Below are 922,746 nucleotides of genomic sequence, written 5' to 3'. Positions count from 1 at the left end.
GCGGGAGCGGGTAGCGCTCGACGACTTGTTCCATGCCGCGGATCGCCGCCGCTCGGTCGCCCTGGGCGGCCTGGGCGCGGGCGCGGCCTTCGAGAGCCGGGAGATAGCTGTCGTCGGCGCTCAGCGCCCGTGCGTAGTAGGTGAGTGCGGTGTCGTAGTCGCCCTGACTCCAGGCGAGTTGACCGAGCGCGGTGGCGACGTAGGAGACGTCGCCACGGGTGGTCGCCGAGTCGAGCGCCTGGCGCAGGACCCGGCGGGCCGTCCTGGTGTCGCCGCGCAGTTCGTGGACATAGGCGTACCGAGTGAAGACGGGGACGCCCGGTCGTCGCCCGTTGGCGAGGTCGGCGGCCTTCGACGCGTCGTCGTAGCGTCCGAGCTCGACGAGGGCGTCGATGCGGGAGGAGAGGGCGCGTTCGCTGTAGGGGTTCTGCTTCAGGGCCTCGTCCGCGTACTTCAGGGCGCCGGTGAAGTCGTGCCGTGCCGCCGCGAGGGCCGCGCGGCCGGCCAGCGCGGGATCGTTGTCGGGGCGCAGCCGCAGGGAACGGTCGAGCGCCTCCTGGGCCTGCGGGTAGCGGGAGGGGTCGCCCTTGGTGCGGGCCTGCTCCACGTAGGCGAGCCCCAGCGTCGCCCAGCCGCCGTAGTCCTTCGGCTGAGCCTTGAGATGGGTCTGGAGGGAACTGATGCTCGTGTCGAGGTCGCCGCCGGCGAGCAGTTGCGGCGAGACGGCGCCGGGCACGGAGGCGACGGTGCGGCCGTCGCTGTCCCGGGCCGCCCCGAGCACGATCGCTCCGGCCGTCATGGCCACGGCCAACGCTCCCGCGCAGAAGGCGAGCTGGGCCGCACGTCGGCGCCGTCCGGCAGCGGACAGCCGACGCACGGCGGCGACACGCTCGTCGCCCTGCGTGGAGCCCTGCCCGCGCGCGCCGCTCGCGGTGCCCTCGGCGGGCGCGCCTCCCGCGACGCCGTCGTCCTTGCCACCCGCGGGGTCCCCGCCGTGGCCGACGCCCGCGGGATCCCCACCGTGCCCGGCACCCGCGATGTCTTCAGCGCGCTCGTCGCCCGCGACGTCTTCGGTGTGCCGGACGCCCGCCGCACCTCCGGCGTGCCCGCCGCCCTCGCGGTGAGCGCCGTCCGCGCCGCCTTCGATGTGCCCGGCGCCCGCGAGGCCTTCCGTGCCCCCGGTGGACACGCCGACCGGTGTGCTCCCGTCGCCCCTGTCGGCCCGTACGGCCCCGGCGGACGTGACGGACGCGCCGTCCGTCACAGATGCGCCGTCCGTCTCCGGCACGGCGTCCGTCTCGGGCGCCGCGACCGACGGCTCGCCGCGTTCGCTCTCCGGCGCGCTCTCGTTCGTACGCGGGGACATGCCCTCTCCTCAAGGTCCGGTGCGAAACACCTGTGCGGGAACGGTCGTTGCCGAGCTGATGACGGCGCGGCCCGCGCCGTGGGGGACGGTTGCGTGCGGGCCGCGCCTGTCGGTGGACCGGGTCAGTAGGCCCGGTTGTGCATCCGCCGGCGCCACCACAGGAATCCGGTGGTGATCAGCAGGAACCCGGCGGCGCCGGCCGCGGCGGAGGCCGCGATCAGCGTGGTGTCGGTGCCACCGCCGGCCGCACCCGCGGGCTTCAGCGCGTCGCCCAGCTGGCTGCGCACGTCGGTCCCGCTGGACGTGCCCTTGGCGAGCGCGCCGCGCGAGCCCGAGGTCGGCTCGGCCACGTACGGGAAGTACTTCTCGAACTTCTTGTCGTTCTTGTCGACCGCGTCGCCCAAGTCGTTCTTGGAACCGACCAGTTCACCCTCGACGACCTGGAGCGAGGCGTCGATCACGTCGTCGGAGAGCCGGCGTCCGTTCGGGAAGCCCGCGTTGTCGCCGTCGAGCACGCCGAGCCGCTTGGGGTGCATGGTCGGCTTGATCGAGGTGTTGAGCCGCAGTTCCTCGGCCGGGCGGACGTTCGGCGGCTGGTTGAGGCCCTTCACGCCCTTCAGGAAGACGTCGACCAGGTCGTTGCGGGGCTCGGCGGGCGCCTTGATCTTGTAGATCCCCTCGATGAGCTTCGGCAGCTCGGGGTTGGTCACGTTCTTCAGGAACTGGCCGTCGTTCCAGGGGGCGGACGCGTTGAACTTGTCCTTGTCCTTCTGCGGGTTGACGACCTCGTTGACCAGCGGCATGCCGAGCCGGGAGACCTGGGTCCAGTCGCCGCGCGCGTCCTTGCGCTGGGTGGTGGACCAGATGCCGACGACCGGCTGGCCCGCCGACTCCCGGATCATGTCGTTCGGCACCTGGAGGGCTATGGAGTTGACGTTGTAGCCCTTCAGCGTGTCCCGCCCGACCTCGCTCAGGTTGCCGCCGTAGAGCAGGTCGAAGACGCGCAGGTCCAGGAAGAACGGGTCGTCCGCCTGGCCCGCGAAGGTCGTCGAACCGCCCGCGAGCTTGTGCACGGCCTGGTCGCGGAGCTTGCCGTAGTCCGGCATCGAGGCCTTGCCGACGTTCGACGGCGCCACCGGGACGTCGTCGGCCACCTTGGTCCGCGACACCAGCTTCTGGTTGTGCAGCCGCAGCAGGTCGATGTCGTACGTCTGCGTGATGTTCAGGTCGGGGTCGTCGAGGCTGGTGACCGGACCCGTGTTGTAGAGGAAGGTGTCGCCGTTCTTGCGGTGCGTCTTGAAGGTGTAGCGGTAGACCAACTCACCTTGCGCGTCGCCGTTGTTGTCGATGTGGAGGTCGTACTGGGCGTCGTCGGCGAACGTGTAGAAGTTCGGTCCGCCGGCGGGTTCCTCGAAGGGGATCCAGTTCGCCACGATGGTGGTCGTGTCGGGCTTGTCCGGGCTCACGAACGCGTACACGTCCGTGTTGTCGTACTGGGGCTGCCCCGAGATCAGCGGGGCTTCCCGGTGGCTGGAGGCGGATGCCGCCCCCGGTTCCAGCGCGGTCACACCGGCGGCTGCGAGCCCCCCGGCGGCCAGCGCACCACAGATGAGAGTCGCAAGACTCCTGCGTCCCGCGTCACTCCTGGAGATAGGTGTCATGCCGTCCGTCCTCACGTCCCAATTGCCTGACGCACGCCATTCGGAGCGGTCGCCGGGGTGGATTGGTCGAATCCCAAACGTCTTTACGGCGGCTCGCGCGGCTCGTTTCACCGGGCGCTCGTTTCTTCGGTGCCGGACCCGCGTTTTCGGTCCGCTGATCCGTAACCCATCCAGAGACGCGCTCGCTGCGAACACGTAGGGGAAAGGACGGGCCGTGTGCGGCCGGAGAGGGGGACGGGTGGAGGCGGACGAACTTCTGGTGCTCGTGGCCGGAGGTGACCAGAAGGCATTCGAGGAGCTCTACGGACTGGTGTCCGGTCCGGTGTTCGGACTGGTGCGCCGTGTGGTCCGGGACCCCGCGCAGACGGAGGAGGTGGCCCAGGAGGTGCTGCTCGAACTCTGGCGTTCCGCCGCGCGGTTCGACCCGGGGCGTGGCAGTGCGCTGTCCTGGATCCTCACCCTCGCGCACCGCAGGGCCGTCGACCGGGTGCGCAGCGCCCGCGCGGCCACCGAGCGCGAGCAGCGGGAGGGGCGGCGCGCGCATCACCCGGCCTTCGACCAGGTCGCCGAGGAGGTCGAGGCCGGTCTGGAGCGCGAGTGGGTGCGCCGTTGTCTCGACCGTCTGACCTCGCTGCAACGCCAGTCGGTGACCCTCGCCTACTACGACGGCTACACGTACCGTGAAGTCGCCGAACGGCTCTCGCTGCCGCTGGGCACCGTCAAGACCCGCATGCGGGACGGTCTGGCGCGGCTGCGCGAGTGCCTGGGAGGTGCGGCATGAGCTTCCTCGACCGGCTGACGCGCCGCGATCTGCACTCGCTGGCCGCCCCGTACGCCCTCGACGCCCTCGAACCCGAGGAGCGGCGCCGTTTCGAACGCCATCTGCGGGGCTGTGTGCGCTGCTCCGCCGAGGTGCGCGCGCTGACCGAGGACGCCGTACGGCTGGCCTGGTCGACGGCGGCACCGGCGCCCGCCGCGCTGCGCGAACGGGTGCTGGCCGCCGTGCGCACCATGCCGCAGGAACCCGCCCCGCAGCCGTCCCGGGCCCGCCCGGCGCCGTCGTCCTCGCGTGCCCGCGACGACCGGCAGCCCGCACGCGCGCGTGCCCCCCGTCTGCGGCCCCTGATGGCGCCGCTCGCCACCGCCACGGCCGCGGCGGCCCTCGTCGTCGCCTCCCTCTTCGCCGTGCAGGCCACACAGACCCGGGACGAACTCGACCGGGAGCGCGCGCAGGCACGTGAGATCGCCCACGTTCTGGCGGCGCCCGACGCGCGTGCGACCAGTGAACGCGACGCGCAGGGGCGAGGAATCGGAGTGGTCGCCTCCGCGTCCGAGCGGCGCGCCGTCGTGACAGTGAGCGGACTGGGCACTCCCCCGGGAGGGCGCGTGCATCAGCTGTGGCTCATGCGCCCCAACGGGAATCCGGTTTCCCTCGGCCTCTTCGACGGCGACACGCCCTTGGTCGCCGACGATCTCAGCACCCGTGCGACGTCACTCGCTGTGACGGTCGAGCCTCACGGAGGGTCAGCACAGCCCACTACGCAGCCGGTTGTCCAACTCGCCCTGGAATCGGTTGGATTCGGAGAGTAATCGTCAACACCCTTACGGGGAAGGCGAATCCTGCGCCCGCGATACACGAGTGCCATGAGGGGGCGATAGGGTTAGCCTGCCCGGGCCGGGTGGACTCGTACGGGTGGGGAGTGACATGGAACAGATAACAGTGCGCAGCAGGGCCCGTGTCCCTGCGATCACCTGCGGGAGCAGCGCGACCAGTTCGCGTCTCGACCGCCATCTCGCGGTGCTGGGCGGTCCTGCCGTCCCGCAGCGTGAGACGGCCGAGGCGACGTCGCTGATGCGTGAACTCACCGCGCGTGACACCGCGCACGACAGCAACGGCAGGGTCGCGCGTGTGCGGCGGGTCTCGCTCTTCGCACCGCTGAGGCGGCTGCGCCGTTCGCTGTTCGGCGGCCACTGACGGCCGTCGGCACCGGCGTTCCCCGACCCGTGCTCCGGCGGCCCCACCGCCCCGGCACAGTGCTGCCCTTCCGCGTCCGTCATCCCCACGGCAGGCAGCCGCGCCCGGTGGGTCACCACACCGGGGCGCGGGTCACCACCCCTCGTCGAGTCACCGGACTCAGCGGGCCACCCCCTCCCGCAGCAGCTCCGCGACGTCCGCGTCCGCCATCCCCAGCGCCCGCAGCACCGGCCCGGTGTGCTCCCCGAGCCGGGGTACGGACCCCATCCGCGCCTCCTCCCCACCCGGCAGCGTGATCGGCGGCAGCAGCGCGCGCAACGGCCCCACCGGTGACTCCACTTCGCGCCACCGGTCCCTGGCGGCCAGCTGGGGGTGCTCGGCCACCTCCCACAGGTCCCTGAGCCGCGCGCACGCGATACCCGCGCTCTCCAGCCGGGCCACCGCCTCGTCCGTGTCCAGCACCTCCAGGGCCTTCGCCACCAGCGCGTCCGTACGCTCGCGATGGTCGACGCGCGCCGCGTTCGTCGCGTAGGCCGGGTCGTCCGCCAGGTCCGGCTGCCCCAGCACCTGGTGGGCCAGGCGCCGCCACTCCCGGTCGTTCTGCACCGACAGCAGCACCCGTCCGCCGTCCGCCGTCGGATAGGCGTCGTACGGCGCGATGACGGCGTGTGCCAGACCCGTGCGCGCCGGGGGTGTTCCTCCGTGCATCGCGTGATGCAGCGGATGCCCCATCCACTCCGTCAGGGCGTCCAGCATCGACACCTCCACCGGGCCGCCGTGACCGGTCGTGCCGCGCCGCACCAGTGCCGCGAGCACCCCCGAGAAGGCGTACATGGCCGCCGCGATGTCCGCCGCGGGGATCCCTGCCTTGACCGGCTGCTCGGGCGTGCCCGTCACCGACACGAGCCCCGCCTCGCACTGCACGAGCATGTCGTACGCGCGCTTGCCGGCGTACGGCCCGGACGCCCCGTACCCCGAGATGTCCACGGCGACCAGCCGCGGGTGCCGCGCGCACAGGGTGGCCGCGTCCAGGCCCAGCCGCGCCGCCGCCCCCTGTGCGAGGTTCTGCACGAACACGTCCGCGTCCGCGACGAGCCGGTGCACGACGTCGAGCCCGCGCGGGTCCTTCAGATCGAGGGCGACGGACTCCTTGCCCCGGTTGCACCACACGAAGTGCGAGGCGAGCCCCGCCGCCGCGGTGTCGTAGCCGCGGGCGAAGTCCCCGCCGTCGACGCGTTCGACCTTGATGACCCGCGCGCCGAGATCGGCCAGCTGGCGGGTCGCGAAGGGGGCGGCGACGGCCTGCTCGACGGCGACGACGGTGATGCCCTCCAGGGGCAGCGGCTGGGACTTCGGGTGTGACTGCATGCCGTGGATCATGGCCTGCGCTTCACACCTTTGTCATGCATGGATGTTGACGAGGCAACTTTCTGGGGCCCGGGGTGACTGATCGCCCGCGCGATTCAGTGGCTGCCGCACCCGAGGGAGGTGCGCTCCCGGAATGCTGCGGACCGCCCACGCGTGAGCACCCGGGGCCCGACCGGCACCACGCGGCACGGGGACCAGATGCGGGCGTTCCGCACGCCGATCACCGTCCGCCCGTCGCGTACCGGCGGACGGCGGCCGGCAGGAACACGGCGACGACGACGGCGCACCAGGCCAGGGAACCCGCGACCGGATGCGTCACCGGCCAGGCGCCGTCGGCCGGGGCCGGGGCGTTGCCGAACAGGTCCCGCAGTGCGGTGGTCACCGCGCTGATGGGATTCCATTCGGCGAGCGTGCGCAGCCAGCCCGGCAGGTTGTCCGTGGGGATGTAGGCGTTCGACAGCAGGGGCAGGACGAAGGTGGCCCCGCCCAGCTGGCCCGCCGCCTCCTCGCTCCGCGAGAGGAGGCCCAGCAGGATGCCGATCCATGTGGTCGCGAACCGGAAGAGCAGCAACAGCCCGACCCCGCAGGCCGCTTCGAGGGCCGACCCCTCGATCCGCCAGCCCACGGCGAATCCCACCAGCATCAGCGGAACCGTGCCGGCGGCGGTGACGACCACGTCCGCGGCCGCCTGCCCGAGCGGCACGGCGGCCCGGCTCATCGGCAGCGTACGGAAGCGGTCCATGACGCCGCGGTGCGAGTCCTGCGCGGCCTGGAACATGCCCGTCATGATCCCGTTGGCGGCGGTGGCCACCATCAGTCCCGGTACCAGGAAGGCGCGGTACTCCTGGCCGGGCGTGGCGAGCGCGCTGCCGAAGACGTAGCCGAAGAAGAGCAGCATCGTGATCGGCATGGTCTGGGTGAGGATCAGCAGACCCGGGTTGTGCCGGATGCGCCGCAGCTGCCGGCCGAGCATCGCGCCGCCGTCGTACGCCAATGTGCTCATGCCGCGGGCTCCTTCACGTGGGCCGGGGTGCCGGTCCGTTCCCCGGTCAGCCGGAGGAAGACGTCGTCGAGGGTCGGCGGGCGCAGGCTCGCGTCGAGCAACGGGACGCCCGCGGCGTCGAGTTCGCGCACCAGGCGCGGCAGGGTCAGCGTCGGGTCGGTGGTGACCGCGCCCACCGCGCCCCGCTCGCGGTCGAACGACGGCTCACTGCCCGTGAGCCGGTCCAGCACCCCGGCCGCCCCGGTCAGCGCGTCCGCGTGGGCCACGACCACCTCGGCGTACGAGCCGATCAGCGCCTTGAGTCCGGCGGGCGTGCCGGAGTGGGCGACGCGACCCCGGTCGACGAGCACGATGTCGTCGGCCAGCCGGTCGGCCTCGTCCAGGTACTGCGTGGTCAGCAGCACGGTCGTGCCGTCGTCCTTCAGGTGGCGCACGGCCTCCCAGATCTGGTTCCGGCTCGCGGGGTCGAGCCCCGTGGTGGGCTCGTCCAGGAACAGCACCTCGGGGCGGCGGACCAGGCTCGCGGCCAGGTCGAGACGGCGCCGCATGCCGCCCGAGTAGGTGGAGGCCGGCCGGTCGGCGGCCTCGGTCAGCCCGAAGCGCGCGAGGAGTTCGGCGGCGCGCGCCCCGGAGTCCCGCATCCGGTGCAGCCGTGCGAACAGCCGCAGGTTCTCCCGCCCGGTCAGATCGCCGTCGACCGACGCGTACTGCCCGGTGACCCCGATGGCGCGGCGGACGGCGCCGGCCTCCCGGACGAGGTCGTGGCCCGCGACACGCGCGGAACCCGCGTCGGGCCGCAGCAGTGTGGTGAGCACGCGTACGGCCGTGGTCTTGCCCGCGCCGTTCGGCCCGAGCACTCCGCAGACCGTGCCCCGCGCCACGGCCAGGTCCAGCCCCCGCAGTGCCCGAACCTCTCCGAACCGTTTCTCCAGACCCTCACTAAGTACAGCGTACGTAGTAGTCATGGGGGCACCATAGCGCACTACGTACGCTGTACGTAACTAGGATGGTCGCGAGGTGATCGACCAATGGCAGGGCGCAACGCCGTACCCGAAGTGATCTGGGCCCGTCCGGAGCGTGCGGGCCGCGGCCCGCGGCCGGCCCGCAGCCGCGCGGACATCGCGGCGGCGGCCGTGCGGATCGCGGACGCGGAGGGACTCGACGCGGTCTCGATGCGGCACGTGGCGGCCGAACTGGGCTGCGGCACGATGTCGCTCTACAACTACGTGCCGCGCAAGGAGGACCTGTACGAGCTGATGGTCGACGCCATCAGCGGCGAGCACGAGATGTGGGAACCCTCCGGCGACTGGCGCGCCGACATGACGAGGGTCGCGCACCAGACCCGCGCCCTCATGCACCGCCATCCCTGGATGCCGCGCCTGATGTCACCGGTCTACGGCTTCAGCCCCAACGCCCTGCGCTACCTGGAGCACTGTCTGGCCTGCCTCGACCCGCTCGACATGCCCTACGGCACCAAGATGGAGCTGATCGCGATGCTCAACGGCGTCGTGACGACGTACGTGGGCAACGAACTGGCCACCGCCGAACGCGCCCGCACCCTGCCGTGGTCCGAGGAGCAGGAGAACGCGATGCGGATCTCCTACCTCATCGGGCAGGTGTCGACCGGCGCCTACCCGCGGATGGCCGCGGCCGTCACGCAGGACGCCGGCCCGATCGACCTGGAGGCGGTCTTCGAAAGGGCGTTGAGCCGGGTCCTCGACGCCTTCGACCCCGCGCGGACCGGTTGACCCCCGCGCGGACCGCGCGTCCGGTGTGCGCGCTCGGGGCGGAGACCGCGGGGTCCGCCCGCCCGGTGCGCTAGATCAGGGCGAACTGGCCTTCCGGTCCCTCTTCGTGGTGGTCGAGGACGGAAGCGGGCCTGCGGGCCGCGTCCGGCACCGGAAGGACGCCCGCCGTGCGCAGCCCGTCCGCGGTGACGGGCGCCCCGACGGCCAGGTCCCGCTGCTGCGGCCGGAGTTCGGTCAGCAGGGCGAGCACCGTGACGAGTTCCAGCAGCTCGGACGTCCAGGCCTGCGGCCAGCCGGCGGGCCGCACCGCTTCCAGGGTGCCAGGTTCCGCCGCCGTCGTCCTGGCCGCGAACCACTGCTCCAGCACGCGTACTCCGCCCGTCTCGAAGTCCCAGGCCTGCGGGGGCACCGGAGAGATCCGGCCCTCGTCCAGCAGCAGGGCCTCCTCGTCACGGTCGTAGCGCAGACCGACGGGGCGGGCGGGCAACGGGGCGCGCACATAGGGGCGACGGCCGCCGGGAAGCTTGGGGCGCTCCCCGTCGCGGCGCATCAGCCACAGCATCCGGCGGCCCAACTCGACGCCGTACGCCCACTCCTGGGGGTCCGCCGTGAGCGGGACCACCGGCCCGTCCGGGCCGGACCGCGCGACGGCCACCGTCCAGGCGAGGAAGTCCAGGGGTTCGGGGGAGTGGCCCAGCCGGGTGCCGAGATGGTCCAGCAGGCCGGGCGCCAGGTTCGGCTCCAGGCCGCCGGGCCTCCGGTACAGCGGGCGGACGCGCCCGGAGCGTGGCGTCGGCGTCCGGCCCGGGACGGCCTTCGCGGGCGGCGGGACGACCGGCGGTACCGACGAGACGAGCAGCACGGGCCCGGACGGCTCGGACCCGGCCGGCTGCTCGACCGCGAACACCTGCCGTGCGTCGGCCACCCGCCACAACTCGGGCCGTGCCGCATCGATCAGCCGGTGGTCCGGGATCAGCCACTGCTCGTCGAAGGGGCCGTGCACCACGCGCACCGGCTCCGGGCACGGACCCGACTCACGGGCCAGCCGGCCCGTCCCGGTCGCCTGCCCCGGCAGCTGGCCGACGGCCGACTGCGTCGTGCGCGAGCGCGTCGGCTCGAACAGCGCCTCGCGGTCCGGGCCTTCCGCCTTCAGCAGGGCGTCCCACCGCGCCTTCAGGGACGCCGCGTCGGGGGCCGTCGGCCACCCCCGGCCCAGCCTCGGCGGTGCGACGGACCACGGCATGAGGTCCGCGAGCAGCGGGGCGTCGTCGTGCGTCACGCCCGGCATCGTACGACGTGGCCGCCGGCCGCCGCCTTGGTGCGGCACGCGTCAGTGGGCGTCGAGGGTGACGGTGAAGGAGAACCGGTCACCGCGGTAGTGGATGCGGGCCACGTCCAGGGCGCGGCCGTCCTCGCCGTGCACGATGCCCGTGTAATGCAGGATGGGGCTCAGCAGCGGCACCTGGAGCAGGCGCGCCGTCTCCGGGTCCGCGAGCCGCGCCTCCACCGTGTCGGTGATCCGGCTGATGCGCACCCCCACCACGTCCCGGAGCACCTTGGTCATGGGCCAGCGCACCAGATCCTCCGGGTCGATCAGCGCGGCCAGTTCGGGACGCACGTAGTTGCGCGCGTGGTTCGTCGGCTCGCCCGTCTTCTCGTCGCTGCGCAGCCGGTGGTACGTGCCCACCTCGGCCAGATCCGGGAAGTGCTCGGCGAGTTCGGCGGACACCGGCACCGACCCGTGGTCGAGCAGCCGCGTCGTCATGCCCGACTGCTGCGCCACGATCGCGTCCACCGAGCCGAGCAGCCGCACGGGTGCGCCACGCTGCGCGCTCGGCTCGATGAACGTGCCCCGCCGGCGATGGCGGGTGATGAGCCCCTCGTCCTCCAGCTCCTTGAGCGCCTGCCGCATGGTGAGCACGCTCACCCCGTAGTGGCCCGCCAGCTGCTCCTCGGTGGGCAGGCGCAGCGGGTCCTGGGGCGAGCGGCCGAGTATCGACGCGCGCAGGGACTGCGACACCTGATACCAGAGCGGCAGCTTGCGGTTCAGGACGATCGAGTCCGGGGCGAAGGAGGTCACGAGGGTATCCGTACCGGTCGCGGGCGTCGAATGCAACGGGTGGTGAATCTCAGTCCGTCGGACGGAAGTGCCGCTGGAGGCCCTGCCACACGTCGTCGTAGGCCTGTTGCAGGTGCTCCGCCCGCGCCGCCTGTGCCGTCGCGGTCACCGGCCAGCGGGTCTCGAACATGAACGCCAGCCCGTCGTCGATCTTGTGCGGACGCAGCTCCGCGGCGCTCGCCCGGTCGAAGGTCTCCCGGTCGGGGCCGTGCGCCGACATCATGTTGTGCAGCGAACCACCACCCGGCACGAAGCCCTCCGCCTTCGCGTCGTACGCGCCCTCGATGAGCCCCATGTACTCGCTCATCACGTTCCGGTGGAAGTACGGCGGCCGGAAGGTGTCCTCGCCGACCAGCCAGCGCGGCGCGAAGACGACGAAGTCCACCCCGGCCAGGCCCGGGGTGTCCGAGGGAGAGGTCAGCACGGTGAAGATCGAGGGGTCCGGGTGGTCGTAGCTGATGGTGCCGATCACATTGAAACGGCGCAGGTCGTAGACGTACGGCAGGTGGTTGCCGTGCCAGGCGACCACGTCGAGCGGCGAGTGGTCGTACGTCGCGGTCCACAGATTGCCGCAGAACTTGTTCACCACCTCGACCGGGCCCTCGACGTCCTCGTAGGCGGCGACCGGCGCGAAGAAGTCGCGTGCGTTGGCCAGGCCGTTGGCGCCGATCGGGCCCAGGTCGGGCAGCTGGAAGGGAGCCCCGTAGTTCTCGCACACATAGCCGCGGGCCGCCGGGCTCGCCCCGCCGTCGGGCGCGGTGTCCAGCAGTTCCACGCGGAAGCGCACGCCACGGGGGATCAGCGCGACATGGCCCGGCTCCGCGTGCAGCAGCCCGAACTCGGTGTGCAGCAGGAGCCCGCCGCGCTCGGGCACGATCAGCAGCTCGCCGTCGGCGTCGCTGAACACCCGCTCCATCGAGGAGTTGGCGTGATACAGGTGCACCGCCATGCCGGTGCGCTGAGTCGCGTCGCCGTTGCCGCCGAGCGTCCACAGGCCCGCGAGGAAGTCGGTGCCCTCGGCGGGTTCCGGCAGCGGGTTCCAGCGCAGGCGGTTCGGGTCGGGCACGGTCTCCGTGAACGGGGCCGTGCGCAGGGCTCCGTTGTCCGTGCGGGTGAACGCCGGGTGCGCGGCCGACGGCCGGATCCGGTACAGCCAGGAGCGCCGGTTGTGCGCCCTGGGCTCGGTGAACGCCGTGCCGCTCAACTGCTCCGCGTACAGCCCGAGCGGCGCCCGCTGTGGCGAGTTGCGGCCGTGCGGCAGGGCCCCGGGCACCGCCTCCGAGCTGTGTTCGTTGCCGAAACCGGAGAGGTAGGTCAGCCCCTCGGCCCTTTTCCTGGCGTCCCCGCTCATGATCGCTCCCTCGTGCCTGATTCCTATGCATCACCGTAGGATTCGCGGATTCCGTGCGCAAGAGGTCGACTCAGGCCAACCTCCGTCGGCCGGCCCCGGTCCGGTCGGCGCGCCGACGTAGTCCTCAGGGGCAGCTGTACCGTGCAAGAACCCGACTCAAGGGGGATCCGGCCGTCGGGCCCGTGTTCTACGCTCCCAGGCATGTCGAGGACGCGCGGACTGCTCGCCGCGCTCGCGGTCTGCGCCCTGCTGGGCGGGCCGTCGGGCTGCGGCTCCGGCGACGCGCACGAGCGGGAGGACGGACCGTCGGTCTCGCCCGTGGGCAAGGTGCTGGACGAGATGGACGAAGAGGGACGGAACTACCGCGAGGTGGACAAGGAGGGGGCGCCGTATGTCGCGATCGAGGTCCAGCCCGACTCCGACGACAGCTGGGACGTGACCCTGAAGGTCCGCAACTTCCGCTTCTCGCCGGCCGGTACGCGCCCCGTCCCGGCGGCCGGGCGCGGCATCGCCCACCTCTATGTCGACGGCCGGACCATCGCCCGGCTCCGCAGCGCCGAGTACCACCTCGCCGGGCGGCTCGTCCCGCGCGGCACCCATCACGTCACCGCGCGCCTGTACGCCGACGACGGCACCGTGTGGGCCGTCCGCGGCAAGCCCGTGGAGGGCACCGCCGACATCACGGCGTCGGAGGCCGGGACGCCGGGCGCCGCGGGGGCCACGCCGACCGGAGGGTCACCGGACACGGCCACCGACGGATCGCTGTCCGCGCCCGTGCCCGGTTCCGCCTCGGCGACCGGATCCACGTCCGTGGCCGGATCCGCGCGCGGCGATGTGTCCACATCCGCTGCCGGATCCGCGCGCGCCGACGGGTCCGTGCCCCGCGACGGATCCCCGTACGCCGACGGGTCCACCAGGGCGGGCGAGGTCCCGCGCGGCGCGCGCCTCACGTCGGCCCCATGGGTCTCGCGTGCCGTCGTACCCGGCTCCGCCGAGAAGATGAGTGCCCACCGCATCGAGGGCCGTACTGATACGGGAGGTTCACCGGATCCCGGCGGAAAGGCATCATGAAGCCCGTGCCCCATGCGACCTCGCTGCGCAGAGCGCCCGTACAGCGGCGCAGCGCCGAACGACTGACCAGAATCCTCGACGCGTGTGCCGACCTCCTCGACGAGGTCGGCTACGACGGCCTGAGCACCCGGGCCGTGGCCCAGCGGGCCGGCGTCCCCATCGGCTCCGTGTACCGCTTCTTCGGCAACAAGCGCGCCATGGCCGACGCGCTCGCCCAGCGCAATCTGGAGCGCTACACCGAGCGCGTCACGGCGCGCCTGGCGGCGGCCGAGGGCGACGGCTGGCGCACGGCCATGGACGCCGTGCTCGACGAGTACCTGGCCATGAAGCGCACCGCACCCGGCTTCTCCCTCGTCGACTTCGGCAACCAGATCCCCGTCGGCTCCCGCTACTCCGAGCCCAACACCCGTGTCGCCGACCGCCTCACCGACCTGCTCTCCGGCTACCTCGGACGCACCCCGGACGACGATCTGCGCCGTACCTTCCTGATCGCGGTCGAGACGGCCGACACCCTGGTGCACCTCGCCTTCCGGGTCCTTCCGGACGGGGACGAACGGATCATCGAGGAGACGCGGGAGCTGCTGCGCGCGTACCTGGCCCGGGTCCTCGACTGAACCGTACGAGGGTGGGCGGGCGGCCGACCGTGCTCGGGCAGACACGCGCGGACGTCGGCCGTGCGGGGTCTGCGGGAAAGTGCGCAGACGTCGCCCGTGCGGGCATGCGGGCATGCGGGCATGCGGGCGTGCGGGCGTGCGGGCATGCGGGAAGGCGCGCGGTGGTCCGGCACCTTGCCGACGGTCCGGTGCCGGGCGGGCGGCGTACGAGGTATGTGCCGGGCGGGCGTGCGAAGTATGTGCCGGTGGGCGGACGACGTGCGTGCGGGCCGGCGGACGAGGTGCGTGCCGGCGGGCGCCGGGCCGGTGTCGCGCCGGTGGGCGTGCGACGTCCGCGCGGTGCGGCGTACGGCAGGCGTGCGGAGTCCGGGACCGGGCCGATCGGCCGGCGAATTTCCGACCGGGTCCCCGACAGCCCTCCCCTCCATGCATACCGGTCGGTATGCTCAGGCCCCAGTTCGTGTGCCACCGCCGCCACAGCCCTCCGGGAGGACCCGTGTCCCGCACCTCCGGCACCACTTCCGACGCCCGCACCGCCCTGCGGATCTGCCCCCTGTGCGAGGCCACCTGCGGGCTGACCCTCACCGTCGAGGGGAGCCGTGTCACCAGTGCCCGCGGTGACCGCGACGACGTGTTCAGCAAGGGGTTCATCTGCCCCAAGGGCGCCTCCTTCGGCGCGGTCGACGGTGACCCGGACCGGCTGCGCGTGCCCCTCGTCCGCAAGGACGGCGAGCTGCGCGAGGCCACCTGGGAGGAGGCCTTCGACGCCGTGGCCGCGGGACTGCGCCCCGTCGCCGAGCGGTACGGCCCGAACGCGGTCGGCATCGTCCTCGGCAACCCCAACGTGCACACCATGGCCGGCGCCCTCTACCCGCCGGTGCTGCTCGCCGCCCTGCGCACCCGCAGCCTGTTCACCGCCTCCACGGTCGACCAGATGCCCAAGCACGTCTCCAGCGGGCTCCTGTACGGCGACGCCAACGCGATCCCCGTGCCCGACCTGGACCACACCGACCACCTGCTCCTCATAGGGGCCAACCCGCTCGAGTCCAACGGGAGCCTGTGCACCGCCCCCGACTTCCCCGGCAAGCTCAAGGCGCTCAAGGCCCGGGGCGGCACCCTCACGGTGATCGACCCGCGCCGCACCCGTACCGCACGGCTCGCCGACCGGCACATCGCGATCCGGCCCGGCACCGACGCGCTGCTGCTCGCGGCGATGGCACAGGTCCTCTTCGAGGAGGACCTCGTCGACCTGGGGGACCTCGCGCCGCACGTCCAGGACGTCGCCGAACTGCGCGCAGAGCTGGCCGACTTCACCCCGGAGGCGATCGCCGGCGCCTGCGACGTGGACGCGGACACCGTCCGGGCCCTGGCCCGCGAACTCGCCGCCGCCCCGACCGCCGCCGTGTACGCGCGCATCGGCAGCTGCACCGTCCCGCACGGCACGCTCGCCAGCTGGCTCGTGGACGTCCTCAACATCCTCACCGGGAACCTCGACCGCCCCGGCGGCGCCCTGTTCCCGCAGGCCGCCACCGACAAGTCGCCCCGGCCCGCGGGACCCGGCCGCGGCTTCGCGCTCGGCCGCTGGCACTCGCGCGTGCGCCGGCATCCCGAGGCGAAGGGCGAGCTGCCGCTGTCCGCGCTCGCCGAGGAGATCGACACCGCCACCGCCGAGGGCGAGCCGGTCCGCGCGCTCGTCGTCGTGGCCGCCAACCCCGTGCTCTCCGCGCCCGACGGCGCGCGGCTCGACAAGGCCCTGGACTCGCTCGACTTCATGGTCAGCGTCGACCCGTACCTGAACGAGACCTCGCGCCACGCCCACGTCGTCCTGCCCCCGCCGCCGCCCGCCCAGAGCCCGCACCACGACTTCGCCTTCAACACCCTCGCCGTACGCAACCAGGTCCGCTACACCCGCCCCGCCGTCCCCCTGGAGCCGGGCCGGATGGCCGAGTCGGAGATCCTGGCCCGGCTGATCCTGGCCGCCACCGGCATGCACGGCGCGGATCCGTCCGCGGTCGACACGATGGTGATCGACCAGACCCTCGGCAAGGCGGTCCGCGAGGAGCACTCGCCCGTGCACGGCCGGGACCCGGGCCAGCTCGCCGCACAACTCACCGGGGACACCGGCCCCGAGAGGCGGCTCGACATGATGCTGCGCCTCGGCCCCTACGGTGACGGCTTCGGCGTACGACCGGACGGGCTGACCCTGGAGAAGCTGCTCGCGCACCCGCACGGCATCGACCTCGGCCCGCTGGGGCCACGCCTGCCGCAGCCGCTGAAGACCAGGAGCGGCAAGGTCGAACTGCTGCCGCGGCCCCTCGCGGACGATCTGCCGCGCCTGCGGGAGGCACTGGCGCAGCGCCCCGACGGGATCGTCCTGATCGGCCGCCGCCACCTGCGTTCCAACAACAGCTGGATGCACAACGTGCCCGCCCTCACCGGCGGAACCAACCGCTGCACCCTGCACATCCACCCCGAGGACGCGGAACGCCTCGGCGTGCGCGACGGAGCGGACGTACGGGTGAAGGGCGCCGGGGGAGAGGTGGTGGCCCCGGCCGAGGTCACCGACGGTGTCCGGCCGGGCGTGGTGAGCCTGCCGCACGGCTGGGGCCACGACCGCCCCGGCACCCGCATGCGCCATGCCTCCGCCGCCCCCGGAGTCAACGTCAACCAGCTCCTCGACGGCAGCCTGCTCGACCCGCTGTCGGGCAACGCGGTCCTCAACGGAGTACCGGTCGAACTCACCGCAACGTCGTGACCTGGAGTTTTGCGCTTATTGCTCGCGTGTCAACGTCTTGTTAACGCCGTTTGACGGGACCTAACGTCGTCGCACCGCCTGCCCGGTGGGATGTTCAAGGGCGAACGTTAGGTATCCACTCATGCTGACCATCCTCGGCTTCACCATGATCGCGACCTTCCTGGTCCTGATCATGCTGAAGAAGATGTCGCCGATCGCGGCGCTCGTGCTGATCCCGGCACTTTTCTGTGTCTTCGTCGGCAAGGGCGCCGACCTCGGTGACTACGTCATCGACGGCGTCACCGATCTCGCCCCGACGGCGGCGATGCTGATGTTCGCGATCGTCTACTTCGGTGTGATGATCGACGTCGGCCTCTTCGACCCGATCGTCCGGGGGATCCTCAGGTTCTGCAAGGCCGATCCACTGCGCATCGTCGTCGGCACCGCGGTCCTCGCCGCGATCGTGTCGCTGGACGGCGACGGCTCGACCACCTTCATGATCACGGTCTCGGCGATGTACCCGCTGTACAAGCGGCTGAAGATGAGTCTCGTCGTGATGACCGGCGTCGCCGCCATGGCCAACGGCGTGATGAACACGCTGCCCTGGGGCGGCCCGACCGCCCGCGCCGCCACCGCGCTCAAGGTCGACGCGTCCGACATCTTCGTGCCGATGATCCCCGCGCTCGCCGTCGGCCTGCTCGGCGTTCTGGCGCTCGCCTACGTCCTCGGCCGCCGCGAGCGCAAGCGGCTCGGCGTGCTCACCCTCGGCGAGGTGCTGGAGCCGCAGGAGACCGAGACGGTGCTCGTCGCCGCGGGCGGCGGCGACGCCGGCAGGTCCGTGCGCACCGGTGGGGCCGGTTCCGGAACCGACGCGGACACCGACCCGTCCGGCGAGGACGACGCGTTCAAGGGACTCGACCCCGAACGCGCCACCCTGCGCCCCAGGCTCTACTGGTTCAACGCGCTCCTCACGGTCACCCTCCTCACCGCCATGATCATGGAGTGGCTGCCGATCCCGGTGCTCTTCCTGCTGGGCGCCGCGCTCGCACTCACCGTCAACTTCCCCCACATGCCCGACCAGAAGGCCCGCCTCGGCGCCCACGCCGAGAACGTCCTCAACGTCTCCGGCATGGTCTTCGCCGCCGCCGTGTTCACCGGCGTCCTCCAGGGCACCGGCATGGTCGACCACATGGCCGGCTGGCTCGTCGACAACATCCCCGACGGCATGGGCCCGCACATGGCCTTCGTCACCGGCGTCCTGAGCATCCCGCTCACGTACTTCATGTCCAACGACGGCTTCTACTTCGGCATCCTCCCGGTCCTCGCCGAGGCCGGACACGCGCACGGCGTCTCCTCCCTGGAGATCGCCCGCGCCTCGATCGTCGGCCAGCCGCTGCACATGTCGAGCCCGCTGGTGCCCGCCGTGTACGTCCTGGTCGGCATGGCCAAGGTCGAGTTCGGCGACCACACGCGGTTCGTGGTGAAGTGGGCGGCGCTCATCTCGCTGGTGGTGCTCGGCGCCGGAATCCTCTTCGGCATCATCTGATGCCCGACGCCTCACCTCGCGAGCGGCCCGGCAGGGGCTGGCTGCTGCGCCTCGTCATCGCCTTCGGCTTCGCGCAGGGGGCGGTGTCGATGGCCCGGCCCGCCGTCTCCTACCGGGCCCTCGCGCTGGGCGCGGACGAGCGCGCGATCGGCGTGATCGCCGGTGTGTACGCGCTGCTGCCCCTCTTCGCCGCGGTGCCGCTCGGCCGCCGTACCGACCACGGCCGGTGTGCGCCACTGCTGCCGCTGGGCGTCGTCCTCATATCCGGCGGCTGCGCGCTGAGCGGCGTCGCCGGCACCCTGTGGTCGATGGCGGTGTGGAGCGGGGTGATGGGACTCGGCCACCTCTGCTTCGTGATCGGCGCGCAGTCGCTCGTCGCCCGCCAGTCCGCCGCGCACGAACAGGACCGCAACTTCGGGCACTTCACCATCGGGGCCTCGCTCGGCCAGCTCGTCGGACCCGTCGCGGCGGGCGCCCTGATCGGCGGCCCCGACATGGCGGGCACCAGTGCGCTCGCGCTGCTCGTCGCGGGCGTGCTCGCGGCGGTCGCGCTCACCTCGTTGTGGCGCATCGAGCACCGTACCGCGGTCAAGTCACCCGGCAGGGAGGGCGACCGGGTCCCCGTGGGGCGCATCCTGCGCACCAGGGGCGTGCCCGCGGGCATCTTCGTCAGCCTCGCCGTGCTGTCCGCCACCGACATCCTCACGGCGTACCTCCCGGTGGTCGGTGAGCACCGGGGGATCGCGCCGTCCGTGGTGGGGCTGCTGCTGAGCCTGCGCGCGGCGGCCACCATCGCCTGCCGTCTGGTGCTGACCCCCCTGCTGCGGGTGCTGGGGCGCGCGCTGCTCCTCACGGTGACCTGTCTGCTGGCGGCCGTCCTGTGCGCCGGCATCGCGCTGCCGCTGCCGGTGTGGGCGCTGGGCGTGGTGCTCGTCGTCCTGGGCTTCTGCCTCGGGGTCGGTCAGCCGCTGTCCATGACGACGGTGGTGCAGGCCGCCCCCGACGGCGCCCGCTCCACGGCGCTCGCGCTGCGGCTGACGGGCAACCGGCTGGGGCAGGTGGCGGCGCCCGCCGCGGCGGGGCTGGTGGCCGGGGTCACGGGCGTGGCCGCACCGTTCGTGATGCTCGGCGCGCTGTTGCTGCTGTCCTCGGGGATCGCGCTGCGTTCGCCGGCGAAGCCCGGGCGGGTGCGCGCCGGGGGAGCGCGGACGGGGGTGCCGTTGCGCCGCAAGAGCGATATCTGACGGGGTGCCGGGCGGTGTTGCCGCTCTTCTCCGGGCGGATGTGAAAGAGAGTCAGATGAACGCCTGATTTGTATGAAAATCATCTGACTTGGAGGACGTGCATGCCCACCTCGCCTCTGTCGTTCCGGCCGGTGCCGTCGCGCACCGCCGCCGCACGCGCGGGCGCCACCGTCGCCCTGGCGGCGCTCACGGCCGCCGGCGCCGCTGTACTGGGGACCCCGGCCGCATTCGCCGCTCCCGGCGACAACGGCGACGTCAAAGTCCACAGCACGACCACTTCCGTCGACGACCAGCGGGACGAACCGAAGGTGTGCGGGTTCTACCTGGACGCCTTCAACTTCGACGCGAACCAGTCCATCAGCTGGTCGATCGCGGCCCAGCCCCCCGTGGTCGACGGTGCCGTCCGCTCGGGCACGCTCGCCCTCCCCGCGTCCGGCCACGGCCGGACCGAAGACCTGGTGCTGCCCGACGGCCAGTACAAGCTGACCTGGGCGATCGTGGGCGGCAACGGCGCGGGCAAGCACAAGGTCTTCAAGGTCGACTGTGGCGGAGCGACCCCCAGCCCGACGGTGACCGCTCCGGGCGGCGGGACGGGCGGTCCCGGCGCGGGACCGGGCGGGCTCGACGGCGGACCGAACGGCGGACCTCCCGCGGGCGGCGGCGGACTCGCGCGCACCCAGGACTTCTCGCCGGTCGCCGGCGCGGCGGCCGTGGGTCTGGTCGTGACCGGAGGAGTCGTGTACCTCAGGCTGCGCCGGCGTACCGATGGTGCGGCGTAGGCGCTCCCGGAGGCCCTGGTACCGGACGCGCGCCTACCGTCTGACGCGGACCGCCGTGCTCGCCACCGCACTGGTGGCGGCCGGCGTCCGGTGGGCGGGGAGCGACGAGCCGACGGGGTCCGAGGCGGTGGCCGTGGCCGAGTCCCCCGGCCCGGCCGCCGCCGCGGGGCCCGGGAGGGACGCGGGACGTACGGAACGGGCGAACGCGCAGCGGCCCGGCGTCGGGCCGCGCGGCGCACGGGCCGGCCGGACCGCTCCCGCCCGGCCGGTCCGGCCGCCGAGACCGCTCCCGCGCTCGCGTGCGACGGCGATCGAGATCCCGTACTTCCGGCTGGCGGCCCCGGCCGTCGCCGTCCGGCTCGATCGCGAGCGGCGCCTGACCGTGCCGCCCGTGGACGACCCGAAGGTGGTCGGCTGGTACGAGGGCGGAGCCACGCCGGGCGAGCGGGGCACGGCCGTCGTCGTCGGGCACCGCGACACCAGGACGGGACCCGCGGTCTTCGCGGCGCTCGGGCGGCTGCCGGCCGGCCGGCTGATCGAGGCCCGTCGCGCCGACGGACGGGTCGCCGTCTACACGGTGGACGCCGTGAGGACGTACGAGAAGGCACGCTTCCCCAACAAGGAGGTGTACGGCGAAAGGAACCGCCCCGAGCTGCGTCTGATCACATGCGGCGGTGCCTACGACCGCAGGAAGGGCTACGCCGGCAACATCGTCGTCTTCGCCCACCTCACTCGGACGCGGGGGCCGGCCCGCACCACGTGAGGGCGGGCGCCGCACCCGGCCGGTCGCGCAGGGCGGGGCACCGCGGTCCGGTGCCCCGCCCGCGCCGTGGCCTACGGTCCCGCGCCCGACGGCCGGGAGCCCTGCCGTCCGGCGCCCGGGTGCCCGGCGTGCCGGTGCCAGGACCGGGCCGGGCACCCGGGCGCCGGTACCTGATCGTCCGTTTACGCCCGTGCCGAACCGGATGGTCCGATCCCGCCGGATGTCTTCCCCCGGGCGTGCGCGGTCCGTTAACTTCCGTGACTCATACGTCCCGTACGACCCGCACGGGACGTTCGACACCACGCTCTGGCGTCCAGTGAGCCCCCGGGGGCACCTCTCATGACACGCGCCATCTCCCTGCACAGCGTCAGCAAGTCGTACACACGCGGCGTCCGCGTGGTGGAGCGGTTGTCGCTCGACATCCGCCCGGGCGAGTTCCTGGTCCTGCTCGGGCCCTCCGGCTGCGGCAAGTCGACGGTGCTGAGAATGATCGCCGGACTCGAAGAGGTCACCGAGGGCGAGGTGCGTCTCGACGGCGAGTACGCCAACGACCTGCCGCCGTCCGGGCGTGACATGGCCATGGTCTTCCAGAACTTCGCCCTGTACCCGAGCATGACCAGCCGCGACAACATCGGCTTCCCGCTGCGGATCGAGTCGCCCGGCGACGACCCGCGCCCGCGGGTGGACGCCACCGCCCGGATGCTCGGCATCCAGGACCTCCTCGACCGCTTCCCGAACCAGCTCTCCGGCGGCGAACGCCAACGGGTGGCCATGGGACGGGCGATCGCACGGCATCCGTCCGCCTTCCTGATGGACGAGCCGCTGTCCAACCTGGACGCCAAGCTCCGCAACCACCTGCGGGCCGAGATCGCCCGGCTCACCAGGGATCTGGGCACGACGACGGTCTACGTGACCCACGACCAGGCGGAGGCGATGTCGCTCGGTGACCGGGTGGCCGTGCTGCGCGGCGGGGTGCTGCAGCAGCTCGGCACGCCCCGGACGGTCTACTCGCTGCCCGCGAACGTCTTCGTCGCCGCCTTCATCGGCACCCCGCGGATCAACCTGCTGCGCGGCCTGGTCCGGGCGCCGCTCGACGGAGCGATGTCGATCAGCCTCGGCAAGCAGTACCTCCGGCTGCCCGAACCCCTGTCCCTGGACCACCAGTTGCTGCGGGTCCAGCAGGGCCGCGAGGTCATCGTCGGACTGCGCTCCGAGGCCGTACGGCTCGCGAAGCCGTCCGCCGCCCGGCCGGGCGAGGTGGCGATCAGCGGGCTCGTCGAGCACGTGGAGTACCAGGGGCACGAGGTCCTCGTCCACTTCAACACGGGGTCGCGCCCCGCCGTCGTACCGGAGCTGGAGTCGCCGCGTCCCGCCCGGCCGGTCCGGCGACGGCGGCGCGAGGGCACGGTCCTCGACCGGCTGCGGGACCGCGCCGGCGCCCTGCGGGCCGGCCCGGTGGTGGTCCTGGAACATCCGGGGGACGCGGAACCCGACGTCTCCGACCTGGCCCCGCCCGAGGGGCGGCTGCCCGGGGACCTCGTCGTCCGCACCACGCCCGACATCGAGCTGCGGCACGGCATGCAGGTCCCCCTCCTCGTGGACCTCGCCCATCTGTTCGTCTTCGACCAGCACGGTGAACGCATCTGTCCGGCTCCGGCGCGGCTGCCGGACCTGGAGGAGTGAGTTCCGCTAGGCAGACCCGCATGACCCCGTACAGCCTGCGCGCCCGTCCGGTCGCCGCCACCGCCACCGTCCTGCTCCTCGCCGCCGCTCCCGCCGCCCGAGCCGTGTTCGGCGACGAGGAACCGCGGGCGGCGGTGCGCGGAGCCGCGTACGTGGAGACCCGGCTCCTCTTCGGCACGGCGCGGCCCGGCGGCGGATCCGCCGTCACCGACCGGCAGTTCATGGACTTCGTCGACCACGAGGTGACGCCGGAGTTCCCCGACGGACTCACCGTGCGGGAGGGGCGCGGCCAGTGGCGGGACGCGCACGGCGTGATCGAGCGGGAGCGGTCGTACGAGCTCGTGCTGCTCTACCCGGTCGCGCGGGCCGCCGCGAGCGACCGGAGGATCGAGGAGATCCGGAGCGCCTACGAGCGGACGTTCGCCCAGGAGTCGGTGGGCCGGGTCGACGACCGGGAGCAGGTCGACTTCTGACGGACGGCCCCCGAGGATGCCCTGGGGCCGGCCCCCCTGGCGTCCCAAAACTATCATCGCTAGTTTAGGGTCCGGACGAGCGGCCCCGCCCGGGAGGAACACGATGAAGGCTCATGACGGCATGTACATCGACGGCACCTGGCGCCCCGCCGCCGGAAGGGACACGATCGAGGTCGTGAACCCGGTCGACGAGCAGGTGATCGGCCGGGTCCCGGCGGGCACGGCCGAGGACATCGACGCCGCCGTACGCGCGGCCCGCGCCGCCTTCCCGGGCTGGGCCGCGACCCCGCCCGCCGAACGGGCCGCGCGGCTCGCCGCGCTCCGCGACGCACTCGTCGCGCGCAAGGACGAGATCGCCGAGACCGTGACGGCCGAGCTGGGCTCGCCGCTCGCGTTCTCGCAGACCGTGCACGCGGGCGTGCCGATCCTGGTCGCCGGCTCCTACGCCGAACTGGCCGCGACGCACGACTTCGAGGAGAAGGTCGGCAACTCGACCGTCTACCAGGAGCCCGTCGGCGTCGTCGGCGCGATCACCCCGTGGAACTACCCGCTGCACCAGATCGTCGCCAAGGTCGCCCCGGCACTCGCGGCGGGCTGCACCGTCGTCCTGAAGCCCGCCGAGGACACCCCGCTCACCGCACAGCTCTTCGCCGAGGCCGTGGCCGACGCGGGCGTCCCCGCCGGTGTGTTCAACCTCGTCACCGGCCTCGGCCCGGTCGCGGGCCAGGCCCTCGCCGAGCACCCGGACGTCGACCTGGTCTCCTTCACCGGCTCCACCGCGGTCGGCCGGCGGATCGGCGCCACGGCCGGGGCCGCCGTCAAGCGGGTCGCCCTCGAACTGGGCGGCAAGTCCGCCAACGTCATCCTGCCCAGCGCCGACCTGGCCAAGGCGGTGGCCGTCGGGGTCGCCAACGTGATGTCCAACTCGGGCCAGACGTGCAGCGCCTGGACCCGGATGCTCGTGCACACCGGACAGTACGAGGAGGCGGTCGAACTGGCCGCGGCCGCCGCCGCGAAGTACGGCGACCGCATCGGCCCCGTCGTCAACGCCAAGCAGCGCGACCGCGTCCGCGGCTACATCGACAAGGGCCTGGCCGAAGGCGCCCGGCTCGTCGCGGGAGGCACCGAAACCCCGCACGCACAGGGGTACTTCGTCAGCCCCACCGTCTTCGCCGACGTGACCGAGCAGATGTCGATCGCCCAGGAGGAGATCTTCGGACCGGTGCTGTCGATCATCCGCTACGAGGACGAGGAGGACGCCCTGCGGATCGCCAACGGCACCGTGTACGGGCTCGCGGGCGCGGTCTGGGCGGGTGAGGAGGCCGAGGCGGTCGCCTTCGCGCGCAGGCTCGACACGGGGCAGGTCGACATCAACGGAGGACGTTTCAACCCCCTCGCCCCGTTCGGCGGTTACAAGCAGTCGGGCGTCGGGCGTGAGCTCGGATCGCACGGCCTGTCCGAGTACCTCCAGACCAAGTCCCTGCAGTTCTAGGCCCCAGGAGCACACACATGGTTCGCGCCGCCGTCCTTCCCTCCGTGGGCGCTCCCCTGGAGATCGCCGAGATCGACCTCCCCGAACCGGGCCCCGGCCAGGTCAGGGTCAGGCTCGCCGCCGCAGGGGTCTGCCACTCCGACCTGTCCCTGTCCGACGGCACCATGCGGGTGCCCGTCCCCGCCGTCCTCGGACACGAGGGCGCCGGCACCGTCGTCTCCGTCGGCGAGGGCGTCACCCATGTCGCGCCCGGCGACGGCGTCGTGCTCAACTGGGCGCCGTCCTGCGGCGCCTGCCACGCCTGCTCGCTCGGCGAGGTGTGGCTGTGCGCCAACGCCCTGGCCGGCACGGCGGACGTGTACGCGCGCCGTGCCTCGGACGGCAGCGACCTCCATCCCGGCCTGAACGTGGCCGCGTTCGCCGAGGAGACCGTCGTCGCCGCGAGCTGCGTCCTGCCCGCACCGGCCGGAGTCCCCCTGGCCGACGCGGCCCTGCTCGGCTGCGCCGTCCTCACCGGTTACGGCGCCGTCCACCACTCCGCGCGGGTACGTCCCGGCGAGACGGTCGCGGTGTTCGGTGTCGGCGGGGTCGGGCTCGCGGCCCTCCAGGCCGCCCGGATCGCGGGTGCCTCGAAGATCGTCGCCGTCGACGTCTCGCCCGAGAAGGAGTCCCTCGCGCGGGACGCGGGAGCGACCGACTACGTCGTCGCCTCCGACACCACCGCGCGCGAGATCCGCGGCCTCACCGGCAAGCAGGGTGTCGATGTCGCCGTCGAGTGCGTGGGGCGCGCCGTGACCATCCGCACCGCCTGGGACTCCACGCGGCGCGGCGGCCGCACCACCGTCGTCGGCATCGGCGGCAAGGACCAGCAGGTCACCTTCAACGCGCTGGAGATCTTCCACTGGGGCAGGACCCTCGCGGGCTGCGTCTACGGCAACTGCGACCCGGCGCGGGACCTGCCGGTCCTCGCGGAGCACGTCCGCGCCGGGCGCCTGGACCTCGGGAGCCTGGTCACGGACCGGATCGCCCTCGACGGCATCCCGGCGGCGTTCGACAACATGATCGCGGGCAAGGGCGGCCGGGCCCTGGTGGTGTTCTAGTGGCGCCCGCCCGATTCCGGGCCGGTGCCGGTCCGGGATCAGGCGGACCGGAGCCGGTCCGGGATCAGGCCTGTTCCGGCTCGGGGCTGCGCTCCTGGGCGGCCGCCGCCGTCCCGGCGTCCGGGGGCACCAGTTCCGGGGCCGCCGCCGTCCCGGCACGGGGCCGGGAGCGGGACACCGCGACACCCGCCAGACACAGCGCCCCGCCCGCCAGGGTGAGCGGCCCCGGCACCTCGCCGAGGAACAGCCAGGACATCAGCACGACAAGGGCGGGCACCGCGTACGTCGTCGCGCCCATACGGCTGGCGGTGGTGCGGGCCAGCGCGTACGCCCAGGTCGTGAACGCCAGCGCGGTCGGGAAGAGGCCCAGATAGACCATGTTGAGCGTGGCGGAGGCCGGCGCCTTCGCCGCCTCCGTGACGAGTTGCCCGGCGAAGGGCAGACAGGTGACGGCACCGACCAGGCAGCCGAACGTCGTGACCTGGAGCGCGCCGGCCCGGCCGAGCGCCGGCTTCTGCGCCACCACACCGCCCGCGTAGCCCACCGCGGCGAGCAGACACAGGACGACCCCGAGGACCGACGAGCCGCCCTCGCCGGACATCGACAGGCCGACGGCGACGGCACCCGCGAACGACACGGCCATGCCCGCCAGCAGCCGGGGCGGCATCGGGTCCCCGAGCAGCCGGGATCCGAGCAGGGCGATGAGGATCGGGCCGATGTTCACCACGAGTGCCGCCGTGCCCGCGTCCACCTGCTGCTCGCCCCAGTTCAGGACGACCATGTAGAAGCCGAACCACAGCAGCCCGGATATCGCGATCCCGGGCCAGGCCGCCCGGGGCGGCCACCCCTCCCTGCGGATCAGGCAGACGGCCCCGAGCGCGAGGGCCCCGGCGAGCAGCCGCCCCAGTGCCAGCGCGCCCGGCGAGTACGCCTCGCCCGCGCTGCGGATCGACACGAAGGCGGAGGCCCACAGTCCGACGGTGACGGACGCGGCGCCCGTGGCGAGCAACCGCGTGCGTCCGGTGGGCGGGGCGGGCCGGGAGGTGTTCATCATGCTCCTGAGGCTAGGCGGGGGGCGGGCGGAGGTCTCGCGGATTTCGGACGCCTGCCTGGAGCGCCGACGCCGACGCCGGCGCCGCTCGCCGTGCGCGGGGAAGGGGGCGGGCAGAAGGCGGGCAGGGGCAGATCAGCGCAACGCGGCCGCCTCGACGCCCAGGAGCTCCGCGAGCGCCCGTTCGCCCTCGGGGGTCACCTTGACGGCCCGCTCCGTGCCGACACGCACACACCACTTCGCGTCCAGGGCGTGCCGGCACAGGGCCGCGCCGGCGCCGCCCGCGAGGTGCGGCCGGCGTTCGGTCCAGTCCAGACAGGCCCGGGTGAGCGGGCGACGGGCCGTGAGGTCGAGGCCGATGCCCACGGACTCGAACCACCGCAGTCCGGCGTCGGTGAGGGCGAACCCGGTGTCCTGGCGGAGCAGGCCGCGGGCGGTGAGGGCATCGGTGAGCGCGATGCCGAGGCGCCCGGCGAGATGGTCGTAGCAGGTGCGGCCGCGGGCCATCGCCGACACCGCGCTCGACTCCCGGAGCGTGCGCGGGCGTTCGGTCCCGGCCGGCCCGACATGGGCGGCGAGATCCTCGACGATCTGCGCGACGCGAGGGCCCGCCAGCCGTACGTAGCGGTGCCTGCCCTGCCGCTCCTCGGTGAGCAGCCCGCCCGTGACGAGCCTGCCGAGGTGCTCGCTGGCCGTGGAGGGGGCGACCTGGGCGTGGCGCGCCAGCTCGCCCGCGGTCCAGGCCCGCCCGTCGAGCAGGGCGAGCAGGAACCCGGCCCGCGTCTCGTCCGCGATCAGCGCCGCGAACCCCGCGAGCCCCGCTGCCCTGCTGTGCGTCGGCCTCGTCATGCCCTCCAGCATGCGCCACGGACGTTACGGCCCCCACCGAAACGTCCACGCCGCCGGGCGCGCCCGCCGGAGGCCGAGGTGCGGTCATGTCCGTGGGGCCCGGGCGTGGGAGCGGGGGTGTGGCGCCGGGACGGCCGCGCGGGGCCTGGTGTGGCTGCCGGAAGGCGAGGCTTCGGGAGGCCTCCGCCCTGGGCGCGGCCGCTCGGGGCCGGGGTGCGGTCATGTCCGTGGGGCCCGGGCGTGGGAGCGGGGGTGTGGCGCCGGGACGGCCGCGCGGGGCCTGGTGTGGCTGCCGGAGGGGGAGGCCTCGGGAGGCCTCCGCCCCGGGCGCGGCCGTCCGAGGCCGAGGTGCGGGTATGTCCATGGAGCCCGGACTTGGAGACGGGGGGCGAGGTGCCGGGGCGGGCGCCCCGGACCGGTGTGGCCGTCGGCCGCCGAGGTGCCGGGACGTGCGCGGAGTCCCGGCGTGGCGGCGGGAGCCCGGGCGTCGAGCGGCCGCGCAGGCCCTGCGGGGCCGGCGGAGGCCGGGACGGCGGGGTGTCTCCGCCGTCCCGGGCGCGGCCACGGGCCTGGCCGCCGGTCTGCCCGGACCGGTCCGCTCAGCTCCCCACCGTGAGGTGCGCGTACTGGGCCGACAGGCCGTCCAGCAGGGCGGTGAGGCCCGTCTCGAAGGCCCGTTCGTCGATCTTCTCCTGCTGTTCGGCGAGCAGGTGCGCCTGCCCCAGGTGGGGATAGTCCGCGGGGTCGTACGCGTCCGCGTCGTCGACGAAGCCCCCGGCGAACGACCCCAGCGCGGAGCCCATGATGAAGTACCGCATCAGCGCCCCGATCGAGGTGGCCTGGGAGGGCGGCCACCCCGCCTCGACCATCGCGCCGAACACCGCGTCGGCGAGACGCAGGCCCGCGGGCCGCCGCCCGGGGCCACGCGCGAGCACCGGAACGATGTTCGGGTGGTCGCGCAGGGCGGCCCGGTAGGAGACGGCCCAGTCGTGCAGCGCGGTGCGCCACTCGCGGCCGTCCTCGAACATCGTCAGGTCGACCTGTGCGCTCACCGAGTCCGCGACCGCCTCCAGGATCTGGTCCTTGGTGCGGAAGTGGTTGTACAGGGACGGCCCGCTGACCCCGAGTTCGGCGGCGAGCCGGCGCGTCGAGACGGCCGCGAGGCCCTCGGCGTCCACCAGCTCCCGCGCCGTGTCCACGATGCGGTCGGTGCTCAGCAGGGGCTTGCGCGGTCGGGCCATGGCGCACATAGTAGGGCTGCATTCGGAAACTAGCAGTGCTAATTTAAATGTACTGCTTTCAATGTCCGCAATCTGTGGGGTGACTCGGTATGAACCTGGAGCTCAGCGAGGAGCAGACCGCCGTCCGGCAGCTCGCCAAGGACTTCGTGGACCGCGAGATCGCCCCGCACGTCGTCGAGTGGGACCGCGCCGAGGAGGTCGACCGGTCCATCGTGAAGAAGCTGGCCGAGGTCGGCTTCCTCGGGCTGACCATCGACGAGGAGTACGGCGGAAGCGGCGGCGACCACCTGGCGTACTGTCTGGTCACGGAGGAGCTGGGACGCGGCGACTCGTCCGTCCGCGGCATCGTCTCCGTCTCGCTGGGCCTGGTCGCCAAGTCGATCGCCCATTGGGGCACCGAGGAGCAGAAGCGGCGCTGGCTGCCGGGGCTCACGGCCGGCGACTCCGTCGGCTGCTTCGGGCTCACCGAGCCCGGCACGGGATCGGACGCGGGCAGCCTGGCGACCAGGGCCGTGCGCGACGGCGACGACTACGTCGTCAACGGCACCAAGATGTTCATCACGAACGGCACTTGGGCCGACGTCGTCCTGCTGTTCGCCCGCTCCACCGACGCGCCCGGCCACAAGGGCGTCTCGGCCTTCCTGATACCGACCGACACCCCCGGCCTGAGCCGCCGCACCATCCACGGCAAGCTCGGGCTGCGCGGGCAGGCCACCGCGGAACTGGTCCTGGAGGACGTACGGGTACCGGCGAGCGCGATGATGGCGCCCGAGGGCAAGGGCTTCGCCGTCGCGATGTCCGCGCTCGCCAAGGGCCGGATGTCGGTGGCGGCGGGATGCGTCGGCATCGCCCAGGCCGCGCTGGACGCCGCGGTGCGGTACGCGTCCGAACGGGAGCAGTTCGGGAAGCCCATCGCCCAGCACCAGCTGGTGCAGGAGCTGATCAGCGACATCGCCGTCGACGTGGACGCCGCACGGCTGCTGACCTGGCGGGTCGCCGATCTCGTCGACCGCGGCCTGCCGTTCGCCACCGAGTCGTCGAAGGCCAAGCTGTTCGCCTCCGAGGCCGCCGTGCGCGCCGCGAACAACGCCCTCCAGGTCTTCGGCGGCTACGGCTACATCGACGAGTACCCGGCGGGCAAGCTGCTGCGCGACGCGCGCGTGATGACCCTCTACGAAGGCACCAGTCAGATCCAGAAGCTGGTCATCGGCCGTGCGCTGACCGGGGTTTCGGCCTTCTGAGTACGTCCCGCGCGTTCCTGAGTATCTCGGCGGATGCGACGGCCCGGCCCCGGCGGCGACGCTTTCCCCATGAGTGAGACACCGGTCAAGCAGCAGAACACGGCCGCCTTCTACGGACAGGCCGTCGCCTCCTTCTCGGTCGCCATGGCCGCGACCGCCCTGGGCATCTTCAAGCTCCAGGCCGACGCCTGGGTGCGGGGCTTCCTCGCCATCGCCGTCCTGTATCTGGTGACGTCCGCCTTCACCCTGGCCAAGGTGATCCGCGACCGTCAGGACGGCACGCGCGCCGGCGGGCGGGTGTACGACCCCTTCGAGAAGCTCTGATCCGCCCCGGCACGGATGATTTCGCGCCGGGCGGGGGCCTCCGTCCCGAGCGGGGGATCTAAGCGGGCGCTCAGGTTCGGGGGTATGGTGTTCACCCTGTCGGTGGAGAAGGGGCGAACAGCGATGAGTACGGCGGAGGAGACGGCCGGCGGCGAGATGCAGCCGTGGGCCGAGGTCACCCCGGACGCGGCCCGGCGGCTGCTCGTCGCCGCCGTGGAGGCCTTCGCCGAGCGCGGGTACCACGCGACGACGACCCGGGACATCGCGGGTCGCGCGGGCATGAGCCCGGCCGCGCTGTACATCCACTTCAAGACCAAGGAAGAGCTGCTCCACCGGATCAGCAGGATCGGCCACGCGAAGGCCCTCGACATCCTGCGGACCGCTGCCCGGGGCGAGGGCGACCCCACCGAGCGCCTCGCGGACGCGGTCAGCTCCTTCGTGCGCTGGCACGCCGGAGGGCGCACCACCGCGCGGGTCGTGCAGTACGAACTGGACTCGCTCGGACCCGACGCCCGCGCCGAGATCATCGGCCTGCGCCGACAGGTCGACGCCGAGGTGCGCGGGATCATCCAGGACGGCGTGGCCGCGGGCGACTTCGACGTGCCGGACGTCCCCGGCACCACCCTCGCCGTGCTCTCCCTCTGCATCGACGTGGCCCGCTGGTTCAACGTGAACGGACCCCGGACGCCGGACGAGGTCGGCGCGCTCTACGCCGACCTCGTGCTGCGGATGGTGGGAGCCGGGAAGTAGCCCGGGCGCACCGGGCGGCGGCGGTCAGAAGTAGTAGCGGGACACCGACTCGGCCACGCACACCGGCTTGTCGCCGCCCTCGCGCTCGACGGTCACCGCGGCCGTGATCTGCACACCGCCGCCCGCCTCCGTGACCTCCGTGATGACCGCGGTGGCGCGCAGCCGCGAGCCCACCGGCACCGGGGCGGGGAAGCGCACCTTGTTGCTGCCGTAGTTGACGCCCATCTTCATGCCCTCGACGCGCATGACCTGCGGCACCAGCGCGGGCAGCAGCGACAGTGTGAGGTAGCCGTGCGCGATGGTCGTGCCGAACGGGCCCGCGGCCGCCTTCTCCGGGTCCACGTGGATCCACTGGTGGTCGCCCGTGGCGTCCGCGAACAGGTCGATCCGCTTCTGGTCGACCTCCAGCCAGTCGCTGTGTCCCAGCTGTTCGCCCACCGCCGCCTTCAGGTCGTCGGCGGACGTGAAGATCCTCGGCTCTGCCATGTCCCTGGCCTCCCGCGTCGCAATGTCTAAGCAACTGCTTAGCATGGTCGGGTGGAGGGCTCCTGTCAACGCACCGCGGGGATGCCGGGGTGGGTTAGGTTCGAGGGGTGCCCCAGATTCCAGAGAAGATCCACGAGCTCACGGTCGGCCAGCTGTCGGCCCGCAGCGGCGCGGCCGTCTCCGCCCTGCACTTCTACGAGTCCAAGGGCCTGATCAGCAGCCGCCGCACCAGCGGGAACCAACGCCGCTACCACCGTGACGCACTGCGGCGCGTCGCCTTCGTGCGGGCGGCGCAGCGGGTCGGCATCCCGCTCGCCACGATCCGTGAGGCCCTCGCCGAACTCCCCGAGGAGCGCACCCCGACGCGGGAGGACTGGGCCCGGCTCTCGGAGGCCTGGCGCTCCGAACTCGACGAACGCATCAAGCAGTTGGGCCGGCTGAGGGACCACCTCACCGACTGCATCGGCTGCGGCTGCCTGTCCCTGGAGAACTGTGTGCTCTCCAACCCGGACGACGTCTTCGGCGAGCGCCAGACCGGCTCCCGGCTCATGGTGGAACGCTCCGGCCGCACCGCGCGGCCGGAGCCGGCGAACGACTGCCGCTGAGCCCGGTCACCGGCCTCGCGGCGGCCGGTGTGCGACGGCCGCCGGTCCTGGTCGGCGGTCTGACGGGAGCCGGTGTGCGACGGCTGTCGGTCCCGGTCACCGGCCTCGCGGCAGTCGGTGCGTGACGGCTGTCGGTCCCGGTCAACGGCCTCGCGGCAGTCGGTGTGCGACGGCCGCCGGTCCTGGTCACCGGCCTGACGGGAGCCGGTGTGCGACGGCTGTCGGTCCCGGTCACCGGCCTCGCGGGACCGGACCGGGCCGCGACGGCCGCCGGGCATCGCCGCAGGGCCCCGCGTCCGGGCGGGCCGCGGCGGCGCGCCTGCGCCACGTCCGGTCCCGGGGCGCCGGGGCGCCGGGGCGCCGGGGCGCCGAGGGCCCGAGACCGGTGGGCGCGGTGGGTCACTCGTACTCCGTACCGCCCTTGCGGGTGAGGTAGGCCGGGCTGACCGCCTTCGCGATGGCGCGGCCGCCCGTCACCGGGCTGTAGCGCTCGGTGGACGTGCGGACGACCACTCCCTCGCGCAGATGCAGGTCGCGCCCGGACACCGTCTCCCGGCCGGTCGCGGTCTCCAGGACCTTCGCGATGTCGTACGGCCCCTCGTACAGCCGTGGCACCAGCGGCAGTTCGCCCTCCAGCAGGGCCGCCGCGTCCAGCCAGCGGACCTCGCCGTCGATCTCCGCGGACACGTCGAACACGGCGTAGCCGAGGGACTCGCGGCGTCCGTCGGCGCCGTACGACAGGTCCTGCACGCCCGCCCCGTACACCTCCCCGAAGACGCCGACGCGGCGCGCGCCCAGGTGGCCGGCGAGCCGGGCCGCGGCCTCCGCGACCCCGTGCCCGCGCACGGCCCGCCAGTACAGATTGCGCGGATCCTCCTTCAGGGCGAGGGACTTGGCCCCGAATCCCTTCGAGGAGACGTACGCGCGGTCCTCGTCGGCGACATACGTCAGCAGGCAGGCCGATCCGTGCAGCTTCTCGGTCAGGACGACGGGCTCGCCGGGCGTGAAGATGTCCGGATAGCGCTGGAGGTTCTCGATGTCGACCCAGGGCAGCAGGTCGGGCGCGGACTCCACGTCACCGTTCATCGTGGGCGGGACGGGCGGCACCCACTTGACGATGCCGAGCACCTCGGCGAAGTCGGTCCCCTCCTCGGCGGCCCGCGCCAGGTCGACGTCCGCCAGCGCCCGCGGACGGCACACGATGCCCTGCGACAGCTCACCGCGCAGCCGTACCGCCTTGACCCGGTCCGAGTCGCTCCCCGCCAGGCGGCCGGTCAGCCCGAGTTCCTCGATCAGTCCGGCCGGGAGCACGGACTGCTCCGGGATGTAGACGGCTCGCTCGCCGGTGCGGTAGGCGCCCTTGGCGACCACGGCCCGGTAGAGACCGACCTGGGCCAGTTCGAGGGCGTCGGCGTTCGGATGCTCGTGGATGGTCAGCACTTCGGCGGTGACGCGCAGCGTCGACATCGGGACTCCTCGGTTCCTCAGCTGTGTTTCATCGCCTCCCACTGTCCGGACGGGAAAGTGCTGGATCGAGCGGATTTGGTGCTGCTAGCGTGTGGCGCTTCCGTCGCTCGCGGTGCGGTACTCGGCCAGTGCCCGCGTCACCAACTGGGCGTTGGACGCAGCCCGTTGCCCGTCCGGCAGGGTCAGGGTGTCCTCCAGGCCGATACGCGTGGCCAGCCCCTGCCGGCCCGCGAGCCGCAGCACCGGCCAGGTGCCGCCGTCGAGTCCGTGCAGCAGCACGGGCCGGCCGTGGTGCCGCTCCGTGCGGGTGGGACCACCGGCACGTGAAGGGTCTGTGCCGAGGTCGGCGAGCAGCGTCAGGGCCGACTCCCGCGCCGAGCGCGGCGAGTCGTCCATGACCTCGGCCAGGACGCGCAGGACGCGCGGCCCGAGGGGCGACGCGGCGAAGCGCTCCGCGCCGTCCGTGCCCGACCAGATGCCCGCCTCCACGTCGATGCCCCGGTCGAGGAGCGCCGCCGCCACGTCCTCGGCGCCCGGCTCGTGCCAGTTGACCGAGGCGTGGTCGGGCAGGACGGTCCAGGACCGGACCCGCTCCACGCGCGCCGCCGGATCGGGCTCGGCCCACGCGCCCGTGGTCACGCCGACCGGGACGTCCACCCGCGCCCGTATGGCCTCCAGAGTGGCCGCCAGGGCTTTCGGCGACAAAGTGTCGTGGCCGCAGGGGGACTTGGGATGGACATGGATGTCCGACGCCCCGGCTGCGACGGCCTCGGCGGCGGACCGGGCCATCGCCTCCGGCGACATCGGCACGACGGCACCGTCGGCCGATCCGCGCGCTCCGTTCAGACAGACCTGCACCATGCCTCGATGGTGCCACCCACCACCGACAACCGGACCCCGACGCCCGGGCGCCCGACCGCACCCCGTGGGCGACCGCGGCGCCGTCCAGCCGGGGCAGCCCCGGACGCTCGCGCATCGGCCTCACGTCGTCGACGAGCGGCCGGGAGCCCGACAGGACCGAGGCACCGGAGGGCGGCCCTGCGGAGCGATTCGGCCGAGGGCAGCAGGGCGGAGCGGCCGGTCGGGGTGGCCCCACGGGGTCAACAGTCCGCGGCGGCCCACCGCATGGACTGGCTTCAGGGCGGCCCCGGGTGGCCGACGAGTCGCGGGCAGTCCGGCGGGTCGTCACGGCGCGGGCAGTCCTGCGGGACGGTCCGGCCGGGGACGGCGCCGCGGGGATCGACGAGTCGCGGGCGGCCCTGGGAGTGCCCTCGGCCGAGTCGGCACCACAGGGTCGACAGTCCGCTGCGGCCCACCGCGTGGACAGGCTTCAGGACGGCGGCACGTCGTCGACGAGCCGCGCGCGGTGCGCGGGGGATCGGCGAGCCGCGGGCGGCCCCGGCCGGCGGTTCGGCCCAGGTGGCCCCTCGGCGTCGACGGGCCGCGGCGGCCCACCGCGTCGACGGCCCCCGACGGTCCAGGGCGACCGGCGGGTCGGCTGGCCGAGCGCGTTCGCGCGGGGGTGCGGCTCCGTCGACGCACCCCCGTCCTGCTCAGGCCGACATCAGCAGCCGTCCACGCCTCGACTCCGCCAGGGCCTCGGGTGTCAGAACGGGCCGCGGCACCACGATTCCGCAGCGCGTGCAGACGGGTCCCGACGACGGCTCGTGGGCCAGGTCGTACCTCCAGGTGAGGCGCTCTCCGGCGCACACCGGGCAGACCGTGCCCGGCTCGCGCTCCAGCGCGGCGATCAGCCGGCGCAGCACCTCGGCCAGTGGTTCACGGGGATGTACACGGGGGTCGTCGCACCACGCGACGCCGAAGCCGCCCCAGGTCAGCCGGTGCCAGTCGTCGACACTGCCCGGCCTGCGCAGTCCGTCGTGCTTCTCCTTCTTGCGGCGCTGCGCGAACTCGACCTCGTAGGCGAGCCAGACGGAGCGGGCCTCCTCCAACTCCTCCAGCGCGGCCACGAGCCGCGCCGGATCGGGGGACCGGTCCTCCGGGCCGAACCCGGCCCGGGAGCACAGATGGTCCCAGGTCGCCCGGTGCCCATAAGGGGCGAACCTCTCAAGGCACTTGCGCAGCGAGTACCGCCGCAGTGCCAGATCGCACCTCGGATCCCGCACCTGTCTCGCCAGACTCCGGAAACCCGCCATCGCCCTGCACCTCCGTCACACCTGCACCTGAACTTCGGTCACTTCGGCGTCGTCGTACGGACGTCGCCGAATAGACGTATCGACAAGCGATTCGGCTCCATCCTTTTTTCCGATGACCGCCACCAGCCGACCGCCGAGTCCCTCCCGGCCTGCCTCCCACCGCTGTCAGCCGCCTGTCGGCGGCCGGGTCGGGGTGTGATGAATCCAAAAAACTGACGCATGTTCATCTTCCAACTCGGGGATACCGGCGGTAACGTCCGGCCCACCCCCGTCGGGAGGAGCTGCCATGCCACGGCGCACCCCACGTACCGTCCTCGACAGACTGAGAACTCCCCGTCGATTCCCCAAGTTCCTCAAGAGCGCATCCGTATGCGTGCTCATTGCCGGTCTTTTGTCACCGCTTTCCCAGGCGGCGGCGACCGCCGCACCCTCGGCCGCCGCCACGAACGACTACTGCGGCGGTCAGTGCTCCGACATCCTCCCGCCCGGTGAGAACGGCAACGCGACCCTCGTCGAGATCCTGCTCAACCAGGCCTTCGGCACCCAGCCGGGCCACGCGGAGGACCAGCTCGCCCCCTACGGCAACCTGGCCAAGGGCTACTCCGGGCTCACCGACGCCAAGATCAACGACTTCTTCAACGACGCGTCCTTCGGCGTCCCTTCGGGCCAGGTCGCCTCCACCGTCAAGCCGCGCAGCGACGTGACGATCGTGCGGGACAAGAAGACGGGCGTCCCGCACATCACCGGCACCACCCGCTACGGCACCGAGTTCGGCGCGGGGTACGCCGCCGCCCAGGACCGGCTGTGGCTGATGGACGTCTTCCGGCACGTCGGACGCGGCCAGCTGACCTCCTTCGCCGGCGGTGCCCCGTCCAACCAGGGTCTGGAGCAGGAGTTCTGGCGCAACGCCCCCTACACCGAGGCGGACCTCCAGGCCCAGATCGACAACGCCACCGCCCAGGCCGGCGAGCGCGGCAAGCAGGCCCTCGCCGACGCCAACGCCTACGTCGCCGGCATCAACGCCTACATCGACGCCTCCGACAGCGGTCGCTACTTCCCCGGCGAGTACGTCCTGACCGGGCACAAGGACTCCATCACCAACGCCGGCACCATCGACCACTTCAAGCTCACCGACCTGGTCGCACTGGCCTCCGTCATCGGCGCGCTCTTCGGCTCCGGAGGCGGCGGCGAGGTCAACAACGCCCTGTCGTTGCTCGCCGCCCAGTCCAAGTACGGCGTGGCGGAGGGCACCAAGGTCTGGGAGTCCTTCCGGCAGCGCAACGACCCGGAGGCCGTGCTCACCGTCCACGACGGCGAGAGCTTCCCGTACGCCGTCAAACCGGACGACGCCCAGGGCGAGGCCCTGCCCGACGCCGGTTCGGTGACCCGGGAGCCGCTCGTCTACGACCGCACCGGCAGCGCGGGGACCGCCGCCGCCACCGGCGCCTCCACGAAGGCCGCCAAGAGCTCCGTCAGCTCGGCGAAGCGCGGCATGTCCAACGCCCTGGTGGTGAGCGGCAAGCACACGGCGAGCGGCCACCCGATCGCCGTCTTCGGCCCGCAGACCGGCTACTTCGCGCCGCAGCTGCTCATGCTCCAGGAGATACAGGGGCCGGGCCTGAGCGCCCGCGGCGCCTCCTTCGCCGGCCTGAGCATGTACGTCGAACTCGGCCGTGGCCAGGACTACTCCTGGAGCGCCACGACGTCGGGCCAGGACATCATCGACACCTACGCCGTCGAGCTGTGCCAGGACGACTACCACTACCTGTACCACGGCACCTGCACGGCGATGGACAAGGTCGAGCGGACCAACTCCTGGAAGCCGACCGTCGCCGACGGCACCGCGGCGGGCTCGTACCGGATGCAGGTCTACCGGACCAAGTACGGCCCCGTGGAGTACCGCGCGACCGTCGGCGGGAAGAAGGTCGCGTACACCACGCTGCGCTCGTCCTTCATGCACGAGGCCGACTCGATCATCGGCTTCCAGATGCTCAACGACCCCGACTACGTGAAGAGCCCGCAGACCTTCCAGAGCGCGGTGCAGCACATCAACTACACCTTCAACTGGTTCTACGCCGACTCCTCGCACACCGCGTACTACAACAGCGGGGACAACCCGGTGCGCGCCACCGGGGTCGACGCCGACTTCCCGGTGTGGGCGCAGCCCGCGTACGAGTGGCGGAACTGGGACGCCGCGACGAACACCGCCCAGTACACCCCGGCCTCCGCGCACCCCAACTCCGTGGACCAGGACTACTACATCTCCTGGAACAACAAGCAGGCCAAGGACTACGCCGCGGCCCCCTGGGGCGAGGGCTCGGTGCATCGCGGCAACCTCCTGGAGGACCGGGTCAAGAAGCTCGTCTCCGCGGGCGGGGTGACCAGGTCCGCGCTGGTGAAGGCCATGGCCGACGCGGCCCTCGCCGACCTGCGGGCCGAGGACGTGCTGCCGAAACTGCTGAAGGTGATCAACAGCTCGACGGTCACCGACCCCGCCGCCGCGGCGGCCGTGAGCAAGCTCTCGGCCTGGGTCACGGCCGGCGCGAAGCGCACGGAGACCTCGGCCGGATCCCACACGTACGCCGACGCCGACGCGATCCGCATCCTGGACGCCTGGTGGCCGCTGCTGGTGAAGGCGGAGTTCGAGCCGGTCCTCGGCAGCGACCTGTACGCCGCGTTCACCGGCAGCATCCCCGTCGACGAGGCGCCGTCGGCCGGGCACGGACCGACCGGCTCGCACGCCGGAAGCTCCTTCCAGTACGGCTGGTGGAGCTATGTCGACAAGGACATCCGGGCCGTGCTCGGCGAGTCGGTACAAGGCGGCCTGACGCAGAAGTACTGCGGTTCCGGCAGCCTCGGAGCCTGCCGTGACGCGCTGATCAGCACCCTGAAGGAAGCCGCGGGCAAGACCGCCGCCCAGGTCTACCCCGGCGACGACCAGTGCTCGGCGGGCGACCAGTGGTGCGCCGACTCGATCGTCCAGCGCACCCTCGGCGGCATCAAGCACGGCAAGATCAGCTGGCAGAACCGGCCGACCTACCAGCAGGTGGTCGAGTACACCTCGCACCGGTAGCCGACCGGCCCGAGAACGCCGGCGGCCCCGGGGGGCGCCGGCGTCCTCACGGTGGCCGGCGTCCTCGCGGGCGGCGGGTCAGCGGACGCGGCCCGCCGTCAGCACCAGTTGCGCCAGTTCCCGGTGGCAGATGTCGCTGTGGGCCCCGGAGGGCGCACCGCCGCGCCGGACCACGGCCGCGGCGTCCACGTTCACGCAGCCGGAGGCGGGCAGTCGCGTGCGCAGGGCCTCGGCCAGCGCGTACTTCTTCGTCCCCGGCACCGCCTGCACCCCGTCGTGCCCCATCGCACCCCACTTGGCGCCCAGCAGCCGGTCGAGGCCGAACTCCGCCGTGGCCGTCCGGGAGTCGCCCGCCATCCGCGAGGCCAGCGGATAGATCGTCCCGAGCGCCGAGTCGAAGTGGGAGTAGCAGCACACCAGGGGGCCGTCGATGCGGTGGTGCTGGCCGTCCAGCACCCCGCTCGCCCGCGGGTCGTGCGGCAGCCGTGCGGCGAACGCGTAGTGCGAGAAGGCCCCTTGGAGCAGGGTCACCGACTTCACGGAACGCACGCCCTGCGGCAGCCCCCGCAGGGCGAAGGAGACCAGCCGCCCGCCGAAGCTGTGCCCGACGAGATGGACCCGCACGTCCGGGGCCGTCTGCGCGAGTTGGCCCACGGCCCGCCCGAGCCCCCGCTCGCCGACCGTCCCCGCGCGCCGCTTCATCGCGTAGTACGTGGCCTGGCGCAGCAGTTCGTGCGCACCGTCCCACAGCCGGGGCAGCGCGAAGCCCTCAGCGTCCCCCGGCCCGGCGAGCGCCCGCGCGAACTCGTCGCACACCGCCGCCGTGTCCCCGAAGAGCATCAGCGGATCGCCCTCCGGGACCCCCTCCGCCAGTGTGTCCGCGGCGAAGGACGTCTGCGGCCCCTGCGGCCGGACCTCGACGAGCAGCCGCACGAGACGGCCGAACTCCTCCAGCGAGGCGCCCTCGTCCGGCTGCTGGTCCAGCAGCCGCGCGATCTGCTCGACCACCGTCGCCCGCCCGGGGAAGACCTCCAGGAGCGCGTGCCGGGTGTTCTTGTCCAGCACCGGCTGCGCGATCGCCGTGTCCTGCGCGGCCACCGGCCGGGGGAAGTCGGGAATCGGCTCGTCCGAGAACCGCATCGACGGCCACACCACACCCACGTACCCCAGGCGCGCGTTCGGGGCGAGTCCCGGGACGGGCTCGAAGAAGCGGCTGTAGAGGCGGGTCGCACCCGAGCGGTCGTTGTTCCAGCCGTGCGCGAACACGATCAGATCGCGGACCTTGCGCCGGGGCACCTCCGCGAGGAGCCGGTCGAGCTCCCGGCCGTCGGCGTCCCCGTCCGCGTCGAAGGTGAGTTCCCAGTAGGGAGAGACACTCACTTCCGGATCGGCCATGACAGACCCCCTCGTCCCCCGTGGGCGGTGCGACATGGGCGCATCGTCCTACCGGGGCACGAGGTTGGCCATACGTCACGGCTCACTCACTTGTAGACGAGATACTCCTTGCGCATCTGCCGGAAGGCCTTCAGCTCGTCCTGCCAGGCCGCCACGACCTCGTCGGCCGACGCCCCGGCGTCGATCCTCGTGCGCACCAGGGTCGAGCCCGTGAGTTTGTCGATCCAGTTGTCGGAGCGCCAGGCGAAGCCGCTCCAGACCTGCTTGGCCGTCACGAGCAGCGCGATGCCGGTGCGTACGGGGTCGAAGGCGGCCCGGTCGTGCACATGGATCTGCACGCCCCCGATGGTCTTGCCCTGGAACTTGGAGAACGTGGGGGCGAAGTACGCCTCCCTGAAGTGCACGCCGGGCAGCCCGAGGCGTTCCGCCGCCGCGGCCCACCGCCCGTCGACGCCCTCGGCGCCGAGCAGCTCGAACGGGCGGGTGGTGCCCCGCCCCTCCGACAGGTTGGTGCCCTCGAAGAGACAGGACCCCGAGTACACCAGGGCCGTGTCGGGCGTCGGCATGTTCGGGCTCGGCGGTACCCAGGGCAGCCCGGAGGCGTCGTAGAAGTCCGAGCGCTTCCAGCCGGACATCAGGACCGTGTCCAGCTTCACCGGCTTCGCCAGGAACTCCTTGTTGAACAGCCGCGCCAGTTCCGCCACGGTCATCCCGTGCGCCTGGGAGACGGGCTGCCGTCCGACGAAGGTCGCGAACTCCTTGTGCAGGACGGGCCCGAACGCGTCCCGCCCCGTCACCGGGTTCGGCCGGTCCAGCACCACGAAGCGCTTGCCGGCGAGCTGCGCGGCCTCCATGCAGTCGTACAGCGTCCAGATGTACGTGTAGAAGCGGGCGCCCACGTCCTGGATGTCGAAGACCACGGTGTCCACACCGGAGGCGGTGAAGACGTCGGCGAGCGGCTGCCCGCTCTTCTGGTACGTGTCGTAGACCGGGAGCCCGGTCGCCGGGTCGTCGTACCGGCCCTCGGAACCACCGGCCTGCGCGGTGCCGCGGAAGCCGTGCTCGGGACCGAAGACGGCGATCACGTTCACCCGGGCGTCGGTGTGCATGACGTCGACGATGTGCCGGACGTCGCGGGTGACGCCCGTCGGGTTGGTGACCACGCCGACCCGCTCGCCGTCCAGCAGGGCGTAGCCGTCCCCTTCGAGGCGCTCGAAGCCGGTGCGCAGCTTGGCGCGGCCGCCCGGGGCCGCCGCGGCCGGTACCGGAGCCAGGGCCGCCGCGGCGGTGCCGGCAGCGAGGACGGCCCGTCTGGACAGGGGGGTCCCCCCACGTCGTGCGGAGCCGGAAGCGTCGGGGCGCATGGTGTGACCTCCGTGATCGCGGAAGCTGGCATGGGCACGCTACGCGCTCCGCGGGGTGATCCGGAATACCCGCGAACGCGGCGCGAACCGCGCTCCGTGAGCCGCCCCGAGCCGACGCCGCCAGGTCCGGGACGGTCCCGCCGGGTACGCGCCGATACCGCCGAGTCCGCGCCGGTACCGCCGGGTCCGTGAGGTGTCGCCCGGGACGTGCCTCGGACCGCGCCTGGTGCCGCCCGGGTGAGGCCGTGGGGTGTCGCACCCGGACCACTTCACCCTGACCGCGATCGGTGGGCGGCGCCTGTCAGGCGTGCCGGATGGCGCAACAGGGTCGCCCGCCCGACCGTCCTCCCCGTTCCCGTGGCCCACGCGAGCGTGCTTCCGCGTGTCCGGGAGAGCCGCGCCGCAGGGGTGACGCCGTCGGGGACGTACGGCCGGACCGCCTCGCCGCGCCGCGGGGGAGCCGCACAGGTCACACCGCTCGGGCCCGCCACGACGCCGGACACCCCTTCCCTCGCAACATACCGACTGGTTAGTCTGGCGCTGCAGCAGAGCCGATTCGCGTCGCGTCGAAGGAGACCGATGGTGGAAGCCGTGCAGGATGCCCGAGTGGTCGTCACCGGAGCGGGAGGCGGTATCGGAGCCGCCCTGGCCCGGCGCTTCGCCGCCGAGGGGGCCAGGGTCGTCGTGAACGACCTGGACGCCGCCAAGGCCAAGGCCGTGGCCGACGAGGTCGGCGCCGTCGCGGTCCCGGGCGACGCGTCCAGGATCGTCGCCGAGGCGCGTGACGCCCTCGGCGGCACGATCGACGTCTACTGCGCCAACGCCGGTCTCGCCTCCGCCGGTACCGAGGCCGCCGGCGAGAAGGTCTGGGAGCTCGCCTGGGACGTCAATGTGATGGCCCACGTACGCGCCGCCCAGGAACTGCTCCCGGCCTGGCTGGAGCGCGGCAGCGGCCGGTTCGTCTCCACCGTCTCCGCCGCCGGACTGCTCACCATGATCGGCGCAGCGCCCTACAGCGTCACCAAGCACGGCGCGTACGCCTTCGCCGAATGGCTCTCCCTGACGTACCGCCACCGCGGCCTCAAGGTCCACGCGATCTGCCCGCAGGGCGTGCGCACCGACATGCTCGACGCCACCGGAAGCGCCGGTGACCTGGTGCTCCAGCCCACCGCCATCGAGCCCGAGGACGTCGCCGACGCGCTCTTCAAGGGCATCGAGGAGGACCGCTTCCTGATCCTGCCGCACCCCGAGGTCGCCGGGTTCTACGCGGCACGGGCCGCGGACCCCGACCGCTGGATGACGAACATGAACCACATCCAGCAGAAGTGGGAGGCGGGCCGGTGACCACTTCCGGCTACGCCGCCCAGCCGTGGCTCGCGCTGCTCGACGAGGCCCAGCGTGCCCCCGTGAGCCCGCCCGACACCCTGGTGCACGCGGTCCGCGCGGCCGTGGCGCACACCCCCGACCGCACCGCGCTCGCCTACTTCGACGGCCGGCTCAGCTACCGCGAGATCGACGCACTGAGCGACTCCGTCGCCGGGCACCTCGCCGCCGGCGGCCTGGAGCGCGGTGACCGGGTCGCGATCCTGCTCCAGAACTCCCCGCAGTTCGTCGTCGCCCTGCTCGGCGCCTGGAAGGCCGGCGCGACCGTCGTCCCCGTCAACCCGATGTACAAGTCGGCCGAGGTCCGGCACGTGCTCGACGACGCCGCGGTCGTCGCCCTCGTCTGCTCCGACCGGGCCTGGGGCTCGTACCTGCGGGAGACGGCCGCCGGCTCCTCCGTACGCCTCGTCCTGACGTCGTGCGAGCTGGACCTCCAGACGCGCAACGACACCCGCGTACTGAACTTCGAGCGGCTGCCCGCCGCCGCGGGCACCGCCGACCTCGTGACCGTCGCCCGGCAGGGCCACCCGGCACCCGACGGCCGTGCCCTCGGACCCGACGACATCGCCCTGATCAGCTACACCTCCGGCACGAGCGGCACCCCCAAGGGAGCCACCAACACGCACGGCAACATCATGTACAACGCCGAGCGGCAGCGGACCGGCCTCGGCCTGCCCGAGTCGCCCGTGTACTTCGCGATGGCGCCCCTGTTCCACATCACCGGCATGGTCTGCCAGCTCGCCGCCTGCCTCAACAGCCGCGGCACGCTCGTCCTCGCCTACCGCTTCGAGGCGGGGGTCGTCCTCGACGCGTTCGCCGAGCACGCGCCCCACTACACCGTCGGCCCGTCGACCGCCTTCATGGCCCTGGCCGCGCACCCGGCGGTCACTCCCGGGCACTTCGCCTCCTTCACGGTCATCTCCTCCGGCGGCGCCCCGCTGCCGCCCGCCCTCGTCGAGAAGTTCCGCGCCGGCTTCGGGCCGTACATCCGCAACGGCTACGGCCTCACCGAGTGCACCGCGCCCTGCGCCTCCGTGCCCCCGAGCCGCGAAGCGCCGGTGGACCCCGTCTCGGGGACGCTCGCGGTGGGTGTGCCCGGCCCCGACACCGTCGTCCGCATTGTCGACGACCTCGGGCAGGAGGTGCCGTTCGGCGAGCAGGGCGAGATCGTCGTACGGGGACCGCAGGTCGTCCCCGGCTACTGGCAACGCCCCGAGGCCACCGCGGAGACCTTCCCGGACGGCGAGCTGCGCACCGGTGACATCGGTTTCATGGACGCCGACGGCTGGCTGTACGTGGTCGACCGCAAGAAGGACATGATCAACGCGTCCGGTTTCAAGGTGTGGCCCCGAGAGGTCGAGGACGTCCTCTACACCCATCCGGCGGTCCGCGAGGCGGCCGTGGTCGGGGTGCCGGACGGCTACCGGGGCGAGACCGTCAAGGCGTACATCAGCCTGCGTCCGGGTGCCGAGGAGGACCCCGACGCGCTCGCCGCGTACTGCAAGGAGAGACTGGCCGCCTACAAATACCCGCGGGAGGTGGAGATCCTCCCCGACCTGCCGAAGACGGCAAGTGGGAAGATCCTCCGTCGGGAACTGCGTTCCCGCTCCCATGAGTCCCAGTAGACGACAACGCGAAGACAACCCTCGGAAGGCAGGTGGCGGCAGTGCCCAGGACGACGGACGGTGACGGCACGCCCGTCCCGCAGCGGCTCTTGGCCGCCGCCACCCGGCTCTTCGCGGAGCAGGGGTACGACCGGACCTCCGTGCAGGAGATCGTCGAGGCGGCCGGCGTCACCAAGGGGGCGCTGTACCACTACTTCGGATCCAAGGACGACCTCCTGCACGAGGTCTACGCGCGCGTGCTGCGCATCCAGCAGGAACGGCTGGACGCCTTCGCCGACGCGGACGCGCCCGTCGAGGAGCGGTTGCGCGGGGCCGCGGCCGACGTCGTCGTCACGACGATCGACAACCTCGACGACGCGTCGATCTTCTTCCGCTCCATGCACCACCTCAGCCCCGAGAAGCACAAGCAGGTGCGTGCGGAACGGCGGCGCTACCACGAGCGTTTCCGTGCGCTGATCGAGGAGGGCCAGAAGAAGGGCGTCTTCTCCACGGCCACGCCCGCGGACCTGGTCGTCGACTACCACTTCGGTTCCGTGCACCACCTGTCCACGTGGTACCGCCCCGACGGCCCGCTCACGCCGCAGCAGGTGGCCGACCACCTCGCGGATCTCCTGCTCCGGGCGCTGAGGCCGTAACCGCCGGGGACCGATGTTCCGTCGGCCCGGGCCGGAGAGTCGTAGCCCGTCCGGCGCTCGAGGACGAGGCCGTCCAGCCCGATGCGGGGGTCCGGGGGTGGCTGCCCCCCGGGTCAAGGGACGGGCAGGGGCGGCGGGGGCGAGAACCCCGCCGGGTCGCCCCCGCCGCGCCCGCGGAGCCCCGCGTCACAGGTACTGCTTGATCTCCCGCCGCGCCAGCGACCGCTGGTGCACCTCGTCCGGGCCGTCGGCCAGCTTCAGCGTGCGCGCGCTCGCCCACAGCTCCGCCAGCGGGAAGTCCTGGCTGACGCCCCCGGCCCCGTGCAACTGCACGGCCTTGTCGAGGATGTCGACCACGGTACGAGGCGTGGCGATCTTGATGGCCTGGATCTCGGTGTGCGCGCCCTTGTTGCCGACCGTGTCCATCATCCACGCGGTCTTCAGCACCAGCAGCCGCAGCTGCTCGACGGCGACCCGGGCGTCGGCGATCCAGTTCTGCACGACGCCCTGCTGGGCGAGCGGCTTGCCGAACGCCGTACGGGACACGGCCCGCCGGCACATCAGCTCGATCGCCCGCTCGGCCATGCCGATCAGCCGCATGCAGTGGTGGATGCGCCCCGGCCCGAGCCGCGCCTGGGCGATGGCGAAGCCGCCGCCCTCCTCGCCGACCAGGTTGGCGACGGGCACCCGCACCTGGTCGAAGACGACCTCGGCGTGCCCCCCGTGCGAATGGTCCTCGTAGCCGTACACCTGCATGGCGCGCCGGACCTCGACGCCCGGGGTGTCGCGCGGCACCAGCACCATCGACTGCTGACGGCGGATGTCGGACCCCTCGGGGTCCGTCTTGCCCATCACGATGAAGATCTTGCAGTCCGGGTTCATCGCCCCGGAGATGTACCACTTGCGGCCGGTGATGACGTACTCGTCGCCGTCCCGCCGGATGTGCGTGGTGATGTTCGTGGCGTCGGAGGAGGCGACCTCGGGCTCGGTCATCGCGAACGCCGAGCGGATCTCACCGGCGAGCAGCGGCTCCAGCCACTGCTTCCTCTGCTGCTCGTCGCCGAACTGCGCGAGCACCTCCATGTTCCCGGTGTCGGGAGCGGCGCAGTTCAGCGCGGTGGGCGCCAGGTGCGGGCTGCGGCCGGTGATCTCGGCGAGCGGCGCGTACTGGAGGTTGGTCAGCCCGGCGCCGTACTCCGAGTCGGGCAGGAAGAGGTTCCACAGGCCCTGCCTGCGGGCCTCGGCCTTCAGCTCCCCGACGACGGCCGAGGTGTCCCAGGGCGACGCCAGCCGGGCGCGCTGTTCCTCGGCGACGGCCTCCGCCGGATAGACGTACTCGTCCATGAAGGCGAGCAGCTTGGCGCGCAGTTCCTCGGTGCGTGCGTCGAATGCGAAGTCCATGGCGGATCAGCCTTCCTGAAGGGTGGTCAGGCCGTGCTCGATGAAGAAGGGCACCAGCTCGCCGATGCGGTCGAAGCCGGCGCCGACCGTCTGGCCGAGCGTGTAGCGGTAGTGGATGCCCTCCAGGATCACGGCGAGCTTGAACCAGGCGAAGGCCGTGTACCAGGAGACGGCGGACACGTCGCGCCCCGAGCGCGCGGCGTACCGCTCGACGAGCTCGGCCGGGTCGGGGTGCCCGGCGGCCGAGGCGGTCGTGCTGATGGGGGAGTTCGGCAGGTCCAGCGGCGCGCTGTACATCACCAGCAGGCCGAGGTCGGTGAGCGGATCGCCGAGCGTGGACATCTCCCAGTCGAGGATGGCCTTGATGCGGTCGTCGGTGCCGATCAGCACGTTGTCGAGCCGGTAGTCGCCGTGCACCACGGCGGGCGCCGGGGAGTGCGGCAGCTCGCGCCCCAGCGCGGCGTGCAGCTCGTCGATCCCCGAGAGTTCACGGTTCCTGGACGCGTCCAGCTGCTTGCCCCAGCGGCGCAGCTGCCGGTCGAGGAAGCCCTCGGGGCGGCCGAAGTCGCCGAGGCCCACTTCCGCCGGGTCGACCGCGTGCAGCTCGACCAGTGTGTCCACCAGCCCGAGGACGGCGTCGCGGGTGCGCTGCGCGCCGAGCGGGGCGAGCTGCTGCGCGGTGCGGTACGGCGTCCCCTCCACGAACTCCATGACGTAGAACGGCGCACCGAGCACCGACTCGTCCTCGCACAGCAGCAGCGGGGCGGGTACCGGCACGGCCGTCGGGTGCAGGGCGCTGATCACCCGGTGCTCGCGCTTCATGTCGTGCGCGGTGGCCAGCACATGGCCCAGCGGAGGCCGTCGGACGACCCACTTCGCGGTGCCGTCGGTGACCGCGTAGGTGAGGTTCGACCGTCCGCCTTCGATCAGCCGGCCGGTCAGGGGGCCGTGCACCAGTCCCGGGCGCTCACGGTCGAGCAGGCCGCGCAGCTGGTCGAGATCGAGACCTGGCGGGTGGTCTGGGCTCATCATTGCTCCTACGCACATGGAAACCGGATGTCGACCATGATGCCGACCGGTCGGTATGTCGTCCAGTGGGTGCGCGAAACGTGATCGGCGTCTCCCCGGGGTCGCGCGGACGTGCGGGCCGCGCGGCCGAGGGGAGACGCCGTGAGGGGAGCGGCGCCGGGTCGGCGCCAGGGGGAGCGACTGCTCAGTGGTCGTCCCAGTGCCCGTCGTGCCGGGCGTGCCGGTGGCCGTCGTGCAGGTAGTCGAGGTGGTCGCCGTGCGCCACCGCCGTGTGCCCGCAGCCCTCGCCGTGCTGGTGTCCGTGCTCCTCGTGCGTGACGTGGCCGCTCGGCTCGCACTCGTCCCAGTGCCCGGAGTGCTCGCGGTGCAGGTGTCCGTCGTGCGCGTAGTCGACGTGGTCCCCGTGCCGCACCTGGGGGTGACCGCAGTCCGGGCCGTGGGTGTGCTCGTGGGTCGGGTGCTCCTGGTGAAGGGTGGTCATGCTGCTCACCTTCGGAAGTGGCGTGGAATGACGGCTCAGGCTAGCGCCGAGAAACGGGGCAATTGTGGTTTTTCGGGCATGCGTGCCGTCCGTGTACCCCGGAGGGTCGAGACCGCCGTACGCCCGCGGAGCCGACGCGCCCGGTGGGCCGGGCCGCCGGACGTGCCGTCCCGCCGGTGACTCGCCCCGTCGTCGTGGTCGGCGAGTGGGCCGACCGATGGGCCGATCGGCAGGCCGACCGGGGGCGGGCCCGGAGTACCCGGAGGGAGCGGTCCGCAGCACCGGCGGGGCCGTCCCTCAGAACACGAGCGCCACCGCGCACACGGCCAGCGCCACGGTGCACAGGGCCGCCGCGGTCGCGTGCCGGGGCGCGAGTGCCGCCGGGCCGCCCGGGCCGGCCGTCGACAGGGTCCGGATGCGGTGATGGGCCAGCGCCAGGAAGCCCAGCCACAGCGCGCAGCACAGCGCACAGGCCAGCAGTCCGGCCACCGAGCGGCCTGCGTGCAGTGCCGTCTTCATGGCGAGCAGGGCGGCGACCGTGCTCGACAGGGTCGTACGGCGCCAGGCGAGGCGGGTGCGTTCCGGCTGGAGGCCCGGGTCCCGCTCGTCCTGGGCCTGCGACGTCACCCCGCCCACCCGGCGAGCACCACGAACACCATCGCGAGCGCGACGACGGCGACGGCGATGCTCAGCAGCGCGGGGAAGCGCGACACCGGCAGGTCCTCGCCGCGGCGCATGGCGCGCTCGCAGCGCACCCAGTGATTGACGGCGCGCAGCGAGCAGAGCACGCCCGCGCCCAGCAGGGCGAGCGCGAGGCCGACGCGCCAGGCCCAGCGCAGGTCCGGCAGGAACTGGTCCACCGCGAAGCCGCCGCCGATCAGCGCCAGCGCCGTGCGCAGCCAGGCGAGGAAGGTCCGCTCGTTCGCCAGCGAGAACCGGTAGTCCGGCGTCCCGCCCTCCTGGCGGATCTCCTGGGGCGCGAACCACAACCGGACATTCCGCACGAGTTCGATCACGCCCAGGACCCTACCGGTCCGGTGCGGGGCCCATCGCGGGCCCTCTGCGCGAGGCCCGGCCTCCGTCCGAGGCGGGCTGCTGTCCGGCCCCTCCGCCCGAGTCTCCGGCCCATCCGTCCGAGGCGGTCCAGTGGCCCGGCCCGCGGTCCGCCGCCCGGGTCCTCGTTCCGCCCGGCCCCGGTTCCTCAGTCCGCCGCGCGGTGCTCCTTGAGGCGCTCGTAGGCGGCCAGGCCGTCCGGGACCCATGTCCAGTCCGTCAGACGGCTCTCCAGCTCCTCCTCGGAGAGGAAGTCGTGCCAGGCGACCTCTTCCACCTGCGGGTTCACCGGCAGTTCGCAGCGGACCTCGTACACGGCCGACCACCAGCTCTGCCCGGCACCGTCGTCGTACAGGAACTTGAACAGCGGCACGGGCCGGGGGAGTCCCTGGACGCCGAGCTCCTCCTCCGCCTCGCGCAGCGCGGCGTCGTCGTAGGACTCGCCCGTGCCGACGACCCCGCCGACGAACATGTCGTAGAAGGAGGGGAAGACCAGCTTCGTGGGTGTGCGGCGATGGACGAAGACACGGCCCTCGGCGTCCCGCGCCAGGACGAACACGGCCCGGTGGCGCAGCCCGCGCGCGTACGCCTCCCCTCGCCGGGACTGCCCGATGACCTGGTCGTTCTCGTCCACGATGTCGAGGATCTCGTCGGCGGCGCTCATGCCCCCATCCAAGCAGTCCCGGGCGACGCGCGGGCGGTGCGCCCGCCGCCCGCCGCGGAGGTCCCGCGGTCCCCGTCGTCCGGGCCTGCCCCCGCTTCTACGCGGTCGGCGTCGTCCGGAGCGTGCTCCTCAACGCGGCTGGAGGTCCCGCGACCGCTCCGTCTCCGACGTGCCGGCGGGCATCGCCGGGTGCAGTCCCAGCAGCACGATGCCCACCACGACGGCGGCGAGGCCCGCGGCCTCCCATGCGAGGGCCCCGGCGTCCATGCGCAGCCGGTCCCCGAGGAAGCCCACCCCGCAGACGATGCCCGCGATCGGCTGGGCCGCGGTGAGCGCGGGCAGCGACATCCGCAGCGGCGCGGTCTCGAAGGCGCTCTGCACCAGGATCAGACCGGTCACGCCGAGCACCAGCACCACGTAGGGCTGCCAGCCGGTGAGCAGTTCGCCCCAGCCGCCCTCGCCGAACCGCTGTCCGCTGACCCGGGTCAGCGCGTCCTGGACGCCGTACAGCAGTCCGGCGGCGACGGCGAGCAGCACCGGTGCCGCGCTGAGCCGGGACCGCTTGGCGTACGTGGTGAGGAGCAGCGCGAGGCCGATCATGATCCCGATGATCAGCCAATGGCGCAGCGGATCGGTGACGGCGTCGCCGCCCTCCGGCTGTCCGGCCACGATGAACGCGGTGACGCCGCCCGCGAGCAGCGCGAGCCCGGCCCATCCCTGCCGTCCCAGCGGCTGTTTCGTCTGGTGACGGGAGAGGGCGAGCGCGAAGAGGAGGTTCGTCGCGAGGAGCGGCTCCACGAGGGAGAGCTCGCCCTTGCCCAGGGCGATCGCACCGAGGACCAGACCGCAGACCATGAGCCCTATGCCGCCCAGCCAGCGCGGAACGCGGATCAGGTCGAGCAGCAGCCGGGGGGAGAGGAAGTCGCTGAGCGGCGCGTGCGAGGCCGCGTTCTGCTGGAGCACGAAGCCGAAGCCGAGACAGCAGGCCGCGCTCACGGCAAGGATCAGAACGAGAACCGACACGCTGAGTACCTCTTGACGTCAGGCGGGCCACGGTTGCGTTCCCGCCGACTGTAGTGCCATGGGTCGGGGCCTGCCCCCGGGAGTACCCGGAATCAGGCAGTTGACTCGGTCACTCTTCTTGCCGAAGGATCGACCGACCAGTAACAAGCTGTGGTCGACGGCGACGTCAACCTCCACCAATGTCTCATCAACCAACGACGAAGCCGATCGGTTCGTGACAAACGTCATGAATACCCCCATGACGACACCGATCCGACCAGTCGGAATGCCGAGAGGACGGGCCCATGGCCTACGACGCAGATGTGATCGTGATCGGAGCGGGCCTCGCCGGGCTCGCGGCGACCGCGGAACTCGTCGACGCAGGCCGCAGGGTGATCCTCCTCGACCAGGAGCCCGAGCAGTCGATCGGCGGGCAGGCGCACTGGTCGTTCGGCGGACTCTTCTTCGTCGACTCGCCCGAGCAGCGCCGCATGCGGATCAAGGACAGCCACGCGCTCGCCCTCCAGGACTGGATGGGCACGGCCGCCTTCGACCGGCCCGAGGACCACTGGCCCCGGCAATGGGCCGAGGCCTACGTCGACTTCGCGGCCGGCGAGAAGCGGTCCTGGCTGCACCGGCAGGGCGTGCGGTTCTTCCCCGTGGTGGGCTGGGCCGAGCGCGGCGGCTACGACGCCAACGGGCACGGCAATTCGGTACCCCGCTTCCACATCACCTGGGGGACGGGGCCCGGCCTCGTGGCGCCCTTCGAGCGGCGGGTGCGGGCGGGTGCCGCCCGCGGTCTGGTGCAGCTGAAGTTCCGCCACCGCGTCACGGGCCTGTCCCGCAGCGGGGGCTCCGTGGACACCGTCACCGGCGAGATCCTGGAACCGTCCGGCATCGAACGCGGCCAGGCCAGCAGCCGCAAGGTCACCGGCGCCTTCGAGTTCAAGGCCCAGGCGGTGATCGTCACGTCGGGCGGCATCGGCGGCAACCACGACCTCGTACGGGCCAACTGGCCGGAGCGGCTGGGCAGCCCGCCCGAGCGGATGATCGCCGGCGTGCCCGCGCACGTGGACGGCAGGATGCTGGGGATCGCCGAGGAAGCCGGTGCCCGCCTCATCAACCGCGACCGGATGTGGCACTACACCGAGGGCATCCAGAACTGGAACCCGATCTGGGAGAACCACGGCATCCGCATCCTCCCGGGCCCGTCCTCCCTCTGGCTCGACGCGCGCGGCAACCGCCTGCCGGTGCCGCTCTTCCCCGGCTTCGACACGCTGGGCACGCTCGAACACATCATGCGGACCGGGTACGACCACACGTGGTTCGTGCTCGACCAGCGGATCATCGGCAAGGAGTTCGCGCTCTCCGGCTCGGAGCAGAACCCGGACCTGACCGGCAAGTCGGTCAAGGACGTGATCGGCCGGGCGCGCGCCGACGTGCCGGGGCCGGTCAAGGCCTTCATGGACCACGGGGCGGACTTCGTCGTGGAGAAGGACCTCGGGGCGCTGGTGCGCGGGATGAACGCGCTCACCAAGGAACCGCTCATCGACGAGGCCGCGCTGCGCCACGAGATCGTCGCCCGCGACCGCGAGATCGCCAACCCGTTCACCAAGGACCTCCAGGTCACGGCGATCCACGGTGCCCGCAGGTTCCTCGGCGACCGGCTGATCCGCACGGCCGCGCCGCACCGCATCCTCGACCCCAAGGCGGGCCCGCTGATCGCCGTCCGGCTCAACATCCTCACCCGCAAGACGCTCGGAGGGCTGGAGACGGACCTCTCCTCGCGTGTGCTCACGGAGGGCGGCGACCCGCTGGAGGGCGTGTACGCCGCGGGCGAGGCCGCGGGGTTCGGCGGCGGCGGGGTCCACGGCTACCGGTCGCTCGAAGGCACGTTCCTCGGCGGCTGCCTGTTCTCCGGACGTACCGCGGGCCGGGCGGCGGCCAAGGCGGTCGGCTGACCGGAAAGCGGGGTGCCGGCAGCGGGCCGCGGGGGCAACCCCGCGGCCCGTAAGGGGAGTTGACACGTGTAGCGGACCGGCCGCCCTTGACGTGAAGCCTTGGCTGCCGGTTGGCTGTGCGTGATCGGCTCCCGACGAACCGCGCCTGTGAGGACGACCCCGCGGTGTCACCACCCCCGCCTCCCCTCGGCCGCGGTCGCAAGCGCGCGGCCCATGCCTTCGACCCCGCGCTCGACGACGCCGAACTCGCCACGGCACGCACCGCGTTGAACCAGGGCCGCTGGACCGCCGTGCGCGCACTGCTCGCCGCGACCGGCGACGACTGGGACCGCCGAGGCCACCGCGTCACCGTGCTGGCGCAGGCGCCCGCCGCGCTCGCCTGGGTCCGCGACTGGCAGCTCGCGGAGCCCGAGTCCGCCGACGCCGCCGTGCTCTTCGGCTGTGCCACCGTCCAGCGCGCGCTGGACGGCAAGGCGCGGCCGGAGCGCGCCCGCGAGGCCTGTCACGCCGCCGCCGCGCTCGCGCCCGCCGACCCCACGCCGTGGCTCGGCCTGCTCGTCCTGGAGCGGACCCTCGGCACCGAAGACGAGGTGGTGCGGCTCTTCGACGAGGTCCGCCACCGCTACGCCGACCACCATCACGCCCACCATCTGATGGTGGCCCGGCTCGCCGAGCGCCGTGCCGCCGCGGGCCAGGACCCGCTGCACGAGGTCTACGACTTCGCCAACTGGGCCGCCGAACAGGCCCCCGCCGACTCGCCCCTCGCCGTCCTGCCGGTCGTCGCGCACGCCGAGCGCTACCGCGTGCTCGCCGGCGCCGGCAGCGAACCCGCGGACCCGGTCGCCTCCGGGCACTGGATCGGACGCCGGGCCCGCCAGGTGATGAAGGCCGCCTTCGACTGGTGGCTGGAGTGGGAGCACGAGGACCACCCGCGCCGCCTGGTCGACCTCAACTTCCTCGCCCACGCCAAGTTCTGCGAGGGGCGCGGCGCCGAGGCCGCCGCCCTGTTCCACCGCATCGGCGAACACGCCACCGAGGCGCCGTGGTCGTACCCCGACCGCGATCCCCACCGAGCCTTCCGTGCCGCACGCGACAGCGCGCTCGGCACGGTCTGAACAGCACCTCCGCGAGCACCCGCGACCCCCGGAAAACCGCACCCCGAAAGGACGACCCGCGATGACGACGGGCAGTTCGAGCACATCGAGTACGTCGAGCACGGGCAGACCGGACGCCGACGGCGCCGGCATCAGCACGTTCAAGGGACAGGACCGCGCGCTGCGCGCCGACCGGCTGGGCACGGGGGGACTGCTGCTGTCCGTCCTGGCCGCCACCGCGCCGCTCATGGTGGTCGCGGGTGTCATGCCCACCACATTCGCGGTGATGGGCATCGTCGGGCAGCCGCTGCTCTTCGTCATCCTCGGCGTGGTCCTCGTGCTCTTCAGCGTCGGATACGCCGAGATGAGCCGGCACGTCCACAACGCGGGCGCCTTCTACGCGTACATCTCGCGCGGCCTCGGCGGCACCGCGGGCGCGGCGGCGGCCCTCGTCGCCCTCGTCGCCTACAACGCCCTCCAGGTCGGCATCTACGGCATCTTCGGCTTCGAGGTCTCCGGGCTCTTCTCCACCTACCTCGACCTCGAGATCGCCTGGTGGATCCCCGCGCTGGTGGCCGTCCTGCTCGTCGGCGCGCTCGGTTGGCTGAAGATCGACGTCAACGCGCGCGTGCTGGGCGTCCTGCTCGTCATCGAGGTGGCCCTCGTCGTCATCTTCGACGTCGCCGCGGTCGCCGACCCGGCGAAGGAAGGACTGTCGCTGCACGCCTTCAACCCGGACACGCTCACCGGCGCGGGCGTCGGCACCGCGCTGTGCTTCTGCATCGCGGCCTTCCTCGGCTTCGAACAGGCCCCCGTGTACGCGGAGGAGACCAGCCGTCCGCACATCCTGGTGCCGCGCGTGATGTTCCTCGCCGTCGGCGGCGTCGCCGTGTTCTTCGCGGTCAGCTGCTGGGCGCTCACCGTGGCCACCGGCCCCTCGGGCATCGTCGGAGCCTCCCAGAAGCAGAGCGCGGGCCTGCTCTTCTTCCTCACCGAGTCGCGGCTCGGCGGCACCTTCACCGACGTGCTGCACATCCTGTTCGTGACCGGCATGTTCGCCGCCATGCTCAGCTTCCACAACGTCGTCGCCCGGTACGCCTTCGCCATGGGCCGCGAGGGCCTGCTGCCCGCGGCCTTCGGACGCACCACCGGATCGAGCGGCGCCCCCGGTTCCGGTTCGCTGCTGCAGACCGCGGTGTCCCTGGTGTTCGTGATCGCCTTCGCCGTCGCCGACGACAAGCCCACCGGTGACCCGACCGCACCCGTGCTGCACCTGTTCACCTGGGGCGGCAACATCGGCGCGCTCGGCGTCATCGTGCTGATGGCGATCGCCTCGCTCTCCGTCATCGTCTTCTTCGCCCGGCGCGGCGCGGCGGGCGCCCAGGCCTGGCGCCTGGTCACCTCGGCGCTCGCGGGCATCGCCCTGCTCGTCATCGCGGTCTACACGGTCAAGGACTTCGACGTCCTCGTCGGCGCGGGCCCGGACTCGTCGCTGAGCTGGCTGCTTCCGTCGATCATCGGGGCCGCCCTGGTGATCGGTGTCGTCCAGGGGCTCGTCCTGCGCGCCCGCAAGCCCGAGGCGCACGCCCGCATCGGTCTCGGCAACGAGGCATTCCAGCTGGACAAGGCGGCCGAATCCGCGTCCTGACACCGCCACGCCGGACCGGCTCCTCCCGGACGGCTCGTGGGAAAAGATGACGGAACTCTGACGGGCACCCGCCACCGCTGGCTTTTTGGGGGTCGCGGGTGCTCGAATCAGTGTGTGAAGCCAGAACCGTCCGAGGAGCCGGGCCCGGACCGCGACGCGAGGCCGGACCCCGAGCGGCCCGGGGAAGCGGACCCCCAACGGCCCGAGGAGCGCGGCGCGCCGATCGGCCGCCGGGTCCTGCTGGGCACGCTCGGACTCGGCGCGCTGGGCGTGCTCGCCGCGTCCCCACTGCAGCGCGCCCTCGAATCCTTCCTCGCCGGAGCCTCCGAGAAGGACCCCACGGGCCTCACCGGCCTGCTGCCCAACGGCGGAGGCTTCCGCTACTACTCGGTGGCGTCGTCCGTCCCGCACAAGACCGCCGCCGACTACCGCCTCACCGTCGACGGCCTGGTCGACCGCCCGAGGAGCTACACCCTCGCGGACCTGCGCGCCCTGCCCCAGACCCGGCTCGTGCACGACGTCCAGTGCGTCACCGGCTGGCGGGTGCCGGGCACCCCCTTCGAGGGCGTACGCCTGTCCCACCTCCTCGACGCCGCCGGGGTGCGCTCCGCCGCGGGCGCGATCCGCTTCAAGTGCTTCGACGGGACGTACACGGAGAGCCTCACGCTGAAGCAGGCCCGCCGCTCCGACGTGCTGGTGGCGCTGCGGATGCAGGACAAGCCCCTCGGTCACGACCACGGCGGCCCGGTCCGGCTCTACGTCGCCCCGATGTACTTCTACAAGTCCGCCAAGTGGCTCTCCGGCATCACCGTCACCGAGGACGTCCGTCCCGGGTACTGGGAGGAACGGGGCTACGACGTCGACGCCTGGGTCGGCCGTTCGAACGGACGCGACGATGAACCCACGAGTTGAGGACACCCCCGCCCGGCCGGCGCACCTCGGGTCCCCCGCACGCGTACGGCGCTTCAGCCGTGCGGAGCGCTGGGTGCACCGGACGACGGCCGCGCTCATGGGCACGTGCGTGGTCACCGCGGCGTTCCTGTACATCCCCGAGTTCGCCGCGCTCGTCGGGCGCCGCGAGCTGGTGGTGCGGGTCCACGAGTGGGCCGGACTGCTGCTTCCCGTACCGGTCCTGGCGGGACTCGCCTCCCGCGCCTTCCGCGCCGACCTGGGCTTCCTGAACCGCTTCGGGCCGCACGACCGGGTCTGGCTGCGGGCGGCCCTGCGACGCGACAAACGCCGTCAGTCGCGTCCCGCGGGCAAGTTCAACGCGGGGCAGAAGGTCTACGCCGCCTGGATCGCCGGGGCCACGCTGGTGATGCTGGGCACCGGCCTGCTGATGTGGTTCACCCATCTCACCCCGCTGATCTGGCGCACCTCGGCCACCTTCGTGCACGACTGGCTCGCCCTGACCATCGGCATCGTCCTCGCCGGACACATCGGGATGGCGCTGGGCGACCCGGAGGCCCGCCGCGGGCTGCGCACCGGATCGGTGAGCCGCCTGTGGGCGGACCGGGAACACCCGCTGTGGCGCCCCTGAGCGGCCGGACCCCGGTGCTCAGGGAGTGAAGTCCAGCAGCACCTTGCAGGACCGGCCGCGGTCGGCGGCGAGAGCGAACGCCGACTCCGCGTCCCGCACCGGCACCACGGCGCTGACCAGTTCGTCGAAGGCGGGCTCCGCCGCGAGCAGCGCCAGGGCCTCGTCGAACTCCGCGCCGAAGCGGAACGCGCCCCGCAGCTCGATCTCCCGGCTCACCAGCAGATTCCCCGCGAACGGGCTCCGGCCGGGCGGCAGCATGCCGAGCTGCACGACGACCGCGCCGCGCCGCACCAGGCGCAGACAGGTGTCCAGGCCCGCGGCGACCCCCGACGCCTCGACGGCGACGTCGACCTCGGCGGGCCACGCGGGGTCGTCGGGATCGTCGGCCCGTACGACCGCGTCCGCTCCGGCCGCGACGGCGTACGACAGCGCCCGGGGCAGCAGGTCCGTGACGGTGATGCGCGCCGCGCCCGCGGCCCGGGCGGCGGCCACCACGAGACAGCCGATGGGTCCGGCCCCCGTCACCAGCACGTGCCGGCCCGCCACGTTTCCGGCCCGCCGCACCGCGTGCAGCGCGACGGAGAGCGGCTCGGCGAGGGCGGCCCGCCGCAGGTCCAGCCCATCGGGCAGGGCCCGCAACTGTCCGGCCGGCACCACGAACCGCGCGGCGAAACCACCCTGGACGTGCGGCGTGCGTGCCGCGCTGCCCAGGTACCGGGTGTCGCGGCACACGTTCGGGCGGCCGTCGAGGCACTCGGGGCAGGCGCCGCAGGGGGTCGCCGGGTGCACCGCGACGGGCGTGCCCGGCACGGGTCCGCCGGCCCCGGCACCGTACGAGACGACGGTGCCGACCACCTCGTGGCCCAGCACCATCGGCTCCCGGAGCCGGAAGTCCCCGACCCCGCCGTGCCGCCAGTAGTGCAGGTCGGAACCGCACACCCCGCCGTACCGGACGGCGACCAGCGCCTGTCCGGGTCCGGGGGAGGGCACCGGGAGCTCGTCGACCCGCAGGTCGCCCTGTCCGTGGATCACACAGCCGAGCATCGTCACGTCCCTCTCAGAGCACGCTCGTCATACCGCCGTCGACGTACAGCACCTGCCCGCCGACGAAGTCCGCCGCGGGGGAGGCGAGGAAGAGCAGCCCGCCGACCAGGTCGTCGGTACGGCCCCACCGCCCGGCCGGGGTGCGCCGCCGCACCCAGGAGCTGAACTCCTCGTCGTCCACGAGGGGCCGGGTGAGCTCGGTCTCGATGTAGCCGGGACCGAGCCCGTTGACCTGTACCCCGTGCGGGCCCCAGTCGGCGCACATGCCCTTGGTGAGCATCTTCAGCGCGCCCTTGGTGGCCGCGTACGGCGCGATGCCCGGGCGGACGACCTCGCTCTGCAGCGAACAGATGTTGATGATCTTTCCGTGGCCGCGCGCGGTCATCCCGCGGGCGGCCTCGCGGCCCACGAGGAAGGCACTCGTCAGATTGGTGTCCAGGACGCGGTGCCAGTCCGTGTCCGTGAACTCCAGGAGCGGGGCGCGCAGTTGCATGCCCGCGTTGTTGACGAGTATGTCCAGCGGGCCCACCCGCTCCTCGACGTCCGCGATGCCCGCGGCCGCCGAGGGCCCGTCGGTGACGTCGAACACCGCGGTGCGGACGTCGCCGGGCAGTTCCGCGGCGGCCTTGTCGAGCCGTCGCGCGTCCCGCCCGTTGAGGACCACGGTGCAGCCCGCCTCCAGCAGTCCGCGGGCGAGCGCGAGCCCGATGCCGCGGCTGGAGCCGGTGACCAGCGCCGTGCGGCCGCTGATGTCGAAGAGGGGGTGGGCCATTGCCGTACTCCTTGGGTTCCGGCACTCCTGTGGTGCCTACCGGATCACGAGGGACAGGGCTAGATCACCAGGGACAGCAGCAGGACGAGTCCGCCGGCCACCACCGAGATGATCGTCTCCATCACCGACCAGGTCTTCACGGTCTGTCCGACGCTCAGGCCGAAGTACTCCTTGACCAGCCAGAACCCGGCGTCGTTGACGTGGCTGAAGAAGAGCGAGCCCGCACCGATCGCCAGCACCAGGAGGGAGGCGTGGGTGGTCGACATGTCGGCCGCGAGCGGGGCGACGAGTCCGGCCGCCGAGATGGTGGCGACGGTCGCGGAGCCGGTCGCCAGCCGGATCGCGACCGCGATCAGCCAGGCCAGCAGCAGCGCGGGGATCGACCAGTCCTTGGAGATGTCCAGGATCATCTGGCCCACGCCGGAGTCGATCAGCGTCTGCTTGAAGCCGCCGCCCGCACCCACGATGAGCAGGATGCCGGCGATCGGGGCGAGGGACTTCTCGACGGTCGTCGACAGTCGCTCCTTGGTGAACCCGGCGGCCCGGCCCAGCGTGAACATGCCGACGATGACGGCCGCGAGGAGGGCGATCAGCGGCGAGCCTATGACGTCGAACACGCGCTGGACCATGTGCGTGGGGTCGTCCACGACGATGTCGACCAGGGCCTTGGCCAGCATCAGCACGACCGGCAGCAGCATCGTGGCGAGGGTGGCGCCGAAGCCGGGGCGCTTGTCCAGGTCCTCGGAGGCGCGCTGCGGGATCATGCGGTCGGGGGCCGGAACGTCCACCCAGCGGGCCGCGTAGCGGGAGAACACCGGACCGGCGATGATCACCGTGGGGATGGCGACCAGGACGCCGAGCGCGAGGGTGACGCCGAGGTTCGCCTTGACGGCGTCGATCGCGACGAGCGGGCCGGGGTGCGGAGGGATCAGGCCGTGCATCACGGACAGACCGGCGAGCGCCGGGATACCGATGCGCATCAGGGAGTAGTTGCCGCGCTTGGCGACCATCAGCACGACCGGGATCAGCAGGACGATGCCGACCTCGAAGAACAGCGGCAGACCGATGACGGAGGCGATGAGCACCATCGCCCACGGCATGGCGCGGCCGCCCGCCTTGGCGAGGATCGTGTCGACGATCTGGTCGGCGCCCCCGGAGTCGGCGAGCAGCTTGCCGAGGATCGCGCCGAGCGCGATCAGGACACCCACACCGGCGACGGTCGAGCCGAGCCCGCCGGTGAAACTGACGATGACTTTGTCGAGCGGGGCCCCGGCGACGGCACCGAGGGCGAGCGAGCCGATGGTCAGGGCCAGGAACGCGTGCAGCTTGAACCGGGTGATGAGCAGCACGATGACGGCGATGCCCGTCAGTACGGCAATGCCCAGCTGAGCGTGGCCCGCCGAGGTGATCGGCTCGACGGCGTCCGCTGCCAGCATCTCGACGCTGAGTCTGGTCACGGTTGATCCCTTGCTTGAGTGAGGTACGCGGGAGGGGGGACAGAGTGGGGAGGGAGACAGGGGATGGGGGACGGGGGAACGGGGTTCGCGGGCGACGGCGCGTGACAGGCCGAACCGGCCGCGCCGGTGGCCACGTCATGTCCGTTGCTGTGCCGTGCCGGTGGCGACGCCGTGCGGGGCGGGATCGCCGCACCGGCGGAGTCGCCTCCGCGCTCGACTACGCGGGCAGGTCGAGATCCCGCAGCGCGGCCACGGCCCGCTCGGTGATCTCTTCGGGGCCGCCGGACACGTCCACGCCGACGCCTGCCTCGTCCGCCTCCAGCGGCTGGAGGGTGGCGAACTGCGAGTCCAGGAGCGCCGTCGGCATGAAGTGGCCCTGGCGGTGCGACATCCGGTCCTCGATGAGCTTGCGGTCACCGGTGAGGTGGACGAAGACGACTCCGGGGGCGGCCGCCCGCAGCCGGTCCCGGTAACTGCGCTTGAGCGCCGAGCTGCTGACCACCCCGCCGAGCCCGGCCCGGTCGTGCGCCCAGCGGCCGATGGCGTCCAGCCAGGGCCACCGGTCCTCGTCGGTCAGCGGCGTTCCCGCCGACATCTTGGCGATGTTGGCCTCGGGGTGGAAGTCGTCGCCCTCGGCGTACGGAACGCCGAGCCGGGCGGCGATCAGGGGACCGATCGTGGTCTTCCCGGTGCCTGCCACGCCCATGACCACGACCACGTGGGGGGTACGCGTCTGCTGCATCGTGCTCTCGCTGTCTTCGTCGACATCTGATGTCGACGACACTGAAACCTATTAGGTACGACGAATTCAAGAGTGTGTGACGTATAAGTCTGACTTTTTGTTCACGGCCCCTGCCTCGTACGCTGACCCCATGACCACACGGGGCCGGGGGCTGCACGGACATGTACTGGAGACCCTCGGGCCGGCCATCACGGCGGGCGAGTATCCGCCGGGGAGTGTGCTGCGCACCGACGAACTGGCGCAGCGCTTCGAGGTGTCACGTTCCGTGATGCGCGAGGCGGTCCGGGTGCTGGAATCCATGCACCTCGTCGAGTCCCGCCGCCGCGTCGGCGTCACCGTCCGCCCCAAGGCCGAGTGGAACGTCTACGACCCCGAGGTCATCCGCTGGCGGCTGGCCGGTGCCGACCGCCCGCACCAGCTGCGTTCCCTCACCGTGCTGCGCTCCGCCGTCGAACCCGTAGCCGCGGGCCTGGCCGCCCGGCACGCGACGGCCGAGCAGTGCGCCGAGCTCACCGAGTGCGCCCTGGGCATGGTCGCCACCTCACGCGGCCATCAACTGGAGGCGTATCTCGTCCACGACATCGCCTTCCACCGGGTGATCCTCTGCGCGTCGGGCAACGAGATGTTCGCACGCCTCGGCGACGTCGTCGCGGAGGTCCTGGCGGGGCGCACACACCACGAGGTCATGTTCGAGGACCCGGACCCGGCCGCCGTCACCCTGCACGTCCAGGTCGCCGAGGCCGTCCGGGAGGGCGACGCGGCCCGCGCCGAGGAGCTCACCCGCGAGATCACCGTCGGCGCGCTCCAGGAGCTGGACATCCTGGCACCGTGACCCGGTGCGGCGGCACGGGCGTTGTCATCGTGACCCCGCGGAGACAGCAGGGGCGCCATGCCGGCGCCGCCGTGACCTCCGTCGTGGCGGCACGGGCGCCGCGCCGCCGCCACGGCCACTCCTGCCCCGCCGCCTACTCCTGGAAGTCCCCGTCCACGTACACCCACGCGCCGTCGACCCGCTCGAACCGGCTCCGCTCGTGCAGCGAACCGCCCCGGTAGGAGGCCCGGAAGGTGACGGTGCCGGTGCCGTGGAACGCCGAACCCTGCTCCGTGGCGAGGACCTCCAGACCGGTCCAGCGCATCCCGGGGTCGAACTCCACCCGCGACGGCCGCGTCCGCGGATGCCAGGTCCGCAGCAGATACCCCTCGTCCTCCTTCACGAAGGCGCAGTACCGCGACCGCATCAGCGCCTCGGCGGTCGGTGCCGCGGCCTCACCGCGATGGAACCGCCCGCAGCACTTCGCATACGGCTCGGGAAGCCCGCAAGGGCAGGAACGACTCGTCATGGCTGCCATTCTGCCTACGCCGAGTCGGCCTTCCCCGGCGGGTAGGCGGGCCGCGCCGGAATCGCCGCCCCGGGCACCGGCAGCGGCGGAAGCGCCCTCTCGTGCAGCCACGCCGCGAACAACTCGTCGAGCGGCTCGGCCGTGTAGCGCGAGACGTGCGAGGTGAACGTCGTCGTCGTGACCGCCCCACCCCGGTGCACTGCGGCCCAGCGGCGCAGCATCCGGAAGAACGCGTCGTCCCCCAGGGCCTGCCGGACCGCGTGCAGCGCCAGACCGCCGCGCTCGTAGAGCCGGTCGTCGAACATCAGCTTGCGGCCCGGGTTCGCGAGGACCAGGTCCTGGGGCTGCGCGGCCAGCTTCCGGTGCGCGGCGGCGGCCAGTTGGTGCGCCGTACGGCCGCCCGAGCGCTCCGACCACAGCCACTCCGCGTACTTCGCGAAACCCTCGTTCAGCCAGATGTGCCGCCAGTCCGCGATGGACACGCTGTTGCCGAACCACTGGTGCGCCAGCTCGTGCGCCACCAGCCGCTCCGAACCCCGCGCCCCGTCCACGTGGTTGGCGCCGAACATCGACAGACCCTGCGCCTCGACGGGGACGTCCAGTTCCTCCTCCGTCACGACGACCGCGTACTCGCCGAACGGATACGGCCCGAAGAGCTCCTCGAACAGCTCCATCATCGCGGGCTGCCGTGCGAAGTCCCGGGAGAACTCGGCGAGCAGGTGCGCGGGCAGATGGCCGGACTGCGGCACGCCGCCCAGGCCCGGGTCGCCCAGCAGCACCGTCTGGTACTTGCCGACCGACAGCCCGACCAGATAGCTGGACGTCGGGGCCGACTGCTCGTACACCCAGGTCGTCGTCGACGCCCTCGTCGTCCGGGTGAGCAGCCGTCCGCCCGCCACCACCGAGTACGCGGACGGCGTCGTCACCGAGATCTGGTACGAGGCCTTGTCGGCCGGCCGGTCGTTGCACGGGTACCACGACGGCGCGCCGACCGGCTGGCTCGCCACCAGCGCCCCGTCCTCCAGCTCCTCCCAGCCGAGACCGCCCCAGGGACTGCTGACCGGCTTGGGGTTGCCCGACCAGTGGACCTCCACGGTGAACGCGGCCCCCGCCCGGACCGGCTTCGGCGGCCGGATCCGCAGCCGGCCGCCCCGGTGCGTGTAGTGCGGCGCCTTGCCGTCCACCCGGACCCGGCCGATCCGGAAGTCGGCCAGGTTCAGCTGGAATTCGGCGAGCGGGGCGCGGCCGGCTATGGCGTTGATGCGCGCGGTGCCGGAGAGCCGGTTCGGCCCGGGGCGGTAGTCCAGCGTGAGCTCGTACCGGTGCGCCCGGTAGCGGGGATCACCGTTGGCCGGGAAGTACGGGTCCGAATCCGGTGTCTGCTGAACGCTCACTGCTGCGTCTGCTCCCTGCCCTGTGCTCGTACGACGTGCCGCTGTACCGCCCTTCGTCTCCGATCCGGTCGTGTCCGCTAGGAACGCCATGCCTCGATCGGGTTGCCCAGCCAGCGGGTTTCGTCGGGAACGGACTCCGCCGCCATCACCAGCGACGCCGGACCCAGGGTGGAGCGAGCCCCGATGGTGCTGCCGGGAAGGACGATTCCGCCCGGGCCCAGGGTGGCGCCCTCACGGAGGACAACAGTATCCGTCCGCAAGATCCGGTCGTGGAAGAGGTGCGTCTGCAGGACACAGCCCCGATTGACCGTGCACGCGTCCCCGAGCGACACCAGATCCGTCTCCGGCAGCCAGTAGCTCTCCACCCAGGCGCCCCGGCCGATCCGGGCACCGAGCCCGCGCAGCCACGCCGTCATCAGCGGCGTACCCGGCACCGACCCGGCCAGCCACGGCACCGCCACCACCTCGACGAACGTGTCCGCCAGCTCGTTGCGCCACACGAAGCCGCTCCACAGCGGATGCTCACCGCTCCGGTGCCGCCCCACGAGCAGCCACTTCGCCACGATCGACACGAGGCAGGCGACGCCGCCCGCGCCCAGCAGCACCAGCCCGCCGAACAACGGCGCCCAGGCACCCAGCGCGCACCACGCCGCGACCGTCAGCACGACCAGCGCCGCCGAGCAGAGCACCGGCACGATCCGGCACAGCTCCACCAGACCGCGCGCCCACAGCAGCCGCGCGGGCGGCTCGTAGGTACGGCTCTGGTCACCGTCCTGCGTCGCGCGCGGCAGCTTCACCGGCGGCAGCCCCAGATACGAACTGCCCTTCTTCGCCTTCTTCGGCGTCGCGGACAGCACCCCGACCAGGCCGCCGTCGGGCACACTGCGGCCCGACGCCGTCATCCCGGAGTTCCCGAGGAACGCCCGGCGCCCGATCTCGGCCCGCCCGATCCGCATCCAGCCACCGCCCAGCTCGTACGGAGCGGTCAGCGTGTCGTCCGCGAGGAAGGCGCCCTCACCGACCGTGGTCAGACTCGGCAGCGCCAGCACCGTGGACACCTCGGCGCCCCGCCCGACCCGCATGCCGAGCAGCCGCAGCCACACCGGCGTGATCAGCCCCGCGTACAGCGGGAACAGCGTCTCCCGGGAGCGGTCCATCAGCTGGGTGACCGTCCACGCCTGCCAGCCGACCCGGCTGTGCGTCGGGTGCGTGCCCTCCCGCAGCCCGAGGCTGAGCAGCCGTACGAGGACCAGCAGCAGCAGCGCGTACGCGAAACCGAAGGCGAGGGCCGACGGGACCAGGGCGAGCGCCGCCCCGCGCAGCGCGCCGCCCAGCCCGGCGTCCGCACTCACGAACACCCGGGCCACCAGCAGCGCGGCCACCCCCGCCGACACCGGCAGTCCGCTCAGCGCGAGTCCCGTCGCCCCGTACATCGCACGCCACGCCGTGCCGCGCTGCGGACGCTCCTTGGGCCAGGCCCGCTTCGCCTTGCCGAGCTTGACCGCGGGCGCCCCGGCCCAGCGCTGCCCGGTCGGGATCTGGCCGGCCACCGCCGAACCCGGCGCCACCTCGGCACGCTTGCCGACCCGAGCGCCCGGGAACAGCATGCTCCGCGTCCCGACCACCGCCCCGGCGCCCACCTTCACCGCACCGATCTCCAGCCGGTCACCGTCCAGCCAGTGCCCCGACAGATCCACCTCGGACTCCACCGCCGCCCCCCGGCCCAGCTTGAGCATGCCGGTGACCGGAGGCAGCGAGTGCAGATCCACGTCCCTGCCGACCTTGGCGCCCAGGGCGCGGGCGTACCGCTCCAGCCACGAGCCGGTGAGCGAGGTCGCGCCGCTGAACTCGGCGAGCCGCTCGGCCGTCCACAGCCGCAGATGGACGCTGCCGCCCCGCGGGTAGCGGCCCGGCCGGACCCCGCGCAGCAGCAGCCGCGCCCCGCCCGCCGCGATCGCGAGCCGGCCCGGCGGACTGAAGAGGACGACCGCACCCGCCGCGACGAGCCACCACGAGGCGCCCGGCGCCCACGGATACGGCCCGAACCAGTGCAGTACGTTCCCGACCGCGGCCAGCGCCACGGCCCAGCGCAGCCCGAGGACGGTGAACAACGGAACCAGCAGCAGGAGCTGCGTCACCTTCGCCCGCAGCGGGACCGGGGCCACGAAGCGCGCGGCGCCGTCCTCCTGCGCGGACTTCTCCAGCCGCCGGGCGAGCTTGCGCAGCACGGGCTGCGCGTAGATGTCGAGCACCGCGGCGGTCGGGTAGCGGGTGCGCAGCCTCGTTGTCAGCTGCGCGGCGGCCAGGCTGCCGCCGCCGATGGCGAAGAAGTCGTCGGAGCCGCTGCCCACGGGTATCCCGAGCACCTCGCTCCACTGCTCGGCGAGCCAGGCCTCGGTGCCGTAGAGCTCCTCCCGCGCACCGCCGGTCTCCAGGCCTTCCAGCGGCCAGGGGAGCGCCGCCCGGTCGACCTTGCCCGACGTCCGGGTCGGCAGGTCCGCGATCGGGGCGAGCAGCGGGACCAGCGCGGCGGGCAGCTCGGCCCGCAGCTTCTCCACGGCGGTCGCGTGGTCCCAGCCGTCCTGGGTGACGACATAGCCGACCAGCAGCTGATTGCCGCCGCGCGCGGTGCGCACGGCCGCGGCCGCGCCGGCCACACCGGGCAGCGCCTGCAGCGCCGCGTCCACCTCGCCGAGCTCGATCCGGCGCCCGCCGAGCTTGATCTGCTCGTCGGCCCGGCCGAGGAAGATCAGCCCCTCGGGCTCGGCCCTGACCAGGTCGCCGCTGCGGTACGCCCGCTCCCAGCCGAGCGCGTCCAGTGGCGCGTACTTCTCGGCGTCCTTCTCCGCGTCCAGGTACCGGGCCAGCCCGACCCCGCCGATGACGAGCTGCCCGCTGCACCCCATCGGCACGAGCTCCCCGTCGTCGTCGACGACGGCCAGCTCCCAGCCGTTGAGCGGAAGCCCGATCCGCACCGGCTCCTCCCCGCTCATGAGCGAGGCGCAGGCCACCACGGTGGCCTCCGTCGGCCCGTACGTGTTCCAGACCTCCCGGCCCTCCGTGACGAGCCGCTGCGCGAGCTCGGGCGGGCATGCCTCGCCGCCGAAGATCAGGAGGCGGACCTCGTTGAGGGTCTCCGGCTCCCACAGGGCGGCCAGCGTGGGCACGGTCGAGACGACCGTGATGTCCTGCTCGACCAGCCAGGGTCCGAGGTCGGCGCCGCTGCGGACCTGCGCGCGCGGCACCGGCACCAGACAGGCGCCGTACCGCCAGGCCAGCCACATCTCCTCGCAGGAGGCGTCGAAGGCGACGGACAGGCCCGCCATCACCCGGTCTCCCGGGCCGATCGGGTCCTCGGTGAGGAACAGCGCGGCCTCGGCGTCCACGAAGGCGGCGGCACTGCGGTGCGAGACGGCGACGCCCTTGGGCTTGCCGGTGGAGCCGGAGGTGAAGATGATCCAGGCGTCGTGCTCGACGCCGGGACGGGCGGCGCGGGCGCCCGAGGCACCGGTGACGGTCAGCTCGTGCCCGGCCCCCACGACCGCGCACACCTGCGCCTCGCCGAAGACCAGCTCGGCCCGCTCGTCCGGGTCCTCGGCGTCCACCGGCACGTACGCGGCACCGGCGGCGAGCACGGCGAGGACGGCTATGTACAGGTCATTCGTGCCGGAGGGGACCCGCACACCGACCCGGTCGCCGAGCCCGACCCCGGCCGCGGCGAGCCGCCCGCGCAGGGCCTCGACCTCGACGGCCAGGGCGCGGTAGGTCAGCGAGCGCCGGCCGTCGTCGAGCGCGGGCTCGTCGGGGTGGGCCCGCACGGAGGCGTCGAGGATGTCGACGAGCGTGCGCGGCGAGGCGGCGGAGGAGGCGGAGAAGCGAGCCTGGTCACCGAACTCCGCACGCACCTCGTCGTCCGACAACGCGAGCACGGGGTCTTGCTGGAGGGCTGCCATCGGGTCCTCACGTGTTGTTTCCCGGAGAGTCCGGGGCGCTGGTGGGCCCGCAGGTATGCCTGGGGATATTCCGGTCCAGCTCCAAACAAGCGTGGAATTTTAGTACGACGCTAGCCGCGGACCTGGGCGTCAGCCATGCGAGGCGGCCTTCCGGGGGTCCGGAGGGCCTGCTTCCGAGGCTCTGACATGGAGATACGTCACCGTGACGAGATCTGCCCCACATCTGTGCGTAACACGCCGGACACGGCGAGCGAGGGGCGGGTCGACGGCGTCGGCGCAACGAGCGAGGGCCGCGACCTGATGGTCGCGGCCCTCGCTCTTCCTGTGTGTCCGAGGGGGGACTTGAACCCCCACGCCCGATAAAGGGCACTAGCACCTCAAGCTAGCGCGTCTGCCATTCCGCCACCCGGACAAGGTGTCTGTCGTGCGGGGTTTCCCTCGCGGCGACAGAGGAAACATTACCAGGCTTTCGAGGGCCCCCGATCACCCCCCGTCGTCGCGTGAACGGCGTGTGACGGGCCGGGTCCTGCCTTGGGGCCCGGAAGCGGTCGGGGAGAGGATGAGGGAGACCACCAGCAGTGACAGTGGGAGGAAGCAGCGTGAGCGAGTCGAACACGGCCAGGAGCGTCACCGGCCAGGACGAGGTCGTCGACCTCTGTCGCGAGCTGATCCAGATCGACACCAGCAACTACGGCGACCACTCGGGTCCGGGCGAGCGCAAGGCCGCCGAGTACGTGGCCGAGAAGCTCGCCGAGGTGGGGCTCGAACCGCAGATCTTCGAGTCGCACAAGGGCCGCGCCTCCACGGTGGCCCGTATCGAGGGCGAGGACCCCTCGCGGCCCGCGCTGCTCATCCACGGCCACACCGACGTCGTACCGGCCAATGCCACGGACTGGACCCACCACCCCTTCTCGGGCGAGATCGCCGACGGGATGGTGTGGGGCCGCGGCGCGGTCGACATGAAGGACATGGACGCGATGACGCTGGCCGTCGTGCGCGACCGGCTGCGCACCGGGCGCAAGCCGCCCCGCGACATCGTCCTCGCCTTCCTCGCGGACGAGGAGGCGGGCGGCACCTGGGGTGCGCGGCACCTGGTGGACAACCACCCGGACCTCTTCGAGGGCGTCACGGAGGCGATCGGCGAGGTCGGCGGATTCTCCTTCACGGTCAACGAGAAGCTGCGGCTCTACCTCGTCGAGACCGCCCAGAAGGGCATGCACTGGATGAAGCTGACCGTGGACGGCACCGCCGGTCACGGTTCGATGATCCACAGGGACAACGCGATCACCGAGCTGTCCGAGGCCGTCGGGCGGCTCGGCCGCCACCGGTTCCCGGTCCGCGTCACCAAGACGCTGCGGCACTTCCTGGACGAACTCGGCGACGCCCTCGGCACCGAGCTCGACCCCGAGAACATGGACGAGACGCTCGCCAAGCTCGGCGGCATCGCCAAGCTCATCGGCGCCTCCCTCCAGAACACCGCCAATCCGACCCAGCTGGGCGCCGGATACAAGGTCAACGTGATTCCCGGACAGGCCGCCGCGCATGTCGACGGCCGTTATCTGCCGGGGTACGAAGAGGAATTCCTCGCCGACCTGGACCATATTCTCGGCCCGCGGGTGAAGCGCGAGGACGTGCACGCGGACAAGGCGCTGGAGACCAGTTTCGACGGCGCGCTCGTCGACGCCATGCAGACCGCGCTGTCCGCGGAGGACCCGATCGCGCGCGCCGTGCCCTACATGCTGTCGGCCGGCACCGACGCCAAGTCCTTCGCCGACCTCGGCATCCGCTGCTTCGGCTTCGCCCCGCTGAAGCTGCCGCCGGAGCTGGACTTCGCGGGCATGTTCCACGGCGTCGACGAGCGGGTCCCGGTGGATGCCCTGCAGTTCGGGGTGCGCGTGCTCGACCGCTTCATCGATGCGTCCTGAATTGCTCAGGTAAAACGAAACTCCTGTAATCGACCGCGCGTGCGGGCCCCACTGAGAAGAGTGAATCCGACGATAAGCTCGTAGCTCCATTACTCCCTCCTCGTTACACGTGATGCGAACCGAAGCTGGGATCGCATGTGCCAACAATGGAGGAATAATGATCAAGAAGGTCGTCGCTGCTGCGGCTGCCACTGGTGGTCTGGTTCTCGCGGGTGCGGGCCTGGCCGTCGCCGACTCGGGTGCCCAGGGTGCTGCCGTGCACTCCCCGGGCGTCGTGTCCGGCAACGTGATTCAGGTGCCCGTTCACATCCCGGTGAACGTCTGCGGCAACACGGTCTCCGTGATCGGGCTGCTGAACCCCGCCTTCGGCAACAGCTGCGTCAACAAGTGACGTCGTGCCTCACCCCATGAGGGTCACTTCGTGAGGGTCTGAGCCCGTCGGCCCCGGAGTCCGCACCATGCGCTCCGGGGCCGACCGGCTTTCCGCGCACGCGTCGGGTGGGTGTGTGCGCGTTCCGGACGGTCCAAGCCAACGGCTAAGGCAGGGATTACAGCTATGCGACAGGTCACCCGCAAGGGCCTGATGACCGTGGCGGCGGCGAGCGGCGTACTCGCCGTCACCGGCGGCTACGCACACGCCGACTCGGGTGCGAACGGCTCCACCGCGAACTCGCCCGGCGTGCTCTCGGGCAACACGGTGCAGGTGCCGGTGCACGCGCCGGTGAACGTCTGCGGCAACACCGTGAACGTCGTCGGGGTGCTCAACCCGGCGGTGGGCAACACATGTGCCGACCGCGGCGGCGACGGCGCGCACGGAGGCGGGTACGGCGACACGAACCCGCACTCCGGCGGCTCCCGGGCCGACGGTCACGCCGCCGGCTCGCCGGGCGTCGGCTCCGGCAACCACGTGCAGGTACCGGTCGACGCTCCCGTGAACGTCTGCGGGAACAGCGTGAACGTCGTCGGAGTGGGCAACGCCGCGGCGGGCGACGAGTGCACCGGCGGTGCCGGCGGCGGACACTCCACGACCCCGCCCGGCGGCGGACACGAGACGCCGCCGGGTACCCCCGGGCAGCCGGGGCACCCCGGAAACCCGGGTACGCCGGGGCACCCGGGCCAGCCCGGAAATCCCGGCACACCGGGGAACCCGGGCACGCCGGGGAACCCGGGCACGCCCGGAAACCCGGGGACGCCGGGTCAGCCGGGGAACCCGGGTACCCCGCCCGGCTCCGGAGGACATCACCCCGGCGGTTCCTCGCACGTGAATCAGCCGGGTGGACAGTCCGTCACCCAGCCCCGTGGCGCCGGGGTGCTCGCCCACACCGGCAGTGAGCTGCCGCTCGGCGTGGTCGTACCCGCGGGCGCCGGCGCGCTGCTGGCCGGCGCGGTGCTCTACCGCCGGGCACGATCGGCGGCGTAGCCCGGAGGCCGCCGGATCCGGCCGGTGCAGGTGTGACCACGACGCCACACACTTCCCCGGTGGTGTCGAGAACGGAGCGGGCCCCGCCACTGGCGGGGCCCGCTCCGTTTCAGCCGCCCGTCGTCACCATGTGGCGCGCACCTGGCGGATGATCCGCCGGCGCAGCCGCACCTTGCGGCTGCCGTCGCGCAGCAGGCTCAGGCGGTCCAACTCCCAGTGTCCGTACTCGGCATGGTCCGTCAGCAGACGTGTCGTCTCCTTGCGGGAGACCCCGCGAGGTACGTACACGTCGACAAATTCGTATTCCGGCATCGCATCTATTGTGCGGGCTGGGGCCCGGTACGGATAGCGTCTGCACTATGTCTGATGCTGCGCAGCCCACCGCTGCCGAGGTACGCGCCGCCGCCGAGGCGGTCAAGACCGCGCTCGACCGCCACCTGGCCGCGGTCGAGCGCAGGACGGGTGAGGACGACCCGGCCGTCTACGAGGCGTTCAACGAGCTGGCCGCCGCGGCCGAGGAGTACGACGAGCTGCTCTACGACCGCTACGACGAGGTCACCCCCTTCGAGATCCCCGGTACCGACGACACGCTGCCGCCGTACACGGGCCCCGAGGAGCCGAACGCGCTGAGCGTGCTGATCCGCCGGGACTACTCGGTGGTGGAGCCGCAGCGGCTGCTGGCGCAGGCCCAGCGGGTGGAGGCCGTGGAGGAGGACGGAGCCACCGCGGACGCCGGCTTCGACGCGGCGTCCGGCACCGTCCACGGGGCTCTCGGGATCCTCTTCGGCGAGTTCGAACCGGACGAGATCGCGTCCCGTCACAAGGAGTTCGGCCTGGAGGAGGGCGACTCCACACTCTGGGTGACCGCCGCGGACGAACCCTCGGAGCCCGGCGAGTGGCTGGAGGCCCCCTTCGAGTCGACCGACCCGCAGCGGGTCGTCTGCCGATTCGACGTCAGCGCCGTCTTCGACGAGGAGGCGGACGACGACCTGGAGGACGGCCTCGGCCCCCACGGGGACCTGGAGCCGCTGGACGCGGATCGCTGAGCCGGGCACGGCACGGGAAACATGACAGTGGCGGCCACCGGAACCGGTGGCCGCCACTGTCATGTGCGGGGAGCGGGCGGGCGGGGCCGGAGCCCCGCTGTGGCGCCCGCCCGCGGTGCCTCCCGGGCGGCCGTCAGCCCGCCGTCGGGACCTGCGCCTTGAGCAGGGCCGGCAGCCGCGTGGTGCGCGGCTTCTGGGGGACCTCGGCCACCGCGCGCGGCAGGGCCTGCTCCACCCCGTGGACCACGGACAGATGACGCCCGGCCCGGCCGAACGCGGTGTACACCCAGGGCCTGGTCAGGGACTGCGCCGCGTCACCGGGCAGCACCACGACCGCGGCGGGCCAGGTCATGCCCACCGCCTGGTGCGCCGTGAGCGCCCAGCCGTGCCGTACGGACTGCTCCACCCGCTCCTTCGGTACGACGACGGGCACACCGGCGCACTCCAGATGCAGTCCCTCGGCGTCGGCCTTCACCACGTGCCCGGGCACCGAACGGCCCGATGCGGGGGAGTAGGCGATCCGGTCGCCGGGGTCGAAGCCGCCGAAACGGCCGGGGCCCGGGTTCAGCCGCTCCTTGAGCGCGGCGTTCAGCGCGCGCGTGCCGACGGCGCCGCCGTGTCCCGGCGTGATCACCTGCGTCTGCTCGGCCGGGATGCCGATGGCCCGCGGCACCGAGTCCGCGACCAGCTGCACGGTCCGGTGCACCGCTTCGCCCGCGTCGCGCACCGGGACGATCACGACCTCCTTGCCCGGCGCCTCCACCTGGAGGAGCTCACCGACCCCGATGCCGGAGACCAGCTCTCCGATGGGCCCGGGGTCCGGTGTGCGCGAGGCGACCGCCGGACAGACGTGAGCGGCGAGGAGGTCCGCGAAGATTCGGCCGGGTCCCGCCGACCACAGCACGCCCGGGTCGCCGCTCAGCACGAGCCGCGCCCCGTCCGGCAGTGACTCGGCGAGCACGGCCGCCGTCTCGACGTCCAGCTGCGGCGCGTCCATGACGACGAGGAGATCGAGGTCCAGGGCACCGTCGGCGTCCCGGCCCGGGCCCTCGGCGCCGGACAGGAGTCCCGCGACGGTGGTGACCTGAAGGTCCGGTGCCGCCTCGGGGCCGTCCTCGGCCGCCCGGGACGCGAGGCGCCGGCGGCCGTCTGCGGCGTGCGTGGCGGCCCAGCCGCGGAGGCCGAGACTCCGCACCGCGTGCAGCAGCCCCGCGACCTCGGCCCCCGAGGCGTCGCCGCCGGTGTGGAGCACCAGGCCGTGGCCCGCGACCGCGCGGATCAGTTCAGCCGCGGGGCGTGGCGCCGACGTCGCGGCGTGCTCCCAGTCGGCGGCGGGGCCGTCGTCCTTGGGCAGGGAGTTCATCACCCGGGCGAGGCCGTCGGCGAGGCTCTCCTCGGCCAGCGCGTACCGCTCCAGGCCGATGAGGACGCGGACCGGGCGCTCCTCGGGCTCCTCGGTGTCCTCCCGGGCGGGGGCCGCCGTGTCGAGGGCGTCCTGGAACACCAGGGCCTCGCCCTCCGCGAGGGTGCTCTGCACGGCCGCGTCCGGGTCCGGCACCGAGCGCTGGGTGAGCGCCGCGGTCAGGGCCGGGGCGTCGAGGGCGGTGTGCCCGGCGAGGGCCGCCTGCTCCAGGAGCCACACGGTCAGCGCCCGGCCGCGCCGCTCGTCCTCCGGGCCGCACTCGGCGCCGAGCAGCGCGCGGGCGAACCCGTCGGCCTGCTCGGGCCGCACCCCGGCGACCCGGAGCAGCTGCCACGGGTCCTCGCGCAGCTGCCGGTCCGCGTCTTCGCCCAGGGCGGCGGCGACCTGCGGCGCGAACGTGTCGGGCGCGCCGGCGGCGGCAAGTACGGCCCGCACGGCCGCGACGGCCTCCGGTGCGGCGGCCGCGGGCCCGGTGGCCGACGCGGTCACCGGCTGGGGCCGCCGCTCCGGCTCCGGGACGACGACCCTGCGCGGCGCGGGCTCCGGATCGTGGAACGCGGCGGCCACGGGCTTCTCGCCGCTCTCCACCGCCCGGACCGCGGCGAGCAGGTCCGCGGCCTTGCCGCTGAGTTTGCCCCCGGCCTCGACCGGTCCCTGCTTCTCGGCCCTCCGCCGCTCGATCCGCTCCCGCTCCACGCGCTGGGCCGCCAGCTCGGCCTCGGCCTCTGACAGTTGCGGCGCGTCCGCGGAGCCCTCGGCGCCGGTCCCGCCGTCCGCGGAGCTCTCGTCGTCCCCGTCCGCGGAGGTCTCGGTGTCGTCGTCCCCGCGTCCGGCGGCGTCGCCGTCCGCCGACCCGTCCTCGGAGGGAGCGTCCGTCTCCTGCCCGGTGGCCCCGGCGTCGGCGTCGTCGCCACCGGCCTGCGGGGTGTCGGCGGCCGTGTCCGCGCCCGGCGTCCCCGGCCCGGTGTCCTCCGTGGTCTCGGGCTCCGTGCTCACAGCGTGCTCCAGTCGTGATCGGGATAGTGGTGCACCGGCGCCGACACGTCGTCGAGCGCCCGGCAGATCTCGTCAGGAAGACTAAGGGTCTCCACTGACAACGCGGCCGTGAGCTGCTGCGCGTTGCGTGCGCCGACGATGGGCGCGGCCACGCCGGGCCGGTCGCGGACCCAGGCGAGGGCGACCTGGAGCGGTGTCACCGCGAGGCCGTCCGCCGCGGTGGTCACCGCGTCGACGATGCTGCTCGCGGTGTCGTCCAGGTAGGGCGCGACGAACGGGGCGAGGTGCTCGGAGCCGCCCCGTGAGTCCGACGGCGTCCCGCCCCGGTACTTGCCGGTGAGCACACCCCGGCCGAGCGGCGAGGAGGGCAGCAGGCCGACGCCCAGGTCGAGGGCGGCGGGCAGGACCTCGCGCTCGACGCCCCGCTGGAGGAGGGAGTACTCCATCTGGGTGCTGGCCAGCCGGGTGCGCGCACCCGGCGCCGCGAGCTGCCAGGTCGCCGCCTTGGCGAGCTGCCAGCCGCAGAAGTTGGACACGCCCGCGTAGCGCGCGCGGCCGCTGCTGACGGCCATGTCGAGGGCCTGGAGGGTCTCTTCGAGGGGAGTGTCGGGGTCGTACGCGTGGACGTGCCACAGGTCCACGTAGTCCGTGCCCAGGCGCGCGAGGGAGGCGTCGAGGGCGGACAGCAGATGGCCGCGCGACCCGTCGAAGCGGCGGTACGGGTCGGGCACGCTCCCCGCCTTCGTCGAGATGACCAGGTCCCGGCGCGGCACGAGCCCTTCTATGAGGCGCCCGAGGAGATACTCCGCCTCCCCGTCGCCGTACACGTCCGCGGTGTCGACGAGGGTCCCGCCCGCTTCCCAGAACGCCTTCAAGAGGTCCGCGGCGTCATGCTCGTCGGTGTCCCGGCCCCACGTCAGGGTGCCGAGTCCGATCCGGGACACACGCAGGCCGGTACGGCCGAGATGCCTCTGCTCCATGGACGCCGAGATTACTGTCCGGAACTCATGGCGTGGGGGCCCTGTGGACAACCGGGACCGGTGGGACCGCAACCCGTGCCTGCCGCGCCGCCCGGCAGCGCGCTAGGGTCTCCGGCACAAGGGACGTTACTGATCGGTAAGGGGAATCGGCCATGCAGCTCGGGATCAACCTCGGCTACTGGGGCGCCGGAATGGACGCGGACAATCTCGCCGTGGCCCAGGAGGCCGACCGGCTCGGATACTCCGTCTGCTGGGCGGCCGAGGCCTACGGCTCCGACGCGGCCACCGTGCTCAGCTGGGTCGCCGCGCAGACCGAGCGGATCGACGTCGGTTCGGCCATCTTCCAGATCCCGGCGCGCCAGCCCGCGATGACCGCGATGACCGCCGCGACCCTCGACTCGCTCTCCGGCGGCCGGTTCCGCCTGGGCCTCGGCGTCTCCGGACCGCAGGTCTCCGAGGGCTGGTACGGCGTCAAGTTCGACAAGCCGCTGGCGCGCACGCGCGAGTACGTGGAGATCGTGCGCCGGGCGATGACGCGGGAGCGGCTCTCCTACGAAGGCGAGCACTGGACCCTGCCGCTGCCCGGCGGCCCGGGCAAGCCGCTCAAGCTGACCGTGCACCCGGAGCGCGAGCACATCCCGCTGTACATCGCCGCGATCGGCCCGAAGAACCTTGAGCAGACCGGCGAGATCGCCGACGGCGCGCTGCTGATCTTCCCCTCCGCCGAGCACCTGGAGGACACCGCGATCAGGCATCTGCGCGCGGGCCGGGAGAAGGCCGGGAAGACCATGGACGGCTTCGACGTCTGCCCGACGCTGCCGCTCGCCCTCGGCGACGACAAGAACGTGACGGCGCTCGCGGACATGTTCCGGCCCTACACGGCGCTGTACGTCGGCGGCATGGGCAGCCGCAAGCAGAACTTCTACAACCAGCTCGCCCAGCGCATGGGCTACGAGAAGGAAGCCGCCGAGATCCAGGACAAGTACCTGTCCGGCGACAAGGAGGGCGCCGCCGCCGCCATCCCGCACGCGCTGATCGACCAGACCACCCTGCTCGGCTCCGTCGACCGCATCGCCGACCGTATGAAGGCGTACGCCGCGGCCGGCGTCACCACGCTCACGCTGGCCCCCGCCGGCTTCACGCTGGAGGACCGGCTCGCCTCGCTGCGCGCCGGTTCCGAGGCGCTGGAGCGGGCCGGGCTCGCGTAGCGGGACGGCGCGGGGCGCCGGAAAGTTCTGCGGCCGTGGTGGGGGCTCGGGGGTCTACCCCGCCACGGCCGTCACAGGGAACAACGCGCCGCCACCCCCTTGGTTACGCGCCTGTGCCACCCCGGCCGTCCGTCGTTTGGCGGATTTGTCCGACACATCGGTTGCCGCACTCCTGGCATCCCATTTGACTCGTTTTCTGCGGAGCCCTGCAGAGAGGTGTCAGAGATGCTTTCGGCCAAGAGTCTCTTCGAGGAGATCCTCGACAACGACGAGTCGTTCCGGCTCTTCTGCTCCATCGCCGCCAGCGGGGAATCGCAGGGGGGATGGGAGAACGGGCGGATCGCCGCGCTGGTCCCGAGCGAGCAGCGCGAACTCGCGCCCAAGATCGCCCGGCACGGCGCCGACGAGGACAAGCACGGCAGGATCTTCGACGCGCTGATGAAGAAGCGCGGTCTGCAGCCCGTGGCGGTGCCGCCCGACACCGACTACACCATGCTCCTGGAGCGGCACGGCATCGGCCTCGCCCACGAGAAGCTCAAGGGCGACCAGCCCCTCACCGTGCACGACATCGTCACCTACCTCGCCCACAGCCGGGTCACCGAGCAGCGCGCCTCCGAACAGATGGAGCTGCTGCGCAAGCACTTCGCCGACCATCCCGACATCGGCCGCGCGGTGAGGATGATCTCCAACGACGAGGACAACCACCTCGCCTACTGCCATGAGGAGCTGCTGCGCTTCGCGTACGCCGGACACGGCCGGGCCATCCAGCGCGTGCTGCGCGAGTGCGCCCTCGCCGAGATCCACATCTACCGCGACGTCAGCCTCGCCGTGATGGCCCACATGGGGCGCATCCTCGGCTGGTCGAGGGCCAGGGCCGCGGTGCTCGCCGCCGGCATCCACGCCGTCTACGCGTACGAGCGGCTGGCCGGCTGGCGCCGGATGGTCTCCCTGAAGATGCCCGAGCGGCGCGACGCCCTGGGCGGCCCCGCCGCGGCGGCCCCGGAACTCGCCTGAGTCCGGGCCGCACGGCCGTACCGCGTCCTACATCCAGCCCCGCCGTTTGAAGGTCCGGTACAGCAGGACCTCCAGAACGACCATCCCCAGGATCACCGCCGGGTACGACAGGAGCCAGTGCAGCTCGGGCATGTGGTCGAAGTTCATCCCGTAGATGCCCGCGATCAGGGTGGGGACCGCGGCCATGGCCGCCCACGCCGAGATCTTCCGCATGTCGTCGTTCTGCCGCACGCCCATCTGCGCGAGATGCGCCGCGAGGATGTCGGAGACCAGCCGGTCCAGGCCCTCCACGGTCTCGTTCACCCGCGTCAGATGGTCGTTGACGTCGCGGAAGAAGGGCTGCGCCGCCTCGTTCACGAACGGCACCCCCGTGCTGTACGAGCCCCCTCCGGACAGCCGGGCCAGCGGCATCGCGAGCGGGACCGTGGCCCGGCGGAACTCCAGGATCTGCCGCTTGAACCGGTAGATCCTGGACGCGGTGTTCCGCGAGTCGCCGCCGGACGGCGAGAACACCTCCGCCTCCAGCTCCTCCAGGTCGGTCCCCAGCTCGGTCGCCACCTCCAGATAGTGATCGACCGTGACGTCCGCGAGCGAGTAGAGCACCGTCGTGGGCCCCTTGCGCAGCACCTCGGGTTCCGACTCCAGCCGCCGTCGCAGGGCGGCCAGCGGTGAGCTCCTGCCGTGCCTGACCGTCACCACGAAGGCGTCACCGATGAAGACCATGACCTCGCCGGTGGACACCTCGTCACTGTCCGGCTCGTAGAAGACCGGCTTGAGGACGATGAACAGGGAGTCGTCGTACACCTCCAGCTTGGGCCGCTGGTGAGCCTTCAGCGCGTCCTCGACCGCCAGCGGATGCAGCCCGAACTCGCTCGTGACGAGGTCGAACTCCTTCTCCGTCGGCTCGTGCAGCCCGATCCACACGAAGGCGTCGCCCTCGGCCCGCGCCTCCGCCAGGGCGTCGGACAGGTCCTCGGGGTCCTCCGTCCGCCGCCCGTGACGGTAGATGGCGCAGTCGACGATCACGGAGCGTATTCTCCCGCCGCCGGGGACGCGCCGCACTCCGGCCGCCGTCCCGCCCGGCCCGGACCGGTCGCCCGGGTGCCCGTCTACCCTGGGCCGCATGCCCACGCTGATCCTCGTCCGGCACGGACGTTCCACCGCCAACACCGCGGGACTGCTCGCCGGGTGGACGCCCGGCGTCGCCCTCGACGAACGCGGCGCCCAGCAGGCCGCGGCGCTGCCCGGCCGGCTCGCCGGGCTGCCGATCTCCGAGGTCGTCTCCAGCCCCCTCCAGCGCTGCCAGGAGACGATCCAGCCGCTGCTCGACGCCCGCCCCGGGCTGCGCGCGCACACCGAGGAGCGCATCGGGGAGGCCCACTACGGAGACTGGTCCGGCCGCAAGCTCGCCGAGCTGAAGGACGAGCCGCTGATGGAGGTCGTCCAGGCGCACCCCTCGGCGGCGGCGTTCCCCGGCGGCGAGTCGATGCGGGCCATGCAGACGAGGGCCGCCGAGGCGGTCCGCGAGTGGAACGCGCGCGTGGAGCGCGACCACGGCGGTGACGCCGTCTACCTGATGTGCTCGCACGGCGACATCATCAAGTCCCTCGTCGCCGACGCACTCGGACTTCACCTCGATCTCTTCCAGCGGATCTCTGTCGAACCGTGTTCGATCACCGCGATCCGCTACACACGGCTGAGGCCCTTCCTCGTGCGCCTCGGGGACACCGGCGACTTCGCCTCCCTGGCGCCGCGCGAGGAGCCCCCGGGCGGCGACGCTCCGGTGGGGGGCGGTGCGGGCGCACCGTGATCGTCGGCCGCAGTAGGGTGAAGCGGTCGAAGCAGCACAGTAGTTGTCAGCAGGTTTCTCAGCAGCCGATGCGGGCCGGTGCAGTCAGCCGGTCCGCATGCCGATCCAATGGAGACAGGACGTGTCCCGTCAGGTGTTCCTCTACGACCCCCCGGACCGTTTCGTGGCCGGTACGGTCGGGTTGCCCGGGCGCCGTACCTTCTTCCTGCAGGCTTCCTCAGGCCACCGGGTGACCAGCGTGGCTCTGGAGAAGACCCAGGTCGCAGCGCTCGCCGAGCGCATGGACGAGCTCCTCGACGAGGTCGTACGCCGTACCGGGGGCAGCGCGCCCGTGCCGGCCATGGCCCCGACCGAGGTGTCCGACACCGCACCCCTCGACTCGCCCGTCGAGGAGGAGTTCCGCGTCGGCACCATGGCGCTGGCCTGGGACGGCGACGAACAGCGCATGATCGTCGAGGCTCAGGCGCTGGTCGAGCTGGACGCGGACTCCGAGGAGGACCTCGCGGAGGCCGAGGAACGGCTCCTCCAGGACGAGGAGAACGGTCCGCCGATGCTCCGGGTCCGGCTCACCGGAGCACAGGCCCGCGCCTTCGCCAAGCGCGCTCTCGACGTCGTCAACGCGGGCCGGCCCCCCTGCCCGCTCTGCAGCCTCCCGCTCGACCCGGAAGGACACGTATGTCCGCGCCAGAACGGATACCGCCGCGGAGCGTGACCACGGCCGAGCTGCTCGCCAAGGGTGAGCTGAAGGTGCGCGGACAGATCCGTGAAGCCTCGAACGCGGTCCTGTACTGCTCCGTGTCGTACGAGGGACGCGACGCGTTCTGCGTCTACAAACCCGTCGCCGGGGAACGCCCGCTGTGGGACTTCCCCGACGGCACGCTCGCGCAGCGCGAGGTCGCGGCGTACGAGGTCTCCGAGGCGACCGGCTGGGGGCTCGTGCCGCCCACCGTGCTGCGCGACGGACCGTACGGCGAGGGCATGTGCCAGCTGTGGATCGAGGCGGCCCCCGAGGCCGAGCTGCTCGCCCTGGTGGACGGCGAAGAACCCGACGAGGGCTGGAAGGCCATCGGCCTCGCCGAGGTGGGCGAGGGGCGCACGGCGCTGCTCGTGCACGCCGACGACGACCGGCTGCGGCGGCTCGCCGTCCTCGACGCCGTGATCAACAACGCGGACCGCAAGGGCGGACATCTGCTGCCCGACGGGGAGGGCCGCCTCTACGGCATCGACCACGGGGTCACCTTCAACGCCGAGAACAAGCTGCGCACCCTGCTGTGGGGGTGGGCCGGGGAACCCCTGACTGCGGAGGCGGTCGACGTGCTCGTCGCGCTGCGCGACGGGCTGCTGCCCGGGGCGCCGCTGGCCACCCGGCTGGCGGAACTCATCACCGTGAACGAGACCGACGCCACACGCGCGCGCGTGCAGGAGCTGCTCGACTCCGGGAAACACCCGGAACCGGGCGGGGAATGGCCCGCGATCCCCTGGCCGCCGGTGTAGCAGCACACCTTCGGGCCGCGGCGCAAGAGCGCCTTCCGAGCCATCAGACGCCGGCCGGTTCGTATACGGAACTTCCGTCCGGTTAGGCTCATGACATGCATGCCTGGCCCGCTTCTGAGGTCCCCGCCCTGCCTGGTGAGGGCCGCGACCTCCGGATCCACGACACCGCGACCGGTGGGCTCGTCACCCTCGACCCCGGTCCCGTCGCCCGTATCTACGTATGCGGCATCACGCCGTACGACGCGACCCACATGGGTCACGCGGCGACCTACAACGCGTTCGACCTCGTTCAGCGCGTGTGGCTCGACACCAAGCGGCAGGTTCACTACGTCCAGAACGTGACCGACGTCGACGACCCGCTCCTGGAGCGGGCGCAGCGCGACGGCGTCGACTGGGTCGGGCTCGCCGAGCAGGAGACCGCACTTTTCCGCGAGGACATGACCGCCCTGCGGATGCTGCCGCCGCGGCACTACATAGGCGCCGTCGAGGCGATACCCGGCATCGTGCCGCTCGTGGAGCGGCTGCGGGACGCCGGCGCAGCCTACGAACTCGAGGGCGACGTGTACTTCTCCGTCGAGTCGGACCCGCACTTCGGTCAGGTGTCGCGCCTCGACGCCGCGGCCATGCGGCTGCTCTCCGCCGAGCGGGGCGGTGACCCGGACCGTCCGGGCAAGAAGAACCCGCTCGACCCGATGCTCTGGATGGCCGCCCGCGAGGGTGAGCCGAGCTGGGACGGCGGCTCGCTGGGCCGCGGCCGGCCCGGCTGGCACATCGAGTGCGTCGCCATCGCCCTCGACCACCTGGGCATGGGCTTCGACGTCCAGGGCGGCGGCTCCGACCTCGCCTTCCCGCACCACGAGATGGGCGCCTCGCACGCCCAGGTGCTGACCGGCGAGTTCCCGATGGCCAAAGCCTACGTGCACGCCGGCATGGTCGCGCTGGACGGCGAGAAGATGTCCAAGTCCAAGGGCAACCTCGTCTTCGTGTCCGCGCTCCGGCGCGACGGGGTCGACCCGGCCGCCATCCGCCTGGCGCTGCTCGCGCACCATTACCGCGCCGACTGGGAGTGGACGGACGCCGTCCTGGAGACCGCCGTCGCGCGGCTGGAGAACTGGCGCTCCGCGGTCTCCCGCCCCGACGGGCCGTCCGCCGACGCGCTCGTCGAGGAGATCCGCGACGCCCTCGCCAACGACCTGGACGCGCCGGCCGCGCTCGCCGCGGTCGACCGCTGGGCCGCGCGCCAGCACGAGACGGGCGGCACGGACGAGGGCGCCCCCGGCGTCGTGTCCCGTGCCGTGGACGCCCTCCTGGGAGTGGCGCTGTAGCGGTTCCCGCACCCCGAACGCGGTCGGGCGCCGGGCGGATCGATCCGCCCGGCGCCCTGTGCGTGGAGCCGTCCCCCGTTGCCGGCCGTGCTACTGCCTGTTGACGATGACGGCCTGGAGGGTGCCGGTGCCGGAGTCGTAGATCCCGATGACCTGCTGCCCGAAGGCGAAGGCCTCCTGGACCTCGTCATGCGTCACCTGGTTCGGATTCACCAGCTGGCGCCAGCCGTTGTCGATGTACAGGTAGAGGATCGACGGCTGCCCCGGCAGCGGGGTGACGACGTCCCAGAACTTCGTGGCGATGCCGCTCACCAGCGCCGCCCGCTCGACGGCGCTCGGCAGCACGAGCGGCTGCCCCGGCTGCTGCGCCTGCTGCCCGCCGAGCTGCTGGAGCAGCTGCTGGAACGGCTGCTGCTGGCCGAGCTGTTGGAGCTGCTGCTGAAGGTGCGGCGGAATGTGCTGCTGCGGGATCTGCTGCTGGATCTGCTGGCCGATGCCCTGCTGGGCGTACGGCTGCTGGATCTGCTGGCCGATGCCCTGCGGCCCGTACGGCTGCTGCATCTGCGGCCCGTACGGCTGCTGCATCTGCGGGCCGAAGGGCTGCTGCTGGCCCATGCTCTGCTGCGGTCCGAACTGCTGCGGGGGAGCTGTGCTCGGGCCCTGCTGCCCGTGCTGCTGTCCCAGCTGGCTCATCTGCGGGGTGGTGCTCATACGGGTGCCACCTTCCCTCATTGGTCGAGCGTGTGTGAGCAGTGGTCGGATGCCGTCAGCCCGTGACCACCAGGCCGACGATCTCGTCGTCCGAGAACCAGACACGTACGTCGGGCCGTCCCCCCGCGAAGGCGGAGTGCACCGCCTGGCGGATCTCGGGGGACGGGTCGTTCAGGTTGCGCCATGCGCCCGCCACGTACAGCCGGAGCCTGGGCGGGACTTCGCGCGGATACGGCAGCAACTCGTCCCAGTACCGTTCGGCCTGGCCCGAGCCGACCGCCTCCGGCAGCAGATGGGTGACCGCCGCCTTGATGTCCGGCCGGCTGCCGATCCGCTGGGAGGCGGGCCGGCCCGGCGCGTCCTGCTGCGGGGAACCTGTGGCCCGCAGCACCGCGCGGGCACGTTCCGGGGACATCGGCTCCTGGCCCGCCGCCTTGAGCATGCCCTGCAGCGCGGCCAGGGCGCCGACCACCACCGGGGAGGCGGAGGAGGTCCCGGAGAACGTGTCCGTGTACCAGGCGATCTCCTCGGCGCCGCCCTGCAGATCGCCGGGCCGGTCCCAGAAGCCGCCGGTGGTCGTCACCTCACGTCCCCAGCCCTGCGCGTCCACGCGCGCCCCGTAGTTGGAGAACGCGAGCCGTGAACGGTCCGGGCCGTGGTCGCGGCCGTGCGTGCCGGGCGGCGGCGCGCCCGCGCCGACCAGGACCGCGCCGGAGGACTGGTTGGAGGGGTTGAACGGATTGCGCCACCACTCGGGGAACTCGGCGGGGCGGCGCTCGTACAGCGCGTCGTCGAGCGACTCGCCGCCGTTGCCCGCGGCCGCCACCACGAGGACGCCCTTGGCGGTCGCGTACCGGATGGCCGCGAAGTCGTCCGGCCACCACTCGATCGCGATGTAGCCACGCTGGTCGTCGCGTTGCTCGAAGTCGAACCGCGGCCCGGGGGCGTGCAGTTCGACCAGCAGCACGTCGCCGGGGCCCAGCCGGTCGGCGGCCGCGTGGATCGCCGCCGCGGTGCCGCCGGGCTGGAAGGACGCGGCGGCCGTCACCGCGTCGGGCACGATGCCGGTGACGCCGTGCTCGCCACGGTCGCCGCCGATCACCCCGATGACGGCGGTGCCGTGGTTGCGCCAGGCCACGTCCTGCAACGGGGTGCCGACGACGACTCCGGCGAGCTTCGCCGCCAGGTCCTCGTGCCCGAGCTGCCAGGCACCTTCCACGTCGATCACCGTCACGCCCTGGCCCGTACCGCCCGGCCGCTGCCAGGCCCAGTACGCGTCGATGCCCTCGGGCGCCGGACGCAGATAGCCCTGACGGCTGGTGAAGTCGGGGGTGACGGGCGCCCCTTCCTTCAGCCGGCGGCTCTCGTCCGTGCTGTCGTCGGTCCACCCGGCCGGGCCCGCCGAGGCGGGAACGGCACCGGGCTTCACATACGCCGTGTCGATCTCCGGCAGCGCCGCGATCCGCGAGCGCAGTTCCTGGGCCCGGCTCGTGCCGCCGCGCACCCGGTAGAACAGCGCGAGGTCGGGCCCGCTCTCGGCCCCCGGTGCCACGGACTGCTGGTACAGCCGGTCCTCGCTGCCGAACAAGGGTTCCAGGGCGAGCTGTTCGTCGCTGAGGAACATGTTGAGGGCCGAGACGTCCGCGCCCACCGCCGAGCGGACGCCCTCGGCCCGGGCGCGGAGCCGGGCCTCGGGACGTGCGACGACGATCAGCTCCTGCTCGGCTCCTCGGTAGGTGAATCCCGCTCCGTCGGGCCCCGGCCCGGAGGTCCCCGGGCCCTGCGCCGGCTGTACCTGGTCGGTCATCGCGTACCGCTCCCTTCGATTTCTGCGGGTGCCGGTCCCTGCGTGTGCTGTGCAGTGCGCTGTCCTGTGCGGTGCCGTGCCGCGGGCCGCTGTCCTGCCCTGTGCCGTCCGCTGTCGCGGGGCGACGCGTTGCCGTGTTCCGTCCCCGGTCCGCGTCTTCGGGGCACAACCTGGCACGCCCACGGCGACTCGTCCACCCCGTCTTCGCCAACTTGGTTTGAAAACAAGTTGAATTGGGAAACCTGTGCAATCTGCCTGGAAACAGCTGTCCCGTCGCAATCCGGCCAAAGGCTGCCGAGGTGTACGGCAACTGCCGCGGTGGCAGGGGTGTTCGTGCCGTGAGCCGACTCCGGGGACGACCGAGGGGCGGTGCGCCTGGTGCGCACCGCCCCTTCTGGCCGGTCGTTCGGGAGCGTCAGCCCCCGGGGACGGTCAGTCCTCCGAGGAGTCCTCGGACGAGTCGCCGTCCAGGTCCCTGCCCGCGTCCGGACCGGTGTCCGCGGCCGAGTCCGAACCGGATGCCGAGCCGGCGTCCCCGGCGGATCCGGATCCCGGGCCGGAGTCCCCGGCGGACCCCGATTCCGCACCGGTGTCCGTGGCGGAATCCGTACCGGCGCCCGTCTCCGTGTCCGGACGCAGCGGCTTCGGCGGCCGGGTGCGGCCGGCGGGGCCGTCCCGCAGGAACGACGCGGACTCGCCGCCCTCCGTGGCGTGACCGCCCGCCTGCGCCGTCGGACCGCCGCCGTCCCGTCGGCGCAGATAGCGCTCGAACTCGCGGGCGATGGCCTCGCCCGAGGCCTCCGGCAGCTCGGCGGTGTCCCGGGCCTCCTCCAGCGTCTGCACGTACTCGGCGACCTCGCTGTCCTCTGCGGCCAGCTGGTCCACGCCCAGCTGCCAGGCCCGCGCGTCCTCGGGCAGTTCGCCCAGCGGGATGCGCAGGTCGATGAGGTCCTCCAGGCGGTTGAGGAGGGCCAGCGTCGCCTTCGGGTTGGGCGGCTGCGACACGTAGTGCGGCACGGCCGCCCACAGCGACACCGCGGGGACGCCCGCGTGCGTGCACGCCTCCTGGAGGATGCCGACGATGCCCGTAGGACCCTCGTACTTGGTCTCCTCCAGGTCCATCGTGCGGGCCAGGTCGGGGTCCGACGTGACCCCGCTGACCGGCACCGGACGCGTGTGCGGGGTGTCACCGAGCAGGGCGCCCAGGATGACCACCAGCTCCACGCCCAGCTCGTGCGCGAAGCCGAGGAGTTCGTTGCAGAACGAGCGCCAACGCATCGACGGCTCGATCCCGCGGACCAGCACCAGGTCGCGTGGCTTCTCGCCGCCGACCCGGACCACCGACAGGCGTGTGGTCGGCCAGGTGATCTTGCGGACACCGGCGTCCAGCCACACCGTGGGACGGTTCACCTGGAAGTCGTAGTAGTCCTCGGCGTCCAGCGCCGCGAAGACCTCGCCCTTCCACTCCTTGTCCAGGTGCGCGACAGCCGTGGAGGCGGCGTCGCCGGCGTCGTTCCAGCCCTCGAACGCGGCCACCATGACTGGGTCGATCAGCTCGGGAACCCCCTCCAGCTCGATCACCCAGCGCCTCCTTCCGACGTGCCCTCGCGTACGCCCCAACCTTACGGCGTGCCGAGGGGCCCACCGCAGCCCCCTTGCACGGGGGAGTGAACGGATCACTGCCCCGCCCGGGGGCCGGAAACACCCTTGATCGCCGCCGCGCGCCGCCCCTCAGTCATCCGAGCTGTCCCGGGAGGGCCGGCGGACAGGTGCTAGAGCGTCGAGCGCAGCCACTGCTCCACGCTCGCGATGTGCACCGTCGCCCACGACCTGGCGGCCTCCGCGTCCCGGTCGCGCAGGGCGGACAGGATCGCGCGGTGCTCGTGCAGGGTGCGGCTGACCGCGTCCTCCTGGGTCAGGCCGCGCCAGATCCGGGCCCGGGTGGTCGGCCCCGAGAGGCCGTCGAGGAGGGAGCACAGCACCGAGTTGCCGGAGGTCTGCACGATGCCCCGGTGGAACTCCAGGTCGCAGGCGACGAGCTCCTCCACCGAGGGCGCCGTGCCGAGGGCGTCCAGCTGGGCGGTCAGCGCGTCCAGTTGCTGCTCGCCGATGCGGGTGGCCGCCATGGCCGTGGCGGCCGGCTCCAGGATGCGGCGCACGGCGAGGAATTCGAGGACCGTGTCGTCGCGGTGGAAGTCGACGACGAAGCTCAGTGCCTCCAGCAGGAGCTGGGGGTCCAGGCTGGTCACGTAGGTGCCGTCGCCCTGCCGCACGTCCAGGATGCGGATCAGCGAGAGCGCGCGCACCGCCTCCCGCAGGGAGTTGCGGGACAGCCCCAGCTCGGCGGCGAGCTCGCTCTCCTTCGGCAGCCGGTCACCGGGACGCAGCGCGCCGGAGACGATCATTCCCTTGATCTTCTCGATCGCCTCGTCGGTGACTGCCATGCCGGGCCTCCCTGGTCCTCAGAATGCCGTTCAGACATCCGATGTCTCAGCCTCATTATGGGGTTTCAGCAGGCTGAACGGGACGAAAACCGAGGCACCGGGGCGCACTCGCACGACGGGACGGTGCCACCGCGGGCCGCCTACTCCCACAGGGTGCTCGGCGCCTCCCTGCGCACCACCGGCGCGATCTCCCGCGCGAACCGGTCCAGCGTCTCGACCTGTTCCGCCGTCGACTGCCCGAAGGCGTCCACGGTGATCGACTGGAGGTCGTGCCGGTGCACCGCGTGGCAGCCGAGGATCTTGTCGATGATCTGCTGGGGCGAGCCGATGAGCTGGGGCCCGTCCGCGATGGCGTCCTCGATGGTGCGGAACGGCGTGTTGTAGCCGGCCCGGCCCTCCAGGTGCGGACGGAAGGACTGGCGCACCCTGGCCTCGTAGAGGTCCTTGTAGCGCGCGACGGCCTGCTCGTGCGTGTCCGCGATGAGCAGCCCGCCCGAACCGGCCGCGACATGCGCGCGTGCCGGATCGTGCCCGTGGGCCTCGAAGCGTTCCCGGTAGTGGTCGATCAGCCGGGCGTACGCGGCGCGCGGCTGGATCGCGTTGGCGGTGAACAGGGGATCGCCGTGCCGCGCCGCCAGTTCGGGGGAGTTGAGGGAGGTCGCCGAACCGTGCCAGACGCGCGGCGGCCCGGCGTAGGGCCGCGGCACGGTGGTCACGTTCTTCAGCGGGGCCCTGAACTCGCCCTCCCAGTCGACGTTCTCCTCGCTCCAAAGCAGGCGCAGCAGCTCGTACTTCTCCTTCTGGAGGTCCCACTGGCGCTCCTCCGCGAGGCCGAACAGGTCGAAGTGCCCGGCCTCCGCGCCCTTGCCGACCACCAGCTCGATCCGGCCCCGGGAGAGCTGGTCGAGCGTCGCGTAGTCCTCCGCGACGCGCACGGGGTCGAGGATCGCGACGACGGTGACGCCCGTGAGCAGCCTGATGCGGTGCGTCCTGGCGGCGAGCGCGCCCAGGACCACGGTCGGGGCGGACGACAGAAAGGCTCCCGCGTGCCGTTCACCCACCGCGAAGGCGTCGTATCCCAGGCGTTCCGCGGCCGTCCCCACGTCGACGACCTGCGCCAACCGGTCGGCGGGGGAGGGGAGATCACCGCTCAGGGGGTGCGGGGAGTGCCCGATGATCGTGAGTACTTGGAACTTCATGGCGTCCCTTCGGCGAGGCCGCCCCGGCCCGGAGGGGAACCGGAGGCGTCCTCCCACTCTCGCCGCGGGACATTGCGGGCGTATGTATGCGGTGTGGCAGCGCCGCCGGGGCCCCGCGGGCCGGTGCCTGCCGTGCCGGACACGCCGAAGGGGCGGCTCTCCCCCGTGGGAGCCGCCCCTTCGGGCCGGGCGGACGCCTACTTCTCGTCGAGCAGGTCCTGCACCCTGCCCCGGACCTCGTCCGTGGCGAGACCGCGGATCGTCAGCGTCGTCCGCCGGCGCAGCACGTCGTCCGCCGTCTGGGCCCACTCGTTGTCACGGGCGTAGACGACCTGCGCGAGGATCTCCGGCGCGTCCGGGTGGACGCGCTCGCCGAGCTCGGGGCTCTCGTTCGCCAGGCGGGCGATGTCGAAGGCCAGCGAACCGTAGTGCGTGGCCAGGTGCTTGGCGGTGTCGGCCGCCATGCGCGGGCCGGGCGCGGGTCCGTCCACGAGCAGCCGGTGGGCCACGGCGCGCGGGTTGGCGACACCCGGCAGCGGAAGCTTCTTCGGCAGTTCGGAGATCGGCTCGAAGTCCTCGCCGAGCGGGTGGCCCGGCAGCGACTCCAGCTTCTTCATGACCGTACGGCCGATGTGCCGGAAGGTCGTCCACTTGCCGCCCGCGACGGACAGCATCCCGCCCCGGCCCTCCGTGACGACCGTCTCGCGCTTGGCCTTCGAGGTGTCACCGGGGCCGCCCGGGAGCACCCGCAGACCGGCGAACGAGTAGGTGATCAGATCGCGGGACAGCTGCTGGTCGCGGATGGAGAAGGCGGCCTCGTCCAGGATCTGGGACGTGTCCTTCTCGGTGACGGCGACCTCGGCCGGGTCGCCCTCGTACTCCTCGTCGGTGGTGCCGAGGAGCAGCATGTCCTCCCAGGGGAGGGCGAAGGTGATGCGGTACTTGTCGATGGGCGTGGCGAGCGCGGCCTTCCAGGGGGAGGTGCGCTTGAGGACCAGGTGCGCGCCCTTCGACAGCCGGATGGACGGAGCCGCGTTCGGGTCCTCCATCTTGCGCAGGTGGTCGACCCAGGGGCCGGTGGCGTTCAGCACGAGACGGGCGTTCACGCCGAACTCGTCGCCGGACAGCCGGTCCTTGAGGTCGGCGCCGGTGACCCGGCCCTTGGTGAAGCGCAGGCCGGTGACCTCGGCGTGGTTGAGGACGACGGCACCCGACTCGACGGCCGCGCGGACCGTCATCAGGGCCATCCGGGAGTCGTTCATCTGGTCGTCGCCGTAGACGGCGACGGCCTTGAGGTTGTCGGTGCGCAGCTCGGGCACGTCCTGCGCGGCCTTCGAGGGGCTCAGCAGGTGGCCCACGCCGTCACCGAATCCGGAGAGCGCGGAGTAGGCGAAGACGCCCGCTCCGAGCTTCGCGGCGCCGTGCGGCCCGCCCTTGTACACGGGGAGGTAGAACGTGAGCGGATTCGCCAGGTGGGGGGCCACCTGGCGGGAGACCGCACGGCGCTCGAAGTGGTTCTCCGCCACCAGCTTCACCGCGCCGGTCTGCAGGTAGCGCAGGCCGCCGTGGAGAAGCTTGGAGGAGGCGGAGGAGGTGGCGGCGGCGAAGTCGCCGGCGTCCACCAGAGCCACCCGCAGCCCGGACTGCGCGGCGTGCCAGGCGGTGGAGATGCCCAGGATGCCGCCGCCGATGACGAGGAGGTCGTACGTCGCCTTGGAGAGCTGCTCCCGGGTCTCGGCGCGGCTCGGGTTCGAGCCGGAGGCCGGGTGCGTACCGAGGGCAGGCACGGACTGCAGGGTGGCTTGACTGGTCATGCGGGTTCTTACTCCTCGTCCTCGATCCAGCCCATGGTCCGCTCGACGGCCTTGAGCCAGCTCTTGTACTCACGGTCGCGGGTCTCCGCGGCCATGTTCGGGGTCCACTCCGCGGCCCGGCGCCAGTTGGCGCGCAGGTCCTCGGTGTTGGACCAGAAGCCGACGGCGAGACCGGCGGCGTAGGCAGCGCCGAGGCAGGTGGTCTCGGCGACCATCGGGCGCACCACGGGGGCGTCCAGGACGTCGGCCAGGGTCTGCATCAGCAGGTTGTTGGAGGTCATGCCGCCGTCGACCTTGAGGGCCGCGAGCTCGACGCCGGAGTCCTTCGTCATGGCGTCGGTGATCTCACGGGTCTGCCAGGCGGTGGCCTCCAGGACGGCGCGCGCGATGTGCGCCTTGGTGACGTACCGGGTCAGGCCGGCGATCACACCGCGGGCGTCGGAACGCCAGTACGGGGCGAACAGACCGGAGAAGGCCGGCACGAAGTAGGCGCCGCCGTTGTCCTCGACCGACGACGCGAGGGTCTCGATCTCGGCGGCGGACTTGATGAGGCCCATCTGGTCGCGCATCCACTGCACCAGCGAACCGGTGACGGCGATGGAGCCCTCCAGGGCGTAGACCGGCGCCTCGTCGCCGATCTGGTAGCCCACGGTGGTCAGCAGTCCGCTGTACGAGTTGATGATCTTGTCACCGGTGTTCATCAGCATGAAGGTGCCGGTGCCGTACGTGGACTTGGCCTCGCCCTCGGAGAAGCAGGTCTGGCCGAACAGGGCCGCCTGCTGGTCGCCGAGCGCGGAGGCGACGGGGATGCCGCCGAGCAGGTCGCCGAGCTTCCCGCCGGTGATCTCGCCGTACACCTCGGCGGAGGAACGGATCTCCGGCAGCATCGCCAGCGGAACGCCGATGGACTCGGCGATCTTCTCGTCCCACTGCATGGTGTGCAGGTTCATCAGCATGGTGCGGGAGGCGTTGGTCACGTCGGTGACGTGCTTGCCGCCGTTGACACCGCCGGTCAGGTTCCAGATGACCCAGGTGTCCATGGTGCCGAAGAGGATGTCCCCGGCCTCGGCGCGCTCCCGCAGGCCCTCGACGTTGTCGAGCAGCCAGCGGGCCTTGGGGCCGGCGAAGTACGACGCGAGCGGCAGGCCGGTCTCGCGGCGGAAGCGGTCCTGGCCGACGTTGCGGCCCAGTTCCTTGCAGAGCGCGTCGGTGCGGGTGTCCTGCCAGACGAGGGCGTTGTGGACGGGCTCACCGGTGTTCTTGTCCCAGAGCAGCGTGGTCTCACGCTGGTTGGTGATGCCGATGGCCTTGATGTCGTCGCGGGTGATGCCGGCCTTCTCGATGGCCCCGGCGACGACCTCCTGGACGTTGGTCCAGATCTCGGCGGCGTTGTGCTCGACCCAGCCCGGCTTCGGGAAGATCTGCTCGTGCTCCTTCTGGTCGACGGAGACGATGCGTCCGTCGCGGTCGAAGACGATGCAGCGGGACGAGGTCGTCCCCTGGTCGATGGCGGCGATGAAGGGGCCGGCGGTGTGTGCGTCGGTCACGGTGTGCTCCTGGAAGTTCCGTATGAGAGGGGCTTTTCTACGGCGCGGTGCTTCAAGCGGTGCTGTGGTGCTGTACGGCTTGCTGGCTTGCGAGCGGGTGCTCCGAGCCTTGCTCAAGCTGTGCGCTTACAGGCTGTCCTCTTAAGCGAAGGCGACGTTGTATATGCCTGCCGCGATCGCGCCGCCGATGAGCGGACCGGCGATCGGGATCCAGGCGTAGCTCCAGTCGGAACCGCCCTTGTTGGGCAGGGGGAGCAGGGCGTGCACGATGCGCGGACCGAGGTCACGGGCCGGGTTGATCGCGTACCCCGTGGGGCCGCCCAGGGAGAGGCCGATGCTCACCACCACGAGCGCGGTGATCAGGGCGCCGAGGGTGCCCAGGCCGTTGCCGTTGTCGTTCAGGCCCTGGGTGAGGACCGCGAGGACGAGTACGACGGTGCCGATGATCTCCGTGGCGAGGTTCTGCACCACGTTGCGGATCTCGGGGCCGGTGGAGAAGACACCGAGCACGGGGCCCGCGCCGGTCTCCTGGGCCTCGACGGCCTTGGTCTTGGTGGCCTGCGCACCCGGGCCGCCGACGATCTCGCGGTCGGTGAGGTGTGCGTGGAACTGGCCGTAGTAGGCCGCCCAGACCAGTGCGGCACCGATCATCGCGCCGAGCATCTGTCCGGCGAAGTAGGTGGCGACGTTGCTGAAGTCGTTGTCCTTGATCGCGAGCGCGAGCGTCACGGCCGGGTTCAGGTGCGCGCCGGAGAGGGGCGCCGAGATGTAGACCGCGGTGAGGACCGCGAAGCCCCACCCGAAGGTGATGGCGAGCCATCCGGCGTTGCGCGCCTTGGAGGCCTTCAGTGTGACGGCGGCGCAGACGCCGCCGCCCAGCAGGATGAGTACGGCGGTACCGATGGTCTCGCCGATGAAGATGTCGGAGCTGGACACCCGCGACTCCTTTGTCCTTCGTCCAGGGGAAGCCGAACCCCGGGTCCCTCCGGTGGTTCGTGCTCTCGGGGAATGAGAGCGATGCCGGCCCTTGGCGTTGCCACACTCTAGCGCGTATTGCCGGTAGGTGTTCGACAATGCCGACCGATGGACGGGAGTCTTGCTCTCGTGTAAGCGCCTCGTCAAGAGCTCTGGTATCGAAAACTCGATCGTTATTGATCGATGCGGGCTATTGATCTTGAGGGGGCTCCGGACCGCGTCCGACCGGCCACTTTGCGCTCCGCTCGGTTGCCGGTGTTTCTGCGCCCGGCCCCTGCGGGCCGCTGCCGCGGGGTGCGGGGGTGGTCCCTGGGCGGGGGCGGGTCGTGGCGGGTTGCTCGCCCCCTTGGCGGGCGGGCCGGCGCTGCGGTGGACAGCGCCCCGTCAGGGGCGCGGGGAACTGTGCGCTCAGCCCTCGCGGGGCCGCGGTCGCGTCTGCCGGGGGTGGCCCGTCGGCGGGTGCGGGTTGTGGTGGGTTGCTCGCGCAGTTCCTCGCGCCCCTGAGGGGCTCCGGTGAGGGGCGCGGGGGGACTGTGCGCTCAGCCCTCGCGGGGCCGCGGTCGTGTCTGCCGGGGGTGGCCTGTCGGCGGGTGCGGGTTGTGGTGGGTTGCTCGCGCAGTTCCTCGCGCCCCTGACGGGGTCGCAGGCGCGTGTGCAGACGGCCCCCCGGGGCGGGTGTGCGGCACCAAAAGACGGTCCCCGGAACACACAGGTTCCGGGGACCGCGTGGGCGTCAGAAGCGGCCGGCGCCCAGGTCCCGGGACACCGCACGCGCACAGTCCCGTACCGCCGCGATCAGGTCCGGCCGCAGCTCACCGTCCTTGCAGACCCGCTCCACCGCACCGGTGACGCCCACCGCTCCCACCGGCATCCGCCGCCTGTTGTGGATGGGTGCGGCGATCGAGGCGACCCCCGTCCAGGTCTCCTCGACGTCCTCGGCGTACCCGCGCGCCCGGGTCATGTCGAGCACGCCCTCGAACTGGTCGAGCTCGCTGACCGTACGCGGCGTGAACGTCTTGCGCTCGGCCTCCAGGACCTCGCTGTGGGCCACCGGGTCGTACGCCGACAGGACCTTGCCGAGGGCCGTGGAGTGCAGCGGCTGCATGGCCCCGACCTCCAGGACCTGACGGCTGTCGTCGGGCCGGAACACGTGGTGCACGATCAGCACGCCCTGCTGGTGCAGCACGCCCAGATAGACGCTCTCCCCGCTGGAGCGGGCCAGGTCGTCGGTCCACACCAGCGCGCGCGCCCGCAGCTCGTGCACGTCCAGGTACGTGGTGCCCAGCCGCAGCAGCTCCGCGCCCAGCTGATAGCGCCCGGAGGCCGTGTCCTGCTCGACGAACCCCTCCTGCTGGAGGGTCCGCAGTATGCCGTGGGCCGTACCCTTGGCCAGGCCCAGCGACGAGGCGATGTCCGACAGGCCCAGCTGCCGCTCGCCGCCCGCGAGCAGCCGCAGCATCGCCGCCGCCCGTTCGAGCGACTGGATGTTCCGTGCCATCGCCGTGCTGCCTCCGTCCCCTTCGACCGTCGGCGCGCAACTCACTGCCGCCGTTCGGCAATGTCGAACACTACCGGTCGTTGCCGATCTCCCGCTAATGGGTGCTCGTCACATGTTCGGTCCGTGCCCGCACCCCCGCCCCGCGCGCCACACCCGTCCGCCCCGTGGACGCCCCTGACCCTCCAGCGGCGCTCCGGGCTACCCTGACGGCGTGCGCCTTCCATGGGAAGCGCAAAGCCGACAGCCGTCGCACTCCAGGGAGCACCTTCATGGCCTCGTTGCCGAACCCGTCCCTTTCGTCCGATCTCTCCGGGAGCCGGAGGCGAACCGACGCCCTCCGAGAGGCGCTGGCCACCCGAGTCGTGGTGGCAGACGGCGCGATGGGCACGATGCTCCAGGCGCAGGACCCCACGCTGGAGGACTTCGAGAACCTCGAAGGCTGCAACGAGATCCTGAACCTCACGCGCCCCGACATCGTCCGCTCCGTCCACGAGGCCTACTTCGAGGTGGGCGTCGACTGCGTCGAGACGAACACCTTCGGCGCGAACCACTCGGCGATGGCCGAGTACGACATCGCCGACCGCGTCCACGAACTGTCCGAGGCCGGCGCCCGGATCGCGCGTGAGGTCGCCGACGAGTTCGGCGCCCGCGACGGCCGACAGCGCTGGGTGCTCGGCTCCATCGGCCCCGGCACCAAGCTGCCCACGCTCGGGCACGTCTCCTACACCACGCTGCGCGACGGCTTCCAGGCGAACGCCGAGGGCCTGATCGCCGGCGGCGCCGACGCCCTGATCGTGGAGACCACCCAGGACCTCCTGCAGACCAAGGCCTCGCTGCTGGGGGCACGCCGGGCGATGGACGCGACCGGAGCGAACCTGCCGCTGCTGTGCTCGATGGCCTTCGAGACGACCGGCACGATGCTGCTGGGCTCCGAGATCGGCGCGGCGCTCACCGCGCTGGAGCCGCTCGGCATCGACATGATCGGTCTGAACTGCTCGACCGGCCCCGCGGAGATGAGCGAGCACCTGCGCTACCTCACCCGCCACTCCCGCATCCCCCTGCTGTGCATGCCGAACGCCGGCCTGCCCGTCCTCACCAAGGACGGCGCGCACTTCCCGCTCGGCCCCGAGGGACTGGCCGACGCCCAGGAGACCTTCGTACGCGACTACGGCCTCTCCCTCGTCGGCGGCTGCTGCGGTACCACCCCCGAGCACCTGCGCCGGCTGGTCGAGCGGGTCCGCGAGGCCCGGCCCGGCGAGCGCAACCCGCAGCCGGAGCCCGGCGCGGCCTCCCTCTACCAGACCGTGCCCTTCCGCCAGGACACCGCGTACATGGCGATCGGCGAGCGCACCAACGCCAACGGCTCCAAGAAGTTCCGCGAGGCCATGCTGGAAGGCCGCTGGGACGACTGCGTGGAGATGGCCCGCGACCAGATCCGCGAGGGCGCGCACATGCTCGACCTGTGCGTCGACTACGTGGGCCGCGACGGCGTCTCGGACATGGAGGAGCTGGCCGGACGCTTCGCCACCGCGTCCACGCTGCCGATCGTCCTCGACTCCACCGAGGTGGACGTGATCCGCGCCGGCCTGGAGAAGCTGGGCGGCCGCGCGGTCATCAACTCGGTCAACTACGAGGACGGCGACGGCCCCGAGTCCCGCTTTGCCAAGGTCACCCGGCTGGCGCAGGAGCACGGAGCCGCGCTGATCGCGCTGACCATCGACGAGGAGGGGCAGGCCCGCACCGTCGAGACCAAGGTGGCGATCGCCGAGCGGCTCATCGAGGACCTGACGGCCAACTGGGGCATCCACGAGTCCGACATCCTCATCGACTGCCTCACCTTCACGATCTGCACCGGCCAGGAGGAGTCGCGGGGCGACGGCATCGCGACGATCGAGGCGATCCGTGAGCTCAAGCGCCGCCGCCCGGACGTGCAGACCACGCTGGGCCTGTCCAACATCTCCTTCGGACTCAACCCGGCCGCCCGCATCCTGCTGAACTCGGTCTTCCTCGACGAGTGCGTCAAGGCGGGCCTCGACTCGGCGATCGTCCACGCGTCCAAGATCCTGCCGATCGCCCGGTTCGACGAGGAGCAGGTCAAGACGGCCCTCGACCTCATCTACGACCGGCGTGCCGAGGGCTACGACCCGCTGCAGAAGCTGATGGCCCTGTTCGAGGGCGCCACCACCAAGTCGCTGAAGGCCGGCAAGGCCGAGGAACTGGCCGCGCTGCCGCTGGACGAGCGGCTCAAGCGGCGCATCATCGACGGCGAGAAGAACGGCCTGGAAACCGACCTCGACGAGGCCCTGACGGACCGCCCCGCCCTCGACATCGTCAACGAGACACTGCTCGACGGCATGAAGGTCGTCGGTGAGCTGTTCGGCTCCGGCCAGATGCAGCTGCCCTTCGTGCTCCAGTCCGCCGAGGTCATGAAGTCGGCCGTCGCCTACCTCGAACCGCACATGGAGAAGTCCGACGCCGAGGGCAAGGGCACCATCGTGCTCGCCACCGTGCGCGGCGACGTCCACGACATCGGCAAGAACCTCGTCGACATCATCCTGTCCAACAACGGCTACAACGTCGTCAACCTCGGCATCAAGCAGCCGGTCTCCGCGATCCTGGAAGCGGCCGAGGAGCACCGCGCCGACGTCATCGGCATGTCCGGGCTCCTGGTCAAGTCCACGGTGATCATGAAGGAGAACCTGGAGGAGCTGAACCAGCGGGGCCTGTCCGCCGACTACCCGGTGATCCTCGGCGGCGCCGCCCTGACCAGGGCGTACGTCGAGCAGGACCTGCACGAGATCTACCAGGGCGAGGTGCGCTACGCCCGGGACGCCTTCGAGGGCCTGCGCCTGATGGACGCGCTGATCGGCGTCAAGCGCGGGGTGCCCGGCGCGGTGCTGCCCGAGCTGAAGCAGCGCCGGGTGCGGGCCGCGGCGAACACGGTCGTCGAGGAGCGGCCCGAGGAGGGCCACGTCCGCTCCGACGTCGCCGTCGACAACCCGGTGCCGACGCCGCCGTTTTGGGGGACCCGCGTCATCAAGGGGATCCAGCTCAAGGAGTACGCCTCCTGGCTGGACGAGGGCGCCCTGTTCAAGGGGCAGTGGGGCCTCAAGCAGGCCCGCACGGGCGACGGGCCGACGTACGAGGAACTGGTCGAGACCGAGGGCAGGCCGCGGCTGCGCGGACTGCTGGACCGGCTCCAGACCGAGAACCTGCTGGAAGCGGCGGTGGTCCACGGCTACTTCCCGTGCGTGTCCAAGGACGACGACCTGATCATCCTGGACGAGCGGGGCAACGAGCGGACCCGGTTCACCTTCCCCCGTCAGCGCCGTGGCCGCCGGCTGTGTCTGGCCGACTTCTTCCGCCCGGAGGAGTCCGGTGAGACGGACGTCGTGGGCCTCCAGGTCGTCACCGTGGGCTCGCGCATCGGCGAGGAGACCGCCAAGCTCTTCGAGTCCAACTCCTACCGCGACTACCTCGAACTGCACGGCCTGTCCGTGCAGCTGGCCGAGGCGCTCGCCGAGTACTGGCACGCGCGCGTGCGGTCCGAGCTGGGCTTCGCCGGCGAGGACCCGGCCGCCATCGAGGACATGTTCGACCTCAAGTACCGCGGGGCCCGCTTCTCGCTCGGCTACGGGGCCTGCCCCGACCTGGAGGACCGGGGCAAGATCGCCCGTCTGCTGGAGCCGGAGCGCATCGGCGTCCACCTGTCCGAGGAGTTCCAGCTGCACCCGGAGCAGTCCACGGACGCCATCGTCATCCACCACCCGGAGGCGAAGTACTTCAACGCCCGCTGAGTGTGCCGCGCGGCACACCGCCGCGCGTCGCAACGCGCACTGATCGGATAAGTCGTACACTGGTCGGTCCACTGCAGGCCGGCTGTCCCTTTGCCGAAAAGGGGCGGTCGGCCTGATCGTCCCTCTAAGGAGGTGCGCCCGGATGACCAGTACGGTCCCCGCGCTCGGTACTCGTACGGCCGAAGGCTCCGCCCTGCAGGCCGTGCTCCTCGACATGGACGGCACCCTGGTGGACACCGAGGGCTTCTGGTGGGACGTGGAGGTCGAGGTCTTCAAGGCCCTCGGTCACACGCTCGACGAGTCCTGGCGCCATGTGGTGGTCGGCGGTCCGATGACCCGCAGCGCCGGTTTCCTCATCGAGGCCACCGGAGCCGACATCCCCCTCGCCGAGCTCACCGTCCTGCTGAACGACGGGTTCGAGGACCGTATCGGCCACTCACTGCCGCTGATGCCGGGCGCGGCCAGGCTGCTCGCCGAGCTGGCGGCCCACGAGATCCCCACCGCCCTGGTCTCCGCCTCGCACCGCCGGATCATCGACCGCATCCTGGGCTCCCTGGGCCCCCAGTACTTCGCCCTGAGCGTCGCGGGCGACGAGGTGGAGCGGACCAAGCCGTTCCCGGACCCGTATCTGCTCGCGGCCGCGGGGCTCGGGGCGGACCCGGCCCGATGCGCCGTCGTCGAGGACACGGCGACGGGTGTCGCGGCCGCCGAGGCCGCGGGCTGCCGGGTGGTGGCGGTCCCCTCGGTCGCGCCGATCGCGCCGGCCGCCGGACGCACCGTGGTCGACTCGCTCGAACAGGTGGACCTGCCCTTTCTCCACGGTCTGATGACGTACATGCACTGACCCGTGCACCGACCGTGCGGAACGAGCGCTTCGGCAGGGGAAGCGGAATCACCCTGCGTGCGAAAGGGGAACACCCTGCGTACCGGCCCGAGGGTCGGAGTGGGCGAAATGGAATCACTCAGTGTGTGAATCCGCGCCACCTGGCGTGTCTACCCGAATCGGCGAGCACGTGGGGCCGAATCCACGGAATTGCCGGAGGAGTCCCACAGGGGGCTCACAGGAAGCCCGCAAGGACCCCCGGAGTGACCCGGGGGAGGCTTCCCGGGTGATGCATTTCCCGACCGGATGGCTGAATTCCGGTACTCGCCAACCCAGTTGATGCTGTGACGTTCGTCACTTTCCAGGGGGTCGACAACCGGTCCCCCATATGCCGCCATCCGCCAATTCTGGGTGGTCGGCGCGCCCTTGTGTCCCGATTGGTGGAATGCTGCACTAAACCTTCCACTGTCGGGTTATCGGTGCGTCCGCGCCCGGTTTCGCAGCGTGATGGGGGCTCAACTCCGGTACCTGCGGGCGGTCGTGCTGGTGCGGACTAATCTCATCGCGAGAACATCGCCGTATCCCCGTGACCCGCCGCACACCCTCGCCCGCGGGCCCGTGGAATCTACAGCTCTGGAGAACTTCGAGCATGAACCGCAAGACTTTGGTGCTGCCGGCCGTGGTCGGTCTGCTCGCCCCTGTGCTCGCCGCGTGTGGTGGGTCCGACAGCGGCAGCAACAGCGGCGATGCCATCGTTGTCGGTACCACGGACGTGTTCACCGAATCGAAGGATGCGCCGGCTCCGGTCGACCCGGCCTACGCCTACGACGTCGGTACCTGGAACATCCTCCGCCAGACCGTGCAGACGCTGATGATCCAGCCGCGCGGCGACGGCGAGCCCGAGCCCGAGGCCGCCGAGAAGTGCGGCTTCACGGACACCGGCAACGAGCGTTACACCTGCACGCTCCGCGAGGGCCTGAAGTTCGCGAACGGCGACAGCATCACCGCCAAGGACGTCAAGTTCTCGATCGACCGCGCCCGGTCCATCAAGGCCGACAGCGGCGTGTTCGCGCTGCTGTCCACGATCGACACCGTCGAGACGCGCGGCGACCGTGAGGTGATCTTCCACCTCAAGACCGCGGACGCCACCTTCCCGTTCAAGCTGTCGACGCCGGTCGCCGGCATCGTGAGCGCCAAGGACTACGAGAAGAACAAGCTCCGCGACGGCTTCGCCGTGGACGGTTCCGGCCCGTACACCCTGGAGTCCGAGGTCGAGGGCGACAAGCTCGTCAAGGCCGTCTTCACCAAGAACCCCAATTACAAGGGGCAGTTGAAGGTGAAGAACTCCAAGGTCGAGATGCGCTCCTTCGACAGCGCCGACGCCATGGGCACGGCGCTCGAAAAGGGCGACATCGACCTGATGACCCGCTCGATGACGCCCGACCAGATCAACAAGCTCGGCACCGCCACCGACAGCGACATCGACCTCAACGAGATGCCGGGTCTGGAGATCCGCTACCTGGCCTTCAACACCGACGCCCCGACGGTGAAGACCCGGGCCGTCCGCCAGGCCATGGCCCAGATCATCAACCGCGGCGAGCTCGTCGCCAAGGTGTACGGCTCCCAGGCCGAGCCGCTCTACTCGCTCGTCCCGGCGACCATCACCGGTCACTCCAACTCGTTCTTCAACAAGTACGGGGACCCGAGCGTCAACAAGGCCAAGTCGATGCTGACCAAGGCCGGCATCACCACCCCGGTCAAGCTCACCCTGCACTACACGACCGACCACTACGGTGCGGCCACCAAGCCCGAGTTCCAGGTGCTGAAGAAGCAGCTGAACGACAGCGGTCTGTTCGACGTCAGCATCGCCGGCACGACCTGGGACAAGTTCCGTCCGGCCGAGAAGGCGGGCGACTACGACGTCTACGGCATGGGTTGGTTCCCCGACTTCCCGGACGCCGACAACTACCTGGCGCCGTTCCTCGACAAGGACAACTTCCTCGGCTCGCCGTACACGAACAGCCAGGTCAACAACAACCTGATCCCGGAGTCCCGGCGCGAGGCGGACCGCCTCACCGCGTCGAAGAGTCTCACCGAGATCCAGGACATCGTGGCCAACGATGTGCCCGTGCTGCCGCTGTGGCAGGGTAAGCAGTACATCGCCACCCGGGACGACATCACCGGTTCGGAGTGGGCGCTCAACTCCTCCTCGACGCTCCAGCTGTGGGAGCTCGGCCGAGGTGTGAGCGGCTGACAGACCTCCCCGCCCCGGGGCCTTCACGGCCCCGGGGTGCCGGGACCCGACGACAAGGCTCATGCACGTGAACATGCGCAAGAAGTGGCCGGTTCTGTCCATAGCGGCGGGGCTGGCCGTCGGCGTTCTCACCGGATGCGGCTCGGACACGGGCGGCTCCTCGGGCGACGGCTCCGCCATCGTCATGGGAATGTCGGACGACGTCCTGGCGACCGACCCCGCTTCCGGCTACGACCCCGGCTCCTGGCTGTTGTTCAACAACGTGTTCCAGTCGTTGCTGAGCTTCCCCAAGGGCGGCACCGAACCGGAGCCCGAGGCGGCCAAGGACTGCGCGTTCACCGACACCGCGACCACGGTCTACAAGTGCACGCTGCGCGACGGGCTGAAGTTCAGCAACGGCGACGCGCTCACCTCGAAGGACGTGAAGTACTCCTTCGACCGCCTGCTGAAGATCGACGACGCGGCCGGACCGGCGATCATGTTCCCCATGCTCGGCTCGGTGCAGACTCCGGACGAGAAGACCGTCGTCTTCCACCTCAAGTACGCCGACGCCACCTTCCCGAGCAAGATCGCCTCCGGCGCGGGCTCGATCGTCGACCACCGGCAGTACTCCTCGGACGGACTGCGCAAGGACAACCGGGCCGTGGGCTCGGGCCCGTACAAGCTGGACTCGTTCAGCAAGGACAAGGCCGTCTTCTCCGTCAACGACGGCTACCGTGGCAACGCCGAGGTCAACAACTCCGGTGTCACGCTCAAGTTCTTCCACGGCGACCAGGCCGCCCTGAAGAACGCGCTGCTGAGCGACCAGATCGACCTCGCCTACCGAGGCCTCTCCGCCAATGACATCGCGGACATCGAGGACGACACCACGACCGGCCTGGGCATCAACGTCGTCGAGGGCAGCAGCGCCGAAGTCCAGCACCTCGTCTTCAACATGGACGACCCGGTGACCGGCAAACTGGGCGTGCGCAAGGCCATCGCCTACCTCCTCGACCGCGAGGCCCTGGTCAGCCAGGTCTACGAGGACACGGCGACGCCCCTCTACTCGATCATCCCGGCGGGCATCACCGGCCACAACACGTCCTTCTTCGACACCTACGGCGCCCGCCCGTCGAAGTCCAAGGCCGAGGCCGCGCTGCGTGCCGAGGGCATCACCGGCAAGGTGCGCCTCACCCTCTGGTCGACTCCTTCGCGTTACGGACCGGCCACCGACCAGGAGTTCGACGCGATCGCCAAGCAGCTCGACGCCAGCGGGCTGTTCGACGCGACCGTGAAGTCCGTCCCCTACGACCAGTACGAGAAGGACATCGCCAAGGGCAAGTACGGCGTGTACGTGAAGGGCTGGGTGCCGGACTACCCGGACCCGGACAACTTCACCGCCCCCTTCTTCGGCAAGGGCAACGTGCTGAGCAACAACTTCACCAACAGCACGATCACCGGGCACCTCATCCCGAAGACGGCGGCCGAGAGCGACCGCGCCTCCACCGACGCCGACTACGGCAAGCTCCAGGACGTGGTGGCCGACGAGCTGCCCATGATCCCGATCTGGCAGGCCAAGCAGTACGCCGTCGTCCGCGACAACGTCTACGGCCTGGAGTACTGCCTCGACGCCTCGACCGTCTTCCGCTTCTGGGAGATCAGCAAGGGCTGACCGCTCCGCGCGGCCGCCGTGCGCGGTCCGCGCGGACGACGAAGGGCGCCCCTGTCCGGTTCTCTCCGGACAGGGGCGCCCTTCGTGCCGTCCAGGTGCGGCCACCTGCGCGCCGCTCCAGATGTGCGGGCCCTACTGCGCGCCCGGGCGCACCAGCCCGCTCTCGTACGCATACACCGCGGCCTGCACCCGGTCGCGCAGCCCCAGCTTGGTCAGGACATGGCCCACATGCGTCTTGACCGTGGTCTCGCTGACGAACAGGTCGGCGGCGATCTCCGCGTTCGACAGGCCGCGGGCCACCAGCTTCAGCACCTCGACCTCGCGCTCGGTCAGCGTGTGCAGGGTGTCCGGCACCGGCTCGTCGCCCGACGGCAGATGGCCCGCGTACTTGTCGAGCAGGCGGCGCGTGATGCTCGGCGCGAGCATCGCCTCACCGGCCGCGACCACCCGGATCGCCTGCACCAGCTCATTGGCCGGCGCGTCCTTGAGGAGGAAGCCGCTGGCGCCCGCGCGCAACGCCTCCACCACGTACTCGTCGAGGTCGAACGTCGTCAGCACGAGGACCTTCGCCGGACCGTCCCGGCCGGGACCGGTGATCTGCCGGGTCGCCTCGACACCGTCCATCCGCGGCATACGGATGTCCATCAGAACCACATCGGGCTGCAGTGCGCGGACCTGGTCGAGGGCCTGGAGGCCGTCTCCGGCCTCGCCGACGACCGCGAGGTCCTGCTCCGCCTCCAGGATCATCCGGAAGCCGGTGCGCAGCAGCGGCTGGTCGTCGACCAGTAGGACGCGGATGGCCACGTAAGTCTCCTTCGCTAGTCCGGCCCCATTCTGCCCTGCTCGGTGACACCGGACTGCGGCGCCCTGACGGGGAGCGGATACGGCGGGGGAGTACCGCCGAATTCCGGACACACCGCCTGGTGGTCGCACCAGCCGCAGAGCTTGGTCGGCCGCGGCCGCCAGTCGCCCGTCTCGGTGGCCTGCCGGATCGCGTCCCACAGGGCCAGCAGCTTGCGCTCGACACGCTCCAGGTCCGCGATCACCGGGTCGTAGGTCAGCACGTCACCGCTGCCGAGGTAGACGAGCTGGAGCCGGCGCGGGACCACCTGCTTCAGCCGCCACACCACCAGGGCGTAGAACTTCATCTGGAACAGGGCACCCTCCGCGTACTCGGGGCGCGGGGCCTTGCCCGTCTTGTAGTCGACGATCCGGACGTCACCGGTGGGCGCCACGTCGACGCGGTCGATGATGCCGCGCAGCTTCAGCCCGGAGTCCAGCCGCGCCTCGACGAACAGCTCCCGCTCGGCGGGCTCCAGCCGGGTCGGGTCCTCCAGCGTGAACCAGCGCTCCACCAACTGCTCGGCCTCACCGAGCCAGCGGGCCAGCCGCTCGCCCTCCGGGTCGTCGGCGAACAGCTCCGCGACCTCCGGCTTGGTCTCCCGCAGCCGGTCCCACTGACCCGGGATCAGCGACTTGGCGCGCGGCGCGGTCCGGTCGACCGCCGGGGCGTCGAAGAGCCGCTCCAGCACGGCGTGCACCAGAGTGCCGCGCGTCGCCGCCTCGCTCGGCTTCTCGGGCAGCCGGTCGATCACCCGGAACCGGTACAGCAGCGGACACTGCATGAAGTCACTGGCGCGCGAGGGCGAAAGCGACGCGGGCGGCGCGGCGGCCGGGCCCGCGGGGCTGTCGGCGCCCGTCCCCGTGCCCTCGGTGCTGGTTTCCATGACGAAGACCTTACGGCCCGCCACTGACAGTGCCGCACCCCTGCGCGGCCGTGACGCGGACGGCCGTGACGGCAGAGGGCCCGGGTGCGGGCGAAGGCACGGAAAACGGAGGGGGTGCCGGGGCGGAACGCATCGCGACGGCCGCATACCATCGAGCAGAGACCCTCCCGTTCCGCAGGACCGGGGCGGGGGACGCTTCGAACGAGGGGACATCGTGGACGAGAGCGGCGGGAGCGGGCAGCCGCGTACCGACGAAGCGACCGAGCGCCACGAGAGGCCCCAGGCCTCCCCGGGGCCGGCCGCGGACGCCCCGCGCCCCGGACCGGCAGGGTCCGACCCGCACGGCGGGTCGGAGCCCGCGGCACCGGGCGACGACGAGCCCCGGCCCTCCTCCGGCGCCAACGGCGCGGACACGGCGGCGGCGGACGGCGGCCCGGGAGCCCGCGCGTCCGCCTCGGACAAGCCGGCCGGGAGCGCCGGGGACGGCGGCGCCGCGCGCGACACGGACGAAGAAGGCGCCGAGAGTGCCCCGCGCGGTGCCGGGGACGGCACCCAGGAGCCCGGGAAGCGGTCCCGCACCGACGACTCCGAGCAGGCCGGCGGCACCCCTGACTCGTCCGGGCGCGGCACCGTCACCGAAGCTCCCGACGGACCCCGCGCCCCGTCGGGCCCGGTACGCGAGGCGCGGTCCGGCGGCGACGATCCCGACGACGCCCCCACGACCATCCTGACGAAGCCGGCCGGCACCGCTGAACCGCGGGAGCACCCGACGTCCGCGTCCGCCGCCCCGGCGGGGGAGTCCCGGACCCGGGCACGCTCGGAGGGCGGCGGCGGACAGCCCCCGCGGCGCGGCCGGGAGCCCGGCGGCGGACTGCTCATGGGGCGGCCCTTCGGCGTCCCGGTGTACGTCGCGCCGAGCTGGTTCCTCGTGGCCGCGCTGATCACCTGGGTGTTCGGCGGCCAGCTCGACCGCGTGCTGCCGGACCTCGGCGCCGCCCGCTACCTGGTCTCCCTCTTCTTCGCGGTCGCGTTCTACGCGTCCGTACTGGTCCACGAGCTGGCCCACACCGTCGCCGCCCTCCGCTTCAAGCTGCCGGTACGCCGGATCCAGCTCCAGTTCTTCGGCGGGGTGTCGGAGATCGAGAAGGAGGCCGAGACCCCGGGCCGGGAGTTCGTGCTGGCCTTCGTCGGCCCGCTGCTCTCGCTCGTCCTGTCCGGCGTCTTCTACCTGGCCATGCAGACCGTGGAACCGGGCACCGTACCGGGCGTCCTGCTCGCCGGGCTGATGATCTCCAACCTCATCGTGGCGGCCTTCAACCTGCTGCCCGGCCTGCCCCTCGACGGCGGCCGCATGCTCCGCGCCGTGGTGTGGAAGCTCACCGGCAAGCCGATGAGCGGCACCGTCGCCGCCGCCTGGTTCGGCCGGGCCCTCGCCGTCTCCGTACTGATCGGGCTTCCCCTGCTCACCCAGTCCGGAATGATCGGCGACGCCCCGGACGACCTCGGCGGCATGGACACCGTCACGGACGCCCTGCTCGCCGCGATCCTCGCCGCGATCATCTGGACCGGCGCGGGCAACAGCCTGCGGATGGCCCGCCTGCGCGAGCACCTGCCCGAGCTGCGGGCCCGCTCGCTCACCCGGCGCGCGGTCCCGGTGGAGACCGACACCCCGCTCTCTGAGGCGCTGCGCCGCGCCAACGAGGTCGGCGCCCGCGCCCTGGTCGTGGTCGACGCCGACGGCGAACCGCTCTCCCTCGTCCGTGAGGCCGCCATCGTCGGCGTACCGGAGCACCGCCGGCCCTGGGTCGCGGTCAGCGGCCTCGCCCAGGACCTGACCGACGGGATGCGGGTGTCCGCCGAGCTCGCCGGCGAGGAACTCCTGGACGTGCTGCGCGCGACGCCGGCCACCGAGTACCTGGTGGTCGAGGAGTCCGGCGAGATCTACGGAGTGCTGTCGGCCGCGGACGTGGAGCGCGCCTTCGTGAAGGCCATGGCGCGGCAGCCGTCCTAGGCCCTTGCCCGACAGTTCCCGCCGGCCCGGCGACGCCGGGAACGGTCGGACAGCCCCCGGGGCCTGTCTCCCGCGGGCTGGTCGGTGGCCCCCGCCGGGACCGGTAGGCTGTTCACATGTCCGAACCGACCGGTGCCGCCCGCAGGCGCGGGCCCTTCAAGGTCGGGGACCAGGTTCAGCTGACCGACCCCAAGGGCCGCCACTACACGTTCACGCTCGAAGCGGGGAAGAACTTCCACACCCACAAGGGTTCCTTCCCGCACGACGAGCTGATCGGCGCTCCCGAGGGCAGCGTTGTCCGCACCACGGGGAACGTCGCCTATCTTGCGCTGCGCCCCCTGCTCCCCGACTACGTCCTGTCCATGCCCCGCGGCGCCGCCGTGGTCTACCCCAAGGACGCGGGGCAGATCCTGGCCTTCGCCGACATCTTCCCCGGCGCACGCGTCGTGGAGGCGGGGGTCGGCTCCGGCTCGCTCAGCAGCTTCCTGCTGCGTGCCATCGGCGACCAGGGCATGCTGCACTCCTACGAGCGCCGCGAGGACTTCGCAGAGATCGCCCAGCAGAACGTGGAGCGCTACTTCGGCGGCCCGCACCCCGCCTGGCAGCTCACCGTCGGCGACCTCCAGGACAACCTGTCCGACACGGACGTCGACCGCGTCATCCTCGACATGCTCGCCCCCTGGGAGTGCCTGGAGGCCGTCTCCAAGGCGCTCGTCCCCGGCGGCATCCTCTGCTGCTACGTCGCGACCACCACCCAGCTCGCGCGGACCGTCGAGTCCATCCGCGAGATCGGCTGCTTCAACGAGCCGACGGCCTGGGAGTCGATGATCCGCAACTGGCACATCGAGGGCCTGGCCGTCCGCCCGGACCACAGGATGATCGGCCACACCGGCTTCCTGCTCACCGCCCGTCGCCTCGCGGACGGCGTCGAGCCGCCCATGCGCCGACGCCGCCCGGCCAAGGGCGCCTACGGCGAGGACTACGCCGGCCCCAACGCCGACGGTGGAGCCGCCCGCTGACGCGAGCGGTACACACCCGCCCAACGCACCACGAACGTGGCCGAGTTCCCGAAAGCGACCGGGAACTCGGCCACGGCCCTTTTCTGTTGACACGCAGCCAGAAGTACGGACCCCGCCGTTCCACCACGGTGTGACGTGTGGCACCATGCGGGACACCCCCACCGGCACAGCCCTCACGGGAGACACTCCTAGTGCAGCAATCCGCCGTCCCGGAACTGGCACACACGCACACCAGCCCCATCCAGTGGGTCGCCACGGCCACCGCCATCGCCGGTGTGGTCGCGCTCTCCTCCGTCCTGCAGCCCGACTCCGCGACAGCGGCCCAGCCGCGCCCGGGCGCCAGGACCGCGGCGGCCCCGGCGGCGGCCCCCGACCCGGCCGGCGTCGCCTTCCCGATCGAGTGCGGCCCGGCCGAGGCCGTCGTCCAGAAGAAGGCGTCCGGCGACCTCGACGGCGACGGCCGCCCGGAGACCGTGGCCGTCGTCCGGTGCGACGCCGGCTCGGGCACCCCGCCCAACGGGGTCTACGTCCTCACCCAGGGCACGGGCGACAAGAAGCCCCGCGTCGTGGCCACCCTGGTCGATCCCAAGGACCGGCTGAGCGTCACGGACTTCGCGGTGCGCGACCGGGCGGTCACCGCCACTCTGCTCGGCTACTCCTCTGCCGATGTACCGAGTTGCTGTCCGGACGTGAAGGACCTCGCCAAGTGGCAGTGGAAGGGCGGCGCTTTCGTCCGCTCCACCCCGTCCGAAGCACGGAGTGTGTGAGCACACTCCGTGTAGTCCCGACGTCGTCCCGGTGATCCCGGCGTGGCCCGACCGGTTCCGAACAAAAAAGAACACCCCCCGCGGAGCGGGGGGTGTGAGAAACCGGACAGCCGGTGACCCGGGGTGTCCGGGCCATCACTCCGCGTCGGGACCGTAGACCTCGACCCTGTCCGAAACCCGACGTACATGGATGCACTCGCCGGGACACTCCTTCGCGGAGTCCTGCACGTCGCGCAGAAGCGGCAGCGGCACGGGCGTTGTGGCGCCGGGGGCCTGGAGCAGCTCGTCCTCGGGACTCTTCACGTACGCCAGACCGTCGATGTCCAGCTCAAAGACCTCCGGCGCGTACTGGGCGCAGATCCCGTCGCCGGTACAGAGGTCCTGATCGATCCAGACCTCGAGCGCCTCGCCGTTTACCCCGGCCTCCTGCTGCACGGTCATTTCTCCTGCCGTTTCCTGCGTCGAGCGACCCGAAGTGGCTGCAAGTCGGGCCAGCTCTGACGGGTGTTGAACGCTTCGACCCTACCTCCGTCCGCTTCCCAATCATGTTGGGTGGGTATTCCCCTGGCGTGAGGGAGAGCGCAAGGGTGAAGATCGGACACACCCCGACAGTCTTTGTGATCTAGGGGTTTCAATCGACACCCACCCAGGTAGGGTCTGGAAGCGTCCAGCTCCCCTTGGAGGAGGTGAGGACCGTGGCAGCCCACGACGACGACATGAACCGCGGCATCCGCCCGGGACGGGGGTCCGATGACCCCGCCGGACAGATTGCCTACCTTGAGCAGGAGATCGCCGTCCTGCGACGCAAGCTCGCCGACTCTCCGCGTCACACGAGGATTCTCGAAGAGCGGATCGTCGAGCTGCAGACCAACCTGGCCGGCGTGTCCGCACAGAACGAGCGACTCGCGAACACGCTCCGTGAGGCCCGCGATCAGATCGTGGCCCTCAAGGAGGAGGTCGACCGGCTGGCACAGCCGCCGGCGGGCTTCGGTGTCTTCCTCACGGCGAACGAGGACGGCACGGCGGACATCTTCACCGGGGGCCGCAAGCTCCGGGTGAACGTCAGCCCCAGCGTGGAGCTCGAGGAGCTCAGGCGCGGCCAGGAAGTGATGCTCAACGAAGCCCTCAACGTGGTCGAGGCCATGGAGTACGAGAGCGTCGGCGACATCGTCACCCTCAAGGAGATCCTGGAGGACGGCGAGCGCGCCCTCGTGGTGGGGCACACCGACGAGGAGCGGGTGGTGCGGCTCGCCGAGCCGCTGCTGGACGTCACCATCCGTCCCGGCGACGCCCTGCTGCTCGAACCCCGTTCCGGCTATGTCTACGAGGTCGTCCCGAAGAGCGAGGTCGAGGAACTCGTCCTCGAAGAGGTCCCCGACATCGGCTACGAGCAGATCGGCGGCCTGGGCAACCAGATCGAGATGATCCGCGACGCGGTCGAGCTCCCGTACCTCTACCCCGACCTCTTCAAGGAGCACGAGCTGCGGCCGCCGAAGGGTGTGCTGCTGTACGGGCCTCCCGGATGCGGCAAGACGCTCATCGCCAAGGCCGTCGCCAACTCGCTGGCCAAGAAGGTCGCCGAGGTGACCGGTCAGGCCACGGGCAAGAGCTTCTTCCTGAACATCAAGGGCCCCGAGCTCCTGAACAAGTACGTCGGTGAGACCGAGCGGCAGATCCGCCTCGTCTTCCAGCGTGCTCGGGAGAAGGCCAGCGAGGGCACGCCCGTCATCGTCTTCTTCGACGAGATGGAGTCCCTGTTCCGCACCCGCGGCTCGGGTGTCAGCTCGGACGTGGAGAACACCATCGTCCCGCAGCTGCTCGCCGAGATCGACGGTGTGGAGGGCCTGCAGAACGTGGTGGTGATCGGTGCCTCGAACCGCGAGGACATGATCGACCCCGCCATCCTGCGGCCCGGCCGGCTCGACGTGAAGATCAAGATCGAGCGTCCGGACGCCGAGGCGGCGAAGGACATCTTCGGGAAGTACCTCACCCAGCGCCTCCCGCTGCACTCCGAGGACGTCGGGGAGCACGGCGGCGACAAGGCTGCCACCGTCCACGGAATGATCCAGACCGCCGTGGAACAGATGTACGCCGAAACCGAGGAGAACCGCTTCCTGGAGGTCACCTACGCCAACGGTGACAAGGAAGTCCTGTACTTCAAGGACTTCAATTCCGGCGCCATGATCGAGAACATCGTCGGCCGTGCCAAGAAGATGGCGATCAAGGACTTCCTCGAACACAACCAGAAGGGTCTGAGGGTCTCCCACCTCCTCCAGGCCTGCGTGGACGAGTTCAAGGAGAACGAGGACCTGCCGAACACGACGAACCCGGACGACTGGGCCCGGATCTCCGGAAAGAAGGGCGAACGGATCGTGTACATCCGTACCCTCATCACCGGAAAGCAGGGCGCAGACACCGGACGCTCCATCGACACGGTGGCCAACACCGGTCAGTACCTGTAAAAGACAGGGCGGCTGCGGGTGCCCTTCACGGGTACCCGCAGCCGACTGTTTTGCGGGTCACGGCTGGAGCACAGCAATGACGCAAATGATCTCCCCACCAGCGCAGAGGCGTTCTAGGCTCTTTCGTACCGCCGAGTCGCGCAGTGCGGGGACGGGCACCGCACACGCACCGGAGCGCCAGCGGTACTTGAGCAGCGCCCCCGACCGAGGGCGCCGCCGGGCAAGGAGGGCCGCATGACCGTACGGCGAGTAATGGGCATCGAGACGGAGTACGGGATCTCCGTCCCCGGCCACCCCAACGCCAATGCCATGCTCACCTCGTCCCAGATCGTCAACGCGTACGCGGCGGCGATGCACCGGGCGCGCCGCGCCCGCTGGGACTTCGAGGAGGAGAATCCGCTGCGGGACGCGCGAGGCTTCGACCTCGCCAGGGAGGCCGCCGACGCCAGCCAGCTCACCGACGAGGACATCGGCCTGGCCAATGTCATCCTCACCAACGGCGCGCGGCTGTACGTGGACCACGCGCACCCCGAGTACAGCGCTCCCGAGGTCACCAACCCGCGCGACGCCGTCCTCTGGGACAAGGCCGGCGAGCGCATCATGGCCGAGGCCGCCGAGCGGGCCGCCCAGCTCCCGGGCGCCCAGCCGATCCACCTCTACAAGAACAACACCGACAACAAGGGCGCCTCCTACGGCACGCACGAGAACTACCTGATGAAGCGGGAGACCCCCTTCTCGGACATCGTGCGCCACCTGACGCCCTTCTTCGTCTCGCGCCAGGTCGTCACCGGAGCGGGCCGCGTCGGCATCGGCCAGGACGGGCACGAGCACGGCTTCCAGCTCAGCCAGCGCGCCGACTACTTCGAGGTCGAGGTGGGTCTGGAGACGACCCTGAAGCGCCCGATCATCAACACCCGCGACGAGCCGCACGCGGACGCGGAGAAGTACCGCCGGCTCCACGTGATCATCGGCGACGCGAACCTCTCCGAGATCTCGACCTACCTCAAGCTGGGCACGACGGCCCTGGTCCTGTCCATGATCGAGGACGGCTTCATCGCCGTGGACCTCGCCGTCGACCAGCCCGTCCGCACCCTCCACCAGGTCTCCCACGACCCGACGCTCAAGCGGCTCGTCACGCTCCGCAGCGGCCGGACACTCACCGCCGTCCAGTTGCAGATGGAGTACTTCGAGCTGTCCCGCAAGTACGTGGAGGAACGGTTCGGGGCGGACGCCGACGAGCAGACCAAGGACGTCCTGCTGCGCTGGGAGGACACCCTGAACCGCCTGGAGAACGATCCGATGAGCCTCGCCGGAGAGCTCGACTGGGTCGCCAAGCGGGAGCTCATGGAGGGCTACCGGCGCCGTGACGGCCTGGACTGGGACGCCGCGAAGCTCCACCTCCTCGACCTCCAGTACGCGGACGTGCGCGCCGAGAAGGGCCTGTACAACCGCCTGGCGGCCCGTGGGCGCATGAAGCGACTGCTGGACGAGGCCGAGGTCGACCGGGCCCGTACGAAGCCGCCGGAGGACACCCGCGCGTACTTCCGCGGGCGCTGCCTGGAGCAGTACGCGGACGACGTGGCGGCCGCGTCCTGGGACTCGGTGATCTTCGATCTGCCGGGCCGGGACTCGCTCCAGCGCGTCCCAACCCTGGAGCCGCTTCGCGGAACGCGTAATCACGTCAAGGAGCTCCTGGACCGCTGTCGCACGGCCGAGGACCTGGTCAGGGTGCTCTCCGGCGGCTGACCGGCCGCCCGTGCGGGGAGGGGCCGGACAGGGTGGAAAACCCGGCGCACGGGAATCATCGAGGTGGCCCCCGTACGTTGTAGCAACTGCGGGGCCGATGTCGGACCCTGCTTGTAGGGTCTGATCAAGAACGTCGAACCGAGCGGGGTGAGGGTTATGGCGACCAAGGACACCGGCGGCGGACAGCAGAAGGCGACGCGCTCCACCGAGGAGGTCGAGGAGCAGGCGCAGGACGCGCAGGCCTCCGACGACCTCAAGGAGCGCCAGGAGAAGCTGTCGGACGACGTCGACTCCGTACTGGACGAGATCGACGACGTCCTCGAGGAGAACGCCGAGGACTTCGTGCGTTCCTTCGTCCAAAAGGGCGGGGAGTAGCGCCAGTTGTCCGTCCCGGGGCCGGTCTGATCCATTAGGTCGGTGCCGGGACGGATGACCGGCGTACGCGCGGGTATGGTCCGTGCACAGATTTGATGATCGGCTCGGCCGTCCACGTCGGGCCGCAGCCTCCGTGGAAGGAATCGCGTGGAAGCCAACCCTCGCAGCACCGGGCGTCTGCCGGCTGCCTTCCTGACGCCCGGCTCGTCCTCGTTCATGGACTTCCTGGCCGAGCACCAGCCGGACATGCTCCCTGGCATGCGGCAGCTGCCGCCCACCCAGGGCGTGATCGAGGCCCCGCACGGCACGACCATCGTCGCCGCCACGTTCCCCGGCGGTGTGGTCCTCGCCGGTGACCGGCGCGCCACCATGGGCAATGTCATCGCACAGCGCGACATCGAGAAGGTCTTCCCGGCCGACGAGTACTCGGCGGTGGGCATCGCCGGCACGGCCGGTCTGGCCGTCGAGATGGTGAAGCTGTTCCAGCTGGAGCTGGAGCACTTCGAGAAGGTGGAAGGCGCCCAGCTCTCCCTGGAGGGCAAGGCGAACCGCCTCTCCACGATGATTCGTTCCAACCTCGGCATGGCCATGCAGGGCCTCGCCGTGGTGCCGCTCTTCGCCGGGTTCGACGTGGACCGCGGCAAGGGGCGCATCTTCTCCTACGACGTCACCGGCGGCCGCTCCGAGGAGCAGGGGTACGCCGCCACCGGCTCCGGCTCGATCTTCGCGCGCGGTGCCATGAAGAAGCTCTACAGCAAGGACCTGACCGAGGAGCAGGCCACGACCCTGGTCGTCCAGGCCCTGTACGACGCGGCAGACGACGACTCGGCGACCGGTGGTCCCGATGTCGCCCGCCGGATCTACCCCATCGTCACCGTGATCACCGAGGACGGCTTCCGCCGGCTCACCGACGAGGAGTCCTCCGAGATCGCCCGCTCGATCCTGGAGCGGCGTCTGGAGCAGCCCGACGGCCCGCGGGCCGCACTGCTCTGAGCCCGGCCTCTTCATCAAGGTGATCCAGTGACTTCGACAGAAAGGGATGGATAACCGGTGTCGACGCCGTTCTACGTCTCACCCCAGCAGGCCATGGCCGACCGGGCGGAATACGCCCGCAAGGGCATCGCCCGCGGCCGCAGTCTGGTCGTACTGCAGTACGCCGACGGCATCGTGTTCGTCGGTGAGAACCCGTCCCGCGCGCTGCACAAGTTCAGCGAGATCTACGACCGGATCGGCTTCGCCGCCGCCGGCAAGTACAACGAGTACGAGAACCTCCGGATCGGCGGCGTCCGCTACGCCGACCTGCGCGGTTACACCTACGACCGTGACGACGTGACCGCCCGCGGTCTCGCCAACGTGTACGCCCAGACCCTGGGCACGATCTTCTCCAGCGCGGCCGAGAAGCCCTACGAGGTGGAGCTCGTCGTCGCCGAGGTGGGCGAGACGCCCGAGGGCGACCAGATCTACCGGCTGCCCCACGACGGGTCCATCGTCGACGAGCACGGCTCGGTCGCCGTCGGCGGCAATGCCGAGCAGATCAGCAGCTATCTGGACCAGCGCCACCAGGACGGCATGTCGCTGGCGGAAGCCCTGAAGCTGGCGGTGCAGTCGCTCTCCCGCGAACCGAACGGCGGTGAGCGGGAGATCCCCGCGGAGCGCCTGGAGGTCGCGGTGCTGGACCGCACGCGCCCGCAGCAGCGCAAGTTCAAGCGGATCGTCGGACGTCAGCTCGCCCGCCTGCTGGAGGCGGGCGGCGCCACCACCGCCACGGAGGCCGAGGAGTCGGCCGAAGACGAGGAGTGACCTCGGCTTCTTCCGCAGTGCTCCGCGCCCCGGCCGCCCGTTCGGCCGGGGCGCTCCGCTGTGCCCGGAGGGGCTCGGGGTGCCTGTGTGGGGCCGGTCAGCCGGCGGGAGCGCCTGGCGGGGCCGTGGAGCCCCGTACGACGAGGGAGACCGGGATGTCGCCCCGAGGGGGAGTCCGGCCCTCCAGGACCGCCAGGAGGGCCTCCATGCCCCGTTCCCCGAACAGCTCGGCGTCCAGCCGCACGGTCGTCAGCTCGGGATCGATGGCCCGGGCCAGGGCCAGATCGTCCAGGCCCGTGATGGAGAGGTCGTCGGGGACACGCAGCCCCAGGCGCCGCGCCGCCTTGTAGGCGCCGGCCGCCAGGTTGTCGTCGTCGCAGACCAGCGCGGTGGGCCGCGGATCGGAGGCCAGCGCGGCCGCGGCGGCGGTCAGGGCGCCCTCGATGGAGATCGGGGCGCGCGTCGTGCGCAGCTCGGTGCCGGGGACCGCGGCGAGGCGCGCGGCCAGCTCCCGTGCGCGTACCTCGAAGGTCCACGAGGCGATGTCGGCCGCGAGGTGCAGGAACCGGCGGTGTCCCAGGGCGAGCAGGTGATCGGCGACCTGCCGTACCCCGTCCGCGATGTCGAGATTGACCGTGGCCGCGCCGAGGCTGCCCGCCGGATCGCTGTCCAGCATCACGAGCGGGAGCTGGTCGCCGCGGATCGCGGTGAGGGCGTCGGCGGCCATGGACGAGGCGATCACGCCGTCCAGCGCGGCCGCCGCCGAGCCGAAGGGGTCGCGGGCGGGGCCGATGCCCTCGGGGGAGGGGTACAGGACCACACCGAAGCCGTGCGCGGCCGCCACCCGGGCCGCACCGGTGTAGACGCCCGCGAAGAACTCCGTGGTGAGCGCCGGGACGACCAGGAGGACGGTGCGGGTGCGGCCCAGGCGCAGATTGCGGGCCGCCAGGTTCGGGCGGTAGCCGAGCTCCTGGGCCGCCTCCCGGACGCGTTCCGCGGTCGCCTCGGAGACCCGCCCGCGCCACTTCTCGCCGAGCACCAGGGAGACCGCGGCCTGGGACACCCCGGCGGCCTGGGCGACGTCCCGGCTCGTGGGGCGCGTGCTACCTCGTGCCACCGTCGACCTGCTCCCTCGTCTGGACTCCCGGTCAGCGCACATGGTACGTATGGAAGACGACGTTATACGTAAAACCTCATACGTCACGCACGACGGAAGGGCAGGGCATGGCCGCCGGATACCTGGAGATCCTCAGGGCGAGGCATGCCGCACGGCTCCTCGTCGGCACCCTGGTCGGGCGACTGCCGAACGCCACCGCCGCCATCGCCGTGGTGCTCTTCGTCCGCGCCGAGGGCGGCACCTACAGCCTGGCCGGCGCGCTGGCCGCCGTGTACGGGGTGGCCAACGCCGTGGGGCAGCCCCTGCTCGGACGTCTGGTGGACCTGCACGGCCAGCCCCGCGTCCAGCTGCCCGCCGCGCTCGTCTCGGCCCTCGGGATGGGCGTCTTCGCCTTCGTGGGCACGGAGCCGCTGCCGCTCGCCCACGTCTCCATGGCCGTCGCGGGACTGTTCACACCGCCCCTGGAAGGCGGTCTGCGGGCACTGTGGCCCTCCGTGCTGCGCAGGGAGGAGCAGGTGCACACCGCGTACGCCATGGACGCGGTGGCGCAGGAGGTCATGTTCACCGTCGGACCGCTGCTCGTGACGCTGTGCGTGGCGCTCTGGTCCGCCCAGGCCGCGCTGCTCGTCCTGAACGTCATCGGGGTGCTCGGCGCGCTCTCCGTGGTCGTCTCGCCGCCCTCGCGCGCGTGGCGCTCGGCCCCGCGCGAGGCGCACTGGCTCGGCGCGCTGCGCTCCGCCGGCCTGCTGGCCCTGCTCGCCGCCTTCCTGTGCATCGGGGTGGCCCTCGGCTCCATCACCGTGGCCGCCGTGTCGTACGCCGACGACCACGGCGGGGACGCGGTGTACGGCTGGCTGATGGCGGGCATCGGCCTCGGCGCGCTCGTCGGCGGCACCGTGTACGGCATGCGGCAGTGGGGCGGCGCGCCGGAGCGGCGACTGCGCGGGCTCGTGGCCCTTCTGGCGGTGTGTTACCTGCCGCTCACGCTGGTGCCCGGTCCCGTGGCCATGACCGCGCTCACCACCCTCGCCGGTGTGTTCCTGGCACCCTGCATCGCCTGCGCCTTCGTCCTGGTCGACCGGCACGCGCCGAAGGGGACGGTCACCGAGGCGTTCTCCTGGCTCGTGACCACGTTCACCGTGGGCGCGTCGGTCGGAACGGGCCTGGCGGGCCCCGTGGTCGAGCGGGGCGGGGCCGTGTGGGGCTTCGCCGTGCCGAGCGCCGCCGGGGCCGCCGCACTGGTGGTTCTGCTGGCCACGGGGCGGGTCCTCGCAGCTGCCGGACGGGGTGCGGTCGTTGCGGTCTCATCGGAAAATGATCCAAACCGTGCCGTCGAACCCCGTTTCAGCTCGGAGGATCGGGCGTAATGTTCAGTCATGGACCGCCGCATTTTCGGGCTGGAGAACGAGTACGGCGTCACGTGTACGTTCAGGGGACAGCGCCGCCTGTCTCCCGACGAGGTGGCGCGGTACCTCTTCCGCCGTGTCGTGTCATGGGGCCGCAGCAGCAATGTCTTTCTGCGGAACGGTGCCCGCCTCTATCTCGACGTGGGATCACATCCGGAATACGCGACACCCGAATGTGACAACGTGACGGAACTCGTCACCCACGACAAGGCCGGCGAGCGCATTCTCGAAGGACTCCTGGTCGACGCCGAACGACGCCTGCACGAGGAAGGAATCGCGGGCGACGTCTATCTGTTCAAGAACAACACCGACTCGGCGGGCAACTCCTACGGCTGCCACGAGAACTACCTGGTGGCCCGGCACGGGGAGTTCTCCCGGCTCGCGGACATCCTCATCCCGTTCCTGGTCACGAGGCAGCTGCTGTGCGGTGCGGGCAAGGTGCTCCAGACCCCGCGCGGCGCGGTGTACTGCGTCAGCCAGCGGGCCGAGCACATCTGGGAGGGCGTCAGCTCCGCGACGACCCGCTCGCGTCCCATCATCAACACCCGGGACGAGCCGCACGCCGACGCCGAGCGCTACCGCCGCCTGCACGTCATCGTCGGCGACTCGAACATGTCCGAGACGACGATGCTCCTCAAGGTGGGGGCCACGGACCTCGTGCTGCGCATGATCGAGGCGGGCACCGTGATGCGCGACCTCACCCTGGAGAACCCGATCCGGGCGATCCGCGAGGTCAGCCACGACATCACCGGCCGCCGCAAGGTGCGCCTGGCCAGCGGGCGGGAGGCGTCCGCCCTCGAAGTGCAGCGCGAGTACTACGAGAAGGCCGTGGACTTCTGCGAGCGCCGCGGCATCCGCACCGGGACGGTCGAGCAGGTCCTGGAGCTGTGGGGCCGCACGCTGGACGCGATCGAGGCCGAGGACCTCGACCGGATCGGCACCGAGATCGACTGGGTGATGAAGTACAAGCTCATCGAGCGGTACCGCGCCAAGCACAACATGACGATGTCTCACCCGAGGGTCGCGCAGATAGACCTCGCCTACCACGACATCCACCGTCGCCGAGGCCTGTACTACCTGCTGGAGAAGAAGGGCCAAGCCGCCCGGATCTGCAACGACTTGAAGATCTTCGAGGGCAAGTCCGTGCCGCCGCAGACCACTCGGGCGCGACTGCGCGGCGACTTCATCCGGCGCGCCCAGGAACAGCGCCGCGATTTCACGGTCGACTGGGTCCACCTGAAGCTGAACGACCAGGCGCAGCGAACCGTGTTGTGCAAGGACCCGTTCCGCTCCGTCGACGACCGGGTGGAGAAGCTGATCGCGGGAATGTGAGCCGCATGTTCCGAAAGTGATTCCGGAACGCAACGCGGGGCGCCGTACGTTTTCCGTACGGCGCCCTTCTCACGTCGTAGAGTTGCGCGCACGCCATCAACCAAGATCGACCGATACGAGGCCCCCACCGTGCGCCGACGCTCACTCCTTCTTGCCGTACCCGCTGGATTGGTCACACTCGCCGGATGCGGTGACGACGGCAAGTCAGACACGGCGAAGTCCAGTGCCAGCCCCTCTCCTTCGGGCTCCGCCTCCGCAGCGCCGCCGCCGAAGATCGTCGACGGTCCGCTGCCCGGCATCACCGCCGGCACGAAGTTCGACGAGAAGCCGACCGTCGCCAAGGGCACCGGAGAGCCGTCCGAGAACCTCGCCGTCCGCACGGTCATCGCGGGGAACGGCCAGACCGTCGCCGAGAACGACTACATCCAGGCCAATTACCTCGGCCAGATCTGGGACACGGCGAAGGTCTTCGACAACTCCTACGACCGCAAGACGCCGCTGGTCATCCAGTTGGCGCAGGGCGGCATCATCGACGGCTGGCGGTACGGCCTGGTCGGCAAGAAGGCGGGCAGCCGCGTCGAGATGGCCGTCCCGCCGACCTGGGGGTACGGCAAGCAGGGCAACAGCCAGGCGGGCATCAAGGGCACCGACACGCTGGTGTTCGTGGTCGACATCCAGCAGACCTTCAACGCGAAGAGCTCCGCCAAGGGCAAGGACGTCCCCCAGACGGACGCGAACCTCCCGAAGGTCGGCACCAACACCGACGGCAAGGCGCCCTCCATCGAGGTGCCCAAGGCCGACGCGCCCACCAAGCTCGTGGCGAACTACGTCATCGAGGGCGACGGCGAGCAGGTCCAGGCCGACAGCAGCGTGCTCGTGCAGTACAAGGGCGTGCTCTGGGACGGCGGCAAGGAGTTCGACTCGACCTACGGCAGGGGTCAGCTGACCTCGTTCTCCCTCCAGCAGGTCGTCAAGGGCTGGGCCCAGGGCCTGACGGGCAAGAAGGTCGGCAGCCGCGTCCTCATCGTGGTCCCGCCGAGCCTGGGCTACGGCGACAACCCGCCGAGCGGCAGCGGCATCAAGAAGGACTCCACCCTGGTCTTCTCCGTCGACATCCTGGCGAAGATGTAACCCTCCCGGGGATGTGAGACTGTCGGTGTTGCCGTAAGGCAACCAAGCGAACAAGCAGGAGCCAAAGACGTGAGCATCGAGAAGCCCGAGATCGACTTCCCGGGCGGCGAGCCCCCGGCGGACCTCGAGATCAAGGACATCTGGGAGGGTGACGGAGAGGTGGCCCAGGCGGGCCAGAACGTCACCGTTCACTACGTGGGTGTCGCCTTCAGCACCGGCGAGGAGTTCGACGCCAGCTGGAACCGCGGAACGCCGTTCCGCTTCCCGCTCGGCGGCGGCCGCGTCATCAAGGGCTGGGACCAGGGCGTGCAGGGCATGAAGGTCGGCGGCCGTCGTCAGCTGACCATTCCGGCCCACCTCGCCTACGGCAACCAGAGCCCGACGCCGGCGATCAAGCCCGGCGAGACGCTGATCTTCGTCGTGGACCTGGTCGCGGTCTGATCGTCCTACGACCGGACCCGATCACCTGGGGCCCATGCCTGTACGGGCATGGGCCCTCGGCTTTTGCCACGACACCCCGGGGCGGTACGGTCGACGATCGGAAGCACCATAGGGAAGGGCGTCGATGGCCATTGCCAAGGCCGAGCGGCTGATGAACCTGGCGCTGTGTCTGCTCGGGACACGTCGGCCGCTGAGCAAGCGCGAGCTGCGCGAGTCCATCGAGGCCTACCTCGAAGCGAGCTCGGACGACTCCTTCAACAGGATGTTCGAGCGCGACAAGGACGATCTGCGCGAACTCGGCCTGGTCATCGAGACGGTGGAGAACCTCGACGGCGAGGTCGGGTACCTCGCCCGCCGGGACAGCAACCGGCTGCCGCCCATCACGCTCGACGCCGAGGAGGCCGCCGCCCTCGGCCTGGCCGCCAAGGTCTGGCAGCAGGCCCGGCTGGCCGGTGCGGCCAGCGGGGCCCTGCAGAAGCTGCGCGCGGCCGGACTGCCCGAGGACGTGGACCCGTACGAGGCCCATGGCGCCCTGGAGCCGCACATCCCCGTCCACGAGGCGGCCTTCGAGCCGCTGATGCTCGCCTGCCGCGACCGGCGCCCGGTCGTCTTCGACTACCGCAAGGCCACCGCGGCGCACCCGGAGTCCCGGCAGGTCGAGCCGTGGGCCCTCGAGTGCTGGCGCGGCCACTGGTACCTGGCCGGCTGGGACCGCGACCGCGGAGCCGAGCGCGTCTTCCGGCTCTCCCGGATCACCGGCCGGGTCCGCACCCGCGCCGGACGCTTCACGGCCGAGGTGCCCGACGTCGTCACCGTGCGTGAGACCGTCGCGGGCTGGGCGGGGGAGATCGCCGACCGCTCCGCGCTGATCCGGCTGCGGAGCGGCGCGGGCTACCCGCTGCGGGCCAAGGCCGTCTCCGTACGGGAACTGGGCGACGGCTGGGATGAGTTGGAGATTCCGTACGGCCACGGCCTGGACGCCTGGCTCGTCGAGTTCGGGCCCGACGTGGTGGTCCTGGAGCCCGCGGAGCTGCGGGCCGACGTCGTGGACCGGCTGCGCGCCGTGGCCAAGGGCTGAGGGGGAACGTAAGAAAGTGGCAGGAAAACCGGCCAGGCCCGCGAACGCGATCGACCAGACCCGGCGGATGCTCTCCCTGGTGACCTATCTGCGCGAGCGCCCCGGCGCGCGCGTCGGCGACGTCGCGCGTGCCTTCGGGATCACCGAGGACGAGCTGATCTCCGACCTCGACGTGCTGCCCCTGTGCGGGACCAGCTTCCGCGGCGGCGACCTGCTGGACATCGACACCGACGGCGACCGGATCTGGTGGCACAACCCGGACGACGTGGCGGAGCCGCTGCGCATCGCCGCCGACGAGGCGACCGCGCTGCTCGTGGCGGCCCGCGCGGTGGCCACGCTGCCCGGCCTGCGCGAGGGCGACCGGCAGGCGCTGCTGCGCGCCACCGCCAAGGTGGAGGCCGCCTCGGGCGAGGCGGCGGGCGCGAGCTCCCGTCTGTCGGTGACCTTCGAGTCCGAGGGCGGGGTCTTCGCGGACGTCGACCGGGCGATCTCCGAGCGGCGCCGGCTGTGGATCCGCTACTACTCGCCGTCACGCGACGAGCTCTCCGAGCGCGAGATCGACCCGATCCGGCTGGTCAGCGTGGGTCACACCTACGTGGAGGCCTGGTGCCGCCGCTCCGAGGCGCGCCGCACCTTCCGGCTCGACCGGGTCGCCGAGATCCGCATCCTGGACGAGCCGTCGGCGCCGCCCGAGATCGAGCTCAGGGATCTCTCCGAGGGGCTCGTGCAGCCCGCCGCGGAGGACCCCGAGGTGGTCGTCGAGGTCGGCCCGGGCGGGCGCTGGGTCGCCGAGTACTACCCGCACGACCGTGCGGATGAGCTTCCGGACGGCGGGCTGCGTATCACCCTGCGGACCCCCGATCCGGCGTCGCTGCGGCGGCTGGCACTGCGTCTGGGCCGCGACGGCCGGATCGTGTCGCCGCAGGGCCTCGCGGACAGCGCCCGTCAGGCGGCCCGCGACGCGCTCGCGGCCTACGACGGGCTCGACGCGCCGCGAGGGGTTCAGGACGGGCCGTACGACAGGCAGGAGCAGGAGCTTTGAGCACGTCGTCGAAGTCTGGCGGGCAGGAGAAGGCGACCGTGGCGCAGCGGACCGGCGGACCCGGACGCGCGGGCCTGGCCGGCGCGCCCGAGATGTCGGCCGTGACGGCCTTCGCGGGGATGCGCAGGGTGGTCGAGGTGATGTTCAAGGCCGCCTGTCCCGACTGCCGGGCGGGCTTCGAGCTCGGGGCCGGCGCCCTGCGCCTGGCCATCGGCGCCAGCAGCCGCACCACCTTCTACTCCTTCACCTGCCCCGAGTGCGGCTCGGCCGTCCGCAAGCCGGCGGGGGAGCGCATCGTCGAGCTGCTCACCGGCGGTGGGGTGCGCACCCTGCGTCTGCACTCCACCGTCTAGAACCTCTAGGGTCGACGACATGTTCTGGCCGATGTTTGCGATCGCTGCGGGGTTCCTGGGAATCGCCGTGCTCGGTGTCCTCGCCGTCCGTGTTTTCGTGGAGGCGGAGCGTCTGGGCCGCCAGGTCTCCGAGTCAGCGCGCCGGATCGGCGGGGCCGCCGAGGAACTGGAGACCGCCGCCGCACGCGCCGCGGGCTCGGTCGACGCACTGTAAGACGTGGGTGTGATGCGTTTCGAGTGGCTTTCGCCCTGTCACCTTTCGGGCAACGACAGGTACGCTGCTGGTCGCGGCCCGAAGAACGAGGCGCGGGTCGCGAACTGGGAGTACGCACAGGGATTGCCGCGCGTTCACCCCTGAGCGTTACGATCGCTGTCAGCACGACGATCGGACACATGTCCGGCCGATCGGACAGCACCCCGACCATGCAGCCTCGGTGAGAAGGTAAAGACTTATGTTCGGAAGGCTCGGAGCTCCCGAGATCATTCTCATCCTCGTCGTCATCATCCTGCTGTTCGGCGCGAAGAAGCTTCCGGACATGGCGCGCTCCCTCGGCAAGTCCGCCCGGATCCTCAAGAGCGAGGCCAAGGCGATGAAGGACGAGGGCAGCAACCCTGCTCCGGCGGGCCCGCCGAACACCGACGAGCAGCCCCCGGCTCAGCGCACGATCCAGGCCGCGCCCGGCGACGTGACCAGCTCCCGTCCGGTCAGCGAGCCCACGGACACGACCAAGCGCTGACGCAGGGCCGGTGACGTCCGGTCCGCTGCACGAGATGGGAACGTGGGTTGCTCAAGTCTGCCCGCAACACGGAGAAGGATCCCGAGGGGCGAATGCCCCTCGCGGAGCACCTTCGTGAGCTGAGAAACCGGCTCGCGAAGGCGATGCTGGCCATCGTCCTGGTCACGATCGTCGCTGCCTTCTACTACAACGACATCATCAACTTCTTCACCAAGCCGGTCCTGGACTCGGTCGGGTGTCCGAAGAGCTTCGCCGAGCTGGCCAAGATGCCCAAGGGCGACGACGGCCAGTGCGCGCAGATCACCATCAACGGTCTGCTGGCCCCGTTCACCCTGGCGCTGAAGGTCTCGCTGATGGCGGGTGTCGTGCTCGCCTCGCCGGTCTGGCTCTACCAGCTCTGGGCGTTCGTCGCGCCGGGCCTGCACAAGAGCGAGAAGAAGTACGCGTACGCCTTCGTCGGGACCGGCGTCCCGCTGTTCTTCGGCGGCGCCTTCTTCGCCTACAAGGTGCTGCCCACCACGGCGAAGGTGCTGATCGACTTCACGCCGAACGGCGTCAGCAACCTGCTGCCGCTCGACGACCTGCTCGACCTCGTGACGCGCATGGTGGTCGTCTTCGGCCTCTCCTTCGAGCTGCCCCTGCTGCTGGTCATGCTCAACCTCACGGGCGTCCTCACCGGCAAGCGGATGCTCGGCTGGTGGCGCGGCATGATCATGGGCATCACCGTCTTCGCGGCGCTCGCCACCCCCAGCACCGACCCGCTGACGATGCTGGCGCTCGCCGGGCCGATCTGGATCCTGTACTTCGGCGCGGTCGTCTTCTCGCTCCTCAACGACCGGCGCAAGAAGCGGCGCGAGGCCGAGGGACCGGGCGACGACGAGGCCTCCGACCTCGACCTGACGCCCGAGGACATCGGCGCGGTCGAATCCGTGTCGGCCAGCCGGGCCCTGCCCGAGCAGGCGGGCTCGGACCGGGTGAACGGTTATGACGACGTGACCTGACGAAGCCCGCCGAGCTCGTAGGGTCACCCTGTGGCCAGCGAGATCACCCTCTTCGTCAATCCCACCGCGGGACGCGGCCGGGGCGCCCGAGCGGCGCAGCCGGCCGCTTCGGCTCTCCGGGCGGCGGGATTCACCGTCCGGACGATCCTCGGCGAGAACCCGAGCGACGCCCTCGCGCAGGCGCGTGCCGCCGTCGAGAGCGGCACCGACGCCCTCGTGGCGGTCGGCGGCGACGGCATGGTGAGCCTCGCCCTCCAGGCGGTCGCCGGAACCCGCACCCCGCTGGGTCTGATCGCCGTCGGCACCGGCAACGACTTCGCGCGCGCCCTGGACCTGCCCGTCCAGGACCCCGCCGCGGCGGGCCGGCGGATCGCCGAGTCCCTGAAGGCGTCCCGCCTGCGCGACATCGACCTGGGCCGGGTGAACGGCACCTGGTTCGGCACGGTCCTCGCCTCCGGCTTCGACTCCCGCGTCAACGACCGCGGCAACCGCATGCGCCTGCCCGCCGGCCGCTTCAAGTACGACCTCGCGATCCTCGCCGAGCTCGCCGCCTTCAAGCCCTTCCCGTTCCGGATCACGCTCGACGACGGCGAGGCCCGGGAGATCGAGGCGACGCTCGTGGCGGTCGGCAACGGAACGTCGTACGGCGGCGGCATGAGGATCTGCGCGGACGCGGACCTGGAGGACGGGCTGTTCGACGTCACCGTCGTCGGCGACTGCAGCCGGACGACGCTGCTCAAGGTGTTCCCGAAGGTCTACAAGGGCACGCACCTCGATCATCCGGTGGTGAGCGTGCACCGGGCCGCGAAGGTCGAACTGCTCGCCGAGGGCATCACCGGGTACGCGGACGGGGAGCCGCTCGGGCCGCTGCCGCTGACCGCGGAGTGCATACCCGCGGCGGTGCGGGTGGTGCTCGCCTGAGCTGCGGGGACCTCGTGTCTCACAGCATCTGATCCGGATATTGATCGTCGTGTTGTCAGTGCCGCCCGGTAGTCTCGAAAGCACGATGACAGAGGACCTCTCACCGGCCGAGCGGTACGCGGCAGCACGCAGGCGCGCTGCCGAGCAGGCCACCGCGCTCGCCTCCTTCCGCGAGATGTACGACTTCGGCCTCGACCCCTTCCAGATCGAGGCCTGCCAGGCGCTCGAAGCGGGCAAGGGTGTGCTCGTGGCCGCGCCCACCGGCTCGGGCAAGACGATCGTCGGCGAGTTCGCCGTCCATCTCGCCCTCCAGCAGGGCAAGAAGTGCTTCTACACGACGCCGATCAAGGCGCTCTCAAACCAGAAGTACGCCGACCTGTGCCGCCGTTACGGCACGGACAAGGTCGGCCTGCTCACCGGTGACAACAGCGTCAATTCCGGGGCGCCGGTGGTCGTCATGACCACCGAGGTGCTGCGCAACATGCTGTACGCGGGCTCGCAGACCCTCCTCGGACTCGGCTATGTCGTCATGGACGAGGTGCACTACCTCTCCGACCGCTTCCGCGGCGCCGTCTGGGAGGAAGTGATCATCCACCTCCCGGAGTCCGTGACGCTGGTGTCGCTCTCCGCGACCGTGTCGAACGCGGAGGAGTTCGGTGACTGGCTGGACACCGTCCGTGGCGACACCCAGGTGATCGTCTCCGAGCACCGCCCCGTGCCCCTCTTCCAGCACGTGCTGGCCGGGCGCCGGATGCACGACCTCTTCGAGGAGGGCGAGGGCCAGAAGAAGGCCGTCAACCCCGACCTCACGCGGATGGCGCGCATGGAGGCCAGCCGGCCGTCGTACCAGGACCGCAAGCGGGGCCGGGCGATGCGCGAGGCCGACCGTGAGCGGGAGCGCAGACAGCGCTCCCGCATCTGGACGCCGGGCCGCCCCGAGGTCATCGAGCGGCTCGACTCCGAAGGCCTGCTGCCCGCCATCACCTTCATCTTCAGCCGCGCGGCCTGCGAGGCCGCCGTCCAGCAGTGCCTGTACGCGGGCCTGCGGCTGAACGACGACGAGGCACGCGCCAAGGTCCGCGCCATCGTGGAGGAGCGCACCTCCTCCATCCCGAGGGAAGACCTGCACGTCCTCGGCTACTACGAATGGCTGGAGGGTCTGGAGCGCGGCATCGCTGCCCACCACGCGGGCATGCTGCCCACGTTCAAGGAGGTCGTCGAGGAACTCTTCGTACAGGGCCTGGTCAAGGCCGTCTTCGCGACGGAGACCCTCGCACTCGGCATCAACATGCCCGCCCGCTCGGTGGTGTTGGAGAAGCTCGTCAAGTGGAACGGCGAGCAGCACGCCGACATCACTCCCGGCGAGTACACCCAGCTCACCGGCCGCGCCGGGCGCCGCGGCATCGATGTCGAGGGCCACGCGGTCGTGCTGTGGCAGCGCGGCTTCAGCCCCGAGCACCTGGCGGGCCTCGCCGGCACCCGCACCTATCCGCTGCGCTCCAGCTTCAAGCCGTCGTACAACATGGCGGTGAACCTGGTCGAGCAGTTCGGGCGGCACCGCTCGCGGGAGCTCCTGGAGACGTCCTTCGCGCAGTTCCAGGCCGACAAGTCGGTCGTCGGGATCTCCCGGCAGGTCCAGCGCAACGAGGAGGGACTCGAGGGCTACAAGGAGTCCATGACCTGTCACCTCGGGGACTTCGACTCGTACATGCGGCTGCGCCGCGAGCTCAAGGACCGTGAGACGGACCTCGCCCGGCAGGGCGCGGTGCAGCGTCGCGCCGAGGCGGCGGTCGCGCTGGAGAAGCTCAAGCCCGGCGACGTGATCCACGTGCCCACCGGGAAGTACGCGGGCCTGGCACTGGTCCTGGATCCCGGCCTGCCCGCGGGCCGGTCGAACGGCCACCGCGGCTTCGAGCAGCACGACGGCCCGCGCCCCCTGGTCCTCACGTCCGAACGCCAGGTCAAGCGGCTGGCCGCCATGGACTTCCCGGTGCCGGTCGAGGCGCTGGAGCGGATGCGCATCCCGAAGTCCTTCAACCCGCGCTCGCCGCAGTCCCGTCGTGACCTCGCGTCGGCGCTGCGCACGAAGGCGGGGCACATCGTCCCCGACCGGCACCGCAAGAAGCGCTCGCAGGCGGCCGACGACCGTGAGATCTCCCGGCTGCGCACGGAGCTCCGCGCCCACCCCTGCCACGGGTGCAACGACCGTGAGGACCACGCGCGTTGGGCCGAGCGCTACCACCGGCTGCTGCGCGACACCTCGCAGCTGGAGCGCCGCATCGAGGGCCGGACGAACACCATCGCCCGCACCTTCGACCGGATCGTGGCCCTGCTGACCGAGCTGGACTATCTGCGCGGCGACGACGTCACCGAACACGGCAAGCGGCTCGCCCGGCTCTACGGCGAACTGGACCTGCTCGCCAGCGAATGCCTGCGCGCCGGGGTCTGGGAGGGACTGGGCCCCGCCGAACTCGCCGCCTGCGTCTCGGCGTTGGTGTACGAGTCCCGGGTCGCCGACGACGCGATGGCGCCCAAGGTGCCGTCCGGCAAGGCGAAGGCCGCACTCGGCGAGATGGTGCGCATCTGGGGCCGGCTCGACGCCCTGGAGGAGGAGTTCCGGATCACCCAGACGGAGGGCGTGGGCCAGCGCGAGCCGGACCTGGGCTTCGCCTGGGCCGCGCACGAGTGGGCCTCCGGCAAGGGGCTCGACGAGGTGCTGCGCGAGGCGGAGATGCCCGCGGGCGACTTCGTGCGCTGGTGCAAGCAGGTCATCGACGTCCTGGGCCAGATCGCCGCCGCGGCGCCCTCCGGGGCGGAGGGGTCGACGGTCGCGAAGAACGCGCGCAAGGCGGTCGACGCCCTGCTGCGCGGCGTCGTGGCCTACTCCTCGGTGGGCTGAGACCGGGCCGGGCGTCCGGAGGGGGGCGTCCGGCGGGACCTGGTGACGGGCGGCCGCCGGGACACCTCGACGGCCGCCTGGACAGCGCGACGGACGCCGGGACACCGCGACGGCCGCCCGCCGTGACGTCCCCGCAGGGCGCGCCGCCTTCCGGACCGGGCGGCGGCGCACTTTCCTGGGCCTCGGCTCAAGGCAGGTCTTCCCCGGACGGAGGCGGCGCGACGCGTCGGGCTCCCGACCCGGGTGACCGGCCCCGGGCCGGCCGTGGGCACGCCCGGGGGATCAGTCCTCGGCGCGCAGGTGGGCGCGCCAGCCGCCCAGCGCCGTGATGTCCTGGGCGCCTTCGATCGCGGCCGGTTCGCAGAGAAAGCCCGGGACGTCGCTGCCGTCGGCCAGCTCCACCCGGCCCAGCGCCATCGGCCGGGGCAGCGCGTCGAGCAGCCGGCCGAGCCCCTCCGCGGGAAGCCGCCACACCTCGGTCTCGACGGCACCGCCCTCCTCGGGGCCGACATGGACCAGCCCCGGCTTGGGCGGCGTCGTGGACAGCGCGTACAGCCGGTAGACGGGTGCGGTGGTCGTCGTCCGCTCCAGTTCGGCGCCCAGGGACAGCAGCTGCGGGTTCAGCGGCTGTCCGGACAGGTGCGCGCCGACCACGGCGATCCTCAGCGGCGGCTGGAGCAGCCGCGCGATGTGCGCGAGGCGCTCGTCGGTGAACGCGCGGCCGATCAGCATCACGCCGAACGGCGCACCGGAGGGAGTGGGACCGGCCGGTACCGCGACGGCCGCCAGATCGAAGAGGTTCGTCGAGTTGGTGAAGCGGCCGAGCCGGGCGTTGGCGCCGAGCGGGTCGGCGGCGACCTCGGCGAGGGTGGGGTGGCCGGGCGCGGTCGGCAGCAGCAGGGCGTCCGCGTCGCCGAGCTCGGCGAGCGCCCGGGCGCGCAGCCCGTCCAGCCGCTCCTGGTCCGCGTACACCTGGTGGGCCGGGATGTCCCGGGAGCGGGTGATGATCCCGGCGACGGTCGGATCGAGCCCGCCGCCGCCCTCGCTCAGCAACTTGTCGACAAAGCTCCCGACGGCGGCGTAGCGTTCGGCGACGAACGCACCGCCGTACAGCATCTCGGCGGCCTCCGTGAACACGGTGAGATCGAGCGTGGACACCTCCGCGCCCGCCGCGACGAGCCGCTCGACGGCCGCCTCGTACGCCTGTGCCCACCCCTCGTCGAGGTCGCCGAGCTGCGCCGTCGGCGGCACGGCGACCCGCCACGGGCCGGGGAGCCGCTGGGGGAGTGCCGGCAGGTCGCGGCCCGGCGGGGACGCCATCTGGGCGAGCACCCGCTCGGCCTCCGGCAGGGTCCGGGCGAACACGGTCACGCAGTCCAGCGAGGCGCAGGCCGGGACGACCCCGGCCGTGGGGACCAGACCCCGGGTCGGCTTGAGTCCGACGATGCCGTTGAAGGCGGCGGGGACGCGGCCCGAGCCCGCGGTGTCCGTGCCGAGGGCGAAGTCGACGATGCCCAGGGCCACCGCGACGGCCGAACCCGAACTGGAGCCGCCGCTGACGCGGTCCGGGTCCAGCGCGCCCCGGACGGCACCGTAGGGGGAGCGGGTGCCGACCAGGCCGGTGGCGAACTGGTCCAGGTTCGTGGTGCCGAGCACGATCGCGCCGACGGCGCGCAGCCGGGCGACGACCGGGGCGTCCACCTCCGGGGTGTACGCGTAGGCCGGGCACCCCGCGGTGGTCGGCATGCCCCCGACGTCGATGTTCCCCTTGACCGCGAACAGGCGGCCCGCGAGCGGCAGCCGCTCGCCCGCGGCCACGCGTTCGTCGATCCCCCGGGCCTCCTCCTCGGCCTCCGCGCGGGGCCGGAGGTCGATCCAGATCTCCGGGCGGTCCGTCGCCTCGATGCGGGCGTATGCCATGCGGACCCTGGTCACGGCGGACATCGGTGCTCCTTGCGCTGGAGGTACGGCGGGACGGGCGGTGGTGCTACGACTCGTGCGGAGCCAGGATCAGCAGCGCGGTGCCCGCCTCCACCTGGTCGCCCGGCCTGGCGAGTACCTCGTGGACCAGGCCGTCCATCGGCGCGGGTATCCGCGACTCCATCTTCATGGCTTCCAGGGCCAGCAGCGGTTGACCGGCGGTCACCGTGTCGCCCGGGCGGACGTTCAGCTGCCAGACGGACGCCGCGAACTCGGCCTCGACCAGACGGCCGCCCTCCGGCACGGCGACCTGGGCCGCGGGGGCCGCCGGGGCGGACGCCGCCTCGGCGCGGGCGAACTCGCCCGCCGCCTCCCACGCGTCCCGCTCCGCCGCGAACGCCGCCCCCTGCCGGGCCCGGAACCCCGCGATGGACTCGGCGTGCTCGGCCAGGAAGGCCTGGTGGCCGGCGAGCGAGAACTCGCCCTCCTCGACCCGGGGGACGAACCGGCCCGAGACGATGTCCGCCCGGAGGTCGAGCAGCTCGTCCGCCTCGACCGGATACCACTTGATGCGGTCGAAGAAGCGCAGCAGCCAGGGTGAGCCCGGCTCGAACGCGCCGCGCTGCTGCCAGGCCGACCACACCTGGGTGGTGCGCCCGACGAACTGATATCCGCCGGGCCCCTCCATGCCGTAGACGCAGAGGTAGGCCCCGCCGATGCCGACCGAGTTCTCGGCGGTCCAGGTACGTGCCGGGTTGTACTTGGTGGTGACCAGCCGGTGGCGCGGGTCGAGCGGCGTCGCGACCGGCGCGCCCAGGTACACGTCCCCGAGGCCCAGGACGAGGTACTCCGCGTCGAAGACCGTGCGGTAGACGTCGGCGACCGAGTCCAGGCCGTTCACCCGGCGGATGAACTCGATGTTCCACGGGCACCAGGGCGCGTCGTCGCGGACCCCCGCCATGTAGCGGGCGATCGCCTCACGGGTCGCCGGGTCGTCCCAGGACAGCGGGAGGTGGACCGTCCGGGACGGAACGGTCAACTGGTCCCCGGTCGGCAGCGTCCGTGCGATCTCCCGCACGGAGGCGAGGAGTTCGCGCTGCGGCAGCCTGCCCGGGTCCGCCTGGATCTGCAGCGAGCGGATGCCCGGCGTCAGATCCGTGACGCCGTCGATCCCGGCCGCGGCGACCGCCTCCATCAGCGCGTGCGCCCGCATCCGCAGGGCCAGGTCCAGCTGTGCGGGACCGAACTCGACCAGCAGGTTGTCGTCGCCGCTGCGCCGGAAGGTCACGTCGCCGTCCCGCGCGAGCACGCCGCCGTCCACGATCGCCGGGCGCACCGAGCCGTCCTCGGCGAGCGGGGTGAAGCGCACCGTGTCTCCCGGGCGGAGCTGCCCGAGCTTCCAGCGTTCGCCGCTGACGACGGTCGCCGGGCAGACGAAGCCGCCCAGCGAGGGGCCGTCGGGGCCGAGCAGCACCGGCATGTCGCCCGTGTAGTCGACGGCGCCCACCGAGTACGGCGTGTCGTGGATGTTCGACGGGTGCAGGCCCGCCTCCCCGCCGTCCTTGCGTGCCCAGCGGGGCTTCGGTCCGACCAGCCGCACCCCCGTCCGCGCCGAGTTGAAGTGGACCTTCCAGTCGGCGGCGTAGAAGTCGCGGATGTCGTCCTCGGTGAAGAAGTCGGGTGCGGCGTGCGGGCCTTCGAGCGCGCCGACCTGCCATCGCGAGCCGAGGACCGGCCGGTCGGCGGCCGGAACCGGTGTTCCACAGACCACCGAGCCGCCGTGCAGCACGTCGCCGGTGCGCAGCGCCCGTCCGCCGTGCCCGCCGAACCGGCCGAGCGTGAACGTGGCCGCGCTGCCGAGGAACAGGGGCACGTCCAGACCGCCACCCGCGAACAGCACATACGTCCGCAGCCCGTGCTCGTCGGGCGCACCGACGTCCAGCACGGCCCCGGCCGGCACCGTCACCGGCTCCCACTGGGCGACCGCTGTGCCGTCCACGGTGACCGCGGCGGAGGCGCCCGTGACGCACACCGTGGTGGCGTGGGTGAACCTCAGCGACGGTCCCCGCAGCGTGCATTCGAGGCCCGGCGCGCCCTCGTGGTTGCCGAGCGCCCGGTTGCCCAGCCGGAACGACAGATCGTCCATGGGGCCGGACGGCGGTACGCCCACCTGCCAGTGACCGGTGCGGCCCGGCCAGTCCTGCACGGTGGTGAGTGTTCCGCCGGACACCACCTCGATGCGCGGCGTCGGGTCGGTGACGCCGGCCAGCGTCGCCGTCGAGTGCGCCGCCGCCCGGAAGGACGGCTCCGCGAGCGCTGCCCGCACCAGGCCCAGATTCGTCTCGATGCCGTCGATCCGGGTGCGGGCCAGGGCCTCGTCGAGCCGTCGCAGCGCCTGCGCCCGGTCCGGACCGCGGGCGATCACCTTCGCGAGCATCGGGTCGTACGACGTGGTCACCTCGGTGCCCGTCTCGACCCAGCCGTCCACCCGGACACCGCCGGGGAACTCGACCCGGGTCAGCAGGCCCGCGCTCGGCCGGTGACCGCGGGACGGGTCCTCGGCGTACACGCGTGCCTCGACGGCGTGACCGCGGGGCGGCCCCGGGTCGCGCACGACGTCCGACTCGCCGCGTGCCAGCCGCAGCATCCAGGCCACGAGGTCGATGCCGAGGACCTCCTCGGTCACCGGGTGCTCCACCTGGAGGCGGGTGTTCACCTCCAGGAAGTACGCCTCCTCGCGGGCCGCGTCGTACACGAACTCGACCGTGCCGGCCGAGCGGTAGCCGACGCTCGCGCACAGGTCACGGGCGCCGGCGGCGAGCCGGTCGCGCACCTGCGGCGGGAGTCCCGGGGCGGGCGCCTCCTCCAGGACCTTCTGATTGCGCCGCTGGAGCGAGCAGTCCCGGTCCCCGAGGGTGACGACGTGGCCCGCGCCGTCGCCGAACACCTGCACCTCGACATGGCGGGCGTCCTCGACGAGGCGTTCCAGGAAGACACCGGCGGAGGAGAAGGACGCCGAGACGACGCGCTGCACCCGCTCCCAGGCCTCGGTCAGCTCGCCGGCGGAGCGACATGCCGACATGCCGATTCCGCCGCCACCGCCGGTGGCCTTGAGCATCACGGGATAGCCGATCCGGGAGGCCGCGTCGAGCGCCTCCCCGACGGAGTCCAGCAGGCCGGTGCCGGGTGCCAGCGGCACCCCCGCGGCCCGGGCCGCCGCGCGGGCCGTGTGCTTCGCCCCGAACAGTTCCAGCTGCTGCGGCGTCGGGCCCACGAAGACGATCCCGGCGTCCTCGCAGCGGCGGGCGAAGGCGGCGTCCTCGGAGAGGAAGCCGTACCCGGGGTGGACGGCGCCGGCGCCGGTGTCCTTCGCCGCCTTCAGGACGAGGTCGGCGTCGAGGTACGACTCCTTGGCGGGCGCGGGGCCCAGGCGTACCGCCTCGTCGGCGAGCCGGACGTGGGGCGCGCCGCGGTCGGGGTCGGAGTACACCGCGACGGTGCGCAGGCCGAGTTCGCGCGCCGTGCGGATGATGCGTACCGCGATCTCCCCGCGGTTGGCCACGAGCAGCGTGTCGAAGGTCATCGCGCCGCTCCGACGGTCATCTCCACGGCGGTCGGCTCGAAGCCGTTGCAGGGGTTGTTGATCTGCGGGCAGTTGGAGACCAGGACGATCACGTCGCGCTCGGCGCGCAGGGTCACCCTGAGCCCGGGGGCCGAGATGCCGTCGACGATGCCGAGCGTGCCGTCCTTCTCGACCGGCACGTTCATGTACCAGTTGATGTTCGACACGAGGTCCCGCTTGCCGAGGCCGTAACGGGCGCCCTCCGCGAGGAAGTTGTCCACGCACGCGTGCTGGGACCAGGTGTGGTGCCCGTACCTGAGGGTGTTCGACTCCTTGGAGCAGGCGCCGCCGACCGTGTCGTGCCGGCCCACTTCGTCGTCGACGACGGTCATCAGCGGGGTGTGCTCGTTCGACATCAGAACGCTTCCGGTGGTCAGGAAGATGGTGCCCTGCGCGTGGATCGTGTCGGGCGCGCTGTAGCGCACGGCGGTGTCCTCGGCGTCGTACAGCAGGAAGTCGACGGCCTGGTTGCCGTGCAGATCGGTGATGGTGAGCGTCTCGCCGGCGCGGACGACGGCCGACCAGGCGGCTCGGGCGGGAACGACGGTCGTGCTCATGCGAGCCCCCTCGCGGCGAGGAATTCGGCGGTGTTCAGGAAGGCGCGGCGGCCCTCGGGCGTGGCCTCCCACAGCGGGTCGCCCGGCTCGGTCGGCGCCGCCCGCCAGGCGAGCACCTCCAGCGGGCCGCTCACGTACCGCGGGCGTGGGTCGGCCGGGTGCGGCACGTTCGCGATCAGCACGGTCACGTCCTGCTCGGCGCGCAGCGTCACGCTCCCGCCGGGTCCGGACGAGCCGGTGAAGTGCAGCGAGCCGTCGTCGCCCACCTCCACTCCCTGGAAGAAGGACAGTGAGGGCGGCAGATCTCGCGGGGCGAGTCCGTTCTTCGCGGCGGCCAGCTTGAACAGCTCACGGCCGGCCGGGGAAGCGGACTGCGGTGTCCCGTCCCCGTACCGCTCGGTGTTGCGCAGCAGGGTGGAGGTGCCGCACAGGGCGTCGTGGTGCCCCGAGGTGTCGGTGACCACCGAGGCCAGCACCCGGCCCTGGTCGGACAGCAGCAGCTGCCCCTCGCCGAGGTAGGCGTTCCACTGGACCTTGACGGTGTCCGCCACGTTCAGCCGTTCCCAGGGACGGCCGGCGACATGGAGCAGGAGGTGCGCGCAGGCGTCGCCGGTCAGGTCGGTCAGCCGTATCTCGGTGCCGCGCGCCAGCACCTTGTGCGTGTAGTTGCCGCCCGCCACCGTCTCGGCCCACACCAGGTGGCCCGCCTCGCAGGGCGGGGCGGGCCAGGCGCTCGCCGGGACGACGGGCATGGCCTCGGTGCGCGTGCCCTCCTGGGCCCGCGCATGGGCGCGGGCTCCGTACGTGGTCGCTGTCGCCATCGCGGGACCTCCGGCTCCGGGTGTCATTTCTGTCGCGCGACAGAAATTAGGGGCGGGCCGGGTCGCCGGCATTGCCCGGCTGTTGCCACCCGGTTACCGATCCCTCACCGGGAGCGGCCGGAGATCGCCGGGCGGCGCCCTGTGCGAGGATCGAACGCATGGGATCGGCGGGCGCACCGGGAGGACGGCGGGTCGGCAGGCCGCGCGCCGCGCAGCGGCCGGACAGCGGGCTGTCGCCGCGCGACGAACTGCTCGCCGCCGCGGCCGAGTTGTTCACCACGCGCGGATACGCGGCCACGACCACCCGGGCCGTCGCCGAGCGCGCCGGCATGCGCCAGGCGTCCATGTACCACTACGTGTCGGGCAAGGAGGAGCTGCTCGCCGAGCTCCTGGAGTCCACGGTCACGCCCTCACTGACCCTCGCCCGTGAACTCCTCGCCGACGACGCCGCGCCGCCCGAGGGCCGGCTGTGGGAGCTCTGCCGCACCGACGTGGCGCTCCTGTGCAGCGGCCCGTACAACCTGGGCGGTCTCTATCTGCTGCCCGAGGTGCGGGCCGAGCGGTTCGCCGGCTTCCATGCCGTGCGGGCCGAACTCAAGGACGCCTACCGGCAGTTGCTCGCCGCGACGGCGGCCGGGGGAGCCCTTGCGAAGAGCGAGCTCGATCTGCGGACGGATCTGCTGTTCGGTCTGATCGAGGGAGTCATCCTGGTGCGCCGCTCCGATCCGGACCGGCCGGTGTCGGCCTTCGCGGAGGCGACCGCGGACGCGGCTCTGCGCATCGCCGGGGTGCCGGCCGGAGCCTGAGCGGGCCCGCCGCCGCCCCCTTCCGTACCTTCCGGATCTCCTCCGGAGTTCCGCCCACGGCGGCGATTTCACCTGGTCGAGCTGTGGATTTCGCATGCCCGTACCCCGTTACACACCGTGTGCGAACGAAGCCGCAGCGTGCAAATGGGGCTGAGAGTACTCCTGTCGCGAGGGCGAATTCAGGTGCTTGCTGAATATGACACAGCGATGATCCGGTCGGACTAAGCTCGCCCGCAGCGCACCGAGTTGAGATGTATTCGGGCGCTTGTTCCCAAAAGTTCCGAAGATTCAGTTTGATCCGTGCGTTTTCCCCCACAAACCTCCCCACCCCCAGTCGACCTGTCTCAGAGGGCATACATGGTGAGTGTTCAATCGCCTCCCGGTGGCCGTGAACTTCCCTACGCGCGCGTCCTGTTGCTGCCGGCCATACTGATGGCCGCGGTGACCGGCGCCGCCGTCGCCTTGGTGACGGAGTCGGCGCGACCAGCCGTCGGTGTGTGCGGCGGCATCGCCACACTGCTGGTCATCGCGATCGGCGCCGAGGCCGTACGCCGCGGCCGCGTCGCCCGTGACCTGCGCGCCGAGTTCGCGCAGCGCTCCGCCTTGCTGGAACAGCGCATCGCCGCCCACGACCAGGAGATCGTGCGCCTCTCCGAGGACGTCCTGCCGACTGCGCTCGACCGGTTGCACGGCGGTGACTCACCCGCGGAAGTGGTCCGCACCCTGGACCGTGCCAACCCGGAGTACGCGGACATCCCCGCGTCGCAGCGCCAGCTCCTGAAGAAGATGCTCAAGGCCATCGACGTCGAGGAGTCGATGCGCGACGCCGCGCAGCGCTCCTTCGTCAACATCGCCCGGCGCGTCCAGGCCATCGTCCACCAGCAGAACAACGAACTGCGCGAGATGGAGGAGGACCACGGGCGCAACCCCGAGGTCTTCGACGACCTGCTGCGCATCGACCACGGCACCGCGCTGATCGGCCGTCTCGCCGACTCCATCGCCGTGCTCGGCGGCGGCCGTCCCAGCCGCCAGTGGCCCAACGCCGTACCGCTGTTCAGCGTGCTGCGCGGCGCGATGTCCCGGATCCTCGAATACCGCCGCATCGAGCTGCACAACATCGTCGACATCGCCGTCAAGGGCGAACACGTCGAACCGATCATCCACGCGCTCGCCGAGCTCCTCGACAACGCCACGCGCTACTCGCCCCCGCACACCAAGGTGCACGTCACCGCCATCGAGGTGCAGACCGGCATCGCCGTCGAGATCGAGGACGGCGGCGTCAGCCTCAGCGACGAGGCCCGCGGCAAGATCGAGGAACTGCTCCGGCTGGCCGCGGCCGGCGTCGACCCGAACGTGATGGGCCAGGCCCCCCGGCTCGGCATGGCGGTCGTCGGACGACTCGCCCAGATGTACAACATGCAGGTCTCGCTGCGGCAGTCCGCCTACGGCGGTGTCCGAGCCGTCCTCGTCGCCCCGCGCGACATGCTCACCAACGACTTCGCCCCCGGTCTCGCGCACGGCATCGGGGTGAACTCCACCGCGGGCATCGACACCGGCGGTGTGGAGGGACCGGCGCGCAAGCCGAAGAAGCGCAAGCCGACCACCGGACCGCGCATCCCCTCCTCGAACGGCGGGTCCCACGACGACGACGTGCCCGTGGTCACCGAATGGACCCCCAACGGGCTGCCGCAGCGCCGCAGTCGCGTCAAGGTCCCGCTCAGTCAGCGGATCGCCGAGGCCCGGGCCGAGGCCGAGGCCGCCGAGGCCGCCGCGGCGGCCGCTCCCGCCTGGGCGCAGGAGCCCGAACCGCAGGAGAAGGAGCCCGAACCCGGCCTGTGGGTCGAAGCGTTCATGAACGGCCTCAAGGGTGACCCGGACCCGACCGCATTCACGATGAAGAACCAGGCGGCCCCTGCCGAGGCCGACGACGAGGGGGACCTCAAGTGATCCAGCAGCGAGCCAACTTCGACTGGATGCTCAAGGAGCTCGCCGACGGCGTACCGGGCATCCGGCAGATCGTGGTGCTCTCGGCCGACGGCCTGCGCATCGCCCGCTACGGCGGCGAGCCGGACGCCGCGGACCGGGTCGCCGCGGCCTGTGCGGGCCTGCAGAGCCTGGCCGGAGCCGTCGCGGGCGAGATCCCCAACAGCGACGGCCGGATGCGCATGGTCATCATCGAGATCAACGGGGGCTACTTCTACCTGATGTCCGCCGGACCCAACGCCTACCTCGCGGTCCTCGCCAACCAGACCGCGGAGCCCGGACTGATGAGCAACCGCATGCGTGACCTCGTCGTCCGGATCGGCGCCCATCTCACCAGCCCGCCGCGGCGCAACGGGCAGACCGTATGACTCCTCCGCAGCGCCGGCGGCGCCATCCCGAGGAAGAAGCCCCGGATCCTCCGACACCGGAGTCCCCCCAGGTCCAGGAAGGCGCGGAGGGCGCGGACGAGGAGGGCGAGGGAAAGTCGAAGAACCCGGAGCGCCTGTACGTGCTCACGGGCGGCGGTGAGGCCGGTGACCGGGCCGAACTCGACCTGGTCACCCTGGTCGTGGCGCGCGCCGACGCGTCGCCCCCCGTCGCCCAGCCGGAGCAGTCCGCGCTGCTTCGCCTCTGTCAGGCCCCTTTGTCCGTGGCCGAGCTCTCGGCCTATCTCAACCTGCCGTTCAGCGTGGTGACCGTCCTGCTCACCGAGATGCTGGCGGCCGAACTGGTACACGCGCGCGCCCCGATCGTCCGCTCGGCGCTGCCCGACCGTTCCCTCCTCGAAGCGGTGATGCATGGACTTCAAAAGCTCTGACACCATCACGGGCCCTCGCGCCGAGGACCACCTGCCGCACACGGCACAGGCCGCGGTGAAGATCGTGATCGTGGGCGGCTTCGGGGTCGGCAAGACGACCATGGTGGGTTCCGTCAGCGAGATCAAACCGCTGACCACCGAGGAGACCATGACGCAGGCCGGCATCGGTGTCGACGACAACTACGGCTCCGAGAGCAAGACGGCCACCACCGTCGCCATGGACTTCGGACGCATCTCCATCACGGACCAGCTGGTGCTCTATCTGTTCGGCACGCCCGGACAGGAGCGCTTCTGGTTCCTGTGGAACGGGCTCTTCGAGGGAGCCCTGGGCGCCGTGGTGCTCATCGACACCCGCCGTCTGGAGGTCAGCTTCGACGTGATCGGCCGCCTGGAGGAGCGCGGTGTGCCGTTCGTCGTGGCGATAAACGACTTCCCCGACGCCCCCGGCTACCCGATCGAGGACCTGCGGACGGCGCTCGACCTGCCCGAGGAGATCCCGATCGTGAAGTGCGACGCGCGCCGCAGGGCCTCCAGCCGGGACACCCTGATGACGCTGATGCGCTTCCTGCACTCCCTGGCTCTCACCTCGGCGCGTGTCTGACGCGACCTCGACGACGGTGCCGTACATCCCTTTTGCCACTCCCCAAGACCCGGATCCCCCTCAGTTTCGGAGCGATCACCGTGACGTCTGAATCCCACACCCCGACCGGTACGGACGACCCCACGCTCGGACCGCCGCCCGGCTGCCCCGCCCACGGCCTCGGACCCGGCGGACTGCACCGCCTGTACGGACCCGAAGCGGAGGACCTGGGAGCCCTCTACGAGAAACTCCGCGCGGAACACGGCGCCGTGGCCCCCGTGCTGCTCCACAACGACGTACCGATCTGGGTGGTGCTCGGCCACGGCGAGAACCTGCACATGGTGAGCACGCCGCAGCACTACGCGCGCGACAGCAGGCTGTGGACCGCCGTCCAGGACGGCACCGCGGGCGCCGACCATCCGCTCGCGCCGCACATCGCCTGGCAGCCCATCTGCTCGCACGCCGAGGGCGACGAGCACCTGCGGCTGCGCGGAGCCGTCATGGGCGCCATGTCGACCATCGACTTCCGCAGTCTGCGGCGCTACATCAACCGGGCCACGCAGCGCCTGGTCAACGAGTTCTGCGAGCTCGGGAAGGCCGACCTGGTCGGGCAGTTCGCCGAGCACCTGCCGATGTCCGTGCTGTGCGAGATCCTCGGCATGCCCGAGGACTACAACGACCGCATGGTGCACGCCGCCCGCGACCTCCTCAAGGGCACCGAGACCGCGATCGCCAGCAACGAGTACGTCATGGGTGTGCTGACCCAGCACACCCTGCGGCGCCGCGCCAACCCCGAGGAGGACTTCACCAGCCACCTCATCAACCACCCGGCCGGGCTCACCGACGACGAGGTCGCCCAGCACCTGCGCCTCGTCCTGCTCGCCGCCTACGAGGCGACCGCCAACCTCATCGCCAACGTGCTGCGCATGGTCCTCACCGACCCGCGCTTCCGCGCCCAGCTCAACGGCGGGCAGATGACGGTGCCGGAGGCGGTCGAGCAGTCCCTGTGGGACGAGCCGCCGTTCAGCGCGGTCCTCGGCTACTTCGCCAAGCAGGAGACGGAGCTGGGCGGCCGGCGCATCCGCAAGGGCGACGGACTGCTCTTCGGCATCGCCCCGGGCAATGTCGACCCGCGGGTCCGACCCGACCTCGCCGCCAGCATGCAGGGCAACCGCTCGCACCTCGCCTTCGGCGGCGGTCCGCACGAGTGTCCGGGACAGGACATCGGCCGTGCCATCGCCGATGTCGGGGTCGACGCACTGCTGCTGCGGCTGCCGGACACCGAACTGGACTGCAAGGAGGACGAGTTGCGCTGGCGGGCGTCGATGTCGTCGCGTCACCTCGTGGAGCTGCCGGTGACGTTCGCGCCGCGGCCGCCGCAGGACGTCATGCAGCGGCCCTCGGTCAACGCGCTGCCCCGCCAGCGGTCGAACTGGCAGGTCACGACCGAGGCGTCGGAGCCGAGTCCCGCGCCGCAGCCGGTGGCGCCGCAGGCCCCGCCGACGCCCGAACCCGCCGTCCGCCTCGGCGCCTGGCAGCGCTTCCTGCGGTGGTGGCGCGGCTACTGACAGGACGTCACCGCACCGTGGTGGCGTGTCGCCGCCCGCGCCGGGCATGGCCGGCGCGGGCGGTCGGGCCCGGCGCGGGCGGTCGGGCCCGGCGCGGGCGGTCGGGCCCGGCGCGGGCGGCGGTGGCGGTCACGCCCGGCGCGGGCGGCGGTGGCCGGCTCCGCAGGCGGGGGACCGGCCTCGGATCAGGGCCCGGCGGGGTGCGACGCGACCCCGTCCGCCCCGGCCCACGCCTCGTACGACGTCCAGGCCTCCAGCGCCCGCGCACTGGCGAACCGGTGCTCGTGCCCTGTGACCGGATCGGTGAACTCCAGGACCCGCGCCAGCAGTTGGAGCGGGCGGCGGAAGTCGCCGGCCGGCACCGGGCCGGTCACCACCGGGTAGAGCGGATCGCCGAGGATCGGCACGCCCAGCGCGTTCATGTGCACACGGAGCTGATGGGTCTGCCCCGTGCTGGGCGTCAGCCGGTAGCGCCCCAGCGGGCCGCGCCGATCCAGCAGTTCGACCGCGCTGACGGCGTTCGGCTCGCCGGGCACCTCACGGGCGGCCAGCACCCCGCGTTCCTTCACGATCCGGCTGCGGACCGTCCGCGGCAGCGCGAGACCGGGGGAGTACGGCGCCACGGCCTCGTACTCCTTGCGGACCAGCTTGTCGCGGAACAGCGTCTGGTACGCGCCGCGTTCCCCGGGCCGCACGGTGAACAGCACGAGCCCGGCCGTGAGCCGGTCCAGTCGGTGCGCGGCACCGAGCGCGGGCAGTTCCAGCTCGCGTCGCAGCCGGGCGAGCGCGGTCTCGGCCACATGACTGCCGCGCGGGGTGGTGGCCAGGAAGTGCGGCTTGTCCGCCACCACGATGTGCTCGTCGCGATACACCACGTCGAGCGCGAAGGGCACCGGTTCCTCGTCGGGCAGCTCGCGGTGGAACCACACGAACATCCCCGGCACGTACGCGGCGTCGGCCGTCACGGGCCGTCCGTCCTCGCCGACGATCAGCCCCGCGTCGATCATCGCGTCGATCACGCCGGTCCCCGCCGCGAGCCGCTCGACCAGATGGTCCCGGACGGTGGCCCAGCCCCCGTCCCACGGCAGCCTGACCCGCACGGGGTCGACCCCGTCGCGCTGCGGGAGGGGGGAGGGCGGAATCCGGGGCTTGCGTCTCACCTGGTCAAGCGTACGAGGCCGGTACGACCTCGGGAGCCTCGGTGACCGTCGCCCGCACCCGGTACGCGCGGTACGCCGCACCCGCGAGCACCGTCATTCCGAGGAACAGCAGGGTGAACCACCGGAAGTACCAGTGTCCGCCCGCCGGGTCGTACACGGCGGCCCGCGGCCAGGCGAGGTTGACGGTCATGAAGAGGCCGTAGAGCAGGGCGAGGACGTTCACGGGGACGCCCCAGCGGCCGAGGGAGAAGAGCGGGGCGCCGGTCTCGTCGCTGCCGCCCGCCTGGAACCCGCCGCGCAGCCGGCGCACCAGCAGCGGCCCGGTCACCATCGCGTACGCCAGGTACAGCATCACGATGCAGGTCGTGCCGATCGCCAGGAACGCGTCGGGAGAGGCGAAGTTCAGCAGCAGCAGCGCGGCCGCGAGGACACCGACGACGAGGGCGGGCGCGCCGGGCATGCCGGTGCGCGGGGCGACCCTCGCGAGCCGGCCGGAGAAGGGCAGCTGTCCGTCGCGCGCCATGGAGAAGAGCATGCGGCAGGCGGCTGTCTGGATGGCCAGGGTGGCCACCGCGACGGCCACCGCCACGTCGGCGAGCAGCGCGCGCCCGACCCCGTCGCCGAGGCTGCTGGTCAGGACGTAGCTCAGGCCGTCCACGCCGAGGCGGCCGTCGGTGAGGCTGGGCGCGGCCAGCAGCCCGCCGAGGACGATCAGGCCGCCGAGCAGGCCGGCCGCGCCGAGTGCGGTGAGGATCGTACGGGGCGCGGTACGGCGGGGGTTGTGGGTCTCCTCGCTCATCTCGCCCGCGCTGTCGAAGCCGATCATCACGTACGCGGCCATGAACGAGCCCACCATCAGGGCGCCGAAGAGGCCGTTGCCGCCCTCGCCGGCGTGGAACGTGATGCCGGGGGAGCGCTCGGAGTGGGTGAACAGCAGCACGATGATCAGGACCGCGCCGATGATCTCGGCGGTCACCCCGATCCGGTTGACGGCCGACATCACGCGGTTGTCGACGATGTTGACCAGGGTGGTGAGGGTCAGCAGGATCACGCCGAGGACGGCCGCGTTGGCGGCGCCGTCGGCGCTGGTGGGTGCCGGGTCGTCGCCCACCAGCTGGAAGCCCGACCAGATCGCGGGCAGCACCATCTGGAGCGCGAGGGCCGCCGCTGCCACCACCACGATCTGCCCGATCACCATGATCCAGCCGGCGAACCAGCCGAAGGACCGGTTCGACAGCCGGGACGACCACTGGTAGATCGCGCCCGAGAGGGGGTAGCGCGCGGCCAGTTCCGCGAAGCAGGCGGCGACCGCCAACTGGCCCACCAGCACGGCCGGCCACGTCCAGAAGAAGACCGGGCCGCCGAACGCGTACCCGAAGGCGAAGAACTGGAAGACGGTCGTGAGGACCGAGATGAAGGAGAAGCCGGCGGCGAACGAGGCGTACCGGCCGAGGCTGCGGTGCAGCTCCTGGCGGTAGCCGAACTCGGCGAGGCCCGTGGCCCCGTCGGGCCGCGGCGGGTCGGGGCGGACGTCGGCGGGGGCGGTGCTCGTCATGGCGGCAACCTGCTTTCGCACAGCGGCGCGAGGATTCCTGTCGAGCGACAGAAATTAGGGAGGGGCTGTTTCGCCGGCGTCACGCGTCCGTGTCCGGGGCGCACCTAACTCCTCACGCTCTTGCGGGGAGCCGCAGAACGCGATACATCGTGTGTATTGACGGGTCGCGACGGTCGCGATATGTTCGGCCACGGATATTCGGTGACGAGTTGCCACTGCTCGGTGGCGATCGCTGCCGGCGAAGGGGGTGGATGCCGTGGCGGCCAAGCGTCGGAAGCTCGGCAACCCGCTGGCCCTCGCGGTCATGGTGCTGCTCACCGAGCGGCCGATGCATCCGTACGAGATCGCCCAGACCCTGCGCCGACGCGGCAAGGACGCCAGCCTGAAGATCAACTACGGCTCGCTCTACACCGTCGTCCAGAACCTGGAGAAGCACGGGTTCGTCGAGGTCGCCGAGGTGCAGCGGGAGGGCAACCGCCCCGAGCGCACGCTGTACGGCATCACGGACGCCGGACGCGAAGAGGCCACGGAGTGGCTGTCGGACCTGCTCGCCGTCCCGGCGCGGGAGTATCCGATCTTCGAGGCCGCGCTCTCCCTGATGTGCGTGCTGCACCCCGACGAGGTGGCGCGGCTGCTCGCGGAGCGGCTCACCATGCTGGAGGTGCAGGCCGCGAGCCTGCGCGGCGGCCTGGCGAAGCTGTCCGAGACACTTCCCCGGCTCTTCCTCGTCGAGTCCGAGTACCAGCTGCACATGATCGAGGCGCAGGCCGTCTGGGTCCGGGGCTTCCTCACGGAGATCAAGGACGGCACGTTCCCCGGCGTCAAGGAATGGCGGACCTTCCTCGAAACAGGTGAGGCTCCGCCGGAGTTCCAGGATCCGGAGGGCGGCGGCCTCGAAGGAAAGTAACCGAGAAGACAGACCCCGGCAGAGCTGTTGCAGCAGCCCCGCCAGGGTCTCGAACCCCGAACCGGCTCCGCCGTGCGGCAGACCGGGCCATCGAGGTGCGGCACACCCAGGATAGCCCGGCGCTCTTCACGCGGATCGGCTCGGCCCTGCCCGAGAACACCGCTCACCCAGGAGAGCCGTCGACATGAGTACCACCCGCGCGCCCGCCATCGAGGCGCGCCGACTGACCAAGACCTACCCCGGCGACGTCACCGCGCTCAGCGGCATGGACGTCACCGTCGCCACCGGCACCGTGCTCGGACTCCTCGGCCCGAACGGCGCCGGCAAGTCCACCACGGTCAAGATCCTCACCACCCTGGCCCGCCCCGACTCGGGCTCCGCCACCGTCGCGGGCCACGACGTGCGGCGCCACCCGGACCGGGTGCGCCGTGCGATCGGCGTGGTCGCCCAGAACTCCGGTGCCGACCCGGTGGCCACCGGCCGGGAGAACCTCCGGCTCCAGGGCAGGCTGTACGGCCTCAAGGGAGCGGCGCTGAGCCGCCGCGTGGACGAACTGCTCGACCGCTTCACCCTCGCCGACGCGGCGAACCGCCAGGTCAAGACCTACTCGGGAGGCATGCGCCGGCGTCTGGACGTGGCCTTGGGGCTCGTCCACCGCCCCGAGGTGCTCTTCCTGGACGAGCCGACCACCGGCCTCGACCCGCAGGCGCGCACCGCGATGTGGGACGAGATCGCCCGGCTCGCCGGTGACGAGGGACTGACCGTCCTGCTCACCACGCACCACCTCGAAGAGGCCGACCGGCTCGCCGAGCGCATCGCGATCGTCGACCGCGGCCGGGTCGTCGTCGAGGGCACCCCCGACGGCCTGAAGGGCGAACTGCGCGGTGACGCCGTCCATGTGGAGCTGCGGGAGGTCGTCGGTGAAGCCGGTCGCACGCTGTTGAGCGGCGCCCTCACCGCGCTGCCGGGTGTGCACGAGGCGCTCTTCGACGGCCGTCGTGTCAGCGTCCGCGCCGACGACGGGGCCGGCGCGGTGCCGGCCCTGCTGGGCGCGCTGGAGCGTGCCGGGGTCGGCGTCGCCTCCGCCACCGTCGCCCGGCCCTCGCTCGACGACGTCTACCTGCGCTACGCGGGCCGCCGCTACTCCGAGGCGGACGCCGAGTCCGCCCGGGACCTCGCCGTCGCCGGAGGTGTGCGATGAGCACCGCCGTCTCCCAGACCTGGTACATGACCCAGCGTCAGCTCATGGTGTTCGTACGGCAGCCCGCGTACCTGCTGATCACCCTGATCCAGCCGGTGGTCTGGCTGTTCCTGTTCGGCAGCCTCTTCAAGAAGGTCGTCGAGCTCGGCGGCTTCGGCACCACCTCGTACCTCGACTACCTCGTGCCCGGGGTCGTCGTGATGAGCGCGCTCAGCTCCAACATGTGGGCGGGCATGACCACCCTCGACGAGATCCAGCGCGGCACCCTCGACCGCTTCCTCACGACACCCGTGAGCCGGGCGGCCCTGATGAACGGCAATGTCGTCAACAACGGCGTGGTGACCGCCCTGCAGTCGGTCGTCATCGTGCTGCTCGGACTGCTCGGCGGCGCCGACTTTCCGGGCGGCCTCGGTGGCGTCGCGGTCCTGGTCGTCGCCTCGGTGCTGCTCGGCACGGTCTTCGGGGCACTGTCCAACGCGCTCGGCATGCTGGTCCGGGAGCGGGAGTCGATCATCGGCATCAACACCTTCCTGCTGCTGCCGCTGACGTTCCTGTCCAGCGCCTTCATGGCCCCGTCCCAGATGCCCGGCTGGATGCGGCACATCGCCGACTTCAACCCGCTCGACTGGGCGATGGTCGCGGGCCGCTCGGCGATGTCCGAACACCCCGACTGGGGCGACGTGGCCGGCAGGGGAGGCGGTCTGCTCGCGCTGGCGGTGGTGTCGGTGTGGCTGTCGATCCGCACGTTCCGCTCGTACCAGCGGTCGGTGTAGGACGGGCTGTGGGCTGTGGGCTGTGGGCTGTGGGCTGTGGGCTGTGGGCTGTGGGCTGTGGGCTCGGGCCGGCGGCCGGTGCGGCAGAGCGCACCGGTCGAGCCGGGCGGAGGCCGACACGGTCCCATCGGTGCCTGCCGGGGCGATCACGTGTGCGTGGCCGCCCCGCGCGGGTTACGCGGACGCCTCCTGCTCCGCCTCCACCTGCGCGTTCCACTCCCGCTTCGACGCCTGCCAGCCGTCCTCGTTGTGGCCGAGGCGCCAGTAGCCGGAGATCGACAGGTCCTCACGCGGGATCTCGCGCTCGACACGCAGCATCCGGCGCAGCTCCTTCACGAAGCCCGCCTCGCCGTGCACGAACGCCTGCATCCGGCCCGCCGGGAACTCCAGCGCGCGAACCGCCTCCACCAGCGCCTCGCCGATCGGCCGGTTTCCGCGGTGCAGCCAGACGACCTCCACGTCGGAGTCGATCTTCTGCTCCTCCTCCGGCCCTGCGACCTCGACGAAGGCATGGGCCACGGCGCCGTCGGGCAGCGCCTCCAGGGCGGTCGCGATCGCGGGCAGCGCGCTCTCGTCACCGGCCAGAAGATGCCAGTCGGCGCCCGCGTCGGGGGCGTAGGCGCCACCGGGACCCATGAACCGGACGACCTCGCCCGGCCGGGCCCGCAGCGCCCAGGGCCCCGCCAGCCCCTCGTCGCCGTGCACCACGAAGTCCAGGGCCAGCTCGCGGTGTTCGGGGTCCCACGCCCGCACCGTGTACGTCCGGGTCACGGGCCACTGCTCGCGCGGGAACTCCGCCCGGACGCGCTCCATGTCGAACGGTTCCGGATACGTGACGCCCTCGGGGCCGAACAGCAGCTTCACATAGTGATCGGTGCAGGAACCCGCGGTGAAGTCGGCCAGACCGTCGCCGCCCAGCACGACACGCTGCATGTGCGGGGTCAGCCGCTCCGTCCGCACCACCTGCGCGGAGTGGGGCTTCCGGGGCTTGCGTGCGGGGCGTTCTGCCATGACGGCCTCCTGGATCACATGCTTAGGTTTACCTAAGTTAGCACCCTCTTCTCTGCGTCACCTATGCGTACGGCGGTATCACTTATGCCGGAAGAGTTCAGCTATGCGTGCAGGGTGGAGAGCAGTCGCTGGAGCGAGCCGCCCAGACCCCAGCGCGTGGCCAGTGCGTCCAGGGCCGCCGGATCCCGCGGCGCGTGCGGCAGCGTCGTGTCCACGTCCGGCAGGGGCACGTCGCCCGCGACCTTGACGACCTTCGGCGCCACCGCGACGTACGGACGCGACTCGTCGAGGCGCTTGCGCTGCGACGGAGTCAACCGGGACGTCGGGTCGTCGACGGCGGCCATGATCCCGGCGAGGTCGCCGAACTCGGCGAGCAGCTTGGCGGCCGTCTTCTCGCCGATGCCCGGCACGCCCGGCAGACCGTCGCTCGGGTCGCCGCGCAGCAGCGCCAGATCCGCATACCCGGCGCCGTCCACGCCGTACTTCTCACGCAGCCACGACTCGTCCGTGAGCTGGAGCGTGCCGACGCCCTTCAGGGGATACAGGACGCGAACGCCCCTCTTGTCGTCCACGAGTTGGTACAGGTCGCGGTCGCCGGTGACGATGTCGACCGGGCCGGTGGCGCGGCCGGTGAACGTGCCGATCACGTCGTCCGCCTCGTACCCCGCGACGCCCACGCGGGCGATGCCGAGCGCGTCCAGGACGGCCTCGATGACCGGGACCTGCGGTGACAGCGTGTCCGGGACCTCCTCCTCGTCCGGACCCCCCTCGCGCTCCTCGGCCACCCGGTGGGCCTTGTAGGACGGGATGAGGTCGACCCGCCACTGCGGGCGCCAGTCCGCGTCCATGCACGCCACCAGGGCGTCGGGGCGGTGGTCCTTGACGAGGCGGTCGATGAATTCCAGCAGCCCGCGCACGGCGTTGACCGGTGTGCCGTCGGGGGCCTTCACGGATTCCGGGACACCGAAATAGGCGCGGAAATACAGCGAGGCGGTGTCGAGAAGCATGAGTCGTCGCGTCTGCTCTGTCACGCTCCGCATCATGCCGTACGCCACCGACAGTGCCGTGGCACCGACGGTGACGTGGGCCACTCTCGTGTTTGCTCCGCGTAAGCGGGGGCAGGCGCCGCCTCTGAGCGAAGTCGGTTGCGCTTTCAACCGCACAGGCCGTGCGGCCGTGCGGACCGTTCCAACCGTGCGAACGAGAGGTACACGTGTCATCCAGGCTAGAAGCCGAACATCTGCACAAGGTGTTCGGCAGACGACCGAAAGAGGCCGTGGAACGGCTCCGCGAGGGGACCGACCGCGAGGAGCTGCGGGCCGACGGCACCACCGCCGCGGTCATCGACGCATCCTTCACGGTGGAGCCCGGCCAGATCTTCGTCGTCATGGGCCTGTCCGGATCCGGCAAGTCCACGCTCCTGCGCATGCTGAACGGACTCCTGGAGCCCACCGCGGGACACGTACGCTTCGACGGCCAGGACCTCACCGAACTCAGCGCCCGTGAGCTGCGCGAGGTCCGTTCGAAGAAGATCAGCATGGTCTTCCAGCACTTCGCTCTCTTCCCGCACCGCAGTGTCCTGGAGAACGCCGCCTACGGCCTGGAGGTCCAGGGCGTACCGACCGCCGAACGCCGGAAGCGGGCCACCGAGGCACTCGAACTCGCGGGACTCGCGGGCTGGGAGAAGTCCTGGCCCGACGAACTGTCCGGCGGCATGCAGCAGCGCGTGGGCCTCGCCCGCGCGCTCGCCACCGACGCCGACCTGCTGCTGATGGACGAGTCCTTCAGCGCGCTCGACCCGCTGATCCGCCGCGACATGCAGGACCAGCTGATCGAGCTCCAGCGCAAGCTCAAGAAGACCATCGTGTTCATCACGCACGACCTCAACGAGGCGATGCGGCTGGGCGACCGGATCGCCGTCATGCGCGACGGCCGTATCGTCCAGATCGGCACCGCCGAGGACATCCTGGTCCGCCCGGCCAACGACTACGTCGCCTCCTTCATCCAGGACGTCGACCGCTCGCGCGTCCTGACCGCGGGAGCCGTCATGGACACCGACGTACGCGGTGACGAGGCGGACTGCTCCTGCGAGACCGCCACGCCCGACACCTCCTTCGTGGACCTGTGCGCCATCAGCGCCCGGCTGTCGCACCCGGTCGCCGTCGTCGACAAGAAGCGCGACCTCGTCGGCGTCGTGCCCCGGCAGCGCCTGGTCGGCTTCCTCGGCGACGAGCAGGGGGCGCCCGGGCCCTGCGTCACCCCGCGTGACGGAGACGGCAAGCTGAACAAGGCGGTGCAGGCCGATGCCTAGGATTCCCTTCGGCGACTGGGTCAACGACGCGGTCGACTGGCTGCTGCACCACATGGCGTGGCTCTTCGACTTCTTCAAGGTCGTCTTCGAAGGCGCCTACGACGGCATCAACGCCGTCCTCCAGGCCCCTCAGCCGCTCCTCCTCGCCGGCATCTTCGCGGTCGTCGCCTTCTGGCTGCGCGGCGCCTCCGCCGGTGTGCTCGCCTTCGCGGGATTCGCCTTCATCGACTCCCTCGGCCTGTGGGAGGACGCGATGGTGACCCTGTCGCTCGTCCTCGTGTCGACGCTCATCGCACTCGTGATCTCCGTGCCCGTGGGCATCTGGGCGGCGCGCTCCGACCGGGTCAGCGGCCTGGTCCGGCCGGTGCTCGACTTCATGCAGACGCTGCCCGCGATGATCTACCTCATCCCGGCGATCCTGTTCTTCGGCACCGGCGGCCCCGCCGGCATCGTGGCCACGCTGATCTTCGCGCTGGCCCCCGGCGTCCGCATGACCGAGCTGGGCATCCGCCAGGTCGACAAGGAACTCGTCGAGGCCGCCGACGCGTTCGGCACCACACCGCGCAGCACGCTGCTGCGCATCCAGCTGCCCCTCGCGCTGCCCACCGTCATGGCGGGCGTCAACCAGGTCATCATGCTGGGCCTGTCCATGGCCGCCATCGCGGGCATGGTCGGCACCGGCGGTCTCGGCGGCGACGTGAACGAGGCCATCGGCCAGCTGAACGTCGGCCTCGGCTCCGAGGCCGGTGTCGCCATCGTGATCCTGGCGATCTACCTCGACCGCATGACCAGCTCGCTCGGCAGCCAGGTCTCGCCGCTGGGCCGCCGTGCCGCCGCCAAGCTGCGTGCCGCGCAGGGCCTGAAGATCTGGTCCTACCGTCCCCGGCCCGCGGTGGCCGTGGTCGGCGTCGTCGTGCTCGCGCTCGTCGCGGGCGGCATGGGCGTCTTCGGCGGCGGGGCGAGCGAGTCCACCGCGGCCGACGGCAAGGACATCGGACAGGGCAAGAAGGTCACCATCGGCTACATCCCGTGGGACGAGGGCGTCGCCTCCACCTTCCTGTGGAAGGAGGTCCTCGAACAGCGCGGATTCCAGGTCGACGCCAAGCAGTTCGACGCGGGTCCGCTCTACACCTCCCTCGCCCAGGGCGACATCGACTTCGAGACGGACTCCTGGCTGCCCACCACGCACGAGCAGTACTGGAAGAAGTACGGCAAGCAGCTCGACGACCTGGGCTCCTGGTACGGCCCGACCTCCCTGGAGCTCACCGTGCCCGCCTACATGAAGGACGTCGACTCCCTGGCGGACCTCAAGGGCAAGGCCGGCCGGTTCGGCGGCAAGATCACCGGCATCGAGTCCAGCGCCGGGATGATGAGCCTGCTCAAGAGCAAGGTGCTCAAGGAGTACGGCCTCGACAAGGAGTACAAGGTCGTCGACAGCTCGACGCCGGCGATGCTGGCCGAGCTGAAGCGCGCGTACGCCAAGCAGGAGCCCATCGTGGTCACCCTCTGGTCGCCGCACTGGGCCTACAGCGACTACAAGCTGAAGAAGCTCAAGGACCCGAAGGGCGCCTGGGGCAAGGGCGACGGGGTGCACACCCTCTCCCGCAAGGGCTTCGCCCAGGACAACCCGGTCGTCGGCCAGTGGCTCAAGAACTTCAGGATGAGCGAGCAGCAGCTCACGAGTCTGGAAGCGGAGATCAACAAGGCGGGCAAGGGCAAGCAGCAGGACGCCGTGCGTGCCTGGCTGAAGAAGAACCCGGGTGTCGTCGACAAACTGGCTCCGGTCAAGAGCGCGGCCGCCCCGGCCGAGGCGAAGCGCCCGCTGGACGTCGCCTGGTTCCCCTGGGACGAGGACGTCGCCGTCACCTACCTGTGGAAGAACGTGCTGGCCCGCCGTGGCTACACGCTGAACCTCAAGCAGATGGACGTCGGTCCCGTCTACACGGGCCTGGCCTCCGGCGACATCGACCTCAACTTCGACGCGTGGCTGCCGTACGCCCAGGCCAACTACTGGGACCAGCACAAGGACGACCTCAAGGACCTCGGCACCTGGTACCGGCCGACCTCGCTGGAGATCGCGGTGCCGTCGTACGTGAAGGACGTCAAGTCCCTCGCCGACCTCAAGGGGAAGTCCGGCACCTTCGGCGGGAAGATCATCGGCATCGAGCCGGGCACCGGCGAGATGAACCTCCTCAAGAAGAAGGTGCTCCCGGGGTACGGCCTCGACAAGGAGTACAAGGTCGTCGACGGCTCCACGCCCGCGATGCTGGCCGAGCTGAAGCGCGCGTACGCCAAGAAGGAGCCCGTCGCCGTCGTCCTGTGGTCGCCGCACTGGGCCTACAGCGAGTACAAGCTCACCAAGCTCGCGGACGACAAGAAGCTGTTCGGAGAGGGCAACACGATCCGGACGATCTCCAGCGAGAAGTTCCCGGACCAGTACCCGCAGCTCACCGAGTGGATCAAGAACTTCCGGATGACCGAGGACGAACTCGGCAGCCTGGAGAGCGAGATCAAGCAGCGCGGACAGGGGCACGAGGAGGACGCCGTCGCCGCGTGGCTCAAGGAGCACCCGGACATGGTGGGGCGGATGACGCCGCAGTAGTTCCACCGGTCGTCCACCGCATGTGATCCACCCAGGGGTGGTCTTCGTCGCACGGGTCCCGTGCCGAAGGCCACCCCGCCCTCGTTTCCGGCCCCGCGCCGCCGGCGGACGCACGCGGGGGCGCGAACGAACGGGCCGACTCCGACTCCGCCTCCGCCTCCGGTCCGGCACCGCCGGTGACTCCGGCTTCGGTCCGGCTCGGACGCGGGCCCGTACTCGCGCCCGACGGCGGCGACGGCGACGCACTGGCGTACGAGAAAGATCCGGACAACCGCATCGCCCGCGCGGCCGCCGCGGACCCAGCCGCACCGGCCCCCTCGACGGACCGTCAACTCAGGTGTCCGCGGGGAGACTTCACGAGTCGCCGCACGGGCGTCCGCCCCGGCTCCCGGCCGGTCCTCGGCCCCGGAGGGGCGCCGGCGCTCCGGACGTCGCCCGACGGCCCGAACCAGGCCGTACGGACGTGGAGTTGGCCGATGCGCGCCCGCGCGGCGAGCGGTGCGGAACCCCTCGCACCCGTGCCTACGATCCCGCGGCCGGTCGGGCCTGCCGGAGAACTCCCCGCCCCCGCGGCCCCGGTCCGGTCCCGCCGGACCCGCGGCAGACCCGCCGCGCGCCCCGCCGCGGCATCCGGCCCTGCCGGCCAGCCATTTCGCCCCGTGCGACGGGTGCGTGCCGGACGGGTCCGGGCAACTCGTCCGATGGCGCGAACTGTAACCCTGGCCCTGCATCGATGTGACAGCGATGTGACGGGTGCATGAAACGGTTTGCCGAACATGCGTAGGGTGCAAACAACTCATCAGAAGTAGTGGCCCGTCGAACCGGCGGACCGCGGCATCCGTATCGGACCGACGACGCGAGGGAGGGAGCCGGAGCGATGGGCGACCACAAAGATCAGCCCCTTCGGGTGGGCGCGGCCGTCCGGCGGCGACGCCGGGCACTGCGGCTCACTCTCGCCGTCGTGGCCGAGCGCAGCGGCCTGTCGGTCCCCTTCCTCAGCCAGGTCGAGAACGAACGGGCCCGGCCCAGCAGGAGTTCCCTGGAGCGGGTCGCCGACGCGCTAGGCACCACCGCCGTGGAGTTGCTCGCCGCGGCCGATCCGGCATGCAGCGTCGACGTCGTGCGCGCCGACGTGGGCGCGGAGTTCACCCCCGAGGCGCAGGTGCGCCCCCTGGTGCGCGGTCACCACCAGATGCACGCCACGGAGTTCACCGGCGACCACGACGAGGGACGCGAACTCCAGCACCGCAACGACAAGTTGATGTTCGTCGCCGACGGCGCCGTGGAGGTCGAGGCGGAAGGGCGCGCCCATCGCCTCGGACGCGGCGACACGCTCTACCTGACGGGCGGGGTCCGTCACCGCTGGCGGGCGACCGTGCCGGACACCCGGGTCGTCGTCGTCGAGGTCGCCGACCACATCGACGCGGTCGAGGACCGGCGCAGCTCCGGCAAGCGCTGACCCCGCCGGGCGGCCGCCGCACGTGCCGCGGCCCGCTGCGATACTGACGCCATGTCCGGCACCTCCGGTGACACCGTCCGCACCTCCGCCGCCACACCCGCGTCCGCGTCCGCCGCCACACCCGCGTCCGCGTCCGCCGCCACACCCGCGTCCGCGTCCGCCGCCACGCCTGCCGACGAACCGACCGCCGCTCCGCGGCCGGGACGCACCCCGCCGCGTGTCGTGTCGCTCGTGCCCTCGCTCACCGAGGCCGTGGCCTTCTCCGTGCCCGGTGCACTGGTCGGTGCGACCGACTGGTGCAGCCGTCCCGCGGACCTCGACGTCGTGCGCGTCGGCGGCACGAAGAACCCGGACGTCGGCCGGATCGTGCGACTCGCCCCCGATCTGGTGGTCGCCAACGAGGAGGAGAACCGGGAACCCGATCTGACCGCGCTGCGCGAGGCCGGCATCGAGGTGCTGGTCACCGAGGTGCGCGACGTGCCGGGAGCCTTCCGCGAACTGGCCCGCGTGCTCGACGCCTGCCGCCCCGGAACACGCCCGCGCTGGCTCGACGAGGCCGAGGCGGCCTGGACGGAACTGCCGGAACCGGCCCGCCCCGCGACCGCGATCGTGCCGATCTGGCGGCGGCCCTGGATGGTCCTCGGCCGGGACACCTTCGCCGGTGACGTCCTGGCACGCCTGGGCGTGGACAACGCGTACGCCGGCCATGCGGACCGCTACCCCCGTGTGCCGCTCCCCGACCTCAGGGCAGCGGCGGCGGATCTCGTCGTCCTGCCCGACGAGCCGTACCGCTTCACCGCGGACGACGGACCCGAGGCCTTCGAGGGCCTGCCCTGCGCGCTCGTCGACGGCCGCATGCTGACCTGGTACGGCCCCTCGCTCGCCGAGGCACCGGCCGTGCTCAGCGCGGCGCTGCGAGCAGCTTGGGACGGAGCTTCCCGCGGCCTTGCGGAGGAGGGCTGATGGTTGCCGGAGAGGTGAGTGTCGGTTCAGCGTTGGTTTGCTGGAACCGTGGGGGTCGTGTCTGTCGTCGTGGAAGCATGGTTCGTTCGCTGATGGAGAGTGAGGGGGCGTCAGATGGGTCGGGCAGGGCGTTGGCTGATGGTGGTTGCCGGCTCGTTGGTGGTGTTCGGGCTGTGCGTGCTGCTGGGCGATCTGTTGTTGCCGTGGGATCAGTCGACGCGGATCGGGACGGGTGCGGGTGCCGGCGCCGTCATCGCGGGCGTGTTGGGCGCTTGGGCATCGTCCCTGATCGGCTCCTCGACCCCGTCGGCTGCCACGACGCCCGGCACGTCGACCGCGTCGGGTGAACGTTCGGTGGCCACTCAGGACAATTCCGGGGTGATCATCACGGGGGACAACGGCACTGTTCAGCGATGACCGAGCCACCCGCATCACACGTCTCGGGAGACCGGTCCGCCGCCGCAGCGAACAACTCGGGCATCATCGCCAACGGCGACCGGGCCCAGATCGAGCTGCGGAACCTTGTGCTGCCTCCCGGTGCGCTGCAGCCGGCGGTCGCTGACGAGGCGATAGCGCAACTGAACAACCTGCCCGCACTGGACAGCCGTGCCTTTGAGGGTCGTGACAGCACGCTCGCCGCTTTGCAAGGCCTGCCGTCGACGGGGACGGGGATCGTCACGCAGACCGTGCGGGGAATGGGTGGAGTCGGTAAGAGCACCCTGGTCCTGCACCATGCCCATGCGCACCTGGCAGCAGGACATGGGCCGGTGTGGTGGATCGACGCGTCGTCGACCGCCACCATTTCGGCCGGGCTGGCTTCCCTGGCCGCGGCTGTCAATCCGGTGCACGCTGCGCTGCCGCTGGACGAGGGCGCCGACTGGGCCATCACCTGGCTGCAGGGCCGTACGGGGTGGCTGCTGGTTTTCGACAATGCGGAAGAGCCCGCCGACCTGCAGCCTTACCTTGGCCGACTCAGCACCGGCCAAACCTTGGTCACGACCCGACGTGACCTGCCCTGGCGCGACCTCGGCACGCCCTTGCGCCTGGACACCCTGACAGCTGAAGCTTCGGTGAAAGTGCTTCAGGAGATCACCGGACGCCGGGCCGACAGCGACACTGCGGGCCTGGCCGAGCTGGCCGAGGAACTCGGTCACCTGCCCCTGGCCTTGCAGCAGGCCGGCGCGTACCTGGCACAGACTCGCAGCAGCGCTGCCGGCTACATCGCCCGACTGCGCGCCGACCCGACGGATGTGCTCGCCACCACGGCCCCCGGAGATCCCCAGCAGCGGACCATTGCCCGACTGTGGAGCGTCACCCTCGACGCCCTGCACACGACCGATCCGCACGCAGTGGAGCTGCTGCGGGTCCTGGCCTACTGCGCACCCGATTCCCTGCCAAGACGCGTACTGCGCGGCTCTTTGCCCGCGGATCGGGATGTGGATCAGGCACTGGGTGTACTGGCCGCCTACAGCATGATCACCCTCGACCATGAGACCGTCACCGTCCACCGCCTCGTGCAGACAGTGCTGCGCAGCACCACTCCCACGCCCACTCCGAGGCCGCGCCCCAGGAAATTCTGGACAGCGCTGCACCGATCCCGGCCGGCCGGCCCACCTCACCCCAGCGAAGCCGCCGTGAACTGGCTACATGCCGCCATGCCATTGGGTAGTCCCGAGGACGTGCAGAGCTGGCCGGATTGGCAACAGCTGCTGCCACACGTGCAGGCCGTAGACAAGTACCACCAAGCCGTGTCGGAGCTCTCTGCCCTCGCCGCGCTGCTCAATCGGACCGCGTTCTATCTGAGGGCCCGCGGACAGGCCTCACAAGCGTTGCCGTTGGCGGAGCGGGCGTTGGCCGTCAGCGAGGCAGTGTTCGGTCCCGAGCATCCCGACACCGCCATCCGTCTGAGTAATCTCGCGTCGACGTTCAGTGCTCTGGGACGGCATGCGGAGGCGTTGCCGTTGGCGGAGCGGGTGCTAGCTGTCAGCGAGTCCGTGTTCGGTCCCGAGCACCCCGACACCGCCATCCGTCTGAGCAACCTCGCCACAACGTTTCGCGATCTGGGGCGGCCTGCGGAGGCGTTGCCTTTGGCGGAGCGGGCGTTGGCCGTCACCGAGAGCGCGCTCGGTCCCGGGCACCCCACCACCGCCATCCGCGTGGGCAGCCTCGCGTCGACGTTCAGTGATCTGGGGCGGCATGGTGAGGCGTTGCCGTTGGCGGAGCGGGCGTTGGCCGTCAGCGAGTCCGTGCTCGGTCCCGGGCACCCCACCACCGCGATCCGTCTGGGCAATCTCGCGTCGACGTTCAGTGATCTGGGGCGGCATGGTGAGGCGTTGCCGTTGGCGGAGCGGGCGTTGGCTGTCAGCGAGTCCGTGCTCGGTCCCGGGCACCCCACCACCGCCATCCGCCTGAGCAACCTCGCATCAACGCTCGGCGCTCTGGGGCGGCATGCGGAGGCGCTGCCAGTGAAGGAGCGGGCGTTGGCTGTCACCGAGGCCGCGCTGGGTCCCGACCACCCCGACACCGCGATCCGTCTGGGCAATCTCGCGTCGACGTTCAGTGATCTGGGGCGGCATGGTGAGGCGTTGCCGTTGGCGGAGCGGGCGTTGGCCGTCACCGAGGCCGCGCTGGGTCCAGACCACCCCACCACTGCGATCCGTCTGGGCAACCTCGCGTCAACGCTCGGCGCTCTGGGCCGGCATGCGGAGGCGCTGCCGGTGAAGGAGCGGGCACTGGCCGTCACCGAGGCCGCGCTCGGCCCTGACCACCCCGACACCGCGATCCGTCTGGGCAATCTCGCGTCGACGTTTCGCGATCTGGGGCGGCATGGTGAGGCGTTGGCGTTGGCGGAGCGGGCGTTGGCTGTCAGCGAGTCAGTGCTCGGTCCCGACCACCCCGACACCGCGATCCGTCTGGGTAACCTCGCGTCAACGCTCGGCGCTCTGGGGCGGCATGGTGAGGCGTTGCCGTTGGCGGAGCGGGCGTTGGCCGTCAGCGAGTCCGTGCTGGGTCCCGGGCACCCCGACACCGCGATCCGTCTGGGCAGCCTCGCGTCGACGTTCAGTGATCTGGGGCGGCATGGTGAGGCGTTGCCGTTGGCGGAGCGGGCGTTGGCCGTCAGCGAGTCCGTGCTGGGTCCCGAGCACCCCGACACCGCGATCCGTCTGGGCAATCTCGCGTCGACGTTCAGTGATCTGGGGCGGCATGGTGAGGCGTTGCCGTTGGCGGAGCGGGCGTTGGCCGTCAGCGAGTCCGTGCTCGGTCCCGACCACCCCACCACCGCCATCCGTCTGAGCAACCTCGCGTCAACGCTCGGCGCTCTGGGACGGCATGCGGAGGCGCTGCCAGTGAAGGAGCGGGCGTTGGCCGTCACCGAGTCCGCGCTGGGTCCCGAGCACCCCACCACCGCGATCCGTCTGGGCAATCTCGCGTCGACGTTCAGTGATCTGGGGCGGCATGGTGAGGCGTTGCCGTTGGCGGAGCGGGCGTTGGCCGTCAGCGAGGCTGCGCTCGGTCCCGGGCACCCCACCACCGCGATCCGTCTGGGCAATCTCGCGTCGACGTTCAGTGATCTGGGGCGGCATGGTGAGGCGTTGCCGTTGGCGGAGCGGGCGTTGGCTGTCAGCGAGTCCGTGCTCGGTCCCGACCACCCCACCACCGCCATCCGTCTGAGCAATCTCGCGTCGACGTTTCGCGATCTGGGGCGTCATGCGGAGGCGTTGCCGTTGGCGGAGCGGGCGTTGGCCGTCACCGAGAGCGCGCTCGGTCCCGAGCACCCCACCACCGCGATCCGTCTGGGTAGTCTCGCGTCGACGTTCAGTGATCTGGGGCGTCATGCGGAGGCGTTGCCGTTGGCGGAGCGGGCGTTGGCCGTCAGCGAGTCCGTGCTCGGTCCCGACCACCCCACCACCGCCATCCGTCTGAGCAATCTCGCGTCGACGTTTCGCGATCTGGGGCGTCATGCGGAGGCGTTGCCGTTGGCGGAGCGGGCGTTGGCCGTCACCGAGAGCGCGCTCGGTCCCGAGCACCCCACCACCGCGATCCGTCTGGGTAGTCTCGCGTCGACGTTCCGTGGTCTGGGGCGTCATGCGGAGGCGTTGCCGTTGGCGGAGCGGGCGTTGGCCGTCACCGAGGCCGCGCTCGGCCCGGACCACCCCACCACCGCCATCCGCCAGAGGAACCTCAATTCGATCCGCGCATCGCTGGAAGACCCACCGAACGATGAGCCCTGGCCACGCCGATCCGTGCGATGAACACCGGGAAAGGCAGACACAGAAAGCTACCTTCGCGAAGGCGCTGTGAGCAGCTCGCCGCTGAGCAGCCCGCGGACCGTGCACCAGGCCGCCACCGCCCACGCGGCCACGAGCAGCACGTACAGGGCGACCGCGAGGCCGTCGAAGGCGAGCAGGCCGGTGTGCCGGGCCAGCCCCTCGGCGCCGGTCACGCACGTCCCGACCGGGAAGGTGAACGCCCACCAGGTCATCGCGAAGCCCATGCCCCGGCGGCGGGCCCGCAGCACCATCGCGCCGGCGAGCCCGAGCCACAGCAGTGCGAAGCCGGTCACGGGAACCCCGTAGAGGACGGCGAGGAGGCCGAATCCCTGGTCGTAGGGGGCGTGCATCACCCCCGGGGCGACGTCGGCGAACTTGCCCGTCGCGGTGGTCGACTGGCCCAGCGGCCCCAGCACCAGGAACAGGGTCGGGGTGAGCGCGAGGGGCAGCGGACCCGCCGTGACGAGCCGCGCGAAGATCAGCGGAAGCACCAGGAACGTGGCCAGCAGGCTCAGCCCGAACATCGCGAGGCAGCCGAGCAGCAGGGTCTGGCGGGCCTGCCCGGCCGGCAGATGCGGTACGAGCAGCGGGCCGAGGGCGGCGGAGACCATCGGGGCGACGAGCGGCAGCAGCCACACCGGTGTGGCCTGTCCGGGCTCGATGCGGTGCCGCACGACCATCAGGTACGGGACGGCCACCGCGGCCAGCAGTCCCACCGCCGTGCCGACGGTGAACAGGACGACGTCCAGCGCGAGCGCGGCCCGCGGTCCGATCCAGTCCTCGCCGACGACCAGCGCCCCGCCGCCGACGGCCAGCAGGGCCATGGCGAGACAGCCGTAGAAGGGCGCCATGGCCGGGTCGAGAAGATGGGCGCGGGCCTGGTCGCGGTGACGGGTCCAGTGCACGGCGCGAGCGGCGAGCAGTGTCACGAGCATCGCGAGCGACAGCGCCCACACCCCGGCGCACACGGCTCTGAGGCCCGGCACGTGTCCGGGAAGTCCGGCGCCGGCTGTGGCCACGATGGCCGTGCCCATCACCGAGGCGTACCAGTTGGGGCCCAGGTGCCGCACGGTGGCGGCGCGGTGGGTTCCGACCGTGCGAGGGGATCCCGATGTGCGGACGGCGAGGGGCTGGGCAGCGGTGACCATGGCTCCACCGTCCCGCGCCGAAGGCCTCCCCACCAGGGAGCACTGTTCTATGAGGGCATAAGCTGGATTTATGGGCAGGACGGAATCGGCGACCGGGACCAGCGAGCACGAAGCGGCCGCGGGCAGAGCCGGAGAGACGGCCGGCAGCGGCATCGCGCACCGGGTGCCGGAGCTCGGCGCGCTGGAACTGCTGCTCGCCGTGGCGCGGCTCGGCAGCCTCGGGCGCGCGGCGCGTGAACTGGGCATCACCCAGCCCGCGGCCAGCAGCCGCATCCGCTCCATGGAACGCCAGCTCGGGGTGGCCCTCGTCGACCGTTCACCCCGCGGCTCGCGGCTCACCGACGAGGGCGCGCTCGTCACCGACTGGGCCCGGCGGGTGGTGGAGGCGGCCGAGGCGTTCGACGCCGGGGCGCAGGCCCTGCGCGACCGGCGGGACTCCCGGCTCCGGGTGGCCGCGAGCATGACCATCGCTGAATACCTGCTCCCCGGCTGGCTGATCGCGCTGCGCGCGCAGCGCCCCGACACGGCGGTGTCGCTCCTCGCCGGCAATTCCGCCGCCGTCGCGGAGCGGCTCCTCGCGGGCGAGGCCGACCTCGGCTTCGTCGAAGGGCTGTCCGTTCCGGTGGGCCTCGACTCGGTGGTCGTCGCGCGGGACCGGCTGATCGTGGTCACGGCGCCCGGGCACCCGTGGGCGCGGCGGCGGGCGCCGCTGTCCGCGGGCGAGCTCGCGGCGACGCCGCTCATCCTGCGGGAGGAAGGGTCGGGTACGCGGCAGGTGCTGGACGCGGCGCTCGGAGGGCTCGCCCGGCCGTTGATCGAGCTGTCCTCCACCACCGCGGTCAAGGCGTCCGCGGTCAGCGGGGCCGGGCCCGCCGTCCTCAGCGAGCTCGCGCTCGGGGAGGAGCTGTCGGCCCGTCGGCTGGTCACCGTGGAACTCGCCGGCGTCCGGCTCGACCGTGCCCTGCGCGCGGTCTGGCCCACCGGTCACCGCCCCACCGGTCCCGCCCGGGATCTCCTGGCCCTGACCCGCTCGTTCCACTGACGGCCGCCCCGCCGTCCCGTCCTCGGCGCTCGCCCCGGATGCCCCTCGTCGAGGGGCGGAGCGGCTGACTTTCCGGTGTGTCGTCAGGCCGCCGCCCGGACCAGCGCCCTCATCACCCGCACGTCCTCGCCCATCTCCGGATGCCACTGCACCCCGAGGACCCACCCGGGCCCGGGGAGTTCGACGGCCTCCACCGTCCCGTCCGCGGCGTGCGCCGAGGCGAGCAGCCCCGCACCGAGCCGTTCCACCGCCTGGTGGTGATAGGTGGGCACGGCCGAAGCCTCCGGCACGACACCGGCGTACAACGTCCCCGGCACGGGCGTCACCTCGTGCTGCCCGAAGACCCCGACGGCCTGGGTGTGCCCGTCGATGTGCTGGACGAGCGTGCCCCCGAGGGCGACGTTCAGCAGCTGCATACCGCGGCAGATCCCGAGCAGCGGGGTGCCGGACGCCAACGCGGCCCGGATCAGCGCCAGTTCCCACGCGTCGCGCGCGGGCGCCGGCGGCCCCGTGCGCGACGACCGCTCGGCGCCGTAGCACCCGGGGTCGACGTCCGGCCCCCCGGCGACGACCACCCCGTCGAGGCGGGCCACGGCCGCCGCGGCCCGGTCCGGATCGTCCGGCGGCAGCATCACGGCGAGCCCGCCGGCCCGCTGCACGAGCCGCGGATACCCGGCGGGCAGCAGCGCGGCCTCCAGTTCCCACACACCCCAGCGGGCACCGTCCAGATACGTGCTGACGCCGATCAGCGGCCTGTCCACGCGGCTCTCCCTCGCATCGATCCCTGATCAATGGAACGCATGCATACCTTTGCGGGACGCGTGACGACAAGGCGGCCGGGTGTGCGTCGTGTCCGGCTCACGCGAGGAACCCCCGCAGCAGCGCCGCCGTCCCCGCGCAGTGCTCCCGCATCATCTCCCGCGCCCCGTCGGCGTCCCCGTCGAGCACGGCCTCGACCAGCGCCGTGTGCTGCTGCTGGGAGTGCTCCAGGTTGCGCACCAGCAGGGGGATGCAGTCGAGGAGGTCGTTGACACAGGCGCGCACGGACGCGTACTGGGCCGCCAGCGAGGGCGAACCGCACAGCTGCGCGAGCGTGAGGTGGAGCCCGGTGTCCAGCCGGCGGTACTCGGTCAGCGGAGCGTCGTTCGTGCGGGCGAGCGCCTCGCGCAGCCGCTTCGCCCGCTCGCCGTCGAGCCCGTGCGCGGCGCACAGTCCGGCCGCGCCCACCTCCAGGACCTCGCGGAAGCGCAGGACGTCCTCGATGTCGACCGCGGCGACCCGGCGCCGCAGCTCCTGCTCGCCGGGGGCCTGCGCGCGCGGCAGCACGAACGTGCCGCCGTACCGGCCGCGCCGCGACTCGACGAGGCCCTGGTCCTGGAGGACTTTGAGCACCTCGCGCAGGGTGACCCGGCTGATCCCGAGCCGTTCCGCCAGGTCCCGTTCGGCGGGCAGCCGTTCGCCGCCGGGCACCAGGCCCAGCCGGACGACCTGGAGGATCTGCTCCAGCGCCTCCTCGAAGCCGTTGCCCGCCCGCACCGGCCGCAGCACGGTCGTCAGCCCGTCGCCCGGACCCCTCGCGGCGCGGCCCGGACCGCGCCCCGGGCCGCTGTCTGGACTCGCCTGCGCCATCCGGTCGTGCCCCCTTCCCAAGCAAAGGTTCTCGGCAATACCTTATGGCTCTCGGCTGACCCAAGGAGGCTTTTCCGGTGGCAGACCGCACACCCCCGCTCGGCGTAGAGGAACTGCACACCCTCGTCGCGGGCGGCGAGATCGACACGGTCGTCCTGGCCTTCCCCGACATGCAGGGGCGACTCCAGGGCAAGCGGTTCGCCGCGCGCTTCTTCCTCGACGAGGTCCTGCACCACGGCACGGAGGGCTGCAACTACCTCCTCGCCGTCGACACCGAGATGAACACGGTCGACGGATACGACATGTCCTCCTGGGACCGGGGCTACGGCGACTTCGCGATGCGCCCCGACCTCGGCACCCTGCGCCGCGTCCCGTGGAACGCGGGCACCGCCCTGCTCATCGCCGACCTCGCCTGGAACGACGGCTCACCGGTCGTCGCCGCGCCCCGCCAGATCCTGCGCCGCCAGCTCGACCGCCTCGCGGAGCTCGGCTACACCGCCCAGGTCGGCACGGAGCTCGAGTTCATCGTCTTCAAGGACACCTACGAGCAGGCCTGGGACGCCCACTACCGCGGCCTGACCCCGGCCAACCAGTACAACATCGACTACTCGGTCCTGGGCACCGGGCGCATCGAGCCCCTGCTCCGCCGCATCCGCAACGAGATGCAGGGCGCCGGCCTCACCGTCGAGTCCGCGAAGGGCGAGTGCAACCCCGGCCAGCACGAGATCGCCTTCAAGTACGACGAGGCCCTCGTCACCTGCGACCAGCACGCGATCTACAAGACCGGCGCCAAGGAGATCGCCTCCCAGGAGGGCGTCTCGCTCACGTTCATGGCCAAGTACAACGAACGCGAGGGCAATTCCTGCCACATCCACCTCTCGCTCGCGGACGCCGACGGCAGGAACGTCATGGCGGGCTCCGACCGGGACCCCGACGGGATGTCGCCGGTCATGCGGCACTTCCTCGCCGGGCAGCTCGCCGCCCTGCGCGACTTCTCGCTCCTCTACGCCCCCAACATCAACTCCTACAAGCGGTTCCAGCCGGGCTCCTTCGCGCCGACCGCCGTCGCCTGGGGCCACGACAACCGCACCTGCGCGCTCCGTGTCGTCGGCCACGGCCGGTCGACGCGCTTCGAGAACCGCCTGCCGGGCGGTGACGTCAACCCGCACCTGGCGGTCGCCGGTCTGGTCGCGGCGGGTCTGTACGGCATCGAGCAGCAGCTGGAGCTCCCCGAGGCATGCGGCGGCAACGCGTACGCCGCCGAGTACGAGCACGTGCCCACCACCCTGCGCGAGGCCGCCGAGCTCTGGGAGAACAGCCCCATCGCCAAGGCCGCGTTCGGCGACGAGGTGGTCGCGCACTACCGCAACATGGCGCGCGTCGAGCTGGACGCCTTCGACGCCGCGGTGACCGACTGGGAGCTGCGCCGCTCCTTCGAACGCATGTGAGGCCCCACTTGTCGAACGAGCACGAACTCCGTGTCCTCAACCCGGCCACCGAGGAGGTCGTCGCCACCGTCCCGGCCGCCACCGCGGACGACGTGGACGCCGCCGTCACGCGGGCCGCGCGCGCCCAGACGGCATGGACGGCACTCGCGCCCGCCGACCGCGCCCGGCTGCTGCGCCGCTTCGCGTCCGTCGTCGACGGGCACATCGAGGAACTGGCCCGGCTGGAGGTCCGCGAGGCGGGCCACACCCTCGGCAACGCCCGCTGGGAGGCGGGCAACGTGCGCGATCTGCTCGACTACGCGGCCGGGGGAGTGGAGCGACTGACCGGCCGTCAGATCCCGGTCCTCGGCGGTCTCGACGTCACCCTCCTCGAACCGCTCGGCGTCGTCGGCGTCATCGCGCCCTGGAACTTCCCCATGCCGATCGCAGCCTGGGGCACCGCACCGGCCCTCGCCGCCGGCAACGCGGTGGTCCTCAAGCCCGCCGAGACGACGCCGCTGACCGCCCTCAGGCTGGCCGAACTCGCCCTGGAGGCAGGGCTTCCCGAGCACCTCTTCCAGGTACTGCCGGGCGCCGGCCCCGTCGCGGGGAACGCCCTCGTCGAGCACCCGGGCGTCGCCAAGATCGTCTTCACCGGGTCGACGGCCGTGGGCAAGCAGGTGCTGGCGAAGGGCTCCGCCCTCCTCAAGCGCGTCACCCTGGAACTCGGCGGCAAGAGCCCCAACATCGTGTTCGCCGACGCGGACGTCGAGGCCGCCGCTGCCGCCGCACCCATGTCCTTCCTCGACAACTCCGGCCAGGACTGCTGCGCCCGCACCCGCATCCTCGTCCAGCGCTCGGTGCACGACCGCTTCCTGGACCTGCTCGCCCCCGCGATCGAGTCCGTCAGGGTCGGCGACCCCGCCGACGAGCAGACACAGATGGGCCCGCTGATCTCCCGGGCACAGCTGGAACGCGTGCGCTCCTACGTCGACGCCGGCGCGCCCGGCATCCGCGGCAAGGCCCCGGAGGGACCCGGTTTCTGGTTCCCGCCCACCGTGCTCACCGCGGTCGCGCCCGACGCCCGCGTCGCCGTCGAGGAAGTCTTCGGCCCGGTCGCCGTGGTCCTCCCCTTCGAGGACGAGGCGGACGCCGTCCGGCTCGCCAACGACACCCCGTACGGCCTCGCCGGGTCCGTCTGGAGCCGGGACATCGGCCGGGCGCTGCGGGTCTCGGGCGCCGTGCGCGCCGGGAACCTCTCCGTCAACTCCCACTCCAGCGTCCGCTACTGGACCCCCTTCGGCGGCTTCAAACAATCGGGGATCGGCCGCGAGCTGGGCCCGGACGCGCTCACCGCCTTCACCGAAACCAAGAACGTCTTCATCAGTACGGAGGGCCCCGCACAGTGACCGAAGCCACCGAGGGAAACATCTGCCGCCGTCTGGTCGGCCGTACCGCCGTCATCACCGGCGCCGGCAGCGGGATCGGCCTCGCCACCGCGCGCCGGCTGGCCTCCGAGGGCGCGCGCGTCGTCTGCGGCGACGTCGACGAACAGCGCGGCAAGGCCGCCGCCGACGAGGTCGGCGGCACCTTCGTCAAGGTCGACGTCACCGACCCGGAACAGGTCGAGGCGCTGTTCAGGACGGCGTACGACACGTACGGCTCCGTCGACGTCGCCTTCAACAACGCCGGCATCTCGCCGCCCGACGACGACTCCATCCTGGAGACCGGACTGGAGGCCTGGAAGCGCGTCCAGGAGGTCAACCTCACCTCCGTGTACCTGTGCTGCAAGGCCGCCATCCCCTACATGCGGCGCCAGGGCAGGGGCTCCATCATCAACACGGCGTCCTTCGTGGCCCGGATGGGTGCGGCGACCTCGCAGATCTCGTACACCGCCTCCAAGGGCGGTGTGCTGGCCATGTCCCGCGAACTGGGCGTGCAGTTCGCGAGGGAGGGCATCCGGGTCAACGCCCTGTGCCCCGGACCGGTCAACACCCCGCTGCTCCAGGAGCTGTTCGCCAAGGACCCGGAACGGGCCGCGCGGCGGCTGGTGCACATCCCCGTCGGACGGTTCGCGGAGGCCGACGAGATCGCCGCGGCGGTCGCGTTCCTCGCCAGCGACGACTCCTCGTTCGTCAACGCGACCGACTTCCTGGTCGACGGCGGGATCTCGGGCGCGTACGTGACACCCCTCTAGCGGACAAAGGTGTACGGTCCACGTCATATGCGACACCTCCTCGTGTGGACCCTGGCAGCGGCCGCCGCCCTGGCGGCCGCGCCCACCGCCCCCGTCGCCGGCCCGGCCGCGTCCGGCCGCGCCGACTGCCCACGACTGTCCGGCACTTGGTACGGAGACAACCGCGCCCGTCTGCAACAGGTGATCGACGCCCACGGCACCTGCGCCGGCCGCCCCCTGGACACCCGCCCGGTCGCCGCCTTCGACTGGGACAACACGATCACCAAGAACGACGTCACGGACGCCACCCTCGTCTGGGCCCTCACCCACGACAGACTCCTGCGCCCGGCCCGCTGGAAGGACACCAGCGCCTGGCTCACCACAGCCGCCGACGAGGCCCTCACCGCCGCCTGCGGCTCGGGCGCGGGCACCCCCCTGAGAACCTCCGAGAACCCCCGCTGCGCCGACGAGATCCTCCAGATCCGCGAGAACGCCACCACCGTCAGCGGGGCCCCGGCCTTCGTCGGCACCTGGAACCACCGGCGCACGGTGCCCCAGTACGCATGGGTGCCCCAGCTCTTCGCCGGCCGCACCCCCGCGGAGCTCTCCTCCTACGCCCGCCGGGCACGCGAGCGCGCCCTCGCGGCCCCCGTGGGCGCGGTGCAGCGGGTCGGCACCCGCACCGTTCCCGCGTACGTCCGCTACTACGCCCAGCAGCGCGACCTGATCCGCACCCTGCAACGGGCCGGATTCGACGTGTACATCGTCTCGGCGGGCTCCGAACCCGTCACCGAGGTCTGGTCCCGCGGAGTCGGGGTCGACGCCCGTCACACCCTCGCGATCCGCTCCGTCCTCGACCGCCACGGCCGGATCACCACCCGCAACGAGGGCTGCGGTGGCGTCCCCGCGAGCAGGGGTGAGGCCATCCCGTACATCGACGGCAAACGCTGCTGGATCAACCAGGAGATCTACGGAGTGCGCGGTGCCGCCGCCTGGCGGCGGCAGGACGCCCGCCACCGCCCCGTCGTCGCGGGCGGCGACGCCGACACCGACGTCGCCTTCGTCGGCGACGCCACCGGCGCCCACCTGGTCCTCAACCGCAACAAGAGCGAACTGATGTGCAGGGCGTACGACGACGCGGACGGCCGCTGGTTGGTCAACCCGATGTTCATCGAGCCGCTGCCCCGCAAGCCGGACGACTACCCGTGCGCGACGACCGCCTACAACGCGCCGGACGGCGGCCGGGGCCCCGTACGCAGACCGGACGGCTCCGTCGTGCCCGACCGGACGGACACCGTGTACTGATCTTCAGGGCCACGTCCCAAGGGCTGTCCCGTGATCCCCGGTGGATCGGCGCGCGGCGTCGGATGCGGTGCATCGCGAGGCGGTGGGGGTCCCCCTCCGAAGGCAGGGGGCGGTCGTCCTCGTACTGGGCGTATTCGGGCGGCCCTCCGACGCGGCGAGGTGCCGTAGCTGTCGTCGTGCGCCCGCCGGGGATCACGGGACAGCCCTTAGAGTGCCGGGATGAGCATGACACCTCCGCCCGGCTGGTACCGCGACCCGTCGTACCCGCTCGTCGAGCGCTGGTGGGACGGAACCGCGTGGACCGACCACCGGCGCCAGCCCGAGGTCCCCACGCAGCCCCCGGCACCCCCGGCGCCGTCCGGGAACGGGGGCTCGGGCCGGGCCAAGGCCGTCGCCCTGACCGCGGCCGGAGCGGTCCTCGTCGCGTCGATCGCCACCGGCGCCGTGCTCCTCGGCAAGGACGACGGGAAGGGGGAGGCGGCCACGAAGACCACGCCGACCGCCCCGGCACCCGCCACCGGGACCGGCTCACCGTCGCCCTCGGGCTCCGCCTCCGCGAGCCCGTCCGAGGACCCGTCCAAGGTCGTGGACGAACTCAACGGCATCACCCTGCCGTTGCTCGACGGCTGGGTCCGGCCCAAGTACGTCGCCGAGGACGACATGGTGATGACGACGCCGGGCACCTACGACTGCCCGGGGGACCCCGGCCTCTGCCGCCACGGCCGGGTCCTGTCGCGCACCGTCACGGCCAACGACGAGAAGTCCCCGAAGATCCTCGCCGAGCAGGACATCGAGGACGCGGCGGACGCCTCGTACGACCGCGACCTGGTCGACAGCAGGCCCTACCGCGGCATCACCTCCCACCAGGTGGTGAAGTCGGGCCAGGTCGCCGTCGCGGGGCGGGCCGGCTACTTCGTGCGCTGGCGCGTCAGGACCGGTGTGGGGCCGGGTGGGTACGTCGAGTCGCTGGCCTTTCCGTCCAGCGTCGGCTCGGAGTCCCTCGTCATCGTCCGCTTCGCCTTCGACGCGGGCCCCGACGGACCGCCCCTGGCCGACATGGACAGGATCACCAAGGGCATCCGCCCGGTCGGTGACTCGGGCACCGGCGGGGGAGTGGGCAGCAGCATCGGACCGTCGACGTGACACCCCGCGGCGAGCCGGCCTAGGGGGGTTTCGTTTGGATCAGCCCGGGTCCGCGACGCCCGGCACGGCGCCTCGCCGCGTTGTCGGACCACCCGAGTACGCCCAGTACGCGAGTGATCCTCCGCCTTGCGACGCACCGCACCGGACGCCGCGGCCCGATCCGACCTGACCCAAACGAAACCCCCTAGAGGAAGGTGTACCCTTCGCCCCGGTACGTCGGGACCGTGGCCGTCACCGCGTCGCCCTCCACGAGGTGCAGGGTGTCGAACCGCTCGCACAGCTCGCCGGCCTTGGCGTGCCGGAACCACACCTTGTCGCCGATCAGCAGGTCGTCCGCGGGCGCCCCGATCAGCGGCGTTTGCACCTCGCCGGGGCCCTCCTGCGGGTCGTACCTCAGTCCCTCCGGCAGGTGGGGCACCGGCAGCCGGTCGGCGCCCGGGGCCCCCGAGGCCGGGTAGCCGCCGCCGAGGACCGTCACGATCCCCACGCCCGGCCTGCGGACGACGGGCTGCGCGAACAGCGCGGCCGGACGCCCGCTGAACGACGTGTAGTTGTCGAACAGCCGCGGCAGGTACAGCCCGGACCCCGCCGCGATCTCGGTGACCGAGTCCTCCGCGGCCGTGTGCTGGACGCTGCCCGTACCGCCGCCGTTGACGAATTCGAGGTCCGGTGCCACCGCCCGCACGGCCCGGACGACCTCGGCGCGCCGCCGGGCCAGCTCCTTGCGGGCGGTGGCCTGCATCAGCCGGATGGCGCGCGACCGCAGCGGCCGCCCGTCGACGGCGTCGCCCACGCCCGCGATGTGCCCCTCGTACGCCATGATCCCGACCAGCCGGAATCCGGGCCGCCGGGCGACGGCGCGGGCCAGATCGGCGACCTGGGCCGGGGAGTGCAGCGGCGAGCGCAGGGCCCCCACCCGGACCCGCCCGCCGAGCAGCTTGAGGGACGTGTCCAACTCCAGGCAGACACGCACGACTTCGGCACCGCCCTGCCGGGCCTCGTCGATCAGGGCCAGCTGTGCCGGGTCGTCGATCATGACGGTCACCGCGGCGGCGAGCTTCGGGTCGCTGGTCAGCTCGGCGAAGGCCCCGCGGTCCGCCGACGGGTAGGCCAGGAGCACGTCGTCGAAGCCGGAGCGCGCGAGCCACAGCGACTCGGCGAGGGTGAACGACATGATGCCCGCGAAGCCGTCGCGGCCCAGGACGCGTTCCAGGAGGGCGCGGCAGCGGACGGACTTGCTGGCGACACGGATCGGCTTGCCCCCGGCCCTGCGGACGAGATCCTCCGCGTTCGCGTCGAAGGCCTCCAGGTCCACGATCGCGACGGGCGCGTCGAGGTGAGCGGTGGCCCGGTCGTACCGGGCCCGGTCTGCGGCGCGGGCAGTCATGTCCGAAGCCTGCCAGACTCGATTACCGCAGGGTAGGGGGACGTTCCGGGCAGATGCCCCGGGGCCCCGGACTGGTTCCCTCCGGACGCGCGTCAACCCGTAGAGTGACGCGCACGCAGGGAGGAACGACCTTGCCCCGGCGGGCCCTGCCCGGGGTGACGGTCCATCGGTGCGGGTATGCGTGCCCGTGGCGGGCCTCCGCAGACACGAAACGGTCCCGCCGAGCTCCGCGGCGGACCGATTGCCCGGGTACGAGGAAACGGGGGGTGCATGAGCACGGAAGCGCGTCGCGCCTCCATCCCTCCGCGCCCGACGACCCCGCCGCAGTCGTCCCCGGCCGCCTCGCAGTCGTCCCGGGACGCCCTCCCGGAGCCGGCCGCGCAGACCCCGTCGGCCACCGCGGAGGGGACGGCCCCGCCGTGGCCCCCGGCCCGCGAAGAGTCCCGGGAGGCGGGCCCCGCGACCGATGCCCGTGCGGAGACGTCCGGCCGCCCGGCCGCGTCCGAGGCGGAGCGCCAGGTGCCGCCGCGTCGGACCGATTTCCGTGCGGAGACGTCCGGCCGCCCGGCCGCGTCCGGCCCGGAGCGCCAGGTGCCGCCGCGTCCCGCCGGCGCCCCCGCGGGGCACACCCCGGCACCCCACCGGCAGGACCGGTTCGTGGCGGACGCCGCTCCGCCGCGCGCGGCGGACCGGTTGCCGGACGGCGCTCCGACGTTCCCGTCCCTGCGCGCGGGCGCGCAGCAGGACACGGCGGCCCCGCCGCGGCCCACGCCGCCCCGCCCCGCCGACGGACCCACGTTCCCGCCCCGCCCGGTGGAACCCCCTTCCACGGGCACCGGCGCGGCGCCGCGGGCCGCAAGCACTTCGCGTGTGCCCTCGCCACCGAGCTCGTACGACTTCTTCGCGCCGGCCACCGACGTGGCGGCGCAAGCGACCGGCACCCCCGGTGACCGGTCGGCGAACCGGCCCGGGACGTCGGCCCACGGGCCCGGGAACGGGCCCGCCCGTCCCTCCGGCGCACCCGGGCGGGACGCGGAGAACCCCACCGGCGCGGCGTCCGGCCTGCCCGCCGCGCGCCGGCCCGGCACCGTCACCCCGCCGCCGCCCCCGGCCTCCGCCCGCTTCCCGGACGCTCCGCCGGCCACCCCCGGGTCCGCCCGGCCCGGGGTGCCGCCGCGCACCGGCCCGCACGAGGAGCACAGCACGGAGACGACCAGGCGACTGCGGCCCGTCCCGGCCCAGGAGCCGGCCGCACCCCCGCACACCCCGCCCCGCGCCCCCGTACCCCCGTCGCCCACCCCGCGCGCGGAGCGCCCCTTCGTCTCGTTCGCCGAGCCGGACACCCACGACGGGACCGGTGAGCGTCCGCGCACCTCCCGCGGCGGCAGGACCCGCCCCCGCATCGTGGCCGCCGCGGCCTGCGTCGTCCTTGGAGCCGGGCTCATCGGCGGCGCGGTGACGGGCAGTTGGCTCACCGGCGGCACCGACGGCGAGGGCTCGGGCGACGCCTTCGCGTCGGCGGGCGACCTGTGGCACAGCGTGCCCGTGGACCGGCTCTTCCCGCCCACCGTGCGGGGGGACGGAGCCGGCCCCGGAGGCGCCGACCGCGTCTGGACCCGGATCGCCGTCGCGCCGGACACCGGCTGCAAGGACGCCTTCGACCCGCTCCTGCGCAAGGCCCTCGCCCCGGTCGGCTGTCTGCGGCTGCTGCGCGCCACGTACACGGACGCCACCCGCAGCCATGTCACGACCGTCGGCCTGCTGTTCACCAAGGCGGACGCGGCGGCGATGACCTCCCTCAAGGCCCGCTTCGAGAAGGAGGGCCTGGAGCGCCGCACCGACCTGATGCCCCGCCCGTACGCCGCCGAGGGAACCGTCGCCGACCACTTCGGCGACGCGCAGCGCGCCTCCTGGACGGTGTCGGTGCTGACCGACGCCCCCGTCGTGGTCTACGCCGTCTCCGGGTTCGCGGACGGCCGTGCCGTCACCACGCCGCAGGCGGCCGAGGACGCCATCGAGCCCGGCGCGACCACGACCCCGGCGCAGGCGGGCCTGGGCCACGAGGCACAGGGACTCGCCGACCGCGTCGAACGGGGCTTCCGCAAGACCGTCACCTCGGCCACGGAGAAGCCGTCATGATCCGCAAGGCCGGACCGGTCCGCACCGCGGGGCGGGGCCGCCCGACCGGGGCGACCCGCCGGGCCGGGCTGCTCGGTGCCCTGCTGGCCGGCTCCCTGGCCCTGGTGCCGTCCACCACCGCCTACGCCGACGGCATACGCGCCAAGCAGTGGGCCCTGGACGCGATGCACACCCAGGAGGCCTGGCGGACCACCAAGGGCAAGGGCATCACCGTCGCCGTCCTCGACACGGGCGTCGACGCCCGGCACCCGGACCTCGACGGGAACGTCCTCACCGGCAAGGACATGGTCGGCTTCGGCGCGAGCCGCGGCGACCGGGCGTGGGCCAGGCACGGCACGGCCATGGCGGGCATCATCGCCGGGCACGGTCACGGCCCGGGCGACGACGACGGAGTCATGGGCATCGCCCCGGAGGCGAAGGTCCTCCCGGTCCGCGTCATCCTGGAGGACGGCGACTCCGCCCGGACGAAGGCCCGCAACACCCGGGGCAACGCCCTCGCCGAAGGCATCCGCTGGGCCACCGACCACGGCGCCGACGTCATCAACCTCTCCCTCGGCGACGACTCCAAGTCCGCCCACCCCGAACCGGCGGAGGACGAGGCCGTCCAGTACGCCCTGCGCAAGGGCGCCGTCGTCGTCGCCTCGGCCGGCAACGGGGGCGAGAAGGGCGACCACATCTCCTACCCGGCCGCCTACCCGGGTGTGATCGCGGCGACCGCCGTGGACCGGTACGGCACCCGCGCCTCCTTCTCCACCCGCCGCTGGTACGCCACGGTGAGCGCGCCCGGCGTCGACGTCGTCATCGCCGACCCGGACGACCGCTACTACGAGGGCTGGGGCACGAGCGCGGCGTCCGCCTTCGTCTCCGGCGCGGTCGCCCTCATCAAGGCGGCCCACCCCGGTCTGTCCCCGGCGCAGATCAAGCAGCTCCTGGAGGACACCGCCCGGAACGCCCCCGCCGGTGGCCACGACGACTCCCGAGGGTTCGGTTTCGTCGACCCCGCCGCCGCCATCAAGGCGGCCGGCCGGCTCAAGCCCGAAGGGCTCCACTCGCAGGCGTACCGCGGGAAGTACTTCGGTTCGGGTCCCGACGCCGCCAAGGGCGACGACGACTCCTCGGGCTGGGCGGGCCCGCTCGCGGGCGGCATCGGCGCGGCCCTGCTGGCGGCGGCGGTCGTGCTGTGGCGCGGCCGCCGTGCCCCGGACGGCTACGGCGACGCCTAGCCGCCCACGCCTGACGGCGGGACCTGGGCGGGTACGTCGGCGCCCGGCCGCCCGCGCCTGACCGCGGGACCGGGGCCGGGACGGCGGCGGCGAACTGCACACGTCTGGCGGCGGGACCCGGGCGGGTACGTCGGCATCCGGCCGCCCGCGCCTGACCGCGAGACCGGGGCCGGGACGGCGGCGGCGAACTGCACACGTGTGACGGCGGGACCTGGGCCGGTACGGTGACACCCAGCCGCCCGCGCGTCACGGCGAGACCCGGGCCGGTACGTCGGCGCCCAGCGCCCGCGCCTGACCGCGGGACCTGAACGGAACCGCGCCTGCCGCAGCTCACCGGCAGGACCGGTCGGGCAGCATGGGCCCCGGGCAAGCCGTGCAGGCGGTACGGGTGTTGCGGGCGCACGCTCCCCGGCAGCGCCCCGAGCGACCGGGGCCTCAGCCCGCGTCCGTGTCCCGGAACGCCGACACCGCCGCCCGCGCCGCCGCCTCGACCAGCGAAATCCCCTTCGCCTGCGTGGAGTTGCCGTTCGACAGGGTCGCCACCAGGTAGGAGCGTCCGTCGGCGGTGACCCGCCCGATGCTGTTGATGTCCCACAGCCCGGTCGTGCTGCGCGCCAGCCACCCGTTCTTCAGGGCCCAGGCGGAGCCGTCCGCGACCGCCGACACCCCCCAGTGCTGGCCGGCCGCGACACCGCCCATGAGGCCCTGCACATAGGCGCGCGAACTCTTCGAGAGCTCGGTGTCGCCGACGCCGAACACCTGCCGGAGCAGGGTGAGTTGATCGGTCGCCGTGGTCTGCGTCAGCCCCCACAGCGCGCCGTCGCCGCCCTGCGTGCCGGACAGGCCGAAGCGGGCGTTCGCGGAGTCCAGGCCGTCCGCCTGCCCGATCTCGTCCCACAGCGCGGACGCCGCCGTGTTGTCGCTGTGCTCGATCATCGCGGTGGCGTAGGCCTTCTCCTGCGCCGTGAGATGCCGGTCCGCGTCCTGGACCTGGAGCAGCAGCGCCGCCAGGATGTCCACCTTCACGATGCTCGCGGTGTCGAAGGAGCCGTCGCCGTACACGGAGCTCTCGCCGGAGGTGAGGTCGAGGACGGCGACCGACACCTTCGCCCCGTTCTCCGCCGTCACCGACTTCATCGCCGCGGCGAGCAACGCCTCGCGATCGACCGAGGGCTCCGCCACGGGTTCCACCGACGCCTCCTCGCTGACGGCGGGCGACGCCGAGGACGCCGCCGGGGACCCGGACGACGATACGGGCCCGGAGCCGTCGTGCGCCTGGGCCTTCATGTAGAAGGTGCCGGCCGCGGTGCCGCCCACCAGGACGGCGGAGGCCACCAGGGCGGACAGCAGCGGCGTGCGTCGGGCGGTGCGGGCGCGGCGCCCTCGGGCTCTGTGACGGTCCATCCCGCGATGCTGGGCGCCGGGGCTGTGCCCGTGGTTAGACGCATGTGAGATGTGTGTCAGGGAAGGCTGAGAAACGCATGAGCCCTGTCACCACCGGGTTACCGGGCCCGCACAAGCGCAGCAGCATCACCCCGATAGGGTCGGGACCGTGGCGAACAAGAACATTCCCGACTCCGGCTTCTCCGACGACGACGGCAGCGCCGACCCGAGGCTCAGCGCGGCGCTCGCGGCCTGGGCCGAGGACCGCACCGCCGTCGGGCCCGTCCTGGAGGCGCTCAAGGGCGCCCGGCTGCTCGTGCCCGTGGTGGCCGTCCTCGGCGAGGTCGAGGAGGACGAGAACGGACTGCGCCACGAGAAGACCAGCGACATGGCGGTGCCGACCCTGAAGGCCGGCCACCGCACGGCGCTGCCCGCCTTCACGTCCACCGAGTCGCTGGCCCGCTGGGACCCCGCCGCCCGCCCCGTCGCCGTACCCCTGCACCAGGCGCTACAGGCCGCCGCGCACGAGAAGGCCGACACGATCGTCCTGGACATGGCGGGCCCCGTGCCCTACGAGCTGACGGGCCCGGCGCTGCTCGCGCTCGCCGAGGGACGCACCTCGACCGACCCGCTCGCCGACCCGGCCGTCGTGGCCGCGGTGCGGGCCGCGGTCGCCGCCGAACCGCTGGTCCTGCGCGCCCACCTCGGGCCCGGCCACGCCGACGGCACCCTCGCCCTCGTGCTCGACCCGTCCGCCGCCCCGGCCGAGGCGGCCCGCTCGGTCGCCGAGCGGCTCGCGGCCGACGAGACACTGAGGGCCCGCCTGGTGCGCGGCCTCGACCTGGCGCTGCTGCCGGCCGAGGCGACGCCGCCGGGCGAGCCCCTGTACGTACGTCGGTGAGTGAAGGTCAGCCGTAGACCGGGCCCGTGTACTTCTCGCCCGGACCCTGGCCCGGCTCGTCCGGGACGATCGACGCCTCGCGGAACGCCAGCTGGAGCGACTTCAGACCGTCGCGCAGCGGCGCCGCGTGGAAGGAGCTGATCTCGGTCGTGCTCGCGTCGAGCAGCCCGGCGAGCGCGGTGACCAGCTTGCGCGCCTCGTCCAGGTCCTTGTGCTCGTCCCCCTCCTCGGTCAGACCGAGCTTCACGGCGGCGGCGCTCATCAGGTTCACGGCGACCGTCACGATCACCTCGACCGCCGGGACCTCGGCGATGTCGCGGGCCATGGTGTCGTAGTCGGGAGTCTGGGGAGGGGTGTCACTCATACCTGACACGATAGGCCCAGGTGCGCGGCCGTCCGCGCGGGGGAGTCCGGGGCGCCCGGTTAGCGCGGACCCCGGGGAACTGCTAACCTTGTGTAACGACCGGTCGGACACCTATGTGCTCGACCCACAAGTGGAGGCTCCGATCTCCCACCTGACCGTCCTCCGGGGCGGCGGGTCACCCGGTCAGGCGGCCACCACCGTTCCGTACGGACGGTGGAGTCGCCCGATAGTGCGCCCCGCGGTTCACCGCGGCGGTGCTCCGGTAGTCATGGAGCCCCGCCTGTGTCCCGTCCCGGGGCATTTTTCATGCCCCGCGGTGGTTGGTCCACGTGTCATCAGAGACATACGCGGCTGTCCGCCAGACCGCCGTGTGGTGCTACCGAGGAGGATCCATCAGCGCCGAGCCCCGCATCAACGACCGGATTCGCGTTCCCGAAGTGCGACTTGTCGGTCCCAGCGGCGAGCAGGTCGGGATTGTTCCGCTTGCCAAGGCCCTTGAGCTTGCTCAGGAGTACGACCTCGACCTGGTCGAGGTGGCGGCGAACGCTCGCCCGCCCGTCTGCAAGCTCATGGACTACGGGAAGTTCAAGTACGAGTCGGCCATGAAGGCCCGTGAGGCGCGCAAGAACCAGGCGCACACGGTCATCAAGGAGATGAAGCTCCGGCCGAAGATCGACCCGCACGACTATGACACGAAGAAGGGTCACGTCGTCCGGTTCCTCAAGCAGGGCGACAAGGTCAAGATCACGATCATGTTCCGTGGTCGCGAGCAGTCCCGGCCCGAGCTGGGCTACCGACTGCTCCAGCGTCTCGCGGAGGACGTCCAGGACCTCGGTTTCGTCGAGTCGAACCCGAAGCAGGACGGCCGGAACATGATCATGGTTCTCGGTCCGCACAAGAAGAAGACCGAGGCGATGGCCGAGGCCCGTGAGGCCCAGGCGGCCCGCAAGGCGGAAGCGAAGGCCAACCCCGGTCGCTCGCAGAACGCCGCCGAGGCCGAGACCGCCGAGGCTCCGGCCGAGGCTTCCGCCGAGGCCTGATCCCAGGACCTACGCCCCGGGCACGTCGAGGACACCGGTCCTGGGCGCCCGGGACAGCAGTCCGGGGATGTCAATCGATACATATGACGTTCCATCGTGCCCGGTTTCACGACCGGGCACCGGAACGCCACTGACGAGGAGATAACGGCGCTATGCCGAAGAACAAGTCGCACAGCGGTGCCAGCAAGCGCTTCAAGGTCACCGGCTCCGGCAAGGTGCTCCGTGAGCGCGCCGGCAAGCGCCACCTGCTCGAGCACAAGTCGTCGCGCCTGACGCGCCGCCTCACCGGCAACGCCGAGATGGCCCCGGGCGACGCCAAGAAGATCAAGAAGCTTCTCGGCAAGTGACGCACCGGCGCCTCGGCGCCGCGCGTCTGGACCGGGACCCAATCGATTTCGGGCCGTGTGACGACCACCACGGCCCCGCTACAAGGAGTTAAACAAAGTGGCACGCGTCAAGCGGGCAGTCAACGCCCACAAGAAGCGCCGGGCGATCCTGGAGCAGGCCTCCGGTTACCGCGGTCAGCGTTCGCGCCTGTACCGCAAGGCCAAGGAGCAGGTCACCCACTCGCTGGTCTACAACTACAACGACCGCAAGAAGCGCAAGGGCGACTTCCGGCAGCTGTGGATCCAGCGCATCAACGCCGCTGCCCGCGCCAACGGCATCACGTACAACCGCTTCATCCAGGGTCTGAAGGCCGCGAACGTCGAGGTCGACCGCAAGATCCTCGCGGAGCTGGCCGTCAACGACGCCAACGCGTTCGCCGCGCTCGTCGAGGTCGCGCAGAAGGCGCTGCCGTCGGACGTCAACGCGCCGAAGGCCGCGTGACGCTGCACCGGCTCTAGGCCGGTGCGACCGGAGGACCCGCAGGCCCGAGGCCTGCGGGTCCTGCTGCGTCCGGACGGGCGGCGGCCCGTGCGCGCGGGCGGCCGGACACGTCGTGCACACGGCGGCCCGCATCCCTGCCCGTACCCGTCGACCGCGGGCCCGCGCCCGACAAGTACCCGTGAACTTCCGAAGGTGAGCCCATGCCCTCCGCCGCCCCCGAGCTGATCTCCCCGCGTTCGCCCCGCGTCCTCGCCGCGCGGCGGCTGGCCAAGCGGAACTTCCGGGGCAAGGAGCAGCTGTTCCTCGCCGAGGGCCCGCAGGCCGTACGGGAGGCGGCGGCCCACCGGGCGCACGGTCGGGCCACCCTCGTGGAACTCTTCGCCACCGTCGAGGCGGCGGAGCGGTACGCCGACATCATCGGTGAGGCCCGGGACGCCGGCGCCCGTGTGCACCTCGCGGACGAGACGGTGATCGCCGACATCTCGACCACCGTGACCCCGCAGGGACTCGTCGGCGTCTGCCGGTTCCTCGACACCCCCTTCGAGGACATCCTCGAAGCCCGGCCGAGGCTCGTCGCCGTCCTCGCCCACGTCCGGGACCCCGGGAACGCCGGCACCGTGCTGCGCTGCGCCGACGCCGCCGGCGCCGAGGCCGTCGTCCTGACCGACGCGTCCGTGGACCTGTACAACCCCAAGGCCGTGCGCGCCTCGGTCGGCTCGCTGTTCCATCTCCCCGTCGCGGTCGGCGTGCCCGTGGAGCGGGCCGTGCAGGGCCTCAAGGACGCCGGGGTGCGGATCGTCGCCGCGGACGGCGCGGGCGACGACGACCTCGACGACGAGCTGGACAAGGGCACCATGGGCGGCCCCACCGCCTGGGTGTTCGGGAACGAGGCCTGGGGGCTTCCGGAGGAGACCCGGGCGCTGGCCGATGCCGTCGTGCGCGTGCCCATCCACGGAAAGGCCGAGAGTCTGAACCTCGCCACGGCCGCCGCCGTATGTCTCTACGCGTCCGCCCGTGCACAGCGCGCCTCCGGAGGGTGCCGCTCCGTCACCGACAGCTAGTAGGGTGACGGGCTCGGGGGCCCTGCGCCAGACGAGAGGTGGGGTACGGGGATGAGTGTCGGCACGAGCGGTGCGCAGAAGGCGCCGCGAGCACGGGAGGTGCGCGGCACACCCACGTCCCGGCACGGCGACCCCACCGGACGTGCCCCGGCCGACCTCGGCGTCGACCCCGACGACCTGCCCGACGGGCTCGTCGTGGCCGACGAGCACGGCGTGGTGATCTGCTTCAACGCCGCCGCGGCCCGGATCACCGCGGTCCCCGCCGCCGACGCCCTCGGACGCAGGCTCGACACGGTGCTCCCGCTGGAGGACCTGGAGGGCCGCCGATGGTGGCAGCTGACCGACCCGTACGGCGGTCTCGCCATCCGCAACGCCCAGCCCGAGCGCAATCTGCTGCTCCCCGGGGCGCGCGAGGTCCTCGTCTCCGCGCGCTACGTGCGGACGCGCCCCACCGGCCCCGTGCACCGCGTCGTCGTCTCCCTCCGTGACACCGAGGCCCGCCGCCGCACCGAGCGCAGCCACGCCGAACTGATCGCGACGGTCGCCCACGAGCTGCGTTCGCCGCTGACCTCCGTCAAGGGCTTCACCGCGACGCTGCTGGCGAAGTGGGAGAGGTTCACTGACGACCAGAAGAAGCTCATGCTGGAGACCGTCGACGCCGACGCGAACCGGGTCACCCGGCTCATCGCCGAACTGCTCGACATCTCGCGCATCGACTCGGGCCGTCTCGAGGTGCGCCGCCAGCCCGTCGACATCGGCGCGGCCGTCGGGCGGCACATCCAGGCGTACGTCGCCTCGGGCCAGTCGGCCGACCGCTTCCTGCTGCGCATCGAGCAGCCGCTGCCCGCCCTGTGGGCCGACCCGGACAAGATCGACCAGGTGCTCAGCAACCTGCTCGAAAATGCCGTGCGTCACGGCGAGGGAACCGTCACCATTGATCTGGCACCCTCGGTGTCCCCGCACGAGCGGGAGGACGGCGAGAACACCGCCACGTCGGTCACGGTGAGCGACGAGGGCACCGGCATCCCGGAGGAGTCCATGAACCGCGTCTTCACCCGCTTCTGGCGGGGCAGCAAGCGCGGCGGCACCGGCCTCGGGCTCTACATCGTCAAGGGCATCGTCGAAGCCCACGGCGGCACCATCACGGTCGGCCGCGCCCCCGGCGGCGGCGCCGAGTTCCGATTTACGTTGCCCGTGGGCACCCCGGCGCATCTCCTCTGACGCCGAAGAGGCCCCACGGGCGCACGCATCAGGGAGCCACCCCTTGGACTGCGCGTCCAAGGCTGTCTCCCACCCCGTTAGACTCGGCCTTTGGCACCTTTGCGTCCCCGTTTCAGGGACGACGCGTCCCCCGAGTCGGGACGGGGACCCTCAGCCAGCCAACCGGAAGCACGGGAAGAGATGTCGGCACCGAATAAGTCGTACGACCCTGTAGAGGTCGAGGCCTTGAAACCGGAAGAGATCGAGCGCATGCGGGACGAGGCGCTCGCCGCCTTCGCGGCCGCCGGTGACCTCGACGCGCTCCAGGAGGCCAAGGTCGCCCACACCGGCGGCACCTCGCCGCTGGCCCTCGCCAACCGCGAGATCGGCGCCCTGCCCCCGCACGCCAAGGCCGACGCCGGCAAGCGCGTGGGCCAGGCCCGCGGCGCCGTGAACAAGGCCCTCGCCGCACGCCAGGCCGAGCTGGAGGCCGAGCGCGACGCCCGCGTCCTGGTCGAGGAGGCGGTGGACGTCACGCTGCCCTACGACCGTGTGCCGGCCGGCGCCCGCCACCCGCTGACCACCATGATGGAGCGGGTCGCCGACGTCTTCGTGTCCATGGGATACGAGATCGCCGAGGGCCCCGAGGTCGAGGCGGAGTGGTTCAACTTCGACGCCCTGAACTTCGGCCCGGACCACCCGGCCCGGCAGATGCAGGACACCTTCTTCGTCGAGGGCCCCACGGGTGACCACGGCGAGTCCGGTGTCGTCCTGCGGACGCACACCTCGCCCGTGCAGGCCCGCGCCATGCTCGACCGCGAGCCGCCCGTCTACATCGTCTGCCCCGGCCGCGTGTACCGCACGGACGAGCTCGACGCCACGCACACCCCGGTCTTCCACCAGATCGAGCTGCTGGCCATCGACGAGGGCCTGACCATGGCCGACCTCAAGGGCACCCTGGACCACATGGTCCAGTCGCTCTTCGGCTCGGACATGAAGACCCGGCTGCGCCCGAACTACTTCCCCTTCACCGAGCCGTCCGCCGAGATGGACATGCTCTGCTACGTCTGCAAGGGCGAGTCCGTCGGCAACCCCGACCGCCCCTGCCGGACCTGCTCCTCCGAGGGCTGGATCGAGCTCGGCGGCTGCGGCATGGTCAACCCGCGGGTGCTCGTCGCCTGTGGCGTCGACCCGGTGAAGTACAGCGGATTCGCCTTCGGGTTCGGCATCGAGCGGATGCTGATGTTCCGCCACAACGTCGAAGACATGCGAGACATGGTCGAGGGTGACGTCCGGTTCACCCGGCCGTTCGGGATGGAGATCTGATGCGGGTCCCGCTTTCTTGGCTGCGGGAGTACGTCGACCTGCCGGCGACGGAGACCGGGCGCGACGTCCAGGCCAAGCTCATTTCGGCAGGCCTGGAGGTCGAGACCGTCGAGCAGCTCGGCGCCGACCTCAAGGGCCCCCTCGTCGTCGGCCAGGTGCTGACCATCGAGGAACTGGAGGGCTTCAAGAAGCCCATCCGCTTCTGCACCGTCGACGTCGGCACGGCCAACGGCACCGGTGAGCCCCAGGAGATCGTCTGCGGCGCCCGCAACTTCGCGGTCGGCGACAAGGTCGTCGTGGTGCTGCCGGGCGCCGTCCTGCCCGGCAACTTCGCCATCGCCGCGCGCAAGACGTACGGCAAGACCTCGCACGGCATGATCTGCTCCGGCGACGAGCTCGGCATGGGCGACGACGGCAGCGGCGGCATCATCGTGCTGCCGCCCGAGGTCGAGGTCGGCACCGACGCGATCGAGCTGCTCCAGCTCGTCGACGAGGTCCTCGACATCGCGGTCACCCCCGACCGCGGCTACTGCCTCTCGCTGCGCGGCATCGCCCGCGAGGCCGCCATCGCGTACGGCCTGCCGCTGCGCGACCCGGCGCTCCTCGACGTACCGGCCCCGAACGCGTTCGGCTACCCGGTGCAGGTCGGCGACCCGGCCGGCTGCGACCGCTTCACGGCGCGCACGGTGACCGGTCTCGACCCCGAGGCCCGTTCCCCGATCTGGCTCCGGCGCCGCCTGCAGAAGGCGGGCATGCGCCCGATCTCGCTCGCCGTCGACATCACCAACTACGTGATGCTGGAGCTCGGCCAGCCCCTGCACGCCTACGACCGCTCCCGCGTCCAGGGCGCGATCGGTGTGCGCCGCGCCGAGCAGGGCGAGAAGCTCACCACCCTCGACGGCGTCAAGCGCACCCTCGACGCCGAGGACCTGGTGATCACCGACGACCGCGGCCCCATCGGCCTCGCGGGCGTGATGGGCGGCGCCAACACGGAGATCGACGACACCGAGGGCACCACCACCGAGGTCGTCGTCGAGGCCGCGCACTTCGACGCGATCTCGATCGCGCGGACGGCCCGCCGTCACAAGCTGGCGTCCGAGGCGTCCAAGCGTTTCGAGCGCGGTGTCGACCCGCAGGCCGCGTCCGCCGCGGCCCAGCGGACCGTCGACCTGCTCGTGCTGCTGGCCGGCGGTACCGCCGACGCCGGCGTCACCGAGGTCATCGCGCCGTCCGCGCCGCACACCATCACCATCCCGGCGAACCACCCGGACAAGGTCGCGGGCGTCGACTACGGCCGCGAGACCGTCGTCCGCCGTCTCCAGCAGGTCGGCTGCGACGTCTACGGGCAGGACGAGCTGATCGTCACCGTGCCGTCCTGGCGGCCCGACCTGACCGACCCGAACGACCTGGCCGAAGAGGTCATCCGGCTGGAGGGCTACGAGAACCTGCCCTCCACGCTGCCCAAGCCCCCGGCGGGCCTCGGCCTCACCGGCCGGCAGCGCCTGCAACGCCGTATCGGCCGCGCCCTGGCGGGTGCCGGATACGTCGAGGCGCTGAACTACCCGTTCATCGGCGAGCACGTCTTCGACCAGTTCGGCCTCGCCGCCGACGACCCGAAGCGCAAGGTCGTCAAGCTGGTCAACCCGCTCTCCGACGAGGAGCCCGCGCTCCGTACGACGCTGCTGCCGGGCCTGCTCGGCGCACTGCGCCGCAACGACGGCCGCGGCAGCCACGACCTGGCGCTCTTCGAGACCGGTCTGGTCTTCCACCCGCAGCGGGAGCTGCGCGTCGCCGGACGGCTGCCGGTCGACCGCCGTCCCACGGACGAGGAGATCGCGTCGCTCACCGCCGCGCTGCCCGTCCAGCCCCGGCACGCCGCCGTCGTCCTCGCGGGCGCCCGCGAGCAGGCCGGCTGGTGGGGCAAGGGCCGCCCGGCCGACTGGGCGGACGCCGTCGAGGCCGCGCGCATCCTGGCCCGCGAGGCGGGGACCGAACTCCTCGTCCGCTCCGGCCAGTACGGGCCGTGGCACCCGGGCCGCTGCGCCGAGCTCGCCGTGCTCGTCGACGGCACCGAGAAGGTCATCGGATACGCCGGTGAGCTGCACCCCGGCGTTCTGAAGACCCTGGGCCTGGCCCCGCGCACCTGTGCGATGGAGCTGGACCTGGACGCGCTGGAGGAGGCGAGCGCGGGCCTGCCCAAGGGCCCGAAGATCTCCACCTTCCCGGTCGCCACGCAGGACGTCGCGCTGGTGGTCTCCCGCGAGATCCCGCACGCCGACGTCGAGGCGGCGCTGCGCGAGGGCGCGGGTGAGCTCCTGGAGTCCATCCGGCTCTTCGACGTCTACGAGAGCGAGCAGCTCGGCGAGGACAAGAAGTCCCTCGCCTACGCGCTGCGGTTCCGTGCGACCGACCGCACCCTGACCGTCGACGAGGCCTCCGCGGCCCGTGACGCGGCCGTCGCCCTGGCGGCCGAGCGCACCGGGGCGGTGCTGCGCGGGGCGTGAGCCCGGCACAGTCGAGGGCGTGATGAGGGGTACATCCGGTGGTCCGGATGTACCCCTCACTCTTTGGGGTGACAACTCCGGGCGATCTGGCCCGATCGGGGCATGCGGTCGACAGAATCGGACCGGTCTCTCGGAGGCCTTCTGCGCTGTCAGGGCCTATTGGGGGGCCAATCGGCATGATCCGTATCAAGGCTGGGGCTCCCCGCAGGGCGAAGCCCCGGACGCATTCGCGGGTGCTGGCCCGGGCGGGCCTGGGGCCGCGAGGCAGGGGCGACGGACTGCGAGCCGGGCTCACCCGGGCCGTGCGGCGAAGAGGGCCCCGGATCGGCCGGGGGCGTGTCGCGTACCCGGGCCCCGAGAGGACGGTCCGCCGCGCCGAGCGGCGCCCGCTGCGCCGGGCGCTGAGTCTGGGGCTGCCCACGGTCTGGGGCGCGATGGCGATCACGTACAAGATGGCCTGCCCGCTCGCTCAGGAGGACGGGCTGGGCGCGCGGATCGTCACCAGCGCGGTCTTCTTCGCGGTGGGCACGGGCCTGATACTGCACGTCAGAGGCGCGCTGCTGCGAGAGCTGCGGCAGATCCGCAAGGTCGCGGGCGCCGCCCAGAACGTGCTGTTGCGCCCCCTGCCCCCACGCATCGACGGGCTGAACGTCGCGGCGGCACAACTGTCCGCCGACCGCGGCGCGAACGTGGGCGGCGACCTGTACGAGGTGATCGCCACCGAGCACGGCGTACGGATCGTCATGGGTGACGTCCGGGGCCACGGTATCGGTGCCATCGGAACCGTCGCCGCCGTCCTCGGCAGCTTCCGCGAGGCCGTGCACGACGAGCCCGAACTCGGCTGCGTCCTCAAGCGGCTGGAACGCGCGCTGGCCCGGTACCTGCGTGAGCGGGCCCGGGCCGAGCACCCGTCGGCCGGGACCGATCCGGACAGTCCGGTCGCCGAGGAGTTCGTCACCGTGCTGCTGCTGGAGATCCGCCGCGACGGCGAGGTGTACGCCCTCAACTGCGGCCATCCCTGGCCGTTTCTGCTGCGCGGCCCCACGGAACGGGCGGCGGCGCGCGGTCGCGTCGAGCGGTTGTCCACGGGTGAACCACTGCCGCCGCTCGGCCCGTTCCCGCTGCCTGCCGAGCTGCCCGCCGAGCACTGCGGCCGACTGCTGCCCGGGGAAGGGCTCTTCCTGTACACCGACGGGGTCGAGGACGCGCGCGACGGGCACGGCCGCTTCTTCCCGTTGCAGGCCGTGCTCGCCGACGTGGTCCGTGTCCAGCCCGCCTCACCCCGATCCGTCCTCAGTGGTGTGCTCGCCCGGGTCCTGCGCCATGCCGGCGGATCGCCCGCCGACGACGTCGCGTTGCTCGTGCTGCGCAACGACCGCCGACGCGTCCCTGTGCAACAGGGCGCCTCCGTCGCCCAGCAGGTGACCTGACGCCGCGGCGTGCGCCGTCCGCCCCGCCACGGAGTGTCGGGCAGGCAGCTGGGCGGACGGCGCGGAAGCGGGCCGCCGCACTGTACGAGGGGGAGCCGGCGGCCCGGCCGGCCTCTTGCGAGGCATTTCAGTCAACCGGCCAGAAACCCTCTGCGACAGCGCGCGCACTGCCCGGATACGGGCATTCCCTTCACACCCCGTGTGAAAGCGGACGCACTACTCTGACGGCACCGAGCCACCCGGGGGGCCTCCATGCAGCCCAACACACTGCTCGACGCGATACTCGACGAGGCCGGCATCTCGCACGCGGGACTCGCCGCCCATGTCAATCAGGCGGGCAGAGCACGTGGACTCGCGCTGCGGTACGAACACACGGCCGTGGCGCGCTGGTTGAAGGGGCAGCGCCCCCGCGGGCAGGTACCCGACCTGATCTGCGAGGTGCTCGCGGGCCGGCTGCACCGGCCCGTCACGCTCGACGACATCGGACTGGGCGTGCCCGGTGAACCGGCCACCCCGCACGGCACCTCGCTGTCCGGCTTCGTGGAGCGGGCCACCGCCCTGTGGCGCTCCGACGAGCAGCAGCGCCCGCACATACTCGGCGCGCCCGCCGTCACCGGTACACCCGCCGTGATGCCGGTGTGGGAGTGGGAGAACCCGCCCGAGGACGTGGACGTCTCGCGCGGCGGACGGCACCGCGTCAGCATGGCGGACATCGACATGCTGCGGGCGGCCCGCGCCCACTACGAGCAGATGTACCGCAAGGCGGGCGGCATAGCGACCCGCACCCGCATCGTCGGGTTCCTCAACTCCGAGACGGCGCCGCTGCTGCGCGGCAGCTACACCGATGCCACCGGCCGCCAGCTGCACCGCGCCACGGGCGGCCTGGTCGCCATCGCGGGCATCTGCGCCTACGACTCCGACGCGCACGGCCTCGCCCAGCGCTACTTCCACCAGGCGCTGCGCCTGGCGAAGGCCAGCGGCGACAGGGGACTCGGCGCCTACGTCATAGCCCTGCTGGTCAACCAGTCGCTGTTCATGCGCGAGTACCGGCAGGCCGTGGCCTTCGCGGAGGCCGCGCTGCGCGCCGCCGGGCGGCACATCACGCCGGCGCTCGCCTCCGACCTCTACGCGATGCAGGCCAAGGCGTACGCACACCTCGGCGACGGCAGCAGCGCGCTGTCCTGCATACGGCGTGCCGAGCAGGCCGCCGAGCGCATCCGGCGCGGGTACGAGCCCGACGAGACCGGCTATGTCCAACCGGGCCTGGTCAATGTGCAGGTGGCGGAGGCCCTGCTCAGCCTCGGCGACCTGGTGGCGGCGGGGGAGCACGCCGCGGCCGCCGTCGACAACCCGGCGCACGACCGGGGCAGAGTGCACCGGCTGGCGATGCTCAGCCAGATCGAGCTGCGTCAGGGCAACGCCGACAAGGCGGTGGCCACCGCCGTTCAAATGGCCGAACAGGCGCGGGGGATGGAGTCCCAGCGGCTGCGCGACAGACTGCGCGCGGTGCGCGAGCACCTGGTGCGCAGCGGCTGTGCGGGCACGGCCGAGGCCGCCGAGCTCATCGACGGGGCATTGCGCGTACCGCTGTAGGGAAGGCGCCACAAAAAGGTTCGACCGCCGCTGCACCGTGCCCCGACCGCTGTGAGCCTGCTGTCAGGACGCTCCTGCTGCGATATTGCCATCTACTCGGCGGAAGGTGGCAGAACCGTGCAGTGGACGAAACAGAACGAACAAACTGTGTACGCAAACCGCTGGTTCAGCGTCAATCTCGCAGATGTGGAGCTGCCGGACGGTCGGCACCTCGATCACTTTTTGATACGGCTGCGGCCCGTGGCCGTGGCCACTGTGGTGAATGAGGCCAACGAAGTGCTGCTCCTGTGGCGGCACCGCTTCATCACCGACAGCTGGGGATGGGAGCTCGCGGCGGGTGTCGTCGAGGACGGCGAGGACATCGCCGTCGCGGCGGCCCGCGAACTGGAGGAGGAGACCGGCTGGCGGCCGGGACCCCTGAGGCATCTGATGAGCGTCGAGCCCTCCAACGGGCTCACCGACGCCCGGCACCACATCTTCTGGGCCGACGAGGGTGCGTACATCGGACACCCCGTGGACGACTTCGAGTCCGACCGTCGGGAATGGGTTCCCCTGAAGCTCGTCCCCGACATGGTCGCCCGCGGCGAGGTCCCGGCCGCCAACATGGCTGCCGCACTGCTCCTTCTGCACCATCTCAGGCTCGGGCAGGACGCCTTGCCCTGATCCGTCCCCCCACGGCGTCCGGGGACCTAGTGGCCCAGAGCCTGCCAGACCGCCACGGCCAGCGCGCCCACGGCCGCGAGGACGGCGAGGGTGGGCAGTGGCCAGCGGGTGTGTTCGAGGGCGACGACCCGTGCGCTCAGGTCGTCGAGATCCTTGGCGGTCTGGTCGTCGCGCTGAGTGAGCAGTGCGAGTCCCCCTTCTATGCGAGTGAGCCCCACCTCGAGGGACCGGCGTAACTCTGCGAGTTCCCCTGGGACCACGGGATGCTCGGGGTCGGCGGTCACGAGTCCGCTCCTTTCCGTAGTCGTGCCATCCCTTACATGCGCACGGAAAGTCAACTCGCCTGGTGGACGCGTGGGGAGCGTGTGCGAGGGGCATATGCGGGCCCGGCGCGCACACGGTGTGTGAATGGCGCGGGCCCGGCACCGAAAAGGGTGCCGGGCCCGCGCGAGCCGATGCTCGTGATCAGCTCACGATCCGTAGTCGGCCAGGGGTGTCGGCCGTGGACCGTGCGGTCCGGGTGTCAGCCGTAGGTGTAGAAGCCCGATCCCGACTTCCGGCCCAGGCGGCCCGCGTCCACCATGCGCTGGAGCAGCGGGGGAGCGGCGTACAGCGGCTCCTTGTACTCCTCGTACATCGAGTGGGCGACCGAGGCGACCGTGTCGAGGCCGATCAGGTCGGACAGCTTGAGCGGGCCCATCGGGTGGGCGCAGCCGAGCTCCATGCCGTTGTCGATGTCCTCGCGGCTCGCGATGCCCGACTCGAACATCCGGATCGCCGACAGGAGGTACGGGATGAGCAGCGCGTTGACCACGAAGCCCGAACGGTCCTGGGCGCGGATGGCGTGCTTGCCGACCGCCTTCTCGGCGAACAGCTGGGCCCGGCTGAGGGTGCCCTCGGAGGTGGTCAGCGCCGGGATCAGCTCGACGAGCTTCTGGACCGGCGCCGGGTTGAAGAAGTGGATGCCGATGACCTGGTCGGGCCGCGAGGTGGCGACCGCGAGCTTCACCAGCGGAATCGAGGAGGTGTTGGAGGCCAGGATCGCGTCGGGCCGTGTCACCACCTGGTCGAGGACCTGGAAGATCTCGGTCTTGACCTGCTCGTTCTCGACGACGGCCTCGATCACCAGGTCGCGGTCGGCGAACTCGCCGAGGTCCGTGGTGAAGCTGAGCCGGTCCTGGGTGGCCTTGAGCTCCTCCTCGGAGATCTTCCCGCGCTCGGCGGCCTTGGAGAGGGAGTTGAAGAGCCGGGTACGGCCGATCTCCAGGGCCTCGCCGGTGGTCTCGGCGACCTTGACGTCCAGACCGGCGCGGGCGCACACCTCGGCAATGCCCGCACCCATCTGCCCGCAGCCCACCACTCCGACGCGTTCGATGTCGGTCACATCGTCCCCTTCGCTGATCTGCACGGCCGGCAGGATCTCCGTGTTTCGGTGCCTGCTCCGAACGTGCACGTTACCGCCAAGTATCGATGATCGATCGTCGGGGTCCGGCATCCTGGGGCGAAATGGCGGTCCGTGACGGCGCGGACCGGGTGCGTGAAGGGATGCGGAGATGGGGCTGCTGTCACGCCGGACGTTCGCGGCGACCGCGGTGGCGGCACTGTCGGGACTGGCGGCCCAGGGGGACGACGCGGCGGGCGCGGACGCCGCCCCGGCGCCGGCGCCGGCCCCGGCGCGGCGTCACCGGACGGCGGGCGAGTTCCGCGGCATGTGGCTGGCCACGGTCGCCCACCGCGACTGGCCCTCGCGCGGCGGACTGAGCCGCGACCAGCAGCGCGCCGAGCTCCTCGACCGTCTCGACACGGCCGTACGGCTGCGGCTGAACACGGTGATGTTCCAGGTGCGCCCCGCGGCCGACGCGCTGTGGCCCTCGCCGTACGAGCCGTGGTCCGAGGTCCTCACCGGTGTCCAGGGCCAGGACCCCGGCTGGGACCCGCTGGACACCGCGGTCCGCGAGGCGCACGCGCGCGGTCTGGAGCTGCACGCCTGGTTCAACCCGTACCGCGTCGCGAATCACACCGACCCGGCCCGGCTGGCCCCCGCGCACCCCGCCCGCAGGCACCCCGACTGGATCGTGCCGTACGGCGGGCGGCTCTACTACAACCCCGGACTGCCCCAGGTCCGCGCCTTCGTGCAGGACGCGATGCTCGACGCGGTGCGCAGATACCCGGTCGACGCCGTCCACTGGGACGACTACTTCTATCCGTATCCGGTCGACGGCGAGGTCTTCGACGACGACGCGGCGTTCGCGGAACACGGCGCAGGCTTCCCGGACCGGGCCTCCTGGCGGCGTGACAACATCGACCGGCTGGTGCGGGAGATGGCGGAGGCCCTCGCGCGCACCCGGCCCGCCGCGTGCTTCGGGATCAGCCCCTTCGGGGTGTGGCGCAACGCCGCGACCGACCCGCTCGGATCGGCGACGGCGGCCCACATCCAGACGTACGACGACCTGCACGCCGACACCAGGAAGTGGGTCAGGGAGCAGTGGATCGACTACATCTGTCCGCAGCTCTACTGGAACATCGGCTTCGCCGACGCGGACTACGCCGATCTGCTGCCCTGGTGGGCGGACGTCACCCGGGGCACGTGCGTGCGGCTCTACGTCGGGGAGGCGCTGTACAAGGCCGGCGCACCGGGGCAGCCGGAAGCCTGGCGGGACCCGGCCGAACTCTCCCGGCACCTCACCCTCGCCGGTGACTGCGCCGAGGTGCGCGGGCACGCCTTCTTCTCGGCGACGGAGGCCGGCTCCGACCGCATCGGCGCGATGGCGCGGGTCGTCGCCGACCACTACCAGCGGTCGGCGACACCTCCGCGCCGAGCGCGCCGGGCGTGAGAGCCGATGGTCACTGCTGCCTCAGGTCCTTTGCTGCCTCATGTCCTTGTGGCGGATCTCGGAGTCGGGGCCCGGTGAGCACACGGCCTCGTGCCCGTCCTCGAATCGCACGCGGTAAGGGGGAGCGCCCTGCGCCCCCATCACCTCGGTGATCTCCGCGACCTTGTCGTGCTGACCGACAACCCTGCCGTGCTGCACAAGCTGGTCGCCCTTGTTTGCACGCATCTGAACGGTCTCCTCGTCGTGTACGGGAGTGTGCGGTCCGTGGCCGCAAGTCTACGGCTGGTGGCGCCGGTTGGACCGGCCCGTGCGTGCCGGTCAGCTCCGCGCCCGCTGGGTGAGCGCGATGCAGACCAGAACGGCGGCGGCCGTCAGGGGTGCGGCCGGTGTGAGCTGCTCGCCGAGGAGCAGTACCGACCACACCAGTGTGAGCAGCGGCTGCGCCAGCTGCAACTGGCTGGCCTTCGGAATCCCGATGGACGCCATGCCCCGGTACCAGACGACCAGACCGAGGAACTGCGAACCGGCCGCCACCCACAGCAGACCCGTCACGCTGTGCGCGGTGAGCCGGACCGGCTCGTGGGACAGCGCGATCAGCATGCCCGGCACGGTAAGCGGCAGGCACAGGACCAGCGCCCAGCCGACGACGTGCCAGCCGGGCATGACCCGGGCGAGCCGGCCGCCCTCCGTGTAGCCCACCGCGCAGATCAGCAGTGCGCCGAAGAGATAGGCGTCCGCGCCGGTCAGGGCGCCGCCGCTCTGCTGCACGGTGAACGCGATGACCGCCGCCGCTCCCGCGAGGGCGGCGCACCAGAACATCCGCGAGGGCCGCGCGCCGGTGCGCAGCGTGGAGAACAGCGCCGTCGTCAGCGGCAGCAGCCCCACCACCACGGCGGCGTGCGCGGTGGTCGAGGTCTCCAGGGCGAGCGTCGTCAGCAGGGGGAAGCCGAGCACGACGCCGGCGCCCACGACGGCGAGCCCCGCCCAGTGCCGGCGGCCCGGCAACGGCACCCGCAGCGCCACCAGGCAGCCGCCGGCGATCACCGCCGCCAGCACACTGCGGACGGCCACGAGGGACCAGGGGCCGAAGCCTTCCAGACCCCAGGCGGTGGCCGGAAAGGTGAGAGAGAAGGCGGTGACTCCGAGGGCGGCCTGGAGGGTGCCGGCGCGGCGGGCCGCGGGGGTGACTCCACTGCCGGCGGGGGGTGCGCTGCGGTCCGTGCGCGTGCGGCCGGCGTCGGTCCCGCCCGGCAGCTGCTCCCGGCCCGCGGCGGCGGAGGTGCTTCCGGCGGCGGTGGCGGTGACGGCCGAGGTGCTCCCGGCGGTGGCGGTGGCGGCGGAGGCGCTCCCGGCGGTGGCGGTAGCGGTGGTGCGTGCCGTGGTGACGGGACCGGCGGAGCGGCCATTCCGAGCGGTCGCGGCGCCGCTGTCCGCGGCCTGGGACCCGTCTCCGGCGGCGCCCGTCCCGGCGGTGGTGACCGCTATCGGGGTTTCGGCAGTAGCGCTATCCTGTGCTCTCATGCAAGAGCGTAGCAGTGTGGCCGAGCTGGCGAATCAGCTGCGGCGAGAACTCGACCGCTACTCGCCGGGTGGAAAGCTGCCGTCGAGTCGTGCGCTCGTCGAGCGGTTCCGCGTCAGCCCGGTGACCGTGTCACGGGCACTGGCACAGCTCGCGGCCGAAGGGCTCGTCGTCACCCGCCCCGGCGCGGGGGCGTTCCGCGCCCGGCCGCGCTCCGTCGCCGAGCCCACCGGGGACACCTCCTGGCAGGAGGTGGCACTCAGCGCGGACGCCGCCGCCGAACTCGTACCGCGCACGGTGGACGCGTCCGGAGTCCTGGTCTCCCTGGACGCCCCGGCGCCAGGCGTCGTCGAGTTCAACGGCGGCTATCTGCACCCCTCGCTCCAGCCCGAGCGGGCGATGGGCGCGGCCCTGTCCCGGGCGGGGCGCCGCCCCGGCGCCTGGTCGCGGCCGCCCATGGAGGGACTCGCGGACCTGCGCGAATGGTTCGCGCGGGGCATCGGGGGCACGATCACCGCGGCCGAGGTGCTCGTCACCGCGGGCGGTCAGTCGGCGCTGACCACCGCCCTGCGCGCGCTCGCACCGCCCGGTGCACCCGTGCTCGTCGAGTCGCCCACGTATCCGGGCATGCTGGCGATCGCCCGAGCGGCCGGGCTGCGGCCGGTACCGGTGCCGGTCGACGCCGACGGTGTGAAGCCCGCCCTGCTCGCCGACGCCTTCGCCGCGACCGGCGCGCGGGTGTTCGTCTGCCAGCCGCTGTTCCAGAACCCGACCGGCGCCGTCCTCGCCCACGAGCGCCGGGGCGAGGTGGTGCGCATCGCGCGCGACGCCGGTGCCTTCGTCGTCGAGGACGACTTCGTGCGGCGCCTCGTGCACGAGGACAGCGGTCCGCTGCCCCGCCCGTTGGCCGCCGAGGACCCCGACGGTGTCGTCGTGCACGTCGGCTCCCTGACCAAGGCGACCTCGCCGAGCTTCCGGGTCGCCGCGCTCGTGGCGCGCGGTCCGGTCCTGGAGCGGTTGCGCGCCATCCAGATCGTCGACAGCTTCTTCGTGCCGCGCCCCTTCCAGGAGGCGGCGCTCGAACTCGTCGGCTCGCCCGCCTGGCCGCGTCATCTGCGTTCCCTGTCGGCCGAGCTGAAGGCACGCCGCGACACGATGACCGCCGCGCTGCGGCTGCGACTGCCCGAACTCGCCCTGCCCCACGTCCCGTCCGGCGGCTACCACCTCTGGCTGCGGCTGCCCGACGGCATGGACGAGGCCACGCTGGTCGCCGCGGCCCTGCGCAGCGGCGTGGCCGTCACGCCCGGCCGTCCCTACTTCAGCGCCGAACCCCCGGCCGCGCACCTCCGGTTGAGCTTCGCGGCGGTCGCGAACGCGGAGGAGATCGCCGAGGGTGTGCGCAGGCTCCGGGCCGCCTGCGACGAGGTGCTCGGCTGACGGCCGACGCGGAGCCGCGACCACCTCGGCCCGCTCGGGCTGCGCCGCGTCCTGCCCGCCACGCACGACGCGCACGGCGTCTACGAGAAGCTGGGTTTCACGCTGCTCGACCGGCCGGACCAGTGGATGGCGCTGATGGTTCCGTAAGCCCGCGTATACCTTGCGTAACGGCCCTTGACCTGCGGAGTCCCGCGTTCCACGATCTGCCCATGCATCTTCGGGTCACGTTCGTCGCCGCCGCGCGCAGTTCCTCGCTGCTCGCGGAGCGCTTCGAGGACGACAGGCCGTTGGACCAGGCGGGCTGGGACGAGGTGCAGCGTTCGGCCGCCGGGCTGGTGCCGCTGGCGGCGTCCGAGCTGCGCTACTGCTCGCCGACCCCCCGCAGCAGGGCCACCGGCGACGCCCTCGGCTACGCGCCCCTGGTGCAGCTCGCGCTGCGCGACTGCGACATGGGCCGGTGGCGCGGATTCACGCTCGGTGAGGCGATGGCCCGCGAGCCCGACGCCGTGGACGCCTGGCTCGCCGACCCGCGCTCGGCGCCGCACGGCGGCGAGTCCCTGCTGGGCTTCATCCAGCGCGTCGGCGGATGGCTCGACACCCGGCCCGTCGACGACGGGAGCCGGATCGTCGCGGTGGCGGAGCCGTCGGTGGTGCGCGCCGCCCTCGTCTACGCGCTCAAGGCCCAGCCGTCGACGTACTGGAACATCGACGTGCGCCCCCTGTCGACCGTCACCCTCACCGGCAACAACCGCCGCTGGAACATGCGCCTGGAGGCGGCGTAGCAACGCGCGCAGCGCTCGCAGCATCCGCGGGCAGGGGTCCCTGGCGCTCACGTGCGTCCGCCGACCCCGTCCGTCCGCCGCGCCCCGGCACCTCGCCCCCGAGCGGTCAGTCCGCGCGCGCGTAGTCCGTGGTCAGGACCAGGTCCTTGGCCGGTCCCCCGACCCGCCACACCGTGCGCCAGCGGTCCTCCGCGTAGACCGAGAACTCGCCCCGGTAGAGGTCGGCCGAGCAGGGATGGTTGGCGATGTGCCGGCCGGTCGTCAGATCCAGGTCGTGGAAGGGACGGCCGTCGGAGAACTGTACGAGGGCGGCAGCCGGGACCGCCCCCGGCAGGAACCGCAGCGTCCGCTCGGCGGGCCGGGCGACGCCCTGCCAGGTGAACGTGCCCGACTCGTGGTGCAGCAGCCCCGCGTGCTCCGCACCCTCCGGCGGTCCGAAAACCGTCGTACCGGTGAAGTGCCCCTCCGCGCCGCCCGCGAGGTCGCGCACGGTGCGGCTCACCCGCCAGCTCCCGGCCAGGTACGAGAGCACATCCGGCACTGGCCAGAACTCGCCCATGGTGTCCCGCTCTCCGTCCCGTGCGATGCCGCGCGACCCATTGACGCGCTCCTGCCCCCTCCCTATCTTGCCGTTCGAAGTACTGATCGATGTCCGATATTTCGAACAACTCCACACCACAGAGCCGCGGAGTATTCATGTCATCCACCCGCACCCGCTGGAGACTCGGACTCACCGCCACCGCCCTCCTGGTGGCCTCCACCGTCGTCCCGGGACCGGCGCGAGCCGCCGCGGACGACGTCACCGACTACGCGATCACCGTCCACCCAGAGCGATCCGGCGCGACGATCGACGACACCATGTACGGCGTCTTCTTCGAGGACATCAACCGCGCCGCGGACGGCGGCCTCTACCCCGAGCTCGTGCAGAACCGGTCGTTCGAGTACAGCACCGCCGACAACTCCTCCTACACGCCACTCACCTCGTGGACCGTCTCCGGCACCGCCCGCGCCGTCAGCGACGACGGACGCCTCGACGCCCGCAACCGCACCTACCTCGCCCTGGACGGCGGCTCGTCCGTCACCAACGCGGGCTACAACACCGGCATCAGGGTCGAGAGCGGCAAGGCGTACGACTTCTCCGTCTGGGCCCGCGCCGACGTGAGAACGCCCCTCACCGTGACGTTGCGGGACGCCGAGGGCACGCTCGCCGAGGCCCGCCGGCTCACGGTGCGCGGCGGCTGGGCCCAGTACCGGGCGCGGTTCACCCCCGACCGCACCACGAGCACCGGCCGCCTCACCGTCGCCGCCGAGGGCTCCGTCGCGCTGGACATGATCTCGCTGCTGCCGCGCGACACCTATAAGGGGCACGGTCTGCGCAAGGACCTCGCCGAGAAGGTCGCCGCCCTGCACCCGGGCTTCGTGCGTTTCCCGGGCGGCTGCCTCGTCAACACCGGCAGCATGCAGGGGTACGACGAGGCGTCCGGCTATCAGCGCAAGCGCGCGTACCAGTGGAAGGACACCATCGGCCCGGTCGAGCAGCGCGCCACCAACGCCAACTTCTGGGGCTACAACCAGAGTTACGGGCTCGGCTACTACGAGTACTTCCAGTTCGCCGAGGACATCGGCGCGATGCCGCTGCCCGTGGTGCCCGCACTCGTCACCGGCTGCGGCCAGAACAAGGCCGTCGACGACGACGCCCTGCTCCAGCGGCACATCCAGGACACCCTGGATCTCATCGAGTTCGCCAACGGGCCGGTGACGAGCGAGTGGGGCGCTCGACGCGCCCGCATGGGCCACCCCGAGCCCTTCCACCTCACCCACCTGGAAGTGGGCAACGAGGAGAACCTGCCCCGCGAGTTCTTCACCCGCTTCGAGCGGTTCCGCACCGCCGTCGAGGCCGCGTACCCCGACGTCACGGTGATCTCGAACGCGGGCCCCGACGACTCCGGAAGCACCTTCGACACGGCCTGGCAGCTCAACAGGGACGCGAACGTCGACATGGTCGACGAGCACTACTACAACAGCCCGCAGTGGTTCCTGCAGAACAACGACCGCTACGACTCCTACGACAGGAACGGCCCCAAGGTCTTCCTCGGCGAGTACGCCTCCGGCGGCAACACCTTCAAGAACGCCCTCTCCGAAGCCGCGTACATGACCGGCCTGGAGCGCAACGCGGACGTCGTGAAGCTCGCCTCGTACGCCCCGCTGCTCGCCAACGAGGACTACGTGCAGTGGCGTCCGGACATGATCTGGTTCAACAACCACGCCTCCTGGGGTTCGGCCGACTACGAGGTGCAGAAGCTCTTCATGAACAACGTCGGCGACCGCGTCGTACCGTCGACCGCCACCGGCACACCCGCGCTGAACGGCCCCCTCTCGGGCGCCGTCGGCCTGTCGACCTGGGCGACCACGGCGGCGTACGACGACGTGTCGGTCACCGGAGCAGACGGCGGCACGCTGTTCGGCGACGACTTCAGCGGCGACGCCTCGCAGTGGACCCACACGGGTGGCGGCAGCTGGAGCGTGCAGGACGGGCAGTACGTGCAGACCGACGTGGCCGCAGAGAACACCATGGTCACGGCCGGCGACCCGGCCTGGCACGACTACGACCTGCACGTGAAGGCCACCAAGAAGTCCGGTAAGGAGGGCTTCCTCGTCGCCTTCGGCGTCAAGGACACCGGGAACTACTACTGGTGGAACCTGGGCGGCTGGAACAACACCACCTCCGCGGTCGAACAGGCCGTGGACGGCGGCAAGTCGTCGCTGATCTCCAAGCCCGGCTCGATCGAGACGGGCCGCGCCTACGACGTCGACGTCAAGATCCGCGGACGCCAGGTCACCCTCTACCTGGACGGCCAGGAGTGGGGGAGCTTCACGGACGACAAGCCCGCCGAGCCGTTCCGCCAGGTCGTCACGCGCGACGCGAAGAGCGGCGACCTCGTCGTCAAGGTGGTCAACGCCCAGGCGGCGGCGGCCCGTACGGCGATCGACCTCGGCGGCGCGAAGGTCGCCTCCAAGGCCCGGGTGACCACTCTCGCGGCCGCGCCCGAGGCGGTGAACACCGAGACGGCCACACCGGTCGCTCCGGTGACGTCCACCCTCGAAGGGGTCGCCGACAGGTTCACGTACACCTTCCCGGCGAACTCCGTCACCTTCCTGCGGATCAGGCAGAGGTAGCGGTGGCCGGCGTGGGCCGCTGCCCGACGGGCAGCAGCCCACGCTCGGCGAACACCTTCTTCGCGACCAGCGTCGCGTTCATCGCCTTCGGTATCCCGCAGTACACCACCGAGTGCAGCATCGCCTCGACGATCTGCTCGGGCGAAAGCCCCACGTTCAGCGACGCGTTGACGTGCACTTCGAGCTGGGGCTCACAGCCGCCGAGGGCGGTGAGCATGCCGAGCGTCACCAACTGGCGGTCGCGCGCGACGAGTCCGGGCCGGTCGTAGATGTCGCCGAAGGCCCACGCGGCGATCTGGTGGCCGAGTTCGGGGCTGATGTCGGAGAGCGAGTCGACGACCCGCTGCCCGACCTCGCCGTCGACCCGCTTCAGGACGTCCATGCCGTGCTCGAAACGCTCTTCGCGGGTGGTGGCGTCGCTCATGTCTCGTCGTCCGTTCCCGGCTGGGCGAGCAGCCGTTCGTAGTGGTCGATCTTGTCGTCGAGGGCGGCCGCGTTGCGGCGCAGCGCGCTCATGCGGTCCGCGAGGTCGGCGCGGTGCGCGCGGAGCATCGCCAGCCGCTCCGGGACGGTGGCCCCGCCCCGCGAGCGCAGCTCGGCGAACCGCTGCATGTCCGCGATCGACATGCCCGTCCCGCGCAGCCGGATCAGGAACTCCAGCCAGGCCAGGTCGGCCGCCGCATAACGCCGCTGGTTCCCGGTGGTCCGGCCGACCCGTTCGATGAGGCCGGCCTTCTCGTAGTACCGCAGCGTGTCGTGCGAGAGGCCCGTGCGCTCCACGACCTCGGAGATCGTGAGCGTCGGTTCCTGGCGGCCCGGGCGGGGCTGTCCGCTGGTCATGACAAGACCGTAGAACCTGGAGCGCGCTCCAGGTCAAGCGCCGTCGGCGATCACTTCCGACGGGCCGCTCGCAAGGCTCCGGGAGGGGCGGGCGAGTGCTCGGCACCGGCCTCCTCCGTGCACGGGCGCCGGACACGGCGCACCGCTGCGCCGCGCTGTCGGCGGCCCACTCCGCCCCCGTAGGCCGCAGCCCGAGGCTTCCGCCGGACGAACGGTGAGCGCGGCCGCCCGGGTCAGGAGCGGCGGCGCGGCTTGCCCCGCCGTGCCCCGCCCTTCGCGCCGCCGGACCCGCCCTTCGCGCTGCCGCCGCGCCGGCCCTGCCCGCCCGACGCGCCGCCCGCGGGCTTCTGCCGCGTGCCGCCACCGGTGCCGGACCGTTTGGGCGACGTCCTGGCGGCGGGCTCGGCCTTCTGCGAGGCCGCGGCCGGAGTGCGGCCGCGCGAGCTGTTCACGGTGCGGCCGCGGACGATCCCGATGAAGTCCTCCACCATGTCGGTGGTCTCGTCCGCCGGCCAGGACAGGGCGACGCGCGACTCCGGCGCGTCCGTGACCGGCCGGTAGGTGAGGTCCTTGCGGTGGTGGAGCCGGGCGAGCGACTGCGGCACGACGAGGACGCCGATGCCCGCCGCCACCAGCTCGACGGCGTCCGCCGTGGTGGCCGGCCGTTCGAGGGCGGGCTTGCCCGGCAGGCGCTCCCATTCGAGGGTGTCGTCCAGGGGGTGCAGCACGATGTCGTCGGCGAGATCCTCCGTGCTGACCTCGTCGACGGCCGCCACGACGTGGTCCTTGGGGACCACGACCACCGTGGTCTCGGTGTAGAGGGGGATCGCGCTGAGATCGGTCCGGTCGACCGGCAGGCGGACGAAGCCCGCGTCGGCGCCCCCGCCGCGCAGCAGCCCGAACGCCTCGGCGGCGGTCACCGCGACCAGGGTCAGGGGGATGTCGGGAAGCCGCTCGTTCCAGATCCGCACCCACTTGGCGGGTGTGACCCCCGGAACGTAGGCGAGCCGGAACGAGGGGGGTGCTTCGGAGCCAGTCACCTCGTCAGGTTACCGGTCGTGAGGGCCGCGGCGGCGGGCAGCGGTCCTGGTCGGCGGCGCCTCTCGTGCTCGTTACCCTTGACGCATGACGTCGCACCAGACCACCCAGACGATGAAGCCCGCCACCGCGGCCAAGAAGCTGGGCGTGTACCTCGAGGCCACCCCCGCCGAGTTCCGGGAGGGTGTCGTCTCGCGTGCCGAGCTGAGTGCGCTGCAGACCGACCCGCCGCAGTGGCTGCGGGACCTGCGCCGTGACGGCCCGCACCCGCGGCCCGTGGTCGCGTCCAAGCTGGGCGTCTCCATCTCCGGTCTCGCCCGGGGCGGGGTCACCGAGGCGCTCACCACCGAGCAGATCGAGGCACTGAAGGCGGAGGACCCGGAGTGGCTGCGGCGTGAGCGCGCCACGCAGGCGGACGTCCGCAAGGAGACCGCCCGGATCAAGGAGAAGAAGGCGGAGCAGGCGGCCCGCGCCGAGGGATCCGGCGACGCGCGTTCCTGATCCGCCGCCGTCGGCGGGGCGGCGGTGCCCGCGCGCGCCGTCCCGTCGTCCGAGCACGTCCCGCTCCGTGCCCCCGGTGTGTCGGCGGGCTTCCGGGCGCGGCGATTGTCATGAGCATGAGTAGCGCTCGCGTGTATTCATGCAGTGGATTGCATAAACGTGCAGCGAAACGTATAGTCATGCCATCCAAGAGGAGGGTTCCATGACGGTACGAGCGGCAGTGGCGGGAGCGAGCGGGTACGCGGGCGGAGAGCTGCTGCGCCTGCTCCTCGTGCATCCCGGCATCGAGATCGGCGCCCTGACCGGCAACTCCAACGCGGGCCGGCGCCTGGGCGCGCTCCAGCCGCATCTGCTGCCGCTCGCGGACCGCGTGCTGCAGGAGACCACGACCGAGGTGCTCGGCGGTCACGACGTCGTGTTCCTCGCCCTCCCGCACGGACAGTCCGCCGCCGTGGCCGAGCAGCTCGGCCCGGACGTCCTCGTGGTCGACATGGGTGCCGACTTCCGGCTGAAGGACCCGGCGGACTGGGAACGGTTCTACGGCTCCGAGCACGCCGGGACCTGGCCCTACGGCCTCCCCGAACTGCCGGGTGCCCGCGCTGCGTTGGAGGGGTCCAAGCGCATCGCGGTGCCCGGTTGCTACCCCACGGCCGCCACGCTCGCGCTCTTCCCGGCGTACGCGGCCGGGCTCGCCGAACCCGAGGCCGTGATCGTCGCCGCGTCCGGCACGTCCGGTGCCGGCAAGGCGCCCAAGGCGCACCTCCTGGGCAGCGAGGTCATGGGCTCCATGTCGCCGTACGGCGTGGGCGGCGTCCACCGGCACACCCCCGAGATGATCCAGAACCTCGGCGGGGCGGCCGGCGAGCCGGTCACCGTCTCCTTCACGCCCACCCTGGCGCCGATGCCCCGCGGCATCCTCGCCACGTGCAGCGCCAAGGCGCGGGACGGCGTCACCGCCGAGTCCGTGCGGACCGCGTACGAGAAGGCGCTCGCCGACGAGCCGTTCGTGCACCTGCTGCCCGAGGGACAGTGGCCCGCCACGGCGTCCGTCTACGGTTCCAACGCCGTTCAGGTCCAGGTCGCGTACGACGCCGCCGCGCACCGCATCATCGCGATCAGCGCCATCGACAACCTGACCAAGGGCACCGCGGGCGGTGCCGTCCAGAGCATGAACATCGCCCTCGGCCTCGACGAGACCACAGGGCTTTCCACGATCGGAGTCGCACCGTGAGCGTCACGGCAGCCAAGGGATTCCAGGCGGCGGGCATCGCCGCCGGGATCAAGGAGAACGGCAACCCGGACCTGGCCCTCGTGGTCAACGACGGTCCGCGCCGCGCCGCCGCGGGCGTCTTCACCTCGAACCGCGTGAAGGCCGCGCCGGTGCTCTGGTCGCAGCAGGTCCTCACGAGCGGTGAGCTGACCGCCGTCGTCCTCAACTCCGGGGGCGCCAACGCGTGCACCGGACCGAAGGGCTTCCAGGACACGCACGCCACCGCCGAGAAGGTCGCCGAGTCCCTCACCGCCGCGGGCACCGGCGAGGTGGGCGCGGGCACGGTCGCCGTGTGCTCGACCGGCCTGATCGGCGTCCTGCTGCCCATGGACAAGCTGATCCCGGGCGTCGACCTGGCCGTCGGCCAGCTCAGCGCGCACGGCGGCGAGAAGGCCGCCATCGCCATCAAGACCACCGACACCGTCCACAAGACGTCCGTGGTGACGAAGAACGGCTGGACCGTGGGCGGCATGGCCAAGGGCGCAGGCATGCTCGCCCCCGGGCTCGCCACCATGCTCGTCGTCCTCACCACGGACGCCGACGTCGACAGCCGGACCCTGGACCAGGCGCTGCGCGACGCGACCCGGGTCACCTTCGACCGGGTCGACTCCGACGGCTGCATGTCCACCAATGACACGGTGCTGCTGCTCGCCTCCGGCGCCTCCGGCGTCACCCCCGACCACGCGGAGTTCGCCGAGGCCGTCCGCACCGTCTGCGACGACCTCGGCCAGCAGCTCATCCGCGACGCGGAAGGCGCCAGCAAGGACATCAAGGTCGAGGTGGTCAACGCGGCGAGCGAGGCCGACGCCGTCGAGGTGGGCCGCTCGATCGCCCGCAACAACCTCCTCAAGTGCGCGATCCACGGCGAGGACCCCAACTGGGGCCGCGTGCTGTCCGCGATCGGCACCACCGGCGCCGCATTCGAACCCGAGCAGCTGAACGTCGCCATCAACGGCGTCTGGGTCTGCAAGAACGGCGGCGTGGGCGAGGACCGCGAACTCGTCGACATGCGCTACCGCGAGGTCCACATCGTCGCCGACCTCGCCGCGGGCGCCGAGACCGCCACGATCTGGACCAACGACCTCACCGCCGACTACGTCCACGAGAACAGCGCGTACTCCTCATGACGAACGTGACCCGCAAGCACACCGCCCTGCCCAAGGCACAGACCCTCATCGAGGCGCTGCCCTGGCTGACCCGGCACCACGGCAAGACCGTCGTCATCAAGTTCGGCGGCAACGCCATGGTCGACGACGAGCTGAAGGCCGCCTTCGCCCAGGACGTCGTCTTCCTGCGGCACGCGGGCCTCAAGCCCGTCGTGGTGCACGGCGGCGGCCCGCAGATCAGCGCCGCCCTCGACCGGCACGGCATCGTCAGCGAGTTCAAGGCCGGCCTGCGCGTCACCACCGAGGACGCCATGGACGTCGTACGGATGGTGCTCGCCGGACAGGTGCAGCGCGAGCTCGTCGGGCTCCTCAACCAGCACGGACCGCTCGCGGTCGGACTGACCGGCGAGGACGCCCACACCATCACCGCCACCAAGCACCGGCCCGAGATCGACGGCGAACGCGTCGACATCGGACGGGTCGGCGAGATCACCGGCATCGACACCGGTGCCATCGAGGCGCTGCTCGCCGACGGCCGGATCCCGGTCGTCTCATCGATCGCCCGCTCCCAGGACGACGGACATGTCTACAACGTCAATGCTGATACGGCGGCTGCGGCTCTCGCTGCGGCACTTGGCGCCGAAACCCTCATGGTCCTCACGGACGTCGAGGGTCTCTACGAGGACTGGCCCGACAGCGACGAGGTGATCAGCCGCCTCACCGCCTCCGAGCTGGAGAAGCTGCTGCCCGAGCTGGCCAGCGGCATGGTGCCGAAGATGCAGGGCTGTCTGCACGCCGTCCGCAACGGCGTCACCACGGCCCGCGTCATCGACGGCCGGGTCCAGCACTCGATCCTGCTGGAGATCTTCACCGACGAGGGCATCGGCACGATGGTCGTGCCGGACGCAGAGGGGGACGCCGTATGACCGGCAACGCGACGAACGCCGAACTCACCGAGCGGTGGCAGGGCGCGCTGATGGACAACTACGGCACTCCGCGGCTGCCCCTGGTGCGCGGCGAGGGCGCGAAGCTCTGGGACGCCGACGGCAAGCAGTACGTCGACTTCGTCGGCGGCATCGCGGTCAACGCGCTCGGCCACGCCCACCCCGCGGTCGTCGAGGCCGTCGGCAGGCAGATCGCCTCCCTCGGTCACGTCTCCAACCTGTTCATCGCCGAACCGCCCGTCGCCCTCGCCGAACGGCTCCTCCAGCTCTTCGGCCGAGACGGCAAGGTCTACTTCTGCAACTCGGGCGCCGAGGCCAACGAGGGCGCCTTCAAGATCGGCCGGCTCACCGGCCGCACGCACATGGTCGCCACCACGGGCGGCTTCCACGGCCGGACCATGGGCGCCCTCGCGCTCACCGGGCAGCCGGCCAAGCAGGAGCCGTTCCTGCCGCTGCCCGGCGACGTCACGCACGTCCCGTACGGCGACGCGCAGGCACTCGCCGAAGCGGTCACCGAGGACACCGCGCTGGTGATCATCGAGCCCGTCCAGGGCGAGAACGGTGTCGTCGTGCCGCCCGCCGGCTACCTCAAGGCCGCCCGCGCGATCACCGCCGCCACCGGAGCCCTCCTCGTCCTGGACGAGGTGCAGACCGGCATCGGACGGACCGGACACTGGTTCGAGTACCAGGCCCACGAGGGCGTCCTGCCCGACGTCGTCACGCTCGCCAAGGGCCTCGGCGGCGGGCTGCCCCTGGGCGCCACCGTCGCCTTCGGCCGGGCCGCCGCCCTGCTCAAGCCCGGCCACCACGGCACCACCTTCGGCGGCAACCCGGTGGTGTGCGCCGCCGGGCTCGCCGTGCTCGACACGATCGCGGGCGAGGGTCTGCTCGACAACGTGAAGCGGCAGGGCGAGAAGCTGCGCGGCTCGATCGAGTCCCTCGGCCACCCGTTGGTCGACCATGTCCGGGGTGCGGGGCTGCTCCTGGGTATCGTGCTCACCGAGCCGCTCGCGCCGCAGGTGCAGCAGGCGGCTCAGGACGCCGGTTTCCTGGTGAACGCGCCCGCCCCCGATGTCGTACGGCTGATGCCACCGCTGAACCTCGGCGACGACGAGGTGGAGGCGTTTCTCCGGGCCCTTCCCGGCGTCCTCGACGCAGCCAACGGGGACGGATCCTGAGAAATGGGACGACGACGATGAGTCAGGCGCACGACCACGAGCCCGTCGGGCCTGCCGTGCCGCAGACCCGCACCGCACGCCACCGCCGGATCGTGGACATCCTCAACCGGCAACCGGTGCGCTCGCAGAGCCAGTTGGCGAAACTCCTCGCCGACGACGGACTGAGCGTCACCCAGGCGACGCTCTCCCGGGACCTGGACGAGCTGAACGCGGTGAAGATCCGCAACAACGACGGCGACCTCATCTACGCGGTGCCGAGCGAGGGCGGTTTCCGCACCCCGCGCGCGCCGCTGGGCGAGTCGGCGAAGGAGGAGCGGATGCGGCGCCTCTCCGCGGAGCTGCTGATCTCCGCGGAGGCGTCCGCGAACCTCGTGGTCCTGCGCACCCCGCCGGGGGCCGCGCAGTTCCTGGCCTCGGCGATCGACCAGGCCGAACTGCACGACATCCTCGGCACCATCGCCGGTGACGACACGCTGCTCCTGATCAGCCGCAACCCCACGGGCGGCCAGGCACTGGCCGACCACCTGCTGCGGCTGGCCCAGAACGGCAACGGGCACTGATCCGTGAGAAGCGGAGGGGCGCCCCCTGTCCAGGGGGCGCCCCTCCGCTTCCCGCGTTCGTGATCCCGGCCGCGGGCCCTTCGCGCCCACGCGGCGCCGGGTCGCGCGGCCCGCGGGCTCCTCTGCTCACCCCAGGCGGTGGGCGAGACCGCCCGTGCACCTGACCTCGTCGCCCGCCGTGATGAGCAGCGCCTCGACGTCGGGGAGCGATTCCAGCCAGTCCAGAGCCTGCCGCGAGCCCATCGCGAAGGCCGCCGTGGCCCAGGCGTCCACCCAGGTGAGCCGGGGACCCACCACGGTCACCGCGACGAGGTCGGTGACGGCGGACCTGCCGGTGCGCGGGTCGACGATGTGGGCGCCGCGCTCGGCGGTCCCGGACGTGGCCACGGCCAGCTCGGCGACGCCGGCCGCCGAGACCACCGCGGCGAGCGACCCGGGCCGCAACGGGTCCGACACCCCGACCCGCCACGGGCGGTGCGGCCCGGGAACGCCGAACAGCTGCACGTCACCGCCGCCGTTGACACTCACCCCGCTCGCCCCGGCCGCGACGAGACGCTCCGCCGCACGCTCGGTGGCCCAGCCCTTGACGATCCCCGTCGGATCCAACTGCCCTTCGTACGTCGTGCTGAACCAGCCGTCGCTCCGCCGCTCCGCCTCCGCGCCGAGGCCGAGCACCTCGGCGACCTCCGGGTCGCACTCCTCGACGCTCAGCTCACCGCGCACGAGCCGGGTGATCTGGCTGTCGTCGCGGTAGGTGCTGAACACCTCGTCCACCCGGTGGAGTCCGGCGACCGCCTCCTCCAGTGCCGTCCGCACGGCCTGCGGCTCGCCTCCCCGTACGTCGAAGGAGAAGACCGTGCCCATGACCTCCTCGGCGTGACGCAGCGCGGGCGGCGCCCCGGCCGGCTCAGCCACCGGCCTTGTCCAGGGCGGACTGGAGGGACTCCTTGTAGCCGCCGCTGGTGTAGGTGGCTCCGGAGACCGCGTCGATGTCCGCGCTGCCGGCGGCGACGGCCTCCTGGTCGAGCTTCGGTACGGCATCGTTCGTCACCTCGCTGCTGCGTCCGCCGCTCGGGGCCTGCACGGCCTCCGACTTGGTGATCTTCCCGCCGCTCACGGTGATACGGACCTGGACGGGCCCGTACTGCGTCTTCGCCACCTCTCCGGTGACCGTCTTCGCCTGCGCCGCCGCACCGCCGCCCGCGGGGGAGGACGGCGTGGCCGCCGCACCGCCGCCCGCGGCCCGGGCCTTGTCCAGGGCGGACTGGAGGGACTGCTTGTAGCCGCCGCTGGTGTAGGTGGCTCCGGAGACCGCGTCGATGTCCGCGCTCTGTGCCGTCACCGCCGCCCGGTTGAGCCTGGGCACGGCCAGCTCGGTCTTCTGGTCGCTGGTCCCGCCGCTCGGCGCCTGCACGGCCTCGGCCTTGGTGATCTTCCCGCCGCTCATGGTGATGCGGACCTGGACGGGCCCGTACTGCGTCTTCACCACGTCTCCGGTGACGCTGCCGGACTGTGCGTCCGAGGCACCTCCCTGGGGCGATTCCTGGGCCGCGGCGCTCTGCTGCGGTGCCGCTCCGCCCGCCGCCGACGCGGACGCCGGGTCGGACGCGGGCTTCAGCGACAGCAGCAGGACGATCCCGGACACGGTGGCGGCGGTGGCGAGCACGACGCGCCGAATGGGGTGGCTCTTCTTCATCGCTCCTGACTCCCGTCGCTCACATCTCGAACGACTCGTGATGGATGCGGCGGGCGGGAACTCCCGCCCCGCGCAGTGCTTCGTAGACCTGCTGTGCGAAGCCGGGCGGCCCGCACAGGAACACGTCGTGGCGCTCGATGTCCGGCAGCTTCCGGCGCAGGCTGTCCGGCGAGATGTCCGGACGCTCGCCCTCGGGACTGTTCACCGCGTACATCAGGCGGGCCCCGCGCTCCTTGGCGATGGCGGCCAGCTCGTCCCACAGGGCCAGGTCCTGCGTGCTGTTGGCCCGGTACAGGAGCGTCAGGTCGCCGGACGCGCCGGGCAGCGTCTCGAACAGCGCCCGCATCGGCGTGATGCCGACGCCGCCCGCCACCAGGAGCACCTTGCCGCGGCTGCGCCTGGACGCCGTCAGCGCCCCGTACGGGCCCTCGGCCCACACCCGGGTGCCGGGCTGCAGGTCGCGCAGCGCCTCGCTGTGGTCGCCGATCGCCTTCACGGTGATGCGCAGCATGGTGGGCCGGGGCGCCGCGGACAGCGAGTACGGGTGGGAGCTCAGCCGCATCCCGGGCGCCAGGAAGCGCCAGCGGAAGAACTGTCCCGCCTCCGCGCCCATCCGGTGCAGCTTGCGCCCGCTGATCAGCACCGACACGATCCCGGGCGTCTCCTCGATCACCGCCTCGACCCGCAGCCGGTGCTTCAGGTTGAGGCGGATCGGGGCGAGGATCCGGTACCAGACCACGAGCGCGGTCACCGATCCGTACAGCCCGTACCAGACGGTCTTCGCGGTCGGCTCGACGGCGAAGTCGTTCCCGGTGGAGAGCTGGTGCCAGAACGTCAGGAACACGGCCGCGTACGTCAGCAGGTGGACGTGGTACCAGGTGTCGTACGGGATCAGGCGGCGGACACCGCCGATCGAGATGAACGCGATGAGCACCAGCAGGCCCGTGCCGATCGCCGCCTTGCCCATGTCGGGCAGCTGGTTGACGGAGTCGACCGTCTGCTGCACGATCCCGCCGAGCCCCTTGCCGGACTGCAGGGCGTAGCCCCACATCGTCAGGAAGAGATGGGCGAGGACCAGGCAGATCGTGTACCGGCCGCTCATGGCGTGCCAGCGGGCGACCCGGTCCGAGCCCACCCGCCGCTCCAGGGCGGGCACCCGCGCCATCTGGAGCACCACCAGTGCCATCAGATAGCCGGCGAGCAGCCCGGTGATCCGGCCCGCGTTCAGGATCCTGCTGTTGTCGTCCGCGATGGACGGGGTGTTGTTCCACCACAGCCAGACGACTCCTGCCGCGCCCGCCCAGACGGCGACGAGCAAGGGGACGGCGGGCGAGCGGCGTGGGCGGATTCGGCGCATGGTCTGGCGCCGCGCGGCGCGACCACCGGCGATCGTGGACACGGTTCCTCCGTGTGCGTCCGTGGGGACGGGGCGAGGGGAGTGGCTCCCTGGCCCAGAGATACGGCCCACGACCGCTGTGTGTTCAGCGGACGGCCGAGGACGTGCCGACCGGAGTCCGGTGCCGGTGCCGGTGCCGGTGCCGTTGCGGGGCGGGGCTAGTACTTGGTGATCGCCGTGGGGCCGTCCGCCGTTCCGATCGCGATGTGCGGGTCGCGCGCCGGATCGGCCCACGCGAGCACGCGCCGCATCGCCTCCCGGGACACGGACACGCAACCGGCCGTCGCGCCGCGTCCGTTGACGTGCAGGAAGATTCCGGCGCCGCGCCCGCGCACGGGCCGCGCGTAGTTGAAGCCGATCACGAAGGCGTGCTCGTACTGCCTCGTGTACGCGATCAGGTGCTCGGACTCGGCGGCGCGGCAGTCGGCGGGGCGGGGTTCGGTCCAGCGGTTGTACGAGCGGGAGTCGTTGTCCTGGCACCACCAGGAGTCCTGGTGCACCCGGCGGTACGAGGCCCGTGTCCCGCCGGGCGCGGGCCCGATGCCGAAGGCGTACGGGAGGTCGTACAGCCCCGTGGGGGTGGTGTTCGTGCCCTGGTGGCGTGATCCGCCCTCGGCCAGCCCCTTCGCGCCGAAGCGGGCCGCCGCCGAACCGGACTTCACCCAGTGCCCGTCGCGCAGGTCCCACCAGGTGAGCGTGCCCGACGTGGCGTCGGCGCGGGACGCCTCGGCGGTGATCAGCTGGGTGCCGCCGCCCGTGTCCGCCATCCGCTCGGGCAGGAGCGGCGGACCGCCCGGAGCCATCGCGAGGAGGGACACGGACGCGAGGGCGACGGCTCCGAGGCGCATGATTCAGAACGTACTGGGCGGCAGCGGCAACGGCAGTCCGGGAAGGCCGTCCAGGCTGCTCGCGATGTGCTCCTTCTTGGTGAAGTACGCGCTCAGCGAGGCGTCGTCCTCGCGGGCGAAGCGCTTGCCGTGCAGATCGCGGTCCGACTCGTACGCCATGAAGGGCACCGCGTAGCCGCAGGTGTCCCGGACGAGCTCGGCGCTCACCACGACGATCGCGCGCAGGCCGTGCGAGGCCGGGTCGATGTCCGGGAAGTGCCCGAGCAGTTCGCCGAAGCGCGGGTCGTCGCGGAAGACGGGTTCGCCGTGGCCGTGCACCCGGACGATGTTCGGCGGTCCCTGGAAGGCGCACCACATGAGGGTGATACGGCCGTTCTCGCGCAGGTGCGCGATGGTCTCCGCGTTGCTGCCCGCGAAGTCCAGATAGGCCACGGTGAGCTCGTCGAGGACGGCGAACGATCCGCTGAGTCCCTTGGGGGAGAGGTTGATGGTGCCGTCCCCGGACAGGGGCGCGGTCGCGGTGAAGAAGAGGGGCTGCGCCTCGATGAAGGTGCGCAGGCGGCCGTCTATGCGCTCATAGGTCTTTCCCATGTCTAACGATTATCGGGGAAAGTCTTTCGCCTGTCTAAGGGAATTGCGCGTTCCGATGGCCCGTGGCCGCCCCGGCCGGCGCTCCGCGGGGCGGCCACGGCGCCTGTCACGTCACTTCGTGAGCGTGCAGGGGGCGAGGGAGTCGAGGCCCTGCGGTTTGGTGGCGGTGCGTCCGATGGCTGTGGCGATGCGGTTGATGGTGGCGACGCGTTTGTCCTCGGGGGTGGGGGACCGTCCGGCGGTCGTCCGGTCGGTCTGTTCGGTCCTCGGTCGGTCCTGGTCGTTCCGGGTGTACGGGCGCGGCGCCTGCGTCCGGGGAGAGGTACGGGTAAGCGCGTTCCACCGTTCAGACGCCGGTCGACATCTCGATCCGGCGTGTCCGCGGGGCACCGGCCCGGCCGTCGAGCCGGCGCCCGTGCCGCGGGTCCGGCGCGTCCGGGCCGTCACCCGTGCGGCGCATCCCGCCGTGTCCCCGCCGTGCGGTCGCCGACCCGCGCGCACCCGGCTGACCTGGCCTTCCGGCATCCATGGCGGGCTGCCTCCGTCGTCCGGTCCGGCGCGTCCGGCCCACTCGGATTGACGAACCATGCAGACTCCTGCATACTCATGCATGTCAGCGAATGCACTGTGAGGAGAAACCCGTGACCGAGCGCGTCGTACTCGCCTACTCGGGCGGCCTGGACACCTCCGTCGCCATCGGCTGGATCGCCGAGGAGACGGGCGCCGAGGTCATCGCCGTTGCCGTGGACGTCGGCCAGGGCGGCGAGGACCTGGACGTCATCCGCAAGCGCGCGCTCGCCTGCGGTGCCGTCGAGGCCGAGGTCGCCGACGCCAAGGACGAGTTCGCCGACGAGTACTGCCTCCCGGCGATCAAGGCCAACGCCCTCTACATGGACCGCTACCCGCTGGTCTCCGCCCTGTCGCGGCCGACCATCGTCAAGCACCTGGTCGCCGCCGCCCAGAAGCACGGCGCCAGCACGGTCGCGCACGGCTGCACCGGCAAGGGCAACGACCAGGTCCGCTTCGAGGCCGGCATCGTCGCCCTCGCCCCCGACCTCAAGTGCATCGCCCCGGTCCGTGACTACGCGATGACCCGGGACAAGGCGATCGCCTTCTGCGAGGAGAAGCAGCTCCCGATCGCCACCACCAAGAAGTCCCCGTACTCCATCGACCAGAACGTCTTCGGGCGTGCCGTCGAGACGGGCTTCCTGGAGGACATCTGGAACGCGCCGATCGAGGACATCTACGAGTACACCTCGAACCCGGCCGAGGTCCGTGAGGCCGACGAGGTGATCATCACCTTCAAGCACGGCGTCCCGGTCGCCATCGACGGCAAGGCCGTCAGCGTCCTGCAGGCCATCCAGCAGCTCAACGAGCGCGCCGGCGCCCAGGGCATCGGCCGGATCGACATGGTCGAGGACCGGCTCGTGGGCATCAAGTCCCGCGAGGTGTACGAGGCTCCGGGTGCGATCGCCCTGATCACCGCCCACCAGGAGCTGGAGAACGTCACCGTCGAGCGCGAACTGGCCCGCTACAAGCGGCAGGTCGAGCAGCGCTGGGGCGAACTGGTCTACGACGGCCAGTGGTTCTCCCCGCTCAAGCGCGCCCTGGACGGCTTCATCGACGAGGCCAACCAGCACGTCAACGGCGACGTCCGGATGACCCTGCACGGCGGTCGCGCCGTCGTCACCGGCCGGCGTTCCGAGTCGTCGCTCTACGACTTCAACCTCGCGACGTATGACACGGGCGACACCTTCGACCAGGCCGCGGCCAAGGGCTTCATCGACATCTACAGCCTGTCGTCGAAGATCGCCGCGAAGCGGGACCTCGGCTAGGGCCCGGCACCGCCTGCGAGACACCTCACACGCACTAGCCTGACAACCGCCTCCTCACTCCTGGGTGGGGAGGCGGCGGCACATCCAGACCTTCCTAGGAGCAACGCAAGTGAGCAGCAACAGCGGTGACGTTCGGCTCTGGGGCGGCCGTTTCGCCGACGGTCCCGCCGAGGCCCTGGCCAAGCTGTCCGCGTCGGTCCACTTCGACTGGCGTCTCGCGCCGTACGACATCGCCGGTTCGCGGGCCCACGCGCGCGTGCTGAACCAGGCGGGCCTGCTCACCGAGGACGAGCTCACGCGCATGATCGCGGGGCTCGACCGGCTGGAGGCCGACGTCGCCGACGGTTCCTTCGTCGGCACCATCGCCGACGAGGACGTGCACACCGCCCTGGAGCGCGGCCTGCTGGAGCGCCTCGGCCCCGACCTCGGCGGCAAGCTGCGCGCCGGCCGCTCCCGCAACGACCAGGTCGCGACCCTCTTCCGCATGTATCTGCGCGACCACGCCCGGATCATCGGCGGACTCGTCGCCGAGCTCCAGGACGCGCTGATCGGCCTGGCGGAGGCCCACCCGGACGTGGCCATGCCCGGCCGCACCCACCTCCAGCACGCCCAGCCGGTCCTCTTCGCACACCACGTCCTCGCCCACGTCCAGTCCCTCTCCCGGGACGCGGAGCGGCTGCGCCAGTGGGACGAGCGGACGGCCGTGTCGCCGTACGGCTCGGGCGCCCTGGCCGGCTCCTCCCTCGGCCTGGACCCGGAGGCGGTGGCGAAGGACCTCGGCTTCGAGCACGGCAGCGCCGCCAACTCCATCGACGGCACGGCCTCCCGCGACTTCGTGGCGGAGTTCGCGTTCATCACCGCGATGATCGGCGTGAACCTCTCCCGGATCGCCGAGGAGGTCATCATCTGGAACACGAAGGAGTTCTCCTTCGTCACCCTCCACGACGCGTTCTCGACCGGCTCGTCGATCATGCCGCAGAAGAAGAACCCGGACATCGCCGAGCTGGCGCGCGGCAAGTCGGGCCGTCTGATCGGCAATCTGACCGGCCTGATGGCGACCCTCAAGGCCCTCCCGCTCGCGTACAACCGCGACCTCCAGGAGGACAAGGAGCCGGTCTTCGACTCCTGCGACCAACTGGAGGTCCTGCTCCCCGCCTTCACCGGCATGATGGCCACGCTCACCGTCCACCGCGAGCGCATGGAGGAGCTGGCCCCGGCCGGCTTCTCGCTCGCCACCGACATCGCCGAGTGGCTGGTCAAGCAGGGCGTGCCCTTCCGGGTCGCGCACGAGGTCGCCGGCGAGTGCGTCAAGGTCGCCGAGGCCGAGGGCAAGGAGCTGGACGGCCTGACCGACGAGCAGTTCGCGAAGATCTCCGCCCACCTCACCCCCGAGGTGCGCTCCGTCCTGAACGTGCCGGGCGCCCTCGCCTCCCGCAACGGGCGCGGCGGTACGGCACCCGAGGCGGTCGCCGTCCAGCTCGCCGAGGTCAAGGCGGACGTGGCGGCCCAGCACGTGTGGGCCACGGCGAAGGACGCGCGGCAGGGCTGAGACGGTCGGCACGCGCGCGTGGGGTTCACGGGGCCCCACGCGCGCGTGCCGTTCGCCTTGCCCCGTACGGGTGTTCGCGGACACCGCGAGCGCATGCCGTTCGCCGGGTCCCGTACGGGTTGTTCGTGGGCCGCACGAGACGCTCCGCTCGGTGCCCCCCCGTGCGCGTGCGCAGGTCGCGGACCGCGCGCCTGCCCACCGCGGACCGCATGCGTCGCCCGCCCAGCGCGGACCGCACGCGCGCGGGCCCACCATGGAGCGGGCGCCCACCGCGCGCCGTCGAGGGGCGGCCGCACCGCATTCGCGGGCCCGACCCACGCGTGAAGCACCGTCATCGCGGTTACGTTGGTCATGAGCCGTACCGGAGCCGACCGAAACGGAGCCAGCGATGCCCTTCGCCCGTCTCGCCACTGCGACGACTCCCACCTGCCACATCGGTCTGGGGCTCGCCGCCGTGGGCCGCCCCGGCTACATCAACCTCGGCCGCGAGGCCGACCTGCCCTCCGTGCGCAGCGTCGACGTCCTGCGCGCCCGCACCCACGAGCTCCTCGACGCCGCCTACGCGCAGGGCGTGCGCTATGTCGACGTCGCCCGCTCCTACGGCCGTTCGGAGGAGTTCCTCGCCGAGTGGCTGAACGAGCGCCCGGACGTCGACGACGTCGTGGTCGGCAGCAAATGGGGCTACACCTACACGGCGGGCTGGACCATCGAGGCCGAGCACCACGAGGTGAAGGACCACAGCGCGGCGACGTACGAGCGCCAGCGCGCGGAGACCGCCGAGCTGCTCGGCGACCGGCTCGACCTCTACCAGATCCACTCGGTGACCCCGGACAGCCCGGCCCTCACCGACAAGGAACTGCACGCCAGGCTGGCCGAGGCCGCCGCGGAGGGCCTCACCGTCGGCTTCTCCACCAGCGGGCCCGCCCAGGCGGACGCCATCCGGGCCGCGCTCGCCGTGACGGTCGACGGCGAGCCCCTCTTCCGTACCGTCCAGTCGACGTACAACATCCTGGAGAACTCAGCCGCCCCCGCGCTCGCCGAGGCCCACGACGCGGGGCTGACGGTGATCGTCAAGGAGGGTCTGGGGAACGGCCGGCTGGCCGACCCGAACGCGCCGGACGAGCTGAAGGCCGTCGCCGCCGAGGCCTCCATGGGCACGGACGCCGTCGCCCTCGCCTGGGTCCTGCGGCAGCCCTGGGCCGGCGTCGTCCTCTCCGGCGCGGTCACCGCGAACCAGCTCGCGTCGAACCTGCACGCCGCGGTCGTCGACCTCGACGACGACCAGCTCGCCCGCCTCGACGGCCTCGTCGAGGCCCCGCAGGCCTACTGGGAGCGGCGCGGCCGGCTGCCCTGGCACTGAGCGGCAGGCGTCCCACCCGCACACCTCGGTGAGACGCTCGCCTATTGAATGAGACATTCACGTCTCATATGCATTACCCTTGTCTCATGGCCGTCGACCGTGAACACGTGCTGCGCAGCGCAGCCGCCCTGCTCACCCGCAAATCCACCGCCACCATGGACGAGGTCGCCAAGGCGGCCGGGATCAGCCGGGCCACCCTGCACCGCCAGTTCGCGGGCCGGGACGTGCTCGTGCGCGCGCTGGAGTCACTCGGCATCGCCGAGTGCGAGGCGGCCCTGGACGCCGCGCGCCTCGACGAGGGCACCGCTCAGGAGGCCGTGAGCCGCCTGGTGAAGGAGCTGGAGACGGCGGCAGGCCTGCTCGCCTTCCTCTACACCGAGAACCAGCTCTTCGAGGGCGACGGACAGAACGAGGGCTGGGCCCGGCTCGACGCCCGGATCGCCGCACTGTTCCGGCGCGGCCAGGACAGCGGCGAGTTCCGCATCGACCTCACCCCTGCCTGGCTCACCGAGGCGCTCTACGGACTCATGGCCTCGGCGGCCTGGGCCGTGGCCGAGGGCCGGGTCGCCGCCAAGGACTTCCACCACATGATCGCCGAGCTGCTGCTCGGCGGCGCACTACGGAGAGAGGAACCATGACCAGCACCCTGCAGCCGGCGTTCACGGCGGAGGCGGAGAAGCGTCCGGGCCGCTGGCTCGCGCTCTGCGTCCTCGTCCTGGCCGTGCTGCTGGTGGCCGTCGACGCGACCGTCCTCGGCCTGGCCACCCCGTACATCAGCGAGGACCTGAGGCCCTCGGGCACCCAGCTCCTGTGGATCGGCGACGTCTACTCCTTCGTCATCGCCGGACTGCTCGTCTCCATGGGCAGCCTCGGCGACCGCATCGGCCGCAAGAGGCTGCTGCTCGTCGGTGCCACGGTGTTCGGCCTGATATCCGTGCTCAACGCCTACGCCACGACACCGGAGATGATGATCCTGGCGCGGGCGCTGCTCGGTGTCGCGGGCGCGACCCTGATGCCCGCCACGCTGGCCCTGATCCGCAATCTCTTCCACGACCCGCGCGAGCGCAGCCTCGCCGTCGGCATCTGGGGCGCGACGGCCTCCGCCGGTACGGCGGTCGGCCCCGTCGTCGGCGGGTTCCTGCTCGAACACTTCTGGTGGGGCTCCGTCTTCCTCATCAACCTGCCGGTGATGGTCGTCCTCGTCCTCGTCGGCAGCAAGCTGCTGCCCGAGTCGAGGAACCCGGACCACGGGCCCTGGGACCTGTCCAGCGTCGTCCTCTCGCTCGTCGGCGTGATCGGCGTCGTCTACGCCGTCAAGGAGGCCGCCGCGCACGGACTCTCCACGGAGTCGGCCGCCGCGGGCCTGCTGGGCGCCGCCGCCCTCTACTGGTTCGTGCGCCGCCAGCTCACGCTGCCCGCGCCGCTGCTGGACGTCAGGCTGTTCCGCAACCGCGGATTCTCGGGAGCCGTGCTCGCCGACCTGCTGACCGTCCTCGGCATGTCCGGGCTCGTCTTCTTCCTCTCCCAGTACCTGCAACTGGTGCAGGGCAGGGGTCCGTTCGAGGCCGGTCTCGCCGAGGTCCCGGCCGCCGTGGGCGCGGTCGGCGCCGGTCTGGTCGCGGGCACGGTCGCCCGGCGCTTCTCGGTGCGCGCGGTGGTCTCCGGCGGTCTCGCCGCGGTGGGCCTGGCGCTGGGCTCGCTGACCCTGCTGAGCCAGTCGACCGGCTATCCGCTGCTGGGCGCCGCCCTGCTGGTGGTCGGCCTCGGCGCGGGCTTCTCCTTCACCGTCACCGCCGACGTCATCCTCTCCAGCGTCCCGAAGGAGGAGGCGGGTGCCGCCTCCGCGGTCTCCGAGACGGCGTACGAGCTCGGCGCCGCACTGGGCATCGCCCTGCTCGGCTCCATCGTGACGAGCGTCTACGCCGGCTTCGCGGGCCCCGCGGGCACACCGGCCGCGGCCCATGAATCGCTCGGCGGCGCCGTCGAGTCGGCCGCGGAGCTCCCGGCCGACACCGCGGCGGCACTGATGGACTCGGCCCGTACCGCGTTCGTCGACGGCCTCGCGATCGCGGCGGGCGCCGGAGCGCTGGTGCTGCTCGCCACGGCGGTGGCCGCGTGGTTCCTGCTGCGCGGGCAGAAGCTGGAGGCGTGACGGCACGGAACGGGTGAGCCCCGGCCGGCGACTGCCGGCCGGGGCTCACCCGTGAGAAGCGCGGTGCCTCGTGCGAGGCGTCAGGCGGCCTTCGCCTTCGTGGCGTACATGTCCACGTACTCCTGGCCGGACAGCCGCATGACCTCGGCCATCACGGAGTCGGTCACCGCCCGCAGGACGTAGCGGTCGCGGTCCATGCCCTCGTACCGAGAGAACTCCATGGCCTCGCCGAAGCGGACCGTGACCCGTCCGGGGCGCGGGATGCCGGCGCCGCCCGGCTGGATCTTGTCGGTGCCGATGATGGCGAAGGGGACGACGGGAGCGCCGGTCATCAGGGTCAGACGGGCGATGCCCGTGCGTCCCCGGTAGAGCCGGCCGTCGGGGGAGCGGGTGCCCTCCGGGTAGATGCTGAAGACCTTGCCCTCCTCCAGCACCCGGCGGCCGGTCATCAGCGCCGCGACACCGCCGCGGCCGCCGTCCCGGTCGACCGGGATCATGCCGACGCCGGTGAAGAACCAGGCCATCACCTTGCCCTTGACGCCCTTGCCGGTGACGTACTCGTCCTTGCCGATGAAGAAGACCTGACGGTCGCAGAACAGCGGCATGATCATCGAGTCGATGAAGGTGAGGTGATTGCCGGCCAGGATCACCGGGCCGTCGCCCGGGATGTTCTCCACGCCTTCCACCCGTGGGCGGAACATCAGGCGCATGATCGGTCCGAGCACTGCCTTGATGAGCGCGAAGCGGGACAACGGGCCCTCCGGTGTCAAGGGATCGGTATGAAGTCTGTGCAGGTGAGGACGATACTCGCGGCCCCCCGGTGATTGCACATCGGGTTCACCGAGTGGATACGCACTGTTGACGCCTGTTTACCTGCGGTGCCGCCTCAGCGGGCGGCTGTCACGCGGTCGACACGATGTGACGGACATCGCGCGTCGCGGCGGCGAACGAGTGAACGTGTCGCGGTCGGCCGTCCTCCACCGCTGCCTTCCCGCCTACCCACCGCTGCCGCCGCGAAGCCGACGGACCGTCATCTTCCGCATCCCGTACGACATCCAGGGTCACCCACGTGTTCGACCGCAGGCCTCCCTCCGGTCACACCGCGGCACCTACGATCGTCCCGATTTCGACAGGCGGGGGCCCTACAGCGGGAGGAGCGCTCATGGTGGCGCAGGAGTCGGACGGACAGGGACGGGGTACGGCGCGTCGGGCGCTGCTCGGTGCGGCGGTGCTCGGTGCGGGCGGAGCCGTCCTCGGCGCGACGGGCACGGCGAGAGCGGACGGGCGGCAGGGGTCGGGCGGCTACCGCAGCCTGCCCAAACCGACCGTCATCGGACATCGCGGGGCGAGTGGTTACCGGCCGGAGCACACCTTCGGCTCGTACCAGCTGGCCCTCGACATGGGTGCGGACGTCGTCGAGGCGGGCGACCTGGTGCCCACCAAGGACGGCCACCTCGTGTGCCGGCACGAACCGGAGATCGGCGGGACCACGGACGTTGCGGCGCACCCCGAGTTCGCCGACCGCAAGACCACGAAGACGCTCGACGGCGTCGCCACCACCGGCTGGTTCACCGAGGACTTCACCCTCGCCGAACTGAAGACGCTGCGGGCCGTCGAGCGCATCCCCGCCAACCGTCCGCACAACACGCTCTACGACGGCCGCTGGGAGATACCGACCTTCGAGGAGGTGCTCCGCTGGCAGGACGAGCAGACCCGCAAGCGCGGCAAGCAGGTCTGGATCTACCCCGAGACCAAGCACCCCACCTACTTCCGCAAGCTCGGTCTCGGGCTGGAGGAGCGGGTCGCCAAGCTGCTGCGCAAGTACGGCAAGGACGGGAAGAACGCGCCGGTCATCCTCCAGTCCTTCGAGCCGAGCAGCATGCAGCGGCTGAACAAGCTGGTCGACAACCCGCTCGTCGTGCTGCTGTCCGGCGCGAGCAGCCGTCCCTGGGACTTCGTCGAGGCGGGCGACCCGCGCACGGTCGCCGACCTGGTCAAGCCCGAGGGCCTGAAGTGGATCGCCTCGTATGCGCAGGGCATCGGCCCCACCCTCGACCTGGTCATCCCCAAGGACGCGAGCGGCAACCTCACCACGCCGACCACGCTCGTCGCCGACGCGCACAAGGCGGGCCTGATCCTGCACCCCTACACCATGCGCAATGAGAACCCCTTCCTCCCCGCGAACTTCCGCAAGGGCACCGACCCGACCGCCTACGGCGACGCGTTCGGGGCCTTCAAGACGTACTTCGCGACGGGCATCGACGGCGTCTTCTCCGACAACGCGGACACCGCGCTGCTGGCCCGCGCCGACTTCGTCAACGGATGACCCGGCCACCCCGGATGGGGTGACAGACGGCCGCCCCGGCAACCTGGCGCCGGGGCGGCCGCGTCGTGCCGCACATGACCCACGAGATGGTTTCCACCCTGCGCCCGCTCCTCGCCGCCGAGGCCTCGGCCGAGGCGTACGCCTCCGGTGCCGAGCAGGGAGACCTCGAACAGGCCGTCTGGCTCCGCCTGCTGGAGCGCCTCGACGCGGCCGGTCCGCCCGAGGACCCGCAGGGCTGGCTGCGCCGCGCCGTGCGCTCCGAGGCCCGTCGCAGCCGTCGCACCGCCCGTGTCGAGCAGCCCTACGCCGCCGAGCCCGCGGACCTCGGCGGGCCCGGGCCCGAGCAGCAGGCGATGACGTCCGAACGACGGCGCGCGCTGCACGACGCCGTGGGCCGGCTGCCGGGCCGCTGCCCGAGCCTCATGGCGGCGCTGCTCTCGCCGAAAGACCTCACATACCGGGAGATCGCGGGGGAGTTGGGTATCTCACAGGGCAGTCTGGGCCCGGAACGTTCCAGATGCCTGGGATGTCTGCGGCGATTGCTGACGGTGGAGGTTGCGGCTCGCTGACGGCGGGGATAGGAGTGAGGGACTACCGGCGGAACAGGTGAGCGGGAGGCATGCACACATGGGCATGAGCGTGACCATCTCGGCGGCGACCGACGAGGACGCCGAACAGATCCTCAAGCTGCAGTACCTCTGCTACCAGAGCGAGGCCGAGCTCTATGGCGACTACGGAATCGAGCCGCTCACCCAGCCGCTCGACTCCCTCCGGGCGGAACTCACCACCGGCACCGTCCTCGTGGCGCGGCTCGGGGCGGAGGTGGTGGCCTCGGTCCGCGGCGCGGTGGACGACGACGGCACGGCCCGCATCAACAAGCTCATCGTCCACCCGCGCATGCAGCGGCACGGGCTCGGCGGACGGCTGCTCGCCGCGATCGAGGCACAGCTCGGCGCGGACGGCACGGCCAAGTCCTTCCAGCTCTTCACCGGGCACCGCAGCGACCGCAATCTGCGCCTGTACCGCAAGCACGGTTACGCGCCCGTCTCCACGGAGCGCGTCGACGAGCGGCTCACGCTGGTGACACTGGCGAAGGGCGCCGACGCGAGCGCGTACGCGACCAGCGCCTGACCGGCTCCGGGCCCCGGTCGCCGACCGGGGCCACCGCGGCCCCGCCCGCGAACGGCCGGGGGTCACCGCGACTCGGGGCGGCGAGGGGCCGGCTCTCCGGTGCGCCCGACTCCCGTGGCCGGGCGGCCCGTCGGACCCGGTGGCCCGCCGGGGGCAGCAGGCAGGCCTGTTCAGCGGTCAGGCCTGTTCAGCGTCGGACCGGTGCGGCTTCAGACCAGTTCGGCGTCAGGCCGGCCGGGTCGTCGTGCGGGCCTTGCGCAGCCAGTACATCGCCGACAGCGGCAGCAGCACCGGAATGAACAGATAGCCCATCCCGTAGTCCGACCACACCGTGGCGTCGGGGAAGGCGGAGGGCTCCACCAGCGTCCAGGTCCCCACGATCAGCACGCCCGCGAGCTCGGCGGCACAGCACACCAGCGCCGCCCTGCGGGCCTTTTCGCCGCCGCGCACCAGTGAGTACGTGATGAAGCCGTAGACGACACCCGCCACCGCGGACAGCGAGTAGGCCAGCGGTGCCTTGTCGAACTCGGTGGAGATCTGCACGGCGGACCGGGAGACGGCGCCGACGACCATCACGCCGTACAGCCACAGCAGCAGTATCCCGGGGCCGCTGATGAGCCGTGTCCGCTTCTTCGGCGTCCCGTCCGGCACGCCCGTCCCGCCGGGCACGATCCCGTTCTCGTCCGTGGCCGTCATCTCAGCCTCCCCAGATGTCGTAGAGCCGCACCTCGAGGACGGCGAGGACCACACCGCCGGCCGCCACCGTGACCGAACCCCAGCGGGTGCGCTCCGCGAGCGACATGAAGCCCGCGGCGGGAATGCACGCGAAGGCGCCGAGCAGGTACGCCACGAAGATCGTCGTGCCCTGCTCCGGCTTCTCGCCGCGAGCGAGCTGGACGATGCCGATCACCAGCTGGACCACGGCGAGCAGCGACACCACGGCCATGCCGATGAAGTGCCAGTCCTTGGTGGGCTGATCACGGTAGGCGGCCCAGCCGCACCAGGCGGCGAGCGCGAGCGCGGCGACGGCGGTGGCGACCGTCAGGGCATCAAGCATGCCGTGACCCTATTACGGGCCAAAAGGCCCGATGCGCTCGCCCCCGGGGTGCCCCGTAGGGTCGACGGCATGAAGATCCACGCAGATGCCCTCCTGTTCGACAACGACGGAACGCTCGTCTCATCCCTCGAGTCGGTGAACCGCTGCTGGACGCGTTGGGCGACGGAGTACGGCATCACGGCCGACGACTTCGCCCGGATCGAGCTGCACGGCCGCCCCGCCGTCGAGATAGCCGCCGATCTGCTGCCCGCCGACGTCGTGCCCGAGGCCCTCGCGCGCATCGAACAGCTGGAGGTCGAGGACGTGCCCGGCGGGGTCGTGGCGCTGCCCGGCACCCTCGCGCTGCTCGACGCGCTGCCCGCCGAGCGCTGGGCCGTGGTCACCTCCGCCACCCGCCGGCTGGCCGAGGCCCGGCTCGAAGAGGTCGGCATCCGCCCCAAGACGATGATCGCCGCCGACGACATCACCCGCGGCAAGCCCGACCCCGAGCCCTACCTCCTCGCGGCCCGTGAGCTGGGCGTCGACCCGGCGCGCTGCGTCGTCTTCGAGGACGCCCCGGCCGGTCTCCAGGCGGGCCGCGCGGCCGGAATGACCACAGTGGCATTGACCACAACGCACCGCGCCCACGAGCTGGACGCCGACCTGGTGGTCGAGGACCTCTCCGCCCTGTCCGTACTGGTCACCGGCCACGGCGTGGAGATCTCCGCCTGACGGAACGGTGTGTCCACCGCTGTCCGCTATTCGGACAGCGGTGGCAGGACCCGCCTGTGGGTCTGCTTTACTTGCACCCATGACCACGACGAGCAGCCGCATCCTTGCGACCGAGGCGACCATGACGCCCGGTGCTCGTTGTATGTGTCGAATGTGCGCCTTCTAGAGGGCCCCCGCACCACCGCCTGATCTCGCGCCCCGAAGCGAGACCGCCGCGCCCCGTCCGTACCGCGTACGTGACTCCGGCTGCCCCGCGCACACGTTTCTCCTTCCGGTTCCTTCGCCATCGCGAGAACCGTGCCGCGTTCCCGACCGCATGCACCCGTGCCCGGCGCACACCCACGCCCTGCACTCGACAGTGACGGAAACCCAGTGATCACGACAACGGGCCTCACCAAGGTCTACCGTTCGCGCGGCCGAGAGGTCATCGCCCTCGACGGCGTCGATCTGCACGTCCGCGAAGGCGAGGTGTACGGCGTCATCGGCCAGTCCGGCGCCGGCAAGTCCTCGCTCATCCGCTGCGTCAACCTCCTGGAGCGCCCCACCTCCGGCACGGTCACCGTCGCCGGACAGGACCTCACCGCACTCGCCGGCCGCGGCCCCCGCGCCGGCAAGGAACTGCGTCAGGCGCGCAGCGGCATCGGCATGGTCTTCCAGCACTTCAACCTGCTGTCCTCGCGCACCGTCCAGGACAACATCGAGCTGCCGCTCGAGATCCTCGGCGTCTCCGGCCGGGAACGCAGCCGCAAGGCCCTCGAACTCCTCGACCTGGTCGGCCTCTCCGACAAGGCCAAGGCCTACCCGGCGCAGCTCTCCGGCGGCCAGAAGCAGCGCGTCGGCATCGCCCGCGCCCTCGCCGGCGACCCCAAGGTGCTCCTGTCCGACGAGGCGACCAGCGCCCTCGACCCGGAGACCACCCGCTCCATCCTCCAGCTGCTGCGCGACCTGAACCGGCAGCTGGGCCTGACCGTCCTGCTCATCACCCACGAGATGGACGTGGTCAAGAGCATCTGCGACTCGGCCGCGCTCATGGAGAAGGGCAGGATCGTCGAGTCCGGGACCGTCAGCGAACTGCTCGCCACGCCCGGCTCCGAGCTCGCCTCCGCGCTCTTCCCGGTCAGCGGCGACGCCTCCGGCGACGACCGCACCGTCATCGACGTCACCTTCCACGGCGAGGCGGCCACCCAGCCCGTCGTCTCGCAGCTCGCCCGCACGTACAACATCGACATCTCGATCCTCGGCGCCGCGATGGACACCGTCGGCGGCAAGCAGGTCGGCCGCATGCGCATCGAACTGCCCGGCCGCTACGAGGACAACGTCGTACCGATCGGCTTCCTCCGCGAGCAGGGTCTGCAGATCGACGTCCTGGGCCAGGAGCCCGTACTGGTCGAGGAAGGTGCCAAGTGACCTGGTCCGAGATGCAGCCGCTGCTGTCCCAGGCGTGTTGGGACACGCTCTACATGGTCGGCTGGTCCACGCTGATCGCCGTCCTCGCCGGCCTTCCGCTGGGTGTCCTGCTGGTCCTCACGGACCGCGGCGGCCTGGTGCAGAACACCGTGGTGAACAAGGTCATCGGGCAGGTCGTGAACATCGTCCGCTCGATGCCCTTCATCATCCTGATGGTCGCTCTGATGTCCTTCACCCGCTGGATCGTGGGTACGACCATCGGCCGCGAGGCCGCCATCGTGCCGCTCGCCGTCGGCGCCATCCCGTTCTTCGCGCGGCTCGTCGAGACGTCCGTGCGTGAGGTCGACGGCGGTCTGGTCGAAGCCGTGCAGTCGATGGGCGGCAACACCTGGACCGTCGTCCGCAAGGTGCTCGTGCCCGAGTCCCTGCCGTCGCTGATCTCGGCCACCACGACCACGGTCGTCGCCATCATCGGCTACTCCGCGATGGCCGGCACCGTCGGCGCGGGCGGCCTCGGCGACCTCGCGATCCGGTACGGCTACCAGCGCTTCGAGTCCGAACTGATGTGGCTCATCGTGGCCGTCCTCGCCGTCGTCATCGCCGTCATCCAGTTCGCGGGCGACTCCGGTGCCCGCGTCCTGCACCGCCGCGCGGGCAAGGGCGGCGAGCCGCTCCGCTTCCGTGTCCTCGCCGGATTCCTGCCCGGCGGCCCGGTCGGCTCCACACCCACCAAGACCCGCTGACACCCGGCTTCCCGCCCCACCCGGCGGCCCGGCCGGCACATGCCGGCCAGGAGCCGCCCAACCCCCGACTCCCCGTCCCACCCGGCGGGTTGCACCACCCATGGAGAAAGGCACTTTTCGTGCGTAACACCACCAAGATCACCGCAGCTGTCCTCGCCACCGGCGCCCTCACCCTGGGCCTGACCGCGTGCGGCTCCGACAAGGCCGACACCAAGGCCAAGGCGTCCGACCCCCTCGTCGTCGCGGCCACCCCCGTGCCGCACGCCGAGATCCTCGAGTACGTCAAGGACCACCTGGCGAAGAAGGCCGGCCTCAAGCTGGAGGTCAAGGAGTTCACCGACTACGTCACGCCGAACACGGCGACCGAGGACGGGTCCGTGGACGCCAACTACTTCCAGACCCAGCCGTACCTGGAAGACTTCAACAAGAAGAACGGCACGCACCTCGCCTCGGTCGCGACGGTCCACCTGGAGCCCCTCGGCCTCTACTCCGAGAAGGTCAAGAAGGCCGGTGACCTGAAGAAGGGCGGCACCGTCGCCCTCCCGAACGACGCCGACAACGAGGCGCGAGCCCTCCGCTTCCTCGCGGCCAGCGGCCTCATCACGCTCAAGAGCGGCTCGGAGGGCACCGCGACCCCGCAGGACATCGCGAAGAACCCGAAGGACCTTCAGTTCAAGGAGATCGAGGCGGCCCAGACCCCGCGCTCCCTGAAGGACGTCGACGCCGCGGTGATCAACGGCAACTACGCCATCGGTGCCGGTCTCTCGCCCGCCAAGGACGCCCTCGCCCTGGAGTCCACGAAGGACAACGCGTACAACAACGTCCTCGCCGTGAAGCAGGGCAACGAGAAGGACCCGCGCGTCGAGAAGCTCGCCAAGCTCCTCACCTCGCCCGAGGTCAAGAAGTTCATCGAGGACAAGTACGCCGGTTCCGTCCTGCCGTCGTTCTAGTCGTCCCGCAGGCCGCCGCGCCACGGGGACGGCCCCCGAGCCGTCCCCGTCGTCCGGCCCCTCCGTCACCGCACGGGGTCCACTCCCTGCCCGGGGTGGACCCCGTGGTGCGGTTCAGTGCTTTCATGCTGCATGCTGGGCAGTTCAGCAGGACCGACGGTTTTTGAAGGCCCGAAGTTCCCGACGGTTACGGAGCGGCGCATGACGAGCACCTTCCCCAGCATCTCCATCAGCACGGAGCGGTTGGTGCTGCGTCCCCTCGACGAGGACGACGTCCCCGCGCTGGCCGAGATGATGAACGACGAGCAGGTCGCGGCCTGGACCGACGTGCCGCAGCCCTTCAGCGAGGACGGGGCCCGCAACTGGGTCACCGAGTACGCGCCCACCGAACGCGCCGCGGGCCGTGGCCTCGACCTCGCCGTCACCGAGTTCCTCACCCAGCGCCTCGTCGGCATCGTCCAGCTCGGCCAGACGAACTGGCACATCCGCTCCACCGAGCTGTCGTACATCATCGCCCCCTGGGCCCGCGGCGAGGGCTACGCCTCCGAGGCGTCGCTCGCCACCGCCCAATGGCTGTTCGGCGACCAGAAGTTCGAGCGCATCGAGATCCGCACCGCGGCCGACAACACCGCGTCCCAGCAGGTCGCCCAGAAGATCGGCTGCATCAGCGAGGGCGTCCTGCGCAACGCCTGCATAGTGCACGTGCGGACGGACGACGGCTGGGCCGACGTCCGTACCGACTTCATCGTGTGGAGCCTGCTGCCGGAGGACCTCGAAGGCGTGGCCGATCAGCTCGCCGACGCCGGCGGGTTCACGTCGTTCTCCGACTGGAACTGACACCGGCCCCGGACCGCGGGACCGCTCCCACCGGCCCGGACCCTCGCGGCGCCCCGCCCAGGCGCACCAGGTACCCTCACGGAGCCCGCCCTCGGGCTGCCCGACTACCTGCGAAGACCCTCTGGAGACTGACGACGATGGCCGACCGGGTCACGGTGATCGGCTGGGACGGCTCGCCGCTGACCGCCGCGGCGCGCTCCGCCCTCGGCGCCGCGACGCTGGTGGCCGGCGCGGCCCACCACCTGGCGCTGCCCGAAGTCCCCGGGGCCGCCGAGCGCATCCGCCTCGGCAGCGTCGCCCTGGCCGCCCGCCGGATCACGAACCACCGGGGCACCGCCGTGGTCCTCGCCGACGGCGACCCGGGCTTCTTCGGCGTCGTACGGACCCTGCGGGCCCCCGAGTTCGGCCTGGAGGTCGAAGTCGTGCCCGCCGTCTCCTCGGTGGCCGCCGCGTTCGCCCGGGCCGGCATGCCCTGGGACGACGCTCAAGTGGTCGTCGCACACCCCCGCACCCTGCGACGCGCGGTGAATGTGTGCCGAGCCCACACCAAGGTCGCCGTACTCACCTCACCGGGCGCCGGGCCCGCCGAACTCGGCCTGCTCCTCGAAGGAGTGCACCGCACCTTCGTCATCTGCGAGGAACTCGGCACCGCCCGCGAACAGGTCACGATCCTGACCTCGGACAAGGCCGCCGACCACACCTGGCGCGACCCCAACGTCGTCATCGTCATCGGCGGCTTCGTGGCCGCGGCGGAGGACGGTGGCTGGATCGCCGGACGCGACCCCGCCCACGGACCCCGCGGCTGGGGGCTGCCCGCCGCGGCGTACGGCGGCGCGCTCGGCGAAGGCGAAACGGATCTGCTCCGTGCCGCCCAACTCGCCCGTCTGGGACCGCGCGTCGGCGACCTCGTCTGGGACATCGGTTCCGGCAGCGGAGCCTTCGCCACCGAGGCCGCGCGCACCGGCGCCGCCGTCATCGCGGTCGACCGCAGTCCGGGCGCCTGCGCGCGCACCGAGGGCTGTGCCCGCCGCTTCGGCGTCCAGATGCAGATCGTGCACGGGACCGCCCCGCACGTCCTGGAGAACCTTCCCGAACCCGACGTAGTACGTGTCGGTGGCGGGGGAGCGGCGGTCGTCTCGGCCGTCGCCGACCGGCGTCCCCAGCGCATCGTGACGCACGCCGCGACCCGCGACGACGCCGAACTCGTCGGCCGGAACCTGACCGAACACGGTTACGAGGTCGAGTGCGCGCTCATCCAGTCCGTCGAACTCGACACGAGGGCCTGGACGGAGAAGGAACGGAGCGTCGCGTTCCTGCTCAGCGGCCGTCTGCCGGATCGCGCCCCGTGATCCTGTTGTCGTACTGCGCGCGGTAGGCTGGCCGATCGTTGTACCGCTCCCGGGTGATCAGCCTTTCGTAGGTCAATGTCCGGAAAACGCGCCCGTTTTGAGGCGTGTGTGGTACGGCAGAGCCGGAGGGCGCGCAACGTGGCGCAGTCCACAGCGGGCACTCGCGGATCACGCTGTCGCGAGGGCGGAACGACCGGGACAATGCCAGTTAATGGCTTTGTCGTCTTTGTTGGCCGGTCGTTCGTGCCGCTGGGCACGCACGCTCGTTCTTCACTGTGGGGCGGTCGGTGCGCCGTTCCGGGCGAGCTGGACTTGGAAGCACTAACCGATGGGCGAGGGGTACGCATGACCGACACCGGCCAGGTCCCGGGCGACGGGCTGCCGGAGAGCGCAGGCATGGTGGAGCAGCCGGGCGTCTCCGCGCCGGGCGCGTACACCTACCTCGACCCCTCCGAGACCCCCGCCGAGGACGACGACCTGCTCCTGATGCCGGGAGCGCAGGGCGCGTGGGGCAACGAAGTGGCGCCCCCGGCGCCGATGCCCTTCGTCCACGAACCCGGCCCGCACGAGACCTCCGGCCGGGACAGCGGCGCGGTCGACCTCGGGGCCGTCCGCGCGCCCGAGCCGGGGCCCGCCCCGCAGCCGGTGACCCCGCGCCGCCCGCTGCACCTCGGACCGCCCACCCCCGACGTCTCCACGAGCCCGGTGCGCTCGCTGGCCGACCGCGGGCCCGCGGGTGCGCCGGCTCCCGCCGCGCCCGTGCCGCCCGTACGGCACGCCGGTCCGCCGACGGTCGGGCCCGAGTACCTCGACGTCCCGCAGTTGGGCGAGACCCCGCCGCAGGGCGCGGTGCCGTGGGGCGCTCCGCCCGTGGCCCCGGAGGCGGGTGCCGCAGAAACGGTCGTCCCTGAGGCGGCGCCGCTGCCGGAACAGATGCCGGTCCCGGAGCCCGTGCCGGGCATCGAGACGCCCCAGGCCCCGCAGGCCGCCGAAGGCACCCCGGCGCCCGGGTTCGAGCAGGCCCCCGAGGTCCAGATCCCGGCTCAGGGCCAGGTCCCGGAGCCCGCCGAGGCTCCCGTGCCGGACGCCGTCGAGGTTCCCGTACAGGTGCAGGCCCCGGACGCCGTCCAGGCCGTGGACGTTGCGCCGGTCGTCCAGGACGCGCCGGACGCGCAGGCACCCGTCGCCGACGCGCCGCAGGACCCGCACATCGCGCCGCCGGCCGCGGAGACGCACCACGCCGAGGACGCCTCGGCCCCGCAGGACCCGCGGGTCCAGGACCCGCGCGTCGCGCACGCTCCCGAGCCGACGGCCTTCCCCGCCGCGGACGCTCCGCTCCTCCCGCCGGTGCCGCAGGAGACGGGGCACACCGCCGGCGTCCACATCCCCGTGCCCGGCCTGCCACCGTCCGAGAGCGAGCACTTCACGCCCGTTCAGGGCACCCCTGTCCAGGACTTCGCACCCGCCGACGCGGTGCACCAGGTGCCGCCGCAGGACCAGGCACCGGTGGCCGAGCCGGTGGCCCAGGCCGATCAGCTCGGGGCTCCTGCCGTCCACGCCCCGGAGCAGGGCGTCCAGTACGCGGACGTCGCCGCCCACGCCGACGCCGCGCAGACGTTCCCGGCGGCTGTCGCGCACGCCCCCGAGGCCGTGCAGCACGCGCTCTCCGCCGACACCTCGCACGGGCAGCCGGTCCCCGGCCTCGACGCCGTCGCGGCCCAGCAGTTCGAGGACCCCGCAGTGTTCGCGCAGGGCGGGCCCGCCGAGTCGCTGCACGGCGTCCCGGTGGGTGTAGCCGCGCACGGGCAGATCGCCCAGGCGTCGGCCGGCCGGCCGCACGGGGAGCCGTACCTCTCCGGCGACGGCGCCGGTGGCGCCGGTCTCCCGGTCGGTACCCCGCCGGAGGCCCAGGAGGACCACACGCTCGGCCAGTTCGTGCCCGTGGAGGGCACCGTGCCGACGACCCCGCACCTGGCCCCGACCCCGCCGCACGCCATGACCGTGCCGCCGCTCCCCGAGGAGGAGCGGCCCGTGGCCGAGGAACCGGCCGACGAGATGATCGTGGTCGCGCCCGCGCCGGTGGAGGAAACCGCCGGAGACCTCGCCGAGGCCCCCGCCGCCGAGCCGGAGCCGGTCGCTCCGGTCGTCGTGCCGGCGCCCCGCGAGGGCGAGCCCGAGAGCGGGGCCGACGCCCCGGCCGAGGCACCCACCGCCGAACCCGAGCCGCTCACCGCGGACCCGGAGCCCGTAGTCGCACAGCAAGCGGATGACCTGGACACCCAGGTCGCCGACCAGGAAGAGAGCACGGCCGTAGTGGAAGACGCACGAGAGTCCACCGGCCCGGCGGCCCCCGGCTACGACGACGCCGAGCGCGAGGCGGTGCTCCGCGTGATGCGCGAACGCCGCGACATCCGCAACGGCTTCCGCAACGACCCCATCCCGCACGACGTGCTGCTGCGCGTCCTGGAGGCCGCGCACACCGCACCCTCCGTCGGCCACTCCCAGCCGTGGGACTTCGTCGTCATCCGTTCCGCCGACACCCGGCGCGCGATGCACGAACTGGCGGCACGTCAGCGCGAGGCGTACGCGAAGTCGCTGCCCAAGGGACGCGCCAAGCAGTTCAAGGAACTGAAGATCGAGGCCATCCTCGACACCCCGGTGAACATCGTCGTCACCGCCGACCCGACCCGCGGCGGCCGCCACACCCTGGGCCGCCACACCCAGCCGCAGATGGCCCCGTACTCCTCCGCGCTCGCGGTCGAGAACCTCTGGCTCGCCGCCCGCGCCGAGGGCCTCGGCGTCGGCTGGGTCAGCTTCTTCGACGAGCGCGAGATGGTCCGCGCCCTCGGTCTGCCCGAGCACCTCGAAGTCGTCGCCTACCTGTGCGTCGGCTACGTCGACGAATTCCCGGACGAGCCCGAGCTGATGCAGGCCGGCTGGTCCAAGCGCCGCCCGCTGTCCTGGGTCGTGCACGAGGAGACCTACGGCCGTCGCGCGCTGCCCGGTGAGGAGCCGCACGACCTGCTCGCCGAGACCGTCTCCAACATCCGCCCCCTGGACGCCAAGGCGCTCGGCGAGGCGTGGGAGCGCCAGAAGCGGATGACCAAGCCCGCGGGCGCCCTCGGCATGCTGGAGATCATCTCCGCGCAGCTGTCGGGCCTGTCCCGGATGTGCCCGCCGCCCATCCCGGAGCCGGCCGCCGTCGCCATCTTCGCGGGCGACCACGGCGTGCACGCCCAGGGCGTCACCCCCTGGCCGCAGGAGGTCACGGGGCAGATGGTGGCCAACTTCCTGGGCGGCGGAGCCGTCTGCAACGCGTTCGCCAACCAGGTGGGCGCCGAGGTCTGCGTCATCGACGTGGGCGTCGCCTCCGACCTGCCGGCCACGCCGGGCCTGCTGCCTCGCAAGGTCCGCGCGGGCACCGCCGACATGACGACGGGCCCCGCGATGACCCGCGAGGAGGTCGTCGCCGCCATCGAGGTGGGTATCGAGACGGCCCGCGACCTAGTGGCGGCCGGCAACAAGGCGCTGCTCACCGGCGAGATGGGCATCGCCAACACCACCGCGTCCGCCGCCCTCATCTCGGTGTTCACGGACACCGACCCCTCCGAGGTGACCGGCCGCGGCACCGGCATCAACGACGAGACCCTGGCCCGCAAGACCGAGGTCGTGCGCCGCGCCATCGAGCTCCACCAGCCGGACCCGGCCGACCCCATCGGTGTGCTCGCGGCCCTCGGCGGCCTCGAACACGCCGCGATGGTCGGGCTGCTCCTCGGCGGCGCGTCCCTGCGTACGCCGGTGATCCTGGACGGCGTCAGCGCCGGCGCCGCCGCCCTGGTGGCCCGCGCCATCGCCCCCGAGGTCCTCGCCGCCTGCATCGCGGGTCACCGCAGCGCCGAGCCGGGCCACGTGGCCGCCCTGAACAAGCTGGGCCTGCGCCCGCTGGTCGACCTGGACCTGCGCCTCGGCGAGGGCACCGGCGCGCTGCTCGCCCTGCCGGTCGTGCAGAGCGCGGCGCGCGCGATGCACGAAGTGGCGACGTTCGACTCCGCGGGAGTAACTGAGAAGTAGGCGATCGGCGGTGCTGTCCGGGCGCTTCGCGCGAAGCGCCCGGACAGCACCACGCGCCCGTCCGGACCTGCGGAGCCCCGGGCGCGGTCCCGCGGTCCGGAAAGGGGCGGTCCGGCGGGTGAAAAATCCCACCCGCCCCCGCCGCTCACCGCCCCGCACCATAAAATCCGCACGTCAGGGGCCACTCCAACGCCGCAGCGGCCTCACCCCGCATCGCCCTGCACGAGGAGCCGCACCTCCCATGGCCGAACACCCCGCCTACCCCGTAGGCCTCCGCCTCGCCGGCCGCCGCGTAGTCGTCCTCGGCGGCGGTCAGGTGGCCCAACGCCGTCTCCCGGCCCTCATCGCGGCGGGCGCGGACATCCACCTCGTGTCCCCGCAGGCGACCCCGTCCGTCGAGGCGATGGCCGACGCGGGCGAGATCACGTGGACGCGGCGTGCGTACGAGGAGGGCGACCTCGCCGACGCCTGGTACGCGCTGATCGCCACGAGCGACCACGGGGCGAACACGGCCGCGTCGGCCGAGGCCGAGCGGCACCGCGTGTGGTGCGTCCGCTCGGACGACGCGGACGCGGCGACCGCCTGGACCCCGGCGACCGGCCACAGCGAAGGCGTCACGGTCGCCGTCCTCACGACGGACGCCCGGGGCCGCGACCCCCGCCACACCGCCGCGATCCGGGACGCCGTGGTCGAGGGCCTGCGTGACGGCACCCTGGTCGCGCCGCACCACCGGACCCGCACACCGGGCGTGGCCCTGGTCGGCGGCGGTCCCGGCGACCCGGACCTGATCACCGTCCGCGGCCGTCGGCTGCTCGCCGAGGCCGATGTGGTCATCGCGGACCGGCTCGGCCCGCGCGACCTGCTCGCCGAACTTCCGCCGCACGTCGAGGTGATCGACGCGGCGAAGATCCCCTACGGCCGCTACATGGCCCAGGAGGCCATCAACAACGCGCTGATCGAGCACGCCAAGCAGGGCAAGTCCGTGGTCCGGCTCAAGGGCGGCGACCCGTTCGTCTTCGGCCGCGGCATGGAGGAGGCGCAGGCGCTGGCCGAGGAGGGCATCGCCTGCACGGTCGTCCCCGGCATCTCCAGCTCGATCTCGGTGCCGGGCGCGGCCGGCATCCCCGTCACGCACCGCGGTGTCGCCCACGAGTTCACCGTGGTCAGCGGACACGTGGCCCCCGACGACGAGCGCTCCCTGGTCGACTGGCCGTCCCTGGCCAAGCTGACCGGCACCCTCGTGATCCTCATGGGCGTCGACAAGATCGGCCGGATCGCCGAGGCCCTCGTCGCGCACGGCAAGCCGGCCGACACTCCCGTCGCCCTGGTGCAGGAGGGCACGACCGCCGCGCAGCGCCGCGTCGACGCGACCCTGGCCACCGTCGCCGAGACCGTCCGCGAGCAGGACGTGAAGCCCCCGGCGGTGATCGTCGTCGGAGAGGTCGTGAACGTGGGCGTGCAGAGCTCCCCGAAGACATCCGAGTAACCACGGGTAACCCAACCCGTTCCCAGCCGTTGGCACCGAACCCAGGACAAGGCAGTATCACCCTGTGGCCGATCTCATCACCGTCGAGAACCCCGACGACCCGCGTCTGAGCGACTACACGGGCCTCACGGACGTGGAGCTGCGCCGCAAGCGCGAGCCCGCCGAAGGCCTGTTCATCGCCGAGGGCGAGAAGGTCATCAGACGGGCCAAGGACGCCGGGTACGAGATGCGCTCGATGCTCCTGTCCGCGAAGTGGGTCGACGTCATGCGCGACGTCATCGACGAGCTCCCGGCCCCCGTGTACGCGGTCAGCCCGGAGCTCGCCGAGCAGGTCACCGGCTACCACGTGCACCGCGGCGCGCTCGCCTCCATGCAGCGCAAGCCGCTGCCGACGGCCGAGGAACTGCTGCGGTCGGCGCGCCGCGTCGTCGTCATGGAGTCGGTCAACGACCACACCAACATCGGCGCGATCTTCCGCTCCGCGGCCGCCCTCGGCATGGACGCGGTCCTGCTCTCGCCGGACTGCGCGGACCCGCTGTACCGGCGGTCCGTGAAGGTCTCGATGGGCGCCGTCTTCTCCGTCCCGTACGCCCGCCTCGACTCCTGGCCCAAGGGCCTGGAGACGGTGCGCGACGCGGGCTTCACACTGCTCGCCCTCACCCCGGACGAGAAGGCCAGGTCCCTCGACGAGGCCGCCCCCCACCGCATGGACCGGGTCGCCCTGATGCTCGGCGCGGAGGGCGACGGCCTGTCCACGAAGGCCCTGATGGCCGCCGACGAGTGGGTCCGCATCCCGATGGCCCACGGCGTCGACTCCCTCAACGTGGGCGCCGCGGCGGCCGTCGCCTTCTACGCGGTGGCCACGGGCCGCCCCCAGGCCTGACACCCTCGGACCCACCGGACGTCCGCACCCGACGGTGGCGCGGCCCGCCGTCACTCCACGACGGCGCGCCGCACCGGTCAGGCGTCCTCGTGATACCGCTCGGCCGTGGCCCTCGCGGCGGACGGCGCCGGGGGCGAGGCCTGCTCCTGCCGTACGTCCTTGCGTCCGCCGTCGCCGTCCAGGCCCCGGGCGGGCCCCTGGCAGCCCTGCGCCGCCGCGATGCCCAGCGCCACGAGCAGGGTCACGACGACGAACACGAACAGCCGCTGGCGCAGCAGCCGCGGGTTGGCGGGCCGCCTGCCGGTGCCGGTGGTCCGGGGCGCCGGGCGCCCGGCACCGCTGCGCGGGGCGGGCCTGGCCCCCGAGCGGCCGGTGTTCCGCACGGGCGTCGGCCGCGAGCCCGACCGGGAGCCGCCGTTCGTGCCGCCCGTGCGCGGCGGGGGAGTGCCCTGCGTACGGCGCTGGGTGCGCTGCTCGGCGTACTGCTCCGCCAGGCGGCCGGTCGGCCGGTCGGGGTCCGTGCGGGGCGCGGGCGGCCGTGCGTCCGTCATGCCCTGGGCCTCGCGGGCCGCGATCTCCTTGAGCCGCAGAGACAGTTGGAGCGTGCTGGGCCGCTCCTCGGGGTCCTTCGCCAGACAGGCCCTGACCAGCGGGGCCAGGGCGTCCGGGACACCCTGGAGATGGGGCTCCTCGTGCACCACCCGGTAGAGCATCACTTCGGAACTGCCGTGCCCGAAGGGTGAGTCGGAGGTCGCGGCGTAGGCCAGGGTGGCGCCCAGCGCGAAGACGTCGGTGGCCGGGGTGACCGCGGCGCCGCGCACCTGTTCGGGGGCGAGGAAGCCGGGGGACCCGACCGCCGTGCCGACGTGCGTGAGCGTGCTGGCGCCCGTCGCCCAGGCGATGCCGAAGTCGATGATCCGCGGCCCCTTCGGGGACAGCAGGATGTTGGACGGCTTGAGGTCGCGGTGCACGACACCGGCCTCGTGCACGGCGACGAGACCCTCGGACAGCGCGGCGCCCACGGCGGCGACGTCCGCGGCCGCCATCGGGCCTTCCTCGGCGACCTTGTCGTGCAGCGAGGGGCCGGGCACGTACTGGGTCGCGAACCAGGGACGGTCCGCCTCCAGGTCGGCGGCGACGAGCCGTGCCGTACAGCCGCCCCTGATGCGCCGGGCCGCCGAGACCTCGCGGGCGAAACGCGACCGGAACTCCTGATCCTCCGCCAGATCCGGCCGGATCACCTTCAGTGCGACCCGCTGGCCACGCCGGTCGGAGCCCAGGTAGACAACGCCCATCCCGCCCGCGCCGAGCCGCCTGTGAAGCCTGAACGATCCGACGACACGCGGGTCCTCGCGCCTCAGGCGCATCATCGCCATGTCCATCCCCGCTGCCCTGTCCGTTTGACGAGCCACAGCTTACGTTTCCGCGGCCGGGTGCGCGCAGAGGCCGCGCCCTCTCGGCCCGATCGATTGTCAGTGCCGGGTGGGAAACTTGAAGGGTGGTCAGGGAGCTTGCGGGCAGCACCGCTTTGGGCTGCCCGTGATCCCAACCATCCGTCGCAGAAGGGGGATTGGGCCCGTGAAGGGTGACCGTGTGGAGATAGTCGTGGACGCCGGTGACACGACGCGTACGTACGAGGTGGTGGCGAGCAGGGCGGGCCGCCGGGTGGAGACGGCGGTACGCCGAGGTGTGGTGGAAGTGAGCGAAGTCACCCGAAGCGGATCGGTGGTGCGTACCGCCCGCTTCATGGCGACCCGGGTGCTGGCCCTGGTGGAGCAGCCGGTCCCCAGGGAGGACAGCTCGGAACAGTCGGGGCAGACCGGACGTCCCCTCGGGGAAGACCCTGAGTCCTAGGTCCTCATCTCCACCCTGGGGAGTACACCGCAGGTCATCGCTCATCCTCCGGGAGGCCCGGCAATCGGTACGAAGGCATGACGACCCCCGGGGGCCGCGCCCCTAGATTTGAGGTCAAGCGGCGGGTGCAGCACTCGTCCCCCGAGGTCAGACGCCCGCCGCTGCCAACCACAACAGAAATTCGGTCAGGAGAGGGACCATGGCCCACACGGCACCGCGGACAGCGATCCGCACGCAGGGACGCAAGGCGTACGCCGCGGCGTTCGGCGACAGCCGCCAGGGCCGCCGCCACCCGCTGGTGGCGACAGCGATGGTCCTTCCTCTGGCGGCCCTGCTCGTGGTCGTCTTCGGCGGCTGGGACGCAGTGGTCACACAGGCGTCGTCCGTGGGCGTGATGCTGGGGCGCTGAGCGGCGCCCCAGGCCCGGAAGAGCGGTCCGGGCGGGGACATCCGGCCATGAAACCCCGTGGGGACGGGGGTGCGGCGGACGGCACAAATGCCCGCGCAGCTGGGGAGCTGCGCGGGCATTTTCTTTTCCCGCGCCCGGGCGGCGGGTTCTTTGACTGCGCCCGGCGGCGGGCGACGAGCCCCTTCCGCATGGGACGCCGCGGCCTGATCCGAACGCCCGCCCCCGGCCCTGGCGCAGTCGGCCGCCCCGCTCACCGACGGACTCTCCTCCGCGGAGGGGACCGACCTGCGCGTACCGCGGGGTGCTCGCGCCGGCCCACCGGACGGGGCGAGGGACCGGTGCGGTGCGACCGCCCGCACGGCGGCTGCGTACGCTCGGCGGCGGAGTCGCACCAGCCAGGGGGATCCGTGACCACAGACGCTCTGCCCACCGGGCTCGCCGCACACGCGCGCCGTGCGGCGCATCCCGGTGCCGAGGACTGCTCCTGCGTGGTCACGGACACGGTTCTCGCCGATCGTGTCGACGGCACCGTCGTCCGCCACGGCGACACCGTGGCCAAGGCCCACGCCCCGGGTACCGACCCCGAAGAGCTCGCCCTCCGCGTCTCCGTGGCCGCCGCGCTCCCGGACGTCCTCCTCCCCCCGCTGTCGCCGACCCCGGCCCGCGTCCACGACCGCACGGCGACCCTCTGGCCGTACGGCACCCCGGTGGACCCCGGGACACCCGAAGCCGCCCCCTGGGAGGCGGTGGGTGCCCTCCTGGCGCGCCTGCACCGGGCCGCGGCCCCCGCGGGGCTGCCACCGATGCGGGGCCCCGCGAAAGCGGCCCGCGCGGTCGCGCGGCTCGGCGCGGCCGGCCCGCACCCGGCCGCCGCACCGGTCCTGCGCGCCTGGGCCGCCCTGCCCGGCTGGGCCCGCGCCGAGGCGCCCATGCCCGACACGACGACCCTGTGCCACGGAGACCTGCACCTGGGCCAGCTCGTACGCCGGCCCGAGCCCGCCGGACCCTGGCTGCTCATCGACGTCGACGACCTGGGCGTGGGCGTCCCGGCCTGGGACCTGGCCCGACCGGCCGCCTGGTACGCCTGCGGCCTGCTGCCGCCCGACGAGTGGCTCCGCTTCCTGGCCGCGTACCGGCGGCACGGAGGCCCGGCCGTTCCCGCGGACGGCGATCCCTGGCCCGCCCTGGACGTCGCGGCCCGCGCGCTCACCGTGCAGACGGCGGCCCTGGCGATCGCCAAATCGGTGGCCGCCGGGCAGCCGTTGGACGAGGTGCAGCAGGCGGTGATCGACGCCTGTGACCGAATGAGCACCGTCCCGCCCGAGTTGGCACGCGGTTTCGCGTCGTAAGGTGCAACCGACCGAGGCCGGGTGATGTCTGTCCTGGCGAAAGCAGTACCGAGCGGCGAGGAGTTGAGCCGAGCATGCAGTGTCCGAAGTGCCACGCGCCGATGCACACGTACAACCGCAACGGCGTCCAGATCGAGCAGTGCAGCGGCTGCCGCGGGATATTTCTCGACTACGGCGAGCTGGAGGCGCTGACCCGCGTGGAGGCGCAGTGGTCGCAGCCCGCGCCGCCCCCGGCCGCGCCGCAGGCCTACCCGTCCGCGCCCGCGCCCGCCTGGGGCGCCCCGCAGCACGGCGGCCACGGCGGTCACTACGGCGGCCACCACCGCCACAAGAGCTTCGGGCACATGCTCTTCTCGTCCTGAACCCCTGCCGTCTCCTGAGCCCCGCGCGTCCCGGACGAGAGAACCTCTCCCGTCCGGGAGCGGGCGGGGCCGCGGGAGACCTGCCGGTGGAGGGGCCCCTCTCCCTGAGCCGAGGGGCCCCTCCCCGTGCGTGCACGACGAAGCCCCCGACCGTCGAGACGGCCGGGGGCTTCGGCTGGTGCGCGATACTGGGATTGAACCAGTGACCTCTTCCGTGTCAGGGAAGCGCTCTCCCGCTGAGCTAATCGCGCAGGTCACGCGGCCGGAGCCACGCTTGCTGCTGGTACTGCGTGCGCGATACTGGGATTGAACCAGTGACCTCTTCCGTGTCAGGGAAGCGCTCTCCCGCTGAGCTAATCGCGCGGGGGATCCTTGCGGACCAGTGGACGATACTGGGATTGAACCAGTGACCTCTTCCGTGTCAGGGAAGCGCTCTCCCGCTGAGCTAATCGTCCTTGGAGGTGGAGACGGGATTTGAACCCGTGTAGACGGCTTTGCAGGCCGTTGCCTCGCCTCTCGGCCACTCCACCAGGAGTGCGGGGTTTCGGGAAGATCCCCCACTTCCTGCGAGCGGACGACCAGGTTCGAACTGGCGACCTCAACCTTGGCAAGGTTGCGCTCTACCAACTGAGCTACGTCCGCTTGTCGTTTCCGTTCCGCTTGCGCGTCCCGGCGACGTGTTGAACTCTAGCGGATTCCCGGGCCAGCACAAAAACGCGTTTGTGCAGCGTGCTGCGGTCCGACCGCCCGAGGACATGGTCAGGGCACCCGCAGGTCACCCGCCCTAGACTCGTCAGCGTGCTCGACCTCCCTCCTCTCGCTCGCTTCGGCGGCCTCGTCGCGACCGGTCTCATCGACGTCACCGGCGACCCCGCCGCCCTGGACTCCACCGGTTTCTGGGCCGTCTCGGCCGACTTCGAAGGCCGTCTGACCTGCGCCCGCTTCCGGGACGTACGGGAGGAGCCCGTACCCGCCCCGGTGCCGGGCCGCTGGCGGGGACCCGCCGCCGGTGACTGGGCGTCGTCCCTCGACCGCGCCGCGTACACCGCGGGCGTGCGCCGCATCCGCGAGCACATAGCGGCCGGCGAGGTCTATCAGGCGAACCTCTGCCGGGTGCTCACCGCGCCCGTCGCACCCGACGCCGACGTCGACGCGCTCACCGCACTGCTGGCGCGCGGCAACCCGGCCCCGTACGCCGGAACGATTCGGCTGCCCGCGCACGGCGTGGAGATCGCCACCGCGTCCCCCGAGCTCTTCCTGCGCCGCCGGGGCCGGAGCGTCGAGTCGGGCCCGATCAAGGGGACCGGCCGCACCGAGGCGGACCTCCTGGAGAAGGACTACGCCGAGAACGTGATGATCGTGGACCTCGTCCGCAACGACATCGGCCGGGTCTGCGCCACCGGCACCGTGAGCGTCCCCGACCTCTGCGTCGTGGAGAAGCACCCGGGGCTGGTCCATCTCGTCTCCACCGTGCACGGCGAGTTGCGCGACGACGCGGGCTGGCCCGAGCTCCTCGACGCCGCGTTCCCGCCCGGCTCGGTCACCGGCGCCCCCAAGTCGAGCGCCCTGCGGATCATCGACTCCCTGGAGACCGCGCCCCGGGGCCCCTACTGCGGCGGTATCGGCTGGGTCGACGCCGACCGCGGCACCGGCGAGCTCGCCGTGGGCATCCGCACCTTCTGGATCGACCGGGAGGAAGGCGTCCTGCGGTTCGGCACCGGCGCGGGCATCACCTGGGGCTCCGACCCCGACGGGGAGTGGCGGGAGACCGAACTGAAGGCCGCCCGCCTGCTCGCGGTAGCGTCGGGTGAGTACGAGGCAAGTGGAGGGACCCTTTCGTGAAGATCTGGCTCGACGGCCGGCTGCAGGACACCGAGTCCGCGCGCGTCTCCGTCTTCGACCACGGACTGACCGTGGGCGACGGCATCTTCGAGACCGTGAAGGCGGTCCACGGGCGGCCGTTCGCGCTCACGCGCCACCTCGACCGGCTCGCCCGTTCGGCACACGGCCTCGGCCTGCCCGAGCCCGACCGCGACGAGGTGCGCCGCGCCTGCGAAGCCGTGCTCGACGCGAACCCGATGCCGCTCGGCCGGCTGCGCATCACCTACACCGGCGGGCACGGCCCCCTCGGCTCGGACCGGGGCGAGCACGGCCCGACCCTCGTCGTCGCCGTGGGGGAGTCCGCCCGGCGCCCCGACACCACCGCCGTCGTCACGGTCCCCTGGACCCGCAACGAGCGCGGCGCGCTCACCGGCCTGAAGACGACCTCGTACGCCGAGAACGTCGTCGCGCTGGCCCGCGCCCGCGAACAGAGCGCCACCGAGGCGCTGTTCGGCAACACGGTGGGGCAGCTGTGCGAGGGCACCGGCTCGAATGTCTTCGTCGTCCTCGACGGCGAGATCCACACCCCGCCGATCGCCTCCGGCTGTCTCGCCGGCATCACCCGCGCGCTCACCGTCGAATGGACCGGCGCCAAGGAGACCGATCTGCCGCTGGACGTCCTGGAGCGCGCCGACGAGGTCTTCCTGACCTCCACCCTGCGCGACGTGCAGGGCGTGCACCGGGTCGACGGCCGTGAACTCCCGGGCGCCCCGGGGCCGGTGACCGCGAAGGCCATGCGGATCTTCGACGAGCGGGCCGGGCACGACCTCGACCCCGCCTGAGAAAAATCGGCTGCTGCCGGTCGCGGCAACGGGTAGAACACCCGTGATGACGACCACCCTGCGGCCGACCGAGCCGCTTCAGCGCTCTGCCGACGGGACGCGTTCACGTCACTACAACGTGTGCGTGAACAGTCGTCCCGTCGGGGCGATCCACCTCGCGACCGACCCCCTCGTGCCGTCCGTCGCAGTGATCCGGGACCTCCGCATCGAGGAACCGGACCGCGGCCGCGGCCGGGGGACCGTCGCCGCGCTGGCCGCCGAGGAGGTGCTGCGCGGCTGGGGCTGCGAGCAGATCGAGGTGGCCGTTCCCGCCGACGCCGCGGCCGCGCTCCGGCTCGCCGGAGCACTCGGGTACGTCACGCGCAACCGCACCATGGAGAAGGCGCTCGGCGACACCCCGCCCGAACTGCCCGCGGGGAGCGCCGGCCGCCCCATGACGGCCGCCGAGTACGAGGTCCGCGACCGGGAGCGCCGGGAGGCCTACGCGCAGGACTGGATCCGGCGGGGCATGCCGGCGGGCGAGGCGTACGCCAAGGCGCACCGGGACCACGACCTGCTGCTGCCGCAGGGGACCGCCACCGACGGCATGCGGCTCAGCGTCCTGGAACACGACGGCGTGCCGGTCGGAAACCTCTGGCTGGGCCGGCGTGCCGGGAAGGCCTTCGTCTACGACGTCGAGGTGGACGAGGCCCGTCGCGGCCGGGGCCACGGCCGTACGCTCATGCTCCTCGCCGAGGCCCAGGCGGTGGCCGCGGGAGACCGCCGGATCGCCCTCAACGTGTTCGCCGGGAACGCCCCGGCCGAGCGGCTCTACGCGTCACTCGGCTACGGGACGACGACGCACCACCTCTACAAGAGCCTGCTGTAGGTACTACAGGGGCCTTCGCCGGGCCTTCGGTGTCAGGCCTGCCGCTCGGCCAGCAGACGGTCGGCGATCTCCTCGACGCGCTCGCGCAGACCCTCCTGGCTCTTGCCGCCGTCGAGACGCTCGCCGCCGATGACGTACGTGGGGGTGCCCGTGACCCCGATCGCCTTGCCCTCGGCCTGGTCGGCGTCGACGATCAGGATGTGCCGGCCGTCGATCAGCGCCGTGTCGAACTCCTCGGCGTCCAGGCCGAGTTCCCGGGCGACCTCGATCAGGAAGGGCTCTCCCTTGCGGTCCAGTTCCTCGACCCGGTCGAGCACTGCCTCGACGTACGCCCAGGAGCGGCCCTGCTCCGCGGCCTCCTCGACGGCCTGGGCCGCGGCGAAGGCGTGCTTGTGCTTCTCCAGGGGGAAGTGCCGCAGCCGCAGCTCCAGGCGGTCGCCGTAGCGGTCGCGCAGCGCGCGCAGGTCGGCGAGGGCGCCGCGGCAGTCGGGGCACTGGAGTTCGCACCAGACGTCCAGGACGACGGGGCGCGCGGAGGAGGAGTCGTTCATGACGGCCAGTCTCCCAGCCCCGCCGGGGCCGCCCCAACCGGGACCCCGCGCACCCGTGCGGCTCCCCGAGCGGGACCTGGGGAGGACAGCGACCCGGAGATGTCCCTGAGGTGTACCCGGACCATGGCATATCGGGCGCCGGGCGGTGCACGATGGAAGGGACGAACCGCCCTGCCCGACCCGCATGCCCGCCTGGAGGCCCGGATGATTGCCGAGACCGTCTGTTCCGCCGTCGCCGCGGCCGGCCTGGGCATCGCCGCGGTCACGGCCTATCGCAAGCGCTTCCTGTCCGCCGCCCGTATCGCCGCCTACTCGCTGGTGCCGCTCGGGCTCGTGATGACGGGCGTCGTCGGCTGGCTGGCCGACACCGCGTTCAGCCCGACCGCGTGGGCCGGCTTCGCCGTGCTCGGCGTCTCCTGGCTGCTCTTCATGACCACGCGGGCCGTGGAGCGGCGCGGCGGCGGGACCCGGAAGGAGCGCAAGGCGGCGAAGGCCGCCCAGCGCGACGCGGTGGCCCCCGCGGCGTCCGCGCCGTCGCTGGCGCCGAGCACCGGCCCGGCCGGCCGTCCCGCGGCGAAGCCCGCCGCCGGCTCCTCGTCGGACGACTTCAGCGACATCGAGGCCATTCTCAAGAAGCACGGCATATGACCGGCTGAAACGACACAAGGCGGCACGCGTCCGGCGCCGAACCGGTCACGTTCGGATCCGCTCGTAACATGATCCAGCGAACTCCCGTACATTCCGGGCGTGTTGATCGCGCGAGGGGTGCCGCCTGGGTCATCATCGCCGCGAGATGCTGGACACAACACAGAGCGACACCGCCGCTCCTCCCGAGGAGCGGCGCGGTTGTCTCTTCGCGCTCTCCCAGCCGCCGCTGATGATCTTCCTTGCGGTGATCGGCTGTTTGCTGCTCATGGCTTCGCTGCACGACCTGCTGCTGCTCTGAGCCGTACACGGAGCCCCTGGCGCCACCCGCCGAGGGCTCCGTCAGTCCACCCCCGCCGCGGCCCGGCCGTCAGGGCGCGCCCATGTCCGAAACGGGCCGTCGCGTCTTGGTGCGCGAACCCGTGGCGCGTGAGCGTCCGGTCAGCTCGCCGCTTCCTTGCGACGCGCCCGGTAGGCAGCCACATGCAGACGGTTCCCGCAGGTGCGGCTGTCGCAGTAGCGGCGCGAACGGTTGCGGGAGAGATCCACGAAGGCGCGCCGGCAGTCCGGGGCCTCGCAGCGGCGCAGCCGCTCCTGCTCACCGGCGACCACGAAGAAGGCCAGCGCCATGCCGCAGTCCGCCGCGAGGTGGTCGGCTACCGAGGCGCCCGGGGCGAAGTAGTGCACATGCCAGTCGTAGCCGTCGTGATCGGTCAGCCGGGGCGTGGTGCCGGCCGCGGCGACCAGTTCGTTGATCAGCGCGGCGGCGGTCCGCGGATCGTCGGCGGCGAAGATCCCCGCGAACCGGCCGCGGATCTTCTGCACGGCCGCCAGGTCGTGCTCCGACAGCACCCCGACGTCACTGATTTCGTGCTTTCGTACGAAATCGATGAGGGACGCGACATCCGCGAGCGCGTCCGTCGTCTCCTCGTCCGGCGCGGAGTTCACCAGATCCACCACGGCGTCGAGCGCGCACCGGGTGTCGTGGGTGATCAGCACGTTTCGCTCCCTGGCCTGGGGGGTCGGGCTGGCGCCCGCCCGATGCAGGCCGATGGTAGTGCGTTCCGGCGCGGGAGAGTCGGCACGGGGCGTCGGGGGGCGGGGGAATCGGCCGGAAGCGGGGGAGCCGTGCGGCCGGAACCTGGATCACGCTGTGTCACGGATCGGTGCGGCGCGGTGAGGGGCGGTGAGGGCGGTGCGTGCAGGGCCGTGGACGCGCACCGGCGCCGCCTCCGTGGTGGTCCCACGGCGACGGCGCCGGTGTGTGCCCTATGCGGTTGTCTAGGCCCGAGCCGTCTCCCCGAGTGGACGGCGCCGGGCGGCTCTGTGGGGCCTCCTCAGCTCTCCGCCAGGATGTGGGAGAGCTCGGTGTCGAGATCGAAGTGCCGGTGCTCCGTGCCCGGGGGCACGGCGGCGTCCGTCCGCTTCAGGAACGACTCCAGGGCCCGCGCCGGGGCTTCGAGCAGGGCCTCGCCCTCCGGGGAGCTCAGGGCGATGCATACGACGCCCTGACCATGGCTCCGGGACGGCCAGACTCGGACGTCTCCGGTACCGGTGGGCCGGTGCAGGCCCTCGGCGAGGAGGTCGCGGGCGAACACCCACTCGACGGTTTCCTCGGCTCCGGTGTGGAAGGTTGCGTGCACGGCATAGGGATCGGCCGTGTCATACCGCAGTCCTGCGGGTACAGGCAGTGAGGACTCGCTCGACACAACGAGGCGCAGGTGCAGCTCGCAGCTGACCGTGGTGTTCATAAGCGCCAGGGCCTTTCGCTCAGTGTGCGCTCGGGGATTCGCACGTCGGCGAAATCGACATGCCACCTACGGTGCCGTTGTAAACCCCTCTGAGTGTTTTGCGTGTCTTTACGTAACTCATCCGGCCGAGAGTGCGTTCGTCGGATAGGGCCATTCCGGTGACCGGTTTCCCTCCGGTAGGGTTTGGCCGTATGAATACGGGGAGTGACGGGCCGGGCGGGATCGCCATGGCCGACGACGGGGAGAACTCCGAGCGACCGCTCGGTTCGCGGGCGCCGGAATTCATCAAGGCGCGCCGTGCACTGCACCTGAGCTGGCAGGTCGGCGTTTTCGTGGTGGGGCTCGCGGTGGTCGTCGCGGGCGTGATCATGCTGCCGCTGCCGGGTCCGGGCTGGCTGGTGATCTTCGGCGGCATGGCGATCTGGGCGACCGAGTTCGTCTGGGCGCAGCTGGTGCTCCGCTGGACGAAGCGCAAGGTCACGGAGGCGACACAGCGCGCGCTCGACCCGAAGGTGCGTCGCCGCAACATCATCCTGACGACCGTCGGGCTCGTGATCGTGGCCGTGCTCGTCGGCGTCTACGTGTGGAAGTTCGGCATCGAGATGCCCTGGAACATCAAGGAGTGACGAGGCTCGTCCGGACGTCGTTCCGGCGCTCCGCCGTTGGTCGGGGCACCCCCTGACATGGGGTAATGTTCTCCCTGCGCCCGGGCGATTAGCTCAGTGGGAGAGCGCTTCGTTCACACCGAAGAGGTCACTGGTTCGAACCCAGTATCGCCCACCAGTACGACAGGCGGCCGGGTCCACGCACGACGTGGACCCGGCCGCCTTCGTCATTCCCGTGCGTCCGCGTCGGGCCGGGCGCGACCTTCGCCACCTGGGTGTTCGCGTGGACGGGCGGGCGGGCGGCGGGCGGTGCGCGGGCGATCGGCGAGGGCGGGGCGGGGGTCGTGCCGCGGTGCCGGCGTGCGAGCCCGGCCGCTTCATGAGCGTGTCCGCCCCGCACCTCCGTGGAGACCTTCGCGTCACCTGACCGGCATACGGGGAGTGACATGTCGGCCGCCGCCGGACGGCGTCGGCGCCCGAGGGATCGACGGGACGGGGCGTGGGCGCTCGAATCCAGCCACCGGGGCGGGTGGGGCCGCCCGACCCGTGGCCCTGACGGCGCCGGACGCGGCTCCGACGGCGCCGCGTGTCTGTCCGAGCCGCGTCCGGCGCCGGGCCGCCGACGGTCCGGTCCGGGCGCTCCTGACACCGCTGGGCGCCCGTCGGGGCCGCCCCCGACGACCGGGAGCGACCCGGACCGGGACAGCCCTTTGGCGCGCCGGTGAGGCGCCCGCCGACGCCCCACCGGTGCCTCGACCGGAGGGCGAGCCCGACCGGAGCGCGAGCCCGGCAGGCGGCTGCGGGAGGCGTGGCCGGGAGTGCCGGCTGCGTCGGCGCGTGGCCAGTCGATGGCGTGCTGCCGAAGCCGGTGGCTGCGACGGCGGTGGGTGTCGTCCTCGCCTCCGGCGTTGGTGAGCCCCTCCGTGACGTACCCCCGGGCTCGGCCTCGTGACGTACCCCCGGGCTCGGCGCCGTTCACAACCCGCCGCGCGGGTCCCGTCGCGTTCGACGGGTCGGCCGCGGGCGTGCGACCTGCGAGGTCAGGTGCCCCTTCGTGCTCCGTCCCGGCATGCCCGTCAGCGAGCCGGAGTGCCGCGGCACATCAATTCCTGTCCGAATCATTGACGCGCCCCGAAGCCCTCCGTACCTTGTGCCAGCAAGCGCTTACTTGAAACGATTCAGGCAGGCGGAGACGACGCTGCGGGGAGGCCCGACTGTGGGAAACAACGGGAGTGTTGAGAGGCGGACCGTCCTCAAGGCGGCCGGAGCTTCGCTGGCCACGCTGGGGCTGGCCGCGACGACGGGCTGCGGCGGGGACAGCGGCAGCGCCGGGGACGGGACGGTCACCATCCGCTACGCCTGGTGGGGCGCCGACGAGCGGGCGAAGAGGATCAACGAGTCCATCAAGCTCTTCGAGAAGAAGTACCCGAAGATCAAGGTCAAGACGGACTTCCAGGATTACGTGGCGTTCTGGGAGAAGTTCCAGACCCAGGCCGCGGGCGGGAATCCGCCGGACGTTTTCCAGAACGCCGTCGGATTTCTTCGGAAGTACGACAAGAGGGGCGTACTGCTCGACCTCAGGTCGCAGATCGACGCGGGAAATCTGAGTCTGGACAACTTCCGTGCCGGAGTCGAGAAGGTCGGGCAGGTCGACGGAAAGCAGCTCGGTATTCCCGTCGGATCCAACACCATGTCACTTGTCATCGACGAGAAGGTCTTTGAGAAGGCGGGAATCAAGCCGAAGCAGGGCTGGACCTGGGACGAGTACTTCGCCGCGCTCAAGAAGATCCACGACACCCAGAAAGTGCCGGGCGACACCGGCTACTTCAGCATCATGTACCTCTACGACCTCTACCTCCGGCAGAACGGCAAGGCGTTCTTCACCAAGGACGGACTCGGTTTCGACGAGGCCGATCTGACGGAGTGGTGGACGGACGGCTACAACCGCGTCAAAGCCGGCATCGTCACCGACCCCAAGCGGGTGGAGCAGGACAAGCCGAAGTCGTCGCTCTCGGCGGGCCACGCCGCCTCCGAGTTCACCTGGGACAACTTCACGGTCCGTTACACGGCGGAGGGCGACAGCAGCTACGGCCTCGCCCCGATCCCCACGACCGACGGCAAGCAGACCGGCCAGTACCTCGCCTCCCTGATGCTGAGCGCGTCCGCGCGCACCGAGCACCCCAAGGAAGTCGCACAGTTCATCGACTTCATGGTCCACGACCCCGAGGTCGGCAAAATCATGGGCTACGACCGCGGCATCCTCGCCACCACCGATCAGTTCGAGGCGTACAAGCCGACCGACGCGCCCAACAAGGCGATCGCGCAGTACGAGACCGATGTGGCCGGCGCCGGAGTCCTCGGCGCCATCACCCCGCACCCGGCCGGGGCCGACACCGTCGAGGCCGCGTTCCTGCGCATCGGCGGCGACATGTCCCAGGGGACGACCAAGGTCTCCGACGCGGTGAAGCAGTTCTTCTCCGAGGCGAAGACCGCCCTCGCCGCCTGATGGGAACCGCCGTGACGCTCGTCAAGGACTCTCCGCCCGACGCCCCGGAGAAGCGCCCCGCAGCCCCCGCCGCCGGAAAACGGCGGGGCCGCCGGGAGAACCTCGCCGGCTATCTCTTCATGTCCCCGTGGATCGCCGGTTTCCTGCTGCTGACGGCCGGCCCGATGGCCGCGTCCCTCTACTTCGCGTTCACCGACTACAACCTCTTCAATTCGCCGCGGTGGATCGGCTTCGACAACTTCACCAAGATGTTCGACGACCCGCGGTGGCAGAAGTCGGTGGAGGTGACGGCCAAGTACGTCGTCATCGGCACCCCGCTCAAACTGCTCCTCGCGCTCGGGGTCGCCCTGCTGCTCGCGCAGAGCCGCCGCGGCCAGGCCTTCTACCGCGCCGCGTTCTACGCCCCGTCGCTGATCGGCGCGAGCGTCTCCGTCGGCTTCGTCTGGCGCGCCCTGTTCTCCGACGACGCCGTCGTGGACCGTACGCAGTCCTTCCTCGGCTTCCACACGGGCGGTTGGGTCGGTGACCCGAACTGGGTGCTCTACAGCCTGGTCGCCCTGACCGTCTGGCAGTTCGGCGCGCCCATGGTGATCTTCCTCGCCGGGCTCAAGCAGGTGCCGAAGGAACTGTACGAGGCGGCCGAGGTCGACGGCGCGGGACCGCTGCGCCGCTTCTGGAACATCACCCTGCCGATGATCTCGCCGGTGCTGTTCTTCAACGTGCTCCTGGAGACCATCCACTCCTTCCAGATCTTCGGTTCGGCGTACGTGGTCTCCAACGCCACCTGCGGACCGGCCGACGCCACGCTCGTCTACACCTGCTACCTGTACCAGAAGGGCTTCAAGGAGTCCCAGATGGGCTTCGCGTCCGCCATGGCCTGGATGCTGCTGCTGGCGGTGGCGCTGGTGACGGCCGTCCTCTTCTGGTCGCAGAAACGGTGGGTGCACTACGAGGAGGACGCCCGATGAGCACCACCACGACCACCGCGCGCAGGCCCCTGCGGCTCGGACGCAGGCACGGCGGCTCGCTCGCCTGGCACCTCGGTGCCCTGCTGGTCCTCGCCGTGGTCCTCTATCCCGTCGTCTGGGTCGTCGGGGCCTCGTTCAAGCCCGGCCGGGAGATCATCGGCAGCCTCGACCTGTTCCCGGCCCGGCCCATCCTCACCAATTTCGAGGGACTGGCCGACGGCATCGCCGACATCTCCATCGCGACCTTCTTCCAGAACTCCCTCTTCTACGCGCTCGGTTCCGTCGTCGGCATCCTGATCTCCTGCTCGCTGACGGCCTACGCCTTCGCCAAGATCCGGTTCGCCGGCCGGAACCTGCTGTTCTCGCTGATGATCGGCACGCTCCTGCTGCCGTACCACGTGCTGCTCATCCCGCAGTACGTGATGTTCCAGAAGATGGAACTGGTCAACACCTACGTGCCGCTGCTGATCGGCAAGTACCTGGCCACCGAGGCGTTCTTCGTCTTCCTCATGGTGCAGTTCATGCGGAACCTGCCCCGTGAGCTGGACGAGGCGGCGCGGCTCGACGGCTGCGGACACCTGCGGATCTACTGGTCGATCGTGCTGCCGCTGTGCCGCCCGGCCCTCATCACCAGCGCGATCTTCACGTTCATCAACGCCTGGAACGACTTCATGGGTCCGCTGATCTACCTCAACGAGCCGAGCAAGTACACGGTCTCGCTGGGCATGATGATGTTCCGCGACCAGGAGGGCGTCGCCAACTACGGCGGGATGATCGCGATGTCGCTGGTGGCGCTGCTGCCGGTGCTCCTGTTCTTCCTCGCCTTCCAGCGGTATCTGATCGACGGCATGGCGACGTCCGGACTGAAGGGCTGACATGGCCACCACCCAGCCACGGGCGCGGGCCGGGGCCCGCGCGGGGCGTACGCCCAAGGAGTCCGTCCTGGCCGAACGCTTCGCCGTCTTCGCGGAGTGCCTGCTCACCGGGGTGTGGATCGCGGTGGCCGCGCTGCCCCTGGTGACCTGCCCCGCCGCCTTCGCGGCCGGGGCCCGGCACCTGCGGCGGCGGACGACCCACCGAGCCGGCGGATGGAAGGAGTTCGTCGCCGACTTCCGGGCGGCCGTCCGGGGCGGCTGGATCGCCGGTCTCGCCGGATGGGCCGGGGCAGCGGCGGTCTGGGTGGACGTCCAGGCCGTGCGCGCCGGGCTGCCCGGCGGACCGGTCGTCGGGGCCGTCGGCCTCTTCGCCCTGATCGCGGGTGCCGTCGCCGGACTGCGCGCGGCGGCGTCCTGGGAACCGGGGGCGTCCTGGCGCGAGCTGCTCGCGGCCGCGGGCCGCCGCACCGTGCTCGATCCCGCCGGTTCCTTCCTGCTCGTCGGCGGGCTGGCCGTGGTGGTCTCCTCCGCCTGGTTCGTCGCGCCGCTGGCGGTGCCCGTGCTCGGGTTCGTCGCGGCGGCGGCCGTCGCGGTGGAGGAGCGACACCGGCACGGCCGCTGACCGGCGGCCCGGAGAACGACCTCACGCACGGCCGGTTCTGCAACGGCACCGGGAACAGCACGCACGACCGGTGCCCCGCCACGGCACCAGGAACGTCACGCACGACCGGTGCCCCGCCACGGCACCAGGAACGTCACGCACGACCGGTGCCCCGCCACGGCGCCGGGAACAGCACGCGGGCCCCGCGCCCCGTGCCGCACCCCGCGACGGCACCGGGAACCCCACGCAAGGCCGGCGCCCCGGGCGCCGCGCCTCTCTCTGTCATGCCCCTGACCTCCCCGCTCGGAAAGGAAAGGCCATGTCTCCCATCCCTCGCAGATCCCTCCTCAAGGCGGCCGCCGTCGCCGGCGCCGCCGCGCAGTTCAGCTGGGCGCTCGGCACCCAGGGCGCCCAGGCCGCGCCCGCGGCCGCGGCCACCGGCACGGACCCCGTCACCCTGGAGTGGCTGGAGGACGGCGGCCTCGGCGCCGCCCCCGGCTCCACCGTCGGCGTGCCCTGGCCGAAGGGGGTCCACCGGGAGGACCAGACCTTCGCGCTCACGGACGCCGACGGCAGGGCCGTCCCCGTGCAGACCTGGCCGCTCGCCCATTGGCCGGACGGCTCCCTCAAGTGGACCGCGCACGCAGTGAGTTCCGACGCCGGGACCTACACGCTCACCGCCGGCGCACCGGCCGCCCCCGACAAGAAGGTGACCGTCGACAGCAACGGCGCCACCGTCGACGTGTCGACCGGCGTCATCGCCGCGAAGATCGGCAAGAGCGGCTCGGTCCTGGTCAAGTCCGTGACCCGGGGTTCCACGGAGATCGCGAGGAACGGCCGCCTCGTCCTCGTCCGCCAGCCGGAGATCGAGGACGAGGACCAGGGCGCGGAGAAGTACGAGCGCTTCGAGAGCGCGATCTCCCGGACCGAGGTCGAGCAGGACGGCCCGGTGCGCGCCGTGGTCCGTATCGACGGCAAGCACCGCAAGGGCGACCGGAGCTGGCTGCCCTTCTCGATCCGGCTGTACTTCTACGCGGGCGCCGACTCCTTCCGCATGGTGCACACCATCACCTTCGACGGGAAGCAGGAACCGGGGAAGCCGAGCGGCGACTTCATCCGCGGCCTGGGCGTGCGCTTCGGCGTTCCGATGCGCGACGCGTCCTACGACCGGCACATCAGGATCGGCGGCGACGACAGCGGTCTGCTGCGCGAGGCGGTCAAGGGCGTCACCGGCCTGCGGCGCGACCCGGGAGCCGCCGTGCAGGCCGCCCAGTTCGCGGGACAGAAGCTGCCCGACCCGTCCACCTGGGACCAGCGGGTGACGACCCGGCTCCAGTACATCCCCGAATGGGGCGACTACACCCTCGCCCAGCTGTCCGCCGACGGTTTCACGCTGCGCAAGCGCACGAAGAAGGGGCACGGCTGGATCGGCGCGGGCGGCGGCCGGCGTGCCTCCGGCTTCGGCTACGTCGGCGGGCCCACCGGCGGACTCTCCTTCGGCCTCAGGGACTTCTGGGAGAAGTTCCCCGCGCAGCTCGACATCCGTGACGCGCACACCGACGAGGCCGAGGTCACCCTGTGGCTCTGGTCGCCCGAGGCCCAGCCCATGGATCTGCGCTTCTACCACGACGGCATGGGCCAGGACACGTACGCCGAACAGCTCGAAGGCCTCAACATCACCTACGAGGACTACGAGCCGGGCTTCGGCACCCCGTACGGCATCGCCCGCACCTCCGAACTCCTCTTCTGGGCCAACGGGTCGACACCCGCCCCGGAGAAGCTCGCCGAACAGGTCGCGGCCGTCCGGGTGCTGCCGCAACTGGCCGCACCTCCCAAGCAGCTCATCGGTGCGAAGGTCTTCGGCCCCGGCCTCTACTCCGAGCCCGACCGCTCCACGCCCGCCAAGGCGAAGATCGAGGACCACCTCGACTTCCTCTTCACCTACTACAAGGACCAGGTGGAGATGCGCCGGTGGTACGGCTTCTGGGACTACGGGGACGTCATGCACTCCTACGACCCGGTCCGGCACCAGTGGCGCTACGACGTCGGCGGCTACGCCTGGGACAACTCCGAGCTGTCGCCGGACCTCTGGCTCTGGTTCGCCTACCTCCGCAGCGGCCGCGCGGACATCTTCCGCTTCGCCGAGGCGATGACCCGGCACACCGGCGAGGTCGACGTCTACCACCTCGGCCAGTGGGCGGGCCTCGGCACCCGGCACGGCGTCCAGCACTATGCCGACAGCGCCAAGCAGCAGCGCATCGCCAACACCACCTACCGGCGCTACTACTACTTCCTCACCGCGGACGAACGCGTCGGCGACCTCATGCACGCCAATGTCGACTCCGACGAGACGTTCCTGGTCCTCGACCCGATCCGCAAGATCCGCACCGAGCCCTACACACCCGACCGGCACGCGCTGTCCATCGGCTTCGGCACGGACTGGAGCGGACTCGTGTCCGCCTGGCTGACGGAATGGGAGCGCAAGGGCCCGAAGTGGGAGAAGGCCAAGGCACGCGTGCTGTCGACGATGGAGACCATCGCCGCCCAGCCGAACGGCTTCGTCCAGGGCACCGGACTGTACGACCTCGACACGGGCAGGTTCGCCGTAGCCGCGGCGCCCGCGGTCGGCGTCTCGCACCTCTCCGCGGTCTTCGGCCTCAACGAACTGTGCGCCGAGCTCATCGACCTCGTCGACATGCCCGCCTTCAAGGAGGCCTACCTCGACTACTGCCGCTACTTCAACGCCACCAAGGCCGAACAGCGGGAGCGCTACGGCTCCGACTTCGGCTCCCTGCTGCTCTTCCAGGGCCACTCCCGCCTGGACGCGTACGCCGCCGTGCAGACCGGTGACGCGAAGCTCGCCACGCGCGCATGGACGAAGTTCTACAGCTCCGACGGCTACACCGAGTCCTCGCCCTGGAGGACCACGAAGCTGAGCGGTCCGGTCACCCTGGTGCCGGGCAGCGAGGCCGACTGGGTGTACACGAACGACACCGCGCTCTACGGGCTCGCCGCCATCGAGAACCTGGCGCTGCTCGGCGACAGGATGCCGTAGGCCCCCGGCCGTCAGCGCATCTTCCCCAGCACCTCCCGCACTCGCCGCGCGTCGCGGATCCGCTGCTCGTACGTGGCACCCAGCGCGAGCAGCAGCAGACCGGCGAGTGCGGGAGGCGCCCAACGGGGGAGCGCGCCGACCACCTGCACCAGATACGGGGCGAGTTCGTGCAGCGCGTCCAGCGCCAGGACCGCGCCGCCCACCACGAGCGGCGCCTGGAGACGGTGCCGGGCACCCACCAGGGTGACCAGCAGGGCCGCGGTGCCCAGAAGCAGCGGGCGGAGCCAGTGCGTGTCGCCCCATGCCGCGAAGAGACTCGGCACCAGCGTCGCGGTCAGACCCGGCCCGTACGCCGTCCACGACGAGACCGCCCCGTCCCGGCGACGCCGGACCACACCGACGACCAGCGCCGGAACACTCACGACGACCGTGTACGCCTCCGGAGAGCCGACGTCCCAGGACGCCAGGCGGACCCAGGCGGCGAGCACGAACAGCGCCGCGGCCGCGTACCCCACCGGGCGCCGGTCCTCCCGTACGGCCGTGCCCGCGGCGATCACCCCGCACAGGGCCAGGACCAGGGCCAGCACCGGCGGATCGGTCACCGCGAGCCCGATGGCGAGCAGCCCGGCGGCGGCCCCCGCCACCTCGCACGACACGGTCGTCGCCGCGTCGTCCGTACGCGCCGCCGACACGGCGGCGGCCACCGGCACCACGAGCACCAGCAGCGCGATCCGATGCGCGGGAAGGTCCAGGGAAGCGCCCGCGGCGCAGGCCAGGGCGGTCGCGTACCCGAGCGAGACCGGTGCGGCGACCGGACCGAGGCCCGGCCGCAGGGCGGCGGCCGCGAACAACAGGACCAGCCCCCCGAGGACCGTGAGGGTCGCGCCCTCGGCGGCGAGGGAGAGGAACGCGAGGCTCGCGGACGTGAGGACGGCGAGCACGAGCGGCGTCACCACGGGCCGCGCACGGGTGGCCAGGGCCAGGGCCGCCACCGCCGTCAGGCCGTGCACCGACAGCCCTGCCGCGTAGGGGAGTTCGAGCGAGGCCGGGACGACGAGGACCGCGGCCCAGACCAGCGCCGTCGCGGCGGCCAGGGCCTGCGGACGCCAGTCCGCCCCGCGGACCGCCATCACCAGGACGAGGGCCACCAGCGCCGGCACGAGGGGCGCCGTGATCGCGTGCGCGGGCCACGGGACGTCCGCCGTGACCGCTTCCCGGGCGGTCGCCGGGGCACCGGACCAGATCCGGGCGGCCCAGTCGACCGGGCCCAGCAGGGCGAGGCCGACCGGAGGCAGTGCCCACACCACCGCGACGGCCTGCACCGCACCCGAGGCCCACGCGAGGCCCCGCTTCATCGGCTCGGCGAGGGGCGTGCGCACCGCGCCCAACAGGGCGACGGCACACACGAGATGGGCCACCACGGTCCAGTCCGCCGGCAGCGAGACACGCAGTACGCCGCCGACCGCGGCGACCGTGAGCAGACCTCCCGTCAGCGCGCCGCCGGCCGCGACGCCCGGCTTCGGGGTGCGCCACGCCGCCACGAGTGCGATCGACGCGGCGAGGAGGAGGAGCGCCGCCGCACGGGCGGCGGCGCTCGGGCCGGAGGCCGTCCAGGACAGCCAGCCGGCGGCAAAGGCGCCCCACCCGCCCAGTCCGTACGCGCCGACGGCGGCGACGGCACGGACCGGCTTCACGGGGACGAGGAGCGCGACAGCCGTGTCGAACGCGGCGGTCGCCAGCAGTGCGGCGGTGACGGCGTGCGCGCCCCCGTCGGCCGCCGCCACCCACAGCAGCAGCGGCAACTGGGCGGTGGCCAGCGCCGCCGGCAGGGGCAGCCGCAGCGGGAGACGGACCCGGGTGCCGACCGGTCCCTCGCCGGCGCCCCCGGGCTTCTCGCCCGGGGTGGTGACCGCCGAGGGTCCCGCCGGCAGATGAAGCGTGCCCACGGCCAGGCCGTACGCGGCCCACACCGCGGCCAGCGCCGCCGAGGTGACGGCGGCGTACCCGAGTCCGTCGGCGTCCGGGACGGCGACCTCGTACAGCGCGTAGGCGTCCAGCACCGTCAGCGCGAGACCGAGGCCCGCCACCGACTCGGCCGTCGAGCGCAGCCCGCGCCGGAGCAGGGGCAGCGGTGCGCCGAGCGCGGTCAGCGTCAGCGCGGCGAGCACCAGCGCCCGGCCCGCGATCCCCATATGTCCCCAGCTGACGACCGTGAACGCGACGGCGGCCACGGTCAGCAGGATGCCGCCGAGCAGCAGGAGCACGTTCTGTACGCCGGGGGCCGTGGCCTCCGGCCGGTGCGCGGGGGCGGCGAACGGTCCGGGAGCCGCGGCCGACGGCGGGCCGGACGGCGCCGGAGCCGTCCGGAGGGCGCTGATCAGCCAGGCACGACGCGTCAGCAACAGAGCCCGGCGCGCGTCGAGTTGCCGCAGCTCGGCGTCCAGGAGCCGCAGCTCCTCCGCCGGGGGCGGGATCGAGGTCATGCCTGGGAGTGTGGTCCCGGTCACCCTTCGCGGCATGAGTGCGCGTACTCACGACGTACTCATATCCACGATCGGGCACACTCCCCACATGGACTGGAGCCACTACCGCTTCCGCAGCGAGTGGGAGCTGCCCGCACCCCCCGCCGCCGTCTACGTGGTGCTGGAGCACGCCGAGAACTACCCGCACTGGTGGCCCCAGGTGCGCGAGGTCACCCGCATCGACGACCGCAGCGGCGTCATCCGGGTCCGCTCGCTCCTCCCGTACGGCATGACCTTCACCGCGCGCGAGGTGCGCCGTGATCCGGCGGGCGGCGTCCTGGAGATCGCGCTGTCCGGCGACATGGAGGGCTGGGCACGCTGGACGCTCACCGCGCACGGCACCGGCACGCGCGCCCGGTACGACCAGGAGGTCGACGTGCGCAAGCCGCTGCTGCGCCGGCTCGCGGTGCCCGGACGGCCGCTGTTCCGGGCCAACCACGCCCTGATGATGCGCGCCGGACGCCGGGGACTGACGGCTTGTCTCCAAGCGGTTTGAACCACACCCGCCGGGACCTGTATTGTTCAGTCCGTTCCCGGGCGATTAGCTCAGTGGGAGAGCGCTTCGTTCACACCGAAGAGGTCACTGGTTCGAACCCAGTATCGCCCACCGGGAGAAGGCCGGTCCGTCACAGACGGACCGGCCTTTCCGTATTCCCGGACCATCTGTGCTGCTTGTCTTCCGTACTCCCCGTCGACCGCGCCTCGCCGTCCGGGCCGTCCTCACGCCGCCGCGGGCAGCTCCGGACGCAGCGGCCACGCCGGGTCCACCGCCTCCTCCGAGCCGCTGCGCGCGAACCACGCCTGGAGCCCGCGGGCCTGTGCCGCGTGCCACACCGCCTGGAGCGTGTGCAGTTCGGCCGGCGAGAGCCGTTCCAGACGCGCCGCGAAACGGCGCCCCACCGCGCGTACGACATCCAGCGAGGCCTGCGCGTCGGCCGCCGCGTCGTGCGCGCCCTCCAGCGCCACGCCGTAGTGCGCGCACAGATCGGCGAGGGTGCGGCGGCCCTTGCGGTAGCGGTCCAGATGTTTGTCCAGCACCCGGGGGTCGAGCACCGTCAGCGGCGTCGACGCGAACCACCGGTCCAGCGACGAGGCCCGGTGGCGACGCAACTCCCGGTCCAGGAGCGTCAGATCGAACGGAGCGTTCATCACCACGAGCGGCCGCCCGGCCGCCGCGTGTTCGCCCAGCTCCCGGGCTATCTCCTCCATCACCGGCGACGGCCAGCGGCCGTTGTGCTGCAGATACTCGTCGGTGAGACCGTGCACCTCCGTCGCCCCCGCGGGCACCGGCACCCCCGGATTCACCAGCCACCGGGACACCCGCGGACGGGAACCCGGGGCGTCCTGGACCACGACGGCGGCCGACACGATCCGGTCGGTCTCGACGTCCACGCCCGTGGTCTCCGTGTCGAACGCGGCCAAAGGGCCCTCGTACCAGCACGTCATACGTACACAACTCCTCGTTCACCCACGGCAGCTGACGCACCGTCTTCTGCCCGTTTGGTGATACCCGGGCTGTTTGCGGCGTACGCCGGAAGGAGACAACAGAGGTACGGGTCTTTGCAGTTCAGCGGCCCGTCACGGGGAATCTCTTGGTCTGGAAGGCTGTTGGACTCATGGCACTCGCCCAGCCCGAACGGGGCGGGCTGCTGCCCCAGCGGACGGCACCCCATCGCGGCTCACTCGCCACCACCGCCTGCATGGAGACGTTGCAGGTCGGCTATCTGCACGCGGTCGCCGCGGCGGCGGGCTGCTCGCTGTCCCAGCCCTTCCCGGACAACGGCATCGACTGGCACGTCAGCCACAGCGCCCCCGGGCACACGGTCGACGACGAAGTCACCATCAAGGTGCAGCTCAAGTGCACGTACCAGATCCCGCCGAACCCGCCCGGGCCCGCCTTCTCCTTCACCCTCGACAACGAGCACCTGGCGAAGCTCGCCCGCACCCCGGTCTCGGTGCACAAGATCCTGGTCGTGATGCTCGTGCCGCGCTCCCAGGACGACTGGCTGCGCGCCAGCCACGACCGCCTCGACCTGCGCCACTGCTGCTACTGGATCAACCTCGCCGGGCACGCCGTCACCGGCCGCCGCAGGACCACCGTCCGCATACCGACGGCCCGCATCTTCGACGACCGGGCGCTCTGCGAGATCATGACCCGGGTCGGGACGGGAGGCAGACCATGACCCACCGCCCCCTCGACGAGTCGCTGCGACCGGTCAGGCCGCATCCCGTCGACGCCCTCTGGAACGACCCGCCGACCCCCGACCAGGTCGACCCTGCGGTCCTCAGCGCGCTGCTGCACCGGCACGGCTGGCAGCGGCGCGGCGGAGCCGCGGGACGGTACGGCCGGTGGACCCCACCCGGGCCCGGTGGCGGCGGCACCAGCCTGCTGGTGCCGGAGAGCCGGGCCTTCCCCGACAGCGACGACCTGCTCGGCGAAGCCCTGGTCGCGCTCTCCCGCAGCGGCTCCCCGTCCGCCCGCGACGTGCTGGTCGCGCTCGCCGTCCCCAGTGACGAGATCCGCTGGTGGCGCGACGTGCCGACCGGTCCCGTGGGCGCGGCCCCGTGGACCGTCGAGGAACAGCTGCGCGCCGCGGCCCGGCAGATGCTCCTGGCCGGCGCGCTGGCCACCCGCGCGCGTGCGGGCTACTACGGCGCCCGCCACCGCAGGTCCGCCGCGGCCTCGCTGGAGAACGTCCTGGTCGGTGCCGAACCGGGCGGACGCCGGCTCACCGCCTTCGTGCCCGTCACCACGGGCCGGCCGCTCGCCGTACGACTGCACCAGGCGCTGTACGCCGCCCGCGAGGCCATCGACTACCAGCGGGCCACCGGAGGCATGGACGCCTTCGACGCCGCCGTCGAGGCAGGCGTCAGCCACGAGCTCATGGAGGCCCTGGTCGCCCTCGTCCGGGGCACCGAGGGCGCCAGGATCGCCGTCGAGTGGGCACCCTCCGCGGGCGTCCCCGAGGGCGGTGCGGCCCCCGCCGAACCCGTCGAGTTCTCGCCCGGCGACCTGTCCGTGCTGCGCGCGGCCGGCGCGCGCTACCTGCGCGAGGAGCCGTCCGTCCCGGTGCGCCTCACCGGTGCGGTGGTGCGGATGCGCCGCTCCGGACCGCGCGGGCAGGGCACCGTGCGGCTGCGCGTCCTCGCCGGCGCCGAGGTACCGCACGTCCGTATGACACTGGACGAGGAGGCCTACCGGATAGCGGGCCACGCCCATCTGGTCGGGCTGCCGGTGCGGGTGCACGGACGGTTGGAGAGCCGCGGCGGCTTCCGCAGGCTCACCGATGCCTCCGGGGTCGTGCCCGTGCAGGTCGACGAGGCCGAACGGGACCGGCTGATGAAGTCGCTCCAGGAGAACCTCGACTTCTTCGAGGAGGCGTGCAGCGCGGACTGACGGGGCGCGGGGGAGCGAGGACCCCGGCCGGTGTCACGGCGGGGCACGGCCGGCGCGGCACTTTCCCGGCGGCACCGACCGGAACCGTTTCGCGGAGGGCACCCCCGGCTCGGTACGATCGCCTGTACTGCGTGCGCGACCGACGACGCGCACGTCCCCTTCAGGCAGGAGAGTCCGGTGTCAGACGTCCGTGTGATCATCCAACGCGATTCCGAGCGGGAAGAGCGCGTGGTGACGACGGGCACTACGGCCGCCGACCTCTTCGCAGGTGAGCGCACCATCGTCGCGGCCCGCGTGGGCGGCGAGCTGAAGGACCTCGCGTACCAGGTGCGGGACGGCGAGGAGGTCGAGCCCGTCGAGATCTCCTCCGAGGACGGCCTGAACATCCTGCGCCACTCCACCGCGCACGTCATGGCCCAGGCCGTGCAGGAGCTCTTCCCCGAGGCCAAGCTCGGCATCGGCCCGCCGGTCAAGGACGGCTTCTACTACGACTTCGACGTGGAGCGCCCCTTCACGCCCGAGGACCTCAAGGCCGTCGAGAAGAAGATGCAGGAGATCCAGAAGCGCGGCCAGCGCTTCTCGCGCCGCGTCGTCACCGACGAGGCCGCCCGCGAGGAGCTCGCCGACGAGCCGTACAAGCTGGAGCTCATCGGCATCAAGGGCTCCGCGTCCTCGGACGACGGCGCCGACGTCGAGGTGGGCGCGGGCGAGCTCACCATCTACGACAACCTGGACGCCAAGACCGGTGACCTGTGCTGGAAGGACCTCTGCCGCGGTCCCCACCTGCCCACCACCCGCAACATCCCGGCGTTCAAGCTGATGCGCAACGCCGCCGCGTACTGGCGCGGCAGCGAGAAGAACCCCATGCTCCAGCGCATCTACGGCACCGCCTGGCCCTCGAAGGACGAGCTGAAGGCGCACCTCGACTTCCTCGCCGAGGCCGAGAAGCGCGACCACCGCAAGCTGGGCAACGAGCTGGACCTCTTCTCCGTCCCGGACCAGATCGGCTCCGGCCTCGCCGTCTTCCACCCCAAGGGCGGCATCATCCGCCGGGTCATGGAGGACTACTCGCGGCGCCGCCACGAGGAGGAGGGCTACGAGTTCGTCTACACCCCGCACGCGACGAAGGGGAAGCTCTTCGAGACCTCGGGCCACCTGGACTGGTACGCCGACGGCATGTACCCGCCCATGCAGCTCGACGAGGGCGTGGACTACTACCTCAAGCCCATGAACTGCCCGATGCACAACCTGATCTTCGACGCGCGCGGGCGTTCCTACCGTGAGCTGCCGCTGCGCCTGTTCGAGTTCGGCACCGTGTACCGGTACGAGAAGTCCGGCGTCGTGCACGGCCTGACCCGCGCCCGCGGCTTCACCCAGGACGACGCGCACATCTACTGCACCAAGGAGCAGATGGCGGAGGAGCTCGACAAGACGCTCACCTTCGTCCTGAACCTGCTGCGCGACTACGGTCTGACCGACTTCTACCTGGAGCTGTCCACCAAGGACCCGGAGAAGTTCGTCGGCTCCGACGAGGTCTGGGAGGAGGCCACCGAGACGCTGCGGCAGGTCGCCGAGAAGCAGGGCCTCCCGCTGGTCCCGGACCCGGGCGGCGCCGCGTTCTACGGCCCGAAGATCTCCGTACAGGCCAAGGACGCCATCGGCCGCACCTGGCAGATGTCGACGGTGCAGCTCGACTTCAACCTGCCGGAGCGCTTCGACCTGGAGTACACCGGCCCCGACGGCTCCAAGCAGCGCCCGGTCATGATCCACCGCGCCCTGTTCGGCTCCATCGAGCGCTTCTTCGCCGTGCTCCTGGAGCACTACGCGGGCGCCTTCCCGGCCTGGCTCGCCCCCGTCCAGGCGGTCGGCATCCCGATCGGCGACGCCCACGTGGACTACCTGCACACCTTCGCCGCCGAGGCGAAGAAGCGGGGCCTGCGCGTCGAGGTGGACTCCTCCTCGGACCGCATGCAGAAGAAGATCCGCAACGCCCAGAAGCAGAAGGTGCCCTTCATGGTCATCGCGGGCGACGAGGACATGGCCAACGGCGCGGTGTCCTTCCGCTACCGCGACGGCTCGCAGGAGAACGGCATCCCGGTCGACGAGGCGATCGCCAAGATCGCGAAGATCGTCGAGGAGCGGGCCCAGGTCTGACCCGGGACGCTGCGGACGCGCACGCCGCCGGGACGCTCAGCGTCCCGGCGGCTTCTCGTCGCCCTCCCGGGTGAAGGTCTGCAGCAGCCAGGACGAGAACGACCCCGTCACCGCGCCCAGCAGGGCCAGCCCGCCGGCCATCATCCCGACCGCGATCGTCCTGCCGAGCGGGGTCACGGGGGTGATGTCGCCGTAGCCGACCGTGCTCAGGGTCGAGCAGGCCCACCACACGGCGTCGCCGAAGGTCCGCATGGTCGAGCCGGGCGCCCCCCGCTCCTGCTGGTAGACCGCGAGGGAGCCGGAGAACCCGAGCAGCAGGGTGGACAGACCCGCGTAGGAGATCACGCGCGCGTGCAGCGTCAGCCGGGGCTCGCCGCGCTTCTTCTGGAGGACCTCGTACAGGGGCACCATCCGCAGGGGGCGCAGCAGGGGCAGGACGACCGAGACCGTGGTCACCACGTGGGTGAGGACGAACCGCCACCAGTGCTGTCCGCTGAGCCGCCAGCGCACCACGTAGTCCGCGGCGAACAGCAACCAGAGAACCAGCAGCACCAGACCGCACAGGTCCCGCCAGCCGGGCGGGAGGCCGGTCGCCAGAACGCGCGTCGCGTACGTGGCCATGAACAGAAGCGACGCCGTGAAGAGGGCGACCTCGGTGCGTTCCGCCCAGCGGGCCTCGGGGCTGTCATCGTCCACCGGCCCAGCTTGGCCGCCGAGCGCCCTCGTGCCGCCCCGCCGACACGCCGCGAACGGGCGAAGCCATATGCTGCACATCATGACGAGTGAGCCGGAGCAGCAGATCGGAGTGGGAACGCAGGACGCGTTCCAGCGCCTGTGGACACCCCACCGGATGGCCTACATCCAGGGCGAGAACAAGCCCACCGGCCCGGGGGCCGACGACGGCTGTCCGTTCTGCTCGATTCCGGCCAAGTCCGACGAGGACGGGCTGATCGTGAAGCGCGGCGAGCAGGTCTACGCCGTGCTCAATCTCTACCCGTACAACGGCGGCCACCTCATGGTGGTGCCCTACCGTCACGTCGCGGACTACACGGACCTGACCGGCCCGGAGACCGTCGAGCTCGGTGAGCTGACCAAGCAGGCCATGACCGCCCTGCGCACCGCCTCGGGCGCCCACGGCTTCAACATCGGCATGAACCAGGGCACCGTCGCGGGCGCCGGTATCGCCGCCCACCTCCACCAGCACATCGTGCCCCGGTGGGGCGGCGACACGAACTTCATGCCGGTGGTGGGGCACACCAAGGTGCTGCCGCAGCTGCTCGCCGACACCCGCAAGATGCTGGCGGACGCCTGGCCGACCGCCTGACGTCGCACGGGCCGCCCGGCTCCGGCAAGGGCCGGCCCGTCGCCACGCCCCGCCGTGCCCCCGCTCGGCACCGGTGCGCCGCCGGGCCCGCCGGGCTCCGGAGCAGGGGCCGTCCGGGGGAGAGCGGCGCACCGCCCTCCCGCCGGTCCGCGGCTACGCGTCGTACACGTCCGCCTTCCGCGGCATCGGGTCCTGGACCGCCGTGCTGAGGAACGCCGAGCGGTTGCCGAACTTCTCCGTGTCGACGCCGTTCTCGTCGAGGACCTTGATCGCCGCCGCGTGCACCACGCGCAGCACGGGCGTCGCGGCACGCAGGGCGTCGTCCGCCATGAACCGGTGCCGCCACGGCTGGTCGGCCCAGGCGTGCCGCAGGCCGAACGGCTCGGGCAGCGCCACGGTGCCGCCGAGCCAGTTCAGGAAGGGCGGGTACCAGGTGAAGGGGGCCCGCGCCGCGAGCCGCACGACCTCGTCCGTGGTGACCAGCGGCAGGCTCACCTTGCGGGTCTCCCAGAACTTCACCGCCTTGGCGACCTCCTTCGTGGGCGCCTCCGGCTTGGTGGTGAACAGCGGGTTCACCGGACCCAACGCATGCCCGGTGACCTCGATGCGCAGGGTCTCGTGCAGCACGGTCACCGTGATCAGCATCGTGATGATCAACTGGCCGTCCCAGAGCGTCCACTGGACCCCGAGGTAGTGCCGGTCACCGCTGCCGAACTGCTGCTTGTTGCAGATGTCCTGTATCGCGTGGGTCTTGATCGTGTACGCGTCCACGTCCGTGCCGGCCGGCCGGGACACCGCCTTCGCGTTCTCGCCGATCGGCGTGACGATCCAGTGCTTGATCGAAGGGGCGGGAAAACCACCGGTGTTGAGCGGACCGCGCTCCAGCATGCGCAGCTGGTCGTGGATGGAGCGGATGACGTCCCAGCTGCGGAACGGGTGGATCTCCTTGTCCGCCTCGCGCGGCACCAGCTCCTCGGCGAGCTGCCAGCTGCCCCACCGGGTGCCCATGCCGAGTATCCCCTTGGGGCCCGCGTAGAAGACCGAGTTGGACTGCTGCTCGGCGCTGAGCCGGGCGAGGGACTGGCGCAGCCGCTCCGCCGCGGTCTCACCGGGGCTGCCGGGCACCGCCTCGGGGATCTTCGCGCCGATGCCGCCGCCGGACAGCAGCCCGTCCCAGCGGTCGCGCAGGTCCTTGGCCGTGCGCTCGCAGATCTGCCGGGCCCACAGCCAGCCGACGACCGGCAGGACCACCGAAGCGCGCGCGTACCAGGCCCAGAAGCCGGAGAAGGGCATACGGAGCAGGAAGAGCACCGCGAGGGCGCCGACGGCGACGAGGAGGGTGGTGCCGAGGGCGGAGGCACGCTTGTCCTCGCGCTTGGCTATCTGGGTGCGGATCTGGAAGACGAGCAGCCAGACGACGAGTCCGGGCAGGAAGAGCAGCCCGCACAGCACCATCACGGCCGCCAGCCAGTTGTCCCGCTCGCGGCGGATGTTGTTCGCCGCCAGGCAGTGCTCCACCACGACCTGCGGCTCGGTGCCGAAGGACTGGATGAGGGGCTTGCGGCCGGCGCCCAGCATCCGGTCCACCACGGCCCGGGCGAAGGCCTCGCCCAGATTCGGCGCGAACAGCTTGACCTTGCCCGTCTTGACGGTGGACTTGTGCCATTCGTTGTCGGCCTTGAGGATCTCCTCGATGCCATTGTCCCGGTAGGCCGCGGAGGCCAGGGCGAAGGTCGCCGCCGTCTGGCCCGCGGAGCCCGTGAGCGGCACTTGCGCCCCGGGAGTGAAATCGAAACCGTCGAATGCCACTTCCGCCCCCATCGCCGCCGTCCGCTGCTGCGGCTTTTCCCGACTTCCGCCCCTCGCACACCTGTTGATCAGGTCATTGCCTTGATCAGGTTCTCAGAGTAACGGCCCCGACCGACATTCGTCGGCGGACGGCCGAAGCCGTCCGCCGACGTGTGACCCGGCGAACCCTCAGGTGTCGCGGGCCTGTTCGCGGATCCTCTCGGCGACCTGAGGCGGCATCGGCTCGTGCCGCGCGTAGCTGCGGTTGAAGCGCGCGGTGCCGTGCGACAGGGAGCGCAGATCGACGGCGTACCGCCCGATCTCGATCTCCGGGACCTCGGCCCGTACGAGGGTGCGCCCACCGCCCGCCTGCTCGGTGCCCACGACCCGGCCGCGGCGGCCCGACAGATCGCTCATGACGGGCCCCACGTAGTCGTCGCCGACCAGGACGGTCACCTCGGCCACCGGTTCCAGCAGGTGGATCTTGGCGTCGGCCGCGGCCTCGCGCAGGGCCAGCGCGCCCGCGGTCTGGAACGCGGCGTCGGAGGAGTCCACGGAGTGCGCCTTGCCGTCGAGCAGCGTGACCCGCACGTCGATGAGCGGATAGCCGGCGGCCACACCCTTGGCGGCCTGGGCCCGCACGCCCTTCTCGACGGACGGGATGAACTGCCGCGGCACGGCGCCGCCGACGACCTTGTCCACGAACTCGATGCCCGAGCCGTTCGGCAGCGGCTCGACCTCGATCTCGCAGATCGCGTACTGGCCGTGCCCGCCGGACTGCTTCACATGGCGCCCGCGCCCGCCGGACCTGCCCGCGAACGTCTCCCGCAGCGACACCTTGTGCGGGACGACGTCGACCTGGACGCCGTACCGGCTGCGCAGCCGCTCCAGGGCGACGTCCGCGTGGGCCTCGCCCAGGCACCACAGGACGACCTGATGCGTGTTCTGGTTCTGCTCCAGGCGCATCGTGGGGTCCTCGGCGACCAGCCTGGCGAGCCCCTGCGACAGCTTGTCCTCGTCGGCCTTGCTGTGCGCCTGGATGGCGAGCGGCAGCAGCGGGTCGGGCATCTGCCACGGCTCCATGAGCAGCGGATCGTCCTTGGCGGAGAGGGTGTCCCCGGTCTCCGCGCGGTTCAGTTTCGCCACGCACGCGAGATCACCCGCGATGCAGTGCGACAGGACGCGCTGCTGCTTTCCGAACGGCGTGGACAGGGCGCCGATGCGTTCGTCGACGTCGTGGTCCTCGTGACCGCGGTCGGACAGCCCGTGCCCGGAGACGTGCACCGTCTCGTCGGGTCGCAGCGTGCCCGAGAAGACACGGACCAGGGAGACCCGGCCCACGTACGGATCGGACGCGGTCTTCACGACCTCGGCGACCAGCGGCCCGGTCGGGTCGCAGGCCGACACCTCGCGTGCCGCGCCGTCCGGTGTCGTCACGACGGGCGCCGCGCGTTCCAGCGGGGTCGGGAAGCCGCCCGTGACGAGTTCGAGCAGTTCGACCGTGCCGAGTCCCTGGCGGGCGCCTTCGGCGGCCGGAGCCGCGGCCAGCACCGGGAAGAAGGTCCCGCGGGCCACGGCCCGCTCCAGGTCCTCCACCAGGGTCTTGAGGTCGATCTCCTCTCCGCCGAGATAGCGGTCCATGAGGGTCTCGTCCTCGCTCTCGGCGATGATCCCCTCGATCAGCCGGTTGCGGGCCTCCTCGATCAGCGGCAGCTGCTCGGGACCCGGCTCCGCCTCCTTGCGCTCCCCGGACGCGTAGTCGAACAGCCGCTGGGACAGCAGCCCGATCAGTCCCGTCACGGGCGCGTGCCCGTCCGGTGCCTCCGCGCCGCGCAGCGGCAGGTACAGCGGCAGGACGGCGTCGGGGTCGTCCGCGCCGAAGGCCTCCGCGCAGATCCGTGTCATCTCCTCGAAGTCCGCCCGCGCCGATTCGAGGTGGGTGACCACGATGGCCCGTGGCATCCCCACGGCCGCGCACTCCTCCCACACCATGCGGGTCGAGCCGTCCACGCCGTCCGAGGCCGAGACGACGAAAAGGGCCGCGTCCGCGGCTCGCAGACCGGCCCGCAGCTCCCCGACGAAGTCGGCGTATCCGGGGGTGTCCAGAATGTTGATCTTGTACCCGCCCCATTCGACGGGGACCAGCGAGAGCTGCACCGAGCGTTGCTGCCGGTGCTCGATCTCGTCGTAGTCCGAGACGGTGCCGCCGTCCTCGACGCGGCCCGCCCGGTTCACTGCTCCCGCGGTCAGCGCGAGAGCTTCCACCAGAGTCGTCTTGCCCGATCCGCAGTGGCCGACCAGCACCACATTCCGTACGGACGCGGGGTGGTCGGCCGCCGTAGCCCTGCCGGCGGCTCCGGGGTGTGCATTCGCCTTGTCGCCCATGGCCTTGCCTCCCGTGCACGGTGAGGTCTCTGTGGGCGCGGGCGTTACGGATCCGCGTGCGGTGGCGGCTCCGATGACGCCCGCGGTCCTTCGAGCTTTGCACTCGTGTCACGGTGCGTCCATACAGCGGACGTGATCCCGCCGTGCCGTCGACGGCATCCCGTCATGACACGGGGCGTGCGGGTGCCCGACCGTCGCACACGCGCACGCGTGGCTACGATGGGCCAGCCGGCGGCCAGCAGGGGCCGCGCGGCGACACCGACCCTCGGGAAGGCCATGCTGAACAAGTACGCGCGTGCATTCTTCACGCGTGTCCTCACACCGTTCGCCGCGTTTCTCATCCGCCGGGGGGTAAGCCCCGACACGGTGACCCTCCTGGGCACGGCAGGAGTCATGGCGGGCGCGCTGGTCTTCTACCCCCGCGGAGAGTTCTTCTGGGGCACGGTCGTCATCACGCTCTTCGTGTTCTCCGACCTCGTCGACGGCAATATGGCGCGCCAGCTCGGCCGCTCCAGCCGCTGGGGCGCCTTCCTGGACTCGACGCTCGACCGGGTGGCCGACGGCGCGATCTTCGGCGGCTTCGCCCTCTGGTACGCGGGCAACGGCGACGACAACATCCTGTGCGCCGTCTCGATCTTCTGTCTGGCCAGCGGCCAGGTGGTCTCGTACACCAAGGCGCGCGGCGAGTCGATCGGCCTGCCGGTGGCGGTCAACGGCCTGGTCGAGCGGGCCGAGCGGCTCGTGATCTCGCTGGTCGCGGCCGGTTTCGCGGGCCTGCACAAGTTCGGCGTGCCCGGTATCCAGGTGCTCCTGCCCGTCGCGCTGTGGATCGTCGCCGTCGGCAGCCTCGTCACGCTGATCCAGCGCGTCGTCACGGTGCGCCGGGAGTCCGCCGAGGCGGACGCCGAGGCCGCGGCCCACAACAGCGAGGCCACCTCGTGACCAGGTTCCAGGACAGGCTGGTCGACGGCGCCTACGCACTCGGCTGGAGCACGGTCAAGAAGCTCCCCGAGCCGGTCGCCGAGCGGCTCGGCCGCACGATCGCCGACATCGCCTGGAAGCGCCGCGGCAAGGGCATACAGCGTCTGGAGAGCAACTACGCGCGCGTGGTGCCCGACGCGACGCCCGAGCGGCTGGCCGAGCTGTCCAAGGCCGGCATGCGCTCCTACCTGCGCTACTGGATGGAGTCCTTCCGGCTGCCCGCCTGGAGCGAGGAGCGGGTGAAGACGGGTTTCGACCCGAAGGACGTGCACCACCTCACCGACGCGCTCGCCTCCGACAAGGGCGTGATCCTCGCCCTCCCGCACATGGGCAACTGGGACCTCGCCGGCGCGTGGGTCACCACGAAGCTCCGTACGCCCTTCACGACGGTCGCCGAGCGCCTCAAGCCGGAATCGCTGTACGACCGCTTCGTCGCCTACCGCGAGGGCCTCGGCATGGAGGTCCTGCCGCACAGCGGCGGCAGCGCCTTCGGCACGCTGGCCCGGCGGCTCCGCGACGGCGGGCTGATCTGCCTGGTCGCCGAGCGCGACCTGTCCTCGTCCGGCGTCGAGGTGCAGTTCTTCGGCGAGGCCACCCGGATGCCCGCGGGACCGGCGCTGCTCGCCCAGCAGACCGGCGCCCTGCTCCTGCCCGTGACACTCTGGTACGACGACTCGCCGGTGATGAAGGGCCGTGTGCATCCCCCCGTCGAGGTTCCCGAGACAGGCACCCGCGCCGAAAAGACGTCTGTCATGACACAGGCGCTGGCCGATGCCTTCGCCTCGGGGATCGCCGACCACCCGGAGGACTGGCACATGCTGCAACGGCTGTGGCTGAAGGACCTGGATCCCGCCAAGGACCCCGCGGCGATCCGGAGCGACGGCGCCGGCCGGGATCCCGGGGAGGTGACCCCGTGAGGATCGGCATCGTCTGCCCCTACTCCTGGGACGTCCCGGGCGGCGTCCAGTTCCACATCCGCGACCTCGCCGAGCACCTCATCGGTCTCGGGCACGAGGTCTCCGTCCTCGCCCCGGCGGACGACGAGACGCCCCTGCCGCCCTACGTCGTCTCGGCCGGCCGGGCGGTCCCGGTGCCCTACAACGGCTCGGTGGCCCGTCTGAACTTCGGCTTCCTCTCGGCGGCCCGGGTACGGCGCTGGCTGCACGACGGCACCTTCGACGTGATCCACATCCATGAGCCGGCCTCCCCGTCACTGGGTCTGCTGGCGTGCTGGGCCGCGCAGGGCCCCATCGTCGCGACCTTCCACACCTCGAACCCGCGCTCCAGGGCGATGGTCGCCGCGTACTCCATCCTCCAGGCGGCACTGGAGAAGATCAGCGCGCGGATCGCGGTGAGCGAGTACGCGCGACGCACCCTCGTCGAGCACCTGGGCGGCGACGCCGTCGTCATCCCGAACGGCGTCGACGTCGACTTCTTCGCACGGGCCAAGCCCAAGCCCGAGTGGCAGGGCGACACCCTCGGCTTCATCGGCCGCATCGACGAGCCCCGCAAGGGCCTGCCCGTCCTCATGAAGGCCCTCCCGAAGATCCTCGCCGAGCGTCCGCAGACCCGGTTGCTGGTCGCCGGACGCGGCGACGAGGAGGAGGCCGTGGAGTCCCTGCCCGCCGAGATGCGCTCGCGCGTCGAGTTCCTCGGCATGGTCAGCGACGAGGACAAGGCCCGCTTCCTGCGCAGTGTCGACGTGTACGTCGCGCCCAACACCGGTGGCGAGAGCTTCGGGATCATCCTGGTCGAGGCGATGTCGGCGGGGGCACCGGTACTCGCGTCGGACCTCGACGCGTTCGCCCAGGTCCTCGACCAGGGCGCCGCGGGCGAACTGTTCGCCAACGAGGACGCGGACGCGCTGGCCGCCGCCGCGGTCCGGCTCCTGGGCGACCCCGCCCGCCGCGCCGAACTGCGCGAGCGGGGGAGCAGCCACGTACGGCGCTTCGACTGGTCGACGGTCGGCGCGGACATCCTGTCCGTGTACGAGACCGTGACGGACGGGGCGGCGGCGGTGGCCGCCGACGAACGCACGGGGCTCCGGGCGCGCTTCGGACTCGCCCGGGACTGACCCGCGCCGGCCGGGTCCGGTGAGCGTCCGGGACGGGAGCGACGAGGGCGCCTGCCGCAGGGAGCCCGGTGAGCGTGCCGGACGGGAGCGGTGAGCCTGCCGCGCCTGTCCCGTGATCCGGGACCGTGGGGAGCCGTCACCGCGCAGCGGTAGCCTTGCCGCCCGTGACCGCAACCCTGATCTGGATCGTCGTCGGCCTCGTCGCGATCGGCCTGTACCTGAGCTGGACCGCCGGCCGGCTCGACCGGCTGCACGCCCGCATCGACGCCGCCCGCGCGGCCCTCGACGCGCAGCTGCTGCGCCGCGCCTCCGTGGCACAGGAACTGGCCACGTCCGGGGTGCTCGATCCGGCCGCCTCCATCGTGCTGTACGAGGCGGCCCACGCGGCCCGGCAGGCCGAGGAGGACCAGCGCGAGGTGGCCGAGAGCGAGCTGAGCCAGGCCCTGCGCGCCGTGTTCGGGGAGGCGCAGCAGGTCGACGCGGTACGCGAGGCGCCCGGCGGCGAGGAGGCCGCCCACGAGCTCGCGCAGGCGGTGCGCCGGGTGCCGATGGCCCGGCGGTTCCACAACGACGCCGTACGCGCCGCGAGGGCCCTGCGCCGTCATCGCAAGGTGCGCTGGTTCCGCCTCGCGGGCCACGCGCCGTTCCCGATGGCCTTCGAGATGGACGACGAGCCCCCGGCGGCACTGGCGGAGCGCCAGGCGGCCTGACCCTGACGCATCGCGACGGTCCGGCCACCCCGTGGCATGGGCGAAAAAAATCCACCGCCTCTCCATTGGCCCTTGCAGTGGCCTGGTCGCCTCACGTTTCCTCGGTGCAGCACAAACCCTCTTTCACCGAGTGAGGTCAACCCGTGTCCAGCACGCTCTCCAACCCCGCCCAGACCCCCGAGACCGGCACCGCCCGCGTGAAGCGCGGCATGGCCGAGCAGCTCAAGGGCGGCGTGATCATGGACGTCGTCACGCCGGAGCAGGCGAAGATCGCCGAGGACGCGGGCGCCGTCGCCGTCATGGCCCTGGAGCGGGTCCCCGCCGACATCCGCAAGGACGGCGGAGTGGCCCGCATGTCCGACCCGGACATGATCGAGGGCATCATCGACGCCGTCTCGATCCCGGTCATGGCCAAGTCGCGCATCGGCCACTTCGTCGAGGCCCAGGTGCTCCAGTCCCTCGGCGTCGACTACATCGACGAGTCCGAGGTCCTCACCCCGGCCGACGAGGTCAACCACTCCGACAAGTGGGCGTTCACCACCCCCTTCGTCTGCGGCGCCACCAACCTCGGTGAGGCCCTGCGCCGTATCGCCGAGGGTGCCGCCATGATCCGTTCCAAGGGCGAGGCCGGCACCGGCAACGTCGTCGAGGCCGTCCGCCACCTGCGCCAGATCAAGAACGAGATCGCCAAGCTGCGCGGCTTCGACAACAACGAGCTGTACGCCGCCGCCAAGGAGCTGCGCGCCCCGTACGAGCTCGTCAAGGAGGTCGCCGAGCTCGGCAAGCTCCCCGTGGTCCTGTTCTCCGCCGGCGGTGTCGCCACCCCGGCCGACGCCGCTCTGATGCGTCAGCTCGGAGCCGAGGGCGTCTTCGTCGGCTCCGGCATCTTCAAGTCGGGCGACCCGGCCAAGCGTGCCGCCGCCATCGTGAAGGCCACCACCTTCTACGACGACCCGAAGATCATCGCGGACGCGTCCCGCAACCTGGGCGAGGCCATGGTCGGCATCAACTGCGACACCCTCCCCGAGACCGAGCGCTACGCCAACCGCGGCTGGTAATCACCTCATGAACACTCCTGTTATAGGCGTCCTGGCTCTCCAGGGCGACGTACGGGAGCACCTCATCGCCCTGGCCGCGGCCGACGCCGTGGCCAGGCCGGTGCGGCGCCCCGAAGAGATCGCGGAGGTGGACGGCCTCGTCATCCCCGGCGGCGAGTCCACCACGATCTCCAAACTGGCCGTCCTCTTCGGAGTGATGGAGCCCCTCCGCGCGCGCGTGCGAGACGGCCTGCCCGTCTACGGCACCTGCGCCGGCATGATCATGCTCGCCGACAAGATCCTCGACCCGCGGTCCGGTCAGGAGACCTTCGGCGGCATCGACATGATCGTGCGCCGCAACGCCTTCGGGCGCCAGAACGAGTCCTTCGAGGCGGCGGTCGACGTCCGCGGTGTCGAGGGCGATCCTGTAGAGGGCGTCTTCATCCGCGCCCCCTGGGTCGAGTCCGTGGGCGCCGAGGCCGAGGTGCTCGCCGAGCACGGCGGCCACATCGTCGCCGTACGCCAGGGCAACGCGCTCGCCACGTCGTTCCACCCGGAACTGACCGGCGACCACCGCGTGCACGGGCTGTTCGTCGACATGGTGCGCGCGAACCGGACACCGGAGTCCTTGTAGGATCTGGGGGTCCCCCCAGAGCCTCAAGGTCTGGGGGAGTTCGTACGGGATGGGTTACGCGAAGGAGACAGGCAGATGTCCGGCCACTCTAAATGGGCCACGACGAAGCACAAGAAGGCCGTGATCGACGCCAAGCGCGGCAAGCTCTTCGCGAAGCTGATCAAGAACATCGAGGTCGCGGCGCGCATGGGCGGCGTGGATCTCGACGGAAATCCGACGCTGTACGACGCCGTGCAGAAGGCGAAGAAGTCGTCGGTCCCGAACAAGAACATCGACTCCGCGATCAAGCGCGGCGGCGGTCTCGAAGCCGGTGGCGCCGACTACGAGACGATCATGTACGAGGGCTACGGCCCGAACGGCGTCGCCGTGCTCATCGAGTGCCTCACGGACAACCGCAACCGTGCCGCCTCGGACGTCCGCGTCGCGATGACCCGCAACGGCGGCTCGATGGCCGACCCGGGCTCCGTCTCGTACCTGTTCAACCGCAAGGGCGTCGTGATCGTCCCCAAGGGCGAGCTGACCGAGGACGACGTCCTGGGTGCCGTGCTCGACGCGGGCGCCGAGGAGGTCAACGACCTCGGTGAGTCCTTCGAGGTCATCTCCGAGGCCACCGACCTGGTCGCGGTGCGCACCGCGCTCCAGGAGGCCGGCATCGACTACGACTCCGCCGACGCCAACTTCGTCCCGACCATGCAGATCGAGCTGGACGAGGAGGGCGCCCGGAAGATCTTCAAGCTGATCGACGCCCTGGAGGACAGCGACGACGTGCAGAACGTCTTCGCCAACTTCGACGTGAGCGACGACGTCATGGAGAAGGTCGACGCCTGATCGCACGGGCTGGGCCACGGGCCGACGGGAACACACCCCGTCGGCCCGTCGCTTTGTCAGCGGCACCCGATAACCTGCACGAACTGGGGGCAGAGCCCGGCGATTGCCGGGTCGGACCGAAGGAGGGGGCTGCGTGCGGGTACTGGGTGTCGACCCCGGATTGACCCGGTGCGGTGTGGGAGTGGTCGAAGGAGTCGCGGGACGGCCCCTGACCCTGCGCGGCGTCGGCGTCGTGCGCACCCCGGCCGACGCCGAACTGGGGCTGCGCCTCGTCGCGATCGAGCAGGGCATCGAGCAGTGGCTCGACGAGCACGAGCCCGAATTCGTCGCCGTGGAGCGCGTGTTCAGCCAGCACAACGTACGCACGGTGATGGGCACCGCCCAGGCCAGCGCGGTCGCCATGCTGTGCGCGTCCCGCCGGGGGATCCCCGTCGCCCTGCACACCCCGAGCGAGGTCAAGGCCGCCGTCACCGGCAACGGTCGGGCGGACAAGGCCCAGGTCGGTGCCATGGTCACGCGCCTGCTCCGGCTCGACGCACCCCCCAGGCCCGCCGACGCGGCCGACGCCCTCGCCCTCGCCATCTGCCACATCTGGCGCGCCCCCGCCCAGAACAGGCTCCAGCAGGCGGTCACCGAGAACAGGCTCCAGCAGGCCGCCGCACGCAACCGGCTCCAGCAGGCCGCCGCCGAGCACCAGCAGCCCCACGCACAGCCCCACGCATCGAAAGGCCGTACCGCATGATCGCCTTCGTCAGCGGCCCGGTGGCCGCCCTCGCCCCCGACTCCGCGGTGGTCGAAGTCGGCGGTATCGGCATCGCCGTCCAGTGCACGCCCAACACCCTCTCGACGCTGCGGACCGGCCGGCAGGCCAAGCTTGCCACCTCCCTCGTCGTCCGCGAGGACTCGCTCACGCTCTACGGCTTCGCGGACGACGACGAGCGGCAGACCTTCGAGCTGCTGCAGACCGCCAGCGGCGTTGGCCCCCGGCTGGCCCAGGCGATGCTCGCCGTGCACAGCCCCGACGCCCTGCGCCGCGCGGTGTCCACCGGGGACGAGAAGGCGCTCACCGCCGTCCCCGGCATCGGGAAGAAGGGCGCCCAGAAGCTCCTCCTGGAGCTGAAGGACCGGCTCGGTGAGCCGCTCGGCACGGGCGGCCCCGCCATCGGGACGGCGGTGACCGCCGGGTGGCGCGACCAGCTGCACGCCGCGCTCATCGGTCTCGGGTACGCGACCCGGGAGGCCGACGAGGCCGTCAGCGCCGTCGCCCCGCAGGCCGAGGCCGCCGAAGGCGCCCCGCAGGTGGGACAGCTCCTCAAGGCCGCCCTGCAGACCCTGAACCGCGCCCGCTGAACCGCCGGCACCCCCACCACACCCCGAGGCACTTCACATGAACTGGGACGACACGACCGACGCGACCGCCGCGGAGCGGCTCGTCGGTGCGTCCGCCGACCGCGAGGACCAGGCGGTCGAGGCCGCGCTGCGCCCGAAGGACCTGGACGAGTTCATCGGCCAGGAGAAGGTCCGCGAGCAGCTCGACCTGGTCCTGCGGGCCGCACGCGCGCGTGGCGCCACCGCCGACCACGTGCTCCTGTCGGGAGCCCCGGGACTCGGCAAGACCACCCTGTCGATGATCATCGCGGCCGAGATGGGCGCCCCGATCCGCATCACCAGCGGCCCCGCCATCCAGCACGCCGGTGACCTCGCCGCGATCCTCTCCTCCCTCCAGGAGGGCGAGGTGCTCTTCCTCGACGAGATCCACCGCATGTCCAGGCCCGCCGAAGAGATGCTCTACATGGCGATGGAGGACTTCCGGGTCGACGTCATCGTCGGCAAGGGCCCCGGCGCCACGGCCATCCCGCTGGAACTGCCGCCGTTCACCCTGGTCGGCGCCACCACGCGCGCGGGCCTGCTGCCGCCCCCGCTGCGCGACCGCTTCGGCTTCACCGCCCACATGGAGTTCTACGAGCCCACCGAGCTGGAGCGGGTCATCCACCGTTCCGCGAGCCTCCTCGACCTCGAGATCGGCCCGGACGGCGCCGCGGAGATCGCCGGACGTTCCCGGGGCACGCCCCGCATCGCCAACCGCCTGCTGCGCCGCGTGCGCGACTACGCCCAGGTCAAGGCGGACGGTGTGATCACCAGGGAGATCGCCGCGGCGGCCCTCCAGGTGTACGAGGTGGACGCCCGCGGCCTGGACCGCCTGGACCGCGGTGTCCTCGAGGCACTGCTCAAGCTCTTCGGCGGCGGCCCGGTGGGCCTGTCGACGCTCGCCGTCGCGGTGGGGGAGGAGCGTGAGACCGTGGAAGAGGTGGCCGAACCCTTCCTCGTCCGGGAAGGACTGCTCGCCCGTACGCCCCGTGGCCGGGTGGCCACACCGGCGGCATGGGCGCATCTCGGCCTCACCCCGCCCCGCCAGGCCACCGGTGGAAACGGACAACAGGACTTGTTCGGGGCGTGACGGCGCGGGGATGTGTCGGGGCAGGAACCCCGGTGCCATGCTGAGCGTTGTTCACTGAGTGCGGACTCGCTTAGACTCCGCCGATGCCGCCCTTGTCGACGGCATACATACCCCCAACCATTGAGGCCGCCCCCCATTGCGGTCGTAGAAGGAAGTTCCGACCCGTGAGTCTCGTGACCCTCCTCCCGTTCATCGTGCTCATCGGGGCCATGTTCCTGATGACCCGGTCGGCCAAGAAGAAGCAGCAGCAGGCTGCGCAGATGCGCAACGACATGCAGCCCGGCTCCGGCGTCCGCACGATTGGTGGCTTGTACGCAACCGTCAAGGAGGTCAACGAGGACACGGTCCTCCTTGACGCCGCCCCGGGGGTCGACCTGCTCTTCGCGAAGAACGCGATCGGCGCCGTCCTCACGGACGACGAGTACAACCGCATCGTCCACGGCATCGAGCACGACCTGAAGGCCGACGGAACCGTCGTCCCGGACGATGCCTCCTCCCTCACCGAGACCGACGAGCCCGCCGCCGACGCCTCTTCCGACGCCTCCGACGACAAGCCGCTCGACCTCGGCAAGAAGGACGCGGCGGACGAGCCGGCCGACAAGCCCGCCGAGGCGAAGGCCGACGACGCCGGCGCGGCGGAGCCGAAGAAGACCGACGGCGAGGCCGAAGCGAAGTAGTCACGCCCCGGAGGCGCGGCGCGACCCGCTCGCGCCCCGCGCATCCGGGACGTGCTGTTCTCGCACGGAGTCCCGACACCATGTCATGGCCGCCCGCGCGCTGACCCGGCGCACGGTGGCCCGAGAGGGAGTACGAGAAGGTGGCAGCACCGAAGAAGGGCCGGAGCGCGAGCGCCCAGAGCAGGCCGGGGCGCTCGCTGGCCCTCATCCTGATCGCCATCGCGGCGCTCACCGGGGGGATGTTCCTCTCCGGGCACCCCACCCCGCGTCTCGGCATCGACCTCGCCGGCGGCACCAGCATCACGCTCGAGGCGAAGAACGAGCCCGGTCAGCCCAACGCGATCAACAAGACCAACATGGACACAGCGGTCGACATCATGAACCGCCGTGTCAACGGTCTCGGCGTGTCCGAGGCGGAGGTCCAGACGCAGGGCGACAGGAACATCATCGTCAACATTCCCAAGGGCACGAATTCCAAGCAGGCCCGGGAGCAGGTCGGCACCACCGCAAAGCTCTACTTCCGTCCGGTCCTGACCACCGAGGTCTCCGGACCCGGCGCGTCGGCCAGTCCGTCGCCGAGCACCAGCTCGTCGAACAAGGCCACCGACAAGGCGACGGACAAGGCGACGTCGTCGAGCTCCGCGACGCCGTCGGCCAGCGCCACCTCCCAGGGCCGCGCGGTCAGCGACGCCCTGAAGGCCGACACCACGCCGTCCGCGAGCGGCTCCGCGAGCACGTCGCCCTCCTCCAGCGCCTCGCCGTCCGCGAGCAGCAGCGTGGACCCGGCCACGGCCAAGCTCCAGGCCCAGTACGCCGCCCTCGACTGCACCGACAAGGCGGTCCGCGCCACGGCCGGTGACGGCGTCAAGCCGTCCGACCCCACCGTGGCCTGCGGCCAGAACTCGTCGGGCCAGTGGCAGAAGTACATCCTCGGCCCGGCCGAGGTGTCTGGCACGGACATCAAGAAGGCCGCCGCGGTCTACGACACGCAGAGCGCCGCGGGCTGGAAGGTCACCATGGACTTCACGTCCGGTGGCTCCAAGAAGTTCGCCAGCATCACCGGCAAGCTCGCCCAGAACCAGTCCCCGCAGAACCAGTTCGCCATCGTCCTCGACGGTGAGGTCGTCTCCGACCCGTACGTCAACCAGGCGCTGACCGGCGGCAACGCGGAGATCTCCGGAAGCTTCAGCCAGACCGAGGCCCAGGACCTGGCCAACATGCTGAAGTACGGCGCCCTGCCGCTCACCTTCAAGGAGGCGAGCGTCACCACCGTGACCGCCGCGCTCGGCGGTGAGCAGCTGCACGCCGGTCTGATCGCCGGTGCGATCGGTCTCGGCCTGGTCGTCATCTACCTGGTGGTCTACTACCGGGGCCTGTCGCTCATCGCGATCGCGTCCCTGCTGGTGTCGGCGGTCCTCACCTACGTGATCATGTCGCTGCTCGGCCCGACCATCGGCTTCGCGCTGAACCTGCCGGCCGTCTGCGGTGCGATCGTCGCGATCGGTATCACGGCGGACTCGTTCATCGTGTTCTTCGAACGCATCCGTGACGAGATCCGCGAGGGCCGCTCCCTGCGGCCCGCCGTCGAGCGCGCCTGGCCGCGCGCGCGGCGCACCATCCTGGTCTCCGACTTCGTGTCGTTCCTCGCCGCCGCGGTGCTCTTCATCGTCACGGTCGGCAAGGTCCAGGGCTTCGCGTTCACCCTCGGCCTGACCACCCTGCTCGACGTGGTCGTCGTCTTCTTCTTCACCAAGCCGCTGATGACGATCCTCGCCCGCAGGAAGTTCTTCGCGAGCGGCCACAGCTGGTCCGGTCTCGACCCGAAGCGACTGGGCGCCCAGCCGCCGCTGCGCCGCACCCGTCGCGCGTCCGCCCCCGTCGACACGAAGGAGGCGTGAGATGTCGAAACTCGGCACCCTCGGCGCCCGGCTCCACCGAGGCGAGATCGGCTACGACTTCGTCGGCAAGCGCAAGATCTGGTACGGCATCTCGATCCTGATCACCATCACGGCCATCCTCGGCCTGACGGTGCGCGGCCTGAACATGGGCATCGAGTTCCAGGGCGGAGCGGTCTTCACCACCGAGAAGACCAGCGTCTCGGTCACGCAGGCGGAGACGTTCGCGGAGGAGGCGTCCGGCCACGACGCGATCGTCCAGAAGCTCGGCAACGGCGGCCTGCGCATCCAGATCGCCGGTATCGACACCGACAAGTCCGACCAGATCAAGGACACGCTGGCCAAGGACCTGAACGTCAACTCCGAGAAGATCAACGCCGACCTGGTCGGCCCCAGCTGGGGTGACCAGATCGCCAACAAGGCCTGGCAGGGCCTGGCGATCTTCATGGTCCTCGTGGTGATCTACCTGGCCATCGCCTTCGAGTGGCGCATGGCCGTCGCCGCGCTGGTCGCCCTGATCCACGACATCACCATCACGGTCGGCATCTACGCCCTGGTGGGCTTCGAGGTCACCCCGGGCACCGTGATCGGTCTGCTGACGATCCTCGGTTACTCGCTCTACGACACGGTCGTCGTCTTCGACAGCCTCAAGGAGCAGACGAAGGACATCACCAAGCAGACCCGCTTCACCTACAGCGAGGTCGCGGACCGCTCGATCAACGGCACCCTGGTCCGGTCGATCAACACCACGGTGGTCGCGCTGCTCCCGGTCGCGGGCCTGCTGTTCATCGGTGGCGGTGTCCTCGGTGCCGGCATGCTGAACGACATCTCGCTGTCGCTGTTCGTCGGTCTCGCCGCCGGTGCGTACTCGTCGATCTTCATCGCCACGCCGCTCGTCGCCGACCTCAAGGAGCGCGAGCCGCAGATGAAGGCCCTGCGCAAGCGGGTCCTCGCCAAGCGGGCCCAGGCCGCCGCCAAGGGCGAGTCCCTGGAGCCCCAGGCCGCCGGGGTGCCGGCGGACGACGAGCCGGACGATGTCGCGGCGGCGGTCGTCGGCCCGCGCAACCAGCCCGCGTCCCGCAACCGCGGCCGCGGCCGTCCTTCGGGGAAGCGCCGATGACGGACATCGAAGAACTGCTGCTCAGCCGCATCCGTGATGTGGCCGACTACCCGGAGCCGGGTGTGATGTTCAAGGACATCACCCCTCTCCTGGCGGACCCGGCAGCTTTCGGGGCGCTCACCGACGCGCTCGCCGACATCGCCGTGCGCAACGGCGCCACGAAGATCGTCGGCCTGGAGGCCCGGGGCTTCATCCTCGGCGCCCCGGTCGCGATCCGGGCCGGGCTCGGCTTCATCCCGGTCCGCAAGGCGGGCAAGCTGCCCGGTGCGACGCTGTCGCAGGCGTACGACCTGGAGTACGGCTCCGCCGAGATCGAGGTGCACGCCGAGGACCTGAGCGCGGGCGACCGCGTGCTCGTCGTCGACGACGTCCTGGCCACCGGCGGCACCGCCGAGGCCTCCCTCCGGCTGATCCGCCGGGCGGGCGCCGAGACCGCGGGCGTCGCCGTGCTGATGGAGCTCGGCTTCCTGGGCGGCCGGGGCCGTCTGGAGCCGGCGCTCCAGGGAGCTCCGCTGGAGGCGCTCCTCAAGGTCTGAGCGGACCCAGGACGGCGAGTCCGGCCACCCCGTGGGAAAACCCCCGGGAAAGGCCCTGGAAAGCCCTGAGACACCCGTAGGACACCGCGGAGGCGGGCCCGGAGGAATCCGGCGCCCGCCTCTTGCGTTGCTTCTGTATGAGGCCGTCCCATCGGCCGACAGCGAGTCCGACGCTCAGGATCGCTACCATGGGGTCTCCGGAGCCTGACCGGGGGACCCGGAACGCGCACGAGGAGCCCTCTTGCCAGACGAGGCCCAGCCACTCGCCCCCAGCGCCGAACGCCTGGGAGTCACGCCGTCCGCGAAGCCCGAGCGTGCCTCGGCGCCCGCGGACAGGCCCGCCAAGAACACCACCGGCGGGCCGGTCGAGCATGCCCAGGCGGCGCCCGACCGCAAGGCGGCCGAGCAGCCACGTCCCAAGCCCGCGCCTCCCGAGCGCCCCTCCGGCACGTCGGCGGTCCGCCCCGCGCCGGGCCAGCCCGCGCGCAGCGGCGGTTCCTCCAACCGTGTGCGCGCCCGCCTCGCCCGTCTCGGCGTCCAGCGCTCCAACCCGTACAACCCGGTTCTGGAGCCGCTGCTGCGGATAGTGCGCAGCAACGACCCGAAGATCGAGACGGCGACCCTCCGGCAGATCGAGAAGGCCTACCAGGTCGCCGAGCGCTGGCACCGCGGCCAGAAGCGCAAGAGCGGCGACCCGTACATCACGCACCCGCTCGCCGTGACCACCATCCTCGCCGAGCTCGGCATGGACCCGGCGACGCTGATGGCGGGCCTGCTGCACGACACCGTCGAGGACACCGAGTACGGCCTGGACACCCTGCGCCGCGACTTCGGCGACCAGGTCGCCCTCCTCGTCGACGGCGTCACCAAGCTCGACAAGGTCAAGTTCGGCGAGGCCGCACAGGCCGAGACCGTGCGCAAGATGGTCGTCGCCATGGCCAAGGACCCCCGCGTCCTGGTCATCAAGCTCGCCGACCGTCTGCACAACATGCGCACCATGCGCTACCTCAAGCGCGAGAAGCAGGAGAAGAAGGCGCGCGAGACCCTGGAGATCTACGCGCCGCTCGCCCACCGCCTGGGCATGAACACCATCAAGTGGGAACTGGAGGACCTCGCCTTCGCGATCCTCTACCCCAAGATGTACGACGAGATCGTGCGCCTGGTCGCCGAGCGCGCCCCCAAGCGTGACGAGTACCTCGCCATAGTGACCGACGAGGTCCAGTCCGACCTGCGGGCCGCCCGGATCAAGGCGACGGTCACCGGCCGCCCGAAGCACTACTACTCCGTCTACCAGAAGATGATCGTCCGCGGCCGTGACTTCGCGGAGATCTACGACCTGGTGGGCATCCGCGTCCTGGTCGACACCGTCCGGGACTGCTACGCCGCTCTCGGCACCGTGCACGCGCGATGGAATCCGGTCCCCGGCCGGTTCAAGGACTACATCGCGATGCCCAAGTTCAACATGTACCAGTCGCTGCACACCACGGTGATCGGCCCCAACGGCAAGCCGGTCGAACTGCAGATCCGCACCTTCGACATGCACCGCCGCGCCGAGTACGGCATCGCCGCGCACTGGAAGTACAAGCAGGAGACCGTCGCCGGCACCTCCAAGATCCGCACCGACGTGCCCCGGGCCGCGAAGGGCAGCGCAGGCCAGGACACGGTCAACGACATGGCGTGGCTGCGCCAGTTGCTCGACTGGCAGAAGGAGACCGAGGACCCGAGCGAGTTCCTGGAGTCCCTGCGCTTCGACCTGTCCCGCAACGAGGTCTTCGTCTTCACCCCCAAGGGCGACGTCATAGCGCTGCCGGCGGGTGCCACACCGGTCGACTTCGCGTACGCGGTCCACACGGAGGTCGGCCACCGGACGATAGGCGCACGCGTCAACGGACGCCTCGTACCGCTCGAATCCACCCTGGACAACGGCGACTTGGTGGAGGTCTTCACCTCCAAGGCCACCGGCGCGGGACCCTCCCGCGACTGGCTCGGCTTCGTGAAGTCGCCGCGCGCCCGCAACAAGATCCGCGCCTGGTTCTCCAAGGAGCGCCGCGACGAGGCGATCGAGCACGGCAAGGACGCCATCGCGCGCGCGATGCGCAAGCAGAACCTGCCGATCCAGCGCATCCTCACCGGCGACTCCCTGGTCACCCTCGCGCACGAGATGCGCTACCCGGACATCTCGTCGCTGTACGCGGCGATCGGCGAGGGCCACGTCACCGCGCAGAGCGTCGTGCAGAAGCTGGTGCAGGCACTCGGCGGCGAGGAAGCGGCCACCGAGGAGATCGACGAGGCCGTTCCGCCGGCCCGCGGACGTGGCCGCAAGCGCCGCTCCAACGCCGACCCCGGTGTGGTCGTCAAGGGCGTCGAGGACGTGTGGGTCAAGCTCGCCCGCTGTTGTACGCCGGTGCCCGGCGACCCGATCATCGGGTTCGTCACGCGCGGCAGCGGCGTCTCGGTGCACCGCAGCGACTGCGTCAACGTCGACTCGCTGTCCCGCGAGCCGGAGCGCATCCTCGACGTCGAGTGGGCGCCCACGCAGTCCTCGGTCTTCCTGGTGGCCATACAGGTCGAGGCACTGGACCGCTCGCGGCTCCTGTCGGACGTCACCCGTGTCCTGTCGGACCAGCACGTGAACATCCTGTCCGCGGCCGTGCAGACCTCCCGCGACCGGGTCGCCACCTCGCGCTTCACCTTCGAGATGGGCGACCCCAAGCACCTGGGGCACGTCCTGAAGGCGGTCAGGGGCGTCGAGGGCGTGTACGACGTCTACCGCGTGACCTCGGCCCGCAGGCCGTAACGGCGGGCCGCGCCCGGACGGCACATGAGAGGGGCTCCCGTACGCACCGTACGGGAGCCCCTCTCGTGTCGCCGAAGTGTCAGCCGCCGAACTCCTGCAGACCCTTCAGGGCCTGGTCGAGCAGCGCCTGACGGCCGTCGAGCTCCTTCTGGAGCTTGTCGGCCTTCGCGGTGTTGCCCGCGGAGCGGGCCGCGTCGATCTGGCCCTGGAGCTTGTCCACGGCGGCCTGGAGCTGCCCGGTCAGACCCTCGGCACGCGCGCGTGCCTCCGGGTTGGTCCGGCGCCACTCGGCCTCCTCGGACTCCTGGAGAGCCCGCTCCACCGCGTGCATCCGGCCCTCGACCTTCGGGCGGGCGTCGCGCGGCACGTGACCGATGGCCTCCCAGCGCTCGTTGATCGAGCGGAAGGCGGCGCGGGCGGCCTTCAGGTCGGTCACCGGGACGAGCTTCTCGGCCTCCTCGGCCAGCTCCTCCTTGAGCTTCAGGTTCTCCGACTGCTCCGCGTCGCGCTCGGCGAAGACCGAGCTGCGGGCCGCGAAGAACACGTCCTGGGCGCCGCGGAAGCGGTTCCACAGGTCGTCCTCGTGCTCGCGCTGCGCCCGGCCCGCGGCCTTCCAGTCCGCCATCAGCTCGCGGTAGCGGGCCGCCGTCGGACCCCAGTCCGTCGAACCGGACAGCGCCTCGGCCTCCGCGACCAGCTTCTCCTTGGTCTTGCGGGCCTCCTCGCGCTGCGCGTCCAGCGACGCGAAGTGCGCCTTGCGACGCTTGGAGAACGCCGAGCGCGCGTGCGAGAAGCGGTGCCACAGCTCGTCGTCCGACTTGCGGTCGAGCCGCGGCAGACCCTTCCAGGTGTCCACCAGCGCGCGCAGCCGCTCGCCGGCCGCCCGCCACTGGTCGCTCTGCGCGAGCTCCTCGGCCTCGACGACCAGCGCCTCCTTGGCGTGCCGCGCCTCGTCGGACTGCTTGGCCCGCTGGGCCTTGCGCTCCTCGCGGCGCGACTCGACCGTCTCGACGAGCTTGTCCAGCCGTCCGCGCAGCGCGTCCAGATCACCGACCGCGTGGTGGGCGTCCACCTGCTCGCGGATGTGATCGATGGCGGTCTGGGCGTCCTTCGCCGACAGGTCGGTGGTCTTCACTCGCTTCTCGAGGAGGCCGATCTCGACAACCAGGCCCTCGTACTTGCGCTCGAAGTAGGCCAACGCCTCCTCGGGGGAGCCGGCCTGCCAGGAACCGACGACCTGCTCGCCGTCGGCCGTACGCACGTACACGGTCCCCGTCTCGTCGACGCGGCCCCACGGGTCGCTGCTCACAGCGCCTCCTCCACATGATGCCTGTGAGGGGCGTCGTAGCCCCCTGGCATCGTCCACAGTTTCGTCACCGCCAACATAGGCGACCAGCGGGTTGCCTGTCCGCATCCCGCGCGACCGAAGTTCCCCTGTTGACGGTCAGGATTTGGTGATGGTCGCCTTGTCGATCACCACGGTCGCGTTCGGTGCGGTGTTGCCGGTCTGAGGATCGGCGGGCTGCGCACCGGCGGCGGCGATCTTCTTGAGGACCTTCATCCCCGCCTCGGACACCGTGCCGAACGGTGTGTAGTCGGGCGGCAGCTGACTGTCCTGGTAGACCAGGAAGAACTGGCTGCCACCGGTGTTGCGGCCCTTCTGCGTCTGGGGGTTGTACTGGTTCGCCATCGCGACGGTGCCCGCCGGATACACGTTGCCCTTCAGGCTTTTGTCCTTCAGGTTCTCGTCCGGGATGGTGTACCCGGGGCCGCCGGCGCCGGTGGCCTGCGGGTCGCCGCACTGGAGCACGTAGATGCCGTCGGTGGTGAGCCGGTGGCACTTGGTGTGGTCGAAGTAGCCCTTGCCGGCGAGGAAGTCGAACGAGTTGACCGTGTGCGGGGCCGCCGAGGCCTTCAGCGCGATGTCTATGTCACCGCAGGTCGTCGCCATCTTCATCGTGTAGTCCGCGGACTTGTCGATGGTGAGCGCCGGCTCCTTCTTCCAGCTCAGCTGCTTCACCTTGCCCTCCGCGGGCTTCTGGCACGGGTCGGGCGCCTTGCTCGTCGCCGAGGGGGTCGGCGTCACCTCCGCGCCCGCGTTGGCCTTCTTGTCGTCGTTCTTGAAGACCCCGGTCGCGTACGACACGACACTGCCCACCACGACCACGCCGAGCACCGAGGCGACGATCGCGTTGCGCGTGTGCGTCTTGCGCCGTGCGGCCGTGCGCCGCTGCTGCTGTCGCAAGAACTTCTCCCGGGCGAGCTGACGCCGCCGCTGTTCCTGGCTGACCACCGGGTTTTCTCCTCATGCGTCTCGTACGTCAAGTGGGACGCGTGCGTCTTGTGAGCCGACCGCCTGCGTGTGCCCCGTACCGTATATGGGTTCGCTGAGGAATCGGCAGCGCCGGTAGGCTCTGACCACAGCCGCCCACCCCGTACGACACCAGCGCGTACGCCACCACGAAGGACGATCGTGCTCATTGCCGGGTTCCCCGCCGGGGCCTGGGGGACCAACTGTTACCTGGTCGCCCCCGCCGCGGGTGAGGAGTGCGTGATCATCGACCCGGGCCATCAGGCCGCCCAGGGAGTCGAGGACGCACTCAAGAAGCATCGGCTCAAGCCCGTCGCGGTCATCCTGACCCATGGCCACATCGACCACGTCGCCTCGGTCGTCCCGGTCTGCGGAGCGCACGACGTACCGGCCTGGATCCACCCCGAGGACCGGTACATGATGAGCGACCCGGAGAAGGCGCTCGGCCGTTCCATCGGCATGCCGCTGATGGGCGAGCTGACCGTGGGGGAGCCGGACGACGTCAAGGAGCTCTCCGACGGCGCGCGGCTGGAGCTGGCGGGCCTCGACCTCTCCGTCGCGCACGCGCCCGGCCATACCAAGGGGTCGGTGACGTTCCGGATGCCGGAGGCCGCGGACATCCCGTCCGTGTTCTTCTCCGGGGATCTGCTCTTCGCCGGCTCCATCGGACGCACCGACCTGCCCGGCGGCGACATGGCCGACATGCTCGACTCGCTGGCCCGTGTGTGCCTGCCGCTCGACGACTCGACCGTGGTGCTGTCCGGCCACGGCCCCCAGACGACCATCGGCCAGGAGCGCGCCACCAACCCGTATCTGCGGCAGGTGGCCGCCGGCCAAGGGAGCGTGGACGCTCCCCGACGAGGAATGTGACGAGAGACTTTCCGTGAGCACCTTCAAGGCCCCCAAGGGCACGTACGACCTGATCCCGCCGGAGTCCGCGACGTATCTGGCCGTCCGCGAGGCCATCGCCGCACCGCTGCGCAACTCCGGCTACGGCTACATCGAGACGCCCGGCTTCGAGAGCGTCGAACTGTTCGCGCGCGGCGTCGGTGAGTCCACCGACATCGTGACCAAGGAGATGTACGCCTTCGAGACCAAGGGCGGCGACCGGCTGGCCCTGCGTCCGGAGGGCACCGCCTCCGTACTGCGCGCGGCGCTGGAGGCGAACCTGCACAAGGCGGGCAACCTCCCCGTCAAGCTCTGGTACTCGGGCTCCTACTACCGCTACGAGCGCCCGCAGAAGGGCCGTTACAGGCACTTCTCGCAGGTCGGTGCCGAGGCGATCGGTGCCGAGGACCCGGCTCTGGACGCCGAGCTGATCATCCTGGCGGACCAGGCCTACCGGTCGCTCGGGCTGCGCAACTTCCGCATCCTGCTCAACTCGCTCGGCGACAAGGAGTGCCGCCCCGTGTACCGGGCGGCCCTGCAGGACTTCCTGCGCGGCCTCGACCTGGACGAGGACACCCTGCGCCGTGCGGAGATCAACCCGCTGCGCGTCCTCGACGACAAGCGGGACGACGTGCAGAAGCAGCTGGTCGGCGCGCCGCTGCTGCGGGACTACCTGTGCGACGCGTGCAAGGCGTACCACGAGGAGGTGCGCGAGCTGATCACGGCCGCGGGCGTCTCCTTCGAGGACGACCCGAAGCTGGTGCGCGGGCTCGACTACTACACCCGGACGACCTTCGAGTTCGTCCACGACGGCCTGGGCTCCCAGTCCGCGGTCGGCGGTGGCGGGCGTTACGACGGTCTCTCCGAGATGATCGGCGGTCCCGCGCTGCCGTCGGTGGGCTGGGCGCTGGGCGTCGACCGCACGGTCCTCGCCCTGGAGGCCGAGGGCGTCTCGCTCGAACTCCCCGCGTCGACCAGTGTGTTCGCGGTGCCGCTCGGCGAGGAGGCCCGCCGGGTGCTCTTCGCCAAGGTGACGGAGCTGCGCAGGCGCGGCGTCGCCGCCGACTTCTCGTACGGCGGCAAGGGGCTGAAGGGCGCGATGAAGAACGCCAACCGGTCCGGGGCCCGCTACACGGTCGTGGCCGGTGAGCGCGATCTCGCCGAGGGCGTCGTGCAGCTCAAGGACATGGAGTCCGGCGAGCAGGTCGCGGTGGGGCTCGACGACCTCGTCGCCGAGCTGACGTCCCGGCTGGGCTGAACCGCCTCCCGGGGCCCCGCTCCGGGAACGCCGGAGGGGCCGCGCACCGGCCCCTCCGGCGTTCGGGAGCCGGCGGGAGCGCCGGCGGGGCTCATCCGTCGCGCCGGTTCTTCCACCGGAAGGTCAGCAGGCACAGCAGCAGTCCGCCGGCGCACCACGCCCCGAGCACCAGGGCGATCCGCCCGAACTCCCAGTCACCCGCCTGTTCCAGGACCTTCGCCGACTCGGGCAGGAACACCCCGCGCAGTCCCTGGCACATCCACTTGAGCGGGAACGCGGCGCCGATGTTCAGCATCCAGTCCGGGATGGTGTCGATGGAGATGTACACCCCGGAGATGAACTGGAGCACCAGGAAGGGCAGGACGACGACCGAGGTGGCGCTCTTCCCGGACTTGGGCACCGAGCTGATCGCGATGCCGAGCAGGGCGCACGCGGTGAGTCCCAGCACGAAGATCCAGCCGAACTCGGCCCACTTGCCGGGGTCGGAGGGCAGCTCCACGTCGTACAGCGTGGTGCCCACGGTGAGCAGTACGGCGGTCTCCAGCGCGCCGGTGACCAGGACGAGCCAGATCTTGCCGAGGAAGTACGCGGCCGGCGGCATGGGTGTGCCGCGCAGCCGGCGGAGCACCTTCTCGTCCCGCTCGATCGCGATGGAGATGCCGAGGGACTGGAAACTCGTCGACATGATGCCGGCGGCCATCATCGCGGGGACGTAGAGCTGGGAGGCCGTGATGCCCGCGCCCCGCACGTCGTCGCTGAAGATCGACGCGAAGAGGAAGAGGAACACGACCGGGAAGGCGAAGGTGAACACGACCTGGTCGCGCTGGCGGAAGAACTGCCTGATCTCCAGGGCGCCCCGGTGCAGGCCGAGTCCCCAGGCCCCGGGCAGCCGGTCCGAGCGGGTCCCGCCACGTGCGCGTACGGCGGTCGTGGTCATCGCGCGTTCTCCTGTCCGGTCAGCCGCAGATAGACGTCCTCCAAGGTGGGGCGGGTCACCCGCAGCCCCGGGATCTCCCCGTCGAAGCGGTGCATGAGCTCGGCGACGGTCCGGGTCGGGGTGGCGGTGCGTTCGGTGCGCGGGGTGCCGTCGTGCTCGGTCCACGCGACCGTCGTCTCCGTGCCGAAGCGCTCGCGCAGCGCGGCCGGCTCGCCCTCGGCGACCACCCGGCCCCGTGCGACGACGGCGAGCCGGTCCGCGAGCGCCTCCGCCTCCTCCAGGTAGTGCGTCGTGAGCAGGATCGTCGTGCCTTCGTCGGCCAGCAGGCGGATCAGATCCCAGAACTGCCGCCGAGCGGCCGGGTCGAAGCCGGTGGTGGGCTCGTCCAGGAGCAGCAGGTCGGGGCCGCCGATCACGCCGAGGGCGACGTCGAGCCGCCTGCGCTGGCCGCCCGAGAGCGCCTTGATCCGGCTGTCGGCCTTCGCCTGGAGGCCGACCAGCGCGATGACCTCCTCCGGATCACGGGGATTCGGATAATACCGGGCGAAATGCCGCACGGATTCGCGCACCGTCAACTCGGCGGGCGCCGATTCGTCCTGCCAGACGATCCCGACCCGCGAGCGCCACGCGCGCGTGCCCGTCGCGGGGTCCGAACCGAGCACCGACACCTCGCCCGCGTCCCGCCCGCGGTTGCCCTGGAGGATCTCCACCGTGGTGCTCTTGCCGGCGCCGTTCGGCCCGAGCAGGCCGAACACCTCGCCCTGCCGTATGCCGAGATCGATGCCGTCGACGGCGGTCACGTCCCCGTACTGCTTGCGCAGCCCCCGTACGTCCACCGCGAGTTGCTTCGCGTGTGCTGTCATGCCGACGAGCCTCCCCCCGAACCGAACGTTCCGGGACCTCCGTGCGTACCTCCTTATGTCCAGCGAACGGTGGACACGGGGGAGGGTGCGGCACAATGACCGTGCCCGCAGGCCCCCTTCGAACTACGGAAACGGCGTGATGAGCAAGACGACAGTGAAGGACGTCTCGACCGGCCGGGAAGACGGCGTCGCCCCGCGTACGACCGGCGGCAGCCGCGCGTTCGCGCTGATGCTGGTGATCACCGGAGCCGCCGGGCTGCTCGCCGCCTGGGTCATCACGATCGACAAGTTCAAACTGCTGGAGAACCCGAACTTCGTGCCCGGGTGCAGCCTGAACCCGGTCGTCTCCTGCGGCAACATCATGAAGAGCGACCAGGCCTCCGCCTTCGGCTTCCCCAACCCGATGCTCGGACTGGTGACGTACGGCATCGTCATCTGCGTCGGCATGAGCCTGCTCGCCCGCGCCACCTTCCCGCGCTGGTACTGGCTCACCTTCAACGCCGGCACGCTCTTCGGCGTCGGATTCTGCACCTGGCTGCAGTTCCAGTCGCTCTACCGCATCAACTCGCTCTGCCTCTGGTGCAGCCTGGCCTGGGTCGCCACGATCATCATGTTCTGGTACGTGACCTCGTCCAACGTGCGCAACGACTTCCTGCCCGCCCCGCGCTGGCTGAAGAGCTTCCTCGGCGAGTTCACCTGGGTCCTGCCGACCCTGCACATCGGCATCATCGGCATGCTGATCCTGACCCGCTGGTGGGACTTCTGGACCAGCTGACCCCGCCCCGGTCCCCGAGACCCGGGCCGGACGGCATTGTCAGTGGCGTGACATAGGGTTTTCCCCGTGGAGCCCGACCTGTTCACCGCCGCAGCCGAAGAACGCCAGGAGAAGGACCCGTCCAGCAGCCCCCTGGCCGTCCGGATGCGCCCGCGCACCCTCGACGAAGTCGTCGGCCAGCAGCACCTCCTGAAGCCGGGCTCCCCCCTGCGCAGACTCGTCGGCGAGGGGAACGGCGGGCCGGCCGGTCCCTCCTCGGTGATCCTCTGGGGCCCGCCCGGCACCGGCAAGACCACCCTCGCGTACGTCGTGTCCAAGGCCACGAACAAGCGCTTCGTGGAGCTGTCGGCGATCACCGCGGGCGTGAAGGAGGTACGCGCCGTCATCGACGGGGCACGCCGCGCCACCGGCGGATTCGGCAAGGAGACCGTCCTCTTCCTCGACGAGATCCACCGCTTCAGCAAGGCGCAGCAGGACTCCCTGCTCCCGGCCGTGGAGAACCGCTGGGTCACGCTGATCGCCGCCACCACCGAGAACCCGTACTTCTCGGTGATCTCCCCCCTGCTCTCCCGCTCCCTGCTCCTCACCCTCGAACCCCTCACCGACGACGACCTGCGCGGCCTGCTGCGCCGCGCCCTCGCCGACGAGCGCGGCCTCAAGGAGGCCGTCACCCTCCCCGAGGACACCGAGGACCACCTGCTGCGGATCGCCGGCGGCGACGCCCGCCGCGCCCTGACCGCCCTGGAGGCCGCCGCGGGCGCGGCGCTCGACAAGGGCGAGACGGAGATCGGCCTCCAGACCCTGGAGGAGACCGTCGACCGCGCCGCCGTGAAGTACGACCGCGACGGCGACCAGCACTACGACGTGGCGAGCGCCCTGATCAAGTCCATCCGCGGCTCCGACGTCGACGCCGCGCTGCACTACCTGGCCCGGATGATCGAGGCCGGTGAGGACCCCCGCTTCATCGCCCGGCGCCTGATGATCTCCGCCAGCGAGGACATCGGCCTCGCCGACCCGAACGCGCTGCCCATAGCCGTCGCCGCCGCCCAGGCGGTCGCCATGATCGGCTTCCCCGAGGCCGCGCTCACCCTCAGCCACGCCACCATCGCCCTCGCCCTGGCCCCCAAGTCCAACTCCGCGACCACGGCGATCGGCGCCGCGATGGAGGACGTGCGCAAGGGGCACGCGGGCCCGGTGCCGCCGCACCTGCGCGACGGCCACTACAAGGGCGCGGCCAAGCTGGGCCACGCCCAGGGGTACGTGTATCCGCACGACCTGCCCGAAGGCATCGCGGCCCAGCAGTACGCGCCGGAGGAGCTCAAGGACCGCGAGTACTACACCCCGACCCGGCACGGCGCCGAGGCGAGGTACGCGGACGCGGTGGAGTGGACCCGCAAGCATCTCGGGCGGGGCAGACCCTGACACCGGCCCGGCGCACCCTCCGGTCGAGAGGGGCCCGCAACCCCCTGTAGGATGACCCCCAGCGCTGCGTCCCGTGTCCGGCTCCGGTCGGCACCACCAGAACGGGACATGCAGCCGGAGCCCCCGCCTCCACGGGGGGATTCCAGGAGCGTCGCGCACCGTCGAAGGTGTCGCGGGCAGCCCACCACCACCCGGTCACCGGGACGGTCGGTGGGCCACTCGCGTGCTGCACGTATGTGCCCAGACCAGGGAGCGGCTGCCCGGCAGGTCCGCAAGGACCCGCGGGGTTTCCCAGGCTGCGGATGCGACCTCCCCTAACCCTGGTGAAGCCGTATTCAGATCAGAAACATGAGGTGTTTGGTTCATGGCGAACCAGTCCCGCCCCAAGGTCAAGAAGTCGCGTGCCCTCGGCATCGCGCTGACCCCGAAGGCCGTCAAGTACTTCGAGGCCCGTCCCTACCCGCCGGGTGAGCACGGCCGCGGCCGCAAGCAGAACTCGGACTACAAGGTCCGTCTGCTCGAGAAGCAGCGTCTGCGCGCGCAGTACGACGTGTCCGAGCGCCAGCTCGTCCGCGCCTACGAGCGTGCCGCCAAGACGCAGGGCAAGACCGGTGAGGCTCTGGTCATCGAGCTCGAGCGCCGTCTCGACGCGCTGGTCCTGCGTTCGGGCATCGCCCGCACGATCTACCAGGCCCGCCAGATGGTCGTCCACGGCCACATCGAGGTCAACGGCCAGAAGGTCGACAAGCCCTCGTTCCGTGTCCGTCCCGACGACGTCGTGATGGTCCGCGAGCGCAGCCGCGAGAAGCCGCTGTTCCAGGTCGCGCGTGAGGGTGGCTTCGCCCCCGACGGCGAGACCCCGCGCTACCTCCAGGTGAACCTCCGCGCCCTGGCCTTCCGCCTGGACCGTGAGCCGAACCGCAAGGAGATCCCGGTGATCTGCGACGAGCAGCTCGTCGTCGAGTACTACGCCCGCTGATCCACCCGCGGACGTAGCACCACCTGCGCGTCAGCCCGTCGTCTCCCCGCCCTTCGAGGTGGGCGAGACGGCGGGCTCGCGCATGTCCGGGGGCAGCCGGGGCGGCGACGGGACCGCACCGAGCGGCGGCGGCCCCGTCCGGCCCAGCGCCCGGACCACCGCCGCCTCCCGCCCGAGCAGCGCACCCTCCCGGACGCACTCCGCGTACCGCGCGTCCCCCAGGTGCTCCCGGGCCAGCGCCTCGCACCGCTCGTGCGGCGCGTTGTAGTACGTCGAGCCGAAGAGCGGCAGCCCCACCGACGGCCACATCCGCGACGCCGCCCCCTGGAGCACCGCCGCCTCGGCCGGATCGCCCTCCACCGCCGTGACCAGGGCGAGCACCTCCACCGCGAGGACCGTGCCGAGCAGATCGTGGAAGGTGTGCGCGATGGCCAGGCACTCCCGCAGCAGGTGCCGGGTCCGCGCCGCGTCGCCCTCGGCCAGCGCCTGGTACGCGAGGACGTACAGCGCATAGGCCAGGGCCCAGCGCTCCCCGTGGTCCTCGCAGACCCGCCGGACGTCCTCGCACAGCCTCACCGCGCCCGGCAGATCGCCCTGGAAGGCCAGCGTCATCGCGAGTTCGACCTGGCCCATCAGCACATTGCTGTTCAGCTCGCCGATCTCGTGATAGCGGTCCAGCGCCGAGCGCAGCAGGGTCTCCGCGCGCGCCATGTCGTCGGTGACCAGTGCCAGACAGCCGGTGCGGTGCTCGGCGTAGGCCACCGCCGTGGCGTTCCCGGTGCGCTCCGCCTCCTCCCGGCACTCCTGGAGCGCGGAGAGCGCGGGCACCGTGTCGCCCTGGAGGACCGCGACGTAGCCGAGCACCCACAGCGCCTTCAGCCGCGACTGGTCGCGGTCGCCGTCCAGGTCCACGCTGCGTTCCAGCCAGTGCCTGCCCTCCGAGAGCCGCCCGCAGCCGACCCAGTAGAACCACAGGGTGCCCGCCAGGTACTGGCCCAGATGCGCGTCGCCCGGCTCGGTCAGACAGTGCTCCAGGGCGCGGCGCAGATTCGGCAGCTCCGACTCGACGCGCGCGGCGACCTCGCCCTGCCGGGGCGAGAACCAGTCCAGCTCGCACCAGGTGGCCAGGCCCATGTACCAGTCGCGGTGGCGCCGGCGCAGCCGGTCGGCGTCGCCCGTCGCCTCCAGCCAGTCCGCGCCGTACGCCCGGACCGTCTCCAGCATGCGGTAGCGCACACCCGCCACCGTCTCCTCGCGCGACACCACGGACTGCGCGAGCAGTTCGCCCAGCACGTCGAGCACGGAGTCGGCGGCCAGTCCCTCACCGCTGCACACGTACTCCGCGGCCTCCAGGTCGAACTGCCCGGCGAACACCGACAGCCGTGACCACAGCAGCCGCTCCTCGGGCGTGCACAGCTCGTGGCTCCAGCCGATCGCCGTGCGCAGCGTCTGGTGCCGCGCCGGGGCGTCGCGCGCGCCCCCGGTCAGCAGCCGGAAGCGGTCCTCCAGGCGGGAGAGCAGCTGCGCGGGGGAGAGGGTGTTCAGACGTGCCGCCGCCAGCTCGACGGCGAGCGGGATCCCGTCGAGGCGCCGGCACAGCTCCGCCACCTCCGACCGGTTGCCGTCGTGCACCGCGAAGCCGGGCAGCCGGGCCGCGGCCCGGTCCGCGAACAGCTCGGCGGCGTCCGGCCCGGGCAGCGGCGCCAGCGGGAACAGCCGCTCGCCCGCGACACCCAGCGGCCTGCGCCCCACGGCGAGCACCCGCAGTCCCGGCGTCCCGCGCAGCAGAGCGCCCACCAGCGAGGCACTCGCGTCCACCAGATGCTCGAACCCGTCCAGGACCAGGAGGAGTTGGCGTTCGGCGAGGTGGTCGAGGAGTGCCTCGCGCGGCGATCGCGACGTCTGGTCCGTCAGGCCGAGGGCCTCGACGACCGCGTACTCGACAAGGCCCGGGTCGCGGATCGCGGAGAGGTCCACGCGCCACACCCCGTCGCGCCGCTCGGTCCGGGCCGCGGCACGCGCCGCCAGTCTCGACTTGCCGACGCCGCCCATGCCGGTGACGGTCACCAGCCGCGCCGTGCCCAGGGCCCCGGCCAGTCCGGCCAGTTCGGCCGAGCGCCCCACGAACGCGTCGAGTTCCAGGGGCAGATTGCCGGGCACCGGACCACCGGCGCCGCGAGGGCGGTGAGAGCGCTGCATGAGACACGGAGAGTACTGATCCGTAAGCGTTCCGTACAATCACTTCCCGCAACTCCGCACGGGGCGGGCGGTAATGCGGTACGGAGCGGCGGCCCCGGCGCGATAGGCTCGGGGGACGACTTTTCGATGTTCAGGCATGCAGTCAGGGAGCGGGTGCACAGTGTCCGGTGGAGAGGTGGCCGGGATCCTCGTGGCCGTCTTCTGGGCGATCCTGGTCTCCTTCCTCGCCGTCGCTCTGGCGAGGCTGGCCCAGACGCTCAGGGCGACGACGAAGCTCGTCGCGGACGTGACCGAACAGGCAGTCCCGCTCCTGGCCGACGCGTCCGCCGCGGTGCGGTCCGCGCAGACGCAGATCGACCGGGTCGACGCCATCGCGTCGGACGTCCAGGAGGTCACGTCGAACGCGTCGGCGCTGTCGACCACCGTCGCCTCCACCTTCGGCGGCCCCCTGGTGAAGGTCGCGGCGTTCGGCTACGGCGTGCGGCGTGCCATCGGAGGCCGTCGTGAGAATGTGCCCGAGAAGGCCCCCCGACGTACCGTGATCGTGGGCCGCACCGTCCCGTCCGCGCGACGGAGCAAGCGGAAGAAGGACTGACGCAGCGATGTTCCGCCGTACGTTCTGGTTCACCGCCGGCGCAGCCGCGGGTGTATGGGCCACCACCAAGGTCAACCGCAAACTCAGGCAGCTGACCCCGGAGAGCCTCGCGGCGCAGGCCGCGAACAAGGCGATCGACGCGGGCCACCGGCTCAAGGAGTTCGCGCTCGACGTCCGCGACGGCATGGTCCAGCGAGAGGCCGAACTCGGCGAGGCACTCGGTCTGAACCACCGCACCGACGCCGAGCTCCCCGCGCAGCGGGGCATCGCCGCCATCGGCAACGACAAGCAGATCAAGTACATCGAGAACACGACGTACTCGTACAACCGGAATGAGGACCACTGATGGAGTCGGCTGAAATCCGCCGCCGCTGGTTGAGCTTCTACGAGGAGCGCGGTCACACCGTCGTCCCTTCGGCGTCGCTCATCGCGGACGACCCGACTCTGCTCCTCGTCCCCGCCGGCATGGTGCCCTTCAAGCCGTACTTCCTCGGTGAGGTCAAGGCGCCGTGGCCGCGCGCCACCAGCGTGCAGAAGTGCGTGCGTACGCCCGACATCGAAGAGGTCGGCAAGACCACCCGCCACGGCACGTTCTTCCAGATGTGCGGCAACTTCTCCTTCGGCGACTACTTCAAGGAAGGCGCCATCACCTACGCCTGGGAGCTGCTCACCACGCCCCAGGACAAGGGTGGTTACGGACTCGACCCCGAGCGTCTGTGGATCACGGTCTACCTCGACGACGACGAGGCCGAGACCATCTGGCGCGACAAGATCGGCGTCCCGGCCGAGCGCATCCAGCGCCTGGGCAAGAAGGACAACTACTGGTCCATGGGCGTGCCGGGCCCCTGCGGCCCGTGCTCCGAGATCAACTACGACCGCGGCCCCGAGTTCGGCGTCGAGGGCGGCCCGGCCGTCAACGACGAGCGGTACGTGGAGATCTGGAACCTGGTCTTCATGCAGTACGAGCGTGGCGAGGGCACCTCGAAGGAGGACTTCGAGATCCTCGGCGAGCTGCCCAGCAAGAACATCGACACCGGTCTCGGCATGGAACGCCTCGCCATGATTCTGCAGGGCGTGCAGAACATGTACGAGATCGACACCTCCATGGCCGTGATCAAGAAGGCCACCGAGCTGACCGGTGTCGAGTACGGCGCCGCCCACGACTCCGACGTCTCCCTGCGCGTGGTCACCGACCACATGCGGACGTCCGTGATGCTCATCGGCGACGGTGTGACCCCGGGCAACGAGGGCCGCGGCTACGTGCTGCGCCGCATCATGCGCCGCGCCATCCGCAACATGCGCCTGCTCGGCGCCACCGGTCCGGTCGTCAAGGACCTGATCGACACCGTGATCGCGATGATGGGCCAGCAGTACCCCGAGCTCATCACCGACCGCGAGCGCATCGAGAAGGTCGCCCTCGCGGAGGAGGCCGCCTTCCTCAAGACACTGAGGGCCGGCACCAACATCCTCGACACCGCCGTCACCGAGACCAAGCAGTCCGGTGGCACCGTCCTCGCCGGTGACAAGGCGTTCCTGCTCCACGACACCTGGGGCTTCCCGATCGACCTCACCCTGGAGATGGCCGCCGAGCAGGGCCTCTCCGTGGACGAGGACGGCTTCCGCCGCCTGATGAAGGAGCAGCGGGAGCGCGCCAAGGCCGACGCCCAGGCCAAGAAGACCGGCCACGCCGACCTCGGCGCCTACCGGCAGATCGCCGACGCCGCCGGCGAGACCGACTTCATCGGCTACGACCGCACCGAGGGCGAGTCGACGATCGTCGGCATCCTCGTCGACGGCGCGTCCTCGCCGGCCGCCACGGAGGGCGACGAGGTCGAGATCGTCCTCGACCGCACCCCGTTCTACGCCGAGGGCGGCGGTCAGATCGGCGACACGGGCCGCATCAAGGTCGACTCCGGCGCCGTCATCGAGATCCGCGACTGCCAGAAGCCCGTCCCGGGCGTGTACGTCCACAAGGGCGTCGTCCAGGTGGGCGAGGTCACCGTCGGCGCCAAGGCCCAGGCCTCCATCGACGTCCGCCGCCGCAAGGCCATCGCCCGCGCCCACTCGGCCACGCACCTCACGCACCAGGCCCTGCGCGACGCCCTCGGCCCGACGGCCGCCCAGGCCGGTTCGGAGAACCAGCCCGGTCGCTTCCGCTTCGACTTCGGCTCCCCGTCCGCCGTACCGACGGCCGTGATGACCGACGTCGAGCAGCAGATCAACGAGGTGCTCGCCCGCGACCTGGACGTCCAGGCCGAGATCATGAGCATCGACGAGGCCAAGAAGCAGGGTGCCATCGCCGAGTTCGGCGAGAAGTACGGCGAGCGCGTCCGCGTCGTCACCATCGGTGACTTCTCCAAGGAACTGTGCGGTGGCACGCACGTCCACAACACCGCCCAGCTCGGCCTGGTCAAGCTGCTCGGCGAGTCGTCGATCGGCTCCGGCGTGCGCCGCATCGAGGCCCTGGTCGGCGTCGACGCCTACAACTTCCTCGCCCGCGAGCACACGGTCGTCGCCCAGCTCCAGGAGTTGATCAAGGGTCGTTCCGAGGAGCTCCCGGAGAAGGTCTCCGCCATGCTCGGCAAGCTGAAGGACGCCGAGAAGGAGATCGAGAAGTTCCGCGCGGAGAAGGTCCTCCAGGCCGCCGGCGGTCTCGTCGACTCCGCCAAGGACGTCCACGGCGTCGCCCTCGTCACCGGCCAGGTGCCGGACGGCACGACCGCCGACGACCTGCGCAAGCTGGTCCTCGACGTGCGCGGCCGCATCCAGGGCGGACGGGCCGCGGTGGTCGCCCTCTTCACCACGGTCAACGGCAAGCCGCTGACGGTCATCGCCACCAACGAGGCCGCCCGTGAGCGCGGCCTCAAGGCCGGTGACCTCGTCCGCACGGCCGCCAAGACCCTCGGCGGCGGCGGTGGCGGCAAGCCGGACGTCGCCCAGGGCGGCGGCCAGAACCCGGGCGCGATCGGTGAGGCCATCGACTCGGTCGAGCGCCTCGTCGCCGAGACCGCCAAGTAGAGAACGGTCAGGACCATGCGCAGAGGACGTCGACTCGCGATCGACGTCGGGGACGCCCGGATCGGGGTCGCCTCGTGCGACCCCGACGGGATCCTCGCCACTCCGGTGGAGACGGTCCCGGGGCGTGACATCCCCGCGGCCCACCGCCGGCTGAAGCAGCTCGTCGAGGAGTACGAGCCGATCGAGGTCGTCGTGGGGCTGCCTCGCTCCCTCAAGGGGGGCGAGGGCCCGGCCGCGGTGAAGGTCCGCGCCTTCGCCCAGGAACTCGCCCGGGGGATCGCGCCCGTCCCGGTGCGGCTCGTGGACGAGCGGATGACCACGGTGACGGCGAGTCAGGGACTGCGGGCCTCGGGCGTGAAATCCAAGAAGGGCCGGTCGGTCATCGACCAGGCGGCGGCCGTCATCATCCTGCAGCAGGCCTTGGAATCCGAACGGGTGTCAGGTAAATCTCCCGGCGAGGGCGTCGAAGTGGTCATCTGATCGCGATACGGTAACGTTCCGCGCGATGCGGTGGTGTTCGAACAGCCGCCGCACAGCAAAGAGGCGGACGGGAGCCGGGCTCACCGCACCAGCAGCCGCCGTCTCGCGGCTCGTAGGGGATCGATGACTGAGTATGGCCGGGGCGCAGGCTCCGAACCGTGGCATCCGGAGGACCCGTTGTACGGGGACGGCGGATGGGGAGGACAGGCCGCCGACGGCCAGTCCCCCTACGGCGGCCAGCCACAGCACTACCCGCAGGAGCCGCAGCAGCAGGCGCAGTACGGCGGCTGGGGCACGGGTCAGCAGGACGCGTACGGCCAGGGGCAGCAGCAGTACCCGCACCAGGGCCAGCAGCAGTACCCGCATCAGGGCCGGCAGCAGTTCTCCGGCCAGGGCCAGCAGCAGTACCCGGACCAGCAGTACGCGGGCCAGGGTCAGCAGTACGTCGACCACGGGCAGCAGCAGTACGCAGGTCAGGGGCAGCAGCAGTACAACGACGGCAACTGGAACACCGGGTCGCACACCCAGGTCCCGTACGCCGCCGATCCGGCCGACCCGTACGGCGGCCAGTACAGCGGTGGGCAGCCCGACTACTACAACACTCCGGACGCCTATCCGCCGCCGGAGCCGCCGGCCCGCCGACGCGCCGAACCCGAGCCGAAGACGGACTGGGACCCCGGTCCCGACCAGGGCGAACACGCCTTCTTCGCCGGTGGCGGAGACGATGACGACGACGACTTCGACGACGACCCGCAGGGCCGCCGGGGCCGCGGGGACCGCCGCGGCAAGGGCGGGAGCAAAGGGAAGAAACGTCGCAGCGGCTGCGCCTGCCTCGTGGTCGTGCTGGTCTTCGGAGGAGGACTCGGCGGAGTCGGATATTACGGATATCAGTTCTACCAGAATCGTTTTGGCCCGGCGCCGGACTATGCCGGCGAAGGCACCGGCGAGACCGTGAACGTCCAGGTGCCCAAGGGTGCCGGCGGTGCGGAGATCGGGCGCCTCATGCGGGACGCCGGCGTCGTCAAGAGCGTCGACGCGTTCGTGTCGGCGTTCACCCAGAACTCCGAGTCTGGCTCCATCCAGGCCGGCGCGTACACCATGAAGAAGGAGATGTCCGCCGCGAGCGCCGTGAAATGGATGCTCGACCCCAAGAGTCAGAACAACCTGACCGTCAGCGAGGGGCAGCGGAACTCCGCGGTCTACGAGGCCATCGACAAGAAGCTCGCCCTGAAGGCCGGTACCACCGGCAAGGTGGCCGCGAAGGAGTACAAGAACCTCGGGCTGCCGGACTGGGCGAAGGCCGGCAAGGACGTCAAGGATCCGCTGGAAGGGTTCCTGTACCCGGCCACGTATCCGGCCGCCAAGGGCATGAAGCCCGAGGACGTCCTGAAGAAGATGGTCGCCCAGGCCAACCAGAGGTACACGGAACTCGACCTCAAGGGGAAGGCCAAGAGCTTCGGCCTGGAGGACCCGTACCAGCTCGTCACGGTCGCGAGCCTCGTCCAGGCCGAGGGCAAGACGCACGACGACTTCCGCAAGATGGCCGAGGTCGTCTACAACCGCCTCAAGCCGACCAACACCGAGACCAACCAGCTGCTGCAGTTCGACTCGACCTTCAACTACCTGAAGAAGCAGAGCAACATCGACATCAGCGAGTCGGAGATCAACAGCAACCAGGACCCGTACAACACGTACACGCGCAAGGGGCTGCCGCCCGGTCCGATCGGAAACCCGGGCGACGAGGCGCTGCGGGCCGCGCTCAACCCGACGGACGACGGCTGGATCTACTTCGTGGCGACCGACGGCCAGAGCAACACCGAGTTCGCCAAGACGTACGCCGACTTCCAGAAGCTCAAGGAAAAATTCAATGACAGCTCGGGCAAGAACTGACGCCCGTCGGGCCGCCGTCCTCGGTTCCCCCATCGCGCACTCGCTGTCCCCGGTGCTCCACCGGGCCGCGTACACGGAACTGGGGCTCGGCGACTGGTCGTACGACCGCTTCGAGGTCGACGAGGAGGCGCTGCCCGGGTTCTTCGCGGAGCTCGGCCCGGAATGGGCCGGGCTGTCGCTGACCATGCCGCTCAAGCGGGCCGTCATGCCGCTGCTCGACGAGATCAGCGACACGGCGGCCTCCGTCGAGGCCGTCAACACGGTGGTGTTCACCGAGGAAGGGCGCAGCGTCGGCGACAACACGGATATTCCGGGCATGGTCGCCGCCCTGCGCGAGCGAGGCATCGAGGAGGTGGACTCCGCCGCCATCCTCGGCGCGGGTGCCACCGCCTCGTCCGCGCTGGCCGCGCTGGCCCGGATCTGCACCGGTGAGGTCGTCGCCTATGTCCGCAGCGAGGGGCGCGCCGCGGAGATGCGGCAGTGGGGCGAACGGCTCGACGTCGAGGTGCGGACCGCGGACTGGGCGGACGCCGAGCAGGCGCTGCGCGCGCCGCTGGTGATCGCCACGACTCCGGCCGGGACCACGGACGCGCTGGCCGCCGCGGTCCCGGAACGGCCGGCGACCCTCTTCGACGTGCTCTACGACCCGTGGCCCACGGACCTCGCGGCGCGCTGGTCCGCCTACGGCGGGGCCGTGGTCAGCGGACTCGACCTGCTGCTGCACCAGGCGGTCCTCCAGGTCGAGCAGATGACCGGGCGGTCGCCCGCTCCGCTCGACGCGATGCGCAAGGCGGGCGAGCACGCGCTCGCCGCCCGCTGAGGGCTGTCCCGCCCTCAGGTCCCCACCGGCCATTCCCGCCCGCCTTTCGCGACGCCGGGAATGGCCGGATCCGGCCCCGGTCGCCGGGGCTTTCCCGAACGCGCGCACGGGCTGGCGGCATTGCGCCAGTGCCCCTGATCGCAGAACCGTCACCTCGACGGCCTCCTACTGTTCCCAGCGGATGTTGCATGGACCATCCGTTTCCCGCGTGACCCGCGGGCCGACAGGGAGCAGGACGGCTGACAGGTGAAACTCCGAACGGCAAGAAAGAGATGGGTCGTTGTACTGACGTCGGCCCTGACCGTGGGCCTGCTGCCCTCGGCGTACGCCCTCGCCGCACCCCAGGCGCCGGGCGACGGCGGGGCCTCGGCGGGCAAGGCCCCGAACACGGCCGCCCGGACGGCCGGGGCGGCGGCTGATCCGTCGGGTCCGTCCAAGGTCGCCGATCCGGACCGTACGCTGCCGAAGGGCTGGCGGACGTCGGACGACCGCGCCGTCACCGTGGCGGGCGACGCGCGAGGACTGCACGTCCTGGTCGCCGACAGCGCCGACGCCTACCAGTGGCAGGAGGCGGCCACGCTGCGGGAGGACGGTTTCGACGCGGACGCGTGGATCGGCAACGTGTGCGTCACGGGCTCCGGCAAGCGGGCTGTGGTGGCCTACGCGCCGCGGACCTTCACCAACACTCCCGCGCTGTTCGACCGCGGCGCCTTCGCCGCAGTGGTCGACCTCGGCACCCACAAGGTGACCAAGCTGCCGCAGCAGGTCTCACTCGCCTACTTCAACCCGGGCTGCGGCGCGGGGGAGACGGCGGTGCTGACCCAGTCCGCCGACGAAGAGGTCGGCAAGACGCGGCTGCTGCGGCTGAACACCGTCACCGGCAAGGTGAGCGGCACGGTCACCGTGCGCGGCGAGGCGACGTCCGCCGTCCCGGTCGGGGACGCGACGGTCGCGGCCCTCGGCAACCGGCTCACCCGCATCACGGGCAGCGGTTCCACCCAGCTGATCGGCCGGACCTCGGGTCCCGCGTTCCGTCTGCACCCCGACGCGGACGGCGGCGTCGGCTTCCTCGACCGGCACGGCAACGATGTCGCGGTCCGCCGGGCCGCGGGCGGCAAGGTCACGGAGCTGGCGCACGGAGCCCTCGGCAAGGTGGGGCTGTCCGCCGGCACCGGCGGTCGGCTGTTCCTCACCGGGAAGCCGCAAGGCGTCGCCCAACTGCCCAGCGGCATAAGGCGGCTGGAGGCCGAAGCCGGTACGGAGGTGTCCTCGCACGGCCGTCTGGTCATCGAGCGGGCCGTCTCCACGGGGCTGCGCTCCCATGTGACCAGCCCGCTCGCGGCCACCGGTGACGACAGCCCGCTGCCGTTCACCGTCGAGGCACGGGTGCCCGCCACCGACAAGAAGGTCGACTTCACCGTCCCGCCGGACACCAGCACCGGGGCCGGGCAGCACTCGCCCGCGCTGCGGACCGCCGCCGCGGGCGGCACCACCAAGCAGGCCCTCGCCGCCACCGCCGCGGCCTCGTCCACCACCACGTCCGACCCCGAGCGGACCTGCGCCGTCCCCCGCAACGACGAGTCGCAGCAGGCCCTCCAGCCCACCCCGAACCAGGTCGAGTGGGCCGCGGACATGGCGATCCGCGGAAACCTGACCAGCGGCTACATCACCCAGGGCGGCTGGCGTTCGGCCGACGGCCTCGGTTCCTCGGTCTCGCCCTCGACGATGTTCCCGGTGCCCGCGCTGAAGGGAGCCGCCTCGGGTTCGCGGATCCCGGCACAGGTGCTGCTGGGCATCCTGGCGCAGGAGTCCAACCTGTGGCAGGCGTCGTACCACGCGCTGCCGGGCCAGACGGGCAACGCGCTGATCGGCAACTTCTACGGCACGAACATCTACCCGGGCACCACCGGCTACGACCCGACCAAGATCTGGTCGATCGACTGGGCCAAGGCCGACTGCGGCTACGGCATCGGCCAGCAGACCGACGGCATGAGCGTCGCCACCCGTCAGCAGCCCGGCAAGCCGGGCGCCCTCCCCGCGGACCAGCAGCGGGCCATCGCTCTCGACTACGCCGCGAACATCGCCGTCGCCGCGCAGACGCTCGCGAAGAAGTGGAACGAGCTGCACACCGACGGCCAGACGATCAAGATCAACGACGACGACCCCAAGTACATCGAGAACTGGTTCGCCGCCGCCTGGAACTACAACCTCGGCTACAACACGCCCGACTCCAGCGGCAAATGGGGCCTCGGCTGGCTGAACAACCCGGCCAACCCCAAGTACCCGGCCGACCGGTTCGCCTTCCTCGACAACAACCACTACGCGGACGCCGCGCAGCCGCAGAAGTGGCCCTACCCGGAGAAGGTGATGGGCTGGGCCGCCTTCCCGATCGACACCGGCCGCTCCTACAGCGACGCCGGCGTGCAGGACAGCGGCAACACCCACGGCTTCCAGGCGGCGTGGTGGGGCAACGCGGGAGCCCGCACGCGGGTCAAGCCGTCCCTGGACACCTTCTGCAACGGCAGCAACGGCTGTGACTCGGGCAACCCGCCGCAGTGCACCACGGAGGACTGCTACAAGCAGTACTGGTACCACGCCAACGCCAGCTGGAAGACGACCTGTTCCCTCGAGTGCGGCAACGAGACCCTCACCTACAAGACGCTGCGTGCCGAGCTCGGCCGGGGCAACAGCGGCCAGCCCAACTGCTCCACGAGCGGACTTCCCTCGGGCGCCCGGATCGTCGACGACGTCGACGCAGGGGTGCCGACCATGCGCACCGACTGCTCCAAGACCTGGAGCAACGCCGGAACCATGTCCTGGGACTTCGCCGACACCCCGGGAACCGTCACCACGTACGAGGGCAAGGAGGACTTCCACCAGGTCGGCGGCGGGTTCGGCGCCCACTTCTGGTTCGCGCACACACGCAACAGCGCCAACCGCATCTCGCAGATGAAGGTCACCGGCACCTGGACGCTGACCCAGCGGCTCGACCAGTGGGCACGGGTCATGGTGCACCTCCCGTCCACCGGCTCCGAGTCGCAGCAGGCCAGGTACGACATCACCCTCGGCGACGGCACGACGCGGCACCGCACGATCAACCAGGTCACGTCGAAGAACGAGTGGTACCCGCTCGGCACGTACCACTTCGTGAACGGCTCCAAGCCGCAGAGCGTCGCCCTGAGCAACGCCGCGGGCGACGGCACGGCCGACGACGACGTGGCCTGGGACGCGGTCGCCTTCGTGCCGCTGTCCGCGAAGCCGAAGGACTTCGTCGTCGCGATGGGCGACTCGTTCTCGTCCGGTGAGGGCGCGGGGTCGTACGCTCCCGAGTCGGACATGGACTACGGCAAGCGGACGTGGAACGCCTGCCACCGCAGCGCCAACGCCTGGAGCCGCAAGGCCGTCCTGCCGGGCCGCTCGTCCTCCGTCGGGGCGCTCGCCGACGCGAACGACCCGACCCTGGACTACCAGTTCGTCGCCTGCTCGGGCGCGTACACGGACAACGCGCTCGGCAAGTACTCGGCGGGCCGCGACGACCAGACGGCCCCCTGGGGCTGGGGGAACGACGGGGAGTTCGGGGAGATCCCGCAGCTGGGCTCCGGTGTGCTCAGCGCGGACACGACCCTGGTCACGATCTCCATCGGCGGCAACGACGCGCGGTTCTCGCCCCTCGCGGCGGCCTGCGCGGCCACGGACTGCTCCGACAGCGGATACACGTACAAGAGCGACCCCAAGCCGCTCACGGAGTACGAGCCGGAGTTCATCGCCAACAGTGTCGGGCCCTGGGTCTCGGAGACCCTGACCGAGATCCGCGCGCAGGCACCCAACGCCAAGATCGTGCTCATGGGGTACCCCCGGCTGTTCAGCCCCACGGCGTGCGCGGTCGAGTACAACGACCGTGAGGTCGCGATCTTCAACTCCTGGGCGGACAAACTCGCCACGGTGATGAAGCAGTCGGCGACGAGTTTCGGCGACCCGAAGATCGTCTACACGAACCCGCAGTACAAGTTCGAGGGCCACGCCTTCTGTGACGGGCCGCACTACATCAATCCCATTCAGATGAGTCCGAACGGTCCGGGAGATTTCCAGGAGGCCGCGATGCCCAGTCGTGGATCCATTCATCCCAATGATCTCGGCACCACCGCTTATGCGCAGGTGCTGGAGGACGCCCTGAACGGCACCCTGCACTGACGACAGGCGGCCGGGGCGCCGCCCGCACCATGGGCGCGCACCCCGGCCGCGCAGGTCAGAAGACGAACCAGCCTCCCCCGAAGACGCTTCCGAGCAGGTACGAGACCCCGGCTCCGACCAGCAGGAAGAGAAGCAGCACCGCCAGCGTCGCGAGGAGGAACTGGCCGCCGACCGATCTCAGGAAACGTCTCGCCTTCACGCCCCACAGACTAGGCCCGGAGGGTTTCGAGGTTCGGTGGACCGCCGCCCTCGACGAGCGACCCGGATTCTCCTGGCGGGCCGGACCCGGGAATCCTTTCGCGTGCATGTGACCGTCATTTCCGTCAAGGGAATGCGGGAGGAATCGGTCAAGGGAATGCGGGAGGAAAGGGATGGGTTTCCCGGAAATATGGCCGGAATTCGCCGGTCGCGCACAGGTGACGTCCGGTCGCGCGCACGTGACGATGTGCGTCCGCCTGATGGACCTGCGACCGGATCCGAGCCCCGGACGTGGGAGGATCGGAGGTGGCGGGCCAGGGCCGCGCACCCGGTCACGCCGTCGCCGTACGCGAGGACGCGCGTACGCAGCAGCAGTACCAGGGCGCGAGCATGAGGAGCACCGTTGAGCAGGTTGCGCTGGCTGACCGCGGGGGAGTCCCACGGTCCCGCACTTGTCGCGACGCTGGAGGGCCTTCCCGCCGGCGTGCCGATCACCACGGAGATGGTGGCCGACCACCTCGCCCGGCGGCGCCTGGGCTATGGACGCGGTGCCCGCATGAAGTTCGAGCGCGACGAGGTCACCTTCCTGGGCGGCGTGCGCCACGGCCTCACGCTCGGCTCGCCGGTGGCCGTCATGGTCGGCAACACCGAGTGGCCCAAGTGGGAACAGGTCATGGCCGCCGACCCGGTCGACCCCGAGGTCCTCGCCGAACTGGCCCGCAACGCCCCGCTGACCCGGCCGCGCCCCGGTCACGCCGACCTCGCCGGCATGCAGAAGTACGGCTTCGACGAGGCCCGGCCGATCCTGGAGCGCGCCTCCGCCCGCGAGACCGCGGCCCGCGTGGCTCTCGGCGCGGTGGCCCGCTCGTACCTGAAGGAGACGGCCGGGATCGAGATCGTCTCGCACGTCGTCGAGCTGGCCCAGGCGAAGGCCCCCTACGGCGTCTACCCGAAGCCCTCGGACGTCGAGCGCCTCGACGCCGACCCGGTGCGCTGCCTCGACGCCGACACCTCGAAGGCGATGGTCGCGGAGATCGACCAGGCCCACAAGGACGGCGACACCCTCGGCGGTGTCGTCGAGGTCCTGGCGTACGGCGTGCCCGTCGGCCTCGGCTCCCACGTCCACTGGGACCGGCGCCTCGACGCACGGCTCGCCGCCGCGCTCATGGGCATCCAGGCCATCAAGGGCGTCGAGGTCGGCGACGGCTTCGAGCTCGCCCGTGTGCCCGGCTCGAAGGCCCACGACGAGATCGTCCACACCGAGGACGGCATCCGGCGCAGCACCGGCCGCTCCGGCGGCACCGAGGGCGGCCTCACCACCGGCGAGCTGCTGCGCGTCCGCGCCGCGATGAAGCCGATCGCCACCGTGCCCCGCGCGCTCGCCACCATCGACGTCGCCACCGGCGAGGCCGCCAAGGCCCACCACCAGCGCTCCGACGTCTGCGCGGTCCCGGCGGCGGGCATCGTCGCCGAGGCGATGGTCGCGCTCGTCCTCGCCGACGCCGTCGCCGAGAAGTTCGGCGGCGACAGCGTCCCGGAGACCCGCCGGAACGTGCAGTCGTACCTTGAGAACCTGGCCATCCGGTGACCGCCCCGCGCGTTGTCCTCGTCGGGCCCATGGGCGTCGGCAAGTCCACCGTGGGCGCACTCGTCGCCGAGCGGCTCGGCTGCGTCTACCGTGACACGGACGACGACATCGTGGCCGCGCAGGGCCGCACCATCGCCGACATCTTCGTCGACGAGGGCGAGCCGGCCTTCCGCGCGATCGAGAAGCAGGCCGTGCACAGGGCCCTCGCCGAGCACGAGGGAGTCCTCGCGCTCGGCGGCGGCGCGATCCTCGACGAGGACACCCGCACGCTGCTCGCCGCGCACCTGGTCGTCTATCTCTCGATGGACGTCGAGGAGGCGGTCAAGCGCACCGGCCTCAACACCGCCCGGCCGCTGCTCGCCGTCAACCCGCGCCGCCAGTGGCGCGAGTTGATGGACGCACGCCGCCACCTGTACACCGAGGTCGCCGGAGCCGTCGTGGCCACCGACGGCCGCACCCCCGAAGAGGTCGCCCAAGCGGTCCTCGACGCACTGGAGTTGAAGGAAGCATGAGCGAGGCAGTGACCCGTATCCAGGTCGGCGGCACGGCGGGCACCGACCCCTACGAGGTCCTGGTCGGCCGTCAGCTCCTCGGTGAACTGGGCGCACTGATCGGCGAGCGTGCCAAGCGCGTCGCGGTCATCCACCCCGAGGCGCTCGCCGAGACCGGTGAGGCGCTCCGCGCGGATCTGGCCGAGCAGGGCTTCGAGGCGGTCGCCATCCAGGTGCCCAACGCGGAGGAGGCCAAGACCGCGGAGGTCGCCGCGTACTGCTGGAAGGCGCTGGGCCAGTCCGGGTTCACCCGCACCGACGTCATCGTCGGCGTCGGCGGTGGCGCCACCACCGACCTGGCGGGCTTCGTCGCGGCGACCTGGCTGCGCGGCGTGCGCTGGATCGCCGTTCCGACCACCGTGCTCGGCATGGTGGACGCGGCGGTGGGCGGCAAGACCGGCATCAACACGGCCGAGGGCAAGAACCTCGTGGGCTCCTTCCACCCGCCCGCCGGTGTGATCTGCGACCTGGCCGCGCTCGACTCGCTGCCCGTCAACGACTACGTCTCCGGGCTCGCGGAGATCATCAAGGCCGGCTTCATCGCCGACCCCGTGATCCTCGAACTCATCGAGGCCGACCCGCAGGCGGCGCGCACCCCCGCGGGCCCGCACACCGCCGAGCTCATCGAGCGCTCCATCAAGGTCAAGGCCGAGGTCGTCTCCGGAGACCTCAAGGAGTCGGGGCTGCGCGAGATCCTCAACTACGGGCACACGCTCGCGCACGCCATCGAGAAGAACGAGCGCTACAAGTGGCGGCACGGCGCGGCCGTCGCCGTCGGCATGCACTTCGCCGCCGAACTCGGCCGCCTGGCGGGCCGCCTGGACGACGCGACCGCCGACCGCCACCGCACCGTCCTGGAGTCCGTCGGCCTCCCGCTGAGCTACCGCTACGACCAGTGGCCCAAGCTCCTGGAGAACATGAAGGTCGACAAGAAGTCCCGCGGCGACCTGCTGCGCTTCATCGTCCTCGACGGGCTGGCCAAGCCCACCGTCATGGAGGGACCGGACCCCGCCGTGCTGCTCGCCGCGTACGGCGAAGTGGGCGAGTAAGTCCCACCGAGGCACCGTCCGTCCGATTCGCCTTGCGGCACGGGCACTTCGGGCCGACCCCGGCCGTTCACCAAACGACGGCCGGGGACGGTACCGTTCGGTAGCGAAGCGGGGTTCGCGCCCCGCTGCCGGCGCGCATTGCCTGCGGCGAGTGAGCCGAAGGGTCGCGCCGGTGCGAAGAGGACGAGCGTGCGAGGGCCCGTGGGGTCGCGCACGGCCGGACTCCCGGCACCGGCTCCTGCGCCCGGACGTGGACCGAGCCCGAGAAGAACGAGACGGAGTGGCACCGGATGCAGGACGCAGTGGGGGCTCCGCTGCCGCCGCCCCACCAGCCGGGGCACGGACCGGCCGCCGGCTGGTCGTCGGCCGGACACCACCCGGGACACCCGGGTCCCGCACCCGCCCCGGGTTTCGCCGGAGCGCCCGTACCTCCCGGGGTGCCACCTGCCCCGGCTCCGCAGCACGTGCCCCCGCACCACGCTCACGCGCAGCCTCCCCACCAGGGCGCGCCGCAGCATGGGCACCACGCACCGGTTCCGCCGACGCCTGACACCACCGGACATGTGCAGTTGCCGTCCGGTGCCCCGGTGCCGGTGCCCGCGCCGTCGCCCGCCGCGGAAGCGCCCGACCCCGCGGCCACCACGCTCGCGGTCCTGCTCATCGGCCCCGCGGGTGCCGGCAAGACCAGCGTCGCCAAGTACTGGGCGGACCACCGCCGGGTCCCCACCGCGCACATCAGCCTCGACGACGTACGCGAATGGGTGCGCTCGGGCTTCGCCGACCCGCAGTCCGGGTGGAACGACAACTCGGAGGCGCAGTACCGTCTCGCCCGCCGCACCTGCGGCTTCGCCGCGCGGAACTTCCTGGCCAACGGCATCTCCTGCATCCTGGACGACGCCGTCTTCCCGGACCGCCCCGTCGTCGGCCTCGGCGGCTGGAAGCGGCACGTGGGGCCCGGCCTGATGCCGGTCGTCCTGCTGCCCGGCCTGGAGATAGTCCTGGAGCGCAATGCCGAGCGCTCCGGAAACCGCCGTCTGTCCGACGAGGAGGTCGCCCGCATCCACGGCCGCATGGCCGGGTGGTACGGCTCCGGGCTGCCCATCATCGACAACTCCCAGCTCGACGTGCCGACCACGGCCCGCGTCCTGGACGACGTGCTCGCCCGCTCGATCGCCAGCCCGCCGCAGTGGTGACGCGTACTTCCCCGCGGCACGGGTGAGCCGCGCGGGTCTGCCGCGGTATGGGCCCCGGCCCGCCGTCGCGATGACGGGCGGCGACCCGCGTCCGCGGAAGTGACGGACAGCCGCCGCGGCGGCTCCTGCGCACGCCGGCCGGCCCGCCCACCAGGCCGATGTCGCCGAGGTGCCCTGTCCTTGCGCACTCCCGTCGGACGGCCCCTGCGCACTCCCGCGGGTTCACCGGAACGGCTCCTCTGGACCCGTCCGGCCTCTCTGGACCGGCGACATCCGGCCACCGCTCGTACGCTCGGTTCATGCCAGAGGTGTACGCGGCCCGCAGAGAGCGGCTCCGGGAGCGCTGTGCGGCCGGCGGGAGCGAGACGGCGCTCGTCACCCGCCCGGCCAATGTGAGGTACCTCGCCGGCGCGGCCCCGGCCGGTGCCGTGCTCCTGCTGGGAGTGGTCGAGGACCTCCTGCTGTGCGGCAGTCCGCCGAGCGGCGAGGCCGGGGAAGGACGCCCTGACGAGACCCTGCTCGTACGGGTGCTGCCGCGCGCCGGCGGTGATGCCGCCGTCGCCGCCGCCGACGTCGCCGCGTCCCAGGGCGCCGAGTCCGTCGCCATCGAGGAGCACCATCTGACCGTGGCGCGGCACCGCGCCATCCTCTCCGTGGCGCCGCAGCTGCGTCTCGGAGACCTGGGCGGAGCGGTGGAGCAGCTGCGGGTGATCAAGGACGAGGAGGAGATCTCCTCGCTGCGGATCGGCGCCGAGATCGTCGACCAGGCTCTGGGGGAGCTCCTGGAGTCCATCCTCGTCGGCCGCACCGAGCGGCACCTCGCGCTGGAACTGGAGCGCCGCCTCGTCGACCATGGTGCAGACGGTCCGGCCTTCCCGACCGCCGTCGGCACCGGCCCGAACTCCGGGCGGCGCGGCCACCGGCCCACCGACCGGCGTGTCGAGGAGGGCGACTTCCTCTCCGTCTGCCTCGGCGCGACCTACCGCGGCTACCGCTGCGAGATCGGCCGCACCTTCGTCATCGGCACCTCGCCCGCGGACTGGCAGATCGAGCTCTACGACCTGGTCTTCGCCGCCCAGCGAGCCGGGCGGGAGGCGCTGACACCCGGCGCCGCCTACCGTGACGTGGACCGGGCCGCCCGTCAGGTACTCGACTCCGCGGGGTACGCGGAGGCACTTCCTCCGCTGACCGGGCACGGTGTCGGGCTCGAAATCGACGAGGACCCGCAGCTGGCCCCCGCGGCCATGGGTAAACTGGACGCTTGTGTGCCGGTCACCGTCGAACCGGGGGTCCACCTCCCGGGCCGGGGCGGTGTCCGGATCGATGACACGCTCGTCGTCCGCTCCGAGGCGGACGGCGGACCCGAGCTACTCACCATCACGACCAAGGAGCTGCTCGCGCTCTAGCTTCGAGCTGTGCGCGTGTCCCGGGGTCGTCCACGTCAGTCCAGGAGATTCCGCAACCGTGGCTTCCACGAACGACCTCAAGAACGGCATGGTGCTCAAGCTCGAAGGCGGCCAGCTCTGGTCCGTCGTCGAGTTCCAGCACGTCAAGCCCGGCAAGGGCCCGGCCTTCGTGCGCACCAAGCTCAAGAACGTGCTCTCCGGCAAGGTCGTCGACAAGACGTTCAACGCCGGTGTCAAGGTCGAGACGGCCACTGTCGACAAGCGCGACATGCAGTTCTCGTACATGGACGGCGAGTACTTCGTCTTCATGGACATGGAGACCTACGACCAGCTGCACATCGACCGGAAGGCCGTCGGCGACGCCGCGAACTTCCTGATCGAGGGCTTCACCGCCACCGTCGCGCAGCACGAGGGCGAGGTGCTCTTCGTCGAGCTGCCGGCCGCCGTCGAGCTCGTCATCCAGGAGACCGAGCCGGGCGTCCAGGGCGACCGCTCCACCGGTGGCACCAAGCCCGCCACCCTGGAGACCGGCCACCAGATCAACGTGCCGCTCTTCATCACCACCGGCGAGAAGATCAAGGTCGACACCCGCACGAGCGACTACCTCGGCCGGGTGAACAGCTAACCGTGGCTGCCCGCAACACGGCACGCAAGCGCGCCTTCCAGATCCTCTTCGAGGGCGACCAGCGCGGCGTGGACGTCCTGACGGTCCTCGCGGACTGGATCCGGCACTCCCGGACCGACACCCGGCAGCCTCCGGTGAGCGAGTACACGATGGAGCTGGTCGAGGGCTACGCCGCGAAGGCGTCGCGGATCGACGAGCTCATCGCGCAGTACGCCGTCGGCTGGACGCTGGACAGGATGCCGGTCGTCGACCGCAACATCCTCCGCCTCGGCGCCTACGAGCTGATCTGGGTCGACGAGACCCCGGACGCCGTGGTGCTCGACGAGGCGGTGCAGCTGGCCAAGGAGTTCTCCACGGACGACTCGCCCTCGTTCGTGAACGGCCTGCTGGGCCGGCTGAAGGACCTGAAGCCGTCGCTCCGCCGCGACGAGGCCTAGCGGACTTCGTCTGGATCAGCCCGGCCTGATCCAGACGAAACCCCCTGGCCGCTCGACGCGCACCCGGGCGTGCGCCCGCAAGGGCCGTGCCCGCGGGTGTGCGCCACCGGTGCGTGGCGCACGCGTAGGCGCGGTACCACGCACGTCTCGCGCGCAGAGGCACGAAACGCCGGAGGGCCCGCAGCAGATCATGCTGCGGGCCCTCCGGCGTTCTGGTACCCGGGAGGCTCCTGAGGCGCTCAGAAAGCCGCCGGGGTGGCCGGAACACCATGGTTCCGGCCACCCCGGCGGCACGTTTCTGCTGAGTGGTGCGAAGGGCTCAGGCCTCTTCGTGGGTGACGGCGCGACGCGCGTCCGCGTCCAGGACACCCCAGCTGATCAGCTGCTCGGTGAGGACCGAGGGCGACTGGTCGTAGATGACCGCGAGGGTGCGCAGGTCGTCCTGGCGGATCGACAGCACCTTGCCGTTGTAGTCACCGCGCTGCGACTGGATCGTGGCCGCGTACCGCTGGAGAGGGCCTGCCTTCTCCGCCGGGACGTGGGCAAGACGCTCCAGGTCGAGGACGAGCTTCGGCGGCGGCTCGGCGGCTCCGCCCGGGGTGGTGCCCGGCAGCAGCTCCTGCACCGGCACTCCGTAGAAGTCCGCCAGCTCCGCGAGGCGCTGCACGGTGACCGCGCGGTCTCCGCGCTCGTACGATCCGACCACGACCGCCTTCCAGCGACCCTGGGACTTCTCCTCGACGCCGTGGAGGGAAAGGCCCTGCTGGGTGCGGATGGCGCGGAGCTTGGCCCCGAGCTGTTTGGCGTATTCGCTGGACATATAGCTCCCCGGACGCTGTATCAACGTGCGGCTCCGCCGCGCGGCTGGTGACTCTGGTGACTCACTGTGAGGTTACGCAGCGTTACTCTTCCCCGTCAAGCCGAACGGTTCGCACCGACCCTTCCGTGGGAGTCACGCGCGGTGGCTCAAAGGGATGTGATCAGGGGCGTTGCCGGGCTGGTATGGTCGATGGCGCAATTCCGACGTCCTTTAATGATCCGTCCCGTGAGGCGGAGAAGGAGGTCCGTTTCGTATGGACACAGAGCAGGACAAGCCGCAGCACGAGTCCGATGCACGGCCCGTTCTCGAGGGCCCCGACATCGCGCGGGTGCTGACCCGTATCGCCCACGAGATCGTCGAGCGCGCCAAGGGCGCCGACGACGTGGTGCTCCTCGGCATTCCGACCCGAGGCGTCTTCCTGGCCCGCAGGCTCGCGGACAAGCTCGAAGAGATCACCGGCCGAAAGATCCCGGTCGGCTCCCTCGACATCACCATGTACCGCGACGACCTGCGCATGCACCCGCCGCGCGCGCTGGCCCGCACCGAGATCCCCGGTGACGGCATCGACGGCCGCCTGGTCGTCCTCGTCGACGACGTGCTCTTCTCCGGCCGCACCATCCGCGCCGCGCTCGACGCGCTGAACGACATCGGCCGTCCGCGTGCCGTGCAGCTCGCCGTGCTCGTCGACCGCGGCCACCGCGAACTGCCCATCCGTGCCGACTACGTCGGCAAGAACCTCCCCACGTCGTTGCGGGAGACGGTCAAGGTCCAGCTCGCCGAGGAGGACGGTCGCGACACCGTGCTGCTCGGCGCGAAGCGGACCTCCCCGGGCGAGCGGCAGTAGCACTCCGCCGTACGGCACCGCCGTACGCCGAACGAGTGCCCTGCGCGCCCCCGCATGCCCGAATCCTCCTGAACTGCCTTACGGAGCCTGACAGATGCAGCGTCATCTCATCTCGGCCGCCGACCTCACCCGCGACGACGCCGTCCTGATCCTCGACACCGCCGAGGAGATGGCCAGGGTCGCCGACCGGCCGATCAAGAAGCTGCCGACCCTGCGCGGCCGCACCGTCGTGAACCTCTTCTTCGAGGACTCGACCCGGACCCGGATCTCCTTCGAGGCCGCCGAGAAGCGCCTCTCGGCGGACGTCATCAACTTCACCGCCAAGGGGTCGAGCGTCTCCAAGGGCGAGTCCCTCAAGGACACCGCCCAGACCCTCGAAGCCATGGGTGTCGACGCCGTCGTCATCCGGCACGGCGCCTCCGGAGCCCCCTACCGGCTGGCCACCTCCGGCTGGATCGACGCCGCCGTCATCAACGCCGGCGACGGCACGCACCAGCACCCCACCCAGGCCCTGCTCGACGCCTTCACCATGCGGCGCCGCCTCGTCGGCCGTGACGCCGGCATCGGCCAGGACCTGTCCGGCAAGCGCATCACGATCGTCGGCGACGTCCTGCACAGCCGCGTCGCCCGATCCAACGTCGACCTGCTGCACACCCTCGGCGCCGAGGTCACCCTCGTCGCCCCGCCGACCCTGGTGCCCGTCGGCGTCGAGTCCTGGCCGTGCGAGATCTCGTACGACCTCGACAGCACCCTCTCCAAGTCCGACGCCGTGATGATGCTGCGCGTCCAGCGCGAGCGGATGAACGCGGCGTTCTTCCCGACCGAGCGCGAGTACTCGCGGCGCTACGGCCTCGACGGCGACCGCATGGCGCGGATGCCCGAGCACGCCATCGTGATGCACCCCGGCCCGATGGTCCGCGGCATGGAGATCACCGCCGAGGTCGCCGACTCCGACCGCTGCACCGTCGTCGAGCAGGTCGCCAACGGCGTCTCCATCCGGATGGCCGTCCTGTACCTGCTGCTCGGCGGCAACGAGCCCGCCGTCACCCACACCCGTACCGAGGAGAAGTAAGACCATGAGCAAGATCCTGATCCGTGGTGCGAAGGTGCTCGGGGGCGAGCCGCAGGACGTCCTCATCGACGGCGAGGTCATCGAGGCGGTCGGCACCGGGCTGTCCGCCGACGGCGCCGAGGTCGTCGAGGCCGACGGCAAGGTGCTCCTTCCGGGACTCGTCGACCTGCACACCCATCTGCGCGAGCCGGGCCGCGAGGACTCCGAGACCGTGCTCACCGGCACCCGCGCCGCGGCATCCGGCGGCTACACCGCCGTCTTCGCCATGGCCAACACCTTCCCCGTCGCCGACACCGCCGGCGTCGTCGAGCAGGTCTACCGGCTCGGGCAGGAGCACGGCTACTGCGACGTGCAGCCCATCGGTGCCGTCACCGTCGGCCTGGAGGGCAAGAAGCTCGCCGAACTGGGCGCCATGCACGAGTCCGCGGCCGGCGTGACCGTCTTCTCCGACGACGGCAAGTGCGTGGACGACGCGGTGATCATGCGCCGCGCGCTGGAGTACGTGAAGGCCTTCGGCGGCGTCGTCGCCCAGCACGCCCAGGAGCCCCGCCTCACCGAGGGCGCCCAGATGAACGAGGGCGTCGTCTCGGCCGAGCTGGGCCTCGGCGGGTGGCCGGCGGTGGCCGAGGAGTCGATCATCGCCCGGGACGTCCTGCTCGCCGAGCACGTCGGCTCCCGCGTCCACATCTGCCACCTCTCGACCGCCGGCTCCGTCGAGATCGTCCGCTGGGCCAAGTCCCGCGGCATCGACGTCACCGCCGAGGTCACCCCGCACCACCTCCTGCTCACCGACGAGATGGTGCGCACCTACAACCCGGTCTACAAGGTCAACCCGCCGCTGCGTACCGAGCGCGACGTCATGGCCCTGCGCGAGGCGCTCGCCGACGGCACGATCGACATCGTCGCCACCGACCACGCGCCGCACCCGCACGAGGACAAGGACTGCGAGTGGGCCGCGGCGGCCATGGGCATGGTCGGTCTGGAGACCGCCCTGTCCGTCGTCCAGCAGACGATGGTGGAGACCGGACTGCTCGACTGGGCCGGTGTCGCCGACCGCATGTCCGTCAAGCCCGCGCGAATCGGCCGGGCCGCCGGTCACGGACGTCCCGTCTCGGCTGGTGAGCCCGCGAACCTCACGCTGGTGGACACGGCATACCGTGGGGCCGTGGACCCCGCGGGCTTCGCCTCGCGCAGCCGCAACACCCCCTACGAGGGCCGCGAGCTGCCGGGCCGGGTCACGCACACCTGGCTGCGGGGCAAGGCCACCCTCGTCGACGGGAAGCTCGCGTGACACCTCTCATCTCGATGGCCGCCGAACAGAAGTCGGCGGAAGTGACCGACTGGGCCGCCCGGATCGGCTGGCTCGTGGGCCTCGCCCTGTTCGTCGCACTCGTCTACTGGCTGATGCGCGAGGGCTGGAAGTGGCGCGGCACCCTCCAGGGAGACCTGCCCGAGCTGCCCACCCGCCCGTCGGCCGGCACCCCCGACGCAGCCGGTGAGCCGCAGACGCCTGGAGTGCCGGAACACCCCGGCCCGGCGAGACTGGGCATGAGCGGCCGCTACCACGGCTCCACCACCGCCGGGCAGTGGCTCGACCGGATCGTGGCGCACGGCCTGGGCACCCGCAGCCGGGTCGAGCTCACCCTGACGGACGAGGGACTGGACGTCGTGCGCCCCGGCGCCACCGACTTCTTCGTCCCGGCCGCCGCGCTGCGCGAGGCCCGGCTCGACAAGGGCATCGCGGGCAAGGTCCTCACCGAGGGCGGGCTGCTGGTCGTCACCTGGGCGCACGGCGAGAGGCTGATCGACTCCGGCTTCCGCTCGGACCGCTCGGCCGAGCACGGCGACTGGGCCGACGCAATCAACTCCATGATCAACAAGACGGAAACGGAAGGCGCACGATGACGACCTCCACAAGGGGAGCCTCGAAGGTTCCCGCGGTACTCGTCCTGGAGGACGGCCGGATCTTCCGCGGCCGTGCCTACGGGGCCGTGGGGGAGACCTTCGGCGAAGCGGTGTTCTCCACCGGCATGACCGGCTACCAGGAGACCCTCACCGACCCGTCGTACCACCGCCAGGTCGTGGTGATGACCGCCCCGCACGTCGGCAACACCGGCGTCAACGACGAGGACCCCGAGTCGCAGCGCATCTGGGTCTCCGGCTACGTCGTACGCGACCCCGCCCGCGTGCCCTCCAACTGGCGGGCCAAGCGCTCGCTGGACGAGGAGCTGCGCCACCAGGGCGTCGTCGGCATCAGCGGGATCGACACCCGCGCCCTCACCCGCCACCTGCGCGAGCGCGGCGCCATGCGCGTCGGCATCTTCTCCGGCAACGCCCTGCCCGACGAGGGCACCATGCTCGCCGAGGTGCGCCAGGCGCCCGAGATGAAGGGCGCGAACCTCTCCGCCGAGGTCGCCACCAAGGAGACGTACGTCGTCCCCGCGATCGGCGAGAAGAAGTTCACGGTCGCCGCGGTCGACCTGGGCATCAAGGGCATGACCCCGCAGCGGATGGCCGAGCGCGGCATCGAGGTGCACGTCCTGCCCGCGACGGCCACGGCCGAGGACGTCTTCGCCGTGAACCCCGACGGCGTGTTCTTCTCCAACGGCCCCGGCGACCCGGCCACCGCCGACGGCCCCGTCGCGGTCATGCAGGCGGTGCTGGAGCGCAGGACCCCGCTCTTCGGCATCTGCTTCGGCAACCAGATCCTCGGCCGTGCGCTCGGCTTCGGCACCTACAAGCTGAAGTACGGCCACCGCGGCATCAACCAGCCGGTGCAGGACCGTACGACCGGCAAGGTCGAGGTCACCGCGCACAACCACGGCTTCGCCGTCGACGCCCCGCTCGACAAGGTGTCCGACACCCCCTACGGCCGCGCCGAGGTCTCCCACGTCTGCCTCAACGACAACGTGGTGGAGGGCCTCCAGCTGCTCGACCAGCCGGCCTTCAGCGTCCAGTACCACCCCGAAGCGGCAGCCGGCCCGCACGACGCCGCCTACCTGTTCGACCGCTTCGTATCCCTGATGGAGGGCCAGCGTGCCTAAGCGCACCGATATCCAGTCCGTCCTGGTCATCGGCTCCGGCCCGATCGTCATCGGCCAGGCCGCCGAGTTCGACTACTCCGGCACCCAGGCGTGCCGGGTCCTGAAGTCCGAGGGCCTGCGGGTCATCCTCGTGAACTCCAACCCGGCGACGATCATGACCGACCCGGAGATCGCCGACGCCACCTACGTCGAGCCGATCACCCCGGAGTTCGTCGAGAAGATCATCGCCAAGGAGCGCCCCGACGCGCTGCTGCCCACCCTCGGCGGCCAGACGGCGCTCAACACCGCGATCTCCATGCACGAGCAGGGTGTGCTCGCGAAGTACGGCGTCGAGCTCATCGGCGCCAACGTCGAGGCGATCAACAAGGGCGAGGACCGCGACCTCTTCAAGGGCGTCGTCGAGGCCGTGCGCGAGAAGATCGGCCACGGCGAGTCCGCCCGGTCCGTCATCTGCCACTCCATGGACGACGTCATCAAGGGCGTCGAGACGCTCGGCGGTTACCCCGTCGTCGTCCGCCCCTCCTTCACCATGGGCGGCGCCGGCTCCGGCTTCGCCCACGACGAGGAGGAACTGCGCCGCATCGCCGGCCAGGGCCTCACGCTCTCCCCGACCACCGAGGTGCTCCTGGAGGAGTCCATCCTCGGCTGGAAGGAGTACGAGCTGGAGCTGATGCGCGACAAGAACGACAACGTCGTGGTCGTCTGCTCCATCGAGAACTTCGACCCGATGGGCGTCCACACCGGCGACTCCATCACCGTCGCCCCGGCCATGACGCTGACCGACCGCGAGTACCAGCGGCTGCGCGACATCGGCATCGCGATCATCCGTGAGGTCGGCGTCGACACCGGCGGCTGCAACATCCAGTTCGCGGTCAACCCCGACGACGGCCGCATCATCGTCATCGAGATGAACCCGCGCGTGTCGCGCTCCTCGGCGCTCGCCTCCAAGGCGACCGGCTTCCCGATCGCCAAGATCGCGGCCAAGCTCGCCGTCGGCTACACGCTCGACGAGATCCCGAACGACATCACCGAGAAGACCCCGGCGTCCTTCGAGCCGACCCTCGACTACGTCGTCGTGAAGGCCCCGCGTTTCGCCTTCGAGAAGTTCCCCTCCGCCGACTCCACGCTGACCACGACCATGAAGTCGGTCGGCGAGGCCATGGCGATCGGCCGCAACTTCACCGAGGCGCTCCAGAAGGCACTGCGCTCCCTGGAGAAGAAGGGCAGCCAGTTCACCTTCGTCGGCGAGCCCGGCGACAAGGCCGAGCTGCTGCGCGAGGCCGTCCGGCCCACCGACGGGCGCATCAACTCCGTCATGCAGGCCGTCCGCGCGGGCGCCACGCCCGAGGAGGTCTTCGAGGCGACGAAGATCGACCCGTGGTTCGTCGACCAGCTCTTCCTGATCAAGGAGCTCGCGGACGAGCTGGCCGCAGCCGAGAAGCTGGACCCGGAGCTGCTCGCCGAGGCCAAGCGGCACGGCTTCTCCGACGCCCAGATCGCCGAGATCCGCGGGCTGCGCGAGGACGTCGTCCGTGAGGTGCGGCACGCGCTCGGCGTGCGCCCGGTGTACAAGACGGTGGACACCTGCGCCGCCGAGTTCGCCGCGAAGACGCCGTACTTCTACTCCTCGTACGACGAGGAGACCGAGGTCGCGCCGCGCGAGAAGCCCGCCGTGATCATCCTGGGCTCCGGCCCGAACCGCATCGGCCAGGGCATCGAGTTCGACTACTCCTGCGTCCACGCCTCGTTCGCGCTCAGCGACGCGGGCTACGAGACCGTGATGGTCAACTGCAACCCGGAGACCGTGTCGACCGACTACGACACCTCCGACCGGCTGTACTTCGAGCCGCTGACCCTCGAGGACGTCCTGGAGATCGTCCACGCGGAGTCGCTGGCCGGCCCGATCGCCGGTGTGGTCGTGCAGCTCGGCGGCCAGACCCCGCTGGGCCTGTCGCAGGCGCTCAAGGACAACGGCGTGCCGGTCGTCGGCACGTCCCCCGAGGCGATCCACGCCGCCGAGGACCGCGGCGCCTTCGGCCGCGTCCTCGCCGAGGCGGGCCTGCCGGCTCCCAAGCACGGCACGGCCACCACCTTCGCCGAGGCCAAGGCCATCGCCGACGAGATCGGCTACCCGGTCCTGGTGCGCCCCTCGTACGTCCTCGGCGGGCGCGGCATGGAGATCGTCTACGACGAGACCCGGCTGTCGTCCTACATCGCCGAGTCCACCGAGATCAGCCCCTCGCGGCCGGTCCTGGTCGACCGCTTCCTCGACGACGCCATCGAGATCGACGTCGACGCGCTCTACGACGGCGAGGAGCTCTACCTCGGCGGCGTCATGGAGCACATCGAGGAGGCCGGCATCCACTCCGGCGACTCGGCGTGCGCGCTGCCTCCGATCACGCTCGGCGGGTTCGACATCAAGCGCCTGCGGGCCTCCACGGAGGCCATCGCGAAGGGCGTCGGCGTCCGCGGTCTGATCAACATCCAGTTCGCGATGGCCGGCGACATCCTCTACGTCCTCGAGGCCAACCCGCGCGCCTCGCGCACCGTCCCCTTCACCTCGAAGGCGACCGCGGTGCCGCTGGCGAAGGCCGCCGCCCGCATCTCGCTGGGCGCGACCGTCGCCGAGCTGCGGGCCGAGGGCCTGCTGCCGGCCAACGGCGACGGCGGCACGCTGCCGCTCGACGCGCCGATCTCCGTCAAGGAGGCCGTCATGCCGTGGTCGCGCTTCCGCGACATCCACGGCCGTGGCGTCGACACGGTGCTCGGGCCGGAGATGCGCTCCACCGGTGAGGTCATGGGCATCGACTCGGTGTTCGGCACGGCCTACGCCAAGTCGCAGGCGGGCGCGTACGGTCCGCTGCCGACCAAGGGCCGCGCCTTCATCTCGGTCGCCAACCGCGACAAGCGCTCGATGATCTTCCCGGCGCGTGAACTCGTCGCCCACGGCTTCGAGCTGCTCGCGACGTCCGGCACCGCCGAGGTCCTCAAGCGCAACGGCATCAACGCCACGGTCGTGCGCAAGCAGAGCGAGGGCGAGGGTCCGAACGGCGAGAAGACCATCGTCCAGCTGATCCACGACGGCCAGGTCGACCTCATCGTCAACACGCCGTACGGCACCGGCGGCCGCCTCGACGGCTACGACATCCGTACGGCCGCGGTGGCGCGCTCCGTCCCCTGCCTCACCACGGTCCAGGCGCTCGCCGCCGCCGTCCAGGGGATCGACGCGCTCAACCACGGCGACGTCGGCGTGCGCTCGCTCCAGGAACACGCCGAGCATCTGACCGCGGCCCGCGACTAGCAGCCCCGAGGGGGACACCGGAAACGGTGTCCCCCTCTTCATGAGGGTCCTCATGAGGTCCCGGTCCACGGGTCTCACGAGGACACGTCTGACGAGGACACAGAGATGTACAAGCTTTTCTTCCGTCTGGTTTTCAAACGGATGGACCCCGAGCAGGCCCACCACCTCGCCTTCCGCTGGATCCGTCTGGCCGCCCGCGTCCCCGTACTGCGCACGTTCGTCGCGGCCGCGCTGGCGCCCCGCCACGAGGAACTGCGCACGGAGGCGTTCGGCCTGCGCATGCACGGCCCCTTCGGGCTGGCGGCCGGCTTCGACAAGAACGCCGTCGCCATCGACGGCATGTCGATGCTGGGCTTCGACCACATCGAGATCGGCACCGTGACGGGCGAGCCGCAGCCCGGCAACCCGAAGAAGCGACTGTTCCGCCTCGTCGAGGACCGGGCACTGATCAACCGCATGGGGTTCAACAACGAGGGCTCCGCGGCCGTCTCCGAGCGCCTGGCCGCCCGCACGCCCGTCTTCAGGACGGTCGTCGGCGTCAACATCGGCAAGACCAAGGTCGTCCCCGAGGAGGAGGCCGTCGGCGACTACGTGAAGTCGACCGAGCGACTCGCCCGGCACGCCGACTACCTCGTCGTCAACGTCAGCTCCCCGAACACACCCGGTCTGCGCAATCTCCAGGCGACCGAGGCACTGCGCCCGCTGCTGAGCGCCGTGCGGGAGGCCGCCGACCGCTCGGTCACCGGTCGCCGCGTGCCGCTCCTCGTCAAGATCGCTCCCGACCTCGCCGACGAGGACGTCGACGCGGTCGCCGACCTCGCCGTGGAACTCGGTCTGGACGGCATCATCGCGACCAACACCACCATCGCGCGCGAGGGCCTCGGTCTGAAGTCCGACGCCTCTCTGGTCAAGGAGACCGGCGGCCTCTCCGGCGCGCCCCTGAAGGCGCGCTCCCTGGAGGTCCTGCGCCGCCTCTACGCGCGCGTGGGCGACCGGATCACCCTGGTGGGCGTCGGCGGCATCGAGAACGCCGAGGACGCCTGGCAGCGCATCCTGGCCGGCGCCACGCTGGTCCAGGGCTACAGCGCCTTCATCTACGAGGGCCCCTTCTGGGGCCGCGCCATCCACAAGGGGCTCGCCGCGCGCCTCCGTACGAGCCCGTACGCCACCCTCGCCGACGCGGTCGGCGCCGACGTGAGGAAGTCCGCATGAGCCTGGAACCCTTCGGCGCACGCCTGCGCCGCGCGATGGACGAGCGCGGGCCGCTGTGCGTGGGCATCGACCCGCACGCGTCCCTGCTCACCGACTGGGGCCTCGGCGACGACATCGCGGGCCTGGAGCGCTTCAGCCGCACCGTCGTGGAGGCGCTGGCCGACCGGGTGGCGGTCCTCAAGCCGCAGAGCGCGTTCTTCGAGCGCTTCGGCTCACGCGGGATCGCGGTGCTGGAGAAGTCGGTCGAGGAGGCCCGGGCGGCCGGCGCCCTGGTCGTCATGGACGCCAAGCGCGGCGACATCGGCTCGACCATGGCCGCGTACGCGGAGACCTTCCTGCGCAAGGACGCGCCGCTCTTCTCGGACGCGCTGACCGTCTCGCCGTATCTCGGCTACGGCTCGCTGAAGCCCGCGGTGGAACTGGCCCGTGAGAACGGCGCCGGCCTCTTCGTGCTCGCGCTGACGTCCAACCCGGAGGGAGGCGAGGTCCAGCACGCCGTCCGTGCCGACGGCCGGAACGTCGGGGCGACCGTGCTCGGGCACCTGGCCGCCGAGAACGCGGGGGAGTCGCCGCTCGGCTCCTTCGGCGCCGTGGTCGGTGCCACGCTCGGTGATCTGTCCTCCTACGACCTCGACATCAACGGCCCCCTCCTCGCGCCCGGGATCGGGGCCCAGGGAGCGACGGCCGGCGATCTGGCGGGCGTCTTCGGAGCGGCCGTGCGCAACGTCGTCCCGAACGTGAGCCGGGGTGTTCTGCGTCACGGTCCCGACGTCGTCGCCCTGCGGGAGGCCGCGGAGCGTTTCGCGGAGGAGATCAGGGCCGCCGTCGAGGCCGCCTGAGAGCCTTCGGCCGCCGCTCGCCGGACCGCCGAATCGGTCCGGCGAGCACTCCGAGCCTCGATCGGAAGTCCTCCGATGAGTGTCCGCGGAGCGCCTTGAGTCTGAATACATTCTCAAATCCGGGGCAGTATGTCGGAAATGTCTGGCTCCAGGGAGGCTGACCAGGACTTTTCCGCTGTTCTCGCTGACTCTGGCGCACTTGCCCGCTAGTCTCCGTCGAGTGGGGGCACCTCCCACACTTCAAGGCAGTGGGGGAGAACGGGCAAGCGTGTTGCTCGTAGCTCCCCAGGTGAGGGGCGACTAGGTTCCTCACCGGTCCGTATCCGACAGTTCGACATCCGAGGTGACGTAGGCGTGGCTCTTCCGCCCCTTACCCCTGAACAGCGCGCAGCCGCGCTCGAAAAGGCCGCCGCGGCTCGCCGGGAGCGGGCCGAGGTCAAGAATCGACTCAAGCACTCCGGCGCCTCCCTTCACGAGGTCATCAAGCAGGGCCAGGAGAACGACGTCATCGGCAAGATGAAGGTCTCCGCCCTCCTTGAGTCCCTGCCGGGCGTGGGCAAGGTCCGCGCCAAGCAGATCATGGAGCGACTCGGGATCTCCGAGAGCCGCCGCGTGCGTGGCCTCGGCTCGAACCAGATCGCCTCCCTGGAGCGCGAGTTCGGCGGCTCCGGCGCCTGAGTCCTGGGCACTCCGGGATTGCTGGAATAATCGCTGCATGAGTGAACGTCCGCGGCTGACCGTGCTCTCCGGCCCCTCCGGGGTCGGCAAGAGCACGGTCGTCGCCCATATGCGCAAGGAACACCCCGAGGTCTGGCTCTCCGTGTCGGCGACGACACGCAAGCCGCGCCCCGGTGAGAAGCACGGAGTCCACTACTTCTTCGTCTCCGACGAGGAGATGGACAAGCTCATCGCCAACGGTGAGTTGCTGGAGTGGGCCGAATTCGCCGGCAATCGCTACGGGACGCCGCGCACGGCCGTCCTGGAGCACCTGGAGGCCGGCGTGCCGGTCCTCCTGGAGATCGACCTCCAGGGCGCACGTCAGGTTCGCGAGTCCATGCCGGAGGCTCTGCTCGTGTTCCTGGCTCCGCCCTCCTGGGAGGAGCTGGTGCGCAGGCTCACCGGGCGGGGCACGGAACCGCCCGAGGTGATCGAGCGCCGCCTGGAGGCGGCCAAGATCGAGCTGGCGGCCGAGCCGGAGTTCGATGTCACCCTGGTCAACACCTCCGTCGAGGACGTGGCGCGCGAGCTGCTAGCCTTGATGGACGTTGTGTGATCTTCACTGATCAATCCCACCTTTCGGAAGGCAGAGCGTGTCCTCTTCCATCACCGCGCCCGAGGGCATCATCAACCCTCCGATCGACGAGCTCCTTGAGGCCACCGACTCGAAGTACAGCCTCGTGATCTACGCGGCCAAGCGTGCCCGCCAGATCAACGCGTACTACTCGCAGCTCGGCGAGGGCCTCCTCGAGTACGTCGGTCCGCTCGTCGACACCCACGTCCACGAGAAGCCGCTCTCGATCTCCCTGCGCGAGATCAACGCGGGTCTGCTGACCTCCGAGGCCATCGAGGGCCCGGCGTAGTCGGCAATCTCACACCGTAAGCAAGACCTGCAGATCGCAGAAGTCTTTTCCACAGGCCCGGCAGCGCGACTGTCGGGCCTGTGGTGTGTCATGGGGTTGTACGTAGTCGAGTGTGGGGAGGCCCGGTGGACAAGCCGAAGGTCGTTCTGGGGGTCAGCGGCGGCATCGCCGCCTACAAGGCGTGTGAGCTGCTGCGACGGCTGACGGAGTCCGGTCACGACGTACGCGTCGTGCCCACCGCGTCCGCGCTGCACTTCGTCGGCGCCGCCACCTGGTCCGCCCTCTCCGGCCACCTCGTGTCCACCGAGGTCTGGTCGGACGTCCACGAGGTCCCGCACGTCCGCATCGGACAGCAGGCCGACCTCGTCGTGGTGGCCCCCGCGACGGCCGACACGCTCGCCAAGGCGGCCCACGGCCTGGCCGACGACCTCCTGACCAACACCCTGCTCACCGCCCGTTGCCCGGTCGTCTTCGCGCCCGCCATGCACACGGAGATGTGGGAACACCCCGCCACCCAGGAGAACGTGGCGACGCTCCGCCGCCGCGGCGCCGTCGTCGTCGAACCCGCGGTCGGGCGGCTGACCGGCGTCGACACCGGCAAGGGGCGGCTGCCCGAGCCCGCGGAGATCTTCGAGGTCTGCCGCCGGGTGCTGGCCCGGGGCGTGACCGAGCCCGACCTCGCCGGCCGGCACGTCGTCGTCAGCGCGGGCGGCACCCGCGAACCCCTCGACCCGGTCCGCTTCCTCGGCAACCGTTCCTCCGGCAAGCAGGGGTACGCCCTCGCCCGCACCGCCGCCGCGCGCGGAGCCCGGGTCACACTGATCGCCGCGAACACCGGCATGCCGGACCCCGCGGGCGTGGACGTCGTCCAGGTCGGCACCGCCGTACAGCTGCGCGAGGCCGTGCTGAAGGCGGCCCCGGACGCCGACGTCGTCGTGATGGCGGCGGCGGTCGCCGACTTCCGCCCGGCGGCGTACGCGGCGGGGAAGATCAAGAAGAAGGACGGCCAGGAGCCCGAGCCCGTCGCCCTGGTCCGCAACCCCGACATCCTGGCGGAGATCTCCGCCACGCGGGCACGCCCCGGCCAGGTCGTGGTCGGCTTCGCCGCCGAGACGGACGACGTCCTCGCGAACGGCCGGAAGAAGCTGGAGCGCAAGGGCTGCGACTTCCTCGTGGTGAACGAGGTGGGCGAGCGCAAGACCTTCGGCTCCGAGGAGAACGAGGCCGTCGTGCTCGGAGCCGACGGCAGTGAGACCCCGGTGGCCCACGGGCCCAAGGAAGCCCTGGCCGATACCGTGTGGGACCTCGTGACGCGCCGATTGGAGTAGCTTTCTCACCCGTCCCGGCAGATGCCTCCCGGCGCGCAAAAACAGGTGCGACGGCCCTGGCGGAGGCGGATCGCCATGGCGCAGAATGCCCGTGCCGCAGGTCACAGCGCTTCCGACAAGCGAGACAGGGGGACCTGCCGGTGGGCACGACAGATAAACTGTTCTCGGACGACGCCGGGCGCAGCCCCCGTCCCGTCCACCAATGATCAGCCAGCAGCCGCTGCAACCACAGGGAGCGTTGTGTCCCGTCGCCTGTTCACCTCGGAGTCCGTGACCGAAGGTCACCCCGACAAGATCGCTGACCAGATCAGCGACACCATTCTCGATGCGCTCCTGCGCGAGGACCCCACGTCCCGCGTCGCCGTGGAGACGTTGATCACGACCGGCCTGGTGCACGTGGCCGGCGAGGTCACGACCAAGGCGTACGCGCCGATCGCGCAGCTGGTGCGCGACAAGATCCTCGAGATCGGCTACGACTCGTCCAAGAAGGGCTTCGACGGAGCCTCCTGCGGCGTCTCGGTGTCGATCGGCTCGCAGTCCCCGGACATCGCGCAGGGTGTCGACACGGCGTACGAGTCCCGGGTCGAGGGCGACGAGGACGAGCTGGACAAGCAGGGCGCCGGCGACCAGGGCCTGATGTTCGGTTACGCGACCGACGAGACGCCGAACCTGATGCCGCTGCCGATCCACCTGGCGCACCGGCTCTCGCGGCGCCTGTCCGAGGTCCGCAAGAACGGCACCATCCCCTACCTCCGCCCCGACGGCAAGACCCAGGTCACCATCGAGTACGACGGCGACAAGGCGGTCCGTCTGGACACGGTCGTCGTCTCCTCGCAGCACGCGAGCGACATCGACCTGGACTCGCTCCTGGCCCCGGACATCCGCGAGTTCGTGGTCGAGCCGGAGCTGAAGGCGCTGCTGGACGACGGCATCAAGCTGGAGACCGAGGGCTACCGCCTGCTGGTCAACCCGACCGGCCGCTTCGAGATCGGCGGCCCGATGGGTGACGCCGGCCTCACCGGCCGCAAGATCATCATCGACACCTACGGCGGCATGGCCCGCCACGGCGGCGGCGCCTTCTCCGGCAAGGACCCGTCCAAGGTCGACCGCTCCGCCGCCTACGCCATGCGCTGGGTCGCGAAGAACGTCGTCGCCGCGGGCCTCGCCTCCCGCTGCGAGGTCCAGGTCGCCTACGCCATCGGCAAGGCCGAGCCCGTCGGCCTCTTCGTCGAGACCTTCGGCACCGCCAAGGTCGAGGCCGAGAAGATCGAGACCGCCATCAGCGAGGTCTTCGACCTCCGCCCGGCGGCCATCATCCGCGACCTCGACCTGCTGCGCCCGATCTACTCGCAGACGGCCGCGTACGGCCACTTCGGCCGCGAGCTCCCCGACTTCACCTGGGAGCGCACGGACCGCGTGGACGCGCTGCGCCGGGCCGCGGGTCTGTAAGGCCCGACCGGTACCGTCACGAGGCCCGGCTGCCCTTCGGGGGAGCCGGGCCTCGGCGTTCGTGACGGAGAACGGCGTCCGGCCGGCCCGGGCCGCGGGACTCGGACGCCCGGCCCGTGCCGCTGAGGTGTGGGATGCCCGGCCCGTGCCGGTGGGGGCCCGGGACGCCCGTCCCGTGTCAGTGGGGTCTGGTAGGAATGCTGCTGTGAGCAGCGAGAACGGTCAGGGGGAAGGCGGCGCGGAGAGTGCGCCGCCCGAGCAGCTCGCGCTGATCCGGGAGGCCGTGCGCAAGGCCAAGGCACCGAAGGCCAAGCCGCGTACCTGGCGGGGGGCCGCGCTGGCCAAGGAGCTGCCGGTGGCGCGGGTGCTGGTCGACAAGGGCGTGCTGCATCTCGACCGGTACTTCGACTACGCGGTGCCCGAGGAGCTCGACGAGGCCGCGCAGCCGGGCGTGCGGGTCCGGGTCAGGTTCGGCGCCGGCGGCCGCAATGTGCGCGACGGGCGCCGTGAGGGCGGCGGACTCATCGACGGGTTCGTCGTCGAGCGGATCGCCGAATCCGACTACAGCGGGCCGCTGGCCGCGCTCGCGCAGGTCGTGTCGCCCGAACCCGTCCTGGACCCCGAACTGCTGGGGCTCGCCCGGGCCGTCGCCGACCGCTACGCCGGCTCCCTCGCCGATGTGCTGCAACTCGCCGTCCCGCCCCGGCACGCGCGGGCCGAGGCCCGGGAGTCCGCCCCCGCACCGCCTCCGCCCCCGGCGCCCGCACCGGGCACCTGGCAGAGGTACGGCCGCGGGCCGGACTTCCTCGCCTCGCTCGCCTCCGGCGGAGCGCCACGGGCCGTGTGGACCGCGCTGCCCGGGCCCGAGTGGGCCGAGGAGATCGCCCGGGCCGTGCAGGCGACGCTGGCCTCCGGGCGCGGGGCACTGGTCGTCGTACCGGCGGGCCGGCCCGCCGCCCGCGTGGACGCCGCCCTGGCGGCGCTGCTGGGGGAGGGGCAGCACGCCGTGCTGACGGCCGACGCCGGGCAGGAGCGGCGCTACCGCGAATGGCTCGCCGTACGGCGCGGGGCCGTGCGGGCCGTCGTCGGCACCCGGGCCGCCATGTTCGCGCCCGTGAGGGACCTGGGGCTCGTCGTCGTCTGGGACGACGGCGACGCCGGACACAGCGACGACAATGCCCCCTTCCCGCATGTCCGGGAGGTGCTGGAGCTGCGGGCCTCGCGCGACCGGTGCGGGTTCCTGCTGGGCGGCTGGAGCTGCACGGTGGAGGCCGCGCAGCTCGTCGAGAGCGGGTGGGCGCTGCCGCTGGTCGCGGACCGCGACCAGGTCCGTGCGGCGGCACCCCTCGTACGGACCGTCGGCGACGGGGACCTCGCCCGGGACGAGGCGGCCCGCGCGGCCCGGCTGCCCACGCTCGCCTGGCAGACCGTCAGGGAGGGCCTGCGGCACGGCCCCGTGCTGGTGCAGGTGCCGCGCCGCGGCTACGTGCCCCGGATGGCCTGCGCACAGTGCCGGGCCCCCGCGCGCTGCCGCCACTGCGCGGGACCGCTCCAGGCGCAGGACGCGGGGGAGCTGCGGTGCGACTGGTGCGGGCGCGGCGAGCCTGCCTGGCACTGTCCCGAATGCGGAGGCTTCCGGCTGCGGGCACAGATCGTGGGGGCGCGGCGCACCGCCGAGGAGCTGGGGCGGGCCTTCCCGGCCGTCCCGGTCCGTACGTCCGGGCGGGAGCAGGTGCTGGACACGGTCTCCGAGGCGCCCGCCCTGGTCGTGAGCACTCCGGGCGCCGAACCGGTGGCCGAGGGCGGGTACGCGGCCGCGCTGCTCCTGGACGGCTGGGCCATGCTCGGGCGGCCCGATCTGCGGGCCGGCGAGGACGCGTTGCGGCGCTGGCTGGCAGCGGCGGCGCTCGTCCGTCCGCAGGGTGCCGGCGGGACCGTGGTGGTCGTCGCCGAGCCGACGCTGCGTCCGGTGCAGGCACTGGTCCGCTGGGACCCCGTCGGGCACGCCGTGCGGGAGCTCGCCGAACGGGCCGAGCTGGGCTTCCCGCCGGTGTCGCGGATGGCCGCGGTGTCCGGTGCGCCCCAGGCGCTCGCGGAGTTCCTCACGGCCGCCCAACTGCCCCATGATGCGGAGGTGTTGGGGCCCGTCCCGGTGCCCGGTACGGAGGCGGGGCGGCCTCGGCGGGCCGGTGGGCCACCGCCCGGGGAACACTGGGAACGGGCCCTCGTGCGGGTGCCGCCGGGGAGCGGAGCCGCGCTGGCGGCCGCGTTGAAGACCGCGCAGGCGGCGCGGTTGGCGCGCGGCGGGAGCGAGCCGATACGGATCCGCATCGATCCGCTCGACATCGGGTGAGTGCCGCTCGGCGCGATGCGTCGGCGGTCGCCGGGGCCGTGCGGCTCGGTGCGGGGCGGGTGTTCGTGTCGGCCGTGCGGTTCGGTGTGGGGTGAGTGTTCGTGTCGGCCGTGCGGTTCGGTGTGGGGTGAGTGTTCGTGTCGGCCGTGCGGTTCGGTGTGGGGTGAGTGTTCGTGTCGGCCGTGCGGTTCGGTGTGGGGTGAGTGTTCGTGTCGGCCGTGCGGTTCGGTGTGGGGCGGGTGTTCGTGTCGGCCGTGCGGTTCGGTGTGGGGCGGGTGTTCGTGTCGGCCGTGCGGTTCGGTGTGGGGCGGGTGTTCGTGTCGGCCGTGCGGTTCGGTGTGGCGCCGGTGCTCGCGCCGGGCGTTCCGCTGGGCAGGGCGTGGGTCTCGCGACGGGCGTTCCGCCCGGCATGAGGCGGGCGTCGGTCCGTGCGCTCCGCCGGGGCCCTCGACCGGTGCTCGCCCGACGGGCCCGCACGCCGGGTGCGCGTCCGGCCCGGGCCGACTGAGGGTGCGCACCCGGCGGGCCTGCGGCCCGGATCCGTACCCGGGCAGGGCGACTTCAGACGTCTGGCTGCCGGGCCCGCCCGCCCGGTACGTCTCCGGCGCGGGCCCGCTTCAGGTGGGCGCCCGGCAGGACGTGGCGCCGGCATGCGGCTGCCTCCCGGGTCGCCTGTGGACACCGGGAGGCAGGGACGGGCGGATCAGCCGTTGCGCGGGCCCGGGAACGCCGTGGGCCTGACCTCTTCACGGAGGGTGGGGCTCCCCGTCGGCTGGGTCGGCATGGAGCGGGCGGCGGGGACCGTAGGCACCGTGGGGATGCCGGTGTTGACGGCCACCGCCCGGGTGCCCGCCGTCTCCGTGGCGCGCTCCGCCTCCGCGGCGGCCTGGGCGGCGGCGCGGCGGGCGCCGTAACGGCGGTGCACGGCCTGCTTGGTGACCCCGAGGGCCGAACCCACCGCGTCCCACGAGAAACCGAGTGAGCGGTCGAAGTCCACGGCGGCCGTGACCAGGGTCTCGACGCTGTCCCGCAGCTCCTGCGCGAGGCGGACGGTCGGGGCGGGGGCGCGCCCGTAGACGACGAAGCCCGTGGAGGGTCCGGAGCGGCGCGGGCGGTAGACGTTGCCCAACTGGGCGGTGAGCGTGCGCAGCGCGTCCACCTGCCGGCGGACCCGCTCGATGTCGCGCACCAGCAAGTGAAGGCTGGCCCGAGCCTGGGCGTCGTGGGTTGCGTGGTCGGCCATGAACAAGCCTCTCGAACCGGCGTTGAAAAGGATCGGGCCGCGAATGCGGCCCTTGTGGTCAACTCTTTCTTGACCAACGCGTTTCCGGGTGAGTGGTCACGCTGCGGGCGCGTAAGGGCATATGCACGGGGCGCGTCTTGACGCGTACGCCCCCAGGAGGCGGATGGAGCGGCGCGCCGTCCGGCCCGTACCCCGGGGGCGTGCGCGCCCCGCGCGGATACTCCCGAGCCATGGGCCCCCGTGCCGCATAGACTGGTGCGTTGCCCCGCACGACCCGGTTCGCCGGCTGTCGTGCGAGCCGATACGAACTCCCGCCCGAGAGGCCAGCCGCCACCCATGAAGCTCGTCTTCGCAGGTACCCCCGAGGTCGCCGTTCCCGCCCTGGACGCCCTGATCGCCTCCGGGCGCCACGAGGTGGCCGCCGTCGTCACGCGGCCCGACGCCCCGGCCGGACGGGGCCGTCGGCTCGTCGCGAGTCCGGTCGCCCAGCGCGCGGAGGAGGCCGGGATCGAGGTGCTGAAGCCGGTCAAGCCGCGTGACGAGGACTTCCTGGCCCGGCTGCGGGAGATCGCGCCGGACTGCTGCCCCGTCGTCGCCTACGGCGCGCTGCTGCCCCGGGTCGCGCTGGACGTCCCCACGCACGGGTGGGTCAACCTGCACTTCTCACTGCTCCCTGCCTGGCGCGGCGCGGCCCCCGTGCAGCACGCGATCATGGCGGGGGACGAGATCACCGGCGCCTCCACCTTCCTGATCGAGGAGGGCCTCGACTCGGGCCCGGTCTACGGCACCGTCACCGAGGAGATCCGGCACACCGACACCAGCGGGGACCTGCTCACGCGGCTCGCCTTCGCCGGGGCGGGGCTGCTCTCCGCGACGATGGACGGCATCGAGGACGGCACCCTCAAGGCCGTGCCGCAGCCCGCCGACGGCGTCACCACGGCGCCGAAGATCACCGTCGAGCTCGCCCACGTCGACTGGTCAGCCCCGGCGCTCCGCGTCGACCGGCTGGTGCGGGGCTGCACGCCCGCGCCCGGCGCGTGGACCGTCTTCCGCGGCGAGCGACTCAAGCTCATCCAGGTCGCCCCGCTCCCGGACCACACCGATCTCGCCCCGGGCGAGCTGGCCGTCGGCAAGAACAACGTGTACGCGGGGACCGGTTCGTACGCCGTGGAGCTCCTCTGGGTCCAGGCCCAGGGCAAGAAGCCGATGCGCGCCGCGGACTGGGCGCGCGGCGTGCGCATCCCCTCCGGCGAGCGCCTCGGCGTCTGACGACGACGTCCCCGCGGGCCGGGTGCGCGCACACGGGCGCACCCGGCCCGCGGGGTCGGGCGTGCCCGTCCGGACGTAGGCTGGACGGGTCGAACCATCCAGGATCCGGAGCACCTTTTTCGTGAGTGAGCAGTCCCGTCGGCCGCGCAAGCCCGGCAAGCCCTACCGCCGTCCCCAGAAGGACCCGGTCCGCATGCTCGCCTTCGAAGCGCTGCGCGCCGTGGACGAGCGTGACGCGTACGCGAACCTCGTCCTGCCGCCGCTGCTGCGCAAGGCCCGTGAGAAGGGCGACTTCGACGGGCGGGACGCGGCGCTGGCCACCGAGCTGGTCTACGGCACGCTGCGCCGGCAGGGCACGTACGACGCCGTCATCGCGGCCTGCGTCGACCGGCCGCTGCGTGAGGTCGACCCGCCCGTGCTCGACGTGCTCAGCCTGGGCGTGCACCAGCTGCTCGGGACGCGGATCCCCACGCACGCCGCCGTCTCCTCCGCCGTCGAACTCGCCCGGGTCGTGCTCGGCGACGGGCGCGCCAAGTTCGTGAACGCCGTGCTGCGCAAGGTCGCGCAGCAGGATCTCGACGGCTGGCTGGAGCAGGTCGCACCGCCCTACGACGAGGATCCCGAGGACCATCTCGCCGTCGTGCATTCGCACCCGCGCTGGGTCGTCTCCGCGCTGTGGGACTCGCTGGGCGGCGGCCGTGCCGGAATCGAGGACCTGCTCGAAGCGGACAACGAACGGCCCGAGGTGACGCTCGTCGCCCGCCCCGGCCGTCTCGGCGCGGACGAACTGCTCGACGCGCTCGGCGAGGAGTCCGCGCTCCCGGGCCGCTGGTCGCCGTACGCGGTGCGGCTCACCGAGGGCGGCGAGCCGGGCGCCATCGACGCCGTGCGGGAGGGGCGCGCGGGTGTCCAGGACGAGGGCAGCCAGCTGGTCGCGCTCGCCCTCGCCAACGCGCCGCTGGACGGGCCCGACCGGACCTGGCTGGACGGCTGCGCCGGTCCCGGCGGCAAGGCCGCCCTGCTGGCCGGGCTCGCCGCCGAACGCGGCGCGGTGCTGCTGGCCTCCGAGAAGCAGCCGCACCGCGCTGGTCTGGTGGCGAAGGCCCTCGCGGGAAACCCCGGGCCCTACCAGGTCATCGCCGCCGACGGCACGCGGCCGCCGTGGCGGCCCGGCACCTTCGACCGTGTGCTCATGGACGTGCCCTGCACGGGTCTGGGCGCGCTGCGCCGCCGTCCCGAGGCCCGCTGGCGGCGTCGCCCCGACGACCTCGACGGTTTCGCCCCGCTCCAGCGCGGGCTGCTGCGGACGGCGCTCGACTCGGTGCGGGTCGGCGGTGTCGTCGGGTACGCGACGTGCTCGCCGCACCTCGCCGAGACCCGCGCGGTCGTCGACGACGTGCTCAAGCACTACGACGCCGGCTCCGCCGAACTGCTCGACGCCCGCCCGTTCCTGCCGGGCGTTCCCGCCCTGGGCGACGGCCCCGACGTTCAGCTGTGGCCGCATCTGCACGGCACGGACGCGATGTACCTCGCCCTGATCCGCCGGACCGGGTGAACGCCGCCGGGCGCTGACGCCGGTTCACCGCGGGACGGTGACGCCGGTTCACCCGCCCCGACCGTGGTGCTGCGCCTGGCGCCGCGACCGACCCGGCACGGTGGACGAGCAGCGGCCGGCCGCGCGCGATCGGCGGCCGCGCCGTTGCGCCCGCAGACTCGACGCGGGCTCCTCGTCAGCCGGCACCGGGCGTCGCGGGACCGAGGCTCCGGTCCACCGCCGGACGATGGTTCCCGTCCAGCGCGGGACGGTGACGCCGGTTCACCGCCGGACGGTGGCGTCGGATCCCTTCCCGGCGGGGACCCGGCCGGCGCCGCCACAGCGCCCGGACGGGCCGGAGGCCACCACCCGGGGCGCCGCCACGCGGCCTACTCCTGCCGTGCCGCCGGTTCCGGGGCCGCGGGGGAGTCCGGCTCCGTACGCGCGGAGGGCTCCTCGTGGGCGAGGCGGTGCGGCCACCACACCTTCTCTCCCGCGTCCAGGAACAGGGACGTCACGAGGACCGAGCGCACGACGAAGGTGTCCAGCAGCACGCCCAGCGCCACCGCGAAGCCGATCTCCGCGAAGGCGACCATCGGCAGGGTGCCGAGGGCGGCGAAGGTGCCGGCCAGGACGAGGCCGGCGGAGGTGATGACGGCGCCGGTCGCGGCCAGGCCCGTCACCACACCCGTGCGGGTGCCCTCGCGGGCGGCCTCCTCACGGATCCGGGTGGTCAGGAAGATGTTGTAGTCGATGCCCAGGGCCACCAGGAACACGAACACGAAGAGCGGGAAGTCGGTCTGCTCGCCCGCGTAGTCGAAGACGTGCCGGAAGAACAGCGCGCTCGCGCCGAGCGCCGCCGCGAAGGACAGCACGACGGTGCCGATCAGCAGCAGCGGGGCCACCAGGGCGCGCAGCAGGACACCCAGGATCAGCAGCACGACCACCAGGACCGCCGGGATGACCAGGATGTTGTCGTGGGTGGTCGCCTCCTCCATGTCGAGGAGGGACGCGGTGCCGCCGCCGACCTCGGCGTGGGCGCCGGGCACCGCGTGCACCGCGTCGCGCACCCGCTCGACGGTCCGTTTCGCGGCGTCGCCGTCCGCCGGGTCGGTCATCGTCGCCTCGAACAGCACCTTGCCGTCGTACGAGGGTTTCGTGCCCTCGGGCACGGCGATGCTGTCCGCCACCACGCCCTTCGTGCCGGCCACCGCGGCGCGCACCTGGTCCGCCCGTGCCTGGTCGGAGATGACGACCAGAGGGTCGCCGCTGCCGGCCGGGAAGTACCGCGCGGACACCTCCTGGCCGGTGATCGAGTCCGGTTTGCCGGTGAACGCGTCCGCGTTGCCGATCCCACCGGCGCGGAGCTGGAGCAGACCGAGCGAGAGGACGGCGAGGGCGAGCGCGGTGGCGACCCACACCACGCGCGGACTGCGCGCGATGCGCCCGCCCATGCGGGCCCACACGCCGCTCGCGGTCGGGTCGGCCGAGCCGAGGTGCGGGATCACCGGCCAGAAGATCCAGCGGCCGAAGACGAGCAGCAGGGCCGGGAAGAGGGTCAGCATGGCGAGCAGGGCGATCGCCACGCCGATCGCGGCCACCGGACCGAGGCCGCGCGTCGAGTTCATCTCGGCGGCCAGGAGCACGAGCATGCTGAGGACGACCGTGGCGCCGGAGGCGAGCACGGCGGGGCCCGCGCGGTGCAGGGCGAGCGCCATCGCCTCGTGGCGGTCCTCGTGGCGGCGCAGCTCCTCGCGATAGCGGGCGACCAGCAGCAGTGCGTAGTCGGTGCCCGCACCGAAGACGAGGACGGTGAGGATGCCCGCGCTCTGGCCGTTGACGGTCAGTCCCGCGTGTTTCGCGAGGAGGTAGATCAGCGCCTGGGCCGTGAAGAGCGCCGCGACCACGCCGATCAGCGGTACGAAGATCAGGGTCGGGCTGCGGTAGGTGAGCAGCAGCATCACGATCACGACGGCCATCGCGGAGAACAGCAGCGTCGAGTCGATGCCCTCGAACGCCTTGGAGAAGTCGGCGGAGGTGCCTCCCGGGCCCGTGATGTGCACGCTGAGCCCGGCGCCGCTCCGGCCGACCCGGTCGCGCAGCGAGTCGACCGCGGGCGTGATCTCCTCCCAGCCCTTCTCGTCCATCGTGATCGGGACGAAGATCTGGGCGGCCTCGGGGGCGGTCGGCGTGTCGTAGACGGGACCGCGGGTCTCGGCGCCGCGTACGCCGTGGGCCGTGAGCGCCTTGATCTCCCGGACGTCCTCGGTGATCCGCTGCCGGTCCCGGTCGGTGAGCCCGCCGTCGCGGGCGTAGACGACGACCGCGGGGATCTGCTCGGGCCTGAACCGGTTGGAAGCGTCCAGGACTTGGGTGGACTCGGCGGAGCCGGGCAGCCAGGAGGCCGCGTCGTTGTCCTGTGCGTCGGTGAGCTTCGAGGCGAGCGGCGCCGCGACCACGAGCACCACGAGCCACAGTCCGACGATCAGCCACTTGCTGCGGCGACCGCACACGAAGCCGATGAGTCCCTGGCGCGCATGGCGCCCCTGTCCGTCCGTCATGGCCACCCCCGTAGCCCTTCCTGGATCCGGTCGGCGGCCAGCATGGCATGACGAAGGGCCCCGCAACATCCGCCTGAGGGTCCAGGTACGGACCGGGGAGAGCAACCGGCCCGGGGCATGGCAGGCTTGGGGCATGGCCGTGCAGATCAACCCCAGCATCCTGTCCGCCGACTTCGCCCGTCTTGCCGAGGAGGCAAAAGCGGTGGAAGGGGCGGACTGGCTCCATGTCGACGTCATGGACAACCATTTCGTCCCGAATCTCACGCTCGGTGTGCCGGTCGTAGAGTCCCTGGCCCGTGCGACGGACACGCCCCTGGACTGTCATCTGATGATCGAGGACGCAGATCGGTGGGCACCGCAGTACGTCGAAGCGGGGGCGGGATCCGTCACCTTCCACGTCGAGGCCGCCGCGGCCCCGGTGCGGCTGGCCCGGGAGATCCGCGCCAAGGGTGCCCGCGCCTCGATGGCGCTGAAGCCCGCGACCCCCATCGAGCCGTACGAGGATCTGCTGCCCGAGCTGGACATGCTGCTGATCATGACGGTCGAGCCGGGCTTCGGCGGCCAGGCCTTCCTCGACATCATGCTCCCGAAGATCCGTCGCACCCGTGAGCTGATCAGCAAGCACGGCCTCGAACTGTGGCTCCAGGTGGACGGCGGCGTGTCGGCGTCCACGATCGAGCGGTGCGCGGAGGCGGGGGCCGACGTGTTCGTCGCGGGCTCGGCGGTGTACGGGGCGGCGGACCCGGCGCAGGCGGTACGTGCATTGCGCACCCAGGCCCGGGACGCCACTGCCCAGGCGGCATGGGCGTGCGACCACTGAGCCAAGGGAACGTGAACGGCGCCCATCCGGGCTGATCAAGTACGCCGGATCTGCAAGGATGAACGGCGAATCCAGAATGTGAACAGCAGTGAGGAGATCGCCGTGTCGGGTATGTCGGCGGGCCGGTCAGCCATGCGGATGGGACCCGCTGAGCTGGTGCAGGCGGCGGCCATGGCCCGCCGCTTCTACCTCGAGGGCAAATCCAAGATCCAGATCGCGGAGGAGTTCGGCGTCAGCCGCTTCAAGGTGGCCCGGGTCCTGGAGACCGCTCTCGAACGGGATCTCGTGAGGATCGAGATCCGTGTGCCCGCAGAGCTGGACGCGGAGCGCTCCGACGCGCTGCGTGCCCGCTACGGGCTGCGGCATGCCGTCGTCGTCGAGTCCCCGGCCGAGGCCGAGGAGTCGCCCGACCCGGAGAACCTCGGCGAGGTGGCCGCCGACCTGCTCGGCGAGCTGGTCAACGAGGGCGATGTGCTGGGTCTGGCCTGGGGCCGCTCCACCATCCACATGGCGGCAGCGCTCGACCGGCTGCCGCCGTGCACCGTGGTGCAGCTGACGGGCGTGTACGACGCCGGGACCGCCGAGCGCGGTTCGGTGGAGGCCGTGCGCCGCGCGGCCCAGGTCTCGGGCGGGGACGCGCACCCCATCTACGCGCCGATGCTGCTGCCCGACGCGGCCACCGCGGCCGCGCTGCGCCACCAGACGGGGATCGCCCGCGCCTTCGAGTACTTCGACAAGGTCACGGTCGCGTGCGTCTCCATCGGTTCCTGGGAGCCCGGCATCTCCACGGTGCACGACATGCTCAGTGACGAGGAGCGCGCGCACTACGCGTCCCTCGGTGTCGCCGCCGAGATGTCCGCGCACCTCTTCGACGCGGAGGGGCGCCGGGTCGGGCGCGATCTGGGCGAGCGCTGCATCACGGTCGAGGCCGACCGGCTGCGGCGCATCCCCGAGGTCGTGGCCATCGCGGGCGGGCAGCGCAAGGCCGCCGCGATCGACGCGGTGCTGCGTTCCGGGCTGGTCACCAGCCTGGTGACGGACACCTCCGCGGCGGACTATCTGATGACGGCCGGGCCGACGCCGCGTCCCGCGCTCAACCGGGCGGACCCGGACGGGTCCTGACAACGCGCCCGTCCGGGGTGGCCGTGGCAGCATCGGCGGCATGCTGCTGCGGTCCGTTCCCCGTGCGCTCTCCGGCCTCCTGCTGTGCCTCGCGGTTCTTCTGACGGGCTGCGCGTCGACGGACACGAACCCCTCGACGGGCACGACGCCGACGGCCACGCCGACCGGCACGCACGACTCCAGCGGCACGCGGGCGTCCTCCGACACGTCGGCACCGACGGGCGCGGGCACGCCGACGGCGACCCCCTCGTGGGCCGGCGGCATGCCCACCGTCGCCGAGTCCCGGCTCCCGGCCGAGGCACGCCGGACCCTCGTACTCATCGACCGGGGCGGCCCTTTCCCGTACGCCAAGGACGGATCCGTCTTCGGCAACTTCGAACGGCTGCTTCCGCCGCACGAGCGCGGGTACTACCACGAGTACACGGTCCGGACCCCGGGCGAGCGGGACCGGGGCGCCCGACGGCTGGTCACCGGGCTGCACGGCGAGGTGTACTACACCGATGACCACTACGAGTCGTTCAGGGCGGTGCTGAGATGACCCGAAGCCCCCTCGCGGAGGTCTGCCACGCGGCCGGCTGGCAGGTCAGCGTGCTCGACCTGACGGGGATCACCGACAAGGCGGGCTTCATGGCGCGCTGCGTGCGCGCCCTCGACCTGCCGGACTGGTTCGGGCGGAACTGGGACGCGCTCGCGGACGTCCTCGGCGACCCGGACTGGGGGCCCGCGAGTCCGGGCAGACTGCTCGTGGTGACCGGCTGGCGGCAGTACGCGAAGGCGCGGCCCGACGAGTGGGAGGTCGCGCAGCAGGTGCTGGAGTCGGCCGCCGGGCACTACGAACGGTTCGACGCGGCACTCTCCGTCGTCCTCTCTCTCGGAGGATCCGACGAACTCCTCCCTGACCAGCCTGGATGATCTGTGCGGGCACCGCATACAGGACGGCATGGGACAATGAAGTACGTGCTCTTCCCCCTGGCTGACCTGTCCGGGGGCCACCTCTGATCGACTGGGATGTGCAGCACGTGCGTTTCCTCAACGACATCCAGCCCCCTTACGACCTGACGTACGACGACGTCTTCATGGTGCCGAGCCGCTCCGCGGTCGGTTCGCGTCAGGGCGTGGATCTCACCTCCCCGGACGGCACGGGTACCACGATCCCGCTCGTCGTCGCCAACATGACGGCGATCGCGGGCCGCCGGATGGCCGAGACCGTCGCCCGCCGCGGCGGCCTCGTCGTCATCCCGCAGGACATCCCGATCGAGGTCGTCACCGAGGTCATCAGCTGGGTCAAGGGACGCCACCTGGTGCTCGACACCCCCATCGTCCTGGCGCCCCACCAGACCGTCGCCGACGCGCTGGCGCTGCTGCCCAAGCGCGCGCACAACGCGGGTGTCGTGGTGGACGAGGACGGTCGCCCGGTCGGCGTGGTCACCGACGCCGACCTCACCGGCGTGGACCGCTTCACGCAGCTGACCGAGGTCATGTCCCGGGACCTGCTGCTGCTCGACGCGGAGATCGAGCCGCGCGAGGCCTTCAACAGGCTGGACGCCGCCAACCGCCGCTACGCCCCCGCGGTGGACGGCGACGGCAGGCTCGCCGGCATCCTCACCCGCAAGGGCGCCCTGCGCGCCACGCTGTACACGCCGGCCACCGACGCGGGCGGCAGGCTGCGCATCGCCGCCGCCGTCGGCATCAACGGCGACGTCGCGGGCAAGGCCAAGCAGCTCCTCGACGCGGGCGTCGACACGCTCGTCATCGACACCGCGCACGGCCACCAGGAGTCGATGATCAGCGCGATCCGGACGGTGCGCGGGCTCGACCCGCAGGTGCCGATCGTCGCGGGCAACATCGTCGCCGCCGAGGGCGTGAAGGACCTCGTCGAGGCGGGCGCGGACATCATCAAGGTCGGTGTCGGGCCGGGCGCCATGTGCACCACCCGCATGATGACCGGCGTCGGCCGGCCGCAGTTCTCCGCCGTCCTGGAGTGTGCCGCGGAGGCGAAGAAGTACGGCAAGCACGTGTGGGCCGACGGCGGTGTCCGGCACCCGCGCGACGTCGCCATGGCGCTGGCCGCCGGCGCGTCGAACGTGATGATCGGCTCCTGGTTCGCCGGGACGTTCGAGTCCCCGGGCGACCTCCAGCAGGACGCCGACGGCCGTCTCTACAAGGAGTCCTTCGGCATGGCGTCCGCGCGTGCCGTCCGGAACCGCACCAGCGACGAGTCGGCGTACGACCGGGCCCGCAAGGCGCTGTTCGAGGAGGGCATCTCGACCTCGCGCATGTTCCTCGACCCGGCCCGTCCGGGTGTCGAGGACCTGATCGACTCGGTCATCGCGGGTGTCCGCTCCTCCTGCACCTACGCCGGTGCCAACTCGCTGGACGAGTTCGCCGAGAAGGCCGTCGTCGGTATCCAGAGCGCGGCCGGCTACGCCGAGGGCAAGCCGCTGCACGCCAGCTGGAGCTGACGCCCGCACCCGCCGTACGGCCCCTTTCCCCGCTGCGGGGGGAGAGGGGCCGTACGCATGTCGTGCCCCGGACGGGCCGGTGGGTGACGGGGGGACCGGGCGGCGGTCGGTCGGGGGAAGGTCGGTCGAGGGAGGGGCGGACCGGCGGGCGTCAGGTTCTCTTGACGTCAAGCTCGCTTGACGTGACGCTGGAGACATGACGACGCCACAGAGCATCGAACCGCAGCACACCCTGCTGACGGCCGTGGCCCGCCTCGACGACCTGCGGGTGCGGGATTCGCTGGCCGGGGCGGGGAGCGACGCCGAGTCACTCGACCGGGCCGAGCTCCTCGAACTCCTCGCACTGAGCGAGGTGGTCGCCCGCAAGGCGGCGCACGGCCGTCAGCTCACCGTCCGCGCCGCCCGTGAGAGCGGTGCCTCCTGGTCGCAGATCGGCGCGGCCCTGGGCACCAGCAAGCAGGCCGCCTGGGAGGCGCATACGCGCTGGATCGACACGCAGGCGGCGGCCTACGGGCAGCCCGGGCTGATGGGCTTCGACGAGGACGACACGGCGCGGGCGCGGGAGCTGGCCGGGGATCCGGACGAGAGCTGAGACCGTCGACGGGTCCGGCCGGGAGCGCACCGGCACCGGTGTGCGGCCGTGATCGGCGGGGGCGTACACACGGTGCCCGGTCGGCTGTGCGCCGCGGAGACCGGCCGGCCGGGCGCACGGGTGGCCTGACGGCTGCCCGCGCGTGGTGGCCTGGTGAGTGTGCTGCGGCCGGTGTGGGCTCGCGGTGGCCGGCCGCGCACGCGGCGGCGGCGTGGCTGTCGGCGTACGGCTCGCGGCGGACGGGGGCGGGGTCGGCCGCAGGGTGGTGACGGGTCGTGAGATCGCTTTCGGTCGGGGGCAGTTCGGGGGTCGTGGAGCGGTGTCCGCGGGAGGGCCCGGCGCGGTCCGTGCCCGACCCCGCGAGGCCGTCGCGAACCCCCGCGCGACGTGCGAAAAGGCGCCTCACGCAACCATCGAAAGGGGTCGCGCAACGAACACGCGCCGGCATGCGATGAACGCAACGATCTTGCGGAGATGCGCAAGGTTGCTGCATTACGCCCGTGAAGGCCGGACTCGTAGGGTCATGCGCTGTACATAGGCGTGGCGGGGACCCCGCTCGGTGGGTTCCTGCTCGCAGGGGTGCCGCCGGTCCCCGCTGTTCCGACCGGCAGCGATCAAGGAGCCAGCGCGTGCTCGACCAAGGCGCACCCCCGCAGTCCCGCACCACATCCTCCCCACCGTCCCCCGGCGTCGGCGCGCGCCTCATGCGCCGCAAGCCGGTGGAACGCCTGGTCGCCGAGGGCGGCCAGGGCGAGGGAGGAACGCTGCGGCGCTCCCTCGGGCTGTGGCAGCTCACCATGATCAGTATCGGCGCCACGCTCGGCACCGGCATCTTCGTCGTCCTCGGCGAGGCCGTCCCCAAGGCCGGGCCCGCGGTCACCCTGTCCTTCGTGATCGCCGGACTCACCGCGCTCTTCTCCGCCCTCTCCTACGCCGAGCTGGCGGGCACGATCCCGGTCGCCGGGTCCTCGTACTCCTACGCGTACGCAACCATGGGCGAACTGATCGCCTGGATCTGCGGCTGGTGTCTCGTCCTGGAGTACGGCGTCTCCGTCGCGGCCGTCGCGGTCGGCTGGGGCGAGTACCTGAACGAGCTCCTCGACGGCACCATCGGCGTCACCATCCCGGACGCGCTCTCCGCGCCGCCCGGCGACGGCGGCGTCTTCAACCTGCCGGCCCTCATCGTGGTGCTGCTCGCGATGGCCTTTCTGCTGGGCGGGGCGAAGGAGTCGGCGCGCGCCAACACGATCATGGTGATCGTGAAGATCGCCGCGCTGGTGCTGTTCTGCGCCATCGGCGTCCAGGGCTTCCGCTCCGGCAACTACGAGCACTTCATGCCGCTCGGCATGGCGGGCGTCAGCGCCGCGGGTGCGACCCTCTTCTTCTCCTACATCGGCTTCGACGCCGCCTCCACGGCCGGCGAGGAGGCGAAGGACGCGCAGCGCGACCTGCCCCGCGCGATCATGCTGTCGCTGGTCATCGTGACGGCCCTGTACGTCCTCGTCGCGGCCGTCGCCGTCGGTGCCAAGCCCTGGCGGCGGTTCGGCGACTCGGAGGCCGCGCTCGCCGAGATCATGAAGGACGTCACCGGTCAGACCTTCTGGGGCACCCTGCTGGCCGCCTGCGCCGTCATCGCCATCGCGAGCGTCGTCCTGACCGTCCTGTACGGCCAGACCCGCATCCTGTTCGCCATGTCCCGCGACGGCCTGGTGCCCAAGGTCTTCTCCAGGGTTCACCCGAAGACCGGCGCGCCCCGCGCGAACACGGTGATCGTCTCGCTCTTCTGCGGCGTCCTCGCCGCCTGCATCCCGCTCGGCCAGCTGGCCGACGCCACCAGCATCGGCACGCTCTTCGCCTTCGCGCTGGTCAATGTCGCCGTGGTGGTGCTGCGCCGGACCCGCCCGGACATGCGGCGCACCTTCCGGGTGCCGCTGTCGCCCGTGCTGCCCGCGATCGGCTTCGCGCTGTGCGTGTGGATGATGGGCAGCCTCTCGGCCGTCACCTGGGTGGTCTTCGGAGTCTGGATGGCCGTCGGGCTCGTGTTCTACTTCAGTTACGGCTACCGCCGCTCCCGTATCGCCACCGTAGAAAAGTGAACCACCCGCAGTGCTGAACGATCTCGACGAACGCATCGTGCACGCCCTCGCCGAGGACGCCCGCCGCTCCTACGCCGACATCGGGCAACTCGTCGGCCTCTCCGCGCCCGCCGTGAAGCGGCGCGTGGACCGGCTGCGCGCGACCGGCGCCATCACCGGTTTCACCGTACGGGTGGACCCGGCGGCACTCGGCTGGGAGACCGAGGGGTTCGTCGAGATCTACTGCCGTCGCAACACCTCTCCGGAGACCATCCAGCGGGGGCTGGAGCGCTATCAGGAGGTCGTGGCCGCCTCCACCGTCACCGGGGAGGCGGACGCGGTCGTGCAGGTCTTCGCCTCCGACATGCGGCACTTCGAGCGGGTCCTCGAGCGGATCGCCGGGGAGCCGTTCGTGGAGCGGACGAAGTCGGTTCTGGTGCTGTCGCCCCTGCTGCGGAGGTTCTCCTCGGGGTCGCCCACGTAGTCGGCGTCCCTTCAAGTGGCCCTGTGCGCCCATGGGGTGGGGGTCGGGCGGTGCTCGGGTGCGAGGTCCGTCCGCGCTGGGCGCGCCGTTCCTCGCGCCCCCGTGCGGAGTTGTTCCGGGCCGGGCTCGCCGGTTCCCGCGTCTCTCGCGGGGCTATTCCGCCGTCTTCCTCGCCAGGGCGTTGTTTCCCGTCGAGTTGTGCACGCTGAAGCTCACGGCGTCCGAGCGGTAGCGGTCGTCCGACCACTCCACCGGGCGCCCTTCGCGTGTCGTGGTGACCCGGCGGACCCGCAGCAGCGGGCTGGTGCGGCGCACGCCGAGCAGTTCGGCGTCCTGGGCGCCCGCCGCGACCGCGTCGATGACGTGCTCGCCGTAGGCGAAGACCACGCCGGTGTCCTCGAAGAGCCGCTGGGTGACGGACGGGCAGTCCGGTTCGATGACCTCGACGGCGGGGGAGACCCAGTCCGCGTACACCGTCCGCTCCAGCAGCACCGGCTCGCCGTCCAGGCCGCGGACCCGCAGCACATGCAACACCCTCGTCCCCTCGCGGAGTTGAAGGCGTACGGCGTCCTCCGTCGTCGCCGGGTGGTACTCCTGCGCCACCACATGCCCCGTCGCCTCGCGCCCCATCGCGCGCGCCCACTCGGCGAAGCTGCGCAGCTCGGCGAAGCTCTGGCTGCGCCGGCTGGCCAGGACCACGCGCCGGGCGCCCTGCCGTGAGCCGATGAGCCCCTCGGCGGTCAGCGCCGCCACCGCCTGGCGGACCGTGCCGCGCGACACGCCGTACCGGGCCGCGAGGTCCGTCTCCGCGGGCAGCAGACTGCCCACCGTGTACTGCTCGCGGTCGATCGCCCGCCGCAGTGCGTCGGCGATCTCCTCGTGTCGCGCCGCCATGCTTCCCCTCGGATCCGGCTGCTGTGCACAGCGTGATCAGCCTAATCGAGATCGGGACGTGTTCGGGCATGCCCGGGATTGTGCAGGGAATCGGGGGTCACGGTTTCGCCAAAGTTTACGGACAGGACACCACTGGCGGGCCTACTGAGGCCAACTTGTTCAGACAAGTTCTCCGCTCCATCACACCCTCGTGCGTACTCCTGGAGAGACCGTGACCGTGTTCCTGCCGAGGACCGCCCTCCTCACCGGCGGCCTCGCCGTCGCCGCCGCACTCGCCCTGAGCGCCTGCGGCGCCGCCCCCGACGACAAGGCGACCACCGCCGACGGCAAGAGCGCGGCCACCGCGACCTCCGCCGCGGACCTCGGCGGCCTCGACGCCCTCGTCCGGGCCGCCAAGAAGGAGGGCACGCTGCACGCGATAGCGCTGCCCCGCGACTGGGCGAACTACGGCGCCCTCATCGACGGCTTCAAGAAGAAGTACGGCATCCGGGTCGAGGTCGAGAACCCGGACGGCTCCAGCCAGGACGAGATCAACGCCGTCACGTCCCGCAAGGGCCAGGACCGCGCCCCCGACGTCCTCGACCTCGGCAGCTCCTTCGCGCTGAGCGCCGCCCAGCAGGGGCTGCTCGCTCCCTACAAGGTGGCCGGGTTCGGTGGCATCCCCGAGGGCCAGAAGGACGCGGAGGGCCGCTGGTACAACGACTACGGCGGCTACATCTCCATCGGCTGCGACGCCAAGAAGGTCAAGGAGTGCCCGACGACCTTCAAGGACCTCCTCAAGCCGCAGTACAAGGGCAAGGTCGCGCTCAACGGCAACCCCACCAAGTCCGGTTCGGCCTTCGGTGGCGTCTACGCGGCCTCGCTCGCGAACGGCGGCTCCTTCGACGACATCCAGCCCGGCCTGGACTTCTTCGCCGAGCTGAAGAAGAACGGCAACTACACGCCCGTCGAGTCGACCCCGGCCACCGTCGAGAAGGGCGAGACGCCGATCAGCATCGATTGGGACTACCTCAACGCCGGTTACGCCGACGAGTTCAAGTCCAAGGGCGTCGACTGGAAGGTCGCCGTACCGGCGGACGGCCAGTTCTCCCAGTACTACTCGCAGGCCGTCAACAAGGGCGCCCCGCACCCCGCGGCCGCGCGCCTGTGGCAGGAGTACCTGTACAGCGCCGAGGGCCAGAACCTCTGGCTCGAGGGGTACGCCCGCCCGGCCCTGATGACCGCCATGGACAAGGCCGGCACGCTCGACAAGACCGCCGCCGGCAAGCTCCCCGCCGTCTCCGGCACCCCGAGCTTCCCCAGCGAGGCCCAGCAGAGCAAGGCCAAGACGGTCCTCGCCCAGGGCTGGGGCAAGGCCGTCTCCGGATGACCGCCGTCCTCACCGAGACCGACACGGCGCCCGCCGCTGCAGTCAAGCAGCAGCGGCGGCGCCGCGCCTCCGGCCCGCTCGCCGTCGTCCCGCTGCTCGTCTTCGTCGCGGTCGCGTTCGGCATCCCGGCCCTGGCCATGCTGAACGGCGCGTTCACCGTCAAGGATCAGGCCACCGGCACCACGTCGTACACCGCGGCCAACCTGACCGCCTCGCTCCAGGGTGCCTATCTGACCGCGCTGGTCGGCAGCGTCAAGCTGTCGGCCGTCTCCGCGGCCCTCGCGACCGTCCTCGGACTGCCGCTCGCCCAGGCGGTGGTGACCTCCCGCTCGCGTGCCCTGCGCGAGGCCGTGCTCACCGCGTCCGGCGTCCTCGCCAACTTCGGCGGTGTCCCGCTGGCCTTCGCCTTCGTCGCCACCCTCGGCAACTCCGGTGTGCTCACCCGGCATCTGGGCCTGACCGGCAAGGGCTGGAACCTGTACAGCTTCTGGGGCCTGGTGGTCGTCTACCTGTACTTCCTCGTCCCGCTGATGGTGCTCACCATCACGCCCGCCCTCGACGGACTGCGCTCCCAGTGGCGCGAGGCCGCGCAGAACAACGGCGCGACCGCCTTCCAGTACTGGCGGCACGTGGCCCTGCCCGTCCTCGCGCCCTCGCTCCTCGGCGGCCTGGTGCTGCTGTTCGGCAGTGCCTTCGCCGCGTACGCGACCGCCGCGGCCATGGTGGGCAGCGCGGTCCCGCTGGTCACCCTCCAGATCGCCGACGCCATCTCCGGCAACGTCCTGGTCGGCCAGGAGAACGTGGCGCTCGCCCTCAGCCTCGACATGGTCCTCGTCGCCGGACTGGTCATGGCCGTGTACCTGCCCCTGCAACGACGGAGCGCGCGATGGCTCGCCTGAACCTGTGGCGCTGGGCCGTCCTGGCCCTCGCCGGGCTGTACTTCCTGGTGCCCCTGGCGGCGTCCGTGATCTTCACGGTGGACGTGCCCGGCCGGGGTGTCACCCTCGACGCGTACGGCGAGATCGTCTCCACCGACGGCTTCGGCTCCAGCCTGCTGCTCTCGCTGGAACTGGCCGCCGCCACCATCGCCGTCGTCCTGCTGCTGATGGTGCCCGCCATGGTCGCGCTGCGGCTCGGCGCGCCCCGGCTGCGGCCGGTCGTGGAGGTGGTCTGCTCGCTGCCGCTGGTCGTCCCGCCGATCGCGTTCGTGGCCGGGATCTCCACCGTGCTCAAGTGGGGTCCCGAACACCTCTCCCGCACCCCGCTGTTCCAGACGTTCGTGGCCCTCCAGAACCCCGGCTTCCCGTTCGTGCTCGTCCTCGCGTACGTCGTGATGGCGCTGCCGTTCGTGCACCGTGCCCTGGACGCGGGGCTGCGTGCCGTCGACGTACGCACCCTCGTCGAGGCCGCCCGCAGCTGCGGCGCCGGCTGGCCGCAGGCGTTGGTCCGGGTCGTCCTGCCCAATCTGCGCGGGGCCCTGCTGAACGCCTCCTTCCTCACCCTGGCCCTCGTCCTGGGCGAGTTCACGGTGGCCCAGCTGCTCGGCTTCCAGCCGTTCGCCGTGTGGATCTACAGCGTCGGCGGTTCGCAGGCCCAGCTGTCCGTCGCCGTCTCCGTGCTCAGCCTCCTTGTCACCTGGGCACTGCTCCTCACGCTCGCCGTCCTCGGCGGGCGCTCCCGTACCGCAACCGCTTCGGCAGACCGGGGATGAACCCATGACCGTCGCCACGCTCGAAAAGGCCGCCACCGTAGAATTCCGGGGTCTACGACGGGAGTTCGGTCCGACCGTCGCCCTCGACGGCCTCGACCTGACGGTGCGGCCGGGTGAACTCCTCGCCCTCCTCGGCCCGTCCGGCTGCGGCAAGACCACGGCCCTGCGCATGCTGGCCGGGTTCGAACACCCCGACTCCGGCGAGGTGCTGGTCGACGGCGAGGACGTCACGGGAGTCCCGGCGCACCGCCGGGACGCCGGGATGGTCTTCCAGTCCTACAGCCTCTTCCCGCACCTGAGCGCCCTCGACAACGTGGCCTTCGGGCTGCGCATGCGCAAGGTGCGCACGGCGGAACGGCGCTCCCGGGCGGCCGAGTTGCTCGACCTCGTGGGCCTGGCCGACAAGGGCGAACGCTTCCCCCACCAGCTCTCCGGCGGACAGCAGCAGAGGGTCGCCCTCGCCCGGGCACTCGCGCTGCGGCCCCGCGTCCTGCTGCTGGACGAGCCGCTCTCCGCGCTGGACGCCAAGGTGCGGCTCACCCTCCGCGACGAGATCCGCCGCCTCCAGCAGGAACTCGGCATCACCACCGTGTTCGTGACGCACGATCAGGAGGAGGCGCTCTCCATGGCGGACCGGGTCGCCGTCATGCGCGCCGGGCGGCTCGAACAGTGCGCCGCACCCGCCGAGCTGTACGGGCGCCCGGCCACCGCCTTCGTCGCCGAGTTCGTGGGCACGATGAGCCGGATCCCCGGGCAGCTGGACGGTGGGACCGTCGAGGTCCTCGGCCTGCGGCTGCCGGTGGACGGCGATGCCCCGGCCGCACGGGAGGTCGACGTGCTCGTACGGCCCGAGGCGGTCCGGGTCCGCGCCGACGACGGCGGTGCCGCCCAGGTCGTGGCCACCGCGTTCCTCGGCGCGGCCACCCGCGTCACCGTGCGGCTCGCCGACGGGACCGAGGTCAAGGCCGACCTGCCCACGCACGAGGCCGCGGCACTCGGCCCGGGCGGCGCGGTCACGGTGAGCCTGCCCGACAGGCCCGTCCTGGTCGCCGAGCGCTCCGCCTGAACGGCGCGCGAGCGCTCCGCCTGAACCCCGCGTCGAGTGCTCCGCCCGAACGGCGCGGGGCACGCGCCGGCGAGAGCACCGGCGCCCCCCACACAGACACCCGCACGCGTCCCACCTACCGGCACCCCCCACCGACGAAAGAGAGCCCCGTGACCCACCGCACCATCCAGCGGCCCACCCTCCAGGCCGTCCTGTTCGACATGGACGGCACGCTCGTGGACACCGAGCGGCTGTGGTGGGAGGCGGTGGAGCAGGTGGCCGACGGGCTCGGGCACGGACTGACCGGCGCCGACCAGCCCGAGGTGCTCGGACGGCCCGTCGAGCACACCGCCGCATGGCTCGGCGGGATCACCGGAGCCCCGGTGCGGGAGATCGCCGAGGAACTGCACGGGGAGTTCGCGCACCGCGTCCGCACCGGCATCGTGCCCCGTCCGGGGGCGACACGGCTGCTGGACGCCCTGGCCCGTGACGGCGTCCCGACCGCGCTGGTCACCGCGTCGCCCCGGGCCGTGGCGGACACGGTCCTCAGGGCTCTCGGGGCCGAACGCTTCGCCGTCTCGGTCACCGCCGACGACACCGAACACACCAAGCCGGCCCCCGATCCCTACCTCGCCGCCTGCCGCGCCCTCGGCGTCGAGCCCGCCGCCTGCGTCGCCGTGGAGGACACCCCGACCGGGGTCACCTCCGCCGAGGCGGCGGGCTGCGCCGTGCTCGCCGTGCCCTCCCTCGCGCCGATCGCCCCCGCCGCCGGACGCACCGTCCTCGCCAGTCTGGAGGAGGTGACCCCGGACGGGCTGCGGGCGATGGTCGCGCCGCGCGAGCTGCGCGTGATGAGCTGGAACCTCTGGTGCGGCGGCACCAAGGTCGACGACCACCGGGCGAAGCAGCTCAAGGTCATCACCGAGACGGGCGCTGACGTCGTCGGGCTCCAGGAGACGTACGGGGACTCCGCCCGGGAACTCGCCGACGCACTCGGCTGGCACCACCACCGCGCCGGCGACAACCTCGGCGTCATCAGCCGGTACCCCGTCACGGCCCGTCTGGGCGACCCGGACGTCGGCTTCTACGGCGGGACGGGAGTGCGGATCCGGCTGGACGACGGACAGCAGCTGGACGTGTGGACCGCCCACCTCGACTACACGCCCTACGGTCCGTACGAAGCCTGCTTCGACGGGCTCGCGGCGGACGAGCTGATCGCCCACGAGGGCGTACGTCTGGAGCAGATGCGGGAGGTCCTCCGACGGATCGACGACGCGGCCGACGGCGCGCTCCCGGTGGTGCTGACCGGCGACTTCAACGCGCCTTCGCATCTGGACCGGCAGGACGTCGAGTGGCCGGTGACGAGGGCCGCCGAGGAGGCCGGCCTGCGCGACTCGTACCGCGAGGCCCACCCCGACCCGGCGCGGGAACCGGGCCACACCTGGTCGCCGGTCCACGTGCTGCACGAGGACGGCAGCGGGCGGCCCGAACCCCAGGACCGCATCGACTTCGTCCTGCACCGCGGTCTGCGCGTGCTCGACTCGCGCACGGTCGTCAGCGGCACCCCGCGATGCTGGCCGGACGTCGCGGGCAACGACTGGCCGTCGGACCACGCGGCGGTCGTCACGACCTTCGCGCTGCCCCCGGCCGCCGGTCCTGGCGCGGTCCAGCCGGCCGGCCCGACGGCAGGTGGGTGAGCCGGGAGTCGGCGTGGACAGCCATTGCGCTTCGAGTACGCCATCCCCTAGGTTGATCCGCGCACTCGCTACCAGCGAGTAACACCGATGGGTAACGAACCGTCGCCCGGCCACCCGACCGTCCTGCCGTCCTGGGGAGTCCATGCGCTGGCCCTTCGGCCGTCCCTCCACGGTCCGTACCCGCATCGTGGCGCTCGCGCTCGCCCCGGTCGTCGCCCTCATGGCGCTGTGGAGCTTCGCCATGGTCTCCGTGACCGGCGAACTCCGCGCGCTGGTACGGGTCCAGGGGGTGTACGAGTCCTTCGGCACCCCCGTCGACACGGCGATCGGGCAGATCCAGATCGAACGCCGGTTCGCCGCCGCGTACCTGGGCGCGGAGCCCCGCACGGCCGCGGCCCTGGACCTGATGGAGCAGCAGCGCCGGACCGACCGTGCCGTGACGGCCATGCGCGAGGCGATCCGGGGCGGCGACCGGGGCACGCTCTCCGACCGGCAGCGCCAAGTCCTCGACGCCATGCTCGACTCCGTGGACGGCCTCGACGGGCTGCGGCAGCGCGTGCTGTCCCGCGACATCTCCTGGGACCGCGCCGTCACCGAGTACAGCGCCCTCGTGGAACCGGGCTTCGACGTCCAGTCGGCGCTCACCGCGCTCCAGGCCGGACAGCTCGCGCGCGAGGCCCAGGTCGTGATCGAGCTGGTGCGGGTACGGGAGTTCGTGTCGCGGGAGGACGCCCTCGTCGCCGGCGCGCGGGCCGCCGGATCGCTCACCGACCGGCAGTACGACACGCTCACCGCGACCATCGAGGACCGCCGCGTCTTCGAGCGGACCTATGTGCCCGACCTCCCCGCCGACTCGCGCGCACTCTTCGAGGGGTTCCAGCGGGCGGACGTGCACCGGGAGCTGACCCGGGGCGAGGACTTCCTGCTGCGGGCCGGCGCGCAGCGTGCCGGGGAGGCCGTCGCGGCCGGTTCCTGGCGCACCACGACCGACCGTGCCGTCAAGCGCTACATGCAGTTGTGCACCCGGGCGGCGGTCAACTCCGCCGAGCGCGGGCGGGCGTTCGCCTACCGGGAGCTGGCCAAGGCCGCGATCGTCGGCGCGCTCGGCCTCGCCGCGGTGGGGCTGTCCCTGTGGTTCGCCGTGCGCGGCGCCCGCCGCATCTCGCGCCGCCTGGAAGCGCTGCGGGACGCCGCCGACCGCCTGACCACGCGCCAACTCCCCGACGTCATGCGGCGATTGAGCGCGGGCGAGGAGGTGGACGCCGCCGCCGAGGCACCGCCCCTGGCCGACGGTGAGGCGGGAGCCGACGAGATCGGCCAGGTGGGCCGGTCCTTCAACACGGCGCGCCTCGCCGCCGTGGAGGCCGCCGTCCGGCAGGCCACCCTGCGCCGCGGACTGTTCGCCGTGCTCCTCAACATCGCGCGCCGCAACCAGGCGCTCGTCCACCGGCAGCTCAAACTCGTCGACACGCTGGAGCGGCGCACCGACGACCCGGACGTGCTCGACGACCTGTTCCGGATCGACCACCTCACCACGCGCATGCGCCGCCACGCGGAGAGCCTGATCATCCTCTCCGGCGCCGCACCGGGCCGCCGATGGCGGGCGCCCGTGCCCGTGGCCGACGTGGTGTCCTCCGCGGTGAGCGAGATCGAGGAGTACGCGCGCGTGGTGGTCCCGCCGATGCCGGACACGGGCATCGCCGCGGACGCCGTCGCCGACGTGGTCCACCTCGTCGCCGAACTCGTCGAGAACGCCACGGTGTTCTCGCCGCCGCACACCCAGGTCACCCTGCGCACGAGCCGGGCCGGCGGCGGCTTCGTCCTGGAGATCGACGACCGGGGCCTCGGCCTCGACCCCGAGCAGATGGAGGAGGCCCACCGCACCCTCACCACGCCGGACGACTTCGACCCGACCCGGCACGACCGGCTCGGGCTGTACGTGGTGGGGCGGCTCGCCGCACGGCACGGCATCGAGGTCACGCTGTGCCGCTCGCCCTACGGCGGCACCACGGCGGTCGTCCTGCTGCCCCGGACGGTCCTCGCCTCCGTGGAGCCCGAAGGACCGGCGCCGGACCGACCCGAGCTCGCACGACGGGAGCCCGCACGGCCGGCGACGGCACCCGATCACCGGGTGACCGAGCGCCCTGCGGCCGGTTCCGGCCGGTCGGCCGGGACGACGGAACCGGACCGCCGGCCACTGCCCTCCCGGACCCGGACGGCGGTCCTGCCCCAGCAACGGACAGGGGGACCGGGCGAGGCGACGGACACGGCGCCGACGGCCGGGCAGGACACGGTCCGCGAGCGGGAGCTGTGGCAGGACGGCGCCCGGGAGCCGGAGGCCGGCCGGGACGGAGCCCGCGAGGAAGCCCCACGGGACGGTGCCCGGGAGCGGGAGCCCGGCTGGGATGGAGCCCGCGAAGAACCCCCGCGGGACGGAGCCCGGGAGCGGGAGCCCGGCCGGGACGGAGTACCCGAGCAGGAGCGGTGGCGTGGCACGGGTCGGGGGCCCGAGGGGCTGCGGGACGCCGGTCGGGAGCCCGTGCGGTTGCGGGACGCCGGACGTGAGCCGGACCGGTGGCAGGAGACCGGGCACGGAACGGAAGCCGGTGCGGCCGCGGGCGCTCCCGCCCTGCCGACCCGCGTACGCCAGGCCTCCCTCGCCGCCGGGCTGCGCACCGACGAGCCGGCCGCCGAGGAGGCTCCGGAACGCGAGGTCACGCCCGAGGAGATGCGCGCGGTCTTCGGCGCCTTCCAGCGTGGCCTCGACCGGGGCCGCAGGGGCCTGCCCACGGACCCCGGATCCGCGCCGCGAACCGACACCGAGGAAGGGACGGACGCCGACGATGCGCAGTGACCAGACCACCGAAGGCCCCGCCGAGGTCTCCGGACCTCCGGGCACGGCCGCCGAGCCGCCCGGAGCGGACCTCGGCTGGCTGCTCGACGACCTCGTGGCCAGGACCGACCACGTCCGTCAGGCCGTGCTGCTGACCGCCGACGGTCTCCCGCTGAGCCGCTCGGACGGCATGCGGCGCGCGGACATCGAGCACCTCGCCGCCGTCTGCGCCGGCTTCCACAGCCTCGCCCGCTCGGCCGGGGAGCGCTTCGCCGCGGGGGAGGTGCGCCAGACCATGGTGATGCTCGACGACGCGTACCTCTTCATCACCCCGGCCGGGGACGGCAGCCGGCTGGCCGTACTGAGCGACGTGCAGACCGATGTGGGACAGCTCGCCCACGAGATGGCGCTGCTCGTCCGCCGCGTCGGCCGGCACATGGCCGCCGCCGTACGGTCGGCCGCCGAACCGGCGGGTCCCTGAGCCCGCCGTGTCCGACGACCACTGGTACGAGGACGAGACCGGGTCGATGGTGCGGCCGTACACGATGACGCGGGGGCGGACCCGGCCCTCGGACCGGCACGCGATCGATCTGATGTCGCGGGTCACCGCCCTGGACACGGACGCGGGGCTCCCGGGTGTGGACCATGCCCGGGCCGCCCTGCTGGAGCTCGTGCGCCGCGGCCCCCGGCCCGTGGTCGAGCTCGCCGCGGACGCCGACCTGCCGCTGACCGTCGTGCGCGTCCTGCTCGACGACCTGGCCGAGGCCGGTCTGGTACGTGTCGACGGCCCGCCGCGGCACGCCCCGGGCGGACCGGTGGCCGACCCGGAACTGCTGCGCGAGATCGTCGAGCGCCTGCGCGAACTCTGAGGACCCGAGGTGTGCCGTGCCGTGGCGGGTGGGCCCGGTCTCCGGTGCCGACGTGTGCCGTGCCGTGGCGGGCGGGTCTCATCTGCGGTGCCGACGTGGTCCGAGCGCCGGCGCGAGGGGCATCGGGGTATCGGGGCGACGGCGAGCCCAGGCGTCGGTGCCGGTCCCAGCCCGGCCTCCCGGGACGGTGTGTGCCCGGTTGCCGGGGCCGGTGCGGACCGCGCCGCCGGAGCCGGCCGGCGGCAGCCGGCGGGCCGGACATGAGCGTCAGGCCCGGAGTGCGGGCGGCCAGGGCGCGGCTTCGGTGTCGCCGGCGGGCAATACGCCTGTGACCTGCGCCTCAAGGGCAACAGAGCCCCTTCCGAGGGCGCGCAACGAATCACCGCCGAAGGCCATGGGCACGCAACGATTCGTCCAGTGGCGCGCAACGGGTCCTTCTTGTCCGGCCGAGCCCGCCGACCGTACCGTCTATCTGGCCCCCAAACCCCTCCGTACCGGTGAGGAACACGCATGCGCACAGCCCTGCTCCAGAGCTCCGGCCGCCCCGGCTCGGTCGTCGAGAACCTCAAGGTGCTCGACGAGGCCGCGGGCCGTGCCGCCGAAGCGGGCGCCGGGCTGCTGGCCACGCCGGAGATGTTCCTCACCGGGTACGCGATCGGCGACGACATCGCCCGCCTCGCCGAGCCCGCGGACGGCGACTCCGCCGACGCGATCGCCGAGATCGCCACCCGGCACGGCGTGGCCGTCGCCTACGGCTACCCGGAGCGCGACGGCGAGCGGGTCTTCAACTCCGCGCAGCTGATCTCCGCCGACGGCACCCGCCTCGCGAACTACCGCAAGACGCATCTCTTCGGCTGCTTCGAGCGCGACCACTTCACGCCCGGCGAGCAGCCCGTCGTACAGGCCGAGCTCGGCGGACTGCGCGTCGGTCTGATGATCTGCTACGACGTCGAGTTCCCGGAGAACGTGCGCGCGCACGCGCTGGCCGGCACCGACCTGCTGGTCGTCCCGACCGCGCAGATGCATCCGTTCCAGTTCGTCGCCGAGTCCGTCGTCCCGGTGCGGGCCTTCGAGAACCAGATGTACGTCGCGTACGTCAACCGCACCGGTCCCGAGGGCGAGTTCGAGTTCGTCGGGCTCTCCACGCTGGCCGGGCCCGACGGGATCGCCCGCACCCGGGCCGGCCGTGGAGAGGAACTGGTCCTTGCCGACGCCGACCCCGTCCTGCTCGCGGACTCGCGCGAGACGAACCCGTACCTGAAGGACCGCCGCCCCGGCCTCTACGGGTCCTTGATCTGACGCCCCGCCGTCCCGGCGCCCTGCACCCGCCCCACCGGCCCGCCCCGCACGCTTTTCCCGCAAGGAGTCCGTACCCCATGACGTCCACGGTGCCCAACGCCGTCCAGCACGCCGACGTGCAGCAGCCGCCGATCACCATGTTCGGCCCGGACTTCCCCTACGCGTACGACGACTTCCTCGCGCACCCCGCGGGGCTCGGCCAGATACCCGCGACCGAGCACGGCACCGAGGTCGCGATCATCGGCGGTGGTCTCTCCGGCATCGTGGCCGCCTACGAGCTGATGAAGATGGGTCTCAAGCCCGTCGTGTACGAGGCCGACCAGATCGGCGGTCGGCTGCGCACCGTGGGCTTCGACGGCTGCGACCCGTCGCTGAGCGCGGAGATGGGCGCGATGCGCTTCCCGCCCTCCTCCACCGCGCTCCAGCACTACATCGACCTGGTGGGCCTCGAGACCCGGCCGTTCCCCAATCCGCTGGCCGAGTCGACGCCTTCCACGGTCGTCGACCTCAAGGGCGAGTCCCACTACGCCGAGACGATCGACGACCTGCCGCAGGTCTACCGCGACGTCGCCGAGGCCTGGAACAAGTGCCTCGAAGAGGGCGCCGACTTCTCCGACATGAACCAGGCCATGCGCGAGCGCGACGTGCCGCGCATCCGCGAGATCTGGGCGAAGCTCGTCGAGAAGCTCGACAACCAGACCTTCTACGGCTTCCTCTGCGACTCCGAGTCCTTCAAGTCCTTCCGGCACCGGGAGATCTTCGGCCAGGTCGGCTTCGGCACCGGCGGCTGGGACACCGACTTCCCGAACTCCATCCTGGAGATCCTGCGCGTCGTCTACACCGAGGCCGACGACCACCACCGCGGCATCGTCGGCGGCTCGCAGCAGCTGCCGCTGCGCCTGTGGGAGCGCGAGCCGGAGAAGATCGTCCACTGGGCGTACGGCACCTCGCTGGCGAGCCTGCACGAGAACGGCGAGCCGCGCCCGGCCGTGACCCGGCTGCACCGCACCGCGGGCAACGGCATCACCGTGACCGACGCGGACGGCGACATCCGCACCTTCAAGGCCGCCGTGTTCACCGCGCAGTCCTGGATGCTGCTCTCCAAGATCGCCTGCGACGACTCGCTCTTCCCGATCGACCACTGGACGGCCATCGAGCGCACCCACTACATGGAGTCCTCGAAGCTGTTCGTGCCCGTCGACCGGCCGTTCTGGCTGGACAAGGACGAGCAGACCGGCCGGGACGTCATGTCGATGACGCTCACCGACCGAATGACGCGCGGCACCTACCTCCTGGATGACGGCCCGGACAAGCCGGCCACCATCTGCCTCTCCTACACCTGGTGCGACGACAGCCTGAAGTGGCTGCCGCTGTCCGCGAACGAGCGGATGGAGGTCATGCTCAAGTCGCTCGGCGAGATCTACCCGAAGGTCGACATCAGGAAGCACATCATCGGCAACCCGGTGACCGTCTCCTGGGAGAACGAGCCCTACTTCATGGGCGCGTTCAAGGCCAACCTGCCCGGCCACTACCGCTACCAGCGGCGTCTGTTCACGCACTTCATGCAGGACGGGCTGCCCGAGGACAAGCGGGGCATCTTCCTGGCCGGAGACGACATCTCCTGGACGGCCGGCTGGGCCGAGGGCGCCGTGCAGACCGCGCTGAACGCGGTGTGGGGCGTCATGCACCAGCTGGGCGGCGAGACCGACGCGACCAACCCGGGTCCCGGCGACGTCTACGACGAGATCGCGCCGGTGGAACTGCCCGAGGACTGAGAAACGTCCGGCGCGGGCGAGCGGCCTGATCCCGCCCGCCCGTGCCGGAGTCAAGCCCCGCCCCCCATGCCGGAGTCACACTCCGTCCGCCCGTGCCGGCGCCGGACTCCGCCCTCCCGCGGCGACGTCAGATTCCGGCCGCCCGGGCCGCGGTGTACACCTCGGCGGCCACGTCCTTGAGCTCCTCGGCGTCCCGTACCGAGCTCTGGAGGTCGAGGAAGACCTCGTCGAAGCCGAGCTCCGCGTGCGCCGCCAGATCCTCCACGATCTGGTCGACGCTGCCCTGGAAGGGGTGGCGGTGCTCGCCCTCGTACGCCTTCGCCGAGTACCGGGCATTGGTGCGCAGCACCGTCTCGATCGGCCTGGTCCGACCGCGCTCGGCCGCCAGGTCCTGCAACTGACGCCACTGTTCGGTCAGTTGTCCGACGCCGAGGCCCACGGGCATCCAGCCGTCCGCCACGTCGACGAGGCGGCGCCGGGCCTTGGGCGAGCCCGCGGCCAGCAGGACCGGGATGGGACGGGCCGGCTTGGGCCCGACCGCGGCCGACGCGATCTTGGTGACCTTGCCGTCGTAGACCACCGGGTCCGGGCCCCACACGGCGCGGCACACGGCGATGAGCTCGTCGAGGGCCTGGCCGCGCTCGGCGAAGGGCCGTACGGACGCCGCCGCGTACTCGTCGTGCGACCAGCCCGTGCCGAGGCCCGCGACGACACGTCCACCGCTCGCCGCGTCGAGCGTGGCGAAAGACTTGGCGAGCTGGAACGGCACGTGCAGCGGGGCGATCAGCACACTGGTGCCGAGCCGGGCGCGCTCGGTGGCGGCGGCCGCCAGGGTCAGTGTGACGAGCGGTTCGGCGACCCCGCGGTACGACTCGGGCCAGGGCAGCCCCTCGATGCCGTACAGCCCCTGGGTCGGGGGATCGGGGAACAGGGCCCGCTCGAAGACCCACAGGCTGTCGTACCCGATCCGCTCGGCCGTGCGAGCGACGTCGGGCACGTCCCGCCCGAGGTCGTACTGCTTCATCTGGGGGAGACCGAGGCCGAGCCGAGTCGCCATACCTTTGCTCCTTCGCATCCGGGTGTGCCCGTCGATCAACGTACAGCGATCTCCGGGGAGTTCCGGCGATCCGGGCGCGGCGTGGCCGGATCAGTCGGGCAGCGGCGTGAGCAGCATCCGGCCGGCGAACCCGACCGCCGTGTCCAGGCGCTCGGCGAACTCATCCGCCAGGTCGGCCAGTTCGCGCAGCGCCCAGAGGGCCCGTGCCGCTGCCCAGGTGGCGTCGCGCGCCCGCTCCAGGCTCCACGAGCCGAGCAGATGGGTGAGCGGATCGGCGATCTGGAGGAGGTCGGGGCCCGGCATCAGATCTTCGCGGACGCGTTCCTCCAACGAGACGAGGAGGTCGCCCACGCGGTCGAACTCGTCCTCCAGATCGGCCGGTTCGCAGCCGAGCGTACGACAGGTGTCCACCACGGCGAGCGCCAGATCGTGCCCGATGTGCGCGTTGATGCCCGCGAGCGCGAACTGCAGCGGACGTACGCCCGGATGGCGGCGGAACTGGAGCAGGGGCCGCCAGCAGGCGGGCGCGCGCCCCTCCTCGGCCACCGTCAGATAGCGCTCCGCGAACCGTACGTCCAGCGCTGTCGTGGCCCGCCGGTCCGGGAAGTCACCGGCCTCCAGGCGCCGGCCGACCTCCTCGGTGACGGCGAGGTAGACGCGGTTGAAGACGGCGACACCGTCCCGCCCGGGCAGCCTCGCGTCGAGGGCGCGCATGCGGGAGACGACGGTGTCCACCGTGCCGACGGGATCGCTGAACTGTGCCGACTGCGCCATGGGGGCAGCGTCCCAGTCCTAGGCTGGCCGCAGTGCCGCCGGGCCGGACGCTTCCCCAGAACGGGGGAACCGTCCGTGGCGGGAGTGGGGGGAGCAGTACGTGTCAGGCTTGCGTGCCCAGCGGCTGGCCGCGCGGAGGGCCGAGCGCGGGCGCACCGCCCGGCGCGGTGCGATGGTGGCGGCGGCCTCGGTCGTGGTCGCGGTGGGCAGTGCGACGGGAGTCCTGTCCGCGCTCGACGGTCATCAGCCCTCCGACGAGGCGGGGCCGGCGGTGACGAGCTCACCTCGCCTGCTGCCCCTGCCCGCCGTGCCGACGCCGACGACCGCCTCGGCCTCGCCCTCCCCTTCGGCGTCCGCGTCCCCGAAGCCGCGCCCCGATCCCTCTCCGACGAGGAAGCGGACGAAGACCGTCGCGGCCACGCCCCTGCTCTACCGGCATCCCGACTCGCAGGTCCTCGACTGGGTCCGGGCCCACCCCGGCGACTCCCGGCGGGCGGTCATCGAGTCCCGGATCGCCGACCGCCCGGCGGCGGTGTGGTTCGCGGACTTCACCCCGTCGACCATCACCGCGCGGGTCAGGGCCGTGACGTCGGCCGCCGCCGCGCAGGGCCGGGTCCCGGTCGTCGTGCCGTACGCCGTCCCGCAGCGCGACTGCGGCGGCGCCTCGGACGGCGGGGCGCCGGACCTGGCGGCCTACGACGGCTGGATCGACAGGTTCGCGGCGGGGCTGGGCTCCGGCGAGGTCGTCGTGATCCTGGAGCCCGACGCGATCGCTCAGTCCGACTGCCTCTCGGAGGGCGAGCAGGCCGACCGGTTCGCCTCGCTGGCCCGCGCGGGGCGTGTCCTCAAGGCCGCGAATCCCAAGGCCCGGGTCTACTACGACGCGGGACACTCCGACTGGAACCCGGCCGCCGAGCAGGCCTCGTTGCTCGATCAGGCCGGGGCCGCCTCGCCCCGCTCCTCCGACGGCATCTTCACGAACGTGTCCAACTTCCACCGAACGGCCGACGAGATCGGGTACGCCAGGCAGGTGCTCTCCGCCCTCGGCGGTCCCGCGAGCCTGGGCGCGGTCGTCGACACCAGCAGGAACGGCAACGGCGCGCCGCCCGACGGCGAGTGGTGCGATCCGGCGGGCCGGAAGATCGGACAGGCGCCGACCCTGAACACGCACGAGTCCAGGATCGACGCCTATCTGTGGGTGAAGCTGCCGGGCGAGTCCGACGGCTGCAAGGGCTCGCCCGGCAGCTTCTCGGCGGAGTACGCCTATGAGCTGGCGCGCTGATCCCTGCCCGACGCGCTCGACTCCGGCTCGCCGTCCGCGTCGTACGAGGAGGTGCCCTCGTCCAGCAGCGGTTCCTGCGTCTTGAGGTGCGCCGGTGCCATCGCGCGCAGCGCGTGATAGCCGGTGATGACGACGAGGGTGCCCAGCGCGATGCCGTTCAGCGAGAAGTTGTCCGTGAACTTCAGCGTGACGCCGCCGACGCCGATGATGATGCCCGCGGCGGCCGGCACCAGGTTCAGCGGGTTGCGCAGGTCGACCCGGGCGTTGAGCCAGATCTGCGCGCCGAGCAGGCCGATCATGCCGTACAGGATGACGGTGATGCCGCCGAGGACACCGCCCGGGATCGCCGCGACGACCGCGCCGAACTTGGGGCAGAGGCCGAAGAGGAGGGCGAAGCCGGCGGCGGCCCAGTACGCGGCCGTGGAGTAGACACGGGTCGCGGCCATCACGCCGATGTTCTCGGAGTAGGTGGTGTTGGGCGGGCCGCCGACCGCGGTGGAGAGCATCGAGGCGACGCCGTCCGCGGAGATCGCGGTGCCCAGCTTGTCGTCCAGGGTCTCCCCGGTCATCTCGCCGACCGCCTTCACATGGCCCGCGTTCTCGGCGACCAGCGCGATCACCACCGGCAGCGCGACGAGGATCGCGGACCACTGGAAGGACGGGCCGTGGAAGGACGGCAGTCCGACCCAGTCGGCCTTGCCGACGGCGGAGAGGTCCAGCCGCCAGTGGTCCGTGAGCTTTCCGCTCGCGTCCACCGAGTGGATCTTGCCGAAGATCCGGTCGAAGGCCCAGGAGATTCCGTATCCGAAGAGCAGCCCCAGGAAGATCGCGATCCGTGACCAGAAGCCGCGCAGGCACACCACGGCCAGGCCGGTGAACAGCATGACCAGCAGCGCCGTCCACTGGTCCTGCGGCCAGTACGTGGAGGCGGTGACCGGAGCGAGGTTGAAGCCGATCAGCATGACGACCGCGCCGGTCACGATCGGCGGCATCGCCGCGTGGATGATCCGTGCCCCGAACCGCCGCACGGCGAGGCCCACCAGGAACAGCGCGACACCGACGACGAACACGGCGCCGGTCACCGTCGCACTGGTGCCGCCCTGGGCGCGGATCACGGCAGCGACGCCGACGAAGGACAGGGAGCAGCCCAGGTAGCTGGGCACATGGCCGCGTGTCGCGAGCAGGAAGATGGCCGTCGCGACGCCGGACATCATGATCGCGAGGTTGGGGTCGAGGCCCATGAGGACGGGCGCGACGAACGACGCCCCGAACATGGCCACCACATGCTGTGCCCCCAGCCCGATCGTGCGGGGCCAGGAGAGGCGTTCATCGGGGCGGACGACTGCTCCGGGTTCGGGCCTGCGCCCGTCGCCGTGCAGTTTCCAGCGCACGCCGAGGTCCATGGTGTGGCTTCGCTTTCTCTGTACGTGAATCTGTCCGGACCATTGTCAGGGGTAACCAGCCGCCCTACGCTCGCACGGTCTTACTCATGAACCTCGTTCACATGTCTGATCGGAGTGGTCAATGAGTGCAAGATCCCGACTGGGCGTGGTCGTGGCCGCCGTGATCGCCCTGGCGGCCACCGTCGTCCCCTCGGCCACGGCCCACGCGGGGCCCAGGGTTCCCCGGACGGCGGTCCTCGACGGCGCCGCACTCCAGCGGACGAAGATCCGTCTGGACCATGGAGATCCACAACTCGCCCGCACCCTGAAGGACTTGACGGCCCGCGCCGACAACTGGCTGGGCCAGGGCCCCTGGACGGTCGTCGACAAGCCGAAGCCCGCCCCCGGCGGTGACGTCCACGACTACCTCAGCCAGGCGCCCTACTGGTGGCCGTCCCAGCCCAGGACCGCCGAGAACCCCTGGGGATGCCCCTACGTCCAGCGCGACGGCCAGCGCAATCCCGAGGTCGACACCGGCACCGACCGGCAGGACGTCGAGAAGGTCTTCGACTCGACGTACGACCTGGCTCTCGCCTGGTACTACACCGGCGACAAGCGGTACTCCGAGAAGGCCGGGCAGGTTCTGCGCACCTGGTTCCTCGCCCCGGACAGCCGGATGAACCCGAACCTGGACCACGGGCAGTTCATCCCCTGCAAGTACGACGGCCGGGCCATCGGCATCATCGACTTCTCGCAGTCCTACACCAGCGTCCTGGACGCCATCGCCATCCTGGACACGGGCGCTCCCGGCTGGTCCGAGGGGGACCGCGGCGCGATGCGCGCCTGGAACACCGCGTTCCGTGACTGGCTGGCCGACAGCGCCTTCGGCAAGGAGGAGGGCGCCGCCCAGAACAACCACGGCACCTTCTACGACATGCAGCTCGCCGCCCTGGCCTACGCGACCGGCGACCGTGATCTCGCCCGGCGGACCGTCCTCGACGCCCGTGCCCGGCGCATCGACCCGCAGATCGCCGGCGACGGCAGTCAGCCCCAGGAGCTGGCGCGCACCCGCAGCTGGCACTACTCGACCTTCGACCTGGTCGCCTACACCCGGCTCGCCGCCATCGGCCGGCACGTCGGGGTGAACCTGTGGTCGTACCGGGGGCCGGACGGCCAGAGTCTGTTCAAGGCGGTCGACTACCTGCTGCCCGCCGCCACCGGTGCCGAGCCCTGGGAGCACCCCGAGCTCGAGTTCCACCGCTTCGCGGCGAGCGACGTCGTGCACGCGGCCGCCGACGCGGGGGACCGGGCCGCCCGGGCCGCGCTGCCCAGGCTGGAGGCGCCTCCCGGCGGTGACCTGTGGGCGCTGCGGCCCGCCGCCGAGCAGCTCGACTCCATCGCGGGCTGAGCCCGCCCGGCCGGGGCTTCTGAGCGTTTGCTTAGGATGAGAGGGTGCCGTTTTCGGCCATGTCCCGTTCGTCCCGTACGTCTCAGGAGCCCCGCCCGTGACCGCCGAAGCCCCCGTCGCCCCCGCCCTGCCGTACGGGCGGCTGTTGCCCGTCACCGTCCACTTCGACGACCTGGACGCCCTCGGACTGCTCCACAACGCCCGCTACCCGGTCATGGTGGAGCGCGCCTGGACCGCGCTGTGGAGCGAACTCGGCTTCGGCTTCGAGGGCGACTGGGAGGCGGCGGGCGACTTCTGCAACGCCGTGCGGGAGCTGCGCGTCAGCTACGAGGCCCCGGTCAGCAAGCCCGGCGCCTACGCCGTGCACATCTGGCTGGAACGGCTCGGCAACACCGGGCTCACCTACGGCTTCCGCTTCTGCTCGGCCGACGGCGCGGTGACGTACGCGCACGGCACCCGTGTCCTGGTCCGGCTCGACGCCGGGACGCTGCGTCCGACCTCGTGGAGCGACCGGTTCAGGGCCTTGGGTCAGGAACTGCTGCGCCCGCAGGGGTGACCGTCGGGCGGTCCCGGTCGCCCGCGCGCAGCACGCCCGCCAGCACGGCCAGGCCGCAGGCCAGTACCGTCACCAGCCCGAACGACACCACCAGGCTCGTCGCCTGGGCCAGTGTGCCGATCGCGCTCGGCGCGACCAGGCCCGAGGTGTACGTGATGGTGGCGACGCCCGCGATGGCCTGGCTCGGATTCGGGCCGCTGCGCCCGGCCGCCGCGAAGCAGAGCGGCACCACGACCGCGATGCCGAGGCCGAGCAGCCCGAAGCCGCCCATCGCCACGGCCGGATGGCCGGCCACGACGACCAGCAGTCCGCCGAGCACGGCCAGGACCCCGCCCGCCCGTACCGTGCGGACGGCGCCGAAGCGGTTCACCACCGTGTCGCCCAGGAGCCGGGCCACCGCCATCGTGAGCATGAAGCCGGTCGTGGACGCGGCCGCGAGACCGGCCGAGGTGCCCAGCTGGTCCCTCAGGTAGACCGCCGACCAGTCGAGGCTCGCGCCCTCCGCGAACACCGCGCAGAACCCGACCGCCCCGATGAGCAGCGCCGACCTGGGCGGCAGCGTGAAGCGCGGCGGCGGCTCCTCGTCCTCGGTCGGCTTGAGGTCCAGCACCCACTGGCACGCGGCCAGGCCGAGGGCGGTCAGTACCGCGGCGGCCAGCGCGTGGTGCAGGCGCGCGTCCGAACCGAGGTGCGCGGCCAGAGTGCCGCCCGCCGAGCCGATCAGCGCGCCCGCGCTCCACCACCCGTGCAGGCCCGACATGATCGACTTGTGGAGCCGGTTCTCGACCTCCACGCCGAGCGCGTTCATCGCGACGTCCGCCATGCCCGCCGTGGCGCCGTATATGAAGAGCGCGAGGCACAGGGTGTACAGGTTCGGTGCGAGGGAGGGCAGGATCAGCGCCAGCGTCCACAGTGAGATCAGACCGCGCAGCGCGTTGCGGGCGCCGAAGGTGTGGCTGATCCGGCCCGCCAGCGGCATCGCGACCGACGCGCCGATCGCCGGGAAGGCGAGCGCGAGGCCGAGCTGCCCCGCGCCGAGCGAGGCGTGGTCCTGGATCCAGGGGACACGGGTCGCGAAGGAGCCGGTGACCGCCCCGTGCACCGCGAACACGGCGGCCACGGCGTACCGGGCGCGCTTCAAGTCGCTCATGTCGTAGACCACTTCACCCATCGTGCCGCTGCCCCTCCCGGACGTCCTCCCCATACTGCTGCCGTAAACTATCAGGAACCCTGCCTGATAAATAGTCGACGATTCGGACGCCGGTACCGGAGGACAGGACCGGGCGCCGGACGCCGGGGCCCGCACCCCGGCCGTCCGGGCCGTGTGCCCTGCCGACCCGGGAGGATTCCGTGATCTGGGAGGATCCCGGCATGCCCGCATCCCCGAGCACCGCCCGAGCCATCAACGACCGGCTCGCCCTGCGGCTCCTCCAGCAGGAAGGCCCCTTGACGGCAGGGCAGTTGAAACAGCTCACCGGACTGTCCCGGCCCACCGTCGCCGACCTCGTGGAACGGCTCACCGCCGCCGGGCTCGTCTCCGTGGTCGGGGAGTCCGGGGAGCAACGGCGCGGACCGAACGCCCGGGTGTACGGGATCGTCGCCGACCGCGCCCAGCTGGCCGCCCTCGACGTCCGCACCGAGAGCGTCTCCGTCGTCGTCAGTGATCTGCTCGGCGCCGAGCTCGCGCGGGCGTCCCTGCCGATCGCCGACGACACGGGCACCGGACCCGCCGTCGAACAGGCGGTCACCCTGGTCGAACGCACCGCCAAGGAGGCCGGGGCCGAGCGTCTGCACACGGTGGGGATCGGCGCGCCCGGCCTGATCGACCCCGCCAGCGGTGAGTTGCGTGACTCCTCGGGTCTGCCCGCGTGGCACCGCCGCCTGGTCGCCGCCCTCCAGGAACGCCTGCCCGCCCGTGTCCTCGTCGAGAACGAGACCAACCTCGCCGCCCTCGCGGAACAGCGCGACGGCGCCGCGCGCGACCGCGACACCTTTGTGCTGCTGTGGCTGGGCCACGGCACGGGCGCGGCCGTCGTCCTGGACGGCGCCCTGCGCCGTGGCGCCTCCGGCGGCACCGGGGAGATCGGCTTCCTGCCCGTGCCCGGCACCCGCACGCTCCCCTCGGCGACGGACTGCGAGGGCGGCTTCCACTCGCTGGCGGGCGCGGCGGCCGTCGCGGCACTCGCCGCGGAGCACGGCCTCGCGGCGGAGTCCGCCGCGCACGAACCGCACGCCGCGGCGCTGGTGCGCGCGGCCGTGGCGGCTCCGGGCGACCTCGGCGCCGCCCGCTTCCTCGACACTCTCGCCGACCGGCTCGCCATCGGCGCCGCGTCCGTGATCGCCGTGCTCGACCCCGGGTGCGTGGTGCTCGGCGGCGAGGTCGGGCAGGCGGGCGGCGACGCCCTCGCGACGCGGGTGGAGGAGCGGCTGCGGCGGATGTCGCCGCTGCCCACCGAGGTGCGCGCGAGCACGCTCGGCGGGGGTGCGGTGCTGCGCGGAGCGCTGCTCACCGCACGCGACGGCGCGCAGGACGAGCTCTTCGCGGCGCCGGGGAGCGCCGGAGGGCGCGACCTCCTTTAGCCCGCGCCCCGCACCCCGCGCCCCGCGCCCCGCGCCCCGCGCCCCGCGCCCCGCGCCCCGGACCCGGACCCGGACCCGGACCCGGACCCGGGCGCGGGCGCGGGTCGCGGGCGCTCGAAGGGCGGCTGCCCGCGCCTGGGAGGGCAAGGTGCCCGCACGCTCCCGCACGCCGGTCGGGCATGGCTCCCGCTCGCTCCCCGGCGCCGGGGGCACACAGTCCCGTATGCCGGGAGGGCGCTCCTCGTCCACGTTCGCAGACGCCGGTCGGGCAGGCCTCCCGCACGCTCTCCGCCGCCGGGTGGCACGCTGCCCACACGGTCCCGTACGCCGGGAGGGCGTTTCTGCAGCACGCTCGCAGACGCCGGTCGGGCGGGCCTCCCGCTCGCTCCCCGGCGCCGGGGGCACGCTGGCCACACAGGCCCGAACGCCGGGAGGCGTTGCCCCCCGCGCCGTGCCCGTACGCGGAAAAGGTGCGCGTCCCCGCATGCTCCCGTACGCCGAGGGCGCCTCGCCCGCCTCAGGCCTCGGTCCGTCCGACGTGCGCCTTGAGGTGCTCCTCGAACGTCCCCTTGCCCACCGCGTGGTCCGGAGCGAGGTGCCCGCCGTTCCTGAAGGCCCGGTAGGTCTTGCCGGCCAGGCGCACATCGACGAGCGGGCGTCGCCTGCCCGTGGCGCGCAGGTAGGCGTCGGCCAGGGAGCGGAAGCCGCGGACCTCGGGCCCGCCCATGTCGTCGACGCGGCCCGCGGGTGCCCCGAGCGACAGTGCGGCGAGCCGGTCGGCGACCTCGGCGACCTCCACCGGCTGGTCCGAGACACCGGCGGGGAGCAGCAGCACGGGCATCTTGGCCAGGGACCCGAGGACCTGGGCCACGAGGTCGTGGAACTGGGTGGCGCGCAGGATCGTCCAGCCGAGCCCCGACTCCTCGACCTGCTTCTCCACGGCCAGCTTGGCCCGGTAGTAACCGAGCGGCACCACGTCCACCCCGACGATGGAGATGTAGACCAGATGGGACACCGCGGCCTTCCGCGCGGCCGCGATCAGGTGCGCCGCCGCCCGCTCGTCGCCCCCGCGGGGAGAGCTCGCGCAGTGCACGACGGTGTCCACGCCGGCCAGCGCCGTGTCCAGCCCGGCACCGCCCTCGCGCAGGTCGACGGCGTACGGCTCGGTGCGCCGGCTCAGCACCCGCACGTCGTGGCCGTCCGCCCGCAGTCGCGCGGTGACGAGCCGCCCGAGGGTTCCGGTACCGCCGGTCACCAGGATCGTGGTCATGCTGCTCAGCCCTTTCGACGTCGGCCGCTCCGGTGCGGAGCGCACTTCACCGACTGAGACCGGGCAGCACCCGTGCGATGTGACAACGGCGCGCTACGCCCGGGCCAGCTGGCGTCCCACGAAGGCCAGCTTGTCCGGGTTGAGAACGCCCCGCATCTGTGTGAACACGCCGTCGTGCGCCTCGAAGGAGACGACGACGAAGACCTGGCCGTCGTGCAGTCCGACCAGTGCCGCACTCCCGTTGACCTCGGCCGTCGTGAACTCGGCTCCCGCTTCGATCCTGTTCGTGACGCCCGCGAAAAAGCGCAGGACCTTGTCCCTGCCCTGGATCGGCCGCAGTGCCGCTCTGACCTTGCCGCCGCCGTCGGACCACCAGGTGACGTCCGCCGCCAGCAGCCGCTCAAGGCCGGCCAGGTCCCCTTCGCGCGCCGCCGTGAGGAACGAGGCCACGAGCCCTTCCTGCTGCTCCGGAGGGGCCTCGAAGCGGGCCTCGGGAACGGCGAGCCGCTGCACCGCCCGCCGGTACAGCTGGCGGCAGTTGGCCTCGCCCAGCGCGAGCACGCCGGCGATCTCCCGGTGGTCGTAGGCGAAGGCCTCGCGCAGCACGTACACGGCGCGTTCCGTCGGGGTGAGCCGCTCCAGGAGGACGAGCAGGGCCAGGGACACGGCGTCGCGCCGTTCGGCCGACTCGAGGGGGCCGAGCGTCCCGTCCGAGGTGACGACGGGCTCGGGCAGCCATGTCCCCGTGTACCGCTCGCGCCGCGCGCGGGCCGAGGCGAGCAGGTTGAGACAGAGGTTGGTGACGACCTTCGCCAGCCAGGCGCGCGGCTGTTCGACGGCCGCCCGGTCGGTCCTGCTGAAACGCAGATAGGCGTCCTGCACGACGTCCTCCGCGTCCGCGGCGGAGCCGAGCATGCGGTAGGCGAGCCCGAACAACCGCGGGCGGTGCGTCTCGAACTCGTCGGCGAGGCTTGTCGTCACGCTCCCAGCCTGGCAGAGGCGGTTCACGCCATTTCCCCGGGCCCGTACATGTCTTCGGGCCGGTGCGCCCGTGCCGGCGGACGCGAGGCGGCCGGGGTGGGGGACCCGGCGGCGGGGCAAGGGCCTTCGTCACCGCCGCCGGGTCGATCTGGGGGCACAGTGCAGTGATCGCAGACCCTAAGTGGACTAGACCAGCAGGGTCAATAGGTATGGACCAATAACAAGATGCCTTCGTGGCGCGGGAGTTGGGTCGACAGGCCTGTCGCAGAAGTCCATTCGCCTGGCCTGTGAGGCACCCCACAGGGGTTCACCCGCATGGACGTCGATCAGGCGTGGCACACTGGCCGTGTACCAGAAGCAGCGCACTCCGGGGTCGGTGAAATTCCGAACCGGCGGTTACAGTCCGCGACCCGGTCGCTTCCAGCGGCCGGTTGACCAGGTGAAATTCCTGGACCGACGGTTAAAGTCCGGATGGGAGGCAGTGCGCGGCGGGCGGGCATTCGTGCGCGCCGCCGTCTGTTGCGGCACGTCCTGTCGGACGTGCCCCTGTCGGCGACGCTCCCGGTGTTCTCGTCCGCTCATTCTGTCGTCATCGACAGGCCCCGGAGTCCGTGCCCCATGAGGCAGGAGGACCCGGGAAGTGTTCACCGGAATCGTCGAAGAGCTGGGTGAGGTCACCGCCGTCGAGATCCTCGACGACGCCTCCCGTTTTCGTCTGCGCGGCCCCGTCGTCACGCAGGGCGCGCAGCACGGCGACTCCATCGCCGTCAACGGCGTCTGTCTCACGGTGGTCGAGCACGAGGGCGACGAGTTCACCGCCGACGTCATGGCGGAGACCCTGAACCGCTCCAGCCTCGGCGCCCTGGCCGTCGGCTCCCGCGTCAACCTGGAACGCCCCATGGCCGTGGGCGAGCGCCTCGGCGGACACATCGTGCAGGGGCACGTCGACGGCACCGGCTCGATCATCGAGCGCAAGCCGTCCGACAACTGGGAGATCGTCAAGATCTCGCTCCCCGCGGACCTCTCCCGCTACGTGGTCGAGAAGGGCTCGATCACCGTGGACGGCATCAGCCTCACGGTCGTCGACGCGGGCCCCGACCACTTCACGGTCAGCCTCATCCCCACCACCCTCGACCTGACCACGCTCGGCCACAAGCAGCCCGGCGACCCGGTCAACCTCGAGGTCGACGTGATCGCCAAGTACGTCGAGCGGCTGCTCGGCGGACGCGGCGACCAGCCGGCCGGCCTGCCCGGCACCGAGGGAGCCACCCGGTGAACTGGCTCAACTCCGAGGCCTTCGTCCTGTTCGACCAGCACATCAAGTGGTCGGACATGGCGGGCAACGTGATCGGTCTGATCGCCCTCGCCCTCGGCTGGCGGCGCTCCATATGGAGCTGGCCCGCCCAGTTCGTCTCGGGCGTCATCCTCTTCGCGGCCTTCGCGACCGCCCACTACTCCGGCAGCGCGGGCAAGCAGGTCGTCGTCATGGTCGTCGCCGTGTACGGCTGGTGGCAGTGGAACCGCGGCAAGGGCCAGGACGGCTCCGTCGCGGTCCGCTTCGCCACCTGGCGCGAGCGCGCGGCGATGGCCGGTGCCGCCGCCGTCGGCACGGTCGCCGTCGCCGGCCTGTTCTTCGCCTACCCGTCCCTGTCCTGGGACCCCTGGCCGGACGCGTACATCTTCGTCGGCACGATCGTGGCGATGTACGCCCAGGCGCGCGGCATGGTCGAGTTCTGGTTCGCCTGGCTGCTCGTCGACGTCGTGGGCGTACCGCTGAACTTCGCCAACGGCTTCGCCTTCTCCGGATTCGTCTACGTCCTGTACGGCGCGCTCGTCCTGTGGGGCATGCGCGACTGGTGGCTGCGCTCCCGAAAGGCCGGGCAGCCCGTCATGGAAGGAGCCCCGGCATGACCACCGCGCCGGTTCGGTACAGCACCGGGCACGACCAGGATGCCTCCGACTTCGCTCTCGACCCGATCGAGCAGGCCATCGCCGACATCGCGGCCGGCCGTCCCGTCGTGGTCGTCGACGACGAGGACCGGGAGAACGAGGGCGACCTCGTCATCGCCGCCGAGAAGGCGACCCCCGAGATCGTCGCCTTCATGATGAGCGAGTGCCGCGGCCTGATCTGCGCGCCCATGGAGGGCGACGAACTCGACCGGCTCCGGCTCCCGCAGATGGTCGACGACAACACCGAGTCGATGAAGACCGCGTTCACGGTGTCCGTGGACGCCTCCGCCGCCCACGGTGTGACCACCGGCATCTCGGCGTCCGACCGGGCCACCACGCTTCAGCTCCTCGCCGACGGGACCGCCGGGGCCGACGACTTCGTCCGCCCCGGGCACATCTTCCCGCTGCGCGCCAGGCCCGGCGGTGTCCTGGTCCGCAACGGCCACACCGAGGCCGCCGTCGACCTGGCCCGTCTCGCCGGACTGCGCCCCGCCGGCGCGATCGTCGAGATCGCCGGCGAGGACGGCCGGATGCTCCGGCTGCCCGAGCTGATCCCGTTCGCCCGCAAGCACGGCCTGACGATCATCTCCATCGAGGACCTGATCGCCTACCGGCGTTCCCTCAAGCTCTCGGCTCCGCCCGAGCAGGGAGGACTCGCGGCCGAGCCCACCGTGCGCCGCGAGGCCGAGGTGCACCTGCCCACCGCCTTCGGCGAGTTCACGGCCTACGGCTACCGCTCCACCGTCGACGGCGTCGAGCACGTCGCCCTCGTCCACGGCACCGTCGGCGACGGCGAGGACGTCCTCGTCCGCGTCCACTCCGAGTGCCTCACCGGCGACGTCTTCCACTCGCAGCGCTGCGACTGCGGCCCCCAGCTCCAGACGTCCATGCAGCGCATCCAGGCCGAGGGCCGCGGCATCGTGGTCTACCTGCGCGGTCATGAGGGGCGCGGCATCGGGCTGCTCTCCAAACTGCGCGCGTACGAACTCCAGGAACGCGGCCGGGACACCCTCGACGCCAACCTGGAGCTGGGCCTGCCCGCCGACGCCCGGGACTACGGCGCGAGCGCCCAGATCCTGGAGGATCTCGGCGTGCGGAGCCTGCGCCTGATGACCAACAACCCCGACAAGACCGACGCGCTCGTCCGGCACGGCCTCCAGGTCACCGGACGCGAGCCGATGCCCGTCCAGGCGGGCGAGCACAACCTCCGCTACCTGCGCACCAAGCGGGACCGGATGGGACACGATCTGCCCTGGCTCGACACGACCACCGTGTCGGCCTGCAGCAACCAGTAAGACGGCAACACCACCGAACAAGCAGCAGCAACGGCAACACAGCACAGCGGCACTGAGGAGAGACGTGAGCGGCAAGGGTGCACCCGAACTGTCCGTACGCAACTGCGGCGACCTGCGCGTCGCGGTCATCGCGGCACAGTGGCACGAGAAGGTGATGGACGGCCTCGTCGACGGCGCGCTGCGCGCCCTGCACGAGCTGGGGATCGACGAGCCGACCCTGCTGCGGGTCCCCGGCAGCTTCGAGCTCCCGGTCGTCGCCAAGGTCCTCGCCGGCCGCGGCTACGACGCGATCGTCGCGCTCGGAGTCGTCATCCGCGGCGGAACCCCCCACTTCGACTACGTGTGCCAGGGGGTCACCCAGGGCCTCACCCAGGTCTCCATCGACACCGGCGTCCCCGTCGGCTTCGGCGTGCTGACCTGTGACACCGAGGAACAGGCCCTGGACCGCGCGGGCATCGAGGGCTCGAACGAGGACAAGGGCCACGAGGCGGTGACGGCCGCCGTCGCGACGGCGGCCACGCTCCGCTCAGTATCCGAACCCTGGCGCTGAGGTACGGCCACGAGCGCGTAGGGTGGGCAGCACCATGTCCAAGAAGACGTTCGAGGAGCTCTTCACCGAGCTCCAGCACAAGGCCGCCAACGGCGACCCCGCCACTTCGCGTACCGCCGAGCTGGTCGGCAAGGGTGTCCATGCCATCGGCAAGAAGGTCGTCGAAGAGGCCGCAGAGGTCTGGATGGCCGCCGAGTACGAGGGCAAGGACGCCGCCGCCGAGGAGATCTCGCAGCTGCTCTACCACGTCCAGGTGATGATGGTCGCGCGCGGGATCTCCCTCGACGACGTGTACGCCCACCTCTGAGCCGCACCAGCAATCCGCACACCACACGAACGAACGAAGGAAGCCGACCTCATGCTGCGCATCGCCGTCCCCAACAAGGGTTCCCTGTCAGGCCCTGCGGCGGAGATGCTGCATGAGGCCGGCTACCAGCAGCGCCGGGAGTCCAAGGAGCTGCGGATCGTCGACCCGACCAACGAGGTCGAGTTCTTCTACCTCCGCCCCCGCGACATCGCGATCTACGTCTCCTCCGGCCGCCTCGACATCGGCATCACCGGCCGGGACCTGCTCATCGACTCGGGCGCCAACGCGGAGGAGATCCTCCCGCTCGGGTTCGCCCGCTCCACCTTCCGCTTCGCCACCAAGCCCGGTACCGCGAACGGCGTGGCCGACCTGTCCGGCATGACGGTCGCCACCTCCTACGAGGGCATCGTCGCCAAGCACCTCGCCGACAAGGGCGTCGACGCCTCCGTCGTCCACCTCGACGGCGCCGTCGAGACCGCCATCGAGCTCGGCGTCGCCGAGGTCATCGCGGACGTCGTCGAGACCGGCACCTCGCTGCGCAACGCGGGCCTGGAGGTCTTCGGCGACCCGATCATGAAGTCCGAGGCCGTCGTCATCCGCCGTGTCGGCGCCGACACCTCGGAGGAGGCCGAGCCCAAGGTCCAGCAGTTCCTGCGCCGCCTCCAGGGCGTCCTGGTCGCGCGGACGTACGTGATGATGGACTACGACTGCCGCGCCGAACACCTGGAGAAGGCCGTCGCGCTCACCCCGGGGCTGGAGTCGCCGACCATCTCGCCGCTGCACAACGAGGGCTGGGTGGCCGTCCGCGCCATGGTCCCCGCCAAGGAGGCCCAGCGGATCATGGACGACCTGTACGCCCTCGGCGCGCGGGCCATCCTGACCACGGCCATCCACGCCTGCCGGCTCTGACGGGACGCAGAACATGTCGGACAACTCCGCGCCTCCCGCGCTCCCCGTAACCTTTCGGCCGTCCCGCACCCGGGCCGTGCTGCTCATCGGCGGAGCCGCCATCTTCGTGGTCATCACGACGGTCGCACTCCTCCTCGAACAGCTCAGCCCGGGGGAGCGGACCAGCTTCGTCTTCACCGCGGCACTGCTCTTCGGCGTACTCCTGCTGCTCGCCCGGCCCAAGGTCGTCGCCGACGAGACGGGCGTCACCGTGGTCAACATCGCCGGCAGAAGGCACCTGGAGTGGGCCGAGATCCTCCAGGTCAACCTGCGCCCCGGCGACCCCTGGGTGTTCCTCGACCTGAGCGACGGCACCAGCCTGCCCGCGCTCGGCATCCAGCCGGGCATCGCCAAACAGCGCGCGATCGAGGACGCCCGCGCCCTGCGCGCCCTCGCGGAGGCCCGGGCCATCGGCGAGCCGCACGGACGACGTGACGAACATCAGGGCTGACTCTCGCCCTTCCACCCTGCCCCGAGGGCCCATGTCTTGATTAACCTGTTGGCGGAGGCGTTTTCGTTGCGCCTCCGCCTTCGATCTGCCACCCGGCGTTTCCAAGGCCCCCTGCTACCCGAGGAGTGACTCCCTCCAGCGATGGACGGATCGTCCTGTAGTACCTGCGCCGCCCCCTCCCGACATACCGAGGCGGCGGCATGACCATCCCCCTGCTGCTCCTGGGAGCGGCGTTCCTGCTGATCCTCGCCAACGGCTTCTTCGTCGCGGCGGAGTTCGGCCTCGTCACGGTCGAGCGCCCCGACGCCGAGAAGGCCGCGGCCGAAGGCGACCGACGGGCCGGTACCGTGGTCGACTCCCTCAAGGAGCTGTCCTTCCAGCTCTCCGGCACCCAGCTCGGCATCACCATCACCTCGCTCGTGGTCGGCATGCTCGCCGAACCGGCGCTCGCCGAGCTGCTGCACGGCCCCTTCAGCGCGATCGGCCTCCCCGAAGGTGCCGTGCCCGGTGTCGCCGTGGTCGTCGGCATGCTGCTCGCCTCGGCCGTGCAGATGGTGGTCGGTGAGCTGGTGCCCAAGAACTGGGCGGTCTCCAGGCCCCTCCAGGTCGCCCGCTTCGTCGCGGGCCCCCAGCACGTCTTCTCCCGCCTCTTCCGGCCGGTGATCGCCGCGCTCAACACCGTCGCCAACCGGCTGGTGCGTGCCCTGGGCGTGGAACCCGCCGAGGAGCTGGCCTCCGCCCGCACCCCCGGCGAACTCGTCTCCCTGGCCCGGCACTCGGCACAGGCCGGCGCCCTGGAGCAGGACACCGCGGACCTGTTCGTGCGGACCATCTCGCTGGCCGACCTGACGGCCCAGCACGTCATGACACCCCGCGTGAAGGTCAGCGCGCTCCAGTCGTCGGCGACCGCCGAGGACGTCGTCAACCTCACCCGCGCCACCGGCCTGTCCCGATTCCCCGTCTACCGGGAGCGGATCGACGAGATCGTCGGCATGGTGCACCTCAAGGACGCCCTGGCGATCCCCTCGCACGACCGGCTGCGCACCCCGGTGGGCCGGATCGCCCAGGCACCGCTGCTCGTCCCGGAGACGCTGCCCGTGCAGCCGCTGCTGGAACAACTGCGCAGCGAACAGCCCATCGCCGTCGTCGTCGACGAGTACGGCGGTACGGCGGGCGTCGTCACCCTGGAGGACATCGTCGAGGAGCTCGTCGGCGAGGTCCACGACGAGCACGACGACGTCCTCAACGAACTCCCCGAGCTCGCCCCCGCCCCGCCCGAGGACGGGCGGCCCGCGTGGGACGCCGACGGCAGCTGCCGCGTCGACGTCCTCCAGCGCATAGGCCTCGACGTGCCCGAGGGACCGTACGAGACCGTGGCCGGCCTGGTCGCCGATCTGCTCGGCCGGATCCCGGCCCCCGGCGACCGGGCCGAACTGCCGGGCTGGCGTCTGTCGGTACGCCAGGTCGGGCACTACCGCGCCGAACGCGTCCGCCTGGTGCGGACCGCGCCCGTCCCGGAGGCCGTCCGATGAGCGTGCTCCAACTCCTCTTCGCCGCCCTGCTGGTGCTCGCCAACGGCTTCTTCGTCGGTGCCGAGTTCGCCCTGGTCTCGGTGCGGCGCAGCCAGATCGAACCGCTCGGGACCGCACGGGCCCGACAGGTCCTGTACGGCCTCGAACGCCTCCCGCAGATGATGGCCGCCGCGCAGTTCGGCATCACCGTCTGCTCGCTGACGCTCGGCGCCGTCGCCGAGCCGACCGTCGCCCACCTGCTGGAGCCGGTCTTCGAGGCGGCCCGTCTGCCGGACGGGCTGATCCACCCGCTCGGCTACGTGATCGCGCTCGCCCTCGTCGTCTTCTTCCACCTCGTCATCGGTGAGATGGTGCCGAAGAACCTGGCGATGGCCGCGCCCGAGAAGACCGCGCTGTGGCTCAGCCCCGGTCTGGTGGCCTTCGCGCGGCTGTGCCGTCCGGTGACCGTCGCCCTGGGAGCCTGCGCGCGGGTCATCCTCAAGCTGTTCCGCGTCGAGCCCAAGGACGAGGTCGAGGCGGTCTTCACCAGCGAACAGCTCAACCGTCTCGTCGAGGACTCGGGCCAGGCCGGTCTCCTCGACCCGGAGGAGCAGGAGCGCCTGGAGGACGCCCTGGAGCTGGGCTCACGCCCGGTCACCGACGTCCTGCTGGACCGCGATCTGCTGATCACGGTGGATCCCTCGGTCACTCCCGGCCAGGTCGTCGCGCTCACCGCGCGCACCGGGTACTCGCGTTTCCCGGTGGTCGCCGAGAACGGCGCCTTCATGGGCTGCTACCTGCATGTGAAGGACGTCCTCGACCTGGAGGACTCCGAACGGGCGGTGCCGCAGCACATGTGGCGACCGATGACGACTCTGCGGGCCGAACTTCCCCTGGACGACGCCCTCACGGTGATGCGCCGCGCGGCCACGCACCTCGCTCAGGTCGCGGACGCGTCCGGCAAGGTCCTGGGGCTGGTGGCGCTGGAGGACGTCCTGGAGCTGCTGGTGGGCGAGGTCCGCGACCCGGCGCACCGGGAAGCCCTGCCGCTGCGTGTCTCGGAGCCGCGCCCGAGCGAGGCTCCCGAGGAGGCGCTGGCCGGCTGAGCCGTCTCCGGCCGCCCGCTCGGCCGCGGGCCGGCAGGGGTTCGTCGCGCGGTTCCCCGCGCCCCTGAAGGGGCCCGGGGAACCGCGCGTTCATGGTCGGGCCCGGAGGCGGCGCCCCGAAGCGGGGTGCGGGGGGCGGTCACAGCGCCGACGGGTCCTGGGGGCCGCGGCCGGAGAGCACCTCTCCGTACGCCTGCATCAGGTCCGGCAGCCGCAGGGTGGACAGGTCGTCGCGCGACGGGGTCCCCGGGTAGCCCGACAGCCGCAGGTCCCGGTACGCGCAGCTCTTCTCGTACAGCGTGCGCAGGAAGCGGCCGTTGCCGAGCTCGTCGATCCAGCCCTGGTCGACGACGTGACCGCTGATGGAGCGGAGCTCGTCGAGGGCCTCGTCGTCCCAGACGTCGCCGTTCTCGGCGGCCAGCACCTCGCCGATGGAGGTGAGTTCGAGCGGGCGGTAGGAGGGGAAGTCCACGCGGGTCGTGAACCGGGAGGAGAGACCGGGGTTGGCGGCCAGCAGCCGGTCCATGCCCTCCGGATAGCCGGCGAGGATGACGACCAGGTGGTCGCGGTTGTCCTCGGCCCGCTTCAGCAGGACCTGAAGGGCCTCGTCGCCGTACGCGTCGCCCTTGCCGTAGCCGGAGTTGGACAGCGAGTACGCCTCGTCCACGAAGAGGACGCCGCCGATCGCGGAGTCGATCAGCTCGTTGGCCTTCACGGCCGTCTGCCCCAGATACTCGCCGACCAGGTCCGCGCGCTGGGCCTCCACCAGATGGTCTCCGCCGAGGAGCCCGAGCGCGTAGAAGACCCGGCCGAGGATGCGGGCCACGGTGGTCTTGCCGGTGCCGGACGGGCCGGAGAAGACGAAGTGCCGCTTCGGCGGTTGCACCGGCAGGCCCTGACCGGCCCGCAGCCGCGCCATGTTCAGCTGCGCGGACAGCGCCTTGACCTGGCGTTTCACGGGCTCCAGGCCCACCATGCGCTCCAGCTCGGCGAGCGCCTCCTCGAGTAACGCGGGGTCGGTCGGGCCCGTGGGCAGCGGCTGCACCGGCAGGACTGCCTTCTCCCGCACCGAGTCGGTCTCGGGCGGCAGACCGCCCGGGGGCGCGAGTCCGGGCTCCGAGATCTTCAGGTCTCGCCCCTCGACGCCGAACAGCGGGTCCACGCCGTCCGGGCCCTCCATGACGTCCTGTCCCATGCCGGCCAGGCTGATCGCCGCGAGGTCGGCGGCGGCGTCGTCGTACCCGTCGCCCTCGGCGATGGCGGCCAGCCGGGCCGAGGTGTCCATGAAGGAGGGGTCGACCCTGTGCACCGCCCGGTACAGCGGCAGCGCCGCCGCGGACCGTCCGGTGCCCTCGTGGGCCCGGGCCAGCCAGTACCGCAGCTCCTTGCGCTGCGGCTGCTCGCTGCGGCAGCGCATCAGCGCGGAGGACAGCAGCGGCTCCGCCTGCCCGTACATCTCCAGACGCACCCGTGCCATGCCGCCGAAGAGCCCGGCCTCTATGCCGAGCATCGGATCGTCGATGAGCGGGTCGGTGTGCCGGACCAGCTGCTCCCAGTCCTTGACCAGATAGGCGCGACAGGCGTGCAGGAACCGCACCTGATGATCGGCGTCCACGGGCGGCAGACCGGCCAACGCCCGGTCCAGTTCCGGGACATGGCGTCCGTCGAGCCAGTGCGAGGAGTGCGCCAGCAGCAGGTCGCGCGGGCTCTCCAGCACCGGCTGGACCCACCAGCCGAGCCAGTACCAGGAGTTGAGCGTGCGCCGGTGGCGGGCGCGCTGCTCGCCGAAGCGGTCGCGGTGGCGGAACATCCGCAGCAGCGCGGTCGTCGTGTCCACGCGCAGCGCGTGCAGGCCGAGCCAGCCGTCCGCCATGCCCGGGTCGATCCGGACCGCGGTACGGAATTCCTCCTCCGCCTGCGGATAGGCGCCCATCGTGTAGGCGTCCACGCCTCGCAGCCAGGCGAGGTCGGCCGGGGCCTCGGGGCCCTGCGTGCCGAAGTCCATCGCGTCCCCCCACAAACCGTGCCCCCGATGATCGGGGAGTGCCTCGTGGACCGGCACCCCCTCGCCTCCGGGCCGGTACCCGTCGGCGACTTGGTCGAACTGCTGTGCCGCGGACGGGAGTTGCACCGGTGCGCAGAGCAGCCGTCCGAAGGTCGCACCGAGGGCATCGTACCTGCGGCACAGGGGCGGGCCGAAGGGTGCCGCACACCCCGTTCCACGAGGTGGGAGCAGATGGGGCGCACTGTGCTCGGTCACCGAGGGTGAACGAATCGCGGCGCGTGGCGTCCGAAAAAGGGGGAGCGGGCAGAACGAAGCCCCCGATCACGGGGGAACAACCGGGGGCTTCGCGAATGCGGGCGGCTCCGAAAGGCCGCACATTCAGAACGTAAGTCCTGTACGGCCCCTCGGTCAAGCCGAGTTGGAGCACTCACGGAAGTTCGTTCGCAAGGGTCTTCACAAGTTCAGCACATTGCGGATGGTCCGTCACCGTGAGTGATGGAGGCGTCCGGTCCGAGGGTCCCAACAGGTCCCTTCAGCACCTCGTATCCCTCGGAACACTGCCGCACCAGAAGGTCGGCAAAGGGGCGCGAAGGGTCGTCGGCGAAGTGCCGGCGCTCGGCGCGGACCCATCCGTCCCAGAACTCGCTCTGCGCCTCGCCGTCCCTCCGCTGCCCTCGCGTCCAGGCCTCCTCGTGCGACAACTCCATCCACAGCAGTCGGGCGAGGAACGGCCGCAGCGCGCGGCGGCCGGCGCCGACCCCTTCCAGCAGGATCACCGGCGCGGCCGGCAGCTCGCGGGACGGTCCGAAGCTCCGGGCCGTCCAGTCGTAGGGGGCGTACCGGGCGGGCTCCCCGCGGCGCAGTGGCTCGACCACCTGGCGCAGCAGCCGTCCGGTCCAGGCGAAGAGCTCCTCGTGCGTGGCGACGTCGTCCAGGTGCAGCACGGGGGCGCCGTCCAGTGCCGCCGCCAACTGCCCGGCGAATGTGGTCTTTCCGGAGCCCGCGTGCCCGTCGATGCCGACGAGGCGGACGGGGCCGCAGGACGGCGGCAGCCGGAGCAGCTGTGCGGCGAGGTCGTGAATGGCGTTTCCCGGGGGAGGTGTGCGGTCGGCAAGGGTAGGGACGGCTGTGCGGGGGAGGTTTCGGGCATATTCCTGGGGAACATTCTATCGAGTGCTGTTCGCGGCGGATGCGCGGCCGCACAATAGTGCCGCGTTGAACTACCTTTTGAACAATCCCCAGGGCTCGCTTTCGCTTCCTCCATAAGATGTCGACACAGCGGAACCAGGTATTTCGGAAACCCCGTTCCGGCTCCCCTTGATGCTGAGTAGGGTGCCTGTTGCGCAACTGCGAAGTGTCGTACGGGGACGGACAGGGGAAGATGGCCGCGGGCTTATTCGAGGGGCAGTATGTGTGGCATCCGGCGGCCGACGACCGCAGACTCGCGAGCGTCTGTGTGGATGTCCGCGCCGGCCGCTATCTGAGTGCCCGTGAGGCCCTGGAGGAGACACGCACCGACTTCGGACTGCGCGCCCACCGTTCCCTGGTGGTGGCCTCCGAGGCCGCCGATTCCGACCTCGCCGAACGCTGGCTGGCCGAGGAGCCGTCCCCCGAGGCCGCGCTCCTGTGGGCGCGCGTGGCCGTGCTGCGGGCACTGCGCGCGGCCGACGCGAAGGACGGCCGGGCCGAGGCCCTGGAGCGGATCGCGCTGACCGCCTGCGAGCGGGCCGCCGTCATGATCCCCGCCGATCCCACGCCCTGGGCCGCCAAGCTGTCCATGGCCCGGCTGCACGATCTGCGCGAACCCGCCCCGCAGGGGCTGCTCACCGCGCCGCCCGGTCCCTGGCGGCTGTTCTCGCACATCCTCCGCCTCGACCCGTGGCACCGCGAGGGCCACCATCGATTCCTGGCCTTCTTCTTCACCCGCCACGGCGGTTCGGTCAACGCCGCCTGGGACGTGGCCGCCTTCCTGAGCCAGCGTGCCCCCGCCTCCTCGCCGCTGCGGCTCCTTCCGCTGGTGGCCCTGGTGGAGAGCTACAACCCCTCGCAGCTCCTGGTCGACCGGACCTGGGAGCAGCCCCAGTGGCGGTCCACCGCGCTCGCGATCTACCAGAACTGGCTCCCCGAGGTGCCGGGCTACCGGTTCACCCCGGTGCTCGACCTCTCCTACCTGGCACACGCGCTGTTCATGTCCCAGCGCGAGTTCGAGGCGCGCGCGGTCTTCACCGCCATGGGGCCGTACGCCTGCCGCATGCCCTGGAGCGTGTTCGGCGAGCCCGAGGAGCAACTCTCCCGTGCCCGCCGGACGTGCGGCATGCCGGTGCCGGGAGCCACCTGACCGACCGGCTGCCCGGGCCGGCCCCCACAGTCTTCCGGCCAACCCCCCAGAGAAAGGTCAGTTGTGTCAGAACGGATATCGGCTCCACGTACCGGAGGGCGCACGGGTGAGGAATCCGCGGCGCTCGACGACGACGCGACACTTCATGCGATGGGATATCCGCGGAAACTGACGCGCCGATTCCAGGCGTTCGACAATTTCGCGATCTCCTTCACCATCATCAACATCATCTCGGGAATCTTCTCGTCCTTCGGATTCGGCATGAATGCCGGCGGTCCGCGTATTCTCGTGTTCGGCTGGATCGGCGTGTCCGTGATGGTGCTTTTCATCGGCGCCGCCATGGCGGAAGTGGCATCCGCCTATCCGACCAGCGGGGCGCTCTATTTCTCCGCCGGAAAGCTCGCCAAGCGTCACAAGGGCGCGTGGTCGTGGTACACGGGATGGCTGAATTTCGTGGGTCAGGTGGGCGGCACCGCGGCCACCGGGTACGCGGCCGCCACGTTCATCCAGGCCTTCATCGCGCTCCAGTGGGACTCGTACGAGCCGACCGCGCACCAGACCGTCCTGATCACGATGGTGATCATCGTGCTCCAGGGTCTGGCCAATACCTACACGGTGCAACTGGTCGCCGTGCTCAACCGGATCTCGGTGTGGTGGCTGCTGATCGGGCTCGTTGTGATCGTGAGCACACTCGTCGTGATGCCCGATCATCACCAGTCGGCTTCGTTCGTCACGCATTTCGAGAACAACACCGGTTTCACCAACGGCCTTTACGGGGGGATGCTCGGCCTGCTGGTCACCAGTTGGACCTTCACGGGCTTCGACGGCAGCTTCCACATGTCCGAGGAAACGGTCCGGGCCACGGTCAACGCGCCCAAGGGGATCACGCGCGCGATCGGCTATTCGGCGGTCACCGGACTCATCCTCATGCTCGCCCTTGTGTACAGCATTCATGATTATGACCAGGTGGCGGGCTCCTCGGCGCCGCCGGTGCAGATTCTCATCGACGGACTTGGCATGGGCACGGCAAAGGCCATCCTGCTCATCGTCATCGGCGCCATGCTCTTCTGCGGCCTGGCCAACCTGACCAGCAACACCCGGCAGATCTTCGCCTTCTCCCGGGACGGCGCGATGCCCGGCTCGCGGTGGTGGCACTCGGTCTCGCCGCGCACCCGTACGCCCGTCAAGGCCGTCTGGCTGGCGGTCGGCTGCTCGCTGGCGCTCGTCCTGCCCGGCTGGTGGTCGCACACCGCCTTCACCGCGATCGTCAGCGTCAACGTCGTCGGACTCTTCCTCGCCTACGCCGTGCCCATCTTCCTCCGGCTGCGGCTCGGCGACGAGTTCCGGCCCGGCCCCTGGAACCTGGGCCGCTGGAGCAGGCTCATCGGCTGGGTGGCGGTGATCTGGATCCTCGCCAGCAGTGTGCTGTTCATGCTGCCGCAGGTCTCGCCCATCACCAGCGACACGTTCAACTACGCGCCCATCGCCCTGGCCGTGGTGCTCGTGGTCGCCACGGTCTGGTGGTTCGCCACGGCCCGCCGCCGCTTCCAGGGACCGGTCAGCTACGGCCGGCCCGACGAGGTCGCGGCGATGGACCTCATCTGACGGCCGCGCCCTCGGTGTCCGACCGCCTCCGCACGGTCCGTCCGACACCCTCTTCCCGGCCCGGCACCCGCCGGGCCGGGAAGAGGCTCCGCAGGTCATGCCAGTGGTCCCGACCAATATTGGTGAGCGCGACGCGAGCCGAAGTGCTGGCAGAACTCGGTGTCCGGCGTCCATAGTTGGCCCACCACCGTGCATTGGGCCCGCCCGTTCCGGACACCTGGGGGTCATCCACCCATGAGCAGAGCCGAACAGCCGTCCCGCAGAACCGTCCTGGCAGCCGCCGTCGCCGCGGCGGCCGTGGGCGCCGCGAGCCCGCCGGCCGCCGCCGCACCGGCGCGCCACGGGAAAGCACCGGGCGGCCTCGTGGACAACCGCGCCTGGACCTCGTACTCCGACTGGCGCGGCGGCACCGCGAAGGGCACGCGCAGCGTGTCCGGCGCCCGCCCCGGGGTGGTGTTCGCGGCCCCGGTCGGCACCACGGACTACACCGATCCGCACACCGGCAGGACCTCCACCTGGGAGTACGCCACCTGGACCTCGCCGGTCCACAGACTCGCGGTCCCCGCCACCGAGGCCATCGCCTCCTGGAACGCGGACACACCGGCGGGCACCTGGCTCCAGGTCGAACTGACGGGCACGTACTCCGACGACACGAACACCCCCTGGTACGTGATGGGCCGCTGGGCCGCCGGCGACCAGGACATCAAGCGGACGTCCCTGGACGACCAGAGCGACGGCAAGAGCAGCATCTGGACGGACACCTTCTCCATCGACGACGCCGCCTCAGGCCTGCGCCTCGTCTCCTACCGGCTGCGCCTGACCCTGTACCGGGCCCCGGGCAGCCGCATCACGCCGGTCGTGTGGCGGCTCGGCGCGATGGGTTCCGACGTCCCGGACCGCTTCACCGTCCCGGCCTCGACCCCGGGCCTCGCCCAGGAACTCGCGGTCCCGCGCCTGTCCCAGGAGATCCACGCGGGGCAGTACCCCGAGTACGACAACGGCGGCGAGGCATGGTGCAGTCCGACCTCCTCGCAGATGATCATCGAGTACTGGGGCCGCCGGCCCACCGCCGAGCAACTGTCCTGGGTCGACCCCGCGTACGCCGACCCCCAGGTGTGCCACGCGGCCCGCTTCACGTACGACCACCAGTACGCCGGCTGCGGCAACTGGCCCTTCAACGCCGCCTACGCGGCGACGTACCCCGACCTCCAGGGGGTGGTGACCCGACTCGGCTCGCTCACCGACCTGGAGACGCTGATCGCCGCCGGCATCCCGGCCATAACGTCCCAGTCGTTCCTGAAGACCGAACTGACGGGCGCGGGCTACGGCACCTCGGGCCACCTGATGACCGTCATAGGGTTCACGGCGGACGGCGACGTGATCGCCAACGACCCCGCGTCGCCCAGCGACCAGGCCGTGCGCCGCGTCTACAAGCGGCGCGAGTGGGAGAACATCTGGCTGCGGACCAAGCGGTACAACGCCTCCGGCAACGTCGTCTCCGGCACGGGCGGCGTCTGCTACCTGTACTTCCCGGCACAGCCCTCGGCGCGGCAGCGCAAGGCGCTCGCGGCGGTGGGCATCCGCTGACCCCGCACGGGCGGCCCCTCCACCCCGCCGTGGAGGGGCCGCCCCGGGTGGTCAGCCCTGGACCGGGGCGACCACCCAGTCGGGGTGGTTCGGCATCGGCGGGGTCTTCGTCCCGTACAGCCACGGGTGCAGGAAGCCGTCGAGGTCCTCGCCCGCGACCTTCGAGGCCAGGTCGACGTAGTCCTGCGTGCTCGCGGTCTTCCCCTTGTACGTCGTCACCCAGGCGCGCTCGATCTTCCCGAAGGTCTGCTCGCCGACCTTCTCGCGCAGCGCGTACAGGACGAGCGCCGAGCCGTCGTAGCGCATTCGCTTGAAGAGGTTCGGCTCGGTCGGCTCGGCCGGGGCGCCGTAGTCGTGGCGCCACTGGTCGTGGCTCGTGTACGCGGTCTTCATGGCGGTCTCGAAGCTGTCGCCGCCGTGCTCCTGGGAGTACTGCCGCTCGTAGAACCGCGCGTGGCCCTCGCTCAGCCACAGGTCGGACCAGGTCTTGATGCCGACGCTGTCACCGGTCCACTGGTGGGCCAGCTCGTGCACGAGATTGCGCTCGGCGTCGACCCGTGTGCCCAGCAGATCGGCCTTCGGGACCAGGGAGAGCGACTGCGTCTCCAGCGCCACACCCAGGTCGGTGTCGCCGACGAGGACGCCGTAGCGGTTGAACGGGTAGGGGCCGAGGCGCTCCTCCAGCCAGGCGATGTGGTCGGCGGTGAGCTTGCGGTACTCCTCGGTCGGTGCCACCAGGTCGTCCGGGACCACATCACGTATCGGCAGCCCGTGCGGGCCGGTGCCGTCGACGAAGGTGAAACGGCCGATCGCCAGTTGCGCGAGCTGCGTGGCCAGCGGCTGCTCGGAGTCGTAGGTCCACTTCACGCGCCCGTCGGCCTGCTCGGTGCGTCCGGTGAGCCTGCCGTTGGCGACCGCGGACAGCCCGGGCGGAGTCGTGATGTGGAAGGTGATGGGCGCGCGCCGGCTCGGATGGTCGTTCGACGGGAAGATCATCTTGGCGCCGTCGGGCTGCGGATAGAGCACCGTGCCGTCCGGTGTGGAGATCCAGCCGTAGTCCTCGATGGCGTCGTCGCGGTGCCGGATCTGGGTCGGGTCGGCCGTGTAGGTGACCTTGACCGTGAAGACCTTGCCCCGGGGCAGGGCCGCCTTCGGGGTGATCACGAGCTCGTCCCCGTCGCGCACGGCGGTGGCCGTCTTCCCGTCCACGGTGACCGAGTGCAGGGTGTTGCCGGCGAAGTCCAGGTCGAAGCGGGACAGGGCCTGCGTCGCGGTCGCCCTGATCGTGGCGGAGGCCTCGAAGGGCGTCCTCGGGGCCTGCCAGTCGAAGTCGAGGGTGTAGCGGCCGACCTCGTAGCCGCCGTTGCCGTCGAGCGGGAAGACCGGGTCGCCGAGCCCGGCCGCACCGGGCGACGGGGCCGCGGACGCGGCAGGCGCGGCCTGGGAGACGGGACCCGTCAGGGCGGCCGCCACGGTGATCGCCGCCGCGAGGGCCGGGCGAGCTCTGCGACGGGGCGTCCGGAGCGTGCTCATCGAAGACCTTTCGGTTGGCTGACCGCTTTCGTGTGAGGAGACGCACAGTCCTCGCGCATCGTTGTGGAATCACGGGCCATTCGAACCACGTCGAAGTGTGGGGGTGACCGAGGTCTCTACCGCCGCGACCCCTGCCGGTGGCAAGGTGGACGAGCCGGTGGGGAGCCGGCCGAAGCGGGGGGACGCCACCGCACCACTACGTCAGCGAGATGCCATGACCGCGACCTCCGCCACCAGCTCCCGTGCCCGCGCCCGCACCGGCGGGCCGCAGGAAGACGGCCCCAAGATCCTCGAGCACGTCCTGGGCTGGACCCTCGTGGTGGTCGTGGCGATGCTGATCACCCAGCTCGGACTGCTCTGATCCGCGCCGACGGCGCCGCACCCTGCGGGGGCGGCGCCCGCCTCGGATCGCTCCCGCGCCTGTGACCTCCGCTCCCGGCCCGCGCGCCGGGCGGGCGCCGGGGCGATCGACGGGAGTCGAACGAGCAGGGGGCCCAGGTCTGCCATACTTCCGATGTCCTGTCGGCAGGTGGAGACTTGGGCCGGAATTGAATAATAGTCAACAACGCGACGTCGACCGTCCCCAGGCGCGCGGCACCGACCGCTCACTGGCGCGCCGCGCCGAACTCATCGCCATCGGACGGAAGCTCTTCGCCGACACGTCGTACGACGCGCTGTCGATGGACGACATCGCGCGGCAGGCGCATGTCGCCAAGGGGCTGATCTACTACTACTTCAAGTCCAAGCGCGGCTACTACCTCGCCATCGTCCAGGACTCCGTGGCGGATCTGATCTCCCGGGCGGCGGGCGGCCTCGAACTGCCCCCCGAGGAGCGGGTGCACCGCACGATCGACGGCTATCTGCGCTACGCCGAGCACAACCAGGCCGCGTACCGCACGATCATCACCGGGGGCGTCGGCTTCGACACCGAGGTGCAGTCCATCCGGGAGGGTGTGCGCGAGGTCATCGTCGAGACCATCGCCGAAGGGGCGTGGGGTGCGCGCCGCTGCGGCGGCGAGGCCGGGAGCGCGGGCGGGCGGCGCGGCATCGCCCCGCTGCCGCGCATGGCCCTGCTCGGGTGGCTGTACAGCGTCGAGGGGGCCACCCTCGACTGGATCGGCGACCCGGCGCTGCCGCGCGAGACCATGCGCGAACTGCTGGTGAAGATGCTGGGCGGCGCGATGCGTGCCGTCGAGGAGCTCGACCCGTCCTATCCGGCCCCCGACGCCGCCCGCCGGGACGACGGCTGAGCGTCCCCACGCCGGGATCACCGAGCATCCGCGCGCACGCGACAGGGGCGGGGACCGCCGTAGGTCCCCGCCCCTGCCGCCGTACAGCCGCGGCTAGTTGATCGACTTGATCAGTTCGCCGTTCGAGGTGTCACCGCTCAGTTCCCAGAAGAAGGTGCCGCCCAGGCCCTGCGCGTTCTTGTAGCTCATCTTGCCGGCGATGGTCGACGGGGTGTCGTAACTCCACCAGTTGTTGCCGCACTTGGCGTACGCGGTGCCGCCGACCGTGCCGGTCGCCGGGCACTTGGTCTTGAGCACCTTGTAGTCGTCGATGCCCTGCTCGTACGTGCCCGCCGCCGGACCCGTCGCCGTGCCGCCCGGCGCCGCCTGCGTCACACCGGTCCAGCCGCGTCCGTAGAAGCCGATGCCGAGCAGCAGCTTCGAGGCCGGAATGCCGAGGCCCTTGAGCTTCGCGATGGTCGCGGACGTGTGGAAGCCCGCCTTCGGGATGCCGGTGTACGAGTTCAGCGGCGAGTGCGGAGCCGTCGGGCCCGCCGCGTCCCAGGCCCCGAAGAAGTCGTACGTCATCGGGTTGTACCAGTCGACGTACTGCGCCGCGCCCGCGTAATCGGCCGCGTCGATCTTGCCGCCGGCGGTGGCGTCGGCGGTGATCGCCGCGGTGACCAGGTTGCCGCTGCCGAACTTCGTCCGCAGCGCCGACATCAGGTTCTTGAACGCCGCCTTGCCGCTGGTGTCGCAGGTGTTGCCGCAGGCGTTCGGGTACTCCCAGTCGATGTCGATGCCGTCGAAGACGTCCGCCCACTTGGAGTTCTCGACCAGGTCGTAGCAGGACTGGGCGAACGCGGCAGGGTTCCGCGCGGCCTCGCCGAACCCGCTCGACCAGGTCCAGCCGCCGAAGGACCACAGGACCTTGAGGCCCGGGTGCTTCTTCTTGAGCTTGCGCAGCTGGTTGAAGTTGCCGCGCAGGGGCTGGTCCCAGGTGTCGGCGACGCCGTCCACGGACTGGTCGGCCGTATAGGCCTTGTCCGTCGCCGCGTACGCGTCTCCCATGGCGCACTTGCCGCCGGTGACGTTGCCGAAGGCGTAGTTGATGTGGGTCAGCTTGGTGGCCGAGCCGGAGGTCTCGATGTTCTTGACGTGGTAGTTCCGGTCGTAGACACCCCATTCGGTGAAGTAGCCGACGACTTTGGATCCGGCCGCGGCCGCCTGCGCGGTGCCGGCCTGTGCGGTGCCGGCGGTGCGGGACTCGGGTGTGGCGGTCGCGGTGCCGGCACCGGCGAGCAGTCCCGCGCCCAGGACGGCGCAACAGGCGGCGGACAGGAGCGCCCGGAAGGAGGCGCGGGAGCGGTGCGGTCTGAGCATCGTGTCTCCTCGTGGGGGAGGGGAGCGTGTGGGGGCGATGGTGCTGGGACCTGCCGGCGGCCGCGGGGCCCGCCGGTTGCGGGCCGCTCGGCCTGTCGGGTGCCAGGCCACGGGGGCCTGCCGATGCCGCTTGGCATGAACGCGTTAACGCGTTGGGGGAACCCTAGGAGGACTAGACCAGTGCGTCAATGGTTCGGACCAATTTCCCTTTCTTTTAGTAAGCGGTCGTTAACTGGTGACTCGGTGCCTCCGATCGGGCATACTCACAGCGCCACAGCCGCTGATCAGCGCGTTCCGCAACCCGGAGCGGGAGCATCGGCTGGGCCAGGTGAGACCCGGCGGAGCAGCCCCACCCAGGTGTGCGTCCGCCGATGTGCCCGACAGGGAGGAGAGCGTCGCCATGCCCGACCGCGCCCCGCAGCCGGTGGACCGTCAACTGCCCACGGACGAGGCCCGGGATCTGATCTCGCTCGTCCGCGACATCGCGCAGCGTGAGATCGCCCCGAAGGCGGCCGAGGAGGAGGACGCCGGACGCTTCCCGCGCGACGTCTTCGGGCTGCTGTCCGAATCGGGTCTGCTCGGTCTGCCCTACGCCTCCGAGTACGGCGGCGGCGACCAGCCGTACGAGGTCTACCTCCAGGTGCTCGAAGAGCTCGCCGCGGCCCGCCTCACCGTCGGCCTCGGCGTCAGCGTGCACACGCTCGCCTGCCACGCCCTCGCGAACTACGGCACCAAGGAGCAGCAGGTCGAGCACCTGCCCGCGATGCTCGGCGGCGGACTCCTCGGCGCCTACTGCCTCTCCGAGCCGTCCTCCGGGTCGGACGCCGCCTCGCTGCGCACCAAGGCCGTGCGCGAGGAGGGGGACCCGTCCCGTCCGGGCGGAGCCGGGAGCGGGGGAGAGTGGGTGATCACCGGCACCAAGGCGTGGATCACGCACGGCGGTGTCGCCGACTTCTACACCGTGCTCGCCCGCAGCGGTGGCGAGGGGCCCCGCGGCATCACGGCCTTCCTGGTGCCGGGGGACGCCGAGGGGCTGAGCGCCGCGCCGCCGGAGAAGAAGATGGGCATGAAGGGCTCGCCCACCGCCCAGGTCCACCTCGACGGGGTGCGGATCTCCGACGACCGCCGGCTCGGCGAAGAGGGTCAGGGGTTCGCCATCGCCCTGTCCGCGCTCGACTCCGGACGTCTCGGCATCGCCGCCTGCGCGATCGGCCTGGCCCAGGCGGCGCTCGACGAGGCCCTGGCCTACGCGACCGGCCGTCAGCAGTTCGGGCGTCCCATCTCGGACTTCCAGGGACTGCGCTTCATGCTCGCGGACATGGCGACGCAGATCGAGGCGGGCCGGGCGCTGTACCTGGCCGCGGCGCGGCTGCGCGACGCGGGACGGCCGTTCTCCAAGCAGGCGGCCATGGCCAAGCTGCTGTGCACGGACACGGCGATGAAGGTGACAACGGACGCCGTGCAGGTGCTCGGCGGTTACGGCTACACCGCCGACTTCCCCGCCGAGCGCTACATGCGCGAGGCCAAGGTGCTCCAGATCGTCGAGGGCACCAATCAGATCCAGCGCATGGTCATCGCGCGTCACCTCGCGGGTCCCGACTCGCGCTGAGCTGCGCGTACCCGTACATCGCCGACGGGGCGGCCAGCCTGACCCACTCCGGGTCGTGCCGCCCCGGCAGCGTGCGCCCGCGATCGGCCCAGGTGCGCATCATGGCGCGGTAGATGGGCGGATCCGGGTTCGGCGGGGGCCCCTGCCGAACCGGTTCTGTCGGAGCGGGGACGAAGATCCGGCGCCGACGACCGGTCGCGGAGTAGGTGGGGGTCATACCGGGGCAACGCGCGGGCCGCCGGGCAGGTCACCCGCGCACGGAATCGACCGTGAGTTCAGTCGAAGCCCGTACGGGGGCCTGTCGGGCGCGGCGCCTGGACGCCGGCGAACGGGCCCCCTGGCCGGCGTGGCTCAGCGCGCGGCCGGCGTGCTCACGGGCGCCCGCGGGAGCGCGCACATCTGGCGTGGCCCGCCCGTGACCGGTGCATGCGCATCGGGCCTGCGGGCGCGCGCATCCGGTGGGGCGGCCCGCGATGGCGCTCTCCCCGCCCTTCGCGCGGGCGTCGCCCCGCGGGCTCGCCGGCCCGGGCGGGTGTCGTGCTCGGTCAGGAGTGTCGTCGCGGGGCGTATCGCCCGGCGTGCGGGATCTGGCCGTGCGGCGATATCTGACGTACCGTCAATTCGCCGTCGTGCCCGGGCCGCACCCTGTCGCGCGATGTCGACCGCCGTGCGTCCAGGGAGGCCTGCCGTGCCCGACGACCGTCCCGTTGCCCTCGACGAGTACCCGGTGCACCAGGTGCCCCTGTCCATGAGGCACGTCGCCACCGGCGACCGGAACGCGTACGACCGCTGCATCTTCCACGTCCTCGACCACCAGGGCGGAACGCTGCTGATCCTCGGCCTCGGCGTCTATCCGAACCTCGGTGTGATCGACGCCTACGCCACCCTGCGCCTCGGAGACCGCCTGCACGCGGTACGGGCGTCGGACGCGCTCGGCGACGACCGCATGAACCTCGCCGTCGGCCCGCTGCGGATCACCGTCGAGGAGCCGCTGCGCCGCCTGCGCCTCCAGTCGGACGACGACTCCCTGTCCTACGACATCACCTGGACCGCCGGCTTCCCGGCCCTGTGGGAGCCGCACCACATCCAGCGCCGTGGTGGCCGTCTGACGCTGGAGGGGCGCCGCTTCGTGCAGGCGGGCGGCGTCCAGGGGGTCATCCGGGTCGATGGAGAGGAGATACCCGTCTCGGCGGGCGAGTGGACCGGCACCCGCGACCGCAGCTGGGGAGTGCGCCCCACCCCGGGGGAGGAGGGCGGGCGACTCGCGGCGGAGAACCCCACCGAGGGGTTCCACTGGATCTGGTGCCCCGTCCGCTTCGACGACCGCTTCCTCATGGTCGTCGTGCAGGAGGACGCCGACGGGCATCGCACGCTCAGCGACGCGACCCTCGTGCGCGAAGGCCACCGCGATCTCCAACTCGGCTGGCCCCAGGCCGACATCACCTACCGGTCCGGTACGCGCGAGCCCACCTCGGCCGTCGTCCACCTCACGGACCCCGTCGACCGCAAGCCCCTGGAACTGGGCGTGCAGGTGCTGACCTCGTCGCCCCTCGCCGTCGGCGCGGGCTATCCACCCGCCGACGACTGGCAGCACGGCACCTGGCGCGGTCGCGACTGGACCGACCGCCGCGTCTACGGCCTCGCCGACCCCGCCGCGCATCCGCTCGCCGCGTACGGGGTCGTCGACCACGCGGCCCGCTTCACCCTCGACGGGCAGGTCGGTCACGGGATCTTCGAGCACGGCTCGTTCGGCCGCCACGACCCGAGCGGCTTCACCGGCTTCGACTCCGTAGCCCCCTGATGGGAGTGGTCAGATGGCCACCGCACCACGCCCCCGCACGACCACCCGCGAACCCGAGGAACTGGCGCGCCGGCTGACCGCCTGGCTGCACACGAGGCTGCCCGGCGCCGAGGCCGTCGACGTGACCGTCCCCGCGTCCAACGGAATGTCCAGCGAGACCCTCCTGTTCGACATCGGGCATCCCGAACCACCCCTGCGGAGCTGTGCGTTGAGACTCGCGGCGGACCCGTCGGCGTACACCGTGTTCCCCGTGTACGACATGCCGCGGCAGTACCGCACCATGCGCCTGGTCGGCGAGCGCACCGACCTGCCGGTGCCGCGGGTGCTCTGGCTGGAGGAGGACCCGGCGCCGCTCGGAGCGCCCTTCTTCGTCATGGAACGGGTCGACGGGCGCGTGCCACCGGACGTGATGCCCTACACGTACGAGGGGAACTGGCTGCACGCGGCGAGCGACGACGAGCGCGCGCACCTGGAGGCGGCGTCGATCGGACTCCTGGCCCGACTGCACGACCAGGTGCCCCTGAAGGAGGCCGACTTCCTGGCGCTGCCCGGCGACGGAAGTCCGCTGCGCCGGCACGTCGCATCCCAACACGCCTACTACGCATGGGTGACTGACGGCCTGTCACGCTCGCCGCTCATCGAGAGCGCCTTCGACCGTCTTGAGGAGCTCTGGCCGGGCGAGGAGGGCGAGGCCGTGCTCAACTGGGGAGACGCGCGCATCGGGAACGTCGTCTACGACGGTTTCAAACCGGCCGCCGTCCTCGACTGGGAGATGGCGGCACCGGCCCCGCGCGAGGTCGACCTCGGCTGGACCGTCTATCTGCACCGCTTCTTCCAGGACCTCACCGTGGGCTTCGGCCAGGCGGGCCTGCCCGGCTTCCTGCGCCGCGACCGCGTCGAGCGGCGCTACGCCGAACTCACCGGCCACGTACCGCGGGACATGGACTTCTACACCCTGTACGCCGCGCTGCGGCACGCGATCGTCATGCTGCGTGTCGCCTACCGCCAGGCGCACTTCGGCGAGGTCGCCGTACCCGCGGACCCGGACACACTGATCCTGCACCACGGCAGCCTGCGTGCCATGGTGCAGGGCAGCTACTGGGACGGGCCGGGCGTCGGCCGCTGAGTCCGCGGCGTCAGGCGGCCTGGCGCGGCATCACGGGGATGCGCATCGGGCGCGAGCCCGGACCACCCACGTGGGAGAACGGCTGCGTCCGCCAGTCGAGCCCCTGAGGGAGCGTCAACAGCAGGGCCATGTCCTGCTGTTGGGGTTCCGCGGACTCGTCCGCGGGTCGTGCTTCGGTCGCCGCGCGGCCGGTGCCCGAGCAGACCGTGAGCCCGAACGGGTTCCACGGCGAGGCGCACAGCGCGTGCTCCGGCAGGAACTCCTCGTCCGCCAGGAGCGCGATGGGCTGCGCGCAGTCCGGGCAGATCACCCGGTACATCTCGAAGGTGTCGTACGCGTCGAACTCCTCGCCGTCCAGGGCGTCCGGTTCGACACCCTCCGGCTCGGGCTCGACAACCGGCTGCTGCCGCTTGGGTGCCGTACGGCCAGGGCACTTAAGACTCTGCATGGGATTCTCCCCCTCGGGTGGGCCGACAAGGCGCTGCGGCCTCGACCACAGCAAGCACTTCCCGTCCGGTCTCTGCGGTAATCACGAGAACATCACGGACCCGGTTGCATCCGTGTGGTGTTCGTCACATGCCGTGTGCAGGTGCCCGGCGCGGTCGATTTGTCCCCCGCGCGCTGCACGGCTCACGCACAGACACATCACAAACCGGGTATGACCTGCGCTGCTGAGGTATCCGGGGGATCAAGCGCCCTGTAGGTTCTTGCGTCATGGAGGAGCTGGACCGACAGATTGTGCAGCTGCTCGTCGCAGACGGGCGGATGAGTTACACCGACTTGGGCAAGGCCACGGGCCTGTCCACGTCCGCCGTGCATCAGCGGGTGCGCCGGCTGGAGCAGCGCGGCGTCATCCGCGGCTACGCGGCGGTCGTGGACCCGGAGGCCGTCGGGCTGCCCATGACCGCCTTCATCTCGGTGAAACCGTTCGACCCCAGCGCCCCGGACGACATCGCCGAGCGGCTCGCCGGCGTCCCGGAGATCGAGGCCTGCCACAGCGTCGCCGGCGACGAGAACTACATCCTCAAGGTGCGCGTCTCCACCCCGCACGAGCTGGAGGAGCTCCTCGCCCGGCTGCGCACCCTGGCGGGTGTGTCGACCCGCACGACGGTCGTGCTGTCCACCCCCTACGAGGCGCGACCGCCCAGGATCTGACGCCGTTCGCCCCCTTTTGCGGGCCCCGCGCGCGGAGAGCGTGCCGGCAGGCGCGAGACTGTTCCCATGAGTGAGAGCACCGCCTCGTCGGACACCGTGCTGCTGCGCGGTGGAGAGGTCCACAGTCCCGCCGACCCGTTCGCCACCGCGATGGTCGTGGAGCGCGGACAAGTCGCCTGGGTCGGCTCCGAGGGAGCGGCCGACGCCTTCGTGGACGGGGTCGACGAGGTCGTGGACCTCGAAGGCGCCCTGGTCACCCCGGCGTTCACGGACGCGCACGTGCACACCACCGCCACCGGGCTCGCGCTCAGCGGCCTCGACCTGTCCGGCGCCCGCTCCCTGGACACGGCCCTCGCCCTGGTGCGCGACTTCGCCGCCGCACACCCCGGCGACCGGGTGCTGCTCGGGCACGGCTGGGACGCGGCCCGCTGGCCCGGCGGGCAGCCGCCGACGCGCGCCGCACTCGACGAGGCCACCGGCGGCCGGCCCCTCTACCTCTCCCGCATCGACGTGCACTCGGCCGTGGTCACCACCGCGCTCCTCGACCTGGTCCCGGGCGTCACGGGCCAGGCCGGTTACTCGCCCGACGGCCCGCTGACCCGCGACGCCCACCACGCCGTGCGCGCCGCGGCCCTCGGTGCCGTCACCGGCGAGCAGCGCACCCGGGCCCAGCGCGCCGCCCTCGCGCACGCCGCCTCGCTCGGTATCGGCTCCGTGCACGAATGCGGTGGCCCCGACATCTCCTCCGAGGACGACTTCGCCGCACTGCTGCGGCTCGCGGCCGAGGAGCCCGGCCCCCGGGTCGTCGGCTACTGGGCCGAGGCGGGCGAGGAGGGCATCGAGAGGGCCCGCGCGCTCGGCGCGCTGGGCGCGGCGGGCGACCTCTTCGCCGACGGCTCCCTCGGCTCGCACACCGCCTGCCTGCACCAGCCCTACGCCGACGCCGGGCACACCGGCACCGCCTACCTCGACGCCGCCGCCGCCGCGGCGCACGTGGTGGCCTGCACCGAGGCCGGCCTCCAGGCGGGCTTCCACGCGATCGGTGACGCCGCCGTGACCGCTGTGGTCGAGGGCGTGCGCGCCGCCGCCGAGAAGGTGGGCCTGGCCCGGGTCCGGGCCGCACGGCACCGCGTCGAGCACGCCGAGATGCTCACCCCCGAGACGATCGCGGGCTTCGCCGAGCTCGGTCTGACCGCCTCCGTGCAGCCCGCCTTCGACGCCCTGTGGGGCGGCGAGGACGGCATGTACGCGCAGCGTCTCGGCGCCGGACGCGCCCGCGCGCTGAACCCCTTCGCCGCCCTCCTGCGCAGCGGCGTACCGCTCGCGTTCGGCTCCGACAGCCCCGTCACCCCGCTCGACCCGTGGGGCACCGTACGGGCCGCCGCCTTCCACCGCACACCTGAGCACCGGGTGTCCGTACGCGCCGGTTTCACGGCGCATACGCGGGGCGGCTGGCGGGCCGTCGGGCGTGACGACGCGGGCATCCTGGTGCCCGGCGCGCCCGCCGACTACGCCGTATGGCGCACCGGCGACCTCGTCGTGCAGGCCCCGGACGACCGTGTCGCCCGCTGGTCCACCGACCCCCGGTCCGGCACGCCCGGACTGCCGGATCTGACCCCGGGAGGCGACCTGCCCGTCTGCCTGCGCACCGTCGTCGGCGGTCGGACGGTATTCGTACGGCCTAACGAGTGATGTCCGGGGGTGGCGTGGCCCCCGTCGTCGTCCGCGGCTTCGTCGCGCGACCTGCGCATCCTCCGCACTGACCAGGGGTTTGTGTGGAAAACCGCAGCTCAAACGACTGTTGACACCGGGCCGCAGGGGGCCGGTAGGTTCGGCCGGGTCCACCACCGGACGTCCGACCGGGGAACTTCCGCGCGGCCGTCGAGGCGCCGCTGGGTCAGGGGTGATGTGCCGCACCGGCGCACCACCACTGGGAGCCAGGCCCAGCGCCCGCGCCACGAGGCGAGGGAACGTTCCGACAAGTCGGCAGGTGTGACCCGGGTGGGGCCCGGACGTTCAGTAGACAACGGCTTTCGGTCGACTCGCAGCCAGCGGGTCCCTGGTCGGCCCGAAGGGCGCCGGGCCCCGATCCCGCAGCACACACGCCTCCAGCCTCCGGAAACGCAGTCTTACCCCGTTCTTGCCGAATCGACATCCCGGTACTGACGAGCCGACGCAGCAGTGCAGGTTGGGCGCACTATGGTGGACCTCTGCGTACGGACATGAAGGGGCAGCAGTGAACGACGGCGACGGGACCCTCGCGGCACAAGCCCAGGGGAGGCAGTTCGGCCCGCTCGGCACGGCCTTGGTGATCATCCCGACCTACAACGAGGCGGAGAACATCAAGCGGATCGTCGGTCGCGTACGCGCCGCCGTGCCCGAGGCCCACGTCCTGGTGGCCGACGACAACAGCCCGGACGGCACCGGCAAGCTCGCCGACGAGCTGGCCGCCGAGGACGACAACGTCCAGGTGATGCACCGCAAGGGCAAGGAAGGGCTCGGCGCCGCGTATCTCGCGGGCTTCCGCTGGGGCCTCGACCACGGCTACGGCGTGCTCATCGAGATGGACGCCGACGGCTCGCACCAGCCCGAGGAGCTGCCGAGGCTGCTGACCGCGCTCAAGGGCGCGGACCTCGTGCTCGGCTCCCGCTGGGTGCCGGGCGGCCGGGTGGTGAACTGGCCCAAGTCCCGCGAGTTCATCTCCCGCGGCGGCAGCCTCTACTCGCGCGTGCTGCTCGACGTGCCGATCCGTGACGTCACCGGCGGCTACCGCGCCTTCCGGCGCGAGACCCTCGAAGGCCTCGGGCTCGGCGAGGTCGCCTCCCAGGGGTACTGCTTCCAGGTGGACCTCGCGCGTCGCGCGGTGAAGGCGGGCTACCACGTCGTGGAGGTCCCCATCACCTTCGTGGAGCGGGAACTGGGCGACTCCAAGATGAGCCGCGACATCCTGGTGGAGGCGCTGTGGCGCGTCACCACGTGGGGTGTGGGGGAGCGGGTCGGACGGATCACCGGGCGAAAGTCCTCCTGACGCACCCCGGCCGCCGTCGCGGGGCATCCCCGGCGCCCGGCCGCCCTCCGTCGCGCCCCTCGCCCAGGCGGGGGGGCGTTCTCCTGTGGAGGGCGGGTGCGGCCGATCATTCGCTTATCCCGTGCTGAGCCGGGCCCAGGCACACTGGGAGCATGACGACTGGCGCTCCGACATCCTCCTACCCCGCCCGGCCGCGGCGATCGCGGCTGCGCACCTTCCTGCCGCTCGGCATCGCGGCGTGGCTGGTGCTGGAGATCTGGCTGCTGACCATGGTCGCGGGGACCGCGAGCGGCTTCGCCGTGTTCCTGCTGCTGGCCGCCGGGTTCGTGCTCGGCGGGGTGGTCATCAAGCGCGCCGGGCGCCGTGCCTTCCGCAACCTCAGCGAGACGCTGCAACAGCAGCAGAGCGGTGTCGCGTCCGCCGGCCAGGGCAGCCGGGGCAACGGCCTGATGATGCTCGGCGGTCTGCTGCTGATGATCCCGGGGCTCATCTCCGACGCCGTGGGTCTTCTCCTGCTGATCCCGGCCGTCCAGAAGGCCGTCGGCCGGTACGCGGAGCGCACCCTCGACCGCAAGATGCGGGAGGCCGTCCCCGGCACCTTCGGCGACGCGTTCCAGCAGGCCCGCATCCATCGCCCCGACGGCAAGGTGGTTCCGGGCGAGGTCATCAGGGACGAGGACCGGCCGAGCCCGCAGCCCGGTGAGTACCCGCCGCTGACCCGCTGACCTCCGGGCGCCGCACGCCCGCCGCGAGGACCCCGCCCGGCCGAGGGCGGGGTCCTCGCGTATGCGGAGCGGGGCGCCCGCGGGGCGCGACGGGGTGTGCGCGGGCGGGGATGGGCGGGGCCGTGCCGGGCGACTGCGGGGGGCTGGGGCGCGCTGCCATGGCCCGGCGTGACCCAGGTCAGCTGAGACGTGCTCGGGGCCAGCCGGGCGTGGCCCGGGGCAGCACGCCGAGACGTGCCTCAGCCCAGCCGAGACGTGGCCCAGGCCGGCCGAGACGTGGCCGAGACGTGCCTCAGCCCAGCCGAGACGTGGCCCAGGCCGGCCGAGACGTGCTCCGGGCCAGCCGGGCGTGGCCCGGGGCAGCACGTGAGACGTGGCCCAAGGCAGCACGAGACCGCGGGTCCGTACGAGTGACGTACGTGCCCGCGGTCTCGGCGTGCGTTGTGTATGCCGTCCGGCCCCGAGGGGTCAGGCGGACTTGCGGCTGTCCCGCGGATGCACCGCGATGTTCATCGCGCCGGAGCGCAGGACGGCCAGGCGCTCTTCGAGGACCTCTTCGAGTTCCTCTCGGGTACGCCGCTCCATCAGCATGTCCCAGTGGGTACGCGCAGGCTTGGCCTTCTTTTCCTCAGGGCCGTCGCCGTCCACGAGGAGTGCCTGGGCCCCGCAGACCTTGCACTCCCACTCCGGCGGGATCTCCGCCTCGACCGAGAAGGGCATCTCGAACCGGTGCCCCTTCTCGCATGCGTACTCCACGGCCTGGCGCGGGGCCAGGTCGATGCCGCGGTCCGTCTCGTAGCTGGTCACCACGAGGCGCGTGCCGCGAAGAGCTCGCTCACTCATGAATCGTGCCTCCCGGGCTTGTCGCCCACAGGACAGGTGTCGCTGTCGTCGTCATCCGGTCAACGTCCGGTCGGCGGTAAAGATTCCCGTTCCGGGTCATGCGTCGCCGTCGTAGCCGCCCCTTGTTGTACCCACAGCCGCCCGGTTTGTCACATCTGGGAACAGATGTCACCCAACGCTTCAGCATCTTTGACGCGCAGTAACGGTACGCCTGGCAGGCCAAACGCGTACACTACCGCTCTTTGGCGCCGGGTGCTAAATCCTGTCCGGTACGGGATTCCCCGCGTCGCGGATCGCCTGACCCACCGAGACCCGGGCGAGCAGCACGAATCCGATGACGAAGAAGGCCACCAGCGAGATGATCGCGTCCCGATAACTTCCGGTGAGCTGGTACGTCAGACCGAACAGCAGCGGCCCGAGCCAGCTCATCCCGCGGTCGCTCATCTCGTACGCCGAGAAGTACTCCGCCTCCTTGCCGCGCGGCACCAGATGCGAGAACAGGGAGCGCGACAACGCCTGACTGCCGCCCAGGACCAGGCCGATGCCGGCGGCGAGCACGAAGAACCAGACGGGCCTGCCCGCGGGGAGGAAGAACCCGGCCGCCAGGGTCACCGTCCAGGCGACGAGCGAGCCGAGGATCGTACGTTTCGCGCCGTAGACGCGGGCCAGCCGCCCCATGCCCAGCGCGCCGCCGACGGCGAGCACCTGGACCAGCAGGACGGCCACGATCAGGGTGGACTGGCTCAGTCCGAGCTCCTCGGAGCCGTACACCGAGGCCTGCGAGATGACGGTCTGGATGCCGTCGTTGTAGACGAGGTACGCGAGCAGGAACGCGAGGGTGAGCGGTTTGCCGCGCATGTCCCGCACCGTGGCCGCCAGCTGCCGCCAGCCGTGCACCGACGGCCCCCCGGCGGAGGTCGTACGGCGGTCGCGCAGCCGTTTGAGGGGGACGAGGGTGAAGGCGCCCCACCAGATGCCCGCCGACGCCAGACAGATGCGGACGGCCGTCGACTCGGAGACGCCGAAGGAGTCGTGGCCGGTGAACAGGACCAGGTTCGCGACCAGCACCAGGGATCCGGCCGCGTATCCGAAGGCCCAGCCACGCGACGAGACGGCGTCGCGTTCCTCGGGCGGGGCGATCTGCGGCAGGTAGGAGTTGTAGAGGACCATCGACACGGCCACCGAGGCGTTGGCGACGACCAGCAGCGCCCCGCCCAGCAGATAGCGGTCGCCGTCCAGGAAGAACATGCCGGTGGTGGCCGCGGCGCCCAGATAGGCGGCGGCCGCGAGCAGCGGCTTCTTGCGGCCCGTCCGGTCCGCCGCCGCGCCCGCCACCGGCATCACGAGGATCGACAGGACTACGGACGCCGAGACCGCGTAGGCGAAGAAGGAGCCGGCGCGGACCGGGACGCCCAGGGGGTGGACGAAGCCGTCCGCGTCCGCCGCGTGCTCCGCCACCGACGTGAGGTAGGGGCCGAGGAAGACGGTCAGCACGCTCGTCGAGTAGACGGAGCACGCCCAGTCGTAGAAGTACCAGCCGCGCTGCTCGCGCCGGCGCTCGGCGGCCTCGTCGGCCGGCTCCGTGCGCACGGTGTCAGTGCTCACCCGTGCCCCTCGCTTCCCCGTGGACGGACCGCGCGAGGAGGCTCAGAACCAGGTGCCCCGGTCTTCCAGGACCTTGCGCAGCGTGTCGATGTGATCGGTCATGATGCCATCGACTCCCAGGTCCAGGAGCCGGTGCATCCGTTCCGGTTCGTTCACGGTCCACACGTGCACCTGGAGCCCGCGCGCGTGCGCGGCCCGTACGAAGCGGCGGTCGACCACCGGCACACCGGACTGCGACTCGGGCACCTGGGCGGCGACCGCGGAGCGGCGCAGCGGCGCGGGCACGCCCCAGGAGCGCAGCCGCAGGCCGAGGACGCCGCGGGTGCCGTACGACGTCGCGAGGCGCGGCCCGGCCAGGCGCTGGGCGCGCGCGACCCGCGCCTCGGAGAAGGAGCCGAGGCACACGCGGTCCCAGGCCCCGGTCCGCTCGACCAGGTCGAGGAAGGGTCGGAGGGCGGGTTCGGCCTTCACGTCCACGTTCCAGCGCACGTCGGGGAAGGCGTCGAGCAGTTCCTCGAACAGCGGCACCGGTTCCTCGCCCGCCACGCGCGCGTGGCGCACGTCGTCCCACGGGAGGTCCGCGATCCGGCCCGCCCCGTCCGTCACCCGGTCCAGGGTGTCGTCGTGGAAGGCGACGAGCCTGCCGTCCGCCGTCGCGTGCACATCGGTCTCGATGTAGCGGTAGCCGGTCTCCACCGCGCGGCGGAACTGGGCGAGGGTGTTCTCCAGGCCGTCCGCCGCCCCGCCCCGGTGCGCGAACGCGATCGGGCCGGGATGGTCGAGGTACGGATGGCGTATACGCGTGCTCACCCGGGCAGTATCGCGCGCTCCGGTTGCCCGGCGGCAACGACGGCGCTTCCGGCCGGTGCCGTCGGGACGGCGAACACACGCAGGAAGAGCTGGGCGAGGGGGCCGATCGCGACCGCGTACAGCACCGTGCCGACGCCGACCGTGCCGCCGAGCGCGAAGCCGGTGGCGACGACGGCCAGTTCGAGCACCGTGCGCACCACGCGGATCGAGCGGCCGGTGCGCCGGTGCAGACCCGTCATCAGACCGTCGCGGGGACCCGGGCCGAAGCGCGCCGAGATGTAGAGGCCGGTCGCCACGCCGTTCAGCACGACGCCCGCCACCAGCAGCGGGATCCGCACCGCCAGTGTGCGCGCGTCCGGCAGCAGCGCCAGCGCGCCGTCCATGGCGATGCCGACCACGAAGACGTTGGAGACGGTGCCGAGGCCCGGGCGCTGGCGCAGCGGGATCCACAGCAGCAGTACCGCCGCCCCCACGATGATCGACACCACGCCGATCGTCAGACCGGTCAGCTCGGCGAGCCCCTGGTGCAGCACGTTCCAGGGCTCCAGGCCGAGCCCCGACTCCACGAGGAGCGCCGAACTCGCGCCGTACAGGGCCAGGCCCACGTACAGCTGGACGAGGCGGCGCGGGAGCCGCCGGGGCTGGGGGCCCGAGGGGCTTTCGACGGGGTGCGAACGCGCGAAGCGGATGGACAAGTGGTGCCCCCTGTGGTCGGACTGGCCTGGCTCGTGACACTCTGTGGCTTGAGAAGAAAAGCCATCCATGGCCAATTCGGGGAAGGTGGACTGGAAATCATGGCGCAGTGGACCTCGGCGGTGGGCGCCGCACAGCTCGCCCGGCTCCTCAACTCGCAGCAGGAGCGGCCCGCGGGCCCCGGGACCCGCCGCCCGCCCGCCTACCGCGCCCTCGCCGACGGCATCCGGCTGCTGGTGCTGGAGGGCCGGGTGCCGGTCGCCGCGCGGCTGCCCGCGGAGCGGGAACTGGCCCTGTCCCTCTCCGTCAGCCGTACGACCGTCGCCGCGGCCTACGAGGCGCTGCGTGCCGAGGGATTCCTGGAGTCCCGGCGCGGCGCGGGCAGCTGGACCGCCGTGCCGGCCGGCAACCCGCTGCCCGCGCGCGGCCTGGAACCGTTGCCCCCCGAGGCCCTCGGGTCCGTGATCGACCTCGGCTGCGCGGCGCTGCCCGCGCCCGAGCCGTGGCTCACCCGCGCCGTGCAGGGCGCCCTGGAGGAGCTGCCGCCCTACGCGCACACGCACGGCGACTATCCCGCCGGGCTGCCCGCGCTGCGCTCGATGATCGCGGAGCGGTACACCGCGCGCGGGATCCCGACCATGCCCGAGCAGATCATGGTGACCACCGGGGCGATGGGCGCGATCGACGCCATCTGCCACCTGTTCGCGGGACGCGGCGAGCGCATCGCCGTCGAGTCCCCCTCCTACGCCAACATCCTCCAGCTGATGCGCGAGGCCGGAGCCCGGCTGGTGCCCGTCGCCATGGCCGAGGGGCTCGCGGGCTGGGACATGGACCGCTGGCGTCAGGTCCTGCGCGACGCGGCCCCCCGCCTCGCCTACGTGGTCGCCGACTTCCACAACCCGACCGGCGCCCTCGCGGACGAGAGCCGGCGGCGGGGGCTCGTGGAGGCCGCACGCTCGGCTGGCACCGTGCTCGTCGTCGACGAGACGATGAGCGAGCTGCATCTGGAGGACGGGCTCGACATGCCGCGCCCGGTGTGCGGCTTCGACCCCGCGGGATCGACCGTCATCACCGTCGGCTCCGCGAGCAAGGCCTTCTGGGCCGGGATGCGGATCGGCTGGGTGCGCGCCGCTCCCGACGTCATCCGCAGCCTGGTCGCCGCCCGCGCCTACGCCGACCTGGGCACACCCGTGCTGGAGCAGCTCGCCGTGAACTGGCTGCTGAGCACCGGAGGCTGGGAGCAGGCCGTGGACATCCGGCGCGGGCAGGCCCGGGAGAACCGCGACGCCCTCGTGGCCGCGGTGCGGCGTGAGCTGCCCGGATGGGAGTTCTCGGTGCCCCGCGGCGGCCTCACGCTGTGGGTGCGGACCGGCGGGCTGTCAGGCTCCCGCCTGGCCGAGATGGGCGAACGCGTCGGCGTACGCGTCCCCTCCGGCCCCCGCTTCGGTGTGGACGGCGCCTTCGAGGGCTATGTGCGCCTGCCGTTCACCGTGGGCGGCGCGGTGGCCGAGGAGGCCGCGGTGCGCCTGGCGGCGGCGGCCCGCCTGGTCGAGAGCGGCGCGAGCACGGGGAACGAGGCGCCGCGCACGTTCGTGGCGTAGCGCCCCTCGAAGCCCTCGAAGCCCTCGAAGCCTCCGAAGCCTCCGAAGCCGTACGGCCGAGGCCCCCAGCCACGCGCACCGGGCTTCGACGGCATCAGGCCTGAGCCGAGGGACTTCGGCTCAGGCCTGATGAGAAGGTGCGGAACGGGACGGGGTCTCAGCCCTCGGCCACCACCGGGAGGGACGCCGTGGACTGGGCGTCCGCCGTGAGGGACTTCGCGGGCTGTGCCTCCACGGGGAGCGCCTCGACGGGCCGAGCGTCCGGGGCACCCGGAGTCGTCCGTCCGGGAAGCAGGTCGAGCACGGCCTGCCGTTGCGCCTCGCTGGTCGTGTCGTCGTACGGGTCCGGAGTCGCCGGAACCTGGAGCCGGAGGACGGGCCCGTTCCCGAGCCGGGCGTAGCCGCGCCCGGGCGGGACGTCCCGGGTCGGCGTGGTGTGCGGCGGGGCCCCGAGCACCGCTTCCAGCTGCTCGGAGGACGCCGCGCCGAGCACCACGCGCGCGCGGGTGTGCTGCCGCACGGCGTCGCTGAGGCAGTCGAGGCTGTCGAGGTGCTCCGCCACCACCACCATGACGCCGGCCGCCCTGCCGTGGCGCAGGGGGACCTGGAGGAGCCCCTGCGGGTCGTTGCGCCCGTCGGCGGCGGCGAGGTGACCCAGAGCGCTGGGCCGGTCCAGCAGGATCCACAGCGGGTTCTTGACGTCGTCCGGAGCGGGGTGCCCCGCCTGCCGGGCGCGGTTCGCGGCGATCAGCCGCCGCTCCGTCTCGTGCGCCGCCCACTCCAGGCTCGCGAGGGCCCCGGACGGCGCGCACTCGACGGCCAGCACACCGTCCCTGCCGGTCAGGCAGGCGTACTCGCCGGTGCCCGCGCCCTCGACGACGACCACGTCGCCGTGCTGGAGGGCCTGGAGGGCGATGGAGCGCAGCAGGGTGGTCGTGCCGCTGCCGGGCTGGCCCGCGATCAGCAGGTGCGGCTCGGTCGAGCGGACACCCGTGCGCCAGACGACCGGCGGGACGTCCCGCTGTTCCTCGCCGTGGGTGAGGGGCAGCGTGCGCTGGACGTCGGCGGGGTCGGTGAAGCCGAGGACCGTCTCGCCGGGCGCGGTGACGAAGCGCTGGGCGGCGATGTCGGTGGGGAGGGGAGGAAGCACGTCGACCGTGAGTTCGTTGCCCTCCTCGTCCCACACGAAGTGGTACTCGCGGCCGCGCCCCGACTTCGCGTGCAGCAACTGCTCGATCCGGGCCCGGGCCTCCGCCTCGCCGTCCGTGAAGTACGCCGGATAGCGGACGAGGAGACGGGACACCCGCCCGTCGTCGTCGAACTCGAACGAGGGGAAGGCCTTCTCCCAGTCGCCGCCGTGGGCGTACAGGGGTGCGGGGTCCTCGGCCGTCGAGAAGTACGGGACCAGGGCCTCGTACAGCGACTGCAGGCGCTGGATCTGGGACTCGTCGGGGCCCGTGGGCTCGGGCGCCACGCGTTCGCGTCCGGTCCACGCCGCCGCCGCCATCAGGCTGATGGCGGCGAGCAGCGGTCCGTACGGCAGCAGAGCCACGACCAGCACCGCGGAGGCCGCCAGGAACAGCAGCGGCCCGCGCCGGTCCTTGGGGGTGTCGGCCCACTTGCGCCGTCCGGCCCCGGCCAGCCGGCGCAGTCCACGGGTGATCGTGATCAGCGGGTGGAGGACATCGGTGGCGCTGTCGGCCGCCGTCCTGGCCAGCTCCCGGCTTCGGGCGATCTGCGCGCTGCCGTTGCTGAGAATGCGGGGGAGGGGGCGCCGGGCCACTGCTGTCTCCTGGTGGTGCGTGCGAGGGGGAGGGGCGTCAGAACTTGATCCCGCCGAGGAGGCTCGCCAGGCTCTCGCCACCGGCCTTGATGCTCGGTGCGATGGCCGTGCTCGCCAGGTAGAAGCCGAACAGGGTCGACACCAGGCAGTGCGACGCCTTGAGGCCGTCCTTGCGGAAGAAGAGAAAGACGATGACGCCGAGCAGGACCACACCTGAGATGGACAGGATCATTTGAGCTCTCCTGGTTCGTGGGGACAGTCACCATGAGTACTTCCAGGATCACAGGATGTATCCATACGATAAAAGGTGCAACTGGGTGATTTCCTGGCGATTTCATCCAAGTGGCAGAGCCGTCCTGAGGCGCCCGAGCGGGCCTGATGCGTCCGCCGTCGGCCCGTGGAGCCGCTGTGATCTTTGCCGTCGGCGGGGCCGGTCATGTGCCGCCGGAGCCAGTACGCTGGCGATTCACCCGTACGGGCGCATCCCCGGCCCCGTGCAGGTCCGGGCGTGACAGCTCCGCTCGCTGTCGTAAGCTCCCGCAGTCCCCGTTGTAGTCGTTGTGAGAGGCGGTCCGGCCGATGAGTGAAGCCCCCGACCCCGAGGTCGTGGAGCTGGCGACCAAGATCTTCGATCTGGCCCGCCGCGGCGAGACCGGGACGCTCGTGGCGTACGTCGACGCGGGTGTTCCGGCCAACCTCACCAACGACCGCGGTGACTCGCTCGTGATGCTCGCCGCCTACCACGGCCACGCCGAGGCCGTCCGCGCCCTGCTGGAGCGCGGCGCCGAGGCCGACCGCGTGAACGACCGAGGCCAGACACCGCTCGCCGGTGCGGTCTTCAAGGGCGAGGAGGCCGTGATCCGGGTGCTCCTGGACGCCGGTGCCGATCCCGCCGCCGGGACGCCCTCGGCCGTCGACACCGCGCGCATGTTCGGCAAGACCGAACTGCTCGAATTGTTCGGCGCGCAGTGACGCATACGTCCTGACCAGGCGAAACGCAGAAAACGGGGGAGGCGGTACGGGGCCGCCGGAAATACGGTCGCGGCAGGAAGAACTGCCGAGTCATCATGACGTCGTGATTCACGGACGCGATGGCTGGGCAGGTGTTGCCGCACCGCGCGGGCCGTGATGCGGCCCGCATGGGCCACCGACGAGAGGCAGAGGAAGATGGTCTACAGCAAGCAAGAAACGGCGGGCGCTCCGACGTGTTGTCACGCGGCCAGGTAATCCAGGTTCCCGGTTGCGTCGACGCTTGATGTGAGGCTGTTTCCCATGTTCGATCCGGTCATAGCGCCCAGCGCCACGCTGCTCGGCCTGCTCCAGAGGGGCCGCGGCGACGGCACGCTGCACGCGCTCACCGCACCGCGAGCCGAAGCGCTCGCGGCTCTCCACCACTGTGTGCTGCGGGACCCCCGCCACGACTGGCAGGTGGAGAACCGCTCCCTTTACTACGCCCGTCTCTACCTCGACCTGAGCGGCGAGCTCGACGAGATCGAGCGCCATCTCTTCGACGTCGAGGACACCCTCGACGAGTGCGAGTCACGCACCGGGCTGGCCCTGGCCGTTCTCGGCCACCTCGCTTCGTACGGCAGGCGCGACGCGCTCGAACTGCTGCGCAGGTACGCCGCCGTGGGCACCAGCTGGGCCTGGGCCCTGGACGAGCTGGCCCTGCGTGACGACGACGCGGGACTGCGCGCCCTGGCCGAGCCCGTGCTCGCCCGGTTCCCGGCCGATCCGGAGGGCGAGGCCGCCCTCGCCACCGCCGTGCGCGACGCCTTCGAGCCCCGGCCCTGGCGGCTGTGGGCCGACGATCCCCGCGCATCCGTCGGCGCGCGCGTGCGTGCCGCCCAGGAAGCCGGCTCCTTCGACCGCTGGCAGCGCCAGATGCGACCCAGCGGGCCCCGGCCCGGCTGGAGCGTGCAGGCGGTCTTCGAGTGGGCGCAGCAGGGCATCGACCGCGGCGCGGCACTGCACGTCCCCGCCGCCCGCTGCCTCATGGCCGTCGCGGGTCCCGAGGACCGGGCGGAGATCGTCGCGGCCGCACGCGACGGCGGGGAGGGCGCGCGCTGTACGGCCCTGCGCTATCTCGCCGACGGCAACGACCCCGAAGCCCTCGACCTGATCGAGGCGGCCGTCGCCACCGGTTCGACGGCCGTCGTGGACGCCGCCGTCGACGCCTTCGAGCGGATGCGCAGCGTCGCCGCCGTCGACCGGGCGCGCGGCTGGGTGCACCGGCCCGACGTCCTGGGGGCCGCCGCCGGGCGGATGCTCGCCTGCCGGGGCGGAGCCCAGGACAGCGAACTGGTCCTCGACGCACTGCGCGAGGCGGTGCGCGGCGAAGGGCCCGACGCGCCCACCCTGTGGACCCTCGTCGACGGTGCCGGACGGCTCGGCATCGCCTGTGCCGCCCCCGTGCTGCGGCACATCTACCGGGAGACGGCGTCGTCCCATCTGCGCGGGCGCGCCGCACGCGCCCTGGCCGCCACCGACCCCTCGTTCCCCGCCGGCTTCGCCGTCGAATGCCTGTGGGACTGCGAGGAGACCACCCGCGAGGTCGCCGCACGGCACGCCGAGACCGGTGACGCGCGCGTGGTGGACCAATTGCGCCGACTGGCCGCGGATCCGGCCGAGGAGGCCGATGTCCAGACAGCGGTCCGCAGCCGGATCGGACCCGACATGCCCGCCGTATGAACGTTCGGTGACCCGTGAGTCAGGGGGGCGTGGACGCGGGCTGACCTGGACAGGGGCGCAGCGCAACGCTCATGGGACGTTCCCCGAGCGGAAAGATCCACTTTGACGCGTCCACGTCCGGCACGGCGACAACACCGGTATGCGTGTCGTCATCGTGACCGAATCCTTTCCCCCCGATGTGAACGGCGTGGCCCACTGCGCGCTCCAGACCGCCCGGCACCTCGTCGATCGCGGTCACGCTCCCCTCGTCGTCGCTCCGACGTCCCCCAAATCCCCGGCGTCCCCCAAGTCCCCGGCGTCCGCCAAGTCCGCCGCGACCCCCAAGTCCGCCGTGTCCGCCAAGTCCGTCCCGGCCTCGACCGATTCCCCGTTCTCCGCTCCGCCCGGGTGGGAGGACGCTCACGGACGGGGCGGTGAACCCGTCGTCGGGACGGGGGCCGACGCCTCGGCGCCGTGCCCCGTCGTCCGAGTCCCCTCCCTCCCGCTCCCGGGCTATCCCCAGGTCCGCGTCGCCCTCCCCAGCCGACGCGTCGCCGCCGCGATCACCGAACACCGCGCCGACATCGTCCACCTGGCCAGCCCCTTCGTCCTCGGCGTGCGCGGCATGGCCGCCGCCGCCCGGCTCGGCATCCCCGCCGTCGCCGTCTACCAGACCGACCTCGCCGGCTACGCCCGCACCTACATGGGCGCCGGCGAAGCCACCGCCTGGCGGCGCATACGCTCCGTGCACGCCGCCGCCGACCGGACCCTCGCCCCGTCCAGCGCCGCCCTGGCCGACCTGGAGGCGCACGGTGTGCCCCGGGTGCGACTGTGGCCGCGCGGCGTCGACACGGTCCGCTTCCGCCCCGGACACCGGGACGAGAGGCTGCGCCGCGAACTGGCGCCCGACGGGGAACTGATCGTGGGCTACGTCGGCAGGCTCGCCCCCGAGAAGCACATCGAACTGCTGGCCGGCGCCTGCGGCCTCGACGGCGTGCGCGTGGTCGTGGTCGGCGACGGCCCGAGTGAGACGACCCTGAGGGGCGCCCTCCCCGGCGCCGTCTTCCTCGGCCGTCGCACCGGTGACGAACTCGCCCGCATCTTCGCCTCCCTGGACGTCTTCGTGCACACCGGCCCCTTCGAGACCTTCTGCCAGACCGTGCAGGAGGCCATGGCGAGCGGCGTGCCCGTCGTCGCACCCGCCGCGGGCGGACCGCTCGACCTGGTCGCCCACGGCCGTACGGGACTGCTGGTGCCGCCGCGTGACGCCGGCGCCGTACGGGACGCGGTGGCCGCCCTGGCCGCCGACCCCGGCCTGCGCGGGGCCTACGGCAGCGCGGCACGGGACATGGTCGAGGGCCGCACCTGGGCCGCCGTGGGCGACCAGCTCATCGGGCACTACACGGACGTGCTCTTCGCGCGGAAGCCGGTGGCGGCATGAAGCTGCGCATCGTACGGCTCGCCAACTTCGTCGCCCCGGCCTCCGGAGGCCTGCGCACCGCGCTGCGCGAACTGGGCGCCGGCTACCGGGCGGCCGGGCACGAACCGGTCCTCGTCGTCCCCGGTGAGCGCGCGAGCGACGAGGAGACCGAACAGGGCCGGGTGATCACGCTGCCCGGACCGCTGCTGCCCGGGACGGGCGGCTATCGGGTGCTCACCGACAAGCGCCGGGTGGCCGGGCTCCTGGAGTCCCTCGCGCCCGACCGCCTGGAGGTCTCCGACCGGACCACCCTGCGCTGGACCGGGGTGTGGGCACGGCGGGCCAGGGTGCCCGCCGTGATGGTCTCCCACGAGACCGCCGACGGGGTGCTGCGGACCTGGGGGCTGCCGGAGGGCGTGGCCCGGCGGACCGCCGACGCCCTCAACGTCCGCACCGCGCACACCTACGCGCGCGTGGTGTGCACCACCGAGTTCGCCGAGCGCGAGTTCGTCCGGATCGGCGCCCGCAACGTCGTACGCGCACCCCTGGGCGTCGATCTGGTGGGGCGGCATCCCGCGCTGCGCGACGACGCGCTGCGGGCCCGCCACGCGCGCGGGGGCGAGGTGTTGCTCGTGATGTGTTCGCGGCTGTCGGTCGAGAAGCGGCCGGGCACGGCGCTCGACGCGCTGGAGGCGCTGCTGCGGCGCGGACAGCGGGCCGTTCTCGTCGTCGCCGGGGACGGGCCGCTCAGGGCCCGGCTCGAACAGCGCGCACGGGAGCGGAACCTGCCCGTCACGTTCCTCGGGCACGTCGCCGACCGTGCCGCTCTGGGCGCTCTGCAGGCGGGCGCCGACGTGTGCCTGGCGCCCGGGCCCGCCGAGACGTTCGGGCTCGCCGCACTGGAGGCCATGGCCTGCGGGACCCCCGTGGTGGCCAGCGCGCTGTCCGCCCTCCCGGAGATCGTCGGCGCGGCCGGCGCCACCGCGGCGGACAGCGGGGAGTCCTTCGCGGACGCGGTACGGCTGCTGCTCGGCCGGCCGGAACGCGAGCGCAGGGAAGCGGCACGCGCGCGTGCGGAGTGCTTCGGCTGGGACGACGCCGTGGCGGGCTTCCTCGCCGCACACGACGCCGAGGTCCAGGTGCGGCCGCGTCTCCAGGAGGGCGTGGGATGAGACCGCTTCGGTTCGTGGCCCTCGGCGACTCGCTCACGGAGGGTGTGGGCGACCCGGTGGGCGAGCGCCGGCGGGGATGGGCCGCGCTGCTCGCCGACGGCCTCGCCCGGTCCGTCGACTTCACCAACCTCGCCGTGAGCGGGGCGCAGACCCGCGACGTGCTGGAGCGGCAGACACCGGCGGCGCTGGCCCTGCGGCCCGACGTGGTGTCGGTCGTGATCGGCGTCAACGACACCCTGCGGTGCACCTTCGACATCCATGCCGTGGCCGCCCGGCTCGACAAGGTGTACGCGGCCTTCCGGGGCCAGGACGCCGTCCTGCTCACGGCGTGCCTGCCGGATCCCGGCGCCATGCTCGGGCTGCCGGGCGCCCTGGCCCGCCCCCTGGCCCGGCGGCAGCGGGCCGTCAACACCGTGGTGCACGCGCTGTCGGAACGGTACGGGGCGGTGCACCTGCACGCCGCGGAGGGCGCGTGGCTGCGGGACCGCGCGATGTGGAGCGCGGACCGGCTGCACCCCGGAGAGCGGGGGCACCGGCAACTCGCCCTCCGCTTCCACGCGTTGCTCACGCACGAGGGCATCGCCGAGGGGACGGCGCCCGGCGCCGAGCCCGAGTTCCCGCCGCCCACCCGGTCGGCCGGCCTGTGGTGGCTGGCCACCGCGGGCACGGGGTGGGTGGCCCGGCGGTGCACGGACCTGCTGCCGCAGCTCCTCACCCTCGCCGCCGCCGAAGTACGGCACCGGGCGCGCGGCACCAGCGCCCGGCTCGACCTGAGCGCCTCGCACGCCGTGGCGTCCGCGCTCGCCGCCCTCACGGCGGCCGAACAGCCGGACGTGGCGTGAGGAGCGGGGCGCGACCTTCTCGGGGCGGCGCACGGCTGCTGGGCGTGGGTGTGCGACTGCGCGGCGTCGGCGTGTGGCTGCTGGGCGTCGGTGTGCGTCGGCACGGCATCGGCGTACGGACGCGCGGTGCCGGCCTGCGACCGCGCGACATCGGCACAGGAGTGCTCGGTGCCGGGGTGCGATCGCTCCCCGGCGGCGTGCCCGCGCTCGTCGGCCGTGTGCTCAGCGGCGGCGTACGAGCATGAAGCGCACCGGCGTGCCCGGCACCGCCTGAGCGGCTGCCGGGAGGTCGGCGGACCGGACGACCGCGATCACCGGGTACCCGCCGGTGGTCGGATGGTCGGCGAGGAACACCACCGGTCTGCCGTCCGGCGGTACCTGGACGGCGCCCAGGACCAGGCCCTCGCTGGGGAGTTCGCCGGAGACGGCCCTCTCCAGCGGGGGCCCCTCCGTCCGCAGGCCGATGCGGTTGCTCGCGGAGGACACCCGGTACGGGCGTGTGGTGAGGGTGCGCAGCGCCGACGCCGTGAACCAGTCGTCGCGCGGACCGGGCGTCACACGCAGCACCAGTTCCGAGGGCGGCGCGACGTGCGGGACGACGTCCACGCGCGCGTGGAGCACGCCGGGCGGGCCCACGGGCAGCACCGTGCCGTCCGTGAGGGGCGCCGGGCCGAGGCCCGAGAGGAGGTCGGTGGAACGGCTCCCGAGGACCGGATCCACGGACACGCCTCCCGCGACGGCCATATAACTGCGCAGCCCCGCGCGCGCCGAGCCGATGTCCAGGAGCGCCCCGGGGGGCACGTGCACAGGGGCGCCCCAGGCGGCGGGAGCGCCGTCCACGGTCACCGGGCACGGCGCTCCCGTCACCGCCACGACGACCGCCGAACGCGGCCGCAGGGCGCAGCCGTCGAGCGTCGTCTCCAGGACGGCCGCCTCCGCCGGATTGCCGACGAGCCGGTTGGCCAGTGCCGCCGCGGGCGGGTCGAGCGCGCCGGAGCGCGGTACGCCGAGGTGTGCGTGGCCGGGGCGGCCCTCGTCCTGGACGGTGGTGAGGGCTCCGGAGCGGACGACGGACAGGGCACGGTCCGTCATGAGCGCCCCGCCGGGACGAAGCGGACGCGGGCACCCGGTGTCAACAGCGCGGCGGGCACGCGCGCGTGGTCCCACAGTACCGCGTCGGTCGTGCCGATCAGCTGCCAGCCGCCCGGCGACGCACGTGGGTACACGCCCGTGTACGGGCCGGCGAGCGCCACGGAACCCGCCGGGACCGCCGTACGCGGGGTCGCCCGGCGGGGCACGTCGTACCGGGACGGCAGCCCCGTGAGATAGCCGAAGCCGGGGGCGAACCCGCAGAAGGCGACCCGGAACTCGGCCGCCGCGTGGATCGCGGGCACCTCCCGCTCGTCGACACCCCACAGCGCCGCGACGTCCGCCAGGTCGGGGCCGTCGTAGCGCACGGGGATCTCGACGGCGCCGTCCGCGCGCGCGGGCAGCGGCGGGATGTGCCACGAGGGCAGCCGCCCGGCCAGTCCCACGGGGTCGTCCACACCGTCCAGGAGGACGGTACGGGCCGCCGGCACGATCTCCCGCACGGACAGGGACCCCTCGGCGCGACGGCGCAGCAGCTCCGCGTGCAGCGCCTGGGCGGCGTCGCCGGAGGGGACCTCGACGAGCAGGGCGCTCTCCCCGACGGGCAGCGCCCGCACGCCGTCCCCCCGAAGCCGGGCCGCCGTCCCGGTCCCGGCGGACGGGGCGGAGCCTTCGCCGAGGGTCGTGGCCGTCATGCGAACGCCTCCACGCGGACGCCGGAGGACTCCAGGCGTTCGCGCACGCGGCGGGCCAGGTCGACCGCGCCCGGGGTGTCCCCGTGCAGGCACAGGGAGCGTGCCCGGACGGGGATGCGGGTCCCGGACAGGGCGCTCACCTCACCGAGGCGGGCCAGCCCCACCGAGCGCTCGACCACGGCCTCGGCGTCCGTGATGACCGCGCCGTCCTGGCCCCGCGGCACCAGCGTGCCCTCCTCGGTGTACGCGCGGTCCGCGAACGCCTCGGTGGCGGTGGGCAGTCCGGCCTGTTCGGCGAGTTTCAGGAAGCGGGACGACGGCAGGCCGAGGACGGGCAGGGCGGCGTCCGCGAGCCGGACGCCCTCGACGACCGCCGCCGCCTGCTCCTCGTCGCGCACCACCCGGTTGTAGAGCGCGCCGTGCGGCTTCACGTACGCGACACGTGCCCCGGCCGCGCGCGCGAAGACCTCCAAGGCACCGATCTGGTACGCCACTTCGGCGGCCAGCTCGTCCGGCGGCACGTCCATCGCGCGCCGCCCGAACCCCGCCAGGTCCCGGTAGGAGACCTGGGCACCGATCCGCACGCCGCGCTCGGCCGCCAGCGCGCACACCCGCCGCATGGTGGCGGCGTCCCCGGCGTGGAAGCCGCAGGCGACGTTGGCGCTGGTGACGACGGACAGCAGTTGTTCGTCGTCGGTCAGCCGCCAGCGGCCGAAGCCCTCGCCGAGGTCGGCGTTGAGATCGATCGGGGTCATGGGGAGCGGTCCCTCCTGTTCGGTCGTCGTGGGCCGCGTCACGCCACGCGGTACTGCTCGTCACGGGTGTCCGTGAGGAACATCTGCCCGGGTGCGTGGGTGATCGCGAAAGGGGGTCGGGAGGCCATCACGGCCGCCTGGGGCGTGACACCGCAGGCCCAGAACACCGGGATGTCGTCCGGCGCGAAGTCCACGGGATCGCCGAAGTCGGGGCGCGCGAGGTCCTCGACGCCCAGCCCCGACGGCTCACCGCAGTGCACCGGCCCGCCGTGCACGGCGGGCAGCAGACTGCTCTCCCTGATCGCCGCGGCCAGGTGCTCGGGAGGGACCGGGCGCATCGACACCACCATCGGGCCGTGCAGCCGCCCCGCGGGCCGGCACTGACGCGCCGTCACGTACATCGAGACGTTGCGGCCCTGTTCGATGTGGCGCATCGGTACCCCCGCCTCGCTCAGCGCCCACTCGAAGGTGAAGCTGCACCCGATGAGAAAGGACACCAGGTCGTCACGCCAGCGGTCCAGCACGTCCGTCGGCTCGTCGACCAACTCGCCGTGCTCCCACACCCGGTAGCGCGGAAGGTCGGTGCGCAGGTCGGCACCCTCGGCGAGCGGAGTGGTCCAGGCGCCGGCGTCGGTGACGTCCAGCACCGGGCAGGGCTTGGGGTTGCGCTGGCAGAACAGCAGCATCTCGTACGCCCAGTCGGCGGGGACCGAGATGAGGTTCGCCTGCGTGTGGCCGGCGGCGACCCCCGCGGTGGGGCCGGACAGGCCCGAACGGTAGCGGGCCCGCGCCTGTGCGGGCGTCCACGCGTGCGCGTGGCCGTCGCGGTCGGGCGCGTCCGGCGCGCGCAGTTGCCGGCCGGGGAGGCTCGAAGGGCGCATCTGGAGGGTGTCCTTCACAGGAGTTCCTTCCCGCGCGTCTCGGGGAGCCCGAGGAGGGCCACCGCGGCGAGGGCGTAGCCGATCGCGCCGAAGACCAGCGCGCCGCCCACACCCCAACTGTCCGCCAGGAAACCGACGGTGGTGGGGAAGACCGCGCCCACGGCACGCCCGGTGTTGTACGTGAAGCCCTGCCCCGTGCCGCGCACCGCCGCCGGGTACAGCTCGCTCAGGAACGAGCCGAAGCCGCTGAAGATGGCCGACATGCAGAAGCCCAGCGGGAAACCGAGCACCAGGAGCAGGTCGTTGGCGCCGCTGGGGATGTTCGCGTACGCGAGGATGCAGGCCGCCGACAGGATCGCGAAGAGCAGGATGTTGCGCTTGCGGCCGAGCTTGTCGGTGAGGTAACCGCCGGTGAGGTAGCCGATGAAGGCCCCGGAGATCAGGAACGTGAGATAGCTGCCGGTGCCGACGACGGACAGACCGCGTTCCGTCTTCAGGTAGGTGGGCACCCAGGTGGCCAGCGTGTAGTAGCCGCCCTGGACTCCGGTGGAGAGCAGGACCGCGAAGAACGTGGTGCGCAGCAGGCCGGGACCGTCGGCGCCCGCGGGCTTGAAGATGGCGGCGAACGAGCCCTTCCGGACGCTCTTCTCGCGCTGGGCGGCCGCCTCGGGCGCGTCCTGCACCTTGCGGCGGACCCAGACGACGAGCAGTGCGGGCAGCGCGCCGGTCCAGAACATCACGCGCCAGGCGAGGTCGTCGTCGACGTACTGGAAGACCAGCGTGTAGACGACGACCGCGAGCCCCCAGCCGACGGCCCAGGAGCTCTGGACCGCGCCGAGCGTGCGGCCGCGGTGGCGCGGGCTCGCGTACTCCGCGACCAGGATCGCGCCGACCGCCCACTCGCCGCCGAAGCCGAGGCCCTGAAGGGCCCGGAACACCAGCAGCGTCTCGTAGTTGGGCGCGAAGCCGCAGGCCACGGTGAACACCGCGTAGGTGGCCACGGTGAGCAGCAGCGCCTTCACGCGCCCGATACGGTCCGCGACGACGCCGGCTACCGCGCCGCCGATCGCCGAGACGACCAGCGTGACCGTGGTGAACAGGCCGGTCTGGCCGCTGTCCAGGCCGAAGTACGCGGCGAGCGCGACCATGCTGAGCGGCAGCGTGAAGTAGTCGTACGAGTCGAGGGCGTAGCCCCCGAAGGCGCCGGTGAAGGCGCGGCGGCCCCGCGGGCCGAGCGCCCGCAGCCAGCCGAACGCGCCGTCCTGATCGGCGGGTTCGGGTGCGCCCGGCCGGGCGTCGGGGGTCAGGGCCTGGGACGGAGGGGTTGTGCTCATGGGCACCTCACAGTGAGGGGACGGAGGGTGCTTTGGGCTGAGCGGTGCGGCGCGCGGCGGCGGACGCCGGAGCGGTGCGTGTGCGGGTCGGCGGCCTGCCGTGCGCGGTCGTGCGAGCGGTGCGGGTGCGAGTCCTGCGGTCCGGCGTGTGCGGGTCCTGCGGCCTGTCGTGTGCGGTCGTGCGAGCAGGTGCGTGCGTCTGCGGTTCGTGGCTGCGCCGCACGTGCGTCCGCAGCCGATCGAGCAAGCCGATCGAGCAAGTCGAACGTTCAACACCTATGCGGTTTTATGGGCGATTTGCTCGAAGTCGTTCTGGTGGTGCGGTGAAGCCGAGCGGATGACGCCTGACCGTCAAGGTAGAGGATCGTTGAACGATCCCTCAATACCCATGTTGTTTCGTTCTTGTATCTGCGATTGAATTCCGGGCATGGCAGAGCTGACGGGACTGGCCGACGATCGCGCCCTGCTGGGCCGCACCAGCACCGCCGAGCGGGTCTCGGACATCCTCAGGAGCCGTATCGCCGACGGGTTCTTCCCGCCCGGCACGCGCTTGTCCGAGGACAGCATCGGCGGGGCGCTCGGCGTCTCCCGCAACACCCTGCGGGAGGCCTTCCGGCTGCTCACGCACGAACGGCTGCTGGTCCACGAGCTCAACCGCGGCGTCTTCGTGCGGGTGCTGACCGTCGACGACGTCGAGGACATCTACCGCACCCGCTCCCTCGTCGAGTGCGCCGTGGTCCGGGGCCTCGGCGAGCCGCCGTACGCCGTGGACGGCCTCGCCCACGCCGTCGCCGACGGACAGCGGGCGGCGCGCGAAGGCGACTGGAAGGGCGTCTCCACCGCCAACATCCACTTCCACCGGGAACTGGTGGCGCTCGCCGGGAGCGACCGCACCGACGAGCTGATGCGCAGCGTCTTCGCCGAACTCCGCCTCGCCTTCCATGTCGTGGACGACCCCCGGCGGCTCCACGAGCCCTACCTCGTCCGCAACCGTGACATCCTCGGCACCCTCCAGGACGGCGACCGGGACGGCGCCGAGCGACTGCTCGCGGTCTACCTCGACGACTCGCTCAGAGGCCTCGTCGAGGTGTACGGGCGGCGGGTGGCCGACGCGGCGCAGGGCACCGCCTGACCTGGTCCGGGGGGCCACCCCCGGGCCCGTCGTGACCGCCGGTCGCATCTGCGTCGTTTCGACCGTTGTCAGACCGAGGACCTAGTCTGTGCACCGTGACTTCGCCTGCATCGACGGACAGCGTTCCGCCCCAGCTCAGCGCGGGGCCGCGCCCGGCACCGGGCCCGGCCGCCGACGAGGGTCTGGCGCGGCGCCTGCGCGCGCTCGCCTGCACCGCGCCGCTGCACGACCTCGACGCACGCAAGGCGAACCTCGCCGGTGAGTACACGGTCTACGGAATGGCGGAGATCGCCCTCGCCGCCATCGACCTCGTCACACTCAACATGGACTTCGACACAGGCGCCGACCACGACCAGATAGTGGCCAGGCTCATCCCGCGCATCGCCGCGCAGGCCCCGCGGCGGCCCGTCGCCGAGCACGAGCGCGTGGCCCGCTGGGTCCTGGAGAACCTGATCAACGTCGGCAGCGTCGACCGCGGCTTCCGCGCGGTGTACGGCACCTTCGCGCCCGACGGCTCCTACGTCCGCCGCGACTACGACTTCAAGCTGATCGAGGAGGTGCCCGGATACGGCGGCAGCGTCTACCTCCGTACGACCGACGAAGCGGTCAACGTCCTCGTCGGCGCCCTCGACACCGACGTCACCAGCGCGCAGATCGCCGCCGAGGTCAAGCTGGAGGTGCTGATCAGCAGGGGCCGGCTCGCGGACGCCCAGCTCGCCGCCGAGCAGGCCCGCTACCGCACCGTGCAGTACTCCGAGACGCTCCGCCGGGCGCTGGACGCGACCCGCCGCAATGTGCGGGCCGTCGACTGGCTCCAGGCCGTCCCGGACATGATCGCCGAGGCGCTGGACCACGTGGCCGACCGGTACCGCCACGAGAACGCGATCCTCACCAACATCCGCAAGGCCCGGGACGAGTCCGAGGATCCGGAGCACAAGCGGCGGGCCGCCGAGCTCGTCGACATCGTCAAGGACTGCATCCGCAGGCACACCCAGCTCCAGTCCCGGCTGCTGGAGGCGGGCCCCCTGTTCCGCGCGGAGCAGGACCGGCAGGCCTTCGCGACCCCCATGACGACGTCCGGCATCGACCTGTACGGACATCTCGTCGCCCCCGTGCTGCCCCTGCCGGTGGAGCGGGCACTGCGCGTCACCGACGCCTTCTTCGCCCGCGGGACGGGGCTGCGCACCCCCGTCGCCGTACGCGTCGGGGATCTCGTCGACCTGCTCCTGACACCGCCCCTGGAGCGGGAGCACCTCGGCGCCGAGATGCCCGAGCCCGATCTGATCGCCACGCCGGACGACAGCCGGTTCAGCGAGGAGCAGCTCGCCTCGGCGACGGAGCTGCTCGACCTGCCCGCGGACGCGCCGCGCCGGCTGTCCGGACTCCTCGCCGAAGCCCGCCGCCGCGACCCCGAACTGCCCTACCTGGTCGCGCTGCTGGCCGTCCACGCGGCCAGCCCGCCGGTCGGCACCGCCTACCGGCAGGGCGAGGAGAAGCTGCTCTTCGCGGTGGACGACGGCACGGAGCTGGACGACCCGGAGTTCGGCGGCGCCGACCTCATCGTCGGCACGGCCCTGCTGGACGCGGCGGGGATGGCGGCGGACCGCACGGAAGCCGCATGAGATGCCGGACCGCATCCGGACGCGGGACCGGACCGACGCCCGCCTGACCCCGGCCGGACGCGGCGCCCGGCCCCGCGACGGAGCCTGGGCGACGCCGGCCGGGAGCCGCGTGAGCGGCCAGGACACCCGGCCCGGCGCAAGCCGCACGAGACACCGGGCGACAGCCCCCTGACATTGACGTACGTGATGAAGCAGACCCCGACCAAGGAGCCCCAGCCGTGACCGAGCACGTCGAGTGGAGTGAAGCGGAGGCCACCGCCGCCCCGGCGCACGCCCCCGTCACCCCGGCCGACGCCGCCGACGCGGCGCGGCTCGTCGCCTTCGGGCTCCAGCCCAAGCTCCAGCCCGCCCGCGACCAGGAGTACACCGAGCTGCTGCGCCGCTACCGCGAGGACCCGCCGTTCGCACGCCTCGCCGACGCCGTGGCCGCCGGACTCGGGCTGGTCGTGCTGGAGGTGTCCCCGCGCGCGGGGATGGCGGTGACCGCCGCCGAGGACTCCGTGTTCGCCGTCCGGATGGGCGACTACGCCCGCCGCGCCTCGGCCGACTCCGGCGACCGCTTCCTGCACGGGCTCGCCCACCTCGCGATCGCCGCCCTCGCCTTCCCCCGCCCGGAGGACCTCGCGGACGACGGATACATCGGACGCGTCTCGGTCAACGGCGTCGACGCGTTCGTCCGACAGGCCTGCCGGCGCCTGGAGGAGCGGGCGGGCGACCAGGGCGAGAACACCGACCCGGCGACGGACGCCCCGGGCCTGGAGGCGGCCTGGCGGATCTGGGCGCGCCGCAGCTCCACCGGCGCCACCAAGGACGCGAGACGACTGGCCGGCTCGACCACCGGCATCGTCGGCAAGGCGGCCGCCTTCCTCACCGACTCGGGATTCCTCCAGCGCACCGGCGACGACGCAGGAGGCACCTACCGCACCACGGCCCGCTATCAGCTCCAGGTCCGCGACATGGCGGGCAGCGCGGCCATGGCCGAACTCCTGGAACTGGGCGTCGTCCCGGTGACCGACGGCACCGCGACCCTGATGCCCGCCGAGGACACCGACGACCTCGAGCTGGCCGCCGACGCCGGACTGCCCTTCCACTCCTGACCGACTCACCCCCCTCACGACTACGAGAGTCCGCCGCCATGTACGAGCTGTCCCGGGTCCGCCTCTACTCCATCGGGCCTGCCGGTGCGCGCTACGCCGACACCGTGCTGGACCTGCGGGGTGTCGGCGAGCCCGTGCCCGACCCCGCGCCCATCCAGGCGGAGTTCTTCGAGGAGGAGCCGGTCGGGCCGCCGCGCCGGCCCGCTCCCGCGGGCGTGCTCTTCCTGGAGAACGGCGGCGGCAAGTCGGTGCTGCTCAAGCTGATCTTCTCCGTGATGCTCCCCGGCCACCGCAACACCCTCGGCGGCGCCAGCTCCGGCGTCCTGCGCAAGTTCCTGCTCGCCGACGACTGCGGGCACGTCGCGCTGGAGTGGCAGCACACGCTGACCGGCGAGTGCGTCGTGGTCGGCAAGGCCAGCGAATGGCGGGGCCGGCAGGTCTCCAACGACCCGCGGAAGTTCGCCGAGGCCTGGTACTCCTTCCGGCCCGGCCCCGGACTGAGCCTGGACAATCTGCCCGTCGCCGAGTCCACCGCCGTGCGCCCGCCCGTGGAGGGCGCCTCCGGGGCACAGGGACGACGCCGCACCATGAAGGGCTTCCGGGACGCGATCACCGAGGCCGGGAAGGCGTACCCGCACCTCGAAGTGCACTGGGAGGAGATCCACGACCGGTGGAACGAACACCTCGGCGACCTGGGCCTGGACCCCGAACTCTTCCGCTACCAGCGGGAGATGAATGCCGACGAGGGTGAGGCCGCCGGCCTCTTCGCGGTCAAGAAGGACTCCGACTTCACCGACCTGCTGCTCCGCGCGGTCACCGACACCCGGGACACCGACGGACTCGCCGACCTGGTCGGAGGCTTCGGCAACAAGCTGGGGCGCCGCGCCGAACTCATCGCCGAGCGCGACTTCACGGCCGGCTCCGTCGAGCTGCTCGGGCGGATCGTCGAGGTCAGCGAGGCGCGCGCACGCGCGCGTGACATCCACGCGGGCGCGGAGCGGCGCACCCGGACACTGGCACGCCGGCTGTCCGCCCGTGCCGTGCAGGAGCGCGTGCGGGCCGGTGAGCTCGCCCAGCGCGTGACCGCCGCCGCGTACGCCGTCACCCACGCCGAGGGCGCCCGCGAGCGCAGCGCCCTGATCGCCGCCGAACTCGCCTACCGGCACGCCTCGTTGGCGCTGGCCGGGGCCGAGAAGTCCGCGACGGCACAGAAGCGCGAGCTCGCCGACGCGCGCACCCTGCACTCCGCGTGGCAGGCCGCCGAGGCCGTGCTGCGGCACCGCGCGGCCGCCGACCGCTCCACGCGCGTGGCCGCCGCGATCCGGGAGGCCGAACGCGACGCCGCTCCCGCGCTCGCCGCGCGCGCCAAGGCCGCCGTCGACCTGGTCCGCGCCCTGCACCGCGCCGCCGAGAGCGCCGAGACCCTCGCCAACGAGGAGGAGGAGCGCTCGGCCGGTCTCCAGGAGGCCGGCGAGACGGCCTACGCGGACTCGACCGCCGCGGCGACCGCGGCACAGCGCGCCCGCAGCGAGGTCGGGCATCTTCGCCAGCGCCTCGCCGAGGTCGCGCAGGAGACCGCCGAGGCGGTGCGCGCCGGCTGGCTCGACGACAGCGCTCCCGACGCCGACCCGGCCCGCGCCGCGCTCGCCGCCAGCGACGCCGAGAAGACGGCCGTCGCCTCCTGGGACACCGCCCGCGAGGCCGCGCGCCGCGCCTCCGAGCACGCCCGCGAGGCGGCCTCCGCCGAGTCCCGCGCGGAACTGACGGCCGCCCGCGCGGCGGACGCCGCCACGGCGGCCGAGCGGTCCCACGAGGCGGAGCGCCGTACGGCGGAGACGCTGGCCGAGGAGGAGCGGCTGGCCGAGCTGCTCGGTCTGCCGGGCGCCGCCCGCACGGTCCGCGGCACCGTGCCCGTACCCCGCACCGGCGACGGCCGGGCCGAGGACGCCCGCCGCGGCGCCGCCCACGGCAAGGAAGACGGTGCCGGGGAGGGGCGGAGCGGCGCGGACGACACCTGGGACACGGCCGAGAGCCCCCTGGCCCCGCACGAGTTGGACCACTACGCCGACGAGCTCCGCGAGCTCCTCGACGACGGGGTCGCCGCCGCCGAGCGCCAGCTGTTCGAGCTGCGGACCGCCGCCGCGGACGACGCGCGCATCCTCGGCGCCCTCGGTGACGGCGGCCTGCTGCCGCCGGGCCCCGACGTGCTGGCCACCGTGGAGTACCTCGGCGAACACGGCATCCCCGCCCTGCCCGGCTGGCGCTATCTCGCCCAGGCCGTCGACCCCGCCGACCACGCGCGCGTGCTCGCCGCCCGCCCGGAGCTGGTCGACGGCGTGATCATCACCGACCCGGACACGCACGCACGGGCCCGCGAGGTGCTCGGCGACGCCGCGCTGCTGCCCCGTTCGGCCGTGGCCGTCGGCACCGCCGCCGCGCTGCTCGCCCCCACTCCCGCCCCCGACACGGGAGACGGCGGAGTCTTCCTCGTACCGCCGAACCCGGCCATGCACGACGAGCACGCCGCCGACGAGGAGCGGCAGACGCTGCGCAGCCGCGCCACCCGGCGGGACGAGGAGATCCGCGTCCTGGCCGGACGGCTCGCCAAGGACCGCGAGCTGGCGGCACGCCTCGCGTCGTGGCGCACCGGATGCCCGGCCGGGCGGCTCACCGAGCTCGCGACCGCCGCGGGGGAAGCACGCGCGTTCGCCGACGAGGCCGAGGCGGAGCTGGCCGAGGCCCGCACCGTCCGGGCGGAGGCCGACGAGGCCGCGGCCGAAGCGGCCCACGTGCGCGACGAACGCCAGGAGGCCGCGCAGCGTGCCCGGCGTGCCGCCGACGCGCTCGCCGGGCTGGCGTTCCGGCTGCGTGAGCGCGCCGGCTGGCAGGTCAAGGTCCGTGAACTCGCCGACGAGGCCGCGGAGTCGGAAGCTCGCGCCCAGGTCTGCCTGGAGCGCGCCCGCGCCGCCGACGAGGACCGCCGTGCCGCCCAGCGCGCCGCCGACGACGCCCGGCGCACGGCCCGCGCGCTGCGCGCCGAGCGCGCGGAGATCGCCGGCGCTCCCGACGACGTACCGGAGGACGGGACGGCAGCGTCGCAGTCCCCGCTGCCCGCGCTGCGCGAGGCCTACCGCGCCGCGTCCCAGGTGTACGAGAAGGTCGGCGTCGGCGCCGACCTCCGCGCCGAGCAGGCCCGCGCCGAGAGCGACGAGAGCGCCGCGCTCGCGGAACTGGACCGGCTCAGCAACAAGGTACGCACGCGCGCGGCCCAGCTCCTCGAATCGCCCGACGGCTCCGACGGGCCCTCCCGGCAGGCCGCCGCCGCCCGTGCCGAGGAGCTCGTGCAGCTCCTGGAGACCCGCATGTCGACCGCGAGCGAGCAGCTCGGACGACTGCGCGGCGAGGCCGAGCGGCACGCGCCCGAGGACGGCGAGGCCCACACCCGGCTGCCCGAGGAGATGCTGCCCCGCGACGCCGAGCACGCGCAGAGCCTGCTGCGCACCGCCACCGGCGAACTGACCTCCCGTGTCGAGGCGTTGGACCAGGCCCGCGAGGCCCATGCCGAACTGCTCACCGCCCACCGCGCCGCCGAGGACGCGGCCGGCGGCTTCGACGAGACGTCCGCCCTGCTCAGGGACCTCCTGCGCGAGCACACCGACGAGGAGCAGGAGGAGCCCGAGCCCTACCCCGGCACACTCGAGGAGGCACGCCACTCCGCCGCCGAGACCCGCCGCTCACTGCGTGGCTGCGCCGCCGACCTGTCCGCCGCCGAGTCCGCCGTCCGCGAGGCCGGTGACGTCCTCGTACGGCATGCCAACTCCACGCGGTACGAGCAGGTGCGCACCCCCGCGCGGCAGCAGATCCGCGAGCTTCCCGCCGCCGCGCTGCCGGAGCACGCGCAGAAGTGGGCGGACGCGTTCGCGCCCCGGCTGCGGGTGCTGACCGACGAGCTGGCTCAGCTGGAGCGCAACCGCGACTCGATCGTGGACCGGCTGCGCGGGCTCGTGGAGTCGTCGCTCGCCACCCTGCGGTCCGCGCAGCGGCTGTCCCGCCTCCCCGAAGGGCTCGGCGAGTGGTCCGGGCAGGAGTTCCTGCGGATCCGCTTCGAGGAACCCGACCAGGCCACGCTCACCGAGCGGCTCGGCGAGGTCGTCGACGAGGCGACCCGCGCGGCGGTCAGGAAGAACTCGGACATGCGCCGCGACGGCATGTCGCTGCTGCTGCGCGGAGTCGGTGCGGCGCTCCAGCCGAAGGGCATCGCCGTCGAGATCCTCAAGCCGGACGCGGTGCTGCGCGCCGAGCGCGTCCCGGTCGGGCAGATGGGAGACGTCTTCTCCGGCGGACAGCTGCTCACCGCGGCCATCGCCCTGTACTGCACGATGGCCGCGCTGCGGAGCAACGACCGCGGCCGCGACAAGCACCGCCACGCCGGCACGCTCTTCCTCGACAACCCCATCGGCCGCGCCAACGCGACGTACCTGCTGGAGCTCCAGCGGGCCGTCTCGGACGCGCTCGGCGTCCAGCTCCTGTACACCACCGGCCTGTTCGACACGACGGCGCTCGCCGAGTTCCCACTGGTGATCCGGCTGCGCAACGACGCCGATCTGCGTGCCGGTCTGAAGTACATCAGCGTGGAGGAGCACCTGCGGCCGGGCCTGCCGCAGCAGGCACAGGCGGGGGAGGCCGTGCACAGCGAGATCACGGCGACACGGATGTACAAGCGCCCCGCGCCGAGCACTCCGCAGCCCTGAGCCGTGGCGGGGAGCCGCGCGCCGGCCCGGCGCGCGGCTCCCCGACGCCTCCGACGGGACGCCCCGCGGACGCCCCCTCGCGGAGGTGCCGTCAGGCGTCCTCCTTCAGCAGGTCGGCGCACTTCTCGCCGATCATCATCGTCGTGATGCACGGATTGACGGAGATGAGGTCCGGCATCACCGAGCCGTCCGCCACCCGCAGACCCGCGACACCCTTGACCCGCAGTCGCGCGTCGAGCGGCGCCGAGGCGTCGTCGTCCGCACCCATCTTCACCGTGCACGACGGGTGATAGACGGTGTTGTGGGTCTTGTGGATGTAGTCGAGCAGTTCGTCGTCCGTGCGCACATCGGGACCGGGAGCCAGCTCCGCGCCCGTCCAGCCGCTCAGCGCGGGCTGTCCGGCGATCCGGCGGGCCAGCCTCAGGCCGTACGTCATCACCCGCACGTCGTGCTCGTGAGTGAAGTAGCGCGGATCGACCATCGGCTTGTCCCGGTAGTCGCGGGTGCGCAGCCGCACGGTGCCGCGCGACTTGGCGCGCGTGACGTTCGGTGTCAGACAGAAGGCGTTCTCCGACGTGGGGAAGCCGTGCCGGGCCGTGTTCATGTCGAACGGCACCGAGCCGTAGTGGAACATCAAGTCCGGGCGGTCCAGGCCCGGTTCGGTGTCGTAGAAGATGCCCGCCTCCCACCACTGGCTGGACGTGGTGGTCATCGGCTGACGGGCCTCCCACATGATGACGCCCTCGGGGTGGTCCTGGAGGTTATCGCCGACGCCGGCCGCGTCCACCACGACCTCCACGCCCACCTCGCGCAGATGCCCGGCCGGCCCGATGCCGGACAGCATCAGCAGCTTGGGGGTGTCGATGGACCCGCAGGACACGATCACCTCGCGCCGGGCGCGCACCGTCCACGTGTGGACCAGGTCCGGGTCGAGATACTCCGCGCCCACGCAGCGGCGGCCGTCGAGCACGAGCCTCTTGGCCCGCACCCCGGTGCGCACCTCCAGGTTCGGGCGCTTGCCCATGACCGGATGGAGGTAGGCGACCGACGAGGACTGCCTGATGTTGTTCTCGTCGGAGTTGATCTGGAACCAGTTGGCGCCGCGGATCACGGTCGTACCGGTGTTGAACGCGGTGATCGGGATGCCCGCCTGCGCGCAGGCCTCCAACAGCGCCGCACCACAGGGGTCTTCGCCCTTCAGCGTGCGCAGCTTCACCGGGCCGCCTCGGCCGTGGTGGTCGCCCGGCGCGTCGTTCGACTCCAGCCGCCGGTAGAGCGGGAAGAGGTCGGCCGCGCTCCAGCCCGAACACCCGGCGGCCGCCCAGTCGTCGAGATCCTCCGCGGGGGCCCAGAAGGCGATGCACGAGTTGTGGGAGGAACAGCCGCCGAGCACCTTCGCGCGGGCGTGCCGCATGAAGCTGTTGCCGCTCGCCTGCGGCTCGACGGGATAGTCCCAGTCGTAGCCGGACTCCAGCAGGCCCATCCAGCGCTCCAGTTTGAGGACGCTGTCGTCGCCGACGTCGCTGGGACCGGCCTCCAGGACGCACACGGTGACGGACGGATCCTCGGAGAGCCGGGCGGCGACCACGTTCCCGGCGGTGCCGCCGCCGACCACCACATAGTCGAACTCGTCGATGCTCATGAGCGGGTGACCTCCTTCAGTCGGCCGTGGGGGCGGCGAGGGGAGACGTGGCGGCCGGTGACTCCAACCGGTGCTCGGCGAGCACACCGGTCCGGTGCCGCTGGACGAACCAGTAGTAGGCGAAGCCGCCGCCCGCGATGACGGCGACGAACAGCACCGCGCCCCAGCGCAGATACCAGTGGAAGGGCGCGGCGGCGTTGTACACGGAGGCGCGGGGCCAGATCAGGTTGAGCGTCATGGCCGCGCCCCACACCACGGCGACGATGTTGACGAGCAGACCCCAGCGGCCCAGGCTGAACCGGCCCTCGCCCGCCGGCTGCCAGGTGCCGCGCAGCCTGGCCACCAGCATCGGCGCGGTGACACCCAGATAGGCGAGGTAGATCATGATGATGCCGATGCTGGTGACGACGGTGAAGATCTGCGGCTGGCGGATGTTGACGACGAGGATCGCCACCGCCAGGACACCGATGATCACCGCGGGCAGCACCGGGGTCTTGAACCGCGGACTGACCCGCGCCATCAGGGCGGACGCGGGCAGATTGTTGTCCCGGGCCATCGCGAAGGCCAGCCGGATGGCCGCGGTGTGTACGGCGAGCGCGCAGACGGTGACCGCGATCAGCACGCACCAGAGCATCGCCTTGCCCGCCGTCGGACCGAGCACGTCGAGCACGATGTACTGGAGGCCGTCCGTGGACAGCTTGTCGCCCTTGAGGCTGGAGACGCTCATCAGCGCCAGCAGCAGCACGAGTCCGCCGAGGATGAACGAGGCGACGATGGCGCGGATGATGGCGCGCGGGGCGTTGCGGGACGGGTCCAGGGACTCCTCGCCGAGCGAGGCGGCCGTGTCGAAGCCGTACATCACGTACGCGGACGCCAGCGAGGCCACGAGGAACGCGCCCAGGTAGCCCGTGGAATGACCGGCCCCCGTGCCGGCGGTGTCCGTGACGACCTGCGGTCCTCGCGTGATGTGGACGGCGAACAGCACGATGAGGACGACGGTGGCGATCAGTTCGATGAAGACGCCGGCGCTGTTGATGGTGGCCATCAGCTTCACACCGAAGGCGTTCACCAGGGTCGTGAACAGGATGAGCACGGTCGCCAGGACGACCGCGTTGGTGGCGACGTCGTACGTGCCGGTGCCGTCCCCGACGAACTGGAAGACGTCGGAGATCTGGGGCAGCGTGAGCTGGTAGGCGAGCGCCACGGCCGAGATCGACACGATGGAGGCGATCAGCATCATCCAGCCGGCGAGCCAGCCGAGGTGCGGATTGCCTATCTTCTTCGACCAGTTGTAGACCGAGCCCGCGACCGGATAGCGGGCCGCGAGTTCCGCGAAGCAGAGCGCGACCATGAACTGGCCGCCGAAGACCATCGGCCAGGACCACCAGTAGGCGGCGCCGCCGCTGCCGTAGCCGAAGTAGAAGAGCTGGAAGGTGCCGGTGAGGATGGAGATGTAGCTGATGCCGGCGGCGAACGTGTGGAAGTTGCCCAGGGTGCGTTTGAGTTCGGGCTTGTAGCCGAACTCGGCGAGTTCGGCGTCGTCGTGACCCTGTGGGTCTGTCGGTTGCTCGGTTGTCGTCATGAGCGGACTCCAGGTGGGCCTGGGGGAGGGATGAGGGAGCGGCTCCTGCGGGTGCCGGGACCGGTGCGGGGACTGCGCGCGGTGCGGTGTGCGGGATGGTGCGCGGTGCGGTGTGCGGGATGGTGCGCCGTGTGCGGTGCGGGACGGTGCACCGCGTGCTGTGCGGTGTGGTGCGCTTGGTCGTACGCGGTGTCGTGCGTGCGTGGTGCGCATTGTGGCGTCAGGGCGACGTCAGGCGAACCACCCCTGCGGGGACGGGTCGGTGTTCCGCCAGATGTGCTTGGCCTCGCGGTACTCGGCGAGGCCGGACGGCCCGAGCTCGCGCCCGGAGCCGGACTGCTTGAATCCGCCCCACTCGGCCTGCGGGACGTACGGGTGATAGTCGTTGATCCACACCGTGCCGAGGCGCAGCCGGGCGGCGACCCGCTGGGCCTTGGCCTCGTCGGTGGTGAAGACCGCGCCCGCGAGACCGTAGACCGTGTCGTTCGCGAGCCGCACCGCCTCGGCCTCGCTGCGGAAGCGCTCCACGGTGAGCACGGGCCCGAACGACTCGTCCTGGACCACCGACATGCCGCCGGTGCACTCGTCCAGCACCGTCGGCAGGTAGTAGAACCCTTCGTCGAGCCCTTCGGGACGGGCGCCGCCGCAGCGCAGCACCGCGCCCTCCGCGAGGCCCCGGGCGACGTACGCCTCGACCTTGGAGCGGTGCGCCTCCGAGATCAGCGGACCGGTCTGCGCGTGCTCGTCGAACGGCCCGCCGAGCCGGATCCGCCCGGCGCGCCGCACCACTTCGTCGACGAACCGGTCGTGCAGCACGTCCTCGACCAGGAGCCGCGCGCCCGCCGAGCAGACCTGCCCGGAATGCAGGAAGACGGCCGTCAGCGCCATGTCGACCGCCGTCTCGAAGTCGGCGTCCGCGAAGACGATGTTGGGGTTCTTGCCGCCGAGTTCCAGGGCGACCTTCTTGACCGTCCCGGCCGCCGCGGCCATCAGCCCACGGCCGGTCCCGAGGCCGCCGGTGAACGAGACGAGGTCCACGTCCGGATGGTCGGCGAGGGGCGCGCCCGCCTCCGGACCCGCGCCCAGCACCAGGTTGGCGACGCCCGGCGGGAGCCCCGCCTCGTCCAGGAGGCGCATCAGACGGATCGCCGTGTGCGGGGTGAGCTCGCTGGGCTTGAGGACGAAGGTGTTGCCCGCCGCGAGGGCCGGCGCGACCTTCCACGCGGTCTGCAGGAGCGGGTAGTTCCACGGTGTGATCAGCGCGCAGACCCCGACGGGCTCGTACACGACACGGCTGTCGACGGTCGCCGAGCCCGTGTCGACGACCCGGCCGGCCTCGGCGGCGGCCAGCCGACCGAAGTAGCGGAAACAGTTCGCGACGTCGTCGATGTCGTACTCGCTCTCGACGAGCCGCTTGCCGGTGTCGAGGGACTCGGCGCGGGCGAGCGCGTCCTTGTCGCGCACGAGGAGGCCGGCGACGCGCAGCAGCAGATCGCCGCGGTCCGCGGGCGCGGTCGCGGGCCACGGTCCGTCGTCGAAGGCGCGGCGCGCGGCGGCGATCGCGTCGGCCGTGTCCTTGCCGCCCGCCTCGTCGACGACGCCGACCGGGGAGCCGTCGGCGGGACAGCGGATCTCCCGGGTGCGCCCGTCCAGCGCGCCCCGCCAGGAACCGTCGATGAACAGATCAGGCATGCGGGCCTCCCAGCTGCGTCGTCAGCCACTCGTGGAAGATGCCGATGTGGTGCTCGGTGGGGACCAGCACACCGCCCCTGCGGTACGCCCGCGACGCCATCGCCGGCTGCGTCCGCTCGCAGGCCGCGAAGTCCTGCTCGTTCACGCGGTGGAAGAGCTCCACCGACTTGGACACGTCCGCGCCGGACGCGACGACCTCCGGCGCGTACAGCCAGTCGCACTCGACGACCGTGCGGTCCTCGGCGAGCGGGAACATGCGGTGCAGGATGACGTGGTCCGGGACGAGGTTGATGAAGACCGTCGGCTTCACGGTGATCGCGTAGTAACGGCGGTCCTGGTCGTCGGAGACCTCGGGGAGCCGGGCGAAGCCCTCGCTGCCGTCGACCGTGAACCCCTTGATCCCCTCGCCGAACTCGGCGCCGTGGCCCACGTAGTACTGGGCCGCGAACCCGTCGGCGAACTCCGGCAGCACGTCGGTGAGTTCGGGGTGGATCGTCGCGCAGTGATAGCACTCCATGAAGTTCTCGACGATCAGCTTCCAGTTGGCCTTCACGTCGTACGTGATGCGGCGGCCGAGCGCCAGGTTCTCGGTGCCGTAGTGCCCGATGGCCGCCGCGTCGCCGAGCCGTTCCACCGCCGCGCCCGTCACTGTCTCCTCGAAGGAGGGCGGTTCGTCGGCCAGGCACACCCAGGCGTATCCCAGCCACTCGCGCAGGGCGACCGTGACCAGGCCGTACTCGGCGCGGTCGACGTCCGGCATCTTCGTCAGGTTCGGCGCGGCGACGAGCCTGCCGTCGAGGTCGTACGTCCAGGCGTGGTACGGGCATTGGAGACTCCGGCGGACCTCCCCGGACTCCTCTGTGCACAACCGGGCCCCGCGATGGCGGCAGATGTTGAGGAAGGCGCGCAGCTCGCCCGTGCGGGAACGGGTGACGAGGACGCTCTCGCGGCCGACCTGCACGGTGCGGAAAGCGCCGGGCCCGGCCAGGTCGGCGGAGCGGACGGCGCAGAACCACATCGACTCGAAGAGCCGCTCCTGCTCCTGCCGGAAGATCTCCGGATCGGTGTAGGAGCGCCCCGGGAGGGTGGCGATCAGGCTGGGCGGGAGGGGGGACGGGGAGACGGGGATCGTCGTCACGTGCGGACTCCTCAGGCGGGCGCGGCGGCGAGGCGGCTGGGGTCGAACAGGCCGATGGGGTGCTCGGTGGTGCCCTTCAGCGCGAGGTCGGCGAGGATCTCGCCGACGACCGGCACGAACTTGAAGCCGTGTCCGGAAAATCCGCCGGCGACGGTGACGGACTCCGGGTGCGCGGGATGCCGGGCGATGACGAAATGCTCGTCGGGAGTGTTGGAATACAGGCAGGTGGCGGCCTTGAGGAAGCTGCCGGGCAGGTCCGGGATGCAGCGGGACATGTGGTCGGCCATGGCCCGCACCTCCTCGTCGTGCACGGTCCGGTCGATGGTCTCCGGGGTGCACTCGACGCCCTTGCGGAAGAAGGCGACCTTGGCGCCCAGCTCCGGGCCGTCGATGGCGGGGAAGCCGTAGACCTGGACGCCGGCCGCGTCCTCCCAGATGTAGATCGGATGGGCGTCGGGGACGAACGGCCCGGTCCCGCCGCGCGGCTGGAACCAGTACATGACCTGCCGCTCGATCCGGAACGGCACACCGAGGTCGGTGAGCAGCTGTGGTGCCCACGCGCCGGGGCAGATCACCAACTGGCCCGCGGTGTAGGTGTTCTCGGCCGTGTGGACGCGCACGCCGTCCCGGTACGGCTCCCAGCGCGTCATCGGCTCTTCGAAGTGCAGGTCGGCGCCCTGCCGGGTGGCGAGCTGGAGGTGGGCGGCGACGGTGTTCTCGGGGCGCAGCAGGCCGGCGCGCGCCTCGTAGAGCGCGACCTCGTCGTCGTGCGGGGCGAGCGTCGGGAAACGGCGGCGGATCTCGGCGGCGTCCAGCATCTCGTGCGGCAGGTCCCACCGTTGGGCCGAGAGCAGCGAGCCGGAGACCGTCCGGGAGTCCGGGGGACCGACCATGACACCGCCGCAGAGGGTGGCGATGTCGCGTCCCGTCTCCCGCTCCAGCTCCTCGTACAGTTCGTACGCGCGCAGCAGCAGCGGCACGTACGCCGGGTCCTCGAAGTAGGACTGCCGGGTGATGCGTGAACCGCCGTGGCTGGAACCGCGGTTGTGCACGGGGCCGAACTTCTCCAGACCGAGCACACGCGCGCCGCGTGCGGACAGGTGGTGGGCGGCGGCGCTGCCCATGCCGCCGAGACCGATCACGATCACGTCGTAGGTGGGGGACACGAAGGCCTCCTGAGGGCGTGTCAGCGGCGGATGCGGGTCATCTTCGGGTCGAAGAGGGGCTCTTCGGCGATGGTCGCGGGAATCTTCTCGCCGAAGTAGTCGATGTGCACGCCGGTGCCCGTCGCCAGGGCGGGCAGCCAGGCGTACGCGACGCAGCGGCCGAGCGTGTAGCCGTACGAGGCGCTGGTGACGTAGCCGGCGGGGGTGCCGCCGACGTGGACGGGTTCCTTGCCGAGGACGACGGAGGCGGGATCGTCGAGGAGCAGCGGGGTGAGCCTGCGCGCGGGTTCCGTCCCGGCGAGGCCCTGGAGCTCCTCCTGGCCGACGAAGCCGTCCTTGTCCATGCGGACCGCGAACCCCACGCCCGCCTCGTACGGGTTGTGCTCGTCCGTCATGTCGACGCCCCAGGCGCGGTAACCCTTCTCCAGCCGCAGGGAGTTGAACGCCGAGCGTCCCGCGGCGATCACGCCGTGCGGCCGCCCCGCCTCCCACAGCGTGTCCCAGAGCCGCAGCCCCAGGTCGGCGGTGGTGTACAGCTCCCAGCCCAGCTCGCCGACGTAGCTCAACCGCAGGGCGGTGACCGGGACATGGCCCAGGTGGGTCTGCTTGGCCCGGAAGTAGCCGAAGCCCTCGTGCGAGAAGTCGTCGTGGGTCAGCGGCTGGACGAGGTCGCGGGCGAGCGGCCCCCACACGCCGATGCAGCAGGTGCCGGAGGTGATGTCGCGGAGGTGCACGTCGCCGGGTGCGTGGCGGATCAGCCAGTCCAGGTCGGCGGGAGAGTTGGCGCCCACCTGGAACCGGTCGGGGGCGAGACGCGCGACGGTCAGGTCGGAGCGCACACCGCCGGTCTCGTCGAGCAGGAGCGTGTAGGTGACCGCTCCGGGCTTCTTGCGCAGGTTGTTGGTCGTCATGCGCTGGAGGAAGCCGAGGGCGCCGGGGCCGGTGACCTCCAGCCTGCGCAGCGGCGTCATGTCGTACAGGGCGACCTTCTCACGGGTCGCCTTCGCCTCGGCCGCCGCAATCGGGGACCAGTGGCGGGCCGACCAGGCGTCGCGCTCCGGCAGGCGCAGGCCGTCCGCGAGCGGGGCGTTCGCCTCGTACCAGTGCGGGCGCTCCCAGCCGCCGCCCTCCAGGAAATACGCGCCGAGCTCCTGCTGCCGGGCGTGGAAGGGGCTGACGCGCAAGGGACGCGGCTGCTCCATCGGCTGGAGGGGGTGCAGGACGTCGTACACCTCGACGAACTGCTGTGAACCGCGTTCACGCACATACGACGGTGAACGCTGCGCGTCCTCGAAACGCGTGAGGTCGCACTCGTGCAGGTCGAGGGACGCGCGCCCGTCCACCATCCATTCGGCGACCGCCTTCGCCACACCCGCGGAGTGGGTGACCCAGACGGCCTCGGCCAGCCAGAAACCGCGCAGTTCACGGGACTCGCCCAGGACGGGCATGCCGTCCGGCGTGAACGAGAACACGCCGTTGAAGCCCTCCTCGACCTCCGACCCACGCAGGGCGGGCAGCAGCCGGCGGCAGTCGTCCCAGCTCGGTGCCCAGTCCTCGGCGGTGAACGGGTACGACGACGGCATCGGCATGTCGTTCGCGCGCGCCTCGTCGTAGGCGAGGACGGCGAACGGGTCGACCGGCAGCGGCCGGTGGGCGTAGCTGCCGATGCCGATCCGGTCGTGGTGCTCACGGAAGTACAGGTCGCGGTCCTGGAAGCGGAGGATGGGCCGGGACGCCTCGGCGACCGCGCCGGCCAGTTCGGGCAACGGCCGCGTCTTCGCGTACTGGTGCGCGAGCGGTTGCAGGGGCACGTCGACTCCGGCCATGCGCCCGATGACCGGGCCCCAGAATCCGGCGGCGGAGACGACGTGATCGGCGGGGAAGGAACCGCGGTCGGTGACGACGGCGGTGACACGGCCGTCCTCCCGCTCGATTCCGGTGACCGTGTGGCGGTCGAGGAATCGGGCGCCCCGGCTCTCGGCGCGCTCCATCTGGGCGCGGGCCGCGGGCAGGGCGCGGGCCAGCCCGTCGTCCGGGGTGTGGAAGCCGCCGAGCACCGCCGACTCGTCGAGCAGCGGCCAGAGTTCCTTGCAGCGGGCGGCGCCGACGACCTCGCCGCGCACTCCCCAGGACGCGGCGTATCCCGCCCTGCGGTGCAGGTCGGCCAGGCGCCCGGGGGTGGTCGCGAGCTCCAGACCGCCGACCTGGTCGAAGCAGGAGACGCCGTCCACCCGCAGGGATCCGAACTTCTCCACGGTGTACCGCGCGAACTCCGTGAGCGTCTTGGACGGGCTGGTCCGGAACACCAGGCCCGGTGCGTGGGACGTGGAGCCGCCGGGCGCGGGCAGCGGCCCCTGTTCGAGAACGGTGACGTCGGTCCACCCGCGTGCGGTCAGTTCGTCGGCGAGCGAGCAGCCGACGATGCCGGCGCCGATGACGACGACCCGGGGACCGCGCGGGCGGGTTGCGGGCGTGGTGGACATGCCCCTCCTTGCCGGGGTGCGGGAGCGGACGTGCTCAAGGGGTGGGGATGTGGGGCCGTTCGGCCTCGACGGTGGTGTCCTCGCCGTGCCCGGTGCGGACGACCGTGCCGCCGGCGAGGGTGAGCGGGCGGTTGCGGAGGGAGGCCTCGATGGTGGACCGGTCGAAGTAGGAACGGCCGGTGGCACCGGGCCCGCCCCGGAACAGGGTGTCCCCGAAGGTCTCGCCGTCGAGGCTGAAGGTGCCGGAGGTGACGACGCGACGGACGGTGACTTCGTGACTCACAGGACCACCACGGACCGCAGCACCTCACCGCGGTGCATCTTCCCGAACGCCTCCTCGACCTGGTCGAGGGAGATGGTCTCGCTGACGAAGGCGTTGAGGTCGAGCAGGCCGTACAGGTACTGGTCGATGAGGAAGGGGAAGTCGCGGCTCGGCAGGCAGTCGCCGTACCAGGACGACTTGAGGGCGCCGCCGCGGGAGAACAAGTCGATCAGCGGGAGGTCGATCCTCATCTCGGGGTCCGGGACACCGACCTGGACGAGCACACCGGCGTGGTCGCGCATGTAGAAGGCCTGCTTGTACGTCTCCGGTCGGCCCACCGCGTCGATGGCGATGTCGACCCCGAAGCCGTCGGTGAGCGCGCGCACGGCCTCGACGGCGTCGGTGCCGCGGGAGTTGACGGTGTGTGTGGCGCCGAACTTCTCCGCCTGGTCGAGCTTCTTGTCGTCGATGTCGATCGCGATGACCTTCATGGCGCCGTTGAGGCAGGCGCCCGCGATGGCCGCGTTGCCGACCCCGCCGCAGCCGATGACGGCGACCGTGTCCCCGCGCCCCACGTTCCCGGTGTTCACCGCGGCGCCGTATCCGGCCATCACACCGCAGCCGATCAGACCCGCGGCCTCCGGCCGGGCGGCCGGGTCGATCTTCACCGCCTGTCCGGCGGCGACCAGGGTCTTCTCCGCGAAGGCGCCGATGCCGAGGGCGTTGCTGAGCGGGGTGCCGTCGAGCAGCGTCATCGACTGGGTGGCATTGCGGGAGTCGAAGCAGTACCAGGGGCGTCCACGGCGGCACGAGCGACAGGTGCCGCAGGGGGCGCGCCAGGCGAGGACCACGTAGTCGCCGGGGACCAGGTCGGTGACGCCCTCGCCGACCGCCTCGATCGTACCGGCCGCCTCATGGCCCAGCAGGAACGGGAAGTCGTCGTTGATCGCGCCGTCCCGGTAGTGCAGATCCGTGTGGCAGACCCCGCAGGCCTGCACCGCGACGAGCACCTCGCCCGGTCCCGGATCGGGAACGACGATCGTCTGCACCTCGACGGGTGCGCCCTTCTTGACAGCGACTACGGCACGGACCTCGTGGGGCACGACAAGCTCCTCTGCTGTTGCGCAATGCACGATGGGTTGCGCGATGAGGAACATACTGAGAACGCCGTCACGGGGCCGTCAAGGGGTGGGAGTTAACCCTTGGCAAAAGGAACGGGGCGCCCGAAACCTGGCGGATACACGGGACGCGGGGCCGGGGAGTCCCGGCCCCGCGTCAGGCGTGGTGGGGCGGCTCAGGGGTGCCGGACGGCACGGGAGTTGCCGCGGGGGAGGGGTGGGGACGGGGGCCGTTGGGCTTGGCCGAGGGGGGATCGGCCCAGGGGGTTGGCAGGGGCTCGGGTGCGAGCCGGGGTTGGGGTCGAGGCTCGTGGGGGGTGTCGGTGTCGGGGTCGGTGGTGGCGCCGGGGCGGTCCCGTCGTCGCGCCGGAAGCCGGGCCGGCCGGCCCGGCGCCGGGTTCAGAAGCCGTAGCCCATGCGGCGCGACAGCTCCGCTCCGGCGGCCACCGTCCGCTTGGTCAGCTCCGGCAGCCGGTCGGCGTTCAGCCGGTACACCGGACCCGACACGCTGATCGCGGCGATCACCTTGCCGTCGTGCGACCGCACGGGCGCCGCCACCGCGGCGAGTCCCAGCTCGAGCTCCTCGATGGTGATGCCGTAGCCCTGTTCCACCACGGCCTCCAGTTCGGCGCGCAGCGACGAGGGGCCCGTGACCGTGCGCTCGGTGAAGCGGGGCAGCGGGCGCGCCAGCAGACCCTCGCGCAGGGTGGGCGGCATGTGCGCGGCCAGTACCTTGCCGCTGGAGGTGGCGTGCAAGGGGGTGCGCCTGCCCAGCCAGTTCTGCGCCGTGACCGAGGCGGTGCCGCGGGCCTGCATGATGTTGACGGCCGCGTCGTCGTCCAGCACCGCTATGTTGACCGTCTCGCCCAGCTCGTCGGCGAGTTCGCGGCAGACCGGGACGCCCTCCTGGGAGATGTCGAGACGGACGGCCGCCGCCCCGGCGAGGCGCAGCACGGCAGCCCCCAGGTAGTACTTCCCCCGGTCCTTGGCCTGAGCCACCAGGCCGCGGTTCTCCAGCACCCCCAGCAGCCGGAACGCGGTGGACTTGTGCACGTCCAGCTCTTCGGCGATCTCGGTGACGCCTGCCTCGCCGAGCCGGGCGAGGATCTCCAGGACACTCACGGCGCGGTCCACCGACTGAACGGCGCTGCCCGCGCCCCTGCCGCCGGGCTTGTCGGACGTCTCCTCGGCGTGCTCAGCCTGCTTCTGAGTGCGGGTCATAGCTCAACTCTCACCACCTGACGGCCCTGTTTGGGCCGCATCTGCGGGAAGCCCTTGACGTGACGGGACCCCCGCGCGGATTCTGTTGCGCATAGCGCTCCCTCGTGCGCCATACGAAACATCATGTTACCGAAGCGTCCGGAACCCGGAAGGTTCCCGACGACCTGGACCTGAGAGGTCCTGGACGAATCCGTCCGGACCGAGAGGGGGGCCCATGATTCCCGTCTGTCGCCTTGAAGACCTCCCCGAGGGCGAATCCGTACGAGTCGACACCACACCGCCCGTCGCCGTGTTCCACGCGGAGGGCGAGCTGTACGCCATCGACGACACCTGCACGCATCAGGACGCGTCGCTCTCCGAGGGGTGGCTCGAGGGCTGCCTCGTCGAGTGCCCGCTGCACGCGGCCTCATTCGATCTCCGCACCGGCCTGCCGACCTGCCTTCCCGCGCGACGCCCGGTCCGTACCCACCGCGTCACCGTCGACGACGGAATGATCCACGTCCACCTAGCCGCCGAGGAGGGCACCGCCGCATGAGCGCCGTGACCGTACGCGACGCGGCGCGGGTCCCATGAGGACCGTGACCGTCGTCGGCGCCTCCCTCGCCGGCCTGTACGCGGCCCGCGAGCTGCGGGCCCAGGGCTTCGACGGACGACTCGTGCTCATCGGCGACGAACGGCACCGCCCGTACGACCGTCCGCCCCTGTCCAAGGACTTCCTCGCCGGCCGCGCCGACGAAGCCCAACTCGCCCTCACCGACGCCGAGGAGACCACGGAACTCGACGCCGAGTGGCACCTCGGCGTGCGGGCCCGCGGTCTCGACGCCCGGGGCCGCACCGTCCTTCTCGACGACGGCCGCACCATCTCCACGGACGGCGTGGTCGTCGCCACCGGTGCCTGCGCCCGCCGCCTGGCGGGCGACGATCTCGCCGGGGTGCACACGCTGCGTACCCTCGACGACGCCCGCGCCCTGCGCGCGGAACTCACCCGGGGTCCGCGCCGGATCGTCGTCATCGGCGGCGGCTTCATCGGCGCCGAGACGGCCTCCTCGTGCGCCGCTCTCGGCCACGACGTCACGGTCGTCGAGGCAGCGGCACTGCCCCTCGTCCCCCAACTCGGCCCCCGTATGGCGGCCGTGTGTGCCGCACTGCACCGCCGCGGCGGCGTCGCCCTGGTCACCGGCACTGGTGTCGCCGGCCTCCGCGGGGGCGGAGGAGGTGGTACGTCGCTGCCCGCTGTCACCGGTGTCCGGCTGTCCGACGGCCGGGTGCTGGACGCCGACGTCGTGATCGTGGGCATCGGGGCCACACCGAACACCGGCTGGCTCGCCGGCTCGACCCTCGCCCTGCACGACGGAGTGCTGTGCGACGACGGCTGTGCGACCGCGCTGCCGCAGGTGGTCGCCGTCGGTGACGTCGCCCGTGTCGGCGGCACCCGCGCCGAACACTGGACCTCGGCCACCGAGCAACCCAGGGTCGCCGTACGCAACCTGCTGGCCGGACGCACCGTCGCCACCGGACGCTCGCTGCCCTACTTCTGGTCCGACCAGTACGGGGCGCGGATCCAGTTCGCAGGACGCCGGCACGAGTCGGACACCGTCCGGATCGTCGAGGGCGGGATCGAGGAGGGAGGGCCCGCCGAGGGCGGATTCCTCGCCCTCTACGAACGGGACGGCCGGACGACGGCCGTGCTCTCCGTGGACCGCCCCCGTCCGTTCACGCGGATCCGCCGCGAACTCGCCCGAAGTGACATGCCGGTCGCACCGACGGCCCGACTCTGAAGCGGTGCCGTCGAGGCGCTGGTGGCGGGATGCTCCGTCCCTGGTGTCCTTGTCGCGGACCGCTCCGTCGCGGGTGTGCTTGTCGCGGACCGCTCCGTCCGCGGCCGATGGGCCCGCGATGGACGGCTCCGACCCGGGTGTACCTGTGGCGGACCGTCCCGTCCCCCGTGCACCTGAGACGGGGACCGCCAGGTCAGGGACCCATCCCCGGCCCGCGGTCGCCCATGCGTCGCGTCAGGAGTGCGACAGCTGCCCGGCGCTCCCGCGCCGGCGTATGCGCTCCTGCGACCGCTCCGTCGCCCGCGCCTGCCGCCTGGCCTTGCGTCGCTCCCGGCGCAGGGCCCGCGCGGTGCTGCTCGGCACCGACACCACTCCGTTGCGCTGGTTCCACACCTGGCGGGTCACCCAGACGTCGAGCGCCGCCCACGTGGCCACGACGGTGCTGGCGATGCCGCTGAGGACCATGGGGAACGCCAGCCAGGACCCCGCGAGGGTGCACAAGAAGGCCACGACCGCCTGTATCAGGGTCACGGCGATGATCAGGACGGCCCGCACCGCCGCCGTGCGCACCGGGTCGGGCAACCGCCGCCTGCGCGCGGGCTCCTCGATCCACAACGGCCGGTAGTGCGAGGGCGCTTCGCGCTCGCGCACCTCGTACTCGTCCGTCGGAATGTCGTGATCCGGTGCCTGGACGGCCAGTTGCCCCGCCTCGGGCGTCGTCATGTCCTCCCCGAGCGCCCCGCTCCGCTCCGCCGTGCCCATCAACTCGTCACTCCCCACCGCCCAGCAGGCTCCTCGCACAGGTGTCACGCGACACCCGCTCCCCAGTTGGCTGCCCGGCTTGCGCTCTTTTACGCCGCCTGAGCGCGGCATGCGGCCCCTGTGGCCGATTCCGCCCCCATTTCCCGTACAGACAGACGAACGACGTGTCCCGAAGATTCCCAAGGAGCGAAGATTTCCGGCCAACTGACCAACTTCACCGCTCCGATGGGATCCGGCCCCAAGTGCCGGATTGGGGGAGGCAATCTCCCCCAATGAACGGACAACTGCCCATGTCTCGTTCCCGACCCGCGCGGGCTGCACCCGGACGGGTCTTCGAGTTACCTGTGCGTCGGTAGTAGGCTCACGCCGTTTGTTGACGCACATGTGTACCCCCGGGAGGGGGTCGAGCTGGGGGAGGCCATGCGCTTTCGCGGGAAGTCCATCCGCCGGAAGATCGTGGCGCTGCTCCTCGTGCCGCTGGTTTCCCTGACAGCGATCTGGGGCTTTGCGACCGTACTCACCGGCCGCGCCGCCAAGCAGCTGTTCAACGTGGCCGATGTCGTGGAGAAGATCGGCTTCCCCACGGAGGACGCCGTCCGCGTCCTCCAGCAGGAACGCAGACAGACACTCGTCTACTTGGCCGATCCTCGCGCCTCGGACGCGCTCGCCGCCCTCAAGCGCAGCAGGACCGCCACCGACCGGGTCGTGGCGAAGGTCCGCAAGAACTCCATGGACGGGGACCTGCGCGACGAGATGGGCGGAGGCACCAGCGAGCGCCTCACCTCGCTCCTCGACGCCGTCGGCGGTATCGACTCGCTGCGCCGCAGTGTCGAGGAGGGCACCGTCAACCGGTCCCAGGCCCTCGACCTCTACAACCGTCTCGTCGACCCCTGTTACGTCCTGCTGGCCAACCTGCACGTGCTCGACAACGTGGAGATGGACAAGCAGGGCCGTGCCCTCGTCAACGTGGACCGCGCCCGTGAGCTGCTCTCCCGCGAGGACGCCCTGCTCGGTTCCGCCCTGGTCGTGGGCCGGCTGACCCGCGACGAGGCCCGCGACATCTCCGACCTCGTGGCCCAGCGCACTTTGCTGTACGACACCAGCCTGCCGCTGCTGCCGTCCTCGGAGCGTGAACGCTTCCAGCGCTACTGGAAGAACGCCGACACGGCGCCCCTGCGGGTGGCCGAACAGTCGGTCGTCACCGCCACCGACGGCTCGCCGCGCGGCGTCACGGCGAAGAGCTGGGACGGGGCGGCCCGACACGTCCTCGACGATCTCGGCGACATGGACGACCAGGCGGGCGACCGCTACCAGGACCGGGTCGGGCCGGTGGCGATGGGCGTGATCGTCAAGGCGGTCGTCGCGGGTGTCGTCGGGCTCATCGCGGTGCTGGTGTCGCTCGTCATGTCCGTGCGCATCGGCCGGAGCCTCATCCGCGACCTGCGCCGACTGCGACTGGAGGCGCACGAGGCCTCCGGCGTCCGCCTGCCCAGCGTCATGCGCCGGCTCTCCGCCGGCGAAGAGGTCGACGTCGAGACCGAAGTGCCGCGCCTGGAATACGACAAGAACGAGATAGGCGAAGTCGGTCAGGCCCTCAACACCCTCCAGCGCGCCGCCGTCGAGGCCGCCGTCAAGCAGTCCGAACTGCGCGACGGCGTCTCCGAGGTGTTCGTCAACCTCGCGCGCCGCAGCCAGGTGCTGCTCCACAAGCAGCTCACGCTCCTCGACACCATGGAGCGCCGGACCGAGGACACCGACGAACTGGCCGACCTGTTCCGCCTCGACCACCTGACCACGCGCATGCGCCGTCACGCGGAGGGCCTGGTCATCCTCTCCGGCGCCGCGCCCTCCCGGCAGTGGCGCAAACCCGTCCAGCTCATGGACATCGTCCGTGCCGCCGTCGCCGAGGTCGAGGACTACGAGCGCATCGAGGTGCGCCGCCTGCCGCGCGTCGCCGTCACCGGTCCCGCGGTCGCCGACGTCACCCACCTCGTGGCCGAACTCCTCGAGAACGCCACGGTGTTCTCGCCCCCGCACACGGCAGTCCACGTCGTCGGCGAACGCGTCGCCAACGGCTTCACCCTGGAGATCCACGACCGTGGTCTCGGCATGGCTGCCGAGGCGCTCCTCGACGCCAACCTGCGGCTCGCCGAGACGCCCGAGTTCGAGCTCTCCGACACCGACCGGCTCGGTCTCTTCGTGGTGAGCCGACTGGCCCAGCGTCAGAACGTGCGCGTCTCCCTTCAGCCGTCCCCGTACGGCGGAACCACCGCCGTCGTGTTCATTCCCGACATGCTCCTCACCGACGACGTCCCGGACACCAACGGCATCGGCTTCAGGCTCGACCGCGCGCTCCCGTCGAAGGAGGCGGAGGTGGAGGAGAGCCGCAAGGCGGCGCTCTCCGAGGCGCCCGTGCGTCTCCCCGGCCTGCCCGCCTCGATCCTGGACGGCCCGGTCGAGCTGGACGCACCCGTCGACCTGGACACCCTCACCGGCTTCCCAGGCGCCCTCGACGACGAGGACAGCGAGCGGGGCGGTCTGTTCCGGCCACGTCGCTCCATCGCGGGCGTACCGGTCGGCGAGGAGGAGCAGGAGCGCGACGGTGAGGACGAGCCCGCGCTCGTGAGCGAGGACCTTCCGGGCGCCCCCGCCGTCCCGCTGCCGCGGCGCGGAGCTCCCAAGCTCGTCAGCTCCCACGGCCGTCCGGTGACCCGGACCAGGTCCCGGCGCGAGGAGACGGACGAGCCCGACGACAGCTTCGCGCCGGTGCCGTACACGGAGCCCGTGTCGAGCCGGGAGTCTGCCGGGAACCGGGAACCGTCGCAACGGCGTACCAGGGAACTGGACGGCGCGAAGCCGCTGCCCGCGCGGCGCGGGGCGCGCTCCGAGGCCTCGACGCGGCGTGGCGGCGAGCGGTCGGAGGGCCCCGGCCTTCGCGAGGCTCCCGGGCTGCGTGACGCGTCCGGCCTCCGGGAGTCCGCGAACCTGCCGGGGACACCGGGCCTTCCCGGCACCCGCGGCTCCGGAGAGGCCCCGGCCCTCCCGAGACGCACCCGGCGCGGCGCCACGCCGGCGGGCACCGGCGGGGCCACGGCAGGCTCCGGGACCGCCGCGCGACCCGAGGCCGCCACCGGCGAGGCGGAAGCGGGCGCGGCGCGCCTGCCCCGCCGCGTCCGCCAGGCCAATCTGGCCCCGCAGTTGAAAGCAGGACCCGACCGGCGCGCCGAGCGCGACCGGACCGGCACCGGCACGGGTCCGGACGTCGCCGAGCGCGACGCCGACGAGGTACGCAACCGGATGGCCTCGCTCCAGCGGGGCTGGCAGCGCGGCCGCGAGGAGAACGCCGTGGGCGACGACGCCCAGGACGGCACAGCAAGAGGAACGACAAAGGGGGACGGTCGATGACCGCACCGAAGGCCGCAGGGCCCTCCGAGACCAGCACGGCATCCGGCGAGCTGAACTGGCTGCTCGACGAACTGGTGGACCGCGTCGCCAGCATCCGCAAGGCGATCGTGCTCTCCGGCGACGGTCTGCCCACCGGCGCCTCCAAGGACCTCACCCGGGAGGACAGCGAGCACCTGGCCGCGGTCGCCTCCGGCTTCCACAGCCTCGCCAAGGGCGTAGGCCGCCACTTCGAGGCGGGCAGCGTCCGCCAGACCGTCGTGGAGCTCGACGAGGCCTTCCTGTTCGTCACGGCGGCCGGTGACGGCAGCTGCCTCGCCGTGCTCGCCGACGCCGACTCGGACGTCGGTCAGGTCGCGTACGAGATGACGCTCCTCGTGAAGCGGGTGGGCGTACATCTGGCCGCCACTCCGCGCTCCGATCTGCCCTCGGGCGGGTAGTGGGATGACATGAGCGGAGACGGTCAGGGAACACGCCACTGGTTCGACGACGAAGCCGGACCGGTGGTCCGTCCGTACGCCATGACGCGTGGCCGCACCACCAGTCCGGCCCAGCATCGCCTCGATCTGATCGCGGTGGTCGTCACGGAACCCCACGCCGACGACCCCGAAGCGGACCACACGCTGTCCCCGGAGCACGTGGACATCGTCGAACTCTGCCGCGACGCGCCGCAGTCGGTAGCCGAGCTCGCCGCCGAACTCGACCTGCCGATCGGAGTGGTACGGGTCCTCATCGGGGACCTCGTGGACGAGGAAATGGTCCACGTGACACGTCCCGTACCGCCCGCAGAGCTGCCGGACGAGAGTATTCTGCGCGACGTGATCAACGGCCTCCGGGCGCTCTGAGCAGGGCGGAAGCGGGGAACAGACGTGACAGGCTGGCAATTCTGGGTCGACCGGGGCGGCACCTTCACCGACATCGTCGCGCGACGCCCGGACGGCCGCCTGCTCACGCACAAACTGCTCTCCGAGAATGCGGCGAGATACGCGGACGCGGCCGTCGCCGGCGTCCGTGAGCTCCTCGACGGCGACCGCGACGAGGGCGACCGTGATCGCGACGGCCGGGGCGCCACGGGCCCGCACATCGACGCCGTCCGCATGGGCACCACCGTCGCCACCAACGCCCTCCTGGAACGCACGGGCGAACGCACCCTCCTGGTGATCACACGCGGTTTTCGCGACGCCCTGCGGATCGCCTACCAGAACCGCCCCCGCATCTTCGCCCGCGCCATCGAGCTGCCCGAGCTGCTCTACGAGAGGGTCGTCGAGGTCGACGAGCGGATCGCCGCGGACGGCACGGTCCTGCGCGCCCCCGACCTGGACGCGCTCACCGGCCCCCTCCAGGAGGCCTACGACCGCGGCATCCGTGCCGTGGCCGTCGTCTGCATGCACAGCCACCTCCACCCGGCCCACGAGCAGGCGGTCGGTGAGCTGGCGGCCCGCACCGGTTTCCCGCAGATCTCGCTCTCCAGCGAGGTCAGCCCCCTGATGAAGGTCGTCCCGCGCGGGGACACCGCGGTCGTCGACGCCTACCTCTCGCCGGTCCTGCGGCGCTATGTCCAGCATGTCGCCGACGAGCTCCAGGGCGTCCGGCTGATGTTCATGCAGTCCAACGGAGGGCTCGCCGAAGCCGGACAGTTCCGGGGCAAGGACGCCATCCTGTCCGGGCCCGCGGGCGGCATCGTCGGCATGGCCCGGATGTCGCAGCTCGCCGGCTTCGACCGGGTGATCGGCTTCGACATGGGCGGCACCTCCACGGACGTCTCGCACTTCGCGGGGGAGTACGAGCGCGTCTTCACCACCCAGATCGCCGGGGTCCGGCTGCGCGCGCCCATGCTCGACATCCACACCGTCGCCGCCGGCGGCGGCTCGGTCCTCCACTTCGACGGCTCCCGCTACCGGGTGGGCCCCGACTCGGCGGGCGCCGCCCCGGGCCCCGCCTGCTACCGGGCCGGCGGCCCGCTCACCGTCACGGACGCCAACGTCGCGCTCGGGCGGATCCAGCCCGCGCACTTCCCCACGGTGTTCGGACCGGACGGCGACCAGCCCCTCGACGACGCGCTGGTCCGCGAGCGGTTCGCCGCGCTCTCCCGCGAGATCCGCGACAGGACCGGCGACGATCGCACCCCCGAGCAGGTCGCCGAGGGCTACCTCCAGATCGCCGTGGCCAACATCGCCAACGCGGTCAAGCGGATCTCGGTCCAGAAGGGCCACGACGTCACCCGCTACGCGCTGACCACCTTCGGCGGCGCGGGCGGCCAGCACGCGTGCATGGTCGCCGACTCGCTGGGCATCCGCACCGTCCTCGTCCCGCCCATGGCCGGCGTCCTGTCCGCCCTCGGCATCGGACTCGCCGACACCACGGCCATGCGCGAACAGTCCGTGGAGGCACCTGTGGAAGCCTCCGCGATGCCCGGCATCCTGAAGACCGCCGACGACCTGGAGAGCGCCGCCCGCTCCGAACTGCTCGCCGAGGACGTGCCCGAGGACCGCATCCGGGTCACCCGCCGCGCCCAACTCCGCTACGACGGCACCGACACGGCCCTCACCGTCGAGCTCACCGAGCCCGACACCATGATCGAAGCCTTCGAGGAACGTCATCGCGCCACCTACTCCTTCACCCTCGACCGCCCGGTCGTCGTCGAAGCCCTTTCCGTGGAAGCCACCGGTCTCACCGAACCCCCCGATCTCTCCGCGCTCGCCCCCTTCGCCGAGCGCTCCACACCGCACAGCCCCGCCACCGCCCCCGAGTCGGTCAGCCTGCACACGGGCGGGGCGTGGCACGACGTGCCGCTGCACCGCCGCGAGGAACTGCCGCCCGGCCAGGCCGTGACCGGACCCGCGATCATCACCGAGGCCAGTGCGACGACCGTCGTCGACGACGGCTGGCGGGCCGCGGCGACGGACGAGGGGCATCTGGTCATGGAACGGGTGGCGGTCACGCAGAGTTCCGATCTCGGCACGGAAGCGGACCCCGTCCTCCTCGAGGTCTTCAACAACCTCTTCATGTCCATCGCCGAACAGATGGGCGCCCGCCTGGAGTCCACCGCCCAGTCCGTCAACATCAAGGAGCGCCTGGACTTCTCCTGCGCCCTCTTCGACCCCGACGGCAGCCTCGTCGCCAACGCCCCGCACATCCCCGTCCACCTGGGGTCCATGGGCACCAGCGTGAAGGAGGTCATCCGGCGGCGCGGCGACAGCATGCGGCCGGGCGACACGTACGCGGTCAACGACCCGTACCACGGCGGCACCCACCTCCCCGACGTCACCGTGATCACCCCGGTCTTCGACACGGAGGGTGAGCGGATCCTCTTCTACGTCGCCTCCCGCGGCCATCACGCCGAGATCGGCGGCATCGCGCCCGGCTCCATGCCCGCCGACAGCCGCACCATCGAGGAGGAGGGCATCCTCTTCGACAACTGGCTGCTCGCCGAGGACGGCCGCTTCCGCGAGGCCGAGACCCTGGACCTGCTCACCGGCGCGCGCTACCCCTCGCGCAACCCGAAGACCAACCTCGCCGACCTGCGCGCCCAGATCGCCGCCAACCAGAAAGGCGTCGACGAAGTCGGCCGCATGATCACGAACTTCGGGCTCGACGTCGTGCAGGCCTACATGAAGCACGTCCAGGACAACGCCGAGGAGGCGGTGCGCCGCGTCATCGACGCCCTGGAGGACGGCGAGTTCAGCTACGAGACCGACTCGGGTGCCGTCATCCGCGTCCGTGTGTCCGTGCAGCGGGAACAACGCACCGCCACGGTGGACTTCACCGGCACCTCGGCACAGCTCACCACGAACTTCAACGCGCCCTTCTCCGTGGTCAACGCCGCCGTCCTGTACGTCTTCCGCACCCTGGTCGCCGACGACATCCCGCTCAACGACGGCTGCCTGCGGCCCCTGGACATCGTCGTGCCGCGCGGCTCGATGCTCGCCCCCGAGCCCCCGGCCGCCGTCGTCGCGGGCAACGTGGAGACGTCCCAGGCGATCACCGGTGCTCTCTACGCCGCTCTGGGGGTGCAGGCGGAGGGCTCCGGAACCATGAACAACGTGACGTTCGGCAACGAGCGCCACCAGTACTACGAGACCGTGGCCTCAGGGTCGGGCGCGGGCGACGGTTTCCCCGGCGCCCCCGTCGTGCAGACCCACATGACCAACTCGCGGCTGACGGACCCCGAGGTCCTGGAGTGGCGGCTTCCGGTCCGGCTCGACGAGTTCGCGGTCCGGCGCGGCAGCGGTGGCGCGGGGCGCTGGCGGGGCGGGGACGGCGGTGTGCGCCGCCTCCGCTTCCTGGAGCCCATGACGGTCTCGACGCTCTCCCAGCACCGCAGGGTCGCCCCCTACGGCATGGCGGGCGGCGAACCGGGAGGCCTCGGTGCCAACCGGGTCGAACGTGCCGACGGCACGGTCACCGAACTTGGCGGAAGTGATTCGGCGGACGTCGGCCCCGGCGACGTACTCGTCATCGAAACCCCCGGCGGCGGAGGCTACGGTCCTCCACCGCGCGAACATGATGAAGCAGGAGAAGAGATCGATGATCTTCGGGCGTTCTGAGCGCGGCAAGCCCCCGGTCGAGCCCGTCACGCTCAAGATCCTGGTGGCGGGCGGCTTCGGCGTGGGCAAGACGACTCTCGTCGGCGCGGTCAGTGAGATCAAGCCGCTGCGCACCGAGGAACTCCTCACGGAGGCGGGCCGGCCGGTCGACGACACCAGTGGCGTGGAAGGCAAGCACACCACCACCGTCGCGATGGACTTCGGTCGCATCACGCTCCGCGAGGACCTGGTGCTGTACCTCTTCGGGACACCCGGCCAGGACCGCTTCTGGTTCCTGTGGGACGAGCTCGCCACCGGCGCGCTCGGCGCCGTCGTCCTCGCCGACACCCGCCGGCTGGAGGACTGCTTCGCCGCCGTCGACTACTTCGAGCGGCGTTCCATACCCTTCGTCGTCGGCGTCAACTGCTTCGACGACGCCGCGCGGTATCCCACCGACGACGTCCGCCAGGCACTCGACCTCGACCCCGGAGTACCGGTCGTCCTGTGCGACGCGCGCGACCGCGAATCCGTCAAGGAAGTCCTCATCTCGGTCGTCCAGCACGCGATGGCCCACGCCGCCGGCCGCCGCGAGACCGTCGCGCCCTGACAGCGCCCGGACCGGCCCCGGCCGTCGCCGCCACGATCCGCGCACGGGTACGGCCCGTACCCTCGCCGACCGGGGTACGGGCCGCAGTCGAGCACGCGCGCGTGGAGCGTCCCGAGAGGCACGCGCGCGTGAACCCCGTTCAGCTGACGTCGTCCTCGTGCCAGCCGAAGCTCTTCTCCACCGCCTTGCGCCAGTTGTGGTACTCGCGGTCACGCACCGAGGCCTCCATGGACGGAGTCCACTCGACGTCCTTCTGCCAGTGCGACTTCAGCTCGTCCAGGTCGTTCCACACCCCCGTGGCGAGCCCGGCCGCGTACGCCGCGCCCAGGCACGTCGTCTCGGAGACCTTCGGACGGATCACCGGCACACCTAGCACATCCGCCTGATGCTGCATCAGCAGCTGGTTCTTGGTCATGCCGCCGTCGACCTTGAGGGTGGTGATCTGCACCCCGGAGTCCTGGTACATGGCGTCCACGACCTCGCGGGTCTGCCAGCTGGTCGCCTCCAGCACCGCACGGGCGAGGTGCGCCTTGGTGACGTACCGCGTGAGCCCGGTGACGACACCGCGTGCGTCGGAGCGCCAGTAGGGGGCGAACAGGCCGGAGAAGGCGGGCACGATGTATGCGCCGCCGTTGTCCTCGACACTCGCCGCCAGCGTCTCGATCTCGTCGGCGCTGCGGATGATGCCGAGCTGGTCGCGGAACCACTGCACCAGTGCGCCCGTGATCGCGATGGACCCTTCGAGGCAGTAGACCGGCGCCTCCGTGCCGATCTTGTACCCCATCGTCGTCAGCAGCCCGTTCTTCGACGGGACCGGCCGGTTGCCGGTGTTGAGCAGCAGGAAGCTGCCCGTTCCGTACGTGTTCTTCGCCGTGCCGACGTCGTAGCAGGCCTGCCCGAAGATCGCGGCCTGCTGGTCGCCCAGTGCGGAGGCGACCGGCACGCCGGAGAGCTGGCCCACGGCGCTGCCGTACACCTCGGACGAGGACCTGATCTCCGGGAGCACCGCCTCGGGGACGTTCATCGCGGACAGGATGGACGAGTCCCACTGGAGCGTGTCCAGGTTCATGAGCATGGTGCGCCCGGCGTTGGTCACGTCGGTGACGTGCTGTCCGCCGTCCGTGCCGCCGGTCAGATTCCAGATCAGCCAGGAGTCGATCGTGCCGAAGGCGATCTCACCGCGCTCGGCCCGCGCCCGCAGTCCCGGCACGTTGTCCAGCAGCCAGGCCGCCTTGGGGCCCGAGAAGTAGCTGGCCAGCGGGAGTCCGGTCTGCTCGCGGAAGCGGTCCTGCCCGTCCGTGCCGCCCAGTTCGTTGCACAGCGCGGACGTACGGGTGTCCTGCCAGACGATCGCGTTGTGGACGGGCTTGCCCGTGGCCCGGTCCCAGAGGACCGTCGTCTCGCGCTGGTTGGTGATCCCGAGCGCGCTCAGCTGGTCGGCCCGCAGGCCGGCCTTGGCGATCGCGCCGGCGACCACGGCCTGCACCTTGGACCAGATCTCCGTGGCGTCGTGCTCCACCCAGCCCGGCTTGGGGAAGATCTGGCGGTGTTCGCGCTGGTCGACGGCGACGATCGCGCCGGCCTGATTGAAGATGATGCAGCGGCTCGAGGTCGTGCCTTGGTCGATTGCGGCGACGTACTTCTCGGCATGGTCCGTCATGACGTCCCCTTCGTCAGAAGGCTGCGTTGTAGATCGCGGCCCCGATGGCGGCGCCCGCGATCGGGCCGACCACCGGGATCCAGGAGTAACTCCACTCCGAGGTGCCCTTGTTGGGGATCGGCAGCAGCGCGTGGGTGAGGCGCGGTCCCAGGTCGCGGGCCGGGTTGATGGCGTACCCGGTGGGGCCGCCCAGCGAGAGGCCGATGCCCACGACGAGGAGGGAGATGAGCAGGACGGGCAGGCCCGCGTCGCCGATGCCCGCGACGTGCTTGCTCCCGCCGACCAGCCCGAGGATGGGCAGCATCAGCGCGATGGTGGCGATGATCTCTGTGATCAGGTTCTGCACGGGGTTGTTGATCTCGGGCCGTGTCGAGAAGATCCCCAGCGTCTCGATGGCCTTGTCCTCTTCGGCGTTGAGGTTGAACTGGCCGAGGTAGAGCAGCCAGCAGAGGGCGGCCCCGATCATGGCTCCGGCGAACTGGCCCAGGATGTAGAAGGGCACGTCCTCCCACTTCGTGGAGCCCTCGATCGCGAAGCCGATCGTGACCGCCGGATTGATCTGGCCTCCGGAAAGCGGTGCCGAGGTGTACGCGCCGGCCAGGACACCGAAGCCCCATCCGAACGCGATGACCACCCAGCCGGCGCCTTGTGCCTTGGACTTGTTGAGGGTGACGGCGGCGCATACTCCCGCGCCGAAAAGGATCAGGATCGCGGTGCCGATCAACTCGCCGACAAAGATGTCTCCGTTGCTCATGGCGGCTCCTAGGCCCTCGCCCGGGGGATTGGCCCCGGGCCACCGTGCAGGGTGCGTTTCCCATGGCCACTTCAGCCGAAGGCAGGGATGTCCCGCGCCCCGCCCGGCGTCCGTGACGAGCGTGCCGTCGCAGCGGAATCGCCCGTGGGGGGACGGCCTGGGTGCAGGTCGAAACCCGAGCGGTGCGGTGCCTGAAGACGCCCGAATGCGGCGATGCCGACTGACACCCGGAAGTGTTCACCGGTGCCCAGGGGGCGTCAAGGTAGCGGACTGCAACGGTTCGAAGGCCGCAAAGGGGGCGTGACGTGGAGGGCACCGGACGCGCCCGGTCCGTCGACGGCGGCCCGTCCGTAGGGGCGGCCCGTACGGCTCGACGTCGCGACGGTGGCGGTCCGTGCGGTGCGGCCGTGCGGCTCGGCATCGCGACGGTGGCCTGTCCGTGTGCCTGGGCGGTCCGGCTCGGCACCGCCGTGGCGGCCCGTCCGTAGGGGGCGGCCGTGCGGCTCGGCACCGCGAAGACGGGCGGCTCAGCCCGCCACGGCCGCTCAGCCCGCCATGGCCTGCCCGGACGGCCGCACCGCTGCCGTTCCCGGGCCGCGCCGCACCTCGTGGCCGGGCAGCCCCGCTCGCCCGAGCACCCAACTGGCCCCGTTCAGCGCCTTCGCGGCCTTCTTGAGCGGCGCCAGACAGGCGGCGGCCTGCCGATGGTCGGTGACACTGCCGGGCGCGCACAGCACCGTGGCCAGCGACAGGGTGATCGCCCGGCCGCCCGCGGACCACGGCGCGTCGAGGAGCGACGTGGCCAGGGGGTCCAGGGTGTCCGGATCGGCGAGGACCAGGAAGTCGTCCCCGCCGATGTGCCCCACGCGGGTGGCCCCGGACGCCGCGTGCTGCAGGGCGCGCCCCACCGAGCGGATCAGTTCGTCCCCCGCGGCGAACCCCGCCCCGTCGTTGACCTGTTTGAAGTGGTCGACGTCCAGCCAGCTGAGCGCGAACAGCCGGCCGTCCGCGATCCGCCGGTCCACCTCACCGGTGATCGCGTCCGAACCGGGCAGCCGGGTCAGCGGGTTGAGCGCCGCGGCCTCCTCGACCCGGCTCTCCGCCAGGGCGCGCACGAGGTCGGCGAGGCGCACCACGCCCACGCACCGCCCGTACCGGTCGACGACGGCGACGTCGTCGGAGGTACGGTCGCGGTCCCCGTCCGCCACCACGTCCAGGACCTCCCAGGCCGTGGCGTCGACGCCGACGGTGCGCGGCGGGTCGCCGAGCTTGGCGGCCGGGCGGTCCGCGTACAGCGCGTGACCGTAGCGGGCGGACATCGAGAGCAGGAACCGTGAGCGGTGCACGGACCGTACGGGGACCCCGGAGGCGTTCACGAGCAGCACCCCGGACACCTCGGGCGAGCCGGTGAGCAGCGCCCGTACCTGTCCCGCCGAGGCCATCGCGGGCAGCAGCGCGGCGGGTCGCACGAACTGCCGTACGGAGGGCCCCGACCGCGGCGAGGCGGAGTGCGCGGGGGAGAGGGCCGGAACGTATACGTCTGCCGCGGGCAGCCGGGCGGGCGGCGCGAACAGGTCGCCCTGTGCCAGCTGCGCGCCCGCCGACACCGCTGCCGCGCACTGCGACTCCGTCTCCACCCCCTCCACGGACAGCAGCGCGCCCAACTGCTCGCACAGCGTCCGCATCGCCCGTACCGCCGCGGGCCGCGTCAGCAGGGAAACGTCGAGCTTCATCAGCTCGGGAGCGAGGTCCGTGAGCAGCCGCAGCGGTACGTCGCCGTCACCGACCCCGTCCGCGCAGATCCGGAAGCCCTCGGCCCGCACCGCGGTCACCGCCTCCAGCAGGGCGTGCTGCGGCACGTGCGTGTACGGCGGGCCGATGTCGACGGTCACCTCCCAGGGGAGCCGTCCGGCCTCGCGCACCGCCTCGCGCAGCGCCGCCAGACCGCCGAGGTCGGCGAGGGTTCCGGCGAACACATTGACGTGCAGCGGCAGCAGGGTCTCCTTGCGCGCGGCGGCCCGGATGGCCAACGCGGCGAGCCGGCCGTCCAGTTCGGGGTCGCGGCGGGCCTGTGCCAGGATGTCGCCGGCCTCGGGGCGGGCGAGTATCTCCAGCGCCGAGACCCCTCCGGTCGTCAGATTGACGACCGGTTGGAAGGCGAAGCGGACCGAATCCGTCCAGGAGGGCACGGCAGCATGATGTCGCCGCCCGTCCGCGCCCGGGGCCGATTCATGAGCTGTTCACGCAGCATTCCGAGGTCGTCACACAGGGTGCGGACGGCCGGGGCGGCTCCGGCCGGACGGCCGCTGCCGCCGACCGGACCGGCGTGCGCGCCCCCAGCGGTGCGCGCCCGGCGGGGCCGGGTCCGCGGAACCGCCGCCCAGCACCTGTCGGTTCAGCGCACCGCGACGACCGAGGAGCCGTGTCCGAACAGCCCCTGGTTCGCGGTGATCCCCACGCGGGCCCCGGCCACCTGACGGTCGCCCGCGCTGCCGCGCAGCTGCCAGGTCAGCTCGCACACCTGGGCGATCGCCTGCGCCGGAACGGCCTCCCCGAAGGAGGCGAGACCACCGCTGACGTTCACCGGTATGCGTCCGCCGAGCGAGGTGGCACCCTCGCGCAGCAGCTTCGCCGCCTCGCCCTCGCGGCACAGCCCGAGGTCCTCGTACCACTGCAACTCCAGGGCTGTGGACAGGTCGTACACCTCGGCGAGCGAGAGGTCCCCGGGCCCGATGCCGGCCTCCTCGTACGCCGCGCGCGCGATCGACGCACGGAAGGTGCCGTCGGCCGGCTCCACGGCGGCCGCGGAGTCCGTGGCGATGTCCGGAAGGTCGAGCACCGTGTTGGGATAGCTCGGGGTGACCGTGGACACCGCGCGGATCCGCACGGGACCGGCCGCTCCGTGCCGGCGCGCGAAGTCCATGCTGGACAGCACCACGGCCGCGCCGCCGTCCGAGGTCGCGCAGATGTCGAGGAGCCGCAGCGGATCGGCGACGACCGCGGACCCCGCGACCTCCTCCGCGGTGACCTTCTTGCGGTACCGCGCGTGCGGGTTGAGCGCACCCAATGCGGCGTTCTTCACCTTGACCTGCGCGAAGTCCTCCAGCGTGTCTCCGTGCAGTGCCATGCGCCGTCGTGCGTACAGCCCGAAGTACGTCGGATTCGTCGCCCCCAGCACCCGGAACCGCAGCCAGTCCGGATCGTCCGGCCGATCCCCGCCGGCCGGCCGGAAGAACCCCTTGGGGGCCGCGTCGGCGCCGACCACGAGGACGACGTCCGCGAGGCCCGCGAGGATCTGCGCCCGCGCCGTGTTCAGGGCCTGCGCCCCCGACGCGCACGCCGCGTACACGCTCGCGACCCGTGCTCCCTGCCAGCCCAGTGCCTTGGCGAACGTCGCTCCCGCCACATACCCCGGATGGCCGCCGCGGACCGTGTCGGCACCCACGATCGACCCGACGTCGCGCCAGTCGATCCCGGCGTCGGCCAGCGCGGTCCGCGCGGCCGTCACTCCGTACTCGACGAATCCGCGGCCCCACTTGCCCCACGGGTGCATGCCCACGCCGAGCACCGCCACCTCGCCGGTCATGCCGCCACCTCCCTGAACCGTGCGCCGCTCATGCGGCCACCCCCGTCGGCCGCCAGTGCCAGGTCGTCCAGGTCGTCTCCGCGTCCTCATTGAGCACACCCGGGACGACCACCACCTCCATGCCCACCGTCAGATCGGTGACGGTGATCCCGGGAGCCGCCTGGCCGAGCACGACGATGCGCTCGGATTCCAGCTCCACAGCGATCAACGTGTAGGGCTCCCACGAGAGTTCCGGGTCCGTCACATAGGGTGACGGCGGGCGGTACCGGCTGTCCGTGTACGACCAGACGCGACCGCGCGGGGACAGCGGCACCTCGACGAGCTCGGCGCCCGTGCAGCCGGGATTGCGGCAGAACGTGTCCTCGCGGGGGAAGAAGACCGAGGTGCACGCCGAGCAGCGTGTGCCGAGGAGGCGGAAGTCGTCCCCCTCTCCTGCGAACCACCCGGTCACCACTGGCGTGCGTGTACGCGACAAGATCCCTCCCCGGCCCAGTATCTGACGGAACGTCAGAAGTGTGCCACGGGCAACGAGAATTGGGCAGGCCGTCACGGTGAACCACGCGGGCCTCCACGGCGTCGCTGTAAGCGTGGGGACGGCCGGGGCCCACGGGGGTGGTCCCGGCCGTCCCCGCCGTCGGTGCCCCGTCGGGGACCGGTCGCAGGCCGGGCGGCCACAGGTGAAGACGTTCCTCCGATGATCGGCTACAGTCCGCGGCGTGTCCGCAACCCCGCATCCACCCGCCGACTTCGCGCCGGACTCCCACTGTTCGAGCTGTGGCGCCCCTTACGAAGAGGGCGTCTCCGGCTGGCCCCGCACCTGTGCCGCCTGCGGGACCGTGGCGTACCGCAATCCGCTCCCCGTCGCGGTGGCCCTTCAGCCCGTCTACGACGACAGGGGTACGGCCCTTGTCGTCATCACCCGGACCATCGCCCCCGCGCGCGGAGGCATCGCCCTGCCCGGGGGCTTCATCGACCACCGGGAGGACTGGCGGCACGCGGTTGCGCGCGAGCTCAAGGAGGAGACGGGCATCGACGTGGCGAGCCGGGACGTCCGCCTCGCCGACGCGATGAGCTCTCCGGCCGGTCATCTGCTGCTCTTCGGGCTCCTTCCGGAGCGTCCGGCGGCCGAGCTGCCCCCATCGGCCGCGACCGACGAGACGGAGGGCTGGCACCTTCTGCGCAGGCCGGTCGAACTCGCCTTCCCGCTGCACACCTTGGCTGCTCGCGCGTGGTTCGAGGGCCGGTACATCTGAGACGGCCCACAGCACGCACGGGCGTGTCGCCGGCGCGCGGGTTGGTCGCCTGACGCGCGCGGGGACATCGTGCCTCACGCGCGTGGTCACGTCGCCCCCCCCACGCGCGCTTGCCTCACGTCACGCGGTGCGCCGGCCGTCACCGGCCGGCGCCGCCCTCAGTCCCCGTCACACACCGAGCCCCCGTACCCGGACCGGGCAGGACGGCTCGGTCCGGCCGTCCTCGCCGTCCCGCAGCACCACCACCCGCCGGCCCTCCCACCGCGTCACGTAGCGCTCGATCTCCGGCTCGTCCCACCCGTCGCCCGCGTCCGCCACGACGAGCCCGCCGCCGGTGCGCCCGCGCGCGGGAGCCCACGCCTCCAGCTCCAGGCCGCCGTCGGCACCGCGCACGGGGATGACGGAGCCCGCCCGCGCCAGCACCGGGACACGGGACAACGGGGCGTCGAGCAGCACCTGGGCCGGCCCCTCGTACGCCTCCTCGGTGACCGTGTCGTACCACCGCCCGCGGGGCAACTGCACCGCACGCCGGTCCGTCCCGTGATCCAGCACGGGTGCCACCAGGAGGCAGTCGCCCAGCAGGAAGGCGTCCTCGCAGTCGCGCAGCGCCCGGTCCATGGGCGCGCCCCACCACAGGGGCCTCACATACGGCGCACCCGTACGCCGTGCCAGGTGCGCCAGCGTCATGAAGTACGGCGCGAGGCGCCGCCGCTCGACGAGTGCCACGCGCGCGTGCTCCAGGACTTCGGAACCGAACTCCCAGGGCTCCCTGCGGCCCGCGCGCAGGCTCGCATGGGTGCGGAAGAGCGGCAGGTAGGCGCCGAGCTGGAACCACCGCAGGTACAGCTCGGGCGACGGGCTCCCGTCGAAGCCGCCCACGTCGGGTCCCGAGTAGGGCACCCCGCACAGCCCGAGCCCCAGCACCAGGGAGAGCGACGCCCGCAGTCCCGGCCAGCCGGTGGCCACGTCCCCCGACCAGGTCCCGCCGTAGCGCTGCATCCCGGCCCAGCCGGACCGGGAGAACAGGAACGGCCGTTCCTGGGGCACGAGGTCCCGCAGTCCCTCGTAGGCGGCCCGGGCCATGCCGAGCGCGTACACGTTGTGCGCCTCGCGATGATCTCCGCCGCGCCCCTCCAGGGAGTGCCGCGCCGAACGGGGCAGCGTCGACTCCCCGAAGGCCGTGAACGACGTCGGCTCGTTCATGTCGTGCCAGAACCCGGCGAACCCCAGCGCGAGCCGCTCCTCGTAGAGTCTGCCCCACCACTCACGCACGCGCGCGTGCGTGAAGTCTGGATGGACCGACTCCCCGGGCCACACGACACCGCGCACCAGCTGCGCCGACGCGTCCCGGACGAAGGCGTCCACGTCCAGCCCGCTGTCGTACACCGCGTTGCCCGGCTCGGCCTTGACCGCGGGATCGATGATCGACACCAGGTGGACGCCGTCGCGGCGCAGTTCCTCGGCGAGCAGCGGGAGCTTCGGGAAGTGCTGCGTGTCGACCGTGAACACCTGGTGCGCGTCGTAGTGGTCGATGTCCAGGTGGACCGCGTCGAGCGGAAGACCACGCTCCTGGTAGCCCGCGACGATCCGCCGTACCTCTTGCTCGCTGCCGAAACCCCACCGCGCGTGATGGTGCCCCAGAGCCCACGCCGGGGGCAGCGCGGGCGCCCCGGTGAGCGAGGCCCAGGCGTGCAGCACGCGCGCGGGGGTGCCCACCATGACCCAGCAGCGCAGCGGGCCGCCGTCCATGCGCACCTCGCACGTCCCGGCCCGGTCGTGCCCGGAGCCGGCGCCCTCCTCGCCCTCGCGCAGGGTCACCGTGCCGTCCCACGTCGTGTCGTGGAACACGAGGTGAGTGGCCGCGTCGGACACCACCATCTGCACCGGCATGGTGATGTACAGGGGGTCGTCCTCGGGTCCGAAGGGCCGGCCCGGATCCGTGTTCCACAGCCGGTACGTGCCGTCGCGGAGCCGGGGCCCCGTCGCGCGCCCGCCGAGACCGAAGAAGCGGGCGTCGGCCGCCACTTCGGAGCGCTGCATCCAGCGGGCCGCGCCACCGTCGACGGGCTCCCACCAGCGGGGCGGCAGATCGCGCCGCAGGACCACGCCTCCGGGCGTCCGCACCTCGACCGCGCCGTGCAGCGAGACCGCGACGGTCACCCGCTCGGCGACGACCCGCCAGCCGCCGTCCTTGTCCGGTTCCAGGACCGCGCGCGGGTCGGGCTCGGGGGAGCCGCCCGCGAGCGCGTAGGACGGCTCCGGACCGGCCCCGTCCCAGCCCCAGAAGACCGCGCCGCCGGCCGTGACCGTGATCCGCAGTTCGGACCTGGCGAAACGGACGACACCGCCACCGGGCTCCGGCTCCACACCCTGTACCGGGCCCGGCACCCGCGCCCGCTCGGCGCGCCGCTGCGGCAGCCCGGCGGCGTCGGCACGCCTCCTGCGCCATGCGGCCCGGACCGTGCGCCACCCTTGGGCGGTACCCCCCGAACCGACCGCTTTCACCGAACGCACCAGGTCACGACCGTCCATGCTGCTCACCCTGCCATTGACAGCGCCGTACGGGTGAGTCGTTCAACTGCCGTTCACCCATGGCGACGCCACATCTTCACGTTGCTGACTATGTGTGGCGCACCCTGGTGCTGAAGTCGATCACATGGCATCGTCCGTGTCAGCCGCGTGACGCGCACACCCCCGCTCGTGCGCGACAGACGCACACGACGCGCACAGACCGGGAGCCGCCCCATGTCCACCGCGAACGCCACGCCGCTCTGGCAGCCCACAGAGGAAGGCATCGCGCGAGCCCAGATCACGAGGTTCCAGGCCTGGGCGGCCGAGCAGCACGGAGCGCCGGCCGACGGCGGTTACGCGGCGTTGCACCGCTGGTCGGTGGACGAGCTCGACACCTTCTGGAAATCCGTCACCGAATGGTTCGACGTACGGTTCTCCACCCCCTACGCGCGCGTGCTGGGCGACCGTTCGATGCCCGGCGCCGAGTGGTTCCCGGGAGCGACTCTCAACTACGCCGAGCATGCCCTGCGCGCGGCGGAGACCCGTCCGGACGAACCGGCCCTCCTGCATGTCGACGAGACGCACGAGCCGACCCCCGTGAGCTGGTCGGAGCTGCGCCGGCAGGTCGGTTCCCTGGCAGCGGAGCTGCGCGCCCTCGGCGTACGCCCCGGAGACCGCGTCAGCGGCTACCTCCCGAACATCCCGCAGGCTGTCGTCGCCCTGCTCGCCACGGCCGCCGTGGGCGGCGTCTGGACGTCCTGCGCCCCCGACTTCGGGGCCCGCAGCGTCCTCGACCGTTTCCAGCAGGTCGAACCCGTGGTGCTGTTCACGGTCGACGGCTACCGGTACGGCGGCAAGGAGCACGACCGCCGCGACACCGTCGCCGAACTGCGCCGCGAGCTGCCCACCCTGCGTGCCGTCGTGCACATCCCGCTGCTCGGCACCCAGGCACCCGAGGGCGCCCTGGAGTGGTCCGTGCTGACCTCCGCCGACGTGCACCCCGTCTTCGAGCAGGTGCCCTTCGACCACCCCCTGTGGGTGCTCTACTCCTCCGGGACGACCGGCCTGCCCAAGGCCATCGTCCAGTCGCAGGGAGGCATCCTGGTCGAGCACCTCAAGCAGCTCGGTCTGCACTGCGACCTGGGCCCCGAGGACCGCTTCTTCTGGTACACGTCCACGGGCTGGATGATGTGGAACTTCCTCGTCTCCGGCCTGCTCACCGGCACCACCGTCGTCCTGTACGACGGCAGCCCGGGATACCCGGACACCGGTGCCCAGTGGCGCATCGCCGAACGCACGGGAGCGACCCTCTTCGGCACCTCGGCGGCCTATGTCATGGCCTGCCGCAAGGCGGGCGTCCACCCCGCCCGGGACTTCGACCTCACGCGCGTGCAGTGCGTCGCCACCACCGGGTCACCCCTGCCGCCCGACGGGTTCCGCTGGCTCCACGACGAGTTCACCGAGGCCGGGGCGGACCTGTGGATCGCGTCCGTCAGCGGCGGCACCGACGTGTGCTCCTGCTTCGCGGGAGCCGTCCCCACCCTGCCGGTGCACATCGGCGAGCTCCAGGCCCCGGGCCTCGGCACCGACCTCCAGTCCTGGGACCCCAGCGGCAAGCCCCTCGTCGACGAGGTCGGTGAGCTGGTCGTCACCAATCCGATGCCGTCCATGCCCATCCGCTTCTGGAACGACCCGGACGGCAGCCGCTACCACGACAGCTACTTCGACACGTACCCCGGAGTGTGGCGGCACGGAGACTGGATCACCGTCACCTCGCGCGGTTCCGTCGTCATCCACGGCCGCTCCGACTCCACGCTCAACCGGCAGGGCGTGCGCATGGGGTCGGCCGACATCTACGAGGCCGTCGAGCGCCTCCCCGAGATCAAGGAGTCGCTCGTCATCGGCGTCGAGCAGCCCGACGGCGGCTACTGGATGCCCCTCTTCGTCCACCTCGCCCCCGGTGCCGTGCTCGACGAAGCCCTTCTGGGCCGCATCAAGCAGACGATCCGCGAGCAGTTGTCCCCGCGCCACGTCCCGGACGAGGTCATCGAGGTCCCCGGAGTGCCGCACACCCTCACGGGCAAGCGCATCGAGGTCCCCGTCAAGCGCCTCCTCCAGGGTGCCACTCTGGAGAAGGCGGTCAACGTCGGCTCCGTGGACAACGTCGAACTGCTCCGCTTCTACGAGGACCTGGCCCGCAAGCGCGTCTGATCAGCCCCCGTAGGTGGCCTCGGACTCGCCCAGCACGGTGGCGAAGTCCGAGGCCAGCCGTGCCGCGTCGGCGGGCTCGAGCTCCGCGACCGAGATCCGGACACCGGGGGCGGAGGTGATCCGGAAGCGGGCACCCGCCGCGACCCACCATCCGTGCGACCGCAGACCGTTCACGACGGCCGACTCGTCCCGCACCGGCACCCAGAGGTTCATTCCGCTCACGCCGTGGGCCTGCACACCCCGCTCGGCGAGCTCACGCGCCAGGACCCTCCGCCTGAGCCCGTACGCGTCCTGGGCGCGCGTGACCAACGCGCGCGTGCCGTCGTCCGTCATCAGCCCGTACACCGTCTCCTGCAACAGGTGACTGACCCAGCCAGAGGTCAGGAGCATCCGGCCGTCGTGCCGCGCGAGCGTCGTCGGATCGCAGGCCGCCGCAGCCCACCGCAGATCGGTCCCCAGGAACTTGCTGACGGTCCGCACATGAACCCACCGCGTCAGGCCGCCCGACGTCAGTGAGCGCAACGGCGCGTCCGCGACGGCGGAGGCGTGGTCGTTCTCCACGACCAGCAGGTCGGGCTGCTCCCGTACGACGTCGATCAGGGCGCCCCGGCGCTCCGCCGAGAAGCACCCGCCGTAGGGGTTCTGCGCCCGCGGGCTGTACACCACCGCACGGACGCCGGCCCGCAGGGCGGTGCGCAACGCCTCGGGACGCATGCCCTGGTCGTCCACCGCGACCGGCACCGTGCGCAGCCCCAACGCGGTGACCAGGTCCAGCAGATGGTGATAGCCCGGGTCCTCCATGGCCACGCCGTCGCCCGGCCGCAGCTCCACGGACAGCAGCCGCCCGATGAGGTCGAGCGCGCCGTGCGCGAACGTCACCTGGTCCGTGGGCACTCCGTCGGGCTCCAGCCACTCCCGCACCGCGTCCTCCAGGCGCGCCAGCCGTGGAGTGGACCGGTGCGAACGAGCACCGGGGGAGAGCCGCGACGGCGGCACGAGACGGGGGAGCAGTCCGGGGTCCGGATGCCCGCCGGCCAAGTCACGAAGACCGTCCGGCACCTTGGGCGGCCTCCGCGAGGCGACCGCGGGAGCGGCGGCGACCACGGTGCCGCCCCGTCCGCGGGTGGTCACGATGCCGCGGCGCCGCAGCTCCTTGTAGGCCGTCGCCACCGTGCCCGGACTCACACCGAGGTCGTCGGCGAGGCGACGCACCGGAGGCAGCGCGCTCCCCGGCTCCAACGCGCCCTCGGCCACGCCTCGTTCGACGGACGACGCAATTCCCTTGGCCGTCGCGCCACTGATCCCATATTGTGTTGCCACGTTGCTAAGTATGTATCAATACATAATCTCGGGCAAGGGGGAGCAGTGAGTGCGACGCCCCGCACCGCAGCATGGTGGACACGCGTCCCAGGAGGCCGAGACGGCCGCAGAATGCTCTGGATCGCCCTGGTCGACCGGACCGGAAGCGGTCTGTGGGCCTCCGTCTCCGTCCTGTACTTCACCTACGTCAGCGACCTGTCCGTGGCCCAGGTCGGCACCCTCGTCGCCGTCTCCGGAGCGGTCGGCATCGCCGGCGCACCCCTCGGCGGGCGCATCGCCGACCGACTGCCCCTCACCCGCGTACTGACCGCCCTCCAGATCCTGCGGGCCCTCGCCTCCGTCGCCCTGCTCACCACCGACAACTACTTCCTGCTGATGGCCTTCTCGGCCGTCGGCAGCCTCGGCGACCGCGCCGCCAACGTCCTCACCAAGCTGTACGCCACCCGCGTCGCCGGACCGGACCGCGTCCGCTACCAGGCCGTCAACCGCACCGTCGCCAACGCCGGATGGGCCCTCGGCGGCCTCGCCGCCGCCGGAGCCCTCGCCGTCGGCACCACCGGCGCCTACCGATGGCTCCTCCTCGGCGACGCCCTCTCGTTCGCAGCCGTCGCCCTCGTCACCACACGCTGCGGCGAACCTCCTTCCGCCACCCGCACCGTCACCACGTCGAAGAACCCGGCCCCCACCCAGCGACCTCGAAGCCCCTGGCGGGACCGCGCCTACCTCACCTACGTCGCCAGCGACACCGTGCTCTTCCTCGACGACGCGGTATTCAAGGTCGGACTGCCGCTGTGGATCGCCCACTCCGACCACGCACCCCACGGCCTCGCACCCCTGCTCATGGTCCTCAACAACGTGATGGTGGTGGCCTTCCAGGTCCCCCTGGCCCGTTTCGGCGCCACGACGGCCGCGGCACGCGCCCTGCTGATCCCCCTGTCCGCCGTGTTCGCCCTCGGCGGCACGGCCATGGCCCTCTCCACCACCGGCGGAGCCGTCACCACGACCTTGGTCCTCACCGGCGCCGCGATCGCCTTCACCGTGGCCGAGATGATCCACGCGACCGTCTCCTGGGAACTCTCCGTCGCCCTCGCCCCCGCCACCGCCCAGGGCGCCTACCTCGGCGTGCACGGACTGGCGCAGTCCGCGCAGCGCAGCGTCGGACCACTCGCCGTCACCGCGGCCATCGCCGCCGGCCCCCTCGGCTGGACGGCTTTCGGCGCGACCATCGCCGTGACCTGCCTCTTCCAGCACCGCATCGTGCGCGAACGCCTTCCCCGACCGGCATTGTCAGTGCCTCCGGTTACTGTGAGTGAGCATTGATCGACTGTGCACAGGGGGAAACATGACCAACACCCAGGCCCAGCGCATGCGACGCGTCCTGCGCCGCGAAATCGCGGGCACCATCGGCCTGCTGACCGACGACGAGGACTTCACCGCGATGCGGCGGTACCGCACCTTCGCCTTCGACGACCACGCGACCTATCTCCAGCAGATCGAGTCCCTGCTCAGGACCCTCTCCGCACAGGGCAGCCACACCACAGTGGCCCTCTTCGACCCCGAGGAGTACGCCGAGTACTGCGCGACCAGCGGCCTCGAACCCGACACCCCGGCCAGCCGCACCCGCTTCACCGCGGAACTCGCCGCCACCGGAGCCACCGTCCCCTACGAAGGCCAGCCCCTCGACGAACTCGTCCCGACCCTCGTCGACGAGGCCGTCCGCAAGGCCACCTGGGAGTACGCGACCACACTGCTCGCCCGCATCGGAGCCTGCGCCTCCTGCGGCGTCGACATCGGCCGCGCCGCCTTCGCCCGAGCCGCACGGCTCCTCACCCGCATCCTCGAAACAGCGAGCCCCGGCCACCTCCACCTCGTCTGCAGCGTCTCGGCCGACCCTGAAACCCTCGTGGCCGCGCTCCGGGCCGACGAGGCCCCCGACACCGCGAACCGCGTCGACGAGTCGGAAGCCCTCGAATTCACCACCGTGCTCGCCCTCGGCATCGCCACCCGCAGCTCCGGCGGACTCGTCATGCGCACCACCGCCGCGGGCACCACCGACCGGGTCTACGGATGGCGCCTGCGCGGTGAACGGCTGGAGCCCCTCACCGCCGCAGAGGTCTTCGACGCCTACTGCACCGACGCCGACACGGGAGACCTCGTCTCCCCGGAGTCCGGCGTCGACTACTGCGTACCCCCCGACCTCGGGGACGCAGGAGAAGCCACCGGCCACACGCACTGAACGCCGAGGGGCGCCCCACCCGCAGGTGGAGCGCCCCGAGGACGACGATCGTCGACGACGCGGACCGGCTACTCGCCGGACAGCACCGCCTGCGCCGCAGCCCGCGCCTCTTCCGCCGTGTCCGCGGCACGAGCGGCAGCGGCGGCACGCTCGCACTGGGCCAGCGTGTACTTGGCCAGCGTCGCCCGTACATAAGGAAGCGATGCCGCACCCATCGACAGGGAGGTGACCCCGAGACCGGTCAGCACACACGCGAGCAACGGATCGGAGGCGGCCTCGCCACAGACACCACAGCTCTTGCCCTCGGCCTTCGCCGACTCGGCCGACAGCGCGACCAGGTCGAGCAGCGCCGGCTGCCACGGGTCCTGCAGACGGGACACCGCACCCACCTGCCGGTCGGCGGCGAAGGTGTACTGCGCGAGGTCATTGGTCCCCAGCGACAGGAACTCGACCTCCTGCAGAATCGACCGCGCCCGCAGAGCGGCCGACGGAATCTCCACCATCGCACCGAACTTCGCCTGCAGCCCGGCCGCACGGCACGCGTCCGCGAACGCCTTGGCGTCGATGCGGTCCGCCACCATCGGAGCCATCACTTCGAGGTAGACCGGCAGCCCCTCGGCAGCCTTCGCGAGAGCACTGAGCTGCGTGCGCAGCACCTCCGGGTGGTCGAGCAGCGTCCGCAGACCCCGCACACCCAGTGCCGGGTTCGGCTCGTCGGCCGGGGTGAGGAAGTCGAGCGGCTTGTCCGCACCGGCGTCCAGCACCCGCACCACGACACGGCCCTCGGGAAACGCCTCCAGCACCTGGCGGTACGCCTCGATCTGCTTCTCCTCGGACGGCGCCTTCTTGCTGTCGTCGAGGAAGAGGAACTCGGTACGGAACAGACCCACGCCCTCGGCACCGGCCTCGACCGCGGCCGGCACGTCCGCCGGACCACCGACGTTCGCCAGCAGCGGCACCTTGTGACCGTCGGACGTGGCACCGGGACCCGTCGCCGCGGAGAGCGCCGCCCTGCGCTCCGCCGCCGCGGCCTCCATCTGCGCCTTCTTCTCGGCACTCGGCTCCACGAAGATCTCACCGGTGCTGCCGTCCACGGCGATCACGGTGCCCTCCGCGAGCTCACCCGCACCCGGCAGCGCGACCACGGCGGGGACGCCGAGCGCACGGGCCAGGATCGCGCTGTGGCTGGTGGGCCCACCCTCCTCGGTGACGAAACCGAGCACCAGAGTGGGGTCGAGCAGCGCGGTGTCCGCGGGCGCGAGGTCACGCGCAATAAGAACGTACGGCTCGTCGCTGTCCGGCACACCGGGCATCGGCACGCCGAGGAGCCGGGCGACGATACGATTCCGCACGTCGTCGAGGTCGGCGACGCGCCCGGCGAGGTACTCACCGGCACCGGCGAGCAGCGCCCGGTACGCGGCGAACGCGTCGTACACCGCGCGCTCGGCCGTGCTGCCAACCGCGATCCGCCGCTCCACGTCCGCCATCAGCTCGGGGTCCAGGGCCATCATGGCCTGCGCCTCGAGCACCGCCTGGGCTTCGCCCCCCGCCAGATTGCCGCGCGCAATCAGATCGGCTGCCACCGCCTCCACGGCCTTGCGGGCACGCCCCTGTTCGCGCTCCGCGTCCTCCGCCGGGATCTGCTTGGCAGGCGGTTCGAGAACCGCCGTCCCCATGTGCCGAACCTCGCCGATCGCCACACCGTGGCTCACGCCGACGCCTCGCAGCGTTGTCTCCATCTCACCCGTCTCCGATAGTGCGGCGGGCTCCGCCGCCGCGGTGGTTGTACAAGCCGCCGTGCTGGACGGCGCCGAAGTCACTGCCAGCTGAAGAGCGCGTCGCCGGGCTTCACGTCGCCGTCCTCGCGGACGTCGGAGAGGGAGTCCGCCGTGGCCTCGAGGGCCACGACCGGGCACACCGAGGACTTGCCGGCCTCTTCCACGGCGGCCGGGTTCCAGCGCACGACGCCCTGGCCGCGCGTCACGGTGTCCCCTTTGTTCACGAGGAGCTCGAAGCCCTCGCCGTTGAGCTGGACGGTGTCGATGCCCAGGTGAGTGAGGACGCCGTGGCCCTCACTGTCGACGACGACAAAAGCATGGGGGTGGAGCGAGACAATGACTCCGTCGACGGGCGCGACAGCCTCGGCGGGCTCACGGACGGGTTCGATCGCCATGCCGGGGCCGACCATGGCTCCGGAGAACACGGGGTCCGGTACCGCGGAGAGCCCGATGGCGCGTCCTGCGATAGGGGACGTCACGGTGGTCATGGGAAGCCTCCCAGGGGTGGAGATTCATATGGGCCGTCACTGCCTGTCCCGGACGGCGCACTGTTGAGCAGGGTATGTCATATGAAGTGGCGGTTCCGCGCGAGTGATCCCGCTTGGAGACCGAAGGACACAGCGGAAACGATTTGCGCCCGCTCCAGGCCCGCATGTAGAGTCGTAGACCTGCCCGGGGCCGAGCGACGCCACCAAGCGTCCTTGCCTGGCAGCACCCAACTTGTCAGATCCTATCTCGGGGTCCCTTCCGCATGTCTGCGGGACGGTGGTCAGGGAGACGGAAAAACACTGATAGAGTTTGAAACGCAAGACCGAAGGGAAGCGCCCGGAGGAAAGCCTGAGAGAGTCTCTCGGGTGAGTACAAAGGAAGCGTCCGTTCCTTGAGAACTCAACAGCGTGCCAAAAATCAACGCCAGATATGTTGATACCCCGTCTCCAGTCATTCGGCTGGGGCGAGGTTCCTTTGAAAAAGTCCTGCCGGGCACTGCCTGGCAGGCGCACAGCGAGGACGCTGTGAACCGAGGGGATCATTCCTCTCCTTGGTTCCGCTCTCGTGGTGTTCGACCGGATTACCGGTAAACATTCACGGAGAGTTTGATCCTGGCTCAGGACGAACGCTGGCGGCGTGCTTAACACATGCAAGTCGAACGATGAAGCCCTTCGGGGTGGATTAGTGGCGAACGGGTGAGTAACACGTGGGCAATCTGCCCTTCACTCTGGGACAAGCCCTGGAAACGGGGTCTAATACCGGATACGACCTGCCGAGGCATCTCGGCGGGTGGAAAGCTCCGGCGGTGAAGGATGAGCCCGCGGCCTATCAGCTTGTTGGTGAGGTAGTGGCTCACCAAGGCGACGACGGGTAGCCGGCCTGAGAGGGCGACCGGCCACACTGGGACTGAGACACGGCCCAGACTCCTACGGGAGGCAGCAGTGGGGAATATTGCACAATGGGCGAAAGCCTGATGCAGCGACGCCGCGTGAGGGATGACGGCCTTCGGGTTGTAAACCTCTTTCAGCAGGGAAGAAGCGAAAGTGACGGTACCTGCAGAAGAAGCGCCGGCTAACTACGTGCCAGCAGCCGCGGTAATACGTAGGGCGCAAGCGTTGTCCGGAATTATTGGGCGTAAAGAGCTCGTAGGCGGCTTGTCGCGTCGGTTGTGAAAGCCCGGGGCTTAACCCCGGGTCTGCAGTCGATACGGGCAGGCTAGAGTGTGGTAGGGGAGATCGGAATTCCTGGTGTAGCGGTGAAATGCGCAGATATCAGGAGGAACACCGGTGGCGAAGGCGGATCTCTGGGCCATTACTGACGCTGAGGAGCGAAAGCGTGGGGAGCGAACAGGATTAGATACCCTGGTAGTCCACGCCGTAAACGGTGGGCACTAGGTGTTGGCGACATTCCACGTCGTCGGTGCCGCAGCTAACGCATTAAGTGCCCCGCCTGGGGAGTACGGCCGCAAGGCTAAAACTCAAAGGAATTGACGGGGGCCCGCACAAGCAGCGGAGCATGTGGCTTAATTCGACGCAACGCGAAGAACCTTACCAAGGCTTGACATACGCCGGAAAACCCTGGAGACAGGGTCCCCCTTGTGGTCGGTGTACAGGTGGTGCATGGCTGTCGTCAGCTCGTGTCGTGAGATGTTGGGTTAAGTCCCGCAACGAGCGCAACCCTTGTTCTGTGTTGCCAGCATGCCCTTCGGGGTGATGGGGACTCACAGGAGACTGCCGGGGTCAACTCGGAGGAAGGTGGGGACGACGTCAAGTCATCATGCCCCTTATGTCTTGGGCTGCACACGTGCTACAATGGCAGGTACAAAGAGCTGCGAAGCCGCGAGGCGGAGCGAATCTCAAAAAGCCTGTCTCAGTTCGGATTGGGGTCTGCAACTCGACCCCATAAAGTCGGAGTTGCTAGTAATCGCAGATCAGCATTGCTGCGGTGAATACGTTCCCGGGCCTTGTACACACCGCCCGTCACGTCACGAAAGTCGGTAACACCCGAAGCCGGTGGCCCAACCCCTTGTGGGAGGGAGCTGTCGAAGGTGGGACTGGCGATTGGGACGAAGTCGTAACAAGGTAGCCGTACCGGAAGGTGCGGCTGGATCACCTCCTTTCTAAGGAGCACTTCTTACCGAGTCCTTCGGGACGAGGTCAGAGGCCAGTACATCGGCGAATGTCCGATGCTGGTTGCTCATGGGTGGAACGTTGATTATTCGGCCGGTTTCTCGGGTCGGAGGCTTGCAAGTACTGCTCTTAGGAGCGTGGAAAGCATGATCTCCGGACGGTTCCGGCCGGGCACGTTGTTGGGTGTCTGAGGGTACGGCCGTATGGCTACCTTCAGTGCCGGCCCCAGTGCACTCACTGGTTTCCAGTGGGGTGATGGGTGGTTGGTCGTTGTTTGAGAACTGCACAGTGGACGCGAGCATCTGTGGCCAAGTTTTTAAGGGCGCACGGTGGATGCCTTGGCACCAGGAACCGATGAAGGACGTGGGAGGCCACGATAGTCCCCGGGGAGTCGTCAACCAGGCTTTGATCCGGGGGTTTCCGAATGGGGAAACCCGGCAGTCGTCATGGGCTGTCACCCGCTGCTGAACACATAGGCAGTGTGGAGGGAACGCGGGGAAGTGAAACATCTCAGTACCCGCAGGAAGAGAAAACAACCGTGATTCCGGGAGTAGTGGCGAGCGAAACCGGATGAGGCCAAACCTCAAGCGTGTGAGACCCGGCAGGGGTTGCGCTTGGGGGGTTGTGGGATCTCTCTTCTGTCGTCTGCCGGCGACAGGACGAGTCAGAAACCGTTGATGTAGGCGAAGGACATGCGAAAGGTCCGGCGTAGAGGGTAAGACCCCCGTAGTCGAAACGTCAGCGGCTCGTTTGAGAGACACCCAAGTAGCACGGGGCCCGAGAAATCCCGTGTGAATCTGGCGGGACCACCCGCTAAGCCTAAATATTCCCTGGTGACCGATAGCGGATAGTACCGTGAGGGAATGGTGAAAAGTACCGCGGGAGCGGAGTGAAATAGTACCTGAAACCGTGTGCCTACAAGCCGTGGGAGCGTCGGGCAAGCACTTGTGCTTGCCTCGTGACTGCGTGCCTTTTGAAGAATGAGCCTGCGAGTTTGCGGTGTGTTGCGAGGTTAACCCGTGTGGGGAAGCCGTAGCGAAAGCGAGTCCGAACAGGGCGATTTAGTAGCGCGCTCAAGACCCGAAGCGGAGTGATCTAGCCATGGGCAGGTTGAAGCGGCTGTAAGAGGTCGTGGAGGACCGAACCCACCAGGGTTGAAAACCTGGGGGATGACCTGTGGTTAGGGGTGAAAGGCCAATCAAACTCCGTGATAGCTGGTTCTCCCCGAAATGCATTTAGGTGCAGCGTCGTGTGTTTCTTGCCGGAGGTAGAGCACTGGATAGGCGATGGGCCCTACCGGGTTACTGACCTTAGCCAAACTCCGAATGCCGGTAAGTGAGAGCGCGGCAGTGAGACTGTGGGGGATAAGCTCCATGGTCGAGAGGGAAACAGCCCAGAGCATCGACTAAGGCCCCTAAGCGTACGCTAAGTGGGAAAGGATGTGGAGTCGCACAGACAACCAGGAGGTTGGCTTAGAAGCAGCCACCCTTGAAAGAGTGCGTAATAGCTCACTGGTCTAGTGATTCCGCGCCGACAATGTAGCGGGGCTCAAGCGTACCGCCGAAGTCGTGTCATTGCAGCAAGAGGGCCAACGCCCGCTGTGATGGGTAGGGGAGCGTCGTGTGCCGGGTGAAGCCGCGCCGGAAGGCAGTGGTGGACGGTTCACGAGTGAGAATGCAGGCATGAGTAGCGATACACACGTGAGAAACGTGTGCGCCGATTGACTAAGGGTTCCTGGGTCAAGCTGATCTGCCCAGGGTAAGTCGGGACCTAAGGCGAGGCCGACAGGCGTAGTCGATGGATAACCGGTTGATATTCCGGTACCCGCTGTGAAGCGTCAAACATCGAACCAGGCGATGCTAAGTCCGTGAAGCCGCCCCGGAGCCTTCGGGCAAAGGGGAGTGGTGGAGCCGACGGACCAGATCTGTAGTAGGTGAGTGATGGGGTGACGCAGGAAGGTAGTCCATCCCGGGCGGTGGTTGTCCCGGGGTAAGGGTGTAGGCCGTGCGATAGGTAAATCCGTCGCACTTGTGGCTGAGACCTGATGCCGAGCCGATTGTGGTGAAGTGGATGATCCTATGCTGTCGAGAAAAGCCTCTAGCGAGTTTCATGGCGGCCCGTACCCTAAACCGACTCAGGTGGTCAGGTAGAGAATACCGAGGCGTTCGGGTGAACTATGGTTAAGGAACTCGGCAAAATGCCCCCGTAACTTCGGGAGAAGGGGGGCCATGTCTGGTGATGAGTCTTGCACTCTGAGCTGGGTGTGGCCGCAGAGACCAGCGAGAAGCGACTGTTTACTAAAAACACAGGTCCGTGCGAAGCCGTAAGGCGATGTATACGGACTGACGCCTGCCCGGTGCTGGAACGTTAAGGGGACCGGTTAGTCAAGATTCGTCTTGGCGAAGCTGAGAACTTAAGCGCCAGTAAACGGCGGTGGTAACTATAACCATCCTAAGGTAGCGAAATTCCTTGTCGGGTAAGTTCCGACCTGCACGAATGGCGTAACGACTTCTCGACTGTCTCAACCATAGGCCCGGTGAAATTGCACTACGAGTAAAGATGCTCGTTTCGCGCAGCAGGACGGAAAGACCCCGGGACCTTTACTACAGTTTGATATTGGTGTTCGGTTCGGCTTGTGTAGGATAGGTGGGAGACTTTGAAGCGGCAGCGCCAGCTGTTGTGGAGTCGTCGTTGAAATACCACTCTGGTCGTGCTGGATGTCTAACCTGGGTCCGTGATCCGGATCAGGGACAGTGTCTGATGGGTAGTTTAACTGGGGCGGTTGCCTCCCAAAGGGTAACGGAGGCGCCCAAAGGTTCCCTCAGCCTGGTTGGCAATCAGGTGTTGAGTGTAAGTGCACAAGGGAGCTTGACTGTGAGACCGACGGGTCGAGCAGGGACGAAAGTCGGGACTAGTGATCCGGCGGTGGCTTGTGGAAGCGCCGTCGCTCAACGGATAAAAGGTACCCCGGGGATAACAGGCTGATCTTCCCCAAGAGTCCATATCGACGGGATGGTTTGGCACCTCGATGTCGGCTCGTCGCATCCTGGGGCTGGAGTCGGTCCCAAGGGTTGGGCTGTTCGCCCATTAAAGCGGTACGCGAGCTGGGTTTAGAACGTCGTGAGACAGTTCGGTCCCTATCCGCTGTGCGCGTAGGAGTCTTGAGAAGGGCTGTCCCTAGTACGAGAGGACCGGGACGGACGAACCTCTGGTGTGCCAGTTGTCCTGCCAAGGGCATGGCTGGTTGGCTACGTTCGGGAGGGATAACCGCTGAAAGCATCTAAGCGGGAAGCCTGCTTCGAGATGAGGACTCCCACCCACTTGATGGGGTAAGGCTCCCAGTAGACGACTGGGTTGATAGGCCAGATCTGGAAGCGCCGTAAGGCGTGGAGGTGACTGGTACTAATAGGCCGAGGGCTTGTCCTCAGTTGCTCGCGTCCACTGTGTTGGTTCTGAAACCACGAACAACCCCGTAGTCGGGCCACGACTATGGTGCGGTTGACAGTTTCATAGTGTTTCGGTGGTCATAGCGTGAGGGAAACGCCCGGTTACATTCCGAACCCGGAAGCTAAGCCTTACAGCGCCGATGGTACTGCAGGGGGGACCCTGTGGGAGAGTAGGACGCCGCCGAACTAATATTGGAGCTCCGGCTCTTGGGCACACAGCCCGAGAGCCGGAGCTTTTTTGCGTTCAGGAGTGCTTCCGTCGGCGGCGCTCCACCCCCTCCGCGCCGCGGCTCGAAGGCTGCGGGTAAGGTCAGGGGGCATCATCGGCTCATTTTTCCCACAGGAGGCCCCCGGGTGGAGGTCCAGGAGACCCGCGTCCAGACGGACCGGGTCCTCACCATCCCGAACATCCTCAGCATGGCGCGCCTGGTCGGCGTACCCGTCTTCCTGTGGCTGATCCTCAGGCCGGAGTTCGGCGGCCCCAAGAGCGACGGCTGGGCGCTGCTCGTGCTCATGCTGAGCGGTATCAGCGACTATCTCGACGGCAAGCTCGCACGCCGCTGGAACCAGATCAGCAGTCTCGGCCGGCTGCTCGACCCCGCCGCCGACAGGCTCTACATTCTGTCCACTCTCGTCGGCCTCACCTGGCGCGAGATTCTCCCCCTCTGGTTGACGGCCGCACTTCTCGCGCGCGAGCTGGTTCTCCTGGTGATGGTGGGCATCCTCCGCCGGCACGGCTATCCGCCGCCGCAGGTGAACTTCCTCGGCAAGGCGGCCACGTTCAACCTGATGTACGCCTTCCCGTTGCTGTTGCTGAGCGATGGAAGCGGATGGATCGCGTCACTCGCCGCCGTTTTCGGATGGGCGTTCGCAGGGTGGGGTACAACCCTGTACTGGTGGGCAGGAGTCCTCTACGTGGTACAGGTCCGCCGGCTTGTCAGGGCGGACGCCATGGCCGATTGAGCTCGGCCCGACTCGGTGGCGAAGACGCCCCGATGGCCCGCGCTCGAAATCTGCGGGACAATCTGGACGGGTGAAGTCGGCTAGACCGTCGTCTCTTCAAGGAGGACGCTTCCGACATGAAGGCCGTCGTGATGGCCGGAGGCGAAGGCACACGCCTTCGCCCCATGACCTCGAGCATGCCCAAGCCGCTCCTGCCCGTGGCGAATCGCCCGATCATGGAGCATGTGCTCAGGCTGCTGAAAAGGCATGGGCTCAGCGAGACCGTCGTAACCGTTCAGTTCCTGGCGTCACTCGTCAAGAACTACTTCGGCGACGGCGAAGAGCTCGGCATGGAGCTCACTTATGCCAATGAGGAGAAGCCACTCGGTACTGCCGGGAGCGTCAAGAACGCCGAAGAGGCGCTGAAGGACGACGCTTTCCTCGTGATCTCCGGTGACGCGTTGACCGACTTCGATCTCACCGAGCTCATCAATTTCCACAAGGAAAAGGGCGCGCTCGTCACCGTCTGCCTGACACGCGTACCGAATCCGCTGGAATTCGGCATCACCATCGTGGACGAAGAGGGCAAGGTCGAGCGCTTCCTGGAGAAGCCGACCTGGGGCCAGGTCTTCTCCGACACCGTGAACACGGGCATCTACGTCATGGAGCCCGAAGTCTTCGACTACGTCGAGGCCGATGTGCCGGTCGACTGGTCCGGTGACGTCTTCCCGCAGCTCATGAAGGAAGGCAAGCCCATCTACGGCTACATCGCCGAGGGCTACTGGGAGGACGTCGGCACCCACGAGAGCTACGTGAAGGCGCAGGCCGACGTCCTGGAAGGCAAGGTCGAGGTCGAACTCGACGGCTTCGAGATCTCGCCCGGCGTGTGGGTCGCCGAGGGTGCAGAGGTGCACCCCGACGCCGTACTGCGGGGACCGCTCTACATCGGCGACTACGCCAAGGTCGAGGCGAACGCCGAAATCCGCGAACACACCGTGGTCGGCTCCAACGTCGTCGTCAAGAGCGGTGCCTTTCTCCACCGGGCCGTCGTGCACGACAACGTGTACATCGGTCCGCACAGCAACCTGCGTGGCTGCGTCGTCGGCAAGAACACCGACATCATGCGCGCCGCGCGGATCGAGGACGGCGCCGTCATCGGCGACGAGTGCCTCGTAGGCGAAGAATCGATCATCCAGGGCAACGTCCGCGTCTACCCGTTCAAGACCATCGAGGCCGGCGCCTTCGTCAACACCTCGGTGATCTGGGAGTCCCGGGGACAGGCGCATCTCTTCGGTGCCCGAGGGGTCACCGGGATCCTGAACGTGGAGATCACTCCGGAACTCGCCGTGCGTCTCGCCGGCGCCTACGCGACGACCCTGAAGAAGGGCTCCACGGTCACGACGGCCCGTGACCACTCCCGAGGCGCGCGGGCGTTGAAACGAGCGGTGATCTCGGCACTCCAGGCCAGCGCCATCGACGTACGCGACCTCGAGAACGTGCCGCTGCCGGTGGCCCGGCAGCAGACCGCCAGGGGCAGTGCCGGCGGCATCATGATCCGCACCACGCCAGGGGTCCCGGACTCCGTCGACATCATGTTCTTCGACGGACAGGGCGCCGACCTGTCGCAGGGCGGACAGCGCAAGCTGGACCGGGTCTTCGCACGACAGGAGTACCGGCGCGCGTTCCCCGGTGAGATCGGGGACCTGCACTTCCCGGCCAGCGTCTTCGACTCGTACACCGGATCACTGCTGAGGAACGTCGACACCACCGGGATCGCGGAATCCGGGTTGAAGGTCGTCGTGGACGCCTCGAACGGCAGCGCCGGACTGGTGCTGCCCAGCCTCCTCGGCAAGCTCGGGGTCGACTCGCTGACCATCAACCCCGGTCTCGACGAGTCCAGGCCGACGGAGACGGCGGACACCCGGCGGGCCGGGCTGGTGCGCCTCGGCGAGATCGTCGCGTCGGCCCGCGCCGCGTTCGGGGTGCGTTTCGACCCGGTGGGCGAGCGGCTCTCCCTCGTCGACGAGAAGGGGCGGATCGTCGAGGACGACCGCGCCCTGCTGGTCATGCTCGACCTGGTGGCGGCGGAACGGCGCAGCGGACGCGTGGCGCTCCCGGTGACGACCACGCGGATCGCCGAGCAGGTGGCCGCGTACCACGGCACGCAGGTGGAGTGGACGACCACGTCGCCCGACGACCTGACACGGGTCGGCGGCGAAGAGTCGACGATCTTCGGCGGCGACGGGCGCGGCGGCTTCATCATCCCCGAGTTCAGCAGCGTGTTCGACGGCGCGGCCGCCTTCGTACGGCTCATCGGGCTCGTGGCACGGACCCAGCTCACCCTCAGCCAGATCGACGCGCGGATTCCGCGGGCGCACGTCCTCAAGCGTGACCTGGCGACTCCCTGGGCCGTCAAGGGCCTCGTGATGCGCCGTGTCGTGGAGGAGGCCGGAGACCGGTTCGTGGACACCACTGACGGCGTACGGGTCGTGGAGACCGACGGGCGCTGGGTGATGGTGCTCCCGGACCCCGCCGAGGCCGTCACACATCTGTGGGCCGAAGGCCCGGACGACGCCTCCGCGGAGGCCCTGCTCGACGAGTGGGCGGCGGTCGTGGACAGCGCCGGCCGTTAGCACGCGTGCGTGCCGGACAAGTGCCCCCAAGGGGGCCTGTCCGGCACGTCGGTGGGGCCATTCGGAGGTAGCACCCGCGACGTGCGACGATGTGCGGCATGCCGCAGCAGCCCCCCGTTCGGAGCAGCGCTCCACGCCCCTCGCGCCCGGACGCCTCCATGTCGCTGCTCACCAACGTCATGGACCACAGCCTCGACGACGGATACGCCGAGGCTGCCGCCCGCAAGCAGGCCGAGGACGCCGGCGGCATGCCGAAGACGGTCCGGGCGAAGCTGGGGCTCGCCGCCGGCCTCGTCCTCGCGGCTCTCGTGGTCACCGTGGGCGCGGCGAACGCACGCATAGCCGCCCCGGTCGTCGCCAAGGAACGCCAGGAGCTCATCGACCGGGTCGAACGCGAGACCAGGACCGCGGACGAGCTGGAGAGCACCGTCGACTCCCTGCGAGCCGACGTGAACGCCCGGCAGCGTGAGGCGCTCAAGAAGAGCGGTGGTGACCAGGCCGACCTGGTGAGCATCCTGTCGGGCGCGACCGATGTGCACGGCCCCGGCGTGAAGCTCGTCGTGAACGACGCCAAGGAAGCCAGTACGGGGGGCGGCGGGAACCCGCGCGAGACCTCCGGGTTCTCCGACACCGGACGCGTCCGCGACCGTGACATGCAGCGCGTCGTCAACGGCCTGTGGGAGTCGGGCGCGGAGGCCATCTCCATCAACGGACAGCGTCTGACAGCCCTGTCGGCGATCCGTGCCGCGGGAGACGCGATACTGGTCGACAACAAGCCGCTGGTGCCGCCGTACACGGTGCTCGCGGTGGGGGACGGCAAGCGCCTCAGCACCAGGTTCCAGAACAGCGCCGACGGGTTGTACCTGCATGCGCTGCAGGAGAACTACGGCATTCGGACCGGCATTTCCGTCGAGGACGACATCCGGTTGTCCGCCGCACCGAGTGTGATCGTACGTACAGCACAGCCGAGCACAGAGAAGGGCACATCGTGATCGCCGTACTGGGCCTCGTCGTGGGAGTCGTGGCTGGACTGTTGGTCCGGCCCGAGGTTCCGGCGGTCGTCGAGCCTTACCTCCCGATCGCCGTCGTGGCGGCGCTCGACGCCGTGTTCGGCGGTCTGCGGGCGATGCTCGACGGGATCTTCGACGACAAGGTCTTCGTGGTGTCGTTCCTGTCGAACGTGGTCGTGGCCGCGCTGATCGTCTTCCTGGGCGACAAGTTGGGCGTCGGCGCGCAGCTCTCCACGGGTGTCGTGGTCGTCCTCGGCATCCGCATCTTCTCCAACGCCGCGGCGATCCGTCGGCACGTGTTCCGGGCGTGAGGCCGATGAGCAACGAGGACGAGAACCCCCAGGCTTCCGAGAACGCGAGGCCCTCCGAGAGCGAGCGGCCCGTCGAGGGCCGGACCCCGCCCGAGGAGCGCAGGCCCGCCGCGGACACCAGCTCTGCGGCCGACCCAAGGTCCCCCGAGGGGCGGAGGCCCGCCCAGAACCCGGCTTCCTCCGAGAACCAGGCTTCCTCCGGGAACCAGGCTTCCTCCGGGAACCAGGCTGCCTCCGAGAACCAGGCTTCCTCCGGGAACCAGGGGCGTGCGGAGGACCGGAGGCCGGCAGAGAGGCCCACGTCGCCGCAGGCTCCCCAGCAGCCCCGGATGCCCCAGTCGCCTCGGCCTGCCCAGCCGACTCATCCTGTTCGGCCCTCTCAGCACTTCCGGCTGCCCGAGGACGCGGAGCCGCCGCAGCCCGCGGGACCGACGCAGAGCGCCCAGCCGCCGCAGCCCGCGCGGCCGATGCCGGGCGCCCAGCCGCAGCAGCCGGGTGGGCCGGCTCAGGGCCCGAGGCAGTCGCAGCCGGTCCGCCCCCCTCAGGGTGCTCAGCCCGGGCGTCCGGTGCAGCCGGGACAGGCTGGTCGGCCCCCGCACCCGGCTCGGTCGGCCCAGGGCATGCAGCAGCCTGGTCCCGCGCAACAGCCCCGCCCTGCGCAGCGGCCGGGTCCCGTACAGCAGCCCCACCCCGGCCGGCAGTCGCGTCCGACGCAGCCGTCGCAGTCGCCGTCGGGGCGGCCGCCGCAGGCCGCCCGTCCCTTCGAAGGCCCTCAGGCGTCCAGGAACTCCGAGCCCCCGCGCAACGTTCAGCCGCCCGGTGCTCCGGAGAACCGGCTGCGCAAGGAACTTCCCCAAGAAGTACCCGCCGCGGCCCGTTCCGGAAATTCCGGTTCACATCCGGACGAAGAGGGCACAGAGCCTTCGATGACCGGACGTCAGCGCCTGGTCGACGGACTGTGGCCGCCGCGTGTCTCGCGTGCCCAACTCATCGTCGCCCTGCTGCTGTTCGGCCTTGGATTCGGTCTCGCCGTCCAGGTCGCCTCCAACAGCGACAGCGGCAGCGCCCTGCGCGGAGCACGTCAGGAAGATCTCGTACGCATCCTCGATGAACTCGACAACCGAACTCAGCGTCTTGAGGACGAGAAGCAGGGTCTCGAAGATCAGCGCACCGAGCTGGAGAACAGCTCGAACCAGGCCGAGGAGGCCCGCAAGCAGACGGTCGAGAAGGAGAAGCAACTCGGCATTCTGGCGGGCACCGTGGCGGCGCAGGGGCCCGGCATCACCGTGACGATCGACGACGCGAAAGGGACGGTCAAGGCGGACATGCTGCTCGACGCGGTCCAGGAGCTGCGCGCGGCCGGCGCGGAGGCGATCCAGGTGAACGGCGTACGCGTCGTCGCCGACACCTTCCTGAGCGATGCCGACGGCGGAGTGAAGGTCGACGGGAACAAGATCGCCCAGCCCTATCGTTTCAAGGTCATCGGCAAGCCGCAGGATCTGGAGCCGGCGCTGAACATCCCCGGAGGTGTGGTGCAGACACTGGAGAAGGAGCAGGCCACCGTGACGGTGGACCGTGCGACCAAGATCGTGGTGGACGCCTTGCGACCGGCGAAGCGGCCTGACTACGCTCGGTCGTCCTCCCAGTGAGCCGGGGTTGCATGAGGGTCGTCCGGCGAGGGCATGAGGTTGCGGGGGGTCGGCGCACCGATTGGGTGGTGCGTGGTGGAAACTGTCTGGTGGATACGGACGTTGTGAGGATGTCCGGGTCGACCGGTGTGTTCAATCAGGGTTCGTCCTGCCCCACGGGCGGGTCTGTTTCGGTCAAGGGGAATCGCCCGTGAAGTTGTTTGCGAAGTTGTTCGGCAAGAGCGCGCGAGAGGGCAGTGGTGACAACGCCACCGCCCGGCACCGTGCACCGCGCCAGGGAGACGCGGAGGCCCATGGCGGCGACCGCCCGCTGTTCCGTGACCAGGTCGCTGGTCCGGGCGGTGACATTTCCGGTGGTCAGGGCGCGCCGTCTGTTGACCCTGCCCAGTCCGGCCGCATAGGTTTCGGGGATCCGTCGACCTCAAGTGCGGGTGGAGGGTTTGCCTCCGACCCGTATGCGTCCCATGCCCCCGGTGGGCAGCCGCGGCAGGAGGATCCGTCCATGGCCCTGGTGTGTACGAGGTGCGGTAACCGCAACGCGGAGAACAGCCGGTTCTGTTCCAACTGCGGTGCGCCGCTGCGGGGCGGCGCCGAGCGTCCGTCCGAGACGACGTCCACGATCTCCATCTCCGGCATCGAGGCCTACGACGCCGAGGTGACGGGGCAGACGCCGTCGCCGATGCTCTCCCCGGAGGCGCAGGCGGCCGTCGACGCGCTGCCGCTCGGCTCGGCGCTCCTGGTGGTGCGCCGCGGCCCGAACTCGGGCAGCCGCTTCCTGCTGGACGGTGAGCTGACCACGGCGGGGCGTCATCCGCAGAGCGACATCTTCCTGGACGACGTGACGGTGTCGCGTCGCCACGTGGAGTTCCGTCGCGCGGCGGACGGCTCGTTCACGGTGGCCGACGTCGGCAGCCTGAACGGCACGTACGTCAACCGCGAGCGGATCGACCAGGTCGCTCTGGCGAACGGCGACGAGGTGCAGATCGGCAAGTACCGGCTGGTCTTCTACGCGAGCCAGCGGGCCATCTGACCCTCCCCCAGACTCGGTCAGGGGGGACCCCAGGGAAGGTCCATGCTTCAAACACCGAGCGGCGGTGCCGGCAGCGGTACCGCCGCCACGGACAGTGGGCTGATGAGCATCGGCGTGGTCCTGAACGCACTGCGCGACGAGTTCCCCGAAGTCACCATCTCCAAGATCAGGTTCCTGGAGTCGGAGGGGCTCGTCGAGCCGCGGCGGACTCCCTCGGGGTACCGCAAGTTCAGCGCCCACGACGTCGAGCGCCTCGGTCACGTCCTGAGGATGCAGCGGGACCACTATCTGCCCCTCAAGGTGATCCGCGAGCACCTGGAGGCCCTGGAGCGCGGTGAGCCCGTACGTCTGCCGTCCGTGGGCCGTCAGCGCGACGCGGGGGACGGCGAACCCCTGGGCGACTTCCTGGGCGAGCCCGAGGCGCCCACGGCGGCCCGTGTGGGCCGTGCCGAGCTGCTGGCCGCAGCGGAGATCGACGAGCGGGACCTGGCGGAGTGGGAGTCGTACGGGCTGATCGCGCCGCTGGCGGACGGCGTGTACGACGCCGAGGCGGTGACCGTCGCGACGCTGGTGGTCGAGCTGGGGCGGTTCGGGATCGAGCCGCGTCACCTGCGTGCGATGAAGGCCGCCGCGGAGCGTGACGCAGGGCTCGTGGACCAGGTGGTGGCCCCGCTGCGGCGCCATCGCAACCCGCAGACGCGGGCGCACGCCGAGGCCCGTACGAAGGAGCTCGCGGGGCTCACGGTGAAGCTGCACGCGGCGCTCGTGCAGACCGCGCTGGGCGTACGACTGCCCTGAACCGGGGCGCCGGCCGGGGCTCCGGATCGTCCACCCGTTCTGTGCCCGACTACCCAAACGTCCCGGGCACGGCCTAGGGTTGCTGTGTGAACGAGCTCGATGTCGTAGGTGTCCGGGTCGAAATGCCCTCCAACCAACCGATCGTGCTTCTGCGTGAAGTGGGAGGCGACCGGTACCTCCCCATCTGGATCGGACCGGGGGAGGCGACCGCGATCGCCTTCGCCCAGCAGGGCATGGCCCCCGCGCGACCGCTGACCCACGACCTGTTCAAGGACGTGCTGGAGGCCGTGGGCCAGGAGCTCACCGAGGTACGCATCACGGACCTGCGTGAGGGCGTCTTCTACGCGGAGCTGGTCTTCGCCAGCGGGGTCGAGGTCAGCGCACGGCCGTCCGACGCCATAGCGCTGGCACTGCGCACCGGGACGCCGATCTACGGCAGCGACGGCGTGCTCGACGACGCCGGCATCGCGATCCCGGACGAGCAGGAGGACGAGGTCGAGAAGTTCCGCGAGTTCCTCGACCAGATCTCGCCCGAGGACTTCGGCACCAACAGCCAGTGAGGCCCCGCGACCGCTCGTCGGTGGTGTCCGCGAAGGCGCGCCGGTCCCGGCGGCAATTGCCCGTGGCCAGTGTGGTGCGCCGCGGCCCGGGCCGCGAGCATTCGGCTAGCCTTTCCCCGCGGTGGGGCACGAGAAACCACTCTTAGGGTGATTATCACTCGGCGTGCCGAGTGTGGCGATCGTTGACGCACCCGTGGTGACTGCCTACCGTCGAGAAGGCAGGTCAAGGACGGAGGTCGGCGTGAGAAACAGCGGCGACGGTACGGCTGGGGGTGCCCCCGGACACGGTCCGGGGGAGAGCGGCCCGTACCCTCCCACCAGCGCTCGGCTCCGCTCGAGCAGGGGGTATCCCGACCACGGCAGCACGGGCGAGCACGCTCCGATGCGGCCGACGGCGGTCCCGGACGAGGGAGGGGCCGTTACCGAGGAGATCGGCTACCGCGGTCCCACGGCATGTGCCGCCGCGGGCATCACCTACCGGCAACTGGACTACTGGGCGAGGACCGGGCTCGTCGAGCCGAGCGTGCGGCCCGCCTACGGATCCGGGACGCAGCGGCTCTACAGCTTCCGTGACGTCGTCGTCCTGAAGATCGTCAAGCGGTTCCTCGACACAGGTGTGTCGCTGCAGAACATCCGCACCACGGTCCAGCACCTCAGGGAGCGCGGCTTCCGGGACCTGGAGCGGATGACGCTGATGAGCGACGGCGCGACGGTCTACGAGTGCACCTCGCCCGACGACGTCCACGCGCTGCTCCAGGGCGGCCAGGGAGTCTTCGGGATCGCCGTGGGAGTGGTGTGGCGGGACGTCGAAGGCGCCCTGTCGCAGCTGCACGGAGAGCGTGTGGACACCGGCGAGACGCTCGTCGGGCACAATCCCGCGGACGAGCTGGCACGGCGGCGCAACCGGGCTGTGTGACCCGCTGGGCGTCCCCGTGAGAGGCGTGCCGCTTCGCGGGCCGTCCCGTGGGCGGCGGGCCGCGCAGGGGCATTGTCAGTGGCGTGGTGCAGCATCGGACATGTGAGAACCGCGCCCACGATCCTGCATCTCGACATGGATGCCTTCTTCGCCTCGGCGGAACAGGCGTCCAAGCCGAGCCTGCGCGGGAAAGCGGTCGTCGTGGGCGGGCTCGGACCGCGCGGAGTCGTCGCCACCGCGTCGTACGAGGCCCGGGTCTTCGGTGTCCACTCGGCGATGCCCATGGCCCAGGCCCGCCGCCTCGCACCGAACGCCGCGTATCTCGTGCCCCGCTTCGGCCTCTACAAGGAGGTCAGCGAGCAGGTGATGGCGCTGCTGCGGGCCCTGTCGCCCCTGGTGGAGCCGCTGAGCCTGGACGAGGCCTTCGTGGACCTGGAAGCGGGAGACGCGGCCTGGGACGAGGGCTCCGCACGGCGCGCCGGGGTGAAGCTGCGCGCGGACATCCGTGCCGTCACCGGACTCACGGGCTCGGTGGGCCTCGCCGCGTCCAAGATGCTCGCGAAGATCGCCTCCGAGCAGGCCAAGCCCGACGGACTGGTCCTGATAGAGCCCGGCACCGAGCGCGCGCTGCTGGGGCCGATGTCGGTGCGGACGCTGCCCGGCGTGGGCCCCGCGACCGGAGACCATCTGCGGCGGGCCGGGATCACCACGGTCGAGGAGATCGCCGAGGCCGGCGAGGACGAGCTCGTACGGCTGCTGGGGAAGGCGCACGGACACGCGCTGTACGCGATGGCGCTGGCGCACGACGAGCGGCCCGTGGTCGCCGAGCGGGAGACGAAGTCCGTCTCGGTCGAAGACACCTATGACGTGGACATCCACGACCGGATGCGGGTCGGTCTGGAGGTGCAGCGGCTCGCCGACCGCTGCGTGCAGCGGCTGCGCGGGGCGGGGCTGTCGGGGCGGACCATCGTTTTGAAGGTGCGGAGGTACGACTTCTCGACGCTCACCCGGTCCGAGACGCTGCGGGGGCCCACGGACGATCCGGCGGTCGTGCGGGAGGCCGCCGCGCGGCTCCTGGAGGCCGTGGACACGACCGGTGGGGTGCGGCTGCTGGGGGTCGGGGTCTCGGGGCTCGCCGACTACACGCAGGAGGACCTGTTCGCGCAGGCGCAGGCCCATGCCGCGGCGGAGGAGCCCCCCGGCCAGGCGCACCCCGCAGACGAGGGGTCGCGCGAGTCCGGGGCGTCACCGGACGCGCCCGCCGAGCGCCGGTGGCCCGCCGGGCACGACGTGCGGCATGCCGAGCACGGGCACGGCTGGGTCCAGGGCAGCGGCCTGGGGCGGGTCACGGTGCGGTTCGAGACGCCCTACTCCGCGCCGGGGCGGGTCAAGACGTTCCGGACCGACGACCCCGGGCTGGAGCCGGCCGATCCGCTGCCCCTGGTCGCTCCGGTGGTTTCCCCGGACGCGTTGGAGCATCCGGGTCAGGGCTCGTCCGAGCCCGCGACCTTGCCGAAGTCACGGTCCGGCGGAGGCGGGGAGGGGGCCGCCACGTCGAGTCCGTAGTGGTGGTAGAGCTGGAGCTCCTGCTCGGGCGAGAGGTGCCGGCCCACGCCGAAGTCGGGAGCGTCCTTGATCAGGGCCCGGTCGAAGGGGATGCGCAGGGCCCCTTCCACGAGTTCACTGGGCTCCAGAGGCACGAAAGCGTCCCTGCTGAAGAGGCCTGTGCGTATGGCCGCCCACTCCGGAACACCGGTCGCGTCGTCGAGGTACACCTCGTCGATCGTGCCGATCTTGGTGCCATTGCGGTCGAACGCCTTGCGGCCGATCAGGTTGCGCGGATCGATGTCGGTCTGCACGTGCCCTCCACTTGGTCGCAACTCATCCGTAAGCACTACAAAAGAGCACATTCAGGCAGGCGGCCACTCGAAGGATCGTGTCTTGTCCTCGCTGGTAGGCTGACAGCGGCTGCTGACCCCGTGCGGGAGAGTCCTCCAGACTTCATCGGAGGCGCCGAAGGAGCAAATCCTCCCCGGAATCTCTCAGGCTCACGTACCGCACGGACGAGGTCACTCTGGAAAGCAGGGCGGTCGCCGACGGCTTCCGCTCTCACCGACGGTGAAAACCGGCACGTCGGACGGGCCGGTGAAACTCTCAGGTTGAGATGACAGAGGGGGAGGCCGTCGGGGTACCCGTGCCGGGGTGCCCCTCGAAGGTCGCGTCAGACCAGGAGGCCTCCGCAATGACCGTCCACCGCATTCCGCTCTCCGAGCTCGAACAGGGAATCCCCTTCGAGCAGCGCCACATCGGGCCCGACCTCGAGGCCAGGGCCAAGATGCTCGCCCACGTCGGATACGGCTCGCTCGACGATCTGACGGCCGCCGCGGTGCCGGACGTGATCAAGAATGCCGAGGCTCTGAAGCTTCCCGGCGCGCGTACCGAGGCGGAGGTCCTCGCCGAGCTGCGTTCCCTCGCGGACCGCAACGAGGTGCTCGGTTCGATGATCGGCCTCGGTTACTACGGCACGTTCACGCCGCCGGTGATCCTGCGCAATGTCATGGAGAACCCGGCCTGGTACACCGCGTACACGCCGTACCAGCCGGAGATCTCGCAGGGCCGCCTGGAGGCGCTCCTCAACTTCCAGACCGTGGTCGCCGAGCTGACCGGGCTGCCGACCTCGGGCGCCTCGCTGCTCGACGAGGGCACCGCCGCCGCCGAGGCGATGGCGCTGTCCCGGCGCATGGGCAAGAACAAGAAGGGCCTCTTCCTGGTCGACGCGGACGCCCTGCCGCAGACCATCGCCGTCATAGAGACCCGCGCGGAGCCGACCGGCGTCGAGGTCGTCGTCGCCGACCTCAGCGAGGGCATCCCGGCCGAGATCGCCGAGCGCGACATCAACGGCGTGCTGCTCCAGTACCCCGGCGCCTCCGGTGCCGTACGCGACATCAAGGCGGTCGTCGACCAGGCCCACGAGCTCGGCGCGGTGGTCACCGTGGCCGCCGACCTCCTCGCCCTGACCCTGCTCACCTCGCCGGGCGACCTCGGCGCCGACATCGCCGTCGGTACGACGCAGCGTTTCGGTGTGCCGATGGGCTTCGGCGGTCCGCACGCCGGCTACATGGCGGTCCAGGAGAAGTTCGCCCGCAGCCTGCCCGGTCGCCTGGTCGGTGTGTCCGTCGACGCCGACGGACACAAGGCGTACCGCCTCGCCCTGCAGACGCGCGAGCAGCACATCCGCCGGGAGAAGGCCACCAGCAACATCTGCACCGCTCAGGTGCTGCTCGCCGTGATGGCCGGCATGTACGCCGTCTACCACGGCCCCGACGGTCTGCGGACCATCGCGCGACGCACCCACCGCTACGCCACCGTGCTCGCCGCGGGTCTGACGGCGGGCGGAGCCGAGGTCGTGCACGGTGCGTACTTCGACACGCTGACCGTGCGGGTCCCGGGCCGGGCTGCGGAGATCGTCGCCGCCGCCCGCGAGCACGGCGTCAACGTCCACCAGGCGGACGCCGACCACGTGTCGATCTCCTGCGACGAGACCACCACGCGCCGTGAGCTCGGCGCCGTGTGGACCGCGTTCGGTGTCGAGGGCGACGTCGAGGCGCTGGACGCCACCGCCGAGGACACCCTGCCGGTCGCGCTGCTGCGCACCGACGACTACCTCACCCACCCGGTGTTCCATCAGCACCGCTCCGAGACCGCGATGCTGCGCTACCTGCGCAAGCTGTCCGACCGCGACTACGCGCTCGACCGCGGCATGATCCCGCTGGGCTCCTGCACGATGAAGCTCAACGCGACCACGGAGATGGAGCCGGTCACCTGGCCCGAGTTCGGCCAGCTGCACCCCTTCGTCCCGGCCGAGCAGGCACAGGGCTACCTCACGCTGATCACGGAGCTCGAGGAGCGGCTCGCCGAGGTCACCGGGTACGACAAGGTCTCGCTCCAGCCCAACGCCGGTTCGCAGGGCGAGCTGGCCGGTCTGCTGGCCGTCCGCGGCTACCACCGCGCCAACGGCGACGAGCAGCGCACCGTCTGTCTCATCCCGTCCTCCGCGCACGGCACCAACGCCGCGAGTGCCGTGATGGCCGGCATGAAGGTCGTGGTCGTCAAGACCGCGGACGACGGCGAGGTCGACATCGAGGACCTGCGTGCCAAGATCGAGCAGTACCGCGACGAACTCGCCGTACTGATGATCACGTACCCCTCGACGCACGGAGTGTTCGAGGAGCATGTCGCCGACATCTGCGCGCAGGTCCACGAGGCCGGCGGTCAGGTCTACGTCGACGGCGCCAACCTCAACGCGCTGGTGGGTCTGGCCAAGCCGGGGCACTTCGGCGGTGACGTCTCGCACCTCAACCTGCACAAGACGTTCTGCATCCCGCACGGCGGCGGCGGCCCGGGAGTCGGCCCGGTCGGCGTGCGCGCGCACCTGGCGCCGTACCTGCCCAACCACCCCCTGCAGCCCGCGGCCGGTCCGGAGACCGGTGTGGGCCCGATCTCGGCAGCTCCGTGGGGCTCCGCGGGCATCCTGCCGATCTCCTGGGCCTACGTCCGGCTCATGGGCGGCGAGGGCCTCAAGCGCGCCACGCAGGTGGCCGTGCTGTCCGCGAACTACATCGCCAAGCGTCTGGAGCCGCACTTCCCGGTGCTCTACACCGGTCCGGGCGGGCTCGTCGCGCACGAGTGCATCATCGACCTGCGCCCGCTGACCAAGGCGACCGGCGTGAGCGTCGACGACATCGCCAAGCGCCTGATCGACTACGGCTTCCACGCGCCGACGATGTCGTTCCCGGTGGCCGGGACGCTGATGATCGAGCCGACCGAGTCCGAGGACCTGGGCGAGCTCGACCGCTTCTGCGACGCGATGATCGCGATTCGCGCGGAGATCGACAAGGTCGGCTCGGGCGAGTGGGCGGTCGACGACAACCCGCTGCGAGGTGCCCCGCACACCGCCGCCGCGCTCGGTGGCGAGTGGAACCACGCGTACTCGCGCGAGGAGGCCGTCTTCCCGGCCGGTGTCTCGGCCGCGGACAAGTACTGGCCGCCGGTGCGCCGCATCGACCAGGCGTACGGCGACCGGAACCTCGTCTGCTCCTGCCCGCCGCTGGACGCCTACGAGGACTGATCGACACCGCGGACGCGGGCGGCTACGAGGAGTAGTCGCCCACGGACATGCGTCGGGGCCGGTTCGGAGAGTACGTCTCCGGGCCGGCCCCTCGTGTGTCCGGGCCGCGCGCCTGCGACCCGTGGTGCCTCAGGCGGCCGTCATCACCTGTGCGCTGCCCAGCGGGCGGTGCGGGGCGATGATCTGGCCGTCGGGCAGGAGCTCACCGGTGTCCTCGAAGAGCAGAACGCCGTTGCACAGCAGGCTCCATCCCTGCTCCGGGTGGTGCGCCACGAGACGGGCGGACTCCCGGTCGGCTGATTCGGCTGACGGACACGGTGGCTGGTGCTGGCACATGGATGGGATCTTTCGCTGGGTCGAGATGTGAGTGATGGCTGTGGTGTCTGTCCCGCGGCTCGATGAGTTCATGGCCGCCCCCCGTTGGTGTGTGGTCTGGAAACCAGTGTTGCTCTACGGACGTCAATCCGCAGGGATTTCGCGGCACCGCTTCTTACAGGTTGATGACGCATCACCCGTGCGGACGGTTCATCCCAACTGCACTGTCACTTCGGGTGGTTCGAGGTGGTCGAATAGGGCTAGTCCGGTCGGGGCGCCGGGCATGTCCTGCCTCGTACGAGCGGTGTCGAGCACCGACGAGCGCGCCGGCGCGGCGGTCCCGGACGGGCGGTACGCAGCGGCGTGCCCCGCGGCCGGCGGAGCGGCGGCGGGGCACGGGAGCCGGTGCCTGTCGTGCGCGGTTCACGAGGGTGTCCGCCCGTGCGGGCGGGGTGTTCGCGGTGCTACGCGGGTGTGATGAGCAGTGGTGCGGGAGCGAGCCGGTGGGTGAGCACCGGCAGCAGCTCGGCGACGCTGTGCGGACGGTGCGCGGCGATGCCGGGCGGCGCGGGAGCCAGCGGGACGAGGAGGTCGGTGGCGGCGGGGAGCCCGGTGGCGGCGTCCGCGGAGCAGTCGCCGTGCAGCCAGAGCGTGAGCATGTACAGCTCGGGCACGGACAACAGGCGTGCCTGGTACGGCTGCTGCATGGACTCGGCCTGACGCACGGCGCGTTCGGTCGCGGTGATGTACGGGCCCTCGAAGAAGCGGGAGAACGCCCAGCCGTCGGGTGTCAGCATGGTGTCGGCCGCGGCCACCGCGCGATCGCCGCTGCGGATCAGGAAGCGCCAGCCGGCGAGCCGGGTGGCCGGCGTGCCCTCGGGAGTGGTCCGGTCCAGGACGTGGACGGGCAGCGGGAGTTCGGGTGTGACGGGTCCCTGAGCCAGACGCAGGGACGGGGTGCGGGCCTCGCGGACTGCGGTGGGGGAACCGAGTGCCGTGAGGACGGTGCGAAGGGCGGGCGCGGGAGCCGGGGGGACATGCAGCGGCATGGTGGGTCGCCTCTCATTCGACAGGCATGGCAGCACGAGGGCGGGGGCGGACGGCGCTGTCAGCTCTCGGGGTCAGAGGGGCGTGGGGTCTGGATCTGCCGACAGGTACCACGACCGCGAGCGCCAATTCTCTGCCTCGTTTGCGGAGTTTATACGACACGTGTTCAGACGGTGTTTCGTCTAGTCGTCCCGAATATGAAGAACAAGGCGCTATTCGGTCGATGAAAAGAGGAGGTTCATCCCGATTCGGCGCGAGGGTGGCGCGATGACCTCGGAACGCTTCGCCGAAGCGGTCGGCCGATTCTCGTCGGCGTTTTTCACGAGATCATGTCGGATGTAACTTGCATATTGCCGCATGCCTCGTGAATGTGCCCGGGGCCAGAACTTCAGCGTAGCGGTCCGCGGGCTCGTCCGGGGGCGTTATGAATGGCGATGCCGGGGCATCATCCCACGTGACCCGGGACGCCAGGGGCCGGAGCATCGGCCGCCCATCCGAGGAGGGACACTTCGATGGGGGAGAAGGTCGTGGCAGGGCCGTTCGACCTGTCCGATCGCCAGCGCCACCGCGACAAGCTCCGCCAGTGTCTGGCGGTGCTGGAGCGACTGCTGGAGGAGAAGAGGTTCGATCGCCCCAAGAACCTGATGGGCCTGGAGATCGAGTTGAATCTCGCAGGGCCGGACGGCATGCCCAGAATGATGAATGCGCAAGTACTCGATCGCATTGCGAGCCGCGATTTCCAAACAGAACTCGCCATGTTCAACCTGGAAGTCAACATAGCCCCACACCGGCTCGGTGACCGGGTATTCGACCGGCTCGCCGAGGAGCTGCGCACCTCACTCGCGTACGCGCACCGAAAAGCGGGCGAGGTCGATGCCGGAATCGTGATGATCGGAATTCTGCCGACGCTCGGCCAGCGCCACCTGGTCCTCGCGAATCTGTCGGACGTCGACCGTTACACGCTGCTCAACGATCAGATCGTGGCCGCCCGGGGAGAGGACTTCGCCCTGGACATCGACGGCATCGAGCGCCTGGTGTGCAGGTCGCGTTCCATCGCGCCCGAAGCCGCCTGCACCTCGGTACAACTGCATCTCCAGGTCACGCCGGGCCGGTTCGCGGACGTGTGGAACGCCGCGCAGGCGGTGGCCGCCGCGCAGGTCGCCGTGGGGGCCAACTCGCCCTTCCTGTTCGGCCACGAGCTGTGGCGTGAGTCGAGGCCTCCGCTCTTCCAGCAGTCCACGGACACCCGGCCGCCCGAGTTGCAGGCCCAGGGGGTCAGACCGCGCACCTGGTTCGGCGAGCGGTGGATCTCCTCGGCGTACGAGCTGTTCGAGGAGAACCTGCGTTTCTTCCCGCCGCTGCTGCCGATCTGCGACGAGGAGGACCCGCTGGCAGTCCTGGACGGCGGAGGCACCCCCAAGCTCGCCGAACTCGTGCTGCACAACGGCACGGTGTACCGGTGGAACAGGCCCGTGTACGGCATCGCCGACGGCGTCCCCCACCTGCGCGTCGAGAACAGGGTCCTGCCCGCCGGCCCCACCGTCGTCGACGTGATCGCCAACGCTGCCTTCTACTACGGGCTCGTCCGCGCGCTCGCCGAGGAGGCGCGGCCCGTGTGGACGCGGCTGTCCTTCGAGTCGGCGGCCGCGAACTTCGACGCCGCCTGCCGGCACGGCATCGACGCGCGTCTGGAGTGGCCGCGGCGGGGCCGGTACGGCGGGACGACCCAGGTGGACGTGGTCAACCTGGTCCGTGACGAGCTGCTGCCCCTGGCCGCCGCGGGGCTGGATGCCTGGGGTGTCGAACCCGCGGACCGCGACCTCTACCTGGGCGTGATCGAGGACCGGTGCCGGCTGCGCGCCAACGGAGCGACGTGGCAGGCGGCCACCTTCCACCGGGCCCTGGAGAAGGGGCTCGGCCGGGAGGCCGCGCTGGCCGCGACCACACGGCGCTACGGCGAGCTGATGCATCTCGGCGAGCCGGTGCACACCTGGCCGGTCGGGCTGCCCGAACCGGTGCCGCTCGGCTGATCGGTCCGCCGGCTCAGGGGGCGGGTCAGCTTCGGCTGCCCGCCGCCACGATCGCCTTCAGGATCACCGAGTGGATCTGCGAAGGGTCGTCGACCTGATGGCCCGAGCCGCCGGTCGCCTTGGCGATCTGCTCCATCTCCTGCCTGTCGGCGTCGGGGCCCACCGCGATCGCGATCAGCGGTACCGGCCGCTGCGGGTCGGTGAGCCGTTGCAGCTGGTCGACGAGGCTGGAGCGCGAGATGCTCCCGGGGTCCTGGTTGACGCCGTCCGTCAGGAGGACCAGGGCGTTGAACTTCCCCTTCGCGTAGGAGGAGACGGCCGCCTTGTACGCGGCGAGCGTGGTGTCGTAGAGCCCGGTCGCCCCGCCGGGGACGGGTTCGAGGGCGCTGAAGGCCGCCGAGAGCCGGTCCCGTTGGGTGTCGGTGCCCTTGCGGTCGCCGAGCCGCTCCGTCGGCACGAGCACGCGGTAGTCGCGGTCGCCGTCGAGACGGGTGGAGAACTTCCACAGTCCGATCTCGTCCTCCGGGGTGAAGGTGGCGAGGGCCTGCAACAAGGAGGCCTTGGTGACGTCCATCCGGGACTGATCGGTCCCCGGGACGGGCTCGGACATGGAGGCGGACGCGTCGACCACGGTCGTGATCCGGGCGCTCTGCACCGTGATGGTCCACATGCCGAGAGCCTCTTGGAGCGCCTTCGCCGACGCGGGTTCCACCGAGGCCTGGGCGTACGGCTGTTCGGGGCTGCCGCCCGCCCCGCTGACCAGGGCGTCGGGCGGGGTCTGCGAGTCCGTGCGGAACCCGTGCTTCGCGAGGATGCGCTGCGGCTCCGGCTCGCCCAGCAGGGTCATGAACCGCAGGGCGGCGCGGCTCTCGTCGGTGCTCAGCTCCGGCTCGTCGACGAGGGCGAACGGATAGTCCAGCCGGGGTGCCCCGTCCTTGGGGTAGAAGAGGTCGAGCGTCTCGCCGCCGTCCGCCGCGGCGTTGTGCGCGAACGCTGCCTGTTCGGACAGGATCAGCGCCTGATTGCGCTTCGGGTTGCCCCGCTCGGTCCCCGAGGAGTCACGCGGGAGCGTGTCCAGGACCTGGCCGTCGCTGTCCGAGGTGCGCTGCGAGAGGGCCTTCGCCATGGCGGCCGCCTGGGTGTCCCCGTCGTCCTGACCCGCCGCGGCACTGCTGAGCTGTGTCAGCGCCAGCAGACCCGTCGCGCTGCGCGCCGGATCGGCCGCGCCCAGCTTCAGCCGGTCGTCCTGCATCGCGGCCCCGGTCAACTCGGTCCAGGTGTACGTCTTCCGGGGCCATCCCAGCGACTTCGCCGCGGACGGGACCATGGCGACACCGACCGGTGAGGAGGCGATGTTGCCCGCGTTGGTCACCTGGGTCGCGGAGCTGTCCGCGGCGACACGCTGCACCCACACGTCCGAGTCCGGCACCCATGCCTGGACGTCGGACTTCCGGCCCGCCCGCAGCGCATCCGTGACCTTGTACGACTCGCGTGCGCTCACGCCGACGTCGAGGCAGCGGCCGTCGGACGTGATGTTGTTCTCGCGGGCGTACTCGGCGGCGGCCCGGAGGGCGGGCGCCACGTCCGGCGAGGCGGCCACCTCCAGGTGCACGGCGTCGTCCTGGCACGACCCGCCCAACGAGAGCAGGCCGCCACGGACCGCGGCCGCCGTGCCCGCGGCGACCGTGAGGACCAGCACCGTCGCGATGGCCACGTTGCGGCGGCGCGCGCGTGGGCGGGGGTCGGCGGCACCCGCCCCGTACTCGTCGGGCAAGCTGTGACGTCCCATGACGGTGGTGCCCTCCCTGTTGAGCCCGCAGCCGCGAAACAGCCGTAAGGCAGGGGAAAGGGGAGGTACGCCCCGTACGGTGTCCGTCCCCTGGACGGCCTGTCGCGCACGATCTTCGTAACTTCTTTCGAGACCCTAGCGGGGTCAAGATGGGGATGCGGCGGGATTACTCAACTGGAGGCGGGAGTGCAGGTGGAGGCGGGGTCGGTGGCCGAATCTTTTCCGAAGGAGGGGCTGACACGGCGGATTCTGCGGGACGAGACGCTGCTCGTTCTGGGGCTTTCGCTCGGTGCGAGTGGGGTGTCCGCGCTGATCAGCTTTGTCGGATCAGTCACCAAACCGGGGGGTCTGAAGGACCAGGCGGCCACCCTCAACGCCTCGGCCGCGCCGGGCCGGCCGTGGCTCGATCTGGCCTGGCAGCTCTTCGGCATCGCGTCGGCCCTGGTGCCGGTGGCGCTCGTCGCGCACTTCCTGCTGCGGGAGGGCACGGGGCTGCGCGTCATCGGCTTCGACCGCACGCGCCCGTGGCCGGACCTCGGCCGCGGGGCGGCCGTCGCGGCGGTGATCGGCAGTGCGGGCATCGCCTTCTACCTGGCGGCCCGGGGACTCGGCTTCAACCTCACGGTGGTGCCGGAGGCGCTGCCCGACGTGTGGTGGAAGTACCCGGTGCTGATCCTTTCGGCCGTGCAGAACGCGGTGCTGGAAGAGGTCATCGTCGTCGGCTATCTGCTGCGCAGGCTGGGGCAGTTGGGCTGGACGCCGGGGACCGCGCTGGTGGCGAGCGCGGTGCTGCGCGGCTCGTACCACCTCTACCAGGGCATCGGCGGGTTCATCGGCAACATGGTGATGGGCGTCGTCTTCGTCTACCTGTACCGCCGCTGGGGACGGGTCGGCCCGCTCGTGGTGGCCCACTCGCTGCTCGACATCGGCGCCTTCGTCGGATACGCGCTGCTGGCCGGGAAGGTGGGGTGGCTGCCGACGGCGTGAGCGCGGCCGGGCGGTGCGGGGCGCGGGCCTGACGTCCTCGCTGCCGGCGACGTGCTCCGGGCGGAAGCACCGGTGGCCTGCGGTGCGGGGCGTACGGCAGGTCCGTACGCCCCTTCTCGCCGTGCCGTGAGCCGTGCTGTGAGCCGCGCCGTCAGGCCAACAGTTCGCCCTCGATGACCGTGACCGCGCGGCCGGTCAGGAGCGTGCGGTCCCCGCGCAGCCCGGTGCGGACGAGGCCGGAGCGGCGGGAGGCCTGGAGCCCGGTGAGGTCGGTCCGGCCCAGGCGCTCGGACCAGTACGGGGCGAGGGCCGTGTGGGCGCTGCCGGTGACCGGGTCCTCGTCGATGCCGACGTTCGGGAAGAAGCAGCGCGAGACGAAGTCGTAGCCGCGGGAGGCGTCCTCGGCGCGGGCGGTCGCGATGATGCCGCGCCGGGAGTGGCGGGAGAGCCCCTTGTGGTCGGGGGTGAGGCCCAGGACCGTCTTCTCGTCGGCGAGTTCGACCACCAGGTCGCCGACCTGCGGGCCGGTGTCGCAGGCCGCGAGCGGTTCGGCGCCCAGTGCCTCGGCGACGCCGTCGGGGACGTCGACCGGCGTGAGCGGCGCGGTCGGGAAGTCCAGGGTGATCGAACCGTCCTCCCGCGGTGTCGCGACGAGGACGCCGCTGAGCGTCGCGAACCGCACCGGGCCCCGGTGCGTGCCCGTGCTGTGCAGGACGTGCGCGGTCGCCAGCGTCGCGTGCCCGCACATGGCGACCTCGGTGGCGGGCGTGAACCAGCGCAGCGCCCAGTCGGCCTCGCCGCCCTCGGGCAGGCGGTGGGCGAACGCCGTCTCGGCGTGGTTGACCTCGAGAGCGACGTTCTGGAGCCAGGCGTCGTCGGGGTAGGAGTCGAGGAGGACGACCCCGGCCGGGTTGCCGGCGAAGGGTCGGTCGGTGAACGCGTCGACGATTCGAATCCGCATGGCCCGACGCTAGCCGCAGGTCGGAGCGGCGGAACAAGGCCAATCACGAGGATCTGGACTCGGAGGATTGCCAGTCGAACTATTCCGATATATCGTTGAGACATCGCGATCGATCAACGATGGAATGGAGTGATGGCGATGCGTTCCCGTGGAGAAGACTTCGGATACGAACACGGACATGGGCACCACGGCGGCCCCGGCCATCGGGGTCGGGGCGGCTTCGAGGGGCGGCGCAGGGCCTTCGGGCCCTTCGGTCCGGGTGGTCCCGGCGGTCCTGGTGGCCCGGGCGGCCCCGGCTTCGGCTTCGGAGGACCGGGCTTCGGCCCGGGTCCCTGGGGCGGGCGTGGCGGTCGGGGCGGACCGCGCGGCAGGGCGCGGCGCGGCGACGTGCGCGCGTCGATCCTGGCCCTGCTCAAGGACCGGCCCATGCATGGTTACGAGATGATCCAGGAGATCGCCGAGCGCAGTGGCGGGGCGTGGAAGCCCAGCCCCGGTTCGGTCTACCCGACCCTCCAGATGCTGGAGGACGAGGGGCTGATCATCAGTGCGGCCGAGGGCGGCAAGAAGCTGTTCTCGCTCACCGAGTCCGGCCGCGCCGCGGCGGACGAGGGACCCGACGCGCCCTGGGAAGAGGCCGGGCGCGGGGTCGACTGGGAGACGCTGCACGAGATCCGGCAGGCCGGCTTCGGTCTCATGGAGGCCTTCGGCCAGGTCTGGAAGACCGGCAGCAAGGACCAGCGCGACAAGGCGCTGGTGGTCATCAACGAAGCCCGCAAGAAGCTGTACCTGATCCTCGCCGACGAGGACTGACGGCACGCTGTGACAACGGACGGCGCCCCGCGGAAGCGATTTCGCGGGGCGCCGTCCATGTGTGGCCGGGCCCGGGGGAGTGATTCCGCGGGGCGCCGTCCGTGCGTGCCCGAGCCCCGGCGAGCGATTCCGCAGGGGCTGTCCTTGAGCGCCGTGTCCGAGCGGGCCGGGCCGCCCGTGGCTCAGGCGACCAGGCCGCCGAGCTTGCGCAGCGACTCGTTCAGCGCGGCCGTCGCCGAGTCCTTGAGCTTGCCCGCCATGAGCGAGACCGCGGCGCCGGTGAACTCCCCGTCGATCCGCACGGTCGTCGCCCCGCCGTCGGGGGTGAGCGTGTAGCGCGTCGCGACGTTCACGGCCATCGGGCCCTTGCCGCGGATCCCCAGGAGGTGCCCCGGCTCCAGTGCGTCGATGGTCCAGGTGACCTCGGCGGGGAAGCCCATGAGCTTCATGTTCTCCTCGAAGGTGCCACCCACTTCGAGGGTCTCGGGTCCGCCCTTGGGGAAGCTGGTGTGGGTCGCGTTCCACTCGCCGTACGCGGGCCAGTCCGTGAGCTGGGCCCAGATCTTCTCGGCGGGCGCCTCGATGCGTGCTTCCGCGCTGACTTCGGCCATGCGACCACCCCTTCGTGTCGGGCGCTGCGCCCGGCGCAGCTACGGTGTCGCGGAACGTAGCCGGAGGCCCTGGAACATTCAATACTGATGAACTGTCAGAAATTGTGGAGAGTGGCCCGCTCGCCCCGCGCGGGGTCGGCCTCGCCCGCCGCGCTTCGAGGGGAGCGCCGAGGCGGCGGGGCCGTGGGCGGGGTGCAACGCAAGGCGGCGCGGCCGTGGGCGGGGTGCAACGCAAGGCGGCGCGGCCGTGGGTGGGGCGCAGCGCAAGGCGGCGCGGCCGTGGGTGGGGCGCAGCGCAAGGCGGCGCGCTCCCCAGGGGGAAATCGGCCCGAAGTCATCCGCAAGGAGGAGAACATCCCCATGGATGCCCAACCTGTGTCGGACGCGAAGATGCTGCCCGCCGAGGATGTCCCGGCTTCGGGAGACTGATGGGGTAGGGGTTGTGCCGTCCCGTATTCCCCAGCAGTCCGCCGCCGAGAGCGGCCCGAACCGAACAGAACTCGATGCCGGGCTCAGTGCCGAGCTGGCCTCGGTGGTCTCGGGTGCGCGCAGGCGGGCACTGCGGGACGGGGACCGGCAGATCGACACCGCGCATCTGCTGCACTCGCTGCTGGAGTCCGATCCGGAGGTGCGCGCCGCCTTCGACGGCGCCGCTCAGGTGGCCCGGCTCCTCGGCTACCTGGTGCAGCGCAGCATCGGCTACGGGCTGCGCTGGCAGAGCTCCGTCGAGGACTCCGGTGCCGTACCGGTCGTCACCGAGGCGGGCTGGTCCCCGGTGGCGGCCGGGGCGATGGAGCTGGCGTACGAGCGTGCCGTGCTGCGCGGCGACGAACAGGCCCGCGGTCTCGACCTGCTCGCGACGCTCGTCGCCGACCCCCGGTCGCGGGCCGTCGAGGTCCTCGGACGCGCGGGGGTCGACACCCCCGCGCTGCTGGAGCGCGTCGCGGCCGGCTGCGGCGGACAGGTGAGCCGGGCCGACGGCGGGCGCTGAACCGGAGCGGTCGGCCGTGCGGTCGGCCTCGCGTCCGCGGCAGCCGCTTGTTCTGTGCCCTGAGTTCTCATTCGGCTCGCGCGCGGCGACCGCTGCGTCGGACTGGTGCCTGCAGCCTCCGAGTGGCCGTGCCCCCTTGGGGACTGCCCCATGCCTGCACCTGCACCTGCACCCGCCCCGCCCCCGCGGCGACCGTCGCGCCGGTACCCGCACCCTTCGACCCAGGCCGCGCGCCCACAGGGGCCGCCGGGCCCGTGCCCGCGGCCTCCGGCGGACCCCACCGGAGTCCAGCCGTTGAGACAGGTGTCAACGGGGGTGACGCTCATGTCATCGCCTGTCATCATGTGGCGGTGCATACGTCTCAGGGCAGTCAGGGCAACCGTGTGAAGAGCGTCGGCCTAGGCCTCGCGCTCGTGTCGGCGGTCGCCTTCGGCGGATCGGGTGTCGCGGCCAAGCCGCTGATCGAAGCGGGTCTCGACCCGCTCCATGTGGTGTGGCTGAGGGTCGCGGGCGCCGCACTGGTGATGCTGCCGGTGGCGGTGCGCCACCGGTCGCTCCTGCGGAGCCGCCCGGCGCTGCTCGCCGGCTTCGGCCTGCTCGGTGTGGCCGGTGTGCAGGCCTGCTACTTCGCGGCGATCTCCCGCATCCCGGTCGGCGTCGCACTGCTCGTCGAATACCTGGCGCCCGCACTCGTGCTCGGCTGGGTCCGCTTCGTGCAGCGTCGCCCCGTGACCCGGGCCGCGGCCCTCGGAGTGGTGCTCGCCGTCGGCGGACTCGCCTGCGTGGTCGAGGTCTGGTCGGGGCTGAGCTTCGACGCCTTCGGACTGCTGCTCGCACTGGGTGCCGCCTGCTGCCAGGTCGGCTACTTCGTCCTGTCCGACCAGGGCAGCGACGCCGGCGACGAGGCACCGGACCCGCTCGGCGTGATCGCCTACGGGCTCCTCGTCGGCACCCTCGTACTGACGGCCGTCGCGCGTCCCTGGACCATGGACTGGTCCGTGCTCGGCGGCAGCGCCGACATGAACGGGACCTCCGTGCTCGCCGCGCTGCTCCTCGGCTGGATCGTGCTGATCGCGACCGTCGTCGCGTACGTCACCGGAGTGCTCTCCGTGCGCAGGCTCTCCCCGCAGGTCGCGGGCGTCGTCGCCTGCCTCGAAGCGGTGATCGCGACCGTCCTGGCCTGGGTCCTGCTGGGGGAGCACCTCTCGGCGCCGCAGATCGTGGGCGGTGCGGTGGTGCTGCTGGGTGCGTTCATCGCGCAGTCGTCGGCGCCCGCGAAGCCCTCGGACGGGCCGGTCGCCAGTGGCGGGAGCGACGCCGAGAGGGAGTTGTCCACTCCGGGAATGGTCGCCTAAAGTGCAGGTCATGCCTTTGACGCTCGTTCTCCCGCCCCCGGCCGCCTGAGGCGGGCCCTTCCGGATCCACGCCCGGCCACGTGCCGGGCGGGACGGTGCTGCCCGCGGAAGAAGTCCGAGGACCTTTCGTACGCCGGTGCTCCGAGCCTCGCGTCCCGAGCCCTCCACTGAGTCTCGTGTCCCGAGTTTCGTGCTGAGCCCTGTGCCCCGTGTCCTGTGCGCCGTGTCGCGCGTCCCCGAGCTCTGTGCTCCGTGACGCGCGCCCGCGCCCGGTGTCCCGTGCGCCGGCTGCGACGTGGTCCCTTCCCGAACTTCTGCGATTCTGCGGAGAGAACACGTGTCGCACACTGCTTCCGGCCTGCCCATCGGGCGAGGCCTCCTCTATCTGATCGTCGCCGGTGCCGCCTGGGGCACCGCGGGCGCGGCCGCTTCACTGGTCTACCGGGCCAGTGACATGGGGCCGATCGCCCTCTCCTTCTGGCGCTGCGCGGGCGGGCTCGTACTGCTGCTCGCCGCACGCGTGCGGTCCCGCCGACGGGTCCGGCCCGCCGTGCGGGAACCGCTGCGCAGCAAGGCCCTGCGCATCGGGAGCACAGGCCTGGGGCTCGCCGTCTTCCAGACCGCCTACTTCGCCGCCGTCGAGGCGACGGGCCTCGCCGTGGCGACCGTCGTCACCCTGGGGGCCGGGCCGGTGCTCATCGCGCTCGGCGCGCGCCTGACCATGGGCGAGCGGCTCGGACGCGGCGGGATCGCCGCTGTCGCCGGGGCGCTCACCGGGCTCGGCGTGCTGGTGCTGGGCGGCGGGGGCGCGACGGTGCGTCCCTGGGGTGTCGCGCTGGCGGTGCTGTCCGCGGCCGGGTACTCCGTGATGACGCTGCTCACCCGGTGGTGGGGGCGTGACGGCCGCGCCGACGGAGCCGGTACGACGGTGTGGACGTTCGCCGTCACCGCGGTCTGCCTGCTGCCGCTCGGCGTGGCCGAGGGACTGGTCCCGCACGCCGCCCAGCCGGTGCACGTACTGGCGCTGCTGGCGTACATCGCGGCCATCCCCACGGCGCTGGCCTACGCCCTGTTCTTCGCGGGCGCGGCCGTGGTCCGTTCGGCGACCGTGTCCGTGATCATGCTGCTGGAGCCGGTGAGCGCGGCGGTGCTCGCGGTCGGACTGCTCGGTGAGCGGCTCACGGCGGCGACGCTGGTGGGCACCTTGCTGATGCTGGGGTCGGTCACCGGCCTCGCGGTCGCGGAGACGCGCGCCGTGGCGACCGACCGGCGCAGGGCCGACGACGGACCGGTCGCCGCCGGGTCCGACGACCGACGTGTCGCCGTCGGGTCCGACGAGGCCACGGTCGATGCCGTGGCGTGCCCGGACTCCGTCACGGCCGGGTCCGGCGACGGGGCGGTCACGGCCGGGTCCGGCGCTGATGCCACCCCGGCCGGGTCCGGCACCGGTGCCGTCGACAGCGGGCCGACGGCCTGACCACGCCCGGCGCCCGAGGCGCTCCTCGGACCTCGTCCGATCGAGGACCGGGGATCCTCCGCGGTGACGGGTGCGGGCCCGCCGGGCTCGCACCCGTCACCCCCACCCCGTGAGCGCTGAGCCCCGGCGGTCTCACAAGGCGGCGAGGTAGTCCGGAAGGTCGATGCCGGGAGCCAGGTCGTCGGCCGGTACCGGGGCGTCGAACCCCTTGGCCAGCGGCAGCACTCCGGTCCAGTGGGGGAGCGAGAGGTCCTCGGGCTCGTCGTTCGGGCCGCCGGCGCGCAGCTTCGCGGACACCTCGTCGAGGTCGAGCCGGATCACGGCGGTGGCCGCCAGTTCCTTGGCGTTGGCGGGGCGCGAGTCGAGCGAGCGACCGGGGACGACGTGGTCCACCAGGGCGTCCAGAGCCGCACGCTTCTCGTCCGGGTCGGTCACCTGGTGGGCGATGCCGTGCACCACCACCGAGCGGTAGTTGATCGAGTGATGGAAGGCCGAGCGGGCCAGGACGAGCCCGTCGACATGGGTGACCGTCAGGCAGACGGGCAGGCCCGGGTCGGCCTGGCCCGTCATGCGCAGCGGGCGTGATCCCGTCGAGCCGTGCACGTAGAGGCGGTCGCCGACACGGCCGTAGAGCGTGGGAAGGACGACGGGGGCGCCGTCGCGCACGAAACCGAGATGGCAGACGTACCCCTCGTCGAGTATCGCGTGCACGAGCTCGCGGTCGTACGCCGCGCGTTCCTTGGAGCGGGTGGGGACGGTGCGTTCGGTCGGGGTGTAGGCGGTGGCCCGCGGCGTCCCTGGCTGGGTGCTCGTCTCCGACATTGCGTACTCCATTGCACTAGTGCATAATCTGGTTTGTGCTAGGAGAGTATCGGATCACAGGACGACGTGCAGCCGAGATTGCCGCAGGTGTCGAGAGCGCGGTCGGATCGGGCGACCTCGAGCCCGGTCAACTGCTGCCTCCGATGCGGGAGTTGGCGGAACAGCTCGGAGTGAACCCGAACACGGTCGCGGCCGCCTATCGCACGCTGCGCGAACGGGGGGTCATCGAGACCGCGGGCCGCCGCGGCAGCAGGGTCCGGCCCAAGCCCGCCACCACGGGCCGTGAGGACATCCGGGTCGAGGTGCCGGACGGCGTACGGGACGTGGCGGACGGCAATCCCGACCCCGCACTGCTGCCCGGTCTCGCCGAGGCCTTCGCCGTGGCGGCCGGGCGGACGGACCGTGAGCCCGTGAGGTACGGGGAGGCCGCCGTCGAACCGGAGCTGGACCGGATCGCCCGCGCCGACCTCGACGAGGACGGCGTCCCCGGCGGGCCCGTCGTCGTGACCTCCGGATCGCTCGACGCCGTCGAGCGTGTGCTGACGGCTCATCTCAAGCCCGGGGACACCGTGGCCGTCGAGGACCCCGGCTGGGGCAGCCTGCTCGACCTCGCCCCGGCGCTCGGACTGCGCACGGCCGGCGTCGGCGTCGACGACGAGGGGCCGCTCCCCGACGACGTGCGCCGCGCCCTGGAGGCCGGAGCGCGGGCCCTGATCGTCACGGACCGGGCGCAGAACCCGACCGGGGCCGTGGTGAGCGCCGCGCGGGCGCGTGCCCTGCGCGCCGTTCTGGAGGAGCATCCGCAGACCCTGCTCATCGAGGACGACCACGGGCACCGCATCGTGGACCAGCCGCTCCATCCCCTCGCGGGCGTGACGCACAGCTGGGCCTTCGTCCGTTCCGTCGCCAAGGCGTACGGCCCGGACCTGCGCCTCGCTGTCCTCACCGGCGACCCCGTCACCGTCGACCGGGTGCACGGGCGCCAGCGGCTCGGGCCGGGCTGGGTGAGCCGTCTGCTCCAGAAGGCCGTCGTCCATCTGTGGACCTCCGGCGCCGTGGACGCGGCGGCAGTGGCGGCGGAGTACGGGCGGCGACGGGACGCGCTGATCGACGCCCTCGGGGAACGAGGCGTGCAGGCGTACGGGCGCAGCGGGATGAACGTGTGGATCCCCGTGCCGGACGAGACCGGGGCGGTCGCGCGGCTGCTGCACGCCGGCTGGGCGGTCGCACCCGGCGCCCGCTTCCGGATGAGCGCGCCGCCCGGCATCCGGATCACCGTGTCGACGCTGACTCCGCACGACATGGAACCGCTCGCCGATGCCGTCGCGTCCGCGGTCGGCCCCGCACCGGCCCGCCGCTACGTGTGAGGCGATCTCGGCCGGGACCGCCGACGCCGCCCCCGCCGGTGTCGGCGGGGGCGGAGGCCGATCAGGGGCGCGGCTTGGCCTGGGTGAGCGCCGCGCCCGCGATCACGACCACGGCGCCGACCGGAGTCGACCAGGACAGCGATTCGCCGAGGATCGCGACGCCCGCCGCGGTGGCTATCACCGGGATGAAGTAGGTGACCATCTGCGCGGTCGTCGGGCCGACCTCGGCGACGATGCCGTACTGGATGAGCATGGCCAGGCCCGTGCCGAGGGCTCCCAGCGCGACGACGGCGAGCAGCGGGACGACCGCGAAGTGGCTCGGGAGGGTGGTGAACAGCGGCGTCACAATGGCCAGTTGGGCGGTGGCCAGGAGGAGCTGGGCGCCTGTCATCGACAGGTGGGAGTGGCCGGTACCGGCCAGCGCGCGGCGGACGTAGATCCAGCCGACCGGATAGCTCAGGGAGGCCAGCAGGGCCATCGCCGTGCCCGTGGCGTCCAGGCCGTGGAAGCCCTGCCAGACGCCGAGGACCGTCAGGACGCCGATGAAGCCGATGCCGAGCCCGGCCACCCTGCTGCGAGTCGGCCGGTCCTCCGAGAGGGCGACCAGCGACAGGGCCATGCCCCACAGCGGCGAGGTCGCGTTGCAGATGCCCGCGAGCGTGGACGGGACGGTCAGCTCCGCATAGGCGAAGAGCGAGAACGGCAGCGCGTTCAGCAGGAGGGCCGCGACCGTCAGGTGCCCCCAGGTCCGCACCCCGCGCGGCAGCCGCTCGCGCTTCACCGCCATCGCCGCGGCGAGCACCGCCGTGCCGAACAGCAGCCGCCCGAAGGTGACCTGGAACGGCGCGTACCCGTCCGTGCCCACCTTGATCAACAGGAAGCTGAAGCCCCAGATCAGGGCGAGAACGCCGAAGCGCACCCGCCAGTCGAGGGCGGCGCGGCGACGGGGCCCAGCCTCTGCGGGGGACAGGGCGCGGGCGCTGGTGACGGTGCTCATACACACCACCATGGGGTACGACGATCTCTTAGCACAAGCGAGATTTTCGGAGCGGTATCTCGTAGCATTGCTTACATGTTGAACCTGGAGCGCCTTCGCACCCTCGACGCCCTCGCCCGGCACGGCTCGGTGAGCGGAGCGGCCGAGGGGCTGCACGTCACGACGTCGGCCGTGTCCCAGCAGATGTCGAAGCTGGAGCGCGAGGTGGGGCAGCAACTGCTCGCGAAGAACGGCCGCGGGATCCGCCTCACCGACGCCGGCAGGCTGCTCGCCGACCACGCCGCGCGCATCCTGTCCCAGGTGGAGCTGGCGCAGTCGGACCTGGAGGCGCAGCGCGGTCAGGTCGTGGGCGAGCTGCGGCTCTCGGCGTTCCCCACCGCCGCACGCGGGCTGTTCCCCGCCGCGCTCGCCACACTCCGCACGGACCACCCGGGGCTCCGGGTGCGCTCCTGCGAGCTGGAGCCGGAGGCCGGGGTGGCCGGAGTGATCCGCGGCGACCTCGATCTGGCCGTCGTGCTCGACTGGTACAACAAGCCGATGCCCCTGCCGGACGGCCTCGTCAAGGCGTCGATCCTGGACGACCCGGCCGACGTGGCGATGCCGGTCGGTCACCGGCTCGCGGACCGCGAGGAGGTGGACCTCGCCGACTTCGCCGAGGACGAGTGGATCACGTGGAACGAAGGCGAGTTCTGCCACGAGTGGCTGATGTTCACGCTCCGCTCCAAGGGCGTCGAGCCGCACATCGGCCATCGTGCGGCCGAGACGCACACCCAGCTGGCCATGGTCGCCACGGGGCTCGGCGTCTGCGTGGCGCCGCTCCTCGGGCGGCACCCGATGCCCGAGGGCGTGGTCACGGTGCCCGTGCGGCAGCGCGTGCGCCGGCACGTGTACGTCGTGTGGCGGGCCGACGCCGACCGCCGGCCGTCGATCAGGGCGGCGGTCCGTGCCCTGCGCGGAGCGGGGGAGGCCGTCAAGTGAACCTCGCGGGCGGGGCCGTGGCCGCTCGGCCCGGTGGCCCGCCCGCCGTGCCGCGGCATCACGTCCGAGCGTCGGCGCGAGGACCCTGGGGCGACGGGCCGGGGCGCCCCGCGCGGGCGGGCGACCCGGGACACTGAGACATGCGACCGGTTGCCGCTCCCTGGACATGCGACATGCGACCGGTCGCCGCTCCCTGGTGGGCACCCCAAGAGCCCGGCGGCGAGCGGCCCGTTCGGCGTCGGCGGGCAGGCCGGCCGGTGGACGCCCCCTAGAGCAACGGGAGTTTGCGGAAGTCCCACGAGGCGACGGCCTCCGGAGTCAGCCGCATCCACGCGTGCCTGCCGTCGTGCGGCATCTCCTCCAGACCGAAGTTCTTGCGGGCGAACAGCGTCTCCGGGACGTCGAGTTCGGCGCACAGGTCTCCGACGCGGGGTATCTCGCCCACGAACTCCACCGTGCCGGACAGTTCGACCCCGCGCAGCTCCCCGTACTGCTCACCGGAGTCGATCACCACGGCCACCCGGGGGTCGCGGCGCAGCTCCGCCCACCGCTTGCTGCGCACCACCGAGTACAGCCACAGCGATGTGCCGTCCCAGGCGAACCACAGGGCGCTGACATGCGGCGCGCCGTCCTCCGACACGGTGGCGACCCGGCAGGTCCGTTCGGTGGTGAGGAACTCGTCCAGTTCGCCGGGGGTCATCATGATCTTCCGGCCCCTGCGCTGAGTGACGGCCATGCGGTCTCCTTCTTCTTCCGCGTCGGCCCGCTTCGGCGCCGACAGAGATCCTCTGACATCACGTCAGAAAAGCATGGGCCGTCTTCCGTCCCCACGCAATGGTCGTTACGCTCGCCCGCCCCGACCTCGACGACCAGGGGGAGCCATGCCGTCGCACGAACAGCTCAGTGAACTCCTCGACCCCGCCACCACGGTGCTGCTCACCGTCGAGTGCCAACAGGGTGTCGTGGGCCAGGACAGCGCCCTGCCCGAACTCGCCGAGGCAGCACGGTCGTCGGGAGCGCTCGTCAACGTGGCACGGCTGGTGGCCGCGGCCCACGAGTCCGGAGTGCAGGTCGTCCACGCCGTGGCCGAACGGCGCCCGGACGGCCGGGGCGCCAACCACAACGCCCGCCTCTTCCGCGCCGCGGCCCGGCTGCCCGTCCAGCAGCTCACCGGCACGACGGCCGTCCGCATCGCGCCGCCCGTCGTGGTCGCCGAGGAGGACCTCGTCGTACGCCGGCTGCACGGACTGTCCCCCCTCGCGGGCACCGACGTGGACCCGCTGCTGCGCAATCTGGGCTGCCGCACCCTCGTGGTGACCGGTGTCTCGGCCAATGTGGCCATCCCCAACGCCGTGTTCGACGCCGTGAACCTCGGCTACACCGCTGTCGTGCCGGCGGACGCCATCGCGGGGGTGCCCTCCGACTACACCCCCGCGATGATCCGCAACACGCTCGCCCTCGTCGCCACCATCGCGACGACCGACGACGTGCTGGCCTGCTTCAAGCGTCCACGCCGCTGAGGCCGCCGCCGAAGCCCAGGGGGCTCAGGCGAGCTTGATGGAGTCGCCCTCGACGGTGATCGTCGCGGCGGCCAGGGCGGTCGTCGCGGGCCCCTTCTTCACGCTGCCGTCGGCGGCGGAGAACTGGCTGCCGTGACAGGGGCAGTTGATGACGCCGTTCGCTATGCCCTTCACGGCACAGCCCTGGTGCGTGCACTTGGACGAGAACGCCTTGAACGTGCCCGCCGTCGGCTGGGTCACGACGACGCCCTGGTCCGCGAAGACCTTGCCGCCGCCCTCCGGGATGTCGCTGGTCTTGGCGAGCACCGTGCCACCGGCGTTTCCGGCCGCCGCGTTGTCGCCGCCTCCCGAGCCGCCCCCGTTCACCTCGCTGGAGCCGGACGACTTCTTGTCGTCCCCGCACGCGGTCAGCGCGACGGCGAGCCCCGCCGCGCCGACCGCCGCCACGACGGTGCGCCGGGCCGGTGCCGGGACGGGGTGAAGCGATTCGCTGGTCATGCCGACTTTCCCTTCAACGGACGTGATGGTGATCCGTAGACAAGTACGGTTCGGGCGTGTGCCCTGTTCAGGGGGTTGGCGACTTCTTGACCGGATCGACAGCGCGCCGACAGGATCGACAGCGGGCCGACAGGTGGCGGCCCGGCCGGTGCGGACCGCCGGACCCCCGGCCGCCGGGCGCGGCGGACACCCACGGGTCGCGTCCTCGCCCTCCGTCCACCCCAGTAACCTGGGGCGATGCTCAAGGAAGTCATCGCGACCCGCTACATCACGCCCCTGCGTGAGGGCGGCTCGTTGCCGGGGCTCGTCGAAGCCGACGACCTGGGGACGTACGTCATGAAGTTCACCGGCGCCGGGCAGGGGCGCAAGACGCTCGTCGCCGAGGTCGTCTGCGGTGAACTCGCCCGCCGGCTCGGATTCAGGGTGCCGGGCCTGGTGACGATCGGCCTCGACCCCGTCATGGGACTCGGCGAACCGGACCAGGAGGTCCAGGAGCTGCTGAAGTCCAGTGGCGGGCTGAACCTCGGGATGGACTTCCTCTCCCGCGCGATCGGCTTCGACTCGCTCGCCTTCGACGTGAGCGCCGAGGAGGCCGGGCGGGTCGTCTGGTTCGACGCGCTGGTCAACAACGTGGACCGCTCCTGGCGCAACCCCAACATGCTGATGTGGCAGGGAGACCTGTGGCTCATCGACCACGGCGCCACCATGATCTGGCACCACCACTGGCCCGGCGCGCAGACGTCCGCGGCCAAGCCGTACGACGTCTCCGAGCACGCGCTCGCGCCCTTCGGGCCGGACGTCGCCTCGGCCGCCGCGGAGCTGGCACCGCTGGTCACGGAGGAACTGCTCGCCGAGGTGACCGCCGAGATCCCGGACGCGTGGCTGGCCGACGAGCCGGGCTTCGAGTCGGCCGACGCGCTGCGGCACGCCTACGCGCAGCCGCTTCTGGCACGGGCCGCCGTCATCCACGAGCGGATCAAGGGCATCGAGGCCGTCACGGCCGGCAAGGGGGACGCGTGAGCGAGCGGGACGTCTTCGAATACGCGCTGCTGCGCGTGGTGCCGCGGGTCGAACGCGGCGAGTGCTTCAACGCCGGAGTGCTGGTGTACTGCCGTGCCAAGTCCTTCGTCGCCGTTCGGACGCATCTGGACGAGTCCAAGCTGCGGGCGCTCGACCCGGAGGCGGACGTGGCGGGCGTGCGCGCTGCCCTGCGAGCCGTCGAGGGTGTCTGTGCGGGAGGGAAAGCGGCAGGTCAGGCGGCACGGGACGATGCCGGGCGGCGCTTTCGCTGGCTCATCGCGCCGCGTTCGACGGTCGTGCAGCCGGGCCCCGTGCACACCGGCCTGACCGCCGATCCGGAGGCCGAGACGCAGCGGTTGCTCGAGCTGCTGGTCAGGTAATGGATCACATGCGCGCGGTGTGCCGTTGACACCGAGTGCCAGGGCTTCTAGCGTCACGTCTGCTGAAGGTACTAAGCGGTCGCTCACCCGAGGGGCGTACCGTGAGCCGCAGGCCATTCCGCACCGCCGAGGCGCCGAGAAGGTGCCAAGGTTGCCGGGACGGGCTTTCCGACAGGCTTTCCAAGGGCGAGGAGAACCAGCAATGTCCACCACTGAGCAGCGGGTCGCCGTAGTCACCGGTGCCGCGCGCGGCATCGGTGCCGCCACCGCCGTACGACTGGCCGCCGAGGGCCGTGCCGTCGCGGTGATCGACCTCGACGAGGCCGCGTGCAAGGACACCGTGGAGAAGATCACCGCCGCCGGTGGCAAGGCCATCGCGGTGGGCTGCGACGTCTCCGACGAGGCTCAGGTCGAGGCCGCCGTCGCGCGGATCGCCGAGGAGCTCGGCGCGCCGACCATCCTCGTCAACAACGCGGGCGTGCTCCGCGACAACCTGCTGTTCAAGATGAGCGCCACCGACTGGGACACGGTCATGAACGTGCACCTGCGCGGCGCCTTCCTGATGGCCAAGGCCTGCCAGAAGCACATGGTCGACGCGAAGTTCGGCCGGATCGTGAACCTCTCCTCGTCGTCGGCCCTGGGCAACCGCGGCCAGGTCAACTACTCCGCCGCCAAGGCCGGTCTCCAGGGCTTCACCAAGACCCTCGCCATCGAGCTCGGCAAGTTCGGCGTCACCGCGAACGCCGTCGCGCCCGGCTTCATCGTCACCGACATGACCGCCGCCACCGCCGCCCGCGTCGGCATGGGCTTCGAGGACTTCCAGGCCGCCGCCGCCACCCAGATCCCCGTGCAGCGCGTCGGCAACCCCGACGACATCGCCAACGCCATCGCCTTCTTCACGGGCGAGGCCGCCGGATTCGTCTCCGGCCAGGTGCTGTACGTGGCCGGCGGACCGCTCAACTGAGGCCGGGGGACAAGGACATGACTGCTCTTCCCGAACTCTCGGGCAAGGTCGCGCTGATCACGGGCGCGAGCCGCGGCATCGGCTACGGCGTCGCGGAGGCCCTGGTCGCCCGCGGTGACCGGGTCTGCATCACCGGCCGCAACGAGGAGGCCCTGAAGGAGGCCGTCGAGGCGCTCGGTTCCGACCGCGTCATCGGTGTCGCCGGAAAGGCCCACGACGAGGCGCACCAGGCCCTCGCCGTCGAGCGCACGATGGAGGCGTTCGGCCGCGTCGACTACCTGGTCAACAACGCCGGTACGAACCCGGTCTTCGGGCCGATGGCCGAGCTCGACCTCAATGTGGCGCGCAAGGTCTTCGAGACCAACGTGATCTCGGCGCTGGGCTTCGCGCAGCAGACCTGGAAGGCCTGGCAGAGCGAGAACGGCGGGGCGATCGTGAACATCGCCTCGGTCGCCGGCCTCGCCCCCTCGCCGTTCATCGGCGCCTACGGCGTCAGCAAGGCCGCCATGATCAACCTGACGGTGCAGCTCGCGCACGAGTTCGCGCCCAAGGTGCGGGTCAACGCCATCGCGCCCGCCGTGGTCAAGACCAAGTTCGCCGCCGCCCTGTACGAGGGCCGTGAGGCCGAGGCCGCCGCGGCCTACCCGCTCGGCCGGCTCGGGGTGCCCTCCGACATCGGAGGCGCCGCCGCGTTCCTCACCTCGCAGCAGTCGGACTGGGTCACCGGGCAGACGCTGGTCGTCGACGGCGGCATCTTCCTCAACGCCGGCGTCGAGTGACGCCGAGCGCCGGGGCCGGGTGACGCCCGGCGCGGCGGACGCCCCGCTCCGCGGAACCCGACGTCGGTTCCGCGGAGCGCCGCACCGCTCCTTCGAGAGGCACGTTCCGGGCCCGCCGGTGGCCCCGGAGCGTGAGCTCCCCGCCGGACCGCAGCGCTCCGCATCTTGTGGGGAGTTGACAAAAACACCGACGCTGTCGAGAGGCACCGCGTTCGATATCCGGACCGCCCGCGGCATCACAGAATCCTGACAACGTAGTCACATTCATGCTGATCAAGTGCCCTGCCGTGAACATGTTCCACCGGCGGGGCGCTGCGGTATGGTCTGCCGACCCTTGGTACGGCAGATCGAGGAGTGTGCGCGTGTTCAACCGGAACCTACGTCTGCGGCGGCAGCTGGCGGCGATCACGTCCATAACCCTGGTGGCCGGGTGTGGCGTTCTCTCCTCGGGATCGTCCGACGACAAGGGTCCGATCGTGGTGGGCACCACCAGCGCTCCGAGCACACTGGACCCGGCCGCCTCCTGGGACGGCTCCTGGGAGCTGTTCCGCAACATCTACCAGACGCTGCTCAGTTACCCGACCGGCGCGGTGACGCCCCAGCCCGACGCGGCGAAGAGCTGCGGGTTCACGGACGCCTCCAAGCGGACGTACCGCTGCGAGCTCCGTCCGAACATGAAATTCTCCGACGGTGACCCGCTCGACGCGCACGCCGTCAAGCACTCCATCGAACGGATCAGGACCATCGACGTGCCCGGCGGTCCCGCGGGCCTGCTCGGGAACCTGGGCCGCATCCAGGCCCTGAGCGACCGCGAGGTCGTCTTCCACCTCAAGAAGTCCGACGCCACCTTCCCGTTCGTGCTGGCCACGCCCGCCATGTCGATCGTCGATCCCGACGAATACCCCGCCGACGCCCTGCGCAAGGACGGCAAGGTGTTCGGGTCCGGGCCGTACACGCTCCGGTCCTACGAGGAGGGTGAGAAGGCCGAACTCGTCAGGAACGACCACTACGACGGCTTCGCCGACCGCAAGAACGACTCGGTCACCATCCGCTACTTCCAGGACTCGTCCCAGATGGTCGAGGCGCTGCGGGACAAGAAGATCGACGTGACCTACCGAGGACTCGCCTCCTCGGACATCGTCCAGCTCCAGAGCCGTGACTCCCAGCACGGCATCCAGCTCATCGAGGGCGCGGGCACCGAGATCAGCTATCTGGTCTTCAACCCGAAGGACCCGTGGGCTAAGAAGCTCGCCGTCCGCAAGGCCATCGCCCAGGTCGTCGACCGGCCCGCCATCGCGCACAAGGTCTACAAGGACACCGTCGACCCCCTGTACTCCATGGTCCCGGCCGGCCTGATCGGGCACTCCACGGGCTTCTTCGACAGCTACGGGAACCCCAGCAGGACCAAGGCGCAGAAGATCCTCAAGGACGCGGGCATCACCCAGCGGGTGCCGCTGACCCTCTGGTACACGACCGACCGCTACGGCTCCGAGACAGCGCCGGAGTTCCGGGAGCTGAAGGCCCAGCTCGACGGCTCCGGGCTGTTCAGCATCACGCTCAAGAGCCGCCCCTGGAAGACGTACGAGGCGGGCTACCGCAAGGGCGAGTACCCGGTCTTCGGGCGCGGCTGGTTCCCCGACTTCCCGGACGCCGAGAACTTCATCGCGCCCTTCGTCGGCACGCAGAACGCGCTCGGTACGCCCTATCCGTCGCCGCGGATCACCAATCAGCTGCTGCCCGATTCCCGCCGGCAGAGCGACCGCGCCGCCGTGGTGAAGGAGTTCGAGGAGGCGCAGCAGATCCTCGTCGACGACGCCCGGCTGCTGCCGCTGTGGCAGGGCAAGCAGTACGTGGCCGCGAGCGAGGACATCTCGGGCGGTGAGCGGGCCCTGGACCCGTCGACGATCATGACGATGTGGGAACTGCACCGCAAGACCAGCTGGTAGGGAGGGCCGGTCTCCGTTCGTGGCGCGAGGGCCCGTGGGGCGGGGCCCGGAGCCGGTTGTCAGTGGGCGGCGGTAGGTTCTGTGGTCTGGAAGTGACCGCACATCGGAGGAAGTTGACGTGACCGATATCGCCATGCTGCCCGAGTCCTGGCGCGGCGTCCTGGGCGAGGAGCTGCAGCAGCCCTACTTCAAGGAACTCACGGAGTTCGTCGAGGAGGAGCGCGCCAAGGGTCCTGTCTACCCTCCGCGTGAGGAGGTCTTCGCCGCGCTGGACGCGACTCCGTACGAGCGGGTCAAGGTCCTCGTGCTCGGCCAGGACCCCTACCACGGCGAGGGCCAGGGGCACGGCCTGTGCTTCTCGGTCCGCCCAGGTGTGAAGACCCCGCCCTCCCTCCGGAACATCTACAAGGAGATGAAAGAGGAACTGGGCACCCCGATCCCCGACAACGGCTATCTGATGCCGTGGGCCCAGCAGGGAGTGCTGCTGCTGAACGCGGTGCTGACCGTGCGCTCCGGCGAGGCCAACTCGCACAAGGGCAAGGGCTGGGAGAAGTTCACCGACGCGGTGATCCGTGCCGTGGCCGACCGCCCCGACCCGGCCGTCTTCGTACTGTGGGGCAACTACGCGCAGAAGAAGCTCCCGCTGATCGACGAGGAGCGGCACGTGGTGGTGAAGGGGGCGCACCCCTCGCCGCTGTCCGCGAAGAAGTTCTTCGGCTCGCGTCCGTTCACGCAGATCAACGAGGCGGTGGCCCGTCAGGGCCACGAGCCGATCGACTGGCGGATTCCCGACCTGGGCTGACGGGGGACCCGCGGCCGGCCCCGTGACCGGGGCCGGCCGCCGCGGTCCGCCCGTGGTCTCCGTCCCGGGGCCGACTCTCCGCCCGTCACCGGCCTGGCCCAGCGGCGTACGGGGGCGCCTGAGCCCGAATGCCAGTGGCTCCGGTTAGCGTCGTGGGGACAGTGACGAGCCTGGAGGACGCGGTGGCGGAGCAACAGGAGCAGGCGGCACCGGACGCCATGATGACCCGGATCGGACAGGTCGTCATGCTGCACCACGGCGGGGACCGCGAGGAGGCTCGGGGCCGCTTCCTGGACCTGTGGGCGGAGATCGGCGAGGACGGCGATCCGCTCCACCGCTGCACGCTGGCGCACTACATGGCCGACACCCAGGACGACCCCTCGGACGAACTCGCCTGGGACCTGCGCGCGTTGTCGGCGGCCGAGGAGCTGAGCGACGGGCGCCTCGCGGAGCACCACCACTCGCTCGCGGTCCGCGCCTTCTACCCGTCCCTCCACCTGAACCTCGCCGCCGACTATGTGAAGCTCGGCCACGGCGAGGTGGCCCGCAGCCACCTGCGCAGAGCTCGCGGCGCGGTCGGCGCGCTCGGTGACGACAGTTACGGCGACGGGATCCGCGCGGCGATCGCCCGCCTGGAGACGAGACTTGCCCAGGAGGGGATCCCGGACGGGGACAGCCTGCCCGACCATCTCGGCGGTCCGGGAGGCGAGACGCTGGGACCGCCGAGAAAACGCCCCTAGTGAGGCTGCGACTCCGCACCGGGTGTGTCCTGGGGCGCGTACGGCCTCCGGTCCGGCCGGCCTGTCCACGGGGACCGATGACGCCGTGCCCGCCTCGGGACGGGCACGGCACCGGCCGGAATCCCTCAGGGGCCGTACGCCTTCTTGCAGATGATCGCCTCCGGGCTGTCCGCCTTCCAGCCGCCGTACTTCCTGCCCAGGGCGCACACGTCCGAGCCTCGAGGCAGGCCGGTCGGGACGGACGGCTCGACGGGGTGCGTGTCGGGCCGGTGCGGCGCGGGCTGCGGGGCCGGCCGGTCGCGGTGCGGCGGAGCCGCCGGTGCCGTTGCGGCGGGCGGCGGAGTGGTCCGGTGCGGTGTCGGGGCACGCTTCGAAGGCTTCCGGGACGGCCCGATGAGCTCCAGTGCCTCCTTCGCGGGCGCCTGCACGATCTGCGGTTCGCCCTTTCCGTCCGGACGCGGCGCGGCGGGCCGGGGCGGCGCGGGCGGCGGGCCGGGGGAGGGCGGCCGCTGGACGGTCACACAGCCCGAGAGGGCGGTGACAGCCGCGGCGACCAGAAGCGTTGCGGTGGTCGTCGTTCGATGCACTCGCGCAACTCTGCTGTGTCCCGGCCGCTTTGGGGAGCGGACAAGCGCAGGTTGCCCCACATGGGTGATCCTTCCGTTCCTCCGATGGGCGCGGACGCCGGAAAACCGACCGCCTGCGCACGGCTCGCCGGGCGGCCCGGGATCAGGATGCCAGCATTCCCCGCAACAGCTCGCGGAAGCTCGTGCGCAGCTCCTCGATCCCGGGCACCGCGTCGTGGAACGAGCCGGCCACGCACGAGAACATCATCCCGTCGCACCAGGCGACCAGGGACAGCACGTGCCGGTCCGGGGCGCTCGACCCGGCGGCCGTGACCAGCGCGGTCAGCGGGTCCCGGAAGCGCCGCCCCGCCGCGTCGAAGAACTCCCGCAGCTCGGGGCGCCGGGTCGCCTCCAGTGCCAGCTCGTAGCGGGCGACGAGCAGTTGACGATGGCGGGTCAGATAGCGGTGCAGGGCGAGAGCGAGTCCGTCGGCCAGGGCATCGGGGCCGCCGAGCGGGTCCGGCATCTCGTCGGGCGTGAGCACCTGCGCCTCACGCTCGGCGAGCCGCCGTACGGCGGCCTCCAGCAGGGCGAGCCGGGTGCGTGCCTGGTTCGAGGTCGAGCCCTGGGGGAGCCCGGCGGCCTCGTCGACCGCGCGATGGGTCAGACCGCGCATCCCGCGCTCGGCGAGCAGGCCCAGCGCGGTGTCGGCGATCAGTTCGGCGCGACCGGCGCCGGTGTTGCGTACGGGCATGGGACCAACCTATCGGGATCACTACATCTGTAGTACGGTCGAGGTGCCGGGCAACTACAGGTGTAGTGGCCTGGTGTGCGCGGTCGTCGCAGTCGGGTGATGACCCCTGAGGGCCAGGAGGAGCCATGCCCGAGGTGTCCGAGGTTCCGGCGCGGCCGGTGGCCGCGGGAACGGAAGCGGCAGGAACCGTGGCGCAGCCCACCGACTCCCGGGCCGCCGCGAAGAGCGCCACGGCGGAACCGCCCGGCCGGCCCCGCGCCGTCATCGTCGGAGGAGGCATCGGCGGCCTGACCGCGGCCGTGGCCCTGCGCCTGCGCGGCTGGCAGGTCACCGTCCTGGAGCGCTCCCGCTCGCTGACGCCGGTCGGCGCGGGCATCTCCCTGGCACCCAACGCGCTCCGCGCCCTCGATGTGATCGGCATGGGGGACGAGATCAGGGGACTCGCCGCCTGGCAGGGGGACGGCGGGATGCGCACCCCGCAAGGGCGCTGGGTGTCCCGCACCAGCGCCTCCGCCCTCGCCGAGCGCTTCGGCGGCCCGCTCGTGGTCGTGCACCGCGCCGAGCTCGTCGCACGGCTCGTCGCCCGGCTCCCCGAGGACACCGTCCGGACGGCGGCCGAGGCGAGGCTCGCCGACCCGGGCGACACCGCCCGCCCCGCCCTGGTCGCCACCGCGGACGGCGGCCTGGAGGCCGAACTGGTCGTCGGCGCCGACGGCATCCACTCCGGTGTGCGGCAGGTGCTCTTCCCCGCGCATCCCGGGCCCGTCTACTCCGGCTTCACCACCTGGCGGATCGTGAGCCCGGCACCGCGGCAGGGCTTCGACGCCCACGAAACCTGGGGCAGGGGCCGCATCTGGGGCACCCAACCGCTCAAGGACGGCAGGATCTACGCGTACGGCGCCGCTCTCGCCCCCGCCGGGCAGCGCGCCGCCGACGACGAGAGGCAGGAACTCCTGCGGCGGTTCGGCGACTGGCACCACCCCATCCCCGCCCTGATCGCCGCCGCCGATCCCGGGCACGTGCTGCGTCACGACGTCCACCACATCGCCGAACCGCTGCCGGCCTTCCACCACGGCCGGACGGTCCTCCTCGGCGACGCGGCGCACGCGATGCCGCCGACCCTCGGGCAGGGCGGCAACCAGGCCGTCGAGGACGCGATCGTCCTCGCCCATCACGCCGGCCCGGACGCCGTCGACCTCGCCGCCTACTCCGCGGTCCGGGCGCCGCGCACCGCCGCCGTCGCCCGCAAGGCCGTCCAGGTGGCACGGATCGACATGATGACCAACCGCGCCGGCATCGCCGTACGCAACGCGGCTCTCGCCGCGCTGTCCAAGGCCGGGCCCGGGCTCCTGCTGCGGGGCTTCGACGGCATCGCCGACTGGCGACCGCCGCAGCGGCCGTATGCTTCCGTCGAGGCCGCGCCGGCCACCCGTCCGGCCGCGCCCGAGCCGGTCACCGGAGCCGGCACCTGAACGCGAGGAGAGCTCAGTGAAGGTCGGCTGCATCGGACTCGGCGACATCGCGCAGAAGGCCTATCTGCCGGTGCTCGGAGCGCAGCCGGGGATCGAACTGCACCTGCACACACGCACGCCCGAGACGCTCCACCGGGTGGCCGACGGCCTGCGCCTGCCGCCGGAGCAGCGCCACACCGACCTGGCGGACCTGCTGGCGCAGGGCCTCGACGCGGCGTTCGTGCACGCGGCCACCGTCGCTCACCCGGAGATCGTCACGCGACTGCTGGAGGCCGGCGTACCGACGTACGTCGACAAGCCCCTCGCGTACCGGCTCGCCGACTCGGAGCGGCTGGTCCGGCTGGCGGAGGAGCGGAACGTCAGCCTCGCCGTCGGCTTCAACCGGCGCTACGCACCCGGGTACGCGCAGTGCGCCGACCACCCGCGGGAGCTGATCCTGATGCAGAAGAACCGCATAGGACTGCCCGAGGAGCCGCGCACGATGGTCCTCGACGACTTCATCCACGTCGTGGACACCCTGCGGTTCCTGGCGCCGGGGCCGGTCGACGACGTCACCGTGCGGGCCCGGGTCGAGGACGGACTGCTGCACCACGTCGTGCTGCAGCTCGCCGGCGACGGATTCACCGCCCTGGGTGTGATGAACCGCCTCAGCGGCTCGAACGAGGAGATCCTCGAGGTCTCGGGCCAGGACACCAAGCGTCAGGTGGTCAACCTCGCCGAGGTGATCGACCACAAGGGCCAGCCCACCGTGCGGCGGCGCGGCGACTGGGTCCCCGTGGCCCGGCAGCGCGGCATCGAGCAGGTGGTCCTCGCCTTCCTCGACGCCGTGCGCGCGGGCAAGGTGCTCAGCGCCCGTGACGCGCTGGCCACCCACGAACTGTGCGAGCGGGTGGTACGTGAGGTCGAGGAACGGACCGCCGCAGCCTGACCGCGCGGACGCCCTCCGTCGCGCACAGCGCCGCCAGCACCAGCAGGGCCGCGTACACCGGCCAGTCGCCGAACCGGACGTACGGGGTGACCCCGCGGGCCAGCGGGACCTCGTACACCGTCGCCGCGTGCGAGCCCGTGCCGAGCCAGGAGCCGATGCGCTCGCCGCTCGGCCCGTAGACCGCGGAGACGCCGGTCAGGGTCGCGTGCACCATCGGGCGTCCCGTCTCCGCGGCCCGCAGCGCGGCGAGCGAGGCATGCTGCTCGGGCGCCCAGCTGTGCTGGAACGTCGACGTCGACGACTGGGCGAGGAGCACCCCGGCGCCGTCCTGGGCGAGGTGCCGGCTCATGTCGGGGAAGGCTGACTCGAAGCAGACCATCGGGCCGACGCGCAGCCCGTGCCCCACGTTCATCACCACCTGCTCGCTGCCGCGCCGGCGGTCCTCGCCCGCGGCCTTGCCCACCGAGGTCGCCCAGCCGAGCAGGGAACGCGCGGGCACGTACTCGCCGAAGGGGACGAGCCGCATCTTGTCGTAGCGGTCACCGGTCAGACCCTGCGGGCCGACCAGGACCGAGCTCTTGTAGATGCCCGGACGGTCCGAGCGGCGGGCGTCGACGTTGACCAGGATGTCGGCGCCCGTCAGCCGGGACAGCGCGGCGATCCGGTCCGCCAGGTCGGGGCGGTCCGCCAGGTCGAAGCCCACACTGCTCTCGCCCCACACGACGAGGTCGACGTCCTTCCCGGCGAGCGTGCGGGTGAGGGCCTCCTCGCGCGTGAACCGCTCGCTTCCGCTCCCGATGCCGTCCACGACGCCCGGCTGCACGACGGCGATCCTGACCCGGCCGTCGACGTCCGGGCGCGGTGACCACACCCACGCCGCCGACGTCACGGCCGCGGTCGCGACCAGACCGGCCACGGCGGGCACGCGGGACCGGCGCACCGCGATCAGGACGGCGACGGCGACGTTGACCGCCACCACCAGGAAGCTGAGCAGCCACACACCGCCGACCGAGGCGAGCCGCAGCGCGGGCGCCACTTCCCACTGGCTCGACCCGAGCAGACCCCACGGGCCGCCCAATCCCTGCCAGGAGCGCGCGAGTTCGACCATCAGCCAGCCCGAGGGCAGCACGATCAGCGCGGCGGCGACATGGCCCGCGGAGGGCGCCCCCGCCAGGAACCGCCGCACGAGCCAGCCCCAGGGGGCCCACAGCAGCCCGAGCAGTGCCGCTATCAGCACCGTGAACACGTGCAGGCTGGGCAGCAGCCAGTGATGCACGGCCAGCATGAAGCCGAGCCCGCCGAGCCAGCCGTCGTACGCGGCCCGTCTCCCGGTCGGTGCCGAGCGGACCAGCAGGATCCAGGGCACCAGCGCGACGTATGCGAACCACCACCAGGACGGGGCGGGGAAGGCGAACACGGGCAGTGCGCCCGCCAGTGCGGCGAGGACCCCGCGCCGCCATGGAGAGCCGAGCCACGGCCCGAGCCGACCGGGCAGACCGTCCGGCCTCTGCATACAGCGCCTCCCTCCCCAGGTGGTACTTCCAGTGTGCGCGCCCTCGGCGATCTCCGACAGAGCGCCTCGGACGGCGCGCGTTCCTGCGGTGACCTCAGGGGTTCGGGAAGCCGCGGCGGACGTCAGGGACTCCGGAGGCGCCGGTGCCATCAGGAGTTCGGCGGGCCGCCCGTGCCGTCAGGAGTTCGGCGGGCCGCCCGTGGGCGCCGGGGCCCGTGAGCTCACGGGTTCACGTGGACGTCGGCGCCGGGGTGCGGCGCCACTTCTCCTGGACGACCACCTCCCGCAGCCGCCAGCCGTCGTCCGTACGCACCAGACCGAAGGCGTACCGGCCGCCGCACACGAAGTCGGGCGCGGTGGAACCCCCGTCCGGTCCCGACGAGGCGTCGTCCGGTGTCGCGAACCGCATGGGATTGATGTAGTCCGCCTGCACCCGTGCCGTGTCGCCGGTGTCCTGATCGAGGATCCCGAACCGGACCCGGCGGTTCACGATCAGGTGCTGCCGCATGGGGAACAGCTGCATGCTCCGGGCGAGCCACTCCGCGATGTGCGCGGCGTCTCCCTCGATGCCGCCGGCCGAGCGGTAGTCCGCGCGTCCGTCCGCCGTGAACAGCCCTCGGTACGCCTCCCAGTCGCCGTCGTCCACGGCCACGGCGTACTCGGTGACGAGTCCGTCCACGGCGAGCCTGTCCATCACGGTGGCGAGCTCCACACGCTGCGTCATCGGCTCAGTGTTGGCCACGGGGCGTGCCACGCCAAGGGGCGTGCGGCGACATTCGGTGGCCGCTTCGAGGTCGCCCGGCGGGCCTCTGCCACGGCCGGGGCGGCCGCAGGCCCGCCGGAGAGAGGCGCTCGCCCCCGCGCCGGGACGCTCCCTTCCCGGCAGGGGCGTCCGCCGGTCTGGGATCGTGGGTGATCCGCATGCGGTCGAAGGCGACCGATTCCCGACGCGAGGAGGCTCTTATGGCACGTCCGGTCACGATCGTCACGGGTGGCAGTCGGGGGATCGGAGCCGCCACGTGCAGGCGCCTCGCGGCGGACGGGCACGACGTGGTGGTGGGGTACGTCAGTGACGGCGAGGCCGCCGAGTGGACCGCGACCGCCGTGCGCGCGGCCGGAGCGCGTTGTGCGACCGTCCGCGTGGACACGTCCGACGAGGACGACGTGGACCGGCTCTTCGAGACGGCTGCGGAGCGGCTCGGCCCGGTCACCGGCCTGGTGAACAACGCCGGAGTGACCGGTCCGCTGGGCAGACTCGCGGACGCCGACCCCGCCGATCTGCGCAGGGTGGTGGAGGTCAACCTGCTGGGCACGCTGCTCTGTTCGCGCCGCGCCGCCCGCTCGATGGCCGCCTGGGGGAGCGGTGTGATCGTCAACGTGTCCTCGGCGGCCGCCACGTTGGGCAGCCCCGGAGAGTTCGTGCACTACGCGGCCACCAAGGCGGCCGTCGACGCGCTGACGACGGGGCTGGCCAAGGAGCTGGGCCCCGACGGCATCCGCGTCAACGCGGTCGCGCCCGGGATGATCGACACGGAGATGCACGCGACGATGGGAGACCCGGGCCGCGCCGAGCGGGCCGCCTCGTCGATCCCGCTGCGCCGCGTGGGCGCGGCCGACGAAATCGCCGCCGCCATCGCGTGGTTGATGTCCCCCGAGGCGTCGTACACGACGGGGGCGGTGCTCCGGGTGTCCGGAGGAAGGTGACGGGGGCGGGTGAAGGGCGCGGGGCGGCCGACCCGGGGATGCGGTCCGGCCGACGTCGACCGGTCGGTCAGAGGGTGCTGGGCCACCGGGGTCCCGGACACGGGCCGCTGGGCCGAGGCTGCCTGCCCGGATTCCACGAGCGGCGTCGGGACGGGCGGTCTTCGGAGGATGCCTCGGGCGGGCGGCCCTCGGAGGGGCTCATGGAGCGTGGGCTCCGGGAGAGTGCCCCGGTCGCGTCCAGGGCTCCGCGGGCGGTGTGCGGCCGGGCCGTACGCGGGCCGGTCAGGCGGCTTCGACGACCTCGCCCCGGATCGCCGCCGCCCACCTCACGACGAGCAGCTCGTACTCCGCGCGCTCCTGGGCGGACAGGGAACCGCCGGCGCGGGTCCACAGGGCGCGGATCTGCTCGTTTAACGCGGCCGCAGACCGCACGGAACCAGAGGGTGTGGAATCGGGGGACATGCGCACAAGCGTAGGGCCAAGGACTGACACTGCGCTACCGGACCGCTACTCATCCCGTATGCGCTTCGTCACGGCCGACGGCCGGGCGCCGTGCCGCGGGGCGGTGAACCGTACGTCACCCCCACAGGACGGCGTGTCCCGGCTGCGCGGCGGGCCGCCGGATCAGCCCGCGGACTCGGCCGCGTGCGGGCTCAGCGCGCCTGTCGTCACCAGCGCGATGATGACGATGCCGAGCGCGATCCGGTACCAGACGAACGGCATGAAGCTCTTGTGGGAGATGAACTTCATGAACCAGGCGATGACGGCGTAGCCGACGGTGAAGGCGATGATCGTCGCGAAGATCGTCGGGCCCCAGGACACATGACCGCCCTCGGTGGCGTCCTTCAGCTCGAAGGTGCCGGAGGCGAGCACGGCCGGCATCGCGAGGAGGAAGGAGTAACGGGCCGCCGCCTCACGGGTGTAGCCCATGAACAGGCCGCCGCTGATCGTCGCGCCTGACCGGGAGACGCCGGGGACCAGGGCCATCGCCTGGCAGACGCCGTACAGCAGACCGTCCTTGGCGTTCAGGTCCTGAAGTGTCTTGCGCTGCTTGGCCGCCCGGTGCCTGCCGCCCGTCTCGTCGCGTGCGGCGAGCCGGTCGGCGATGCCTATGACCACACCCATCACGATCAACATCGTCGCGGTGACGCGGAGATCGCGGAACGGTCCCTCGATCTGGTCCTTGAGCGTCACGCCGAGCACGCCGATCGGGATCGAGCCGACGATCACCAGCCAGCCCATCTGGGCGTCGTGGTCCCGGCGCATCGCCTTGTTCGTGAGCGAGCGGAACCAGGCCGAGAGGATGCGGCCGACGTCCTTGCGGAAGTAGATCAGCACCGCGGCTTCCGTGCCGAGCTGGGTGATCGCGGTGAACGCCGCGCCCGGGTCCTTCCAGCCGGCGAAGGCCGCCGTCAGCCGCAGATGCGCGCTGGAGGAGACGGGAAGGAACTCGGTCAGCCCCTGGACGAGTCCGAGGATGAGGGATTCAAACCAAGACATGAAGTTACGTGGTCCAAGTGCTGATCGTGGAAGGGGCGATGGGCGCGCCGTGACGCTTGTGTGGTGATCACGGGCGATGAGGGCAGCGTAGCGCCCGCGGGTGACAGGTCGGCCACAGGGGCTTCGCAGCGGCGGGCGCGAGGGGTCGGCGGCGGGCACCGGCCGCGGCTGTGCGGTGCTTGTCCCGGGCTCGGTCGGGGTGTTGACCGGCCGCTGCGGCGCCGCATACGTTGCGGCACGAGGGAAAGCGCTTGCTCCGGCCTGGCTCCACCCGGTGCCGACAAGCGTTGGCCAACGTCCGGCGTCGCGTCCGATGGAGTGCTGATCAGGTCCATGCCCACACCCCGCATCGCAACCGAGACCCTCCCGGGCCGCCCGGCGGTCACCCCCTTCGCGGGCCGCCGCATCAGAGCGGCCGTCGTCGGCGCGGGCGCCATCGCGCGCGGGAGCCACCACCCCGCGCTCGCCCGGCTCGCCGAGGAGGGCGAGACGGAGGTCGTCGCCGCGGTCGACATCGCCGAGGAGGCCGTGCGGGACTTCTGCGCCGCGGCGGGGATCCCGCACGCCTACACCGATCTGGACCGGATGCTGGAGGAACAGCGACCCGACCTGGTCGCCGTCTGCACCCCGCCGACCCTGCACCGTGAGCAGACCGTCGCGGCGCTGCGCGCGGGCGCCTGGGTGTGGTGCGAGAAGCCGCCCGTCCCGACGCTCGCCGACTTCGACGCCGTCGAGGCGGCGGAGGGCGACGCCCACGGTCCGTACGCCTCGATCGTCTTCCAGCACCGGTTCGGATCCGGCGCCCGGCACGTCAGACGGCTGATCTCCGAGGGTGCCCTCGGACGGCCCCTCGTCGCGCACTGCCAGACCACCTGGTACCGCAACGCCGACTACTACGCCGTGCCCTGGCGGGGACGCTGGGCCACCGAGGGCGGCGGGCCCGCTATGGGGCACGGCATCCACCAGATGGATCTGCTGCTCGATCTGCTGGGCCCGTGGAGCGAGGTGCGCGCCATGGCGGGGCGCCTGGTGCACGACGTCGAGACCGAGGACGTCTCGACCGCCCTCGTGCGCTTCGAGAGCGGCGCGCTGGCCACCGTCGTGAACAGCGTGCTGAGTCCGGACGAGGTGAGCCGCATCCGTGTCGACTGCGAACGCGCCACCGTGGAGCTCACCCACCTGTACGGACACCGGAACGACAACTGGCGCATCACGCCGGCGCCGGACGTGCCGGACGCGGAGGCCGCGGGCTGGCGGGACTTCGGTGAGGACGTGCCCAGCTCGCACCTCGCGCAGTTGCGGGACCTGGTCGCGAGCATGCGCGCCGGTGAACGGCCGCGCAGCAGCGGTGCCGACGGGCGGACCAGCCTGGAACTGATCAGCGCGCTGTACAAGTCCGCGTTCACGGACACGACCGTCCGGGCCGGGGAGATCGGCCCGGGCGACCCGTACTACACGGCCCTGCACGGCGGCGCCCCGGGCTGGGCCCCGGCCGCGCCCGGCGCGCACACGGCGGCGGGCCCGCGCGAGGCGCCGGATCCGTCCGGACCAGGCGGGGCGACAGGGGAGACCACGCCCGGCGCGGGGCAGGAGGTGTCGGCATGACCGGAGCACCGGCCGACGGCCCGCGCGTCGTCCACGCGCACGACGACCGCATCACGATCAGTGACGCCACCACGGGTGTCGAGCTGCTGAGCTACGTCTACCGGCCCGAGGCCGCCTGGGAGGCCCCGAAGCCGTATCTGCATCCGCTCCGGACGCTGGCCGGCGACGTCGTCACGGACTACCGGCCCAACGACCACCGCTGGCACAAGGGCCTGCAGATGACGGCCTCGCACCTCTCCGGCCAGAACCTGTGGGGCGGCAACACGTACGTCCACGGGCAGGGCTATCGCGAACTCCCGGAGCGCGTCGGGTCGATGGCGCACGTCGCGTTCGACGAGGTGGCTTCGGGCGGGGGCCGCGCGGTGATCGCGGAGCGGCTCACGTGGCATCCGTACGACGGTGAACTGTGGGCCGACGAGGAGCGGCGCATCGAGGTGCACGACATCGACCCGGAGACGGGCTCCTGGGCACTGACCTGGTCCACCGCGGTCACCAACCGCCGCACCGAGCCCCTGCGCTTCGGCAGTCCGACCACCGCGGGGCGGGAGATGGCGGGCTACACCGGCCTGTTCTGGCGCGGGCCGCGCGCCTTCCGCGGCGGGCGGGTCATCGGACCCGAGGCCGAAGGGCCCGCGCTGATGGGACGGCAGGCACCCTGGATCGCGTACTCGGGAGAGCACGACGGTACCGACGGGCACGCCACGCTCGTCTTCGCGCACGCCCCGGAGAACGATCACGCCGGGGCCCGCGGCGGGCATCCGGCCCACTGGTTCGTCCGCAACGAGCCCTTCGCCGCCGTCGCCCCCTCGCTCGCCTTCTTCGACGAACTGGAGCTCGCGCCCGGGGACACCCTGACCCGGCGCTACCGGGTGGTGGTGGCGGACGGTGCCTGGGGGCCCGCAGAGGTGGCCAAGTACCTGGAAGGGCACCCCTGGTGAGCGCCGCGACCGCCGATTTCGCCGGGCTGCCCGGAGCCGTGGCCGTCTCGCACCTCCGCGTGTACGACTGGCCCGCCGCCGACGGCGTGCGCGGGGGAACGCCCCATGTGCACCTGACGTGTTCGGAGGCGTACGTGGTCACCGGAGGGCGCGGGGCGGTGCAGACGCTCACCACCTCGGGGTACGAGGTCACGCCGCTCGCGCCCGGCACCGTCGCGTGGTTCACTCCCGGCACGATCCACCGGCTGGTCAACGAGGGCGACCTGCGCATCACGGTCCTCATGCAGAACGGCGGACTGCCGGAGGCGGGCGACGCGGTCCTCACGCTGCCCCCGGAGCACCTGACCGATCCCGAGACGTACGCGGCGGCCACGGTGATCCCGGTGGACGCGTCGGAGGAGGAGCAGGCCCGGTTCGCCCGCGCCCGGCGGGACCTGGCCCTCGACGGCTACCGGGCGCTGCGCGACGCGGACGGGCCCGAGCCGCTCGCCGCGTTCCACCGGGCCGCGGCGCGGCTGGTGCGGCCCCGCCTCGCGGAGTGGCGCGAGCGGTGGCGGCGGGGTGCCGGGGCGGCGGCCGCGGTCACGGGGGACCAGCTCGACCGGCTGGGGCGCGGCGACGCGTCGCACCTGGCCGACGCCGCCGTCCGGGCCGAACAGCCGTCCGCGCACGGCCGGTTCGGCATGTGCGGGCGGCTCGACGTCTACAAGGGGAACGACTGAGGGGTCCCGGTCGTGGGCTGCCCGGACGCGCCGTGACGGCCGGGGAGGCGCCGACCGTCCCAGTCCCACGGCCCCTGTCGGCTCCGCGGTGCGGTGCGGTGCGGTGGTGGAGCCTGAGGGCTGTCCCGTGATCCCTGGTGGATCAGCGCGCGGCGTCGGATGTGGTGCATCGCAAGGCGGTGGGGGTCCCCCGCCGAAGGCAGGGGGCGGTCGTCCTCGTACTGGGCGTATGCCGGCGATCCGACAACCCGGCGAGGTGCCGTAGCTGTCGTCGTGCGCCCGCCGGGGATCACGGGACAGCCCTTAGGCCACCGCGGGGCCCGTCACCGTCCAGCCGGGCGCCTGCGGGTGGGCCGTGAGGTCATGCTGGTGGACATCTTCGCGGCACTCGGCGCACACGACCTGCGGGACCAGTTCATTGCCGCAGTTGTGCTCGATCACCATGGGGCGGTCACCGTCCGCGTGCAGATGGCGGTCGCCCCAGGCCATCAGCGTCATCAGGACCGGCACCAGCTCCAGGCCGGACGAGGTGGGCCGGTACTCGTAGCGCTTCGGGCGGTCGCTGTACTCGACCTTCTCCAGTACGCCGGCGTCGACGAGGCGCTTGAGGCGCGCCGTCAGCACGTCGCGCGGGGCGCCGATGTTGCGGACCAGCTGGTCGAACCGCCGGGCACCCAGTGACACCTCGCGCAGCACGAGCAGGGAGTACTTCTCGCCGACCAGGGCCAGGGTGTCGGCGATCGAGCAGGGGCGTGCGTCCTTCATGCCGCCAGTCTACCGGGTGGGTTGGAATATCCAACCTACTAAGCTACTCTTGAGTCACTTAGCGGGTTTGGAAAGCAAACTCAGTGAGTCTGGAGATCGAACATGCGTGACGCCGTCATCGTCGAAGCCGTACGCACTCCCGTAGGCAAGGGCAAGCCCAACGGCTCCCTCGCCCACGTCCACCCGGTGGAGCTCCTCGCCCACACACTGCGGACCCTCGTCGAACGTTCGGGGGTCGACCCGGCGCTCATCGACGACGTCATCGGAGGCACCGTCGACCAGGTCGGCGAGCAGGCCATGAACACCACCCGGTACGCCGTGCTCTCCGCCGGATTCCCCGAGACCGTGCCCGCGACCACCGTGGACCGCCAGTGCGGCTCGTCGCAGCAGGCCGTGCACTTCGCCGCGCAGGGCGTCATGTCGGGCGCGTACGACATCGCCGTCGCCTGCGGTGTGGAGTCGATGAGCCGCGTCCCGATGTGGTCCAACGTGCCGGCGGGCAAGGACCCCTTCGGGCCCGGAGTCGCCGCACGCTTCCCGGAGGGCCTGGTCCCCCAGGGCATCAGCGCCGAACTCATCGCCGCCAAGTGGGGCATCTCGCGCGAGCAGATGGACGCCTTCGCGGTGAGCTCGCACCAGAAGGCGGGCGCGGCCTGGGACGGCGGCCTGTTCGACGCGGAGGTCGCCCCCCTGGAGGGCGTGACGCGCGACGAGTCCGTCCGGCCCGGCAGCACCACCGAGATACTCGCCGGGCTCAAGCCCGCGTACCACGACCCCGCTTTCGCCGAGCGCTTCCCGCAGATCGACTGGGGCGTCACCGCGGGCAACGCGAGCCCCATCAACGACGGCGCGTCGGCCGTGCTCATCATGTCGAGCGAGACCGCGGCCCGCCTCGGCCTGCGCCCGCTCGCCCGGCTGCACAGCTTCGCCGTCACCGGTTCCGACCCGCTGCTGATGCTCACCGGCGTCATCCCGGCCACCGAGAAGGTGCTGCGCTCGGCCGGACTGTCCCTCGGCGACATCGACCTCTTCGAGGTGAACGAGGCCTTCGCGGCCGTCGTCCTCGCCTGGCAGCAGGAGACGGGCGCCGACCTGACCAAGGTCAACGTGCACGGCGGCGCCATCGCGCTCGGCCACCCGCTCGGCGCGAGCGGTACCCGTCTGACGACCACGCTCGTCCACGCGATGAGGACCCGCGGTGCCCGCTACGGACTCCAGACGATGTGTGAGGCGGGCGGCCTCGCGAACGCGATGGTGATCGAAGCGCTGTAGTGCGCCCCGGGCCTCCGCAGGCCACCTGAGCTGCTCCTGCCCGGCCGGTGCGAGGCGAACGGCCGCGGTCGGGCGCCACGGCGGGGCGCGGGAAGGCCGGGCGTCCGCCGGGTCGTGGGGTGCGGCGTCGGTCGGCGCTGCGAACCTCCGTGGTCGGTGCCCGCGGGTGGTGCGAGCCAGAGAGGCCGGATTCTGCGGACGGTGCGAACCGCCGCGGTGGGTTTCCACGGACCATGCGAACTGCTGCGGTCGGTTTCGGCGGACGGCGCGAACTGCCGCGGTCGGTTTTCGCGGCGATGCGGACCACCGAGGCCGGTTTCCGCGGACGGTGCGAACCGCCGTGCCGGGTACCGCGCGCACGCGGCGCGAGCCGTTACGGCCCGCCGCCGTACGCGGCAGGGGCCGCAAAGGCTCCGGCCGCCGCACGGGCGGACGCGACCCGCATGAGGCGGCCGCGTGCGCCCGAGTACGGCCGTGCGGTCAGGCGCCGCGCAGATGGTGCGGTCAGGCGCCGCGCAGATGGTGCCGCTTGCGCCACGCCACCACCGCGCCCACGAGACCCGGCACCGCGATGCAGCCCATGGCGATCAGGAACGCGGGCGACGTCGGCGTCGAGGCCCTCGCCCCGGCGACGGCATAGGCGGCCGTGTTCGGGATCGAACCGAGCGCGGTGGCGAGGAGGAAGGGCATCCAGCCCATGCGGGAGACGGCCGCGCAGTAGTTGGCGGCCCAGAACGGCACCCCGGGGAACAGCCGGGCCACCATCATCGAGCGGAACCCGTGTCTGCTGAGCTGACCGTCCGCGGCCTTCAGCCAACGGCCGCGCAGCAGCGGACGCAACGCGTCCTGCCCGAGCACCCGGCCCAGCCCGAAGGCGACCCCGGCACCCAGGACCGTGCCCGCGAGCGCCGTGCCCAGGCCCAGTTGGGAGCCGAAGAGGGCGCCCGCCGCGAGATTGAGCAGCGGACGGGGCACGAAGGCGACCGTGCACAGCCCGTACGCCACGGCGAACGCGGCGGCGGCCGCCGCGCCCCCGAGGTGCGGTGGCCAGCCGTCGGCCAGCAGGCGCTGTGGTTCGAACAGCAGAACGGTCGAGGCGGCCGCCGCGAGCAGCGCCACGAGGAGCGAGAACCGCGACCAGGGCGACAGCAGCACTCTGCCGCACCAGCCGGCCGGCCGGGTGCGCCCGGCGACCAGTGCCGCGGGCGCGGCGGCGGTGGATTCGGTGGTGAGGGCGAGCTCCGTGGCGGCGGCCCGGGGAGTGGCCGTGGCGGTGCCCCCAGAGCGGGTGGTGGCATCGAGCATTCGGTGACACTAACCGACGTATGTGTGTGATCGCCGTATGGTTCGTCTCATGGGCGTCACAGCTTCCGGAACGTCAGGTGCACGGTTCGCGACGCCGAGCAGCGCTTTCGCGGACGCCGTACTGCCGCGTCTCACCGCCACCTACTCCGCGGCGGCCGACCCCGACCGGGCCGCGTCGATGCGCGCGTACATGAAGGACGTCGCCCCCTTCCTCGGTCTGACGACGCCCGGCCGCCGCGCCCTGTCGCGGACCGTCCTGGCGGGCACCGCGCGCCCCGACGAAGCGGACTGCACCGCGCTCGCCCTGCGCTGCTGGGAGCTGCCGGAGCGCGAATACCACTACTTCGCCGTCGACTTCCTGCGCCGCCACGTGAAACGGCTGTCGTCGGGATTCCTGCCGGTGGCCCGCCACCTGGTCGGCACCGTCCCGTGGTGGGACACCGTCGACGCGCTCGCCGCGCACGTGGTGGGCGGACTGGTGGCCGCCGACCCGGAGTTGAAGGCCGACATGGACGCCTGGATCGAGGACGACGACCTGTGGGTCGCGCGCACGGCCCTGCTCCACCAGCTGCGCTACAAGGAGGACACCGACACCGCGCGGCTCTTCGCGTACTGCGCCCGCCGGGCCGGGCACCCCGATTTCTTCATCCGCAAGGCGATCGGCTGGAGTCTGCGCGAGTACGCGAAGACGGACCCCGGGGCGGTACGGGACTTCGTCGCCCGCGAGCGCGGCGCTCTCGCTCCGCTGTCCGTGCGTGAGGCGCTCAAGAACGTCGGCCCCTGACACCCCAGGGGCACCTGCCGCACCACCCGCCGCCCCCGCACCGAAAACCATTCGACGCGGACGGACGCGTCGGAGATGATCTCCCCATGTTCCGGTACGCCTTCCTCCTCGCAGCATCCGCAGTCACGGATGCGCCGAAGGCTGCCGTCCCGATCGTCGTGGCAGCCGCAGACGGCGCCCGAAGCTGACCCTTCCCGGATCGTCCGGCGGACCCCGCAGGGGGAGGGTCGGCGAGTCCTTGGGGTCCCCGTCCCGGCCGTTCGCGCCGGGGCCATCACTCGGTTCCGCCGACACTGAAGAGGCTTCGAGGTACAGCCATGCCCAAGACGGCTTACGTGCGCACCAAACCGCACCTGAACATCGGCACCATGGGGCACGTCGACCACGGCAAGACCACCCTGACCGCCGCCATCACCAAGGTGCTCGCCGAGCGCGGATCCGGCACCTTCGTACCGTTCGACCGGATCGACCGGGCGCCGGAGGAGGCCGCGCGCGGCATCACCATCAACATCGCGCACGTCGAGTACGAGACCGACACCCGGCACTACGCCCATGTGGACATGCCGGGCCACGCCGACTACGTCAAGAACATGGTCACGGGCGCGGCCCAGCTCGACGGGGCGATCCTCGTCGTCTCCGCGCTGGACGGGATCATGCCGCAGACCGCCGAGCACGTGCTGCTCGCCCGTCAGGTGGGCGTCGACCACATCGTCGTCGCCCTCAACAAGGCCGACGCGGGCGACGAGGAGCTCACCGACCTGGTGGAGCTGGAGGTCCGCGAACTGCTCTCCGCGCACGGCTACGGGGGCGACTCCGTACCCGTGGTACGGGTCTCCGGCCTCAAGGCACTGGAAGGGGACCCGCGATGGACGGCGGCGATCGACGCCCTGCTCGACGCGGTGGACACCTATGTGCCGATGCCCGAGCGGTACCTCGACGCGCCGTTCCTGCTGCCGGTCGAGAACGTGCTCACCATCACCGGACGCGGCACGGTCGTCACCGGTGCCGTGGAGCGCGGCACGATCCGTGTCGGAGACCGCGTCGACGTGCTCGGCGCGGCAGTGGACACGGTGGTCACCGGCCTGGAGACCTTCGGCAAGCCCATGGAGGAGGCCCAGGCCGGTGACAACGTCGCGCTGCTGCTGCGCGGGGTGCCCCGCGACGCGGTCCGGCGTGGGCACATCGTCGCCGCGCCCGGCAGCGTCGTGCCCAGTCGCCGCTTCACGGCGCAGGTGTACGTGCTGTCGGCACGCGAGGGCGGGCGCACGACCCCCGTCTCCACCGGATACCGGCCGCAGTTCTACATCCGCACCGCGGACGTGGTCGGCGACGTCGACCTCGGCGCGACGGCGGTGGCCCGGCCCGGCGACACCGTCACCATGACGGTGGAGCTCGGCCGCGACGTGCCGCTGGAGCCCGGTCTCGGCTTCGCGATCCGCGAGGGCGGCCGGACGGTCGGCGCGGGCACGGTGACATCGGTCGGCTGACCGCCGCCGGGACGGCGGGTGCCCGCCCCTGAGAGGGGGCGGACACCCGCTCGTCGCGCTGCCGGTGCCGTGCGCGAGACTGATCGCGGACGGTGTCGTGGCAGTGTCGTCGAGGGGAGAAGCACCGTGGCGGACAAGGCACTTGTGCTCGGCGGCGGGGGCAGCGGGGGAATCGGCTGGCTCGCCGGAATGCTCCACGGCCTCGCGGAGGAAGGCGTCGACCTGAGCGACGCCGACGTGGTGATCGGTACGTCGGCGGGCGCGTCCGTCGGTGCCCAGCTGGCCTCCGGAGCACTGACCCCGCTGGAGCTGTACCGGCGCCAACTCGGCCCCCAGAGCGGTGAGGTCGCGGCACGCCTGCCCGCGAGCGCCTACCTGCGGTACGCCTGGGCGACGTTCACCTCCCGCACCCCCGAGGAGTACGGCCGGAAGATCGGCAGGATGGCGCTCGCGGCGAGCACCGCCGACGAGGCGACCCGGCGCACCGCGATCGAGAGCCGGCTCGTCTCGCACGACTGGCCCGAGCGGGCGCTGCGGATGCCCGCCGTCGACACGGCGACCGGCGAGCTGCGGGTCTTCGACAAGGACAGCGGCGTGCCGCTCGCGGACGCCATGGCCGCGAGCTGCGCGGTGCCCGGGGCGTGGCCGCCGGTCACCGCCGACGGCCGGCGCTGGATGGACGGCGGCACCCACTCACCGGCCAACGCCCACCTCGCCGCCGGGTACGGCCGCGTCGTCGTGCTCGCCCCGATCGCGACGGGCGGCGGCCCCCTGGTCTCCGCCGCCGACCAGGGCCGCGGGCTGACCGAGGACGGCGCACAGGTCGCGGTCGTCTCCCCGAGTGCCACCGCGCGGCGGTCCTTCGGACGCAACCCGCTGGACCCCACGGCCAGAGCAGCGGCGGCCGAGGCCGGACGCGCGCAGGCCCCGGCGCACGCGGCGCGGATCGCCGAGGTCTGGCGGGCCTGAGCCGAGCGGCTCCCGGACGTCCCGGCACACGACCGCCGGGCCGAATGCCGCGCCCTGCCAAGGGCGCGTGCCCTGCGCACCCGGCCGCCACGGCACAATGGACGCGTGGACGAGCCGATACCCGTGACGCGCGCCGTGGATCACGGCACCGCGAAGCTGATGCCCGACATCGACCGGAAACGGGCATGGCTGCTGACGGTGGACGGCGCGCCGCAGTCGTACGTCGATCTCGACGAGCCGACGCACCTGGAGTTCGAGTACACGCGCCGACTCGGGCATGTGCTGGACACGGTGGCGGCGCCGGGCCGGGCGCTGGACGTCCTGCACCTCGGTGGCGGGGCGCTCACCCTGCCCCGCTACGTCGCCGCGACACGGCCCGGTTCCCGGCAGGACGTGGTGGACGCCGACCGCGCCCTGCTCTCCCTGGTCGGCGAGTACCTGCCGGTGCCCGAGGACGCCGATGTCGACCTGCACGGCGCCGACGCCCGGGCCTGGCTCGAAGCGGCGGCGCCCGACTCCGCGGACATCCTGATCGCGGACGTCTTCGGCGGCTCACGCGTACCGGCGCATCTGACCACCCTGGCGTACGCGCGCGCCGCCGAGCGGGTGCTGCGCGCCGACGGTGTCTATCTGGCCAACCTCGCCGATGCCGCGCCGTTCGCCTTCCTGCGCTCCCAGTTCGCCACGTTCTCCGCGGTGTTCGAGGAGCTGGCCCTCATCGCCGAACCCGGCGTGCTGCGCGGCCGCCGCTTCGGCAACGCCGTGCTCGTGGCCTCCCACCGCCCCCTCGACACGGCCGCCCTCGCCCGGCGGACGGCCGCCGACGCCTTCCCCGCGCGGGTGGAACACGGCCCCGCGCTGCGGGAGTTCACCGGCGCCGCGGAACCCGTCCGTGACGAGGACGCGGTCCCCTCACCCGAGCCGCCCGCCGGAGCCTTCGGCATCGGCTGACCCGGCCCCAGCGGCCGTCGCCGCGGGGGAACCGCCGGCCGCGGCCGCGGCCTTGGTCAGGCCGTCCGCCACGGCCGTCTCACCGGGTGCCGTGCAGGACCCGCGCCCGGGTGCGCCGTGCGCCAGTTCCTTCGTCCGCCGCGTCAGGTTCCGCACGTCGGACACGCACAGCACCGCCGCCGTGACCAGCACGACCAGCGCGGAGCAGCCCCACAGGGCGGTCGTGCGCCCGACGGCCTGTTCGACGGGGCCCGCCAGCGCCGTGGCCAGCGGGACCATGGCGATCGACCCGAACCAGTCGTACGCGGAGACGCGCGAGAGCTTGTCCTCGGGGATCTCCTGGTGCAGCGCGGTCATCCAGGACACACCGAACACCTCGATGGCCAGACCGCTGGCGAACATCACCGCGCACAGCGGGCCCACCGGCACGGGGATCGCGAGCGCGGCGGCGGGAAGGGCCAGCGGGAAGACGCAGAGCGTGCCCGCGAGCAGCAGCCGACGGGGTTTCCAGCGGGTCATGAGCAGCGCACCGCCGACGGTTCCGGCACCGAACGCGCCGAGGGCCAGGCCCCATGGACCCGGGCCGCCGAGGCTGTCCTGGGCGACCAGCGGACCGTACACGGCGTCCGCGGCGCCGACGACCGCGACGACCACGGAGAACTGCGCGACGATCGTCCACAGCCAGGGCCGGCCGACGAACTCGCGCCAGCCGTCGCGGAGATCGGCGAGCAGCCCGCCGCCGGGCTCGCGCGGCGGAATATGACTGACGTCGAGGAACGAGCGCAGCGCTCCGGCGAGCGCGAACGCCAGCGCGTCCACGGCGAGCACCCAGCCCGGCCCGAGGACGGCCACCAGCGCGCCGCCGAGGGCCGCGCCGCCCAGCCCCGCGCCCTGCATCGCCATCCGGAACATCGCGAAGGCACGGCTCGCCTGCTCCCCGGCGACCGAGGACATCAGCATGCCCTCCGCCGCGGGGTTGAAGAACGCCTGCCCGGTGCCGCCGAGCGCGGACAGCAGCATCATCTGCCACAGTTGGGCGTCACCGCTGATCACCAGGGCGGCGAACACGGCCTGGGACGCGCAGTTGAGGGCGTTGGCCGCGACCATCACCCGATGCCGCGGCAGCCGGTCCGCGACCGCACCGCCGATCAGCAGGAAGAGCACCAGCGGCAGGGTCCGGGCCGCCGCCACCAGACCCACGTCGCCGCCGTCGCCGCCCGATTCGAGAACCGCGAAGGCGGCGGCGATCAGCGCGCCCTGGCTGCCCAGGTTGGTGACGACCGCGGCGGCGGTCAGGAGGGTGTAGTTCCGGCCCGCCCAGGAGGGACGGCGCAGGTGGCGCGGGGAGTCGGCGGCAGTGTTCACCGGCTGACTATCGCCGCAGGAGCCACTGCTTGCCAAACCGATTAGACCGCTGTCGGACAGCGCCGGGTCGCCGCCCGGCCGCCGCGCGGGTGCGCGGCGGCCGGGAAGGACGCGGGAATGCGCGCTCGGGCGGGGGCGGCCGCCCCGTGCTCGGACGGCTGTCGCAGCCGCTCTGCCGGGACGGTCGCCACGTCGAGGGCGGTCGCCGCGGTCCGGCGGGCCCGAACCGCCCCTCGGGGCTCAGGAGCCCGTGGGGTCACCGTGCAGTCGTACCGTGCTGAGGATCTTCTGCACGGTCGCGTCGGACACCTCTTCGCTGACACCCTTGGCGCCGTAGAAGGTCCAGGACACGAAGTCGCCCGCCGAGTTCTTGAAGGCGAAGGTGGTCGCCTTGCCGTTCGAGTCGCACTTGCCCTTCTTGGGCACACCGGACGAGTACGTGGTCGCGACGCTGCCCTTGACACCCGACGCGGTCGTGTAGTCCTTCGGCTTGCCGATGGTGAGCAGCTTCTTCGAGGCGTCCTTCTGGTCGGTGTAGCCGCCGAAGACCCACCACGCCGAGTCGTTGCGCGCGACGTCACCGGTGTTCTTGGCGCCGCTCTGGCCCTTGGTGCCCGCCGCGGCCAGTGACGTGTCGCTCTCGTACCCGTCCTTGTCGTCGTCGGACGTGCACCACTTCTCCTTGAGGAACGCGGGTGCGGACATGCCGATCAGCGCGGAGCCGTCACCCTTCTTGTCGTCCTCGAAGCCGATGAAGGTGCCGGGAGTCTTGACCTCCCAGTCCGCCGGGACGTCGAAGGCGGTGCCCCACTTGGGGTTCACGACGACCTTCCAGCCCGCGATGGTCGGCTTCTCCTCGTCGCCGCCGCGCGGGTTGTCGTCGCCGCTCGGGCTCGCCGACGTGGAGGCGGACTTCTTCGGCGACTTGGACGGCTTGCCGCCCGCCTTGTCGTCGTCGTTGCCGCCGCCCAGGACCAGGAAGCCGGTGACTCCGGCCGCGATCACCACGGCCGAGGCCGCGACGATCGCGGTGATCTTCGTCTTGTTGCCGCCGCCACCGCCGCTGCCCCCCGCCGGCTGAGGCGCGCCGGGAGTCTCCGACGGGGAACCCCACTGCGGCTGCCCGTACTGGTTGGGCTGTTGGTATCCGGGCTGCTGGTATCCGGGCTGCTGGTACGGATTCGGCTGCTGGTACCCCGGCTGCTGGTACGGATTCTGGTCCTGCGGGTTCTGCTCGCCCCCGGGCGGCTGCTGTCCTGGCCACATGGGCAGTAACCCTAGTGCCGCCCGTGACACGTTTGGGTCACCGCGTTTCGTCAGACGTGTACCGGATCAGTGACTCGGGCAACGAGTCACGACGCCGGGGGAACGTCGTAGAACCGTACGGTGGCGACGATTTTCCGCACCGTCGTGTCCGAGACCTCCTCGGACACCCCCTTCGCCCCGAAGAACTCCCACGAAACGATGTCGTTCGAGGGGTCCTTGAAGGAGAAGACGGTCGCCTTCCCGTCGCCGGCGCACTTTTTCGATTTCTCCACACCCGACGACGACGCCGTGGCCAGACTGCCCGTGATGCCGGACTTCGTCGTGTACGGCTCCACGGCGCCGGACGTCACCAGTTTCCTGTCGGGCTGGGTGTAGGCGCCGTAGACCCACGCCGCCGCGTCGTCGCGGGCCGCCTCCTCGGGGGTCTTCGCCCCGTTGTTCCGCTTGGTCCCGGCGCCCGCGAGCATCGTGTAGTCCTCGGTGCCGTCCTTGTCGTCGTCGGAGCCGCACCACTTCTCCTTCAGGAGCGCGGGGGCCGCGACGGCGGCGAGGGGCTCGTCCCGGGGGTCGTCGTCCTCGGAGACGTACGTGACCCAGTCCGTCGACTTCAGCCCCCACTGCGGGGGGACGTCGAAGGCGATGCCGCGCTTGGGATTCACCACGGTCTTCCAGCCGGCCACGGTCGGCTTCTCGGCGTCCTCGGTGCCCCGTGGATCGCTCGCCGGGCTCGACGGAGCGGACGGCGACCCGGTCGGCTCGGGTCCTGCCCCGTCGTCCTTGCCCGGTCCGAGCAGGACGAAGCCGGTCACCCCGGCGGCGATGACGACCGCCGCGGCCGAGACCATGGCGACGACCTTCGTCCGCCTGCCGTCGCCGCGGCCCGCGGGCGGTGCCGCGGCGTCCGCGGTGACCGTCGGGGCGTTCCAGGGGGCCGGTTCCTGGTGATAGGGATGGGGCTGCTGGTACCCCGGCTGTCGGTACGGGTTCGGCTGCCCCGCTCCGGCGCCCGGCAGGGGGCCCGCTCCTCCCGCTCCGGCGTTCGGCTGCGGGTTCGACTGTCCGCCCCCGGTGGGCTGTTGGGGATTCTGTCCGCCCGTGGGCGGCTGCTCTCCTGGCCACATGGGGCGTAACGATACGGCGATGATCGGCGCGCGCTGGCCAAGGGTTGCTACTCGCGGGTAACATGCCGGTATGAGCGCAGACCAGATGACGATCGGCGAGATGCTCGCCGCCACCGTGCCGATGGCCCGGACCCTGAACCTCGAGTTCGTGGAGACCGGTCCGGACAAGGCCGTGGTGGCGCTGCCGGACCAGAGCGACTACCACAACCACGTGGGCGGGCCGCACGCCGGAGCGATGTTCACGCTGGGGGAGTCGGCGAGCGGGGCGATCGTCCTTGCCGCGTTCGGGGACCAGCTCGCGCGCGCCGTGCCGCTCGCGGTGAGCGCCGAGATCGCCTACAAGAAGCTCGCGATGGGGCCCGTCACGGCCACCGCGACCCTCGGCCGGCCCGCCGCCGACGTCGTCGCCGAACTCGACGCCGGCCGGCGGCCCGAGTTCCCGGTCGCCATCGCCATCCAGCGCGGTGACGGCGCCGTCACCGGTGAGATGACTGTCGTCTGGACGCTGCGTCCGAACGGCTGAGCCGCCTGTCGGCAAGGGCCCCGGCCGGACGTACGCCCCGGCCGGGGCCCTTGCCGTGCCGCCGAAGGCCCCTGGGCCTTCTGCCGACCCCCTAGTGCCAGTTGCTGATCATGACGTCGTGCGGCGCGGGATCGCCCTTGCCGGTCTCGACCAGCTTCTTGAGGCTCATCAGGAAGATCGCCCACTTGGTGCTGCAGTGGTACATGAACTCCACCGGCTCCTTCCAGCCCTCGTGCCGGAACAGCACGATCGTGAAGTCGTCCTCCTGCTTGAGCTCGAACGCGATCTGCGTGCCGATCCACTCCTCGGGGCCGTCGACGACCTCCCAGAGCACGCGCTCGGCGGCCTGGGCCTCCAGGACCTTCATGTCGAACCCGCCGGGCGCGAAGCGGAACCGGATGACGCCCCCGACCTCGCTGTCGCCTTCCGTGTCCTCGGTCCACCACTTAGACAGCCCGTCGATCGTGGTCAGGGCCGCGTAGACGTCGTCGGGCGACGCCGTGACGCCGATCCTGTGCAGGATGTCCACCATCTCGATACCTCTTTCGTACGGAGGCGCCCGTGTGCGGGCGCGGTCGGTCAGCTGTCCTTGCTGCGCTGGATCGCTTCGGCGATCCGCTTGATGCGCTGGAGCCGGGCGTCCCATGCGGCTCCGACCGACGACAACTGCGCCACGGCTCGGGCGAGTTGTGCCTCGTCGACCTGATAGAGGCGCTCGCGCCCGGACGGCGTGACGTGGACCAGACCGACCCGGTCGAGCACGCCGAGGTGTTTGGCCACCGCCTGCCGCGTGACCGGCAGCTGCTCGCTCAACGTGGTGGCGGTGCCACCGCCGCCGCTCAGCAGCAGGTCGAGCATCCGGCGTCGTATGGGGTCCCCGACCGCCGACCAGAGGTCGTCGTCGACGGTGACGCTCATGACGCCGACACCAGCCGGGAGACGTACGAGACGAGGCGCGGCAGGAAGTGGTCCCAGCCGGACACGTGGTCGAGGTACTGCTCCTCGAGGACGGCGGCCTCCCAGCCCTTCTCGCGGAACCCGGCCTCGGTGAGGTGCAGCAGCGTGCCCGCACCGGACGGGACCAGGTCGAAGGTGACCAGGAGGGAGTTGGAGGCCGACGCGGTCACGCCCTCGTCGTACACCCAGCGGAAGGAGAACCGCCGCGGCGGGTCGGCCTCCACCACCGTGAGCGGCACGACCGTCGCCTCGGGGGTGGTCGCGTCGCCGAACGTGATGACTCCGGTGCCGCCGGGCACCGGTTCGAACTCCGCCTCGTCCGGCCACCACTCCCGCAGGTGCTCGGGCCTGCTGACCACCTCGTAGACCACCTCGGGCGTGGCCTCGACGTAGATCTCCCGCTCGATGCTGCCGTACTCCATCCCACCGACCTCCATGCGCAACCTTTAGTTGCGTATCACTCTAGAGCGCTCCTCGGTGATGTGCAACCTTTGGTTGCTCAATAGGGGTCCGGTGTGAGCTCCTCGGCACCCTCGGGGACTCCGTCGGGCGAGACCGACCAGGTAGGCTTCCCGGCGTGTACTCAGGGGGAAGTGCACCCCGGGTGATCATGTGCGGCGCATGTGCCCGGACCAGGCACAGTGAAACGGGAGGTACCGGCGTTGCACGTCCAGGACTGGCTCGAGACGGTGCCCGCGGTCAGCATCTATGCGCTCGTGGGCCTGGTCATCGGCTTGGAGAGTCTGGGCATCCCGTTGCCCGGCGAGATCATCCTGGTCTCGGCGGCGCTGCTCTCCTCCCAGCACGAGGGCATCAATCCGGTCGTCCTGGGCGCCTGCGCCAGCCTGGGCGCCATCGTCGGCGACTCCATCGGATACGCCATCGGCCGCAAGGGCGGGCGTCCGCTCCTGGCCTGGCTCGGCGCCAAGTTCCCCCGGCACTTCAGTGAGGGGCACGTCGCCACGGCCGAGCGGTCCTTCCAGAAGTGGGGCATGTGGGCCGTCTTCTTCGGCCGGTTCATCGCCCTGCTGAGGATCTTCGCCGGTCCGCTGGCGGGCGTGCTGCGGATGCCGTACTGGAAGTTCCTGATCGCCAACGTGCTCGGCGGCATCGTCTGGGCCGGCGGCACCACCGCGGTCATCTACTACGTCGGTGTCGTCGCGGAGTCCTGGCTGAAGCGCTTCTCGTGGCTGGGTCTGGTCGCGGCGGTGCTCGTCGGCCTCGCCTCGATGCTGATCGTCAAGCGCAAGGCGAAGCGGGCGTCGGCCGAACGGGCCGAGGCCGGCGCGGAGCCGGTCGCGGCGCCCGCCGGCGACTGAGCCGGACGGCGGGCGTCCGAGCACCGGACGCTTCCGGGCGCGGCCGGGCAGGTCGTGCGCCCGGCCCTCCCGTGCCACGCTGCTCGGCTCCGGCCGCACCGTCGTCGACAGCGACAGCGACAGCGACTGGGAGACCGGGCGGAGCCTGAGGGGCGGGGCTAGTTCTCCTCGTGCGCGGCCCGGTGGGCCTTCGCCAGCTCGACGTACAGCGTGCCGTTCAGCGAGATGCCCTCGCGCTCCTCGGCGGTCAACTGCCGCTTCACCTTGGCGGGCACGCCCGCGACCAGAGACCCCGGGGGCACCTGCATGCCCTGCGGGACCAGCGCCTGCGCGGCCACCAGCGAACCGGCACCGATCACCGCGCCGTTCAGCACCGTGGCACCCATGCCGATCAGGCAGTCGTCCTCGACGGTGGCGCCGTGCACCACCGCGTTGTGCCCGACGGAGACCCGCTCACCGATCGTGATGGGGAAGCCCGGGTCCACGTGCAGGCTGCAGTTGTCCTGCACGTTGCTGTCGGCGCCGATGACGATGGGACCGCAGTCGGCGCGCAGCACCGCGCCGTACCAGGCGCTCGCCCCCGCGTGCAGGGTGACGTCCCCGATGATCACTGACGTGGGTGCCGCGAAGGCCTCCTGGTCCACCTTCGGGTCCTTGCCGCCGATCCCCATGATCAACGCCTGCTGCGTCATCGCCGCCCCACCGTCTTCTCGTCGCATCGGTACACCGGCACCGTATGTCATCGCCTGCTGCTCCGGTGGGGTGAAGATCACAGCCGCACGAGCTCATCGGCACAGCTCGCGCTGAGTACGGTGAGCGGGTGCCCAAGAGCAAGAACACGTTCTCATCATGGCGGCGGCGCCTCGCTCAGCGCGCCGTCCACGCGGGCTGGGCTTGGGTGCAGCGCACGGGATCCGTCTCGGCCGAGCACCCCGGACGCTTCCGCTTCGGGTCGATGGGAACAGGTACCAGACTCGCGTTCCCGCTCGGCACGGTCTTCGGGGAACCCTGGATCCACCTCGGCTCGCACTGCATCGTCGCCGAACAGGTCACGCTGACCGCCGGGTTGATGCCCGACCTGGACCTCGGCCCCGACCCCATCCTGCGCATCGGCGACGGTGTCGTCCTGGGCCGCGGCAGCCACGTCATCGCCGACACGACCGTGACGATCGGCAGCGACTGCTACTTCGGGCCGTACGTGTACGTCACCTCCACCAACCACTCGTACGACGATCCGCACGAGCCGATCGGCAAGCAGTGGCCGCGGATGGAACCGGTGGAGATCGGGCCCGGTTGCTGGATCGGGACCGGCGCGGTGATCCTGCCGGGCGCCCGCATCGGGCGGAACGTCGTGGTGGCGGCCGGTGCGGTGGTGCGCGGTCAGGTGCCGGACCACGCGGTGGTGGCGGGCGCTCCGGCACGCGTCGTGCGGCGCTGGGACCCGGTGGCCGGCTGGCAGCCGCCCTTGCGGACCCCGGCGCCCGTGCCGATTCCCGACGGTGTGACGCCGGAGCAGCTGCTGGCCCTCTCCGGGCTCGACGAAGAGGCCGCGGCCCGGCTCGCGGTACTCGACCTCGATGCCGAGGGCGCCACCGGAGACGTGCGCGCGGAGTCCTGAAGCGGTGCCGGCCGCGGCCTCGTCCTCCTGCTCTTCCTGTCGGACCCGGAGTCAGCCCGTCGCCAGGAGCACGGTGCCGACGAGGGCGAGGCCGGCGCCCGCGGCCTGCACTCCGCGGAGCCGTTCGCTGAGGAAACCGCGCGCCGCCAGTGCCGTGACCACCGGGTACAGCGAGGCGAGGACGGCGACCACGGTGACCGGGCCGTGCTGGGCGGCGACGGAGTAGGTGCCGTTGGCCGCGACGTCGGCGAGTCCGACGAAGGCGAGCGCGGGCAGGGACTGCCAGGGGAAGCCGCCCTCGGGGAGCGCCCGGGCGCCGCGCCCGACGGTCAGGAGCAGCGCCGCGCCGCCCGCGGCCACGTTGGTCACGCGCTGCACGAAGAGGGCGAGGAAGAGTCCGGTGACCGACGACGACGCCTCCGCGATCAGGGCGAAGACGGTGCCGAAGCCGAGCGCCGCGAGCAGCGAGAGCAGGATCGCCTGCCGTTGCACGGGAGCGCCCCGCAGCTGGGGACCGCCCGCGAGGATCACGCCCGTGACGGCGATCGCGATCCCCGCGAACTGGATCGGCCCGGGACGCTCCCCGAGGACGAGTCCCACGGTGATCGGGACGGCGACGGCGAGGGAACCGAGCGGGGAGACGACACCCATCGGGCCCAGGGCGAGGGCCTTGTAGAAGGAGAGCAGCGCGACCGGGCCGACCAGGCCCGCGGCGAACGCGAACCACAGCTGCGGTCCCGCCGCGCTCCAGCCGCCGGTGGCCACGACGATCGCGCCCAGGACCACGGCGGCGATCGACTGGGAGACGACGACCACCGTGAGGGCCGGCATACGACGGGTGAGCAGCCCGCCGCCGAAGTCGGCCAGGCCCCACATGAGGCTGGTCGCCAGGGCGAAGAGTGCTGGCAGTGCCGTCATCGGGCCCCTCGCAGTACAGTTCGGTGAACGATCGGGTGCACCACACAATAGTTCACCTGATTGAACTCTGTCATCCAGAATATTGGACGGAAAGTGTCGGACCTCGACCTGCTGACCCAGTCCCTGGGGCGCAACGTGAAGCGCTGGCGCACCGAGCGCGGCTTCACCCTGGAAGCGCTCGCCGCGCGCGCGGGTGTCAGCCGCGGCATGCTCATCCAGATCGAGCAGGCCAGGACCAACCCCAGCCTGGGCACCGTCGTCAAGATCGGCGACGCCCTCGGCGTCAGCATCACGACCCTGCTCGACTACGAGCAGGGGCCGAAGGTCCGTATCGTGCCCGCCGAGCAGGCCGTGCGGCTGTGGCACACCGAAGCGGGCAGCTACAACCGGCTCCTCGCGGGCACCGAGGCCCCCGGTCCGCTGGAGATGTGGGACTGGCGACTGATGCCGGGCGAGGGCAGCCCCTCGGACCCGCATCCCACGGGCACGGTCGAACTCGTCCACGTCACCGAGGGCGAACTGACCCTCACCGTCGACGGGGTCGAGCATCTCGTCCCCGCCGGTGCCAGCGCGTCCTTCGAGGCCAACACCCCGCACCGGTACGGCAATGACGGTGACGTGCCGGTCGAGATGGTCATGGCGGTGTCCGTCCCCCTCGTGCACTGAGGAGCCGCGCGGGCCCTGTCGTCTCTCGTGCATCGAGGAGTCCCGTGGGTCCTGTTCCTCGTGCGTCGAGGCGTCGGGCAGGCCCTGTCTTCTCTCGTGCATCGAGGCGTCCCGTGCGTCCTGTTCCTCGTGCATCCGGCCGTTCTGCGGGCCGTGCCGCTCGCGTGCCGAGACGTCCGGCCGACCGTGCCGGCACGGCTGTTAGCGTGCCGTCATGCGCGCACCCATCGGACGCTTCGACACCGCCACGCCCGCCCCCGACTGCCTCGACGAACTGACCCGGCCGGTCGCCGACGCCGTACGCGCGTGGCGGGGCGGCACCCCCGCGGACCAGATCGTCTACGTCGACACCGAGCCCGACTGGGCCGACACCGCCACGTTCGTCGAGCACTACGGAGCGGAGCTGCTCGACCAGTCCGCCAACTGCGTGGTCGTCGCGGGCAAGCGGGGCGGCGAGACCACGCTCGCCGCGTGCGTCGTCCTGTCCGCCACCCGCGTCGACGTGAACGGAGCCGTGCGGCGTCAACTCGGCTCCCGCAAGGCCTCCTTCGCGCCGATGGACACGGCGACCGGGGAGACCGGCATGGAGTACGGCGGCATCACACCGCTGGGGCTCCCCGCCGACTGGCCGCTGCTCGTGGACTCGGCCGTCGTCGAACTGCCCTATGTCCTGGTCGGCAGCGGGCGGCGGCGGGGCAAGCTGCTGGTGCCGGGCAAGATGTTCGCCGAGCTGCCGAACGCGGTGGTGCTGGAGGGGCTCGGGGTCGCCTGACCCTTCGTCCGGCGAGGCGGCCGGGCCCGTGCCCGCGGGCTCGCCCGGCCGTCCACTGTGCGGCGGTCAGGCCGCCGCGTGGTGCGCCAGCGCCAGGTGCGGGTCCGCCTCTCCGGGGGCCGTCGCCGGGTCGGCGTGCACCAGCGCGGCGGTGAGCCTCGGCACCGCGTGCAGCAGGGCGTGTTCGGCCTCGACCGCGATGCGGTGGGCCTCGCGGACGCTCGCCTCGCCGTCGACGACCACCGCGACCTCGGCGCGCAGCCGGTGCCCGATCCAGCGCAGCCGCAGCTCGCCCACCCCGCGCACGCCCGGCACCTCGCGCAGCGCCCGCTCGGCGCGGTCCACCAACTCCGGGTCCACGGCGTCCATCAGCCGCCGGAACACCTCCCGGGCGGCATCGCGCAGCACCAGCAGGATCGCCGCGGTGATCGCCAACCCGACCAGTGGGTCGGCCAGTTGCAGGCCGAGGGCCGAGCCCCCCGCACCCACCAGCACGGCGAGCGAGGTGAAGCCGTCCGTCCGCGCGTGCAGCCCGTCCGCGACGAGGGCGGCGGAGCCGATCTCGCGGCCCACGCGGATACGGTGGCGGGCGACCCACTCGTTGCCGAGGAAGCCGATCACGGCCGCCGCCGCGACGACCGGGACGTGCCGTACGGGCTGCGGGTCGAGCAGCCGGTCGATCGCCGTCCAGGCGGCGAAGGCCGCGGACGCCGTGATCGTCAGCACGATCACGATGCCCGCGAGGTCCTCCGCCCGCCCGTAGCCGTACGTGAAGCGCCGCGTCGCGGCACGGCGGCCCAGGACGAAGGCGATCCCCAGCGGCACGGCCGTCAGGGCGTCCGCCGCGTTGTGCGCCGTGTCGCCGAGCAGTGCCACCGACCCCGACATCACGACGACGACCGCCTGCGCCAGGGCCGTCGCGCCGAGGACCACGAGCGACACCCAGAGCGCGCGCATGCCCCGCGCCGACGACTCCAGTGCGGAGTCGACCTTGTCGGCGGTCGCGTGCGAGTGCGGCGTGATCAGGTGCCGCAGACGGCTCCCGAGGGTGTGCGCGTGGCGGTGCCCGTGCTCGTGGCCCTGCCCGTGTCCGGTGCCGTGGGAGGGGCCGGGCGCGGGGGAGCGGGCGTGGCTGTGCGCGCGGTCGTGGGGGTGGCCGTGGCCGTGCTCGTGTTCACGGCCGGTGCGCTGCCGGGCGCCGCCACCGGGGTCGCCCGAGGGGGCCTGGCGGCGGACGCCGGCGTGGTCGTGGCCGCGGATGTGGCCGTGGCCGTGCTCGTGGTCCTCGTCCGAGTGGCGGTGCTCGCTCACGGGAGTCACCTTCCGGTGTGCGGGAGTGGACGTGTCGGCGTCCATGAGGCCATTATGTGCGTATGAGCGCACGCATGCACCTATCACCTGCGCATGATGCGCACCCGCGTACCCCCGGCGAGGAACAGTTCGCCCTCGCCGCCGAGCTGCTGGCCCTCCTCGGCGACCGCACGCGCCTCGCGTTGCTGCACGCACTGACCGGCGGCGAGGCCGACGTCACGACGCTCACGGAGGCGTGCGGGGCCGCACGTCCGGCCGTGAGCCAGCATCTGGCCCGCCTCCGGCTCGCCGGACTCGTGAACACCCGGAAGGAGGGGCGCCGGGTGATCTACTCGCTCGGCGACGGTCATCTGCGCCGGGTGGTCGACGAGGCCCTGAACCTGGCCGACCACCGCATCAGCGACCGTCCGCCGCACGACTGACGGCCTCTCGCCGTACGGCCGCGGGGCCGGGCCCGTCCCGCAGCCCTGCCCGCCCGAGCCCGCCCCGGCTCGGCCCGGCGCCGGGGTTCAGTGCCCGGTGTCGTCCTCGCCCGCCTCCAGCAGGTTCGCCGCCGCGCCCACGATGCTCGGGTCCGGGCTGCCGACGACCTCCTCGTCCTTGTCGGCGTAGTCGAAGCGCGCCAGGACGCTGCGCATCGCCTCCACGCGGGCCCGCTTCTTGTCGTTGCTCTTGACCACGGTCCACGGGGCCTGCGCGGTGTCCGTCTCGCGGAACATGGCGACCTTGGCGGCCGTGTAGTCGTCCCAGCGGTCGAGGGAGGCCAGGTCCATGGGGCTGAGCTTCCACTGCCGTACCGGGTCGACCTGGCGGATCGTGAAGCGCGTGCGCTGCTCGCTCTGCGAGACGGAGAAGCAACCGCAGGCGTACGGCGGGGGAACCGAAGGCAAAGGGCGTGCGCGGCCGTTCGCGGGAACGCACGGCGTGCGCGGTCGTCCGCGGGAATGAACGGCCGTGCGCGGGAAACGGATTGCCGCGGACGGCGCTCGCTCACGAGGATGGCGGCATGCCGGCCTTCACCGCTCCCGACGGAACCCGTCTCGCCTACCGCGTCCTGGGCGAGGGCGAACCGCTGCTCTGCCTGCCCGGCGGCCCGATGCGGGCCTCCTCCTACCTGGGCGACCTCGGAGGACTGTCCCGGCATCGCCGGCTGATCCTGCTCGACCTGCGCGGAACCGGCGACTCCGCCACTCCCGCCGATCCGGCGACGTACCGCTGCGACCGGCAGGCCGACGACGTCGAGGCGCTCCGCGCGCATCTCGGGCTGGACCGGGTGGATCTGCTCGCGCACTCCGCGGGCGGCGACCTGGCCCTCCAGTACGCCGCCGGACGTCCCGGACGTGTCCGCACCCTGACGCTGGTCGCCGGGCGGGCGCGCGCCCTCGGCGTCGACTTCACCGTGGAACACCGCCTGGAGGCGGCCGCGCTGCGCAAGGCCGAACCGTGGTTCGAGGCCGGGTATCCCGCCTACGAGCGGATCTGGGCCGGCACCGCGAGCGACGCCGACTGGGACGCCGCCATGCCCTTCTTCTACGGGAGCTGGGACGCGATCGCCCGGGCGCATGCCGCGACCGAGGTGGCGGAGACCAACGACGAGGCCGCGGAACTGTACGCGGCTCCAGGCGCCTTCCGTCCCGCCGATACCCGGGCCGCCGTCGCCGCCTGGGAGGCGCGGGTACTGCTCGTGGCGGGAGAACTCGACGGCGGTCCCCTCCCGCGCGTCGCCGCGGCCGTCGCGGACCTCTTCCCGTGGGCCGAGTTGAGTGTGCGGCCGGGCGCGGGCCACTATCCGTGGCTCGACGACCCGCGCGGTTTCAGCGCCACCGTCGCGGCGTTCCTCGCCCGGGACCGGTGACGCGCCCGGCGTCCGTCGGGGCGCCCGCCGGCGCCCGTCAGGCCAGTCGCAGGTCGATCCACTCGGCACTCTCGCCGGGCAGCACATAGCGCTCCACCTCGACGAAACCGTGCTTGAGGGCGAAGCGGAGGCCGTCGTCGTTGGCCGCGAGCACGACCGTCTCGATCACCTCGGCGCCCAGCCCGCGTGCCTCCTGGAGGCCGCGTGAGTAGAGCTCCTCGCCGAAGCCACGACCGCGGTGCTCGGCGAGCACACGGGCGATGACCGTGGCCGTGGCGCTGTCGTCGGCGGGCGGACGCACGGTCGTGCACCCCACCAGGACGTCACCGAGGTAGGCGACTTCGAGGCGGTACCGCCGGGCACGCTCCCGCGCGTCCTCCAGGGACATGGCGGCGGCCGGCACGATCACGTTGTGGACGTGCCGCCAGTCCTCCAGACGGGCGTCGTCGTCCGGTTGCACGATACGAAGAGTGGACACCGCAGCAGGAAACCGGTGCCGCGGCCACGCCGTCAACCACAATTTCCGGCGCAGTCCCGGCGCCCGTCACCGCTTTCGCCCGAGCCCGGGCGCGGGCAGGGGTCAGCCGAGGCGCGGGATCTCGATGGCCGGGCAGCGGTCCATGACCATGTCGAGGCCGGCGGCGCGGGCCCGGTCGTACGCGGACTCGTCGACGACGCCGAGCTGGAACCAGACGGCCTTGGCGCCGATGGCCGCCGCCTCGTCGGCGACGGGACCCGCGAGGTCGCTGTTGACGAAGACGTCGACGACATCGACCTCGAACGGGATGTCGTCGAGGGAGGCGTAGCCCTTCTCCCCGTGGACGGTCTCGGCCTTCGGGTGCACGGGGACGATGCGCTTGCCGTAGCGCTGGAGGACATCGGCGACGCCGTGCGCGGCGCGCCGCTCGTTCGACGAGAGGCCGACGATCGCCCAGGTGTCGCCCAGCTCGGTCAGGATCTTGCGGATCGTTGCCGGGTCGCCGTACATGCTCGGCCTCCTAGGTGTTCCTGTCGTCGGAGCTCGTCACGGTGAACGCCCGTATCGGGGCGCTCAGCGGGGAAACAGCGGACGTCACCCGGTGATTCCCAGCAGCAGTTCCGTGTTGCGGTCACCGGCTCCGCCCGCCCAGCCCTCCTGCACGCCGCCCGCCATGCCCGCGGCGAGGCCGGGCGCGTTGTACGCCAGTTCACGGTAGAGGGAGGCGAGGCCCACCGCCGACAGGTCGTCGAAGCCGGGGGCGGTGCGGTGCGGGGCGGCGGACTCGATGAGCGTGGTGAACAAGGAGATCGTTCCGTCGCCGTTGTCGGCCAGTTCGAAGAGGCGCGCGTGGTGCGGATAGTCCACGTGGGAGGCGGTGTTGACCTCCCAGAAGGAACGCGCCGGCGTCGCGTGCCCGTGCGGGGTGATCCGGTTGACGTGGCTGTGGCCGTTGATCCAGGCCACCACGTTCGGGAACCGGCTCAGCAGGGCGACCACCTCCGCACCGTCGTGGCGCGGCTCGTCGGTGGGGGCGGCGTCCGGACGGCGGGTCATGCCGGCGCTGTGGTGGTGGCTGAACACCAGGATGTGCGCGTCGTCGGACCCGGGCCGACGGACGAGCCGTCCGTCGGCGTCGTACGACCGGGAACTGTGCGCCGCCAGGGTGCGTTCGAGCCAGCGCAGTTGCTCGCTGCCGAGGGAGCCCTCGTAGTGGCCGCCGCGGTACGTCGTGTCGATGCTCACGCCGACGACGTTCTCGGCGATCCGGAAGGTGTAGTACATCCGCTCGCCGTCGAGATGGTCCTCGGTGTACCCGTGGCCGCGGGGACCGGCACCGGTGTGCGCGGGGTCGAGATGCGCCGCCAGGTAGTCGCGCGGGGTGAACGGCCGGCGCCGCTCGTCGGGCGTCACGGTGCGCGCCGAGGCCGCGTGCCTGCGCAGGACCGACGTGAGCACCTCGCTCCGTGGGTCGTCACCGGTGCGCAGCGCCCGCGCGTAGGCGGCGGCGTCCGCGTCCGGGACGGACAGCAGCTTGCGGGAGCCGACGGCGATGTCGTGGAGCGTCGGCGAGAGGCAACCGCCGGGCAGGTCGTCGTGGTTGCCGACCGTGGAGTACCAGGGGACGTGCAGACCGGGACTGGACACCGTCCGGGTGGCGGCCTCGAGGAACCCGGGGACGAGAGGGAGCCCCCGCCGCTTGTCGAGGTCGCGCAGAGCGGCGTCGTCCGGGTGCCAGTAGAGCGGCAGCCCGGAGTTCTGGACGCCTTCGTAGGCCGCGGGATCACCGCTGTTCGGGGTGATCCGGCCGCCGCTCATCAGCGTGAGGAACCACTCCAGCTCGATCACCGAGTTGTTGTCGACGTTGTCGCCCGTCGTCATGACGAACGCGGGCGGCAGCCCCGTGTGCGGCCCTGCCCCGAGGGCGTTCACCTGCTCCACCATCGCCACCGCGCCCGCCACCGTGAGCGCCTCCTGCGGCCGCCACGCGGAGGCCCCGCGCGACCGCAGGAACTCCGTGCGCAGCGGGTTCTGCACATCCGTGAGGTGCAGGTCGGTGAACTGGACGAAGCAGGCCAGTGCCGTACGCCTGTCCTGGCGCCCGGTGCCGGCGGCGGCGAGCTCCGCCCGCACGGTGAGGGGCCAGCCCGGGCCCGGTACGAGCCGCCGGTACGAGCCGGACCCCGCAGCTGCGCCGAGCCGTGCCGTCGTCTCCAGCGTCGTCGTGCCGTAGGGCGCGGGACGACGGACCGCCCGGGTCTGCCGTCCGGCCGGGTCCCGCGGAGCCGGAGCCCGCGTGTCCGGGTGCCCGGGGGCGTCCGTCGTCGCGGGGCGGCGTCGGCCGGGCAGGAACGCCCCGGTCGTCCCGGCGGCTCCGGCGGCGACGGCGGCGCCGGAGGCGAGCAGCAGGCGGCGGCGGTTCAGCGTGGCGGCGGGTTCGGTGCCCGTCATGGGGTCGGCCCTTCGGTCTCCGGCGGTTCTCACGGTCGGCGGCGCCGGTGTCGGCGGTGTCGGCCGTGTCGGGTGCGTGCGGCGCTGCCGCGCGGCCTCCTTGAGCGGAACCACTCATTCAGGTCTCCGGGGCACATGCGTGGCGTCCCCATGAACGCCGTGTGATGCGCCGCCGAAGTCGACGGCAGCCGGAGCGCGAGGCGGTGAGTCCGCCGCGCGGGCCGCCCGGCCGGGTGCCCGGTGCCCGAACGGGGCGATCGTCGGGCCGGGCGATCGCCGAACCGCGCGAGGCCCGACGCCTGACGCGCGCGGCGGCCGACCCCGGTGCGTGGACTCCGGCACGGCCCGCACACGGGTCCGGCGCGCCGGACGGGAATCTTGAAGCGCGAACACCTGTCCGGAATGGGCTCCGTCTCCCTGCGTCCGGCTGCCGGCGCGCCTACGCTCACCTCGTGCTCCGTATCATCGACGCCCGCTCGGGCGAGCCCACCGACGCCGTCCCGGCCCGCCGCAGCCTGGTCCGCGTCCACGCGCGCCCGCCCGGGTTCGACACCACCGGTCTGCGGGTGCTCCTCGTCGCCGACGTCCTCGTCCGCGCTCTGGAGCTCGGCGGGACCCCCGTCTGGGCGACGTCCGGCTCCGTGGCGGACCCGGACGCGCTGCGGGCGAGTGCGGCGGCGCTCGGTATTCGGCCGTTCGAGGACCACCGCGACGCCACGGGCGGCCCCGGCGCCACCCACACCCTCCAGGTCCTCACGCCCGGGAGCGCGGCGACGGACGCCGCGGCGTCCCCCGGCGGGACCGCGGACGATGCGGCCGCCGGTGACGTACGCGTGGGAGTCGCCCCCGTGGAATCCGGCAGCGGGCCCGAGGCCGGACACGGCCTCGGTGCGGGGGCCGGCCCCGGCGCCGACACCGGTGCCCCCGACCCGACCGTCCTGCGCCTCGCCCTGCTCCAGCACCGCAGGGACGACCCGCTGCGCCTGGACGCGGCCGCCCTGGCCGAGGCCGGGGACACGCTGGCGCGCTGGCGCGCCGCGGTCGCCGCCTGGGCGACCCGGCCCTCCCGGCCGGTGCCCGAGGACGTACGGCAGCGACTGCGCGCCGCCTGGGAGGACGACCTGGACGTTCCGGGCGTCCTCGGCGTCCTGCGATGGGTGGAGAAGTCCGACGTACCGGAGGGGGCCCGCTTCGAGACGTACGCCTACGCGGACCGGCTCCTCGGGCTCGAACTCACCAGGGACATCGGAGCGGCCTCGTGACACCGCGTGCGGCCGCCGGGCCGTTGCGGCGGCTCGTGGTCCTGCGGCATGCCAAGTCCGCGTGGCCCGCGGGCGTGCCCGACCACGAGCGGCCGCTCGCGCCGCGCGGCCGTCGTGACGCCCCGGCCGCCGGGCGGGCGCTCGCCGGCGCCGACTGGCTGCCCGACCTCGCGCTGTGCTCCACCGCCGTCCGCGCGCGCCAGACCTGGGAACTGGCCGCCGAGCAGTGGGGCACCCCGCCTCCCGTACGGTTCGACCGGCGCCTGTACGGGGCGGACGCGCCCGAGCTGCTGGCGGCCGTCCGGGAAGTGCCGGAGCGCGTCAGGACGTTGCTGCTGATCGGGCACAACCCGGGACTTGAGGACCTGGTCCTCGACCTGGCCGGGGACAGCCTGGACGACACCCTGGACCAGGTGCGCACGAAGTTCCCGACCTCGGCCGTCGCCGTCCTCGCCTGGCACGGCGGGAGCTGGCAGGAGCTCGCGCCCTCCGTGGCGCTCCTCACCGACGTGACGGTGCCGAGGGGGAAGAAGACGTGACGGCGCCGGGGAGGAAGCCGCGGTCCTGAGCCGTCGGGCGGGGGGCCGGCACGAGCCCCTCGGACGTGACACTGCCGACACCCGGCGCAGCGGCCGCCAAGGGAGGCCGGGCCCGGAGCCGGCAGAGGGCGTGCGGTGCGGGAGGCGGCGTACGGCACGCACGCGTGCAGCGCATACGCTGGCCCGATGCAGGACGAGTACCGCACAGTCGCCCGCGCGGGCGTGCACGAGACCGAGATCAATCGCTCCCGCTTCCTGTGCGCCCTCGCCCCGGCCGCCACCGAGCAGGAGGCACAGGACTTCGTCGCCGCGGTCCGCAAGGAGCACGCCGACGCCACCCACAACTGCTACGCGTACGTGATCGGTGCCGACGCCGCCGTGCAGAAGGCGAGCGACGACGGCGAACCGGGAGGCACCGCCGGCGTCCCCATGCTCCAGATGCTGCTGCGCCGCGACATGCGGTACGTCGTGGCCGTCGTCACCCGCTACTACGGCGGGGTCAAGCTGGGCGCGGGCGGACTCATCAGGGCCTACGGCGGCTCGGTGGGGGAGGCCCTGGACGCGCTCGGGACCATCACCCGCCGCAGGTTCCGGCTCGCCACCGTGACCGTGGACCACCAGCGCGCCGGCAAGATGCAGAACGACCTGCGCTCGGCCGGACGCGACGTCCGCGACGTGCGGTACGGCGAGGTGGTCACCATCGAGATCGGGCTGCCGGACGCCGACGTGGAGGCCTTCCGCGCCTGGCTCGCGGACGCGACGTCCGGGGCGGCCGAACTGGAACTCGGGGGAGAGGCGTACGGGGACGCCTGACGGGCCGAGCGGACACCCACCGCCGATGCGGCGGACGGGGGATACGGGAGTAGCCGCCCGTGATGTCCGACCCGCCCGTTAGTCTCGGGGATCATGAGGCTCCTGCACACTTCCGACTGGCATCTCGGCCGGGCGTTCCACCGGGTGAACATGCTCGGCGCCCAGGCCGAGTTCATCGCCCATCTCGTCACGACCGCGCGCGAGCGCGGCGTCGACGCGGTGGTCGTGTCGGGGGACGTGTACGACCGGGCGGTGCCGCCGCTCGCCGCCGTCGAGCTCTTCGACGACGCGCTGCACCGGCTGGCCGACCTCGGTGTGCCCACGGTGATGATCTCCGGGAACCACGACTCGGCCCGCCGGCTCGGAGTCGGCGCCGGACTCATCGGCCGGGCCGGCATCCACCTGCGGACCGAGCCCTCGGTGTGCGGCACCCCCGTCGTCCTCGCCGACCGGCACGGCGACGTGGCCTTCTACGGCCTGCCGTACCTCGAACCGGCCCTCGTGAAGGACGAGTTCGGGGTGGACAAGCCGGCACACGAGACGGTGCTGGCCGCCGCGATGGAGCGGGTCCGCGCCGACCTCGCCGCCCGCCCGCCCGGCACCCGCTCCGTGGTCATCGCCCACGCCTTCGTCACGGGCGGCGAGCCCAGCGACAGCGAGCGGGACATCACCGTCGGCGGCGTCGCCTCCGTGCCCGCCGGCGTCTTCGACGGCGTCGACTACACCGCGCTCGGGCACCTGCACGGCAGCCAGGCCATCACCGAGCGCGTGCGCTACTCGGGCTCCCCGCTTCCGTACTCCTTCTCGGAGGCCGACCACCGCAAGACCATGTGGCTGGTCGACCTGGGCGCCGACGGCTCCCTCGAAGCGGAGCGCATCGACTGCCCCGTGCCCCGCGCCCTCGCCCGCGTCCGGGGCCGCCTGGACGACCTCCTCGCCGATCCGGAGCTCGCGCGCCACGAGGAGGCGTGGGTCGAGGCGACCCTCACCGACCCGGTCCGCCCGGCCGACCCCATGGCCCGGCTGTCCGAGCGCTTCCCGCACACCCTCAGCCTCGCCTTCGACCCGGAGCGCGCCCCGGAGGAAGCCGACACCTCCTACGCCCGGCGGCTGGCGGGCCGCAGCGAGGAGCAGGTCGCGGAGGACTTCGTGGCCCATGTACGCGGTGCGGGACCCGACGCGCACGAGCAGGCCGTGCTGCGGGACGCCTTCGACGCCGTCCGCGCCGACGAGGCCGTGCGGGAGGTCGCCCGGTGAGACTGCACCGCCTCGACATCACCGCGTTCGGACCCTTCGGCGCACCCCAGACGGTCGACTTCGACGAGCTGTCCGCCGCCGGACTCTTCCTGCTCCACGGACCGACCGGCGCGGGCAAGACCTCCGTCCTGGACTCCGTGTGCTACGCGCTGTACGGCGCGGTGCCGGGCGCCCGCCAGACGGGTCAGGGCCTCGGTCTGCGCAGCGACCACGCGGCACCCGGCACCCGCACCGAGATCCGCCTCGACCTCACCGTCGCCGGACGCCGGCTGGAGATCACCCGGCAGCCGCCCTGGGAGCGGCCCAAGAAGCGCGGCACGGGCACGACCACCGAGAAGGCCCAGAGCTGGCTGCGCGAGTACGACGCGTCGGCGGGCTCCTGGAAGGACCTCAGCCGCTCCCACCAGGAGATCGGTGAGGAGATCACCCAACTGCTCGGCATGAGCCGCGAGCAGTTCTGCCAGGTCGTGCTGCTGCCCCAGGGCGACTTCGCGCGCTTCCTGCGGGCCGACGCCGAGGCCCGCGGAAAGTTGCTCGGCCGCCTCTTCGACACCCACCGCTTCGCCGAGGTCGAGAAGCGCCTCGCCGAGCGGCGCCGCACCACCGAGGCCGAAGTGCGGGCGGGGGACGCCGAGTTGCTGGCCGACGCGCACCGCATGCAGCAGGAGGCCGGGAGCGGCGTCGAGGTCGCCCTGCCCGAGCTGAAGCCCGGCGAACCGGGCCTCGCGGAGTCCGTGCTGACCTGGGCCGCCGTCGCCCGCAGCACCGCCCGCGAGCGCCTCACGATCGCTCACTGCGCACGTACCGCCGCCGAGTCCGCGCACGCCGCCGCGGACCGCGCACTCGACGACGTACGTGAAGTGGACCGGCTCCAGCGCCGGTTCACCGCGGCTCGGGAGCGGGCCACGCGCCTGGAGGAGCGCGCCGACGCCCACCAGGAGGCCCAGGCGCGCATGCAGCGCGCCCGCAAGGCCGAGACGGTGGCTCCGGCGCTCGACCTGCGCGACCTCGCCGGGACCGAGCACCAGCGCGCTGCGGCCGAGGAGGCACGCGCGCGTGCCGGTCTGCCGCAGTCGTTCGCCGACGCCGGGGCGCCCGGACTCGCCACCGCCGCCCGCAAGGCGGCCGAGGAGCTCGGCGGCCTGGAATCCGCCCGCCGGGCCGAACGGCGCCTGGCCGAACTGACCACGGAGCGCGCCTCCTTGGACCGCCAGGAGCGTGCCGACGAGGACGTCCTCCAGGAGGCCGAGGCATGGCTCGCCGCGTGGGAGGACACCCGCGCCGGCATCGAGTCGGACATCGGGACCGCACAGGAGGCGGCGACACGCGCCGAGCAGCTCGCCGTCCAGCGCGAACCGGCCCTCAAGCGGCTCGACGCGGCCCGGCAGAGGGACCAGTTCGCACGCGACACGGACGCCGCGCACGAGCGGGCCCTCGCCGCGCGCGAGCGGGCCACCGAAGCGCGCGCCCACTGGCTCGACCTGAAGGAACAGCGGCTCAAGGGCATCGCCGCGGAACTCGCCGCGGGCCTTGTCGACGGTGAGCCCTGCGCCGTCTGCGGCGGCACCGAACACCCGGCCCCGGCACAGAAGGTCGACGGACACGTCGACCGCGAGACCGAGGAACGGGCCCTCGCCGGATTCCAGAGCGCCGACGAGGAGCGCGCCGAAGCGGAGCGACGGCTCGGCGTCGTGCGCGAGGCGCTGGCCGCCGCGACCGCCGAGGCGGGCGACACCCCCACCGCGCGCCTCGCCCAGGAGACCGAGGAGCTGGAGCACCGGCACGCCGAGGCCCGCTCCGCCGCCTCCGGCCTGCACGCGGCGCGTGAGGCGCGGGAGCAGGCGGAGCGCGAGTACCGGCGGCGGACGGACGCCCAGCAGGAAGCCGCCCGCCGCGTCGCCTCGCGCGCTTCCCTCCGCGAGGCGCTGGACCGCGAGAAGGCCGGTCTCGAAGGGGAGTTGACGCAGGCACGGGGCGACGCGGGCAGCGTGTCCGCGCGCACCGCGCAGCTGGAGCGGCAGGTCGCGCTGCTGACGGAGGCCGCTGACGCCGTCCGCGCAGCCGAGGACACCGCCCAGCGCCTCAAGGAGGCCGACGCCCGGCTCGCCGACGCGGCGTTCCGTGCCGGGTTCGACACCCCACGGGCGGCCGCCGCCGCGCTGCTCGACGACGCCGCCCACCGGGAACTGCAACGCAGGCTCGACGCCTGGCAGTCGGAAGAGGCGGCCGTGCGCGCGGTGCTCGCCGAGGCCGACACGGCGCACGCCGCCCAGCGTCCGCCCGCCGACCTGCCCGCCGCGGAGCGGGCCGCCGAGTCCGCCGCCCGCCGCCTGCGGGACGCGGCCTCCGCACAGGACGCCGCCGCCCGGCGCTGCGCCGGGCTCGACGCGCTGTCCGGGCGCGCCGACAGAGGCGTACGCCGGCTGGCCCCGCTGCGCGAGGAGTACGACCGCGTCGCCCGCATGGCCGGCCTCGCGGCGGGCACGTCGGCGGACAACGAACGCAAGATGCGCCTGGAGTCGTACGTCCTCGCCGCCCGCCTGGAACAGGTGGCCGCCGCGGCGACGGCGCGCCTGCACCGCATGTCCTCCGGGCGCTACACGCTCGTGCACTCCGCCGACCGTGCCGGCCGTGGCCGCAGCGGACTCGGCCTGCACGTCGTCGACGCCTGGACCGGACGCGAGCGGGACACGGCGACGCTGTCCGGCGGCGAGACGTTCTTCGCCTCGCTGGCGCTGGCCCTCGGCCTCGCGGACGTGGTCACCGACGAGGCGGGGGGCGTGCGGCTCGACACCCTCTTCATCGACGAGGGCTTCGGCAGTCTCGACGACCAGACCCTCGACGAGGTCCTCGACGTCCTCGACTCGTTGCGGGAGCGCGATCGCAGCGTCGGCATCGTCAGCCACGTCGCCGATCTGCGGCGGCGGGTGCACGCCCAGCTGGAAGTGGTGAAGGGGAGAACGGGCTCGGTCGTACGACAGAGGGGCGCCGTCGACTGACACGGCGCACCGCAGCCATGTCGTGCGGCGGCCCGCCTGCACCGGCGGACGGCCGGGCGCCGGACGGGCCGGCCCTCGCATGCCGCGCCCCGGACTCCGGGTGTCAGGCGCGCCGGCCGTCGGACGTCACGCGACCCGGCCGCCCGGGGTGGCGGACTCAGTGGCCGAGGGGCCGCCGGGGAAGCGGGGAGGAGTAGACGACGCTGGTCGTCACCGAGCCCAGGGCGCCGATCCTGCCCGACACCTCCTCCAGGTGGCTCATCGAGCGTGCGGCGACCTTGATGACGAAGCAGTCGTCGCCGGTGACGTGATGTGCCTCCAGGATCTCGGGCGTCGCCGCGACGAGGTCGTGGAACGGCTTGTAGTTGCCGTGCGGATACCTGAGCCGGACGAAGGCGAGGATGGGCAGGCCGAGGCTCTCCGGATCGACGACGGCCGCGTAGCCCCGGATGACGCCCGCTTCCTCCAGGCGGCGCACCCGCTCGGTGACCGCGCTCGCGGACATGGAGACGGCGCGGGCGAGCTCGGCGAAAGTCGCCCGCCCCTCCCGCTGGAGGACATCGAGGATGCGCCAGTCGGTGGCGTCCGGGGAATACGCGGTCATGTGCGATGGATAGCAGGCGATTCCCCGGCGGATCAAGAGGGAGGCCGTGGATCGCCACTTCAGGAAGACGATCACCGACCGTAGATTTCTGGTCAGAACGTTCCGCCCGGCCGGGTGCGCAGGAAGCACCGGGGCCGCCGGACGCGCGGAGGGTTCGCGCACCGGCGCCGGCCGGCGGGACCCGGGAGGGAAGGCCAGACCATGACCGCGACCGCCACCACCGCCGCGACCGCTGCCGCCACCGGCACCCCCAGCACCGCCGGCACCGTGACGACGACGCCGTCCGACGCGGACACCGCGACCGCGGACACCGCGACCGCGGGGGCCACGACGGCCGGGACCGCGACCGCCGGGACCGCGACCGCCGCGACCACGACCGGGTCGGCGGGCGCGAACCCCGTCCTGCGGGTCGCGCCCGCGTCCCCGGCCGCGGCCGCCGCCTACTTCGGCGCGAGCCTCGCCTTCCACGCCGACGTGTCCGACGTCGCCGCCGCCCTGGCCGACGGCGGCGACCCCGGCTTCGTCGTCCTCGACTCCCGTTCCACCGAGTCGTGGGACCAGGGCCACATCCCCGGCGCCGTCCATCTGCCCACCGCGCTCATCCCCGAACAGGCCGGGCAGATCCTCGACAAGTCGGTTCCGGTCGTGACCTACTGCTGGGGCCCCGGCTGCAACGGCGCCACCCGCGCGGCTCTCGCCCTCGCCCAACTCGGCTTCCAGGTCAAGGAGATGCTCGGCGGCTTCGAGTACTGGGCCCGCGAGGGCTTCGAGTTCGAGACCTGGGAGGGCCGGGAGCGACGCGCCGCGGACCCGCTGACCGCACCCGTCGGCACGGACGACTGCGGCTGCTGACCCGCTCGTATCGGACAGGGTGGGGGACACCGAACACCCCCGCGGTCCCGGGCGTGTAGCTTCTGCGCATGGCCAGATACGCGGACCCAGGTGCGGTCGATTGGGTGGAGTCGGGCGGCGGACCCCTCATAGCGATCCCGGAGGTCGTGCTGCCGTTCTGGTCGGGGGCGGACGGCGACGACATGTCCTCCGACTACGACCGGGCATGTGACGTGGAAGGGTTCATCGGCCTCGTGCCGGTCGGGGACACCAGGGCCCTCGTCCTCGGCGACCAGCCCGCCTCCACGGCATACCTCCCCGAGTACGGCACCTTCGTACGGTGGTGCGCCGCCGAGTCCGAGCAGGAGCTCCTCTCCGGCGTACCCGCCGCGCTGGCCGGCGCCGCCTGGGAGCCGGAGGTGCAGTGGAAGGTGCCGGGGCCGGTGGTCCTCTTCGACGCGGCCTGGCCCGGCACCGCCTCGGAGCGCACCGACCATGTGCGGGTCGCGCTCGAACCCGGCCGGTACGCGGTGCGCGCCGCGTACGCTGAGCCGGGCCCCGAGACCTGGCTCGGCCTCGTGCAGCTGCGCCGGCTGACGAACTGAGCGGCCGGGCGGGTACCGGTCCCGGCCGCTCAGCACGCGCGGCTCAGAGCCGGGACAGCTCGTCCACCAGGTCGTCCAGGCCCAGCGAACCCTGCGACAGGGCCGCCATGTGCCAGGCCTTCGCGTCGAACGCGTCGCCGTGACGCTTCCTCGCGTTCTCCCGGCCCAGCAGCCACGCACGCTCGCCGAGCTTGTAGCCGATGGCCTGGCCGGGGATGGTGAGGTAGCGGGTCAGCTCGCTCTCCACGAAGTCGGCCGGGCGGCTGCTGTGCGCGTCGAAGAAATCCTGCGCCAGGTCCGGGGTCCACCGCTCGCCGGGGTGGAAGGGCGAGTCGGCCGGGATCTCCAGCTCCAGGTGCATGCCGATGTCGACGATGACCCGGGCGGCGCGCATCATCTGCGCGTCGAGGTACCCGAGCCGCTGCTCGGCGTCGGTGAGGAAGCCCAGCTCGTCCATCAGCCGTTCCGCGTAGAGCGCCCAGCCCTCGCAGTTGGCGCTGACCTGTCCGACGGTGGCCTGGTAGCGGGAGAGGTCGTCGACCACGTACACCCACTGGGCGAGCTGGAGGTGATGGCCGGGCACCCCCTCGTGGTACCAGGTCGAGACCAGGTCGTAGACGGGGAAGCGGGTCTGCCCCATGGTCGGCAGCCACGTCCGTCCGGGGCGCGAGAAGTCCTGCGACGGCGCGGTGTAGTACGGTGCCGCGGCGCCACCGGGCGGTGCGATGCGGGACTCCACCTTCCGTACCGGCTCGGCGAGTTCGAAGTGCGTGCCGTCCAGGGCCTCGATCGCCTCGTCCATGAGGCCCTGGAGCCAGGTCCGCACCTCGTCGACGCCTTCGATGTGCCTGCCGTGCTCGTCGAGATGGGCGAGCGCCACCCAGGGGGTCGCGGCGCCGGGCAGGATCTTCTCGGCCTCGGACTTCATCTCCCCGAGCAGCCGGTGGTACTCGGCCCAGCCGTAGGCGTACGCCTCGTCCAGGTCGAGGTCCGTGCCGTTGAAGTAGCGAGCCAGCCGGGCGTACCGCTCACGGCCCACCGTGTCGGGCGCGCCCTCGATCGTGGGGGCGTACACGTCGCGCATCCAGTCCCGCAGCGCGACGATCGCCTCGGTGGCGCCGCGAGCGGCCGTGTCGAGCTCCTCCCGCAGCGCGTCCGGGCCCGCCGACGCGAAGTCCTCGAACCAGCCGAGGCCCTGCCCGTCGGTGTCCGACCACTCGGTGAGCTGCCCGATGAAGGTCTCCGTCGGGCGCGGGCCCGCGTACAGCTTGCGGTCCAGGCCGAGCGCGAGGGACTCGCGGTAGCCCGCCAGGGCGGCCGGCACGGCACGCAGCCGCTCGGCGATGACCGCCCAGTCCTCCTCCGTGTCGGCCGGCGTCAGGGTGAAGACCTCGCGCATGCCGTGCGGCGCCGTGTGCAGATTGCCGACCGCGCGCAGGCCCTCGCCGGCGTCGTGGACGGCGAGTTGGGCGGTGAGCCGCTCGCGCAGCAGCCGGGCGCACCGGCGCTCCATGTCACTGTCCGCCCCGGGCAGCCGCTCGGCGTCGTCGAGCCGTGCGAGCGTCGCCCGTGCGAGCTCCGCGACCGCCTCCTGGCCGGCGGGCGAGGTGTCGGGGAGCTTGCCGTGACTCTCCTTCACACCGAGGTACGTTCCGAGGACCGGGTCGAGGGCGATGAGTTCGTCGACATAGGTGTCGGCGACCTCGCGGGGCAGCGGGCTCTTCGTCTGTGACATGCGGACATCCTCATATGAGGACGGGCATCGCGTCAGCCCGGTATCCGGCTCTTGTGCCGGATCAGCCGGCCCCCGCCGCCGGCCTGGCAGGCTGCTCGGGCACCGGCGCCCTGCCGGACCTCACGGACGGTTCCGCGGACGGCTGGCCCGGATGCGCGTCCCGGCGGGGAGGCAGCAGCGGACCGCAGTCCCACTGCTGGAAGATCAACCGGGTCTCGACCCGCGCCACTTCGCGCTGCGAGGTGAACTCGTCGAGCACCAGGCGCTGCAGATCCGCCATGTCCGCCACCGCGACATGGACGAGATAGTCGTCGGGACCGGTGAGATGGAAGACGGTGCGGGACTCCGGAAGCGCTCTGATCCGGTCCACGAAGGGCCCCACCAGCTCCCGTCGATGCGGTCTGACCTGCACGGACAGCAACGCTTCGAGGCCCCTGCCCAGCTTCGCCGGGTCCAGCCGCAGCTGATGGCCGAGAATCACCCCCGCACGGCGCAGCCGGGTCACCCGGTCCAGGCACGTCGAGGGCGCGACACCGACCTGGGCGGCGAGGTCGCGGTACGTCGTCCGGGCGTCGTTCTGCAACAGCCGCAGCAGATGAAGATCCACCGGATCGAGTACGACGGAATCGGCCATGGCGCGAACGTAACACGGGATCTGGCGCTCACGGCCCGTTCGGTGTTCAGGCTTCGCCGCATGGACTCCGTTGTGTACGACGCATATGACGCATATGGCGCTCGCGATGCCCAGGACAACCTGAACGGAACCCGTCAGGTGTCCGCCGCACCCCTGGTCCGGGCACTCGCCACCGAGGCCGTGCACGCCGGGCGGGACGATCTCGCCGCCCAGGGACTTCACGCCGCGCCGATCGATCTGTCGACGACCTACCCCTCGTACGACAGCCGGGGCGAGGCCGCCCGCATCGACGCGTTCGCCGCGGACGGCGCCGAACCGGACGGCCCGCCCGTCTACGCACGGCTCGGCAATCCGACCGTCGCCCGTTTCGAGACCGCGCTCGCCCGGCTCGAAGGCACCGAGAGCGCGGTCGCCTTCGCCAGTGGCATGGCCGCGCTGAGCGCCGTCCTGCTGGTCAGGAACGCCATGGGTCTGCGGCACGTCGTCGCCGTACGCCCGCTGTACGGATGCAGCGACCACCTGCTCACGGCGGGCCTGCTGGGCAGCGAGGTCACCTGGGTCGACCCGGCGGGCATCGCCGACGCCCTGCGTCCGGACACCGGTCTGGTGATGGTCGAGTCGCCGGCCAACCCGACGCTCGCCGAAGTGGACCTCAGGGCCGTCGCGCACGCCTGTGGCACCGTGCCGTTGCTCGCGGACAACACGTTCGCCACCCCCGTGCTGCAGCGCCCCGCCGAACACGGCGCGCGCCTGATCCTGCACAGCGCGACCAAGTACCTCGGCGGACACGGCGACGTGATGGCCGGCGTGGTGGCCTGCGACGAGGAGTTCGCCCGACGGCTGCGCCAGGTGAGGTTCGCGACCGGTGGTGTCCTGCACCCGCTGGCCGGATATCTGCTGCTGCGCGGCCTGTCCACGCTTCCCGTACGGGTGCGGGCCGCGTCCTCGAACGCCGCCGAACTCGCCCGGCGCCTCGCCGCCGATCCGCGCGTCGCCCGCGTCCACTACCCGCGCATCGGAGGCGCCATGATCGCGTTCGAGGTCCACGGGGACCCGCACGACGTGATCGCCGGGGTCCGTCTGGTCACCCCGGCCGTGAGCCTCGGCAGCGTGGACAGCCTGATCCAGCACCCGGCCTCGATCAGCCACCGCATCGTGCCCGAGCAGGACCGCCACGACGCCGGCGTCAGCGACCGGCTGCTGCGCATGTCGGTCGGTCTGGAGGACGTCGACGACCTCTGGGCCGACCTCGACTCGGCGTTGGGGAACGCGGTGCCCGTGGCCCAGGGGAGCGGCGCGCCAGGGGTGGGAGCGGGGGAGGGGCCGGGCCGGTCCGAGTGACGTCGGACGCCCGGCTCGACCTCGCCGTCCGGACCCACGGGGGGCCGGACGGCGAGGTGTCCGCAAGGGGCGCGGTCAGTCGCGCGCGACGCGCTCCCCGCGCTGCTCCCCGCCCTGCGGCAGCCGCGCCGGGCCGGCCGGCTCCAGGCGGGCCGTGATGACCAGGGTGCCCTCCTCGATCTGGTAGTCGAGGGGGAGACCGAGGCCGCGCATGGCGGCGACCATGCCGGTGTTGGAGGCCTGCGTCACGACGTACACGCTCTCGCAGCCGGCCTCGACGGCCATGGCCACCAGCCGGCCGAGCAGCTCGCTGCCGATGCCGCGCCGCTGCCAGTCGTCCTCGACGAGGAGAGCGATCTCCGTCTCGTCACCGTCCCAGAGGAGGTGTCCGAGCCCGACGATGCGGCCCGACGCCGTCTGCACGGCCAGGGTGCGACCGAAACGCGGGCTGAGCAGGTGGCTGAGGTAGCGGTCCGCGTCGCCCACCGGGCCGTGGTAGCGCATGTTCAGCGTCCGCGGGGAGCAGCGCTCGTGCATCGCCTTGGCCGCCTCGACGTCGGACCCGTCGGCCCGTCGCACGGTGATGGCGTTGCCCTCGGGCAGCGTCAGCACGTCCTGGCTGCGCGGAATCCGCGGACCGAGCCGCGCGTCCAGCTCCACCAGCGCCCGCGCCCGCGCGAACTCGGTCGGCGTGAACGGCAGGTACGGCCGCTCCACCGTGATCACACCGCCCTCCGGGGCCCGCAGCCGCATGACGGTGTCCTCCAGCGCACCCTCGACGGGCGCCCCCTCCTCCACCCGTCCGGAGACCGGCGACTTGCCGGGCAGCGACCGGATGGTGCAGCGGCCGAGCAACTGCCGCAGAGCGAGGGGGAGTTCGGCGGCGTCGAGTGCTGTGCGAGTGGCCAGGCCGAGGACCCGGGTCGGAGCGTCCACCAGGTCGTGGGCGTCGGCGCGCTCGATCCACGTCCCGGCGCCGCCCGCCCGGGACACGGCCCGGGTGATCTCGGCGGCGTCCAGGTCCGCGGGGGCGCGCAGCAGGAACTCGTCCACCGTGCCCTTCGCCAGCGGATGCGTCTGCAGGCTCAGGATGTCGACGCGCTGCCCGGCCAGTGCCGTGCACAGCGCCGCCAGCGAACCCGGCGCGTCCTGCACCGTCGTACGCATCCGCCACAGCACGGTCTCCCCGGCGGTGGCCTGCGGGGCCGCGGTGGGCTCCTCGGATCGCCCGGCCCGTCGCCCGTGGGCGCCGCGCCGGGCGCCGGTATCGTCCGCCGGCGGGGCGTGGCCGTGGCGTCGTGCCCACCAGATGTGGAAGCCGGCCGTGGCGACCAGGATCATCGCCGAGATCACGAGCAGGGCGGGGCCGTCGGGCCCGTGCCCGATCAGGTTGGCGACGGCGTCGGCGACCGCCACCGCCGTGAACAGGGCCGCGAGTTCGACGACGTCCCGCCGCCAGTGGTGTATGGGGCGACCGTGCTTCGCACGGGTCACATGAGACATGTCAGGAGTCATACAGTCACTGTGAAGGAACGGTGTTGCGTGATCACGAACGCTTTGTGACTGATCGGTTAAGTGTCGTTCTGCCCCTTTTGCAGTTCTTTTTAAGGGTCCTTTGCCCGGACCGGACCGCTCGTGTTCCGCACTGGTCACGCGTCCCGTCGGAGGCGGTGCGTCCCTCGCGGGTCATGCCACCGACGGGCCGGTCCTACGTCAGGCGGCTGCCTCCCGCGTCAGCGCGATCCGTAGGCGGCGGGCCTGGGTGACCAGCCGCGACGAGCCGCGCCGCCCGGCGGCCCGGGCGAGATGTGCCAGATCGCCGCGTGCCCCCGACCGCTCGGCGCAGTCCGCGGCGACCGCCAGCAGGTCCCCGAGCCCGCGGGTGGCGCTGCCGCCCGTACCGTCCGTCGCGAGGTCGGCCAGCAGGATCGGCAGCACGTCACGGAGCACCGACCACACCGTGGCGTACGCGCCGGTCGCCGCCGCGGTACGTATGGACTCGGCGAGCCGCAGCGGCTTCACACAACCGCGGCGCACCAACTGGCCGAGATCGACGCCGAGCCGCTCCGCGTCGAGCTGGCCGCGCGCCGCCAGCACCAGCAGGGCGTCCACGGCGCACAGCCGGTCCTCCGGGTCGCGTGCCGCCAGCCCGTACGCCACGCACAGGTGCAGGGCCTCGCCCGCCTCGCCGTCGGCCTCGGCGAGCAGGGGCAGGATCGCGGCCTCCTTCCGGCTGTCGTCCACGGCGGACGCGGCGAGGTCGCCGAGCACGCGGGCCGCCACCATCTCCCGGCGGCCGGGCAGCACCGCCGACCAGTGCTGCCGCTCCGCCCGGTCCCAGTGCGGGCAGTACGTGCGGTTCTTGAAGACGGACTGCGGACGTCCCAGCCGCCGGAACTCCGGTGGGAACTGCCCCTGTATCTCGTCGAGTTCGCCCATCTCCAGCAGGATGCGGGCGCCTGCGGTCCGACGACGGCTCAGCGGGAGACGCGGGCCCTGCGCGGTGAGCCACTGGGCCAGCCGGTACCCCTCGGGTGTGCCGAGCGCCCGTGCCCGTGCCGCCGCGGCCACCGGCGCCCCGTCGCCGTCCCGCCGGACACGCAGCAGCGCCTGGGCGAAGTCCGCCGCTCCCGGCCGGGCGTCGAGCCGCCGGTACTCGGCCAGGCGTGCCACCAGTTCGTCCGGCTCCAGCAGCCCCGTCGACCAGCTGGGAGTGGCCAGCAGGAACGGCAGCGGATCGGTACGGATCCGATGGGCCACCTCCCACAGACGCGCGTCGAAGGCGCGGGACAGGGCGCGGTGCGGGCAGTCGCCCCTGTCCGACCTCTGCTGCACCGCCGCGTGGAGCGTGGCCGTCCGCACCCGCCCGAGCAGCGCCGCGAGGACGACCTCCAAGCCGTAGGGCGACTCCCGGAAGTACCGGTCCACATGCGTGTCGGAGACGTCGGCGTCCAGCCACCAGCGCCGCGCGACAGCGGGGCGCAGGGCCTCCAGCACCGCCTCCCGGTCGTCGTGGGCATGCCGGACCAGACCGTCCAGCGCGCGCTCGAACGTGGCGACGTCGCCGCCCGACGCCAGCAGGGCACCGACCTCCTCGGCCACCTCCACCGCCGATCCCGGAGCCGGCGCGAGCCGTGAGCGCTCCGGCACGGGCGGCAGCACCTCCGCGTGGACCACCGGCGTGGAATCCACCACACCGGCGCCCAGCAGCCGCTCCGCCCGGGCGCGCGGCCCGGGACTCAACTCCGCCGCCAGCTCGGCGATCCGCTCACGGGCATCGTCCGCACCGTCGAGCCGGGCGAAGTGCCGCTCCACGAGCTTGAGCGCCCGCTCCTGCACCTCCGTGTCCTGGTGCCCGAACGCCTGCGCCACCGCCGGCAGGAGGTCGGGCGCACTCGACGGATCGCGCTTGAGCACCTTGCCCAACAGGATGAGCTGGGCCCGCACGAGCTTCTTCTCCGGCCTGAACAGCACCCCCGCGGTCATTTCGGCGAGCTGCCGGAGCGCCGGCTCGCCGTCCAGGACGAGGGAAGCCAGTACGGACTGGGCGTGCCAAGCCACCGGCGACGCCGCGTCGCAGGCCAGTGCCGTCCAGTCCGCCGACCGCTCCCGCTCCTCGTCGCGTGTCAGGTCGAGGCAGGTCAGCAGGCGCAGGAACAGCCGCTGGTCGGCGGCCGCGCCACCGCGCAGCAGCCTGGCGACGCAGGCGTCCACCATCACCTTGCGGTCGAGGGCGCCTTCCCTGGTGAGCCGCGCGAGTGCGCTGTACCAGCTGTCCGGACCGTCACCGAACAGCCGGCCGACCCGGCCGGTCACCTCCAGGGAGTCGAAGAGGGCGGCGACCATGACCGGCAGGTGCGGCTCCCGGCGGAGGCGCTCGACCACGGTGTCCCCGTGGTGCCACGCGCTCCCGATGTGCTCGAACCAGCCCGTCACATGGGCGTCGGTCGTCGGCATCTCGCAGCCCGACAGCCGTACCAGGCCCGCCGTCAACGCGTACGGCACCCGGGAGGTGACCGGCCGCTGCGCGAGCCGGTGAGCCACGTCGCCGAGCCATTCGGGCTCACGGTCCCCCAGGACGTGCAGGAGCACGCCGGGGGAGGCCTGGGACCAGCGCATGTCGGCCGCCGCGATCCAGCTGGCCGCCGCCGCGGCGCCCGTGTGACATGCCGCGCCGGCCGCGTGCAGGGCGGGATAGGCCTTGCGGGACGGGGCGCTCCACGGAGCACCCCGCAACTCCTTGCGCAGTTCCTTCAACGCGGGCAGGCACGCCCGCCGTTCGGCATCCGTCATACCGTCCAGGAGGCCGGTGACCTCGATCGTCTGCCCCGCCCGTACCGCTGTGACCAGTGCCTCGCGACTCATCGCACACCCCCGTCGACCCGCGTCTCCCGCTGCCCCGTCGCGCTTCCCCGCCGCACCATGCGCACCGCCAGCGCGTGTTTGCACGGTCCGCGTCCTCCCCGGTACCTGGCCCACCACAAGCAGGAGCAGCTCAGCGTCCCCGCGTCGTCGCGCACCCGGTGGACATGGCCGTCCTCGGCAGTCACCGTGCCGAGCGTGCCGTCCAGGGCGACCGCACCCGCGGCGACCAGGGCCCGGGCCGACCGCAGCCTCGGATTGTGGCGCTCCACCCGCTCGGCGTCGTAAGGCAGTTCGCGGTGGAAGTACGCCGCCTCCGCGGTGTCGTACCCCACGCGGCCCGAGGTGCCGAGGCGGACCAGCGCGGCGCGTACCCGCTCGGCCGGCAGGCCGGATGCGGCGGCCAGGTCTCCGACGTCGACGCGCGGCTCCCAGGCCAGCAGCACGGCGATCAACTCCGCGTCCTCGGCGGCCGCGTCGGTCGCGAGGGCGTCCAGCACCCCGCCTTCCCCGGAGAACCCGCGAGCGGAGTCGGGTGACAGCGTCAGCGTCAGCCGCATCCCCGGCAGGACGGCCTCCCAGGCCGCGGCGGTGGCGTCGCCGGTCACCGGAGGGCCGTACACCCGCAGCGCCGTCGCGTGGCGCAGCACCCGCTGGAGGGCGATCAGGCGCTCCGGGCCGGGCAGGCACACCGCCCCGGGCACCGGGCGGGTCGTGGGCCGCAGGCCGCGCCCCGCCGGCACCACCCACTGGGCTCCACGCGAAGCGCCGCGCGGCAGCGAGCGCAGGAAACGCACCGCCTCGGCCGCCGGCAGCTCGGCCCGCAGGTCGAAACCGGCCGCTGTCACCTGGGCCTCGGCGAACCCCCGCAACCAGCGGTCCGGCAGCGGCACCTTCTTCTCGACGACGGGGCCGTCCAGCGTGGTCACCGTCATGTCGTCGGGGCCGACCCGCAGGTGCAGCGGATCGTCCGTGCCGATACGGGAAAGCGCCTCACGCAGCGGGTTGTTGACGTCGACATTGGTCGTGCCGTGGCCCACCTCGCCGCCGTCGAGACCCGGCGTCAGGACGTCCAGGCGCGCATACACGCCGCCGCAGCCGGAGAAGGACTCGAAGCGGAGCCGGTCGCCGTTGCCCGTGACCACCGGGTCCAAAGACGCGCTCAGCTGCCGCTGGTGGTAGCGGGCGGCGGCGACGTCGGCCACCGCCAGCAGCCCGGCCGCGGCGACCTGAGGGGAGGTCAGGAAGCCCGCGAAGAAGCGCGGGTGGGCCTGGATTCCCGCGGGCGTCGCGCCCCGCGAGGTCTCAAGTCCCAGCCGCTGTCCGCCCGGTGCGGACTCCAGCGCGGAGGGTCGGGTGTAGGCCACGGCCTGGAAAGATCGCGTCATGGAAAAACCGTAGAGGTGACCACTGACAATCGGCTCTGACCTGCGGGTACTTGCGAACGGTCCGCTCCGGTCCGCGCTGAGCCGAGCCGCCCCGCGTCGGCCGAGGGAAGCCGTGCCACGCCGCGCCGGGTCGAGGCACGCCGAGCCACCCCGAGCCGGGCCGAGGTGAGCCGCGCCGAGCGAGGCCGCGCTGGGACGAGGTGAGCCGCGCTGAGCGGGGCCGCGCTGGGACGAGGTGAGCCGCGCTGAGCGGGGCCGCGCCGGGCCGAGGTGAGCCGAGCCAGGTCGACCTGAGCCGCGCCGAGGCGGTCCGGTGAGCAGGGCAGGCGGGCGGGCCGCGCACCGGGGGATGACTCCGGTGCGCGGCCCGCCCGTTCGAGGGTACGGGAGCCGCGAGACCCTACTGGCCCACGCGCCCCGGCTGGAGCACCTGCGTGAACAGCACGGTCCCGTCCTGCTCACGCAGCCGCACCGTGAGCTCGCCGCTGTCTCCGTCGATGTCGACCTCGCCGAAGAACTGGTAGCCGCCCGCGGGCGAGACGTTCGACGCGGTCGGTGCCTTCACGAACACCCGCTCCGGTCCGAACGTGCCGTCCAGCGCGCTCGCCGGGAAGGCCCCGGCGTTGAGAGGCCCGGACACGAACTCCCAGAACGGCTCGAAGTCGGTGAAGGCGGCCCGCGAGGGCTGGTAGTGCTGCGCCGAGGTGTGGTGCACATCGGCGGTCAGCCAGACGGTACCGGTGATCCGCCGGTGCTTGACGAACCGCAGCAGCTCCGCGATCTGCAACTCGCGCCCGAGAGGTGCGCCGGGGTCGCCCTGTGCCACGGCCTCGATGTTCGGCTTCCCCTCGGTCGTGTCCGGGACGACCAGGCCGAGCGGCATGTCGGAGGCGATCACCTTCCACACCGCGCGCGACCGCGACAGCTCGCGCTTGAGCCACTCCAGCTGCTCGGCGCCCAGGATGCCCTGAGGGTCGGTGGTCTGGGTGTCGGGCGAGTTGGCGTTGCGGTAGGTCCTCATGTCGAGCACGAAGACGTCCAGGAGCGGGCCGTGGCGCATGACCCGGTACACGCGGCCGTCCTTGTCGCCCGGCCGCAGCGTGGAGAGCGGGAAGTACTCGCTGAACGCGCGACGGGCACGAGCGGCCAGCACGTCCACGCTCTTCTCCGTGTAGCGCGTGTCCGAGGCCACGATCACCTCGCCGGGGTACCAGTTGTTGCGCACCTCGTGGTCGTCCCACTGGATGATCGACGGCACCTGGGCGTTGAAGCGCTTCAGGTTCTCATCGAGCAGGTTGTAGCGGAAGTTGCCGCGGAACTCGGCCAGCGACTCGGCGACCTTGGACTTCTCCTCGGTCGTGATGTTCCGCCAGGTGCTGCCGTCGGGGAGCGTCGCGGTCGCCGCGATCGGTCCGTCGGCGTAGATGTTGTCGCCGCTGCACAGGAAGAAGTCCGGATCGAGCCGGGCCATCGCGTCGTAGATGCGGTAGCCGCCGACGTCGGGGTTGATGCCCCAGCCCTGTCCCGCCAGGTCGCCCGACCACAGGAAGCGCACGCCACGCCGCCGTCCGGCGGGCGTCGTGCGGAAGGTGCCGGTCACCGGTTCGCCGGTGCGCCGCGGGTCGTCGGGGTCCGCGAGCAGGACGCGGTAGTGGATCTGCTCGCCGGCGGGCAGCCCGCGCAGCCTGGTGGTCCCCGTGAAGTCCGTGTCCGCGCCGAGCAGCGGCCCCTGCCATCTGCGGGAACGGCGGAACGACTCGGTCGCCGACGTCTCGACGATCATGCGCGCGGGGCGGTCGGAGCGCACCCACACGAGACCGGAGTCGGCGGTCACGTCGCCCGCCTGGACGCCCCACCCCGCCTTCGGCCGTCCGGACAGGGCGAACGCCGGTGCCGAGCCGAGCGCGGTGGGCAGGGCGAGCGCCGCGGACGCGGCGAGGGAGCCGCGCAGCACGCTGCGACGACCGGGGAAGTGGCTTGGCGGACGGTGCGACATGAATGCGCCTCCTGGGACGGATCCGGCCGGTGTGCAGTGCCACAACTACTGGTGCGCCGCAGCGCACACGGAAACCACAAGTGAACAACTGGCCCCGGGGACAGGGGAACCGCTGTTCCGGGCATGACGACACCCGTGTGCGTCGCGGAACGCGACAGGGCCTCCGGGGCCGGTCGCGGGCGGCGGGTGCGTGCCATCGAGCCCGCCCGGGTGGGTGTGCCCGTGGGCGGTGGGCCCGCGTGCGCTCGTGCGCGCCGGGGTGGGAGCGCGCCGACGGGTTCAGTCGCGTACCGCGTCCGCCATCAGCGCCACCCCGTCGCGGATCCGCGCGGGCGACAGATGGGCGTACCCCAGCACCAGTCGCAAGCCGTCCTCGACCGCCGTCCCGTAGTGCGCCAGCGGACGCACCGCCACCCCCGCCGCACGGGTGCGTTCCAGGAAGCGGTCCAGTGGCCCGTACCGCTCGGGCAGGGCCGCGATGGCGTGGAGACCGGCCGCGATGCCGGACACCTCCGTACCGGGAAAGTGCGCGGCCAGCGCGGCCACGAGGGCGTCGCGCCGCTCCCGGTAGGCGCGCTGGCAGCGGCGGAGCTGCCGGTCGTAGTCCCCGCGCTCCAGGAAACGGGCGAGGAGCGCCTGGTCGACGACCGGGTTCCCCAGGTCGATGGTGCGCTTGCGTTCGACGACCTCCTCGGAGAGCGAGGCCGGTACGAGCAGCCAGCCGAGCCGCAGGCCCGGGGCGAGGGACTTGCTGACCGATCCGGTGTAGGCGACGTGTCCCGGGTCGAGCCCCTGGAGGGCGCCCACGGGGGCACGGTCGTAGCGGAAGTCCCCGTCGTAGTCGTCCTCGATCACGAGTCCGTCCACCGAGCGTGCCCAGTCCAGGAGTTGGACGCGGCGCCGCGCCGAGCAGGCGATGCCCGTGGGGAACTGATGAGCCGGCGTCGTCACCACCGCGTGGACCCCCGAGGCCTCCAGCGGACCCATGGCCAGTCCTTCGTCGTCGAGCGGCAACGGTACGGTGCCCATGCCGGCGGAGGCGTACAGCGCACCGTGCTCGGGACTGCCGGGGTCCTCCACGCCGACGGTGCGCAGACCGCGCGCGTGCAGCACGAATCCGAGCAGGGCCATGGCCTGTGCCACTCCTGAGACCACGACGATCCGTTCCGGGTCGGCGACCACACCGCGGCGCCGGGCGAGCAGCTCGGCGAGCGCGGTGCGCAACCGGGGCAGCCCGCGCGGATCGGGGTAACCCAGGGCGCGGTGCGGCAGTTCGGCCAGCACGCCGCGGTGCGCGGCCGCCCACGCGGCGCGCGGGAACAGCGACAGGTCGGGCGTACCGGGCACGAAGTCGGCCCGCGCTCCGGAGCTCCGCGGAGCCAGGTCGCGCGCGCGGGGACCGGCCGCCCGTACCGCGTCGCCCACCCAGGTCCCGGCACCCCGGTCGCTGCGCAGGTAGCCCTCGGCCGTCAACTGCTCGTACGCCTCGGTGACCAGGCCTCGTGACACGCCGAGGTCCGCGGCGAGCTCGCGGCTGGACGGCAGCCGGGTCCCCGGAGCGAGCCGGCCCGTGCGGACCGCCTCGCGGAGCGCCGCCTGAAGGGTGCGGCCACGCGCGCGTGCGGGGGCCGAAGCGGCCGGAAGGAGCAGTTCCCAGGCGGCCGCCCACGGAGCACCGTCCGACGGCCCGGGCACCGCCGGTCGGCTGTGATTGGTCCCCGATGACGTCATGGAAGTGGACCTTAAACCGGACCACGCGCCTTCATAGCGTCGCCCTCATGAACCCCACCACCGCCCGAGGCGCCCTGCTCGCCGCCTTCGCCTGTGTCCTCGTCGGAGGCTCCTTCACCGCCAACAGCGTCCTGGGCCACTACCCGTACGCGGGCGGTCAGTTCCTGCGCTACGGACTGGCCTGCCTGCTGCTGTTGCCCCTGGTCGGCCGGGGCTCCATGACACGTCTGCGCTCCCTCGACGCGCGTCGGTGGGGCCGTCTCGCACTGCTCGCGGCCGTCGGCATGGTCGGCTTCAACCTCGCGGTGATCGCCGCCGAACGGACGGCGGAACCCGCTGTCCCGGGCGTCTTCGTGGGCTGTGCCCCGGTCGTCGTGGCCGTCCTCGTGCCCCTCCAGGACGGACGCCGGCCCCAACGCCGCGTCCTGCACGGGGCGTTGCTCGTGGCGCTGGGTGCCTTCACCGTCCAGGGGTGGGGCCGTACGGACGCCGCGGGCATCGCCTGCTCCGTGGGCGCGCTGTGCGGCGAGGTGGGCTTCGCGGTCCTGGCCGTACCCGTCCTGCGGCCGCTGGGGCCACGGCTGTTGTCGGCCACCGTCTGCGGGGTCGCCGCCGTCGAGTCGGCCGTGACGGGACTGCTCACCGACGGCGGCGCGTGGCTGCGGGTGCCGGACGCCACCGAGACCGCCGCGCTGCTGTGGCAGGCGGCGGTCGTCACGGTCGTCGGGTTCGTGTGCTGGTACATGGGCGTGCAGCGCATCGGTGCGGAGCGCGCGACCTTGTTCTCCGGCCTCATCCCCGTGGCGGCGGCGTGCAGCGCGCCACTCGTCGGCACGGGCGCCTACGGAGCCGCGCAGGCCGTCGGAAGCGGCCTGGTGGGCGCCGGAGTCGCCCTCGGCTCCGGTGCCCTGGCTCTCGTCGGGCGTCGCTCAGCGGCTGCCGTCGAGGATGACGCGGGCGACGAGCGCGGGATCGTCGTTCATCGGGACGTGTCCGCACCCGGGCAGCCGCACCAGCCGCGCGCGCGGAATGATGTGCTTGGCGCGGATCCCCTGGCGGCGCACCAGCAGCCGGTCACGGCTTCCCCAGGCCACGGTGACGGGAAGGCCCGCGATGTCGTCCGTGAACTGGACGGTGGTGCCCGCCCTGAGGGTCTCGGCGAATCCCTCGGCGTGGGCCAGCGCGAGGGTCTCGGCGACGACGGCCTCGGGTGAGCGGCGGCCCGGCCGGGCGTAGATGGTGCTCGTCAGCGCCGCCCGCCCGGCGGCCGTCCGTGACAGTCGCTCGACCACCGGGAGCGGCAGCCGCCTGGCCCCCACCCGCATGGCGCTCAGCACCCCGAACGCGTAGCGCCGCTCGACCGGCGACCAGAAGCCGGCGGGCGACAGCGCCGTGACGGACCGTACGAGCTTCTCGCGGCCCAGCTCCAGGGCCAGCAGCCCGCCGAGCGAGTTGCCCGCCACGTGCGGCCGTTCGATGCCGAGCGCCTCGCAGAGCGCGCCCAGAGCGGGCACCACCGTCGACAGGTCGTAGGTGAGCCCGTCGGGCAGCGCCGGGGACTCTCCGAAGCCGGGCAGGTCGACCGCTATGACGTCACGTTCGGCGGCCAGGATGTGGAGCACCGGGTCCCAGGCCTGCCGGTGGTGACCGATCCCGTGCAGCAGCAGGAGCGGCTCACCGGTGCCCACGCGCGCGTAGGAGACGGTGACGGTCCTGGGGCCGCGCGAGGTGGGGAGGCTGAACGAGACCGTGGCGGACATGGGGCTGCTCCTCGTCTGGGACGCATGGGACACGCTGACGGACAGTCTTGTAGACAGCTTGTCAGCAACTGCTACCGACGGGTAGCCCCCGCGCCGAGAACCCTGGGACGCGGACTCGCGGACTCGCGGACTCGCGGACTCGCGGACACGCGGACACCCGGACACCCGGACACCCGGACACCCGGACAAGGGGATTCGCGGACACGGGTCCTGAGGGTGGCCCGAGTTCCTGAGGGCGGCGCGGGGCCGCGTGCATGTTTCCACGCGGCCCCACGCGCACCGTCCTCAACGCGCCCTGCGTACCTCCACGTTGAACTCGGGGTGCCCGATGTGCTGGAACAGTGTCAGCCACAGCGGCAGCATCATCTCCGCGGCCCGCGCCGTGCGGATGCCGCCGAGGTCGATGACGCGGTGCGGAGGCCAGCCGAACTCCCCGAGCAGCGCCGTCACCTGCTCCTTCGCGCTCTCATCCTCCCCGGACACGAAGATCTGGTGCTCCCCGGGCACCATCGCCGGGTCCACCATCAGATAGCAGTTGACGGTGTTCAGGCTCTTCACCACGCGTGTGTTCGGGAAGGCCCGCTGGATCTGCTCACCCACGCTGTCCGACTCGACCGGGGCCAGACGCACCTGCCCCTCCTCGAAGGCGATGGGGTTGGACACGTCGAGGACGATCTTCCCGTCCAGATGCTCCTCGTCGACGGAACGCAGCACGGTGAGGGCCACGCGCCCGCCCACCGCGTTCACGACGACCTCGCCGAAGGCCGCCGCCTCCGCGAACGTACCGTGGCCCGCACCGGGGCCCATGCTGTCGGCCCACTCCACGGCAGCCGGATTGTCCTTCACCCGCGAACCCAACGACACCTCGTGACCCAGTTCGATCAGCTTGCCGCCGAGGGTGCGCCCCACTTCGCCCGTGCCCAGAACCGCGTACCGCATCGTCACTCCTCCAGGGTCGGGGCCGCCGGCCACCGGTGGCCCGCGGGTCATTCTGCTCCGGAGGCGGCCGATTCCGCCTGGACATCGGGGGACGCGTCGGGTGGGATGGAGCAGTGGCACCCGACACGGCGACCGACGTCTTCGAAGAGCACCGCCCCCTGCTGACGGGGGTGGCCTACCGCATGCTCGGAAGGGTCGCCGACGCGGAGGACGTGGTGCAGGAGGCCTGGTTGCGCTGGTCCGGCGCCGACCGCTCGGACGTGCGCGAGCCGCGCGGCTATCTGGTCCGCGTCACCACCCGGCTCGCCATCGACCGGCTGCGCCAAGTGCAGTCGCGCAAAGAGGCGTACGTGGGGCCGTGGCTTCCCGAGCCGTACGTCACGCACTTCGCCGACACCGTCCCCGACAGCGCGGAGCGGGCGGTCCTCGCCGACTCCGTCTCGCTCGCCGTCCTCGTCGTCCTGGAGTCCCTCTCGCCCCTGGAGCGGGCCGTCTTCGTCCTCAGGGAGGCGTTCGGCTACCCGTACGCGGACATCGCCGCCGTCCTCGACCGCGAGGAGCCCGCGGTGCGCCAACTCGCCGGGCGGGCGCGCAGGCACGTCGACGAACGCCGGCCGAGGTACGAGGTCGACCCCGCCGAACGCCGCGACCTCACCGAGCGGTTTCTCGCCGCCGCCGCGGACGGTGACCTGGAAGGGCTCATGGCCATGCTCGCCCCCGACGTCCGCCTCGTCGGCGACAGCGGAGGGCTGTCGCAGGCTCCGCTGCGCATCATCGAGTCCGCCGACAAGGTGGGGCGGTTCCTGCAGGGCGCCGCGAAGAAGGGCGTACCGCACGTCTCGTTCCGCTTCCTGGAGATCAACGGCGGTCCCGCGCTCGTCATCATGTCCGGTACGAAGCCCGACAGCGTCTTCCAGCTGGACGTCGTGGACGGCCGGATCCAGTGCATCTACATCATGCGCAACCCGGAGAAGCTGCTGACGCTCGACGTCGAATGAGCCGTACCCGCGGCTGAGCCGCCGTGGGCCGGGCGTGCCGGCCCGTGCCGGCGTGCACTGTCCGGATCGCCCCCGTACGTGCTCGAAAGCCCCCGTCCTCTGGACGGGGGCTTTCGGCGTCGTGTCCGGAAGATCACCCCGTGAGAACGCCCCGTGAACGCTCTGCGGCAACGCGCCTGTGCACTGCGTAAGGGATCGAGGATTGGTCTTGACCAAGGGTGGGGGCGGGCCTATCGTCGCAGAGATAGTGCAAGAACCTTTAATAAACAAGGGCGCTAAAACGCCGCCGGGCCACGGCGATTGCGGAGGACAGGGTGGGGACCACGCAGCTGGAATCGGTGCCGGAGCCTAAGTACTGGCATCTCAAGACCGTGCTCAGTGAGGCACTGGACTCCGAGTTCTCGGTCGGTGAGATCCTGCCCAACGAGCGTGACCTGGCAGCCCGGTTCGGCGTCGCCCGGGCCACCCTGCGACAGGCCCTCGAACAGCTCGAACTGGAAGGCAGGCTCCAGCGCCGCCGCGGCGTCGGTACCACCGTCGCGCCGCCGCGCGTGGGCGTCGCCGTGGGATCCGAACAGCACACCTGGCCGGGCGCGGCCGGCGACGCGTGGCAGGCCACGGACTGCACGGTGGCGGCACCGCCCGCCTCGGTGGCAGCCATCCTGGAGACGGCACACGGCGAACAGGTCCACACGGTGCGCCGTTCCCGGGTGACCCACGGCCAGCAGGTCGCCGCCGAACTGCTCTACGTGCCGGCGTCCTCGGTCCCCGACCTGTCGGCCATAGACGCGCCCTCGGGTGCGGCACGCGCGCGTGCCGTGCTGCGCGAGCTCCAGCGGCTGGACCTGGAGAACCAGGACCGGGCGGTGGAGCTCGGCTCGGCGCGCGCGGACGACGCCAAGGAGCTCGACCGGCTCCCCGGAGCTCCCGTGCTCGTCGTCACGACCCGGTTCTTCGCCGAGGGGCGTACCGCCGCGGTCTCCGTCGCCACGTACCGGGCCGACACCTGCCGGCTGACGTTCGGCGACTCCGGCGGCGTCGAGATACACCACGACCCGGAGCGCCGCGCCTCCTGAGCCGCACGTCGCGCCCCGGTCACGCCCGGGGCGCGGCGTGCTGCGCGGGTCAGCGGCGCGCCGTCACGGTCCCCTCGACCGCGAACAGCTGCTCCTCCACGTGATCGAGGGCCAGCCGCAGGGCGCCCGTCGCCACGGCGGCCTCGCCCAGCATCGACAGCGTCACCTTCGGCGGGCGCAGGCAATAGCGTGCCAACTCGCGCCGCAGCGGCTCCAGTACACCGTCCAGCCCGGCCGCCCAGCCGCCGATGACGACCAGTTCGGGATCGAGGGCGAGGACGAGCGCCGCCACGTCGTGCACCAGGCGCTGGATGAAACGGTCGACGGCCGCACGGGCCCGCTGATCGCCGTTCCTGGCGAGGGCGAAGACCTCGGCCACGGCCTGCTCGTCCAGCGGGTGCAAGGGCTCGTCCGTCGTGGACAGCAGGGTCTCCGGGGTGACGTCGCGCCCCAGCAGATGCAGCGCGCCGATCTCGCCGGCCGCGCCCCCGTACCCGCGGTGCAGCCGGCCGCCGATCAGCGACCCGGCGCCCGGACTCAGTCCCGCGAGGACGAACACCACGTCGTCGGACTCGGTGGCCGCGCCCTTCCAGTGCTCGGCGACCGCTGCCGTGTTGGCGTCGTTCTCGACCAGCACCGGGCACTTGAAGGAACGGCTCAGTCGCTCGCCCAGCCGCAGGCCCGTCCACTCGGGCAGCGCCGTGCCCAGTCGCACGGTGCCGTCCGCCTCGACGATCCCCGGGCTGCCCACGCCGACCGCGCGCAGGGAGTTGCGGGAGACGCCCGCCCGGCGCAGCAGCTCCGCGACGGCCACCCGCAGCCGTTCGAGCCGCTCGTCCGCGGAAGCGGTCTCGTCGACGTCCTTCGCCATGGCCCCCATGACCCGGCCGTCCAGGTCGGCGAGGAGCGCGGCGACCCGGTGCGGGCCGATCTCCAGGCCCAGCAGATGGCCGGCCTCGGCCCGGAAGCGGAACCTGCGCGCCGGACGCCCCTGGCGCCGTGCGGCGCCTTCCTCGGCCGCCTTCTCGACGACGAGCCCGTTCTCGATGAGGCCCTCGACGACGCCCTCGACCGTCGGCCGGGACAGTCCGGTCACCCGGGTGATCTCGGTGAGGGTCGCGCAGTCCGTGGCGCGCAGTGCGTGCAGCACCACCGCGGAATTGATCCTTCGCAGCAGAGAGGGGTCCCCGCCGGTCAACCGCCCCAACGTCCGTCCTCCCAGCTCGCGCGCGTGTTGGGCGGATCGTACTCGGCGGGGCGCACCCCGGCGAGTGCCGGGACCCCCTCACCGCGGACGCGTCGTGCTCAGCCCGGCGCCACGAACCCCGATTCGTACGCCGCGATGACCGCCTGGGTGCGGTCCCGGGCCCCCAGTTTCGCCAGGACGGCACTGACGTGGGACTTCACCGTCTCGGTGCCGACGGTCAGCCGTGCGGCGATCTCCGCGTTCGACAGACCCCTGGCCATCAGGCGCAGGACCTCCGCCTCCCGCTCGGTCAGCGCGGCCCGCTCCATGGCGGCCCGGGCGGCGGGATTGCCCGCGGTGTCGCCGTACTCGGCGGCCAACTGCCGTACGGAGGCGGGGAACAGCAGCGACTCGCCCTCGGCGACCAGTCGCACCGCGTGCACGATCTCGGCCGGCCGCGCCCGCTTGAGGAGGAACCCGTCCGCTCCCGCCCGCAGTGCCTCGTAGACGTACTCGTCGTTCTCGAACGTCGTCACCACGAGGATCTTCGGCGGATCGCTCACCGTGCGCAGCACCGCGCGCGTCGCCTCGATGCCGTCCAGGAGCGGCATACGGACGTCCATGGCGACCACGTCGGGACGCAGCTGCCGCACCAGGGGGATCACCGCGGCACCGTCCGCCGCCTCCCCGACGACCTCGATGTCGGACTGCGCCTCCAGGACGGCGCGCAGACCCGCGCGTACGAGGGGTTCGTCGTCGACGAGTAGAACGGTGACCGGCATCCGGCCAGCCTAGATCAACTCAGCGGCAGCTCTACATGCACCTGCCATTCTCCCTGGTCCGGACCCGTCCGCGCGCGACCGCCGAGCAGCGCGGCCCGTTCCCGTATACCGCGCAGCCCGCTGCCCCGGCCGGGCCCCGGTATGTCCGAGGTCAGCAGATTGCGGACCTCCAGCTCCAGCGACTTGTCCCGGACTTCGACACGCACCTGGACGGGGACGCTGCCCGCGTGCCGCAACACGTTGGTGAGCGACTCCTGGAGGATGCGGTACCCCTCCCGGGACACCGGACCGGGCACCGTGTCCAACGGGCCCGTCACGTCGGCGTCGACCTTGGCCCCGGAGGAGCGCGCCGACTCCAGCAGCCGGTCGGCGTCGGCCAGGGTGGGGCGGCTGCTCACCGGCCGCTCCGCCTCGCGCAACACGCCCAGTACGCGCTCCAGATCCTCCAGGGCGGCACGACCGGTGTCCTCGATGGCCGCCAGCGCTCGCTCGGTGAAGGCGGGGTCGCCGGCCGCGCGGGCCGCTCCGGCCTGGACCACCGCGACGGTCAGGGCGTGTCCGATCGAGTCGTGGAGCTCGCGGGCGATGCGATTGCGTTCCAGCAGCTGCTCGGTGCGCTCCTCCAGCGCCGCGAGCCGCTCGGTGGGCGAGGGGCCGAGGAGCCGGCGGGCGATCGCCGTGATCAGCTCACCGAGCCCGACGACCACGCCGTACAGCGCGAGCAGCGGCAGCGGGACGAGCAGCGCGTACGCCCAGTGCGGATCGGAGTGGAGCGTCGCGACCGGGGTGTCGATCGACACGGACCGGAACGAGGCCTGGGTGAGGACGACCGCCGTCGCCGGCAGCCAGACCGTGGCGGGCGCCAGGACCCACCCGAGGACCATACGCGCTTCCAGCCAGAGCACCGTCCGCAGCCGGTCGCGCCAGGTGATCGCGGGCGAGACGGAGAAGGTCGCCCCAGAGGTCTCCCGCTCCCCGGGCGCCAGCATGTAGCGCGCCTGTACTCCCTCACCCCGGCGCACCGCGGGGATCAGCCCCAGCGGGACGAGCAGGGCGGCCGGCACCCACGGCTTCGACATGTCGATGAACAGCCACACGGAGACGAACAGCATCGGCACCCACAGGTGCAGCAGTCGTGTGTACGTCGTCCCCCGGACCAGCGGGCGCAGAAAGCGGGCCATTGCGTCATCGTGCCAGGAGCCACTGACAACGGACCTCCCCCGGGCGGGGGAGACGATCTCCACCAGTGGGGGAGGCCCCACCCGGTCGGCACCGGCCACGCTGTCGCCATGACCAGCATCGACGTCCAGGACCTGACCAAGGAGTACGGCACCAAGCGCGCCGTCGACCACCTCACCTTCAGCGTTCTCCCGGGCCGTGTCACGGGATTCCTCGGTCCCAACGGCGCCGGAAAGTCCACCACCATGCGGCTCGTGCTCGGCCTCGACCGGCCCACGTCCGGCACCGCCACCGTCGGAGGCTGCGCCTACGCCACGCTTGACGAGCCCCTGCGCCACGTGGGCGCCCTGCTCGACGCGCAGGCGGCGCACGGCTCGCGGACCGCCCGCGACCACCTGAGGGCGCTCGCCGCGAGCAACCGCATCCCCGAACGGCGGGTGGACGAGGTGCTGGAGCAGTCGGGACTCGGCTCCGTCGCCCGGCGGCGGGTCAAGACGTACTCCCTGGGGATGCGCCAGCGCCTCGGCATCGCGGCCGCTCTCCTGGGCGACCCGCCGGTGGTGCTGCTCGACGAGCCGTCGAACGGGCTCGACCCCGAAGGGATCATCTGGATCCGGGAGTTGCTGCGCGAGCTGGCCCGCGAGGGCCGCACCGTCCTCGTCTCCAGCCATCTCATGAACGAGACCGCGTCCTTCGCCGACCACCTCGTGGTCCTCGGCCGCGGCCGGCTCCTGGCGGACATGCCCATGCGGGAGTTCATCCACGCGCGCGTGCAGCCCCGGGTGCGGGTGCGCACCATGGACGGAGCCGCGCTCGGCGACCTGTTCGCCCGGCACGGCATCGAGGCCGTCGAGGGCGAGGACGGCCGCTGGACGGCCTTCGACGCACGCGTGGAGGACATCGGGCGCCTCACCTCGGCAGCGCACCTCCCCGTCCTCGAACTCGCCTCGGAGGAGGCCACGTTGGAGCAGGCCTACCTGGACCTGACGGGCGCCGAGACCGAGTTCGCCGCCACCCCGACCACGTCGCAGACCCAGGAGGCCTGACCATGACGTTCGCACCCGCACTCCGCTCGGAGTTGATCAAGATCCGTACGCTGCGGTCGCTCCTGTGGGGGCTGGCCGCCGTCCTCCTCGCGACCACCGCCTTCTCCGCACTCGCCGGACTGGACGACTCCGGGGAGGAGTTCGACCCGCTGTTCTCCACGTTCTTCGGCGTCAGCTTCGGACAGATCGCGGCGATCACCTTCGGCGCGCAGGCGGTCTCGGCGGAATTCCAAGGAGGTGCCCTGCGCCTCTCGCTCGCCGCGGTTCCCGACCGCGTGCGATGGTTCGCGGCCAAGGCCGTGGCCGTCGGCGGCCCGGCCCTCGCGATCGGCCTGGTCTCCGGGGGCGTGAGCATGGTCGTGGGCACGGCGGTGCTCGGCTCCAGGGCGAGCACGCTCACGTGGGGCGAGGAACTGCGCGGCGCCGTCGGCTGTGGCATCTATCTGGCGCTGATGGCCCTCTTCGCGGCGGGAATCGCGGCCGTCCTGCGCAGTGGAGTCGCCACATTGAGCATCCTGATCCCGTTCCTCCTGATCGTCTCCTTCGTCGTCGGCGGAGCGTCGGGCACCGTGGCGGACTTCCTGCCGGACAAGGCGGGTCAGGTGGTGCTGCACGAGACGTGGGACGGCGCCCTCGGCCCCTGGACGGGCCTCGGCGTCACGGCACTCTGGGCGGCGGGGGCCCTGGCGGCCGGAGCGTGGAGCATGCGGCGCCGGGACGCCTGACGGGACGCCAATTGTCAGTGGCAGCCGCTTTACTGGATGTCATGACCAGCGCGCAGCACCTCGCCACGATCGAGCGGCTGTGCTCCGCGGACTTCCCGGCGGAGCACGGCCGGTCGGACGTCGGCACCGCAGGACCCGGCTACCACATAGCCGAACTGGCGACGAGCGAGGACTTCTGGGAGGACGACGGCACGGCGTGGGAGGAGACGGAGGAGCAGTACGAAGCCGACCGCGACGGTCTGTCGGAGCTGCTCACCCTCCGCTGGGGAGCACCTCAGCGGGTCAGCCTGAGAAGCGTGTTCGGGCGGACGGCGAGCGGTGAGGACATACCCGAGCCGTGGGGCGACCTGAGTGCGCACGTACCGGACGTGCACCTGTGGAAGGCCGATCACCACGACCGCTGGGTGGCCCTCGGGGTCTCCCAGTGGGACAAGGAGCTGCCGTTCCAGCTCCTCGCCGTGATCACGGAGATCGACCCGCCCTGACCCGTTCGGCCCGTGACTCCTTGGACTTAACTTCTCGGGCCTCTTACTCCTCGGGTCCCTCACCCCTCGGGTCCCTCACCCCTCGGCGGCGGCCTCCCGCAGCCGGGCGTACTCCTCGGCCATCGTCGCCGCCGTCCAATGAGCGTTGAGCCCACTGGGGTTGGGCAGCACCCAGACGCGGCTGGCTCCGAACGTCCGTTCCTGCGGCCCCACCTGGGCCCCGCGCTCACCGAACGCGGCCCGGTAGGCGGTCACGCCCACCACGGCCAGCCAGCGCGGCCGCAGCCGCTCCACCTTGGCGGCCAGCAGCAGCCCGCCCTCGCGGTACTCGTCGGCACCGAGCTCGTCGGCACGGGCCGTGGCCCGCGCCACCACATTGGTGATGCCGAGCCCGTAGGACAGCAGCTCCTGCTGCTCCGCCGGCTTCATCAGCCGGGGAGTGAAGCCGGACAGGTGCAGCACGGGCCAGAAGCGGTTGCCGGGGCGGGCGAAGTGGTGACCCGTCGCGGCCGTCATCAGACCCGGATTGATACCGCAGAACAGCACGTCGAGGCCGTCCGCGACGACATCCGGCACCAGCCGGTCGCGGGCGGCCTCGAGGTCCGCGGGTGTGAGCCGTGTCAGAGGATCGCTCCCGGCGTGTAGCCGGCGGCCTCCGGGTGCTGCTTCACGATCTCCTCGACGCGGCCCACGACGGCGGCGACCTGGTCGGCCGCGGCACCGGTGAAGGACAGCTTGTCCGCCATCAGCTCGTCGAGCTGGGCGCGGTCGAGCGGGATGCGCGCGTCCGCGGCGAGCTTGTCGAGCAGTTCGTTGCGCTCGGCGCCCTGCTCACGCATGGCGAGGGCGGAGGCGACGGCGTTCTCCTTGATGGCCTCGTGGGCGACCTCGCGGCCGACGCCCGCGCGCACCGCGCCCATCAGGACCTTCGTCGTCGCGAGGAACGGCAGGTAGCGGTCCAGTTCGCGGGCGACGACGGCCGGGAACGCGCCGAACTCGTCGAGCACGGTGAGGAAGGTCTCCAGCAGACCGTCCAGCGCGAAGAACGCGTCGGGCAGCGCGACCCGGCGCACCACGGAACAGGACACGTCGCCCTCGTTCCACTGGTCGCCCGCCAGCTCGCCGGTCATCGACGCGTAGCCGCGCAGGATGACCATCAGGCCGTTGACGCGCTCGCAGGAGCGGGTGTTCATCTTGTGCGGCATCGCCGAGGAACCGACCTGGCCCGGCTTGAAGCCCTCCGTGACCAGCTCGTGCCCGGCCATCAGGCGGATCGTCTTGGCCAGCGAGGACGGGGCCGCCGCCAGCTGCACGAGGGCCGTCACGACCTCGTAGTCGAGGGAGCGCGGGTAGACCTGGCCGACGGAGGTGAAGGCCTGCGCGAAGCCGAGGTGCCCTGCGATGCGCTGCTCCAGGTCCGCGAGCTTCGCCGCGTCCCCGCCCAGCAGGTCGAGCATGTCCTGCGCCGTGCCGACCGGGCCCTTGATGCCCCGCAGCGGGTAGCGGCCGATCAGCTCCTCGACCCGGGCGTACGCGACGAGCAGCTCGTCCGTGGCGGTCGCGAAGCGCTTGCCGAGGGTGGTCGCCTGAGCGGCCACATTGTGCGAGCGGCCGGCCATGACCAGCTCGGCGTACTCGCCGGCGAGCTTGCCGAGACGCGCCAGCACGGCCACCGTGCGGTCGCGCATCAGCTCCAGCGAGAGCCGGATCTGCAGCTGCTCGACGTTCTCGGTGAGGTCGCGGGAGGTCATGCCCTTGTGCACGTGCTCGTGCCCGGCGAGGTCGTTGAACTCCTCGATCCGCGCCTTCACGTCGTGGCGGGTGATCTTCTCGCGCTCGGCGATCGACGCGAGGTCGACCTGGTCGAGGACGCGCTCGTAGTCGGCGATGGCGGCGTCCGGAACCTCGATCCCGAGGTCCTTCTGGGCCCGCAGCACGGCCAGCCAGAGCTGACGCTCCAGCTTGACCTTCTGCTCGGGGGACCAGAGCGTGGCGAGCTCGGCGGAGGCGTAGCGTCCGGCGAGGACGTTGGGGATACGGGGCTTTGCAGGCGCGGCAGTCACGTGTACGGATTCTACTGGCGATTCCTGCAGGCCAGCGCCGCGGGGTTGTTCGTGGGAAGCTACGAGTCCGGCGCCGACCCGTCCGCGATCTCGGCCAGGATGTCACCGTGGCAGAGCTCGGGAGCGCACCAGCAGGCCAGCGTCTTCCCACGCAGGGTGGGCACCAGCTCCAACAACTCGGGCCGCTCCAGCAGATACGCCCGGTACTTCACCATGACCTCGGCGCGGGTGCCGTCGCGCCGCTTGGTGGCGGTGTCGGGCGCGAACGGGTTGTACAGCGGGTGCTGCGGAAGGTCCCAATGGCCCATGGTCCAGCGGCGGCCCACGTAGACGAGATCGTCGGGGGCGGTTTCCAGCCGGGGACCGAACTCGCGGATGTGGCCCTTCAGGTTGATCACGGTCGTGGGCACGGGGCTCCCTTCAGCGGTACGTCTCCTGTGTACCCCACGGCGTCGCCCGGACGTCGGCGGCTATGCCGCCGGCCCCTCGTACGGCAGCAGTTCCGGCCGCTTCGCCGGGCGTCCGTCGCCGGAGGACCGGCCGGTCAGCCGCCGCCCGATCCACGGCAGCAGGTGCTGCTTGGCGAACCGCGCGTCGGCGGTGCGCCGGGCGAGCCAGCGCGGCGGAGGCGTGGCCGCCATCGGCGTCCGCCAGGCGGTGTCCTCCGGCTCGTGGCCGAGGGTCTGCCACACGGCTTCCGCGACCCTGCGATGCCCCTCGGGCGTCAGGTGGAGCCGGTCCACGTCCCACAGACGGGGGTCGGCGAGCGAGGGCGCTCCGTAGAGGTCCACCACGAGCGCGCCGTGCCGTGCCGCGAGGTCGTCGACACAGGCGAAGAGTTCCTCCATGCGCGGCCGGAAGCGTTCGAGCACCGGACCGTTGCGGCCCGGGCTGCGCATCAGCACCAGCTGTTCGCAGGCGGGGGCCAGCCGTTCCACGGCCTCCTCCAGGAGACCGCGGACGCGCCCCATGTCGACCTTGGGCCGCAGCGTGTCGTTGAGTCCGCCGACCAGGGTGATGACGTCGGGCCGCATCGCGGCTGCCACGTCCACCTGCTCGTCGACGATCTGCTTGATGAGCTTGCCGCGCACCGCGAGGTTGGCGTACCGGAAACCGGGGGTTCGGGCCGCCATCCGGCTCGCGAGGAGATCGGCCCATCCGCGGTACGAACCGTCGGGCAGCAGGTCCGACATTCCCTCGGTGAAGGAGTCGCCGACCGCGACGAGGCTGGTGTAGGTGGCATTTGTTTGCATGGCGCCAAAGATGGTAACCCGATCACATACTTGTCGGTCGGTCGGGCCGTCGGCCCCGCCCCACCTCGACCGAAAACGCGTGCCGCGCCCGGACACCGGGGGCCGCCCTTCGAGGCGAACGCCCCGGGGGCGTGTGCCGCGTCCGGACATGGGGAGCCGCCCTTCGAGGCGAACGCCCGGGGGGACGCGCGCCGCGCCCGGACCTCAGAGCCGCCCCCGGCCGCCCCCGGGAGCGTCCGAGCGCCGGGGCACGCCGACGCCCCCGGGAAGTCCCGGCGCGCCGGAGCGCACGGCCGGCCCACCCGCGCACGGCCCGGCCCACCCGCGCACCGCCCACGTCACCACCGGAGTCCGCGACGGCCCGCCCGTGGGCGTCCGCTACGCCGGCTGACCGAACAGCTCCCGCAGTACGTCCTCCATCGTGACCAGCCCCGCGAGCCGCCCGTCGCTGCCCATGACGGCCGCGAGATGCGTGCGGCTGCGCCGCATGGCCGTGAGGACGTCGTCGAGCGGGGTGGTCTCGCGGACCCGCGCGATGGACCGCATGTCCTGGACACGGAACGGCAGGTCGCGCGGCGTCGCGTCGAGCGCGTCCTTGACGTGCAGGTAGCCCACGATGCGACGGCCGTCGTCGACGACGGGGAAGCGGGAGAAGCCCGACTCGGCGGACAGCCGCTCCAGCTGCTCCGGGGTGACACCCACGCGCGCGTAGACGACACGTTCCAGTGGCAGCACCACGTCGCACACCGGTCGGCGGCCGAGCTCCAGGGCGTCGTGCAGCCGTTCCTTGGCGCGGTCGTCGATGAGCCCCGCGGCGCCGGAGTCCTGCACCAGCCGGGCCAGCTCGTCGTCGGAGAAGGTCGCGGAGACCTCGTCCTTCGCCTCGACCCGCAACAGCTTGAGCAGCCCGTTCGCGAAGGCGTTGACCGTGAAGATCACCGGGCGCAGCGCCCGGGAGAGCGCGACCAGCGGAGGGCCGAGCAGCAGCGCGGTGCGCACCGGCTCCGCGAGCGCGATGTTCTTCGGCACCATCTCGCCGAGCAGCATGTGCAGATAGGTCGCCAGGGTCAGCGCGATGACGAACGAGACGGCGTGACCGGCGCTCGACGACACGCCCATCGCGTGGAACACGGGCTCCAGCAGGTGGGCGATGGCGGGCTCGGCGACGATGCCGAGGACCAGTGTGCACAGGGTGATGCCGAGCTGCGCGGCGGCGAGCAGCGCCGACACGTGTTCCAGTCCCCACAGCACGCTGCGGGCCCGCCGGTCGCCCTGCTCGGCGTGCGGCTCGATCTGGCTGCGGCGCACCGAGATCAGCGCGAACTCGGCGCCCACGAAGAAGGCGTTCACGACGAGCGTCGCGAGGCCGATCAGCAGTTGTACGGCGGTCATCGCGCCCCCTCCTCCTGGTCGCTCGGCGCGTGCATCAGTACCCGCGCGGCACGCCGCCCGGAGGCGTCCACCACGTCGAGCCGCCAGGCGGCGACCTCGACGGTGTCGCCGACGGCGGGAATGCGGCCGAGCTCGGCGGCGACGAAGCCGGCGAGCGTCTCGTACGGGCCCTCGGGCACCCGCAGCCCGACCCGTGCGAGCTGGTCGATGCGGGCGGAGCCGTCGGCCGAGTACAGCTCGCGGCCGTCCTCGTCCTGGCCGACCGGGGCGAGGTCCGGTGTCTCGTGCGGGTCGTGCTCGTCCCGCACCTCGCCGACGACCTCCTCGACGATGTCCTCCAGGGTGGCGACCCCGGCCGTCCCGCCGTACTCGTCGATGACCACGGCCATGGTGCGCTTGCCGGCCAGCCGGTCGAGCAGCCGGTCGACCGTCAGCGATTCGGGGACGAGGAGGGGCTCGCGCACGATCTGGGAGACGGACGTCTGCGCGCGACGCTCCGCCGGCACGGTCAGTACGTCCTTGATGTGCGCGACGCCGACGACCGAGTCGAGGCTGCCGCGGTACACGGGGAAGCGGGACAGGCCCGTGGCCCGGGTCACGTTCGCCACGTCCTCGGCGGTCGCCTGGACGTCCAGCGCGATGACCTGGACGCGCGGGGTCATCACGTTCTCCGCGGTCAGGTCGGCCAGGTTCAGCGTGCGCACGAACAGCTCGGCGGTGTCCGCCTCCAGGGCGCCCTGCTTGGCGGAGTGCCGGGCGAGTGCCACCAGCTCCTGCGGGCCGCGCGCGGAGGCCAGCTCCTCGGCGGGTTCGAGGCCGAAGCGGCGTACGACACGGTTGGCCGTGTTGTTCAGGTGCGTGATGAACGGGCGGAACGCGGCGCTGAACCAGCGCTGCGGTGTCGCCACCCGTTTGGCCACGGCGAGGGGCGAGGAGATCGCCCAGTTCTTGGGCACGAGTTCGCCCACGACCATCAGGAAGATCGTCGACAGTGCCGTACCGATGACCAGGGCCACCGACCGCGACGCGGAGGGGGAGATGCCGACGGCCTCCAGCGGACCCGCGATCAGTTCGGCGATCGAGGATTCCGAGAGCATGCCGACCACCAGGTTGGTGACGGTGATGCCGAGCTGGGCGCCGGAGAGCTGGAAGGTGAGGTTCCGTACGGCCTTGAGGGCGCCGGACGCACCGCGTTCACCGCGCTCCACGGCGCGCTCCAGCTCGCTGCGCTCCACGGTGGTCAGCGAGAACTCCGCCGCGACGAAGGCGCCACAGGCGAGGGACAGCAGCACCGCCACCAGGAGGAGGAGCACTTCGGTCATCGGGTCACCTCCGTCCCATGGTCGGCCAGGGACGGGAGGACCGCGCGACGTCGGCGGCCGCCGTGCGGGTCACGGCATCGGCTACTGGGAGGCTCGCCCATGGGCGGACGCTCACACCTTTCATATGTCATCGGACGATCGAGTGATCTTCCAATGGTAAAGGACGGGCAAAGCGTTCCGGTCGGGGGTGTCCCCGGGCGGCGGCGCCCCGACCGCGCCGCTCAGCCGGAGAGCGGCTTCACCCAGCGCCGCCAGTGTTCTTCGGACCTGTACCCGGCCGCGCGCCAGGCATGGTGCGCGGTCTCGTTCCGCTGAAGCACCATGGCATCCCCGCGCCGTCCCCCGAGCCGTACGAAACGTTCCTCCGCGGCCGCGAGGAGCGCGGAGCCGATGCCCAGCCGGCGCCGCTCCGGGTGCACCGCCAGCCGGTACAGATGGCACCGCCACCCGTCGAAGCCCGCGATCACCGTGCCGACGAGTTCGCCGTCGCGCTCGGCGAGGATCAGCGCCTCCGGATCGCGGGCCACCAGCCGTTCGACGCCGTCCCGGTCGTCGCTGATGCTCGTCCCCTCCGCGGCCACCTTCCAGAAGCCCAGCACGGCGTCGACGTCGGCGGGCTCGGCGGCCCGTATCCGCAGCTCAGTCATGCGGCGATCCCATCACCCGGTCCGGACGGTGGCACGGAATTCCATCATCCGGACACCGTCGTCGACACCGCCGTCGCCGAGGACGCACGGGGTGTGCGGGTGGGCACTCATGCGCCGCGCAACGCCTCGACGACAGGAGCGAACGCCTCCATGTGGGGCTCCAGGACCGTCAGGTACGAGATGCCGTACCGCTCACGCTGCGTCCGCAATCGTTCGGTGATCTCCTCCAGCGTGCCCACCAGGACGATGGGCAGCTCCAGGACCTGCTGCTCCGTCAGGTGGGGGATACGGGGCAGCCACGGGCGGATCGCCTCGGAGCGGTCCTCGGCGACGGTGACGATCTGGATCAGCAGGTTGAGTTCGGCGGGCTCCTTCCGCCCGGCCGCCGCCTCCCGGTACACGGCGACGCGCTGGTCGAGCTCCGCGGCGGTGACCGGTTCCAGCCTGCCGCCCGGCAGGGTGCGCGCCCCGGTGAATGCCGCGATGTCGGCGTGCTCGGCGGTGAGCCGCAGCATCCGGTCGCCGTTGGCCCCGATCAGCAGCGGGACCCGGGGCGACTGGACGGGGCGCGGCTCGTGGTCCTCCGAGCTCAGGAGCCGGTCCAACTCCTCGATGGTGTGCTGGAGATGGTCGACGCGCTCACGTGGTGTGCCCCAGGGCAGTCCGGCCGTCTCGTGCTCCGCCTCCACATAGCCGGTGCCCAGGCCCAGTTCGAGACGCCCGCCCGTCAGCGCGTCCGTGGTGGCCACCTCGCGGGCCAGCAGCGCGGGGTTCCAGAAGCCCGCGTTGAGCACGAACGTGCCGAGGCGCGGCCGCTCGGTCACCTGAGCGGCGGCCACCAGGGACGGGAACGGCGCGGGCAGGCCCAGGTGATCGGCCACCGTGATCACGTCGTATCCCAGGGCCTCCGCCCGGCGGCACTTCGCGTGCCACTCGTCCACAGGAGCGGGTGCGAGCAGGCTGACGCCGAAACGGAAGGGACGCAACAGACGGGACATGAACTCTCCTCGGTCACGGTCGACTTGCGCCCGGGCGGCGGACAGGAAGTGGGTACGTCACTCGTGCGCGATCGCGGCCAGCACGTTCATCCGGGACGCGCGCAGGGCCGGCAGCAGGGCGGCGACGATGCCCACCACCGCCGAACCGACGACGACGGCGATGATCGTCGCCCACGGGACGGCGAGCGCCTTCATGCCCTGCAGAGCGAGGACCTGCTGGATGCAGACGCCCCAGACGACACCCAGCGCCAGACCGAGAACCGCTCCGAACACGGCGATCACCACCGACTCGAGCCGGATCATCCGGCGCAGCTGACGGCGGGCGAGCCCGATGGCGCGCAGCAGACCGATCTCACGGGTGCGCTCCACGACCGACAGGGCCAGGGTGTTGACCACCCCGAGCACCGCGATGACGATCGCGAGCCCGAGCAGCGCGTACACGAGGTAGAGCAGTACCGCGATCTGATCGTGGATCAGCTTCTTGTAGTCGGCCTGGTCGCGGACCTGCACCTGCGGATACGGGTCGAGAGACTTCTCCAGCTTCGTGCGCAGCTGGTCGGGCGTGGTGCCCGACGCCGCGTTCACGTACAGCGCGGAGTCCTGCCCGCCCGGCACGTACTTCTCGATGGTGCCGAATCCGAAGAACAGGCCGCCCTGCATGCCGAAGCCGTCGCCGGAGTCCTGGTCGGTGAGGGCCCCCACCGTCAGGCGGGTGTTGCGGCCGGCGGGGAACTCGACAGGGACGGTGCTGCCCACCCGGACGTCGTGCTCCTGCGCGAACTTCCTGTCCATGGCGATGCGGCCGTCGCCGAGCGCCGCCGCCGTGTCGCCCTGCGCGTACGTGACGTGGGCGACCTCGTCGAGTTGCGGATCGTAGGCCGCCGCGGTCGTCTCGACGCGCTTCCCGTCCGGCAGCCGCACCGCGACCGGCGTGAACCGCTGACGGACCACCAGCCCGGCGCCGTCCGTGCCGCGGACCTTGTCCGTGAGCTCCTGCGAGAAGGGCTGGAAGTTGCTGTTCTGTATCACGAAGTCCGCGCCGAGCGTCTTGTCGATCTGCTGGTCGAACGACTTGGTCATCGACGCGCTCGCCACGGACATCCCGCCGACCAGGGCGAGGCCCACCATCAGGGCCGCCGCGGTGGCGCCCGTGCGACGCGGATTGCGCAGCGCGTTGCGCTGGCTCATCCGGCCGACCGAGCCGAACAGGGCCGGGAAGGCTCCGCCGAGAACCCGGATCACCGGCCGCACCAGGAGCGGGCCGGCGATCACCGTCGCGATGAGCGTCAGGACGACGCCCAGGCCCAGCAGAGAGGCGGCCGTCGAGGTCTTCGACGCGGCGGCACATCCCGCGAGCGCGGCCACACCGGCCGCGCCGACCACCGATCCCACCACGGCGCGCATCCGCAGGGGCCGGCCCACGCCGGCGATCTCGGCGTCCGCGAGGGCCGCCATCGGGGAGACACCGGCCGCGCGCCGCGCGGGCAGATAGGCCGCCACGAAGGTGACGCCGACGCCGACCACGTACGCCGAGACGGGCGTGGCCCAGCCGATCACCATCTCGGTCGACTTGAGGTTCATGCCGAACGCGGACATCAGCTTGATCAGCCCGAGCGCGAGACCGATTCCGGCGGCGAGCCCCAGTGTCGAGCCGACCAGACCCAGCAGCAGTGCCTCGGTGAGCACGGACCGGCGCACCTGACGCCGGTCCGCGCCCAGCGCGCGCAACAGCCCCAGCTCGCGGGTGCGCTGGGCGATCAGCATCGAGAAGGTGTTGACGATCAGGAAGATGCCCACCAGGACCGCGATGCCGGCGAAGCCGAGCATCACGTACTTGATGACGTCCAGGAAGCCGCCGAGTTGCTCGGCGGAGGACTTGGCCTGCTCCTCGGCCGTCTTCAGTTCGTAGGTCCGGGTGCCCAGTTCGGCGGCGACGCGCTGCTTGAGGACCGCGTCGCTCACCCCCGGTGCCGCGTCCAGGGAGACGCTCGTCGCGGCGTCGGGACTGCCCAGCAGCTTGGTCTGCGCGGTCGGTGTGTCGAGGAACAGCAGCGCGGCGCCGGGGTTGGTGGTGGTGAAGGTGGCGATGCCCACGATCCGCACCTTGAACGAGCCGGGCTGCGCCTGCACCGTCAGGGTGTCGCCGATGCCGACGTGCTTCTTCTCGGCTGTGTCCGCGTCCAGCAGCGCCTCGCCGTCACCCCTGGGCTCGTGGCCGGAGGTCAGTTTCACCGGACTGCGTTCGGTGACCTCCCAGTTGGTCACGATGGTGGGGGCGCCGGTGGTGGGGCCGACCGACTTGTTGTCGGCGTCGACGACCGTGGCGTTCTCGACGGCCGCGTCCACATGGGTGGCGGCGACGCCGTCGACCTTCGCCAGCCGCTTTGCGAGCGAGGCGGGCACAGTCTGGGTGGCGCCGGTCGGGATCTGCGAGTCCAGGTCGTTCTTCGGCTCCACCGTCACATCGGCCGCGGTGGAGGCGAAGAGCCGGTCGAAGGTGCGGGTGACCGTGTCGGAGAAGATGAGGCTGCCCGCGACGAACGCGACGGACAGCACGACGGCCAGCGCCGAGAGGAGCAGTCGGCCCTTGTGCGCGAGAAAGCTTCGCAGTGTCGCCTTGAGCACGACCGCCTCAGTCCTTGTCCAGGGTCACGTCGCTGGATTCGATGGAGTCGCCGGGCTCGCCCGGAGGGCCGACACTGCCGGTGGCGGGCGCCGCGTCGGCGCCGGGTCCGTCGCCCGCGCCGTCGAAGGTCACCCGGATCGTGTCGAAGCGTTTCATCCGCTCCAGGACGGCGTCCGCCGAGGGGCGCTCCATCTCGTCCACGATCCGTCCGTCGGCGAGGAAGAGCACCAGGTCGGAGTGGGCGGCGGCACCGGGGTCGTGCGTGACCATCACGACGGTCTGGCCGAGGTCGTCGACCGCCTCGCGCAGGAATCCGAGGACCTCCAGGCCCGCACGGGAGTCCAGGTTGCCGGTCGGCTCGTCCGCGAAGATCAGCTCGGGGCGCGAGGCGAGCGCGCGGGCGCAGGCGACGCGCTGCTGCTGACCGCCGGACAGCTGGGCGGGCCGGTGCTTCAGCCGCGCGCGCAGCCCCAGTGTGTCGATGACCTGGTCGAGCCACTTCTGGTCGGGCTTCTGGCCCGCGATGTCCATCGGCAGCGTGATGTTCTCGGCCGCGTTCAGCGTCGGGATCAGGTTGAAGGACTGGAACATGAAGCCGATGCGGTCCCGCCGCAGCCGGGTCAGCTCGCGCTCCTTCAGGCCGGTGATCTCGGTACCGCCCAGCCACACCTGACCGGCCGAGACCGTGTCGAGCCCCGCCAGGCAGTGCATGAGGGTGGATTTCCCGGACCCCGACGGGCCCATCACCGCGGTGAAGCGGCCGCGCGCGATGTCCACGTCGACCGAGTCGAGGGCGAGCACCGTCGTCTCGCCCGAGCCGTAGGCCTTGGTCAGGCCCCGGGCGCGGGCGGCGATCCCGTCCCCCTCCGCGCGCCCGAGAGCATGCTCCGCAGCAGGTGTGGACAAGGCCGCCTCCTCAGCGATCGACGTCCCGACTCCTCATGTCCCGGCAGAGCCTAATGTGACCGCGGGCACACTTGGTATCCCCCCGAGGTGCCGGTCGGCCTCCACCGCAGGTCGTGCCCACGATGCCGGTGTAAGGGCCATGCTCCACCCGGGGCACTCCACCCCCGGATGCGGCGCCCCCCTTGCCGGTGCTAGCGATCCGGCGCTAGCTTCGAAGCATGGCCAAGACTCAGCTGAACGTACGGGTGGACGAGGGCACGGCCCGCGCCGCCCGCGAGCGAGCGCTGGAGCGCGGGATGAGTGTGAACCGCTACATCGAAGAGCTGGTCCGGCAGGACACCGGGGAGGTCGGCCACACGTTCGTGGAGGCCGCCGCCGATTTCATGAAGCAATACGAATCCGTCTTCGCCGAGGAGTTCGGCGCGGACCGCGAAGGCACGCGCGAAGGTCGTCGTTGATCCGTTGAGCAATCTCAGAGTCGACCTTGCCTGGCTCCTCATGATCGCCGAACAGAAGACACCCGGGGATCCCCAGGTCACGGACTGGGGCGCGCTCGTCGCCGCCGTCAGCCGGCACGAGGCGGAGATATTCGGCATCCCCGTCTACGACAGTCCGCACGCCCGCGCCGCCGCGCTGCTCCAGCTGCTGCTGCACGTCCCCGCCCTGGAGCGCTCCAACGCCATGTTCGCCTCGGCCGTCGCGTACGCCTATCTCGTCGCGAGCGGGCTGAAGGTCGTCACCTCGCCCGAGCAGGTGCGCGAACTGGCGCGTCTGGTGAAGAGCGGCGAGGCCACAGTGCACGACATCGCGCACGAGCTGCGCCGCTGGAGCCTGTGAGGACGGGGACGGCGGCGTCGGCCGCTCCCGGCGCGCCGACCCTTCCTGCCGCTCAGGACGGTCCTACTGTGCCGACCGTGCCGACCGCTCCCGGCGCGCCGAGCCTTCCTGCCGCACGGGCAGTTGTGTTCACGGCGTCGGCCCCGGCTTCTCCGGTTCGGTGAGGCGGGGGCGCCACGCCGTGCCCAGCACGCAGTACGAGGTGGGCAGCCGCGGCCCCTTCTCGGGCATCATCAGCCGCCGGTACGGGCCGAGTTCGAACCCGGCGTCCCGCAGCGCGGCGACCGGGTCGCGGGCCAGGTGGCAGCCTCCGGTGAGGCGGGGCCACACCGTGCGGTCCAGGCCGCGCTGGGTGAAGGTCATCGCGGGCCCGCCGCCCCGGCCGTGCTCGAAGAACCGCAGGGTGCCGCCGGGGCGCAGCACGCGCTGCAGCTCGGCGAGGGCGCGCCGCACGTCGCGGACGCTGCAGAGCACCAACGACACCACGGCGGCGTCGAAGGCCTCGCTCTTGACCGGCAGGGCCTCGGCCGTACCGGGCGCGACGTCGACGGGCACCTCGGAACGCAGCGCCGCCTCGACCGCCAACTGCCGCAGCAGCCGCTCGGGTTCGATGGCGACGACCTCCGAGACGGTGTGCGGGTAGTGCGCGAAGTTCAGTCCGTTGCCCGCGCCGATCTCGATGACCCGCCCGGACAGTCCGGCGAGCAGCCGGTCGCGGATCCCGCCCATGCCCATCCGCGTCTCGGCCGTCACGCTGATGCGGGCGTAGTAGCGGGCGAAGAGGGGATGGTGCACCGCGTCTCGTGCCACCTTGCGGGAGCCGGCCGGGCTGAGCGGCGTGAACGGCATGAAGGACCTCCCGGGACGATGCGCCCTACCGTGATTGTCCCCCCGGGAGCTCCGCCGCACGCGCGACCCGGCCCACGAGGAGCCGCGCCGCACCGGAAAAGCCCTACGGGGACGCCCGATCGGCACGCCCAGCACGCCGACCCGGCACATCCGGGTGCACCGGTGCGGCGCGGCCAGGAGGGTGGCTCGGCACATCCGGATGCATCGGTGCGGCACGCCCAGCACGCCGACCCGGCACAACCGGGTGCACCGGTGCGGCGCGCCCAGGACGTGCTCGGCCCGTCCGGAAGCACTGGAGCGGCCCGCCCATGAGGTCGGCGCGGCACGCCCAGGACGCCGGTGCCGCACGGCCATGGCGCCGGCTCGGCCCGTCCGGGCGGGTCGGTGGCCGGTGCCGCACACTCGCGACGCCGGTGCCGCCGGCGGACGTACCGGAGCCGCGCGCCCAAGACGTCGGTGTCCCGCGCCCAAGGCTCCGGCTCCGCACGGCCTGGCCTACCGGTGCGCGCGGCACGTCCGGGCGCGGAGCCGCCCGGGACATGCCGCGCCCCCCGAAGTCGCCTCAGGCGGGATGCGCCGCGGTGAAGGCGTTCGCGTCCCAGGTCCCGCCGAGCGGCGAGGCGAGCCAGGTCGCCGCCCGGGCACGGAAGTCGAGCGGGTCCCGTGCGCCGGCGCCGGCCGGGATCGCGCCGAGGAGCGGCCCGCCCGCGACCTCCGGCAGGTCCGCCAGATTGCACCGCATGGCGAGGTCGGGGGAGTCGGGCCAGCTGCCGATGACCACTCCCGCGAAGCCCAGCCCCTGCCGCCGGAGTTCACGGGCAGTCAGCTCCGTGTTGTTGAGCGTGCCGAGGCCTGCCGCGGCGACCACGAGCACGGGCGCGTCGAGCAGCCGCGCCACGTCGGCCAGCGTCGCGCCCTCGTCGTCGAACCGTACGAGCAGTCCGCCCGCGCCCTCGACGAGCACGAGGTCGTGGTCGGCGGCCAGCTTGCCCGCCGCGTCCGCGACCTCCTGCGGCCGCACCGGGGTGAGACCGGCCCGCCGCGCGGCCGTGGCGGGCGCCAACGGCTCCGGGAAACGGCCGAGTTCGCGCGTGGTCAGGGCACCCGCGAGCCGGGCCACCTCGTCCGCGTCCCCGCACTCGTGCGGACCCACACCCGTCTGCGCGGGCTTCAGTACGGCGACGGAACGACCGGCGGCGAGGGCCACGGCGGCTACGGCGGCGGTCGTGACCGTCTTGCCGACCTCCGTGCCCGTCCCGGTGATCACCAGTACCGGCATGTCATCCCTCCCGTGCCGCGGCGCAGACCGCGCGAGCGATCCGTGCCACGTCCTCGTCACCCGTCACGAACGGCGGCATCGTGTAGACGAGGTCGCGGAACGGCCGCAGCCACACGCCCTCGCGGACCGCGGCAGCCGTCGCCGCCGCCATGTCCACCTCGTGGTCGAGCTGCACGACACCGATCGCGCCGAGGACCCGTACGTCCCGTACCCCCGGTGCCGAGGCGGCTTCCGCGAGCCCGTCCCGAAGCCCCGTCTCGATCCGCTTGACCTCGGTCCGCCAGTCCTGGCCGAGCAGCAGGTCGATCGAGGCGCAGGCGACCGCGGCGGCCAGCGGGTTGGCCATGAAGGTGGGCCCGTGCGCGAGCACCGGGACCTCGCCGCGCGAGATGCCGTCGGCGACCCGCGGGGTGCACAGGGTCGCCGCCATCGTCATGTAGCCGCCGGTCAGAGCCTTGCCGACGCACATCACGTCCGGGGTGACACCGGCGTGGTCCGCCGCGAACAGCGCGCCCGTCCGGCCGAAGCCGGTGGCGATCTCGTCGAGGACGAGCAGCACGTCGTGCGTGTCGCACGCCTCGCGCAGCACCCGCAGATACTCGGGCGAGTGGAAGCGCATCCCGCCCGCGCCCTGCACCACCGGCTCCACGATCACCGCGGCGAGCTCGTCGGCATGCTGCCCGATCAGCTCCCGCAGCCGGTCGGCGTACGCCTCGTCGAACTCGGCGGGCGGCGCCTCGGCGAACACCTGGCGCTGGAGGACGCCCTGCCACAGCTCGTGCATCCCGCCTTCCGGGTCGCACACGGACATCGGCTGCCAGGTGTCCCCGTGGTAGCCGCCGCGCCAGGTCAGCAGCCGCTGCTTGCCGGGGCGGCCGAGCGAGCGCCAGTGCTGGAGGCACATCTTGACGGCGACCTCGACCGAGACCGAGCCGGAGTCGCAGAGGAAGACGTGCTCCAGCCCCTCGGGCGACATGTCGACAAGGCGCTTCGCCAGCTGTACGGCGGGTTCGTGGGTGAGTCCGCCGAACATCACGTGGCTCATGCGGTCGAGCTGACCTCGTGCGGCCTCGTTGAGGACCGGGTGGTTGTAGCCGTGGATGGCCGACCACCAGGAGGACATGCCGTCGATCAGCTCGCCCGAACCGTCCGCCATGCGCAGCCGGACACCGCTCGCCGACTCCACGACGAGCGGTTCCTGACGCCCCGGCATCGGCCCGTAGGGGTGCCACACATGGCGCCGGTCGAGGTCGAGCAGTTCCCTGACGGACAGCTCAGGCATTGGGCGCGAGATCCGTTCCGGCCCCACGACGGCGTACGGCGACGAGGTCGGTGCGCGCGTCGGAGGACTGCTCCGTGACGGTGGCGGCGGCCGCCGGGGCGGAGCCGCACACGCCGCCGCCCTGGTGCGAGCCGCATCCGGCGTCCGCGTGCGAGCCGCACCCGGCGTCCGCGTGCGAGCCGCACCCGGCGCCTTCCTGCGAACCGCATCCGGCGTCCGCGTGCGAGCCGCAGCCGCCGCCCGCGGCCGCCCGGTGCTCGGGCAGCGTGACCTCGCCCGCGCCCTCCACCTCGAAGCCCGCGTCGGCGATCATCTCCAGGTCCGCCTTGCCGGCCTGGCCCTCACTGGTGAGGTAGTCGCCGAGGAAGATCGAGTTGGCCAGGTGCAGGGCGAGCGGCTGCATGCTGCGCAGATGGACCTCGCGGCCGCCCGCGATGCGGACCTCGACGTCCGGGCAGACGAAGCGGACCATCGCGAGGATCCGCAGACAGCGCTGCGGCGTGAGGTTCCACTCCTTGGCGAGCGGGGTGCCCTCGAAGGGGATCAGGAAGTTCACCGGAACGGAGTCCGGGTCGAGCTCGCGCAGCGCGTACACCACGTCGACGAGGTCCTCGTCGGACTCGCCCATGCCGGCGATCAGGCCCGAGCAGGCGGACAGTCCCGCCGCGTGCGCCTTCTGCACCGTGTCCACCCGGTCGGCGTACGTGTGGGTGGTCGTGATGTCCCCGTACGTCCCCTCGGACGTGTTCAGGTTGTGGTTGTACGCGTCCGCGCCCGCGTCGCGCAGCCGCTCGGCCTGGCCGTCGGAGAGCAGGCCGAGGCAGGCGCACACCTCGACGTCCTCGTTCTGGCCCTTGATCGCCTTGATGGTGTCGGAGACCCGGTCCACGTCACGGTCCGTCGGACCGCGTCCACTGGCCACCAGACAGACCCGCTTGGCGCCGCCGGCGAGACCCGCCGCCGCGGCCTTCGAGGCCTCGTCGGGCTTGAGCCAGGTGTACTTGAGGATGTCGGCCTTGGAGCCGAGCCGCTGCGAGCAGTACGAGCAGTCCTCCGGACACAGGCCCGATTTGAGGTTGACGAGGTAGTTGAGTTTCACCCGTCGGCCGAACCACTGCCGGCGCACCTTGCCGGCCGCGGCCACCACGTCCAGCACGTCGTCGTCGGAGGTGGCCAGTACGGCCAGCGCCTCGTCGCGGGTCGGCAGCTCGCGCCGAAGCCCCTTGTCCACCAGCGTGTTCAGCAGGTCCATGAGGCCCGATCCTTGCTTATGCGACCACTCCCGGCCAAGGAGAGTTTGCACAACAGAGACGGTTCGACGTGTGGGTATTGCCACACCCTGGCCTGCTGGCCCGGCCGCTAGGGTCTGTGCACTGCCTACAAAACACCCGCCCCTACGGTCCGGAGGACACATGGCGTTCGGCTGGATCGACGAGCAGGCCCGGGCGCGTCGCGCCGCCGGACTCGTCCGCACGCTGCGTCCGCGCCCCGCCGACTCGCCGCTCCTCGACCTCGCGAGCAACGACTACCTCGGACTGGCCCGGCACCCGGAGGTCACCGGGGCGGCGGCGGAGGCCGCGCACCGGTGGGGCGGCGGTGCGACCGGCTCCCGCCTCGTGACGGGCACGACCGAACTGCACGGCGAGCTGGAACGCGAACTGGCCGACTTCTGCGGCTTCGAGTCCGCCCTGGTCTTCTCGTCCGGCTACGCGGCCAATCTCGCCGCCGTCACCGCCCTCGCACCGCACGGCTCACTCGTCGTCTCCGACTCGGGCAACCACGCCTCGCTGATCGACGGCTGCCGGCTCGCCCGGGGCACCACGCAGGTGGTCGGGCACGCCGACCCCGACGCGGTGCGCAAGGCGCTCGGCACCCACCAGGGGCCCGCCGTCGTCGTCTCGGACACGGTCTTCTCGGTCGACGGGGACGCCGCTCCGCTGGCCCAACTCGCGGACGCCTGCCGGGAGTACGGGGCCGGACTGGTCGTCGACGACGCGCACGGACTCGGTGTCCTGGGCGACGGCGGCAGGGGCGCGCCGCACGCGGCGGGGCTCGCGGGAGCGCCGGACGTCGTCGTGACGGTCACGCTCTCGAAGTCGTTCGGGAGCCAGGGCGGCGCGGTCCTCGGCCCGGCTGCCGTCATCGACCACATGGTCAACGCGGCCCGTACGTTCATCTTCGACACGGGTCTCGCACCCGCCGCGGCCGGAGCCGCTCTGGGGGCTCTGCGGCTGCTGCGCCGGGAGCCGGAACGCGCGCTCCGGGCACGCGCGGTGGCGACGGTCCTGCACACCCGGCTGACGGCCGAGGGGCTCGAAGCCGTACGGCCGGACGCCGCCGTCGTCTCCGTGCGCGCGCCGTCCCCCGAGCGAGCGGTGCGCTGGGCGGCCGACTGCCGCGAGGCGGGGCTCGCCGTCGGGTGCTTCCGTCCCCCGTCCGTGCCCGACGGCATCTCTCGGCTGAGGCTGACCGCTCGCGCGGACCTCACCGAGGAGCAGATCGAGCACGCCGTGAGCGTGATCAGCCGGACGCGGTGATCGCGGTGTGCGGGCGAGGGATCAGCTCAGTCCGCTGATGAAGCCCTCCCAGGCGGCGGGGGCGAACAGCAGGGCGGGTCCCGTCGTGTTCTTGGAGTCGCGCACGGCCACCAGTCCGGACCAGGGGCCCGGGCCGGGCCGTGCCGTCTCGACGCAGTTGTTCATTCCCGTGCTGCGGCTGCTGCGCAGCCACCGGGCGTCGTGGAGTGAGGTACTGGAAGGTACGTTCCGAGGCAGTGCAGACATGGTGCCTCCTTACGCGCCGTCAGCTATCCCGGCGATGTAGTCCAACGATTCCTCGGGCGAAAGGGCGTGGAACTGAAGTGCGTCGAAGGCCTCGCTGTAGGCCTGAAGGTCTTCTTTCCGCTCGAGATAGAGGCTACTCGTCAAGTGGTCGAGAACAACCACATCCAGATCAGTTGTGTTCGAAAATGAGAAGATAACGAAAGGCCCGGTGACGCCGATGTGCGCTCCGGCGGTGAACGGCAGTACTTGAAGCCGCACTTGGGGCAGCGCCGCGGCGTCGCACAACCGCCGCAACTGGTGCGCCATCACCTCGGGTCCGCCGACCTCGCGGCGTAACACCGCCTCGTCCAGGACGGCGTCCAGCTCCAGCGGCGGGCGTGAGCGCAGCACGTCCTGCCGGGCGAGGCGCACCTCGACGAGCGCGTCGAGCTTGCAGTCCTCCAGCCCTTCGACGGCGGCCCGCGTCACGGCGCGCGCGTACTCGGGCGTCTGGAGCAGTCCGGGTACGACGGACGTCTCCAGCGTCCGCATCCCGCGCGCCTGCGACTCCAGACTGATGAAGTCCCGGTACGCCGGCGGCAGCACCCCGCGGTAGGCGTGCCACCAGTGATGCCTGCCGTCGTCCTCGGCGCCCGCCAACACGGTGAGAAGGTCGCGCAGTTCGGGGTCATCGACGGCGTAGACGTCCAGCAGCCGTGTCACGTCCGTGGACTTCACCCCGCTGGTCCCGGTCTCGATCCGGCTCACCTTCGACTGGTGCCAGCCCAGGAGCCGGGCGGCCTCACCGCTCGTGAGGCCCGCGCCGGCGCGCAGCGCGCGCAGTTCGGCACCGAGCTTGCGGCGGCGCACCGCGGGACCGTGCTGCATGGCCGTACTCCTTACTCCTTCCGAGCCACCCAAATACGCTCTGCCGTCGCAGAGTTCACCGCTTCGAGCGACAGATATATGCATATCTTGGTGGATCGCACCCGTGACCGGCCCGGTAATGGCAGTCTGGCGCGAAGCACCAGTCCGGGACCGTACTCGAACCATCCGCTCCGTGTCGGACTCCGGTCCCGTGGGAAAGGGACGACGTCGCCATGGCAGATCACCAGGAAGCATCCGTCACCCTGCCGAGCGATCCCGCCTCGGTCTCCGCGGCCCGCGCGTTCGTCGCCGACGTACTCGTCGAATGGGGTCTGCCGTGCGACTCCGAAGTCGCCGACACCGTAAGGCTCATCGTCTCCGAACTCGCCACCAACGCAGTCCAGCACACGTTCGGGCAGTCGCCCACCTTCACCGTGGACGTCCGGCTGGAACGGGACGAGCAGCTCCGTCTCGGAGTCACCGACAGCCACCCGCGTTTCCCCAAGAGGCTTCCGGCGGCCGTCCAACAGGACAACGGACGCGGCATGGTGATCATCCGTTGGCTGACCGCCGAGTGCGGCGGCAGACTCACCGTCCGGCCCACCCGTGAGGGCGGCAAGACCGTCTCGATCGAACTGCCCTGGACGGCACGGGTCCAGCCGGTGGTGGCCGGGGGCCCGCAAGAGCCCTGAGCGACGGCTCAGTTGTCCGGGCGGTGGCGGCCGGCCCGTTCGAAGGTGCCGCGCAGCAGCGCGCGGAACGCGTCGGCGGCGGGTGACGTCTCGTCGGTCCGGTGGACGACCGAAATCGTACGGCGCAGATCTCCCGGATCCAGCAGGCGCGTCCCCACCGGAGTCGCCGCCGTCCTGGCGACCATCTCCGGCACGACCGCGACCCCGAGCCCGGCGCTCACCAGGGCGCACACGAGCGCGTAGACCGGGGTCTCGACCAGCACCGCGGGGGTGGCACCGGCGCGGGCGAGTGCCGCCTCCACACCCTGCCGGGGCGGATGATCCGGGGCCATGCTGATCAGCGGCTGACCCGCGAGCTCGGCCAGGGGGAGCCGGGCCGAGCCGCCCGCGAGGACGTGCCCGGGGGCGGTCACCAGCACCAGCTCCTCGACCAGCACCGGCTCCAGGCTCACGGACGACGGGACGGCGACGGGGGCCGCCGGCTCGTAGGTGTGCGTCAGGGCCAGGTCGACCTCGCCCGCCGCGACGGCCGCGACCCCGGCGGGCGGCTCGTAGTCGGCGACCGCCAGCTCCACGTCCGGGTAGGTCCGGCGGAAGGCACTCAGCACGGGCGGCAGCAGATGGATGCCCGCCGTCTGGAAGGTGCCGAGCCGCAGTGTGCCGCCGGACAGGCCGGCCAGGTGCGCCAGCTCGTGCCGGGCCCGCTCCATCTCGTCCAGCACCCGGCGCGCCCGCGCCACCAGCAGCTCGCCGGCGCCCGTCAGCCGCGTCCCGCGATGGGACCGGACGAGGAGCGTCGCGCCCGCCTCGCGCTCCAGCTTCGCCAGCTGCTGGGAGAGCGCGGGCGGGGTGTAACCGAGCCGTTCGGCCGCCCGGGTGATCGACCCCGCCTCGGCGACCGCGACCAGCGCCGCGAGCCGCGTCGGGTCGTACATCGGACCACCCCGGACCTCGCCGCGACCGCGCCGGTCTGAACGAATGCTTAAGACCGACCCAGGATATTCGACATACCTGCTGAAGGCCCGGCAGAGGCAGTCTGGGGCCCATGGACGCTCAGCTCATCGCCTTCACAGCAGTCGCCGCGGGCATGGTCGCCGTGCCGGGTGCGGACTTCACCGTCGTGGTGCGCAACGGCCTGGTCTCGCGCCGGGCCGGTCTCGCCAGCGCGCTCGGCATCGTCGGTGGACTGCTCCTGCACACGGCGCTCGCCGTCGCCGGGGTCGCCGCGGTGCTCACCGCCGTGCCGGCGCTCTTCCGGGCACTGCAACTGCTCGGCGGCGTCTACGTCCTCCACCTCGGGGTGCGGACGCTGCGGTCGCTGGGGCGGTCGCGCGAGGAGGCCGCGGAGGGCACCGGGGACGGCGCGCGTCCGTTGCGGCAGGGCTTCGTCACCAACGCGCTCAACCCGAAGGCCCCGATCACGTTCCTCAGCCTGCTGCCGCAGTTCGTGCCGGCGGGCAGTCCCGCGATGCCGCGGACCCTGCTGCTGGCACTGATCGTGGTGGTCCTGGGCCTGGTGTGGTTCCCGGCGGTGGCGCTCCTCGTGGACCGGCTCGGTCGGTGGCTGCGCGCACCGCGCGCCGCACGGGCCGTGGAGGCGGTCACCGGCACGGCCCTGACGGTGCTCGGTCTGGTCCTCGTCCTGGAGCCCCTGAGGAGCTGAGCGCTCGCCTCACGGGCCGGCGCGGCGGCGCCGATCGCGCGGGCGGGACACCGAGCGAACCCTCGCGGTCTCCTGTCGCACGCCCTTCGGTGGCGGCGGCCCCGCGCCGCCACCGAAGGGTGGATCAGCTCACCCGTCCGTACCAGACGCTCCTCGTCCAGATCTTCTGCAGCTTCACGACGTCCCCGGTCTTCGGGGAGTGCCAGATCTTTCCCTTCCCGGCATAGATGCCGACGTGGTACACGCTCCGGCCCGAGTGGAAGAACACCAGGTCTCCGGCCTTGCGGTGCGAGGCCGAGATGTGATGGGTCTTGTTGTACTGCGCCGCGGCCGTTCGAGGGAGCTTCTTGCCCGCCTTCTTGAACGAGTACAGGGTCAGCCCGGAGCAGTCGAAGCGACGCGGTCCGGTGGCCCCCCACTTGTAGGGGGCGCCCTTCTTCGAGGCCGCGACCTGGAGTGCCTTCGTCGCCACGGTGGCCGCCTCGGCGTCGGGAGCGACACCGGGGACCACCAGGGTGCCGCCGACGGCGGCGATGGTCAGAGCCGAGGCCGTACCGGCCCGGGTCCACAGCGACGGGACACGATTGAGCGCAGTCATGCGCAACCCTTCGTCAGCCGCCTGTGAAGGATGACCTGTCGGATTCGGGCTGGCGAAGTAGCCCGGCCGCGTGTTGCGGCTTCACCCCAAGGACCGCCCGGATCTCTCCGGCGGCCCGTCGTGCTGGGTCCTCCACTCCTGCCGATCCACTTCTGTCGACCGGACATCCGGGCGGCGGCAGGACTCGGCGTCCGCCCGGACCGCCCCGCCGCTGCGGCGGGGGCTTGTCGTCGGAAGGGATCTTCACGCATGAGAGTCGGAAATGCCGAGCGGAACCGGTGATTTGTGGCGTTACTCACCACTCACCCGTTCGGGTGGACACCCCTTTGTTCGGGCGGGTGTTGAGGTGTACGACGACGCCCGTACCTGCAACGGAACGCCAAATTCCGGCTCGTGACCACGCGCGTTGCGCAACTCGGGGGCGTCGTACAAAGGACCCGCAGATACTCCAACGGGGGGTAATCCTTCTGGTCCGTTTGAAACCCGGGCCGGACGTCTCGCCGGTCGGCGTGCGTCGCGGCCCGGGCGTGCGCACCGGTCGCGCGTCAACTTCCGGAGCAGGGCGGCACGGTGACCCGGGACGCGCGCCGCTCGCCGTCGAGCACGCGCAGTGCCCGCGCGAGTGTCGGTGCGTGCACCTCGCTCTCGCCGCGCTGGTGCATCAGGGTCAGCGCGTCGCGCAGTGCGGTCGCCTTGACCACCAGTGCCTGAGCGGCCCTCAGGCCGCGGTAGGTGTCGCCGGGACGGGCCGGGTTGATGCGGCCGAGCAGGTCGACGACGTCGAGGTATCGGTCGATCAACTCGGCCTCGGCGCGCGTGAGCGCGGGGAGGGGCGGCAGTTCCGGTGGGAGCATCGGCCGGTCACCTCCCGCCGGGCGTGCTGCGCGAGCCCTTGCGGCTCGGGATGATCCGGTCGACCAGTCCGTACGCCACCGCCGCCGGTGCGTCGAGGATCTTGTCGCGTTCGATGTCGGCTGCGACCCGCTCCGGGCTCTGGCCCGTGTGCCGGACGAGCATCTCCTCCAGCAGTCCGCGGGTGCGGATCAACTCCTCGGCCTGGATGGCCAGATCACTTGCCTGGCCCTGGACCGGTTCGGGCAACGAGGGCTGGTGGATGAGGACGCGGGCACCCGGAAGGGCGAACCGCTTGCCCGGTGTGCCGCCGGCGAGCAGCACGGCCGCGGCCGACGCGGCCTGTCCGAGGCAGGTCGTCTCCACGTCGCAGGTGACGAACTGCATCGTGTCGTAGATCGCGGTCATCGCGCTGAATGAGCCGCCCGGGGAGTTGATGTACAGCGAGATGTCCTGGTCCGGGGCCAGATATTCGAGATGCATGAACTGCGCCATCACGTCGTTCGCCGACGTGTCGTCGATCGGCGTCCCGAGGAACACGATCCGCTCGTCGAGCAGCTTCGAGTACGGATCCAGGGTCCGGTGTCCCGCGCTGGTGCGTTCGGTGAACTCGGGCAGGACGTAGCGGGCGGACGGTTCGGACATGGTGCGCGCCTCCTCTGGGGGACTCTGTAAAAAATGTACAGGACGTACAGGTCTTGTCGATGGGTACTCGCTGACAGCGAAAAGGCCCGCGGGAGGCGCCCGGGGGAGTGCACGCGAAGGTCTCGACGGAGTACGCGGGAAGGGCTCGGCGGATTGCACGAGTGGGGCCCCGGGGGTGTACGGGAGCGGCCGGCGGGAGATCGCTCGCTCCGGGTCGGATCGGGACACCGGTCTAAGCTGGACGGCATGGCCTACGAGATTCCGGTGACGCAAGCCAGGGCTGAGCTCGCCGACCTGATCAACCGCGTGGTGTACGGCGGTGAGCGCGTCGTGGTGACGCGGCACGGGAAGCCTCTCGTCGCGCTGGTCTCCGCCGCCGACCTGGAACGCCTCGAGGAACTCCAGGACCCCGCCGACGAGCAGGTGATCAGCTCCCTTTCCAGCGTTCGCGAGGTCGCGTCCGCGCCGCGGGAGCGCCAGCGCTTCGGCATCGCCGCCGAGCACCGGGGGCCGAGCGCCTCCTGAGGGGTTTCATTCGGATCAGCCCGGGTCCGCGACGTCCGGCACGGCACTTCGCCGCGTTGTCGGACCACCCGAGTGCGCCCGGTACGCGGGTGATCCTCCGCCTTGCGACGCACCGCACCGGAGCCGCGGCCTGATCCGACCTGATCTCACTTGATCCAAACAAAACCCCCTGGACGGAACCGGCGCGGTCCGCGTGCCGTGCGCCCGCCGCCGCACGGCGGGGCGGACGCGCGCCCGCGCGGGGCAGGACCCACGATCGGCCGCATCGGGTCGCCGCCGTCCCGTCGGTCCGGCGCGATCATCATCGGCCGTACGGGGGTGTCCACGACCTGCCGTATACGGTCCGGCTCGCGGCGGCGTGCCGGACGGTGGCTTCGTCGCCCCGGGGTTGTTTCCGAAGCTGCGGCTGCCCGGTTGAGGCGGTCGAGCGCGGTGGGACCGCCACCGGGCCGCGCCGACCCCGGCGCTTGGCGGGGGCGTCGATCACGCCCCACGGGACCTGTGATGCGACACGCCGGCCCCGGCGCCCGCGCCCCCGGAGATTCCCGCGGCGACCCGCCCGCCGAGAAGCGCCCTGTGGGTCCGGTACGGCCCACCGGAGGGCCGACACTCGGCCACAGGCCGGTTAACGTCCCCGAAACCCCGGCCAACTAGCGTGCGCATCCACGCCACCAGGGGTTTCGGTGGCTGCGGCCACCGGACCCCGCACGGTCCGGAGCGAGGACTGTGAGGTGGTACGCCGTGCAACTGACCCCGCACGAGCAAGAGAGGCTGCTGATCCACGTGGCCGCCGACGTGGCCGAGAAGCGCAGGGCCCGCGGACTGAAACTGAACCACCCCGAGGCCGTCGCCCTCATCACGTCGCACATCCTCGAAGGCGCGCGGGACGGACGCACCGTCGCCGAACTCATGGCCTCCGGCCGGAAGATCCTCACCCGCGACGACGTGATGTCGGGCATCCCCGAGATGATCCACGACGTCCAGGTGGAGGCGACCTTCCCGGACGGCACCAAGCTCGTCACCGTCCACGACCCCATCGTCTGACGGGGAGCAGCGCCATGATTCCCGGAGAGATCCTCTACGCCGACGAGCCCGTCGTCTTCAACGAGGGCCGCGAAGTCACCCGGCTGACCGTCCTCAACGCCGCCGACCGGCCCGTCCAGGTCGGCTCCCACTACCACTTCGCCGAGGCCAACCCCGGCCTGGACTTCGACCGTGCCGCGGCGCGCGGCAAGCGGCTGAACGTCGCCGCCGGCACCGCTGTGCGCTTCGAGCCGGGGATCCCCGTCGACGTCGAACTCGTCCCGCTCGCCGGTGCCCGCGTGGTGCCCGGACTGCGCGGTGAGACCGGAGGTGCCCTCGATGCCTGAGATCTCGCGCGCCGCGTACGCCGACCTGTTCGGCCCCACCACCGGCGACCGCATCCGCCTCGCCGACACCGACCTGCTGATCGAGATCGAGGAGGACCGGTCCGGCGGTCCCGGACTCGCCGGTGACGAGGCGGTGTTCGGCGGCGGAAAGGTCATCCGCGAGTCCATGGGACAGTCGCGTGCCACGCGCGCGGACGGCACGCCCGACACCGTCATCACGGGTGTCGTGGTCGTCGACCACTGGGGGATCGTCAAGGCCGACCTCGGCATCCGCGACGGCCGGATCACCGGCATCGGCAAGGCCGGCAACCCGGACACCATGGACGGCGTCCACCCCGATCTGGTGATCGGCCCCGAGACCGAGATCATCGCGGGCAACGGGCGCATCCTGACCGCGGGCGCCATCGACGCCCATGTGCACCTGATCTGCCCGCAGATCGCCGACGAGGCACTCGCCTCCGGGATCACCACGCTCGTGGGCGGCGGCACGGGCCCCGCCGAGGGCTCGAAGGCGACCACCGTCACGCCCGGCCCCTGGCACCTGGCCCGGATGCTGGAGGCCATGGAGCAGTACCCGCTCAACTTCGGCCTGCTGGGCAAGGGCAACACCGTCTCGCACGAAGCGATGCTGTCGCAGATCCGCGGCGGCGCGCTCGGCCTGAAGATCCACGAGGACTGGGGCTCGACGCCCGCGGCGATCGACGCCGCGCTCACCGTCGCGGACCGCACCGGCATCCAGGTCGCCATCCACACGGACACCCTCAACGAGGCCGGTTTCGTGGGCGACACGCTGGCCGCCATCGGCGGACGCGGCATCCACGCGTACCACACCGAGGGCGCGGGCGGCGGGCACGCGCCGGACATCATGACCGTGGTCGCCGAGCCGTACGTGCTGCCCAGCTCCACCAACCCCACCCGGCCCTACACCGTCAACACCGCCGAGGAGCACCTCGACATGCTGATGGTGTGCCACCACCTGAACCCGGCGGTGCCCGAGGACCTGGCCTTCGCCGAGTCCCGGATCAGGCCGTCGACGATCGGGGCCGAGGACATACTGCACGACCTCGGCGCCATCTCGATCATCTCCTCGGACTCCCAGGCCATGGGACGCGTCGGTGAGGTCGTCATGCGGACCTGGCAGACGGCCCACGTGATGAAGCGGCGGCGCGGTGCCCTGCCGGGCGACGGGCGCGCGGACAACCACCGGGTGCGTCGCTATGTCGCCAAATACACGATCAACCCGGCGCTCGCGCAGGGCCTCGCCCGCGAGGTCGGCTCCGTCGAGCCGGGCAAACTCGCCGACCTGGTGCTGTGGGAGCCCGCCTTCTTCGGAGTCAAGCCGCACCTCGTCATCAAGGGCGGCCAGATCGCATACGCGCAGATGGGCGACGCCAACGCGTCGATCCCGACTCCCCAGCCGATCCTGCCCCGGCCGATGTACGGCGCCGTCGGGAGGGCGCCGGCCGCCAACTCGTTCAACTTCGTCGCACCGCTCGCCATCGAGGACGGGCTCCCCGAACGGCTCTCCCTCGGGAAGCGGTTCGTCGCCATCGAGTCGACCAGGGCGGTGACCAAGGCGGACATGCGCGAGAACGACGCGCGACCGCGGGTGCAGATCGACCCGGACAGCTTCGCCGTGCACATCGACGGCGAACTGGTCGAGGCGACACCGGCCGCGGAACTGCCCATGGCCCAGCGTTACTTCCTCTTCTGATGTCCCGCGCGGCACTACTGGTCCTGGCCGACGGACGCTTCCCCGCCGGAGGCCATGCCCACTCCGGCGGGGCGGAGGCGGCCGTCAAGTCCGGACGGGTCACCGGGGCGGCGAGCCTGGAGGACTTCTGCCGGGGCCGGCTGCACACGACCGGCCTCGTCTCGGCCGCGCTGGCCGCGGCGGCCACGCTCGGTGCCGACCCGGCGGCCCTGGACGACGCCGCCGACGCCCGGACGCCGTCACCTGCCCTGCGGGTCGCCGCGCGACGGCTCGGGCGGCAGCTGATGAGAGCGGCCCGGGCGGCCTGGCCCTCGGCCGAACTCGACGCGCTGGCAAGGGAGTTCCCCAAAGGGGCGCATCAGCCCGTCGTTCTCGGCGTCACGGCCCGGGCCGCCGGCCTCGCGGCGGACGACGCCGCGTACTGCTCCGCGTACGAGAGCGTCAGCGGACCGGCGACGGCCACCGTGCGGCTGCTGAGCCTCGATCCGTTCGACGCCAGCGCGGTGCTGGCCCGACTGGCGCCGGAACTGGACCGGGTGGCGGGCACGGCCGCCGCTGCCGCGCGGGGCGTGCTCGACCACGGCGTCGACGCGCTGCCCGCGGCCTCGGCCCCGCTGCTGGAGATCGGCGCCCAGGCACATGCGGCCTGGCCCGTACGCCTCTTCGCTTCGTAAGAGCACCGCGCACCCGCTCCGCCGCTGCCCCCACACCACCTTGGAGACTCATCGTGCATCTCGACCACACCCATGACGGTGCGTCCGCTGTCAGTGCCGACGCCCATCGTCCGGACGGGGCGCGCCGGGCCCTGAGGATCGGGCTCGGCGGGCCGGTCGGCTCGGGGAAGACCGCCACCGTCGCCGCGCTCTGCCGGTCGCTGCGCGACGAGTTGTCCCTCGCCGTCGTCACCAACGACATCTATACGAGGGAGGACGCGGAGTTCCTGCTGCGGGAGGCGGTGCTGCCGCCCGAGCGGATCGCCGCCGTCGAGACCGGGGCCTGTCCGCACACCGCCATCCGGGACGACATCTCCGCGAACCTCGAAGCGGTGGAGGACCTGGAGGACGCGGTCGGTCCGCTGGACCTGATCCTCGTGGAGTCCGGGGGCGACAATCTCACGGCTACCTTCTCCAAGGGGCTCGTCGACGCGCAGATCTTCGTGATCGACGTCGCGGGCGGCGACGACATTCCGCGCAAGGGCGGGCCCGGTGTCACCACCGCCGACCTGCTCGTCGTGAACAAGACCGACCTCGCACCCCATGTGGGGTCAGATCTGGGGCGGATGGCGGCGGACGCGAAGACGCAGCGAGCCGAACTCCCCGTCGTCTTCCAGTCCTTGCGCACCGAGGACGGGGTCGCGGCCGTCGCCGGCTGGGTGCGGGAGCGACTCGCCGCGTGGACGGCGTGAACCGGATGGATGGCGTGAACCGGGTGGACGGCCTGAGCCGGACGGGCGACGTCGGTCCGGTGAGCGGCGTCGGCCGGGCCGACGGTGCCGGACCCGTGGGCGGCGCCGGCCGGGCGAACGGTGCCGGCCCGACGCGCGGGGCCACGCCGACGGCGGACGGCAGCGGGCCCGGGCGTGCGCTTCGGCCGGCCGGCGCGAGCCGGGCAGGTCGCCTGACGACGGCGGGTGTGCGGGCGACCGCACGGATCGCCGCGCGGGACGACGGCAGGGGCGGCACCTCGCTGCCCGTGCTGGAGGGGGAGGGCCCGCTCGCGGTGCGCCGCATCCGGTCCCACGGCGACGAGGCCCGCGTCATGCTCGTCGGCGCGATGAGCGGCCCGCTCGGCGGCGACCACCTCACCGTCGAGGCACGCGCCGACGAGGGCGCGCGCCTGAGGGTGGGGTCGGCCGCCGCGACGATCGCGCTGCCCGGCCAGAACAAGGGCGAGGCACGCTACGACGTCCGGCTCTCCGTCGCCGACGGCGGCGAACTGCACTGGCTCCCCGAGCAGTTGATCTCCGCCGGCGGCAGCGACCTGTGCGTCTCCTCGCGGATCGACCTCCAGGGACGCGCCCGGCTGGTGTTCCGGGAGGAGCAGGTGCTCGGGCGCGTGGGCGAGGAACCCGGCCGGCTCACCAGCCGTCTTGTCGTGCGACTGGACGGACGGGCGCTGCTGGACCAGGAGTTGGCCTGTGGTCCGGGCGCGCCCGGTGGCTGGGACGGGCCCGCTGTGCTGGCCGGGCTGCGTGCGGTGGGCCAACTGGTTTTCGTACGACCGGAGTTCGCCGACCACCTGCCCGAGCCCCGCATGCTGGGGGAGTACGCGGCACTGGCTCCGCTCGCCGGGCCCGCCGTGCTCGTCACCGCACTCGCGCCCGACGGGCTCGGACTGCGGCGCGTGCTGGACGAGGCGCTGCGCCTGCTCGGCTGACCGTGGGCCGTGGTGGCCCGCTCTCCGAGGGCGGACGGAGATGTCTCCGCTCAACGGCACAACGCGCACCGGTTATCGGATTAGTAAAGAAGCCCTGTCGCATCTGTTCTCAGGGACCTCACAGCCGAAAGGATCCCCCTACCAATCGCAACGATGTACGGGGAGGCCACACTTGAGGGCTAAGAGACCGTCGAGACGGATGACGGCGCTCGGTTCGGCCGGAGCGCTCGTCACGGCGACCCTGATCGCCGGAGCCGTCACGGCTCCGTCGGCCACCGCCGCGTCGCGTCACGGGCAGGACCGGGAGCAGCGCGGAGCGGCGATCGCCGCGGAGCGGGCGGCCAAGGCCGGCATCGACTGGCAGGACTGTCCCGCGGACTGGGGCCTGGAGAAGCCGATCCAGTGCGGCTGGGTCAGCGTCCCGCTCGACTACGCCCACCCGAACGGCAAGCAGATCAAGCTGGCCGTGGACCGTATCGGGAACACGGGCAGCAAGGACGAGCGGCAGGGCGCCCTCGTCTACAACCCCGGCGGCCCCGGCGGCTCCGGCATGCGCTTCCCGCGCCGCGTGACCACGAAGAGCCCCGTCTGGGCGAACACCGCCAAGGCGTACGACTTCGTCGGCTTCGACCCGCGCGGTGTCGGCCACTCGGCCCCCATCTCCTGCATCGATCCGCAGGAGTTCGTGAAGGCGCCGAAGGCCGACCCGGTCCCGGACAGCGAGGCGGACAAGCGTGCCCAGCGCAAGCTGGCCGCCGAGTACGCCGACGGCTGCGCCGAGCGCAGCGGCGCGATGCTGCCGCACATGACCACGCCGAACACCGCACGCGACCTCGACGTCATCCGTGCCGCCCTCGGTGAGAAGAAGCTCAACTACCTGGGCGTCTCGTACGGCACGTACCTGGGAGCCGTCTACGGCACGCTCTTCCCGGGGCACGTCCGCCGCATGGTGGTCGACAGCGTCGTCAACCCGTCGCGGGAGAACATCTGGTACCAGGCCAACCTGGAGCAGGACATCGCCTTCGAGGGCCGCTGGAAGGACTGGGAGGACTGGGTCGCGAAGAACGACGCCACCTTCCACCTCGGCGACACCCGGGCCGAGGTCCAGGACCAGTGGCTGAAGCTGCGGGCCACCGCGAAGAAGAGCCCTCTCGGGGGCGTCGTCGGCCCCGCCGAGCTGATCTCCTTCTTCCAGAGCGCGCCGTACTACGACTCCTCCTGGGTCCCGGTCGCGACGGTGTTCAGCAAGTACGTCGCCGGTGACACGCAGGCGCTCGTCGACGCCGCCGCCCCCGACCTGTCGGACACCGCGGGCAACATCGCCTCGGAGAACGGCAACGCCGTCTACACGGCCGTCGAGTGCACCGACGCCCAGTGGCCCACCAGCTGGCAGAAGTGGGACCGGGACAACACCCGGCTCCACAAGGACTACCCGTTCATGACCTGGGCCAACGCGTGGATGAACCTGCCGTGCGCCACCTGGCCCGCCAAGCAGCAGACCCCGGTGAACGTCAAGACCGGCAAGGGTCTGCCCGCCGTCCTGATCGTGCAGTCCACGCGTGACGCCGCCACCCCGTACGCCGGCGCCGTCGAACTGCACAAGCGCTTCAAGGGCTCCCGCCTGATCACCGAGCAGGGCGCGGGCTCGCACGGTGTGACCGGGCTGGTCAACCCCTGTATCAACGAGCGGGTGGACAGCTACCTGCTCACCGGCAGGACGGACGCGTCCGACGTGACCTGCGCGCCGCACGCCACGCCGAAGCCGTAACCCGTCCAGCGGGAAGGGGGGCGGCCGGACTCCGGCCGCCCCCTCACCGTTCCAGGACGCGGTGCGCCCCGGCTCCTGTCGGGCCGGACCTCTCGCTCAGGACGCGAGCCAGGCGTCCTCCGCCGCGTAGTCGAAGAGGTCGCCGTACGCGCGGACCATGTCGGGGTAGGCCTCCCGCCAGTCCCGTCCGGCCAGCCGGCGTTCGATCGAGGCGATGGTCTCGGGGAGCGTGTCGGCGTACCGGACCACCGGGCGGTAGCCCAACTCCCGTTCGGCGGCGCGCATGTCGCAGACGACGGGCAGCGGTACCGTCCACGGCGTGTCCCCGACCGTGGGCGCCGGGGCCGGACCGTCCACCAGCACATCCTCCGCCCGCACGCCCATCGCCGTGTCGATCGCCGCTGCGATCTCCGCCACCGTGGGCGCCTCGGGGTCGCAGGCGTTCAGGACGCGCGACCCCGGCCGCCGTGCCGCCAGCCGGATCAGTTCGGCGACGGTGTGGACACTCACCGGGTGGAAGCGGCTCTGGCCGCCGAACGCGAGGACGCGCCGACGACGGCCGTCCAGGTTGCGCTTGACGAAGTAGAGCTCGCGGGGCGTACGGCAGTAGGGGCCGTGCACGGCACCCGCGCGCAGCAGGGTCGTCGGCAACCGGTCGCCCGCGGCGAGGAGGTCGCGCTCCAGGGCGGCTTTGCGCGTGCTGTACGTGCCGTCGCCGGGCCGCACGGTGCGCCGGCTCTCCGGGATCGGCACCGGGTACTCGGGGAATCCGTCCGGCTCCGACTGCGTGTCGAAGCCGCGCCCCTTGTCGTCCTCGTAGACCGACACGCTGGAGATCACCACGGCGGAGCCGACGCGGCCGGCGAGCCCCGTCAGCTGGCGTGCGTGCTCGGCGCCGTAGGCGACGATGTCGACCAGCACGTCGCAGCCGTCACCGACCGCCGCGGCCAGGGCGGTGTCCTGCGCACGGTCCAGCCCGACGGCGCGCACCTGCGCGGGCCAGCCGTCGTCGCGGCCGCCGCCGCGGGACGCGGCCGTCACCTCCCAGCCGTCGCGGGCCAGCGCGTCCACGGCCGCGCGTCCGATCTGTCCGGTCGCTCCGATCACCACAGCACGTCTCATACGTAAAAAATGTACAGGACGTACGTCCGGTGCAGGCGGACTCCGTTCCGCTCAGCTCAACGGCATCCGTCGGAACTTGCGCGCGTTCGCCGCCTTCTCCTCGGCCTCCTGGGCCTTCACGACGGCCGCGTACTGGTCGACGTACTCCTGTTCCGAGAGGCTGAGAATGGCGTACATGATCTCGTCGGTCACCGCGCGCAGGATCGCCTTCTCGTTCTCCATGCCGGCGTAGCGGGAGAAGTCGAGGGGCTTGCCGAAGCGGATGACGACGGGATGGATGTTCGGGATGACCTTGCCGGGCGGCTGCGCCTCGAAGGTGCCGATCATCGCGCACGGGATCACCGGGACCCCGGCCTTGAGGGCCATCACCGCGACGCCGACCTTGCCCTTGTAGAGACGCCCGTCGTGCGAGCGGGTCCCTTCCGGGTAGATGCCCAGCAATTCGTCCTTGCGCAGTACGCCGAGGCCCTCGCGGATCGCCGCCTGGCCCGCGTCCTTGCCGGAGCGGTCCACGGGGATCTGCCCGGCGCTGCGGAAGAAGGCCGCGGTGAGCCGGCCCTTGATGCCGGGACCCGTGAAGTACTCGGCCTTCGCGAGGAAGGTGATGCGCCGCTTCAGGATCGCGGGCATCAGGAAGTGGTCCGAGAACGACAGATGGTTGCCGGCGACGATGGCCGCGCCCGACGACGGTACGTGCTCAAGGCCCTCGATCCGAGGCCGGAAGACCAGCCTCAACAGCGGACCCAGAAGCACGTATTTGAGCACGTAATAAAACACTGGGGCACTCCTCGTTTCCCCCGGGGAGCGATCAGTGTAGGCGCGGCCGTCGCCGGGCGTAACCGTTCCGGTGTCACTCTCTGTGGCCTCGTGGCCGGTATCAGACCCCTTGCGTCAGAACTTTCTCCAGAGCCCCGAGAGCCGACTGCAGTTCCTCGCCGGTGATGGTCAGCGGAGGGGCGAGACGGATCGTCGAACCGTGGGTGTCCTTGACGAGGATGCCCTCGCGCATCAGGCCCTCACTGATCTCGCGGCCCGTGCCGATGGCCGGGTCGATGTCGACCCCCGCCCACAGTCCGCGCGCCCGGAAGCCCTCGACGCCCTTGCCGACCAGGTTCGCGAGCCCACCGCGCAGGATCACGCCCAGCTCCGCCGCCCGGCGCTGGTACTCCCCGGTCTCCAGAAGGCCGACGACGGCCGAGCCCACGGCCGCTGCGAGCGGATTGCCGCCGAACGTCGAGCCGTGTTCGCCCGGACGCAGTACCTCCAGCACGTCCCGGCGCCCCACCACCGCGGACACCGGCACGATGCCGCCGCCGAGCGCCTTGCCGAGAAGCACCAGGTCCGGCACGACCTCCTCGTGCTCCACGGCGAGGGTGGCCCCCGTGCGGCCGAGACCCGACTGGATCTCGTCGGCGATGAACAGGCAGCCGGCCCGGCGGGTCAGCTCGCGTACGCCGGTCAGATAGCCGTGGTCCGGGACGACCACGCCGGCCTCGCCCTGGATGGGCTCGATCAGCACGGCCGCGGTGGTCTCGTCGACCGCCTCTTCGAGCGCGGCGAGGTCGTTGTACGGGACCACACGGAAGCCGGGGGTGAAGGGCCCGAAGCCGGTGCGGGCGGTCTCGTCCGTGGAGAAGCTGACGATCGTGGTCGTACGGCCGTGGAAGTTGTCGGCGGCCACGACGATCGTCGCTCGGTCCGGGGCGACCCCCTTGACCTCGTAAGCCCATTTGCGGGCCACCTTGATGGCGCTCTCCACCGCTTCCGCGCCCGTGTTCATCGGCAGGACCATGTCCTGGCCCGTCAGCGTGGCCAGGGACTCGGCGAACCCGGCCAGCCGGTCGTTGTGGAAGGCGCGCGAGGTCAGGGTGAGCTGGTCCAGCTGACGGTGCGCCGCCTCGATCAGCACCGGATTGCGGTGCCCGAAGTTGAGGGCCGAGTAGCCCGCCAGCATGTCCAGGTAGCGACGGCCCTCTACGTCCTCGACCCAGGTGCCCTCGGCACGGGCGACGACGACGGGCAGCGGGTGGTAGTTGTGCGCGAGGACCGGCGCCTCCGCGCGGATCAGCTCGTCGGAGGTGCGCGTACGGGCGGGGGTGCGGGTGGGTGCCGTCATGAACGGATCTCCTGAGTGCAGCACTTGATGCCGCCGCCGGCCTTGTGGAACTCCGAGAGGTCGACGGGGACGGGGACGTAGCCGTGGCGGTCGAGCTGCTCGGCGAGGGACTCGGCGCGCGGCGCGATGAAGACGTGGCGGCCGTCGGAGACCGAGTTGAGGCCGAAGGCCATGGCGTCCTCGCGTGTGGCGAGCACCGCGTCCGGGTACAGCCGGGCGAGCACCTCGCGGCTGCCGGGCGAGAACGCCTCCGGGTAGTACGCGATGTTGTCGTCGTCCAGGACGAACAGCGCCGTGTCCAGGTGGTAGAAGCGCGGGTCGACCAGGCTGAGGCCGATCACCGGGACGCCGAAGAACTCCTGCACCTCGCGGTGCGCCTCGGGGGTCGTACGGAATCCGGTGCCGGCCAGGACGTATCGGCCCGTCGGGACCAGGTCGCCCTCGCCCTCGCACACCGATTCGGGCCGGTAGACGTCGAAGCCGGCCGCCTTGAACCAGGTGTCGTAGGCGATGGACTCGGGACGGCGCTGGGGTGCGTGGAAGAGCGAGCCGAAGACCCGGCCCGCCAGGACGAGCGCGGAGTTCGCCGCGAACACCATGTCGGGAAGGCCGGCGACCGGTTCCACCGAGTCGACGGTGTGGCCGTGCGCGCGGTAGGCGCGGATCAGCGCCTCCCACTGGCCGCGGGCGAGGTCGACGTCCACGGGCGTGTCGGGATGCATCCACGGGTTGATCGCGTACTGCACGGCGAAGTGTCTGGGTTCGCAGACCAGAAAGCGCCGGGGGCGCGGCACACGGCTGTCGGGCACAGAGAGGTACCTCCGCTTCCTGCGGTGTCGGCTGGGGGTTCCTCCACGGTAAGAAACGGCAGATACGGGCGACAAGCGAGGAGAGCTGCGTGATTGCGCAGCAATGATGCGTGATCGGAGGAGTCAGCGCACGTTTCCTGCGTCGTCCGGGACGGCGTGGGTCGCCCCGGCCTCAGGAGCCTCCGGCAGCAGGTGGGACAGCACCATGTAGCTGATCGTCTTCCGGATGAACGGCTCCGTACGGATCCGCTCCAGCACCTCCTCGAAGTGCTCCACATCGGTCGCCCGCACGTGCAGCAGCGCGTCCGCGCCTCCGGTCACGGTCATCGCGGCGGTGATCTCCGGATGGTTGCGCACCACCTCCGCGAGCCGCCGCGGCGGGGCCGCGCCCTCGCAGTACACCTCCACGTACGCCTCCGTGCGCCAGCCGAGCGCGGCCGGTTTCACCGTGGCCGTGAAACCGGTGATCACACCCGTCTCGCGCAGCCGGTCGACGCGCCGCTTGACCGCGGTGGCGGACAGGCCGATCGCCGCGCCGATCTCCGCGAAGCTCGTCCTGGCATTGGCCATCAGGGCCGTGATGATCTTGCGGTCGAGTTCGTCGAACATCGCGGGCTTGCTGCTCATGACCGCACTGTATCCAGCGTCAACGCCCACGCGGCCGGCGAGAACGCGGACGCTCCGCGACATGTCCAGGCGGACCGATCGCTCTTACACTCCACTCTCATGCTGCGCGCGCTCGCCGTCGACGACGAACAACCGTCCCTCGAGGAACTCCTCTATCTGCTGAACGCCGATCCCCGCGTCAGCAGCGTCGACGGCGCGAGCGACGCCACCGAGGCACTGCGCCGGATCAACCGGGCCCTGGAGTCCGGACCCGGCGGCCCCGAGGCCATCGACGTCGTCTTCCTCGACATCCACATGCCCGGCCTGGACGGACTCGACCTGGCCCGGCTGCTCACCGGCTTCGCCAACCCCCCGCTCGTCGTCTTCGTGACCGCGCACGAGGGCTTCGCCGTGCAGGCCTTCGACCTGAAGGCCGTCGACTACGTGCTCAAGCCCGTACGCCGCGAGCGGCTCGCCGAGGCCGTCCGACGGGCCGTCCAGTTCAGGGACACCGCCCCCCTGATACCCGTGCACGAACCCGACCCCGACCACATATCCGTCGAACTCGGCGGAGTGACCCGCTTCGTGTCCGTCGAGGACATCACCCACGTCGAGGCCCACGGAGACTACGCCCGCCTGCACACGCCCCAGGGCAGTCATCTCGTCCGCATCCCCCTGTCCACGCTGGAGGAGCGCTGGCGCTCCCGCGGCTTCGTCCGCATCCACCGCCGTCACCTCGTCGCCCTGCGGCACATCGGCGAACTCAGGCTGGACGCGGGCACGGTGAGCGTCCTCGTCGGCCCCGTGGAACTCCAGGTCAGCCGCCGTCACGCGCGCGAACTGCGCGACCTGTTGCTGCGCCGGACCGCGAGCTGAGGAGGGCCGCGTGCCACAGGACCCGACCGAACGCCGCGTGGTCGTCACCGGGGTGCCCCGGCACACCCGCAGAACGTCCGGCTACTACCGGCCCAGGACCGAGATCGACGAACAGACCACGCTCGGCCACACCTACGTCCGCTCCCTGATGCGCAGTCAGCTCCGTGTCGCCCTGCTGGTCTTCGCCGTGCTCGTGCTGCTCGTCGGACCACTGCCACTGGTATTCGCCGCCATGCCGGACGGCGCCGGTCTCGAATGGGGCGTGCTCGGCTTCGGCGTGTACCCGCCGCTGGTCCTGCTCGCGCGCTGGTACGTGCGCCGCGCGGAGCGCAACGAGAAGGACTTCGTGCGACTCGTCGAGGACCGCTGACCCGTGAACCAGAACTACGCCGTCCCCGCGGTCGCCCTCGTGGTCGTGGCGACCGTCCTCGTCGGTGCGTTCGGCCTGCGCATCTCCCGGACCACCTCCGACTTCTACGTCGCCTCGCGCACCGTCGGACCGCGGCTCAACGCCGCCGCGATCAGCGGCGAGTACCTCTCCGCCGCCTCCTTCCTCGGCATCGCCGGACTCGTCCTCGTGCAGGGCCCGGACATGCTCTGGTACCCGGTCGGCTACACGGCCGGCTACCTCGTCCTCCTGTTGTTCGTCGCGGCCCCGCTGCGCCGCTCCGGCGCCTACACCCTGCCCGACTTCGCCGAGGCCCGGCTCGGCTCCCAGGCGGTGCGACGCCTCGCCGGAGCCTTCGTCGTCGGGGTCGGCTGGCTGTATCTGCTGCCCCAGCTCCAGGGCGCCGGCCTGACCCTGGCCGTGCTGACCGACGCCCCCGACCGGTTCGGCGGCGTACTCGTCGCCGTGGTCGTGGTCGCCACCGTCGCCGCGGGCGGCATGCGCAGCATCACCTTCGTGCAGGCCTTCCAGTACTGGCTCAAACTCACCGCCCTGCTGGTCCCCGCACTCTTCCTGGTCCTCGCCTGGCAGTCGCACGGCGCGCCCCGCGACGTCTTCGACGAACCGGCGACCTTCCGCGAACAGCGGGTCGTCCGCGTCGACGACACCCTCGACCTGAAACTCGCCCGGCCCCTGGACGTCACGGCGACCGGCACGGTCGACGCCCGGCCCCACACGGACGAGCGGATCCGGCTCCCCGCGGGGGTCCACCGCATCGAGCGCGGCACCCGGCTCACCTTCACCGAGGGCGACCCGGTCCCGGTGGCCGAGCGCGGCAGCAACGGCGGCATGTCGACATCGCTGGCGGCGGGACGGGAGGAACGCCCGCTGTACGCCACGTACGGACTGATCCTCGCCACCTTCCTCGGCACCATGGGCCTGCCGCACGTCGTCGTCCGCTTCTACACCAGCCCGCACGGCGTCGCCGCCCGCCGCACCACCGTCGCCGTCCTCGGCCTGATCGGCGCCTTCTACCTCCTCCCACCCGTCTACGGCGCGCTGGGCAGGCTGTACGCCCCCGAACTCAGCATCACCGGGGACGCGGACGCCGCCGTGCTCCTGCTGCCCGACCGGATGATCGGCGGGCTCGGCGCCGACCTGCTGGGCGCGCTCGTGGCGGGCGGCGCCTTCGCCGCCTTCCTGTCCACCGCGTCCGGCCTGACCATGGCGGTCGCGGGCGTACTGACCCAGGACGTCCTCCCGACCCGCGGAGTACGGCACTTCAGGCTCGGCACGGTCCTCGCGATGGCGGTGCCGCTCGCCGCGAGCGTGCTGGCCGGCGGACTGCCCGTCGCCGACGCCGTGGGGCTCGCGTTCGCCGTCTCCGCGTCCTCGTTCTGCCCCTTGCTGGTGCTGGGCATCTGGTGGCGGCGCCTGACTCCGCCGGGTGCGGCGGCCGGCATGCTCGTCGGCGGCGGCGCGGCCTTCGTCGCGGTCGCCGCGACCATGGCCGGCTATCCCGGAACCGGCACCCTGCACGCGCTCCTCGCCTGGCCCGCACTGTGGTCGGTACCGCTCGGATTCCTCACGATGGTCCTGGTCTCGCTGGCCACACCCGGCCGGGTGCCCGCGGGGACCGCCGCGATCCTGGCCCGGTTCCATCTGCCCGAGGAGCTGACCGGCGGTCCACTGCCCACCGGCCCGCCGCGGACGGGCGCCGAAACGAAGGAGATCCAGGCATGAGGCGGTCACGGGGAGAGGCGGCGGTGTGAGCGGATTCCTCGCCGGGCTGTGCGTCGCCGTCCTGCCGCTGCTCGCCGCGGGGTTCTGGATCGGCCGACGCACCGCGCGGCCCGAGAGCCTCGGCGGACTCGGCACCCCCGTCGAGCACGCCACCTTCCAGACCCTGCACACCGCGTCGCTCGCCACGCCCCCGCTGCGCGCCGGCCTCACCGAGGAGACGGCCGGCCGCTCCGCGCGACGGCTGCGCAGCCTCCTCGGCACCGACGCGCTGTGCCTCACCGACCTGGAGACGGTCCTCGCCTGGGACGGCATCGGCGCACACCATCGCGCCGAGATCATGGAACGGCTCGGCGGCCCGCTGGAGACCGGCCGCGGCGAAGCCTTCCGGCTCGGCTGCGACGAGCCCGCCTGCCCGCTGCGCTGGGCCGTCGTCGCGCCGCTCACCGTCGACGAACGGGTGCACGGAGCGCTGGTCGCCTGCGCGCCCCGCGAGTCCGCCGTCCTCGTCCGTGCCGCGGGCGAGGTCGCCCGGTGGGTCTCCGTCCAGCTGGAGCTGGCCGACCTCGACCGGTCGCGCACCCGCCTGATCGAGGCCGAGATCAAGGCACTGCGGGCCCAGATATCACCGCACTTCATCTTCAACTCGCTCGCGGTCATCGCCTCGTTCGTGCGGACGGACCCCGAGCGTGCTCGCGAACTGCTGCTGGAGTTCGCCGACTTCACCCGCTACTCGTTCCGCCGGCACGGCGACTTCACCACCCTCGCCGACGAACTCCACGCCATCGACCACTACTTGGCGCTCGTCAGGGCGCGCTTCGGGGAACGGCTCTCCGTCACCCTGCAGATCGCGCCCGAGGTGCTGCCGGTCGCCCTGCCCTTCCTGTGCCTCCAGCCCCTGGTGGAGAACGCCGTCAAACACGGTCTGGAGGGCAAGACCGACAAGAGCCACATCAGCATCACGGCCCAGGACGCGGGCGCCGAGGCACTGGTCGTCATCGAGGACAACGGCGCCGGAATGGATCCGGAGCGGCTGCGCCGCATCCTGGCCGGGGAGGGCAGCCCCTCCGGAGGAATCGGACTCTCCAACGTCGACGAACGACTGCGTCAGGTCTACGGCGACGCCCACGGGCTCGTCATCGAGACCGCGGTGGGCGCGGGCATGAAGATCACCGCCAGGCTGCCCAAGTACCAGCCCGGCGTGCATTCGGCGGCGCGACTGCCCAGGCAGTGACGGGCACGCCCGGACACCGGGTCGGCCGGCGGCCGACGCCACCCCGAGGATCACCTCGACGGCGGTCGGCGCCGGTGACGGGCCGCACGGATCGCCGACCGTGCCGTCAGGTGCTCCGGGAGGCCACCATCGCCACGGTGATCAGCCCCAGGACGACCCAGCCGAACCACAGCCAGCCGTTGCTGCCGAGCGCCACCGTGTAGGCGGTCACCACGACGAGTCCGCCCACGGTGAGCACACCCATCGCCTTCGTCGTACCGGGCATCGCAGCACCCTCCTCCAGGCAGGGTCCGCGACGCGGCCCGTGGCCTTGGGGCCATTTTCACCCGAAGGGAGGAGGTTCGCCAGGGCCGGTAGGACAGCCGTCGCCCTCACCGCGTGCCGTCGAAGCGGCCCGCGACGGTGCAGACGACCAGGAACCGTCCATTGGGCCAAGGGTGTTCGTTGTGGAGGCCATGGTTCACCTCCCGTCCCGTCCCGTCGCCGAACAGCCCTGCCGCGGCATCCCCCACGCACTGCGCGTCCGCCGCCGCGTCGAGCCGTTTCGCCGCCACGGGACCGTCGAGATGGGTCATGCCCACGACCTCCTCCTGGTGCTTCTTGTCGCAGGCGACCAGCTCGAAGTGGTTCGAGGTGCGCGCGTCCCCGGTGATGTGGCCGAGGCAGTCGCCCTTCTGCAACTGCCCCACGTCGTTGATGGCCGACCCGTACGCCCGGTACGCGCCGAGCGGACCCCCGACCGGGCCGTACTTCCCGACCAGCAGGCACGCGACGCGGCCGCCGGTCTGCGCGAAGCCCTCGCTCGTGGGGATGACGGGGACCGATGCGACGTTCCGTGCCAGCCCGGCCGCGGTCGCGTCGGTGGCCTCGGCGCAGCGCCGGGGCCCGCCGGACCGCGCCGCCGCCAGGGAGGGAGCCTTGTACAGGGCCAGCACCTGTCCGTCGGTCCCCTGGCCGCAACCGGGGTCCACCTCCAGCCGCGAGGTGCCGGTGACCTGTCCGGCGGACCGCGCGGCCACCACGCAGTCGCGCAGTCCGAGCGGTTCGGCGAGCCCGACCCGCGCGCCGTACGGCCGGACCACCTTGTGCGCCATCGCGTACCAGACCCCGCCGGCCGTCAGCCCCAGCGCGAGCAGTGCCGCCATCAGCGCCTGGAGGATGCGGGGACGCCTGCGCCGGTGCGGCGGGGGAGAGGCCGTCGGCTGCGCCGGCCCTCCGGAGCCGGGCGGGCCGAAGCCCTGCGGCGGCCCGGTCGGGCCCGGCGACCGCGACGGGAACTCCCGCGGTGAGCGCGGGTCGTGCGCGCCCGGCGTCGGGGCGTACGGGCCGGACGCCCGCGCGGAGGGGGCGTACGGGCCCGACGCCGGCGCTGTGGGTGCGTACGGACCCTGAGCCTGTGCCGTGGGTGGGTGGAGGACCGGTTCGTGGGGAGTGGGCGCGGGCGGTTCATGGGCCGTGGGGGAGTACGCCTGAGGTGCCGGGGAGGTCGGGGCGTACCCGGAGGGCGCCGCCGGAGCCCGGTCGGGGCCGGGGCCAGCGGCCGTCTGCGGGTACGCGGACGGCAGGGCGAAGCCCCGGTCGCCCGCCGGTACCCCGGACTCGGGCCCCCGGCCGGCACCGCCGAGCCCCGCCCACGGCGGCTGCGAGCCCGTGTCCAGCCGGGTCGGCGGATGCGGCTGGGGTGTGATGATCCGGGCCAGGGCGGCCGCCGTGTCCTCGGCGGAGATCCGCCGGGCGGGATCCTTCACCAGCAGGGCCTCGATGACCGGCCACAGCGCGCCGGCCCGTCGCGGCACGGGCGGTTCCTCCAGGACGACGGCGGTGATCGCGGCGAGATCGGTGTCACGGTCGAAGGGGCCGTGCCCCTCCACGCCGAAGTAGAGGGTGCAGCCCAGCGAGAACAGGTCGGCCGCGGCGGTCGGCGGCCCGCCGGTCGCCCGCTCAGGCGCCAGATATCCGGCCGTGCCCACCAGGACGGACGTCCTGGTCCAGCGGGTCTCCAGGGAGTCCGGCTGGACGGAGATGCCGTAGTCGGTCAGCAGGATCCGGGTGCCCGGTGCGCCGGTGCGGTCCGGAGCGAGCAGGATGTTGGCCGGTTTCACGTCCCGGTGCATGATCCCGCGCTCGTGCCCCGCGGTCAGTGCGTCGAGGACGGCGAGGCCGACGCGGGCGCAGGCGTCGGGGGCGAGCGGGCCGCGCCGGGCCGGCAGGCCGCGCAGGTCCTCCGCGCCCGCCACGTACTCCATCACGATCCACGGCAGCCCCTCGTGCTCCAGGACGTCGTGCACCGTCACCACGTGCGGGTGCCCGCGCAGCACCGCCGCGTGCCGTGCCTCGGCGCGGGCCCGCGCGATACGCGCCTCGTGCTCCTCGCTGCCCTCCGGCACATTGCGGAAGCGGATCTCCTTCAGTGCCACGTCGCAGTCGAGCCGCTGGTCGTGGGCCAGCCACACATGGCCCATGCCGCCCGAGCCGACCTGGTCCACGAGCAGATACCGGCCGGCGATGAGCCGACCCACCCCTGACTGCGGTGATCCTGGTGCCATCCGGTTGCCCCCGGGTTCTGCGCTCGTTCGTGGCGGGTCAGGACGTGTCCCCGGTGATCCCACCGGAGTCGGTCGCGGAGTCGCCGACACCCGGGTCGGCCGGGACGGAGTCCTCACCACCGGATCCGGACGGGGCCGAGTCGCTCGGCCCCGGGCCGGCGGAGAGGGACTCCGCGGGGGTGCCGGGCGGCGGGGAGGACGACGTCGAACCGCTCGTGCCGGTGCTGGTGTAGCCCGTACCGCCCCCGGTGTCGGTGGGTGTGCCGCCGGTTCCGGTGGTGGTGCCGGCGGTGTCGGTGGGTGTGCCGCCGGTTCCGGTGGTGGTGCCGGCGGTGTCGGTGGGTGTGCCGCCGGTTCCGGTGGTGGTGCCGGCGGTGTCGGTGGGTGTGCCGCCGGTTCCGGTGGTGGTGCCGCCGGTTCCGGTGGTGGTGCCGCCGGTTCCGGTGGTGGTGCCCGCGGTGTCGGTCGGGGTGCCGCCGCTTCCGGTGGTCGTGCCCGCCGTGTCCGTGGGTGTGCCGCCCGTTCCGGTACCGGTCCCGCTCGGGCCCGAGCCGGTTCCCGAATCGCCCGGGTCCGGACTGGTCCCGCCGGAGTCCGTGGGAGTGCTCCCGCCCTCGCCGTCGTCCCCGGCGACGGACAGGGTCACGGGCGCACCCCACTCCAGCGTGCTGCCCTCGACGGGCTGCGAGGCGGTGACCTGGGCGTCGTCGGGCGGAAGGGCGTCACCGTCGTACGCCATCGCCAGCCCCGCCGCGGCCAGCGCCTGCGTGGCCTCGGCGAACGACATGCCGGTGACCGTCGGGACGGTGTGTTCCGCGTGCGGGTCGAATGCCTCGTCGTCGCTGCCGTCGGTGCCGAGCCGACGGGCGATGCCCCGGTCCGGGTCCTGCACGTCGATGAGCTGGAGCCGGTCGATCCGTTGGTCCCCGGGCGGCGGTTCGACGACGACGATGTGGTCCTGCCGGTACCCGGACCACTTCTTGTTGCCGTCCTCGAACCGCACGGACGCCTTTTTGACGTTCACCTTCGAAGGGCGCAGCGGATTGCCGCAGGAGCACTTCACGGCGGGCAGCCCCTGCCTGTCGACCAGAACGGCGATTCCGGCCTGGAGCAAGGCGTCGAAGGGGACTGCCTTGCCGTGCTTGTACTGGTGGTTCGTCACAAGCGTGTCGTGGCGCAGTACTACGGGTGTGAGGTGATCGACATAACCCGAGATCTGATCCGGACGGATATGCAGGGCGCGCGCCCATTCCTTCGCCTTGGCGGAGTTCTCGGGTGCGGTGAGGAATTGCTTCAGCTTCGCCACGGCACAGGTGCCGGGTTTCGTCGAACCGCCGAACTCACCGGTGGCCCCACCGGTCGAACCTTGCCCCGCCGAGCCGCCGTTCTGCCCGGCGGTGCTCCCGCTCCCGTCCGGGCCGTCCCCACCGGAACCGCTCCCGGAGCCGGACCCGGAGCCGTCGCCGGAGCCGTCCCCGGAAGGACCGTCACCGCCTGAGTCGCCCCCACCCTGGTCACCGCCGTCGCCGGGTGTGCCGCCGTACAGCCCCGGGCTGTTGCTGGCCTGCACCCCACCGCTCGGCGGCGCCTCGGGAACCTCGGTGTCCCGGCCGAGCCGGCCGTCCTCCGCGAAGAAGGGATCGGCCTGTGAAATGCCCATGGCCACGGCCCGGACCGCGAACATCTGATCGGATGTGCCGCAGCCACCGATTATCAGCACGAAAACCAGCAGTAGAGCAGCCCTGCGGACCGTCGATATCGCGGCCCTGTGCATGGAAACGCGAATTGTCATGACCGCTCCCCCTGCGGCTTCCCCCGTGGACTCCGCGGCGCGGGCGTGCGACCGGACGCGGAACTTCGCTCCTCCATGCTACTGAATGGAAATGCCTTTCCCGCAAGGAGAAAAGGAAAGTTAATTCAGCGACCGCGCGCGTTCAGTGAGGCCAGATAGGCGTTGTACGCCTCGAGTTCCTTGTCGCCGTCCCGGTCCGCGGCCCGGTCCGTGCGCCTCGCCTGCCGCTGCTCGGACCGGTACCACTGGAAGAGCAGGGCGAGCAGCACGAGGACCGACGGAACCTCGCTGAACGCCCAGGCGATGCCGCCCGCCGCGCTCTGGTCGGCCAGCGCGTCGATGCCGAGCGACGCGGGCGGGTGCTTGTACGTGGAGACCATCGGCTCGGAGGCCATCATCAGGGCGATGCCGAAGAACGCGTGGAACGGCATGCCCGCGAACAGCTCCAGCATGCGCATCAGATGGCCGGGGCGGTGCGGCCCCGGGTCCACGCCCATGATCGGCCAGAAGAAGACCAGACCGACCGCGAGGAAGTGGCACATCATCGCGATGTGCCCGGCCTTGGAGCCCATGAGGAAGTCGAAGAGGGGCGAGAAGTACAGCGCGTACAGGCTCGCGATGAACAGCGGGATGGTGAACGCGGGATGGGTGACGATCCGCATGTACCGGCTGTGCAGGAACATCAGCAGCAGTTCACGGGGGCCCTTCGTGCCTCGCGTCGAGGCGACCGGCAGCGCGCGCAGCGCCAGGGTGATCGGAGCCCCGAGCAGGATCAGGATCGGCGAGAGCATGCTGATCACCATGTGCTGCACCATGTGCACGCTGAACATGACCATGCCGTAGTCGTTCAGCCCGGTGCACATGACGAGCATCACGGTCAGCACACCGACGACGAACGCGGCGGTCCGGCCGACCGGCCACTTGTCGCCGCGCCGCGCGAGCCGTACGACCCCCCAGCCGTAGAGACCGAGCCCGACGAGGCACGCGACGAGGAAGAACGGGTCCGCGGACCATTCGAGCCCCCGCCCCAGCGTGAACGGCGGCAGATCCATGGTCATGCCGTGCCCGCTGTGATCCATCCGCCGGCTCCTGTTTCGTGGGGGGCCTCCCAGGCTTTTGGGCCACTGGGGGAGGTTGTGCGCTGTCTGTCCGCACCAGAGTAGAACCGCCCCCGGTCGCGGCTGCGACCGGGGGCGGTTCCTTCCACGTACGACGGCGGCGGCGACCGGGCGGGACGGCCCGCGCCGGAGGTGGTGTCAGAGCACGCACTCCGCCTCGGCGTACCGCTCGTCGGGCACCGTCTTGAGCGTCTCGACCGCCTCGGCGAGCGAGACCATCACGATGTCGGTGCCGCGCAGCGCGGTCATCCTGCCGAACTCGCCGCGGTGCACGGCCTCCACGGCGTGCCAGCCGAAGCGGGTCGCGAGGACACGGTCGTACGCGGTCGGGGTGCCGCCGCGCTGGACGTGTCCGAGGATCACCGGGCGGGCCTCCTTGCCGAGGCGCTCCTCCAGTTCGAGGGAGAGCTGACGGGCGATGCCCGCGAAGCGCTCGTGCCCGTAGATGTCCTTGCCGCCCTCGTCGAACTCCATCGTGCCGGCACGCGGCTTGGCGCCCTCGGCGGCGACGACGATGGCGAACCGCTTGCCCGCCTCGAAGCGCTCGCCGACCTTGGCGGCCAACTCCTCGATGTCGAAGGGGCGTTCCGGTACGACGATGGCGTGGGCGCCCGCCGCCATGCCGGAGTGCAGCGCGATCCAGCCGGTGTGGCGGCCCATGACCTCCACGACCAGGACGCGCTGGTGGGACTCGGCGGTGGTCTTCAGCCGGTCGAGCGCCTCGGTGGCGACACCGACGGCCGTGTCGAAGCCGAAGGTGACGTCCGTGACCGCGATGTCGTTGTCGATGGTCTTCGGCACGCCGACGATCGGCAGGCCGCCGTCCGAGAGCAGACGGGCCGCCTTGAGCGTGCCCTCGCCCCCGATCGGGATGATCGCGTCGAGGCCGAGCTCCTCGACGTGCCCCTTCGCCCGCTCCACGCCGTCCCGCAGGTGGGAGGGCTGGACCCGGGAGGAGCCGAGCATCGTGCCGCCGCGAGCCAGGATGCCGCTCACCGCGTCGAGGTCGAGCTTGAGGTAGTCGCACTCCAGGAGGCCCTTCCAGCCGTCCCGGAAGCCGATGACCTCGTCGCCGTGGTCGACGACGGCACGGTGCACGACGGACCGGATGACGGCGTTCAGACCGGGGCAGTCGCCGCCGGACGTGAGGACACCAATGCGCATAGCCCGAAATACCTTCTCAACGTGGGCCGGGGACCGGACCACGTTGTCCGGCAGGATCCCCGCCACCCTACCGGCGGGAGGGGGCCCTTCCGTAACCTGCGTCCGCCTGCTGGACGCGCCCGCACAGGTGAGCGGAGGCCTTGTCAGACGGGCCCTCGCGGAGCGGATCCCCAGCGGCGGGGGAGCGGACGCGAAGACCCCGGCGGGACCGTCGTGCGGGGTCCTCGCCGGGGTCTGCCGAACCGTTTCTGAGCCGGTTCAGGCGGGCTGCCGGGCGGCCGTGGTCACGCGGGCTGCTGCGCGGCCGCGATGCGCTCGGTGCGCAGCGCCTCGTACCACCGGTCGTCGATCGGCGGCAGTGCGTTCACGTCCAGCGCCAGCTTCAGCAGCAGGTCCGCGATCTGCGGGTTGCGCGCCAGGACGGGCCCGTGCATGTACGTCCCGAACACCGTGTCGTTGTACGCGCCCTCGGTGCCGTCGCCCGTGCCGTTGCCCTTGCCGAGCCGCACGTTCGCGAACGGGCGCGCGGAGGGGCCGAGGTGGGTGACGCCCTGGTGGTTCTCGAAGCCCGTCAGCTGGGGCAGCCCGAGGCGCGGGTCGATGTCCGCGAGCACGTCACCGACGCACCGCTCGCCCTCGCCGCGCACCGAGACCACGTCGAGCAGCCCGAGACCCGGCTCGCGCTGGCCGAGGTCGTTGATGAACTCGTGGCCGAGGATCTGGTAGCCGGCGCAGACCGAGAAGACGATCGCGCCGTTGGCGACCGCACGGTGCAGGCCGCCGTCGCGGCGCAGACGCTCCGCGGCGAGCCGCTGCGGCCGGTCCTCGCCCCCACCGATCAGGTAGATGTCGCCCGAGGTCGGGATCGGCTGGTCGCTGCGCACGTCGAGACGGGCCACGTCGAGACCGCGCTGGCGGGCCCGGCGCTCCACGACGAGGGCGTTGCCCTGGTCGCCGTAGGTGCTCAGCAGGTCAGGGTAGATCCACACCAGACGCAGGCTGTTGTCGCTCATTCTCTTCGTCCTCCGTGGCTCAGTTGCCGACACGACGCCTCAGGTCCTGGAATGCGGTGTAGTTGGCGATGACCTCGATGCGCCCGGGCGGCGCCATCTGTACGGCCTGTTCGAGGTTCTCGCAGACCTGGAAGTGCTGGTTCGCGACCTCCAGGCGCACCGCGAGGTCCAGCTTGCGGTCGCCGAGAACGAAGATGGGGTGCCCGGTCAGACGCGTGTAGTCGACGTCCCACAGCCAGGAGGTGTCGGTGCCGTCGGCGCCCCGCGCGTTCACGGAGAGGATGACCGGCGTCGGCGGCGGGTCGATCAGCGAGAAGGTCTCCAGCCAGCCCGCGGGGTTCTTGGCGAGCAGCAGACGCAGGTCGCGCTGCATGAACTGCACCACGTCGTAGCGTCCGGCCACCGCCTGCACCTGGTACATGCGCTCCAGGGCGACCTGCGGCGGCACGCCGAAGACCGCGGCGACGGCGGCCGAGGACGCGGCGTTCGCCTTGTTGGCGCGGCCCGGCAGCTGGAGGTGGATCGGCCAGGCGGAGCCGTGCGGGTCGAGCACGTGGTCGCCGGACAGCGCCCAGGTGGGCGTGGGGCGGCGGAAGCCGCACTCCCCGCAGAACCAGTCGTCGCCGGGGCGCTGCATGACACCGCCGCAGGACGGGCAGGACCAGGCGTCGTCCTTCCACATCTGGCCGGCGGCGACCCACATCACGTTCGGTGAGGAGGAGGCGGCCCACACGACGAGCGGGTCGTCGGCGTTGGCGACCACGACGGCCTTGGAGCCGGCCAGCCCCTCGCGCCAGTGCTCGGCCATCATGCGGGTCTCGGCGGCCCGGTCGAGCTGGTCGCGGGAGAGGTTGAGCAGGGCGATGCACTTCGGGTCGGTGTCGCGCGCGACACCGGCGAGGTACTTCTCGTCGACCTCGATCACCGCGAACTTGGCGTCCGAGCCGCCGGCGAGCGCCGAGGTGATGCCGGCCGGCATGTTCGCGCCCAGCGCGTTGGACACGACCGGGCCCGCGGCGCGCAGCGCCTCCGCGATCAGCCGGGTCGTCGTGGTCTTGCCGTTGGTGGCCGAGACCAGGATCACGTCCAGGTGGGTGGCCAGCCGTGCCAGCAGGTCTGGGTCGAGCTTGAGTGCCACCCGGCCGCCGATCACCGATCCGCTGCCGCGTCCGGCGGCACGCGAGACGGCCGCTGCCGCCTTGCCCGCCGTCACGGCCAGCTTGGCCCGCGGCGTCAGCGGGTCCGAGTTGCCTGACATCGTTTCTCGATCCTCCTTGCGTACGCGCCGCGCCTCTGCCCCCGGCACCGTGTGGGCCTCAGCCTATCGAGATCCACTCAGGTGCCCGAATCGCGGCACCACCACGGTGCCCGTGCGACGTTCGCGTTCCTTCCAGGACCGTACCCTTGCCGCCATGCGACACGGCTCCATCCCGGGCACCCACGGGCGCGTCCGGCCTCTCACCCTGCTCGGCGCCCCCGTCCTGCACACGCCGTGCGAGGACGTCACCGACTTCGGTCCCGAACTCGCCCGGCTCGTCGAGGACATGTTCGCGACGATGTACGCCGCCGAGGGCGTCGGCCTGGCCGCGAACCAGGTCGGCGTACCGCTGCGGGTCTTCGTGTACGACTGCCCGGACGACGAGGACGTCCGCCATCGCGGACACGTGGTGAACCCGCGGCTCGTCGAGGCGGACGGTGTCGTGCTGCGCGGACCGGAGGGATGTCTGTCGCTGCCGGGACTGGAGGCCGGCACCGAGCGCTACGACCACGCGGTCGTGGAGGGGTTCACGGCCGACGGCGAGCCGGTGCGGCTGCACGGCACCGGCTGGTTCGCCCGCTGCCTCCAGCACGAGTGCGACCACCTGGCCGGCGAGGTGTACGTGGACCGGCTGCGGGGATGGCGCCGTCGCCGGGTGCTGCGGCAGGCGGCGCGGGCACCCTGGAGCCGTTGAGGCCGGCGCCTCGCCACCCGCGACCTGCGGCGGGCGGTGCAGCTCCGGCGCTCGGTGGGACGTCCCGCCCGGTGCGGGCCGGTACCCCTCGCGGGACCGGCCCGGCCGTTCGGCCGTGGGTTCGTCGTGGCTGGTCGCGCAGTTCCTCGCGCCCCTTGCGGGCGCAGCGGTCGTGCGCCCGCGAGGGTGCGAGCGCACGACAGGGGTCAGAAGCCGGGGCCGCCGACACGGTCGCCGGCGGCGGCCAGGCGGCCCCACAGGAGATCGGCCAGGCTGCGGACCAACTCGGCGCGCGAGCAGGGGCGTTCGCCGAGCCACCAGTCTCCGGCGGCATGCATCATGCCGACGATCCCGTGTCCCCACACCCGTGCCAGCTGCTGACTGCCCGGGCCCAGGTCGACGCGCTCCTCGATGACCTCGGCCAGTTCCTCGCCCATGCGGCGCAGCAGCGGGGCGGAGTGCTTGCCGACGTCGAAGCCCGCGTCGCCGGGCGGCTGGGCACCCTCCGCCGGATGCATCAGGAAGCGGTACACCTGCGGACGTGCCTCGATGGCCGCCAGATAGGTGTCGAGCGTCGACTCGACCCGCTCACGGCGTCCGGCCGGTGCGTCCAGAGCGGCCCGCAGCGCTCCGAGGAGGGCGTCCGTGTGCCGCTTGGCGAGCGCCGCGTACAGCCCGCCCTTGTCGCCGAAGTGGCGGTACAGGATCGGCTTCGTGATGCCCGCCTCGGCGGCGATGGCGTTCATCGAGGCCCCGGGGCCGTCGCGGAGCACCACCCTGTCGGCGGCCTCCAGCAGCTCACGCCGGCGGCGGTCGGCGGACCTCTGCTGATCGGTCCGCTGTGTGGTGTCCATGTGCTCTCCCCACCCGTGGTGTTTCGGTGACGCCTGCGCAAACTAACACTCATCGGCGGATGCGTATCGAACGGGCTGCCGAGCTCGATCCGGGAGTTGACTTTTCCTACTGGTCAGTAACACACTCCCGTTACCGCAAGTAACAGATTAGTGCAGTGCTGGAGGGGTCATGGCCGAGTTCACCATGGAGCTCAACGACGAACAGAAGGAGGTCCGGGACTGGCTGCACGGCTTCGCCGCCGACGTCATCCGCCCCGCGGCCGCCGAATGGGACGAGCGCGAAGAGACTCCCTGGCCGGTCATCCAGGAAGCCGCGAAGGTGGGAATCTACTCGCTCGACTTCTACGCCCAGCAGTACTTCGACTCCACCGGCCTCGGCATACCGATGGCGATGGAGGAGCTGTTCTGGGGCGACGCGGGCATCGCCCTCTCCATCGTCGGCACCGGCCTCGCCGCCGTGGGCGTCCTCGCCAACGGCACCGAGGAGCAGATCGGCACCTGGATCCCCCAGATGTACGGCGATGTCAACGATGTCAAGGTCGCGGCCTTCTGCTCCTCGGAGCCCGACGCCGGGTCCGACGTCGCCTCCATGCGCACCCGTGCCGTGTACGACCAGGCCAAGGACGAGTGGGTCCTCAACGGCACCAAGACCTGGGCGACCAACGGCGGCATCGCCAACGTCCACGTGGTCGTCGCGGTCGTCGACCCCGAGCTCGGCTCCAAGGGCCACGCGTCCTTCATCGTCCCGCCGAACACGCCGGGTCTGTCCCAGGGCCAGAAGTTCAAGAAGCACGGCATCCGTGCCTCGCACACCGCCGAGGTCGTCCTGGAGGACGTCCGCGTCCCCGGGTCCTGCCTCCTCGGCGGCAAGGAGAAGCTCGACGAGCGCCTCGCCCGCGCCCGTGAGCGCGCCAGGACGGGCGGCGAGCGCGTGAAGAACGCCGCGATGGCGACCTTCGAGGCCTCCCGCCCGGCCGTCGGCGCCATGGCGGTCGGCACTGCGCGGGCCGCGTACGAGGTCGCCCTCGAGTACGCCACGACCCGTGAGCAGTTCGGCCGGCCGATCATCGACAACCAGGGTGTCGCCTTCCAGCTCGCCGACATGCGGACGTCGATCGACGCGGCCCGGCTGCTGGTCTGGCGCGCCTCCTGGATGGCGGTCAACGGCAAGCCGTTCACGGCTGCCGAGGGCTCCATGTCGAAGCTCTTCGCCAGCGAGACCGCGAAGAAGGTCACCGCCCAGGCGATCCAGATCCTGGGCGGCAACGGTTACACCCGCGAGTACCCGGTGGAGCGTATGCACCGGGACGCCGCGATCTACACGATCTTCGAGGGGACGAGCGAGATCCAGCGACTGGTCATCGCCCGCACCCTCGCGGGAATGCCCATCCGCTAGCGGATCCGGAGCGGCGTGAGCTGCTCGATGTCGTAGCGGCTGCGCAGTTCCTCGATCGCCTCGTGGTCCGGCGGACCGCCCGAGTCGAGGATCTCCAGCAACTCCTCGAAGTACCGCTCGTGGTCGGGCGGCGGGGAGGCCTGGAAGAACATCTTGGCCTGGCGGTCCGTCGGGTTGGCGAATGCGTGCGGACACCCGGGCGGTACGACGATCACCGTGCCCGGTGTCGCGCGGACCACCCGGTTGCCGGAAGTGGACTCCCACTTCTGCCAGTTGTCGGGTGTCCGCACGCGGGGCTCGAAGGCGAGCACGTCCAGCTCGCCTTCGAGCACGTAGAACAACTCCTCGCTGCGTGTGTGCACATGGGCGCCGACGTCGAAGCCCGGAGGGACCTCCACCTCGAAGGTGGAGGCCGCCCGCGAGTGCGAGCCGGTCACCTTGAAGGTCACGTGCTGGGCCGGTGTGCGCACCACCCGGCCGTGACCCGGTGGCACAAGCAGTCCTTCGGTCTTCGTCATGGGTCGCTCACCACATCACGGGAAGGGCCTCGGGACCACGGATCAGCGCACCCTTCCTGAAGGAGACCCGATCGGGCGGTACGGCGAGCCGCAGGCCCGGGATCCGGTCCAGCAGCGCGTCGACGAGGAGCTCGGACTCCAGCCTGGCCAGCATCCCGCCGGGGCAGTAGTGCGGGCCGTGGCCGAACGCCACATGCGGATTGGGGCTGCGTGAGAAGTCGATCGTGTCCGGGTCGGGGAAGACGTCCGGGTCGCGGTTCGCGGCCAGGTACGACACGTAGATCGCGTCGCCCGCCCGGATCCGTACACCCTTGATCTCCACGTCCTGGGTCGCGATCCGCGACAGCCCGACCGCGTTGCGGTGCGGGATGTAGCGCAGTAGCTCGTCGATCGCCTGGGGGCGGATCTCCGGCTCGGCCCGCAGCCGCGCCACCAGATCCGGGCGTGTCATCAGGATGTAGAAGAGCTGTCCGCTGTTGTTGGTGACCGCCTCGCCGCCGATCTGCAGGAGAACGGCGAGCCCGACGGCCTCCTCCAGCGTCACCTCCTCGCGTCCCACGGCGGCGCCGAGCAGCGAGGTGACGTCCTCGCCGGTGCTCCCGGCCCGGTCCGTGATCAGCTTCCCGAAGTACGCGCTCAGCTCGTCCTTGGCCCGCTCGCTGACGTCGGCGCCGGCCGAGGAGGACAGGATCAGCTGGGTCCAGGCGTGCATTCGGTGCCGGTCGACGGTCGGGACCCCCATCAGCTCGCAGATCACCGCGATGGGGAACGGGCTCAGGACCGTCGCCGTGAGGTCGGCGGGCGGACCGCCCTGGAGCAGATCGTCGACCAGCCCGTCCAGCACCTGCCGGGACTTCGCCCGTACCCGCTCGACGCCGCGCGCCGTGAAGGCGGCGGCCACCGAGCGGCGCAGCCGGGTGTGGTCGGGCGGGTCGAGGAAACCCACCGCGCCACGCGTCGGGATGAAGTGCGGGGCGAGCCTGGTGACCCGCTGGTCCATGACCGCCTCACGGCTGAACCGGGGGTCGTTGGCGACCACGCGCACATCGTCGTGCCGGGTCACCAGCCAGGCCCAGCCCTCGCCGTTGGGCAGCTGGATCCGGGTGACCGGGCCCTCACGCATGAGATCCGTGAGGACCGGGTCGAAATCCACGCCCTTCAGGTCGAGGGCGGGCCAGTGCCGGACGGGAGGCAACGCCTCCGTGAGGATGTCCTCGGCCATGGCCCTCACGCCGTCCTGTCGCCGGTGTTCCAGCGACCCAGGGACATCTCCGCGGTGATGCCGGGGCCGAAGCCCGCGAGCAGCCCGCGCGAGGCGTGCTCGGCGCCGCCCTCCTCGAAGAGCCGGCGCAGCGCGTCCAGCACGACGGCGCTGGCGATGTTGCCGTACTCCGTGAGGGTCGCCCGGCTGAACCGGAAGGCGTCCGGCGGGACTTCGAGGAACTTGCTGAGGTCGTCGAGGATCCTCGGGCCGCCGGCGTGGATGATGTAGAAGTCCAGGTCGGAGGCGTCCCAGCCGTGCTGCCGCGCGAGCGAGTGCAGGGCGGGGGCGAGCGGTTCCATCGTGCCGGGCACCCGCTTGTCGAGCAGGAAGTGGAAGCCCGTCGCGCGGACGTCGTACATGATCCACTCTTCGGTCTTGGGGATCAGGTACGAGCCGTTGCGCTCGAGCTCGATGCCGGTGCCGCCGTTGCCTCGGACGGCCGCGGCGGCGATGCCGTCGCCGAACAGGCCGTTGGACAGCAGGGATCCGACGCCGAGGTCGGTCGGCTGGTAGCACAGCGAGCAGAACTCGCAGGCCACGATGAGTGCGTTGGCGTCGGGGTACGCCGTGCAGAAGTCGTGCGCCCGATTGATCGCGGCGCCTCCCGCGGCGCAGCCCAGCTGGGCTATGGGTATCTGCCGGGTGTCGCTGCTGAAGCCCATCGAGTTGATCAGCCACGCCGTGAGCGAGGGCATCATGAACCCGGTGCACGAGACGTAGATGATCACGTCGATGTCGGTGGTGAGCAGCTCGGCGTCGTCAAGTGCCCGCTGTACGACGGCGGGTACCCGCGCCTTGGCCTCACTCTCGTAGACCTTGTTGCGTTCCTCGAAACCCGGGTGCTTCAGCGTCTCCTCGATGGGCTGGACGATGTGCCGGGTCTTGACTCCTGTGTTCTCGATGAGCCTGAGTGCCAGCGGCAGTTGGGGGTGATCCTCGTGACGGGAGCGCGCCAGCTCCAGCGTCTCCTCCATCGTGATCACGTACTCCGGGACCGATACCGAGGGTCTGCACAAAGTCGCCATGGTGCGCGCCTTCTTTCGCCTTCCGGTGGGCTCTGCGCCCTCCGGGTGGTTCACCCACGATCACCCGTCCGAGCGGCGATATCTCGTCGGGTTACTCCATTGAGGGGATCTTTGTGTGGGCGTGGGACCCTGTTGGAAAGGGCCTCGGAGCAGTCGAAACCGAAGGGGTGCCCGATGACGCGGACGGCCAGGGACCTGCTGGAGAGCACGACCGGGAAGCTCGCCCCGGACCCTCGTGCCAACCGTCTTCTGCCGTTGATCGCCCGGGGTGCCGCGCGGCGGACCACGCTGGCCGCGCTGGCCCTCGAACAGTCCCATGTGATCGCCGCGGACCGGCGCGCCTTCCTGCATCTGGCCGAACGGTCGGCGGGGGCGGGGACGCCCGCGGTGCCGCGGGGCGCGGCCCAGGAGGCGGCGGTGCGGGGAGAGTCGGGCCCCCGGGACTCGGCCACGGCGGGCGAGGGCGCGGCCCCGGCGAGTGCCGCGTACTTCACACTGCTCGCCGAAGGTGAGGCCCTGGCCCAGGATCGGCTGGGTGCCTACGCGGCCGCGGTCGGGGCCGACGAGGAGCGGGCGGCGCACGAGTGGCTGCCGGACTGCCAGGCCTATCCGGCCTATGTCGCCTGGCTCGCCCTGAACGGCTCCCCGGCCGACGTGGTCCTGGCGCTCAGCGCCAACTTCGCCGCATGGGGCGGCTATTGCGACACGATCGCCGATGCGCTGCGCCGTCACTACGGCCTGGACGACGGAGCCTGCGGCTTCTTCGACTTCTTCGCCGAGCCCGCTCCCGAGCTGGAGCGGCGCGCGCTGGCCGCGGTGCAGGAGGGGCTCGACGCCGGGCGGATCTCGGAGGAGGAGGTGCACCGCTTCGGCGGGATGCTCCAGGCCTACGAGTCGAGGTTCTGGCACGCCCTGTGGGAGCTGGACCAGCGGGTCGCCTGAGCCGGGCCCGGCCCGCGCGGCCGGGCCCGAGGGTGCGTCAGTCGCCCCTCGTGCCGCTGCTGTGCGCGATGCAGGCCACGTCGATGCGGTCGGCCAGCTTGGCCAGTTCGATCGTGAGCGCGGCCACGGTGTCCTCGTCGAGCCCGTCCTGGCCGGCCTCCACCAGATGCAGCCACCGGCCGCCCACCGTGCGCAGCAGCTTGCTGACGTCGGCGGCCGCCACCTGCAACGTTCCGCGGTCGTCGACGATCAGAGGCAGGGTCACTTCGCGGTTCACAGAGGGGATCGTAACTGCGGAACGCTCACGCTCCGTGCCATACCGTGGTGATGTTGCAGAACTCGCGGATTCCGTGCTCGGACAGCTCACGTCCGTAGCCGGACCGTTTCGCCCCGCCGAACGGGAACGCCGGGTGGGACGCCGTCATCCCGTTGACGTACACGCTGCCGGCCTCCAGGTCGCGGACGAACCGGTCCACCTCGCTCTCGTCACGCGTCCACACGTTCGAACTCAGCCCGAACGGCGTGTCGTTGGCGAGGGCCACCGCCTCGTCGAGGTCCGCCACGCGGTAGAGCGTGGCGACCGGCCCGAAGGCCTCCTCCTGGTGGATGCGCATCTGCGGGGTGATGTCGGCGAGGATCGTCGGCGCGTAGAACCAGCCGCGGTCGCGGTATCCCTCGGGACGTTCACCGCCGCAGAGCACGTTCGCGCCGTTCTCCACGGCGTCGTCGACCAGTTCCTCCAGGTCGCTGCGGCCCTGCTCGGTGGAGAGCGGACCGACGTCCGTGTCCTCGTCCAGCGGGTCGCCGACCTTCAGCGCCTCCATGCCCGCCGTGAACCGCTCGGCGAAGGCGTCGAACACGTCCGCGTGCACGATGAACCGCTTCGCCGCGATGCACGACTGGCCGTTGTTCTGCACCCGGGCCGTCACCGCGATCCGCGCCGCCCGGTCGATGTCCGCCGACGGCATGACGACGTACGGGTCGCTGCCGCCCAGCTCCAGGACCGTCTTCTTCACCTCGTCCCCGGCCACCGACGCGACCGCACGGCCCGCGGGCTCGCTCCCGGTCAGCGTGGCCGCCTTCACGCGCGGGTCGCGCAGGACGCCCTCGACGGCGCCCGAGCCGATCAGCAGCGTCTGGAAACAGCCCTCGGCGAAGCCCGCCCGGAGGAACAGGTCCTCCAGGTACAGGGCGGTCTGCGGCACGTTCGAGGCGTGCTTGAGCAGACCCACGTTGCCCGCCATCAGCGCCGGCGCGGCGAACCGGACCACCTGCCACAGCGGGAAGTTCCACGGCATGACGGCCAGGACGGGGCCCAGCGGCCGGTACCGCACCAGGACCCGCGAGGCGCCGGAGTCCTTGGCGTCGGACGGGTCGGGTTCCTCGTCGGCCAGCAGACGCTCGGCGTGGTCCGCGTACCAGCGCATCGCCTTCGCGCACTTCGCGGCCTCCGCGCGGGCCTGCTTGACCGGCTTGCCCATCTCCGTGGTCATCACCCGGCCGATGGTCTGCAGGTCCTCGTCGAGGAGGTCGGCGGCGCGGTGCAGCAGCCGGGCCCGCTCGGCGAAGGACGTGGTGCGGTGGGTGCGGAACGCGGACTCGGCGATGGCGAGCCTGCGCTCGACCTCCTCCGGGCTCAGGGCGTCGAACGTCTTGAGCGTCTCGCCGTTCGCCGGGTTCACCGTCGCGATGGGCATGGCCGACCTCCTGGAGCGGGTTGTGTCTTCGACCCTCCCGCGCCGCACCCGACACCGCAACGCAGAGTGCGCCGCTCAGGACGAGTGCTCGGCGAGCCGGTCGAGAAACTCCCCCTGCGCCTTCACGATCAGCGTCCGCGCCCGGTCCAGGCCGAGCCACTCCACCCGGTCCAGCTCGGGGAACTCCTGCCGCCGGCCCGACTTGGGCGGCCACTCCATCTCGAAGGTGCCGGGGACGACGGACGCCGGGTCCAGGTCCGCCTCGATCGCCCAGGCCGTGACGACCTTGCCGTTGGTCTGGGTGACCTCGCCGAGCGGGAACGCCTCCCCGTCCGGCGGCGGCACCCCCAGCTCCTCCTGGAACTCACGGCGCGCCGCGGCCCAGGGGGTCTCGTCGGCCTCGTACTCGCCCTTCGGGACGGTCCAGGCCCCGGCGTCGCGTCGCGCGAAGAACGGGCCGCCCATGTGGCCGAGCAGGACCTCCAGGCCGTCGTCGGCGCGCCGGAACAGCAGCAGCCCCGCGCTGTGCTTCCCCCTCATCGCGTGACCTCCGGATGCGCGGCCAGCAGCGTCGCGACCGTGTCGGCCTCGGCCGCCGCCTTGTCCTCGCGGTACCGCACGACGCGCGCGAAGCGCAGGGTGACACCGGCCGGGTAGCGGGTGGACCGCTGAAGACCGTCGTACGCGATCTCGACGACGAGTTCGGGCCGTACGGTCACCACGTGACCGTCGTCCTCGACGGCCAGCTCCCGGAGCCGCCCGGTCTGCCAGGTGAGCATCGCGTCGGTCATGCCCTTGAAGGTCTTGCCGAGCATCGCGAAGGACCCGTCCGCCTCCCGCGCGCCCAGGTGCAGGTTGGAGAGCTTGCCGGTGCGCCGGCCGTGGCCCCACTCGGCCGCCAGGACGACCAGGTCGAGGGTGTGCACGGGCTTGACCTTCAGCCAGGACGCACCGCGCCGGCCCGCGCTGTAGGGGGCGTCGAGCGCCTTGATCACGACCCCCTCGTGGCCGCGTTCCAGCGTGTCGGCGAGGAACCGTTCCGCCGCGGAGAGGTCCGCCGGGCCGTCGACGAGCGTGCGCCGCACCCGCATCGGCTCGGGCACCAGCCGCGCCAGCTCCGTGTGCCGTTCGGCGAACGGCAGGTCCAGCAGGTCCTGTCCGTCGACGGACAGGGCGTCGAAGAAGACGGGGGAGACGGGCACGGTCCGCGCGGCCGTGACCACGTCCACGCGGGAGCCCACCCGTCCGGCCGTCTCCTGGAAGGACCGCGGCCGCCCCGCCCCGTCCAGCGCGATCACCTCGCCGTCCAGGATGAACCGTTCGCCCTTCAGGTCCAAAGCCGCCCCGGTGAGCTCGGGCAGGCGGTCGGTGATGTCGTCCAGGGTCCGGGTGTACACGCGTACGTCGTCGCCGTCACGGTGCAGCTGGACGCGGATGCCGTCGAGCTTCTCCTCGACGGCACACACGCCCAGCTTGTCCACGGCCTCGGACACGGAGGCCGCCGTGTGCGCCAGCATCGGAAGAACCGGGCGGCCCACGGTCAGCCGGAACCCCTCCAGCGCCGCCGGCCCCTGTGCCAGCAGGGCCTGCGCCACCGTCTGCAGCGAACCGGCGAGCATCACCGCCCGCCGGACGTCGGCCGCGGGCGCGCCCGTCGCCCGGGCGAGCCCCTCCACGGCGACCGCGTCCAGCGCGCCCTGCCGCACCTCACCGGTGATCAGCCCGAGCAGGAAGCGCTGCTCCTCGGCGGTGGCCGCCGCCATCAGTTCCCCCACCAGGCGTGCCCTGCGCTCCTGCGCGCCGGTGCCGGAGATCTCGCCCAGCTCGGTGAGCAGCGCGTGCACCTCCCGCACGGTGAGTGCGGGCTCGGCGGCCGGGGCGACGGGCCGGCTCAGTGCCTTCCAGCCGACGCCGAGCCGCCCCTGGGGCAGCCGGCCCGCGAGGTACGGGATCACGATCGGGACGTCGTCCGCGTCGGCGTCCCGGAACAGCTCGGCGAGCAGTCCGATCTTCCGGGTCCGCGCCGAGGTGGCGGCGACCTCCTGCGAGACTTGGGCGAGCCGGCTCAGCAGCATGCAGCCATGGTGCAACGCGCACGCCGCGGGCACACCCCTGCGGGGCACACCGTGCGGGCACTCCCTGGCGACGCGCGACCGGGCTCAGACCTCGTGCCACGGTGGCGGGCGGCCGGTCGGCTCGCCGGTCAGTTCCGTGCCACGGCGGGCTGGCGGCGGTCGGCTCGCCGGTTCAGTCCCGTGCCACGGCCGCGTCGAGGTCCGTGAAGAGCAGCTCGCCGTTGAGCGTGGCCGCCGCCCGGTAGCCGCCGCTCGCCGCGTTCACGACCTGTTCCGCGAAGCCGATCGCGTTGCCCGCGGCCCAGACGCCGGGCACGCTCGTCAGCCCCGTCTCGTCGACCACCGGATACGTTCCGAACGGGGTCTCGCGCAGTTCGGCGCCCAGACGCTCCAGCAGGCCGGTCCGCGGGACGGCGCGCGGCGCGACGAACAGCACCGAACGGGCGTGCGTCGTGCCGTCCGTGAGCCGCACCCCGGTGAACCGGTCGTCCGCGACCACCAGCTCCGCGACCTCGCCGGGCACCACGGCGACGCCCGCCGCGGCCAGCCGGCGCAGATCGTCGTCCGTCAGCTCGTCCTCGCGGACGGTGTGCAGGAAGAGCGTCACGTCCTTCGACCACTGGCTCACCATCAGTGCCTGGTGCACGCTCATGGGCGTGGTGGCGAGCACGCCGAAGGCCTCGTCGCGCACCTCCCAGCCGTGGCAGTACGGGCAGTGCAGCACGTCCCGCCCGAACCGCTCGGCGACCCCCGGCACCGACGGCAGTTCGTCGGCCAGTCCGGTCGTGACGATCAGCCGGCGCGCGTGCACCGGGCGTCCGTCCGCGAGCGTGACGTCGAACTCGCCGGCGCCGTCCCGGGCCACGTCCACCACACGGTCCCGGACCAGTGCGACCCCGTACCCCTCGACCTCGCGCCGTCCCTCGGCGAGGAACGCGGCGGGCGGCATGCCGTCCCTCGACAGATAACCCTGCATGTGCGCGGCGGGCGCGTTGCGGGGCTCGCCCGCGTCGACGACCAGCGTGCGGCGCCGGGCCCGGCCCAGGACCAGCGCCGCGGACAGTCCCGCCGTGCCACCGCCCACGACGACTGCTTCGTACCTCTCGGTCATGGTGACCACCTCCACCGAGAAGGTCCCGCGAGTCCCGCCGAATTGACAAATGGCTTTGCCGATCCTGCAATACGAGCATGAGTGAGGACACGGAGACGGACGAGGTGCTGGCCGAGGTCGGGCCGCGGCTGCGGCGGATCCGCAAGGAGCGGGGCGCGACCCTCGCGGGGCTGTCCGAGGCGACGGGCATCTCGGTGAGCACGCTCTCCCGCCTGGAGTCCGGGCTGCGCAAACCCAGTCTGGAACTGCTGCTGCCGATCGCGCGGGCGCATCAGGTGCCGCTGGACGAGCTCGTCGGCGCGCCGCCGGTGGGCGACCCGCGCGTACGGGCCGAGCCCATCGTGCGGTACGGGCGCACCCACTGGCCGCTGACCCGTCAGCCCGGCGGGCTCCAGGCCTACAAGGTGCTCGAACCGAAGCGGCGCATGGAGCCGGACCCGCGGGTCCACGAGGGCTACGAGTGGCTGTACGTGCTGTCGGGGCGGCTGCGGCTGGTGCTCGGTGAGCACGACGTGGTGCTCGGGGCGGGGGAGGCCGCGGAGTTCGACACCCGCGTACCGCACTGGTTCGGGTCCACGGGGGAGGGGCCCGTGGAGTTCCTGAGCCTGTTCGGCGCGCAGGGGGAGCGGATGCATGTCAGGGCGCGGCCCGCCCGGCGCGGACGGGGCGACTGACAGGGCGTGTCGAAGACGACCGGCGTCGACTGTTCCCAGGCGGGCAAGCGACCGCTTAGTATGCGATCGACCGCGGTCCAGACGCCGGACACCGAGACGCAGCCCCTGGAGGCCCCGCATGCAGGCATGGCAAGTGCACCAGAACGGCGAGCCGGGCGAGGCGATGCGCCTCCAGGAGGTGCAGCGGCCGACGCCCGGTGACGGCCAGGTCCTGCTGAAGGTGCGCGCCGCGAACATCAACTTCCCGGACGCGCTGCTCTGCCGCGGTCAGTACCAGGTCAGGCCGCCGCTGCCGTTCACCCCCGGCGTGGAGATCTGCGGCGAGACCGAGGACGGACGCCGCGTGATCGCCAACCCGGCCCTGCCGCACGGCGGATTCGCCGAATACGCGATCGCGGACGCCGCCGCCCTGCTGCCCGCTCCGGAGGCCCTCGACGACGCCGAGGCCGCCGCCCTGCACATCGGCTACCAGACGGGGTGGTTCGGCCTGCACCGCCGCGCCCGCCTGGAGGCCGGCGAGACCCTGCTCGTCCACGCTGCCGCGGGAGGGGTCGGCAGCGCGGCCGTGCAGCTCGGCAAGGCGGCGGGTGCCACCGTCATCGGCGTCGTCGGCGGCGCCGACAAGGCCGCCGTGGCCCGCGAGCTGGGCTGCGACGTGGTGATCGACCGCCGTGCCGAGGACGTCGTGGCCGCGGTCAAGCAGGCCACCGGCGGCCGGGGTGCCGACGTCGTCTACGACCCCGTCGGCGGCGAGGCCTACACCCAGTCCACGAAGGTCGTCGCCTTCGAGGGCCGGATCGTCGTCGTGGGCTTCGCGAGCGGCACGATCCCCAGCCCCGCGCTGAACCACGCCCTCGTGAAGAACTACTCGATCCTCGGCCTGCACTGGGGTCTGTACAACACCAAGAACCCGAAGCTGGTCCAGCACTGCCACGAGCAGCTCACCGAGCTCGCCGCCCGGGGCGCCGTCAAGCCGCTGGTGAGCGAGCGCGTGCCGCTGAGCGGGGCGGCGGCCGCCGTGCAGCGCGTCGCCGACGGTGTCACCACCGGACGGATCGCCGTGCTCCCCGCACTGGAGAATGGAGCCGCAGCATGACCGACGCAGCCGAACTGCGCCGCCGCACCCAGGAGTTGCTGGCTGCGCACCCGCCCGCCACGACCGACCGCACGGACTTCCTCAGGGCGCGCTTCGACGCCGGCCTGGCCTGGGTGCACTATCCGGAGGGCCTCGGCGGACTCGGTGCCCCGCGCACCCTCCAGGCCGTCGTGGACGCCGAACTGGAGGCCGCCGAGGCCCCCGACAACGACCCGCGGCGTATCGGCATCGGCCTCGGCATGGCGGCGCCCACGATCCTCGGTTTCGGCACCGAGGAGCAGAAGCGACGCTTCCTGAGGCCCCTGTGGACCGGGGAGGAGGTCTGGTGCCAGCTCTTCAGCGAGCCCGGCGCCGGGTCCGACCTCGCCGCGCTCGGCACCCGGGCCGTCCGCGAGGGCGACACCTGGGTGGTCAACGGGCAGAAGGTGTGGACGTCCAGCGCCCATGTGGCCCGCTGGGCGATCCTCATCGCCCGCACCGACCCGGACGTGCCCAAGCACCGGGGCATCACCTACTACGTCTGCGACATGACCGACCCGGGCGTCGAGGTCCGGCCGCTGCGCCAGATCACCGGCGAGGCCGAGTTCAACGAGGTCTTCCTCACCGACGTCCGCATCCCCGACTCCCGGCGCCTCGGCGACGTCGGCGACGGCTGGAAGGTCGCGCAGACCACGCTCATGAACGAGCGCGTGTCCATCGGCGGGATGCGCATCCCGCGCGAGGGCGGCATGATCGGGCCGGTCTCCAGGACCTGGCGCGAGCGCCCCGAACTGCGCACCCACGACCTGCACCAGCGGCTGCTGAAGCTGTGGGTGGAGGCCGAGGTCGCCCGCATCACCGGCGAGCGGCTGCGCCAGCAGCTCGTCGCGGGCCAGCCCGGCCCCGAGGGCTCCGGCATGAAGCTGGGCTTCGCCCGGCTCAACCAGGAGATCTCCGGTCTGGAGGTCGAACTCCTCGGTGAGGAGGGCCTGCTGTACGACGACTGGACGATGCGACGGCCCGAACTCGTCGACTTCACCGGCCGCGACGCCGGCTACCGCTATCTCCGCTCCAAGGGCAACAGCATCGAGGGCGGGACCAGCGAGGTCCTGCTCAACATCGTCGCCGAACGCGTCCTGGGACTGCCGTCCGAGCCGCGCACGGACAAGGACGTCGCGTGGAAGGACCTCGCCCGATGACAACGCAGAGCCACCAGCCCGATCTGCTCTACTCGGAGGAGGAAGAGGCGCTGCGCGCCGCCGTCCGCGACCTCCTCGCCGACCGTTGCGACGCGGCGGGCGTCATCGCCCGCACCGAGTCGGCCACACCGCACGACCCCGAGCTGTGGAAGGCGCTGTCGGCCGGGATGGGGCTGGCGGGCCTCCTGGTGCCCGAGGCCCGGGGCGGCCAGGGCGCCACGCACCGTGAAGCCGCCGTCGTCCTGGAGGAGCTCGGGCGCGCCGTCGCCCCCGTGCCCTATCTCAGCAGCGCGGTGGTGGCCACCGAGGCCGTGCTGGCCTGCGCGGACGACGAGCTGACGGCGGGCCTGGCCTCCGGACGGACCATCGGCGTGCTCGCCGTGAGTCTCGGCACCGCGCCCGGCGCCGCCTTCGGCACCGTACGGCTGGAAGACGGGCTGCTGCACGGCGAGTTGACCGGCATCGCGGACGCCGTCGCCGCGGACGTGCTGCTGGTGCCCGCACAGGACGGCGGGCTGTACGCCGTCGACGCGGAGTCGGTGACCGTCACCCCGCGGGTGTCCCTCGACCTGACCCGGCCCGTCGCCACCGTCGGCCTCGACGGGGTCCCGGGCCGGCGGCTGGGCGACGCGGAGCCGGCCGTGCGACGGGCCCTGCGGGCCGGTGCCGGACTGCTGGCCTCCGAACAACTCGGTCTGGCCGAATGGTCGTTGACGGAGACGGTGCGCTACCTGAAGGAGCGCAAGCAGTTCAACCGGCCCGTCGGCGGCTTCCAGGCGCTCAAGCACCGGCTGGCACAGCTGTGGCTGGAGGTCGTCAACCTGCGTGCCGCCGCCCGCAACGCCGCCGACGCGCTCGCCACCGGCAGCGCGGACGCCGACGTCGCGGTCGCGGTGGCCCAGGCCTACGCGGCTCCGGTCGCCGTGCACGCCGCCGAGGAGGCGCTCCAGCTGCACGCCGGCATCGGCATGACCTGGGAGCACCCCGTGCACCTGTACCTGAAGCGGGCCAAGGCCGACTCCCTGGCGTACGGCACGGCGGGTGCCCACCGCGAGGCGCTGGCCGAACTGGTCGACCTGCGCGCCCCCTGACCTGCCTTCGGCCCGTCCGGGAAAGCCCGCCCCACCTGGGGCGGGCTTTGTCGTGCGAGCTGCCCCGAGAAGTGAACAGAGGGCGGCAGTCCAGCCAACTCCCCGCACGGAGAGGCCTCTTGGGCCCTGATCGAACGCATACTCGCTTCGGTCCCACCCGGCCCTCAAAGGGAGGCAGAGCATGGCCCTCACCACCCGTCGCAGAGCCCTCACCACTTTCGGCGCCGCCCTCGCCGGCGCGGTGGCACTGCCGGCCACGCAGGCGTGGGCGGGCGGCGGCCACCACGGCCCCCGCCCGCTGTGGCGTGCCCACGCCCACAACGACTACGAGCACCCGCGTCCCCTGTACGACGCCCTCGACCACCGGTTCGGCAGTGTCGAGGCCGACATCTACCTCGTCGGCGACCAGCTCCTCGTCGCCCACGACCCCGTCGACCTCGACCCGACCCGCACCCTCGAATCCCTCTACCTCGAACCCCTCGCCGCCCGCGTCAGGGCCAACCACGGCTCGGTGTACCGCGGTCACCGCGAACCCCTGCAACTGCTGGTCGACATCAAGACCGAGGGCGCGTCGACGTACCTCGAACTCGACCGTCACCTGCGCCGCTACCGTCACCTGTTCACCACCTACGCGCACGGCCGGGTGCACCCCGGACCGGTCACGGCCGTGATCTCCGGCGACCGGGCCGCCCGGACGCCGATGGAGGCCCAGACCGTGCGGCGCGCCTTCTACGACGGGCGGCTCAGCGACCTCGGCACCGCGGCCACCGCCTCGTTCGTCCCGCTGATCAGCGACAACTGGACCCTGAACTTCAGCTGGCTGGGCGACGGCCCGTTCCCGGCGGCCGAACGCGAGAAGCTGCGCGGCATCATGGCGGCGGCGCACGGCCGCCGGCAGAAGGTCCGCTTCTGGGCGACACCCGATGTGGCGGGCCCGGCCCGTGACGCGCTGTGGGGCGAACTGCTCGCCGCCGACGTCGACTACCTGAACACGGACGACCTGGCCGGCCTGGAGGCGTTCCTCGACGCCCACCGGGCGTAGTCACCTCTCGCGCACCCGGTCGCCCGCCGCCGGGCGGCCGGGTGCGAGAACCACACGTTCGGAGGACAGGTCAGCCGCCCGGACGAACCCTTCGCTACGCCACACTTACGGCCGAACGCCGCGAAGCGGACGTGGTGGAGGAGGTTGACGATGGCGATTTCCATCTCTGTGGTGTTGTTGCTCGTGATCCTGGCTGTGGTCTTCCTGCGCAACGGCGCGCTGAAGATCTCCCACGCCCTGGTCTGCGTGCTGCTCGGCTTCTACCTGGCCAGCACGAGCATGGCCCCGACCATCCAGAGCGGGCTCACGGCGACCGCGGACATCGTGGGCAGCCTGAAGCCCTGACAGGTGCGGGCGGCCCCCGGCGGTCAGGGACGCGAGAACACGCCGATGCCGTTCGGCACGGGGCGTTCGGCGCCACCGCTCGGATGGTTGAGGACGCCGACCGCGTCCGCACCCGGCTGCCGGGCCACCATCGTGCTGGAACCCCCGCCGTCCAGGCTGAACGCGTCCTGGGAGCCCAACTGCCGCATCGTCTCCGTCACTTCGGCGATGGTGAGCCCGTTGCGGTACTCGGGCGCCCCGTCCAGGGCGAGGAGCAGCATTCGCCGTCCGTGGTCCGCGATGCCCACCGCGGTCCGCACCGCCGCGGTCGTGTCGTCCAGCCCCGGCAGCGGACGGCCGTCGACGAGCATCGGGTAGCCGCCCAGCGCCATGCCGTACGGGATGCGGGAGGCGTCCGCCACCAGACGGTGCCGTACCGTGACCCGCTCGCCCACGGACAGCTTCCGCAGCAGCTGGGCGCCCGCCTCCCGGCCCACCAGCACCGTGCTGCCCGACGCGACGGGACCGGCACCAGGGGTGTCGGCCGCCGACACGACCCGTCCGCCCTCGACCGTCACCTCGTACGTGTCCGTGCTGCACGGAGCCGCCCGCTCGGTGTCCGTGCCGCAGGTGGCCCGCACCCGGGAGACACTGCCCCAGTCCGATGTGAACGCGCCGATCGAACCCTCCGGCAACGCGTACTGGTTGAGCCCGCCCAGCGTCCACCGCCCCTCGTGGCTGCGCACGGAGCCTTCGAGCGCCAGACCGTCCAGCCGGGCCCTGCGGTCGACACCCACGCCGAACACGTCCTCGGTGGTCGTGCCGGGCGGCAGGGCGGGGCCGAAGCGCTGCCCGTTCGGCACGGCCGCTTTGAGCGCGTGCCCGCCCGCGATTGCCGGGCCCACGGTCGCGCCGGTCGCCTCCACGCCCGGATGCTGGGTCTCCGTGATGTTGAAGAAGTCGCCGTTGACTCCCGCGACGGCGCCCTGCGCGTCGGCGAGCCGGGAGACGGGCGCCCGGGCCGCCACGGCGCCCGGGTGGAGCAGTCCGACGCGCACACGGGGGTCGCGCAGGTCGACGTCGAGCACATGCGCGTGCGTCACCCCCTTGGCCCCCTGGATGTCCAGCTGGGTGTACTCCACGCCGGGCGCGATCGCGGTGCCGTCCTCCGCGCCGCTGGCCGGTGCCGCCCCCACCCGGGCGGCACCGGCCAGCGCTCCGCATGCCGTGAAAACCGTCAGTACCGTTCTGAGCCGTCCGTCACGACGCGTCACAGTGCCCCCTGAGGTCTCGTCAACTTTCGCAGGACTCAGGGAAATTGCACCAGACGGCGGTGCCCGCGCCGATGGCTAGGCGCCGACGACCCGGGAACGGATCAGGAAACGCACTCCTTCGGGTGCCTCCAGGGAGAAGCCGCTGCCCCGGCCCGACACGACGTCCACGATCAGCCGCGTATGGCTCCACAGCTCGTACTGGCTCCTGGACATCCAGAAGGCCACCGGGTCGTCGAGCCCCTCGACCTCCAGATCGGCGAGCAGGACGTCGGAGCCGCCGGTGCGGAACTCGCCGTTCGGATAGCACATGGGCGCACTGCCGTCGCAGCAGCCGCCCGACTGGTGGAACATCAACGGTCCGTGGAGGGCGCTCAGCCGCCGTACCAGTTCGGCAGCGGCGGGCGTCAGCTCCACGCGCGGGACGACATCCATCGGCTCTCCCGGTCGGGTCACGGATGCGGTGACCCCACCGACGGCGCACCACGGCCGGGCCACCACTCAGCCGACCATCCCGGAGGTTGCGAGAGGGTTGCACACGCGGCCGGTCCCACGGAAGACCGGCCCCGGTGACGCCCGCCGTCCGCGGGAGACGTCACCGAGGCCGGCCTCGGGACCCGATGTGCCGGTCGTCAGCAGATGCGGGGCAACTGCTCGCCCAGCGGCATGTCCACGACGCGGGTGCCGCCGAGCCCGGTGGCGGCGACGACCATGCCGGGATGATCCGGGACGCAGTGGCCGATCGCCACCGCCTCCTTGCCGAGCGGATGGGCGCGCATGGCCGCGAGCACGGCATCGGCGTGCTCGGGCGGCACGAACGCCACCAGCTTGCCCTCGTTGGCCACGTACAGCGGGTCGAGGCCGAGGAACGCGCAGGCGTTGGCGACCGTGTCCGGCACGGGCAGCGAGCGCTCGTCGAGCCTGACGCCGACGTTCGCCGCGCCCGCGATCTCGTTCAGGGAGGTGGCCAGGCCGCCGCGGGTCGGGTCACGCAGCACATGGAGGTCCGGACAGACGGCCAGCATCTCCGCGACCAGACCGGCCAGCGACGCCGTGTCGCTCTGGATCTCGACGCCGAACTCCAGGCCTTCCCGCACACTCATGATGGCCACGCCGTGCACCCCGATGGGGCCGCTGACGAGCACCACGTCTCCGGGGGTCGCGCGCTGCGGACGGATGTCCACGCCCGCCGGGATCACACCGATCCCGGCGGTGTTGATGAAGATGCCGTCCCCGTGCCCCGCGTCGACCACCTTGGTGTCACCGGTCGCCACCGTCACCCCGGCGGAGCGGGCCGCCTCGCCGAGAGCCTCGGCCACGCGTCCCACGACGGCCAGCTCGACGCCCTCCTCCAGGATGAACCCGCAGGAGAGGTAGGCGGGCACCGCCCCGGCCATCGCCAGGTCGTTGACCGTGCCGTTCACCGCCAGGTCCCCGATGCTGCCGCCGGGGAAGAAGAGCGGACGGACGACGAAGGAGTCGGTGGAGAACGCCAGACGGGCGCCGTCCAGGTACAGCCGTGCGGAGTCGCCCAGTTCGGCGAGCACGTCGCTGCCGAAGGCCGGGGCGAACAGATGCTCCACCAGCTCGGCGGAGAGCGTGCCGCCACCGCCGTGCCCCATCACGATCCTGTCGTGGTCGCGCAGCGGCGCCGGGCAGGTCCAGGACGAGAAGTCGACGGGTGCCGAAGCGGAGTCAGACAACGCTGCTCGCCTCCTCGTTCGGGGCGTCCAGCCGCCGGTACAGGTAGTAGGCGGCGCACGCGCCCTCGCTGGAGACCATGGTCGCGCCCAGCGGATTGCGCGGTGTGCACTCCTTGCCGAACGCCGCGCACTCGTGCGGCTTGATGAGGCCCTGGAGGACCTCGCCGCTGCGGCACACCGTCGACTCCTCGGTCTCGATGCCGGTGACCGAGAAGCGGTGCTCGGCGTCGTAGTCCCGGTACTTGGGCGACAGCCGCCAGCCGCTCTGCGGGATGGTGCCGATGCCGCGCCACGCCCGGTCGGTCACCTCGAAGACGTCGGCCAGCATGGCGCGCGCCGCGGGGCTGCCGTCGGCCTGAACGGCCCGGGGGTAGGCGTTCTCAACGGTGTGCCGCCCCGACTCAAGCTGCCGCACCGCCCGGCGGATGCCCTCCAGGATGTCCAGCGGCTCGAAGCCCGTCACCACGATGGGCACCCGGTGCCGCTCGGCCAGTTCCGGATACTCGGCGGTGCCCATGACCGTGCAGACGTGGCCCGCGGCGAGGAACGCCTGGACCCGGCAGTCCGGTGAATTCATGATCGCGTCGATGGCCGGCGGCACCCTCACGTGGGAGACCAGCAGGCTGAAGTTGGTGATGCCCAGCTTCTTGGCCTGGTAGACGGTCATCGCGTTGGGCGGGGCCGTGGTCTCGAAGCCGATGCCGAAGAAGACGACCTGACGGTCCGGGTTCTCCTGGGCGATCTTCAGCGCGTCCAGCGGGGAGTACACGACCCGTACGTCCGCGCCCTCGCTCTTGACCTTGAACAGGTCACGACCGCTGCCGGGCACCCGGAGCATGTCCCCGAAGGAGCAGAAGATCACGTCCGGGCGGGAGGCGATCTCCAGCGCCTTGTCGATGATCTCCAGAGGTGTCACGCACACCGGACAGCCCGGCCCGTGGATCAGCTGGATCTCCTCGGGCAGCAGCTGGTCGATGCCGTGACGGATGATCGAGTGCGTCTGCCCGCCACAGACCTCCATGAGGGACCAGGGCCGTGTGGTGACCGCCCTGATGTCGTCGAAGAGCCGCTTGGCGAGGACCGGGTCGCTGAACTCGTCCAGGTACTTCATGACCGCGCCTCCTTGTCGGCACTGTCCTCGGCGGCGGGCCCGTCGTGGCCGGGCCGGGCGCCGTTCGTGGGGGCGGGTCCGGTGTCCGGGAGTCCGGTTCCGGCGGGGCGTTCGGCGCCCGCGTCCCTGGCGGCCTTGCCCCAGGCGTCGCCGAACTCCTCCTCCAGGACCCCGAGGTTCTCGAAGAGCTCCAGGGTCTGCTTCGCCGACCGCTCGTCCAGCCGTTGCAGGGCGAACCCGACGTGGACGATGGCGTAGTCGCCGACCTGCATGTCCGGCACGTACTCCAGACACACGTCCTTGACGACACCGCCGAAGTCCACCTTGGCCATCCGCGTCGCGTCACGTTCCTCGATCTTCAGCACTCGGCCGGGTACGGCCAGACACATGGGTCGCTCCTGACTCGCTCGTGCAGTACTCCCGCGCTACCGCGTGGCGCGGGCGGCGACGATCAGCTGTCCGAGCGCAAGACCGCCGTCATTGGGGGGAACCCTGTGGTGCCGCAGGACGGCGAAGCCGTCCCGTTCCAGAACGGCGCAGCAGCCCTCGGTCAGCAGGGCGTTGCAGAACACGCCGCCGCTGAGGGCGACCGTGCCGATGCCGGTGCGTTCCCGTGCCACCGCGCACACCTCCTGGACGAGAAAGACCACCGCCGCGTGGAACCGACGCGCCACCGGACCGGCCGCGACCCCGGCGCGGACATCCGCGACGGCAGCGGCCAGCACCGGCGCCGGATCGGCGACCAACGGTGCCTCCGGGTCCTGACGGACCGGTCTCAGCATGAACCGGTACGCACTTTTTCGCCCGTCGTCGAGGAGGCCGGCGGGCGACCCGGAGGCGCCGGACAGGTCCTCCAGAGCCGCGTTCTCCAGCTCCATCGCCGCCTGCGCCTCGTACTCCACCCGGTGGCAGACGCCCGCCAGCGAGGACACCGCGTCGAACAGCCGGCCCATGCTGGAGGTGGGCACGCAGTTGAGGTTCCGCTCCAGCTGCCGTCGCAGCAGGCGCCGTTCCTCCGGCGTGGCGGCCCCGACGCACGGCAACTCCTCCGACCAGGGCAGTCCCGCCGTGCGCAGGTGGGACAGCGCCATCCGGTAGGGGTTGCGCACGGCGGCGTCGCCGCCCGGCAGGGCCGCATAGCCCAGATGGGCGAACCTGCGGTACCCGTCGTAGTCGGCGAGCAGCACCTCGCCGCCCCACACGGCGCCGTCGTCGCCGTACCCCGTCCCGTCGAAGGCGATCCCGATGACCGGCTCGGAGCCGTCCAGCCCGTGCTCGGCCATGGCGGAGGCGACGTGGGCGTGATGGTGCTGCACCTGACGCAGCGGCAGGTCACGTGCGCGGGCCTCGCGGTGCGCCCACTGGGTGGAGCGGTAGCCGGGGTGCCGGTCGGCGACCAGCAGCCGCGGTGCGACGGAGGTGAGGTCCGTCAGCTGCGCGGTGGCCCGCTCGAAGGCGTTCAGCGTCGCCAGGTCGTCCATGTCGCCGACGTGTGCGGAAAGCCAGGCGTAGCGGCCGTCACCGGCGCAGAAGGTGTTCTTGAGGTCGCCGCCGGTGGCCAGCGCCGGGACCACGGGCACCGGCAGGGCGATGGGGAAGGGGGCGTACCCGCGTGAGCGGCGCACCGGCAGTTCGACCCCGGCGCACACCCGCACCACCGAGTCGTCGCACGGCACGTGGATGGGGCGGTCGTGGGCGAGCCAGGCGTCGGCCAGACCCTCCAGCCGGGTCAGTGCCTCGGCGTCGTCCGTGACGATCGGCTCGCCCGACCGGTTGCCGCTGGTCATGACCAGGACGGCCGGGCCGGGAGGATCTCCGGGCAGCCCGAGCAGCAACCGGTGCAGCGGCGTGTACGGCAGCATGACCCCGAGGTCGGGACTGCCCGGGGCGACCGCCGCGGCCACGTCGGCGCAGGTGGACGTCCGGCGCCGCAGGAGGACGACCGGCTTGCGCGGCCCGAGCAGCAGTTCGCGCTCGGCGTCGCCCACCAGGGCCAGCCGCTCCACCGTCGCCAGGGAGTCCGCCAGGACGGCGAACGGCTTGTCGCCCCGGTTCTTGCGCTTGCGCAGGGTGCGCACGGCCGAGGGGTCGCCCGCGTCGCAGGCCAGGTGATAGCCGCCGAGCCCCTTCACCGCGACCACGGCGCCCTCGGCCAGCATCCGGCGGGCCTCGGCCAGTGCCGCCGCGTCGCGCGGCCCGTCGGCGTCGTGGGGCCCGGTCCGCAGGGTGAGCCGCGGGCCGCAGGCCGGGCAGGCGATCGGCTGGGCGTGGAAGCGCCGGTCGGCCGGATCGGTGTACTCGCCCGCGCAGTCGGCGCACATCGGGAACCCGGCCATGGTGGTCCGGTCCCGGTCGTAGGGCAGCGAGGTGACGATGGTGAACCTCGGACCGCAGTGCGTGCAGGTGATGAACGGATGCCGGTGGCGCCGGTCGGCCGGGTCGGCGAGCTCGCTCAGACAGGCGTCGCAGGTGGCCGTGTCCGGGGAGACCAGTGTGCGGCCCGGGCCGCCGGCGGAGGGCCGGATGGTGAACACCGAGCCGTCGTTCTCCGGCGGCACGACGCGGTGCTCGACCGACTCGACGACGGCGAGCGGCGGGGGCCGCGTCCCGACGCGCTCGCAGAACTCCGCGACGGCGGCGGCCGGCCCCTCCACCTCGGCCTCGACGCCCTGCGCGTTGTTGGTGACCCAGCCGGTCAGGCCGAGTTGCTCGGCGAGGGTGTACACGAACGGCCGGAAGCCGACTCCCTGAACGACGCCCCTGACGGTGATGTGCCTGCGCTCGCGCCCCGGGGACGGACTCACCTGGCGGGCTCCTGCTCGTGCGGGTGCCCCGGGCCGACGGGGCGGTGCGCGGTGTGCGGGTCCCCCGGGCCGGACGCGCGGCGATCCGTCGTGTGCGCGTGCCCGGCGCCGGACGGCCGCTGCCCCGCCGTCTGCGGGTGGTGTCCGTTCGCCTGTGCGGGTCCGGTCTCGTGCTCGTGGCTGTGCAGGTGCCGGGCGTGCTCCTGCGCGAGCACGGGCGTGTGCGGCGCCTCGCCGGCCGCGCAGCGCAGCACGTGGTCCAGCAGCGCGTCGACGCCCCGCCCCGTGCGCGCGGACGTCTCCAGGACGGGCACCCCGGGATTGACCTGCTCGACGCCGCGCAGGAACGCCCCACGGTCGAAGCCGACGGCGTCCGCGATATCGGTCTTGGTCACCACCACCAGATGCGCGAGGCCGAAGGCCGTCGGGTACTTGACGGGCTTGTCCTCGCCCTCGGTCACCGAGGCGAGCGCGATGCGCAGGGTCTCGCCGAGGTCGTAGGAGGCGGGGCAGACGAGATTGCCGACGTTCTCGACGAACAGGATCCGGGTGCCCTCGGGCAGCCAGCCGTCCAGCTGCCGCCGGAGCATGCCCGCCTCCAGATGACAGAGCCCGTCGGTGAGGATCTGCCGCACCGGGGCACCCGAACGGGCCAACCGGGTCGCGTCGTTCTCGGTGGCCAGGTCCGCGGTGACCGCGGCGGCGGGAGTGCCCTCGGCCACGGCACGGGCCAACAGCCGTTCCAGGAGGGCCGTCTTGCCGCTGCCGGGACTGGACAGCAGGTTCACCGCGGTGGTGCCCCGGTCACCCAGATAGCCCCGCAGGGTCAGCGCGTTCTCGTCGTTCTTGGCGAGGACGGCCTGATGAAGGTCAACGGTGCGGCACATGGCTCGTCTCCTGGTCGTCCGTCCGGCCCGTCGCCGGGGCGGCCCGCGGCCCGCGGTGCGGGGTTCCACCGTCCGGGCTTCCGTCGGCGACCACCACCCGGACGATCTCCAGCTCCCGGCCGCCGAGCAGGGTCAGCGTGCTCCCGCAGTCGGCACACCACAGCACGGGAGGCATCCCGGTGGGGGCCTCGCGGCCGCACCCGTCGCAGCGCGCCCGCGCCTCAACAGTCTCGATCAGCAGCCGTGCCCCCGCCAGCGCGGTTCCCTCCGTGGCGAGCCCGAACGAGAAGTCCAGGGCCTCGGGCACCACACCGGCGAGCTCGCCGATCCGCAGGGTCAGCGACTCGACCGCGGAGCCCTGTCCCCGTACGGCCTCCTCGACCTGCTCGACGACGGCGACGGCGATGGACAGCTCATGCACGGGCGCCACCCGCCCGGGTCCGTGCGCCGGCCGGCCGCGCGCTCCGCGAAATTGTGGGTCGCGCCCGGCTGGCTAGGCTGAGAGGACCATGACTGGGCATGACGTCGAACGGCGCGCTCTGCTCACCCCGGTGCTTCTCCTGCTCCTGGCCGAGCGTCAAGGCCATGGCTACGAGCTGGTGCAACGCCTGGGTGGATTCGGCTGCGCCGACACCGATCCGGCACACGTGTACCGGCTGCTGCGCGGCATGGAGAGCAGCGGCGAGGTCACCTCGCGCTGGCACGCCTCCGCGAGCGGTCCCGCGCGCCGTGTCTACGCGATCACCCAGCAGGGTGCGATGGACCTCGCGCTGTGGTTCGTGCGCCTGGGGGAGTTGCACAGCACCCTCCACCTCTTCCTCGAACGGTATGTGCAGCTTGAGGACGTCGGCGGCCGGGACGGTCGCGGTGGCGCCCCCGGCCCCGCCGCGCGCCGGCCGTCCGCCGACGCGTCCGGGTCCGGTACCGGCGGGCGGGCGCCGGGCGCGGGCGGGCCCGGGGCGGCCGCCGACGGACGCGCGCGGGGCACGCGAGGCGCCGACGGCCCCCGGCCCGCCGACGGTGCCCGGCCCGTGGACGGTTCGCGGCCCGGTGGTCCCCGGCCCGCCGACGGGCAGTTGCGGGAGACCGAGGCGCTGATCCGGGATCACATGCGCCGCATGCGCAGGTAACGGCGCATGTCCGGCAGGTTCCTGGCGACTCCGTAGGCCAGTACGAGGCCCGCGGCGACGCCCACCCATGTCCATTCCATGGTTGCCTCCATCGTTTGTCAGCTCCTCTGGGGTACGGAGGTGTCGCGGCGCACCAGGTCGAGCACCAGGTCCACGGCGGCCTCCACCGCCTCGGCCACCGGCGCGGTCAGACCCATGCCCTCGTCCGTGGAGCGCGGTTCGCAGCCGATGACGTACACCGCCTCGGGGAGGGTGCCGCCCGCACCGGCGTGCAGGTCGTGCAGCAGCGCCAGGACGCTCGCGGGGTCCATGGCGTGGCTGTCCATGGGCGCGGGTGGCGTGTCGGGCGGCTCGGGCCCGACGTCGACGGTGTACAGCGTGCCGGGCCGGCCGCCGCGGCTGACGGCGTCCACGAGCACGAGGGTGCGATAGCCCTCCAGCAGGCGGTACGCGAGGTGCACGCCCCGGATACCGGCGTCCATGAGCTCGGTGCCGGGCGGCAGTTCACCGGCACGGTCCGCGAGACGCCGGATCGTCTCCACACCGAATCCGTCGTCCTGAAGGAACACGTTGCCGACTCCCGCCACCAGGATCCGGCGTGCCCCGTCCGGCTCGGTCATGGTGCCTCCTCCTCCAGCGGTGCCACCTCGTCGGGCCGGAAGTACAGGAAGCGGCCCTGTGCGCGGCGCAGGTCGGTGCCCGGGTCGTCGTCGACGACCACCGCGAGATGCGTCTCGCCGTCGAAGTCTCCGACGACCGCCTCGACCGTGGCGCGCCGGCCGAAGAGGAACTCGTCCTGGGCGTCCGAGCGCCGGGCGCCCGGTGTGAGCAGCACCCTGCTTCCGGCGCGCACGGTCCGGCCGTCGACGACGACGGCGGCCGGTACCTCCTCATCGGCGGCGGGGTCCTGCGCGGGGTCCCACCAAGGTTGTCCCGGGCCGTCCGGCAGGGTCAGGCCGGTCGCGGCGGGCGGGAATCCCGGTTCCGGCGCCGGGTACGGGTCGGCGGCCCCGGAGCCCGCACCGGCCGCCGCGAGGCCCGGCCCGGCCCGCGCGGGGACCGGCCCGGCCGGGGCGAATTCTTCGGGACCGGGTTCCCCCGTGACCTCGCGCAGACCGCGGATCGCCCCGTGCAGCCGCTCGCGTACCGCCTGCGGCATGCTGTCGACGAGGTCGACGACCTCGGCGGCGCGCGCGTCCGTGCCCCGTGCCTCGCGCTTCTCCCGCTCGGTGAGCGCGGCCGTGCGCAGCGAGAGGATCTCGTCGATCTCGGTGGCGTCGTACAGCGGGCCCGGGCTCTCGTCGGCGAGGGCCGGATGGTCCTCCAGGATGATCGGCGAGGAGAGCATGATCTCCTCCGCGCCGGGCGGCCCCGCCAGCACCGGCCAAGTGTGGTCGTTGCGGCACTCCGCGACGGCCGGGCGGGCCCACTCCGGCGGGTCCGTCATCGACAGGAACCGTCCGCCGGGCACGCCGAGCAGCAGATGGGTGCCGATCATGCTGTGGGCGAGTGCCTCCGTACGGTCGGCGACGTCCGCGTCCGTGGTGTTGTGCACGGCGATCGTGAGCCGCAACACCCGGTACGGGCCCGGGAGTTCCTCGACGAGGGGGCGCAGCTCACCGGACAGCCGCTCCCGGTGCCGGACGAGCCGGCCCACGGTCCGGCCCTCGGAGTCCGTGACGGGCTCGCGCTCGGTCGCGGGCGGCAGGTCGAACTTCACCACACGAGCGGCCGCTTGAGGCTCCGTCAGTTCGTCGAAGGGCGCGTGGATCAGGACGCGTTCCTCGTGGCCCTCGTCCCAGGGGACCAGCACCCGGTCGGGCAGCTCCAGTTCGGCCACCCCCGTGTAGCGGCCGTCGGACCCGAGCCGTTCGACCGTGCGCCGCCGTACGTGCAGGAAGCGCAGCTCGGCGTGGAGCCGGTCGCCGGCCCGGGGCTCCAGCAGGACCTCGGTGCGCTGGACGGCGTGCTCCCCGCCGGTGGCGGCCCAGCCGGGCGGCACCAGGACGCCGAACTGCCAGCGCAGCTGGTTCTTGGCGGACGAGGCGCGGTACGGGTACAGGACGTACCCCTCGAACAGGACGGCGTCGGCGACCGCGCGGGCCTGTCCGAAGCCGTCCTCCAGGGGATTGCGCATCTCAGTCGCCCCCCTTCGCGTCGGCGGTGGCGAGAAGTTCCTCGAAGACCTGCTCCCAGGACGGCAGAGCACGTGCCGAGCGGTAGCGCCGCAGGGCTTCCAGCACGTCCTGGCGGATCCGCAGCCAGCCCGTGTGCGGGAAGTACTGCTCGATCATGCTCCGCCACACGTCCACCGGCATCAGGAACGACGTCTCCTTGTGCCAGGGGATGGGCTCCGCGCGGAAGCCGTCGCGGCCGGTGAAGACCGTGCCGGAGAAGAGCAGGAGCAGCGGGACCTCGCCCCGGGAGAGCGCCCGGAAGTACGACGCGGACGCGACCTCCGTGTCGTAGGTGCAGGGCACCGGGAGGTCGACGTGCGTCGTGCCCGTGAAGCCCGGCACCGTGATCGAGGCGTGGGCGAACTGGAGCGGCTTGAGGGTGCTGCTCCAGCGGTCGGGCTCACCGAACAGGTCGCCCAGCATGCCGACTTCCTCCGGTTCGTACTGACGCCGGGCCGGCTCGATGCGGATCTGGCAGCGCAGGGCGATGGCGTGCACCGGCTGGTGGTCGGCCTCCTCGATCCGCAGCCCGAACAGCAGGGTCGGCCCGGCGCCGAAGGGCTCCGGCCGTACGCCGGTGCACTGGAAGTGGAGGTCCGTCATGGTGCGCCCCCGGTCTCCGGGGGCGGGTCGCCGGGCTCCGCGGGGGACGGGGCGTCGGGGGAGTCCGCGTCCAGGGGTCTGGCCGCGGCCGCGATCCGGCGGAAGAACGCGTCGATGTCCGCGCGTGCCTCCGCGCCGCCGTCGAACCCCTTCCAGTGCAGCCGCATCCGGCCGACGAGCTCGTAACAGACGTCGACGGGCACGAGGGTGCAGGTCACCGGACCGCCGCGCTCGTAGCGCAGCAGCAGTGCCTCCACGTCGGGTACGAGCAGGCCGGTCAGCGGGGTGCGGCCGAGCACCGCGTCCCAGGTCTGCGGATCGAGTTCGCTCTCGGTCGCGCCCGCCGGACTGGGATAGAAGGCCGCGAGCCGGTCGACGGCGGAGTTGCGGAAGAAGAAGGCGAGGCCCACGGGGATCTGGAGCCGGGTCCAGTCGCTCTCGTCGAGGGCGAAGTCGGGGTCGGTGAGGTACCGGTCGGGGACGGCGCGGAAGCGGCCGACTCCCGCGCCGGGCCGGGTGAAGAGCAGATGGCACGGCGGGCAGGCGCACTTGAGGGACCGCCGGGTCGTGTCGACGAGATGGCGGTGCTCGGCGGGCAGCGGCTCCCCGCACAGGTCGCACCGCTCCCCGGGGGGCGGCGGCCGGCGGGTGAACTGCCGCAGCACGTCCGCGGTCACGGCCCCGCCCCCAGCAGTTCACCGGGCAGCGCCACCCGCACCGACCCGCTCTCCTCCAACAGTGGTACCGGCTCCAGGTGTCCGAGCGCGCCGCGGCCCGCTGTCCGGACGTCGAACTCCGCGGCGCACTGTGAGCAGCGCAGCCGATCGCCGTCGAGGGCCGCGTCGGCGAGGCCCGTGCCGCATGCCGGACAGCGGTCGCGGTAGGCGTAGAGCTGTCCCGGCAGCCGTACGAGCAGCAGGGCCTGCCCGGCCACCCGCGTCGCACGGGTGGCCCGTTCGTGCGCGGGCAGGGCCTGCGGGCCCACGGTGTACCAGTGCGCCGGCCCGTCGGCGGCGGGGAAGGGAGGGCCGCCGGGAACGTCGTCCGGGCGGTGCGGAAGGATCTGCAGCAGGGGCGCCTCGCGGGTGTCCTCGGTCATCCCCTCGACCTCGATGTGCGCGATCTCGGGGGCGGTCCGGGCGATCGCCTCCTCGATGGTCCAGCGCACGGTCTGGGTGGAGGACGGGCAGCCTTCGCAGCTGCCGCGCAGCCGGAGCCGCAGCGTCGGCCCGTCCGCCCCCTCCGCGTCGAGCCCCGCGACCTCGACGTCGCCGGCGTGCGAACCGAGGTAGGGCCGCACCTTGTCGAGCGCACGGCCCACCCGGGTGAGGGTGTCCTCGGGGTGCAGGTCGTGCAGGATCAGCAGGTCGCTGACGAGTTCGTCGGCGGTGAGGACGGCGAGGGGATCCGCGCCGTCCGGTGCGGAGCGCAGCAGCCGTACCGTCCGCGCGAGGCCCTCGCCGTAGAACTCCACGATGCAGCACACGAGTTCGTCCGCGGTGTCACGCGCCTCGGGTCCCGCCTGCCGCGCCAGTTCGTCGAGGAGCGCGGCGATCCGCTCACCCGTTTCCTGTCCGGCCATCGGATCCCCTCTCCTCGGAAGGTCAGACGGCCAGGCCGCTCAGCCCCGTCGGCATGTGCGTCTGCTGGACGGTCCGGCCGCCGCCGACGTACATGTGCACGCCGCACGGCAGACACGGGTCGAAGCTGCGGACGGCCCGCATGATGTCGATGCCCTTGAAGCTCTCGGGCGGGTTCTCCTCGAAGATGGGCGTGTTCTGCACCGCGTCCTCGTACGGGCCCGGTGTGCCGTAGCTGTCCCGCACACTGGCGTTCCATGGAGTCGGCGGGTACGGGTGGTAGTTCGCGATCTTGCCGTCCCTGATCACCATGTGGTGGGAGAGCACTCCGCGCACCGCCTCGGTGAAGCCGCAGCCGATCGACTCGTCCGGCACGTCGAACTTCTCCCAGGTCTGGGTCCGTCCCGCGCGCACCTCCTCCAGGGCCTGCTCGGCGAAGTGGAGGGCCGCGGCGGCGGAGTACGCCTGGAAGTAGGTCCGGGCGCGGTTGCGTTCGATGGCGTTGCTCCACTGCGGGATCCGCCACTCCAGCGACATCTCCGGCTTGGTCATCGTCCGCGGCAGGTTGATCTGCACGCTGTGGCCGGTGGCCTTGATGTAGCCGATGTCGACGAGTCCGGACAGGGCCGTGGACCACAGCCGGGCGAGCGGGCCGCCTCCGGTGTCGAGGGCCAAGTAGTCGGTGCCGTCGAACCAGCGCGGCGACATGACCCAGCTGTACTTGTCGTCGAAGTCGCGCTTCTGCGGCGCGGGGACGGTGTGCTGGTTCCACGGGTGCCGCTCGTCGATCGGGTTGCCCAGGGGGTCCTGCTCGACGAACTTCTCCATGCCCGCCCAGTCCTCGTAGTAGGAACTGCCGAGCAGGATGCGGATACCGAGATTGATGTCGACCAGGCTGTTGGTGACCAGGTTGCCGTCCACGATGACGCCGGGGGTGACGAACATCCGCCGGCCCCAGTCCTCCATGCTCGCGTACCGGAAGTCGCAGTGCTCGGGGTCGTTCAGCGAGCCCCAGCAGCCCAGCAGCACACGGCGCTTACCGACCTCCTCGTAGCCGGGCAGCGCTTCGTAGAAGAAGTCGAAGAGGTCGTCGTGGAGCGGGACGACGCGCTTCATGAACTCCACGTAGCGGGTGAGCCGGGTGAGGTAGTCGGTGAACAACTGCACGGTGGCGACGGTGCCGACGCCTCCGGGGTAGAGGGTGGAGGGGTGCACGTGGCGGCCCTCCATCAGACAGAACATCTCGCGCGTGTAGCGGCTCACCTGGAGCGCCTCGCGGTAGAACTCGCCCTCCAGCGGGTTGAGCGAGCGCATGATGTCGGCGATGGTGCGGTAGCCGTGATCGGCCGCGTGCGGTGCCTCGGTGCGCTCGGCGAGTTCGAGCACGCCCGGATTGGTCTCGCGGACCATCCGCTCGCAGTAGTCCACGCCGACCAGGTTCTCCTGGAAGATGTTGTGGTCGAACATGTACTCCGCGGCCTCGCCGAGATTGATGATCCACTCGCCGAGGTGCGGGGGCGCCACGCCGTAGGCCATGTTCTGGGTGTAGACGGAGCAGGTGGCGTGGTTGTCGCCGCAGATGCCGCAGATCCGGCTGGTGATGAAGTGCGCGTCCCGCGGGTCCTTGCCGCGCATGAACACGCTGTAGCCGCGGAAGACGGACGAGGTGCTGTAACACTCCGCGACGCGCTTCGCGGCGAAATCGATCTTCGTGTGGATGCCGAGACTGCCCACGATGCGGGTGATCGGGTCCCACGACATCTCCATCAGGCCGTCACCGGCCGGCTTGTTCGTCGCCGTCGCCATGGTGCCGTGCCGCCTTCCTGTCGGGTGTCTTCCTCAGCGGGGAACCGGTGTCACCACGGGGCCTTGTAGCCGGTCGTGAGCTTCTCGCCCTTGCCGCGCCACTTCGGTTCCTTCTCGACGGTCTTCTCGGTGATGTGCCTGAGCCGTCGGACGACCGAGCCGTAGATGCCGCTCGCCGTCGCCGACACATGGCCGCCCGGCGGCTCGTCCATGAAGGGCATGAACTTGTCCGGGAAGCCGGGCATGGTGCACGCGATGCAGATGCCGCCCACGTTCGGGCAGCCGCCCACGCCGTTGATCCAGCCGCGCTTGGGCACGTTGCACTTCACCACCGGGCCCCAGCAGCCGAGTTTGACCAGACACTCGGGAGAGCCGTACTCGGTGGCGAACTGGCCCTGCTCGTAGTACCCGGCCCGGTCGCAGCCCTCGTGGACCGTGGCGCCGAACAGCCAGGACGGCCGCAGCTCCTCGTCCAGGGGGATCATGGGGGCCGCGCCCGCCGCCTGGTAGAGCAGGTAGAGCAGGGTCTCGGAGGCGTTGTCGGGGTGCACGGGGCAGCCCGGGACGCACACGATCGGGATGCCCGCCTCGGACTTCCACTCCCAGCCCAGGTAGTCCGGGACGCCCATCGCCCCGGTGGGGTTGCCCGCCATCGCGTGGATGCCGCCGTACGTCGCACAGGTGCCGAGCGCCACGACGGCCAGCGCCTTGGGCGTCAGCCGGTCCAGCCACTCGCTGGTGGTGATCGGCTGGCCCGTCTCCGGGTCGTCGCCGAAGCCGCACCAGTACCCCTCGGGCTTGACCCGCTCGTTGGGGATCGAGCCCTCGACGACGAGGACGAAGGGTTCCAGCTCGCCGCGGTCGGCCTTGAAGAACCAGTCGACGAAGTTGTCGGCACCCTGCACGGGCCCGCACTCGAAGTCGATCAGGGGCCAGTGGACCGCGATCTTGGGCAGTCCGGGCAGGGCGCCCAGCGCCAGTTCCTCGATGCTGGGCTGGCTCGCGGCGGTCAGCGAGACGGAGTCCCCGTCGCAGCTCAGCCCCGCGTTGATCCAGAGGATGTGCACGGTCGGCTCTTCCTGTACGTCGTCCCGCGGGGCGGCGTCTGCCGTGGTGGCGGTCGGGGCGTCCATGAGCCCTCCTAGAGATCAACGCATTTCAGGCATCACTGGCCAAACTGCCTCTCTCATGGTGACGGCGTGGTTGCCTCGCCGGTAAGTGCGCGGCGGCCCTATCGGCCCGGCGCACCAACCCGGTGCGGGCTCCCGCAGCGGGGGCCCGCACCGAGCATCACGAATCAAGGTCGTCGGCGAAGTGCCGGAAACCGTGCCGCTCATGATGGAGGCGCCACAGGGTCTCGGCGAGCACGGTCGGGTCCTTGCGGTGGTGCCCCGGCACGATCGCGCCCGGGATGATCAGCTGCGCCACGTGGATGCCCTCGGGCGCCAGCGTGTCGTGCAGCAGGCGCGCGTACGCGCCCTCGGCGGCGAACGCGATCGACGTGCCCGCGCGCTCGGCGTGCGGGACCACGGCGGAACCGCCGTTGACGAACAGGACGGTCCCGCTCCCGAGCGCGCGCATGCCGGGAAGCACGTGCCGGACGGCGGTGACCGGTCCGTACAGCGAGAACTCGATCGGCCCGACGAGGTCCTCGGGTCCGGTGTCCAGCACCGGCCGCATGAAGTCGCGGTGCGGAACCGGGCTGTACTGGAGGATCTCGATCGGTCCCAGCATCGCGGTCGCCGCGTCCAGGGCGGCCGCCAGGGCCTTCGGATCGCGCACGTCGGCGGCGAAGCCGCGCGCCCGCACACCGTCGGCCGCGAGCCGGTCGGCCAGCGCGTCCAGGCGGCCCTGGTCGCGTGCGACGAGGGCGACGTCGTACCCCTCACGGCCGAACCGCCGCGCGACGGCCGCGCCGAGACCGGGGCCGGCTCCGATGATGGCGATGGTGGTCATGGTTCCCAGCGTTCCCCACGACGCGGACGAGGACCAGCGCGCGCGTCTCGGCGCCCGGTCACGGACGCGCCGGCACCCCGCCGCGGGCCGCGTCGGCGTCCGGCGCCGGCCGCTGCCGTGTGTGCCCGGCCGACTGCGCGGCGCGCGGGTGCGGCGGAAAGCTGGGATCCTGAGGGGGGTATCGCTGCCCATGCCCTGACGGACGGTGGTGGTGAGCGCCATGGCTGCGATCGACGACGAGGGGGCGGGGTCCGGCATTCCGTGTGTCGATCCCCTGGGTGACCCGTTCCTTCGGACACGGTTCGCCCTCCCGGCGAGACCCGACACGTTCCTGCGGCGGGAGCGCCTCGTCAGCCATCTCGACCAGGCCCTGCTGACGCCCCTGACGATGGTCAACGGAGCCGCGGGCTCGGGCAAGACCCTGCTGGTGGCCGACTGGGCCGCAGGCCTCGGCCAGCCCGTCGCCTGGCTCACCAACGACTCGGCGGACCAGCGGCGCGGCGTGTTCTGGGCCTACCTGCTCCAGGCCCTCCGGGTCTCGGGCGTACCGGTGCCCGCGGAGATCGGCTTCCCCGCCGACGCGAGCCGCGTGGACCACACCCTGCTGGCCCGCCTCGCCGCGGGTCTCAGCGGCCGCGACCGGCCCGCGATCGTCGTGCTCGACGAGTACGACCGCGTCACCGACCCGGAGATCGCGGAGCAGCTGGAATTCGTCCTGCACCACGCCGGGCCCGGCATGCGCCTGCTCATCGTCACCCGCACCGAACCGCTGCTGCCGCTGCACCGCTACCGGGCGGCCGGCGACCTGACCGAGATCCGTGACGCGGAACTCGCCTTCACCGCCGAAGAGGCGTCCGAACTCCTGGAGATGCACGGCCTGAGCCTGCCCGTGGACGCCGCGGCCTCCCTCGTGGACCGCACCCGGGGCTGGGCCGCCGGGCTGCGCCTGTGCGCCCTGGCCGCCCAGGAGAGCCCCGATCCGGTCGTCTACCTGAAGGAGTTCGAGGCCGGGCGCAGTACGGTCGCCGACTACCTGTTGGCCGAGGTGCTCAAGCGGCAGACGGAGGAGACCCAGGACCTCCTGCTGCGCGTCAGTGTCCTCAAACGCTTCTGCCCCGACCTGGCGAACGCGCTGACCGGGCGGACCGACGCCGAACCCATCCTGGCCGAACTGCACCGCGAGAACGCCTTCGTCGAGGACCTCGGGCACTCCTGGTACCGGCTGCACCCCCTGTTCGGGGAGATCCTCCGCGCCCATCTGCGGGTGCGCTCGCCCGGACTCGAACCCGAACTGCACCGGAGCGCCGCCCAGTGGCTGCGCCACTCCGGGTCCCTCCAGGAGACCCTCGCGCACGGCGCCGCCGCGGGCGACTGGGAGTTCACCGCACGGGCCCTCGTCGACGATCTGGCGATCGGGCAGCTGTTCACCGGCCTGAGCTCCGACGGCCTGGACGAACTGTTCTCACGGATGGGACCGGAGGCCACCAGCGCCGCCACCGACCTCGTACGGGCGGCCCGTGACCTGTCCCGGTTCGACCTCGACCGCGGTCTGGTCCACCTGCACCACGCCGAGGAGGCCCTCGCCGCCGACATGCCCGATCTGGCGGCGGCCCAGCTGAGCCGAGCCCTGCTGGAAGCCCTCGTCGCCCGGCTGACCGGCTCGCCGGTACGTGCGGAGAAGGCGGCGGAGACCGCGGAGGAGTGGCGGCACGAAGTCCCCGCCCACCTCGTGGAGAAGCACCCGGAACTCGCCGCCCTGCTCCTCACTCACCTGGGCGCCACACGGCTGTGGGCCGGTCGCTTCGAGGACGCGCGCGCCGCCCTGACCACGGTGGCCGGGAGCACCGGCGGGGCGTCCACGGCCCTCCCCAGGGAGGAGTCCCTGTGCCACCTGGCGCTCATCGACTACCTGGACGGCTGGATCGGCAGGGCGGAACGCAAGGCACTGGAGGCCGCGACGGACACCGAGCGGTTCGGACTGTCCCGGCCGACCGCGTCCGGCATGGGCCGGCTGGTCCTGGCCGCCGTGGCCGTCGACCGCAACGAACTCGCGCAGGCCCAGGCGCTTCTCGACGAGGCGGCAGACTCCCGTCCCCCGCGGGAGGACCCCGTGCTGGCGGCGGGCCGGGCCTTGGTCACGGCGCGCCTGCTGCTGGCCCGCGGCAATCCGCGGGCCGCCCTGGAAGCGTCGGGACCGGCGGTCGCCGCCGACGTGCTGTCCCCGTGGGCCGAGGGCCACGCCGCGCTCGTCGCCTCCGCCGCGCACCTGGCCGAGGGCAGACCCGAGACCGCGGCACAGGTGCTGCGGCACGCGCCCGACGACCAGCCCGCGTGCGCCGTCGAGGCGGCGCGCGTCCAGCTCGCCGTGGGTGACCCGGGCGCGGCGCTCGACATGCTCGACGGCCTGCACACGGAGGGCCGCACGGGTCCTGCGGTGACCGTCCGCGCCACACTGGTGCGCGCGCAGGCCGCCCAGGCGGCCGGGGACGTCGACACCGCCCGCAGACTGGTGGCCCAGGCGCTGTTCAAGGCCCGCCGCGAACGGCTGCGGCGCCCCTTCCTCGAAGCCGGGCCCTGGGTACGGCGCCTGATGGAGTCCGCGCCGCTCCAGGAACTGTCGGCGGGCTGGCTCACGGCCGCCGCGTCGCGCCCCGGTGAGCCGCCGCGACCCGAACCCGCGCCCTCCTCCGTGGTCGTGGAGGAACTGAGCGCCCGTGAGCTCGATGTCCTCCGGCGGCTGGCACAGATGATGTCGACGGAGGAGATCGCCGCCGACCTGTTCGTGTCCGTCAACACGGTGAAGACCCATCTCAAGAGCGTCTACCGCAAGCTGGCGGTCAACCGGCGCGGCGAGGCCGTGCGCCGGGCCCGCGAACTGCGTCTGCTGTGAACGCGTGGTCCGCCGCCGCGGACCTGCCGCCGGGGGCCGGAGGTGGTCTCGCGGAGATGCTCGTCGGTGGGTGTCGGCTGCCGGGTCGGTCCCTCGCCGTGGTGCTGCCGGTGAGGGAGGACGGTCGGGTGTGTGCTCTCGCGGTGGGCGGGTGCCGTCGGCCGCGGACCCGGTCTCGCCGTGTGGCCGCCTTTGGGCGGGAGGACGGTCGTGTCGGTCCCGCGGCGGTGGCGTCGGTCGGGCTGGACGGTCGGCCCCCCTCGCGGTGGTGCGTGGGGGAGGGCGGCGGTGCGGCCCGCCCATGCGGTCCCGCCGCAGGTGGGCGACGACGAGCCGGGCGCCGCACCGTCGCCCGCGGCGGGTGAGGCGGAGGGCGCGTTCATCCGGTGGGATGGGAGCACGGCACGGTACGCACCGGCCGCCGCCCGGCCCGCTCTGCGGGGCCCCGGGCCGAGTCGGTGAGGTGGACACAGTGAGACGCTGGCGGGCGCTGATCGTGCTGGGGACGGCCCAGTTCCTCATGGTCCTGGACACCTCCGTCATGAATGTGTCCATCAGCCGGCTGGTCGAGGACTTCGACACCGAGGTCACCGCCATCCAGGCGGTGATCACCCTCTACGCGCTGGTGATGGCCGCTTTCATGATCATCGGTGGCAGGTTCGGGGACATCCTGGGCCGTCGCCGAGTCTTCGTCATCGGCATGGTCGTCTACGGGACGGGTTCGGCCCTGACCGCCCTGGCGCCCACCCTGTGGGTCCTCGCGCTCGGCTGGTCGATCATCGAGGGCCTCGGCGCGGCCCTGGTGCTGCCCGCCATGGCGGCCCTCGTCGCGGCCTCCTACCGCGGAGCCGACCGCGCCGTCGCCTACGGCGTGATCGGAGGGCTCGCCGGGGCGGGGATCGCGGTCGGCCCGCTCCTCGGCGGCTGGGTGACGACGTACCTCACCTGGCGCCTCGTCTTCGCCGGTGAGGTCGTGGTCGTCGCGGCCGTGCTGTGCACCTACCGGGTCATCGCGGAGCCCGAGCCGAGCGGCCACCGGCCCCGGCTGGACGGCGTCGGCGCCGCACTGTCGGCGGCCGGACTGGCGCTCGTGGTCCTGGGGGTGCTGCAGAGCAGCTCCTGGGGCTGGGTGCAGCCGCGCAACCCGCCCTTCACCGTCCTCGGATTCGCCCCGACGCTGTTCGTCGTCGGAGCAGGGGTGGCCGTCCTCGCGGTCTTCGTCCGCTGGGAGCGGCGCAGGGACGCCCTCGGGGCCGACCCGCTCATGCACCTCGCGCTCCTGCGCCGCCCCGTGCTGCGCGCCGGTCTGCTCACGCTGCTGAGCCAGAACCTGATCCTTCTGGGACTGTTCTTCACCATCCCGCTCTACCTGCAGGTGGTGCAGGGGTTCGACGCCTTCGAGACCGGACTGCGTCTGCTCCCGGTGTCCGTCACCATGCTCGTGGCCTCCCTGTGCGGCTCGCCGCTGGCACGGGTGGCGGGACCGCGTCTGGTGGTGCGGCTGGCGCTCGCGACGCTGGCGGTGGCCATCGTCTGGCTGCTGGCCACCATCGACCCTGCCATCGACGACGCCCGGTTCGCCTGGGCCATGGCCGTGCTGGGCGTGGGGATGGGCCTGCTGGCGTCGCAGCTGGGCAACGTCGTCCAGTCCAGCGCCGGGGAGGAGGAACGCAGCGAGGTCGGCGGACTCCAGTTCACCGCCCAGAACCTCGGGTCGGCGCTCGGCACCGCTCTCATCGGCTCGATCCTCATCGGCGCCCTGGCACACGCCTTCACCACCCAGGTGCAGGAGAATCCGCGGCTGTCCGACGAGGCCCGGCGGCAGACCGGCGTCGCTCTCGAAGCCGGGGTCAACTTCGTCTCCACCGCCCAGGTGCACGCGGCGGCCGAGGACGCCGGGCTGCCGCCCGGCCAGGTCGACGCGGTCACGGACTCGTACGCGTCGGCGCAGCTGGACGGCCTGCGGGCGGCGATCCTCGCCACCGGAGGCATCACGCTGGCCAGCTTCCTCGTCACCCCGCACCTGCCCGCCGGCCGGGCCGGCAGCACGCACGACCCGGGTGCTCCCCGACGTCCGGGGCGGCCCGACGACGGCGCTGCGCCCGGCGCCCCGAGCTGATGCCCACGGGAGACCTTGCATGCCATGGACCCGCCACTCCTCCGCAGCCCGCCGCGCCCGCAGGGCCGAGCGCAGGGCCCACGCCAACTACACGGGTGCCGTCTACGGATCCATGCTCGCCGCGTCCGTGGTCATCGGAGCCGGCACCCTCGGAGACTTCCCCATCGTCGAGCTGGTGGTGCTGCTCCTGCTCACCGGTCTCGTGTTCTGGATCGCCCACGTGCATGCCCAGCTGTTCGGGGCGCGGATGGCACAGCGCCGCCTCGACGGCCGCGTCGTCCTGGAGGTGTGCCGCGAGGAGTGGCCGATCGTCCAGGCCGCCGTGCCACCGGCCGTCGCCGTCGCCGTCAGCCCGCTGCTGGGGCTGGGCGTCCAGGGCGCCATCTGGCTCTCCGTGGCCGTCGCGGTCGCCGGCCAGGTCGGCTGGTCGGCGACCGCGGCACGGCGTGCCGGTGCCTCGTGGAACCTCGTCGCCGTCAGCGCCTCGGTCAATCTGGTGCTCGGCCTCGTGATCATCTCGCTCAAGCTGTTCCTCACCCACTGACCTGCGGCGCACGCAAGAGCCGGTCCTCGTATCACCTGCACCGGGTGAGGCCGGACCGGGCGCCGGGAAGGAGGATCGATGGAAGGGCGCCGTCCGCCTGCCCCCAGGCCGCATGCGGGAGAGCAGCTCATGCGCTACGAGATCCGCGTCGAAGGACACATGTCGGAGACGCTGACCAAAGCCTTCCCCGAGCTGGACCATGTGGTGATGTCCGGTCAGACCGTGCTGTTCGGCCCCGTCGTCGACGAGGCGCATCTGTACGCGCTCCTGGCCCGCTGTCAGTCGCTGGGCCTGCGCGTCGTGGAGATGCGCCCGCTGCCCGAGACGGACTGACCCGGCGAGGCAGCGCCCCGCCCCCTCGCCGGTGCCGCCCGCAGTTCACCCGCCGAGGGTGATCCGGAAGCCGGTGGCCCGCGGGACGCTGGCTCGGCGAGGTCTCCGCACACCGCCGCGTCGGCGGTCCGGAACGACCCGTTCGATCGCGCGAGGAGGAGCCATGACCGTTTCGCGTGGCCCGGCACCGCAGACCGGACCGGAACACATGCCCGACGAGGCGGCGTCCGACTCGACCGCGGACGCGGCGGAACTGCTTGCGGGACTGGGCAGTTCGTGGACCTGGATCCTGGGCTCGGCGATCACCACGCTGGTGCCGGGCGTCCTGATCCTCGTCTGGCCCGAGGAGACCCTGCACATCCTGGCGGTGCTCCTCGGCCTCTACCTGCTCGTCACCGGAGGGTTCCGCTTCGTGTCGGCCTTCTCCCGGCACGAACACGGCGAACGGCTCCCGGGACTGCTCCTGTCGGTGCTGTTCGTCCTCGCCGGAGTGCTCTGCCTGCGGAACCCGATGCAGACCATCGCCGCGCTCTCGCTGATCGTCGGGATCGTCTGGCTGGTGTCCGGCATGCTGACCGCGTACACGGCCATCGCCACCAAGGACCTGCCGCACCGCGGGTTCGTCATCGGTGCCGCGGTCCTCGGCATCGTCGCCGGCATCGTCGTACTGGCCCTGCCGACCGAGTCGGCCCGCGCCCTGACCCGGCTGCTCGGACTGTGGATGGTGCTGCTCGGCGTGGCCGAGCTGATCCTCGCCTTCGCCTGGCGGGCGGCGCTGCGCAAGACGCTCACCGACTACCCGACCGGTCCCACCGGTCCGACCGCGACGGTCTGAGACCCCGGACCGACGCACCCCCGTCACCCGTAGTGGAACACAAGATCACCCGCCCGGGGTGAGGCCGCCCGGTCCTGCCCCCGGCACGCTGAGAACGGCACAGAACGCCTGCCGGGCGAACGCCCGGGACGGAGGAGAGACCATGACCGCGCAGACGTATCTCGCGTACGACTATCCGCTGCTGAGCGCCTTCTGGACCATGCTCTGGTTCTTCCTGTGGATCATGTGGTTCATCCTGCTCTTCAGGATCATCGGCGACATCTTCCGCGACGACGCCCTGGGCGGCTGGGGCAAGGCCGGCTGGCTGCTGTGCGTCATCATCGTGCCGTTCCTGGGCGTCCTGGTCTATCTGATCGCCCGCGGCAAGAGCATGGGCCATCGGGAGCTGGAGTCGGCGAAGGCCCAGCAGAGCGCCTTCGACACCTACATCCGTGAGACCGCCGGCGGCGCCAGCAGCGCCGACGAACTCGCCAAGCTGTCCGAGATCCGTGCCCGCGGCGACATCACGGACGAGGAGTTCCGCCGCGCCAAGGAACTGGTCCTCAGCGGCCACGGCGCATCAGCCGGTACGGGCTCCGCAACCCCCACCTCCTCCACTTCCTCCACCTCCGCCTCCGGCCGCTGAGCGGGCCGGACGAGACGAAACGAGGCAGCAGGATGACCGCCACACACACCGCACACGTACACACGGCCAAGCATCACTGGGCCACGGGGCTCGTGGTCTTCGGAGCCGTCCTGCTGGCGATCGCCGGGATCCTCGACATCCTCCGGGGCATCAGCGCGATCGCCGAGGACGACGTCTACCTCACCACGCGCAACTACGTGTTCCAGTTCGACCTGACCGGATGGGGCTGGATCCATGTCATCCTCGGTGCGATCGCCGTGATCGTCAGCATCGGGCTCTTCCAGGACGCGATGTGGGGACGCGTCCTGGGCGTGGCGGTCGCCGGGCTGATCATCATCTCCAACTTCCTGTCCCTGCCGTACTTCCCGGTGTGGTCGATCGTGATGATCGCCTTCTCGGGGTTCATCATCTGGGCCCTGTGCGTGGCACGCCCCGACGAGAGCGCGAAGGTCTGAGGGACCGGAGTGCCGTCGGCGCGCCGCGGTGAGCGGAGCGGACGGACAGGTGCGACGACACGGAAAGAACGCGAGCGCGCCGGACGCGTGCTCCACCACGGCCGTCCGCAGAGGGCGTGCCGGGTGGGCGCGTCTGGCGCTGCTCGCCCTGACGGCCGGCGTGCTGATCCCGCTTGTCGCGGCGGGCCTGCGGAGCGTGTTCTGGGTGCTGATCGGCGTGGCCGGGCTGGCACTCGCCGCCGTCGGTGTGTGGTGGGCCCTCGCCCACACCGGCGTGGTGCGCGCCCTCGGGATCGCCCTGTCCGTCCTCGCGCCGCTGACCGTCCTGGTGCTCTACGCCGTCTTCGGACTGCTCGCCCCGGCCTTCGTCGGCCTGGCCCTGTGGGTGCTGGCCGTCACGGCGGCCCGAATGGCCCTGGCGCCACTGCACGTCGCCCCCGTGCGCGAACGGACCCGTGTCGAGCCGCCACGGCGCCCCTGGATCCTCATGAACCCCCGCTCCGGCGGCGGCAAGGTGGACCGGTTCCGGCTGGTGGAGAAGGCGCGGGCGGCGGGCGCCCACGTCGTCCTGCTCGGGTCCGGACACGAGGACGTGAGCGAACTGGCCCGGCAGGCCGTGTCCGACGGAGCCGACCTCCTCGCCGTCGCGGGCGGCGACGGCACCCAGGCCCTGGTGGCCGAGGTGGCGGCGCGCCACGGCCTGCCCTTCCTGGTGATCCCGGCCGGCACCCGCAACCACTTCGCGCTCGACCTCGGCCTCGACCGCGACGATCCCGCGGCCGCCCTGGACGCCCTGACCGACGGCGTCGAGGTCCGCGTCGACCTGGGGTTCGCCGCCGACCGCGTGTTCGTCAACAACGCGTCCTTCGGGACGTACGCGGCCGTCGTCGGCGACCCCGCCTACCGGGACGCGAAGGCGCAGACGATCCTGGAGACGCTGCCCGGTCTCCTCACGGGGGACGACGCGCCCCGGCTGCGGATGCGCGCCGGCGACACCCGGGCCGAGGGACTCCAGGCGCTGCTCGTCAGCAACAACCCCTACCGGCGCGCCGTCGACGCGGCGCGTCCGGGGCGCCGGGAGCGCCTGGACTCCGGACTGCTCGGGGTGCTGGGCGTGTGCGTCGAGAACTCCGCGCAGGCGGCACGGATGGTGAGCGGGGCGCGTTCCCCTGGCTTCCTGCGGCTGACGGCCCGGGAGGTCGTCGTCGAGGCCGACACCGCCACCGTCCCGGCGGGCATCGACGGCGAGCACGTCGTACTGCCCGCACCCGTGCTGTGCCGGATCGCTCCGGGGGCACTGCGCGTCCGGGTGCCGCGCCACCGCCCCGGTACACCGGTGAACAGACCGGAGGTCGACTGGCCGCGGGTGGCCCGCATCGCCCTGCGCCCGCTGCTTCCCGGCTGACCGGACCGGCTCTGCCCGCTCACCGGTCCCGGATCCGTCCGGCGGAGGGGACGGAGGTCCACTCCGCGCCCGTGCGTCGGTCATAGGCGGCCAGCGCGCCTCTCCGCACACGCGATCGGCCGGCTGTTCACGGGTGTGATCAGTCGGCGGCGATCGGCCGGACGGTGAGGATCTGCTGGGCGTGACCCACCGGCCCGCGCACGTCGTGCAGGACGGTGCTGGTGACCCCCTGGCCCGTCGGCCCGAACGTGACGGTGGTGTCCAGACCGGTCCAGCCGCCCTCGGGACGGCGGTGGAGGTGGACGGTCAGGTCGACGTTGGGGTACATCCAGGCCGTCGGCGGCTGCCGCACGGCGATGCCGTTGGCCGTGTCGACCAGCGCGAGGTAGGAGGCGAGCGGGCCGCTGGGCTCGCCGGCGACGAGGTCGAGGGGCGTGGAGACCCAGGCGGTCGCCCGGCCCGGCCGGGGCGTGGTGACCGCGCGCACGTCGAGGGAGGCGATGTAACCGCCCGGCCACACGTCGGACAGCTCCCGCCGGGGGAGGCTCTCGGGCGCGGCGAGGCGCTCGTCGGCCCCGCCCGCGACGTCGGCGGTGTCGAGGGCGGCGAGGAGCCAGGCGCGGGCACGGACCACCGGGCGGTCGGCGATCAGCACGACGGCTTCGAGCAGTTCGATGGTGCGGCCGGGCCGGACCGTCTCCACGCGGATCTCGCACTCGTCGAGAGCGAGCCTCCCGAGGATGTCGTAGCTGATCCGTGACAGCAGCATTCCGGAGTCCGCACGCGTGGCCGTGTGACGGTCCAGGGCGTGTGCGACGAGCCCGCCGAGCGGGCTGAAGTGCAGCTCGTCGGGGTCCCAGGCGCCGCCCGCGTGGGCGGTGGGCTTGTAGCGGTGCTCGTCGATGCGCTCGTAGTAGCTGCCGGGGGCCGGGATGCCGGTGGTCAACGGACGTCTCTCCTTGTACGGGTCACAGGGTGTTGAGCAGGACGACGTAGACGGCGGTGCCGATGCCGACGCTCAGGACGGTGCGGCGGCCGAACGCCAGATGGACGCCGGCGGTGACGGCGACCGCGAGCAGCGCGTACCCCGCGCCGTGCGGGTCGGTCGCCATGGTGCCGTGCAGAGCCGTCACCGCGAGGATCGCGAGGATGCCCACGGGCATCCACACCGACAGCTGCCGCACGACCGCCGAGCCGCGCAGCCGGCCGAGCACCGCGAAGGGCAGGGCGCGCAGCGCCAGCGTGATGCTGAAGACGATGGCCAGGACGGCCACGAGATACGAGGTGCTAGGCACCGGCGGCCTCCTGGGCGGGACGACGGGCGGTCACGGCGTGGCGGGCCAGCAGCAGGGCGACGAACAGCAGCAGCGCGGTGAACAGCGCGAGGCCCGGGGTGAGCACGAGGGCGACGGCGACGCTCGCGCCCGCGAGGAGGACCGAGGGGATCTCCCTGCGGGACCGGAACGCGTCCAGGGTGAGCACGGTGAACAGGGCGCACAGGGCGAACTCCAGGCCCTCGACGGGCGCGGCCAGGGCAGCGCCGAGAGCGACGCCGACCAGTCCGCCGCCGACCCAGTAGGTCTCGCAGGCGATCTGCAGGGCGAGGAGCCGCGGCCCCGAGCGCTCCGACTCGGGCAGGGAGGCGTTGACGGCGTAGGCCTCGTCGATCATCGCGTAGACGGCGTACGCCTTCCCCACCGGGTGCCTGACCAGGTGGAGGGGGAAGGAGAAGGCGTAGAAGACATGCCGGAAGTTGACCACGAGCACGGTCAGCGCGATCGCGGCGAGCGGGGTGACGGTGGCCATCATGCCCACCAGCAGCAGCTCCAGGGAGCCCGCGAAGGCGGCCAGGGACAGGGCGGGGGTCAGCCACCAGGGCAGGCCCGCCTGGAGGATCAGCAGTCCGAGGGCTATGCCGAGGGGGAAGATCCCGAGGCCCGCGGAGAAGGAGTCGCGGACGCCCAGGGTGATCTGCTGACGCCGGGAGGCGGGGGCCGGTACGGCTTCCGGTGCTGCCGGGAGGGTCGGAACATCTCGTTGCACGGTTCAATCATCCCGGAAAACGCGCGACACATGGTTGCGAATATTGCTCGCCCGTCCTGGCATGGTGCAATATTTTCGCGTGGATGCGATCGACCGAGCAATCATCGCCGAGCTGGAGCGGGACGGGCGGATCAGCAACGTGGACCTGGCCCAGCGCGTGGGGCTGACCACCGGACCGTGCCTGCGACGCGTGCAGCGCCTCGAGAGCGAGGGGGTGATCCAGGGCTATCGAGCCGTCGTCGCCCCCGCCGCCGTGGGCCGCTCCTTCGAGGTCCTGATCGATCTCGGCCTGGAGTCGCAGGACGCCGAGACCGTCGAACACTTCGAGCGCACGCTGGCGCAGGCCGACGAGGTCGTCGAGCTGCGCAGGCTCTTCGGCAACCCGGACTACTTCGTGCGGGTGGCGGTCGCCGACCTGGCTGCCTACGAGAAGTTCCTCAGCCACCGGGTGATGGCCATCCCCCGCATCAAGAACATCACCTCGCACTTCACGATGAAGACCGTGAAGGCGGCCCCCTGAGGGCTGTGGCGTCCAGGCCGCGGGCCGGCGCCTCGCGCGGGCGGGTCCACGAACGGGAGTCCACACGTCGCCGCCCGTCCGCCCGCGCCTACTCGCCGGCCGTCTGCCGCGGAGCCGTCCCGCGCTCGTGCAACGCGAAGTCGGTGCGCAGGACGGCGCCGGCGCCGAGCAGTTCCCGGTGGACCACCGGCGTGCGGCCCGCCGAGGACGCGACGACGCTGAGACACCCCTCGGGCAGCCCGGCCACGGCGTACTCGCCGCGCGCGTCCGTCGTCGTGGACACCAGCCTCCGTCCGCGGGCGTCCATGACGGTCACCACGGCACGGTGCACGGGCCGCTGCCGGGAGTCCAGGACGGTGCCCACCAGGACGGGCTCCGGATCGCCGAAGTGGTGGGCGTGCACGGGAAGCGCGGTGGGCAGCGGCACCTCCAGCGACGCGTCCTCCAGCGGCGGCTCCTCGACGTCCGCGGGCTCGCCGTGCGCGTCCCGTCGCGCTGCTCGGCGGTGCCGCCCGGCGTCGAGGCCCAGCAGTGCGACGCCCGCCGCGGTCCACGCGCACAGCACCAGCACGGGCTTGAGCACGCCGGCCCCGTCGAAGTAGAGCGCTCCGCGCAGGGCGTCCACCGCGTTGGCGAGGGGCATGACGGCGTGCACGTACTGGAAGAACGTCGGCAGCAGCGGTGCCGGGGCCACACCGCCGCTGGTCGGGATGCTCAGCACGATGAACAGGCCCATGCCGATGGCGGGGAAGTACTGCTTGGCGAACGGCGCCAGTCCGGAGGCGAACGTGGCGACGGCCGTGGTGAGCAGAAACGCGATCGCCATCGTCGAGGGGGCGTGCGGGAGGTACCCGAGTCCCACCCCGACCGCGTAGCCGATCACGCTGAACAGCGCCGCGGTGCCCGCGATCGTCGACAGCTTCTTGCGCCGGTCCAGGGCCACCGCACGCAGCAGGGTCGTCGAGAGGATGTAGCCGGGGATGCTCCAGGCGATGCCGAAGTAGACCAGGGTCGTGCCCATCAGGTCCTTGTGCGTGGTCGGGGCCACGTCCACGACCGTCAGCTTCTCCCCGTGCCCGTGCTGCGCCGCGACCGGGGTGAAGGCTTTGGTCAGCGCCTGTTCGAGGGACATGCCGTTGGCCTTGGCCACGTAGAGGACCGGCCGGTCGCCCTCCGCGTACCCGGCCACGGCCTCCCGGTCCAGCACGGCCTCGCGGGCCTTTCCGGCGTCGGCCACGGCGGTGACGTCGAACCCGCCGGGCTGCTGCCGCCGCAGCACGCCGTCGACCCGGCTCTCCGTGGCCGCGCCCGCCACCACGACCTTCGCGTGGTGCGGCTGGGGCGCGTGCAGCGCCGGGGCGAAGCAGAACAGGAAGCCGAGGAAGAGGGCCGCCGGGAACCAGAGCGCTTCGGCGAGGGCGGTGGCGAGCGGTGCTCTGCGGGAGGGCGTCGTCGAGGCCGTCACCGGCCCGCCTCGGTGGAGGAGTGGACGGCTGACCGGCACATATGCATTGATGTACTGTACATCTAATCTGTCCGTGGCCGCACCCGGTCCCGGCGGCCCGCGCCCGCAGGGCCCGTCAGCGCGACCGGTGCCTCAGGGCGCCGACGAGGAGCACGGCGACGACCGCGGCCGCCGCGGGGACGGCGGCCTTCCGGAGCAGCACCGGCAGGACGGCCGCGCCCAGGTCCACCGCGTCGGCCTCGGCAGCCGCCGGGAGCGGCGTCGCGGCGATCCCGCCGGTCGCGGTCGAACGGTCCGGGTCGCGCAGCAGCTCCTCCAGCCGGGCGGCGAACTGCTGGACGATACGGTCACCGACCTCCGTCATGATGCCCCGGCCGAACTGCGCGGGCCTGCCGGTGATGTCGAGCTCCGTGCGGACCCGGACCAAGGTCCCGGCGCGATCGGCGGCGAGTCCGGCGACGACGCGGGCCGCCGCCGTGCCGGCGCCGCGTGTCTCGCTGCCGGTGAGGTCCAGGATCATCGAACGTTCCGCCTCGTCGCGGGTGACGGTGCCCTCGCCCCGGTAACTCATCTGCACCGCTCCGACCTTGACCTTCACCCGGCCGGTGAACGCGTCGCCGTCGAGGGTGTCGAGGGTCGCGCCCGGCATGCAGGGAGCGACGCGGCGCAGGTCCTGGAACAGCTTCCAGGCCTCGTCGGGCGTGGCCGGGACGGTGAAGGAGTGATCGAGTCGCATGGCGGGTCCAATCGGCGGTGGGTGCGTGTGGGTGGGTTTGTCCGCCGGCGCGTACGGCCGGCGGGAGGGGGCGGCGGTGGGTGGGCGCCGGCAGGGCAGTGGGTGGGTGAGTGCCGGCGGAGTCCTCAGTCCTGGCCGTCGGGTGCCGGAGCGGTGCGGATCAGGTCGCGGACCCGGCTGGGGGAGAGGGGGCCACGACGGACGACCACGCCGAGGGGGCGCAGCGCGTCCTCCACGGCATTGGCGAGCACGGCCTGTGGCGCGATGGCGCCGCCCTCGCCGAGGCCCTTGACGCCGAGATCGTTCATGGGGCTGGGAGTGAACAGCTCGTCCAGATCGAGGTCCGGGATCTCCGAGGACGTCGGCACGAGGTAGTCCATGTACGTGGTGGTGCGGGGCTGACCGTCCGGGCCGTAGACCATCTCCTCGTACAGGGCGCCCGCGATGCCTTGTGCCACGCCGCCGGTCACCTGCCCCTCGGCGATCAACGGGTTGACGATGACGCCCGCGTCATGGACGACCGCGTACTTCAGGATCTCGATCTCTCCGGTGCGCACGTCGACCTCGACGACGGCGGCGTGGGCGCCGCTCGCGACCGCGAAGCCCGGCGGGCGGAAATGCACCGTCTCGCTCAGCTCGGTGCCGTGCCTGCCGTCGGTGGGTTCGGGCGTGCCCGGCAGCGGCGCCTGCCCGGCCAGTCGGGCGAGTGTGAGGGACGGCCCGTCGCCCGTCCTGGGGACGACGACACCGTCACGCAGGTCGAGGCCGTCCGTGGGGACGCCGAGTCGCCGGGCGGCGGCTTCGAGGACCTTCTCCCGGACGAGGCGCCCGGCGCGGTGGGTGGCATTGCCGGCGTTGACCAGCGCCCGGCTCGCGATGGTGCCGACGCCGAAGGGCGTCGCCTCGGTGTCGCCGCCGGTCACGTCGATGACGTCGAGCGGGACGCCGAGGGCGTCGGCGGCGATCTGTGCCATGGAGGTGCGGTGTCCCTGGCCCTGTGAGGGCGCGCCGATGGCGAGCTTCACGCGCCCGTTGGGTGCGATGTCCATCCGGGCCGTCTCGAACGGGCCGAGACCGGTCGCCTCTATGTACATCGCGAAGCCGACCCCGACGCGTTTGCCGCCCTGCGGGCCGTACCGCTGCCGGGCCCGTACCGCCGGCAGATCGGCTTTCGCGACGGCGCGGCGCAGCAGTTCCGGGAAGTCCCCCGAGTCGTAGGACTGCGGCTTGCCGGAGCGGTCCACCAGACCCGTCGCATAGGGCATCTCGTGCGGCCGCACGAGATTACGGGCCCGCAACTCTGCTGGTTCCAGGCCCAGTTCGATGGCGAGCCGGTCCATCGCCCGTTCCATCGCGAACACCGCCTCGGGGCGCCCGGCTCCCCGGTAGGGAGTGGAGAACGTGGTGTTGGTCAGCACGCCCACGACGCCGATGTCCGCGTGGGGCACCCGGTAGGGGCCGAGCAGATGGCACAGCGAGTTGTACGGAACGACCAGCCCGGTCATGTTGTACGCGCCGAAGTTGACGGTGATCCGGTCGCGTACGGCGAGGAGCCGGCCGTCCGCGTCGGCGGCGAGCTCGATGCGATGGATCTGCTCCCGGGCGTGCGAGGACGCGGTGAGGTTCTCGTTGCGGTCCTCGCGCCACAGCACGGCGCGCCCGAGTGCCCGCGCGGCGTACGGCACCAGCAGTTCCTCGACGTACAGGATGCCCTTCTGGCCGAAGCCGCCGCCGACGTCGGCCGCGACGACGCGGACCGTCTCGGACTCCCGGCCCAGTGTGTGGGCGATCGCCTCGCGCAGCCGGTGCGGGGTCTGCGTACCCGACCACACCGTCAACTTCCCGCTGAAAGGGTCTACTTGAGCTGCGACGGCGCGGGTCTCGATGGGGGACGCGACATAGCGGTGCGCGAGGAACTCCTCGCTGACCACCATGTGGGCGGTGGCGAAGGCCTCGTCCGGATCACCGACCTTGGTGGCCACCGCGACCGCCGTGTTGTCGTCCAGCTCCTCGTGGAGCCGCGGGGCGCCGGGGGAGAGCGCCTCCTCCGGGTCGACCACGGCGGGCAGTGCCGTGTAGCGGACGTCGACCAGTTCGAGCGCGTCCTCGGCGAGGTAACGGTTCTCGGCGAGCACGACGGCGACGGGCTGGCCCACGTACAGGACCTTGTCCGTGGCGAGCAGCGGCATCGGCGTCATCCGGACCAGCGGGTCGAGGAGGTCGGCGAGACCGGGCGGCGTGCGCAGCTCCTCCTTGTTGAGCATGGGTGGCAGCGCCGCCACGTCGGCGCCGGTCCAGACGGCGACCACGCCCGGAGCGGCGAGCGCCGCCCGGACGTCCACCGACTCGATGCGGGCGTGGGCGTGCGGGCTGCGCAGGAAGGCGGCCTGGAGGGCGCCCGGCAGAGCGACGTCGTCGACGTAGCGGCCGTGGCCGCGCAGCAGCCGCTCGTCCTCGACCCGGGGCACGGGACGGCCGATCCAGCCGCCCGTCGCGGGGGCGTGCGCGTCCTCGTGCCGGTGCTCGGTGGTGCGGGGCATACGGCTCACTTCCCGAATCGTTCGTCGAGTGCCTGGCAGACGGCGCGGCGGATGTTGCGGTAGCCGGTGCAGCGGCACAGGTGCCCGCTCAGGGCGTCGGCCACCTCCGGCTCGGCGGGGCGTTCGGCGCTCTCGGCCAGCGCGGTCGTCGTCATCACGAACCCGGGTGTGCAGAAGCCGCACTGCATGCCGTGGCACTCGTGGAACGCGCGCTGCACCGGGGTCAGCGGGGCGTCGTCCGGCGCGAGCCCCTCGACCGTGCGCAACGCGCGGCCCTCGCACTGCACGGCCAGCGTGAGGCAGGAGCGCACCGGGGAGCCGTCCATGAGGACGGTGCAGGCTCCGCAGACACCGTGTTCGCAGCCGACGTGCGTACCGGTCAGACCGAGCCGGTCGCGCAGGAAGTCGCTCAGCAACAGCCGGGACTCGACCTCGGCGATCACGGGGCCGCCGTTCACCGTCAGCCGCACCTCGTGCCAGCCGGACGGTTCGGAGAGCGGGGGCGTTCCCGCCCGGCGGGCGTCCGTGCCGGGCACGGGGGCGGGCGCCTTGGCGGGCGTGGGGGAGGAGGGGGTCATGAGCAGCGCTCCCAGGCGGTGGTGCAGGCGCGGGCGAGGAGGTGGGCGGCGCCTTCGCGCCGGTAGCGGGCCGTGGCGTGGATGTCGTCGGCGGGTACGAGGCGATCGCGGGCGGCGAGGGCGGCCGCGGCGACCGCCCGCTCGTCGACCTCGGTGCCGATCAGCGCCTGCTCCGCGGCGGGCAGCCGTACGGGCACGGGGCCGGCGCCGCAGAAGACGACCCGGGCGTCACGGACGGTCCCCGAGGTCTCCGCGCGCTCCAGGAGCACGGCCACGCCGACGGTGGCGAAGTCCCCGTGCCGGCGGGTCAGTTCCTCGAACGCCCAGCCGCGGCCCGGCTGCGGGCCGAGCACGACCTCGGTGAGGAGCTCGTCCGGTTCCACGGCCGTCTGGAAGGTGGCGACGAAGAAGTCCTGGGCCGCGACGGTGCGGGGGCCGCGCGGGCCGTCGACGACGAAGCGGGCGTCCAGTGCCAGCGCGGCCGCGGGCAGTTCGGCGGCCGGGTCGTGGTGGGCGAGACTGCCGCACACGGTGCCGCGGTGGCGTATCTGCGGATGCCCGATGTGCCCGATCGCGGCCGCCAGCAGGGGCCAGCCGTCGCGCACGGCGGGGTCGTCGGCGACCGCGCTCTGGCGGACGGCGGCGCCGATGTGCAGCGCACCCGCCGCATCCACGCCGAGCCGGTCGAGTTCCGGGACGCGTGTGATGTCCACGAGGACCTCGGGCCGGGCGAGCCGCATGCTGAGCATCGGGATCAGGGACTGGCCGCCCGCCACGATCTTCGCCTCGCGCTCCTCGTCGGCGAGGAGCGCGAGCACGTCGGCGACGCGGCGCGGAGCGATGTAGTCAAAGGGTGCTGGTTTCAACTGGTTCCCATCACTCTCGTTCGTCGCCCTCCGGCGAGGGGAGGCCGGCGCGGGCAGGGGAGGCGGGCACGGGGTCGCGGTCCGCACGGAGGAACCGCACGTGCGGTCCGCGCATGCCGACCGCGCGGACGAACCGCACGGACAGGTGGGTGGGCGCGGATCCGTCGGGCGGGATCCCATCTATCTAATGCCTGAAATGATTTACACTAAAGTTTCTTCTTGGCAAGAGGGTGAAGCCGATTCGAGATGCTTCGAGGTGAGCGGCATGAGACATCTGCTGGACCAGGCGGCCGAGTGGCAGCGCGTCGGGACCCGCTTCGCGATGGCCACCGTGATCCGCGCCCAGGGCTCGTCCCCGCACCCGGTGGGCGCCTCGATGCTGGTCTCGGAGGACGGCCGGGTGGTCGGGAGCGTGTCCGGGGGCTGCGTCGAGGCCGCCGTGTGCGCGGCGGCCGAGGGCGTGCTGGCCGGTGGCCCCCCGGTCGGCGAGCGTTACGGCGTCGACGACGGCGATGCCTTCGCCGTCGGGCTGACCTGCGGCGGCACGATCGACGTCTTCGTCCGGGAGGTGGGCCCCGAGATCTCCATGGCGCGCCTGGCCGAGAGTGTCGCCACGGGCGAGCCGGTCGCGCTGGCGACGATGGTGACCGCAGGCGCCACGGCCGGGACGGGCATCGTCGTAGGGCGCGACTGGACGGCGGGGGTGTTCGGCGATGTCGTGCTCGACCGGGCGGTGTCTCATGCCGTGCGGTCGATGCTGGCTCGGGGGGTGAGCGGACTGGTGCGCCTCGGCGAAGGGGGCGCCGGTGCGGCCGCCGACGGCGTGGACGGCCTCGGCCCCGGATGTGTGCCGGAATGCGAGCTCATGGTGCAGTCGTATGCGGACCCGCCACGGCTGCTGATCTTCGGCGCGGTCGAGTTCGCGCGCCCGCTCGCCCGGTTCGGGGCTCTGCTCGGCCACCGGGTGACCCTGTGCGACGCCCGGCCGGCCTTCGCCGACCCGCGGCGCTTCCCCGGCGCCCACGAGGTCGTCGTGGACCGGCCCGACCGGTGGCTCGCCGCGCGGGCGGACCGGGTCGGCCCGACCACCGCGATCTGTGTGCTCACCCACGACGCCAAGTTCGACGTGCCGCTGCTCGAACTGGCGCTGCGCGGCCCGGCCTCCTACGTCGGGGCCATGGGGAGCAGGCGCACGCACGGGGACAGGCTGGAGCGGCTGCGTGAGGCGGGCCTGAGCGAGGCGGAGCTGGCCCGGCTGCGCTCCCCGATCGGCCTGGATCTGGGCGGGCACGGGCCGGAGGAGACGGCCCTGTCCATCGTCGCGGAGATCGTCGCGCTCCGCCGCGGCGGCAGCGGGCTCCCGCTCACGGAATGCGACGGACCGGTCCACCGTGTGTAGCGGCTTTTGAACGACTGTTTTCATGAACGCTCGTTTAATCTGAGCGATGTGGATTCCGAACAGGTGCGATCACGCCGCGGTCGTGGGCACGACCCCGAGGGCAACCGCAGAGCCGTCCTGGACGCCGCCCGTCGACTGTTCTCCGCGCACGGCTACGCGGGTGCCGGGATCCGGGCCATCGCGGCCGAGGCGGGCGTGACCCCTGGCCTGGTCATGGCGTACTTCGGCACCAAGGACGGGCTGTTCCTGGAGGCGGTGGGGGCCGGCACGGGCGTCACCGGCGCCGTGCTCGATGCCGTCGCGAACGACCCGGACCGGCTGCCGCGGGCCCTCGCCCACGCCTACCTGGAGCGGTGGGACCGCCTTCCCGACGAGGATCCGTGGCCGGCGCTCATCCGCTCGGCGCTCTCCCATCCGCCCAGCGCCGAACTGTTCCGCGGCATCCTGGACCAGCAGGTGAGCGAACCGCTCGTCCGTCTGATCGGGGAGTCCGCCCGGTCCGACGTCCGGCTCGCGATGGTCCGCAGCGTTCTCTTCGGCGTGATCATGGAGCGGTACATGTTCGCCCATGAGCCGGCCCGCTCGGTGCCGACGGAGCAGCTCGAACCCGCCCTCGCGGACGTGCTCGCGACCGCCGTCGGGGCTCGGGAGGCCGCACCTGGGGCCGGATCCGACGGGTCGGCACGCGCAGCCGACGCCGGTCCCGTGCGTGCCGACGCCGGTGCCGTGCGTGCGGACGCCGGTGTCGTGCGTGCGGACGCCGGGCCGGTCGTCGCGGCCCCGGCTCCCGAGGAGCTCTTCGGACCGCTCCAGGCTTGTCTCCAGCGCTACCGGGCGCTGACGGGTGCCGTCGTGAAGGACTTCGGCATCGGCGTGGCCGCTTCCGAGGTGCTCGACGCGCTGCGGCGGGCGGGGGCGCCCTACCGGCGGACGATGGGGGAGGTCGCGGGCGTCGTCTCGCTGAGCCAGGGCGGACTGACGATGCAGGCGGACCGCCTGGCCGAGTCCGGGCTGATCGAGCGGGAGCGGGACGGCCGGGACCGGCGGATCGTCCGTCTGCGGCTCACTCCCGCCGGGCTGGACCTCGCCGCACGGGTGGCCGACGCCCGTGCCGCGGGCGAACGGGAGATGCTGGCCGGGCTCGGCGCCGCCGAACAGGCCCGGCTGAGGGACCTGCTCGCCCTGCTGGGCCGCTCGCTGGACGAGGCAGGACCGGAGCGTACCGAGCGACGCACGAGGACGACGGACGCGGCGGAGCCCGAAGGCGCGTAGTGCCCGGAGGGGCCGGAGCCGCAGCGCCCGGGGAGCCGGGCGGGCACACGACGGCGGGTGGACCGTCTCTCGCGCGAGCGCCCCTGGCGTCGGATGCCTCTCCCGAGTCGTGGAGAAGGCCCCTGGCGGGGGCCCCGACGACCGAGGCTCCCCGTTCCGTGCGGGACGGAGCGGGGAGCCTCGGTGTACGGCGCCGGTGGGGGCTGGCGGCTCAGGAGTTGAGCTCCTCCAGCGTCCTGCCCTTCGTCTCGACGGCGAACAGGGCGATGACCGCACCCGCCGCCGCGACGCAGGCGAGCTGGGTGAAGACCAGTGCCAGACTGCCGCCCGCCCCGAGGATCGCGCCGACGGTGATCGGCCCGAGGATGACGCCCGCGCGGTTCCAGAGTCCGCCGAAGGCGGCGCCCTTGGCGCGGTTGCGGGTCGGGTACAGCTCGGGGGAGTACAGGTAGAGACCCGCGTTGATCGCGTACACGAAGAACGTCGTGCAGGACGCGAACACCGCGACCTGACCGCCGGAGACGGCTCCGGTCACGGCGAGGGTGCCCAGTGACAGCGCGGTGCCGCCGAGCGCGGCCACCAGGGCCGGGCGCCGGCCGACGCGGTCGATGGCGAGCGCGACCACGAGCGTGCCGAGCAGGCCGGTCACGTTGCTGAGCAGGGTGTAGACCAGCGCGGTGGTCAGGTCCAGGCCGAAGTTCTTGGTGTAGAGGGACGGCAGCCAGGTGGAGATGCCGTGGTTGACGTAGTACGCGACGAACCACAGGCCCGAGACGACGGCCGTGCGGCGCAGATAGTGCCCCTTGAAGAGCTCCGACAGCCGTCCGCGGGAGGTCCCCTCCTCCGTGGCCGCACCGGCGGTCGGCGCCGGCAACGGCTCGCCCGTGGAGTCCGACACCTCCGCCTCGATCCGGGCGAGGACCTCCTCGGCCTCCTGCGTGCGGCCACGGGCCAGCAGCCAGCGCGGCGACTCGGCGACGTGCTTGGGGAGGGCGGCGGCGATCAGGACGGGCAGCGCGCCGAGCACGAACATCGCCCGCCAGCCGAGATGGGGCACCACCCACACGGCGACCAGGGTCGCGGCGGCCAGACCGGCCGGGAAGATCATCTCGTAGAGCAGGACGAAACGGCCGCGGCGGTCCGAGCGCGCGATCTCGTTGATGTAGGTGGCGGCGACGGGGACGACACCGCCGATGCCGAGGCCCTGGACGAACCGGAAGAGCGCGAACAGTTCGATGCCGTTCGAGAAGGCGACGGCGAGGCTGGCGAGTGCGGTGACCGCGACCCCCAGCGCGACGGTCCGCACCCGGCCGATCCGGTCGCCCAGCGATCCGGCGCCCAGGGCGCCGAGCAGCATGCCGACCGAGCCGGCGGTCATGGCGAAGGTGGCCTGTCCTGTCGTCAGGTGCCAGTCCCGCATCAGAACGGGCAGGGCGGAGGCGGCGAGCAGCTGGTCGAACGCCTCGAAAAAGGTGACGGCGCCGATCAGGAAGCGGACCTTGACGTGCCAGCGGGAGTGCGGCAGTCGTTCGAGCCGTGCGGCTATTGATCCCGCTGTTCCCACGGCGGGCCGGCCGGCCACAGTCGTCATGGAGGTTCCTTCCGCGAACAGAGAAGTTGCGGAGACAGTAGGAGTAGTTACCTAAGTGGTCAATGGTTAAGAGCAAAGATACTTTTCGTCGCCCCAGGTCTTGCCAGCCAAATACTTAAGCACTTAGATTTCAAGCGCTCAGAGTCAACCCCACCTGCTCACCGGTCCGGGAGGTCCGCCGTGCCTCGTTTCTCCACCGACATCCTCATCGGAGGGCAGTGGCGCCCGGGCGCGGGCGCCGCGGTCGAGACCGTGGACCCGGCCACCGGCCGGGTTCTCGCCACTCTCCGCGCGGCCTCGGTGGACGAGGTGGACGAGGCGGCCAGGGCCGGTGCGCGAGCCGCCGCCGACCCGGCCTGGCGCGACCTGCTGCCCCACCGGCGCGCCCTGCTGCTGCACCGCGTCGCCGAACTGATCGAGGCCGCCGCGGACGAGCTGTCCGCGGTACAGACCGCCGACACCGGCAAGACCCTCGCGGAGACGAAGGCCCTCGCGCTGAGCGCGGCCGCGACCTTCCGCTACACCGCGGCCGCCCTGGAGACCGCCGAGGACGCCCTCACCCCGTCGCGCGGCGACTACGTCACGATGAGCGTGCACGAGCCGATCGGCGTCGTCGCCGCCATCAACCCGTGGAACTCGCCGGTCGCCAGCGATGCGCAGAAGATCGCCCCCGCGCTCGCCGCCGGGAACGCCGTCCTGCTCAAGCCCGCGGCCTGGACGCCGCTGGTCTCCCTCGTGCTCGGACGGATCATCACCCGCGCGCTCGACGAATTCGGCCTGCCGACAGCGTTGTTGTCGGTGCTGCCGGGCAGCGGCCGGACGATCGGCGACGCGATCGCCACCCACCCCCTCGTCGGCCGTATCGGCTTCACGGGCGGCACGGACACCGGCCGTGCCATCGCCGCGGTCGCCGCCGCCAAGCTGGTTCCCGCCTCGCTCGAACTGGGCGGCAAGTCACCGACCATCGTCCGGGCGGACGCCGACGTCCAACAGGCCCTGGCCGGCGTGATGTTCGGGATCTTCTCGTCCAGCGGCCAGTCCTGCATCGCCGGGTCGCGGCTGTTCGTCGCCCGCGAGATCTACGACGACTTCGTCGGCGAACTCGTCGAGCGGGTGCGCAAGCTGCGCGTCGGGCCCGGCACCGCACCCGGCACCCAGGTCGGCCCGCTGGTCCACCACCGCCACCGGGACGCCGTCGCCGCGTACGTGGACCTCGCACGCGAGGAGGGCGGCCGGGTCCTGTGCGGCGGTGCCGCACCCGAGGGCGAGGAGTACCGGGACGGTGCCTACTACCTGCCGACGGTCATCGACGGCCTCCCCAACGACGCCCGGGTGTGCCAGGAGGAGATCTTCGGCCCGGTGCTGATCGCCCTGCCCTACGACGACGAGGACGACCTGGTCCGCCAGGCGAACGACTCCGTGTACGGACTGGCCTGCGGCATCTGGACCCGGGACCACCGGGCGGCCTGGCGCCTGGCGCGCCGTGTCGACGCGGGCACGGTCTGGATCAACACGTACAAGCAGTTCAGCATCTCCACCCCGTTCAGCGGGATGAAGGACAGCGGCCTCGGCACCGAGAAGGGCCGGGACGCGATCCGTGCCTACCAGCGGCAGAAGTCCCTGTACTGGGGCACGTCCGGCACACCCCTGCCGTGGGCCGGATGACGCCTGCCGCTGCCGTGGGCCGGACGACGCCCGCGCCCGCCCCGCACGACTCCCATCCCCTCGCACCCCTGTCCCCGGAGACGGTCATGCCCCAACCCCCCGTTGCCCGACTGCGCGCGCTGCGCTCGGTCGAGCTGCTCACGCCCACGTTCGGCGAAGCCGCGGACTTCTACGCCGAGGCGTGGGGACTCGCGGTCGTCGAGTCCGAGCGCGACGCCGTCTGGCTGCGCGGCACCGGCGAGGAGCACCACGCCCTCCAGCTGACGCGCTCCCACCGCGTCGGCCTCGGCAGGATCTCGTTCGCGGTCGCCACCCCCGCCGAGGTGGACGAGGCGGCCGGCCGTCTGCTCGCCCGCGGTATCACCCCGGTGGCCGGACCCGGCCGTCTCGACCAGGTGGGCGGCGGCTACGGCCTGCGCTTCACCGACCCCGAGGGACGGCTGATCGAGCTGACCGCCGAGACCTGGGCGGTCAGGCCCCGCGGCCGGGACGAGGCCGTCCCGGTCGGCGTCACCCACGCCGTGCTCAACACCACCGACATCGACGCGTCGGTCGCCTTCTACTGCGACGTCCTCGGGCTGCGCGTCTCCGACTGGTCCGAGCACCAGATGGCCTTCCTGCGCTGCAACGCGGACCACCACTGCATCGCCTTCAACCAGGCCGAGTGGGCCTCGCTCAACCACGTGGCGTACGAGATGAGTTCCGTCGACCACTTCATGCGGGGGCTCGGCCGGCTGCGTCACCACGGCATCACCCCCCAGTGGGGACCCGGCCGGCACGGTCCCGGTGACAACACCTTCTCCTACTTCACCGACCCGACCGGCCTGGTCTGCGAATACACCTCCGAGGTCGCACAGGTCGTCGAGGACCGCTGGATCGCCAAGGTGTGGCGGCGCACCCCCGAACTGTCCGACCTGTGGGGCACCGCGGGCGCCCCCTCCCAGGAGATCCGCTGCCACATGGCGGGCACCCCCGACCCCGGCCCGCTCGCCGCACCCGCCCTCACCGAGGAGGCCTCCGCATGACCACGAGCATCCAGAAGGTCCGCAGGGTCGGCGTGGTCGGCTGGGGCGCCATCGGCCGCGTGGTCGGCTCGGCCCTCGCCGAACAGGCCGTCCCCGGAGCCGAGTTGGCGTGCGTCGTCGACAACCGTCCGCTCGGGGACAGCGCACCCGCTCCACAGGTCGCCTTCGAGGAGGCCCTTGAGCGCTGCGACCTCATCGTGGAGGCCGCGGGGCAGGCGGTCGTCCGCGCGTGGGGCGAACGCGTCCTGGAGTCGGGCACCGACCTGCTGATCGCCTCCACCGGGGCGCTGACCGACGAGGAACTGGCCAAGCGGCTCCTCGCGGCGGGACCCGGCCGGGTGTACTTCACCGGCGGAGCCGTCGGCGGCCTCGACCTCCTCCAGGCCGTACGCTCCCTCGGCCCGCTGCACGACGTACGCCTCACCACCACCAAGCTGCCCACCACCCTCGAACAGCCGTGGATGGACGAGGAGTTGCTGACGCGTCTGCGGACGGCGACCGGTCCCGTCGAGGTCATGTCGGGCACCGCCCGGGACGTCCCGGTGAAGTTCCCCAAGTCGACGAACGTCGCCGCGTCGGTCGCCCTGGCCGTCGGCGACCTGGACACTGTGCGGGTCCGGGTCGTCGCCGATCCCGGGGCACACCACACCCGGCACGTCGTCGAGGCGTCCGGCGCCCACGGGACGTACCGCTTCGAGGTGGCCCACCTGCCCGACCCCGGCAACCCCGCGACCAGCCAGGTCGTCCCGTACGCCGTGCTGCGCAGCCTGGCCGCCCTGGCCGGGCGGACGGGACAGATCCTGTGACGGCGGCCGCGCGCACCGCGGACACGGTGCACACCGAAGAGGCGGGGGACCAGGGGCCGTTGCTGCTCTGCCTGCACGGCATCGGCTCCTCGTCGGCAGCGTTCGCCCCCCAGCTCGCCGAACTGGGGCGGTACGCGCGAGTCGTCGCCTGGGACGCTCCCGGATACGCCAGGTCCGCCGACCCCGAAGGCCCGTTGACCCTCGACGACTTCGCCGACACGGCGGCCGAGCTGATCCGCTCGCGTGGTGGCAGCGCCCACGTCCTGGGCGTGTCCTGGGGCGGAGTGATCGCGCTGCGTCTCGCCGTCCGCCACCCCGGGCTCGTTGCGTCCCTCGTCGTCGCCGACTCCAGCCCCGGGTCGGGGACCGACCCGAAGAAGGCGGCCGCCATGCGGGCACGGGCCGCCGAACTCGCCGAGACCGGCCCCAGGGCCTTCGCCGAGCGCCGCGCACCCCGCCTGGTGTCCGAGCGCGCGCCCGCCGAACTCGTCCAGCGCGTGACCGACACCATGGCGGACGCGATCCGCCTCCCGGGCTACGCCCACGCCGCCGAGTCGATGGCCGCCGCCGATCTGCGCGCCGAACTGTCCCGCATCGCCGCGCCCACCCTCGTCCTGTGCGGCGACCAGGACCGGGTCACCGGAGTCGACGCCTCGCAGGCCATCGCCGGCGCCATCCACAGGACCGCCTACGTGATCGTCAAGGACGCCGGTCACCTGGCCAACCAGGAGCAGCCCGAGCGCTTCAACGCCTGGGTGCTCTCCCATCTCCGCATCACCGCCCGTATCCCCGCTTAGGAGCTCACCGTGCCTCTCACCACCACCACGTACGACAACGGCGGCGACCTCGCCTCGTACACCGACTCGCTCATCGCGACCAAGGACTCCCGCGAGCCCGACTGGAACACCCTCGCCTTCCAGTCGAAGGCCGGCGACCAGTACCGCCGCGCGCAGATCCGCTACGTCGGCTCCGGCGCCACCGGCAACCACGAGGGCGACAACCGGATCATCCCGTCCGGCGGCTTCACGTTCTCCAACATGCTTCTCCCGCCGGGCGCCGAGGGCCCCGAGCACACCCACCACGACGTCGAGGAGGCCTTCTTCGTCCTGGAGGGCCAGGTCCGCGTCGGCATCCACCGCGGCGAGGACGAGGCGGAGTACCGCACCCTCGGCTACCGCGACATGATCGTCGTCCCCGCTGGCGTGGCCCGCTCCCTGAAGAACGAGGGGGACACCGACGCGCTGTTCTGCGTCGTCATCGGCACGCAGAAGCCGCAGGTGCCGACCTACCCCGAGCACTCGCCGATGCACGGCGTCACCCGTGACTGAGCAGCGGTCGACCGGCGGCCGGACCGTCGTCGTCACCGGGGCGGGCCGTGGCCTGGGACTGGCCATGGCCCGCCGGGCCGGCGAGGACGGCTTCCGGGTCGTCCTCGCCGAGGTGGACGAGGAGCGCGGCCGGGCCGCCGAGGCGCTGCTGCGCGCGGAGGGCCTCGACGCCCGCTTCGCGCACTGCGACGTCGCGGACCCCGCCTCGGTCGCACGGCTCGCCGACCTCACCGCCCCGCTCGGCCCGCTGTACGGGCTGGTCAACAACGCGGCGCTCGCCAACGGCGTGGGCGGCAAGGAGTTCCAGGACATCGACGTCGAGGCGTGGGACCGGCTGATGACGGTCAACGCCCGCAGCCCGTGGCTGGTGTCCAGGGCCCTGCTGCGGCAGCTCCTCGCCCACGGCGGCCCCGGCCGCATCGTCAACCTCGCCTCGGACGCGGCCCTGTACGGCTCACCGCGGCTCGCCCACTACGTCGCCTCCAAGGGCGCCGTGATCGCCCTGACCCGGGCCATGGCCCGCGAACTCGGCGACAAGGGCATCACCGTCAACGCGGTCGCCCCCGGCCTGACCGAGTGCGAGGCGACCGAGACCGTGCCCGCCGAACGCCACGACCTGTACCGCGTGAACCGGGCCATCTCCCGCCCCCAGCAGCCCGACGACCTCACCGGCACGGTCGCCTTCCTGCTCGGCGAGGAGTCCCGCTATCTGACCGGACAGGTGATCGCCGTCAACGGCGGCTTCACCATGCACTGAGCAACAGGAGACAACTGCCATGGATCTGGGCCTCGCCGACCGCACCATCGTGGTCACCGGCGGCAGCTCGGGCGTCGGCCTGGCCACGGTCCGCGCCCTCCTCGACGAAGGCGCGAACGTCGCCACCTGCGGCCGCGACGCCGGGCGGCTCGCCCGGGCGGCGGCCGGCCTCGACGGCGTACGGCTGCTGACGGGCGTCTGCGACGTACGGGACGCCGACGCCGTACGCGAGTTCACCGATCGGGTCGCCGACAGGTTCGGCGGCATCGACGGGCTCGTCAACAACGCCGGCCAGTCCCGGATGAAGGGCCTCGACGAGTGCACCGTCGAGGACTGGCGCGACGAGCTGGAGCTCAAGTTCAGCGGCGTCCTCAACCCGCTGCACGCCGCCCGCCCGCACCTGAGGGCCTCGCACGCGCCGAGCGTCGTCAACGTCAATGCCGTCCTCGCCAAACAGCCCGAGACCCGTCTGATCACGACGAGCGCCGCCCGTGCGGGCATCCTCAACCTCTCCAAGTCCCTGTCCGCCGAACTCGCCGCCGACGGCATCCGCGTCAACTCCGTGTGTCTGGGCCTGATCGACACCGGCCAGTGGACCCGCCGCCACGCCGATGCGGACACCGGCGAGACCTACGAGGACTGGCAGGCGCACCTCGCCGCCGACCGCGGCATCGCGCTCGGCCGGCTCGGCCGCGCCGAGGAGGTCGCCTACGCGATCGTCGCGCTCCTGTCACCGCGCGCCTCGTACATCACCGGCACCAGCATCGACGTCTGCGGCGGCGTCGGCCGTTCCATCCTCTGAGGAGACCTCACATGCGTCACGAAACCGGAGGCGATCTCCTCGTCGCCGTCCTGCGCCGACTCGGCATCGACACCGTCTTCGGCATCGTCAGCGTGCACAACCTGCCGCTGGTCGAAGCCGTCGACCGGGAACTGCGCTTCGTCCCCGTACGCCACGAGGCGTCCGCCGTGAACGCCGCCGACGCCTACGGGCGGGCCCGCGGAGGGATCGGCTGCGCCCTCACCTCCACCGGCACCGGCGCGGGCAACGCCGCCGGATCACTGATCGAGGCGCTCAGCGCGGGCACCTCCGTCCTGCACGTCACCGGGCAGGTGGAGAGCCGGTTCCTGGGCAGCGGCCGCGGCTTCATCCACGAGACCAAGGACCAGCTGGGCATGCTGACGGCGGTGTCCAAGTACGCCGCCACCGTGACCTCCGCCGACGACGCGGGACGCGTCCTGCGCGAGGCGGCCCGTGCCGCCCGCACCGCACCCGGCGGACCCGCGAGCGTCGAATGGCCCATCGACCTCCAGTACGCCGCCCAGACGGACACCGCGGCGGAACCCGCCGCACCCGTTGTGCCCGCAGCCGAACCGGGCGAACTGGCGGCCGCGGCAGCGCTGCTGGCCTCGGCGCGCCGGCCCCTGGTATGGGCGGGCGGCGGCGCGACCCGCGCCCGCACCGAACTCGCCGGGCTGCTGGCCGCCACCGGCGCCGGTCTGCTCACCTCGAACTCCGGGCGCGGCACCGTCCCCGAGGACCACCCCCAGGTCATCGGCAACTTCGCCACCGCACCGGCCGCCCGCGCGCTGCTCGCCGACGCCGACGTCCTGCTGACGATCGGCACCCACTTCCGCTCGAACGAGACCGCCGACTACGGGCTCGAACTCCCCGCCGCGCACATCCAGATCGACGTCGACGCCGCCGCGCTGGGCCGCGTCTACCCGGCGCGGCACCCCCTGCACGGAGACGCGGCCGACGTCCTCACCGCACTCCGGCCGCACGCCCGTACGGCCGAGGCGTCCTGGACGGAGCGGGTCACCGCGGTCCGCGGACAGGTGCGGGCCACGCTGCGCGACAACATCGGCCCGCAGGCGGCGATCTGCGACGCGATCCGCGCCGCGCTGCCCCGTGCGGCCGTCGTGGCCCGCGACGTCACCATCCCGTCCAGCAGCTGGGGCAACCGGCTGCTGGACATCCACGATCCGCGCGACAACGTCTTCCCGCGCGGCGGCGGCATCGGGCAGGGCCTCGGCATGGGCATCGGAGCGGCCCTCGCCCGGCCGGAGACCCCCACGGTCGTGATCGCCGGAGACGGCGGCCTCGCCGTCCACCTCGGCGAACTGCTCACCCTCGCCCAGGAAAGGCCCCGGCTCACCCTGCTCGTCTTCAACGACGGCGGTTACGGCGTCCTGCGCAACATGCAGGACAGCTACGCCGAGCGTCGTTCCGGCGTCGACCTCACCACCCCCGACTTCGAGAAGCTGGCCGGCGCCTGCGGGCTGCCGTACCTGCGGATCGCCGCCGAGGAGCACGCGGGTCCGGTGCTGGACGAGGCCGTCGCGTCGGACGGGCCCGTCCTCGTCGAGGTCGACCTGACGGCGCTGGGTCCGATGAAGAACCCGTTCACCCCGCCCGTACGGATTCCGGGCCAGTGAGATGCCGACCGAGACACCTGTGAGGAGCCGGCCCCGATGAGCGAGACGTCCCTGCACCTGACCGTGCACCGCATGACCTGGGAGGCCGAGGGGGTCCTCTCCGTGGAACTGGTCCACCCCGACGGCAAACCCCTCCCGGCCTGGACCCCCGGCGCCCACATCGACGTCGAGGTGGGCGGTCTGGTCCGCCAGTACAGCCTCTGCGGCGACCCCCGGACGGCGACGGCGTACCGGATCGGCGTCCTCGACGCGCCCGCGTCGCGCGGGGGTTCGCGTCATGTGCACACCCGCCTGCGCCCGGGCCGGACCGTCACGGTCTCCGAACCGCGCAACCACTTCGCCCTGGAGGATGCCCCGGGATACGTCTTCGTGGCGGGCGGCATCGGCATCACCCCACTGCTGGCCATGGCCCGCGAGGCCGGCCGGCGCGGTGCCGACTGGCGCATGGTGTACGGAGGCCGCAGCCGCGCCTCGATGGCCTTCACCGACGAACTGGCCGCGCTCGGCGGCGACGTGAGCGTCGTCCCGCAGGACGAGCACGGCCACATCGACCTGGACACCGCGCTCACCGGACTGCCCGCCGGAACACTCGTCTACTGCTGCGGCCCTGAACCCCTGCTGACGGCCGTCGAGCAGAAGTGCCCCGCCGAACGTCTGCGCGTGGAGCGCTTCGCCGCGCCCACGGTGGAACGGGCCGGAAACGACGAGACGTTCGAGGTCGAGTGCCGCGCCTCCGGCCGCACCCTCACCGTCGGCGCGGACACCTCGATCCTCCAGGCGGTGGAGGACGCCGGCATCAGCGTCGACAGCTCCTGCCGCGACGGCATCTGCGGCTCCTGCGAGACGCGGGTGCTCGACGGCACGCCCGACCACCGTGACTTCCTGCTCAGCGAGGCCGAGCACACCGCGAACGCGACCATGATGATCTGCGTCTCCCGCTGCGCCTCCGGCCGCCTCGTCCTCGATCTGTGACCGACGACCGACCCGTGACCCGACGCCCCGTGCCCCGACCGCTGGAGGCCCCCATGACCACCGCCCCCTGGCCGTACCTGGACGCCCACCAGTCCCGTACGCATGAGCCCACCCCCTACGAGTACAAGCTGGCCGCCACCCTCGAAGAGGTCTTCACCAAGGACGGCCACGAACTCGCCGACGTGATCGCCGGACTGAACGCCCGTCAGGTGCACGCACCCGACGGCGCCGCGTGGACCGAGGAGTCCTTCCGCGCCGAGATGCACCGCCTGGGAGCCTGACCATGACGCTGTCCACCACCGCCACCGCCGACCACATCTACGCCACCGGCCTGCGCAACCAGTGGCACGCCGTCGTCCCCTCGCACTTCGTCGCGCCGGGCGCGATGCGCCGGGTGACCGCGCTCGGCGAACAGTGGCTGCTGTTCCGCCGCTCCGACGGCGTTCTGTCGATGCTCGCGGACCGCTGTCCCCACCGGGGCGCCCCGCTGTCCCTGGGCAGACACCTCGGCGACCGCGTCGCCTGCTGGTACCACGGCGTCGAGGTCGAGAGCGACGGCACCGTCTCGTCCGTGCCCGGACTGCCCGGCTGCAACCTCGAAGGCAAGAAGCTCGTCGCCTCGCTGCCGGTCCGCGAGGTCGCCGGCGCGATCCTCGCCTACTTCGGCGACGAACAGCACCCGGAGCCGGTCGAACTGACGTTGCCCGAGCCGCTCGACGACCCGGACGTCGAGCCGATCCTGTGCTACGCGGAGTGGGAGGTCCCGTGGCGGTACGCCATGGAGAACCTCCTCGACCCCATGCACGGAGCGTTTCTGCACCACGAGTCCCACACCATGTACGACGGGGACACCACCGCCAAGTTCCGCATCCGTGAGACCGGCCGCGGCTACTTCTTCGAGAAGACCGACCAGCGGGGCGTCAACTTCGACTGGGTCGAGCTGTGCCGCACCGGGATCGACTGGGTGGACCTCTCCATCCCGTACCCGCCCTCGGCCGGACCGGGCGGCGCCTTCGGCATCGTCGGCATGGCGTGCCCGGTGGACGCCGAACGCACCGGGGTCTTCTTCTGGCGCTACCGCCGTGTCCAGGACTGGCAGCGCGACACCTGGCGCTTCCTCTACAAGACGCTCATCGAGGAGCGTCACTGGGAGGTCCTGGAGCAGGACCGCGTCATGCTGGAGGCCATGCCCGCGGACGCCGACCAGCGCGAGAACCTCTATCAGCACGACCTGGGGGTGGTCCGGCTCAGGCGCCTCTACCGGGCACAGGCGGAGCAGCAGGCCGCGGCCGCAGCCTCGGCCTGCTGAGCCCGACGGCCCGCCTCAGCCGGGGAGCTCCCCGTCCGACGCGATGATCGAGTGCTCCAGCTTGCGCAGCAGCCGGGCGAGCTGGCGGCACTCGGCCGGGGACATCTCGCCGAGCATGCGGCGTTCGTTGTCGAGGTGTTCGGCGAACACCTCGTCCACCTTGGCGAGCCCCTCGTCGGTGAGCCGCGAGTACACGACGCGCCGGTCCTCGGCGTCCCGCTCGCGCACGATCAGCCCGTCCTTCTCCAGCCGGTCGATCCGCAGCGTGACGCCCGCGGACGACACCAGCCCGGAGTCGGCGAGCTGGCCCGCGGTCAGCCGGTACGGAGCTCCCGACCGGCGCAGCGCGGTCAGCACGTCGAAACCGGCCACGGACAGTCCGTGCCGCTCTATGGACGTGGTCAGGCGGGTGCTGTAGCGCAGGAAGGAGCGGTGCAGCCGCGCCAGGACCTCCAAGGGGGCGGTGTCCAGCTCGGGGCGTTCGCGCGCCCAGGCCTCGATGACCATCGCGACCGCGTCCCGATCCGCCGTCGCCCTGCGCTCCGCCATCCCGTCCCCTCACACGACCCGCGGGACCGTGCTGCTCCGCCGCGGCTCATGCGGCGCGCACATGTCCCTCACCCCTGAAAATCCTACCCCTGAGGAGACCGGCTCCCGTCGGCGGTGGGAGAAGTCGAAGGGGCCGAAGGCCCCGCCCAGGGCGGTCGTCACGCGGTGCCGCAGGGCCGCCCGGCACGGCGTGGCCCGTGCACACGTTTGCCTACGCCGGAGACCCGGCGCACGCTGGTCTCATGGGTGCTCAGGACGGCCCCACGCTCATCGCCTCGGTGCAGCGGGCCTTCCGCCTGCTGGAAGCGGTGGGGGCGCACGAGAACGGCGCGCCCGCGAAGCAGCTGGCGCGCGAGACGGCTCTGCCCCTGGCCACCGCCTATCACCTGCTCCGCACGCTGGCCCACGACGGATACGTGCGCAAGCTCGCCGACGGAGGGTTCATCCTCGGCGACAAGGTGCAGGCGCTGAACACCCGGAGCCGCGAGCAGGCGCTCCTCAGCCGTGTCCGCCCCACGCTCGCCGCGCTGCGGGACGGCCTCGCGGCGGCCGCCTACCTCACCTTCTACGAGGAGGGCGAGATCCGGGTCGCCGAGATCGTCGACGGCCCCCGCGCGCCGCGTGTCGACCTCTGGGTGGGGTTCGAGGACGCGGGACACGCCACCGCGCTGGGCAAGTCCGTCCTGCGCGAACTGGACGAGGAGTCCCGCAACGACTACCTCGCCCGGCACCACCTCGCCGACCTCACGCCGCGGACCATCACCAGCACACCGGAACTGCTCCGGCAGATCGACTCCTCGCCGCTGGCCCCCGCCGTCACGGACCTGGAGGAGTACGCCCTCGGCACGGTCTGTGTCGCGGTGCCCGTCTACTGCGGCGAGACGCTCGGCTCGCTCGGTGTGTCGCTCCCGGCGGACCGGCTCTCCCGGCTCGCCGAGGCCCGGGAGCGGCTGATCCCGACCGCCGACCGCGTCACCAGGAGCCTGTCGCTCACTATCTGAAATCCGAGTCCTTGTGGCACCCCGGCCCGAACGTATTACCTAGATAAAACGGACATGTCGGGAGTGTTCCCGCCTAGGGAAGAGGACTTCGGACGGAGATATGAGACATTCCCGAGACCACGGAGGTGGCCACGGACCGGTGCGGCCGAACAGCAACCCGGGCCCTTGGCTGCGAGCCACGTCCCGCAGGAGCGCCGCGGTGCAGATGGCCGGCGGAACGCCGGTGCTGCCCCTGATCCTCCTCTGCGTCGTCGCGCTCGTCGACCTGCTCGGCGGAGCAGGTGTGATCTGGCTGCCGCTGCTCGCGGCGGCGCCCGCGCTGGCCGCGACGACGAACGGACCCCGCGGGGTCCTGTGCGTCGGTCTGGTCGCCGCGCTGGTGGGCGCGACGCTCGGCGTCCGGGACGGCGTCCCGGGACGTGAGCTGGCGGTCGTCCTCTCTGCGGTCGGCGCCGTCACCGTGGCGAACGGCCTCACGAGCGCCCTGCGCGGGCGCCGTGAACGGGTGCTCGCCGCCGTCCGTTCGGTCGCGGAGGCCGCGCAGCACGCGCTGCTCAAGCCCGTGCCGGAGACCGTCGGCCCCTTCCGGGTGGCGGTCCGCTACAGCGCGGCGGCCGCGGAGGCCCGTATCGGCGGGGACCTCTACGCCCTGGTGCCGACCCCGTACGGAATCCGGCTGATCGTCGGTGACGTGCGCGGCAAGGGTCTGCCGGCCGTGTCGACGGCCGCCCTGGTGCTCGGTGTCTTCCGTGAGGCCGCCTACGACGAGCCCGACCTCCTCGACGTCGTCGGCAGGATCGAGCGGAGCCTGGCGCGCAACCTCGGACACGACGACTTCGTCACCGCCGTCGTCGCCGGATACCCGAGGTCGGGTCATCTGGAGCTGGTCAACTGCGGACACGCGCCCCCGCTGCTGGCGCGCGGATCCGGGGATGTCGTGGCGGTGGAGCCCGCGAACCCGGCGCCGCCCCTCGGGCTGCGCGCGTTCTCCGGAGAGGACCCCAGCCTCCAGGTGATGCCCTTCGCCGACGGGGACCAGCTGCTGCTCTACACCGACGGAGTCACCGAGGCGCGCAACCAGAGCCGGGAGTTCTATCCGCTGGCCGAGGGGCTGGCCCGCCACCTGTCCGACGAGCCGGCACGCACGCTGACCGCGCTCCACGACGAGCTGCTGGACCACGTGGGCGGCAGGCTGCACGACGACGCGGCGCTGCTGCTGCTCCGCAAGCCGGCCCTGTCCGAGCCGATGGCCGGCGGTCCGGAGGTCTCCGGGCCGGGGGAGTCGGTGTCGGGCGGTCCCGGACCGGAGCTGTCCCGAACGGCGGTCACGCAGGCGCATGTGTTCTGACCCGCCACCACGCGTGGGAGCCGTGGCCGTCAGGTGCGGCCGTGCCTCGTCACACGGCGACGAGCTCGGCCCAGCGGGTGATCCGGCCCTGACGAACGCGAATGCCGTGCCGGGCCGCCAGCGCGTGCACGATCTCCTCGCCGCGTCCGTGCTCGTCCGGGTCGGTTCCCGCCTGGCGCTGGCCCGGCGGGCGCGCCGGTCCCGCGTCGCTGACCTCGATGTGCAGGGTGCCGAGACCGCAGCCCCGGTTCCAGGACAGCCGCAGCTCCGCCGGAGGCAGCGCGTGCATGATCGCGTTGGTGAGCAGTTCCGACACCACGAGGAGACAGTCGTCGGCGATCGCCGGGCATATGTCCCACTCGGCGAGCACCCTGCCCACCTGTCGGCGCAGGGCGGGAACGGCCCCGGGGACGGGCGGCAGGGGGCATACGTGTTCCAGAGTGTCCGGAAGCATCGTGTTGAGCTGTAGTGCCATCTGCTCTCCTCCCGCGGGCGCAGTCGGCCGGGCGCCAGGTCCCGGCGCGCGTTGCCGGGCCTGAAAGCAAGGTAGAGAGCCGGACAAAGCAGGTCAATGAACGCGGGTCGGCATTGCCGAACGGGGACGTCCGGCGCATACCGGACCGGCGACCTGCACGAAAAGCGGACAGCCCAGAGCGGGACTAGGCTCGATTCATGGCCGGCCCAGTCCAGTCGATCGAACGGGCGGCGGCGATCTTGCGTCTGCTCGCCGGCGGGCCCCGCCGACTCGGTCTGGGGGAGGTTGCTTCCTCACTCGGGTTGGCGAAGGGCACCGCCCACGGCATCCTGCGCACCCTTCAGCACGTGGATTTCGTCGAGCAGGACGAGGCGACCGGAAAGTACCAGCTCGGGGCCGCTCTGCTGCACCTCGGCACCAGCTATCTCGATGTCAACGATCTGCGGTCCCGTTCGATCAACTGGGCCGACGCCCTGGCCGCCCGCAGTGGTGAAGCGGTCCGCCTCGGCACGCCCCTGGAGGGCAGAGTTCTCGTCATCCACCACGTGTTCCGCCCGGACGACACCCTTCAGACCCTCGACGTGGGTTCGCTGCTGCCCCTGCACGCCTCCTCGCTCGGCAAGGTGCTGCTGGCCTACGGGACCGCCGCCCTGGAGCCGGTGCTGGAGTCCGGACTCGAGGCGTACACCCGGCACACCCTGGTCACCGCGGAGCAGCTCACCCGCGCGCTCGGCGAGGTCCGGGAACTCGGCTGGGCCGCGGAGGTCCAGGAGATGAGCATGGGCGAAGCCGGCGTGGCCGCGCCGATCCGGGGCCACGGCGGTCTCGTGGTGGGTGCCATCGGGCTCTCCGGACCCGTCGAGCGGATCTGTGACAGCCAGGGCCGCCCCCGGCCGAGCCTGATCACCCTGCTCCGCGAGGCCGCACGGGCGATCTCCAGAGACCTGGGCGCGACCCGCTGGTGAACCCGCCTCGGCACACCGGAAGGCAGACCTGATCATGACATCGGAAGGCAGACCCGATCATGGCTGAACGGTACGTAATGTCCATCGATCAGGGCACCAACTCCACCCGATGCATTCTGTTCGACAACCACGGGCGGCTGGTGTCGGTCGTCCAGCGGGAGCACGAGCAGCACTTTCCCAAGCCGGGGTGGGTCGAGCACGACGCCGTCGAGATCTGGCGGAACCTTCAGCGGATCGTGCCCGAGGCCCTGTCCGACGTCGGGGTCGGAGCCGAGGACATCGCCGCGATCGGGCTCGCGAACCAGCGGGAGACGACGGTGCTCTGGGACCGCCGCACGGGTGCGCCCCTCGGCAGGGCGATCGTCTGGCAGGACACCCGCACGGCACCGCTCGTGGACGAGCTCGGCCAACGGCCCGGCGACACCTTCTTTCTCGACCGGTGCGCCCTGCCCCCGTCGACCTACTTCTCCGCGCTGCGCATCCGCTGGCTGTTCGACCACGTCAGCGGGCTGGAGCAGCGCGCCATCGACGGCGAGGTGCTGTTCGGCACGATCGAGACCTGGCTGATCTGGAACATGACGGGGGGAGTGGACGGCGGTCTGCACATCACCGACGCCACCAACGCCAGCCGCACCATGCTGATGAACATCCACACGCTGACCTGGGACGACGAACTGCTGTCGTTCTTCGGAGTGCCCCGCGCGATGCTTCCCGAGATCCGCTCCTCCGCCGAGGACTACGGCGAGGCCGGCGGTCTCCTGCCGGGCGTGCGCATCACGGCCGCCCTCGGCGACCAGCAGGCCGCCCTGTTCGGCCAGACCTGTTTCTCCCCGGGCGAGGCGAAGTGCACGTACGGGACGGGCAGCTTCCTTCTCCTCAACACCGGCAACGAGGTCGTGCGGTCCCGGCACGGGCTCCTCGCGACCGTGGCCTACAAGATCGGGGAGCAGCCCCCCGTCTACGCCCTGGAAGGGTCGATCGCCGTCACCGGCTCCCTGGTCCAGTGGTTCCGCGACCGGCTGGGCCTGATCAACAACGCTCCGGAGATCGAGACGCTGGCGCGGACCGTGGAGGACAACGGCGGCTGCTACATCGTCCCCGCGTTCTCCGGTCTCTTCGCGCCCCGCTGGCGCAGCGACGCACGCGGGGTCATCGTCGGCCTCACCTCGTACATCACCAAGGGGCACCTGGCCCGCGCCGTCCTGGAGGCCACCGGATGGCAGACGCGGGAGGTCGTCGACGCCATGAACGCCGACTTCCCGGTCCCCCTGAAACAGCTCAAGGTGGACGGCGGTATGACGGCGGACAACCTGCTCATGCAGTTCGTCGCCGACGTGCTGGACGTGCCGGTGGTGCGGCCCATGGTCGCCGAGACGGTCTCCCTCGGCGCCGCCTACGCCGCCGGACTCGCCGCCGGCTACTGGTCGGACCTGGAAGTCCTGCGCCGCCACTGGCACCGGGCCGGCCAGTGGATGCCGGACATGGACCCCGAGCGCCGCGAGTCGGAGTACGACAACTGGCAGCGCGCCGTCGAACGTTCGCTGGGCTGGATCAGGCCGCCCGCGAACTCCTGACGCGGAACGCCACACCAGGCCGGTTGCCCGGAATGCGCCTAATGTTCTCGACGTGACGGGCAGTCGGCAGCGGGAGGCACAGTGGCGGACGGGGGCGCATCGGCGGCGGGCCGCGGCCGAGGTCCACGGACGTCCGGCGCCACGCCCGGCAGCCGGCCGGCGCCCGCCGCGCGGCCCCCACGACGCCCCCGCGGCCGTTACCCCGTCCCGGCCCACGAGCGGGTGGTGCCCTGGCTCCGCGTCGCGGCCGCCTACGCCTGGCGCCTCATCCTGGTCGGCGTCGTCGTCTACGGCGTCTTCACCATCCTGGGCCGCTTCCAGCTCATCGCCGTGGCGCTCTTCCTGGCCCTGGTCATCACCACGGTCCTGCGTCCGCTCGCCGACCTGCTCGCCCGGTGGCTGCCGAGGTCGCTGGCGGTCACCGTCTCCATCATCGGCAGCGCGTGCGCCGTACTCGGTCTCCTGGCGCTCGTCGGCAGTGCCGTGGCGGGTGAGTCGGGCAAGCTGGCCGGCGAGTTCCGCGGCGGCGTCCACCGGATCGAACTCTGGCTCCAGCAGCCTCCGTTCCGGCTCGGCCCGGGCGCGCTGTCCCGGCTTCAGGAACAGATCGTCGCCTACTTCACCGCACACCGCGCCAGCCTGCTCAGCAGCGCCCTCAGCGGCTTCGGCCGCTTCGTGGAGATCGTCGCGGGGGCCGCGCTCGCGCTCTTCGCCTCCGTCTTCTTCATCCACTCCGGGGAACGCCTGTGGGCCTGGGCACGCGACGACCTGCTGCCCCAGGGAGCCCGCCCGGCGTGGGACCGGGCGGGCCACGCGGCATGGCGGACGTTCGCGGGCTACACGCGCGGCATCATCATCGTGGCCGCCACCAACGCCGTACTCGTCGGCATCGCCCTGTACGTGCTGCGGGTGCCGCTCGCACTGCCGCTGACCCTGCTGGAGTTCTTCGCCGCGTTCGTGCCACTGGTGGGATCGCCGGTGGCACTCGGTGTGGCCACCGTGGTCGCCCTGGCCGGCCGCGGGCCGCTGACGGCGGCGGCCGTCGTGGTCCTCATCGTCGTCATCGGCCAGCTCGAAGGCCACGTCCTGCACCCGCTCGTGATGAGCTGGGCCGTCCGGCTCCATCCCCTCGTCGTCGCCGTCTCCGTCATCGCGGGCAGCATCGTCGCGGGCGTGATCGGAGCCGTCGTGGCCGTCCCCTTCGTGTCGGTCGTCTGGGCGGTGCTCAACGTGCTGCGCCCCAAACCGCCGTAGCGGGCGAAGGCCCGCACATCCCCGCCGCCCGGGTGAGCCGTGTCTCACCCGGGCGGCGGCGCTTGTCTATGCAACGAGTTGCATAGCAAGATCCCGGCATGGCGCTCGACCACGCGATCCTCGTCTCCCTGCTGGAGAAGCCGGGCTCCGGCTATGAGCTGGCCCGCCGGTTCGACCGGTCCATCGGCTACTTCTGGACCGCCACGCACCAGCAGATCTACCGCGTGCTCAAGCGCATGGAGAGCGAGGGCCTGCTCGCCGTGCGCGACGTGCCGCAGCACGGCCGGCCGGACAAGAAGGAGTACTCCGTCGCCGCCCCCGGCCGCGCGGCCCTCTCCCTGTGGCTCCACGAGCCGATCGAACCGGAGAGCATGCGTCACGACCTCGCCGTGAAGATCCGCGGCGCGGCCTTCGACGACCCGGCCGCACTCGTCCGCGAGGTCGAACGCCACCACCAGGTGCACAGCGACCGGCTCGCGCACTACCTCGCCGGAGAACTGCGCGACTTCACCGGACCCGACGCCCCCGCACCCCTCGACGCCGGCCAGGAACTTCAGCACGTCGTGCTGCGCGGCGGCATCGCGTACGAGCGCATGACCATCGCCTGGCTCGACGACGTCCTCGCCACGCTCCACCGCCTCGGCGCGACCCCGCCGTCCGCCTGAAGAACACCGCACCCCCTCCCGAATCCCCGCCCCCCGCCCAGAAGGTGAACGCCATGGCCGACCCCCTGCTGTTCCACCCGCACACCTACGACCCGGCGCACTTCGACCCCGAGACGCGCAGGCTGCTCCGCGCCACCGTCGACTGGTTCGAGGAGCGCGGCAAGCGGCGCCTGATCGAGGACTACCGCTCCCGCGCCTGGCTCGGGGACTTCCTCGAGTTCGCCGCCGAGGAGCGCCTGTTCGCCACCTTCCTCACGCCGGCGTCCGCCGCCGGACAGGAGGACCAGCGCTGGGACACCGCCCGGATCGCCGCCCTCAACGAGATATTCGGGTTCTACGGGCTCGACTACTGGTACGCCTGGCAGGTCACCATCCTCGGTCTCGGCCCGGTCTGGCAGAGCGACAACGCCGCCGCCCGCAGCCGCGCGGCGGAACTCCTGTCCCAGGGAGAGGTCTTCGCCTTCGGTCTGTCCGAGAAGACCCACGGCGCCGACATCTACTCCACCGACATGCTGCTGGAGCCCGACGGCGACGGCGGCTTCCGGGCCACCGGCTCCAAGTACTACATCGGCAACGGCAACGCCGCCGGACTGGTCTCGGTCTTCGGCCGCCGCACCGACGTCGAGGGGCCCGACGGGTACGTCTTCTTCGCGGCCGACAGCCGCCACCCCTCGTACCACCTCGTGAAGAACGTGGTCGACTCCTCCAAGTACGTCAGCGAGTTCCGCCTGGAGGACTACCCGGTCGCCCCCGAGGACGTCCTGCACACCGGCCGCGCCGCCTTCGACGCGGCCCTCAACACCGTCAACGTCGGCAAGTTCAACCTCTGCACCGCCTCCATCGGCATCTGCGAGCACGCGATGTACGAGGCCGTCACCCATGCGCACGGCCGCATCCTGTACGGCCGCCCCGTCACCGCCTTCCCGCACGTGCGCCGGGAACTGGCCGACGCGTACGTCCGCCTGGTCGGCATGAAGCTGTTCAGCGACCGCGCCGTCGACTACTTCCGTTCGGCCGGTCCCGAGGACCGCCGCTACCTGCTCTTCAACCCGATGACGAAGATGAAGGTGACCACCGAGGGCGAGAAGGTCATCGACCTCATGTGGGACGTCATCGCCGCCAAGGGCTTCGAGAAGGACAACTACTTCTCCCAGGCCGCCGTCGAGATCCGCGGACTGCCCAAGCTGGAGGGCACGGTCCACGTCAATCTCGCGCTGATCCTCAAGTTCATGCGCAACCACCTGCTGGAGCCGGTCGAGCACCCCGCCGTGCCGACCCGCCTCGACGCGGCTGACGACGCCTTCCTGTTCCGGCAGGGACCCGCCCGCGGTCTGGGCTCCGTACGCTTCCACGACTGGCGCGCCGCCTACGACGCGTACGCCGAGCTGCCGAACGTCGCCCGCTTCCGCGAGCAGGCCGACGCCCTGTGCGAGTTCGTGGCCACCGTCGCCCCCGACGAGAAGCAGAGCCGCGACCTCGACTTCCTCCTCTCCGTCGGCCAGCTGTTCGCCCTGGTGGTGCACGGTCAGCTGATCCTGGAGCAGGCCCGCCTGACGGACCTGGACGCGTCCGTGCTCGACGAGCTGTTCTCCGTGCTCGTCCGCGACTTCTCCGGACACGCCGTCGAACTGCACGGCAAGGACTCCGCCACCGAGGAGCAGCAGCGCTGGGCGCTGGGCGCGGTCCGGCGTCCCGTGGTCGACGAAGCACGCTCGGCACGTGTCTGGGAACGCGTCGAGGCGCTGGCCGGGGCCTACGAGATGAAGCCCTGATCCAGGCCTGAACGGGATCACCTCGACGACTCCGCCGTCCGGCCCATCAAGGGGACCGGCCATGAGGCCGAAAAGGATCGAGCGGAGTCGTGCCCGGCCCCGGCCGGACGGCTCCGCGCCCCACGCAGCCCCGATGCCGCGGGTGCCGTGCCCCGGGCGCCGCGGCGCAGAGGAGATCCTTGATGCGCGTCCGCCTGCCTCTGACCGCCGCCACCGCCGCCGCGTTCCTGCTCACGGCGGCCGCCGGAGCCCCTCCCGCGGCGGCCGACCGGAATCCCGACGGCCGGCCGCTGCGCAAGGTGTCCTTCGGAGACCCGTACGCCGACTGCACCATCGGCGCACGGTCCCCGGACAGCGTCGTGTACCCGGGTACGGAGGTCGAGCCCTACCTCTCCGTCGACCCCCGTGACCCGAAGCGCGTCGTCACCGTGTTCCAGCAGGACCGCTGGTCGGACGGCGCCGCGCGGGGTCTGGTGGCCAGCTGGACCAAGGACGGCCAGACCTTCCGGGAGAGCACGCTGCCCTTCAGTGCCTGCGCGCCGGGCGGCGCGGACTTCGAGCGGGCCACCGACCCCTGGGTGAGCACCGGACCGGACGGCACCGTCTACGCGAGCGGGGAGGGCGTCGACTTCACCAGGAGCACCCGCAGCGCCCTGCTCGCCGCCACCTCCCGGGACGGCGGCCGTACCTGGCGGAACCTCACCACCACCCACGTCGACGAGCAGCCGTTCTTCAACGACAAGCCCTCGGTCACCGCCGACCCGACCCGCAAGGGCACCGCCTATCAGGTCTGGGACCGTCTGGACAACAACCCGCACGGCCCGTCCTCCCTCGACGGCCCCGGCTACATCTCCCTCACCCGCGACGGGGGACGCACCTGGAGCGAGGCCCGGCGGTTCGTCGCCACCGACGACGTGCCGAACTCGCAGACCATCGGACACGTCATCGTCGTCGACCCGCGCAACGGCACCCTCTACGACTTCTTCGACCGGATCACCTACTCCGACGACCTGAGCACCGTCGTCGACGCCCACTTCGACGTGGTGACGTCGACCGACGCCGGCGAGACGTGGAGCGCCGCGATCACCGTGGCCCGGGACACCTCCGTACCCGAGGTCGACCCGAACGACCCCGCCAAGCTGCTCCGCGCCGCGGCCACCCTGCCCAGCCCGGCCATCGACCCGAAGAGCGGCACCCTCTACATGGCCTACCAGGGCTCGGACTTCTCCGAAGGCGCACACAACTCCGTCCAGCTGGTGCGCTCCGGCGACGGTGGACGCACCTGGAGCAGGCCGACGCTCATCAGCCCGAAGGGCGTCCCCGCCTTCTCCCCGTCCATCGCCGTCGACAAGCGGGGCACGGTCGCGCTCACGTACTACGACCTGCGCTTCCTCCGCCCGGGCGACACCACCACGCTGCCCACCGCCTACCAGCTGGCCACCCTGCCGCACGGCGATCCGCGACACCTGGCCGAGCGGCGGATCTCCAGGGTCTTCGACTGGCTGCAGGCGCCGTTCGCCGGAGGCTACTTCCTCGGCGACTACCAGGGCCTGGTCGCGGACGGCCAGGGCGTGCGGCCGGTGCTGACCGAAGCCGGCTCCGATGTTCGCCGGGCCCGTACGGACGTGTACAGCGGTGTCTTCCGCGTCCCGGTGACCGGTCCGGGCCGCCCGGGTCCCGACGTCCGTCGTGAGCCGAAGGTCTCGAACAGCCGGCCGGGACACCCGCACTCCGTGAGGGTGCCGCAGCGTTTCCTCGACATGAACGCGCCGACGAGCGGCCGCTGAGAACGCCACCGGGGACCAGGGCGGCGGGGCCGTCCATCGGTGGTCGACGGGGGAGCGCTGGACATTCCCCGCCGTCGCGGACGCCGAACCGGCCTTCGCCCGGCGGCCCGGCGGTGCGGAGACGCGGCGGCGTGGAGAAGCGCCTGACGGGCCGAAGGGCCGGTCGGGCGCCTCGTCTCGCGCGACGTACTCGTTCACCTGCTGGTGTCCTACTCTCCGAAGAAGCTGGGCTTCTTCCAGGCCTCGCGTACCGCCCGGATCACCGCCGAACCGGCCCGGCAGCACATCGACCAGGGTCGTTCCCGGCCTGCCTTCCCAGGACGGCAGGTACGCCCTCGCCCTGGTGCAGATGGACAGCAAGAACACCGGCTAGCCCAAACAGGCGGACGTGGCACAGGCGTTGGGCGAGGACGTCGGGCAACTGACCCGTGGCGCACACCTCGACGTGAAGACCGCGCTGTCCACCGCCGCGCCGATGGCGGGAGATCTGCCTGCCGGAACCAGGCGAACATCGGCTACTGGATCATGCCGAGCTTTTTGGCATGATTATGACAATTATCTCCGGCGGATCGGTGATGCGGAACGTGGGCGGCGAGGCGTCGGCGGGGGCGCCCACGTCAGGACGCGATGCGGGGTCGAGAGACCAACAACCATGAGGAACTGCCTAGTTGACGGCAGTTCCTTCCACAGGCTCAGTGGCTCAGTCACTGACCCACCTCTTGTACTGGGCGGTAGGTGTGCCCCATCCTCGGTATGCCGATCGCCCCGCCCAGCGCGCCGCGGCGGCCGGCCCTGCGTGACATTCACCCTGCTGCGTTTACGGGAGGTCCCGTGTTTCCCTTGCGCCTTCGTGTCTCGGCAGCCGGCTGCGCGCTGGTTCTGGGAGCGTCCGCGGCGTTGCTCGCGAGCAACGCCGCCGTCGCAGCACCGTCGAAGCCGGTCGTCCGCGAGAGCCCGGCCCGGCAGCCGACCCGCTCCGCAGAGGTCGCCGACACGTCCGTGGGTCCCTTCACGGAACCGGGGTTCGCCGCCGGCTGCACCTGGCACGAGTTCGGGGAGGGGGAGCAGCCGCCGTGGTGGCTGACGTTCGCCGACCCGCTGTGCGTGGAGTACAGCAAGCGGGACATCACCATCGACGACGGAGGGGCCCTGCGGTTCCTGGTGGCCGAACCCTCCCGGTTCGCCGTCGCCATGGTGACCTGCCACTACTACCAGAAGGACCACTGGAGCGTGCAGTCCACTCACGGAGCGATGCCGTGGGTGGCGTGGGACGGTCAGTACTGGTGGGACAAGGCCGCGAGACGGGCCGGAGCCCGCCTGACCAATTTCCGCATCGACGGACACACCGTGGGCATCGGAGACGCGGTCACCGCCCTCGAACCGGACTTCCCCGACGTCGCCCGCGCGCTGAGCGACTACGGTCAGGCCGCGGGTGAGACCGGACTGACCGTGTCACTGCCCTACGACCTGCGCTGCGCATGGGCCGGGTGATCACCATGACCGGGTCCGACCGGAGAACCATCCTCAAGGCACTGGTCGCCACGCTCGCTGGACTGTCCGTCGGCGCTTTGGACACACCTGCGGCCGCCGCGGCCGACGCCTCCGAGAGCTGGACGACACAGACACTCGAGGCGTTCGCCGACACCCTGATCCCGGGCCAGCGCCGCTTTCCCGGCGACGTGGTGATCGCCGGTGCGGTCACTGGCCCCGGTGCGGTACAGGCCGGTGCCGTCAGCCTCCTCCACTCGCCCGAACTGCCGGTGGCGCCGCTGTTGCCGGCGATCGCGGCGCTGCTGGACGCCCGCGCCGTCGCCTATGCCGCCCTCCGGCTGATCTGGCTGCCACCGACCCTCCCGCCTTTCGTGGGCCTGTCCTTCTCCGACCGCACCGCCCTGGTCGGCGGCCTGTTCGACCCAGACGACCTGGACCGGCCGATCTGGCAGGTGATGAGCCTGCTGGTGGGGCTGGCGTTCGACACCGCCGGACAGCAGGACACCGGCGAGGCTCTCGGCCAGGGCCATCCAGGACTGGCGTGGCTGCGCTTCCCCGCGCCGGACCCGGACGGCCTCTGGCGCTTCCCCGATTTCTCCTACGGCCGCCCGCTCGCGGCACTTCATCCGAACACGACCGCTTCGGGGAGTCCGGCATGACGGGGCAGACCACGGACGTCCTGGTGATCGGCAGCGGCTTCGGCGGCGCGATCCCGGCCTACTACCTCGCGGCGGGCGGAGCCCGCGTCACTGTTCTGGAGCGCGGCCCCCGTGCGGCCGCCGCCGACTTCACCCACTCGATGCGCCTGGGCACATACAACAAGATCGTGGACGTGGTCCGCGGTGACGGAGTCGCGGTGGTCGCCGGCAACTGCGTCGGCGGCGGGAGCGTCGTCTACTTCGCCGCCTCGCTACGCGCACCGTCCTTCGTCTTCGAGCGCCACGGCAGCCTCGGCCGCCGGCTGTGGCCGGCCGCCCTGACCCGGGCTGCCCTCGACCCGTGGTACGACCGGGTCGAGGAGGCGCTGCCCGTCACCCGGACCGACTGGCCGGACGTGTCCTACGCGGGCGGGGTCCTGGCCGCCGCCTGCCGACGGGCCGGACACACCTGCAATCCCGTGCCGGTGGCGGTCGACACCGACGTCTGCACCAACTGCAACTGGATGCTCTCCGGCTGCCGCTTCGACGCCAAACGCTCCCTGCTGCTCAACTACCTGCCGGCGGCGGAGGCCCACGGCGCGGACATCCGCCCGCTGCACGAGGTCCAGACCGTCACTCCGTCGCCGCTGTCCGGCTATCGCTACGCCGTCGGCTACACCGTCCTGGACCCCGACGACTACAGCTGCACAGCCCAGGCCGGTGTCATCCACGCCAAGGTCGTCGTACTCGCCGCCGGCGCCGTGGGCACGCCCGTGATCCTCCAGCGCTCCGCTCTCCTCCTCGGGGACATCCCGGCCGCTGTGGGGCGCTACTTCTCCGGCAACGGCGACCGAGTCAGTGTCGCCGACATCGTCGAGGACAAGGCGCGCTCACTGCTGGGTCTTTCACGTCCCGACGGTTCCGCCTACCAGGGGCTGCCCGTGGGCCGGCCCATCACCGCTGCCACCTACGACCACCTGGACCCGACCGCCCCGGAGTACAGCCGCTTCACCCTCCAGCAGATCTACTTCCCCCCGCTGACCAACGTGCTGGCCCAAGCCGCCAGGTCACCCGCCTGGTTCGGCATCGAGAAGCGGAACATGCGGGCCCGGTGGCGCTCCTGGCTCACCCTGCTGGCCATGACCGAGGACGACAACGAAGGCACCTTCGGGACCGTCCCGCTCACCGGCAGCTTCACTCGGCTGGCGCCAGGGCTCGGACAGGGCACCATGACCTACCACCCCACCTCCCGTACCCGCCGGGCATGGGACCTGGCCGACGCTGCACTGCGGGAAATCCTGGAGAAGGACGGCCTCTCCCGGGTCCGCCCGTGGAGCGAGGACGTCGCCGGCACCGTCACGGCCCATCCGCTCGGCTCGGCGCGGATGGGCGACGATCCCGCCACCAGCGCGCTCACCGACGGCCATGAGCTACGCGGCCACAGCGGACTGTTCGTCACCGACGGCGCCGCCGTCCCCACCTCTCTCACCGTCAACCCCTCACTGACCATCGCGGCCCTCGCCGAACGCGCCGTCGCCACGATCGTCACCCGTGCCGCCGAAGCCGGGGTCGCGCTCCGCCGCGACGTTCCGCTGCCCGGCCGCTGACGGGCCCGTGGAACGAGCCGGAACGGAATGGAACACCGGAAGAGGAGACGAGTCCGACCTTTCCTGGGGGACATGGCGTGGGTATCTCGCGAAGAAGGTTACTGACGACGACCGGAGTGGGTGTGGTGGCGGCAGCCATCGACGCGGGCGGTTTCCGCGCCGCCGCCGAAGCCGGGACGCCGACGGGCGCCGGCAGGTCGGCCGCTACGGCGACTGCCTCCACATCGGACGCGCCGTTGGTCACCACGTGGGACCAGACGGTGCAGCGGGCGAGCTATGCCCAGGGCGCGGGCTACCAGCGGCTCGTCGCCGGGCCGGGCGAGCCGCACATCATCCGCACCGACCTCTGGTCCCGCTTCGGCCCTCCGACGATGGCGTTGGCGGCGTTTGCGCAGATGACCCCGCTGTACCACTGCACGCAGACCGACCCCAGCAGCACCACCTGGTCGGCCTGGGAGTCCTACCAGTTCCAACTGCGCGCCACGCACACCTCCGCCGGTCTGTGACAGACCCGGCGACACCTGATCCGTCCCGTTCTCCCGCCTGAACGCGGGTGCCGGCCTCGCCGGACCCGTCCCGTCATCAGCCCCTCGGGACTCCACCGCGGTCAACGGAGGTGCAGGACGGGCGAACGACGACCTCGCAGCATGTCATGCCCCCACACCGAAGGAATCGACATGGCAATCTCCCGTCGCAGGATCCTGACAGCTGCCGGAGTGGCTGTGGTGGCCGCGGCCATCGATGTCGGAAGTCTGCGCGCCGTCGCCAGTGCCGCATCGCCGCCCCTCGGCACCGGTGTCGCATTCGGGCGCACCACTCTGGACCAGACGGTGCAGATCGGCCCCGACCTGGGCATGGGATACCACGGTGTGGTGGCCGGCCCCGGCGAACCGCACATCACCCGCAACGACTTCACCCTCGCCACCTCGCCACAGATCACCCGATCGCTGATCGCCTTCGCCCAGATGTCCGACCTGCACATCGTCGACGACCAGTCCCCGCTGCGCGTCGAATGCCTCGACCGGCTCGCGGACTACGGACCTCCGCACTACAACTCGTACCCGACCGAATCGGCGTACCGCGCGCACGAATTCCTGTCGACACAGACGACCGACGCGATGTGCCGAGCCGTCCGGCAGGTCCTCCGGAGTCCGCGGACGAGCACACCTCTGGCCTTCACCGTCGTCACGGGCGACGCGGTCGACAACTGCCAGTACAACGAGTCGCGGTGGTACATCGACCTGCTCGACGGCAATACGGTGCGCCCGGACTCCGGGGACCTCACCAAGGACGAGAGCGTGGGAAGCGGCCAGTTCGGGACGGAAACCCACTACTGGCATCCCGAAGCACGGCAGACTCCACCCGACAACAACACCCTCCACGGCTTTCCGGTCGTGAGTGGGCTGCTGAAGGGCGCCCGAAGACCGTTCACGGCGACCGGGCTGGGCATGCCCTGGTACGCGGCCTACGGCAACCATGACGCGCTCGTCCAGGGCAACGTCCCGATCGACATCCTCCCCTTCGACCCGCTCAAGAGCATCGCCACCGGCTCCACCAAGCTGACGGAGGTCGAGGGAGTCCCGGACGTCTTCGACAACACGGCGTCGTACTACGTGGAGCTGCTGAAGGACATACTGACGGGTGCTTTCACCCTCCAGACCGCCCACGTGACGGGGGACCCGTCCCGGCGGCTGCTGGCGCGCAGCGAATTCATCGGCGAGCACTTCAACACCACGGGAACCCCTCGCGGGCACGGCTTCACGTCCGGCGGCGACCAGGCCTACTATGCGATTCCCTCGGGACCGAACGACATATTCCAGTTCCTGGTGCTGGACACGACCAACATCAGCGGCGGTGCCGACGGCGCCATCGACCAGGACCAGTGGAACTGGCTGAACGCCCAGCTCAAGGCCAACAGCTCACGCTACGAACTCGACGACTCCGACGGCACCCGGGCCCGCACGGTCGTCAACCAGCCCGGCGTGACCGACAGACTCATCGTCATCTGCTGCCATCACACGCTCGACTCGATGGACAACACGGACAGCGAGTCCCCGTACGGCGGTACGGAACTGCGCAACCTGCTGCTGCGCTTCCCGAACGTGATCCTGATGGTCGACGGCCACACGCATACCAACAACATCTGGGCCCACAAGACTTCTTGGCCGTCCGTCATCGGCAACGGCTTCTGGGAGGTGAACACCGCCTCGCACATCGACTGGCCCATCCAGAGCCGGATCCTCGAGATCGCCGAAGGCGGCGGCATCCTGTCGATCTTCACGACCATGGTCGACTCCGACGCACCGCTGTCGTGCAACGGGGACACCAGCACCCCCGTCGCGCTCGCCTCGTTGGGACGTGAGCTGGCGGCCAACGACCTTCAGGCGGTGGCGGCCGGCATCGGCAAGCGCCGTGGAACAGCCGACGCCCGCAACACACAGCTGCTCCTTCCCGTTCCCTTCTCGCTGCCCGCCGGACGCGGCACGCCGCTGCCGAGCGCCGGCTGGCCGGTGGTTCAGCAGGGGGCGAGCGGTGAGCGGGTCAGGACCGCGCAGTACCTGCTCAACGCTCAGGGGGGCACACTGAGCGTGGACGGCTCGTTCGGCCCGTCCACCAGTAGCGCGGTGCGGTCCTTCCAGTCCAGCCGCGGTCTGTCCGCCGACGGGATCGTCGGACCCGCGACCTGGCGGGCCCTCGCCGTTGTGGTGCAGCAGGGCAGCAGCGGGCCCGCGGTGACGGCGTTGCAGCGTCAGCTCAACGCCCACGGGACCGCGCTGAGCGTGGACGGCTCGTTCGGTTCGGCCACCGGCAGCGCGGTGCGGTCCTTCCAGTCCGCGCACAGCCTGTCGGCCGACGGAGTCGTCGCGTCCACGACCTGGCAGATGCTGACCGTCCTGTGAGGGGACCGTCCACGGGACCGCCGGCCGGCCGAAGCCGACCCGCTGGTGCCGTGGCGTGCGGGCGCGGCACCGCGCGGGCGGCTGACCGGGAGCGGTGCGGTACCGCCGGCGGGTCCGACGGGTTCGTCACCCGTGACAGGGCCGGCCGGCGGCCCGCACGACCGGGCCGAGCCGGCCCGTCCGCATGCGCACGGGACGGTGCGGGTGTTCGCCGATCAGCGGGCCGGCATCCGTGGTCCGTTGCAGCGCGCGGCGGATCGCCTTGCCCACGGCGACCGGCCGACACCACGTCGACGTGCTGCATCGCCCCGAACGCGTGGCACGACGAGCGGTGCGGATCGTACTCACCGAACTCCGCCGTGCGGCCGCGACGATCCAGAGCCGGGACATCGGCCCGGAAACCGCCGCAGCGCACGATCCGGCCGCCGCACCTGAAGCGCCCGGCTCGACTTCGCGGGCCCTGCCGGCGCCGCGGCGGGGTGCCGGGCGGGCGGCCCTTCGATCCGGGCGGAAGCGCGGCCTGACACGCGTCAGGCGGGCCAGTACGAGCACCGCACCCCGGTGTGCACCGCGTGCCGAAGGTGTTCACCGATCACCGGATCGGCTGCCGCGATCCGGTCCAGCGCCCGGCGGATGGCCTTGCTCACCGCGACCCGGGAGCGTTCCTCGCCCTCGGGGAAGCGGCGGGCGCGTCCGCTCAGGCCGGTGGCACCCGCCAGCTGGCTCATCAGCCAGTCGTGTTCGACCTGGGCCACGGCGGCGCGCTCATGGTCGTCGGCCGCCTGGAACTCGTCCAGTTCGGTGCGCAGCCGGGCCAGACGATTGCGGTACTCCTGCGCCGCCACCCGGTCCAGTACCGGCTGCCCGGACAGGGCCGTGCGCTCGGCGGCCTCGTTGAGCGTGGTCAGCCCCGCCACGAGGTCGACGGACCGGATCTCCTGGCGCGGGTTGGCGATCAGTACCAGCAGATGCAGCATCCCCACGCTGTGCTCCACCAGGACGCTGCGCCCGCCGAACCCGATCCGCCACTTACGGCCCAGCCGGGTACAGAACGCCGCGGGCTGCCCCCGCCCGTCCTCGCCATGCGGTTCGGCGCCGCCATGTCCGTCCTTCTGCGGCGGCGCCGCCGCGGCCTCCTCGGCGGCCGCGGCCATCTCCCGCCGGACGGCGTCGGCCTCCTCCTGCCGGCCTGCCCGTACGAGCGCCACCGCGAGCCGGTCCCAGGAGGCCGTGACTGCGGGCCAGTGCGCGAGGGCGAGGTTTTGCCGTACCGCGTCCCGCAGATGGGTCACGGCCCGGTCGACGTCTCCCATGGTCAATGCGGCGACCCCCAGCGCGTGGTGGGCCGAGCCGAAGCAGGCGACGGCAAGACTGCCCACTATCGGCAGGTGACCGTACGGACTCAGCAGCTCGTAGACCCGCGCCGCCGTGGCGGTGTCGTCAAGGAGATAGGCGGCCTCCGCGACACCGTGCATCGTCACCATCCAACTGCTCGACCGAGGCAGGTCACCGAGGTCGCGGCCGCACAGCGTGGCCAGCGCGCTGACGGCCTTCCGCCGGTCCCCGGCCGTCACCGTGGCCACCGCCAGTGCAGCCAGGGCGTGATCGTCCACAGCGCTTAACGTCGGGGAGTTGACCATTTCGCTGAGCAGCGGCACGAGCTCGACCACCCGGCCCTGGTACCAGCGGATGGTGACCAGCTGTGCGGCCTGCCACACCGTGGCGTTGACGTCACCGGCGGCGATCCCGCGCTCAGTACAGGCCCCGGCCAGCGCCTCTGCCTCGTCGAGGCGGCCCGCGCGGACGGCCAGCATGACTTCCATCGCGCTCACGACGAAGCCCACCGCGAGATGGTCCTGCTCGGCCAGCAGGCCGCGCAGCTCCGCCAGGCAGCGTTCCGCGTGCGAGTCGCCGTCCAAGAACATGTCGACCGTCTGCCACAGCAGGCCCATCAGCAGATCGCTGCGGCGGGAGGTACGGAAGCTCTCCGCGACCAGCTCGGCGGCCAGTTCCCGGCGCAGTGCGCCGTGCTCCGGGCCGATCAGGCAGTGATGGGCCAGGCTCAAAGCCTCCGCACGCGCCATCGGGTTCTGTCGTGCCCTCGCCTGCTCGAGCAGCGCCAGTATCGCCGTGTTGTCGCTGTTGCGGTAGTCGCCCTCCCCGGCCAGCCGGATCCGCAGCCGCAGCGCCAGCGAGGACTCGGGGTCCAGCAACTCCAGCGCCCGGCGTATCTGCGATTCCAGGAGTACCGAGCCGGCGACCGTGCGGTGCTCGTGCACCCACAGGCCACCGAAGCCGAGGGCGGCCGCCGCCATCGACCGTTCCTCGCCCACCGACTCGGCGATCCGGTAGGCACGTTCGAAGCGGTCCCGGCCGGTGCGCAGATCGCCGTTGTCGACGACGGCACGGGTGCCCTCGTCGAGCAGGGTCTGAAGTTCACCGGGCCCCCGGGCGTCCGACCCGGACGCGTCCCGAACGGGCGCATCGGCATTGTTCACGGCTGATTTCTCTCCTGGGTGCACTCGACAACGCCAGGTGAAGCCGGCTGGACCGCCGTGTGGGTCGTGATCGGTGGCCTTGCCACAGGCGGGGGACGACGAGTGAGCCTAGCGCAGAGGCCGCGGCGGGGGAACAGGTCCAAGTTGTAGGGCAGGTGGACACCGCATGAGGCCCGGAGTCCGGGACCCGGGGCGGACGACGGGGGAACGCGAGGGCACGGGAGGGCACGGGAGGGCACGGGAGGGCACGGAGTGGAACGCTCACCTCGCAGTGACACATTCAATCGTCCACTCTTTCGAAGGGGACTCAGTCGTGGGCTTTTTCGGGCATCGACGCTCGGCCCTGAGCGGCGCCGTGGCGTTCGCCTTCGGGTTGCTGCTCAGTGGAGGTCCGGCGGCGTCCGCCGCCCCCGCCGCGGGGCCGGTCTTCTCCATCACCTCCAACAGCCAGCAGGACCTGTTCGTGCAGGCGATCGACACCCCGGACGCGGTGGTGCGGATCGCCGGGAACGTGGATCTGGACCTGACCGGACGGGAGTATCTGCCGGTCGCCCCGGGCGTCCAGATCCTGGGTGACCGGACGCAGCGCCCGCAGGGCCCGCGGCTGTTCACGACGTCGTTCCCGCACATCCTCTTCAGGGTCGGGAACGACGGGGACGGTACGCGCAGCGACAACGTGCGGTTCAGCGGAATCCGGTTGCAGGGCGCGGAGAGTGACGACCCCTATTCGGCGGTCGACACCAGCGACTCGGACGGAATCCGGGTGGACTCGAGCTTGAACGTGGAGATCGACCACAGCGAGATCGATCACTGGCGCGGTTCGGCGGTGAACATCCAGGACGGCCAGAGCCGGATCGGCCTGTGGAACGCCCAGACCGTGTGGGTGCACGACAACTACATCCACCACAACCAGCACCCCACCGGCATCATCTGCTGCGGTCACGGCGCGGGCTACGGCGTGGTGATGGGCCACGGCGCCTATGCGCTGGTCGAGCGGAACGTGTTCGACTACAACCGGCACGCGATCACCGGCGACGGTTCGGCCGGAGACGGCTATCTGGCCTACCGCAACCTGATCTGGGGCGGCGGCGGAGACAACTCCCATGTCTGGCACACCCATGAGATCGACATGCACGGCAACGACTCGTCCTGCAGCTACGAGTGCGGCTCCGCGGGCGAATACATGGACGTGGAGTACAACACGGTCTGGTACACCAACGGCACGGGGGTCAAACTGCGAGGGACGCCCAGTGTCGGCATGACCGTGTCGCACAACGTTTTCCGGCATTCGAGCCTGTGGGTGGGTTCGATCCTGCCCATCCACGCCGCACTGGACCAGACCGAGACCGGGCTGCACCAGTCCGCCAACACCCTCGACTCGTACACCGGCGGCCAGCACAAGTACTGCGACTTCGACGGCGACGGCGTCAACGACGCCTTCATCGCCACCGGCATCACCTGGTGGTATCAGTCCAGTTCGCTCGGCGGGCGCTGGAGCTACCTCAACCAGTCGACCACGCGGCTCGCCGACGTGACGCTCGGCGACGTCGACAGTGATGGTCTGTGCGATGTCAGCTACCCCGGCGGGGTGTTCGTCAACCCGGGCCAGGACGCCTCCTCGACCACGGCGGTCAGTAGCGGCTTCAACGGCGACGGCCGCACCGACATGGCGCTCAGCGGCGCGGACACGTGGTAGGGCCTGCCCGTGATTTCCTCCCAGGGCGACGGCCGCTTCTCCCAGGACATCGCCGTGGCCGGGGACTTCCCCTAGGTCGGCCGCCACCAATGTCGTTGTTTTTTGGGCTGTGGGCTTGACGCCCAGTAGGCCCTGCGGTGCCTCGTCGAAGGCGGCGGGCGGGACCGTGCGTGGAAGACGCCGTTCGGCCCGTGGCTGGCCCGGGACAGATTCACTTGGAGCCCGTGCAGTGGCGTTGGGCGCTGTGTTGATTGCGGAGCGTAGCTCCGGCGTCGGAGTGCCTGGAGGGCAACGAAGCCTCCAGGCACCCGACTTCGCGCTCTAGAAGAAGCCGAGCTTCTTCGGGGAGTAGGACACCAGCAGGTTCTTCGTCTGCTGGTAGTGCTCCAGCATCATCTTGTGCGTCTCGCGGCCGATGCCGGACTGCTTGTAGCCGCCGAACGCGGCGTGCGCCGGGTAGGCGTGGTAGCAGTTGGTCCAGACGCGGCCCGCCTGGATCGAGCGGCCCGCGCGGTACGCGGTGTTGATGTCCCGCGTCCAGACCCCGGCGCCCAGCCCGTACAGCGTGTCGTTCGCGATCTTGATGGCGTCGTCGAAGTCGTCGAAGGACGTGACCGAGACGACCGGCCCGAAGATCTCCTCCTGGAAGATCCGCATTCGGTTGTCGCCCTCGAAGATCGTCGGCTGGACGTAGTACCCGCCCTTCAACTCGCCGTCGTGCTCGATCCGTTCACCACCGGTGAGGATCTTGGCACCCTCCTGCCGGCCGATGTCCAGGTAGGAGAGGATCTTCTCCAGCTGGTCGTTGGAGGCCTGGGCGCCGATCATCGTGTCGGTGTCCAGCGGGTGGCCCGGCTTGATCAGCTCGGTGCGGGCGACGGCCGCCGCCATGAAGTCGCCGTACTGGCCGCGCTGGACGAGCGCCCGCGACGGGCAGGTGCAGACCTCGCCCTGGTTGAGCGCGAACATGGTGAAGCCTTCGAGCGCCTTGTCCCGGAAGTCGTCGTCGGCGGCCCACACGTCGTCGAAGAAGATGTTCGGCGACTTGCCGCCCAGCTCCAGCGTGACCGGTTTGATGTTCTCCGAGGCGTACTGCATGATCAGCCGCCCCGTCGTGGTCTCACCGGTGAAGGCGACCTTCGCAACCCGGGGGCTGGACGCGAGCGGCTTGCCCGCCTCCACACCGAAGCCGTTGACGATGTTCACCACGCCCGGGGGCAGCAGATCCGCGATCAGGCTCATCCAGTAGTGGATGGACGCCGGGGTCTGCTCCGCGGGCTTGATGACGACCGCGTTGCCCGCCGCCAGCGCGGGGGCGAGCTTCCAGACCGCCATCAGGATGGGGAAGTTCCACGGGATGATCTGCGCGACCACACCGAGCGGCTCGTGGAAGTGGTACGCCACGGTGTCGTCGTCCACCTCGCCGAGCGAGCCCTCCTGAGCGCGGATCGCCCCGGCGAAGTAGCGGAAGTGGTCGATCGCGAGCGGGATGTCGGCCGCCAGGGTCTCCCGTACCGGCTTGCCGTTCTCCCAGCTCTCGGCGACCGCCAGCTTCTCCAGGTTCGCCTCCATCCGGTCCGCGATCTTGAGCAGGATGTCGGCGCGCGCTGTGACGGAGGTGCGTCCCCACGCGGGAGCCGCGGCGTGCGCCGCGTCCAGCGCCCGCTCCACGTCCTCGGCGGTGCCCCGCGCCACCTCGGTGAACGGCTGCCCGTTCACCGGACTCGGGTTCTCGAAGTACTGCCCGCGAGCCGGCGGCACATACTCCCCGCCGATGAAGTGGTCGTAACGCGCCTGGTAGGAGACGATCGCGCCGTCGGTGCCGGGCGCCGCGTAACGGGTCATGCTGGTCTGCCTCCCGGAGAAGCGCTGCCCGCCGTTGGGCAGCTCTCGCCGCGAGGCTAGGAGCGCGGACGTTGCGAGGACGTTGCACCGCCCGGCGCCCGTCCCGGAGGCCATGCCGCCGACAGTTCACGCTCCAGCGCGTCCAGCCGGGACCGGACGGCCGCCGTCGGGCGTACCGAAGCCAGCGCCCGCCACACGTCCAGGTCGTCCTCGCCCCAGGGTGCGCGCGCCCAGTCCGCCAGCAGATCGGGATCGCGGCGGGCGACGAGCGCGGTACGCAGCCCGTCCGCGAGTCTGCGCCGCAGCCGGACCACCGCGGGCGCTCCCGAACTCGGCAGCAGCGGACCCGTGTAGGCCGCCATGGCCGCCGTCACCGATCCGGTCCCGAGCCGCCGCTCCACGACCTCGACATCGGACTCGACCGGCACCGCGAGCCGATAGGGTCGCGACTCCAGCAGACCCGGTCCGAGCAGTCGGCGCAGCCTGGCCAGTTCGGCGCGCAGCGTCACCGGCGTGACCGACTCGTCCTCGTACAGCGCGCACAGCAACTCGTCACCCGTCAGGCCCTCCGGATGCCGGGCCAGCAGCACCAGGATCTCGCTGTGCCTACGGCTGAGCCTGATCTTGCGGCCCCCCGCCAGCAGCTGGGCTTCGTCACGGCCCAGCGCGGTCAGCTCCAGGCCGTCGGTCCTGGTCTCGGGCGGTGCGAGCAACGCGAGATGGGACTCGGCCGCCCGCGCCACCGCCTGCACGAAACCGAGACTGTGCGGATGCGCGAGCCCGTCCCCGCCGGTCAGGTCCACCGCGCCGAGCACCCGCCCGGTGCGCGGGTCGTGCACCGGCGCCGCCGCGCACGTCCACGGCTGGACGCGCCGGCTGAAGTGCTCGGCCGCGAACACCTGTACCGGCCGGTCGACGGCGACCGACGTGCCGGGCGCGTTCGTCCCCACGGCGGTCTCCGACCAGCGCGCTCCCGGTACGAAGTTCATCCGGTCCGCCTGTCGCCGCGTCGCCGGATGGCCTTCCACCCACAGCAGCCGGCCCTGCGCGTCGCACACCGCCAGCAGATGCTCCCCGTCCGCCGCGAACGTCCCCATCAGTTCCCGGAACAGCGGCATCACCCTGGCCAGCGGATGCTCCGCCCGGTAGGAGCCGAGGTCCTCGTCGGTGAGCTCGACGCTCGCCGTACCGTCGGGGGCCACCCCGGCCCGTGCCGAACGCCGCCACGAGTCGGCGACGACGGACCGCACCGGCCGTGTCACCGTGCCCGCCTCGGTGAACGACTGATGGGCACGACGCAGGACCCGCATGCGCTGCACGGGGTCGGCTCCTGGCTCCAGGGCCACCCAGGGATCGGTCAACTCGGCCTCCCGGAAGGCGATGCGGCTGGGACCATCGTCACTCCCGGTGCGCGCCCGGACAAGCTGTGTGCCCGTCCTTGCACCGAATCCAACCGTGCGAGCAGCCATCGCACCCGCGCGTCCGTCCGGCCGGACCAGCCCGGGTTGCCCGCGCGTCCGTCCTGCCCGACGAGCTCGCGGTGCCCGCATGTCTGCGCTGCCCGACGAGCCCGCGGAGCCGGCACGTCCGCGCTGCCGGACCAGCCCGCGGAGCCGGTACGTCCGCGCTGCCGGACCGGCCCGCGGTGCTGCACATCGGCGCCGTCCGACGAGCCGGCGGAGCCCGCATGTCTGCGCTGCCCGACGAACCCGGGGAGCCCGCACGTCCGCGCTGCCGGACCGGCCCGCGGTTCCGCACGTCCCGTCCTGCTGGACGAGCCCGCGGTACCTGCACCCTCGCGATGCCGGACCAGCCCGGAGCAGCTGCGCGTTCACCGTGCCGGACCGGTCGGTGTTGGCTGACATCCGCCTGCCGGTCCGGCCGCGGAGCCGACGTCGTCCTGCGGGCCTCGGCATCCCCGAAGGCCCGGGAGCCGTGGCGTCAGGCGAAGTTGACCAGCCTTATGTAGCGCGTCCAGTCCCAGTTCGGCCCGGGGTCGGTGTGGTCGGTGCCCGGCACCTCGTAGTGCCCGATGATGTGGGCGCGGTCCTTCGGAATGCCGTACCTGGTGCAGATCGAGGCGGTGAGCTTGGCGGACTCCTCGTACAGGGCGTTGGTGAAGTAGGCGGGGCGGTCCACCCAGCCCTCGTGCTCGATACCGATGCTGCGGGTGTTGTAGTCCCAGTTGCCCGCGTGCCAGGCGACGTCCCGCTCCCGGACACACTGCGCGACATGGCCGTCGGCCGATCGCACCACGTAGTGGGCCGACACCTGTTTCTGCGGGTTCCCGAAGATGGACAGCGTGTCGCTGTACGTCTCCTGCGTGACATGGATGACCACGTAATCGAGCCGATAGGTCGTCGGCCGACTGGACGCCGTGTAGTTGGACTTGCTCGCCGCGGTCCATTCGGCGCTCGGATAGTCGACGGCCGTCTGTGCCGTGGCGCGCGTACCGGGGGCTAACGCGTAGGGGAGGGCGGCCAGGGCCGCGCCCTTCAGCAGCCGCCGCCGGCTCGGGAACGATCTCGCTCGCTCCATGGTGTGTACGCCTTTCACGTGTGGGGGGCGCTTGTGGGGGATGGTCTCGATCGTGGTGGGCGTCCAGCCGGCGCTCGCGTGTCTCACCGCCGGAGCGTGGCGGCCTTCTCGCGCAGTTGCCGGTGCAGTCCGCGGTGAGTCTCTCGCGCCGGCAGCCACTCCTTGCGGAGCTTGGCCACGCACGTGTAGTTGGTGTCGCAGACATTGGCGAGCGGCGATTCGACGGCCTGCGTCGCGAACTGGTAGGCGTCCAGCTCGCTGAAGCCGTAGTCACGCACCAGCCACTGCACCAGGTCGAGCTGCGATATCCGGAACGCGTCCTCCAGAGGGCGCGCCGAGCCGGTCGAGACGATGTGCGTGTCCGACTCGATGCGCGGCCACGGCGTGGCCACCTGCTTGAGGAGCTCGACGATCACCATCGTGTTCATCGCGCACTCGACGGCCACCCCGCAGGTCTCGCCCTCGCCCTGCCGGGCGTGCCCGTCGCCGAGGCTCAGCAGCGCGCCCTCGACATTCACGCCGAGATAGCAGGTCACGCCCGCCCGCATCTCCGGTGTGTCCATGTTCCCGCCGTGAGCGTCTGGCACCAGCGCCGAACGCACCTCCAGGTTCGCCGGCGCCACCCCGACGGTGCCGTGCATCGGATCCATCGGGAGCTCGACCTCGATGTCGCTGTCACGCGCACTGAACAGGGCGGTGCGACGCTCCCGGTCGAGCTGCCAGATCCACACGGTCTCCGGCAGCGGCGGCTGCAAGGTGGCCGTGGTGTGCGTGGAAGTCAGCGCCCCGAAGAGGGGAACCGTCGTCGATGCCGCCCAGTCACGAGCAGGCTCGATGGACACGAAGTGCACCGCGACCGTGTCACCGGGCTCCGCACCCACCACGTGGAAGGGGCCGGTCTGCGGATTGAGATAGGGGAACTCGCAGACCTCGGACACCAGGTCCTTCTCGGACCGCACCCGACCCGCGAAGCAGTCTTCCGTGTAGAGGTCGAGGACCGTACCGGGCTCGATGCGTGCCACGGGCGGCGCACCTCCGAACGTCCACGCGTACTCGCCCGGCGCGGGCCGCACGGTCAGGATCCGGGGGTCGCTCATGACTGCACGGCTCCGCTCTGCCGAGGTTCGGCGGTGGGGGTCTCGTCGAGGTGGACACGCGCGGTCTCGGCTATGCGCCCCGGATGGCGGCGCAGCAGCACGATCAGTACGGCGACCCCGGCGAGCATCCAGACGCCGACCACCGGTCCGGCGTACGACACGGGAGCCGTCAGCTCGGAGACGAAGTCGAAGACCGGCAGCCCCGCCGCGGTCAGCAGCGCCGGAACGAACGCGACGATCCCGAGCACGGGGAACAGCAGATGCCGCACGGGGCGGAACAACTCCCGCCTGCGCCGCAGAAAGTAGCCCGCGCATGCCAGGTTCACCACGATGTACACGCCGATGACCACGGTGACGATCACCGTCGCGAGCAGGAGGAACGCCGTCACGGGGTCGTAGGCGAAACCGAGTCCCAGCATGGCCGCCAGTGCCACCGCACCTTGCACGACGACGCCGGCGACGGGGGAGCGGTGCCGGGGGTGCAGGCTCGCGAAGAGCCCGGGGAACACCCGGATCCGGGCCAGGGCGAAGGCGGTTCGCGTGGAGACGTTGGAACAGGCGTTGGCATTGGCGATCGTCGAATTGACCACCGCCAGGAACACGAGCACCCAGAACAGGCCGAACGAGGCGCGTGCCACGCCCTCCCACGAGGCGGCCCCCGAGGCGCCGAACCCGGTGAAGCGGTCCGGGCCGAAGTAGACGGACATGGCGTAGGTCGTCACGACGTACACGAGGCCGATCGCGAGTGCCGCGCCGAGGACGGCCCGGTGCATCGTGCGCCGCGGGTCCTTGGTCTCCTCGGCGAGCGGGGCGGCCGCCTCGAACCCCGCGAAGGCGAGCACGGTGTACACCGACCCCGCGAACACGCCGCTGATGCCTTCGTACCCGTCGGCCGTGTGGGACGTGCCGAACACCGAAAGAGTGTTGTCGCCACCGGCCTTGGCGATCAGCCACACCGCGAACACCAGGAAGACCAGTACCTCGAAGACGCCGAGGACGGTGCCGAAGCGGGCCGAGGCGCGCACTCCGAAGTAGCCCGCGACGGCGATGATCGCGGCTCCCGCGAGCGACCAGGGCCACCACAGGTCGTCCGGATACGACGACCATTCCTGGTGCAACGTGCCCGCCGTGGTGAACCCGAGCTGCAGGAGCAGCAGCGGCGGCACGAGAGCTTCGACGAACACGTAGCCCCAGCCCACGAGGAAGCCGACAGCCGGATGCAGTCCCTGGGCCGCGTAGGTGGCCACGGAACCGGCCGAGGGCAGCTCCCTGGCCAGCTCGGCCACGCACGAGGCGGTGAACAGACAGGCCACGAGCGCGACGAGCACGGACAGGGGCAGACTGCCGCCCGCGAAAGCCGCGCCCGACGGGATGGACGCGGCGACCGCTGCCGCCGGCGCCATGGCCGTGATGCTCTGGAACAGGACCTCGCGCAGCCCGATCGCCTCACGCCGCAGTCCTGGAACCGTCTCCCCCGACATGTGAACCCCCCGATCCGCCCGGCGCACAGCCACCCACCGGGCGGCTGCGCCTCGCGTGAATTACGGTACGGCGCTTGCCGGTTGGGCCGGAAGAGCGAGGCGTCAGTCCGTGGACAAGTCCGTGACTGTGGACAACTCGGCCACTCGAAAGGGGGAGTGGCGCCTGTGCGCTGACGACCGCCCGCCGGCGGATCGGGCCGTGCCTGCTTCGCGCGCCTTCGCAACCGCTGCCGGATCGGGCCGGGCGCGCTCTGCCCCCACCCTGTGATCGAGCCCGACGCGCTCTGCCCCCACCGCGCGATCCGGCTGGGCCCGCTCCGCCACCACCGCGTGATCCGGCTAGGCCCGCTCCGCCACCGACGCCGGGTCGTCGAGCACGCTGCGCACCACTGAATGCGCGGCGCCCAGCAAGGGCCCCTCGGGCCCCAGCCTGGAAACCGAAACGGCGCAGGCGGGACCCGCGGTGCGGCGGGCCAGCTCCTCCTCCAGCGACGGCAGAAGCCAGGGTGCGAGACCGGACAGCGCGCCTCCCAGCACGACGGTCTCGGGGTCCAGCAGATTGACCGCCCCTGTCAGCGCGATGCCGAGCGCGGTGCCCGCGTCGCGCAGCGCACGCCGTACGTGCGGGTCGCCCTGCGCGGCGCGCTCGGACAGCAGTCCCACCCGGTCTTCGCCCGGCTCCAGACCGGCGGCACGCAGGACGGCCTCCTCTCCCGCGTACTGTTCGAGGCAGCCGTGTCCACCGCACGGGCACTGCGGTCCGTCCGGATGCACCGGCACGTGCCCCAACTCGCCTGCGAAGCCACGGGTTCCGCGCAGCAGCTGCCCGTCGACGAGGACCGCGGCACCGATACCGATCTCCGCGGACACGTGCAGGAAGTCGCGCGGGGTCGCGTCGCCGAGCCACAGTTCGGCGAGGCCGCCGAAGTTGGCTTCGTTGTCCACGGTCAGCGGCAGATCCGCGGGAAGCAGTGCGCCCAGGTCCGTGTCCCGCCACTGGAGGTTCGGGGCGCGGACCACGGTCCGGGCGTCGCGCGCCACCAGACCGGGCACGGCGACCGCGAGGCCCGCGGGCCACAGCCCCTCGCGCTCCGCCTCGTCGACGACCTGCCGCACCAGGGCCGACAGCTCCTCGACGACGGGTTCCGGCGACCGGCCGCGGTTCGTGCCGTGGCGCACCGCACGGGCCCGTATGTCGCCGCGCAGGTCGACGGCGCACACGGCGAGGTGGTCGACGCCGACCTCGGCACCGATCCCGGCCGGCCCGCGCCCGCTGACGGCCAGCGCCGAGCCCGGCCGGCCCACCCGGCCCGGCCGTTCGGGACCCAGCTCTTCGAGAAGTCCCGAGCGGATCAATTCGTCGACGAGCGTCGACACGGCCGCCCTTGTCAGGCCGATCCGCGAGGCGACGGCAGCGCGCGACAGCGGCCCCTCGGCACTGACGGTGTGCATGACCCTGGACAGGTTGCGGCGGCGCATGCCCTGCTGAGTGTCGGGCAGGCGGCGGCCGGATCCGGTCGGGTGGGTCTCGTGCAGCGGTGCGGTCATGCCTCCGTCAATCCTCGTTCCTGTCGTCCTCGCGGGCCCACGCTCCTGCCGTCACCGTACGGGCCGGCCTGACTACGGCCGCTCCAGCAGCGGAGCCGCGTCGGAGAGTACCCCGGCGATCCTGGCGAGCGTCTCGTCGTCCCGTTCGACGGCGTCGAGGACCGGTCCCCGGGCGGTGTTCCAGCGCCGGGCGACGGCGGCCGGGTCCTCGCCGGTGAGCAGGCCCGCGGCCTGGGCGGCCGCCCCGAGCGCCACGAGTTCCTTGGCCTCGGGCACCTGCACCGGCCGCCCCGACAGCCGCCGCACGGTCTGCTGCCAGGCGGCACCCCGGGCACCGCCGCCGATCAGCAGCAGAGGTGCGGTGCGGTCGGCGTCCGCGTCGAGGACGAGATCGAGGGCGCCGAGCAGCGAGTGCACCGCACCGTCGTACGCCGCCTGGAGAAGCTGCCCGCCGGTCGTGTCGTGACGCAGACCTGTCAGCAGTCCGGCCGAGTGCGGCAGGTTCGGGGTGCGCTCGCCGTCCAGGTAGGGCAGCAGCGTCACTCCGGACCCGGGTTCCACGGCCTCCCGGTCGAGGCCCAGGAGCGCGGCGACGCGGTCGACGGCCAGGGTGCAGTTCAGGGTGCAGGCCAGCGGAAGCCAGTCGCCGCGCGCGTCGGCGAAGCCCGCCACCGTGCCGGTCGGATCGGCGGGGCGCCGCGTCGACACGGCGTACACCGTGCCGGACGTCCCGAGGCTCAGCACCGCGGTGCCGGGGCGCAGACCGAGGCCGAGCGCGGCGGCCGCGTTGTCGCCGGTGCCCGCGGCGACCAGGGTGCCCCTGGAGAACGGCAGGCCGCCCTGCGCGTGGACCGTTCCGGCCACCTCGCCGGGCCGGACCACGCGGGGGAGCAGCGCCGGGTCGAGCCCGACGTGCGCGAGGACCTCGTCGTCGTAGGCCTCCGTCCCGGACGTCCACCAGCCCGTGCCCGAGGCGTCCCCGCGGTCGGTGGTGCCCTGCCCGGTGAGTCGCTCGGTGAGGTAGTCGTGGGGCAGCCGGACGGCCGCCGTCGCCCGGACGGCGTCCGGCTCGTTCTCGGCGAGCCAGGCCCATTTCGTGACGGTGAAGGACGGTCCGGGCACGCTGCCGGTGCGTTCCGCCCAGGCCTTCGGGCCGCCCAGTTCCTCGACCAGCCGGCGGGCCTGCGGCGCGGACCGCACGTCGTTCCACAGCAGGGCGGGGCGCACGGGCTCGCCCTGGGCGTCGAGGGTGACGAGGCCGTGCTGCTGTCCGCCGATCGAGACCGCGGCGGCCTCGTGCGCGGCGTCCCCGCACTGGTGCAGCGCTTCGCGGAGCGCGTCCCACCACTGCCGGGGGTCGCTCTCGCGGCCCGCACCCGTGGAGACGGTGTGCGGTGCCTGCCCGCCGGCAACCACCCGTCCGGTGGACGCGTCGACGACCAGGGCCTTGGTGGACTGGGTGGACGTGTCCACTCCGACGACGAGCGGACCCTCGGCTGCTGACATCGGGCTCTCCCTCTTCCCGCGGCTCCGCGGGATCTGTCCTGGTGGTGGGGCTGTCCGGACCGGCTCGGCCCGGGTTTCGCACTTCGTCTCTTCCCAGAGATGCGTCCGCATACTAATTTGTTAACCGCCATGACGAAATAGTCGGAGCGAGCAAGGAGCCGCGACATGAACTACCAGCCCACCCCCGAGGACAGGTTCACCTTCGGCCTGTGGACCGTCGGCTGGCAGGGAAGGGACCCGTTCGGCGAAGCCACCCGGAGGGCCCTGGACCCGGTCGAGACGGTGCAGCGCCTGGCCGAGCTCGGTGCCTACGGAGTGACGTTCCACGACGACGACCTGATCCCCTTCGGGTCCTCGGACGGCGAGCGCGAGTCGCACATCAAGCGGTTCCGGCAGGCCCTGGACGCCACGGGCCTGAAGGTGCCGATGGCCACGACCAACCTGTTCACGCACCCCGTCTTCAAGGACGGCGCGTTCACCGCGAACGACCGCGACGTGCGCCGTTACGCCCTGCGCAAGACGATCCGGAACATCGACCTGGCGGTCGAACTCGGCGCCGAGACGTATGTGGCGTGGGGCGGCCGGGAGGGTGCCGAGTCCGGTGCCGCCAAGGACGTCCGGGTCGCGCTCGACCGCATGAAGGAGGCCTTCGACCTCCTCGGCGAGTACGTGACTTCCCAGGGCTACGACCTGAAGTTCGCCATCGAGCCGAAGCCCAACGAGCCGCGCGGCGACATCCTGCTGCCCACGGTGGGTCACGCCCTCGCCTTCATCGAGCGCCTGGAGCGCCCGGAGCTGTACGGCGTGAACCCCGAGGTGGGTCACGAGCAGATGGCCGGGCTGAACTTCCCGCACGGCATCGCGCAGGCCCTGTGGGCGGGGAAGCTCTTCCACATCGACCTCAACGGCCAGTCGGGCATCAAGTACGACCAGGACCTGCGCTTCGGGGCGGGCGACCTGCGTGCCGCGTTCTGGCTCGTCGACCTCCTGGAGAGCGCCGGTTACGCCGGGCCGAAGCACTTCGACTTCAAGCCGCCGCGCACCGAGGACTTCGACGGTGTCTGGGCGTCGGCCGCCGGCTGCATGCGCAACTACCTGATCCTGCGGGAGCGCTCCGCGGCCTTCCGCGCCGACCCCGAGGTCCAGGAGGCCCTGCGTGCCTCGCGCCTGGACGAGCTGGCGCAGCCCACGGCGGCCGACGGCCTGAAGGGGCTGCTCGGTGACCGGACGGCCTTCGAGGACTTCGACGTGGACGCGGCGGCCGCGCGCGGGATGGCCTTCGAGCGCCTGGACCAGCTGGCGATGGACCACCTGCTGGGTGCGCGGGGCTGACCGGTCCCACGCGGCGTGGGCCCGCCTTCGGGCGGGCCTGCCCCAGCGGGACGTCGCGGCCGGGGCTCGCGCCCGGGCGCGTCCGCCCCCACCTCGTGGCCGGCTCCGGTGGGATCGGTGAGTTCGGAGGGGTCAGGGGGGTCGGTGGGTTCGGAACGTTCCCTGGGCGAATGATGCGGAATCGTGCGATCCATGCCATGAGTCCGTATCAACTTCCGTACAGGGCTCGCGTGATGACCGGTTCGGCACGACTCTTGACGGTATGGCCATGCCGCCCGTACCGCCTCGACCGCCGGGAGACACGCCGCCCCCAGATGACGGCGGCTTCGGCTCGCCACCGGGAGGCTACGACCCACCGTCCGGTGGACATGGATCGCCGACAGGTGGCGACGGATCGCAGTCAGGCGGATACGGACCTTCGTCCGGTGGCTACGGACCACCGTCCGGTGGCCATGGATCGCAGTCCGGTGGTTACGGTCCTCCAGGGGGCCACGGTCCGGCTCCCGGCGGCTTCGGGCCGCCGTCGCAGGGAGGCGGAGGATGGCAGCCACCGCCACCTCCCGGACCGCCGGGCGGCGGACCCGGAGGCCACCGGGGCGGGCGGCGCAGGAACACGCTTCTCGTGGTGCTCGCCTTGATGGTGACCGTCGGTGTCGTGGTGGCCGTGATCGCGGTGGCGACGGGAGGCGGCGGGGACGGGAAGGACGACAAGTCTCCGGAGGCCAGCGGAAGTACGCGGCGGACGCCCGGCCCCTCGCTGAGCATCCCGTCCGAACTGCCCTCCGCACCCTCGGACCTGCCCAGTGCCGTGCCGACCCTCCCCTCGGACCTGCCCACCGACGTCGTCCCCAGCGACCTCCGCTCGCTCTTCCCGACGCCCGCGGGCAACGAGTTGCCGTACTACATGCTGACCACGGGGGACTGTTTCGACGCGGACGGCAGCCGGCCCGGACAGGCCGCCAAGCGTTCGTGCAGCAAGCCGCACGACGCCGAGGTGGTGAAGGTGGCCGTGCTCGAAGGCACCTACACCACCGACGCCGCCCTCAAGAAGGCGGCGTCGGCCCTCTGCCGAGTGCCCCTGGAGCGCAAGGCGGCCAAGCAGTCCGCGGGCACCGTACGCGGCACGCTCGTGCAGTACCCGGATTCCGGCGGCTACCGGATCGGCATCGACAAAGTGGCGTGCAGTCTGGCGGCGGACGTCGGCAACGGCACCCGCAAACTCACCAAGCCGCTGAAGTGAGCGGCACGCAGACGTCAGATTCCGTGCGGCAGCCGCACGTACGTCACCGTCGTCTCGATGCCGCTGTCGACCAGCCGGCCCTGGGCGTCGAACGCGCCCGACCCGTCGGTCATCCCGAAGTCGTTGTCGTTGATGAGGGCCAGCGTGTCGTGATCCACGCGCGCGACGCCCTCGACCTTTCCGGGCACCCCCGCGACGGTGCCCAGGTCCACGACCAGATGCTTGCCCAGCACCGGGACACCGGCGGCAGCGGGGTCGTCGAGCTGCTCCAGGGAGGGCGACGTCGCGTCGTCGTCCCACGGGCCGCCGAGGATGTCCGCGTGCCGCGACAGCTTCACCAGGTGCAGACGCGCAGCCTTGTCGGTGCGCTCCTCGACGAGCAGCCGATCGCCTCCGACGGCCACCACGGAGGAGATCTTGAGCTCCGAGGTGTCGTCCTCGCTCGGGTCGACCACGTTCACGGGGTCGAAGCGGTACGCGTACTCGGCGGTGACGGCACGCTTCTTGGGGGAGAAGCGCACCAGCCGGGTGGTGCGCGAGGCGTCTCCCGCGGCACCGTCCGGCAGGGAGAGCGGGCTCTGCAGCGCCATCACCAGATCGCCGCAGGGCAGCAGGGCGAGCCCTTCGAAGCCGCGGTTGATCTTCCGGTGCAGCAGGACCGACGGCAGTGCCTCCACCACCGGATAGTCCGCGCCGGTCAGGTTCAGCCCCTTGGGAACGTAGCGCGTGAGCACCTTCCCGCGCGCGGAGACGTGGATCAGCGACGGCCCGTACTCGTCGATGAGCCAGAAGGTGCCGTCCGCGGCGCGTACGATCCCCTCGGTGTCCACACCGTTCGGGTTGAACGTGAGAGGGGTCAGGGCGTCGTAGGAGTACGGTGCCTCGTCGCGTCCCGCCTGGTTGGACAGACCGGTGACGGGCTTCCCGGAAGACGTGGTGATCGGGATCGCGTCGATCACCTTCACGCTGTCACCGGTCACGCGGATCTTCACGATCGCCGGGTCGAACCCCGGCACGGGGAAGGTCCGGCGCTTCTTGCCGTCCACCTTGATCTGGCCGTTGGGGCCGCGGTCGGTGACCGTCCAGAACTCGCCCTTGCGTCCCGCCGGGTAGATGTCGCTGCCGATGCCGCCCAGGTCCACACCCCGGTCGTCGTCCACCGTGCCCGGCAGCAGCGAGTTGCTGAACGCGCCGAGCGGGACGTCGCCGAGCGTGGCGGTGCGCGTCACGTGCGGCTGCGCCGGGCTGCCGGCTGCGCTCGCGGAGCCGGCCACCGCGAGGGCGGCCAGCACGGCGAGCGGCAGGCCCGCTGCGACGGAACGGTTGACGCGGCGCCTGCCGACGGCGTGCGGGGACATCAGGCCTCCTGGGGCACAAGTTCAGTGTCAGCGGCCAGAGTTGGCCTCGACCCCCAACGCCGGGCGACCTTGAGATGAACGCCGCGCGTCAACCATTCATCGGGTCTCCTCCGGCCGCGGCGAGGGCCGTCGCCGGGTCCCGCCCCGCCGGCCCGGCGGGGGCCCATCGGCCCCGCTCCTCGCGGTACGGCCACCACCTGCCGTCCCGGCCCAGGCGCAACTGGACGCCACCGCCGCCGATGCCGACGGCCGTCCAGCGGTTGTCGGCCGAGACCAGCCGCGGTCGCTCGTCCTCGTCCCAGGCCGACTCCAGGGCGTCACGCGCGCGTGCCAGCACTTCGCCCTCCACGGCCCACGTGTCCTCAAGGACCGACAGCGCGGCAGCGCCCCCGTGACGCCAGGCACGTACGGCGAGTCGCAGAGCCTCGGCGTCGCGCCCCGAACCCTCGGCCAGGCGCTGGAGGACAGACTGGTCCGGGTCCGCGGCGGCCAGTCGCACCGCGTCCTGGGCGAGCGACAGCTCCTGGCCGACCGCCTGCTGCCCGTGCCCGTCCGTGAGCGCCTCACGGAGGAGCCGGTACGCGTCGCCCGCCGCGGCGGCCGCGACGAACTCGAGGGCGGCCGGGTCGAGTCCGGGCGCGGGGGCGGTCTCGGCGTCCAGTGCGGGCGGCGGTCCGGGCTCGCCCGGCAGGTCGGCGACAGGCGGCAGTGACGGCAGGATGTCCCCCGCGGCGTACGCCTCGGCCGCGTCCACACCCTCCACGCGCGCGTGGTCTGCGTCCGACGGCTCCCGCCGCCGCGCACTGCCGCGCTCCTGGAGCTCGTCCAGCAGGACGTGCTCGGAACGCCCGCGCATCAGCAGCAGGACGAAGGGGTCCTGGTCGAGCAGCCTCGCCATCTGGTAGCAGAGGGCGGCCGTGTGCCCGCAGTGGTCCCAGGCGTCGCAGTCGCACTCGGCCTCCAGGTCGCCGAGCCCCGGCAGGAGCTCGATCCCGGCCGTCGCCGCGTCCTCGACGAGATGCGGCGGCATGTCGCGGTCGAGCAGTGCGGCGACGTGCCCGGCGCGCTCGACGGCCATGTCCAGGAAGCGGTCCCACTGTTCGTCGGACAGTTCCTGGAGCAGCACGTCCGCGCGATGGGCGGTACGGTCGTTGTCCTGGACCACGGCCGTGATGCGTCCGGGGCGGACCGACACGGCACCCACGGCACCCGCGCGTGCCAGCCTGCGGCCCGTTTTCACCTGCCCCGAGTCCAACGCCGCGTCCTCCAGGGCCTTGAGCCACGCCAGGCCCCACCACGTCTGCGCGAAGCCCCGACCGTGCGCGGGCGGCAGCGCGGCGAACGTGCGTTCCTCGTCACGGTCCTTCATCGTGCGCCCCCTCGCAGTTCCACCAGGTCGGCCAGTTCCGCGTCCGTCAGTTCCGTGAGCGCGGCCTCACCGGAGCCCAGGACGGCATCGGCCAGTTGCTGTTTGTGTCGCAGCATGTCGGCGATCCGGTCCTCCACGGTCCCCTCGGTGATGAGCCGGTGCACCTGGACGGGACGGCTCTGCCCGATGCGGTACGCGCGGTCCGTGGCCTGGGCTTCCACGGCCGGGTTCCACCACCGGTCGTAGTGCACGACGTGCTCGGCCCGCGTGAGGTTCAGCCCTGTGCCGGCGGCCTTCAACGACAGCAGGAAGACCGGGACCTCACCTTCCTGGAAGCGCTCCACCATCGCTTCCCGCTCGGTCACGGGCGTTCCCCCGTGCAGGAACAGCGTCGGCACACCGCGCATCGCCAGATGACGCTCGATCAGGCGGGCCATCTGCACGTACTGGGTGAAGACCAGGACGCTCGCGTCCTCGGAGAGGATCGTGTCGAGCAGCTCGTCCAGCAACTCCAGCTTCCCCGACCTGCCGGGAATCCTGGGCTGCGCTTCCTTGAGGAACTGCGCCGGATGGTTGCAGATCTGCTTCAGCCCGGTCAGCAGCTTCATGACCAGACCGCGCCGTGCGACGCCGTCCGCCTCGGAGATCTCCGCGAGGGTCTCGCGCACCACGGCCTCGTACAGGCCCGCCTGCTCCTTGGTCAGTGCCACGGCGCGGTCCGTCTCCGTCTTCGGCGGCAGCTCGGGCGCGATGCCCGGGTCCGACTTGCGGCGACGCAGAAGGAACGGCCCCACGAGGCGGGCGAGCCGCTCGGCCGCCGCGGGGTCCAGTCCGCCCTCGACCGCCTGCGCGTACCGTGTGCGGAAGGTGCTGAGCGGCCCGAGCAGACCGGGTGTCGTCCAGTCGAGGATCGCCCACAGCTCGGAGAGGTTGTTCTCCACGGGGGTGCCGGTGAGCGCCACGCGCGCGCGTGCGCCGATCGTGCGCAGCGCCCGCGCCGTGGCCGAGTAGGGGTTCTTCACGTGCTGGGCCTCGTCCGCGACCACCATCCCCCACGGCACCTCGGCCGTACGCGGTGCGTCGAGCCGCATCGTGCCGTACGTCGTGAGGACGAACTCGCCGTCGGAGAGGCCTTCCAGGGAGCGCCGGGAACCGTGGAAGCGGCGTACGGGGGTGCCGGGGGCGAACTTCTCGATCTCGCGCTGCCAGTTGCCCATCAAGGAGGCCGGGCAGACCACCAGCGAGGGTCCCGCGGTCGACTCGGCCGTCTGCCGGTGAAGGTGCAGGGCGATCAGCGTGACGGTCTTGCCCAGACCCATGTCGTCGGCGAGGCAGCCGCCCAGACCCAAGGAGGTCATGCGGGCGAGCCAGTTGAGCCCCCGCCCCTGATAGTCGCGCAGCGTCGCGTCCAGTGCGGCGGGCTGCTCGACCGGCTCCTGACCCTCGGGGTCCGCCAGCCGCTCCCGCAGGGCCGCCAGCCATCCCGTCGGGCGTACGTCGACCCTGCGCCCGTCGACCTCCGTGGAGCCCGTCAGAGCCGCGCTCAACGCGTCGATGGGCGTGACCTTCCGGTCCTGCCGGGCCTGGGCGCGTCGCACCTCCTGGGGGTCCACGAGGACCCACTGGTCGCGCAGTCGCACGACGGGCCGGTTCGCCTCGGCCAGCCGGTCCAGTTCCTCGCGGGTGAGCTGCTGATCGCCCAGTGCGAACCACCAGTCGAAGGCGAGCATGGCGTCCGCGGACAGGAACGAGGGAGCGTCCGACCCGGCTTTCCCGGGGCCGCCGCCACCCGCGTTCCGAGCGGCGTCGCCGGCACCGTCCGCGTCGTCCGGCGGGCCGATGACCGCGCCGGTCGTCAGCTTTCGTGACAGTTCCTTCGGCCAGTGCACGTCGACACCCGCCGCCGCCAGGCTGCGGGCGCCTTCGCCGAGGAGCTCGGTGATCTCCTCCTCGGCGAGTTCCATGGAGTCCGGCACGGCCGCCGCGAGCAGCGGAGCCAGCGGTGTCCAGACGCGGGCGGCGCGACGCAGCGCGAGCAGGGCGTCCATCCGCGCGCGCGGGCCGAACCCGGTGGACCCCGACCACACGTCGGCGGCGTCCGCGACGAGAGCGGGATCGCTCACGCCGTGCACCTGCAGGACGGCACGGAACACCAGCCGCGCGTCCTCGGGTGCGTCCGACTCCAGCCCCGGCACCTCGACGCGCAGAGAGATGCGTACGTCCGAGTCGTGCACGGCGGCGACGTCGTCGAGCCAGGCACGGTGCTGGGGCACGCGCCGCGGCTCCGGGGCCGCGAAGGCCAGTCCGCCCGCCGCGAGGGGCGCCGCCGGCGAGCGGGGCAGCCCATCGGCGACCGCGTCGAGGAACGCGCGCAACAGCTGTTCGGGATCGGACAGCCGCAACGGTTCGACGTCGTCCAGGGGGATCGCGTGCGCCTCGGGCGGCATGGCGGCGGCCAGCTCGCGGACGCGTTCCATGTCCTGGGCGCGGAGCGGACCCGCGCGCCACGCGTCGTGGTCGCCGGGGGTCAGGCCGGGCAGCAGCAGTCCGCGTGCGGCGAACTGGAGGGCGAGCACGGCCGCGGCGCTCCAGAAGGAGGCGGACCGGTGCGCCCCGGCGACGGCACGCGCGCGCGTGAGCACCGGCAGAGCGGCTCGCACCGGCAGCAGCACGGCGGGCACGGCCACACGCTCGACGCCCTCCCCGCCGGGCAGCACGACCGTCAGGTCGTCGGGGGAGCCGGACGCCGCGGCGGGAAGGGGGTCGCCCTCCGGGCACCAGAACGCGACGCGGCTGGTCCGGGGCGGATCGGCCGGCGCGAACACGACACAGCAGCGGGCCAGTTCGGCGATCTCGGCGGGAGTCGCCGCGGGAATCCTGTGCTCGACGATGACGCATTCCTCAAATTTGACTACCGGGTCGGGCCGCCGAGGGTACATCACTCCGGCGTGCGGCGAGCGTCAGCGGCTGGGGGCGGACGGCGCGGACGGCACGGTCATGACGTGGACCACCGGGCCCGGGGGTGTTGCCAGCCCCCCTGAGGCGGCGGGGAGGACCCCCGCACGCACTCGGGTGGTGGCGTCATGGCCTCCCAAGGTCACCGATTCGTACGTTTCTTCAGGTCAGCCCGCCTCAGGTCAGCTCGCCTCACAAGACTCCGGAGACCGCCATGCCCCAGACCGCCACAGCCCTCGCCGAACACTCGACGGTCGCGGACGGCGGGCCTCCAGGAAGCGAGTTCGCTCCGCTCCTGCGCACCGTGAAGGGCCGAGGGTTCCTCGAGCGGCGCCGTGGCTGGTACGCGCGCGAGATCTGCGTGAACGCGCTGGCCCTGGCCGGTGCCGTGACCGGCATCGTCCTGACCGGCGACTCCTGGGCGGTCCTGCTCCTCGCCCCCGTACTCGCCGTCCTCTCCGCCCGAACGGCGTTCATAGGCCACGACGCGGGCCACTCGCAGATCACGGACGACAAAGCGGTCGGCCGCCTGATCGGACTCGTCCACGGCAACCTGCTGCTGGGCATGAGCTACTCCTGGTGGAACCACAAGCACAACCGCCACCACTCCAACCCCAACCACATCGACAAGGACCCGGACGTCGCCGCCGACGTGCTGGTCTTCACGAGTGGCCAGGCGAAGGGCCGGGCCGGGTTCAGGCGCTGGCTCACCCGCAACCAGGCCTGGCTCTTCTTCCCACTCACCCTGCTCGAAGGCGTCGCCCTGAAGGTGCACGGGTTCCGGGACCTGCGTCGCCAGCCGCCGGGTGAGCGGGCCGTGGAGGCACTGCTTCTGGTCGCCCACGTCGTCGCCTACGCCACCTTGCTGCTGACCTCCATGTCCCCGGGCAAAGCTCTCGCCTTCGCCGCCCTCCATCAGGCACTGTTCGGCCTTCACCTGGGCATGTCCTTCGCGCCCAACCACAAGGGCATGGAGATGCCCGACCCCGACGGTGAACGCTGGGGGCATCTGCGCCGCCAGGTGCTGACCTCGCGCAATGTCCGGGGCGGTGCCCTGACGGACTGGTTCCTCGGTGGCCTGAACTACCAGATCGAGCACCACCTGTTCCCCAGCATGCCGCGCCCCCATCTCCGTCTCGTCCAGCCCCTGGTGCGCGCGCGCTGCGGGGAGTTGGGTATCACCTACGCGGAGACCGGGCTCGTCGACTCCTACCGGCAGGCCCTGCGCCACATGCACGAGGTGGGTGAGCCCCTCAGGGTCGAGTAAGGGGCGCGCCTCAGGGACGTATCAGGGTCGCGGTCCGGAACCGTCGGACGCGGGGACCCGTTCTCAGAACAGAGAGCGGCAGCAGCCGCGGAGGAGGCGACACACATGTCGAAGAACGCGAAGATCGCCGCAGGAGGCGTGGCGGTCGGCCTGATCCTGCTGATCTGGGTGCCCTGGTGGGTCGCCTTCTTGATCGTGCTGGGCGTCCCGGCCGCCGCGTACCTTGCGCTGGACCCCTCGCAGCGGCGCAGGCTGCGCCGCGTCACGCGCAAGGAGCTCGGCCGCTGAGGCGTCACCGACGCCGTGCGTCGCCCTCCAGCGCGCAGGAGCCGACCACGTCCCCGCCCGCGGGCCTGCCGACGGTACGGTCCGCGGGCGGCCGGACGCCCCGCTCCACCCAGGCGGTCAGCACGTCGAACGCGGACCGGTAGCAGGGCAGGATCGGCCGCAGCCGGTCCGGGTAGGTGTCGTACAGCCCGTCGACATGCGTGCCGCCCTCGATCACGTAGTAGCGGTGCAGCCTTCCCCGGCCCTGCTCGTCGACCATCCGCGCGTACACGTCGGAGTCGGCCGCCTCGGGCAGCAGCGCGTCCAGGTCGCCGTGCAGCGTGATCATGGGTTTGCCGATCCGTCCGGACAGGGCGACCCGGGCCACGGCGCGGTGGACGGCCGCAGGCCGTGCGGTGTAGTCGTACGCGGCGTCGGAGGCGCACGGCGCCAGGATCTGTTCGGCGGAGGAGCCGGCCGAGACGCCAGGGCAGTCCGCGTCGTACGAAGGGTCGAACTCGGCCCGGTAGATCTTCTGTGTCACGCCCCAGTAGGCCTTCTCGTGGTACGGCCACAGGAACTCGGAGCCGTGGGCGAATCCCGCGTCGTAGAGAGCCTCGTCGCCTGCCGAACCGAGCGTCCGCGCCACGGCGGCCGGCAGCGAGGTGAGCAGGTTCGGCCCGTGCGCGGTCCACAGCGCGCCCTCCCAGTCGACGCCGCCGTCGTACAGCTCCGGATGGTTCTCGAGTTGCCACCGGGTGAGGTAGCCGCCGTTGGAGATGCCGGTCATGTACGTGCGTCGCGGCGCCCGGCCGTAGCGCTGGGCGACGACCTTGCGGGCGGCGCGGGTGAGCTGTGTCGTCCGCGCGTTCCATTCGGCGACGGCGTCACCGGGCCGCTTCCCGTCGCGGTAGAAGTCGGCCCCGTTGTTGCCCTTGTCGGTGGCGGCGTACGCGTATCCCTGGGCGAGCACCTGGTCGGATATGGCCGTGTCGGTCGCGTACTGCTTGCGCGTGCCGGGCGCGCCGGTGACCACCAGACCGCCGTTCCAGTGGTCGGGCAGCCGGATCACGAACTGCGCGTCGTGCCCCCAGCCGTGCGTGGCGTTGAAGCGCGAACTGTCGGGGAAGTACCCGTCGATCTGCACGCCGGGCACCCCGGACGGATTGCGCGTGCCCTTGGCCGTCAGACCCGCCTGATCGGCCAAGTCCGTGTACGGAGTCCCGGCGAGCCCCGAGGTGGTCAGGTCGGCCAGGCACGCACTCTGCTGATGGACCGCACCGGGCACCGTCGCCCTCTCCTGCCGCGCACAGTGCCCCGCGCCGCCGTCGGCCGAGGCGGAACCCGGCACTGTCAGCACCATCAGAGCGGCGGCGAACAGGGGGACACCACGAGACACACGCATGACCGGCCTCCGAGACAGGGCGCGAGAGCTGAAGGGGAGCGAAGCGCTGCCTCATGGTGCGGAACAGCCATCGGCTCGACCATGGGGTCGGACCACATGGAACGGACGCCGCATATGGTGAAACAGACCGGTCTGAAAGCCTGTTGGGCTACCGGCCGGGAGCGCGGAAGGGCACCTGCCGACGGGCGGCCTCGTCGATCTCGTCGAGTGTGAGGAGGGGAGTGGCCCGGGTGTGGAGGGCCCCGCTGGCCTTGACGGCGAGGCTCGCGGCGGCCATGGAGACCGGGTCGGGGAAGTCGACGATGATCACGATGTCGTCCTGCCCGAAGGCGAAGTACATGGCCTCGACCGTCCCGCCGAGACCGGTCACCACCTGGTCCACGGCGGCGCGGCGGCCGCTCGCGCCTTCGTCGATCAGCCCCTTGGTGCCCTCGGGCGTGTAGGTGGCCTGAATGAGGAACTTCGGCATGGGGCGCTCCCTGTCCGTCGACGGTCCGGTACGCAGAGTGGGCTTCCCGCTGGGACAGAAACGCAAGGTGCCGAGCGGCCGGATTCACCCGTTGGAAGTGCAACCTGTTGCCACTGATGAAGTGTCACCAAGGGGCGCTGCCAGGGATCCTGTGGGCAGGGGTCGAAGGGTGAACCGGCACGTGGGTCGAGGCGTGCGAAGCGGCGAAGCGCCCGCTCCGGACAGCGTTCCTCCGACGGGGCCGTCAACGCCCTCTCGCGTCCGAGCCGGCCTTCCGGCTGGATTCGTGGCCGGGCCGCACCGGGCGTAACGTGAAGTTGTACGAGCGCAGGCGCAGGGCAACTGGTGGGGCCGACGGTGGCCAAGGTTCTCCGGACGGTCGCATACCGTGCTCGCGTCCACCCCGCGCTCCCTCGGCCGGGCCGAACCGGCCGGCGCCGCACGCGGCCGGCCGCACAGTGTGGGCATGTAGGACCGCGGTCCCGCACCGCATCCGGGCCCCCGGGGGAATAACCCTTCCGATCGAAGGCCATACCCATGCGCACCAGCACACGAATATGCCGTCTCTGCGCCGCCACCTGCGCGGCACCCCTTCTGGTGCTCGCCGGAGCAGCCGGCGCCGGTGCCGCCACGGTCACCGTGCCGGCGACCACACCGAATGTCGTCCAGGCCACGCCCAGCGAGATCCTCGATCTGGTCAATGCCGAACGCGCGAAGGCGAACTGCCCCGCCCTCAAGGAGAACGCCCAGCTCACCAAGGCCGCCCAGGTCTTCGCGGACGACGCGTCGAAGAACAACCTGACGACCCACACCGGTTCCGACGGCTCCACCGACGCGCAGCGGGTCAAGGACGCGGGCTACAACGCGAAAGAGTCCATCGGTGTCGGTGAGAACATGGCTTGGGGCAGCTCCACCGACGCCAAGAGCATCGTCGACGGCTGGATCAAGAGTTCTGGCCACCACCGCAACATTGTGAACTGCAGCTACGTCGACACCGGCGTCGCCGTCAGCGGCAAGTACGCGGTGCAGGTCTTCGCATCACCCGCGTGACACCGCTTCCCTGACGGACAGTGATCCGTGTGACGGGCCGGGCTCCGACCGGGTGGGCGGAGCCCGGCAACCGCGATGCCCCGGGAAACCGGGGCATCGCCGAACAGTCGTGGCCGTCGTCCCGCCTGCGCCGAACGTCACTTTTCAGAGGGGGAGTTGACAGCGGTTCGGGCCGGCCCACGTGGGCAGCGACGCACGTCACCTCGGCGACCGGAGCGCAGATGGACGAAAACCCGTTGCGCACTTGATCACTCGTCGCCGACGATGACCGGCATGAAGCATGGAAAGGAGGCCCAGCGGCTCCTCGGTGAGCGCTGATGGCCGAACACGAGGCGTCGCAGACGCCGCAGCCCCCGTCCCACATGCCCCACACGCCGCCGGCGCCGCTGACGCCCGCCTGGCTGAGGGCCCACTTCGACCCCTTGCCCTTCCCGGCACGCATGAGCGCCCTCGCGCGCTACGCCCGCACGCTGACTCCGCACGCGTACGCATCGCTCCAGCGGGCCCTCGACGCCGGAGACCCCGGCGAACGGCACACCGGTCTCTTCCTCGCCGTCGCACGTCGCGACCTCGACCGGGTGACCGAAGCCCTCATGGATCCGCTGCTGGGACGCCGCGCGCGATCGGCCGCACTCCGGCTGCCCGTTCCCGAACACGCTCTGGAACGTCTCGCCCTGAGCGACATCAGGGCGATCCGCCACGACACCTACCGGCTCCTCAGGCTCAGCCGCCGAAGTTCGCTCGCCGCGCGGCTGCTGCCCCGGGTGCACGAGTGCCACGGTGCCCCGGAGGCGGCCTTCCTGCTGCCCGCCTGCCCGCCCGCAACCGTGCTCGCGTGGCTGCCCCGGCTCGACGCACCGATCGGGGCCCTGAATTCACTGGCCCGCACGGCACCCGCAGCCGTGGCGGAACATCTCGCCGGACGTTGGGAAGACGGAACGCCCCACGAGGCGACGACCATGGTGCGCCGGCACCGGGCGGTCGCCTCCGTCGCCGCCGGACGAGACCCCTCCGCGGCCCTGACCCTTCTGGAGCGGGCACCCGACCTGCTCACCCCGCCGGCCGTCGTCGCGGCCCTCCTCCGCCCCGCCGACGCGCTCGCGGTGCTGCGCGCGGCCAGGCCACGGGCCGACGGACAGCCCCGGGAGTACACGATTCCCGCAGGGCCGTTGCCGCCGTCCCAACGCAGGGCCCTGAAGGACCTGGCCGTCGACGACCTCATCACGCTGGCCGAACACCTTCCGGCCACCGGCAGTCGTGAACGAGCGCCGGGCCGCCGCGAGGTGGCGGCCGACGGACTGCTGCAACTCCTGCCGCCCGGCGAGCGGTTGCGCATCGTGGAGAGGCGCACGGTGGCGCGCGGCCGGTTGCGTGGGGTGGCGCTCACCACGCTGGCGGCCCTCGCCCCCGGCGACCGCGCGGACCTGCTCACCCCCTGGCTGCGGCGTCAGCGGAGATCCCCCTGGTCGGCAGCTCGCCTGGCCGCCGCCCTGCCCCTCGCCCAGGGCGAACCGCTGCTGCGCGAACTCGCCGCCGACCACCTGGTCCACCATCGTTCCCTGGCCTGGCCGGCCCTGCTGGCCTGCGCCGAACTCGAAGGTGACGCCGACCGGTTCGCACGGATCGCGCGTGACTGTGAACGGGCCTGGCACGACCAGGACGAGGTGCGCCGCGCGGCCCTCCAGCAACTCGCCGGAGCAGCGCCCCACCTGCTCACCGCTCTGCCCCGACAGGTCCTGCGTGACGCCGTCCTCACCACCGTGCAGTCCCGTGACTCCACGAGCGCCTCACTGGCCGCCGCCGCACGGCTGGCGCGGCGCGTCGCCGAGCGCGCCGCCGCCACCGGCCGTCACGAACGGGCCGCGTACGCGGTCGAACTGCTCGGCCAGGTCGTCTCCGCGGACCGGTACACGAGACCTGTGACGCCCCTCCACATCGGTGAAGAGGTCGCCCGGACCCTGTGGTCCGCCATCGCTCCGACCGCTGCGCACCGTGCCGAACTGACCACCGCGCTGGCGGAACTCCTCGGGCACCATCTCGCCGCACTGCCCGACCTCGAAGCACAGGTGCACCGGACCGCGCTCGAGACGGACGATCCGGCACTCGCGGCCCGCGCCGCTGCCGCCTGGGTGCGATCACCACGGACGAGGGAGCAGCGGTGCGGCGAACTGATCGCGGCGGACGCGACGTTCGCGACCGTTCCGGTCGTCCTGGGCACGATCGCGGCGCGCCGCACCGATCTGCTCGATCCCGTCCTCACCGCCGCTCTCGGACGGTTCTCGGGCCAGGCGCGCCCCCGTGCCACGGCCTGGGCGCCCGGTCTGCCCGCCGGTGTCGTCGGCCGGTGGCTCCCCCGCCAGCGGGAACAGTGGGAAGAGCACCACGCGCGCGTGGCCGCGGACGAGGCCGCACCGCTGCGCTCCAGGGCCGACGCGGCAGCCCTGCTCCGCGACCACGGACGGCTCACGGCGCTGGCCGAGAGCGCTCCGCAACCGGTGGCGGCCGCGGCCCTCGCTGCGCTGGCCGAGGGACCCGGCACCGAGTCGAGCGAGGACCTCCGCGACGTCCTTCTGCGGCACGCGGCGGCCGGCGGCGTCCGAGGACGGGCCGCGATGGCCTCGCTCCGGCGGCTCCTGGGACGGCTTCCCGACCGCGAGACCGTACCCCTGCTCGCACCGGTGGCGGCCGCGACCGGTGCTCCGGTGGGGACCCGTAAGGAGGCCGCCCGGGTGCTGGGCACTCTCCCCGGGGAGGACGCTTTCGAAGCGCTGGTGACGGCCTGGGACGTGCCGGGGCAGCATCCCGACGTCCGCGCCGTGCTGGCCCGCGGCCTCCTCACGAGGGTCGACCGGCCCGACGTGGCACAGCGCCTCGTCGAGGCGGCGGGAGAGGCTGCCGTGCGGGACGCCGTCGTGCACGCGCGCGTGGTCGTCGTGCGCGTCGCCGGCCGTGAGGCGTACGCGGCCTTCCTGGCACGACTCGTCGAGAAGGGTGACGAGGAGACAGTCGTCGCCGCGTGTCGTGCGCTGCCCGTATGGCTGCCACCAGGTGCCCGCGACGCGATGAAGGTGCTCGTCGACGCCTTCACCGCCCCGGAAAGGCCCCGCAGGGTGTGGGAAACAGCCGGTCGGCAGTTGGCGCTGCTCACCTCGGGGCCGACGATCGAAGGCCTGCTGTGCGACGCGTTCGACGTCCTGAGGGAGCGTGCCCGCTCCCTGGATCCTGGGATCCGTGCCGATGCCCTCAGACGGCTGCACGAGTGCTCCGACGTCCTTCAGCCGGGTCGCGGCGCGACTCAGACCTTCGCCGTCGCCGACACGCTCGCGGACACCCTCGAAGCCGTCGGACTCCACGCGGATGCCGCGCGCCTCAGCTGGCACGCGGCCATGGCCTGCGTGCGACTGGGCGACCACGAGGAACACCGGTGGGAACGCCTGCTCCGCCTGTACGAGGAACGGCCCGAGCGCCTGCGGTCCATGGAGCACCTGTCCGTGGACGTCGGCCGTCCCCGTGTGAACGCGGCGCTGCTCGCGGCGGTGCGGACCGTCCGAGCTCGCCGCACTTCCTCGTGCGGGCCGCTCGCGCTCGCGCTGGTCGGCATGGGAGGCCGGGGATCTCGCTGGAGCGAACCCTGGCGGGCCGAGCTCGACGCCCTGCGCGCCCACGAGGACCGTGAGACGGCCGTGAGCGCCCTCCTCGTGGACCCGGACGAGTACCGCTGAGGACGGCGCCGCCGGGCGGGCCGCGCGTCACGGGGTGGCCCGGCGCGCGGCGACTCGACCGTGCCGCCAGGCGACTTTGCGGAGTCGCCTGGCGGCACGGCGACTCCGCCGGGTCGCCCGGGGCGTGGCCGCTCAGCTGGGGCGTACGGCCATCTTGTCGAGCGCCTCCAGGAGGCCGGGCAGCTCCGGACCGCGACCGACGGGCAGGACCTCGCCCGGCTCCTCGTCGAGGAGGACGAACGCGATGTCGTCGGTCCTGGCGACCAACGACCAGCCGGGGCCGTCGGCCCGCAGAGTGCGGGCGTCGCCCGTGGCGAAGGACGAGCGGACCCGGCCGAGCGGAGGCGGTGTGTCCACGTAGGCGCGGGCCTCGGCGAGGACCCGCCGGATACCGCTGCTCCGCTCTCCGGAACCGGCACCGTCCTCCTTCGAGGCGGTCCCGGCCTCACTCTCGGAAGCCGCGCCCTCGGAGTTCGCGCTCTCCGACGTCTCGGCGTCGGAGGTCTCCGAGGGTGCGCCGTCACCCTTCGGCGCCTCGTCCCCCGGCTGCAGGAAGTCGCCGTCGTCGATCTGCTCGCGCCAGATCGCCCACTGGAGGGCGATCTCGTCGGCACCGAGACGCCGCTGAGCCGGCCCCCACGTCGCCGTGTCCGGCGGAGCGAGGGGAGGCAAGTCCGTGAGCTCGGGCGACGGATCGTGCGGAGCGGGCACCCCGGGGGCCGCCACCGCCACGTCTAGGGGCCAGCCCGGCAGGGCGGCGACGACCGTGCGTTCGTCGGGGGAGAGTTCCTGCTCCATGCCGCAGTCCCAGGCGGCGATGGCGACGGCGACCAGCGACACGTCGTCGACGACGACCGTCCACCTGGCGCCCTCGCTGTCCTGGCCGAGCACCAGGCCGTATCCGTCGGCGAGCGGCGCGAGGTCGAGCGCTGCGCAGGCCTCCGGGTAGTCGTCGCCCAGCACGCTGGGGAACTTCGCCGGTGTCAGCAACACCGCCGTCAGCACATACAGTGCGTCGTCGTCCCCGGTGGCGACGGCTTCGTCGTCCGTCCCGGCCATCCCAGCCTCCCGATCGCTACGTCCGTCGGCGCACCCTAATGCGACCGGAACCCGCTTGTCACGGGTCCCCGACACACGCGGAGCTGCAGTTTTCCGGCTGGACAGGGGCGAATCGGCCGTCCGGGTAACCGCGGGTCACACCACGGGCAGCCCGAGGAGCGTACGCGCGACCGTCCGCGGCGATTCGTCGCGCTCCCGAGCCAAGGCGATCACGGCACGGCACGCCAATTCGTTCACCCCGAACGACAGCGCCTCCGGAGACACCCACCCCGCCGCCTCGTCGATCCGGTCCTGGTCGTCCTCCGCGCACGCCTCCACGTACGCGGCGGCCGCTTCGAAGAGATTGTGCGTGCGCCTTTGGGCGGCGGGCGCCGCGGGCCTGGGCTCCTCGTTCCGCTCGGCCGCCTTCTTGCCCCAGGTCTTGCGGAGTCTGCCGAACATGCCGGACATCGGGCCACCTTCCCCCAGTGCGGTTGCCATCGTCGACTGCTCATCTGCTTTTGTTCAACGTAGAGTTGAAGTCCCGGCGGCAGAAGAGGGAACGGCCGTGACGTTGCGCCGATCACCTGCTGCCGGCGTCGAGTGAGGCGACGGTCTCCCGCAGCCACGCCAGTTCGGCCTCGCTCGTGGCGCGGGCGATCGTGAGGATGCCGCGCCGGAAGGGGTCGTCGAAGTCCTCGGCGCGCAGCGGCCGGTCGCCGTCGTAGAAGAAGCTCGCCGGCTCCTCCAGGAAGGCGAGCCGACGGCGCAGCACGGTGGCCTGCGCCCCCGGGTCCTCCAGGTGCCGGAGGAAGGCCAGCACCGTGAACCAGCGGTTCTCGTCGGTGATGTCGCTCCGCGACGGCTCCGCGAGTCGGCGCCGCAGTTCGCGACGGCCCTCCTCGGTGAGGGTCAGTTCATGGCGCGGAGCGGCGACCGATCCGGGGCGGGTCGCCCGCTCCAGCAGCTCCGCCTTCTCCAGCCGCTTGATGGCCGGATACAGCGTGCTCTCGGCCACGGGCTTCACATGCCCGGTCAGCGCGGTGATGCGCTTGCGCAGCTCATAGCCGTGCAGCGGGGCGTCGTACAGAAAACCGAGGATGGCCAGCTCCAGCATGGCCTCATTGTGCCGCAGTCCCGCTGTACATCGACCTCTGAATACTCCGCACCCGTAATACCTCGCCTCCGATGTATACTCCTAGGAGGGACGAGGAACCATGAGGGCAGGGGAGACAGGGATGAAGCAGGCCGAGTTCGACGACAAGGGAAGCTGTGTCCGCTGGACGGAGGCTGCGGGCGTGGACCCGGCGCGGGTGTACGTGCACGGCCTGGGAGCGGCCTCGACCGTCTATCACGCGCACGTCGCCGCCCGTCCCGAACTGGCGGGCCGTCGCACTCTGTTCGTCGACCTGCCCGGCCACGGCATCAGCGACCGGCCCGCCGACTTCGGGTACACCCTGGAGGACCATGCGGACGCGCTGGCGGCCGCTCTGGACGCCGCCGGGGTCTCCGGGGCGGAACTCGTCGCCCACAGCATGGGCGGCGCGGTCGCCATCGTGCTCGCCCACCGGCGGCCCGATCTCGCCTCACGGCTGGTCCTGGTGGAGGCCAACCTCGATCCGTATCCCCCGGGCACCACGGGCAGCAGCGGCATCGCCTCCTACGAGGAGGTCGACTTCGTAGAGAACGGCGGCCACGCGCGCGTACTGGAGAAGGTCGGCCCCCTGTGGGCGGCCACCATGCGACTCGCGGACCCCCGCGCCCTGCACCGCACGGCGACCGGTCTGAAGCACGGCACGAACCCCACGATGCGCCGCCTGCTCGAAGCGCTGACGGTGGAGCGCGTCTACCTCCAGGGCGAGTGCAGCGACGAACTGCCCGGCAGGGAAGCCCTGGAGGACGCCGGAGTGCGCGTCGTGACCGTGCCGGGCGCCGGGCACAACGTCATGTTCGACAATCCCGACGCCTTCGCGGCTGCGGTCGCGGGCACTCTCTGAGGCGTCGGCCGCGCCGTGCCGGTGGCGCTGACGTTCGTGCGACGGGCTACGTTCGCATAGGACGCCTCAGCCGCGTCGCACGGCCAGTGCGAGGAAGCGGGTGTCCTCGTCGACGTACGACGTCATCTCCCACCCGGCGTCCGCCAGCAAGGGACGCAGATTGGCCTCCGCGCGCAGGTCGTCCGGGGTGATCTGCCTGCCCTGACGGGCCGCTAGCGCGGCGCGGCCGACCGGATGGAACAGCGCCAGCGTCCCGCCCGGCCGCACCACCCGGGCCAACTCCCGCAGATTCGCGGCCGGGTCGGGCAGGTGCGAGACGAGACCCGCTCCGAACACCGCGTCCAGCGACTCCGTGCGCAGGGGCAGCGCGGCGACGTCGGTCAGCAGCAACTGCCCGTCGCGGTCGCGTCCTGCCCGCACGGCGGCCTCCAGCATGGCCGGGGTCAGATCGGCCCCGACGACCGCTCCCGAGGCCCCCACGGCCGCGCGCAGGGGCGGCAGGGCCCTCCCGGTGCCGCAGCCCGCGTCGAGCACGCGGTCGCCCTCACGCAGGCCCATGGCGGCGACCGCGGCCGCGTAGGCCGGCCCGTCGTCGGGAAAGCGCGCGTCCCAGTCGGCCGCGCGAGCCGCGAAGAACTCCTGGACATGTGCGTGGTCGTCGGTCATGGTCCGCATGATCCCTCACCGACACGATGGACGTCGTGGTGCACACGTTCGGGCGTGACGCGATCGTCCAGGTACATCTCTTCGTCATATTCCAACAGCTTTCGAAATGCGCCCCCGTTGTGCGCCCCTGCCGGGACTAGCGTCCCTGGGCCATGGGACACCTGGACCACGCCGCATTCGGCTGGCTGACCCCCGTACTGTCGTACGTGATGGCCTGCATAGGCGCCGCCCTCGGGCTGCGCTGCACCGTCCGCGCGCTCGCCGCGACCGGACGCTCCCGCCGCAACTGGCTGCTCACCGCGGCCTCCGCGATCGGCACCGGCATCTGGACCATGCACTTCGTGGCGATGCTCGGCTTCAGTGTCAGCGGCACCGAAATGCGCTACGACGTGCCGCTGACCGTGCTCAGCCTGATCGTCGCCATGGTCGTCGTCGGCGCCGGCGTCTTCGCCGTCGGCTACGGCCGTGACCGGGGCCGCGCGCTCGTCCTGGGTGGCCTCACCACCGGGCTCGGCGTCGCGAGCATGCACTACCTGGGCATGGCCGCGCTGAGGCTGCACGGCCACGTGCGCTACGACCCGACGCTCGTCGCCCTCTCCGTCGCGATCGCCGTCGTCGCGGCGACCGCGGCTCTGTGGGCGGCGCTCAACATCAAGTCACCGGTTGCGGTCGCCCTCGCGTCCCTCGTCATGGGCGGGGCGGTGAGCAGCATGCACTACACCGGAATGATGGCGGTGGGCGTGCGGGTCAGCCCCTCCGCCGGGACACTCCCCGGGGCCACGGCGATGCAGTTCATCTTCCCCCTCGCCGTCGGCCTCGGGTCCTACCTCTTCCTGACGTCGGCCTTCGTCGCCCTGTCCCCGACGTCCGAAGAGCGTGAAGCGTCCGCGTCGGCACAGCGGCCGGTCGAGAGCGTCGCCCGCTGACGGCGCGGGCCCGGAGCCACGGCGGCCGGGAGCGCGCCCCGAACCTCTCCGAGCGAGGAGGCCATGCGTACACCCCGTAGGACCCCGACGTCCGGCGCCGAGCCGCCGCCCCAGCCACCCGCACGCGGCCGCCGCGCGCACGCCGGACCGCCGGCCGACGAGCGTGCGGACACCGACGACACCCTCGCCGCACCACCGCAGGCGGCGACCACGCGCGCGGGGCGGTGGCACATCCGCCCGCGCACCGTACGAGCCAAGATCGTCTGCCTCCTCATGGTGCCGGTCATGTCGCTGCTCGCCCTGTGGGCCTACGCCACGGTGAGCACCGCCCAGGACGTCGCCCGGCTGCGGCAGTTGCAGCGTGTGGACTCCACGGTCCGGAGCCCGGTCGCCGACGCCGTCGCGGCCCTCCAGGCCGAGCGCATCGCCGCCGTGCGCTACGCGACCGACCGTGCCGTCGAACGGCCCGGCGATCTCAAGGAGTCGGCACGGCGCACGGACCGAGCGGTGGCGAAGCTCCGGATGGGCGACCACAACACCGTCGCGGACGGCGCGGACCTTCCCGCGGGTGTGGCCGGACGCCTGGACGCGTTCGTCACCGCCGCCGACGGACTCGCGTCCCTGCGCACCGCCGTACTGGAGCGACACGCCGACTGGAACGAGGCCTACCGTCGGTACACCCGGACGATCTCGACGGCCTTCGGCGTGGGCGGTGCGCTCACCGGCATCCCGGACGACGACCTCGGCTCCGACGCGCGCGTGCTGCTCGAATTCTCCCGCGCCGGCGAAGCGCTCGCCCAGGAGGACGCGGTGCTGGCCGGCGCCCGGCTCGCCGGGCGTCTCGACGGCGAGCGGCTACGGCTGTTCACCGGTGCCGTGGCCACCCGCCGGACCCTGACGGACTCCGCGGTGGGGGACCTGCGCGGAACCGAACGAGCCGCCTGGCAGGACCTCGTGGAGGGGAGCGCGTACACCGACGTGCGCGCCGTCGAGGACAAGGTGCTCCTCTCCCAGCCGGGCGCCAAGGCGCTCGGCGCCGCACCGGAGGCCGACTGGGACGCGGCTCACGCGCGCGTGCAGGACGGCATGCGCACCATCGAGGCGAACGCGGGCCGGGACGTCGCGGACCGCGCCGACCCCGTCACCCGCGGTGTGCTCACTCCCGCCGGCGCCGCCGTCCTCTTCGGGCTCGCCGCCGTCGTGGCGTCGCTCGTGATCTCCGTACGCATCGGACGGGCCCTCGTCGTCGAATTGGTGAGCCTGCGCAACACCGCCCTGGAGATCGCACGGCGCAAGCTCCCGCACGCGATGAGCAGACTGCGAGCGGGGGAGGAGATCGACGTACGGGCCGAGGCTCCGCCCGGACCGTCCGCCGAGGACGAGACCGGACAGGTCGCGGAGGCCCTCGGCACCGTGCACCGGGCCGCCCTGCGCGCCGCCGTCGAACGCGCGGAACTCGCCAGCGGAATCTCCGGCGTCTTCGTCAACCTCGCCCGCCGCAGCCAGGTGCTCGTGCACCGCCAACTCAACCTGCTGGACAGCATGGAACGCAGGTCCGAGGACCCGAACGAACTGAGCGACCTGTTCCGCCTCGACCACCTCACCACACGCATGCGACGCCACGCGGAGAGCCTGATCATCCTGTCCGGGGCGGCACCGGGCCGCGCCTGGCGCATGCCGGTCTCCCTGACCAACGTGGTCCGCGCGGCCGTCTCCGAGGTCGAGGACTACGCGCGCGTGGAGGTACGGCAACTCCCCGAGGCGTCCGTCGTCGGCTCCGCGGTGGCCGACCTCACGCACCTCCTGGCGGAGATCGTCGAGAACGCAGCACAGTTCTCGCCGCCGCACACCAGGGTGCGGATCACCGGCGAGCCGGTCGGCAACGGCTATGTGATCGAGGTCGAGGACCGGGGGCTCGGCATGGGCAAGGAGCGGCTCGCCGACGCCAACCGGCGCATCGAGCAGTCCGAGGCCCTCGATCTGTTCGACAGCGACCGGCTCGGCCTCTTCGTGGTGAGCAGGCTCGCCGCCCGGCACGACATCAAAGTGCACCTGCGGACCTCGCCCTACGGCGGCACCACAGCGGTCGTCCTGCTGCCCACCGTCCTGCTCCACAGCGGCCCGGCGGAACGTTCCACCCGCCGGACCGACACCGAGAAACCCGAAGTGCGTGAGTACGCGCGGGTGTCCGCGGTCCCGGAACAGGAATCCGTGCCGGCCATCACCGAGAGGCCCGCGCTGGTGCCGCCGGTGCAGAGCGGCCCGGAAGCCCCTGAGCCCGGCCCGCCGGACAGCCCGACACCCCCGGTCGGCACCCTCCGGCTGCACCGTCCGCCGGACGACCCCGACAGCTCCGACGATCTCCCCAAGCGGGTGCGGCAGGCGAACCTGGCCCCCCAACTGCGCGCTCAGCGGTCCGAGGAGCCCACGGAAAGAGCCACGGATTCCCCCCACGACGGCAAGCGCACACCCGAACTCGTACGTGACCGCATGGCCGCCTACCGCGACGGCTGGGTGCGCGGCGGCGGCAGACCGCCCGGCCGCGGAGCCACCTCCGGCCCGGCAGCGGGCCGCGACAGCAGGGAAGGAGACCCCGCATGATCCAGGACCCGAGCACGAAGGGCCAGCGGTCCGGTGAACTCGACTGGCTGCTCGACGACTTGGTGCTGCGCGTAGCCGCCGTGCGGCACGCCGTGGTGCTGTCGAACGACGGGCTCGCGGTCGGCGCGTCGACCGGCCTGCGCCGCGAGGACGCCGAACATCTCGCGGCGGTCGCCTCGGGATTCCACAGCCTGGCCAAGGGCGCGGGACGCCACTTCGGTGCCGGCGGCGTACGCCAGACGATGGTGGAGATGGACGACGGATTCCTGTTCGTCGCCGCCGCGGGAGACGGTTCCTGCCTCGCCGTGCTGACCGCCGTCACGGCCGACATCGGTCTGGTCGCCTACGAGATGGCGCTGCTGGTCAAGCGCGTGGGCGAGCACCTCTACACGCCGCCGCGCGTCGGCGCGCAGCCGCCCGCGGCCAGGTGACCGAGGACGGGCGGCACACATGACCGAGGACATGCCGGGCAGCCAGTGGTTCGACAACGAGGCCGGACCGCTCGTCCGTCCCTACGCCATGACGGGCGGCCGCACGAAGCCGGGCCCCACCGGCGTGCGGTTCGACCTGATAGCCCTGGTCACCCTCGACACCGGCGCACCCGGCGCGGACGACGACACCTCACTCGGTCCGGAGCACCGGGCGCTGATCGAACTGTGCCGCGTCGAGACGCAGTCGGTCGCCGAACTCTCCGCGGACGCCGACCTCCCCGTCGGGGTGGTCCGGGTGCTCCTCGGCGACCTCCTGGAGCTCGGCTGCGTCACGGTCAGCCGCCCGGTGCCGCCCGCCCAACTACCCGACGAGCGCATTCTGCGCGAGGTGATCGACGGCCTGAGGGCGCTCTAGATGAACAGCATCGGCCCTCCCTATGCGCTTTTCGTGCTCCCGATCCGACACCGAACGGACGTGAGCCGGTCACGACGGTCAGCTTGCGGTCCTGTCCCTCGAAGCAGGAACGCAGTTGTCATGATGCTGAATTCGCTGATTCCGAGCCCGCGTACACCTGTCCCCACGAGCACCCCGCACCGCCGTACCGACGTCGACCCTTGTCGGCACTCCCGAGAGAAGTGATCGATGGTCTCCGAGAACCTCGACGCCCCGAGTGGCGAGACGGCCGCCGCTCTGGCCCTGAAGATTCTGGTCGCCGGTGGATTCGGCGTCGGCAAGACGACCCTGGTGGGCGCGGTCAGTGAGATCAGGCCGCTGCGGACCGAGGAACTGCTGAGTGAGGCAGGTCAGTCGGTGGACGACACGGACGGCGTGGACCAGAAGGTCACCACCACCGTCGCGATGGACTTCGGGCGGATCACCATCAGGTCCGGCCTGTCGCTCTACCTCTTCGGAACCCCGGGGCAGGACCGGTTCTGGTTCCTGTGGGACGAACTGTCACAGGGGGCGCTCGGCGCCGTCGTCCTCGCCGACACCCGGCGGCTCGAAGACTGCTTCCCCGCCGTGGACTACTTCGAGCACCGGCACATCCCGTTCGTCGTGGCCGTCAACTGCTTCGCTGGTGCACGCACCTACGGTGCGCAGGACGTCTCCCGCGCCCTCGACCTCGACCGCGGCACGCCGGTGGTGCTCTGCGACGCGCGCGACCGCGACTCCGGGAAGGAGGTGCTGATTCGTCTCGTCGAGTACGCCGGGCGGGTGCACACCGCCCGGCTGCTCGACTCGGTCGGCTGACACGGCGAACGGCCGCTCGGCAAAGGGCGGCCGTTCGCGCACGGACCGCGAGGCTCAGGCGGAAACCGAGGCGTAGGCCACGACCTTCTCGATCCTCACCCGGACGAGGAGTTCACCCGGAACACCGTTGCGTTTGCCGAACTCCTCGGCGCGCTCCTCGCCCATGTAGCGGGCGGCGATCCTGGTCGCCCAGTGGAGCAGTTCGCCGGACTCCTCCGAGAGCGTGGCCCGTCCCTCCAGCACGACGAAGTCGAAAGGCGGCCGGTCGTCGTCCACGCACAGGGCGACCCGGCCGTCCCGAGCGAGGTTCCTTCCCTTGACGGTCTCCTTCCCGGTGTTGAAGACCAGCTCGTCGCCGTCCAGCACGAACCAGATCGGCGCGACGTGAGGGCCTCCGTCGGCCCGGACGGTGGAGAGTTTTCCGGTGCGCGTGCCCTGTGAAACGAACGCGCGCCATTGCTCGTCGGTCATCTTCTCTGCCATGCCGTCCATCCTCCTTGCTCGGACGACGGGTGTGGGGAAGGCTGGCTGGTCAGATCCTCCAGCCAGGGGGAAGGACTTCAGGGGGAAGACCGGATCATGGCGCAGAACACGGGACTCGGCTGGCTGCTGGACGACCTCACGCAGCGCGTCGAACACGTACGGCACGCCTTGGTGCTGTCCAACGACGGACTGGTGACGGGGGCGAGCACCGGGCTGAGGCGGGAGGACGCCGAGCATCTCGCGGCCGTCTCCTCGGGCCTGCACAGTCTGGCCAAGGGCTCAGGCCGTCACTTCGGCGCCGGACACGTGCGCCAGACGATGGTGGAGTTCGACGACGCGGTGCTCTTCGTCACCGCCGCCGGGGACGGCAGCTGCCTGTGCGTCCTCAGCGCCGCGGAGGCCGACATCGGCCAGGTCGCCTACGAGATGACACTGCTCGTGAACCGCGTCGGCGAGCACCTCGGAGTGGACGCGCGGCAACGTGAGGGATCGCCCATCGTAGATCTCTGACCTGGGCAAATGTAGGTGCGGTCGAGGTTGTCCACAGGCTCCCCGCGATGTCCGCCCAGCCGGATACGGTTTTTCCCGAAGCGAGCGCACATCGGCGCGAGCAACCGACTCCACGGGGGAGACCGTCATGTCCGGCCGCACCATCGCGCAGTCCACCACCTCGTCGTTCAGCCGTGCCGCACGAGAGCTGGAGCTCAGGCGTGGCGAGTTCGACCTCGCCCTGCACCTCGGCTGCATCCGCTCCGTCCCGGACGAGGGCGGCGGGGGACGCCGTGTCACTCGCGGCGAGATCGACCGCCTGCGCACCGCGGACGGCTTTCCCGAAGCACTGCGCGAGCGGGTCAAAGCCGTCGGCACGACGGATGGTGCCGCTCTCATGGGCGTGACCACCGCCCGGTTCACCCGCCTGGCACGCCTGGGCCTGATCGTCCCGGTCAGGTTTTATCTCAACCGCTATCGGGCCGTGGTCTGGCTGTATCTCGCCGAGGAACTGCGCCAGTTCGCGACCGACGAGCAGAACGCTCCGCTGCTCACCGGCCGTACACCCGAGAGGCTCCGTGATCAGCTCGACGAAGGAGTCGACCTTCGGCCCCGCAACTGGCGAGGACGTCACATGGGCTTCCTGCTGCGGCAGACCGAGGATCCCTGGGCGCGGGCCGCGGTCGTGGCGTCGCTGCTCGACCCCACGCATGTGGCGGAGGTCGTCGCCGACCCGTACGAGCGGGCCCATCTGAACAGTCTCAGGCCCGAGCATCCCTCCCCGGGCGCACCGGACTCTCCCGCCGCGCTCGTCGCCGCCCGCATCACGAGGGCCGACGCGCCCGACGAGATCGGCTGGCTCAAGGCCGACCTGTGCCAGGCGATCGCCGAGGCCAGGGCACTGCGCCCCGCGCCGCAACCGCTGCCGATCGAGGCGGCCGAGGGGAGGGAAGACGAGCCCGGAAGCGAAGGCACGGACGCCCACTCCGGGAGCGAACTCAAGGGGACGGACGACCAGGCCGGCAGCGAGGGGCCAGAGCGGCCACGAGGACTGCTCGGGTGGCTGCGTCGCAGAAACCCCTGACGGCGCGCCTCTCTCCCCGATGCCGGAGGCGCCCTTCACGGACGGTCGGGCACAGGGCACACCCTCACAGCGCCCGGAAGAGCCCCTCCTGCACCACCGAGACGAGCAGGCGTCCTTGAAGGTCGTAGATGCGCCCGCGTGCCAGACCACGCCCGCCCGTGGCGATCGGGGATTCCTGGTCGTACAGGAACCACTCGTCCGCGCGGAACGGACGGTGGAACCACATGGCGTGGTCCAGCGAGGCCATGTCGAAGCCCCGCTTGCCCCACAGCGGTTCCACCGGGATGCGGACGGCGTCGAGCAGCGTCATGTCGCTGGCGTACGTGAGGGCACAGGTGTGCACGAGCGGATCGTCGCCCAGCGGCCCGACCGCCCGCATCCACACCGCGCTGCGCGGCTCGGCGTCCTTGATCTCCTCCGGGGTCCAGCGAAGCCGGTCCGCATAACGGATGTCGAAAGGCTGGCGCCGCGCCATGCGCTCCAACGCCTCGGGGAGCGCGCCCAGATGCTCCTCGATCTCCTGCGTCACCGTCGGAAGCGACTCCGGGTCCGGAACCTCTCGGGCGGGCGGCAGCTGGTGCTCGAAGCTCCCTTCCTCAGGCTTGTGAAAGGAGGCGGTCAGATTGAAGATCGTGCGCCCCTGCTGCACGGCGGTGACACGACGGGTGGTGAACGACCGCCCGTCCCGGACCCGTTCGACCTGGTACACGATGGGCACGCCCGGGCGGCCCGGCCGCAGGAAGTACGCGTGCAGCGAGTGCACGGGCCGGTCGCCCTCGGTGGTGCGGCCGGCGGCGACCAGCGCCTGGCCGGCCACCTGGCCACCGAAGACCCGCTGCAGGGACTCCTGCGGGCTGCGGCCGCGGAAGATGTTGACCTCGATCTGCTCCAGGTCGAGCAGGTCGACGAGCCTCTCGGCTGGGTTCGTCATGTGTGGGATTCTCCTGAGCTCACAGCTGGCCGACATCGGTGACGCGGACGACGGCACGTCCTTCCGCGTCGGAGGCCGTCAGGTCCACCTCCGCGCTGATGCCCCAGTCGTGATCACCATTCGGGTCGGCGAAGGTCTGACGCACGCGCCACAGACCGTTCTCCGGCTCCTCCTCGATGAGGAGCAGCTTGGGCCCACGGGCGTCCGGTCCGGTGCCGAGGTCCTCGTACTCGTCCCAGTACTTGTCCATCGCCTCGCCCCAGGCATCGGCGTCCCAGCCGGAGTCGCCGTCCATCTCGCCCAGTTCGTCGACGTTGTCGAGAGCGGCGAGCTCGACACGGCGGAACATGGCGTTGCGGACGAGGACACGGAAGGCGCGGGCGTTCGACGTGACCGGCTTGACCTGGTCGGCCTTCTCCTGGGCCTCCTCGGCCGTCATCTCCTCCGGGTTGGCGAGCTGCTCCCACTCGTCGAGGAGGCTGGAGTCGACCTGGCGCACCATCTCGCCCAGCCAGGCGATCAGATCCTCCAGGTCCTCGGACTTCAGGTCGTCCGGGACGGTGTGCTCAAGAGCCTTGTAGGCACTGGCCAGGTACCGCAGGACGATGCCCTCGGTGCGGGCGAGCTCGTAGAAGGAGACGAACTCCGTGAAGGACAGCGCCCGTTCGTACATGTCGCGGATGACGGACTTCGGGGACAGCGGATGGTCGCCGACCCACGGGTGGCTCTTGCGGTACGTGTTGTACGCGTGGAAGAGGATCTCCTCCAGCGGCTTGGGGTAGGACACGTCCTGGAGCCGCTCCATGCGCTCCTCGTACTCGACGCCGTCCGCCTTCATCGCGGCGACCGCCTCACCGCGCGCCTTGTTCTGCTGCGCCGCGAGGATCTGGCGCGGATCGTCCAGCGTCGACTCGACGACGGACACCATGTCCAGGGCGTACGAGGGGGATTCGGGGTCCAGCAGGTCGAACGCGGCGAGCGCGAAGGTCGACAGCGGCTGGTTGAGCGCGAAGTCCTGCTGAAGATCGACGGTGAGCCGCACGATGCGGCCGGTCGCGTCGGGCTCGTCGAGCTTCTCGACGATGCCCCCGTCGAGGAGCGAGCGGTAGATGGCGATCGCCCGCCGGATGTGCCGCAGCTGCTGCTTGCGCGGCTCGTGGTTGTCCTCCAGCAGATGCCGCATCGCCTCGAAGGCGTTGCCCGGCCGGGCGATCACCGACAGCAGCATGGTGTGCGTCACGCGGAAGCGCGAGGTCAGCGGCTCGGGCTCGGAGGCGATGAGCTTCTCGAAGGTGTTCTCCGTCCAGCCGACGAAGCCCTCGGGAGCCTTCTTCCGCACCACCTTGCGGCGCTTCTTCGGGTCGTCGCCGGCCTTGGCGAGGGCCTTCTCGTTCTCGATGACGTGCTCGGGTGCCTGAGCCACCACGAAACCCGCCGTATCGAAGCCCGCACGACCGGCGCGGCCCGCGATCTGGTGGAACTCTCGGGCGCGCAGCGTGCGGACGCGGTTGCCGTCGTACTTGGTGAGCGCCGTGAACAGCACGGTACGGATGGGGACGTTGACCCCGACGCCGAGGGTGTCCGTGCCGCAGATGACCTTCAGCAGGCCGGCCTGGGCCAGTTTCTCCACCAGACGCCGGTACTTGGGCAGCATGCCCGCGTGGTGCACACCGATCCCGTGACGCACGTAGCGGGAGAGGTTGCGGCCGAATTTGGTGGTGAAGCGGAAGTTGCCGATCAGCTCGGCGATCTGGTCCTTCTCCTCACGCGTGCACATGTTGATGCTCATCAGCGCCTGCGCCCGCTCCACGGCCTGGGCCTGCGTGAAGTGCACGATGTAGACCGGCGCCTGCTTGGTGGCGAGCAGCTCGGTGAGCGTCTCCGTGAGCGGAGTGAGCATGTACTCGTAGGACAGCGGGACGGGACGGGTCGCCGAGCGGACGACCGCCGTGGGCCGTCCGGTGCGCCGGGTGAGGTCCTTCTCGAACATCGAGACGTCACCGAGCGTCGCCGACATGAGGATGAACTGCGCCTGCGGCAGCTCCAGGATCGGGATCTGCCAGGCCCAGCCGCGGTCGGCCTCCGCGTAGAAGTGGAACTCGTCCATCACGACCTGGCCCACGTCGGCGTGCTTGCCGTCCCGCAGTGCGATGGAGGCCAGCACCTCGGCCGTGCAGCAGATCACCGGGGCGTCGGCGTTCACCGAGGCGTCGCCGGTGAGCATGCCGACGTTCTCGGTGCCGAAGATCTTGCACAGCTCGAAGAACTTCTCCGAGACGAGGGCCTTGATCGGCGCCGTGTAGAAGGTGACCTCGTCACGGGCGAGCGCCGCGAAGTGGGCGCCGGCGGCGATCATGCTCTTGCCGGAGCCCGTGGGCGTCGAGACGATCACGTTCGCACCCGAGACCACCTCGATCAGCGCCTCCTCCTGGTGGGGATAGAGGGTGAGACCGCGTTCCCCGGCCCACGACTCGAAGGCTTCGTAGAGGGCGTCGGGATCTGCGGTCTGCGGGAGCTGATCGATAAGGGTCACGCCCCCATCTTGCCTGTCGACCCGCCCGATGGGGGAATCGGATGCTGGTCCGAAGATCACGAACGCTACGCTGTGGCGCCGACGGAGCATCAGTGCGCACGGGCAACTGGACAGCGGCACAAGAGGAATGGGGCGGGGAGCGGCCATGATGGGACCAGCACACTCACTGTCGGGAGCCGCTGCCTGGCTCGGGGTCGGAGCGGCCGCCGCCGCCGCGGGACATGCCATGCCCTGGCCGGTCCTCCTGGTCGGCGCCCTGATCTGCGCCGGTGCGGCGCTCGCCCCCGACCTGGACCACAAGGCGGCCACGATCTCGCGGGCCTTCGGACCGCTGTCGCGGGGCCTGTGCGAGATCGTCGACAAGCTCTCGTACGCCGTCTACAAGGGGACGAAGAAGCAGGGCGACCCCCGGCGGTCGGGCGGTCACCGCACGTTGACGCACACCTGGCTGTGGGCGGTGCTGATCGGCGCGGGCACGTCGGTCCTGGCCATCACCGGAGGCCGCTGGGCGGTCCTGGCCATCCTGTTCGTGCACATGGTGCTCGCCATCGAAGGGCTGTTGTGGCGAGCCGCCCGTGGTTCCAGCAGCGACGTGCTGGTCTGGTTGCTGGCCGCGACGAGCGCCTGGATCCTCGCCGGAATCCTGGACAAGCCGGGCAACGGCTCGGACTGGCTGTTCACCGCGCCGGGCCAGGAGTACCTGTGGCTCGGACTCCCGATCGTTCTCGGGGCCCTGGTCCACGACATCGGGGACGCCCTGACCGTGTCCGGCTGCCCGATCCTGTGGCCGATCCCGGTCGGCCGCAAGCGCTGGTACCCGATCGGTCCGCCCAAGGCGATGCGCTTCCGGGCCGGCAGCTGGGTCGAGCTCAAGGTTTTGATGCCGGTGTTCATGCTGCTCGGCGGAGTGGGCTGCGCGGCCGCGCTCAACGTCATCTGACGCGGTCGTCGCCGGGCGGGGCCGGTCCCCGGACCTCGCCGGCGACGACGCGATCAGGCGGAGCCGTCGCGGCCGGAACCCTGCGCGCCGTATCGGCGCTCGAACTGCGCGATGCGTCCCTCCGAGTCCACGGTCCGGGCCTTGCCGGTGTAGAAGGGGTGGCTCTCCGAGGAGATCTCCACATCCACGACCGGGTAGGTCTCGCCGTCGTCCCATTCGATGGTCCGGTCGCTCGTCGCCGTGGACCGGGTGAGGAAGGCGTAGCCGGCGGACCGGTCGCGGAAGACGACCGGGTGGTAGTCGGGCTGTTTGTCCTGCTGCATGGATGCTCCTTGCGGGGATGGTCAGCCGGACAGGAAGTCCTCGTCGACGATGTGCATCGCCGCCTCCTCGGCGGAGGCCGCGGCACCGTCGATGCCCACGTCCGTGGCGATGAGCCCGCTCTCCTCGTCCTCGTGCGCGCCCTCGTCGGGGGCGACGAGACGGCCGGAGCGCAGATCGCCCACCTCGTTGTCGAGGAGCTCACCGTCCGTGCCCTGGACGTCGCCGATGCCGTCTCCGGCGACTTCCGCGATGTCCGGCAGCTCCTCGGCGAGCCGCTGCTCCAGGCTCTCGCCCTCGTGGCCCTCCGCGGCGGTCACCCCGGCGTGCTCCACGGCCCAGGGCCGCTCCGGAGGGGACCAGCCACGGTCCAAGGGGTCGCCGACGCCGTCGGCGAGCAGAGTGTCCTCGGCGTCGAGCAGTCCCGCGTCGTCCTGTACCTCGGATCCGTCGGGCTGGTAGACGTCGTCCCCCCATCCGTCGGCGCTGTCCACGGGTACCTCCAGAGGGTGCGGGCGGGGCTCGGTGCCGCCGCACTCGACGGTCGGCGCTCGGGCCGCTGGGCACAGGCGCCGCCCCACGTGAACCGGGTGGTTCCGGGGGAGTGCCCCGGGCCGGTGCCCACATCCAGCCTTCCACCCCCCTTCGGCACCGCGCAACGGCACGTGCTCCGGCCATGGGACCGGCGCAGGTGCGAAACGGCGGTTCGGAAGCCGCCGCACCCCCGCCGACGGGCGGTGACAGGGGTGCGACGGCAGCGGGTCGTGACGCGGGTGCGACGGCGGGAGCCGGGGTCATCCGTGCCAGGACCGCCACAGCGCCGCGTAGGCGCCGTCGGCCGCGACGAGCTGGTCGTGGCTGCCGAGTTCGCTGATGCGGCCGCTCTCGACGACGGCGATGACGTCGGCGTCGTGCGCGGTGTGCAGTCGGTGCGCGATGGCCACCACCGTGCGGCCGTCGAGGACGCGTGCGAGCGATCGTTCGAGGTGGCGGGCCGCACGCGGGTCGAGGAGCGAGGTCGCCTCGTCCAGGACCAGCGTGTGCGGGTCGGCCAGGACCAGGCGGGCCAGCGCGATCTGCTGGGCCTGGGCCGGGGTGAGCGCGAGTCCGCCCGAGCCGACCTCGGTGTCCAGGCCGTCGTCGAGCGCCCGTGCCCAGCCGTCCGCGTCGACGGCGCCGAGAGCCGCCCACAGCTCGGCGTCGACCGCGCCGGTCCTGGCGAGCAGCAGATTGTCGCGCAGGGATCCCACGAAGACATGGTGCTCCTGGTTGACCAGGGCCACGTGGGAGCGGACCTCCTCCGCGGGCATCCGGGACAGTTCGGCGCCGCCGAGCGTGATCCGGCCGTCCCGGGGCGCGTAGATGCCGGCGAGCAGCCTGCCCAGCGTGGACTTGCCCGCGCCGGACGGGCCGACGAGGGCCAGCCGGGTGCCGGGGGCGACCTCCAGGGACACCTTGCGCAGCACGTCCACGCCGGCCCGGTAGCCGAAGCGGACCTGGTCCGCGTGGACGTCCCGTCCGTCCGGGGCCACCGACGGGTCGCCCGCGTCCGGCTCGATGTCCCGGACGCCGACGAGGCGGGCCAGGGACACCTGGGCGACCTGGAGCTCGTCGTACCAGCGGAGGATCAGGCCCACCGGGTCGACGAGCATCTGGGCGATGAGCGCGCCCGTCGTCAGCTGCCCCACGGTGATCCACCCGTGCAGGGCGAAGGTCCCGCCGATCATGAGGACCGAGCAGAGCACCGTCACGTGGGTGAGGTTGATGACGGGGAAGAGGACCGACCGCAGCCAGAGCGTGTACCGCTCCCACGCGGTCCACTCCGCGACCCGGCGGTCGGAGAGTTCGATGCGGCGCGTGCCCAGGCGGTGTGCCTCCACGGTGCGACCGGCGTCGACCGTCTCGGCGAGGACGGCGGCGACGGCCGCGTAACCGGCGGCCTCCGAGCGGTATCCGGACGGTGCGCGCTTGAAGTACCAGCGGCAGCCGACCACCAGCAGGGGCACCGCGACGAGCACGGCGGGGGCGAGTGCCGGCGCGGTCACGGCGAGGCCGCCGAGCAGCAGCGCGGCCCACACCACACCGATGGCCAGCTGGGGCACGGCCTCGCGCATGGCGTTGGCCAGCCGGTCGATGTCCGTGGTGATGCGCGAGAGCAGGTCGCCCGTGCCGGCCCGCTCGAGGACACCGGGTGGCAGGCCCACCGACCGCACGAGGAAGTCCTCACGCAGGTCGGCGAGCATGCGTTCGCCGAGGACGGCACCGCGCAGCCGCACCTGGCGCACGAAGACGGCCTGGACGAGGAGCGCGGCGACGAACAGTCCGGCGGTGAGCTCCAGGTGGAGATCCCGCGTTCGGTCCGAGACCCGCTCGACGACCGAGCCGAGCAGATAGGGCCCGGCCATCGAGGCCACGACGGCGACCGTGTTGACGGCGATCAGGAGGAGGAAGGCGGTGCGGTGCCTCCGGAAGAGCTCGGTCACGTAGGCGCGTACGGTCTCGGGGGCGCCGACGGGCAGGGTGCTCGCCGTCGTCGGGGCGGCCGGGTCGTACGCCGGGGGCGCCACGCCGATCATGCGGTCTCCTCGATTTCTTCCAGGACGCCGCCCAGGGGGGCCGCGTCGTCTTCCAGGACGCCGTTCAGGACGGCTTCCTCGTCTTCGGGGGCATTGGCCGGAGCGGCCTCGCCCTTCGCATCTCCGCCGCTCGAAGCGGTGGCCGCCTCGTCCTCGGTCTCCCGGGTCACCACGGCCCGGTACCGCGGTTCGCTGTGCACCAGCTCGCGGTGGACGCCGACGGCGACCACGTCGCCCTCGTGGACCAGCAGGACCCGGTCCGCGTGGTCGAGCAGCAGCGGTGAGGAGGTGAAGACCACGGTCGTCCGCCCGGCACGCAGGGAGCGCACCCCGTCGGCGATCCGGGCCTCCGTGTGCGAGTCGACGGCGGACGTCGGCTCGTCCAGGACGAGCACCTCGGGGTCCGTGATCAGGGAGCGGGCCAGCGCGAGCCGCTGGCGCTGGCCGCCCGACAGGGATCGTCCGCGCTCGGTGATGTGGGCGTCCATCGGGTCCTGGGCGTCCAGGGAGCCCTGGGTGAGCGCGTCCAGGACGTCGCCGCACTGCGCGGCCGCCAGCGCCTGGGCCGCGCTCACCTTGCCGGAGGAGGGCACGTCGAGCAGTTCGCTCAGCGAGCCGGACAGCAGCACCGGATCCTTGTCCTGGACGAGGACGGCGGTGCGAGCGGTGCCGAGCGGGAGTTCGTCCAGCGGTACGCCGCCGAGGAGCACCGAGGTGCCTTCCTCGGCCGGGTGTCCGCCCAGCCGTTCGGCGAGCAGACCGGCCGCGTCCGGGTCCCCGCACACCACGGCGGTGAAGCGTCCCGCGGGTGCCAGCAGCCCGGTCGCGGGATCGTACAGATCCCCGCCCGGTGTCCGCTCCGTCCGTGTCCCGCCGCTGTCCACGGCGCGCCGGAGGGACAGCACGCGGGCGGCGCGCCTCGCGGACGGCCTGGAGAAGGAGTAGGCCATCGCGATCTCTTCGAAGTGCCTGAGCGGGTAGGTCAGCAGCATGACCGCGCTGTACACGGTGACCAGTTCGCCCACGGTGATGCTGCCGTCGCGGGCCAGCCCGACGCCGCGCCAGACGACCGCGATCATCAGCAGACCCGGCAGCAGTACCTGGATCGCCGAGATCAGCGACCACATGCGGGCGCTGCGCACGGCGGCCCGGCGGACCTCCTGGGAGGCGCTTCGGTAGCGGTCGAGGAAGAGTTCCTCGCCGCCGATGCCGCGCAGCACCCGCAGACCGGCGACGGTGTCCGAGGCCAGTTCGGTGGCGCGTCCGGCCTTCTCCCGCTGGAAGTCGGCACGCCGTGTCGCGCGGGGCAGCAGCGGCAGCACCGCGAGCGCGAGGACGGGCACGCCCACCGCGACGATGACACCGAGCGCGGGCTGGTAGACGACCAGGCCGACACAGACCAGCACCACGGTGAGGGCCGCCGCCGCGAAGCGCGACACCGCCTCCACGAACCAGCCGATCTTCTCGACGTCGCCGGTGGAGACGGCGACGACCTCGCCGGCCGCGACGCGCCGGGTCAGCGCGGAGCCGAGCTCGGCGGTCCTGCGGGCGAGCAGTTGCTGGACGCGCGCGGCCGCGGTGATCCAGTTGGTGACGGCGGCGCGGTGCAGCATGGTGTCGCCCAGCGCGATGCCCACACCGCACAGCCCGATGAGTCCGCCCGCCTGGGCGAGCCGGGTGCCGGAGGCGTCCACGACGGCCTGGACGGCGAGGCCGACGCAGAACGGCAGCCCGGAGACGGCCACGAAGTGCAGCAGACCCCAGGCGAGGGCCTTGAACTGCCCGCCGAGCTGATTCCGGCCGAGCCACCACAGGAATCGGGGACCTGAGCGTGCGTCCGGCACACCCGGGTCGGGATACGGAAGGTCTTGAATCTGCATGACGTCCCAGTGGCTCGTGTCAGGGGGGTGGAGGGAGCCGCGTTCTCGGCAGCCGGCCGGCCCTGAAGGCCGACAACAAACCGTGAAAGGTTCGCGTCGCAGCGTGGTCGGAAGCAAACGATTTATCGCCCCGCGGCACGGATTCGGCCCGCGGCCCGTGACGCGGGGCGGGTCCGGCGGCGCCGGGCACCGTGCCGGAGAAGTTCGCGCGAAAACACACCAAGAGGGATGAAGCGTGAGGTAAGGGGCGTTCCCGTGACCGGCTGCGTTCCGCGTCTCGCCGGGGTGTCACCATGGGCGGCATGCGATCGGTCGGAGTCAGGAGTGCGGGAGTCGTCGCGGTGGCCTGTGGGGTGCTCGCCGCCTCCCTGTCGGCGTGCGGCGGCTCGGACTCCGATCGCCCGGCCGAGGGCGACGGCGGACCCGCCAGGTCCCACGCCCCGAGCCACAGCACGGACCTGAAACGCATCCCCGGCATCGGTGACGCGATGAGGGCCCGCATCCCGTCGGACGCGCGCCAGGTGGTGGCGGTCCACGGCGAAGGCGTGGACTCCGCGGACTCCACGGTCACGCTGTACACGAAGTCGGGCTCGTCGTGGGAGAAGACCCGCAGCTGGCCCGCGCACAACGGCAAGAAGGGCTGGACCGTCGACCACCACGAGGGCGACAACCGCAGCCCCGTCGGTGTGTTCACGCTCAGCGACGCCGGGGGTGTGCTCGCCGACCCCGGCGCGCGGCTTCCGTACACCCGGTCCCCGTCGTTCGCCGCGCCGCGCTACTGGGCGAAGTCCCACTGGCACGACTTCGACTACGTCATCGCCATCGACTACAACCGTGTCAAGGGCACCGCACCGAACGACCCGACGCGCCCCGAGGGCCAGTCCAAAGGGGGCGGCATCTGGCTGCACATGGACCACGGCAGCGGTACGTCGGCGTGCGTGAGCGTGTCCCGGCCGGCCATGGAGTACCTGCTGCGCACGCTCGATCCGCATCGGCATCCTGTCGTGGTGATGGGGGACGAGGCCGACCTGAACGCCTAGTCGTCCTGGTGGGGCGGGCAGCCCCACGCGGGAAGGGGCGCGTTCGTCGGCGTGCGCGGTGTGTGGGCCCCATTGCGGGTGGCCCGACTGCCCCGTAGAACACCGCACATGAGAAGACGGATGGTCATGTCCATGCTCGCGGGAGTGATCCTCGTGGCGAGCACGCTGTTCGGGGCGGGCCCGGTGTCGGCCGCCTCGTCACCGGAACCACCGGCCGAGTTCGGGACGGACTGGCACGACCCCCTGACGGCGGCCCCGCCGGTCGGCAGGACCGCCGGGCGGTCCTGTGAAGTGACGCTGGCCGAGGCGCAGTTCCGCGACTTCACGCCGTATCGCGGCACGTATGCGCCGCCGACCGGGTGCGGAGACCGCTGGATCAAGGTCGTGCTGCGACTCGACGGCAAGGTCAAGGGGCGGCAGTTCGACCGGCTCGGCTACGTGCACGTCGGCGAGGTGGAGATCCTTCGCACGTCGACGCCCGAACCGTCGCCCGACGGCATCGCGTGGTCCGTCGAGAAGGACGTCACGCGCTACAGCGACACCCTCCGACGCAGCCAGGACGTCGAGATGCTCATCGGGAACGTCGTCGACGACACGTACACGGGCGTCATCGACGTCAAGGTCACGCTGACGTTCTACGGGGGCATGCCGGCAGCCGCACCCGACCGTGTGCTCACACTTCGGGACGGCACCCTGACCACACCGCGCAACAGCGAGCGCGTCGTCGCCGAGGTCTATGCGACCGGGTCCGGCGGCGGCTGCGAGGAGTACTGGTACCTCACCGTGCCGGACCCCGCGCCGTACTCCTGCCGTGCGGACGACGGCCCCTACCGTGAGGTGCAGATCAGGGTCGACGGCCGGCTCGCGGGCATCGCCGAGCCGGTCCCGACCGTGTGGACCGGCGGCTGGTCCAACCCCTTCCTCTGGTACGTGATTCCGGGCCCGCGCGCCTTCGACGTCAAGCCCGTCGAGTACGACCTGACCCCCTTCGCCGGGCTCCTGAACGACGGGCGGGCACACAAGGTCGACGTGTCCGTCGTCGGCGTCCCCGAGGGACAGACCGGCTGGAGCACGCCGGTCAACGTCCTCGTCTGGCAGGACGCCGGACGAGAGCGGGTGAGCGGGGCGCTGACCGAGACCGCGGACGACGGCCTCGCCGACTCCTCGACGTACACGCCCGGGGCGGAGCACCGGCTCGACACCCGGGGAAGCCACCGGCTGACCGTCTCCGGGTACCTGGACACCTCGCACGGCCGGGTGCGCACCACCGTCACCCGCTCGCTCGCGAACACCTCCGTGCACCGATGGACGGACGGCGAGAACACCGACGCGCTGGAGGCGACGTGGGCCGATGACGAGACCGTCACCGTGGACGGTCGCGGGCCGGCGCGGGCCACGCACACCCGGCGCACGTACACGATGGACGGCACGACGACGCTCGGCGCGGACGAACGGCTGCGGACGGTCCTGACGCTCGGCGACCGGGCGGCCGTCAGTGAGACGCGGGCGGGAGAGCGCACTGCGTGGTCCCGGCTCGACGACACGTACACGGGCGACGCGACGTACACGGCGAACGTGCCGCGCGATCAGCGTCATGCGGTCGGCACGACGCGCGAGCGCTACCGGCTGCTGGGTTCGGCCGGGTGCTACGACCGCGACCTGGTCACGGTGCAGGGCATGCTCACGCAGGACCGCAGACGCTGCTGATCCTCGGGGCTGCTCCGGCACGGCCGTTCCGTGGGGTCCGCCCAGACCCGGGCCCGCCGTTCTGTGGCGTCCGCCGACATGTGGGCCCGCCGATGCGTGGGGCCCGTCAACACGTGGGTTCTCCCGCGAATCCGCCGTTCCCCGGGGCCCGTTGACCAGCGGGCCCCGGGGGCGTCGGCGCGCGCCCCGTGCCCGGTGGAAGCACAGCGCAGGTCAGATGCCGTCGGCCGCCGGCCGGGTCGCACGCTCCAGCTCCAGCAGTACGGAGTAGTAGCCGCGGCCCGTCGCGTGGTCCATCCCCACCTCGCACATGCGGTTCGCCGAGAGGTGCGCGTCGAAGGGGCGCGAGCGCACGAACTCGGCCTCCTTGCGGGTGGCCGCTTCGGTGAGTTCCTTGTGGAGCATGCCGCGGTCGCCCGCGAAGGCGCAGCACCCGGCGTCGGCGGGGACGACCACTTCGTCGGCGCAGGCCTCCGCGACGGCCCGCAGCTGTTCCTCGTCCCCCAAGTGCCGCATGGAGCAGGTGGGATGGAGCACAGCCGAGCCGACGGTGCGGCGCACGGTGAGGTGGGGGACGAGATCGCGCGCCGCCCAGACCAGCGAGTCGACCACGGTCAGTTCGGCGTGCAGGGCGCGGTTCTCGGGGGTCAGATACGCCACGACCTCGTGGGTGATGCCGAGCGTGCAGGAGGAGGCGTCCACGACGAGCGGCAGCGCGCCGCCCTCGGTCCAGCCCCAGGCCGCCTCGACGATCCGGTTGGCCATGACCCTGTTGCCCGAGTCGTACCCCTTGGAGTGCCAGATGGTCGCGCAGCAGGTCCCCACCACATCGTCCGGGATCCACACGGGCTTTCCGGCGCGCGCCGAGACGGCGACGACGGCCTCGGCCAGGGAGAGGTCTCCCGGTCCGGCGAAGATGCGGTTGACGCACGCCGGGTAGTAGACGGCGGCGGCCCCCACGCGCGCGGTGGGCGGCAGGTCGGCGGGGGCCGCTCCCGGCATCCCCGGCAGCCATTCCGGTACGAGATCCGGTCGTACGGCCCTGCGCGCGGCGCGTGTCGCCCCGATCACCCACTTGTCGTCGATCCGGTCCGCGGCGGACACGGCCAGGCGTGCCGCCGCCTCGACCGACCGGAAGTGGCGTGCGGCCAGGGCCGCCGCCCGCTCCTCGCGCGGAGAGTGCCGCGCGTGCCGGAAGTCACGCATCATCGCGCCCGTGTCGATGCCGACGGGGCAGGCGAGTCTGCACGTCGAGTCGCCCGCGCAGGTGTCCACGGCGTCGTGGCCGTAGGCCTCCAGAAGGCCGTCCTCGACGGGGGAACCCTCGGGCTGGCGCATCATCTCGCGGCGCAGCACGATCCGTTGGCGCGGCGTGGTCGTCAGATCCTGGCTGGGGCAGGTCGGTTCGCAGAAGCCGCACTCGATGCACGGGTCGGCGACCGGCTCGACCCGGGGGATGGTCTTCAGACCGCGCAGATGGGCGCGCGGATCACGGTCGAGCATGATGCGCGGGGCCAGCACACCGTCCGGATCGACGACCCGCTTGATGCGCCACATCAACTCCGTCGCCCGAGGCCCCCATTCGAGCTCCAGGAACGGCGCGATGTTCCGGCCCGTGGCGTGCTCCGCCTTGAGGGAGCCGTCGAAACGCTCGACCGTCAGCCGGCAGAAGTCGTCCATGAAGGCCTCGTAGCGCCGGACGTCCGCCGGGTGGGACGCGTCGAAGGCGAGCAGGAAGTGCAGGTTGCCGTGCGCGGCGTGACCGGCCACCGCCGCGTCGAAGCCGTGCCGGGTCTGCAGTTCGAGCAGCGCCTCGCAGGCCTCGGCCAGCCGCTCCGGCGGGACCGCGAAGTCCTCGGTGATCAGGGTGGATCCGGACGGACGGGCGCCCCCGACGGCCGTGACGAACGCCTTGCGAGCCTTCCAGTGGCCCGCGATGGCCGCCGGGTCGCGGGTGAGGACGTTCGTCGCCGAGGCCACGGGGGAGACCAGGGAGAGCCCTTCCAGGACCGCGCGGGCGGCCTCTTCGCAGGCCTCCTGCCGGGACTCGTCCGGGGAACGGAACTCCACGAGAAGGGCCGTGGTCGGGCCGGGCAGTTCGGCCCAGTCCGCGGGCACGCCCGCGACGCTCACGGAGGCGCGCAGGGTGTTGCCGTCCATCAGCTCGACGGCCGACGCGCCGGCCCGGGTGAACAGCGGCACGGCGGCCGCAGCCTCCGGGAGCGAGGGGAAGAAGAACAGCCCGGCGGTGACCCGCCGGTCCAGGGGCAGTGTGTCGAAGACGGTCTCGGAGATGAATCCCAGGGTGCCTTCGGAGCCGACCATCAGGCCCCGCAGGATCTCCACGGGTGTCTCGCCGTCCAGGAACGCGTCGAGGCGGTAGCCGTTGGTGTTCTTGATCGTGTACTTGGCGCGGATGCGGGCGACCAGCGCGTGGTCGGACGCGATCTCCTCCCTGAGCTCCAGCAGACCGGCGCACAGCGCGGGTTCGGCGTGCGCCAGCAGGTCGTCGGCCTGCGGATCGGCCGTGTCGACGATCGTGCCGCCGGGGAGCACGAAGGTGAGCGAGGCGAGGGTGCGGTACGCGTTGCGGGTGGTGCCGGCCGTCATGCCGGAGGCGTTGTTCGCGACGACCCCGCCTACGGTGCAGGCGATCGCGCTCGCCGGGTCGGGGCCCAGCACGCGTCCGTGACGGGCGAGCGCGGCATTGGCGCGGGCGACGGTCGTGCCGGGCGCGATGCGGGCCCGGGCGCCGCCGTCGAGGACCTCCACCCCCGTCCAGTGCCTGCGGACGTCGACGAGGATGTCCTCGCCCTGCGCCTGCCCGTTGAGCGACGTCCCGGCCGCGCGGAACACCACCTCGCGGTGCTTGCCGTGCGCGTAGGACAGCACGGCGGAGACGTCGTCGACGTCCTCGGCGATCACGACGACCCGGGGCACGAAGCGGTAGGGGCTGGCGTCGGAGGCGTAACGCACGAGGTCGGAGATCCCGGTGAGCACCTTCTCGGCGCCGAGCAGCGCGGTCAGTTCGCCCCGGAGCGGCTCGGGCGTGCCTCCGGCGCGGTCCTCCGGGACGCGGTCCGGCGCGGGCGTCTCGGGGCGCGCGACGGGGCGCAGCGTGTCGTCCCGGGGCTCCAGCAGGGGCATCGCGCACCACTCCTCACGAGCTGGTTCAGCAGCGGTGCTCCGGGAGCGGCACGCCGTCCACCAGGGTGTTCAGCAGGCCGCCGAGCACGTCGCGCTGTTCGTCCGTCAACGGAGCCAGGATCTCCTCCGCGGCCGAACGGCGCGCGGCGCGCAGCTCCCGCAGCGCCTTGCGTCCTTCGTCGGTGACCTCGATGCGGATCACGCGGCGGTTGGTGGGGTCGGGCACGCGGCGCACCTTGCCGCCCGCCTCCAGACCGTCGACCAGGGTGGTGACCGCGCGCGGCACCACCTCCAGGCGCTCGGCCAGATCGGCCATGCGGGGCGGCGCGCTGTAGTGGGCGAGGGTGCGCAGCAGCCTGGACTGGGCCGGAGTGATGCCCAGCTCCCGCTGCTCCAGATGGCGCTTCTGGATGCGGTGCACGCGGCGCGTCAGCCGCAGCAACTGCTCGGCGAGCAGGCCGTCGGCATCGGGGGTGGTCATGAGGGAACAATATCAGGATGCCGTTCATTGTGAGTATAGGTAACAATGAGCTACGCTCCGTTCGTCATCGTCCTCTCACCTCCCGTAGGAGCCCATGCATCCCGACCAACCCACCTGGACCCCCGCACCTGCCGACACGGAACAGCCGCGGCAGGTGCGCCGCATCCTGAGACTCTTCCGGCCCTACCGAGGCCGGCTCCTGATCGTCGGCCTGCTGGTCGGGGCGGCCTCACTCGTCTCCGTCGCGACGCCGTTCCTGCTGAAGGAGATCCTCGACGTCGCGATCCCCGAGGGCCGCACCGGTCTGCTCAGTCTGCTCGCGCTCGGCATGATCCTCAGCGCGGTCCTGACCAGCGTCTTCGGCGTGCTCCAGACCCTCATTTCCACGACGGTCGGCCAGCGCGTCATGCACGACCTGCGCACCGCCGTGTACGGCCGGCTCCAGCGCATGTCGCTCGCCTTCTTCACGCGGACCCGCACGGGCGAGGTCCAGTCGCGCATCGCCGATGACATCGGCGGCATGCAGGCGACCGTCACCTCCACCGCCACGTCGCTCGTCTCCAACCTCACCAGCGTGGTCGCCACCATCGTCGCGATGGTGGCCCTGGACTGGCGCCTGACCGTCGTCTCGCTGCTCCTGCTGCCGGTGTTCGTGTGGATCAGCCGACGCGTCGGCAACGAACGCAAGAAGATCACCACGCAGCGCCAGAAGCAGATGGCCGTGATGGCCGCCACCGTCACCGAGTCGCTCTCGGTCAGCGGCATCCTGCTGGGCCGCACCATGGGCCGCGCCGACTCGCTCACCCGTTCCTTCGCGGACGAGTCCGAGCGCCTGGTCGACCTCGAAGTGCGCTCGAACATGGCGGGGCGCTGGCGCATGTCCGTCATCGGCATCGTGATGGCCGCCATGCCGGCCGTCATCTACTGGACCGCGGGCATCGCTCTCCAGACGGGCGGCCCGTCCATATCGATCGGCACGCTCGTCGCCTTCGTCTCGCTCCAGCAGGGTCTGTTCCGGCCGACGGTGAGCCTGCTCTCCACCGGCGTCCAGATCCAGACCTCGCTCGCGCTCTTCCAGCGGATCTTCGAGTACCTCGACCTGCCGATCGACATCACCGAACCCGAGCACCCGGTCCACCTCGACCAGGTCAAGGGCGAGATCCGCTTCGAGGACGTCGAGTTCCGCTACGACGGCAGGAGCGGGCCGATCCTCGACGGCATCGACATCACCGTGCCCGCGGGCGGGAGCCTCGCCGTCGTCGGCCCGACCGGCTCGGGCAAGTCCACGCTGAGCCACCTGGTGCCCCGGCTGTACGACGTGTCGGGCGGGCGCGTGACCCTCGACGGCGTCGACGTGCGCGACCTGGACTTCGACACGCTCGCCCGCGCGGTCGGTGTCGTCTCCCAGGAGACGTACCTCTTCCACGCCTCGGTCGCCGAGAACCTGCGCTTCGCCAAGCCGGACGCGACCGACGAGGAGCTGTACGCGGCGGCGCGCGCGGCCCAGATACACGAGCACATCGCGTCCCTGCCCGACGGGTACGACACGATCGTCGGCGAGCGTGGCCACCGGTTCTCCGGCGGCGAGAAGCAGCGCCTGGCCATCGCCCGCACGATCCTTCGCGACCCGCCCGTGCTCATCCTCGACGAGGCGACGAGCGCCCTGGACACCCGCACCGAGCACGCCGTCCAGGAGGCCATCGACGCCCTGTCGGCGAACCGCACCACGCTCACCATCGCGCACCGGCTGTCGACCGTCCGGGGTGCGGACCAGATCGTGGTCCTCGACGCCGGGCACACGGTGGAGCGCGGCACCCACGAGGAACTCCTCGGCCTGGACGGCCGGTACGCCGCCCTCGTCCGAAGGGACGCCCAACTGGAGCCGACGACCTGACGGGAGCCGACAAGATGAAGATATGCCGGGTTTGCGGTGATCTGCGGGTTACCGTGCCCGCATGGAGACGAACACTCCGCCACGGAGCACGATCCGACTGACGCGCCGGGGCCGGGCCGCCCTCATCGCGACGGGAGCCGTCGTGGCGGCCACCGCCGTGGCGGTGCCGCTGCTGACCCTGGGGGCAGGCGGTCACGAGAAGCCGAGGACCCTCGTCATCCCGGAGGGCTGGCGTGCCGGCCAGGTCTACGAGGCCGTCGACAAGGCCCTCAAGGTGCCCTCCGGCACGACCAGGAAGGCCCTCGGGAAGGCCAAGCTCAAGCTGCCGAACGACGCCGAGGGCAACCCCGAGGGGTACCTGTTCCCGGCGACGTACCCGATCGGCGACAAGGCGACCCCGGAGTCGCTGCTGAAGTACATGGTCGACACGGCGAACCAGAAGTTCAACAAGGCGCCGGTCGCCGCCGGGGCGCAGCGCAACGCCATGAACCTCTACCAGGCCATCACCATCGCGAGCATCGTCCAGGCCGAGGCGGCGACCAAGGCGGACATGGGCAAGGTGGCCAGGGTCGTCTTCAACCGCCTGGAGCGCGGCATGCCGCTGCAGATGGACTCGACGATCAACTACGCGCTGAACCGGTCCACCCTGAACACCACGCAGAACGACACCGCGGTCGACAGTCCCTACAACTCCTACCAGCGCATGGGGCTGCCGCCCACGCCGATCGCCAACCCGGGCGAGGAGGCGATGCGCGCCACCATCAGTCCGCCCGCGGGCGACTGGCTGTACTTCGTGACCGTCAAGCCGGGCGACACACGCTTCACGGCGGACTACGAGGAACACCTGAAGAACGTCGCCGAGTTCAACGCCTATCGCAGGAGCGCGGCCCCCGCGTCCCCCGCCGCGCCCTCGGCGTCCTCCGGAGCCCCCGCGTCGCCGGCGGCCTCCGCGGGCGCATCACCCGGCACCTCCACGGGCGACTCCTCGGACACCTCTGCGGGTGACTCGGACGGTGCCTCCACGGGCGACTCCTCGGATACCTCTGCGGGTGACTCCGACGGTGCTTCTACAGGCGACTCCTCGGACGCCACTGCGGGCGACTCCTCGGATGTCTCCGAGGGTGCCTCCACGGGCGACTCCACGGGCGACTTCTCGGATGTCTCCGAGGGTGCCTCCACGGGCGACTCCTCCGAAGCAGCCGCGGCCACGCCCGCCGAGTGAGCCGTCCGGCGGGGCGTCAGGCGGCGACCGGCTCCTCCGCCAGCAGCCGCCTGATGTCCCGTACCGCGGCGCGCCCGGCACGGTTGGCGCCGATGGTGCTCGCCGAGGGCCCGTATCCGACGAGGTGGATCCGCGGGTCGGCGACGACGCGGGTCCCCTCGACGCGGATGCCGCCGCCCGGCTCGCGCAGCCGCAGCGGCGCCAGATGATCGATGGCGGCCCGGAAGCCCGTCGCCCACAGGATGACGTCGGCCTCCACGCGGCGGCCGTCGTCCCAGGCCACACCGTCGGGGGTGATCCGGTCGAACATCGGCTGCCGGTCCAGCACGCCGTCGGCCAGCGCCTGCCGGATCGCCTCGTTCAGGGGCAGTCCCGTCACCGAGACGACGCTCCGCGGCGGCAGCCCCCGGCGGACCCGCTCCTCCACGAGCGCGACGGCGGCCCGGCCGTACTCCTCCGTGAAGGGGCCTTCGCGGAACACCGGCGGCCGTCGCGTCACCCAGGTGGTGGCGGCCGCGTACGGGGCGATCTCCATCAAGTGCTGGGTGCCGGACGCGCCCCCGCCCACCACGATCACGCGCTTGCCGGCGAAAGCCTCCGGGCCGGGGTACTGCGCCGTGTGCAGCTGGCGCCCGCGGAACGTCTCCTGCCCCTGGTAGCGCGGCCAGAACGGCCGGTCCCAGGTGCCCGTCGCGTTGATGAGTGCCCGGGTCGCCCACACCCCGTCGTCGGTCTCGACGAGCAGCCGTCCGTCGGAGCCCTCCCGGACGGCCTTGACGTCGACCGGCCGCCGCACCCGCAGGTCGAAGGTCCGCTCGTAGGTCTCGAAGTACTCCGCGATGACCTCGGAGGACGGGCGTGCGGGGTCCGCGTCCGTCAGCTCCATACCGGGCAGCGAGTGCATCCCGTGCACCTTGCCGTACGTCAGTGACGGCCAGCGGAACTGCCAGGCGCCGCCCGGACGGGGGGCGTGGTCGAGGACCACGAAGTCCCGCTCGGGTTCGAAGCCTGTGCGCCGCAGATGAAAGGCGCTGGACAGGCCCGCCTGCCCGGCGCCGATCACCACCACGGCGACCTCACGCACACTCATCCCGGAATCGTTCACGCTTCCACCAACTCGGCCGGGGCCGTGGATCTTCCCGAAGGGTCCGCGGGAAGCGAGCGATCAGCGATCGGCCGGCAGTGCGGACGAGTCCCGAGTCCCGAGTCCCGAGTCACGCGCCGGACGGCCGGACGACCGGCCACCGAACCGGGCTCTGGCACGGAATCCGGCTCGGGCACGGAATCCGGATCATGGGCGAGGATTGAGCCATGTCCGAAGCCTTCAGCACCCGCGTCCTGAACGTCGCCACCGGTTCGTCCGAGATGGTCGTCGACCTCACTCACGCCTGCGAGGCGTTCCTGAGCGAGGTCTCGGCAGGCCGAGACGGCCTCCTGAATCTCTTCGTGCCGCACGCCACCGCCGGCATCGCGATCATCGAGACCGGTGCCGGCAGCGACGACGACCTCCTCGCCGCCCTGCACTCCCTGCTTCCCGCGGACGACCGCTGGCAGCACCGTCACGGCAGCCCCGGCCACGGCCGTGACCACGTCCTCCCGGCGATCGTCCCGCCCCACGCGACGCTGCCGGTCCTGGGCGGCAGGCTGGAGCTGGGGACCTGGCAGTCGGTGTGCCTGGTGGATACGAACAAGGACAATCCGAACCGGAACGTCCGCCTGTCGTTCCTGGGTTGAGACGGCGCGGTGCGACGACCGCGGGCCCGATGTCCGGCTGCCGGGCCGGCTCGTCCTCGTCGATCGTGACGGCCAGGTGGCCCTCACTGAAGAGGCGAGTTTTCCTGGATCGCACTTTGTGTAATTCGGAAATTAACCTTCCTCATTCGGTCGAGTTCACGTCGGTCGACCCGCCGGTGTGCTGCCGCCGGGCCGATGCCGTGCGGCATCGGTAAAAATGGGGCGGATGTGTGAACCGTGCTAAACTTGACCACAGTTGCAGTTGTGGTTCCCGAAACTTCAAGTGTCTTGGTGCCTGTATCGCGTCGGGCATTTCTTGTATCTCCGGAGCTTTCCGGACGGGGCGCATTGTGACAACGAAGGGGTTCGCGCACCGTGGGTCCCCGGGTACTGCCCCCAAGGAGATGTGACATGGCTACTGGCACCGTCAAGTGGTTCAACTCGGAAAAGGGTTTCGGCTTCATCGAGCAGGACGGTGGCGGTCCGGACGTGTTCGCCCACTACTCGAACATCGCCGCCCAGGGCTTCCGTGAGCTCCAGGAAGGCCAGCGGGTGAACTTCGACATCACGCAGGGCCAGAAGGGTCCGCAGGCGGAGAACATCACTCCCGCCTGACGTCCGAGCGGACGAGATGACTGGGGCCCCGCCTTGTGGCGGGGCCCCAGCTCAGTGCTTTTCGCATTCCGCTGGAATTATTCGATATTCATATTCGGCTCGTTCTTGCAATTTGTCCGGCTCGTTCTTGTCGGGAATTCCTCGATGCGTGCCCTGTTGAGGAAGGTTCTCCATGAGCCGTTCAGCCCGCACGAACGACCGTCTTCAGCCGCCTGGTCAGGGCCGCCCCGCTGCCGGCCCGGGCGACACCGAGCGCCGTTCCGCCCCACTGGAGGGGGAGTTGGAGCTGCCGGTCACCGTCACTCCGGCGCTCCCCGCCGCTGCGACCTTCGGTGAACTGGACATGCCCGTCGAGTTGCTGGAGACGCTCACCGGTCGCGGCCTGACCGAGCCGTTCCCGATCCAGGCCGCCACCTTGCCGGACGCCCTCGCGGGCCGCGACGTCCTGGGCCGTGGGCGCACCGGATCGGGCAAGACGCTCGCCTTCGGCCTGGCGCTCCTCGCGCGCACGGCCGGGCAGCGTGCGGAGCCGCGGAAGCCGCTGTCCCTGATCCTCGTCCCCACACGCGAGCTGGCCCAGCAGGTCACCGAGGCGCTCACCCCGTACGCCCGGTCGCTGAAGGTGCGGCTGGCCACGGTGGTCGGCGGCATGTCGATCGGCCGGCAGGCCGGGGCGCTGCGTGACGGGGCCGAGGTGGTCGTCGCGACGCCCGGCCGCCTCGCGGACCTCGTGGAACGCAAGGACTGCCGTCTGGACCGAGTGAAGATCACCGTCCTGGACGAGGCCGACCAGATGGCGGACATGGGCTTCATGCCGCAGGTCACCGAACTGCTCGACCAGGTACGTCCGGGCGGCCAGCGCATGCTGTTCTCGGCCACGCTGGACCGCGACGTCGACCTTCTGGTCCGCCGTTACCTCCATGACCCGGTGGTTCATTCGGTCGACCCGTCGGCGGGCGCGGTCAGCACGATGGAGCATCACGTACTGCAGGTGCACGGCGCCGACAAGTACGCCACCGCCACCGAGATCGCCGCCCGCGACGGGCGCGTGATCATGTTCCTGGACACCAAGCACGCGGTCGACCAGTTCACCAGGCACCTGCTGAGCAGTGGCGTGAAGGCCGCGGCGCTGCACGGCGGCAAGTCGCAGCCTCAGCGCACCCACACCCTGGCCCAGTTCAAGACCGGTGACGTCACGACGCTGGTGGCCACCAACGTCGCGGCCCGGGGCATCCACGTCGACGACCTCGATCTCGTCGTCAACGTCGATCCGCCCAGCGACCACAAGGACTACCTGCACCGTGGCGGCCGCACCGCCCGCGCCGGAGAGTCCGGCAGTGTCGTCACGCTGGTCCTGCCGGGCCAACGCCGGGACATGGCCCGTCTCCTGTCCGACGCGGGCATCAGGGCTCGGATCACGCAGGTCCGCTCCGGCGAGGCCGAGCTGAGCCGCATCACCGGCGCCCAGGCTCCCTCCGGTGTCCCCGTCGGCGGCAGCGCGCCGGTCGAGCGTCCGAAGCGCGGCGGTGCCCCCTTCCGGGGACTGGGCACCCGCCCGGGACGGGACGGCGGCGGTGGCGGTGGCGGTGGCGAGTCCCGCCGGTCCGCCGAGGCCCGCCGCATCGCCGAGGCCCGCAAGGCCGCCCGGGTCCGTCGCGGCTCGCGTGGCTGACGTCGCCGCTCCTGGTCCTGCGCTCCACCGTCTCCGCGAGTGCGTCGAGTTGCGGCAACGCGTACGCCTGGGTTCGACCGGCGGCTTCAGGAAGCAGTCACACCCTCACTCGGGATGAGCCGGCTTGCGCCACACGGAGATGTGCTTCGCGGAGTCCTGGTCGAACCGTGTCCCGTCCCAGTCCGCGACGCGTCGTTCCAGTTCGAGCCCCGCGATCCGTGCCATCAGGTCCAGCTCGGTCGGCCATGCGTACCGGTGCCGGGAGTTGTCGCGGCGGTAGCTGCCGTCGTCGCCGTCGCGGGTGAAGTGGTGCGAGACGAGGATCTGCTCGACCAGGTCGAACGTGTCGAAGCCGAGGTGCCGCTCGGAGACGTCGAACGGCACCGCGACCTGCCCGGGCGGCAGGAACCGTAGCGGCGGTACGCCCAGTTCGATGACGAACCGGCCGCCGGGAGCCAAGTGACGCGCGGCGTTGCGGAAGCACTCGACCTGCTCGTCCTGCGTGAGCAGGTTCGTGATGGTGTTGTAGACGAGATAGACCAGGGTGAACCGGCCGGGGACGACGGTTGTGGCCATGTCCCCGATGGCGACCGGAAGAGTGTGCTCGTCGATCTTGCGCCGCAGGACCGCCGCCATGTGCTCGGAGAGCTCGATGCCCACCACGGGCACGCCGCGTTCCCGGAGCGGGACGCCCACGCGTCCGGTCCCGATGGCGAACTCCAGTGCCCGGCCGTCGCCGGCGAGTTCGGCGAGGAAGGCGAGAGTCGGTCCGAGAACGGCGGCCGAGGACAGCTCGGCCTCCTCGGCGTCGTAGCGGTCGGCGGTCGCACGGGTCCATCGCTCACTGCTCGTCACGGGCGGCCACTGTGCCGGGCGCGGTGGGGTGTTGTCGAAGCATTTACGTTCCGCGACTGAAGGAACCGGGCGACAGCCGGTCGTCGTTCGGTGTTGCCGCACGTGATGGGGCCTGCTCCGGCGGCGTCGGCCCGAAGGCAGGGCAGGAGCGACCCGGGTGTCGAGTCAGCGCTGCGCGGGAACGTCCCAGCGGACGTGCAGAGCCGGAGGCTTACGGAAGACCAGGCCCCTGGGCGCGGTGGGCGAGGCCGGGTCGAGCCGCAGGCCGGGGAGGCGGTCGAGAAGCGCGAGGAGGCAGACGCGGGTCTCCAGTCGGGCGAGGTGGGCGCCCAGACAGAAGTGCGGACCGTGCGCGAAGGCCAGCTGGAGGCGGGAGTTGGCCCGTCGCAGGTCGAAGCTGTCGGGGTCCTCGAAGACCTCGGGGTCGCGGTTCGCGCCGGCGAGCGACACGACCACGAGATCACCGCGCCGCACGTCGGCCCCGCCGATCGTCACGTCGGCCGTGGCGTAGCGGTCCACGACGGCAGCGGCGGGTTCCAGGCGGAGCGATTCCTCGATCGCCGCGTCGACCAGGCCCGGATCGGCGTGCACGAGGGCGAGTTGACCGGGGTGTGCCAACAGGTGCAGTACGGCGTTGGCGATCATGCCCTCGGTGGTCTCGATACCGCCGAACATCAGCACGGCGGCGTTGGCGACCACCTCCGGCAGTTTCAGGCGTGCGCTTTCGGCCGCCGCGACCAGCACCGACGCATCGGTTCCCGCCGCGACCGTAGCCTCGACGCTTCCCCGCAACTGGTCGAACGCCGTCGCCCCGTCGGGATTCGCGGGCAGCCCGGCGGTGATGTCGGAGACCGCGCCCACGATGGCGTCGTACCAGGACAGCACCGCCTCGGCGTCCGCGTCGACCAGGCCCAGCGACTCGGCGACGACGGCGACGGCGAGCGGCCCGGCCACCGCCCGGCGCAGTTCTGCGCTGCCACGCGGCCGGATGCCTTCCACGAGCCGGGCGGCTTCCCGCTCCACGAACCCGGTGAACCGGTCGTGCACGTCGTGCGTGCGGAACGGGTCGGTGAAGGGGGCACGGTGCCGCTTGTGCTCGGCACCCTCCAGGGAGAGCATGCTCGGACCGACCACCTGGGCGGTGGAGAAGCGGGGGTCGTCCACCGTGAAGGTCGCCGCGTCCCGCATCACGCGCAGTGCGAGATCACGCCGGGTCACGAGCCAGCCTCCCAGCACGGGGACCCACGACACCGGTTCATGGGCGCGCAGCAGGGCCAGCCGGGGATGGGGATCGTCCTCCAGCTCCGTGAGCGTGGTCGCGGAGCCGAGCGGAAACCGGCGCGCTGTCACCATGGAAGTTGCCCTCTGTTCCCGTCCCTGGAATTCCGGCCGCCCCGGAGGCCACTGAGAGCCTATGCGTCTTCGGCGGTGAGTCGAGCGGGTCCCACATCGTGGGACCCCCTCCTCCGGCCGGTTGCGCCCCGCACGCCCACGTCACCGATGTGTCAGTACACGTCGCGCACATAGCGCTTGTCGGCGGCGAGTTGTTTGACGAAGGCCGCGGCGCCGTCCTCGTCGAGGCCGCCGTACAGGACGGCGATGTCGCGCAGCGCCCGGTCGACGTCCTTGGCCATCCGGGAGGCGTCGCCGCAGACGTAGAAGTGGGCGCCGTCCTGGAGCCAGGACCACAGCTGGGGCCCGTGTTCGCGCATGCGGTCCTGGACGTACACCTTGGTGCGCTGGTCGCGCGAGAACGCGGTGTCCAGCCGGGCGAGGGTGCCGGCGTCCAGGTGGGCGGTGAGCTCGTCCTCGTAGTAGTGGTCGCCGGCGCGGCGCTGTTCGCCGAAGAACAGCCAGTTGGGGGCCCGGTGGCCGAGTGCGCGACGCTCGTCGAGGAAGCCCATGAACGGTGCGACGCCGGTTCCGGGGCCCACCATCACCATCGGCGTGGCGGGGTCGGCGGGCGGCCTGAAGTGCGGGGACCGCTGGACGAAGACCGGCACGGGGCTGTCCGGCGCGGCGTCGGCGAGGAAGGGCGAGCACACGCCCTGCCGGGTGCGGCCGTGCAGATTCTCCCAGCGGACCACGGAGACCGTCAGCGAGACCAGGGCGGGATCGGTGAGCGGGCTGGACGAGATGGAGTACAGCCGCGGTTGCAGCCGCTTGAGCGTGTCGGCCCATTCCTGGGCACTGGCCCGTACGGCCAGGTCGGCGACGACGTCGACGGCCTGCCGGCCCCAGCACCACTTGGCGAGCTCGTCCTTGTTGTCGGGGCGCAGCAGCTTCTTCAGCTCGCGCGGATCGTGGACGCGTTCGCCGAGGAAACGCAGCATGTCGGTGGTGACGCGGGTGATGTCCAGGTGCTCGAGCAGGGCTTGACGGAACGTCGTCGCGCCGACGCCCGGCATCGTCACCTCGGAGTCCGCGGCGAGACCGGTGACGGCGAGCCACTCCGCCACCAGCTCCGGGTCGTTGACGGGGCGTACGCCGAGCGCGTCACCCGTCTCGTACGTCAGCGGTACGGCGCTGTCGCGGGTGTCGAAGGTGAAGCGCCGCACCTCCTTGCCCGACCCCGGGCCGCTGAGCAGCCGGTTGCCGACCAGACGTGCGGTGACCGGGGCGGGTTTCCGGGTGGTCGGCGGCGCCACCGGGGCGGCCGCCGGGGCCGGGGCGGCCTCGTCGGTCAGAGCGGTGAGGATCTGGTCCAGCCAGGCCGACGCGGAGGGCTCGTAGTCCGGCTCGCAGTCCGTGCGCGGTGCCAGACGTACCGCGCCGAGCTCGTCCAGCCGCTGGTCCAGCCGTCGGCCGTACCCGCAGAAGTCGTCGTAGGAGGAGTCGCCCAGGGCGAGGACGGCGTACGGCCGGCCCGCCAGGCTGGGGGTGTCGGACGAGGCCAGCAGGTCCCAGAACGAGGAGCCGTTGTCCGGAGCGTCCCCGTCGCCGAAGGTGCTGGTGATCAGCAGCAGACCGGCGGCGGGCGGGAGCGCGGAGAGGTCGACGTCGTCCATGGGGACCAGGCTGGCGCTGTGCCCGGCCGAGGAGAGCCGTTCGGTGGCGGCCGCCGCGAACTCCTCCGCGTTGCCGGTCTGCGACGCCCACAGCACGACGACCTCCCGTCCCGCCGACACGGACGCGGAGAGGACCGGGGAGGGCACGGCCGCCCTGGAGTACATCCCGGCCAGTACGCCGTTGACCCACAGCGCGTGCTCAGGACTGAACGGCGCCGTCGGCGGGAGTACCGGCACACCCGAGGTGCCCGCTTCGACACCGGCGAGGAAGCCGACGAGATAGTGGCGCTCGGTCTCGCTCAGCACGGGCGGCGGCGGGACGGGGGCCAGACCGAGGACGGCAGCCGCGGGGCCCGTGCCCGCCGTGCCCGGTGCGACCGGGGCCGCCACGGGAGGGCCGACGGCCATGGGCGGTGTCGCCCCACCCGCCCCGGGAGCCGGAGGAGCGGGCACGTGCGTCACCTCCGCACCCGGTCCCGGCCCGTCCGCTCGTGCGGCAGCCGGCGCGGTCACCTTCGCCAGCGACACCGCGCACACCTTGAACTCGGGCTGGAAGGACAGCGGGTCCACGGCGTCATTGGTCACGGCGTTGACGCTGAGGTACTCGCCGAACAGGTCGTTCCAGTGGAACGGGGCGAAGCAGTTCCCCGGCCGGACCCGGTCCGTCACCACCGCGGGCAGCACGGCCCGGCCGCGCCGCGAGGCGACCTCCACCGCGTCCCCGTCACGCACGTCCAGAGCCAGGGCGTCGTCCGGCTGCAGCTCCACGAACGGCCCCGGGTTCAGCTTGTTGAGCTTGGCGACCCTGCCCGTCTTCGTGAGGGTGTGCCACTGGTGCTGCACGCGCCCCGTGTTCAGCACGAACGGGTAGTCGTCGTCGGGCATCTCGGCCGGCGGCACGTGCGGGCGGGCGTGGAAGACACCACGGCCGCCGGCGGTCGGGAAGGACGGCCGCCCGTCGGCTCCCAGGTACCTGATCGGGTTGCGGTCCGGCCCGTCGGTCGCTGCCGCCGGCCACTGCACGGGGGTCGAGCGCAGCCTCTCGTAGGACACGCCCCGCAGGTCGTAGCCCGTCTTCGGGTTCCAGGCGCGCTTGATCTCCTCGAAGACCTCCTCCGCGCTGCCGTACGAGAAGCCCTCCTCGTAACCCATCTCGCGCGCGACGGCCGCGATGATGCGCCAGTCCGCCATCGCCTCGCCGGGCGGCTCCACCGCGGGCCGGGCGAGCGTGAGGTTGCGCTCGCTGTTGACCAGCACGCCCTCGGTCTCGGTCCACAGCGCACCGGGCAGGATCACGTCGGCGTACGCGTTGGTCTCGGTGTCGGCGAAGACGTCCTGGGTGACGACGAACTCGGCCGCCTCCAGCCCTTCGATGACGGTCTTGCGGTTGGCGACCGACGCGACCGGGTTCGTGCAGATGATCCAGCAGGCCTTGATGTGGCCGTCCGCCATCCTCCGGAACATGTCCACCGTGCCCCGGCCGGCCCCGTCCGCGCGGATCGAGCCGGACGGCAGCCCCCACAACTCCTCGGTGAACGCCCGCTCCTCGTCCACCAGGACCGAGCGCTGGCCCGGCAGACCGGGCCCCATGTAGCCCATCTCCCGGCCGCCCATGGCGTTGGGCTGCCCGGTCAGCGAGAACGGGCCGCTGCCCGGGCGGCAGATCGCCCCGGTGGCCAGGTGGAGGTTGATCAGGGCATTGGTGTTCCAGGTGCCGTGAGTGGACTGGTTCAGGCCCATCGTCCAGCAGCTCATCCACTCCCCGGCCTCACCGATCAGCCGGGCCGCCGCGCGCAGGTCCTCCTCGGCGATGCCGGTGATCTCGCTGACCGTGGCGGGCGGGTAGTCGGCGAGGAAGCGCGGCATCGCCTCCCAGCCCTCGGTGTGGGCGGCGACGAACTCCGTGTCGGTGTGGCCGTTCTCGTGCAGGAGGTGCAACAGGCCGTTCAGGAGTGCCAGGTCGGTTCCGGGCCTGAGCTGCAGGAACAGGTCGGCCTTGGCCGCGGTGGCGGTGCGCCGCGGGTCCACCACGATCACCTTGGCGCCCGCCTTCTTGACCCGCTCCATCATGCGCAGGAACAGGATGGGATGGCAGTCGGCCATGTTGGAGCCGATGACGAGGAAGACGTCCGCGTGGTCGAAGTCCTGGTACGAGCCGGGCGGGCCGTCCGCGCCGAGCGACAGCTTGTAGCCGGTGCCCGCGCCGGCCATGCACAGCCGCGAGTTCGACTCGATCTGGTTGGTCCGCACGAAACCCTTGGCCAGCTTGTTCGCCAGGTACTGCGCCTCCAGCCCCATCTGCCCGGAGACGTAGAAGGCGACCGCGTCCGGCCCGTGCTCGTCGACGACCGACCGCAGCCGACGGGCTGTCTCCTTGATCGCCGCGTGCACGCCCGTGGGCGCCGGCTCCTCCTCGCGGCGCTGCCGGACGAGAGCGGTGTCCAGCCGGCCCGGGGCGGCGAGCATCTCGGCCGTCGTGGCGCCCTTGGTGCACAGGCGGCCGAAGTTCGCGGGGTGCGCCTTGTCGCCGGACGCCTTGAGGACCGTACGCCGGCCGTCGGGTCCCATGCCGATGTCGAGCACCATCCCGCAGCCGACACCGCAGTACGAGCAGACCGTGCGCACCTGCGTCGCGGTCGTGGTCACGGGCGATCCCTCTCGTCACCGGATTCGTCCCGTCGACCGTACGAAATGCCCGTTACGCGGGTGTCACGCGAGCTGATCATCGGTGGTTACGTGCATCACACACCGGCGACCGGCGATCTGTGAGACCGGCTCCGTGCCCGCGTCCGGGACCGCTAATACCGCGGAGTCGACCGCTGGTCCCGCGACGGCTGCTGGTCCCGCGGGATCGGCTGCTCGAACCAGACGACCTTTCCGGTGCTCAGCCGCGTCGCGCCCCAGCGCCGCGCGAGCTGGCTGACGAGGAACAGGCCGCGGCCCCCCTCGTCGCCCGGTGCGGCATGCCGCATCCGGGGCACCTCGGGCGAGTCGTCGGTCACCTCGCAGCGCAGGACGTCGGTGCGCAGCAGCCGCAGCGAGATGGGGCGCGAGGCGAAGCGGACGGCGTTGGTGACGACTTCGCTGACCATGAGCTCGGTCGTGTCCAGCAGGGACTCCAGGCCCCAGCGGTGCAGGGCCCTGCGGGCCAGCCGGCGTGCCTGTCCCGCGGTTCTCGGCCGAGGGTCCAGGAACCAGTACGCGACGCTGTCCGGCGGGAATCCCTCGAACCGGGCGGCCAGCAGCGCGATGTCGTCGTCCCGGGCGGCCGGACCCAGACTGCCCACCACCTGGTCGCACAGCAGTTCCAGCGAGAGTGTGGGGCGTCCGTCGACGGTGGTCTCCAGCCGCCTGCGCAGCGCCTCGACACCGGTGCCCACATCCGTGTCGCGGGTCTCGACCAGGCCGTCGGTGTACAGCAGCAGGGTGGCCCCGGTGGGCGCGGGCATCTCCACGGACTCGAACAGGACGTCGCCGACGCCGATGGGAGGGCCCGGCGGAACGCGCAGGATCTCGGTCCGTCCGTCCGGGTGCAGCAGTACGGCGGGCGGGTGGCCCGCGTTCGCCATGAGCAGCCGGTGCGAGATCGGGTCGTAGATCGCGTAGAGGCACGTCGCGATGTGGTCGCTGCCCAGGCGTCGGGCCTGTTCGTCCAGGTGGTGCAGGACCTCGTCCGGGGGCAGGTCGAGCCCGGCGAGGGTCTGCACGGTGGTGCGCAGCTGGCCCATGATCGCTGCCGACGTCATGGAGTGGCCCATGACATCGCCGACGACCAGTGCGATCCGGTTGCCGGTGACCGGGATCGCGTCGTACCAGTCGCCGCCGACCTGGGCCGTCCGGGAGGCGGGCAGATAGCGACTGGCGAGCCGGACACCGGTGGGTTCGGGCAGCGACGACGGGAGCATGGTGCGCTGCAAGGTGTCCGCCACCGCGGCCTCGTGCCCGTACATCACGGCCTTCTGGACGCCGATCGCGGTGTGCGTCGCCAGTTGCGAGGCGACGAGCAGGTCGTCCTCGGTGAAGGCGGGGTGCTCGGGCCTGCGCAGCAGGACGACGGTGCCCATGACGTGATGGCGGCCGTACAGGGGAGCGATGATCAGCCTGCGTCCCGGTGGCAGAGTGCCCGGCTCACCCGTCACCGGGCCGAGCAGCTCGGCCACCGCGGCCCCGATGCCCGGGGCGTCGCCGAACGCCGGCCGGCCGGCGAGCAGCAGCTCCGCGAGACGCCCGGTGACCGTCACGTGCACCCGTTCGGCCACGTTCGCGTGCAGGGGGCGGACCGTCGGCGGTGACGGGGCGGGGCTTCCGGTGCCCGATGTCTCAGGGGCCCGGTCGACGCTGTGCAGCTGGAGGACGACGGGTGCGGCCGACTTCTCCTGTCCGACCGGCAGCGGATCGTGCAGATGGACGAAGATCGCGTCGGCGAAGGACGGAACGGCCGCCCGCCGTAATTCGAGCAGCGTCTCGTCCAGGTCCATCCCGCGGGCGATGCGCCGGGTCGCCACGTCGAGGTAGCGCAGCCGGTCGGTCTGCGGGCCGGCGCCGTCCGGGACCGCCTCGTGGGACGGGACGTCCGCGGGCGCGTGGCGCCGTGCCGCGGACCGGCGCTCACCGGTGACCGCGGACCGCTCCGCGCCGGAGGGCTGGGGGCGCTTTTCGTCGGGGGAGGAGGGGCGCGCCGTGTCGGAGGATGCCGGCCGCGTCCCGTCGGGGCCCGCTGAGCGTTCCGCGTCGGAGGCGAGGGGCCGGTTGTGGTCGGGGGATGCGGGGCGCTCCGCGTCGGAGGGCTGGGGTCGCGTTCCGTCGGACGAGTACGAGGACGAGTACGAGGACGAGGACGAGTACGAGGGGGAGGCGTGCTCCGTGCGCACCTGGCCCGGGGACGGCTCGGGCGTGCCGGGGCGCTCCGCCCGGGTCAGCGGGGTGCCGGACCGCCCGGGCGCATCGCCCGAGCCTTCGCGGGGTGTGTGCTGCTCCGTCACGCTTCTCGTTCCGTCCAGTGGGTGCCGCGGGGGTGTCGCGGTCCGCGGTGATGGATCGTCGTACTCAGTCCGCCCGACGGCAGCAGAGGAACACCTGTTCCTCGGGCGGGACGTCGGACACGGCCGGGGCGTAGGTGTAGGAGGACTCCTCGGTGATGTCGAAGCCCGCCGCCTCGATGACCTTGAGCAGGTCCTCCCGCAGGTAGCCGGAGACCCGGATCGTGTTGCCGAGGAAGGGGATCGAGAAGTCGTCCACGTCGGCCTCGACCATCGACAGGACGAACAGCCCGCCGGGAACCAGCAGATGGCGGATGGTCGCCAGTGCGAGGGGTATCTCCGCGCGCGGCAGCATGAGCAGGGAGAAGAAGGCCGCGACGGCGTCGAAGCGGCCGAGGTCCTGAGGGCCGCCCGGCCTCAGGTCGGCGATGTCCATCTGGTGGAACCTCGCTGCCGGCACATAGCCACGGGCCAGCTCGACCATCCCGCCGGACAGGTCGATGCCCACGACCTCGAACCCGGCGTCCGCCAGCTGGCGAGATGTCGGCACTCCGGTGCCGCAACCGAGGTCCAGGACCCGGGACCGGGCCGGCAACTGCTCGATCAGCCACTTGCCGGCGAAGAGCTGGCCGTCCTTGTGAGGGAATGCCTCGTCGTAGCGGTCGCCGATGGCGTCGAACGCCTCGGCCTGCCCGCTGCGGTCGAGCCAGATGCTCTCGTACGCGGTCCCATGGTCGCTGTTGGCCACGAAAGTAACCTTTCATCGGACATGTTGGATTATCCCACGATTAAGTCACGGGTGACCTTGCGCGGCCTGACCCCTGGAGGGCGCCGAGAGCCTCGGAGTCGACGTGACCGCCGCCGAGGAGCGCCGGAAGACGGGCACGCTCGCGCGCACCGCGGCCGACGCCCGCCCGTGGCGGACCCAAGTGAAACTCACCTGACCGAATCGCTCAACTCGCCTATGGTCAACGTGATTTCCGGCGGGGCGCGCGACCCGTCCGGGTCGCCGGCGGGGGTACTGACGTGGAGGATGATGGTGCGTTACCGAGAGCTCGGCCGCAGTGGGCTGTCCGTGTCCGAGATCGGCTTCGGAGCGTGGGGGATCGGTGAGTCCAGCTGGGTGGGAGCGTCGGAGGACGAGTCGGTACGTGCCCTGCACCGTGCCGTCGATCTGGGGGTCAACTTCGTCGACACCGCCCGCGGCTACGGCGAGAGCGAACGGATCGTCGGCCGGGTGGTACGTGAGCGCGGCGCCGACGAGGTTCTGGTCGCGACCAAGGTGCCTCCGAAGAACGGCACATGGCCGGCGCCCGACGGGCTGGACCCGGCCGAGACCTTCCCGGGCGCGCACATCCGCGACAGCCTGGAGACCAGTCTGCGGGTCGCCGGCCTCGACCACTACGACGTCCTGCAGTTCCACGTCTGGAGCGACGAATGGGTCGGCCGGGGGGATTGGCTGGAGACCGTCGCCCAGCTGAAGCAGGAGGGGAAGATCCGTCTGTTCGGCGTCTCCGTCAACGACCACGAGCCCGACAACGCCCTCGCGCTCGTGCGCAGCGGCGTGGTGGACAGCGTCCAGGTCATCTACAACGTCTTCGACCAGGCACCCGCGGACGCGCTGCTGCCGGCGTGCGCCGAGCACGGCGTCGGCGTCATCGTGCGGGTGGCGCTGGACGAGGGCGGCCTGACCGGCCGGATCACCGCCGGCACGACGTTCCCCGAGGGCGACTGGCGCAACCGCTACTTCCGCGGCGACCGTCCCGCCCAGGTCGAACGCCGGGTGGCCGCGATCGTGGCGGATCTCGGCATCGGACCCGACGAGATCGCCGAGACCGCGCTGCGGTTCGTCCTGAGCGCGCCCGCCGTCTCCACGGTCATCCCGGGGATGCGCAGTGTGCGCAACGTCGAACGCAACACCGCCCTGAGCGACGGGCGGGCCCTCACCGCCGACCGGCTCGCCGCGCTGGCCGGGCACCGCTGGCAGCGCAACTTCTACTCCTGAGCGGAGCGCTTCCTTCCCTCGGGCCGGCGTGCCTTCACACCCCACCACGAGGTGGGTGCGGAAATTCTCGGGCGAGGGTGTCGATCCGCACGGGTCCCGTTCGACGCATGGGTGAGAGCGGGAATCCACCGACCCGAGGAGAACGGCCATGCCCAAGCTGCGCGTACACAACATCACGGTCTCGCTGGACGGCTACGCCGCAGGCCCCCGCCAGAGCCTCGAACACCCGCTCGGCGAGGGTGTCGAGGAGATGCACGACTGGATGTTCGCCGCGATGCGGGACCTCGCGGACGGCAAGACGGGACTCGACGTCGACTATGTCGCCCGCTCCGAGGAGAACATCGGAGCCACCATCATGGGACGCAACATGTTCGCACCCCACCGCGGCCCGTGGCAGGACGAGTCGTGGAAGGGCTGGTGGGGCGCCAACCCGCCGTACCACAACGACGTGTTCGTCCACACCCACCACCTTCGGCCCTCGGTCCCGATGGAGGGCGGCACCACGTTCCACTTCACGGACGAGTCCGTCGAGACGGTGCTGGCACGGGCGTTCGAGGCGGCGGCGGGCAAGGACGTGCGGATCGGCGGGGGAGCGGCGACCGTACAGCAGTACCTGCGGGCACGCCTGATCGACGAGCTGCATCTGGCCGTCTTCCCGAAGCTCCTCGGCAGCGGCGAGCGCCTGTTGGACAATCTGGGTGACGGGGTCGACGGCTACCGGGTCTCCGAGCTGGTGAGCTCGCCGGCCGTGACGCACGCCGTACTGGTACGTCGCTGAGGCGGCGCGACCGGGCCCGGCGTCCGCCGCCGGACACCCCCGACGGGCATCGGCGGCGGAAACCCGCCGGCCCGGTGACCTGGCGGGCGATGTCGGGCGCGGTCAGCCCGATCTCCGCCAGGACCTCCCCCCGCGAGGCGTGGTCGAGGAAGCGCGGCGGGATGTCGAAGTCGCGCAGCGGGTCGGTGGAGGCCGGTCGTGGTCGGCGGTCACGCCACCGGCCGGCTCATCCGTCGGTGGCGGTGGCCGACTGCCCCGGAGCCGAGTCCGGTGCGGAGGGGGCGGGTGCGGGCCGAGGTGGTGCGGGCGGCGCGGCCGGGCCGGGGGCGCCCGCGCGCAGGCCGTCCATGACCAGGTCGAGGAGACGCTCGGCGCGCGGCCGCCAGTCCCCGTGCGGGTCGATCTGCCACAGTCCCGCGATGGCGAGGATGAAGTCGTCGGGAGTCACCCCCGGGCGGATGGTGCCGGCCTCCTCGTTGGCCTTCAGCAGGAGCGTGACGGCCTCGGCCACGGGTCCGTGCCCCAGGCGCGTCAGGGTGCCGCGCGCCACGCTGGTGGCCGTCCGCAGCGCGTCGGCCAGGCCCGCCTTGGCCATCGCGTACTGGGCGAGGCGGTTCATCCACTCCCGCAGCGCCTGGTCCGGCGGGTGGGTTTCGAGGAGCTTGGCCGCCGCGTCGGCGACCTGCTGCACCTCGTAGCGGTAGACCTCCAGGACGAGGGCCTCGCGATTGGGGAAGTTGCGGTAGAAGGTCCCCTGCCCGACGCCCGCCTTCTTCGCGATCGCGCTCAGGGGAGCGTCCGCCGAGCGGGTCAGCTCGGCCAGGGCCACTTCGAGGATGCGCTCGCGATTCCGCTGCGCGTCCGAGCGCAGTGGCGTGCTCGAACGGGTCGGCGTGTCCTTCTCGGGGCGCACTCGTCCTCCTTCCGGGATGTCGGCCTTCCGGGATGCCGGCCGGACTCCGTCCGCGCCCCCGCCGGGGATCTCCCGGAACCTCGGCCGGACTCCCTCCGGAGTCATGGTGTGGCCGACCGTGGTCGTCGACCGGTCGACCTTGCTAAGCGGACACCTGTCCGCTAGCTTTTACAGGTAGCGGACAGGTGTCCGCTTGGAGCTCACTCTAGTGGCTGACCCGCTCCGTGTGGATGGCCGGAACCGATCGCCGAGAGGCATTCTGGCGCACCCGGCGGGATGACGAGCCGCCACGGACCCCACCGTTCGACTTCGACGCGCACGACACACGCGAAAGAAGGCTGATCATGGCCCCATCGACGTCCAGCGCCATCACCCTGAACATCAACGGCGAGAAGTACACGCTGCCCGTCGACCACCGCACCACCCTGCTCGACGCACTGCGCGAACAGCTCGACCTCACCGGTACCAAGAAGGGCTGTGACCAGGGACAATGCGGTGCCTGCACGGTGCTCGTCGACGGTCGAAGGGCCGTCTCCTGCCTGCAACTGGCGGTCGCCGCCGAGGGCCGGGAGATCACCACCATCGAAGGCGTGGCCGACGGTGAGCGGCTGCATCCGGTCCAGCAGGCGTTCCTCGACCTCGACGGCTACCAGTGCGGCTACTGCACCCCCGGCCAGATCTGCTCGGCGATCGCGGTGATCGAGGAGCACGCGGCGGGCTGGCCGAGCGCGGTGACCGACGACGTCCGCTCCGAAGCCGGCCCGCCACCGCTCACCCCCGAGGAGATCCGGGAGCGGATGAGCGGCAACCTGTGCCGCTGCGGCGCCTACGTGTCGATCGTCCAGGCGGTCGCACGGGCTGCCGGGGCGCAAGTCCCGGAGGAGCAGGACTCCGTGGCGCAGGGGTCCGGGGCCGGTTCCGACGCCGAGGAGGTCGCGGCATGAAGGAGTTCGGATACGACCGCGCCCACGACGTCCAGGGCGCCGTGGCGTTGCTCGGCGGCGACCCCGAGGCCCGCTTCCTGGGCGGCGGCACCAACCTCGTCGACCTGATGAAGGCCGGCGTGGAAAGGCCCACCCGGATCGTCGACGTACGCGAACTGCCCCTCGACCGTGTCGAGTTCTCGCCCGAGGACGGGCTGCGCATCGGCGCCACCGTCACCAACAGCGAACTCGCCGCCCACCCCGAAGTGCGCCGGAACTACCCCGCGCTGGCGCAGGCGGTGCTCGCCGGAGCCTCCGGGCAGCTGCGCAACATGGCCACGGTCGGCGGGAACCTGCTCCAGCGCACCCGCTGCGGCTATTTCACCGACCTGACCAAGCCGTGCAACAAGCGTGCTCCCGGCAGCGGTTGTCCCGCCGTCGAGGGCGAACACCACAACCACGCCGTCCTCGGAGCCTCCGAGCACTGCGTGGCCACGCACCCTTCCGACATGGCGGTGGCCCTCACCGCGCTCGACGCCGTCGTCGCGTACGAAACGGCGGACGGGCCGGGCGAGTTGCCGCTCTCCGGTCTCTATCTGCCCGTCGGTGACACCCCGCACCTGGAGACGGCCCTGCCGGCCGGCGCGCTGATCACCGCCGTCACCCTGCCCGCCGTACCGGTCGCCGCCAACTCGCGCTACCGGAAGGTGCGCGAGCGCGCCTCGTACGCGTTCGCGATCGGCTCGGTCGCCGCGGCCCTCGACGTCCAGGACGACGTCGTCCGGGACGTACGGCTCGCCTTCGGCGCGGTGGCGTCCCGGCCCTGGCGGGCCACCGAGGCCGAACGGCTGCTGACCGGGGGCCCGGTGAGCGCGGAGGCGTTCGCCGCCGCCGCGGACGCCGAACTGGCGGCCGCCCGCCCTCTGCCCCACAACGGCTACAAGGTGACCCTGATGCGCAATCTCGTCGTGGCCGTGCTGACCGAACTCGCCGAGGAGGCCGCCCGATGACCACGACCACCCCGACCGCGGCGGCGGGCCGGGCCGTCGGCACCGCGCACACCCGAGTGGAGGGCCTCGCCAAGGTCACGGGTGCCGCACGCTACGCCGGAGAGGTCCCGTACCCCGATCTGGCGCACGGCTGGTTCGTGCTCGCGACCGTGGCACGCGGGCGGGTCCGCTCGGTCGAGGAGGCGCCCGTCCTCGGCATGCCCGGCGTCCTCGCCGTGCTGCACCACGGCAACGCCCCACGGCTCGAAGGCGGTTACATGGGCGTGTTCGGACCGCCCGACCCGGTGCTCCAGCTCTTCCAGCACGACCGTGTGCCGTACGTCGGCTGGCCGGTCGCCCTGGTCGTCGCCGAGACGCCCGAGCAGGCCCGGGAGGCGGCGGAGGCCCTCACGGTGCGCTACGACGCCGAACCTCACGACGTGGCCTTCTTCGCCGGACACCCCGGCGTGTACACCCCCGAGGGCGCGGAGGAGAGCAGGGGCGACCTGGAGGGCGAACTCGCCTCCTCCGACGTCGTGGTGGACGCGGAGTACACCACTCCCGAGGAGCACCACAGCCCCATGGAACCGCACGCGGCGATCGCCCGCTGGGACGGCGGCCGCCTGGAGGTCGTCGACTCCAACCAGGGCAGCAGGTTCGTGGCCGACGAGCTCGCCAAGCTGTTCTCGCTCGACGCGGAATCGGTGCGGGTGCGCTCCGAGCACGTCGGCGGCGGCTTCGGCTCCAAGGGAACCCGCCCGCACCAGGTCTCGGCGGCGATGGCCGCGACGGTCCTGCACCGGCCCGTCCGCGTCACGCTGACCCGCCGTCAGATGTTCTCGCTCGTCGGCTACCGCAGCCCCACGGTGCAGCGGGTCAGGCTCGGCGCCGACCACGACGGCCGGCTGCGCGCCGTCGACCACGTGTCGGAGTGCCTGACCTCGACCGTCCATGAATTCGTGGAGCGGGCCGCGGACTTCGGGCATCCGCTGTACGACGCGAACGCGCACCACACGGCCAGCCGGGTCGTACGGCTCGATGTGCCCACACCGACCTGGATGCGGGCCCCGGGCGAGGCCCCCGGCTCGTTCGCGCTGGAGTCGGCGCTCGACGAGCTCGCCGAGAAGTGCGGCATCGACCCGATCGAGCTGCGGGTGCGCAACGAGCCGTCCGTGGGGCCCCTGACCGGGCTGCCGTTCAGCAGCCGCAACCTCCTCGCCTGCTTCGAGGAGGGCGCCCGCCGGTTCGGCTGGGCGGACCGCGACCCGCGTCCCGGCGTCCGCCGCGAGGGACGCTGGCTGCTCGGCACCGGCACGGCCGCCTCCGCCTTCCCCACGCTCTCCGCGCCCTCCACGGCCGCCGTGACGGCGGAGGCCGACGGCACGTTCACCGTGCGGATCACCGCCGCCGACATCGGCACCGGCTCACGGACGGCGCTGACACAGATCGCGGCCGACGCGCTGGAGACGACACCCGGGCGCATCCGGATGCGGATCGCGGACAGCGACTTCGGCGCCGCGATCATGGCCGGCGGCTCGATGGGGACGCGCTCCTGGGCCTGGGCGATCACCGTCGCGGCGCGCGCCCTGCGGGAACGGCTCGTCCCGGGCGTGGCCCTTCCGCCGGAGGGGATCACCGAGCGGTCCGACACCTCCGCCGCGGTCGGCGCGCTCACGGAGAAGGAACGGCACGCCTTCGGAGCGCAGTTCGCCGAGGTCGCCGTGGACATCGGCACGGGTGAAGTGCGGGTGCGCCGCATGCTGGGGATCTTCGCGGCGGGCCGGATCGTCAATCCGCTGACCGCGCGCGGACAGTTCGTCGGCGGCATGACTTGGGGCCTGTCCATGGCCCTCCACGAGGAGGCGACCCGGGACCAGGCCTCCGGCGGTCACGTCGGCGCCGACCTGGCCGGCTACCACTTCGCCGCGCACGCCGACGTGCCGGCCATCGAGGCGGACTGGGTGGACGACCCGGACCCGGACGACCCGGTCGGGATCAAGGGCATCGGCGAGATCGGCGTCGTGGGAGCCGCGGCGGCCGTCGCCAACGCGGTCTGGCACGCGACCGGTGTGCGCCACCGGAACCTGCCGATCCGGCCGGACCGCGTCCTGAACGCGGCCCGGGGAGCGCACGGTGCTTGACCTCGCCGAGGAGTTGCACCGGTGGGCCGAGGAGGGCCGGGACTTCGCGGTCGCCACCGTCGTGGCGGTCGGCGGCAGCGCACCGCGCGGTCCCGGCGCCGCCCTCGCCGTGGACAGCGACGGCACCGCCATCGGGTCCGTCTCCGGCGGCTGTGTGGAGGGGGCGGTGTACGACCTGTGCGTCGAGGCCCTCCAGGACGGACGGGTGGCCCTCGAACGCTTCGGGTACAGCGACGAGGACGCCTTCGCGGTGGGCCTGACCTGCGGCGGGGTGCTCGACGTCCTCGTCATGCCGGTACGCGCCGACACGCCGGCCCTCGCGGCCTGGCTGGCCGCCGCCGCGCGGGGCGAGACGGTGGCGCTCGCCCGGGTGACCAGAGGGCCGGCCGACCTCCTGGGCGGCGCGCTGCTCGTGCACGCCGACGGGTCGTACGCGGGAACCCTGACGGACGGCTCGCCACGGTCCGGCTCCGCGGCGGGGGCCGGGCCGTCTGGATCCGCCGCGGGGACCGGGCCGAACCGGGACTCGGTGGAGACCGGGCCGGAGCGGGACTCGGTGGAGACCGGGCCGGAGCGGGACGCAGTGGAGACCGGGCCGGAGCGGGACGGGGGCGCCGGGGCCTCGTGGACAGGTGAAGGGGGCGGCGGTGCCGCGCTCGAAGCGACCGCGGCCGCCGAGGCCCGGGCCATGCTCGACGCGGGACGCACCGGCACCGTCGAGATCTCCGAGGACGGGGCGAACTGCCCGGGCGGGGTGACGCTGTTCGTGGAGTCGAGCGTGCCCCCACCGCGGATGATCGTCTTCGGCGCCGTGGACTTCGCGGCGGCACTCGTCCGGGCGGGCAAGTTCCTCGGCCACCACGTGACCGTGTGCGACGCCCGCCCCGTCTTCGCGACCCGGAACCGCTTCCCCGAGGCCGACGAGGTCGTGGTCGACTGGCCGCACCGCTACCTGCGGAACACCACGACCGACCACCGCACGGTCCTGTGCGTCCTCACCCACGACGCCAAGTTCGACATCCCCCTGCTGGAGGCGGCACTGCGTCTGCCCGTCGCGTACGTCGGCGCCATGGGGTCACGCCGCACCCACGAGGACCGCGAGCGGCGCCTGCGCGAGGTGGGCCTCACCGACCCGGAACTCGCGCGCCTGCGCTCGCCCATCGGTCTCGACCTCGGCGCCCGCACCCCTGAGGAGACGGCCCTGTCGATCGCCGCTGAGATCGTCGCGTCGCGGCGTGGCGGATCGGGCGTCCCGCTCACCGGCAACGGGCTGCCGATCCACCACGACCGGGTGACCGCACGGGTGGTCCGGGCATCATGACCGGTCGGCGGTCGGCGGTCGGCGGTCGGCGGCGGGACGAGAGCGGGCCGGATCGCCTGGCCCGTCGGCTCGTCGGCACGTCGGCCCGTCGGTCCGTCGGCCAGGCGGTTGGTCTTTTGGCGCGTCGGTCGTCAGCCGGTCGGTCGGTCTGTTGGCCCGTCGGCCGTCAGCCGGCCGCGCGCGGCGCGAGCCAGTCGTACGCGCCGCGCGCGGTGAACTCGGACTGGCCGCCGCGCAGCAGCAGTCCGGCCGTCGCGAAGGCCGGGTCGTCGGCCTGCGCGGCGACGTAGGGGACCGCGATGCACCGCATCCCGGCGGCGTGCGCGGCGGCGACGCCCGGCGCGGCGTCCTCCAGGACCACGCAGTCGGCCGGTGCGGCGCCCAGGCGGCGAGCCGCCTCCAGGAAGACGTCGGGGGCGGGCTTGCCGTGCGCGACCTCGTCGGCCGAGACCACGGTCGGCATGTACGGGGCGAGGCCCGTGCCCGCCAGGATCGCTTCGAGGCCTCCGGCGAGGAACCGGAGGCCACCGCCATCGGGACGTCCTCGGCGGCCAGCAGTTCCACGAACTTCCGCATCTCCGGGTACACGTGCGTGGCGGCGCGGGCCAGCTCCAGATAGCGGCGGTTCTTGTCGGCGAGCAGCGTGTCGAGCGGGGCCGTCAGGCCGTAGCGCTCCTTCCAGAGGGCGAGCGTCTCCTGGGTGCTGATGCCGACGTACTGCTCGTGGTCGGCCCAGGTGAAGTCCGTGACGCCCTGCTCGGCGAGGGTCCGGCGGCCCGCCTCGAAGTAGTTCGGCTCGCTGTCCACGAGCGTTCCGTCGAGATCGAAGATGACCGCCGTGGTGCCGAGGGTGCTCATGCGGACAAGGATGCCAAGTGCGCGGCGGGCGGATCGGCTCGGGTCCACCGGGGCGCGACCGGCGACTGAGCACGGCCCCGGACCGCGGCTCCGGACCGCGGCCGCCCGAGGGTCCGGTCCTCGTCGTCCGGTGGTCAGCTCCTCGTACTGCGCCCGATCGACTCCACCAGGGGCAGCAACCGGTGCGGGACGCGCTCGCGCAGCGCCACCTCGGTGCGGGTGCGGACGACGCCCGGCAGGCTGATCAGGGCCTGGATCACGTCCTCCAGATGTGCGTTGTCCCGGGCCACCACACGGGTGAGCAGATCGCCGCCGCCGGTGATCGAGAACGCCTCGACGATCTCCGGCACCGCGGCCAGGGCGTCGCCGACCTCGTCGAGGTGGCCCTGCGTGACCTCGATGTGCACGAAGGCCAGGACCGGGTGTCCGAGGGCGGCGGGGGAGAGCGACGGGGCCGCTCCGGTGATCACGCCGTCGCGTTCCAGCCGGTCGAGGCGCGCCTGGAGCGTGCCGCGGGCGATGCCGAGGATGCGCGCGTACTCGCGCACGCTGGTGCGCGGTTGTTCGAGCAGCAGCCGCAGGATGCGGGTGTCGAGTTCGTCCACGGCCATGGTCCGTTGGTCTTCCTGTTGTCCTACGTGATCTCTCTCGACTGTACCAATGGCCCTCTCTGGGCAGCGCCTGTTGAGCCAGTTCCCGGCTGTTGCTTACCTTGTCTGTATTCATGGCGCTGCGCAGCGCCGGACGGCAAGGACGCCGGACCGGACCCGCGGCGCCATTCCCATGTCCTGAGGGCCGCGGCCCTCACGGACCTGTGCGCGGAAGGTGTCGATGCGAAGTGGGGGCGGGCCGCCGACGGTGAAGAAGATGTTCATGGCTCCGGACCCGGGGCTGTTCCGGCTGCGGGTCTCCCTGCGGGCCGTCCTCGGTATCGGTCTCGCGGTGACCTTGTGCGAACTGGCCGGGCTCTCCCTGCCCGCGTCCATCACGGGCGGTCTCGCGGCGCTCCTCGCGCTGTTCACGGTGGGTGACCCGACCGTGCGCGGCCAGGCCGTCACCACCGCGCTGCTGCCGCTGGCCGGCTTCCCGGTCCTCGCGCTGGCGACCGCCCTGCACGGGACGCCCGCGCTGCGCGACGCGACCTGGCTCGCCGTGATCTTCGCCGGTGTGTACGCCCGCCGCTGGGGCCCGCGCGGCCACGCGCTCGGCATCTTCGCGTTCATGATGTTCTTCACCACGCAGTTCCTGCACGCCGTTCCCGGCCAGCTGCCCCAGCTGTTCGGCGCCGTGGCGCTGGCGCTCACCGCGTCGTCCACGGTGCGTTTCGGCGCCTGGTGCGTGGAGCGGCGCACCCCGCTGCCCGCCGCGCCCGCGCCGCTGGACGGACGCGGACTCGCTCGCCCCGCCACGCGCCAGGCCTTCCAGGCGACCGCCGCCTGCGCGTTCGCGCTCACCGCGGGCCAGCTGATCTCCCACGACCGCTGGTACTGGGCCGTGGGCACCGCCTGGTGGATCTTCGTCAACACCGCCTCGCGCGGTGAGACGCTCGTCCGCGGCTTCCGGCGCGTCGTCGGCACGGTCACCGGCATCGCCGCCGGTCTGCTGATCGCCGTACCGCTGCACGGCGCCCCGGCGCCCACCGCCGCGCTCGTCGCGGTCTGCGTCTTCGGGATCTTCTACACGGCGGCGCCCTCGTACAGCTGGATGATGTTCTTCGTCACCGTGATGGCCGGACTGCTGTACGGGCTCCTCGGAGTGCTGCACCCCGGACTCCTCGGCCTCCGGCTGGCCGAGACCGGAGCGGGCGCCCTGGGTGCCGCGCTCGCCGTCGCGCTGGTCCTGCCCATCACGACCCATGCCGTCACCGACCGGTGGGTCGAGCGGGCCCTGCACGCGGTGCACGACTGCACCGCCGCGGCGGCCGACCGGCTGGCGGGCGACGACCAGGCCGACCCGGCGCCGCGCGCGGGGGAGCTCGAAGCACTCCTGGGGCGCGTACGACTGGCGCTCGCGCCCCTGGTGCATCCGCTCAACCCGATGCGTGCGCGCAAGGAGCGGGCCCGTCAGATCCTCGCCCTGCTCGACGACTGCGCCCGTGAGGTGCGGGGGCTCGCGGCCGTGGCCGCCGATCCGGACGCCTCGCACGATGCTCGTCTGACAGCTGCGTGCGGGCGGGTCGAGACCGCGATGGAGACCCTGGTCGGCGCCGTGCCGGGGCGTCCCGCGACGGCCCGTCCCGCGGCTCCGGGGCACCACCCCGGAGCCGAGCAGGCCCTCGCCCACCTCCACGGTCTCGAGCGTGCGCTCCTGGCGCTCGCCGCGCCGCTGCGCGGTTCCCGGCTCATGGGCGCCTGAGCCCTTCCGGCGTCCGGGCCGGGCGGCGGACGGTCCAGCGGCTCGGGTCCACCGGCGTCCGGTGGACGGTGCGCCCCGGAACGAGGCACTTTTACCGGCCATCCATAGGGTGGATCACCCCGTGGGCCGGGTAACCCCGCGGCTATCAGACGCACGGAACCCGCGGACCGTGCGGGAGGGCTCCGCGGGCGGAGCCCCTGGGGGTGGCACCAATGCGGGACGTCCCTTGCAGAAGCGCGCACGAAGGCCGCTGCGCCGACGATCCGGACGCGGGGCATGCGGCTCCGGCCGCCGACGGTCCGGGCGGCTGGCTGGACCGTCTGGACCGCCTGGGCGCCGCTCACCGGCACGACGGCACGGACGCGGCGGGATGGCCGGAACCTGACCTGGGCGGCCGCCGGCCGGAGGGCATCGACCCCCGGGTACTGCAGCTGCCCGGCACCCGTCGGTCCGACGACGGCGCCCCGATCGCCCCGGAGGCGCGGGGCGGCGCCGGGACACGCGCCCGTCGGGACGCAGGCGGTCCCGTACCGGGGCTCCGGGGGCGGCTGACGCCCGCCGGCCCGCCGGGCAGCGCCTCGTCCCGCCCCACGAGGGCACCGGGTCCGAACGGGCCGGCCCGGCCACCGGAACCGGGACCACACGCCCTGCCCGCGCGAACCCCACCGATGCGGACCACGGCTCCGCAGGCCACGGCTCCCCAGGCCACGGCTCCGTGGACTACGCCTCCGCAGACCACGGCTCAGAAGGCCGAGCCCGCGCAAGCCGAGCCCCCGCAGGTCGGGACGGGGCAGGTGCCGACCGGGACGGAGCCGATCAAGGCCGCTCAGTCGAATGCGGCGCACGCCACGGCCGCGGACACCGCGACCTCGCAGACCGACCCCGCCACCCGTGACAGGGCCCGTCCGGCGGGCCACGACGCGCACTGCGGGAGCGCCCCGTCCGCGCATGCCTCCCGCGACGCGCAGGGAGGGAGCGCCCCGTCCGCTCACGCCGTGCGCGACACGCTCGCACCGCCCGGCTGCCCCGCCGCCCCGCCGCGGAACCCGTCCGGCCTCCTGCCGTCCCCGTACGGCCCCGTGCCGTCGAGGTCCGCTCCCGCACCGTCGACGTCCGCCCCCGCACCGTCCGCGCCCGGCCCGGTCCCGGTGCCCGGCCCGCACGCGCTGTTCCGGGCCGCCGTCGAGTTCCTCACCCTCCATCACGTCGAGCGGCGCCTCGGTGATCCGGCCCGGAGGATCGCCGCCGTACGGGCCGAGATGGCGGACACGGGGACGTACCGGCACAGCACGGAGGAACTCGTCTTCGGCGCGCGCGTGGCCTGGCGCAACGCCAACCGCTGCATAGGACGCCTCTACTGGCACTCCCTCCACGTGCGGGACCGCAGGGACGTGCGGGACGCGGAGGACGTCGCCGAGGGGGCGGCGGACCATCTGCGGGAGGCCACCCGCGACGGCCGCATCCGGGCGCTGATCACGGTGTTCGCGCCCGACGCCCCGGGGCGGCCCGGCCCGCGGATCTGGAACGAGCAGCTCGTCCGGTACGCGGGCTACACGCGCCCGGACGGCAGCGTGACCGGCGACCCGCGCAACGCCGGACTCACCGCGCTCGCCCGGCGGCTCGGCTGGCCCGGCGGCCCCGGCACCGAGTTCGACGTACTGCCGCTGGTGATCGAGGGGACCGGCGACAAGCCCCGCTGGTTCGCCCTGCCGGACGACGCGGTGCTCGAAGTGGAGCTCGCCCATCCGGAGCACGACTGGTGGCCCACGCTCGGACTGCGCTGGCACGCGGTGCCCGCCCTCGCCAACATGTGCCTGGAGATCGGCGGCATCTGCTACCCGGCCGCGCCCTTCAACGGCTGGTACATGGGCACCGAGATCGGTGCCCGCAACCTCGCCGACACCGACCGCTACGACCTGCTGCCCCGCATCGCGGACCGCCTCGGCCTGGACACCCGCACCGACCGCTCCCTGTGGAAGGACCGCGCCCTCGTCGAACTGAACCGGTCCGTGCTGCACTCCTTCGACCTGGCGGGCGTCACGGTCACCGACCACCACACCGAGTCCCGGCGCTTCCTCACCCACCTGGGGCGCGAGGAGCGCAGGGGGCGGCCGGTGGGCGCGGACTGGTCGTGGATCGTGCCGCCGATCTCCGGCAGCGCCACCCCGGTCTTCCACCGCACCTACGAGACGGTCGAACGCAGCCCCGCCTACGTGCACCATCCCGAGGCCTTGGAACGGGCCAAGGGCACGCCCCTGGTCTAGACCGCAGCGCCGCTGCTGCTACCGTCGCCCCGGACTACGCGGGACCGAGAGGGGACGGCAGTGGCAGACGGCGGCAGGCGGCGACAGCGGGCGTTCATCGGCTCGTTCACGGCGGCGGGAGGGCTCGGCGTCCTCACGACTTCCGTGGACCCGGACAGCGGCGCCCTGACCGTCCTGAGCGCTGTCGACGGTGTCCCCGACCCGTCCTACCTCGCGCTGTCGCCCGCGGGCGACATGCTGTACGCGGTGAGCGAGACGGCCGACGGCGGCGTGGCCGCCTACCGGGTCCACGACGACAAGCCGGAGCTGACGGGGCCGCCCGTGCCGGTCGGCGGCAGCGGCCCCACGCACCTCAGCGTGTTCTCCGGCCACGTCCTGACCGCCAACTACGGCTCCGGCAGCGTCACGGCCGTGCCGGTCGACCCCCTCGGCGGGCTGGCGGCCGGCGCCTCCGGCGTGCTCCAGCACACCGGTTCCGGCCCGCACACCCCGCGTCAGCAGGGCCCGCACGCCCATCAGGTGCAGCCCGATCCGAGCGGCCGGTGGGTGGTGAGCGTCGACCTCGGCACGGACTCCGTACGCGTGTGCGCCCTGGACAGCGGAACGCTCACGCTCCACCGCGAGATCGCCCTCCGGCCCGGCTCGGGCCCCCGTCACCTGGCCTTCCACCCGCGAGGCGAACACGCGTACGTCCTCAACGAACTCGCGCCCACCGTCACCGTGTGCCGCTGGGACGCCGCCGACGGCGGGCTGCGGCCGGTCGGCGAGACTCCGGTGCTCTCGGGCGTCCCGAGCGGTGACGCGTACCCCTCGGGGATCGTCGTGTCGCCCGACGGCCGGTTCGTGTGGACCGCGACGCGGGGCCAGGACGTCGTCTCCGTGCTCGCCCCGGACGCGGTCGGCGAGGGGCTGCGACTGGTGGCGACGGTGCCCTGCGGCGGCGTGTGGCCGCGAGCGCTGGCCCTCGACCCCACCGGCCGGTTCCTGTACTGCGCGAACGAGCGCTCCGGTGACGTGACCTGGTTCGTGGTCGACCCGGACACCGGCGTGCCACGACGGGGCGGCTCGGTCGCGGCACCGGCCGCGTCCTGCGTCGTCTTCGACTGACCTGAGCCCCGCGGCCCGGCCACGGGCCAGGACGAACCCGTCCAGGGCCTCCCGCCTGTGACGTCCGGGGCCTCCCGTCTGTGACGTCCGGGGCTCGCCCGTCCACGACCTGACCGGCCGCGTGTCATGAACGACCGCCCATGCGAAGGGGCCCGCTCCAGGAACGGAGCGGGCCCCGTCGGGGTGCTGGTGTGCCGGACGGCTAGTGGGTCGGAGTGCCCTGCGGCTGCTGCGGGGCGATGCCCAGCGCAGTCGTGTACTTGGCCAGCGCCAGCTTGCCGATCGCCGGGTACGGGCCGAGCGCCTCGGCGGCGGCGCAGCCCGCCTCCTTGGCGGCCGCGTCGAGCAGACCCGCGTCGAGCTCCGGCCCGATCAGGTACGGCGCGAGCGCCAGCTGCTGCGAACCCGAGCCGCGCAGCTGCTCGGCGGTGGCCGCGATCGCGCCCTCCACGTCGAGCGCCGCCGCCATCACCGGGACGGCGAGCCGGGCCGCGAGCAGCATGCCGGTGATCCCGGCAGCCTGCACGGCCTCCTCGCCGCCGACGGCGGCCAGGATGATGCCGTCCGCGGCGGTGGCGACGGTGAACAGCCGGGCGCGGTCGGCACGGGCCAGGCCGGCCTCGGACAGGCGCACGTGCAGCGCCTCGGCGAGCAGCGGGTGCGGGCCGAGGACATCCGTCAGGTCGGCCGCGACACGGCTCTCCATGACGGCCTGGCGGACACGGCGGAGCAGCGCGTTGTCCGGACCGGCGAGCAGCGGTACCACGACGGCGACCGGCCCGTCGGGCTCGGCCACGTCCGCACCGGCGGCGCGAGCCTGCTCGAAGCGCGCGGTGCGCTCCTCGGCGGCGTGGGTCAGCACGGACTGCAGCGTGGGGAATTCGTCGTCCCCGTCCAGGTACCCGATACGGGCGTCGAGGCCGGGGAGCTCGGAGCGCGCGATGCTCACGACCTCCTCGGCGAGGCTGCGCGTGGCGGCGCTGGGGGTGCCCGGCACCGCGAGGACGAGCGCGGGCGCGCCCTCAGGAGCCGCCAGGGGTTCCGGACGGCGGTGCCGGCCGGGCTGGCGGGGTCGCGGCATTCGTACTGGCAGGCCGGACGCGGGCCCAGTGGGGGAGCTCATGGCGCCGCATGTTACTGGCTTCTTGGGCTCCCCTGTTCGGGGAGGGTGCAGGTGAGCGGTATCCGTCCGCTTTTGTCTGATGAGTTACGTACGGATCGGAAGTGATCGGTACCAACCCACTTGTGAGCCGGGTGAGATGCGGGGGTGTCCGGCACACGTGTCACCTTCAGGTGTCCGACAGAGCCGAACAATCCCCCATGTCGGGCACCGAATTCAGCCGCGAGGCGCTGACCTGGGGCTGGCCTGGGAGAGCGCCCGGCGGGATGGGTGCGGTCCGGTGGATTCCCCCGCTCGTCGCGGACCGGCGCCGGTCGGACGCGCGTGCCATGCCGGGGCGTGAACCGTCGTCGGATGCGCCCGGCCGCCCGTCTCCGGCCGTCCGTTTCCAGGAGTTCATCCGCCCGCATCCGTTTCCGGCGGTTCATCCGCCGATGTATGGTTCCGGCAGTTCGTCCGCAGACGTCTGGTTCCGGATGCGCCCGGTCGCCCGGTCCTGCGCGGGCGTCCCCGCTACGGCTTCTCGGTCACCACGTACAGCATCCGCTCGTCCCTGGGCAGCGTGAGCCGGTCGTCGGCGAGGTCGGCGGCGATGCGCACGGCGCCGTCCAGCGGGTCGCCCGCGGCCGGGACCTGCCGGGCGTGCGGCAGCTGTCGTGCCAACTCCTCGCGCAGCGGCCCGAGCAGCGGCTCACCCATCTTGAACAGGCCACCGGTCAGGGCGACTCGGGCCTCGTCGCCGTCCGGGCAGACCGCCGCCGCGGACTCGGCCATGTGCGCCGCCGCCGAGCGCAGGATCTCGGCGGCCACCGGATCGGCCGCGGCGCACGCCGCGACCTCCGGGGCGAAGGACGCGAGGGCGGCGGGCCGGTCCGTGCGCGGGTACAGCTGGGCCGGCAGCCCCGGCACCGGCCCGAACATCTCCTCCGCCCGCTCCAGCAGGGCCGCGGAGCCGCCCCGGCGACCGTCGAAGGCCCGTACGGCCGCCTCCAGTCCGGCGCGACCGATCCAGGCCCCGCCGCCGCAGTCCCCGAGCAGATGGCCCCATCCGTCGGCCCGTCGCCAGCGGGTCAGATCCGTGCCGACCGCGATCAGTCCGGTGCCCGCGGCGATCACGGCGCCCGCACGCAGGCCGAGGGCACCGGTGTACGCCGTCACCGCGTCGGCGACCAACACGAGCCGCCGCACGCCCAGTTCACGCTCCAGCGCGGACGGAAGGTCGGCGCGCAACTCGTCACCGAGCGTGGCGAGTCCCGCGGCCCCGACCGCGACGGCTGCGATGCCGTCGGCGCCCGTCACCGCCAGCAACCGGCGTGCCATCGGCACCAGTTGTCCGGCCAGATGAGCCGCGTCGATGCCGCGCGGTCCCGTCCGGACAGGCTCCCGCGAGGTCAGGGGCGCGCCGAGTCGCTCGGGGGGCGCGCCCGGGTCCCGACCGTGCGCGGCCAGCACCGCGCGCAGCCCCGAGCCGCCCGAGTCGACGGCGAGTACGGCGGTCGGTGCCGGTGCGGCGCCGGCCGTCACGGCAGGCGCCAGTCCACCGGCTCGGCCCCCTGGCGGGCCAACAGGTCGTTGGCCCGGCTGAAGGGCCGGGACCCGAAGAAGCCGCGGTCCGCCGACATGGGGGAGGGATGCGCGGACTCCACCGAGGGCAGGTCACCGAGGAGGGGACGCAGATTCCTGGCGTCGCGGCCCCACAGGATCGACACGAGAGGCCGCCCCCGCGCGGCGAGCGCCCGTATCGCCTGCTCGGTGACCTCCTCCCAGCCCTTGCCGCGGTGTGCGGCCGGGGTGCGAGGGGCTGTGGTGAGCGCCCTGTTGAGCAGGAGCACGCCCTGCCGGGTCCAGGGGGTGAGGTCGCCGTTGGACGGCTGGGGCAGGCCCAGGTCGGTGTTGAGCTCGCGGAAGATGTTGATCAGGCTGCCCGGCAGCGGACGCACGTCCGGGGCGACCGAGAACGACAGCCCCACCGCGTGCCCCGGAGTGGGGTAGGGGTCCTGCCCGACGATGAGGACGCGTACCTCGTCGAAGGGCTGCTGGAAGGCCCGCAGGACGTTCGCCCCCGCCGGGAGGTAGGTGCGTCCGGCGGCGATCTCCGTGCGCAGGAAGTCGCCCATCCCGGCGATCTGTCCCGTGACGGGTTCGAGGGCTTTCGCCCAGCCCGGTTCGACGATTTCATGCAATGGTCGTGGTGCCACGGGCGTCACCCTACTGCCGTACACACGGCGGAGATCAAACCGGTGGGCCCGCGGCGACCGGGCCTGACCGATCCGGCGACGAATCGAGTGCTCCCGGGACAGGGTCCGCGACTTCCTGGCCCGCTCCCTTCCGGCTCGCCCTCCGACGCGACGGGCACCCCAGGACAGGCCCGGAGGCCTCCCCCCGCACGGCACTTGGCTGTTGTCTCTCCCGGGACACCCACCGGCGTCTCTCCCCCGTTCTCCCCTGTTCGCCTCAGCCGATGACAGCTGCCCGTACGCACAGCACGTCCGGCAGGTGCGAGGCCAGTTGCTTCCAGCTGTCGCCGTCGTCGGCCGAGGCGAACACCTCGCCGTTGCGGTTGCCGAAGTACACGCCGGCCGGGTCGGCGTCGTCCGTGCACAGGGCGTCGCGCAGCACCGTGCCGTAGTGGTCCTCGGTGGGCAGGCCGGCGGTCAGCGGCTCCCAGCTCTTGCCCGCGTCCGACGTGCGGAAGACACGACAGCGCCGGTCGGCGGGGACGCGGTCCGAGTCGGCGGTGATCGGGAAGTTGTACGCCGTGTCGCCGCGGTGCGGATGCGCGGCGACCGCGAACCCGAACGTGGACGGCAGAGCGTCGCCGATGTCCGTCCACTTCGCGCCCGCGTCGTCACTGCGGTACACGCCCCAGTGGTTCTGGAGATACAGCCGGTCGGGGTTGGCGGCGTCCCGCGCGACCTTGTGCACGCACTGGCCGAACTCCGGGTTCGGGTCCGGCAGGAACACTGCGGAGACACCGGAGTTGGAAGGGGTCCAGCTCGCGCCGCCGTCCTCGGTGCGGAAGACGCCCGCCGTGGAGACGGCGACCGTCACGGCGCGCGGATCGCGGGCGTCGGTGAGGATGGTGTGCAGCCCCTCGCCACCGCCGCCGGGCACCCACTTCGAGCGGGTGGGGTGCTCCCACAGCGGGCGGACGAGCTCGAAGGACTCGCCACGGTCCTCGGAGCGGTACAGCGCGGCGGGCTCGGTGCCCGCGTACACCACGTCCGGTTCGGCGGCCGCCGGGTGCAACTGCCAGACCCGCTCCAGCGAGGCACCCGTGTCCTTGGGGAACTTGACGGCGGGCTGCGCCGGCTCGGTCCACGTCCGGCCCAGGTCGTCCGAGTGGAACACGGACGGACCCCAGTGCGCGCTGTCCCCGCCGACCAGCAGCCGGGGACGCCCGCCCCGGGTGTCGATCGCCACCGAGTACACCGCCTGTGCGTTGAAGTACGGACTTTCGTCGAACTCCCAGGCGCCGCCGCGCCGTCGTCCGATGAACAGTCCCTTGCGCGTGCCTACCGTGAGCAGAACGTCGGCCATGCCGACCACCTCCGCGACGTCGTTGTCCCAGACACCGGCCAGTCTGCACCCCGCCACTGACAGTCACCCCTGAACTCGTCGTCCGCGCAGGTCGCGGACGCCGTGTCGGGCCCTGCCGGCGATTCCTTCGAGCTGCCTCCCGGCACACATGCGGCGTACCGTGATTCCAGGGACGGACGAGTCGACCGACCCGGCCTGAGCGTCCAGCGGGCCGAGCGCGTATGGGAGGGGGACGGGGCGTTTCCGTGCGGCTGTGAGGAGGATGCCATCGATGGCGGCATTCCGAGGTCCGAAGGTCTGGCTGTGGCGGTGGCGGCGCAATCCGTTGCGGCGCCGCAGTGACGCCTTGGAGGCCTGGATCATGCTCGTCGCCTGGGTGCTCGTCGTGCTCAGCGGCGTCTTCACCGGTCTGCTGACCGCGCGGACCGTCGAGCGGGGTCTCGCCGTGGAACGCGCCCAGTGGCGCTCCGTCGCGGCCCAGGTCACCGAGGACGCGGTCGGTTCCGGCGCCACGGAGTCCGCGAGCGGCCTCGTCTGGGCGAAGGTGAGCTGGACCGCGCCCGACGGCTCGGCCCACACCGGCCAGTCGCGGGTCTACGCCGGGACGGAGGCAGGCACCCCGGTCACCGTGTGGACCGACCGGCAGGGGCGCCTGGTCACCAAACCCGCCACCGCCTCGCAGGCACAGACCCGGTCCGCCATGGTCGGTGTTCTCGTGGGCGTGAGCGCGGCGGCCGTGCCCTTCGTCGGCGGCCGGCTGGTACGAGGCCGTCTCGAACGGCGCCGGATGGACCAGTGGGACCAGGAGTGGGCACGGATAGGACCCAGATGGGGCCGGACGACGAGCTGAGCCCTGGACGAGCGTCCCCGCCGACCTCGTGGACCGCTCCTCGGGCGTCGTGAGTCGCTGCGCCGACGGCCGCGGTCCGCTTCGCTCGACCTCGCGGACCGCTCCTCGGACGCCGTGGGCGGTTCCCTCGGTGTTGCAGGCCGCTCCTCGGACGGCGTGAGCCGCTCCGCGCAGCACGCCGCACGGGCCCTCCGCGGGCCCGCCGGCGCTACGCCGCGTCCAGCACCGTGCGGCAGTCCCGCAGCAGTCGTTCGTCCTCCAGGATGTCGTGGCTGCCGTAGCCGCCGGACCGCGCCCGGTGCCGCCGCGGAGCGGCCAGCTCCGCGTGCACCAGGTCGTGGACGGGTTCCGCCGCGCCGCCCATCCGGACGAGACACGCGGCGATCGTGCCGCGCGTGTACGCGTTCTCGTGCCAGGCGGTGCGGAACACCCGCAGCACCGGCTCGGGATCGACGGCGATGTCCCAGAGCGCGCAGGCGGCGGCCGTCCGCTCCCAGACCTCGGCGGATTCCGCGAGCCGCCGCAGCTCCGGAAGCGCGGCGGCGGCGGGCGGCCCGACGCGGCCGAGGGCCTCCGCCGCCGGCCGCGCGTGGCCCGTGCCCTCCTCCGCGAGTCCCCGCATCAGAGGGGGAAGCACCGCGGTCAGGTCCCCCTCGACCGCCCAGAGCGCGGCAGCCGCCGGGACGGCGCTCGGACCGTCCAGCAGCTCGCGCAGCACCGGTGTCGCCGTCCGCGCGCCGGCCCCGAACGTCCCGAGCGTCCCGGCGAGCGCGCTCACGAGAGAGTCCCGCAGCGACAGCGTGCCGGGTGCGCCGTGCAGCAGTCGGAGCACTTCGGGCACCGCGGCGTCGTGGCGCAGCCTGCCGAGCGCGGACAGCAGCGGTGCGGCCCGGCCGTAAGTCTCCCGGGAGTCCAGGGGCACCTCGCCGAGGCGCTGCCGCAGCAGCGGGGCCAGGGGCGCGGCGGCCGGGCCCAGGTACTCGATCGCGTGACCTACCTCGTTCGGGACGACCGGCTGGGTCAGCACCTGGGCCAGGGCGGGAACGGCCCGCGGATCCCCGGCCCTGGCCAGGGCCTTCAGCGGGCGGCTCAGGGTCGGCGTGCCGGAACCCCAGGCCTGCGGGTCCGACTCCACCAGGGCGGCGAGCCGGTCGGCGGCGGGCGCCGCGAGGGTGAAGAGGGACTCCAGGACCGACACCGCGGCGTAGCGCAGACGCTCCTCGTCCGAGGCGAGTTGCTCACCGATCAGGGCGATCGGTTCCTCGTACGAGGCGCGCCACTCGCGGAACAGTCCCGCGGACATCCACACCGCGTTGCACCGGTCGGCCGCGTCCTCGCCGGTCAACTGACCTTCGAGCAGGGCGATCCGGTCGGCGGTGCGGGAACCGAGCGCCGTGTGGAGCGTGCGCAGCAGCTGGGAGCCCTCTTCGTCCGCGGGCCGCATGCGGCGCAGATGTCCGACGAGCGTGTCCGTGCCGGTCCGCTCGGGCTCCTCCGGCCCGCGGGCGCAACGCGACCGGGCGCGGAGCAGGGCGACGACGGTGGGCACCAGGTCGGCGGGAAGGCGGTCGGGCGCGCACCCCGCGAGCTGGCCGAGCGCGGCGAGCCGCAGTCCCGGGTCGTGCGGGGCGGTGCACAGCGCGGTCAGGCAGTCCACCGCCGGTGCGGTGACGCCGGCGTGCAGGCGCGCGAGCAGTCCGATGCCCTCGGCGAGCGCCAGCCGGACGCCGCCCTCCTCCTCGGCGTCGAGCCGCTCCCTCAACAGGCCGAGCACGCGCTCCGGTTCGTCGAGGAAGCGGACGAGCGCGGCCGGAACCGCGCGCCGTACCTCCGGGTCCTCGTCCGCGACCAGGCCGACGAAGGCCGCGGCCCCCGCCCGCATCGCCGCACGGGCCATCGCCCGATTGTCGCCGTCGCCGTCGTCGTCGCCGCGGACCGGGGCGGTGACGCCCTCCTCGTCGTCCCCGGCATCGTCGTCCTCGGCATCGTCCCCTCCGCCGATGCTGACGAGCAGTTCCACGATGCCGCCGCGGTCGGGGACTTCCGCATGGGTGACGAGCTCGAACAGGAAGGGGATGCAGGCCAGTGTCGAGTCGTACACGTCGCCCTGGTGGTGCACCGCCCCATACATCCCGTCGAGTGCACGCTCGCGCTCCTCGGGGTTCGCCGCGGCGAGGCCGCGCAACAGCCCCGGCACGTCCTCGGCGCTTCCGTACGCATGCTCCATCGAAGCCCAGCCGACCTCGTCGATCCCCCTGAACACGGCGTCCTCCCCAGGCATCCGGCAACTGATCGAGAGTGTGCACCACGGCACTGACAGTGACGTCGGGAAGCGTGCCGGGCGACGGCCGCGGGCGCCATGGCCGGAGTCCTAGACTGGGGCGATTCGCACGGGTGGGCCGACGGGTCGGCCGGGACGGGAGGGCAGGGCGGTGGCGGCAGAGGCCGGGGGCTTCGAGGACCCGTCCGCCGAGGTGCTGGCGGAGGCGGCCGCGACGTTCGGGCTGCTCGCGTCGCCGGCGCGGCTGCACATCGTCTGGGCGCTCGCGCAGGGCGAGAGCGACGTGACCGGTCTCGCCGAGCGGGTCGGCGGCGCGCTGCCCGCGGTGAGCCAGCATCTGACCAAGCTGAAATTGGCCGGTCTCGTACGGTCCCGGCGCGAGGGCCGGCGGCAGGTCTACTTCGTCGACGACCCGGACGTCGTGACCGTCGTACGCCTCGTGGTGGGCCAGCTGACCGACCGGGCCGCCCTGGCCGATCGGTCCGGCGCCGCCGATCGGACCGGCGCCGCCGGTCGCACCGCCGTCGGCGGTCGCTCCGCGCGTGGAGCGCTGCGACGCATCCGCGGCGTCGGCGCCTGAGACCGTCTTGGCACCCGGCACGACCGCGACGTCGACGCGGCAGGACCGCTCGCGAGCCGGCGTGCCGCCCGCCGCAGAGGCGTATGCCTCGGACGGCCTTGCCGCACTGACGTCGCTCCAGTTGCTGCGGAACCTGGACACCGGCCCGCGGGGGCTGACCGAGGCCGAGGCACAGGAGCGGCTGGTCCGCCTGGGAGCGAACGAGCCTCCGCACCGGCGCGCGACGTCCTGGCCGCGCTTGTTCGTCCGCGGAACGCGTGACCCCTTCACCGCTGTGCTGCTCTGCCTCGGCCTGATGTCGGCGGCCGTGGCGGCCTGGGGAACGGCGTGCGTGATCCTGTGCCTGGTGGCCGTCGGCTGCGCGTTGCGCGCGTCCGGGGAGCACCGGGCCGACCGGTCGACGGCCGGGCTGCGCGAACTGGTCGCCGGGACCTCGACCGTGCTGCGGCGCGCCGAGCCGGTCGGCGCTCCACGGGTCCGGGACGTCCCCGTCGACGCCCTGGTGCCCGGCGACGTGATCCGGCTCGGTCCCGGCGACCTGGTCCCGGCGGACGTACGGCTGCTGCGGGCCGGCGGGTTGACCGTGCGGGAGGCCGCGCTGACCGGCGAGTCGACGGCGATCGCCAAGTCCGCGCGGGACGCCCCCGCCTCCGGGGAGCAGGACCATCTCTGCTTCCAGGGCAGCAGCGTGGTCTCCGGCGGCGGGACCGCGGTCGTGCTCGCGACCGGGGCGCGGACCCGCCTCGCCGCGGCGTGGAACGGCTCTCCCGCCGCCCACTCTCCCCGCCCGCCCAGCGCCTTCGACCGCTCCGTGCGCGGCATCTCCTGGGTGCTCATCCGGTTCATGCTGCTCACGCCGCCGCTGGTGCTCATGGCGAACGCGGCGCTGCGCGGGCGGGGCGTGGAAACCCTGCCCTTCGCCGTCGCGGTGGCGGTCGGGCTCACCCCCGAGATGCTGCCCGTCGTCGTCACGGCCGCTCTGGCGCGCGGTGCTTCGGTGCTCGCCCGCACCCACCAGGTGATCGTCAAACGGCTGCCCGCACTGCACGACCTCGGCGCGGTGGACGTGCTGTGCCTGGACAAGACGGGCACCCTCACCCAGGACCGGCCCGTCGTCGACCGCGCGGTCGACGGGGACGGCCGGGACGCCCCCGACGTCCTGCGCTGGGCCGGTGTGAACGCCTGGTGGACCCTTCAGCTCGCCGAACTGCCCGCGCCGGACGCCCTGGACGAGGCCCTCCTGGCCGCGACCGACCCGGACACGGATCACGAGGAGGGCGTCACGGCGCTGCCGGTCTCCCCGGAGCGCCGCCTCGCCACGGCGGTCGTGCGGCATCCGCGTCGGCCGGGCGTCCACACCCTCGTGATCAAGGGCGCCTTCGAGGACGTACTGGACAGGTGCGCCCTGGAGGAGGACGAGCGGGCCCGGCTGCTCGCCGTCGCCGCGCGGCACGCCGAGGAGGGGCTGCGCGTGCTCGCGGTCGCCACCGCCGAACGGCCCGCCCGCACCCGCCGCCCCACGCAGGCCGACGAACGAGGACTGGCCTTCCGCGGCTTCGTCACCTTCCGGGACGCGCTCGCCCCGACCGCCGCGCACGCGTTGCGCACCCTGTCCGGCCAGGGCGTCGCCGTGAAGATCCTCACCGGTGACCACCCGGGCACGGCGGCCCGGGTCTGCCGCGAACTGGGCGTCCGCCCCGGGGAGGTGACGACGGCCGACCGCCTCGACGGCCTCTCCGGCAGCGGACTGACCGAGGCGGTCCGCCGCACGACGGTGCTCGCCCGCTGCACCCCGGAGCAGAAGGCGAGGTTCGTCGCCGCCCTGCAGGACGGCGGCCACACGGTCGGTTTCCTCGGCGACGGCGTCAACGACCTGCCCGCACTGGACACCGCCGACGTCGGCATCGCCCCTCGGGACGCCGTCGACGTCGTCCGGGAGAGCGCCGACGTGGTGCTGGCCGAGAAGGATCTCGGCGCGATCGGCCACGCGGTCACGGAGGGAAGGCGCGGCAGCGTCACCGTCGCCGCCTACCTGCGCACCACGTTGTCCTCGAATCTCGGCAACGTCCTCGCGATGCTCGCCGCGGGACTGCTCCTGCCCTTCCTCCCGATGCTCCCCGCCCAGATCCTGGCCCAGAACCTCTGCTTCGACGCGGCACAGCTCGCCTTCGTGCACGACCGCCCCCAGCCCGACGCGCTGCGGCGCCCGGCCGTGCTCCGGCCCCGGTCCTTCCTGCGGTTCATCACCGTCTTCGGGGCGCTCAACGCGGTGGCCGACCTGGCCACGTTCGCGGTCCTCGGCCTCGCCACGGACGGGCCCGAGGGCATCGACGACGCGACTGTCTTCCACTCGGGCTGGTTCACCGAGAACCTCATGACCCAGGCCGTCGCGATGCTGTTGCTGCGCCTCGGCCGCCGCACCGCCGAGGACCGCCGGTTCCCCGGGCCGATCGGCTCGGCCGCCGCCGCGCTCGCCGCCGCCGGACTGTTGTTGCCGCTCTCGCCGCTCGGTCCCCTCCTCGGCATGACGGCACTGCCCGTCGCCTCCTACGCGCTCCTCGCCGTCGTCCTCACGCTGTACGGGACGGCTCTCGCGGTCGTTCTGAGAATCCACCGCCCCGGGCGATGACGGCCCGGCGGGCGGGGCAGGGAAAGCGCTGGTCCGGGGGCGCGCCGACGCCTCAGCCCATAGTTGTACAGTTGCGCAAAACAGCAACCATCATGGGGTGTCGGCCCGTCGGACGCGCCCCGACCGACGCGAGGAAGGCGGGGGCGCGATGCTCCGCAACGGACTGGAACCCTGGCACCTGCTCATCGTGGCGATCGTGGTCGTCGTGTTGTTCGGCTCGAAGAAGCTGCCCGACACCGCTCGTGCACTCGGCAAGTCGATGCGCATCCTCAAGAGCGAGGCGAAGGCGATGAAGGGCGAGAACGCACAGCCCGCGGCCCGGCAGGCGGTGCCGGAGGCCGTCCGGGCCGCCGACGGTCCGGCTACGCCCCGTCCGGCGCCGGAGGCGTCCGGCGCAGCGCACTGAAACCGGGCCGCGGCAGGGCGGGCGGGGCGAGAAAGCCTTCCGCGCGGGCGGCGGCGACGCCGATGCGCGGAAGGTCGCTGCTCTTCTCGAACAGCAGGTAGCGCGGTTCCCAGACGGGCCGGTACTTGGCGTTGGCACGGTAGAGGGATTCGAGCTGCCACCAGCGCGAGAGGAACGTCAGCAGCGAACACCACAGCCGCAGCACGGGTCCGGCGCCCAGCCGGCCGCCGCGCTCGAAGACGGACCGGAACATGGCGAAGTTCAGGGACACCCTGCTGACGCCGATCTCCTGGGCGCGCAGCAGGAGTTCGATGACCATGAACTCCATGAGCCCGTTCTCGGAGTTCCGGTCGCGGCGCATCAGGTCCAGCGACAGTCCCCGCTCTCCCCACGGCACGAAGCTCAGTACGGCCTTGGGCTCGCCGTCGCCGTCGTGGCACTCCAGCATGACGCAGCGCCCGTCGGCCGGGTCGCCGAGCCGGCCGAGTGCCATGGAGAACCCGCGCTCGGTCTCGCCGTCGCGCCACCGGTCCGCCAGGTCGGTCAGGGCGGCCATCTCGGCTCCGGGGATGTCGGCGTGCCGGCGGATGCGGACGGTGTGGCCGGCGCGGCGGACGCGGTTGTGCGCCTGCCGGACGCCCCGCATCGCGCGCCCTTCCAGGGTGAAGTCGGCGCGGTCCACGATCGCCTCGTCGCCGAGTTCCAGGGCGTCCAGACCGTGCCGGGCGTAGATGGTGCCGGCTTCCTCGCTCGCCCCCATCACCGCGGGCGTCCACGCGTGCCGGCGCGCCTCACGCAGCCAGGCGTCGATCGCGCCGGGCCAGGCCTCGGGATCCCCGATCGGGTCACCGGAGGCCAGCGTCACGCCGCCGACGACCCGGTAGGCGATCGCCGCCTTGCCGGTCGGGGACCACACGACCGCCTTGTCGCGGCGCAGCGCGAAGTACCCCAGCGAGTCCCGTTCGCCGTGCCGGACGAGCAGCTCCCGCAGACGGTCCTCGTCGGGCGCGCCGAGGAGTTCACGGCCGCGCGGCGAGCGGAAGCAGGCGTAGAGCACGAGGAGGAAGGTCGCGGCCATCATGACGTTGATCAGGACGTCCACCCAGCGGGGCGCCGCGACGCTGTCGAAGCGGTCGGCGAGCGGGCCGACGCTGACGCCACGCAGCAGGGTGTACGCGACACGGTCGCTCAGCGGTGTCCCGGTGACCTGGTTGGTGGCGCTCACCAGCAGGGTGCCGAGGGTGGCGGCGACGAGCAGGCCGCCGGTGCCGACGGCCACGGCCAGCCTGGGGTTGGAGCGGTCGCCGACGGCGTGGAACTCCTTGCGCCCCACCAGCAGGGCGACGACGAAGAGTCCGGTGAGCAGGGTGGAGAGCCAGTTGAAGCCGTGCCGCTGGTAGCGGTCCTGGGTCAGTGCGGCGGCGTAGAGCACGAAGAGCGGGCCGGCCAGCAGCATGTTGAAGATCCAGGCCGCCCGTTTGCGGCGCCGCATCACCAGGGCGAGGAACAGGGCCAGTGCCGCCGACACCAGTCCCGCGGTGGCGAGGTACGGGGTGAAGTACTGGCCTGCGTTGTGCTCGATCACCTCCTGGCGGAAGGTCAGCGACACCACCGCGACCAGATTGAGCGCCGCGAGCAGGCGCAGGTACCAGACGGTGAGGCCCGCTGCCCGCAGTCGTGCGGCGGTGGCCCGCTGTCCTGGCGGGTGGGCCGGGCGTGACCTCGTGTTCCGCTGTTCCGGGACGAGCACTGACTGTTGTACGGACACCGTGGAGCAACACCTTGAGGAGAGGCCGGGGCGAACCGGTGCGGACTGTGGCCGGGGAGCGCAGTGGGGGCTGCGGCCGGGAACCCTACATGGTGTAGGGAAAAGACTGGTTATGGAGAGGTGAAGGGGTAAGGAGGCGGTGAGAATCGCCCCGTCGCCCCGTCGCCCCGTCGCCCCGTCGCCCCGTCGCCCCGTCGCCCCGTCGCCCCGTCGCCCCGTCGCCCCGTCGCCCCGTCGCCTCTCCGGCCCGCCGGGTCCCGGCCGGGTTCCGTCCGGATTCCGGACTGCCCCTCACCCGTCCCCGGGGTCGCGGCCCCCGGTCCCTCCGGTGTTCCTACTTCTTCGTCCTGCCCGGTGCTCGCAGCCACTCGGAGCGGCCCGGCCGCGGTTGGCCCAGGGCTCGCGGCGGGCACGGCTTCGCGCTCTCCCCGGCGGGACGGTCGCGTGTCGTCGCCCACCACAGGAGGTCACCCACGGCGGCACCGGCCGTGACCACGGCCAGGATGACACCCGCCATGGTCAGCCCGTCGTCGAGGTGCGGGCGCCCGTGGAGGGCGTGCAGATCGAACCCGCACAGGTGGTACACGCCCACCGCGGCGATCCCGAGACTCGGTACCAGAAGGGCCAGCACGGACATCGGTCCGCGGGCCGCCCGCCCGTCGTGGCGTTCCTTCAAGGGGTCCCCCGTCGCGTATGAGCCGGTTCACCACCGGGACCCTACTTCACGTAGGGTCCGACCGATCCTGGGGTGACGTCTTCCCCCTCATGGACCGGCGGGGAGCGGTCCTCAGTTCCCGTCCGGGGTGGGTGTCCTCGGTCACAGGCCCATCGGTGCCCGGCCGGGCACGGGTGCGGCCGGCGCCGGCCGCACCCCGCGGCGGGGCCTATACGGACCGGTGGTACTGGTCCGGCACATGCACGTCGCCCCCCAGCTCCCGCGCGGCGAGCCGCGCGAAGGACGGGTTGCGCAGCAGCTCGCGGCCCAGGAGCACCGCGTCGGCCTCCCCGTTGGTGAGGATCTTCTCGGCCTGCTCGATCTCGGTGATGAGACCGACGGCGGCGACGGGCAGGGAGGTCTCGTTCTTCACGCGGGCGGCGAAGGGGACCTGGTAGCCGGGCTCGACGGGGATGCGGACGCCGGAGGCGTTGCCGCCCGTCGACACGTCGAGCAGGTCCACGCCGTGCTCGTGCAGCTGGGCGGCGAAGCGGACGGTGTCGTCGGCGCTCCAGCCGTCCGCCTCCAGCCAGTCGGTGGCGGAGATGCGGAAGAACAGGGGCTTGCTGTCGGGCCAGACCTCGCGCACGGCGTCCACGACGTCGAGGGCGAAGCGGGTGCGGTTCTCGTACGAGCCGCCGTACGCGTCGGTGCGGTGGTTGGAGTGCGGGGACAGGAACTCGTTCAGCAGGTAGCCGTGGGCGCCGTGGATCTCGACGACCTCGAAACCGGCGTCCAGGGCGCGGCGGGCCGCGTCGGCGAACTGCCCGACGATCTCCTGGATCTCGGCGACGGTCAGCTCGGCCGGGACCGGGTGGCCCTCGTCGTAGGGGAGCGGGCTGGGGGCGAGCGGCTGCCAGGCGAGGGCGCCGGGGGCGATCGGCGCGCCGCCCTTCCATGGGCGCTCGGTGGCCGCCTTGCGCCCGGCGTGGGCGAGCTGGACGGCCGGCACGGTGCCCTGCGCGGACAGGAAGCCGGTGATGCGGCGGAACGCCTCGACCTGCGCGTCGTTCCAGATGCCGAGGTCGTACGGCGAGATCCGGCCCTCGGGGGAGACGGCGGTCGCCTCGACGATGATGAGCCCGGTGCCGCCGGTGGCCCGCGCCGCGTAGTGCGCGAAGTGCCAGTCGTGGGGGACGCCCGCCGCGGCTCCTTCGGGTGCGGCGGAGTACTGGCACATGGGCGGCATCCACACCCGGTTGGGGATGGTGAGCTCGCGCAGGACGTAGGGCTCGAAGAGAGCGCTCACGGCTGGACTCCATTCGTCACGGGGCCGGTGTACGCCTCGTACGATAGGCATCGTAGTACGGGAGATGTCAAACTACGAGAGATCTCGTACAATGCGTGCAGGACGACAGCCCCGGAGGAAGTTCCCGGACGAAGAGGAAGTTCCCGGACGAAGTGGAGCCGCCGTGACGACCGCCGCCCGTGCCAACGGCAGCCGCGACCTGCCGCACCCCGCACTCGAGGAGATCCGCCTGGAGTCGGTGCTGCACGCGCTCGCCGACCCCATGCGGCTCCAGGTCGTGCGAGAGCTCGCCGCCGACGGCGACGAGCTCTCCTGTTCGCATTTCGATCTGCCGGTCACCAAGTCCACCACCACGCATCACTTCCGGGTGCTGCGCGAGAGCGGGGTCATCCGGCAGGTCTACCGCGGCACCGCGAAGATGAACGGCCTGCGCCGCGACGATCTGGGCGACCTCTTCCCCGGGCTCCTCGACAGCGTCCTCGCGGCAGCGGCCCGTCAGGCCGACCGGCTCGGCGGCTGAGGCGCCGGGATCCCCGGTGGCCCGACGGCTGAGGTACCGGGATCCTTGGTGGCCCGACGGCCGCGGGCCGACCCCCCGGTGGCCCTGACGGCGGCGGCCCCGCAGCCCCGGTCGTCCGGCGGCGTGGCCCGTCCGCCGGTCGCCGATGTCGGCCGCTATGCCTCCGCCGCCACCGAAGGAGGCGTGGGCCCGGCGGCGTCCCCGGCCGAATCCGCCTTGCCCGGCAGGTGGTTGAAGAGCAGGTTCAGGGCGATCGCGGTCAGGCAGCCCGCGCTGATCCCGCTGTTCATCACCGTCTGGAACCAGTCCGGGAACTTCTCGTACACCGTCGGCACTCCGACCGGCAGCATGCCCACGGCGACCGAGACGGCCACCACCGTCAGGTTGTTGTTGCCCTCGAAGTCCACCTCGGCGAGGGTGCGCAGGCCGCTCGCGGCGACCGTCCCGAACATCACCAGGCCGGCGCCGCCCAGCACGGGCGCCGGGATCGCGGCGACGACCGCGCCCAGCTTGGGCAGCAGGCCGAGCAGCACCAGGATGCCGCCCGCGGCGGCGACCACCCAGCGGCTGCGCACGCGCGTCATCCCGACCAGGCCGACGTTCTGCGCGAACGCCGTGTAGGGGAAGGTGTTGAACACGCCGCCCAGGACCGTCGACAGGCCGTCCGCGCGCAGGCCGTCGGAGAGCGTGCGCGGCTCGACGGGACGGTCCGTCATCTGGCCCACCGCGATGAAGTCACCGGTGGTCTCGGTCATCGTGACGAGGGCGACGACCAGCATCGACACGATCGCGGAGACGTGGAACGTCGGTGTGCCGAAGTGGAACGGCGTGCTGATCCCGACCCAGTCGGCGTCCCCGACCCCGTCGAAGTCCGTGAATCCGAAGGGGATGGCGACCGCGAGGCCCACGGCGATGCCGATCAGTACCGCGATGCGGCCGAGGAAGGCCGGCGCGAACCGTTGCACGGCGATCACCACGGCCAGGACGAAGCCCGCGAGCGCCAGGTTCTTCGGCGCGCCGAAGTCCGCCGCACCCACTCCGCCGGCCGCCCAGTTCCCGGCGACCGGCAGCAACGAGACACCGATGATCAGGATGACCGTGCCCGTGACCAGGGGAGGGAAGAACCGCAGCAGTCTGCCGAAGACGGGGGCGAGCAGGACTATGGCGAGGCCCGCCACGATCACCGAACCGTAGATCGCGCGCAGTCCGCCGCCGGTGGTCCCGATCAGCACCATCGGCGACACCGCGGCGAAGGTGCACCCCTGCATGATCGGCAGTCGTACCCCGAAGCGCCAGAAACCGACGCACTGGATGAGGGTGGCGATGCCGCACACCAGCAGGTCGGCGGTGATCAGATACGCCAGATCCGCGGGCGACAGCTTCAGCGCGCCACCGACGATCAGCGGGACGGCCACCGCGCCCGCGTACATCGCGAGCACGTGCTGGAGCCCGAAGGCCGCGAGTTGGCGTACGGGTGGAACCTCGTCGACGGGATGCACGGGAGCAGCGGTGGCCATGGGCACTCCAGGAGCGGCGGAAGCGGGTGAAGGTGAAGCAGGGTGAACAGCCCCCGACCGTAAGCGGCTTGAACAGTTTGTTGATGTCCGGGCTGTTGCCGATGTGTGTCATGCCCACGGAAGCCGTGTCGACTCCACCGCGCTCCGCCGTACGTGCCGACGCACCTGTCACGAACCCGCCGTACGCGCCGCCGCCAGCAGCGACGTCCAGTCGGGCAGCTTCACCACGCCCCGGCCGAGCGACGCGCCGAGTTCCGCCTCGGCCCGCTCGATCGCCTGCCACCCGGCCCACTCGACCGGCCGTACGCCCTCCGCCCGCAGCGCCGCGAGAGGATCCCCGGCCACGTCGCGCCGTACGAGGGTGTCCGCGTCCTCCAGCAGTGAGGTCACCGTCTCCTTGGCGCACGGCCGGTTGGTGCCGATGACGCCGGTGGGGCCGCGCTTGATCCAGCCCGCCACGTACTCGCCGGGAGCGATCGCGTCGTCCCGCAGGATCCGGCCCGCCCGGTGCGGCACCGTGCCCTGTCCGGCGTCGAAGGGGAGTCCGTCGAGAGGCACCCCGCGATAGCCGACCGAACGCAGCACCAGCTGGGCCTCGATGTCCTCGAACCGCCCCGTGCCCGTCACGCCGCCCTGACCGTCCGGCACGGTCCGCTCGAAACGCACCGCTCCCACCCGCCCGCCGTCGGCGAGCAGTTCGACGGGGCGCAGGAAGAACCGCGGCCGGATCCGCCGTGGGCGGCCCTGCGCCGGCGCGTCGGCCCAGCCCCGCAGCACCTCCACGTTGCGCCGCTGCGCGGCCGGCAGGCCGGACGGATCGAGGTAGGCCGGGTCGAGCTCCAACTCGTGCGGATCCACGACGATTTCGGTGTCGGGCAGGGATCCCAGCTCACGCAGTTCCTTGGTGGTGAAGCGGGCCTGGGAGGGGCCGCGCCGCCCGACCATGCTGATCTCCGTCACCTTGCTGGCGGCCAGTGCGGCGAGCGCCGCCTGCGGCATGTCCGTGGGGCTCAGCTCGGCCGCGCCGCGAGCCAGGATCCGGGTCACGTCCACGGCCACGTTCCCGACGCCGATGACCACGGCCGAGCGCACGCCGAGCACGAACTCCTCCGCGGCGGCGTCGGGGTGCGCGCTGTACCAGGAGACGAACTCGGTGGCCGACCAGCTGCCGGGCAGGTCCTCGCCGGGCACGCCGAGATGGCGGTCGGTGGCGGCGCCCACGCAGTAGACGACCGCGTGGTAGAGGTCCCGCAGGCGGGCGGCCGGCACGCCGTCCGGACCGACCTGGACGCCGCCCAGGAACCGTACCCGCTCGTCCTCCAGGACGGTCCGCAGGTTGTTCTGGAGCGATTTGATCTTCTCGTGGTCGGGGGCCACCCCGTAGCGCACCAGGCCGTAGGGGCACGGCAGCCGGTCCAGGACGTCCACCCGGACATCGGGCACCTGGCTCTGCTGGACGAGGCTCTGGGCGGTGTAGACCCCGCTGGGACCCGAGCCGACGACGGCGACATGCAGCACGGCGGAACTCCTTAACCGAGGGTTCTGGAAGAACGCTGACAGGAGATCGCTGACGGTTCCAGGATCGCACCGCCGATGCTCGGCTGACAGGGTGCGGCGCGTGTCGCGTCCGTGCGTGTCCGTTCGAATGGAATGTGATCATGCGGTTACGTTCCGCATGTGCTGGAAGCATCCTTTCTCGATCTGAACGGCCGCTGCCGCGCGGACGGCGTGGTGTCGGTGCGGCGCGCCTGGCAGGTGCGTGACCACCGGACCGCCACTTCCTGGTTCGACGTCCGGCTGGTCTTCGCCGACGGTGCCCAGGTCGACGTCCTCGCCGTGCTGTCCGGGGCCGGGGTGACGATCGAGGACGTACGGGCTCAGCCGCCGCTCTCCCTCGACGACCTCGCGGTGCTCTCCGGCTGGATCGAGGCGCCGCTCCTCGAGGCGTGCGGTGCCGCGGCCCGGCCCGCGGGGGAGCGCGAAGGCACACACGGCGACGCGAGCGAGGGCACGCAAGGTGACGAGGGCGAGGGCAGGCCGACGGGGCCGACGCGCCGGGCCCGGCGCGCCTGGCCGCGTGGCACCGAGGGCCGCAGACTGGCGGCGGAGGAGTACCGCGCCGCCCAGGAGGACGGCCTCGACCCGGTGCTGGCGGTCATGTGCGCCACCGGCCACAGCCGGCGCAAGTCGCTGAGGCTCATCGCGGGGGCGCGGGAGGCCGGCTTCCTGACCCCTCGTCACGCACGGCGCTGAGCACGCGGATCGAGCGGCGCCCGTCGGGGCCCGGTCACTGAAGTGCGCGCATCTTGCCGATCTCGCTGGTCTGCTGCGCGATCACGTCGTCGGCCATCTCCTCGATCTGGATGTTGTTGCCCTCGGACTTCACGTCCGTGGCCATGGTGACCGCCCCGTCGTGATGCGTGATCATCAGCTTCAGGAAGAGCTCGTCGAACGCCTTCCCCTTCGCCGCGCGCAGCGCCTCGAGCTGGTCCTCCGTCGCCATGCCGGGCATCGTCGCGTGCTCGTGCTCCGTGACCGCCCGTTTGCCGCCGTGCGTCTTGAGCCAGCTCTTCATGGTGGAGATCTCCGGGCCCTGCGCGGCGGCGATCCGTGCGGCGAGCCGCTTCACCTTGCCGGACTCCGCCCGCTTCGGGGCGAGTTCGGTCATCTCCAGCGCCTGGGTGTGGTGGACGATCATCATCCGGGCATAGGTGAGGTCGGCCGAGTTGGGGGAGTCGTCCTCGCTCCGCTGCTTCGCGGCCTCCTCGGCGGACAGGGTCTCGGCCGCCTCCCCGGGCTTGCCGGGCGCGATGACCGAAGGGCCCGGCGACGCGGCGGACTTGGGGCCGGAGTCCGAGTCGCAGCCGGCGAGCGCGAGCGCGGCCACGGTCAGCGACACCGCGGCCAGCAGTGCGCGGGGCGTGGGTCTCGGGGACGCGCTGGACGTACGGCGAGCGGACACGGCGACCTCCTGCGGCTCATGAAGGGTCATGAAGCGACGGATACATCAGGGGTGTTGATGTCCGTCCTAGCACGCTTCCGAACGTGGCTGATCAAAAACATTCATGACGAGTACGTTGCCGTCTGTTGATCTCTGCATGGGACGGACGATACTTCAGGGGTCCGTGAACCGTTCGACCTTGAACGGCACAAGGGAGGAAACAGTGACCCTGTTGAACGATCCCCGAACGCGGCACAGACGCCTGGGAGTTGCCGCCGCCGCGGTGGGACTCCTGGCCGCGCTGCTCACAGCCGGGCCGGCGGCCGCCACCCCCGACCCCGGGGACGGCCCCGCGGCACGGGAGAAGGTCTCCCGGAGCGACGCCGCCGAGGCGAGAGCCGCGGTGGCGAGCGGGGAGATACCCGGCCAGGACGAGATCGTCCACTCCGACAACATCCAACACCTCGCCAACATCCCCAAGGAGGCCTTCACCGGCCTCAATTCGGACCTCGCCTTCCAGGGCAAGTACGCCTTCGCCGGCAACTACGACGGCTTCCGCATCTTCGACATCAGCAACCCGAAGGCGCCCCGGACCGTCGCGCAGGTGCTCTGCCCCGGCTCGCAGAACGACGTGTCCGTCTCCGGCAACCTGCTCTTCCTGTCCACCGACTCCTCGCGCAGCGACAACTCCTGCAACAGCACGACGCAGCCCGCGACCGAGAAGTCGTCGTGGGAGGGCATGAAGGTCTTCGACATCAGCGACAAGGCGAACCCCAAGTACGTCGCGGCCGTCGAGACCGCGTGCGGTTCGCACACCCACTCGCTCGTGCCCGACGGCAAGAACGTCTACATCTACGTCTCCTCGTACTCGCCGAGCGCCACCTTCCCCGACTGCCAGCCGCCGCACGACGGCATCTCGGTCATCAAGGTGCCGCGGAACGCTCCCGAGAAGGCGGCGGTCGTCAACTTCCCGGTGCTGTTCCCGGGCGAGGGGCCGGACGGCGGCGGCAACCCGGGCGGGCCCACCAACCCGGGTGTCTCCAAGACCACCGGCTGCCACGACATCACGGTCCTGCCCTCCAAGGACCTCGCCGCGGGCGCGTGCATGGGTGACGGCATCCTGTTCTCCATCAAGGACCCGGAGCACCCGAAGGTCATCGACCAGGTCGAGGACAACGTGAACTTCGCGTTCTGGCACTCGGCGACCTTCAACCAGAAGGCGAACAAGGTCGTGTTCACCGACGAGCTGGGCGGCGGCGGCGCCGCCACCTGCAACGCGGCGATCGGCCCGAACCGCGGAGCCGACGGCATCTACGACATCGTCGGCAAGGGCGACAAGCGCAAGCTCGTCTTCCGGAGCTACTACAAGATCCCCCGTCACCAGGCGGACACCGAGAACTGCGTGGCCCACAACGGCTCGCTGATCCCCGTCAAGGGCAAGGACCTCATGGTCCAGGCCTGGTACCAGGGCGGCGTCTCGGTCTGGGACTTCACCGACTCGTCGGCCCCGAAGGAGATCGCGTACTTCGAGCGCGGCCCGCTGTCCACCGACACGCTCCAGGTCGGCGGATCGTGGTCGGCGTACTACTACAACGGCTACATCTACTCGAACGACATCGCCAAGGGCTTCGACGTCCTGAAGCTCGACGACCGGCGCACGGACCCGGCCAAGCGGGTCCGACTGGGCGAGCTCAACGTCCAGACGCAGCCGGACTACTTCGACTGACCGTCCGCCCGGGCGTCCGCCTGCCGGTCCGAACGGCCCACCGGCTGTTCGTCCGTCAGGCGGTCCGGGCGGTCGCCGGTCCGGTCCTCCGGCCGGTCCGCGGCCTGGTCCTCGGGCTGCCGGCCGGTCGCGAAGAACCGTGACAGATCCGTCTCACACGTCCCGTCGGACGCCTCGGTCTCCGGCGGGACGCCCATCTCCCAGTCGAGGCGGTACCGCTTGAACAACTCGGCCCGCAGCGTCGGTATCGGCATCGGAACACCCGGCACCAGGGCCGAGTACACCGCGCCCATCAGCAGCGCCCGCAGCATCGGGTAGTCGGCCCCGGCATCCGGTGAGCCGTACCCGGCCATCGTGTCCCGCAGCAATTGGGCGAGCCGCTGCTGCTCGGGACACTGCACGAAGCCCTCGGCCTGCAACAGGCCCGCCATGTGCTGGCGCATCAGGACGGGCTGGTCGCGGGTGAGGCCGAGGATCGCGTCGATGGCCCGTGCCATCCGCTCCCGTCCGTCCTCGGTACGCGGCTCGCTCTCCAGCCGCTCCTCCAGCGTGCGGTGCATCAGCCGGTGCACGGCGGACTGCAGGAGCTGGCGCTTCCCGGGGAAGTAGTACGAGACCAGGCCGCGCGCCGATCCCGCGCGGTCCGCGATGTCCCCGAGCGTCGTCGCCTCGTAGCCGCGCTCGCTCACCAACTCCACGGCTGCCTGCAACAGCCGCTCCCGGGAACGCCGCCGCAACTCTTCATTGACCGAGGCGCTGCGCGGGGACATGCTGTAACTCCTGCGTTGACTGGCTGCCAGCCAACTATACTCAACGCGTCCGGTGCAGACCCTTCGTGGGTCCACTCCGGCCTGCCGTCTGCCTCGGATGACACGGGGGATCATCCGAGGCGGACCGGCGGACTTGCGGGCGAACGGGCGACGTGCCCGTCAGCCGACCAGACCGAGCACGGGCCGCAGTCCCTCCGGGCGCCCGGCCACCGGCAGATGGTCGACGAAGAACACCTCACAACCCAGGGCCGCCGCGCCCCCGTCGGCCCGCCGGTCGTCGCCCACCATCACAGTGTCCTCCGGCGCGACGCCCAGCGCGTCGCACGCGACCCCGAACAGCCGTGGATCGGGCTTCTGGATGCCGTGCTCGTACGAGAGCACGTACGTGCCGACGTACGGATCGAGGCCGTGCTCCCGGAAGACGGGGCGCAGATCCCAGCCGATGTTGCTGACCACGCCGACCGCGACCCCGCGCCCGCGCAGCGCGGCCAGCACCTCGGCGGCGTCCGGGTAGGGATCCCAGGCCTCCGGCACCATGTGCCGCTCGTACAGGGCGTCGTGCAGGCCGGGACCGGGCAGGGACACCTGTCGGGAGACCGCCGTGTACGCCGCTCGGTGCCGCTCGGCGCTCCGGTCGCGGGTGCGCCACAACTCGTCGAGGCCCTCGGGCACGCGCCCCGGGCGTCCGCCGCCCGGCATCGCGCCCACCGCGTCCAGAGCCCGTGCCGCCGCGGTCAACTCGTCGTCGGGCAGGGTGAGTCCGGCGTCGCGGAGCACCGCGCGCAGCCAGGAATCGGTCGATTCGGCGCGGAAGAGGGTTCCGGAGAAGTCGAAGAGCACACCTTTGATCCTCATGGCGGAGATCCTTCGTGGCACCGTGCACGGAGGTCAAGGGTGTCCCGGGCCGTGCCGCCGTTCGTACGAGGCCACGGCGAGCGTGACCACCAGCGCGCCGATCAGCCAGCCGCCCAGGACGTCGGAGGGCCAGTGCACCCCGAGCCAGATCCGGGTCCAGCCGACGCCCACGACGGTGACGACGGCCAGGGCCAGCACCGTGCGCCGCAGCCCGCGTCCCGCGCCGTACCGGTACAGCAGCCACAGCAGCAGCCCGCACACCACCGTGGCCGTGAGGGCGTGGCCGGAGGGGAAGGCCGCGTAGTGGGCCCGGTCGACGGGGTCCCGCCAGACGGGGCGTTCGCGGCCGACAGCCCACTTCAGCGTCTGCTGCACCGCGGTGCCCAGCGCGCACGCGGCCGCCACCCACAGGGCGAGCCACCGGTCCCCGTGCCTCCACACCAGCCAGATCACCGCGACGGCGCACACCGCGCGCATCGTCCACGGGTCCCACACCCAGTCCGTCAGCACCCGGAACACGTGGGTGAGGCCGGGCTCGTCGACGGCCCAGGTGTGCGTGGTGCGCGCGATGTCGCCGTCGAGGGCGGTCAGCGGGTGCCAGGAGAGCGCGACCGGCAGGACGAGCGCGAGGCACAGCACGGCCAGGATCACGGCGGCCCGCACGACACCACGCGGGCGCGGGCCGCGCGGGGCGGGGGCACGAGGGTCTGGTGCGTCGGGGGGAGGGCCGGCTGCCGGGGAGTGCATGCAGTGATCCTCGCCGACGCCCGGGGCGCCGGGCCAACACCCGCTCCGCGACGCACCGGACGCGCCCGGCGTGCGGAGGAGGCCTTGGGCTGTCGGGAGGAGGCGGCCGGCGAGGGAGGCTCCGGCCGGTCGGGAGGAGCCCGCCTGGCCGCCGGCCGGACCGCTCTCCGCGTGGCGCCGGGATGCGTCGGACGGACCCTAAGGGCTGTCCCGTAATCCCTGGCGGGCGCACGACGACAGCTACGGCACCTCGCCGCGTTGTCGGATCGCCCGAATACACCCAGTATGAGGACGGCCCTCCGCCTTGCGATGCACCGCATCTGACGCCGCGCGCTGATCCACCAGGGATTACGGGACAGCCCTTAGCCCAGCGCCCGCAGCCCCGGCACGAACGCCACCAGGACCGGGACCACCGGGACCAGTGCGGCGGTGGCCGTCAGGCGCAGGCGCCGGGCCGCGGTGAGCCGGTCGGGGGGAGTGAGCAGGCGGTTCACGCGCTGCGGGACGTGCGCCTCCGGGGTGGGGCAGGGGCCGAACACGCCCCGGTCCTCGTTGAGTTCCACCAGGGCCAGGGCGATCGTGAGGCGGCCGAAGCGGCGCGAGGCCACGTCGTCGGCGGCGAGTTCGACGAGCCGGTGCATCTCGTCGCGGAAGGCGGCGAACACCGGCACCTGGGGGAAGCCGGTGGCCAGCGCCGCCGAGGAGTGCAGCAGCCAGTCGTGCCGGGCCCGCGCGTGACCCTGCTCATGGGCGAGCACGGCATCCAGCTGCCGTCCCTTGAGACGGCGCAACGCGGCCGTGGTGATGACGAGTTGGGGAGCGGTGCCGGGTAGCCACCAGGCGTCGGGGCGCTCGCCCTCCAGCACCACCAGGCGGTCGGCGCTCGGCTCCTCGCCGGGCAACAGCGGGGCGCGCAGGCGCAGTTCGGCGCGGCTCTGGCGGCGCCGCGCACGGGCCCGCAGAATCTCCCGGACCAGCATCGCGCCGGTCCACACGCCGCCGCAGGCGAGTGCCACGGCGGTCGTCGCGGCCCACGCGCCGCCCGTGCTCAGCGCGTACGCGTCCACGACGGAGCGCGGCGCCGGACCGAACACATGGCCCCGCACCGCCACCCACGCGGCGGCCGCGCTGAGCGTCATCGACAGGGCGCAGCACAGCAGGACGGCCGCCACCACGCACTGCCAGACCCACAGGGCGACCACCGGTTCACGGTCCGGCCAGTCGGCCCGTGCGAGCAGTCGTGGAGCCACCACGGCGACCACGGCGCCGAGCAGCAACAGTGCCGCGGGGACCATCATGGTCCGAAGCCTATGAGCGGGGTGTCGGCGCTGGATACGGGCCGCGAGGGCAAGTGACGCACGCCACGGTTTCGTACGGCGCTCTAACGCCTCGCGTCCGGTCCCGCGCTCGGCGGGCCCGTCCCGGGAGCGGTGTCCGACGGGCCGGTCTCAGAGAGTGACCAGCATGGCGAGCATGGCGATCCCCATGGACAGGCGGCAGGCCCGCGACAGTTCGGGCCGGTCGCCCCAGCCGACGGCGCGCGTGCTCCCGGCGGTGGTGCTCCCCAGGGGCAGCAGCCGGGCGCCCGAGCGCAGGACGTACGCGGCGAAGTACAGCAGGAGCGCGCCGGTGACCAGGGGGATGCCGGAGCCGCCGTGGTGGCCGTGGTGGCCGGGGGAGACGGCCATCGTGACCGCCATGTAGACCATCGCCAGGGCGCCCATCAGATGGTGCAGGTGGTGCGGGTCCGACCGGGACGTGCACAGGGCGCGCACGGCGGCGGCGCCGAACACGGCGGTGTAGACGAGCCAGGCCCAGCGCGGCGGGGCGGCCACGGCGGCCGGGACCGCCATCGCGGCCATGCCGAAGCCCATCAGCGCCTCGCCGCCCGCGGTCCGGCGCTGTTCCTCGACGCGGCTGCGCATGCGCAGCAGGCAGTAGGCGCCGGTCGCCGCGCACAGCGCGACGAGCAGCCAGCCGGGCGAAGCCGGTCCGTGCACCGTGTACCTCCCCGCTCTCCGATGTCGGACATCGGGCAGTCGGTCTGGACATGCCCCGAGCGTCCGGTGCGCAAGCGAGCGCAAGGGTGTACGTGGGGGAGCGTGCGGGAGTGTGCGCTGGTGAGGGGTGTGACGGAGGATATGTTTTACAAGTAAAACACCTGCTAATATTGTTCGTATGAGTAGTGCGACCGCCCCCAGGACCCCCCGCGTACGGCGCCTGCCGCTGACCGGAGTGCTGCGTCTCGGCAGACCGTCCGACATCTGGTTCAAGCCCGCGCTGAGCGCCGTCGTGGCCGTCGCCCTGCCCAACCTGACGCTCCTGGCGCTCGGCCGCCTCGACCTCGCCATGTACACGATGGCCGGATCGCTGTGTGCCCTGTACGCCCACAACCGGCCCTACGCGGCGCGGGCCCGCGCCGTCGCCTGGGTGGTGCTCGGCATGCTCGGCGGCCTCGCCGTCTCCCTCGTCACGGCCTCGCTCACCACGAACGCCGTCGTGCTGGTCACCGTCGGCGCCCTGCTCGCCGCAGCGCAGAAGGCGCTCTGCGACGCCACACGCATCGGGCCGCCCGGACACGTCGTCCTCGCCTTCATCTCCTCGGCGGCCCTGTTCGCGCCGCAGTCCCTCGGCCAGGTGCCCGGCCATCTCGCGCTCGGCGCGGCGGCCGGCGTGTGGGCCTGGATCGTCTGCATGGCCCCGGGCCTCGTCCGCCCGCACGGCCCCGAACGCCGCGCCACCGCGCACGCGCTGGACGCCGCCGCCGCGTACGTCGAGGCCAGGGAGGCCGGAGCCGACGGCGTACGGGCCCGTGCCGCCGCGGCCGCCGCCGTGCACGGCGCCTGGCAGTGCCTGCTGTCGACCGGAGCCCGCTCCGCACCCCGGCGCTCCCTCGAACGACTGGTCGTGCGTGCCGAGGTCGCGCTGGCCGCGCCCGCCGACACGGACTCCGGACTGCTGCGCGACTGGGCCCGTGACCTGCGCGGCAACCAGCCCCTGCCGCGTCCCGGCGACCTCTCCGGGGCCGCCGACGAACTCCTCGGGGTCGAGGCCGCGCTGACCTTCGGGGAACCGCCGCTGTTCCGCCGCCTCGGCCCGCTCGCGCCCATCGCCCTGCGCACCGCGCTCGGCTGCGCGCTCGCCGGGTACGTCTCGCTCGCCCTCGGCGTCGGCCGCCCCTACTGGGCGCTGGTCACCGCCGCGTCGCTCTACCAGGCCAACGTCACCCTGACCTGGAGCCGGGGCGTGCAGCGCGTCGTCGGCAACCTCGTCGGCGTGCTCGCCTTCGCGGCGATCGCCCCGCTGGCTCACCTCGGTCAGGCGGCCCTCGTGCTGTGCTGCCTCGCCCTCAACTTCGGTGCCGAGGCGCTGATCGGCCGCAACTACTGGCTCGGCAGCATCTGCGTGACCCCGATGGCCCTGCTGATCACCGAGTTCGCGCGGGTCCAGCAGCCCGGCGAGCTGATCACCGACCGTGTCGTGGACACCCTCGTGGGTGCGCTGGTCGGCTTCGTCGCCGCGATCGCGGTGACGAACCGCAGGGCCGGCGACCGCATCGAGCACACGCTCGCCGCCGTCGAGGGCGCCCGGGAGCGCGCCGCCGCGCTGCTGGCCGCGGAACACCCCGGGCCCGGTGCCCTGGAGTCGGCCCGACGGGATCTGTCCGCCGCCGTGGTCGCCCTGCGCGCCGCCGCGGACGCCGCGGCGGGCGAATGGTGGCAGCGCGCCCTGCCGGAGGAGCGGGTCGTGCGGGCCGAGCAGCTCGGACACCGTACGCTCGCGGCGACGGTACGACGGCAGGGACTGCACTGCTTGGAGGGCGCACAGGCATGACGACAGCGGACGGGCGGGCGCACGCGGAGGGCACTTCCGGGGGGCGGGGCCGCTCGGAGGCCGTACCCGCCGGGCCGGGGGCCGTCGGGGGAGTGCCCGTCGGCCGGGAGGACGGCGCGGACGCGCCCGCCGGGTCCGCGGATGCCGGGAGCGACCGCCTCGCCGCGACGGCGCCCGTCGGCCACGGGGGAAGCGGGGAGTGCGGGGAGCGCGGGGAGCGCGGGGAGCGCCTGGACGGTCCCGCTGGTTCCGCTGGTTCCGCCGGTTCCGCCGGTCCCGCCGGTCCGGCGGGCGAGGAGGCCGCCCCGGGTGCGCGGGCCGTGGCGGCACGGGCCTCCGGCAGCGGTCCCGCCCGTGAGGACGCCTCCTCCGGGAGCGGAACCTCCAGGGACGCCCCCTCGGAGAGGGGTACCTCCACGGACGCCCCCTCCGGGAGCGGAACCTCCACGGACGCCCCCTCCGAGAGCGGAACCTCCACGGACGCCCCCTCGGAGAGGGGAACCCCCTCGGACACGGGCGCCGGCACCCCCGCGGACACCGTCGCGGCCGTCGTCCGGCAGTGGCGGACCGTGCGCCCCGACCTCGACACCGGGCCCATGGAGGTCATCGGCCGCGTCAATCGCTGTGCCGCGCTCCTCCAGCAGGCCGAGGACGCGCCGTTGCGCCGGGCCGGGCTCACCCGCCCCGAGTTCGACGTCCTCGGAACCCTGCGGCGCACCGGACACGAACTCACCCCCAGCGAGATCGCCCGCGAGACGTTCTCCTCGGGCGCCGCCGTCACCAAGCGGCTCAAGCAGCTCACCGAACGCGGGCTGGTAGAGCGCCGGGGCGACACCCGTGACCGCCGGGTCGCTCATGTGCGGCTGACCGACGAGGGGCGCGATCTCGTCGACGGCGTCCTGCCCGAGCAACTGGCCTACGAGACCTCGGTCCTGTCCGGCGTCGACCCCGATCGCCGTCGTGAACTGGCCGGGCTGCTCGGCGAGTTGCTCGGCCAGCTGGAAGGCAGGCTCGGGCTGCCGCGGGCCTGAAGCCGTCAGAGGGAGAGCGGGAGCCGTGCCCGCCTCCCGGGGAGCGGGAGCCGCCCCGGGACCGTCCCGTCGCGGTGTCCCCGCCGCTAGCCTTCCTCGCCCGCCGCGTGGATTCCGAACGGCGCCCCCTGCGGGTCCTTCAGCACCGCGATGCGCGGGCCCTCCGGCACGGTCGTGGGTTCCATCAGCGTGCTGCCGCCCGCCGCCACGGCCGCGTGCGCCGTGGCGTCCACGTCCTCGACGGCGAAGTACGGCAGCCAGTGCGAGGGCACCTCCGGCGGGAACTTCTCGTCCAGCGTCAGCATGCCGCCGAAGTCGTCGCCGTCGATGCCCCATTGCGTGTACTGCTCCGAGGGGTTCACGGTCCAGCCGAACACCCGCGTGTAGAAGTCCGTGACCGGCCCCGGGGCGCGGGTCAGCAGTTCGACCCAGCCCAGCGCGCCCGGCGCGTTGAACAGTCCCGCGCCGGGGAAGGCACGTGCCTGCCACAGCTGGAAGAAGGCACCGCCGGGATCGACCGCGACAGCGAAACGGCCCACGTCGAACACGTCCATCGGCCCGAGGACGATCGTGCCCCCCGCCGCTCGCACCGCCTCGGCGGCCGCATCCGCGTCGGCCACGGCGAAGGACACGTTCCAGGCGACGGGCTGGGACTCCTGGTACCGGGGTGAGATGGCCGCCACCGCGGCGTCGCCCAGGTGCGCGACGGTGTAACCGCCCGCCTCCTGGCGCGGGTCCGTCTCCGGCCGCCATCCGAACAGGTCGGCGTAGAAGCGCTTGGCCCCCTCCAGATCACTGGTTCCGAGTTCGGTCCAGCAGGGACCGCCGGTCACCGGCCTGTCCAGCTTCATGAGGTTCCTTCCGCGGCGCCCATGGCGTTCCTTGTGCAGCGAGACCCCTTCAGCACGCTATGCCCGCGCCGGGACCCCGGCCACCGGGCGCCGCCCGGACCTCCCCACCGGCTGCTCGCGGGCCGTGCTGGACACCGTATAGGCCCCATATAGCGACCGAACCCACGCTCGACTCATTCGAACGGATGAGGGGGCTCGGACATGGGGCGGGACGGCAGCGCGGCTCGGGTGGCGGTCGTGACCGGTGGATCGCGGGGCATCGGCCGTGCCGTCGCCGTGCGACTGGCGCAGGACGGCTTCGACGTCGCGATCTGCTACCGGTCGGACGAGGCGGCGGCGCAGCTCGTGCGGAAGGAGATCGAGGACAGGGGGAGCCGGGCGCTGACCCGGCGTGTCGACGTGGGGGTCCGGGAGGACGTGCAGCAGTTCGTGACGGCCGTGGAGGACGAGCTCGGCACACCGGACGCCGTCGTGACGTCCGCGGGCATCACCCGCGACCGGCCGCTCGCCCTCATGGGGGACGAGGACTGGCACTCCGTCGTCGGCACCAACCTGAACGGCACCTACCACCTGCTGCGCTGCGTGATCCGACCGATGATCCGTGAGCGCGCGGGAGCCGTCGTCACCCTCTCCTCGGTCGCCGGAGTCGCCGGCAACGCGGGCCAGGCCAACTACGCGGCCTCCAAGGCGGGCATCGTCGGCCTCACCCAGTCACTGGCCAAGGAGGCCGGGCGCTACGGGATCCGGGCCAACGCCATCGCCCCCGGGTTCATCGAGACCGAGATGGTCGCCGACCTGCCCGAGAAGGTCGTGGAGGGCGCCCTGACCCGTATCCCGCTCGGCCGCTTCGGGCAGGCCGACGAGGTCGCCTCGCTCGCCTCCTTCCTGGTCTCCCCGCAGTCCGCGTACATCACCGGCCAGGTGCTCCGCGTCGACGGGGGCATGGCGCTGTGACCGGCGACGGCCTGTGGTTCCGCCGCTATCCCGCGGCCCGCCCGGCCCGGGTGCGGCTGGTGTGCCTCCCGCACGCGGGCGGCAACGCACAGCTCTTCCACGGCTGGCCGGGCCGGCTGCCCGGCGACGTCGAGGTGCTCGCCGTGCGCTACCCCGGACGCCAGGAGCGGATGACCGAGCCGTGCGTCGAGTCCATGGACGAGCTCGCCGACGAGGTCGCCCGGGCCCTGGACGCGTACCGGGACGTCCCGCTCGCGCTGTTCGGGCACAGCATGGGCGCCGCCGTGGCCTACGAGGTCGCGGCCCGCCTCGAAGCGACCGGACCCGGCCCCGTCCAGGTGTTCCTGTCCGCGCGCAACGCCCCGCACCGCGCGACCCGCACCGTGCTGCACCGGGCCGCCGACGATGTGCTGCTGGCCTCCGTACGGCGCCTGGGCAGCCTCGGCGGCGACCCCTACGGCGTACCGGAACTGCGCGAACTGCTGCTGCCCGTGCTGCGCAGCGACTACCGGCTCATCGAGACCTACGCGCCCCCGAACCCGCCCGTGCTGCGCACCCCGATCACCGCGTACGCCGGTGCCGCCGACCCCGGATGCGACGTCGAACGCGTCTCGGCCTGGGCCGAGTTGACCACGGGCGGCTTCGACCTGCGGTCGTTCCCCGGCGACCACTTCTACCTCGCCCCGCAGGAGGCCGAGCTGACCGCGGACATCGCCGCCCGGCTCGCCCGGCCGACCGGGGCGCCCACCGCAACCGCCATCCAGGCCGCGCAACCGGCCGCCACGACTGCGAGGACAGCTCCATGACCCACACCGAGACCTGGGCACCGCTGGAGATCAAGGCCGAGGACGGTGGCGGTGCCGGCGAACTGCTCGGCCGCCTCGACACCCTGGACCCCGGCCTGGACGAACTCCTCGTCCGCGAGAAGGCCCTGGTCTTCCGCGGGTTCGGCATCACGCCCGACACGCTCGACACGGCGCTCGACCGGCTGCTGCCGCACCGGCTCGCCTACGTCCACGGCAACTCGCCGCGCACCAAGGTCGGCGGCAATGTGTACACCTCGACGGAGTACCCGCAGGAGTACACCATCTCGATGCACAACGAGATGAGTTACGCGCACGCCTGGCCGACCCGGCTCGCCTTCTACTGCGAGGTCACGCCCGGCGGCGGGGGCGCGACCCCCGTCACCGACGCCGCCCGCTGGCTGGCCGCGCTCGACGACGAGGTGCGCGAGGCCTTCGCGGGCGGTGTGCGCTACGTGCAGAACCTGCACGACGGGTACGGCCTCGGCAAGAGCTGGCAGGACACCTTCGAGACCAAGGAACGCGGCGACGTCGAGGAGTTCCTCACCGGCACCGGCGCCGAGTGGACCTGGCGGCGCGACGGCAGCCTGCGCGTCGAATCGGTCCGACCCTCCACCACCCGGCACCCGGTCACCGGCGCCGAGGTCTGGTTCAACCAGGCCGACCAGTGGCACCCCGCCGGACTCGGCGACGACACCGCCGCCGAACTCGCCGCGATCCTCCCCGAGGACGAGCTGCCGCAGATGGTGAAGTTCGCCGACGGCGGCGCCATCCCCGCCGAGTACGTCACCCAGATCCGGGACCGGGGCCTTGCGGCCGCCGTCGACGTCGACTGGATCCGCGGCGACCTGCTCCTCATCGACAACGTGCTGCTGGCCCACGGGCGACGGCCGTTCACCGGTGACCGCCGCGTCCTCGTCGCGATGTCCGACTGAACCGGGAACGGACGACATGACCAGCACCCACGACATGACCCGCGCCGGAACCGGCGCGCTGCCCGGCTGGGCCGGCACCGGCACGGCGCCCCATCTGCACCGGGCCCGCACCGAGGACGCCGCCGTCCTCGCCGACATCCACACACACCGCGACGAGCTCCGCCGCTGCCTCGCACGACACGGAGCCGTCCTGCTGCGCGGCTACGCCATCGGCGGGGTCGACGGCTTCGACGCCGTGGTCCGTGCCTTCTCCGGCACGCCGCCACTGGCCTACGCGGAGCGCTCCTCGCCCCGCTCCACCATCAAGGGCCAGGTCTACACCTCGACCGACTACCCGGCGGCCGAGGAGATCTTCCTGCACAACGAGAACTCCTACCAGGCCGTGTGGCCCGGCACCCTCTACTTCCACTGCGCCGAACCGCCCACCACCCAGGGCGCCACCCCGCTCGCCGACACACGGCGCGTGCTCGCCGCCCTCGACCCCGATGTGCGCGAGGAGTTCGAGCGGCGCGGCTGGCAGGTGGTGCGCAACTTCCACACCGGCTTCGGAGTGCCCTGGCAGGAGGCGTTCGCCGCCACGGACCGGGACGCGGTGACCGCCTACTGCGCGGAGCGCGACATCGTCGCCGAATGGCGGCCCGACGGGGGACTGCGCACCACCGCCGCCCGTGCGGCCGTGCACCGCCATCCCGTCACCGGCGAGCGCGTCTGGTTCAACCACGCCACCTTCTTCCACGTCACCACCGTGGCCGAGGAGGTCGGAGCGGGCCTGCGGGCGATCTTCCCCGACGAGGACCTGCCCACCAACACGTACTACGGCGACGGCGGAGCCATCCCGGACGCCGTGACGGACCATCTGCGGTCCGTCTACCGGGCCAACTCCGTCCGCTTCGACTGGCAGCGCGACGACGTGCTGATCGTCGACAACATGCTCACCGCGCACGCGCGCGAGCCGTTCACCGGGCCCCGGCGGATCGCCGTGGCCATGGCCGAGCCGTCCGACGCCCCGTCGGACGGGAGGAGTTGAGGACGTCATGGCACAACCCGAGGCAGCGGGAGCTCCGTTGGAGACCTATCTGACCCCGCCGACCCACGGATCCCGCATCACCGGCATCGCCGCCTACCGGCCGGCGAAGCTGCTGTCCAACGAGGAGCTGTCCCCGCGCACCACCGTCTCCCCGCAGTGGATCGAACAGCGCACCGGCATCAGGACCCGGCACCACGCGAGCGAGGCCGAGGACCTGGTCACCATGTCCGTCGCCGCCGGCGAGAAGGCCCTGGTGATGGCCGACATCGACCCCACCGAGGTGGATCTCACCATCGTCGCCACCGCGACCCGCAAGCGCCGCATGCCGGGCATCGCGCCGGAGGTCGCCAGCCGCATCGGCCTGCCCAACTCGGGCGCGTACGACCTCAACGCGGTGTGCGCGGGCTTCACCTACTCGATGGCCATGGCCTCCGGCGCCGTACGGCTCGGCGAGGCACGGCACGTCCTCGTGGTCGGCGCCGAGCGCACCAGCGACTGGATCGACCCGGACGACCCCGACACCTTCGTCATCTTCGGCGACGGAGCCGGCGCCGCCGTGGTCTCGCGCTCCGAGCACACCGGGATCGGCCCCGCCGTGTGGGGCAGCGACGGCGCCCGGCACAACGTCCTCGGCCTCACCGAGAGGCCCGACGGACGCGAGTACGTCGCGATGAACGGCCCGCTCGTCTACAAGTGGTCCACGGCCACCATGCCGGACGTCGCGCACCGGGCCTGCGCCGCCGCCGGAATCACCATGCGGGACATCGACTGGTTCGTGCCGCACCAGGCCAACAACCGCATCATCAAGACCCTCACCCGGGAGCTGGAACTGCCGCCCGAGCGCGTCGTCAACGACGTCGTCGACACCGGCAACACCTCCGCCGCCTCGGTGCCCCTCGCACTCAGCCGCCTCCACGACAGCGGCCGCTCCACGCCCGGCGACCACGTGCTGCTGCTCGGCTTCGGCGCCGGCCTCACCTACGCCGGACAGGTCGTCCGCATGCCCTGACCAGGGCACCGCCACCCTTCCCAGCCCACCACTCAAGAGACGGATCCACACATGACGACGCACGAGACGACCACCGACGCCCTGACCGCCGAGGTCATCGCCCTGGTCCAGCGCACCGCCCCCGACCTGGAGGGCGACATCGACGCGGACTCCAGCTTCGAGGAGCTCGGCATGGACTCGCTCACCCGGGTCGACCTGCTGGCCGCCGTGGAGAAGACCTACCGCCTGTCCGTGCCCGACGAGACGGTCGCCGAACTGCTGCGCGTGCGGGACGTCGTCGCCTTCCTCGCGACCGCGAAGGCCGAGGTCTGACGGTGGAACGCCACCACGGGGGGCCGACGGTGGACACCGTCCTCGACACACCGCTGCCGCTGTCGGTGGGCCAGGAGGGGCTGTGGCTCCTCCAGCGCCTGGCCCCCGACAGCGCGACGTACAACCTCGCCGGCGGGGCCCGCATGACGCCCGCGCCGGACCCGGAGATCCTCGGCCGCGCCGTACGCGCCCTGACGGACCGTCATCCGATGCTCCGCTCGCGCTACACCGAGACCGACGGACAGCCCTGCCGCGTCGTCGAAGCGGTCGGCGCGCTCGGCGAACTGACGGTCCGTGAGGTGCCGGACGCGACGGACGAGGAGCTCGACGCACTGGTGCGGGCGGAGGTCCGCCGCCCCTTCCGGCTCGACACCGAGGGCCCCTTCCGGGCCGTCCTGCTGCGCCGCCGTGACGACGCCGTCGCCCTCGTCGTCACCCACCACATCGCCACCGACGCCTTCTCCCAGTGGCTGCTGTGGCGCGACCTGCTCCAGGCCTACGAGGCGTTCGCGACCGGCCACGACGATCCCGGCTGGGAACCGCTGCCCGTCGCCTACGACGACTTCGTCGAGCGCGAGCAAATGCTTCTCGACTCCTCGCGCGGCAAGCGGCAGGCCGAGTTCTGGCAGGAGGAGGCCGCCGGCGCGCAGGCCGCCGAACTGCCCACCGACCGGCCCCGCCCCGTCGTGTCCTCGCAGACCGGCGCGAGCCTGCTGCGCCGGCTGCCCGACCGGCTCTCCGACAAGGTGCTGCGCACCGCCGCGCAGCGCGGAGTCTCCCCGTTCGCCCTCACGCTCGGCGCCTTCCAGTCGCTGCTCCACCGCTGGGGCGGCCAGCGGGACTTCCTCCTCGCCTGCCCGGCGTCGACCCGCCGCTCCTCCGCGGCCCAGGTCGTCGGCTACTTCGTCAACCCCGTCCTCATCCGAGGCCGTTTCGGCCGCGACACCACCCTCGCGGACGCCATGACCCAGGCCGCCGACCGGGTCCGGCAGGCCACCGCACGCGTCTCCTACCCGTACCCGCTAGTCGCCCGCGACGCCGGCACCACGGGCCCGCTCTACCGGATCTCGGTGACGATGGTCGCCACCGACCGGTTCGGACCGGGCATGGGCGGCGCCGCCTCCGGCGAACCGATGACCGTGGCGGGCATCGAGACGACGTACCTGGAGATCCCGCACCTGGAAGGCCAGTGCGACCTCTCGCTGGAGATCACCCGTGATGTGTACGGGCTGACGATGGCGCTGCGCTACGACACCGACCTGTTCGAACGGGCCACGGTGGAGCGGCTGTTCGACGTCTTCCTGCGGTTCGTCGAGGCGGCGGCGGACGACCCCGACCAGCGCGTCTCCCGCATCCCGCTGACCGACGACGCCGAGCGCCGGGCCCTGCTCGCCCTGGGCGGCGCGGGCTCCGGCGGCACGCCGTGACCGCCGGGGCCCGGCGCCCCGCGACCGCCGTGACCGTCATGTCCCCGCGCCCCGCGACCGCCGGGGCCGTGCGGCCCGCGGCGGTCACGGCGCCGCGCCCCGTGACCGCCGCGCCGGCCCATCCCGAGACCGCCCACGAATCCGGCAGGAGTCCGCGTCCATGACGCCACGACCGGTGCTCGACGGCATCCTCGACGCCGTCGGCGACACACATCTGGTGGAACTGGGCGGCCTGCTGCCCCGTTTCCCCTCCCGGGTCCTCGCCAAGCTCGAAGGGTTCAACCCCGGAGGCAGCGTCAAGGACAGGTCCGCGCTGTCCATGCTGCTGGGCCGGATCAGAGGCGGCGAACTCGTCCCCGGCCGCTCCACGGTCGTGGAGTCCAGCTCCGGCAACCTGGCCATCGGCATCGCCCAGATCTGCCGCTACTACGGGATCGACTTCATCTGCGTCGTCGACCCCAAGACCACCCGGCAGAACCTGAAGATCCTGCGCGCCTACCAGGTCACGGTCGACATGGTCACCGAACCCGACCCCGACACCGGCGCCTACCTCCCCGCCCGGCTCGCCCGGGTCCGCGAGCTGGTGGCCGCCCTGCCCGGCGCGTACTGGCCCAACCAGTACGCCAACCCGCTCAACCCGCGGGCCCACACCCGGACCATGCGGGAGATCGCCGAGGCGCTGGACGGCCGGGTCGACTACCTGTTCTGCGCGACCGGAACCGGCGGCACCCTCACCGGCTGCGCCGACTACATCCGTGACCACGGTCTGTCCACGACGCTGGTCGGCGTCGACGCGCTCGGCAGCGTGCTGTTCGGCGGCCCGGCCGGACCCAGGCTGCTCCCCGGGCACGGCGCGGCCGTCCGCCCGGCCCTCTTCGATCCGGCACGCGCCGACGAAGTGGTGCTCGTCTCGGACCTCGACTGCGTGGTCGGCTGCCGGACCCTGACGCAGCGCGAGGCCATCCTCGCGGGCGGCTCGTCCGGCGCCGTCACCGCCGCCCTGGGCCGGTTCGCCGACCGCATCCCCGCCGGCAGCACCTGCGTGCTGGTCTTCCCGGACCGCGGCGACCGCTACCTCGACACGATCTACGACGACGAATGGGTGCGCCGCCACTTCGGCGAAGTGAGCCACCTGTGGAAGGAACCGGAGCACACCATGGCGGTGGGAACATGCTGATCATCGGCCACCAGACGGTCGCGGGCCTCCTCGAAGGCCGCGAGAAGGAGGTCGTCGACCTCGTCGCCGAGGCCTACCGGCGCCACGACGAGGGCCGCACCAGCCTGCCGCACTCCGTCTTCCTCCGCTTCCCCGACCGCCCCCGGGACCGCATCATCGGACTGCCCGCCTATCTCGGCGGCGGCACCGAGACCGGCGACGAGGACATCGCCGGAATGAAGTGGATCGCCTCCTTCCCCGGCAACATCGCCTCCGGGATGCAGCGCGCCAGCGCGGCCATCCTTCTCAACTCGCTGCGCAACGGACAGCCCGAAGCGCTCATCGAGGGCTCCCTGATCTCCGCCCGGCGCACCGCCGCGTCCGCCGCGGTGGGCGCGCGCGTACTGCTCGCCGGCCGCAGGCCCTCCGGGATCACACTCATCGGCTGCGGCGTCATCAACCGCGAGGTGCTCCGCTTCCTCGCCGCCGAACACCCGGGCCTCGACCGGCTCACCGTGTACGACACCGACCCCGAGCGCGCCAGGCGGTTCACCCTGGACCACGCACGGCTGCTGCCGTCGGCGGCCGTCCGCCACTGCGACACCCTCGACGAGGCCCTGGCCGCCCACGACCTGGTGTCCGTCGCCACCACCGCCGCGACCCCGCACACCTCCCTCGACGCCTGCCCGCCCGGCACGGTGGTGCTGCACCTCTCGCTGCGCGACATCACCGTCCCGGCCGTCCTCGACTCCCACAACGTCGTCGACGACCCCGACCACGTGTGCCGCGAGAACACCTCGGTCCACCTCGCCGAACTCACCTCCGGAGGACGGGACTTCATCGACGCGAGCATCGGCGCTCTGCTGCGCGGCACCGCGACGCTCGCCCCGCGGCCCGGCAGACGGCTCGTGTACTCGCCGTTCGGGCTCGGTGTCCTCGACCTCGCGCTCGCCCGCTTCGTACGGGACCGGGCCCGCGCCGGCGGACTCGGCACCGACGTCACGGACTTCCTGCCGCCGCCCGCCGCGTAGGCCACCCGCCCTCCCGCACACCGCCGGCCGCGCCGCCGCGAACCGCCGGACCACCGGCGGCGGCCGGGGCCGCCGCACCACGGGCGGCGCCGCCGAGGGCCGTCGCACCGCCGCACGCGCTCACTTCCCTGGAGAAGAGAAGAGATGACAGTCCCGCTGCACCGACTCATCGCCCACCAGGCCGTGTCGACTCCGCTCGCCGTCGCGGTCGACGGCGCCCAGGGGCCACTGAGCTACGAAGCGCTCGACCGGCGCGCCAACCGGATCGCGCGGCTCCTCGCGTCCCGCGGCGTCGGCGCCGAGGACCGGGTCGTCGTCTGCCTGCCGCGCGGCCACGACCTCGTCGCCGCCCTGCTAGGCGTGTGGAAGGCGGGCGCCGCCTACGTGCCGCTGGACACGGGGCACCCGCGGGAGCGCACGGCCTGGGTCGTCGCGGACAGCGGTGCGCGCACGGTACTGACGAGCGGGACCGACGCCGACACCTTCGCGGAGCTCCTGCCCGGCGGAGTCGTGGACCTCGACCGGGAGTCCGACGCCCTCGCCGCACTGCCCGACACGGCACCCGGGACCGAGGTCACCGCCGACCACGCCGCCTACCTCACCTACACCTCGGGCTCGACCGGACGTCCCAAGGGCGTCCTCGTGCAGCACGGCGGCATCGCCGGCCGGGTCGCCTGGTCCCTCGACAACCAGGGAGTGACCGGCACGGACCGCGTGCTCCAGAAGACCGTCCTCACCTTCGACGCCGCAGGCTGGGAACTGTTCACCCCGCTCGCCGCGGGCGCCACCGTCGTCATGGCACCGCCCGGCGCCGAGGCCGACCCCGCCCTGCTCGTGGCGACGGTCGCCGACGAGCACGTCACCGTCCTCCAGGGCGTGCCGTCCGTGCTGCGGCTGCTCGTCGCCGAGCCGCGCTGGACGGACTGCGCCGACCTGCGACTGGTGTGCTCGGCGGGCGAACCCCTCGACGGGGAACTGTGCCGGGCGCTCGCCGAACCGGGCGCCGCCCGCGTCTGGAACACCTACGGACCCACCGAGTGCTCCATTGACGTCACCGCCCAGCTCTACGACCCGGAGCGGCACACCGAGGCCGTCCCCATCGGGCGACCCCTGGACCACATGCGGGTCTACGTCCTCGACGCCGAGTTCGACCCGGTGCCCGTCGGGGTCGTGGGCGAGCTGTACGCCGCCGGCGACGGCACCGCGCGCGGCTACGCCGGCCGGCCCGCGCAGACCGCCGAGCGTTTCCTGCCCGACCCGCACGGCCCCGCGGGCAGCCGCATGTACCGCACCGGCGACCTGGTGCGCTGGCGGTCCGACGGCGCCCTGGACTTCCTCGGCCGCGCCGACCACCAGGTCAAGGTCAACGGCGTCCGCATCGAACCCGCCGAGGTCGAGGCCGCACTGAACGCCCACCCCGACGTCCGCGGAGCCGTCGTCGACGCCCGCACCCTGGGCGACGGCAAGCGGCTCGTCGCCTACCTGACCACGGCCCGCCGCATCCCGCGCGACGAACTGCGCACCTTCCTGCGCGGCAGGCTGCCCGAACCGATGATCCCCTCGCTGTTCGTGCCGCTGGACGCCTTCCCGCTCACCAGCAGCGGCAAGGTGGACCGCGCCGCCCTGCCCGACCCGGCCCTGGAGCCGGCCAAGGACTCCGCCGAGCACGTCGCCCCCCGTACCCCCGCCGAGCGCCTCGTGGCGCAGGTGTGGGAACAGCTCCTCCAGGTCGAACAGGTCGGCGCCCACGACGACTTCTTCTCGCTCGGCGGCTCCTCCCTGGTCCTGACCCGGCTGGCCGACGCGCTGCGCAGGGCATCCGGCGACGACATCCAACTGCGCGGCCTCTTCGGCGCGTTCACCGTCGAGGCGCAGGCGAGGCTGCTGGAGGACGCGCGGCCCGCCGTCCCCGGTGTGACACCCGTCGGACGCGACGAGCCGCTGCCGCTCTCCTTCGGCCAGCACCGGCTGTGGTTCCTGGACCGTATGCACCCGGGCAGCCCCGAATGGGTGGCCCCGTTCTTCCTGCGGCTGCCCGCCGGCACCACGCGTGACGTCGTGCAGTCCGCCCTCGACGCGCTGGAGGCCCGCCACGAGTCCCTGCGCACCCGGTACCTGGTCCGGGGCGAGGAACCCCGCCAGGTGATCGCCGCGCCGGGCACCGTCGAACTGCGCGTCGAGGACGCCTCGGAGGCCGACCTGGAGGGCCTGTTCGCACAGCAGTTCGCCCGCGGCTTCGACCTCGCCGAGGGCCCGCTGTGGCGCGCCCTGATGGTCCGCGTGCCGAAGGGCGGCCCGGTCCTGCTGGTGACGGCCCATCACATCGCCACCGACGGCTGGTCGACCGTCCTGCTCGACCGCGAACTGCGCGAACTGTGCGCCGCGGCGACCGAGGGCCGTCCTCCCGAGCTCGGTGAACTCCACTTGCAGTACGGCGACTTCGCGGCCTGGCAGGCGTCCCACGCCGCCGAGGTCTCCTCGTCGCGCGAACTCGACCACTGGAAGCAGGCACTCTCGGGGCTGCCCGAGCTCAGGCTCCCCACCGACCGGCCGCGGCCCGCCCGGCGCGACGCGCACGGCTCCGGCGTCAGGTTCTCCGTGCCGGCCTCCCTCGCCGACACCCTCACCGGCATCGGACGCCGGCACGGCGCGACCCCGTACGTCACCCTGCTCGCGGCCTTCGGCGCGCTGCTGGGCCGCTACAGCGGGCAGGACGACTTCGGCATCGGCAGCCCGGTCACCGGCCGGACCCGCCCGGAGACCCAGGACACGGTCGGCTTCTTCCTCAATTCCCTCGTGATGCGCTGCGACCTGACCGGTGACCCCACGTTCGCCGAGCTGCTCCAGCGGGTCCGTGCCACCGTGATGGCCGGATTCGCCCACCAGGAGCTGCCCTTCGAACGCCTCGTGGACGAGCTCCAGCCCACCCGCGACCTCTCGCGCACCCCGCTCTACCAGGTCGCCTTCGACCTCCAGGACGAGGGAGCGACCTCGGTCGCCGCCGACGACGTCCTGATGGACGCCTTCCAGGGCGCTTGGCGGGTCGCCAAGACCGACCTCACCCTCTTCGTATGGCGACAGCACGACGGCTCGCTGATCGGCGCCTTCGAATACGCCACCTCGCTCTTCGACCGCGGGACGGTCGAGCGTCTGGCCCACCACTTCGTCCAGCTCCTCGAAGCCGTGGCCGCCGACGCGGACACCGCCCTGTCCGCCGTCGACATCAGCTCCGTGCAGGAACGCCGACTGCTGAAGGCGTGGAACGACACGGGGGTTGAGGTGCCGGGGGTGTCGGTGCCGGAGTTGATCGCTGTGCGTGCGGCGACGTCGCCGGGTGTGGTGGCGGTGGAGGCGGCGGGGCGGTCGTTGACGTTCGGTGAGTTGGTGGAGCGGGCGGATCGTCTGGCGCAGGCTTTGTATGGTGCCGGCGTTGGTGGGGGTTCGTCGGTGGCGGTGTTGCTGGATCGGTCGGTTGATCTGGTGGTGGCGTTGCTGGCGGTGTGGCGTGCTGGGGCGGGGTTTGTGCCGTTGGATCCGGTGTTGCCGGGGGAGCGGGTGGCCGGGATGCTGGCGGATGCCGGCGTCGAGGTCGCGGTGACGTCCGCCGGGTATGTGGACCGTTTCGGTGTCGAGGTCGTGCGGGCCGATGTGGAGCACCCGGATGCGGGTGGACCGTTGCCGTCGGTGGATCTGGATGGTTTGGCGTACACGGTGTTCACGTCGGGTTCGACGGGTCGGCCGAAGGGTGTGCAGGTTTCGCATCGGGGTCTGGTCAATCATGTGGACTGGGCGGTGCGGGAGTTGGCGTCGTGTGGTTCGGGTGGTGCGCCGGTGTTCTCGTCGGTGGCGTTCGACCTGGTGGTGCCGAATGTGTGGGCGCCGTTGGTGGCGGGTCAGCGGGTGTGGTTGTTCGACGGTGAGCTGACCGAGCTGGGTGGTGCGCTGGCCGAGGCCGGCCCGTTCTCCTTCCTCAAGCTCACCCCGGGTCATCTGGAGGTGATCGGCGGTCAGCTCTTGGATGACGAGATTCGTGCGCTGACGTCGCGGATCGTGGTCGCGGGTGAGGCCCTGCCTGGGGCGCTGGTGGAGCGGTGGCGGGGGTTGCTGGGGGATGGTCGGGTGTGGAACGAGTACGGTCCGACCGAGGCGACGGTGGGTACGTGTGTGTTCCCCGTCGAGACCTCCCATGAAGGTGTCGTCCCGATCGGCCGCCCACTGCCCAACGTCCAGATGCGTGTCCTGGACGCCGAGCTGCGTCCGGTTCCCGTGGGCGTGGTCGGTGAGTTGTACGTCGGCGGGACCGGTGTGGCTCGTGGTTACGTGGGTGATCCGGTGCGGACGGCGCAACGGTTCGTCCCGGACCCGTTCGGTGAGCCGGGTGAGCGGATGTATCGGTCGGGTGATCTGGCGCGGTGGCGGTCGGACGGTGCCGTGGAGTTCCTGGGCCGGATCGACGATCAGGTGAAGGTGCGTGGTTACCGGATCGAACTCGGCGAGATCCGGGCCGCGTTGACCGCGCACCCCGACGTCACGGACGCGGCCGTGGTCGTGACCGACGACCAGCGCCTGATCGCCTACGTCGTCGGCAGCGCCGGCGCACTCGCCGGCGCCCTCGGGTCCGTGTTGCCGGAGTACATGATCCCCTCCGTGTTCGTCGAGATCGACGCGATCCCGCTGACGGCGAACGGCAAGCTGGACCGGAGCGCGCTGCCGGACCCGGAGGCCGTCGCCACCGACACCTACGTCGCGCCCCGCAGCGAGATCGAGGAGGGCATCTCGGCCATCTGGGGCCAGGTGCTGGGCCTGGACAAGGTCGGTGTCGAGGACAATTTCTTCGACCTCGGCGGCCATTCGATCCTCGCCGTACGGCTCATCTCGCGGCTCCAGGCCGAGTACGACCTGGACCTGCCGGTGCGGGTCGCGTTCGAGCGCCCCACCGTGGCGCAGCTCGCCGTGGAGATCGAGGACCGGGTGCGCGCCGAGATCGACGCGCTCCTGACCGACTCCCGCTGACCGCCGCGGGCCGGCCCGACGCGTGCCGCAGACCCCACCCGAGGAGCGCCGCCGGTCACCCAGCGGGGCCCGGCGGCCTCATCATCAGCTCACCAGAAGGGACCCCACACCATGGGATCCGCGCGACATCTGATCTCCCTCACCGACCTGACCGACGACGAACTGCGCGGCATCGTGGCCCGTGGCGTCGCGTTCGCCTCCGGCGCACGGGCGAGGACCATGGACGGCGCCGTCGTCGGCGTCTACTTCCGCCGTACGTCGACCCGGACCCGCACCGCCTTCACGACGGGCGCGCTCCGACTCGGGGCGCAGACCGTGACGTTCGGGCCCGGCGACCTGCAGACCAACACCGGCGAGACCAGTGAGGACACCGGGCGGGTGTTCGCCGGGATGCTGGACCTGCTGGTGGCCCGCACGGCCGACGCCACCGCAGAGCTGCGCACCTGGGCGGCCGCCGGCACCATGTCGGTGGTCAACGCGATGAGCGCGGAGGAGCATCCGACCCAGGGGCTCACCGATCTGACCACCCTGCAAAGGCACTTCGGACGGATCGAGGGGCTGCGGCTGCTGTACGTCGGCGAGGGCAACAACAGTGCCGCGGCGCTGGCGCTGGCTCTCACCCGCTTCCCCGGAACCGAGCTGGAACTGCGCACACCGCCCGGCTACGGCGTCGCGCCCGAGATCCTCGCCGAGGCCGCGGAGCAGGCGGCGCGCAGCGGGGCCAGGGTGGTCGAGCGGCACGACATGGCCGCGCTGCCCGCCGATCTCGACGCCGTCTACACCACGCGCTGGCAGACCACCGGGACCACCAAGTCGACCGAGGACTGGCGTGAGGTCTTCGCGCCGTTCCAGGTCACCGGGGCCCTGTGGGAGACCAGCCCGAAGGCCGTGTTCCTGCACGATCTGCCGGCCCACCGCGGCGAGGAGGTCACCGCAGAGATCCTGGACGGGCCGGCGAGCATCGCCTTCACGCAGGCCACGCACAAGCTGCACAGCGCCATGGCGGTCCTGGAGTGGTGCTGGGCGGGCCGTCGATGAGCAAGGACGTCGTGGCGCGGGACGGCGGCGGCGTGGACAGGCTGCCGCCGCTGCGCAGCAACGGGCGCTTCCGGTTGCTGTGGGGCGGTTCCGCGCTGTCGGTCATGGCGGAGCGCTCCTCCACCATGGCCTTCACCCTGCTGGTGCTCTGGCACACCGGGTCGAAGAGCGCGGCCGGCCTGGTCGGCTTCGCGGCGCTGCTGCCGATGCTGGTGATGCAGCTGCCCGCCGGTGTGCTGGTGGACCGCTGGGACCGGCGGCGGGTGATGCTTGTGTGCGTGGCGGGACGGGCGCTGGCCATCGGGTCGGTCGCGGTCTCGCTCGCCGGTGACGAGGTGCGCGTCTGGCACATCGCCACCGTCGCCTTCGTCCAGGGCAGCCTCACCGTCTTCTACCAGCTGTCCGAACGGGCCGCCGTACGCGGTGTCGTGCCGCCCCAGCAGGTGTCCACCGCGATGGCGCAGAACGAGGCGCGCTCACGGGCCGTGAACTTCGTCGGGCATCCGGCGAGCGGTGTGATGTTCGGGCTCTCGGCCTGGGTGCCGTTCCTGTCCAGCACCGGTCTGTACCTGATGTCGCTGCTGACGCTCACCCGGCTGCGCATCCCCGCGCAGCGTTCCGGGCCGGGCAAGAGCGCCCGCGGACTGCGGGAGGAGATCTCCAGCGGGCTGCGCTGGGTGTGGCAACGCGCCTATTTCCGCTCGGCGTTGCTCGTGATCGCGGGCAGCAACCTCGTCTTCCAGGGGCTCATCCTCACCGTGGCCGTGCTGGTCAGGGAGCAGGGCAGACCGGCGAGCACGGTCGGTCTGATCATGGCGGCCGGGAGTATCGGAGGACTGCTCGGGGCGTTCAGCGGAGGCTGGCTGAGCAGGCGGCTGCCGATGCGGCGCGTGATGATCTACGCGCATGTCGCCTGGGCCCTGATCATGCCTGGAACGGTATTTCTGCTGCATCCTGTGACACTTGGGATTCTCTTCTTCATAACGTCGCATATAGGAGCCGCTGTTACGGTCTCCGGCATGTCCCATCAGGTGCGCATCACACCCGACGCCATGCAGGGGAGGGTCGGCAGCGTCGTCATGCTCCTTGTCTCCGGGGCGAGTTCGATCGGCGCGCTCGGCACCGGCTATCTCCTCGAAGGCTTCGGGACGCGCGGGACTCTGGCCATCGCATCCGGAGTGATGGCCCTGCTCGCCGTGGTGGCGACCGTCGTGTTCACCCGCCCAGGGGCGGAGCTCGAAGACCGGAGCGCCCAGGAAGAGGCGTCCGGGCATCAGCGGGAGCTGACGGCCGGTCCCCCCACCACCATGACGCTACGGAGAATCGATGGATGACGCAGTGCGGCTGGAGTCGCTCACCAAGACGTACGGCTCGGGCAGCGGCGCGGTCAGCGCGTTGCGCGAGGTCGACCTGTCCTTCCCGCGCGGGAGCTTCACGGCCGTCATGGGCCCCTCCGGATCCGGCAAGTCCACGCTGCTGCAGTGTGCCGCCGGACTCGACCGGCCCACCTCCGGACGGGTGTTCATCGACGGCACGGACATCGGCGGCCTGAACGAGACCCGGCTGACCGAGTTCCGGCGGGAGTCCACCGGTTTCGTGTTCCAGGCGTTCAACCTGCTGCCCTCGCTCACGGCCGCGCAGAACGTCGGGCTGCCGCTGCGGCTCGCCGGCCGCAAACCGGGCAGGCAGACCGTGCTGCGGGCACTTGCCCAGGTGGGCCTGGAGGACCAGGCGGGAAAGCGGCCCGGTCAGCTCTCCGGCGGCCAGCAGCAGCGGGTGGCGGTGGCCCGGGCCCTGGTCACGCGCCCCGCCGTGCTGTTCGCCGACGAACCCACCGGAGCGCTGGACATCACGACCGGGCGTGAACTGCTCGAAGTACTGCGCAAGCTGGTGGGCAGCCCGGTCACGGGCGGCAAGGGCGCCGACGACCCCGAGCTCGACGAGCCGACCACCATCGTGATGGTCACCCACGACCCGAACGTGGCCGCGTACGCGGACCGTGTGGTGTTCCTCGCCGACGGCACACTGGTCGGCGAACTGACCTCCCCGACGGCCGAGGCGGTCGCCGCCCGCATGACCGATCTGGCGGTGTCGTAGTGCTCGGCATCGCCTTCCAGACCCTGCGGGCGCGCTGGGTGTCCTTCCTCGGCACCGTCGTCGCACTGGTCCTGGGCGTTGCCCAGGTCGCCGCGATGGGCGTCCTGCTGATGACCATGCTCGACCTGCCCGACCGGCCGGCCGAGCGGTTCGCCCGCGCCTCCGCCGTCGTCCTGCCCACCGACCCCGACTGGGACCCCGCCCACCACGACCTCGGCGTGCGCTCGCTGCCCGAGGCCGAAGGCGTCTCCCGGGACCTCCTCGACCGCGTCGCGGCCACCGGGGAGACCGTCGTGGACCGGGCGTTCTACGCGCAGCTCCGCGGCGGCCCGAGGAACCAGGTGGGCCACCCCTGGGCGGTCGCGCGCTTCGGCGGCTACGAACTGACCAGCGGCCGGCAGCCGTCCGGCGACGGACAGATCGTCGTGCCGTCCGACCAGGCGCGCACCGGCGACAAGGTCACGGTCATGACCGCCGCCGGAGTCTCCGCGTACACCGTGTCCGGCACCGTCGCACCCGTCGACTGGGAGAACGCCGTCTTCTTCGGCGACGCCGAGGCCGCCCGCATCAGCCCGCGCATCCAGGCCCTGGTGGCCCTCGGCCCGATCGACCAGGTGCGCGCCGCCGTCGGCAAGGACGCCGAGGTCCTCACCGGCAAGGACCGTCACGAGGCGGACGCCAGCAAGGCGGAGGACCGCGAGACCCTCGACAACACCATCACCCTCGTCCCGGTGATGGCCTCCGTCGCGGGCACCACGTCCGTCTTCGTGGTGGCCTCGACCTTCGCCTTCGCCGTCATCCAGCGGCGCCGCGAGGTCGCCCTGCTGCGCACCGTCGGCGCCACCCCCAAACAGGTCCGCCGTATGGTGCGTGGGGAAGCGCTGCTCGTGGGCGCGCTGGCCTCCGCGCTCGGCACCGCCCTCGGCCTGTACGGGGCGCAACTGCTCACCGACATGCTCATCGACCTCGACATCTCGCCGCCCTGGTTCCGGGTGCGGCCCTCGCTGCACTGGACGGTGACCGCCCCGCTGGCCGGCGCGTTCCTCGTCGGTGTCCTGGTGGCCCTGTGCGGAGCGGCCGCCGCCGCGCACCGCGCCGGACGGGTACGGCCCGTCGAGGCACTGCGGGAGGCCGCGGTCGACGACTCCGGGATGACCCCAGGACGGCTGCTGCTCGGGGCGATCGGCGTCGGCGCCGGGGTGGGACTCGCCGCGTGGATCGCGGTCGGCAAACCGGCCACGATCCTCTCGCCCAACACCTATGTGACCGAGCTCCTCGTTCCCGTCCTCGCCGCGGCCGTCATCGCGCCCCTGGCGATCGGTCCGCTGGCGCGGCTGCTGATGTGGCCGTTCCGCAATTCCGCCGGCCCCACCGCGATGCTCGTGCGCGAGAGCGTGCTCACCTCACGCCGCCGCACCGCGGCCACCGCCGCACCCATCCTGCTCACCGTGGGCCTCGCCCTGTCCCTGCTGGCCGCCACCGACTCGCTCGGCGCGGCCCGTGACCACGGACTGCGCAACCAGGTCGCCTCCCAGTACGCCCTCGCCCCCGACGGCACACCGGGCATCAGCCCCGAGGTCGTCGACCGGGTGAAACGGATCGACGGCGTACAGATCGCGGCGCCCCTGCTCACCACGGTCTACACCCGCGACGAGGACCGCTACGACGAGAACGACGGCATGGTCGTCGACACCTCCGCACTCAAGAGCACCATGGACCTCACCATCACCCAGGGGTCCCTGGACCGACTCGACGACAACAGCTTCGCCGCCCCCGACCTGTGGGGCTGGGACGCCGGGACGACACAGAAGATCCTGCTCGGCGACGGCGAGGAAGCCACGCTGAAGGTCGCCGCCGTCTACAAGGCGATGCGCGGCGAGGACGTCGCCTACCTCCCCGAACGCTTCGCCCCGTCCGCCGCCTACGCGCGCGACGGACTGGCGCGCCGCGCCTACATCACCCTGGAACCCGGCACCGACCGGGCCGCCGCCACGGCGGCGATCGACAGGGCGGTGCGGGACAGCGGAGCACGGTTCCTCACCCGCGACGAGCTCGTCGCCTCCGAGAGCGCCTACGCCCGCCATCTCATCGAGGTGCGGCAACGCTCCACCGCCGTGATCGTCGTGCTGTTCTGTTTCATCGCGATCCTCAACACCCTGCTCATGGCGACCGCGGACCGGCGCCGCGACCTGGCCGTGCTCCGCCTGGCCGGCGCCACACCCAAGCAGGTCCTGCGGTTCTTCGTCGCCGAATCGCTGCTCGTGGCCGCCATCGGAGTCGTCCTCGCCCTGCTCGCCTCGGCGGTGAACATCGCGGCCCTGTGGGCGGCACTGCTCCAGCTGTTCGGCACGACCCCGATCGTGGCGCCCTGGCTCGTGGTCGCCGGTATCGCCGCCGTCTCCGCGCTGCTCGCGGTCGTCGGCACGGTGCTGCCCGTCACGGCGGCACTACGCTCCCGGATCGTCCAACTCGTGGGCGCCCGCGAGTAGATGCCTGCACGGCTCGTGGGCGCCCGCGCGCCGCTGTCCGTACGACGTGTGCGGGCCCCCGAGTCGGTGCCGGTCCGGCTCGTGGACGCCCACGAGCAGTGACCGGCCCGGCTCGCGAGTACGGCGAGGAGTGCCGGCGCCCTCCCGAAAGACCGCGCGCGGCCTGGTCCCTCCCCCCGTGGGGACCGGGTCGCGCGCTTCGTCGTGCCCGCTCACGGGCCGGCAACGACCCGCACCCGTACGACAGTTCGCGTAGAGGCCCGGTATAGGCCCCCGCCGGAAGCTGACGGCGGATCCGGACACGTATCCCGATCCGATGACCGAACAGACCTCCGAAAGGGAGAGCCGAGATGGCTGACGAGCAGACCGACGACCGCGTCTACCGGGTGGTGCTCAACGACGAGGAGCAGTACTCGATCTGGGCCGCGGACCGGGACCTGCCCGCGGGCTGGCACGCGGAAGGCACCGAGGGGACGCGGCAGGAGTGCCTGGACCGGATCGAGGAGGTCTGGACGGACCTGCGCCCGGCGAGCCTGCGCCGCCGCATGGAGCAGGCGACCGCCTGACGGGCCCACGCACACGCACAGCAGCACGGCCGGAAACCGAGAAGCACAGGGTGGGGGAGGAGCGCTCAGCATGAGCACGGGCGGAGTTCGTACGGGCCAGGAAGCCGGAGACCAGCGCGAGGAACTGGTGCGCGCCCGGCTCGCCGGCGCCCGCCGTGGGCGGCGCGCCGCACTGCGGCGGGCGGACCGGGACGGCCCGCTGGCCCTCTCCCACGGCCAGCAGCAGATGTGGTTCCTCAGCCGGCTCGACCCGGACAGCTGGGAATACAGCGTCCCCGTCGTCCTGCGGATGCGCGGCCCCCTCGACGCGGAGGCACTGCGCCGGGGCTTCGAGAGCCTGCAGTCCCGGCACGAGATCCTGCGCACCCGCTACCGCCTCGACGGAGCGGAGCCGGTCCAGGTCGTCGACCCGCCGGGCCCGTTCGACCTCCCGCTCGACGACCTGACGGGGTCGGGCGACCCGGCCGAACGGGAACGGCGGGCACGACAGCTCGCCGAGGCCGAACCCGGCCGCCCCTTCGACCTGGAGCGGGGCCATCCGCTGCGCGCCCGGCTCATCCGGGTCGCGGCCGACGACCACATCCTCGCCGTGGTCCTGCACCACGTGGCCTGCGACGAGTGGTCGGTCGGCCTGATGCTCGGGGAACTCGCCACGCTCTACACAGAGTTCGCGCAGGGGAGGCCCGACCCGCTCGCCCCCCTCACCGTCCAGTACGCCGACTACGCCGCCTGGCAGCGCTCCCGCCTCGCCGACGGCACGCTCGACGGACAACTCGCGTACTGGCGTGAACGGCTCGCCGGCATCACCCCGCTCGAAGTGCCCACCGACCGGCCCCGGCCCGCCACCCGCAGCTGGGCGGGCGACGCCGTGCCCGTCACCCTGCCCGCCGCGCTCACCGAACGGCTCCGTGCACTCGGCTCCGCGCACGGCGCGACCCTCTTCACCACCCTGCTCACCGGCTACCAGGCGCTGCTCGCCCGCTACACCGGACGCACCGACATCCCCGTCGGCACCGTCGTGTCCGGACGCGGACGCCCCGAACTGGAACAGCTCGTCGGCTACGCCATCAACACCCTGGTCCTGCGCGGACGCTGGCAGGGCGACCCGTCGTTCCGCACCCTGCTGGACGGCACCCGGGCCACCGTCCTGGACGCCTTCGACCACCAGGAGTATCCCTTTGCCCGGCTGGTCGACGAACTCCAGCCGGAACGCGACATGTCCCGCACCCCGTTGTGCCAGGTCGCCTTCACCCTGCACCAGGAGCGCACCGACGGCTTCCGGCTGCCCGGCGTCACCGCCGAGCCGCTGCGTGCCACCTCCCGCGTCTCCCGCTTCGACCTCACCCTCCAGCTCGGCGAGCGGGCCGACGGCTCCGTGCACGGCACCCTGGAGTACAGCACCGCACTGTACGACCGGACCACCGCCGAACGCCTCGCCCGGCACTACGTGCGCCTGCTGGAATCCGCGGTCGCCGACCCGGACCGCGCGCTGTCGCTGCTCGACCTGCTCGACGACACGGACCTGGCCGTCCTCGCCCCCGCCCCGAACCTCCTGCCGACGCCCGACCGCTGCGTCCACGAGGTCTTCGAGGAGCGGGCCGCCACCACCCCCGACGCCCCCGCCGTCGGCTGCGGCGGCGAGTGGCTCAGCTACGCCGAACTCGACACCCGCGCCAACAAGCTCGCCCACCACCTGCGCGGACTGGGCGCGAAACCGGGTCAGTTGGTCGGCGTCAGCCTGGACCGCGGAATCGACCTGGTGCCCACCCTCCTCGCCGTCCTCAAGTCGGGCGCGGCCTACCTCCCGCTGGACCCCGAACACCCCGCGGACCGCATCGCCTACACCCTCCAGGACGCCGGAGCGCGGATCGTCGTCACCTCCGACGCCCACGCCGAGCACCTCGCCGGCGCCCACGACGGCGTCCTGGTGAACCTGGACGGCGAACGGGACGCCGCGGCCCTCGCCGCCGCACCCGGCACCGCCCCCGCCGGCGGAGCACGCCCCGACGACCTGATCTACACCATCTACACCTCGGGTTCCACCGGCCGCCCCAAGGGCGTCGGCCTCACCCACGCCAACGTGCTGCGCCTGTTCACCGTCACCGAGGAGCACTACGGCTTCGACGAGCGCGACGTCTGGCCGCTGTTCCACTCGTACGCCTTCGACATGTCCGTCTGGGAGATGTGGGGCGCCCTCCTGTACGGAGGCCGTCTGGTCGTCGTACCGCAGGACCTGGCCCGCTCACCGGAGGACTTCCTCCGGCTCCTCGCCGACGAACACGTCACCGTACTGAACCAGACGCCGTCCGGCTTCCGGAGCCTGGTCGCCCTCGCCGGCGACGGACACCCGCTGATCGAGGAACTCGCCCTGCGTGTCGTCACGTTCGGCGGCGAACGCCTCGACATGCCGGCCCTGCGCCCCTGGGTCGCCCGCCGCGGCCTCGACCGCACGGCCCTGATCAACATGTACGGCATCACCGAGACCACCGTGCACACCACGTACCACCGGGTCACCGAAGCCGACCTCGCCGCCGACCACGGCAACGACGTCGGCACCCCGCTGGCCGACCTCCAGGTACAACTGCTCGGCCCGCACGGCGAACTCGTACCCATCGGCGTCCCCGGTGAGATCCACGTCGCCGGACCCGGCGTCGCCCGCATGTATCTGGGCCGTCCCGCGCTCACCGCCGAACGGTTCGTGCCCGACCCGTACGGTCCGCCCGGCTCCCGCCTCTACAGCAGTGGCGACCTCGCACGCCGCCGCCCCGACGGCGGCCTCGACTACCTCGGCCGCATCGACCACCAGGTGAAGATCCGCGGCCACCGCATCGAACTCGGCGAGATCAAGGCCGCGTTGACCGCACATCCGCTGGTCCGCGACGCCGTCGTCGTCGCCCGCGAGGACACCTCGGGCGACAAACGCCTCGTCGCCTACGTGGTACCCGCCGGCGAGGCGGTCGCCGCCCCCAGCGAGCTGCGCGCCCTGCTCGCACAGACCCTGCCCGCCTACATGATCCCCACCGCGTTCCTCGCGCTCGGAAGGATCCCCCTCACCGTCAACGGCAAGCTCGACCAGGCCGCACTGCCCGCCCCCGACCGCGGAGCCCTGGCCGTCGGGAGCAACCAGGTCGCCCCACGCACCGCCGACGAGGAGCGGATGACCGAGGTGTGGCGCGACGTCCTCGGCGTCGACCGGGTCGGCGTGACCGACGGCTTCTTCGACCTGGGCGGCGATTCGCTGCGCGCCGTGGCCCTCGTCGCCGCGCTCCGCGACACCGGACACGACGTCACGGTCCGCGACGTCTTCGCCCACCGCACCCCGGCCGAACTCGTCGAGTTCCTCACCGGACGTCCCGCTCCGGCCCGCCCCGAACCCGGCGTCACCCCGTTCGCCCTCCTCGCGGACGAGGACCGCGCACGCCTCCCTGAAGGCGTCGTCGACGCCTACCCGCTCGCCCAGGTGCAGCTCGGCATGGTCGTGGAGATGCTCGCCGACGACGGCCGCAACCACTACCACAACTCGACCTGCTTCAGGATTCTCGACGTGTCGCCCTTCGTCCCCGACGCGCTCCAGCAGGCCGTACGCGTCGTCATCGGCCGCCACGAGATCCTGCGCACCTCCTTCGCCCTGGACGGGTACTCGGTGCCCCTGCAACTCGTCCACGACCCCGAGCGGGTCGACTCCCCGGTCCGCACCCGTGATCTGACGGCGCTCGACGCGCGCGCCGCCGAGGAGTCCCTGCGCGCCTTCATGGCCGAGGAACGCACCGACCTCTTCGACCTCGCACGGCCCCCGCTGATCCGCTTCACCGCGCACACCCGGGGCGACGGCAGCTGGTGGCTCACGCTCACCGAGTGCCACGCCGTCCTGGAAGGCTGGAGCCACCACTCCCTCCTCATGGAACTGGTCGCCGCCTACCGCGCGCTGCGCGACGGCCGGCCGCCGCAGGAGCCCGAGCCCGCCGCCGTCCGGTACGCGGACTTCGTCGCGGCCGAACTGAAGTCGCTGGACTCCGCCGAGGACCGCGACTACTGGCAAGGCGTCGTGGAGAACCATCCCAAGTTCGTACCGCCCGCCGGATGGGGCGACGACCCGCTGACCACACCGCGCGGACTGCACCGCGCCTGGGTCCCCTACCACGACCTCGAAGCGGGACTCCGCGCACTCGCGAGCGAGGCCCAGGTCCCCATCAAGAGCGTGCTGCACGCGGCGCACCTGAAGGTGATGAGCCGCCTCACCCCGGAGGAGTCCTTCCGAACCGGACTCGTCACCAACGCCCGCCCGGAAGCCGTCGGCGCCGAACGCGTCCACGGCGTCTACCTCAACCCCCTGCCGTTCGCCTTCCGGCGCGGCGCCCGCACCTGGCGGGACCTGGTCCGCCGGGTCTTCGACCAGGAGATCGAGGTCTGGCCGCACCGCCGGTACCCGCTCGGCGCCATGCAGCGCGAGTTCGGCGCCGCGGAACGCCTCGTCGACGTGCGCTTCAGCTACCAGAACTTCCGTCAGGTCGACCAGGACCTCATCGACTACGCCGCGACGATCGACGACAGCCCCACCGAGTTCCCCCTCGGTGTCTCGACGCGCGCCGGCTTCATGGTGATCACCGCCAACCGGCACGTCATCGGCCGCAAGGGCGTCGACCGGCTCGCCTCCATGTACCGCTCGGTCCTCGAAGCCATGGCCTCGGACCCCGACGGGAACGCCGAGCAGCCTGTCCTTCCCTCCGGTGAGCGGGAGTTGATGCTCTCGTCGTGGAACGACACGGGGGTTGTGGTGCCGGGGGTGTCGGTGCCGGAGTTGATCGCTGTGCGTGCGGCGACGTCGCCGGGTGTGGTGGCGGTGGAGGCGGCCGGGCGGTTGTTGACGTTCGGTGAGTTGGTGGATCGGGCTGATCGTCTGGCGGGCGTGTTGCGTTCGCGGGGGGTGGGTGCGGGTTCGTCGGTGGCGGTGTTGCTGGATCGTTCGGTTGATCTGGTGGTGGCGTTGCTGGCGGTGTGGCGTGCTGGGGCGGGGTTTGTGCCGTTGGATCCGGTGTTGCCGGGGGAGCGGGTGGCCGGGATGCTGGCGGATGCCGGCGTGACGGTTGCGGTCACGTCCGCCGCCTATGTCGACCGTTTCGCGGTGGATGTCGTGCGGGCCGATGTGGAGCATCCGCCGGTGAGTGGACCGTTGCCGTCGGTGGATCTGGATGGTTTGGCGTACACGGTGTTCACGTCGGGTTCGACGGGTCGGCCGAAGGGTGTGCAGGTTTCGCATCGGGGTCTGGTCAATCATGTGGACTGGGCGGTGCGGGAGTTGGCCTCCTGTGGTTCCGGTGGTGCGCCGGTGTTCTCGTCGGTGGCGTTCGACCTGGTGGTGCCGAACGTATGGGCGCCGTTGGTGGCGGGTCAGCGGGTGTGGTTGTTCGACGGTGAGCTGACCGAGCTGGGTGGTGCGCTGGCCGGGGCCGGCCCGTTCTCCTTCCTCAAGCTCACGCCCGGTCACCTGGAGGTGATCGGCGGTCAGCTGTCGGATGACGAGATCCGTGCGCTGACCTCCCGGATCGTGGTCGCGGGTGAAGCCCTGCCTGGGGCGCTGGTGGAGCGGTGGCGGGGGCTGCTGGGGGATGGTCGGGTGTGGAACGAGTACGGTCCGACCGAGGCGACGGTGGGCACGTGCGTGTTCCCCGTCGAGACCTCCCATGAGGGCGTTGTTCCGATCGGCCGCCCCCTGCCGAACTTGACCATGCGCATTCTCGACGCGCGTCAGGAGCCCGTGCCGGTCGGTGTGGTCGGCGAGCTCTACGTCGGCGGGGCCGGTGTGGCCCGGGGTTATGTCGGTGATCCGGCCCGCACGGCGCAACGGTTCGTCCCGGACCCGTTCGGTGAGCCGGGTGCGCGGATGTATCGGTCGGGTGATCTGGCGCGGTGGCGGTCGGACGGTGCCGTGGAGTTCCTGGGCCGGATCGACGATCAGGTGAAGGTGCGTGGTTACCGGATCGAACTCGGCGAGATCCGGGCCGCGTTGACGGCTCACGCGGATGTCTCGGACGCGGCCGTGGTCGTGACCGACGACCAGCGCCTGATCGCCTACGTCGTCGGCAGCGCCGAGGACCTGCGTGCGGCCCTGGCGTCCGTCCTTCCCGAGTACATGGTCCCGTCGGTGTTCGTCGAACTCGATGCGATTCCGTTGACGGCGAACGGCAAGCTGGACCGGCGGGCCCTGCCGGACCCGGAGGCCGTCGCCACCGACACCTACGTCGCCCCCCGCAGCGATGTCGAACAGAAGATCGCTGAGGTCTGGGGTCAGGTCCTGGGTCTGGACAAGGTCGGTGTCGAAGACAACTTCTTCGACCTCGGCGGTCACTCCATCAAGGCGATCGCGCTGGTCGGTGCCCTGCGGGCCGAAGGGTTCGAGGCGGCCGTCGGCGATGTGTTCCGTCACCGGACCGTCGCCGGACTCGCCACCGCGCTGGGCACGAGCGAGGGCACGCCCGCGCAGGACCTCCCGGTCGTGGCGCCCTTCGCCCTGCTCCCGGACGCCGACCGGGCCGCACTCCCCGCGGGTCTGGTGGATGCCTTCCCGCTGGCGCAGGTGCAGCTCGGCATGCTGGTGGAGATGCTCGCCGACGACGGCCGGAACAAGTACCACAACACCACGACGTTCCGGATCAGGGACGGACGAGCCTTCGACGCAGACGCGCTCCGCCAGGCCGCACAGGCGCTGGTGACGCGACACGAGATGCTCAGGGCGTCCTTCGCTCTGGAGGGCTACTCGGTACCGCTCCAGCTCATCCACCCGAGCGCGGAGATCCCGGTCACCGTGCACGACCTGCGGGGGCAGGACGAGGAGCACCAGTCAGCGGCCCGCCGCGCGCACGTCGTTTCGGAGCGGGCCGCCGCGTTCGACCTCGAACGCCCGCCCCTCCTGAGGGTCTCGGCGCTCGTCGAGTCGGACGAGGCCTGGTGGCTCTCGGTCAGCGTGTGCCACCCCATCACCGAGGGGTGGAGCCACCGCTCGCTGCTCAGCGAGATCGTCGAGAACTACCTGCGGGTGCGGAGCGGTGAGGCACTGCCCGAGCCCGAAGCCCCCGCCGTGAGGTACGCAGACTTCGTGGCGGCCGAGCGGGCCTCGACGGAGTCCGACCGTGACCGCGCCTACTGGCGCGATGTCATCGAAGGGCACGCCAAGTTCGAGCTGCCGGCGGGCTGGAGCGGTGGCGCCACAGCCGGTCCCGCGCACACGGTCCGCGTCCCGCTCGCCGACCTCGCGCCGGCGTTGCGAGCCGCCGCGAGGGACACCGGTACGTCGCTGAAGGCGGTGCTGCACGCGGCGCACCTGAAGGTGATGAGCCTGCTCACTCCGGAGGAGTCCTTCCACACCGGGCTGGTGTGCAGCGGTCGCCCGGAGATCCTGGGCGCGGAGCGCGTGTACGGCATGTACCTGAACACGGTGCCGTTCGCGTTCCGGCGCGGCGCCCGCACCTGGCGCGACCTCGTCCGCCAGGTCTACGACCAGGAAGCCGCCCTCTGGCCGCACCGCCGCTTCCCGATGCCGGTGATGCAACGCGAACTGGCTGACGGGTCCCGGCTGTTGGACGTCCGCTTCAGTTATCTCGACCTCAAGGACGCCCAGGCGGAGTCGGACATCGTCGACGCGGACTCGGGCATGGGCGAGGGCGCCACGGAGTTCGGCCTCGCCGTCGCCGCCCGAGCGGCCGGCCTGCTCCTCACGGCCGACGCCGGCCGTCTCACCCACGAAGCCGTCGACCGGCTCGCCTCCATGTACCGCTCGGTTCTGGAAGCCATGGCCCAGGACGTGGACGGCAGTGCCGAATCCACGTACTTGCCCGGCGACGAACGGGAATTGGTGCTCTCGTCGTGGAACGACACGGGGGTTGTGGTGCCGGGGGTGTCGGTGCCGGAGTTGATCGCTGTGCGTGCGGCGACGTCGCCGGGTGTGGTGGCGGTGGAGGCGGCCGGGCGGTCGTTGACGTTCGGTGAGCTGGATGGTCGGGCGAATCGTCTGGCGCAGGCTTTGCGTTGTGCCGGCGTTGGTGCGGGTTCGTCGGTGGCGGTGTTGCTGGATCGGTCGGTTGATCTGGTGGTGGCGTTGCTGGCGGTGTGGCGTGCTGGGGCGGGGTTTGTGCCGTTGGATCCGGTGTTGCCGGGGGAGCGGGTGGCCGGGATGCTGGCGGATGCCGGCGTCGAGGTCGCGGTGACGTCCGCCGGGTATGTGGACCGTTTCGCGGTGGATGTCGTGCGGGCCGATGTGGAGCATCCGCCGGTGAGTGGACCGTTGCCGTCGGTGGATCTGGATGGTTTGGCGTACACGGTGTTCACGTCGGGTTCGACGGGTCGGCCGAAGGGTGTGCAGGTTTCGCATCGGGGTCTGGTCAATCATGTGGACTGGGCGGTGCGGGAGTTGGCCTCGTGTGGTTCCGGTGGCGCGCCGGTGTTTTCGTCGGTGGCGTTCGACCTGGTGGTGCCGAACGTGTGGGCGCCGCTGGTGGCGGGTCAGCGGGTGTGGCTGTTCGACGGTGAGCTGATCGAGCTGGGTGGTGCGCTGGTCGGGGCCGGCCCGTTCTCCTTCCTCAAGCTCACGCCCGGTCATCTGGAGGTGATCGGCGGTCAGCTCTCCGATGACGAGATCCGTGGGCTGACGTCGCGGATCGTGGTCGCGGGTGAGGCGCTGCCTGGGGCGCTGGTGGAGCGGTGGCGGGTATTGCTGGGGGATGGTCGGGTGTGGAACGAGTACGGTCCGACCGAGGCGACGGTGGGCACGTGCGTCTTCCCCGTCGAGACCTCCCATGAGGGTGTCGTTCCGATCGGCCGCCCGTTGCCGAACATGACCATGCGCATTCTGGACGCGCGTCAGGAGCCCGTGCCGGTCGGTGTGGTCGGCGAGCTCTACGTCGGCGGGGCCGGTGTGGCTCGTGGTTATGTGGGTGATCCGGTGCGGACGGCGCAGCGGTTTGTGCCGGACCCGTTCGGTGAGTCGGGTGCGCGGATGTATCGGTCGGGTGATCTGGCGCGGTGGCGGTCGGACGGTGCGGTGGAGTTCCTGGGCCGGATCGACGATCAGGTGAAGGTGCGTGGTTATCGGATCGAACTGGGTGAGATCCGGGCCGCGTTGACGGCTCACGCGGATGTCTCGGACGCGGCCGTGGTCGTGACCGACGACCAGCGCCTGGTCGCCTACGTCGTCGGCGGAGACCCCGACGCACTGGGGGAGTGGCTGAACGGCATGCTGCCCGAGTACATGATCCCGTCGGCGTTCGTCGAACTCGATGCGATCCCGTTGACGGCGAACGGCAAGCTGGACCGGCGGGCCCTGCCGGACCCGGAGGCCGTCGCCACCGACACCTACGTCGCCCCCCGCAGCGATGTCGAACAGAGGATCGCTGAGGTCTGGGGTCAGGTTCTGGGTCTGGACAAGGTCGGTGTCGAGGACAACTTCTTCGACCTCGGCGGTCACTCCATCAAGGCGATCGCGCTGGTCGGTGCCCTGCGGGCCGAAGGGTTCGAGGCGGCCGTCAGTGATGTGTTCCGTCACCGGACCGTCGCCGGACTCGCCACCGCGCTCGGCGACGACAGCGGAGCCGGCCCCGGTGGGGCGCACCGGACCGACCGCACGGCGTCGGTGGCCGTGGCCCCGTTCGCGCTGGTCTCCGAGAGCGTCAGGGAATCCCTCCCCGACGGCGTCGTCGACGCCTACCCGCTCTCGCAGGTGCAGCTGGGCATGGTCCTGGAGATGCTCGCCGACGACGGTCTGAACAAGTACCACAACACGTCGACGTTCCGGATCAAGGACGGACGGCCCTTCGACGAGGACGCCCTGGCCCGTGCGGCACGGACCGTCGTCGAGCGGCACGAGATGCTGCGCACCTCCATCGAACTGGAGGACTTCGAGGTCCCGCTGCAACTGGTCCACGCGACCGCCGAGGCGCCCTTTTCGGTGCGGGACCTGCGCGGCGGCTCCGCCGAGGAGTTCGAGGAGGCGCGGCGGGACCACATCGTGCGGGAGCGCGGCGACCTGTTCGACCTCAGGCGCGCACCGCTGCTGCGGATCTCCGCGCTCGTCGAGTCGGACGAGGCCTGGCACCTCGGATTCACGCACTGCCATGCGATCACGGAGGGCTGGAGCCAGCAGTCCCTGCTGATGGAGGTGCTCGGCCTCTACCACGCGTACGCGGCGGGGGAGGAACCCACCACCCCCGAGCCCGTGCCGGTCCGCTACGCGGACTTCATCGCGGCCGAACTCGCCTCGCTGGACTCCGAGGACGACCGCGCGTACTGGCGGGGCATCGTGCACGAGCACGCTCCGTGGAGTCTGCCCGCGGACTGGGGCACCGGGCCCGGGACTCCCCGGGAGGACTTCAAGCTGTCGGTGGAGTTCCGCGACCTCGAACCGGAGTTGCGGGCCCTCGCGGCGCAGACCGGCACGTCCTTCAAGGCGGTACTGCTGGCCGCGCATCTGAAGGTGCTGAGCACGCTCACGCACGAAGAGGCCTTCCACACAGGCGTCCTGTACAGCGCGCGGCCCGAAGTCCCCGGCGTCGAGCGCGTGTACGGCATGTACTTGAACACGCTGCCGTTCGCCCACCGGCGGGGAGCCCGCACGTGGGGCGGACTCGTCCGCCAGGTCTTCGACCGCGAGGCCGAGGTGTACGGGCACCGGCGGCATCCGCTGCCCGCCGTGCAGCGGCTCGCCGGCGGACGCCGGCTGTTCGACGTCATGTTCCGCTACCAGGACTTCCACCAGGTGGACACCGGAACGGTCGACGTGCGGGCAGGGGCCGGGGACAGCTCGAACGAGTTCACGCTGTCCCTCGCCAACGTGCCGGGACGGCTCGTGCTGCGGGCGATCAGCACCGGCCTGAACCGGGCCAACGCCGAACGTCTCGCGGGGATGTACCGGGCCGTGCTCGAAGCCATGGCCGCCGGCCCGGACGGCGACGCGCAGGCGGCGGTCGTCCCCGAGGCGGAGCGCGCACAGATCCTCCAGGACTGGAACGACACCGAGGTGGAGTGGGAATGAGCAATCCGCGACAAGGGCCGCGCCGCGTGCACGAGGTGTTCGCGAGCGCCGCCGCCGCCCGCCCCGACGCCGTCGCCGTCGAGGCACGGGACGGATCACTGACGTACGGAGAACTGGACCGGCAGGCCAACCGTGTCGCGCACCGGCTGCGCGCCGCGGGCGTCGGCACCGACGCGGTGGTCGGTGTGCTGCTGCGCCGTCGCCGGGGACTCCTGCCCGTCCTGCTCGGCATCTGGAAGGCGGGCGGCTCCCACCTCCCGCTGGACCCGGCACTGCCCCGCGAACGGCTCACGTACATGCTACGAGCGGCCGGCGCCCGCCTGGTCGTCACGGAGACGGACCTGGCGGACCGGATCAGCGACGCCTCCACCGGCGTACCGCGGCCGGGCGGGCCGACCGACGCAGCCGAGGACGGCGCCCCGGCCGCCGACGGCGGAGCGTACGACGGGGTGCTCCTCGACCTGGAGGCACCGCGGGAGCGGGAGGAGATCGGCAGGCAACCGGACACCGCTCCCGACCTCGGCGCGCCGCACGCCCTGCAACTCGGCCTGGCCTACACCCTGTTCACGTCAGGTTCCACCGGGCGGCCCAAGGGTGTGCAGATCGCGCACCGTTCGCTGCTGAACCTGCTGTTCTCGATGCGTGAGCGGTTCGAGGCCGGGCCCGCGCACACCTGGCTCGCCGCCACCTCGCTGTCGTTCGACATCTCGGCAGCCGAGCTGTACCTGCCGCTGGTCACCGGCGGCCGGATCGTGCTGGCCGGCGACGAGGAGACCGGTGACTTCGGGGCGCTGCTGGAACTGATCGACGGCCGGGGCGTCACCCACGTCCAGGCCACCCCCGCGGGGTGGAAGCTGCTGCGTGCCGCGGGCTTCGCGCACCGGCCGGTCACCGCGATCACGACCGGCGAGGCCTGCCCGCCGCCCCTCGCCCGGGAGCTGCACGGGCACGTGGACCGTCTCGTCGACCTGTACGGGCCGACCGAGACGACCATCTGGGCCACCGGCTGGGAGGTCGAGGGCGGCGCGGACACCGTGCCGATCGGCCGACCGATCCACAACATGCGGGCCTACGTGCTCGACGCGGCCCTGCACCCCGTACCCGTCGGGGTGGTGGGCGAGCTGTACCTGGGCGGTGCCGGTGTGGCGCGCGGCTATGTGGGCCGGTCCGCGCTCACCGCCGAGCGGTTCCTGCCCGAACCGTTCGGCGGCCCACCCGGCTCACGCATGTACCGGACGGGCGACCTCGCCCGCCACCGTGCGGACGGTCAGCTCGAATACCTGGGCCGTGAGGACCATCAGGTGAAGATCCGGGGCTATCGCATCGAACTCGGCGAGATCGAGGAGCGGTTGCGGCGCCGTGAGGGCGTCCGGGACGCGGTCGTCGTGGTCCGTGAGGACGCCGGCGGCGAGAAGTGGCTGGCCGCGTACGTCGCCGTGGACCGGGCCTCGGGCCCGGACCAGGAGGCGTTGCGGGGCGGCCTCGCGGCGGAACTCCCCGCGTACATGGTGCCCGCGGCCTTCGTCCTCCTCGACGAACTCCCGCTCAGCGCCGCCGGGAAGATCGACCGCAAGGCCCTCCCGGTGCCCGGCCGTTCGGCGCTCGTCGCCGACCGCGCGTACGTGGCCCCGCGCACCCCCGTCGAGCGTCTCCTGGCGGACGTCTGCACCGAGGTGCTGGGCGTGCCCGACGTGGGCGTGAGGGACCGGCTGGCGGATCTCGGCGCCGACTCCATGCGGATCGTCCACGTCCTCGCCGCCGCCCGCCGGGCGGGCCTCGCCCTGAGCCTGCGCATGCTCCTGGACAACGGGACGATCGAGGACCTCGCGACCGCGCTCGACGCCGGAGCGGCCGACGGCGCGTCGTCGGCCACGGCGGACGGAGCGCCGAGGGACACCACCCGGACGACGACCGCGCGTACGTCCACCACGACGCGGCCCACCACGAGGAAGACGCCCATGATGACGACAGCCGACGCCCGTGCCCTGTCCGCGGGCGAGGTCGAGCGGGTCATGACGGAGCACCGCGTCCCGGGCGCGGCCGTCGCGGTCCTGCGGGACGGCGAGGCCGTGGCCGTCGGCGCCCACGGCGTGCGCTCGACGGAGACCGGCGCTCCCGTGACCCTGCGCACCCGCTTCCAGGCGGGCTCCATCAGCAAGCACGTCACCGCGTACGCCGCGCTGCGGCTCGTCGACCGCGGTGTCCTCGACCTGGACGCGGACCTGGACACCGTGCTCATCGGCCGGACGCTGCCCCGTGCGGCCGGCGGTCGGCCCGTCACGCTGCGCCAGTGCCTGTCCAACACCTCGGGTCTCGCCGGGGCCGGCGCCACCTGGTGGCGTCCCGACGAGGCGATGCCGAGCCTCACCGGGATCCTGGACGAGGTCCGTGCGGAGCACGAACCGGGCGCGCAGTTCCGCAAGGAGGGCGCCCAGTGGGCGGTCGTGGAACAGGTCCTGGCCGATGTCATGGGACGGGACTTCGACAAGGCCGTCCAGGAGCTGGTGTTCGAACCGCTGGGCATGCGGGACAGCGCCTTCGGGGCGCCCGGGACCCCGGACGCCGCGGCCGGACACGACCAGCACGGACGTGAACTGTCCGGCGGCCACCGGGTACGCCCGGTGCGGGCCGGCAGCGGCCTGTGGTCCACCGCCGCCGACCTGGCCGCCTTCGCCGGGGCGTTGCGCCGCGCGCACCAGGGGCTGTCCGACCTGTTGTCCGCACGGCTGGCCGGCGCGATGCTCACAGAGGCGTTCCCCGGCAGCTTCTACGGGTTGGGCACCGTCGTCGACGCGACGCCGGGGGAACCCGAGTTCGGGCACGGTGGACAGACCGCCGGCTTCCGCGCGCTCACCTCGGTGCGGCTGCGGTCCGGCACGGGCTGTGTGGTGATGACGAACTCCGACAACGGCAAGGAGGTCCACCGGGCCGTCGCCGCCGCCCTCGGAAGGATCATCTCCGCCTAGCGCAAGGTACCGGCAAGCCAAAGAGGCCGACGGATAACGCAGGAATAACGGTCCTCCATAGTTTCTCCACCGAGCCAAGTTCCGCACATGTCAGAACGGGGGGTGCCGAATGGACTTCCAAGTCCTCGGCCCGGTGGAAGCCCGCAAGGGTGGCGTGAGAATCGCATTGTCAGGATCCAAGGTGCACACGGTCCTCGCGAGCCTGCTGCTCGCACGGGGGCGGGTCGTGTCCGACGAGCGTCTGAGCTCCATGCTGTGGGGGTGGGAGCCGCCCGCCACGGCCGGAGCACAGATCTACACCTACATGTCGCGCCTGCGCAAACTGCTCGGCGACGACGTCGAGATCGACCGGCGCCCGCCGGGCTACGTCCTGCGGGCGCCGCACAGCACGTTCGACCTCCTGGAGTTCGAGCAGCTGGACCGGGAGGGCCGCGCGGCCCTGGGCCGCGGGCGTCACAGGGACGCCAGCACCCTGCTGAGCCGGGCGCTCGGACTGTGGCGGGGGGCCGCACTCGGCAATGTGACCGAGTACCTGGCGGGCGCCGAGCTGGCCCGCCTCGAGGAGCAGCGGCTGCACGCACTGGAGAGCCGCATGGAAGCGGACCTGGAGCTCGGGCGGCATGAGCAGCTCACCTCCGAACTCACGGGTCTGGTGGCGGAGTTCCCGCTGCGCGAGAAACTCCGCGCACAGCTCATGACGGCCTTCTTCCGCTGCGGCCAGCAGGCCGACGCGCTGCACACCTATCACGAGGGCCGCAAGGTGCTCGACGAGCAGCTGGGCATCGAGCCCGGTGAGGCGCTCGGCGCCACGTATCAGGCCGTCCTGGTCGGCAGCCTCGGCGCCAGGAGCGCGGGCCCGGCCCGGACCGCCGTCACCGCGCCCTACGGGGACGAGGAGCCGTGCGACGCGTACGAGCCGCGTCCGGTCACCCTGCCGCCGGACATCGAGGACTTCATCGGGCGGGGAGAGGAACTGAACACGCTGTGCGCGCAGTTGGCCGAATCGCGCAAGGGCGGCGGGCCGCGTGCCCTGCTGGTGACCGGCATGGCCGGCGTCGGCAAGACGGCGCTTGCGGTGCGGGCCGCGCACCGCAGCGCCGAGCACTTCCCGGACGGACAGCTCTTCGCCGAACTCGCCCACCCGGACGGCCGTCCCAAGAAGCTGGGCGAGGTCCTGACGGTCCTGCTGCGAGCCTTGGGCGTGCCGGCCGACGGTCCCGGCCGGGGCGCCGACCTGGACGAGCTGATCCGCCGCTATCGCACCCGGACGGCGCGCAGGCGGCTCCTCGTCGTCCTCGACGGCGCCGTCGACAGCCGGGAACTCGACCTCCTGCTGCCCGGCTCGGCCGAGGCGACGGTCCTGATCACCGGCCGGGCGAGGCTGACCAGGGTGGCCCAGGCACGGACCACCGTCCTCACCCCCTTCGGCAGGGACACCTCGTACGAGCTGCTGGCGGCCGGAGCGGGGCGGCGGCGACTGCTCGCCGAGCCGGACGCCACGTACCAGGTGCTCGCGCACTGCGGCGGGCTGCCGCTCGCGGTGCGTATCGCGGGCAGCAGGCTGGCCGCCCGGCCGCACTGGCCGGTCTCCTGGCTCGCCGCCCGGCTCGCCGACCCCGGCCAGCGACTGCGTGAACTCTCCTACGGGGGACTGGACCTGCGGCGCGTGCTGGTCCCGTCGGTGCGGCAGCTGCCGAGACCGGCGGGGCGGACACTCGTACGCCTGGCGGGGATCGGCACGGAGCCCTTCCCCGCCGAGCGCGCTGCCCGGCACCTCGCCGAGCCCGAGTCGGCGGCAGAGGAGAGTCTGGAGCATCTGGTGGACGCGGCGCTGCTCGACATCTGCGGCGTCGACCGCCTGGGCCGTCCGCTGTACCGCTTCCACGAGCTGGTGCTGCTCTTCGCACAGCACCTCGCTACTGCACATCGCGAACGGGAAAGGTCGGCCGCGGCCCGCTGACCAAGCGGGTGACGCGGCCCCCGGGCCCGGCTCGGACCGGTCCGGCCCCGCGGCGGCGGGGCCGGACCGGTCGCTCTGCGCCGGAGCGTTCAGTGCCAGTCCTCCTCGTCGGGGCCGACGACCACCGTGCCGGCCGATCCCGCGCCGGTGGAGACGGCGGCCGCCAGGGAACCCGCCGCGCCGAGTGCGCAGAGCGCGATGATCCAGGCCACCAGGATGTGACCGGCCGTCGTGCTCCGGATGTTCTGCATTGCGACTCCCAGGTCTGCGCCGTAGCGGGTGCGTGTGGGGGCGGCGCCCGGCGCCGCCCCCTTCGTTCGCATTCGAAACTAGGGATCTGCGGCTTCGGACCACTATCGATCCGCCTTCGTCCCGCACTCCACGAGGATCGGCGGCGTACCGCGGGATCGGCGGCCCGGCACCGGGGACGGCTACCTACCCCCGGTCCCGGCGGCGTCCCCTTCGTCCTCGCGTCGTACCACCGTGTTCGTCGCCCGCTCCGTCCCGGCGTACTGAGCCATCCGCCGGAGCGTCGTGGCGACACCCGTTCAACCGGCCGCGGAACCCTCCCGGCGCGGTGCCGGTGGGCAGGGCATCGTTGTCGCGAACCGTGCCCCTGGTTCAGCGGCGGCGCAGCGACGTCGCCGCCGCGGCCCGTGCCGTGCTCCCGCGGTCGTGCGCGCCGTCGGCCTGGGACGGCTGCGCCGTGTCCAGCGCGGGTGCCCGCTCCGTGCTCAGCGCTTCGAGGGCCTGGTCGACCCGGTCCAGCCACGGCTTCACATCGATGCGTGCGAAGCACTCGCGGGCCTCGGCGAGATGGCGCAGCGCGCGGGTGCGGTGACCGCACTTCGCGCAGGTCTCGCCCAGCGCCAGCTTGATCTTCCCCTCCACCAGGGGATTGCTGACCTGGGACGCGGCCTCCAGCGCCTGCGTCAGCGTCATCCGGGCCTGCTCCCAGCGTCCCGCCCCGAGCCGCGCCTCGCCCAGAGCCAGCAGCCCGTGCGCGAGCCCCAGCGTGTCGGAATTGTCCTGCACGATCCGCACCATGCGCAGCAGGGCCTCCTCGGCCCGGACGAAACGCCCCTGGGCCAGCAGGACCCGGCCGAGCCGGTGGGTGGCCAGCGCCACGCTGCGCGAGCCGCCCTCCCCGATGGCCTCGGCGACCCGCACGGACTCCCGGCCCAGCTCGGCCGCCTCGTCCACATGACCGCGGTCGAGCTCGATCTGGGCCATGTTGTTGAGCACATGGGCCTCGGAGGAGAGGTCGCCCACCTCCCGGAAGACCTCCAGGGCCTCGGTGCTGCGCCGCATCGCGCGCGTCAGCTCGCCGCGCATCTCGTCGATCATCGCCATGCTGCGCAGCACGAGTGCGCGCCCGTGCCGTTCGCCGGCCCGCGCATGCAGGGACAGCGCGGCGGCGAAGCAGTCGTCGGCCTCCGGGAACCGCCGCAGGCGCATCTCCAGCGCGCCCAGGATGTGCAGCATCGCGCCCTGCCCCCGGACGTTCCCGGCGGCCCGTGTCGCGGCGAGGGCACGCTCCGCGCAGGCCCGCCAGTCGTCGGTGTGGTCACGGGTCTCGAACAGCACCACCGTCGACATGGTGAGGTCCCAGGCGAGTTCGTCCATCCCGTGCTCCGCCGCCTGCTCCACCACGGCGGACAGGGCGAGCCGTTCCGCCTCCAGCCATTTCAGCGGCCGGGCGGCGAGATCACGGGCGAGGTCGGCCGGCAGCGGACGGCGCGCGGCGGTGCCGTGGATGATGCTGAAGTCACCGCCGTAGAAGCGGCGGTGGGCCAGCTCCGCCAGCGAGAGCGCGCTGCCGAAGGCCCGCTCGCGGGAGGCCCGCCGCTCCTCGTCCGGCTCCTCCCGGTGGGCGCGCTCGTGGGCGTACAGGCGCAGCAGGTTCTGGAACCGGTAGCGGGGGCCGCCGGTGGCGTCCGCGGCGGTCACGTCCAGGAACTGCGCGTCGACGAGCTGCTCCAGGAGCCGTTCCGCGGTCGCGGGATCCGTGTCGAGGACCGCGGCACCGAGCCAGGGAGCGAAGTCCGGCACCTCCAGCAGTCCGAGGAGCCGGTAGAGCCGTGCCGCTTCGTCGCTCAGGTAGCGGTAGCTCACCGCGAAGCCCGCTCTGACCTGTGACTCGCCCTCGCTCAACTCGTCGAGGCGGCGGCGCTCGTCGCTGAGCAGCGCCTCCAGCCGCGCCACCGTCCAGTGCGGTTTGGCGGCGAGTCGCGCCCCGGCGATCCGGAGGGCCAGCGGCAGCCGGTCGCACAGCTCGGCGACCCGGGCGACGGAGGCGGGGTCGTCGGCGACGCGCCGTTCGCCGACGATGCGGCCCAGCAGTTCCACGGCCTCGGACCCGGTGAGCCGGCCGAGCTGCACCCGGCACTGCGGCGGCCAGGCGACCAGTTCGGCGAGTTGCTCCCGGCTGGTGATCAGCACGCAGCAGCCCGGACTGCTCGGCAGCAGCGGCACGATGTGCGGGTAGGAGTGGACGTTGTCGAGCACCACGAGCACCCGCCGCTCGGCGAGGATGCTGCGGTAGAGCGAGGCCCGCTCCTCCAGTCCCACCGGGATGCGGTCGCCGGGGACGCCGAGCGACCGCAGGAACCGGCCGAGGATCTCACCGACCGGGGCGGGCTCGTGGTGTTCGTCGTAGCCGCGCAGGTCGGCGAAGAGGTGGCCGTCGGGGAAGTGCTCGGAGACGCTGTGCGCCCAGTGCACGGCGAGGCAGGTCTTGCCCAGCCCGCCGACCCCCGTGACGAGGCCCGCCGTCGGGCCCCGGACCTCCTCCGTACGCTCCAGCAGGGCGTCCAGCAGCGCCATCTCCCGCCCCCGTCCGGTGAACCCCGGTACGTCCGGAGGCAGTTCGAAGGGCTTGCCCACCGGATCGCGGGGTTCTTCGGGCTCCGTGCCGGCGGGCTCCCGCTCGCCGGCGGCCGGCTCCACCTCGTCGTGCAGGATCGCGTCGTGCAGCTCGCGCAGCGCGGGGCCCGGTTCCAGGCCGAGCTCGTTGATGAACAGCCGGCGCCCCAGCCGGAACGTCTCCATCGCCTCGGCGCGGCGGCCGGAACGGTACTGCGCGGTGATCAGATGGTGCCGGGTGCGCTCGCGCATGGGGTGCGCGCGCACCGTGGCGGCGAGTTCCGGGATGATTCTCTGGTGGTTACCGAGCTCCAGTTCGACTCCGATGGCGTCGTCGTAGGTGTTGAGCCGTAACTCCTCCAGGCGGCGCGCCTCGTCCTCCACGGCCGCGCCGGTCACGCCGGCCAATGCGGGGCCGTGCCACAGGCGAAGTGCCTCGGCGTAGTGCTCGGCGGCGTCGGACAGCCGTTTCTGCCGGGCGGCGTGCTCGGCGCCGGAGACCAGCGCGGAGAATTCGAGGCTGTCGAGTTGATGCTCGCTCGCCCGCAGGAGATATCCCGGGTGAGCCGTGACGATGACTTCTTCGGAGAATCCAGCTTTCCTGAATGATTTGCGCAAGGCGGCAATGCAAATCGATACCTGGGTGCGCGCCGTGGCGGGCGGTTGGTCGCCCCAGACCGCGTCGACCAGCCTGTCGACCGATACGGTCCTCTCCGGATTGAGCAACAACAGCGCCAGAATGGTCCGGTGGCGCGGCCCGCCCACCTTCACCTGTCCGTCGTCCGCGAGCACGCTCAGCGGACCGAGAATCTTGAAGCGCAACCGCTTCTCCACTTGCCCTCCCCTGCTCCGAAGTCCCTGCCGGAGCTCGCGGGTGCCCCGTGACGGGCCATGGTTGATCCATTCTATGCATCAGCCGATGTGGAATTGTTAATTCCAGCGGAAGGGCTGGATTTGGTTGTTTCTGAATACGTGTCAGTAAGTTTGATGTTGAGTAAAGGGTGTTGTTTGCGGATCAATAATTGCGGTGAAAGTCAATTCCTGAACAACGCTCAGCTTTCCCTGAACGGAGTTCAATTCCCTCGCCGCCGCCCGCCGCCCGCCGCCCGCCGCCCGCCGCCCGCCGCCCGGTGCCGTCACACGCAGTCCCGCCCCGCCCTCCGCCGGCCCCGCGCCCTCGCAGCCCTCGGTGCCGCCCGCCCGAGCCGGCAGGATCGGGTCGGGCGGGCGGACATCGGGCGCCGGGAACCTCGTACGGCGGTCAGGGCCGGTAGCGCAGCGGATGGTCTCCGGGGACCTCGACGACCACGATCTCCGTGCCGTCCGGGTCCTCGATCCACATCTCGATCAGCCCCCAAGGCTCCCGGACCGGCGGGCGCACGACCTCGACCCCGGCCGCGGTGAGCTCCTCGTGCGCCGCCGCCACGTCCGCGACCTGGAGCCACAGTTTGAGCGCGGGGGACGGCGGGGTCTCGGAGCGCCCGGCGACCTCCAGGAAGCCGCCGCCGAGGAAGTAGACGGTGCCGCGCTCGGGACCCGTGCCGAATTCCCGGTAGACGTCCAGGCCCAGCTGTTCGCCGTAGAAAGTGCGGGAGCGCTCCGGGTCGGTGGGGCGCAGGAGGGTTCGGCTGCTCAGTACATGCACCATGCACCAGGAGCGTAGGGGAGGGTTAGGCTCATCGGTGCCTCAGCCGCGCCACCGAACGGAGATACGTTCCATGGACACCGCCGCCTCCACCGGACTCACCTTCCGCGACGCCACCGACGGCGACGTGGACGCCCTGGTCGCGCTGATCGAGTCGGCGTACCGCGGGGAGTCCAGCCGGGGCGGCTGGACCACGGAGGCGGACATCCTCGAAGGTCAGCGGACCGACCCCGAGGGCGTGCTCGCGGTCGTCAAGGCGCCCGACAGCCGGTTGCTGACCGTGGAGCGGGACGGCGCGATCGTCGCCTGCTGCCAGCTCGAACACCGCGGTGACCACGCCTACTTCGGCATGTTCGCGGTCAGCCCCGGCCTCCAGGGCGGCGGCCTCGGCAAGGTGATCATCGCCGAGGCGGAGCGGACCGCGCGCGAGACCTGGGGGATCACCGAGATGCACATGACGGTGATCTCGGTGCGCGAGGACCTCATCGCCTGGTACGAGCGGCGCGGCTACCGCCGTACGGGGAGGATGACGCCCTTCCCGTACGGCGACGAGCGCTTCGGCATCCCGCAGCGCGACGACCTCCAGTTCGAGCTGCTGGTCAAGCCGCTCGTCTGACCCGGGCCGTGCCGCGCCCGCGGTGCGCGCGGACGGCCGGGCCGCGGCCGTCCGGCCGGAGTCTTCCGGCCCGGCCGTGACGTCACGGCCGGGCCGTGGGCCGCGCGGCGTCCGTCACGCGGTGAAGCGGCCGGTGCGCTTGATCTCGGGATAGTCGGTGGTCGCGCCGTCCAGTTCCAGCGCGCGCACCAGCCGCAGATGCTCCTGGGTGTTCACGACCCAGCCGATGATCCGCAGGTCGGCCTTGCGGGCGTGCTCGACGACCTCCAGCGTGAGCCTGCGGATGTTCAGGCACACGGTCGCGGCGCCGACGGCCGTGGCCCGCTCCACGACATCGATGCCGTACCGGCTCGCGATGAGGGCGGTACGCACGCCGGGCACGAGCCGGGCGATCTCGGCGATCGCCTCGTCGTGGAACGACGACACCTCGACCCGTCCGACCAGGTCGCGCCGGTGCATGACCTCGGCCAGCGCCCTGGCCGCCGCCACGTCCTTGATCTCGGCCTGCAGCGGTGTGCCGACCGCGTCCAGGACCTCCTCGAAGACGGGGACGCGCTCCCCGCGCCCCGCGTCCAGCGCGCGCAGCTCGTCGAGGGTCATCTCGGCGATCGGCCCCGCGCCGTCGGTCGTACGGTCCACTTCGGCGTCGTGCATGACGACGAGAGCGCCGTCCTTGCTCAGATGCAGATCGAGTTCGATCAGGTCGAGGCCCGCTTGCTGGGCGGCGACGAAGGAACGGAGAGTGTTCTCGGGTTCGACACCCATCACTCCACGGTGACCGATGGTGAGGAAGTTCAAGATTCGACTCGCTTCCGTCGACGGCGGCTCGGCTCGCGCGTGGTGGCGACGGGGCCGCCCACGCGACTCCGCAGCCTAGTGGTCCCGCCGCCCCGTGTACCCGTTCGTACACGGGGCAATGGGGGTGGTCGGCAGGGGTACGGCCGCTTTCCGCCCGATCGGGTCACTCGCGGGTGGGCGAGTCCTCCGGTTGTTGACCGAGGACGCCTTGCGGTCCGAAGGCTTGACGACTAGTCATGTTCACTGCCGATGGAAGCCGTGAGACCGCGCGATCCGTGCCGGCCGTGCGCGCGCCGCAAGCGGTGCCGGCCGTGCAAGCCGTGCGAACCGATGGCGATCGGCGACCGCACGCGACCGCCTGCGATCGTCGGCGACCGCCTGTGAACACCGGTGGACGTCCATGGGTGCCTGCCGGTGGAGGGCGGTGCGTACGGCGAGCTCGCCGGTCCGCTCAGAGCCCGACCGCTCAGCGCCCGACCGCCCCGAGCTCGATCGCCCCGAGTCCGACCGCCCCGATTTCGACCGCCCCGATTTCGACCGCTCAGCGCCCGACCGCCCAGAGCACGATCGGCCCGGGCCCGACCGCCCCGAAGAGGAACCGCGATGCCCACAGAACCCGCGCCCGACGTCCTCGTCCTCCTCGACGCCATCAGGCTCCACTTCCCGGACCTCGGGGGTGCCGTCACGGACGCGGCCGAGGCCCGGCGTCTCCTCGCCGCCGCGCCCTCCTGGCCGTTCGAGCCGCCGGCCGTGGGATCGGTCGAGGACCGCACGATTCCGGGACCGCAGGGGGCCCCGGACATCCCCGTACGGATCTACCTGCCGCCGTCTCGTCGGCCCGCCCCGGCGGCGGACCGGGCCCGGCCGCCGGCGCCCCGCCCCACCGTCGTCTTCCTGCACGGCGGGGGCTGGGTCATCGGGGGCCTGGACTCCCACGACCCCGTCGCACGGGCCCTGTGCCGGGACGCCGACGCGGCCGTGCTGTCGGTCGACTACCGGCTCGCGCCCGAGGCGCGCTTCCCGGCCGCCGTGGACGACGCGTACGCCGCGCTGTGCTGGGCCGCGCGGCACGTCGGCGAGCTGGGCGGCGACCCGGGGGCGCTGGTCGTCGCCGGTGACAGCGCGGGCGGGAACCTGGCGGCCGTCGCCGCGCTCGTCGCCCGCGACCGGGGCGGCCCCGCACTGGCGCTCCAGGTGCTCGTCTATCCGGCGACCGACGTCCGGCCGCGCACGGAGCTGCCGGGCCGGGGTGGCCCGGGCTACTTCCTCACGCCGGCCCACGGCCGCTGGTTCGCCGAGCAGTACTTCGGGGCCGACGGCGACCGGGCGCACCCGCACGCCTCGCCCCTGGTGGCCGACCTGCACGGTCTGCCGCCCGCCCATGTCGTCACCGCGGGCTTCGACCTCCTCCACGACGAGGGCCGTGCGTACGCCGCGAAACTCCGGGCATCCGGTGTGCGGGTGACGGAGAGCGTGCACCCGGGCATGTTCCACGGGTTCTTCGGCTTCCCCGAACTCCTCGAGGACGCCCGGACCGCCCAGCGCCGCGTAGCGGAAGTAATCGCCCGCACGGTGTCCGGCAGGAAAAAGAACGGTGATGATGGGGGTGACGCAGGATAATCTCCCGAGTCTCCTCTTGCGGGAAGGAACCTCGCTTACATACGGTGTCCATACGCGAGGTTCTCCCGTGGAGGATGGGATATGACGGAAATTCTTGTGCAGGTGGGTACGGAGGAGCGGGTTCCTCCCGTGGGCAGGGTGGTGGAGCACCCGGCATGGCCCGTGCTCAAGGATGCCGTGGAGGAGATCCGCCCCTGGCAGTCCAAGGACGGCTCCATAGACCTCGACGCCGAGGGCGCCCCGGAGGCGGCCCAGGTGGAGGCGGCCGTGCGCCGTGCCACGGAGGCCATCGAGCAGCTCGCCCCGCTGCTGCCGCACGACGTCGAGTACCACGAGGCGCTCGTGAAGGACCTCCGGCGCTGGGCCGACGGCGGCTTCCAGGTGCCGGACTTCCTCGACTCGCTGCTGGCCTTCCAGCCCGCCGCGAGCCGCGAGGACGGCCTTCAGCACCTCGTCGTCTTCCCGATGTACACGCAGAACGGCAACCCGGACCGCAACTTCGAAGCGGTCGTCCTGCGCATGGTGTGGCCCGACTGGCTGGCCGAACTGGAGCGCACGCGCTACGACAATCCGCTGTTCTGCGGCATCACTTTCGAGGACTTCACCGCGGGCTACGACACCAATTCGGCCGTTCTCTTCCCCGAGACCATCGCGGTGCGCGAGGCGCCCGAGCGGTTCACCTGGGGCGGCATCTTCTGCGACCGCGAAGCCGCCCGCTTCCGCGCCGTCACCGACGCGGCCGTGGACATCCTGGGCCTGGAGCTGCCCGAGGACATCGCGGCCATGGTCCACGACCAGGAGCGCTGCGAGCAGGCCTTCGTGCTGTGGGACATGGTTCACGACCGCACCCACAGCCACGGCGACCTGCCCTTCGACCCGTTCATGATCAAGCAGCGCCAGCCGTTCTGGATGTACGGCCTGGAGGAGCTGCGCTGTGACCTCACCGCCTTCAAGGAGGCAGTGAAGCTGGAGGGCGAGGGCAACGCGCACGGCCGTGACGTGCAGTACGCCGTGCTCTTCGACCGGATGTTCCGCTTCCCGGTCTCCGGCGACCGCGTCCGCAACTACGACGGGCTCGGCGGCCAGCTGCTCTTCGCCTACCTGCACAAGCACGACGTCGTCCGCTGGACCGACAACAGGCTGCACATCGACTGGCAGCGTGCCCCGCAGGTCACCAACCAGCTGTGCGCCGAGATCGAGGACCTGTACCGGGCCGGCATCGACCGCCCGAAGCTCGTCCACTGGTTCAAGGCCTACGACCTGGTCTCCACCTACCTCGCCCCGCACCCCGGCTCCCGCTGGGCCAAGGGCCCCGACGCGCTGGACCTGTCCCAGCCCCCGCGCAAGCTCGTGGACGACGTGCTTCCGGACGAGTTTCCGCTGAGCATGTTCTATGAGGCACTGTCCAAGAAGCTCAAGAACGTGATCGCCGCCACCAAGGGCATCACCGCGGACAGCGCCGAGCGGGTCGCCGCGTGAGCGACCGCGCCGGGAACATCGCTCATCAGGAGGCGAAGATGGGGAACGGGAACGGGGCACTGAGCGGTGCGGTGATCGCGGTGGCGGGCGCGGGCGGACCCGCCGGCCGGGCGACGCTGCTGAGGCTGGCCGAGGCCGGGGCGACCGTCGTCGGGGCGGACAACGACCCGGAGCGACTCGCGGAGGCCGTGGACGCGGCCCGCTACGCGTCGGGCGGCGCCACCGTCACCGGTGAGCCGGTCGACCTGCTGGACCTGCAGTCCACGCGTGACTGGGCCACGCACATCGAGAAGGAGTTCGGGCGCGTCGACGGACTCGTGCACCTCGTGGGCGGCTGGCGCGGCAGCGAGACCTTCACCAAGACGAGCCTCGACGACTGGGACTTCCTGGAGCTGCTGCTCGTCCGCACCGTGCAGCACACCTCGCTGGCCTTCCACGAGGCGCTCCAGCTCAGCGACCGCGGCCGGTACGTCCTGATCAGCGCCGCCGGCGCCACCAACCCCAGCGCGGGCAACGCCGCCTACGCCGCCGCGAAGGCCGCGGCCGAGGCGTGGACGCTGGCCATGGGCGACTTCTTCCGCAAGGCCGGGGGCGCCGAGGGGCCGACATCGGCGGCTGCGATCCTGGTGGTCAAGGCGTTGGTGCACGACGCGATGCGCGCCGAGCGTCCCAACGCGAAGTTCGCGGGCTTCACGGACGTCAAGGACCTGGCCGATGCCATCGCCGGGGTCTGGAGCAAGCCCGCCGCCGAAGTGAACGGAAAGCGTCTGTGGCTGACCGAGAAGCCGTGAACCCTCCCAGGACCGATGCGCGTCGTCACCACGACCCGGAGGTCCGCGGTTTCGCCAGTGACAACTACGCCGGGGCCCACCCGGAGGTGATGGCCGCCCTCGCCGTGGCCAACGGCGGCCATCAGGTCGCCTACGGCGAGGACGACTACACCGAGAACCTCCAGCGGATCGTCCGCAGCCACTTCGGGGCGACCGCGGAGGCCTTCCCGGTCTTCAACGGCACCGGCGCGAACGTGGTCGCGCTCCAGGCGGTCACCGACCGCTGGGGCGCGGTGATCTGCGCGGAGAGCGCGCACATCAACGTCGACGAGGGCGGTGCCCCCGAGCGCATGGGCGGCCTCAAGCTGCTCACCGTGCCCACACCCGACGGCAAGCTCACCCCGGAACTGATCGACAAGCAGGCCTGGGGCTGGGAGGACGAGCACCGCGCCATGCCGCAGGTGGTGGCGATCACCCAGAGCACCGAGCTGGGCACGCTCTACACGCCCGACGAGATCCGGGCGATCTGCGACCACGCGCACGCCCGTGGCATGAAGGTGCACCTGGACGGGTCCCGGATAGCCAACGCGGCCGCCGCCCTGGACGTGCCGATGCGGACGTTCACCAACGCGGTCGGCGTCGACATCCTGTCGCTGGGCGGCACGAAGAACGGCGCGCTGTTCGGCGAGGCCGTCGTCGTCCTGAACCAGGACGCCGTCAGCCACATGAAGCACCTGCGCAAGCTGTCCATGCAGCTCGCCTCCAAGATGCGCTTCGTCTCCGTCCAGCTGGAGGCGCTGCTCGCCAAGGACCTGTGGCTGCGCAACGCCCGTCACGCCAACGAGATGGCGCAGCGCCTGGCCGAGGGCGTGCGCGCGGTGCACGGCGTGGAGATCCTCTACCAGGTCCAGGCCAACGCGGTCTTCGCGCGCCTGCCGCACGAGGTCAGCGAGCGGCTGCAGAAGCGCTTCCGGTTCTACTTCTGGGACGAGGCGGCGGGGGACGTCCGCTGGATGTGCGCCTTCGACACGACCGAGGAGGACGTCGACCGGTTCGTGGCCGCCCTCAAGGAGGAGATGGCCCACCAGTAGGCAGCTCCAAGAGCGTGCATAGATATGCGGTCACTCGAAAAGTCATTGACGCTCGGGTGGCCGCATTCCTATGCTCTGCGCGCATGGAGCTGATCCAGAACACCACAGATCTTTCCGCGTACTTGGCTGCCGACGACGTGATCGACCACCATCATCCGCGGGTGCGTGAGACGGCGGCGCGGCTCGCCAGGGGTGCCACCGACTCGTATGACTATGCGCGATCGGCCTTCGAGTTCGTGCGCGACAGCATTCCGCACTCGTACGACTCGGGCGATCTCCGGGTCACCTGGCGTGCCTCCGACGTCCTGGAGCGGCGTACCGGCATCTGCTTCGCCAAGGCTCACGCCCTGGCCGCGCTGCTGCGGGCCGAGGACATCCCGACCGGGTTCTGTTATCAGCGGTTCGAGGAGGTGCACGGGCTCGTCGCCGTCCGTTTCGACGGAGCGTGGCACCGGCAGGATCCCCGGGGGAACAAGCCCGGTGTCGACGCCCGGTTCTCCCTGGACGGTGAACGGCTTGCCTTCACGCCCGACCCCGAGTCCAATGAGTTGGACTATCCAGTGTTGTACGCTGAACCTCACCCGGTTGTGCTCGACGTCCTGAAGGCCGCACCCGACCGGCCGACCCTGTGGAAGACGCTCCCCACCGCACTCTGAGGCAAGGCAGACGATGATTCCCACGCTCACCGTGTCCGACGAGGTGCGCGCCCTCGCGCCCGGCTTCACCCATGTCGCCGTCGAGGCCCACGGACTGGTCAACGGGCCCAGCACCGAGGCGACTTCGGCGCTCCTCGACGACGCCGGCCGGCGGCTGGCCCGGCGGCTGGACGGCCGGTCCCCGCACGAGGACCCGCACATGGCGGCGTGGCGCGAGGTCTACACGGCGTTCGGCTCCAAGCCCTCCCGCACCCGCAACTCGGCGGAGGCGCTGGCGCGGCGCGCACTCGCCGACTCCGGTCTGCCCCGGATCAACGTGCTGGTGGACCTCTACAACGCCGTCAGCGTCGCCCGTCTGATTCCGGTCGGCGGCGAGGACACCGACCGTATCCGGGGCGGGATGCGGCTCGTACGCGCCGTGGGTGACGAGGACTTCGTCACCGTCGCGGGCGGCGCGGAGGTCGTCGAGCACCCCGACGCCGGTGAGGTGGTGTGGTGCGACGACGAGGGCGTGACCTGCCGTCGGTGGAACTGGCGGCAGGGGCCGCGGACCAGGCTCACCGAGGAGTCCGTCTCCGCGCTCTTCCTGCTGGAGAGCCTCGCGCCGATGCCGGTCGCCGACGTCGAGAGCGCCGGAGCCGAACTCGCCGAACTCCTGGAGAAGTTCAGCCCCGGGGCGCGCATCGCCGTGCACGCCCCGGAGTGACGATTCAGCGGGCCTCGGCCGCGCGCACCTGCTCGGGGGTCGGTGCCGTGCCGCCGAGGTGGGCGGGCATCCACCAGGTGTCCTCCGGGCCCTTGGGCCGCACGGGATAGGCGCGCTGACCGGCCTCCAGGAGATCCTGGACGCGCTCGCGCAGCCGTCGCGTGATGGCCCCCGCGTACTGGTCCGTGGGGGCCTCCACCGCTTCGCCGACCCGGATCGTGACCGGGGTGTGGCTGCGCTTGAAGTTGCGCGGGTGGCCCTTGGTCCACAGCCGCTGAGTGCCCCACAGGGCCATCGGGATCAGCGGGACGCCGGCCTCCTGAGCCATGCGCGCGGCACCCGACTTGAAGCTCTTCAGCGTGAAGGACTGCGAGATGGTCGCCTCGGGGAAGACGCCGACGATCTCGCCGGAGCGCAGCGAGTCCAGCGCGTGCTGATACGCCGTCTCGCCCTGCTTGCGATCCACCGGGATGTGTTTCATCCCGCGCATCAGCGGGCCGGAGATCCGGTGCCGGAAGACGGACTCCTTCGCCATGAAACGCACCAGGCGCTTCTGCGGCAACGCGGCCAGGCCGTCGAAGATGAAGTCCAGATAGCTGATGTGATTGCTCACCAGCACAGCGCCGCCCGAGCGCGGAATGTTCTCCGATCCCTTGCAGTCGATCTTGAGATCCCAGACCTTGAACATCGTTTTGGCGAGACCGACGACGGGACGGTAGACAAGCTCTGCCATGGAGGCGGTGGACCCTTCTCTCTGCCAGGGAAGGGTTCTCCCGGCGGGAAGTTACGCAGCCGTAGGTTTACGGCATTGCGCAGATCGTGCCCGAAGAACGGGCGAGGGGCCAGTCCTGGTGCCGGAAGGCGGCGAGATTCTCGTCACGTCCATCGTCAGCTCCACCTCGGACTTTTAACCCGCCTTTACTTCGCGCGTGCCGTGACCCGCCGTATGACCAGGTACATCTCGCACCCCAAGCAGTACCCGAATGCTGCATTGAGGAAGGCCGCCGCGAGCGCGCAACCGGTCGCCGCCTGCCCCAGCCATTCCGGTCCGATCGCATAGCCGGCGAGTCCGACGACCGCGAAGAAGAGCCCCACCGCCTGTGCGAACCGCGGCGGTTCGGGCGCCTCGAAGTCCGTCGGCGGCCCGAGCCGGGGGCGCACGGCGCGCCGGAACAGCCACCCGTACGGAGAGCGGCCCACCCCGCCCGCCGCCCCGAGCGCGAACGCCAGCGTCTGCCAGGCCAGCAGCCAGGCGCTCCCGGTGACCAGCACCACCGCCAGAACGACGGCCGTCACGGCCGCACCGAACCGCGGGCCCCTCACATCGATGTCCATGAATCAAGCATTCCGCACCGGAGGCGATCCGAGGGGCCGGGAATCTTTGCGGTCTCGTGAATGCTTGTGCAGACGATGACCGGACTTGTGGTGTGCGTAGTGGTGCTCGCGGCGGCGAGCGCCTATGGAGTGCTGCATCGGCGGCGGAGCGGGAGGGTGAGAGTGCGCGGGCGCGACGGCGGAAAGAGGCTCGGCGCGGCGGAGTTGGGGGAGGGGCTCGGTGAACGGGCCACGCTCGTCCAGTTCTCGAGCGCCTTCTGCGCCCCCTGCCGGGCGACCCGCAGAGTCCTCGGCGAGGTCGCGCACATGGTCCCGGGCGTGACGCACATCGAGATCGACGCCGAGGACCACCTGGACCTCGTGCGCGAGCTCGACATCCTCAAGACCCCCACCGTGCTGGTGCTCGACGCGCAGGGGCGGGTCGTCCGACGGGCGGTCGGCCAGCCGCGCAAGGCCGATGTGATCGCCGCGCTGGGGGAGGCCGTCTGAGGCCGTGACGATCATGGTGACGCATCTCCCAGATGACGGGACGCACTTGACTGCACGCACCACCTATCGTCAGCCTGACCGTATGCCCCCGGAACTCCTTCTCTTCGAGCGCGTCCACGTGGACCTGGCCCGCACCGCGAGTGCGTGCTGTCCGGGCTGTTGAGCACTCACGGCCCCGCCCCTCACTCCCGGCTTCGCGCGAGCGGGGGGACTCCCACGTCACTCCCGCAGAAGGACAACTCCATGACGGCCACGCCCGACCTGGGTACCGCCCGGCTCGCCTCCCCCGACCTGTTGCGCTCCGTCTTCCGGCGACACGCCGCGGGAGTGGCCGTGATCACGGCGGCCGGCGACTCGGGACCCGTCGGCTTCACCGCCACCTCGCTCACCTCGGTCTCCGCCGAGCCCCCGATCGTCTCCTTCGGGATCGGCACCGGAGCCTCCAGCTGGCCCGCGATCTCCGAGACCGGTCATGTCGGCGTCCATGTGCTCGGCGAACACCAGCAGGAGTTGGCGGCCACCTTCGCGAAGAGCGGCGCGGACCGTTTCGGCACGCCCACCCGGTGGCGCGCGGGCCCGGAGGGGGTGCCCGTCCTGGACGACGTGCTCGCCTGGCTGGTGTGCCGGGTCGTGGCGCGCGTGCCCGCGGGAGACCATCGCATCGTGCTGGCCGAGGTCGTCGTCGGCGACCACTCGGGCCCGGGTCGTCCACTCGTGTACCACCAGGGTCGCTTCAACGGTCTGCGGGACTGAGCGGGCGATCCCGGGGCAGGGGGTTACCCGTTGGTGCTACTCGCCGGTTCTACCCGCCGGTTACGCAGCGTTGTCAAGGTCACAGTCCAAAGCGCTTGCTTAGTGGGCGTCCGATGGGTGTACTGACGAGTAATATTTCGTTCGGAGCGCGGGCCGCCCCGACCGGGATCGGCCGCTTCAGGCGCCTATGCTGCCTGAAAGCAGGCAGCCCAGAAATGACGATGCAGTAGGAGAGCCGGCGTGAGCTTGAGGATCGTTGTCACTGTGAAGTACGTGCCCGACGCCACTGGCGACCGGCACTTCGCCGATGACCTGACCGTCGACCGTGACGACGTGGACGGCCTGCTGTCCGAGCTCGACGAGTACGCCGTCGAGCAGGCGCTGCAGATCGCCGAGGACGCGGACGACGCCGAGATCACCGTGCTGACCGTCGGTCCGGAGGACGCCAAGGACGCGCTGCGCAAGGCGCTGTCGATGGGCGCGGACAAGGCGATCCACGTGGAGGACGACGACCTGCACGGCACGGATGTCATCGGTACCTCGCTGGTGCTGGCCAAGGCGATCGAGAAGGCCGGTTACGACCTGGTGATCTCCGGCATGGCGTCCACGGACGGCACCGCCGGTGTGGTCCCCGCTCTGCTGGCGGAGCGCCTGGGCGTGCCGCAGGTGACCCTGCTGTCCGAGGTGAGCGTCGAGGACGGCGTGGTCAAGGGCCGCCGTGACGGTGACACCGCCTCCGAGCAGCTGGAGGCCTCGCTTCCCGCCGTCGTGTCGGTCACCGACCAGTCGGGCGAGGCTCGCTACCCGTCGTTCAAGGGCATCATGGCGGCCAAGAAGAAGCCGGTGGAGTCCTGGGACCTGGAGGACCTGGAGATCGAGGCGGACGAGGTCGGTCTCGAGGGTGCCTGGACCAAGGTCGACTCCGCGGCCGAGCGTCCGGCGCGCACCGCCGGCACGATCGTCAAGGACGAGGGCGAGGGCGGCAAGCAGCTCGCTGAGTTCCTCGCGGGCCAGAAGTTCATCTGAGCCCAGCAGTCGCTGACCGCCCCTCAACTCATCCAAGCAGGAGAGCAATCCCATGGCTGAAGTTCTCGTCTACGTCGACCACGTGGACGGTGCCGTCCGCAAGCCCACCCTGGAGCTGCTGACCCTGGCCCGCCGCATCGGCGAGCCGGTCGCCGTCGCGCTGGGTTCCGGCGCGGAGAACACCGCCGCCGCGCTCGCCAAGCACGGCGCGGTCAAGGTCCTCACCCACGACGCCGCCGAGTACGCCGACTACCTGGTCGTGCCGAAGGTCGACGCCCTTCAGGCTGCCGTCGAGGCCGTCTCCCCGGCTGCCGTGCTGGTCCCCTCCTCCGCGGAGGGCAAGGAGATCGCCGCCCGTCTCGCCGTCCGTATCGGCTCGGGCATCATCACCGACGCGGTCGACCTGGAGGCGGGTGACGAGGGTCCGGTGGCCACGCAGTCCGCGTTCGCCGCGTCCTTCACCACCAAGTCCCGTGTCTCCAAGGGCACCCCGGTCATCACGGTCAAGCCGAACTCGGCCGCCGTGGAGGCCGCTCCGGCCGCCGGTGCGGTCGAGGCCCTGTCCGTGTCCTTCTCGGAGAAGGCGACCGGCACGAAGGTGACCGCGCGCACGCCGCGTGAGTCGACGGGCCGTCCGGAGCTGACCGAGGCCGCGATCGTGGTCTCCGGTGGCCGTGGCGTCAACGGCGCGGAGAACTTCTCGATCATCGAGGCCCTCGCCGACTCCCTCGGCGCGGCGGTGGGCGCCTCGCGTGCCGCGGTGGACGCCGGCTGGTACCCGCACACCAACCAGGTCGGCCAGACCGGCAAGTCGGTCTCGCCGCAGCTGTACATCGCGTCCGGCATCTCGGGTGCGATCCAGCACCGTGCCGGTATGCAGACCTCGAAGACGATCGTGGCGATCAACAAGGACGCCGAGGCCCCGATCTTCGACCTGGTCGACTACGGCGTGGTCGGCGACCTCTTCGACGTCGTCCCGCAGCTCACCGAGGAGATCAAGACCCGCAAGGGCTGAGCGACTTCGTGACGACGAGGCCCCCGCGACCGTACGGTCGCGGGGGCCTCGCCTCATCCCAGGGTCAGTGAGGCCCGCACCGGCAGATGGTCGCTCGGGAACTGTCCGTCCCGGGAGAACGTGTCGACCGAAGCCCGGTGCACGGCCACCGCGGGCGTCGAGAGGATCCAGTCGATGCGGTCGCCGTCCGGCACCAGTGGCCGGTAGCCGTGGAAGGTGGCGTACGACGGACCGCGCTCGGCCGCGACGTCCCAGGCGTCGACCAGGCCGGCGCCCAGCAGCGTGTCGTACACCGGGTCCCGGTGGGCCGCGACGTTGAAGTCGCCGGTCACGACCAGCGGGAGGGACGGATCGAGCCCCGCGATCCGCTGCCCGATCAGTGCCGCGGCACGGGTGCGCGCGCGGCCGCTGCGGCTGTCCAGGTGGGTGTTGAACAGGTAGAACTCGCGCTCCCCGTCGCGCAGGTCGCGGAACCGGACCCAGGTGACCATGCGGACGCAGACCCCGCCCCAGGTGTTCGAGCCGATCACCTCCGGCGTGTCCGACAGCCAGAAGTGCTCGTACTCCACCGGGGTGAGCCGACGCGTGTCGTAGAAGACGGCCATGAACTCGTCGCGGCTGCCGCCCGCACGGCCGGTGCCGATCCACTCGTGGTGTGCCCCGAGGTCGGACGCGATGTCGCGCACCTGGTGGTAGAGGCCCTCCTGGGTCCCCATGACGTGCGGTGTCCCGCGGCGCAGCAGCTCCCGCATCGCCGGGCGGCGCGCGGCCCAGCTGTGGGGCTCGGCGGTGCCGGCGTAGCGGAGGTTGAAGGTCATCACGTCCAGGGGCCGGCCGCCGCGCCGGGAGGCGGCGGCCTGGGCCGTGCTGAGCAGGGGCATCGCGAGCGCCGTGGCCGCCGCGGTCCTGAGCCCCGTACGCCGGGTCACTCTGCTGGAGTTCGACACGCCGTCTCCTTCGGTCGCGAGTCAGGATGAGGGGTGCGCACCACAGTGTGGAAGCAGGAAGCGAGACAAGGGTGAACTCGGCGCGGTGCCGGAGCGTCCCGCGATCCAAGAGGGTGTTGACCGGCGGGAAGGTCCCCGGATAACTTCGCTCTACGGATTGTTGATTCCGTAGTGCGGAAAACTGGAGGGTGTGGGATGGGTCAGGGTCAGCAGGAGAAGGTGGCGACGAGCCTGGCGGGCGCCGTCAGCGAGGAGATCAGCGCCTCTCTCGCCCCGGTCGACGCCGAGCTGGAGCGCCGCTACCCCGGCGACCCAGGCACCCGACAGCCCGTCCACACCGTCTACGTCCCCGGTGACGTGTTCGCCGCCGACACCGTCCGCACCTGGGGCGACCGGGCCCTCGCCGCCCTGGACGAGCACGCCCCCGACGCCGCCTCGTTCGCCGCCGTCCTCGGTCTCGCCGACGAACTCGCGGAACCCGTCTACGACCGCGTACGGGCCAAGCTGGAGCGTGAACCCGTCGAGGACCTCCGCATCGACTTCGAGGACGGCTACGGCGCACGCCCGGACGCCGAGGAGGACGAGGCGGCGGCCCGCGCGGCCCGCCTGGTCGCGGAAGCCTACCGGGACGGCACGGCGGCCCCCTACATGGGCATCCGCATGAAGTGCATGGAAGCCCCGGTGCGCGACCGCGGCATCCGCACCCTCGACGTCTTCCTGACCGGTCTGATGGAGGCCGGCGGCCTGCCCGGCGGACTCGTCCTCACCCTGCCCAAGGTGACGTACGCGGAGCAGGTCACCGCGATGGTCCGCCTCCTTGAGGAGTTCGAGAAGGCGCACGGGCTGGAGGCCGGCCGGATCGGCTTCGAGATCCAGATCGAGACCAGCCAGTCCATCCTCGCCACCGATGGCACCGCCACCGTCGCCCGCATGATCCAGGCCGCCGAGGGCCGGGCCACCGGACTGCACTACGGCACCTTCGACTACAGCGCCTGCCTCGGCGTCTCCGCCGCCTACCAGGCCAGCGACCACCCCGCCGCAGACCACGCCAAGGCGATCATGCAGGTCGCTGCGGCCGGCACCGGCGTACGCGTCTCGGACGGGTCGACGAACGTCCTCCCGGTCGGCCCCACCAAGAAGGTCCACGACGCCTGGCGCCTGCACTACGGCCTCACCCGCCGGGCCCTGGCCCGCGCCTACTACCAGGGCTGGGACATGCACCCCGGCCACATCCCGACCCGCTACGCCGCCGTCTTCGCCTTCTACCGCGAGGGTTTCGAGCAGGCCGCGGCCCGCCTCGCCCGCTACGCCAACCACGCCGGCGGCGACGTCATGGACGAGCCCGCCACCGCCAAGGCCCTCAGCGGCTATCTGCTCCGCGGCCTGGACTGCGGCGCCCTCGACATGTCCGAGGTCGCCCGCCTGACCGGCCTGACCCGAGCCGACCTGGAGGGCTTCGCGTCGCCGAGGCGGGCGGACCTGACGATCTCGGGCACCTGAGCGACATGGACCCGGTACGCCGTCGCCCTCCCGACCACAGGCGGCGGCGCACCCGGCGCCGCACTCCGGCCGCGCCTCACGTCCGCCGCGGGCCGATCCGTCTGGCCCGCTGATTGAGCCGGCTCCGCAGCCGCACGTTCACCACGAACCCGACGAGCAGCACGAGCACGGCGAGGCTGGCCGCCTGCCAGACAACGCTGTTCAGCACGGTCACCACACCGATGAACGCGATGCCCAGCAGGAACACCATCTCCCGCAGTTCCTTCTTCAGCTGGTAGGAGCGGCTGCACCGGATCCGTACGGTCGCCAGCCACTGGCCTTCCAGGCCCAGCCCCGACCACAGCCGGCGGTCGAGGAACACCCACGGCAGATCGGGAAAGGTGCCCAGCGCGTCCAGGGAGCTGGGGTAGCGGCTCGTCATGTCACCGCCGTGCAGCTCCTTGCGGCGCCCCTGCACCTCGTCACTGGTGCGGATGGCCTTCAGCTGGAGCACCGGCACGACACCGTCCGCACCCGGAAAGCCCTCCAGCACGACCACGTCGCCGCTGGTGACACCGAGGAGTTCCAGCGTCAACGTGTCGAGCAGACAGACCTCCTGCTCCGCACTGGCACGGTCGCCGTCCTGCACGCGACAGGTCAGATAACTGACCGGGCCGAAGAAGCGCTCCTGCCATCGACTCCGCACCCGGGGCAGCCGCGCCGCCCGCACGGAGACGGCCTCTCCCGGTTCCAGGCCGACCCCGACACGCAACGAATGGTCGACCTGGACGCTTCGGTCCTCCTGCGCCGGTATGTCCGCGGCGACGATCACCGTGGCCAGCGCGCCGAGACGCTCATGACGCGCCGCGGGGATCTGCGTGTTCTGCACGATGGCGAACTGGGGGTCTCCCAGGGCGGCCGACACCGCGCGCGATAAGCGCACCACCCCGGCGCCGCGCTGGTCGAAGGCATCGGGCGTGCGCCCGGTGTGATAGCTGCCCGCGGGAAGGGAGTTGGCGGGGTGGATGTCGTCGTAGACGGTACGCGCGGGCTCACCGGTGACGTACTGGCGCAGCCCGGAGTCGGTCAGCCGCCCTTCGTCGGCGAACAGACGCGTGCCCTTCTCGCAGAGCTGCTCGTTCCCCCGCGCCCGTGTGCTGAACTCCTCGGGGGTGTCGCCGAACCACTCCCTCAGCTGCCGGGACTCCGAGAGAAGTTCGGTCAGCAGCCGGCGTTCACCGGGGTGAGCGCGCGGGGCCCCGGAACCGTCGTGGATGACTCCATAGCGATGGACGTAGAGATAGGCGCCACCGAGGAGTTCCCCCGACGCCAGCTCCATCGGGAAGTCCTCGGGCGGCAGCAACACCCGGTCGTACTCGCCGTCCGGATCGAAGATCCCCTCACTCGCGTCGACGATCTCCAGCTGGGCGGCGTCCAGCCAGGTGATGAACAGATCCCGGGACACGCCAGGGGTGTGGAAGGGGGACGACGAGACGTACCCCAGCGGGCTCACGTACGCCGACACTCCGATGCCGATCCCCGTGACCCGGGCCTTCACGATGGGGATCGTGGAGGACACGCCGAGCCCCTCCATCTTGTGCCGCAGCTGAGCCGGACACGCGTTGGAGCCCACCGAGATCACGGGGAAGCGGTCGCCCACCAAGGTCTGGTTGGCGCACATGAGGGCGTAGTTCAAAGGCACCGGGCCGTGGCCCGCCGCCCCCGCGCGGAAGCCGCCGGGAGGCTGCTCCACCAGCCACTTGGCCAGCCGCCGGTTCGGGATGGGCCGCAGCCGCAGGAACCGGTTCTCGTGCAGCAGACCGGACTCGGTGGGCCAGACACCTGGGTAGCTGAGGGGATGCTCGCGAGGGGCTTCGGAGAGGCCGAGTGCTTCGAGCGTACGATCGTCCACTGTTCCGTCAGGCCTTTCGCCGTCGGATGGCTGACCGGGGATGACGCGTGCGCGGTCATCGTAAGGAACGCGGAGCCGTCCTCATAGAGGGCCCGGACAGCCCGGCGTGTTCAGCTCGACGGCGGCAGTTCCCCCGAGCCGCGGGTGATCAGGCGGGTGGGGAGTTCGATGCGTTCCGGGGTGACGAGGCTGCCGTCGAGCTGGCGGAAGAGGCGTTCGGCGGCGGTGCGGCCGAGGGCGGCGGCGTCCTGGGCGACCACGGTGACGCCGGGGTTCAGGAGATCGGCGAGTTCGATGTCGTCGAAGCCCACCAGGGCGACGGGTCGGCCGATCTCGGAGATGACACGGACCACGGTGACGGTGACACGGTTGTTGCCGGCGAAGATCGCCGTGACGGGGGAGGGGCCCGAGAGCATCTCCTCCGCCGCCTCGCGCACCCGCTGCGGATCGGTGACCCCGAGGGACATCCACGCGTCCTCGACCGGTATGCCCGCGTCCTCCATCGCCGCCCGGTAGCCGCGCAGTCGCTCGGCGGCCGTGTGGATGCGCGGCATGTCGCCGATGAAGCCGATCCGGCGGTGGCCGTGGGCGATGAGGTGGGCGACACCGTCGCGGGCGCCGCCGAAGCTGTCCGACAGCACGACGTCCGCGTCGATCTTCCCGGCCGGACGGTCCACGAAGACGGTCGCGACACCCGCCTTGATCTCCGGCTCCAGATAACGGTGGTCGTCGCCGGCCGGGATCACCACCAGCCCGTCCACCCGGCGCGCGCACAGGGCGAGGACCAGTTCCTGCTCCCGGTCGGGGTCCTCGGCGCTGGAGCCGTTGATGAGCAGCGCGCCGTGGGCGCGGGCCACCTCCTCCACCGCGCGGCTGAGCGGACCGTAGAAGGGGTCGGCGAGATCCTCCAGGACGAGGCCGATGCTCGCGGTGCGCCCCTTGCGCAGCACGCGCGCGCTGTCGTTGCGGCGGAAGCCCAGCGCTTCGATGGCCTCCTGGACGCGGCGCTCGGTGTCCGGGGTGACCCCCGGCTCGCCGTTGACCACGCGCGAGACCGTCTTGAGGCCGACTCCGGCACGCGCGGCTACGTCCTTCATGGTCGGACGGTTTCCGTAGCGGCTTCCGGTGAGGCGGTCTGCTCGGCGGGCGGTCTCTGCCACGATGTGCTGTCCTGTCCTGTCGTCCATGGGGATGCGCCGGTCCATGGGGTTGTATGAGGATGTGGCGTCGAGCATAGAGCCTGGACAACGTTGTCAGATGCGGGAGACACTGTCCACCGCAATCTCCGGCCTGCGCCTTCCCCTCGAGGCGTGCGGTCCCTGCCGTCGTCACGGCGCCCTTCGCACGGCGTCCGGCAGGGTCCGGTCCTGCCCGCACCCGGCCGGAGACCCGGACCCGCAGCGCGGCGGGCCCGGCACGACACCGCCTTGGGAGTTCTGACACTGATGCACACCGACCTCGTGGCCGCGCTCGACATCGGCGGCACCAAGATCGCCGGAGCGCTGGTGGACGGCCACGGCCGGATCCTGCTGCGCGCGCAGCGCGCGACGCCCGCACAGGAGGACGGCGACACCGTGATGCGCGCCGTCGAGGACGTGCTCGGCGAGCTCACCGTCTCACCGCTGTGGAGCGGGGCACGGGCGGTCGGTATCGGCAGCGCGGGCCCGGTGGACGCCTCCGCCGGCACGGTGAGCCCCGTGAACGTGCCCGGCTGGCGCGGCTATCCGCTGGTCGAGGGGGTCCGCAGGGCCACCGGCGGGCTCCCCGTGGAGCTGATCGGCGACGGCGTGGCCATCACGGCGGCCGAGCACTGGCAGGGCGCCGCCCGCGGCCACGACAACGCGCTGTGCATGGTGGTGTCCACCGGGGTGGGCGGCGGACTCGTCCTCAACGGGCAGTTGCACCCCGGCCCCACCGGCAACGCGGGTCACATCGGCCACATCAGCGTCGACCTCGACGGCGACGCGTGCCCGTGCGGCTCCCGCGGCTGCGTGGAGCGCATCGCCAGCGGCCCGAACATCGCGCGCCGCGCGCTGGACGCCGGCTGGCGGCCCGGCCCGGACGGCGACACGACGGCCGCCGCGGTCGGCGAGGCCGCCCGCGCCGGCGACCCGGTGGCCGTGGCCTCCTTCGAGCGGGCCGCGCAGGCCCTCGCCGCGGGCATCGCCGCGACCGCGACGCTCGTCGAGATCGACATCGCCGTCATCGGCGGGGGAGTGGCCAAGGCCGGCGAGGTCCTCTTCGCGCCGCTGCGCAGGGCGCTGGCCGACTACGCGACCCTGTCCTTCGTGCAGCGCCTGACCGTGGCGCCCGCGCTGATGGGCACGGACGCGGGCCTGGTCGGCGCGGCGGCGGCCGCGCTCACCCGCAGGACGAGCGCGACCGCGGCCGGGGTCTGAGGGGGTTGACGCCGGGGGTCGGGCGGGACCACGCCTGGGCGATCCGTGGGGGGGTCTGCAAGCGGGCCGCGCGTGCCCTGCCCGCGGCTGGGGTCCAGGTCCCGGCGCCGTGGGCTCCTGCCGGCGGCCCGTCCGTGCCGTGCCGTACCCGAGGCTGGGACCCAGGTTCCGGCGCTGTGGGCTCCTGCAAGCGGGCCGCGCGTGCCCTGCCCGCGGCTGGGGTCCAGGTTCCGGCGCCGTGGGCTCCTGCCGGCGAACCGTCCCGCCGTTCCCGTGGCCGGGACCTTCCTGCGGCGGTGCCCACAAGCCGGTGGCCGCCCATCCCCCGGTGTGCGGTGGGGCGTCGCGCCCTGCCGCAGACGGTCCGCGCCCCCGCCACGGCTCTCCGCCTGTCGCTGACGGCCCGCGCCCGCGCGTCCCCGCCCTGAGCGAGGGCGGGGGCGCGTCGGCCGGTCCGCCGTCGTGCGCCCTGCCGTCGTGCGTCCCGCCCTCGCCCTGTCACGGCCTCAGCAGCTGAGCTTCGCGTCCGCCCAGTCCGCGTGGTCCGAGTCGATCCCGTCGCCGCCGTCGGTGACGACGAGCCGGACCACCTGGGCGCCGGTCACATCGGCCGTGACCGGCTGGGCCGGCATCGCGTTGGTGAGCACGCCGGTCGAGGCGACCTTGACGTCGTCGGCCCAGATCTCGAAGGCGACGGTGCCCTTGGCGCCCTTCTCGTCGTCCACGCCCACGTCGGCGGTGACCGTCTCGCACGCCTTGCCGGTGTAGTACTCGACGGCGCTCTCGGCGTGCACACCGAGTCCCTTGGCGTAGGTGACCCCGGCGAGCGTGATCGGACGACCGTCCCCGGCGGCGCTCTCCCCGTTGCTGGTGTTGCGCTCGACCGGTCCCCAGCCGTTGGTCGTCGACAGCCACGGCAGGTCGCCGAGGGGCGAGGCACCCGAAGGCGGCGCCACGACCACGGAGGCCTGCAATGGCAGTACGGTCTCGGCGCGTACACCGGTCGGCGAGCGGTACGCCGTCTTCAGCGTGAGGTCGTACGAGCCCGTGGGCGTGCCCTCGGGCGCGGTGACCTGCCACTGGGTGCGCAGGGCACGGCCGGTCGGCAGGACGGCCTGGGTGGTCGGACCGGTCGCCCGTACCGTCCAGCCCTCGGGTCCGCTCATCGTCACCGAGACCTGCCTCGCGGGCGTGCGGCCGAGGTCGGTGACCGTCGACGTCAGCGTGGCCGCCTTTCCGGCCTCCACCAACGGGCTTCCGTCCAGGCCGAGTTCGACGGCGGGCGGGTTCGCGGCCCACCGGGGGTCGGCCGCGACGCGGAACAGGACGGTGCCGTGCGCGGGTACGGTCGCCGCGATCGTGCCGGCGGTGTTGTAGCTCATGTGCCGCCACAGGTCGCGCTGGGTGTACGCGTCGGCCGCGGGCAGGCCGACGGCCTGCGCGGTCGTGGCGATGCGCTGTGCGCTGCCGGTCTCGTTGAACAGCGCCACGGCGCGGCTGCCGTCCTTCATCTCCTTGGAGACGACCCAGCGTCCGCCGGTGGAGGACACCACCGCGCCCTGCTTGCCCAGCGGGTCCTGGTCGACGGCGATGACCTCCTTGTTGTCGAGGATGTCGAAGGTCGCCGCGGAGGCCTTGCGCAGGTCCGAGCCGATGAGCAGGGGGGCAGCCATGACCGACCACATGGAGAAGTGCGAGCGGTACTCGGTGTCGGTCATGCCGCCGTTGCCGACCTCCAGCATGTCCGGGTCGTTCCAGTGCCCGGGACCGGCGTGCGGGGCGAGCGGCAGGTTCTGCTTGAGGATCGACAGCATGGAGCCCCAGCTGTCGCTGATGTCCCCGGTGGTGCGCCACAGGTGGCCGACGTCGGCGGCCCATTCCCAGGGCTTGTTCTCGCCCCATTCGCAGATGCTGTAGACGATCGGCCGCCCGGTCGCCTTCAGCGCGTCACGCATGGTCGTGTAGCGCAGGCGGGCGTCGACGCCCTGGTTGTTGCAGTTGTCGTACTTGAGGTAGTCGACGCCCCAGTCCGCGAACTGCCGGGCGTCGCTGTACTCGTGGCCGAGAGCGCCGGGGAATCCCGCGCTGTTGCAGGTCTTCGTGCCGGCGCTGGTGTAGATGCCGAGCTTGAGCCCCTTGGCGTGCACGTAGTCGGCGACCGCTTTGATCCCGCCGGGGAACCGCACGGGGTCGGGTACCAGTTGGCCGTTCGCGTCCCGGCCGGGCAGGGCCCAGCAGTCGTCCAGGTTGACGTACTGGTAGCCGGCGTCCTTGAGGCCCTTGTCGACGAAGATGTCCGCGATGCCCTTGACCATGTCCTCGTTGAACTCCGCCCGGCAGTGTGTGGAGTTCCAGTTGTTGAAGCCCATCGGAGGGGTGAGGGCGAGACCGTCTGCCAGAGCCGGGGAGGCGGGGGAGGCCGTGGCCGGTGCGGCGGGGGCGCTGCCGGGGGCGGCGAGAGCAGGTGAGGCGAGGCCGGCCGTACACAACAGTCCGGCAGCCAGCGCTCCGACCACTCTTCTGCGGGTTGTGCGGGTGTGAAGGTGACGCATCGTTACGTTCCTCCGAACTCGCGAAAGATGGGATGACGACATGTCCGCGACAATGGTGCGCGTTTACGGTAGGACGTGTCGGACTCTGTTGGAAGAGAAGCGGTAACGGTTGTTCGATATCCCGTCAGAACCCTTGACGGAGCCCTTGCATGGGAGTGAGATCCAAGCCTCGCGTTCGGTTGTGTTGGATGGCACCCCGAGGAGGAGGACATGGCACAGTCATCGTCGGACGGGCCTGTCGTGCCCGAAGGTTCCACAGGACATCGGATGTCCCGGCGAAATCTCCTGCGAGGTGCGGCCGTCGGAATCGGCGCGGTCTCGCTCCCCACCCTGCTGGCCGCGTGCGGCGACGGACCGGGAGGGAACAAGAACGAAGTCACCGTGGGGTCCAACGCGTCGGACGAGGTCCCCAAGAAGGCCTACGCGGCGGCCTTCGCGGCGTACGAGAAGAAGACCGGCAAGAAGGTCAAGGTCAACACCAAGGACCACAACGACTTCCAGGAGAACATCAACCGCTATCTCCAGGGCACGCCCGACGACGTCTTCATGTGGTTCGCCGGTTACCGCATGCAGTACTTCGCCGAGAAAGGGCTGCTGCACGAGATCAGTGACGTCTGGGGCGGCTTCGACGGGTTCTCCGACGCGCTCAAGGAGCAGTCCACGCACGAGGGCAAGCAGTACTTCGTGCCGTACTACTACTATCCGTGGGCCGTCTTCCACCGGAAGAGCCTCTTCGTGAAGCAGGGCTACGAACAGCCCGCGACGTGGGACGAGTTCGTCGCGCTCGCCAAGAAGATGTCGAAGGACGGCACCCCCGTCGCGTTCTGCGACAAGGACGGCTGGCCCGCCATGGGCACCTTCGACTACATCAACATGCGGCTGAACGGATACGACTTCCACAAGTCCCTGATGGCGGGCGAGGAGGCGTGGACCGACACCAAGGTCAAGAACGTCTTCGACACGTGGCGCGAACTCATGCCGTACTACCAGAAGGGCGCCCTCGGCCGTACGTGGGAAGAGGCCGGCCAGAGCCTCCAGCAGCGCAAGACCGGCATGGCGGTGTTCGGAATGCCGCACCCAGGAACGCAGTTCCCGGACGACGAGCGCGACGACATCGACTTCTTCGCCTTCCCCGAGATCGACCCGCAGTACGCGCAGGACGCCGTGGAAGCCCCCATCGACGGATTCCTCGTCGCCAAGAAGTCGAAGAACGTCGACGGGGCCGAAGCCCTGCTGACATGGCTGGGCACCCCCAAGGCCGAGGACACCTATCTCGCGCTCGACCCCAACAACGTGGCCGTCAACGACGGCGCCGACACCTCCAAGTACACCGCCCTGCAGAAGAAGTCGGCCGAGTTGGTGTCCGGAGCCAAGCAGATCTCACAGTTCATGGACCGCGACACCCGGCCCGACTTCGCCTCGACCGTCATGATCAAGGCGATCCAGGACTTCATCGGCAATCCGAAGGACGTCGACGGTCTCTGCAACAGCATCGAACGACAGAAGAAGACCATCTTCTCGTCGCCCGTCGGCTGAACCTGGGGGAAGACGTTCCGTGGCGCTCAACATCCCACGGCGCGCGGGACGACGACGGCTGCGACGGTTCACCCGCCGCGACGTCGTCGTCCTCGGCGTGCTCCTCGGCATACCCGTCCTGCTCGACGTCGCCGTCGTCTGGGGCCCCACCTTCGCCTCCATCGGACTCTCCTTCACCTCCTGGGACGGCATCGGCGACATCCACTGGGTCGGCGGCGACAACTACAAGAACATGGCCGAGAACTACCCGGTCTTCTGGCCGGCCGTCCGCCACAACATCCTGTGGCTGCTCTTCCTCGGCCTGATCGCCACGCCCTTCGGCCTCTTCCTGGCCGTCCTCATCGACAGGGGCGTCCGCTTCAGCCGCTTCTACCAGTCGACGATCTACCTGCCGGTCGTGCTCTCCCTCGCCATCGTCGGCTTCATCGCCCAACTGGTCCTGGGCACCGACCAGGGCGTGGTCAACACCATCCTGAACAACCACGACGACCCCATCGACTGGCTCGGCGACTCGCACCTCAACCTCTGGATGATGATGATCGCGGCGAGCTGGCGGCACACCGGCTACGTGATGATCCTCTACCTGGCCGGACTCAAGTCCGTGGACCCGCAGTTGAAGGAAGCGGCCGCCATCGACGGCGCCAACGCCCGCCAGACCTTCTTCCGCGTCGTCTTCCCGACGCTGCGCCCCGTCAACGTCATCGTCGGCGTCATCACCGTCATCGAGGCGCTGCGCGCCTTCGACATCGTCTACGCCGTCAACAAGGGCCGCAACGGCCTGGAACTCCTCTCCGTCCTGATCACCGACAACATCATCGGTGAGGCCAGCCGCATCGGCTTCGGCTCCGCCATCGCGGTCGTCCTGCTCACCGTCTCCCTGGGATTCATCGTGACGTTCCTGGTCCAAGAGCTGCGAGGTGCGCGCGACCGATGACCGCCGACATCCGCACCGACGCGCCCGCCCGGACGGAGCCCGCCACGGCACGACGGTCCACGCCCCGCCGCGGGCCACGCCCCGGCCGCTTCGGCGTGCACATCTTCCTGATGGGCGTGTCCCTGGCCTTCCTCGCCCCGCTCCTGCTCGCCGTCTACGCCTCGCTGCGGCCGTACGAGGAGACCGCACAGCACGGCTACTTCTCGTTCCCGAGGCACCTGTCCTTCGACTACTACCGCCGGGCCTACACCGAGTCCGGCATGGGCAAGTACTTCACCAACACGCTGCTCATCGCCGTCCCCGGGGTGCTCGTCACCCTGTTCCTGGCGTCCTTCGTCGCGTTCGCGGTCTCCCGCCTCAAACTGCGGGGCGGCCTCGTCCTGCTGATGTTCTTCACCGCGGGCAACCTGCTGCCCCAGCAGGTGATCGTGACTCCGCTGTACGTCCTGTTCAACAAGATCCCGCTGCCCTGGTGGATGTCCGACTCCCTCACGATGTACGACTCCTACTGGGCCGTGATCATCGTCAACGTCGGCTTCCAGCTGGGCTTCTGCGTCTTCGTGCTCGCCAACTTCATGCGGACCCTGCCGCAGGAGATCCTCGAAGCCGCGGTGGTCGACGGCGCCGGAGTCTGGACCCAGTTCTGGCGCATCACGCTGCCGCTGTGCCGGCCCGCGCTCGCCGCCCTCGGCACCCTCGAATTCACCTGGATCTACAACGACTTCCTCTGGGCCCTCATCTTCATCTCCAACCCCGACAAGCTCCCCGTCACGTCGTCCCTGAACAACCTCCGGGGCCAGTTCTTCACCGACTACAACCTGCTGGCCGCGGGCTCGGTCCTCGTCGCCCTCCCGACGATCCTCGTGTTCCTGCTCCTGCAGCGGCACTTCATCGCGGGACTGACGCTGGGGTCGACGAAGGGGTAGGGCGCGACGTGCGCGCACGGTGGCCGCCAGGCCTCCTGGCAAGCGCGTCGAGAGGACCTGACGGCTCACCCACAGCAGTCCGTGAGGGGAAGCCGACCCCCTCCGGACCTGCTGCTCGGCTTGCTCCATACGCGGCCGCCCGGCCGTGCGGTCTCAGCCCGTACCGAGGGCCGCCGCCTCGCCACCGTCGTCGTCCGACTCCGCGTCCGGCGAGGGGACCGCGCTCTCGACCGCTCTTCGCCGCGCGGACTTCTGCCCCTTGGTCACGCACGCGGCCGAACGGGCCAGCTGCGCCTGCAACTGCTCGAACGCCGCCGGCCCTGCCAGATCCCGCAACCTGCGACTTCTGCTCATATCTGGAGAAACGATCCACCGCCCGGTCCGTAACCCGGCCGCGCCCGAACGGAGCAATAGCGATGACTCGTCCGGTGCCTCCCGGTCCCGGACGCGGCTCATGCACCCGTCGGGATCACATACCGTCCAGCAGTGATCCGCCCAGGTCACGCGGTACGCCCGCCTCCGGCGACTCCGCCCACAGCCGGGCAGCGATCTCATCCGCCTCGTCCTGCGGTGTCCCCGCCTCGACCAGGATGACCCCCTTGCTGCCGTCGGGGAACTTCACGACTCGAGCCTCTTTGCCCAGCCGGTCCAGCTTCGCCCTCTCCGGCATCCTCACTCCTTCAGTCTTCCGTCGGGGAGACCACGCTAGAACGCCTTCACCAGGGCCGACAGTCGAGTTCGGCCGTACGGCCTACTGCTTGATCGCCTCCACCGGCGGGTGCCGCGGATGCCGCGGGTGCGGGTGGGAAATGCTCGGCATCTCGGGCGGCGCGCGTGACCCTTCGGCGGTTCGCCAGTTGAACCGGGCATGAAGAAGCGCAGCATGCTCGCCATTGCCTCCCTCGCCACCGGGTTCGTCGTCGCGGCGATCACCCCCTCCCACGCCGTCGACGGGAACGCGCTGGGCGATCTGAATGTCGGTGACACCCTCAGCACCGTCGATCACACGATCAGCAGCGACAGTCTGGCCGTCGACCAGGACGCGCTGGGCGGGGAGAACGCCTGAACGGTTCCTTCCATGGCGCCGGTGCCCGGGGACGGGGCACCGGCGCCATGCTGTGGGCGCCCTCATCAGGGGCTGGTTTCCGTGGCAGGGTGGAGCGGGCAAGCCACAGGGGGCCAACAGAAGAGGGGGAATCGTGATCGTCTGGATCAACGGTGCGTTCGGTGCGGGGAAGACCACCACCGCACGGGAACTGATCGAGCTGATCCCGAACAGCACGCTCTTCGACCCCGAGGTCATCGGCGGCGCACTCACGCACCTGCTGCCGGCCAAGCACCTCGCCGAGGTCGGCGACTTCCAGGACCTGCCGATCTGGCGACGTCTGGTGGTCGACACCGCGGCGGCGATGCTCGCCGAGCTCGGTGGTGTCCTCGTGGTCCCGATGACCCTGCTCCGCCAGGAATACCGCGACGAGATCTTCGGAGGCCTGGCCGCGCGCCGTGTCTCGGTACGGCATGTGCTCCTCGCCCCGGCGGAAACGATCCTGCGCGAGCGAATAGCCGACCGTGAGGTGCCGCCGGAACTGCCCGACGGCGAGATCAGGGTGCGCCAGTGGTCCTACGACCACATCGAGCCCTACCGTGCCGCGCTCGGCTCCTGGCTGACCGCGGACGCCCATCCCGTGGACACCAGCGCCCTCACCCCGTACGACGCGGCGGTCCGCATCGCCGAGGCCGTGCGGACCGGGGAGGTACCCGTCTGCGACATCGTGCAGACCCCCGAGCCCACCGCGGAGACCGTCGCCGCCGGAGTGCTCCTCTTCGACGAGCGGGACCGGGTGCTCCTCGTCGATCCGACGTACAAGCCCGGCTGGGAATTCCCCGGCGGCGTCGTCGAGCCCGGTGAGGCCCCCGCCCGCGCGGGCATGCGCGAGGTCGCCGAGGAGACCGGCCTCACGCTCGAGGACGTGCCGCGGCTCCTCGTCGTCGACTGGGAGTCGCCCAAGCCCCCCGGCTACGGCGGTCTGCGGCTGCTGTTCGACGGTGGCCGCCTCGACGTGGCGGCCACCCGGCGACTGCTGCTCCCCGGACCCGAGCTCCGCGACTGGCGCTTCGCCACCGAAGAGGAAGCGGCCGACCTCCTGCCGCCCGTGCGCTACGAACGGCTGCGCTGGGCCCTGCGGGCGCGCGAACGGGGCGCGGCGCTCTACCTGGAGTCAGGGGTCCCCGTGGGCTGACGCGGTCGAGTCGGTCGGCTCGTGCGCGACCTTCTCCGGTCGGATGACGGTTTCCGGTTTCCGGATGCCGGATGCCGGATGCCGGGCGCTGGGCGTCAGACGACGGATGTCAGACGCCGGACGCCGAGCATCGGACGTCGGACGACGGATGCCGGACGACGGATGCCGGGCGTCGGGCGTCGGGCGTCGGACGCCGGGCATGAGCGGTCGGGGTCGACCGCTGCCCGGCGCCCGGCGGGAGGAACTGCCCGGCGGCCGGCCGGAACAGCGGTCAGCTCGCCGCGTAGTTCCGGAGGAACAGCGCCTCGGCGACCGACAGACGCTCCAGCTCGTCCGGTGAGACGCCCTCGTTCACCGCGTGGATCTGTGCCTCCGGCTCGCTCAGGCCGATGAGCAGGATCTCGGCCTGCGGGTACAGCGAGGCGAGAGTGTTGCACAGCGGGATGGAGCCGCCCAGGCCCGCGTACTGCATCTCCTGGCCCGCGTACGCGACCGACATGGCCTCGGTCATCGCCGCGTAGGCCGGGCTCGACGTGTCGGCGCGGAACGGCTGGCCCTGGCCGATCTGCTCGGTGCTCACCCGCGCGCCCCACGGCGTACGCGTCTGCAGGTGGGCCTGGAGCAGCTTGGTCGCCTCGGCGGCGTCCGCGCCCGGCGGCACCCGCAGGCTCACCAGCGCGCGGGCGCCCGCCTGTACGGAGGCCGTCGCGCCGACCACCGGCGGGCTGTCGATGCCGAGGACGGTGACGGCCGGACGCGCCCAGATGCGGTCGGCGATCGTCCCGGAGCCGATGAGTTCCACCCCGTCGAGCACCTTGGCGTCCTTGCGGAACGACTCCTCGTCGTACTGCAGCCCGTCCCACGCCGCGTCGCCCGCGAGACCGTCGACCGTCGTCGAACCGTCCTCGGCCCGCAGCGAGTCCAGGACGCGGATCAGCGCCGCCAGCGCGTCGGGCGCCGCCCCGCCGAACTGCCCCGAGTGCAGGTTCCCTTCGAGGGTGTCCACCTGAACGCGTACGAGGGTCATGCCGCGCAGCGTCGCGGTCACCGTCGGCAGCCCGGCGCGGAAGTTGCCGGCGTCGCCGATGACGATGGTGTCCGCCGTCAGCAACTCCGGGTGCTCCTCGGCGTACCGCTCGAGGCCGCCGGTGCCCTGCTCCTCCGAACCCTCGACGATCACCTTGACGTGCACCGGGACGCCGCCGTTCGCCTTCAGCGCCCGCAGGGCGAGCAGGTGCATGATGACGCCGCCCTTGCAGTCGGCGCTGCCGCGCCCGTACCAGCGGCCGTCGCGCTCCGTCAGTTCGAACGGCGGCGTCACCCAAGCCGCCTCGTCCAGCGGCGGCTGCACGTCGTAGTGCGCGTACAGCAGGACCGTCTTCGCACCCTCCGGCCCGGGCAGGAAGCCGTACACCGACTGCGTGCCGTCAGGGGTGTCGAGCAGCGCCAGGTCCTGGAAGCCTTCGGCGCGCAGCGCGTCGACTATCCAGTTCGCCGCGCCCTCGCTCTCGCTCTTGGGATATTGGTCGAAGTCCGCCACCGACTTGAAGGCCACCAGCTCGGCGAGCTCCGCCTTCGCACGGGGCATGAGCGAGGCGATGGTCTCGGCGACCGGATTCGACGACATGGGCACGCTCCTTGTGGGTGCGACGTTCACTTCTGTGTACAGGTGATCGGACGGTGCGTACGCGCTTACTGGTGTGCAGGGCACATACGCAGCCGATCCTCCCACAGTGGCCTGCGGGGATGCCCGCCGTAGGATGCGGGAGACAGGTGCGGCAGACGGCTGGACTGGGAGCAGTAGACCATCGTGAGCAGCGAGAACACTTCGGCGGACGACGGGCAGCGGGTGTGGGACGTGGTCGTGGTCGGCGCGGGCCCCGCAGGGGCATCGGCCGCCTACGCGGCAGCGGTCGCGGGACGCAGTGTCCTGCTGCTGGAGAAAGCGGAGCTGCCCCGCTACAAGACGTGTGGCGGCGGCATCATCGGCCCGTCGCGCGACGCGCTGCCGCCCGGCTTCGAGCTGCCGTTCCGGGACCGGGTGCACGCGGTCACGTTCTCGCTCGACGGCAGGTTCACCCGCACCCGGCGTTCCAAGCAGATGCTGTTCGGGCTGATCAACCGGCCGGAGTTCGACCAGCAGCTCGTCGAGCACGCCCAGAAGGCGGGCGCCGAGGTGCGCACGGGCGTCACGGTCTCCCGTGTCGAGCAGCACGGCTCGGCCGTCCCCGACCGGCGCACCGTCGCCGTCGTGCTCCAGGGCGGTGAGACGGTACTGGCGCGGGCGGTCGTCGGCGCCGACGGCAGCGCCAGCCGCATAGGAGCCCATGTCGGCGTGAAGCTCGACCAGGTCGACCTCGGCCTGGAGGCGGAGATCCCGGTCCCGGAGACCGTCGCCGAGGACTGGCAGGGCCGGGTCCTCATCGACTGGGGCCCCATGCCCGGCAGTTACGGATGGGTGTTCCCCAAGGGTGACACGCTCACCGTCGGCGTGATCTCCGCGCGCGGCGAAGGCGCCGCCACCAAGCGCTACTTGGAGGACTTCATCGCCCGCCTCGGCCTCGCCGGCTTCGAACCGGCGGTCTCCTCGGGCCATCTCACGCGCTGCCGCGCCGACGACTCCCCGCTGTCGCGCGGCCGGGTCCTGGTGTGCGGGGACGCGGCCGGGCTGCTCGAACCGTGGACGCGTGAGGGCATTTCCTTCGCGCTGCGTTCCGGGCGGCTCGCGGGGGAGTGGGCGGTACGGATCGCCGAGGCGCACGACGCGGTGGACGCGCGGCGCCAGGCGCTCAACTACGCCTTCGCCGTCAAGGCGGGCCTCGGCGTCGAGATGAGCGTCGGCAAGCGGATGCTCAACGCCTTCGAGCGCCGCCCCGGTCTCTTCCACGCGGCGCTCACGACCGTCCGGCCCGCGTGGAGGGCCTTCACCGGGATCACCCGGGGGTCGACCTCGCTCGGCGAGCTGGTGCGTACCCATCCGATGGCCGGGCGGGCACTGACCGCGTTCGACCGCGGAGCGGCGGGTACGGCCGAGGGCTGAGCGTCGGCGCAGGCGAACGGCGAGTTCGGGGCGCCGGCAGGTCTCGGCGTGAGGGCCGGAGCCGGTACGGGGGGCCGTGTGCCCTGGACGCCGGGGCGCGTAGGCCTCTTGAAGGTCGGGTGCGGCCGACGGCTCAGTGCCCGACGCCGGTCGACAGCTCACGCCCGACGCCGGCCGACGTGCCCGCGGCCGGGTCCGTCGTGAGTCGCCGGGTGCCGGTGGCCGGGTCCGCAGTGGGCGGCCGTGCGCCGGCGGCCGGTTCGGCGCCGAGTCGCCGCATGCCCACGGCCGGGTCCGTGATGAAGCGCTGCCTGCCCGCCGCCGGGCCGTCGCGTGCCCGGGGTCAGCTGGTGACCGTGACGCGGAAGACCGGGTGGTCCGGGGCGATGCGCAGCAGTTCCTCGTTGGACGAGTCGGGGCCGACACCGTTGAAGAAGACGCCGACCTCCGCCTTCCAGCGCTTGAGGTAGGCACGCAGCAGCGGGACCTTGTCCGCGTCGGCGACCTCGGTCGCCGTGAACACGTCCACGTTCTTGCCGAGTCGCAGCTCGCCGCCGCCCGCCGCCCGCATGTTGTGGGTCCACTGGACATGACCGCGCGGGGCCACCAGGTACTGCTGCCCGTCCACGACGAGCAGATTGACCGGGGTCGTCCGCCACTCGCCGCTCTTGCGGCCACGCACGGCCAGCACGCGCGAGCCCCAGACGCTGAGCCCGCGACGCGTGATCCAGGCGACCGCGCGGTTGAAGACGTTCACGGTGAACCAGCCGGGCTTCTGGACGTGAGTGGACATGGTGACCCCCATCGATCGAGAGAGCGACGCTCTCTTTTGTGAGCACTGCTCTTGCTTCGAGAGCAGTTTGCTCCAGATCGGTGCACCAATGCAAGAGCGGTGCTCTCTTTTTGGAGCACCGTTCTTCAATCGGGGCGCTGATCTGGCTTGGAAGCATCGCTCCGATTTCGGATCGGCGCTCTCCTTTGTGTGCAGTGCTCTGCGAACGTGTCAGACTGCCCGGCATGAGTACCGCACGAGGGACGCGAGCATGAGTACCGCACGAGGGGCGCGAGCCCGCGCCAGGATCGAGGTCACCGCGGCCATCAAGGACGAGGCACGCAGACAGCTCGCCGCGGACGGTGCCGCCAAGCTCTCGCTGCGGGCCGTGGCCCGCGAACTGGGCATGGTCTCGTCCGCGCTGTACCGCTACTTCCCCAGCCGTGACGACCTGCTGACCGCACTCATCATCGAGGCGTACGACTCGCTGGGCGAGACCGCGGAGGCGGCGCACGCCGAGCTCGCCGGGGCGGACCCCCGGGAGCGCTGGATCACCGTGTGCATGGCGGTGCGCCGCTGGGCGCTGGAGCATCCGCAGGAGTACACGCTGATCTACGGCTCGCCGGTGCCCGGTTACAGCGCTCCGGAGACGACCATCCCGCCCGCCGCCCGGGTGGGCCTGCTCCTGATCTCCATCGTCAGGGACGCGTACCAGGACAAGGGGGTGGCCCGCACACCGCTGCCCGCCGAGCTGAAGCCGGAGGCGCGGCGCATGGCCGCCGAACTCGCGCCGGACCTGCCGCCCGAGACGGTGACGGCGCTCGTGGCCGCGTGGGCGCAGCTGTACGGGCTGATCGGTTTCGAGCTGTTCGGGCAGTTCCACCGGGTCGTCGAGGACCGGGAGGCGTTCTTCCGGCACGCGGCGGGGCGACTGGCCCACGAAGTCGGCCTGGTGTTCCCGCGGGCGGCCGGTTCCGCGGGCTAGTCGGGCGGGCTGGTTGGGCGGGCTGGTTGGGCGGGCTGGTTGGGCGGGCTGGTTGGGCGGGCTGTTCCGGCGGACTGGCCGGCCCCCGCTCCGCGGAGCGCCCCGGTACTCCCCGGGGAGTACGCCCGATCACCTCGCCCGGCGGACGCGGTCGCCGTCCGGGGAGGTCTAGCGTGACGGTCATGGAAGAGCAGCGCACCCCCAGGTCCCCGGCGTGGGGAGGGCCGCACCTGTGGTGGCGGCACGGGCCGCCCGGCTGGAGCCGCTGGGGCGACCCGGAGCGTGCCGCCCGCCTGCCGTGGCGGTCCACGCTCGCGCTGACGGTCTTCGTCCTCATCGGCTCGAACGTCGCGGGCCACTCCCAGACCGGTGATCGAGTCCAACTCGACCTCGTCGGGCGGGCGCTGTTGCTCGTGGCCTGCGGGCTGCTGCTGTGGCGGCAGCGGTGGCCGGTGCTCGTCGCGTTCGGCACGGCGGGGGCGGCGCTGGTGTATCTCGGCGCCGGATACCCGTACGGGCCCGTCTTCCTCACCGTCGCGCTGGGCTGCTTCAGCGCGGTCGTCAGCGGGCACCGCCGGGCGGCCTGGACGGCGGTCGGCCTGCTCTGGGCCGGGCATGTGCTGGTGGGGCACTGGCTGTACCAGTGGCTGCCGCCCGCCGGGGACGGGCCGGCGTCCTGGGGGCAGGAGATCGTGACCGCCACCTGGATCGTGGCGATCGTCGCGCTGTCGGAACTGGTCCGGGTGCGTCGGGAGCAGTGGGCCCGTGACCGGGCCGAACGGGCGCAGGCCGCACGGCGACGTGCCGACGAGGAGCGGCTGCGGATCGCGCGTGAGCTCCACGACGTGCTGGCGCACAGCATTTCGGTGATCAACGTCCAAGCGGGCGTCGGCCTCGCGCTGCTCGACTCCGACCCGGAACAGGCGCGTACGGCGTTGACGACCATCAAGGCCGCCAGCAAGGAGGCGCTCGGCGAGGTCCGGCAGGTGCTCGACACGCTGCGCGCCCCGGGGGAGGCGCCGCGTGCCCCGGCGCCGGGACTCGACCGCCTCCCCGAACTGGTCGAGCAGGCGGCGGGCGCGGGCCTCACGGTGGAGGTCGAGGGCGCGGACGCGGTGCCGAAGCTGCCGCCCGGGATCGATCTGGCGGCGTTCCGCATCGTCCAGGAGGCGCTCACCAACGTCGTGCGGCACTCGGGGTCGCGGCGCGCGCGGGTGCGGCTCGACCACGGGGAGAGCGCGCTGCGTCTGCGGATCGACGACGACGGACCGGCCACCGGCGCCGACGCGGGCGGAAGCGGCAACGGTCTGGCCGGAATGCGGGAGCGGGCCGCGGCCCTGGGTGGCACGATCGAGGCGGGCCCGCGGGACGACGGGGGCTTCCGCGTGCTCGCCGTACTGCCGTCGAAGGTCGAGGAGGACCGGTGATCCGTGTACTGCTCGCCGACGACCAGTCACTGGTGAGGGCGGGGTTCAAGGCGTTGCTCGACGCGCAGCCGGACATCGAGGTGGCCGGTGAGGCGGCCGACGGCGAGGAGGCGCTGCGCAGGGTGCGCGAACTGCGGCCGGACGTCGTCCTGATGGACATCCGGATGCCGCTGCTGGACGGTCTCGCCGCGACGCGCCGGGTCACCGACGACGCGGATCTGAAGGACGTCAAGGTCGTCATGCTCACCACGTTCGAGCTGGACGAGTACGTCTTCGAGGCAATCCGCTCGGGGGCCTCCGGCTTCCTCGTCAAGGACACCGAGCCGGAGGAACTCCTGCGCGCCGTACGGGCGGTGGTCGAAGGCGATGCCCTGCTGTCACCGGGAGTGACGCGGCGGCTGATCTCCGAGTTCGCGGCTCGTTCCAAGGAGCCGGCGGTCGCGGAGTCCCTCGCCGAACTCACCGAGCGGGAGAGGGAGGTGATGGCCCTGGTCGGCATCGGCCTCTCGAACGACGAGATCGCCCGGCGTCTGGTCGTCAGCCCGCTCACCGCGAAGACCCACGTGAGTCGCACGATGGTGAAGCTGGGGGCCCGGGACCGGGCCCAACTGGTCGTCCTCGCCTACGAGTCGGGGCTGGTGCGGCCGGGCTGGCTGGGCTGAGCACCGGTCTCGCGTCCGAAGCGGACCAGCACGGTGACCACCCGTACGGCGAAGACGAGGACGGCCGTGCCGACGCCCGTCATGACGAGTGCCCGCACGGCGGTGTCCGGCAGGTCGAGGAAGAGCGCGGGGCCGGCCACCGTCCCGAAGGCGACGGCCGCCACGAACGCCGCGCTGAGCAGTGCGTATCCGATCTCCACGGTCATCGCGTCCCGCTGGGCCTGGGTGCGCCGCCCGGACGTGGAGCCGTCGGTGTGCGTGTCTTCCGTGCCGCGGCCGCGTGAACGCCCAGGTGATCCCCCGTGGTTCTCCATCCGGCGAGTGAAACAGGTGTGCGTCCGGCGGGGCAAGGGGCCCCGCCGGACGCACAACCCTGGGGAGGCGTCCCCCTAGTCGCGGAGCGCCACCGGCTCCTTCTCCGCCTCCCTCTCAGGGGACTTGGCGACCAGGACCGAGTGTCCGGTGCGCCGTGTCCGCAGTCCCGGCAGGGTGATCAGCAGGCCCGCCACCGCGATGCCCGTCACCACGATCAGGCCGGGCCGGTAGCTGTCGAGGACGGCCTGGGGCGAGGCGCCCTCGGACGAGTTGGCGGTCACGACCGCGGTGACGACGGCCAGGAAGATCGCGCCGCCGACCTGCACCGAGGTGTTGAGCAGACCCGAGACCATGCCCTGCTCGTGGTCCTCGACACCGTTGGTGGCCTGGATGTTGAGCGAGGGGAAGACCAGCGCGCAGGCCGCGCCGATCAGCAGCATGGTCGGCAGGATGGCCGCCGCGTACGCGGGGTCGAGGTCGACGCGCAGGAAGAGCGCGTAGCCGGCGACCATCAGGGCGAAGCCCGTCGCGATGAGCCGCGGTGTGCCGAACCGGTCGACGACGGCGCCCACCTTCGTGGAGGACAGCGCCACCAGCGCGCCGGCGGGCAGGAAGGCGAGTGCCGTGTGCAGGGCGGACCAGCCCAGCAGCGACTGCATGTACAGCGTCACCAGGAACTGGAATCCGACGTACGAGCCGAAGAAGGCCATCGCGCCGAGCTGGGCCCGGATCTGGCTGCCCGAGCGCAGCACGCCGAGCCGGATCAGCGGGCTCGGGCTGCGTCGCTCGACGGCCACGAACACCGTGAGCAGGACGGCGACCGCGGCGAAGGAGAGCAGGGTGCGGGCCGAGCCCCAGCCCGCCTCGGGGGCCTGGACCACGGTGAAGACGAGCAGCAGCATCGCGCCGGTGCCGATGATGGCGCCGGGTATGTCGTACCCGCGGTGGTCCTTCTCGCGCTCGCTGCGCGGGATGAGCTTCAGGCCGGCGAGCAGGGCGATGACGGCGATGGGCGCGGGCAGCAGCATGGTCAGCCGCCAGCTCGCCTCGGTGAGCAGGCCGGACAGGACGAGGCCCATGGAGAAACCGGTGGCCGCGCAGGTGGTGTAGATGGAGAGCGCGCGGTTGCGGAGCGGGCCCTCGGCGAACGTCGTGGTGATGATCGACAGGCCGGCCGGGGCGGTGAACGCCGCGCTGAGGCCCTTGATGAAGCGGCTGGCGATGAGCAGCGGGCCCGAGTCGACGAGGCCGCCGAGCAGGGAGGCGAGCGCGAAGACCGCGAGAGCGACCAGGAAGACCTGGCGCCGGCCCAGCAGGTCGGCGGTGCGTCCGCCGAGGAGGAGCAGTCCGCCGTATCCCAGGATGTAGCCGCTGACGATCCATTGGAGCGTCGAGGTGGAGAGGTCGAGTTCGGAACCGATGGACGGCAGGGCGACGCCGACCATCGACACGTCCAGCGCGTCCAGGAACATCGCGGCGCAGAGCACCAGCAGGGTGCCCCACAGCCGAGGGGTCCAGCGTCCCTGTGATGCGGAGTGGGTGAGCGGAGAGGTCATGCGGTCGAGACTACATGCACATGCATTGAATGCAAGTGCATTTAATTCCGATGCAACAAAGGAATTTCTTTGCTACGGTGCGGCCATGGCGGGGAAGAAGGCCGAGCAAGGGCTCGTCGACCAGTGGCGCGACATCCTCGCGGTGCATGCCCGCACCCTGTGCGAACTGGACCGCGAACTGCATCAGCACGGCCTGGGCGCCAGCGACTTCGAGGTGCTCGACGTCCTCGCCGAGGGCACCGCTTCCGACGGCGGCGCCTCCTACCGCGTCCAGGAGATCTCCGAGCGCGTCCACCTGAGCCAGAGCGCGCTGTCCCGGCTCATCGGCCGCCTGGAGAAGGACGGTCTCGTCACGCGAGGGATGTGCCCGGAGGACCGTAGAGGTGTCCGCGTGTGCCTGACGCCGAAGGGGCGCGCCCTGCACGGTGACGTGCTTCCCGTGCAGCGCGCGGTGCTGACCCGGATGCTGGCCGGTGGCGCGCCCACCGGCTGCGAATGATCGCACCGGTCGCCCGGGGTCTGTGACCGGACCGGTCGCCCCGGGCCGTGGTGCGGCCGTCCCGGCTCCGGTCGATCTTCAGCTCCAGGTGATCCCGGACTTCTCCCGCCACAGTTCGGCCGTCGAGGCGTCGCCCGTCAGGCCCGGGAACGGCAGGCGGTTCCACAGGGACAGGTAGAGCTCGTCGGCAGGGCCGGCCAGCTCGCAGTCCGCCGCGCCTCGCTCCTCCCGCTCGCAGACGGGCGGCTCCTGCGAGAGCCGCAGGGTCCAGACCGTGTCCGGGACGTCCGTCGCCCGCACCCGCAGGACACGCGGCTCCCGCGTCCGCACCTTGCTCCGCGTCCGGCCGTGGAAGCCGCGCAGCAGCTCGTCGATCCCGTCCACCGCGAACTGTCCCGCGACGGCGCTCCGTTGCGGACCGAGTGCCGACTCGGCGTCGACCCGGTGCACCGTGGTCTCGTGGGCCTGCCGGCGCGCCCAGAAGGCGAGCGGCGAGGGCGCCGGCAGAAAACTCCAGCACTGTACGTCCGGCGCGGCGCCGGACAGGGTGTCGACGAGCCGGCGGTGTCCGTCCCTGAACCAGCCCAGGAGTTCGTCGCCGTCGAGATCCGGCAGACCGCCGCCGGGGTGGTACGAGGTGTGCCCCTCGGCGACGAACGAGGTCGCCCACCGGTGCACCATGCCCGTGTGCCGCACCAGGTCCCGTACCTGCCAGTCGGGGCAGGTCGCGACCTTGGCGTCGGGACCAGCCGCCTCGGCGGACGCGGCCAGCAGCCGGCCCTCACGGTCCAGGGTCTCCACGAACTCCGGAATCTCCATGTGGCGAGTCTGCCCGATGGGGCGCGGCCGAAGACGGGCGGCACGGTGGTACGGCATGGTGCGCACCCGGTGTTCGCACGGCGTCGGCGTCGCCCTCGCCCGGCGTTCGTGTGGCGGAGGCGTCAGCCCACGGCGGCGCGCCGGGTCGCGAACCCGATGGCGGCGGCCACGGCCGCCAGCGCGGCCACACTCGTCAGGGCGGTGGGCAGCGAGTACCAGTCGGCCATGAACCCGATCGCGGGCGGTCCGAGGAGCATGCCGCCGTAACCGAGCGTGGACGCGACGGCGACGCCGCTCGGTCCGGCGAGCGCCCCCGCGCGTTCCACGGCGACCGGGAAGATGTTGGCGAGCCCGAGCCCGGTGACGGCGAAGCCGAGGAGGGCCGCCCAGACCGTCGGGGCGAGCGAACCCAGCAGCATGCCGAGCGTCGCCGTGGTGCCGCCGGCGACGAGGGTGCGGGTCCGCCCCAGGCGTTCGAGGAGGGTCGTGCCGCTCAGTCGCCCGATCGTCATGGCGAGGGCGAAGCAGGAGTAGCCGGCCGCCGCGACGCCCGGGTGCGCCTCCAGGTCCTGTTCCAGGTGCAGCGCGCCCCAGTCCGCGAGGGCGCCCTCTCCGTAGGCGGTGCACAGGGCGATCAGGCCGAAGACGATCACCAGCAGGCGGACGCGGCCGTCCATGGTCCGGCCCGTGTCCGCGTCCCGGTCCTCGCGATCGGGCGGCGTCGGCACCTCCTGGCGGAGCAGGGTCCGTCCGGCGACAGCCGTGACGAGCAGGCCGATCAGACTGAGACCGAGCAGATGGCGGGTGGCGGACAACTGGCCTGCGACCAGACCGCCGAGTCCCGCCCCGATCATGCCGCCGAGGCTGAACGCCGCGTGGAAGCTCGGCATCACCGGGCGGCGCAGAGCGGCCACGAGGTCGACGGCCGCACTGTTCATGGCGACGTTGATACCGCCGTACGCGGCACCGAAGACCAGCAGTACGGCGGCCAGCGCGCCCGCGGAATGCGTCAGCGGAGGCAGCGTGACGCTGAGCGACAGCAGGACTCCGCACACCACGGTCATCGGATGGCTGCCGAAACGGCGGCACAGCCGTCCGGTGAGCATCATCGTGATCACGGCGCCCGCCGAGACACCGAGCAGGGCGAGGCCCAGGGTGCTCGCCGAGGCGCCGGTCTGTTCCTTGACGGCGGGGATGCGGACGACCCAACCGGCGAAGACGAAGCCGTCCAGGGCGAAGAAGGTGGTGAGGGCGATACGGAGCCGGGTGAGGTCGTGACCTGGCGTGATGTGCGGGGTGAGGGGTTTGTTTATTAGCGGCACAAATTCAGGCTAGGCGGGTGTGCCGAGGGAGGCAAGAGAGTTGACGGCTGAACGATCGCAGGCGGGCGGTCGGTCGTGCGCCGCGGTCTCCTTCTGTTTCCGCGACTTTGTCGCACGGCTCCGGTTGCTTCGTCACGCGGACGGACGGGCGGGAAGGCCCCGCCCGCGTCCGGCCGGCGGCGTCCGGCTGCCGAGGCGTCGAACCGGTGTGACGGGTGGGCCGCCGGTGGTGGAGTGCGGCCATGGTGGCGAGCGGGGCGCGTGGGGCGGCTTCCGGGGTCTTCGGAAGGCGTGAAAACCCGGGATGTGCGGGTCGGACGGCCCTGAGCGGACCGGTCCGCCCGATCCGCCGACTTCCGTTGCGGTAGGTGCCCTTGACAGCGTGCGTACTGTTTCGCGACGTTTGAGCCCTGCCGAACCGTTCAGGTCTCGGCCGCCGGTCGAGTGGGGAGCGTGTACACGGCGGGGATCGGCAGATACCAAGGAATGGCAGCACGCGGACAGCGCGTCATGGGGGGAGAGCGGTCGTCCATGCGTTCCATGAACAGTGATCCAGACGCCTCACCGGCCTGCGCCGCGACCGGTACGTCCCTCGCGGAGCCTCTGGAAGGGCGGTTGATCTGAGGTGGACATAACGATCCACGGACTCGACGAACTCGGTGCCTCGCTGTCCAAGGCGTGGCATCAGGCCATGGACGAGTCGCCCGTGTACGCCAACCCGTTCCTGGCCCCGGAGTTCGCGATCGGGGTCGGCAGGCACCGCTCGGGGGCACAGGTGGCGGTCCTGCGGGAGGACGGGGAGGCCGTGGGCTTCTTGCCGTACGAGCGCAACGCCTTCGGCGTCGGCCGGGCCGTCGGTCTGGGGCTCTCCGACTGCCAGGCCCTCGTGCACCGCCCCGGCGTCACCTGGAACGCTCAGGAACTGCTGGGGGCCTGCGGTCTGTCCATCCTCGAATTCGATCATCTCGTCGAGGAGCAGCAGCCGTTCGCCAAGCACGTCACGGGGACCTTCGCCTCGCCGGTGATCGACCTGGAGCGCGGCGACGGCGACTACGCGCGCTGGCTGCGCGCCACGTACCCGGGGCTGGCCAAGACGACGCTGAAGAAGGAACGCCGGATCGGACGCGACGCCGGCGAACTGCGGTTCGTCTTCGACGAGCGCGACCCGCGGATGCTGCGCCGCCTCATGGAGTGGAAGTCCGCGCAGTACCGCAGGACGGGGCGGATGGACCGGTTCGCGCGACCGTGGATCGTCGATCTGGTGGACCACCTGTTCGACGTCCGCGAGGAGCATTTCACCGGCGTGCTGTCCGTGCTGTACGCGGGGGACCGGCCGGTGGCCGCCCACTTCGGGCCGAGGTCGCGGACCGTGCTCGCGGCGTGGTTCACCGCGTACGACCCCGACTTCCACTACTACTCACCCGGGTTGATCATGCACCTGCGCACCGCGGAGGCGGCCGGCCGTGACGGGGTGCGGATCATGGACCTGGGGCGCGGCGACAAGGAGTACAAGGACTGGCTCAAGACCCGCGAACTGCGCGTGGGCGAAGGCTTCGCGGCCCGTGCGCATCCGGTGGCGGCGGTGCACAGAATGTGGCGCAGACCGGTGCGCGGTCTGCGCAACACGGTCCTCGCGCATCCCGCGCTCAGGGAGAGGGCCGACCGTCTGCTGAAGACGGCCGGCTCGATGCGTACGTCGCGTCGGCAGGGTTCCGGCGGAGCGGGGGCGCGGTCGCGCTGAGCGGGCCGCCTCCCTGTGAGGGGCCGGCGGGCGGGCGAGTGCCCGGTGGCGGCTGCTTCTCCGCGGTTCTGCCGATGGGGTCGCGGGCGGGCCGGGTGTACGCGTGCCGGCCGCTTTTCTGCAGTTCTGCCGGATGGGCTCGCGGGCGGGCCGGGTGTGTGGGCCGGCTGCGTCGTCCGCGGTCCTGCGGACGGGGTCGCGCGCGGGCCGTGGGGCCGTGTGCCGACCGCGACGTGTGTGTTCCTGTCGGGGGTGCGGGGCCGAGTTGTCCGTGCGCCGGCCGCGTCGCTGCCGCGAGCGCGTTGCGAGAGAGGGGCGCCCACGGCGGGCGGGCAGGCCGCGCCGCCCCAACTCCCCGGCGTGACCCGCTCCCTGATCCCGGACGGCCGGTGACGGCGACGGCGACGGTGTCGTGAGCCGCGCGCTTTCCGCGGCCCGGTCCGCCGATATGTGTCGATATGAGTGAATCATGCGCCGTGGTGATGCCTCAAGTGATCCTGCCCGCAAGGCCAAAAGAGGGTCGGGTTAGCATATGAGCACCGCCTAGCTCGAAAGATAAACCTGTGACTGTCAATGACGACTCGTTCACCAACTGGAAGAACCGCGAGGAGATCGCGGAGTCGATGATCCCGATGATCGGGAAGCTGCACCGGGAGCGTGACGTCACGGTCCTGCTGCACAGCCGGTCGTTGGTGAACAAGTCGGTGGTCAGCATCCTGAAGACCCACCGATTCGCACGGCAGATTGCCGGTGAGGAACTCTCGGTCACCGAAACCCTGCCTTTCCTGCAAGCTCTCACCACGCTCGATCTCGGCCCCTCCCAGATCGACATCGGCATGCTCGCCGCGACGTACAAGGCCGACGACCGCGGTCTGTCGGTGGCCGACTTCACCGCCGAGGCCGTCGCCGGTGCCATCGGCGAGAACAAGCTCGACCGCTCCACCGGCCGTGACGTCGTCCTCTACGGCTTCGGTCGCATCGGCCGCCTCGTCGCCCGTCTGCTGATCGAGAAGGCCGGTTCCGGCAACGGCCTGCGCCTGCGTGCCATCGTCGTCCGCGGTGGCGGTGACCAGGACCTCGTCAAGCGCGCCTCGCTGCTGCGCCGCGACTCGATCCACGGTCAGTTCAACGGCACGATCACGGTCGACGAGGCGAACAGCACGATCGTCGCCAACGGCAACGCGATCCGGGTGATCTACGCCAACGACCCGTCGGACGTCGACTACACGGCGTACGGGATCAAGGACGCCATCCTCATCGACAACACCGGCAAGTGGCGCGACCGCGAGGGTCTCTCCAAGCACCTGCGCCCCGGTATCGACAAGGTCGTCCTGACCGCTCCGGGCAAGGGCGACGTCCCGAACATCGTCCACGGCGTCAACCACGACATGGTGAAGCCGGACGAGCGCATCCTGTCCTGCGCCTCCTGCACCACCAACGCCATCGTCCCGCCGCTGAAGGCCATGGACGACGAGTACGGCGTCCTGCGCGGCCACGTGGAGACCGTCCACTCGTTCACCAACGACCAGAACCTGCTGGACAATTACCACAAGGCCGACCGACGCGGCCGCTCGGCGCCGCTCAACATGGTGATCACCGAGACCGGTGCCGCCTCCGCCGTCGCCAAGGCACTGCCCGACCTCAAGGCGCCCATCACCGGCAGCTCGATCCGCGTCCCGGTGCCCGACGTCTCGATCGCGATCCTGAGCCTGCGGCTCGGCCGCGAGACCAGCCGCGAAGAGGTCCTCGACTACCTCCGCAACGTCTCGCTGCACTCGCCGCTGAAGCGGCAGATCGACTTCACCACCGCCCCCGACGCCGTCTCCATGGACTTCGTCGGCTCGCGCCACGCGTCGATCGTGGACGCCGGCGCCACCAAGGTCGACGGTGACAACGCGATCCTCTACCTCTGGTACGACAACGAGTTCGGCTACTCCTGCCAGGTCATCCGCGTCGTCCAGCACGTCTCCGGGGTGGAGTACCCGACCTACCCGGCCCCGGTGGCCTGACTCGTAGGTTTCTGACAGACACCCGGAAGGTTCCGGACAACCCTGGAGGCCCGGGAGGTCCACCGGGTCCTCGCGACGGGCGGGGTGGTGGGAGAGACGGTCTGACTCGTTCCGGGTCCGGTCGCTCTCCGGCCGCCCCGCCCGTCGTCGTGTGCGGGGAGGCCTGGTCCGAAGGGTTCGCCGGGCCGGTCCGTGCGGGTGTCAGGATGCGCCGGGATTGGCCTCAGTCTGCGCCGAGGCTCGTCTCTGCGAGCCGACAACAGCGCACACCCAGGCCAGCTGGACTGCCGACGGGCCAATTGAAGCGCCGAGTCACACCACTGTGACTGAGCGCCCCAGTCGGCCCGTCCGACCAGACACGACCCCACCGGATGGGGCGCGGCGCCGGGCCGCCTAGCGGCCGACCGTGCTCCAGTCGGCGGGGGCGGGTGGAACCGTGCGTCCGGCGAGGTGATCGTGGAGGCGCTGGGTCAGTTCCGGCAGGTCGGAGGCCGGGAAGCTCACCTGGAGCAGTCGGAGGCCGAATCGAGACGGGAGATCGTCTTCGAACATCGCCGCGTCCATGGGCTTGATCTTTACGTCCCACGCGCCAGGGGCCGCCCAGTGCGTCATCCGCACGTAGAACGCGTCCCGCGGGCCGGCATTCGCAACGGCCGAGAGGAAGGCGAGTCCGCTGTCGATCGGGAAGTCGACGAGCATCCAGCCACGCCGAGACTCGACCCACTCCGCCATGTGCGGCAGCTTCTCCGGCCAGGCGGCGTTGCTGTCCGCGAGGTCCTGGCAGCAGGTGAAAGTGTCGAACCCGCACTCCCAGATTGCCTGGATCGTGGGCGCGAGCTGTTCATCGATCTGAGCGTGGCGGCTGCCCACCCGGACGAGGACGGTGGGGTGCGTACCTTCGTATGACGTCATCGCAGGAGCATAGAAAGTGAGCCAGGACATCGAGGCATCGGTGTCTCCGGACCGCATGGCGCGCTCACTGGGCCAACCAGGACGCTCAAGGGCCAACTGAGGCGCTCCGTCACATCTCTACGTTGACTGTGCGTCAGATCACCCAATTCCTCGTTAAATACCCGGGGTTACATCCGACGGGGCGGCGAGTCTTGCTATCGTCCTACTCGTCGGTAGCAAGCCGCACGGGGGCGCGAGGCAGTTGCGCGCGTAACGCGGCTGCTCCTCGGGCGGGTTGGCCGAGACGGACGTTCTGGCAAGGGGGCCAGGCGGACACGGTCACCACGCGGACGCATCGAAGCGTCCCTCCGGCATGCCTTCGAACTCCAGTTCTCTCATGGTCCAGCTCCACGGACCTCATTTCCAGGGACTTTGTCACCCGGTCCCATGCCCCGGACCTCGCTTTCCGTGCCCCATGATCCGAACAGGTGAGACTCGTCAAATGGCCCGTTCCCTGGTCGACTTACTGACCGCGCACGCGTCGCAACAGCCCGAAGCGACCGCCTACCGCTACCTCGTCACGGGCGACGGTGACGGGGAGGTCCAGGACATCACGTACGCGAGGCTGGCCCGTCGTTCCCGTGCCGTCGCGGCCTGGCTCCAGGACCGCGGCCTGGCCGGTGCGCGCGCCGTGCTCCTCTATCCGCCCGGCATCGAGTTCATCTGCGGCTACCTGGGCTGCCTTTCGGCCGGAGTCGTCGCCGTGCCCGGCGTGCCCCCGCAAGGGCGGTCCCAGAACCACCGCGCGCTGATCCGGACGAAACGCCTGATCGCCGACGCGGACGCCACGGTCGTCCTCGGCGGACGGGAGGTGCTCGCCGCCCTGAGCGCCATGGCCGAGCACCTGCCCGAACTGGCCGGGATCACCTGCGTCGCCACCGAGGACATCCCCGACGAGGCGGCCGACGCCTGGCACGAACCCGACCTCGGCGCCGACCAGGTCGCCTTCCTCCAGTACACCTCCGGGTCCACGTCCGCCCCGCGCGGAGTGATGGTCACCCACGGCAACCTGCTGGACAACGCGCGGATCATCACGGAGCGGATGGGGCACACCCCCGACGCGATCGCCGAGCACCGCGGCGAGATGTTCGTCAGCTGGCTGCCCGTGTACCACGACATGGGCCTGATCGGCCCGGTCCTGAGCACGGTCTACCTCGGTGTCACTGCGACGCTGTTCTCCCCGCTGCACTTCCTGCAACAGCCCGGCCGCTGGCTCGACGCCGTGACCCGGTACCGCCCGCACACCAGCGGCGGCCCCAACTTCGCGTACGAGCTGTGCCTCAAGCACGCCACGCCCGAACTCCTCGACGGCCTGGAACTCGGTTCGTGGAAGGTGGCGTTCAACGGCGCCGAACCGGTGCGGGCCGCCACGCTGCGGCGGTTCGCCGACACCTTCGGCCCGGCCGGCTTCCGCCGCGAGGCCTCCTACCCCTGCTACGGGCTGGCCGAGACGACCTTGATGGTCACCGGCGGATCCGTGGCGACCCCTCCGGTCCTGGTCGACGCGACACCCGGCGGACCGCACGCGGGAGAGGCGGACGCGGCGGCGGTGGGGTGCGGGCGGCCCGGCCCCGGCACCACCGTGGTGATCGCCGACCCCGAGCGGCAGGAGGAACTGCCCGAGGGGGAGGTCGGCGAGATCTGGGTCGCGGGCGCGAGCGTCGCCAAGGGCTACTGGCGCAACGCCCTCGCCACCCGCGAGACCTTCCGCGCCGCACTGAAGGACCGCCCGGACCGTTTCCTGCGCACCGGCGACCTCGGCTTCCTGCGCGACGGCGAACTGTTCGTCACCGGTCGCCTGAAGGACCTGATGGTCATCGACGGACGCAACCACTACCCGCAGGACCTGGAGCTCTCCGCCGAGATGTCCCACTGGGCGCTGCGTCCCGGGTGCACCGCGGCGTTCTCCGTGGACGGCGGGACCGCGGGTGAACAGCCCGTCGTCGTGGCCGAGTTGTCGCCCGAGGCGGCAGGCGAGTCCGAGAAGATCACCGACCTGATCCGCAGCGCGATAGGCCGGGCGCACGGGCTGCCGGTCCGCGACATCGTGCTGGTGCACCCCGGCACCATCCCCAAGACGTCCAGCGGCAAGATCCAGCGTCACGCCTCCCGGGAGGCGTACCTCGCCGGAACCCTCTCCGTACTCGACGCCGCCGCCTTCGGATGAGGCGGCGGCCCCGACGCGGCGCGCGGCGCCCTCGGTCGTAAAGGCCCTGCGGTGGGGGCCTGTCGCCCCCGCCGTCGTCCCGCCGTGCCGTTCGTGCGGGTCCAGCCCGACCGTACGGAACCCATCCTGATCGTCCGGAACCCAGCCCCTGGCCGTGCGGAACCCAGACGGGTCGTACGGGACCACGCTGGGCCCGAGTTCACGAGGACACCTCTTCAGATGCCTTCGCACGAATCCGAGAAGCCGTCACCCGAGACGCCCGTCACGACCCCCGAGGAAGCACGGGCCTGGCTCACCTCGGCCATCGCCCGGGCGGCCGGGCTCGACCCGCTGGCCGTGGACCCCGACCGGCCGATCGCCGAACTCGGACTGGGATCACGACAGTTGGTGACCCTGGTGACGGAGCTCTCCGCACGGACCGGCCGGACCCCCGAGCCGTCCCTCGCCTTCGACCACCCCACCGTCGCCGCCCTCGCCGAGGCGGCCCTCGCCGACGGGACCTCCGGCGCGACGGCCGTCGCGCAGGGCACGGCACCGGACCGGCTGCGGACGCGGGGCGACGACGACGTCGCGATCATCTCCATGGCCTGCCGCTTCCCCGGCGGTGCCGACGACCCCGAGGCGCTGTGGCGGCTGCTGACCGCGGGCGAGGACGCCATCACCGAAGTGCCGGCGGGCCGTTGGGACACCCGGGACCTCTTCGACATCGACCCCGAGGCCGTCGGCAAGACGTACACCCTGCGTGGTGGCTTCCTCGCGGACATCGACCGCTTCGACGCCTCCTTCTTCGGGATCTCGCCGCGGGAGGCGGCGGCCATGGACCCGCAGCAGCGGCTGCTGCTGCGGACCGCCTGGGAGGCCGTCGAACGCGCCGGGATCGTGCCCGGGACTCTGAACGGCAGCTCCACCGGTGTCTACGTGGGCCTGTACGACAGCGGGTACATGGCCTCCGCCCAACTGGGCCTGCTCGACGGGCACGTCGGCACGGGTTCGGCGTCCAGCGTCGCGTCCGGGCGGATCGCCTACACCCTCGGCCTCCAGGGCCCGGCGGTGACCCTGGACACCGCCTGCTCCTCCTCCCTCGTCGCCCTGCACCTGGCCGCGCGGGCGCTGGCCGCGGGGGAGTGCGACATGGCGCTGGCCGGCGGAGCCACCCTGCTCGTCACCCCGCGCGGCCACGTCGAGTTCAGCAAGCTGCGCGCGCTGTCGCCGTCCGGGCGGTGCAGCCCCTTCTCCGCCGACGCGGACGGAGTGGTGTGGGCCGAGGGCTGCGGCCTGGTGCTGCTCAAGCGGCTCGCGGACGCACGCCGGGACGGCGACCGGGTGCTCGCGGTCGTCAGGGGCTCGGCCATCAATCAGGACGGCCGCAGCCAGGGGCTGAGCGCCCCGAGCGGCCCCGCCCAGGAACGGGTGCTCCGCGCGGCGCTCGACGCCGCCGGACTCGGACCCGGCGACCTCGACCACGTCGAGGCGCACGGCACCGGAACGCGGCTCGGCGACCCCATCGAAGGCCGGGCCCTGGCCGCCGTCTTCGGCCCCGGGCGCCCCGCCGACCGACCGCTCGGCGTCGGTTCCCTGAAGTCCAACATCGGTCACACACAGGCCGCGGCGGGCATCGGCGGCGTCCTCAAGACCGTACTGGCGCTCGGCCACGAACTGATCCCGGCCTCCCTGCACGCGGACCGGCCGACGGAGCACGTCGACTGGGCGAGCGGTGGCCTGTGCGTGCACAGCAGCGCCCAGCCCTGGCCACGACGCGGCGACCGCGTACGACGGGCCGGGGTGAGCGCGTTCGGGATCAGTGGCACGAACGCCCACGTGGTGCTGGAGGAGGCACCGGCGGAACTCGCCCGCCCGCTCACCGGGCCGCCGCGTGCCGTCCGGCGGGACAGCGGACAGGGCTCCGTCTCCGACGGTGCGCCCGCGACGGCCTGCGGGGCGCGGCCGTCCGCCGGGTCCGCTGGACAGCCGGAGCCGGAGCCGGAGCCGGAGCCGCAGTCGGAGCCGGAGTCGGCCCCGGGGCCGGACCCGGAGTCGGACCCGGCTCCGCACTCCGAACCCGCCCCCGCCGCCCCGTCCGACGGCCGGCCCGCCGCGCCGCGCGGCATGCTCTTCCCGCTCTCCGCCCGTACCCTTCCCTCCCTCCAGGGGCAGGCACGTCGGCTGCTCGGGGCGCTCGGCGCGGATCCGGGGCTGCCGCTGCCCGCCGTCGCGGGGACGCTCGCTCACCACCGCACGCACTTCGAGCACCGGGCCGTCGTCCGGGCCGGCGACCGCCATGAACTGCTGGCCGCGTTGCGGGGGCTGGCCGAGGGGCAGCCCGATTCGGCGCTGACCGTGGGACCCCAGCAGGCGGCCCCGCCGGGAAAGGTGGCCTTCGTCTTCCCCGGCCAGGGCGCCCAGTGGGCCGGCATGGCCCGAGATCTCCTCGACGCGTCCCCCGTGTTCGCCGACGAACTCGACCGCTGCGACGCCGCGCTGCGTCCGTTCACCTCCTGGTCGGTGACGGCCGTGCTGCGCGGTGACGAGGGTGCCCCGTCGCCGGACCGCGTGGACGTCGTCCAGCCGCTCCTGTTCGCCGTGATGGTGTCCCTGGCCGCCGTGTGGCGGGCGCGGGGCGTGCGTCCTGACGCCGTGATCGGGCACAGCCAGGGCGAGGTCGCCGCGGCCTGTGTCGCCGGAGCGCTCGGTCTCAACGACGCGGCGGCGGTGGTCGCCCTGCGCAGCCAGGCCCTGACCGCGCTGTCCGGCACCGGTGCGATGGCCGTCGTGGCGCTTCCGCACGCCGAGGTCGAGGCCCACCTCGCCGAGGTCGGCGGCCGGGTGTCCGTCGCCGCGGTGAACAGCGGGCGTTCGACCGTCGTCGCGGGAGACGTGGAGCCCCTGCGGGCGCTGCTCGCCGAACTCGACCGCCGGCAGGTGTTCGTGCGCCGTCTCGACGTCGACTACGCGTCGCACAGCGCCCAGGTGGAGTCCGTGCGCGGCACGATTCTCGACGAACTCGACGGCGTCACCACCTTCCCGTCCTCCGTCGCCTGGTACTCGACGGTCACCGCCGAGCCGGTCACCGAGGAGCTCGCGGCCGACTACTGGTACACCAACCTGCGTGCACCCGTCCGCTTCGGACCCACCGTGGAGCGCATGGTCGCCGACGGGTTCCGTCACTTCGTCGAGCTCAGCCCCCACCCCTCCCTGCTGACGGCCGTGCGCACCGTCGGCGACGAGCTCGACGCCGACCTGCTCGCCGTCGGATCGCTGCGGCGCGACGAGGACGGGCCTGCCTGTCTCGACCGGGCGGCGGCCGAACTCCACGTCCACGGGCGACGGATCGACTGGCACCGGCTGATCGCCGTGACGGAGCCGGCCGACCTGCCGACGTACGCCTGGGACCCGCAGCGCCACTGGATCGAGCCCGAGCCGGCCGGGGCGGTGCCGGGCCTCCTCGACCGTGCCGCGCATCCGCTGCTCGGCGTCCAGCTGCGGTCCGCCGACGAGACCCGCTGGACCTTCCGCAACGAGTGGTCCCCGGCCACCGCCGACTGGCTGCCGGACCACACCGTGTTCGGCCGGACCGTGGTGTCCGGCACCACCCAGATGGAGCTGTGCCGCGCGGCACTCGACGCGGCGCGCCCGGACGACCCTGCCGATGTCACCGACCTGGTGCTGCTCACGCCCCTCGTGTTGCCGGACTCGGGCACGGTCGAGGTGTCCGTCGAGGTCGACGTCTCCGGTCCCGCACCGGAGATCACCGTGCACAGCCGCCCGCGAGGGCAGGCGGACCCGAGCTGGACCCTGCACGCCACCGCCTCCGCGACGGCTCCCGCCCCGGACACGGCGGGCCCGGCGCCGCAGTGGCCGCGGACGGCGGAACCGTCCTGGAGCGCACCGACCTACGAACGGCTCGCCGCCCTGGGTCTCGTCTACGGTCCTGCCTTCCAAGGCGTTCGGTCGGCGGCCGCCACGGGTGACGGGGAGCTGCTGGCCCGGCTCTCGTTGCCGGCCACGGCCCGGGACACGGCCGACCCGTACCCGGTGCATCCGGCCCTGCTCGACGCCGCGCTGCACGTGGCCGCCGCGCTCGACGCGGCGGACGGCAGGGTACGGCTGCCGGTCGCGGTGGGCCGTTGCGTGCTGCCGCCCGGCGGCGCGCACGACCTCACGGCGCTCGTGCGCCGGTCAGAGGTCTCCGGGACAGGTTCCGGGCCGGGGGAGCCCGGCACGGATCTCACTCTGGACGTGACGCTGTGGGATGCCGACGGCCTCCCGGCGGGCCGGCTGGAAGGCGTACGGCTGCGGGTCGCCGATCCGGCGGACCTCGCCCGGGGCTCCGGAAACGCCCGCCACCTCTACGAAGTCGCGTGGACACCCGTGTCCGACGAGCCAGCCATGGAAGCCGCCCACGATTGGGCGGTCGTCGGCGACC

At 71.9% G+C, this 922,746-nt stretch carries 783 protein-coding genes, 8 tRNA genes, 3 rRNA genes, 8 pseudogenes and 3 riboswitches (2 of these 805 running past the window's edge); of the genes and pseudogenes, 474 read left to right on the top strand and 328 right to left on the bottom strand.

The genetic code is table 11. The annotated features are described in order from the left end of the window. Together ACSYGO_RS12500 and ACSYGO_RS12495 are read right to left on the bottom strand one after the other, a co-directional pair. Positions 1–1,366, bottom strand: the 5' portion of a protein-coding gene (locus ACSYGO_RS12500) for a tetratricopeptide repeat protein (RefSeq protein ID WP_460386685.1). The gene continues 473 nt to the left of window position 1, outside the view; only the first 1,366 of its 1,839 coding nucleotides appear in the window; it begins with the start codon at positions 1,364–1,366; its stop codon lies beyond the left edge, outside the window. A gap of 122 nt (positions 1,367–1,488) precedes the next feature. Next, complete coding sequence (locus tag ACSYGO_RS12495; RefSeq protein ID WP_426680280.1) at positions 1,489–3,027, bottom strand: DUF4331 domain-containing protein; 1,539 nt, start codon at positions 3,025–3,027, stop codon at positions 1,489–1,491. 238 nt (positions 3,028–3,265) lie between these two features. On the opposite strand from ACSYGO_RS12495, the gene ACSYGO_RS12490 reads away from it, so the two are divergent. The 3 genes from ACSYGO_RS12490 (at position 3,266) to ACSYGO_RS12480 (ending at position 5,002) form a co-directional block, all read left to right on the top strand. Next, positions 3,266–3,808, top strand: a complete 543-nt coding sequence (locus ACSYGO_RS12490; RefSeq protein ID WP_095933278.1) for a sigma-70 family RNA polymerase sigma factor — start codon at positions 3,266–3,268, stop codon at positions 3,806–3,808. Further along, positions 3,805–4,617: an anti-sigma factor gene (locus ACSYGO_RS12485; RefSeq protein ID WP_460386684.1), complete on the top strand. Its 813-nt coding sequence runs from the start codon at positions 3,805–3,807 to the stop codon at positions 4,615–4,617. Before ACSYGO_RS12490 ends, ACSYGO_RS12485 begins: the two co-directional genes overlap by 4 nt. A 115-nt stretch (positions 4,618–4,732) precedes the next feature. Next, positions 4,733–5,002: a hypothetical protein gene (locus ACSYGO_RS12480; protein ID WP_028801703.1), complete on the top strand. Its 270-nt coding sequence runs from the start codon at positions 4,733–4,735 to the stop codon at positions 5,000–5,002. Between the two features lie 159 nt (positions 5,003–5,161). On the opposite strand, the gene ACSYGO_RS12475 is transcribed toward ACSYGO_RS12480, so the two are convergent. From ACSYGO_RS12475 to ACSYGO_RS12465, 3 genes are all read right to left on the bottom strand, one after another. After that, positions 5,162–6,382 carry a CaiB/BaiF CoA transferase family protein gene (locus tag ACSYGO_RS12475; RefSeq protein ID WP_460386683.1) on the bottom strand — a complete coding sequence of 407 codons (1,221 nt, stop codon included), beginning with the start codon at positions 6,380–6,382 and terminating at the stop codon, positions 5,162–5,164. A 208-nt stretch (positions 6,383–6,590) separates the two neighbouring features. Further along, positions 6,591–7,373, bottom strand: coding sequence for an ABC transporter permease (locus tag ACSYGO_RS12470; protein WP_460386681.1), 783 nt, complete (start codon positions 7,371–7,373; stop codon positions 6,591–6,593). Continuing rightward, entirely contained in the window at positions 7,370–8,338 is a 969-nt protein-coding gene (locus tag ACSYGO_RS12465) for an ATP-binding cassette domain-containing protein (protein ID WP_460386680.1), read from the bottom strand. Before ACSYGO_RS12465 ends, ACSYGO_RS12470 begins: the two co-directional genes overlap by 4 nt. 63 nt (positions 8,339–8,401) lie before the next feature. Here ACSYGO_RS12465 and ACSYGO_RS12460 point away from each other — a divergent pair, with 63 nt between their 5' ends. Next, positions 8,402–9,121, top strand: a complete 720-nt coding sequence (locus tag ACSYGO_RS12460; protein WP_460386678.1) for a TetR/AcrR family transcriptional regulator C-terminal domain-containing protein — start codon at positions 8,402–8,404, stop codon at positions 9,119–9,121. A 70-nt stretch (positions 9,122–9,191) separates the two neighbouring features. On the opposite strand, the gene ACSYGO_RS12455 is transcribed toward ACSYGO_RS12460, so the two are convergent. Genes ACSYGO_RS12455 through hmgA form a run of 3 tightly spaced genes read right to left on the bottom strand, consistent with a single transcriptional unit; the run spans position 9,192 to position 12,591 of the window. Continuing rightward, positions 9,192–10,409: a type ISP restriction/modification enzyme gene (locus tag ACSYGO_RS12455; RefSeq protein ID WP_460386676.1), complete on the bottom strand. Its 1,218-nt coding sequence runs from the start codon at positions 10,407–10,409 to the stop codon at positions 9,192–9,194. A 42-nt stretch (positions 10,410–10,451) separates the two neighbouring features. Beyond that, positions 10,452–11,201 (bottom strand): GntR family transcriptional regulator, encoded by a 750-nt coding sequence (locus tag ACSYGO_RS12450; protein WP_426680273.1) that lies wholly within the window; start codon positions 11,199–11,201, stop codon positions 10,452–10,454. A gap of 49 nt (positions 11,202–11,250) precedes the next feature. Further along, complete coding sequence (gene hmgA, locus ACSYGO_RS12445; protein WP_345647979.1) at positions 11,251–12,591, bottom strand: homogentisate 1,2-dioxygenase; 1,341 nt, start codon at positions 12,589–12,591, stop codon at positions 11,251–11,253. Between the two features lie 201 nt (positions 12,592–12,792). Between hmgA and ACSYGO_RS12440 the strand changes: the two genes are divergently transcribed. The 11 genes from ACSYGO_RS12440 to ACSYGO_RS12390 all read left to right on the top strand — a co-directional run bounded on the left by ACSYGO_RS12440 (position 12,793) and on the right by ACSYGO_RS12390 (position 26,090). After that, entirely contained in the window at positions 12,793–13,662 is an 870-nt protein-coding gene (locus ACSYGO_RS12440) for a nuclear transport factor 2 family protein (RefSeq protein ID WP_460386675.1), read from the top strand. Continuing rightward, positions 13,659–14,276, top strand: coding sequence for a TetR family transcriptional regulator (locus tag ACSYGO_RS12435; protein ID WP_426680271.1), 618 nt, complete (start codon positions 13,659–13,661; stop codon positions 14,274–14,276). The genes ACSYGO_RS12440 and ACSYGO_RS12435 overlap by 4 nt, the downstream gene beginning before the upstream one ends. 496 nt (positions 14,277–14,772) lie before the next feature. Then, entirely contained in the window at positions 14,773–17,031 is a 2,259-nt protein-coding gene (locus ACSYGO_RS12430) for a molybdopterin oxidoreductase family protein (protein WP_460386674.1), read from the top strand. A gap of 121 nt (positions 17,032–17,152) precedes the next feature. Further along, on the top strand, positions 17,153–18,556 hold the full coding sequence (locus tag ACSYGO_RS12425) for a CitMHS family transporter (protein ID WP_460386673.1): 1,404 nt from the start codon (positions 17,153–17,155) through the stop codon (positions 18,554–18,556). Then, positions 18,556–19,800, top strand: coding sequence for an MFS transporter (locus tag ACSYGO_RS12420; RefSeq protein WP_460386672.1), 1,245 nt, complete (start codon positions 18,556–18,558; stop codon positions 19,798–19,800). Before ACSYGO_RS12425 ends, ACSYGO_RS12420 begins: the two co-directional genes overlap by 1 nt. 101 nt (positions 19,801–19,901) lie before the next feature. Continuing rightward, positions 19,902–20,579, top strand: coding sequence for a hypothetical protein (locus ACSYGO_RS12415; protein ID WP_426680267.1), 678 nt, complete (start codon positions 19,902–19,904; stop codon positions 20,577–20,579). Then, entirely contained in the window at positions 20,566–21,342 is a 777-nt protein-coding gene (locus tag ACSYGO_RS12410; RefSeq protein WP_460386671.1) for a class F sortase, read from the top strand. Before ACSYGO_RS12415 ends, ACSYGO_RS12410 begins: the two co-directional genes overlap by 14 nt. Positions 21,343–21,681: 339 nt before the next feature. Continuing rightward, the gene (locus ACSYGO_RS12405; protein ID WP_435227721.1) at positions 21,682–23,025 is read left to right on the top strand and encodes an ABC transporter ATP-binding protein; all 1,344 of its coding nucleotides are present in this window, start codon (positions 21,682–21,684) and stop codon (positions 23,023–23,025) included. A 20-nt stretch (positions 23,026–23,045) separates the two neighbouring features. Continuing rightward, positions 23,046–23,498: a DUF3574 domain-containing protein gene (locus tag ACSYGO_RS12400; RefSeq protein ID WP_426680264.1), complete on the top strand. Its 453-nt coding sequence runs from the start codon at positions 23,046–23,048 to the stop codon at positions 23,496–23,498. Positions 23,499–23,601: 103 nt separating this feature from the next. Beyond that, positions 23,602–24,990, top strand: coding sequence for an aldehyde dehydrogenase family protein (locus tag ACSYGO_RS12395; RefSeq protein WP_460386670.1), 1,389 nt, complete (start codon positions 23,602–23,604; stop codon positions 24,988–24,990). Between the two features lie 17 nt (positions 24,991–25,007). Next, positions 25,008–26,090 (top strand): Zn-dependent alcohol dehydrogenase, encoded by a 1,083-nt coding sequence (locus ACSYGO_RS12390; RefSeq protein ID WP_460386669.1) that lies wholly within the window; start codon positions 25,008–25,010, stop codon positions 26,088–26,090. 64 nt (positions 26,091–26,154) lie between these two features. On the opposite strand, the gene ACSYGO_RS12385 is transcribed toward ACSYGO_RS12390, so the two are convergent. From ACSYGO_RS12385 to ACSYGO_RS12375, 3 genes are all read right to left on the bottom strand, one after another. Beyond that, positions 26,155–27,144, bottom strand: a complete 990-nt coding sequence (locus ACSYGO_RS12385; RefSeq protein WP_460386668.1) for a DMT family transporter — start codon at positions 27,142–27,144, stop codon at positions 26,155–26,157. A gap of 132 nt (positions 27,145–27,276) precedes the next feature. Then, positions 27,277–28,002 carry an ArsR/SmtB family transcription factor gene (locus ACSYGO_RS12380; protein ID WP_426680260.1) on the bottom strand — a complete coding sequence of 242 codons (726 nt, stop codon included), beginning with the start codon at positions 28,000–28,002 and terminating at the stop codon, positions 27,277–27,279. 587 nt (positions 28,003–28,589) lie between these two features. Then, positions 28,590–29,231 (bottom strand): TetR/AcrR family transcriptional regulator, encoded by a 642-nt coding sequence (locus ACSYGO_RS12375; RefSeq protein ID WP_432175445.1) that lies wholly within the window; start codon positions 29,229–29,231, stop codon positions 28,590–28,592. 89 nt (positions 29,232–29,320) lie between these two features. Between ACSYGO_RS12375 and ACSYGO_RS12370 the strand changes: the two genes are divergently transcribed. The 3 genes from ACSYGO_RS12370 to ACSYGO_RS12360 all read left to right on the top strand — a co-directional run bounded on the left by ACSYGO_RS12370 (position 29,321) and on the right by ACSYGO_RS12360 (position 31,546). Then, on the top strand, positions 29,321–30,472 hold the full coding sequence (locus ACSYGO_RS12370; protein WP_435227728.1) for an acyl-CoA dehydrogenase family protein: 1,152 nt from the start codon (positions 29,321–29,323) through the stop codon (positions 30,470–30,472). A gap of 69 nt (positions 30,473–30,541) precedes the next feature. Beyond that, positions 30,542–30,796 carry a YiaA/YiaB family inner membrane protein gene (locus tag ACSYGO_RS12365; RefSeq protein ID WP_095933255.1) on the top strand — a complete coding sequence of 85 codons (255 nt, stop codon included), beginning with the start codon at positions 30,542–30,544 and terminating at the stop codon, positions 30,794–30,796. Between the two features lie 123 nt (positions 30,797–30,919). Beyond that, positions 30,920–31,546, top strand: a complete 627-nt coding sequence (locus tag ACSYGO_RS12360) for a TetR/AcrR family transcriptional regulator (RefSeq protein WP_426680257.1) — start codon at positions 30,920–30,922, stop codon at positions 31,544–31,546. Positions 31,547–31,570: 24 nt separating this feature from the next. Here the strand turns inward: ACSYGO_RS12360 and ACSYGO_RS12355 are convergent, their stop codons facing one another. Next, complete coding sequence (locus tag ACSYGO_RS12355; protein ID WP_432188199.1) at positions 31,571–32,032, bottom strand: MaoC family dehydratase; 462 nt, start codon at positions 32,030–32,032, stop codon at positions 31,571–31,573. Positions 32,033–32,139: 107 nt separating this feature from the next. Here ACSYGO_RS12355 and soxR point away from each other — a divergent pair, with 107 nt between their 5' ends. After that, on the top strand, positions 32,140–32,637 hold the full coding sequence (gene soxR / locus ACSYGO_RS12350; RefSeq protein ID WP_095933253.1) for a redox-sensitive transcriptional activator SoxR: 498 nt from the start codon (positions 32,140–32,142) through the stop codon (positions 32,635–32,637). 399 nt (positions 32,638–33,036) lie between these two features. Here soxR and ACSYGO_RS12345 read toward each other — a convergent pair whose 3' ends face one another. From ACSYGO_RS12345 to ACSYGO_RS12335, 3 genes are all read right to left on the bottom strand, one after another. Then, entirely contained in the window at positions 33,037–34,104 is a 1,068-nt protein-coding gene (locus ACSYGO_RS12345; protein WP_460386667.1) for an RNA ligase (ATP), read from the bottom strand. Positions 34,105–34,188: 84 nt separating this feature from the next. Next, complete coding sequence (locus ACSYGO_RS12340) at positions 34,189–34,965, bottom strand: 3-keto-5-aminohexanoate cleavage protein (RefSeq protein ID WP_460386666.1); 777 nt, start codon at positions 34,963–34,965, stop codon at positions 34,189–34,191. Between the two features lie 692 nt (positions 34,966–35,657). Next, positions 35,658–36,260, bottom strand: coding sequence for a hypothetical protein (locus tag ACSYGO_RS12335; protein ID WP_426680253.1), 603 nt, complete (start codon positions 36,258–36,260; stop codon positions 35,658–35,660). Positions 36,261–36,546: 286 nt separating this feature from the next. On the opposite strand from ACSYGO_RS12335, the gene ACSYGO_RS12330 reads away from it, so the two are divergent. Then, positions 36,547–39,333, top strand: a complete 2,787-nt coding sequence (locus ACSYGO_RS12330) for a penicillin acylase family protein (RefSeq protein WP_432175439.1) — start codon at positions 36,547–36,549, stop codon at positions 39,331–39,333. A 78-nt stretch (positions 39,334–39,411) separates the two neighbouring features. On the opposite strand, the gene ACSYGO_RS12325 is transcribed toward ACSYGO_RS12330, so the two are convergent. Both ACSYGO_RS12325 and ACSYGO_RS12320 read right to left on the bottom strand, forming a co-directional pair. Continuing rightward, entirely contained in the window at positions 39,412–40,728 is a 1,317-nt protein-coding gene (locus ACSYGO_RS12325) for a serine-threonine protein kinase (protein ID WP_426680251.1), read from the bottom strand. 86 nt (positions 40,729–40,814) lie between these two features. Then, a complete protein-coding gene (locus ACSYGO_RS12320; RefSeq protein ID WP_426680250.1) occupies positions 40,815–42,092 on the bottom strand; it encodes an exo-beta-N-acetylmuramidase NamZ family protein in 1,278 nt (425 codons plus the stop codon). A 579-nt stretch (positions 42,093–42,671) separates the two neighbouring features. On the opposite strand from ACSYGO_RS12320, the gene ACSYGO_RS12315 reads away from it, so the two are divergent. The 3 genes from ACSYGO_RS12315 to ACSYGO_RS12305 are packed head-to-tail and all read left to right on the top strand — an operon-like array spanning position 42,672 to position 45,735. Continuing rightward, complete coding sequence (locus ACSYGO_RS12315) at positions 42,672–43,436, top strand: SDR family oxidoreductase (protein ID WP_460386665.1); 765 nt, start codon at positions 42,672–42,674, stop codon at positions 43,434–43,436. After that, a complete protein-coding gene (locus tag ACSYGO_RS12310) occupies positions 43,433–45,100 on the top strand; it encodes a class I adenylate-forming enzyme family protein (protein WP_460386664.1) in 1,668 nt (555 codons plus the stop codon). Before ACSYGO_RS12315 ends, ACSYGO_RS12310 begins: the two co-directional genes overlap by 4 nt. Before the next feature lie 41 nt (positions 45,101–45,141). Then, positions 45,142–45,735, top strand: a complete 594-nt coding sequence (locus ACSYGO_RS12305; protein WP_028801670.1) for a TetR/AcrR family transcriptional regulator — start codon at positions 45,142–45,144, stop codon at positions 45,733–45,735. Between the two features lie 186 nt (positions 45,736–45,921). Here the strand turns inward: ACSYGO_RS12305 and ACSYGO_RS12300 are convergent, their stop codons facing one another. The 7 genes from ACSYGO_RS12300 to ACSYGO_RS12270 all read right to left on the bottom strand — a co-directional run bounded on the left by ACSYGO_RS12300 (position 45,922) and on the right by ACSYGO_RS12270 (position 51,386). Next, positions 45,922–47,136, bottom strand: coding sequence for an acyl-CoA dehydrogenase family protein (locus tag ACSYGO_RS12300; RefSeq protein WP_460386663.1), 1,215 nt, complete (start codon positions 47,134–47,136; stop codon positions 45,922–45,924). Positions 47,137–47,142: 6 nt separating this feature from the next. Beyond that, positions 47,143–48,165: a phosphotransferase family protein gene (locus ACSYGO_RS12295; RefSeq protein WP_460386662.1), complete on the bottom strand. Its 1,023-nt coding sequence runs from the start codon at positions 48,163–48,165 to the stop codon at positions 47,143–47,145. 184 nt (positions 48,166–48,349) lie between these two features. Continuing rightward, positions 48,350–48,646, bottom strand: a complete 297-nt coding sequence (locus ACSYGO_RS12290; RefSeq protein WP_432176729.1) for a hypothetical protein — start codon at positions 48,644–48,646, stop codon at positions 48,350–48,352. 297 nt (positions 48,647–48,943) lie between these two features. After that, entirely contained in the window at positions 48,944–49,273 is a 330-nt protein-coding gene (locus ACSYGO_RS12285) for a DUF202 domain-containing protein (protein WP_426680243.1), read from the bottom strand. Further along, the gene (locus tag ACSYGO_RS12280; RefSeq protein WP_095933244.1) at positions 49,270–49,662 is read right to left on the bottom strand and encodes a YidH family protein; all 393 of its coding nucleotides are present in this window, start codon (positions 49,660–49,662) and stop codon (positions 49,270–49,272) included. Before ACSYGO_RS12280 ends, ACSYGO_RS12285 begins: the two co-directional genes overlap by 4 nt. A gap of 185 nt (positions 49,663–49,847) precedes the next feature. Beyond that, positions 49,848–50,363 (bottom strand): NUDIX hydrolase, encoded by a 516-nt coding sequence (locus ACSYGO_RS12275; RefSeq protein ID WP_432176730.1) that lies wholly within the window; start codon positions 50,361–50,363, stop codon positions 49,848–49,850. A 129-nt stretch (positions 50,364–50,492) separates the two neighbouring features. Next, positions 50,493–51,386 (bottom strand): DMT family transporter, encoded by an 894-nt coding sequence (locus ACSYGO_RS12270; protein WP_426680241.1) that lies wholly within the window; start codon positions 51,384–51,386, stop codon positions 50,493–50,495. A 284-nt stretch (positions 51,387–51,670) separates the two neighbouring features. Between ACSYGO_RS12270 and ACSYGO_RS12265 the strand changes: the two genes are divergently transcribed. From ACSYGO_RS12265 to ACSYGO_RS12245, 5 genes are all read left to right on the top strand, one after another. After that, the gene (locus tag ACSYGO_RS12265) at positions 51,671–53,326 is read left to right on the top strand and encodes an FAD-binding dehydrogenase (RefSeq protein ID WP_095933234.1); all 1,656 of its coding nucleotides are present in this window, start codon (positions 51,671–51,673) and stop codon (positions 53,324–53,326) included. Between the two features lie 164 nt (positions 53,327–53,490). Beyond that, on the top strand, positions 53,491–54,441 hold the full coding sequence (locus tag ACSYGO_RS12260) for a hypothetical protein (RefSeq protein ID WP_426680240.1): 951 nt from the start codon (positions 53,491–53,493) through the stop codon (positions 54,439–54,441). A 61-nt stretch (positions 54,442–54,502) separates the two neighbouring features. Next, positions 54,503–56,068 carry an APC family permease gene (locus ACSYGO_RS12255; protein ID WP_426680239.1) on the top strand — a complete coding sequence of 522 codons (1,566 nt, stop codon included), beginning with the start codon at positions 54,503–54,505 and terminating at the stop codon, positions 56,066–56,068. Positions 56,069–56,182: 114 nt separating this feature from the next. Next, on the top strand, positions 56,183–56,980 hold the full coding sequence (locus ACSYGO_RS12250; RefSeq protein WP_460386661.1) for a molybdopterin-dependent oxidoreductase: 798 nt from the start codon (positions 56,183–56,185) through the stop codon (positions 56,978–56,980). Further along, positions 56,964–57,608 (top strand): cytochrome b/b6 domain-containing protein, encoded by a 645-nt coding sequence (locus ACSYGO_RS12245; protein ID WP_432188208.1) that lies wholly within the window; start codon positions 56,964–56,966, stop codon positions 57,606–57,608. The genes ACSYGO_RS12250 and ACSYGO_RS12245 overlap by 17 nt, the downstream gene beginning before the upstream one ends. 18 nt (positions 57,609–57,626) lie before the next feature. Here the strand turns inward: ACSYGO_RS12245 and ACSYGO_RS12240 are convergent, their stop codons facing one another. The 4 genes from ACSYGO_RS12240 to ACSYGO_RS12225 all read right to left on the bottom strand — a co-directional run bounded on the left by ACSYGO_RS12240 (position 57,627) and on the right by ACSYGO_RS12225 (position 61,623). Further along, entirely contained in the window at positions 57,627–58,652 is a 1,026-nt protein-coding gene (locus tag ACSYGO_RS12240) for an L-idonate 5-dehydrogenase (RefSeq protein WP_460386660.1), read from the bottom strand. 13 nt (positions 58,653–58,665) lie between these two features. Continuing rightward, on the bottom strand, positions 58,666–59,424 hold the full coding sequence (locus tag ACSYGO_RS12235) for an SDR family oxidoreductase (protein ID WP_460386659.1): 759 nt from the start codon (positions 59,422–59,424) through the stop codon (positions 58,666–58,668). A 59-nt stretch (positions 59,425–59,483) separates the two neighbouring features. Then, positions 59,484–60,881 (bottom strand): GntP family permease, encoded by a 1,398-nt coding sequence (locus ACSYGO_RS12230; protein WP_460386657.1) that lies wholly within the window; start codon positions 60,879–60,881, stop codon positions 59,484–59,486. Between the two features lie 217 nt (positions 60,882–61,098). Then, positions 61,099–61,623, bottom strand: a complete 525-nt coding sequence (locus tag ACSYGO_RS12225; protein WP_028801654.1) for a gluconokinase — start codon at positions 61,621–61,623, stop codon at positions 61,099–61,101. A 130-nt stretch (positions 61,624–61,753) separates the two neighbouring features. Here ACSYGO_RS12225 and ACSYGO_RS12220 point away from each other — a divergent pair, with 130 nt between their 5' ends. Further along, positions 61,754–62,455, top strand: coding sequence for a FadR/GntR family transcriptional regulator (locus tag ACSYGO_RS12220; protein WP_426680232.1), 702 nt, complete (start codon positions 61,754–61,756; stop codon positions 62,453–62,455). 133 nt (positions 62,456–62,588) lie between these two features. Here ACSYGO_RS12220 and ACSYGO_RS12215 read toward each other — a convergent pair whose 3' ends face one another. The 4 genes from ACSYGO_RS12215 to ACSYGO_RS12200 all read right to left on the bottom strand — a co-directional run bounded on the left by ACSYGO_RS12215 (position 62,589) and on the right by ACSYGO_RS12200 (position 68,722). Then, positions 62,589–62,963 (bottom strand): YchJ family protein, encoded by a 375-nt coding sequence (locus ACSYGO_RS12215; protein ID WP_345647850.1) that lies wholly within the window; start codon positions 62,961–62,963, stop codon positions 62,589–62,591. A gap of 14 nt (positions 62,964–62,977) precedes the next feature. Further along, the gene (locus tag ACSYGO_RS12210) at positions 62,978–64,357 is read right to left on the bottom strand and encodes a M1 family metallopeptidase (protein WP_426680230.1); all 1,380 of its coding nucleotides are present in this window, start codon (positions 64,355–64,357) and stop codon (positions 62,978–62,980) included. A 77-nt stretch (positions 64,358–64,434) separates the two neighbouring features. Beyond that, positions 64,435–68,310 carry a Pls/PosA family non-ribosomal peptide synthetase gene (locus tag ACSYGO_RS12205; protein WP_460386656.1) on the bottom strand — a complete coding sequence of 1,292 codons (3,876 nt, stop codon included), beginning with the start codon at positions 68,308–68,310 and terminating at the stop codon, positions 64,435–64,437. A 327-nt stretch (positions 68,311–68,637) separates the two neighbouring features. Then, positions 68,638–68,722, bottom strand: a tRNA-Leu gene (locus ACSYGO_RS12200). A 187-nt stretch (positions 68,723–68,909) separates the two neighbouring features. Here ACSYGO_RS12200 and ACSYGO_RS12195 point away from each other — a divergent pair. The 3 genes from ACSYGO_RS12195 (at position 68,910) to ACSYGO_RS12185 (ending at position 71,655) form a co-directional block, all read left to right on the top strand. Beyond that, entirely contained in the window at positions 68,910–70,235 is a 1,326-nt protein-coding gene (locus ACSYGO_RS12195; RefSeq protein ID WP_426680228.1) for a M20/M25/M40 family metallo-hydrolase, read from the top strand. Positions 70,236–70,392: 157 nt separating this feature from the next. After that, a complete protein-coding gene (gene chpH / locus ACSYGO_RS12190) occupies positions 70,393–70,626 on the top strand; it encodes a chaplin ChpH (RefSeq protein WP_028801648.1) in 234 nt (77 codons plus the stop codon). A gap of 165 nt (positions 70,627–70,791) precedes the next feature. Beyond that, positions 70,792–71,655: a chaplin family protein gene (locus ACSYGO_RS12185; protein ID WP_432188211.1), complete on the top strand. Its 864-nt coding sequence runs from the start codon at positions 70,792–70,794 to the stop codon at positions 71,653–71,655. 123 nt (positions 71,656–71,778) lie between these two features. Here ACSYGO_RS12185 and ACSYGO_RS12180 read toward each other — a convergent pair whose 3' ends face one another. Beyond that, entirely contained in the window at positions 71,779–71,967 is a 189-nt protein-coding gene (locus tag ACSYGO_RS12180) for a DUF5703 family protein (protein ID WP_028801646.1), read from the bottom strand. Between the two features lie 47 nt (positions 71,968–72,014). On the opposite strand from ACSYGO_RS12180, the gene ACSYGO_RS12175 reads away from it, so the two are divergent. Then, positions 72,015–72,701, top strand: a complete 687-nt coding sequence (locus ACSYGO_RS12175; RefSeq protein WP_460386655.1) for a hypothetical protein — start codon at positions 72,015–72,017, stop codon at positions 72,699–72,701. A gap of 133 nt (positions 72,702–72,834) precedes the next feature. On the opposite strand, the gene ACSYGO_RS12170 is transcribed toward ACSYGO_RS12175, so the two are convergent. Continuing rightward, positions 72,835–75,120, bottom strand: coding sequence for a helix-hairpin-helix domain-containing protein (locus ACSYGO_RS12170; RefSeq protein ID WP_460386653.1), 2,286 nt, complete (start codon positions 75,118–75,120; stop codon positions 72,835–72,837). Further along, entirely contained in the window at positions 75,117–76,100 is a 984-nt protein-coding gene (locus tag ACSYGO_RS12165) for an aldo/keto reductase (protein WP_426681894.1), read from the bottom strand. The genes ACSYGO_RS12170 and ACSYGO_RS12165 overlap by 4 nt, the downstream gene beginning before the upstream one ends. Before the next feature lie 152 nt (positions 76,101–76,252). On the opposite strand from ACSYGO_RS12165, the gene ACSYGO_RS12160 reads away from it, so the two are divergent. Both ACSYGO_RS12160 and ACSYGO_RS12155 read left to right on the top strand, forming a co-directional pair. Further along, positions 76,253–77,308, top strand: a complete 1,056-nt coding sequence (locus ACSYGO_RS12160) for an LLM class F420-dependent oxidoreductase (protein ID WP_426681895.1) — start codon at positions 76,253–76,255, stop codon at positions 77,306–77,308. A 225-nt stretch (positions 77,309–77,533) separates the two neighbouring features. Further along, on the top strand, positions 77,534–78,322 hold the full coding sequence (locus tag ACSYGO_RS12155; RefSeq protein ID WP_460386652.1) for a ferritin-like domain-containing protein: 789 nt from the start codon (positions 77,534–77,536) through the stop codon (positions 78,320–78,322). Between the two features lie 27 nt (positions 78,323–78,349). Here ACSYGO_RS12155 and corA read toward each other — a convergent pair whose 3' ends face one another. Continuing rightward, positions 78,350–79,348: a magnesium/cobalt transporter CorA gene (gene corA, locus ACSYGO_RS12150; RefSeq protein WP_432176741.1), complete on the bottom strand. Its 999-nt coding sequence runs from the start codon at positions 79,346–79,348 to the stop codon at positions 78,350–78,352. Between the two features lie 97 nt (positions 79,349–79,445). On the opposite strand from corA, the gene ACSYGO_RS12145 reads away from it, so the two are divergent. The 4 genes from ACSYGO_RS12145 (at position 79,446) to mshC (ending at position 82,951) form a co-directional block, all read left to right on the top strand. Beyond that, positions 79,446–80,132, top strand: coding sequence for a histidine phosphatase family protein (locus ACSYGO_RS12145; RefSeq protein ID WP_095933215.1), 687 nt, complete (start codon positions 79,446–79,448; stop codon positions 80,130–80,132). 121 nt (positions 80,133–80,253) lie between these two features. Beyond that, positions 80,254–80,844: a DUF3090 domain-containing protein gene (locus ACSYGO_RS12140; protein WP_426681898.1), complete on the top strand. Its 591-nt coding sequence runs from the start codon at positions 80,254–80,256 to the stop codon at positions 80,842–80,844. Further along, positions 80,808–81,626, top strand: a complete 819-nt coding sequence (locus ACSYGO_RS12135; protein ID WP_432188724.1) for an SCO1664 family protein — start codon at positions 80,808–80,810, stop codon at positions 81,624–81,626. The genes ACSYGO_RS12140 and ACSYGO_RS12135 overlap by 37 nt, the downstream gene beginning before the upstream one ends. Positions 81,627–81,721: 95 nt before the next feature. Next, on the top strand, positions 81,722–82,951 hold the full coding sequence (gene mshC / locus ACSYGO_RS12130) for a cysteine--1-D-myo-inosityl 2-amino-2-deoxy-alpha-D-glucopyranoside ligase (RefSeq protein ID WP_426681900.1): 1,230 nt from the start codon (positions 81,722–81,724) through the stop codon (positions 82,949–82,951). Positions 82,952–83,041: 90 nt separating this feature from the next. On the opposite strand, the gene ACSYGO_RS12125 is transcribed toward mshC, so the two are convergent. From ACSYGO_RS12125 to ACSYGO_RS12085, 9 genes are all read right to left on the bottom strand, one after another. After that, positions 83,042–83,662 (bottom strand): hypothetical protein, encoded by a 621-nt coding sequence (locus ACSYGO_RS12125; protein WP_460386651.1) that lies wholly within the window; start codon positions 83,660–83,662, stop codon positions 83,042–83,044. Positions 83,663–83,717: 55 nt separating this feature from the next. Further along, positions 83,718–85,469 carry a S8 family peptidase gene (locus tag ACSYGO_RS12120; protein ID WP_432175537.1) on the bottom strand — a complete coding sequence of 584 codons (1,752 nt, stop codon included), beginning with the start codon at positions 85,467–85,469 and terminating at the stop codon, positions 83,718–83,720. A gap of 432 nt (positions 85,470–85,901) precedes the next feature. Continuing rightward, a complete protein-coding gene (locus ACSYGO_RS12115; protein WP_460386650.1) occupies positions 85,902–87,050 on the bottom strand; it encodes a PAC2 family protein in 1,149 nt (382 codons plus the stop codon). A 191-nt stretch (positions 87,051–87,241) separates the two neighbouring features. Next, positions 87,242–87,913: a FadR/GntR family transcriptional regulator gene (locus ACSYGO_RS12110; protein ID WP_426681904.1), complete on the bottom strand. Its 672-nt coding sequence runs from the start codon at positions 87,911–87,913 to the stop codon at positions 87,242–87,244. A gap of 140 nt (positions 87,914–88,053) precedes the next feature. After that, the gene (locus tag ACSYGO_RS12105) at positions 88,054–89,112 is read right to left on the bottom strand and encodes an LLM class flavin-dependent oxidoreductase (RefSeq protein ID WP_460386649.1); all 1,059 of its coding nucleotides are present in this window, start codon (positions 89,110–89,112) and stop codon (positions 88,054–88,056) included. Between the two features lie 197 nt (positions 89,113–89,309). Next, entirely contained in the window at positions 89,310–90,926 is a 1,617-nt protein-coding gene (locus ACSYGO_RS12100; RefSeq protein ID WP_460386648.1) for a glycerol-3-phosphate dehydrogenase/oxidase, read from the bottom strand. 8 nt (positions 90,927–90,934) lie between these two features. Further along, complete coding sequence (gene glpK, locus ACSYGO_RS12095; protein ID WP_028801631.1) at positions 90,935–92,473, bottom strand: glycerol kinase GlpK; 1,539 nt, start codon at positions 92,471–92,473, stop codon at positions 90,935–90,937. A gap of 141 nt (positions 92,474–92,614) precedes the next feature. Next, complete coding sequence (locus ACSYGO_RS12090; protein ID WP_028801630.1) at positions 92,615–93,409, bottom strand: MIP/aquaporin family protein; 795 nt, start codon at positions 93,407–93,409, stop codon at positions 92,615–92,617. Positions 93,410–94,181: 772 nt separating this feature from the next. Next, the gene (locus tag ACSYGO_RS12085) at positions 94,182–94,946 is read right to left on the bottom strand and encodes an IclR family transcriptional regulator (RefSeq protein ID WP_028801629.1); all 765 of its coding nucleotides are present in this window, start codon (positions 94,944–94,946) and stop codon (positions 94,182–94,184) included. A gap of 269 nt (positions 94,947–95,215) precedes the next feature. Here ACSYGO_RS12085 and metH point away from each other — a divergent pair, with 269 nt between their 5' ends. The 4 genes from metH (at position 95,216) to ACSYGO_RS12065 (ending at position 103,471) form a co-directional block, all read left to right on the top strand. After that, positions 95,216–98,743, top strand: coding sequence for a methionine synthase (gene metH / locus ACSYGO_RS12080; protein WP_426681907.1), 3,528 nt, complete (start codon positions 95,216–95,218; stop codon positions 98,741–98,743). 142 nt (positions 98,744–98,885) lie between these two features. Beyond that, a complete protein-coding gene (locus tag ACSYGO_RS12075; RefSeq protein ID WP_426681908.1) occupies positions 98,886–99,587 on the top strand; it encodes an HAD family hydrolase in 702 nt (233 codons plus the stop codon). A 628-nt stretch (positions 99,588–100,215) separates the two neighbouring features. Further along, complete coding sequence (locus ACSYGO_RS12070) at positions 100,216–101,820, top strand: ABC transporter substrate-binding protein (RefSeq protein ID WP_426681909.1); 1,605 nt, start codon at positions 100,216–100,218, stop codon at positions 101,818–101,820. 67 nt (positions 101,821–101,887) lie between these two features. Then, positions 101,888–103,471: an ABC transporter substrate-binding protein gene (locus tag ACSYGO_RS12065; protein ID WP_426681910.1), complete on the top strand. Its 1,584-nt coding sequence runs from the start codon at positions 101,888–101,890 to the stop codon at positions 103,469–103,471. Between the two features lie 132 nt (positions 103,472–103,603). Here the strand turns inward: ACSYGO_RS12065 and ACSYGO_RS12060 are convergent, their stop codons facing one another. Then, positions 103,604–104,275: a response regulator gene (locus ACSYGO_RS12060; RefSeq protein WP_010988071.1), complete on the bottom strand. Its 672-nt coding sequence runs from the start codon at positions 104,273–104,275 to the stop codon at positions 103,604–103,606. A 14-nt stretch (positions 104,276–104,289) separates the two neighbouring features. After that, positions 104,290–105,198 (bottom strand): RecB family exonuclease, encoded by a 909-nt coding sequence (locus ACSYGO_RS12055; RefSeq protein WP_432175542.1) that lies wholly within the window; start codon positions 105,196–105,198, stop codon positions 104,290–104,292. 214 nt (positions 105,199–105,412) lie between these two features. On the opposite strand from ACSYGO_RS12055, the gene ACSYGO_RS12050 reads away from it, so the two are divergent. The 3 genes from ACSYGO_RS12050 (at position 105,413) to ACSYGO_RS12040 (ending at position 108,995) form a co-directional block, all read left to right on the top strand. Beyond that, positions 105,413–107,209, top strand: coding sequence for a site-2 protease family protein (locus ACSYGO_RS12050; protein ID WP_460386647.1), 1,797 nt, complete (start codon positions 105,413–105,415; stop codon positions 107,207–107,209). A 116-nt stretch (positions 107,210–107,325) separates the two neighbouring features. Then, positions 107,326–108,228, top strand: coding sequence for a tRNA (adenine-N1)-methyltransferase (locus ACSYGO_RS12045; RefSeq protein ID WP_028801621.1), 903 nt, complete (start codon positions 107,326–107,328; stop codon positions 108,226–108,228). A 191-nt stretch (positions 108,229–108,419) separates the two neighbouring features. Next, positions 108,420–108,995 (top strand): hypothetical protein, encoded by a 576-nt coding sequence (locus tag ACSYGO_RS12040; RefSeq protein ID WP_460386646.1) that lies wholly within the window; start codon positions 108,420–108,422, stop codon positions 108,993–108,995. 135 nt (positions 108,996–109,130) lie between these two features. On the opposite strand, the gene ACSYGO_RS12035 is transcribed toward ACSYGO_RS12040, so the two are convergent. Then, positions 109,131–109,436 carry a ferredoxin gene (locus ACSYGO_RS12035; RefSeq protein WP_095933199.1) on the bottom strand — a complete coding sequence of 102 codons (306 nt, stop codon included), beginning with the start codon at positions 109,434–109,436 and terminating at the stop codon, positions 109,131–109,133. Positions 109,437–109,690: 254 nt separating this feature from the next. On the opposite strand from ACSYGO_RS12035, the gene arc reads away from it, so the two are divergent. From arc to prcA, 5 genes are all read left to right on the top strand, one after another. Further along, on the top strand, positions 109,691–111,457 hold the full coding sequence (gene arc, locus ACSYGO_RS12030) for a proteasome ATPase (protein ID WP_426681915.1): 1,767 nt from the start codon (positions 109,691–109,693) through the stop codon (positions 111,455–111,457). 234 nt (positions 111,458–111,691) lie between these two features. Continuing rightward, complete coding sequence (gene dop / locus ACSYGO_RS12025; RefSeq protein ID WP_345647765.1) at positions 111,692–113,203, top strand: depupylase/deamidase Dop; 1,512 nt, start codon at positions 111,692–111,694, stop codon at positions 113,201–113,203. Between the two features lie 156 nt (positions 113,204–113,359). Beyond that, positions 113,360–113,578 carry a ubiquitin-like protein Pup gene (locus ACSYGO_RS12020; protein ID WP_028801616.1) on the top strand — a complete coding sequence of 73 codons (219 nt, stop codon included), beginning with the start codon at positions 113,360–113,362 and terminating at the stop codon, positions 113,576–113,578. Between the two features lie 147 nt (positions 113,579–113,725). Continuing rightward, a complete protein-coding gene (gene prcB / locus ACSYGO_RS12015; protein ID WP_426681916.1) occupies positions 113,726–114,571 on the top strand; it encodes a proteasome subunit beta in 846 nt (281 codons plus the stop codon). A 57-nt stretch (positions 114,572–114,628) separates the two neighbouring features. Next, positions 114,629–115,378, top strand: coding sequence for a proteasome subunit alpha (prcA, locus tag ACSYGO_RS12010; protein WP_028801614.1), 750 nt, complete (start codon positions 114,629–114,631; stop codon positions 115,376–115,378). A 97-nt stretch (positions 115,379–115,475) separates the two neighbouring features. Here the strand turns inward: prcA and ACSYGO_RS12005 are convergent, their stop codons facing one another. Further along, a complete protein-coding gene (locus tag ACSYGO_RS12005) occupies positions 115,476–116,495 on the bottom strand; it encodes a LacI family DNA-binding transcriptional regulator (protein ID WP_426681917.1) in 1,020 nt (339 codons plus the stop codon). 107 nt (positions 116,496–116,602) lie between these two features. Here ACSYGO_RS12005 and ACSYGO_RS12000 point away from each other — a divergent pair, with 107 nt between their 5' ends. From ACSYGO_RS12000 to ACSYGO_RS11945, 12 genes are all read left to right on the top strand, one after another. Continuing rightward, a complete protein-coding gene (locus ACSYGO_RS12000) occupies positions 116,603–117,862 on the top strand; it encodes an MFS transporter (protein ID WP_426681918.1) in 1,260 nt (419 codons plus the stop codon). A gap of 9 nt (positions 117,863–117,871) precedes the next feature. Then, positions 117,872–119,233: a Pup--protein ligase gene (gene pafA / locus ACSYGO_RS11995; RefSeq protein ID WP_028801611.1), complete on the top strand. Its 1,362-nt coding sequence runs from the start codon at positions 117,872–117,874 to the stop codon at positions 119,231–119,233. A gap of 129 nt (positions 119,234–119,362) precedes the next feature. Continuing rightward, the gene (locus tag ACSYGO_RS11990; RefSeq protein WP_432175546.1) at positions 119,363–120,364 is read left to right on the top strand and encodes an FKBP-type peptidyl-prolyl cis-trans isomerase; all 1,002 of its coding nucleotides are present in this window, start codon (positions 119,363–119,365) and stop codon (positions 120,362–120,364) included. A 69-nt stretch (positions 120,365–120,433) separates the two neighbouring features. Continuing rightward, on the top strand, positions 120,434–120,805 hold the full coding sequence (locus ACSYGO_RS11985; protein ID WP_028801609.1) for an FKBP-type peptidyl-prolyl cis-trans isomerase: 372 nt from the start codon (positions 120,434–120,436) through the stop codon (positions 120,803–120,805). A 124-nt stretch (positions 120,806–120,929) separates the two neighbouring features. Further along, on the top strand, positions 120,930–121,883 hold the full coding sequence (locus ACSYGO_RS11980; RefSeq protein WP_460386644.1) for a helix-turn-helix transcriptional regulator: 954 nt from the start codon (positions 120,930–120,932) through the stop codon (positions 121,881–121,883). Positions 121,884–121,899: 16 nt separating this feature from the next. Then, entirely contained in the window at positions 121,900–122,925 is a 1,026-nt protein-coding gene (locus ACSYGO_RS11975; protein ID WP_426681920.1) for a helix-turn-helix transcriptional regulator, read from the top strand. A 92-nt stretch (positions 122,926–123,017) separates the two neighbouring features. Continuing rightward, positions 123,018–123,278, top strand: coding sequence for a hypothetical protein (locus ACSYGO_RS11970; RefSeq protein ID WP_425589241.1), 261 nt, complete (start codon positions 123,018–123,020; stop codon positions 123,276–123,278). Positions 123,279–123,297: 19 nt separating this feature from the next. Beyond that, entirely contained in the window at positions 123,298–123,492 is a 195-nt protein-coding gene (locus ACSYGO_RS11965; protein ID WP_426681921.1) for a hypothetical protein, read from the top strand. 238 nt (positions 123,493–123,730) lie between these two features. Next, positions 123,731–124,015, top strand: a complete 285-nt coding sequence (gene tatA, locus ACSYGO_RS11960) for a Sec-independent protein translocase subunit TatA (protein WP_028801604.1) — start codon at positions 123,731–123,733, stop codon at positions 124,013–124,015. Positions 124,016–124,062: 47 nt separating this feature from the next. Next, positions 124,063–125,016 carry a twin-arginine translocase subunit TatC gene (gene tatC / locus ACSYGO_RS11955; RefSeq protein ID WP_426681922.1) on the top strand — a complete coding sequence of 318 codons (954 nt, stop codon included), beginning with the start codon at positions 124,063–124,065 and terminating at the stop codon, positions 125,014–125,016. A gap of 30 nt (positions 125,017–125,046) precedes the next feature. Beyond that, positions 125,047–125,937 carry a diacylglycerol kinase gene (locus ACSYGO_RS11950; protein WP_432175548.1) on the top strand — a complete coding sequence of 297 codons (891 nt, stop codon included), beginning with the start codon at positions 125,047–125,049 and terminating at the stop codon, positions 125,935–125,937. A gap of 40 nt (positions 125,938–125,977) precedes the next feature. Then, positions 125,978–128,836 (top strand): DEAD/DEAH box helicase, encoded by a 2,859-nt coding sequence (locus tag ACSYGO_RS11945; protein ID WP_432175549.1) that lies wholly within the window; start codon positions 125,978–125,980, stop codon positions 128,834–128,836. Between the two features lie 282 nt (positions 128,837–129,118). On the opposite strand, the gene atzF is transcribed toward ACSYGO_RS11945, so the two are convergent. Genes atzF through ACSYGO_RS11925 form a run of 4 tightly spaced genes read right to left on the bottom strand, consistent with a single transcriptional unit; the run spans position 129,119 to position 135,756 of the window. Beyond that, on the bottom strand, positions 129,119–130,780 hold the full coding sequence (gene atzF / locus ACSYGO_RS11940) for an allophanate hydrolase (protein ID WP_460386643.1): 1,662 nt from the start codon (positions 130,778–130,780) through the stop codon (positions 129,119–129,121). A 43-nt stretch (positions 130,781–130,823) separates the two neighbouring features. Further along, positions 130,824–134,339 carry a 5-oxoprolinase/urea amidolyase family protein gene (locus ACSYGO_RS11935; protein ID WP_460386642.1) on the bottom strand — a complete coding sequence of 1,172 codons (3,516 nt, stop codon included), beginning with the start codon at positions 134,337–134,339 and terminating at the stop codon, positions 130,824–130,826. After that, the gene (locus ACSYGO_RS11930; RefSeq protein WP_426681927.1) at positions 134,336–134,935 is read right to left on the bottom strand and encodes an urea amidolyase associated protein UAAP2; all 600 of its coding nucleotides are present in this window, start codon (positions 134,933–134,935) and stop codon (positions 134,336–134,338) included. The genes ACSYGO_RS11935 and ACSYGO_RS11930 overlap by 4 nt, the downstream gene beginning before the upstream one ends. Then, on the bottom strand, positions 134,932–135,756 hold the full coding sequence (locus ACSYGO_RS11925) for an urea amidolyase associated protein UAAP1 (RefSeq protein ID WP_426681928.1): 825 nt from the start codon (positions 135,754–135,756) through the stop codon (positions 134,932–134,934). The genes ACSYGO_RS11930 and ACSYGO_RS11925 overlap by 4 nt, the downstream gene beginning before the upstream one ends. Positions 135,757–135,914: 158 nt before the next feature. Between ACSYGO_RS11925 and ACSYGO_RS11920 the strand changes: the two genes are divergently transcribed. The 6 genes from ACSYGO_RS11920 to ACSYGO_RS11895 all read left to right on the top strand — a co-directional run bounded on the left by ACSYGO_RS11920 (position 135,915) and on the right by ACSYGO_RS11895 (position 141,510). Beyond that, on the top strand, positions 135,915–136,562 hold the full coding sequence (locus ACSYGO_RS11920) for a TetR/AcrR family transcriptional regulator (RefSeq protein ID WP_426681929.1): 648 nt from the start codon (positions 135,915–135,917) through the stop codon (positions 136,560–136,562). Positions 136,563–136,919: 357 nt separating this feature from the next. Then, positions 136,920–138,509, top strand: a complete 1,590-nt coding sequence (locus ACSYGO_RS11915; protein WP_432175553.1) for an ATP-binding protein — start codon at positions 136,920–136,922, stop codon at positions 138,507–138,509. Further along, positions 138,506–138,913: a roadblock/LC7 domain-containing protein gene (locus ACSYGO_RS11910; RefSeq protein ID WP_028801594.1), complete on the top strand. Its 408-nt coding sequence runs from the start codon at positions 138,506–138,508 to the stop codon at positions 138,911–138,913. The genes ACSYGO_RS11915 and ACSYGO_RS11910 overlap by 4 nt, the downstream gene beginning before the upstream one ends. Then, positions 138,910–139,362 carry a DUF742 domain-containing protein gene (locus tag ACSYGO_RS11905; RefSeq protein ID WP_426681931.1) on the top strand — a complete coding sequence of 151 codons (453 nt, stop codon included), beginning with the start codon at positions 138,910–138,912 and terminating at the stop codon, positions 139,360–139,362. The genes ACSYGO_RS11910 and ACSYGO_RS11905 overlap by 4 nt, the downstream gene beginning before the upstream one ends. Continuing rightward, entirely contained in the window at positions 139,343–139,963 is a 621-nt protein-coding gene (locus ACSYGO_RS11900) for a GTP-binding protein (protein ID WP_426681932.1), read from the top strand. The genes ACSYGO_RS11905 and ACSYGO_RS11900 overlap by 20 nt, the downstream gene beginning before the upstream one ends. A gap of 80 nt (positions 139,964–140,043) precedes the next feature. Next, positions 140,044–141,510, top strand: coding sequence for a cytochrome P450 (locus tag ACSYGO_RS11895; RefSeq protein ID WP_426681933.1), 1,467 nt, complete (start codon positions 140,044–140,046; stop codon positions 141,508–141,510). A 185-nt stretch (positions 141,511–141,695) separates the two neighbouring features. Here the strand turns inward: ACSYGO_RS11895 and ACSYGO_RS11890 are convergent, their stop codons facing one another. Beyond that, positions 141,696–142,670, bottom strand: coding sequence for an RluA family pseudouridine synthase (locus ACSYGO_RS11890; protein WP_460386641.1), 975 nt, complete (start codon positions 142,668–142,670; stop codon positions 141,696–141,698). 4 nt (positions 142,671–142,674) lie between these two features. Beyond that, the gene (locus ACSYGO_RS11885) at positions 142,675–144,225 is read right to left on the bottom strand and encodes an amino acid permease (protein WP_460386640.1); all 1,551 of its coding nucleotides are present in this window, start codon (positions 144,223–144,225) and stop codon (positions 142,675–142,677) included. 256 nt (positions 144,226–144,481) lie between these two features. On the opposite strand from ACSYGO_RS11885, the gene ACSYGO_RS11880 reads away from it, so the two are divergent. The 3 genes from ACSYGO_RS11880 (at position 144,482) to ACSYGO_RS11870 (ending at position 147,106) form a co-directional block, all read left to right on the top strand. After that, entirely contained in the window at positions 144,482–145,132 is a 651-nt protein-coding gene (locus tag ACSYGO_RS11880) for a PadR family transcriptional regulator (RefSeq protein WP_257004633.1), read from the top strand. Positions 145,133–145,316: 184 nt separating this feature from the next. After that, the gene (locus ACSYGO_RS11875; protein ID WP_460386639.1) at positions 145,317–146,333 is read left to right on the top strand and encodes an ATP-binding cassette domain-containing protein; all 1,017 of its coding nucleotides are present in this window, start codon (positions 145,317–145,319) and stop codon (positions 146,331–146,333) included. After that, on the top strand, positions 146,330–147,106 hold the full coding sequence (locus ACSYGO_RS11870; RefSeq protein WP_426681937.1) for an ABC transporter permease: 777 nt from the start codon (positions 146,330–146,332) through the stop codon (positions 147,104–147,106). The genes ACSYGO_RS11875 and ACSYGO_RS11870 overlap by 4 nt, the downstream gene beginning before the upstream one ends. A 174-nt stretch (positions 147,107–147,280) precedes the next feature. Here ACSYGO_RS11870 and ACSYGO_RS11865 read toward each other — a convergent pair whose 3' ends face one another. After that, positions 147,281–148,117, bottom strand: coding sequence for a siderophore-interacting protein (locus ACSYGO_RS11865; RefSeq protein WP_432175556.1), 837 nt, complete (start codon positions 148,115–148,117; stop codon positions 147,281–147,283). Positions 148,118–148,218: 101 nt separating this feature from the next. Next, on the bottom strand, positions 148,219–149,157 hold the full coding sequence (locus tag ACSYGO_RS11860; protein WP_426681944.1) for a 5'-3' exonuclease: 939 nt from the start codon (positions 149,155–149,157) through the stop codon (positions 148,219–148,221). Between the two features lie 173 nt (positions 149,158–149,330). Here ACSYGO_RS11860 and ACSYGO_RS11855 point away from each other — a divergent pair, with 173 nt between their 5' ends. The 6 genes from ACSYGO_RS11855 (at position 149,331) to ACSYGO_RS11830 (ending at position 159,705) form a co-directional block, all read left to right on the top strand. Then, positions 149,331–150,428, top strand: coding sequence for a quaternary amine ABC transporter ATP-binding protein (locus ACSYGO_RS11855; RefSeq protein ID WP_460386638.1), 1,098 nt, complete (start codon positions 149,331–149,333; stop codon positions 150,426–150,428). After that, positions 150,421–153,030, top strand: a complete 2,610-nt coding sequence (locus ACSYGO_RS11850; RefSeq protein WP_460386637.1) for an ABC transporter permease/substrate binding protein — start codon at positions 150,421–150,423, stop codon at positions 153,028–153,030. The genes ACSYGO_RS11855 and ACSYGO_RS11850 overlap by 8 nt, the downstream gene beginning before the upstream one ends. An 877-nt stretch (positions 153,031–153,907) precedes the next feature. Next, complete coding sequence (locus tag ACSYGO_RS11845; protein WP_095933167.1) at positions 153,908–154,489, top strand: helix-turn-helix domain-containing protein; 582 nt, start codon at positions 153,908–153,910, stop codon at positions 154,487–154,489. Between the two features lie 51 nt (positions 154,490–154,540). After that, positions 154,541–155,452 (top strand): helical backbone metal receptor, encoded by a 912-nt coding sequence (locus ACSYGO_RS11840; protein ID WP_460386635.1) that lies wholly within the window; start codon positions 154,541–154,543, stop codon positions 155,450–155,452. 138 nt (positions 155,453–155,590) lie between these two features. Further along, positions 155,591–155,869, top strand: coding sequence for a hypothetical protein (locus tag ACSYGO_RS11835; protein WP_426681942.1), 279 nt, complete (start codon positions 155,591–155,593; stop codon positions 155,867–155,869). After that, on the top strand, positions 155,866–159,705 hold the full coding sequence (locus ACSYGO_RS11830; RefSeq protein ID WP_460386634.1) for a tetratricopeptide repeat protein: 3,840 nt from the start codon (positions 155,866–155,868) through the stop codon (positions 159,703–159,705). The genes ACSYGO_RS11835 and ACSYGO_RS11830 overlap by 4 nt, the downstream gene beginning before the upstream one ends. Before the next feature lie 26 nt (positions 159,706–159,731). On the opposite strand, the gene ACSYGO_RS11825 is transcribed toward ACSYGO_RS11830, so the two are convergent. Next, entirely contained in the window at positions 159,732–160,871 is a 1,140-nt protein-coding gene (locus ACSYGO_RS11825; protein ID WP_460386633.1) for a TDT family transporter, read from the bottom strand. A 70-nt stretch (positions 160,872–160,941) separates the two neighbouring features. Between ACSYGO_RS11825 and ACSYGO_RS11820 the strand changes: the two genes are divergently transcribed. Further along, positions 160,942–161,913: a LysR family transcriptional regulator gene (locus ACSYGO_RS11820; RefSeq protein WP_460386632.1), complete on the top strand. Its 972-nt coding sequence runs from the start codon at positions 160,942–160,944 to the stop codon at positions 161,911–161,913. 83 nt (positions 161,914–161,996) lie between these two features. Here ACSYGO_RS11820 and ACSYGO_RS11815 read toward each other — a convergent pair whose 3' ends face one another. Further along, positions 161,997–162,674: a gamma-glutamyl-gamma-aminobutyrate hydrolase family protein gene (locus tag ACSYGO_RS11815; RefSeq protein ID WP_460386631.1), complete on the bottom strand. Its 678-nt coding sequence runs from the start codon at positions 162,672–162,674 to the stop codon at positions 161,997–161,999. A 97-nt stretch (positions 162,675–162,771) separates the two neighbouring features. Next, complete coding sequence (locus ACSYGO_RS11810) at positions 162,772–163,542, bottom strand: FadR/GntR family transcriptional regulator (protein ID WP_426682548.1); 771 nt, start codon at positions 163,540–163,542, stop codon at positions 162,772–162,774. Between the two features lie 77 nt (positions 163,543–163,619). On the opposite strand from ACSYGO_RS11810, the gene ACSYGO_RS11805 reads away from it, so the two are divergent. The 5 genes from ACSYGO_RS11805 to ACSYGO_RS11785 all read left to right on the top strand — a co-directional run bounded on the left by ACSYGO_RS11805 (position 163,620) and on the right by ACSYGO_RS11785 (position 169,593). After that, a complete protein-coding gene (locus ACSYGO_RS11805) occupies positions 163,620–164,990 on the top strand; it encodes a glutamine synthetase family protein (protein ID WP_426682547.1) in 1,371 nt (456 codons plus the stop codon). 8 nt (positions 164,991–164,998) lie between these two features. After that, entirely contained in the window at positions 164,999–166,378 is a 1,380-nt protein-coding gene (locus tag ACSYGO_RS11800; RefSeq protein ID WP_460386630.1) for an aldehyde dehydrogenase family protein, read from the top strand. Beyond that, the gene (locus tag ACSYGO_RS11795) at positions 166,375–167,166 is read left to right on the top strand and encodes a 3-oxoacyl-ACP reductase (RefSeq protein WP_426682545.1); all 792 of its coding nucleotides are present in this window, start codon (positions 166,375–166,377) and stop codon (positions 167,164–167,166) included. Before ACSYGO_RS11800 ends, ACSYGO_RS11795 begins: the two co-directional genes overlap by 4 nt. A 27-nt stretch (positions 167,167–167,193) precedes the next feature. Then, on the top strand, positions 167,194–168,450 hold the full coding sequence (locus ACSYGO_RS11790; RefSeq protein WP_460386629.1) for an HAD family hydrolase: 1,257 nt from the start codon (positions 167,194–167,196) through the stop codon (positions 168,448–168,450). A 225-nt stretch (positions 168,451–168,675) separates the two neighbouring features. Further along, positions 168,676–169,593 carry a DUF2510 domain-containing protein gene (locus ACSYGO_RS11785; protein ID WP_460389703.1) on the top strand — a complete coding sequence of 306 codons (918 nt, stop codon included), beginning with the start codon at positions 168,676–168,678 and terminating at the stop codon, positions 169,591–169,593. Positions 169,594–169,777: 184 nt separating this feature from the next. Here ACSYGO_RS11785 and ACSYGO_RS11780 read toward each other — a convergent pair whose 3' ends face one another. After that, positions 169,778–170,980, bottom strand: a complete 1,203-nt coding sequence (locus ACSYGO_RS11780; RefSeq protein WP_460386628.1) for an amino acid deaminase/aldolase — start codon at positions 170,978–170,980, stop codon at positions 169,778–169,780. A 270-nt stretch (positions 170,981–171,250) separates the two neighbouring features. Here ACSYGO_RS11780 and ACSYGO_RS11775 point away from each other — a divergent pair, with 270 nt between their 5' ends. Next, on the top strand, positions 171,251–173,119 hold the full coding sequence (locus tag ACSYGO_RS11775; RefSeq protein ID WP_460386627.1) for a hypothetical protein: 1,869 nt from the start codon (positions 171,251–171,253) through the stop codon (positions 173,117–173,119). Continuing rightward, positions 173,116–174,342, top strand: a complete 1,227-nt coding sequence (gene mycP, locus ACSYGO_RS11770; RefSeq protein WP_460386626.1) for a type VII secretion-associated serine protease mycosin — start codon at positions 173,116–173,118, stop codon at positions 174,340–174,342. The genes ACSYGO_RS11775 and mycP overlap by 4 nt, the downstream gene beginning before the upstream one ends. 435 nt (positions 174,343–174,777) lie before the next feature. Here mycP and ACSYGO_RS11765 read toward each other — a convergent pair whose 3' ends face one another. Next, on the bottom strand, positions 174,778–175,746 hold the full coding sequence (locus tag ACSYGO_RS11765) for a serine hydrolase (RefSeq protein ID WP_460386625.1): 969 nt from the start codon (positions 175,744–175,746) through the stop codon (positions 174,778–174,780). Between the two features lie 148 nt (positions 175,747–175,894). Between ACSYGO_RS11765 and ACSYGO_RS11760 the strand changes: the two genes are divergently transcribed. Beyond that, positions 175,895–176,626, top strand: coding sequence for an SseB family protein (locus ACSYGO_RS11760; RefSeq protein ID WP_426682539.1), 732 nt, complete (start codon positions 175,895–175,897; stop codon positions 176,624–176,626). Between the two features lie 7 nt (positions 176,627–176,633). Here the strand turns inward: ACSYGO_RS11760 and ACSYGO_RS11755 are convergent, their stop codons facing one another. Further along, positions 176,634–176,990, bottom strand: coding sequence for a DUF1844 domain-containing protein (locus ACSYGO_RS11755; protein WP_426682538.1), 357 nt, complete (start codon positions 176,988–176,990; stop codon positions 176,634–176,636). A 368-nt stretch (positions 176,991–177,358) separates the two neighbouring features. Here ACSYGO_RS11755 and infC point away from each other — a divergent pair, with 368 nt between their 5' ends. The 10 genes from infC (at position 177,359) to ACSYGO_RS11705 (ending at position 188,635) form a co-directional block, all read left to right on the top strand. Beyond that, positions 177,359–178,030, top strand: coding sequence for a translation initiation factor IF-3 (gene infC, locus ACSYGO_RS11750; RefSeq protein ID WP_099500143.1), 672 nt, complete (start codon positions 177,359–177,361; stop codon positions 178,028–178,030). Positions 178,031–178,182: 152 nt separating this feature from the next. Continuing rightward, on the top strand, positions 178,183–178,377 hold the full coding sequence (rpmI, locus tag ACSYGO_RS11745; protein WP_007829094.1) for a 50S ribosomal protein L35: 195 nt from the start codon (positions 178,183–178,185) through the stop codon (positions 178,375–178,377). 97 nt (positions 178,378–178,474) lie between these two features. Continuing rightward, positions 178,475–178,858 carry a 50S ribosomal protein L20 gene (rplT, locus tag ACSYGO_RS11740; RefSeq protein ID WP_006141703.1) on the top strand — a complete coding sequence of 128 codons (384 nt, stop codon included), beginning with the start codon at positions 178,475–178,477 and terminating at the stop codon, positions 178,856–178,858. A 200-nt stretch (positions 178,859–179,058) separates the two neighbouring features. Next, positions 179,059–179,919: a TrmH family RNA methyltransferase gene (locus tag ACSYGO_RS11735; protein WP_426682537.1), complete on the top strand. Its 861-nt coding sequence runs from the start codon at positions 179,059–179,061 to the stop codon at positions 179,917–179,919. Positions 179,920–179,970: 51 nt separating this feature from the next. After that, positions 179,971–181,140: a sensor histidine kinase gene (locus ACSYGO_RS11730; protein WP_426682536.1), complete on the top strand. Its 1,170-nt coding sequence runs from the start codon at positions 179,971–179,973 to the stop codon at positions 181,138–181,140. A 180-nt stretch (positions 181,141–181,320) separates the two neighbouring features. Further along, the gene (pheS, locus tag ACSYGO_RS11725) at positions 181,321–182,445 is read left to right on the top strand and encodes a phenylalanine--tRNA ligase subunit alpha (protein ID WP_426682535.1); all 1,125 of its coding nucleotides are present in this window, start codon (positions 181,321–181,323) and stop codon (positions 182,443–182,445) included. Continuing rightward, the gene (pheT, locus tag ACSYGO_RS11720) at positions 182,445–184,949 is read left to right on the top strand and encodes a phenylalanine--tRNA ligase subunit beta (protein ID WP_460386624.1); all 2,505 of its coding nucleotides are present in this window, start codon (positions 182,445–182,447) and stop codon (positions 184,947–184,949) included. The genes pheS and pheT overlap by 1 nt, the downstream gene beginning before the upstream one ends. A gap of 434 nt (positions 184,950–185,383) precedes the next feature. Beyond that, positions 185,384–186,379, top strand: a complete 996-nt coding sequence (locus ACSYGO_RS11715) for a PP2C family protein-serine/threonine phosphatase (RefSeq protein ID WP_426682555.1) — start codon at positions 185,384–185,386, stop codon at positions 186,377–186,379. A 252-nt stretch (positions 186,380–186,631) separates the two neighbouring features. Then, positions 186,632–187,972 carry a transcriptional regulator gene (locus ACSYGO_RS11710; protein ID WP_095933128.1) on the top strand — a complete coding sequence of 447 codons (1,341 nt, stop codon included), beginning with the start codon at positions 186,632–186,634 and terminating at the stop codon, positions 187,970–187,972. 117 nt (positions 187,973–188,089) lie between these two features. Further along, entirely contained in the window at positions 188,090–188,635 is a 546-nt protein-coding gene (locus tag ACSYGO_RS11705) for an NUDIX hydrolase (protein ID WP_095933127.1), read from the top strand. Positions 188,636–188,661: 26 nt separating this feature from the next. Here ACSYGO_RS11705 and ACSYGO_RS11700 read toward each other — a convergent pair whose 3' ends face one another. Further along, positions 188,662–188,919, bottom strand: coding sequence for a hypothetical protein (locus ACSYGO_RS11700; protein WP_028801562.1), 258 nt, complete (start codon positions 188,917–188,919; stop codon positions 188,662–188,664). A gap of 239 nt (positions 188,920–189,158) precedes the next feature. Continuing rightward, entirely contained in the window at positions 189,159–190,043 is an 885-nt protein-coding gene (locus ACSYGO_RS11695; RefSeq protein WP_426682533.1) for a 3-hydroxybutyryl-CoA dehydrogenase, read from the bottom strand. Positions 190,044–190,188: 145 nt separating this feature from the next. Between ACSYGO_RS11695 and ACSYGO_RS11690 the strand changes: the two genes are divergently transcribed. Then, the gene (locus tag ACSYGO_RS11690; RefSeq protein WP_460386623.1) at positions 190,189–191,469 is read left to right on the top strand and encodes a glycoside hydrolase family 10 protein; all 1,281 of its coding nucleotides are present in this window, start codon (positions 190,189–190,191) and stop codon (positions 191,467–191,469) included. A gap of 21 nt (positions 191,470–191,490) precedes the next feature. Here the strand turns inward: ACSYGO_RS11690 and ACSYGO_RS11685 are convergent, their stop codons facing one another. Together ACSYGO_RS11685 and ACSYGO_RS11680 are read right to left on the bottom strand one after the other, a co-directional pair. Continuing rightward, complete coding sequence (locus ACSYGO_RS11685; protein WP_095933123.1) at positions 191,491–191,694, bottom strand: DUF1918 domain-containing protein; 204 nt, start codon at positions 191,692–191,694, stop codon at positions 191,491–191,493. A 93-nt stretch (positions 191,695–191,787) separates the two neighbouring features. After that, positions 191,788–192,723 (bottom strand): DMT family transporter, encoded by a 936-nt coding sequence (locus ACSYGO_RS11680; RefSeq protein WP_426682554.1) that lies wholly within the window; start codon positions 192,721–192,723, stop codon positions 191,788–191,790. A gap of 265 nt (positions 192,724–192,988) precedes the next feature. Here ACSYGO_RS11680 and ACSYGO_RS11675 point away from each other — a divergent pair, with 265 nt between their 5' ends. The 3 genes and pseudogenes from ACSYGO_RS11675 (at position 192,989) to ACSYGO_RS11665 (ending at position 195,207) form a co-directional block, all read left to right on the top strand. Beyond that, positions 192,989–194,425, top strand: coding sequence for an aminotransferase-like domain-containing protein (locus tag ACSYGO_RS11675; protein ID WP_426682531.1), 1,437 nt, complete (start codon positions 192,989–192,991; stop codon positions 194,423–194,425). 15 nt (positions 194,426–194,440) lie between these two features. Then, positions 194,441–194,572: pseudogene (locus tag ACSYGO_RS11670) on the top strand (GNAT family N-acetyltransferase); the annotation flags it as partial. A 62-nt stretch (positions 194,573–194,634) separates the two neighbouring features. Continuing rightward, the gene (locus ACSYGO_RS11665; RefSeq protein WP_426682530.1) at positions 194,635–195,207 is read left to right on the top strand and encodes a histidine phosphatase family protein; all 573 of its coding nucleotides are present in this window, start codon (positions 194,635–194,637) and stop codon (positions 195,205–195,207) included. A gap of 106 nt (positions 195,208–195,313) precedes the next feature. On the opposite strand, the gene ACSYGO_RS11660 is transcribed toward ACSYGO_RS11665, so the two are convergent. Continuing rightward, positions 195,314–195,766: a DUF6314 family protein gene (locus ACSYGO_RS11660; RefSeq protein ID WP_460386622.1), complete on the bottom strand. Its 453-nt coding sequence runs from the start codon at positions 195,764–195,766 to the stop codon at positions 195,314–195,316. A 137-nt stretch (positions 195,767–195,903) separates the two neighbouring features. Here ACSYGO_RS11660 and ACSYGO_RS11655 point away from each other — a divergent pair, with 137 nt between their 5' ends. Beyond that, positions 195,904–198,384, top strand: a complete 2,481-nt coding sequence (locus ACSYGO_RS11655) for an alpha-L-arabinofuranosidase C-terminal domain-containing protein (RefSeq protein ID WP_426682528.1) — start codon at positions 195,904–195,906, stop codon at positions 198,382–198,384. Here the strand turns inward: ACSYGO_RS11655 and ACSYGO_RS11650 are convergent. The 3 genes from ACSYGO_RS11650 to ACSYGO_RS11640 all read right to left on the bottom strand — a co-directional run bounded on the left by ACSYGO_RS11650 (position 198,371) and on the right by ACSYGO_RS11640 (position 200,264). After that, the gene (locus ACSYGO_RS11650) at positions 198,371–198,808 is read right to left on the bottom strand and encodes a carboxymuconolactone decarboxylase family protein (RefSeq protein ID WP_426682527.1); all 438 of its coding nucleotides are present in this window, start codon (positions 198,806–198,808) and stop codon (positions 198,371–198,373) included. The two genes, ACSYGO_RS11655 and ACSYGO_RS11650, sit on opposite strands and share 14 nt — an antisense overlap. Further along, positions 198,805–199,224 carry a MerR family transcriptional regulator gene (locus ACSYGO_RS11645; protein WP_460386621.1) on the bottom strand — a complete coding sequence of 140 codons (420 nt, stop codon included), beginning with the start codon at positions 199,222–199,224 and terminating at the stop codon, positions 198,805–198,807. Before ACSYGO_RS11645 ends, ACSYGO_RS11650 begins: the two co-directional genes overlap by 4 nt. A gap of 233 nt (positions 199,225–199,457) precedes the next feature. Further along, on the bottom strand, positions 199,458–200,264 hold the full coding sequence (locus ACSYGO_RS11640; protein ID WP_432190018.1) for a LysR family transcriptional regulator substrate-binding protein: 807 nt from the start codon (positions 200,262–200,264) through the stop codon (positions 199,458–199,460). Between the two features lie 85 nt (positions 200,265–200,349). Here ACSYGO_RS11640 and ACSYGO_RS11635 point away from each other — a divergent pair, with 85 nt between their 5' ends. From ACSYGO_RS11635 to ACSYGO_RS11610, 6 genes are all read left to right on the top strand, one after another. Beyond that, a complete protein-coding gene (locus ACSYGO_RS11635; protein ID WP_426682524.1) occupies positions 200,350–200,763 on the top strand; it encodes a DUF5997 family protein in 414 nt (137 codons plus the stop codon). Between the two features lie 202 nt (positions 200,764–200,965). Continuing rightward, positions 200,966–201,994, top strand: a complete 1,029-nt coding sequence (argC, locus tag ACSYGO_RS11630; protein WP_460386620.1) for an N-acetyl-gamma-glutamyl-phosphate reductase — start codon at positions 200,966–200,968, stop codon at positions 201,992–201,994. After that, on the top strand, positions 201,991–203,160 hold the full coding sequence (gene argJ, locus ACSYGO_RS11625) for a bifunctional glutamate N-acetyltransferase/amino-acid acetyltransferase ArgJ (protein ID WP_426682522.1): 1,170 nt from the start codon (positions 201,991–201,993) through the stop codon (positions 203,158–203,160). Before argC ends, argJ begins: the two co-directional genes overlap by 4 nt. After that, positions 203,157–204,065, top strand: a complete 909-nt coding sequence (gene argB, locus ACSYGO_RS11620; protein ID WP_426682521.1) for an acetylglutamate kinase — start codon at positions 203,157–203,159, stop codon at positions 204,063–204,065. The genes argJ and argB overlap by 4 nt, the downstream gene beginning before the upstream one ends. Continuing rightward, entirely contained in the window at positions 204,062–205,261 is a 1,200-nt protein-coding gene (locus ACSYGO_RS11615) for an acetylornithine transaminase (protein WP_426682520.1), read from the top strand. The genes argB and ACSYGO_RS11615 overlap by 4 nt, the downstream gene beginning before the upstream one ends. A 17-nt stretch (positions 205,262–205,278) precedes the next feature. Further along, the gene (locus tag ACSYGO_RS11610) at positions 205,279–205,821 is read left to right on the top strand and encodes an arginine repressor (RefSeq protein ID WP_095933109.1); all 543 of its coding nucleotides are present in this window, start codon (positions 205,279–205,281) and stop codon (positions 205,819–205,821) included. A 126-nt stretch (positions 205,822–205,947) separates the two neighbouring features. Here the strand turns inward: ACSYGO_RS11610 and ACSYGO_RS11605 are convergent, their stop codons facing one another. From ACSYGO_RS11605 to ACSYGO_RS11585, 5 genes are all read right to left on the bottom strand, one after another. Further along, complete coding sequence (locus tag ACSYGO_RS11605; protein ID WP_460386619.1) at positions 205,948–206,736, bottom strand: FAD:protein FMN transferase; 789 nt, start codon at positions 206,734–206,736, stop codon at positions 205,948–205,950. Further along, positions 206,729–207,517, bottom strand: coding sequence for an FMN-binding protein (locus ACSYGO_RS11600; RefSeq protein WP_435228867.1), 789 nt, complete (start codon positions 207,515–207,517; stop codon positions 206,729–206,731). The genes ACSYGO_RS11605 and ACSYGO_RS11600 overlap by 8 nt, the downstream gene beginning before the upstream one ends. 19 nt (positions 207,518–207,536) lie before the next feature. Then, positions 207,537–208,874, bottom strand: coding sequence for a ferredoxin reductase family protein (locus ACSYGO_RS11595; RefSeq protein ID WP_426682553.1), 1,338 nt, complete (start codon positions 208,872–208,874; stop codon positions 207,537–207,539). A gap of 197 nt (positions 208,875–209,071) precedes the next feature. Beyond that, the gene (locus ACSYGO_RS11590; protein ID WP_432176934.1) at positions 209,072–209,761 is read right to left on the bottom strand and encodes a L,D-transpeptidase family protein; all 690 of its coding nucleotides are present in this window, start codon (positions 209,759–209,761) and stop codon (positions 209,072–209,074) included. A 3-nt stretch (positions 209,762–209,764) separates the two neighbouring features. Beyond that, positions 209,765–210,352, bottom strand: coding sequence for a pyridoxamine 5'-phosphate oxidase family protein (locus tag ACSYGO_RS11585; protein WP_426682516.1), 588 nt, complete (start codon positions 210,350–210,352; stop codon positions 209,765–209,767). Positions 210,353–210,993: 641 nt separating this feature from the next. Here ACSYGO_RS11585 and ACSYGO_RS11580 point away from each other — a divergent pair. The 5 genes from ACSYGO_RS11580 (at position 210,994) to ACSYGO_RS11560 (ending at position 217,248) form a co-directional block, all read left to right on the top strand. Then, the gene (locus ACSYGO_RS11580; RefSeq protein ID WP_095933104.1) at positions 210,994–212,187 is read left to right on the top strand and encodes an argininosuccinate synthase; all 1,194 of its coding nucleotides are present in this window, start codon (positions 210,994–210,996) and stop codon (positions 212,185–212,187) included. Between the two features lie 109 nt (positions 212,188–212,296). Beyond that, entirely contained in the window at positions 212,297–213,736 is a 1,440-nt protein-coding gene (gene argH / locus ACSYGO_RS11575) for an argininosuccinate lyase (RefSeq protein ID WP_426682515.1), read from the top strand. A gap of 388 nt (positions 213,737–214,124) precedes the next feature. Further along, on the top strand, positions 214,125–215,096 hold the full coding sequence (locus ACSYGO_RS11570) for an aldo/keto reductase (RefSeq protein ID WP_432190026.1): 972 nt from the start codon (positions 214,125–214,127) through the stop codon (positions 215,094–215,096). An 86-nt stretch (positions 215,097–215,182) separates the two neighbouring features. Continuing rightward, positions 215,183–215,734: a TetR/AcrR family transcriptional regulator gene (locus ACSYGO_RS11565; protein WP_426682513.1), complete on the top strand. Its 552-nt coding sequence runs from the start codon at positions 215,183–215,185 to the stop codon at positions 215,732–215,734. Continuing rightward, entirely contained in the window at positions 215,731–217,248 is a 1,518-nt protein-coding gene (locus tag ACSYGO_RS11560; RefSeq protein WP_460386618.1) for an MFS transporter, read from the top strand. Before ACSYGO_RS11565 ends, ACSYGO_RS11560 begins: the two co-directional genes overlap by 4 nt. 80 nt (positions 217,249–217,328) lie before the next feature. Here the strand turns inward: ACSYGO_RS11560 and ACSYGO_RS11555 are convergent, their stop codons facing one another. Next, positions 217,329–218,000, bottom strand: coding sequence for a lysophospholipid acyltransferase family protein (locus tag ACSYGO_RS11555; RefSeq protein WP_095933099.1), 672 nt, complete (start codon positions 217,998–218,000; stop codon positions 217,329–217,331). A 410-nt stretch (positions 218,001–218,410) separates the two neighbouring features. On the opposite strand from ACSYGO_RS11555, the gene ACSYGO_RS11550 reads away from it, so the two are divergent. From ACSYGO_RS11550 to ACSYGO_RS11540, 3 genes are all read left to right on the top strand, one after another. Then, positions 218,411–219,574, top strand: a complete 1,164-nt coding sequence (locus tag ACSYGO_RS11550) for a glycerophosphodiester phosphodiesterase (RefSeq protein ID WP_426682511.1) — start codon at positions 218,411–218,413, stop codon at positions 219,572–219,574. A 74-nt stretch (positions 219,575–219,648) separates the two neighbouring features. Further along, a complete protein-coding gene (locus ACSYGO_RS11545; RefSeq protein WP_426682510.1) occupies positions 219,649–220,143 on the top strand; it encodes an RNA polymerase sigma factor in 495 nt (164 codons plus the stop codon). Between the two features lie 58 nt (positions 220,144–220,201). Continuing rightward, positions 220,202–220,705 carry a GNAT family N-acetyltransferase gene (locus ACSYGO_RS11540; RefSeq protein ID WP_460386617.1) on the top strand — a complete coding sequence of 168 codons (504 nt, stop codon included), beginning with the start codon at positions 220,202–220,204 and terminating at the stop codon, positions 220,703–220,705. Positions 220,706–220,930: 225 nt separating this feature from the next. On the opposite strand, the gene ACSYGO_RS11535 is transcribed toward ACSYGO_RS11540, so the two are convergent. After that, entirely contained in the window at positions 220,931–221,401 is a 471-nt protein-coding gene (locus ACSYGO_RS11535) for a hypothetical protein (protein WP_426682508.1), read from the bottom strand. A 1-nt stretch (position 221,402) separates the two neighbouring features. Further along, positions 221,403–221,762 carry a hypothetical protein gene (locus tag ACSYGO_RS11530; RefSeq protein ID WP_345647525.1) on the bottom strand — a complete coding sequence of 120 codons (360 nt, stop codon included), beginning with the start codon at positions 221,760–221,762 and terminating at the stop codon, positions 221,403–221,405. A 69-nt stretch (positions 221,763–221,831) separates the two neighbouring features. On the opposite strand from ACSYGO_RS11530, the gene ACSYGO_RS11525 reads away from it, so the two are divergent. The 9 genes from ACSYGO_RS11525 to ACSYGO_RS11485 all read left to right on the top strand — a co-directional run bounded on the left by ACSYGO_RS11525 (position 221,832) and on the right by ACSYGO_RS11485 (position 234,199). Continuing rightward, complete coding sequence (locus ACSYGO_RS11525; RefSeq protein ID WP_426682506.1) at positions 221,832–222,473, top strand: HAD family hydrolase; 642 nt, start codon at positions 221,832–221,834, stop codon at positions 222,471–222,473. Between the two features lie 372 nt (positions 222,474–222,845). Further along, positions 222,846–223,880, top strand: coding sequence for a methionine ABC transporter ATP-binding protein (locus tag ACSYGO_RS11520; RefSeq protein WP_460386616.1), 1,035 nt, complete (start codon positions 222,846–222,848; stop codon positions 223,878–223,880). Further along, complete coding sequence (locus ACSYGO_RS11515) at positions 223,877–224,623, top strand: methionine ABC transporter permease (protein WP_426682504.1); 747 nt, start codon at positions 223,877–223,879, stop codon at positions 224,621–224,623. The genes ACSYGO_RS11520 and ACSYGO_RS11515 overlap by 4 nt, the downstream gene beginning before the upstream one ends. A gap of 119 nt (positions 224,624–224,742) precedes the next feature. Further along, on the top strand, positions 224,743–225,573 hold the full coding sequence (locus ACSYGO_RS11510) for a MetQ/NlpA family ABC transporter substrate-binding protein (protein WP_426682503.1): 831 nt from the start codon (positions 224,743–224,745) through the stop codon (positions 225,571–225,573). Positions 225,574–225,774: 201 nt separating this feature from the next. After that, positions 225,775–226,410, top strand: a complete 636-nt coding sequence (locus ACSYGO_RS11505; protein ID WP_426682502.1) for a GNAT family N-acetyltransferase — start codon at positions 225,775–225,777, stop codon at positions 226,408–226,410. A 137-nt stretch (positions 226,411–226,547) separates the two neighbouring features. Continuing rightward, the gene (gene cbiE / locus ACSYGO_RS11500) at positions 226,548–227,759 is read left to right on the top strand and encodes a precorrin-6y C5,15-methyltransferase (decarboxylating) subunit CbiE (RefSeq protein ID WP_432177119.1); all 1,212 of its coding nucleotides are present in this window, start codon (positions 226,548–226,550) and stop codon (positions 227,757–227,759) included. A 345-nt stretch (positions 227,760–228,104) separates the two neighbouring features. Continuing rightward, entirely contained in the window at positions 228,105–231,830 is a 3,726-nt protein-coding gene (gene cobT, locus ACSYGO_RS11495) for a nicotinate-nucleotide--dimethylbenzimidazole phosphoribosyltransferase (protein ID WP_460386615.1), read from the top strand. Between the two features lie 241 nt (positions 231,831–232,071). Continuing rightward, positions 232,072–233,316 (top strand): uroporphyrinogen-III C-methyltransferase, encoded by a 1,245-nt coding sequence (gene cobA / locus ACSYGO_RS11490; RefSeq protein WP_426682499.1) that lies wholly within the window; start codon positions 232,072–232,074, stop codon positions 233,314–233,316. A 64-nt stretch (positions 233,317–233,380) separates the two neighbouring features. Next, complete coding sequence (locus tag ACSYGO_RS11485; protein WP_095933086.1) at positions 233,381–234,199, top strand: TrmH family RNA methyltransferase; 819 nt, start codon at positions 233,381–233,383, stop codon at positions 234,197–234,199. Between the two features lie 77 nt (positions 234,200–234,276). Here the strand turns inward: ACSYGO_RS11485 and ACSYGO_RS11480 are convergent, their stop codons facing one another. Beyond that, a complete protein-coding gene (locus ACSYGO_RS11480; protein ID WP_432189207.1) occupies positions 234,277–235,581 on the bottom strand; it encodes a serine/threonine-protein kinase in 1,305 nt (434 codons plus the stop codon). A gap of 196 nt (positions 235,582–235,777) precedes the next feature. On the opposite strand from ACSYGO_RS11480, the gene ACSYGO_RS11475 reads away from it, so the two are divergent. The 4 genes from ACSYGO_RS11475 to ACSYGO_RS11460 all read left to right on the top strand — a co-directional run bounded on the left by ACSYGO_RS11475 (position 235,778) and on the right by ACSYGO_RS11460 (position 238,173). After that, on the top strand, positions 235,778–236,053 hold the full coding sequence (locus tag ACSYGO_RS11475) for a hypothetical protein (protein WP_028801520.1): 276 nt from the start codon (positions 235,778–235,780) through the stop codon (positions 236,051–236,053). A gap of 199 nt (positions 236,054–236,252) precedes the next feature. Beyond that, positions 236,253–236,462 (top strand): hypothetical protein, encoded by a 210-nt coding sequence (locus ACSYGO_RS11470; RefSeq protein ID WP_028801519.1) that lies wholly within the window; start codon positions 236,253–236,255, stop codon positions 236,460–236,462. 407 nt (positions 236,463–236,869) lie between these two features. After that, positions 236,870–237,811, top strand: coding sequence for a phosphotransferase enzyme family protein (locus ACSYGO_RS11465; protein ID WP_460386614.1), 942 nt, complete (start codon positions 236,870–236,872; stop codon positions 237,809–237,811). Positions 237,812–237,885: 74 nt separating this feature from the next. Next, complete coding sequence (locus ACSYGO_RS11460; protein ID WP_028801517.1) at positions 237,886–238,173, top strand: TFIIB-type zinc ribbon-containing protein; 288 nt, start codon at positions 237,886–237,888, stop codon at positions 238,171–238,173. Positions 238,174–238,349: 176 nt separating this feature from the next. Here ACSYGO_RS11460 and ACSYGO_RS11455 read toward each other — a convergent pair. From ACSYGO_RS11455 to ACSYGO_RS11435, 5 genes are all read right to left on the bottom strand, one after another. After that, positions 238,350–238,424 (bottom strand) — tRNA-Val (locus ACSYGO_RS11455). A gap of 40 nt (positions 238,425–238,464) precedes the next feature. Further along, a tRNA-Val gene (locus ACSYGO_RS11450) sits at positions 238,465–238,536 on the bottom strand. A gap of 20 nt (positions 238,537–238,556) precedes the next feature. After that, positions 238,557–238,628: transfer RNA gene (locus ACSYGO_RS11445), tRNA-Val, on the bottom strand. Position 238,629: 1 nt separating this feature from the next. Beyond that, positions 238,630–238,703, bottom strand: a tRNA-Cys gene (locus tag ACSYGO_RS11440). A 39-nt stretch (positions 238,704–238,742) separates the two neighbouring features. Beyond that, positions 238,743–238,815, bottom strand: a tRNA-Gly gene (locus ACSYGO_RS11435). Positions 238,816–238,971: 156 nt separating this feature from the next. Here ACSYGO_RS11435 and ACSYGO_RS11430 point away from each other — a divergent pair. Genes ACSYGO_RS11430 through ACSYGO_RS11420 form a run of 3 tightly spaced genes read left to right on the top strand, consistent with a single transcriptional unit; the run spans position 238,972 to position 241,704 of the window. Continuing rightward, the gene (locus ACSYGO_RS11430) at positions 238,972–240,015 is read left to right on the top strand and encodes a chorismate-binding protein (RefSeq protein WP_426682496.1); all 1,044 of its coding nucleotides are present in this window, start codon (positions 238,972–238,974) and stop codon (positions 240,013–240,015) included. After that, a complete protein-coding gene (locus ACSYGO_RS11425) occupies positions 240,012–240,836 on the top strand; it encodes an aminotransferase class IV (RefSeq protein ID WP_426682495.1) in 825 nt (274 codons plus the stop codon). Before ACSYGO_RS11430 ends, ACSYGO_RS11425 begins: the two co-directional genes overlap by 4 nt. Before the next feature lie 46 nt (positions 240,837–240,882). Beyond that, a complete protein-coding gene (locus ACSYGO_RS11420) occupies positions 240,883–241,704 on the top strand; it encodes a GNAT family N-acetyltransferase (RefSeq protein WP_460386612.1) in 822 nt (273 codons plus the stop codon). Positions 241,705–241,736: 32 nt separating this feature from the next. Here ACSYGO_RS11420 and ACSYGO_RS11415 read toward each other — a convergent pair whose 3' ends face one another. Then, positions 241,737–242,255, bottom strand: coding sequence for a DsbA family protein (locus ACSYGO_RS11415; RefSeq protein WP_432175955.1), 519 nt, complete (start codon positions 242,253–242,255; stop codon positions 241,737–241,739). A gap of 204 nt (positions 242,256–242,459) precedes the next feature. Here ACSYGO_RS11415 and ACSYGO_RS11410 point away from each other — a divergent pair, with 204 nt between their 5' ends. Both ACSYGO_RS11410 and ACSYGO_RS11405 read left to right on the top strand, forming a co-directional pair. Beyond that, entirely contained in the window at positions 242,460–242,903 is a 444-nt protein-coding gene (locus ACSYGO_RS11410; protein WP_460386611.1) for a hypothetical protein, read from the top strand. A gap of 145 nt (positions 242,904–243,048) precedes the next feature. Beyond that, complete coding sequence (locus ACSYGO_RS11405) at positions 243,049–243,201, top strand: hypothetical protein (protein ID WP_010988207.1); 153 nt, start codon at positions 243,049–243,051, stop codon at positions 243,199–243,201. 140 nt (positions 243,202–243,341) lie between these two features. Here the strand turns inward: ACSYGO_RS11405 and ACSYGO_RS11400 are convergent, their stop codons facing one another. After that, the gene (locus ACSYGO_RS11400) at positions 243,342–243,899 is read right to left on the bottom strand and encodes a CGNR zinc finger domain-containing protein (RefSeq protein ID WP_460386610.1); all 558 of its coding nucleotides are present in this window, start codon (positions 243,897–243,899) and stop codon (positions 243,342–243,344) included. Between the two features lie 338 nt (positions 243,900–244,237). Then, positions 244,238–244,651: an SsgA family sporulation/cell division regulator gene (locus ACSYGO_RS11395; RefSeq protein ID WP_003959770.1), complete on the bottom strand. Its 414-nt coding sequence runs from the start codon at positions 244,649–244,651 to the stop codon at positions 244,238–244,240. A 191-nt stretch (positions 244,652–244,842) separates the two neighbouring features. Between ACSYGO_RS11395 and ACSYGO_RS11390 the strand changes: the two genes are divergently transcribed. The 7 genes from ACSYGO_RS11390 (at position 244,843) to ACSYGO_RS11360 (ending at position 253,261) form a co-directional block, all read left to right on the top strand. After that, positions 244,843–245,277 (top strand): TIGR02611 family protein, encoded by a 435-nt coding sequence (locus ACSYGO_RS11390; protein WP_345647460.1) that lies wholly within the window; start codon positions 244,843–244,845, stop codon positions 245,275–245,277. Between the two features lie 82 nt (positions 245,278–245,359). Further along, positions 245,360–245,434: transfer RNA gene (locus ACSYGO_RS11385), tRNA-Val, on the top strand. A gap of 1,038 nt (positions 245,435–246,472) precedes the next feature. After that, positions 246,473–247,762: an ABC transporter substrate-binding protein gene (locus ACSYGO_RS11380; RefSeq protein ID WP_426681644.1), complete on the top strand. Its 1,290-nt coding sequence runs from the start codon at positions 246,473–246,475 to the stop codon at positions 247,760–247,762. Beyond that, complete coding sequence (locus tag ACSYGO_RS11375; RefSeq protein ID WP_179332342.1) at positions 247,762–248,730, top strand: carbohydrate ABC transporter permease; 969 nt, start codon at positions 247,762–247,764, stop codon at positions 248,728–248,730. Before ACSYGO_RS11380 ends, ACSYGO_RS11375 begins: the two co-directional genes overlap by 1 nt. After that, entirely contained in the window at positions 248,727–249,605 is an 879-nt protein-coding gene (locus tag ACSYGO_RS11370; protein ID WP_432189211.1) for a carbohydrate ABC transporter permease, read from the top strand. The genes ACSYGO_RS11375 and ACSYGO_RS11370 overlap by 4 nt, the downstream gene beginning before the upstream one ends. Before the next feature lies 1 nt (position 249,606). Then, positions 249,607–250,227, top strand: coding sequence for a hypothetical protein (locus ACSYGO_RS11365; RefSeq protein WP_460386609.1), 621 nt, complete (start codon positions 249,607–249,609; stop codon positions 250,225–250,227). A gap of 298 nt (positions 250,228–250,525) precedes the next feature. Further along, a complete protein-coding gene (locus tag ACSYGO_RS11360) occupies positions 250,526–253,261 on the top strand; it encodes an exo-rhamnogalacturonan lyase family protein (protein WP_460386608.1) in 2,736 nt (911 codons plus the stop codon). A gap of 11 nt (positions 253,262–253,272) precedes the next feature. Here the strand turns inward: ACSYGO_RS11360 and ACSYGO_RS11355 are convergent, their stop codons facing one another. After that, entirely contained in the window at positions 253,273–255,780 is a 2,508-nt protein-coding gene (locus ACSYGO_RS11355; protein ID WP_460386607.1) for an SCO7613 C-terminal domain-containing membrane protein, read from the bottom strand. 52 nt (positions 255,781–255,832) lie between these two features. Between ACSYGO_RS11355 and ACSYGO_RS11350 the strand changes: the two genes are divergently transcribed. Both ACSYGO_RS11350 and ACSYGO_RS11345 read left to right on the top strand, forming a co-directional pair. Continuing rightward, positions 255,833–256,279, top strand: coding sequence for an SRPBCC family protein (locus tag ACSYGO_RS11350; protein ID WP_095933069.1), 447 nt, complete (start codon positions 255,833–255,835; stop codon positions 256,277–256,279). Positions 256,280–256,318: 39 nt separating this feature from the next. Beyond that, positions 256,319–256,390: transfer RNA gene (locus ACSYGO_RS11345), tRNA-Val, on the top strand. 113 nt (positions 256,391–256,503) lie between these two features. Here ACSYGO_RS11345 and ACSYGO_RS11340 read toward each other — a convergent pair. Continuing rightward, entirely contained in the window at positions 256,504–257,229 is a 726-nt protein-coding gene (locus ACSYGO_RS11340) for an exonuclease domain-containing protein (protein WP_460386606.1), read from the bottom strand. 170 nt (positions 257,230–257,399) lie between these two features. On the opposite strand from ACSYGO_RS11340, the gene ACSYGO_RS11335 reads away from it, so the two are divergent. From ACSYGO_RS11335 to thrS, 3 genes are all read left to right on the top strand, one after another. Further along, on the top strand, positions 257,400–257,966 hold the full coding sequence (locus tag ACSYGO_RS11335; RefSeq protein WP_028801501.1) for a DUF4365 domain-containing protein: 567 nt from the start codon (positions 257,400–257,402) through the stop codon (positions 257,964–257,966). Continuing rightward, positions 257,963–259,180, top strand: a complete 1,218-nt coding sequence (locus ACSYGO_RS11330; RefSeq protein WP_426681650.1) for a hypothetical protein — start codon at positions 257,963–257,965, stop codon at positions 259,178–259,180. The genes ACSYGO_RS11335 and ACSYGO_RS11330 overlap by 4 nt, the downstream gene beginning before the upstream one ends. Positions 259,181–259,357: 177 nt before the next feature. Continuing rightward, positions 259,358–261,334, top strand: a complete 1,977-nt coding sequence (thrS, locus tag ACSYGO_RS11325; RefSeq protein ID WP_426681651.1) for a threonine--tRNA ligase — start codon at positions 259,358–259,360, stop codon at positions 261,332–261,334. A gap of 36 nt (positions 261,335–261,370) precedes the next feature. On the opposite strand, the gene ACSYGO_RS11320 is transcribed toward thrS, so the two are convergent. Continuing rightward, entirely contained in the window at positions 261,371–262,030 is a 660-nt protein-coding gene (locus tag ACSYGO_RS11320) for a potassium channel family protein (protein WP_460386605.1), read from the bottom strand. A gap of 67 nt (positions 262,031–262,097) precedes the next feature. Between ACSYGO_RS11320 and ACSYGO_RS11315 the strand changes: the two genes are divergently transcribed. Beyond that, entirely contained in the window at positions 262,098–262,658 is a 561-nt protein-coding gene (locus tag ACSYGO_RS11315) for an HIT family protein (protein ID WP_426681653.1), read from the top strand. Between the two features lie 153 nt (positions 262,659–262,811). Here the strand turns inward: ACSYGO_RS11315 and ACSYGO_RS11310 are convergent, their stop codons facing one another. Together ACSYGO_RS11310 and ACSYGO_RS11305 are read right to left on the bottom strand one after the other, a co-directional pair. Then, entirely contained in the window at positions 262,812–264,479 is a 1,668-nt protein-coding gene (locus ACSYGO_RS11310; protein WP_426681654.1) for a hypothetical protein, read from the bottom strand. Between the two features lie 156 nt (positions 264,480–264,635). Next, entirely contained in the window at positions 264,636–266,831 is a 2,196-nt protein-coding gene (locus ACSYGO_RS11305) for an elongation factor G-like protein EF-G2 (protein WP_426681655.1), read from the bottom strand. Between the two features lie 219 nt (positions 266,832–267,050). Here ACSYGO_RS11305 and pgsA point away from each other — a divergent pair, with 219 nt between their 5' ends. From pgsA to ACSYGO_RS11230, 15 genes are all read left to right on the top strand, one after another. Next, the gene (gene pgsA / locus ACSYGO_RS11300; protein ID WP_095933061.1) at positions 267,051–267,773 is read left to right on the top strand and encodes a phosphatidylinositol phosphate synthase; all 723 of its coding nucleotides are present in this window, start codon (positions 267,051–267,053) and stop codon (positions 267,771–267,773) included. Beyond that, on the top strand, positions 267,770–268,729 hold the full coding sequence (locus tag ACSYGO_RS11295; RefSeq protein ID WP_432189217.1) for a phosphatidylinositol mannoside acyltransferase: 960 nt from the start codon (positions 267,770–267,772) through the stop codon (positions 268,727–268,729). Before pgsA ends, ACSYGO_RS11295 begins: the two co-directional genes overlap by 4 nt. Beyond that, positions 268,726–269,886 (top strand): glycosyltransferase family 4 protein, encoded by a 1,161-nt coding sequence (locus ACSYGO_RS11290; protein WP_426681657.1) that lies wholly within the window; start codon positions 268,726–268,728, stop codon positions 269,884–269,886. Before ACSYGO_RS11295 ends, ACSYGO_RS11290 begins: the two co-directional genes overlap by 4 nt. 164 nt (positions 269,887–270,050) lie before the next feature. After that, positions 270,051–270,596: a LemA family protein gene (locus tag ACSYGO_RS11285; RefSeq protein ID WP_426681658.1), complete on the top strand. Its 546-nt coding sequence runs from the start codon at positions 270,051–270,053 to the stop codon at positions 270,594–270,596. Positions 270,597–270,739: 143 nt separating this feature from the next. After that, complete coding sequence (gene pdxS, locus ACSYGO_RS11280) at positions 270,740–271,654, top strand: pyridoxal 5'-phosphate synthase lyase subunit PdxS (RefSeq protein ID WP_028801490.1); 915 nt, start codon at positions 270,740–270,742, stop codon at positions 271,652–271,654. 7 nt (positions 271,655–271,661) lie between these two features. After that, on the top strand, positions 271,662–272,267 hold the full coding sequence (pdxT, locus tag ACSYGO_RS11275; protein ID WP_426681659.1) for a pyridoxal 5'-phosphate synthase glutaminase subunit PdxT: 606 nt from the start codon (positions 271,662–271,664) through the stop codon (positions 272,265–272,267). A 75-nt stretch (positions 272,268–272,342) separates the two neighbouring features. Further along, positions 272,343–273,095, top strand: coding sequence for a YebC/PmpR family DNA-binding transcriptional regulator (locus ACSYGO_RS11270; RefSeq protein ID WP_426681660.1), 753 nt, complete (start codon positions 272,343–272,345; stop codon positions 273,093–273,095). 133 nt (positions 273,096–273,228) lie between these two features. After that, positions 273,229–273,837 (top strand): crossover junction endodeoxyribonuclease RuvC, encoded by a 609-nt coding sequence (gene ruvC, locus ACSYGO_RS11265; RefSeq protein WP_435224953.1) that lies wholly within the window; start codon positions 273,229–273,231, stop codon positions 273,835–273,837. Then, positions 273,834–274,445 carry a Holliday junction branch migration protein RuvA gene (ruvA, locus tag ACSYGO_RS11260; protein WP_426681662.1) on the top strand — a complete coding sequence of 204 codons (612 nt, stop codon included), beginning with the start codon at positions 273,834–273,836 and terminating at the stop codon, positions 274,443–274,445. Before ruvC ends, ruvA begins: the two co-directional genes overlap by 4 nt. A 37-nt stretch (positions 274,446–274,482) precedes the next feature. Then, positions 274,483–275,553, top strand: a complete 1,071-nt coding sequence (ruvB, locus tag ACSYGO_RS11255) for a Holliday junction branch migration DNA helicase RuvB (protein ID WP_426681663.1) — start codon at positions 274,483–274,485, stop codon at positions 275,551–275,553. A gap of 164 nt (positions 275,554–275,717) precedes the next feature. Then, positions 275,718–276,230 carry a preprotein translocase subunit YajC gene (gene yajC, locus ACSYGO_RS11250; RefSeq protein ID WP_460386602.1) on the top strand — a complete coding sequence of 171 codons (513 nt, stop codon included), beginning with the start codon at positions 275,718–275,720 and terminating at the stop codon, positions 276,228–276,230. Between the two features lie 140 nt (positions 276,231–276,370). Next, entirely contained in the window at positions 276,371–278,128 is a 1,758-nt protein-coding gene (gene secD, locus ACSYGO_RS11245) for a protein translocase subunit SecD (protein ID WP_432175948.1), read from the top strand. Position 278,129: 1 nt separating this feature from the next. Continuing rightward, the gene (gene secF / locus ACSYGO_RS11240; protein WP_426681666.1) at positions 278,130–279,245 is read left to right on the top strand and encodes a protein translocase subunit SecF; all 1,116 of its coding nucleotides are present in this window, start codon (positions 278,130–278,132) and stop codon (positions 279,243–279,245) included. Continuing rightward, on the top strand, positions 279,242–279,781 hold the full coding sequence (locus ACSYGO_RS11235) for an adenine phosphoribosyltransferase (RefSeq protein ID WP_426681667.1): 540 nt from the start codon (positions 279,242–279,244) through the stop codon (positions 279,779–279,781). The genes secF and ACSYGO_RS11235 overlap by 4 nt, the downstream gene beginning before the upstream one ends. Before the next feature lie 241 nt (positions 279,782–280,022). Then, positions 280,023–282,578, top strand: a complete 2,556-nt coding sequence (locus ACSYGO_RS11230; protein ID WP_426681668.1) for a RelA/SpoT family protein — start codon at positions 280,023–280,025, stop codon at positions 282,576–282,578. Positions 282,579–282,657: 79 nt separating this feature from the next. Here the strand turns inward: ACSYGO_RS11230 and ACSYGO_RS11225 are convergent, their stop codons facing one another. Continuing rightward, positions 282,658–283,887, bottom strand: a complete 1,230-nt coding sequence (locus ACSYGO_RS11225; RefSeq protein WP_426681669.1) for a DUF349 domain-containing protein — start codon at positions 283,885–283,887, stop codon at positions 282,658–282,660. A 135-nt stretch (positions 283,888–284,022) separates the two neighbouring features. Further along, a complete protein-coding gene (locus ACSYGO_RS11220) occupies positions 284,023–284,871 on the bottom strand; it encodes a peptidylprolyl isomerase (RefSeq protein ID WP_426681670.1) in 849 nt (282 codons plus the stop codon). 180 nt (positions 284,872–285,051) lie between these two features. Here ACSYGO_RS11220 and ACSYGO_RS11215 point away from each other — a divergent pair, with 180 nt between their 5' ends. Then, positions 285,052–285,759: an MBL fold metallo-hydrolase gene (locus ACSYGO_RS11215; RefSeq protein ID WP_359502444.1), complete on the top strand. Its 708-nt coding sequence runs from the start codon at positions 285,052–285,054 to the stop codon at positions 285,757–285,759. 13 nt (positions 285,760–285,772) lie between these two features. After that, positions 285,773–287,035 (top strand): histidine--tRNA ligase, encoded by a 1,263-nt coding sequence (gene hisS, locus ACSYGO_RS11210; RefSeq protein WP_426681671.1) that lies wholly within the window; start codon positions 285,773–285,775, stop codon positions 287,033–287,035. A 91-nt stretch (positions 287,036–287,126) separates the two neighbouring features. Here hisS and ACSYGO_RS11205 read toward each other — a convergent pair whose 3' ends face one another. Together ACSYGO_RS11205 and ACSYGO_RS11200 are read right to left on the bottom strand one after the other, a co-directional pair. Continuing rightward, on the bottom strand, positions 287,127–287,972 hold the full coding sequence (locus ACSYGO_RS11205; protein ID WP_460386600.1) for an ABC transporter permease: 846 nt from the start codon (positions 287,970–287,972) through the stop codon (positions 287,127–287,129). Then, positions 287,969–288,835: an ABC transporter ATP-binding protein gene (locus ACSYGO_RS11200; RefSeq protein WP_426681673.1), complete on the bottom strand. Its 867-nt coding sequence runs from the start codon at positions 288,833–288,835 to the stop codon at positions 287,969–287,971. Before ACSYGO_RS11200 ends, ACSYGO_RS11205 begins: the two co-directional genes overlap by 4 nt. Before the next feature lie 139 nt (positions 288,836–288,974). Here ACSYGO_RS11200 and ACSYGO_RS11195 point away from each other — a divergent pair, with 139 nt between their 5' ends. The 3 genes from ACSYGO_RS11195 (at position 288,975) to rpsD (ending at position 292,011) form a co-directional block, all read left to right on the top strand. After that, positions 288,975–289,610: a vitamin K epoxide reductase family protein gene (locus tag ACSYGO_RS11195; RefSeq protein ID WP_460386599.1), complete on the top strand. Its 636-nt coding sequence runs from the start codon at positions 288,975–288,977 to the stop codon at positions 289,608–289,610. A 66-nt stretch (positions 289,611–289,676) separates the two neighbouring features. Further along, positions 289,677–291,032, top strand: coding sequence for a replication-associated recombination protein A (locus ACSYGO_RS11190; protein ID WP_095933042.1), 1,356 nt, complete (start codon positions 289,677–289,679; stop codon positions 291,030–291,032). A gap of 364 nt (positions 291,033–291,396) precedes the next feature. After that, positions 291,397–292,011 (top strand): 30S ribosomal protein S4, encoded by a 615-nt coding sequence (gene rpsD, locus ACSYGO_RS11185; protein ID WP_028803708.1) that lies wholly within the window; start codon positions 291,397–291,399, stop codon positions 292,009–292,011. A gap of 30 nt (positions 292,012–292,041) precedes the next feature. Here rpsD and ACSYGO_RS11180 read toward each other — a convergent pair whose 3' ends face one another. Continuing rightward, positions 292,042–294,210, bottom strand: a complete 2,169-nt coding sequence (locus tag ACSYGO_RS11180; RefSeq protein ID WP_426681675.1) for an ATP-binding protein — start codon at positions 294,208–294,210, stop codon at positions 292,042–292,044. Between the two features lie 136 nt (positions 294,211–294,346). Here ACSYGO_RS11180 and ACSYGO_RS11175 point away from each other — a divergent pair, with 136 nt between their 5' ends. From ACSYGO_RS11175 to ACSYGO_RS11145, 7 genes are all read left to right on the top strand, one after another. After that, positions 294,347–294,805, top strand: coding sequence for a DUF948 domain-containing protein (locus ACSYGO_RS11175; RefSeq protein ID WP_095933040.1), 459 nt, complete (start codon positions 294,347–294,349; stop codon positions 294,803–294,805). Between the two features lie 7 nt (positions 294,806–294,812). Beyond that, positions 294,813–295,151 (top strand): DUF6167 family protein, encoded by a 339-nt coding sequence (locus tag ACSYGO_RS11170; RefSeq protein ID WP_426681676.1) that lies wholly within the window; start codon positions 294,813–294,815, stop codon positions 295,149–295,151. Continuing rightward, positions 295,151–297,823: an alanine--tRNA ligase gene (gene alaS / locus ACSYGO_RS11165; RefSeq protein ID WP_432175942.1), complete on the top strand. Its 2,673-nt coding sequence runs from the start codon at positions 295,151–295,153 to the stop codon at positions 297,821–297,823. Before ACSYGO_RS11170 ends, alaS begins: the two co-directional genes overlap by 1 nt. A 15-nt stretch (positions 297,824–297,838) precedes the next feature. Continuing rightward, on the top strand, positions 297,839–298,303 hold the full coding sequence (gene ruvX, locus ACSYGO_RS11160) for a Holliday junction resolvase RuvX (RefSeq protein WP_028803703.1): 465 nt from the start codon (positions 297,839–297,841) through the stop codon (positions 298,301–298,303). 123 nt (positions 298,304–298,426) lie between these two features. Then, a complete protein-coding gene (mltG, locus tag ACSYGO_RS11155; protein WP_426681678.1) occupies positions 298,427–300,193 on the top strand; it encodes an endolytic transglycosylase MltG in 1,767 nt (588 codons plus the stop codon). Then, the gene (locus ACSYGO_RS11150) at positions 300,171–301,013 is read left to right on the top strand and encodes a shikimate dehydrogenase (protein ID WP_426681679.1); all 843 of its coding nucleotides are present in this window, start codon (positions 300,171–300,173) and stop codon (positions 301,011–301,013) included. Before mltG (ACSYGO_RS11155) ends, ACSYGO_RS11150 begins: the two co-directional genes overlap by 23 nt. Before the next feature lie 246 nt (positions 301,014–301,259). Then, positions 301,260–305,204 carry a golvesin C-terminal-like domain-containing protein gene (locus ACSYGO_RS11145; RefSeq protein ID WP_460386598.1) on the top strand — a complete coding sequence of 1,315 codons (3,945 nt, stop codon included), beginning with the start codon at positions 301,260–301,262 and terminating at the stop codon, positions 305,202–305,204. A gap of 55 nt (positions 305,205–305,259) precedes the next feature. Here ACSYGO_RS11145 and ACSYGO_RS11140 read toward each other — a convergent pair whose 3' ends face one another. Continuing rightward, positions 305,260–305,403, bottom strand: a complete 144-nt coding sequence (locus ACSYGO_RS11140; RefSeq protein ID WP_426681681.1) for a hypothetical protein — start codon at positions 305,401–305,403, stop codon at positions 305,260–305,262. A gap of 402 nt (positions 305,404–305,805) precedes the next feature. On the opposite strand from ACSYGO_RS11140, the gene aroC reads away from it, so the two are divergent. The 7 genes from aroC (at position 305,806) to nusB (ending at position 312,251) form a co-directional block, all read left to right on the top strand. Further along, the gene (gene aroC, locus ACSYGO_RS11135; protein WP_426681682.1) at positions 305,806–306,990 is read left to right on the top strand and encodes a chorismate synthase; all 1,185 of its coding nucleotides are present in this window, start codon (positions 305,806–305,808) and stop codon (positions 306,988–306,990) included. Positions 306,991–307,019: 29 nt separating this feature from the next. Continuing rightward, positions 307,020–307,502, top strand: a complete 483-nt coding sequence (locus ACSYGO_RS11130) for a shikimate kinase (protein ID WP_426681779.1) — start codon at positions 307,020–307,022, stop codon at positions 307,500–307,502. Further along, positions 307,499–308,590 (top strand): 3-dehydroquinate synthase, encoded by a 1,092-nt coding sequence (aroB, locus tag ACSYGO_RS11125; protein WP_426681683.1) that lies wholly within the window; start codon positions 307,499–307,501, stop codon positions 308,588–308,590. Before ACSYGO_RS11130 ends, aroB begins: the two co-directional genes overlap by 4 nt. A 290-nt stretch (positions 308,591–308,880) precedes the next feature. Further along, positions 308,881–309,783 carry a Pro-rich N-terminal domain-containing protein gene (locus ACSYGO_RS11120; RefSeq protein ID WP_426681684.1) on the top strand — a complete coding sequence of 301 codons (903 nt, stop codon included), beginning with the start codon at positions 308,881–308,883 and terminating at the stop codon, positions 309,781–309,783. A gap of 299 nt (positions 309,784–310,082) precedes the next feature. Beyond that, on the top strand, positions 310,083–311,189 hold the full coding sequence (locus tag ACSYGO_RS11115; protein ID WP_426681685.1) for a M24 family metallopeptidase: 1,107 nt from the start codon (positions 310,083–310,085) through the stop codon (positions 311,187–311,189). A 58-nt stretch (positions 311,190–311,247) separates the two neighbouring features. Next, positions 311,248–311,814, top strand: a complete 567-nt coding sequence (gene efp / locus ACSYGO_RS11110; protein WP_028803694.1) for an elongation factor P — start codon at positions 311,248–311,250, stop codon at positions 311,812–311,814. A gap of 2 nt (positions 311,815–311,816) precedes the next feature. Then, positions 311,817–312,251, top strand: a complete 435-nt coding sequence (gene nusB, locus ACSYGO_RS11105; protein ID WP_426681686.1) for a transcription antitermination factor NusB — start codon at positions 311,817–311,819, stop codon at positions 312,249–312,251. Between the two features lie 319 nt (positions 312,252–312,570). On the opposite strand, the gene bldD is transcribed toward nusB, so the two are convergent. Continuing rightward, positions 312,571–313,071: a transcriptional regulator BldD gene (bldD, locus tag ACSYGO_RS11100; protein ID WP_028803692.1), complete on the bottom strand. Its 501-nt coding sequence runs from the start codon at positions 313,069–313,071 to the stop codon at positions 312,571–312,573. A 253-nt stretch (positions 313,072–313,324) separates the two neighbouring features. On the opposite strand from bldD, the gene pyrR reads away from it, so the two are divergent. The 15 genes from pyrR (at position 313,325) to ACSYGO_RS11025 (ending at position 330,506) form a co-directional block, all read left to right on the top strand. Beyond that, a complete protein-coding gene (pyrR, locus tag ACSYGO_RS11095; RefSeq protein ID WP_426681687.1) occupies positions 313,325–313,915 on the top strand; it encodes a bifunctional pyr operon transcriptional regulator/uracil phosphoribosyltransferase PyrR in 591 nt (196 codons plus the stop codon). 94 nt (positions 313,916–314,009) lie between these two features. Next, a complete protein-coding gene (locus tag ACSYGO_RS11090; RefSeq protein ID WP_426681688.1) occupies positions 314,010–314,987 on the top strand; it encodes an aspartate carbamoyltransferase catalytic subunit in 978 nt (325 codons plus the stop codon). Positions 314,988–314,991: 4 nt separating this feature from the next. Continuing rightward, positions 314,992–316,278, top strand: a complete 1,287-nt coding sequence (locus ACSYGO_RS11085) for a dihydroorotase (protein WP_426681689.1) — start codon at positions 314,992–314,994, stop codon at positions 316,276–316,278. A 14-nt stretch (positions 316,279–316,292) separates the two neighbouring features. After that, positions 316,293–316,892 carry a PH-like domain-containing protein gene (locus tag ACSYGO_RS11080; RefSeq protein ID WP_460389702.1) on the top strand — a complete coding sequence of 200 codons (600 nt, stop codon included), beginning with the start codon at positions 316,293–316,295 and terminating at the stop codon, positions 316,890–316,892. Further along, the gene (gene carA, locus ACSYGO_RS11075) at positions 316,889–318,031 is read left to right on the top strand and encodes a glutamine-hydrolyzing carbamoyl-phosphate synthase small subunit (RefSeq protein WP_095933026.1); all 1,143 of its coding nucleotides are present in this window, start codon (positions 316,889–316,891) and stop codon (positions 318,029–318,031) included. Before ACSYGO_RS11080 ends, carA begins: the two co-directional genes overlap by 4 nt. Continuing rightward, positions 318,024–321,332, top strand: coding sequence for a carbamoyl-phosphate synthase large subunit (gene carB / locus ACSYGO_RS11070; RefSeq protein WP_426681690.1), 3,309 nt, complete (start codon positions 318,024–318,026; stop codon positions 321,330–321,332). Before carA ends, carB begins: the two co-directional genes overlap by 8 nt. 105 nt (positions 321,333–321,437) lie before the next feature. Then, positions 321,438–322,544: a quinone-dependent dihydroorotate dehydrogenase gene (locus ACSYGO_RS11065; RefSeq protein WP_095933024.1), complete on the top strand. Its 1,107-nt coding sequence runs from the start codon at positions 321,438–321,440 to the stop codon at positions 322,542–322,544. Beyond that, positions 322,541–323,383, top strand: a complete 843-nt coding sequence (gene pyrF / locus ACSYGO_RS11060) for an orotidine-5'-phosphate decarboxylase (protein WP_460386595.1) — start codon at positions 322,541–322,543, stop codon at positions 323,381–323,383. Before ACSYGO_RS11065 ends, pyrF begins: the two co-directional genes overlap by 4 nt. A 354-nt stretch (positions 323,384–323,737) precedes the next feature. Further along, positions 323,738–324,061 (top strand): integration host factor, encoded by a 324-nt coding sequence (locus tag ACSYGO_RS11055; protein WP_016638838.1) that lies wholly within the window; start codon positions 323,738–323,740, stop codon positions 324,059–324,061. Between the two features lie 37 nt (positions 324,062–324,098). After that, positions 324,099–324,656: a guanylate kinase gene (gene gmk, locus ACSYGO_RS11050; protein WP_426681691.1), complete on the top strand. Its 558-nt coding sequence runs from the start codon at positions 324,099–324,101 to the stop codon at positions 324,654–324,656. Positions 324,657–324,693: 37 nt separating this feature from the next. Further along, positions 324,694–324,963 carry a DNA-directed RNA polymerase subunit omega gene (gene rpoZ, locus ACSYGO_RS11045; RefSeq protein WP_028803682.1) on the top strand — a complete coding sequence of 90 codons (270 nt, stop codon included), beginning with the start codon at positions 324,694–324,696 and terminating at the stop codon, positions 324,961–324,963. A gap of 125 nt (positions 324,964–325,088) precedes the next feature. Further along, the gene (gene coaBC, locus ACSYGO_RS11040) at positions 325,089–326,291 is read left to right on the top strand and encodes a bifunctional phosphopantothenoylcysteine decarboxylase/phosphopantothenate--cysteine ligase CoaBC (RefSeq protein WP_460386594.1); all 1,203 of its coding nucleotides are present in this window, start codon (positions 325,089–325,091) and stop codon (positions 326,289–326,291) included. Positions 326,292–326,531: 240 nt separating this feature from the next. Then, positions 326,532–327,740: a methionine adenosyltransferase gene (metK, locus tag ACSYGO_RS11035; protein ID WP_095933021.1), complete on the top strand. Its 1,209-nt coding sequence runs from the start codon at positions 326,532–326,534 to the stop codon at positions 327,738–327,740. 205 nt (positions 327,741–327,945) lie between these two features. Further along, complete coding sequence (locus ACSYGO_RS11030; RefSeq protein ID WP_460386593.1) at positions 327,946–330,093, top strand: primosomal protein N'; 2,148 nt, start codon at positions 327,946–327,948, stop codon at positions 330,091–330,093. A 209-nt stretch (positions 330,094–330,302) separates the two neighbouring features. Beyond that, positions 330,303–330,506 carry a hypothetical protein gene (locus ACSYGO_RS11025; protein WP_460386592.1) on the top strand — a complete coding sequence of 68 codons (204 nt, stop codon included), beginning with the start codon at positions 330,303–330,305 and terminating at the stop codon, positions 330,504–330,506. A 290-nt stretch (positions 330,507–330,796) separates the two neighbouring features. Here the strand turns inward: ACSYGO_RS11025 and ACSYGO_RS11020 are convergent, their stop codons facing one another. Then, a complete protein-coding gene (locus ACSYGO_RS11020) occupies positions 330,797–331,336 on the bottom strand; it encodes a hypothetical protein (protein ID WP_345657813.1) in 540 nt (179 codons plus the stop codon). 336 nt (positions 331,337–331,672) lie between these two features. Here ACSYGO_RS11020 and fmt point away from each other — a divergent pair, with 336 nt between their 5' ends. Both fmt and ACSYGO_RS11010 read left to right on the top strand, forming a co-directional pair. After that, a complete protein-coding gene (fmt, locus tag ACSYGO_RS11015; RefSeq protein ID WP_460386591.1) occupies positions 331,673–332,605 on the top strand; it encodes a methionyl-tRNA formyltransferase in 933 nt (310 codons plus the stop codon). 121 nt (positions 332,606–332,726) lie between these two features. Then, the gene (locus tag ACSYGO_RS11010; RefSeq protein ID WP_028803676.1) at positions 332,727–334,160 is read left to right on the top strand and encodes an RsmB/NOP family class I SAM-dependent RNA methyltransferase; all 1,434 of its coding nucleotides are present in this window, start codon (positions 332,727–332,729) and stop codon (positions 334,158–334,160) included. A 368-nt stretch (positions 334,161–334,528) separates the two neighbouring features. Here ACSYGO_RS11010 and ACSYGO_RS11005 read toward each other — a convergent pair whose 3' ends face one another. Continuing rightward, the gene (locus ACSYGO_RS11005) at positions 334,529–336,700 is read right to left on the bottom strand and encodes an MMPL family transporter (RefSeq protein WP_460386590.1); all 2,172 of its coding nucleotides are present in this window, start codon (positions 336,698–336,700) and stop codon (positions 334,529–334,531) included. Positions 336,701–336,833: 133 nt separating this feature from the next. On the opposite strand from ACSYGO_RS11005, the gene rpe reads away from it, so the two are divergent. The 8 genes from rpe (at position 336,834) to ACSYGO_RS10965 (ending at position 344,255) form a co-directional block, all read left to right on the top strand. Continuing rightward, on the top strand, positions 336,834–337,520 hold the full coding sequence (rpe, locus tag ACSYGO_RS11000; protein WP_426681697.1) for a ribulose-phosphate 3-epimerase: 687 nt from the start codon (positions 336,834–336,836) through the stop codon (positions 337,518–337,520). Positions 337,521–337,598: 78 nt separating this feature from the next. Further along, positions 337,599–338,642, top strand: a complete 1,044-nt coding sequence (locus ACSYGO_RS10995; protein ID WP_432175684.1) for a sugar-binding transcriptional regulator — start codon at positions 337,599–337,601, stop codon at positions 338,640–338,642. A gap of 40 nt (positions 338,643–338,682) precedes the next feature. Then, positions 338,683–339,180 carry a guanyl-specific ribonuclease gene (locus tag ACSYGO_RS10990; protein ID WP_426681699.1) on the top strand — a complete coding sequence of 166 codons (498 nt, stop codon included), beginning with the start codon at positions 338,683–338,685 and terminating at the stop codon, positions 339,178–339,180. Beyond that, on the top strand, positions 339,177–339,554 hold the full coding sequence (locus tag ACSYGO_RS10985; RefSeq protein WP_426681700.1) for a barstar family protein: 378 nt from the start codon (positions 339,177–339,179) through the stop codon (positions 339,552–339,554). The genes ACSYGO_RS10990 and ACSYGO_RS10985 overlap by 4 nt, the downstream gene beginning before the upstream one ends. Positions 339,555–339,661: 107 nt before the next feature. Continuing rightward, entirely contained in the window at positions 339,662–341,104 is a 1,443-nt protein-coding gene (locus tag ACSYGO_RS10980; protein ID WP_426681781.1) for a GuaB1 family IMP dehydrogenase-related protein, read from the top strand. Positions 341,105–341,300: 196 nt separating this feature from the next. After that, positions 341,301–341,696, top strand: coding sequence for a hypothetical protein (locus ACSYGO_RS10975; protein WP_426681701.1), 396 nt, complete (start codon positions 341,301–341,303; stop codon positions 341,694–341,696). 629 nt (positions 341,697–342,325) lie between these two features. Next, the gene (locus ACSYGO_RS10970) at positions 342,326–343,792 is read left to right on the top strand and encodes an amino acid permease (protein WP_426681702.1); all 1,467 of its coding nucleotides are present in this window, start codon (positions 342,326–342,328) and stop codon (positions 343,790–343,792) included. Positions 343,793–343,802: 10 nt separating this feature from the next. Then, positions 343,803–344,255, top strand: coding sequence for an Lrp/AsnC family transcriptional regulator (locus ACSYGO_RS10965; RefSeq protein WP_015661832.1), 453 nt, complete (start codon positions 343,803–343,805; stop codon positions 344,253–344,255). A gap of 153 nt (positions 344,256–344,408) precedes the next feature. Here the strand turns inward: ACSYGO_RS10965 and ACSYGO_RS10960 are convergent, their stop codons facing one another. After that, positions 344,409–345,149, bottom strand: a complete 741-nt coding sequence (locus tag ACSYGO_RS10960; protein WP_426681703.1) for a GntR family transcriptional regulator — start codon at positions 345,147–345,149, stop codon at positions 344,409–344,411. 211 nt (positions 345,150–345,360) lie between these two features. Between ACSYGO_RS10960 and ACSYGO_RS10955 the strand changes: the two genes are divergently transcribed. The 10 genes from ACSYGO_RS10955 (at position 345,361) to ACSYGO_RS10910 (ending at position 357,747) form a co-directional block, all read left to right on the top strand. Beyond that, positions 345,361–346,518, top strand: coding sequence for an ABC transporter substrate-binding protein (locus ACSYGO_RS10955; RefSeq protein ID WP_460386588.1), 1,158 nt, complete (start codon positions 345,361–345,363; stop codon positions 346,516–346,518). Further along, positions 346,515–347,417, top strand: a complete 903-nt coding sequence (locus ACSYGO_RS10950) for an ABC transporter permease (RefSeq protein ID WP_460386587.1) — start codon at positions 346,515–346,517, stop codon at positions 347,415–347,417. The genes ACSYGO_RS10955 and ACSYGO_RS10950 overlap by 4 nt, the downstream gene beginning before the upstream one ends. Beyond that, positions 347,405–348,229: an ABC transporter permease gene (locus ACSYGO_RS10945; protein ID WP_460386586.1), complete on the top strand. Its 825-nt coding sequence runs from the start codon at positions 347,405–347,407 to the stop codon at positions 348,227–348,229. Before ACSYGO_RS10950 ends, ACSYGO_RS10945 begins: the two co-directional genes overlap by 13 nt. A 4-nt stretch (positions 348,230–348,233) precedes the next feature. Next, positions 348,234–349,295 (top strand): ABC transporter ATP-binding protein, encoded by a 1,062-nt coding sequence (locus tag ACSYGO_RS10940; protein WP_432175679.1) that lies wholly within the window; start codon positions 348,234–348,236, stop codon positions 349,293–349,295. Between the two features lie 164 nt (positions 349,296–349,459). Further along, positions 349,460–350,971, top strand: coding sequence for an HAD-IA family hydrolase (locus ACSYGO_RS10935; protein WP_460389701.1), 1,512 nt, complete (start codon positions 349,460–349,462; stop codon positions 350,969–350,971). A gap of 142 nt (positions 350,972–351,113) precedes the next feature. After that, positions 351,114–353,825 (top strand): sensor histidine kinase, encoded by a 2,712-nt coding sequence (locus ACSYGO_RS10930; protein WP_460386585.1) that lies wholly within the window; start codon positions 351,114–351,116, stop codon positions 353,823–353,825. Beyond that, positions 353,815–354,285, top strand: a complete 471-nt coding sequence (locus ACSYGO_RS10925) for a roadblock/LC7 domain-containing protein (RefSeq protein ID WP_426681709.1) — start codon at positions 353,815–353,817, stop codon at positions 354,283–354,285. The genes ACSYGO_RS10930 and ACSYGO_RS10925 overlap by 11 nt, the downstream gene beginning before the upstream one ends. A gap of 7 nt (positions 354,286–354,292) precedes the next feature. After that, on the top strand, positions 354,293–354,673 hold the full coding sequence (locus ACSYGO_RS10920) for a DUF742 domain-containing protein (RefSeq protein ID WP_257004623.1): 381 nt from the start codon (positions 354,293–354,295) through the stop codon (positions 354,671–354,673). A gap of 510 nt (positions 354,674–355,183) precedes the next feature. Continuing rightward, positions 355,184–355,972 carry a carbon-nitrogen hydrolase family protein gene (locus tag ACSYGO_RS10915; protein ID WP_359497779.1) on the top strand — a complete coding sequence of 263 codons (789 nt, stop codon included), beginning with the start codon at positions 355,184–355,186 and terminating at the stop codon, positions 355,970–355,972. A gap of 77 nt (positions 355,973–356,049) precedes the next feature. Next, positions 356,050–357,747, top strand: a complete 1,698-nt coding sequence (locus tag ACSYGO_RS10910; protein ID WP_426681710.1) for a flavin monoamine oxidase family protein — start codon at positions 356,050–356,052, stop codon at positions 357,745–357,747. A gap of 127 nt (positions 357,748–357,874) precedes the next feature. Here the strand turns inward: ACSYGO_RS10910 and ACSYGO_RS10905 are convergent, their stop codons facing one another. Together ACSYGO_RS10905 and ACSYGO_RS10900 are read right to left on the bottom strand one after the other, a co-directional pair. Further along, on the bottom strand, positions 357,875–358,804 hold the full coding sequence (locus ACSYGO_RS10905) for an LLM class F420-dependent oxidoreductase (RefSeq protein WP_426681711.1): 930 nt from the start codon (positions 358,802–358,804) through the stop codon (positions 357,875–357,877). Between the two features lie 90 nt (positions 358,805–358,894). Further along, on the bottom strand, positions 358,895–359,578 hold the full coding sequence (locus ACSYGO_RS10900; protein WP_426681712.1) for a DUF5995 family protein: 684 nt from the start codon (positions 359,576–359,578) through the stop codon (positions 358,895–358,897). A 172-nt stretch (positions 359,579–359,750) separates the two neighbouring features. Here ACSYGO_RS10900 and ACSYGO_RS10895 point away from each other — a divergent pair, with 172 nt between their 5' ends. Continuing rightward, positions 359,751–360,860, top strand: a complete 1,110-nt coding sequence (locus tag ACSYGO_RS10895; RefSeq protein WP_460389700.1) for a glycoside hydrolase family 6 protein — start codon at positions 359,751–359,753, stop codon at positions 360,858–360,860. Here the strand turns inward: ACSYGO_RS10895 and ACSYGO_RS10890 are convergent. Beyond that, the gene (locus ACSYGO_RS10890) at positions 360,842–362,263 is read right to left on the bottom strand and encodes a uracil-xanthine permease family protein (protein ID WP_426681713.1); all 1,422 of its coding nucleotides are present in this window, start codon (positions 362,261–362,263) and stop codon (positions 360,842–360,844) included. The genes ACSYGO_RS10895 and ACSYGO_RS10890 overlap by 19 nt on opposite strands. A gap of 121 nt (positions 362,264–362,384) precedes the next feature. On the opposite strand from ACSYGO_RS10890, the gene ACSYGO_RS10885 reads away from it, so the two are divergent. Together ACSYGO_RS10885 and ACSYGO_RS10880 are read left to right on the top strand one after the other, a co-directional pair. Then, on the top strand, positions 362,385–363,650 hold the full coding sequence (locus tag ACSYGO_RS10885) for an alginate lyase family protein (protein ID WP_460386584.1): 1,266 nt from the start codon (positions 362,385–362,387) through the stop codon (positions 363,648–363,650). A gap of 97 nt (positions 363,651–363,747) precedes the next feature. Further along, on the top strand, positions 363,748–364,206 hold the full coding sequence (locus ACSYGO_RS10880; RefSeq protein ID WP_460386583.1) for an acyl-CoA thioesterase: 459 nt from the start codon (positions 363,748–363,750) through the stop codon (positions 364,204–364,206). Here the strand turns inward: ACSYGO_RS10880 and ACSYGO_RS10875 are convergent. Next, positions 364,166–365,377: an MFS transporter gene (locus ACSYGO_RS10875; protein ID WP_426681716.1), complete on the bottom strand. Its 1,212-nt coding sequence runs from the start codon at positions 365,375–365,377 to the stop codon at positions 364,166–364,168. The genes ACSYGO_RS10880 and ACSYGO_RS10875 overlap by 41 nt on opposite strands. 200 nt (positions 365,378–365,577) lie before the next feature. Between ACSYGO_RS10875 and ACSYGO_RS10870 the strand changes: the two genes are divergently transcribed. After that, positions 365,578–366,786, top strand: a complete 1,209-nt coding sequence (locus tag ACSYGO_RS10870) for an ROK family transcriptional regulator (RefSeq protein WP_426681717.1) — start codon at positions 365,578–365,580, stop codon at positions 366,784–366,786. A gap of 517 nt (positions 366,787–367,303) precedes the next feature. Here ACSYGO_RS10870 and ACSYGO_RS10865 read toward each other — a convergent pair. Then, positions 367,304–368,056: an SDR family oxidoreductase gene (locus ACSYGO_RS10865; protein WP_426681718.1), complete on the bottom strand. Its 753-nt coding sequence runs from the start codon at positions 368,054–368,056 to the stop codon at positions 367,304–367,306. Positions 368,057–368,149: 93 nt separating this feature from the next. After that, positions 368,150–369,037 carry an RNA polymerase sigma-70 factor gene (locus ACSYGO_RS10860; protein ID WP_432175673.1) on the bottom strand — a complete coding sequence of 296 codons (888 nt, stop codon included), beginning with the start codon at positions 369,035–369,037 and terminating at the stop codon, positions 368,150–368,152. A 358-nt stretch (positions 369,038–369,395) separates the two neighbouring features. Next, a riboswitch (FMN riboswitch) is annotated at positions 369,396–369,526 on the top strand. A 151-nt stretch (positions 369,527–369,677) separates the two neighbouring features. Here ACSYGO_RS10860 and ACSYGO_RS10855 point away from each other — a divergent pair. From ACSYGO_RS10855 to ACSYGO_RS10815, 9 genes are all read left to right on the top strand, one after another. Beyond that, on the top strand, positions 369,678–370,313 hold the full coding sequence (locus ACSYGO_RS10855; RefSeq protein ID WP_095932992.1) for a riboflavin synthase: 636 nt from the start codon (positions 369,678–369,680) through the stop codon (positions 370,311–370,313). Further along, positions 370,310–370,948 carry a nicotinamide mononucleotide transporter family protein gene (locus ACSYGO_RS10850; RefSeq protein ID WP_028803649.1) on the top strand — a complete coding sequence of 213 codons (639 nt, stop codon included), beginning with the start codon at positions 370,310–370,312 and terminating at the stop codon, positions 370,946–370,948. Before ACSYGO_RS10855 ends, ACSYGO_RS10850 begins: the two co-directional genes overlap by 4 nt. After that, a complete protein-coding gene (locus ACSYGO_RS10845; RefSeq protein WP_426681720.1) occupies positions 370,945–372,282 on the top strand; it encodes a bifunctional 3,4-dihydroxy-2-butanone-4-phosphate synthase/GTP cyclohydrolase II in 1,338 nt (445 codons plus the stop codon). The genes ACSYGO_RS10850 and ACSYGO_RS10845 overlap by 4 nt, the downstream gene beginning before the upstream one ends. Positions 372,283–372,346: 64 nt before the next feature. Further along, the gene (gene ribH, locus ACSYGO_RS10840; RefSeq protein WP_095932990.1) at positions 372,347–372,832 is read left to right on the top strand and encodes a 6,7-dimethyl-8-ribityllumazine synthase; all 486 of its coding nucleotides are present in this window, start codon (positions 372,347–372,349) and stop codon (positions 372,830–372,832) included. 34 nt (positions 372,833–372,866) lie between these two features. After that, positions 372,867–373,139 (top strand): phosphoribosyl-ATP diphosphatase, encoded by a 273-nt coding sequence (locus tag ACSYGO_RS10835; RefSeq protein WP_028803646.1) that lies wholly within the window; start codon positions 372,867–372,869, stop codon positions 373,137–373,139. 51 nt (positions 373,140–373,190) lie between these two features. Next, positions 373,191–374,048 carry an ATP phosphoribosyltransferase gene (gene hisG, locus ACSYGO_RS10830; RefSeq protein WP_426681721.1) on the top strand — a complete coding sequence of 286 codons (858 nt, stop codon included), beginning with the start codon at positions 373,191–373,193 and terminating at the stop codon, positions 374,046–374,048. Positions 374,049–374,061: 13 nt separating this feature from the next. Continuing rightward, on the top strand, positions 374,062–374,538 hold the full coding sequence (locus ACSYGO_RS10825) for a PH domain-containing protein (protein ID WP_426681722.1): 477 nt from the start codon (positions 374,062–374,064) through the stop codon (positions 374,536–374,538). Between the two features lie 200 nt (positions 374,539–374,738). Further along, positions 374,739–376,070 (top strand): hemolysin family protein, encoded by a 1,332-nt coding sequence (locus ACSYGO_RS10820; protein WP_426681723.1) that lies wholly within the window; start codon positions 374,739–374,741, stop codon positions 376,068–376,070. Beyond that, positions 376,067–377,155 (top strand): hemolysin family protein, encoded by a 1,089-nt coding sequence (locus ACSYGO_RS10815; RefSeq protein ID WP_426681724.1) that lies wholly within the window; start codon positions 376,067–376,069, stop codon positions 377,153–377,155. Before ACSYGO_RS10820 ends, ACSYGO_RS10815 begins: the two co-directional genes overlap by 4 nt. 139 nt (positions 377,156–377,294) lie before the next feature. On the opposite strand, the gene ACSYGO_RS10810 is transcribed toward ACSYGO_RS10815, so the two are convergent. Together ACSYGO_RS10810 and ACSYGO_RS10805 are read right to left on the bottom strand one after the other, a co-directional pair. Next, positions 377,295–379,160, bottom strand: coding sequence for an AAA family ATPase (locus ACSYGO_RS10810; protein ID WP_426681784.1), 1,866 nt, complete (start codon positions 379,158–379,160; stop codon positions 377,295–377,297). A gap of 461 nt (positions 379,161–379,621) precedes the next feature. Further along, complete coding sequence (locus tag ACSYGO_RS10805) at positions 379,622–380,242, bottom strand: uridine kinase family protein (protein WP_460389699.1); 621 nt, start codon at positions 380,240–380,242, stop codon at positions 379,622–379,624. A gap of 299 nt (positions 380,243–380,541) precedes the next feature. On the opposite strand from ACSYGO_RS10805, the gene ACSYGO_RS10800 reads away from it, so the two are divergent. The 3 genes from ACSYGO_RS10800 (at position 380,542) to ACSYGO_RS10790 (ending at position 384,690) form a co-directional block, all read left to right on the top strand. Next, positions 380,542–381,498: a hypothetical protein gene (locus ACSYGO_RS10800; RefSeq protein ID WP_460389698.1), complete on the top strand. Its 957-nt coding sequence runs from the start codon at positions 380,542–380,544 to the stop codon at positions 381,496–381,498. 63 nt (positions 381,499–381,561) lie between these two features. Further along, positions 381,562–383,103 carry an amino acid permease gene (locus tag ACSYGO_RS10795; protein ID WP_460386579.1) on the top strand — a complete coding sequence of 514 codons (1,542 nt, stop codon included), beginning with the start codon at positions 381,562–381,564 and terminating at the stop codon, positions 383,101–383,103. Between the two features lie 234 nt (positions 383,104–383,337). Next, the gene (locus ACSYGO_RS10790) at positions 383,338–384,690 is read left to right on the top strand and encodes a peptidase C39 family protein (RefSeq protein WP_460386578.1); all 1,353 of its coding nucleotides are present in this window, start codon (positions 383,338–383,340) and stop codon (positions 384,688–384,690) included. 51 nt (positions 384,691–384,741) lie between these two features. Here ACSYGO_RS10790 and ACSYGO_RS10785 read toward each other — a convergent pair whose 3' ends face one another. Beyond that, complete coding sequence (locus tag ACSYGO_RS10785; RefSeq protein WP_460386577.1) at positions 384,742–386,223, bottom strand: M1 family metallopeptidase; 1,482 nt, start codon at positions 386,221–386,223, stop codon at positions 384,742–384,744. A 214-nt stretch (positions 386,224–386,437) separates the two neighbouring features. Between ACSYGO_RS10785 and ACSYGO_RS10780 the strand changes: the two genes are divergently transcribed. Together ACSYGO_RS10780 and ACSYGO_RS10775 are read left to right on the top strand one after the other, a co-directional pair. Continuing rightward, positions 386,438–386,584 (top strand): SCO1431 family membrane protein, encoded by a 147-nt coding sequence (locus ACSYGO_RS10780; RefSeq protein ID WP_107469320.1) that lies wholly within the window; start codon positions 386,438–386,440, stop codon positions 386,582–386,584. A gap of 187 nt (positions 386,585–386,771) precedes the next feature. Beyond that, positions 386,772–387,473 carry a TetR/AcrR family transcriptional regulator gene (locus ACSYGO_RS10775; protein WP_460386576.1) on the top strand — a complete coding sequence of 234 codons (702 nt, stop codon included), beginning with the start codon at positions 386,772–386,774 and terminating at the stop codon, positions 387,471–387,473. A gap of 93 nt (positions 387,474–387,566) precedes the next feature. Here ACSYGO_RS10775 and ACSYGO_RS10770 read toward each other — a convergent pair whose 3' ends face one another. Further along, positions 387,567–388,835, bottom strand: coding sequence for a glycoside hydrolase family 18 protein (locus ACSYGO_RS10770; protein WP_426681730.1), 1,269 nt, complete (start codon positions 388,833–388,835; stop codon positions 387,567–387,569). A 400-nt stretch (positions 388,836–389,235) separates the two neighbouring features. Between ACSYGO_RS10770 and ACSYGO_RS10765 the strand changes: the two genes are divergently transcribed. From ACSYGO_RS10765 to ACSYGO_RS10755, 3 genes are all read left to right on the top strand, one after another. After that, positions 389,236–390,444: an acyl-CoA dehydrogenase family protein gene (locus ACSYGO_RS10765; protein WP_460386575.1), complete on the top strand. Its 1,209-nt coding sequence runs from the start codon at positions 389,236–389,238 to the stop codon at positions 390,442–390,444. 688 nt (positions 390,445–391,132) lie between these two features. Continuing rightward, positions 391,133–392,245 (top strand): hypothetical protein, encoded by a 1,113-nt coding sequence (locus ACSYGO_RS10760; RefSeq protein ID WP_460386574.1) that lies wholly within the window; start codon positions 391,133–391,135, stop codon positions 392,243–392,245. Positions 392,246–392,258: 13 nt separating this feature from the next. Beyond that, positions 392,259–393,371 carry a phosphotransferase family protein gene (locus tag ACSYGO_RS10755; protein WP_460386572.1) on the top strand — a complete coding sequence of 371 codons (1,113 nt, stop codon included), beginning with the start codon at positions 392,259–392,261 and terminating at the stop codon, positions 393,369–393,371. 10 nt (positions 393,372–393,381) lie between these two features. Here ACSYGO_RS10755 and ACSYGO_RS10750 read toward each other — a convergent pair whose 3' ends face one another. After that, positions 393,382–393,819, bottom strand: a complete 438-nt coding sequence (locus tag ACSYGO_RS10750) for a hypothetical protein (RefSeq protein ID WP_460386570.1) — start codon at positions 393,817–393,819, stop codon at positions 393,382–393,384. A 266-nt stretch (positions 393,820–394,085) separates the two neighbouring features. Between ACSYGO_RS10750 and ACSYGO_RS10745 the strand changes: the two genes are divergently transcribed. From ACSYGO_RS10745 to fxsA, 4 genes are all read left to right on the top strand, one after another. Next, positions 394,086–394,526 (top strand): Lrp/AsnC family transcriptional regulator, encoded by a 441-nt coding sequence (locus ACSYGO_RS10745; protein WP_067366187.1) that lies wholly within the window; start codon positions 394,086–394,088, stop codon positions 394,524–394,526. Between the two features lie 66 nt (positions 394,527–394,592). Further along, the gene (locus ACSYGO_RS10740) at positions 394,593–396,218 is read left to right on the top strand and encodes an amidohydrolase (RefSeq protein WP_460386568.1); all 1,626 of its coding nucleotides are present in this window, start codon (positions 394,593–394,595) and stop codon (positions 396,216–396,218) included. A 544-nt stretch (positions 396,219–396,762) separates the two neighbouring features. Then, a complete protein-coding gene (locus tag ACSYGO_RS10735) occupies positions 396,763–397,554 on the top strand; it encodes a polyprenol monophosphomannose synthase (protein WP_345657762.1) in 792 nt (263 codons plus the stop codon). A gap of 152 nt (positions 397,555–397,706) precedes the next feature. Next, positions 397,707–398,279, top strand: a complete 573-nt coding sequence (gene fxsA, locus ACSYGO_RS10730) for an FxsA family membrane protein (RefSeq protein ID WP_426681736.1) — start codon at positions 397,707–397,709, stop codon at positions 398,277–398,279. A 468-nt stretch (positions 398,280–398,747) separates the two neighbouring features. On the opposite strand, the gene ACSYGO_RS10725 is transcribed toward fxsA, so the two are convergent. The 4 genes from ACSYGO_RS10725 to yczE all read right to left on the bottom strand — a co-directional run bounded on the left by ACSYGO_RS10725 (position 398,748) and on the right by yczE (position 402,232). Further along, positions 398,748–399,122, bottom strand: coding sequence for an RNA polymerase-binding protein RbpA (locus ACSYGO_RS10725; RefSeq protein WP_003977404.1), 375 nt, complete (start codon positions 399,120–399,122; stop codon positions 398,748–398,750). A 255-nt stretch (positions 399,123–399,377) separates the two neighbouring features. Then, entirely contained in the window at positions 399,378–400,727 is a 1,350-nt protein-coding gene (locus ACSYGO_RS10720) for an MFS transporter (protein WP_426681737.1), read from the bottom strand. A 42-nt stretch (positions 400,728–400,769) separates the two neighbouring features. After that, on the bottom strand, positions 400,770–401,537 hold the full coding sequence (locus ACSYGO_RS10715) for a glycerophosphodiester phosphodiesterase (RefSeq protein ID WP_432175663.1): 768 nt from the start codon (positions 401,535–401,537) through the stop codon (positions 400,770–400,772). Continuing rightward, positions 401,534–402,232 carry a membrane protein YczE gene (gene yczE / locus ACSYGO_RS10710; RefSeq protein WP_460386567.1) on the bottom strand — a complete coding sequence of 233 codons (699 nt, stop codon included), beginning with the start codon at positions 402,230–402,232 and terminating at the stop codon, positions 401,534–401,536. Before yczE ends, ACSYGO_RS10715 begins: the two co-directional genes overlap by 4 nt. A 99-nt stretch (positions 402,233–402,331) precedes the next feature. On the opposite strand from yczE, the gene ACSYGO_RS10705 reads away from it, so the two are divergent. Then, complete coding sequence (locus ACSYGO_RS10705; RefSeq protein ID WP_095932968.1) at positions 402,332–403,831, top strand: SCO1417 family PLP biosynthesis transcription factor; 1,500 nt, start codon at positions 402,332–402,334, stop codon at positions 403,829–403,831. A 157-nt stretch (positions 403,832–403,988) separates the two neighbouring features. On the opposite strand, the gene ACSYGO_RS10700 is transcribed toward ACSYGO_RS10705, so the two are convergent. Together ACSYGO_RS10700 and ACSYGO_RS10695 are read right to left on the bottom strand one after the other, a co-directional pair. After that, on the bottom strand, positions 403,989–405,614 hold the full coding sequence (locus ACSYGO_RS10700) for an ATP-binding protein (protein WP_460386566.1): 1,626 nt from the start codon (positions 405,612–405,614) through the stop codon (positions 403,989–403,991). Positions 405,615–405,651: 37 nt separating this feature from the next. After that, positions 405,652–405,846, bottom strand: coding sequence for a hypothetical protein (locus tag ACSYGO_RS10695; protein ID WP_028803620.1), 195 nt, complete (start codon positions 405,844–405,846; stop codon positions 405,652–405,654). 347 nt (positions 405,847–406,193) lie between these two features. Between ACSYGO_RS10695 and ACSYGO_RS10690 the strand changes: the two genes are divergently transcribed. From ACSYGO_RS10690 to ACSYGO_RS10665, 6 genes are all read left to right on the top strand, one after another. Then, a complete protein-coding gene (locus ACSYGO_RS10690) occupies positions 406,194–406,586 on the top strand; it encodes an ankyrin repeat domain-containing protein (protein WP_426681741.1) in 393 nt (130 codons plus the stop codon). 300 nt (positions 406,587–406,886) lie between these two features. Continuing rightward, positions 406,887–408,305 (top strand): HEAT repeat domain-containing protein, encoded by a 1,419-nt coding sequence (locus tag ACSYGO_RS10685; RefSeq protein ID WP_426681742.1) that lies wholly within the window; start codon positions 406,887–406,889, stop codon positions 408,303–408,305. A gap of 139 nt (positions 408,306–408,444) precedes the next feature. Then, complete coding sequence (locus tag ACSYGO_RS10680; RefSeq protein ID WP_426681743.1) at positions 408,445–409,725, top strand: glycosyltransferase family 4 protein; 1,281 nt, start codon at positions 408,445–408,447, stop codon at positions 409,723–409,725. Beyond that, positions 409,722–410,876 carry a glycosyltransferase gene (locus ACSYGO_RS10675; RefSeq protein WP_460386565.1) on the top strand — a complete coding sequence of 385 codons (1,155 nt, stop codon included), beginning with the start codon at positions 409,722–409,724 and terminating at the stop codon, positions 410,874–410,876. Before ACSYGO_RS10680 ends, ACSYGO_RS10675 begins: the two co-directional genes overlap by 4 nt. Beyond that, positions 410,873–411,718 carry an SGNH/GDSL hydrolase family protein gene (locus ACSYGO_RS10670; protein ID WP_426681745.1) on the top strand — a complete coding sequence of 282 codons (846 nt, stop codon included), beginning with the start codon at positions 410,873–410,875 and terminating at the stop codon, positions 411,716–411,718. The genes ACSYGO_RS10675 and ACSYGO_RS10670 overlap by 4 nt, the downstream gene beginning before the upstream one ends. Positions 411,719–411,762: 44 nt before the next feature. Beyond that, entirely contained in the window at positions 411,763–411,963 is a 201-nt protein-coding gene (locus tag ACSYGO_RS10665; protein WP_460386564.1) for a hypothetical protein, read from the top strand. Here the strand turns inward: ACSYGO_RS10665 and ACSYGO_RS10660 are convergent. The 5 genes from ACSYGO_RS10660 to ACSYGO_RS10640 all read right to left on the bottom strand — a co-directional run bounded on the left by ACSYGO_RS10660 (position 411,941) and on the right by ACSYGO_RS10640 (position 416,472). Further along, positions 411,941–412,810 carry a 5-oxoprolinase subunit C family protein gene (locus ACSYGO_RS10660; RefSeq protein WP_426681747.1) on the bottom strand — a complete coding sequence of 290 codons (870 nt, stop codon included), beginning with the start codon at positions 412,808–412,810 and terminating at the stop codon, positions 411,941–411,943. The genes ACSYGO_RS10665 and ACSYGO_RS10660 overlap by 23 nt on opposite strands. Further along, a complete protein-coding gene (locus tag ACSYGO_RS10655; RefSeq protein ID WP_426681786.1) occupies positions 412,807–413,424 on the bottom strand; it encodes a 5-oxoprolinase subunit B family protein in 618 nt (205 codons plus the stop codon). Before ACSYGO_RS10655 ends, ACSYGO_RS10660 begins: the two co-directional genes overlap by 4 nt. A 74-nt stretch (positions 413,425–413,498) precedes the next feature. Then, positions 413,499–414,257 carry a LamB/YcsF family protein gene (locus ACSYGO_RS10650; RefSeq protein ID WP_426681748.1) on the bottom strand — a complete coding sequence of 253 codons (759 nt, stop codon included), beginning with the start codon at positions 414,255–414,257 and terminating at the stop codon, positions 413,499–413,501. A 38-nt stretch (positions 414,258–414,295) separates the two neighbouring features. Beyond that, positions 414,296–415,138, bottom strand: a complete 843-nt coding sequence (locus ACSYGO_RS10645) for a putative hydro-lyase (RefSeq protein ID WP_426681787.1) — start codon at positions 415,136–415,138, stop codon at positions 414,296–414,298. 14 nt (positions 415,139–415,152) lie between these two features. Continuing rightward, complete coding sequence (locus ACSYGO_RS10640) at positions 415,153–416,472, bottom strand: MFS transporter (protein WP_426681749.1); 1,320 nt, start codon at positions 416,470–416,472, stop codon at positions 415,153–415,155. A gap of 427 nt (positions 416,473–416,899) precedes the next feature. Here ACSYGO_RS10640 and ACSYGO_RS10635 point away from each other — a divergent pair, with 427 nt between their 5' ends. The 4 genes from ACSYGO_RS10635 to ACSYGO_RS10620 all read left to right on the top strand — a co-directional run bounded on the left by ACSYGO_RS10635 (position 416,900) and on the right by ACSYGO_RS10620 (position 425,074). Then, positions 416,900–417,604, top strand: coding sequence for a GntR family transcriptional regulator (locus ACSYGO_RS10635; RefSeq protein WP_426681750.1), 705 nt, complete (start codon positions 416,900–416,902; stop codon positions 417,602–417,604). A gap of 95 nt (positions 417,605–417,699) precedes the next feature. Beyond that, positions 417,700–419,226, top strand: coding sequence for a hypothetical protein (locus ACSYGO_RS10630; protein ID WP_426681751.1), 1,527 nt, complete (start codon positions 417,700–417,702; stop codon positions 419,224–419,226). A 218-nt stretch (positions 419,227–419,444) separates the two neighbouring features. Further along, complete coding sequence (locus ACSYGO_RS10625; RefSeq protein ID WP_426681752.1) at positions 419,445–420,323, top strand: hypothetical protein; 879 nt, start codon at positions 419,445–419,447, stop codon at positions 420,321–420,323. A gap of 38 nt (positions 420,324–420,361) precedes the next feature. Next, a complete protein-coding gene (locus ACSYGO_RS10620) occupies positions 420,362–425,074 on the top strand; it encodes a hypothetical protein (protein WP_460386563.1) in 4,713 nt (1,570 codons plus the stop codon). A gap of 91 nt (positions 425,075–425,165) precedes the next feature. On the opposite strand, the gene ACSYGO_RS10615 is transcribed toward ACSYGO_RS10620, so the two are convergent. From ACSYGO_RS10615 to ACSYGO_RS10575, 9 genes and pseudogenes are all read right to left on the bottom strand, one after another. After that, a complete protein-coding gene (locus ACSYGO_RS10615; RefSeq protein WP_460386562.1) occupies positions 425,166–426,716 on the bottom strand; it encodes a GMC family oxidoreductase in 1,551 nt (516 codons plus the stop codon). A gap of 16 nt (positions 426,717–426,732) precedes the next feature. Beyond that, the gene (locus ACSYGO_RS10610; RefSeq protein WP_426681755.1) at positions 426,733–428,298 is read right to left on the bottom strand and encodes an APC family permease; all 1,566 of its coding nucleotides are present in this window, start codon (positions 428,296–428,298) and stop codon (positions 426,733–426,735) included. Between the two features lie 231 nt (positions 428,299–428,529). Continuing rightward, positions 428,530–429,990: an aldehyde dehydrogenase family protein gene (locus tag ACSYGO_RS10605; protein WP_426681756.1), complete on the bottom strand. Its 1,461-nt coding sequence runs from the start codon at positions 429,988–429,990 to the stop codon at positions 428,530–428,532. Then, positions 429,983–431,128 carry an aromatic ring-hydroxylating oxygenase subunit alpha gene (locus ACSYGO_RS10600; RefSeq protein WP_426681757.1) on the bottom strand — a complete coding sequence of 382 codons (1,146 nt, stop codon included), beginning with the start codon at positions 431,126–431,128 and terminating at the stop codon, positions 429,983–429,985. Before ACSYGO_RS10600 ends, ACSYGO_RS10605 begins: the two co-directional genes overlap by 8 nt. An 11-nt stretch (positions 431,129–431,139) precedes the next feature. Beyond that, positions 431,140–432,294, bottom strand: a complete 1,155-nt coding sequence (gene solA / locus ACSYGO_RS10595) for an N-methyl-L-tryptophan oxidase (protein ID WP_460386561.1) — start codon at positions 432,292–432,294, stop codon at positions 431,140–431,142. 20 nt (positions 432,295–432,314) lie between these two features. Next, entirely contained in the window at positions 432,315–434,777 is a 2,463-nt protein-coding gene (locus ACSYGO_RS10590) for a GcvT family protein (RefSeq protein WP_460386560.1), read from the bottom strand. Positions 434,778–434,811: 34 nt separating this feature from the next. Next, a pseudogene (locus tag ACSYGO_RS10585) lies at positions 434,812–434,991 on the bottom strand (MBL fold metallo-hydrolase); the annotation flags it as partial. Positions 434,992–435,056: 65 nt separating this feature from the next. Continuing rightward, complete coding sequence (locus ACSYGO_RS10580; protein ID WP_460386559.1) at positions 435,057–436,142, bottom strand: S-(hydroxymethyl)mycothiol dehydrogenase; 1,086 nt, start codon at positions 436,140–436,142, stop codon at positions 435,057–435,059. 414 nt (positions 436,143–436,556) lie between these two features. Next, positions 436,557–437,378 carry an IclR family transcriptional regulator gene (locus tag ACSYGO_RS10575; RefSeq protein ID WP_426681761.1) on the bottom strand — a complete coding sequence of 274 codons (822 nt, stop codon included), beginning with the start codon at positions 437,376–437,378 and terminating at the stop codon, positions 436,557–436,559. Positions 437,379–437,592: 214 nt separating this feature from the next. Between ACSYGO_RS10575 and ACSYGO_RS10570 the strand changes: the two genes are divergently transcribed. After that, the gene (locus tag ACSYGO_RS10570) at positions 437,593–437,913 is read left to right on the top strand and encodes a bifunctional 3-phenylpropionate/cinnamic acid dioxygenase ferredoxin subunit (protein ID WP_095932944.1); all 321 of its coding nucleotides are present in this window, start codon (positions 437,593–437,595) and stop codon (positions 437,911–437,913) included. A 34-nt stretch (positions 437,914–437,947) separates the two neighbouring features. Continuing rightward, complete coding sequence (locus ACSYGO_RS10565) at positions 437,948–439,156, top strand: NAD(P)/FAD-dependent oxidoreductase (RefSeq protein ID WP_435228702.1); 1,209 nt, start codon at positions 437,948–437,950, stop codon at positions 439,154–439,156. A gap of 234 nt (positions 439,157–439,390) precedes the next feature. Here the strand turns inward: ACSYGO_RS10565 and ACSYGO_RS10560 are convergent, their stop codons facing one another. Next, the gene (locus tag ACSYGO_RS10560; protein ID WP_426681763.1) at positions 439,391–439,936 is read right to left on the bottom strand and encodes a hypothetical protein; all 546 of its coding nucleotides are present in this window, start codon (positions 439,934–439,936) and stop codon (positions 439,391–439,393) included. 402 nt (positions 439,937–440,338) lie between these two features. Between ACSYGO_RS10560 and ACSYGO_RS10555 the strand changes: the two genes are divergently transcribed. The 5 genes from ACSYGO_RS10555 to ACSYGO_RS10535 are packed head-to-tail and all read left to right on the top strand — an operon-like array spanning position 440,339 to position 448,453. Continuing rightward, positions 440,339–443,323, top strand: coding sequence for a nitrate- and nitrite sensing domain-containing protein (locus ACSYGO_RS10555; RefSeq protein WP_432176880.1), 2,985 nt, complete (start codon positions 440,339–440,341; stop codon positions 443,321–443,323). Next, entirely contained in the window at positions 443,320–443,760 is a 441-nt protein-coding gene (locus tag ACSYGO_RS10550; RefSeq protein ID WP_426681765.1) for a roadblock/LC7 domain-containing protein, read from the top strand. Before ACSYGO_RS10555 ends, ACSYGO_RS10550 begins: the two co-directional genes overlap by 4 nt. A 9-nt stretch (positions 443,761–443,769) precedes the next feature. After that, positions 443,770–444,165, top strand: coding sequence for a DUF742 domain-containing protein (locus tag ACSYGO_RS10545; protein ID WP_095932942.1), 396 nt, complete (start codon positions 443,770–443,772; stop codon positions 444,163–444,165). A 24-nt stretch (positions 444,166–444,189) separates the two neighbouring features. Beyond that, positions 444,190–447,867 (top strand): hydantoinase B/oxoprolinase family protein, encoded by a 3,678-nt coding sequence (locus ACSYGO_RS10540; protein ID WP_460386556.1) that lies wholly within the window; start codon positions 444,190–444,192, stop codon positions 447,865–447,867. After that, complete coding sequence (locus tag ACSYGO_RS10535) at positions 447,848–448,453, top strand: GTP-binding protein (RefSeq protein ID WP_426681767.1); 606 nt, start codon at positions 447,848–447,850, stop codon at positions 448,451–448,453. The genes ACSYGO_RS10540 and ACSYGO_RS10535 overlap by 20 nt, the downstream gene beginning before the upstream one ends. Before the next feature lie 139 nt (positions 448,454–448,592). Here ACSYGO_RS10535 and glpK (ACSYGO_RS10530) read toward each other — a convergent pair whose 3' ends face one another. The 5 genes from glpK (ACSYGO_RS10530) to ACSYGO_RS10510 all read right to left on the bottom strand — a co-directional run bounded on the left by glpK (ACSYGO_RS10530) (position 448,593) and on the right by ACSYGO_RS10510 (position 454,907). Further along, positions 448,593–450,113 carry a glycerol kinase GlpK gene (glpK, locus tag ACSYGO_RS10530; RefSeq protein WP_460386554.1) on the bottom strand — a complete coding sequence of 507 codons (1,521 nt, stop codon included), beginning with the start codon at positions 450,111–450,113 and terminating at the stop codon, positions 448,593–448,595. 13 nt (positions 450,114–450,126) lie between these two features. Further along, on the bottom strand, positions 450,127–450,867 hold the full coding sequence (locus ACSYGO_RS10525) for an MIP/aquaporin family protein (RefSeq protein ID WP_426681768.1): 741 nt from the start codon (positions 450,865–450,867) through the stop codon (positions 450,127–450,129). Between the two features lie 545 nt (positions 450,868–451,412). Then, positions 451,413–453,056 carry an EAL domain-containing protein gene (locus tag ACSYGO_RS10520; protein WP_460386552.1) on the bottom strand — a complete coding sequence of 548 codons (1,644 nt, stop codon included), beginning with the start codon at positions 453,054–453,056 and terminating at the stop codon, positions 451,413–451,415. A 206-nt stretch (positions 453,057–453,262) separates the two neighbouring features. Then, the gene (locus ACSYGO_RS10515; protein ID WP_460386551.1) at positions 453,263–454,453 is read right to left on the bottom strand and encodes a lipid-transfer protein; all 1,191 of its coding nucleotides are present in this window, start codon (positions 454,451–454,453) and stop codon (positions 453,263–453,265) included. Positions 454,454–454,481: 28 nt separating this feature from the next. Next, positions 454,482–454,907, bottom strand: coding sequence for a Zn-ribbon domain-containing OB-fold protein (locus tag ACSYGO_RS10510; RefSeq protein WP_426681788.1), 426 nt, complete (start codon positions 454,905–454,907; stop codon positions 454,482–454,484). A 262-nt stretch (positions 454,908–455,169) separates the two neighbouring features. Between ACSYGO_RS10510 and ACSYGO_RS10505 the strand changes: the two genes are divergently transcribed. After that, positions 455,170–455,706, top strand: coding sequence for an NUDIX domain-containing protein (locus ACSYGO_RS10505; protein WP_426681771.1), 537 nt, complete (start codon positions 455,170–455,172; stop codon positions 455,704–455,706). 168 nt (positions 455,707–455,874) lie between these two features. Here ACSYGO_RS10505 and ACSYGO_RS10500 read toward each other — a convergent pair whose 3' ends face one another. Then, on the bottom strand, positions 455,875–458,238 hold the full coding sequence (locus ACSYGO_RS10500) for a glycoside hydrolase family 31 protein (protein WP_460386550.1): 2,364 nt from the start codon (positions 458,236–458,238) through the stop codon (positions 455,875–455,877). Between the two features lie 213 nt (positions 458,239–458,451). Here ACSYGO_RS10500 and ACSYGO_RS10495 point away from each other — a divergent pair, with 213 nt between their 5' ends. Continuing rightward, positions 458,452–460,428 (top strand): acetoacetate--CoA ligase, encoded by a 1,977-nt coding sequence (locus ACSYGO_RS10495; RefSeq protein ID WP_460386549.1) that lies wholly within the window; start codon positions 458,452–458,454, stop codon positions 460,426–460,428. Here the strand turns inward: ACSYGO_RS10495 and ACSYGO_RS10490 are convergent, their stop codons facing one another. After that, a complete protein-coding gene (locus tag ACSYGO_RS10490) occupies positions 460,429–461,748 on the bottom strand; it encodes an aminotransferase class I/II-fold pyridoxal phosphate-dependent enzyme (RefSeq protein WP_460386548.1) in 1,320 nt (439 codons plus the stop codon). 111 nt (positions 461,749–461,859) lie between these two features. Between ACSYGO_RS10490 and ACSYGO_RS10485 the strand changes: the two genes are divergently transcribed. Both ACSYGO_RS10485 and ACSYGO_RS10480 read left to right on the top strand, forming a co-directional pair. Beyond that, on the top strand, positions 461,860–463,068 hold the full coding sequence (locus tag ACSYGO_RS10485) for an MFS transporter (RefSeq protein ID WP_460386547.1): 1,209 nt from the start codon (positions 461,860–461,862) through the stop codon (positions 463,066–463,068). Between the two features lie 22 nt (positions 463,069–463,090). After that, the gene (locus tag ACSYGO_RS10480; protein ID WP_460386546.1) at positions 463,091–463,984 is read left to right on the top strand and encodes a hypothetical protein; all 894 of its coding nucleotides are present in this window, start codon (positions 463,091–463,093) and stop codon (positions 463,982–463,984) included. A gap of 68 nt (positions 463,985–464,052) precedes the next feature. Here the strand turns inward: ACSYGO_RS10480 and ptsP are convergent, their stop codons facing one another. Together ptsP and ACSYGO_RS10470 are read right to left on the bottom strand one after the other, a co-directional pair. After that, entirely contained in the window at positions 464,053–465,723 is a 1,671-nt protein-coding gene (gene ptsP, locus ACSYGO_RS10475) for a phosphoenolpyruvate--protein phosphotransferase (RefSeq protein ID WP_426681777.1), read from the bottom strand. Between the two features lie 77 nt (positions 465,724–465,800). Continuing rightward, positions 465,801–466,250: a PTS sugar transporter subunit IIA gene (locus tag ACSYGO_RS10470; protein ID WP_426681778.1), complete on the bottom strand. Its 450-nt coding sequence runs from the start codon at positions 466,248–466,250 to the stop codon at positions 465,801–465,803. A gap of 594 nt (positions 466,251–466,844) precedes the next feature. On the opposite strand from ACSYGO_RS10470, the gene ACSYGO_RS10465 reads away from it, so the two are divergent. The 13 genes from ACSYGO_RS10465 to ACSYGO_RS10405 all read left to right on the top strand — a co-directional run bounded on the left by ACSYGO_RS10465 (position 466,845) and on the right by ACSYGO_RS10405 (position 483,241). Continuing rightward, a 16S ribosomal RNA gene (locus ACSYGO_RS10465) occupies positions 466,845–468,370 on the top strand. A 316-nt stretch (positions 468,371–468,686) separates the two neighbouring features. Next, positions 468,687–471,806, top strand: a 23S ribosomal RNA gene (locus ACSYGO_RS10460). Between the two features lie 90 nt (positions 471,807–471,896). Further along, positions 471,897–472,013, top strand: a 5S ribosomal RNA gene (rrf, locus tag ACSYGO_RS10455). The 16S, 23S and 5S rRNA genes sit together here, the layout of an rRNA operon. A 167-nt stretch (positions 472,014–472,180) precedes the next feature. After that, complete coding sequence (locus ACSYGO_RS10450) at positions 472,181–472,789, top strand: CDP-alcohol phosphatidyltransferase family protein (protein WP_345658240.1); 609 nt, start codon at positions 472,181–472,183, stop codon at positions 472,787–472,789. 116 nt (positions 472,790–472,905) lie between these two features. Next, a complete protein-coding gene (locus tag ACSYGO_RS10445) occupies positions 472,906–475,401 on the top strand; it encodes a sugar phosphate nucleotidyltransferase (RefSeq protein ID WP_426678823.1) in 2,496 nt (831 codons plus the stop codon). Between the two features lie 89 nt (positions 475,402–475,490). Then, positions 475,491–476,393 (top strand): DUF881 domain-containing protein, encoded by a 903-nt coding sequence (locus ACSYGO_RS10440; protein ID WP_426678822.1) that lies wholly within the window; start codon positions 475,491–475,493, stop codon positions 476,391–476,393. Continuing rightward, entirely contained in the window at positions 476,390–476,722 is a 333-nt protein-coding gene (locus ACSYGO_RS10435) for a small basic family protein (RefSeq protein ID WP_003988855.1), read from the top strand. Before ACSYGO_RS10440 ends, ACSYGO_RS10435 begins: the two co-directional genes overlap by 4 nt. Before the next feature lie 836 nt (positions 476,723–477,558). Then, positions 477,559–478,371 (top strand): DUF881 domain-containing protein, encoded by an 813-nt coding sequence (locus ACSYGO_RS10430; protein ID WP_460389697.1) that lies wholly within the window; start codon positions 477,559–477,561, stop codon positions 478,369–478,371. Between the two features lie 61 nt (positions 478,372–478,432). Continuing rightward, positions 478,433–479,401, top strand: a complete 969-nt coding sequence (locus tag ACSYGO_RS10425; protein ID WP_345658238.1) for an FHA domain-containing protein — start codon at positions 478,433–478,435, stop codon at positions 479,399–479,401. Positions 479,402–479,443: 42 nt separating this feature from the next. Further along, a complete protein-coding gene (ftsR, locus tag ACSYGO_RS10420) occupies positions 479,444–480,199 on the top strand; it encodes a transcriptional regulator FtsR (RefSeq protein ID WP_432172243.1) in 756 nt (251 codons plus the stop codon). Positions 480,200–480,285: 86 nt separating this feature from the next. Next, a complete protein-coding gene (locus ACSYGO_RS10415; RefSeq protein ID WP_006123076.1) occupies positions 480,286–480,759 on the top strand; it encodes a bifunctional nuclease family protein in 474 nt (157 codons plus the stop codon). 241 nt (positions 480,760–481,000) lie between these two features. After that, positions 481,001–481,675 (top strand): MerR family transcriptional regulator, encoded by a 675-nt coding sequence (locus tag ACSYGO_RS10410; protein ID WP_426678819.1) that lies wholly within the window; start codon positions 481,001–481,003, stop codon positions 481,673–481,675. 102 nt (positions 481,676–481,777) lie between these two features. After that, a complete protein-coding gene (locus ACSYGO_RS10405) occupies positions 481,778–483,241 on the top strand; it encodes a DNA polymerase IV (protein ID WP_460386544.1) in 1,464 nt (487 codons plus the stop codon). On the opposite strand, the gene ACSYGO_RS10400 is transcribed toward ACSYGO_RS10405, so the two are convergent. Further along, positions 483,160–483,534, bottom strand: coding sequence for a PRC-barrel domain-containing protein (locus ACSYGO_RS10400; protein WP_028800503.1), 375 nt, complete (start codon positions 483,532–483,534; stop codon positions 483,160–483,162). The genes ACSYGO_RS10405 and ACSYGO_RS10400 overlap by 82 nt on opposite strands. Positions 483,535–483,647: 113 nt before the next feature. Beyond that, positions 483,648–483,743, top strand: a riboswitch (glycine riboswitch). A 174-nt stretch (positions 483,744–483,917) separates the two neighbouring features. Between ACSYGO_RS10400 and gcvP the strand changes: the two genes are divergently transcribed. Beyond that, on the top strand, positions 483,918–486,803 hold the full coding sequence (gene gcvP / locus ACSYGO_RS10395) for an aminomethyl-transferring glycine dehydrogenase (protein WP_435226503.1): 2,886 nt from the start codon (positions 483,918–483,920) through the stop codon (positions 486,801–486,803). 129 nt (positions 486,804–486,932) lie between these two features. Here the strand turns inward: gcvP and ACSYGO_RS10390 are convergent, their stop codons facing one another. Further along, positions 486,933–487,139 (bottom strand): DUF5999 family protein, encoded by a 207-nt coding sequence (locus tag ACSYGO_RS10390; protein ID WP_095932904.1) that lies wholly within the window; start codon positions 487,137–487,139, stop codon positions 486,933–486,935. A gap of 443 nt (positions 487,140–487,582) precedes the next feature. Further along, a complete protein-coding gene (locus ACSYGO_RS10385) occupies positions 487,583–488,167 on the bottom strand; it encodes a hypothetical protein (protein WP_460386542.1) in 585 nt (194 codons plus the stop codon). A 510-nt stretch (positions 488,168–488,677) separates the two neighbouring features. Between ACSYGO_RS10385 and ACSYGO_RS10380 the strand changes: the two genes are divergently transcribed. Next, positions 488,678–490,195: a glutamate--cysteine ligase gene (locus tag ACSYGO_RS10380; protein ID WP_460386541.1), complete on the top strand. Its 1,518-nt coding sequence runs from the start codon at positions 488,678–488,680 to the stop codon at positions 490,193–490,195. 25 nt (positions 490,196–490,220) lie between these two features. Here ACSYGO_RS10380 and ACSYGO_RS10375 read toward each other — a convergent pair whose 3' ends face one another. Further along, positions 490,221–491,984 (bottom strand): substrate-binding and VWA domain-containing protein, encoded by a 1,764-nt coding sequence (locus ACSYGO_RS10375; RefSeq protein WP_460386540.1) that lies wholly within the window; start codon positions 491,982–491,984, stop codon positions 490,221–490,223. A 186-nt stretch (positions 491,985–492,170) separates the two neighbouring features. Between ACSYGO_RS10375 and ACSYGO_RS10370 the strand changes: the two genes are divergently transcribed. Then, positions 492,171–492,971, top strand: a complete 801-nt coding sequence (locus ACSYGO_RS10370; protein WP_426678813.1) for a CPBP family intramembrane glutamic endopeptidase — start codon at positions 492,171–492,173, stop codon at positions 492,969–492,971. A 151-nt stretch (positions 492,972–493,122) separates the two neighbouring features. On the opposite strand, the gene ACSYGO_RS10365 is transcribed toward ACSYGO_RS10370, so the two are convergent. Next, on the bottom strand, positions 493,123–493,932 hold the full coding sequence (locus tag ACSYGO_RS10365; protein WP_426678812.1) for a PhzF family phenazine biosynthesis protein: 810 nt from the start codon (positions 493,930–493,932) through the stop codon (positions 493,123–493,125). 138 nt (positions 493,933–494,070) lie between these two features. Between ACSYGO_RS10365 and ACSYGO_RS10360 the strand changes: the two genes are divergently transcribed. Beyond that, positions 494,071–494,742 (top strand): PadR family transcriptional regulator, encoded by a 672-nt coding sequence (locus tag ACSYGO_RS10360; RefSeq protein ID WP_432172248.1) that lies wholly within the window; start codon positions 494,071–494,073, stop codon positions 494,740–494,742. Between the two features lie 182 nt (positions 494,743–494,924). Here the strand turns inward: ACSYGO_RS10360 and ACSYGO_RS10355 are convergent, their stop codons facing one another. After that, positions 494,925–495,353, bottom strand: a complete 429-nt coding sequence (locus ACSYGO_RS10355) for a type II toxin-antitoxin system Rv0910 family toxin (RefSeq protein WP_426678810.1) — start codon at positions 495,351–495,353, stop codon at positions 494,925–494,927. Positions 495,354–495,759: 406 nt separating this feature from the next. Between ACSYGO_RS10355 and ACSYGO_RS10350 the strand changes: the two genes are divergently transcribed. From ACSYGO_RS10350 to ACSYGO_RS10340, 3 genes and pseudogenes are all read left to right on the top strand, one after another. After that, a complete protein-coding gene (locus tag ACSYGO_RS10350) occupies positions 495,760–496,344 on the top strand; it encodes a Clp protease N-terminal domain-containing protein (RefSeq protein WP_460386539.1) in 585 nt (194 codons plus the stop codon). 344 nt (positions 496,345–496,688) lie between these two features. Continuing rightward, positions 496,689–497,699: an EamA family transporter gene (locus ACSYGO_RS10345; protein WP_095932896.1), complete on the top strand. Its 1,011-nt coding sequence runs from the start codon at positions 496,689–496,691 to the stop codon at positions 497,697–497,699. A 337-nt stretch (positions 497,700–498,036) separates the two neighbouring features. Next, a pseudogene (locus ACSYGO_RS10340) lies at positions 498,037–498,966 on the top strand (DMT family transporter); the annotation flags it as partial. A 342-nt stretch (positions 498,967–499,308) separates the two neighbouring features. On the opposite strand, the gene ACSYGO_RS10335 reads toward ACSYGO_RS10340, so the two are convergent. Next, the gene (locus tag ACSYGO_RS10335; RefSeq protein ID WP_432172250.1) at positions 499,309–499,998 is read right to left on the bottom strand and encodes a pyridoxamine 5'-phosphate oxidase family protein; all 690 of its coding nucleotides are present in this window, start codon (positions 499,996–499,998) and stop codon (positions 499,309–499,311) included. Between the two features lie 35 nt (positions 499,999–500,033). On the opposite strand from ACSYGO_RS10335, the gene ACSYGO_RS10330 reads away from it, so the two are divergent. Next, a complete protein-coding gene (locus tag ACSYGO_RS10330) occupies positions 500,034–501,365 on the top strand; it encodes an aminotransferase class I/II-fold pyridoxal phosphate-dependent enzyme (RefSeq protein WP_460386538.1) in 1,332 nt (443 codons plus the stop codon). A 61-nt stretch (positions 501,366–501,426) separates the two neighbouring features. Here the strand turns inward: ACSYGO_RS10330 and ACSYGO_RS10325 are convergent, their stop codons facing one another. After that, positions 501,427–502,362 (bottom strand): DMT family transporter, encoded by a 936-nt coding sequence (locus tag ACSYGO_RS10325; RefSeq protein ID WP_460386537.1) that lies wholly within the window; start codon positions 502,360–502,362, stop codon positions 501,427–501,429. A 75-nt stretch (positions 502,363–502,437) separates the two neighbouring features. Here ACSYGO_RS10325 and ACSYGO_RS10320 point away from each other — a divergent pair, with 75 nt between their 5' ends. Beyond that, the gene (locus ACSYGO_RS10320; protein WP_426678804.1) at positions 502,438–503,340 is read left to right on the top strand and encodes a LysR family transcriptional regulator; all 903 of its coding nucleotides are present in this window, start codon (positions 502,438–502,440) and stop codon (positions 503,338–503,340) included. 268 nt (positions 503,341–503,608) lie between these two features. Here the strand turns inward: ACSYGO_RS10320 and ACSYGO_RS10315 are convergent, their stop codons facing one another. Further along, positions 503,609–504,076, bottom strand: a complete 468-nt coding sequence (locus ACSYGO_RS10315) for a pyridoxamine 5'-phosphate oxidase family protein (protein WP_460386535.1) — start codon at positions 504,074–504,076, stop codon at positions 503,609–503,611. Positions 504,077–504,221: 145 nt separating this feature from the next. Between ACSYGO_RS10315 and ACSYGO_RS10310 the strand changes: the two genes are divergently transcribed. After that, positions 504,222–504,860, top strand: a complete 639-nt coding sequence (locus ACSYGO_RS10310) for a cysteine hydrolase family protein (RefSeq protein WP_426678802.1) — start codon at positions 504,222–504,224, stop codon at positions 504,858–504,860. A 24-nt stretch (positions 504,861–504,884) separates the two neighbouring features. Here ACSYGO_RS10310 and ACSYGO_RS10305 read toward each other — a convergent pair whose 3' ends face one another. Continuing rightward, on the bottom strand, positions 504,885–505,358 hold the full coding sequence (locus tag ACSYGO_RS10305) for a Rieske (2Fe-2S) protein (RefSeq protein ID WP_095932889.1): 474 nt from the start codon (positions 505,356–505,358) through the stop codon (positions 504,885–504,887). A gap of 237 nt (positions 505,359–505,595) precedes the next feature. Here ACSYGO_RS10305 and ACSYGO_RS10300 point away from each other — a divergent pair, with 237 nt between their 5' ends. From ACSYGO_RS10300 to ACSYGO_RS10270, 7 genes are all read left to right on the top strand, one after another. After that, positions 505,596–506,378, top strand: a complete 783-nt coding sequence (locus ACSYGO_RS10300) for a HipA family kinase (RefSeq protein WP_460386533.1) — start codon at positions 505,596–505,598, stop codon at positions 506,376–506,378. After that, the gene (locus ACSYGO_RS10295; protein ID WP_426678800.1) at positions 506,375–506,758 is read left to right on the top strand and encodes a DUF3037 domain-containing protein; all 384 of its coding nucleotides are present in this window, start codon (positions 506,375–506,377) and stop codon (positions 506,756–506,758) included. The genes ACSYGO_RS10300 and ACSYGO_RS10295 overlap by 4 nt, the downstream gene beginning before the upstream one ends. A gap of 202 nt (positions 506,759–506,960) precedes the next feature. Continuing rightward, on the top strand, positions 506,961–507,722 hold the full coding sequence (gene fabG, locus ACSYGO_RS10290; protein WP_028800483.1) for a 3-oxoacyl-ACP reductase FabG: 762 nt from the start codon (positions 506,961–506,963) through the stop codon (positions 507,720–507,722). 17 nt (positions 507,723–507,739) lie between these two features. Then, the gene (locus ACSYGO_RS10285; protein ID WP_460386532.1) at positions 507,740–508,501 is read left to right on the top strand and encodes an SDR family oxidoreductase; all 762 of its coding nucleotides are present in this window, start codon (positions 507,740–507,742) and stop codon (positions 508,499–508,501) included. A gap of 362 nt (positions 508,502–508,863) precedes the next feature. Continuing rightward, positions 508,864–510,447 (top strand): ABC transporter substrate-binding protein, encoded by a 1,584-nt coding sequence (locus tag ACSYGO_RS10280; RefSeq protein WP_460386531.1) that lies wholly within the window; start codon positions 508,864–508,866, stop codon positions 510,445–510,447. A gap of 118 nt (positions 510,448–510,565) precedes the next feature. Next, positions 510,566–511,249 (top strand): uracil-DNA glycosylase, encoded by a 684-nt coding sequence (locus ACSYGO_RS10275; protein WP_345658215.1) that lies wholly within the window; start codon positions 510,566–510,568, stop codon positions 511,247–511,249. A 182-nt stretch (positions 511,250–511,431) separates the two neighbouring features. Next, positions 511,432–511,989, top strand: a complete 558-nt coding sequence (locus ACSYGO_RS10270; RefSeq protein ID WP_432172407.1) for a hypothetical protein — start codon at positions 511,432–511,434, stop codon at positions 511,987–511,989. 125 nt (positions 511,990–512,114) lie between these two features. On the opposite strand, the gene ACSYGO_RS10265 is transcribed toward ACSYGO_RS10270, so the two are convergent. Both ACSYGO_RS10265 and ACSYGO_RS10260 read right to left on the bottom strand, forming a co-directional pair. Continuing rightward, positions 512,115–512,576: a hypothetical protein gene (locus ACSYGO_RS10265; protein WP_432172254.1), complete on the bottom strand. Its 462-nt coding sequence runs from the start codon at positions 512,574–512,576 to the stop codon at positions 512,115–512,117. A 142-nt stretch (positions 512,577–512,718) separates the two neighbouring features. Next, the gene (locus ACSYGO_RS10260) at positions 512,719–513,309 is read right to left on the bottom strand and encodes a TetR/AcrR family transcriptional regulator (RefSeq protein ID WP_432172255.1); all 591 of its coding nucleotides are present in this window, start codon (positions 513,307–513,309) and stop codon (positions 512,719–512,721) included. A gap of 263 nt (positions 513,310–513,572) precedes the next feature. Between ACSYGO_RS10260 and ACSYGO_RS10255 the strand changes: the two genes are divergently transcribed. After that, positions 513,573–514,781: an FAD-dependent monooxygenase gene (locus tag ACSYGO_RS10255; protein ID WP_435226515.1), complete on the top strand. Its 1,209-nt coding sequence runs from the start codon at positions 513,573–513,575 to the stop codon at positions 514,779–514,781. A 16-nt stretch (positions 514,782–514,797) separates the two neighbouring features. Beyond that, positions 514,798–515,709: a Gfo/Idh/MocA family protein gene (locus ACSYGO_RS10250; RefSeq protein WP_426678795.1), complete on the top strand. Its 912-nt coding sequence runs from the start codon at positions 514,798–514,800 to the stop codon at positions 515,707–515,709. On the opposite strand, the gene lnt is transcribed toward ACSYGO_RS10250, so the two are convergent. Next, the gene (gene lnt / locus ACSYGO_RS10245; RefSeq protein ID WP_432186729.1) at positions 515,627–517,222 is read right to left on the bottom strand and encodes an apolipoprotein N-acyltransferase; all 1,596 of its coding nucleotides are present in this window, start codon (positions 517,220–517,222) and stop codon (positions 515,627–515,629) included. The genes ACSYGO_RS10250 and lnt overlap by 83 nt on opposite strands. Positions 517,223–517,451: 229 nt before the next feature. Next, the gene (locus ACSYGO_RS10240; protein WP_432186730.1) at positions 517,452–517,946 is read right to left on the bottom strand and encodes a nuclear transport factor 2 family protein; all 495 of its coding nucleotides are present in this window, start codon (positions 517,944–517,946) and stop codon (positions 517,452–517,454) included. Between the two features lie 239 nt (positions 517,947–518,185). Between ACSYGO_RS10240 and ACSYGO_RS10235 the strand changes: the two genes are divergently transcribed. Continuing rightward, positions 518,186–518,926 carry an SDR family NAD(P)-dependent oxidoreductase gene (locus tag ACSYGO_RS10235; RefSeq protein WP_435226485.1) on the top strand — a complete coding sequence of 247 codons (741 nt, stop codon included), beginning with the start codon at positions 518,186–518,188 and terminating at the stop codon, positions 518,924–518,926. Positions 518,927–519,208: 282 nt separating this feature from the next. Here the strand turns inward: ACSYGO_RS10235 and ACSYGO_RS10230 are convergent, their stop codons facing one another. Together ACSYGO_RS10230 and ACSYGO_RS10225 are read right to left on the bottom strand one after the other, a co-directional pair. Beyond that, positions 519,209–519,388 (bottom strand): hypothetical protein, encoded by a 180-nt coding sequence (locus ACSYGO_RS10230; RefSeq protein ID WP_426678791.1) that lies wholly within the window; start codon positions 519,386–519,388, stop codon positions 519,209–519,211. A gap of 162 nt (positions 519,389–519,550) precedes the next feature. Continuing rightward, positions 519,551–520,426, bottom strand: a complete 876-nt coding sequence (locus tag ACSYGO_RS10225; protein WP_095932875.1) for an undecaprenyl-diphosphate phosphatase — start codon at positions 520,424–520,426, stop codon at positions 519,551–519,553. A 333-nt stretch (positions 520,427–520,759) separates the two neighbouring features. On the opposite strand from ACSYGO_RS10225, the gene ACSYGO_RS10220 reads away from it, so the two are divergent. The 3 genes from ACSYGO_RS10220 to ACSYGO_RS10210 are packed head-to-tail and all read left to right on the top strand — an operon-like array spanning position 520,760 to position 523,691. Beyond that, complete coding sequence (locus ACSYGO_RS10220; RefSeq protein WP_460386530.1) at positions 520,760–522,031, top strand: Gfo/Idh/MocA family protein; 1,272 nt, start codon at positions 520,760–520,762, stop codon at positions 522,029–522,031. Next, complete coding sequence (locus tag ACSYGO_RS10215; protein WP_460386529.1) at positions 522,028–522,969, top strand: DUF6807 domain-containing protein; 942 nt, start codon at positions 522,028–522,030, stop codon at positions 522,967–522,969. The genes ACSYGO_RS10220 and ACSYGO_RS10215 overlap by 4 nt, the downstream gene beginning before the upstream one ends. Beyond that, entirely contained in the window at positions 522,963–523,691 is a 729-nt protein-coding gene (locus tag ACSYGO_RS10210) for a cupin domain-containing protein (protein ID WP_426678840.1), read from the top strand. The genes ACSYGO_RS10215 and ACSYGO_RS10210 overlap by 7 nt, the downstream gene beginning before the upstream one ends. A 303-nt stretch (positions 523,692–523,994) precedes the next feature. Here the strand turns inward: ACSYGO_RS10210 and ACSYGO_RS10205 are convergent, their stop codons facing one another. Beyond that, a complete protein-coding gene (locus ACSYGO_RS10205; protein ID WP_426678788.1) occupies positions 523,995–524,456 on the bottom strand; it encodes a winged helix-turn-helix transcriptional regulator in 462 nt (153 codons plus the stop codon). A gap of 102 nt (positions 524,457–524,558) precedes the next feature. Here ACSYGO_RS10205 and ACSYGO_RS10200 point away from each other — a divergent pair, with 102 nt between their 5' ends. Continuing rightward, entirely contained in the window at positions 524,559–525,728 is a 1,170-nt protein-coding gene (locus ACSYGO_RS10200; RefSeq protein WP_426678787.1) for a thiolase family protein, read from the top strand. 504 nt (positions 525,729–526,232) lie between these two features. Here ACSYGO_RS10200 and ACSYGO_RS10195 read toward each other — a convergent pair. Further along, a complete protein-coding gene (locus tag ACSYGO_RS10195; protein ID WP_460386528.1) occupies positions 526,233–527,033 on the bottom strand; it encodes a TVP38/TMEM64 family protein in 801 nt (266 codons plus the stop codon). Between the two features lie 49 nt (positions 527,034–527,082). On the opposite strand from ACSYGO_RS10195, the gene ACSYGO_RS10190 reads away from it, so the two are divergent. The 4 genes from ACSYGO_RS10190 (at position 527,083) to ACSYGO_RS10175 (ending at position 531,224) form a co-directional block, all read left to right on the top strand. Beyond that, positions 527,083–527,817: a DNA alkylation repair protein gene (locus ACSYGO_RS10190; RefSeq protein ID WP_426678785.1), complete on the top strand. Its 735-nt coding sequence runs from the start codon at positions 527,083–527,085 to the stop codon at positions 527,815–527,817. 317 nt (positions 527,818–528,134) lie between these two features. Next, positions 528,135–529,304: an elongation factor Tu gene (tuf, locus tag ACSYGO_RS10185; protein ID WP_345658199.1), complete on the top strand. Its 1,170-nt coding sequence runs from the start codon at positions 528,135–528,137 to the stop codon at positions 529,302–529,304. A gap of 126 nt (positions 529,305–529,430) precedes the next feature. Beyond that, on the top strand, positions 529,431–530,273 hold the full coding sequence (locus ACSYGO_RS10180) for a patatin-like phospholipase family protein (protein ID WP_460386527.1): 843 nt from the start codon (positions 529,431–529,433) through the stop codon (positions 530,271–530,273). A gap of 105 nt (positions 530,274–530,378) precedes the next feature. Continuing rightward, the gene (locus tag ACSYGO_RS10175) at positions 530,379–531,224 is read left to right on the top strand and encodes a spermidine synthase (protein ID WP_460386526.1); all 846 of its coding nucleotides are present in this window, start codon (positions 530,379–530,381) and stop codon (positions 531,222–531,224) included. Here ACSYGO_RS10175 and ACSYGO_RS10170 read toward each other — a convergent pair. The 3 genes from ACSYGO_RS10170 to ACSYGO_RS10160 form a co-directional block, all read right to left on the bottom strand. Then, entirely contained in the window at positions 531,186–532,589 is a 1,404-nt protein-coding gene (locus ACSYGO_RS10170) for an MFS transporter (protein WP_426678783.1), read from the bottom strand. The two genes, ACSYGO_RS10175 and ACSYGO_RS10170, sit on opposite strands and share 39 nt — an antisense overlap. A gap of 240 nt (positions 532,590–532,829) precedes the next feature. Beyond that, the gene (locus tag ACSYGO_RS10165; protein ID WP_432172266.1) at positions 532,830–533,855 is read right to left on the bottom strand and encodes a hypothetical protein; all 1,026 of its coding nucleotides are present in this window, start codon (positions 533,853–533,855) and stop codon (positions 532,830–532,832) included. An 86-nt stretch (positions 533,856–533,941) separates the two neighbouring features. Then, on the bottom strand, positions 533,942–534,976 hold the full coding sequence (locus ACSYGO_RS10160; protein WP_460386525.1) for a hypothetical protein: 1,035 nt from the start codon (positions 534,974–534,976) through the stop codon (positions 533,942–533,944). An 85-nt stretch (positions 534,977–535,061) separates the two neighbouring features. Here ACSYGO_RS10160 and ACSYGO_RS10155 point away from each other — a divergent pair, with 85 nt between their 5' ends. Then, a complete protein-coding gene (locus tag ACSYGO_RS10155; RefSeq protein WP_426678839.1) occupies positions 535,062–535,499 on the top strand; it encodes a DUF4442 domain-containing protein in 438 nt (145 codons plus the stop codon). Between the two features lie 91 nt (positions 535,500–535,590). Here ACSYGO_RS10155 and ACSYGO_RS10150 read toward each other — a convergent pair whose 3' ends face one another. Genes ACSYGO_RS10150 through ACSYGO_RS10140 form a run of 3 tightly spaced genes read right to left on the bottom strand, consistent with a single transcriptional unit; the run spans position 535,591 to position 536,878 of the window. Continuing rightward, positions 535,591–536,031 carry an SRPBCC family protein gene (locus tag ACSYGO_RS10150; protein WP_432172268.1) on the bottom strand — a complete coding sequence of 147 codons (441 nt, stop codon included), beginning with the start codon at positions 536,029–536,031 and terminating at the stop codon, positions 535,591–535,593. Between the two features lie 47 nt (positions 536,032–536,078). Further along, positions 536,079–536,417 (bottom strand): ArsR/SmtB family transcription factor, encoded by a 339-nt coding sequence (locus ACSYGO_RS10145; protein ID WP_460386524.1) that lies wholly within the window; start codon positions 536,415–536,417, stop codon positions 536,079–536,081. Continuing rightward, complete coding sequence (locus ACSYGO_RS10140; RefSeq protein WP_435228835.1) at positions 536,414–536,878, bottom strand: SRPBCC family protein; 465 nt, start codon at positions 536,876–536,878, stop codon at positions 536,414–536,416. Before ACSYGO_RS10140 ends, ACSYGO_RS10145 begins: the two co-directional genes overlap by 4 nt. Before the next feature lie 240 nt (positions 536,879–537,118). Here ACSYGO_RS10140 and ACSYGO_RS10135 point away from each other — a divergent pair, with 240 nt between their 5' ends. Next, positions 537,119–537,775: a DedA family protein gene (locus ACSYGO_RS10135; RefSeq protein ID WP_426678778.1), complete on the top strand. Its 657-nt coding sequence runs from the start codon at positions 537,119–537,121 to the stop codon at positions 537,773–537,775. Between the two features lie 158 nt (positions 537,776–537,933). Here ACSYGO_RS10135 and ACSYGO_RS10130 read toward each other — a convergent pair whose 3' ends face one another. Further along, a complete protein-coding gene (locus ACSYGO_RS10130; protein ID WP_426678777.1) occupies positions 537,934–538,467 on the bottom strand; it encodes a gamma carbonic anhydrase family protein in 534 nt (177 codons plus the stop codon). A 128-nt stretch (positions 538,468–538,595) separates the two neighbouring features. Between ACSYGO_RS10130 and ACSYGO_RS10125 the strand changes: the two genes are divergently transcribed. Beyond that, positions 538,596–539,393 (top strand): acyltransferase, encoded by a 798-nt coding sequence (locus ACSYGO_RS10125; protein ID WP_460386522.1) that lies wholly within the window; start codon positions 538,596–538,598, stop codon positions 539,391–539,393. Positions 539,394–539,444: 51 nt separating this feature from the next. Here ACSYGO_RS10125 and ACSYGO_RS10120 read toward each other — a convergent pair whose 3' ends face one another. Next, complete coding sequence (locus ACSYGO_RS10120) at positions 539,445–540,302, bottom strand: EamA family transporter (protein WP_432172411.1); 858 nt, start codon at positions 540,300–540,302, stop codon at positions 539,445–539,447. A 102-nt stretch (positions 540,303–540,404) separates the two neighbouring features. Here ACSYGO_RS10120 and ACSYGO_RS10115 point away from each other — a divergent pair, with 102 nt between their 5' ends. Together ACSYGO_RS10115 and ACSYGO_RS10110 are read left to right on the top strand one after the other, a co-directional pair. Then, positions 540,405–540,977, top strand: a complete 573-nt coding sequence (locus ACSYGO_RS10115; RefSeq protein ID WP_359498225.1) for a helix-turn-helix domain-containing protein — start codon at positions 540,405–540,407, stop codon at positions 540,975–540,977. Positions 540,978–541,191: 214 nt separating this feature from the next. Continuing rightward, a complete protein-coding gene (locus ACSYGO_RS10110; RefSeq protein ID WP_426678775.1) occupies positions 541,192–541,749 on the top strand; it encodes a YbaK/EbsC family protein in 558 nt (185 codons plus the stop codon). A gap of 66 nt (positions 541,750–541,815) precedes the next feature. Here the strand turns inward: ACSYGO_RS10110 and ACSYGO_RS10105 are convergent, their stop codons facing one another. Continuing rightward, complete coding sequence (locus tag ACSYGO_RS10105) at positions 541,816–543,060, bottom strand: cation diffusion facilitator family transporter (RefSeq protein WP_460386521.1); 1,245 nt, start codon at positions 543,058–543,060, stop codon at positions 541,816–541,818. A 62-nt stretch (positions 543,061–543,122) separates the two neighbouring features. On the opposite strand from ACSYGO_RS10105, the gene ACSYGO_RS10100 reads away from it, so the two are divergent. Further along, positions 543,123–543,482 (top strand): ArsR/SmtB family transcription factor, encoded by a 360-nt coding sequence (locus ACSYGO_RS10100; protein WP_359498232.1) that lies wholly within the window; start codon positions 543,123–543,125, stop codon positions 543,480–543,482. 87 nt (positions 543,483–543,569) lie between these two features. Here ACSYGO_RS10100 and ACSYGO_RS10095 read toward each other — a convergent pair. Next, a pseudogene (locus ACSYGO_RS10095) lies at positions 543,570–543,914 on the bottom strand (polyphosphate kinase 2 family protein); the annotation flags it as partial. Positions 543,915–544,066: 152 nt separating this feature from the next. On the opposite strand from ACSYGO_RS10095, the gene ACSYGO_RS10090 reads away from it, so the two are divergent. Further along, a complete protein-coding gene (locus ACSYGO_RS10090; RefSeq protein ID WP_460386520.1) occupies positions 544,067–544,915 on the top strand; it encodes an alpha/beta fold hydrolase in 849 nt (282 codons plus the stop codon). 37 nt (positions 544,916–544,952) lie between these two features. On the opposite strand, the gene ACSYGO_RS10085 is transcribed toward ACSYGO_RS10090, so the two are convergent. The 3 genes from ACSYGO_RS10085 to ACSYGO_RS10075 all read right to left on the bottom strand — a co-directional run bounded on the left by ACSYGO_RS10085 (position 544,953) and on the right by ACSYGO_RS10075 (position 547,844). After that, positions 544,953–545,393 carry a GNAT family N-acetyltransferase gene (locus ACSYGO_RS10085; protein WP_426678771.1) on the bottom strand — a complete coding sequence of 147 codons (441 nt, stop codon included), beginning with the start codon at positions 545,391–545,393 and terminating at the stop codon, positions 544,953–544,955. A gap of 102 nt (positions 545,394–545,495) precedes the next feature. After that, entirely contained in the window at positions 545,496–545,903 is a 408-nt protein-coding gene (locus ACSYGO_RS10080; protein ID WP_426678770.1) for a CoA-binding protein, read from the bottom strand. A gap of 84 nt (positions 545,904–545,987) precedes the next feature. Continuing rightward, entirely contained in the window at positions 545,988–547,844 is a 1,857-nt protein-coding gene (locus tag ACSYGO_RS10075; protein WP_460386519.1) for a TIGR03767 family metallophosphoesterase, read from the bottom strand. Between the two features lie 452 nt (positions 547,845–548,296). Here ACSYGO_RS10075 and ACSYGO_RS10070 point away from each other — a divergent pair, with 452 nt between their 5' ends. The 5 genes from ACSYGO_RS10070 to ACSYGO_RS10050 all read left to right on the top strand — a co-directional run bounded on the left by ACSYGO_RS10070 (position 548,297) and on the right by ACSYGO_RS10050 (position 554,714). Continuing rightward, positions 548,297–549,106: a hypothetical protein gene (locus ACSYGO_RS10070; RefSeq protein WP_426678768.1), complete on the top strand. Its 810-nt coding sequence runs from the start codon at positions 548,297–548,299 to the stop codon at positions 549,104–549,106. After that, positions 549,103–549,645, top strand: coding sequence for a SixA phosphatase family protein (locus ACSYGO_RS10065; protein ID WP_426678767.1), 543 nt, complete (start codon positions 549,103–549,105; stop codon positions 549,643–549,645). Before ACSYGO_RS10070 ends, ACSYGO_RS10065 begins: the two co-directional genes overlap by 4 nt. Before the next feature lie 186 nt (positions 549,646–549,831). After that, positions 549,832–550,458 carry a YigZ family protein gene (locus ACSYGO_RS10060; RefSeq protein WP_426678766.1) on the top strand — a complete coding sequence of 209 codons (627 nt, stop codon included), beginning with the start codon at positions 549,832–549,834 and terminating at the stop codon, positions 550,456–550,458. A 93-nt stretch (positions 550,459–550,551) separates the two neighbouring features. Beyond that, positions 550,552–551,715: an exonuclease SbcCD subunit D gene (locus ACSYGO_RS10055; RefSeq protein WP_460386518.1), complete on the top strand. Its 1,164-nt coding sequence runs from the start codon at positions 550,552–550,554 to the stop codon at positions 551,713–551,715. Further along, on the top strand, positions 551,712–554,714 hold the full coding sequence (locus ACSYGO_RS10050) for an AAA family ATPase (RefSeq protein WP_460386517.1): 3,003 nt from the start codon (positions 551,712–551,714) through the stop codon (positions 554,712–554,714). The genes ACSYGO_RS10055 and ACSYGO_RS10050 overlap by 4 nt, the downstream gene beginning before the upstream one ends. A gap of 157 nt (positions 554,715–554,871) precedes the next feature. On the opposite strand, the gene ACSYGO_RS10045 is transcribed toward ACSYGO_RS10050, so the two are convergent. Continuing rightward, positions 554,872–555,318, bottom strand: coding sequence for an Lrp/AsnC family transcriptional regulator (locus tag ACSYGO_RS10045; RefSeq protein ID WP_460386516.1), 447 nt, complete (start codon positions 555,316–555,318; stop codon positions 554,872–554,874). Positions 555,319–555,720: 402 nt separating this feature from the next. On the opposite strand from ACSYGO_RS10045, the gene ACSYGO_RS10040 reads away from it, so the two are divergent. Together ACSYGO_RS10040 and ACSYGO_RS10035 are read left to right on the top strand one after the other, a co-directional pair. After that, on the top strand, positions 555,721–556,170 hold the full coding sequence (locus ACSYGO_RS10040; protein WP_426678837.1) for a rhodanese-like domain-containing protein: 450 nt from the start codon (positions 555,721–555,723) through the stop codon (positions 556,168–556,170). 68 nt (positions 556,171–556,238) lie between these two features. Next, complete coding sequence (locus ACSYGO_RS10035) at positions 556,239–556,754, top strand: immunity 21 family protein (protein WP_426678763.1); 516 nt, start codon at positions 556,239–556,241, stop codon at positions 556,752–556,754. A 43-nt stretch (positions 556,755–556,797) separates the two neighbouring features. Here ACSYGO_RS10035 and ACSYGO_RS10030 read toward each other — a convergent pair whose 3' ends face one another. After that, positions 556,798–558,489, bottom strand: coding sequence for a DUF885 domain-containing protein (locus ACSYGO_RS10030; RefSeq protein ID WP_460386515.1), 1,692 nt, complete (start codon positions 558,487–558,489; stop codon positions 556,798–556,800). A gap of 61 nt (positions 558,490–558,550) precedes the next feature. Further along, the gene (locus ACSYGO_RS10025) at positions 558,551–559,123 is read right to left on the bottom strand and encodes an Lrp/AsnC family transcriptional regulator (protein ID WP_426678761.1); all 573 of its coding nucleotides are present in this window, start codon (positions 559,121–559,123) and stop codon (positions 558,551–558,553) included. A gap of 60 nt (positions 559,124–559,183) precedes the next feature. Here ACSYGO_RS10025 and ACSYGO_RS10020 point away from each other — a divergent pair, with 60 nt between their 5' ends. Further along, positions 559,184–560,464 (top strand): trans-sulfuration enzyme family protein, encoded by a 1,281-nt coding sequence (locus ACSYGO_RS10020; protein WP_460386513.1) that lies wholly within the window; start codon positions 559,184–559,186, stop codon positions 560,462–560,464. A gap of 75 nt (positions 560,465–560,539) precedes the next feature. Here the strand turns inward: ACSYGO_RS10020 and ACSYGO_RS10015 are convergent, their stop codons facing one another. The 5 genes from ACSYGO_RS10015 to pdxR form a co-directional block, all read right to left on the bottom strand. Further along, on the bottom strand, positions 560,540–561,979 hold the full coding sequence (locus tag ACSYGO_RS10015) for a GNAT family N-acetyltransferase (protein WP_460386512.1): 1,440 nt from the start codon (positions 561,977–561,979) through the stop codon (positions 560,540–560,542). A gap of 198 nt (positions 561,980–562,177) precedes the next feature. Further along, the gene (locus ACSYGO_RS10010) at positions 562,178–564,829 is read right to left on the bottom strand and encodes a DUF7824 domain-containing protein (protein WP_460386511.1); all 2,652 of its coding nucleotides are present in this window, start codon (positions 564,827–564,829) and stop codon (positions 562,178–562,180) included. After that, entirely contained in the window at positions 564,826–566,214 is a 1,389-nt protein-coding gene (locus ACSYGO_RS10005; protein ID WP_460386510.1) for an SWIM zinc finger family protein, read from the bottom strand. The genes ACSYGO_RS10010 and ACSYGO_RS10005 overlap by 4 nt, the downstream gene beginning before the upstream one ends. Before the next feature lie 400 nt (positions 566,215–566,614). After that, on the bottom strand, positions 566,615–568,210 hold the full coding sequence (locus ACSYGO_RS10000) for an alkaline phosphatase D family protein (protein ID WP_460386509.1): 1,596 nt from the start codon (positions 568,208–568,210) through the stop codon (positions 566,615–566,617). 279 nt (positions 568,211–568,489) lie between these two features. Then, a complete protein-coding gene (pdxR, locus tag ACSYGO_RS09995; RefSeq protein WP_460386508.1) occupies positions 568,490–569,941 on the bottom strand; it encodes a MocR-like pyridoxine biosynthesis transcription factor PdxR in 1,452 nt (483 codons plus the stop codon). Here pdxR and ACSYGO_RS09990 point away from each other — a divergent pair. Next, positions 569,932–570,393, top strand: a pseudogene (locus tag ACSYGO_RS09990) (EamA family transporter); the annotation flags it as partial. The gene pdxR and the pseudogene ACSYGO_RS09990 sit on opposite strands and share 10 nt — an antisense overlap. A 477-nt stretch (positions 570,394–570,870) precedes the next feature. Here the strand turns inward: ACSYGO_RS09990 and ACSYGO_RS09985 are convergent. Continuing rightward, on the bottom strand, positions 570,871–571,701 hold the full coding sequence (locus ACSYGO_RS09985; protein ID WP_432172284.1) for an alpha/beta fold hydrolase: 831 nt from the start codon (positions 571,699–571,701) through the stop codon (positions 570,871–570,873). A 285-nt stretch (positions 571,702–571,986) separates the two neighbouring features. Further along, positions 571,987–572,640: an NADPH-dependent F420 reductase gene (locus ACSYGO_RS09980; protein WP_432186755.1), complete on the bottom strand. Its 654-nt coding sequence runs from the start codon at positions 572,638–572,640 to the stop codon at positions 571,987–571,989. Between the two features lie 113 nt (positions 572,641–572,753). On the opposite strand from ACSYGO_RS09980, the gene ACSYGO_RS09975 reads away from it, so the two are divergent. Continuing rightward, positions 572,754–573,638 (top strand): RNA polymerase sigma-70 factor, encoded by an 885-nt coding sequence (locus ACSYGO_RS09975; RefSeq protein ID WP_432172286.1) that lies wholly within the window; start codon positions 572,754–572,756, stop codon positions 573,636–573,638. 314 nt (positions 573,639–573,952) lie between these two features. Continuing rightward, a complete protein-coding gene (locus tag ACSYGO_RS09970) occupies positions 573,953–574,714 on the top strand; it encodes a GntR family transcriptional regulator (protein ID WP_426678752.1) in 762 nt (253 codons plus the stop codon). Between the two features lie 49 nt (positions 574,715–574,763). On the opposite strand, the gene ACSYGO_RS09965 is transcribed toward ACSYGO_RS09970, so the two are convergent. The 3 genes from ACSYGO_RS09965 to ACSYGO_RS09955 form a co-directional block, all read right to left on the bottom strand. Continuing rightward, positions 574,764–575,921, bottom strand: a complete 1,158-nt coding sequence (locus ACSYGO_RS09965) for an ROK family transcriptional regulator (RefSeq protein WP_359489798.1) — start codon at positions 575,919–575,921, stop codon at positions 574,764–574,766. A gap of 98 nt (positions 575,922–576,019) precedes the next feature. After that, the gene (locus ACSYGO_RS09960) at positions 576,020–576,682 is read right to left on the bottom strand and encodes a response regulator transcription factor (RefSeq protein WP_426678751.1); all 663 of its coding nucleotides are present in this window, start codon (positions 576,680–576,682) and stop codon (positions 576,020–576,022) included. A gap of 14 nt (positions 576,683–576,696) precedes the next feature. Continuing rightward, positions 576,697–577,863 carry a sensor histidine kinase gene (locus ACSYGO_RS09955; protein WP_460386507.1) on the bottom strand — a complete coding sequence of 389 codons (1,167 nt, stop codon included), beginning with the start codon at positions 577,861–577,863 and terminating at the stop codon, positions 576,697–576,699. A 108-nt stretch (positions 577,864–577,971) separates the two neighbouring features. Here ACSYGO_RS09955 and ACSYGO_RS09950 point away from each other — a divergent pair, with 108 nt between their 5' ends. From ACSYGO_RS09950 to ACSYGO_RS09940, 3 genes are read left to right on the top strand one after another with little or no spacing between them, the layout of a single operon-like run. Then, a complete protein-coding gene (locus ACSYGO_RS09950) occupies positions 577,972–578,907 on the top strand; it encodes an ABC transporter ATP-binding protein (RefSeq protein ID WP_460386506.1) in 936 nt (311 codons plus the stop codon). A 2-nt stretch (positions 578,908–578,909) separates the two neighbouring features. Beyond that, positions 578,910–579,632, top strand: coding sequence for an ABC transporter permease (locus ACSYGO_RS09945; protein WP_432186758.1), 723 nt, complete (start codon positions 578,910–578,912; stop codon positions 579,630–579,632). A 41-nt stretch (positions 579,633–579,673) separates the two neighbouring features. Continuing rightward, positions 579,674–580,117, top strand: a complete 444-nt coding sequence (locus ACSYGO_RS09940; RefSeq protein ID WP_426678747.1) for a hypothetical protein — start codon at positions 579,674–579,676, stop codon at positions 580,115–580,117. 75 nt (positions 580,118–580,192) lie between these two features. Here the strand turns inward: ACSYGO_RS09940 and mug are convergent, their stop codons facing one another. The 10 genes from mug to ACSYGO_RS09890 all read right to left on the bottom strand — a co-directional run bounded on the left by mug (position 580,193) and on the right by ACSYGO_RS09890 (position 591,324). Beyond that, a complete protein-coding gene (gene mug / locus ACSYGO_RS09935; protein WP_426678836.1) occupies positions 580,193–580,741 on the bottom strand; it encodes a G/U mismatch-specific DNA glycosylase in 549 nt (182 codons plus the stop codon). Further along, positions 580,738–582,180, bottom strand: a complete 1,443-nt coding sequence (purB, locus tag ACSYGO_RS09930) for an adenylosuccinate lyase (protein WP_432172289.1) — start codon at positions 582,178–582,180, stop codon at positions 580,738–580,740. Before purB ends, mug begins: the two co-directional genes overlap by 4 nt. A 59-nt stretch (positions 582,181–582,239) precedes the next feature. Then, entirely contained in the window at positions 582,240–582,590 is a 351-nt protein-coding gene (locus tag ACSYGO_RS09925; protein WP_426678745.1) for a DUF4326 domain-containing protein, read from the bottom strand. A 60-nt stretch (positions 582,591–582,650) separates the two neighbouring features. Next, entirely contained in the window at positions 582,651–583,433 is a 783-nt protein-coding gene (locus ACSYGO_RS09920) for an SGNH/GDSL hydrolase family protein (protein ID WP_460386505.1), read from the bottom strand. 378 nt (positions 583,434–583,811) lie between these two features. Then, positions 583,812–584,825 (bottom strand): hemolysin family protein, encoded by a 1,014-nt coding sequence (locus ACSYGO_RS09915; protein ID WP_426678743.1) that lies wholly within the window; start codon positions 584,823–584,825, stop codon positions 583,812–583,814. Then, positions 584,822–586,147 carry a hemolysin family protein gene (locus tag ACSYGO_RS09910; RefSeq protein ID WP_426678742.1) on the bottom strand — a complete coding sequence of 442 codons (1,326 nt, stop codon included), beginning with the start codon at positions 586,145–586,147 and terminating at the stop codon, positions 584,822–584,824. Before ACSYGO_RS09910 ends, ACSYGO_RS09915 begins: the two co-directional genes overlap by 4 nt. 221 nt (positions 586,148–586,368) lie before the next feature. Then, positions 586,369–586,794, bottom strand: coding sequence for a GNAT family N-acetyltransferase (locus ACSYGO_RS09905; protein WP_426678741.1), 426 nt, complete (start codon positions 586,792–586,794; stop codon positions 586,369–586,371). A 107-nt stretch (positions 586,795–586,901) separates the two neighbouring features. Beyond that, positions 586,902–587,783 carry an LLM class F420-dependent oxidoreductase gene (locus ACSYGO_RS09900; RefSeq protein WP_426678835.1) on the bottom strand — a complete coding sequence of 294 codons (882 nt, stop codon included), beginning with the start codon at positions 587,781–587,783 and terminating at the stop codon, positions 586,902–586,904. Between the two features lie 66 nt (positions 587,784–587,849). Next, positions 587,850–590,417 (bottom strand): ABC transporter permease, encoded by a 2,568-nt coding sequence (locus ACSYGO_RS09895; protein ID WP_460386504.1) that lies wholly within the window; start codon positions 590,415–590,417, stop codon positions 587,850–587,852. Positions 590,418–590,424: 7 nt separating this feature from the next. After that, positions 590,425–591,324 (bottom strand): ABC transporter ATP-binding protein, encoded by a 900-nt coding sequence (locus tag ACSYGO_RS09890; RefSeq protein WP_460386503.1) that lies wholly within the window; start codon positions 591,322–591,324, stop codon positions 590,425–590,427. A 218-nt stretch (positions 591,325–591,542) separates the two neighbouring features. On the opposite strand from ACSYGO_RS09890, the gene ACSYGO_RS09885 reads away from it, so the two are divergent. Beyond that, positions 591,543–591,782 (top strand): toxin-antitoxin system antitoxin component, encoded by a 240-nt coding sequence (locus ACSYGO_RS09885; RefSeq protein ID WP_028800409.1) that lies wholly within the window; start codon positions 591,543–591,545, stop codon positions 591,780–591,782. Positions 591,783–591,786: 4 nt separating this feature from the next. Continuing rightward, a complete protein-coding gene (locus ACSYGO_RS09880) occupies positions 591,787–592,161 on the top strand; it encodes a fic family toxin-antitoxin system, toxin component (RefSeq protein ID WP_426678738.1) in 375 nt (124 codons plus the stop codon). A gap of 129 nt (positions 592,162–592,290) precedes the next feature. Here ACSYGO_RS09880 and ACSYGO_RS09875 read toward each other — a convergent pair whose 3' ends face one another. The 4 genes from ACSYGO_RS09875 to bioB form a co-directional block, all read right to left on the bottom strand. Then, positions 592,291–593,010, bottom strand: a complete 720-nt coding sequence (locus ACSYGO_RS09875; protein WP_426678737.1) for a class I SAM-dependent methyltransferase — start codon at positions 593,008–593,010, stop codon at positions 592,291–592,293. 562 nt (positions 593,011–593,572) lie between these two features. Then, positions 593,573–594,289, bottom strand: a complete 717-nt coding sequence (gene bioD, locus ACSYGO_RS09870) for a dethiobiotin synthase (RefSeq protein ID WP_460386502.1) — start codon at positions 594,287–594,289, stop codon at positions 593,573–593,575. Position 594,290: 1 nt separating this feature from the next. Beyond that, positions 594,291–595,571 (bottom strand): adenosylmethionine--8-amino-7-oxononanoate transaminase, encoded by a 1,281-nt coding sequence (locus tag ACSYGO_RS09865; protein WP_460386501.1) that lies wholly within the window; start codon positions 595,569–595,571, stop codon positions 594,291–594,293. Next, complete coding sequence (gene bioB / locus ACSYGO_RS09860) at positions 595,564–596,823, bottom strand: biotin synthase BioB (protein WP_460386500.1); 1,260 nt, start codon at positions 596,821–596,823, stop codon at positions 595,564–595,566. Before bioB ends, ACSYGO_RS09865 begins: the two co-directional genes overlap by 8 nt. A gap of 160 nt (positions 596,824–596,983) precedes the next feature. Here bioB and ACSYGO_RS09855 point away from each other — a divergent pair, with 160 nt between their 5' ends. Next, complete coding sequence (locus ACSYGO_RS09855) at positions 596,984–598,108, top strand: 8-amino-7-oxononanoate synthase (RefSeq protein ID WP_460386499.1); 1,125 nt, start codon at positions 596,984–596,986, stop codon at positions 598,106–598,108. A gap of 21 nt (positions 598,109–598,129) precedes the next feature. On the opposite strand, the gene ACSYGO_RS09850 is transcribed toward ACSYGO_RS09855, so the two are convergent. Continuing rightward, a complete protein-coding gene (locus ACSYGO_RS09850) occupies positions 598,130–598,354 on the bottom strand; it encodes a DUF397 domain-containing protein (protein WP_426678732.1) in 225 nt (74 codons plus the stop codon). A gap of 9 nt (positions 598,355–598,363) precedes the next feature. Then, the gene (locus ACSYGO_RS09845; RefSeq protein ID WP_435221396.1) at positions 598,364–599,221 is read right to left on the bottom strand and encodes a helix-turn-helix domain-containing protein; all 858 of its coding nucleotides are present in this window, start codon (positions 599,219–599,221) and stop codon (positions 598,364–598,366) included. Positions 599,222–599,433: 212 nt separating this feature from the next. Here ACSYGO_RS09845 and ACSYGO_RS09840 point away from each other — a divergent pair, with 212 nt between their 5' ends. Further along, complete coding sequence (locus tag ACSYGO_RS09840; protein WP_426678730.1) at positions 599,434–599,892, top strand: ATP-binding protein; 459 nt, start codon at positions 599,434–599,436, stop codon at positions 599,890–599,892. 8 nt (positions 599,893–599,900) lie between these two features. Here ACSYGO_RS09840 and ACSYGO_RS09835 read toward each other — a convergent pair whose 3' ends face one another. Then, positions 599,901–600,827 carry a LysR family transcriptional regulator gene (locus ACSYGO_RS09835; protein ID WP_426678729.1) on the bottom strand — a complete coding sequence of 309 codons (927 nt, stop codon included), beginning with the start codon at positions 600,825–600,827 and terminating at the stop codon, positions 599,901–599,903. 110 nt (positions 600,828–600,937) lie between these two features. Between ACSYGO_RS09835 and ACSYGO_RS09830 the strand changes: the two genes are divergently transcribed. After that, a complete protein-coding gene (locus ACSYGO_RS09830) occupies positions 600,938–601,555 on the top strand; it encodes a LysE family translocator (protein ID WP_426678728.1) in 618 nt (205 codons plus the stop codon). A 124-nt stretch (positions 601,556–601,679) separates the two neighbouring features. Here ACSYGO_RS09830 and ACSYGO_RS09825 read toward each other — a convergent pair whose 3' ends face one another. The 3 genes from ACSYGO_RS09825 to ACSYGO_RS09815 form a co-directional block, all read right to left on the bottom strand. Next, positions 601,680–602,153, bottom strand: a complete 474-nt coding sequence (locus ACSYGO_RS09825) for a C40 family peptidase (protein ID WP_426678727.1) — start codon at positions 602,151–602,153, stop codon at positions 601,680–601,682. A gap of 3 nt (positions 602,154–602,156) precedes the next feature. Beyond that, positions 602,157–602,321, bottom strand: a riboswitch (cyclic di-AMP (ydaO/yuaA leader). Positions 602,322–602,698: 377 nt separating this feature from the next. Beyond that, positions 602,699–603,007: a hypothetical protein gene (locus tag ACSYGO_RS09820; protein WP_345658123.1), complete on the bottom strand. Its 309-nt coding sequence runs from the start codon at positions 603,005–603,007 to the stop codon at positions 602,699–602,701. A 7-nt stretch (positions 603,008–603,014) separates the two neighbouring features. Further along, entirely contained in the window at positions 603,015–603,650 is a 636-nt protein-coding gene (locus ACSYGO_RS09815) for an ATP-dependent Clp protease proteolytic subunit (RefSeq protein WP_460386498.1), read from the bottom strand. Positions 603,651–603,896: 246 nt separating this feature from the next. Here ACSYGO_RS09815 and ACSYGO_RS09810 point away from each other — a divergent pair, with 246 nt between their 5' ends. The 8 genes from ACSYGO_RS09810 to ACSYGO_RS09775 all read left to right on the top strand — a co-directional run bounded on the left by ACSYGO_RS09810 (position 603,897) and on the right by ACSYGO_RS09775 (position 611,403). Further along, positions 603,897–604,175: a type II toxin-antitoxin system Phd/YefM family antitoxin gene (locus tag ACSYGO_RS09810; protein WP_028800395.1), complete on the top strand. Its 279-nt coding sequence runs from the start codon at positions 603,897–603,899 to the stop codon at positions 604,173–604,175. Positions 604,176–604,916: 741 nt separating this feature from the next. Then, positions 604,917–605,219: an urease subunit gamma gene (locus ACSYGO_RS09805; RefSeq protein WP_095932918.1), complete on the top strand. Its 303-nt coding sequence runs from the start codon at positions 604,917–604,919 to the stop codon at positions 605,217–605,219. A 14-nt stretch (positions 605,220–605,233) separates the two neighbouring features. Next, positions 605,234–605,545, top strand: coding sequence for an urease subunit beta (locus ACSYGO_RS09800; protein WP_426678725.1), 312 nt, complete (start codon positions 605,234–605,236; stop codon positions 605,543–605,545). Beyond that, complete coding sequence (locus ACSYGO_RS09795; RefSeq protein WP_426678724.1) at positions 605,538–607,259, top strand: urease subunit alpha; 1,722 nt, start codon at positions 605,538–605,540, stop codon at positions 607,257–607,259. The genes ACSYGO_RS09800 and ACSYGO_RS09795 overlap by 8 nt, the downstream gene beginning before the upstream one ends. After that, positions 607,259–607,933 (top strand): urease accessory protein UreF, encoded by a 675-nt coding sequence (locus ACSYGO_RS09790; RefSeq protein WP_426678723.1) that lies wholly within the window; start codon positions 607,259–607,261, stop codon positions 607,931–607,933. The genes ACSYGO_RS09795 and ACSYGO_RS09790 overlap by 1 nt, the downstream gene beginning before the upstream one ends. A gap of 53 nt (positions 607,934–607,986) precedes the next feature. After that, positions 607,987–608,664, top strand: a complete 678-nt coding sequence (gene ureG / locus ACSYGO_RS09785) for an urease accessory protein UreG (protein WP_426678722.1) — start codon at positions 607,987–607,989, stop codon at positions 608,662–608,664. Positions 608,665–608,876: 212 nt separating this feature from the next. Then, on the top strand, positions 608,877–609,635 hold the full coding sequence (locus ACSYGO_RS09780; RefSeq protein ID WP_460389696.1) for an urease accessory protein UreD: 759 nt from the start codon (positions 608,877–608,879) through the stop codon (positions 609,633–609,635). Between the two features lie 199 nt (positions 609,636–609,834). Next, positions 609,835–611,403, top strand: a complete 1,569-nt coding sequence (locus tag ACSYGO_RS09775) for an alpha/beta hydrolase (RefSeq protein ID WP_426678721.1) — start codon at positions 609,835–609,837, stop codon at positions 611,401–611,403. Between the two features lie 96 nt (positions 611,404–611,499). On the opposite strand, the gene ACSYGO_RS09770 is transcribed toward ACSYGO_RS09775, so the two are convergent. The 5 genes from ACSYGO_RS09770 to ACSYGO_RS09750 all read right to left on the bottom strand — a co-directional run bounded on the left by ACSYGO_RS09770 (position 611,500) and on the right by ACSYGO_RS09750 (position 616,077). Then, complete coding sequence (locus ACSYGO_RS09770; protein WP_460389695.1) at positions 611,500–612,513, bottom strand: NAD-dependent epimerase/dehydratase family protein; 1,014 nt, start codon at positions 612,511–612,513, stop codon at positions 611,500–611,502. A gap of 63 nt (positions 612,514–612,576) precedes the next feature. Next, positions 612,577–613,302, bottom strand: a complete 726-nt coding sequence (locus ACSYGO_RS09765; RefSeq protein WP_426678720.1) for a lysophospholipid acyltransferase family protein — start codon at positions 613,300–613,302, stop codon at positions 612,577–612,579. A 100-nt stretch (positions 613,303–613,402) separates the two neighbouring features. Continuing rightward, positions 613,403–614,641 (bottom strand): ornithine--oxo-acid transaminase, encoded by a 1,239-nt coding sequence (gene rocD, locus ACSYGO_RS09760; protein ID WP_426678719.1) that lies wholly within the window; start codon positions 614,639–614,641, stop codon positions 613,403–613,405. Then, positions 614,638–615,450, bottom strand: a complete 813-nt coding sequence (ddaH, locus tag ACSYGO_RS09755) for a dimethylargininase (protein ID WP_432186772.1) — start codon at positions 615,448–615,450, stop codon at positions 614,638–614,640. Before ddaH ends, rocD begins: the two co-directional genes overlap by 4 nt. A gap of 123 nt (positions 615,451–615,573) precedes the next feature. Next, complete coding sequence (locus tag ACSYGO_RS09750; protein ID WP_095932795.1) at positions 615,574–616,077, bottom strand: Lrp/AsnC family transcriptional regulator; 504 nt, start codon at positions 616,075–616,077, stop codon at positions 615,574–615,576. A 99-nt stretch (positions 616,078–616,176) separates the two neighbouring features. Here ACSYGO_RS09750 and ACSYGO_RS09745 point away from each other — a divergent pair, with 99 nt between their 5' ends. Genes ACSYGO_RS09745 through ACSYGO_RS09730 form a run of 4 tightly spaced genes read left to right on the top strand, consistent with a single transcriptional unit; the run spans position 616,177 to position 620,294 of the window. After that, on the top strand, positions 616,177–616,932 hold the full coding sequence (locus ACSYGO_RS09745) for a LytR/AlgR family response regulator transcription factor (protein WP_460386496.1): 756 nt from the start codon (positions 616,177–616,179) through the stop codon (positions 616,930–616,932). Between the two features lie 10 nt (positions 616,933–616,942). After that, on the top strand, positions 616,943–617,302 hold the full coding sequence (locus ACSYGO_RS09740; RefSeq protein ID WP_095932793.1) for a hypothetical protein: 360 nt from the start codon (positions 616,943–616,945) through the stop codon (positions 617,300–617,302). 3 nt (positions 617,303–617,305) lie between these two features. Beyond that, complete coding sequence (locus tag ACSYGO_RS09735) at positions 617,306–619,063, top strand: sodium/solute symporter (RefSeq protein ID WP_460386495.1); 1,758 nt, start codon at positions 617,306–617,308, stop codon at positions 619,061–619,063. 25 nt (positions 619,064–619,088) lie between these two features. Further along, positions 619,089–620,294 carry a sensor histidine kinase gene (locus tag ACSYGO_RS09730; protein WP_426678715.1) on the top strand — a complete coding sequence of 402 codons (1,206 nt, stop codon included), beginning with the start codon at positions 619,089–619,091 and terminating at the stop codon, positions 620,292–620,294. A 106-nt stretch (positions 620,295–620,400) separates the two neighbouring features. Here the strand turns inward: ACSYGO_RS09730 and ACSYGO_RS09725 are convergent, their stop codons facing one another. From ACSYGO_RS09725 to ACSYGO_RS09695, 7 genes are all read right to left on the bottom strand, one after another. After that, positions 620,401–620,559, bottom strand: a complete 159-nt coding sequence (locus ACSYGO_RS09725) for a hypothetical protein (RefSeq protein ID WP_426678714.1) — start codon at positions 620,557–620,559, stop codon at positions 620,401–620,403. Between the two features lie 106 nt (positions 620,560–620,665). Beyond that, positions 620,666–622,813 carry a serine/threonine-protein kinase gene (locus tag ACSYGO_RS09720; protein ID WP_460386494.1) on the bottom strand — a complete coding sequence of 716 codons (2,148 nt, stop codon included), beginning with the start codon at positions 622,811–622,813 and terminating at the stop codon, positions 620,666–620,668. Positions 622,814–622,877: 64 nt separating this feature from the next. Beyond that, positions 622,878–624,632: a DUF6777 domain-containing protein gene (locus ACSYGO_RS09715; RefSeq protein ID WP_460386493.1), complete on the bottom strand. Its 1,755-nt coding sequence runs from the start codon at positions 624,630–624,632 to the stop codon at positions 622,878–622,880. 125 nt (positions 624,633–624,757) lie between these two features. Then, the gene (locus tag ACSYGO_RS09710; protein WP_426678711.1) at positions 624,758–625,711 is read right to left on the bottom strand and encodes a cytochrome c oxidase assembly protein; all 954 of its coding nucleotides are present in this window, start codon (positions 625,709–625,711) and stop codon (positions 624,758–624,760) included. A gap of 177 nt (positions 625,712–625,888) precedes the next feature. Further along, positions 625,889–626,914: a 6-phosphofructokinase gene (locus tag ACSYGO_RS09705; protein ID WP_359489880.1), complete on the bottom strand. Its 1,026-nt coding sequence runs from the start codon at positions 626,912–626,914 to the stop codon at positions 625,889–625,891. Positions 626,915–627,198: 284 nt separating this feature from the next. Then, positions 627,199–627,927: a type 1 glutamine amidotransferase gene (locus ACSYGO_RS09700; protein ID WP_426678710.1), complete on the bottom strand. Its 729-nt coding sequence runs from the start codon at positions 627,925–627,927 to the stop codon at positions 627,199–627,201. Positions 627,928–627,946: 19 nt separating this feature from the next. Next, entirely contained in the window at positions 627,947–629,185 is a 1,239-nt protein-coding gene (locus tag ACSYGO_RS09695; protein ID WP_426678709.1) for a MurT ligase domain-containing protein, read from the bottom strand. 154 nt (positions 629,186–629,339) lie between these two features. Here ACSYGO_RS09695 and def point away from each other — a divergent pair, with 154 nt between their 5' ends. Further along, positions 629,340–629,879: a peptide deformylase gene (gene def / locus ACSYGO_RS09690; RefSeq protein WP_426678708.1), complete on the top strand. Its 540-nt coding sequence runs from the start codon at positions 629,340–629,342 to the stop codon at positions 629,877–629,879. A gap of 206 nt (positions 629,880–630,085) precedes the next feature. Here def and ACSYGO_RS09685 read toward each other — a convergent pair whose 3' ends face one another. Then, positions 630,086–630,733 carry a TetR family transcriptional regulator gene (locus ACSYGO_RS09685; RefSeq protein ID WP_095932783.1) on the bottom strand — a complete coding sequence of 216 codons (648 nt, stop codon included), beginning with the start codon at positions 630,731–630,733 and terminating at the stop codon, positions 630,086–630,088. Positions 630,734–630,902: 169 nt separating this feature from the next. Here ACSYGO_RS09685 and ACSYGO_RS09680 point away from each other — a divergent pair, with 169 nt between their 5' ends. Beyond that, complete coding sequence (locus tag ACSYGO_RS09680) at positions 630,903–632,129, top strand: acyl-CoA dehydrogenase family protein (protein ID WP_426678707.1); 1,227 nt, start codon at positions 630,903–630,905, stop codon at positions 632,127–632,129. Here the strand turns inward: ACSYGO_RS09680 and ACSYGO_RS09675 are convergent. From ACSYGO_RS09675 to ACSYGO_RS09665, 3 genes are read right to left on the bottom strand one after another with little or no spacing between them, the layout of a single operon-like run. After that, entirely contained in the window at positions 632,126–632,647 is a 522-nt protein-coding gene (locus ACSYGO_RS09675) for a cupin domain-containing protein (RefSeq protein WP_426678706.1), read from the bottom strand. The two genes, ACSYGO_RS09680 and ACSYGO_RS09675, sit on opposite strands and share 4 nt — an antisense overlap. Before the next feature lie 7 nt (positions 632,648–632,654). Continuing rightward, positions 632,655–633,869, bottom strand: a complete 1,215-nt coding sequence (locus ACSYGO_RS09670; protein ID WP_426678705.1) for a cytochrome P450 — start codon at positions 633,867–633,869, stop codon at positions 632,655–632,657. 5 nt (positions 633,870–633,874) lie between these two features. After that, positions 633,875–634,990, bottom strand: coding sequence for a type III polyketide synthase (locus ACSYGO_RS09665; RefSeq protein ID WP_426678704.1), 1,116 nt, complete (start codon positions 634,988–634,990; stop codon positions 633,875–633,877). 120 nt (positions 634,991–635,110) lie between these two features. Between ACSYGO_RS09665 and ACSYGO_RS09660 the strand changes: the two genes are divergently transcribed. Further along, positions 635,111–635,878, top strand: a complete 768-nt coding sequence (locus tag ACSYGO_RS09660; RefSeq protein ID WP_460386492.1) for a transcriptional regulator — start codon at positions 635,111–635,113, stop codon at positions 635,876–635,878. A gap of 37 nt (positions 635,879–635,915) precedes the next feature. Here the strand turns inward: ACSYGO_RS09660 and ACSYGO_RS09655 are convergent, their stop codons facing one another. The 5 genes from ACSYGO_RS09655 to ACSYGO_RS09635 all read right to left on the bottom strand — a co-directional run bounded on the left by ACSYGO_RS09655 (position 635,916) and on the right by ACSYGO_RS09635 (position 640,761). Then, positions 635,916–636,155 (bottom strand): DUF6213 family protein, encoded by a 240-nt coding sequence (locus ACSYGO_RS09655; RefSeq protein ID WP_028800367.1) that lies wholly within the window; start codon positions 636,153–636,155, stop codon positions 635,916–635,918. 25 nt (positions 636,156–636,180) lie between these two features. Then, a complete protein-coding gene (locus ACSYGO_RS09650) occupies positions 636,181–637,575 on the bottom strand; it encodes an NADP-dependent succinic semialdehyde dehydrogenase (RefSeq protein WP_426678702.1) in 1,395 nt (464 codons plus the stop codon). A 75-nt stretch (positions 637,576–637,650) separates the two neighbouring features. Continuing rightward, positions 637,651–638,115, bottom strand: a complete 465-nt coding sequence (locus tag ACSYGO_RS09645; protein WP_426678701.1) for an NUDIX domain-containing protein — start codon at positions 638,113–638,115, stop codon at positions 637,651–637,653. Beyond that, complete coding sequence (locus tag ACSYGO_RS09640) at positions 638,112–639,650, bottom strand: ATP-dependent DNA ligase (protein ID WP_426678700.1); 1,539 nt, start codon at positions 639,648–639,650, stop codon at positions 638,112–638,114. The genes ACSYGO_RS09645 and ACSYGO_RS09640 overlap by 4 nt, the downstream gene beginning before the upstream one ends. Positions 639,651–639,822: 172 nt before the next feature. Next, entirely contained in the window at positions 639,823–640,761 is a 939-nt protein-coding gene (locus tag ACSYGO_RS09635) for an NAD(P)/FAD-dependent oxidoreductase (protein ID WP_460386491.1), read from the bottom strand. Between the two features lie 77 nt (positions 640,762–640,838). Between ACSYGO_RS09635 and ACSYGO_RS09630 the strand changes: the two genes are divergently transcribed. The 6 genes from ACSYGO_RS09630 to ACSYGO_RS09605 all read left to right on the top strand — a co-directional run bounded on the left by ACSYGO_RS09630 (position 640,839) and on the right by ACSYGO_RS09605 (position 646,187). Then, entirely contained in the window at positions 640,839–641,435 is a 597-nt protein-coding gene (locus ACSYGO_RS09630; protein ID WP_426678698.1) for a helix-turn-helix domain-containing protein, read from the top strand. Positions 641,436–641,553: 118 nt separating this feature from the next. Next, entirely contained in the window at positions 641,554–642,531 is a 978-nt protein-coding gene (locus ACSYGO_RS09625; RefSeq protein WP_426678697.1) for an NADPH:quinone oxidoreductase family protein, read from the top strand. Next, on the top strand, positions 642,528–643,709 hold the full coding sequence (locus ACSYGO_RS09620) for an acyl-CoA dehydrogenase family protein (protein ID WP_460386490.1): 1,182 nt from the start codon (positions 642,528–642,530) through the stop codon (positions 643,707–643,709). Before ACSYGO_RS09625 ends, ACSYGO_RS09620 begins: the two co-directional genes overlap by 4 nt. Beyond that, positions 643,706–644,800: an acyl-CoA dehydrogenase family protein gene (locus ACSYGO_RS09615; RefSeq protein ID WP_426678696.1), complete on the top strand. Its 1,095-nt coding sequence runs from the start codon at positions 643,706–643,708 to the stop codon at positions 644,798–644,800. The genes ACSYGO_RS09620 and ACSYGO_RS09615 overlap by 4 nt, the downstream gene beginning before the upstream one ends. A gap of 181 nt (positions 644,801–644,981) precedes the next feature. Continuing rightward, positions 644,982–645,842: a phosphatidylinositol-specific phospholipase C/glycerophosphodiester phosphodiesterase family protein gene (locus tag ACSYGO_RS09610; protein WP_426678695.1), complete on the top strand. Its 861-nt coding sequence runs from the start codon at positions 644,982–644,984 to the stop codon at positions 645,840–645,842. A gap of 150 nt (positions 645,843–645,992) precedes the next feature. Beyond that, complete coding sequence (locus ACSYGO_RS09605; protein ID WP_426678694.1) at positions 645,993–646,187, top strand: hypothetical protein; 195 nt, start codon at positions 645,993–645,995, stop codon at positions 646,185–646,187. Positions 646,188–646,210: 23 nt separating this feature from the next. Here ACSYGO_RS09605 and ACSYGO_RS09600 read toward each other — a convergent pair whose 3' ends face one another. The 8 genes from ACSYGO_RS09600 to ACSYGO_RS09565 form a co-directional block, all read right to left on the bottom strand. Beyond that, the gene (locus ACSYGO_RS09600; RefSeq protein ID WP_460386489.1) at positions 646,211–647,440 is read right to left on the bottom strand and encodes a phosphodiester glycosidase family protein; all 1,230 of its coding nucleotides are present in this window, start codon (positions 647,438–647,440) and stop codon (positions 646,211–646,213) included. Between the two features lie 75 nt (positions 647,441–647,515). Then, positions 647,516–647,872, bottom strand: a complete 357-nt coding sequence (locus ACSYGO_RS09595; RefSeq protein ID WP_345658076.1) for a DUF779 domain-containing protein — start codon at positions 647,870–647,872, stop codon at positions 647,516–647,518. Between the two features lie 197 nt (positions 647,873–648,069). Then, positions 648,070–649,059 (bottom strand): hydrogenase expression/formation protein HypE, encoded by a 990-nt coding sequence (gene hypE, locus ACSYGO_RS09590; protein ID WP_426678832.1) that lies wholly within the window; start codon positions 649,057–649,059, stop codon positions 648,070–648,072. Between the two features lie 73 nt (positions 649,060–649,132). After that, positions 649,133–650,251 (bottom strand): hydrogenase formation protein HypD, encoded by a 1,119-nt coding sequence (hypD, locus tag ACSYGO_RS09585; RefSeq protein ID WP_426678692.1) that lies wholly within the window; start codon positions 650,249–650,251, stop codon positions 649,133–649,135. After that, entirely contained in the window at positions 650,248–650,640 is a 393-nt protein-coding gene (locus tag ACSYGO_RS09580) for a HypC/HybG/HupF family hydrogenase formation chaperone (RefSeq protein WP_426678691.1), read from the bottom strand. Before ACSYGO_RS09580 ends, hypD begins: the two co-directional genes overlap by 4 nt. A 36-nt stretch (positions 650,641–650,676) precedes the next feature. Further along, positions 650,677–653,055, bottom strand: a complete 2,379-nt coding sequence (hypF, locus tag ACSYGO_RS09575; protein ID WP_426678690.1) for a carbamoyltransferase HypF — start codon at positions 653,053–653,055, stop codon at positions 650,677–650,679. Beyond that, a complete protein-coding gene (gene hypB, locus ACSYGO_RS09570; RefSeq protein ID WP_460386488.1) occupies positions 653,052–653,942 on the bottom strand; it encodes a hydrogenase nickel incorporation protein HypB in 891 nt (296 codons plus the stop codon). The genes hypF and hypB overlap by 4 nt, the downstream gene beginning before the upstream one ends. Continuing rightward, on the bottom strand, positions 653,926–654,363 hold the full coding sequence (locus tag ACSYGO_RS09565) for a hydrogenase maturation nickel metallochaperone HypA/HybF (protein WP_432172313.1): 438 nt from the start codon (positions 654,361–654,363) through the stop codon (positions 653,926–653,928). Before ACSYGO_RS09565 ends, hypB begins: the two co-directional genes overlap by 17 nt. A gap of 88 nt (positions 654,364–654,451) precedes the next feature. On the opposite strand from ACSYGO_RS09565, the gene ACSYGO_RS09560 reads away from it, so the two are divergent. Then, positions 654,452–655,072: a helix-turn-helix transcriptional regulator gene (locus tag ACSYGO_RS09560; RefSeq protein ID WP_426678687.1), complete on the top strand. Its 621-nt coding sequence runs from the start codon at positions 654,452–654,454 to the stop codon at positions 655,070–655,072. On the opposite strand, the gene ACSYGO_RS09555 is transcribed toward ACSYGO_RS09560, so the two are convergent. The 9 genes from ACSYGO_RS09555 to ACSYGO_RS09515 form a co-directional block, all read right to left on the bottom strand. Next, positions 655,048–655,152: a DUF6893 family small protein gene (locus ACSYGO_RS09555; protein ID WP_373557516.1), complete on the bottom strand. Its 105-nt coding sequence runs from the start codon at positions 655,150–655,152 to the stop codon at positions 655,048–655,050. The two genes, ACSYGO_RS09560 and ACSYGO_RS09555, sit on opposite strands and share 25 nt — an antisense overlap. Before the next feature lie 18 nt (positions 655,153–655,170). Further along, the gene (locus tag ACSYGO_RS09550) at positions 655,171–655,692 is read right to left on the bottom strand and encodes a hydrogenase maturation protease (RefSeq protein ID WP_426678686.1); all 522 of its coding nucleotides are present in this window, start codon (positions 655,690–655,692) and stop codon (positions 655,171–655,173) included. After that, a complete protein-coding gene (locus tag ACSYGO_RS09545) occupies positions 655,689–657,209 on the bottom strand; it encodes a hypothetical protein (RefSeq protein ID WP_460386486.1) in 1,521 nt (506 codons plus the stop codon). The genes ACSYGO_RS09550 and ACSYGO_RS09545 overlap by 4 nt, the downstream gene beginning before the upstream one ends. Before the next feature lies 1 nt (position 657,210). Next, positions 657,211–657,852, bottom strand: coding sequence for a DUF6084 family protein (locus tag ACSYGO_RS09540; protein ID WP_432172317.1), 642 nt, complete (start codon positions 657,850–657,852; stop codon positions 657,211–657,213). After that, positions 657,849–658,529 carry a DUF5947 family protein gene (locus tag ACSYGO_RS09535; protein ID WP_460386485.1) on the bottom strand — a complete coding sequence of 227 codons (681 nt, stop codon included), beginning with the start codon at positions 658,527–658,529 and terminating at the stop codon, positions 657,849–657,851. The genes ACSYGO_RS09540 and ACSYGO_RS09535 overlap by 4 nt, the downstream gene beginning before the upstream one ends. Next, positions 658,526–659,434 carry a NifU family protein gene (locus ACSYGO_RS09530; RefSeq protein WP_460386484.1) on the bottom strand — a complete coding sequence of 303 codons (909 nt, stop codon included), beginning with the start codon at positions 659,432–659,434 and terminating at the stop codon, positions 658,526–658,528. Before ACSYGO_RS09530 ends, ACSYGO_RS09535 begins: the two co-directional genes overlap by 4 nt. A 22-nt stretch (positions 659,435–659,456) precedes the next feature. Further along, a complete protein-coding gene (locus tag ACSYGO_RS09525) occupies positions 659,457–661,238 on the bottom strand; it encodes a nickel-dependent hydrogenase large subunit (RefSeq protein WP_426678681.1) in 1,782 nt (593 codons plus the stop codon). Positions 661,239–661,288: 50 nt separating this feature from the next. After that, the gene (locus ACSYGO_RS09520; RefSeq protein WP_426678680.1) at positions 661,289–662,371 is read right to left on the bottom strand and encodes an NADH-quinone oxidoreductase subunit B family protein; all 1,083 of its coding nucleotides are present in this window, start codon (positions 662,369–662,371) and stop codon (positions 661,289–661,291) included. Between the two features lie 157 nt (positions 662,372–662,528). After that, the gene (locus ACSYGO_RS09515; protein WP_460386483.1) at positions 662,529–663,194 is read right to left on the bottom strand and encodes an SDR family NAD(P)-dependent oxidoreductase; all 666 of its coding nucleotides are present in this window, start codon (positions 663,192–663,194) and stop codon (positions 662,529–662,531) included. 220 nt (positions 663,195–663,414) lie between these two features. On the opposite strand from ACSYGO_RS09515, the gene ACSYGO_RS09510 reads away from it, so the two are divergent. The 8 genes from ACSYGO_RS09510 to ACSYGO_RS09475 all read left to right on the top strand — a co-directional run bounded on the left by ACSYGO_RS09510 (position 663,415) and on the right by ACSYGO_RS09475 (position 672,400). Continuing rightward, a complete protein-coding gene (locus ACSYGO_RS09510; protein ID WP_460386482.1) occupies positions 663,415–666,084 on the top strand; it encodes a LuxR C-terminal-related transcriptional regulator in 2,670 nt (889 codons plus the stop codon). 472 nt (positions 666,085–666,556) lie between these two features. Next, positions 666,557–668,203 carry an MFS transporter gene (locus ACSYGO_RS09505; protein WP_432172322.1) on the top strand — a complete coding sequence of 549 codons (1,647 nt, stop codon included), beginning with the start codon at positions 666,557–666,559 and terminating at the stop codon, positions 668,201–668,203. Positions 668,204–668,222: 19 nt separating this feature from the next. Then, complete coding sequence (locus tag ACSYGO_RS09500) at positions 668,223–668,747, top strand: hypothetical protein (protein ID WP_426678676.1); 525 nt, start codon at positions 668,223–668,225, stop codon at positions 668,745–668,747. A gap of 129 nt (positions 668,748–668,876) precedes the next feature. Then, a complete protein-coding gene (locus ACSYGO_RS09495) occupies positions 668,877–669,080 on the top strand; it encodes a hypothetical protein (protein ID WP_028800342.1) in 204 nt (67 codons plus the stop codon). Between the two features lie 163 nt (positions 669,081–669,243). After that, complete coding sequence (locus ACSYGO_RS09490) at positions 669,244–669,915, top strand: HdeD family acid-resistance protein (protein ID WP_432186790.1); 672 nt, start codon at positions 669,244–669,246, stop codon at positions 669,913–669,915. Between the two features lie 142 nt (positions 669,916–670,057). Beyond that, positions 670,058–670,540 carry an SHOCT domain-containing protein gene (locus ACSYGO_RS09485; protein WP_460386481.1) on the top strand — a complete coding sequence of 161 codons (483 nt, stop codon included), beginning with the start codon at positions 670,058–670,060 and terminating at the stop codon, positions 670,538–670,540. Between the two features lie 32 nt (positions 670,541–670,572). Further along, the gene (locus tag ACSYGO_RS09480) at positions 670,573–670,995 is read left to right on the top strand and encodes a DUF7144 family membrane protein (RefSeq protein WP_426678673.1); all 423 of its coding nucleotides are present in this window, start codon (positions 670,573–670,575) and stop codon (positions 670,993–670,995) included. A 49-nt stretch (positions 670,996–671,044) separates the two neighbouring features. Further along, positions 671,045–672,400, top strand: a complete 1,356-nt coding sequence (locus ACSYGO_RS09475; RefSeq protein WP_426678672.1) for a diacylglycerol/lipid kinase family protein — start codon at positions 671,045–671,047, stop codon at positions 672,398–672,400. 139 nt (positions 672,401–672,539) lie between these two features. Here ACSYGO_RS09475 and ACSYGO_RS09470 read toward each other — a convergent pair whose 3' ends face one another. Genes ACSYGO_RS09470 through ACSYGO_RS09460 form a run of 3 tightly spaced genes read right to left on the bottom strand, consistent with a single transcriptional unit; the run spans position 672,540 to position 674,443 of the window. Next, entirely contained in the window at positions 672,540–673,346 is an 807-nt protein-coding gene (locus ACSYGO_RS09470) for a thioesterase family protein (RefSeq protein ID WP_460386479.1), read from the bottom strand. Positions 673,347–673,368: 22 nt separating this feature from the next. Next, positions 673,369–673,695 (bottom strand): branched-chain amino acid transporter permease, encoded by a 327-nt coding sequence (locus ACSYGO_RS09465; protein WP_432172326.1) that lies wholly within the window; start codon positions 673,693–673,695, stop codon positions 673,369–673,371. Further along, positions 673,688–674,443, bottom strand: a complete 756-nt coding sequence (locus tag ACSYGO_RS09460; protein WP_460386478.1) for an AzlC family ABC transporter permease — start codon at positions 674,441–674,443, stop codon at positions 673,688–673,690. The genes ACSYGO_RS09465 and ACSYGO_RS09460 overlap by 8 nt, the downstream gene beginning before the upstream one ends. A 79-nt stretch (positions 674,444–674,522) precedes the next feature. On the opposite strand from ACSYGO_RS09460, the gene ACSYGO_RS09455 reads away from it, so the two are divergent. Beyond that, positions 674,523–674,963 (top strand): Lrp/AsnC family transcriptional regulator, encoded by a 441-nt coding sequence (locus tag ACSYGO_RS09455; RefSeq protein WP_426678668.1) that lies wholly within the window; start codon positions 674,523–674,525, stop codon positions 674,961–674,963. An 88-nt stretch (positions 674,964–675,051) separates the two neighbouring features. On the opposite strand, the gene ACSYGO_RS09450 is transcribed toward ACSYGO_RS09455, so the two are convergent. The 5 genes from ACSYGO_RS09450 to ACSYGO_RS09430 form a co-directional block, all read right to left on the bottom strand. After that, on the bottom strand, positions 675,052–676,428 hold the full coding sequence (locus ACSYGO_RS09450) for a carboxypeptidase regulatory-like domain-containing protein (RefSeq protein ID WP_426678667.1): 1,377 nt from the start codon (positions 676,426–676,428) through the stop codon (positions 675,052–675,054). A gap of 115 nt (positions 676,429–676,543) precedes the next feature. After that, complete coding sequence (locus ACSYGO_RS09445; protein WP_460386477.1) at positions 676,544–677,164, bottom strand: SRPBCC family protein; 621 nt, start codon at positions 677,162–677,164, stop codon at positions 676,544–676,546. 125 nt (positions 677,165–677,289) lie between these two features. Then, positions 677,290–679,704 carry a xanthine dehydrogenase family protein molybdopterin-binding subunit gene (locus ACSYGO_RS09440; RefSeq protein ID WP_460389694.1) on the bottom strand — a complete coding sequence of 805 codons (2,415 nt, stop codon included), beginning with the start codon at positions 679,702–679,704 and terminating at the stop codon, positions 677,290–677,292. Between the two features lie 5 nt (positions 679,705–679,709). Further along, a complete protein-coding gene (locus ACSYGO_RS09435; RefSeq protein ID WP_460386476.1) occupies positions 679,710–680,282 on the bottom strand; it encodes a (2Fe-2S)-binding protein in 573 nt (190 codons plus the stop codon). Then, the gene (locus ACSYGO_RS09430; protein ID WP_460386475.1) at positions 680,279–681,148 is read right to left on the bottom strand and encodes an FAD binding domain-containing protein; all 870 of its coding nucleotides are present in this window, start codon (positions 681,146–681,148) and stop codon (positions 680,279–680,281) included. The genes ACSYGO_RS09435 and ACSYGO_RS09430 overlap by 4 nt, the downstream gene beginning before the upstream one ends. Positions 681,149–681,413: 265 nt before the next feature. Here ACSYGO_RS09430 and ACSYGO_RS09425 point away from each other — a divergent pair, with 265 nt between their 5' ends. Both ACSYGO_RS09425 and ACSYGO_RS09420 read left to right on the top strand, forming a co-directional pair. Next, positions 681,414–682,547 carry an XdhC family protein gene (locus tag ACSYGO_RS09425; protein ID WP_432172331.1) on the top strand — a complete coding sequence of 378 codons (1,134 nt, stop codon included), beginning with the start codon at positions 681,414–681,416 and terminating at the stop codon, positions 682,545–682,547. 48 nt (positions 682,548–682,595) lie between these two features. After that, positions 682,596–683,819 carry a TetR/AcrR family transcriptional regulator gene (locus ACSYGO_RS09420; RefSeq protein ID WP_460386474.1) on the top strand — a complete coding sequence of 408 codons (1,224 nt, stop codon included), beginning with the start codon at positions 682,596–682,598 and terminating at the stop codon, positions 683,817–683,819. A 211-nt stretch (positions 683,820–684,030) separates the two neighbouring features. On the opposite strand, the gene ACSYGO_RS09415 is transcribed toward ACSYGO_RS09420, so the two are convergent. Then, on the bottom strand, positions 684,031–685,410 hold the full coding sequence (locus ACSYGO_RS09415) for an MFS transporter (protein ID WP_460386473.1): 1,380 nt from the start codon (positions 685,408–685,410) through the stop codon (positions 684,031–684,033). A 180-nt stretch (positions 685,411–685,590) separates the two neighbouring features. Here ACSYGO_RS09415 and ACSYGO_RS09410 point away from each other — a divergent pair, with 180 nt between their 5' ends. The 11 genes from ACSYGO_RS09410 to ACSYGO_RS09360 all read left to right on the top strand — a co-directional run bounded on the left by ACSYGO_RS09410 (position 685,591) and on the right by ACSYGO_RS09360 (position 695,711). After that, positions 685,591–687,075 (top strand): aldehyde dehydrogenase, encoded by a 1,485-nt coding sequence (locus ACSYGO_RS09410; RefSeq protein ID WP_460386472.1) that lies wholly within the window; start codon positions 685,591–685,593, stop codon positions 687,073–687,075. An 86-nt stretch (positions 687,076–687,161) separates the two neighbouring features. Then, positions 687,162–688,100 (top strand): VOC family protein, encoded by a 939-nt coding sequence (locus ACSYGO_RS09405; RefSeq protein WP_460386471.1) that lies wholly within the window; start codon positions 687,162–687,164, stop codon positions 688,098–688,100. Continuing rightward, on the top strand, positions 688,097–688,906 hold the full coding sequence (locus ACSYGO_RS09400; protein ID WP_432172334.1) for an aspartate dehydrogenase domain-containing protein: 810 nt from the start codon (positions 688,097–688,099) through the stop codon (positions 688,904–688,906). The genes ACSYGO_RS09405 and ACSYGO_RS09400 overlap by 4 nt, the downstream gene beginning before the upstream one ends. Further along, positions 688,903–689,703: an alpha/beta fold hydrolase gene (locus ACSYGO_RS09395; RefSeq protein WP_432172335.1), complete on the top strand. Its 801-nt coding sequence runs from the start codon at positions 688,903–688,905 to the stop codon at positions 689,701–689,703. The genes ACSYGO_RS09400 and ACSYGO_RS09395 overlap by 4 nt, the downstream gene beginning before the upstream one ends. 9 nt (positions 689,704–689,712) lie before the next feature. Further along, the gene (locus ACSYGO_RS09390; protein ID WP_432186800.1) at positions 689,713–690,234 is read left to right on the top strand and encodes a cupin domain-containing protein; all 522 of its coding nucleotides are present in this window, start codon (positions 689,713–689,715) and stop codon (positions 690,232–690,234) included. Beyond that, positions 690,227–690,991, top strand: a complete 765-nt coding sequence (locus ACSYGO_RS09385; RefSeq protein ID WP_460386470.1) for an SDR family oxidoreductase — start codon at positions 690,227–690,229, stop codon at positions 690,989–690,991. The genes ACSYGO_RS09390 and ACSYGO_RS09385 overlap by 8 nt, the downstream gene beginning before the upstream one ends. 19 nt (positions 690,992–691,010) lie before the next feature. After that, positions 691,011–691,793 carry an SDR family oxidoreductase gene (locus ACSYGO_RS09380; protein ID WP_460386469.1) on the top strand — a complete coding sequence of 261 codons (783 nt, stop codon included), beginning with the start codon at positions 691,011–691,013 and terminating at the stop codon, positions 691,791–691,793. 11 nt (positions 691,794–691,804) lie between these two features. Then, positions 691,805–693,430 (top strand): thiamine pyrophosphate-binding protein, encoded by a 1,626-nt coding sequence (locus ACSYGO_RS09375; protein WP_460386468.1) that lies wholly within the window; start codon positions 691,805–691,807, stop codon positions 693,428–693,430. A gap of 36 nt (positions 693,431–693,466) precedes the next feature. Continuing rightward, positions 693,467–694,402: a PDR/VanB family oxidoreductase gene (locus tag ACSYGO_RS09370; protein WP_432172337.1), complete on the top strand. Its 936-nt coding sequence runs from the start codon at positions 693,467–693,469 to the stop codon at positions 694,400–694,402. Positions 694,403–694,455: 53 nt separating this feature from the next. Beyond that, positions 694,456–694,683, top strand: coding sequence for a recombinase-like helix-turn-helix domain-containing protein (locus ACSYGO_RS09365; protein ID WP_460386467.1), 228 nt, complete (start codon positions 694,456–694,458; stop codon positions 694,681–694,683). A gap of 2 nt (positions 694,684–694,685) precedes the next feature. Further along, on the top strand, positions 694,686–695,711 hold the full coding sequence (locus ACSYGO_RS09360) for a Rieske 2Fe-2S domain-containing protein (RefSeq protein ID WP_432172338.1): 1,026 nt from the start codon (positions 694,686–694,688) through the stop codon (positions 695,709–695,711). 15 nt (positions 695,712–695,726) lie between these two features. On the opposite strand, the gene ACSYGO_RS09355 is transcribed toward ACSYGO_RS09360, so the two are convergent. Beyond that, on the bottom strand, positions 695,727–696,260 hold the full coding sequence (locus ACSYGO_RS09355; protein WP_359489990.1) for a MarR family winged helix-turn-helix transcriptional regulator: 534 nt from the start codon (positions 696,258–696,260) through the stop codon (positions 695,727–695,729). Between the two features lie 242 nt (positions 696,261–696,502). Between ACSYGO_RS09355 and ACSYGO_RS09350 the strand changes: the two genes are divergently transcribed. Together ACSYGO_RS09350 and ACSYGO_RS09345 are read left to right on the top strand one after the other, a co-directional pair. Next, positions 696,503–697,261 (top strand): IclR family transcriptional regulator, encoded by a 759-nt coding sequence (locus tag ACSYGO_RS09350; RefSeq protein WP_460386466.1) that lies wholly within the window; start codon positions 696,503–696,505, stop codon positions 697,259–697,261. A 205-nt stretch (positions 697,262–697,466) separates the two neighbouring features. Further along, positions 697,467–698,609: a PP2C family protein-serine/threonine phosphatase gene (locus tag ACSYGO_RS09345; protein ID WP_460386465.1), complete on the top strand. Its 1,143-nt coding sequence runs from the start codon at positions 697,467–697,469 to the stop codon at positions 698,607–698,609. Between the two features lie 49 nt (positions 698,610–698,658). On the opposite strand, the gene ACSYGO_RS09340 is transcribed toward ACSYGO_RS09345, so the two are convergent. Then, the gene (locus ACSYGO_RS09340; protein WP_426678648.1) at positions 698,659–699,084 is read right to left on the bottom strand and encodes an ATP-binding protein; all 426 of its coding nucleotides are present in this window, start codon (positions 699,082–699,084) and stop codon (positions 698,659–698,661) included. A gap of 197 nt (positions 699,085–699,281) precedes the next feature. On the opposite strand from ACSYGO_RS09340, the gene ACSYGO_RS09335 reads away from it, so the two are divergent. The 11 genes from ACSYGO_RS09335 to ACSYGO_RS09285 all read left to right on the top strand — a co-directional run bounded on the left by ACSYGO_RS09335 (position 699,282) and on the right by ACSYGO_RS09285 (position 713,737). Continuing rightward, the gene (locus ACSYGO_RS09335; RefSeq protein WP_345658024.1) at positions 699,282–700,049 is read left to right on the top strand and encodes an IclR family transcriptional regulator; all 768 of its coding nucleotides are present in this window, start codon (positions 699,282–699,284) and stop codon (positions 700,047–700,049) included. Between the two features lie 59 nt (positions 700,050–700,108). Next, positions 700,109–701,623, top strand: a complete 1,515-nt coding sequence (gene glpK, locus ACSYGO_RS09330; protein ID WP_426678647.1) for a glycerol kinase GlpK — start codon at positions 700,109–700,111, stop codon at positions 701,621–701,623. Positions 701,624–701,704: 81 nt separating this feature from the next. Further along, positions 701,705–702,877, top strand: coding sequence for an AI-2E family transporter (locus ACSYGO_RS09325; protein WP_460386464.1), 1,173 nt, complete (start codon positions 701,705–701,707; stop codon positions 702,875–702,877). 98 nt (positions 702,878–702,975) lie between these two features. After that, on the top strand, positions 702,976–703,542 hold the full coding sequence (locus ACSYGO_RS09320) for a PadR family transcriptional regulator (RefSeq protein ID WP_460386463.1): 567 nt from the start codon (positions 702,976–702,978) through the stop codon (positions 703,540–703,542). A gap of 53 nt (positions 703,543–703,595) precedes the next feature. Beyond that, positions 703,596–705,314, top strand: coding sequence for an acyl-CoA dehydrogenase family protein (locus ACSYGO_RS09315; RefSeq protein ID WP_460386462.1), 1,719 nt, complete (start codon positions 703,596–703,598; stop codon positions 705,312–705,314). 182 nt (positions 705,315–705,496) lie between these two features. Further along, positions 705,497–707,101 (top strand): sialidase family protein, encoded by a 1,605-nt coding sequence (locus tag ACSYGO_RS09310; RefSeq protein WP_460386461.1) that lies wholly within the window; start codon positions 705,497–705,499, stop codon positions 707,099–707,101. An 840-nt stretch (positions 707,102–707,941) separates the two neighbouring features. Beyond that, positions 707,942–708,592 carry a hypothetical protein gene (locus tag ACSYGO_RS09305; RefSeq protein WP_460386460.1) on the top strand — a complete coding sequence of 217 codons (651 nt, stop codon included), beginning with the start codon at positions 707,942–707,944 and terminating at the stop codon, positions 708,590–708,592. Positions 708,593–708,597: 5 nt separating this feature from the next. Then, entirely contained in the window at positions 708,598–709,251 is a 654-nt protein-coding gene (locus ACSYGO_RS09300; RefSeq protein WP_460386459.1) for a DUF5987 family protein, read from the top strand. Then, on the top strand, positions 709,248–710,837 hold the full coding sequence (locus tag ACSYGO_RS09295; RefSeq protein ID WP_460386458.1) for a GMC family oxidoreductase N-terminal domain-containing protein: 1,590 nt from the start codon (positions 709,248–709,250) through the stop codon (positions 710,835–710,837). Before ACSYGO_RS09300 ends, ACSYGO_RS09295 begins: the two co-directional genes overlap by 4 nt. A 125-nt stretch (positions 710,838–710,962) precedes the next feature. Beyond that, positions 710,963–711,343, top strand: coding sequence for a hypothetical protein (locus ACSYGO_RS09290; RefSeq protein ID WP_460386457.1), 381 nt, complete (start codon positions 710,963–710,965; stop codon positions 711,341–711,343). 171 nt (positions 711,344–711,514) lie between these two features. Further along, positions 711,515–713,737, top strand: a complete 2,223-nt coding sequence (locus tag ACSYGO_RS09285; RefSeq protein ID WP_460386456.1) for a TIGR03767 family metallophosphoesterase — start codon at positions 711,515–711,517, stop codon at positions 713,735–713,737. 530 nt (positions 713,738–714,267) lie between these two features. Here ACSYGO_RS09285 and ACSYGO_RS09280 read toward each other — a convergent pair. Beyond that, complete coding sequence (locus ACSYGO_RS09280) at positions 714,268–716,235, bottom strand: hypothetical protein (protein WP_460386455.1); 1,968 nt, start codon at positions 716,233–716,235, stop codon at positions 714,268–714,270. A 313-nt stretch (positions 716,236–716,548) separates the two neighbouring features. Between ACSYGO_RS09280 and ACSYGO_RS09275 the strand changes: the two genes are divergently transcribed. Continuing rightward, complete coding sequence (locus tag ACSYGO_RS09275; protein WP_460386454.1) at positions 716,549–717,931, top strand: right-handed parallel beta-helix repeat-containing protein; 1,383 nt, start codon at positions 716,549–716,551, stop codon at positions 717,929–717,931. Positions 717,932–718,252: 321 nt separating this feature from the next. Here the strand turns inward: ACSYGO_RS09275 and exaC are convergent, their stop codons facing one another. The 7 genes from exaC to xylB form a co-directional block, all read right to left on the bottom strand. Further along, positions 718,253–719,776 carry an acetaldehyde dehydrogenase ExaC gene (gene exaC, locus ACSYGO_RS09270; RefSeq protein WP_432172351.1) on the bottom strand — a complete coding sequence of 508 codons (1,524 nt, stop codon included), beginning with the start codon at positions 719,774–719,776 and terminating at the stop codon, positions 718,253–718,255. Between the two features lie 56 nt (positions 719,777–719,832). Next, positions 719,833–721,137 (bottom strand): GAF domain-containing protein, encoded by a 1,305-nt coding sequence (locus tag ACSYGO_RS09265; protein ID WP_460386453.1) that lies wholly within the window; start codon positions 721,135–721,137, stop codon positions 719,833–719,835. Between the two features lie 580 nt (positions 721,138–721,717). After that, on the bottom strand, positions 721,718–722,314 hold the full coding sequence (locus ACSYGO_RS09260) for an N-acetylmuramoyl-L-alanine amidase (RefSeq protein WP_460386452.1): 597 nt from the start codon (positions 722,312–722,314) through the stop codon (positions 721,718–721,720). Between the two features lie 83 nt (positions 722,315–722,397). Beyond that, positions 722,398–723,411: an acetamidase/formamidase family protein gene (locus ACSYGO_RS09255; protein ID WP_426678632.1), complete on the bottom strand. Its 1,014-nt coding sequence runs from the start codon at positions 723,409–723,411 to the stop codon at positions 722,398–722,400. After that, positions 723,408–724,892 carry an APC family permease gene (locus ACSYGO_RS09250; RefSeq protein ID WP_426678631.1) on the bottom strand — a complete coding sequence of 495 codons (1,485 nt, stop codon included), beginning with the start codon at positions 724,890–724,892 and terminating at the stop codon, positions 723,408–723,410. Before ACSYGO_RS09250 ends, ACSYGO_RS09255 begins: the two co-directional genes overlap by 4 nt. Before the next feature lie 339 nt (positions 724,893–725,231). Continuing rightward, positions 725,232–726,440 (bottom strand): ROK family protein, encoded by a 1,209-nt coding sequence (locus tag ACSYGO_RS09245; RefSeq protein ID WP_426678630.1) that lies wholly within the window; start codon positions 726,438–726,440, stop codon positions 725,232–725,234. Positions 726,441–726,512: 72 nt separating this feature from the next. Continuing rightward, positions 726,513–727,946, bottom strand: coding sequence for a xylulokinase (gene xylB, locus ACSYGO_RS09240; protein WP_426678629.1), 1,434 nt, complete (start codon positions 727,944–727,946; stop codon positions 726,513–726,515). Between the two features lie 165 nt (positions 727,947–728,111). On the opposite strand from xylB, the gene xylA reads away from it, so the two are divergent. Both xylA and ACSYGO_RS09230 read left to right on the top strand, forming a co-directional pair. Beyond that, positions 728,112–729,278, top strand: a complete 1,167-nt coding sequence (gene xylA, locus ACSYGO_RS09235; RefSeq protein WP_460386451.1) for a xylose isomerase — start codon at positions 728,112–728,114, stop codon at positions 729,276–729,278. A gap of 622 nt (positions 729,279–729,900) precedes the next feature. Next, a complete protein-coding gene (locus ACSYGO_RS09230) occupies positions 729,901–730,518 on the top strand; it encodes a hypothetical protein (protein ID WP_460386450.1) in 618 nt (205 codons plus the stop codon). A gap of 14 nt (positions 730,519–730,532) precedes the next feature. Here ACSYGO_RS09230 and ACSYGO_RS09225 read toward each other — a convergent pair whose 3' ends face one another. From ACSYGO_RS09225 to ACSYGO_RS09215, 3 genes are all read right to left on the bottom strand, one after another. Then, positions 730,533–731,876 (bottom strand): esterase-like activity of phytase family protein, encoded by a 1,344-nt coding sequence (locus ACSYGO_RS09225; RefSeq protein WP_460386449.1) that lies wholly within the window; start codon positions 731,874–731,876, stop codon positions 730,533–730,535. 88 nt (positions 731,877–731,964) lie between these two features. Next, positions 731,965–733,245: an SWIM zinc finger family protein gene (locus ACSYGO_RS09220; protein WP_460386448.1), complete on the bottom strand. Its 1,281-nt coding sequence runs from the start codon at positions 733,243–733,245 to the stop codon at positions 731,965–731,967. Further along, a complete protein-coding gene (locus ACSYGO_RS09215; protein ID WP_460386447.1) occupies positions 733,242–736,184 on the bottom strand; it encodes a DEAD/DEAH box helicase in 2,943 nt (980 codons plus the stop codon). The genes ACSYGO_RS09220 and ACSYGO_RS09215 overlap by 4 nt, the downstream gene beginning before the upstream one ends. Before the next feature lie 230 nt (positions 736,185–736,414). Here ACSYGO_RS09215 and ACSYGO_RS09210 point away from each other — a divergent pair, with 230 nt between their 5' ends. Together ACSYGO_RS09210 and ACSYGO_RS09205 are read left to right on the top strand one after the other, a co-directional pair. Then, positions 736,415–737,467, top strand: a complete 1,053-nt coding sequence (locus ACSYGO_RS09210) for a fatty acid desaturase family protein (RefSeq protein WP_460386446.1) — start codon at positions 736,415–736,417, stop codon at positions 737,465–737,467. Between the two features lie 105 nt (positions 737,468–737,572). Then, the gene (locus tag ACSYGO_RS09205; protein WP_028800308.1) at positions 737,573–737,755 is read left to right on the top strand and encodes a hypothetical protein; all 183 of its coding nucleotides are present in this window, start codon (positions 737,573–737,575) and stop codon (positions 737,753–737,755) included. A gap of 4 nt (positions 737,756–737,759) precedes the next feature. Here the strand turns inward: ACSYGO_RS09205 and ACSYGO_RS09200 are convergent, their stop codons facing one another. After that, positions 737,760–739,139 carry a tannase/feruloyl esterase family alpha/beta hydrolase gene (locus ACSYGO_RS09200; RefSeq protein WP_460386445.1) on the bottom strand — a complete coding sequence of 460 codons (1,380 nt, stop codon included), beginning with the start codon at positions 739,137–739,139 and terminating at the stop codon, positions 737,760–737,762. A gap of 148 nt (positions 739,140–739,287) precedes the next feature. Further along, positions 739,288–739,608: a GYD domain-containing protein gene (locus ACSYGO_RS09195; protein ID WP_432186823.1), complete on the bottom strand. Its 321-nt coding sequence runs from the start codon at positions 739,606–739,608 to the stop codon at positions 739,288–739,290. Between the two features lie 537 nt (positions 739,609–740,145). Here ACSYGO_RS09195 and ACSYGO_RS09190 point away from each other — a divergent pair. Together ACSYGO_RS09190 and ACSYGO_RS09185 are read left to right on the top strand one after the other, a co-directional pair. Continuing rightward, complete coding sequence (locus tag ACSYGO_RS09190) at positions 740,146–740,658, top strand: CAP domain-containing protein (protein WP_426678620.1); 513 nt, start codon at positions 740,146–740,148, stop codon at positions 740,656–740,658. A 317-nt stretch (positions 740,659–740,975) separates the two neighbouring features. Further along, the gene (locus tag ACSYGO_RS09185; RefSeq protein WP_460386444.1) at positions 740,976–744,380 is read left to right on the top strand and encodes a hypothetical protein; all 3,405 of its coding nucleotides are present in this window, start codon (positions 740,976–740,978) and stop codon (positions 744,378–744,380) included. 132 nt (positions 744,381–744,512) lie between these two features. Here the strand turns inward: ACSYGO_RS09185 and ACSYGO_RS09180 are convergent, their stop codons facing one another. The 3 genes from ACSYGO_RS09180 to ACSYGO_RS09170 form a co-directional block, all read right to left on the bottom strand. Next, on the bottom strand, positions 744,513–745,439 hold the full coding sequence (locus ACSYGO_RS09180; RefSeq protein ID WP_460386443.1) for a hypothetical protein: 927 nt from the start codon (positions 745,437–745,439) through the stop codon (positions 744,513–744,515). A 135-nt stretch (positions 745,440–745,574) separates the two neighbouring features. Continuing rightward, the gene (locus ACSYGO_RS09175; RefSeq protein WP_435222767.1) at positions 745,575–745,880 is read right to left on the bottom strand and encodes a hypothetical protein; all 306 of its coding nucleotides are present in this window, start codon (positions 745,878–745,880) and stop codon (positions 745,575–745,577) included. Between the two features lie 121 nt (positions 745,881–746,001). Continuing rightward, on the bottom strand, positions 746,002–746,535 hold the full coding sequence (locus ACSYGO_RS09170) for a PadR family transcriptional regulator (RefSeq protein WP_426678617.1): 534 nt from the start codon (positions 746,533–746,535) through the stop codon (positions 746,002–746,004). 121 nt (positions 746,536–746,656) lie between these two features. On the opposite strand from ACSYGO_RS09170, the gene ACSYGO_RS09165 reads away from it, so the two are divergent. Then, entirely contained in the window at positions 746,657–747,415 is a 759-nt protein-coding gene (locus ACSYGO_RS09165) for an alpha/beta fold hydrolase (protein ID WP_426678616.1), read from the top strand. A gap of 66 nt (positions 747,416–747,481) precedes the next feature. On the opposite strand, the gene ACSYGO_RS09160 is transcribed toward ACSYGO_RS09165, so the two are convergent. Then, a complete protein-coding gene (locus tag ACSYGO_RS09160) occupies positions 747,482–748,081 on the bottom strand; it encodes a class I SAM-dependent methyltransferase (RefSeq protein WP_460386441.1) in 600 nt (199 codons plus the stop codon). Between the two features lie 152 nt (positions 748,082–748,233). Between ACSYGO_RS09160 and ACSYGO_RS09155 the strand changes: the two genes are divergently transcribed. The 5 genes from ACSYGO_RS09155 (at position 748,234) to ACSYGO_RS09135 (ending at position 753,291) form a co-directional block, all read left to right on the top strand. Next, entirely contained in the window at positions 748,234–749,007 is a 774-nt protein-coding gene (locus ACSYGO_RS09155; RefSeq protein ID WP_426678614.1) for an MHYT domain-containing protein, read from the top strand. Between the two features lie 63 nt (positions 749,008–749,070). Continuing rightward, the gene (locus tag ACSYGO_RS09150; RefSeq protein WP_460386440.1) at positions 749,071–751,608 is read left to right on the top strand and encodes a sensor histidine kinase; all 2,538 of its coding nucleotides are present in this window, start codon (positions 749,071–749,073) and stop codon (positions 751,606–751,608) included. Then, on the top strand, positions 751,605–752,039 hold the full coding sequence (locus ACSYGO_RS09145; RefSeq protein ID WP_426678612.1) for a roadblock/LC7 domain-containing protein: 435 nt from the start codon (positions 751,605–751,607) through the stop codon (positions 752,037–752,039). The genes ACSYGO_RS09150 and ACSYGO_RS09145 overlap by 4 nt, the downstream gene beginning before the upstream one ends. A gap of 19 nt (positions 752,040–752,058) precedes the next feature. Continuing rightward, positions 752,059–752,454: a DUF742 domain-containing protein gene (locus ACSYGO_RS09140; protein ID WP_345657961.1), complete on the top strand. Its 396-nt coding sequence runs from the start codon at positions 752,059–752,061 to the stop codon at positions 752,452–752,454. 228 nt (positions 752,455–752,682) lie between these two features. Continuing rightward, positions 752,683–753,291, top strand: a complete 609-nt coding sequence (locus ACSYGO_RS09135) for a GTP-binding protein (RefSeq protein WP_426678611.1) — start codon at positions 752,683–752,685, stop codon at positions 753,289–753,291. Between the two features lie 54 nt (positions 753,292–753,345). On the opposite strand, the gene ACSYGO_RS09130 is transcribed toward ACSYGO_RS09135, so the two are convergent. Then, on the bottom strand, positions 753,346–753,774 hold the full coding sequence (locus ACSYGO_RS09130) for a PPOX class F420-dependent oxidoreductase (protein WP_426678610.1): 429 nt from the start codon (positions 753,772–753,774) through the stop codon (positions 753,346–753,348). 96 nt (positions 753,775–753,870) lie between these two features. On the opposite strand from ACSYGO_RS09130, the gene ACSYGO_RS09125 reads away from it, so the two are divergent. Together ACSYGO_RS09125 and ACSYGO_RS09120 are read left to right on the top strand one after the other, a co-directional pair. Then, entirely contained in the window at positions 753,871–754,284 is a 414-nt protein-coding gene (locus ACSYGO_RS09125) for a roadblock/LC7 domain-containing protein (RefSeq protein WP_095932688.1), read from the top strand. Between the two features lie 127 nt (positions 754,285–754,411). Then, a complete protein-coding gene (locus ACSYGO_RS09120; protein WP_432172369.1) occupies positions 754,412–755,347 on the top strand; it encodes a DUF6397 family protein in 936 nt (311 codons plus the stop codon). Between the two features lie 64 nt (positions 755,348–755,411). Here ACSYGO_RS09120 and ACSYGO_RS09115 read toward each other — a convergent pair whose 3' ends face one another. Together ACSYGO_RS09115 and ACSYGO_RS09110 are read right to left on the bottom strand one after the other, a co-directional pair. Beyond that, the gene (locus ACSYGO_RS09115; RefSeq protein WP_028800292.1) at positions 755,412–756,278 is read right to left on the bottom strand and encodes an acyl-CoA thioesterase; all 867 of its coding nucleotides are present in this window, start codon (positions 756,276–756,278) and stop codon (positions 755,412–755,414) included. Between the two features lie 19 nt (positions 756,279–756,297). Next, on the bottom strand, positions 756,298–758,811 hold the full coding sequence (locus ACSYGO_RS09110) for a DEAD/DEAH box helicase (protein WP_432172370.1): 2,514 nt from the start codon (positions 758,809–758,811) through the stop codon (positions 756,298–756,300). A gap of 145 nt (positions 758,812–758,956) precedes the next feature. On the opposite strand from ACSYGO_RS09110, the gene ACSYGO_RS09105 reads away from it, so the two are divergent. Beyond that, the gene (locus ACSYGO_RS09105) at positions 758,957–759,751 is read left to right on the top strand and encodes a metal-dependent hydrolase (RefSeq protein WP_426678607.1); all 795 of its coding nucleotides are present in this window, start codon (positions 758,957–758,959) and stop codon (positions 759,749–759,751) included. Between the two features lie 53 nt (positions 759,752–759,804). Here ACSYGO_RS09105 and ACSYGO_RS09100 read toward each other — a convergent pair whose 3' ends face one another. From ACSYGO_RS09100 to ACSYGO_RS09085, 4 genes are all read right to left on the bottom strand, one after another. Continuing rightward, positions 759,805–760,074 (bottom strand): type B 50S ribosomal protein L31, encoded by a 270-nt coding sequence (locus tag ACSYGO_RS09100; RefSeq protein ID WP_432186832.1) that lies wholly within the window; start codon positions 760,072–760,074, stop codon positions 759,805–759,807. Positions 760,075–760,095: 21 nt separating this feature from the next. Further along, positions 760,096–760,566 carry a DUF5709 domain-containing protein gene (locus ACSYGO_RS09095; protein ID WP_345657952.1) on the bottom strand — a complete coding sequence of 157 codons (471 nt, stop codon included), beginning with the start codon at positions 760,564–760,566 and terminating at the stop codon, positions 760,096–760,098. Between the two features lie 300 nt (positions 760,567–760,866). Then, the gene (locus ACSYGO_RS09090; protein WP_460386438.1) at positions 760,867–762,648 is read right to left on the bottom strand and encodes an ABC transporter ATP-binding protein; all 1,782 of its coding nucleotides are present in this window, start codon (positions 762,646–762,648) and stop codon (positions 760,867–760,869) included. Beyond that, on the bottom strand, positions 762,645–764,528 hold the full coding sequence (locus ACSYGO_RS09085) for an ABC transporter transmembrane domain-containing protein (protein ID WP_460386437.1): 1,884 nt from the start codon (positions 764,526–764,528) through the stop codon (positions 762,645–762,647). The genes ACSYGO_RS09090 and ACSYGO_RS09085 overlap by 4 nt, the downstream gene beginning before the upstream one ends. Positions 764,529–764,830: 302 nt before the next feature. Between ACSYGO_RS09085 and ACSYGO_RS09080 the strand changes: the two genes are divergently transcribed. Both ACSYGO_RS09080 and ACSYGO_RS09075 read left to right on the top strand, forming a co-directional pair. Then, on the top strand, positions 764,831–765,568 hold the full coding sequence (locus tag ACSYGO_RS09080; protein ID WP_426678603.1) for a L,D-transpeptidase family protein: 738 nt from the start codon (positions 764,831–764,833) through the stop codon (positions 765,566–765,568). A gap of 108 nt (positions 765,569–765,676) precedes the next feature. Beyond that, positions 765,677–767,275 (top strand): peptide-N4-asparagine amidase, encoded by a 1,599-nt coding sequence (locus tag ACSYGO_RS09075; protein ID WP_460386436.1) that lies wholly within the window; start codon positions 765,677–765,679, stop codon positions 767,273–767,275. Between the two features lie 213 nt (positions 767,276–767,488). On the opposite strand, the gene ACSYGO_RS09070 is transcribed toward ACSYGO_RS09075, so the two are convergent. Continuing rightward, positions 767,489–770,422, bottom strand: coding sequence for an FAD-binding and (Fe-S)-binding domain-containing protein (locus ACSYGO_RS09070; protein ID WP_460386435.1), 2,934 nt, complete (start codon positions 770,420–770,422; stop codon positions 767,489–767,491). Positions 770,423–770,447: 25 nt separating this feature from the next. Continuing rightward, positions 770,448–770,903: a MarR family winged helix-turn-helix transcriptional regulator gene (locus ACSYGO_RS09065; RefSeq protein WP_426678600.1), complete on the bottom strand. Its 456-nt coding sequence runs from the start codon at positions 770,901–770,903 to the stop codon at positions 770,448–770,450. 94 nt (positions 770,904–770,997) lie between these two features. Here ACSYGO_RS09065 and ACSYGO_RS09060 point away from each other — a divergent pair, with 94 nt between their 5' ends. Together ACSYGO_RS09060 and mltG (ACSYGO_RS09055) are read left to right on the top strand one after the other, a co-directional pair. Beyond that, entirely contained in the window at positions 770,998–772,797 is a 1,800-nt protein-coding gene (locus ACSYGO_RS09060; protein WP_460386433.1) for an ABC transporter ATP-binding protein, read from the top strand. A 61-nt stretch (positions 772,798–772,858) separates the two neighbouring features. After that, positions 772,859–773,710, top strand: a pseudogene (mltG, locus tag ACSYGO_RS09055) (endolytic transglycosylase MltG); the annotation flags it as partial. Positions 773,711–774,035: 325 nt separating this feature from the next. Here the strand turns inward: mltG (ACSYGO_RS09055) and ACSYGO_RS09050 are convergent. Further along, entirely contained in the window at positions 774,036–775,109 is a 1,074-nt protein-coding gene (locus ACSYGO_RS09050) for an NAD(P)-binding domain-containing protein (protein ID WP_432186838.1), read from the bottom strand. A 221-nt stretch (positions 775,110–775,330) separates the two neighbouring features. Between ACSYGO_RS09050 and ACSYGO_RS09045 the strand changes: the two genes are divergently transcribed. The 3 genes from ACSYGO_RS09045 (at position 775,331) to ACSYGO_RS09035 (ending at position 778,040) form a co-directional block, all read left to right on the top strand. Next, positions 775,331–775,753 carry a YjbQ family protein gene (locus ACSYGO_RS09045; RefSeq protein WP_426678597.1) on the top strand — a complete coding sequence of 141 codons (423 nt, stop codon included), beginning with the start codon at positions 775,331–775,333 and terminating at the stop codon, positions 775,751–775,753. Between the two features lie 411 nt (positions 775,754–776,164). Continuing rightward, positions 776,165–776,368 (top strand): cold-shock protein, encoded by a 204-nt coding sequence (locus ACSYGO_RS09040; protein WP_028800280.1) that lies wholly within the window; start codon positions 776,165–776,167, stop codon positions 776,366–776,368. A gap of 172 nt (positions 776,369–776,540) precedes the next feature. Next, complete coding sequence (locus ACSYGO_RS09035) at positions 776,541–778,040, top strand: DEAD/DEAH box helicase (RefSeq protein ID WP_460386432.1); 1,500 nt, start codon at positions 776,541–776,543, stop codon at positions 778,038–778,040. A gap of 105 nt (positions 778,041–778,145) precedes the next feature. Here the strand turns inward: ACSYGO_RS09035 and ACSYGO_RS09030 are convergent, their stop codons facing one another. From ACSYGO_RS09030 to ACSYGO_RS09010, 5 genes are all read right to left on the bottom strand, one after another. After that, positions 778,146–778,895: a class I SAM-dependent DNA methyltransferase gene (locus tag ACSYGO_RS09030; RefSeq protein WP_460386431.1), complete on the bottom strand. Its 750-nt coding sequence runs from the start codon at positions 778,893–778,895 to the stop codon at positions 778,146–778,148. Positions 778,896–779,060: 165 nt separating this feature from the next. Continuing rightward, entirely contained in the window at positions 779,061–780,248 is a 1,188-nt protein-coding gene (locus ACSYGO_RS09025; protein WP_460386430.1) for a cytochrome P450, read from the bottom strand. A 152-nt stretch (positions 780,249–780,400) separates the two neighbouring features. After that, positions 780,401–784,489, bottom strand: a complete 4,089-nt coding sequence (locus tag ACSYGO_RS09020; protein WP_460389693.1) for a molybdopterin-dependent oxidoreductase — start codon at positions 784,487–784,489, stop codon at positions 780,401–780,403. Positions 784,490–784,701: 212 nt separating this feature from the next. Continuing rightward, positions 784,702–786,885, bottom strand: a complete 2,184-nt coding sequence (locus tag ACSYGO_RS09015) for a SpoIIE family protein phosphatase (RefSeq protein ID WP_460386429.1) — start codon at positions 786,883–786,885, stop codon at positions 784,702–784,704. A 64-nt stretch (positions 786,886–786,949) separates the two neighbouring features. Next, a complete protein-coding gene (locus tag ACSYGO_RS09010) occupies positions 786,950–787,630 on the bottom strand; it encodes a class I SAM-dependent DNA methyltransferase (protein ID WP_460386428.1) in 681 nt (226 codons plus the stop codon). A gap of 291 nt (positions 787,631–787,921) precedes the next feature. On the opposite strand from ACSYGO_RS09010, the gene ACSYGO_RS09005 reads away from it, so the two are divergent. Beyond that, positions 787,922–788,887: an aldo/keto reductase gene (locus ACSYGO_RS09005; protein ID WP_426678827.1), complete on the top strand. Its 966-nt coding sequence runs from the start codon at positions 787,922–787,924 to the stop codon at positions 788,885–788,887. Between the two features lie 148 nt (positions 788,888–789,035). Continuing rightward, complete coding sequence (locus tag ACSYGO_RS09000) at positions 789,036–789,665, top strand: dihydrofolate reductase family protein (protein WP_426678591.1); 630 nt, start codon at positions 789,036–789,038, stop codon at positions 789,663–789,665. A gap of 226 nt (positions 789,666–789,891) precedes the next feature. Here ACSYGO_RS09000 and ACSYGO_RS08995 read toward each other — a convergent pair whose 3' ends face one another. Next, positions 789,892–790,578 carry a TetR/AcrR family transcriptional regulator gene (locus tag ACSYGO_RS08995; RefSeq protein ID WP_432172383.1) on the bottom strand — a complete coding sequence of 229 codons (687 nt, stop codon included), beginning with the start codon at positions 790,576–790,578 and terminating at the stop codon, positions 789,892–789,894. Positions 790,579–790,922: 344 nt separating this feature from the next. Here ACSYGO_RS08995 and ACSYGO_RS08990 point away from each other — a divergent pair, with 344 nt between their 5' ends. The 4 genes from ACSYGO_RS08990 to ACSYGO_RS08975 are packed head-to-tail and all read left to right on the top strand — an operon-like array spanning position 790,923 to position 795,952. Beyond that, complete coding sequence (locus tag ACSYGO_RS08990) at positions 790,923–791,522, top strand: (2Fe-2S)-binding protein (protein ID WP_460386426.1); 600 nt, start codon at positions 790,923–790,925, stop codon at positions 791,520–791,522. Beyond that, entirely contained in the window at positions 791,519–792,511 is a 993-nt protein-coding gene (locus tag ACSYGO_RS08985; protein ID WP_460386425.1) for an FAD binding domain-containing protein, read from the top strand. Before ACSYGO_RS08990 ends, ACSYGO_RS08985 begins: the two co-directional genes overlap by 4 nt. Further along, positions 792,508–794,631 carry a xanthine dehydrogenase family protein molybdopterin-binding subunit gene (locus ACSYGO_RS08980; RefSeq protein ID WP_460386424.1) on the top strand — a complete coding sequence of 708 codons (2,124 nt, stop codon included), beginning with the start codon at positions 792,508–792,510 and terminating at the stop codon, positions 794,629–794,631. The genes ACSYGO_RS08985 and ACSYGO_RS08980 overlap by 4 nt, the downstream gene beginning before the upstream one ends. After that, positions 794,624–795,952: an XdhC family protein gene (locus tag ACSYGO_RS08975; RefSeq protein WP_460386423.1), complete on the top strand. Its 1,329-nt coding sequence runs from the start codon at positions 794,624–794,626 to the stop codon at positions 795,950–795,952. Before ACSYGO_RS08980 ends, ACSYGO_RS08975 begins: the two co-directional genes overlap by 8 nt. A gap of 166 nt (positions 795,953–796,118) precedes the next feature. Here the strand turns inward: ACSYGO_RS08975 and ACSYGO_RS08970 are convergent. Further along, positions 796,119–796,810: pseudogene (locus ACSYGO_RS08970) on the bottom strand (HAD family hydrolase). A 134-nt stretch (positions 796,811–796,944) separates the two neighbouring features. After that, positions 796,945–797,421 carry an Lrp/AsnC family transcriptional regulator gene (locus tag ACSYGO_RS08965; protein ID WP_028800269.1) on the bottom strand — a complete coding sequence of 159 codons (477 nt, stop codon included), beginning with the start codon at positions 797,419–797,421 and terminating at the stop codon, positions 796,945–796,947. A 256-nt stretch (positions 797,422–797,677) separates the two neighbouring features. Between ACSYGO_RS08965 and ACSYGO_RS08960 the strand changes: the two genes are divergently transcribed. The 3 genes from ACSYGO_RS08960 to ACSYGO_RS08950 all read left to right on the top strand — a co-directional run bounded on the left by ACSYGO_RS08960 (position 797,678) and on the right by ACSYGO_RS08950 (position 802,536). Beyond that, positions 797,678–799,165, top strand: a complete 1,488-nt coding sequence (locus ACSYGO_RS08960; RefSeq protein WP_426678826.1) for an FUSC family protein — start codon at positions 797,678–797,680, stop codon at positions 799,163–799,165. A gap of 1,058 nt (positions 799,166–800,223) precedes the next feature. Next, positions 800,224–801,429: a nitric oxide synthase oxygenase gene (locus tag ACSYGO_RS08955; RefSeq protein ID WP_460389692.1), complete on the top strand. Its 1,206-nt coding sequence runs from the start codon at positions 800,224–800,226 to the stop codon at positions 801,427–801,429. A gap of 60 nt (positions 801,430–801,489) precedes the next feature. After that, a complete protein-coding gene (locus ACSYGO_RS08950) occupies positions 801,490–802,536 on the top strand; it encodes a lactonase family protein (protein WP_460386422.1) in 1,047 nt (348 codons plus the stop codon). A gap of 202 nt (positions 802,537–802,738) precedes the next feature. Here ACSYGO_RS08950 and ACSYGO_RS08945 read toward each other — a convergent pair whose 3' ends face one another. The 4 genes from ACSYGO_RS08945 to ACSYGO_RS08930 all read right to left on the bottom strand — a co-directional run bounded on the left by ACSYGO_RS08945 (position 802,739) and on the right by ACSYGO_RS08930 (position 807,253). Next, the gene (locus ACSYGO_RS08945; RefSeq protein ID WP_426678583.1) at positions 802,739–803,659 is read right to left on the bottom strand and encodes a sirohydrochlorin chelatase; all 921 of its coding nucleotides are present in this window, start codon (positions 803,657–803,659) and stop codon (positions 802,739–802,741) included. Positions 803,660–804,169: 510 nt separating this feature from the next. Beyond that, complete coding sequence (locus ACSYGO_RS08940) at positions 804,170–805,180, bottom strand: N-acetylglucosamine kinase (protein WP_460386421.1); 1,011 nt, start codon at positions 805,178–805,180, stop codon at positions 804,170–804,172. Further along, positions 805,177–805,854, bottom strand: a complete 678-nt coding sequence (locus ACSYGO_RS08935; RefSeq protein WP_426678581.1) for a uracil-DNA glycosylase — start codon at positions 805,852–805,854, stop codon at positions 805,177–805,179. Before ACSYGO_RS08935 ends, ACSYGO_RS08940 begins: the two co-directional genes overlap by 4 nt. 256 nt (positions 805,855–806,110) lie before the next feature. Next, positions 806,111–807,253, bottom strand: coding sequence for a WD40/YVTN/BNR-like repeat-containing protein (locus ACSYGO_RS08930; protein WP_426678580.1), 1,143 nt, complete (start codon positions 807,251–807,253; stop codon positions 806,111–806,113). A gap of 214 nt (positions 807,254–807,467) precedes the next feature. Between ACSYGO_RS08930 and ACSYGO_RS08925 the strand changes: the two genes are divergently transcribed. Next, the gene (locus ACSYGO_RS08925; RefSeq protein ID WP_426678579.1) at positions 807,468–808,046 is read left to right on the top strand and encodes an Rv1733c family protein; all 579 of its coding nucleotides are present in this window, start codon (positions 807,468–807,470) and stop codon (positions 808,044–808,046) included. Between the two features lie 208 nt (positions 808,047–808,254). On the opposite strand, the gene ACSYGO_RS08920 is transcribed toward ACSYGO_RS08925, so the two are convergent. Beyond that, the gene (locus ACSYGO_RS08920; protein WP_460386420.1) at positions 808,255–810,309 is read right to left on the bottom strand and encodes a HEAT repeat domain-containing protein; all 2,055 of its coding nucleotides are present in this window, start codon (positions 810,307–810,309) and stop codon (positions 808,255–808,257) included. Positions 810,310–810,478: 169 nt separating this feature from the next. Here ACSYGO_RS08920 and ACSYGO_RS08915 point away from each other — a divergent pair, with 169 nt between their 5' ends. The 3 genes from ACSYGO_RS08915 to tatA (ACSYGO_RS08905) all read left to right on the top strand — a co-directional run bounded on the left by ACSYGO_RS08915 (position 810,479) and on the right by tatA (ACSYGO_RS08905) (position 813,942). Continuing rightward, entirely contained in the window at positions 810,479–810,907 is a 429-nt protein-coding gene (locus ACSYGO_RS08915) for an ArsR/SmtB family transcription factor (protein ID WP_460386419.1), read from the top strand. Between the two features lie 61 nt (positions 810,908–810,968). Further along, the gene (mgtA, locus tag ACSYGO_RS08910; protein WP_460386418.1) at positions 810,969–813,536 is read left to right on the top strand and encodes a magnesium-translocating P-type ATPase; all 2,568 of its coding nucleotides are present in this window, start codon (positions 810,969–810,971) and stop codon (positions 813,534–813,536) included. Between the two features lie 148 nt (positions 813,537–813,684). Beyond that, a complete protein-coding gene (tatA, locus tag ACSYGO_RS08905; protein WP_432186854.1) occupies positions 813,685–813,942 on the top strand; it encodes a Sec-independent protein translocase subunit TatA in 258 nt (85 codons plus the stop codon). On the opposite strand, the gene ACSYGO_RS08900 is transcribed toward tatA (ACSYGO_RS08905), so the two are convergent. From ACSYGO_RS08900 to ACSYGO_RS08890, 3 genes are all read right to left on the bottom strand, one after another. Continuing rightward, complete coding sequence (locus ACSYGO_RS08900) at positions 813,899–815,710, bottom strand: phosphatidylglycerol lysyltransferase domain-containing protein (protein ID WP_426678574.1); 1,812 nt, start codon at positions 815,708–815,710, stop codon at positions 813,899–813,901. The genes tatA (ACSYGO_RS08905) and ACSYGO_RS08900 overlap by 44 nt on opposite strands. A gap of 334 nt (positions 815,711–816,044) precedes the next feature. After that, on the bottom strand, positions 816,045–816,386 hold the full coding sequence (locus ACSYGO_RS08895) for a hypothetical protein (RefSeq protein WP_426678573.1): 342 nt from the start codon (positions 816,384–816,386) through the stop codon (positions 816,045–816,047). Between the two features lie 208 nt (positions 816,387–816,594). Continuing rightward, positions 816,595–817,674, bottom strand: coding sequence for an NADH:flavin oxidoreductase/NADH oxidase (locus tag ACSYGO_RS08890; RefSeq protein WP_432172397.1), 1,080 nt, complete (start codon positions 817,672–817,674; stop codon positions 816,595–816,597). Positions 817,675–817,837: 163 nt separating this feature from the next. On the opposite strand from ACSYGO_RS08890, the gene ACSYGO_RS08885 reads away from it, so the two are divergent. Continuing rightward, a complete protein-coding gene (locus ACSYGO_RS08885) occupies positions 817,838–818,194 on the top strand; it encodes an ArsR/SmtB family transcription factor (protein WP_460386417.1) in 357 nt (118 codons plus the stop codon). A 155-nt stretch (positions 818,195–818,349) separates the two neighbouring features. On the opposite strand, the gene ACSYGO_RS08880 is transcribed toward ACSYGO_RS08885, so the two are convergent. Beyond that, positions 818,350–819,711, bottom strand: a complete 1,362-nt coding sequence (locus ACSYGO_RS08880; protein WP_460386416.1) for a nucleobase:cation symporter-2 family protein — start codon at positions 819,709–819,711, stop codon at positions 818,350–818,352. Between the two features lie 168 nt (positions 819,712–819,879). Further along, positions 819,880–821,229, bottom strand: coding sequence for an FAD-dependent oxidoreductase (locus ACSYGO_RS08875; protein ID WP_432186855.1), 1,350 nt, complete (start codon positions 821,227–821,229; stop codon positions 819,880–819,882). Between the two features lie 213 nt (positions 821,230–821,442). Here ACSYGO_RS08875 and ACSYGO_RS08870 point away from each other — a divergent pair, with 213 nt between their 5' ends. After that, positions 821,443–821,964 carry a DUF6214 family protein gene (locus ACSYGO_RS08870; protein WP_460389691.1) on the top strand — a complete coding sequence of 174 codons (522 nt, stop codon included), beginning with the start codon at positions 821,443–821,445 and terminating at the stop codon, positions 821,962–821,964. Positions 821,965–821,998: 34 nt separating this feature from the next. Here the strand turns inward: ACSYGO_RS08870 and ACSYGO_RS08865 are convergent, their stop codons facing one another. Next, a complete protein-coding gene (locus ACSYGO_RS08865; protein WP_435228427.1) occupies positions 821,999–822,703 on the bottom strand; it encodes a DUF305 domain-containing protein in 705 nt (234 codons plus the stop codon). Between the two features lie 172 nt (positions 822,704–822,875). Between ACSYGO_RS08865 and ACSYGO_RS08860 the strand changes: the two genes are divergently transcribed. Further along, entirely contained in the window at positions 822,876–824,378 is a 1,503-nt protein-coding gene (locus ACSYGO_RS08860; protein ID WP_426678567.1) for an LVIVD repeat-containing protein, read from the top strand. On the opposite strand, the gene ACSYGO_RS08855 is transcribed toward ACSYGO_RS08860, so the two are convergent. The 5 genes from ACSYGO_RS08855 to ACSYGO_RS08835 all read right to left on the bottom strand — a co-directional run bounded on the left by ACSYGO_RS08855 (position 824,366) and on the right by ACSYGO_RS08835 (position 828,750). Further along, positions 824,366–825,148 (bottom strand): TetR/AcrR family transcriptional regulator, encoded by a 783-nt coding sequence (locus ACSYGO_RS08855; protein WP_426678566.1) that lies wholly within the window; start codon positions 825,146–825,148, stop codon positions 824,366–824,368. The two genes, ACSYGO_RS08860 and ACSYGO_RS08855, sit on opposite strands and share 13 nt — an antisense overlap. 159 nt (positions 825,149–825,307) lie before the next feature. Next, positions 825,308–826,003 (bottom strand): HAD family hydrolase, encoded by a 696-nt coding sequence (locus ACSYGO_RS08850; RefSeq protein WP_460386415.1) that lies wholly within the window; start codon positions 826,001–826,003, stop codon positions 825,308–825,310. Positions 826,004–826,036: 33 nt separating this feature from the next. Next, the gene (locus ACSYGO_RS08845) at positions 826,037–826,750 is read right to left on the bottom strand and encodes a phosphatase PAP2 family protein (RefSeq protein ID WP_460386414.1); all 714 of its coding nucleotides are present in this window, start codon (positions 826,748–826,750) and stop codon (positions 826,037–826,039) included. A gap of 362 nt (positions 826,751–827,112) precedes the next feature. After that, positions 827,113–828,048 (bottom strand): M56 family metallopeptidase, encoded by a 936-nt coding sequence (locus tag ACSYGO_RS08840; RefSeq protein WP_426682728.1) that lies wholly within the window; start codon positions 828,046–828,048, stop codon positions 827,113–827,115. A gap of 150 nt (positions 828,049–828,198) precedes the next feature. Beyond that, complete coding sequence (locus tag ACSYGO_RS08835; protein WP_432190410.1) at positions 828,199–828,750, bottom strand: DUF5134 domain-containing protein; 552 nt, start codon at positions 828,748–828,750, stop codon at positions 828,199–828,201. Positions 828,751–828,928: 178 nt separating this feature from the next. Between ACSYGO_RS08835 and ACSYGO_RS08830 the strand changes: the two genes are divergently transcribed. Further along, positions 828,929–830,584, top strand: a complete 1,656-nt coding sequence (locus tag ACSYGO_RS08830) for an FUSC family protein (protein WP_460386413.1) — start codon at positions 828,929–828,931, stop codon at positions 830,582–830,584. A gap of 524 nt (positions 830,585–831,108) precedes the next feature. Then, positions 831,109–831,615 (top strand): annotated as a pseudogene (locus ACSYGO_RS08825) (MarR family winged helix-turn-helix transcriptional regulator); the annotation flags it as partial. 86 nt (positions 831,616–831,701) lie between these two features. On the opposite strand, the gene ACSYGO_RS08820 reads toward ACSYGO_RS08825, so the two are convergent. Beyond that, positions 831,702–832,466 carry a VOC family protein gene (locus tag ACSYGO_RS08820; protein ID WP_432176902.1) on the bottom strand — a complete coding sequence of 255 codons (765 nt, stop codon included), beginning with the start codon at positions 832,464–832,466 and terminating at the stop codon, positions 831,702–831,704. Between the two features lie 201 nt (positions 832,467–832,667). Here ACSYGO_RS08820 and fabG (ACSYGO_RS08815) point away from each other — a divergent pair, with 201 nt between their 5' ends. From fabG (ACSYGO_RS08815) to ACSYGO_RS08730, 18 genes are all read left to right on the top strand, one after another. Then, positions 832,668–833,420, top strand: a complete 753-nt coding sequence (fabG, locus tag ACSYGO_RS08815) for a 3-oxoacyl-[acyl-carrier-protein] reductase (protein WP_345647164.1) — start codon at positions 832,668–832,670, stop codon at positions 833,418–833,420. Continuing rightward, complete coding sequence (locus ACSYGO_RS08810) at positions 833,417–834,226, top strand: thioesterase II family protein (RefSeq protein ID WP_432176903.1); 810 nt, start codon at positions 833,417–833,419, stop codon at positions 834,224–834,226. Before fabG (ACSYGO_RS08815) ends, ACSYGO_RS08810 begins: the two co-directional genes overlap by 4 nt. Further along, the gene (locus ACSYGO_RS08805; RefSeq protein WP_426682733.1) at positions 834,223–835,158 is read left to right on the top strand and encodes a TauD/TfdA family dioxygenase; all 936 of its coding nucleotides are present in this window, start codon (positions 834,223–834,225) and stop codon (positions 835,156–835,158) included. The genes ACSYGO_RS08810 and ACSYGO_RS08805 overlap by 4 nt, the downstream gene beginning before the upstream one ends. Before the next feature lie 16 nt (positions 835,159–835,174). After that, complete coding sequence (locus ACSYGO_RS08800) at positions 835,175–836,185, top strand: TauD/TfdA family dioxygenase (protein WP_460386412.1); 1,011 nt, start codon at positions 835,175–835,177, stop codon at positions 836,183–836,185. A gap of 7 nt (positions 836,186–836,192) precedes the next feature. Further along, positions 836,193–837,194 (top strand): beta-ketoacyl-ACP synthase III, encoded by a 1,002-nt coding sequence (locus ACSYGO_RS08795; RefSeq protein ID WP_095932635.1) that lies wholly within the window; start codon positions 836,193–836,195, stop codon positions 837,192–837,194. A gap of 51 nt (positions 837,195–837,245) precedes the next feature. Next, positions 837,246–837,506 carry an acyl carrier protein gene (locus ACSYGO_RS08790; protein WP_345647149.1) on the top strand — a complete coding sequence of 87 codons (261 nt, stop codon included), beginning with the start codon at positions 837,246–837,248 and terminating at the stop codon, positions 837,504–837,506. 2 nt (positions 837,507–837,508) lie between these two features. Continuing rightward, positions 837,509–838,933 (top strand): condensation domain-containing protein, encoded by a 1,425-nt coding sequence (locus tag ACSYGO_RS08785; RefSeq protein WP_426682736.1) that lies wholly within the window; start codon positions 837,509–837,511, stop codon positions 838,931–838,933. 160 nt (positions 838,934–839,093) lie between these two features. Then, complete coding sequence (gene sbnA / locus ACSYGO_RS08780) at positions 839,094–840,110, top strand: 2,3-diaminopropionate biosynthesis protein SbnA (RefSeq protein WP_432176906.1); 1,017 nt, start codon at positions 839,094–839,096, stop codon at positions 840,108–840,110. Further along, positions 840,104–841,120, top strand: a complete 1,017-nt coding sequence (gene sbnB / locus ACSYGO_RS08775; protein ID WP_432176907.1) for a 2,3-diaminopropionate biosynthesis protein SbnB — start codon at positions 840,104–840,106, stop codon at positions 841,118–841,120. Before sbnA ends, sbnB begins: the two co-directional genes overlap by 7 nt. A gap of 144 nt (positions 841,121–841,264) precedes the next feature. After that, positions 841,265–846,133, top strand: coding sequence for an amino acid adenylation domain-containing protein (locus tag ACSYGO_RS08770; RefSeq protein WP_460386411.1), 4,869 nt, complete (start codon positions 841,265–841,267; stop codon positions 846,131–846,133). A 111-nt stretch (positions 846,134–846,244) separates the two neighbouring features. Next, a complete protein-coding gene (locus tag ACSYGO_RS08765) occupies positions 846,245–847,171 on the top strand; it encodes an ornithine carbamoyltransferase (RefSeq protein WP_432187619.1) in 927 nt (308 codons plus the stop codon). Further along, complete coding sequence (locus ACSYGO_RS08760; RefSeq protein WP_426682741.1) at positions 847,168–848,505, top strand: MFS transporter; 1,338 nt, start codon at positions 847,168–847,170, stop codon at positions 848,503–848,505. Before ACSYGO_RS08765 ends, ACSYGO_RS08760 begins: the two co-directional genes overlap by 4 nt. Continuing rightward, positions 848,498–849,268 (top strand): ABC transporter ATP-binding protein, encoded by a 771-nt coding sequence (locus tag ACSYGO_RS08755; protein WP_426682742.1) that lies wholly within the window; start codon positions 848,498–848,500, stop codon positions 849,266–849,268. The genes ACSYGO_RS08760 and ACSYGO_RS08755 overlap by 8 nt, the downstream gene beginning before the upstream one ends. Next, positions 849,268–851,757: an FtsX-like permease family protein gene (locus tag ACSYGO_RS08750; RefSeq protein WP_460386410.1), complete on the top strand. Its 2,490-nt coding sequence runs from the start codon at positions 849,268–849,270 to the stop codon at positions 851,755–851,757. The genes ACSYGO_RS08755 and ACSYGO_RS08750 overlap by 1 nt, the downstream gene beginning before the upstream one ends. A 350-nt stretch (positions 851,758–852,107) precedes the next feature. Next, the gene (locus ACSYGO_RS08745) at positions 852,108–852,323 is read left to right on the top strand and encodes an MbtH family protein (protein ID WP_028805844.1); all 216 of its coding nucleotides are present in this window, start codon (positions 852,108–852,110) and stop codon (positions 852,321–852,323) included. Positions 852,324–852,393: 70 nt separating this feature from the next. Further along, a complete protein-coding gene (locus tag ACSYGO_RS08740) occupies positions 852,394–863,343 on the top strand; it encodes an amino acid adenylation domain-containing protein (protein WP_460386409.1) in 10,950 nt (3,649 codons plus the stop codon). Further along, on the top strand, positions 863,340–866,309 hold the full coding sequence (locus ACSYGO_RS08735) for an amino acid adenylation domain-containing protein (protein WP_460386408.1): 2,970 nt from the start codon (positions 863,340–863,342) through the stop codon (positions 866,307–866,309). The genes ACSYGO_RS08740 and ACSYGO_RS08735 overlap by 4 nt, the downstream gene beginning before the upstream one ends. A 181-nt stretch (positions 866,310–866,490) precedes the next feature. Next, entirely contained in the window at positions 866,491–868,269 is a 1,779-nt protein-coding gene (locus ACSYGO_RS08730; protein ID WP_460386407.1) for an AfsR/SARP family transcriptional regulator, read from the top strand. Positions 868,270–868,358: 89 nt separating this feature from the next. Here ACSYGO_RS08730 and ACSYGO_RS08725 read toward each other — a convergent pair whose 3' ends face one another. From ACSYGO_RS08725 to ACSYGO_RS08715, 3 genes are all read right to left on the bottom strand, one after another. After that, on the bottom strand, positions 868,359–868,520 hold the full coding sequence (locus ACSYGO_RS08725) for a hypothetical protein (protein WP_426679302.1): 162 nt from the start codon (positions 868,518–868,520) through the stop codon (positions 868,359–868,361). Positions 868,521–868,890: 370 nt separating this feature from the next. Further along, positions 868,891–871,968 (bottom strand): AfsR/SARP family transcriptional regulator, encoded by a 3,078-nt coding sequence (locus tag ACSYGO_RS08720; protein WP_426679301.1) that lies wholly within the window; start codon positions 871,966–871,968, stop codon positions 868,891–868,893. A gap of 427 nt (positions 871,969–872,395) precedes the next feature. Then, positions 872,396–872,782, bottom strand: a complete 387-nt coding sequence (locus ACSYGO_RS08715; protein WP_426679300.1) for a VOC family protein — start codon at positions 872,780–872,782, stop codon at positions 872,396–872,398. A 70-nt stretch (positions 872,783–872,852) separates the two neighbouring features. On the opposite strand from ACSYGO_RS08715, the gene ACSYGO_RS08710 reads away from it, so the two are divergent. After that, a complete protein-coding gene (locus ACSYGO_RS08710) occupies positions 872,853–873,395 on the top strand; it encodes a GNAT family N-acetyltransferase (RefSeq protein WP_426679299.1) in 543 nt (180 codons plus the stop codon). A gap of 114 nt (positions 873,396–873,509) precedes the next feature. Here ACSYGO_RS08710 and ACSYGO_RS08705 read toward each other — a convergent pair whose 3' ends face one another. Next, complete coding sequence (locus tag ACSYGO_RS08705; protein ID WP_426679298.1) at positions 873,510–874,193, bottom strand: glycerophosphodiester phosphodiesterase; 684 nt, start codon at positions 874,191–874,193, stop codon at positions 873,510–873,512. Between the two features lie 603 nt (positions 874,194–874,796). Between ACSYGO_RS08705 and ACSYGO_RS08700 the strand changes: the two genes are divergently transcribed. The 6 genes from ACSYGO_RS08700 (at position 874,797) to ACSYGO_RS08675 (ending at position 880,515) form a co-directional block, all read left to right on the top strand. Next, complete coding sequence (locus ACSYGO_RS08700) at positions 874,797–875,813, top strand: alpha/beta hydrolase (RefSeq protein ID WP_460386406.1); 1,017 nt, start codon at positions 874,797–874,799, stop codon at positions 875,811–875,813. A gap of 81 nt (positions 875,814–875,894) precedes the next feature. Next, complete coding sequence (locus ACSYGO_RS08695; protein ID WP_460386405.1) at positions 875,895–877,292, top strand: DUF6421 family protein; 1,398 nt, start codon at positions 875,895–875,897, stop codon at positions 877,290–877,292. Positions 877,293–877,330: 38 nt separating this feature from the next. After that, positions 877,331–878,083 carry an SDR family oxidoreductase gene (locus ACSYGO_RS08690; protein ID WP_345647089.1) on the top strand — a complete coding sequence of 251 codons (753 nt, stop codon included), beginning with the start codon at positions 877,331–877,333 and terminating at the stop codon, positions 878,081–878,083. Continuing rightward, complete coding sequence (locus ACSYGO_RS08685; protein ID WP_460386404.1) at positions 878,080–879,153, top strand: threonine aldolase family protein; 1,074 nt, start codon at positions 878,080–878,082, stop codon at positions 879,151–879,153. Before ACSYGO_RS08690 ends, ACSYGO_RS08685 begins: the two co-directional genes overlap by 4 nt. A gap of 83 nt (positions 879,154–879,236) precedes the next feature. Then, complete coding sequence (locus ACSYGO_RS08680) at positions 879,237–879,809, top strand: transglutaminase domain-containing protein (protein WP_460386403.1); 573 nt, start codon at positions 879,237–879,239, stop codon at positions 879,807–879,809. 13 nt (positions 879,810–879,822) lie between these two features. Next, on the top strand, positions 879,823–880,515 hold the full coding sequence (locus ACSYGO_RS08675; protein WP_426679294.1) for a B3/B4 domain-containing protein: 693 nt from the start codon (positions 879,823–879,825) through the stop codon (positions 880,513–880,515). Between the two features lie 4 nt (positions 880,516–880,519). On the opposite strand, the gene ACSYGO_RS08670 is transcribed toward ACSYGO_RS08675, so the two are convergent. Then, complete coding sequence (locus ACSYGO_RS08670) at positions 880,520–881,248, bottom strand: lysophospholipid acyltransferase family protein (RefSeq protein WP_426679293.1); 729 nt, start codon at positions 881,246–881,248, stop codon at positions 880,520–880,522. A gap of 185 nt (positions 881,249–881,433) precedes the next feature. Beyond that, entirely contained in the window at positions 881,434–881,850 is a 417-nt protein-coding gene (locus tag ACSYGO_RS08665) for a DUF4395 domain-containing protein (RefSeq protein ID WP_426679292.1), read from the bottom strand. Positions 881,851–881,925: 75 nt separating this feature from the next. Here ACSYGO_RS08665 and ACSYGO_RS08660 point away from each other — a divergent pair, with 75 nt between their 5' ends. The 5 genes from ACSYGO_RS08660 to ACSYGO_RS08640 all read left to right on the top strand — a co-directional run bounded on the left by ACSYGO_RS08660 (position 881,926) and on the right by ACSYGO_RS08640 (position 885,133). Continuing rightward, positions 881,926–882,339, top strand: a complete 414-nt coding sequence (locus ACSYGO_RS08660; protein ID WP_426679291.1) for a TlpA family protein disulfide reductase — start codon at positions 881,926–881,928, stop codon at positions 882,337–882,339. Between the two features lie 13 nt (positions 882,340–882,352). After that, the gene (locus tag ACSYGO_RS08655) at positions 882,353–882,502 is read left to right on the top strand and encodes a putative leader peptide (protein ID WP_373557513.1); all 150 of its coding nucleotides are present in this window, start codon (positions 882,353–882,355) and stop codon (positions 882,500–882,502) included. 80 nt (positions 882,503–882,582) lie between these two features. Further along, positions 882,583–883,092 carry a flavin reductase family protein gene (locus ACSYGO_RS08650; protein WP_426679290.1) on the top strand — a complete coding sequence of 170 codons (510 nt, stop codon included), beginning with the start codon at positions 882,583–882,585 and terminating at the stop codon, positions 883,090–883,092. A 240-nt stretch (positions 883,093–883,332) separates the two neighbouring features. Then, entirely contained in the window at positions 883,333–884,118 is a 786-nt protein-coding gene (locus tag ACSYGO_RS08645; RefSeq protein WP_028799665.1) for an electron transfer flavoprotein subunit beta/FixA family protein, read from the top strand. 52 nt (positions 884,119–884,170) lie between these two features. After that, positions 884,171–885,133, top strand: coding sequence for an electron transfer flavoprotein subunit alpha/FixB family protein (locus ACSYGO_RS08640; protein ID WP_460386402.1), 963 nt, complete (start codon positions 884,171–884,173; stop codon positions 885,131–885,133). Positions 885,134–885,186: 53 nt separating this feature from the next. Here the strand turns inward: ACSYGO_RS08640 and ACSYGO_RS08635 are convergent, their stop codons facing one another. After that, on the bottom strand, positions 885,187–886,080 hold the full coding sequence (locus ACSYGO_RS08635; RefSeq protein WP_460386400.1) for an endonuclease/exonuclease/phosphatase family protein: 894 nt from the start codon (positions 886,078–886,080) through the stop codon (positions 885,187–885,189). 195 nt (positions 886,081–886,275) lie between these two features. Between ACSYGO_RS08635 and ACSYGO_RS08630 the strand changes: the two genes are divergently transcribed. Further along, positions 886,276–887,580 (top strand): DUF6986 family protein, encoded by a 1,305-nt coding sequence (locus ACSYGO_RS08630; protein WP_426679288.1) that lies wholly within the window; start codon positions 886,276–886,278, stop codon positions 887,578–887,580. 76 nt (positions 887,581–887,656) lie between these two features. Here ACSYGO_RS08630 and ACSYGO_RS08625 read toward each other — a convergent pair whose 3' ends face one another. Both ACSYGO_RS08625 and ACSYGO_RS08620 read right to left on the bottom strand, forming a co-directional pair. Next, a complete protein-coding gene (locus ACSYGO_RS08625) occupies positions 887,657–889,471 on the bottom strand; it encodes a hypothetical protein (protein WP_426679287.1) in 1,815 nt (604 codons plus the stop codon). A 110-nt stretch (positions 889,472–889,581) separates the two neighbouring features. Next, a complete protein-coding gene (locus ACSYGO_RS08620) occupies positions 889,582–890,658 on the bottom strand; it encodes a LacI family DNA-binding transcriptional regulator (protein WP_426679286.1) in 1,077 nt (358 codons plus the stop codon). Positions 890,659–890,916: 258 nt separating this feature from the next. Between ACSYGO_RS08620 and ACSYGO_RS08615 the strand changes: the two genes are divergently transcribed. Beyond that, complete coding sequence (locus ACSYGO_RS08615; protein WP_359503998.1) at positions 890,917–891,870, top strand: ROK family protein; 954 nt, start codon at positions 890,917–890,919, stop codon at positions 891,868–891,870. Positions 891,871–892,376: 506 nt separating this feature from the next. Here ACSYGO_RS08615 and ACSYGO_RS08610 read toward each other — a convergent pair. Then, entirely contained in the window at positions 892,377–894,422 is a 2,046-nt protein-coding gene (locus ACSYGO_RS08610) for an NPCBM/NEW2 domain-containing protein (RefSeq protein WP_460386399.1), read from the bottom strand. Between the two features lie 267 nt (positions 894,423–894,689). Between ACSYGO_RS08610 and ACSYGO_RS08605 the strand changes: the two genes are divergently transcribed. Genes ACSYGO_RS08605 through ACSYGO_RS08595 form a run of 3 tightly spaced genes read left to right on the top strand, consistent with a single transcriptional unit; the run spans position 894,690 to position 897,818 of the window. Next, positions 894,690–895,958: an ABC transporter substrate-binding protein gene (locus ACSYGO_RS08605; RefSeq protein WP_426679284.1), complete on the top strand. Its 1,269-nt coding sequence runs from the start codon at positions 894,690–894,692 to the stop codon at positions 895,956–895,958. Between the two features lie 19 nt (positions 895,959–895,977). Further along, the gene (locus ACSYGO_RS08600) at positions 895,978–896,892 is read left to right on the top strand and encodes a carbohydrate ABC transporter permease (protein WP_426679283.1); all 915 of its coding nucleotides are present in this window, start codon (positions 895,978–895,980) and stop codon (positions 896,890–896,892) included. After that, positions 896,889–897,818 (top strand): carbohydrate ABC transporter permease, encoded by a 930-nt coding sequence (locus ACSYGO_RS08595; protein ID WP_426679282.1) that lies wholly within the window; start codon positions 896,889–896,891, stop codon positions 897,816–897,818. The genes ACSYGO_RS08600 and ACSYGO_RS08595 overlap by 4 nt, the downstream gene beginning before the upstream one ends. Positions 897,819–897,971: 153 nt before the next feature. Here ACSYGO_RS08595 and ACSYGO_RS08590 read toward each other — a convergent pair whose 3' ends face one another. Both ACSYGO_RS08590 and ACSYGO_RS08585 read right to left on the bottom strand, forming a co-directional pair. Then, a complete protein-coding gene (locus tag ACSYGO_RS08590) occupies positions 897,972–898,154 on the bottom strand; it encodes a hypothetical protein (protein WP_426679281.1) in 183 nt (60 codons plus the stop codon). Between the two features lie 133 nt (positions 898,155–898,287). Further along, positions 898,288–898,488 (bottom strand): hypothetical protein, encoded by a 201-nt coding sequence (locus ACSYGO_RS08585; RefSeq protein ID WP_432187603.1) that lies wholly within the window; start codon positions 898,486–898,488, stop codon positions 898,288–898,290. Between the two features lie 198 nt (positions 898,489–898,686). Here ACSYGO_RS08585 and ACSYGO_RS08580 point away from each other — a divergent pair, with 198 nt between their 5' ends. Further along, a complete protein-coding gene (locus ACSYGO_RS08580) occupies positions 898,687–898,884 on the top strand; it encodes a hypothetical protein (RefSeq protein ID WP_426679279.1) in 198 nt (65 codons plus the stop codon). A 130-nt stretch (positions 898,885–899,014) separates the two neighbouring features. Further along, the gene (locus ACSYGO_RS08575; protein WP_460389690.1) at positions 899,015–900,058 is read left to right on the top strand and encodes an NUDIX hydrolase; all 1,044 of its coding nucleotides are present in this window, start codon (positions 899,015–899,017) and stop codon (positions 900,056–900,058) included. Positions 900,059–900,329: 271 nt separating this feature from the next. Here ACSYGO_RS08575 and ACSYGO_RS08570 read toward each other — a convergent pair whose 3' ends face one another. Then, positions 900,330–901,685, bottom strand: a complete 1,356-nt coding sequence (locus ACSYGO_RS08570) for a M20/M25/M40 family metallo-hydrolase (RefSeq protein WP_460386398.1) — start codon at positions 901,683–901,685, stop codon at positions 900,330–900,332. A 183-nt stretch (positions 901,686–901,868) separates the two neighbouring features. On the opposite strand from ACSYGO_RS08570, the gene ACSYGO_RS08565 reads away from it, so the two are divergent. Beyond that, entirely contained in the window at positions 901,869–903,098 is a 1,230-nt protein-coding gene (locus ACSYGO_RS08565; RefSeq protein ID WP_426679277.1) for a geranylgeranyl reductase family protein, read from the top strand. Positions 903,099–903,441: 343 nt separating this feature from the next. Here ACSYGO_RS08565 and ACSYGO_RS08560 read toward each other — a convergent pair whose 3' ends face one another. Then, positions 903,442–903,891 (bottom strand): nitroreductase family deazaflavin-dependent oxidoreductase, encoded by a 450-nt coding sequence (locus ACSYGO_RS08560; protein WP_426679275.1) that lies wholly within the window; start codon positions 903,889–903,891, stop codon positions 903,442–903,444. A gap of 250 nt (positions 903,892–904,141) precedes the next feature. Here ACSYGO_RS08560 and ACSYGO_RS08555 point away from each other — a divergent pair, with 250 nt between their 5' ends. From ACSYGO_RS08555 to ACSYGO_RS08545, 3 genes are all read left to right on the top strand, one after another. Continuing rightward, the gene (locus ACSYGO_RS08555; RefSeq protein ID WP_435228802.1) at positions 904,142–904,855 is read left to right on the top strand and encodes a TetR/AcrR family transcriptional regulator; all 714 of its coding nucleotides are present in this window, start codon (positions 904,142–904,144) and stop codon (positions 904,853–904,855) included. Positions 904,856–905,037: 182 nt separating this feature from the next. Continuing rightward, on the top strand, positions 905,038–906,282 hold the full coding sequence (locus tag ACSYGO_RS08550) for a sensor histidine kinase (protein ID WP_426679273.1): 1,245 nt from the start codon (positions 905,038–905,040) through the stop codon (positions 906,280–906,282). After that, a complete protein-coding gene (locus ACSYGO_RS08545) occupies positions 906,279–906,944 on the top strand; it encodes a response regulator transcription factor (RefSeq protein ID WP_460386397.1) in 666 nt (221 codons plus the stop codon). The genes ACSYGO_RS08550 and ACSYGO_RS08545 overlap by 4 nt, the downstream gene beginning before the upstream one ends. On the opposite strand, the gene ACSYGO_RS08540 is transcribed toward ACSYGO_RS08545, so the two are convergent. Together ACSYGO_RS08540 and ACSYGO_RS08535 are read right to left on the bottom strand one after the other, a co-directional pair. Then, positions 906,905–907,150 (bottom strand): DUF6332 family protein, encoded by a 246-nt coding sequence (locus ACSYGO_RS08540; protein WP_426679311.1) that lies wholly within the window; start codon positions 907,148–907,150, stop codon positions 906,905–906,907. The two genes, ACSYGO_RS08545 and ACSYGO_RS08540, sit on opposite strands and share 40 nt — an antisense overlap. Before the next feature lie 183 nt (positions 907,151–907,333). Beyond that, entirely contained in the window at positions 907,334–908,815 is a 1,482-nt protein-coding gene (locus ACSYGO_RS08535; protein WP_432187598.1) for an MFS transporter, read from the bottom strand. An 85-nt stretch (positions 908,816–908,900) separates the two neighbouring features. On the opposite strand from ACSYGO_RS08535, the gene ACSYGO_RS08530 reads away from it, so the two are divergent. Next, a complete protein-coding gene (locus ACSYGO_RS08530; protein WP_426679271.1) occupies positions 908,901–909,314 on the top strand; it encodes a MarR family winged helix-turn-helix transcriptional regulator in 414 nt (137 codons plus the stop codon). Positions 909,315–909,392: 78 nt separating this feature from the next. Here the strand turns inward: ACSYGO_RS08530 and ACSYGO_RS08525 are convergent, their stop codons facing one another. Both ACSYGO_RS08525 and ACSYGO_RS08520 read right to left on the bottom strand, forming a co-directional pair. Next, a complete protein-coding gene (locus tag ACSYGO_RS08525) occupies positions 909,393–910,133 on the bottom strand; it encodes a maleylpyruvate isomerase family mycothiol-dependent enzyme (RefSeq protein WP_460386396.1) in 741 nt (246 codons plus the stop codon). A 122-nt stretch (positions 910,134–910,255) separates the two neighbouring features. Next, the gene (locus tag ACSYGO_RS08520) at positions 910,256–911,455 is read right to left on the bottom strand and encodes an MFS transporter (RefSeq protein WP_460386395.1); all 1,200 of its coding nucleotides are present in this window, start codon (positions 911,453–911,455) and stop codon (positions 910,256–910,258) included. Between the two features lie 625 nt (positions 911,456–912,080). Between ACSYGO_RS08520 and ACSYGO_RS08515 the strand changes: the two genes are divergently transcribed. Together ACSYGO_RS08515 and ACSYGO_RS08510 are read left to right on the top strand one after the other, a co-directional pair. Beyond that, complete coding sequence (locus ACSYGO_RS08515) at positions 912,081–913,196, top strand: GNAT family N-acetyltransferase (protein WP_460386394.1); 1,116 nt, start codon at positions 912,081–912,083, stop codon at positions 913,194–913,196. A gap of 563 nt (positions 913,197–913,759) precedes the next feature. Beyond that, positions 913,760–915,205 (top strand): glyceraldehyde-3-phosphate dehydrogenase, encoded by a 1,446-nt coding sequence (locus ACSYGO_RS08510; protein ID WP_345657576.1) that lies wholly within the window; start codon positions 913,760–913,762, stop codon positions 915,203–915,205. Between the two features lie 393 nt (positions 915,206–915,598). Here ACSYGO_RS08510 and ACSYGO_RS08505 read toward each other — a convergent pair whose 3' ends face one another. Next, positions 915,599–916,117 (bottom strand): hypothetical protein, encoded by a 519-nt coding sequence (locus ACSYGO_RS08505; RefSeq protein ID WP_460386393.1) that lies wholly within the window; start codon positions 916,115–916,117, stop codon positions 915,599–915,601. A gap of 481 nt (positions 916,118–916,598) precedes the next feature. Between ACSYGO_RS08505 and ACSYGO_RS08500 the strand changes: the two genes are divergently transcribed. Beyond that, on the top strand, positions 916,599–918,323 hold the full coding sequence (locus tag ACSYGO_RS08500) for a fatty acyl-AMP ligase (protein ID WP_426679266.1): 1,725 nt from the start codon (positions 916,599–916,601) through the stop codon (positions 918,321–918,323). A gap of 219 nt (positions 918,324–918,542) precedes the next feature. After that, a protein-coding gene (locus ACSYGO_RS08495; RefSeq protein ID WP_460386392.1) for an SDR family NAD(P)-dependent oxidoreductase crosses the window boundary here: on the top strand, positions 918,543–922,746 show its start. The gene runs 10,136 nt beyond the window's last position; only the first 4,204 of its 14,340 coding nucleotides appear in the window; its start codon is at positions 918,543–918,545; its stop codon lies off the right edge, out of view.

It is taken from the genome of Streptomyces krungchingensis, from assembly GCF_054729265.1.
Note: the sequence above shows the minus strand (reverse complement) of the source record. Positions and strands in the feature narration are given on the sequence as shown.

Bases quoted from the DNA above. Each gene is read 5' to 3' on its own strand.
- ACSYGO_RS12495 (WP_426680280.1), bottom strand. From the start codon at position 3,027: ATGACACCTATCTCCAGGAGTGACGCGGGACGCAGGAGTCTTGCGACT.
- ACSYGO_RS12485 (WP_460386684.1), top strand. From the start codon at position 3,805: ATGAGCTTCCTCGACCGGCTGACGCGCCGCGATCTGCACTCGCTGGCC.
- ACSYGO_RS12480 (WP_028801703.1), top strand. From the start codon at position 4,733: ATGGAACAGATAACAGTGCGCAGCAGGGCCCGTGTCCCTGCGATCACC.
- ACSYGO_RS12475 (WP_460386683.1), bottom strand. From the start codon at position 6,382: ATGATCCACGGCATGCAGTCACACCCGAAGTCCCAGCCGCTGCCCCTG.
- ACSYGO_RS12470 (WP_460386681.1), bottom strand. From the start codon at position 7,373: ATGAGCACATTGGCGTACGACGGCGGCGCGATGCTCGGCCGGCAGCTG.
- ACSYGO_RS12465 (WP_460386680.1), bottom strand. From the start codon at position 8,338: ATGACTACTACGTACGCTGTACTTAGTGAGGGTCTGGAGAAACGGTTC.
- ACSYGO_RS12460 (WP_460386678.1), top strand. From the start codon at position 8,402: ATGGCAGGGCGCAACGCCGTACCCGAAGTGATCTGGGCCCGTCCGGAG.
- ACSYGO_RS12455 (WP_460386676.1), bottom strand. From the start codon at position 10,409: ATGCCGGGCGTGACGCACGACGACGCCCCGCTGCTCGCGGACCTCATG.
- hmgA (WP_345647979.1), bottom strand. From the start codon at position 12,591: ATGAGCGGGGACGCCAGGAAAAGGGCCGAGGGGCTGACCTACCTCTCC.
- ACSYGO_RS12440 (WP_460386675.1), top strand. From the start codon at position 12,793: ATGTCGAGGACGCGCGGACTGCTCGCCGCGCTCGCGGTCTGCGCCCTG.
- ACSYGO_RS12435 (WP_426680271.1), top strand. From the start codon at position 13,659: ATGAAGCCCGTGCCCCATGCGACCTCGCTGCGCAGAGCGCCCGTACAG.
- ACSYGO_RS12425 (WP_460386673.1), top strand. From the start codon at position 17,153: ATGCTGACCATCCTCGGCTTCACCATGATCGCGACCTTCCTGGTCCTG.
- ACSYGO_RS12420 (WP_460386672.1), top strand. From the start codon at position 18,556: ATGCCCGACGCCTCACCTCGCGAGCGGCCCGGCAGGGGCTGGCTGCTG.
- ACSYGO_RS12415 (WP_426680267.1), top strand. From the start codon at position 19,902: ATGCCCACCTCGCCTCTGTCGTTCCGGCCGGTGCCGTCGCGCACCGCC.
- ACSYGO_RS12410 (WP_460386671.1), top strand. From the start codon at position 20,566: ATGGTGCGGCGTAGGCGCTCCCGGAGGCCCTGGTACCGGACGCGCGCC.
- ACSYGO_RS12405 (WP_435227721.1), top strand. From the start codon at position 21,682: ATGACACGCGCCATCTCCCTGCACAGCGTCAGCAAGTCGTACACACGC.
- ACSYGO_RS12400 (WP_426680264.1), top strand. From the start codon at position 23,046: ATGACCCCGTACAGCCTGCGCGCCCGTCCGGTCGCCGCCACCGCCACC.
- ACSYGO_RS12395 (WP_460386670.1), top strand. From the start codon at position 23,602: ATGAAGGCTCATGACGGCATGTACATCGACGGCACCTGGCGCCCCGCC.
- ACSYGO_RS12390 (WP_460386669.1), top strand. From the start codon at position 25,008: ATGGTTCGCGCCGCCGTCCTTCCCTCCGTGGGCGCTCCCCTGGAGATC.
- ACSYGO_RS12385 (WP_460386668.1), bottom strand. From the start codon at position 27,144: ATGATGAACACCTCCCGGCCCGCCCCGCCCACCGGACGCACGCGGTTG.
- ACSYGO_RS12380 (WP_426680260.1), bottom strand. From the start codon at position 28,002: ATGCTGGAGGGCATGACGAGGCCGACGCACAGCAGGGCAGCGGGGCTC.
- ACSYGO_RS12375 (WP_432175445.1), bottom strand. From the start codon at position 29,231: ATGGCCCGACCGCGCAAGCCCCTGCTGAGCACCGACCGCATCGTGGAC.
- ACSYGO_RS12370 (WP_435227728.1), top strand. From the start codon at position 29,321: ATGAACCTGGAGCTCAGCGAGGAGCAGACCGCCGTCCGGCAGCTCGCC.
- ACSYGO_RS12365 (WP_095933255.1), top strand. From the start codon at position 30,542: ATGAGTGAGACACCGGTCAAGCAGCAGAACACGGCCGCCTTCTACGGA.
- ACSYGO_RS12360 (WP_426680257.1), top strand. From the start codon at position 30,920: ATGAGTACGGCGGAGGAGACGGCCGGCGGCGAGATGCAGCCGTGGGCC.
- ACSYGO_RS12355 (WP_432188199.1), bottom strand. From the start codon at position 32,032: ATGGCAGAGCCGAGGATCTTCACGTCCGCCGACGACCTGAAGGCGGCG.
- ACSYGO_RS12345 (WP_460386667.1), bottom strand. From the start codon at position 34,104: ATGTCGACGCTGCGCGTCACCGCCGAAGTGCTGACCATCCACGAGCAT.
- ACSYGO_RS12340 (WP_460386666.1), bottom strand. From the start codon at position 34,965: ATGGTGCAGGTCTGTCTGAACGGAGCGCGCGGATCGGCCGACGGTGCC.
- ACSYGO_RS12335 (WP_426680253.1), bottom strand. From the start codon at position 36,260: ATGGCGGGTTTCCGGAGTCTGGCGAGACAGGTGCGGGATCCGAGGTGC.
- ACSYGO_RS12330 (WP_432175439.1), top strand. From the start codon at position 36,547: ATGCCACGGCGCACCCCACGTACCGTCCTCGACAGACTGAGAACTCCC.
- ACSYGO_RS12325 (WP_426680251.1), bottom strand. From the start codon at position 40,728: ATGGCCGATCCGGAAGTGAGTGTCTCTCCCTACTGGGAACTCACCTTC.
- ACSYGO_RS12320 (WP_426680250.1), bottom strand. From the start codon at position 42,092: ATGCGCCCCGACGCTTCCGGCTCCGCACGACGTGGGGGGACCCCCCTG.
- ACSYGO_RS12315 (WP_460386665.1), top strand. From the start codon at position 42,672: ATGGTGGAAGCCGTGCAGGATGCCCGAGTGGTCGTCACCGGAGCGGGA.
- ACSYGO_RS12300 (WP_460386663.1), bottom strand. From the start codon at position 47,136: ATGGACTTCGCATTCGACGCACGCACCGAGGAACTGCGCGCCAAGCTG.
- ACSYGO_RS12295 (WP_460386662.1), bottom strand. From the start codon at position 48,165: ATGAGCCCAGACCACCCGCCAGGTCTCGATCTCGACCAGCTGCGCGGC.
- ACSYGO_RS12290 (WP_432176729.1), bottom strand. From the start codon at position 48,646: ATGACCACCCTTCACCAGGAGCACCCGACCCACGAGCACACCCACGGC.
- ACSYGO_RS12275 (WP_432176730.1), bottom strand. From the start codon at position 50,363: ATGAGCGCCGCCGACGAGATCCTCGACATCGTGGACGAGAACGACCAG.
- ACSYGO_RS12265 (WP_095933234.1), top strand. From the start codon at position 51,671: ATGGCCTACGACGCAGATGTGATCGTGATCGGAGCGGGCCTCGCCGGG.
- ACSYGO_RS12255 (WP_426680239.1), top strand. From the start codon at position 54,503: ATGACGACGGGCAGTTCGAGCACATCGAGTACGTCGAGCACGGGCAGA.
- ACSYGO_RS12245 (WP_432188208.1), top strand. From the start codon at position 56,964: ATGAACCCACGAGTTGAGGACACCCCCGCCCGGCCGGCGCACCTCGGG.
- ACSYGO_RS12240 (WP_460386660.1), bottom strand. From the start codon at position 58,652: ATGCTCGGCTGTGTGATCCACGGACAGGGCGACCTGCGGGTCGACGAG.
- ACSYGO_RS12235 (WP_460386659.1), bottom strand. From the start codon at position 59,424: ATGGCCCACCCCCTCTTCGACATCAGCGGCCGCACGGCGCTGGTCACC.
- ACSYGO_RS12225 (WP_028801654.1), bottom strand. From the start codon at position 61,623: ATGCAGCAGACGCGTACCCCCCACGTGGTCGTGGTCATGGGCGTGGCA.
- ACSYGO_RS12220 (WP_426680232.1), top strand. From the start codon at position 61,754: ATGACCACACGGGGCCGGGGGCTGCACGGACATGTACTGGAGACCCTC.
- ACSYGO_RS12215 (WP_345647850.1), bottom strand. From the start codon at position 62,963: ATGACGAGTCGTTCCTGCCCTTGCGGGCTTCCCGAGCCGTATGCGAAG.
- ACSYGO_RS12205 (WP_460386656.1), bottom strand. From the start codon at position 68,310: ATGGCAGCCCTCCAGCAAGACCCCGTGCTCGCGTTGTCGGACGACGAG.
- chpH (WP_028801648.1), top strand. From the start codon at position 70,393: ATGATCAAGAAGGTCGTCGCTGCTGCGGCTGCCACTGGTGGTCTGGTT.
- ACSYGO_RS12185 (WP_432188211.1), top strand. From the start codon at position 70,792: ATGCGACAGGTCACCCGCAAGGGCCTGATGACCGTGGCGGCGGCGAGC.
- ACSYGO_RS12180 (WP_028801646.1), bottom strand. From the start codon at position 71,967: ATGCCGGAATACGAATTTGTCGACGTGTACGTACCTCGCGGGGTCTCC.
- ACSYGO_RS12175 (WP_460386655.1), top strand. From the start codon at position 72,015: ATGTCTGATGCTGCGCAGCCCACCGCTGCCGAGGTACGCGCCGCCGCC.
- ACSYGO_RS12165 (WP_426681894.1), bottom strand. From the start codon at position 76,100: ATGGAGCAGAGGCATCTCGGCCGTACCGGCCTGCGTGTGTCCCGGATC.
- ACSYGO_RS12160 (WP_426681895.1), top strand. From the start codon at position 76,253: ATGCAGCTCGGGATCAACCTCGGCTACTGGGGCGCCGGAATGGACGCG.
- ACSYGO_RS12155 (WP_460386652.1), top strand. From the start codon at position 77,534: ATGCTTTCGGCCAAGAGTCTCTTCGAGGAGATCCTCGACAACGACGAG.
- ACSYGO_RS12145 (WP_095933215.1), top strand. From the start codon at position 79,446: ATGCCCACGCTGATCCTCGTCCGGCACGGACGTTCCACCGCCAACACC.
- ACSYGO_RS12135 (WP_432188724.1), top strand. From the start codon at position 80,808: ATGTCCGCGCCAGAACGGATACCGCCGCGGAGCGTGACCACGGCCGAG.
- mshC (WP_426681900.1), top strand. From the start codon at position 81,722: ATGCATGCCTGGCCCGCTTCTGAGGTCCCCGCCCTGCCTGGTGAGGGC.
- ACSYGO_RS12125 (WP_460386651.1), bottom strand. From the start codon at position 83,662: ATGAGCACCACCCCGCAGATGAGCCAGCTGGGACAGCAGCACGGGCAG.
- ACSYGO_RS12120 (WP_432175537.1), bottom strand. From the start codon at position 85,469: ATGACCGACCAGGTACAGCCGGCGCAGGGCCCGGGGACCTCCGGGCCG.
- ACSYGO_RS12110 (WP_426681904.1), bottom strand. From the start codon at position 87,913: ATGGCAGTCACCGACGAGGCGATCGAGAAGATCAAGGGAATGATCGTC.
- ACSYGO_RS12105 (WP_460386649.1), bottom strand. From the start codon at position 89,112: ATGAAGTTCCAAGTACTCACGATCATCGGGCACTCCCCGCACCCCCTG.
- ACSYGO_RS12100 (WP_460386648.1), bottom strand. From the start codon at position 90,926: ATGACCAGTCAAGCCACCCTGCAGTCCGTGCCTGCCCTCGGTACGCAC.
- ACSYGO_RS12085 (WP_028801629.1), bottom strand. From the start codon at position 94,946: ATGGCACGGAACATCCAGTCGCTCGAACGGGCGGCGGCGATGCTGCGG.
- metH (WP_426681907.1), top strand. From the start codon at position 95,216: ATGGCCTCGTTGCCGAACCCGTCCCTTTCGTCCGATCTCTCCGGGAGC.
- ACSYGO_RS12075 (WP_426681908.1), top strand. From the start codon at position 98,886: ATGACCAGTACGGTCCCCGCGCTCGGTACTCGTACGGCCGAAGGCTCC.
- ACSYGO_RS12070 (WP_426681909.1), top strand. From the start codon at position 100,216: ATGAACCGCAAGACTTTGGTGCTGCCGGCCGTGGTCGGTCTGCTCGCC.
- ACSYGO_RS12055 (WP_432175542.1), bottom strand. From the start codon at position 105,198: ATGGAAACCAGCACCGAGGGCACGGGGACGGGCGCCGACAGCCCCGCG.
- ACSYGO_RS12045 (WP_028801621.1), top strand. From the start codon at position 107,326: ATGTCCGAACCGACCGGTGCCGCCCGCAGGCGCGGGCCCTTCAAGGTC.
- ACSYGO_RS12035 (WP_095933199.1), bottom strand. From the start codon at position 109,436: ATGACCGTGCAGCAGGAGGCCGGGGTAAACGGCGAGGCGCTCGAGGTC.
- dop (WP_345647765.1), top strand. From the start codon at position 111,692: ATGACCGTACGGCGAGTAATGGGCATCGAGACGGAGTACGGGATCTCC.
- ACSYGO_RS12020 (WP_028801616.1), top strand. From the start codon at position 113,360: ATGGCGACCAAGGACACCGGCGGCGGACAGCAGAAGGCGACGCGCTCC.
- ACSYGO_RS12000 (WP_426681918.1), top strand. From the start codon at position 116,603: ATGGCCGCCGGATACCTGGAGATCCTCAGGGCGAGGCATGCCGCACGG.
- pafA (WP_028801611.1), top strand. From the start codon at position 117,872: ATGGACCGCCGCATTTTCGGGCTGGAGAACGAGTACGGCGTCACGTGT.
- ACSYGO_RS11980 (WP_460386644.1), top strand. From the start codon at position 120,930: ATGGCCATTGCCAAGGCCGAGCGGCTGATGAACCTGGCGCTGTGTCTG.
- ACSYGO_RS11970 (WP_425589241.1), top strand. From the start codon at position 123,018: ATGTCGGCCGTGACGGCCTTCGCGGGGATGCGCAGGGTGGTCGAGGTG.
- ACSYGO_RS11965 (WP_426681921.1), top strand. From the start codon at position 123,298: ATGTTCTGGCCGATGTTTGCGATCGCTGCGGGGTTCCTGGGAATCGCC.
- tatA (WP_028801604.1), top strand. From the start codon at position 123,731: ATGTTCGGAAGGCTCGGAGCTCCCGAGATCATTCTCATCCTCGTCGTC.
- atzF (WP_460386643.1), bottom strand. From the start codon at position 130,780: ATGTCCGCCGTGACCAGGGTCCGCATGGCATACGCCCGCATCGAGGCG.
- ACSYGO_RS11935 (WP_460386642.1), bottom strand. From the start codon at position 134,339: ATGACCTTCGACACGCTGCTCGTGGCCAACCGCGGGGAGATCGCGGTA.
- ACSYGO_RS11930 (WP_426681927.1), bottom strand. From the start codon at position 134,935: ATGAGCACGACCGTCGTTCCCGCCCGAGCCGCCTGGTCGGCCGTCGTC.
- ACSYGO_RS11925 (WP_426681928.1), bottom strand. From the start codon at position 135,756: ATGGCGACAGCGACCACGTACGGAGCCCGCGCCCATGCGCGGGCCCAG.
- ACSYGO_RS11920 (WP_426681929.1), top strand. From the start codon at position 135,915: ATGGGATCGGCGGGCGCACCGGGAGGACGGCGGGTCGGCAGGCCGCGC.
- ACSYGO_RS11915 (WP_432175553.1), top strand. From the start codon at position 136,920: ATGGTGAGTGTTCAATCGCCTCCCGGTGGCCGTGAACTTCCCTACGCG.
- ACSYGO_RS11905 (WP_426681931.1), top strand. From the start codon at position 138,910: ATGACTCCTCCGCAGCGCCGGCGGCGCCATCCCGAGGAAGAAGCCCCG.
- ACSYGO_RS11900 (WP_426681932.1), top strand. From the start codon at position 139,343: ATGGACTTCAAAAGCTCTGACACCATCACGGGCCCTCGCGCCGAGGAC.
- ACSYGO_RS11885 (WP_460386640.1), bottom strand. From the start codon at position 144,225: ATGACGAGCACCGCCCCCGCCGACGTCCGCCCCGACCCGCCGCGGCCC.
- ACSYGO_RS11875 (WP_460386639.1), top strand. From the start codon at position 145,317: ATGAGTACCACCCGCGCGCCCGCCATCGAGGCGCGCCGACTGACCAAG.
- ACSYGO_RS11870 (WP_426681937.1), top strand. From the start codon at position 146,330: ATGAGCACCGCCGTCTCCCAGACCTGGTACATGACCCAGCGTCAGCTC.
- ACSYGO_RS11865 (WP_432175556.1), bottom strand. From the start codon at position 148,117: ATGGCAGAACGCCCCGCACGCAAGCCCCGGAAGCCCCACTCCGCGCAG.
- ACSYGO_RS11860 (WP_426681944.1), bottom strand. From the start codon at position 149,157: ATGCGGAGCGTGACAGAGCAGACGCGACGACTCATGCTTCTCGACACC.
- ACSYGO_RS11850 (WP_460386637.1), top strand. From the start codon at position 150,421: ATGCCTAGGATTCCCTTCGGCGACTGGGTCAACGACGCGGTCGACTGG.
- ACSYGO_RS11845 (WP_095933167.1), top strand. From the start codon at position 153,908: ATGGGCGACCACAAAGATCAGCCCCTTCGGGTGGGCGCGGCCGTCCGG.
- ACSYGO_RS11840 (WP_460386635.1), top strand. From the start codon at position 154,541: ATGTCCGGCACCTCCGGTGACACCGTCCGCACCTCCGCCGCCACACCC.
- ACSYGO_RS11835 (WP_426681942.1), top strand. From the start codon at position 155,591: ATGGTGGTTGCCGGCTCGTTGGTGGTGTTCGGGCTGTGCGTGCTGCTG.
- ACSYGO_RS11830 (WP_460386634.1), top strand. From the start codon at position 155,866: ATGACCGAGCCACCCGCATCACACGTCTCGGGAGACCGGTCCGCCGCC.
- ACSYGO_RS11825 (WP_460386633.1), bottom strand. From the start codon at position 160,871: ATGGTCACCGCTGCCCAGCCCCTCGCCGTCCGCACATCGGGATCCCCT.
- ACSYGO_RS11820 (WP_460386632.1), top strand. From the start codon at position 160,942: ATGGGCAGGACGGAATCGGCGACCGGGACCAGCGAGCACGAAGCGGCC.
- ACSYGO_RS11810 (WP_426682548.1), bottom strand. From the start codon at position 163,542: ATGGCGCAGGCGAGTCCAGACAGCGGCCCGGGGCGCGGTCCGGGCCGC.
- ACSYGO_RS11790 (WP_460386629.1), top strand. From the start codon at position 167,194: ATGCGACACCTCCTCGTGTGGACCCTGGCAGCGGCCGCCGCCCTGGCG.
- ACSYGO_RS11785 (WP_460389703.1), top strand. From the start codon at position 168,676: ATGACACCTCCGCCCGGCTGGTACCGCGACCCGTCGTACCCGCTCGTC.
- ACSYGO_RS11780 (WP_460386628.1), bottom strand. From the start codon at position 170,980: ATGACTGCCCGCGCCGCAGACCGGGCCCGGTACGACCGGGCCACCGCT.
- ACSYGO_RS11775 (WP_460386627.1), top strand. From the start codon at position 171,251: ATGAGCACGGAAGCGCGTCGCGCCTCCATCCCTCCGCGCCCGACGACC.
- mycP (WP_460386626.1), top strand. From the start codon at position 173,116: ATGATCCGCAAGGCCGGACCGGTCCGCACCGCGGGGCGGGGCCGCCCG.
- ACSYGO_RS11765 (WP_460386625.1), bottom strand. From the start codon at position 175,746: ATGGACCGTCACAGAGCCCGAGGGCGCCGCGCCCGCACCGCCCGACGC.
- ACSYGO_RS11755 (WP_426682538.1), bottom strand. From the start codon at position 176,990: ATGAGTGACACCCCTCCCCAGACTCCCGACTACGACACCATGGCCCGC.
- rpmI (WP_007829094.1), top strand. From the start codon at position 178,183: ATGCCGAAGAACAAGTCGCACAGCGGTGCCAGCAAGCGCTTCAAGGTC.
- ACSYGO_RS11735 (WP_426682537.1), top strand. From the start codon at position 179,059: ATGCCCTCCGCCGCCCCCGAGCTGATCTCCCCGCGTTCGCCCCGCGTC.
- ACSYGO_RS11730 (WP_426682536.1), top strand. From the start codon at position 179,971: ATGAGTGTCGGCACGAGCGGTGCGCAGAAGGCGCCGCGAGCACGGGAG.
- pheS (WP_426682535.1), top strand. From the start codon at position 181,321: ATGTCGGCACCGAATAAGTCGTACGACCCTGTAGAGGTCGAGGCCTTG.
- pheT (WP_460386624.1), top strand. From the start codon at position 182,445: ATGCGGGTCCCGCTTTCTTGGCTGCGGGAGTACGTCGACCTGCCGGCG.
- ACSYGO_RS11715 (WP_426682555.1), top strand. From the start codon at position 185,384: ATGGCGATCACGTACAAGATGGCCTGCCCGCTCGCTCAGGAGGACGGG.
- ACSYGO_RS11710 (WP_095933128.1), top strand. From the start codon at position 186,632: ATGCAGCCCAACACACTGCTCGACGCGATACTCGACGAGGCCGGCATC.
- ACSYGO_RS11690 (WP_460386623.1), top strand. From the start codon at position 190,189: ATGGGGCTGCTGTCACGCCGGACGTTCGCGGCGACCGCGGTGGCGGCA.
- ACSYGO_RS11685 (WP_095933123.1), bottom strand. From the start codon at position 191,694: ATGCGTGCAAACAAGGGCGACCAGCTTGTGCAGCACGGCAGGGTTGTC.
- ACSYGO_RS11675 (WP_426682531.1), top strand. From the start codon at position 192,989: ATGCAAGAGCGTAGCAGTGTGGCCGAGCTGGCGAATCAGCTGCGGCGA.
- ACSYGO_RS11665 (WP_426682530.1), top strand. From the start codon at position 194,635: ATGCATCTTCGGGTCACGTTCGTCGCCGCCGCGCGCAGTTCCTCGCTG.
- ACSYGO_RS11660 (WP_460386622.1), bottom strand. From the start codon at position 195,766: ATGGGCGAGTTCTGGCCAGTGCCGGATGTGCTCTCGTACCTGGCCGGG.
- ACSYGO_RS11655 (WP_426682528.1), top strand. From the start codon at position 195,904: ATGTCATCCACCCGCACCCGCTGGAGACTCGGACTCACCGCCACCGCC.
- ACSYGO_RS11650 (WP_426682527.1), bottom strand. From the start codon at position 198,808: ATGAGCGACGCCACCACCCGCGAAGAGCGTTTCGAGCACGGCATGGAC.
- ACSYGO_RS11645 (WP_460386621.1), bottom strand. From the start codon at position 199,224: ATGACCAGCGGACAGCCCCGCCCGGGCCGCCAGGAACCGACGCTCACG.
- ACSYGO_RS11635 (WP_426682524.1), top strand. From the start codon at position 200,350: ATGACGTCGCACCAGACCACCCAGACGATGAAGCCCGCCACCGCGGCC.
- argC (WP_460386620.1), top strand. From the start codon at position 200,966: ATGACGGTACGAGCGGCAGTGGCGGGAGCGAGCGGGTACGCGGGCGGA.
- argB (WP_426682521.1), top strand. From the start codon at position 203,157: ATGACGAACGTGACCCGCAAGCACACCGCCCTGCCCAAGGCACAGACC.
- ACSYGO_RS11615 (WP_426682520.1), top strand. From the start codon at position 204,062: ATGACCGGCAACGCGACGAACGCCGAACTCACCGAGCGGTGGCAGGGC.
- ACSYGO_RS11610 (WP_095933109.1), top strand. From the start codon at position 205,279: ATGAGTCAGGCGCACGACCACGAGCCCGTCGGGCCTGCCGTGCCGCAG.
- ACSYGO_RS11600 (WP_435228867.1), bottom strand. From the start codon at position 207,517: ATGAAGAAGAGCCACCCCATTCGGCGCGTCGTGCTCGCCACCGCCGCC.
- ACSYGO_RS11595 (WP_426682553.1), bottom strand. From the start codon at position 208,874: ATGCGCCGAATCCGCCCACGCCGCTCGCCCGCCGTCCCCTTGCTCGTC.
- ACSYGO_RS11590 (WP_432176934.1), bottom strand. From the start codon at position 209,761: ATGCGCCTCGGAGCCGTCGCCCTCGCGTCCGTGTCCCTCCTCGCGATG.
- ACSYGO_RS11585 (WP_426682516.1), bottom strand. From the start codon at position 210,352: ATGGGAAAGACCTATGAGCGCATAGACGGCCGCCTGCGCACCTTCATC.
- ACSYGO_RS11570 (WP_432190026.1), top strand. From the start codon at position 214,125: ATGCCCTTCGCCCGTCTCGCCACTGCGACGACTCCCACCTGCCACATC.
- ACSYGO_RS11565 (WP_426682513.1), top strand. From the start codon at position 215,183: ATGGCCGTCGACCGTGAACACGTGCTGCGCAGCGCAGCCGCCCTGCTC.
- ACSYGO_RS11560 (WP_460386618.1), top strand. From the start codon at position 215,731: ATGACCAGCACCCTGCAGCCGGCGTTCACGGCGGAGGCGGAGAAGCGT.
- ACSYGO_RS11550 (WP_426682511.1), top strand. From the start codon at position 218,411: ATGGTGGCGCAGGAGTCGGACGGACAGGGACGGGGTACGGCGCGTCGG.
- ACSYGO_RS11545 (WP_426682510.1), top strand. From the start codon at position 219,649: ATGACCCACGAGATGGTTTCCACCCTGCGCCCGCTCCTCGCCGCCGAG.
- ACSYGO_RS11540 (WP_460386617.1), top strand. From the start codon at position 220,202: ATGGGCATGAGCGTGACCATCTCGGCGGCGACCGACGAGGACGCCGAA.
- ACSYGO_RS11535 (WP_426682508.1), bottom strand. From the start codon at position 221,401: ATGACGGCCACGGACGAGAACGGGATCGTGCCCGGCGGGACGGGCGTG.
- ACSYGO_RS11530 (WP_345647525.1), bottom strand. From the start codon at position 221,762: ATGCTTGATGCCCTGACGGTCGCCACCGCCGTCGCCGCGCTCGCGCTC.
- ACSYGO_RS11525 (WP_426682506.1), top strand. From the start codon at position 221,832: ATGAAGATCCACGCAGATGCCCTCCTGTTCGACAACGACGGAACGCTC.
- ACSYGO_RS11505 (WP_426682502.1), top strand. From the start codon at position 225,775: ATGACGAGCACCTTCCCCAGCATCTCCATCAGCACGGAGCGGTTGGTG.
- cbiE (WP_432177119.1), top strand. From the start codon at position 226,548: ATGGCCGACCGGGTCACGGTGATCGGCTGGGACGGCTCGCCGCTGACC.
- cobT (WP_460386615.1), top strand. From the start codon at position 228,105: ATGACCGACACCGGCCAGGTCCCGGGCGACGGGCTGCCGGAGAGCGCA.
- cobA (WP_426682499.1), top strand. From the start codon at position 232,072: ATGGCCGAACACCCCGCCTACCCCGTAGGCCTCCGCCTCGCCGGCCGC.
- ACSYGO_RS11480 (WP_432189207.1), bottom strand. From the start codon at position 235,581: ATGGACATGGCGATGATGCGCCTGAGGCGCGAGGACCCGCGTGTCGTC.
- ACSYGO_RS11470 (WP_028801519.1), top strand. From the start codon at position 236,253: ATGGCCCACACGGCACCGCGGACAGCGATCCGCACGCAGGGACGCAAG.
- ACSYGO_RS11460 (WP_028801517.1), top strand. From the start codon at position 237,886: ATGCAGTGTCCGAAGTGCCACGCGCCGATGCACACGTACAACCGCAAC.
- ACSYGO_RS11420 (WP_460386612.1), top strand. From the start codon at position 240,883: ATGACGACCACCCTGCGGCCGACCGAGCCGCTTCAGCGCTCTGCCGAC.
- ACSYGO_RS11415 (WP_432175955.1), bottom strand. From the start codon at position 242,255: ATGAACGACTCCTCCTCCGCGCGCCCCGTCGTCCTGGACGTCTGGTGC.
- ACSYGO_RS11410 (WP_460386611.1), top strand. From the start codon at position 242,460: ATGATTGCCGAGACCGTCTGTTCCGCCGTCGCCGCGGCCGGCCTGGGC.
- ACSYGO_RS11405 (WP_010988207.1), top strand. From the start codon at position 243,049: ATGCTGGACACAACACAGAGCGACACCGCCGCTCCTCCCGAGGAGCGG.
- ACSYGO_RS11395 (WP_003959770.1), bottom strand. From the start codon at position 244,651: ATGAACACCACGGTCAGCTGCGAGCTGCACCTGCGCCTCGTTGTGTCG.
- ACSYGO_RS11390 (WP_345647460.1), top strand. From the start codon at position 244,843: ATGAATACGGGGAGTGACGGGCCGGGCGGGATCGCCATGGCCGACGAC.
- ACSYGO_RS11375 (WP_179332342.1), top strand. From the start codon at position 247,762: ATGGGAACCGCCGTGACGCTCGTCAAGGACTCTCCGCCCGACGCCCCG.
- ACSYGO_RS11370 (WP_432189211.1), top strand. From the start codon at position 248,727: ATGAGCACCACCACGACCACCGCGCGCAGGCCCCTGCGGCTCGGACGC.
- ACSYGO_RS11365 (WP_460386609.1), top strand. From the start codon at position 249,607: ATGGCCACCACCCAGCCACGGGCGCGGGCCGGGGCCCGCGCGGGGCGT.
- ACSYGO_RS11360 (WP_460386608.1), top strand. From the start codon at position 250,526: ATGTCTCCCATCCCTCGCAGATCCCTCCTCAAGGCGGCCGCCGTCGCC.
- ACSYGO_RS11355 (WP_460386607.1), bottom strand. From the start codon at position 255,780: ATGCCGCGAAGGGTGACCGGGACCACACTCCCAGGCATGACCTCGATC.
- ACSYGO_RS11350 (WP_095933069.1), top strand. From the start codon at position 255,833: ATGGACTGGAGCCACTACCGCTTCCGCAGCGAGTGGGAGCTGCCCGCA.
- ACSYGO_RS11340 (WP_460386606.1), bottom strand. From the start codon at position 257,229: ATGACGTGCTGGTACGAGGGCCCTTTGGCCGCGTTCGACACGGAGACC.
- ACSYGO_RS11335 (WP_028801501.1), top strand. From the start codon at position 257,400: ATGGCACTCGCCCAGCCCGAACGGGGCGGGCTGCTGCCCCAGCGGACG.
- ACSYGO_RS11330 (WP_426681650.1), top strand. From the start codon at position 257,963: ATGACCCACCGCCCCCTCGACGAGTCGCTGCGACCGGTCAGGCCGCAT.
- ACSYGO_RS11315 (WP_426681653.1), top strand. From the start codon at position 262,098: ATGCTGCACATCATGACGAGTGAGCCGGAGCAGCAGATCGGAGTGGGA.
- ACSYGO_RS11310 (WP_426681654.1), bottom strand. From the start codon at position 264,479: ATGGGGGCGGAAGTGGCATTCGACGGTTTCGATTTCACTCCCGGGGCG.
- ACSYGO_RS11305 (WP_426681655.1), bottom strand. From the start codon at position 266,831: ATGGGCGACAAGGCGAATGCACACCCCGGAGCCGCCGGCAGGGCTACG.
- pgsA (WP_095933061.1), top strand. From the start codon at position 267,051: ATGGGCCAGCCGGCGGCCAGCAGGGGCCGCGCGGCGACACCGACCCTC.
- pdxT (WP_426681659.1), top strand. From the start codon at position 271,662: ATGAACACTCCTGTTATAGGCGTCCTGGCTCTCCAGGGCGACGTACGG.
- ACSYGO_RS11270 (WP_426681660.1), top strand. From the start codon at position 272,343: ATGTCCGGCCACTCTAAATGGGCCACGACGAAGCACAAGAAGGCCGTG.
- ruvA (WP_426681662.1), top strand. From the start codon at position 273,834: ATGATCGCCTTCGTCAGCGGCCCGGTGGCCGCCCTCGCCCCCGACTCC.
- ruvB (WP_426681663.1), top strand. From the start codon at position 274,483: ATGAACTGGGACGACACGACCGACGCGACCGCCGCGGAGCGGCTCGTC.
- secF (WP_426681666.1), top strand. From the start codon at position 278,130: ATGTCGAAACTCGGCACCCTCGGCGCCCGGCTCCACCGAGGCGAGATC.
- ACSYGO_RS11235 (WP_426681667.1), top strand. From the start codon at position 279,242: ATGACGGACATCGAAGAACTGCTGCTCAGCCGCATCCGTGATGTGGCC.
- ACSYGO_RS11205 (WP_460386600.1), bottom strand. From the start codon at position 287,972: ATGACCACGACCGCCGTACGCGCACGTGGCGGGACCCGCTCGGACCGG.
- ACSYGO_RS11200 (WP_426681673.1), bottom strand. From the start codon at position 288,835: ATGACAGCACACGCGAAGCAACTCGCGGTGGACGTACGGGGGCTGCGC.
- ACSYGO_RS11195 (WP_460386599.1), top strand. From the start codon at position 288,975: ATGAGCAAGACGACAGTGAAGGACGTCTCGACCGGCCGGGAAGACGGC.
- rpsD (WP_028803708.1), top strand. From the start codon at position 291,397: ATGGCGAACCAGTCCCGCCCCAAGGTCAAGAAGTCGCGTGCCCTCGGC.
- ACSYGO_RS11180 (WP_426681675.1), bottom strand. From the start codon at position 294,210: ATGCAGCGCTCTCACCGCCCTCGCGGCGCCGGTGGTCCGGTGCCCGGC.
- ACSYGO_RS11175 (WP_095933040.1), top strand. From the start codon at position 294,347: ATGCAGTCAGGGAGCGGGTGCACAGTGTCCGGTGGAGAGGTGGCCGGG.
- ACSYGO_RS11170 (WP_426681676.1), top strand. From the start codon at position 294,813: ATGTTCCGCCGTACGTTCTGGTTCACCGCCGGCGCAGCCGCGGGTGTA.
- alaS (WP_432175942.1), top strand. From the start codon at position 295,151: ATGGAGTCGGCTGAAATCCGCCGCCGCTGGTTGAGCTTCTACGAGGAG.
- ruvX (WP_028803703.1), top strand. From the start codon at position 297,839: ATGCGCAGAGGACGTCGACTCGCGATCGACGTCGGGGACGCCCGGATC.
- mltG (WP_426681678.1), top strand. From the start codon at position 298,427: ATGACTGAGTATGGCCGGGGCGCAGGCTCCGAACCGTGGCATCCGGAG.
- ACSYGO_RS11150 (WP_426681679.1), top strand. From the start codon at position 300,171: ATGACAGCTCGGGCAAGAACTGACGCCCGTCGGGCCGCCGTCCTCGGT.
- ACSYGO_RS11130 (WP_426681779.1), top strand. From the start codon at position 307,020: ATGGGCGTCGGCAAGTCCACCGTGGGCGCACTCGTCGCCGAGCGGCTC.
- aroB (WP_426681683.1), top strand. From the start codon at position 307,499: ATGAGCGAGGCAGTGACCCGTATCCAGGTCGGCGGCACGGCGGGCACC.
- ACSYGO_RS11120 (WP_426681684.1), top strand. From the start codon at position 308,881: ATGCAGGACGCAGTGGGGGCTCCGCTGCCGCCGCCCCACCAGCCGGGG.
- ACSYGO_RS11115 (WP_426681685.1), top strand. From the start codon at position 310,083: ATGCCAGAGGTGTACGCGGCCCGCAGAGAGCGGCTCCGGGAGCGCTGT.
- bldD (WP_028803692.1), bottom strand. From the start codon at position 313,071: ATGTCCAGCGAATACGCCAAACAGCTCGGGGCCAAGCTCCGCGCCATC.
- pyrR (WP_426681687.1), top strand. From the start codon at position 313,325: ATGGACACAGAGCAGGACAAGCCGCAGCACGAGTCCGATGCACGGCCC.
- ACSYGO_RS11090 (WP_426681688.1), top strand. From the start codon at position 314,010: ATGCAGCGTCATCTCATCTCGGCCGCCGACCTCACCCGCGACGACGCC.
- ACSYGO_RS11085 (WP_426681689.1), top strand. From the start codon at position 314,992: ATGAGCAAGATCCTGATCCGTGGTGCGAAGGTGCTCGGGGGCGAGCCG.
- ACSYGO_RS11080 (WP_460389702.1), top strand. From the start codon at position 316,293: ATGGCCGCCGAACAGAAGTCGGCGGAAGTGACCGACTGGGCCGCCCGG.
- carA (WP_095933026.1), top strand. From the start codon at position 316,889: ATGACGACCTCCACAAGGGGAGCCTCGAAGGTTCCCGCGGTACTCGTC.
- ACSYGO_RS11065 (WP_095933024.1), top strand. From the start codon at position 321,438: ATGTACAAGCTTTTCTTCCGTCTGGTTTTCAAACGGATGGACCCCGAG.
- pyrF (WP_460386595.1), top strand. From the start codon at position 322,541: ATGAGCCTGGAACCCTTCGGCGCACGCCTGCGCCGCGCGATGGACGAG.
- gmk (WP_426681691.1), top strand. From the start codon at position 324,099: ATGAGTGAACGTCCGCGGCTGACCGTGCTCTCCGGCCCCTCCGGGGTC.
- ACSYGO_RS11020 (WP_345657813.1), bottom strand. From the start codon at position 331,336: ATGGCCGACCACGCAACCCACGACGCCCAGGCTCGGGCCAGCCTTCAC.
- fmt (WP_460386591.1), top strand. From the start codon at position 331,673: ATGAAGCTCGTCTTCGCAGGTACCCCCGAGGTCGCCGTTCCCGCCCTG.
- ACSYGO_RS11005 (WP_460386590.1), bottom strand. From the start codon at position 336,700: ATGACGGACGGACAGGGGCGCCATGCGCGCCAGGGACTCATCGGCTTC.
- rpe (WP_426681697.1), top strand. From the start codon at position 336,834: ATGGCCGTGCAGATCAACCCCAGCATCCTGTCCGCCGACTTCGCCCGT.
- ACSYGO_RS10990 (WP_426681699.1), top strand. From the start codon at position 338,683: ATGCTGCTGCGGTCCGTTCCCCGTGCGCTCTCCGGCCTCCTGCTGTGC.
- ACSYGO_RS10985 (WP_426681700.1), top strand. From the start codon at position 339,177: ATGACCCGAAGCCCCCTCGCGGAGGTCTGCCACGCGGCCGGCTGGCAG.
- ACSYGO_RS10975 (WP_426681701.1), top strand. From the start codon at position 341,301: ATGACGACGCCACAGAGCATCGAACCGCAGCACACCCTGCTGACGGCC.
- ACSYGO_RS10960 (WP_426681703.1), bottom strand. From the start codon at position 345,149: ATGGCGGCGCGACACGAGGAGATCGCCGACGCACTGCGGCGGGCGATC.
- ACSYGO_RS10950 (WP_460386587.1), top strand. From the start codon at position 346,515: ATGACCGCCGTCCTCACCGAGACCGACACGGCGCCCGCCGCTGCAGTC.
- ACSYGO_RS10945 (WP_460386586.1), top strand. From the start codon at position 347,405: ATGGCTCGCCTGAACCTGTGGCGCTGGGCCGTCCTGGCCCTCGCCGGG.
- ACSYGO_RS10940 (WP_432175679.1), top strand. From the start codon at position 348,234: ATGACCGTCGCCACGCTCGAAAAGGCCGCCACCGTAGAATTCCGGGGT.
- ACSYGO_RS10930 (WP_460386585.1), top strand. From the start codon at position 351,114: ATGCGCTGGCCCTTCGGCCGTCCCTCCACGGTCCGTACCCGCATCGTG.
- ACSYGO_RS10925 (WP_426681709.1), top strand. From the start codon at position 353,815: ATGCGCAGTGACCAGACCACCGAAGGCCCCGCCGAGGTCTCCGGACCT.
- ACSYGO_RS10915 (WP_359497779.1), top strand. From the start codon at position 355,184: ATGCGCACAGCCCTGCTCCAGAGCTCCGGCCGCCCCGGCTCGGTCGTC.
- ACSYGO_RS10910 (WP_426681710.1), top strand. From the start codon at position 356,050: ATGACGTCCACGGTGCCCAACGCCGTCCAGCACGCCGACGTGCAGCAG.
- ACSYGO_RS10905 (WP_426681711.1), bottom strand. From the start codon at position 358,804: ATGGCGACTCGGCTCGGCCTCGGTCTCCCCCAGATGAAGCAGTACGAC.
- ACSYGO_RS10900 (WP_426681712.1), bottom strand. From the start codon at position 359,578: ATGGCGCAGTCGGCACAGTTCAGCGATCCCGTCGGCACGGTGGACACC.
- ACSYGO_RS10895 (WP_460389700.1), top strand. From the start codon at position 359,751: ATGGTGGCGGCGGCCTCGGTCGTGGTCGCGGTGGGCAGTGCGACGGGA.
- ACSYGO_RS10890 (WP_426681713.1), bottom strand. From the start codon at position 362,263: ATGGACCTCGGCGTGCGCTGGAAACTGCACGGCGACGGGCGCAGGCCC.
- ACSYGO_RS10885 (WP_460386584.1), top strand. From the start codon at position 362,385: ATGAGTGCAAGATCCCGACTGGGCGTGGTCGTGGCCGCCGTGATCGCC.
- ACSYGO_RS10875 (WP_426681716.1), bottom strand. From the start codon at position 365,377: ATGGGTGAAGTGGTCTACGACATGAGCGACTTGAAGCGCGCCCGGTAC.
- ACSYGO_RS10870 (WP_426681717.1), top strand. From the start codon at position 365,578: ATGCCCGCATCCCCGAGCACCGCCCGAGCCATCAACGACCGGCTCGCC.
- ACSYGO_RS10865 (WP_426681718.1), bottom strand. From the start codon at position 368,056: ATGACCACGATCCTGGTGACCGGCGGTACCGGAACCCTCGGGCGGCTC.
- ACSYGO_RS10845 (WP_426681720.1), top strand. From the start codon at position 370,945: ATGACCACCGCGCCGGTTCGGTACAGCACCGGGCACGACCAGGATGCC.
- ACSYGO_RS10835 (WP_028803646.1), top strand. From the start codon at position 372,867: ATGTCCAAGAAGACGTTCGAGGAGCTCTTCACCGAGCTCCAGCACAAG.
- hisG (WP_426681721.1), top strand. From the start codon at position 373,191: ATGCTGCGCATCGCCGTCCCCAACAAGGGTTCCCTGTCAGGCCCTGCG.
- ACSYGO_RS10825 (WP_426681722.1), top strand. From the start codon at position 374,062: ATGTCGGACAACTCCGCGCCTCCCGCGCTCCCCGTAACCTTTCGGCCG.
- ACSYGO_RS10820 (WP_426681723.1), top strand. From the start codon at position 374,739: ATGACCATCCCCCTGCTGCTCCTGGGAGCGGCGTTCCTGCTGATCCTC.
- ACSYGO_RS10815 (WP_426681724.1), top strand. From the start codon at position 376,067: ATGAGCGTGCTCCAACTCCTCTTCGCCGCCCTGCTGGTGCTCGCCAAC.
- ACSYGO_RS10810 (WP_426681784.1), bottom strand. From the start codon at position 379,160: ATGGACTTCGGCACGCAGGGCCCCGAGGCCCCGGCCGACCTCGCCTGG.
- ACSYGO_RS10800 (WP_460389698.1), top strand. From the start codon at position 380,542: ATGGCCGCGGGCTTATTCGAGGGGCAGTATGTGTGGCATCCGGCGGCC.
- ACSYGO_RS10790 (WP_460386578.1), top strand. From the start codon at position 383,338: ATGAGCAGAGCCGAACAGCCGTCCCGCAGAACCGTCCTGGCAGCCGCC.
- ACSYGO_RS10785 (WP_460386577.1), bottom strand. From the start codon at position 386,223: ATGAGCACGCTCCGGACGCCCCGTCGCAGAGCTCGCCCGGCCCTCGCG.
- ACSYGO_RS10780 (WP_107469320.1), top strand. From the start codon at position 386,438: ATGACCGCGACCTCCGCCACCAGCTCCCGTGCCCGCGCCCGCACCGGC.
- ACSYGO_RS10770 (WP_426681730.1), bottom strand. From the start codon at position 388,835: ATGCTCAGACCGCACCGCTCCCGCGCCTCCTTCCGGGCGCTCCTGTCC.
- ACSYGO_RS10765 (WP_460386575.1), top strand. From the start codon at position 389,236: ATGCCCGACCGCGCCCCGCAGCCGGTGGACCGTCAACTGCCCACGGAC.
- ACSYGO_RS10755 (WP_460386572.1), top strand. From the start codon at position 392,259: ATGGCCACCGCACCACGCCCCCGCACGACCACCCGCGAACCCGAGGAA.
- ACSYGO_RS10750 (WP_460386570.1), bottom strand. From the start codon at position 393,819: ATGCAGAGTCTTAAGTGCCCTGGCCGTACGGCACCCAAGCGGCAGCAG.
- ACSYGO_RS10745 (WP_067366187.1), top strand. From the start codon at position 394,086: ATGGAGGAGCTGGACCGACAGATTGTGCAGCTGCTCGTCGCAGACGGG.
- ACSYGO_RS10740 (WP_460386568.1), top strand. From the start codon at position 394,593: ATGAGTGAGAGCACCGCCTCGTCGGACACCGTGCTGCTGCGCGGTGGA.
- fxsA (WP_426681736.1), top strand. From the start codon at position 397,707: ATGACGACTGGCGCTCCGACATCCTCCTACCCCGCCCGGCCGCGGCGA.
- ACSYGO_RS10725 (WP_003977404.1), bottom strand. From the start codon at position 399,122: ATGAGTGAGCGAGCTCTTCGCGGCACGCGCCTCGTGGTGACCAGCTAC.
- ACSYGO_RS10705 (WP_095932968.1), top strand. From the start codon at position 402,332: ATGGCGCAGTGGACCTCGGCGGTGGGCGCCGCACAGCTCGCCCGGCTC.
- ACSYGO_RS10695 (WP_028803620.1), bottom strand. From the start codon at position 405,846: ATGATCCTGTCCATCTCAGGTGTGGTCCTGCTCGGCGTCATCGTCTTT.
- ACSYGO_RS10690 (WP_426681741.1), top strand. From the start codon at position 406,194: ATGAGTGAAGCCCCCGACCCCGAGGTCGTGGAGCTGGCGACCAAGATC.
- ACSYGO_RS10685 (WP_426681742.1), top strand. From the start codon at position 406,887: ATGTTCGATCCGGTCATAGCGCCCAGCGCCACGCTGCTCGGCCTGCTC.
- ACSYGO_RS10680 (WP_426681743.1), top strand. From the start codon at position 408,445: ATGCGTGTCGTCATCGTGACCGAATCCTTTCCCCCCGATGTGAACGGC.
- ACSYGO_RS10675 (WP_460386565.1), top strand. From the start codon at position 409,722: ATGAAGCTGCGCATCGTACGGCTCGCCAACTTCGTCGCCCCGGCCTCC.
- ACSYGO_RS10670 (WP_426681745.1), top strand. From the start codon at position 410,873: ATGAGACCGCTTCGGTTCGTGGCCCTCGGCGACTCGCTCACGGAGGGT.
- ACSYGO_RS10660 (WP_426681747.1), bottom strand. From the start codon at position 412,810: ATGACGGACCGTGCCCTGTCCGTCGTCCGCTCCGGAGCCCTCACCACC.
- ACSYGO_RS10650 (WP_426681748.1), bottom strand. From the start codon at position 414,257: ATGACCCCGATCGATCTCAACGCCGACCTCGGCGAGGGCTTCGGCCGC.
- ACSYGO_RS10645 (WP_426681787.1), bottom strand. From the start codon at position 415,138: ATGCGCCCTTCGAGCCTCCCCGGCCGGCAACTGCGCGCGCCGGACGCG.
- ACSYGO_RS10640 (WP_426681749.1), bottom strand. From the start codon at position 416,472: ATGAGCACAACCCCTCCGTCCCAGGCCCTGACCCCCGACGCCCGGCCG.
- ACSYGO_RS10635 (WP_426681750.1), top strand. From the start codon at position 416,900: ATGGCAGAGCTGACGGGACTGGCCGACGATCGCGCCCTGCTGGGCCGC.
- ACSYGO_RS10620 (WP_460386563.1), top strand. From the start codon at position 420,362: ATGTACGAGCTGTCCCGGGTCCGCCTCTACTCCATCGGGCCTGCCGGT.
- ACSYGO_RS10615 (WP_460386562.1), bottom strand. From the start codon at position 426,716: ATGAGCATCGACGAGTTCGACTATGTGGTGGTCGGCGGCGGCACCGCC.
- ACSYGO_RS10610 (WP_426681755.1), bottom strand. From the start codon at position 428,298: ATGACGACAACCGAGCAACCGACAGACCCACAGGGTCACGACGACGCC.
- ACSYGO_RS10605 (WP_426681756.1), bottom strand. From the start codon at position 429,990: ATGCCTGATCTGTTCATCGACGGTTCCTGGCGGGGCGCGCTGGACGGG.
- ACSYGO_RS10590 (WP_460386560.1), bottom strand. From the start codon at position 434,777: ATGTCCACCACGCCCGCAACCCGCCCGCGCGGTCCCCGGGTCGTCGTC.
- ACSYGO_RS10575 (WP_426681761.1), bottom strand. From the start codon at position 437,378: ATGACCCGCACTCAGAAGCAGGCTGAGCACGCCGAGGAGACGTCCGAC.
- ACSYGO_RS10570 (WP_095932944.1), top strand. From the start codon at position 437,593: ATGATTCCCGTCTGTCGCCTTGAAGACCTCCCCGAGGGCGAATCCGTA.
- ACSYGO_RS10565 (WP_435228702.1), top strand. From the start codon at position 437,948: ATGAGGACCGTGACCGTCGTCGGCGCCTCCCTCGCCGGCCTGTACGCG.
- ACSYGO_RS10555 (WP_432176880.1), top strand. From the start codon at position 440,339: ATGCGCTTTCGCGGGAAGTCCATCCGCCGGAAGATCGTGGCGCTGCTC.
- ACSYGO_RS10550 (WP_426681765.1), top strand. From the start codon at position 443,320: ATGACCGCACCGAAGGCCGCAGGGCCCTCCGAGACCAGCACGGCATCC.
- ACSYGO_RS10545 (WP_095932942.1), top strand. From the start codon at position 443,770: ATGAGCGGAGACGGTCAGGGAACACGCCACTGGTTCGACGACGAAGCC.
- ACSYGO_RS10535 (WP_426681767.1), top strand. From the start codon at position 447,848: ATGATCTTCGGGCGTTCTGAGCGCGGCAAGCCCCCGGTCGAGCCCGTC.
- glpK (WP_460386554.1), bottom strand. From the start codon at position 450,113: ATGACGGACCATGCCGAGAAGTACGTCGCCGCAATCGACCAAGGCACG.
- ACSYGO_RS10525 (WP_426681768.1), bottom strand. From the start codon at position 450,867: ATGAGCAACGGAGACATCTTTGTCGGCGAGTTGATCGGCACCGCGATC.
- ACSYGO_RS10515 (WP_460386551.1), bottom strand. From the start codon at position 454,453: ATGACCGGCGAGGTGGCGGTGCTCGGCGTGGGCATGCACCCGTGGGGC.
- ACSYGO_RS10500 (WP_460386550.1), bottom strand. From the start codon at position 458,238: ATGGACGGTCGTGACCTGGTGCGTTCGGTGAAAGCGGTCGGTTCGGGG.
- ACSYGO_RS10495 (WP_460386549.1), top strand. From the start codon at position 458,452: ATGTCCACCGCGAACGCCACGCCGCTCTGGCAGCCCACAGAGGAAGGC.
- ACSYGO_RS10485 (WP_460386547.1), top strand. From the start codon at position 461,860: ATGCTCTGGATCGCCCTGGTCGACCGGACCGGAAGCGGTCTGTGGGCC.
- ACSYGO_RS10480 (WP_460386546.1), top strand. From the start codon at position 463,091: ATGACCAACACCCAGGCCCAGCGCATGCGACGCGTCCTGCGCCGCGAA.
- ptsP (WP_426681777.1), bottom strand. From the start codon at position 465,723: ATGGAGACAACGCTGCGAGGCGTCGGCGTGAGCCACGGTGTGGCGATC.
- ACSYGO_RS10470 (WP_426681778.1), bottom strand. From the start codon at position 466,250: ATGACCACCGTGACGTCCCCTATCGCAGGACGCGCCATCGGGCTCTCC.
- ACSYGO_RS10445 (WP_426678823.1), top strand. From the start codon at position 472,906: ATGAAGGCCGTCGTGATGGCCGGAGGCGAAGGCACACGCCTTCGCCCC.
- ACSYGO_RS10440 (WP_426678822.1), top strand. From the start codon at position 475,491: ATGTGCGGCATGCCGCAGCAGCCCCCCGTTCGGAGCAGCGCTCCACGC.
- ftsR (WP_432172243.1), top strand. From the start codon at position 479,444: ATGCTTCAAACACCGAGCGGCGGTGCCGGCAGCGGTACCGCCGCCACG.
- gcvP (WP_435226503.1), top strand. From the start codon at position 483,918: ATGACCGTCCACCGCATTCCGCTCTCCGAGCTCGAACAGGGAATCCCC.
- ACSYGO_RS10390 (WP_095932904.1), bottom strand. From the start codon at position 487,139: ATGTGCCAGCACCAGCCACCGTGTCCGTCAGCCGAATCAGCCGACCGG.
- ACSYGO_RS10385 (WP_460386542.1), bottom strand. From the start codon at position 488,167: ATGCCGCTGCATGTCCCCCCGGCTCCCGCGCCCGCCCTTCGCACCGTC.
- ACSYGO_RS10380 (WP_460386541.1), top strand. From the start codon at position 488,678: ATGGGGGAGAAGGTCGTGGCAGGGCCGTTCGACCTGTCCGATCGCCAG.
- ACSYGO_RS10375 (WP_460386540.1), bottom strand. From the start codon at position 491,984: ATGGGACGTCACAGCTTGCCCGACGAGTACGGGGCGGGTGCCGCCGAC.
- ACSYGO_RS10365 (WP_426678812.1), bottom strand. From the start codon at position 493,932: ATGCGGATTCGAATCGTCGACGCGTTCACCGACCGACCCTTCGCCGGC.
- ACSYGO_RS10360 (WP_432172248.1), top strand. From the start codon at position 494,071: ATGCGTTCCCGTGGAGAAGACTTCGGATACGAACACGGACATGGGCAC.
- ACSYGO_RS10355 (WP_426678810.1), bottom strand. From the start codon at position 495,353: ATGGCCGAAGTCAGCGCGGAAGCACGCATCGAGGCGCCCGCCGAGAAG.
- ACSYGO_RS10350 (WP_460386539.1), top strand. From the start codon at position 495,760: ATGTCCCGGCTTCGGGAGACTGATGGGGTAGGGGTTGTGCCGTCCCGT.
- ACSYGO_RS10335 (WP_432172250.1), bottom strand. From the start codon at position 499,998: ATGTCGGAGACGAGCACCCAGCCAGGGACGCCGCGGGCCACCGCCTAC.
- ACSYGO_RS10325 (WP_460386537.1), bottom strand. From the start codon at position 502,362: ATGAGCACCGTCACCAGCGCCCGCGCCCTGTCCCCCGCAGAGGCTGGG.
- ACSYGO_RS10320 (WP_426678804.1), top strand. From the start codon at position 502,438: ATGTTGAACCTGGAGCGCCTTCGCACCCTCGACGCCCTCGCCCGGCAC.
- ACSYGO_RS10315 (WP_460386535.1), bottom strand. From the start codon at position 504,076: ATGGCCGTCACTCAGCGCAGGGGCCGGAAGATCATGATGACCCCCGGC.
- ACSYGO_RS10310 (WP_426678802.1), top strand. From the start codon at position 504,222: ATGCCGTCGCACGAACAGCTCAGTGAACTCCTCGACCCCGCCACCACG.
- ACSYGO_RS10305 (WP_095932889.1), bottom strand. From the start codon at position 505,358: ATGACCAGCGAATCGCTTCACCCCGTCCCGGCACCGGCCCGGCGCACC.
- ACSYGO_RS10300 (WP_460386533.1), top strand. From the start codon at position 505,596: ATGCTCAAGGAAGTCATCGCGACCCGCTACATCACGCCCCTGCGTGAG.
- fabG (WP_028800483.1), top strand. From the start codon at position 506,961: ATGTCCACCACTGAGCAGCGGGTCGCCGTAGTCACCGGTGCCGCGCGC.
- ACSYGO_RS10285 (WP_460386532.1), top strand. From the start codon at position 507,740: ATGACTGCTCTTCCCGAACTCTCGGGCAAGGTCGCGCTGATCACGGGC.
- ACSYGO_RS10260 (WP_432172255.1), bottom strand. From the start codon at position 513,309: ATGCCCGTACGCAACACCGGCGCCGGTCGCGCCGAACTGATCGCCGAC.
- lnt (WP_432186729.1), bottom strand. From the start codon at position 517,222: ATGCAGAGGCCGGACGGTCTGCCCGGTCGGCTCGGGCCGTGGCTCGGC.
- ACSYGO_RS10240 (WP_432186730.1), bottom strand. From the start codon at position 517,946: ATGACGCAGCGTGTGGAGCTCGCCACCGTGATGGACAGGCTCGCCGTG.
- ACSYGO_RS10235 (WP_435226485.1), top strand. From the start codon at position 518,186: ATGGCACGTCCGGTCACGATCGTCACGGGTGGCAGTCGGGGGATCGGA.
- ACSYGO_RS10230 (WP_426678791.1), bottom strand. From the start codon at position 519,388: ATGTCCCCCGATTCCACACCCTCTGGTTCCGTGCGGTCTGCGGCCGCG.
- ACSYGO_RS10225 (WP_095932875.1), bottom strand. From the start codon at position 520,426: ATGTCTTGGTTTGAATCCCTCATCCTCGGACTCGTCCAGGGGCTGACC.
- ACSYGO_RS10220 (WP_460386530.1), top strand. From the start codon at position 520,760: ATGCCCACACCCCGCATCGCAACCGAGACCCTCCCGGGCCGCCCGGCG.
- ACSYGO_RS10215 (WP_460386529.1), top strand. From the start codon at position 522,028: ATGACCGGAGCACCGGCCGACGGCCCGCGCGTCGTCCACGCGCACGAC.
- ACSYGO_RS10205 (WP_426678788.1), bottom strand. From the start codon at position 524,456: ATGAAGGACGCACGCCCCTGCTCGATCGCCGACACCCTGGCCCTGGTC.
- ACSYGO_RS10200 (WP_426678787.1), top strand. From the start codon at position 524,559: ATGCGTGACGCCGTCATCGTCGAAGCCGTACGCACTCCCGTAGGCAAG.
- ACSYGO_RS10195 (WP_460386528.1), bottom strand. From the start codon at position 527,033: ATGCTCGATGCCACCACCCGCTCTGGGGGCACCGCCACGGCCACTCCC.
- ACSYGO_RS10190 (WP_426678785.1), top strand. From the start codon at position 527,083: ATGGGCGTCACAGCTTCCGGAACGTCAGGTGCACGGTTCGCGACGCCG.
- tuf (WP_345658199.1), top strand. From the start codon at position 528,135: ATGCCCAAGACGGCTTACGTGCGCACCAAACCGCACCTGAACATCGGC.
- ACSYGO_RS10165 (WP_432172266.1), bottom strand. From the start codon at position 533,855: ATGTGGCCAGGACAGCAGCCGCCCGGGGGCGAGCAGAACCCGCAGGAC.
- ACSYGO_RS10160 (WP_460386525.1), bottom strand. From the start codon at position 534,976: ATGTGGCCAGGAGAGCAGCCGCCCACGGGCGGACAGAATCCCCAACAG.
- ACSYGO_RS10155 (WP_426678839.1), top strand. From the start codon at position 535,062: ATGACGATCGGCGAGATGCTCGCCGCCACCGTGCCGATGGCCCGGACC.
- ACSYGO_RS10150 (WP_432172268.1), bottom strand. From the start codon at position 536,031: ATGGTGGACATCCTGCACAGGATCGGCGTCACGGCGTCGCCCGACGAC.
- ACSYGO_RS10145 (WP_460386524.1), bottom strand. From the start codon at position 536,417: ATGAGCGTCACCGTCGACGACGACCTCTGGTCGGCGGTCGGGGACCCC.
- ACSYGO_RS10140 (WP_435228835.1), bottom strand. From the start codon at position 536,878: ATGGAGTACGGCAGCATCGAGCGGGAGATCTACGTCGAGGCCACGCCC.
- ACSYGO_RS10130 (WP_426678777.1), bottom strand. From the start codon at position 538,467: ATGACGCAGCAGGCGTTGATCATGGGGATCGGCGGCAAGGACCCGAAG.
- ACSYGO_RS10110 (WP_426678775.1), top strand. From the start codon at position 541,192: ATGCGCGCACCCATCGGACGCTTCGACACCGCCACGCCCGCCCCCGAC.
- ACSYGO_RS10100 (WP_359498232.1), top strand. From the start codon at position 543,123: ATGAGCGCACGCATGCACCTATCACCTGCGCATGATGCGCACCCGCGT.
- ACSYGO_RS10090 (WP_460386520.1), top strand. From the start codon at position 544,067: ATGCCGGCCTTCACCGCTCCCGACGGAACCCGTCTCGCCTACCGCGTC.
- ACSYGO_RS10080 (WP_426678770.1), bottom strand. From the start codon at position 545,903: ATGTACGGCGACCCGGCAACGATCCGCAAGATCCTGACCGAGCTGGGC.
- ACSYGO_RS10075 (WP_460386519.1), bottom strand. From the start codon at position 547,844: ATGACGGGCACCGAACCCGCCGCCACGCTGAACCGCCGCCGCCTGCTG.
- ACSYGO_RS10060 (WP_426678766.1), top strand. From the start codon at position 549,832: ATGCAGGACGAGTACCGCACAGTCGCCCGCGCGGGCGTGCACGAGACC.
- ACSYGO_RS10055 (WP_460386518.1), top strand. From the start codon at position 550,552: ATGAGGCTCCTGCACACTTCCGACTGGCATCTCGGCCGGGCGTTCCAC.
- ACSYGO_RS10045 (WP_460386516.1), bottom strand. From the start codon at position 555,318: ATGACCGCGTATTCCCCGGACGCCACCGACTGGCGCATCCTCGATGTC.
- ACSYGO_RS10035 (WP_426678763.1), top strand. From the start codon at position 556,239: ATGGCCAGATACGCGGACCCAGGTGCGGTCGATTGGGTGGAGTCGGGC.
- ACSYGO_RS10030 (WP_460386515.1), bottom strand. From the start codon at position 558,489: ATGTCACAGACGAAGAGCCCGCTGCCCCGCGAGGTCGCCGACACCTAT.
- ACSYGO_RS10025 (WP_426678761.1), bottom strand. From the start codon at position 559,123: ATGGCCGATTCCGTCGTACTCGATCCGGTGGATCTTCATCTGCTGCGG.
- ACSYGO_RS10020 (WP_460386513.1), top strand. From the start codon at position 559,184: ATGGACTCCGTTGTGTACGACGCATATGACGCATATGGCGCTCGCGAT.
- ACSYGO_RS10015 (WP_460386512.1), bottom strand. From the start codon at position 561,979: ATGACTCCTGACATGTCTCATGTGACCCGTGCGAAGCACGGTCGCCCC.
- ACSYGO_RS10010 (WP_460386511.1), bottom strand. From the start codon at position 564,829: ATGAGTCGCGAGGCACTGGTCACAGCGGTACGGGCGGGGCAGACGATC.
- ACSYGO_RS10005 (WP_460386510.1), bottom strand. From the start codon at position 566,214: ATGACGCGATCTTTCCAGGCCGTGGCCTACACCCGACCCTCCGCGCTG.
- ACSYGO_RS10000 (WP_460386509.1), bottom strand. From the start codon at position 568,210: ATGTCGCACCGTCCGCCAAGCCACTTCCCCGGTCGTCGCAGCGTGCTG.
- pdxR (WP_460386508.1), bottom strand. From the start codon at position 569,941: ATGACGTCATCGGGGACCAATCACAGCCGACCGGCGGTGCCCGGGCCG.
- ACSYGO_RS09985 (WP_432172284.1), bottom strand. From the start codon at position 571,701: ATGTCCGCCACGGTCTCGTTCAGCCTCCCCACCTCGCGCGGCCCCAGG.
- ACSYGO_RS09980 (WP_432186755.1), bottom strand. From the start codon at position 572,640: ATGCGGTACGCGGTTCTGGGCACGGGCGAAGTGGGGCGCACCCTCGGC.
- ACSYGO_RS09960 (WP_426678751.1), bottom strand. From the start codon at position 576,682: ATGCCGGTCACCGTTCTACTCGTCGACGACGAACCCCTCGTACGCGCG.
- ACSYGO_RS09955 (WP_460386507.1), bottom strand. From the start codon at position 577,863: ATGGCCCGCTTTCTGCGCCCGCTGGTCCGGGGGACGACGTACACACGA.
- ACSYGO_RS09950 (WP_460386506.1), top strand. From the start codon at position 577,972: ATGACCAGCATCGACGTCCAGGACCTGACCAAGGAGTACGGCACCAAG.
- ACSYGO_RS09945 (WP_432186758.1), top strand. From the start codon at position 578,910: ATGACGTTCGCACCCGCACTCCGCTCGGAGTTGATCAAGATCCGTACG.
- ACSYGO_RS09940 (WP_426678747.1), top strand. From the start codon at position 579,674: ATGACCAGCGCGCAGCACCTCGCCACGATCGAGCGGCTGTGCTCCGCG.
- ACSYGO_RS09920 (WP_460386505.1), bottom strand. From the start codon at position 583,433: ATGCAAACAAATGCCACCTACACCAGCCTCGTCGCGGTCGGCGACTCC.
- ACSYGO_RS09915 (WP_426678743.1), bottom strand. From the start codon at position 584,825: ATGACCGCCGTACAACTGCTGATCGGCCTCGCGACGCTCGTCGTGAAC.
- ACSYGO_RS09910 (WP_426678742.1), bottom strand. From the start codon at position 586,147: ATGACCGAAGTGCTCCTCCTCCTGGTGGCGGTGCTGCTGTCCCTCGCC.
- ACSYGO_RS09905 (WP_426678741.1), bottom strand. From the start codon at position 586,794: ATGACTGAGCTGCGGATACGGGCCGCCGAGCCCGCCGACGTCGACGCC.
- ACSYGO_RS09885 (WP_028800409.1), top strand. From the start codon at position 591,543: ATGGCCAAGACTCAGCTGAACGTACGGGTGGACGAGGGCACGGCCCGC.
- ACSYGO_RS09875 (WP_426678737.1), bottom strand. From the start codon at position 593,010: ATGCCGTTCACGCCGCTCAGCCCGGCCGGCTCCCGCAAGGTGGCACGA.
- bioD (WP_460386502.1), bottom strand. From the start codon at position 594,289: ATGCCGGTACTGGTGATCACCGGGACGGGCACGGAGGTCGGCAAGACG.
- ACSYGO_RS09865 (WP_460386501.1), bottom strand. From the start codon at position 595,571: ATGCCTGAGCTGTCCGTCAGGGAACTGCTCGACCTCGACCGGCGCCAT.
- bioB (WP_460386500.1), bottom strand. From the start codon at position 596,823: ATGGACCTGCTGAACACGCTGGTGGACAAGGGGCTTCGGCGCGAGCTG.
- ACSYGO_RS09855 (WP_460386499.1), top strand. From the start codon at position 596,984: ATGGCGTTCGGCTGGATCGACGAGCAGGCCCGGGCGCGTCGCGCCGCC.
- ACSYGO_RS09850 (WP_426678732.1), bottom strand. From the start codon at position 598,354: ATGTCTGCACTGCCTCGGAACGTACCTTCCAGTACCTCACTCCACGAC.
- ACSYGO_RS09845 (WP_435221396.1), bottom strand. From the start codon at position 599,221: ATGCAGCACGGTCCCGCGGTGCGCCGCCGCAAGCTCGGTGCCGAACTG.
- ACSYGO_RS09840 (WP_426678730.1), top strand. From the start codon at position 599,434: ATGGCAGATCACCAGGAAGCATCCGTCACCCTGCCGAGCGATCCCGCC.
- ACSYGO_RS09835 (WP_426678729.1), bottom strand. From the start codon at position 600,827: ATGTACGACCCGACGCGGCTCGCGGCGCTGGTCGCGGTCGCCGAGGCG.
- ACSYGO_RS09830 (WP_426678728.1), top strand. From the start codon at position 600,938: ATGGACGCTCAGCTCATCGCCTTCACAGCAGTCGCCGCGGGCATGGTC.
- ACSYGO_RS09825 (WP_426678727.1), bottom strand. From the start codon at position 602,153: ATGACTGCGCTCAATCGTGTCCCGTCGCTGTGGACCCGGGCCGGTACG.
- ACSYGO_RS09820 (WP_345658123.1), bottom strand. From the start codon at position 603,007: ATGCTCCCACCGGAACTGCCGCCCCTCCCCGCGCTCACGCGCGCCGAG.
- ACSYGO_RS09815 (WP_460386498.1), bottom strand. From the start codon at position 603,650: ATGTCCGAACCGTCCGCCCGCTACGTCCTGCCCGAGTTCACCGAACGC.
- ACSYGO_RS09810 (WP_028800395.1), top strand. From the start codon at position 603,897: ATGGCCTACGAGATTCCGGTGACGCAAGCCAGGGCTGAGCTCGCCGAC.
- ACSYGO_RS09800 (WP_426678725.1), top strand. From the start codon at position 605,234: ATGATTCCCGGAGAGATCCTCTACGCCGACGAGCCCGTCGTCTTCAAC.
- ACSYGO_RS09795 (WP_426678724.1), top strand. From the start codon at position 605,538: ATGCCTGAGATCTCGCGCGCCGCGTACGCCGACCTGTTCGGCCCCACC.
- ACSYGO_RS09790 (WP_426678723.1), top strand. From the start codon at position 607,259: ATGTCCCGCGCGGCACTACTGGTCCTGGCCGACGGACGCTTCCCCGCC.
- ACSYGO_RS09775 (WP_426678721.1), top strand. From the start codon at position 609,835: ATGACGGCGCTCGGTTCGGCCGGAGCGCTCGTCACGGCGACCCTGATC.
- rocD (WP_426678719.1), bottom strand. From the start codon at position 614,641: ATGACGGCACCCACCCGCACCCCCGCCCGTACGCGCACCTCCGACGAG.
- ACSYGO_RS09750 (WP_095932795.1), bottom strand. From the start codon at position 616,077: ATGAGCAGCAAGCCCGCGATGTTCGACGAACTCGACCGCAAGATCATC.
- ACSYGO_RS09745 (WP_460386496.1), top strand. From the start codon at position 616,177: ATGCTGCGCGCGCTCGCCGTCGACGACGAACAACCGTCCCTCGAGGAA.
- ACSYGO_RS09725 (WP_426678714.1), bottom strand. From the start codon at position 620,559: ATGCCCGGTACGACGAAGGCGATGGGTGTGCTCACCGTGGGCGGACTC.
- ACSYGO_RS09715 (WP_460386493.1), bottom strand. From the start codon at position 624,632: ATGACAATTCGCGTTTCCATGCACAGGGCCGCGATATCGACGGTCCGC.
- ACSYGO_RS09710 (WP_426678711.1), bottom strand. From the start codon at position 625,711: ATGGATCACAGCGGGCACGGCATGACCATGGATCTGCCGCCGTTCACG.
- ACSYGO_RS09705 (WP_359489880.1), bottom strand. From the start codon at position 626,914: ATGCGCATTGGTGTCCTCACGTCCGGCGGCGACTGCCCCGGTCTGAAC.
- ACSYGO_RS09700 (WP_426678710.1), bottom strand. From the start codon at position 627,927: ATGAGCGACAACAGCCTGCGTCTGGTGTGGATCTACCCTGACCTGCTG.
- ACSYGO_RS09695 (WP_426678709.1), bottom strand. From the start codon at position 629,185: ATGTCAGGCAACTCGGACCCGCTGACGCCGCGGGCCAAGCTGGCCGTG.
- def (WP_426678708.1), top strand. From the start codon at position 629,340: ATGCGACACGGCTCCATCCCGGGCACCCACGGGCGCGTCCGGCCTCTC.
- ACSYGO_RS09685 (WP_095932783.1), bottom strand. From the start codon at position 630,733: ATGGACACCACACAGCGGACCGATCAGCAGAGGTCCGCCGACCGCCGC.
- ACSYGO_RS09680 (WP_426678707.1), top strand. From the start codon at position 630,903: ATGGCCGAGTTCACCATGGAGCTCAACGACGAACAGAAGGAGGTCCGG.
- ACSYGO_RS09675 (WP_426678706.1), bottom strand. From the start codon at position 632,647: ATGACGAAGACCGAAGGACTGCTTGTGCCACCGGGTCACGGCCGGGTG.
- ACSYGO_RS09670 (WP_426678705.1), bottom strand. From the start codon at position 633,869: ATGGCCGAGGACATCCTCACGGAGGCGTTGCCTCCCGTCCGGCACTGG.
- ACSYGO_RS09660 (WP_460386492.1), top strand. From the start codon at position 635,111: ATGACGCGGACGGCCAGGGACCTGCTGGAGAGCACGACCGGGAAGCTC.
- ACSYGO_RS09650 (WP_426678702.1), bottom strand. From the start codon at position 637,575: ATGCCCATCGCGACGGTGAACCCGGCGAACGGCGAGACGCTCAAGACG.
- ACSYGO_RS09645 (WP_426678701.1), bottom strand. From the start codon at position 638,115: ATGAGGGGGAAGCACAGCGCGGGGCTGCTGCTGTTCCGGCGCGCCGAC.
- ACSYGO_RS09640 (WP_426678700.1), bottom strand. From the start codon at position 639,650: ATGCTGCTGAGCCGGCTCGCCCAAGTCTCGCAGGAGGTCGCCGCCACC.
- ACSYGO_RS09635 (WP_460386491.1), bottom strand. From the start codon at position 640,761: ATGACCGAGAGGTACGAAGCAGTCGTCGTGGGCGGTGGCACGGCGGGA.
- ACSYGO_RS09630 (WP_426678698.1), top strand. From the start codon at position 640,839: ATGAGTGAGGACACGGAGACGGACGAGGTGCTGGCCGAGGTCGGGCCG.
- ACSYGO_RS09625 (WP_426678697.1), top strand. From the start codon at position 641,554: ATGCAGGCATGGCAAGTGCACCAGAACGGCGAGCCGGGCGAGGCGATG.
- ACSYGO_RS09620 (WP_460386490.1), top strand. From the start codon at position 642,528: ATGACCGACGCAGCCGAACTGCGCCGCCGCACCCAGGAGTTGCTGGCT.
- ACSYGO_RS09615 (WP_426678696.1), top strand. From the start codon at position 643,706: ATGACAACGCAGAGCCACCAGCCCGATCTGCTCTACTCGGAGGAGGAA.
- ACSYGO_RS09610 (WP_426678695.1), top strand. From the start codon at position 644,982: ATGGCCCTCACCACCCGTCGCAGAGCCCTCACCACTTTCGGCGCCGCC.
- ACSYGO_RS09605 (WP_426678694.1), top strand. From the start codon at position 645,993: ATGGCGATTTCCATCTCTGTGGTGTTGTTGCTCGTGATCCTGGCTGTG.
- ACSYGO_RS09595 (WP_345658076.1), bottom strand. From the start codon at position 647,872: ATGGATGTCGTCCCGCGCGTGGAGCTGACGCCCGCCGCTGCCGAACTG.
- hypE (WP_426678832.1), bottom strand. From the start codon at position 649,059: ATGGGGCACGGCGGTGGCGGCACGCTCTCCGCCGAGCTGGTGGAGCAT.
- hypD (WP_426678692.1), bottom strand. From the start codon at position 650,251: ATGAAGTACCTGGACGAGTTCAGCGACCCGGTCCTCGCCAAGCGGCTC.
- ACSYGO_RS09580 (WP_426678691.1), bottom strand. From the start codon at position 650,640: ATGTGTCTGGCCGTACCCGGCCGAGTGCTGAAGATCGAGGAACGTGAC.
- hypB (WP_460386488.1), bottom strand. From the start codon at position 653,942: ATGTGCCGCACCGTTGACCTTCATCAGGCCGTCCTCGCCAAGAACGAC.
- ACSYGO_RS09560 (WP_426678687.1), top strand. From the start codon at position 654,452: ATGACTGGGCATGACGTCGAACGGCGCGCTCTGCTCACCCCGGTGCTT.
- ACSYGO_RS09555 (WP_373557516.1), bottom strand. From the start codon at position 655,152: ATGGAATGGACATGGGTGGGCGTCGCCGCGGGCCTCGTACTGGCCTAC.
- ACSYGO_RS09550 (WP_426678686.1), bottom strand. From the start codon at position 655,692: ATGACCGAGCCGGACGGGGCACGCCGGATCCTGGTGGCGGGAGTCGGC.
- ACSYGO_RS09545 (WP_460386486.1), bottom strand. From the start codon at position 657,209: ATGCGCAATCCCCTGGAGGACGGCTTCGGACAGGCCCGCGCGGTCGCC.
- ACSYGO_RS09540 (WP_432172317.1), bottom strand. From the start codon at position 657,852: ATGACGGACCTCCACTTCCAGTGCACCGGCGTACGGCCGGAGCCCTTC.
- ACSYGO_RS09530 (WP_460386484.1), bottom strand. From the start codon at position 659,434: ATGGCCGGACAGGAAACGGGTGAGCGGATCGCCGCGCTCCTCGACGAA.
- ACSYGO_RS09525 (WP_426678681.1), bottom strand. From the start codon at position 661,238: ATGGCGACGGCGACGAACAAGCCGGCCGGTGACGGCCTGATGGAGATG.
- ACSYGO_RS09520 (WP_426678680.1), bottom strand. From the start codon at position 662,371: ATGGACGCCCCGACCGCCACCACGGCAGACGCCGCCCCGCGGGACGAC.
- ACSYGO_RS09515 (WP_460386483.1), bottom strand. From the start codon at position 663,194: ATGACCACCATCGCCATCATCGGAGCCGGCCCCGGTCTCGGCGCGGCC.
- ACSYGO_RS09510 (WP_460386482.1), top strand. From the start codon at position 663,415: ATGGCTGCGATCGACGACGAGGGGGCGGGGTCCGGCATTCCGTGTGTC.
- ACSYGO_RS09500 (WP_426678676.1), top strand. From the start codon at position 668,223: ATGCCATGGACCCGCCACTCCTCCGCAGCCCGCCGCGCCCGCAGGGCC.
- ACSYGO_RS09495 (WP_028800342.1), top strand. From the start codon at position 668,877: ATGCGCTACGAGATCCGCGTCGAAGGACACATGTCGGAGACGCTGACC.
- ACSYGO_RS09490 (WP_432186790.1), top strand. From the start codon at position 669,244: ATGACCGTTTCGCGTGGCCCGGCACCGCAGACCGGACCGGAACACATG.
- ACSYGO_RS09485 (WP_460386481.1), top strand. From the start codon at position 670,058: ATGACCGCGCAGACGTATCTCGCGTACGACTATCCGCTGCTGAGCGCC.
- ACSYGO_RS09480 (WP_426678673.1), top strand. From the start codon at position 670,573: ATGACCGCCACACACACCGCACACGTACACACGGCCAAGCATCACTGG.
- ACSYGO_RS09445 (WP_460386477.1), bottom strand. From the start codon at position 677,164: ATGCGACTCGATCACTCCTTCACCGTCCCGGCCACGCCCGACGAGGCC.
- ACSYGO_RS09440 (WP_460389694.1), bottom strand. From the start codon at position 679,704: ATGCCCCGCACCACCGAGCACCGGCACGAGGACGCGCACGCCCCCGCG.
- ACSYGO_RS09435 (WP_460386476.1), bottom strand. From the start codon at position 680,282: ATGACCCCCTCCTCCCCCACGCCCGCCAAGGCGCCCGCCCCCGTGCCC.
- ACSYGO_RS09425 (WP_432172331.1), top strand. From the start codon at position 681,414: ATGAGACATCTGCTGGACCAGGCGGCCGAGTGGCAGCGCGTCGGGACC.
- ACSYGO_RS09415 (WP_460386473.1), bottom strand. From the start codon at position 685,410: ATGACGACTGTGGCCGGCCGGCCCGCCGTGGGAACAGCGGGATCAATA.
- ACSYGO_RS09405 (WP_460386471.1), top strand. From the start codon at position 687,162: ATGCCCCAACCCCCCGTTGCCCGACTGCGCGCGCTGCGCTCGGTCGAG.
- ACSYGO_RS09400 (WP_432172334.1), top strand. From the start codon at position 688,097: ATGACCACGAGCATCCAGAAGGTCCGCAGGGTCGGCGTGGTCGGCTGG.
- ACSYGO_RS09380 (WP_460386469.1), top strand. From the start codon at position 691,011: ATGGATCTGGGCCTCGCCGACCGCACCATCGTGGTCACCGGCGGCAGC.
- ACSYGO_RS09375 (WP_460386468.1), top strand. From the start codon at position 691,805: ATGCGTCACGAAACCGGAGGCGATCTCCTCGTCGCCGTCCTGCGCCGA.
- ACSYGO_RS09370 (WP_432172337.1), top strand. From the start codon at position 693,467: ATGAGCGAGACGTCCCTGCACCTGACCGTGCACCGCATGACCTGGGAG.
- ACSYGO_RS09365 (WP_460386467.1), top strand. From the start codon at position 694,456: ATGACCACCGCCCCCTGGCCGTACCTGGACGCCCACCAGTCCCGTACG.
- ACSYGO_RS09360 (WP_432172338.1), top strand. From the start codon at position 694,686: ATGACGCTGTCCACCACCGCCACCGCCGACCACATCTACGCCACCGGC.
- ACSYGO_RS09355 (WP_359489990.1), bottom strand. From the start codon at position 696,260: ATGGCGGAGCGCAGGGCGACGGCGGATCGGGACGCGGTCGCGATGGTC.
- ACSYGO_RS09350 (WP_460386466.1), top strand. From the start codon at position 696,503: ATGGGTGCTCAGGACGGCCCCACGCTCATCGCCTCGGTGCAGCGGGCC.
- ACSYGO_RS09345 (WP_460386465.1), top strand. From the start codon at position 697,467: ATGGCCGGCGGAACGCCGGTGCTGCCCCTGATCCTCCTCTGCGTCGTC.
- ACSYGO_RS09340 (WP_426678648.1), bottom strand. From the start codon at position 699,084: ATGGCACTACAGCTCAACACGATGCTTCCGGACACTCTGGAACACGTA.
- ACSYGO_RS09335 (WP_345658024.1), top strand. From the start codon at position 699,282: ATGGCCGGCCCAGTCCAGTCGATCGAACGGGCGGCGGCGATCTTGCGT.
- glpK (WP_426678647.1), top strand. From the start codon at position 700,109: ATGGCTGAACGGTACGTAATGTCCATCGATCAGGGCACCAACTCCACC.
- ACSYGO_RS09320 (WP_460386463.1), top strand. From the start codon at position 702,976: ATGGCGCTCGACCACGCGATCCTCGTCTCCCTGCTGGAGAAGCCGGGC.
- ACSYGO_RS09315 (WP_460386462.1), top strand. From the start codon at position 703,596: ATGGCCGACCCCCTGCTGTTCCACCCGCACACCTACGACCCGGCGCAC.
- ACSYGO_RS09310 (WP_460386461.1), top strand. From the start codon at position 705,497: ATGCGCGTCCGCCTGCCTCTGACCGCCGCCACCGCCGCCGCGTTCCTG.
- ACSYGO_RS09300 (WP_460386459.1), top strand. From the start codon at position 708,598: ATGACCGGGTCCGACCGGAGAACCATCCTCAAGGCACTGGTCGCCACG.
- ACSYGO_RS09295 (WP_460386458.1), top strand. From the start codon at position 709,248: ATGACGGGGCAGACCACGGACGTCCTGGTGATCGGCAGCGGCTTCGGC.
- ACSYGO_RS09285 (WP_460386456.1), top strand. From the start codon at position 711,515: ATGGCAATCTCCCGTCGCAGGATCCTGACAGCTGCCGGAGTGGCTGTG.
- exaC (WP_432172351.1), bottom strand. From the start codon at position 719,776: ATGACCCGTTACGCGGCGCCCGGCACCGACGGCGCGATCGTCTCCTAC.
- ACSYGO_RS09260 (WP_460386452.1), bottom strand. From the start codon at position 722,314: ATGGAGCGAGCGAGATCGTTCCCGAGCCGGCGGCGGCTGCTGAAGGGC.
- ACSYGO_RS09255 (WP_426678632.1), bottom strand. From the start codon at position 723,411: ATGAGCGACCCCCGGATCCTGACCGTGCGGCCCGCGCCGGGCGAGTAC.
- ACSYGO_RS09250 (WP_426678631.1), bottom strand. From the start codon at position 724,892: ATGTCGGGGGAGACGGTTCCAGGACTGCGGCGTGAGGCGATCGGGCTG.
- ACSYGO_RS09245 (WP_426678630.1), bottom strand. From the start codon at position 726,440: ATGACCGCACCGCTGCACGAGACCCACCCGACCGGATCCGGCCGCCGC.
- xylB (WP_426678629.1), bottom strand. From the start codon at position 727,946: ATGTCAGCAGCCGAGGGTCCGCTCGTCGTCGGAGTGGACACGTCCACC.
- xylA (WP_460386451.1), top strand. From the start codon at position 728,112: ATGAACTACCAGCCCACCCCCGAGGACAGGTTCACCTTCGGCCTGTGG.
- ACSYGO_RS09225 (WP_460386449.1), bottom strand. From the start codon at position 731,876: ATGTCCCCGCACGCCGTCGGCAGGCGCCGCGTCAACCGTTCCGTCGCA.
- ACSYGO_RS09220 (WP_460386448.1), bottom strand. From the start codon at position 733,245: ATGAAGGACCGTGACGAGGAACGCACGTTCGCCGCGCTGCCGCCCGCG.
- ACSYGO_RS09215 (WP_460386447.1), bottom strand. From the start codon at position 736,184: ATGTACCCTCGGCGGCCCGACCCGGTAGTCAAATTTGAGGAATGCGTC.
- ACSYGO_RS09210 (WP_460386446.1), top strand. From the start codon at position 736,415: ATGCCCCAGACCGCCACAGCCCTCGCCGAACACTCGACGGTCGCGGAC.
- ACSYGO_RS09205 (WP_028800308.1), top strand. From the start codon at position 737,573: ATGTCGAAGAACGCGAAGATCGCCGCAGGAGGCGTGGCGGTCGGCCTG.
- ACSYGO_RS09200 (WP_460386445.1), bottom strand. From the start codon at position 739,139: ATGCGTGTGTCTCGTGGTGTCCCCCTGTTCGCCGCCGCTCTGATGGTG.
- ACSYGO_RS09195 (WP_432186823.1), bottom strand. From the start codon at position 739,608: ATGCCGAAGTTCCTCATTCAGGCCACCTACACGCCCGAGGGCACCAAG.
- ACSYGO_RS09190 (WP_426678620.1), top strand. From the start codon at position 740,146: ATGCGCACCAGCACACGAATATGCCGTCTCTGCGCCGCCACCTGCGCG.
- ACSYGO_RS09185 (WP_460386444.1), top strand. From the start codon at position 740,976: ATGGCCGAACACGAGGCGTCGCAGACGCCGCAGCCCCCGTCCCACATG.
- ACSYGO_RS09180 (WP_460386443.1), bottom strand. From the start codon at position 745,439: ATGGCCGGGACGGACGACGAAGCCGTCGCCACCGGGGACGACGACGCA.
- ACSYGO_RS09175 (WP_435222767.1), bottom strand. From the start codon at position 745,880: ATGTTCGGCAGACTCCGCAAGACCTGGGGCAAGAAGGCGGCCGAGCGG.
- ACSYGO_RS09170 (WP_426678617.1), bottom strand. From the start codon at position 746,535: ATGCTGGAGCTGGCCATCCTCGGTTTTCTGTACGACGCCCCGCTGCAC.
- ACSYGO_RS09165 (WP_426678616.1), top strand. From the start codon at position 746,657: ATGAAGCAGGCCGAGTTCGACGACAAGGGAAGCTGTGTCCGCTGGACG.
- ACSYGO_RS09160 (WP_460386441.1), bottom strand. From the start codon at position 748,081: ATGACCGACGACCACGCACATGTCCAGGAGTTCTTCGCGGCTCGCGCG.
- ACSYGO_RS09155 (WP_426678614.1), top strand. From the start codon at position 748,234: ATGGGACACCTGGACCACGCCGCATTCGGCTGGCTGACCCCCGTACTG.
- ACSYGO_RS09150 (WP_460386440.1), top strand. From the start codon at position 749,071: ATGCGTACACCCCGTAGGACCCCGACGTCCGGCGCCGAGCCGCCGCCC.
- ACSYGO_RS09145 (WP_426678612.1), top strand. From the start codon at position 751,605: ATGATCCAGGACCCGAGCACGAAGGGCCAGCGGTCCGGTGAACTCGAC.
- ACSYGO_RS09140 (WP_345657961.1), top strand. From the start codon at position 752,059: ATGACCGAGGACATGCCGGGCAGCCAGTGGTTCGACAACGAGGCCGGA.
- ACSYGO_RS09135 (WP_426678611.1), top strand. From the start codon at position 752,683: ATGGTCTCCGAGAACCTCGACGCCCCGAGTGGCGAGACGGCCGCCGCT.
- ACSYGO_RS09130 (WP_426678610.1), bottom strand. From the start codon at position 753,774: ATGGCAGAGAAGATGACCGACGAGCAATGGCGCGCGTTCGTTTCACAG.
- ACSYGO_RS09125 (WP_095932688.1), top strand. From the start codon at position 753,871: ATGGCGCAGAACACGGGACTCGGCTGGCTGCTGGACGACCTCACGCAG.
- ACSYGO_RS09120 (WP_432172369.1), top strand. From the start codon at position 754,412: ATGTCCGGCCGCACCATCGCGCAGTCCACCACCTCGTCGTTCAGCCGT.
- ACSYGO_RS09115 (WP_028800292.1), bottom strand. From the start codon at position 756,278: ATGACGAACCCAGCCGAGAGGCTCGTCGACCTGCTCGACCTGGAGCAG.
- ACSYGO_RS09105 (WP_426678607.1), top strand. From the start codon at position 758,957: ATGATGGGACCAGCACACTCACTGTCGGGAGCCGCTGCCTGGCTCGGG.
- ACSYGO_RS09100 (WP_432186832.1), bottom strand. From the start codon at position 760,074: ATGCAGCAGGACAAACAGCCCGACTACCACCCGGTCGTCTTCCGCGAC.
- ACSYGO_RS09090 (WP_460386438.1), bottom strand. From the start codon at position 762,648: ATGATCGGCGTGGCGCCCCCGGCGTACGACCCGGCCGCCCCGACGACG.
- ACSYGO_RS09085 (WP_460386437.1), bottom strand. From the start codon at position 764,528: ATGCAGATTCAAGACCTTCCGTATCCCGACCCGGGTGTGCCGGACGCA.
- ACSYGO_RS09080 (WP_426678603.1), top strand. From the start codon at position 764,831: ATGCGATCGGTCGGAGTCAGGAGTGCGGGAGTCGTCGCGGTGGCCTGT.
- ACSYGO_RS09075 (WP_460386436.1), top strand. From the start codon at position 765,677: ATGAGAAGACGGATGGTCATGTCCATGCTCGCGGGAGTGATCCTCGTG.
- ACSYGO_RS09070 (WP_460386435.1), bottom strand. From the start codon at position 770,422: ATGCCCCTGCTGGAGCCCCGGGACGACACGCTGCGCCCCGTCGCGCGC.
- ACSYGO_RS09065 (WP_426678600.1), bottom strand. From the start codon at position 770,903: ATGACCACCCCCGATGCCGACGGCCTGCTCGCCGAGCAGTTGCTGCGG.
- ACSYGO_RS09060 (WP_460386433.1), top strand. From the start codon at position 770,998: ATGCATCCCGACCAACCCACCTGGACCCCCGCACCTGCCGACACGGAA.
- ACSYGO_RS09050 (WP_432186838.1), bottom strand. From the start codon at position 775,109: ATGAGTGTGCGTGAGGTCGCCGTGGTGGTGATCGGCGCCGGGCAGGCG.
- ACSYGO_RS09045 (WP_426678597.1), top strand. From the start codon at position 775,331: ATGTCCGAAGCCTTCAGCACCCGCGTCCTGAACGTCGCCACCGGTTCG.
- ACSYGO_RS09040 (WP_028800280.1), top strand. From the start codon at position 776,165: ATGGCTACTGGCACCGTCAAGTGGTTCAACTCGGAAAAGGGTTTCGGC.
- ACSYGO_RS09035 (WP_460386432.1), top strand. From the start codon at position 776,541: ATGAGCCGTTCAGCCCGCACGAACGACCGTCTTCAGCCGCCTGGTCAG.
- ACSYGO_RS09025 (WP_460386430.1), bottom strand. From the start codon at position 780,248: ATGGTGACAGCGCGCCGGTTTCCGCTCGGCTCCGCGACCACGCTCACG.
- ACSYGO_RS09020 (WP_460389693.1), bottom strand. From the start codon at position 784,489: ATGGTGCTCGACATCGGCATGGGACCCGACGGCCGGCGTACGGTCCTC.
- ACSYGO_RS09000 (WP_426678591.1), top strand. From the start codon at position 789,036: ATGCCCAAGCTGCGCGTACACAACATCACGGTCTCGCTGGACGGCTAC.
- ACSYGO_RS08990 (WP_460386426.1), top strand. From the start codon at position 790,923: ATGGCCCCATCGACGTCCAGCGCCATCACCCTGAACATCAACGGCGAG.
- ACSYGO_RS08985 (WP_460386425.1), top strand. From the start codon at position 791,519: ATGAAGGAGTTCGGATACGACCGCGCCCACGACGTCCAGGGCGCCGTG.
- ACSYGO_RS08980 (WP_460386424.1), top strand. From the start codon at position 792,508: ATGACCACGACCACCCCGACCGCGGCGGCGGGCCGGGCCGTCGGCACC.
- ACSYGO_RS08965 (WP_028800269.1), bottom strand. From the start codon at position 797,421: ATGGCCGTGGACGAACTCGACACCCGCATCCTGCGGCTGCTGCTCGAA.
- ACSYGO_RS08960 (WP_426678826.1), top strand. From the start codon at position 797,678: ATGTTCATGGCTCCGGACCCGGGGCTGTTCCGGCTGCGGGTCTCCCTG.
- ACSYGO_RS08945 (WP_426678583.1), bottom strand. From the start codon at position 803,659: ATGAGCTCCCCCACTGGGCCCGCGTCCGGCCTGCCAGTACGAATGCCG.
- ACSYGO_RS08925 (WP_426678579.1), top strand. From the start codon at position 807,468: ATGGCGGCATTCCGAGGTCCGAAGGTCTGGCTGTGGCGGTGGCGGCGC.
- tatA (WP_432186854.1), top strand. From the start codon at position 813,685: ATGCTCCGCAACGGACTGGAACCCTGGCACCTGCTCATCGTGGCGATC.
- ACSYGO_RS08880 (WP_460386416.1), bottom strand. From the start codon at position 819,711: ATGGCCACCGCTGCTCCCGTGCATCCCGTCGACGAGGTTCCACCCGTA.
- ACSYGO_RS08865 (WP_435228427.1), bottom strand. From the start codon at position 822,703: ATGACCCTTCATGAGCCGCAGGAGGTCGCCGTGTCCGCTCGCCGTACG.
- ACSYGO_RS08855 (WP_426678566.1), bottom strand. From the start codon at position 825,148: ATGTCCCCGCGCAGCGCCTCGGTCAATGAAGAGTTGCGGCGGCGTTCC.
- ACSYGO_RS08850 (WP_460386415.1), bottom strand. From the start codon at position 826,003: ATGAGGATCAAAGGTGTGCTCTTCGACTTCTCCGGAACCCTCTTCCGC.
- ACSYGO_RS08845 (WP_460386414.1), bottom strand. From the start codon at position 826,750: ATGCACTCCCCGGCAGCCGGCCCTCCCCCCGACGCACCAGACCCTCGT.
- ACSYGO_RS08840 (WP_426682728.1), bottom strand. From the start codon at position 828,048: ATGATGGTCCCCGCGGCACTGTTGCTGCTCGGCGCCGTGGTCGCCGTG.
- ACSYGO_RS08830 (WP_460386413.1), top strand. From the start codon at position 828,929: ATGAGTAGTGCGACCGCCCCCAGGACCCCCCGCGTACGGCGCCTGCCG.
- ACSYGO_RS08820 (WP_432176902.1), bottom strand. From the start codon at position 832,466: ATGAAGCTGGACAGGCCGGTGACCGGCGGTCCCTGCTGGACCGAACTC.
- fabG (WP_345647164.1), top strand. From the start codon at position 832,668: ATGGGGCGGGACGGCAGCGCGGCTCGGGTGGCGGTCGTGACCGGTGGA.
- ACSYGO_RS08805 (WP_426682733.1), top strand. From the start codon at position 834,223: ATGACCCACACCGAGACCTGGGCACCGCTGGAGATCAAGGCCGAGGAC.
- ACSYGO_RS08800 (WP_460386412.1), top strand. From the start codon at position 835,175: ATGACCAGCACCCACGACATGACCCGCGCCGGAACCGGCGCGCTGCCC.
- ACSYGO_RS08795 (WP_095932635.1), top strand. From the start codon at position 836,193: ATGGCACAACCCGAGGCAGCGGGAGCTCCGTTGGAGACCTATCTGACC.
- ACSYGO_RS08790 (WP_345647149.1), top strand. From the start codon at position 837,246: ATGACGACGCACGAGACGACCACCGACGCCCTGACCGCCGAGGTCATC.
- sbnA (WP_432176906.1), top strand. From the start codon at position 839,094: ATGACGCCACGACCGGTGCTCGACGGCATCCTCGACGCCGTCGGCGAC.
- sbnB (WP_432176907.1), top strand. From the start codon at position 840,104: ATGCTGATCATCGGCCACCAGACGGTCGCGGGCCTCCTCGAAGGCCGC.
- ACSYGO_RS08770 (WP_460386411.1), top strand. From the start codon at position 841,265: ATGACAGTCCCGCTGCACCGACTCATCGCCCACCAGGCCGTGTCGACT.
- ACSYGO_RS08765 (WP_432187619.1), top strand. From the start codon at position 846,245: ATGGGATCCGCGCGACATCTGATCTCCCTCACCGACCTGACCGACGAC.
- ACSYGO_RS08760 (WP_426682741.1), top strand. From the start codon at position 847,168: ATGAGCAAGGACGTCGTGGCGCGGGACGGCGGCGGCGTGGACAGGCTG.
- ACSYGO_RS08755 (WP_426682742.1), top strand. From the start codon at position 848,498: ATGGATGACGCAGTGCGGCTGGAGTCGCTCACCAAGACGTACGGCTCG.
- ACSYGO_RS08745 (WP_028805844.1), top strand. From the start codon at position 852,108: ATGGCTGACGAGCAGACCGACGACCGCGTCTACCGGGTGGTGCTCAAC.
- ACSYGO_RS08740 (WP_460386409.1), top strand. From the start codon at position 852,394: ATGAGCACGGGCGGAGTTCGTACGGGCCAGGAAGCCGGAGACCAGCGC.
- ACSYGO_RS08735 (WP_460386408.1), top strand. From the start codon at position 863,340: ATGAGCAATCCGCGACAAGGGCCGCGCCGCGTGCACGAGGTGTTCGCG.
- ACSYGO_RS08725 (WP_426679302.1), bottom strand. From the start codon at position 868,520: ATGCAGAACATCCGGAGCACGACGGCCGGTCACATCCTGGTGGCCTGG.
- ACSYGO_RS08715 (WP_426679300.1), bottom strand. From the start codon at position 872,782: ATGGTGCATGTACTGAGCAGCCGAACCCTCCTGCGCCCCACCGACCCG.
- ACSYGO_RS08710 (WP_426679299.1), top strand. From the start codon at position 872,853: ATGGACACCGCCGCCTCCACCGGACTCACCTTCCGCGACGCCACCGAC.
- ACSYGO_RS08700 (WP_460386406.1), top strand. From the start codon at position 874,797: ATGCCCACAGAACCCGCGCCCGACGTCCTCGTCCTCCTCGACGCCATC.
- ACSYGO_RS08695 (WP_460386405.1), top strand. From the start codon at position 875,895: ATGACGGAAATTCTTGTGCAGGTGGGTACGGAGGAGCGGGTTCCTCCC.
- ACSYGO_RS08690 (WP_345647089.1), top strand. From the start codon at position 877,331: ATGGGGAACGGGAACGGGGCACTGAGCGGTGCGGTGATCGCGGTGGCG.
- ACSYGO_RS08680 (WP_460386403.1), top strand. From the start codon at position 879,237: ATGGAGCTGATCCAGAACACCACAGATCTTTCCGCGTACTTGGCTGCC.
- ACSYGO_RS08675 (WP_426679294.1), top strand. From the start codon at position 879,823: ATGATTCCCACGCTCACCGTGTCCGACGAGGTGCGCGCCCTCGCGCCC.
- ACSYGO_RS08670 (WP_426679293.1), bottom strand. From the start codon at position 881,248: ATGGCAGAGCTTGTCTACCGTCCCGTCGTCGGTCTCGCCAAAACGATG.
- ACSYGO_RS08665 (WP_426679292.1), bottom strand. From the start codon at position 881,850: ATGGACATCGATGTGAGGGGCCCGCGGTTCGGTGCGGCCGTGACGGCC.
- ACSYGO_RS08660 (WP_426679291.1), top strand. From the start codon at position 881,926: ATGACCGGACTTGTGGTGTGCGTAGTGGTGCTCGCGGCGGCGAGCGCC.
- ACSYGO_RS08655 (WP_373557513.1), top strand. From the start codon at position 882,353: ATGGTGACGCATCTCCCAGATGACGGGACGCACTTGACTGCACGCACC.
- ACSYGO_RS08650 (WP_426679290.1), top strand. From the start codon at position 882,583: ATGACGGCCACGCCCGACCTGGGTACCGCCCGGCTCGCCTCCCCCGAC.
- ACSYGO_RS08640 (WP_460386402.1), top strand. From the start codon at position 884,171: ATGGCTGAAGTTCTCGTCTACGTCGACCACGTGGACGGTGCCGTCCGC.
- ACSYGO_RS08630 (WP_426679288.1), top strand. From the start codon at position 886,276: ATGGGTCAGGGTCAGCAGGAGAAGGTGGCGACGAGCCTGGCGGGCGCC.
- ACSYGO_RS08620 (WP_426679286.1), bottom strand. From the start codon at position 890,658: ATGGACGACAGGACAGGACAGCACATCGTGGCAGAGACCGCCCGCCGA.
- ACSYGO_RS08615 (WP_359503998.1), top strand. From the start codon at position 890,917: ATGCACACCGACCTCGTGGCCGCGCTCGACATCGGCGGCACCAAGATC.
- ACSYGO_RS08610 (WP_460386399.1), bottom strand. From the start codon at position 894,422: ATGCGTCACCTTCACACCCGCACAACCCGCAGAAGAGTGGTCGGAGCG.
- ACSYGO_RS08605 (WP_426679284.1), top strand. From the start codon at position 894,690: ATGTCCCGGCGAAATCTCCTGCGAGGTGCGGCCGTCGGAATCGGCGCG.
- ACSYGO_RS08595 (WP_426679282.1), top strand. From the start codon at position 896,889: ATGACCGCCGACATCCGCACCGACGCGCCCGCCCGGACGGAGCCCGCC.
- ACSYGO_RS08585 (WP_432187603.1), bottom strand. From the start codon at position 898,488: ATGCCGGAGAGGGCGAAGCTGGACCGGCTGGGCAAAGAGGCTCGAGTC.
- ACSYGO_RS08580 (WP_426679279.1), top strand. From the start codon at position 898,687: ATGAAGAAGCGCAGCATGCTCGCCATTGCCTCCCTCGCCACCGGGTTC.
- ACSYGO_RS08570 (WP_460386398.1), bottom strand. From the start codon at position 901,685: ATGTCGTCGAATCCGGTCGCCGAGACCATCGCCTCGCTCATGCCCCGT.
- ACSYGO_RS08560 (WP_426679275.1), bottom strand. From the start codon at position 903,891: ATGTCCACTCACGTCCAGAAGCCCGGCTGGTTCACCGTGAACGTCTTC.
- ACSYGO_RS08555 (WP_435228802.1), top strand. From the start codon at position 904,142: ATGAGTACCGCACGAGGGGCGCGAGCCCGCGCCAGGATCGAGGTCACC.
- ACSYGO_RS08550 (WP_426679273.1), top strand. From the start codon at position 905,038: ATGGAAGAGCAGCGCACCCCCAGGTCCCCGGCGTGGGGAGGGCCGCAC.
- ACSYGO_RS08540 (WP_426679311.1), bottom strand. From the start codon at position 907,150: ATGACCGTGGAGATCGGATACGCACTGCTCAGCGCGGCGTTCGTGGCG.
- ACSYGO_RS08535 (WP_432187598.1), bottom strand. From the start codon at position 908,815: ATGACCTCTCCGCTCACCCACTCCGCATCACAGGGACGCTGGACCCCT.
- ACSYGO_RS08530 (WP_426679271.1), top strand. From the start codon at position 908,901: ATGGCGGGGAAGAAGGCCGAGCAAGGGCTCGTCGACCAGTGGCGCGAC.
- ACSYGO_RS08525 (WP_460386396.1), bottom strand. From the start codon at position 910,133: ATGGAGATTCCGGAGTTCGTGGAGACCCTGGACCGTGAGGGCCGGCTG.
- ACSYGO_RS08505 (WP_460386393.1), bottom strand. From the start codon at position 916,117: ATGACGTCATACGAAGGTACGCACCCCACCGTCCTCGTCCGGGTGGGC.
- ACSYGO_RS08500 (WP_426679266.1), top strand. From the start codon at position 916,599: ATGGCCCGTTCCCTGGTCGACTTACTGACCGCGCACGCGTCGCAACAG.